This window comes from Olleya sp. HaHaR_3_96 (assembly GCF_019278545.1).
Taxonomy (GTDB): Bacteria; Bacteroidota; Bacteroidia; order Flavobacteriales; family Flavobacteriaceae; genus Olleya.
Genome location: NZ_CP058987.1, coordinates 704,555 through 1,627,300 on the forward strand (window position 1 = coordinate 704,555; position 922,746 = coordinate 1,627,300).

Here is a 922,746-nt window from a genome sequence, read left to right on the forward strand (position 1 = left end):
CCTAAAATAGTACCTTACTAAATTTTTAAAGTGCGGTTAAATTCATTTCAACTAAAAAATAACTAATTTTACAGCTTATAGTTAAATTGGTATTAGACCAATAATCTGTTAAAGTAAAGCACAAATACATATGTCTGAAGATAAAAAAGCACTTAATTTTTTAGAGCAAATAATAGAAGAAGATTTAACTAATGGTTTAGATCAGAACAACCTTCGTTTTAGATTTCCACCAGAACCTAATGGCTATTTACATATTGGTCATACTAAAGCTATAGGAATTAGTTTTGGTTTAGGTGAAAAATATAATGCTCCTGTTAACTTACGTTTTGACGATACTAATCCGGCTAAAGAGGAGCAGGAGTATGTGGACGCTATTAAGGAAGATATTTCTTGGTTAGGTTATCAATGGGCAGAAGAACGCTACTCTTCAGATTATTTTCAGATTTTATTTGATTGGGCAGTGCAGTTAATAAAAGATGGTAAAGCATATGTAGATTCTCAATCTTCAAAAGCTATGGCAGAACAAAAAGGAACACCAACACAACCAGGTATTGATGGTCCTAATAGAAATAGATCTGTGGAAGAGAACTTAGACCTTTTTATGCGTATGAAAAATGGCGAGTTTGATGAAGGAGAACATATTTTACGTGCTAAAATAGACATGCAACATCCAAATATGTTAATGCGGGATCCATTAATGTATCGTATTTTAAAAAAAGCGCATCACAGGACAGGAGACGATTGGTGTATTTATCCAATGTATGACTGGACACATGGTGAGAGTGATTATATCGAGCAAATTTCGCACAGTTTATGTTCACTAGAGTTTAATCCGCATAGAGAACTTTACGATTGGTTTAAGGAGCAAGTGTATACTTATGGTAAAGACACGTATCCAATGCAACCTAAACAACGTGAGTTTGCACGTTTAAATCTTAGTTATACAATCATGAGTAAGCGTAAGCTACTTAAATTGGTAAAAGAAGGTATTGTAAACGGTTGGGACGATCCACGTATGCCTACAATTTCTGGGTTACGTCGTCGTGGTTTTACACCAGACTCAATCAAAAAATTTATTGATACTGTTGGTGTAGCAAAACGTGATAATATTATTGATGTTGCGCTTTTAGAATTTTGTATCCGTGAAGATTTAAATAAAAAAGCACCTCGTGTAATGGCGGTTTTAGAGCCATTAAAAGTGGTCATTACAAACTACCCGGAAGATAAAGAGGAATGGTTTGAAGCAGAAAATAATCAAGAAGATGAGTCTGCAGGGTTTAGAAAAGTACCTTTTTCTAGAGAAATTTATATTGAAAAAGAAGATTTTAAAGAAGAAGCAAGTAGTCAATTTTTTAGACTAAAATTAGGTGGAGAAGTACGTCTTAAAAATGCCTACATTATTAAAGCAGATAGCGTTGTTAAAGATGCAGATGGAAACGTTACCGAAGTACATTGTACCTATTCTGACGATACAGAACGCCGTATTAAAGGAACATTACATTGGGTAAGTATTAAACATGCAGTTAAAGCTGAGGTTAGAGAATACGATAGATTATTTTTAGACGAAGCACCAGATAGTCATGAGGATAAAGATTTTATGGAATTTATAAATCCTAAATCTTTAAAAATTATTGAAGCATTTGTAGAGCCAAGTTTAACAGAATCTAAAGTAGGAGAGCAGTTTCAGTTTCAACGTTTAGGGTATTTTAATGTTGATAAAGATTCTAAAGCGGAAGCTTTAGTATTTAATAAAACAGTTGGTTTACGTGATAGTTGGGCAAAACAAAAGCCAAAAACAACCGCTCAGGATACCCAACAAAAACAACCACAACAGAATAATAGACCGGCAATTGAACAAATTAAATCATATGGTAAAAAGTATGATAGAATGAAGCCAGAACAACAAGATAAGGCTAAAGCCGAAATACAAGCACTAGCAAAAGAAGTGGCTTATCAAGATTTGGAACCTTTGTTTGGTACGTCTGTTAAAAAGACCGGAACACGTGTTATTACTATGATAACTTTAGGGGTCTTATTAGCGAACGGTTTAGATAAAAATCAAGCTATCGAGGACTTTATTAACAAAGCTTTAGAAGATAAAAACGAATTATTAGTTAACGAAGCTAAAGCAATTATGTAATTGTTTTTAAACCCTTTAAAGGGCGTTTTTACATTAATAAACTGCTTTTTTACATCTAAAACGATATCAAGTATATCCGGTTTTTCATTTATAATGCGTACTAAAAAATATTTTTTATGTTTGAGATTGTTATAATAGCAGTGTTTGTATTTTTATTAATTATTTTTAATAAGTTAAAGTCTGGTTTTGTAGAATTACAAGAGAGTAATAAAACCTTAAATGATAATATTAAAGTCTTAAATTCTAAGATTAACGGCCTTTCTAAATTGGTTTCTCAAGAAGAGTATAAAACACCGTTTTATGAAGGAGAAACTGATATTGTAGCAGAACCAGAACCAGAACTGGAACCAGAAGTTCCAATGTATACTGATCCTATACCAGAGGTTATAGAAGAGGTTATTAAGGAAACGGAAAAGGTTACTATATTAAATACAGCAGATACAGTTAATAGTTATACTGCAGAACGTGATATAGCTTCAGAGTATGTTGTTAGTGAAAAAGAAGAAGAGGAAGAAGAAGAAGCGATTGTACAACCTCCAAAACAAGCCTTTTGGGAACGTTTTAAAGAAAAGAACCCTGATTTAGAAAAGTTTATTGGCGAGAATTTAATTAATAAACTCGGTATTTTAATCCTTGTTTTAGGGATTAGCTACTTTGTAAAATTTGCTATTGATAAGGATTGGATTAACGAGCCGGCTAGAGTTGGTATAGGCGTTTTATGTGGGACTTTAGTGATGTTTATTGCTAATAAATTACGTAAGAATTATGCCGCATTTAGCTCGGTTTTAGTGGCAGGAGCCATTGCTATTTTTTACTTTACCATTGCTATTGCTTTTCATGAATACAAACTTTTTGGCCAAGAAGTAGCGTTTGCTATTATGGTTGTTATTACCATTTTTAGTTGTTTGGTATCCTTATCGTATAACAGAATGGAGTTAGCTGTTTTAGCACTAATTGGTGGTTTTGCAGTGCCTTTTATGATCAGTACAGGATCAGGTAATTATGTCGTCCTTTTTACTTACATCATAATATTAAATATTGGGATAACGCTATTAGCTTTTTATAAAAAGTGGCGTTTGGTTAATACACTTGCATTTATTTTTACTATTGTGTTGTTTGGAGGTTGGTTTATAAAAGATAACCATAGCGAATCGCCTCATTATTTAGGAACACTTTTATTTGCATTTGCATTTTACTTGATATTTGTCGTAACAAACATTATAAATAATTTAAAAACAAAAGCTGTATTTACTAAAGGGCAATTAGTGATGTTGTTTGCTTCAACTGTATTCTTTTTTACCGTAGGTATGGTAACTCTAAATGATTATCATCCAGAATTTAGGGGATTATTTACTACTGGTTTGGCATTACTTAATTTGTTTTTCGCTTGGTTTTTATTCAAAAAATTTAAGCTTGATAAAGTTGCAGTGTATATGCTTATAGGTTTAACGCTAACGTTTATCACGCTAGCCATTCCTATTCAGTTTCAAGGTAATTATATTACATTATTTTGGGCAGCAGAAGCAGTGTTATTAATGTGGTTAGCAAAAAAATCTAATATTGGTAGTTATCGCTTTGCTTCCGTAATAGTTCATGGATTATCTATTTTAAGTCTAGTTATAGATTGGAGTCAAAAATATCATGACGAGGCTGTTTTAAACATTGTATTTAATCCCATTTTTGGAACAGGAATTTTTGTTGTGGCAACAATAGTATTTGTGTACTTTTTACTTAAAAAAGAAACCGTACGTATTCCATTGTTACAGTTTGTATTTGATGCGGTTACATACCGTAAAATTGCTTTAATTTCTGGAGTGGTCTTGTTGTATATTGTAGGACTTTTTGAATCCTTTTTCCAAGCAGTATATCATATAGAGCATTGGAATTCGGCTTTAGCAATACCTGCGGTGTATCATCTATTGTTTACGGCGGTAGTAGCATTTGTGTTATTCCTATCAAAAAAGGAATTCAATTTAAAAATAGCCAATAGTATGGCATGTGTAAATATCATTCTTTTTGTGTTTGTATTCTTAGGTTTACCATTTTTGGAACATACCGAGTATATAGGAGGAGAAAGTACTTATCAGATTGCATTTTATTTACATTATGTAATGTTAGCTTTAACATTGTTTTTTGCTGTACTGTTATACCGCTCTAATAAAAACAAGGTTGTATTTAGCTTTTTTAAACACAAAGCCTTTATTTGGGTGGCAGCGTTTGTATTAATTTTTATGGCTAGTAGAGAAGTATTATTGCATGGCTTAAAACTACTTTTAGAACCAATACAATCTCAAAATATAGCTGTGTATAGTGAGATTGCTATGACTACTGAAAAAATTGTTAAAACCTCATTTCCTGTGTTATGGGGAGTATTAGCATTTATATTCCTAATTTTAGGTATTAAAAAGCAAATTAAAAGTATTAGAATCATTGCTTTAGTACTTTTAGGAATTACTATTGTTAAGTTATTTACTTATGATATAAACAATATCTCTGAAACAGGTAAAATAATTGCCTTTATACTACTTGGTGTTTTAATCCTTATTATTTCGTTTGTATATCAAAAGTTAAGAGTGCTTGTTATAGATGATACTAAAGATCCTATAGATGAAGATGAAGATTAAACTTTTATTGGCATTAGCATGTGTTAATGTAACGATTGCTCAAAATACAACAGGTGTTTTAGAGACTGTCGAGACTGATGGATTGTACGAAATACAATTGCCAAATCAGATCCGTTCTTTTTCTAATAGAAATTTGAGTGATTTTAGAATATTAGATGCTAAAGGGAAAGAAGTACCCTATTTTATTCGTGAAAAAAGTAGCCATTTAACAACCAGCGAATATGTGCCATTTGAGCTGGTTTCAAAAGAAACTTTAAAAGACACAAGCACTACTATTGTGTTTAATAACCCATTTAAAGTTATTGAGGATATTGTTTTCTCTATAGCCAACTATTCAGGATCTAAAAGTTTTAAAATATCCGGGAGTAATGATGGTGTAGAATGGTTTGGAGTACTTAATTCTGGACGTTTATCTAATTTGGAGGGTACTAACACTGTTAGTGTTGATAAAGCTATTAGAGTGCCTAGTTGCAGTTATAAATATTTAAAAATAATAGTGAACGATTTTGATTCTTTACCTATTAATATTTTAAAGATTGGTGGTTATGCTAATGCTATTACTAATAGAGCATTACAAAAGGTAAACAAAGCATCAGTTACTACTGTCGAATTAAGTGAAGAGAAGACTACTCAAATTCATATTAAATTTAAGAATAGAGAGATTTTAAATCAAGTTGAATTTAATGTTTTAGCTCCAGACTATTTTAATCGTGATGTGATTATTTATAAGAAGGTAACGCGGGTTATAAAAAAGAAGGAAGAAACGTATAAGCAACGACTAGCTAGTTTTCAATTAAATTCCGATTCGCCAACCAATTTTAATATCCAAGAGATTTTTGAGAATGATATTTTTATTGAAATTGAAAATAAGGATAGTAACCATTTAGTGTTCGAGGGTATTAACTTTTTTCAAAAACCATTGTATGTTATTACAACTTTAAAAGCTAATGCTAGTTATACTATAACAACAGGTAGTGACACTATCAAGGCACCAGAATATGATTTATCCTTTTTTAGACATAATATTTCTGAAAATTTACCGCGTGTACAAATTAAAAACGTTGTAAAACAAGACGCTAAGGAAGTAGTGAATCAAACCCCTTCGTTTTGGCAACAATCGTGGTTTATGTGGGCTTGTATTTCAATTACGGGTCTTTTTATTTTATTTTTCACCTCAAGTTTAGTTAAGGATTTAAAAAAAGAATAAGTTTTAATAACTGATTGTGTTATTTAAGTAGGTTGTTGAGCTAGTGTTTAAATTGTAGTAATACGGTGATTAATGTTTAAAAAATTAAAAATACTTTTTGTCCTTTTTTTTATTTGTATTCAATATACAAACGCACAAGACTACCCTATCATTTCTGATATGGTAACAGATAATGCGGCTATTTTTAGTAATGAAGAAGCAGAATTATTAAGACAAAAATTAGTGTCTTACGAGGTTAAATCTTCTCACGAAATTGTAGTGTTAACCATTCCAGGGTTAGATGGAGATAGTATTGAAAACTACGCGTATTATGTATTTAACGAAGAGGGTAATAATTTTGGAAAAGAAGGTATTGATAATGGTATTTTAATATTAATTTCTCCAAATGATAGAAAGGTTAGGATAGAGGTTGGGGATGGTTTAGAACATATAATTACAGATGCTTTTTCGTCTAGAGTTATTAGGGAGGAACTAACACCTTTATTTAAACAAGGACGTTATTTTGAAGGTGTGGATGCGGCGACATCAGAGCTTATTAAATTAATAGACGATCCTATTTATGCTAACGATTTTGCTAATAGTATAGAAGCAGAAACAGTGTCTACCACTGATAAGTCTACAGACGGTGTTCATTTTATAACTAAGTTAATAGCTTCATGTGTTTTGTTAATCTTCTATTTTTGGGTTGGTGTTTATGGTTATTATAAGTTAATAATTAAAAAAAGTTTCAAAACTTTTAAGCTTAAAACATTATATAAAAATTATAAAAATAAATTTCTAATCTATACGGGTATTGCGTTATTGATTGTTAATAGTTTTTATGTGTTTTTTATGAAACTATTTTTTGGTTTATTGTTAACAGGCTTTTTATCAATTTTTGTTTTTGTAGGCTATTTTGTATTATTGAAGTATGCATTTACCAGAGCGATTCTTATTTTTAAAAGTCTATTTACGGGACAATTAGGTGTTTTTATTTATCTGTTTTATATCCCAACAACGCTATTTTTGTTTGTGGCAGGATTTTTATTTGGTTCTCTACCAATTGTAATGGGTTTCTTTTTTATGCTTAACCTTGTTTTTGGCGAAGATATCAATAGGTTTATGGCTAATGTAGAGTTTATTTACGTGTTATTCTTTTTCATATCTGTTATTATTCTTCTTCATTTTATAGCAGTATATTTTGCTATTTATCAAATTAAAGGCGACTATAATAAGACTTTTGGATTTTCATTTTTTAAACGTGATGCTTAGTTGCATGCCGAATTAAATCCGGGATATGCAAAAGGATACTCATCATCTGGATCTTCGAGTTATTCGTCGTCGTCATCGTCATATTCACGATCGTCGTCATCGTCGTCATCGTCTTCAAGTAGTAGTTATTCTGGAGGTGGAGGGCGCTCATCGGGAGGAGGCGCTAGCGGTAGTTGGTAATTTTTGATTTCGGTTTTAAACCAATCGTTTAACTTTTGTAACATTTTATATTAATAGAGACTGATAGAGTAATAATCAATCTTTTTATTCACATATTTGATTCACTTTAAAATTTATAAATCGGTTTCAGAACTTCCTATGGCGTGGGATGGTTTACCGACGGGTGATGTCTTTTTAAAAACACCATTTTTAAAAGCCTTATCATTATCAGGACCTGAAAACATAGAAACCAATTACGTGACTATTTATAAAGACGATATACTGGCAGGAATAGCTATTATTCAGCGTGTAGAGTTATATCTGGATAACGTGTTTAGAAACACTTCCGACAAGGCTTTAAAACGGCTTACAAAGCGTGTAATAGCTAAAGTTGTAAAAGGAAATACTTTAATTGTGGGTAATTTGATGCATACTGGACAGCATGGACTGTATTATAACTCTAAAATAATCTCACAAACGTCCTATTTAGAAACTATTTTTGAAGCTATTGATTTCTTAGCAATAGAGATTAAAAAGGCGTATAATAAAACGGTTAGGATGGTTTGTTTTAAGGATTATTTTGAAACAGATAGCATCCATTTAGAATCTGTATTATTTATTAAAAACCATTTGTATAAGGTCCAAGTGCAACCTAATATGTTATTAGATATTCCAAAGGAATGGGAGTCTATTAGCGATTATACTTCTGCTTTAACTAAAAAATATCGAAGTCGTTATAAATCTGCACTTAAAAAAGCAGGTAATATTACTAAGAAAGAACTGAGTTTAGAGGCTATTGATAAAGGTTCTGAAACCATTTATAAATTGTATAAGAATGTATCTGATAATGCTAAAGTGAATTCTTTTATATTAAACAATAGGCATTTTTACAATTTAAAAAAAGAACTTGGTGCTCAGTTTAAATTGTTTGGCTATTACTTACATGAAGAATTAGTGGGCTTTTACACACTAATTTTAAACGATGACCAATTAGAAACTTATTTTTTAGGATATAATCCAGAGTTTCAGTACAAACATCAATTGTATTTAAATATGTTATATGATATGCTAAGTTTTGGAATTAACAATAGTTTTAAAACTGTTGTTTATGCCCGTACTGCTATGGAAATTAAAAGCTCTGTAGGTGCAGTGCCTAAAACGATGCATATTTATATGAAACATACTAATCAATGGTTGTTAAATCCAGCGTTAAAATTTATTGTAAAAACGTTGACACCGATTAAAAAATGGGAGGAAAGACATCCGTTTAAATAATACTTTAATAAAGCTTTAGCAGTATTAATTTTGAGTCATCACGTGTTTAAGTTATATTATATCAATAATTTAAAACACATAAAGATGACTACTATTCAACAATTATTGACTAAAATATCTCAAAAAACAATAGAGATAAAAACAAAACATCCAGAGTTACAAAAGTATCTTGACGAAATTAGAATTACCTTACCACAAGGTGATACTCAATCTTCAGAAATAGACAATGACGCATTATCAAATTATTTAAATAGTTTAAATTCTATGGTGGAAAAATATAAAGCTAACACATAAAAAAAGCCTCAAGATAACTTGAGGCTTTTTAATTATTGTATCGTATTCACTATTCGTTTCTCTTATTTAATTTTGCTTCTTTCATCGCTTCACCAATTTCATTACTTGCTGAAAAACTAGCAACCATGTCATTTAACATCTGGCTACCTGCTTGTGGAGAGTTTGGCATTAAAATTAAATTACTATTAGTATGTTGTCCAATAGCTTGTAACGTATCGTAATGTTGTGTAACAACTATTAAAGCAGACGCTTCTTGACTGTTTATACCAACCTTATTTAAGACTTCTACAGACTCTTCAAGACCTCTAGCAATCTCTCGTCTTTGATCAGCAATACCTTGACCTTGCAAACGTTTACTTTCTGCCTCAGCTTTTGCTTTTTCAACGATTAATATACGTTGTGCATCTCCTTCATATTGCGCGGCAGTTTTTTCTCTATCTGCAGCATTAATACGGTTCATTGCTTCTTTTACTTGTGCATCTGGATCGATATCTGTTACTAAGGTTTTGATGATATCATAACCGTAATCTTGCATCGCTTCGTTAAGTTCAGATTTTACTGCAATCGCAACATCATCTTTACGTAAAAAGACATCATCAAGAATCATTTTAGGCACTTCTGCACGGACAACATCAAAGACATATGATGTAATTTGGTCGTGTGGATAATCTAATTTGTAATAAGCATCTTCTACTTTAGCTTTTATTACTTTGTATTGTACAGATACTTTAAGACGTACAAATACATCATCTTTAGTTTTAGTTTCAACAATAACATCTAATTGTTGAATTTTTAAACTCAAACGTCCAGAGATTTTATCGACTATAGGGACTTTAAATTGTAATCCGGATTGTCTAATACTTTGAAATTTACCAAAGCGCTCTACAATAGCAGCAGTTTGCTGTTTGACGGTAAATATGGATGAAATTAAAATGATAAGTCCTAGGACTATGACTACAATTAATACTGGATCTAGCATGTGTTAATGGTTTTAATGGTTATTTAATTCTGTTTACTAAATTAAGTTATATTTGTGGACAAACCCTTTATCCACAATGAAAAAACTACAATTCATCTTATTAGTAGCACTAACTATAGGTTTTGTTACAAAAAACTTTGCACAACATGCCTCTTATGAAATTAAAAATGGGTTTGCGTTAGGTGGTGGTATCACACAATTTGATATTATTACAGATAATTTTGATACCAAAAAAGGGGCGGGTTGGATAGCTAATATGACTGCTACTGTTGATATACCCCACAAGTGGTTTAATGTTAGTTATGGTATGCAACTATCAGAAAATACGATAAGTACGACAGGCTTTGATTTTCCATTAGCAATTACTACAGAGGATGTTGAGTATAAAATATTTACTGCTCAAATCCAGTTTTTGTGGCATGCTAAGCCATTTAAAACATCCAACTTTACTATTGATTTTGGTCCAATGTTGCAATATAATAGTGATTTAGAGTTAAGTGATGATCAACAAGAAGACTTTATTTTAGCCGATTTTGATACGGTGTTTGCTAAAGAAGTGAAGGATTTAACTAATTTTAATGTTAATGGTACTATTGGTGCTACTTTGGGTATTGGTTTTTTTAAAGTAAGAGCACAATATATTTATGGATTCACTAATATTTTAGGTGCTTTAAATGACTCTGATTTTAACCAAACTTTAGGTCGAGATTTTAAAGGACACCAAAGCATGTTCGCATTTACAGGGATGATTACATTTTAATAATGTGACTGAGGGCAGTCTTAGTTTATTTTTAAAATGAAAGTATTGGTAAAAGAACAGTAAAAACTATAAAAAAAGCCATCTAAATGTAGATGGCTTTTTTGTTTTATAACGTTTCGATAAGTTTTTCGAGACGTGTTATACTTTCATTTTTTCCAATCATAAACATGATATCAAAAACGTCAGGTCCTTGTAAGGCACCAACTAAGGCTAAACGTAAAGGCATCATAACCTTTCCAAAGCCAATGTCTTTAGCGGTTATCCAACCTTTTACGTCTTTTTGAAGCGTTTCTACTTCAAAATCTGTAATGTTAGAAACTAATGCTAATACATCAGTCATTATGGACTTAGTATCTTCCTTAAATGCCTTTTTAGAGGCTTTTTCGTCATAACTTTTTGGAGCTACAAAAAAGTAACTACTTAAATCCCAGAAATCATTTACAAAAGTGGCACGTTCTTTAACTAAGCCTACAACTAAAGCAATGTAATTAACATCTATTGCTGTTAATTCACTACGATTTTTTTGGAATGCTTCTGCTAAATCTTCATTAGACTGCTCTTGCATATAATGGTGATTAAACCATTTAATTTTATCTGGATCAAAACGTGCTCCTGCCTTATTAACGCGGTCTAAATCAAAAGCAGCAACTAATTGCTCTAAGGTAAACATCTCTTGTTCTGTCCCTGGATTCCATCCTAGAAAGGCTAGAAAGTTGATGACTGCATCTGCAAAATAACCTTCCTCTTTATAACCTTTTGCAGTATCTCCAAACTCAGGATTCCATTCTAATGGAAACACTGGGAAGCCTAATTTATCACCATCACGTTTACTTAATTTTCCTTTACCTGTTGGTTTTAAAATTAATGGTAGATGTGCAAATTCGGGTTGATCCCAACCAAAAGCCTTGTATAATTGGTAGTGTAAAGCTAAGCTAGGTAACCATTCTTCTCCACGGATAACATGAGTGATTTCCATTAAATGGTCATCAACAATATTAGCTAAGTGATAGGTTGGCATACCATCCGACTTAAATAACACTTTGTCATCTAAGACGTTAGTATCAATTTTTATATCACCACGTATAATATCTTTTAAGCGTAATGTTTCGTCTTGTGGACTTTTAAATCTAATCACAAAATCATCGCCTGCCGTTAATTTAGCACTAACCTCGTCTGCACTAAGTGATAAAGAATTGCTTAATTTTAAACGGTTATGCCAATTGTAAATAAACGTTTTACCTTTAGATTCATGATCTGTTCTGTGATAATCTAGCTCTTCAGACGTGTCAAAAGCGTAGTAAGCATTGCTGCTAGCTATTAATTGCTCAGCATATTGTTTGTATAAGTCTTTACGTTCGCTTTGTCTGTAGGGTCCAAATTTTTCATTTTTACCTGGGCCTTCATCAAAAGGAATATTACACCAATTTAGGGCATCTACTATATATTGTTCTGCACCTTCAACGTAACGGTTTTGATCTGTATCTTCAATACGTAATACAAAAGTACCGTTATGCTTTTTGGCAAATAGATAGTTAAAAAGCGCTGTACGTACGCCTCCAATATGTAAAGGTCCAGTTGGACTTGGTGCAAAACGCACTCTGACTTGTTTTGACATCTTATATTATAAAAATTAGCACTTTAACATAGCATGTTTAAGTGACATATAAATTGTAATCCTAAACGTGTTTCAGGATATAGATTGCAAAGATAGAATAGAGTAGTAGAAACAACAAAGAAATAATAAAGAACAATTAAATACGCGGCATAATTTCTGCGAAAGCAAACACCTTTAACATTAACTTATATTCCAATGTATTTAAGTGTAAAAATAAAATAGTATTTTAGTCAGTTAAATACCAATTACTTGAATAACTTTAATAATATACAGTCCAAATTAGAACAATTTATTAGAAAATATTACACTAATGAATTGATAAAAGGTGTCATTTTGTTTTTTAGTATAGGACTGCTGTACTTTCTTTTTACTTTATTGATAGAACACTTTTTATGGCTGAATTCTTCTGCCAGAACGCTCTTGTTTTGGTTGTTTGTAGCAGTAGAATTAGCACTTTTTGTTAAATTTATTGTCTTTCCATTGGCTAAGTTATTCAAACTTCAAAAGGGGATTGGCTATAAAGAGGCATCAACAATAATTGGTAATCATTTTCCGGAAGTAAGTGATAAATTATTAAATGTATTACAACTTAAAGAGGAAGCAAATACATCAGAGTTGCTTTTAGCAAGTATTGATCAAAAGTCCGAAGCGCTGGATCCTATTCCGTTTAAATTAGCCGTTAACTTTAAACAAAATATTAAATATTTAAAATATGCTGCTATTCCTGTAGTAATATTAATTATTTCTGCTATTTCGGGTAAAATGAATTGGTTTAGCGACAGCTACGAGCGTGTGGTTAATTATCAAACGGCTTATGAGGCACCGGCACCTTTTACGTTTTTTGTGTTGAATGAAGACTTACAGACGACCGAGAATAAAGAATTTACGTTATTAGTAACGACTGAAGGAGATGTAATACCAGAAGAGGCGCAAATTAATTTTAACAACGAAACTTATTTTTTGCAACAACGCGAAACGGGAAGTTTTGAATATGTTTTTGAACAGCCAGCCGAAGAGATTACGTTTACATTAGCGGCTAATGGTGTGACCTCTAAACCGTATACCTTAAAGGTTGTTGAAGTACCAACATTACTTAGTTTTAATATGGTTTTAAATTATCCAGGGTACACCAATAAGCGGGATGAAATTTTAAAAGGGATTGGTAATGCGACAGTTCCGCAAGGAACAAAAGTGACATGGGAGTTAAAGACTAGAGCTACAAATCGGGTAGACTTAATAAGCTTGGATACAATAGCATTTGTAGGCTCAAAAATGGGTGTATTTAGTGTAACTAAACCCATTTTTAATAATTTTGATTATAATATTAGTACTAGCAATAAAGCGCTAAAAAATTATGAGAATTTGTCTTATAATATTCAAGTGATTAAAGATCAGTATCCGGAGCTTACTTTGGTGTCTAAACTCGATAGTTTGGACAAACAATCGTTATATTTTAAAGGACAGGTTAGTGATGATTATGGTTTGAGTAAACTGCAATTAGTGTATTATCCTAGCGGTAATGAAGCGGAAAAGAAGGTCATGACGATTCCGGTGGCTAAAGCTAATTTTGATCAGTTTATAAGTGCTTTTCCTAATACGCTAGCAATTGAAGAAGGGCTGTCTTATGATTTGTATTTTCAGATATTCGATAATGATGCTGTTAGTGAAAATAAGAGTACTAAAAGTGAAGTGTTTACCTATAGGAAGCGCACGCAAGATGAAGAGGAACAAAAACAATTGCAAGAACAGAGCGAAACGATACAGAATTTAAATAAATCCTTAGAGACGTTTGATAAGCAACAAAAAGAATTGCAAGAATTGTCTAAAACTCAAAGAGAAAAATCTGAACTAAACTTTAGCGATAAGAAAAAATTTGAAAATTTTCTTAAACGTCAAAAAGAACAAGATCAGATGATGAAACAGTTTAACAAAAAGTTGAAAGATAATTTAGAGGAGTTTCAAAAGGATAAAGAGGAAAATGACGCATTTAAAGAGGATTTAAAGGAGCGTTTAAAAGATAATGAAGAACAACTTAAGAAAGATGAGAAACTGCTTAAGGAGTTAGAAGAATTACGTGAAAAATTTAGTAAAGAGAAATTTTCGAAGAAGTTAGATAATTTGGCAAAGAAGGCTAAAAGTCAGAAGCGAAGTTTAGAACAGTTAGTAGAGTTGACTAAACGGTATTATGTGACCAAAAAAATGGAGAAGATTGCTGACGAGATGGATAAATTGGCAAAGGAGCAAGATAAACTTGCTAATTCTAAAACGGAAGAGAATACAAAAGATAAACAGGATGACATCAATAAAAAGTTTGAAGCACTTCAGGAGGAATTAAAACAATTGGAAAAGGATAATAATGATTTGAAAAAACCAATGGATGTGCCCCGAAATGAGAATAATGAAGAAAATATTAAAAGTGAACAACAAGACGCTAGTGACGATTTAAAAAGTAAAGAAGAAGCGCAAGACCAGAAGGGGAAAAAACAGAAACAAGAATCTGCTAAGAAGAAACAGAAAAGTGCTGCTCAAAAAATGAAAAAAATGAGTATGAGTATGCAGATGCAAATGTCTGGAGCAGCCCAGGATCAGTTGGAGGAGGATATTGCAATGTTGCGTCAAATACTTGATAATTTGGTTGTTTTTTCAATGGATCAAGAAAGCTTAATGAATAAGTTTAAGGGTATTGAAATTAATCATAACGAATATGCTACTTATTTAAAAAAACAAAAGGAGCTCCGTACACATTTTGAACACGTCGATGATAGTTTGTTTGCAATATCAATGCGACAGCCAAAATTTTCTGAAGATATTAATAGAGAGATTAACGAAGTTTATTTTTATATAGATAAATCGCTTGAAGAGTTTTCGGAAAATGGAATTTATCAAGGCGTGTCTTCTCAGCAATATGTTTTAACTGGAGCTAATAATTTAGCAGATTTTTTGAGTGATGCGTTAGATAATTTGCAAAACCAAAGTGGTATGCCTATGCCTGGTCAGGGTGAAGGAGGTATGCCTATGCCGGATATTATTATTAGTCAAGAGGAATTGACTAAAAAAATGGAAAAAGGGATGAAGAAGGGAGAAGATGGGGAGAAAGGTAAAGAAGGCGAAAAAGGTAAAGAAGGAGAGAAAGGAAGTGAAGGAGAAGGTGAAGGTGAAGGAGAGGGAAAGAATGGTAAAAATGGAAAGGATGGTAAATCTGGTAAAGGTGAGCAGAATGGTGAAGGTGAAGATGGAGATCAAAATGGGGCGGATGGGTTTAGTGAAGATGCAAATGGTGAGTTGTTTAAAATTTATCAAGAACAACAGATGTTACGTCAAGCGCTTGAACAACGTCTAGAAAAAGAAGGATTGGGAGAGAGTAGAGAAGCAAGACAATTGTTAAGAGATATGGAAGAGGTGGAGATGGATTTGATAAATAATGGTTTTACGAATCAAACATTAAGTAAAATGAAAAATTTACAACATCAATTGTTAAAATTAGAAAATGCGGCTTTGGAACAAGGTCAAGAACAAAAACGTGAATCTCAAACAAATTCTAAACAATTTAAGAATACGACCACTAATCAATTGGATAAAGCAAAACAATATTTTAACACCACAGAAATATTGAATAAGCAAACATTACCTTTGCAAGAATTATATAAACAAAAAGCACAACAGTACTTTAAACAGAAAAATGATTAGTTTTAATTACGAAATCGATTTTAAGGGTCTAGAAGACACTAAAATCTCTAAATGGATATCTACTATAATAAATAAGGAAAACTGCAAGGAGGACGAGATAAACTACGTGTTTTGTGACGACGATTATTTGCATAAATTAAATGTAGAGTTTTTACAGCACGATACTTTGACCGATGTTATTAGTTTTGATTACTCAGTAGGAAAAACGCTACAGGGAGATATTTTTATTTCTATTGAACGAGTGGAAGATAATGCCAAAGATTTTGAGGTTGAATTTGTGGACGAGTTACATCGTGTAATTATTCATGGTATTTTGCATTATTGTGGTTACAAAGATAAAACAGAAGCTGACGCTACTTTAATGCGTAGCAAAGAAAATGAGGCTCTAGAAATATTGAAAGCCATGTAGTTTGGTTTTTTGTTTTTTGGGATTCAATTTTTAAATAAAAAAGAAAACGTTCCACGTGGAACAATAATTAAAAATCATACTTGAGTAAAGGGGGGTTCAGATTTTCTGTTCAGCTTAGAGGTTGGGTAAAACAAATATTATGTTTAACGAAGTTTACGATGTGATTGTAGTTGGTGCTGGTCACGCAGGAAGTGAGGCGGCAGCGTCAGCTGCTAATATGGGAAGCAAGACTTTGCTTATTACTATGAATTTACAAAACATCGCACAGATGTCTTGTAACCCTGCGATGGGAGGAATAGCGAAAGGACAAATTGTTAGAGAGATTGATGCGCTTGGAGGTTACTCTGGAATTGTGAGTGATACTTCTGCTATTCAATTTAAGATGTTGAATAAATCTAAGGGACCTGCAATGTGGAGTCCAAGAGTGCAAAGTGATAGAATGCGTTTTGCAGAAGATTGGCGTTTGATTTTAGAACAAACAAAAAATCTTGATTTTTATCAAGAAATGGTTTCTGGGTTAATTGTTGAGAATGGAAAAGTTTGTGGAGTAACAACGTCTCTTGGTGTTAAGATTAGATCAAAATCTGTAGTGCTTACAAATGGAACTTTTTTGAATGGTCTTATTCATATAGGTGATAAAAATTTTGGTGGAGGTAGAGCAGGTGAAAGAGCGGCAACTGGAATTACTGAGCAGTTGGTTAATTTAGGTTTTGAATCTGGTAGAATGAAAACGGGAACACCGCCAAGGGTGGATGGTCGATCTTTGGATTTTTCAAAAATGGTAGAACAGCCTGGTGATGTTAATCCGGAAAAGTTTTCATTTTTGGATACTACAAAACCATTAACGCATCAGCGTTCTTGTCATATGTCATATACAAGTGAAAAGGTTCATGATTTACTTCGTGAGGGATTTGATCGCTCACCAATGTTTAATGGTAGAATTAAAAGTTTAGGTCCAAGATATTGTCCTTCTATTGAAGATAAGATAAATCGTTTTGCGGATAAGAATAGACATCAATTATTCGTAGAACCAGAAGGATGGAATACTGTAGAATATTATATAAATGGTTTTTCTACATCGCTGCCAGAAGATGTTCAATTTAAAGCATTACGTTCTGTGGTTGGATTTGAAAATGTGAAATTTTTCAGACCAGGTTATGCAATCGAATATGATTATTTTCCACCGACGCAATTAAAGCATACTTTAGAAACTAAGTTGATTGACGGTTTGTTTTTTGCTGGTCAAATTAATGGAACTACTGGATATGAAGAGGCGGCTTCTCAAGGTTTAATGGCGGGTATTAATGCGGCCTTAAAAGTTCAGGAACGGAGTCCTTTTATTCTTAAAAGAGATGAAGCGTATATCGGAGTATTGGTTGATGATTTAATCACGAAGGGAACAGAAGAGCCGTATCGTATGTTTACGTCGAGAGCAGAATATAGAACATTATTGCGTCAGGATAATGCTGATATTAGATTAACGCCAAAAGGTTTTGATTTAGGTTTGGCGTCAGAAAAACGGTTACGTCGCATGGAGGAGAAGCATAATGCGGCTGAGAAATTTGTTCAGTTTTTTAGAGATACTAGTGTGACTCCAGAGGAGATTAATCCCGCTTTGGAAGCTAAGGGTTCGGCTGCGATTAGACAACAAGATAAGATGTTTAAAATGTTTGCAAGACCTAATGTGACGATAGAGGATATGAAGGAAGTGTCTTCTGTTTCGAAGTATATTGAAGATCATAATCTGGATAATGAGATCATTGAGCAAACAGAGATTCAGGTTAAGTATTCGGGGTATATTGCTAAGGAAAAGAGTAACGCGGATAAGTTAACGCGACTGGAAAACATTAAGATACCTGTAGGTTTTGATTACTCTAAATTGCAATCTATGAGTTTTGAAGCAAGGGAAAAGCTGGGTAAAATACAACCGGTAACTATATCTCAGGCCTCAAGAATTAGCGGAGTTTCACCTTCTGATATTTCTGTTTTATTAGTGTATATGGGAAGGTAGATTTAAGTTTTAAAGGGAACGTTCCACGTGGAACGTTCCCTTTTTTTTTTGTCTATTGTTTAGAAATGGAGTTGAATTTCGGGTTTGTATTTAGTGAGTATTGAAAGTTTAGTTTGTTTAATTAGGTCGTTTGTTTTGTCTATTTGGACTGTTTATTGTTCTTTTTTTTAAGGCTTATTTAGGTCTTTATTGGTATGACTTCTTTTCTTTTTATGAATGTTATTTCTTTTTGTAGGCGTTTAAATATTTTTTTTTTAGAGTTTATGATGAAGGATTAAAATGAGATTTGGAACGTTGTTTAGGTCTTTTTTTTTTAGTGTAATTATATCTAATTTACTTTGTTTTGATGTCGTTTGTATAAGCCTTTTGTTTTGTTTTTAAGAGTTTTTTTTATTTCATCTAGATGGAATATATGGTTTTTTTAAAGCTGTTTTCTGTTGAGTTTGTCTATTTTTTATTTGTTTTTTTTTGTTTATGTTTTCAAGAAAAGTGTCTTAATAGAGGTTAGAATATTTAAATAGCTATGTTTTATTTACCCTATAATGGTCAATTAATTACCTTGATTTAGTGTTTTTTGAACTAGAATATCCGTAGTTTTTTAGTGTTTTGTGTTCTTTTTTTAAGTGTTTATAGTCTGTTATTATGCTTTTATTTTATCTAAAATGGTTTAATAGAGTAGGAGGAAGTCGATATTTTTAGGTTTATTTTGGTCTTTTTTTTTGATTTGTATCTTGTATTATAGCAAATTATAAGGCTGAATTATTACTTTTTTCACCTTTATATGGTACGTGTAGTGATGTGGTTTTTTGTTAAATCGGCGCTGTAAATTGTTTTTCTAAAGGCTATTTGTTCCTTTTTGTTGAGTATGTTTTGACTGTTATGTAGCTAATTGTGTTGCTTGTAATTTAAAACAACCTTGTTTATTTTCTAGTATAGAGTGTTCTTCGTGGAGCATTTCTGTGTTGTTTGAGGTTAAGAATGGTTGAATTAGGCGCTTTATGAGTTTAGAATTGGGGTTAAATAATGACTTATTTAGTAGTCTAAATTGGTAAAATACTCTTATTTGAGTTGTGGTTTAGCGCCTAGTGTAGGTGTTTTTTTGTTGATTTTAGCGTTGATTGACGTGAATTGATGGGTAATAGTGTTTCTTAATTTATGGATTTTTAGTGTTCCTCGTGGAACATTTTGGCTCTGTTTGTAGTTGTAAAGTGAATATATTATGATTTATTAGCCTTTAAAAGTCCTAGAACATGTACTGTTTTGTAGTTTTAAATGCTTGTGTTAAGTGTTTTTTTGGTTTCATTTATTTAGTTTTTATATATTTTTTCTGTTGATTAGAGTGTAAATAGTTTAGGATAACATGTGATATAACGCTGGTTATTATTCATATATTAGTGTTCCTCGTGGAACAATTTGCTTTTATTTAGTGTGTAAAGGAGTGGTAAGAACGTTTTTTTTTGAGTTTTTTCTGCTTATAGAAGGCTTGTTTAACTGTTTAAAGTTCTTTAAAGAGTGTGTTTATCGTGTTATTTGTGTCTTTATTTAGATGCTTTTTTTAGTATTAGAGTATAAATACAGAGGTGTATTATAAATTAAAAGTTAAGATTATTGGCGTATTGGGTTCTTTTATCATGGGGTAATCGTTCACTAAGTAGTTTTGTAATGACATATTTATAGGGTTTAGTTAGCCGTAAGTCGTCTTATAAACGTCTTTTTTGATTGGTTTATATGACGGAAGTCTTAAGTTTAAATTCAAATTAAGATGTTTTTTTTAGGGTAATGTATACTAATAGTAGGTGGTTGTATGTGAAAAGAGAGTTGTTTATTTGTGGTTTTTTTGTGTTCCTCGTGGAACAATGGTGTGTTATTTAATGTGTAAAGAATGGGTAAAAAGATTTTTTGAGATTATTTTTGGCTTCCAGAAGGTTTTTTTAGCTGTTTGAAGTTCTATAAAGATTGTGTTTATCTACTGGTTTGTGTCTTCATGTAGTTGCTTTTTTTAATATTATAGGGTAAATACAGAGGTGTGTAAAGAATTAAAAGCAAAGCCTGTTGCTGGATGGCGCGCTGTTGTGATAGGATAATCTTGCACTTAGTAGTGTTGTAAAGACATATTTAAAGGTTTTATTGAGGTGTAAGTAGTCTTATAAGCGTCTTTTTATTAGTTTACATGCCATAAATCCTTAGCTTAAATTGAAATTAAGATGTTTTTTTAGGTTAGTTAATACTATTAATAAGTGGGTGTATGTGAAAATAGAGTTGTTTATTTGGGGTTTTAATGTTCCTCGTGGAACAATGAGTCGTTATTAAAATAAAAAAAAGTATAAATAAGCTGCCTTTTTTGGGTAAGCTATCTAAAATAGTATTGATTGTGGTAAGTGAAAATGGTAAAAAAGTGTTGTTTAAAGTAAAGGATCACTCTGTTTCTGGTGAAGAATTTCATTTGTTAGAACATAAAAAGTATGGCTATTTGAAGACAATCCCTAAACCGCCATTGGGTAAATTGGGTGAATATTATCAAACGGAAGACTATATTTCTCATACAGATTCTAGAAGAAACTTGTTTGAAAAGGTGTATCACGCTATCCGAAAGGTGTCTTTAAAGCGTAAACTAAACTTGATTAATTCGTTCGAATTAAAAGGTAAAACGCTATTAGATTTTGGATCTGGGACCGGTGATTTCCTTAAAGCTGTTCAAAGTAATGGTTGGAATGTTTCGGGAATTGAACCAAATGAGGCGGCTAGAGGTATAGCAAATAGTAAAACTAATGGTTCTGTTTTTGAATCAAAGCACCTAAATACGTTTGAAAAAAAGAGTTTTGATGTGATTACCTTGTGGCATGTGCTAGAACATGTTCCAGATTTAGAAGAAAAGATAGCTGTTCTTAAGTCGTTACTTAAGCCAAATGGGGTGTTATTAATTGCTGTTCCTAACTATAAAAGTTACGACGCAGAGTATTATAAAGAGTATTGGGCAGCGTATGATGTACCAAGACATTTATGGCATTTTGATCAAAAATCAATTTCAAATCTGTTTTATAGTATTAGTATGTCGGTTAAAAAAACGATACCTATGGTTTTTGATTCGTATTATGTGAGTCTTTTATCTGAAAAGTATAAATCGGGAGGCCTGACTATTTTTAGAGCATTTAGGGTTGGATTTGTTTCAAATCGTAAAGCAAAGGCTTCAGGAGAGTATTCTTCATTGATTTATGTGCTAAAAAATAGCTAAAAATAGATTTAAGAAATGTAGTTAAATGATAAGTCTATATAATGTGTAATCATATTAAGTTTTTCTAAAACACGCTTAAAAGGCTTTATTTGAGGTCGTTTTTGATAGGGTTTGCTTATAATCTGTATAATTTTCCATAAGAATTACTTATTTAGCATAAAATCTTTAAAAAAGATTAATTCAGTTTAGTTAATTATTTACATTTGCTCAAATTCATAAAAAATAAAAAATGAAAAAAATATTTGGTTTACTATTAGTTGTGTCGGTTTTTACTTCTTGTCAAAAACAAAAAATTGCTTTTATTGATAATGGAGAAGTAATAAACAAGATTCAAGAAAAATTAGATTTAGAAGAGAGTTACAAAAAGACTTTAGATAAGTTTAATGCTAGAAGAGATAGTTTAGGAAAAGATTTTCAAATGGAAGCGCAAAAATTTCAAATGGAAGCACAAAGTATGCCAGCTCAAAAAGCTCAAGCTAAGTATGACGAGTTAGGTCAAAAGCAACAAATGTTACAACAAAGACTTCAGGCGGAGCAACAGCAGATTTCAGAACCTTTTCAAAAAGATATGGATTCTTTAATTTCTAAGGTAAAAACTTATGTAAATGACTATGGTAAAAACAATGGTTATGATTATATATTAGGTACAAGTGATGCTAGTCCTTCTGTTTTATTTGGTAAGAAAGAGAATGATATTTCTACCACTATAATTGAAGGTTTAAATGCTTCTTATAAGAAATAGAAATTTAATATAATAGTTTAAGGAAAGGCGATTAACGAGAGTTAATCGCTTTTTTTGTGTTATAATAGTTTAAATGTCAACGTATTTAGTTTTAATATTTATATTGAGTACGCTTTTAATTATGTTCAATTTGTTTTATGAAAAGCTTACTATGGCCTTGTGTTTTTGTCTTTTCTACTTTTTCCTTTTGTGATGCTCAAGAAGCTATTTCTTTTAAGATGCAAAAAGCGTTTTATATTTATGGTGAGGCTATGGCTATTGGAAACAATATACTAAGTAAAGACGCCTAAAAACCGTATAATGATACTGTGTTAACTAATGATGATATCGGCAAGGTATATGTTGATATCGACGATGATAATAAAACATTTTCATCTAGTTTTGCGACTTTTCAATTACCTAAAAATTATAAGAAAATAGCTTATGCAGAGTTATATTTGTCAGCGATTTATAGTTATATAAAAGGCACAAGAAGAGAGGGAAATACTCAGTATTATGTTCAGGGACATCGGCAAAGAAATTGAAGTATTATTAGTAAAATTAAGCTTAAGTTGCCTGGTGATAGTTGTCAAAATAGTATTGGGAAAACCCTGTTTGATGGTGCTAATTCGCCTGCGTTTACTTTAAATTCTCCATACGTAAGTTATGCAGATGTAACGGATTATTTAAGAGGCGTTAAGTCTTTAAATGTTGTGTATACTATTGCTAATATTAATGCTACAGAAGGATTTGTGTTTGGTAGTAGTGCACGAGGTTGGATGTTATGTACGAAACGGATACTAAGTCTCCTAAATACATAACAATCGTTAACGGTTTTACACATGTTGGGAGCGCTTCCGTTAGTATTAGTTTAAAAGGGTTTAAAACTCCAGAGATGCGAAAGGCTAGTACGGATTTAACGTTGGTTGCATTGGAAGGAGACTCCGGGTTAACTGTTGACCAGTGTGTAATTGTTAACTCTAAACTCCAAAAAGTTTGGACACTCAAGAGTGAAAATAGAGCACATAATAATTTTTTTAATAGTCAAATTTCAACATCTCATAAAAGCGTCATTAGCCAGTTTCCTAGTAGTAGAAATACGTTAAGATTTGATGCAGCTTCAGTAAAAGTGCCGAATAATAAAGCGGCTATAATAACTAATGGGACTTAAAAAGTAGACCTTATATTCAATACAAAACAAGACCGATTTTCTTGTTTTTTACTGCATTTAAGTCAACAATTGGCACCTCGTTTTTTAAGGAAATAGTTGGTAGATTACCTGAAAATGCTGTGGTTGATACTTCTGAACCCGGGAAACCTCCTATTGCTATATATGCATCCATAAAAGGCGATAATAAGAAAACAGTTATACCCGAAACAGTGTTTAATCAGCAGTTAAAAGTGATGCCTACTAGTACTCGGAAATGGAAATTGTAGAGTTATATCTACACTGGCTAGTAAGCCCATAAAACCGGTCGTTAAAGAGGATTCTATTTCGGGTTCAGTAGTTTTAAATAAATTGCGAATTAAGACTCAAAAAACTGATAAAGAGAGCGTTAATTTTTATTTAGAAATTAAATAGGTACCAATGTTAAAGACAGAAAGCGTGTCTGAAGGGGAGTTTTATACTAGTTCCAATACATATTTTAAAGCTTTAAAGTTAGAGGACAACGTTATCTAAACGCAAGCTTTTAAATAGGTTTTGGAAAAAAAATACAGCCCAAATTGAAGGTGCTATAAAAGGATATTATGTGATTAATAATTTTTTTTATAAAGCTAGAAATGCAATGGCATGGCAACAAGATCTCAAATACAGCGGTTATTAAAGCTCTATTTTAATTGATGACGAGCAAGAGTTGTTTTACGTTTATCTGTTTCACTCGGAAAATTTTTATGAGGTTTATAGTCAACATAAAGAGCTTGTTTTATACCCTGTTTTTAAAGAGAGTTGGGTGTTTAAAGTAAATATGATTATGTATTAGACTACTTTAGTAAGTACAACGCAATAATGGTTGGTATAAAGTATATAACAATGGTCCTTGCACCATCATAATCTTTAGCTACGCGTTGCCCAAATAATAATAAAAGTAACACAATCGCGCTTAAAATAGACGAATAGTATCCAAAGACGGTAGTATTGTCTACTATAATAGTATAAATTCCAATGATCGCTAATACTCCGGCAATAGTTTCTAGTACAAAAATAATAGCAACATTTAAAGGCACCATATTAGCCATAAATGTTTTTGAAAAATGAGCTTTTAACCATGAAATATTACCGTTCCAATCTAATGCTTTATCCAATCCTGACTGTAAAAAAGTGATGGCTAAAAACGCTAATAATATTATTTGGGTAATGTTGTTTAAAAGATTGTCCATAGTCGTAATTTTTTATTCAAAGGTATTAAATTATAAATGACAGCTTAACAATAAAAACGAATCGCTTTTGGGTGCATGGAGACATTCATGTCCTTTGTTTCTATTTGCTCACCATCGGCCTGACTTTTAGGTGCTTGTTGGTTAAAGCTAAGTTGTAAATGGTTAGTTTTATAGGTTTCTATTTTTTTATGAAATACAATATTACCATTAAAAAGACTAATTATATTTTTTACAATATCCCACTTAGTAAAACCAGTAGCTATAGATATATCAAATAGGCCATCTTTTGGATTTGGTTGTTTTGTAAGTTGCATACCAGAACCGGTATATTTACAAATACCTAACTGAATCATGAAGCAAGAGTCGTATGATTTGGGTTTTAAATCTAGTGTTACTGTAGTCTTAAATAGTTTAAAAAGGAATAAGGCTTTTAAAGCGCCAAATATATAGGTGAATTTGCCAAATGTTCTATTATTGTTAACGATGTTAACAACCAATCCATCAAAACCAATACCGCAGAGATTTATAAAATAGGTGTTGGGTAAATCGGGTTTTAAATACGTGAGGCAGCCAACATCTTGAGTGTCTGTTTTTCCGTTAATTATGGTCTGTAATGCCTTGGTTGGGTGTTTAGGAATGTTATGAGTTTTTATCCAATCATTTCCAGTGCCTATGGCTATAACGCCGAATGTAACGTCTTTGGAGTCTACCAAATTTTGACTAAAAACACCTGTAATAAATTTGTTTAAGGTGCCATCGCCACCAATAATTATAAAGTGCTTAAATCCTTTTTTTAAGGCCGTTTTAGTTAGCTTAATTTCATGATTGATATGAGTGGTAAATCCAAATTCAATAGTGTAGTTTTGATGTAATTTAGGGTGTATATTTTTCCAAATTTTTTTGCCTTTTCCATTACCTGATACGGGATTAATAATGACAAAAAACGCTTTTTTTGTAGACATTTTAATCCTGTTTCGCGTGAAGCAATCGTGTTAGCTTTATACTTAAATCAGTTAGAATAATTTTCGAATTCCCGTTTCGTTCAATATGGTAAATGGCATCATTTAATTCGTTAGAAATATCCATGATGTTGTTATTATGAACAAAAGGAGCAAATTTAGAAAGGTCAAAACCTTTACTTTTTGTTTCAAAATAGACGAGTTCTTCTGCGCCATAATTAAGTAACATGGCTTGTCTGAAAAAGTCTAAACAAAAATTTAGAAATTGTTTCTGTGTTTCTCGTCCTGTTTTAGCAATATCCTCACTCCAACCAATTAAATCGTGGATAGCTGCTTTGTTTCCTTTGGCTTTAAAAGCGGCGCGAATCCAGAATATAAACCACTGCTCGAACTGATCGTCTTCTGTGTCGTGAAAGACTAAATCGCAAGCTTTATTATAATTCCCATTGGCTTGATGCGCAATTTTTGTTGCTGTAGCGTCATCAAGTTTAAACTGTTTTGTGATCCCAGCTTTAATATCATTTTCTGCCAATGGTGGAAAATGTATAATTTGACAACGCGATCTAATAGTATTAATTATTTGCTCTTCATCTTCCGCAATTAAGATAAAAACGGTGTTATTTGGTGGTTCTTCAATAAGCTTCAGCAATTTGTTTGCTGCTTGCGTATTCATTTTTTCTGCCATCCAAATCAGCATGATTTTATAACCACCTTCGTAAGATTTTAAGCTTAAGGCTTTAACAATGTCTAAAGCTTCGTCAACACCAATTTGGCCCTGTTTGTTATCTACGCCTAGAAGTTTGTACCAATCAAATAAGTTACCGTACGGTTGTTCTTTTAACAACTGCCTCCATTCTTCTAAAAAAGCAGAAGATACAGGGTGCTTTTTGACCTTATCTGTGGTTGTAACTGGAAAAGCAAAATGCAAGTCTGGATGAGAAAAATTATTGAATTTAGTGTTACAAACGGCATTCTCTCCGGCGTTTTCTCCACTGGTATTTTTACACAAAACGTATTGTGCGTAGGCAATAGCCATGGGCAATGTACCCGAACCTTCAGGACCAACAAATAGTTGAGCATGTGGTATACGACCATTGTCTGCACTTATAGTTAAGTGTTTTTTAATATGATTTAATCCTAAAATATCACTAAAAAGCATGGGGCAAATATAGTAGTCTTGGGAATTAAAAACTATTTTTATTACAGATTGATTTTAGGCGTAAAATATATAGTATCGTTGTATTTGTATATATTTGAAAAATATTAATAGTTTTAATTTTTAAAATGAAAAGTATATTTAGGTTACTATTTTTTGTAATAGGTTTAAGTCTTGTTAATGCACAAGAAATTGAAACTACAGATGCTACAACGCCTGATGGTGTTCGTTTTAAATCTAAAAACGAGTTTTATATTTTTGGAGACGCTGTTGTTATTGGTAATAATATTTTAAGTAAGGATGATAAGAAAGCTTTTAATGTTTTACAAGTTAATAATGATGACACAAAAATGCGTTATGTCGATATTGACAGGGATCCCACGACTTTTAGTTCTAGCCAAGCAGCATTAAAATTACCTTCAGATTTCAAAAAAATAGTGTATGCGGGATTATATTGGTCAGCAACATATGTTTATGAAAAAGGATCGCGTAAACAACAAAAAGGGAATTATGTGTATAAGGGTAGTGGTGCAAGATCTAAAATAGTTAATCAGATTAAATTTAGTCTACCAAACCAAGAGTATCAGGATATTACTGGAGACGTTATTTATGATGGTTTAGGTAGCCCAACTCATCTTATAAATTCACCTTATGTTTGTTATGCAGATGTGACTAAACTTTTAAAAGAAGCAGAAGTTAAATCTGGTGCCTATACGGTGGCTAATATTAAAGCAACTCAAGGCTATTTGTCAGGCGGTAGTGCTGGAGGTTGGATGATGTACGTCGTGTACCAATCGCCAACAGATAATCCAAAATACATATCTACATATCATGGGTTTGCTTTGGTTAATAAAGAAGAACCTTTAGATATTACCTTTGAAAACTTTAAGTCTGTAGAAAAAGGAGATGTAAAAACGTCGGTTGTCGTTTCTGTTTTAGAAGGAGATTCAGATTTGAGAGGAGACGAGTTTTCAATCATTAAACAACGTGATGGAAGTTTTCAATCGTTGAGTAATGGAGCACGTTTTCAACAAAATTTTTTCAATAGTTCTATTACAAATAATAGCATTAAAAATAGAGATAGATTACCAAATAGTGAAAACACATTTGGTTTTGATATTGCTAAATTAGATATCCCAAATTATAACAATACTATAATTAATAATAGTACAAGTGAGACCACATTACGTCTAAAAACAGAAGCAGATAGATTTTACCTGTATTTTACAGCTTTTCAGACGGAAATAGAACAAACTTATTTTGATGATATCATTCAGGACAATAATCCAAATGCAAGTGTGACAGCATATGTGTCTCCAGAGATAGTTAGAGCACAGCCAGAATCAGATCCAAGTTATAATACAAAAGAAAAACGTAAAGCTTATAAGTATACCAAAAGAAGCTTAAACTCTAAGGCCTTTAAGTATTTAAAGAATAAGAAGTCAACTGCTATAGCGGGTATTGAGGGAGGATATTATGTTATAAGTGGCGTTTTTTCGGAGTCTCTTAGAGCAGATAAGTGGACTACTAAATTAATTGAAAATGGATTGGATGCTAACGCTTTTGTAAATCCAAAAAATAATTGGAACTATATTTATTTACTTAGAAGCGATACCGCTGAAGAGGCATTTGAGTTAACAGAAGAATTAAAAACAAATTACAGATATAGAGATACTTGGGTTTTAAAAGCAAACCTAGACTAAACACATACTAAAACAGATGAAGACACTTAACGATTTTAATTTTAAAAATAAAAAAGCTTTAATTCGTGTAGATTTTAATGTCCCTTTAGATGGGGATTTTAAAGTTACAGATGCGACTAGAATAGAAGCTGCAAAACCAACAATTATAAAGATTTTGGAAGATGGAGGAAGCTGTATTTTAATGTCTCATTTAGGAAGACCTAAAGGCGTGCAAGATCAGTTTTCTTTAAGACATATAGCTAACAAAGTAGAAGATATTATTGGTGTAGAAACGGAGTTTGTATCTGATTGTGTTGGTGAAGAGGCAGAGAAGGCTGCAGCAAACCTAGAACCAGGTAAAATCTTGATTTTAGAAAACCTACGTTTTCATGAGGAAGAAACTAAAGGAGATGTCGCTTTCGCGGAAAAATTGGCCAAACTTGGAGATATATACGTTAATGATGCATTTGGAACGGCACACAGAGCACACGCTTCTACAACTGTAATTGCACAGTTTTTTCCAGAAAAGAAATGCTTCGGTTATTTATTAGAAAAAGAAATTAAAAGTATTGATAAAGTAATGAAAACAGGTGAAAAACCAGTTTTAGCAGTACTTGGTGGTGCTAAAGTATCTTCTAAAATTACTATAATTGAAAATATTTTAGACAAAGTAGATCACTTAATTATTGGTGGTGGTATGACGTTTACTTTTATTAAGGCACAAGGCGGAAGTGTTGGAGATTCTATTTGTGAAGATGAGAAAATGGAATTAGCATTAGATATTTTAAAGCAAGCAAAAGCTAAAAACGTACAAATACACCTTCCAGTGGATGTACTAGCGGCAAATGCATTTAGTAACGACGCAGAAACGCAAGTTATGGATGTGACTAAAATACCAGAGGGATGGCAAGGTTTGGATGCCGGTCCAAAATCTATTCAAATGTTCCACGACGTAGTGCTACAATGTAAAACGATACTTTGGAATGGACCTTTAGGTGTTTTTGAAATGGAGACCTTTGCAAAAGGAACAATCGCTTTAGGAGACGCTATTGCAGAAGCAACTAAAAATGGGGCGTTTTCTTTAGTTGGTGGAGGTGACTCTGTTGCTGCTGTAAAACAGTTTGGATTTGAACATAAAGTTAGCTACGTAAGTACAGGTGGTGGGGCAATGTTAGAAAGCTTAGAAGGAAAAACACTTCCAGGTATTGCAGCTATTTTAGAATAATAGTTGACATTTAAACGTTTTGTCAATAAATAACAAGTAAATGCATCAAGTTAAAATATATACTACTGTCTTGTCAATGATTTTTGGATTAAGTTTTGGTTTAGCCCAGGATACGATTCAACAAACTAGATTAAGGCAGGATCAATTAGAACAAGGACAAGATTATGTGATCGATACTATAATCGATGGTCAAGCCTATTTTAAAAAGACGGTTAAACCTATTGATTTAGTCGAGCTTCCGAAGGTCTTAAAGGACCATGAGTTTGCTGCCGATATAGATAAAAAGTGGATGGAAGAGTTATATAGTAACACGCTGTATGACACCATTTATAGAGATGTTTCCGGATTAAAATACCATGCAGTGGACTATCCAGAGTTAACAACAGACACTTTAAAAGCAAGGCTCCAGCGGTTAAATGCTAGAACACCTTTTGATGTAGAATATAACCCTGGTTTAGAAAGTGTAATTAAGTCTTTTTTAAAAAACCGTCATAATTCTTTTGAACGTTTAATGGGGCTAAGTAATTACTACTTTCCTATGTTTGAACGTGAGTTAGATAACTATGATATTCCGTTAGAAATGAAATATCTAGCGATAGTAGAGTCGGCTTTAAAACCACGGGCACGCTCTAGAGTTGGGGCAACGGGTTTATGGCAATTTATGTTCGCCACAGGAAAAGAATACGGCTTAGATGTTAGTAGTTATGTGGATGAACGTAGCGACCCTATAAAGGCAACCATTGCGGCATCACAATACTTATCTAAACTGTATAAATTATTTGGGGATTGGGATTTAGCGTTAGCCGCTTATAACTCAGGACCTGGTAACGTAAGTAAGGCTATTAGACGCTCTGGAGGTTATCAGAATTATTGGAATATTAGACCAAATTTGCCACGTGAAACAGCAGGTTATGTTCCTGCATTTTTAGCAACAATGTACATTTTTGAATATGCTAAGGAGCATGGATTTGTGCAGCACAGACCAGAGTTTCATTTGATAGAAACGGATACCATCCATGTGAAGCAAATGATTACTCTAGATCAGGTGTCAGAGTATACAGGTGTGGAGGTTGAGACACTTCAGTTTTTAAACCCAGCGTACAAATTAGATGTTATTCCTTTTATTGAAGGTAAAAATTACACCTTACGCTTACCTAGAAGTATTATGGGGGCTTTTGTTAACAACGAAGACCAATTATATGCTCAGGCTAAAGCCGAACTTGATAAACGTGAAAAACCATTACCTCAGTTCCAAGATTCGGAGACTAAAACAAGGTATAGAGTGCAACAGGGCGATTACCTAGGTAAGATTGCTAGAAAATTTGGTGTTAGGGTTAGTCAAATTAAACAATGGAATGGCTTACGTAGTAATAACCTAAAAATTGGACAACGATTAACTATTTATCCTAGAAATGGGGTGCCAGTAAGCCGATCAAAGGCCTCGGCTTCAAAAAGAAAAAGTACCAAACCAGTTAATGGAAAGCGCTATACAGTGCAACAAGGTGATAGTCTTTGGAGTATTTCTCAAAAGTTTACCGGAGTTTCTGTTCAAAATATTAGAGATTGGAACGATATTAGTGGTACTAGATTGAAACCAGGAATGAAATTAATCGTTTCTAGAGGATAATTATTTTCTTAAATTTTATATTAAAATGAAAAAAATCGCTGTATTATTTTTATTGTTGGGCACAGTTTTATCGTGTAAAGAAGGATCAAACGGTAATCAACGTTTGATTCCTAAATCGTCAGGAAATTTATACAATGTAAATGTTGTTGTCGATAACGAGCTTTGGAAAGGCAGAGTTGGTGATGTGGTAAGAGAGGTTTTAACGACCTCAGTGCCGGGCTTGCCTCAAGATGAACCAATGTTTGATATTAATCAAATGCCTCCACAAGTGTTTTCTGGTTTTGCAGCGCAGAACAGGATTGTTTTAAAAATAGAAAAGGGTGAAGAGTCTGAGTTTAAAATAGCCACAGATGCATTTGCTAGACCTCAGAAACTTATAATTGTAAAAGGAAAAAATAACAATCAAATTATTGAGCTTATAGAAGCTAATAAAGATAAGATGTTAGAAACCTTTAAAAATCAGGAGATAGAGGCACGTCAAAGCTTAACTAATAAATCACCTCATGTTAATAATAATATAGAAAAGGTCTTAGGTTTAAAACTTAAGTTTCCATCGGTGTATAGAATAGCAACAGAAGATAGTACTTTCTTTTGGGTTAGAAAAAACTTAACGACTGGGACTAATAATTTTATGGTGTATCAAATTCCGTTAAGTGCTATAGATAAGGAAGGAGACATTATACAGCAGGTAATTAGGATTAGAGACAGTGTGGGGCACAAATATGTACCAGGGCCAATTGATGGTTCTTATATGAAGACTGAAGAGGCATATACACCGTTTTTATATAACACGACTATAGATAATAAGCCAACTTATGAAGTAAGAAGCACTTGGGACATTAAAGGGACTTTTAACGCTGGACCATTTTTAAATTATATGGTAGAGGATAAAATAAATAACCGTTACATCGTTTTAGAAGGGTTTACGTTTGCACCATCAGTAGGTAAACGTGACTATGTTTTAGAGTTAGAGTCGATTATTAAGTCTTTAAGCATTAATAAATAATAAGAAAATTACAAGCATAAAAAAACCAATGCACTGCATTGGTTTTTTTATATCGTGAAGTAAAATAATTACTTTTTATCTTCGTTTTCTTCTTCTTTACTAGCGTCTTTAAACTCTTTAATACCACTACCTAGTCCGCGCATTAATTCAGGGATTTTCTTTCCTCCAAATAATAATAAGACTAAAACCACTACTATTGCGATCTGCCAAGGTCCAACCATTCCTAAAAATATACTTGCTGAAATCATAACTTAAAATTTAGACCACAAAGTTAATAATTAAACTTTAATAATAGCGTTAAAAGACTAACTTTAGCTTAACCTAAACTTGTGAGCACAATTTTTTATTTACTTTTGTTTTTAATATGGAAACACCCGAAAAAAAATCTAAAAAAATTAAGAAGAAGTTACTGCACAGGTATCGTTTGGTTATTTTAAATGACGATACTTTTGAAGAGCGATTATCTCTTAATTTAACCCGCCTTAATGTGTTTGTTCTAGGGACAATATTTGCAATACTATTAGTAATGTTCACTACTGTTTTGATTGCATTTACGCCATTAAAAGAATATATTCCAGGCTATTCTTCTACATCACTTAAAAAGAAAGCGGTCCAATTAAATTTTAAAACGGATTCTTTACAGCGCGTCATTGATTTAAACGACAAATATTTCACTTCAATTAAGCAAGTATTAAAAGGCGAAGTCAGTACTGTTCAATTTAATAAAGATTCTATTATTCAAGCAGCAAAACTGGAAGCTAGTCAAGTCGATTTAAATCCAATACGGGAAGATTCGTTATTACGCCAAAAAGTAGATAAAGAGGATAAGTACAATTTATTTGAAACAGCAAAGTCTAGAGCTAGTTTTGTTTTATTTCCACCAGCAAATGGTACTATTAGCGAAAGTTACAATAGTAAAACAAGACATTATGCTGTGGATATTGTTTTAGCAGATGAGACGCCAATAAAAGCAACAGCAGATGGTACAGTGATTTTTGCAGAATGGACAGCACAGACAGGCTTTGTTATCATTTTAGAACATAGTTATGGATTGATCTCGGTGTACAAGCATAATGCTTCATTAAATAAAAGCCAAGGGGATTTAGTCAAGGCAGGAGAGGTTATTGCTGCTTCAGGAAATACAGGAGAATTAACGACAGGGCCACATTTACATTTTGAGTTATGGAGCGATGGCTATTCAGTAAACCCAACTAATTTTATAGATTTTAAATAATGTTTTCACTAAAATCAGCTTTAGCAAAACCGTTTGCCAAACGCGTATATAATAAAACCCAGAAATGGGCCAATAACCCAATAGAAATACAAGACAACGTTTTTAAACATTTAATAAGCGAGGCGACAGGGACTGCTTTTGGTGTTGATCATGATTTTGTTAGTATTAATAACTATCATGATTTTGTAAAACGAGTTCCAATTAGAGATTATGAAGCGTTAAAACCTTATGTTGACCGTGTAGTTGCTGGAGAAGAAAATATTCTTTGGAAAGGGAAGCCATTGTATTTTGCAAAAACGTCAGGGACCACTTCTGGTGCAAAATATATTCCGTTAACCAAAGAGAGTATGCCTAATCATGTTAATGCTGCAAAAAATGCAATATTGCTATATATTCATGAGACTGGAAACGCAAAATTTGTAGATGGTAAAATGATTTTCCTGCAAGGAAGCCCGGTTTTAAAAGAGCAAAACGGGGTTCAATTAGGGCGTTTGTCTGGTATTGTAGCTCACTTTGTACCAAAGTATCTTCAAAAAAATAGAATGCCTTCTTGGGAAACTAACTGTATTGAAGATTGGGAAACCAAAGTGGATGCCATTGTAGAAGAGACCGTAAACGAGGACATGTCTATAATTTCTGGTATCCCATCTTGGGTGCAAATGTATTTTGAAAAATTGCAACAAAAGACAGGAAAAAAGGTAGGGGATATTTTTAAAAATTTCAATTTATTTATTTTTGGAGGTGTAAATTATGAACCTTACAGAGCTAAATTCGAGAATTTAATTGGTCGAAAAGTAGATAGTATAGAGTTGTATCCAGCAAGTGAAGGTTTTTTTGCTTTTCAAGATAAGCAAGATACCAAAGGGATGTTGTTACAATTAGATTCTGGAATGTTTTACGAGTTTGTAAAGGCGGACGAGTTTTTTGATGATAATCCTAAACGAATTATGATTAAAGATGTTGAGGTTGGTGTAAATTATGTTATGATTATTTCCACTAATGCTGGACTTTGGGGGTATAATCTAGGGGACACAGTTATGTTTACAGATACTAAACCCTACAGAGTTATTGTGTCTGGACGTATCAAGCATTTTATTTCTGCATTTGGAGAGCATGTTATAGGGAAAGAGGTGGAGCAAGCTATGAAGGATGCTACGGAAGATTCTGAAGTCAGAATTAATGAGTTTACTGTCGCTCCACAAATTAGCCCTGAATCAGGATTACCCTATCATGAATGGTTTATCGAATTTGAAAACGAACCTCAAGATATTTCCGCTTTAGCGAAAAAAATAGATGAATCTCTACAGAAACAGAATAGTTATTATTTAGATTTGTTAACAGGAAAAGTTTTACAACCTTTAAAAATTACGAGAGTTGAAAAAAATGGATTTCAAAGTTATATGAAATCAATAGGGAAATTAGGAGGTCAAAACAAAATACCTCGGTTAGCTAATGACCGAAAAATAGCGGAGGCTTTAAAAGCTCATATTGTAGCTAAATAATTATATATTTGTCAATTAAAGAGACTAGAATGAGTAGTATGATTAAGAAACATGAAAGAACGAGAGCGCAAGAAAGCTCAAATGCAATAGAGCGCATGTATATAACTATGCGTCATTTATTTAATAGAGGATTTTATAAGCCAATGGGTGTTTCGGGAGAGACACTTCGTGAGGCATTATTAGTGTTAAGGCCTGAGATTTACGGATCCATAGCAGACGAAAAAGCAGAATTAGAGGGCTTACTTTATGTAATAGACAGATTACCTCATGGTATTGAAGAGTGTCGTTTTATTAACTTAACAAGTGATGAAGGATATAAAGATTCTCATTTTGAGCCAATAATTCCACCAAAACGTAGACGTAATTGCTATCGTATTGATGACGAGCAAATGAACATTGAGATTACTAGAGGGCGTTCTGAAATTTACGATATATTAACGCATTTAACCTTTTTATTTGTTGAGTCTCACAAAATTAGTAAGCGTGTGCTTATTGACGAAAATGGAGCAACCACTAGAGATTGGCAAAAATTAGAAGCGGCAGTTTTAACCAAGAAAAAGCTAACGCAAAAGGAACGTGAAATAGCAATTACACATACTGCAAATATATTAGGTCGTACGTTTAAAGAATTGTCGACCGTTTATAACGTATTTGCATTACCAAGTAAACCAGAACGGTTATTACATATTGTTTATTGGTTAGGTAAATTAGCGATTGAAGAAGTGGTTAGTAATAATAAGCGCACTGTAACTTTTAGTCCTGTATTAAGAGAGCGTTTAGGACATCATATTCATGGCGAAATGTGGTCTAATACCATTAAAGAAACTTTAAAAAATGAAGATCTTTTAGAAAGACCAATTCACATAATTAGTGCCAATTTACATAGTGTGATGAACACCTTGTACGCGCCAATAGCGTTAAAGGCAGAAACAGCTAAAACGGAAATTTTTAAAGTTTACGAGGCATTAAGTCAAAGTGATAATAAAGCATTGCGTAATAAGGTTACTATAAAAGCAGAACAACAAGGAATGATCTTTATTAAAGATACTTCTGGAACTAATATTGATGTTCAAATCTTTGATACATCTAAAATAGATTTGTCTAAAACGGATTTAAATCTACCAAAGCAAGATAATGACAAGGAAGCGCCCGTTTTGTTTGTAATGGATTATGCATTTGGAGAACAAGCTTACGAAACGATAGACGAGTTTTTAAAGCCTTTTAGTGAGGGCGAGAGTAAAACACACCTAAATGTAGAGTCTATCTCAATAATGGGTAAGGCAGGTATCTTAGAAGGTGGTAAAGGGGATATTATGATTCCTTCTGCACATATTTTTGAAGGAACAGCAGATAACTATCCTTTTAAAAATGAATTAAGCAAAACTGATTTAGAAGGGCAAGGCGTAGCTGTTTATGAAGGGGCAATGATTTCTGTTTTAGGAACGTCACTTCAAAATAAAGACATTTTAAAATTCTTTTATAATTCTACTTGGAATGTTATTGGGTTAGAGATGGAAGGTGCACACTATCAAAAAGCAATACAAGCAGCGTCTAAAGTTAGAGGAAGTATAAGGCCCGATGTAAAGGTCAGATATGCGTATTACGCCAGTGATAATCCACTTGAGACAGGAGGGACATTAGCCTCCGGAGGTCTAGGGACGTCAGGTGTAAAACCAACCTACTTAATAACTAGAAAAATATTACAACAAATATTTAATCAATAATTAGAATAAACATGAGTCAAGAATTACCAAATAATAATAAAGACAATAATAAAACGGAAGAAGTCGATTTATTAGTTTTTTTTAATCTAATAGGGAATGCTTTTGGTAAAGTATATTCCTTTTTTGAAAGTATTGCAAAAATTATTTATAAACTTATAATAGCTATTTTACAGCATTTGTTTAAGTCTGCAAAATGGTACGCTATAGGACTAGTGTTGAGTTTTGTCTTGGGATACGTTTTAGATAAAAAGACAGAGAAGAAGTATGGTGCAAATATGTATATTAATACCAATTTTAACTCTACTAGGCAGGTCTATGAAAATATACGAAATTTAAGTCAACTCGCGGCAATTGATAAGGATAGCAAAGAGATTGCTAGACAATTAAAAATCAGCGAAAAGGATGCAAGTCACATTAAAGGTTTCTTTATTGAACCCGATATTGATCAAAATATCCAGATGCAAATGTATCTTGAGTATAAAGAAGGTTTAGACTCTGTGGCATTAGCACAATCGACATATAAAGCGTATGTAGATGACCTTAGTAAGTATAATTTTAAAAGTCATAAAATAGGGGTGTTAGCTACAGATAAAAATGTATATAATAGCTTAAAGACTAATTTTATTACATTTTTAAGACAAAACCCTTATTTAGATTCTTTAAAACAGATTAATTTAGTCAATATTAAAGGAAGAATTAAGGATATCAGTAACCAAATAAACGTTTTAGATTCTTTAAAAAATAGTTATTTAGCAATTCGTAAAAAAGAGTCTGATAAGTCCGTTAGTAATACAAGTGGTAATGGGACTAATTTGTATATGGGTAACGCCCAGTCTAATCAGTTATTGGTGGATGAATCGAAAATTACAACATTGTTGTATGAGTTAGCTATTGAAAAAACGGGATTAGAAAACGAATTTGTTTTAAATCAAAACATTATTGATGTGGTTTCTGATTTTCCACGTTCTGGATATAACATCTCAGAATGGACAGATTATAAAAAATATACTTTACCAATTGCAGCTTTTACTTTAATATTTATAGTGATCATGATCATTAATTTAAATCGTTTTTTGAAAAGACAAAATCAATACTAAAATAGTTAAAATAATGGTGAGGGGTGAAACAATACTTGTGACGGGAGGCGCTGGATTTATAGGATCTAATTTTGTGCCTTATTTTTTGGAAAATTCTCCTAATGAGCAACTAGTCAATTTAGATAACTTAACATATGCTGGAGAGTTGTCTAATTTAGAAGAAATTGCTGATAATCCAAATTATACTTTTATTAAAGGGGATATTTGTGATAGAAAATTAATTGAGAAATTGTTTGAAAAATATCACTTTGATGGGGTGATCCATTTTGCTGCGGAGTCTCATGTTGATAATTCAATAACTAATCCTGGGGCTTTTATAAATACTAATATTACAGGTACATTTAATCTTATTGATGTTGCTAAGACGCATTGGATGTCTGCACCTTTTCAATATATAAAGGGAAAAGAAAATAATCGATTCCATCATATTTCGACAGATGAAGTTTATGGGACGTTAGGTGAAACTGGACTATTTAAAGAAGACACGCATTATGCACCCAACAGCCCGTATAGTGCTTCTAAAGCAGCATCTGACTTTGTTGTAAGGAGTTATTACCATACGTATGGAATGAATGTAGTGACCACTAATTGTTCCAATAATTATGGACCAAAACAACATAATGAAAAATTAATTCCAACTATTATTAGAAAAGCTATTAATGGAGAACAAATTCCTATTTACGGTGATGGAAATAATATCAGAGATTGGTTATATGTTTTAGATCATTGTAAAGGGATTGATCTGGCTTATAAATTAGGTAAATCAGGAGAAACGTATAATATAGGTGGTAGAAACGAACGTAATAACCTCTATATCGTAGATGCGATTTGTTCAATTCTAGATGAATTAAAACCGTCAAAAAAGTCTTACAAAGAGCAAATTACATTTGTTAAAGACAGACCGGGACATGATTTTAGATATGCTATTGACGCTACTAAAATAGAAAAGGAATTAGGTTGGAAGGCTGATGAAAATTTTGAATCAGGCATACGAAAAACGATAAATTGGTACTTAAAAAAATATAATAAATAATGAAAGGTATCATACTCGCTGGCGGATCAGGTACTAGATTGCACCCCTTAACAAAAGTGTTAAGCAAGCAACTGATGCCTATTTATGATAAACCAATGATTTATTATCCTTTGTCCACATTAATGAATGCTGGTATTAGAGAAATACTAATCATTTCTACTCCTGATCATTTACCTTTGTTTAAACAATTACTAGGAGATGGGAGTCAATTAGGCTGTGATTTTCAGTATGCTGTTCAGGATGAGCCTAATGGTTTAGCTGAAGCTTTTATAATTGGAGCTGATTTTATAGGAAACCATAAAGTAGCATTGATTTTAGGAGATAATATATTTTATGGAACAGGGTTAGCAGAGCTTTTAAAAGCGAATAATGATCCAGATGGAGGTATTGTCTATGCGTATCATGTTACAGATCCAGAACGTTACGGAGTCGTAAATTTTAATCAAGATGGGAAGGCTTTAACTATAGAAGAGAAACCTTCAAAGCCAAAATCTAATTATGCAGTGCCTGGGATTTATTTTTATGATAATAGTGTCATCAAAATAGCTAAAAATATAAAACCAAGTCATAGAGGCGAATTAGAAATAACTGATATTAATAAAGAATACTTAAGACAGGGCAAACTTCAGGTTTCTATTTTGGACAAGGGTACCGCTTGGTTAGATACGGGTACATTTAACTCCTTAATGCAAGCGTCTCAATTTGTTCAGGTGATAGAAGAGCGTCAAGGGTTAAAGATAGGAGCCATTGAAGAAGCAGCTTACAGTAGTGGTTTTATATCCAAAGAACAATTAATTAAGTTAGCAACGCCTTTATTAAAAAGTGGTTATGGGGAACATTTAATTAGTTTAGTAAATCAGGAATAAATATGCAAGCAATAGAAACAAGTCTTAAGGATTGTTATATTTTAGAACCCACTATATTTGGGGATGACAGAGGTTATTTTTTTGAAAGTTATAATAAAGAGAAATTTGAATCACTTATAGGTAAGGCAGTCGATTTTATTCAAGATAATGAAGCTTTTTCTAAAAAAGGGGCTTTACGTGGACTTCATTTTCAAGAAGGCGTGCATGCACAAGCTAAGTTGGTTAGGGTGACTCAAGGACTCGTAATAGATGTGGCTGTAGATTTAAGAAGCAATTCAGAAACCTTTTTACAACACTTTGCAATTGAGTTATCCGCTGAAAACAAAAAACAATTATTTGTACCAAGAGGTTTTGCGCACGGCTATATCGTTTTAAGTGAGACAGCAGTGTTTAATTATAAATGTGATAATTTATATAATAGAGCATCAGAAAATGGAATCATTTATAATGATATAAACTTAAATATAGATTGGAAACTTGATTCAAATGAATTTATCATTTCTGAAAAAGATAAAGTACTTCCTACAATAAAACAGATGCTTAAATGATAAGAGTTCTTGTAACAGGTGCCGGAGGGCAATTAGGGTCTTGTTTAAAAAAGCAATCTAAATTACAACAAACTTTAGATTTTGTTTTTTTTGATAGTAAAGATTTAGATATAACAAATATTGATCAAATCGAATCCTTTTTTTTAAATTCTAATTCTAATTCTAATTCTAATTTTGATTATTGTATTAACTGTGCCGCTTATACGGCTGTAGATCAGGCTGAAGATGATTATGATAGAGCTTACAGTATAAATGTAATAGGAGTAAAATACTTAGCGACAATTTGTGAGAAATATAGAACAACGTTGATTCATGTTTCAACAGATTTTGTGTTTAGCGGTAGTAACAATAAGCCATATCGTGAAATGGATAGAACAGATCCTTTAGGTGTTTATGGTATTACTAAATTGAAAGGAGAAGATGAAATTCGATTTGCTTTAGATCAACATTACATTATTAGAACATCTTGGTTATACTCAGAGTTTAAAAGTAATTTTGTGAAAACAATGCTAAAATTATCATCTGAAAAAGAGGAACTTAGTGTAGTAAATGATCAAAAAGGCACACCAACTAATGCTAATGACTTAGTGAGTGCTATTTTAGTAATAATAAATAGTAACAACGAAGCATTTGGTATCTATAATTTTAGTAATTTAGGAGAAACGACATGGTATGGTTTTGCAAAATCAATATTTGATTTAACCAATGCAGATGTAAAATTAGATAAAGTATCTTCCGATGCATTCGTGACCAAGGCTAGACGTCCAAAATATAGTGTGTTAGATAAAACTAAAATTATCACAACCTTTGATTTGAACATTCCGGAGTGGAAAGAAAGCTTAGAAAATCATTTAAAAATAACGTATCCTTAATAACACCTTATTAGTATGTACTTAGAAAAATATCATGATGTAGATCTATCAAAACTTTCTTTTTTAGTAACAGGTGGAGCTGGGTTTATTGGTTCAAACCTTGTTGAATATTTAATGAAGTATAATGCTAAAAAAGTGGTGGTTTTAGACAATTTGTCTACTGGAAATTCTGAGAATTTAGAACCATTTGAGGGACAAAGCAATTACACTTTTATTAAAGGAGATATAACGGATGTTAATGATTGTAAAATAGCCATGGAAGGTATTGATTATGTTCTACATCAAGCGGCTTTAGGCTCTGTACCTAGATCTATAAAGGATCCTATCTCAACTAATAATGCTAATATAAATGGGTTTTTAAATATATTAGTGTCAGCAAAAGAATCTGATTCTGTAAAAAGAATTGTTTATGCTGCATCGTCTAGTACCTATGGTGATAGTGTTGTTTTACCTAAAGTAGAAGGAAAGATTGGAAAACCATTATCACCATATGCTGTAACCAAATATGTGAATGAATTATATGCAGATGTATTTTATAAAACCTATGGTTTAGAAACTATAGGCTTAAGATATTTTAATGTTTTTGGGCCTAAGCAAGATGCAAATGGTGCTTATGCTGCAGTGATACCAAAATTTATAAATAAAATACTCAAGGGTGAAGATGTTGTTATTAATGGAGATGGAACACATTCTAGGGATTTTACTTATATTGAAAATGTTGTTCAAGCTAACATAAAAGCTATATTGACTGCAAATACATCGGCAATTCATCAAGTGTATAATGTTGCGTATGGCGAAAGAATAAATATAAATAAATTAATAACATCAATAAAAGAATGTTTAGAGGTTTATAATGTATTCTCTAAAAGTAAAATTGTTTACGGTCCAGAAAGACAAGGGGACGTAAAACATTCTTTAGCAGATATATCTAAAGCTTTTCAATTATTGAATTACGAGCCAAAATTCTCATTTAGTAAAGGGATGTCAGAGACTGTGTTATGGTTTTACAAAAAAACAGGAGTAAAATTTATTGTAAAAAAGTAAACCTTATTGGTATTAAACATTAATCAATTAATATTGTATTTAAATTAAATATAAAGTAACTATTGGAGTATGAATTACAAAATTGCAATTATAGGATTAGGGTATGTAGGTTTGCCATTAGCAGTAGAATTTGCAAAAAAATATAAAGTAATTGGTTTGGATATCAATAAAGACAGAGTGGATGCGTTAAATTTGGGTCATGATAGTACTTTAGAGGTTAGTGATGAAAATCTTAAAGCTGTTTTAAATAAAAACATAAAAATAGGTTTAGAGTTAAGTTCTGATCCCAATAGTATATCAAATTGTAACGTTTATATTGTAACAGTTCCTACGCCTGTCGATAAAAACAATAGACCAATTTTAACTCCATTATTAAAATCTTCTGAAACCATTGGTAGATTACTAAAGAAGGACGATATTGTTATATATGAATCAACAGTATATCCGGGTGTTACGGAAGAGGAATGTGTTCCTGTATTAGAGAAAGAAAGTGGTTTGAAATTTAATGTTGATTTTTATTGTGGCTATTCCCCAGAACGTATTAATCCAGGAGATAAAAATCATACAGTTGCAAACATTTTAAAAGTTACTTCTGGATCAACTCTAGAAATAGGTAGAAAAGTTAATGAGTTATATGCTTCAATTATCACGGCTGGGACACATTTAGCGCCAACTATTAAGGTTGCAGAAGCTGCTAAAGTAATTGAAAATGCGCAAAGAGATATTAATATCGCTTTTGTTAACGAATTAGCAAAAATTTTCAATAAATTAAATATAGATACTCATTCAGTTTTAGAAGCAGCATCTACAAAATGGAATTTTTTGCCCTTTAAGCCAGGTTTAGTTGGTGGGCATTGTATAGGAGTTGATCCTTTTTATCTAGCTCAAAAGGCTCAAGAAGTAGGCTATCACCCGGAAATTATTTTGGCAGGGCGACGATTAAATGATAGTATGGGAGAATATGTAGCTACGGAGGTTTTGAAGTTGATGGTCAAGAATAATATAACTATAAAAAATGCTAAAGTTTTAATGCTAGGAATTACATTCAAAGAAAACTGTCCTGACATTAGAAATACAAAAGCAATTGACGTTTATAAGGCATTAAAGGATTTTAATATGGATGTAGATATATATGATCCATGGGCTAATAACGATGAAATAAATAGAGAATATTCTATTTCAAAAATTGATGAATTAAATGGTACCTATGATGGTATCGTTCATGTTGTTGCACATACGGAGTTTTTAGAAATAGATTTAAGTAAGTATAAATCTGAAAATGCTATTGTATATGATGTAAAAGGATCATTAAATCAAGATATAGTAGATAAAAGATTATAGATATAAAATCTACTATAACTAAGGTTTAATTTTACAGATTTGTAATATTCTAAGCATGATTAAAAAACTCAAAATACTGTTAAATCAAAATAGAAATAAAGCCGTCTTATATTCTTTTACTACATCTTTTATTGCTAGGGTTTTAGGTCTTCTATCGACAATTATAATAACACCTTTATTATTGCGACATTTTACTACTGAAGGATTTGCATTATGGAGTATGTTAATAATTGTAGTGAATTTTTCGGGGTTTGCTGATTTAGGCATGGGGCATAGTTTGATGAATTTATTATCTGAAGCAAAACATAAAAAGACAAAAGAAATAGAAAAAAAACTTATTGTAACAACTGTTATTTTTTTATTAATAAGTTCCTTTATACTTGCTTTTTTTAGTCTTTTATTTAATTATTTATTCAATTGGGAAACGTTTTTTGACATATCAAGTCAATCCCTTTCTCATCAAATGAAAAATTCAGTTTATTTAGTAATAATCTTATTTTTTATTAATGTTCCATTTTCAATAATTCATAAAATACAATATGCTTGGTTAGATAATCATGTTTACCATATTTGGGAAATTGTACAAAAATTATCTATAATAATATTAGTTTATATTGGTGTTAAAAAAGCTTTCTCATTAGAGTATTTTGTAATTGCCTTTTATGCTCCATTTATAATAATAAATATTTTTAACATCTTTTTTTATGCAAAATATAAGCCAACAATAAGAGATTGCATTACTAGAAAATATTTTATTTCTTCCATTGATTTAAAAATATTCAACGTTATATTAAAAACAGGTGTTTTGTTTTTTTTAATGTCATTACTTTTTAATTTAGGTAGATCGTTTGATAATTTCATAATTGGTAGATTCAGTTCTTTGGAATTAGTAACTGATTATGAAATAGTAAAAAAACCATTTGATTTGATTTTAGTATTTATTATGATGCTCTCTTCAGGGTTGTGGCCAGCTTTTGGCGATGCTATTCATGCTAAAGACTATCAATGGATAAAAAAAGTATTAAAAAAATCCTTAATAACTGTAATGATTTTTTCTAGTTTAGGAGTGTGTTTTTTAATACTTTTTGGAAATAATATTTTAAAAATTTGGTTAAAAGAAGATTATAGTTTTTCTTTTGAAATGTTCTTGTTAATGGCTATATCGTATTTTTTGTTTTCTATAAATAATGTTTTATCATCTTTTTTAGGAGCAAACAGTATTATTAAAAAACAAATCTATATGTTCTTTGTATATTTGATTATAAGTGTTCCTTTGAAAATTTATGGAGTAATGCATTATGAGTTAAAAGGATTATTATTATTAAATATAATATCATTTTTTTGTATTGTGTTAGTCCCATCATTAATAATTAGTTTTAATAAAATAAAATCATTTAATTAAATGGAGTATTATTATAAAGAAGTATCACCAAATACTATTGCAGATATTCAGTTTTTAATTAAAGCCGTTTATGGAAGAGAATCTACTTTAGAATCCTTAAATAAAAAATATGACACCACAAAATCAGGTTTATACACTGTAGGTTACCTAGCCTATTCTAAATCTAATGATGAACCTGCGGGATATTATGGAGTTTTTCCGACTGTTTTTGAATATGATGGTAAAACGGTTTTAGCAGCACAGTCAGGGGATACTATGACACACCCAAGTCATAGAAGAAAGGGGCTGTTTGTAACACTTGCTACAATGACCTATGATTTAGCTAAAAACAAAGGTGTTGAATTCGTTTTTGGTTTTCCTGTTGAGGCGTCTTATCAAGGGTTTGTTAAAAAATTAAATTGGAGACATGATAGCAATATCAAAAAATTGGATTTTTTTATTTTTACTTTTCCACTTAGTTCAATTCAAAGATTGTCTCAAAATTTTTATTTAAAATTTGTTAATATATTTTTCTCAAACTCAAAAAGTGAAAATATTTACCCCTTCATGAATCAAGAATTGAGGAATCCAAAAATTAAAAGGAGCTTTGATTTTTATCATTATAAGGACAAGAAAAACAACTTTAAATTTATGTTTCTCGGCCTGAATATTTGGTATCAAATTAAAGGTGAAACAATGATTATAGCAGATTTAGAATATAACCAAAAATTAAAAACTAAATCAGTTATTTCAAGACTTAAATTTTTAGCTTTTTTAATGGGTATATTAAGGGTGAGTTTTCATTTAAGTCCAAACAGTGTGTTTGCAACTAAATTAAGTGGGCAATACGACTTAAAAGAAGGTCTAGCGATAGGTTATGTAGACTTGTTGGAGACCCAATTGCCATTGAAGGAAATGTGCTTTACTTATGCTGACTTTGACACTTTTTAAATTATGAGACAGAGGATTAAATTGTTTGTTTTATTTCTTGGAAATATTTTATACAGAAATAGTAAAAGTAAAGTTATTTATTATCATGATCTTCATGGATCGAGGAGTTATACTAAAATGTCTACTTCGATTGAAGAGTTTGAGATGCATTTAACACAAATAAGATTAAAAAACTATAAAATAGTAAACCAAATAAATAAGGAAAATCAGCAAATCAAAATTTGTTTTGATGATGGTTTTAAGGGTATATTTGACCATAAAGATTTTTTGATAGCCAATAATGTTTTTGTGGAAATATTTTTAATTACTGATTTTATAGGTGAAGAAGGATATCTCACAAAAAAAGAAATCTTAGAGTTAGATAGTTTTTCTAATTTTAGTTTTGGAAGTCACACAGAGACACATGCAAATTTAGGAGATTTAGATGATATAAGTATTACACAAGAATTAGCTAAAAGCAAAGAAATTATAGAGAGCTTGTTAAACAGAAAGATTAATTCATTATGTTTTCCAAGAGGAATATTTTCAGACAATACAGTACGAATTGCGAAAGCGCTTGGTTATAATGATTTGTATAGTTCTATTCCTGGCAGTTTTCGGCACAAGACTAAACAGTTTGATATCATAAATAGGTATTTGGTTCAGTTTGCATCAAAAAAAGAGCTAAGATTTACTTTAAATGGAGGTCAGGACATATTTAAAGACAGGATAACAAAACAACATTATAGAAGTTAACATTGAAAATAAAAACAGTCATAAATACGGGTTCCTTTTTAGGAATGTTATTACTATTAGTTAGCTTTTATAATTCAAGCATTTTTCCTATATTATTTAAAATTAATGGCGATATATTTTACTATTTTTTAATATTTTTTGTCAGTATATTTGTTTTATTTTCTTCTAAGAAGATGTACAATTATTTAATACCTCTAATCTGTGCTAGTGTATTAAGTATTTTTTTTAATGACATCCCTTCAGAGTTTAAGTCCCATTTAAGATTATCAGCTTGGGTTTTGTTGTTGTTGGCTGTTGGACCGTTAATAAGAAATCAGGTTTCTCATAAAATTAAAGAAAAAATATTTTTTTTGTTTCCTAAAATGTGTGTAATTGCTTCTGTATTATCTTTTTTATACTGGGCTGTTAACTTCGAAGTAGTTGGGAGAGGCTTTTTTACGGGAGTTATGAGACATGCAATGTTAGTTAGTCCAATTGCGAATATTGCATTAATGTATGTTTTTGTGCTCTTCTTAGAAGAGACTAAAAAGAGTAAACAATTTCTTTTTATTCTTTTATTTTTTATAATAGGTATCACTTGTCTTTTGGGAGCGTCTAGAGCTGCTCTATTGGGTTCAGTAGTAGGGTTAACTTGCATGCTTTATTTTCATTCAAAGAAAAAGTTTTTGATTATAATGAGTATTTTTCTTTTAGTATCACCTATTTACTTTATTTACAGTTCTTTTCAAGAAAGTAAAATTAGAAAAATATCATACACTACTTCTGCTGAAAATAGAAATATATTTGAAGGTTTGAGTAGAAAGGGTACAGATAATACAAGAGAAGGTCTGTGGCAAGATAGGCTTAACGAATTTATAGCTAACCCTGTGTTTGGTAGCGGTTTTGCGGCAGTTGATTTTGAGGTAATAAAATACAAAGTATTTGTGAGAGAGGGAGGTGTGGTTGAATTTGGTTCCGGTTATTTGGCATTAGTTTCCACTTTAGGAGGATTAGGAATAATAAGTTTTTTATATTTTCTATATGGTCTATATCGGACTTTAAGAAAAAATTTTAAATACAAAAGCTCAAAAGTTCAATTAATGGTAATCATGTATTTAAGTTTTTTTGGAGTTCATCTTTTTTTTGAAGGCTACCTTTTAGCAGTCGGTACGTTATTAAGTTTAGTGCTTTGGACTGTCTTAGGATATTTGTTCGATTTTAAATATTTCGCAAAACAAGAATAATGAAAATACTATTTCCAATACGAGTCTTTTATCCTGCACAAACAGGTGGGCCAGCAAATACTGTTTATTGGTTAGCAAAGGAGCTAGCCAAAAGCAATGAGGTATACGTTGTTACAACAAGTAAGGATATTAATAAAGAATTGATATCAGAAAATAGATGGATTGATTTGAATGGAATCAATGTTGTTTATGTAACCAATCATAAAATTCCTGTGCTGATTTATTTACATTCATTTAAAAAAATTGTCAAAACAGATGTTATTCATTTGAATAGTCTTTTTGATCTCAGTTCGCTACCCATTGCTTTATTTGGGTTACTGTTTAGAAAAAAGATCATATGGTCTGTGAGAGGCGAACTTGAAGAGTATGCTTTGGGATATGGCCATTTTCGACTAAAAAAAATATTTTTATCTATAATAAACAATATATCAAAGAAGATTATATTTCATGCAACTTCGGATTCCGAAGTCAGTAATATTTTGAATCGTTTTGGAGAAAAAACAAATGTTTTTAAACTTCCGAACTATATGATTTTACCTGAGAAAATTCAAAAAGTATTGGTGAAGAAACAATTATTGTTTGTTGGTAGAGTGCACCCTATAAAATCCATTGATAAATTGCTTACAGCGTTGGCGGTGTCTGAAGTTTTTTTGAAAAGTGATTTTATTTTTAAAATTGCAGGTATTGGAGATATTGGATATATGAATCAAATTACCTCTTTAATTATCGATTTAAAACTATCTCATAAAGTTGTTTTTTTAAAAAGAAGAATAGAGGGGAAGGAGAAAGAAGTTTTATATGCGGAGAGTTACTTTTCTTTTTTAGTCTCTGAATCAGAGAATTTTGGAGCAGTTGTAACAGAAGCTATGGCTCAAGGAACTCCTGTTGTTACTTCTAAGGGAACACCTTGGCAAATTCTAGAAAAGGAAGGGATAGGTTTTTGGATTGATAATAACCCTGAACAAATCTGTCAAATAGTGGATAAGATATTGTTATACAATAATCAGGAATATAGGGAGATAAGACAAAAAGCTTATGATTTTGTGTTGTCTAATTTTAACATAGAAAATAATGTAGATAAATGGGAAAAGGAATATTTAAAGACATGAATTTTGTTGTAAAAAAGTATAGCAATTCATTCTTTTTTTTTGCTATATGTTTTGTTGCTATATCAATAAATTTTCCCAAGCATAGTATTAATAGTATTTCAATTATAGTCTTATGCATTGCTTGGTTATTCAATGGGGTAAATTTAAAAAAGAAGTTTGTCAATTTTTTAAATAACAAAACAGCAATACTCTTTTCTTTTGTTTTTTTTTGTTATTGTATAGGATTGGTTCATACTCAGAATCTTGATAGAGGCTTGAGAGTTGTAGAGATAAAGTTGCCTTTGATTATTTTTCCAATAATATTAGGATCAACGTCTTGGTTTTTAAGCCAAAAACAGAAGACTTTATTTTCATATTTATTTATAGCTTCTAATCTTCTTATTGGAATTTTTACAATTTTTTGTGTTTATTTTGATATCGGTCCAGTGTCAGAAAGATTTATACAAACGGGTATTAAATATTACAGTCATTCAGATTTAACGACAAAAGTGGATAATCATCCAACATATCTTTCTTTTAGTTTTTTAATTTCATTAATCTTTTTACAATATCTATTAGATAATAACCGAATTAAAAAAGTAGTATTTATCATGCTTTTTATTTTATTATCATTTTATTTATTTCTTCTTTCCAGTAAATTAGGTGTTTTTCTATATTTAACTTTAGTTATTTACTTTATTTATTTTAAAGTTAGGATAAATAAGCAAGTAAAGTTAGGTCTTTTAATTATTTCGGTTTTAACTTTTTTTTGTGTTATGGTCACTCAAAACCCTATACAGAAAAGGTATAAAGAAGAGTTTGTAAGTATTAAATCATTTAAAAATATAAGAAATAAAGAGGTTCCTTTTTATCTAAAAAATCAAAGATTAATTGCAGCTGATATTTTCTTTTCACAACCGTCATTAGATCTATTGTTTGGTATTGGAACTGGCGATACTCAAGATTATCTTGATAAAAAATATAGACGCTACCTCGAAATTGTAAATAGAGGTGCTTTCAAAGATTTAAATTATCATAATCAATTTTTTCAATTAAGTAGCGCCATTGGTTTTTTAGGAGGGATTTTGTTAATTTATGTACTTTTAGGCCCATTATGTGTTTCACTAAAAAACGGTAATGAAGAATACATGCTGTTTTTGTTATTGATTTTTTTATTTTTTCTGATTGAATCTTTTTTTGAAACTCAAAGAGGAGTTGTGTTGTATTCCTTCTTTAATTCATTATTAGCTTTTTTATGGTATAATAAGAAAACTGTATCTTTGAAAAATAGAACTTCACACTCCACCAATAAATTTTTAAAGGATGAATTGTAGATTATCATTTAACTTAATATTTGTTTTGATGTTATTAACCTCTTGTGGAAACAAAAGAGATAACATATCAAATAATATTGATAAAAAAGTAATAAAAAAAGAGAATACAAAAACTCAGTCTAATTTATTAAATTGGAAGGATGCTTGGGTTGTGGGTATTGGTTCTGTTCCTGGATTTAAATCGTTTGGTAAAGAAGAGGAAAGTCGACGTGTAAAAGGTGTTAATTTTGATTTCGAACAAGATATTTTATGGGAATGTATTCCTGATAATTCCACAACATGGGATGGTGGGTTTGGTACTGATTATTTACCAATAGATAACCAATATGCGTATAGATTTACGTCTTGGGTTAAAAAAACTAACGGAAAAGTTGGTAGAACGTTTTATGCTGTAACAGGGGTTACAGAGACCACAGGACAGGTTGTTAAAAATGCGAATTTTGTAAATGCCGGTTTTGTACCAGAAAAACTTGAAGATTGGTATTTGTTAGTTGGATATATATATCCTTACGATTACGAAGATGATGTTGAGAAGCAACCAATATCTGGGGTTTATTACTTAGGAGAAAAAGTTGCGGAAGGTAGAGATTTTAAGTGGGATAGGATGACTGATAAAGCTGCTTTTAGAACCCTGCTTAATAATTGTAAGAATAGTTTGGAGGAACGCCTTTATATTTCGGAACCAACCTTATATAAAATTGATGGTACAGAACCTAAATTAAAAGATGTGATATAGATTGTTTAATGATAGCTATTTATTCCAATCTATAATCGTATGTAAGACAATGAAGATATCAAATTTAAATAAGTTTTTTTTTAATAACTTATTATTAATTATGTTTATTGGCGATTTAGTGACAAAGTATTTTAAAATTGAAACATTTTTTTTTTATTTATACGGAACATTTTTTAAGTTTTTTTTTGGACTTATTTTATTATTTAACATAATATACCTTAGAGCATGGAAAACAGAAAAATTTAAGTATTTAATACTTTTGACTTGCATCTTTATTATAGGTCAAATAAGTGAATATATAATATACGATGATATAAAACAGTCTCATTTTATTCACAATGTTTTTAGATTTAATACTTATATTTTTTTATTCCTTTTTGTTATAGTACTTAAAGTGTCAGATATAAATCAAATAAAAATAACAGAAAGCAATATAAATTGGATAAAGAAAATAGGTTTGATAAATATTCCTTTTCTTTTAATAGGCCTAGTGACTCAAATAAATTTTTTTAAATCTTATCCTGGTTCGGATAGATTTGGTATAAATGGTGTTTTAAGTTCATCCGGAACAGCAAGTTTTTTTTACGTGTTTTTAATTCTTATTTTATACGTAGAATTTGTAAAAAAACAAACTGGGAGTATTTTATTAATTCAATTTATTGTTTCTTTTTTAGTAGGCACAAAAACTATTTGGTTTTTTAATGGACTATTAGTGATAATCCATTTTTGCTTTATAATAAAGAAAAAGCAGCGTACTATTTTTCAATCTATATTTGTGTTTATCGGATTATTAGTTTTTTTGTTTAGGCATAAAATAAAACTATTTATAATAGGATTATTCTCATTTGGAGAAAGGATATATAATGAATACGGTTTTATAACTGTTATTCTTTCAACTAGAGACTTATTTTTAGTTAGAGCAATCGAAGTTTATAAAGAAAAAGCATCATTAGTAACATTTCTTTTTGGTGGTATAAATGATAAATTAATAAATGTAGAATTTGAATTTATAAAATTATTTTTATTCTTTGGATTGGTAGGAAGTGTGGTATATTTATTTTTTCTTAAAACTATTTTTTTTAGGAAAAATCAATCTAAACTTAAAACTATTCTTTTTATAGTAATAATTGTAATAAGCGCATTGTCGGGAGCCTTATTATATAGTGTATTTTGCTCGATATTATTTTATATTACATTTTTATATATAGACAAATTAGAAAACAACTCATTAAATGATGACATTCAAAGATAAAACACTATTGATAACAGGAGGTACGGGTTCCTTTGGTAACGCTGTGCTTAATCGTTTCGTTAACTCAGACATTAAAGAGATTAGAATTTTTTCAAGAGATGAAAAAAAGCAAGACGAATTAAGGCGTAGACTATCCAATCCTAAAGTTAAATTTTATATCGGAGATGTTAGAGATTATAGATCTGTAGAAACCGCAGTACGAGGTGTAGATTACATCTATCATGCAGCAGCATTAAAACAAGTTCCATCCTGCGAGTTTTTTCCGATAGAGGCTGTTAAAACGAATGTATTGGGTACGGAAAATGTTCTAGAGGCAGCAATAAAATATAATGTAAAAAGTGTTGTGGTATTAAGTACTGATAAAGCAGTTTACCCTATAAACGCTATGGGGATTTCAAAAGCAATGATGGAAAAAGTGCTTATTGCTAAATCTAGAAATTCTGGAAACACAATAATATCAGGTACGCGCTATGGTAACGTAATGGCATCAAGAGGCTCCGTTATTCCTCTTTTTATTGAGTTAATGGAAAAAGGTGAGGATTTAACACTTACCGATCCAAAAATGACTCGTTTTATGATGACTTTGGAAGATGCTGTAGATTTGGTTTTGTTTGCATTTAATAATGCAGAACCGGGAGATATGTTTGTACAAAAAGCGCCAGCTGCAACAATTGATATATTGGCAAAAGCATTAATTGATTTATACAAATCAGATAGCAAAATTAAAGTAATAGGTACGCGTCATGGAGAAAAACTTTATGAATCCCTTTTGACTAGAGAAGAAAGGGTTAAAGCAGAAGATTTAGGTGAATATTACAGAGTGCCGGCAGATAATAGAGATCTTAATTATTCTAATTATTTTTCTGAAGGAGAAATAGATATGGATCTGGTTGAAGACTACCACTCGCATAATACAGATCAATTAGACGTTGAAGGGATGAAAAAACTGCTTTTGAAACTAGATGTTATAAAAGGTAATATTTAGTGTAATGATTTTGAAAACTCCAGAACTAATAGATGGTGATATTTTTTCAGATGCAAGAGGGACGTTACAATTTGTGAACGACTTTAATTTGTCCTCAATAAAAAGAGTGTATTTTATAATACATCCAAAGACGGAAACTATTAGGGCTTGGCAAGGACATAAAATAGAGAGCAGATGGTTTTATTGTGTAAAAGGAAGTTTTAGTATAAAATTAGTGAAAATTGATGATTGGGATAATCCATCAGACAATTGCAAAATATTCGAATTTGATTTAGAAGAAAACACACCTCAAGTACTTTTCATACCTAATGGTTACGCTAATGGGTTTTCTGCACTTGAAAAAAACTCTAAATTAATGATTATGTCGGACTATACTTTAAACGAAGTACAAGATGATAATTATAGATTTGAAAGCACAAAATGGGTAAATTGGAAAAAATGATAAAAGTTGGGATAACAGGTCAAGCAGGCTTTATGGGAAGCCATTTGTTTAATTATTTAGGAACAAAAGAAAAGATCGAACTTATAAATTTTGAACGTTCTTTTTTTGAAAGTAAAGAAAAGATTGAAAATTTTGTAAGTCAATGTGATGTAATATGCCACATTGCTGCAATGAATAGGCATGATGATGAACAAGTTATTTATAACACAAACATTAAGTTAGTAGAACAGCTTATAACCGCGTGTAAATCATTAAATGTAACTCCGAAAATTATTTTTTCATCATCCACACAAGAAGAAAGAGATAATCTTTATGGTAAATCGAAACGTGATGGAAGAATGGCTCTTGAAAATTGGGCAGCAAAAACTGGAGCCAAAATAAGCACTTTAGTTATTCCAAATGTTTTTGGGCCTTTTGGAAAACCATATTATAATTCTTTTATAGCAACTTTTTGCTACCAGATTGTTAGCGGAGAAATGCCAACAGTACATAATGATGGAGAAGTAAATCTAATTTATATTAATGAGTTAACAGAAGCCTTTTATCAGGAGATTATAACAAACAATAAGCAGGTAAATACGAAGGTTGTTTCACATACTTCAACCAAAAAAGTTTCGGAAATTTTAAAATTATTAAATAACTACAAATCAACTTATATGGATAATGGTGTTGTAGCAGATTTAAGAAACCCTTTTGAACTAGCCCTTTTTAATACATTTACTAGTTTTATTCCTAAAAACTATTTTCCAAGAAAATTTGTGAAGCATACAGATAATAGAGGTGCATTTGTTGAAATTATGAGAGCAAATACGTCTGGACAATCATCATACTCTACAACAGTTCCAGGTATTACAAGAGGTAATCATTATCATACTAGAAAAGTAGAACGCTTTGCAGTTATAAGTGGTAAAGCACGTATTCAATTACGTAAAATTAATACGGATCAGGTGTTTAGCTATACGTTAGAAGGTGGAGAGCCGGCCTATGTTGACATGCCTATTTGGTACACACACAATATAACCAATATAGGAGATACAGAGTTAATCACACTGTTTTGGATTAATGAGCCCTATAACCAAGAAGACCCAGACACTTATTTTGTTGAAGTTTAAAATAACTAGACCATAAAAAAAAAACTATTTTTGCAATAATTAAAATTTTGATTAATGAAAAAATTAAAGGTATTAACCGTAGTTGGTACACGACCAGAGATTATAAGATTATCATGCACACTTATCTCACTAGATAATAACGATGCTATAGACCATGTTTTAGTACATACAGGTCAGAATTACGACTATGAATTAAACGAAATATTTTTTGAAGATTTAGGACTTAGAAAACCTGACTTTTTCCTTAATGCAGCAGGTAAAAATGCAACCGAAACAGTTGGAAATATTTTAATTGCAATAGACCCTATTTTAGAAGAGCAAAACCCTGATGCATTTTTAGTTTTAGGAGATACTAACTCTTGTTTGTGCGCAATTCCTGCCAAAAAGAGACAAATTCCTGTTTTTCATATGGAGGCAGGTAATAGATGTTTTGATCAACGTGTACCCGAGGAGACTAATAGGAAGATAGTAGACCACGTTTCGGATATAAATCTAACCTATAGCTCAATAGCTAGAGAATACTTGTTAAGAGAGGGGCTATCTCCGGATAGAGTTATAAAAACAGGTAGTCCAATGTATGAAGTGCTTAACAAGTTTAAGCCAAAAATTGAGGCTTCAAGCGTCCTTGAAAGATTAGGGTTAGAAAAGCAAAAGTTCTTTGTGGTATCTTCCCATAGAGAAGAAAACATCAGTAATCCTAAAAATTTTAATGGATTAATAGAGTCTTTAAATCAAATTGCAGAAAAATATGATTATCCCATTATTGTTTCTACACATCCACGAACACGAAATATGCTAACTGCTAAAAACGTTAAGACTCATAAAAATATTCAATTTTTAAAACCATTAGGGTTTAATGATTATAACGCACTACAAATGCATTCTTTTGCTGTGCTATCAGATAGTGGAACAATATCTGAAGAGTCGTCGATTCTTAATTTTCCGGCATTAAATATCAGAGAAGCGCATGAACGCCCAGAAGCAATGGAAGAAGCATCAGTAATGATGGTTGGCTTAAACCCAGAACGTATCTTACAAGGTTTATGTGCTTTAAAGCAACAAGAAAGAAACCCAGATCGAAATTTCAGAGAAGTTTATGACTATTCTATGCCAAACGTTTCAGAAAAAATAGTGAGAATAATATTATCATATACAGACTATATAAACCGTGTGGTTTGGAGTAAATAGTAATACTAAAATTTAAATTTTTAATATATGAATGTACTTTTTTTAACAATGGCTAAAATAAATAGTATTGATGAGAGAGGTATTTATACAGACTTGTTAAGAGAGTTTATAAACAATAAATATGATATCTATATTGTTAGTCCTGTAGAAAGGAAACATAAAAAAAAGACCTCATTAATTAAAAAAGATAAAGTTCAAATATTAAATGTGAAAACATTTAATATCCAAAAAACCAATATTATAGAAAAAGGGATTGGTACTCTAGCAATAGAGTATCAATATTTAAAAGCGATAAAAAAACATTTTTCAGATGTAAAGTTTGATCTTATTTTATATTCTACACCTCCAATAACGTTTTCAAAGGTTATTAGTTATATAAAAAAAAGAGATAATGCTTATGCTTATCTGCTTTTAAAAGATATTTTCCCTCAAAATGCAGTAGATTTAAAATTGATAAAAAAGGATGGGTTTTTGCATAAAATGTTTCTTAAAAAAGAACAAAGACTGTATCAACTCTCAAACACTATTGGTTGCATGTCTGAAGCTAATAAACAATACGTTTTAAAGCATAACCCTACAATTAAGGCGTCTAAAGTTGAGGTAAATCCTAATAGTATTTTTCCAATAGAAGTAGAAGAAAAAACAGAAGAATTTAAAAAATCTATTAGAAAAAAACATAGTATACCAGAGAATAAAAAAGTTTTCATCTATGGTGGTAACCTCGGTCAGCCTCAGGGAATAGATTTTTTATTAAAAACAATGGAAGTAGTTAAAAATAAAAATGTTTTTTTCTTAATTGTTGGCTCTGGGACAGAGTACCCGAAAGTTTTAAATTGGTTTCAATCAAATACACCTCAAAACGCAAAATTGTTACCTTATTTAGATAAAAAAGATTATGATGATCTTGTTAGTGTTTGTGATATTGGATTAATTTTTTTGCATAAAAACTTTACTATACCAAATTTCCCCTCTAGACTGCTCTCTTATTTAGAGATGAAATTGCCGGTGTTAGCAGCTACAGATGTCAATACGGATATTGGTAAAGTAATAGAAAATAATAATTGTGGTTATTGGGTTGAGTCAGGAGATGTTAAAGCCATGTTGATAGCAGTTGATAAAATAATTAGTAATGAACAACAGTGTAATAATATGAAAGAAAATGGATGGCAATTATTAAAAAAAGAGTATCATGTGTCCAAATCTTTTAAATTAATAAATAAAAAATTAGAAGATGTATAAACTCTTTTTTAAAAGAATTTTTGATTTAATATTTTCCATTGTAGGATTGGTTGTGCTTTTTCCGTTTTTTATAATAGTACTAATATTATTGGCTATAAATAATGAAGGTAAACCCTTTTTTTATCAGTCTCGACCAGGAAGAAATGAAAAAATCTTTAAGATTATAAAGTTTAAAACCATGACAGACAAAAAGGATGACTCAGGCAGTTTATTGCCAGACGTAGCAAGATTAACAGCTTTAGGTAGATTTGTACGTAAATCATCCTTAGACGAAATACCGCAGCTTTTAAACGTGTTAAAAGGCGATATGAGTTTAATAGGTCCAAGACCTTTACTTCCAGAATATCTATCGTTGTATACAAGAGATCAAAGTAAAAGACATAATGTAAAACCAGGAATTACAGGTTGGGCACAGGTTAATGGCCGTAATAATATCGGATGGAAAAGGAAATTTGAATTAGATGTTTGGTATGTAGAAAATATTAGTTTTATATTGGATATTAAGATTTTATTTAAAACAGTAGCAAAAGTTTTAATGTCAAAAGATATTAACACCGAAAATGAAGCAACAACAACTAAATTTACAGGAAAATAATATAATTATGGATAAAATTGCAATTTTAGGTGCTGGAGGATTTGGAAGGGAGATTAAAACTTTGATTGATAGTCTAAATAATTTTGAAAAGCAATATGATTTAATTGGTTTTTTTGATGATAACATTGAAAAAGGAACAATTGTTAATGGTTTAGAGGTTTTAGGTGGCGTGGATGATATAAATCAAGTTGACTATGAAATGCATATCGTTTTAGGGGTTGGTGTACCGAACGTTAAGGAAAAATTAATATCCAGTATTTCGAATTCAAAGATTAGTTTTCCAAATTTGGTACACCCTTCAGTCATAATGTCTAAGGATGATGTTTTATTAGGTCAAGGAAATATTATTTGTGCGGGAAATATTTTAACATGTAATATAAAAATAGAAGACTTCATAACGCTTAATTTATGTTGTACAGTTGGTCATGACACTATAATAAGGAGCTATAGTTCATTTATGCCTACCGTTAATATATCTGGGGAGGTTGAAATAAATCGATCGGTTTATGTTGGTACAGGAGCAAAAATTATTAATCAATTAAGTATTGGAGAAAATACTATTGTGGGTGCTGGGGCTGTTGTAGCAAAAACGCTACCTGCTAATTGTACTGCAGTTGGTATTCCGGCTAAACCAATAAAATTTCATTAAAGTATGAACACAAAAATATGGCTATCCTCACCACATATGGGGGGGACAGAGCAAAACTATATAAAAGAAGCGTTTGATGCTAATTGGATAGCACCTTTAGGACCTAACGTAAATGGTTTCGAAAATGATTTAGAAAGGTATTTAGGTCAAGATAAAAATGTAGCTTGTTTATCGTCAGGGACAGCAGCCATACATTTAGCACTAGTACAATTAGGAGTGATTTTAAATGACGAAGTAATATGTCAAACGTTTACATTTTGTGGGTCTTCCAATCCAATTGCTTACCAAGGCGCTACACCTGTTTTTGTAGATAGCGAATCTGAGACATGGAATATGTGTCCAAAACATCTAGAAACGGCTATAAAGGATAGAATTTCTAAAGGTATAAAGCCTAAAGCAATTATCATTGTTCATTTGTATGGTATGCCTTCGAAAATTGATGAGTTATTAAAAGTAGCTTTAAAATATAAAATTCCTGTTGTGGAGGATGCAGCAGAAGCTTTGGGGTCTACTTATAAAGGTAGACAATGTGGTACGTTTGGAGACTTCTCTATACTGTCGTTTAACGGTAACAAAATTATAACTACTTCTGGTGGAGGAGCTATGGTTTGTAATACCGAAGAAGATAAAAAGCAGACCATCTTTTATGCTACACAAGCAAGGGATAATGCATCGCATTATGAGCATTCTAAGATAGGTTATAATTACAGAATGAGTAATATTAGTGCTGGAATAGGTCGTGGACAAATGGAAGTCTTAGATAAGCATATCGGGTTGAGAAGAGATATGAATGCGTTTTATGTTAACTTGTTTAAAGGAGTCAAAGGTGTTGAAGTTCAGAAGCAACCTAACAGCGATTTTTATTCTAATTTTTGGTTAAGTTGTATATTAATTCATGCAGACGCGCCTTTTACAAAAGCACAGTTTCAAAGCGTCATGGAAGACGCAAATATAGAAACTAGACCGTTATGGAAACCTATGCATATGCAACCAGTGTTTGAAGGTGCTTTGTATTTTGGTGATAAATTAAGTGAGGGCTTATTTAAAAAAGGATTGTGTCTGCCGAGCGGTTCAAATTTGGAACAAAAGGATTTAGACAGGATTACTAAAGTCGTAAATGACTTGTTGTAAATAAGTATATTCCTTTCACATCGCGGCTTTGCATATAATTTTGATGTATTGTCATTATATTTTAAGATATTTGTTAACTATTATTAAAGATACAAATGCTTAAACAACTAAAACAAGCTCTATTCCAAGTTTTACAATCTAGTCAAAAGAGAATAGATTTTAAAAATGTAAATTACTTACCAAGGTGGGCCATACTTTGTTTTGATACGTCGATATTGATGCTCTCTCTGTTTTTTACTAAGATTATTGTTAGTAAAATACAAAAAGCACCGTTTTTTAATTTAGGTTTTTCAAAAGAGGAATTTATTATTTTATTCATCAATGTCCTGTTTTTTATTCTATTCAGAACGTATGCTGGTTTAATACGGCATTCGACATTTATTGATGCGGCAAAATTCTTTTTAGCTTCGTTAGCAACATTGCTAACAGTTTTAGGGGTGTACTATAGTTATTTCTTTTTGGTTGATGATGATTTGTTTTCAATACCACAACTTTTTATTTACTCAATAGTGTCTTTTTGTGGCTTATTTTTGTTTAGGATTTTAGTAAAGCAAGTCTTTGAAGTGTATCAGCGTTATAGTGAGGAAGAATCTAGATTGAATGTCTTGGTTTATGGGACAGGAGAAAATGCAATAGCCATTGCAAGTGCTTTAAAGTCTGAAAAACCATCGCGATACAAAGTTTTAGGTTTTATTGATAAAGATGGTAAAAATAAAAGTAAAGAGATATTGGGTTTGCCAATTACTCATCTAAATCGTAATACTGCGGTTTTACTGAGAATTAATAATGCACAAGCTTTAATTATAGCAGATAGTACACTTACAAAAGAGGAAAGTATTAAAATAGTAGACAGCTGTTTAGAATACAATTATAAAGTGTTTAGAGCACCCTTATTGTCTGATATTGAAAAAAACACAACACTTTCTAATCAAATTCAAAAAATTCAAATTGAGGATATTCTGGAGAGAGATCCAATAAAGTTAGATAACAAATTAGTGGCTAAAGAGATATTTAATAAATGTATTTTAGTGACAGGTGGTGCTGGTTCCATTGGAAGTGAGATTGTTAGACAGGTTGCAAGTTATAAGCCTAGTAAATTGTTAATTTTAGATCAAGCGGAGTCTCCTTTATATAATATTCAATTAGAGATCAAACATGATTTTCCAAAATTAAATTTTGAAGCTATTATTGCAGATGTTAGGAAGGCAGATGTTTTAGAGGAGGTCTTTAAAACGCATAAGCCTGAAGTTGTATACCATGCGGCAGCTTATAAGCATGTGCCTTTAATGGAGAAACATCCTTCAGAAGCTATTTTTGCTAATGTTTTAGGAACAAAAAATGTTGCAGATTTATCCTGTAAATATAAAGCAGAAAAATTTGTTATGGTGTCTACAGATAAAGCTGTAAATCCAAGTAATGTTATGGGGGCGTCAAAACGTATCGCAGAAATTTATGTGCAAACATTGCAAAATAAGGTTGTTGATAGTAAAAACAGAACACATTTTGTAACAACAAGGTTTGGTAACGTTTTAGGTAGTAATGGGTCTGTTGTGCCTTTATTTAAACGCCAAATAGAAGAGGGGGGGCCATTAACTATAACACATCCTGATATTATAAGATACTTCATGACTATACCGGAAGCTTGTCAGTTGGTATTGGAAGCAGGCGCGATGGGAAATGGTGGTGAGATTTTTATTTTTGATATGGGAGAGGCTGTAAAAATCATAGATTTAGCTAAGAAAATTATTAGATTAGCAGGTTTTACGCCTTATAAAGAGATAGATATAAAAGTGGTTGGACTAAGGCCAGGAGAAAAATTGTATGAAGAGTTATTGAGTGATGAATCTACTACACTACCAACTTATAACGATAAAATCATGATTGCTAAAGTCGAAAATAATTCTAATAATAAGATTGAGAATGATATTACGGAATTAATCGCTTTTGCTAAGGATAAAGATAATAATGCAATAGTTATAAAAATGAAAGAAATTGTTCCGGAATTTTTGAGTATGAATTCTGATTTCGAAATTTTTGATAAAAAAACAACGCAATTTTAATGAAAATAGCAGTAATTGGTACAGGGTACGTCGGTTTAGTAACGGGGACGTGTTTAGCAGAAACAGGTAACGAAGTGCTTTGTATAGATATAGACAAAGCTAAAGTAAAGCAAATGCAAGATGGAGAGGTGCCTATTTATGAACCTCATTTAGACGTCTTATTTGAGCGAAACATTAAGGCTGATAGACTTAAGTTTTCTACTAGTTTGGAAGAAGGCTTAACGCATGGAGATATTATTTTTCTGGCATTGCCTACTCCAGAGGATGAGGATGGTTCTGCCGATTTAAAATATATTTTAGGAGTAGCAGATAATATCGGTAAGTTAATAAAAGACTATAAAGTTATTGTCGATAAAAGTACAGTCCCTGTTGGTACATCTGATAAGGTTAAAGCTGCTATTGCAAAACATGCTAAAGTAGATTTTGATGTGGTGTCTAATCCTGAATTTTTACGTGAAGGATTTGCTGTAGACGACTTTTTAAAGCCAGAACGCATTGTTGTTGGTTCAAGTAGTGATCGTGCTACAGAGCTTATGCAAAAGCTTTATAAGCCATATGTAAGGTCGGGTAATCCAATCATTGTTATGGATGAAAAATCTGCAGAGCTAACTAAATACGCTTCTAATTCCTTTTTAGCAGCTAAAATCACGTTTATGAATGAGATTGCTAACTTTTGTGAAAAAGTAGGTGCTGATGTAGATAAAGTTAGAATCGGTATGGGTACAGATTCTCGTATTGGTAAACGTTTTTTATTCCCGGGAATCGGTTATGGTGGATCTTGTTTTCCTAAAGACGTAAAGGCTTTACATAAATCTGGATTAGATAATAATTATGATTTCAAAATTTTAGATGCTGTTATTAATGTTAATGCTAGACAAAAGTTAGTGTTAATTCCTAAAATTGAAACTTATTTTAATAATGATTTAAAAGGAAAAAATATTGCGATTTGGGGATTAGCATTTAAACCAGAAACTGATGACATACGTGAAGCGCCTGCGTTATACATGATTGAAGCATTGTTAGAATCTGGATGTAATGTTACAGCCTTTGATCCAGAAGCAATGCCTAATGTTAAACGTAAATTGGGTGAACAGATAAATTATGCAGATAGTATGTATGAAACGTTGCAAGATGCTGATGCACTAGTTATTTGCACAGAATGGAGTGTTTTTAGAACTCCCGATTTTAATAAAATGAAAGACTTAATGAACAGCCCAACAATCTTTGATGGTCGTAATTTATACGATGTAAAAGACGTTATCAACGAAGGGTTTAAATACGTATCAATAGGAAGATAAATGAGTCAAAAAAAAGTTTTAATTACGGGAGCAGCTGGTTTCTTGGGTTCGCATTTATGCGACCGTTTTATTCGTGATGGGTATTTTGTTATCGGAATGGATAATTTTATAACAGGAGACCCTAAGAATATAGCACATTTAGCTTCAAATTCAAGCTTTCTTTTTATTCAACATGATGTTACCAATTTTGTAAATATAGAAGGTGATTTAGATTATATTCTTCATTTTGCTTCACCAGCAAGTCCAATAGATTATCTTAAAATTCCAATTCAAACCTTGAAAGTAGGGAGTATAGGGACTCATAATTTATTAGGCTTAGCTAAGGCAAAAGAAGCAAGGTTACTGATTGCATCAACTTCCGAGGTTTATGGAGACCCGCTAGTACATCCGCAAACTGAAGACTACTATGGCAACGTCAATACAATAGGTCCAAGAGGGGTTTATGACGAAGCGAAGCGTTTTCAAGAATCAATAACGATGGCGTATCATAGGTTTCATGGTTTAGAAACGCGCATTGTTAGGATATTTAATACTTATGGGCCTAGGATGCGACTTAACGATGGTCGTGTTATACCCGCATTTATGGGACAAGCGCTGCGAGGTGAGGATTTAACTGTTTTTGGAGCTGGTATACAAACGCGTTCTTTTTGCTACGTTACAGATCAAGTAGAGGGAATTTATAGGTTATTATTAAGTGATTATGCTAATCCAGTAAATATTGGAAATCCTCATGAAATTACAATAAAAGAGTTTGCAGAAGAGATTATTAGCTTAACAGGAACCACTCAAAAAGTTATATATAAAGATTTACCTGTCGACGATCCAATGCAGCGTCAACCAGATATTACGTTGGCTAAAAAGTTATTAGACTGGGAGCCTAAAGTAGGTAGAGCAGAAGGTATGAAAAAAACCTTCGATTACTTTAAGAACTTAACAGCTGCAGAGCTTTATAAAAGTGAACATAAAGATTTTTCAAACTATAATAAGGAATAGTTTATGGAGTATAAACGCGGAAGGTACTCTTGGTTACTCCGACCTTTTCTTATCATTTTTGATGTAACTATCATAAATGTATTGGCGTTTTACTTTTTTAATTTTAACCAAACTGAAATTGATTTTTTTTCAATAGACTTTTTAAATAACAAGCACCTCTTATATATTACATATTCTACGGTGTTTTGGTTAGTGTCTACTTCTTTTTTAAAGTTTTACGAAGTTTATCGGTATACGTCAACTATCAATATTTTTTCACTTATAATTAAGCAGTTTGTCGTTTTTACTATTATTGTGTATGCTTTTATTGGTGCGTTTAGGAGTATTGATGTACAATCTTATACTACTTTAGAGTACTTGTTTTTAAGTTTTGCTAGTATAACCACTATTAAATTAGTAAGTTTTTATGGATTAAAATCTTTTCGTTCTTTTTTGAGAGGAAATGTAAGGCGTGTAGTAATAATTGGTAAAGGAGAAGGTGCTCAGGAGTTAAAACAGTTGTTTACTAAACGAAAAGAACTGGGATACAGTATTAAAGGGGTGTTTGCAAATAGCGACAACCATAAGTTTACCGGTAATATTGCGGATAGTTTTACGTTTTTAAATGAAGGGAACGGAATTGATGAAATTTACTGTGCAATTGACGAGCTGACTGAAAAAGAAGTAAACGACTATGTTAAACACGCAGAGGTTAATCACTGTAACATAAAATTTATACCAGCAACTAGTAAGTTGCTGACTAAAAGGCTAAAAACTGATTATTATAATTATTTGCCTATCTTATCAATGCCTGAGGTGGCCTTGAACAATGATTTCAATAAGTTTGTTAAACGTCTTTTTGATATGGTTTTTTCATTGCTAATTCTTCTCTTAGTGTTATCGTGGTTAATACCAATTTTGTTTGTTATAATTAAATTGGAATCTAAAGGGCCCTTATTTTATACGCATAAACGAAATGGAATAAACTACAAAGAGTTTAATTGTCATAAGTTTAGGTCTTTAAAAATCAATAAAGTTGTAGAAGGGACTTATATTACTCAGCACGATGATCGTGTTACTAAAATAGGGCGATTTCTACGAACAACAAGTTTAGATGAATTTCCCCAATTTTATAACGTATTAAAAGGAGATATGAGCGTGGTTGGTCCACGTCCGCACATGTTATCGTACACAGATGATTATTCTAAAAAAATTGACAAATATAATTTTATTTTCAGACACAATGTTAAACCGGGTGTTACAGGTTTGGCGCAAATAAGAGGTTTTAGAGGAGAGATTAAAAATGATCAAGATATTATTAATCGCATTAAGTTTGATAATTATTATATCGAAAACTGGTCATTGGTCCTAGATATTAAAATTATTTTTAAAACGATTATTAACGTCTTTAAAGGTCAAAAAGAAGCCTATTAATAAATGACACCATTAGTATCCATAATAACGCCTTTATATAACTCGGAAGCCTTTCTAGAAGAAACTATTACTAGTGTTCTAAATCAGTCCTATTCTAATTGGGAGTTATTATTAGTGGACGATTGCTCTATAGATAATACAATGGTGTTAGCTAATAAGTATAGTGCAAATTACTCCAATATTATAGTGTTAAAAAATCAAAGCAATGCTGGAGCAGCAGTTTCAAGAAATAAAGGAATAACCGAGGCAAAGGGAGTGTTTGTGGCTTTTTTGGATGCAGATGATTTATGGAAACCTAATAAATTAGAGGTTCAAATTAAGTTTATGCAAGCTAATAACTGTGTTGTGTCTTATACTAGTTATGAGCAAATTGATGAGTTTAGTAAACCTTTACATAGATTAGTTAAAGTATTACCAGAGCTTAGTTATAACAAATTTTTAAAAACAAATTACATAGGTAATTTAACAGGTATGTATAACGCTAGTGTTATAGGTGAAATTATGGCTCCTAATCTACGCAAACGCCAAGATTGGTTGTTGTGGTTGTCTGCTATAAAAATGTCGGGTAAACCTGCTTTGGGTATTTCAGAGTCATTAGCTTATTATCGCGTGAGACGCGACTCTATATCTTCAAATAAGTTAGCGTTGTTGAAACATAATTATTGGGTCTATAAAAAAGGGTTAAGATATTCGACTTTAAAATCTTTGTATAGAATGCTTATTTTTATTTGGGAACAGTTTTTTGTTAAGTCAAGGTTGATTGTATCCACAAAGCCTCAAAAATAACACTATTACAATTTGTAGAGTCCTTGTGTAAATTTAGAAGCTTTCTTTGTTTTAATTTAGGGTAATTAACTTTAAACGTTTTAATGTTTAAAGTTGCTTTAAATTTCTTAAAAATTAGAAAAATCAATTAAAATAATATCGAATAGGTTCGATGTGTGGTTTGAGCCACAACAGATATTGAGCGGAACACCTTGTTTTCGACCAAATGCATGAAAATCCGATTAGTTTATTAGGGTTTTATAGTAAAAAGTATAGTTTAGCACCGTCAATTAGAAACTCGTTTGATTTAGTCATTAAAAAAATAATTTTTGACGCATTTTAATTTTAACTAGCGCTAGTATTTTAATGTTTTGTTTCTTAGTCTGTGTTTATTGATAATTTTCATCAATTGAATATTGGCTAATTCTTCTTTGGGTCTACTTAGTTGTTATTTCATTTTATACAGAATTGTAATAAGTTGATAGTAAGTAGAATTATGAGTTAGTAGGGTTTTTTTTAAGCCTTTTAAGAATACTATTTTGTTGAAATAAATTGTAGTTTGTGTTATTTCTTGAATTTAGAAGAATAACTATTCAATTTTGTTTATAATTTCTATTTGGTAGTACAATAAAGCTCTTGAAAAAAATAAACGCGATTTTAATTAAAGTGAAAAATGCTTTTTTTACTAAGATAAAAACTAATAGTTCATATGTAGTTTCGTTTTTAGTTTAGAAAATTATCTATTTTTAATGATAGTGTTAATGTTATGGTAGCTCTAATTTTTGAATTAGAAAATACTGCCTCAGTTGACGGAAGTCTAATATATTGAATATTAGTAAATTACAGTCAAACGAACTATGTAAGTTTAAAACTTTTTTCTCAGTCTTGTTTTTTTCATTTGCTTATTTTGCTGAAGGTTATTCTTGATGAATTATAATACTGGATTAAACAGTTGTAATTATAGAAGAGGTTGATAATCATTAAGATAATTTAGGTGTTATTTCTTTTTGTGATAAGGATGTAGAGTAACTGTTTCTTTGTCTGTTCGGAAAGAAGGTGTTTTAGGTAGGACAGTTGGGACTAATAATAAAGAAGATAATCAGATAGTTAAAGTAATAGTTGTAATAAGGAGATAAACTATAATAGGAGTCTATAAATAGACTCAAAATAAATTAATTTACTAGTAACCTTATAAATTTAATAGTAATGAGAAATCACATAGTTTTAGTATTTATTTTAAATTCATTTTTTGTATCTAGTCAAACAAACGGTTATGTAGAGTATGATGTCAGTAAAAATTTCGCATGGGATTTTCATACTGTTAAAACGTTAAGTTTTAATGAGACACAATCTATATTTACAGCGCTTAAAAAGGTTGAAAGTGATTCTGAAGTGACTACTGATGAGAAAACAGGTGGTTTGTCAGTCATTTTTAGATCAAAGACTAAGCGGTTTGTTTTAAATGATTTAGAAAAAGATTCATTATTTAATCAAGAAATATTCTACAAACAAAAACCTATTACAAAAGAAAAAACAACTGTTATCCCATGGAAGCTTCAAGACAGTACTAAAACAATTGGAGAATTTAAGTGTCAGTTGGCTATTGGGGAATTTAGAGGAAGGACTTATCATGCTTGGTTTACGCAAGATATTCCGGTCAGATTTGGACCATGGAAATTACAAGGTTTACCTGGGTTAATTTTAGAGGCTAATGATGAGCAGTATAAAGTTAGTTATCGAGCAAAAAAAGTTAGTATTTCTCCAATGATAATAGATTCAATTAATACAGATGAAGCAATCGAACTTCAAAGTTTCATTAAGGCCAAACCACAGTATTTGAAAGAAATTGAAAAAAACATGGGTTCTAAATTACCAAGAAACGGTACGGTTGAGATGAATCTTCCAAATAGAAATACCCAACAAGAAATTAGTTATGAATGGGAGGTTGAAGTTATTGAAAATCACTAAAATGTCACTATGAAATTTAAAGTTTTAATAATAATTTTATGTTTTGTCAGTCTAACTAGGGCTCAAAACAACGAGGGAGCTACTAAAATAGATACCCTGAACAACTAATACCAAATAGAATACACGGTTAATTTCAATAATTATATTCCTCTCTCTAAAAAAGGAATTTTAATACCGTACCTAAAAGAAAATAAATCTAATTATTACGAAATGCCTTTTGATGAAGATAACGCAACAAAAGACGATCCGAATGATTCGGAAATAAACGAAACTATTGTTGTTGGTAAAAAAAATGTCATAAAACGAAACTATACAAACCTTAATACAAATAAGCTATCCTCTATAGAGACTATAACGTTTGACAAGAGTTTGTATTTAGTAACGGAAGCACTCCCAAAATTGGAGTGGGATCTAAGCCATGCCGACACCCTTAAAATAGGCACGTATATGTGTAATAAAGCAACAACAAGTTTTAGAGGTCGTAATTATATAGCATGGTATACCAATGATATTGCCATTACTTTTGGACCATGGAAATTTCATGGATTACCAGGTTTAGTTTTAGATATGTATGACGAAACACATAAATACGAATGGATTGTAACTAAAATAAGTAAAAAAGTAATTAATGAAAAAACGCTTAATCAAGATAAGCATGATGTAAACATAGATTTAAAAGCGTTTGTAGCATTAAGAGAAGAGGTGTTTAATAAAAAGATGAATAACTTTAAAAATAATCTAAAATCAAGACAAGACAGAGGGACAAATGTCTCAGTAGACACCTTTAATAAAAGGCAAGGACGTGAGTTGTTGTTTGAATGGGAAGACAAAAAACAATAGTAATATTGAAAAAACTAATTTTTATAACATTACTTTTAGTGTTCCAAACCATTGGCTTTGGGCAGACAACGTTGTCTGGTGCTGTATCGGATAGTAATGGTAGTTTGTATTCCGTTAGTGTTACAGTAAAAGACACACTATCCAATCGTATAATTAGTTATACGTACTCAGACAATAATGGAAACTATAAGTTGGTAGCCCAAAACCAAGGTCAATTTAATATGGTTTTTAATGCCTTAGGATATAAAACTAAAATTATACCGTTAGTTTTAGATGAGGGTCAACACAATAGGGCCATAAACGTCGTGTTGGAAGAACAACCATTTACGCTTGATGAGGTTGTTATTAAGTCGGAACGTGCAATAGTTATTAAAAAAGATACCATTAAATTTAAAACTAAATTTTTTACTAAAGGGAACGAGCAAACAGTCGAAGATTTATTAAAAGTAATACCCGGTTTAACTGTAGATATTGAGGGTACTATAAAAGTTGGTAATAAAGAGATTGAAAAACTGATGATTGATGGTGATGATCTTTTTGAAAAAGGGTATAAAATATTATCCAAAAACATGCCTGCTTATCCCATAGAAGAGGTCGAGGTGTTACAAAACTACTCCAACAACCATTTGCTTAAAGGCATTGAAGAAAGCGATAAGGTGGCTTTAAATTTAAAATTAAACGATAAGTCAAAACGCATTTGGTTTGGTAATCTAGAAGCTAATGTTGGTAACGATAGTTTTTATCAATACAAAGCCAATTTAATGAATTTTGGCAAGAAAAATAAATACTATTTTTTAGCCAATGCCAATAGTATTGGATATAATGCGACTGGAGATATACAGCAATTAATAAAACCATTTAGGTTTAATCAGCCTGCAAGTACCGGAGATAGCCAATCGGTTAGTAATTTAATAGGGTTATCAGATTCGGATTCTAATTTTAAAAAAGAACGCACCAATTTTAATAATGCTGAGTTAGTCTCTTTAAATGCCATATTTACCCCATCTGATAAATTAAAGATAAAAACGATAGGATTTTTTAATTGGGATGAAACCTCTTTTTTTAGAAATCAAGTGGATAATATTATCACCAATACCAACAGTTTTACTAACACGGAAGATTATAAGTTAGATAATAAAAGACAATTAGCTTTTGGAAAGCTAGATTTTATTTACAAGCCTTCTAAGACTAAAATGTTAGAGTCCACTACAAAGTACAATAATAGTAATTATAATAATGATGCTAATTTAGTATTTAATGGTGTGTCTACACTTCAAAATTTAGAACAAAACAATACTTTTTTTGATCAAAAACTAAATTATACTAATAAGTTTAAAGACAAAAAGGTACTGTTGCTTACTGGTCGATTTATAACCGAAAAAAAGCCACAAAATTATACTATAAATCAGTTTTTGTATCAAGATCTATTTCCGGAGTATATTAGTGCAAATAATGTCTTTCAGGTTAGTAATAACCAAATGCAGTTTGTTGGTGTAAATGCACATATTCTAGACCGTAAATCAAATGGTCATTTATTAGAGTTGCAACTTGGTAACCAGTTTAGAGAGGATAAATTAAACACTAGTTTTACACTGTTTGAAGATAATGTATCGTTACATCAGCCAATAGATTACCAAAACCAGACTAAATATCAGGTTAACGATTTATATTTTAAAAGCAAATACAGGATAAAATTAGATAATATTGCATTTAGTGGTAACCTTGAAGCGCATCAGTTGTTTAGTACATTGCGCAGTAACAATACGTCTACCCAACAAACCCCTTTTTATATTAATCCAAGTCTAGGTGCAGAGTGGACTATAAATAGTAATAATAAAATACAAACCACTTATACTTACAATACGACTAATGCCAATGTATTAGACGTGTACAGTGATTATGTGTTAACAGGGTTTAGATCGTTTAACAAAGGAACAAATACGTTTAACCAATTAAAAGCCTCTAGTATGATGCTTAATTATCAATTGGGTAATTGGGCAAATCGGTTTTTTGCAAACACCTTGGTGCTTTACACTAAAAATCATGATTTTTTGTCAACCAACACGCTAATTAATCAAAACTATACGCAAACCCAAAAAACACTTATAAAAGATAGTCAGTTTTTAACTATTAATACCAAGTTTGATTACTATTTTAAGTTTATGTCGTCTAATGTTAAGTTAGATTTAGGGTATACTAAAAACGAATTTAAAAACGTAGTAAACAATTCTAATTTAAGAACAGTGGTGTCTAATAATTATAATTATGGATTAGAATTACGGTCCGCTTTTAAAGGGGTTTTTAATTACCATATCGGTACTGCTTGGACAACCAATAAAATTGAAACCTTTGCTAATAGTAAGTTTACTAACAATCAATCTTTTTTAGATCTTAACTTTATTTTTAGTAAAAAGTTTGATGCAAAAGTAAAAACGGAACGTTACCATTTTGGGAGTTTAGACACAGATAACACCTATTATTTTTTAGATTTTGAAACGCAATACAAATTGATTGATAAAAAACTAACGTTAGGTATTACCGGTAAAAACTTATTTGATACCAAACGGTACACTAGTTTTTCTATCAGCGATTTAGGATCTTCAACAACAGAAGTGAGGTTACTACCACGTATGCTGCTTTTAAGGGCAGAATACCGATTTTAATTTACAATCTAGACCTAAACTGTTTCAGTTTACCACTAACTTCCCGTTCTAAAACAGCTTTCTGTTCAAAAATTAAATTTAAATTAGGTTCTAAATACTTATCTACAGCTAATTGTACAGCCTTTTGCTGAGGTTTGCTTAATGCTTCGGTAGCAACATAATCAATTTTAAAGGTGTCAACTTCAATTTGTTCAACTATAAACTCTTTCACATTAGCATTTGTAGTCATGACGGTTTTAGTTATATAATAAAAGGTTAAGCCTGCTGCAATTTTTCCGCTTGGAAGCGAAATAAAGTCACTTGTACGTCCTGTTAAAGATTCTAAAATTGGATGCTGTAACGTGCTTTTTGTGGACAGTTGCCCTAAATCGCCTAGTTCGTATCTTATAAAAGGATGTGCACGGTTATATAAGTCTGTAATTACTATTTTTCCTGGTTGACCAAAAGGCACTGGTTGATTGTTATTATCTAATATTTCGATGTATAAATGGTTGGAATTTACCATCCAATTATCATTTTTGTCTTCAAAAGCAATTAGTCCTAATTCGGCTGCACCGTATTCGTTAACAATAGAAATATTAAGCTGTTTTTCTAACAATTTTTTGTCGTCTTTAAATAACATTTCAGAAGTGACAATACAAACTTCTAAAGTGGGGCAAACCTCTTTTAAAATAATGTTTTTACGTTCTAAGTATTTCGCAAATTGCACAATAGCACTTGTGTAACCGTTAATGTAATTAAACTTAGTACGCATAAATTTGTACAGTACTTTGTCTAAAGCAGCATCGCTTAAATCAAATACTGAGAACCGAAACCGATTCCCTAACCAATCCTTTAATCGCTCTTTATAATATGCTTTTGTGTCTAGCGGAATGCCATAAAAACGCGCCTGTTTACAGGTGTTTAAGTCAATATTAAACCAACTATAGCGTTGCATAAACGTCACCCAAGTCATGGCATGTGAAAAATTATCTTTAGCAAATTCAAACGGGGTTCCGGAAGAGCCTGATGTTTTATGTTTGTGTACTGTTTTTACAGTGTATTTGTCAGACAAACGATCAGCTAAAGGCTGCTGTAAGTCGGTTTTAGTCAGCACAGGTAAGGTATGCCAATCCAAGGTGTTGATGCCGCCACATAATGCCTTGTAAAAAGGGGTGTGTTCTAAATGAAACGCAACAATAGCCTGTAACTGTTTGCTTAAATAATTAGCGTAATCAGCTTCGGTAAACCCATCAATAATAGCTTGTGTTTTTTTAGCTTCATTAACAGGGAATCCTTTTAACCGTAAAGACCATTCAAATTGTTTCAATGCAATATATTTTCTGTAAAATAAAGAAATAAAAAACTATTGGATTTAAAGTCAACCAAATTCTTTTAAATAATTATTTTTGTGGAAACAACAACACAACATTACTACGATGAATATTTTAATTTTAGGATCAGGAGGAAGAGAACACACAATTGCATGGAAGCTTAAACAAAGCCCAAAATGTAACTCACTTTTTGTAGCACCAGGAAACTCTGGAACAGCACAAATTGCAAAAAATGTCCCTGTTAGTGTAACCGATTTTCTAGCGATAAAAAATGTTGTATTAAACAACAATATTACCATGGTAGTGGTCGGTCCTGAAGATCCTTTAGTATTAGGTATTCATGATTTTTTCTTGGCAGATAAAGCGCTTAAAAATGTGGCAGTTATTGGACCACAACAAGCGGCTGCAACCTTAGAAGGTAGTAAAGAGTTTGCTAAGGAGTTTTTGTACAGACATAATATCCCGACAGCGGCTTACCAAAGTTTTAAGAAAGAGACTGTGGAAGATGGGTATGCGTTTTTAGAAACTTTAAGTCCTCCTTTTGTATTAAAGGCAGATGGTTTGGCAGCAGGTAAAGGGGTTGTTATTTTAAATGATTTAAATGAGGCTAAAGCCGAATTAAAAAGCATGCTTGTAGATGCTAAATTTGGTGAAGCAAGTACTAAAGTTGTTATTGAAGAATTTTTAGACGGGATAGAATTAAGTTGTTTTGTATTGACAGATGGTAAAAACTATAAAGTATTACCAACAGCTAAAGACTATAAACGTATCGGAGAAGGGGATACAGGTTTAAATACAGGAGGAATGGGAGCAGTGTCTCCAGTACCTTTTGCTGACCAAGCGTTTTTAGCTAAAGTAGAAGCGCAAGTGGTTAAACCGACAATTGCTGGTTTGCAAAAAGACAATTTACCATATAAAGGGTTTGTGTTTATCGGATTGATAAAAGTAGGAGATGAGCCTAAGGTTATCGAGTATAACGTACGTTTGGGTGATCCTGAAACGGAAGTGGTTTTACCAAGACTTAAAAATGATTTAGTTGAGGTTTTTCAAGCTATTGCGAATCAAACGTTAGATCAAATTACTATTCAGGTAGACCCAAGAGCAGCAACTACAATTATGTTAGTGTCTGGGGGGTATCCGGAAGCGTATCAAAAAGGAAAAGTAATTACAGGAGTAGAAAACGTTACCGATTCTATTGTGTTTCATGCAGGAGCACAAAATAAAGATGGAAATATTGTAACGTCTGGAGGACGTGTTATGGCTGTAACTAGTTATGGGAATACGTACGAAGAGGCCATAAAAAAATCTTACCAAAGCATAGATAAACTAAGCTTTGATAAGATGTATTATAGAAAAGATATAGGGTTTGACCTATAAGTTTTATAGATAGGAGTGAGAAGAGATACTTTTGTCTTCTTCATTGTTAGCTGCGTGTGCTTTTAATTGGATCATCCAATATATAAAAGCAACAAAACCAATAGTGATAAATATCCAAGACATAAAGTTTGCTGCCCACCAACTTTCTAATTCTAAGGCTCTTAATGCATCGTAAGGAGCAAATAATACGTCAACAAAAAGGCTTTGTATAGCTTCAAAAAAATCTTTCATAATTATATAATAGTATATTTATAATACAAAAATACAAAAAGAGTTAATGATTACAACTATTTTTAGCAAATCCAAACCAATTAATTTTTTAATTGTCTTTAGTATTACACTAATTGCTTTTTTGTTGTTGCCTTTTAAATACCCTGATAGTGTAAATCCTAACCTTACTATTTTGGCTAATTTGGGTGTTTTTCTATTAGTTTTTTTGTCTGTATTAGTACTTAATTTTATAGTTTCTAAAAATTTATTATCGCAACAAAATAATTACGAAATCTTACTTTTTGCTTTGTTTTTATTGGCTGTTCCTCAGGCATTTTTAAATTACAAAATAGTCATTTCTAATTTTTTTATTCTATTAGCCTTAAGGCGTTTAATTAGTGTTAGGTCTAAAAAAGAAGTAGTCAAAAAATTATTTGATAGTGGCTTTTTAATCGGGATTTCAGCTCTGTTTTATTTTTGGTCAATCTTGTTTTTTCCTTTAATATTTATTGCTTTGCTTCTCTTTTCAGAAACAACAGTTAAGTATTATTTAGTCCCTTTTGTTGGTTTGGCTGCTATTGCGGTGATTGCTATTTGCTTTTCAATTGTAATTTATAACGATTATTTTTTAGCAATACCTATGGATCCTGCGGTTAATTTTAATTTCAATAATTATAATTCGTTACAATTTATCACAGCGATTACAATGATGGCTTCTTTTGGGATTTGGTCCTCTTTATTTTATTTAAGAGATATTAAAAAGAAAATGCGAAGCTACCGACCATCGTACAAGATCTTGTTTTTAACATGTGTGTTTGCTGCAGTGATAGTTGTTTTTGCGCCTATAAAAAACGGGAGTGAGTTTTTATTTTTATTTGCACCACTATCGGTGATAGTAACTAATTACATAGAAACGATAGAGGATAAATGGTTTAAAGAATTGTTTTTGGGGCTATTAATTATTATCCCAATAACGTTATTAGTGCTGTAATTTTACACCAAAGGCCAAATCACCTGCATCACCTAATCCAGGAACAATATAACCTTTACTGTTTAATGTTTTGTCAATGGCAGCAATCCAAAGATTAGTGTTCTTTGGTAAATTGTCTTCTAAAAATTGGACGCCAACTTCTGCGCCAATCGCAGCTACAATATGAATGTTTTTGGGTATTCCAAAAGGTTGTAAAGCTTTAAAAGTAGCAATCAATGATTGTCCTGTTGCTAGCATTGGATCGGCAAGGATTAGTGTTTTTCCTGTAAGATCTGGACAAGCTAGGTACTCCACAATAATTTCAAAAGATTCAGGATTATCTAAGTGATGTCTATAAGCAGATATAAATGCATTTTCAGCTTTATCAAAATAGTTTAATAAGCCATTATGGATAGGCACTCCTGCTCTGAGAATAGAACATAAAACCACATCGTTTTTTGGAACTAAGGTTTCAGTCGTCGCTAAAGGTGTGGTGATTGTTTTTGTTTCAAATTCTAAGGTCTTGCTTAATTCGTAACCTAAAACTTCTCCAATACGTTCAATGTTTCGTCTAAAACGCATACTGTCTTTTTGGACTGTAACATCTCTGATTTCAGATATAAATTGACTTAAAACAGAATTTTCTTTAGATAAATTATGAATATGCATGACTAACGGTTCTTTAAAGAGTAAAGTTACTCTATTATTTAAAAAGCCAAAATGTGTACCGACAAAATTCAGTTTAATTTATGTAATTTTACAGTCTTAAAAATAAGAAGATGTTTACAGATAAAGCAAATACCATATTTCAGGACGTTATAAAAAAGTATCATATCATTAATACAGTGGATCAACCTTTTACTAATGTTTATGATAAGAACACCCATTTAATAGAACACCTTTTATACAGAAAATGTTGGATTGATACTGTGCAATGGCATTACGAGGATATTATTCGTGATCCTCAAATAGATCCTGTTGCTGCTTTGACTTTAAAGCGTAAAATTGATTCATCAAATCAGGATAGAACGGATATGGTGGAATATATTGATAGTTATTTTTTAGAGCAATATAAAGATGTGAATCCTAAAAGCGAAGCGACTATCAATACCGAAAGTCCGGCTTGGGGGGTTGATAGATTATCTATTTTGGCATTAAAAGTATACCATATGGAAGAAGAAGCAACTAGAGCTGATGCTTCTGATGCCCATAAGGCTGCTTGCCAAATAAAGTTTGATATTTTATTGGAACAACGTGTGGATTTAAGTACTGCAATTGATACTTTATTAACTGATATCCAAAAAGGGGATAAGTATATGAAGGTGTATAAGCAGATGAAAATGTATAATGACGACGAGCTTAATCCTGTTTTACGAAACCAAAAATAATATAACACTTGTCTATTTGATAACTCTGTAATAGATGTCAAAAACACCAAAACATATTTTAGTCATTCGTCTCTCGGCAATGGGAGATGTCGCTATGACTGTTCCTGTTTTACGAGCAATGACTCAGCAATACCCTGACGTTAAATTAACGGTATTAACACGCCCCTTTTTTGCGCCTTTTTTTAGAGATATAAATAATGTAGATGTTTTTCCTATAGATTTAAATGAAAATCATAAAGGTGTTTTAGGACTGTTTAGGTTATCAAAACAATTAAAAAAACTAAATATTGATGCTGTTGCAGATCTTCATAACGTTTTACGAACTAAAATTTTAAAGGTTTTTTTCTTTGGTAATAAGTATAAACAATTAGATAAAGGGCGTCAAGAGAAAAAAGAATTGGTTTCAGGGGAGCGTTTTGAGGCTTTAAAAAGTACCCATCAACGTTATGCGGATGTTTTTGAAGCTTTAGGTTTTAAGTTACAGCTTGATACTCCTGATTTTCCCGTTAAGAAATCAATTCCAAATGCTGTTTTAGAGGTTGTAGATACGCAAAATAAAAAACAATGGATCGGTATTGCCCCTTTTGCACAATACGCATCTAAAATGTATCCTTTGGATAAAATGAAAGAAGTGATAGATAGTTTAAAAGACGACTATATTATTTTCTTGTTTGGAGGTAAAGCCGATAAAGACCAGTTGGAGACATTAACATTGTTTTCTGAGAACGTAATAAATGTTGCTGGACAATATAATTTTAATGAAGAATTGGATTTGATTTCTAATTTGGACGTGATGATTAGTATGGATTCTGGTAACGCTCATTTAGCAGCTATGCTCGGTGTAAAAGTGATAACTATTTGGGGTGTTACGCATCCATATGCTGGTTTTGGAGCTTTTAATCAACCAGCAGCGAATAATTTAGTGCCGGATAGAACTCAATTTCCAAAATTACCAACCTCTATTTATGGTAACAAATACCCGGAAGACTATAAAACGGTAGCAGGGACTATCAGTCCAAAAGAAGTTGCAACTTTAGTAAAGTCAATTTTTAACTCATAAAAAAAGCCTCAATTTGCATTGAGGCTTCTTGATTTTAACTACTAATATAAAATTAATATTATCCCTTAAACTAACAAATTTCAGCGTTATAATCTGTTACAAATGTATAGGATTGTTTACTTGATTTATTGCATGAAGGTCTGTTTTGATGAGTTTTCGGTTAATAGTGAATATATCGGTTGAACCGCAATTTTTTATAATAGTGGTTATTCGTCATAAAGCGCAACATCTAATACCTTCAATATAGTGTTGAGATTGCTTTTTTTACATAAAAAAAAGCCTCAATTGCTTGAGGCTTTCTGATTGTAACTACTAATATAAAATTAATATTATCCCTTAAACTAACAAATTTTAGCGTTATAATCTGATACAAATTTATCAGAATGTCTGCTTATTCAATTTTATAAAGCTTTATTTTCATGATATTTCGATTAAAAACTTATAAAAGCGTCAAAATACACATTTAAGATTTATACATCATCATAATCCACAGTTAGAGTTGGTGTCGTAGGATGTGCTTGACAGGTTAGTATTAAACCTTCTGCAACTTCAGCATCTGTTAATATGTTGTTTTGTCTCATAACGGCTTTACCGTCCACAACTCTAGCAATACAACTACTACATACACCACCTTGACAAGAATAAGGTGCATCTAAGTCTTGTTTTAGTGCCGCTTCAAGTATGGTTTGTTTTTGCGACATAGTAAACGTTTCGGATTCGTCATCAACGGTAACCGTTATCTCTGTGTTTCCTTCGCTAGTCTCTACTGTTTCTGAAGTGGCTTGCGTAGAGGCCGTAAACAATTCAAAATGAATGTTGTCTTTAGAAATCTCATTTTCTATTAAAACATCTTTTACCGTATTAATCATGGCTTCCGGTCCGCAAAGGTAAAAGGAATCTATAGTAACGTGTTTGTATTTGTTTTTGACAATTAAATTAACTGTGCTTTTTTCGATACGTCCAAATAACGCGTTGTCTTCTTGAGATTGGCTATATAAAAACTGAATATAAAAACGATCTACATATTTATGATGTAGTGCTACCAATTCTTCTAAAAAGATGGTGTCATTTAATGTTTTATTACCGTATACTAAGACAAAGTGACTTTTAGGTTCTTGTTCTAAAACTGTTTTTGCAATACTTAATATTGGTGTAATACCACTTCCGGCAGCAAAGGCTGCAATGGTGCGTTCTTCTGTAGGTTTTGGTTCAAAAACAAAACGACCTTGAGGTTTTGCAACGTCTAAAGTGTCTCCAACTTTTAAACTTTTGTTAGCATAAGTACTAAAGGTTCCGTTTGGAACTGCTTTAACCGCAACGGTAAGTATTCCGCTTGACGGAGAAGAACATAATGAGTAATCACGTCTTACTTCTGCTGCATTGATTGTAGTTTTTAGTGTAATATATTGCCCAGCTTTAAACGCGTAGTCTTGTTTTATGTGGTCTGGTACATTAAAAGTCAACGTAACACATTGGTCTGTTTGACGTGTGATATCTGAAATAGTTAGTGTATTAAATTGAGACATGGTTTTAATTTTTATGTAAAAATAATGAAGCTTTATCGTTTTGGCTGCTGTTTAGAAAAAAATTAATACCTAAGTTTACTATGCATAAGAAAATTATGCATGTTTGTAGTATGGCAAATTCAAAATTATATAAGGGTAGTCTGACCACTATTATTTTAAAGCTTTTAAATGAAAGTGAAAAAATGTACGGTTACGAAATGACGCAAAAAGTGAAAGAAATAACTAAAGGCGAACTTAATATTACCGAAGGTGCTTTGTATCCGGCGTTACATAAGTTAGAGGCCGAGGGGTTGTTGGACGTCGAAGTTAAAAAAGTAGATAACCGTTTGCGTAAATACTATAAACTTACAGAAAAAGGTAATATAGAAACGGTTAGTAAATTGGAAGAACTTAAGGATTATATCAAAACGATGGAAACCTTTATGAGTCCTAAATTTAGTTTAGATTAATATGACGTTAACCCCACCTCAAATAGAAAACCTTTACACTTTTACAAGACAACACTATGTAGAGTATTATGATTTGCAAACCGAGTTGGTAGATCACTTAGCTAATGATATAGAGTCTGTTTGGCGAACACAAACTAAGCTGTCTTTTGAAGAGGCTAGAGATAAAGCCTTCAAAAAATTTGGCGTATTTGGCTTTATGGAAGTCTTAGAATGTCGTCAAAAAGCAATGAATAAACGCTACTTTAAATACCTATGGACAGAACTTAAGCAATGGTTTACGTTTCCTAAGCTAATAACAACTATGGCTTTATTTTTTGCTATTTATTTAGGGTTGTCTACAATTTTTGCAAAATCCCTTTTAATTGGTCTTTTTGTGATAATATGTGTTTTTGCAATCTATAAAAGCATACAGTTAAAACAGCAATTTAAACAACGGAAAGCGCTATCCAATAAAAAATGGATGTTGGAAGACATAATATTTAAACAAGCGGGTGGTTCTGCTATGTTATTGTTATCACAATTGCCACAGTGGTATAATTTTTCAGATCATATTTTTGATAATCCGTACATTGTTTTAGGCGTGTCTATTTTCTCTACACTGTTTTGTCTTTGGATCTATATCAGCTTTGAGATTATACCAAATAAAGCAGAACAACTTTTAAATGAAACCTATCCAGAATTTTGTTTGTAACATTTTTAAACATTTGTATACTTATCTATTAAACCAACCAAACATTAGTTACTATGATTAGTAAATTTTTAAATCTAGAATGGAAATCTTTTATACGGTCTTCCAACTTTGGTAAAGGCTTAGCTATAAAAATCTTGATGGGGTTTTTTGCTTTATATTTTATTGTTGTCTTTTTAGCGTTAGGATTTGGATTGTATCCAATATTAAAAAAAACATTCCCGAATCAAGATCCTTTTATTATCGTTAATACCTTTTTGTTTTTCTGGTTTTTAGGAGATTTAATGTTACGTTTCTTTTTACAAAAATTGCCAGTAATGAGTGTAAAGCCCTTATTGACCATTCCAATAAAAAGAAGTACAGTAGTCCATTTTGTGTTAGGTAAGTCTGCCGTTTCATTTTTTAATTTTTTACCACTTTTTGCAATCGTACCGTTTAGTCTTGTTTTAATATTTAAAGAGTATGATACCTCCGTCGTTTTAACTTGGTTGGTTGCAATGCTATTATTGACATTAATTAATAATTTTTTAAATTTTATTATTGAAAGTTTTTCGGCTGAAACCGAATTGTCTTTTCTTCCAATCATACTTTTTGCAGGTGCATTATTTGGATTAAACTACTTTAATATTGTTGATTTTTCTGGATTATTATCATATGCAATGTTGGCAATTACTGCTAATCCATTATTTTTATTAGTGCTACTCGCTATTCTTTTAGGTTTATATGTGTTTAATCATAAAATACTAATCAAAAAATTATACTTAGATAATTCGCTTAAAACAAAAATAAAAGAGGTCACGACTTCAGACCTAGGTTGGACTAAACGTTTTGGGGATAGCGCTCCTTTTATGCAGTTAGATTTAAAACTAATCTGGCGTAATAAACGTCCAAGATCTGCAGTGTTTATTTTGGTATTAGGATTATTATACGGCTTGTTTTTTTACCCTAATCCTGCGTATAATGACACGCCAATTATGTTTGGTTTTGTAGGCGTATTTGTTACAGGTATTTTCTTAATTAATTTTGGGCAATTTATTCCGGCTTGGGATAGTGGGTATTATAAAATGCTTATGAGTCAAAATATCAAGTATGAGCAGTATTTAAAATCAAAATACACGTTAATGATGTTAAGTGTTATTATCATGTTTGTTCTAAGTATTCCTTATGTGTATTTTGGATGGAAAATCTTAGTCGCACATTTTGCAGCAGCCATTTATAATATAGGTGTTAATACTTATGTGATTATGCTTGGAGGGTCTTTTAATCGAAAAAAAATAGACCTAAACCAACGAGCAGCTTTTAACTATCAAGGGACAGGAGCAGTGCAATGGATTATCGGTATTCCGTTGTTATTAATTCCGCTGGCTATTTTTGGATCATTAACTTATTTTGTTGGTTTTTATGCGGGTATTTCTGCATTAATAGCTTTGGGGTTAGTAGGTATTATATTTCATCAGAAAACAATGCGTTTTATAACCAAAAAGTACTTAGCCTCTAAATATGAGATGGTCAAAGCTTTTAATGAAGACAATTAATCAATTCAGTTAACCTTTACAACTACTACATCATGATAACAACAACAAATCTTTCAAAAAAATATAACGGAAAAGAAGTCTTAAATATTTCTAGTTTAGATATTCCTAAAGGCCAAAGTTTTGGACTTGTGGGTAATAATGGAGCAGGTAAAACAACTTATTTCAGTTTACTTTTAGATTTAATAAAACCTACAACAGGAACTATTGATAATAACGGGATTGTAGTTAACCAAAGTGAAGATTGGAAACCCTTTACGTCTTCATTTATTGATGAAAGTTTTTTAATTGGTTACTTAACGGCAGAAGAATATTTTTACTTTATAGGCGAACTACGTGGGCAGAATAAACAAGATGTTGATAATCTTGTGTCTCAGTTTGAGGATTTTTTTCATGGTGAAATTCTAGGTCAGAAAAAATACCTACGCGATTTAAGTAAAGGAAATCAGAAAAAAGCAGGGATTGTTGCCGCACTTATCGGAAATCCAGAAGTTATCATTTTGGACGAGCCTTTTGCAAATCTTGATCCAACTACACAAATTAGACTAAAAGAAATTATTAAAGATTTAGCTTTGACAAAAGGCGTTACGGTGTTAGTGTCTAGTCATGATTTAATGCATGTTACGGATGTCTGCGAACGTATTGTTGTTTTGGAAAAAGGACATGTCGTAAAAGATATCGAAACTAGCGAGGCAACTTTAAAAGAGTTGGAAGCTCACTTTTCAGGAACGGTAGACATGGCTTAAAAAACAAGTTTAATCTCATTTTTTAGAAAAAAGTAAAAAAGATGCTTATTTTTACGGAGTTGACAGTATCTGTAAATACTATTTACTGCAATATTTAGTTATGTATTACACAAAATACAACCGCATTGAAGATAGCATTTAAAATTTGTATAGTTTCTGGATTAACCTTAGCAACAATCACTAGTTGCTCAAGAAAAAAAAACAGTTTCATAAATCGTAATTTTCATGCAGTTACTGCAGAGTATAATGCCTTATTTAATGGGTACGAAGCCTTAAAACAAGGACAAAACAATTTAAATACCGGTTATAAAGACAACTATTGGGATATTTTACCAATAGAACGTATGCAAGTTAGTGACGAGATTGTATTACCTGGTCAATCTAAAAATGAAGACTTTACAAAAGCAGAAGAAAAAGCGGTAAAAGCCATCCAAAAACATGGGATGAATATTAAGGGTAAAGAGTATAATCCTCAAATTGATGAAGCGTATTTATTGTTGGGTGAGGCGAGGTATTTTGACCAACGTTTTGTGCCAGCATTAGAAGCCTTTAATTATATACTTTATAAATACCCAGCATCCGATAAAATAAACACAGCAAAGGTTTGGAGAGAAAAAACTAACATGCGTTTAGAAAATGACGAATTGGCTATTGTAAATCTTAAACGTCTTATTAAACAAGAAGCGTTGGAAGGGCAAGAATTGTCTGATGCAACCTCTATTTTAGCACAGGCTTATATAAACACAAAATCTCTAGATAGTGCTTTGATGCAAATTAAGATCGCATCAAAAGCAACTAAAAATAATGACGAAAAAGGACGCTTTAACTTTATAAAAGGGCAATTGTATAATGTCTTGACTTTTAAAGACAGTGCAAATTTGGCATTTGATGAGGTTATAGATTTAAACCGAAAAACACCGCGTCGCTATCTAATGGCCGCTCAGATAGAAAAAGCTAAAAACTTTGACTACGATACAGGTGATAAAATTGCGTTTTTAAAGCATCTGACTAAATTAGAGGAAAACAGAGAAAATCGTCCGTTCTTGGATAAAATCTATCATCAAATAGGTGACTTTCATTTATCAAATCAATCAGATTCCTTAGCAGTCGCTTATTACAATAAATCTTTAAGAGAAAAATCTCAGGACAAAATTTTAGTTTCTAAAAACTATGAGACCTTAGGCGATTTCTATTTTGATAGAAACAACTATAAGTTTGCGGGTGCTTATTATGATAGTACAATGACTAATATGGTCGAAAATAGTAAGCCTTTCCGTACACTTAAACGTAAACGGGAAAACTTAGATGATGTTATTTATTATGAAGGTTTAGCTGAAACGAATGATAGTATTCTTAAAATAGTTAAAATGCCGGAAGCAGCGCGTTTAGCCTATTTTACGGAATACACTAATACGCTTAAACAAAGATTAGAAGCAGAAAAAGAACGGTTAGAAATTGAAGAGCGTAAAAGCGAATTTGCAGTAACTAATAGTTTAATCGATAATGCTAATTCGCCAAGAGGCGGACTGCCAGGAGCGGGATCTACGTTCTATTTTTATAATCCAACGACAGTGGCTTATGGAAAGAATGAATTTTCGCGTATTTGGGGAGATCGTAAAAACGAAGATAATTGGAGGTGGTCATCTGCTAGATCAGGTGGTTTTTCGGAAGAACAATCTAATTTAGAATTAGCAATAGCAGATGGTGAAGAGAGCGAATTGTTAAGTCCTGACTATTATTTAGCTTTAATTCCTTCAGCAGAAAAAGAATTAGACAGTATTAAAAAAGAACGCAATTATGCATACTACCAATTGGGTTTGATTTATAAAGAAAAATTTAAAGAATATAAGCTGTCAAAAAGTAAATTTTTAAACTTATTAGAAAGTGATCCAGAAGAAAAATTAATACTGCCTTCTAATTATAATTTGTATAAAATTTACGAGATATTAGGTTTAAATGATGAGGCCTTAATTACCAAAAACAGTATTATTAGTAATTACCCAGAGTCAAGATATGCCGATATTTTATTACATCCCGAATTAGCTGCAACTAGAGATGAAAATAGTCCAGAAAGTTTATATGAAGCCACTTATAAGTTATTAGAAGCGCAAGATTTTCAGGAAGTCATTGTAAAATCTAAAGAATACATGACCTTTTTTGATGGAGACGCTATGGTGCCAAAATTTGCATTACTAAAAGCAACTGCTAATGGAAGGTTAAACGGGTACCAAGCATATATAGATGGTCTTAATGATGTTGCTCTAGCTTTTGCTAATACGCCGGAGGCTATTCAAGCAGAGGCTATCGTTGGTAGTTTAAAATCGGTTAGTGATAAAACATTTAAACCGGATACAACGTCTAGAAGCTTTAAAGTCGTGTTTGAGTTTAATACAAACGAAAAAGAAGCGCTTGCTGATTTTAGAAAAATATTAGACGAAGTAACACCAAAAGTGACCTATTATAATATGTCAACCTCTGTAGATGTTTTTAACCCGGAGACTATATTTCTTGTAGTACATGGTTTAAGAAGCGTACAGGGCGCAGAAGCTTTTTCGGATATCTTAAAAGAAGACGATAGACCTAAAATAAATAGACCTTATTTTGGGATATCGTCTGATAATTACAAGACGCTTCAAATACATAAAAATATAAACGAATACTTAGCAAATAAATAATGTCCCTTAAAATGAAAAATAAGAATCAAGATCAGTTTTCTATTCAGAATATTATAGCAAAAGGCACTAAATTAGTAGGTGATTTTTTTAGTGATGGTGACATCCGTGTCGACGGAGTAATAGAGGGTAATATAGAAACATCCGGTAAAGTCGTGGTCGGTAAAGATGGCGAAATAATTGGAAAATTAAAATGTAGTAATGCTTATTTTGAAGGTAAACTTTCCGGAACTATAGAGTTGTCTGAAACGCTAACTTTAAAATCTACAGCACATATTGAAGGGGAGGTAGTGACTCAAAAATTGGCAGTAGAGCCTGGAGCAACTTTTAATGTGTCTTGTGTTATGCAGACTCCTGTGAAAGATTTAAATAATGGCTCGAAAACCCAAAAAACAGCATAATCCTTTTATAAGGTTCACTTCAATAGCTTTGCAAATGGGTTTAACCATTTGGTTAGGAAGTGTATTGGGGAATTGGTTAGATAATATTTATGGTAATAGCAACCAATTTTATTTTAAAATAATAACCTTAATTACTGTATTTATAGCCATGTATTCTGTTATCAAACAAGTCGTAAAAATCACTAACGATCAAAATTCTAAAAATGAATAAACGTATTGTATACGTCGTGTCTTTTATCCTTGTGGTATTAGTCGTTGCTTATAGCATTCAAAACTATGTAACACAAGGAGATCTGCCTTATTCTTTACAAAAGTTGTATCTGTTCCATGGGGTAGCTGTATTAATTGTGTATCTAAGTATAGAGCTTGTTAATAGCAAACTCCCTAATCAGCTAGGATTTGCCTATTTAACCTTAATGTTTGTTAAAATTGGGTTCTTTATTTTGCTTTTTCAATCATCGATCTTTTCTGAGACAAATTTGAGTCTACCCGATCGTTTAGGTTTGGTGATCCCCTTTTTCTTATTTTTAATAATCGAAACAGCTTGTATCGCAAAATTATTAAAAGAGAAGTAAGTGTTTGAATGATAGTTTAATAGTGCTTAATTTGTCTGTGAGAAAAATCTAATTAAAAAAAGTGTTTACCTTTTTAAATTATTACTTACATTTGCACAAAATTTACAGACCATAAATTTATTAGTTACAAAAAGTATGATGTTGGCAAAAAAACCTTTCCATTTTATAGCAATATTAGTTCTGATGTTCGTTTCAGTCTCTTCTTATGGAGATGATAATAAACATGAACCAGGAAATCAAGTGAACACTGCTCACGAAATCAAGGAGTATATAAAGCATCACTTAAAAGATTCTCACGATTTTCATTTGTTTACTCATAATGAGTCTGGGACACATTATAGTTTTCCTCTGCCAGTGATCGTTTGGACTAAAGATGGGTTGAAAACATTTATGTCTTCAGCATTTCACCATGATGATAGTGGAAGCGAAATTGTAACTAAAGGAGATGCGCGTTTAGTAAAACTACACAGTAAAATATATGAGTTGGATGCAGGAGCTACAACATTAGGTTTTGATGATAAAAATCACCCAACCAATGCGCATAAAGTTTTAGATTTTTCTATTACAAAATCTGTGTTTGGAATGTTGTTAACTGGCGTTTTAATGTTGTTAGCATTTACTTCTTTAGCAAGAGGGTATAAAAAAGGACATTCAGTACCAAAAGGATTTAGTAGAGTTTTAGAGCCTTTAGTAATATATGTTAGAGATGATATAGCAAAACCGAATATTGGTGAGAAGAAATACCGTAAATTTATGGGGTTTTTACTAACAGTATTCTTCTTTATCTGGATATTAAACTTATTAGGATTAACACCAATAGGGTTTAACGTGACAGGTCAGATTGCGGTAACAGCATGTTTAGCAGTGTTTACAGCTGTAATATATTTGTTTAGTGGAAGTAAGGATTTTTGGAAGCATACTTTGTGGATGCCAGGAGTACCAATGATTTTAAGACCAATATTAGCGGTAATAGAGTTAGTAGGTTTTGTGTTAATTAAGCCTTTCTCATTATTAGTGCGTTTATTTGCAAACATGACTGCAGGTCACTTTGTAGTGATGAGCTTAATAGCACTAATGATTACACTTAAAGAAACATTTGGTGTTATTGGATCAACGGGAATGTCTTTAGTGTTAGCATTATTTATTTCGGTTATTGAAATTTTAGTAGCCTTTTTACAAGCGTTTATTTTTACGATGTTATCATCGTTATTTATAGGGATGGCTGTCGAAGAACATGACGACCATTAATAAGAAGAATTTGTTTAATTAATATTTATAAAACCAAATTAGTATGTACAATTTAATTGGAGCAGGGTTAATCGTAATCGGTGGAGGAATCGGATTAGGTCAAATTGGAGGAAAAGCAATGGAAGGTATTGCTCGTCAACCTGAAGCAGCTGGAAAAATCCAAACTGCAATGATCATTATCGGAGCCTTATTAGAAGGTTTAGCATTCGGTGCGTTAATCTTAGGGAATAGTTAATTTCCTAAAACAAAAAGAAACAGATTTCTGCAACGGTTGGTTGCAGAAACTGTTTTAAATTAAACAAAAAAAGAATTATAGTAATCTATATAGTATGGAAACTTTATTAAATGATTTTTCAGTAGGCTTATTTGTTATGCAAGCCATTATCTTAATAATATTAATAGTATTAATGAGAAAATTTGCATGGAAACCTATTTTAGACGCTTTGCAAACACGTGAAGATGGTATACAAAATGCATTAGATTCTGCTGAAAACGCGAAGTTAGAAATGCAAAATCTTCAAGCAGATAACCAAAAGTTATTAACTGAGGCACGTGCGGAACGTGAAGCTATGCTTAAAGAAGCAAGAGATTTAAAAAACAAAATGATTGACGACGCTAAAGCGGAAGCTCAAGCTCAGGCAAACAATATGATTGTTCAGGCCCAAGCAGCTATCGAAAGCGAGAAGAAGTCAGCTATGGCAGAATTGAAAAATCACGTAGCAGGATTATCTTTAGAGATTGCAGAAAAAGTAGTACGTCAAGAATTATCTAACAAAGACAAGCAATTAGAATTAGTTGAGTCGATGTTAAATGATGCTAAATTAAACTAGTCAAATCATGGCAGGAGAAAGAGCAGCAATACGTTACGCAAAAGCAGTTTTAAGTTTAGCTACAGACAATAATACAGCTGAGGCTGTTAATACTGATATGGAGCTTATAACTAACACAGTGGCGCAAAGTAAAGACTTAAAAGATATGCTTTATAGTCCTGTAATTAGTGCAACTATTAAAAAATCAGCTTTATTAGAGATTTTTAAAGGTGTTAATCCAGCAACGGTTAATCTTGTAAATACTTTAATTACTAATAAACGTTTAGACTTATTACCTCAAGTGGCAGGAAAGTTTATAACTTTATACGAGCAACAAAAAGGGAGTCAAGTGGCAACCGTTACTACAGCAGTTCCTTTAACAGAGGCTTTAGAAGCTAAAGTTTTAGCTAAAGTAAAAGAGCTTACAGGTAAAGAAGCGGCAATTAAAAATATAGTAGATGAAAGCATTTTAGGTGGTTTCATTTTAAGAGTTGGAGATACGCAATACAATGCAAGTATCGCCAATCAATTAAGCAAGTTAAAAAGAGAATTTACAATAAACTAAGACTTACCCTGAGTTTGTCGAAGGGTCTAAATATCAATAAAGATGGCAGAAGTAAAACCAGCTGAAGTATCAGCAATCTTAAAACAACAACTTTCAGGTTTTGAAGCTAGCGCTTCATTAGACGAAGTTGGAACAGTATTAACAGTAGGTGATGGTATTGTACGAGCTTACGGATTAGCTAACGCACAATATGGTGAGCTAGTAGAATTCGATGGTGGATTAGAAGGTATCGTACTTAACCTTGAAGAAGATAATGTAGGTATTGTACTTTTAGGAACTTCAGTAGGAGTTAGAGAAGGATCTACAGTAAAACGTACTAATCGTATCGCATCTGTTAAGGTAGGTGAAGGTATTGTTGGACGTGTTGTAGATACACTAGGTACTCCAATTGATGGTAAAGGACCAATCACTGGTACAACTTATGAGATGCCTTTAGAGCGTAAAGCTCCTGGGGTTATCTACAGAGAGCCAGTAACAGAACCATTACAAACAGGTATTAAAGCAATTGATGCTATGATCCCAGTGGGTAGAGGTCAGCGTGAGTTAGTCATTGGTGACAGACAAACAGGTAAAACTGCGGTGTGTATTGATGCTATCTTAAATCAAAAAGAATTTTACGATGCAGGAGAACCTGTATATTGTATATATGTTGCCATTGGTCAAAAGGCCGCAACGGTAGCACTTATTGCTAAAACATTAGAAGAAAAAGGGGCTTTAGCGTATACTACGATAGTAGCAGCTAACGCATCTGATCCTGCAGCAATGCAAGTATATGCACCATTCACAGGAGCATCTATTGGAGAGTATTTTAGAGATACTGGTAGACCAGCTTTAATTGTATTTGATGATTTATCAAAACAAGCAGTTGCTTACCGTGAGGTATCTTTATTATTACGTCGTCCACCGGGACGTGAGGCGTATCCTGGAGATGTATTTTATTTACACTCAAGATTATTAGAGCGTTCTGCAAAAATCATTAATAATGATGCTATTGCAAAAGAGATGAATGATTTACCTGATTCGCTTAAGCCAATCGTAAAAGGTGGTGGTTCTCTTACAGCTTTACCAATTATTGAAACACAAGCAGGTGATGTTTCGGCATATATCCCAACTAACGTAATTTCTATTACTGATGGGCAAATTTTCTTAGATGGAGATTTATTTAACTCTGGTGTTCGTCCAGCAATTAACGTAGGTATTTCTGTATCTCGTGTTGGAGGTAATGCACAGATTAAATCAATGAAAAAGGTGTCTGGTACTTTAAAGCTAGATCAAGCACAATACCGTGAGCTTGAAGCTTTCGCTAAGTTTGGTTCAGATTTAGATGCAGTTACTTTAAATGTAATCAACAAAGGAAAACGTAATGTTGAGATTTTAAAGCAAGCGCAAAACGATCCTTTTAAAGTTGAAGATCAAGTAGCAATTATTTATGCTGGTTCTAAAAACTTATTGAAAGATGTTCCTGTTGAAAAAGTTAAAGAATTTCAACGTGATTATTTAGAGTTTTTAAACGCTAAACATAGAAATATATTAGATAGTTTAAAAGCGGGGAAATTAACAGATGAAGTTACAGATGTGTTAACAGTTGTTGCTAAAGAATTATCTGCTAAGTATAGAGCATAGTACTCTTCCTGCCTCTTTTTAAAGAGAAACGAGAGTTTGTAAAGTATAACATTTTAAAAAGTCCTTTTTCAGGAAAGGACTTAGGATAAGAAAAATGGCTAATTTAAAAGAAATACGTAACAGAATTGCTTCAGTATCTTCAACGATGCAGATTACTAGTGCCATGAAAATGGTATCTGCTGCTAAATTGAAGAAAGCTCAAGATGCTATTACAGCAATGCGTCCTTATTCAGACAAGTTGACTGAACTTTTACAAAGTTTAAGCGCAACATTGGATGAAGATTCAGGAAGTAAATATGCAGAACAACGTGAGGTTAATAATGTGTTAATTGTATCCATAACCTCTAATAGAGGTTTGTGTGGTGCTTTTAATTCTAACATTATTAAACAAACGCAAAATTTAATTTCTAATGTGTATGCAGATAAAAAAGTATCTGTTTTGGCTATTGGAAAAAAAGCGAATGATGCGTTCTCTAAGAAAGGATTGGTAATAGGTAATCAAAGTACAATATACGATGATCTAACTTTTAATAGCGTTGCAGATATAGCAGAAATGCTAATGGGTAAATTTACTAAAGGCGAATTCGATAAAATCGAAGTCGTTTATAATAAATTTAAAAATGCAGCAACGCAAGAGGTAATGACAGAACAGTTTTTGCCAATTGTACCCATGGAAGGTGAAGCAGATAATAATTCTGATTATATCTTTGAACCTTCTAAATTAGAAATCGTTGAGCAGTTAATACCTAAGTCTTTAAAAACACAATTATACAAAGGTATAAGAGATAGTTTTGCTTCAGAGCATGGTGCACGTATGACAGCAATGCATAAAGCAACAGATAACGCTACGGAGTTAAGAGATCAACTTAAATTAACTTATAATAAAGCACGTCAAGCATCAATTACTAATGAGATATTAGAAATTGTTGGTGGAGCAGAAGCTTTAAACAATTAAACTAGTTTACTCTCAAGTATTGAAGATTTATATAATAGAAAAAACCTTATTCAATTTGAATAAGGTTTTTTTATGCGTTATAGGTTCGTAGTTTATTTTAAAATTCTATTTTCGTTGTCTATTAATCAACTATTATTATGACAAAAACTTTATTAGTATTATTACTATTTATTACGACATCAGTTTCAGCACAACTTCAAGTAGGGAACGTAGATTTAAATTTTGGAAAAACAGTGCCTTCCAATGATGGAGATGTTATTCAAATTGCAGGAGAAAAGGATAACACTATTTATGCACTTGCAAGAAAAAAGAAAAAGTTTTTTTTACAAACTTTTGACTCGGGAACCAAAGAATTTAAGACAAGCACCTTACTAGATTTTGATAAAATTAATGGTTATAAATTACAGGTAGAAGATTTAACAATCATAGGAGAAAAAATGTTTTTGATGATGTCTTATTTTGATCGTAAAGCAAAAACATACAATTTTTTAGCTAAGACGATTGAAGGGAATAAGTTTGTAAAAACAACTAATGTTTTATCCGTTCCAGTGGAGAGTGGAAAGAAGAGAGGAAGTTTTGTGTTTACCCGTTCTTATGATGATTTTAATTATTTAATTGCCCATGTAGGTTTAAATTCTAGAAAAGAGAAGCTAAAATATGCTGTAGTTTTATTAGATGACAATCTAACTGCCGTGCTAGAGGATGACTATGAGATTGTTTTTGAAGAAAAAAATAGACAGTTATTTGATTTTTCAGATGTTCAGGTAAATGAACATGGAGATGTGTTGATAGCAACTACAGAAAGCTATAGAGATAAAAAAAATAAAACGAGTGTTAATAATATTACAATTCATTCATACTTAGTAAAGAGTGGTTATAAGAAACAGGTTACAAATGTGAGTTTAGCGGGTAAGCGTGCATTAAATTGTAATTTGATAGAGACTAAGGATAATACATTACATACTATTGGCTTCTATTCTGATCTTAAAAAGAATGGTAAAGCAGAATCCACAGTGGAGGGTATATACGACGTTACATTTAATTATAGCACAGGAGAAGTCATTAAAAAGACCTTTAATGATTTTACTATAAAAGTTAAAGAGCAACTTATAGGAGAAAGAAGAGCTAAAAAGGGAAAGGATTTAAGCCCAAATTATCAAAATATAGCATTTATAGAAAGGGATAATGGAGGAGTGATAGTGTTATCCGAATTTAAGTTTATTTATGCTGGACATTCGGCTGGTTTTGGACCATTGAGTATAACACCATATACCTATACAACAAATGAAATTATTGTTACTGCTTTAAACGTTGATGGGACATTAGATTGGAGTAATGTAATACCAAAGGAACAACAAGTGACGGTTTCTGAATTAGGGTTTTCTCTTGGTTTTCTTGGTGGTTCTGAAGGAGTTTCAGTGTCAGCTGGATTGTATTTTCCTTTAACAGTTATGGGTAGTGGTCCAGAATATTTAAGTGCCATACCAATTTATCAAAACGGACAACTTACTGTTTTAGTAAATGATGATCCTAAAAATTTAGGAGTAACTAAAATGGACGATATGAAAAAAGCGCGAAATGTTAATAAAATGATTCCTGTTACTTTTTCTTTTGATGAACAAACTGGTGAGTTAACTAGAACTGATCCTGCAGAATTTGAGAAAAAACAAATTGTAGTTAGACCATCAACACATTATAGAAAAAGTTTAAATACGTATTTAATTTACGGTAGTAATAAAAAAGGGAAAGCAATGGGTGAGTTAATTTTAAATTAATTGTATCAAAATTGATAAAAACCTTATTCAATTTGAATAAGGTTTTTTTATGGAATACATTTTGATTAATTACCTTTAACAAAATACAATGATTATGAGATTTTTTAAATATATAAGTGTTTCTATTTTATCAAGCTTCTTTTTTATGCAATGTAGTAGTGCTCAAAAACTTCAGGAAAACACGGTTTTTGAAACGAGTCCTGTTTATTTTCAAAAATGGGTAGCAGGTGTTAAAGGTGGCGGCTCTGGTATAAATGTGTTTATACCAATAACTACAGAGCTAAAGGATATAACCTTAGATAACCTTTATTTTAGAGGGAATATGGTAACGTTGCAAACTAAACCTAGTAGTCCAAAGTTATATATTGGACGTATCATAGGTAATGCTAATCAAAAAGAAGGTTATAAATCTACTGGTGACAAGATTCCTTTTGATTTAAAAGATAATGAAGCAGTGGTTAGCTATTCTGAAAAAGGAAAAATCAAATATTTTAAAATTGAAAATATAACAGAAAAACCGATGGAACAGTTTCCAAGTGTACCACCAAGAAAATAAAAATTTAATTAAATCAGGTAAATAATTTAAGCTTTTTACATTCCAACATATTCAGTACATTTATACTTAATTAACAAGCTACATTGAGCGTATTAAAAAAATTTTTTAAAGACACCATTATTTATGGTTTAGCGACCGTTTTACCTCGTGTCATGAATATCATTTTGGTAAGATTGCACACGGGTAAATTAGAAACTGTAAGTTATTCTGATACCACGGAATTTTATGTCTACGCTTCGTTTTTTAATGTGCTGTTAACCTATGGCATGGAAACGGCTTTCTTTAGATTTTTTAGCAAATCGGAAGAAAAGGATAAAGTGTTTTCTACGACATTTATAAGTTTAATTGTTACTACAATTACGTTTTTAGCCATAGTTTTATTTTTTAATCAAGAGCTAGCCCAGTTATTAGGTTTAGATCACAACTATTTTAAATTGTTAGTTGGTATTCTTGTTTTGGATGTATTAGTTGTTGCTCCTTTCGCTTATTTGCGCGCTACGGGAAGACCAATTAAATTCGCTTCTATAAAACTAACTAATGTTTTAGTATTTGTTGCTCTTAATTATTTTTTCTTCTGGGCAATTCCAAAGTTTGGAATTAATTTTCCTGGTTATGACGCCGATAATTTAGTATTGTATATTTTTATTTCAAACTTAGCAGCTAGTATTGTTACGTTTATGATGCTGGTTCCTTATTTTTTTAAAGTTAAACTAGAATTTAATAAAATTATATTTAAGCAGTTAATAGGTTACGGTTGGCCAATTATGGTAGCTGGTTTGGCGTATGTTATAAATGAAAATTTTGATAAATGGATCTTACCTCATTTATTAAATAAAGACATTAATGGTGCATACAGTGGTTGTTATAAAATAGCTGTATTTATGACCATTTTTATACAAGCTTTTAGATTAGGTGCAGAACCTTTCTTCTTTTCACATGCCAAGGAAAAAAATGCAAAGCAGACGTATGCATTAATAATGAAGTACTTTGTTATTGCAGGTAGCTTAATGCTGATAGTCATAATTTCTTATTTAGATATTTTTAAGGGCGTATTAGTTAATGATGATAGTTATTGGATTGCCATTAAGATAGTACCAATAGTATTACTTGCTAATTTGTTTTTGGGTATTTATTTTAATTTAGGTATTTGGTATAAACTTACCGATAAAACCAGGTATGGAATGTATTTGTCTATTGTAGGGGCAGTTGTAACGATTGCTTTTAACTTGATAATGATTCCAGAAATCGGATTTATGGCTGCTGCTTGGGCAACACTAGCGGCTTATGGTGTTATGATGGTTTTATCCTATATTTTGGGCCAAAAACATTATCCAGTACCTTATAATTTGAAACAAATTTTAGGCTATTTGGGAAGCGCAATAGGATTATCTATTATTGCACTAACGACCAATTCAAACTATTATATAAACACTATTTTAGTTTTAGTATTTTTGGGACTCATAGTGCTTTTTGAAAAAAAAGAACTAAAACAATTATTAAAAAAATAAAATGCAAATTAAAATTATAAACAAATCAGAACATGCGCTACCAAATTATGAAACTATAGCGTCTGCAGGACTAGATTTAAGAGCTAATATTACCGAAGCGATACTACTTAAGCCTTTAGAGCGCACAATCGTTAAAACAGGCTTATTTATAGAATTGCCAATAGGTTTTGAAGCACAAGTAAGACCAAGAAGTGGTCTAGCAGCAAAAAAGGGGGTGACCGTATTAAATGCTCCAGGAACAGTGGATGCTGATTACAGAGGAGAAATAGGTGTAATTCTTGTCAACTTGTCTAACCAAGATTTTATTATAGAAAATGGCGAGCGTGTCGCACAATTGATAATTGCAAAACACGAACGGGCAGAATGGCTTGAAGTTGAAACATTGTCTGAAACGTCAAGAGGCGAAGGTGGCTTTGGAAGCACAGGAACTAAATAAAACCAAAGATGAAACCAATTACAGTACTAATAACGCTATTAATAAGTAGCATTGGATTTGCGCAAGATAATTCAGAGAAAATAGTGGATGTGGCTTATGATGCTTGTGATTGTATAGGTAATATTGAACGGACTTTAAATACAGAAGAGAAAAGTGAAGAAATAAAAACGTGCATTACATCTGCAAATATGGCGTGGCAGATGAGTAAGACTATGGCCGAGATGTCCCAAAAAGTAAGTGATACATTAGGGCAATTAGAAGATTTTTCAAAAATAGATTCACTTATAATACCTTCAGATGATTTAAATATTATAGTTACCGATTCAGACTATGAAGAGATTGAAGCTTATCTTTTAGAAACTTGTGGTGAAATGGAAGCCGTATATTTTTCAGAAAATCAAACAACAGAAAATTCTTATTCTGATAAAGAGAAAGCAATGGAGCATTATAATCAAGGATTGGTGGCTTTTGATAATCAAGATTATAAAAAAGCGATGACTCTGTACAAAAAAGCAGTCAAAGAGGATAAAACATTTGCTTTTGCTTGGGATAACCTAGGAAGGACGTATAGAGAATTGGGAGATTATAAAGAAGCTATAAAGTGTTATAAAAAATCGCTTAGAATTGATCCAAAAGGAGGTATGCCTTTAATGAATATAGCTGTGGCCTATGGTTTTTTGGAGCAATTTGATAAAGCTAAAAAAGCATATCGACAGTATGGTAAAGTCTTTGAGAATGATCCGGAAACTTATTTTGGGTTAGGTCGGATTTATGCTTTAGATAGCGATTTTGAAAATGCCTTAGATAATATGATGCAAGCTTATTTGTTATATCAAGAAATAAACTCACCTTATAAAAAAGATGCCGAGACATTTATAGCAATACTGTATCAAGAGTTAGAAAAGCAAGGAAAAACAGCGGCTTTCAATAGAATAGCAAAAAAATATAAGATTCAAATTTTAGAAGATTAATAATATGAAAATAATAGTTCCTATGGCTGGACGAGGGTCTCGTCTTAGACCACATAGTTTAACAGTACCTAAACCATTAATTCCTGTGGCGGGACAGCCAATAGTCCACAGATTAGTAAAAGATATAGCTAAAGTTTTAGACCAACCAATTACAGAGATTGCTTTTGTTTTAGGTGACCCAGCTTGGTTTGGAGAGGATGTTGTATCTAGTTTAAAAGAATTAGCGTCAAGTTTAGGAGCTAAAGCATCAATTTACAGACAAGATCAACCTTTAGGGACAGGTCATGCCATAATGTGTGCTAAGGACTCGTTATCAGGACCTGCTGTAATTGCATATGCCGATACGTTAATTAGAGCCGATTTTAATCTAGACCCGGAAGCAGATGCCGTTATTTGGGTGAAACAGGTAGAGCAACCAGAAGCTTATGGTGTTGTTAAATTAAATGAGCAAAAAGAAATTGTCGAACTCGTTGAAAAACCAGAACAATTTGTTAGCGATTTAGCAGTGATTGGTATCTATTATTTTAAAGAGGTTAGCCAATTAAAAGACCAACTTCAAGTGGTGTTAGATAATAACATTATTCATGGTGGAGAATACCAGATAAACGATGGTATTAAAGGGATGATGGCAGACGGGAAAGTCTTTAAAACAGGAGAAGTTAGCGAATGGATGGATTGCGGTAATAAAGCCATTACTTTACAAACCAATCAACGTATGCTAGGTTTCTTGAAAGCAGACGGGCAGGAGCAATTAATAGCGTCTAACGTTACAAACGATAATTCAACAATAATAGAACCATGCTATCTCGGAGAAAATGTTGTGCTTAAAAACACGACTATTGGACCGTTTGTATCTGTTGGTAACAACTGTGTGATAACCGATTCGACCGTTAAAAATAGTCTAATACAAAACCATACCATCATAAAAAATGCTACTTTAGACGAAGCTATGATTGGTAATCATGTTAAGTTTGATGGAAAGTTCACCAAAATTAGTATTGGTGATTATTCTATGTTAGAATAATAGTGGCGATGTATTAATTACTGCCATTTAGAATGCAGCGAAGAATCTATAACAATGAAAAAACAGTTTTATATAGTACTTATTTGCTTTGTGGCACTGCTATTTCCGCAGGTTACTAGTGCGCAAGGTGATTTTAATAAACCACCTGATGATGACTTAGGGGATGTTTCTGATGCGTATCAGGAATACTTTTTTGAGGCCTTAAAACAAAAGGGTATAGAAAATTATCAACGTGCAGTAGAAAACTTGTTGGAATGTATTGCGTTGGATGATTCTGAAGCTATTTTGTATTTTGAATTAGGTAAAAATTATAATCAGCTTAAAAACTTTGGAGCAGCGGAAGATGCGTTAAAGATTGCTGTCAATAAAATCCCTGATAACGAATGGTTTTTAGATGAGTTATATAGTACATATATTCAACAAAAAGAATACAAAAAAGCCATAAAAACAGTTAAACAGTTAGTCAAATATCATCCTGATTATAGAGAGGATTTAGCTAATATTTATATGCAGACCGGCGATTTTAAAGAAGCGCTTAAAGTATTAGATCAATTGGATGAAGAATTAGGTATTACTAAAGAACGAGATATCTTAAGAAACAGAATTTATAATGCTACTGGGCAAAAAAAGGATCAGATAGCAAATTTGGAAGATCGTGTAGATAAACATCCTGATTCTGAAGACACCTATTTAAGGTTAATTTATCGCTATAGCGAAAGTGGCGCACTAAAAAAAGCATTTGAAACGGCTAAAAAACTGTTGGAGGTTAATCCAGAGTCCGAGTTAGTACATTTGGCACTTTATAAATTTTATCTAGAAGAAGGTGATAATGACAAGGCTATTACATCTATGAAAATTGCATTGCAAAGTTCTCAGATTAATCCAGAGTCAAAGATTAAGGTCTTGGCCGATTTTGTAAAATTTGTAAGTAAAAATCAGCAGTATGAACAAGATTTGGTTAGTGTGACTTCTATGTTGACAAAAATCGAGTCTAGCGGAAAAACGTTAGTGGAGTTAGCACAGTACTATTTGTTAAAAGGTGAAAAACAAAAAGCGCTTAATTTTTATGAGGAGGCACTTCAAAAGGAAGAAGAAAACTTTGGTATTTTAAGAAACATTATATTACTTCATATAGATTTAAAACAGTTTAATGAAGCAGAAGAAAAAAGTAAGGAAGGTCTGGATATTTTTCCTTCACAACCCGTATTATATTTGGCAAACGGAGTGGCATTAAATTACTTAAGCCGCCCTAATGAAGCGATTGATAGTTTAGAAATGGGTTTAGATTATATCATTGAAGACACTAAGATGGAAATAGATTTTTACAAACAATTAGCCAAAGCAAACACTGCTATTGACAATTTATCTAAGGCAAAAACGTTTACAGATAAAGCTAATAAACTCCGAGGATTAAACTAATGACATTTAAAACACGCATATCACTTATCTTAATCCTATTGATCGTCGTGGTCTCTGGTTGTAAAGGAAGCAAAACAGTGGTCTCTAATGGCGCTGTAAATACTGGTTTAACAACTAGGCAACTGATTAGAAATAGTACAAAAGCTAATATTGAGTTTACAACCTTAGTGTCTAGATTAAAAATCGAAACAACTCAAAAAGGAAGTTCTAAAAGTTATACTGTAAATTTAAAGATTGAAAAAGACAAGCAAATATTAATAACATCTACGCCTATTAGTATTATCAAGGCTATAATAACCCCTGATAGAGTTGCTTTTTATAACAAATGGGACAATACTTTTTTTGATGGCGATTTTGCCTACTTAAGTAATCTTTTAGGAACAGATTTGGACTTTAAAAAAGTCCAAAATTTATTGTTAGGAGAATCACTTTTTGATTTAAATGATGATAAATACGAGCTAACAGCAAATGATAAGTCGTATATCCTGCAACCCAAAAAACAACGAGATTTGTTTGAATTATTTTTGTTTGTAAACCCATCGCATTACAAAATGGACGCTCAAGAAATAGCGCAACCTAAAGAAAAACGTATTTTGCATATAGATTATCTTACTTACCAACAAGTGGATAAAAAAACATTACCGGAACGGACCAAAATATTAGCTGTGGAGGATGAAGAGGAACTTGAAATTAATTTAGAACTTAAGTCTGTTAAATTAAACGAAAACATTCGTTTTGCGTTTAAAATCCCATCTGGTTTTACAAAAATAGAATTGTAATTTATGAAACAACGTTTACTCCTTTTAAGTGTGATTTGTTTTGTTTTGCTTGGCAGTACTTCCGCTTTAGCGCAAAAAAATAAGATTGACCAATTAGAAGCACAGCGTTTAGAAATTAAACAACAGATTAAACAAATAAATGATCTATTGTTTAAAAATCAATCTAAACAAAAAAGTCAAACCACATTAATAGAAGATTTAAATTACAAATTAAGTGTTAGACGTAACTTGATTAAAGTAACCAACCAGCAAGCTAATTTGATTAATAGATCTATTAATGTTAATCAAAAAAAGATATCAAATTTACGTGAGGAGTTGGTTATTCTAAAAGATAACTATGCCAAAACTATCCGTAATACTTATAAGAACAAAAGCAGTCAAAGTCGTGTTATGTTCTTGTTGTCTTCCAATGATTTTAGACAAGCCTATAAGCGTTTACAGTACATGAATCAGTACTCTAAATATCAAAAAGAACAAGGGGAGAATATTAAGGAAAAAGCGTTAAAACTTCAAAATTTAAATTTAAAATTAGGTGAGCAAAAGACTGCTAAAGATAAACTGATTGCTGAAAATAGAGAGGTGCAAAAAGCGTTGGAAGTGGATATGAAGCAACATGAAACGGTGATGGCTTCAATTAAACAAAATTTAAATAAATATGCTGCACAAGTAAAAGAGAAGCAGAAAGAGGCTAGAGAAATTGATCGTGAAATAGATAAAATTATTAAAGAAGCTATTGCCAGCTCTAATAAAAAAGCGAACGCAAAAAATAAAACAACTAAATCGTCGACGACATTTGCTTTAACACCAGAGGCGAAAATTTTGGCAGCAGATTTTTTAAGTAATAAAGGGAAGTTAGTTTGGCCTGTAGAAAAAGGCTTGGTTAAGGTTAAGTATGGTATACAACGTCATCCAACGGATGCTTCGTTGTCTATAAATAGTACAGGTGTTCGTATTGCAACAGAGAAAGATGCCATTGTTAGAACGGTGTTTAAAGGGGAGGTTTTAAAAATTATTGTTCAAAAAAGAGGAAATCCAACCGTCCTAATAAAACATGGTAATTATATTACAGCGTATCATAATTTAAAAAAGATATCTGTTAAGCCTGGGGATAAGGTTGTTTCAAAACAAGAAATTGGAGAAGTCTTTACCGATAGCAAAGGGGAAACGCTATTATGGTTTAGTTTATATAAAAACGATAAATCTGTAAACCCTGCAGAATGGATTTATAAGATGTAGACTGTCTAAATAATAAGTAATAAAAAACCCAATGCATTGCATTGGGTTTTTCGTTTTCTATATAAACAAAGCTTTAAGCTCTGTAGCATCGTTAGGTTTTATTTTTCCTGCTAGTAGTAAACTTAGTTGTTTACGTCTTAAAGCAGCAGCATAACGTTCTTTTTCTAAATCTGTTTCCGGTATTAATTCTGGTACAGCAACAGGTGTTCCGGTTTCATCTACAGCAACAAACGTATAAATAGCTTCGTTAGCTTTAGATCGGTTTCCAGATTCTCTGTCTTCGACCCAAACATCAATATATATCTCCATAGAGCTTTTAAAGGCTCTAGAGACCTTAGCGTCTACAGTAACAACACTTCCTAAGGGAACGGCTTTGTTAAACGCGACGTGGTTAACAGAAGCAGTTACAACAATACGTCTTGAGTGTCGTCTAGCGCTAATACTAGCAGCACGATCCATTCTAGCTAGCAATTCGCCACCAAAAAGGTTGTTTAAAGGATTCGTTTCACTAGGTAAAACTAAATCAGTCATTACGGTTCTAGAGTGTTCGGCTGTTCTTGCGTTCATCATAATTTTTCTTTTCAGCGACAAAGGTAAGCTGATTTAAATATTTAGATTGCTGATTTTACAATTTATTAAGAAATAAAAAACCTCAAAGAATTTAAATTCTTTGAGGTTTAATTATACCTAATAATGGCTTGGTTTTAGTCTATTGCTTTAATAAGCACCCAAGCATCTTTGTTTTGTTCTTTTCTAATTGTATTTAAAGCGTTAAAAGCATCCTCTCTTGAAGTATAACTAGCATAAACTACTTGGTGTAGTCCATGCCTGTTTTTACCTATTTTACGGGCTTTAAAACCTTGGTCTTGTAACTGCGATACTTTTTTGTCCGAGTTTTCTTCTTCTCTGAAAGCACCAGCTACAATATGATAATTACCACTTTGCTTATTTACGTTTAAAGTAATGGCAGGTAGTGGATTGCTAATGACAAAAGTCGCTTCTTGTATTTGACTATCTAATTGTGTGTTAGCTTCCTCTTGTGCTATTTGGTTATGTTGGTCTACATTATTAACATAGTTATTAAAACCAAAACCAGCAACTCCTAAAGCAACAACCGCAATGGCAGCATACTTGAAAAATGACGTAGTGTTACGCTTTTCAGGAGTAATAGTCAGCGGGATTACTTTTTCAATAGTTTCTACTTCTTCTTTGTAAACTTCTCTAGTTACAGCAGGAGATACAAATTGAGACAATCCAAAAGCATCAGTCAAATAATTAAGATGATAAGAAGGGTTAAACTCAATCTTACTTTCTGCATTAAATGTTAGATCACCAATGTTTTCAAAACTTAATGTTTCGCCTTCCGCTAAATAAGACTTTAAAGACTTAACACGTTTAGATAAGTTTTGTAGGGCCGTTTCAAAAGGTATTTTTTCCACATCTGCTATATAACGAATTAACAAACCATCATTAGTCTGTATTTGCTCGTTAAAAGATAACGTCTTTTTTGGTGGATAAAACGCATTGGTACTATCGTGTACTTGTGCAGATTGACGTTGTGTTAAAAATGATCCAAATTCAGGAATCGTGACACAGTCATATCTGTATAATAAATCGCTTATGTAATGTTCTAATTGCATAGAAACAAAGTTAGAAAATTTTAAAAACCAATAAAATTTTGGAGGTATTAGTTATTAACAGAGTTAAATTTCTTTTCTTGTAGATTCAAAATCAGTACAATAAAAAATGAATGACGACCAATTAAGATATAATTTAGCCTTACAACACGTTTCAAAAATAGGAGATACCACTGCAAAAAAGCTAATTAATCATTGCGGAAGCGCGGAAGCGGTCTTTAAAGAGAAAAAACAAAACCTATTAAAAATTGATGGTATAGGTGAAATTATTTTAAGTGAATTGTATCAGTCTAGTCATTTTGAAGCGGCAGACAGTGAGATGAAATTTATTAAAGATGAAAATATTAAACACCATCATTTTACTGATGAAACATATCCGGAAAATTTAAAACACTGTATTGATAGTCCTATTGTTTTATTTGAAAGCGGAAACATTAATCTTAACAACAAACATATTATTAGTATTGTTGGTGCTAGAAAAATAACAACTTCTGGCATTGCTTTTTGTGAAAAATTAGTGGAAGAGTTAGCAATTTATAAACCTATTATTGTATCGGGCTTTGCTTATGGTACAGATATTACAGCACATAAAACAGCGGTGAAAAATAATTTGCAAACCATAGGTTGTTTAGCGCACGGTTTAAATCAGATTTATCCAAAGGTGCATAAAAAGTATGTGGCAGAAGTCGAAAATAACGGTGGGTTTTTTACAGATTTTTGGAGTAGCGATAATTTTGATCGGAATAATTTTTTAAAACGAAATCGAATTATTGCAGGGATAAGCCAAGCGACCATTGTTATTGAGTCAGCAGAAAAAGGAGGAAGTTTGGTAACCGCAGATATTGCAAATTCTTATAATAGAGATGTGTTTGCTGTGCCAGGTCGCGTTACTGATAGTCAAAGTATAGGTTGCAATAACTTAATAAAACAACAAAAAGCACATTTGTTATCGACGCCTTTAGATGTGCCTTATATTTTAAATTGGCAATTGGAGCACTTAAAAAAACCACCAGTTCAGAAACAATTGTTTATTGAGTTAGATCCGGACGAAAAATTAGTTTATAATTATTTAAAAAACAAAGAAAAAGAATTATTGGATAGTATCGCTATTAATTGCAAAATGCCAACATATAAATTAGCTGGCATTTTACTTAATATGGAATTAAAAGGTGTGATTAGACCACTACCTGGTAAGTTGTTTGAGGTGATTTAGGTCTTAAAATTAATACCCAAGTTTCTCTCTTACTCTAACTAAAACATCATTAGCTACTTTTTTAGCTTTTTCTGCGCCTTTTGCTAAAGCATCATCTATTTCGTTTAAATTAGACATGTAATGATTGTAACGTTCACGTTCAGTTTCAAAGGTTGCTAAGATTAATTCGTATAACGCTTGTTTAGCATGACCATAACCGTAATTACCGTTTTCGTAATTTGCTTTCATCGTCGTTATATCGTCTTCCGTAGCTAATAGTTTATATAATGCAAAACAGTTACATGTAGACCAATCTTTTGGATCTTCCAATGCAGTACTATCTGTTTCGATAGTCATGATTTGTTTGCGTAATTTTTTTTCTGGTAAAAAGATGTTTATGGTGTTCCCTTTACTTTTACTCATTTTAGCACCATCAGTACCAGGAATAAGCATATTGCTTTCTTGGATTTTCCCTTCTGGAATTACAAATGTTTCTCCTAATTTAGCATGAAATCTTGAGGCAACATCACGAGTCATTTCAATATGCTGTAATTGGTCTTTTCCGACAGGAATAATATCTGCATCATACAGTAAAATGTCTGCTGCCATTAACATTGGGTAAGTAAATAATCCAACGTTTACATCTTCTAAACGGTCAGCCTTGTCTTTAAAACTATGCGCTAAAGTCAAACGTTGAAAAGGGAAAAAGCAGCTTAAATACCAAGATAACTCAGTGGTTTGAGGGATATCACTTTGTCTATAAAACACTGTTTTTTCTATATCTAATCCTAAAGCCAGCCAAGTCGCAGCAGTAGAGTAGGTGTTGTTTCTAAGTGTCTCAGCATCTTTAATTTGAGTTAAAGAATGCATGTCTGCAATAAATAAAAACGATTGGTTTTTAGCATCATTAGATAATGCTATTGCAGGACGCAATGCGCCCATTATGTTTCCAAAATGAGGTGTTCCTGTACTTTGTATTCCTGTAAGTATTCTTGGCATAATTATAAATATGTTCTAAGTCGCAAAGGTAATTTTTTTAGTAGAATACCTCAATTAATTTAGTTAGTTTTGGCACATAATGATCGTATTTAAATATATTTTTTGGACATTTTACCGTATTTGGTTCTATATAATGGTGGCATTGCCAATTATTATCATGTTTCCATTTTTAATAGTTTCTATTTTAAAAGAATCTTGGTACCCTTATTTTTTTAAGTTAGCGCGTATTTGGGCTAGATTTATTTTAATTGGGATGGGGTTTTATACTAAGACTCAATATCTTCAGAAGCCAGAGGTTAATAAAAGTTATATGTTTATAGCTAACCATACATCAATGATTGATATTATGTTAATGTTGGTTACGGTTAAAAATCCTTTTGTTTTTGTAGGTAAAGCGGAGTTATCTAAAATACCATTATTTGGATTTTTCTATAAACGGACTTGTATTCTAGTGGATAGAAGTAGTGCGCAAAGTAGGCAAGCCGTATTTTTAAGAGCGCAGAGAAGACTAAAACAGGGGTTAAGTATTTGTATATTCCCTGAAGGTCTTGTTCCGGAAGAAGATATTTTGCTAGGTGAATTTAAAGACGGTGCTTTCCGATTATCGATAAATCACAATACACCAATAGTGCCTATTACTTTTGGTGATAATAAAAAACGTTTTTCTTACACTTTTTTTAGTGGAGGACCAGGGATTATGAGAGCTAAAATGCATCATTTTATTCCAACCGAAGCGTTAGCTAAAGAAGATACTAGAGGTTTAAATGAGCAGTCTAGAAGTATTATTCTAGAGCAATTAAAGGCGTTTCTAAAATAGAAAAGCCACTCTTGGCACAGAGTAGCTTTTCAATATATTTCCCTAATTAAAGGGCACTTAAAAATTAAAATTTATAATTTAACCCTGTGTATAATCCAATAATGTAAGGGTTAAAGTCGCCTGAGGTATTATTAAATGTTTTTAATTGATATTTAAATGTTGGCTCTACATTAAAATTCACGGTGTTACTAATTCTAAAATTCAAACCTATACCTAAGTTTGTGCTAAAACTAACAGGGTTGATGTTGTTAGCTTCTCCAATTTTGGTTTTAGAACCATTTAATTCCGAAACAACTTGATTATCGTTTAAGATAAATGTACTTACACCACCGATTACATTAACACCAAAACGTTTGTCAACTAGTTTGTATTCTACTTCTAAAGGAATTTCGAAATAACTCATTCGTTGACTTATTGCCGCATTTAAACTTGTGCTTACAACCATAGCATTGACATCACTAGCACTAATCATACTTAGTTGTTGTCCTGATGGCATACTCAGAAAATTAACATTTTTTAGATTAGGTTCAGTACTAACAGGAGCGTCATTCATTGATGTGCTAGTGCTGTAGGTATTAAATTTTTCGTAAACAATGATATCGTCTGTATCGTAACTTAGGTTAAGACGATTAATACCAGATCTAATGGTGATTTTTTTGTTTAAAGCATAACCTACTTTTAAGCCATAACTAGCATTAATCTCTCCAGATTTATTGTTTTTGTTAAATTGTTCGTCAATATGAGAGCCTTCTCCGAATGTATTGTAATATACTGGGGAGATATTGGCATTAACGACCCACTTATTAGTGAGCTCCTGCTCTTTAGTATCGTCTTCAGTAGTTTCGTTTTCGGCTATAGCCTCTTCAATGGATGTTTTTTCTATATCAATGTTAGCTGTGGTAATTTTTAATGTGTTGTCTTTGTTATTGCTAGTGTTTGAAACTACAGATGTGCTTACAGTGGTTTGATTTTGAGAACTTATATTGTGGTTCTTATCTAAGTTATTTGCTCTATTAGTAGTAAGAGTTGCTGTTTGTTTATCTTTTTTTTCTATCGCGTTAGAAGTATTAGATGCATAGGTGTTTGTCGTTTCTTTTCGAGTTGTAGGGTTGGTGTTTTGAGTGTTGTTCGGTGTTGTGCTATTGTTAGTGGTTGTTGCTTTTTTTCTATAGTCACTTGAAGCGGTACTGTTATTTTTTCGAGTAACAGAAAATGTGTTGTTGTTGTTGTTGTTGTTGTTGTTGTTGTTGTTGTTGTTGTTGTTGTTGGAGGTGGCAACAGTTGTATTATCTAAAGGTGTGTTTTTTGTATTTTGGATTGCGGCTTCAATAGTCTTTAAGTCTTTTGTTTGTAATTGTTTTGTTGGAGAATAACTATCAGTGGACTTGTGTTCTGTATTGGTGTCGTTATCGTTTGTTTTGGTTTTGTCTGTATCGACTACAGTTGGGGTAATGGATGTGTCAGGAGTATTAAATAAGCCATTGCCTACTACCATGAACAGTAATAGTGTCGCTGCGATTCCTGATAATTTTAACCAAAACGGAATAATAACAAGAGGTTTGTCATCCTCTTCTTTTTCTAGTTGAGATTGAATGTTTTTCCAAACTTTAGCATCTGGTTTGACCTCAAAATCTTTAAATCTTTCCTGAAATAGTCTATCTATGTTTTTTTTGTTACTCATTTATAATGATTGGGAATTTAAGCCCATTTTGTGTGCTAATATTTTTTCTTTTAATAATTGTCTAGCTCTTGCGAGGTTAGACTTCGTGGTCCCAGTGGTTATGGATAAGAGATCGGCAATTTCTTTATGAGAGTAACCATCTAAAACATATAGGTTAAATACTAAACGATATCGGTCTGGTAATTCCTGAATGTATTGCAGTAAATAATCGATACTGACTTCATCTTCATCAATATCGACCTCTTCATCTACTATCGCGTCTTCATTAATTATTTCAAATACTTTCTGGCTCCTGTAACGTTGCAAAGCTGTATTTATAGCTATTCGTTTAAGCCAGCCTTCAAAACTTCCTTTGTTTTTGTACTGCTTTATTTTGCTAAAAATAGTTATAAATGCGTCCTGTAAATTATCTTCAGCTTCTGCATAGGAGCTCGAATACTTTAAGCTGACCGAGAATAATTTGCTTGAAAAAAGCTTGTATAATTCACTTTGTGCTTTAGTATCATTGGACTTACATTTATGTATGAGTTTGTCTAAACCCAATTTTAGCGATGATTTTAGTTAATAGTTTTATTGTACAGGTATTTCCATTGTTAGATAAACATTCTCTCCATTGGCATCTTCTCCTTGCCAGAATTTAAATATGTAATCCTCTTGATCTGTTACAATAAAATTAAAGGACTTTTCTACTTCTAAATTAGAGTCTTCGCAAGTGTCACTATCGTAAACTGAATTTATTATTGCAATTGTTCTGATATTATCTTCTTTGACATAATAAATGTCATAGAAGGCATAACAATTGGTGGGTTGAATATAATTAAGGTCTATTTGATAGGTTTGTCCTTGTTCAAAATATTCTGGCACAGTTACGCTTTCAATAGGTATGGGTTCCAAATTTAGTCTTGGTCGTTGTTCTTCGTCGACGCTACAAGACATAAAGAGTAATACTATTAAAGCGGTTATAAGCTTTTTCATTTTTTAAGAAACTAAATAGTTGTTACTAAAGAGATGCATGAGTTGTCAAAAGGTTGCGTCTTAAACCAAAAAAAATCCCGATTTTATCGGGATTTTTAATTTTAAACACTTTCTTTAATAGCGATTTTTATTTTCTGTTCCAGTTCATCAAACAGTTCTGGATTATCTTTTATAATAAGCTTAACAGCATCTCGTCCTTGCCCTAGTTTGGTGTCTCCATAGCTAAACCATGATCCGCTTTTTTTGATAATTTCTTTTTCTACAGCAACATCTAGAATTTCTCCAACTTTACTAACACCTTCTCCATACATAATGTCGAATTCTGCCATTCTAAAAGGCGGTGCAACTTTGTTTTTTACTACTTTGACTCTAGTTTTATTACCTAATACGCCACCATTACTATCTTTTATTTGTGTAGATCGTCTGATGTCTAACCTAACAGAAGCGTAAAATTTTAATGCGTTACCACCAGTTGTTGTTTCTGGGTTACCAAACATAACACCAATTTTTTCACGTAGCTGGTTAATAAATATTACGGTACAATTAGTTTTGCTTATAGATGCCGTTAATTTTCTAAGGGCTTGTGACATTAAACGAGCGTGTAGTCCCATTTTAGAGTCACCCATTTCTCCTTCAATTTCTGCTTTTGGAGTTAATGCGGCAACCGAGTCAATAACAACAATATCAATAGCGCCAGATCTAATTAAATTATCGGCAATTTCTAAAGCTTGTTCTCCATTATCCGGTTGAGAAATAATAAGATTATCAATATCTACACCTAATTTTTCTGCGTAAAACCTATCAAAAGCATGTTCTGCATCAATAAAAGCAGCAATACCTCCTGCTTTTTGTGCTTCTGCAATAGCATGAAGCGTTAATGTTGTTTTTCCAGAAGATTCTGGACCATATATTTCTATAACTCTACCTCTTGGGTAGCCACCAACTCCTAATGCAATATCCAAACCTAAAGATCCCGATGGGATAGCCTCTACATCAACAACAGCAGCATCACTCATTTTCATTACCGTACCTTTTCCGTAGGCTTTGTCTAATTTGTCTAAGGTTAATTGTAATGCTTTTAGCTTTGCTTCTTTCTCTTTACTCATACGTCAAGTTTTATTAAAAAATTTTTCTATGCTAAAATACTACTTTTTTAAAGAATTTTAATTTTCTCACGCAACCTTTTTAAAGTTTTTGCATCTACTTATTGAAGTGGAAAAGATATGCTATGAAAAAGAAAATTTAATCCGCTTTGAAAAATGTTAATCCTTTAAATTTTAAGGGTATGAAATATTTAAAAAAGTTAGTACACACAAAAACATTAGGCGTTTCAGTTGCTATTTTACTTAATAGTAGCTGTAAAGCCGATGGAGGTTAGCTCGTATTATTGTTTAATAATTTAGTTAAATAATCTTAACGAGTTAGTCTATAAAAAGTCCTTTGCAGAGCGCAAGGGACTTTTTTTTTACTAATTTTTTTATTGAAAGGAAACATTTATATCTACGTTTTTAATCTCTTAAATAAGCAACAGTTTGCTTTACTCGATAAAAATAATACCTTTGCATAAACTTTTTATTAACACTTAAAACCAAGTATAGCATGCAACTGTACAACAAATTAAGCGCTATTGAAAGAGCAGAACTTATTGAAAAAGCTGGAAAAGACCGTTTGACGTTATCTTTTTATCAGTATGCTCGCATTAGCAATCCACAAGAATTAAGAGATCAATTATTTATTGAATGGGATAGTCTAGACGTTTTAGGACGTATTTACATTGCTACAGAAGGGATTAATGCCCAATTGTCGTTACCTGCAGATAGTTTTGAAGCCTTTAAAAATCATTTAGATAGTATTGATTTTTTAAAAGATGTTAGACTTAACATTGCTGTAGAGCAAGATAATATGTCTTTTTTAAAGTTGAAAGTTAAAGTTCGTGAAAAAATAGTAGCAGACGGGCTGAACGATGATACGTTTGATGTAACCAACAAAGGGGTGCATTTATCAGCAAAAGATTTTAATGAGATGTTATCAAATCCAAATACAGTGTGTGTGGATATGCGTAATCATTATGAAAGTGAAATAGGTCATTTTGATGGTGCAGTAACACCAGATGTGGATACTTTTAGAGAATCTTTAGATATTATTGAAGCTGATTTAAGAGAGCATAAAGAAGAAAAAAACCTACTAATGTATTGTACAGGTGGTATTCGATGTGAAAAAGCAAGTGCCTATTACAAGCACAAAGGGTTTAAAAATGTATATCAATTGGAAGGTGGTATTATTGAATATACTAGACAAGTAAACGAAGAAGGGATTGCTAATAAATTTATAGGTAAGAACTTTGTCTTTGACGAGCGTCGTTCAGAAAAAATTACGGACGATGTTATTGCTAAATGTCACCAATGTGGAACCGCTTGCGATACGCATGTAAACTGTGCTAATGATGCCTGCCACTTGTTATTTATACAATGCGAAGATTGTAAAACAGAAATGAATAATTGTTGCTCAACAACCTGTAGTGAGATACATGCTTTGCCTTTTGAAGCGCAGAAAGAATTAAGGAAAGGGCAGGGTAATAGCAATGATATCTTTAAAAAAGGACGTGCCGATCATTTACCTTTTAAAAAAGATTTACGTAATATTTTTGAAGTACTTAAAAAGTAGCGTATACTTTTAAAACATAAAAAAAACGTGCTAAATTTTATCACGTTTTTTTTATGTTTTAAAGTCAGCCAAATAATCTTATCTTTACGGATTAACAAGGGTTGGCATTCGCTTACGCGGAAACAACTAATTATTAATCTTCATCTTTAGGGTAAAACCTTAAGATTCAATATATACACATAAATAGTATGGCTTGTCAAAGTTGCGCTACAGGAAAAGACGGACAACCAAAAGGTTGTAAGAATAATGGAACATGTGGTACAGATAGTTGTAATAAATTAACCGTTTTTGATTGGTTAGCAAATATGTCTGTTCCTAATGGCGAAAAACCATTTGATTGGGTTGAGGTTCGTTTTAAAAACGGACGTAAACATTATTACCATAATGCAGAGAATTTAACATTAAGTATCGGAGATATTGTAGCTACTCAGGCACAATCTGGTCATGATATTGGTATGGTTACTCTAACAGGAGAATTAGTACGTGTTCAGATAAAACGTAAAAGAGTAGATACTAAAAATGATATTTTAAAAATCTATCGTAAGGCTTCTCAGAAAGATATAGACATCTGGAGTGAGGCTCGTGACAAGGAAGAGCCGATGAAGGTTAAGGCACGTCAATTTGCTATAGATCTAAAACTACACATGAAAATCTCGGATATCGAGTTTCAAGGGGATAGTAGTAAAGCAACGTTTTATTACACCGCAGAAGAACGTGTTGACTTTAGAGAATTAATTAAAATTTATGCTAGAGAGTTTAGGATTAGGATAGAAATGAAACAAGTCGGTTTTCGTCAGGAGGCGTCTAGACTTGGCGGGATTGGCTCATGTGGTCGAGAGTTGTGTTGCTCGACATGGTTAACAGATTTTAGATCTGTAAGTACCAGTGCAGCACGTTATCAGCAGTTATCGCTAAATCCTCAAAAATTAGCAGGACAATGTGGTAAGCTTAAATGTTGTTTAAATTATGAGTTGGATTCTTATTTAGATGCTTTAAAAGCTTTTCCTAAAGCAGATACTAAATTGTATACTGAAAAAGGAACTGCCGTTTGTCAAAAAACAGACATTTTCAAAGGGCATATGTGGTATGCTTATGAAGGGGAATGGATGAATTGGCACTTAATTACTACAGACCAAGCTAGCGAAATTATTGCAATTAATAAAAAGAGAGAAAAAGTAGCTAGTCTTGAAGAATATGCTGCAGATATTGAGGTTGATCCAAAAACAGAGTTCGAAAATGTTGTTGGTCAGGATAGTTTAACACGTTTTGATAGTCCAAAAGGTAATAAAAAACGTAAAAACAATAGAGCTAGAAATAAAAAGCCAGTTCAAAATAAAGTTGAGGTTAACGCCACGACTAATAAGAATACTAAAAGTCCGTCAAATAGCGCAAAAGCAAAGCCTAGACCAAAGCGTAAGCCAAATAAGAGAAAACCAGAGAACAATAATAATAAACCTAATGAGAGTAAGTAGAATAGCGTTTATATTACTATTGGTTTTAGTTACTTCTTGCGATCAGAAAGCCGTTTTTGATGAGTATAAAAGTGTCTCTACCGCATGGAATAAAGAGGATGTCGTACAATTTAAAATTAACGCACCAGACTCAATAAATCCTTATAACTTGTTTGTTAATGTTAGGAATACTAATGCTTATAAATACAGTAATTTGTATTTAATTGTTGAAATGAATTTTCCTCATGGTAAAATAGTAACAGATACTTTACAGTATAATATGACCGAAAAGAATGGGGCATGGTTAGGTGAAGGGTTGTCTGCTGTTAAGGATAATAAATTATGGTATAAAGAAGGTGTTGTTTTTAACGAAAGCGGCACTTATAATGTGAAAATACAACACGCTATGCGCGGTAGTGGAGAGGTTAATGGTGTTGTGAATTTAGAAGGTCTTACAGATGTAGGATTTAGAATTGAAAAAACAGAATAAATTAGTCAGATAGATATGGCAAAAACAAAAAAAGCAGAAGCAACAGGGTTTGATAAGTATATAAGGTGGTTTTGGATGCTATTTTTAGGAGGATTCCTTCTAATAGTACTATTATTTCTTTTAGCATCGTGGGGTGCGTTAGGTGAGATGCCGGATCATACGCAATTAGAAAATCCTAAAACAAATTTAGCGACAGAAGTGATTTCTTCTGATGGTAAAACTTTAGGGAAATTTTATTTTAGAGATAATCGAACGCCGGTAAGTTATGACGAATTGCCAGAGCATTTGGTGCATGCGCTAATAGCGACTGAAGATGTACGTTACATGGAGCATTCCGGTATTGATGGTCGTGGTACATTAAGAGCGGTTTTAAAACCAGGAAGTGGAGGGGCAAGTACTATTACCCAACAGTTGGCAAAACAATTGTTTACAAAAAGAGCGTCTAGTAATAAAGTAAAAAGGGTATTGCAAAAGTTTAAAGAATGGATTATTGCTATTCGTTTAGAACGTCAATATACTAAAGAAGAAATAGTAGCACAATATCTTAATATTGTTGATTTTGATAATAATGCAGACGGAATACGCTCAGCAGCAAGAATTTATTTTGGAGGGAAAGAACCTAAGGAACTTAACTTAAAAGAATCTGCAATGATTGTTGGAATGCTTGTTAATCCGTCGTTATACAATCCGCTTAAGGATAATGGGAAGAGAGCGGTTAGAACTAAGCAAAGACGAAATGTGGTGTTGGCACAAATGGCTAAGTACGATTATATCACTCAAAAAGAAAAAGACTCACTTCAAAAAACAGATTTAGATATCCATTACAACCCAGATAGTCATAGTTCTGGGACTGCAACTTATTTTAGAGAGTATTTGAGAGATTTTATGAAAAAATGGGCTGATGATCCTAAAAACAGAAAGCCAGATGGTACTAAGTATAATCTTAATAATGATGGTTTAAAAATCTACACAACGATTGATTCGCGCATGCAAAAATATGCAGAATTAGCGGTTGCTAGACATATGCCAAGATTGCAAGCTGAGTTTTTTAAACAAAACACACCGGAACGTAATAAAACGGCACCGTTTAGAGATTTAAGTACGTCTGAAGTAGATAATTTACTTAACAATGCAATGAAGCGTGGTGAGCGTTGGAGGATTTTAAAGAAAGCAGGGAAAAGTGAAAAGGAAATAAGAGCTTCTTTTTTAAAGCCTGCTAAAATGACCATTTTTAAATGGGAAAAAGATGGAAGTCCTAGTGAGGTCGACACCATTATGAAGCCTATAGATTCTATGCGTTATTATAAATCATTTTTACACCCAGGAATGATGAGTATGGATCCGCAAACAGGTCATGTTAAGGCATGGGTAGGTGGTATGAATTATAGACACTTCCAGTATGATCATGTAAAACAAGGGAAGCGTCAGGTAGGATCTACTTTTAAGCCTTTCGTTTATGCTACAGCAATTAATCAGTTACACATGTCGCCATGCGATAAGTTACCATTAGCGCCATTAACTATTGAAGCTAATAAATATGGTAATTCAAAAGCTTGGACCCCTAAAAATGATGATCGTAATTATGATGGAGAGGTTACTTTAAAGCATGCATTAGCAAATTCTGTAAATACAATTACGGCAAGATTAATGGATAAAGTTGGGCCACAACCAGTTGCGGAATTAGCTAAGAATTTAGGGATTACATCGGATATACCGTTAGTGCCTTCTATTGCTTTAGGTACACCAGATATTAGTGTTTATGAGATGGTAGGCGCATATTCTGGATTTGCAAATCAAGGGGTTTACACTAAACCTGTAATGGTGACAACTATTGTAGATAAAAATGATACTGTTTTATATCAATTTGTTCCAGAAACTAGAGATGTATTAAGTGCGGAGACTGCCTATGTTACCGTTAAATTAATGGAAGGTGTAACTCAAAGTGGATCGGGATCGCGTTTGCGTAGAACATGGATGCCTAAAACAGGGGTGTATCCAGAAATTATAACAGGATATCCTTACGAGTTTAAAAATCCAATAGCTGGTAAGACAGGGACCACGCAAAACCAATCTGATGGATGGTTTATGGGTATGGTTCCTAATCTGGTGACAGGTGTTTGGGTTGGAGCAGAAGATAGAGCAACGCATTTTAGAAGTATTACTTATGGACAAGGTGCTGCTATGGCTTTGCCTATTTGGGGAATGTACATGAAGAGTTGTTATGAGGATGAGACGTTGGATGTCTCTAAGTCTAGTTTTGTAAAACCTTCTAACTTGTCAATTACTGTAGATTGTACTGATTATGTTGGAGATGAAGGGGATTCTCAAGGGTTGAGTTTGCCGGAAGAAGATGTTCCTGATGAACTAGAAATGTAATTCTAATTATATTAAAAAAAATAAAAGCCATTCCGTAAAGAATGGCTTTTTTATTTCTTAAATTTAAACCACAAAAAATTAGAAAAATAATGATTCTAAAAACAGTTAATTCAGTTTCAGAGGCGCTAGAAGGAGTTAAAGACAATATGACTTTTATGTTAGGGGGGTTTGGACTTAGTGGTATCCCTGAAAATGCGATAGCAGAGTTGGTTAAACGTAATGTTAAAGGCTTGACTTGTATTTCAAATAATGCAGGAGTTGATGATTTTGGCTTGGGTTTATTACTCCAGAAAAAGCAAATAAAGAAGATGGTGTCTTCTTACGTTGGGGAAAACGATGAGTTTGAAAGACAAATGTTGTCTGGAGAGTTGGATGTCGAGCTTATTCCGCAAGGGACTTTGGCTGAACGTTGTCGAGCTGCGCAAGCAGGATTTCCAGCAATATTTACACCAGCAGGTTATGGAACAGAAGTCGCTGAAGGAAAAGAAACTAGAGAATTTGATGGCAAAATGTATGTTTTAGAGCATGCTTTTAAAGCGGATTTTGCCTTTGTAAAAGCCTGGAAGGGTGACGTAGCTGGAAATTTAATATTTAAGGGTACAGCAAGAAACTTTAATCCATGTATGGCGGGTGCTGCAAAAATTACGGTTGCTGAGGTAGAGGAGTTAGTTCCTGTAGGAGCACTTGATCCTAATCAAATTCATATTCCAGGGATTTTTGTACAACGTATTTTTCAAGGTGATACTTATGAAAAACGTATTGAACAAAGAACCGTTAGGCAACGCAGTTAAGAAGTTATAAGTATCTATTTTTAGTGTTATTAGATGAGTTAACACGTGAGTTAGTATATTTTAGAACTTTTAATACTTACAATTTTAAATTATAAAGATGTTAGATAAGACAGGAATAGCAAAACGTATTGCGCAAGAAGTACAAGATGGTTACTACGTTAATTTAGGGATTGGTATCCCGACTTTAGTCGCTAACTATGTGCGTAATGATATAGAAGTAGAGTTTCAATCGGAAAATGGTGTTTTAGGTATGGGGCCATTTCCTTTTGAAGGAGAAGAGGATGCTGATATAATAAATGCAGGAAAACAGACCATAACAACCTTGCCAGGAGCTAGTTTTTTTGATAGTGCAACTAGTTTCGCTATGATACGTGGACAGCATGTGGATTTGACTATTTTAGGGGCAATGGAAGTATCGGAAAATGGCGACATCGCTAATTGGAAAATACCTGGAAAAATGGTAAAAGGTATGGGTGGAGCAATGGATTTAGTCGCTAGTGCGGAAAATATTATTGTAGCTATGATGCATACTAATAGAGCGGGAGAGTCAAAATTGCTTAAAACATGTAGTTTACCGTTAACGGGGGTCGGATGTGTGAAAAAAATAGTGACAAATTTAGCGGTTTTAGAAGTTACAGATAAAGGATTTAGGTTGTTAGAACGTGCGCCAGGGGTGTCTGTAGAAGAGATACAAAAGGCAACAGAAGGAACTTTAATTATCGAAGGAGATATTCCTGAAATGAGCCTGTAATTAGGTGTGTTAATTAAACCTCAAATGTATCGAGTTGTTATGTTTGAGGTTAGTTAGAGCTATTAAAGTTAGTTTATGCGAATAAAAACACTATCAAATCAATATGTGCATTACGAGTATGTTTTAGATCGCAATCATGATTTAATTGAAGATCGTTTTTTACGAAACACGACCATCGCGTTAGATTTTTTATTAAAAACTTGTGCGCTAACAATTTCGTTTGGAGAAGGCGAGCATAGTTATAGGGTTGATGTTATTACTGTACTAGTTGCGGATGTTGATAACACTATTACTATTATTCCTGCTCAGAAGAATGGCTATAGTCCTAGTCATAATACGGTGTTGTTTTATGACACGCATGGTGTAGTGTTTAGAAAAAATTATAAAAAGAAATGGTTTTCACGTAATAAAGGTTATAATTCTCCAGTGTCTTTGTTGTCACATGAATTAATACATTGTTATAACGAGTTGTATGATACCAAAGAGTATCATCATAGAAAAAAAGACCATTCGTCCAAAGGAGAGAAAATAGATGCTGATGGTTACGACTTGTCATTCCCGAATGCAGAAGAAGTATTTGTGATTAAAATGGCTAATCAAGTAGCGTCAAGATTAGGGGAGGATAGACGGTCCAATTATGGCAGAAGCTATTATCCGACTAGAGGAGTGTTGACAGTGGAGAAGGCTATAAAGTACTGAGTGTTAAAAAAAGACGCATTTCATCGAATAATTATGCTTTTTAGCTGATAAATAGAAAAGAGATTGTATGTTTGTAGTCCCGAACCTAACCAATGAAAATAACCACGGTCAACCATGACTTAATCTATTTTTATTGCTTTTTTGCTTCAGATTAACTAAAAACTTAACCTACTATGTTTTTTCAAAATTTTAAAATAGGATTTAAAAATACTGTTAACTTTATTAGCAGCATTATGCACTTAACTAAAAAAATATTTATGCTATAATCCTTTTGGGATTGCAGCTATTAATTTTTTAGTATAGTCTTTTTTAGGCGTGTTGTAGATAATATCAGCATCGTCTAATTCTTCAATTTGTCCGTGATTCATTACTAATAATTGATCACTCATGTATTTCACAACTGCTAAGTCATGAGAGATAAATATATAAGTGAATCCAAAATTATCTTTCAATTCATTTAAAAGATTTAAAACTTGTGCTTGCACAGAAATGTCTAAGGCCGAAACGGACTCGTCACAAACAATTAGTTTTGGTTGTAGTGCAATAGTGCGCGCAATTCCTATACGTTGTCTTTGTCCACCAGAAAACTCGTGTGGATATCTATTAAAAGCAGTATTATCCAATCCTACGCGATTTAAAATTTCTATCGTTTTCTCTTGCCTTTCAGTGTCTGAGGTATATAAGTTATGAACTTTCATGGGTTCCATAATAGCATTACCAATAGTAATTCTTGGGTTTAATGAGGCATATGGGTCTTGGAAAATAATCTGAATCTCTTTTCTAATAGCTATTGTTTCAACTTTGTTTAGGGTCGTAATATCTTTTCCTTTATATAATATTTGACCTTTAGTGGCTTTGTCCAAGAGTAGGATCGCGTTACCTAACGTGGATTTTCCGCATCCAGATTCACCAACTAATCCTAGCGTTTCACCTTCATATAAATTGAAGTTGACGTTATTTACAGCTTTAAAAGTTTCCGCTTTAGCGAAAATTCCAGATTTAGAGATATAGTCCTTTTCAAGATTAATAACTTGTAATAATGGCGCTTTTGAATATAATTTATCATGTTTTATTTTACGCATTTCACTAGTAATGGTGGCTTCTGAGACCGTGTTATTTAAAACATCAGTAATGGTTGGTAATGTTTTTAATCGTATGTCTAAAGATGGTCTAGAGGAGATTAGTGCTTTGGTGTAGTTGTGTTTAGGGTGTTTGAATATGTTATGGACAGTATTTTGTTCTACAATTTCACCTTTGTACATCACTAAAATACGATTAGCTATTTCTGAGATTAAGCTTAAATCATGTGTTATAAAAATGATACTCATTTTTGTCTCTGCCTGTAACTCTTTTAATAGGGTGATTATTTCTTTTTGTACAGTGACGTCAAGTGCTGTGGTGGGTTCATCAGCAATAAGTAATTGTGGTTTGCAGGCGATGGCCATAGCGATCATGACGCGTTGCTTTTGTCCTCCAGAAATTTCATGCGGATAGGCTTTGTAAACACGTTTTGGGTCTGGTAATTTGACTTTTTCAAGGAGGCTTAATGTTTCGGCTCGGACTTCTTTTTTTGTCAGTTTTGTATGCTGAAATAAAACTTCCTCGACTTGTTTACCGCAAGTCATAGAGGGATTCAAAGAGCTCATAGGTTCTTGGAATATCATTGCGATTTGTTGACCTCTAATTTTTTGAAACTGTTTCGTGTTTAGCTGTAGTAAATCCAGGTCATTAAAAAGAATACTTCCAGACGTGATTTTGGAAATTTGTTTGGGTAGTAAACCTAATATAGCTAATGAGGAAACAGATTTCCCCGATCCCGATTCTCCAACAATACCAACTATTTCATTTTTATTAATAACATAGGACATATTATTGATTATTGTCTTTAAAGATCCTTCGCTTTTAAAGTCGATAGAAAGACTATCTGTTTTTAGTAAAATATTAGCCATATATAGTAAAAGTAATTAATTTCTTTCAATTGATTGTGGCTGTAACCACACATAAAAGCGAATGTTATTTATTATCCTGTTTTTAGTCGAAAAAAATGAAATTAAAAAGCATTTATAGTTAAAGTTTTGATAATTTACAGCATTATTTAACAAATATTAATCTAATCCATTAAACTATTTAGTATGAAAAAAACAATTACTTTATCATTATTAAGTTTTTTATTGACCTTTTCGGTTTTTGCTCAGCAAGAAAGAAATTGTTCGTCAATGGAAAATTTAGAATACAGAAAACAACTTGATCCAACGTTGCAACAAAGGATGGATCAAATAGAAGCTTTCACACAACAAAAAGCGGCATTACCTCAAACCGCTAGAGTCGATGGAAGTATAATTACTATACCAGTAGTTATTCATGTACTATATAGAAATAGTACAGAAAATATTAGTGAAGCACAAATTCAGTCTCAATTAGATGTTTTAAACGAAGATTTTAGACGTACTAATCCAGATGCAGATAACAGTTGGTCTCAAGCTGCGGATACACAAATTCAGTTTTGTTTATCAACAGTAGATCCAAATGGAAATGCAACTACAGGTATTACAAGAAAGTCTACCACTAGACAAGATTGGGGAACATCAGATGCGATGAAAAGCACCTCTACTGGAGGTGTTAACCCATGGGATACTTCAGAGTATTTAAATATGTGGGTTGTCCCTCAAATGTTAAGTCAGGGCGGTACCATTTTAGGTTATGCACAATTCCCAGGGGGTAGTGCAGCAACGGATGGTGTTGTAATGGCGTATAACTATTTTGGTCGTGTTGGTAATGTTTCTGCTCCTTTTGATGGAGGACGTACAACGACACATGAAGTAGGTCATTATTTAAACTTGCGTCACATTTGGGGAGATTCTAATTGTGGGAATGATTTTGTAAGTGATACACCTACACATCAAACCTCAAATGGAGGATGTCCAATTGGACAAGTATCTTGTAGTTCTACGGATATGGTTCAAAACTACATGGATTATACTAATGATTCTTGTATGAACTTGTTTACCGAAGGTCAAAAAACACGTATGCGTGCAGTTTTAGAAGCAGGTGGAGTAAGACGTACTTTAGCGTTATCTGATAAGTGTGGAACTGTAGGAGCAACTCCGACGTGTACAGATGGCATTCAAAATGGTGACGAAACAGGTGTTGATTGTGGTGGTGCTTCATGTACACCATGTACTACAGGGACACAGTATTGCGATTCTCAAGGTAATAGTGCGAATGACGAATATATTAGTAATGTAAACATTGGGTCTATTAGCAATGCTTCTGGGGCTCAGTTATATTCTGATTTTACAAGTGTGTCTACTAACTTAACAAAAGGATCTTCAAATACAATTACAATTACACCAACATGGACTGGTAGTACTTATTCTGAAGGGTATGCTGTTTGGATTGATTATAATAATAATGGCGATTTTACAGATTCTGGAGAACAAGTTTTTTCTAAAGCGGCGTCTTCAGCAATAGTAGCAAGTGGAAGTTTTACAGTGCCAACAAGCGCTACAACAGGAACTACAAGATTACGTGTTTCTATGAAGTATAATGGTGTGCCAACATCTTGTGAAGCTTTTTCTTATGGAGAAGTGGAAGATTATACCGTAAACATTACAGCGGGAGTTGCGGATGCAGTTAAGCCTGTAATTACGTTAACGGGAAGTACAACTATTAATTTAACAGTTGGAGATACTTATAATGAATTAGGAGCAACAGCTACAGATAATGTAGATGGAAACTTAACGTCTAGTATTGTAATTACAGGAACAGTTAATACTAATTCTGCTGGTACATACACTAGGTATTATAATGTTAGTGATGCAGCAGGTAACGCAGCGAATCAAAAATCAAGAAGCATTGTAGTAAGTCCTGCAAGCTCAGGTAGTACGGATGTTAATTTATCAATTACTTTTGATAACTATCCAGAAGAAACGTCATGGTCTATTGCAGATAGTTCTGGTAGTACAGTGGCCTCTGGAGGTACTTATGCTAGTCAAGCAGATGGTTCTACTCTAAATATTAGTGCAGAATTACCAACAGGCTGTTATGCTTTAACTATTAATGATGCATATGGTGATGGTATTTGCTGTTCTTACGGAAATGGTTCTTACGCTTTAACAGATGGAAGTACAGTGTTAGTTAGTGGAAGTTCATTTACAAGTTCTGAAACAACATCATTCTGTGTTGGTGGTGCAAGCGCTACTTTTAGTTCGTCAGCTCATAGTGTAGTCACTACTTTAGATACTCAATTTAAGGTGTATCCTAACCCAGCAAAACAACAACTTAATGTTAGCTTAATAGGATTTGAAGCGCAAAGTTTTGCGGTTAAAAACCTATTGGGACAAACAGTACTTGAAGGACGATATACAAGTGCTATTGATGTTTCTAAATTACAAGGTGGTATGTATGTTTTACAACTAAATATTGGAGAGAAAATAAAACTTAAAAAGTTTATTAAAGAATAAACAATACAGTACCTGAACTTAATTTATTGAAAAAGTCCAGAGTGAAAACTTTGGACTTTTTTGTTTTTTATTCCCAAAATAGCGTAAAAAATTAGACTATAAAGCGCTTTTAATGAGGTGTTTATGTTTTTGTGTGTTTTGTGGATTTCAGTCAGTTTAAAGAAACGGTTTTGATTTACAATCAAAATATTATTAACCAATTAACCAATTAATCTATTTCATTATGAAAAACAAAGTTATTTTATTCTTCATGTCACTGTTGTTATCAACTGGGATTTATGCCCAAGGTAAACGACAAACTAAATTTATTAAACTAGATGCGTTTGAAAAACATAATTTAAAAGACGCAAAACAATTAATTACTACAAATCTTGGTTTGACCTCCGATGATGCATTAGTTAAAATTAAAACAGAAAATGATCAATTAGGGTTTACGCATGAAACATACCAACAGTATTTTCAAGGGGTAAAAGTTGAATTTGGGATATACAAAGCACATGCTAAAAACGGAAATTTAATGTTGTTGAATGGGGCTCTTTTTTCACCAGGGAAATTAAAAGTCGTTCCTACTTTAAATAATCAAGCAGCATTTAATAAAGCAGTGCTATCTGTTGGAGCTTCAAGTTACTTGTGGGAGTCTCCAGAAGAAGCTAAAATTATGGACGACTATAAAAAGCCTGAGGGCGAATTAGTTGTTTTTCCAGGAGAGGTTATTAATAAATCAAAAGCTAGGTTAGCTTATAAATTTGATGTGTATGCAACGCAACCCGTTAGCAGGGCGTATATCTATGTAGATGCGCATTCTGGAGCCATTTTATATTCAGATTCAATTATTAAGCATTTAGATCATTATAGTTCGGGAACTCGTAAAAACAGATCTGTAAGTGAAGCGCCTTTTGTTACTGGTAGTGCAGCAACGCGTTATAGTGGAAATCAAAGTATAGAAACGACTTTAAGTGGTGGAAATTATATTTTAAGAGAAACGACAAGAGGAAATGGGATTGAAACTTATGATATGAATATGGGCATCAATTATAATAGTGCTGTAAATTTTACAGATAACGATAATTCCTGGACGGCTGCAGAGCACGCAAACGCTAATAAGGATGATGCTGCTCTTGATGCACATTGGGGTGCTGAGAAGACCTACGATTATTTTTATCAAACATTTAATCGAGATAGTTATGATGATAATGGAGCCGCTATAAAAAGTTATGTACATTTTGATTTGGTAGAATACGGTTATTCTAATCAGGATAATGCCTTTTGGAATGGGAGTGTAATGACCTATGGTGACGGGACTAGTTTTGACCCATTAACGTCAATAGATATTGCAGCTCATGAAATTGGCCATGCCATCTGTGAAAATACAGCGAATCTTACCTATTCTTATCAGTCAGGCGCAATGAATGAAGGATTCTCTGATATTTGGGCAGCAAGTGTTGAGTATTATGCAGATCCGACAAAGGATACTTGGTTGTTAGCAGAAGAGATTGGTGGTCCAATTAGATCATTATCAAATCCAAATGATTATGGGCAGCCTGATACGTATTTAGGAACAAATTGGTATTCTGGATCAGGAGATAGTGGTGGTGTGCATTATAATAGTGGTGTTTTAAATCATTGGTTTTATATTTTGACTGTAGGAAAAAATGGAACAAATGATAACAATGATACTTATAGTGTTAGTGCTATAGGTATTGATAAAGCTTCAGCAATTGCGTATAGATTGGAAAGTGTTTATTTAGTGTCAAGTTCTCAATATGCTGATGCGCGAACTGGAGGTATTCAGGCAGCGATTGATTTATTTGGAGCAGGTTCGGCAGAAGAAATTGCAGTTACTAATGCTTGGTATGCAGTAGGATTGGGTGATGAATATGTTCAAACTTGTGCATTAGCTGCACCTTCAAATTTAGGATCTTCAAATATCGGAGATAACAGTTTTACGGTGTCTTGGGATTCTGTTTCTGGAGCTGATGATTATACAATTACTATCGGAACGACGGTCAATACGGTAACAGGAACGACGTATACTGCTTCAGGTTTAGCTACTGGAACAACCTATGCTGTTTCTGTAGTCGCAAACTGTGCAACAGGAGGAAGTGGAAGTTCTGCAAATAGTAATGTAACAACAACGGGAACGGCGCCATTAAATTATTGTGATTCTAACGGTAATAGTGTTTCAGATGAATACATTGGAAGAGTTCAATTAGGAAGTATCGATAATGTAACAGGAGGAGCTTCTGGAGGTTATGCCGATTATACTTCTCTTTCTACTAGTTTAATTAAAGGGGCTTCCGCGACTATAACGGTAACTCCTACTTGGTCTGGTACGGTATATTCTGAAGGGTATTCTGTTTGGATAGATTATAATCAAGATGGTGATTTTTCAGATTCAGGAGAACAAGTTTGGACACAATCGGCTTCAAAGACAACTCCGGTAAGTGGTACTTTTACAGTAGCATCAGGAGCAGTAAATGGAACAACTAGAATGCGTGTATCCATGAAGTATAATGCTGTGCCAACGTCTTGTGAGGCTTTCTCATACGGAGAGGTGGAAGATTATACAGTTACTATTATTTCAGGAACAGCAGACACGGTTAAACCAGTAATTGCTTTAACGGGAAGTGCAACCATTAATTTAACGGTTGGAGATACTTATAACGAATTAGGAGCAACAGCTACAGATAATGTAGATGGAAACTTGACAGCTAGTATAATCATTACAGGAACGGTTAATACGAGTGTCGCTGGCACGTATACTAAAAATTATAATGTTAGTGATGCGGCTGGTAATGTTGCTGCTCAAGTGTCTAGATCAGTAGTTGTAAGTCCAGCTAGTACAAGTGATACAGAGGTTAATTTATCGATTACTTTTGATAACTATCCTGAAGAAACGTCTTGGACGATTACAGATGGTTCTGGTAGTACAGTGGCATCAGGAGGAACTTACGCTAGTCAAGCAGATGGTTCTACATTAAATGTCAGTACAGAGCTACCAGCGGGTTGTTATTCGCTTACCATCAATGATGCGTATGGAGATGGTATTTGTTGTTCATATGGTAATGGTTCTTATAGTTTAACAGACGGAAGTACTGTCTTAGCTAGTGGAGCTTCTTTTACTAATTCAGAAACTACAACATTTTGTGTAGGAGGAGCAACAAGTGCAACTTTTAGTGCTTTTACTTTGGGAGCAATCGAAACTTTAGATAATCAATTTAAAATTTATCCTAATCCAACAAAACAACAACTTAATGTGAGTTTAGTAGGGTTTAAGGCACAAAGCTTTGAGGTTAAAAACATATTAGGGCAAACGGTACTTCAAGGACGATATACTAATACAATTGATGTCTCTAAATTGCAAGATGGTATATATGTCTTACAATTAAATATAGGAGAAAAAATAAAGCTTAAAAAGTTTATTAAGCAATAGTAAGTCTACTTGATTTATTGAAAAGACCCAGAATGTATGTTCTGGGTCTTTTTTTTATATTCTAATCAAAAATAAGTCTAGAGTAAAAAGTCTGTATTTGTTCTGGTTTTGTGTTAAATATGAATTATCTCATCCTCTGTTAAGATTGATTCGCCGCGTAAACGTAAAAATATTTGGGCAACTGCAATGGTGTCTTTTTCGCAATACACGATAATACGATTAATGTCATTGTCTTCGTAATATGTTTTGTAGACTTCACTACCATCAATATCATCTTTAGGTGATGGAATGCCTAAAACATTAGTCATTAATTTTAAAGACGTATATGTTTTGTAGTCACCAAACTTCCACAATTCTAAAGTGTCTAAATGTGGTACTTCCCATGGTTTTTTACCAAATAAATTTAATTTAGATGGTAGTTCAATATTGTGTATTATCATACGTCGTGCGATGTATGGAAAATCAAACTCTTTACCATTATGAGCACATAGCAAGTGTTTTACTTGACTAAAATGAGAGATTAATAAGTTTTTAAATTCAATTAATAGTTTACGCTCTTCTCCATGAAAAGAAGTTGTTCTGAATAAGCGGGTGTCATCTTGCAAAGAAAAATAACCCACCGAAATACATATTATTTTTCCAAACTCTGCCCAAATTCCCGCACGATCATAAAATTCTTCTGGAGTAAATTCTTCCTTGCGCTGGTAGCGCGATTTAGCCTCCCAAAGTTCTTGTTTGGTTTTATCTAATTCAGAGAAATGGTGTGTTTCAGGAACGGTTTCGATGTCTAAAAATAAGATATTTTCTAGGTTGAGTTTAGAGATCATTAGTTATTTGTCTTTTGTGTTTTTTGGTGTTAGGTTGTATTGATTAATAATCTCTATGGCTTTTTCTATTAACTCGTCACGACCTTCTTGTAGACCTTTGATGGTGGGTTTTATCTCAATATCTGGTACAATTCCTAAGCGTTGAGTTTCAGTGCCATCAGGATAATACACGCCAATCCCAGAAATCATCGTTCTTAAGCCTCCTGGAAGATAAATTGTTGATACATTACCATCTGCACCAGCTGTTGTGCTACCAATTATAGATACATTGTCACCTGCTCTAAATGCCATAGCTGTATATTCTGCTGCGCTCTGAGATTTTTCGTTTACTAATACTATTACTTTACCTTGATATGTTTTTCCTTTTGACGGAATGTATAAATTGTCTCCCATCGTGAATTCTCCAGGATAATCTATATTACCTGTTGTAAATTTAACAAAAGGTGTTTTAGATGAGGTAAAGAAGCTACCTAAGGTGAAAGATATAGAGGCTGACGGATAGTTTCTAATGTCTACAATAATCCCTTTAGTGTCTTTTAATTCTTTTTTTATTTTATCGACGTCCTCATCTTTAATGTTTTTAAGTGAAACGTATCCAATGTTATTTTCAAGTAGTCTATAACTACTGATGTTTTCTTCTTTTGTGTACTTTTTGTAAAAGTCCTTAATGTCTTTTTTGTTGTATACAGGTATTGTTTTAATTAATTTGATCCCATTGTTTTCTACCTCAATATCTAAGCTATTGCTTGTAGTGCGTAATAAATTAAAACTAATATCTCTTAAACGTGTTGGTTGGTTTGACGCTGGATAAAAATCGTGATTATCTCTAACGATGTCTTCAATTTTTTTTCCATTAATGCGCGTAATAATATCTCCTGTTTTTAAACCGTTTTTAGGACTGTCTTCATTATAAAAGTTGTCTATCGCTAATTTGTTTTCAATAAATGAAACATGAAAATTTGGATAGTTATCACCAAGTATTTCGTTTATTTTATTTTTTCCTCCCCAAAGATTAGCATGTGTGTCTTTGATATCTGCAATCATCTTTAAAGCTGCTAATTCATATTCTAATTCGTTTTTAGCATTGATAAATGGTGGAATATTTTCTTTCAAACTATTATTCCAGTCTTTATCCATTATATGTTTATAAGGATAAAAGTAATTAATCATATTCCAGTATTTGTAAACCGATAATAATTTAAAACCATCATCTGGATAAGGCATGTCAGCGTACGAATTTTCATTTTTAAACTCTGGATTTCCAACACCGCGAATCATGTCAATATAATAGTGGTTTCCTTGGTGTCTGTTTTGGGTAATAAACTGTAGTTTGTCACTTAATTTTTTAGATAAATTACCATCTGTAATCCAAGTTAAATTGGGTTTTAAAGCAGCATTTTCGTCTAATGCTTTACACTTTTTACAGATTTTTACAGCTCCTAAATTATCAATCCAATTGCTAAGGATTTTATCACGGTCTGCGTTAGATTTAGCCTTTTGATAGTCAGGTAAAATTCTAAACAATTCGTAATCCCAATTAAAATTTCCATCACCAACTTCTGGGTGGTAGTATTTTAAGAAACCCCAAATGCGACCTAAAAGGGTTAAATTTTCTAATTGATTTTTTTGAGATAAATCTATTGTGATATTAGACCCTTTATCAAATTCTTTGTCGAATTCTTTCTCGGGAGCTTGGTGTAATGGTTTTCCGTCAACCGTTATATTAAAATTGTCGACCCATATTTTTCCTGTACCAACTAATAAACCTCCAAAAGAAATAGTAGTAGCTCTTCTATTAGTTTCTAATTCTATTTCATATTTTTTCCAATCGTTGGTACCTTGTACCTTTCTGGATGCCATGTCGTCAAGACTAACGTCTGGATCAATTCGCATCCATAAACCAGCCCATCCTTCTGTTACATTTTCAGTTTTTAAATAGCCTGTTAGTTTTATTTTTTTTCCTCCAAAATCTGCAGGTATACTATAGGTTAAAGCTTTATATTCTTCTAGTTTACCATTACCTTCTAATGATGCAGATGCTGTACCGTTTTGAGAAATTGTTGTGTCATAAACAATATTGTAATCTTCATTTCCAATTGAAGACCATCCTATAGCCTGTTTGTCTTTTAAAATTTCAAAATCAAAATTTAGTGAGTCTTGTGCATACACACTGTTGCACAAAAAGAAGATAGAAAATGTAAAATTTAGTTTATTCATGGTTGATTAGTTTTATTCAAAAAAACGAATAAAAGTTCTGCGAATAATTTAACACTATGTTAAATAACAAAACATTAAGGTTTCATATTCAACATCTTATAAGCCTCATCAATATACAGGGAGATATCATCGGTAAAGACGCCTACACCAGCATCAGGTGATTTTTTATGGCCTAAACGGACAATAATTATATTGTCATCTGGTTGTACAATAACGTATTGTCCAAGATGCCCACGCATCATATAAAAGTCTTTTCCATTTTGGTTTTTTAACCACCAGCCATAACCATATTCGGGACTAGATTGAAAACGAGGTTTTAAAGATTTAGCAACAAAAGCAGAGTCTAATATTTGTTGTCCATTCCATTGTCCATGGTCCTTGTAAAGTTTTCCAAAACGTGCAAAATCTTTAGCATTACTAGCAATACAGCAATAGGCTTTGACTAAATCATCCTCGGCGCTATCAACTTGCCATAATGTTGGATTTTCGCTACCTAAAGGTTTCCAAAAGCTTTCGGTTAAATAATCGTACATTTTTTTACCGGTTGCTTTTTCAATAACCATGGCTAGCATTTGTGTATCTCCACTTGCATACTTAAAGGCTTGTCCTGGTTCTGTAATAACTTTAAGTCCGTTCATTACTTTTTGTAAATCATCATCAAAATAAGCACGGGTTGTGATTGATAATGGCGAGTAGTAGGCTTCATCCCAATCTGTACCTGACGCCATACTAGATAAATCGCCAACGGTCATTTTAGAAGCATCACCATCGCAAAAAGCAGGTAAAAAGTCGCAAACTGGTTGGTCTAAACTTTTAATATAGCCATCCATAATTGCTTTTCCCATTAACCCGGAGACATAGCTTTTAGCCATAGAAAACGAGTTAGATTTAGAATCTTTATTGTAGCCACCATAGTAGTTTTCAAACCAAACACTGTCATTTTTAATAATCACATAAGCGACTGTTCCCCAATCCTTGTTTGCTTTTTGCAACGTTGAGGTTTCTGTTATGGAATTGTAATTAGTATGGTTTGGCCAAGGTTGAGGTGTTCCGTTGGCAATAACTTGATTGTCAAACTTTTTATAATCGTCCAAAAAGGCTGTCGTGTGTCCGCGTAAATAAATGGTGCGTACAGCTTTAATAAGGTAATCGGTATCTGTAATATAAAGGGTGGCGATTAATAACCCAAAAAGTACAACAAGGACTTTAAGTAGTTTTTTTATGAATTTCATTTTATTTAATTAGTTTAGAATTTAAATATAATGAAAATAAAGCTAATTATTTAGCTTGTCTTAGAGCTTGCTTTTTCTTGTAGTAAGCTTTATCAGCAACATAAAGTGTTTTTGAAAATTCAGCAATAACTTCAGCGTTAGTATTTACTAATTGCATTGTTTTTATAAGGTCTACTTGCTGCTCTGTTTTTAGTTGCTCTTTTAAGGTTTTAATTTCTTCAACAGAAAAAATAAACTCACCATAAATAGTGCCTTTACCTGGGCGTTTATACTTTGCGGTAACTGCTTTATCCCAAACCACGTAGTCGCTTCCCAGTATCTGAATTAGCTGAATCATGTAAATAGGATCTGTTGCAGATAGCATGCTTCCTCCAAATATTGTTCCTGCATAATTGCGATTTTTCCAATTCAGTTTTAATCTGATTTTAACGTAATGTAAATCGTCACTAACTGTGGTTATTTTTGCAGTCGTACGTCTGTACATTGGAGACCAGTTAAATCCATATTTATAGATGTCTGCTGGTTTTATAAAGCGTGTTAAAAATTCGGTAGCAACTTTGTACATTAAAAAAGAGTGTGTTGTTTATAAGGGCTTTCGTGATCTATTAGCCATTGTTTACGGTGTAAACCACCAGCATAACCTGTAAGACTACCATCGCTACCAATAACTCTGTGGCAAGGAATAATAATCCATAATGGATTTTTACCATTGGCATTAGCAACTGCACGAATGGCTTTGACATCGCCTAATTGTTTTGAAAGGGCTAGGTACGACGTTGTTTTGCCATGAGGAATAGTTTGTAAAGCCTCCCAAACGCGGTTCTGAAAGGCGGTACCTTTTGGGTTTAGCTTTAAGCTGAATTCTGTTCGTGATCCTTTAAAATATTCATTTAATTGAAGCGCACAGGCTTCCAAAACCTTTGGTATAGGCTGCGTGATTGATGCTTCAGAATTTAAAATAGTGACGGCTGCAATACCATTTATATCACCAGTTATTTTAGTAAAACCTAAAGGTGATTGGATAATGCAGTCTTCCATTATTTTTCTGGATTATTTTCGTCTATAATTCCTAATTTCTTAGCGCGCGACTCCCAGCTTTTTCTTGCCAAACTTTGTAAGTCACTAACGTTATCACTCTCATCCATAATTTCCATACCTAAAAGGGTTTCAATCACGTCCTCCATGGTTACAATTCCACTAACACTTCCGTATTCGTCAACAACCAAAGCCATGTGGTTTCTAGTTTCTACAAGCTGTTCAAATAGGGTTGGTATTGGTAAGTTTCGATCTACAATGATAATATCTCTTTTAAGTTCTACTAACTTTTTAGAACCATTACCTAAAGCCATTTCTTTAAAAATCTCATCTTTTAAAACTAATCCTTTGATGTTGTCTTCGGTTTCAGAGTATACAGGGATTCTAGAAAATCTTAGGTTCATGTTTCTGTTAAAAAAGTCTTCCACAGTAGTGTCTTCATTTTCAGATTTCATTACCGTACGTGGTGTCATCACATTTTTAGCAAAAACTTCTTTAAAAGTTAATAAGTTTTTAATGATTTTACTTTCATTACCTTCAAAAACACCTTCGTCATGAGCCATATCAGCCATTACTAAAAAGCCTTCACGACTTAAAACACTACCATGTCCTTTACCTCCAATAAGTTTTGTAGTTAATTGCATTAACCATAATAATCCAGTCCATTTTAAAGGGAATATTAAAATATTTAGTGCGGTTGTAGTAAAACCTGCTAAGCTTTTCCAGTACGTTGCTCCAATTGTTTTTGGTATAATTTCTGAAGCCACTAAAATTAGAAGTGTCATTACTGCAGAGACTATAAATACGCCATAACCATCACCGTTTCCGTAAAGTCCTTCTGCTTCTTTACCGACTAAAATAGCGCCTACAGTATGTGCAATGGTATTTAAAGTAAGAATAGCAATTAAAGGTCTATCGACATCTTTTTTTAGTTCTTCTAAATTGGTAGCAAATGATTTGCCTTCTTTCTTTTTAAGATTTATAAATGTTGGGGTTACACTTAAAAGTACTGCTTCAAGAATGGAGCATAAAAATGAAAAAAAGATCGAGATCGTTCCGTAAAATAGTAGTAAAGCCATTAATTATATATAGTTTCTGTAAAAATAGCTATATTTTTTTTAACTTGTTGATTATAATTATTCCCTTACACTACTGATTGATAGTTTGACTTATAAAAAAAATGAACATGGATACTTTTGAAGCCAAATTAGATAATCAAAAATTGACTATTGAAGCGCAAATCTCAAGCGATGCGCTTTTAGATGGTTCTAGTAAAATATTTGTTACTATTTATCATCAAGATACGCCTAGACGTTGGCGAAAAATTGATGTGCAATTAGAGGGGAATAATAGGTTTACCGCAATAGTCGAAAAATCGCGATTACAAAAAAGACCTATTATAAAAATTAGAACAAATTATATTGTCGACGCTATTAATTTAAAGGAGTCTATAGTAAAAGTAACGACTGTTAAGTATGCGATAAATGATGGATTAAAAACGATAGATTTTGTATCAAAATTCGAGACTAATATGGAGGAATTCGATGTAGGTACAGCGGAAGATGAAACATTTAGTATCACAAAAAGGGTAAAGGTCGCTCTTGTATAATTTTAAAATGACTCCAGATGTTTAATAATAGATGTTTTAAGTTTTTGTTTTTTTTGGTTTGTGGTTTTTCTTTTGCACAAGACAACGTTTCTGTCAACGATTTTAATTTTGAAAGTACAACCAATCCTGCATTTAGTTTGTTAGGAGAAACGTCTACGGAAATCAATACACCAGATAATTTAAAAGCATTAGGATTGTATTTGTCCAATGGGTTTTCAAATACAAATATAGCGGTAGAAGTTAATCCGTATTGGTTGATAGACTTCGAGGTCGACCGTTCTTATCAAAATTATAGGGGTTTAAAAACAAATGTTAAGGGTAAAACATACATTGATCCGTTTATTGGTTTAAAAACTAATTCGTCGTTTTCAATAGGCTATATAGATAAACAATTTAGTGGTTTTGAGGTCGAAAAAAAAACGTTGGCAATAGGGTACAGAACAACTATTTTACAGTTTTATAATACTAATCGATTGGATAAAATACAAGATGTAATCCAGCAAATTGACAATGGGGTACAGCGTCCATTAAATAAATTGTTTGAAGAATTTTTAGCGGGTGAAAATATTAATTTCCCTGGAAGTGGAAGTTGTATTGCTTTAGAAACAGACTTAGAATTAAAAGCAAAATATGAAGGTTTAGCACAAGATTTTTTAGATAGAATTTTAGACGAACAAGCGGCTGATGATCCTGACGCTCTAGCTATCAGAGGTGTAAATATATTGTCAGGTATAGATAGGCTGAAGATTACTAAAGGAGAAGTTGTTAGTAGTTATTTTGAAGACCGTTGCGAAAACATTAAAAACTTTGTGACCAATCCAAAAATAATTAAACCTGTTTTCAGATTAGATGGAGCACTTGGTTATAGTGTTTTGTTTAAAGAGAATGAGGTTAGTGCAGCCACGGCAAACCGTTTTGGCGCTTGGTTAACTGCAGATGTTGCAGTGCAGTTTAACAGTCAAAGTTATTTGCATTTTTACGGAATCGGAAAATATGTTGATGACGGATTTAATATAGATAGTGCTGGGTTGTATAGCAATCGACATTTTTGGGATTATGGAGGTAAAGTAGAATTAGAACTTAAGAAACTTAAATTTTCTTATGAGTATCTTATGCGATCCATAGATAGCGATCAATTAAGATCTGTTGGGAATATTACGTACCAAGTCAATAATAATATCAGTGTGACAGGAGGTTTTGGAAAAGACTTCCCATCGGATAATAATTTAGTAACTATACTTGGAATAAATTGGGGATTAGATTTAGGTGAAGTGTCTTTTTTTGATTAGAAAAGTATAAGCATAAAAAAGGGTTTAATAGTACTTGTCTATTAAACCCTTTTTTGTTTTCTATGAAATTAATTTAACAACATCTTTAGCAAAATAGCTAGCAATGATGTCTGCTCCAGCACGTTTTATAGCTGTAATTTGTTCCATCATAACAGCGTCATGATCTAACCAACCTTTTTCGGCAGCAGCCTTAAGCATAGCGTATTCTCCAGAAACTTGATATACTGCAACCGGTACATCAACTTCATTTTTAATTTCGCGTACAATATCTAAATAACACAATCCTGGTTTTACCATGACGATATCTGCACCTTCATCTATATCCATTTCTGTTTCGCGTAACGCTTCAAAACGATTAGCGTAATCCATCTGGTACGTTTTTTTGTCTTTTGGAATATCTTGTGCATCTACAGGAGCAGAGTCTAAAGCATCACGAAAAGGACCATAAAAAGCAGAAGCGTATTTAGCAGAATAACTCATGATTCCTGCATCTGTATATCCTTCGTCTTCAAAAGCTTCACGGATGGATAAAATACGACCATCCATCATGTCGCTTGGGGCTACAAAATCAGCACCAGCTTCAATATGAGAAACACTCATTTCTGTTAATACTTCTACGCTTTCGTCATTTAATACGGTTCCGTTTTCTATGATGCCATCATGCCCGTAAGCAGAGTATGGGTCAAGTGCCACATCAGTCATGACTAACATGTCAGGGCAAGCATTTTTAACAGCTTTAATGGCGCGTTGCATTAGTCCTTTTGGGTTTATCGCCTCAGTCCCTTTATTGTCTTTTAAATTGTCTGGCACTTTTACAAATAGTAAAACCGATTTCAAACCTAGTTTCCAAAGTGCTTTGACTTCGTTTTCTAATAAATCTAAGCTATACCTATAGTAATTTGGCATGGAAGCAATTTCTTCTTTGATGCCTTTTCCTTCAACCACAAAAAGTGGTACTAAAAAATCGTTTGGAGAGATAATCGTTTCTCTAACTAAGCTTCTAATAGCTTCGTTTGTTCTTAATCTTCTATTTCTCTTAATTGGGTACATAATTTTTGTATAAAATTCCTGATAATGTTTACTTTTATCAAAAACAAAGTTAATCAATAATCCCTATTTCTATTGAGCAAAACGTGGTCTAGTTTACAATTTATTTTCGCTTGGAGAAGCTATCAAGCAAAGCTTTTGAAACATTTTGATAGCCATATTTCTGATCGTCATTTTCATGTGATTGCACCTCCGGGTTCTGGAAAAACCATTTTAGGTATTGAGATCATGCGGCAATTAGGTAAAAAAACTTTGGTTTTAGCACCTACACTTACCATTAGAGATCAGTGGGAAGATCGATTGCAGTCCTTTTTTACTACAGATAGTGCGTTTGAAGCCTTCTCTTTTGATGTCAAAGCACCTAGTGACGTTACTTTTATTACCTACCAATCGTTGCATGCTTTTTATAAGTCCTTTGAAAACAAAGCCGACTATCTTAACTTTTTTGTAAAGCATAATATTGAAACGTTAGTTTTGGACGAGGCACACCATTTAAAAAATGCTTGGTGGACCTGTTTATTCGAATTAAAAAATAGTAAACCTTTTTTTGTTGTGGCCTTAACAGCGACGCCGCCTTATGATAGTGATAGGACAGAAGTGGCAAAGTATTTTAACCTTTGTGGCGAAATAGATGATGAAATCGCGGTTCCTGATTTAGTAAAAGAAACTGATTTGTGTCCACATCAAGATTTTGTGTATTTTTCTAAGCCAGAAGAATTAGAGATTAATTTAATTTACGAGTATAGACAAAAAATAGCGGGATTTAAAGATGAATTGATCAAAGACGAAACGTTTATCACGTTTATTACACAGCATCGTTTTTACGAAAACACAGAAGAGCATTTAGATGAAATATATGGTAATACGGAGTATTTTTCAGCGTTACTTATCTTTTTGAATGCTTGTGGAGTGGCTATTGAACAGTCTAAGTTAAAAACCCTAGGTTTTAATAAAAGTGAAACCATTAATTTTCCTGAATTGTATTTAGATTGGTTAGAAATTTTATTTCAAAACCTGTTAGTAAAAGATCGAGAGCAGTTAATAGCACAGGAACCTTACCTTTTAAATTTAGAAAAAAAGCTTAGTCGATTACATGTTTTTGATAAAAAAAGAGTCATTTTTTTAGGTGAAGACTTGTTATATCGATCCTTAACCAATAGTCCTAGTAAACTTAAAAGTATCATCACAATTGTGGATGCCGAGCGTAAGAGTTTACAGGCAGATTTAAGGTGTGTCATTTTAACGGATTATATTAGAAAGGAATTTTTGGCGACTGCAGAATCAGAACTTAATACAATTAATAAAATTGGTGTTATTCCTATTTTTCAACATTTGCGTTGTCGTTTTCCTAATACGGAGGAATTAGCCGTTTTGACTGGTAGTTTGGTTATTATTCATGAATCTATTCGTGACGCTTTTGGAGCTATTGAAAACGTAGAGTCTTTTTCATTTACGCCGTTAGAGGTCGATACTCAGTTTCTTATAGTGTCATCCAAAACAAAGACTAAAAATGGTATTGTTAGTATTATGACCACGCTATTTGAAAGCGGAGCTATTAAAGTATTAGTAGGGACAAAATCGTTATTAGGAGAAGGTTGGGATGCGCCCTCCATTAATAGTTTGATTTTAGCATCGTTTATTGGATCGTTTGTGTCTTCTAACCAAATGCGAGGTAGAGCCATTAGAAAAAACCCGAAACAGTTGGATAAAACGGGAAATATATGGCATCTGGCTTGTGTGGATAGTACCTCTAAAACAGGAGGAAAGGATATCGAAACTTTAAGACGTCGTTTTGAAGCCTTTGTGGGTGTGACGACTAATAGTATTCCTTATATAACTAACGGAATAGATCGCTTAGATATTCCTGAACACTTTTTAGAGACCGATATAGAACAGCTAAATACAGAGACTTTAAATAGAGCAACCAACAGGGCTTCAATCACTAAAAAATGGCAAGATTCTATCGGAAATGGAACGGCTTTTGGTAAACAAGTACAGATTTTTGATTTAAGTGAATTGCCCTTTAAAAAACAAAAGCAAATCTATTATTTTGATGTGGTGCGTTTTTTTACAATTGAATTGTTCTTTTCAATCTTGTTATTCTATTTCGAGTATATCATCAAAGGATTTAATGTGATTTTTCAACGCGGATTGACCTATTTTATATATTCGTTTTTAGTGTATTTCTTAATTTCTTTTGGACGCAAATTGTACAAAGCAATAATGCTATACATGCGTTATGGTTCTTTATATAAAACGATTCAGAAAATGGGCGAAACAATTGTGGACTCATTATCTGACTTAGGACATCTAACAACTAGTAAAGAGGAACTTTTTGTAGTTGCTGCCAAGGTTGGAAGTCGAGATGTTATATGTAATTTAATAGGAGGTAGTACGTATGAGAATACTTTGTTCTCTTACGCTTTAAGCGAGTTATTAGATCCTATAGAGTCTCCAAGATATCTAATAATTAAAACGAGCCTGTTTAGACGACGTCTGAATATTGAGAATTTTTACCCAGTACCAGAGCTGTTTGGTGATAAAAAGAAGAATGCTTTAGTGTTTCAGAATAATTGGAGAAAATATATGGGACGAAACAAGTTGTTTTATACTAGACATTTTGAAGGGCGGCAATTACTTTTAAAGGCGAGATTGTTTCATGTATATAATGCCTTTAGAAAAACAACTAAGGAGGTTACTATCTGGAAATAATATATTAGTCGTTGGCATAGCCTAGGTAAAACCAATGGTTATTTTCTTTTACAAAGGCTGACTTTTCATGGATGACATCCATGGTGCTATTATCATAAAAATAGGCGCTAAATGTCACTGTGCCTTCATTGTCATTTTTCAAACCTTTGGTAGTATCTTGCACATCTAATTTAATCCACTCTACCGATTTTGCCCATTTTACAATGGCTTTCTTTTCTGAGCTTGGTCTTGTTGATTTATGGTGAGTTGACATTAAATAATCACCATTTGCTAATACAAAAGCACTATATCTAGAGCGCATAAGTTGTTGTGCTGTTTCCGTTTTTCCACCGTTTATATGAAACACTTCACAGCATGCTTTATAGCTTTTGTTATTCCCGCAGTAACAATTCATGTAAATAATGGATTTAAAACAACTAGTCTAAATTTCGTATAAATTTCTCAACGTTAATGTGGACATCATCTTCCCCTTGTTGATCAAATGGATTCTCTAAATGGGATTGAATGTTATCTAAAGCCACAAGAATAACACTAAACATGACGGGTACAGCGTATTGAAGTCCGTAACTATAACTGGTTACACTGTGCGCAAAATGTGGTCCGTAAATGATAGGCAAAGCAATAATAAAAATATCACTATAGGTACGAAGCGTTCGCGGTGTGCGATATTGATAAATGTGTTTTATGCGTTCAAAAGAAATCATCATTTTGCTAAGAAACTGATTAGATCTTGAGGCTTCGCCAGAAGGTAAACCATGAGATCTTAACGTTTTTATAAAAAGAGAAATGGTGTTGAAGTTTTCGTATACTTTTTTTTCGGTGGTTTCTAATTCGTCAACCGGATTTGTAAAAACATCTGTTAAAGAATTTAATAAATTTTCAAGATTAGTTTTTATTTCTGTTTTAAGTGCTTCGGGAGGATTCTCCAACCAATGTGATACAGCAAAATACAGGGCACGACCGTGTGCTTTGATCGATCCATACTCGTCTAAGGCAACTTCACGTCGCTTATAAGCACCTCCAATTGAAAACACAATTGGAAACACAATAGCTGTTCCAATAAGCGTTAAGGGGAAGTCTGCTTTAATTTGGTAATGAATACAAAATGCGGTGGACGCTATAGCTAAACCTGTAATTACAAATGTTTTCCAGTTTATAATTAAGAAAACACGTTTGAACAACTTGATGTTTAAGCCCATTTTTTAGGATTTTGTAATACGTCAATTAATTTTTCTTCTTCACTACCAGCTTCTGGTTGATGATCGTAAACCCATTGGACATGAGGTGGTAGGCTCATTAAAATACTTTCGATACGTCCATTGGTTTTTAATCCAAAAAGTGTGCCTTTATCATGCACTAGATTGAATTCTACATAGCGTCCACGACGTATTTCCTGCCAATCGCGTTGTGCTTTTGTGTAATCTAAGTTTTTTCTTTTTTCTACTATAGGAACATAAGCTTCTAAAAAACTATCGCCAACTTCGGTAACATAGTCGTACCAATTTTGCATGCTCATATCTTCGGTAGCTTTGCAATAATCAAAGAATAGTCCTCCAATACCACGACCTTCATTGCGGTGTGTATTGTAAAAATAGTCGTCGCAACGTGCTTTGTATTTTGGATAAAATTCGGGATTATGTTTATCGCAAGCCGTCTTACAGGTTTGATGGAAATGTGTTGCATCTTCATCAAATAAATAATAAGGGGTCAAATCTTGTCCACCACCAAACCATTGGTCTACAATGTTTCCGTCTTTGTCATACATTTCAAAATAGCGCCAATTAGCATGTACTGTGGGAACCATTGGGTTTGTAGGATGTAAAACTAAACTTAATCCACAGGCGAAAAAATCGGCATCTTCAACACCAAAATATTTTTGCATGCTGTCTGGTAGTTTACCATGAACCCCAGAAATATTAACACCTCCTTTTTCAAAAACGTTTCCATTTTCTATGACTCGTGTTCTTCCTCCACCACCTTCTGGGCGTTCCCAGAGGTCTTCTTGGAAAGTGGCTTTTCCGTCTATTTTTTCTAGACCAGCCGTAATTTGATCTTGTAGTTGCTGTATGTATTTGAAAAATTTATCTTTGATGTCTAAATTATATTTAATGGTTATACCTATAAGGTTTTTAAAACCTGACAGGTCTTCTTTATTTATTGTATGATGTGCTTTGATAAAGTTCTCGGCGTCATTAAACAAACTTAATATATACTTTTTATTATCTGAAATAATTTTGCTGTCATTAAGATATTCATTGAAAGAAGAGAATGCGTATGTGTCAAATTGTGTTGTAATTTTATGTGTTTCAGAGTTTTTGTGAATGTATAAAATTAAAGTTTTTAAGTAATCTTCGTCTTTAATTTTAATGCGCTTAAAAGGTCTTTCAAATAAAGATCCTGTCCTGTTATTTTGTTTGTTGTATGCTTTTGAATAGGCATTAAATAGGTTTGAAAATGCTTGAGAAGCGACTTTTTCCTCGGATTTTATTTTAACCACTAAATGAAAATGGTTATTCATTAAGCAATAGGCTATAAGGTTTACTTTAGTAGCAAGGTGCTTTTTTAGTAAATCTAAAAAATAAGACATGTTATCGTTGTTTTTAAAGATAACTCCGCTATCAATTCCTCGATTATAAATGTGATAGTATTGGTCTTGTTCTATTTTTTCTAAGCTCATGGTTATGTTGTTCAAACCTGTCAGGTTTTGTAAACCTTACAGGTTGTGTAATTCATATAACTCCATATCCAATGGGTTACCATCAGTGGGAGTGCATTCGTTTTGCAAAGTTTTAATCCATTGGAAACCATTGTTTATAGCGACGTTTACACTTGGTAAATTATCTTTGTGTGCAATAATTTGAAGTATTTTCAAATCCAAAGAAGTAAAAGCATAGTTTGATAATGCGGTTATGGCTTTTGATATAGTCCCTTGTCCTTTGTAATTGTAATCAATACAATAAGCAAATTCTCCTTGTTTAATGGACCAGTCTATCGCTTTTATATAGATTAATCCAATTAATTTACTTGTTTGAGCGGTCTTTAAAACGAAAAGGAATTCTTCTTTTTTTTGAAATTGTTTTATTTTTTTTTCAACAAATAGCTGCGATAGTGTAGGGTTTAGATTGTCTTTTAATGTCCCTGGAAAAAAACGTTTAAAACGATCTGAATTTGTGATCATTAAATCACATAGCGCCCAAGCATCGTTAGTGTTGATTGGTGTAATATCGAAATCATCGAATTGCAAAATCATTAAACTGTAATTTGATTATCGTTTTTTAATAATTTTACGGTACTTAATGAAGCAGCGGTTACACTCAAAGGTAGGGCTAGAATGACACCTATAAAAGGCAGTAGTAGAAACAATGTAAAAACAAGTCCATTTCCGATAGCTACTCCTCTATTTTTTCTTACAAAATTTATGCTGTCTTTATAATTATAATGACGCTCTAGGGTGTAATCCATATTACCAAAACCGGCGTAATAGCCTTGCACGCAAAAGAGTAGTATAGTAGAGAAAATGTTGACTACCGGTATAAATTTTAGTAGTAAAATTGGAATCGTAATTAGTAATTCGCGTACTAAGTTTCTGATATTTATTCTAATCCCTCTCCAAAGTTGTTCTTGAAAGGATGTCTTTCTGTGGTTATGTTTAGCAACACCTGTTAAATGGGCTTCTATTTTTTCTGAAACAGGACTCATAAATGGCGCAGATAAAGCCATTACAATATGTTTGTATAAAATTAGACCTATGACTATGATGATGATAACACCAATTACGGTGGAAAAAGCTGTAAAAGCGCCTTTTCCCCAATCCCAAAACCATATTTTGGCTATAAAGCGACCAATGTTATCTGATAGTCTGTAGGCTGCAAAAGCAATTGCGGAACCTATAATTATGCTAATAATAATAGGGATGAAAAAGTATTTCCAAAGCTTTAACTTTGAGATTAAAGCTAAAGCTCCAGAATAACCGTTTAGTCCTTTTATTATGTTTTGTATCATATTTTAATTAAACAAAACCTAGTGGTTTTATTTTAAGCTTTATACTCTTTTACAGCGTCAATAAATGCCTTTGCATTTTCTATAGGTATGTTTGGTAAAATACCGTGCCCTAAATTTACAATATATTTATCTTTTCCAAACTCGTTAATCATTTGGTGTACCATTGTCTTAATTTGTGCTGGAGGCGAAAATAAACGGGTAGGATCAAAATTACCTTGTAGTGTAATATTTCCTCCAGTTAAATAACGTGCGTTTTGAGCAGAACACGTCCAGTCTACACCTAATGCAGCTGCACCTGATTTAGCCATTTTATCTAAAGCAAACCAGCAGCCTTTACCAAAAGCAATAACCGGAGCTTCATCTTTTAATGCATCAATGATTTGTTGAATATATTTCCAAGAAAATTCTTGATAATCTACAGGAGATAACATGCCTCCCCAAGAGTCAAACACTTGAACAGCATTAACACCTGCTTTTACTTTTTCTTTTAAATAAGCAATAGTAGTATCTGTTATTTTTTGTAATAAGTTGTGGGCAGCTATCGGGTTTGTAAAACAAAATTCTTTTGCTTTATCAAAGTTTTTAGAGCCTTGACCTTGTACACAATAACAAAGGATAGTCCAAGGAGAACCTGCAAAACCAATTAACGGAATGTCGTCATTTAGTTTCTCTTTGGTCATTTTTATAGCTTCATATACGTAGTTAAGACTTTCTTTTACGTCGGGAACAATAACATTGTCCACGTCTTTTTGATTACGAATAGGATTTGGTAAATAAGGTCCAAAATTCGGCTTCATTTGCACCTCAATATTCATAGCTTGCGGAATTACTAAAATATCGCAAAATAAGATGGCAGCATCCATACCAAAACGACGAATGGGTTGTATCGTGATTTCACTTGCTAACTCAGGTGTTTGGCAACGTGTAAAAAAATCATACTTAGCTTTTATCTCCATAAATTCTGGAAGATAACGACCTGCTTGACGCATCATCCAAACTGGTGGACGATCTACTGTTTCTCCTTTTAATGCTCTTAAAAATAAATCGTTTTTTATCATTGCTAGGTTTTGGCTTTTGGCTTTTAGCTTTTGGTTGCTCACCTATATCTAGAAGCTTTCGTTCTTTTTTATTTTATTAATTAAACCGTTAATCATCCTGCCTTCTTTTTGAATTAATGTCATAAGATCCTTTGTTTCTTCTGAGGTTATTAATTTTAATTCGACTATAATGATAAGTTGTGTTTCTATTTCAAAAAGTGAACCTATAGCTATTTCTAAAAAACGCTTAAATTCAACTTCACTATTTCTGCTACAACCTTCAGCTATGTTAGAAGGAATGGAGACAGCTGCTCTATTTATTTGACTTATTAAACCAAACTTTTCTTGAGCGGGTAGTTGGTGAGATAGTTTGTAAACTTGCTTGACAATGTCAATACCATTTTTCCAAATTTCAAGTTTTCTAAAATTTCTCATTAACTTAGTTGTGCTTTTTTGTCAATTGTACTATTGTAATCGTATAATAGTGGTTCAAAAGGCTAAAAGCAAATAGCTAAAAGCTATACATAATAATCGTTTACTAGCTCAATAACGCTTTCAACTGTAGGTACTTTAGCAATGCGGACATCATCAAAATGCTTACTAGCTTCTTTTGCTGTTGTTTCGCCAATACAGAACGCAATACCATTGGCATCATTTTCTTTTTTATAACTCTGTACTGTAGATGGACTGTAAAACATTACGCCTTCAACACTTTCTGGAAGTTCAATACTATCCAGTTTAGTTTGATAAGCTTCTACTTCAATAACTGTTATATTATTTTCTGCAAGAATTTTAGGTAAATCATCCAATCGTACATCGCTACAAAAATAAGTAACTTCTGTACCTTCCATATGATCAACTAAATAGTCTGCTAGTTTCTTTGCGTTTTTCTCCGTGTGTAGCACTTTTCCTATGCGGTTTTCGATCATTTTTTTAGTACGACGTCCAACACAATAAATGTTTTTAAACTGAAGTTCGATAGCTGAGTAGTTTGTCAATAAAGCATCTACAGCATTTTGACTAGTAATGACTACATTTTGAATTTCGTTTTTAAGAAATCTTGGATGAATTCTATTTAAACTAATCTTTACAAAGTCAGAACTTTCAGATTTTACTTTTTCGTTAAACAAAAAGCGTTGGTCTTCTGTTAAAGATTTTGTCGAGTAAATATTTGTTTTTACATGAGAATCTTGAAGTTCGTCCATTAGACGATTACCACCACGCTCTAATATGTAATTAGCACACCATTCTGCAATATCATGATGTTCATTTAATGCTTTGACGCGTTTTACTTGTATTTTTTTAGTACCGTCTTTACTTAATAAGATACCTTCAAACGTTACTTCTTCATCTTTAATAAAAGCTAAAGCGCCAATTGGAGCTGTGCAACCGCCTTCTAGTTTTCTTAAAAAATCACGTTCGATTTTTGTGCAAATCTCAGTTTCCTTATGATTGATTTCAGCTAAGATCTCGAGAGTTTCCGTGTCGTCAGCTAAAGCTGCAACCATAATTGTCCCTTGCGCAGGAGCAGGAATCATCCAGTCTAAATTTACAGCATCTTCCGGTCTAATATCTAAGCGACCAATACCAGCAGCAGCAAAAATAGCACCATTCCAATCACTATCTTCTAGTTTTTGTAATCTAGTATTTACGTTTCCTCTTAAGTCTACTAACGTGTGCGTTGGAAAACGATTTAACCATTGTGCACGTCGGCGTAAACTTCCAGTTGCAATAACGGCATCTCTTGAACCTAAAAATTCCTCGTTATTTTTAAACACTAGTGTGTCTTTAAAATTACCACGTTTAACAACAGCAGCTTGAACAATTCCAGTTGGTAATTGAGTAGGCACATCTTTAAAGGAATGTACAGCAATATCGATATCTCCATTTAACATGGCGATGTCTAGAGTGCGTGTAAAAATACCTGTAATACCTAATTCGTGAAGTGGTTTGTCTAGTACAATGTCTCCTGTAGATTTTAAGGGAACCAAAACAGTTTGATGACCTAATTCTTTTAATTGACTTTGTACTGCTTTTGCTTGATATAAAGCTAACGCGCTATCGCGCGTTCCGATTCTAATTATTTTAGACATGCTTTGTGGTGTTTTCTAGTTGAAACACTTTTTTGATTAGTTCCAAACTTTCGTCAGTTGAGAAAGCATCATCTTTTAAATGGTGCGCGAAATGATTGGTTATTTTTTGAATAATTTTGTTACTTATAATCTCGGCTTGTTCCTCATTGAAGTTAGCCATTTTCTTGCGTTGTGTGTCTAATTCTGCATTTTTAAACCCCTGTAATTTGTGTTTTAATGCTTTTATAGTTGGTGCAAATTTTCTTGTTTCTAACCAACCTATAAATTCAGCTTTAATATCTTCAATAATACTTTCGGCTAACGGCACTTGTTTTTTTCTACGCTCTAATGTTTCGTCTGTAATTTGTGATAAATCATCTAAATGTATACGTTTTACGTTAGGTAAGTCTGTTACGTTTTCGTCTACGTTTTTAGGAATCGATAAATCTAAAATTAATAAGTCTTTTGTAGATTGGATTAACTGCTTGTCAACCGTTGGGTTTTGTGCGCCAGTGGCTACAATTAGGATATCAGCTTGATTAATCTCTTCTTGTAAGTTAGCATAATCCTTAACTACTAAATTAAATTTACCAGCGACAGCTTCGGCTTTACCCTTAGTTCTGTTTATTAATGTTATTTGCTCGTTTTTAGTATGTTTTACTAGGTTTTCACAAGTGTTACGTCCAATTTTACCCGTTCCAAATAGTAAAATGTTTTTATCTGTAACGTTGTCAATCGTGTTTAAAATATACTGTACTGATGCAAAAGAGACACTTGTTGCCCCTGAAGATATTTCGGTTTCAGTTTTAATGCGTTTACTTGCTTGTATGACAGAGTTTACTAAACGCTCTATAAATGGATTTAGTAATCCATGCTCTTTAGAGGCTATAGTGCTTTTTTTAAGTTGACCTATGATTTCAAAATCACCTAAAATTTGACTATCTAAACCTGAGCCGACTCTAAATAAGTGAGTGATGGCTTCCTGACCTTTATAGATGTAAGCGTATTTTTGAAACTCATCAACAGTACCTTTTGTGTTGTCACACAATAGTTGAATGAGTTGATAGGGGTGTTCTGCAAATCCGTATATTTCTGTACGGTTGCAAGTTGAAGTAACGATTAGGCTTTGTATACCATTAGACTTAGCTTGATTTAAAAGCGCTGATTTTGACGTTTCATCCAAACTGAATTTACCTCTAATATCTGCGTCTGCTTTTTTATAACTTAAACCTAAGGCGTAAAAATATGTGCCTGTTGACATGTGATAGTGCTCCATTTACCTGACTGGGACTTTATTGTAGGCAAATTTATGTTGTATATTTTATAAAAAGTAACGCTAAAAGAACTTTTAATAACGTTTGTGGTTTTTTAATGGTAAAAATAACGTTACAATGATAAATATCATATTTTTGTAGTGAATACAAAGGTTTTAAAGCAAATTGTTTAGAACCAATCTAAATAAGATATAATTATGGAGCAGGCTTCTTCTTTAAAAAATGTCGCTAAAAGTTCGTTTGCCGAAACGCAAGTGGATCAAGATGTTTTTGTGTTGACTTATCAAAATGAAACGGTTAAAAATCAAACCGTTGAACGGTTTATTGATAGTAGTTTTATTCAGTTTCATTTTTGTTTAAAAGGGGGTAGTGACTTTATTTTTAACAATGGAAGTTATGTTTTAAACATCGCTGAAGAAACGTCTTTGTTGCTTTATAATCCGCAACGTGATTTGCCTATTCATTTAGAGGTTAAGCCTGATTGTTGGTTGGTTTCGGTTTTAATATCCATCAAGAAATTTCATGGCTTGTTTTCGCAAGAAGCGGATTATATTACTTTTTTGAGCAGTGATAATAAAGATAAGAAGTATTATAAAGACGGTAAAATTTCGCCATCCATGGCTATTGCGTTAAATCAAATTGTAAATTTCAACCTTAATTCGTCCATAAAAACATTATATTTTAAAGGTAAGGCCTACGAGTTGTTGAGCTTGTATTTTAATAGGGGTGAAGATGCAGATATCGAACAGTGTCCGTTTTTAGTAGACGAAACCAATGTCACTAAAATTAAAAAAGCTAAGGATATAATTATCGCAAGAGTATCGGAACCACCAACGCTTCAGGAATTATCTGAAGAAATAAGTTTGCCTTTAAAGAAATTAAAAGAAGGATTTAAGCAGATTTATGGTGATTCTGTTTTTAGCTTTTTATTAGATTATAAGATGGAAGTTGCTAGAAAACTATTGGAAACAGGTGGTAATAATGTGAATGAAGTTGGTTTGAAAGTTGGTTATAGTACGTCTAGCCATTTTATTGCAGCTTTCAAAAAGAAGTATGGTATTACGCCTAAAAAGTATATACAATCAATATAATAAAAAATGCGCTTAATTTCTTAAGCGCATTTTTTATTTAATAACCTCCTTCGTCTAGTCGTTTTCGGTTTTTATGGATCACTAGATCTAAAACGTCTTTTATTAATTGGTCTTCTTCTTGGTTTTCGTCAATGTAATTACCGCTATAACCAGAGTCGTAATATACTTTTGTTTGCAGTCTATCTGTTTTTTCTGATTTTAAAAAGCCTGCATAGTAAAACCGTTTTGTTTCGTCTTTTTCTTCTTTTTGAACGAGCATGTAAAAGTACATGTCGCCTTTTTTATCATCATCTGTTTTAAATTCTTTTTTACCTAAAAAGTGAATCGAATCTCGTTCTTTTTCTATAGTTGTGTTTCGAAACAGTGTTGACTTAGCATACATTTCCTGACTTATTTTTTCTGCTAAATAGGGTTTGTATAATTTTTTTCTATACATCCTATCGACTAATGCCGCTTGGTTTTTATAGTCGTCAATAGTTTTTTCTTTTAATTTTTCAGGAATAGGTTCTCCTGCTTCTTCTAATAAGATATAGTAGGTGCTTAAGGCGGATACATTATCACTATCTAGTAACTTGTCAAAAAAGTTTTTGGCTTTTATTTCTTTTCTAAAAGGGAAAATTAATTTTACAAAAGCATACAAAGAGCTACTGTAAGTTCTGTAATTATAGGAGGATTTAGAGCCTAAACTACGTTTTACTTCTATTTTACCATCTGTTATGAGTTGTTTTTTAAACTTTTTGTAAGATTTGGTCTTAATGATGCTGCTGTCTTTTAACCGTGCTAATAGTTCGTAAATAGGTTCTCTGTACTCTTCAATAGACGTGTATTCCATTAGGGCAGGAAACAGTGTTCTTTTAAGTTGTAAAGAGTCCTTGTAATTGTAAAACATAGAGCTTATGGAACCGCTTAATGGTAAATCCTTATCGAGTAAAGTTAAAAAAGTGTTGTAAGACTTTTTTGTAGGCTTGTTTAATAATGATCTTAAAATGGTATTTTGAATGTCTGGTTCAGAATAGGACTCTTCATAGAGTGTATTTAAAAAGGCGTCAGTTCTTGGGTCTTCAAGTTCGGCTAATTCAGAAATTAGAAAGGTTTTGAATTCTTCTTTATTGTCTGGGAATTCGAAGTTTTTAATTAAATCTATCATCGTACTTGCGTTAGATTTATTAAATTTAATTTTAGTTCTTGCTTTAAATACAATACTATCATTGTCGCGTAGTGCTTTAAAGAAACGTCCAGTTTTATCACTAAAAACAGATTCGCCAAGCAATGTGTCTATAGGTTTAAAAGTATCGTAAAATTTGGTTATAAATTGCGAGGGTTTTGAAATGGTATCGGTTAAGCTTTTAATTTCGAAAAGGGCGCCTTTATTTAGTATGTTTTTTACTAATATCGCTTTAGCACTTAGCGAATCTTTTAAAGTGTACTCGTAAAAATATTGGTCCTCTTTTTTGTATTTCTTCTTGTCAGCAATAGTGTATTTGTTAAAGCCATCAATGTCTTGTAGTAATTTGATTTCGCTGTCAATCTCATTCCATAAACTGTCAACGTTTTTATACATCTGTAAATCGTGAAATTTTAACTTTGTAATAAAAATTTGCTCGTTTGTTTTAGAGTAATATGTGGCACGTTTAGTTTTTTCTTCATAATCTTTTGTGTTTCTGCTACTGTAAGAGTTGTAAGGAGGTGTTGATTTTGTGTTGGTTACTACGGAGAAATGTAGAGAAGTATCTATGATTTTCTCAAAGCCTTCCTGTTTTACTTCCTTAAATTTAAATGTTTTAAAAAAGTCGTCTGCTTTGGTTTTTGTTGGTCCAACATAGCCCATTAGAAAATAGCTGCCGTCTTTTACGATACTTTTTAAATGTATGTTTTGTGTTGTTGCCGAATCCTTTTTAGCAATGCCTTCATAACTATAGTATTTGTTGTTATTGTAGATGCCTTCAGAGTCTTCGATGTCAAAATCTTTAAAAAAGTTAGTGACTATAAACTTGGCTTCAAATTTGTCTTCTTCAATATAGAAAACATCGTTAAAGGCGACTTCTTTCAAGAAATAATAGTCATCTCCTATGTTACCTTGAATTAATTTTTGACCAGCATTCTCAATGTTATCTGTGGTGTGGTATTTTGGAAAATTAACTTCGTATTTGTTGTAAGTAGAGGTGAATGTTTCAAGGTCTGAACTTGGAGTTTTAAATTTAATAGAATCAAAAATACTAGCTTCGTTTTTTAAAACATAGTCTTTTTGGCCTGCAAATTTGATAAGAACAACCTCTAACGGTGTTTTGTAAATATGATATTTTTGATAATCTCCTTTTTTAGTTTTATTTAAAATGCTAATACCAGGATATGGCGTTTTTAGTATTTCTTTTTTTATAATATCACCAGGAATATCTTCGAATAGAAAGTTGTCTAAACGCTCTAATGAGATTTCTTTTTCGCTTGGTAGGTATTCAAAGGTGTTAAATCGACTAATGGTTAAGTACGCACCATTGGTCATATCTGGTGAAATATAATATTTTTGACCACTATGATAAAATTCGTATAGCTCTGTAAATGTTTTTAGAGTTAAAAAGCCATCAGGTGTGCTTGCTGTTTTTAATTTTGATGGGGCAATATAATTTTCTAGATGTTCTTTTTTGGTTTGAGCGACGTTTGATTGTTTAGATACTAATGGTTTTACAGTATAGCCTTTGTTTTCTAACATTTTTAACATTCCTTTTTTTCCAGGTAAATGTGCAGCTCCTACTCCGGCAAAGACGGTCTGGGATTGCATTAAAGAATCCATAACGTGTACCATATTTGCATTACGTGTGTATAACATGTTTTCCCGGAAAAACTCGGTGTTTGACGCAGCTCCTATAGAGTCTAAAAGTGTTAAGTTTCTATCTCTATACGTGTTTTCTTGAACTAAATAAGGATTTTCTTTTTCGTATAGTTTAGTTAGCCAAGGGTCAATTTTGTTTTTTCTAGCGTTACGTTGTGCTTTTGAGACTAGATAGCGAGACTCCTCAATATCTTCTAAACTGTAAATCTTTTTCTTTTTCTTTTTACCTGCTTGGTAAATAAACATATCCAAGTAGGTTTCTTCTTCAAAATTATCTGCATAACCATCCTTTCTGTATAGATAACCATTAATCATTCTGTTGTCAGATCGGATACTTCCTCTAATAGCTACTTCTTCTGGATGTTCTAATCCAAACAAACTAGAGTAGAAGTTTTTATCATAAGCCTGATTGTAATTTTGAGGTGTTAATGTCGTGGTTTCATAGTTAAATGCTAGCCATGTAGAAGGGTCAGACTCTAATGCAATACTCTCACTATTTTCTAAAGCTTCAAAAAACACATCGTCTAATCTAAACGCAACTTTTGCACTGACGTGCATTGTACCATAAATGTAAGAAGGTTTGTCAAGGTTGTTACCAGAAATCTCCCAGAGTAAACTTTGTTCTTTATTTTTGTTCTGAGAAAATGAGACAAAAGAAATTACACAGAAGAATGTGAGAATGTGGTTTTTCATATAATTTAAGGGTATCTATCTGTAAATATATTAAACTAAACTTTATTTAAAAGACTTTAACTATATATTAATAGGAATTTAGTATCGTCTACACTTCGATTTGTATTCATAATAAAATTTAGTGTTGTATTTTTGTTTTTGAAAAAGAAACACACATGAGAAAAGGCGTATTGCTAGTTAATCTTGGTTCTCCAGAAAGTCCAGAACCAAAAGATGTAAAAAAATATTTAGGCGAATTTTTAATGGACGAACGTGTTATTGACGTTCCGCTTTGGGCTAGAACCTTACTAGTAAAAGGTATTATACTAAATACAAGACCAAAACAAAGTGCTAAGGCTTACAAGAAAATTTGGTGGGAAGAAGGGTCTCCGTTAATTGTACTGTCAGAACGATTACAAGAGGAAGTTCAAAAACATACGGAGCTACCAATAGCTTTAGCCATGCGTTATGGAAGTATGACTATTAAAAAAGGGTTACAAGAATTAGTGGATAAAGGTGTTGAGGAAGTCTTTATAATTCCATTATATCCTCAATTTGCGATGGCAACTACAGAAACTATTTTGGTTTTAGCCGAAGAAGTTAGACAAGCTAATTTTCCGAATCTAAAAATAGATAGTTTACCTGCTTTTTATAATAAACCTGATTATATTAAAGTGTTAGCCGAGTCTGTTAAAGGGCATTTACAAGGTAAAGATTATGAACATTTGTTGTTTTCTTACCACGGTGTACCAGAACGTCACATTAGAAAAAGTGATGTTACTAAAAGTCATTGTAAAATTGATGGAAGCTGTTGTGAAACCGCAAGTAAAGCACACGAGTTTTGCTATAGACATCAATGTAAAGAAGTCACGCGTTTGGTAGGAGAGTATTTAGGATTGGAAGAAAACAGCTATTCTACTTCATTTCAATCTCGGCTAGGTTTTGACCCATGGTTACAGCCTTATACCGATCGTACTATTGAGCGATTAGGTAAAAAAGGAATCAAAAGTATGGCTATTGTAACGCCTGCTTTTGTTAGTGATTGTTTGGAGACTTTAGAAGAAATAGCAATGGAAGGAGAAGAGATTTTTCATGAATTAGGTGGTAAAGATTTTACAACAGTGCCTTGTTTAAATACAGATGCTAGTTGGGTTAAATTATTGTCAGATTGGATAAATCAATGGTCAGAAACAACAGTTAAAGCGTAATGCAAACGAGTCAATCCTCCAATTTAGGAACAGAAACCATAAGCAAACTCTTGATTAAGCAAGCAGTTCCAGCGTCTATTGGTATTCTGGTGATGTCACTAAATATTTTAGTGGATACTATTTTTGTAGGACAATGGATTGGGTCAACTGCAATAGCGGCTATTAATGTTGTTTTGCCTGTGTCTTTTTTTATTGCGGCTTTAGGAATGAGCATTGGTGTTGGAGGATCTTCTATTATTTCTCGTGCTTTAGGTGCTAATAAAAAAGAAAAAGCACTTAAGACTTTTGGTAATCAAGTCTCTTTAACTTTAGTTTTTACGGTTGCTTTTGCTGCGTTTGGGCTTTATTTTGTAGATCAGTTAATACCTGCTTTTGGAGGAAAAGGTAATATTTTTGATCCTGCCAAAATGTATTATGAGATTATCCTATACGGTGTTCCTGTTTTGGGTTTTGTTATGATGGGTAATACAGTTATACGTGCAGAGGGTAAGCCTAAGTTTGCTATGTATGCTATGCTTATTCCTTCTGTAGGTAACTTAGTATTGGACTATGTGTTTATTGGTGTGTTAGATTTAGGAATGGCGGGTGCTGCATGGGCAACCACGGGATCTTATATTGCTTCATTCTTGTTTATATTTTGGTATTTCCTGTCTGATAATTCCGAATTAAAAATCAATCTTTCCCATTTTTACCTTCAAAGAAGTATAGTGTCGGAAATAGGGTCTTTAGGATCTGTAACGTTGGCAAGACAAGCAGTGGTAAGTGTTACTTTTTTGCTAGTTAATAATGCGTTATTTGATTATGGTGGTGAAACGTCTGTAACAGCATATGCTATTGTCGGAAGGATGAGTATGTTTGCTTTGTTTCCGGTGTTTGGTGTTACCCAGGGGTTTATACCTATTGCTGGTTATAACTTTGGATCGGAACAATATGGACGTGTAAAGGAAGTTATTTACACAGCTTTAAAATATGCGACTCTACTTGGTACAATAGTCTTTATTGGTTTGATGTTTTTTCCTGAAATCATTACTAAATGGTTTACTACGGATTTGGACGTTATTAGTGTTACACCAAATAATATGCGATGGGCGTTTGCTGCGGTTCCAATTTTATCGTTACAGTTAATTGGGGCGGCTTATTTTCAGGCTGTCGGAAAAGCATTGCCAGCATTACTATTAACGTTAACTAGGCAAGCTATTTTCTTTATTCCTTTAATGTATATTTTGCCTATTTATTTTGGCGAATTTGGGATTTGGATATCTTTTCCAATTGCAGATGTTTTGTCTACAATTGTTACCGGTTTCTTTTTGCGTAGAGAAATGAAGCTAAAATTAAATATATCAGAAGCATAATATGTATTATGTCTATTTTTAAAACGAATTAATTATTGATAAAAGAGTAATGGAAGACTATTATAGGTACATAAAAGCTTTACATTTAATATTTGTGGTAACCTGGTTTGCTGGTTTGTTCTACATTCCTAGATTGTTTGTTTATCAAATAGAAGCGTTTCATAAACCATCTCCTGATAAAGAAATTTTAGGAGAACAGTTAAAGTTAATGGCCAAGCGTTTGTGGTTTATTATTACGTGGCCTAGCGCAATTTTAGCAACTATTTTTGCTGTTTGGTTGTTAATTTTACAACCTTTTTGGTTGCAGCAACCGTGGATGCATGTTAAATTAACTTTTGTGTTATTGTTATTTTTATATCAATTCCAAACACATGTTTATTTCAGGCAATTACAAAATGATGTCGTTAAAAAAACATCAAACTTTATGCGATTATGGAATGAAGGGGCTACTTTTATTTTGTTTGCAGTAGTCTTTTTAGTCATCCTTAAAAGTGCGATAAATTGGATGTTTGGTGTTATTGGTATCTTAGGTTTAGGGGTGTTATTAATGTTAGGTTTTAAAGTGTATAAACGTATCCGAGCTAAAAATCCAAACGCATAGTTAAGGCATTAATTACGGCGATAAATCTTTGGTTTGATTATTGCTATATTTAAACAATGAAAATAACTAAACTCTCTTTACGTCTTCGCATATTTTTTGCAATGATTTTTTTGGTGCTTTTAGCCTCAATTTTAATTGCATTAGTAGCGGCGTATCAATATTCGGAAGAAACGCAAGATTATCATGAACAGCGTTTAGAACGTAAAGAAAAAAACATCAAGCGGCACTTAGATTTTGTTATCAGAGAAACTACTTTTGAAGTTATTCCGGAGCGGTTATCTTTAATCTTTAAAGACGAAATTTATAAAATTGCAGACATACATGGTCTAAAAGTTAATCTTTACGATTTGGAAGGGAGTTTATTGATCTCGTCCAAAGCAAGTTTGCCAGAAGATGCTATAGAGAAATGTATTAGTGCCGAAATACTAAATACGCTGTCTGATACTTTTGGGCATAAACACGTGGAGTTAAGAGAGGAAAAAGGAGAAAATTTCAGATCATCTTATACGTATATTACCGATCAAAAATTTAAGCCATTAGCCATCTTAAATTTACCATATTTAGAAAATGATGATTTTTTGTCCAGAGAACTTAATGAGTTTTTTGAGCGGTTAGGGTATACCTATCTTTTAATGTTAATCATTGCGATTACATTGGCTTACTTCTTGTCAAAGTATATCACTAGAACACTTAAAACGATTAGTGATAAAATGAATCAAACGCGTTTGGAAAAGCGTAACGAGAAAATAGAAATAGAGAGTACTACAGAGGAGATCGCAACGCTTGTAAAAGCGTATAACAGTATGATTGATCAAATAGAAGAAAGTGCTGTTAAATTGGCTAAAAGTGAGCGCGAGCAAGCGTGGCGAGAAATGGCAAAACAAGTCGCGCACGAGATCAAAAATCCATTAACACCAATGCGATTAACAGTGCAAAGCTTTCAACGTAAGTTTAACCCTGAAGACCCAGAGATTATTCAGAAATTAGACGAGTATAGTAAAACGCTTATTCAGCAAATAGACACGTTGAGTGCTATTGCTGGTGCTTTTTCAAATTTCGCCAAAATGCCTGCGCAGCAAAACGAAGTTTTAAATGTGGTTAAAGTCGTGGACTTAGCTTTAGATATATTTAATGAAAATTATATCCAGTTTCTTCCTGAAAAAGATGAAATTATTGCCAAATTTGATCGGACACAATTAATTAGAGTAATTACTAACTTGGTTAAAAATGGTATTCAAGCGATTCCTGATCATAAAACTCCAGAAATTTTAGTGAGTGTTTTTGATGATAATGGTAATGTGGTCTTGACTATTTCGGATAATGGAAATGGGATTTCTGAAGAAAATAGAGCTAAAGTCTTCGAGCCAAAGTTTACAACAAAATCCAGTGGAATGGGGCTTGGGTTAGCAATGGTGAGAAATATAGTAGAAACATATCAAGGAACAATTACCTTTGTAACTCAAAAGGATGTAGGAACCACATTTACAGTGACGTTTCCTAAAGAATAAAAAATAAACAGGTTTCGCTTTCGCGGAAATAATAAATAACATTAATTATGAATTTCGAAAACATACTTACAAGTACACAAAACGGAATAACTACTATTACTATTAATAGACCGTCAAAATTAAATGCTTTAAACAAAGTAACAATAGAAGAATTGCATCATGCGTTTGATGCGGCTAATAAAGATCTAGAGACAAAAGTGATTATCATTACTGGTAGTGGCGAAAAAGCTTTTGTCGCAGGAGCAGATATTAGCGAATTTGCTAATTTTAGTGTGGAAAATGGAGGTAAATTAGCAGCCAAAGGACAGGAAATACTGTTTGATTTTGTTCAAAATTTAAACACTCCAGTTATAGCGGCAGTAAATGGTTTTGCACTTGGTGGTGGTTTAGAATTGGCCATGGCAGCACATTTTAGAGTCGCAAGTGATAATGCTAAAATGGGATTGCCTGAAGTTAGTCTAGGTGTTATACCTGGTTATGGTGGTACACAACGTTTACCACAATTGGTTGGTAAAGGACGTGCAATGGAAATGGTGATGACAGCAGGAATGATAGATGCTCCTACAGCTTTAAGCTATGGTTTAGTAAATCACGTGGTAACACAAGAGGAGTTATTACCTTTAGCAGAGAAAATTGCTAGTAAAATCATGAGAAACTCAACAGTAGCAATAGGGAAAGCTATTCAAGCTATAAATGCCAATTATAATGATGGTGTTAATGGGTTTGAGGTTGAAATCGAACAATTTGGAGCGTGTTTTGGAACGGAAGATTTTAAAGAAGGGACCACTGCGTTTTTAGAAAAGCGTAAAGCTGTATTTCCTGGGAAGTAATAGGTGATATATCAACAAAAAAAAGACGCCATATGGCGTCTTTTTTTTGTTTTGTGTACTTTTACTTAAAAGTTGATTGTCGACGTAAATGCTCTTCCATTTGCTGTTACAACCACTTCGTAAGCTTCATCTTTATCTTCTAAAAGTTTAAACTTTTTTCCTACAGTAGTTGTATTCTTAAAAGTTTCAGAATATATTTTTTCAGTTGTGTTTTCAACACTGTCGTAAAAAATTTCGATAGTATAATTTGCTTGTTCTGGGTTGTGAGCAGTAATGTAGATATTATTATCCTTACTGGTTACTTTTGGCTTGTTCACAACGGTTAATTTTTCCTTATTAAACGTGACTACATTTTTATCAACTGTAAATGGGTATACTCTAATTTGATTTTGTTTGTCTAATTCAAAGATATAGTTTCCGTCAGGTAAAGCTGTTAGGTCAAAAGACTTGTTGTATTGACCGTTTTTTATAATGGCTTCTTTGTAAAGAATTATTCCAAAAGCATCTTTCACCGTTAGTTGGTCTCCTTGACTAACAGTACCAAACATTAATATTGTTTTTCCGTCTTCTTTATTATTTAAAAAAGCGTTGTCTGTTGCGTTACTGCTTAGCGTAGCAAATACGATTGCTAAAGCTAAAATGTGTTTCATAAAATTTTTCATAATAAATCGTTTTAATGATTATGTGTGCAAAGTTAGAGTAGAAGAGTAGTTCTAATAACAAGAGAATTGGTATGTTTATGTGCTATATTAACTGAATAGTAATCAACGAAAACGTTATAGGTTAAAATAACATATAATAGTGCTAAATTAGCATACAACTATGCATGTATATGTTGTAATTTTGTAAAAAGTTTTATCAATTGAATACAAAGCCTACTTTAAAAAAGATTACACCTACGTTTGGGAGCTCCATAATAGCAGTTCAAAAAACTAAAAAACGGAAGCGCAGTGAAGCCTTTTGGCACTTCCATCCAGAATTGGAAATGGTTTACGTTAATAAAGGGAAAGGAAGACGACATATTGGAAATCATTTGTCTTACTTTAATAATAGCCAATTAATCTTAATCGGTTCTAATTTGCCACATAATGGTTTTACGGATCGTTTAACCTCTAAAGGGAAAGAAACATTAGTGCAATTTCATCCAGATTTTTTAGGTGATTCACTAACAGGTTTACCGGAAATGAAAAATATACTCCAGTTATTAGAGCGTGCTAAAAACGGGATCTTATACAAGCAAGAGATAAAAAAGATAGTGGGCCCTAAGATTGAGAGATTACCTAAATATGAAGGTATAAAGCGAATTACTAAATTACTTGAAATATTGGAGTTACTTGCGCTGACTGATGATTATACAATACTTAATCAAAATGGTTATGTGTTTGAAACCCAGCCGCAAGACACAGATAAAATTGATAAGATTTATAAGTATGTCAATAAAAACTTTCAAAATCATATTACTTTAGATCAGATTTCTGACTTAGTAAGTATGACTGTGCCTGCATTTTGTCGTTATTTTAAAAAAATAACGAGTAAAACCTTTACACAGTTTGTAAACGAATACCGCATATTTTATGCTACCAAGTTGCTAACAGAAAGCCAAAGTAGTATTACGGATATTTGTTTTGAATGTGGATTTAATAACTTCTCTCATTTTAATAAAGTATTTAATGAGGTTGTTGGTAAAAGTGCTTCTAAATATAGAAGTGAAATAAAAACGATGATCAAATAATACCAATACACTATAATTATGGAAGATAAAATAGAATCTACATTAGCGTATTATAATCAAAAAAGAAAAGGCATATTGGAGGCTGTAAATGCTAGTAGTCATTTAACCGCAGAGCAGATTATCGATTATGGAGAAGAGATGTCTATTTTAGAGTATAAGATAACTGCTTTAGAGGTCGCTAAAGAAAATTAAATTTATTTGTTTTTCATTTTTTTTACATGAAACTACTTGAAAAACCTACTACAGGTTTGCATCTTTACTCTGATGTTTATGATATTTAATAATATTAAAACCAACTACATTCTTTTAAAATTTCTTGATAAAACTTGGTATCAGAATACTCTTTTTTTAACGTTTCAAAATAAGTCTTATGAAGATTACATAGTGTGATAAAGTATTCGCTTTTATTATCATCGTAGAAGGACTCATGACAGCTATTCGCTTTTGCTAACATAAAAAGTAACTTGGCTTTTGTTTCTTTGGTGCCAGAAGTAGTAAGCCCTTTTTGAAAATAATTAGTTGCGGTTTGTTTTATGTCTATTGTTTCTATTGTGGCGTATGATTCTGAGTTATCATCTTCGTTATCATATTGATATTTTGCTAGTAAATCATTTCTATTATTGTTGTCAATATAAAACAAGTTGTTTACAAACCAACCATCAGCACTCATGTTGTACCAAGCATTACCAAGCATATAATAATAATCGGCGGTATTTACGGTTTCTGTTTTTGCTAATGTATTTAGGGAAATAAGTGTTGACGTTAATTTTATTTTGTTGTCTTTGTAGTTTTCATCAGAGTTTAGGTTGGTCGTTGAGGTTGTAATTGTGGATAAGTAGTTTAAATGGAATTTATCGGAAATAGCATTAAAACTAACATTCATCCATTCTTTAATGGATCCAGAGAAAATTTCTGGTCTAATGTCTTCTTCCCAAAAAAGTTGTGATTTTTCGACTTTTTTAAACGCATTAAGAGCAAAGTCTAATTGGTTATTTGCTAAAAACCAAGTGCCACGTAAATCATGAACAAAATCTTTTGCTGGTAGTTTGAGTCTATTAAGAATTGCTTTTTCAAACTGGGTTGGAGTAGTTAAATCTAAAAAAGCATCAAAGGCATTAATGACTTCTAAATTAATATAAGGGTATACAGATTCAAACGCGTAATTATAGGCGTAATTAGCGTCTATAGCACTCCAGTTAAAGGTTTGTTTTGAGATTCCGGAGTCATAATTTATGGCGGTAATAGCGCTTAAGATGGGATTGCTTTTTTCGTATACTGCGCTAATGTGGTTAAAAAAAGCGGCAACTGTTGGTCCGTGTGTATTTAAATCTGGATCATTATTTATACGATTAAACAAGGTGTTTATTCTTGGTCTATCTACAGTTGTAATTTTTAAATGGTCTAGAGTTAATTGTAATCTTTTTTTATGAATTAAATACGCTGCTTGTGTTATTGAATTTAGGCTGTTTTGTGCATCATCGAACAATCCAAGTTGCAGGTTTTGCATAGTCATAACAAGTTGCCATAAGGATTGGTTTTTAAGGTTTGGGTTGTTTAATATCTCTTGACATACGATTTTGTATTTTGACATGGCGTACATAGAGTCGTCGTCATGATCAGAATAATAACGAGAATCGTTATGTCTAAAGAGACTTGATTGGATTTGATCCATCTGTCTTACGGCCAAAATTTTCAAATAAGGAGAATTGACATTTATGTCTGCTATGTTTTCTGTTTCTACAATAATATTACCACGACCGTGAAAAGCTTTAAAAAAATGTTTTGCATCTTGATACGCGGTGTTTTGTGTAAATGTTTGGTTTTGTTCTAAACTAGCCCAATCTAAATAACGAAGACTTAACGCGCAATTATTGCGTCTGTCGGGTAAATTATCGTATACCTTAAGGTAGTAATTGGCGGCAGTAACTTCATCATTAATATTAAAATAAGCGCCAGCAACCTGCTCTAATGCACGATAATAAATGTAATCCGTTGCTTTGGTGTATTTAATAACGGTTTTAAAGGCGTCAATAGCTTTTTGATTGTCTTGTTTGTAATGTAATAGTTTAACAGCTTGGTAGCCCAGGCGGTTTTTATAAAATTGATTAGGCGCTTTATTTATAAGTCTAAAAGTGTCAGCTAATAATTGGTCTTTATCTGTTTTTTCTTGATCTTCTCCTTGATACCAATCATTGCTTGATGTTCGGTCACTTTGTGTTTTTGCAGTTTTTTTGGCTAGTATTAGATAATCTTTAAAAAACGAATAGTTGGATTGACTAATTTTAGTGTAAATCGGTTTGTTTTTTTGTTCGACTTGTTTAGTGCCATTGAGCTGTTCTAAAGGTAGGTGATATATTAATTGTGCTAATTCCTCTTTAGTAAATTGGCCTTTAAAAAAAGTGTGCCATTCAGTAATGTTTAGTAATGTTGTGTCATAGCCGTGCTCATAACAATAGGTTTCTTCTGGGCAGTTTAAAAATGCCCAATTTTCTACTTCTACAAGGCTAAATTGATCTACTATTTGATAATAATAATCGTTCCAAGAGCCTCCCCAACCGCAAAATGTGGGCGTTTCATTTGGGTTGTTGGATAGCGCAATAAAAGGGAATAAAAGTAGTATTCTATTTAACCAAATCTTTAATATCATCTTCAGAGAATTTTAGAATTAATGGAGAGCTTACATGATAGAAAATAGTTTCATAATCTATGACTGATGCTTCTTTTATCAGAACAGCTAGTTCTTTAAGTTGTTTTTTGGGGACCGTTTCAATACGTAATTTATCACCTTCGTATATAAAATTGCCATCAATATAGGTCTCGTTTTTTGCAATATATGTGGTTTCAGAAATCAAATTAAAATTTGCTTTAATATCCTGATCGTTGTATTGATTTATAAGACCAATAATCTTACCGTTTCTATATAGAATTCCCCACTCAAAAATAGGTAATGCTACATTATATTTAATGGGGTAGGTTTTTAAACGTTCTAGATATTTTGCAGTTATTGTATTATTAATAATAGTGTTTTTTTGATTACTATCACTAATATCTCCAACATTATAGGCCATTAGCACAACTTTATCTACCGGTGGGACTCCTGTTTTTTCTCTATATTTTATTTGATGTAACCTAACGGTTGAGGTTATTGAGCGGTCAGGACTATATTTTTTTAAGTGCTCTAAGAAACTAAAAAAAGCGGTTTTTGTGCTTTGAGACCAATCGCAATCAATTTGAATGTCTTCACAAATGATCGTATTATTAAAGTTTTTTGAAAGTAAGCGATCAATCTTCTGTATTGTATTTCTGGCTAATTGCTCTAAATTAACATTCGAAGCGTTGGTAAACACACTGTTTCTAATAAAAATAACAGGCACTACTTTATTAAATGGAAGAGTTGTGTCTGTTGTAAATTGAGTTGTAGCGACAGGAAGTGCATTTTGTTGTTTTTCATTATATACAATATCAAAAAACCTGAGATATAGTTTCTCGCTCAAACTATTACTAATTAGTTTTTTTTCAGATTGGGGTAAAGAGAACTCTGTTTTCCAATGGTAATAAGAATATGGTTTAGTTGGAAGGTCCTGTTTGCAAGAGATAAAGGCAATGCTTGCTAAAACGAAAAGCACTATTTTTTTTACCATTGTTTTTTTTTATAATTTTTTGTGCTTAATGCAAACGGAATAGCGTTGAGTATTTTTATCTTTTACCTTCCCATTCCGCATGGAATTGCTTCAAAAAATCAACCATATATTGGTGTCTTTGTGTCCCAATTTTAGTTCCGGTTTTGGTATTCATTAATTCTTTTAAAAGCAATAATTTTTCGTAAAAATGATTAATTGTAGGTGCATTAGATGCTTTGTATTCTGCTTTAGTCAAGTTTAAATTAGGGGTGATGGTAGGATCGTAAAGAACTCTGTTTTTAAATCCACCATAATTAAAGGTGCGTGCTATGCCGATGGCGCCTATAGCATCCAAACGGTCTGCGTCCTGAACAACGTCAAGCTCATTAGATTTAAATAGGTTATTAGAACCGATATTGGAACTGTAAGAAATGTTTTCAATAATCTTAATAACATGATTTATGGTTGCCGAGTCTACATCGTGCTTTAGTAAAAAAGCACCCGCGATTTTTGGGCCAATAGTGCTATCTCCATTGTGGAATTTACTATCTGCTATATCATGCAGTAAAGCACCTAGAGAAACAACTAGGTGATCAACATTCTCGCCTTTGGCAATCAATAAGCTATTGTTAAAAACACGTTCTATGTGAAACCAGTCATGTCCACCTTCAGCGCCTTTTAAAGTCTCTTTTACAAAGACTTTAGTTGCTTCAATTAAATCATGATTTGTCATAGTGTTATAGCTTAGCAGGTTCTACCCATTTAAATTGGTAAGCGTTTTCAGGAATTTTGATTCTATCTGCTAAACGTAGCATTCTACTTGGGAGTTTCATTAGATAGTCACGCGCTTTTTCAGCTTCATCACTTAACCCTGAAATTTTGTCTATTTCCCAACGTGCTATTAATTTCTGTAAAATTTCAATGTAATCCATTGATGTATAAACACCAATCCGTTGTGCTGTGTTAGAAAATTCTTCAAAAACAGAGCTGATTTTTCCTCCTGACTCTCTTAAAAAATGAGCAGGCATAGTTATTTTTTGTTTCATCATGTATTGAAACGCTAACATCATTTGACTAGGATCTACTTTAAAGATGCGTTCGACAAATTCACTATAAGCATGATGATGCCTCATCTCGTCACCAGAAATTATTTTACACATCCTAGATAGCTGCTTGTTTCCTTTTGCTTTGGCAAGTTTAGCTACGCGATTATGAGAGACATAGGTTGCTAGTTCTTGAAAACTAGTGTAAACAAAGTTTTTATAAGGATCTTGGGCAGTACCAATATCAAAACCATCAGCAATAAGGTGTTGTGTGGTTTGCTCAATTTCTTTCATATTGACACGACCAGAAAGGTATAGATACTTGTTAAGGACGTCGCCATGACGATTTTCTTCGGCAGTCCAATGTCTAATCCATTTAGCCCAACCATTACGTTCGTTTTGATCAATACCTTCAACGTCCATTAACCAGGATTCGTAGGTGGGTAGGGCTTCTTCTGTAATCATATCACCAACTAATACAACCCAGAAATCATAAGGTAGTTCTTTAGATAGTTCTCTAATTTCTTTGACTTCTTCCAGGAAATTTGGGCCTTCAGAATTAGGTAAAAAATCAGTCGGTTGCCAGATTTTTTCCACTGGTATTAAATATTTTTCTATTAACGATTCTACATCTTTCTCTAAAAAAGACATCACCTCTAATCTTACGTTTTTTAATGACATAATCTTATATTTTAATACTATTTTTAATAGTGGTTTCTATGTGTGTAAGTAGTGCTTTTGTATCCTCAAAATCACTGGCTTTTATGGGTTTATGAGCTGTAAATGTTATCTTGTTACCAATACCTAATGGAAACTTGCCATAACGTAGGTTTTTCCAAGAATTGTTGATTGTTACCGGTATAATGATAGCACTTGGTATATATTTTATTAACGTCTCTAAGCCTTTAGTTTGAAATGGTTTTGGTTTTCCGTCACGACTTCTAGTACCTTCGGGAAATATAACAGCAGCGCGATTGGTAGACTCAATATAATCGGCAAATTTCCTGATAGCAACAATAGCTTGTCTAGGATTTTTTCGGTCAATTAAAGCAGAACCTCCATGTCTAAGATTGTAAGATACACTTGGTAAACCTTTACCTAGTTCTTTTTTGCTAACAAATTTGACATGATGCTTTCTAAAATACCACATTAACGGTGGTATGTCTGCCATACTTTGATGATTAGACACAATTATTACGGGATGTGAATTATCTAATTTATAGGGGTTAATTAACTTTTGGCTTGTAAACAATAGATTGACACAGCGCATTAAGCAAAACTGTAAAAGGTCAACACTTGTTTTGTGTGCCTTATAGCCAAACACATTAAAGCAGAACCATTGTATGGGGTGAAAAATAACTAATGTTAACCCGAAAAATAGGTAATAAACTATAGATAAGGGATAGGCTAAAATTTTTCTCATTTTACTGTTAAGATTCTATCTTTCAAAAATAGAAAAACCACGTTTAAAAAACGTGGTTTTTCTATAATACTTAGCTTAAAAGCGACTTATGTTATGAGTAAGAAGTGGCTTAGCAATGTTCGTTATAAGCATCCATAAGGTTTTCTGCAATTAATTCTGCAGGTCTTCCTTCAATATGATGACGCTCTAACATGTGTACTAATTCTCCGTCTTTAAATAAAGCCATACTTGGTGAGCTTGGAGGAAAAGGGACCATGTGTGCTCTTGCTTGATCAACCGCGTCTTTATCAACACCTGCAAAAACCGTTACTATATTCGTTGGTTTTTTTGCATTTTCTAAGCTCATTCTCGCTCCTGGTCTTGCATTTGCAGCTGCACAACCACAAACTGAATTTACAACCACTAAAGTTGTTCCTTCTTTTGCAATTGCAGTGTTTACTGCTTCAGCGGTATGTAATTCTTTAAAACCTACTTTGGTTAAGTCCTCACGCATTGGTTTTACTAATTCTGCTGGATACATATTTTTGTAATTTTTTATTTATAAATCTATCTCATACAAAGATAATCAAAAACCGTGCAAAAATTATTATGGCGTTACCTTATAACACTTATGGTGTCATAAGGTCAGGCTATCGCTACTCGCTCTCTGCGAGGAGCTCAGACAGACCGCTCCATCCTTAACGCACCAAGCTACTTACATCAGTAACAAATCAGATTTAAAGTATACTAACAAAGTAGTATATTTACTTTTTTAAATTAGAACAATATTTATGAGTGCATTAAAATGGATAGGCGCAACTTTAGGATGGACGTTAGGTGGTCCAATTGGAGCTATTATAGGGTTAGCCCTTGGTAGTTTAGGAGATTCTATGTCAGATAAAGGGCAATTGTTGGGTAATGGATCTGCTGATAATCAGCGAAAAGGGCAGTCCAAATACAAAAAACAATCAAAACGTAAATCGCAAAAGCAGCGTCGGGCAGAAACTTCTTCTGGAGATTTTGAAGTTAGTTTGCTGGTGTTAGCTTCTGTTGTTATAAAGGCAGATGGAAAACAAGAGCAAAGTGAGTTGGATTTTGTGCGCAATAAATTTGTAGAACTTTACGGTAAGGATAGAGCAAACAAAGCATTTAAGTTATTTAAGAAAATAAGTAGCCAAAACGTATCCACTAGAGATGTGTGTAATCAAATCCATGACATGATGGATCATGCGTCGCGTTTGCAGTTGGTGCATTTTCTTTTTGGAATTGCAAAAGCAGATGGAATGGTTACAGACGATGAGGAGGATGAAATCCACAGAATAACTAACTATTTGGGTATTAGTAGTCGTGATTATTCTAGTATAAAAGCGATGTTTTATAATAGTAGTGATAATGCTTATAAGATTTTGGAAATTGATAAAACGGCAACTGTAGATCAAATTAAAAAAGCTTACCGTACTATGGCTAAAAAATATCACCCAGATCGCGTAGAACATTTAGGGGAGGAACATAGAAAAGGTGCAGAAGAAAAATTTAAGCAAGTTCAAACGGCTTATGAGTTTTTGCAGGATGAAAGACGATTTTAATAGCTTATAAATAAAAATTAAATAATAGACTTCTCATACCTGAGAGGTCTTTTTTTTACCCTCTAAATAAAAAGAAATCATCTTTCATATCTTCTATTTGAGCATCTTCGTTTGTAATTATATAATCAATCGCTTTTGAGGTAAAGGTGTCTCCTTTGTCTGTTAGTGACACAACGTTATTATTAACAGCAATCATATTATTTTTAAGCGCTAATTCTAAAACGGTTTTAGCTCTAATTTTTTGCCAGTTAATATGTTCTCTTAAATGATTGACGTGGCGTTCTTCGGCTTCGTTATGATTTTTTAGGTGTAACAAAAAAGTTAATAAGCTTACTTCTATGCGTTGTTGTTTTTCGCGATACATAACGGCAATAACACCTTTATTTGGCGCGAATAAGTAAACAGCTAAAAATAGCAGGCCTAGCATTGTTGTTATTGAGCCAGCAATGGAAGCGTCCAGTAAATGGGCGAGCCAATAGCCGGAAATGGCGCTAAAAACACCAAAAAAAGCAGCTAAGGCTAGCATCTTTTTTAAGTTGGTGGTTAATAAGTAAGCAGTTGCGGCAGGGGCAATCATTAAAGCAACGACTAAAATAGCACCTACAGCATCAAATGCACCAACTGTAGTGACAGATGATACCGTCATTAATCCATAGTGTATAATGGCAGGAGAGAACCCTAGAGAGGCTGCTAGTCCTTTGTCAAACGTGCTGACTTTTAATTCTTTAAAAAAAGCAATTAACAAAGTGATAGTAATTAATAAAATGGTTCCAATTATCCATAGTGATTTTGGGCCTATATCAACACCTGAAACGACTAATCTGTCAAAAGGAGCTAATGCTAATTCGCCAACCAAAACGGCATCCACATCTAAATGCACATCGTTAGCATTTTTTGCAATTAAGATCACACCAATACTAAATAATGCAGGAAACACTAAACCGATTGCTGTATCCTCTTTTACGAGGCCTGTTTTTTGAATATATTCGACTAAAACAACGGTTATAACACCAGTAAAAGCTGCTAAAACAATTAGCAAAGGTGAATTTAAATCTTGTGTGATAAAAAAACCAACCACAATACCTGGTAGGATAGAATGGCTTATGGCATCGCTGATCATCGCCATTTTACGTAGTACTAAAAATGTTCCAGGAATAGCGCATGCTATAGCGACTAAACTGGCAATTAATTGTATTTCTATTTGAGCGCTATTCATCTTCTGTAGCTTGTTTTGTGTATAAATTTGCGGCAGTTTCGAAACCAGTTTTGGTTAAACTCCACATATTTCCATCTAGTGTGACATAATTTTTTTCGACTAATTTTTGAAGCGTTTTTCTTGTGAAACCTTGGAAGTTATTTAATAGCTTAATAGCATGTGGATGAGAGATGTCATCATGTGTTTCTGCAATATGATGCATTAATGCTAAGGTTTTATGGAGTTCTAAATCGCGTCTGTTTTTTATAAATCGTATTTGTCTAAATAATAGGCCGCGACTAGGTGAAAATATAAAGGAAAACACAACAAAGACCGCAGCCACTAAAACAATTACTGGTCCTGTGGATAAGTTAGTTTGGCTTGCGCTTATTGCTGTTCCAAAAACGCCTGAAAATGCACCGAAAATAGCTGCTAAAAGGACCATTTTAGATAAGCTGTTGGTCCATTGTCGGGCTGCTGCTGCTGGCGCCAAAAGCATAGCGCTCATTAATACAACACCTACGGTTTGTAGGCCTAATACAATAGCTAATACGATAAAGGTGGTGATTAAAATGTCAATAAATTTGGTGTTGAAACCTAATGTTTTGGTGTAATCTGCATCAAATAGTAAGATTTTAAATTCTTTCCAAAAAAGGAGTAATACAAACAGACAGACCCCTGTAACTGTTGCCATTAGCCAGACATCACTCTCGACTAACGTCGCCGCTTGACCAAATAAGTATTTGTCTAATCCCGCTTGGTTAGCATTGGGTTGTTTTTGGATAAAGGTTAATAGTAGCATTCCAAAACCAAAAAAGATAGATAATATTAATCCTAAGGCTGTATCACTTTTTAGATGTGTTTTTTTGACTATACCTCTAATCCAGAAGGTTCCTATTAATCCGCTGACTAAAGCGCCTAAAAGCAAAGTGTTGCTGTCTTTTGCCCCTGTTATTAAAAAAGCAATTGCAATACCTGGTAAAGCGGCGTGAGAAATAGCGTCACCGAGTAAGCTTTGTTTTCTAAGTACTGCAAAGCTTCCTAGCATTCCTGTTACAGCTCCTAGAATTGCTGTTCCTAGTGTTATGGTTCTTAGTGTGTAGTCTGTAAAGACTAGCTCGAAATATTCTGTTAAGTTCATGTTTTTCGGTTGAAAACTAGAATTCTATAATTATATTAATTTGTTAGTAACCTGTGCTTTATTCTTGGATACTTACTTTATAGTTAATACCATAAGTCTTAGTTAAGTTATCGTCATTAAAGATGTCTTTAACTGGACCTGTAGCAATTTTTTTCACATTTAAAAAAGTAACCCAGTCAAAATATTCTGGAACGGTTTGTAAATCATGATGTACGACAATGACTGTTTTCCCCGCTTTTCTAAGTTCTTTTAGGATGTTGATAATAGCGATTTCTGTAGTGGCGTCAACACCTTGAAAAGGCTCATCCATAAAATAGATAGAGGCATTTTGTACCAATGCTCGTGCTAGAAAAATACGTTGTTGTTGTCCACCGGATAGTTGACTAATTTGTCTGCCTTTAAAAGGGAGCATACCTACTTTTTCTAAAGCTTCTAATGCGGCTTTTTTTTCCTTTTGCCCAGGACGTTTTATCCAGCCTAAGCTACCGTAAGTTCCCATAGTGACGACATCTAAAGCGGTAGTTGGGAAATCCCAGTCGACACTTCCTTTTTGTGGGACATATGCGACTAGTTTGCGTTGTTTGTCATACGGTTTGTCGTAAATGGTTACGCTACCCGCTATGGGTTTCAAGATGCCTAAAATAGATTTGATTAGTGTTGATTTACCTGCGCCGTTCGGGCCTACAATAGCCATCAGAACACCTTCTGGGATTTCTAAATCGATATCCCAAAGGACAGGTTTGTAGTTGTACGCGACTGTAAGGTCATCTACTTTTACTGCTATTTTTTGCTTCATAACCATTTCCCAAGTCATTGGGATTTTTGTTTAATTCAAAATATATTCATTTTTTATAGGTTCAAAAAACGAATAAAAAAGGTGTTTATGTCAAACCTAATTCTTCATCAGTATGTCGTCATACTGAACTTGTTTCAGGATTTCATTATTTGTTTTTACTTTATCGAAATCAGAGGTTTGTCTTATTTAAGCGCATTGACGATAGTATTTACATTGTACTCAAACATCCCAATATAAGTGCCTTCTATTGTTCCTGCGCTTCCAAGAGCATCAGAGTATAACGTTCCTCCAATTTGTACGTCATGACCTTTTGATTTAACAGCTTCTTGTAAAGCTTCAATAGTTCGTTTTGGTACTGAACTTTCAATAAAAATAGCGTTTACTTTATTTTCTATTATAAAGTTAGCTAAATTTTGGACATCTTTTACACCTGCTTCTGTAGCTGTCGATATACCTTGCAAACCAACGACTTCAAAGCCGTAACTTTTTCCGAAGTAATTAAAAGCATCATGAGCGGTTACAAGAATGCGTTTGTCGGCAGGAAGGGTTTCTATTTTTGATTTAACTGTGTTTTCAAGGGTGTCTAATTTGGACAGAAAAGCTGTAGCATTGGCATTGTAATAGTCCGCATTTTTTGCATCTTTCTCTGATAAAACCGCTGCGACCTTGATTGCAAATTGTTTGAAGTAGGAAATATTAAACCAAACGTGTGGGTCATAATTTGAAGCAAAATATTCTGAGCCTATTAGTGTTGATTTATCAATTGCGTCTGCCAATGCAATTGGTGTTTTTGTTTTACTTCCCATTTTTTCGAAAACTTCAACTAGTTTTCCTTCAAGATGTAAGCCATTAAAAAATATGATATCCGCATCAACTAGTTTGGTTACATCACCTTCACTTGCTTTGTAAAGATGTGGATCTACACCGCTTCCCATTAAGCCATTAACATTAATGCTGTCCCCTCCAATGTTTTTAACCAAATCGGTAAGCATTGTTGTGGTAGTCACTATATTGAGTTTTCCATTGTCTTTAGACTTGCTGTTGCAAGCTCCTAGAGCTAGGGTAATTGCTAAAAGCAGAATTATTTTTTTCATTTGTCTAAATATTTATTACGAAGGTACTAAAAATAAGAGTATTTATCTGGTTTTTACTCTCATTAAGACTTGTTTAGTGTTGGTTTTTAAGTATTTTGAGAAGTTGATTGGCATTTAAGTATTGAAAATAACGTGCTCTGTGGTTAAATTGTTCATCTAAAAATACTAAAGCAGGTAGCGAGAAGGGTTTGTTTTTTTGCTGAGCCATTAGTAATGGGATTTGGTGTATTGGGTTTCTTTTCTTCAAGCGTTTATTCACAAATATTTGATTTCCAAAATGAATGGTGTCTTTGGTTTCAATATTCATCTTGACAGCGTAATACCCTTTGTTAATTGTATGGACTATTAACGAGTCGGTAAATGTTTCTTTTTGCATTTTAAGACAAGGTTTGCACCAGTCGGCATAAAAATCTATAATTACTTTTTTTGGGTTGCTTTTTAAGGAATCTTCTAGTTGTTCAAAGCTTAACCAATGTATCGTGTGTTTTGTTTGAGAAAATCGAGTATTTGATATTAATAGTAGTACTGTAATTAAGCTTATTTTCATGACTATTATAATTACAATGAATTAATTGAAAGTCCAATAAATACAGTTCGTGGTGCTGCAGGGCCATAAATATAATTACTATCACGGTTTTTGCCTGTGTCAAAGTCTGATTGGTAGCTATTGGTCACGTTTTTAACGCCTCCATATAGTTCTATTGCTGTACTTACTTTTGGAATAGTGAAGGTGTAGCCTAGTCGTAGACTTAGTTCCGTAAAGGGATCTGTTTTGTTGTATTCATCTGTATTTTGTCCGGTATTTTCTCCTGCAAAATGTATAATGTCCATTTGTCCTGTATAAATTATATTGGCACTTGCGGTAAATTGTTTAGTTGGTGTGTATGTAAATGTTGCATAGCCGTAGTCGTTTGGAGTTCGTAAAAAGTTACGTGTAGTGGGGAGACCTTCTATGTTTTCTACAGGGTCATCAAATTGACTGGATTGCAAGGTTAAACCGGTTTCAATTTGAAATACATAATCAAAATTAGCACGGGCTTCTAATGTAAAGCCTTTTACGGTTGCTCCGGCACCATTCCTCTTTTCAAAACGTTCACCAAATTCATCTTCACCTATAGGGGCTTGAAAAAAAGCATCGTTTAGATGGGTATAGAATCCTTCGATGGTAAAACCAGCGATAAAATGTTTCGTAGCTTTGTCGTAATTTACTGAAGCGGTAAAACTATTTGAGCGTTCTTCTACTAAGTTTTCTGAAAGTGAAATTCTAGAAACTCCACCGCCTGCAAAGGCAATATGTAGATCGGTATCAAAAGCTTGTGGCGCTCTAAAACCTGTACCCCAACCTAAACGGAACTGAGTAGTCTCTTTTAGTTTGTAAAGCAAGGATAATCTAGGGCTAAATACAACATGGTCTACTAGGTTATGGTCATCTAATCTAAAACCAGCAAGGAGATTTATGTCTTTAGTAACTTCCCAGTCGTTTTGAACAAATAGACCTAAGTTTTTTGTGGTTTGATCGATCAAATAATTGTAGGAGGTAATTTGATCCATAACATCGTCATAAACATATTCTAATCCTCCTGTTAGTACTGTTGTGCCTCCCAAAAAATCATCAAATTTATTATTTAGTTGAATTCCTCCTTGATGCGTGGTTACTTCTGATATACCATAAGGTGGATCTTTAAAAAAATCAATTTGTTCGTTTGGGTCATCTGGAGTTATTCCTGTGTAATGGTTACGGTCGGTACGTTGCCCACCGTAATAGAAGATTAACGAATTTTTATTATCATTAAAGTTTATTTGGTAATCCAAACTTGCCATAAGGACGTGGTGGTCTCTTTCTTCTGACTGTTGGGTTAAATAAGCGGGTTTGTCTACAATTTCTCCGCCAAAGCGATATTCATATAGTTTGCTTAAATTGATTTCTAATTTAGAATTTTCGGTAGGTAAATAAAAGGCGTTTACACCAAAAGAAGTGTTTTTAAGTTCTGGTAATTCTGAGAAGTTATCGTTATTAGCATCGTATGCCGTTCTTTTTCGGTTGCTTATAAAAAAGGTAGCCCCAGAATTATAGTCTTCATTAACTACGGTCGCGTTTCCGTTTATTAAATTTTGATCCGCACCTCCATCTATATTTTGGTAGGCATAACTAAAGTTGTAGCTATTTTTTTTTGGTATTTTGGTAATAACATTTACAGTTCCTCCAATCGCACTGGATCCGTAAAGTGCAGAAACCCCGCCGCGAACAACTTCTATACGTTCGATCATGTTTACCGGGATTTGCTCTAGTCCATATAAACCGGTGAGTGGGCTAAAAATAGGGCGCCCGTTAATAAGGATTTGAGAATAACCACCCTGAAGCCCGTTCATGCGAATTTGACTGTAATTGCAAGTTTGGCAATCCATCTCTACACGTAATCCTGGTTGGAAGCGTAAGCCTTCAGAAAGATCAATTGCTACTACTTGTTGTAATGTTTCACTGTCAATTAAATTTACAATTACGGGAGAGTCTGTGCGTCGTTTTTCTGTCCTAGTTCCGGTAATTACAACTTCATCTAAATCGTTTTTATAGTCTAAATCAAATGAAACATAAGTATTGTCATTGGTTATTATGACTTGCTTGGTTTTTGTTTTGGCACCAATAAAAGAAGCTTTTATAGTGTAAGTACCTGGTTTCAGGTTTTTAATGCTATAGTTTCCACTTTTATCAGAGACTGCGCCCTCGGAGATGTCTTCAATATAAATATTTGCAAACGATAGAGGCTTCCCTTCTGAGGTTATCTTTCCTAGAATTTGATAAGTGTCTTGTGCGTTTACAAAAGCGCATGATGTAAATATGAATAGTATTATTAGTCTCATCTTTATTTATTTTTATGCAAATATAAAATTATTTTTAGATTAGTCTAAAAATATTTTAATAAAGATATCTTTTCTATATTTGCAGAACACTATAAGTCTATGATTACACTAACAGAAGAAAACTATATTAAAGCTATTTACCACTTAGGAAGTAATGGTGAAAAAAACGTTAATACTAATGCGATTGCAACAGCTTTAGAAACAAAGGCATCTTCTGTTACGGATATGATTAAGAAATTGTCTGAAAAAGGGTATGCGGATTATAAAAAATATCAGGGTGTTACCTTGACAGGCGAAGGGAAGCGTGTTGCTTTAAATATTATTAGAAAGCATCGCTTATGGGAAGTGTTTTTGGTAGAAAAATTAAACTTTTCTTGGGATGAGGTTCATGAAGTTGCAGAGCATCTTGAGCATATAAAATCTGAAAAGTTAATAGACGAATTAGATGTTTTTTTAGGTTCGCCTTCTCACGATCCACATGGCGACCCAATACCTGACAAGGCTGGTAATTTTAAGCATATTGAAAAAATTGTTTTAGCTAAAGCCGAAACAGGAAGCGTCTATAAGTGTGTTGGGGTGGATGATACATCGTCAGAATTTTTAAAATATTTAGACAGTAACAGTATTGCTTTAGGAACAATAATCACTATTAAACATAAGGAGCCTTATGACAATTCTGTGAAAATTGAATTTGATAGTAAAGAGATCGTGGTGTCTCAGAATGTTGCTAAAAACCTGTATTTAAAGAAGGTTTAGATTAGTGGCAACCACAGTCGTCCGTTCCGCAAGCTTTTTTTGATTTTGTTTTAACAAAGTATTTTTTGTACAAAAAAAACAGTGCACAACCTAAGGTTGCGAAAACAAGTATGTTTTGGATTATAGTATTCATCTTATTTTAAAAATTGATACGCTATTAATGCACTAATATATGCAATAGCTGTCATTATTATTAATTGTAAGGTTGGCCATTTCCACGTGTTAGTTTCTTTTTTAACAACAGCTAGTGTGCTCATGCATTGCATGGCAAATGCATAAAACAATAGCAAGGAAACGCCTGAGGCAAAGTTAAATAGTGGGCCACCTAGAATCGGATTAATCTCTCCGGCCATACGATTTTTAATAGTGTCTTCATCATCATTTCCAACGCTATATATCGTTGCTAAAGTTCCAACAAAAACTTCTCTAGCAGCAAAACTACTCACGATAGCAATCCCTATTTTCCAATCATAACCTAGCGGTCTAATTACAGGTTCAATAGCATGGCCAGCAATACCAATAAATGAATGTTCTAATTTTTGAGAGGCTATTTTTTGATTTAGTTCTTCTTCGTTTAAATTTTGTGAGGCATATTCTGTTTTAACAATATTTTCTGCATCATTAAAAGCTTCGCCTGGACCATAAGAGGCCAAAAACCAAAGGATGATTGAAATAGCTAATATTATTTTTCCAGCTCCAAATACAAATGATTTTGTTTTTTCTAATACTGTAATGGCTACATTTTTAAATAATGGCAATTTGTAGTTTGGCATTTCGACTACAAAAAAGGTTTTACTCTTTATTTTTAATACTTTATTTAAAATATAAGCAGAGACAACAGCAGCACCAAACCCTAATAAATACAATAGCATTAAAGTTAAAGCTTGATAGCTTAGTCCTAAAAATCGTCCTTCGGGAATAACTAAGGCTATAATAATTAAATAGACAGGTAGTCTTGCAGAGCACGTTGTAAATGGTGTAACTAATATGGTTATTAGGCGTTCTTTCCAACTTTCAATATTTCTAGTGGCCATGATGGCTGGGATAGCGCAGGCTGTACCAGAAATTAATGGTACAATACTTTTACCGCTCAATCCAAAACGTCTCATGATTCGGTCCATTAAAAACACAACACGACTCATGTATCCGGTTTCTTCTAAAATGGCTATAAATAGGAACAGAAAGGCTATTTGAGGTATAAAAATAACAATCCCTCCAAGTCCAGATATAATGCCTTCGGCTAATAAATTAGTGAAAGCTCCGTCGGGAAGGGTATGTTTTACCCAATCGCTTAAATTTGCAAACACACCATCAATAAAGTCCATTGGTATGGTAGACCAATCATAGATGGCTTGAAAAATAAGTAGTAATATTAAAAAGAAAATCAAGTAACCCCAGACTTTATGGGTTAGAACTCTGTCAAACTTACTGCGCAAATCTTTAGCTTGGCTCGCGTCTATTGTTTGTCCTTTTTTAAGCGTATTATTTATAAACTGGTAACGCTTAATGGTTTCTTTTTGTTGGAGGCGTTTTAAATCACTTTTGGATTTTGTTTTAAAACTAGCAAGTGCTTCGACTTCATTTCTGTCCATTTTACCAAAATTGACATCTTGGGTAATCACTAGCCAAAGCTTGTATAGGAGTTGATTCGGGAACGCTTGTCTTAGTTTGTCAAAGTAGTCTTTATCAATTTCTGAGGCACTTAAACATGGTGTTGTTGATAGGTCTCTGTAATTAGAAATTAATAACTTTAAATTATCAATACCTTGATTTTTTCGGGTACTGATAACGGCTATTTTTGTGTTCAGCTCTTTTTCTAAGCGAGGAATATCTAATGAGATCCCTTTGTATTTCATTCTATCTGCCATGTTAATGACTAAAATAGTTGGGATTTCTAAATCTTTAATCTGTGTAAAAAGAAGTAAGTTTCGTTTTAAATTTTCAACATCACTAACGACAACAGCGACATCAGGGAAATCTTTATCTTTTTTATTAAGAAGTAGTTCTATAACGACGTTTTCATCTAGAGACGAGGCATTCAAACTGTAAGTACCCGGTAGGTCAATGATATGTGCTTTAAGACCTCTAGGTAATTTGCAGATACCTTCTTTTTTTTCGACAGTAATCCCAGGGTAATTTCCAACTTTTTGGTTTAAACCTGTCAGTGCGTTAAATACCGAGGTTTTTCCTGTGTTTGGATTACCAATTAAGGCGATGTTTATTTGCTTGCTCATAAAACCTCTTTTTCAATAATGATATGAATGGCAGTTTCTTTCCTAATCGCTAAATGACTCCCGTTTATGTTAAGATATAATGGATCCGAAAATGGAGCAACTTGCACCAACTCGACAGTATTACCTGGTAAACATCCCATTTCTAGGAGCTTTAGTGGGATCAAATGGGAAGATACGTCTATTATTATAGCGCGTTCTCCTCTTTTTAATGTGTCTAATGTATGGCTCAAGCTTATTTAGATTGATTTTAAAGAAGCAAAAGTATGGCTAAATTTCAGCTTAAAAAAATTGAAAGCAAAAAACTACTCTTTGTATTCTTTTTTTAACTTTTTAATATCCTTTAAAAGTGTTTTAATATCTTCTTTTTTTGTGCCATCATAATATCCTCTAATTTGGCTTTTCTTGTCGATGAGCATAAAATTCTCGGTATGTACCATTCCATAGTCGTCAGGCATTCCGTCATCTTTCACTGCTAAGTAGCTTTTTCTGGCAAGTCTGTAAATTTCGCCCTTATCTCCAGTGACCAAATTCCATTTTTTATCATTAACGCCTTTTTCAATAGCATAACGTTTTAATTGAGCTACGGTGTCAATGTCCGGAGTTACGGAGTAGGATAGCAACATTACATCGTCGTCATTGATAATTTCATCTTGGATTGTTGCCATATTACCAGTCATAGTAGGACAGATAGTTTGACAAGTCGTAAAAAAGAAGTCGGCAACGTATATTTTTCCTTTATAATCGGCTTGGGTAATGGTTTTTCCGTTTTGATTGGTTAAACTAAAATCGGCGATTTTATGATAGTTTATTTTATGCTGAATGGTGCTGTCAACCAACTCTGTGTTAACCATGGCGGGCTGGTAAATAGGTAAGGGTTTTTCTACTTTTAAAATATTATAAAAAATAGACATTATTATGATTGAAATTATACTGAATACAATAGCAAACCATTTATAATCTTTAAAAAACGACAACATTTTTATTGATTTTTAATTATACTACAAAAATACAATGAAAAGCTAAGCTTGTCCTATGACATTACTCATAAAATTTGTTAATTCTTGAAAGCATTAAAGCTATTACTTTCTAAACTAAGCCTAAATAGTTACTTTTGGCGATTATTAAAAAGAATAGAAATACTACATGGAGTTTATTATAAAAATTGGACAGTTTTTGTTAAGTCTGTCATTATTAATTGTTTTACATGAGTTAGGACATTTTATTCCTGCCAAATTATTTAAAACTAAAGTTGAAAAATTCTACTTATTTTTTGATGTAAAATTTTCATTATTTAAAAAGAAAATAGGAGAAACCGTTTATGGTATTGGTTGGTTGCCTCTTGGTGGTTATGTTAAAATTGCTGGGATGATTGACGAAAGTATGGATAAGGATCAGATGGCTTTGCCTCCTCAACCTTGGGAGTTTAGATCAAAACCAGCTTGGCAACGTCTAATTATTATGTTGGGTGGTGTTTTTGTAAATTTTGTTCTAGCCTATGTAATATATGTCGTTATGTCTTTTACTTATGGGGATACAGATATTACTGCGTCTAGTATGAAGGATGGGTATTGGATTGATAACCCTTTGTTAAATGATATAGGTTTTAAGACAGGTGATAAAATTATCGCAGTAGATGGTGTTAAGGTGAATAGCCATTTAGATGTCGTTAAAAATTTAATTAAAACAGAAAAGTATACGATTGACAGAAATGGAGAAACGGTTAATATAGATTTACCAGTAGATTTTCTTGGTCAATTATCTTCGCGAAAAGTGAAGGGTAGTCTTTTTAAATTAAGATTTCCGTTTATGGTGGGAGAGGTTTCTGATACCATGGCAAATAAAGGTGTGGCTCTAAAAGAAGGAGATATATTATTGTCAATTAATAATAAGGAACTTAGATATTATGACGAATTAGCACCAAGATTATTAAACTACAAGAATCAAACAGTAGCGTCGACGTTTTTAAGAGGTAAAGAAAAGATTAATATAGATCTAAAGGTTGATAATGATGGAAAGTTTGGAATAGCGCCGGCTGAAGACGCTAAGCGCTTTGATGAGCTTGGTTATTATAACAAGACACTAAAAGAATATACATTCTTAGAAAGTTTTGGTGGTGGTAAAGATAAGTTTGTAGCGCAAGTCAGTGGTTATTTTGATCAATTAGCTAAAATTTTTAGTCCGAGTACAGGAGCCTATAAAGGTGTTGGTGGTTTTAAAGCTATTTACGATGTTTTTCCTGGAACTTGGATTTGGCAAAACTTTTGGGGTTTAACAGCATTTTTGTCTATTATGTTAGGAGTGCTTAATTTATTACCGATTCCTGCTTTAGATGGAGGGCATGTTGTGTTTTTGTTGTTCGAAATTATATCAGGACGTCAACCAAGTGAAAAGTTTTTAGAGAAAGCTCAAGTGGTTGGATTCTTCATTTTGATAGCGTTAGTGCTATTTGCGAATGGTAATGATATCTTTAAAGCAATATTTAATTAAAAAAAATCAAAAATTATTTTGCAGAAGTTAAAAAAGATATTATATTTGCACTCGCAATAGCGAAAAACACTCCTCCTTAGCTCAGTTGGTTAGAGCATCTGACTGTTAATCAGAGGGTCCTTAGTTCGAGCCTAAGAGGAGGAGCAAGTTTAAACAAGCCACTAGAAATAGTGGCTTTTTTTATGACGTAAAGTCAAGTTTGGTATAGCATAAAAAAAAGCCTCTAGTACGACTAGAGGCTTTTTTTGTGTTTGAAGTGGACTGTAAACTATTTACTTAAATTTTTAAGCATGTCTTTAGTAATACCGTCTAAATCGAATTGGTGTTTCCATTGCCATTGTTCTCTAGCTTCTGTGTCATCAATACTGCTAGGCCAAGAATCTGCAATTTGCTGTCTGAAATCAGGAGTGTAAGTAATTTCAAATTCAGGAATTTGTTTTCTAATAGACTCAGCAATTTGTTTAGGAGTAAAACTGATCCCAGAAAGGTTGTAAGACGATCGTATTTGTACGTTCTCTTCTTTTGTAGACATCAATGCTACTGTTGCATCAATCGCGTCATCCATGTACATCATAGGTAATGCGGTGTCTTCACTTAAAAAACAATCATATTTTTTTTGTTTTAACGCGTCGTGATAAATTTCTACAGCATAATCTGTTGTGCCTCCTCCAGGAAGTGTTTTCCAGCTAATAATACCAGGGTAACGTAGGCTTCTTACATCTACACCATATTTTTCGTGATAGTATTGACACCAACGTTCTCCTACTTGTTTAGTGATACCATATACAGTTGTAGGTTCCATTATTGTATGTTGCGGAGTGTCTTCCGTAGGTGTTGTTGGTCCAAATACAGCTATACTTGATGGCCAAAATACTTTTTTAATAGCTTTAGCTTTTGCCAAATTTAAAATATGAAAAAGTGATTGCATATTTAGATCCCAGGCTTTCATAGGGTATTTTTCACCCGTAGCACTTAATATGGCTGCCATTAAGTAGATGGTATCTATGTCGTGCTTTTCACAACAAATTTTAATCGAAGCATAATCCATGGCATCAATTATTTCAAAAGTACCAGAATTTACTAGTGCTAAATTGTTGTAATTTAAGTCACTTGCAATAACATTAGAGTCACCATGTATTGCTCTTAATTTGTAAGTAAGTTCAGAGCCAATTTGTCCGCCAGCCCCAATAATTAATATCTTTCCACTCATTTCTTTGGATTATTTATAAAATATGCAGCCAAAAGTAATAACATTTTGAGGATTTATTAATAAAAATAGTATAAAAGTCGCTTAGGCAAACAATTTAATGTTTTCGGAAAATGTTACTTAGTAAACTAATATATTTGTCTATCTAATATCTTATTTAATATGAAATTTTATAACTTTTTATTAATTATTACTGTATTGCTTTCGTCTTGTAAAAAGGAAAGTCAAACTATTGTTTCTGATGATTTTGTTACTGCGATAGATAGTTTGAAACTTACTAGTAAAGATATAAAGAAGATTAATTATAAAGACATTGCTTTGGATGCAAAGACTAATGCGATAATTGCTGATTGGCAAGCCTATTTGACTGTAGCGAACGGAATACAAAATATGGTTACACCTGATTTTACTTTTTTTAATGCAGATGTGGATTTGTTTAACTCTACTATAAAAGATCTTGAAGAGACTATTCCAGAAGCGATAAACACGCAACCAATTGAGGCTAGAGTACTAGTTCTTAAAACAATGTTATTGAAATTTCAAGAAATAGAAAGTTTGAAAACTAGTACTAAAAAGGAGAAGTTGATTGCTATAAAGCAAGTGTTGTCTGCGCAATCAAATCTTAATTTGCAAATTAATAAAAAGATTGAAAAAGACAATCAGGTAATTGTTAAACCATATTAATTATGAAATTTTTTAAATTAGCTTGTATTGGTGTCATGTTCTTTTATTCATGTCAGAGCAAGCAAGTCAGGCTTGATGCTAATGTGGTTAAGCAGGATATTAATACTAATATAGAAGCTTGGCATAAGGCTGCTTCTGAGGCTGATTTTGATAGGTATTTTGGTTTAATGACAAAGGATGGTGTTTTTATTGGGACTGATGCTTCAGAAAACTGGCAGTTAAATGAATTTAAAGCCTATGCTAAGCCACATTTTGATAAAGGTAAGGCGTGGAGTTTTACGACTTTGGAACGAACTATTTATTTGGATTCCAGCCGGAAAATTGCTTGGTTTGATGAGTTGCTTGATACGCAAATGGAAATTTGTCGAGGTTCCGGAGTTGTTGAAAACGTAGAGGGCCAATGGAAAATTAAACACTATGTGTTATCTATGACCTTTCCAAATGATAGAGTTAGTGAGGTTATTGGTGTAAAGAAAGAAGCAGATAGTATAACAAAAACAGTATTGTTAAAATGACAACTTATTTGTTGTATTCTTTGTGTTTTATCTATTTTTATTGGCATTTAATTGTTAATTTGATAAAAAATTCAGTTATTTTTGTTGTAAAATACTGAAAAAATGAAAAAAATATTATCCCTATTCTTCATGTTAACGGTGTCCATTGCCTTTGGACAATTTAATCAAGATGCACCATGGATGAGCAGTTTAAACGGGAATTCAAGGACGGATTCAAACCCTATTAAATTTCAAGAAATAGTCAATGCTTTTAATACGTATTGGGAATCTAAAGATCCAGACGTTAAAGGAAGTGGTTATAAACCATTTAAAAGATGGGAAACGTATTGGTCTAATTTTGTAAAAGAGGATGGTACTTTACCTAATGCTTTAGAGTTGTGGAATACTTATCTACAAGTTAAAGGAGATAAAAATAATCAAAGGAGTAGTAATGCTGTTATGGTTGATGAGAGTAATTGGGTTCCAGTAGGGCCTTTTTCTCATACTAATACAGGGTCTTGGTCGCCTGGTCAAGGTCGAGTTAATATAGTCATTCCTGACCCTATTACGCCGACAACAATTTATGCAGGTGCTCCTGCGGGCGGTTTATGGAAGTCAACAGATGGTGGATTAACTTGGGTTACAACAACAGATGATTTACCTCAAATAGGAGTTTCAGGAATCGCTGTGGATAATGATAATACAGATGTTATTTATATTGCTACAGGAGATGATGATGCAGGAGATACAAATAGTGTCGGGGTTATGAAATCTGTAGATGGCGGTTTAACATGGAATACAACGGGGTTAAATGTTAATAATTCTCCATTTTCTATGAATGATATTTATATAAATCCAAATGATTCTAATATGTTGTGGGTAGCAACTAATAATGGTGTTTATAGATCTATAGATGCTGGAATGACTTGGTCTAATCAAAATACTACAGGGACTTCAAATGGGACTTCTGGATTAAATATTAGAGACTTAAAAATAAAACCTAGTGATCCAAACATATTATATGCTGTTTCAAGTAATGCATTTTATATCTCTACAAATGCGGGAGAATCTTTTTCCTTAAGTGGCTCCGGATTACCGGTAGGAGGTATTTCTAGATATGTAATTGATGTAACGCCAGCTAATCCTAATGTGGTTTATGCGTTAGCGTCAGATGGGTCTTCCAATTTTGGAGGCGTGTTTAAATCTGTTAATTCTGGTGTTACATTTACTCAAGTGGCTTCAGTTGCAGATAATGGCGATATTTTCGAATCAACACAATCTTGGTATGATTTAGCTTTTGCTGTTTCCGATACCGACGAAAATGAAATTTATACAGGCGTTTTAAATATTTGGAAAGGTGTTGTTAATGGCACTCAAACTAGCTTTACTAAACTTAATGATTGGAGTGCTCCTTTTCAGTCTGCATATTCTCACGCGGATATTCATTTTCTAAGATTTTTTAGTGGAGATCTATATGCAGGTACGGACGGTGGTTTTTATAAGTCGACAAACGGCGGTACTAGTTTTACTGATTTGACAGCAGGAATGCAAATTAGCCAGTTTTATAGGGTGGCTGTTTCTAAGCAAACATCGGATAAAATGGTTGGAGGATTACAGGATAATGGTGGGCATGCTTTTAATAATGGGCAATGGCAAAACTATTATGGGGCAGATGGAATGGATACTGCAATAGATCCTGCTAATTCAGATAATTTTTACGGTTTTATTCAAAATGGAGGTAGTTTATATACGTCTACCTCTGCAGGAGCTAGTATTGCGGGAAATATTTCGTCTCCAATTGGAGAGGATGGTAATTGGATAACACCTCTTGCTATGAATAGTAATAGTGAGTTGTATTCTGGTTATAGCGCTTTATATAAACTGCAAAATAATAGTTGGGTGGCTGTATCTCCTTCTTTTGGAGAAAATATAGATGTGTTAGAGATTGATGATTTGGATCCTAATATTATTTATGTGGCTACTAATTCCGTATTAAGAAAGAGCATAAATGCAGGTTTGGATTTTTCGACAGTGCAAAGTTTTAATTCGAATATAACTTCAATAGAAGTTAGTAATACGGATAGTGATATAATATATGTGTCAACTTCGGGTACTAACGGTCAGGTCTTAAAATCTATAGATGGAGGTGCTAATTTTATCAATATATCAAACGGTTTGCCAAATGTTACCAAAAATAGTATCAAACATCAAGCTCTACATCCTAAAAACCCATTGTTTTTAGGGACTAGTTTAGGTGTTTATAGGTATGATGACGATACATTAACTTGGGAAGTTTTTAATATTGGTTTACCAAATGTGGCGGTTACGGATGTAGAGATTAATGTGATAGATGATAAAATAACGGCAGCAACTTATGGTAGAGGGATTTGGCAATCGGAAATACCGACAGAATTATCGCCTACTGATGTCAGATTGGTTGCAGTTAATGGGATAAGTAATTCTGTGGATTGTAGTTCTAATATTTCTCCTCAAGTAGAAATTAAAAATAATGGGCTAAGTGTCATTTCTTCTGTAGATTTCACATATTATATTGATGGATCTCCAAATAGTTTTACCTGGACAGGTAGCTTGGTTTCGGACGCCTCGGCGCTTGTTGATTTGCCTTTACTGACATTAGAAAAAGGAACGCATATATTTAAAGTTAGTTCGACAACCGTTGGGGATGCCTATGATTTTAATAATAATTCTGGGCAGGAAATTATTTATGTTAATGATAGTGGAACAGTGGGTGTGGTTAATACTTTTCAAACTGTTGAAGAAGAACTTTTGGTTATTGACGATGGTGGAACAACTCAATATTGGCAGCGCGGTGTACCTAACGGAACAGTATTGAATAATGGTAGTGGAGATTTAAGCAATCAAGTTTATGCCACAAATCTTTCAGGAGATCATGATGATAATATCAAAAGCTATTTAATGTCTCAATGTTTTGATTTAACAACAGTTTCTAGTCCTATGATTAAGTTTGATATGGCGTTTGAGTTAGAAACGGATTGGGATATTGTGTATATGGAGTACTCAACAGATCAAGGTTTGTCTTGGGGTGTTTTAGGAGATGCGACGGATGTTAATTGGTATAATAGTGCAACCCCTGAAGGGCAAAATGGGACGTGTTTTAATTGTCCTGGTGCACAATGGACGGGTGTTGATTCGCAATATGCAACCATGACAGAATACAGTTACGATTTATCGCCATTTGGTACGGAAACCAGTATAATGTTTAGGTTTGTTTTTCATTCTGATCAAGCGGTAAGTGAAGAGGGCGTGATTGTGGATAATCTGGTTATTGCAGGAGGAGTATTAAGTGTGGATAAATTCCAGGAAGATGCTTTTGTAGTGTATCCAAATCCATCTCAAGGGGTATTTAATATTCAAACTAAAGCTAATCAATCTTTAAATATAAGTGTCTATGATATTGCTGGCAAGTTGGTTTTTGATAAGAAAGCTATTAAAACAAGCAGTGATAGTTATCAATTAGATTTAAGTGAATATGCTGCAGGTGTTTATTTATTAAATCTAGAGTCTAAAACATCTAAAATGACTAAAAAACTAGTTGTTAATTAATAGTTAATTTAAACTTAAAAAAAGCACCTTTTAAAAGGCTTAAAGGTGCTTTTTTATATCTTCCTACCCTTAAAAGCTTTTTTAAACACTATTTATATGAAAATCAACCTTAAAAAAACAACTGTAATAGGTATAGTTGGCTGTTTGACCGTCTTAGGATGTAAAGAAGAACAGAAACCGAAACCTGTAGCAGAACCTGTTGCTAAAATAGAAGTCGTTCCTGGAATCAATCTAGATTACATGGATAAAACAACAGAGCCAAAAGAAGACTTCTTTAAATATGTTAATGGAAAATGGTTAGAGAATAACGAAATTCCAGATGATCAATCTACTTGGGGTAGTTTCCAAGAGTTACGTAAAAAAACAGATGCGGATGCATTAGCCATTTTGAAGTCTGCTATGTCTGATAATAAGGATTTAGATAATATTAAAGTATTACCTGGATCTGATCAAGAAAAAGCAGTACACTACTACCAAACAATTATGGACACAGTTGGTCGTAACAAGTTGGGTATTGATCCTGTAAGACCTTATTTGGAAAAAATTGCTGCAATTAAAAACAGTGATGATTTACAAGCCTACATGATAGAAATGGAGCCAAAAGGTGGCGGAGGTTTATATGGTTTTGGAGTAAGTTCAGACCCAAAGGACAGTAATCGTAATGTTGCTTATTTAGGAGGAGGAAGTACAGGATTACCTGATAGAGATTATTACGTAAAAGATGATGCTGACTCTAAAGAAAAAAGAGAAAAGTATGTTGCACATATTACTAGAATGTTACAATTTTTAGGTGATAGTGAAGCAGATGCAAAAACACAAGCTGACCAGATTTTAGCTTTCGAAACAAGATTAGCAGAGGCTAAAATGGATAAGGTGGATCGTCGTGATGCACGTAAGCGTTATAACCCAAGGTCTATTGAAGACGTTCAGAAAATGGTACCAGCGGTAAATTGGAAAAACTTTTTATCTGGTATTGGGGTTAAAAAAGTAGATACTCTTATTATTGGCGATTTAGGATACTTTAATAGGTTGCAAGAGGTATTAGTTGAAGGTAACGTTAGTGATTGGAAAGCCTATTTAAAATGGTTAACATTTAATAATTCAGCTGGATTTTTAAGTACAGAGATTGAAAATGCTAACTGGGAATTTTATGGAAAAGAATTAAATGGAGCTAAAGCGCAGCGTCCAAGAGATGAACGCGCATTAGGGTCATTAAATCGAACGATAGGAGAAGCTTTAGGTAAATTATATGTTGATAAAAAGTTCCCACCAGAAGCTAAAATTAAAGCTAAAAAAATGATTGAGAATGTGATTTTAGCATTCGAGAATCGTATCAACAAGTTGGATTGGATGAGTCCAGAGACTAAAGTTAAAGCAATCGAAAAATTAAAAGCGACTAAAGTTAAAATTGCATATCCTGACCAATGGAAAGATTATTCAGAATTACAAATCAGTAGTGTAGAAAATGGTGGGTCATATTTACAAAACTCATTAAACGCTAGCGCTTGGAGTTTTCAAGAAGATTTAGATAAGTTAGGTAAGCTTGTTGATAAATCAGAGTGGTACATGGCACCGCAAGTCGTTAATGCTTATTTTAACCCAGCTTATAATGAGATCGTTTTCCCTGCGGCTATTTTACAACCACCTTTTTATAATTTTAATGCAGATGATGCTGTAAATTATGGTGGAATTGGAGCGGTAATTGGTCATGAGATTTCTCATAGTTTTGACGATTCTGGATCACGTTATGATAAAGATGGGAATTTAAACAACTGGTGGACGGATGAAGATCTTAAGCAATTTGAAGGTTTAGGAAAAGCATTGGCTGATCAGTATTCTGCAATAGAAGTATTGCCAGAAACTAATATTAATGGTGCATTTACTTTAGGGGAAAACATTGGAGATTTAGGAGGTGTGCTTGCAGCTTATGATGCATTACAAATGAGTTTTGATCAAGAAGGAAAAAGACCAGAAGATATTGACGGTTATACAGCAGAACAACGCTTTTTTATGAGTTGGGCAACAGTGTGGAGAACTAAAATGCGTGATGATGCATTAAAGACAAGAATTAAAACAGATCCGCATTCTCCAGGAATGACAAGAGCTGTGCAGCCGCTATTAAATATTGATACGTTTTATGAAGCATTTGGTATTAAAGAGGGGGATAAAATGTATATCGCACCAGAAGACAGAGTAAGAATCTGGTAATCAGATTATTTTAATTTTTATTAAAAAAGAGCAACCGAAAGGTTGCTCTTTTTTTTTTATTGAATTTATCATGAAGCTGAATGCGAAAAATAATTTGTTCGGAATTTGGTATTACTAGATGCGTGAGGCGCTTTTAAACCTAAATAGTTGTGTTTTGTCGAATTGATACTTGGTTTTTAGTTTTTTACAGGTGAATTGTTAATATTTTAACATAAAATTGTTAACAACTATTTTTTTGAAACAAAAAATAAACAAATTATATTTCATTTTAGGTTAATGCTTATGAAAAAAGTTACTCTGTCTATCCCAAAATTAACAAGTTCCTATTTATTAGGAGTTTTCATTTTTTTAATATCATCATTTAGTGCATATGCACAGTGCGATATTACGGTTATATCAACATCAATGGTATCGACTTGTAGTGATGGTGGTACAGCATCAGATCCAAGTGATGATACGTTTACAGCAGATATTACTATAATTTTTGATGCGGCGCCATCAACTGGTACCTTAGATCTTTCAGGGGACAGTGGTAGTTTGTCTGTACCTGTTACTGGACTGACAACTGCTACCTCTCATACCTTTACGGGAGTAACTATGAGTGCAGATGGAACAGCTATAGATATAACAGCAACATTTGTTGGAGATTTAACATGTACTTCTACATTTAATCAACCATCAGCAGGTTTAGCACCTGTGTCTTGTAGTTTAGTTTGTGCAATTGATACAATATCAATTTCTAATAGTAGTCTGTGTAGTGATAATGGAACACCGACAGATCCTAGCGATGACACTTTTACTACTGATGTGACTATTAATTATACTAATCCTCCTAGTTCGGGGACATTAGAATTAACAGGGGATGGAACAAATTCAGTTGGAGTTGGTGCTATCGGAGCAACGTCCTATATGTTTACTGGAATAGTGATGGCTGCAGATGGAGGGGCTGTTGATTTGACAGCGTCTTTCGTTGGAGGAGGATCAACTTGTGCTTTAAATGTACCAATGGCAGGAACTGCTCCTATATCATGTAGTACAGATTGTGAAGTTTCGAGTATAACAGTGAGTGCTATTTCTAGCTGTGATAATGGAGGGACTCAAGGAGATCCTAGTGATGATACGTTTACTGCGGATGTTACAATTACATACGTTAATCCGCCAACAGGAGGAAACCTTGTCTTATCAGGAGATGGATCTAATACTATTAGTGTTGGTGCTATTGGAGCAACTAGTTATACTTTCTCTTCTGTACTTATGGCTGCAGATGGTAGCGCTATAGATTTAACAGCTGCTTTTTCTGGAGGAACATCTACTTGTACTTTATCTACTTCATCTGGAATGGCTCCAAATTCTTGTAGTACAGAGTGTTTAATAACAAATATTGCAGGCGATAATTTGTCAATATGTAATGATGGAGGAACGCAAGGTGCGGGTCAAGAGGTCGATGATACGTTTACAGCAGATATTACAGTAACGTTTGATTTTGCGCCTGCTTCAGGAACTTTAGATTTAACAGGTGACGGTACAGCTTCAGTTGGAATTGGAGGTTTGGATTCAGCAACAAGTCATACTTTTGTTGGTGTAGTTTTTGCTTCAGATGGAGGTCCTGTAAATTTATCTGCAGATTTTTCTGATGCGTTTACATCATGCTTGTTTAATATTCCAAATACATTTACAGCACAATCGCAATGTAGTACACCCGCCGGAGATGGAGGTTTAGATATATCGAAAAGTCATTGTGATTGGGGGTATACAACAAATGATAAATACATAATAAGATATACGGGTACCTTAACGAATAATGGAGCGAATTCTGTTTATAATATTAATATTACAGACGATCTAGGAACCCCGTTCTTAGGAGATGTAAACATAGAAAATTTTATTTCACGGTCAGCTAATGGTCCTGTGGGATTAGGTGTAACTGCTAATGGTGCTTTTAATGGAACTTCAAATGAGGATGTAATTATTATCCCTACTTTAAGTGAATTGGCTCCTGGCGAAAGTATTACTTATGGTTTTTGTATCGAGGTTGCAGCTGTTGACGCACTAGATGGAACGACTGTTGTAAACGAAATTTTTGCAACAGCAAATGATGTCGTTACCGGTTCTGCTTACGAAACTAGTGGTATAGATACAGAGACCTTTGAGCAAAACTTATCTATTTTAAGTGCAGGATTGGAAATCAATGATGATACTCCACCAGTCAATACGGATGGGACTTCAGATTTCTTTTATACTATAACATTAAGAAACTCAGGAGCAGGGATTGCTACAGATGTAGACTATACAGATTCTTTCGATCATTTGTTTAATAATGGCATTCCGATTAATAGTTTTGTTGTTACACAACTTTCAGGAACATTAAACGCGAATCCAGGATTTGATGGAGGGTCTGGTTTAATAGGAACTTCGTCAAATTTACTGATTCCTGGGCAAACAATGACCCCTAATACGACCGCGAGTTATAGAGTGGATTTAAATGTTGGACCAACGTCTAATCAATCTACCAGAAATACGCAAGGTGTATTTTCAGGTGAGGATGCAAGTGGGAGGCTTGTGTCAGATACCTCAAGAAGAAACCTGACAGCTAATCATGATGATGAGCAATGTATATGTGAACAAACACCAGTAACATTAACGTATACACCAATACCTGTTATTACTAAAACAATTGTAAATGATGATCCTGCAGGAACGTTTGGTCATAGAGATCTAACATTTCAAATCGAAATAGAGAATTCTCCTTTATCTCCCGTGGATTTAATGAATTTACAAATTACAGATAATATTGGCGCAATGTGTCCTGGTAATATAGTAAGTGTGGGAGCTCCAGTTATGGTGTCGTCTACAGCAACTATAGATCCTGTGTTGGATAGCGCCTATACTGGTCAAGGATTAAATGATGTGTTTTTAAATAATACTGGGAGATTAGCACCTGGAGAAAGAGTTATTATTCAAATAGAAGTTGAGGTTATATTGCCTTGTTCAGGAGATAATGTAGCGACTTTTACGTCAACTAATCCTAATGGAGATTCAGTGCCAGTTGTGGCATCTTCGGTTGGAATTAATAATCCACCTGATGCAGTAGATGATACAGGTTCTACTCAAGTAGATACTCCAATTACGATAAATGTCTTAGGTAATGATTCAGATCCTGATTTAGATGCCATTGCATTAACAGAGGTCGAAGGAATATTAATTTCAGATGGTGGCGCTCCCGTAGTGCTTTCGGATGGTACAGTTGTACAGTTGATTGGTGGGGATTTAGTTATTACACCTCCTTCAGGAAGTACAGCACCTGTGTCGTTCCCTTATACAATACAAGATTCAAACGGTAATCAAGACACAGCAAATGTTTTTGTTACTATTTTACCTTGTACAATAACGATTATTAGTACTTCGGATGTAAGTACATGTAATAGTAATGGGACAAGTGGAGACTCTTCTGATGATACATTTACTGCAGACATAACTGTTCAGTTTGATAATATTCCTGGATCAGGAAATTTAGAAATTACTGGTGACGGAGTTGCTACAATTGCAGTGTCATTAATTCCACTAGGAGCGACCTCCTATACATTTCAAGATATTGTTATGTCAGCAGATGGTGGTCCAATAGATTTGACAGCTTTTTTTACAACAGGTCCTTGTTCTTATACGGAATCGGATGCTGGTACAGCTCCAGATTCTTGCAGTACACCTGTAGCAGATATGGCTATTACTAAAACATTAAATGAAGCTGGTCCTTTTATTTCTGGAGATACAGTTTCTTATACTATTGTAGTTAGTAATATAGGTACAGATGTTGCCACTAACGTTTCAATTACAGATGCGCCCACTAATTTAACAATTACGAATGTAGCCGGAGGTTGTACAACATTACCATGTACTATTCCTTCCATTGCTGCGGGGACTCCTGCTAATGATGTGACTATAGTGGTTACGGCAACAATAGATAATCCTGGAATTTTTACAAATACAGCATCAGTTAGTGCTGCAGAAATAGATCCAACCCCTGGTAATAATATTGATGACGGTACAGATGGAAACAATGATGGTGTTGCAACAGGAACATCAGGTTTGGTTACTGTAAAAACACTAGGTAGTGCAGATGCTACACCTGCAGAAGGTGATACAGTTCAATTTATTATTACGGTTACAAATAGTGGTCCTGACGATGCTACAAATGTGTCCTTGATAGATGCTATTCCTACGGAATTAACAGCTACTGCTAATAATGGAAATACAGGTGGAGATCAAACGTCTACGTATACGGCTCCAAACTGGACCATACCTTTTATTGGTAGTGGTCAGTTTGTGACTTTAACAATTGAAGGTGTTGTAAATGCAGGGGAAGATGGAAATACAATAACAAATACGACTACAGCGGCTACTACACCTGATCAAATAGATCCCACTACTACTGGCGATGATTTAACAGAAAGTGTTATAGTTGATGGAGCTATACCTGATCCTTGTGATGCAGTTGCTTCAGGAAATCCTGATAATGATGGTGATGGTGTAAGTGATAGTTGTGATTTGGATGATGATAATGACGGTATTACTGATATAGAAGAAGGGTCTGGTACTGTTGATTCTGATGGAGATGGAAGTCCAGATTCATTTGATTTAGACAGTGATAACGATGGTTGTAACGATGTGTTAGAATCTGGCGGAACAGATAATGACAATGATGGTGTATTAGGAGATACTGCTACGGTTGTAGATAGTGATGGATTAGTTTTAACACCAGGTAGTGGAGATACTACAGGAGGTTATAATGGTGCTAATGGTGCCGAGGTTTTAGCAACAAAAGTAATAGTGGATACATCTCCATCAGATCAGACTGTAAATAGTGGTTCTGATGTTACTTTTTCAGCATTAGTAACAGCAACAAGTACTGCAGCATATAACGGTTTTGCACCAAGTACAACACCCGATTATACTGTTCCTCCGGGAGTAGATGTTTCAGGAACAACTGTATATCAATGGTATTTGGGAGATCCTACAAGTGGTGGAACTTTACTTACAGGTGAAACGAATGCTTCACTGACTTTAACGGCTGTCGATTCTAGTTTTAATGGTAATCAATATTGTGTAGTAATTACGCATCCAGATAATATTTGTTTTACTCAAACAGAATGTGCAATTCTTACAGTATCACCTGTTGCAGATGTTTCTATTACAAAAACATTGAATAATACAGGGCTTTATCAATCAGGAGACACAGTAACATATAATGTTGTTGTGGCTAATATAGGTCCAGATGATGCGACTAATGTTATGATAACAGACACGCCAACAAACTTAACTATAAGTGGAGTTGTTGGTGGTGGTTGTACCTCTTTCCCTTGTACGATACCAACTATTGCAGCTGGTTCTCCTGCAAACGATGTTATAATAACAGTGACGGCCACTATAAATAGTTCAGGTGGATTTACAAATACGGCATCTGTTAGTGCGGATGAAACTGACCCAACTCTAGTAAATAATGAAGATGATGGTAGTGATGGTAATAATGATGGTGTTGCAATTGGAGCATCAGATTTAATTACTGTAAAAACATTATCAAGTGGCAATGCAACTCCTGCTGAAGGAGAAATAGTGACGTATACTATAACAGTGACCAATACAGGTCCTACAGATGCTACAAATGTTTCGCTAGCAGATACGATTCCTGCAGAATTAACAGCTACTACTAATAATGGAAATACAGGAGGAGATCAACCATCTGTTTATACAGCACCTAACTGGACAATTCCTTTTATAGGAAGTGGTCAATTTGTGACTTTAACAATTGAAGGGACAGTAAATTTAGGAGAAGACGGAAATACAATTACAAATATAACTACTGCAGCTACGACTCCAGATCAAACAGACCCTACAACTACAGGTGATGATTTAACAGAGAGCGTTATAGTTGATGGTTGTATAGACACAGACGGAGATGGTGATTGTGATAGTACAGATCCAGATAGTAATGATCCTTGTAATTTTACAGCAGGAAGTATAGCAGATACTTCAAATGCCATATGGGCAGCCGCAGATTGTGATGGAGATGGTGATCCAAATGGAACAGATCCAGACCCAACAAATCCTTGTGAGTTTACAACAGGAACATCTACGCCAACAAATCCAATGATGGTAGGAACTCCAGAACAAACAGCCTATGATATTTGGGCAATGGTAGATTGTGACGGTGATGGTGTTATAAATGGTCAAGAAGTTATTGATATGACTAATTCTTATGATTATTGCGACTATTTAGTCATTAATCAAGACTATACGGTTACGTCTTCACAGTTTCAAAATGCAGATTGTGATGGTGATGGAGTAACTAATGGAAATGAAATAGATCCTGATAATGATGGCGTTGATGATGGAAATGGAACGGACCCGTCTGATCCTTGTTCATACGAACCTTTATTAGTGACATTAACGCAAACAGGAGCTTGGATATTAGCGGACTGCGATGGTGATGGTGATCCTAATGGAAGTGATCCAGACCCTCAAGATCCTTGTATATTTAAAGTAGGGACAACGCCACCTACAGATCCAGGAACACCTGGTAGTTCAGAACAAACAGCCTACGATATTTGGGCAGCAGCGGATTGTGATGGAGATGGTGATACAAATGGGACAGATCCAGATCCGGAAAATCCATGTGTATTTACAGCAGGAAGTACAGCAGATACAACAAACCCAATTTGGCAAGCAGCCGATTGTGATGGTGATGGTGAGACAAATGGCACAGAAAATAATAATGGTTCAGACCCAACGGATCCTTGTAGCGTAAGTGGAACATCAACAATACCTGCAGTAAGTGATTCTAACTATGCAGTTTGGGCAGCAGCGGATTGTGATGGTGATGGTGAGAGTAACGGGACGGAAGTAATGAATGGAACAGACCCTTTCGATCCATGTAGTGTTACAACACCAACAATTCCAGCGGTAAGCGATTCAAACTATGCGGTTTGGGCAGCAGCCGATTGTGATGGAGATGGGACGTTAAACGGAACAGATACAGCACCTTTCGATCCATGTGTAGATAATGGAACAATAGGAGATGAAGATACAAGTAATGCCATTTGGCAAGCAGCGGATTGTGATGGAGATGGAACACCAAATGGAACAGATACAGCGCCTTATGATCCATGCGTGGATGATGGAATAACAGGAGATGAAGACACAGCGAATGCAATTTGGGCTTCAGCTGATTGTGATGGTGATGGTGTAATTAATGATACAGAAATCGCAGATGGCACTGATCCAAACGATGCTTGTGATTATAACGTGTCGAGTGTAACAGTAGCAGTAACCAGTACAGTAGATTGTGATGGAGATGGTGTAACAGATGCAGATGAAATCGCAGATGGTACTGATCCAAACAATGCTTGTGATTATAACGTTTCAAGCATAACAGTAGCAGTAACCAGTACAGTAGATTGTGATGGTGATGGTGTAACAGATGCAGATGAGATAAACGGACCAGATGGCGACCCAACAACAGCAGATGGAACAGATCCAAATGATGCTTGTGATTATGATGTAGCAAGTGTAACATTAGCTGTAACAAGTACAGTAGATTGTGATGGCGATGGAGTTATTGATGCGGATGAAATTGCAGATGGCACTGATCCAAACGATGCTTGTGATTATAACGTGTCGAGTGTAACAGTAGCAGTAACCAGTACAGTAGATTGTGATGGCGATGGTGTAACAGATGCGGATGAAATCGCAGATGGCACTGATCCAAACGATGCTTGTGATTATAACGTGTCAAGTGTAACAGTAGCAGTAACCAGTACAGTAGATTGTGATGGCGATGGTGTAACAGACGCGGATGAAATCGCAGATGGAACGGATCCAAACAGTGCTTGTGATTATAACGTTTCAAGTGTAACAGTAGCAGTAACCAGTACAGTAGATTGTGATGGTGATGGTGTAACAGATGCAGATGAGATAAACGGACCAGATGGCGACCCAACAACAGCAGATGGCACTGATCCAAATGATGCTTGTGATTATAATGTATCAAGTGTAACATTAGCAGTAACCAGTACAGTAGATTGTGATGGCGATGGTGTTATTGATGCGGATGAAATTGCAGATGGCACTGATCCAAATGATGCTTGTGATTATAATGTGTCGAGTGTAACAGTAGCAGTAACCAGTACAGTAGATTGTGATGGCGATGGTGTAACAGATGCGGATGAAATCGCAGATGGCACAGATCCAAATGATGCTTGTGATTATAACGTGTCGAGTGTAACAGTAGCAGTAACCAGTACAGTAGATTGTGATGGCGATGGTGTAACAGACGCGGATGAAATCGCAGATGGAACCGATCCAAACAATGCTTGTGATTATAACGTGTCAAGTGTAACAGTAGCAGTAACCAGTACAGTAGATTGTGATGGCGATGGTGTAACAGATGCAGATGAGATAAACGGACCAGATGGAGATCCAACAACAGCAGATGGCACAGATCCAAATGATGCTTGTGATTATAATGTGTCAAGTGTAACATTAGCGGTAACAAGTACAGTAGATTGTGATGGCGATGGAGTTATTGATGCGGATGAAATTGCAGATGGCACTGATCCAAATGATGCTTGTGATTATAATGTGTCGAGTGTAACAGTAGCAGTAACCAGTACAGTAGATTGTGATGGCGATGGTGTAACAGATGCGGATGAAATCGCAGATGGCACAGATCCAAATGATGCTTGTGATTATAACGTGTCGAGTGTAACAGTAGCAGTAACCAGTACAGTAGATTGTGATGGAGATGGTGTAACAGACGCGGATGAAATCGCAGATGGAACCGATCCAAATAGTGCTTGTGATTATAATGTGTCAAGTGTAACAGTAGCAGTAACCAGTGCGGTAGATTGTGATGGAGATGGTGTAACAGATGCAGATGAGATAAACGGACCAGATGGCGACCCAACAACAGCAGATGGCACTGATCCAAATGATGCTTGTGATTATAATGTGACAAGTGTAACATTAGCTGTAACAAGTACAGTAGATTGTGATGGCGATGGAGTTATTGATGCGGATGAAATTGCAGATGGCACTGATCCAAACGATGCTTGTGATTATAACGTGTCGAGTGTAACAGTAGCAGTAACCAGTACAGTAGATTGTGATGGAGATGGTGTAACAGATGCAGATGAAATCGCAGATGGCACTGATCCAAACGATGCTTGTGATTATAACGTGTCAAGTGTAACAGTAACAGTAACAAGTACAGTAGATTGTGATGGCGATGGTGTAACAGATGCAGATGAAATCGCAGATGGAACCGATCCAAACAGTGCTTGTGATTATAATGTGTCAAGTGTAACAGTAGCAGTAACCAGTGCGGTAGATTGTGATGGCGATGGTGTAACAGATGCAGATGAGATAAACGGACCAGATGGCGACCCAACAACAGCAGATGGCACTGATCCAAATGATGCTTGTGATTATAATGTGACAAGTGTAACATTAGCTGTAACAAGTACAGTAGATTGTGATGGCGATGGAGTTATTGATGCGGATGAAATTGCAGATGGCACTGATCCAAACGATGCTTGTGATTATAACGTGTCGAGTGTAACAGTAGCAGTAACCAGTACAGTAGATTGTGATGGAGATGGTGTAACAGATGCAGATGAAATCGCAGATGGCACTGATCCAAACGATGCTTGTGATTATAACGTTTCAAGTATAACAGTAGCAGTAACAAGTACAGTAGATTGTGATGGAGATGGTGTAACAGACGCGGATGAAATCGCAGATGGAACCGATCCAAACAATGCTTGTGATTATACAGTAGCTAGCATAACAGTAGCAGTAACCAGTGCAGTAGATTGTGATGGCGATGGTGTAACAGATGCAGATGAGATAAACGGACCAGATGGCGACCCAACAACAGCAGATGGCACTGATCCAAATGATGCTTGTGATTATAATGTGACAAGTGTAACATTAGCTGTAACAAGTACAGTAGATTGTGATGGCGATGGAGTTATTGATGCGGATGAAATTGCAGATGGCACTGATCCAAACGATGCTTGTGATTATAACGTGTCGAGTGTAACAGTAGCAGTAACCAGTACAGTAGATTGTGATGGAGATGGTGTAACAGATGCAGATGAAATCGCAGATGGCACTGATCCAAACGATGCTTGTGATTATAACGTGTCAAGTGTAACAGTAACAGTAACAAGTACAGTAGATTGTGATGGCGATGGTGTAACAGATGCAGATGAAATCGCAGATGGAACCGATCCAAACAGTGCTTGTGATTATAATGTGTCAAGTGTAACAGTAGCAGTAACCAGTGCGGTAGATTGTGATGGCGATGGTGTAACAGATGCAGATGAGATAAACGGACCAGATGGCGACCCAACAACAGCAGATGGCACTGATCCAAATGATGCTTGTGATTATAATGTGACAAGTGTAACATTAGCTGTAACAAGTACAGTAGATTGTGATGGCGATGGAGTTATTGATGCGGATGAAATTGCAGATGGCACTGATCCAAACGATGCTTGTGATTATAACGTGTCGAGTGTAACAGTAGCAGTAACCAGTACAGTAGATTGTGATGGAGATGGTGTAACAGATGCAGATGAAATCGCAGATGGCACTGATCCAAACGATGCTTGTGATTATAACGTTTCAAGTATAACAGTAGCAGTAACAAGTACAGTAGATTGTGATGGAGATGGTGTAACAGACGCGGATGAAATCGCAGATGGAACCGATCCAAACAATGCTTGTGATTATACAGTAGCTAGCATAACAGTAGCAGTAACCAGTGCAGTAGATTGTGATGGCGATGGTGTAACAGATGCAGATGAGATAAACGGACCAGATGGCGACCCAACAACAGCAGATGGCACTGATCCAAATGATGCTTGTGATTATAATGTATCAAGTGTAACATTAGCTGTAACAAGTACAGTCGATTGTGATGGCGATGGAGTTATTGATGCGGATGAAATTGCAGATGGCACTGATCCAAACGATGCTTGTGATTATAATGTGTCGAGTGTAACAGTAGCAGTAACAAGTACAGTAGATTGTGATGGCGATGGTGTAACAGATGCGGATGAAATCGCAGATGGCACTGATCCAAACGATGCTTGTGATTATAACGTGTCAAGTGTAACAGTAGCAGTAACAAGTACAGTAGATTGTGATGGCGATGGTGTAACAGACGCGGATGAAATCGCAGATGGAACCGATCCAAACAATGCTTGTGATTATACAGTAGCTAGCATAACAGTAGCAGTAACCAGTGCAGTAGATTGTGATGGCGATGGTGTAACAGATGCAGATGAGATAAACGGACCAGATGGCGACCCAACAACAGCAGATGGCACTGATCCAAATGATGCTTGTGATTATAATGTGTCAAGTGTAACATTAGCTGTAACAAGTACAGTAGATTGTGATGGCGATGGAGTTATTGATGCGGATGAAATTGCAGATGGCACTGATCCAAACGATGCTTGTGATTATAACGTGTCGAATGTAACAGTAGCAGTAACCAGTACAGTAGATTGTGATGGCGATGGTGTAACAGATGCAGATGAAATCGGAGATGGCACTGATCCAAACGACGCTTGTGATTATAACGTGTCAAGTGTAACAGTAGCAGTAACAAGTACAGTAGATTGTGATGGAGATGGTGTAACAGACGCGGATGAAATCGCAGATGGAACCGATCCAAACAATGCTTGTGATTATACAGTAGCTAGCATAACAGTAGCAGTAACCAGTGCAGTAGATTGTGATGGCGATGGTGTAACAGATGCAGATGAGATAAACGGACCAGATGGCGACCCAACAACAGCAGATGGCACTGATCCAAATGATGCTTGTGATTATAATGTGACAAGTGTAACATTAGCTGTAACAAGTACAGTAGATTGTGATGGCGATGGAGTTATTGATGCGGATGAAATTGCAGATGGCACTGATCCAAACGATGCTTGTGATTATAACGTGTCGAGTGTAACAGTAGCAGTAACCAGTACAGTAGATTGTGATGGAGATGGTGTAACAGATGCAGATGAAATCGCAGATGGCACTGATCCAAACGATGCTTGTGATTATAACGTGTCAAGTGTAACAGTAACAGTAACAAGTACAGTAGATTGTGATGGCGATGGTGTAACAGATGCAGATGAAATCGCAGATGGAACCGATCCAAACAGTGCTTGTGATTATAATGTGTCAAGTGTAACAGTAGCAGTAACCAGTGCGGTAGATTGTGATGGCGATGGTGTAACAGATGCAGATGAGATAAACGGACCAGATGGCGACCCAACAACAGCAGATGGCACTGATCCAAATGATGCTTGTGATTATAATGTGACAAGTGTAACATTAGCTGTAACAAGTACAGTAGATTGTGATGGCGATGGAGTTATTGATGCGGATGAAATTGCAGATGGCACTGATCCAAACGATGCTTGTGATTATAACGTGTCGAGTGTAACAGTAGCAGTAACCAGTACAGTAGATTGTGATGGAGATGGTGTAACAGATGCAGATGAAATCGCAGATGGCACTGATCCAAACGATGCTTGTGATTATAACGTTTCAAGTATAACAGTAGCAGTAACAAGTACAGTAGATTGTGATGGAGATGGTGTAACAGACGCGGATGAAATCGCAGATGGAACCGATCCAAACAATGCTTGTGATTATACAGTAGCTAGCATAACAGTAGCAGTAACCAGTGCAGTAGATTGTGATGGCGATGGTGTAACAGATGCAGATGAGATAAACGGACCAGATGGCGACCCAACAACAGCAGATGGCACTGATCCAAATGATGCTTGTGATTATAATGTATCAAGTGTAACATTAGCTGTAACAAGTACAGTCGATTGTGATGGCGATGGAGTTATTGATGCGGATGAAATTGCAGATGGCACTGATCCAAACGATGCTTGTGATTATAATGTGTCGAGTGTAACAGTAGCAGTAGCAAGTACAGTAGATTGTGATGGCGATGGTGTAACAGATGCGGATGAAATCGCAGATGGCACTGATCCAAACGATGCTTGTGATTATAACGTGTCAAGTGTAACAGTAGCAGTAACAAGTACAGTAGATTGTGATGGCGATGGTGTAACAGATGCAGATGAGATCGCAGATGGAACGGATCCAAACAGTGCTTGTGATTATAACGTTTCAAGTGTAACAGTAGCAGTAACCAGTGCAGTAGATTGTGATGGTGATGGTGTAACAGATGCAGATGAGATAGCTGCAGGAACTGATCCAAATGATGCTTGTGATTATAATTTAGGAGACATAACAGTACCAGTAACAAGCACAGTAGATTGTGATGGTGATGGTGTAACTGATGGTGATGAGATAAACGGGCCAGATGGTGATCCAACAACAGCAGATGGAACAAACCCAACTGATCCATGTGATTATGATGTAGCAAGTATTACAGTAGTAGTAACAAGTACAATAGATTGTGATGGTGATGGTGTTATTGATGCAGATGAAATTACAGATGGTACAGATCCAAATGATCCATGTGATTTGAATACAGGAAGCATAACGGTAACCCCTTCAGGAGACTACTTAAATGCTGATTGTGATGGTGATGGTGTTACAAATGGAGATGAGATAGCAACGGGTACAGATCCAAATGATCCATGTGATTATGATGGTTCAATCCAGGATATTACTATGGTAAGTACATTATGGTTAGGAGCTGATTGTGATGGTGATGGTGTATCTAATGGTACAGAGCTTGGCGATGGAACAGACGCATTAGACCCTTGTAGTTATTTAGTTACTAATCAAGATATAAATATTGTTACTTCTGAATGGAATAATGCTGATTGTGATGGTGATGGTGTAACTAATGGTGATGAGATAATTGACGGAACAGATTTATTAAATGCATGTGATTATGATCTTGCAAGTGTAACTTTAGCTGCAACTAGTACAGTAGATTGTGATGGTGATGGCGTAACAGATGCAGATGAAATAGCATCAGGAACAGATCCAAGCGATGCTTGTGATTATAACTTAGTAGACATAACTGTAGCAGTAACCAGTACAGTAGATTGTGATGGTGATGGCGTAACAGATGCAGATGAAATAGCATCAGGTACAGATACAAATGATGCTTGTGATTATAATTTAGGAGACATAACAGTCGCAGTAACAAGTACAGTGGATTGTGATGGTGATGGTGTAACTGATGGTGATGAGATAAACGGGCCAGATGGTGATCCAACCACACCAGATGGAACAAATCCAACTGATCCATGTGATTATGATGTAGCAAGTATTACAGTAGTAGTAACAAGTACAGTAGATTGTGATGGTGATGGTGTTATTGATGCAGATGAAATTACAGATGGTACAGATCCAAACGATCCATGTGATTTCAATACGGGAAGCATAACGGTAATCCCTTCAGGAGATTACTTAAATTCTGATTGTGATGGTGATGGTGTTTCAAATGGAGACGAGATAGCAACAGGTACAGATCCAAATGATCCATGTGATTATGATTCATCTGTTCAAAATTCAACTATTCTTTCTGTTCAATGGTTAGGATTAGATTGTGATGGCGATGGTGTATCAAATGGTACTGAACTTGCAGACGGAACAGACCCACTAGATCCTTGTGATTATTTAGTTAATAGTCAAGATTTAAATATTCTTACGTCTGCATGGAATAATGCAGATTGTGATGGGGATGGTGTAACTAATGGGGATGAATTACTAGATGCAACAGATCCAAACGATCCATGCGACTTTGTAGTAGGAAGTCAAACATTAGCAACTTCAGTTGATTTTATGGCTGCAGATTGTGATGGGGATGGAGTAACTAATGACGATGAAATACTAGATGGAACAGATCCAAATGAACCTTGTGATTTCATAACTACTAGTATAACTGTTTTAGCTAGTGATGAATGGAATGAATTAGATTGTGATGGAGATGGTGTTACCAATGAAGATGAACTAATTGATGGTACAGGTCCATTAGATCCTTGTCAATTCGATCTTGATAATGTTACGCTTAATCAAAATCAAGCTTGGGATGTCTTAGATTGTGATGGAGATGGAGTAGTTAATGGAGATGAAATCGATGACGGAACAGATCCATTAGATCTATGTAGCTTTATTTTAGAGAGTCAAACAGTTAGTCCAAGTCAAGAATGGTTAGATGCAGATTGTGATGGAGACGGAACACCAAATGGTAACGACAATGATACTGATGATCCATGTATATTTGATTTAGATAATATCGATTTGACTTCTATTTCTGATGATATTGCATTCTCTGATTGTGATGGTGATGGAGTAACAAATATAGACGAGATTGATCCTGATGGTGATGGAATTGTTGGACCAAACGGAACAGATGCTAACGATCCTTGCGACTTTAATTTAGAAGTTCAAAGTATAGAGCCAAGTCAAGACTGGGATAATTTAGATTGTGATGGTGATGGTGTTGATAATGGGACAGAAGTTATTGATGGAACAGATCCAACTGATTCTTGTGATTTTGACTTCGAAAGTCAAGATATTAGCATAGTTAGTGACAATTGGTTGAATTCTGATTGTGATTGTGACGGAGATGGAGACGGATTTACTAATGGAGAAGAATTATCTGATAATAATGATAATGGAATACCTGATTATGCAGAGTGTAATAATGGTAATCCTGATGCTGAAGATGGTTTAAATATCTTTGATATTATGACACCTAATGGGGATGGAGATAATGATGTATTTGTAATTAGTGGTATTGAAAATTATCCAAATAATACATTACAGATTTATAACCGTTGGGGAGTTGAAGTATATAATGTAGATGGCTACGGTCAAGGTAATAATTTCTTTAGAGGTATTTCTGAAGGTAGAGTTACTGTTAAAAGGGACGAAAAACTTCCTGTAGGAACATACTATTATGTATTGACATATATTGACAATGATGGTAATTCTGAACAAAAAGCTGGACCATTATATATTAATAGAAAATAAATTATCAAATACCAGTAACTTATAATTAGAGTTACTGGTTTAAACTTATACAAAAATGAAAAATTATTGCATAGTTATTTTAGCCGTAATGGGATTAGGATTTTATTCTAATCAAAGTTATGCGCAACAAGATGCTCAATACACTCAATACATGTATAACACACTTAGTGTTAACCCAGCTTATGCTGGTTCTAGAGATGTATTAAGTTTTGTTGGTTTATATAGGACGCAATGGGTCGGTTTAGACGGGGCGCCAGACACCTTTACAGCATCATTACACTCACCAGTAGGAGAAAAGGTTGGAGTAGGTCTTAATATTACACAAGATGAAATATTTATTACTAGTGAAACTTATATTGACTTATCATTTAGTTACACCTTAGACTTGGCAAATGATGCTAAGTTAGCATTAGGGCTAAAAGCTGGAGGACACTTTTTAAATATAGATACCAATAAGTTAAATACTGGAGCTTTCAATCAAGGCGATTCTGATACGGAGATAAATGTGGATAATAAATTTTCTCCACAATTTGGACTAGGACTTTATTATTATACAGACACCTTTTACTTAGGTTTAAGTGCTCCCAATATTTTGGAGACAGAGCATTTTGATGAAAATGCAGCAAATAATAACTCTTTTGCAACAGCAAAGGAAAAGGTTAATTTTTATATTATGGCAGGAAAAATATTTGACTTAACTCCAGATATTAAATTTAAACCGTCCACATTATTTAAAGTTGTTGATGGAGCACCATTACAAGTCGATTTATCTGCTAGCGTTTTATTAAAAGAAAAACTAACTTTAGGTCTTGCTTACAGATGGAATGCTGCAATGAGTGCTATGGCTGGTTTTCAAGTTTCAGATCAGATTATGCTTGGTATTGCATATGATAGAGAAACGACAGAATTGCAACAATTTAATGACGGATCTTATGAAGTGTTTTTAAGATTTGAATTGTTCAAAAGAAATAACCGTATGATTTCTCCAAGATTCTTCTAACCCCAAAAACAATTACTATGAGAAATAAAATTACATTATATATTACCTTATTTTTTCTTTCAATAAATGTTTTATTGGCTCAAGAGAAAAAAGAAGTCACAGAAGGGAATAAAGAGTTTGATAAATTAGCCTATATAGAGGCAAGAGAATCCTACTTAAAAGCAGCTAGTGATGGCGTTAATTCCGATCAACTATTAAAAAACTTAGGGGATTCTTATTATTTTAATGCTGATTATAAAAATGCAGCTAAATGGTATGGACAATTATTTGAGTCATCAGATAATATTGAACCAGAATATATCTATCGTTATGCACTGTCTTTAAAAAGTGATGAAAAGTATTTGGCTTCAGATAATGTAATGGAGAAATTTAATGAGACTAAAGGGGAAGACTACCGTGCTAATTTATTTGTAAATGAAAGAAATTATTTAGAAGAAATAGAATTGCAGTCTGGACGTTTTGAACTTATTAACGTACATTTTAATTCTAAATTATCAGATTTTGCACCTTCATTTTATCAAGGGACATTAATTTATTCATCTAATAGAAATGCAAGAGGGTTTTCTAAAAGAGTTCATGACTGGAATGAACAGCCTTTTTTAGACCTTTATAAACTCAATGATACGGATGGTTCAAAACCAAGTAGTTCTAAATTTAGTAGTGAAATAAACTCTATTTATCATGAGTCTACTGCCGTTTTTACTAAGGATGATTTAACCATGTATTTTACAAGAAACAATTATACAGATGAAGATTATAAGCAGGATGAAGAAGGTACCAATAGATTAAAATTATATAGAGCAAAACGAGCGGATAAGAACAGTACGGATTGGGATGTTCAAGAATTACCATTTAACAGTGATCAATATTCAGTGGCGCATCCAGCATTAAGTCCTGATGGAAAAACACTTTATTTTGCTAGTGATATGCCGGGGTCAAAAGGATTTTCTGATTTGTATAAAGTGGAAGTAAACAATGGTGCTTTCGGAGAAATTAAAAATCTTGGAGACAAAATTAATACAGAAGGGAGAGAGACTTTTCCATTTATTAGTAAAGATAATAAATTATATTTTGCATCAGATGGGCACGTTGGTTTAGGGGGCTTGGATATTTTTGTTTCAGATTTAAAGGATAATAAAATTGGTGATGTTTTTAATTTAGGAAGACCTGTAAACGGACCAGATGATGATTTTACTTTTATTATTAATAACATAACTGGTATTGGGTATTTTGCTTCAAATAGAGCTGGAGGTGTTGGAGATGATGATATTTATAGTTTTAAAAGTATAAAACCATTAATTACTAAATGCGAACAATCTATCAATGGGATTGTGTTAGATGTTAAAGATGACCAACCAATAGCCAATGCTGTTGTGTACCTGTTGAATGAAAATAATAAAATTATAGATGAAAAGACGTCTAGAATAGATGGTAGTTTTAGCTTTACTTTAGATTGTTCTCAAACGTATTCTATTAGGTCTACTAAAGAAGCGTATAGCCCTGCCGAAAAAGTGTTTAATACACCAAATAGGACAGGTGTTGTAGAGCGTGCTTTATTTATGAAAAAACAAGATGTGCTTCCTGCTCCATTAGGAACGGATATTGCACCTTTGTTAGGTATAAATATTATTTACTTTGATTTAGATAAAGCTTATATAAGACAAGATGCAGAAGTCGAATTGCGTAAAATAATTGATTTCTTAAATGTGTACTCTAATGTTAATATTGATGTGAGATCGCATACGGATAGTCGTAATACAAGTGAGTATAATCTTGATTTATCTAATAGAAGAGCTAAATCAACGATAGACTATCTAGTTACTGTTGGTGGTATTAATAGCGCAAGACTAACAGGTCAAGGGTATGGAGAAACACAATTGCGAAATAGATGTAGTGACGGTACGCCTTGTAGTGAGTCTGAACATCAATTAAACAGAAGAAGTGAATTTATTATAGTAAAATAAATAATATGTTTATATATAAAAAAAAGCCTTCCAATTGGAAGGCTTTTTTTATAAGCTAGTGTTAATTTAATTTTCTGTGTCAGTTGCCTCTTGAGGTGATAGAGCATTTTTAGCAAGTAGAGCCATATTAAATCGAGGCTCAATAGCTAAAGCTTTATCTAATAATAAAACGGCAGCAGTTTTGTTTGTGTCTTTATTCTCATTAAACTTGATTAAAGCATCCAAATAATAGAAAGCAGATTTTAAAGGAACTTTATAAGGTTGTTGTGTTTCGTAAAAACTTTTACCTTGGTTGTCTTTTACATTAGCTAATCCTAAGTCGATATACTTTTTTGCTTCTGTAAGCTTATTCATATTTAGGTTGATTTCAGCGAGCTCATAAGCGACTTGTGCATTTTGATATTTATCATAAATCGTTTTGAAAAAAGGATAAGAACCTTCTGCGTTTCCTAAAGATTTTAATGATACAGCCTTTACTTCTAAAGCCATATCAGAATCGGTAGCTTTTTGCTCTATACCAATAGTGTTTAACGCTTGGTTAAATTTCCCTTCGTTTAGATAAATATAAGCTAGAGTGTCTTTTCTTGCTTCAGATGGTTTTAAAACATTAAGATGCGTTATGGCATTAATAATACCTTGAGCATCACCTTGCGTCTTCATTTGTTTGTAATACGCCTCGTAATGCTTTGTCAAATCATCATTGGATTGAGCAATAGCTCCAAAACTGAAACTAAAAAGGGCTAAATAAAGTATCTTTTTCATGGTTATAATTTTAATTACGTCAAAATTATGAAATTATTTCATGTTTTGTATTAAAGGGTTATTAATTAATGAGTTGATTTTATTTGACTGTAATGGTCTTTTTTATCACCACCGCATCATTTAAAATAAAGGGTTTTGGAATCATACTCTCACTTCTTTTTGGGATACTAAACAAGTCGTTATCTAGCAAGTCAAAAGAGGCTTCAAATAATTGTAATTGAGTCGTTTGGTTTTTAGGAACGCTTATAAGCATGTCTAGCATTTCATTTTTACTAACAAAAAAGCTAAACAGTCTATTGTGCTTTCTGTTTTTAAAGACTAAAGAATCTCCTTCAGAACGATAAGCATCAATACCATTAATCTTGAAAGATTTATAGTGGTTTGTCGAATCTGAAAATAGTTCCATACGTTGTACATTACGCTGTGGCATGATGCAAATATTAAAATAACGAGTCTCACCAATGATTGTGTCGTTAGAGACTTCAATTTTTGGCATAGGAATAGCTTTTACAGGCGCATGACTGGTATAAGTAAAACCTGAGGCATACTTACTGCCAAATGTATTTTTATTTAAATCAGAGGCTTCTTTAGGTGTTTCTCCAATAAAGTTTTTAGTATAGTTATCCAATACAGTATCGTAAGTAGCCCAAAGTGCAGTATTGTCATCGGCATTAAGGGTGTAAACTAAACTATTAGGTTTTGGAGTGTCTGGTGTAAATGCTGAATTAAGATGTGCTATGAAAAAGGCAATCATTCCGAAGAAAAAGAAGAGGTAACTCCATCTTTTTTTATGCTTTAAAAACCCAAAAACGGTTAGGCATAATCCAAAGATTAGTACGGTAAAAATCGCGCTAACCACTAACATTTTTAAACCTAAGCCTACAGGAAACATTTTAATAAAAGGAGATAAGATAAATAAGCTGGGAGTACATAAGAATGCCATTCCAATTACGTTGGGTTGCTTTTTTCTTAGTAAAATATAAAACGCTATTAAACTAAAATAAACAGGAATTATAAAAAAACTAGCACCTTCCAATTTTAAAGCAACTGCAGCACAGATTAATAACCAAAACGTTAAGGGTGCAATCATTACACTAGCTGTATTAGTAGTTTTATAAACGTTATTATAAAACAAAAAGCTAATCGCTAAACTTAACAATACAAAAAACCAGATGTAACTATGTCCATTGTAGGTGAAACCATGGAGTAGTTCTCCGTATTCAGGATACAAAATAGTTATAAGTCGCCAGCCAAAAACACCTAATACCCCACTAAAAACTAAGCTTAGTATAAAGGCTAAAAATCCTTTACCGATTGCTTTTGATTGTAGTTTTTTATGTCTAAATCCATAAATAATAAGACTAATAAAAATAACAGTAGCTAGTATTAGCATGGGGAGTATCCAGCTAAAAGGATAAATTACAGTTTTAAAAAATGGAACATTAAAGTAAATATAGTCCTCGTTACTTTTTACATCTGCTAAATTGGCTTGACTAAAATGTTGTAATAAAGGCATGATATAACTGCCTTGATGTTCCAAGGTGTTTCGGTCTAAACGCTCGTAATTATCCATTTCTGTGTGATAATCAAAATGGTCGTCTATAAAAGCAAAGTTGAAACCTTCTATATCTCCATCACGTCTAAAAACGGTTAAGTCTGTATCATTTGGCAGCATTTTGTATATGCTGTAGGCTAGGGAGTTGGCGACAGGGAATTTAGGATTTGCAGCAACAAAACCTTTCATTAGGTTCGCATTTCCGCCATTAGTTTCGATAAGCATATAACTTGGGCCTCCGCTTCCTCTAGCTTCAAAATTTAAAACTAAACCGATATCTTTTGCCCATTGGTGTTGGTTAACAAACAAATCGGCACCATTTAAACCTAATTCTTCAGCATCTGTAATACCAATGATAATATCGTTTTTTGGAGATTTACCTTCTGCTAGAAAAGCACGTAAACCTTCTAAAATGGTAACCACGCCAGAGCCAGCGTCACTAGCGCCTATAGAACTATGTGGGTTACTATCGTAATGCGTTAATAGCATTAATGCTTTAGTATTTGCAGTTCCTTTTATTCTAGCAAGTATATTTATTGGTTTTGCCAAATTACCCCATTTACTTATGGTATACCCTTCTTGAAGTTGGGTTTCTAATCCTAATTTTTCTAATTCTGAAACAATATAGTGTCTAACCTTTGTGTGCGCTTCGCTACCGGTGTAATGTGGTTTTTTAGAGATTTCGGCCAGTTGTATCAAGGCGCGGTCCGTCGAGAATTGATGTAACGGCGTCTCTAGACCAGAAATTTTATTCGGTAATAAAGCATCAAAACTGGCGTAAACAGCAAGAATAATTATAAGGATAGCAATTGCTTTTTTTAACATTTTAAGGGTAGTTAATTAGTTGATATAAAAGTAATAAAATATTGCGTGTGTTAATGGTTTAGGTTAAATGCTTTAAAATCAGTAACTTTAAGTAAAATAAAATAATAGATATGGGAATTAAAAGTTTTGAAGGACCAAGAAAAGGACAACAACAAGCAGAAAATAATCAATCTTTAAAGGTTAGTGATTATATGACAAGAGATTTAATAACTTTTAAAGCGACACAAAGTGTGGAAGAGGTGATTGATACGCTGATAAAGTATAAAATTTCTGGAGGACCGGTGGTCAACGAGAAAAATGAATTAATTGGTATTATATCTGAAGGGGATTGTATCAAACAAATTAGTGATAGCAGATATTATAACATGCCAACGCAAAACAATAGTGTAGCGCAACATATGGCTAAAAATGTAGAAACTATAGATGGTAATCTTAATGTCTTTGATGCTGCTAATCGCTTTTTGGAATCTAAACGTAGGCGTTTTCCAATAGTAGAAGACGGGAAATTGGTGGGTCAAATTAGCCAAAAAGATATATTAAAAGCAGCTATGCAATTAAAAGGACATAACTGGAAATAGTATGTGTTAAGCACGACCAAATTTTGGTCGTAATGCATCAGGACTGTCGGTAATTAAAATTTTATCTTTCGGTTTAGCCGTAAGTGAGGCGATACGCGAGTAATTGTACTCCTTTACAGGATTTTCTAGTTTTATCCATTTAACATGGCCCGCTACAGTTACAGGCTCTCCAACTTCTAAAATTGCTTCGCTACAACGTAGTTGCTTGTTAAAACCGAAGATGGTTTCTGATTTAATATTATAGTAATCTAGAATCGCTTTAAATTCTGGGGTTGGATCGTTGAAAGTTCCTGAACTAGTGTTTCTATCTGTAACCAAATAGTCATAATAATTGTTTCTATTTACCGTGGGTAGTATAATAAGGCGTTCTCCTGTTTGTTCTACAAAAAAGTCTTGAATTACCTTTTGGTCAACGATTGTTTCCCAACGCGAACTTTTACCTGAGCTTACCTTTTTTTCGATTTTAATTTTATAATATACACATTTACGTTTGCTTAATGGTGCAATTAACGGTGTTTCAATATTCAGGGCAAGACCTTCAATTTTTGCAAATTTGTTATTTTGTAAACTACCAATGCGACTAAAAGACACTTGTTTTAAACGTCTTAAGATTTTTGTTTTGGAGCTAAAATAATAGTTTAAAAAAACGATAGCTGCTACAGCTAAGCCAAATAGTGAAAAAATAATGGAAGTTATCATTGTAAAAGAAGCATTACGGTTGGTTAACTGTTAGTATATAAAAGTAAAGATTAGTTACAGCTTGTGTGCTCCAGATTTTAAAGCGTACAATGCAAAAGAAGCCAGCCAATGCGCACCAGCATATTCTCCCGAATCCATTTTATCATAACTAGCATTAAAATGTGTATTAGCTAAGGCCATCATCTTTTGGTTGTCTAATATCAAGCCCATTTCATACAAACACCAAGCGCGACTAAAATTTAAACCGTCTAGATGTGCCATTTTACCATCCGTTTTATCAACCACTTCTACAGTGTTTATAAATTGTGAAGGGTTGTGTCTAAAATTAGGTAAAAAGGCATCTAGCCATTTGATATATTCGGTTTTTGGTAACACTTTAGCCATAAGTGAGGCTTCCTGTAAACAAGGCGATAAAAAATCAAAACCTCCAGGCTCCCAAGTTATCGGGCAACCTTCATCTTGTAAATAAAACACTTTGGCTTTGTCAATAATTACCTGTTCTAATTTTGGGCTATATTTTTTAGCATAATCCAATGCCAAACTCATCCCAAAAGCAGTATTTGGATGTTCCCCAACGCGAATAGGGTAATTTAATTTATTAAAAAAAGCAATGCATTTTTTCTCAATAAGTGCTGTTAAAGGCGCTAGATTTTTTGAAAGTTGTTGGCCTTCCGGCGTGTCCCATTCTTTTAAGCTTTCGGCTAATTTAAGTAGCCAAGCCCAACCGTAAGTACGTTCAAATGTTTTGTTGTATTGGTCATCAAAATAGTCAATTTCTTTTAAAATATTAGATTCTGTTAAGGTTGCTTTCAGCTTAGCTAAAACAGCATCTCTAGATTCAAAATCCGGAAAATCTTTTAAAATAGTAACTAAAGTCCAATGTCCATGTACAGAACTGTGCCAATCAAAACAACCATAAAAAGCAGGGTGTAACTGCTGTGGTGTTTTTAAATACGTGCCATCTCCTAAAACCTGATTTAGTTTGTTAGGATATTCTTGATCCACACAATCGTAGGCAAAATGATATAAATAGGTTGCTTTTTTTCTGTCAAGCGGAATTGGAGTTACGTCTGATACAACGTCACCTTTATTTACGTCAAGATGAGTTGTGGTCGCCACGTTATTGTTTTTATTATTACAGCTGAAGCTAAACACTAGCAGTATAAGTATTAGTTTTTTCATAGTATTATTGACGTTTTACAAGTGCATAAAAATCGTTGTCTAAAGGTAAGTAACCTTGGTCATAGACAAAGTAGTAAATAGTACCAGCTTTTGTGGTGTAAATACTTGTAAAATAATTAAAATCGAAACCTTTGGCTTCTAATTTAGTTTTGGATGTTTTTGTTTTTTGATCAGGATTTAGGCTTTCTAAAATGCGCCAATTTTTGCGTAACCGGTTATTAATATTACGGATTAAGTTTTTACCATCCTTATTAACTTTATTGTTATGTGCATTACGGCATCCGTCACTACAGAATTTTTTATCTATACGACCAACTATTTTATCTCCACATTCTGGACAAGCTTTATTCATGATTGTTTATAAATTAGGGTTTTTAATGGCGTACCAACGTAATTGTACGGCCTCTTCGGGATAGTAAAAATATTCAATATAATCTAAGCCTATTTTTAACAGGGCGTTGTGTGACGCTTCATTTTTTATTTCGGTTAAACCGAAAATAGTATCTAACTTCAGGGTTTCAAAACCGTAATTAACAGCTGCTTTTCCAGATTCCGTAGCGTAACCCTTATTCCAATATTTTGGTATAAGCCGATACCCAACGTCGTAAAAATTAGTACGATTGTTAAAGGTGTAATCGTCAATAAGTCTTAAGCCAGACCAGCCAATAAAATCGCCTGACTGTTTTTCTATAACTGCTAATCTGCAAATGCCATGCGCTTTATATTTTTGTTTGCACGTGGTAATGTAGTCTAAACATTGGGCTTTATTGGTTACGGGTTTGTTTCCTAGGTATTTGTGGACTAGGGGATCAGAATCTAAGGTAAATAACCCATCAACATCTTGGACTTCAAACTCGCGAAGTATTAACCGTTCTGTTTCTATGTAAATACTCATACTTATTTTTTTAGAGCTAAATTTTATTTTCTAAATTATCAATTCAAAATATATTCTAGTTTCTGAGTGATAGAAAATGATGGTGTAAATAACTGTTTCATAAATAGTTAAATTAAAAAGGAAAGATACATAATTTCCGATTACAAACGACAACAAACGTTTACAACCGACATTAAATGCGTAACTACCGATTACTATTTGGTTACTCAATCATCTTTGCAGTGTTGAATGGAACTAATGAAATTCAATATGATTAAAACCTTATCTTATGAATACGTTAAGAAACAAAGTACAGTTAATTGGAAACCTTGGACAAGATCCTGAAATTATTAATTTAGAATCTGGTAAAAAGTTAGCAAGATTTACATTAGCCACAAACGAAAGTTATAAAAACGCAAAAGGAGAGAAAATTACAGATACACAATGGCATCAAATTGTGGCCTGGGGAAAAACGGCGGACATTATAGAAAAATATGTTATTAAAGGAAAAGAAGTGGCCATAGACGGAAAGCTAACCACCAGGAGTTGGGAAGATAAAGATGGTATGAAACGGTATACGACTGAGGTACTTTGTAATGAATTATTACTGTTGAGGAAGTAGATTTATAGTAGTATTAAAATTATAAAATTGTTTTAGAATAACTTTTAAAAGCACTCATTAATTTGAGTGCTTTTATTGTTTAAAACCTATTTCTTTATTGAGGAGTGTTGCTAGTCTTTTTTTTTGGAAGCCTAAATTCAATAGGATGTTTTCTTTTGGTATCTAGGATTACTTAGATAGACTTATTTTTTTTGTTAGATTTTTATAATAGTAGATAAATGAGATTTGTAAAAATAAGTGACTAAAAAATATGTATTAATTGTAGTTAGAGTTTTCGGAGGTACAAATAAAGCAGGTATAGAAGAAATTTAAAACACGAAAACCAAGCAAAATTGTACAAATTAAAATGGATAATTTTCGAATAAATAGCATTGTTATGTTTAAATTTTTAATTTAGGCAGTACCATTTAATATTAACAATTTATGCATAGAATTTACTCGTCTTTTTGTCTTCTTTTTTTTACCATTTGTGTAAATAGTTGTAAAACAAGGTTTGTTTATAATCCTATAATAGAAAAGCAAAATAAAATATCAACAAAACAATTTATTGACGACAACTTAAAAGTTTGGCATCATAAAGATATTATTGATGACTCTATTGCAGGGACAAGTCTTAATAAAGCATATGATTTAATCTTAAAAAATAAAGAAGGAAAAGAAATTATTGTTGCAATAATTGATATGCAAATAGATATTAATCACGATGATTTAAAAAACAGTATTTGGATAAATAAAAAAGAGATTTTTAATAATAAAATAGATGATGATAAGAATGGCTATATTGATGATTTAAATGGTTGGAATTTTTTAGGAAACGAAAATGGAAAAAGTGCCAAGTTTGTTAATTATGAATATACACGTATTTTAAAAAAATACACTCCTATTTTTAATAATTCAGAATATAAAACGGACTTAGATTCATCGCTTTATGTTCTTTATAGAAAAGCTAAAAAGAAGCACGCAGAACGTTATGCTTATGCGATTGAGGATACTAACTTTATAAAAGTAGAATACAAAGACAAAAAAGATGCAGAGAAAACATTGTCGAAGTATTTTAAAGATAAGACATATTCTATTAAAGATTTAGATAGCTTAAAACAGCTTCACCCTATAGATTCTGTTTTACAAATGCATATTTCATGGGTAGATTATTATATAAAAAATGATTTTACTGATGATTATTTTGAAGACTATAAACTTAAAGGGGTAGAACGACTTAATAAATTATTAAATGTAGATTATAATGATCGGGTATTAATTGGTGATGATTCTGACAATTTAAGCGATACTAAATATGGAAATTCAATAGTAAATAGTGATGTTGGTTTTTTTGATCATGGAACACTTATGGCTGGAATAATTGCTGCAAATCGAAATAATGATATAGGAACGAAAGGTGTTTCTAGCAATATTAAAATTATGCCAATTTGTGTTGCTTCTTTTGGAGATGAACATGATAAAGACATTGCATTAGCTATCCGTTACGCTGTTGATAATGGTGCAAAAGTCATTAATATGAGCTTTGGAAAAGAGTTTTCTTTATATAAAAATTGGGTTTTTGATGCTTTTAAATATGCTGAGAAGAATGATGTGCTTATTATTTCTTCAGCTGGTAACTCTAGTTATAACTTAAATGTTTTTAATGAGGTCTATCCTAATGATAATGTAGATAACGGAGATGAGGTTTCAGATAATTTTTTAATGGTTGGAGCTTCCAATTACTCAGCAAATGAAAACCTATTTGTTGCTATTTCTAATTATGGAAACATTGATGTAGATGTTTTTGCGCCAGGAAATGATATATTTACGACGTCATCAAAGAAAAAAAAATATAAATCTGTTAGAGGCACTTCTGCTGCGGCGGCTATAACATCAGGAATTGCGGCACTAATTTATTCATATTATCCAAGTCTTACTGCTTCACAAGTAAAACACATTATTATGGACAGTGGGGTAGAGTATACTTTTCCGGTCAAACTAACAAAAAACGATACTATGAAAACTCCTTTTAATCAGCTATCAAAATCCGGGAAAATTGTAAATGCTTACAATGCTTTAATTATGGCGGATAGTATTTCCAAAAAATAAAACAAACTAATTAATCATTTTTGAAAACCATTAGAGTAGTACCATTACTCTTACTAAATGAGTTAAACCATCTCAATTTTTGAATTTGGATGTTATTCTCCCTGTCTTAATACCAAAATGTTGTTACTTTGAATTTATGTTATTTATTTGAAGATATATAACAAATAAAAAAATACGCCTTGAAAGTTCAGAATTTCAAATATGAAGACCCTTAAAAAAGTTTGGAACTATTTGATGGTAGTGATATAACTGTTAGTAAATCAGAAGAGCCTAAATGCATAAAAAAACACTCAAGTTTATCAAGGAAAAAAATAAGGTTTACTTGAGATTTATTAAAAAAAACAATTAGAAATTTATAATGAATAAAATTTATATTTTACTTATACCTTTTTTCTTTACTCAATGCAAAGAAAACAATTTTACACGTGTATCAATACAGGAAAAAGTAAATCCTAGCATTGAATTATCTGAAAAAAAATTCAGAAATTGGCATCATAAAGATATTATTGATGACTCTATTCCAGGGACAAGTCTTGATAAAGCATATGATTTAATCTTAAAAGATAAAGAAGGAAAAGAGATCATTGTGGCTCTTATTGATACCTCAATAGATATTAATCATGAGGATTTAAGTAGTAGTATCTGGACAAATAGCAATGAAGTACCAAATAATAATATTGATGATGATGATAATGGTTATATAGATGATCTGCATGGCTGGAATTTTATTGGGAATAAAAAAGGGGAAAATACTTTATTTGTAAATTATGAAATTACAAGAATTTTAAAAAAATACAATTCTTCTTTTTTAAACAATGAAATAAAAGATTCTTTATTATATAGGACATATAAAACTGCTAAAAAAAGATATGCTGAACGATTTTTGTCTGCTAAGGATGATAGTATATACATCAATAACGTTGCTAATTGGAAAAACGAATCCAGAGTCTTTTTAAGCTCTTACTTTAAAGATAGTAATTACACCATTAAACAATTAGATAGTTTAAAACAGGTACATGGTACTGATTCTATATTACAATTTAATGCTGTACGAATGAGTAATTTTATAAAGTATGCTCCCGATGAAAAGATTAAAATCAGTACAATACAAGCTAATGAGCGTTTGGTTAAATTATTAAACACGTCGTATAATGACAGAATTATAATTAATGACAATCCAGAGGACTTATCTGATACCAATTATGGAAATAACATAGTCAATCAAGATCTTTATTTCTTAGAACATGGCACATTTATGGTGGGCTTGATTGGTGCTAAAAGAAATAATGAAATAGGAATAGATGGTTTTTCTAATAATATACAAATAATGGCATTATCTATATCTTCAAATGGAGATGAACATGATAAAGATATAGCATTGGCAATTCGATATGCTGTAGATAATGGTGCTAAAGTTATTAATATGAGTATTGGTAAAGAATTTTCGCTATACAAAGAATGGGTTTTCGAGGCTTTAAAATATGCTGAAGAAAAAGATGTATTAGTCGTTTCTGGAGCTGGAAATTCAAGTTATAATTTAAATATTTTTAATGACTATTATCCAAATGATAATATTAATAATGGTAAGGAAGTATCTGATAATTTTATTAAGGTAGGGGCTTCAACCTATGAGCCAAATGAAAACCTGTTTGCTGTATTCTCTAATTATGGAAATATAGATATTGATGTATTTGCACCTGGAACAAAAATCTATACCACTACTCCTGCGGAGGAAAAGTATAAATTTGTGTCAGGTGGTACTTCAGCTTCTTGCGCAATAACAACAGGTGTCGCTGCCTTGGTTAGATCTTATTACCCAAGTCTTACTGCTTCACAAGTAAAACACATTATTATGGACAGTGGGGTAGAGTATACTTTTCCGGTCAAACTAACAAAAAACGATACTATAAAAACTCCTTTTAATCAGCTATCAAAATCCGGGAAAATTGTAAATGCTTACAATGCTTTAATTGTGGCGGATAGCATTTCCAAAAAATAAAACAAACTAATTAATTATTTGTAAGATCTAGTCATTTTTTAACCTGAATATGGTGCTTAATAACAACATAAGAAGTAATTGTTTTGCAAATAAATGAAAAGAAGTAGCAATAACCATGAAGCGCTACACGACTGAAGTCCTCTATAAGAAGTTATTACTGTTGGGGAAGTAGTAGTTTATAATATTATTTTAAACATAAAAAAGGTTCGCATTAATTGCGAACCTTTTTTATTATAAATGTTGTCTTAGTCAACTGCATCTTCTACATCATCTGCGACGTTTTCTACTGCGTCTCCTACTTTTTCTCCTGTTGATTTTTCTTCTCTACATCCTGTTAGCGTAATCGCTAAACTAAACATAACTAGAAAAGTATATGCTAATTTTTTCATGTTGGTCGTGTTTTAAGATTTGTCTTTTATTTTAATGTCATCCTCAGTGATTTTTACCTTTTTATCTTCGGTTTCCATCTTGATTTTGTCATCTTTTATTTTTATTTCTGTACCGTCATCCTCTTTCATTTCCCGAATGACTTCTTCTTTTTCTGTTTGCTCTCTGCAAGCCACAAAGGATGTAGATAAAAACACTAGTGTCAATACGGTATATAGTATCTTTTTCATGATTGTTGGTTTTTAAAAGGTTAGATTATCCTATAATATCCTCTAGTCTTTTTACGGTACTTAATGCAGATCTTACAGTGGTCAACTGAGATTCAATAATGGTCTTAATTTCAGAGTCTTCATTAAATTGCTCTAATTTTTCTTCATATTCGCTAAGACTTGCTTTTTCCCCTCTGATACATTCTTCTAATAGCGCTTCATCTGTTTCAGAAGATAAAGTAGATTTTACGTTAATCCATCCTCTGTGTAAATCTGCAGTTATAGTTCCTGATGTTTTAGGCTCTGCATTGTGTTTTCTTATTTGAAAATCTAACTCGGTTGCAAACGTATTACGTTGTAATGCCTTTTGTTGCATCCAGTTTTTTAAAGGCGCATTTTCTGTTTTTTGCATCACTTGTTTATAACCAGCTTCTGCATCGTAGTTTTTTTGAAGTAAGTCTTGTAAAGTATTAACTAATGCGTTATTGTCTTTTGTCGTTTTCATGATTTTTAGTTTTTGATGTGTTAATAATTAATTGGGATTGTTTTAGAATCTATAGCGTATCCCTAAGGCTATATCAAAATCAACATCGTCACTATAAGCATCATCAAATCCTAATTCTGGTCTAAAATCTAATGATAATTGTAATGGAATATCAAAATTGTACTCGATACCAATGTCTCCAGCGACTAAAGCAAAAGTACCATCATCATTTCCTGAATCGTAAGATCCAAATCCGGCACCTGCACCAACATACCAGTTAAAGCTGTCATCTATTGGCATAACCCATTGGTATAACCCAACGAGTTTAAATACGTCTAAGTTATCGGAGTCTCTCCAACCTAAATCCAACTCTAATCTGTTGTTATCGTTTAAATGTCTTTGGTATGATATTTCTCCACCTAGTCCATCGTTATCACCAAGTCTTAAACCTAATGCGTTTTTAGAAATATCTTGAGCATTTACTGTAAATGCTGTAATTGTAATGGCTAGTATTGAGAATATTATTTTTTTCATATGTATTTTTTTTGTTTAGTGTTTGTATTCAATATTTAATGATAGTTAGACGCCTTTTCCGCCTATTAGTCTTAGTAGTATTGCTATTACAGCAATGACTAGAAGTATGTGAATTAGTCCACTTGCGCTGTACACAAAAAATCCTAGTGCCCAACCTATTACAAGTATTACTGCGATGATATATAGTAGTCCTCTCATGATGTTTTATGGTTTTAGGTTAATATTTTTATTTGATTGATTTAAAAGATTCAATGATTTTGGTTTTTGGGACTTCTAAATTTCCCATTAGTTTTACCATTGTTGTGGCTTGACTTAAAGATCTGGCAACACCTGTTGCATACCCACGATCTGTAATAACACCCCAAGTGTAAACACGGTCTGCATTTTTCGGGTCATTTAAATTGATACTAGTAATGTTTTTTTGTATGATATTTGACGTTTTAGACAACGTGGCAATTTGACTATTTGCTTCTTCTAAATTGTCTGCTGTACCTGTAAAGACACCTGTAGATGTTTTTACGGTCCATTGATAAATTTGTGGATTATCTACCTTTTCTTTTGGAGTCTTGTTATTATCTAATAAGTGGGTGTCTAGTAAATCTAATTCTGCAGCATTAACAAATAATGTGCTTGTTGCGATAAGTATTAGTGTAAATATTGATGTTTTCATAATAATTGTTTTTAAAGTTATTTTAACTGTTAGTAATTAGATTATTTATAATCCGTTTTGTTTTTTTTAATGTCTCTTCTATTTTAGAGTCCGCTTTACCAATCAATGTTTTAAAATCTGGACTATTGGTCGTTTTTGATAGTTTATCTAATAAAAACAACTGGTTGTCTATTTTAGACTCTAGCTTTTTTAAGGTTTTAATTTTATATTCTTGAGTATCGCTATCTAAAGGTTGCTTAATTGTTATTTCGGAATAGTTTGGTATTGATATTAACTTATCCGAGGCTACTTCATGAAAATCTTCTGCAATCTCTAAATGTGTCTGTTCTATTTTTTTTGCTAATGCAACATTAGGTGCTTTACTTATTATATGTTGTAATGCTTTACTTAATTTAATGACATCTTGATTGTCTTTAGATAACATTAATAATAGCTTAGCTTCATTTTTATTGGTACTTATGGTTTGATTGGTTTGTTCTGTCTTTTTCTTTTCTTGATGTTTGTTTGTGATCAACTCATCACAAGAAATAAAGCTTAAAGCAATCAGTAATACTGTACAGAAGATCAAAACGGTTACTCTTCTATTTTTTAAATATTTCATTGTCTCACTTATAATTTTTGATGTTACAAAGATGCAACCGATGTCTTGTTTTGATGTTACATCATTTTTTATATTAGTTATAGAATTCTCATTTCTGTTTCATTCGTTAGTAATTACACTGCAAAGGTGGCGCATAAGAGCAGTTTTTCTGTTACATCATTTTCATAGAGCGTTATAAAATTTCAATATTGATTTACATTTTCGCATAAAAAAAGCCTTACTAAAAAGTAAGGCTGGAGATAAAAGGTGTTAATGTATTTAGTCGATGGGTAAATAAACTGTAAATATGGCGCCTTTACCCGGTTGTCCACTAGCGGTAATATAGCCTTTATGGTTCTCTACGATTTTTTTACATATGGATAAGCCTATACCTGTGCCAGAATATTCGTCTTTATTATGTAATCGGCTAAATAATGTAAAAATTTGTTCTGCATATTGGTTGTCAAAACCAATACCATTATCTGTAAATACTATTTTGTGATAAAATGGTTTTTTCGGTTTTATGATATGGTCTTCTTTTTCTGCTTCAACAATCTGATGTGTAATAGTTATTTTAGGCGTTTGTCGTTCAATTTTATATTTAATTGAATTCCCTAATAAATTGACAAACAACTGTTGTATTTGAAAAGGAATGACGGTCATTGTCGGAAATGCATCCGATGTGATTTCGGCATGTTCTGTAGAAATAACCTCTGCTAAATCTTGTTTTGCAGCTTCCAGTAAGAGATTGACGTTAGAGTCTTCAAAAACTTTATCGGCTTTATTTGATCTAGAGAACTGAAGTAAATCGTCAATTAACGAGCGCATTCTAGTTGCGGCATTTTGTATTCTGTTAATATATTTTAATCCTTTTTCAGATAATTTTTCTGCTTCTTCATCTTCTAGACGAGATAGAAACGTTTGAATTTTCCGTAAGGGTTCTTGTAAATCGTGACTGGCAACATAATTAAAAGAAGAGAGTTCTTTATTGTTTCGTTCAAGCTCTGCGTTACGTTCTTCTAAGACTCTAAAACTTGTAATCTCGTCAGTAATATCTGCTGTTGTACCCAGTAAAACGGTTTCATCATCCTCGTTCACTAAAGACTTACCATAAGCTTTAAGATGCTTTATGTTTCCGTTTTTGTGTATAACTCTATAATAGATATAAGGGAGTTCTACGTTTTCGCGCATTTGCTCGACTTGCTGCTTTAGTTGGTCGACATCTTCTGGATGCACGTACTTCATAAAGTTGTCTATGGTCGATTCAAAAGATTGTGGTTGTTCTCCTAAAAGTCTATATAAATTGTCAGAATAGGTAAACGTATCGGTTTGTACATTATAGGTCCAACTACCATGTTTACTTACAATTTCGGACTGATTGGTAGATTCTTTAAAAATTTCTAATTCCTCATTTGTCGCTTTTAGGCGTTTTATGTTTTTATAAATATTATTATAAGCCGCATACATCAGTATTAGCGAACATAATAAAAGAGAAAATAATAACAAAGGTGTTGCCATTAAGTCGCTTTTATAGGCGTCGTTTCGTTTGTTTAATAAGTTGTTTTGTAATGTAATAACGCCTTTAATTTTATCTCTGATACTATCCATTAACACTTTTCCATGCCTGAAATTTGAAATAAAATTAGGATCGTCAATATCGTTTTTTGGAAGTGATCGGTAAGAGGTTTGAAAGGCTAATAGTCTTTTGTTGATAAGGACGTTTAGGTCTATTAAATTGTCTTTTAATTCACTATTATCTGTGGTTAACGCTTTAAGCTCTGCAAAACTGTTGTTTATTTTGTTTCTTCCAACGATATAAGGTTCTAAAAAAATAGAATCGTTTGTAATGATATAACCACGTTGCCCCGTTTCGGCATCTTTAAGATTGGATAGTATTTGTTCTAATTCGACATTAACTTTGTAAGTGTGCGTTATCATTTCGGAAGACTTTGTTACTTCCGTAATACTTCTATAAGTTAAGGCGCCAACAACAAGAATAACAAATGCACTTATATATAGCATTGTTCTTAAAAAGGAAATGTTATTTGATAATGTTTTGATCATAGTTTAAAAACGTAATAGAAAGTTTTCTTTGTTCATACTATTGGTATGGTATTGCCAATTGATTGTCACGACTTCTGCTAATACTTTTTTAAGCGTTTTAAAATCGCTAGGCTTTTTAATATAAATATTAGCGCCTTGTATAAAGGTGTTTTCAATATCTTCTTCGGAAGCTGAGGTCGAGTAAATGGCGATTGCAATATCCTTGAATTTCTGGTCTTGTTTGATTTCTTTCAAACATTCTAACCCTGATTTTCTGGGCATATTTAAATCCAAAAATAAGACGTTAGGTAACACCGCATCGTCACTATTTAAGTAATCCATTAGGTAGACGCCATCGTTATACGTTTTAACTCTGGTGGTTATTTTTATGTCGTCAAAGGCATCAGTAAAAAATAATCTATCATCTTCGTCATCATCTGCCAACATTATGTTTATATACTCTTCTTGCATGTCTCTTACTGGTTATTTTGTTGATTTAATTCTCTTCTTTTGGCAATAATTCGTTGAAACGCGGACGGTGTAATACCTGTCGTGTTTTTAAATTGTGTGCTTAAATGAGCAACACTAGAATAGTTTAGCCTAAAAGCGATTTCTGTTAAACTAAACTCTTGTTTTATGATTAGTTGTTTTGCAAATTCTATTTTTTGAAGAATTATAAAGTGTTCAATAGAGGTATAAGTGACTTCAGAAAATAAGTTAGAAAGATACCCGTAGCTGTGCTCTAAAGTTTCGGCTAAATAAACTGAACTTTTTACATTAACCACCGTGTCTTCATTAAAGACCATATCAATAATGGTGTCCTTAATTTTCTGGACCAAAATGCTTTTTTGATTTTCTACAATGTCTATTTGATACTTACTTAAAGCAGCTTCTAGTGCTGCTTGTTTGTCTTTGCTTAGTTTTTCTAAAACCTCGATTTCTCCAAAACCAATGGTTTTGTATTTGACGTCGTTATCTTTTAGTGTTTGTTCTAAAACAATTTGGCAAATGGCATTAAAATCGAATTTAAAAAACAGGGTCATACTTTATATTTAGTTACAAAATAAAGATAATATAAATATATATATCAAATGGCTATTTTATTAAAGTCTAGTGATAATCTTAATGATTTTGGCACTATTAGAAATAGTATATTTAGTGGTGTTTTTGGTGCCCTTTTCATCTAGAATAAATGAAGTATTCTCTGATGTTATAACAATCTTTTGATTAGAAGCGATAGACACTTTATAGTTTGGGATTTTTACCTTGATATTAAAATAGTCATCATTAATAGCTAGTCCTAATACGGATGTAGCGTTGGCTTTCTCCATTTTAGGTGTTGATTTTATTACTGGTAGTTGACTAACTATTGTGACATCATTATTAGTCGATAAGATTAACAAAGGCGTTATACAAATCATGACTATTATTAAAAGCAGTTTATTAGGTTTCATGTCTTCGGTTTTAAAAATACTACTCTACTATCTATATTAACAACCAACCACGATCAGGATACTAAAACCCTTAAACCTAGATTTCGAGTAGTATTGTATTAATTAATATTGTACTGCAAAATTAATAAGACAATCTATTTACGGTGTTACATAATTATGGAGGGATGTTACATGATTCTGTAAATAATATCATAATTGCTTTGGTGATATCCTTTTTAGCTAGGTATTATTTAGGTGGTATTGATTAGATGGAGCAATCAATTAGGAATGAGTGGTACTGATAAACAGATCAATAGATTACAGGTTTTATTGGATGATTTAGAATCCAACTCCAAAATTATTTACGGATTACATATCACGCATGTCTCTATAATGTCTTGTTTTATCCAATATAGAAAAGAAAAGCACATCCATTTTGTAGATGGCATAAAAGGTGTTTATACAAGTGCAGTCATGGCATTAAAAGAAAAACTCAAAAGAAAAATTAACTAACCCGTAATCTAGAAAAGTAAAAGTCTTGCTTGGTTGTTAAAAGTTTGTTTTTTAACGTGTTTAGCAAGTTGTAAGACGATTTAGATAGTATGCCGGATTTCATTTCTTTATTAACTTCATTCAAAAAATAGGCATTAAGTTTTAAGCATTCGTTAATGATAACGTCATCTTCATTTTTATAAAAAAGGCTTTTAACTTTTAGTAAACTGTATTTTAATTTTATAGCAGCATTATTCTGTTCTTGCTGCGTACTATTTAAAGTGTTTAAAATGGATATGGATTCCTGTTTAAAGGAGACCGTATAATTAATATGGTCTTCAATCCAGGATTTTAGTACGTCGTTTGTAGTCTTAGATAGTAAATAAACATAAGATAATTCTATTGTATTACTAACCGTAAGCAAATGCTTTATGGCATTACTACCAACGTCGTATTTTATTATATTATCCATCTTAATGCGTTTATTTGAGTCAAAGTTATGCAAATAACGTGCCTAGAATTTTATAAGATTTTTAATAAGTGTTATACAATTTTACTTTTTCTTCAAAACCATATACACAGGAAAGTGATCGCTGTAGCCTCCTTTGTAATGTTCTTCGATTTACTATTTGGTTGGGAGCGGATTATGTAGCAACCCATTAGTAATGTTAAAAACCCTATATAATTAAAGATGAAACAGAGATAGTCCAAGTTCGAGCAGGAGCAGATGATAATAAAGATTAATACTATTTTTATACTAGTTATCTCAAGAGCAACTAGGAAAGACATTGTTTTGCAATTGGTAAACCAAAAAGTGTTGCCGTGAGAGGTACTCCAAAACCTGTTTTTGTGTTGGAAGATGAGATGTATTTGGATAGGTGAAAGTATAATGTTAATACTAGATTAAACACTTGAAATAAAAGCAAGAGTAAGATATAGACGGACATTTGAGTAAGCAACGCTAGGTGGTTTATATGTCCTTTTTGATAATCCTCAATCTGCCATTGCGGAACGTCAGTTTGTCGCTTGGTATTACAAAGATGAGTGTCTGGACTCGTGAGTTATTTTTTGATTAGAAATAGTCTTTTAATAAAAAAGCAGCAGAATTAAATAATAACTATTACTTTTAAAATTCAAGTTTAAAGCTCCAGGAGTGAGCTGAAAAGTCATATCACTAAGTAAGTTTAATTTTGTTTATAATAATATGAAATATTTTAAAATTTTAGTTGTCACTTTATTTTTTTTGACGAGCAATCTCTATGCTCAAAAGGTGTCCATTACTTATAATGTGACGAGTAATGCTAGTGATGAGATTCTTTCTCTCTCAGCAAAATATAATTTATACATTAACGGATCTACATCTGCTTATTATAGTAATAATGATGATTCAAAGAAATATGAAGATCAATTATTTATTGTAGATACAGACAAAATAGGCGGTTTTAAAGAGGTGAACATCGCAGACAATTATACAGGATATTTAGTGCAGGATTTATTTTACAAAGATTATAATGAGAGTACCCTTATTTATAATGAATTAATAGGAACAAAAAAAGTAATTATAAAAGAGAATATCAATCTTGTAGATTGGACGATAGAGTCGGACTCAAAAAAGACCATTTTAGAATACGAGTGTCTAAAGGCAACAGGTACATTTAGAGGTCGGGAGTATGAAGCCTATTTTGCTCCAGCATTATCACAACGCGGTGGACCTTGGAAGTTTGACGGGCTGCCAGGCGTAATACTTTCTGTAAGAAGTTTAGATGGGTATTATGTTATAGAGCCTCTTGAGATTGTTAAAAATACCACTGATATTAGTGAAATATCAAATGTTTATAACAAAGAAAAACTTATCAGTTGGGATACTTATAAAAGTAATTTTAAGAAATGGATGGTCAAACAGTTAAAAAAAATAAAGTCTCGATCTGAGTCTGGAGAGAATGGATCTATTGAAATTACTGATAGAGTTGAAGATCTAGAGATCGGTAAGTTATCTTTTTAAATGGCTATAAAAAATTACTATATACTCTTAATTGTTTTTTTTCTAATTAAGGTTTCAACTGTAAGTGGTCAGACCTTAAAAGGGACTATTACAGATAAGAATAATATACCTATTAGTGTTGCAAACATTCTTATAAAGAAGGATTCTTTAACTATTTCTGAATATACGTTACCTTCTGCTGGGGTCTATGAGATTAGCTTGAAGAAAGATTATCTTGATAAGATTATTATAGAAGTCGATGCTTATGGTTATAAAAAGCAACAGAAAATAATTACTAATCCAGAAAGAACTAAATTTTATACTGTAAACTTTACACTAGAAGATTATGAAGAAAGTCTAGAAGAAGTGATTATCACAGCTCCTAAAAAAGCAATAACTATTAAAAAAGATACGATAAGCTATAATCTAAGTTCTTATCTATCTGGAGAGGAGGTGAAGGTGAAAGACATTTTGAAAAAATTACCAGGAATCACAGTAAATGAAGATTCTGGAGCTATTAAGTTTAAGGGGAAAGAGATAGAAGCTCTTTTATTAGGAGGAGATGATTTATTCGGGAGTAATTATACACTGGGGTCTAAAAATATAAATGCTAGTGTAATAGCTCAAGTACAAGCTATCGAAAATTATTCTGAAAATGCCCTTCTTAAGGTTATAGAAGATGGAGAGAAAGTTGCTATTAACCTAGTACTTAAAAAAGGTAAATTTGACTTTTCTGGAAATATCGACACGGGACTAGGTTTTTTTGAAGATCTAGATCTAGCTCATTTTACAAACGCAACCTTGTTAGGGGTTACTAAAGGCTATAAATCTTTTGCAACCATAGGGTCTAATAATCTGGGAACAAATAATTCTCCGTTTGACCATTTTAGTTCTCAAAAAAACACAGAACAACTCAGAGAAGTAGATTATTTTGCAGAAAAAGTGATACCTACCACCCGATTTTCTAATTTTTTAAGTGATAATAGAGTAAATATTAATAACCAGTTATTTGGAAACTATAATGCTATTTTTAAAGTCAATAAAAAGATTGATTTAAAAACAAATCTATATTATTTAAGTGATCATTTAAAAAATAATCAGTTTATAGAAAACAACTTTGATTTTGAAAATGAACGTTTTACTACAATAGATAGTATTTCATATTCTAATAAGCCTAGACAATACAGAGGCGATCTAGAATTAAAATACAAAACCTCCAATACAGCGTTGTTAACCTATAATTTTAGAGCGCGACAAGAAGATGGTAGAAGTGCCTCAGATATAAGGTCTAATAATAATAATAATAATTCTTTTAAGACCATATTAAATTCAGATGACTTTTTTATTCTCAATGAATTGAATTATATAAAGCGCCTGTCGGGTAAAAAAGCAATTCAATTTTTAGTATATCAGTCTAGTAATAAAATCGATCAAGGGTATGGCATCACGCCTTCTTTTTTATCTGATAGTGATTTTAATTTACAAAATGTAACTCTTGATAAAAAGCGCTTAGGAGGAGAAGTATCACTGTTAGGAAGTTCAAAAAATGGGAGTAATTACGCGTTGTTTGTTAAAGCTAAAAGTATAGGGCACAACCTAAGCTCTGATCTATTAGATAGTACTCAAGATGATATTAATAATTTAAGTCAAAATGATCTGAATTATTCAAAAAAGAAAATAGAACAGAGCGGCTATTATAATTTTAATTTTAAAAGATTCCGAATCATTCCGGAATATTCGGTAGGTATTCTACAAAATAATATAGAAAACAGAGCTCCTTTAAATGATCAAAATCAAACTAATTTAGTGCTAAAAAACGCATTAAAATTAAGGTGTAAAATTAATAGGATTAGTTTTTTACAAAGCTCTGTATCTTACGAAACAGATAACAAAATCGAAAGTTATCTTTTTTCAAATACTATTTTAATTAATAATAGAACCTTACTTACTAATACGCCAGATCTAGACGTACAAGAGACCTTAAGTGCAGGTTTACTATATTATTTTTACAATTTAGAAACAGAAAATTCTTTAAATGTTGCTCTTAATTATAATAGAAGTAAGAATAGTTTTTTTGTTAACTCCTTTATAGATCAAAACACAACGCGTATCAACTATATTTTCTTACCAGAAAGTCAAGATGATTTTAGTGCAACCGTTAATGGGGCACTATTCGTTCCGTTTGCAGATACTTTTGTAGAGTTTAATAGTAATGCCTCTATTTTTAATTATAAAAACTTAGTAAATAATTCATTATTAAGGGATAATGTAAGTAAGATTGCCGGTCTAGGCGTAAATCTTAGAACAGCTTTTTTATCGTCTCTAAATTTTAGAAACAATTTTAATTTTCAATACTCAGATACAAAAACTAGCGATGGAAGTTTATTTATTAATAGATCCCTTCGCAACTCGTTTAGTACTTTATTTAAGTGTAACGACGCGTTTTTTTTTAAGTTAACATCAGATGTTTTTTTACCTTCTTTTTCTAATGATAATGCGTTTTATAATTTCATAGATTTCTCTGTTAAATATACTCCAAAAGGTAAAAAATATAGTTTTGAATTAGTGTCTAATAACATACTCAATGAGATTAATTTTGAACAAGTCCAAGTGTCTGATTTTGGAACTAATATTCAAAGAACAAGCTTACTTCCTTCTTATACCTTTTTAGCTTTTAGCTATGCTTTTTAAATAGTCTAGTAATGTTTAAATGTTTAATAAAATGTAGATTTTGTAGAATGTGGAGAATATACAGATAAAGCACTTACAAGAAATGCTGATACTCCTCTTTTTGAAAAAGAAGCCCCTCAGACAAGGGTTTCTTTTATCTGTGGAGTAACAGAAAGTCAAGTGACAGTGTTTAAACACCAATAATTGCTAATATAAATTACAAACAAGGTTTTTACTAAGATATACAATTTTACTTTTTCTTCAAAACCATATATACCGGAAAGTGATCGCTGTAGCCTCCTTTGTAGGTTTTCCCAACATATGTTCTGTAGGGCGTGCCTTTATAACGTCCTTCTGCTTGCTTTAAAAACTCAGCATCGTAAATGTCTGCTTTTACATATCTAAGAGTCTTGGATTTGCTTTCAAAAAAGTTAGGTGTAAATAATATTTGGTCAAACAAATCCCATTCAGAATTATGACTGGTGGTCCCTCTGTCAATTGATAATAAGGTTTCCATTGGGTTAAACAAGCCTTGATTAGCCATTAGTAATTCAATACTTTTATTGGAAGGATTATCATTAAAATCACCCATAACAACTATTCTAGCATTGGGTATGTTGTCCTTTAGTGTCGCAATAATGGATTGTAAGTTATTGGATGCTGCTATACGCTTATGCTCAGTTTCATTATTACCAGTGCGACGTGACGGCCAATGATTAATTAAAAAATGAATAGGTTCACCTAAAAACAATCCCGATACTAATAAAATATCTCTGGTGTGGTCTGCTGATCCGTCATGGTCTTTAAAACTAAAAGTGAACACATCGGAACTGGTTACTGTAAATTTTTTGCTATCGTAGATAAAAGCGACATCAATACCACGTTCGTCTTTACTATCGTAATGCACAAACTTATAAGGATACTCTTTAAGATGTTTAGACGTAATTAAGTCGTTTAAAACAGCTTCATTTTCTACTTCTGCCAAACCAATAATAGCGGGATGTGCATTTGTTTCCTTTCTACCAATGTTAGAAATAGCATAACCAATTTTACGTAGCTTATTATTATAACGTTTAATAGTCCAACGCTTTTCAGAGGTTGGATTAAAATCTTTATCACGTGTTAAATCATCTTTATAGATATCAAATAAGTTTTCAATATTATAAAAGGCAAACGTGTGTTTTTTAGTTTTTGACTTAAAGAGGTTGAAATTCAATAGTATAAATTTAGTTGGCTAAAAATAGCGAATTTATTATGGATACAATTGTGTAACTTTGTAGTATAATTATTTATATGTTAGAAAAAAAAGATATATCGCTTGAAAAAGCAGTTTTAATAGGTGTTGTAACTAAGGCGCAAAACGAAGAAAAATCTAAAGAGTATTTAGACGAACTTGAGTTTTTGACGTTTACAGCAGGTGGTGAGGTCAAAAAACGCTTCACTCAAAAAATGGAAATGCCTAACCCTAAAACTTACATAGGGACTGGTAAAATGGAAGAGGTAAGACAGTATATTGAAGACAATCATATTGGGACTGCTATTTTTGATGACGAGTTATCGTCGTCGCAAGAGCGTAACATTAGTAAAATTCTAAACGTAAAAGTTTTAGACCGTACCAATTTAATATTAGACATCTTTGCGCAACGTGCACAAACGAGCTATGCTAGGACTCAAGTTGAGTTAGCGCAATGCGAATATCTATTACCTAGACTTAGAGGAATGTGGACGCACCTGGAGCGTCAAAAAGGGGGTATTGGTATGCGTGGACCTGGAGAGACAGAAATTGAAACTGATAGACGTATCGTACGGGACAGAATATCTTTACTTAAAGATAAGATTAAGACTATTGATAAGCAAATGTCTGTGCAACGTGGTAATCGTGGTAAAATGGTTAGAGTAGCGTTAGTTGGATATACCAATGTCGGTAAATCTACTTTAATGAACACCGTTAGTAAGTCAGAAGTGTTTGCAGAAAACAAATTATTTGCAACCTTGGATACTACGGTTAGAAAAGTGGTTATTCAAAATTTACCATTTTTATTAACCGATACCGTTGGGTTTATCCGTAAGCTACCAACACAGTTGGTTGACAGTTTTAAAAGTACATTAGACGAGGTTAGAGAAGCAGATTTATTATTGCACGTGGTTGATATTTCTCATCCTAATTTTGAAGATCATATTGAGTCTGTAAACAAGGTTTTAGGCGAAATTGATAGTGCCGACAAGCCAGTAATAATGGTGTTTAATAAAATAGATGCTTATGAAGCAAAACCTTTTGATGATACCGATTTAATTACAGAACGTACGGGCGAATATTATAGCCTTGCAGAATGGAAGAAAACCTGGATGAACAGAGTAGGGAAGGATAATGCTTTGTTTATATCGGCTTTAAACAAACAAAATTTAGAAGACTTTAAAAAACGAATCTATGATGAGGTAAGAGATATACACGTGACACGTTTCCCGTATAATAGTTTCTTGTATCCCGATTATGATTACGATAACCTAGAAGAGGAAGAGTAGTATCATTGTGGCGTTACCCTAAAAGGGTCAGGCTATCCGTTATATCTTTTTTGCGAGTTACTATTATCAACGTTTATATTTAAGTAAGCTGATGTCATTACTTCAGTTTTAGTATAGTAAAGATCACAAAAAAGGATGCCACTACTATCCTTAACGCATAAAAAAAGCACCTTGAAAAAGGTGCTTTTTTTTATTATGTATTGTAGGTTTTATTATATTTTGTAGTTTAAACCAACTAACCAGTAAGATTGTAATTTGTTATCTGCAGCTTGTAATAAAACATTTTGAGCATTAGCAGCTTCTTGTTTGTTGCTTCTTAAACCAAAGTCAAAACCAACACCAATCATTTTCCATAAGTTATAACCAAAACTGTTTATCCAAGTAAAATTAGATAAGTCTCCATCTTTATAAGATTGAAACGTAGAAAAGTTAGACTTAAAGCTAATTGCTCCAATTTGACGTGTATAGTCAGCCACTATTTTAGCACCTAAAGACGATTCAAATACAGCGTCGTTTTTAGCAAATACAAAGTTGTAGTTTAATGGGTGTGCAACAACTATTAAGTTTTCAATAGGAGTCCAAGTTAAACCAACCCCAACATCTAAATATCCAGGATCGTTAAAGTTATCTAAGATTGTAGTTCTATATTCTGCTAATCCAGATACCGCTAAGTTTTTAGCAATGTTTCTTCCGTATAAAGAAGAGATGTTAAAAACGTCAGTTGTAGCATTAAAATCTTCGCTATCCGTTGGATCGTTTTTATCGTCTAATTTTACCCATCCTAAGTTTACATTAAGATTGTTTCTCCAGAAAAAATCGTCTTCAATCAAGTTTGCAAAAGCATTTACTGTAATACCAATACTACCAGATGAGTTATCTGAGGCATCTTGAGAGTACCAGTTGCTAAATTCTGAAAGACTACCACCAATAGTACCAAAAGCACCTTTTCTCCATCCTGGAAGGGCATCTATTTGTGCTTGTAATGCATTAGCTTCTCCTTGTAAGGCATCGGCTGCAGCTTGTTTTTCTGCTTTCTGAGTATGTAACTCTTCTTTCGTTTGGGCATGCATTGAAATCATTCCAATTAAAAATGCACCTGCTACTAATATTTTTTTCATAAGTTTATGTTTAAAATCAATCGGTTGCAAATATACGGTTTAGTTCTAATTTTCAGCAAAATACAAAATAAGATAAACATTTAATAATCAGTGAGTTGAATTTTATTTAAACTTATTATCTTTTGAATAATGGCACAAAGGAACAGGCCTCTCCGTACATGATGGATTTAGCATATGGTTTTAGCTTGTTTGTCATCATAACATAAGCATTTATAGGTACTGGCAGGTTACTGCAACCTTTTATAATTACGGGTTTATCCTGGTATATTGTACCATCAATTGCTGTAATTACATCTTGATATATCGCAGTCTCTAAATCCTCAAGAGTTCCAATATGGCTCTTTTCGACGAACGGTTCTAAATTAACGGTCAACAACATAAAAGCCCAATCGGGTATGATGGCATCGGCACTGCAAGTGATAGCTACATATTGATTTTTGTACTGACTCCAGTCATGATTTTTAATGTAGTCTCTAAAATCTTTCTCTTTTAAAACCAGTTCTTGGAATAACCAATCTTTAATATCAAAACGCACACGCATGCCTTTTGGATAGTAATCCTCAAGATCAATAGTTACTAGTTTACTGTTCGCAACGCGATTAATAATGTCTTCAGCCATAATTTAAAAATAAGTAATATTATTGGTAACCTTCTGCTTGTAGTTTAAATAAGTCGGCATATAAGGACTGATTAGCCATTAATGCATCGTGTGTGCCCATTTCTAGTACGCGGCCTTCTTCTAGTACTAAAATTTTATCTGCTTGTCTTACGGTGCTAAATCTGTGAGAAATGATAATACTGGTCTTGTCTTTTGTTAAGCCAATAAAACGATCAAAGACTTCGCTTTCTGCTTTTGCATCTAATGCGGATGTCGGTTCGTCTAAAATCATGACCTTGGCATCTTTCATATAAGCGCGAGCTAACGCTATTTTTTGCCATTGTCCACCAGATAATTCCTGTCCTTTAGCAAAACGCTTACCAAGTTGTTGATCATAACCTTTTTTAAGTTCGGATACGACTTGATTGGCCAGACTTAGTTCGGCAGCGTTTTCAATTTTGTCTTGATTGTCTATTTGGCTAATATCACCAATAGCGATGTTTTCCCTAACGGTAAATTCATACTTAAAAAAGTCTTGAAAAATAACACCAAAAAACGCTTGATATTTTGCTTTATTAAATCGGTTAATATTAACACCATCTAATAGTATTTCGCCAGAAGTAGGGTCGTAAAAACGTAATAGTAATTTGGTTAAGGTTGTTTTTCCAGCACCATTTTGACCAACAAAGGCTAATTTTTCGCCTGCTTTAATTTTAAAGCTAATGCCTTTTAATATTTGGTTATCGGATTCAGGATAAGAAAACGTTACATTTTTAAATTCGAAACCTTCTGTGATAGTTTCCGGAATCGGCATGTCCTCGCTATGTTTTGGTTGGATCGAAATATCAATAAAATCAAAATAATCTTTTAGATATAAAGCACTTTCTGAAATACGAGTAAACTTGGAAAAGAACTCTTGTAAGTTTCTAGTTAATCTATTAAAAGCACCCGATAAAAAAGTTAATTCACCTAAGGTAATGACACCGGAAATGACACGGTAAATTATAAAGACATAAGCGCCATAGTAGCTTAAGGTTCCTAAAACATTAAACACAAAACCTAGGGCAGATCGTGTAATGGCTAAGGTTTTGTTGAGGTCGTAATATTCTTGTGATAAGTTTTTAAAACGATCGACTACAAAATCTGTTAGACCAAATAGTTTAATTTCTTTTGCTGTTTTATCGTTAGCTCCAATAAATCTAAGGTAGTCTAACTCTCTACGTTCGGCAGTCCAACCTCTGGCTAAAGAGTATTGCTTTTGGCTAAACCAAATTTCGTTTATAAAAGAGGGGATGATACTTAGTACTAATAATATAATAAGATAAGGTTCAAAGTATATTAAACCAGCAACTAGAGTCGCAATAGAAATTAAGCTTTGCACCTCGCCTAAAGCATTGGACATTAGTCCAACACGGCTAGTCGTTTGTGTTCTAGCACGTTCTAGTTTATCGTAAAATTCGGAATCTTCAAGTAAACTAATATCTATTTGATTCGTTTTTTTGATGATTCTGACAGACGATTCGATAGAGTAGGCGTCACCTAATAAACTATCGGTGAGTTGTATGGCACGACTGATTAGGTCAGAAAGTACAATTAAACCAAACTCAATACCAACGTAAGTCCAAAGTTGTGTTAAATCGGAAACCTCTAACTTGGTTTGTAGTATGATTTCATCAATAATTATTTTACCAATCCATAAAATAATGACTGGTAAAATAGCACCGATAAGTCTACAAAAGGCGGAGGTTAAAAACAGCTTTTTGTTGGTGTTCCAGATTTCTTTAAAAAAACGTGGAATAAAAATTAAAGCGCTGAAAGACTTTTTAAGATTGGTTTTGTTTCCTTCTTTTAACGATTTTGGTGCATGTCTAGCCATTTTGTTTTGACATTAAAGCATACCAAGCTCTAATTTAGCTTCTTCGCTCATTAAGTCTTGGGTCCATGGTGGATCAAAAGTAATTTCTACTTCAGCATCATTAACGTCATTTAAAGATTTTACTTTCTCTTCAACTTCTAATGGTAACGTTTCAGCTACTGGACAGTTTGGAGTTGTTAAGGTCATTAAGATTTTTACATCATAATCTTCATTTACAAAAACGTCATAAATCAATCCTAGTTCGTATATGTCTACTGGTATTTCTGGATCGTAAATAGTTTTTAAAACGTTTACTATTTTTTCTCCTAATTCTGCTGTATCTATAGTTGTATCGCTCATTTCTTTTCTTTTTCACTTCCTTTTATCAAGGAAATCTGTTTTTTAAATTCCGCTTTAGCGAATTATTTTAATTGTGTTTGGTAAGCGATGGCATATAACTTAATCTGCTTTATCATACTTACTAAACCATTGGCTCTAGTTGGTGATAAATGTTCCTTTAGTCCAATAGCATCAATAAAATCGGTATTGGCCTCTATAATATCCTTTGGATGTTGATTAGAAAACACGCGTATTAAAATTGCGATAATTCCTTTAGTTATAATAGCATCACTATCTGCAGTAAATGCAATTTGATCGTCGTTAAGTTCTGCATGAACCCATACTTTACTCTGACAGCCTTTAATTATATTGGAATCTGTTTTATATTCCGGTGCTATTAGAGGAAGTGATTTTCCTAAATCTATCATGTATTGGTAACGTTCTTCCCAGTCTTCAAACATGGAAAATTCATCAACAATCTCGTCTTGTATTTCTTTAATAGTCTGCATTGTTTCAATATAATTTCGGATACAAAATTAATCAATATCCGTTGATTTATCACTAAAGAAGTCTTAAAGATATTTTACGAAAGACTAGTCTTCTTTTTGTGTTGTTGGTTTAGCAAGCGTGAATAGAGTATTGACTAATTCTGCAATTGCGTTTGGTGGGTTTCCAGCATCAAAAGAAGGGGTGCTATATTGCGTTCCGTCCATTGTAATGGCTAAACTTGCTGCTGCTGCACCATCATATTGATGTGCCTTACTTGGCGGTTCTAATGTGTTTAAAGTCTTAACGTCTATGGCGTCTGTTAAAGTTTGTAATGTTGACCAATCCGTTTTGTTACACGCTTTAACGTTGGGTGTCTCACTTCTGTTAAATTGAGAGGAGATGGTGTTATGATTTATTTCTATTAAAGTGTAACTGCCTCGTGTTGCTGAAGCATATCTAAAAGACATAATCTTACCCTGTTTTTGCGCTGTTTTAGCCTTAGATGTTTTAGCGGCGCTAAGGAGTTGTTTGGTCTTATTTAACAAAACAATAGTATCTTCTTTTATAGTGTAATTAGTCGTGTTTGATAGTGCCTTTAAAAAAGTACGCTCCGTTGTATTGGCAGCGTCTTGACACATCATTTTAGTGGATGCTAATGGGCCAAATGACAATTGGTCTCGGGTAGCTGTATAAGTTCCTGAAAAAGTATTACATCCAGAAAAACCTGAAACGCGATTGGTGTCTTTGTCAAAAACAAGCGTTAATTTTTGTTCGGATGCCGCTTGTCCTTCTAGAGAAGTTACTATAAAGTTGCCGTGTATGGCTTGTGTGGTCATATCTTGAGACATATCTTTAGCTAAAGTGTTCGTGTTGTCTTTGGTTGCACCACAACTATTAAGTAGTATCGAGAAAAGTAGAATAGTAATTGTTTTCATAGTAATTACATTTGGTATTGGACTATAATATAACAAAAAAGAAGCCAAAGTACTACGACAACATCATTTTTGCTTTTTTAACCCCAGCTACTAAAGCATCAATTTCTGCTTTGGTATTGTAAAAAGCAAAGGACGCTCTTATAGTTCCTGGTATTTTAAAGAATGCCATAATAGGTTGTGCGCAATGATGTCCTGTACGAACAGCTATTCCCATTTTATCGAGTAGTGTACCAACATCATAAGGATGAATGCCTTCTAAATTAAATGAAATTACTGATGTTTTGTTTTTAGACGTTCCGTAAATTTTTAAACCTTCTATTTCTAGTAGTTTTTTTGTACCGTAATCTAGTAAGTCATGCTCGTAATCTGCAATAGCATCAAATCCTATGGCATTCATATAATCTAAAGCAGCAGCAAAAGCAATACCACCACAAATGTTAGGTGTCCCTGCTTCAAATTTATGTGGTAATCCAGCGTAGGTTGTTTTTTCAAAAGTAACTTGGTCGATCATTTCCCCACCGCCTTGATAGGGTTGCATTTTATTAAGCCATTCTTCTTTACCATATAACATTCCAACACCTGTTGGTCCGCATATTTTATGGGCAGACGTGACATAAAAATCAACATCCAACGCTTGTACATCGGGCTTGATGTGCGGACAAGCTTGGGCACCATCAATTAAAACAGCTGCACCAACTTGATGGGCTTGTTTAATAATAGTGTCAATAGGATTTATAGTTCCTAACGCGTTAGAAATATGATTGACAAAAACAAGTTTTGTGTTTTCCGAAAGTAAATTCGCATAGGCCGCCATATCTAACTCGCCTTCCAAGGTCATTGGAATAACTTTAAGAATAGCACCAGTCTTTTCACATAGCATTTGCCATGGCACGATATTACTATGATGCTCTAAAGCAGATACAATTAACTCATCTCCTTTTTTTATTATAGAAGCAAAACCATTGGCGACTAAGTTTATACTGTGTGTCGTACCAGCGGTAAAAATGATTTCATGCGCTTTTTTAGCATTAAAATGCTTCTGAATAGTATGCCTGGCAGCTTCATATTTATCTGTAGCTTCTTGACTTAAGGCATGAACGCCTCTATGGATATTTGCGTTGTAGTTACTATAGTAATTTACAATAACATCAATAACTTGTTGCGGTGTTTGTGATGTTGCTGCATTATCAAAATACACCAAGGGTTTACCATTTACTTGTCTATTTAGTATCGGAAAATCTTTACGTATTTTGGTAATATCTAGCATCATTAGGTGTAAATTAAAACGCGTTAGCTATAAATCTAAAAAGCGATATAAAAACGGTTGCAGCAAAAGCTGCAGCTGCCATAAAAGCAATAATAACATGGGATACTTTGATTGTTTTTTTTGCTAAAAAATTAATCAAAAATCTATAAATTAGTAAGGATACAATAAGTGTTAAATAGGTTAGTGATAAACCTACAAACGTCATTAGTATACCGTCAAAAAAACCACCTTTTGTAAAGTAAAAAATAGTACCTGTAACTAAAGCAATAGAAAAACAAATAGCTATTAACTTTAGAAAAGTTTTAGTTGAAATCTTTAAAACATCCATATTTTTTACAAGTCAAAACCAATATTAACGCCTAATTTGTTTGCTATAATTTTGGTGATACGTTGTTTTAATTCTGGAATTTTTACAGATTTTAAAACGTTATTACTAAACGCATACATTAGTAACCCTTTAGCTTCTTTTTCAGGAATACCTCTAGATTTCATGTAAAACAAAGCACTTTCGTCTAATTGTCCTATGGTACAACCATGCGAGCATTTTACATCATCTGCAAAAATTTCAAGTTGTGGTTTAGAGTTGATAGTGGCTTTATCACTTAGTAAAATATTATTGTTGGATTGAAACGCATTTGTTTTTTGCGCTTCCTTGTTAACAACAACTTTCCCATTAAAAACACCTGTCGCACTATCGTTAAAAATCCCCTTGTAATCTTGGTGACTTTCGCAGTTTGGTTCGATATGATGGACTAGAGTATTGTGATCGACATGTTGCTTATCACCAATAATGGTTACCCCGTTTAATGTAGAGTCCATATACTCTCCATTTTGGTAAAAGTTAAGATTGTTACGTGTTAGCTTTCCTCCAAAAGTAAAGGTATGCACAGAGACATGACTTTCGCGTTTTTGATCTACAAATGTACTGTCAATTAAAGATGCGTTTTTGTTGTCGTTTTGTACTTTGTAGTAATCTACAATGGCACGTTTGTTTGCAATAATCTCAGTCACGGAATTTGTTAATACAGGATTATCTGTAAGACTCTGGTGGCGTTCGATAATCTGGACGTGAGAGTTTTCGTCCACGACAATTAAGTTACGCGGTTGTACCATTAAGGCTGCTTCGCTTCCCGTTGAAAAATGTACGATTTCTATTGGTTTTGCAACCACTTTATTTTTAGGGATGTGTATGTAAGCACCCTCTTTTGAAAAGGCAGTATTTAAAGATGATAAACCATCTTTAGACGCTACTTTGTTAAAATAATTCTCAATAATTAATTGATATTTTGACTTATGTAATGCAGCAGACATTAAACATACATCAATACCATCATGTGTTGTTTCAGATAAGTTAGATGAATATTTTCCATCAATAAACACAATTTTGTAAGTGTCTATATCATCTAGAAAGTATTTTTTAACATCACTATATTCTAAAGCATTATCTTGTTTAGGAAACAGACTGTAGTCTTGTTTTAAAACACTGTTTAAAGACGTGTATTTCCAAGCTTCGTCCTTTTTGGTAGGAAAGCCATCTGTTTCAAACGTTTTTATTGCTTCACTTCTAATATCGTGAATTTTAGAATCGATATCAACATGATTTTCGAATGCTAAAAAGGACGATACTAATTTTTCTTTTAAACTCATATTCTTTTAAGTCTTCAGTAATCGGTCTTCGGTTTAGCACAAGGGCTAACCATGTCTTGTAATGATTACTGTGTTTTTATTTTGAAAGCTTTAAATTTTGGACGGATCAGTAAGCGTAGCCAGGGCAAACACGAATTGATTATTGCCTTTTTTTAAGCGTCTACTTCTTCTTTAATCCAGTCGTAACCTTTTTCTTCTAACTCGTGTGCTAATTCTTTTCCTCCAGATTTAACAATTTTTCCGTTATATAAAACGTGTACAAAATCTGGTACGATATAATCTAATAAACGTTGGTAATGCGTAATTACTATAACAGCATTGTCCTCGCTTTTTAGCTTGTTAACGCCATTTGCAACGATACGTAAAGCATCAATATCTAGTCCTGAATCAGTTTCGTCAAGAATAGCTAATTTAGGCTCTAACATCGCCATTTGGAAAATCTCATTACGTTTCTTTTCTCCTCCAGAAAAACCTTCGTTTAAAGAACGTGATAAAAACTTACGGTCAATTTCTAAAAGCTCTGCTTTTTCACGAATTAGTTTAAGCATTTCTTTTGCAGGCATATCCTCTAAACCTTTTGCTTTTCTAGTTTCGTTAATTGCTGTTTTAATAAAATTAGTAACGCTAACTCCAGGTATTTCTACTGGATACTGGAATGATAAAAACACACCTTTATGTGCGCGTTCTTCAGCTGCTAAATCTTCAAGATCTTCTCCTTCTAAAACAATAGTACCTTCTGTGACTTCGTATTCTTCTTTTCCTGCAATTACAGAAGCTAACGTACTTTTTCCAGAACCGTTTGGTCCCATTATAGCATGTACTTCTCCTGCTTTTACTTCAAGATTAATTCCTCTTAAAATGGATTTATCTTCAATGTTTGCGTGTAGGTTGTTTATCTTTAACATATTACTTATTTTCCTAGTTTGATAACGTCGTTTTTATTCTGAGCTAAAGCAGTTACGCTTATAACTTTATTTATTTTTAGTTTGTATGGCCAGCCTTCTTCATTGTCTCCTTTCGGAATCAATTCGCCTAAAACCTCAACTTGTACCATGTCTGTTGGTTCTTTTTGAAAGGCTTTAGCTTGATTTGCGATTTCGGTAACCTTATCATTTAAAACGACACCATGAATGGCATTGCCAACCTGAAATACAGCAGCATCTGCATAATATACAAAGTCTCCTGTAAATGGTTTTCCTTGATCAGTTTTACAACTCACAAAAGCGATAAATAATAATAGAGTGACTAGTTTTTTCATATTGAATAGTGTGTTTAGCCTACAGAGCCTTCTAAAGAAATTTCCAATAATTTTTGTGCCTCTACAGCAAATTCCATTGGTAGCTTATTTAAGACGTCTTTACTAAAACCATTAACAATTAAAGCAATTGCTTTTTCTGTTTCTATACCACGTTGGTTACAGTAAAAAATTTGGTCTTCACCAATTTTACTTGTCGTTGCTTCGTGTTCTACCTGGGCCGTTTTGTTTTTAGCTTCAATGTAAGGGAAGGTGTGTGCACCACATTCGTTACCCATTAGTAAACTATCACACTGAGAGAAGTTTCTTGCATTATCTGCGCGACTTCCAATGTGTACTAAGCCACGATATGAGTTTTGAGAATGTCCAGCAGAAATCCCTTTGGAAATAATGGTTGATTTGGTGTTTTTACCCAAATGAATCATTTTTGTTCCAGTATCTGCTTGTTGGTAGTTATTGGTTACTGCAATAGAATAAAATTCGCCTACAGAGTTATCTCCTTTTAAGATACAAGACGGGTATTTCCAAGTTACGGCACTACCTGTTTCTACTTGTGTCCAAGATATTTTTGCGTTTTTCTCGCATAACCCACGTTTGGTTACAAAGTTATAAACACCACCTTTACCTTCAGCATTTCCTGGATACCAGTTTTGAACGGTACTATATTTAATTTCAGCATCATCTAAAGCAATAAGCTCTACAACTGCGGCGTGTAATTGGTTTTCGTCACGACTTGGCGCAGTACAACCTTCTAGGTAAGATACATAACTTCCTTCGTCAGCAACTAATAATGTGCGTTCAAATTGACCTGTTCCCCCTTGGTTGATTCTAAAATAGGTTGATAATTCCATTGGGCATTTTACGCCTTTAGGAATATAACAAAATGAACCATCACTAAATACAGCCGAATTTAAAGCGGCATAAAAATTATCTGTAGTTGGAACAATCGTCCCAATATATTTTCTTACTAATTCAGGATGTTCTTTTATTGCTTCAGAAATAGGCATAAAAATGATGCCTTTTTCTGCTAATGTTTTTTTGAAAGTGGTAGCAACAGACACTGAATCGACCACAATATCCATTGCGACGTTATTCATTTTCTTTTGCTCATCAACAGAGATTCCTAATTTTTTATACATCGCTAATAGATCTGGATCTACATCGTCTAATGTTTTGTTAGGATCTACAGCTACGGGAGCAGAGTAGTAAGCAATCGCTTGAAAATCTGGTTTAGTATAACGTACATTGGCCCATTCAGGTTCTTCCATAGTTTTCCAAACTTTGAAAGCTTCTAGTCGCCATTCTGTCATCCATTCTGGCTCTTCTTTTTTCATAGAAATAGCACGAACGATATCTTCGTTTAGACCAATAGGGAATGTTTCAGATTCTATATCTGTAAAAAAACCATATTCATATTCTTTGGTTTTTAATTCTTCTCTAAGGTCGTCCTCTGTATACTTTGACATATTTTGTCTTTAAGTTTAATTATAATGAAAATGATTCGCCACACCCGCAAGTTCGGTTGGCATTAGGATTATTAAACACAAAACCTGTTCCGTTTAATCCACCTGAATATTCTAAAGTTGTACCTATTAGGTATAGAAAACTTTTTTTGTCAACAATAATTTTTACATTATTATCTTCAAAGACCTTGTCTTCGTCTTCTTTTGTTTTGTCAAATTTTAAATCATAAGACAAACCAGAACAACCACCACTTTTTACACCTACGCGAACGTAGTCTATGCTTGGGTTAAAGCCGTCATCAGTCATTAGTTCAATGACTTTCTTTTTAGCTGTGTCAGAAACTTTTATCATACCTGTTAATTAGATTTTATCTAAATAGATTACAAAGATACAACAACAGTCGCTTTTTTCCATAGCAACTAACATTATATTAGTATATGGTTTTATAGGTTTTTCTTATTGTTGAATAAAGGCAGGATTACTAATAAAAGTAGGGTCAGAAAGTGTGAGTAAAAAGGCTTTTAAATCGGCCTTGTCTTGGGGCGTTAATTGGACGCCTCCAAGGGCTACTTTTTTCATTAAAGAATCAATCGTGTCAGAGTCTTGAAGTCCCGTACTATAGTGTTCTATGACGTCCTCTAAGGTTGCAAATCGCCCATCATGCATATAGGGTGCGGTATAAGCTAGGTTGCGTAAGGAAGGAGATCTAAATTTACCATTGTCATTTGGATTTCCAGTAATGACACCTAATCCTAAATCTGAAAACACAGCATCTAGCCCATTGTTATGAAATTGGTTATCCGTCCAGAGCGGATTATTTGGATTGCCATGACAATGAAAACAATCACCTCTAGTTTCGTCCATAAAGACGTCTAGTCCATTTTGTTCTTGAGGGGTTAATGTCAATTCTCCGTTTGAAAACTTATCAAATTTTGAGTCGCCAGAAATCAAGGTGCGTTCAAATTGTGCAATAGCTTTGGTAGTAAGTTGTTTTGTAATGGTTGCTGTGCCAAAAGCTTGTTTAAATAAGGTGGGGTAGTCTACATCAGCATTAAGTCTAGCCTCGACAGATTCCCAGCTATCATTTCCTAATTCGTTAGGATGTACAACGGGATCTAAAGCTTGGTTTTCTAGTCCTAAAGCACGTCCGTCCCAAAAATATTTGTCATCAAAGTTCCATGCTAAATTAAATAAAGGCATGCTGTTTCTGGTTCCTGAAACACCAGTAATACCAACGCTAAATTGATTAGCGTCTGTAAAGGCTTGTGCTGGTGAGTGGCAACTGGCGCAGGCTTTAGTGTTGTCTGCTGACAAAAGCGTGTCATAAAACAAGCGTTTTCCTAAAGCAACACCTTCAACGGTTAGTTTGTTGTTTATAGGAATTACAGGGGCTATAAGTTTAGTTTGAAAAAGACTAGGTATTTCTAATTGATACGGAATAGGGACATAGGCTTCTGCTGTAGAGTCTTCGTCTGAAGAACAGCTAAAAAGAAATAGGCAAATGACGCTATAAGTTAACCAGGATTTCATTGTTTATTCGCTTATTGTTCCAATACTAAAAACACTCATTATATTTTGTTGCATCATTTTCTGAGCATCGTAATTTGGCATTAATGGGGTGTCTAAAACATTTAAATCCCAAGTGTTTGGATTTGTAAATAATTCGGCGATATCCATTGTGATTTCAATAGTCGTATCATTAGATATTGCAAGTACTGTGTCGAAAGTTATGACTGCAAAATTTTGTTCGAAAACGCCATCACTTACTTTTGCTGTTCCGTTATGAAAGTTAAAAGGCGATGGGCTTGCAGTATCTACATTATACATTCCGTCAAATTGTAGGAAGTGATAACCACCACCTAAGGCTTCCGGCCAGTTCCAATTAGCACTGTTTAGGTCGGGATATGATCCATCAATATTATCGACTTCGTCAAAACCCCAAACAAAACTTAAGGTATAAGTTCCTGAAGGAATATTGTTAGTTTCTGGCGTAAAATTGTAGGTGTCTTCATCGGATAAATCGGTTAATTTATGTCCCTCCAAGGTGTATGTTTCTCCTGCAAGGTTTGTTAATGTAAAACGCGACGTTAGGTATCTTATACGGTCTATGTTTATAACTTCACCGTTTGCATTGGTAACAAGTTCAGTCTCTAGGTTGGCGCTATTTATGGTAGTCTCTTCCCATTGGTGAGTAAAATTAAACGTTACTTTGGGTGTTATAACGGCGTTGTCGTCATTGTCTTCGTTGCAAGTAAAAAGGACTAAAGCTAAAGCTATGAGTGAAACAATTTTTTTCATGTCTTTTATTTATTTGATTTCAATTAGTAATAAATCGGTGAATCCTTTGTTTTCTGTTAGGTCTACATCGTTACTGCTAGATTCTCCTACAGCTATTATTGTCCCGTTATTTAATGTGGTAATGCCATAGAGGAAATCGACATTAGTACCACCAACAGCTTGTTGCCATTTTAAGGCACCGTTACTGTCAATTTTAAAAATCCAACCATCATTTTGACCCTGATTTTCTGTCAGGTTTCCAGAAGCACTTCTCGAGCTTCCGCTTAATACAAAACCATTATCATTGGTGGTTGAAATGGCGCGACCAACATCAAAATCTTCACCGCCATAAGTTTTTTCCCAAAGTAATTCGCCTGTAGGCGAAATTTTAATAACCCAAACATCGGCAGCTCCAAAATTAGAGCTAACATCGGTGTCTTGTCCTCGCGTATCCCCAATAATAAGATAATTGCCATCTCCAGATTTTATTATAGCTCTGGCTTCGTCAATTTCAGTAGATCCATAAGATTTTTCCCATTCTGAAACACCAGTACTTGATACTTTAACAATCCAAAAATCGTAAGAGCCAATATTGTTTGATATATCAGTGTCTACACTATCTGAAGAGCCAATCATTAAAAACCCATTGTCATTGGTTTGAACAACATCATAGGCAGTGTCTGAAAAGAACCCTCCAAAATATTTACTCCATATTATGGTTCCTGATTGGTCTAATTTAAGCCCCCAGTAATCCCCTCCTGCATGTTGGGTTTGGCTAAGTCTTGTGTTACCTGCTCCGGCAGAAGCCGTGACATCTAGGACGCCTGTTATAAAATAACCGCCATCAGAGGTTTGTGTAATGGAATGTCCGGTGTCAATACCAGAATAACCATAGGTTTTTTCCCAAACTAATTGACCTTGTGGGTCTAATTTTATAACCCAAAAATCTTCTTGGCCGTTATTGTTAGTAACATCACCATCATTACTGTAAGTAAATCCGATAATAGCATAACCGCCATCTTCTGTCTGAATAATGTCATGTCCTCTTTCGTCATTAGTGCCGCCAAATGTTTTAGTCCATTCTAAAGTTATATTTGCGTCGTATTTTAAAACCCAAACATCATAACTTTCATTACTTTTAGTCGTAACATCACCATCCATGGATTGTGTAAATCCTAGAATTATAAAACCACCATCGGTTGTTTTTTTAACAGCCTGACCACTTTCATTTTTAGAACCACCTAAAGTGCTAACGTTTTCCAAAACACCTTGAGATGTATTGGGTAGTGTTGGTTCTGTTTCTGATAGTGTTTCCTTTTTACAGGACGAAAGCATTAGGCATAGGCTAGCTAAAAGTGTCGCTGTAGTATTCTTTAATGTAAACATGCGTATTAATTGCTTTTAGTAAACTGACTGACGTGATTAACCATGAAAAAGCAGAGGGCTCTAGAGTATAGAGTTCTCGCTTTTTATTTGTTGATGACTAGTTTTTTAGTCGTAGCGTTATTAATTTTTATCAGGTATATTCCGTTAGATAAATGTTCTGTTGGTAAAACGAAACTTGCCGTATTAATATTGTTTTTAGAAAAGAGCTTCTTACCTATGACGTTAAAAATTTGAACTGAAGTTATTGTTTGTCCTGTCGCTGCTTTTAGTTTAGAATTTGATTTAGTAGGGTTTGGTGCTAGTGTAAAAGCGGTGTCTAATTCGAAATTTTCTGTACTTAAAGGGTTGTTGCTTTCTCGTAAAACAAATAGGCCTCTTTCTATATCACTAACAATAATATTCCCACTTTCAAAATAAGGATAGATACTCCAAGCGCCATTAAAGTTAGCACTGTTACTTGCAGGGTAAGTGTCAAAATAACCAATTTCGGAGCCTGCGTTATTAGAAGAGGTAAGTGTTGGGATGTCTAAAACACGCATTCCAGCTCTGTAGTTGGCTAAATAGAATTGATCACCTTTAACATAGCCATTATGGTCTATTGCTGCTATTGGTGCTTCGTAAGTTGAGGATAATACTGGATTGTCTAAGTCTAGCATGTCAAAGACGAACGTTCGTGTTCCAAAACCGAAATTTTGCTCGTCGGTTTCATCTCCAAAAATAAAATATCTGTGATCGTCTGTAAACCAGCCTTGGTGTGCATAGCCTGGATTTGGGTATGTTATTTCAGAAATAAATTGCGGGTTACTTTTATCAGTAACATCAAGTAATACTACTCTGTCATTAGATCCACCGTTACTAGCTAGTAATATTTCTCTTCCAATATAACTTGAAACTCCTGTTACCGTTGGACTAGTCGCATTATTATCTGTACCGTTATAGGTGATAACTTGTGCATCGTGTGTATATCCTTTTCCTGAGTAACTACCAACAACTGTTGGTAATAATGAGGTAGAAATGTCTACAAATATTGGTCCACCACTGGCTGCTCCACAACCTACCAAATAGGCAATACCTTCAGATTCGTTAATAACAATATTATGACAACTTCCTATAGAGATGCCGTTATCACCGCTAAAAACAATGACATTTCCATCTGATGGATCACTAGTATAAGTCAGGTCTGGATTTACTCCATCACGTAGAGTTGTTAAATCAAACACTTGCATACCGTGACTTCCAACACCATCTGCTACGATATAAGCGTGGTTGTTGTATACTTTTACGTCTCTCCAGAAAGAGGTGTTTCCGTTTGCCGTTTCAATACGTCCTAAAAATATAGGATTTAAAGGATCACTGATGTCAACAAAGGCAGTACTGTTTGTCGTACCGACTATAGCGTATTCTTTATTGTCTAATGGGTCGGTCCAACCCCAAATATCACTTCCTTCTTCGGTTCCTAATGCTGTTGCTAAGGTGCTAATAGGGACGCGTGACAACAAATCATAACCATCACATGGGTAACTTGTTGTTACACCATCTATTATGTGTGTCGCTAAGCCATTAACACAAGGGGTTTGTGCTAAGGTTAATTGACTGCTGGTTAATAATAAGAGGAAAAGTAGTTTTTTATACATGCTAAATAGGTTAAGTGATTCTTAATAGAATACAACAAATTTAGTAGAAATACTAATAAATCGCATTTAACAGGTGTTAAAATGCTGAATTTATAATGAGTATGAATTGTTTTGTTGAATAATAAACAATTTAAAGCCTTTTAGATGAACTATTAAATAATGCTTAGTATTTTTGCAGTATGATAGAAGACAAAAATCAACAACGTACAGACTTAAGCCAATTAGGAGAATTTGGGTTAATAGATCATTTAGCAAAAAACTTTAAGATTACGCAGCAATCCACTATTAAAGCTATGGGGGATGATGCTGCTGTTTTAGAATTTGGAGATAATAGAGTGGTTGTTAGTACTGATTTTTTAGTAGAAGGGGTACATTTTGATTTGGGCTATATGCCATTAAAGCATTTGGGATATAAAGCAGTGATTGTTAATTTGTCTGATGTGTACGCGATGAATGCGGAAGCAACACAAGTTACGGTGTCTATTGCCGTGTCTAATCGTTTTCCTTTGGAAGCTATTGAAGAGTTATATGCTGGAATACAAACGGCTTGCGAACTTTATAATGTAGATTTAGTCGGAGGAGATACAACCTCTTCAACATCGGGTTTAATTATTTCTGTAACAGCAATTGGACAAGTTAAATCAGGAGATGAGGTGTATAGAAGCGGCGCGAAACCTAACGATTTGTTAGTGGTTACCGGAGATTTAGGAGGCGCTTATTTAGGATTGCAAGTTTTAGAGCGTGAAAAAGAAGTCTTTAAAGTAAATCCAAATAGCCAACCAGATTTAGATGCTTATACTTATATTATTGAGCGTCAATTAAAGCCTGAAGCTAGAAAAGATATTATTAAATTATTACAAGATTTAGAGGTTAAGCCGACGTCTATGATTGATATTAGTGATGGCTTATCTTCAGAGATTTTGCATTTATGTAAAGAAAGTAAAGTCGGTTGTGATTTGTATGAAGACAAATTGCCTTTAGATCCTCAAGTTATTTCGACTAGTGAGGAGTTTAAAATGGACAGTACAACGATCGCTTTAAGTGGTGGTGAAGATTATGAGTTATTAATGACGATATCTCAAGACGATTTTCCTAAAATAAAGGCTAACCCAAATTTGACTGTTATTGGTTTTATTACAGATGAAGCTTCTGGTGCACACTTAGTCACTAGAGGTGATCAAAAGATACAACTTACTGCGCAAGGATGGAATAGTTTTAATAAAGACTAAATAGACTAAGAAGTCATTTTTAATAGTGGTTTTTTTAATTCCTGATTAGCGTAACGTGTTTGTTTACTTTGGTGAATCTGCTGTAATACGGTATTAATTTCTCTGTACTTAGGTGTTAATTCTGTTAAGGCGCCATTACTGTTGGTGGTCATTTCTTTTTTACAATGGCTACATTGGTACTCGTAAACGTGATGCGTTATTTGTTTGCTAACGGAGAATTTGTGGCCAAAAATGGAACAAAATAATTTTCCTTTTCTGGACGGCTTGTGCTGTACTTTATTCATGACTAGTTATGTGTTAGATTTCATACATGTGGTTATGTTGTTTAAAATCTGATATATAGCGAAATCCGAATGTAGAAAAAAAAACGCAACAAGTCGTCAAAAGACCCGTTTATTCGACGAAGCGCATTACGTTTTGTAGGAATTCTTCTTTATTTTCTATATGAGACATGTGCCCGCCCTCTAAAACGTTGATAGTTATGTCTTTTAGTTTTTCTAAGTGCTGTAAATCCGTCTTGGATAAAATGGGATCGTTTTTACCTGCAATAATTAATTTTTTGCAGGTTAAGTTTTTTAAAATCACAGTACTATCTGCTCTTAATTTCATGCCTTCTTGTGTGGCAACATAACCCTGAAGTGGTGTTTTTAAAGCTTCGGTTTTAATCTGCTCAATCTCTTTTTCAAAACGTAGCCTGTTGTCTTCGTAAAATAAATTACTAATAGACATGCTTACTAGATTACTGTAATTGGTTTTGGCAACGCTTATCGCTCTATCTCGGAGTACGATCCGTTCTTTACTGTCTGCAAAAGGTGTCGAGTTCATTAAGCACAATCCTTCTACGACATCTGGCCTTTTTTCGGCGAAAGCCAAAGCAACATAACCACCAAGGGAATGCCCAATTAGCGTTGTTTTGTCAATATTTAAATTAACAAGGACGGCATTTACAGCCTCTGCTAAGTCTTGCATAGTATGGACATAACCCAAACAATCCGTTAAACCATGACCTAATAAGTCAATAGTTATGACTTGGTGTGTTTTTTCTAGTAAGGCAACGGTATCGGCCCACATCGTACTGTTTTCTAAAAACCCGTGTAATAATGTCACAGTTTTGCCTTGTCCGGAAGTTGTGTAGGCAATGGAAATGCCTTTATAGGTTAAAATCATAGTTTGCAAAGATAGGATTTGTGCTGTTTTTAGTAAGTTGTTTTGTGTAACTATTTACTATATTTGAGAACCTATATTGTAAATTATTAAAATTATGAGATTAAAATCTATCCTTTATACTATTGCTTGTTTTAGTTGTGCGACATTATCCGCACAAGTTGAAGATGCTAAACTAGATCAACTTATAGAAAACACTTTAAAAACGTTTGAGGTGCCTGGGATTTCTGTCGGGGTTATTAAGGATGGCCATGTGGTTTATGCTAAAGGTCATGGTGTACGTGCATTATCCAATAAAAAGGAGATGGACAATAATACTTTAGTCGGTATCGCGTCTAATAGTAAAGGGTTTACGTGTTTTGCATTGGCCATGATGGTGGATGCTGGTAAATTAAATTGGGATGATAAAGTCAGACAACATATTCCGGAGTTTAAATTAAAGGATGCTTGGGTGACAGAACAGTTTACGGTTAGAGATCTAGTAACGCACCGTAGCGGAATGGGATTAGGCGCAGGAGATTTAATGTTTTTTCCGGAAGCAGATTTTAAAGTAGCGGATGTTATAAATAATGTAGGATACTTAGAAGCAGAAAGTTCTTTTAGAAGTCAGTTTGCATATAATAACAACATGTTTATTATTGCAGGAGAAGTTTTAAAACGAGTGAGCGGATTATCTTGGGAAGCTTTTATTGAAACTAAAATCATGGCACCTGTTGGGATGACTAACAGTGTGGCCTCTTATAATCGAGTGACTGATAGATCTAATATTATTGAAGCACATACGCTTGCAGATGGTAAGCTAGTACAAATACCACACGATTGGAGTCCAACAGCTAATCCAGCAGGAGGAATTATGAGTAATGTGGATGATATGTTAGTTTGGGCTCAGTTTTTAATGAATGATGCTGTGACTGCTAAAGGCGAACGTTTATTGTCAGAAGCAAAATTCCACGAGTTATGGCAATTGCAAACTCCGCTTAAAGTCAGTAAAAATGATAGTTACGACTCTAATTTTAAAGGCTATGGCTTAGGTTGGTTTTTGACGGATGTTAAAGGAGGGCATAAACAAGTGTATCATACAGGAGGATTATTGGGTACGGTAACACAGTTTACTATGATTCCAGATTTGGATTTAGCTATAGTCGTGTTGACTAATCAAATGAATGGGTCTGCCTTTAATACCATTACCAATACTATTAAAGATAGCTATTTAGGATACGAAGATCGTAAGTGGCTAGCCAAGTTGGGACGTAATAATAAAGAATGGTACCAGTATAACGACAGTTTAAAAACCGCTGTTTTTGCGCAAGTGTCTAAAATGAAAAATAGCACTGCGATTCCAAAAGCGAGTACTATGGTCGGGACGTATAAGGATGTTTGGTTTGGAAAGGTTAGCCTATCGCAAAGCGGACAAGAACTACGACTAGCTTCAGAAAAATCTCCAACTTTAAAAGGAAGTCTGTTACCTTACAACGCAACGACTTTTATTGTAAAATGGGATAACAGAAGTTATGATGCGGATTGCTTTGTGCAATTTGTGTTTAATGAAAAAGGACAAGCCGTTAGCGCCACTTTAAAACCTATTGCGCCGGTTACGGATTTTAGCTTTGATTTTGAAGACTTAAAATTAATTAAACAAGACTAATTTTGAATAAAACAAAAGACCTTCTAATAACAAGCTTCGCTTTGTTTTCTCTGTTTTTTGGAGCAGGAAATTTATTATTACCACCTTTATTAGGCTATAATGCTGGCGAAAATTGGTTTTGGGTAACGCTAGGGTTTATCATTACAGCGGTAGCGATACCAATTATTGGTATTTATGCACACGCCAAATTACAAGGGACTTTGTATGACTTTGGTAAAAAAGTATCACCAACGTTTAGTTTTATTTACTGTATACTAATTTATTTAATTGCGGTTGCTATTCCGTCACCGCGTACGGCATCGGCAACGCATGAGATTGCCATACATCCTAACTTTGGGACCTCACCGTTATTAACCAGTAGTATCTACTTTATTTTAGTGTTGGTTTTTGCTTTAAACCGTTCTAAAATATTAAATATTATAGGGAAATACCTGACGCCATTTATTGTTATTATTTTATTGATGGTTATAGGGATTGGATTATATTCCACACAAATGATCACTAATCCGACGACTATGGATACGCCAATTGTTAGTGGGATTTTAGAGGGGTATCAGACCTTTGATGCGATTGCTGCAGTGGTGGTTGGTGCGGTTATTATTATCTCTATTAATTTAAAAACAGATGCTTCGTTTGAGGCTAAAAAGGATTTAATTAAAAAATCAGGGCTTATTGCAGGCCTAGGATTATTTATTATATACGCCGGTTTAATTGCTGTTGGAGCCTCATACGGAGGAGAAATAGATATCAATAGTACTTTAAATAGTGATATGCAACGGGCTAATTTATTAACAGGAATTAGTGTTAAGGCTTTGGGGAGTTTTGGGTATGCCGTATTAAGTGTGCTAATTGCATTGGCTTGTTTTACGACAGCAGTCGGTATTGTTACTGGTACCGCAGATTATTTTAAAGGCCTAATCAATGACTCGCAAAGGGTTTATGTTATTACTGCAGTAGTGGCGAGTGTTTTTGGGGTTGTGGTTGGACAATTAGATTTTAATACTATTATTGTCGTGGCGTTACCAGTGTTATTGTTTATTTATCCAATAACTATTGTGTTAATTTTATTAAATGCGATACCAAATAAATACGCGCCTAGTGTAGTGTTTAGAGTGGTGGTAATGGTAACGTTTGTGTTTAGTATTCCTGATGTATTGGGGTTTTTAAGTCCGTCAGAAGGCTTGACAAAAGTAATTGCGATAATCCCGTTTGCAAAACACAGTTTAGGTTGGGTGTTACCCGCAGCTATTGGTTTTATTGGTGCTAATTTGATTTCAAAAAAGGCTTGATATTTTAAATTTTAGTTATTAATTTTGTATAATAACTTAAAATTGAGGTCATGAAAAAATTAGTATTAACACTCGCGTTTATTTGTATTTGTGTGGTCGCTTTTGCTCAAAATCAACCAACGGTTGGTGACGCGTTAGTAGTGCAAACACCGTCAGGAGAATCGTATAATCATATCGATTTTCCAAGATTGAATATATTAGTCAAACGTGGTAAACTAGCAAGTTATAGTCCTGTTATTGACAATACAGTTATCGTGGAAGAGGTGATCACTAAAGATAATGCGACCTATGTGATTATTAAAAAGAAGGATGGTACCAAATTTTTCGGGTTTCAGGCGTCTGCTGAGGTAAATTATGAAAAAGCTTTAGCGTCAGGAGAATTAACTGTAGTAACACCTTAATTCTTCAAGTTTTTAATCACAGAAAATGCTTTATCCACCACGTGGTCTTCTACCAAGATGGTAAATTCGTTGGTAGTTGATACCACTTCATAAATCGGAATATTTTCCCAAGCCAAACGCTTAAATATCTGATAGTATAATCCTGATATTTTGGAGTTGTCTTGTGGTAAGCGCACGCTTATTGCGGACAAACCTTCTTGCAGACCAATTTGATTTTCAGTAGAAAAACATTTTAAAACCACTTTTTTTTCCGAGCTAGATATGATGATGTTACTCTCGTAAATCCCTCTTGTAAACGCGTAAAAAATATCTTTGTTTGTCTCAACTTGTTCTAAAACCTTAGTATGACTCTGTATTAAGGTTTCTGAGTTTTGAAACGTAAAATCACTTAAGTTAGAGCGCACGGTAATATCCCCCAGTTTTTGTAGTGTACTTTTTAGTTTTAAGGAGTGTCGTAATGTGTTTGGTGTATTGTATCGGCGTAAAGCCATCATAATCGCACCAGATTTAACAGGTTTACGTAACATGGTACTTATAGGAGCATTTAACTCTTCCGCTAAAGCAGAATAGTTAATAATACTCCTAGATAAGGCTTCTTCCAAGAAGGGTTGTGTTATTAGTATGTCTTCAACACAAGCGGCAATCGTTTTCATTCTGTTAACTATTTAACAATTTGTGTAAAAATAGTCTAATTTTTTCAATTTTATGGTAGTCAGACCGTTGGTAACTAGTTTTGTTTTATAAAATTGAAATAATATGTTGGTATTAAAATTTGGAGGGACGTCTGTTGGATCAATAGAAAACATGATTAATGTAAAAAAAATCATTACTGATGGACAGAAAAAAGTAGTGGTATTGTCAGCTATGTCGGGCACAACCAATGCGCTAGTCAAAATTTCGGAGTACATTAAAAGCGGACATCCAGAAGATGCCTTAATTGTTATTGATGCGCTAAGAAATACCTACAACAAAACTATAAAAGCATTTATTACCAACCAAGAGCTGTACAAAACCGTTTTTGTGTATGTTAATGCTGTGTTTAATACGTTAGAGGCTTTGGTTAACAAGCCTTATGACGTGTTATTGTATAATCAGATTGTCGCTCAAGGCGAATTATTGTCCACGTTTATCTTTAGTCATTATTTACAACAAGAAGGGGTGAGCGCATCGTTATTACCAGCTTTAGAGTTTATGCGTATTGATAAAACGAACGAACCTGATAACTTTTATATTCAGCAGAATTTAAATAGAATCATTGCCGAAACCCCTAAGTCGGAGATTTATATCACACAAGGATTTATTAGTCGTGATGCCGATGGTAATATTGCTAATTTACAACGCGGCGGAAGTGATTATACAGCGACCATCATTGGGGCTGTTTTAAAAGCGGACGAAGTACAGATCTGGACAGATATTGATGGGTTTCATAATAACGATCCTAGATTTGTAGAGCATACCAAAGCGATTTCTAATTTGTCTTTTGACGAGTCTGCAGAGCTGGCTTATTTTGGAGCCAAAATCTTGCATCCACAAACAGTCATGCCTGTTAGTGTTTTTGATATTCCGGTGCGCTTAAAAAACACCATGGCACCAGACGCGCATGGGACTTTGATTACCAATCAAGTGCATGGTGAAGGGATTAAAGCCATTGCGGCTAAAGATGGGATTACGGCAATAAAAATCAAGTCGGTTAGAATGTTATTGGCCCATGGGTTTTTAAAGAAAGTCTTTGAGATTTTTGAACGTTATGAAACGGCTATAGACATGATTACGACATCAGAAATTGCGGTGTCGTTAACCATTGATAATACAACACATTTAGACGCTATTGTTGACGAGCTTAATAAGTTTGCAGTGGTAGAGGTGGATGATTATATGAGTATTGTTTGCTTAGTGGGACATGCTATAATTTTTCATGCCGATACCCCAAATTTATTTCAGATTTTACAAGATGTTAGCGTTCGTATGATTTCTTACGGTGGTAGTAATAATAATATTTCGTTGTTAATAAACACTAGCGATAAAGTAGAAACGTTGCAGAAGTTACAACGCTATGTGTTTGAGAGTGGTAGTGTGTTAGTTTAAAGTAGAGAAAGCGAGTGTTTAAACTCGCTTTTTTTAGGTCTCATTTAGATTAAAAGTAATGGTTAGATCCTATTATAAAAGTCTGTTAGGCTATAATTTTTATGTATGAACGCTCTAATTTAAGTTCATTTTTTACGCCATTAATGTATTCAAAACTAGAGGCACGTAATAAGTCGTCTGTGGTATTAAATAAATCAAACTTATAATCTAAAGTAGTCACTTTTGTACTATTTGTATTAAAATGCGAGGCTATATCGGCGATATTATAAACGTATTCCCAACTTAAATTTTGTCCTTTATTATTGACAATTATTAAAGTAATCATAGCAATGGGAGCTTGTCGTTTGGGTAAGGTTTTGCCTTTCCAGTACTTTTTGTGTAAGACATAGCGGTCGCCATTAGTGGTAATTACGCTAATAGAATTGATTTTTTTTGTTAGCCCTGTAATGCTATGTTTAATCTGTAGTTTTTGTTTTCTAATTACTGCTAAGCTATCCGATGTGTCCGTTTGGGGTGGCGATGGCTTGGGGTTTATAACTATTTTTTCAACCGCCAAGGTTTTAAGTTCTTGTGTGGAGAGGTCTTTAGTGGTTATAGGTGTGCAAACCCCATCAAAAAAAGTAATGTCTTTATCCCAAGTTCCTAATTGTAGACTAATAGCGCCTTTACTGAACAGTATTAAATTTATAGTATCGTAATTTTGAGATCTTGTTAAAGGGTAAAATAAACCCCAACCCATATAACGTCTAATGCTTTGTTTAGAGAATTTAAATAAACCCCGATACAGTTGTTGTTCTTTTGCCGAAAAATAGACCAGCTCTAATCCATTGGGTAATCCAGTCCGAAGGTAGTCCCGACGCTCCCAGTATTTTTTTTTGTCGTTTATTCTATTGTTGTTAAATAGATGAGATTTGCTCATAAACCCCGTTTCGTAGACGTATGGTTTTGTGTTTAATAATGCAATAGAAATGATGTCCACCTCTAATTGCTGGTCTTCTTGTAGGTAAAATGGTTTCCAATGGTATTGCTCATAGTATTTGATATAGATATACACTAAGGCTATACTACCCAAAAACAAGAGTGTATTTATAGAGGTTAATAGTCCTCTACTTAATAAGGGCGCAATAATATACCGGTTTGTTAGATAAGCAATAATAAAAGGTCCTAAAGCAAACATGAGGAGGCAAGTAATAAGGCTACTTAAATTATAAGATTTACCCCACCGTAATAAAGCACCACCAAGCACGGATAGTATGCCACCAATTATAAAAAATAGAACAAAGCATACGGTGGTATAAGAGGGACTTGAAAAATTGAGAATTAGTAACGCAATACCAGTCATTGCAACACCAATACTAGAATATATTTTTGTAATTTCTGAATCCATTAAATTTTGAACGTTGTAATAGTTTGACAATTTAAAGAAGATTCTTGGATTTAGTTTCTAATCCGTTTTTTATTTAATAAACAAGGCAGTAGTGTTGTGCTTTAGTACGGTAGGTTTAGTAGTGGTTAGAAACGCTGCTATTTGTAATTTTAAGCTCGTTTTATGATGGTTTAATCGGTTGTTGTACGGATTCAGCTCTTTTATCTTAAAAGTCCTATCATTTGTCCAATACCAATCCCAAAGTAGGAGCTGTGTTTGTTTAAAATGACCAATGGTGACAAGGTTAAGCCATAAAAGCTGGTCAAAGGGAATTCTATTTTAGGATTTATCACCAAGCTTACGGTATTTTGCTTGTTATAGTGCCACGTATAATTCCCGGTAAAAAAGCGATCGTTATTTTCTTGCCAATTTTGGGGTGTTGTTACAATAGTGTAGCCTAAACCAACAGATAGGTTTGCTCTAATGGTGCCGCTTGGATTTAGATTGTAAATTTTACCAATACCCATTTGATAATTTTCAATTTGATCGTAAGGATTGTCAAATCCTAAAGCAAATACTCCAGTTACTCCAGAGCTGTAATTGTCTGGTTGCGATTTTGGTGTTCTTATCGTTCCGGTATAACCAAGTTTAAGGGAGTAGCTATCGTCAATAATATAATTTAAGTTTAAGTCCAACCCAATGTAATTTCCTAAGGTTAATTCGCCAGTTGTATAAATAGCAGAGTCTGTAAAAAATTGCGCCTTCGCACTAGTGATACTAATAAAACTAATTATTAGTGCAATTATGTACTGTTTTATTGGTTGCTTTTTGTCGTGGATAGTTTTTTATGGTTTTTTGCTTATTCGGGACTATATTTGGCGCATTAGTAAGCTTTTGCTTGAGTGCGGAACGTTGTAAAAAGTAAGCTTATGATGAAAGGTAGTGGTGGTTTCAATAGGTTTTGGTTAATAGCGGTTGTTTCTATGTAATAGATGTTGAGGTGTTGAAAAGGTTGCGTGTGAAAGTGAAACATAGTCCAAATAAATAATTTGGTTTAATTGAAGTCAATGATTAGGTCTAAGTTTAGTAACACTATTTTTTAATTCATTGATGTGCCTAGTTTAACTTTTTTATTACTGCTATTTCCTAGTTCCATGATTTTTATTGTTTCAGAAACGTTTACTTTCTTATCTGCACGAATTATAAAAGAAGAAGCATCAAAACCTAATGTACCTAACGAATCTATCTTTTGAATAATTGAGTCAAACATCACTTGATTATTATTCAGATAATAATGACCATCTGTATCAATTCTAATGTCAATATTTTTTAAATTATCAGCAGATTGTATCTCTTTTTCGGGTATTTCTAAATTGATTTCCGATGGTTTTGTCTTGACTTTGCAAGCTGTAAGACTGATAATTAAAGTAATGTATATAAAAATTCGTCTCATTCTTTTTTAAATATTGTCTACAACTTGTTTGTGGATGATTAGTTGCGGGGTAAGTACGAAAGTTAGCAAATAAAAACCGATTAGCGCTTGTAAATACAACAAAGCATGTAAAGCAATTTATGAGCGATTAGTGGTCAAAGGAAAAAGTAAAAAATTAGGCTTAATAGCGGTTTGTAATAAGCTATTAAAACAGGCATTTGCTATTGCTAAATCAGGGTTAGTATTTGATAAAGAATATAAAAGTACGTTAGTGAAAAAATTAATGACATTTTACTTGTTTTTAAACACAGTACTTTGTTGCCAGCAGTACTTATTTATTCCTGATGATTAAATAATTAACAAATGCTGAACAAGCAATTAGCATAAATCGAGCTTCCTCAAGCTCTGGTGTAATATCATCATCTAACAATCCGTGTCTAATTCCTCCATTTTCTGACGTATATCCATAAATTGCACTAAATCCAGATTTAAGGCTTTTTGGTATTGGTTTCTGTTTGTCTAAAATTTTTAATGCTTGTCCTAAAGTGGTATTTTCATTTCCAATAATTATATTACATAAAGATTCAACAGCTGAAATGGATTCCTTAATTGAATTTCTGTAATCTGGTTTTCTTTTATCAGTAAGTAGTTTAAGGGAACTTTCAATGTGAATTATTACAGGTCTATATTTAATTCCAGAATTTAAGGCTTTTTCGATTTCATTTACCTCTTCTGTAGAATCTATTTCTAAAAGTGAAAGTCCGACAAAACGAAATCCAGATAGTTCTCTTTCTAAATATGGATTACACACTCTCACAAAATCTTCTCCGAATACGTCTGCGCAAAATTCCAAATATTCATAAACCTCATACCATTTAGCGTCAAAAAACCATTTGCGGATAAAACTATAAGAATCTTCACTATAAATTCTTCTATCTACTATGTTTAGATTGTCAATAGGTTTTTTGAAAAAATCTCTCCATAAAACGCGAAAAAACTCTGCTAAATCTGAAAGTCCGGAACCATAAGGTGCATTATTAGAAAGTTTACCAAATGTTTCATCACAAATTACTGACCAAAGAGTATTACGTAAATCTTCAGGGATTTGTTCTTTAGGAATGGTTGTTTTAGGTTTAAATAATCCTAATCTTTCAGAAAATTTCAATTTCATTTACTTGGTTTTTCGTATTGCTGGCAACGTTTATGTATAAGAATAGTGCGGTTTTGTGTGCGAGGATTTTCCGCAGGAAAATCAGACGTAACAAAAGTGCACGGACTCTCGATTAAGCACTAAATTAAGCATTATTTTTATACGGTGTGTGTGCCCAGCATGGGCATCTTTTAATTTACCTAAAGGTAAATAATTAATCTAGAGGGTGCAAGTCCCTTATGCGCAGGAGTAACGTCTTTAAGCATTAGTAAGTCGCAAGGGTGAAAACCGTGAGGTTTTATCTGAAGGAAGCGAGACTACAAAACTCGGTACTGACGAACAGAAATCGTATACAGAGGCATAGTTATTCGGGTAAGCAAGCACATCATTGTAACGCCCAAATAGTACCAAAAGGATAATTATGTAGATACGGCAGTGATTGAGAGAAAGAAGATGCCATTACCTGGGGAGGTCTCTAAAGTTACGAGTTGACTATTTGGAGAAGTCAGCAGAAGTCATAGTACTTACAGGACACGAGTTGGGAAAACCCCATAGGTCTCACAAGTAAGGAAGGACAGAACATTAAATTAAGTTGTAATTCGACTAGGATGCTTAGCTAGCCTAGTTTTAGAGCAACAGGAGTACACGTATTATTAACCCTATGATTGAAAACGTATTAGCAGCAACAAACCTTTATAAAGCAACACGACAAGTGGAGCGCAATAAGGGTGCGAGCGGTATAGATGGTATGAAAACAACGAAGCTTTCTAAATATATATTAGAAAACCGTTCAATAGTACTATCCACCATTCGAGAAAACCGCTATACTCCAAAACCAATATTAGGGGTAACTATTCCAAAAGGACAAGGTAAAACTAGACTTTTAGGAATACCCACGGTAGTAGATAGATGGCTACAACAGGCGGTAAGTCAATAATTAATGGTTTATTACGAATATGATTTTGAACCCGTTAGTTACGGTTTCCGTCCACAAAAGAACATCCAAAAAGCAGTACTACAAGCTCAAACGTATATCAATTCAGGTTACCAAGATATTGTAGATATTGATTTAGAAGGATTCTTTGATCAAGTCGACCATTGTATTTTACTGCAACTTATTTACCACAAGGTAAAATGTCCAACCACCTTACGGTTAATCCGAAAATGGCTAAGAGTTCCCATTTTAATAAATGGCACACTCAAAAAGCGCAGAAAAGGAATCCCGCAAGGCAGTCCAATCAGTCCTTTATTATCTAACATTGTGCTAGATGTATTGGACAAAGAAATGAAAAGTATGGGCTTGCGCTATGTCCGCTATGCTGACGATTTTAGCGTTTACGCTAAAAGTAAAAGTGAGGCGAAACAAATAGGGAACAAACTGTTTGTCTTTTTAAGAGACAGACTTAAATTGCCTATAAATAAAGCCAAAAGTGGCCTGCGTAGACCTGTGAATTTTGAGTTACTCGGACATGGTTTTGTACCCGTTTATAAAAAGGGTGTGAAAGGACAATATGCATTAGTGGTAGCTAAGAACAGTTGGGCAAAGTTTAAACGTAATCTAAAAATTATCACCAAGAAAACCAAACCGATGTCGTTATTAGAACGCCTTGCACGGCTTAATCAAGTCTGCCGAGGCTGGATGACTAATTATCGCTTAACAAACATCTATGCAAAAAGTAAAAAGCTAGACGAATGGTTAAGAATTAAGCGAAGCAAAACACGAATTCAAAAAACAAAAATAGAATACATGAGTAAATCGATTACGTTATTGTATTTGGCACGATTGGAAGAAAATAGAACGCAAGCGTAAAAACTTGATTCAATTAGGTGTAGAGACAGGACAAGCTTATGCTTGGAGTAGAACTAGAATGGGAGGCTGGGCAGTAGCTCAAAGTCCTATTTTAAAGACTACTATCACAACTTCAAGGCTTAAACGAAAAGGGTATAAACCTTTGTTAGATTATATTAATAATACGCAAACTTCAATTTGGTGAACCGCCGTATACGTTCCTGAGTGCTATTGCTAGTAGCAATAGATACGAAAGGACTAACGTAGTTGCGTACGTGCGGTGGTGTGAGAGGCGCACTCCGGCTATTTTAGTCGGAGCCGTCTACTCGATTGTGGTTAGTTTTTATTGTTTTATAAGCTGCATGTTTAAAGGCATTTTGTAAATATTTACTTGTTGACCTGTAACATAATCATAAGATTTATCAATTTCATTACTCCAATTTAATTTTTCTATACCCAAATTGTTTTCATACTCAATTGTTAAATCTGAAGCGTCAATGTCATCAAGGAAATTAGGTTCAACAATACTCAAATGATAACGATTAATAGAAACTGGTAATTCTGTAACATTATCAGAAGAGTCATATAGATGTTTTACATAAAAACCACCAGCAATTATAGTTTTACCATAACTGGTAGTATATGTATTATATTGTTCTACACCATTAATGGTTAATTTGAATTCTGCGGTTAATTCATCTTCTGTACAATTATGTATTGAACTAACATTCTCATTTTTTGTAAAAGTAATCTCAAAAACAGTATTGTTCATTGTATTTTCATACTTCCATGTACCTAAAAATTTATCAAGTTCATTATTTATATCTTTAAAATATACATCACGAACTAAAAAATTTGTAGAATATTGCGTTTCTAATGGAACAACAGTTTGCGCTATGTTAGTTATGGTAAATAATAAGATAATGCTATTTATAATTATATTTTTCATTTGTGTAAGTTTTAAAGTTTAATCCAATTAATTATTTCACCTGCGGTATTATATACTGCTACATAAATAGATAAGCCAGGAAAATTCTCTGTTATATAATTGGCAATCGCTGTTTCTTGTAATGTATTTACATTTGGAGAAGATGGATTGATTTCTAAGATTATTTTTCCTAACTCTTGAGCAATCACTTTTCTTTCTTTTCCCTCTTTCGAAAAATCTCCATCTAAATTAACAATGCTTTGTTCATCGTTTGTTCTTATAGCATAGGTTTTACCATTATTACCTTTAGAAACCACAAAATTAGTAACTTGATTAATTTCTGGTGAAGTAGTTGGATTTGTTTCTGCTATTTTTTTTACCATTATAATATGCTCTGCAATATCTGTACCACTAGGTACTTTGCGTATAGGTTTAGGAGGAGAACTATCATCTAAATCTGGATGAAAATGAGCGCCAATTAATGTGTTATTTTGTAAAGCAGGAAAACTTAAAGAATTAGATTTCTTTTTTGTTGGTGATTCTTCATTGAAATTATCGTCAGAATAAGTTGATGTGTCATTTATATCACTTCCTGTATAAACAAATCTTTTTCCATCTTCTTGAGTTGAATATCCCATATTGTTTTTAAGCCTACTAAGTTCTGTTTTTACTTTAGGAATGTTTACTACTTCATTTAGACTAATAATATGTTGATCGTTTTGAATTGGATCTCTAGGAGGAGGTAAAGGTGTTGTTTCATCATTCCAGCAATTACCATCATTGTCTAAAATACAATTTTCTCCGTCAGCTGGTGGGTTTCCGTTATTGTCGTTATTGTTTCCAGAACTTCCGTCAGAAGTTCCACCACCACTTCCAGTATTCCCTCCATCTACAGGAAAACTAATGCCTCCGCCAGATCCAGAATCTCCTTGATCAATAGTCGCCGGACAAGGACTATAAACTACGCTTATAAGAAGGTCAAAACAAGCAGTACAATCACAATCATCTGGGCAATCAATTTCTACCCATTCCCAATCCATTCCTGTGGCGCATTGATTTGATCCTCTTAAAGAAAACGTGCTATTAATATCATTTATTGAAAACAGATTATTTTCATATACTTCAACTTGACCGACAAAAGGTTGTGATGTGTCTTGCAACCAATTATCAGACGGAATATACTCAAAAATTCTTGTAGAGCGAATGTTATTAAATTCATCCATTGCTACTACTAAATTATAAAATTCATTTCCTGTATCGTTGCTTTCTATTTTGAAAGTATAAAAAGCAGCATTTTCTGTATCAACTACTGCTATTTCGTCTGTTAGTAAATTAAGGATTGTCAGAGTTCTCAAGTCTTTGTTGCAAACCATCTATTTTTGGCTTATTAATATCAAAAATGGTACTTAATGCAGTATAGCTTTCACTATTACCAATTCTAGTGTTTAGTTCATTCAAAGAAATTAGTTTTAATTTCTTTTCCTGTGATATTTCTTGTAAATCGTTGATTGATTCCTCTTGGCAAGCAAAAATGGTAAGAGATATTCCAAACAGGAATATTCCAAGTTTCAGATAATTTTTAAGTTTTTGTTTTCTCATAAGTACAAAATCGTTTTAAAGTTAGTAAAATAGTTGGCTGGTTAGCCGGAAAATTAACCACAACTCGTTATATGGAGACCTTTGTTCCACATATCCCGTAAATATTGTGGGATATCCGCAACTTTAGTTCCTGTTTTTATATTTGAAAAGCGAAGCTATAATTTATAAAGTAGTTTGACAATACTTAGAATTACGCATTCTTATCATAACAAACTAGTTACCCAAAGTTAGAGGATCCGATTATGGTTTAATTACGGGAATCCTCATTTGGGTAAAATAAAGGCATAAAAAAAACACAAACCTAAGCTTGTGTTTTGTTGAAATATGTAATAGTTTTTGCTGTTAACTTGTTATGGGTTTTTAGTATACTTATGAGATCGTCATAGCATCGTTTAACTTAGTTTGTATTCTCAAACGCACTTATCTCAGTTTTTATTCGAATCAGTTCTTTTTCTGCTGGAATTTTATTAGCTATAGCTTTAATTACCAAAGAACTATTAGTATTGGTTTGAGCAATAATTTCATAATATAGTTTTTTATTTTGCTTTAATTGGATTTGTTTAATATCAGAAATAGGAATGCTTTCATTGACTTTTAAAAACCCAAATGGCAAGCAGTAAATTCCTTTTATAATTTCTCCATTTTTTAAAGCTAGTACTTGGGAAGTATTTAGAGCATTAAGAATTATATATAAAATCAATAGTCGGAAAAGGAAAGGTAGTAATTGAATAGGATCTGTTTTCCAAAACTCAAACAATTCAAAGTCTGGTAATCCAGTAAATACACCTAGTCCAATCAATATCATTAGAAAAATGGGGTGGATTAATTCGTTTTTATGTAAGATGTTTGTCATGAGTTTCTGATTAAACACTAAGCTTGCTATGGGCTATTATTAAATGTTTTTTCTATGTGCTAAAATAGGCTTAATTTCCATATCACGTTTTTCAGTGTGTTTAAAGTAAATAGGGTTGTAGGCTGCTATATTCCACAATCATTACTGGTTTTTAAATAATTTATGGCCTTTAAATCACCAAGTTTAGCTGCTAGTTTTACATCTTCACAAAACCCATCTAGATCTCCTTTTTCTTTTTTGGCATCAGCGCGACTTCTTATCGCATTATAGTATTTTGGGAATAAGTCTATTGCTTTGGAATAATTTTCAATAGCTAAATCATATTCTTTTTGAGAAAAATAAGTATAACCAAGGTTTTGATAGGCTAGATAATTTTTAGAATCGCTGTTAATTGCTACTTTAAAATGGGCGATAGCTTCATCAAATTTATTTTGTTCTAAATAGACTTTCCCTAAATTTGTTAATGGTAACGTCCAATTTGGCTTTAACTCTAAAGCTTTTTTAAAATCAACCTCTGCTTTTGCATACGCTTTAGTTGTAAAATACATCATTCCCCTGTCAAATAAAGCCCATTCAAATTCAGGATTTAGTTCTAGAACTTTAGTAAAATCTAAAATAGCTTTATCATACTCTCCTAAACGGTCATAAGTAGCGCCTCGGTAATAATAAATGGCGAGTTCATTTGGATATAGCTTTGCACTTTTGTTAAAATCTTTAAGTGCTGATTTGTAATCTTGGATTTCTTTATATAACAGCGCTCTATTGTAATAGTATTTGACATTAGTAGAGTCGTTTTTTATAAATAGTGATTGCATCCTAATTTTTGACCTTACGAAGGCATAATTTGAAGTGTGAATTGCAGTTCCTGTAATTTCAGGTATTTGGCTGAACGTAAGAAGTGGAATTAAATAAAGGATGCTATAGATTGTCTTCATAGTATTTTTATAGTGTACAAAATTTTTGTAAAGCAGTAGTGGTGTGGTTAAGCAACTAAATTAGTAAATAAATAACAGATAGTATAGTCCGCAGGAATGTTAGTAATTTGGTCGGAATCATGCGGTTAGTTGTGCGGGTGTTGTCGTCCGTTTTCTATTCGCATAAAAAATTATAATCGTCAACTGATTCAATGATATCATTCAATTTGTATAATTCATTTTCTAAATAATTTACTATTTTATTGCAATAGGAACATATTTGTAATATACAGTGGCAAACGCTTCATCTCCAAAGATTACTTCTTTTACTGTTTCATATTCCTATTTTGTTGTTTTAGATTTTCTCTTGTTTTTGTATTTGAAATCTGTACTTCCAATGGATATTAAACGAGCAGAGTGTTTTGGGAATTTGACCAAACCTCTAAACGTAGCACCATTTTCTTTATTATTTTTGCTAGTTATTAGTTTTAGACTTTGTTGACAGAAGAGTATTGGTCATAACAGTAACGCTTCCTGAGATAACAATAATTAATGCTGGATATATTGATACTTGGGGATTTGAATGAAAAAATGTAGTGACTGTATAAGCTAGAGCAATTATTATAATGGCAAATAATAGAATCTTAAATTTTTTAAGGTTTATACTTAAAAATATACTTACCACAAAGCTTAAGGTTAACAGTGTTTTTATCCCATAGAGAAGAATATGGTCGATGTTTTGAATGTTAGATCGGTAGGACGTGCTGTTTTGTGTTTGACTGGCGATTTCTCTGGTGATATCAATAGGTGAGTTTAGGAGTAGGCAGAATGCTAAAAGTAGAAAAATAATAACAGAAGAGCCTTTCCATCTTTTAACATCATTTTCTTTGATTTTTTTTAGAATTGACTTTGGATTTTCTTGACCGCTTTTTATCGCATTAATTAATAATTGTGCACTTGAAAAAGGAGTGTCCGAAGCTATTTTGTAAAGGCTAAACGTTATAATACCAATAATAGCAAACAGAAGTGATACTGGTGAATTTGCCGTCATGGAGGTCATTAAAAATAACACGAAAAGTATGATTATTATTGTTTTTACATGTTTATTGATATACCCTCTGTTGATAATGGTATTTGTACCTATAAAAAGCAAGGTGATCATCAAAAATGGTTTAAATACCCACTCGTTTAATCTGAAAATATCACCGCTGGACCTAAACCTATAATTAAAACTGCCAAAAGTCCCTTTTATACTAAATCCTATAAATATGGCAAGTGCTACCATTATAACTCCCAAAATAGTACCACGCCATTCTGATTTAAAAGCGTAGTTGTCAAATTCTGTTTTTATTTCATTTTCGGAGTACCCTTTTTTAAGAAGGTTTTCCATGATTTCGTATCTGTTTTTAGTGACATATTCAAAATGTTTGATGTCTTTTAGTAGTTGTTCGTTCATTGATTTATGGTATTTGATAATGAGGTGTTAGATTTATAAAGGGCATTTACTTGGGAGATAAGCATTTGTAAAAAAAATGTTTACCAGGTTTTAAGTTCTGAATTGAGCAATAGTAGCATCCAAACCAAGCTCTCCATAATCGGCTAAAATTAGTAATTCCTTGATTAGAGTTTCAATTTTAATATTTAATACAAAAAGTGTTTTAGTAGGAGAAAGAACAGTGGTAAATATATATTTAATGGCTTTACTTGTATATTCTTTTTTACAATCTTGGAATTTTTGGTTGATGTATATATTAGATTTTTCCATGTCGCTTTGATTAATAAAGTCAATGACATCAGATAGTGGTTTATAATCTTTGCTTTCTGTTTTTACAAACTCATTAATTAAATGATCAATGTCAAGATTATTTTGGATTTTTTTCATTAAAACAAGGATTGCTATAATGGTTTCAAAGAGTAACAACTCATTACCCTCAATATTAGGGTTGTCATTGTATTTAGTGAAAGTTGTAGTGATTTTTTTATTATGTTTTTGTTCTACAACTATCTTTTTAGTGTAATCTTTGTTTTTAACTTCAATTGTTTGATATTCTTTAGATCTTGTTTCTTCTGTATTACGAGGTGTTTCTCTCAATATTTTTGTTAGATCAGAATAAATATTTTCGATTAAAGCTTTTTGTTCATCTAGTAACACATGTGTTTTATTGTGATTGGTGTCAATGAGGTATAAGTTTTGGCCTTTAACAAAAGATGTGGTTTTTTCAATGTTTTTAAGATCAGTAATATTCATTTTTTTGAAATCATTTTTCAAGAAAATATTATAATAATCGCTAAACCTGATGGGACCACTATTTACCCTTTGGTGATAAAGTATTTGGTTATTTTTAATTTCAAATTGAACAATCTCTTCATTTTTTTTGTAGAAATAAAAGCCTAAAATTAAAGTAAGGATGAAAATGATGATAAAAAAAAGATAGGACGTTAAAAAAAATCCAATGCACATCATTATTGAGGACACAAAATAAATATATGAGGTCCTTTTCATTTTTTTATTACTGAAATAATATTTCTTATTCATGGTGATTAGGTTGTGATACGCTATTGATAATAGTTATTTTACGTCGTGTTCAAATTTAAAAGATTGATTGCCATTAGTGACAACAATAGTATGTACCCCTTTTTGTAAAGCTAAGGTGCTTTTTTTTGTTTTGCTTTCCACTTCTGCGATGTCAATAGGAATAGCCGTTTGGATATCATCTCCTTTTTTGAAAGCTAAAATCATAATTGGATAGTCAATTTCAATATCAAATAGTGGTACCGAAACATGTTTGTTTTCATTATTAAAAAGCCAATTTGGTCTGTTGTCAATATAGGTTGTTTTAGGATGAAATATAGCAATATCGGCCCATCCATTTCCCCGTTCATATCTTAATGGATTGTGCTCTTGGTCAATAAGTACAGAAGATTCTTCAATGTTTAGAGCTTTATATAATGGGCGATTAAATTCAGGTTTACTTCTTTCGGCGTAGTAGGTTTGATTAATCGTTAAGGGATTTATTCCTGTGTATTCGGTCAATCGTCCAGCCATTGCTTTTTCCCAGTAACTATGAGTTCCCTCAAGTACATGATCATAACCACAGTGAATTAAAAACTTTTCGTTTGGTTTCGATTCTATTACTTTTTGAATGTTTTTGGCTTGATCTATTTCTCTTGGTTTTCCACTTTCGTTGCCTGTAGTCTCATAAGCAAATATAGTATAACCAATATCTAAGGCGGTTCTAATTAAGTTTCCAAATTGCGGATCTTTTGAATAATAACCAGTTTTTTCAATGGGATATTTTCGATTGTTTAGAGCTTCATTTAGACTATCATTATTTGTTAATGTTTCTAGACCTAGATTTGTATACCCATTATGATACAGGTCTTTAAGAAGTGTTTTTGTAAAAACACGGTGCAACGAATTGTGATGTGCTTCGTTTATTATGACTATTTGATTGTCCTTTGCTTTTTCAATGATGTAATCGGAGGCTTTAACGATTTTATATTTTGAGTGTATTGAATCTATTTGTTCTTGCGAGAAGTTTTTTTCTTTTCCTCCCATCAAATCCCAATGTATTAAGGCATTTTTATAATCTCCTTTTAAGGCGAAATCTGTGCCTGATTGCTGATAGTCTTTAGTGAGGGAGGCTCCGTTTTCAATATCTGATGAAAATTTATAATTAGTATTGAAATCAATTTTTTCGATGCTTCTTTTTTCTTTTTGACAAGCGTTAAATAAAAGAACAATTGTTATCAAGTAGGCTATTTTTTTCATAATTATTGGTATGGTTTAGGTTGTGGTTAGTAGCGGTGTTTAAGACTGTAATTAATGGCATAAAGTTCCGTTTGTATTGTACGCTTTTGAAGTAGTGTTGGGGCAAGTTTAATTTGATTAATGACTAATAGTTTTAGTCAAGTTTTTAGTTTTCAAAAACAGAATACGCCGTGATTTTCCATGTCCCTCTTTCTTTTAAAAACGTACCACTACAACTGATACCTTCAATTTTATAATGTAGTTTGAAGTCAATCATTTTTGATTTGATTTTTATGATATCAATAAAGACAAAGTCTTTAATGCCTTCCTTTTCTATTTCTGACGGTGATAGTATGCGCACCTTATGTTTGAATTTATAAAGCGTAAAGTTTTTTTTAATTAACGCTGTTTCCATAAGTTTTACTGGTAACTTTTCTTTTAATTCAGGATGAAAAATCCATTGTAGTTTAGTTAGATTCAATATTTGTTGAACAATCCATTCTATTTGATTGTCTTCAGGTTTTATTAATTCTGTTTGCGTGTGTTTTGCGTTAGTTTCAGAATTGTTTTCCACTTCTGTTTTTCCTACAGGTTTGCAGGAAAATAGAAGAGAAAGTGTTACTATAATGCTGACTTTTTTTTTGAATGTTATCAATTTATATAAAGTGTTGGTAATCGTTTTTATTTCCAAAATTGCCACCATTTTTTAGGTGTTATAACAATTGTTTTGTGATTCTCAATTTTGATCTCTTGGGGTTCCGTTCTGTCTTCGTGCTTTTTTGCTTTACCAAAAACATATCTTGTTGCTTTTTCATCAGGTTCAATGTCCCAAAATCTTTTCCCTAGGACAGCTTCCAATTGATTCCAAATAATTTCGGAAGCATCTTCAGAATTAGCTTCTACGTCAAGTTTTTGGCCTTCATCTTCCATTTTTTCTCCATTTACCTCCATAATGGATCGTTTTTCGACACTATTCTCGGAATACTTTATATTAAATGCCATTGCTGTTTCAGAAAGTGCGAAAGTCAACGTGTTATTTGTTTTTAGCCCCCAGGATGCTGTGCACATATCCATACTAAGAAATAGTAACGTTCCTTTTTCTGAGAAATAAACATCGCAAATACCGTCATCAGTCCAATTTGAAGATGCTGTTTCAAAATCTATTTCAGATTGCTTTTCAAGCGTCCAACCTAGTTGTTTTTGTAAATCTTCAAATTCACTTTCATAATTTTTGTTTATTGCTAATCCTGATAAGTTAAATCCCATAGTTATGTCTTGTTTTAAGTAACTAAATTTTATTCTTTGAGTTCTTTTTTAAACAATGCTACTAATATAGTTCTGTCCGCTTCGTTTTTTAATATATTTTGTAACCATATTTGTGGTTGTTCCGTTGCGCTTTTGTATCCCATGGCTTTATATTTTTTGAACTCCGAAAAGTCATACCAGTTTTTTTTTAGAATGTGTTGAAGCGCATACACGGCCATTTCCCCGTTTGTTGTTGCAAAAAAGGGGCACGTGTGGACTTTTGTTGTTGTCGTGTCAGAAAATTTGGTGATTAGAAACTCGGTCAATTCTCCTTTATCATTATTTGAGAAATTCCCCCATTCTGTTTCGCTAAAAACCAGTGTAGGGATGTTTCTTTTAGGTAGTTTGTAATATTGTCCACTACCTAAACAACCTCTTTTTTCAAAAACCATTGTATGCCATAATTCGGGAATGGATTGCGTTTGGGGTGTTGTCTTTAATTCTGTTTTTTGAACTAAAGTAAGGTCTGTTTTTACTTTTGGTTGGTTTAATTTAGAATTAGATTGGTTTTTGCATGAGATGACCATTACAATCAGAAGGACTATGTTTAGTGTGTATTTCATTTAAGGTTGTTTTGTACATTAAAAATAATTTTATCTTATTTTTAGTTATGATTGGTGTTTCTTAACTTATTAATTTAGTTCAAGTCTCAAAACCTAGAGAACTTATATTCATTTTGAGTGTCATTGTCTTTTAACGGTATGATAGATGTACCATCAGTATTGGTTGTTTCTACAAACGTTGTGTTTCCTGTATTTATGTTTTGCATAAAAACATTGGTATACGCAATTGGCGCATTGTTTTTAGTCACATTGTATCGTTTCTAAAGTTATCTATATTTAGTAATTAAACAACGTTAAGTGCTCCATTTTAAAATCAATCACACGAATCTACAATTAACAATGCGAACATGCAATACCTGAAATTTCTTTTTTATTGAAAACATTTATTTGGAAAATGTCTTTTTAAAATACGGGTTTACAATACACAAACTTAAGCCTGTGTTCGGTATTAAATCAGTATGCTTTTATTTTCAAAATTGTTACCTGTCGTTTAGTAATCTAAAATTTAGATGTCATAGCGTTTTGTTTTTCTTTTTTTGTGTTATTGAAAATACATTTACTTAATTTTTAGCTTCTAGTAAGTTGTTCTTAGTCTAGATTATTTGAACTGTTTTAAAGCTTTTAAGTCATAAGTATAGTATGTAATTAATCAAAAAAAGCGGAATACCAAAGAATAGGTATTCCGCTTTAAGCGTTTTAAATTTTAGTCTATTGTTAATAGTGTTTTATGAATACTATTTTTTCACAAATAGGGCCTGTTTTTTAGATTTTGTACCTGTAATTATTATAACATAGGTTCCTGACGTGATTTTAGATATATTTAATTTTAACAATGTACTATCCTCTTTTTGATCGAGTAATAGTTTGCCTTGTAAATCATAAACCTTAACTGATACAAGGTTTTCATTTTTAGCACTTATAAAAATATGGCCGTCTACTGCAGGATTAGGAAAAAGTTTAAGATTAGTACTCGAATCGTCATTAATTTTAATGGTCTCATTACGTTGACTGCTGCGCAGTATATTACAAGCAGGAGCAGTGGTATCGTTACTAAAGTATAACGTAAAACTGTTAGTTTTGGATACCATAACAAAATTACCATTATCTGATGTTACCCAGTAGTCGCCATCTAAATTGGGAATTAAACTATTACTAATAGACAGCTCAGGATTTGCATTTTGAAACTGGAAGGTAATCTTAGGTTTTAAATTTATGTAATAATCTGGAATACCATTATCTGTGAGTATTGAAAATTGATATAACCCGTTGTATTCTGATATCCAATTGATAGTAAATGTTCTTAAATTGGTTAACGAAGGTCCGCCAGTCCCTAACACATAAACGTTAGAAAATTGTTTAGCGTTAAAATTTTCTAAACCATTTTGCGAAGGAGTATTAAAATTACAAGATTGAGACGGGTTTTGTTCCGCTATTACGGTTAACGTAAATTGCGTTTCACTTGAAGCCCCCTCATTATCTGTTGCGACAGCTTTAAAAATATAAGTGCCTTCTAAAAGACCATTAAGTTCTTCTGTGTTTGGAGATTCAGAATGTCCCCATTTATATGTAGTAGTATTTATTTGCCTAACTAAATTGTTATCTACAAATAGTTTTACATTGTCGATAGTGCCATCAGTATCATTGGCTATAACTTCAATTTGTAAATTATAACCTTCTATTAAGGTGATGTCATTAACAGGAGATCGAAAGTTTAACGTTGGTGCTTCATTGGTGCCATCAACAGGTATACAGGGTTCTATATTCCATACGGGACAAGATGGAGTAACAACATTTTCTGTACCATCACTTATTGGGAAATCTAGAGAACTAGGGTTTCTAATATTATCCCAAACATGTGTTTGTTCTGGAGATCCTTGCGTTTTACGAGCGGTTGAAATTTCTGAAGCTCTATTACCAAGATTAAATGTATTGTTGAATATCGCATTTCTGTAACCTGTATTAAAACCAGTACCTCTGTCTAAAAAATCTATTCCAGTATTTATTACACTAGAACCATCAACATTAAAGGTATTTCCGTATACAAAGCCATAGGCTCCTTTTAAATCAATAAAGGCATCCGCACTATTTATTCCTGTTATTCCTGATATCCCTTCAGCAGAGAAGATGCAATTTCTTATAATGGTATTCATTGTGCCTTCTTTAATGTCTACGCCTTCCGCAGTTACATTAGGTCCTATGACACAGTTTTCAATAGTATTATCGTTACAAGCGCTTTGGTAAGTATCGTGTTGTGCTTTATCCGACCCTACATACAAACCTTCACCAAAACCAGGTTGAGTTCTACCAGTGTTGTATATATTACAACTAGTCACTATATTATTACTAGAACCATCACGTAAGTGTATTGCTTCTTCTCCAATATCATGCACAACCAAGTTTTGTAATGTGCTATGATTAGAATTATCAAGTACAATACCTTTAGAGCCTGTTGTAAACGCTATGTCTTTAATGGCCCAATAATCACCTTCAATACTTAAAAGGTAGCCATCGGTGTAATCTAATCCCTTAAATACAGGAGGATTTGCAGCGCTAGCTCCTCTTAGAATAATAGGGTTTGCACTGTTTCCGTTAGCACTACCATAGAGGTAAACATTATGATTAAAAGCACCATTTATCTTGTCTTCAAAATTGTAAGTTCCAGAAGCAATTATAATTTCATCTCCAGCTTGTGCTGTTTCCATTGCATTTCTAATACATTCTATGGTGTTACATTGTGATGTTGTAGGACCTGTAGTGGTCGGTGTGTCCCAGTTTTGGATAATATTTTTTACAATCTGTCCTGAAGTAGTGAGCTGATCGTTAAGTAAACCCGATATACCTTGACCTGCTTGAACAACCGATCCTGTTTCTGGAAATGCTTTGTCACTTAAAGACCAGTTAGCATGACTGATCCCTCTTTCTTTTAAAAAAGACATCCATGTGTTAGTATTTTCAAGGTCCGGAGCTCCTTGTCCAGTGTTTAAAATAGTTCCCCACTCGGTAACAAATAAAGCAACATTATTATCTAAAGCAGTCTGTGCTACATTTCTTAAGTTATCATGTGGTGTATAAGCAGCGTAAAAATGTAACGTATACGCGACGTTATTATCAATGATTGGATTTGCAGAAGCGACATCAACTTCTTGAGAGTAATTACTAGTCCCTACAATTATTAAATTATCAGGATCTTTGGAACGAATTCCTGCAATTACTTGCTCGGCATAATTTTTAATGACAGGCCAACTTTGATTTATAGGTTCGTTATAAATTTCGTACATCACATTAGGTGTATCTCCATAAAGGTCTGCCATTCTAGTAAAAAAGGCAACAGCTTCATCGGTGTATAACTCTGCTTCGTGAGTATGCCAATCTATTATGACATATATACCATTAGCAATAGCGGCGTCAATAACTTTTCTGATTTTAGTTTCTTGTGCCTGAGGACTATCAATATAGCCTGTTCCGCCATCCCAGTTTTCTTTTACGCCCATGGCTATTCTAATAAGAGAGCTATTCCAGTTTTCCACAAGAAAATCTATGGTTTCTGCATTATAATAGTCGGAGGTATCTCCGGCATTACTCCAAAAGAGACTGTTTCCTGCGAGACTTGTAATTTCTCCAGAAGCATTTAGGATACGATTTCCGTTAACTTGTAATCGACCATGCCTCTCTACTGGAGATTGTGCTATAACATTTAAAGAGAATAGCGCTAGAAGCAAAGGTAGGTACATTAATTTTCTAAAAAGGGGCTGTTTTTTTTTCATAATTTTGTTAATTGGTTTAAGGATAATATTTAAGGGTTATACGCTTCTAACTATTGTTTTGGATTATCTGAATATTTCAAAAAAAGGTTTTACCTATTGATTTAGAGTGATATACGATTTAATATGTTGGCTGTTATGTGGTTGCACCCTGTAATTGTATCTACTATAATTTTATTATCATCTGCATTGGTATTTTATACTTCTTTTAGATTAGTGTCTACAGAGTTGTCTGTGCTATTATGTAAAGGCAATGTCAAGGTTTGTTAATTCGGAACGATGGCCACACTAGTAATTATAATGCGTAAAACGATTTGTTTTAGCAATGACTAGTTATTAAAGGGTGAAGTTTGTCGTTGTAGATTATATAACGGAAATTCCGTTTAGTAGAAAAAGTGCATAAAAAAAACACAAACCTAAGTTTGTGTTTTTTTATTTAATTACAATGTTGATCTAAGTGTTATTTCTTACTCGCCATAAAACCCAATGATAAATACGGTTTAGTTATTATTGATGGTCTCCCAGATGTTGGTCAAGTCGTTTGTAATACTAGTAATGGTTTTGTCTTGAAGATAGTCTAAGAAAAGCGCGATGTCGTCCTTAAAAATCGCATCGATATAACTTTTTTTAGATTGATTTGCAACCGATAAAGCCTTTGAGGTGTACTGTATTTCTTCTTTTAGTTTTTGCGCGAATAATTGATTGTTTTCTTGGACAAAATTGGATAATCCGTTGTCAAGCAGTTGTTCAATATCTTCAGTACCGTGTTGCCCATGACAACTAAACAGTCTAGAAATTGCTAAGCTTAATGTCGCTTCGCACCAACCATATTGCTCTATAATAGTGCTAATATCTCCCGACTGATCGACTTCATGGTCTAAGTCACAGGTTCTTAAAAACGTAATGTATTCTGGGATCCATTTAATGTCTTTAGTAACCAATGCCAAAATAGCACATGTGCCTGCAGGTGTTTCATCATCCAACCAAATTCGACTATCATATTCTCCGTGATCTGTTGCCTTGGTGTATGCTATTATTTGTGATGCTAATCCGTCGTGTTTGATTACTTCGTCAAAAAAATCGTAACAATCAATTGTATTTATAATGTTTTGGTTGGCATCTAGATGTATTATGGTATAATTAAACTCGTAGACTTTTTGTTCCTTTTTGACAGCGGTAACAGTGGTGATAAGTGTAGAGAGTATAGACTGTGTATCTGGTGCTTCTAAAAAAGCAGTGTTTGAGCTTTTATTTAATATCGTCTCTTTTGCTGGGGCATCGGTGCCATTTACTGTGATGCTTATTTTAATAGTGTGCATTAATTTTATTTAGATTAAAGGATGGCACAAAAATAATGAAGTAATCTTGTTTTTAGTAGGCTATATTCAGTGAAAAAAGGTGCTGATTGCTGTTGTTATTGATAATGATAGGATTTTTGCTTTTAATGCGTATTAAGTCTGTTTTTTAAGGCATTTAGAAAATTTAAAGCAGCGTCTTGTTTTAATTTGTTTTTACTGTTTAACTGTTTTCGGAATAATTGGTAGTTACTATTAACAAACAGGAGGTCATTATCAGTTATAAAATAAGATAATAATTTGGGGCGATTTAGTGTTGTATTTGTAAAATTAGGAACATATTTTTTGTCCGTCGTATTATATTGGTAAGTGACTTTGGTGACGTCATTATTAAACGCTACTGTATTGTTTGTGGTGTCTGTTAATTGGTTTTCATATTTAAATTGAAACACTAAAGGATTCGTGTTTGTAATTGTAGCTTCAATCTTATAAGACCGGGATCCCCAAGGGGCTTGAAGATTACTGTTGTTAATTTCTGTTAATACAGGACGGATGTGGTCTTTGTTGTAACTGTAAAAGTTGAATTGATTCCACCAAATACCCGAGCCACTTAGGTAATTTACGGTGTAATAAAATATGGTATTATCATACTTGCTTTTAAAATGTTTGATTTCTAGTCCATAACGATGAAATATACGGTGCTTGGCTATAATCGTATTAGATTTAAAAAAATAGACAGTAGTATCCCATAGGAGCGAGTCTCCGATTATAATTGCAAATTCATTATAATCCTTTTCGTTTTTATCAAAGGAATAATAAGTAATAGGCAGTCGATCGTTATTTATTGTGTTACTATCAAAAGTTGTTGCATTAAAAAGCTGTTTGGCGAGCGCGATCTCAATACTGCCATTTTGTACTACTGTTTTTAATGTTTCAAAGTCTAATCCGTTTAATGTGTGATGTAATTTTGTTTGGTTATTTAATGTCGAATCAACCAGGTTGCTCATTTTTTTAGTCCAACGATTGGAGTCTATATGACCAATACTATCTAGTAAAAAAGAGAGTTCTTGTTTTGAGTATGTAATGGGATTTATATCTGTTTGACTATAACTTACTGTTAGATTAAGGATTAGGATACAGGATAATAAGTGTTTCATTTACGCTGTTATTTTTAAGGCTTAATCTATATGGTATTTAGAAACTAAAATTGTAACGCTTTCATCAAATTTAAACGTTATTAATCTAAACGTGTATCCTGTTAGGTATTCTGGTATAACCGTGTCTTGCGGGTAAGTTACATCTTGGAGGAAGCGCTTAATAAAACGGAAGGCTGTAGTTGTGTTATCCGTAACAAGTTGTAAGTCTGCTCTGGCATAGGACGGTTGTTCTTGATACACACGTTTGGTTACAAACTCCGTTAGCGTTAGTGCTGTTTTATTATCTAGGGTTACTGTTTGCCCAAGGTTTATTGTGATTAACTTTCCGTTTTTAAGTTGTTTGGTGATTTGTTTTTGATGAGCTTTTAAAGCTAGAGCATCAACAATAAAAGTGTTTGTAATGGATGCATATTCTGGATCGGTGTGTTGTAGTACCACATTGTCTTTTTTAAACACTATAGTATTATCGATTTTACTGACAGTATATTTTAGTAATGTTGGAGGTAAGCCAATGTGTTCTGTAACAATCGTCGACCATTGTATTGCACTACTATCGGTGTGCTTAAAATTAATTATTTTCCCTGAACTGATATATTTAAAATGTGTTATCGTGTAATTGCGATTTGATAAAACAGTAGTGTCTATATGTACAGAAGTGCCCTGTTTTGTAGTGTCGACGTTGGTTTTAACTGTGACAAAAGCATCCGATAATGTGTTGATTATTGTCTGGGATTGTACTTTACAGGAGGATATAGTCATGCAGCATAAAAGTATAATAGTATTTTTCATTTATCAAAAGTAGCCAATGGAACACAGATAAAACTCACTGTTTTCCGTGGTTATTTTGAGATTAACGTGTTAATTGTAATACTATGAGGTTGTTATGATTGACTGTATGCCTTTTATTTGTAGAAAGGGGAACCATAAACATTAGGGAGATGTTCTTTCCTAATGTAATCTTTGATCTAGTATGGTACCCCTAATAAAATTTTCATTGTGACGTAACATCGTCTAAAGGTTTAATCTGTTTTACGCCCGATTCCAATGCTTTATTTTTTTATAAATTTAAAAGTATGTTTATTATCAAGCTTTAACATGTATAAACCATTTGTTAAGTTTTGAATGTTTATGGTGTTGGTATTAGCAGTAAAACCGTTGGATACTTTAGCCCCTAAGACATTATATATTTGATAGTTTACGGTTTTGGTAAGCCCAGAAATGGTAATTAATTCAGTAGCAAGATTAGGGTATGAATTTGTTTTATTTATGTGTGTTCTGTTAGGGTATTCCCTAATCGTAATATTCGATGTGGTATACAGTGGTGTCTATTTGGTTTGTTGTTAAGTCCTTGTGGATTTCGCTAATTATATTGCCACTATTATCGTAAGTGTATTTGACAACTTTTGTTGGTCTACTTTTATTAAAAATCAGGTGTTCTGCACTATTTTTATTAATGTAGTTCCGCTTTTCTTCCGTATCCAACACGCCGTTTTTATATGTTTTTACCTCTGTCTTATTATTGGCGCTGTCATATAAATAGGAGATAGTATAATTGGTGTTTTCTCCGTAATAATTACTATAGTTTTGCTCTGTTTTTGTTTCTAAATTGTCGCTATTAAAGGTGTGATTGATGTCTTGAACCAGTTTTTGATTGTTTGAATACACTTTTTCGCTAATTAGGTTGTTGGCAGCGTCATATTTAAAAAAGCTAGACAGTGTGTCTTGTTCTGTGATTAAGGCACTGTAGATTTTGTTTTTATTGTCGTCAAATTTTTCGATTTCTGAGATAGTAGGAATCGTGTTTTCAAATTGATGTATCTCCGTGGTATTACCTTTATATAAATAGTGTCTGATTTTTAAGATGCTATCATTAGGGAAATGGCTGGTAATTTTGTTTAATGTATTGTTTTTGTAATCATAGGTTTCGTTAATCCAAACATTACCATAAAAATTATAAATGTGCCTTTCTATTAAAAAGCCAATCTCATTAAAATTGTCATTAAAAGAAATAGTTTTGACACTATCCTTAACAACATAACCGGTTCTGCTTTTTATTCTTCCTTTTAGATTCAGTTTTTCAGTATCTGTATAAAACGCTTTAACCTGTTCTCTTTTATGTTCTTTACAAGCATAGGTGATAAGAAGTAATAGAACAATGGTTTTTGTCATGATATTTGTTTTTCTTAGAAATGGCATTTTGGTTTTAAATAAAAATAAATTGTAATGTCCTTTTTTAGACGTTTGTAGTCTAGTATAATGGGGGAGCAAAATTATTAGTATTCATAAGTATAAAACACCCTGTATTCAGTGAAATATTGAAAAGCTACGTCTTAGAATGTAGCTTTGGTGTAAGCTTTTGATAAACGTTACACTTGTTAAATCGTAGGTTTAACTTAGGCTTAGTGTCGGTTTTAAAACTAATGATAGGTGTGAAACATTAGTTTTTTTATCACTATTTTTAATGTGAAGCATTATTTTGACTTGGTGTTTTGTGGGTAGAAGCTAATGGTTTTAAAATAGCATGCCATAGCCTTTAAACGACGATTGGGAGCTACTTTGAATGTGTCAAGGCAGCTCCCAATCTTACCTGTAATTAGTAGTCTTTTGTTGCGGTGTCGTGTGACTTAAGTCACATTAGTCGTTATAATGTAATAGGTTTAATGCTTTTAATTTTAATCTTGAACACTTTTTTTAGGTTGAAAAACGTATTATAATTTATAACCTAATGACACTTGAAAGACGCTGTTTTTAATGTCTGGGTTTTCTGCGACAGTTGTGATACCATAATTATAACGGACTTGTGCTAATAGATTTGTGGTGATCGCGTATCCAAAACCTACATTAAATCCAAAATCAAAGCTTGATGCATCGGTGTTGGCATCAGGAATTGAGCTATCATTAAATTCGGCTTTGTCATTAATTAAAAACGAGAATTGAGGTCCAGCATCTACACTAAATTTTTCAGATAAGTAATATTTTGCCAGTATTGGAATTGCTAAGTAATCGACTTTGACTTTTATTACATTTCCAGCCTCAGAGCCTTGTCTAGAATATAATAATTCTGGCTGAATTGAAATTGTTTCGTTCAGTTCAAACTCGGCAAATCCACCAACATGAAAATTAAAAAGATTATTTCTGTCGGCATCACCGCCTGTAAAATTGGTGACGTTAAGTCCTGTTTTTATTCCATAACCTGCATGTTGTGCTTTTGCTGAATGCGCTAATCCTAAAACAGTAATAACTGAGAGTAATAGTAATTTTTTCATAATTGATATGTTTTTAGTTTGCAGGGGTATTTCAAAAGCTGTGCCAAGTTAAATAGCTAACTGGTGGTCTCTGTTTGTTATATTGTGGTAAACGCTGTGTTTTCGGTAGTAATAAACTATTGTTTAAGTTTACTAACAATGAAAATATTTTTTTCAATAGCTTTGATAATTGTGTTTTCTGAAAAATGACCAATAATTTCAACCTCAGTATTGTTTTTGAATAGTTCTTCAGTATATTTTTTGCCGTCTTTGAATTTTACTTTAGGTTTTGATAACGCAAATACTGTAATGTCTTCTACAGAAATTGTGACTTCGCCAGTGTCATCTTTTAATAAAAAAGGCTGACAAATAAATTGATTAGAATCAGTTGAGTATCTTCCTCTAAAATTTTTTGACTTGCGTTTAAAAGTTTCTGTTTTAAGGTGATAACCGATGCATTTTTTTTCTTTTAATTTTGAATATAAGGGGTCTACATATACTGCTGTACCTTTAATTTTTACCAAACCTTCTTTAAGTAAGCTTATTTTAGTGTAGGGTAGTTGATTCCGTATTTTTTTTAATTTTTCAGATTTAATTATAACTATAGTAAGAATATACATTAGAATAATTAAAATAGTTAAGATGCTTCCAACAATAAAACCGCAATAGTCTATTAAGGATATTAAAATTACGCCTAGTACGATTAGGGGTAATATATTAGTAAAATTCTTCATAAATAAATAGTGCTGTGTACTAAGGTGTTTTATATGTATTGAAAGTTGTTTTCAATTGTTTTGACAAATTGGTATTGTGGTTAGTCAGACTTATGCGTCTTTTATGCTTTGCTTTAGAAATCTCTTTCTTTTTTTCGCCTGACTTGGTGATAGAGCCAGCTCCTTTGTAATCAAGATGTATATTTTCCTCAATTCCATCTTTTATATGCTGTTTTACTTTTTCTAATGACCTACAACTCGTTATATAATCACGAAAGTTCCTGATACCGCACGAATAAACGATGATATAAATACTTTTAGTTTTTTGCAATAGCACGAAATTACAATTAACATTGGAGTCTTGCAATACGTAGAATTACGTGTATTTATTAAAAATCAAATGGTTAAGCGAAGGTGGTAGAATTTAATAATGATCTTATTTGTGTACTGTTCATATTAGTAACATAAGGGTATAAAAAAAACACAAACTAGAATTTGTGTTTTTTTTATGTGAGGTCATTCGATAACAAATGACCTATCTATCGTCGTCTTTTATTACGACGCTAGGATTAATCTTTACTGTAGCCATCGCCAAGTTGAAGACTTAATATAATACCATGTGTATTTCCAAAAGTTGTGTTTTTACTCGCTAGATTGTAAGTGTATATCGCACGTAAGTTATTAAACAGATAGACGCCTGCTAAAAAGTTTATAGAATTGCTAGTTCTGTACCCTGTTCCTATTTCTAGCTTGTTTTTAAAACTAAGCGAAACATTAAAATCGGCTTGTAGTGGTGCACCATCTTCGTGTTTTAGTAAGATGTTTGGCTTTATCATAAAGTCTTCAAAACGATTATTATAAATACGGTATCCAAAATAACCGTAATACGGACTGTTTAATACTAAATTACTATCCGATGCTAGACTGTCTCCCATAACATTTGGTGTAGAGAACCCGACATAAAATGACGCGTGATTAAATAGAAAACTAAAACCTATCGTTGGTATTGTTGCGTTTATATCTTGTGAGAATTTAGGATCGTCTAAGATTCCTAATTCAGTTAAGTTACTTTGATACTGCTGTAATCCAGCGGTGATACCAAAAGATAAAACCCCTGCATCATACAATTGCCAATACGGTCTATTGCTTTTAAAATCGAAAAATATTTTATAAGAATAGGCAGCGAAAAAAGAGGTAGAGGTAGTCACGCCTATTTGATCGCGTGTGATACCAGCACCAATTCCTATTTTGTTTCTATTTAGCGAACCGTGTCCGCTAAATGAAAAACTCTTCGGGCTACCTTCAAATTGATTGAAAAAGCCGGTATTACTCAATGTGAATTCTGTGTTTTCTGTTAACCCAGCGTATGCTGGGTTAATAATAAAAGGGTTATAATTATACTCCGAAAATGTAGGGGTTTGCTGTGCTTTTAAGCAGTAGGTAAACCCTATAATTATGGCAAGTGTGATTGTTTTTTTTGTAATATTCATTGCTTTGGGTTATCTTTTTATAATTACGAATCCTTTTAATTTGTCGAAATTATGTGGGCCATCTATATCAAATTGAAAGAAGTAAGTCCCTTCTGGTAATACATCTGCACCCATTTTAGTCTTTTTATTGGCTATACCTCTAAAGACATTAGTGGTGTTATTATAATTTTCAATTTGAAAGACCATATCTCCCCAACGGTTAAAAATAGTAACGGTGTTGTTTGGGTTCATTTCTATTCCTTCAATATGCCAGAAGTCATTAATACCATCGTTATCTGGAGAGAAACCATATTTAACATCATTTTTTGGAATTGTTAATGTGGTAAACACACTTTCTGTACAATCCTGCGCCTCACCGTCAATGTTGTAAGGTGTAACAGTTACGTAGTACGATTGGTTTTGAAGTAAGTCTTCAATTAAAGTATATGAGGTTGCGTTGCCTACATCTTGGTTATTTACAATGTCAGTTCCTCCTGATGTAGAACCTATAGAGATGGTGTAACCATCAGCAGTAGCAACAAACTCCCAGTCAATACTAGTGTCTAAAGCAACGTCAGTCTCATTATGGATTGGATTAATTAATGTTGTACAAGTCGGTGGGTATAGTAATGTTTCTGTAGCAAAGATTGCTTCAGTACATCCCGTGGCATTCCCTACCGCGTTGTACGGTGTAATCGTCACAAATATGTTTGACGTTTCTGGTAAGTACGAGACTAGGTTGTAAGTGATGACGTTTCCAACGTCCTCGTTGTCTAAAATATCAGTACCACCAGATGTTGTTCCCGCAGAAATAATATAACCAGTCGCATCTGTTGCAGCAGTCCAGCTTAAGTCTGTAGTAATGTCTACGTCTGTAGCGTTGTTTAACGGTGTCGTTAAAGTCGTACAGTTCGGCGGTGTTGGTAATGTTTCTGTCGTAAATGATTCCTCAGTACATCCTGTCGCATTACCTATCGCATTATACGGTGTAATGGTTACATATATAATTGCTGTTTCAGGTAAATCAGACGCTAAGTTGTAAGTGATGACGTTTCCAATGTCCTCGTTGTCTAAAATATCAGTACCACCAGATGTTGTTCCCACAGAAATGATATAACCAGTCGCGTCTGTTGCAGCGTTCCAGCTTAAATCCGTAGTAATGTCTACATCTGTAGCGTTGTTTAACGGTGTCGTTAAAGTCGTACAGTTAGGAGGTGTTGGTAATGTTTCTGTTGTAAACGATTCCTCAGCACATCCTGTCGCATTACCTACTGCGTTATACGGCGTAATAGTTACATATATCGTTGACGTTTCAGGTAAATCAGACGCTAAATTGTAAGTGATGACGTTTCCAACATCTTCGTTATCTAAAATATCAGTACCACCAGTCGTTGTTCCTACAGAAATGATATAACCAGTCGCATCGGTTGCAGCAGTCCAACTTAAGTCCGTAGTAATGTCTACTTCCGTAGCGTTGTTTAACGGTGTCGTTAAAGTCGTACAGTTAGGAGGTGTTGGTAATGTTTCTGTAGTAAACGATTCCTCAGCACATCCTGTCGCATTACCTATGGCATTATACGGTGTGATCGTTACATATAGCGTTGCTGTTTCAGGTAAATCAGACGCTAGGTTGTACGTGATGACGTTTCCAACATCTTCGTTATCTAAAATATCAGTTCCACCTGTAGTTGTTCCTACAGAAATGATATAACCAGTCGCATCTGTTGCAACGTTCCAACTTAAATCCGTAGTTATATCTACGTCTGTAGCGTTGTTTAACGGTGTCGTTAAAGTCGTACAGTTGGGAGGTGTTGGTAATGTTTCTGTTGTAAACGATTCCTCAATACATCCTGTGGCGTTACCTACCGCGTTATACGGTGTAATCGTTACATATAGCGTTGCCGTTTCAGGTAAATCAGACGCTAGGTTGTAAGTGATGACGTTTCCAACATCTTCGTTATCTAAAATATCAGTACCACCTGTAGTTGTTCCTACGGAAATGATATAACCAGTTGCATCTGTTGCAGCAGTCCAACTTAAATCCGTAGTTATATCTACGTCTGTAGCGTTGTTTAACGGTGTCGTTAAAGTCGTACAGTTGGGAGGTGTTGGTAATGTTTCTGTAGTAAACGATTCCTCAATACATCCTGTGGCGTTACCTACCGCGTTATACGGTGTAATCGTTACATAGATCGTTGACGTTTCAGGTAAATCAGACGCTAGGTTGTAAGTGATGACGTTTCCAACATCTTCGTTATCTAAAATATCAGTTCCCCCCGTAGTTGTTCCCACAGAAATGATATAACCAGTGGTATCGGTTGCAGCAGTCCAACTTAAGTCAGAAGTAATGTCTACGTCTGTAGCGTTGTTTAACGGTGTCGTTAAAGTCGTACAATTAGGAGGTGTTGGTAATGTTTCTGTAGTAAATGATTCCTCAGAACATCCTGTGGCATTACCTACGGCGTTATACGGTGTAATGGTTACATATATAATTGATGTTTCAGGTAAATCTGATGCTAAGTCGTAAGTGATGACGTTTCCAACATCTTCGTTGTCTAAAATATCCGTTCCACCTGTAGTTGTTCCTACAGAAATGATATATCCAGTCGCATCTGTTGCAGCAGTCCAACTTAAATCCGTAGTAATGTCTACGTCTGTAGCGTTGTTTAACGGTGTCGTTAAAGTCGTACAGTTAGGAGGTGTTGGTAATGTTTCTGTAGTAAACGATTCCTCCGTACATCCCGTAGCATTACCTACGGCGTTATATGGTGTAATGGTTACATATAGCGTTGCTGTTTCAGGTAAATCAGACGCTAGGTTGTAAATGATGACGTTTCCAACATCTTCGTTATCTAAAATATCAGTTCCCCCCGTAGTTGTTCCCACAGAAATGATATAACCAGTGGTATCGGTTGCAGCAGTCCAGCTTAAATCCGTAGTAATGTCTACGTCCGTAGCGTTGTTTAACGGTGTCGTTAAAGTCGTACAATTAGGAGGTGTTGGTAATGTTTCTGTAGTAAATGATTCCTCAGCACATCCTGTCGCATTACCTACTGCGTTATACGGTGTAATGGTTACATAGATCGTTGACGTTTCAGGTAAATCAGATGCTAGGTTGTAAGTGATGACGTTTCCAACATCTTCGTTATCTAAAATATCAGTACCACCAGATGTTGTTCCTACAGAAATTATATAACCAGTCGCATCGGTTGCAGCAGTCCAACTTAAGTCCGTAGTAATGTCTACGTCTGTAGCGTTGTTTAACGGTGTAGTAAGTGTTGTACAGTTGGGAGGTGTTGGTAATGTTTCTGTAGTAAATGATTCCTCAGAACATCCTGTCGCGCTAGCTACCGCATTGTAAGGTGCAATCGTTACAAATATGGTAGACGTTTCAGGTAAATCTGATGCTAAGTTGTAAGTGATGACGTTCCCAACATCTGTAAGTGCAAGAATATCAGTGCCGCCTGTGGTTGTTCCTACAGAAATTGTATATCCAGTGGCTTCTGTTATAGCAGTCCAGCTTAAGTCCGTCGTAATGTCTACGTCTGTAGCATTATTTAATGGAGCAGTCAGAGTGGTACAATTTGGAGGGTCTGTAGATGCAGAGTCTCCTGTTCTAAAACTTTCTTCAGTACAACCTATAGCATCACCAACCGCGTTGTATGGTGTGATGTTTACAAAAATTAAACGATTAGTACCTAAGTTATCGGGAAGATCGTAAGTGGTTACATTTCCAACATCAATACTATTAAGAATTTCAATACCACCACCAGTAGTACCTACTGAAAGTAAGTAACCTGTGGCATTAGGTACGGCATTCCAGCTAAAATCAGTATCTATTGAGACATCTGTAGTGCCATTTAAAGGTAATGTTAAGCTGGTACACTCTGGAGCAACAGGAATAGTTTCTGTGGTGAAACTCTCTTCGGCACATGTTATGGCATCTCCAATAGTGTTATATGGCGTTATTTGCACATAAATTATTGTGTTTTCAGGAAGGTCTGTAGTTAATTGATAGGCTGTTACATTAGCAACATCAATGTCATTTAGTATATCACTACCTCCTGACGTTGTTCCTACTGTAATTCTATAACCATCTGCATTGGCAATTGGTTCCCATTCTAAATCAGTGTCTACAGGTATATCTATACTCCCATGTAATGGTAATGTTAAGGTTGTACAATCTGGAACTGTTGCGATGCTATTGTTAGTAATAGTGAAACTTTCCATTGTACAGGCTAACGGCTCTCCTTCATCATTAAAAGGAATAATCGTAACTTCTACAAGTTCACCTCCTGAAAAATCTGTCAAAAATTGATACGATGTTTCTGTAACTATTTCATTATCTACTAATAAGATGTTTCCAGGTTGTGTTACGACTGTTAATGTATAGCCTCTAGCATAAAGAGCGCGTTCCCAAGTAAGATTTGTATTAACAGGAACATCGATGTCTCCATTTGCAGGCGAAATTAATTGAGTACAAGTTGGTATTGGACAGTCTAAAATATCTCCTGTAAATGTCCATCCATAAGTATCAATCATAGATTGCCTTTGTACTTCGGCATCACAATACAGTAAGGTTTGGGCACCAAGGTTTATATTGTAATTTAAGACTAGCTCAGACCAAGCAATTAAAGTCTCATCATAATTTTCTCTAGATAATGCGGTGTAATCAAGCATGTATTGCATATCGGTAACATGGCTAACATCCCAAGCAGATAATGGTTGGTTAAAAGCTGTAGCATTACTAAACATGTATTTCATGTTTGTGGTTCCAATAATCCAATCGTCTAAATTTTGATCGAAAGCGGTTGCGTTTCTAAACATAGAAATCATATTAGAAACATTAGTGACTCTCCAGCTATTAAGTGTTTGATTAAAGGCTATGGCGTCATAAAACATTTCTTCCATAGTAATAACCCCTCTTACATTCCAACCGTCGATAGTTTCATTAAAAACGCTAGCGCCTCTAAACATCTCTTCCATAGTTCTTACAGAAGCCACGTTCCATGAGTTCATGGTTTGATTGTAACTGATGGCATTTTTAAACATCGCTTCCATTGTGGCAACAAAAGACACATTCCAAATGTCTATGTTTTGATTAAAAGCAGAGGCGCCACTAAACATTTCGGCCATAGTTAAGACTTCTCCGGTGTTCCAATTGTTTAATGTTTGATTAAAAACAATAGCATTTTTAAACATGCTTTCCATATTGGTTACAGAAGCTACGGTCCAGTCATTAATTGGTGAGTTAAAAGCGCTTGCGTTTTCAAACATAGAAGGCATTAAAGTAACAGAGCTTACAGTCCAGTCGTTTAAGTCTTGGTTAAATACCAGGGCTTTTTCAAACATAGAAGTCATGTTGGCAACAGCACTAACGTCCCAAAGGTTTAATGGTTGATTAAAGGCTTCTGCGCTTTCAAACATAGAGGTCATATCTACTACAGAATTGACGTCCCACCCATTTAATGGCTTGTTAAAGGCTTTAGCACTCTCAAATGTTGATGCCATATTTATAACATTGGTTACGTTCCAGGCGCTAATATTTTGATTAAATGTTATCGCACTTTCAAACATAGATTGCATGTTAGTTACCGCAATTGGAACCCAATTATCTAAAGGCATATTGAAGTTTGTCGCACTTTGAAACATAGAACTCATGTCGGTAACGGCAGTGACATTCCAGCTATTAATATTTTGATTGAATGCTGTTGCATTTTCAAACATAGAAGACATGTTGGTCACATTGTTAACAGTCCAAATATCTATTGGTTGATCAAAAACGGGTGCGTTGTTAAACATCGATTCCATGTCGGTTACAGAAGTCACATCCCAACCGAGTAGTGGTTGGTTGAATAAACTAGCTCTATTAAACATCTGTCTCATGGTGGTTACGGCACTCACGTCCCAGCTATTGATATTTTGGTTAAATGCATTAGAATATGAAAACATTCCGGACATATTTGTAACATTACTTGTAATCCAATTGTCTAATGGTTGATCAAAATCGCTTGCACTAGAAAACATAGATGACATATTGGTCACGTTGGAAACATCCCAATCATTTAAAGGCTGGTTAAAATCACTTGCACTTTGAAACATACTAGACATATCTTCTATGTTACTAACATCCCAATCGTTTATATCGCCATTAAAAAGACTAGCTGATCCAAACATACGATACGCAGTTGTGACCTGCGATAAGTCTGGTTTATCAGTTGCATTGTATTCCATGTTCGAACATCCGTAGAAAGCATCTTTCATAGATTGCCATTGCTGGGTCCCCCATTGGTCTATCGATAGTAGTTTTTTACTGTCAGAAAAATAAGAAGAATAATAATGCGCAGGATAATCACCAATAATACTGATAGTGTAAATACCAGGAACAAGGTAAGTATGTGTAATATCTCCTGTGACATTATTGTTAAATTGATTGTCTCCCCAATCTATAGAGTAGTTATAAGTTAAATAATCTGGATATCCAGAATTAGTATCTATTTCAAGTTGATTGGCATCACTAGTGTAACTTTGTGCTATGGATGTGTCAATGGTAAGTTTAAAAGCGGTCGGGTCGTTTACCCAACTAGATATAACGGTAAAACTTTCTTCTGTACACCCTATGGCATCCCCATCAGTAGTATTGTATGGTACTATGGTAATATAAACCGTGTCCCCAGGAGTTAAGTCTGATGTAAGGTCTAAACTAGTTACGTTACCGACGTCTAGATTAGTCTCCGTAGCAGTAATAGTTCCTCCGTTTTCTATTCTATAGCTAATTTTATAGCCTGTAGCTCCAGGAACGGCTTCCCAAGTTAAATTAGTATTGGCAGGGACGTTAGTATCCCCATTAGCAGGAGAGACTAAAGACGTACAAAGCACAAATGAACAGTTAATAATATCGTCATTGATGGTCCAGCTAGAATTATCTATTAGGTTTTGTCGTTCCTCTCTACTATCGCAATAGTTTAATCCTTGAGCACCAAGCGTCACGTTATCTCTTACCGGTTGTAATTCCCAACTGATTAATGTGTTATCATAATTAGTTTGAGACAAACCAGAATTATCTAGCATGTCAGACATGTTTGATACATTATTTATGTTCCAAGAGGACAAACTTTGATCAAATGTAGCCGCATTTCCAAACATGGAAGACATATTGGTTACACTAGAAGTATCCCAGCTGTTTAGAGGTTGATTAAAAACTGTAACAACGTTATAGGTATAAAACATGTATGACATGTTGGTTACAGCTGAAGTCTGCCAGCCATTTAATGGTTGATTAAATGTTAGTGCTCTATTAAACATAGAACTCATGTTTCTAACTTTGCTAACATCCCAAATGTCTAGCGGTTGATTAAAGGCGTCGGCCGAATAGAACATAGAGTTCATATCAGTAACATTACTAACATCCCAACCTGTAATAGCTTGATTAAAAGCATTAGCATATTGAAACATCGCACTCATATTAGTGACATTGCTAACAATCCAACCTGTAATATCTTGATTAAATACATAAGCACTTTCAAACATAGAAGACATTTTAGTAACATTACTAACATCCCAAACCGTAATGTCCTCATTAAAACGAGAGGCGCTTTCAAACATTGATTCCATATTTGTAACCGCAGTAACAATCCAACTATTTAAGGGTTGATTAAAATATTTGTTATCTCTAAACATGAAACTCATGTTGGTTACATTACTAACGTCCCAATTGTTTATTGGTTGGTTGAATGTCGTAGTCCAATAATACCCGTCAAACATATGAGACATATTGGTCACATTGCTAACAATCCAATCGTTTAGAGGTTGGTTAAAGACTGTGTTTCTATAAAACATATAAGACATGTCTTCTACATTACTCACATTCCAAATTTCTATAGGTTGATTAAAACCCGAATAAGCAAACATATTAGACATAGTGGTCACATTATTAACCAACCAACTACTTAAAGGTGAGTTAAAAGCGCTAGCATTATAAAACGTGTAAGACATATCTGTGACTCTAGTAACTTCCCAACCATTTATATTTTGATTAAAAGACGCAGCATAATGAAACATTTTGGACATAGTTGTTACCTGTGCTGTATTCCAATTGTCTAGAGGTTCGTTAAAGCTTGATGTGTTGTAGAATGTTTCTGACATATCGATAACACTTCCTGTATTCCACAAATCTAAAGGTCTGTTAAAGGTCGTAGCGCCATAAAATAGACCTGAAAGATCTGTAATAGAGCTTACATCCCAATGGTTTATAATACCGTTAAAAGATTCGGCATTTTTAAACATGTTTTTAAGCGTGGTTACTTGTGATAAATCAGGAGCACCTATGGCGTCAAAATTTAAATTTTCACAACCATAAAAAGCATTTTCCATAGTTTGCCATTGGATGTTACCCCAATTTAAAATCTCTATAATTTTTAATTTATCACCTTGATTATTAAAATATATAGACGGGAAAGTTCCATCAATAGTTATAGTGTAGGTGTTTGGAGTCGCATAGGTATGGGTAATATCACCTGTAACTCCCGTGTCCGTTTGTCCGTCTCCCCAATCTACATTATAATTATAGGTGTATGCTGGATTTGTTGGTATTTCAATTTCGTTAATTGCAGAAGTCCCTGTGTCTGTATTCGACGTATTCCAAAGCGATGAGAATTCGGTTTGTGAAAAGGAAGTAAGGCTTAAAAATAGAAAAAGTAGGGTAATCGTATATTTCATGAAATAAAATTTTAAAAAAGCGGCAAAATTAATTTTAAATTTTGAGAGCAAGGGCTTAGTGTTTTGATTTTTTGATTAAAAACAGTCCGTTTGTTTGAAAGCAATTGGTTTATGGTGATTGATTAGATGCTGACATTTAAATCTAACAGGTTTGGTTTTGTTTTATCCCCAACCGTATTTGTCCTCGTCTAATATAAATTGACTCATTAATCTTATAAATAGGCCTCCTGTACCGAAAGCTATTTTATCTTGCTCCGGAAAAGCCTCATTATCTTCAACAGCTAAACCATGGTCCGCGATTATTATAACCGGTTCTCCTAAAACATTTTTGTGTTGGTGATCCCAGATAATCCAATTTTGACCAGCATCACAAAAGCCTTGATGCCTTTCTTCATCACCTTCAAGTTCTTCCATCATAAATTCTGAAGAAGGCGCGTCTCCATCATACCCATAAAAGTCTATATAATCAGGGACGCCATCACCAAAAATTATTGTGTTATGCATTTGAACTACCGTTTTATAAGAGTCTGGTATTGTAAAAGGCGTGTCTTTAAAATCGCCTTGATAAGGCGCGCCAAAAGTTATGGTAACTTCGTCTTCATCCTCGTTTTCGAAAGTTATCTTTAGAGCTTCATCATAGTGTATCGCTACAATTTTAGTGGCAATTGTTTTTAGTATTTCAAGGCATGGCGTGGTTAAAGCCCATGGTTTAAAATAAGTGATAAACGCGGTCTTCAACTCAGATTCTTGTAATAGGGATAATTCTTTTGGTGTCATATTTATAGTATAGCGTGTTTCAAAATGCAAAGGTCTTGTTCCTTAGAGAATTTTAATACCCTGAATTCAGTGAAAAATGCAATGGTTAAGATTTTAGTAGTATATCTGTTGCTTTTTTTGAGCATAGTCGCTTTAGTTTAAAAAGAATAGATCGTCAATAACTGTGCTTTGTCTTAAAATAATGCTCTAAGTTTTTAAATAGACCCTATGTTGTAGACGTTAGTGCTTCCTGTTCATACTGCTGGATTAACTGATTTTAACCCTTTATATGTTATGATGATTAAAAAAGAGTAGATGCCCTCTGAACTTTATCAAACAACAACATTATAATACCTGTTGTTTATGTTATATCGAATGATTTTACTTTTTTGCTCTAAAAACAGTGGGTCAAAGTGGGTTTTCTTAAAATAAGGCGTTATTTTTAATTAAATTATAAATTATCACCCTTAAAATTATCAAATTATGAAATTAATGAATGTCATTAAAGGAGTCATAACGTTAGTTATACTCTTTTCATTTAGTAGCATACATGCACAGCGCATTTATGTTTCGAAAACAGGAAATGATGCCAATCCCGGCACGGTATCTCAACCTTTTAAAACAATAGCAAAAGCATCTGCAATAGCTAATCCGGGAAATACTATTGTTATTGGAGAAGGTACTTATGAAGAAACTATAAAGCCTTTAAGGTCAGGAACCCCAGGAAATCCAATTGTTTATACGTCTAAGCAAGGGGAGAAAGTCATTATTTCAGCTATGGAAGCCTTAAGCGGGTGGACCTCTGATGGAGGAAGTGTTTGGAAAACCACTGTTAATTGGAATTTAGAGCAGCGTAACTTTGTAACCCGAGGTGCTACTGTATTAGATTTAGCCAGATGGCCAAATAATACGGATGGTGATCGTTTTACATTAAATTCATTACGTAATGAGGGCGGAAGTCAAGATGAGGTCTCTATAAATGCTTTTTTAACAGATGGAGACATTCCAAATTGGCAATGGTCAAATGGAGGGTCTATTATGTTTTATGGAGACCGTCCAGGGTCAGGATGGACAACATGGAGAGCATGGATAAAAAGTCAATCTTCTGGTAGAGTAACTTTTGATGCGGTTAAAAATCAAAATTGGATTATAGGATCACATCCTCCAGGCGATTTTGGAGATTATTATTTAGAAGGAATAAAAGAAGCTCTAGATTATCAAAATGAATGGTATTTTGACGCTAGCGCAAATTCTCTTTTTGTGCAACTACCAGGAGGTGTAAAACCTCAAGATGGTGAGGTGCAGATGGCAAGAAGAGCGGTGACTGCCAATTTAGAAAATCGTGATTATATACATATTGAAAACCTTGCTTTATTTGGAGGGAATGTTCTTATAAAAGGAACAGGTAATAAATTGAAAGGCGTAAAGGTTTTATATGGAAGTATGACAAGAGGTATTACTCCTAACTTTAATTCTGGTATTAATGCAGTAGATGTTAAAGGAGGTTCTGTAAACACCATTATAGAAAATTCTGAAATAGGTTTTGGAGATGCTACAGGGATTTGGGATTCAGGAAATGCTACCATAATCAGGAATAATTATATTCACGATTTTGACTTTTTAGGTTCTTATGATGCGCCAATAATGGCACGAGGAGGAAAGAATTCTAAGATTTTACGTAATAATATTTCTCGTGGCGGTAGAGATGGTATTCAAATAGTAAATAAAAATTCTGAAGTTGCTTGGAATGATATCTCTCGTAGTAATCTTATCGCTGATGACTGTGCTTTACTTTACACCATTAATAAAGGTCTAAATATGGATATTCATCACAATTGGTTTCATGACGCGGAAGGTAGAGGCGAATTAAAGAAAGCTGCAGGGATTTATTTAGACAATGATGCTGAAAATGTTCGTATATATCGTAATGTCGTTTGGAATGTCGAGTGGACAAATATTCAAATTAATTGGAATGGAAAAGATATTGATATTTTTAATAATACGTTAGTCAAAGCAGATGGAGGTACCATGGGAGCTTGGCATAAAGCAGGTACAGCATTTACTAATGTTAAAGTATGGAATAATATTACGGATACTTATAGAACCGACCAAGGTGGGAATCAAGAAACAGAAGGAACTTGGGAGCCGCAGTCTAATAAGCAAAATAATCTTGTAGATCAAACCTCTTTTGTGAATTTTAACGCGAATAACTATAGGCTAAATAATGGAACTGTTGCAGTAGATGCAGGTAGAGTTATAAGTGGTTATACGGATAGTTTTATCGGAGTAGCTCCAGATGTAGGGGCTTATGAAGTTGGAGATAATTGGGTACCCGGACCAAACTGGGATATTAACCAAGGACCTACAGGTGTTTGTTATGATTTACCAGGTGAAAATTGTAGTACTACAGGAGGAGAGGATAGTGTTAGACCGGATGCTAACTTAGCTGATGGAGTATACTATATTCAAAACACGACTAATGAGATGAAAATTAACAGTCCCAATGGACGTCGTGTAAATATTGCGGCTACTTCAGAAAATAGTGCAAAATGGCAAATTACCAAAGTCGGCACGTATTACACGATTAAAAATCTTAGAAATAATGAATTCTTAGAAGTCCCTTATGCGGCTTGTAATATAAACGAAAAGGCAGAGAATCTTAATGTTAATTTAGGGACGTGGACATCAGTTGGTGGAAATCATCAAAAATGGGGGATTACTAAAGTCAATGAGGATTATTTTTTAGAACCTTTACATTGTGAAAAGGTTGTGGATAGAAATAATGGTAATACCATGCATTTATGGCCATACGTAGCGGGCAATACAAATCAAAATTGGAAAATTATTAGGGTAGAGGATGCTTGTTCTGCTAATATGGCTATTTCTAATTTAGAGCGTACAGTTGCAACTAATACGTCCATTACAGTGACCTTTGATACATTTGATGGCGTAAATACGTATGAAGTTAGAGCTTGGCCTAAAGGTCAGTTTGCAGGAAATGTTAATACTCCAACAGCAGCAGCATATAAAACTGGTAATTTCTCTCCAATAACTATTGACGGATTAACGGCAGGTACTGAATACACAGTGGTTATACGTGCTATTTGTGTGACAGGAGGCACATCAGAATTAACACAAATTGATGCTGTTACCTCTGGACCATGTACTGTAAATGCTGATATGACTTCAGTAAAAAAAGTGAGTGATACGAACCAATCTATTTCAATAGGATTTAATCAGTTTACGGGTAATAATACGTATGAGTTAAGAGTTTGGCCTAAAGGACAGTTTACCGGAAACATAAATAGTCCGAGTGCAACGTCCTATGCAAGTGGGACTTCATCGCCAATAACAATCAACGGTTTAGCATCAGGTACTGAGTATACGCTGGTTTTACGTGCTATTTGTTCACAAGGTGGTACATCAAAGTTAATAACAATAAATAGTGCTACATCTAGTTCTGTTTCCAGAATTGATACTACTATTGAAGACCAAGAAGATACAATTGTTTTATATCCAACACCAATTAAAGAAGGTGCGTTAACTATTTATTTAGGACACTCTAAAACATCAAAAGTAAGTATTCTTGATTTGCAAGGTAATACTGTATATCGCACCGAAACAAATGAACAACATCTTAAAATAGATCGCTCATTATTTGGAAATTCTGGGTTTTATTTTGTTAGGATTGAACAACAAGGTGTTGTTACAACTAAAAAAATACTAGTAAACTAAAAATATTTAGAGGTCAGTAGTTAAATTCATGCCTTTAGGGTTGATAAAAGGGGGGTGCTAAATCTTTTTAAAGGCCAGAACTTTCTTGAGTTTTCAGAACGGTTTAAAACCGATGGAGATTGAAAGTAATAAAGGCATGAATTTATAATATAGTAGATAGATGGTGATTCATTAAGTAAGCTTCAGGATGGTAACTACTCGATATTTAACGTTTAATACAGTTTCGTTTTTATCCAATTCAACACCATTTATAAATATAGCATAAGCTTCTTCTATTATGCTTGGGTCTTTACCAAGCAAGTTTTAATATTTCACCTTAAAAAACATTTAAAGTTTGTACAAAAGCGAGCAAAAAGTGAAGGAAAGGCACTTGGGGTTTTGTTTTTTGAAATAAGAGCACTTTATAAGGCTATAAACTTCCATTTAAGCATATCAAAAACAAGATTGAATCTAATAAATAATAAAAATTGAACCTCTTAAAAAGACTTAATTTACTCAATCTATTAAACTAGTATGGGGTGAAATGGTTATCGGTGTTAGCAACAGTATTCTATCCGTCAATCAGTATTTCAGTTGCTTTTAAATCAGACATTGTCATTGTAATTGTATGATTTAAATCGTGTTCCGTTTCAAAAGCTATTTCCCAAGATTTAGGGTCATTCTCGCATCTTGATAAAAAAAGATAGACCGCATTAAATTCTTTTCGGAAATCGGTTATCTTAAAATCTTCTTTCCAGTTTTGGAATTCTTTTTCAATTAATGGCTTTACTGAAGAGATTATTTTGTCATAATCAGATTCAATTTTTCGAAAGAAATCTTTCTGTAATTCTGTCGGTCCAGTTTCATTACCCTCAATTCCAATTTCTATAATGTCATCAGTTGGTTTAAAGTGTTTTCTGCATTCAAAATAGCTTTTAAGTGGTTTCTTTTTGTTCTCAATAAAAATCATTTTCCCAAAAAACGCATTATCTATTTTAATCGTCTTTCCAAAAATAAATTCAATTATTCCCATATCTGTTTACCAATCTCTAGTTGCAATTAATTCTTCAGTATCAGCTTCAAATCCATAAGATTTAGAGATGAACTCAAAATCCATTGCGATACATTCTCTTGCAACAGTTTCTATTTCACTATCATTTTCGTAAAATTCTTCTTGTAGGTCGTTAAATTCATCCGTTGCTTTATGAGTCAAAGCATATAGTTTTTTAAGAGTTTTTGGCTTTTCAGTTTCTATTTTATTGCATAAAGCAATTAGAATGTCTTTGCCTTTATCAACAAGGTTATTTGGGAAATATTGGTCTTCATACATTTCTTTTAAAAATGAATACTCAACCATTTTTTTAGTCGTTAATTCCATTTGATTTATGTTTTTTTTATTTTGTTGGCAGTATTTATTATGTGAAGTCAATATGTAATCTATGTTTTTTACATTTTTGGCATTGAAAGAGATACGCTCCCAAATCACTACTTTCTCTTGTAAATCCTTCGGTAAACCATTCTAGGGGTAATTCAAGTTTTTCAATGTCTTCTTTTACTTCATTTAAAACAGGTGTAATCATTTCACTTGTTGCATAACCAATGAATGCAGAAGGTTCGTTACAATGTGATAACCATATTTCCTGTTGGCAGGATGAGTAACTTGGCGTTTTCGAGCAAATTTCAGTAAGCAGTTCTATCGGGATTGTTGGTTTTGGGTCATTAGGATCTGGTGACACACCTTCTATTGCGCAATAACTATTAAATTCGCCGTCATATTTCTCAGCAGCTTTGCCATTTGCAATACACCAAGGGCATATGTAGTCAGGCTTATTAATGCTGTAAAATGAACTGTTATATTTCAGACTTCTTTTCTCTGCACATATTGAACATATTCCGTCAATTTCATCAAATAAATCTAATTCGTAAGCATTCGGACTGTATTTAAATTTCGGAAGTTCCATCTCTTATAAGTGTTTTTTAATGTCTAGCCCTAAAATAGGGTTACAGTTTAAAATTGAATTTAGACTGATAATTTATATACCATATTTGGTGTTTTATAATCTAAAGATAAATGTAATCTTACTTCGTTGTATAGATTAATTGGATTTTTTACAGCGCTTTTGCATGGCTTATGCTAATGTATTTGTTATGATTGGAAGACACTAGAGCGTAAGCGTAAAAACGAGATTCCATTAGGTAAACCGGCATATACGTTTCTGAGTGCTATTGCTAGTAGTAATAGTTTCGAAAGGACAAACGTGGTTACATACGTACGTTGGTGTGAAAGGCGCACTCCGACTATTTTAGTCGAAGCCGTCTACTCGATTGTACTTTCGTGCTTTTATTTTTCGTTTAAAATTGAATGTATTTGTTCCGCAATAATTTTAGATTTAAAGGGTTCCAAATGGATTCCGAAAGCTTGACTCATAACAGTATTTATTATTTTATTTATCTGCTCAACTGTATTTGTCTTTTTTACATGCCGCAGTATATCAGTCGCTTCAGTGTCATAGTTATTCAAGTCGGTTATCTTAACGGATTGTTTTCCTAACGGATTCCATTCCGTTAATAAAACTTTTACTTTGTTTATGTGTTCTTTATTCATTTTATGTTGGTTACGAATTGCGATCGAGCTTTTCCGTCAATTTTTAAATTTCTATTGGAACAGTATATTTTTAATTTATCCAAATCGACTATAAAATCGTTTACAATAAAACCTTTGGAAATCAAACCGTGCTTTGTTTTTAAAAAGGATTTGTGCCAATCATTCCAAGAGTCATGCATTGCATCTTTATCGTCAATCATTTTTAAGAATTTTTTCCAATCTTTTCTGCGATAATATGCTAAGTTTAATTCCATAATAAATTTTTATCTTGTTTTTGGGCATGAAGCACAACGTTTTATGTATAAGAATAGTGCGGTTTTGTGTGCGAGAATTTTCCGCAGGAAAATCAGACGTTACAAAAACGCACGGACTCTAGATTAAGCACTAAACCAAGCTTCATTTTTATAGTGTGTTAGGTGCAGTTTTTATTTTTTTTAGTCCAATCCATTCGTGTTCAATATCTTTCATTAATAATGCATTATCAAATTTGACAGAACCTTTCGGGAAAATACTTTCATTCTCAAAAAAGCTTGATTTTACATTCTCAACTTCCAAAAGTGATACTTTCCAATTATATGCTTTTAATTGAAGTCCATCAAAGTTATTTTTGTCAGGCGAATATCCAATAGAACCATTTTCAAAGAATTCAGAAATACATTCTAAATTTTCAAATACACTTTCAGTATTCCAAGAGTTTGTTTCTTTTGCTTTTATTGATAGTGAAGTTTTGTCATCGCTTATAAAACCGACTTCGTAGTTTCCGTCTTTTTCATTTACTCTAAAATTTGCTAAATGGTGAATTCCAGGAAATATAGTTCCACCAGCTAAAGAATTTAATTTAGAAGAAGTATCTCTTCTTAGAATGTAAACTCCTTCTTTTTGCTTTCCATTTTCAGTCCATTCAACTGCAATTCTATGAGCTCCATTTTCAGAGGAAATTCCGATTTGTTTCGGCAAACCTTTCGGTCTGATTTCTTTTAATCTGATCAAACAGATTCCCGCAATTCCTTTTCCGTTTACTAATTTAGGCTTGAAAGGTTTTGGTAAATAATTTTCCAAGACTTCTTTATCAATTTGGTAATTGATTAAAATCCGTCTGTCTATTATTCCTTTTATTTTCGGTATTTTCATTTGAGTGAGCAAATTGCACCTAACAACGTTTAGTATAAGAAAGCGTAGGGTAGGTGATAAGGACTATGTTGCGCGTTTATTACTTAGCTAAAGTTAACGCTTTTTTAGATACTATGTTGTAATTAGTATTTAATCGGAAAACCCAATTATTTTCATATCGTTTCCAGAAATTTCTACGCTCACTAAACCTCCTTCACCTTTTGAATCTCCTTCTAATAAAATTATCTTAATTATTAAAACATTAATTGGAATACATTTTTCTATAATTTCATATTTGGAATAAACTATCTCTGAAGAAATTTTAGGCATAATGCGCTTACCTTTATTTTCAATTACTTTATTATAAAGTGCCTTCAATTCATCTTTTGAATTCAAAATCTTTATTCTATCAAGCGCAAAGGGGATTTTTGATATGGCAATCAACGAATCAATATTTTCTCCTTCGGTCAAAAGCGTAACCCATTTTTCAGCTATATTCTTAGCTGTTTTTTGTTGTTCAATTGTCTGAGGAATAGAATCATTCTGAGCACTCGACTTACAAATAAAAGTGAATAAGAGAATAGAAGTTAAAATTATTTTATTCATATTTTTTTTATTATTTACAACGGTTTTTGGTATGTTTTGTAGCGTATTTTAAGCAACTAATTAGGTACATGGTTGTCGATTATTAAAGTCTGCGAGAAGCAAACAATAGATTGTATACGGGTTATCATCAGTTTTTTAATCACACCCTCCGCAACTACTACATCCGCTATCGCAAGAAGAACAGCTAGAAGAGTCAAATTCAGAGTTAAAAGAATTTAAAGTAGCATCAAAATCATCAAAATAGGAGTCAAACATATACTGATCTTCGAAAAAACCAATGTATAACCACCAATCACTATCTGTATTATAAGTGTCATTGTATAATACTTTTTGTTGATTTAATAATTCCTTATCAATTGTTTTTAAAAGTTGAAAATCTAAATTCTCAAGTAAGAATATATTTCCACCAATGCTTAATAATAGTTCTATCCCTTTTTTCTTATCTTCATGGAGCAGGTGGTTGATATTGTTGTCAATAGTATTTAAATAGTTTGATATCCCTTTTTTTAATTTTACTCCTTTAGCTGTTAGTTTATTTATCCTAAATAAATTTAACAGAGATGTTTGTTTAAAATAAGGATTTATTTCAATGTTGCTTCTTATTAGTTTTTTATAACACCAACTCCCGTTTGAATTATCGTAAGCCATTTTTATAAAATTCTTAAATAGTATTTGCAGTGATCTATTTTTATTAAATGGACTTAAATAAATTAATTCGTGATTTTTAGGTTTGTATTTTTTGAAGTTTTTACCTGAAGTAACATAGGTGTAAGTCCTAATGTGTTTATCTCTAGGATGTGGTTTTTGATGGACTTCTTTAATTTTAATTATTTTTTTTAAAAGTAAATCTATAAAAGTAAGTTTCATCAAATCTTTAAACTCAACAAAAAAACCATCTTGAATTAACAGTGTTTCTGCGGGTGTTATTTTGGATAGTATTTTCATTATTTTTTAAAACGTAGTTTAGGTATTATCCAATTTCTCTTTCTGTTAACTCGTGTAAAATGAATCTCTTTAAATCTAGTTTCAACATCTATCCAAATGTCTTTGGGAGGTTTCTCACTAAATAGCGATGTATAAAACTCAAGTGTTCTTAAATATTGTTCTTTAAATAACGTTTTTTCCTCTGAACCTTTTGTAGGTCCGTGATGAATATTTTTATTTATGGTGTATTTACAAAGTTGAATCCAATACGACTCTGTGTAAAGTAAATGGAGATGCCAAACTTGGTCGATTTGGTCTGACGGTGTTTGAGGGAAATCGGAAATAGCAATTAGAAAAATAAATTTTTTGTACTCCAATATAGTTCTCAGTGAATATTCCATTGACCAACCATTTTCTCTTGCTAATCTATCAGTAAAAGTAAAAGAAGAATCTATGTCGTCAATTTCGAAGTTTTGAATTTTATTCCATATTTCGTTTTGTTCATCAGTCATTTTTGGTCATTGGTTGTAACGATTAGTCTAAGATGCGTAATGTAGAGCATAAGCGTTACATTACGAGTTATTGCTTCGTCAAATTTACATATATAGCTTTAAAATTTTTCTAAATGCCCAATTGAAAATTTGGCGACCTTTATAACGAAATCAAAACTTTTAAATTATACCTAAACGGGTTATATTATTTACACGGTGTGTATGCTCAGCATGGGTATCTTTTTATTGACCGAAAGGTAAATAATTAATCCAGAGGGCGCAAGTCCCTTATGCGCAGAAGTAACCTTCGGCTACGCTCAGGACAGGCTTATTGAAGCATTAGTAAGTCGCAAGAGTGAAAGTCCTTTGGTGTGATGATTTACGAACCGCCGTATACGTTTCTGAGTGCTATTGTTAATAATAATAGAGACGAAAGGATCAACGTAGTGCACGTACGGTGGTGTGAGAGACGCACTCCGACTATTTTAGTTGGAGCCGTCTACTCGATTGTGGTTAGTTTTTATTGTTTGGTTAAAGTGTACTCTCCATATGGTAAACTAAATCCAGTTTCGTCTGATAACTCACCTGTATTTTCATCTAGTACAATACCATTGCCACTTAGCATGAACCAGACTTTTAATTTTTCAATTCCATTATCAAAATAGCGCCTGATCACAAACTGATCACTTAAACCTGTTAGGTGTCTTTTAGATGGCTCGTTTATAGCCATAACCATTCTTTTTTCATCTACTGCACATTCATCACATTGAGGGTAAGTGTTTGGCCACATTAATGAGTAAGCATATAAATTATAGTCAGAATCTCCAATCAATTCTTGATCAATATTTTCAAGAGTATTAACTTTTTCAATTCCATTTTCGATATATTGATACTCTCCAATTAGTTCGTCAATAAAATAATTAGCTAAATAACCTTCAATATTGATCATTGTTCTTTTTCTAAATACTATTTTTAAAGAGTCATTTCCATTTGTAAATAACCAAGTACCAACATATTGATTATGTACACTATCTACATCTTTGTAATAAGCATTTTCTACATTTTTAGTATTACCTTGATAAAGAGGAATAATCGGATTTTGAGCTTTAACTAATGTTGTTAGTAATAATAGAGTTAATGTTATATAAATTGTTTTCATTGTTGTATTTTTTTTAAATTATTATTCGCAAGGTTGCTCAATTGGTGAGCCTAAAGTTGGACTTACAGGATTTAAGTCGTGAACTAATTCTGACCAACTAGATAAATCCTCATTTGCTTTATATAGGCCAATACCCATATTAAAAGATTTAAAAGTATCTAGTAGGTCTTTTTCCATTTACTGCTCATAACAACAGAAAAGCTGTCCAATTTTTAATTTTTATAGCATATGTACCTTGTGGAACAGTAAGTTCAATTTGGTGAACCGCCGTTTATGCTCCTGAGTGCTATTGCTAGTCGCAATAGATACAGAAAGGATCAACGTAGTTGCGCACGTACGGTGGTGTGAGAGCGCACTCCGACTATTTTAGTTGGAGCCGTCTACTCGATTGTAAATAGTTTTTTACATTGGCGCATTAATCAAAGCAACAAAGTCAGGATTATGTGTTTCCTTTAGACTCTTTAGAATACCAATAATTATATATAAATTCATTAAATTCCTTAAAATATCGTCTTTAAAATAGTCGTCAGTTTTAGGCTTAGAAAATTCTATTTTAATATTCCTTTCCGCAACTTTAGATATCTTAACTAAAGCCTCATTTAATGTATAGATATCAGTCCAGTTCTCGTATTCTGAATATTTGTCAAGATATCCATAATCTCCTTGCTCATTAATTCCAGAGCCAATTGCGCAAAAAGTTACAGGAGGTTTCTCTTCAATTGATTTATAATAGTCAAGCGTGTCATCTGCTGATTCTTGAAAATTATTAGGTCTCAAAGCCTTTTCCTCATTTTTAGATAATCGTAAGGCATTAATTAAGTTTTCGGGTGGAGAAGTTTTTTGAATATGGTTTTCAATAAATTTACTCCCTTTTGTTAGCCAATTTGCTAATTCAGAATGTTCTTCAGCGTAAATAGGTTGACTAAATTGAACTTTATCATTTTTTTTAATATATATTCCTAAAACTCCCATTTTTCTTGTTTTCGTTTAAATTATTTACAACGTTTAGTATAAGAAAGCGTAGGGCAGATGATAAGCACCTTCGTTTCGGTTTATTACTTAGCTAAATATAAATATTTTGTTTTTATCTTTTCTAATATAAACGCCATCTTTTATCTTTCAGATTTTTTAATTTTTATAACTTTTTTTACATAATTAATCGTGTCTCCTTTTATTATATAATCTAATTTTTCAGAATCGATGTATTCCGCAATTTGCTTTTCAGTCAGTTTGTTTTCAGAATGCAGTTTGTAAATTTCATCGACGAATAGTTCTAAATTTTGTGCATATTCTTTTGCAACTATTTTAGAAGTAGGATTGTTTTTTAAAAACAGTTCTCTTTCTTTTTTTGGTAAGTCGGTTGTTAAGTATACTTCATCCTCCGAAATAGTAGATAACATTGTAGAACTGACTTTTCTTTTTCCATTGCAGTAAGCACACTTTCCAGGTTTCCAAAATAATTGCTTATTTAATCTTTCGATATCATTTAAATCTACATTTCCTTTTCCTAGACATCGAGGACATTTAGTGTCGTTTTTATTTTTAAAAAACTTATCGAATATTGACATTGAACTATGGTGTTTCTTAATTAAAGCTAACCGTTCCATATATGTTGTCGTAGCATCCCAAAGGGTGCTATGCACTATACACATCGTGTGTGCTCAGCATGGGTGTCTTTTTATTGACCGAAAGGTAAATAATTAATCCAGAGGATACAAGTCCCTTATGCGTAGGAGTAATCCTTCGGCTACGCTCGGGATTATTGAAGCATTAGTAAGTTGCAAGGGTGAAAAGCCGTGAGATTTTATCTGTAGGCAATGTAGTTGCTTACGTACGGTGGTGTGAGAGGCGCACTCCGACTATATTAGTCGAAGCCGTCTACTTGATTGTGCATAGTTATTTCACTAACTTATTTCTTTCTTTTCTCGGATTTGTTTTTCAGACAATTCCTTTTTTACAGTTTTATTTTTCAATTCAGGATTTTTACTTGTCAATTCTTCTATTAATTCTTGCACAGGTCTTTTTGGTATCTCTAATACTGTATATTCCTCTTCAAAAATTATTTTGTATGTTTCCTTAAATTTAGATTCTTTTCGTAATTCAGAGAATAATGGCCAAGTTTTATAATTTTCTTTGTCTACTTCTCCATTTTTGCCAATTTTAGACATTAATTTATAGCAGTTTTCGAAATCTTCTGTTAACACCAAATGTGCTAATTTGAAATCATCACTACTTGCGCTCCAATCCATCGAACCAATAATTAATTTTGCTTTTTCCTTTTCGTTTTGTAAGTACTTTGATAGAGATTGATTAATAACAAAGACATTTTTTAATGAATCATTAAAGTGATTTTTTTGATTGCAACCAAACTCCAATAAAATATCGGCTAATTTAAAATGTTCAGAACTTAATAAATCAAAACAAGTATCATTTAGACTTCTATCCGCATTTTTAATATCATCTGGTAATAATTTTCTCCAAATAGTATGTGTCAACTTTGTTGCCAATTCATATAAACATTTATAAGCAGAAATAAAATATTCGATTTTTGTGTCTAACCTTTCATTTAATTTTGCTTCTCCAATTTCGCAGTTATTGTCCCTACAAACCTTTAAGTATTGGCTTGACACAATTCCGTCACAATGAACAAACAGATTTCTTCTTTGAGTTATTTCTATAAATGTTGACCAAACTGGAAGATTTTTTCTTAAAGGGATATTTATTTTTTTTTCAAGATAATCAAATTGTTCAATATGATTTTTTCTTAAAATGCTTTCAATTTCTTTTTCGATAATATATTCTTTAGCATCTTCAATAGATTCAAATTTCACTAATTCAGAAAACGTTAATTCTCTTTCTGATTGATTGATATATTCAGGTCTAATTTTAAATAATTCTCTCAATAGTTTATTTAAGAATGCATCATATTGAGATATTAAAGAGACAAACAAACTTTCGGGTATAATTTTAGATGCAAGTTCTGAAATTTCAAAATTCTTTGATAAAGTTTCAAATATCTTCGATTCTTCATGTTTTATAGATATTGATTTCTTTCCATCTTCGTCTTCAAATTCATTAACATTATTTTTTAGAAAATTCTGAAACTTTTCTATTGCTTTTTTTTGATAAGGATCAAGTAAAAGCATTGTCATTGGTAAAGTATCTTTAATAGAATCTAAATGTCTTAAAAATCGATGTAGGTTGTCATTTAATCCTTTTCCATTCATATTTATAGCGTTTTTTTTAATTACACCTAACTAGTCATATACCAACTAAAGCACTCAATAGCCCAAAAATAAAGGGATAGCCGCACTTTTGTTACTAGCTTCAGTTTTGAGAAGCTAAGCTACAACTAGTTATACAATCTCACAATACGTAGAACTACGTATTTTTTAGACGATGACTAGCGGCTCCAAGTTAGGGTTTTTAATTTGTGGGGTATTACGGGATTCCTCATTATGGTAAATTAAAGGCATAAAAAAACACAAACCGAGGCTTGTGTTTTTTTATAATCTATTTTTTGTCATGTTAGTGTTCCTCGTCATTCGGGGCGAGGGTGTTGTCCAATTGCTTTAATAACAGATAGACTACATCTTGGTTTCCTTCGGTTTGTCTTCTAGCCCAAAAAGAATAGACATAAAACACTCTGTTTCCAATATAAGAATAACTTTCTGGGTAAGTGGTATAGTTTTCATCGGATAAAATGTCGGTTACGGTAGCACTTGCTAAGTCTTCATTTGCGATGCGTTCGGTTTCTTCTAGTTGACTATAATCGTCAGTCGTATCGTATAACCTTGATTTTAATGTATTAAAATGGTACTGAGCGTTTTCGTTATTTTCTATTTCATTATATGCTGTTATTAGCCCTTTGACAATAGCTGCTATCCCAGAGTCTTTATATATGGTGTTATGTTTAAATAGGTCATATATTTTAAGTTTGTCGTTGTCTGTTAACAATGTGTTTATGCTTTCTGTACTGCGGTCCACGGTATTCCAAAGGTGATTGATCATACCTATTTTGGATTGTACGTAATTAGTGTTGTCCTTTGAGGTATACGGAAAACTGTATTCCCAAACCTGTGTCATAATATTGTTTCGGTCTAGTTGCAGTTCGTCTATAATCGTTTTAACTAGTTGGTCTTTATGCAATAGAAAGGGAGAATCTGTAAAAAGGAAATTGATATATTCCATTTTAACACAGTCTGTTGGTATCTTAGACTTAGTATCTTCTAATAGCCTTGTTTGACTTATAAGCTGGTTAGATAAGACATGTATTACAGAGTCTTTTTTGGAAAGAAGTGTGGTCAGGGAGTCTTTTACGCGGGTATTGTCGTTTTTTTGTGTATTGGTATTGGTTTGTTGGCAAGCACATACTAGTGTGAAAAGGGCACATAATATTGTGTTTTGTACAGTTTTAAAGGTCATAGTATTGTTTTGGTTTTTGATTGTATGGTTTGTATGGCGACGGGTTGCGTCTGCGCGAAATTACATGTTTTTTATAATATGATCGGGTGGTCTTTTTGTAATTGGTTACTAGTCTAGATAAATCTCGTTAGATTTTCTGTATTCAGAAGGGCGTTTGCCCATAACCTTACTAAACGTGTTACTAAAGGTTGGGAGACTACTATAGCCAACCATATTGGCGATTTGAGAAATGTTATAATCAGAGTTTGCTAAATATTCTAAAGATTTAAATATTCTTAGTTGGGTGTAATACTTAATAAAAGACATCCCTAAATCTTTTTTAAATAGTCGGTATAAGGACTTGTCTGTCATGCTAAAGTTGGACGCTAGTTTTGGTAGTAGATGTTCTTGGTCAATTTTATCAGACAGGTAGTTAGTAATGCTTATTAATCTGCTATCCGTAGGATGTGGTAATTCTAAAGCAAGCGATTGTGACACGCTTTGCTCTAAAAGTGTTTTAAAGGCATGTACAATAGGGTATTTGTTTTTTTGAGATTTGTTAATATCACCATTCCAGTTTTTAGTGAATAGTAATAGCTCCATTAATAGGGTATTGATATGGTAGATGCCTTCTGTTTTATAAAACTCGGTAGCCTTAGCTTTTATAGGAAAATATAAGTTTCGCATAATTACTTTTGGCGAACTTGGGTAAATAGCATGTTTTACTCCTGATGGAATCCACATATAATGTCTTGCCGGTAAATAATACATTCTGGTATTGGTTTTGACATGGACAACACCACCTTCGGTATATAAAAATTGACCTTTGTCGTGACTATGGGGTTCTATAAAAGATTTACCCATGGCATTATGATAACAAAATATGCTTTTCGGAATTTTATCAACTTCTGTTAAATAGTACTTATTGTCCATGGATAAGGGCTGTGATTAGTTATAATGCACTAAATTAATAAAACATTGTCTTTTTTTAATAAAAAGACACTAAATATCTTGCATAAATTGCCACTGTATTTTATTAAATAAGCAATAGGACCGCTATTTTTAATTAAATACTAAATTTTTTAACCCTAAAATTATAAAATAGTCATATCATGGAGAGAATACAATACGCCCCTTATATAGATAAAGTGCAATCGGCAGAAGATGCTGCTTCATTAATTGAAAATCATGCTGTTTTAGGCGTTAGTGGATTTACAAAGGCAGGAGATAGTAAAGCTGTTTTACCTATGGTAGCGCAAAGAGCAAAGTATGAGGATTTAAAAGTGACGCTATTAAGTGGTGCGTCATTGGGTTATGATACGGACGCTGATTTGGCTAAATATGGTGCTTTACATAAACGCATGCCGTTTCAAGCAGATGCGACTTTAAGAAAACATATTAATAATCATGATGTCCTATATGTAGATCAGCATTTGGGACAGACCGCTGATATGCTTCAAAAAATAGATGCGTTTAAAATAGATGTGGCTATTATTGAGGCGGTTTCGATAACTAAAGACGGCTATATTGTGCCAACGACATCAGTTGGGAATTCCCCTATATTTGCAGATAAGGCAGATAAGATTATTATTGAAATTAATAGGAGTTTCCCAATAAGTTTTTTAGGGTTACATGATATTAAGGTGTTAAAAAAACAACCCAACCGAGACATTATTCCGGTGCTTACGTCGGAGACCAGAATTGGAGATCCGTTTATTAAAATAGACCCTAGTAAAGTGGTGGCTATTGTGTATACTAATAAGCCGGATGCGCCTGCTGTTATTTCTGATCCTGATGACAAAACAAAAGCCATTTCAAATCATATTCTTGAGTTTTTAGGTAAAGAGGTGGACGAAGGCCGTTTGACAGAATCGTTGTTGCCATTACAAGCTGGTATTGGTAAAACAGCAAATGCTATTTTGGCTGGTTTTGCAACTAGTCGCTTTAAAAATCTAACGATGTATTCTGAAGTGCTTCAAGATAGCACGTTTGATCTTTTTGATTCAGGAAAATTACTGTTTGCTTCGGCATCTTCCATTACCGTGACACAAAAATGTTCTGATAAAATATTTAAGGACTTCGAAAAATATAAAAGTAAGTTGGTATTGCGTCCGCAGAATATTAGCAATGCAGCTGAGGTCATTAGTCGTTTAGGAATTATTGGAATTAATACGGCAATTGAGTTTGATATCTACGGAAACGTAAATTCGACACATATTACCGGAACAAAAATGATGAATGGGATTGGCGGTTCTGGTGATTTTGCCAGAAACGGGTACTTAAGCATCTTTGCGTGTCCTTCTATGTCTAAAGGCGGTAGTATTTCTCATATTGTGCCTATGGTGTCGCATACAGATCATACGGAGCATGACGTGGATGTTTTAGTCACGGAGCAAGGATTAGCAGATGTTAGAGGTTTGGCACCTATCGAGCGCGCAAAGCTGATTATTAATAATTGTGTGCATCCAGAATACAGAGCGCAATTATTAAGTTATTTTGATAATGCTTATCGTTTGGGCGGACAAACGCCACACATACTTAAAGAGGCCTTTAGTTGGCACACACAGTTTAAAACGCATGGCACAATGCATATTAATACATATGCTAATTGTGATGTTTAGTTAGTTAGAGAGAAAAAAGCGAGCTGTTTAGCTCGCTTTTTTTGTTTGAAATAGATCGTTGTAATATTGTTGATTGCCGTTAATTAACTACTGACATGTAATTGCGCTAAACGTGTCAAGTGCTGTCGCTTCGTTTTCTGTGTATAATGTAGGCTGAAACAGTAAAAATTTATCGATAGCATGCCCTTTTGAACGTCCAGAAATTTCCATTGTGTAGATACCTGGCGTATCAAATTGAACATAAATGTCATGGGAATCGTTATCAGAGGTTTTAGCTTGCCATTTAAAATCTAAATCGTTACCACTACGATATATTTTAAACCAACCATCGGAAGACGATCCATTTGGAATTGGTGTTTTTCCTACGCCATTAGGATAAACAATATGGTCTGTACTTGATTTTAATCCGTAAAAATCGCTGGCATCGGCAAATCTTAACCAAGTGTCATTAGCTTCAGTTGAGTTGGTGCCTTCTTTTACAGCAGATCTCCAGATAAATCTGTAAGTTCCTACGGTGTTGATTTGTAATTGATAAGTCGATAAATTACTACCAGGTGCGTTGTTTTGTGCTTCGTTAATTAGGTAGCCTGTTCCTGTTGCGTTAGAGGTGTCATTAATTAACGCCCAAGTAGACGCAAATACAGTGTTTTCACACTCGACTAAAAGTAAAGCGTTTTGTTCGTTAAAAATATAATTAGCAACATCTGTACAGTTTGTGTTTGTGTTGCTGTCTGGTTCGTTAGGTGTTGTTGGGCTATCATCGGAATCTTTTGAGCAAGCTGCCGAAGTCATGACTATAAAACAGTACAAAAAGTAGCGTTGTATTTTTGAGGGAGTAAACATAATAATTTGGTTTGATTTTGGTTTGAAAGTAATACGTGTAAAAATAGGATTAAAAAATGTTATTAAAACAGCTTTTTTTAGTAGAAAAAAAGGCTATTGTTTTTGATTCAATTAGAGGGGTGTAGCCTAATTGTTGTTGTTTAGAATGTTAAAATTGAGGCCCAGTTTAAAATAAACAGCGTAATGCAAGTCAGCCCCATGCTGTACAATACAGTACCTTCCCAATAGGCTAGTCTTGTAGATCCGAGTTTCCATAGTTTGGTGCTGTATTCTTTTTTGATATCCCCGCTAGTTAGCTTCCAGAAAAGAAATGTAAATACGCAGAAAATAAGAACGGCTATGATTACGATGGTCGTTTTTTCCATTTGTGAAACGTTTTATGTTGTTATTGGTTATTGATAGTAAATATTAGGCTAAGATAATCATTTATTTTATGTGTTGGTTTGATTTTTAATACGTGGTTAGATTCTGTGTTAATTTACAACAAAAAATTCATATTTTTTTTATATTTTTATTTTTCAAAACGGCTTCGAGCTAGTTTCTAAAGGGCAGTTTCTATTTCTAATAGAGTTGCTCTTTTTTGTTGCTCATAATTTTGAATAAAACCTTCTTTATTTTTATAAACGACGTAAATTAATTCTAATAATTTTCTTTGAACAGCAATCAGTCCTTTCATTTTCACACCACTTTTAGCCGTTAATCTCAAATATAATTCTTTATGGGTTTTATTATATTTTACTGCAGATAATGATGGTAAATGCATCGCTTTTCTCAAATTACGATTTCCTTTTTTTGATATCCTTGTTTTAGACCTTATAGATGTTCCAGATTGTTTTTCTTTTATATCTAAACCTGCATAACTGGTGATTTGTTTTTTATTTCTAATCAGTTCAAATCCATTTGTTTCTGCTATAACAATTACCGCTGTTAGCATCCCTACACCAGGAATTGTGCAAATATTTTTTAATTCTTTTTTTAATTGAGTATCCTTATTTACTATATTTTGAATTTCTATCTTAATCTCCTTTTCTTGTTGGTTAAGAAATTCAATTCTAGTTTTTAAACGCTTTAAACTACTTTTATTAGGTTCTGCTTCAGTTTTTTCTGCATGCAGTTGGTTCTTCACAATTACGCGTTCATCTACTATTTGGCTTCGCTCTCTGGTAAGTTGCTGTAGCTCTTTGTATACTTTTTTTGGTTTCGTCCAACACTCTAATTTTCGTTCTAAACCAAATTGACAAATGGCTTGTGATGCTGTTTTGTCAGTAATGGTTCTTACATTAAGAGTTCTCATATAATTACTAATCTTATTTGGTAATACGATAGTTAAATTACATTTTTTTTTATCTAAATAATACGCGAATTTTTGATGATAAACACCTGTTGCTTCCATTACAAACTGTAGCTTTATCTCTTTATTTATAATTGGATCTAGCCATTTGAGTAAGGCAGCAAAACCTATTTTATTATTTTTAAAGACTTTGTAAGCATAAAGATCTAACGTGAAATCATTATACATTTTTCCTAGAGTTACTACTAGTTCTTTTTGAGCTACGTCAATACCCAAGACTTGTTTTAAGATTTGTTTCATTTTACATGGTTTTTAATAGCATATAAAGTGAGTATCTTTCCTCGTTTTTTCTCCTAGTGGATATTCTGGATATAACTATTTATAATTATTCCTTACATTCTGTTCAAACTCTAAAAGATATAAAAAAAGTGAGGTGATTTCTAACCAACAATATACTTTTAGAGTTATTTAGTTGCGTGCGTACTCTCACTTTTTTCACTTTATTCTTGCTAAATTTATATATGAATTAACTTCCTTTACAAACATAGGAGTAGCACGTGATTATATAAACAAAAGCTGAATAGAAATGTGCTATGATGGTCTTTGCTATATGTGATTAAGAATAAAATTGTATTCTGGCTAAATTCGAGTTGTTATTGTTAAATGTGTTTTTTTCGAGTGTCGCAATCTATTTCTTATACTATTTTGAGGTCGTGTTTACTTTTAAACGTAATATTGAGGGCATAAAAAAAACGAGCTATGTGCTCGCTTTCTTTTGTGTTAGTATGTAATTTTATTTATTCATTAAGCTCTCAATTTCCTCAATTTCGATTGGGATGTTGCGCATTAAATTAAATGGTGCTCCAGATTTTTGGATAACCACATCGTCTTCTAGTCTAATACCAAAACCTTCCTCAGGGATATAAATTCCTGGTTCTACAGTAAACACATTGTTGGCTTGCATTGGCTCGGTTAAAATACCGTAATCATGTGTGTCTAATCCCATGTGGTGAGACGTCCCGTGCATAAAGTATTTTTTATAAGCTGGCCAATCTGGGTTTTCGTTAGCAACGTCTGCTTTGTCTATTAAACCAAGACCTAGTAATTCGCTGGTCATTAATTTACCAACTTCAATATGGTAGTCTGCCCAAATGGTTCCAGGAACTAATAGTTTAGTCGCTTCATTCTTTACTCTTAAAACCGCATTGTAAACGGCTTTTTGTCTGTCGTTATATCTACCAGAGACAGGGATAGTACGGGTCATATCGCTAGCGTAATTAGCATATTCCGCACCAGCGTCAATTAAAATTAAATCACCAGCCTTACAGTCTTGGTTATTTTCTATGTAATGTAGTACGTTAGCGTTGTTTCCGGACCCCACGATTGGTGTATAGGCAAAACCTTTAGAACGGTTGTTTAAAAACTCGTGCATAAATTCGGCTTCAATGTTATATTCCATAACGCCGGGTTTTGTAAAGCCTAAAACGCGTCTAAATCCTTTTTCTGTAATATCACACGCTTTTTGGATTAGATCTAATTCTATTTGATCTTTTACAGAACGTAAACGTTGTAATATAGGATTGCTTTTAGCAACACGATGCGCAGGATATTTGTCTTTTATCCATTTTGTAAAGCGGTCTTCTCTAGTTTCTGTCTCGACATTAGCTCTATAATGCTCGTTGGTGTTGATGTAAACGGTTTCGGCTTGTGTCATCATTTCAAACACAACTTTTTCTAAATCTTGTAACCAGTATACGGTTTTGATCCCGCTAGTGGTTAAAGCAGCTGCTTTAGTAAGTTTTTCACCTTCCCAAACGGCAATATGTGCATTGGTTTCTTTTAAAAATAAAACTTCGCGATTTTTAGGATTGGGGCAATCAGGGAATAACACTAAAATGCTTTCTTCTTGGTCAACACCACTTAAATAAAAGATATCTCTGTGTTGTTGGAAAGGTAATGTGCTATCGGCGCTAATAGGGTAAATATCGTTAGAGTTAAAAAAAGCAATGCTTTTTGGTTTCATTTGAGCCGCAAAATTTTTACGATTTTTAACAAAAAGTGCTGCGTCTATTTGGTGGTATTTCATAGGAAAAATATGTTTTTGTATTTCCACAAATGGTACTGAGTTTTTTTTTTCAGAAAAGTGGGAATTTTATTAGAGTTGAAATTCTACTTCAAAAATAAGAACTTTAAAATACATAACTTATAAAAGCGTCTTAAAATGTGCCCCTGTTTAACTAATTAACTTTGTCCTTTTTACTTTTATCAGTATCTTGAAAACTTATAAATGACAACCATGAATTTTAGATTTATTTTATCCCTTTTTATTGTGTGCTCCGTTAGTGCGCAACAATCCTTATTAACAGAAAAAGCAGACCTACAAGCTAACGCGATAGTAAAAAATATACCCTTTACAAATATCGGGCCTACTGTTATGAGTGGTCGTGTGGTGGATTTGGCGGTTAATCCTGATAATCCAACCGAATTTTATGTGGGTTATGCATCAGGAGGGGTGTGGCATACCATTAATAACGGAACAACATTTACGCCTATTTTAGATAGTGCTCAAACGCAAAATGTTGGAACTATTGCTGTCGATTGGAAAACCAGAACGCTATGGGTTGGTACAGGAGAAAATAATGCTTCGCGATCGTCTTACGCTGGTATTGGGATGCTTAAATCCAATGATAATGGTCAAAATTGGGAGTTTGTAGGTTTGCCTAATTCCCAGCATATCGGTCGTATTTTGATTAATCCAAATAATGTTAATGAAGTGACTGTTGGTGTAACTGGTGCATTGTATTCTAAATCGGAAGACCGAGGGGTTTATAAAACTAAAGATGGTGGAAAAACTTGGGTTAAAACGTTATACATTGATGATGTTAGCGGAATCATTGATATGCAACAGGCGCCAAACGATTTTAATAGACTATATGCGACGTCTTGGACTAAGGATAGAAAGGCGTGGAATTTTGATGGTAGCGGAAATAACTCTGCGATTTATAAAAGTACGGATGCCGGAGATACATGGGTAAAAGTGTCGACAGAAGCAAGTGGGTTTCCTACAGGTAGTGGCGTTGGTCGTATAGGATTGGCAGTTTACGATAATAATATTATTTATGCGATACATGATAGTCAGTTTAGACGTCCGTCAAGCGGAAATAAAGACAAAAGAAACGGGTTGCAAAAGGATGATTTTAAGACCATGAGTACTACGGATTTTTTAGATCTAGAGGATAAAAAATTGAATGCCTTTTTAAGAATGAATGGCTTTCAAGAAAAATATAGAGCGGCTAACGTAAAACAAATGGTGCGTAGCGGTAATGTTAAGCCGGCTGATTTGGCGCATTATTTAGAAGATGCTAATTCAATGTTGTTTGACACACCAGTGATTGGTGCTGAGGTTTATAAAAGTAATGATGGTGGACAAACTTGGCGTAAGACGCATGATGATTATTTAGATGATTTGTATTATAGTTATGGGTATTATTTTGGACACATACATGTGTCTCCAGTAGATCAAAATGCTGTTTATGTGTACGGCGTGCCTATTTTAAAATCTAAAGATGGCGGAAAAACATTTACATCGATTAGTGCAGAAAATGTGCATGCAGACCATCATGCGCTTTGGATTAATCCAAAAAATCCTGAACATTTAGTGAATGGGAATGATGGTGGTGTTAATATCACTTATGATGATGGGTCAAATTGGACTAAAAACAACTCGCCATCAGTAGGGCAATTTTATGCCATTAATATAGATAATCAAAAACCATATCGCGTGTATGGTGGTTTGCAAGATAATGGTGTTTGGGTTGGTGCGCATGATGCTAAAGAAGATAAAAGTTGGCAACAAAGTGGTGATTATCCATGGAAAAGTATAATGGGAGGCGATGGTATGCAGATTGAGATTGATAATCGTAATCCAGATATTGTGTACACAGGGTATCAGTTTGGTAACTATTTTAGATTAAATCGTGATACTGGTGATCAAACCTATATTCAGCCTAAACACGAATTAGGAGAGAAGCCCTATCGTTTTAACTGGCAAACACCAATCCATTTATCACGACACAATCAAGATATTTTATATTTAGGAGGTAATAAGTTAATGCGGTCTTTAGATCAGGGTAATACTTGGCAAGCCATTAGTGGCGATTTAACGCAAGGCGGAAAACAAGGTAACGTGGCTTATGGTACGATCGCGACTATTAGCGAGTCGCCGTTTGAGTTTGGGTTGTTGTATGTGGGTAGTGACGATGGGTTGATACACGTGTCTAAAAATCAAGGCGCTACTTGGGAGGTTATTTCTACTAATTTACCTAAGGATTTATGGGTCACGCGCGTGGTGGCTTCCAAGCATAAAAAGGAACGTGTGTATGCTACTTTAAATGGATACCGTTTTGATGACTTTGCAACGTATGTTTATAAAAGTGATGATTATGGCCAAACATGGACGTCTATTAGTTCAAATATTCCAAAGTCGCCTGTAAATGTTATTATTGAAGATCAGGTCAAAGAGACTATCTTGTATTTAGGAACGGATAATGGGGTCTATGTTAGTTTTGATACCGGAGGGACATGGCATGCGTTTTCAAAAAACTTGCCAGCAGTGGCTGTGCATGATATAAAAATGCAAGAGGAGACTAACGATTTGCTTTTAGGGACACACGGTAGAGGGATTTACAAAACCAATGTTACGCCATTACAAGAATTTGATTTTGGAGTGGTTTCGAGTAATGCTATGACTATTTTTGATTTGGATGCGATTAGGTATTATAAACGTTGGGGAAATTCGTGGAGTAAATGGATGGCACCATTTGAGCCAAGTACAACGATTACATTGTTTAGTGCTACTTCTGGTCAAAAAGAGGTTAAAATAATGTCTGAAAATAATAAAGAGATACAAGGGTTTTCAGTTGCTATAGATAAAGGGTTTAATTTTATTACGTACGACTTGACGATTAGTGAAAAAGGAAGAAAGGCTTTAATGAAGGAGAACACCACTATCGATATCAATAAAGCTAAAAATGATAACTATTATATCCCTAAAGGGAAATACACGGTTAAAATTGATGGTGTTTCAAAGGGATTTGAAGTAGAATAATGAATAAAGTGTAACAATTGTAAATAGTGTGACTCTTTTATATTAAAGCACTATTATGAAACCATTCGCTATTGTTATACTTATTCTTTTTATAACGGCAACAAGTTGTAAGAAACAAGTCGTCATCCCAGAAGAGTCGTATACGGCAATGGTTGAGGCTGCTTATCAGTTGTCGGTAGATAAGGATTCTTTAATTCAGGTAGAAGCTTTGGAGATGTATGAAACTGCTTTTACTAAGTTTCCTGATAGTATTACGGACTATTCTATTTATGAAGCAAGCGTTGTTGCGAGTCAGATTAAAACTTTTGATAAGGCTTTTAGTTATCTTGAGCACACCGCTAAATTGGTGGAAGATGAAATGGGTTTTCCAGGTTGGGATTATATTTTAGGCGAATATGCTGACGAGGACTACAAAAATCTAATGCAAGATAGTCGATGGCTGGCGTTATATGAGACTGCTTTAAATGATAGGAAACAGTTTTTTGAACGATTGAAGGCAGAAGAAAGAGAGTTTTTTAACACTAGAAAAAATGAAGACACGTCTATTTTGGAGGCTGAAGAGCTCTATCACCATCTTAAAACGTCTAATAATTACTTGCCAAAGAAACAACAGGATTATTCTATTGCGTTTAAAATAAATGATACCACAAGCACGTCTTATTTTGTGCATTTGCCAAAGTCATATACACCTAGTAAAAAATATACAGTCTTGTTTTATTTACATGGCGCTGTGCGGGGCAATGCGTTATCTGTTTTTGAAACAAAGCTTAATTTAATGTATGATAATAAACGATACACTAAAAGGGCTGATGCTAACAATGTTATTTTGGTATTCCCTAAAGGTAATAAGGACTTTAATTGGATGCTTAAGGATGACGGGTTTTTTATGGTGCCCGAAATTGTGAAGCAACTTAAAATGGCATTAAATATTGACGATAACAAAGTGTTTGTCTCAGGGCATTCTAATGGGGCGACGGGGTCTTTTTCTTACCTAATGAAACAGCCGACTGCTTTTGCAGGATTTTATGGTTTTAATACCTATCCAAAAGTGTTTACAGGTGGTACGTTTATTAAAAATGTGCTGTCGCGGTCTTTTATTAACTTTTCTACGGATCAAGATTACTATTATCCACCCAATGCAAATGATAGTCTCAATGTATTAATGGCTGATTTAAAAGCCGATTATAAAGACCATCGTTATAATGGTTTTCCACATTGGTTTCCGGCATTTGAAGAGTCCGAGCCAGCGTACGATATTTTGTTTGATGATGTGTTGCATCGCAAAAGACAGCCGTTTCCGAAAAAAAGTGGAATGGGAGTTTGATGATGACGCTTACGGGACTATGGATTGGATTAGTAATGCTAAGCTAGATACGGCTAAAGCTAAAGCGTCTTGGCACAAAACAATGAATTTTGACATTGTAAAGTGGTTAAAATTAGATAAAAAGGATAGTGTGGTGACAGTGGATGTGGCTCAGAAAGCATTTGATTTTCCGAGAGCATCAGGTAAGATTGTTACTGATTATGAGGCTAATCAGTTTACCGTGACGACGTCTAGAATTGGTGCGTTTTCTATAGCTATTTCGCCAGAAATGGTTGATTTAAACGCGCCTGTTAGGGTTGTTTTGAATGGAGCATTAGTTTTTGATAAAGTGTTAACTTATGATAAGCAATTTATGTTAGAACAATGGCATGCTAACCGAGATCGATCGCAGTTGTGGGTTAATTATATTCATGTTAATGTCGAGTAAACACTAGTTACTTAAACCCATTCTAAATAGTACAAATAGGTTTTAAAATTTGTTAATATATCGCTTGTGGCTTATCTTTGTGAGACAAATAATTAACTTCAACTATAATGAGCGGAATTTTAAATTCTTCAATAGGAAGAAAGTTTGCGATGGCACTTTCGGCATTCTTTCTAATGTTTTTTTTACTTCAACATTTTTCAATAAACATACTTTCGGTATTTAGTCCAGAGACTTTTAACGAGGTGTCTCACTTTATGGGGACCTTTCCGTTAGTGCAATATGCATTACAACCCGTTTTGATTTTCGGTGTTGTGTTTCACTTTGTAATGGGATTTGTTTTAGAAATTAAAAACAACAAAGCAAGACAAATCAGTTATGCCAAAAACAATGGCGGTGCAAATTCTTCTTGGATGAGCAGAAACATGATTTGGAGCGGATTAGCTATTTTAGCATTCGTTTGTCTTCACTTTTACGATTTCTGGTTTCCAGAATTAAATACCAAGTTTATTGTTGGTGATATGTCAGGTCTTGTAGATCCGAACAACGCAGATAGCGGGTTTAGATACTACGAAGAGCTACAACACAAATTTGTGGATCTATGGAGAGTAATACTTTATGTGGTTGCATTTGTGTTCTTAGCCTTACACTTATTACACGGTTTTGATTCGGCTTTTCAGTCGGTTGGAGCAAATAACAAATACACAAAAGGATTAAAAAGATTTAGTAAAATTTACGCAATCGGGATTCCATTAGGATTCATTTTTATTGCTGTGTTTCACTTTTTAAACCACTAAAAAATATAGTTACTATGAGTTTAGATTCAAAAGTACCTCAAGGTCCAATTAAAGATAAGTGGACGGATTATAAAAATCATATCGACTTAGTAAACCCTGCTAACAAACGTAACATTGATGTTATTGTGGTTGGTACTGGATTAGCGGGTGGATCGGCTGCTGCAACTTTAGCAGAGCTAGGATATAATGTAAAAGCATTTTGCTTTCAAGATTCTCCAAGACGTGCGCATTCAATTGCAGCACAAGGAGGAATTAACGCAGCAAAAAATTACCAAGGTGATGGTGACTCAACTTACAGATTGTTTTACGATACTGTAAAAGGAGGAGATTACCGTTCTCGTGAAGCAAACGTGTACCGTTTGGCTGAGGTATCTGCAAATATAATTGACCAATGCGTTGCTCAAGGGGTTCCTTTTGCACGTGAGTATGGTGGATTATTGGATAACCGTTCGTTTGGTGGTGTATTAGTATCACGTACTTTTTACGCAGCTGGACAAACAGGACAACAATTATTATTAGGAGCGTATTCTGCCATGAACCGTCAAATTGGTCGTGGTAAAATCAAAATGTACAACCGTCACGAAATGTTAGACGTTGTTAAGGTTGACGGAAAAGCGCGTGGTATTATAACCCGTAACTTAATTACTGGAGAAATTGAAAGACATTCAGCTCACGCTGTAGTTCTTGGAACTGGTGGTTATGGTAACGTATTTTTCTTATCAACTAACGCGATGGGAAGTAATGTAACAGCAGCATGGAAAGCACACAAACGTGGGGCTTACTTTGCTAACCCTTGTTACACACAAATTCACCCAACATGTATTCCCGTTTCTGGAGATCATCAGTCTAAACTAACGTTAATGTCTGAGTCTTTACGTAATGATGGACGTATTTGGGTACCAAAACACATGAAAGATGTTGAGGCTATTAAATCTGGGACATTAAAGCCTAGAGAATTAGCTGAAGAAGATAGAGATTACTACCTAGAGCGTCGTTATCCTGCATTCGGAAACTTAGTCCCTCGTGATGTTGCCTCTCGTGCAGCAAAAGAACGTTGTGATGCTGGTTTTGGAGTAAATGCTACTGGAGAAGCTGTATTCTTAGATTTTGCTTCTGCAATTCAACGTTACGGTAAAGAAACTGCTCACGTTAAAGGTTTAGACGAAAATGATGCTGTCCTTGTTAAAAAATTAGGACAAGAAGTCATCAAAAATAAATACGGAAACTTATTCCAAATGTATGAGAAGATCGTAGATCAAGATCCATACAACACACCAATGATGATTTATCCAGCGGTACACTACACTATGGGTGGTGTTTGGGTAGATTATAACTTAATGACAACTGTTCCTGGTTTATACTGTATTGGAGAAGCTAACTTCTCTGACCATGGAGCCAACAGACTTGGTGCTTCGGCATTAATGCAAGGGTTAGCGGATGGTTATTTTGTATTACCGTATACTATTGGTGACTACTTATCTAACGATATCCGTACGGGAGCAATTTCTACGGACACAAAAGAGTTTGAAGAGGCTGAAAAAGAAGTACGTGAGAAACTAGAGTTCTTCGTAACTAATAAAGGGTCTCATTCTGTAGATTATTTCCATAAGAAATTAGGGAAAATCATGTGGAACAAAGTAGGGATGTCTAGAAATGTAAAAGGATTAACAGAAGCAATTTCTGAAATCAAAGCATTAAGAGATCAATTCTGGAAAGAAGTTAAAGTGCCTGGAACTAATGAAGAGTTTAACGAAGAGCTTGCCAAAGCTGGTCGTGTAGCTGACTTCTTGGAGTTAGGAGAGTTATTTGCTAAAGATGCACTAAACAGAGAAGAATCTTGTGGAGGTCACTTTAGAGAGGATTCTGTGGAGTTAGACGGAGAGCAAAAAGGAGAAGCATTACGTAATGACAAAGATTTTGCATACGTATCTGCTTGGGAGTACAAAGGAGAACCTAGTGATGCTGTTTTACATAAAGAGGAACTAGAGTTTAAGGATATCGAATTAAAACAAAGAAGTTATAAATAAGGAGAGCTATGATGAATTTAACACTTAAGATTTGGCGTCAAAAAAACGCAAGTGATAAAGGGAAAATGGTAGACTATAAAGTTACCGATATCTCACCAGATATGTCTTTCCTTGAAATGTTAGATGTTTTAAACGAACAACTAATTAATAATGATGAAGAGCCCGTAGCCTTTGATCACGATTGTCGTGAGGGTATTTGCGGAATGTGTTCTTTATACATTAACGGAGAAGCACATGGACCTGATCGTGGTGTAACAACCTGTCAGTTACACATGCGTATGTTTAAAGATGGAGATACAATTACTATCGAGCCATTTAGAGCAACCGCTTTTCCTGTAGTAAAAGATTTAGTAGTGGACAGAGGTGCTTTTGATCGTATCCAACATGCTGGAGGATTTATTTCTGTAAATACATCTGGAAATACTATTGATGCGAATACAATACCAGTAAATAAGCATGATGCAGATGATGCTTTTTCTGCAGCAACTTGTATTGGTTGTGGGGCTTGTGTAGCCTCTTGTAAAAACTCATCAGCAATGTTATTTGTTGGTGCTAAAGTTTCTCAATTTGCCTTATTGCCACAAGGTAAAATTGAAGCTACAGATCGTGTGTTAAACATGGTTAAGCAAATGGACGAAGAAGGTTTTGGTAACTGTACTAACACTGGAGCTTGTGAGGTGGAATGTCCTAAAGGAATTTCTTTAGAGAATATTGCACGTATGAATCGTGAGTATTTATCTGCAAGTTTAAAAGGATAAAATAATCTTTTAAAATTATATTATAAATCCGAAGCTACTTAAGCTTCGGATTTTTTTTGTTTAAAAAACGGTGCTTCTTTTTCTTTCAAAATTTCCATTTTTAAACTACTTATATATAGGATTCTATACTAATTAAAATCAATGTAATTCATTACTAGCAACAATAAATAATTTTTCACGGAAAACAGGGAGAAATAAATTATTGTAAAATTTTAATTTAGCAGAGGAAATAAATTTATAACTGGTTTAAAATATTTTAAAATTATGAGTGAAGATCTCAGAATGACCATTGTTGCATTGATAATTTTAACACTATTAACGTCTGGTATTCAGTGGTTGTTAATACGGTTTACACATTGGTCTATAGCATTAATAATTAGTGCTCTTTTAGCCTTTTTTATTTCGTTTTTATATGTGTCTATTAGTCACGCAACTCCAAATGGCGCGGGTTATAACATACGTTTTTCAGAATATATTCCCCCTACAATTATAATATTTGCTGCATTTACTGTTAGTTTTTGTTTGGTAAGTTATTTAAGTAAGATCAATATTCATAAAATAGGTTATATAGTAGCCATAAGTCTACTGTTTTTAATGATTATTACTTTTTTTATATCCGTTACTAATGCTAATAAACTTGGTGAGGGTTATGCATCGGAGCTCTGCGTAATAGAAGTCATCAATGAAACCGGTAACCCACCTGTAATGTATCATATTAATTTTAGAAACAACGAGAATAACTATGATTTAGGAATTGACATGAAAAAAAACAACGATGTAAATGCATTACGGAATGAAAATGACATCAGATATTTTCCAATTTTCACCAACGAAATAGAATTTGTTTTTATTTCCAATACATCAGCTCTTTTTTTTAGTCAAAAATTTCCGTTTGATTATCGTATATATCGGGAAGATAAGATTGACTTACAAGACACACGCATACACTTAAAAATAATATTAAAAAGCAATAGTAAAGTCGCTATATACCTTAATGAAAATTTAGTGATAGAATACCAATTAGAAGAATTAGAAAATAATTAAATAGGATAACTTAAAGCTTAATTATTTGTCAACATCAAAAAATTATAAAAATAAACCCATGAAATACGCGCTTATATATAAGGACGATAAGTCTAATAAATTTTGGAACATTGAAGTATTAGGTAATGCATATACTGTAACTTATGGAAAAACGGGAACCAAAGGGACTTCTAAAACTAAAACACATGACGATGTAGAAACCTGTATTAAAGAAGCGAATAAAGTAACCCTGCAAAAACGAAAAAAAGGGTATGTTGATGCTGATGTTACACTGTCAACGACTCCAATAGCTGCAGATGATAAAGCAGAAGCGCTTAGAGAGGAAAAGACGCTAGTACAAAATAGTAATACTCAAATTGAAGATTTTGAAAATGGGGTTAAAATTATAGAAGACCTTATTGAAAGAAATGAGCTAATGGCTGCTATGGAGTATTCAAAGCAGTTACATGCTTTAAATTTATCAGACGAAGAAGTGATGATGGCTAATCACTTGTCAGGTAAAATAGCGTTTAAGAAGCATGATTTAATAGCAGCGGAACAGTACTTTTTAAAAGGAGGAGCGCAGTCTTATTATGTATTAGCTAAACTATATACCCAAAATAGGGAGTATGCGAATGCTTTTTTGTATTACGAAAAAAAGGGGACTTACAAAGCCCTTTTTAAAGCCGGGAGTATTGCAAAGGTTCAAGGCTTAAGGGACGCGGCTTATAAATATTTAAAAGAAGCTATTACAATTGGAGAAGCAAATGTAAAGAGCACGCTTTGGAAAGCATATTTGAAACTAGGTGCCTTGTATCATACTGAAGATATAAAACTTGCTGAAGACTTTTATTTGAAGGCTATTGCTTTTGAAAATTCAGGAACAAAGGCGTTTAATAATTTAGGGGTATTATATATCAATAATAATAGGTTTGAAGAGGCTTTAAAAGTATTAAATAAAGCGATTGTAAGGTTTCCTGAGCATAGTACAGCCTATTTCAACACATGTTGTTTATATGCGTTACAAAACCAATTAGACGAGGCTAATGTCTGGTTGGAAAAAGCCTTGTATTATGGTTTTGATAGATATAAAGTAAAAGAAGATAGTGATTTAAAGGAGCTGATAAAAACACCAGTTTATAAAGAACTGATGGCAAGGTATAGTTTTGAAAATCGCTATTTACATCATTATAAAAGTAAAATACTACAAGAACATCCTGAGGTGATTGAGGATATTTCATTTTATAAAATGCCAATAGAAAAGGGCTTTGAAGAGGTTTTAAAGAAAGCAATTAATGTCACCCAGTTCAGTTTTGATGGTGCATTAAAAACGTTTCCAACAGTCATTACTAAATTTAAAAAATTAGAAAAGGTAAAACTTACTAATAATTCAATTCAAGATTTTCCTGAGGAATTTTTAAAGATGGATATAGATTGTGTGAGTTTAGAATTGAAATTTTTAAAAGAGTTTCCTGTAGCATTAGGTCGGTTGAAAAATTTAGAATACTTTCAATTAGGTAGCTTTAAATTTCAAGAAATACCTAAAGACATTGCGCGTTTTTCAGATCTAATAACACTTACTATAAAACATGCTAAAGTACTTACCAGCATTCATCGCGAAATAGGGAGTTTGTCTAACTTATGTGTTTTAGAAATTAGAGACACTACTTTAACTCATTTACCTGTTGAAATAGCAGAACTAAAAAAACTAAGTGAGTTAACACTTTCTGAAAACCCAAATATAAAATACTTGCCAGAAGAAATTTTTACGATGCCTAGTTTAGATAGGATTATTTTGCATAAAAATGGGTTTCCTAGTACAGAAGCAACAAAATTATTTGAAGAAGGGAAACAACGTAGGATGGAAAAAAGAATCATGGGCGTTTTTCTTGCTATTTTACAAGATAATGATGCTTATGTTGAAAAAAACGCAACGTTTAAAGACTTTTTATTAGCACTTAATTCGTCGGTAAGTATGCTTCGAAATAAAGTTTTATTACGACTTAATAAACAAGACCTAACGGTTGATTTGGATGCTAATTCTGAGGTTTTGGTTTTAGGGAAGTTTGATAAAAGTATTACCGCTGTAAAAAATGAAGTTAAAGACATGGGGTATGCTGTAGCTAAAAAATGGAGCGCAAAAACAACCCACATTTTAATTGGTGAAAAACCAGGAGACAAACTTATTCCTTTATTAGATAAAACGGTCTGTTGGGTTACAGAAAAACAGATAAGACCTGAAGATACTAAAAAAAGCACGCCTGCTGTAGCGCTTAATGAGATGATGACGCAGCAAATAAAAACCTTATTAGATAGTACAGATGACACCAACTTAACCATGGCAATTGAAATGATTGAAGCGACGCAATCTGCCAATGTGTTTGCAATGCGTTTATTTTTAAATTATCAGTATTCTTCAGATAAAGACAATAAGAAAAATATACTTGCTCTTATAAAGGGAGTAGAGGATGAAATACTAGTAACTCTATTTGCCAAAAAATATGGATTTAAAACTGCTTCAGAGAAAAAAGTAAAAGAGTATATACAAAAGATTCCAAAATTGGCAGGTTTTAATGAAGTAGAATTTGCAAATACTATTTTTGTTTTGAGTGGTAAAGGGGTTGATTATCTTCTAGAAAATGGAACATCAGAACAAAAAAGTAAGGTTTTAAATACTTTGGTAGCGGATGGGGTTTTAGATTTTGGTTACGATTGTGATATAAGAACCTTGCCTGAGGAAATAGGTGAATTAGAGGCGCTTACTAAGTTAGATTTATCGCACCTTAAATTAAAAGAATTCCCTGTGTTTTTGACAAAACTTGTAAGTTTAGAAAACATTTGCTTAGTTAAAACGCGTCTTAAAACATTACCTAAGGAAATAGCAAACCTTAAAAATCTTACTAAAATAGACTTAAATTCTTGTTCCTTTAAAAAATTCCCGAAAGAAGTGTATCAATTAAAGAACACAGAATATTTATCGTTTGATAAAGGTCATTCAGATTCTAGCCAAGCCATATCAGTGATACCAGAAGGTATTTCTAATTTAAAAAAACTACGAATATTAAAATTTGATAGAAACCCTATTACTTTACTGCCTAATGATATTGGTGAGTTAGATGCTTTAGAATACTTGGGGTTAATGTCTAATGACATTAGCAATCTGCCTGAAAGCTTTGGGGATTTAAAATCCTTAAAAAAATTAAATATTACATGTTTTAATGAAGAAAACCCATATGATTGTTCGGGTATTTTAGCAAAAATAAAGACGTTAGAAGAGTTAACGATATCTACAAGTCAATTTAATGTGTATGAAAATTTATCCAAAATGACGTCCCTGAAAAAATTAGTGATTTCTGGTAGTCGTGATTTAAAAGCTAAAGATTGGGTTGCAGAAGGAAAAAAACGATTACCTAACTGTGAGGTCGGTACTTTGTATAATTATGTTTATTAAATATGAAAGATTTAATTATAAAAAACAGTAATGCTATAGATTGCTCTGTTTTTAATACTGCAGACCTTGAAAAATTAACGATACAAGCGTCTACTGTAGCGATACCGTCTGAAATAGGGAGGTTAACCAACTTAAAAGAATTAAGGTTAATAGATAACACCTTAACAAATTTGCCAAAGGAATTATTTGATTTAGATAAAACTTTTATCTTTTTTGAAAACAACAAACCCGAAGCTATACAAGAAGTAGGTTTGTTGTTTTTTGATTTTCAATGGAAAAAAATAACAAAAGAACAGGCTATAATTTATCTTTTTCTTTTACAAAACGATACGGATAGCATTACCAAAAACGATATTAGTAGGTTATATGACGCTTTAGATTATCGTATTGAATCTGTACGTAAAAATGCACAACAACTACTTAATAAGTGGTTACCTTTAAAAAGTATTGAAGAAAACGCTGTTATTGCTATCTTAGGGAAGTTTGATGTTTTGTCATTAAATGATATTGCACATCGTTTAGATAATCTATCTGTAAACTATGAAACAAAAATAACATCCAAAACAACACATGTTATTTTATGCAACGAACCAAACTTGGATACTGTAAAATTAACGGAATCAAAATCAATAATTAGTACCGAGCAAAATTTTTTAGCATGGTTAAATAAAACAGATGTTCAGTTTTTGTCCAAAAAAAATGAAGAGAATGAAGATGCTTTAGAAAATGTATCAGAAATGTTATTGAGTAATAATTCTGAAAATATCGAATTGGCAATACAAATGATGAAGACACATGGGGTATCTAAAAGACTATTGGGGGATCTCTTTATCTTTTTTAATAGAGATAATAATAACCAAAAGTATTACAGGAAAGCTAAAAACCTGTTCAAGAAAAATGCCCCAAAAGAATTATTAACGTTCTTAGGAGGGAATCATGGAAGTAATTATGAGATTTATCCTTGTAATGAGGCATTTTATGCTTTTTTAAAAGAGACACAAGTTATGGATACAATGCAAATTGCCTTTGCATTGTGTAAAGACCTGTATTATTCAATGTCTAAAGAGTTGAAAAAAGGGGAGGAAGCTTTAACAGCGCTCATAAAAAATGGCATACTAGATATAACTCCGTTGCATAAAATACCTGAAGAACTTAAAGAGCTTAAAGGGTTTTCAACATTAATATGTAGAAACCATTTTAATAAAGGGAGTGCCTTTCCAGATTGGTTTTCTCAGTTGCCTATAGCGCGTCTTGATTTATATGATCAAGGCATAGATTTACCAGAAAACTTTCGTGAATTTAAAAACTTAACACATTTATGTTTGCCTACATATTTGGAGGCATTTCCGAGTGTTATAACACAAATACCAACTTTGGAAGTGTTAGAAATGAGTATGACACAATTTGAACGCGTTCCTGAAGAAATAAAAGCGTTAAGTAAGCTTCGTAAAATTATGGTTTTTAGGGAGTGGGATGATAAGTTTGAGGAAATTAAAGAACAGAAAAAAAACTTTTTCCCAACAAATTGTAATATTACAAGAGTCGAAAACAAATACAGGTAAACTATTATGACAACCAACCAACATCAATACATATATTACGGCACAAAGACCAATACTGTTGAAATTGAAAAATTTGTACTTCATACACTGGATATAAATAAACAAGCTAAGGCTTCTAATCGCAAAAAAACACCCGTATGCATATGGGGGAAACATGGTATAGGAAAAACAGAATTAGTAGAAAGTATTGCCAAAGAACACGGTTATAAATTCACATACATTGCTCCAGCACAATTTGAAGAAATGGGTGATTTATTAGGGATGCCCAAAATTGTAGATAATGAAACGATTACTGTACCTCCATCTTGGGTGCCTACTGTAGATCAACCAGGTATTCTTTTAATTGATGATGTAAATAGAGCAGATGATCGGATTTTAAGAGGCATCATGCAATTGCTTCAAAATCATGAATTAGCGAGTTGGAAGTTGCCAGAACAGTGGCATATTATTTTAACAGCCAATCCTGATGGTGGTGATTATTCTGTGACCCCTATGGATGATGCTATGTTAACACGGATGCTTCATATTACAGCCGAATTTGATTTACAGGCTTGGGCTGAATGGGCTCTTAAAAATGGTGTTGATCAACGAGGGGTTAATTTTGTGCTGACCTATCCAGAAATTGTAACCGGTCAGCGTACAACTCCACGTTCTTTAGTTCAATTTTTTACTTCAATTGCCAGTATTAAAGATTTAAAAAAAGAACTTCCTTTGGTAAGAATGTTAGCTGATTCTTGTTTAGATAGTAATGCCAGTGCTGCTTTTATTTCTTTTGTACAGCAAAATCAAAGTAAATTAATAAGTCCGGAAGAAATTATAAATACAAAAAAATTCGCTAAAGATGTTGAAGCACATCTTAACGAATTAGTTATAGCAGAACACCGAATAGATATTCTTGCTACACTTTGTACTCGTTTAACATTATATCTTAAATCATTAGAAAAAAAATGTTCTAAAGCACAATTAGAAAATGTAAAACTGTTTCTTAAAATGGAAATTATACCCAATGATATTCGTTTGTCTATGTTGGGCGATTTAACCAAAACAACCTCAGTAAAATCTATTTTATTAGACCCAGCATTAAGTAAGTTATTATTACAAAAAATGTAAATGGATATAATACAAGACATCTCTAAAACGACTATTAAACTTATCATTCAAGACCCTTTTTATGGGCACTTTTTTACACATATATTAAGAAAAAGTAATCCTAAAATAAAAACGGCAAGTATAACTTTGACAGAGACGGGTAGTGTTCTTTTAGAAGTAAATGAAGATTATTGGAAAACCTTGTCTATTGATTTAAAAATTGGTTGCATTAAACATCAAATACTGCACATTGTATTCAAACATATTTATGCAATAAAAAAATATGGGAATGCAAAATTATTTCATATCGCGGCTGACCTTGTGGTTAATCAATATTTAAAAAGCACACAGTTGCATGAGCGTGCGATAGTACTAGATGATTTTCCTTTTTTAAACTTAAAAATAAAAGAGTCTGTTGGTTATTATTATAAGCGTTTACAAGAGGTGTATCCTTTAAATTCAACAACATCTTCTAGTACAGGAGATACATTTGAAAAAACAACACTATTAGAAGAGCATAAGGGCTGGTCTGCTTTTCAACAACAGAGCGGTGCTGAAAAGCAGATAACGGCAGAGAAATTAGATACTTATGCGCAAATGAGTGCAAAAAGATTAAAAACTACAGATTTCGGTAATCTTCCAGGTGAATTAATTTCGTACTTAACTGAGGTTGAAAAAAGATTAAATCCTGTTGTTAACTGGAAAAGAGTACTTCGTCTTTATATGCAAAATAGTAGAAAAACATATTTAAAAACGACGTTAAAAAAGCCGTCTCGAAGATATGGCACATTACCAGGTATAAAAATAAAACAAAAACAAAAAATTTTAATTGCTATTGATACGTCCGGTAGTATTGATGAGAATGATTTGAGTAGTTTTTTTTCAGAAGTATATTATGTTTGGAAGCAAAGCCCTGATATCCGAATTGTTTTATGTGATACCGAAATACATGAGCAATATCCTTATAAAGGGATACTTCCTGCTATTGTTGGCGGTGGTGGAGGTACCAACTTTAATCCACCAATTCAATTTTCTAATACCTATCGACCAGATGTATTATTGTATTTTACAGATGGACATGCGCTAGCTCCAAATATAAAAAGTCGTACGCCTATTATTTGGATTATTAGTTCCGACGGACTTTCTAAATCCGATCCAGCATGGGAAGCACTGCCGGGACGAAAAGTTAAGTTGTCTTTAAGTTAATTGGCATGCTTTTAAGATGTGTTTTGTTGAAAAGGGACTATAAACCGACGTGTTAAATAGATCGTTTTATTACAGGTGTTTTGTTAAATTAAAGCAATAGTAGTGCGGTTTAAATAAATAAAAACCCGAGCAATAAGCTTGTTTTTTTTTCTTAATTTTACTTCTTGTTATTTTTAATATGAAAAGATTCTACCCTCTATATTTATTGGTACTAAGTACCACGCTTATTAGTTGTAAAACACAAACTGCCGAAGCGCCAAAAAAAGTCGATAAAACAGTTGCTTTAGGACAGTATTCGTTTTCGACAGCGGCGTTACTCGAAGATGTTAAAACCTTGTCGTCTGATGCTTTTGAAGGTCGCAGAACTGGAACGAAAGGCGCAGAATTAACCAGAGATTATATTATCAATCGCTTTACAAAATTAGGAGTTAAACCTTTAGTGTCTAATTATATTCAGGCTTTTACTTTTGAGACAAGTAAAAAATATGAAGCAGCTAATGTTTTAGGTGTTATTGAAGGGACTTTAAAAAATGATAAGTATATTGTGTTGTCTGCGCATTACGATCATGAAGGCATTAAAGGTGGTAAAATTTATAATGGGGCAGATGATGATGCTTCTGGTATTAGTGCGTTGTTCGCTTTCGCGGAATCTTTTGCCGAGAACCCTCCAAAACATAATGTGATTTTAGCGGCATTTGATGCTGAAGAATTAGGTTTAAAAGGGGCGTATCATTTTGTAGAAGATAATGCTGTGCAAAAACGAAACGTAGTACTTAATTTAAATATGGATATGATTAGTAGAAGCGAGGATAAGCAGTTATTTGCTGTTGGGTCTCGTTACTATCCCATTTTAAAACCAACACTTGAAAATTTTGAAGCTATAGGAGGTGTCGCATTAGTAATAGATCATGAAGGGATAACCAAAGCAGAAGATTGGACGTTTTCAAGTGATCATGCAGCATTTCATAAAGCTGAAATTCCATTTGTCTATTTTGGAGTTGCTGACCATGAAGATTATCACGAGCCTACAGATGATTTTGAAAATATTAATCAACAGTTTTACAAAGATGCAGTGCAAACTATAATTACTGTGTTTAATCAATTTGATAATTTAGATTTATAATATAAATGACAGATTCTAATTCTTATTACAGTGCTAATATCGCTAATTATACAGCAGAGGTTTCAAAACTGTATAAACAATTAACCTCTTTAAGTGTTGCAAGGCTTTTAGTTTTTGTAGCAACAGCAGTTGGTGGTTATTTTACCTTTGGGTCTTGGCCTTTATTTGCAGGTGTTTTAGTTGCGGGGGCTATTGGTTTTGTTTTTTTATTGTCAAAATATACGACAATCAAGGCGACGTATAATTTAAAAAAAGAATTAGTAACTATTAATAAAGAGGAATTAAAGATTAATTCTGGAGATTTTTTTGATCGTGAGGGGGGACTTCAGTTTCAAGATCCAAACCATAATTATGCGTTAGATATTGATTTGTTTGGAAGAGGTAGTTTTTACCAATTTATAAACAGAACAACTATTGATGATGGTTCTCAAGCTTTAGCTAATAGTTTAAAGGCAAATGCTACAGAGGCTATCGTGTTAAGACAAGAGGCGATTAAAGAGTTAGCTTCTAAAGCAGATTGGAGACAACAATTTCAAGCAAATGCAGGACTAATTAAAGTTGAGACTAAAGCCACAACCATCCTTGAGTTTTTAAAATCACACCAACCTATTTTACCTCAATTTTTTAAAACGATACCTTTAATTATTTCAGTTTTAACTCTGATTATTTTCGGTTTAGCTATCGCGAAATTAATCCCTATCGCTATCACTGGTTATTGGTTGTTGGTAGGCTTAGTTATTACAGGGCGTTATGTCAAAAAAATAAATGTGTTATCTGCAAATACAGATAAAATGCGTGATACTTTCAGACAATACGCGGTGCTATTAAGTGCTATTGAAAATGAAACTTTTACTGCTCCATTATTATTGGAGAAACAAGCTCAAATTCAACTTAAAGACAAAAAAGCCTCTCAAATTTTAAAAGAACTCTCTAAGGCTATGGATGCTTTGGATAATAGAAGTAATTTAATTTCGGCGCTATTTGGGAATGGGTATTTTTTAACTGATATCAAAAACACCTACGCGATAGAGCAGTGGTTGGAAAATTATAGTGATATCGTAGAGGATTGGTTTGAAGTAGTCGCGTTTTTTGATGCTTATAATAGTTTAGGTAACTATAGTTTTAATCATCAACAGTATGTTTTTCCTCAAATAGTGGCTAAAAACAGTGATACAAGCGTAACGGGATTAGGGCATCCTTTATTAAAATCAGAAAAGCGTGTCGATAATGATTTTGAAATAAAAAATCAGCAATTCTTTATTATTACAGGCGCCAATATGGCTGGTAAAAGTACCTTTTTACGTACCGTCTCTTTGCATATAGTTATGGCTAATGTTGGACTGCCGGTGTGTGCAAACTCATCCGTATATAGTCCAGTAAAATTGATTACAAGTATGCGTACAAGCGATTCGCTAACGGATGATAGTAGTTACTTCTTTTCGGAATTAACGCGCTTAAAGTATATCGTAGACGCCATTAAAAAGGATAATTATTTTATTATTTTAGATGAAATCTTAAAAGGGACCAATAGTACAGATAAAGCTATTGGGTCACGTAAGTTTGTAGAAAAGTTAGTGGCAAGTCATGCAACTGGTATAATTGCGACACATGATTTGAGTTTATGTGAAATTGAAGACCATTTAAAAGAAGTTAAAAACTACTATTTTGATGCGCAAATCATTGCTGATGAGCTGTATTTTGATTATACCTTTAAAAAAGGAATTTGTCAGAATATGAATGCGAGTTTCTTATTGAAGAAGATGGAGATTGTATAGGTTTTTGTAAACAAGTCTGTAAAGTCAGTCGTTACAAGGTGTTTTTTTGGGAGGTTAATCTATTAACCTAATTATGATTGGAGAGACCTTACATACTCTTGCTGGTAGATTTGATTTTATTTGAATTTCAAATAGTTGTATTTGACTACCTCTTTTTGCTTTGAGAATATCTGTGATTAAAACGGAGGACTTTATTTTATTTCCGATTACTTTTTTTGTAGGCCTGCCTGGTAGTTTTATTTTAAAACTAATAATTTCAGTTTGTAATCCATCTATTAACAACTCGGGAAAATTGTAAGACACAACACCTTTACTTAATTCCTTTCTTGTCAGTTTTAGTTCGCATTTTTTGCAATGTTTTCCGTTAAACTGGCTAATTCCAGAACTAATGTTTCTTATTTCAAATGTTTTTGATGTTGTAAAAGGGGTTCCGTTTAAGGCTTTACCTGTGACGGTAATCGTTATTTTTTTTCCTGTTCTAGGTGCTAGTTTGTAATTGCCTAAATCATCAATTTTTATTAATCCTTCACCTACAGCTTGATAAGGTAAATTGTTTTCTATTGTGATGTGTATTGGATTTAAGATGCCTCGATAAACAATGTCTTGATCATTAAATGTGCTAACGATTTCTATTTTTGGTGAGGCAATAGCAATAATATAATTGTTTTTGAGGACACTACTAATAGAACACCATAAGATCAGTAGTACTGTAGAAGTGAATTTCATTAATATGCTATGTTTTAGGAATGACTAATGCTTCACTAAAAATCCACTTTTTAATTAAATTAGCATTGGTTGTGATTTCAGCAAACACGTATAAATTAGATTGAAAACAGGGCGAGGTTTCAGCCAACTCAATGACCACTTTATCATCGCAATAACTAGAGTGTAAAAAGTAAATCTCCTTGTCTTTTATTAAAACATACCCGACATGATTGTCTAGTCCAACAAAGTAAATTCCGTTTTTATAGACTTGATTTAGTTTGTCTTTTAATGTGTTAAAACTAAGCTTTGAGTATATTTTTAGTTCGTTTTTTGGTTGCAATGCGATAGCTTCTTGTAATCCCGCTTGCTGTGCCATTTTATATCTATTTACTTTAAAATCTAAATGCTTTAAAGTGGTTGACACAAAATAACCACACGCAATTAAACCATCATTCGGGGTGTTGGTGTAGCCATTAAAATCCCAAGTAGTACCATACCAATGTGGTGTTATAACATTAATTAATTTATCATAAAGGTAGTGGGAGGCTGAGTCTATTGCTTTTTTGTTATCAGTATTGTATAGGGATTTAAAGTAACTTTTATCTGCGCTAATGCGGGACTTTAAAAGCGTATAGTTTCCGTTGGCTTTAAAATTAATACCCAGTGTAACACTGTCTAAACCTGTTTTGCTTATCTTATTCTTAATAGGTATGTTTTTAATCGTATTTATTGAGACTTCAGGTTTTACAGTCGTTTGTTTGTTCTCAATGTCTTTACAATTAAGTAACAGAATAAAAAAGGCTAGAAAAAAAAGATGAGTTTTAATAATTTGTAGATTTAGTTGGTTTAATATAAACTATTTAATTCCTATTTTATTTCGTTTTTATGAAAAAACAATATTACTTAAAACAAGTGGACTAGAATTGTCTATAAAGTTTATGTTGTATTAAAAACGAATAATTTTGGGAGGTGATAAAATAACATTTGGTTCATATGAAGGTTTTAGTCGGAAGCTACTTGTCAATGCTTTTGTTATTTGTGAAGCAATTAAGGTTAAAGTGAAATAATTTTTGATATGGAGACGGTTAATAAAACAAGCTGGGAATCTACTTTAAATATACCAGAAGGACAATGTACAGTAATAGATTAAAAAGTTTAGTTCTAATAGTAAGTCTATTTTTTATATGCTGTAAAAGTGATATGGAAAACCATAATATAAAAGTCGAGTTAGTTGTAGTTAATAGTTCAAAATTAAAAGGAAGCGTTACTATTAGCAATCAATCTGATACAGTGATTTCGGTTAATCAGTTTGACTGGGAAACGGCAACATTAAGTTTGGAACTTGAGAAAATTAGTAATAATCGTAATACAATAATACCTTTACTTGCGCCACCTGTTCCTCCAAGTAATTTAAAGGACTATGAGGTGAGTTTAAAACGTAAAGAACAACTTCAGTTTGATATTATAGGTTTAGACATTATATCAAATAATTTACGAGAAGAACTTATAAGAGTGCGTTGTAAAGGTTTTTATAAACGAGCGCAAGAGGATACATTTTATAAAATTAAATCAAATTGGGTAATCTTACAACCAAATAAAAAAGAATAGAGGGTATTAATTCTCTAGAACCCCTATTTTAGAAATCATGTCTAAAGCATTTTTATCTTCAGGTTTTAATTCTAAAACTTTGTTGTAATTTTTTAAAGCGTCAGGATAGTTTTTGGTTGTGAAAAAAGCTTCACCTAAACTGTCAAAAGTGTTTGGGTTGGTAGGGAATAACTTTGTGTTTAAATCAAAAACATAAATTGCTTTGTCGTATTGTTTATCTTTTAAATGCCAGTAACCTAAAGTATTTAGTTCTTTACTTCCTGCTGAGTATTCTGGAAAATAGGTTAAAAAGTTAGATTCTAATTTAACTAAATCTTCTATTGATTTTTCATTTAAGTTGTAAAACGTAATATTAGCCACGTAGTACTTAGCAAAATAACGTTGATTAGTGACTATTTTTTCGATGTCGCGTTCAAAAGTTTCAACAGGATGTTCCACTATCCTATTAATTTCTTTTCCGTCTTTATAAAAAATAAAAGTTGGAACACGGTGGATGTTAAACCCTTTTTCTTCGCCGTTAGGTCCTTTTTTGTAGCTGTCTTTGGTGTTGTCTAGAGCAAAGACCTCTAAATTATCCATATTAAAATCGGCCAATTCTAATACATTGTAAAAACGCGGTACTTCTTTTTTGCTATCACCACACCAAGTTCCTAAAAAGGCTTTAATGGTATAATTGTTTAGTGAGTCTTTGAAGGTGTTTATTAATTTCTCGTTGGCTATGTATTCGTCATAATTTTTATTAAACCAATCTTTATAAGCGTCTTTTAAAAGCCCATCTTTATTAATTTGTCCTAATAATTTTGCTTGTCCTTTGTCATCCAAAACTTCAGTGTTTATTGTTTGAGCGATTGAGGAGTTAAGCGTTATTAGAACAAGGGCAATGGATATAAATAATTTCATAAAAATTGTTTTTGATTGAGATATTCAAATCTAATTTTAATCTTACTCAATTAGTAATTATTTAAACCAACAACAGACTTAAGCTTATCAACAACCTATTTTATGCAGTTTGCATTACTTTTGATGGCTTTTGTACTTTGTTTTTGATGGTTTTAAGTTTTTGGGTTACTTTCAGCCTATATTATGATAGATTTAAAAAAACAGACCTCACAAATATTAGTGCACATTCTATTTTGGATGCTATTTATATTTGTGTCTTTATTTATGTTCTCTCGCTATTATTGGGCTGAGAATCCATTTTTACAGTACTTATCCATTTTAGGAGTTATAGTCTATGTTAACCATTTTGTGCTTTTACCTTTTTTTGTAAAACGAAAATGGTATATGTTTTACGGCGCTCTGTTTATTGCTATTTCATTTTTTGCTACACGATTGTATTGTGATGTTTTTGCACAATGTGGGTGTTCTATAATGAAATGTTTAAGCGATTACTTATGGCAAACCTTGGTGCCATTAATTTTCTTTTCTTTTATATGGATGTTGTTTCGGTTTTTGGATGAACAAAGACTTAAAGAAGATATGATAAAACAACATGCAGAAATGGAGTTGAAATTTTTGAAATCTCAAATTAATCCACATGTGTTATTTAATAATTTGAATACGATTTATTCCTATTCTATAGAGAAGCCCAGCGAAACACCAGAGCTTATTTTAATGTTATCTGATAATTTAAAACATGTTTTGTATGATAGTAATGCAGCGTTTGTTGATTTAGAAAAAGAACTTCATTTTCTAGATAATTATATTAAATTCCAAAAGATTAGAACAGAAGGTGTTAAACATATCGAGTATACTACTAATGTAATATCAGGTTATAGTAAAATTGGACCATTATTGTTAATTACTATTATTGAAAATGCGTTTAAACATAGTACACTACATAGTACTATAGTCATACAGCTTACGGAAAAAGATAACACGTTAGTTTGTACTTGTATTAACGCATTTGAACATAATAATATAGATAATACCGACTCTAAAATTGGATTTAAAAATCTAAAAAAACGATTGGATTTGTTGTACCCAAATAAGCATCAGTTGCATATTGAGAAGACGGACCAATTTAAAGTAATTTTAACCTTAGATCTATCATGACTTGTATCATTATTGAGGACGAAATACCTGCACAGAATTTGCTTAAAAACTATTTAAGTAAATTACCAAATATGGAATTGTTAGGCACATTTCAATCGGCTATCCAGGCGCATAACTACTTTAAAACAAGTACTGCGGATGTTGTGTTTTTAGATGTGAATTTACCAGATATATCAGGTATAGATTTTATTAAAAGCGTAAAGAATCCACCGTCCATTATAATGACGACTGCTTATCCCGATTACGCAGTGAGCTGTTTTGAGCTAGATACTATTGTGGATTATTTAGTAAAACCTTTTGGGTTTGATCGTTTTTTAAAAGCAATTAATAAAGTCGAAAGTAGATTAGATACAAATAGTGATACCAAGAATATGGTAGAGGAATCTATCTTTTTGAATGTCGATAAAACGCTTCATAAAATAGTGCTTAACGATATTTTGTATTTAGAATCTGATCGAAACTATGTTACGGTGGTGACTAAAACACAAAAATTGTCCTATATAGATTCGCTTAAGAATTGGATTGAAAAATTACCAGAACAATGCTTTATTCAAATTCATAAATCTTATATAATTAATACTAATTATGTGAGTAAAATTTCAGGTAATGAAATTTATATGGATGCACAACGCTTGCCTATCGGAAGGAGTTTTAAGTCTTGTTTGCTTAAAAAGCTGAGAATAATTTGTTAATATATGTTAATTTATTGCAAATTCTAAGTACTTTTAGAGCCTAATTAAAAACTTAAACATGAAAACATTTCAATTATTTTTTACATTATTTTTTCTGGTTGTGGTTAATAGCGTTACAGCTCAAGAAGTCAGTTTTGATAATCAAGTTTATGTCGTTTATAAAAAAGCGATCATTTTAAATGGTGAAGAAGTTACTAAGGACTTAACAAAAGAACAACAAGAAGGGATTTTTGATTTAGCAAAAGTCAAAAATTTCGAGATTGATGCTCTTGAAAAAAAGAAAGAAGAAGCTGCTAAGGAAGAGGAAAAAGCTATTAAGGAAGAAGAAGCTTCATCTGATAAGAAAGAAAAAGAAGCAGAGAAAGAAGCAGAGAAAGAGGCTAAGAAAAAAGAAAAGCAAGCGGAAAAAGAGCGCAAAGAACAAGAGAAGTCCGCTGAGGAAGCAGTTAAGGAAAAGGAAGAACAAGCTAAAGCTGAAGCGAAGGCGATTGCAGAAAAAGAAAAGGAAGCAAAAGAAGCTGTTAAACAAAAAGAAAAGGAAGCTAAAGCCAAAGAAAAAGAGGAGAAGGCACGAGAAAAAGAACGTAAAGAAGCCGAAAAAGCTAAAGAAAAAGAAGAGAAAGCAGTTGATAAGAAAGAGAAAGCAACAAAGGATGTTGAAAAAGCAACTGAGAAACTAGAAAAAGACACTCAAAAATTTGAAAAGTTAAAAGCAAAAGGAGAATTGTCTCCTAATGACATTGAAAAATGGAATGAAAAACTTGAAAAATTAAAGGAAAAAGTGGTGGATTCTAAGGAGAAATTAGGTAAGCTTTAATTTGAATACACAGTTACATATTGCAATTATTCAGTCTAATTTGGTTTGGGAGAATCCCATCCAAAATAGACTGAATTTTATGCAAAAAATTGAAGGGTTAGATAATACTGTTGATCTTATCATATTGCCAGAAATGTTTACTTCTGGTTTTACAATGTCTCCACAGGTTGTGGCTGAAGCAATGGATGGTGATACTATCCAATGGATGCTAGCATTGGCTAATCGTAAAGGGGTTGCAATTGTTGGTAGTTTGGTAATTAAGGAAAATAATAATTATTATAATCGTTTAGTTTTTGTGCACCCAAATGGTGTTGTAGATAGTTACGACAAGCGTCATACGTTTACCTTAGCAGGAGAGGATAAGGTCTATACAAAAGGAGAAGCGCAATTAATTGTAAATTACAAAGGGTTTAAAATTAAGCCCCTAGTTTGTTACGATTTACGTTTTCCTGTTTGGTCTAGGCTATCCGATAATTATGATGTTTTGTTATATGTAGCCAATTGGCCGACAAAGCGTATTTTAGCCTGGGATACTTTATTGCAAGCAAGAGCTATTGAAAACATGAGTTATTGTATTGGGGTAAACAGAGTTGGATTGGATGCTAATAAGTATCAATATCCAGGACATTCTCAAGCCTATAACGCTTTAGGGGAGAAGCTAATACGTCTAAAACCAAATATGGAAGACATTGCGTTAGTTACTTTAAGTAAGTCACATGTTGAAACGACTAGAAATAAGTTAAGATTTTTAGATGATAAAGACTTGTTTAGTCTAGAGTAAAATCAATAATCACTTCCCATCCAGATCTTATCTCTTCAACTTTTTCTGTATAGCTGACACGCTCTGCTTGTGTTTGCTTAAGGAAATTTCCAGGATCGTATTTTTCGTTTTTATTAGAGTCAAAAATAACTCTGACGTAATATTCTCCCGGTTTTAAATAAAAGAAATCTATTGGAGCTGCTTTTGTAGCATATTCCTCGTATTTGACGTCTCCTGTTTTATTAACGAATTGTACAATTAAAGGGTATTCTGCATTTTTAATATTGATTCTAGCATTACCAAGTCCTGCCTCTTTTTCGGTTCTTAAACTGTAGTTTAAGGTGTCGTTAGTGGTGCTGAAAAAGTCAGTAACTGTATTTGGTAGTAACTGCACTTTATAAACATTATCTTCTGTTTTGTCAAAAACAACTTCTATAGTGTTTTGTAATGTGTCGAACTTAGTTGTAAACACTACGTTTGTAGAGTCTTTGTCTAAGATGTTTATTTTAGTTTTATCAAATTTAGTGATTGGAATATTCGCCGAAATTTTTAAAGGCTCAAAAAAGTCGATATTACCACTTGGATTAGCTTTTAGTAGTAAAGAGTCTCTCTTGTTGTCTTTTATCCTAACCGTAAACGTATCAATAATAGTTTTATTTGTAACCTTAAATATTAGAGAGTCTACTTCTAATTTTGGTTTGTAATAATAGTTTAAAGTGTCTGTTTTTTCATCTTTAAAATAGCTGTATTCATAGTCTGATGGGGCGTCGGAGAGTAAGTCAATAGCCATGCTTTTGTAGTCTTCACCTTGAAAACCAAATGCTATTTTTTCGCCAGAAATTAACCTGGGACTTTCAGCTTTGTAATCTAATGTTTCTTTAAATAGTTTTAATTTATAAAAAGCAGTTGTGTCATTGGATACGGTTATAAAATCCTTGTAAAACCCTATTTCGTCAGAACTTTGCTCAAATTTGTTATTAGAGTTGTTATCTTTTATGGCAACAAGTTTATAAAGCCCTGCTTTTAAATTTTCAATTTTAAAATTAGTGGTGCTGTCTAAAGTGTTAGTAATGTATTTTGGATTTTCTTTATAGACAATGGAATCTGTGTAAGTGGAGTCCGCTTCATATAAGTGCACCGAAATAAAAGGATCTGTTTGTCTTTTGATGGCATCCATTACACTTCCTTTTACGGATAACGAATCGATATGGCTCCCCGTGGAAAAGACATATCTGTAATAAGGGTAAGGATTTTCTTCGTTGTTGTCTACAATGCTATTTCCAAAATTAATAGCGTAGGTTGTATTGGGTTGTAATGTGTCAGAAATTTTTATCGTCACATATTTACTAGCTGTTCCTAAAGGTGTGATATCAGGAGTCTCCTTCATTGGTGGAGATATAACTAGTTGTTTGGTTAGGTCTTTGGTTTTAACATACTCATCAAAATAAATTCTAATCTCTTTACTATTAAAGTTTGTAGAATAGTTTTCTGGAATTGTTTTAAGGATAACAGGTGGCGTTATATCCTTCTCTCCACCGGACACATTTCCTCTATTTGCACAATTAATAAAAGTCAGTGCTAAAACACTATAAAAACAAAAATTTAAGAGACGGTTTTGCATATAATTTTGAATGAAGTTACAAATTAACAACATATTTATCTTTTAACGAAAAATGGGCTACGCTATTGCTATTGCGGCAACACTTATTTTTACGTTTTTAGCTTTATTTAATTCTAAAATACAGGCTTCTAATGTATTTCCAGTGGTAATAATATCATCGACCAACAGGATATGTTTGTTTTCAAGTTTATGTAGGTGTGTAATAGTAAAGGTTTCGTTGTTTAATTGCCATCTTTCAAGTCTTGTTTTGCTGGCTTGAGATGAAGTACTAGTGGTTATTTTGGTGAGTAAATCTTCTGAGTATTCAATTTCTAAGGCTTTGGCTATATTTTGACCGAATTTAGTAACTTGATTGTAGCCTCTTTTTTTTAATTTTTTAGGATGTAAGGGCACAGGGATTATAAGATCTACTGTTTTGTAGTCGTCACAAGTTCTAAGTTCTTCTCCTAGCCATTGTCCGAAAAAGTCACTAACGGCTTCATTTTTTCCGTATTTTAATTGATGAAGTAGGTATTGAACGGTTCCTTTTTTTTCGAAACGTAATAATGCTGTTGCTGCTTCAATTTTAACCCGACCATAGAAGACGTTTTTTACGAATGGATCAATGTTCTGGTGATAATTGGTTGTTGGTAAAATGTGTCTGCAGTCTGTGCATAAAAAGACTTCGTTATCGGATAAGTGGGTTTTACAAGCATTACAGACCTTGGGGAAAAACAGATTAATTAATGCTTCTAAGCTCATAAAATAATGGTTTTATGTGTTTTGAATAAATAGCCGATAATCTGTTTTGAAAGCATCATTATTAGCTTTGACCGAAATTTTAATCAAGTTATCGAAAAATTCTTATATATAGATATATTAGTAATAGTTTTGCATCAAATATTAAACTTAAATGATTGTAAGGTCCCAAGTCTATAGTCTAAGGTTAGTTATTGTTGCACTTTCAACATTACTATGTGCTTTAGGTTATTACAGTTATACTAATTATACTTCTTTAAACGAGTATCATGAATTCTTATTGAATGAGAATGCTTCAGTGGAAGCAGAGCTTAATCAAATGGTGATGAATTATGATATGTTGGAGGTCGATAATAGAGATTTGCAGGCGAGATTAGATGATTCTAAAATTAGAATTTCTCGTATTTTAGATTCTGTTAAGTATTTAAAGCCAGATGTGTATCTTGTGTCTCATTATAAGAAACAATTAGAGATTTTAAAAGACGAAAACAATAAAATATACCTTTTAGTAGAGCAGTTAAATGCAGAGAATGTGTTTTTGAAAGAAGAAGCTATTCGCGTTAATACGGAGCTAGATCAAACTATTTATGTTTCTAAATCTTTGAAAACCGAGAATTCTACATTGTCTAGGATCAATGATAAGTTTAAGCGTCAAATAAATAAAGCAAAAGCTTTAAGTGTTAAAAATGTGCTGACAGAAGGTGTTAGACGTGTTACAAATAGTGGTAGAATTAAAAGTACAGTATCGGCAAGACGCGCTAGAAAAATAAATGTGTGTTTTACAATTCCAGAAAATAAATTTGCAGCTAAAGGAAAAAAAGAATTATACATTCAAATTTTAGATCCTTCTAATAATGTAGTAGGAGATCGAGGTGTTATAAATGTTGGAGAACAGTCTTTGATTTTTAGCGAGCAGTTAGTTGTAGATTATGATAATGTTAGTTTGCAAGAATGCGTTTTTATAGAGCCTTTACCAGGTGAGCCTTTCCAAAAAGGAGTCTATTTTGTGTCGATTTATAATAAAAACACGTTAATAGGAAAAACGAGTATGGAGCTTAAATAAGAGTTTAGTCGAAGGTTACATGTCTAGCTAGAAGGGTTTTATTGAAATTGTTTTTTATCCAATTATTTTAGTTTAACATTTTTTTTGCCCCTTTATCGATTTTAAATACATTCTTAACTATTTATTCAATAGTTTTATCGTGAAATTAATTGAATAATGATAGTTATCCCGCATACTTACAACTATAGATTAATAATTGGTTCTTTGGTTATTGCTTTTGTAGTCTTAGGCTCGTATAGTTATTTGAACTATGATAAGTTGGAAGATTATACCTCTTACGTTGCTCAAGAAAAGAAACTTTTAGAAAATGAATTGTCAGAAATGATAACGCGTTATGATAAAGTTCAAGTTGATAGTGAGGCGTTAAGTATTATGTTAGAGCAATCTAAATTTAAAATAGCACGTATATTAGATTCTGTAAAAACATTACAACCAAGTGCTGCGTTATTAGATTTATATCGTTCAAAAATCAAGGGTTTACATAAAGAAAAAGAGAAGGTGCTAGGTTTGGTGTCCAAGCTTAAAAAAGAAAATGAGCGCTTAGCTTTAAAAGGGGAGAAAGTAGAACAAGATCTTTTAATTGTTAAAGATGTAAGCAGTACTTTAAAAGTTAAGAATAAAGGTTTAACTTCTGTTAATAATAAACTGTCTAAAAAAATAAAAGACGCTAGTCATCTAGAAATAGAAGAGTTAAATGCAAAGGCGGTTAAACGGATAACAAGAAAACGAATTGTAAGTACAGATAAATCGCATAAAGCAAACAAGCTTCATGTGGAGTTTACGGTTTCTAAAAATAAATTTGTAGAAGAAGGAGAAAAAGATATTTACATACAAATATTAAATCCTAATAATAATGTTATTGCCGATGAAGGCGTCGTTTCATTTGGTAAACAATCTTTAATTTATAGTAAAAAAATCAAGTTAGATTATAAAAATGAAGATGTCAACCTTGACGCAATTATCATTGCGGATGTAGACCAACCTTTAACAGAAGGTGTTTATTTTGTAAATATTTTTTATGATAACACTAGGCTTGGAACTACCTCAATAACACTGAAATAGCTTTATTTTTATTGTAAATAAGAACATTATATGCGTAATGGTTTTATTTTTGCCAATACGTGAATAAATAAATATCTTATATTCGTTTAAATTATCTCTAAAACGCTCTTTTTTTGAACAAAATTAATTTTTTAAAAGAATCACTTAAAAGTTTAAAAACGTCTGGGACACTATTTCCTAGTTCTAGATTTTTAGCCTCAAAATTATTAAAAGGGATAGATTTTAGTACCGCTAAATTAATCGTTGAGTTTGGGCCTGGAAATGGTGTGATTACAAAAGAAATCTTGAAAAGATTGCAACCAGAGGCAACGCTTATTACTTTCGAAATAAATGATACTTTTTACAAAGCATTATTAAAAATAGAAGATCCTAGATTAATCGTTTCAAATCAATCTGCAGATCAAGTTTTAGACGTCATAAAACAACATGGTTTTGAATCTACAGACTATATTGTGTCTAGTTTACCTTTAACTAATATTCCAAAGCCCATTACAGAGGTTATATTGGATAGTGCATTTAAATGTCTAAATTCTAAAGGTTATTTCTTTCAGTTCCAATATAGTTTAACCTACTATGCAGCTTTAAAAGAAAAATTTAACGATAATGTTACTTTAGGCTTCGAGCCTTTAAACGCTCCGCCAGCTTTTGTTTACACTTGTCAAAAAGACTAATCGTTTTTTGGTTGTACACTTTTATTTATCGTTTATCTTTGTAGTATTATGGCAAACAACGACGATCAATTTAAAAAAGTAATCTCTCACGCAAAGGAGTATGGTTACGTGTTCCAAAGTAGTGAGATCTACGATGGACTAAGTGCGGTTTATGATTACGCACAAAACGGAGCAGAATTAAAGAAAAATATACGTGACTATTGGTGGAAAGCGATGGTGCAACTAAATGATAATATTGTAGGTATTGATGCTGCGATATTTATGCATCCAACCACTTGGAAAGCCTCAGGACACGTTGATGCTTTTAGTGATCCACTTATAGATAATAAAGATTCTAATAAACGCTACAGAGCAGATGTTTTAGTGGAAGACTACTGTCTTAAAATTGAAACTAAAATAGATAAAGAAGTTGCAAAAGCAGCAAAACGTTTTGGTGATGCTTTTAATAAAGAAGAATTTTTAGCAACTAACGGAAGAGTTGTAGGTTATCAAGAAAAAATCGATACTATTTTAAAACGTTTAGGTAAATCTTTAGAAGCTGAAGATTTAGCAGATGTTAAAGCATTAATTGAAGAGTTAGAAATAGCTTGTCCTTTAAGTGGAAGTAGAAACTGGACAGAGGTTAAACAGTTTAATTTGATGTTTGGTACTAAGTTAGGAGCAAGTGCAGAACATGCAATGGATTTATACTTACGTCCAGAAACAGCGCAAGGTATTTTTGTAAACTTCTTGAATGTACAGAAGACAGGACGAATGAAGATCCCGTTTGGTATTGCACAAACAGGTAAGGCATTTAGAAATGAGATTGTTGCAAGACAATTTATTTTTAGAATGCGTGAGTTTGAACAAATGGAGATGCAATTTTTTATTAAGCCAGGATCTCAAAAAGAATGGTTTGAGTATTGGAAAGAAAATAGAATGAAATGGCATAATTCACTTGGCCTAGGTGCTGATAACTACCGTTTTCATGATCATGAAAAATTAGCACACTATGCTGATGCAGCTACTGATATTGAGTTTAAGTTTCCATTTGGTTTTAAAGAATTAGAAGGAATACACTCACGTACAGATTTTGATTTAAAACAACATGAAGAATTTTCAGGTAAAAAATTACAATATTTTGATCATGAAGACAATGCAAGCTATACACCATTCGTCTTAGAAACCTCAATTGGTTTAGATCGTATGTTTTTAGCCGTATTCTCAAACTCTTTAATGGAAGAGGATCTTGGCGATGGAAAAACAAGGACGGTTTTAAAACTGCCAGCAGTTTTAGCACCTACAAAAGCAGCAATATTTCCATTATTAGCAAAGGATGGTTTACCGGAGGTTGCAAAACAGATTGTTGAAGATTTGAAATGGGACTTTAATGTCATTTACGAAGAGAAAGATACTGTTGGTAAGCGTTACAGACGTCAGGATGCTAATGGTACTCCATTTTGTATTACTGTAGATCACCAGACTTTAGAAGATGATACCGTTACGATTAGACATAGAGATACTATGGAACAACATCGTGTTCAGATTTCTGAGCTTAAAGGTATTATTAATAAAGAGGTCGATGTCAAAGAGTGGTTAAAAAAAATGTAACAATGCATTGCTTTAAAAGAAGGAATTAACAAATACCAGAAAGACCCAAACTTTTAAGTTTGGGTCTTTCTTTTTACTTAGCATTACTGGTGTTATCGGTAGGAAATGAACGTTAGACTAAATGGTCATTATAGCCTAGTAAACGCAAAGCATTCAAAACAACCATTATGGTGGAGCCTTCATGAAATACTACAGCGACTCCAATATTGGTTAATCCAAGAATTGTAACAGGAACAAGTATAGCTACAACACCTAAGCTTATAAAAATATTCTCTTTTATAATGCGTTTAGACGCTCTGCTTAATCCAATAACAAAAGGTAGGCTTTCTATTTTATCAGACATTAACGCAACGTCTGCAGTTTCTAAAGCGACATCGCTTCCAGCTGCTCCCATAGCAACACTAACGGTGCTTAACGCCATTGCTGGCGCATCATTGACACCATCTCCAATCATGGCGATTTTTCCGTCGGTTTCTAATAAATCTTTAATAGCTTCGACTTTATCTTCTGGTAATAAATCTCCTTTTGTTTCTGTTAAGCCTATTTGTTTTGCAATGGCATCACCAACATTTTGATGATCTCCGGTTAGCATAATCATCCGTTTGATACCAATTGCTTTTAGCTTTTTTAATGTGCTTTCTGCGGTTTGTCTTGGCGTATCCATAACGCTAATAATACCTATCACTTCGTTTTTTAAAGCAACCAACATAACGGTATGTCCATGTTGCAAAAGACTATCCATTTTTTTAATTACAGAATCTTCTACAGTAATGGCTTCATCTAGCATTAATTTTAGATTACCAATAAGCACTTTGGAGTTGTTATAAGAGGCAGTAATTCCTTTTCCTTGTATGGCTTTAATATTTTTAGCAATGCCTTTAAAGCGTATGTTATGTAGCTTTTCAATAGCCTTTGCTATTGCTTTTGCTAGTGGGTGATTGCTTAAACTTTCTACTTCTAAAACAATTTGTAGAAATTCATTTTCATCAACATTGTTTAAAGCAATCACATTGGTTAATTTTGGCTTTCCTTCGGTTAACGTTCCTGTTTTATCAAACGCAATTGTGGTAATGCTTCCTAAATCTTCTAACGCTTTTCCACCTTTAATTAACACCCCTTTTTGTGCTGCTCTTGCAATTCCGCTAAGGACTGCACTTGGTGTAGATATTGCCAAAGCACAAGGACTTGCTGCTACCAAAACGGTTATGGCTCTGTATAGGCTTTCGTTAAACGTTTCATCTATAATTAGGTAAGCAAAGCAGAGCAATCCAACCACTATGATTACTATTGGGGCATACCATTTTTCGAACTTTTTGGTTAGGCGTTGGGTTGGCGATTTTTGGGTTTCCACTTCATTCACCATTTTAATTAAACGTGCTACTGTTGAGTCTTGACTTAGTTTTAAAACATGTACTTCAATAGTGCTATCTCCATTTATGGTTCCTGTAAACGCAATATGAATTTTATCGATGTGTTTAAATTCCGGTAAATTATCTAAAGTTGCGATTGCTGTTTTGTCAACAGGCATACTTTCTCCCGTAATGGGGGCTTGATTAATGCTACTGTTTCCAGATATGATTACACCATCTACAGCAATTTTAGTATTTGGTTTTACAACAATAATATCATCAATTTTTAAATTTTCAATAGGAGTTTCAATAAGCTGATTTCCATTTTTTAGTAATGCTGTTTTTGGAGATAAATCGCTTAAAGCTTCTATAGATTTTTTAGCTTTATTCATCGCGTAATGTTCTAGCGCATGACCTAAGCTAAATAAAAACAGAAGTAAAGCACCTTCTGTCCAACTGCCAATGTATGCGGCGCCTATAGCAGCTGCAATCATTAAAAAATCGATGTCAAATTGGCCTTTCGGTATTTTTTTTAACGCTTCAATAAAAATGAAATAACCACCAAAAATGAATGAAACGATGTAGCTTATTATTGACGCCCAAATAGGTGCATCGGTTAGTTTTTCAATAGTAAATCCAGTTACTAAAAAAATACCGCAAAGTATAGCAAAATAGAGTTCTGTTTTTTTACCAAAAATCAAATTAGGACTGTGGTTGTGTCCGCTGTTATTATGGTTTTCCATAGTAGTTGTTTTAAGTCTTAATTAATGATTATGGCCACCGTCACTTTCATTTAATAGCATACTATTTCCTTTTATTAGAATTTGTTTGTCTTTTAAAAGGCTAGCGTTTAAAATTTCAACAGTGTTTTCTGTTTGTTTTCCAAGCTCTAATTTAACTTTTTCTAAATGAAACTCGTCTCCATGTGCTTCTTCTAAAACTAAAACATAAAAGTCATTTCCAACTTCAATAATAGCTTCTTTAGGCAGTCCAATACTTTTGATGCTATCAATAATAATATCAGCATCAACAAACATCCCAACAATAAAATGCTCTTTGTCATTATCTACGTGTCCATGTACTTTTACGCGTCTAGTTTGCTCGTCAATAGTGGTTCCAACAAGATGGACTTCTGCTTCAAAGGTTTTGTCCGAAGCTTCTGGAATTTTGAATAGAATTTTTTGATCTTTCTTAATTTGCATAATGTCTTTTTCGAAGACCGATAACTCTAAGTGAATATGGTCAATATCTACAATTTCCATGATAACATCGCTAGGCGAAACATAGGTTCCGTTGCTGACATTAACCTTTGTAACGTGACCAGAAATTGGGGCGTATAAATTTATAGTCGAAGTTATGTGTCCTTGTTCTACACTACTCGGATTAATATTTAACATTTGTAATTTTTTACGCAGTCCATTATAATGGGCACGGTTACTTTTGTACGCGCTTTCAGCTTTTAAGTAGTTTTTTTCGGAAGTGATTTTTTCTTCAAACAATGTTTTTTGTCTGTTGAATTCAGATTTTAAGTAATTTAATTGTTCTGAAACTTCTAAATAATTTTGCTGCAGTTCAACAAATTCTGGATTTTTTAGAGTGACTAATAATTGTCCTTTTTTTACTTGATCCCCGATTAATAATGGTGTTTTTGTAATATAACCACCGCTAAAAGTCGTGATGCTTGATTTGTTGTGTGGCGGTACATCTATCATTCCGTTTACTTTTACGGTTTCATTAAAAGCATATTTCGCTAACGTTCCAAATGCCATTTTTTCGCCTTCAAACTGTGCTTTTGTAATGGTTATTTCGTCATTATGTGATTCTGTTTCAGGCGTGCTTTCTGCTGTTTTTTCTGAATTTCCACAGGCTACTAAAACCAGTGAAAATAATAGGATATATATCTTGTTCATCTCTTTATAGTGTTAAGTGATTGATGGTAATTACGGTTTGGTTGTATTGATTTAATTGTTCTAAATAGCTAAGCTGAATATCTTTTGCGGTTTCTAAACTTTGGATGTATTGAAAGAAATCGATCTCACCTTCTTTAAAAGTTCTATTTGCTGTTTTTATTATTTCTTCGGACAGCGTTTGTCCTTGCGTTTCGTAATAATTAATAGCATCTTCATATTGTTGAAGCTTTGCCCGTAACGATTGATATTCTGCATTTATTTTAGCTTGATAATCTTGTTTTTGTTCTACAATAATGTCTTGTGCAATTTTTGAAGCTTTAATTTTTGAACGTTGACCGCCAAATAAAACAGGAATTTTAAGACCTAGTTGATAGCCTTTAATATTATCGTTTAGAGTACTGTTTGTACCTTGAAAGTATTCCGCATTTAAATCTGGAAGTAAACTTTGTTTTTCTAATTTAGTTTGTGCTTTTTGATAATTAATAGCCGCGTCAAAAACGGATAATCCTACATTTTGATTAGCAGATAATTGTTTTATTTCTAGCTTTTGAAGCAAACCGTCATCAGTAGTAATAGAATCTACTTGCACCATTTTTTTTAGCTGTTCGTTATATAAGGTCACCTCTTGAAGGGATTGTTTATATAGTGTTTCCAACTGTTTCTGTTTGGACTGTGCTGTTATCATTTCCAGATAATTAGTTTCGCCTAACTCAAAACGACGCTTTGCTTTTTGTGCAAAATCGTGATATAAGCTATCTAAATACTTATAATTTTTGGCTTTGTTTTTAGCATAACTTAACTGGTAATAATTAGCGTACACTTGTTTTTTTAATTGCTGTATTTGTAAACTAAAATTAGCTTCTTGTAAACTTACTTTAGACTCGTTTACTTTCTTTTGAGCAAAATATACCGTTGGAAATTTAAAGTCTTGAGAGATGCCAAAAACTTTAAGAGGCTCATTGTTAACTGCTAAATTACTTTCGTCATAATTATAATAAACGCTCGTTTTATCAAACGTAAAAGCTGAGCCAACTAGAGCGTTAGATTTGTCAATTTTTAAGTTTTCAGCTTTTAAATTCGCATTATTCTCAATTGCTAATGCTATCGTTTGTTCAATATTTAATGGTTTGTTTTGTGCTTGAATACTAATAGTTAATAGCAAGATAACCACAGAAATAATAGTTTTCTTATTCATTTTAAGCGTTTTTTTTTCTTCGTACCAAGCATATAAAACAGGTAATACCACTAAGGTTAATAAGGTTGCAGTTACTAAACCACCAATAACAACCGTTGCTAAAGGGCGTTGTACTTCTGCACCTGCATTTGTAGAAATAGCCATAGGTAAAAAGCCTAAAGCAGCAGCTGCGGCTGTAAGTAAAACGGGGCGTAAACGTTCTGTGGTTCCTTTTTTTATACGTTGGTTTATGTTACTAAAACCTTCCGCTTTAAGTTCTTTAAAATGCTCGATTAATACAATTCCGTTTAGTACTGCAATTCCAAATAATGCAATAAAACCAACGCCTGCAGATATGCTAAATGGTAAATCTCTAGCCCATAATAATAGTATACCACCAACTGCGGATAACGGAATTGCAGAATAGACGATTAGTGCTTCTTTTACGGAGTTAAATGCAAAATAGAGTAGTATAAAAATTAAAACTAAAGCCAATGGAACGGCTAATAACAAACGGTCTTTTGCACTTTGAAGGTTTTCAAATTGCCCGCCATACGTAATACTGTAACCAACAGGTAGCTTTAACTTACTGTCTATAATGTTTTGCACGTCATTTACTACAGATTGTAAATCTCTGTTTCTAACATTTATACCAACTACAATGCGACGTTTAGTGTCGTCTCTAGATATTTGGGCAGGACCAGTTGTATAGGTTATTTCTGCTAATTCGCTAAGCGGAATTTTATTGCCGTTAGGGGTGTCGATGTATAGGTTTTCTAGACTTCCTATATCTTTTCTGTTGTTTTCTTTTAAACGTAGGACCAAGTCGAAACGTTTTTCGCCTTCAAAAACACTTCCAGCTGTTTTTCCAGCAAATCCCATAGAGATAACATCATTTAAATCTGATATATTAAGTCCATATCGTGCAATTTTACTTCTGTTGAATTTTACACTCATTTGAGGTAAGCCTTCTACTTTTTCAACCGAAAGATCTACAGCTCCTTCAACGTTTTCAATAAATTCTTTGATTTCATTTGCTTTGCTTGCTAATATCGATAAGTCATCACCAAAAATTTTAATGGCTATATCTGCACGAACTCCAGTAACAAGCTCGTTAAATCGCATTTCTATAGGTTGTGTAAATTCAACTTCCATACCTGGAATTACGGTTAAAGCTTCTTTAAATTTATCTGCTAACGCGTCTTTGTTTTTAGCAGAAGTCCATTCGTCTTTAGGTTTAAGCTTTATAATTACATCACTTTGCTCCATGGACATGGGGTCTGTTGGTACTTCTGCAGCTCCGATTCTACTGACTACTTGGTCTACTTCAGGGAAGTTGTCTAGTAGGATTTGTTCTATTCTAGTAGTGATTTCTATGGTTTTGCCTAGTGACGTTCCTGTTTTTAAAACCGGCTGAATAACAAAATCACCTTCATCTAAAGTGGGTATAAATTCGCCACCCATTCTACTAAAAACATAAATACTAGAGGTTAGTAATAATGCTGATAACACAACAACTATTCTTTTATTAGACAATGCCCAATTAATAATAGGTTGGTAGGCTTTATTTAAAAAAGTCATTAATCTAACCGACATGTTTTTTGCAGACTGTGTACTAGGTTTTAAAAACAAGGATGAGACTGCGGGAACATAGGTTAAGCATAAAATCATGGCGCCAATTAAAGCAAAGCTGAACGTCATTGCCATAGGCTTAAACATTTTTCCTTCAATACCACTTAAAGACAGAATTGGAATAAACACGATTAAGATTATTAATTGACCAAAAATCGCTGAATTCATCATTTTTGAAGCGCTTTTTAGTGTTATTTGGTCAATTTCTGCTTGTTTTTCGGTTTTATTAATTTCAGAAAGATGCGATGCTTTGGACATGATTTGAAACGCAATAAATTCCACGATAATAACTGCGCCATCAATGATAATTCCAAAATCGATAGCACCTAAACTCATTAAGTTAGCATCTACTCCAAATTGACGCATCAATATAATGGCAAACATTAAGCTTAACGGGATAACAGAAGCTACGACCAAACCTGAGCGCCAATTACCAAGTAGTAAGACGACCACGAAAATAACGATTAGCGATCCCAGTATTAGGTTTTCGGCAACGGTGAATGTTGTTTTTGCAATCAGTTCGCTTCGTTCTAAAAAGCCATTTATATACACACCTTCTGGTAATGTGCTCTGTATGGATGCGACACGTTTTTTAACAGTATCAATAACTTCTTTAGAGTTGCCATCTTTAAGCATCATGATTTGTCCTAATACTTTTTCGCCTTCACCATTTCCTGTAATGGCTCCAAAACGTGTGGCGCTTCCAAAGCCAACAGTACCCACGTCTTTTATGTATATTGGTGAGCCATCATTTTTAACAACACTATTTTCTATATCTTCTAGTGAGCCAACTAGACCTTCGCCACGAATAAAAAAAGCTTTGTCATTTTTTTCAATATAACCACCACCAGAAACACTGTTGTTTTTTTCTAAAGCTTCGTAAATTTCTGCAATAGAAATGTTCATGGCAGTAAGCTTGTTGGGATTTATAGCAACCTCATATTGCTTTAAAAATCCGCCCCAAGTATTCACTTCAACTACGCCAGGAATTCCGGACAATTGACGCTTTACAATCCAATCTTGGATGGTACGTAGATCCATTGTGCTGTATTGGTCTTTGTAGCCCGGTTTGACATCTAATATGTATTGGTAAATCTCGCCCAACCCAGTGGTTATAGGTCCCATTTCGGGTGTGCCAAAACCTTCTGGGATTTGTTCGGAAGCCGATTTAATTTTTTCGGCAATAAGCTGTCTAGGTAAAAAGGTTTCCATGTCGTCATTAAAAACGATGGTTACCACAGATAGTCCAAACTTTGAAACAGAACGAATCTCTTCTACTCCAGGTAAATTAGCCATTTCTAACTCTACAGGATAGGTTATAAATTGCTCTACATCTTGCGTAGATAAGTTTTGCGATGTTGTAATAACCTGTACTTGGTTATTGGTAATATCTGGCACTGCGCCAATTGGTATTTTAGTTAACGAAAAAATACCAAAGCCTATAATAAAGGCTGTAAATAGAAATATGATCAGCTTATTTTTTAAGCTGAATCTTATGATGTTTTCTAACATAATTCATAAAAATTAAGAAATAATAAATACCTGTTTGAAGCAAACAGGGTTAAGATCTAAATTGAATTATGCGTGCTTGGGCGGCTGAAAAACAGAAGTTTTTTCAGAGTCTGTTATAGTTTCGTTGTAGTGAAAGTTAAAAGGGATTTCAATAAATTCGTACTGGTTAAGTTCAAAATTATTTGCAATACTTATAAAAGAGGTGTTGATGTGCGTACACATGTGATGATTATCCTTAAACGGAAGGTCTTTGTGTTCTTTATGATCATTATCATGCGTATCTCTAGCATCTCCATAATGTTCTGCTAAAAACTGAAAAAACGTATCACCATACATTTCTTCATGAAATTCGGCATGTTCTAACAACACACTAAACTTAGAAATATCTTCCAAGTTTATGTTGAAACTCTGAACGAGAATCAAAAGTGAATAAGTGATTGCTAAAATTTTGCTCATAATTATATACAAATTTACACAATTAGAAGTGTCAATAGGTAACAAAGGTTACAAATGTCTTAAAAATAAGCTTTTAGTTGTACGTTTCCGGTATGGATCGTTTTGCTAGTTTCGGTCTTACGTCCAAAATAAGTTAGGTTTAAATCTAAAAATTTGGTTAGTTTTTTTTGCGCTAGTAAGGTCCAAGTAAAGTTTTTTCCGGGTTGTAAACCGTCTAGCATTTGGAAAGCAACAGGGCTGTTGGCATTACCTTCAAAAGTGTTATTAAAAACATTGAATTCGCCAGAAATGGCACCGACTTGGGCGTTGTCTTTAGGTGAAAGCGCAAAAGATAGACCATATTTTTGTTGTTTTAAGGTCTCTAGATTGTTGATGGTATTGTCTTTGTTTGTAAATTGATAAAAGACATCAAACTGCACATTGTCGTTTAGTAAATAGGATAATTTAGGATTCAATTTATTAGTGTCAATGTCAAAGTTTTTACTGCTAAAATTTTCGCTATTACTAAATTGTTGCTCTAAAGCAGAGGTCAAAGTCACTAGCCAACTATTTCTAATTTTATGGATAAAATTTAACTGATGACTTTTAAGATTGTTTTCAATAAATCCAAAGCTTAGCGTGTTTTCGCTACTATTCCATAAATAGGTGTAAGACGTGGTGTAGCGTTGTTTCCCGCGATTAAAAAATAACACATTTCTAAAATTAAGCGTTAGTCCTAGTTGGTTGTCTTCGCCTTGCTTGAATGGATTTAAGTCGAAGTCATTATCGTTACGTATAATTTTTCGGTCTATTAGATAGCTACTTTGATTATAAAATTTGGAGAGTACTTGTTTTGTTTTGCTCTTAGAGTTCACCCAATCTATAGGATTTAGGGTAACGGTTTGACTTAATCTATTTTGATGTGTTTTAATAAAAACTTGATTAGGTAATAAGACTCTAATATATTCACCTTGATCTTGGAATTGTGCTATTTCAAACTCTTCTAATTCTTGGATGCTATTTTCGTTATAGTCAATCCATGTGTAGGCACCTTGACCGGGCTCGACTTGCACATAAGTAAAGTCTTGTTGTGGTAAGGTTCCGGAATTAGTTTCGAAAGCGGTGTTCCAAATAATACCATTTTTTAGAAAACGTTGATTAAATAATAGGCGAGAGTTTAATGAGTTTTCATTTGCTTGCTCTTGGTCTTCATTTTTTAAAGTTCTGTAATTAACATATAAAGACAGGTTAGTTTTTTCGTTTTTAAGCAATCGCGAATCCAAGTAATACGTGTTAGAGCTATTGACACGCTCTAGTTTGCCGTTACGCAAGCTGTCATTGACTCTATATTTGTAACCAACTTCCGCATAAATATTGGTGCTGTCTCCAATACCAGTAAAAGCTTCGTAAGCAGTAAAACGTTGTGTTAAGTCTGTAAATTGCTGTGTTTGGTTAATACGTTCTTTATTTTCTTCAGCAGAAAAACCAGTTCCAATCCATTGTTTTTTTAAAGTGTATATGGCTTTGTTATACGTTCTAAAAAATTTAGAGGAGTTATCGCTGCCATCAGCTTTTAATATATTGGTGTTAGTTGATAATCGTAAATTACCCATATTAAAATTTGCTAAAACATTGTGTTTGCTTCCGGAAAAATTTTCGGAATAATCTAAATGTTGAAAGCTATAATTAATATAACCTTTTTTATGATGAAAACTTTGCAGGCCAACCGATACTAATGTTTGGTCACCAAAGTTTGTGTTTAGCAGGTTAGAATTGGTTTGACTTAAATTCCAATCACGGTTAAACTCTGGCGCATATAAACGTTGTATGGTTTTAAAGTTTTGCTGAATATAATCTGCATCCAAAACCGCATTTAAATTCCATAGACTATCGTTTTTTATAATGTTTTGTTGGACGTTTAGTTTACCTGCAAAACCAGTGTTGTTAGCGTCATCTGCACTAGAGAATAAGTTAAGATCATTTTTACTGGCTGCCAGTTCAAAACCAACGCTAGTTTTTTTAGTTGGTTTGTAAGCCCCGTTTAGTGTTGCTATTTGCAATAATGTAGGCGCTACCAATTGGACAATCGGAGCGTAGTTACCTTGTTTTATGCCTGCGATAGGCGCGGTAAATTGATAGATGTTATTTATGGCATTACTAGACGTTAGCGTGTAATCCCCTTCATTGTCTCCAACTAATGTAAAAGTGACACCAAATAGGGTGTCGTCCGGATTGTTAGAAAACACATAAATATCTTCCCCATTAAAAACCTCTTTTTTGTATAAGATCCGATTTTCATTATAGGTTTCTGGTACCTCAGAAGCTGTTACCATTTGTTGCGTGTTATCTCCTGCATTACTTAAAATTAAGACTTGGGCTTCAGATAGATTTTGCTGTAATGGGTTGTTTTTAGAGTCGTTTTCGGAATAAACAGAGACGCCTAGTTTAAGTTTTTCACTGTCATGAGTCCCGCCACCATAGGCTACAATTCTAGAGTAGTTTCTTTCTGAGTACTGAAAATCTATACTCATTCTCATTTCTGAAGTAACAGGGTAGGTTGGGGTGAAGATAATTTCACCTGCATTATAATCAATGATATAGTCTTCGTTCTCACCACGTTTTAGTGCAACACCATTAACAAAAACAGTTTCGCTTCCGGAGACAATTAATACAAACAACTCTCCGTTGGGACCTTGTAATTTATAAGGACCTTGATTACCTTCTTGCGCAGTAAATTGGAAATTTGAAAATTGACCACGTACAATAGCACCTGATGCAAATACATTAGTTTCTTGGTCGTCGTCTCCAAACTTGGCTTTAACTTGTAAACCTTGCACACGTTTTGTAAATGATGCAAAGTAGGATTGATTGTTTATCAAATCTATATCACCTGCCCGGATGGCCCAATCATCAGAAAATAGTTCTAAAAACACTTGGTCAAACTCATCTAAACGCTGAGAATAACCGGTTTCTTGTAACGGGATATTAGCATCTTGGATACTTGCTCTAAGGGATACTTTGTCGCTTAGTTTTCCGGTAATTTGTAAATCAAGTTCGCTGTTTAAAACTGAGTTTTGATTGTTTCCAATGGTGACCCCACGACTAATACTTCCTGAAGTTGTTAATCCATCAAAAGGTGTGTATGTTTTATTGGTATTGGGTTGTGTTAGTTTAATAAGTTTATTAATATTATCTGTATTTTCTACAATCACACTTTTATCAAATTGTGTGTAGGTTCTAGTTAAAAATTCAGGATAATTTTGATAGTTAATAATTATAGAATCGGTTGTTATCGGTTTTATTAAGGTAAGTATGGATTTACCAAAATCAACAGTGTAATAGCTAGAGTCTATTATTGCACCAGTTGTAGTTTCAATTTTAAAACCAGTAGTATTAATACTGACGCTGTCAATTTGGATGGTTTTGTTGGTAGCAACAGTCTTTCGGTTTAACCCGTTAGTCTGTTCTTGCGCAAACGCAAAAATTCCGAAGAAAAACAAAAAACAGCTAATGGTAAGTTTCATCTCTATTTATAACAACAATAGTACTATATTATTTTGTTAATATTTTTTCAGTAAAAGTGAAGTGATTTATCTTGTAAAAGTAAAGCATTATTTAATTTAGCCGAAACAAATGTTTTAAGCATTAAACAAGCTTGGTAAAAAGGTTGTTTTTTTAACTATAATCAATAGCAAACATTATGTGAGCTATTAAAACAATTATTAAACACGCATGAAAATTATCTCATATAACGTCAACGGAATTAGGGCAGCAATCAATAAAGGGTTTATCGAATGGCTACAAAGCGCAGATCCAGATGTGATTTGTTTGCAAGAGATAAAAGCAATGGAGGAGCAGTTGGATTTAGAGTTGTTTAAAGAGGCGGGTTACCATTATAATTACTGGTTTAGTGCTCAGAAAAAAGGCTATAGCGGTGTCGCTGTATTGTGTAAAACAGAACCTAATCATATAGAATATGGTACAGGAATAGAATCTATGGATTTTGAAGGTAGAAATATTCGTGTAGATTATGATGGACTGTCTGTAATGAGCATGTATTTGCCTTCCGGGACTAACGCAGCGCGATTAGAACATAAGTTTGATTATATGGATTTAATCCAAAAATATTTAAATAAGCTAACGGATACGTTACCCAATCTAGTGGTTTGTGGAGACTATAATATATGTCATGAAGCTATTGATATCCATAACCCCAAAATGAAAGGTGTTTCTGGATTTTTACCAGAAGAGCGCGAGTGGTTAGGTCATTTTATAGATTCTGGATTTACAGACTCGTTTAGATTTTTACATCCGGAGCGTCAAGAATATTCTTGGTGGAGTTACCGTGCAAATTCTAGAGCCAATAACAAAGGATGGCGTTTAGATTATGCAATGGTAAGTCAACCTTTACAACAAAAAATAGAAAGGGCAGTTATACTACCAGAAGCGAAACACAGTGATCATTGCCCTATTTTAGTAGAAATCAATTTATAACCCCAAATAGTAATTAGTAAAATGAAAAACAGAATAACAGTAATCCTATTAGTACTTATTGTAACCAGTTGCGTGTCGCCAAAAGTGTATAAAGAGTTAGAAAGTAAATACGCGACTTTAAAACAGGAAAATAGAACTTTAAGAGATGAAAATGGTGAGTTGCTAAAAACAAAAAATGAAGCAGCAAATGACTTAGCAGAATTACAAACAAAGTATGACGAAGCTGTAAAGCGTCGTGACCAATTAGAATCTGACTATGCCGTGACTAAAAGTAAGTACGATACGCTAAAAGCATCTTATGATGCCTTAGATGCTAATAGTAGTTCTGCAATTGCGGCAAACACTCAAAAAAATAGAGAGTTGTTAGCGCAATTAGAAACAAAAGAACAGGCTTTAGCTACAGAAAATGCAAGATTAGAACAACTTAAAAAAGAGTTAGAGTCTCGATCGCAACGTGTGGCAGATTTAGAAAGTATTATTGCGTCTAAAGAAGCAGAAATGACAGCCCTTAAAAATGCAATCTCAAGTGCACTTACGGATTTTGAAGGTAAAGGGTTAACGGTAGAGCAACGTAACGGTAAAGTATACGTGTCTATGGAAAATAAATTATTGTTTCAATCTGGTAGCTGGGCAGTCGGTACACAAGGTCGTAAAGCGGTTAAACAATTGGGTACCGTGTTAGGAGATAATCCAGAAATTTCTGTTCTAATAGAAGGACATACGGACAATGCGCCGTACCCAGCAAAAGGAAATATTAGTAATAACTGGGATTTATCCACAAAACGTGCGACAGCAATTGTGTCTATATTACAAGAAAATGGTAATATAAAAGCAGATAATTTAACTGCTGCTGGTCGTGGCGAATTTGCCCCTATCGCACCAAATACAACCGCAGAAGGGAAGGCTAAAAACCGTCGTATTGAAGTGATTTTAACTCCAAAACTAGATAAGATTAACAATCTTTTAAATAATTAATTAGGGCGTTACCGCAAGGGTCGGGCTATCCGTTATATCTTTTTTTGCCATAGATGGCAGCAAAAAAAGGATGCCACTACTATCCCTAACGCAAACCTTAATACACATTAGACCTTTAGTTACTAATAATAATAACTAAAGGTCTTTTTTATATTTGTTGAATATCCTAAATTTTCAAATCGATGAAATACACAACATTACCAAACACAGGTATTAAAGTCAGTAAAATTTGCTTGGGTACCATGACCTTTGGTAACCAAAATACAGAAGCAGAAGGACATGCACAGTTAAACTACGCAGTAGAGCAAGGTGTTAATTTTATTGATACAGCAGAATTGTATCCCGTACCAGCAACAGCAGAGACATCAGGTAGGACAAGTGAAATTATTGGGACTTGGCTTAAACATCAAAAACGAGAAGCGCTTGTTATCGCTTCTAAAATTGCGGGTACAGGAGATTATACGGCACATATACGTACAACAGGATTTACAGCAGAGTCTATTAGAGAAGCAGTTGATCTAGAATTAAAAAGACTACAAACAGATTATATAGATCTGTATCAACTGCATTGGCCAGAACGTGAAACCAACACTTTTGGTGTTAGAGATTATAATCATAATCCAAATGATCCATGGACGGATAATTTTAGAGAAGTGCTAGAGGCTTTGGATCAAATAAAAAAAGAAGGTAAAATTAGACAAATAGGGCTGTCAAATGAAAAAGCATGGGGAACGATGCGCTATCTAGAAGAGGCTAAAAATAACAACCTGCCAAGACCAGTAACTATCCAAAATGCATACTCTCTTTTAAATCGTGTTTTTGAAGGCGATATGGCTGAGGTGTCTATCAGAGAAAATATTGGATTGTTAGTTTATTCTCCTATGGCATTTGGTGTGCTTTCTGGAAAATATATTAAAGGAATAGAGGGTGAAAAGGCGCGTTTACACTTGTTTCCAAGATTTGCTAGATACAGTAGTGAGCAGTCTACAGAAGCTACAAAACAGTATTTAGAATTAGCAGAAGCTAATAATATGACACTCGCTCAAATGTCACTTTCTTTTGTCAATATGCGTGATTTTGTGACTAGTAATATTATTGGGGCAACCACTATAAAACAGCTTAAAGAGAATATTGATTCTATAAATTTAACATTAAATAAAGAATTAATGCAAGAAATAGATAAGATACATGCAGGAATTCCAAATCCAGCTACTTGAGGAATGTAAGGTTTTACTGTTAAATCATTGTAAAATTAGTGTTATTTAACGATGAATATTGCATTTAGTCTATAATAGTATTTTTAACAGTTTTTAAACGCCGTTTTTTTTTAGTTTAGGTCTCTAATTAACTAACGACTTCTTATAAAATGAAAAAAACTACGTTCATTTTAGCTGTGCTACTATTGTTTATAGGCTGGCAAGCTAATTCACAAATTTATTTACAAGAAGGTTTTGATACTTCAATTCCTGCCACTTGGACAATAACAGATGCAGGAGATGCAACAGGTGATTCCTGGGTTTCTGGACAACAAGGTGCTGGAGACTCTCTTAATGGAACTAATGCCGCTTTAGTAGATAGTGATGCTGCTGGTAGTGGTACTCTTTTATTTGAGACGTTAACTTCTCCAGTTTTTGATTCGTCTTCAGCTTCAGCTTTATTTTTAGATTTTGATCAATACTTTAATAATCTTGGTTCAGATTCAGCAATTGTTGAGGTTTGGGATGGAACTGCTTGGGTTGTTGTATTGACGCAAACAGCTGATGCTGGTGATTTTAATGCGCCTGACCAGCAGCATATAGACATAACAGCATACGCTAATTCTGCAATGCAAGTTAGATTTATTTATGATGACGCTAATAGTTGGGCATGGTATTGGTTAATAGACAATGTTGCTGTTTATAATGCTACTTGTCCTAATCCTTCAGCATTAAATATAGATGCTTTTACGTCTACCTCTGTAGAGGTGTCATGGACATTAGGAGGGGCTGAAGCAGCATGGGAGATTGCAGTGCAACCTTTAGGGACAGGTATTCCTACTGGAGCAGGTGCTTCAACTACAACAAATACGGGATACACAGATAGTACATTATCGGCATCAACAGATTATGAAGTATATGTCAGAGCAGATTGTGGTGGTGATACAAGTATTTGGACAGGTCCTATTACTTTTACTACAGCATGTGCTGTATTTACACCAGATTATTTTCAAGATTTTACAACAATTCCAGTAAGTTGTTGGGATGTAGCAAATAATGGAGATGCTACAACTGGTCCAACAGATATTGGGACATCTACATGGAGTAATGATGGATTTCTTAATAATGGAACGACAGGGGCATATAAGATAAATTTATATCAAGCAGTAAGAAGCGATTGGCTTTTAAGTCCTATTTTTGACTTAACAGGAGTGTCTTATCAAGTAGAATTTGATTTTGGAGTTATGATGTTTGCTAGTAGCACAATAGCTGGTGTTTTGGGATCTGATGATACTGTCGAGTTATTGATTACTACAGATAATGGAGCAACGTGGACTGTTTTAGAAACCTTTGACGCAACCTCAGTAATTCCTGCAAATGGAGTGCATGTTGTACAAGATTTAACAGCATATTCAGGTATGACCGCTCAGTTTGGAATTAGAGCTTCGGAAGGAGTCGTTGACGATGGTACAGATAATGATGTGTTTGTCGATAATTTTCAAGTAAGAGCAATACCTTCTTGTCTAGAACCATTGGCTATAGTAGCAACGGTTACTGGAGATACAACTGCAGATATTACATGGGATGCCGGAGATATAGAAACAGAATGGCAAATTTGGATACAAACAGCTGGAACAGGAGTACCAACAACAGATGGGGTTGTTACTACTTTAAATGCGCCATATCCGGCAACAGGATTAACACCAAGTACGTCTTACGAAGTGTATGTTAAAGCAAATTGTGGTGCTGATGGCTATAGTTCGTGGGTAGGACCAGTTAACTTTACTACTTTTAATACACCGCCACCAGTTCCAGTAGGAGTAACTTGTGCAACAGGAAATTCAACATTTATTTTTACTGAAGGTTTTGGTACAGTTCCTGATACAGATCCTTTGGGATGGACGGGTACAGGATTTAATGGTGATAATGGTGATTGGAGAATTACTAATCCAAGTGAAAACTCGGGAGGAACTGGACCAAATGTGAGTTGGGATGGTAATGTAGGAGTACATTTAGAATATGAATCATCAGGGAATGCAACGGATATTGCATCAGCAATTTCGCCTGCAATAGATTTGTCTTCAGCACTAGATGGAGCAGAATTATCTTTTTATATGCATGCTTTTGGTGAAGATATAGGAACTCTTAATGTCGGAGTGAGTACGTCTGCAACAGGACCTTTTACAACAGTGTATACATGGATAGGGGATTATCAGGCTACGGCAGATGATGCTTGGATCCCAATAGGGGTTAATTTAGATGCTTATTTAGGTCAAGTGGTATATATAGAATATAGTTATGGAGGTGCCGGTACAAGTTTTGAAGGTGATTTAGCTTTAGATCAAATACGAGTGGAGTCTTGTGGTACGTTTTGTATTGCACCGAGTGGTATTACTGCTACAAGTATAGCAGAGTATTCAGCAGATATTTCTTGGACACCAAGTGGTACTGAAACAGAATGGGTTTATGTACTGCAATTAGCAGGAACTGGAGTGCCAACTTCAGGTACTACGGTGACTACTGCAGCAATACCTGAATCAGGATTAAGTTCTGGTACGGATTATGAAGTGTATGTACAAGCAGTATGTGGTGTAGATTCAAGTACGTGGGCTGGACCGTATAATTTTTCAACATTAGTAGAGTTTAATTTTGTTTTAGATTGTGCAACAGATGGGCCGCAAACTATAGATTATTGTTATGATGATAATGATACTAATGTTTTTACATTTACTTCAACAGACGGTACACCTCTTAATTTAACAATTAACGCAGGACAAGTTGAAAATAACATTGATGAGGTTGTTATATTGGATTCCGACGGAGTTACTAACTTAAATGCGGCAAACCCTTATGGTACAGATGGTCAATTAACAGGTTTAACATTCCAATCTACAGGAGATACAATTTATTTTGCTGTCGAATCAGATTTCAGTGGTAGTTGTGCAAGTAATTCAACGTATACTTCAATTAATTTTACAGTAACCTGTGCAACTTGTATTAATCCAAGAGCAACGTTTGTTGTTGTTGACGATTGTGCAAATGGTGATCAATTTTTAGTAGATGTTGATGTTACGTCATTAGGCGACGCAACTTCTCTTTTAATAGAAGATAACCAAGGTACTAGTCCAGTAGGTGTTAGTGCTACAGGTATCCAGCAATTTGGACCGTATCCTTTTGATACAGATATTATTCTTACAGTATCGAATGTAGATGATGCTAGTTGTGTTATTACTAGTAGTACAATATCTTTATCAGCGTGTCCTCCAAGTAATGATAACCCATGTAATGCAACAGTCGCTTTAGTTAATAATGGAGAGGCTTGTATTGATGTAAACACAGGAACTTTAGTAGAAGCGACAGATTCGGGTCTACCTGGAGGTTCTTGTTCAACAAGTGCGGACGATGATGTTTGGTATCAATTTACAGCATTAGGAGAGCAACAAATAATTCAAATTTCAAATGTTGCTGGAGGATTTAACGTGGATCATGCACTTTATGAGGTAGGTGTAGATTGTAACGATTTAACACAATTATATTGTACTACAGACGATTCAAGTCTAACACCGACATTAACAGTAGGTAATGTCTATTATATTAGAGTATTCTCTGCAGAGACAACAGCAACAACTATAACTTTTGATTTATGTATTCAGACTTTAGGTGTGCCAACGTATTGTACAGAGGCTTTACCAATTTGTGCAGATCCAACAATTTTTTATCCAAGTATAGTGGGAGATCAAGTAGCTCCTTCTTATATTGATTACGATTGTTTAGGAAGTCAGCCAGATCCGCAATGGAATACAATTCAATTTGACGATCCCGGAGATTATGTATTTCAACTAGCACAAACAAATGCTGCTGGTGTAGGATTAGATATTGATTTTATTATTTGGGGACCATTTCCGGGTCAGGAAGCAGGGTGTTTTGAATTATTACCAACAAGTATAGCAGATTGTAGTTATTCAGGAACAGCTACAGAGACTATTACGTTAACTGGTGTTCCAGCTGATTCTATTTATATAATCTTAATTACTAATTTCTCACAAGAGGATGGAACATATGTGTTTACACAAGAATCAGGACCAATAGATGGAACTAATTGTGATGTTGTTTGTGAGGTTGCTTTAGATTATGATGGCATTGCAATAGAACAAGGTATCTCTGCTCCAGAAGGATCAAGTGATGCGATTAATTTATGTGGATACGACGCTGTAACATTAACAGCTACTACGGCTTATGCAGTAGATTCTATTGATTGGTATGTAAACGGAATTTATCAAGATGGCGTTACTACATCTACTATTGTTGCAACCGAATCTGGAACGTACCAAGCTGTCGTAGGTGGAGGTATTTGTGACGATTTTACATCTTCGTTATTAACGACTATCAATTTTTATGAATCGGCTACGGCTGATCAAGCATCAGATATGGAATCCTGTGAAAATGCTTCTGGAAATGGCGAATTTGATTTAGAGTCTCAAACAGCAACAATATTAGGGGCGCAAAATTCTAGTGATTTTGTAGTTACTTATTATGCTGCTTTGTCAGATGCTCAAGCAGGTACAGCAGCGTTAACTTCTCCTTACATGGGAACAGATGGAGCTACTATTTATGTTAGAGTAGAGCATGTTAATGCCGTAGGATCTAATTCTGGTTGTGCATCTACTAATACAAGCTTTAATTTGGTTTTAGAGTCTTGTGTTTTTCCACAAGGTATTTCTCCAAATGGAGATGGTATTAATGATCGCTTTGATTTAAGTAATTTTGATGTTCAAAATATAGAGATTTTTAACCGTAATGGTCGTATAGTATATTCTAAAGCTAATTATACTAATGAGTGGGAAGGGCAATCTGATAATGGAGATCTGCTTCCGGTAGGAACATATTACTATGTTGTCAAATATAAAGGATCGGAAGAAAAAGCCGCTTGGGTATACATAAATAGATAAACTAACTAGAAAACCAATAAGATAACAGATGAAAAAATTAGTATATATCGTATTCCTAGTGTTTATAGGTGTACAAGCCCAACAAGATCCGCAATACACACAATACATGTATAACATGAATGTGGTAAACCCGGCTTACGCTGGATCGACAGAAGGTGTTTCGATAGGAGCGCTTTATAGAAGTCAGTGGGTTGGTTTAGAAGGAGCTCCAACAACAGGGACGTTAGCTATACATTCTCCGGTAGGAAAAAATGTAGGTTTAGGTTTGTCTTTAATTAGTGACGAAGTGGGCCCTGTAACAGAGACAAATGCGTATGTTGATTTTTCTTATACGATACCAGTAGGAACTGAGACTAAGTTGGCCTTTGGTTTGAAGGCAGGAGCCACGTTTCATGATATTGGATTAGCAGGGTTAGAGTTAGTAGACCCTAATGATCCATTCTTTTCTCAAAATATAAATGAAACTACACCAAATATTGGAGCAGGTTTATATTTTTATAAACCAAGTAAGTTTTATATCTCAGCGTCGATGCCAAATATTTTAAGTTCAGTGCATTTGGATGCTAATGGGTATAAAATAGGATCAGAAACGCAACACTTTTTTGGTGCGGCGGGATATGTGTTTGACTTGTCAGAAAACTTTAAGTTAAAACCACACGCTTTAGCTAAAGTGGCATTTGACGCACCAGTAAGTTTTGATGTTAATTTAAATTTATTCATGTACGACTTTGTTGAGGTAGGTGCAGGTTACCGTATAGATGATTCTTTTAGCGGAATGATTAACTTTTTAGTTGCTCCAAATTTAAGAATAGGTTATGCCTATGACACAATCCAATCTCAATTAGATGTGGTTACTAATTCTTCTCATGAGATTTTTATCAACTTTGATATTAATCTTCCAAGTAAAGTATCACGTTCACCACGTTATTTCTAATCCACTAAGCTAACCAAGACAATGAAAAAAATACAATTATTTATAATAACACTTGTAACTTTGAGTAGCTTCAATATGACTGCTCAAAATGACAATACTAAAAGTGCTGATAAGCATTTTGAAAAATTAGAATTTGTAGCAGCAGCCAAAGATTATGCTAAACTTGTAGAAAAGGGAGAAGCAGATGCTTACGTTTATAAACGTTTGGCAGAAGCTAATTATAATACTTTTAATACTGTTGAAGCAGAAAAGTGGTACGCTAAGGCTTTAGAAACTGACTCAAGTGCAGATATGCTTTTCAAGTATTCTGAAATGTTAAAAGCAAATGGTAAATACGAGGCTTCAAATGCGCAAATGAACATTTTTGCTACTAAATATGGTACTGATGATAGAGCGATTGCTTTTAATGCAAATCCAAATTATTTGGATGATATCTTGAAATCAGAGGAAAAATTCACTGTTAAGAATTTGGATTTTAATACAGCAGCTTCGGATTTTGGAGGAACTTTTAAAGATGGTAAGTTATATTTTACTTCTGCTAGAAATGATTCAAGACGTACCTATGGATGGAATGGGCAACCGTATTTAGATGTATATGAACTAACTGTTTCTGAAGATGGTAGTTTTTCTGAAGCTAATGCCTTAAGTGGGAAGATAAATACAAAGTACCACGAAGGGATTGCGTCTATTAGTCCTGATGGTAGTACTATGTATTTCTCACGTGAGAGTTTTTTCGAAAACATGTATGAGAAATCAGAAACGGGAAATACTAAAATTAGTGTACTACAATTGTTTAAAGCAACAAAAAGCGAAGGATCTTGGGGTGGTGTTGAAGCTTTAAATATTAATACAAACACCTATTCTGTAAAAAATCCATCAGTAAGTAAGGATGGAAGTACCTTGTATTTTGCATCAGATATGCCAGGAGGATTTGGGTTGTATGATATCTACAAAGCAAGTATTGGGTCTAACGGAATGCTCGGAACTCCGGAAAATCTAGGAAGTAAAATAAATACGTCAGGACAAGAGATGTTTCCTTTTGCTGGAGATGATGCTTATTTGTATTTTTCTTCTAATGGTCATTTAGGACTTGGTAATTTAGATGTCTTTTATACTGAGTATTCAGGAAATCGTGTTTTGAAAAATATCGGTGCTCCTATAAATAGTAAGGCTGATGATTTTGCCTTTACTATTTATGAAGATAAAAATGGGTTTGTCTCTTCCAATCGTGGTGGAGGTAAAGGAAGTGATGATATATATGCAATTAGAGAAATCAAACCTTTATGTGATGTAAACATGATTGTGAGTGTTGAGAACGCAGAAACAGGTGAAAAGGTAGCTAATGCTTCTGTAACATTATATGATTTTAAAGGGACTGTGTTAGCAACCCAAAATACAAATGCAGAAGGTGTTACTACATTTAAAACAGATTGTGATATTGAAACGAGTTTAAAAGTTACAAAGGAAGAGTTTGAAGATAATGCTGTAACAGTAGAGGCTACAAAGGATGAAAATAAAACAGTGTCTGTAGACTTAACTCCAATAAAGAAAATTATTATTGCGGATAAAGTTGTGTTAGATCCTATTTACTTCGAGTTTAATAAAGCTGATATTACACCTCAAGGAGCTGCAGAGTTAGATCGATTAGTGTCTGTAATGACTAAATACCCAGAAATGATTATTTATGCAACATCACATACTGATAATAGAGGTAAGGCAGGTTACAATATGAGTTTATCTGACAGAAGAGCTAAATCTACTGTTGCTTATGTTGTGTCTAAAGGCATTGCTGTGACTAGAATTACAGGTGAAGGAAAAGGTGAAACGGAGCCTTTAGCTGATTGTGGATCTAGTTGTACAGAAGAGCAACATCAATTAAACAGGCGTTCTGAGTTTACTATTGTAAGCGGAGGACCTGGAAATTAAGAAAACAACCATTTAACCAATAACCAAAATGTTAACCAAGAAAGCCACATCATATTAGATGTGGCTTTTTTTTTAGTTTTAAATTAATTGTAGTTGGGATTCTCAATATAATTAGAGATGAGATAGTGTTGTGTGGTGTTTAGTATTAATAGGTATTGGTTTACGCATTAAGGATAGTAGTGGCATCCTTTTTAGGATTGAAGGTGTTATGCTGTTGTCGTATAGAAAAAACACGTAATTAGTCGTGTTTATTATTGCTAGAATTGTTGTATAAAAAGATATAACGGATAGCCTGACCCTTTGGGTAATGCCATTCTAATTAGTTTGTAATAGGCACAAAAAAAAGCCTCACTAAATAAATAGTGAGGCTTTTTGTTATTTAATTTGTTTACCATTTTGATCATTAAAATGATATTCAAGGTATGTGTAAGCATCTCTTGGTTGTATCTTTACCCATTTTTTGTGTTCAAAAAACCATTTTGAACGAATAGATGGAAAGCCTTTTGTTAAGAAGGCTGCTATAAAAGGATGTGTGTTTAAAGTCACCTTTTTGTAGTCTTTTTTTAAAATTTGTTCTAAGTCATGAGTTATTTTAGGCACTATATTAATAGGTGCTTCGACTTCTTCTCCTTTAAAACCATTAGGGTTGTCCTCTCGGGTTTTAATGTTCATTTCTGGTCGTACTCTTTGACGTGTTATCTGAATCAATCCAAACTTACTAGGAGGTAATATTTTGTGTTTGGCACGATCATCTTTCATCTCATCACGTAGATGATTAAAAAGCTTTTTCCTGTGTTCTGCAGTGTTTAAATCTATAAAATCTACGACAATAATTCCACCCATGTCCCGAAGTCTTAATTGTCTTGCAACTTCTGTTGCAGAGATTAGATTAACTTCTAATGCGGTGTCTTCTTGCGAGTTTGCTTTGTTAGATCTATTACCACTATTTACATCTACGACGTGTAGTGCTTCTGTATGCTCTATAACAAGGTATGCACCTTTAGACATAGAGACAGTTTTACCAAAAGCGGTCTTGATTTGTCTTTCTATTCCAAATTTTTCAAATATTGGAATGGTAGACGACTGATGTAATTTAACTATTGACTCTTTTTTTGGTGCAATTTGTTGCACATATTCTTTTACTTGTTCATATAAGGCATCATCATCTACATGAATTCCGGTAAAGGAGTCATTAAATATATCTCTTAACATTGAAGAGGCTTTATTTAATTCGCCCAAAACCTTGGCAGGATGATTTGCTTTATATAATTTTTTACACATTGCTGTCCAACGACTAAGCAAGGTTTGTAAATCTTTGTCTAGTTCGGCTACTTTTTTGCCTTCTGCTACTGTACGTACAATAACACCAAAACCTGGGGGAGTTATACTCCTTACCAAACGTTTTAAACGCTCTTTTTCTTCTTTACTTTCTATCTTTTGAGAGATTGAAATTCGGTCAGAAAAAGGCACTAAAACAATATATCTACCAGCTATGGATAGCTCGGAGCTTATCCTTGGGCCTTTTGTAGATATAGGTTCTTTTACTATTTGTACTAAAATAGACTGATTTGATTTTAAGACATCACTAATTTTTCCGTCTTTATCAATATCTTTTTCAAATGGGTAATTTTTTAAAGAAAAATCTTTTAGTTTACCTGTGCTTACACTTTTTGTGAATTTTAAAAGGGAAGACATTTTAGGGCCTAAATCGTGATAGTGCAAAAAGGCATCTTTCTCGTAACCAACATTAACAAATGCGGCATTTAGGCCTGGAACAGCTTTTCTTACTTTGGCAATAAACACATCACCAACTGCAAAGTTGTTCCCGTCTTCTTCTTTATGTAATTCAATTAATTTTCCATCTTTTAATAAGGCAAAATCAACAGCTTCTGGACTAGATCTAATAATTAATTCTTTATCCATTTAGGTTAATTTTTATCCATACAATAAAGTACAGATGGATTATACATTGTATTTTAACTTATAAAAAGCTAAAATATTTCACAGGATTTTTTAAATCCGGCAGAGTTTAATAATTACGCAAGGTTGTACGTATTATAAATAAACTCAATTTCAAAGAACGATAATTTTTTAAACCAAAAAAGTAGTTTTTTAAAACTACTTTTTTGAATTACTTTTTCTTCTTGTGACGGTTAGCGCGTCTACGTTTTTTACGCTTATGCGTAGCAACCTTGTGTCTTTTACGTTTTTTACCACTTGGCATACGGTGAATGTTTTTAAATTAATAATTCGGTTATAATATTGTTTACTTTACGTCTACGTTAGTTTTTACACCCTCTACAAAAACTTTTGCAGGTTTAAACGCTGGGATATTGTGAGCAGGAATCTTGATAGTCGTATTTTTTGAAATATTTCTCCCTGTCTTTTCTGCTCTTGTTTTAATAATGAAGCTACCAAAACCTCTAAGGTATACATTGTCGCCTCCTTCTAAAGATGTTTTAACCTCTTCCATGAAAGTCTCTACAGTTGCCTGTACATCTCCTTTTTCAATTCCTAGTTTTTCAGAAATCTTTGCTACTAAATCAGCTTTAGTCATTTTCTTTTCTTATTTGCGTTATTAATTTTTCTAAGGGTTGGCAAATATAGTCATTTATTATTCAATATTTCAAACCTAATTCATTAAAATTTAATGTGATAAACTTTACTTTTGCTTTTCTTACTTTTTTCTCATAAATGAATGTCTCAAAACAACTAATTAATTGGTACACAGATAATAAACGAGATTTGCCTTGGCGCAACTCTACAAACCCTTATTTTATTTGGCTTTCCGAAATCATATTACAACAGACACAAGTCGTCCAAGGACTACCTTATTACCATTCTTTTACCACTAATTTTCCGACTGTTTTTGATTTAGCTAACGCAGAAGAGCAGGAGGTGTTAAAATTGTGGCAAGGACTAGGATATTATTCTCGAGCTAGAAATTTACATGCTTCGGCTAAATATATAGTCAATGAGTTAGAAGGACATTTTCCAGATACTTTTGACGAGATCCTTAAATTAAAAGGTGTTGGCGATTATACTGCAAGCGCAATTGCTTCTATTTGTTTTAATCAAGTCACCGCTGTCGTAGACGGTAACGTGTACAGGGCGCTATCTAGAATTTATGGCATAGATACTCCTATTAATACGGGGAAAGGATTTAAAGAGTTTAAAGCATTAGCGCAACAACTAATAGATGTAAAGCAGCCCGCCACTTTTAATCAGGCTATAATGGAGTTTGGCGCACGCTTGTGTAAGCCTAAAAATGCTGATTGTGATACTTGTCCTTTTAATACTAAGTGTGTGGCATTGCAAAAAAACAGGGTTGGTGATTTACCAGTCAAGCTGAAAACCGCAAAGGTTACCAAAAAGTATTTTAATTTTATAGTGGTAGTCTCTCAAGATCACAAAACGATTTTAGAACAAAGACAAGGTAGTGGAATCTGGCAAAATTTATATCAATTTCCGTTAATCGAAACTTTAAAAGAAACCACACATAGTAGTATTGAGAAAGAAATTAGTAAGCTTGAGGTTTTAAACGATACGTCTTTTGAGTTGTCTTTATATAATGAAAAGGTAATCGTGCATAAATTATCACATCAACATTTATATACTAAATTTTGGGTTGTAACTACCGTTGCTAGTTTGCCACAAGGTATTTCTATTGATGCAATACAAGATTATCCAGTGCCAATATTAATTGGAAATTTTATAGAAAATTTTAATTTTTAAACAAGAACAGCTAACGCTTCAATATTTTTTATTAAATTTATTTACATTGACGCTTAAAGCTGTAATTTTGTAGCAGTAAAAAAACAATATTTATGTCAGGAACACTTAATAAAGTTATGCTAATTGGGCATTTAGGAGATGAAGTAAAGATGCACTACTTTGAAGGTGGTGGTTGTGTTGGACGTTTTCCATTGGCAACTAACGAGACCTATACTAGCAAGCAAACTAACGAGCGTGTTACCAATACAGATTGGCATAATATAGTAGTCCGTAATAAAGCGGCTGAAATTTGCGAAAAGTACTTAACCAAAGGTGACAAAGTCTATGTCGAAGGACGTATAAAAAACAGAAAATGGCAAGATGACTCTGGTAACGACCGTTATAGTACAGAGATACAAGTGTCCGATTTTAGATTTTTAAGTACCAAACGTGATCCGGAAGCGGCACCTCCAGAATCAAGTACACAACAACAAACAAAACCAAACACAGAAAAACCTGCGACGTCTAAACCAGTATCTAGTGATGACGATCTCCCGTTTTAATAACTAATTATGGACCCTGAACCCTCGAGTTTTATAGCTTTAATAATTTCCGACAATATTAATGTTGCACTTGGTTTTGTGCTTTTAATAGTTCTTTTAATATGTTCTGCAATGATTTCTGGAGCGGAAGTCGCTTTGTTTTCATTAACCAAATCAGATTTGGAAGACGAAGCATTACAAAGTAAAAAGCAACTACAGATAATATCAAAATTATTGATTAGACCAAAAAAATTATTAGCGACCATATTGGTCGCTAATAACTTTATAAACATTGGGATTGTAATACTATTTGCCTTTTTAGGTAATTATATATTCGCAAGTGTTGCATCTCCTGTGGTTAAGTTTGTTTTGGAAGTTGTAGTTATTACTTTTTTAATCTTATTGTTTGGAGAGATATTACCAAAAATATATGCGAGTCGTAATAACTTAAAATTTGCAACGTTTATGGCGTATCCTTTACGTCTTTTGGATGTGTTATTTTCGCCTTTAAGTCTTCCAATGCGCAGTATTACTTTAGGAATACATAGTAAATTAGGGAAACAAAAATCTAATATTAGTGTCGATCAATTGTCTCAAGCTCTAGAGCTGACCAGTGAGCATGATACCACTAAAGAAGAACAAAAAATACTACAAGGTATCGTTAGCTTTGGTAATACAGATACTAAGCAAGTTATGCAACCGCGTATTGATGTGTTTGCGCTAAATGTAGAGCAGAAGTATAGTGATATTATACCCGAAATTATAGATAATGGTTATTCTAGAATTCCTGTATATAAGGATAATATGGATACTATTATTGGTGTTCTTTATGTTAAAGATTTATTACCCTTTATTGATAAGAAAACTTTTGATTGGACCAGTTTATTACGGGAGCCATTTTTTGTGCCTGAAAATAAAAAATTAGATGATTTAATGGCCGAGTTTCAAGAAAAGAAAGTGCACTTAGCAATGGTAGTGGATGAGTATGGAGGGACTTCTGGCTTAGTATCTCTAGAAGATATTATTGAAGAAATTGTAGGAGATATTAGTGACGAATTTGATGACGAAGATTTAGTGTACTCCAAACTAGATGATAAAAATTATGTTTTTGAAGGGAAAACTGCATTAAAGGATTTTTATAAAATTATAAAGATAACAGACGATAGTGTTTTTGAAGATTATAAAGGTGAAGCAGAAACTCTTGCTGGCTTTATTTTAGAAAACTCTGGAGGGTTTCCAAAACGAAACAGTAAAATAAATTATGGAAAATACGTTTTTACTATAGAAGCTTTAGATAAAAAACGAATTAAACGTGTCAAAGTGACATTGCCTTAAATCCAAAACATAATAGCCACTATAATAGTGTCTGAGTAATATTTTTATGAAAAATACAATAGTACTTCTTATCGTTTTTATTACACTAGCTAGTTGTGGGAATGACCCTGTGCCAAAACCAAACGCTTATTTACGCTTAGAGTATCCTCAAGCAGAATATGACGTGTATAATAAAAACTTACCTTTTACTTTTGACAGAAACCTACAAAGTGATACTATACGATTTAAGCCTTTAAAAGATGATGTAGAAAGCTTTGGGTTAAATATAGAGTATAAGAAGCTTAAGGGGACAATCTACTTAACGTATAAGGCTATTGATGGTGAAGCGCGTTTAATTCAATATCTTAAAAACGCACAAAATTTTACTCAGGAACATACTAAAAAAGCAGATGCAATAAGTGAAGACCTTTGGGAAAACCCGGAGAATAATGTTTACGGAATGTTTTATGAAGTCGGAGGTAATGCAGCATCGCAATCACAGTTTTATGTAACTGATAGTGTTAATCACTTCTTGACAGGATCGTTATATTTTTACGCAAAACCTAATTACGACTCTATTTTACCAGCAGCAAACTACTTGCAGAAAGATATTAAACGTATCATGGAGAGTGTCCAATGGGAGCAAAACAATTAACTGTCACAAATGTGATTTTTAATTGTTTATACTGTTTTTATTTTTTGTGTCTGATACATTTTAACGTCTCTTGAAAGATTAATTAATGCGTCATATTGTTTAAGTCAATGTCTTAATTTCGTACAACTTTTGTTATAAATTCGCGTTCATTTGATCTAATTTTTAAGAGATAAGTACCAGGTGATAATTCTGATAAGTCAATGGTTGATTCGGGTATAATGGATTTAATATAACGCCCTGTTATATCATATATAGTAATATTATCTATGTTTTTGATCTCAGTGTGTATTAAACCATTGGTTGGATTAGGGTAAACAACAATACCTTCGGAAAGAAGGGCTTCGTTGTTAGTCGAAAGTGTACTACTAAATTCAAAAGCACCTATGTCATAACTTATTCCCATTGGTCTTGTGTTTCCGTTAATATCATCTGTAACAACTGTGCTGACTTGGTTTGTGCCTGTATCAATAGCTTGTGATTCCGCAAGTAAGTTGAAATCATTTGATGACGGGTTAACAAATATTGAATTTATGGGATTGGCTAATAAAGAATTTGTGTCAAGACCTAGTGCTTGCCATGCAGCTAGGCTAATTGCCGATCCATCCCCATTATCACTCATTTTATCATTAAGTATATTGTTGTCACTAGCAAACATTGCGGTATCATTTAAAGCAATACAGCCTCTCCAGGCGTGTTGATTAATGATGATGTTGTTATAGATTTCGGTATTTATATTTGCGCCATTTTGAACAAGTATTCCCCATCGTCCATCCGAGGGAACAATAATGGTATTATTATATATTTTAGCACCATTAGTTACAATAGCACCATCTTGTTGAAAAAGCGCAATGCCTTGTGCAAAATGGTTATTGTAAATAAGGTTGTTGTAGACTGTTGGGTTTTGTAGTCCATCCATATTTATTCCAGCAGAACTATTGTTATCATGAATAGTGTTACCGTAGATTAAAGCATCGCTAATTATACCATCGCCTCCAGCAGATAAATCGCCATTCATATGGATTCCAGTATTATTGTTACCATAGCACTCGTTAAACCTAATTATAGGTCTATCAGAACTATTGGAGACATAAATACCATGCTCGTCGATTGAGTTGGTACAAACATTATATTCAATTAAAATATCGTCTGTAAATCCTGTAAATATTCCTCGCTCAGCATTATTATCACAGGCACAATTTCTAATAATACAATTATCAGAAACCACTACTCGTATTCCGTTACCATTTCCGGGCATATCATTTACAATAAAGTTATCGATAGTAATATAATCCGCATTTTCAATGTTAATCCCATCGTTTCTGATTGGACCACTTTGATTTATCAATACACTATTTCCTGTTCCGATAAAAACTATCGGATTTGTAGCTGTGCCATTTACATTTCTTAAATCAAAACCGACATAGATACCATCTTCTACAAAGACCGTGTCGCCCGCAATTACAAGATCTGCAGCATGCTGTAGTGTTAAAAAAGCAGCACTTAGACTTAAGCCTGTGTTTGTATTAGAACCAGAGTTTGATACATAGTAATTGGTGGCGTTTAAACCAAAACTTGACAGTACTGTTAGAAGTAGTAGTAAAGCGCGATGGGAGATATTCATTTTGTTGTGTTTTTATAATTCGACTAGAAACCAGGGACATATTTAATTTTCACTGATAATTTGTAACCTATATTTAGTGTTTTATGGTCTAAAGATAAATGTAATATCATTCGGTTGTATGAGATAAATGTGTTTTTTAGACTGATTTTAAATTAATATATTTGGTATAGATTGCTATAACACATTTTTTTATTCTGGTAAATAAATAATAAACTCGGTTCCCTGTCCCAATTGACTTTCGATTTTAATTGACCCTCCTAGCTTTTCAATTAGAGTTTTAACTATTGCTAAGCCTAATCCGTGGGAGCTTTCTCCATCAGTTGGGCGTGCAGAGAGTTTTTGAAACATTTTAAATACTAATTTTTGATCAGCTTCAGATATCCCTGGCCCAGAATCTTTGAAAGATATGGCTATTAGACCATTGCTAGAGTTTACGGATAAATCAATTGCACTTCCTTTATTTGAAAACTTAATAGCGTTGGTCATTAAGTTATCGAAAATACGAGCTATCAATTTTTTGTCCGTATGAATTATTAGTGATGCTGTATTAATGTGTTTTCTAAGGGTTTGCTCTTTTTCTTTTAACCTAAAGATGTAGCCTTTGTCCCATTCTTCTATAAATTCCGAAAGATTGAAATCTTCAGATTCAATTCTTTTTTCTGGATGATTTACATCACTCATAAAAAGTAAATCTGTAATTAAGCTATTACCAGTTTTGACAGATTCATTAATATACTCAATATATGTTTTTTGTTCTTCATCTAAATTTTCATTATCTTCTAATAATTGACTAAGACCATAAATGTTGTTGAGAGGGCCACGAAGGTCATGAGCAATAATACCTAGGATTCCATCTTTTTCCCTATGTAATTCTTCCAGTTCCTTGTTATTCTCTACTAGTTCTTTTGTTTGTTTGAAGACTTCTTTTTGTAGTTTGGCTTCTTTGATTTTCAATCCTTTTATCCGTAAAGAATAGCTGCTGAAAATAGACCCAATAATTATTAAAATGCTAAGTATTCTAAACCATAGTGTTTTCCACCAAGGCGGTTTTATGTTAATCGTTAATGCTGTTTCTTTTTCATTCCAAACACCTTCATCGTTGGAGCCTTTTATTTTTAAAACGTATGTTTTTGGGTCTAGATTTGTAAACGTTAGATCATGTTTACTGCCATGCTGAATCCATTTGTCATTAAATCCTTCTAAATTGTATTGGTATTTATTCATTTTAGAATTAGTAAATTCTAATGCTGAAAATTCAAAGGTTAAATTGTTTTGATTGTACTCTAAATCTATCTCGTTTAATTCTGAAATATTTTGATCAAATGAAGTTGATTGATTGTTTATCTTTATGTCGGTAAATACAACTTCAGGGGGATATGTATTGGTTTTTAGATCATTTGGATTGAAAATCGTGAATCCAGTGGTCCCGCCAACTACTAAAGTCCCATTTAGTCCTTGAGAGTGACCTCCCATATCTAGAATATTATTTCCGGGTATTGTAATATTTTTGAATTGCATACTAAGTGGGTTAATTCGGGACAACCCATTAGGAGTTGTTAGCCAAATATTACCATCACTACCTGATAGGATGCCATATATAATATCACTGGGAGGGCCATCATTTATTCCATATTTTTCAAATTTTTCAGATTTAGGATCAAATATCGCTAAGCCACTTCTGGTACCAATCCATATTTTATTATCACTATCACGGAACAGAGAACGGATTTTATTACCAATAATACAATTATCACAGCCTTCTTTATATTCCCATAATTTAAATTTAAGTGTATGTGTATTAAGAAGAATCAATCCCCTATTACTACCAATCCATACTTCTGATTCAGATTGTTTTAATATACAGTTTACGTATAAGTTAAGTAGGGTTTTGTTTTTATTATTTTTTGGATATACGGTTTTAAATTTACTTGTAACGGTATTGTATGCTAGGATGCCTGTTCCTATGGTGCCTAACCATAAAATACCATCTTCGGGTTCGTATATAATCTCAATATGTCTTATTTTATTGGCCAAAGGATTATTTAAAAAATCCTTTGCTAGCATAAATCGATCTTGTTTTTGATTATAGCGATAAAGTGCGCCACCTTGAGTACCTACCCATAAATCATTACTTTTGGAACGGTAAATTGCGCGGATTTTTGGTTTTTTAGCATCTGCTTTGTAATTAAAGTCTTTTATGTAATTTTTAAATAAATTAGACGCAGGGTTAAATCGACTTAGGCCGTTACTGGTTCCTATCCATAGGGTACAGTCTGCATCTTGTAGCATTGCTCTTACGTCATTATTGACTAACGAGTTGGTGTTTTTTGCGTCATTTTCCCAATGTTTAAAGACTAGATTTTTTAAATTGAACTTGTTCATTCCATCTCCTCTAGTCGCTATCCAAATGTTTTTTGACTTATCAACAAGTACATCTTGTACTAAATTATTACCTATTTTATAATCGGAGTTTTCATCAGACTTATAAATAGATATTTTTTTGGTATTTAATTTATAATGTATTAAACCATTACCGTTTGTGCATAGCCAGATGTCTCCCTGATTATCTTTATAAAGATTCCATATGTAAACATCTTCTATAAAACGTCTATGGTTGCTGTTGTTTAATGCTATTTTTTCATACGCTTCTGTCAATGTATTTAATAATATTAGACCATTGTCTGTACCAACCCATAGTATCCCTTTTGAAAAAACTAGATCATGTATAAAATTGGAGGGTAATCGGTTTTCTCCAGAGTATTTTAAATGCGGAGTGGTAAATTTACCGCTTGCCGGAGTAAAGTAATAAAGACCATAAAATTCATCTCCAATCCAAAGGTTTCCTTTATTGTCCTCCACGATACTTTTTATGGAGTATTTACAGGTTTGACATTTATTAGGTTGTAGCCAGCTTTTAAAAGTCATTGTCGAGCGATCTAATAAATTCAAACCGTTTTTTGTGCCTACCCAAAACCTTGACTGACGGTCTTCGTATATTTGGAGTATTACATCATTACTAATTGAAGTTGAATCATTTTTTTTATGTTTAAAGCGAGTTATAACACCTGTAGTTGTGTCGTAAAGATTTAATCCTCCACCGCTTGTTCCAATCCAAATATTTCCATTAGAGTCTTCTAATAGGCTAGTGATTAAATTATCTGAAATCGTATTGCTATTATTAGCATCATATTTGAATACTGTAGATTGATACCCATCATACCGATTCAATCCATTGTTGGTGCCTATCCAAATAAACCCTTTTGAATCCTGAATGACATTATTGGGGTAATTAGAAGATAGGCCATTGTCGATCCCGATTTTTTCTAAATACCGAGCATTAGACTGAGCATAAAAGCTTGGTATTATAAATAAATAGAATATTGATATAAAAAATAGTCTAGCTAAGGGATGCTGCATTTATCAATTGTTTTTACTTTACCAAATTAGTGAAATATTAATAAAACAAACGGTAAAAATTATTTTAAGAAATGTATGGTAATTGTTGTGTCCTGAAACAGGACTGATGCTATATTATATTTAGCTTGTTTACTTATAGTTTAGATCTAATGTTTTATGATTTAACTGTAAGTGTAACCTTTTGGCATTTTACTTTTTTTTAACACAGTACTTTGTTACCACACGTTTTTATTTAATTTCTTTTAAAATATAATCTTCTTTTTTATTTCCAAATATCGATATATAAATTTCATTTCCGATTTGTTTTTTCAGAATAAAAGGTGCGTAATTTTCGGTAAATAAAATATCAAAACCATTATGATTTATTCGTTCCCACATAAAATGGTTGGAATCTCCGAATTTCCAAGAATTGCTGATATAAACAGAGTCATTTATAAATTGGATTGTATCAGTCCACTTTCTGAAATTCCTGATGATTTTTTTTCCAGTAAATTTTATTTCGGGTGACTTATTCTTTAAAGAATCTACCAACCTCTTATAAACTCTATTCTGATTATAATTTTTAAATACAATACTGTCTTTTGTTAATGGGTCAATTATTTCTGAATCATAGTACTCATTTCCAGCAATTACAAAGTATTCATCTCCAAAATTAACTAAACTTTGCCCTGTTAGTTCAAATTCCGAAGTTCTTTCATTTTCGTAATTGTCGTATTTAAATTCTTTAAAATTAAAAGTTCCGTTATCGAATGTAATCAATTGGTTAAAAGGAAAACCTCCAACAACATAATCTTTAATTGAATCATTATCAGAAAATTTATAGGATGATATCCAAGTTCCATTCAACTTTTTTTCATTCTGACAAGAGGTCAAAACAAAAGCCAAAATCAGTATGTTGAGCAGTTTTTTCAAATGTGTGGTAACGTTAAGTATAAGAATTGTTGCGGTTTTGTAAGCGATAATTTTCCTGCTGAAAATCAGACGTAGTAAAAGAGCAACTACCTTTGTTTAAGTCTAAAACAGCAATTATTTTTATACCATGTGTGTGCCCAGCATGGGCATCTTTTAATTTACCTGAAGGTAAATAATTAATCTAGAGGGTGCAAGTCCCTTATGCGCAGGAGTAACGTCTTGAAGCATTAGTAAGTCGCAAGGGTGAAAACCGTGAGGTTTTATCTGAAGGAAGCGAGACTACAAAACTCGGTACTGACGAACAGAAATCGTATACAGAGGCATAGTTATTCGGGTAAGCAAGCACATCATTGTAACGCCCAAATAGTACCAAAAGGATAATTATGTAGATACGGCAGTGATTGAGAGAAAGAAGATGCCATTACCTGGGGAGATCTCCAAAGTTACGAGTTGATTATATGGAGAAGTCAGCAGAGGTCATAGTACTTACAGGACACGAGTTGAGGCAATACCTCAGAAGGTCTCACAAGTAAGGAAGGACTGAACGTAATTCTCTTCAAAATTCGCATAGGAGCACTAGTGGTAGCCTATGCCTAAATTAGAAGATAGTGTCAAGGGTGAAAAGAGCTTTGGCGTGATGATTTACGAACCGCCGTATACGAGACCCGTATGTTCGGTGGTGTGAGAGGCGCACTCCGGCTATTTTAGTCGGAGCCGTCTACTCGATTAGGCATCTGGCTTTTATTTCTTTTTAACTCTCAATTTTTCAACTTCTCCAATTGAAAGCCCTGTTGATAATGCAATTGTTTCGTTATCAACTCCATTTCTTTTAAATTCTTTTGCTATTTCAACGGTTTTCTTTTTATTGGCAATTTCAGTAGCCTCTTTTTTAAACCTCTGTTCTAATACATATTTAGGAACATACTTTGTGCTTTTTTTCAATTCGTCTAAAAGTCCAGTATCAGCAAAACTCAAATAACTTTTATCGGAAATTATCAAATGGTCAAGAACCTCTGTGTCCACAATAATTCCGACTTGAATCAATCTGTCAGATACATTTTTATCTCCTTCAGATGGTTTTAATTCTCCACTTGGGTGATTATGACATAAAATTATTTTTACAGCCCTTTTTTGCAATGCAAAGCTAAAGACCTCCATGGGTTCAGCTAATGTTTTATTTACGGTTCCTAAGCTAACGAGTTCTATAAAAAGAATGCGATTGTTGTTTGCCAATCCAATAACCCAAAAATGTTCTCTGTTTTGGTCAATTTTGTTTTCTCGAAGTAAAACCTTTTGCATAATTCCGTATATGTCATCGGAATTCAGGATTTTGATTTTTTCTTCTTCTGTTAGTTTTATATCCATAACGTAAAAGTAGGATTTTTTGAAATATAACTTGACTCTTAATTTTTAGTAGCGTTTTTTATTTTCTAACATTTCTAATCTTTTTTGTAATTCTAGAAATTTAGTAGCCAGAAGGTTTAAAGATTTATTTTCTTCTTTAAGTGTTTGAATTTCTTTTTGTTGTTGGATTGTGTAAAGGGTTAACTCCTCAATTTTTTTAAGAAGCTTCATATCCATTTCAGCTTGCATAATCCCATTTTGTTCAAATTCTTTAGCTGATGGGATTTCTGGTAGATGACTGTTTTCTTTGATGAATTTTTCTACTTCTTCTATGCTTCTAAGATTATAGTCATTTTTGAAAACATAATCAGGAGCAGGAACATTTAAGTCTATTTTTACTTCCTCTGCATGGATGTTTCCTTTTACAGTAAGTTTCATATCCGGATTAGTAGTTCCAATTCCTACATCTCCGGTACTATGGTTTGTAGTAGATATTGAACTATAACTAGGCTGGTCTAATAAAAGCTCTCCAGAAGAATCATTAACCAGTGGATTTCCCATTACGATAGAAGGAGAGCCTATGACCTTCTTTAGATCAACTCTTACACCTCTATGAGGAGATAAGTTAGCGGTTAAATGAACTATTGAATTAGATATTTTACGTATTCGTAGCTGTATGTTTGCAGTTGATTTTTCCTGTATTATTCCATAAGTAAGATTAGGAGAAAATTTTACGTAAGCTGTGAATTCAGATAAAGTAGGGTAGTTGTAACCCCAATTTCCATTATAATCAGTAACAGTTCCAGTTAAACCTATTCCATCATAACTACCAATACTTCCTGCGTCAATTATTGCTACGATTCTTTCTCCAGAGTTTGAACCTGTATTATCAACAATCCATTCAAATTCTTGTGAATATGAATCTAAGGATATGATAATTGATAAAATTAATAATGTAAATTCAATTTTTTTCATAATATATTTTTGTTTTAAAGTCTATACATTCATTTTTTTAGCTTGTGCCTAACGTTGTTCTTTACTTTATACTCATTATAAAAGTAGTTATTACTTTTACTAGGAAACAAGAGGAGAACTAGAACGTTGTTTAGAATAATAGTTCCATTATACGTATAAGTCCTCTTGTCTTTCTTAGGTTGCTTTAGGACCATTTGGAATACCAGGAATCACTTCCTACTAAAGGTGATAGTCATAGCAACATTTATTAATCATTCCTCTTTGAGTAGGAACAATATTTAAAAATATGAAAAAATATGTAGATGTTATCGGTATTGATGTATCTAAATTAACAATTGATGCACATATTCATAATAGAGGCATTCATCGTGTGTTTTCGAATACTTCAAAAGGTTACAAAGCACTATTATCTTGGGTCGAAAAGTACCTTGGTAAAGACCTCTATTTTTTCTGTTTTGAGAATACAGGTCATTACTCTACAAATCTTAGTGTTTATTTATCAGAAAACAACATAGATTATGTAGAAGAAAGTCCTTTGACCATTAAACGATCTTCCGGAATTGTTAGAGGAAAAACAGATCAGCTTGATTCCGCAATGATTGCGAGATATGCATGGCTTTACAAAGAAGAGTTGACTCTAAGTAGTCCAAAAGCGCAAGATATTCAAGAGTTAGGACGTTTGTTATCCTTTAGAGAACAGCTAGTACGAGACCGTACAGGTAAGATGAGTAGTCTTAAAGAAATGCAGACTTTGCTTAGTAGTCCATCGACTGATGATTGTTGTATAATTGTCAAAAAGATGATTCATTATCTTACAAAACAAATTACAACACTTGAGCAAAGTATTAAAAAACTAATACGAAGTGATGAGTTATTGGAAAAGAATTATCAGCTTTTAAATACCTTAAAAGGGGTTGGTTTAATATTATCTTGTCAATTGTTATACCACACGAACAATTTTAAGCGGTTTGATAGTTGGCGTCAGTTTTCAAGTTATTGTGGTGTAGCTCCTTTTGCGCACAGTTCAGGAACCAGTATTTACCGGAAAAACAGAATTCATAAGATAGGAGACCGGAAAATGAAAACACTGTTAACACTTGCCAGTGTTAGCGCAATACAGTGCGATAAAGAATTAAAACAGTATTACGAGAAAAAAGTTGCAGAAGGTAAACCAAAACTGGTGGCTTTAAATAATGTTAGAAATAAGATTTTGTCAAGAGCTTTCGCAGTGGTAAAAAGAGGAACACCTTATGTCGAATTACAAAAATTTGCAGCATAATAAAAAGGTCTTTAAATAATTAGGTTTTGACCTTGGAATACGTGTATGGTTAGATTCTGTGTTAATTTACAACAAAAAATTCATATTTTTTTTATATTTTTATTTTTCAAAACGGCTTCGAGCTAGTTTCTAAAGGGCAGTTTCTATTTCTAATAGAGTTGCTCTTTTTTGTTGCTCATAATTTTGAATAAAACCTTCTTTATTTTTATAAACGACGTAAATTAATTCTAATAATTTTCTTTGAACAGCAATCAGTCCTTTCATTTTCACACCACTTTTAGCCGTTAATCTCAAATATAATTCTTTATGGGTTTTATTATATTTTACTGCAGATAATGATGGTAAATGCATCGCTTTTCTCAAATTACGATTTCCTTTTTTTGATATCCTTGTTTTAGACCTTATAGATGTTCCAGATTGTTTTTCTTTTATATCTAAACCTGCATAACTGGTGATTTGTTTTTTATTTCTAATCAGTTCAAATCCATTTGTTTCTGCTATAACAATTACCGCTGTTAGCATCCCTACACCAGGAATTGTGCAAATATTTTTTAATTCTTTTTTTAATTGAGTATCCTTATTTACTATATTTTGAATTTCTATCTTAATCTCCTTTTCTTGTTGGTTAAGAAATTCAATTCTAGTTTTTAAACGCTTTAAACTACTTTTATTAGGTTCTGCTTCAGTTTTTTCTGCATGCAGTTGGTTCTTCACAATTACGCGTTCATCTACTATTTGGCTTCGCTCTCTGGTAAGTTGCTGTAGCTCTTTGTATACTTTTTTTGGTTTCGTCCAACACTCTAATTTTCGTTCTAAACCAAATTGACAAATGGCTTGTGATGCTGTTTTGTCAGTAATGGTTCTTACATTAAGAGTTCTCATATAATTACTAATCTTATTTGGTAATACGATAGTTAAATTACATTTTTTTTATCTAAATAATACGCGAATTTTTGATGATAAACACCTGTTGCTTCCATTACAAACTGTAGCTTTATCTCTTTATTTATAATTGGATCTAGCCATTTGAGTAAGGCAGCAAAACCTATTTTATTATTTTTAAAGACTTTGTAAGCATAAAGATCTAACGTGAAATCATTATACATTTTTCCCAGAGTTACTACTAATTCTTTTTGAGCTACGTCAACACCCAAGACTTGTTTTAAGATTTGTTTCATTTTACATGGTTTTTAATAGCATATAAAGTGAGTATCTTTCCTCGTTTTTTCTCCTAGTGGATATTCTGGATATAACTATTTATAATTATTCCTTACATTCTGTTCAAACTCTAAAAGATATAAAAAAAGTGAGGTGATTTCTAACCAACAATATACTTTTAGAGTTATTTAGTTGCGTGCGTACTCTCACTTTTTTCACTTTATTCTTGCTAAATTTATATATGAATTAACTTCCTTTACAAACATAGGAGTTGCGTGAATATTTCGCAGGAATATTCGCAAGTAGAGAATAATAAAGCAATTAATTATACACGGGTTATATGCTGTTTAATCAGTAGTTTATTCAATTTCACAGATATCATAACATAATTTTTTTTCACAAGTACAGCTTTCAATCTAATTTGGCTCTTAAAAATTAATAGAATCTTTTATTGTAATTAGTACAAATTCTATTTTATTACAATTTACCTTGTCTTTCTTTTAAAAGAAAAAATCAGTAAACCTAACAACAGTATTGCACCAACAATTAAATAATATTTTAAATAACTACTAGTTTCTGTGGTGATATTAAAAGATGAAGTAGTGTTGTCTGTAATTGCTTCTTCCTTTTTTCCGTCTTTGTTTAAATACCAATGATAGTTTTTTTGAGAGTTACTCTGTTCAAACATCATGGTGTTTGAAACTTTACTAATATCTGAACCCTCGAATATTAATGTGTAACGTGTGGCATGGTTATGTTCTTCATTATTCTTTTCAAGAACAACTTTTAATAAATGTAATTGTTTGTCTTTTGTGTCAAAAATTTTTAAATTCTCTTTGGTGTAACGTAAAAATATGTCATTAATATCTTCTATTGTTTTAGCATTATTATAATTAGAATCGAATGCAATTAAGGCATTTCGAATACTCCATGAAAATTCAGCATGAATTATAGTTTGAGTACCCTCTGTTGTAATATCAAAATAAGCTATATCAGAATCATGTGCATACGTAAAAGGTATACACATGACAAAGAATAAACATGATAAATATAATTTATACATATTTGATTTGTTTTTTAAGATTTTTTTAATTTCCTGGCCCTTGTTGGAAGTCGTCAGAAGGTGTTCCTCTAAAGTACCTTGGGATACTTGGAAAAGAATCACCATCAGTCAATATATAATAAAACGTGCCATCAGGAAACTCAGGAGTTACACCTGTTCTTCCATTTGCCTCATCAAGAGTTCCAAGCCCATCAACATACTCGTAATCTGCGGAATATGCACCATTATACTCAGAACAAGGTGCCGATACACCATCTCCAGGTCTATCTCCTGTTAATAACTCATAACTTGAGGTCATTTCTATAACAGCAGAGCTACTATCATCAGCATCAGTATATGCGTATTTATAATAAATAGGGTATCCATCAGCTGCCCATCCAACTTGTACCATTTCAGTTCCGTCTGCATCTGCAACTAAATCATATAATGTTGGTGTACCATGATGATGATATTTACCTGTAGGTTGAACATGTGAGAAGTTACAGTCTAAACCTATAGGAACATTTAATGCTTCTAAATTCCAATCCCAATTTACATCAGGATCCATAACTCCAAGATCACTATGTGGCCAAGGTTCAGCTGCAATAGGGTCTAATTCAACACCATCTAATAAGACACCAAAAATATATTCAGGACCATTATCGCCCTCTAGCGAAATTAAATTTCCTGTAAGTTCAGGATCTGTAGTTATTGTATAAGTTTCATTCTGTTCGGTAATATCTCCATTAATGAAGGTCCCTACTAAATGATCAGGAATACTATTAGATGTGATAACCCTATCAGATCCATTAATACTAATTGTTACAGACGAATCAAAAGCTAATTGTGTATCACAAACACCACTTCCTTCTGCCAAGTCTTGTTGAACACAATCAGTTGTGTTTGTATCTGTATCTGTATCTGTATCCGAGTCATCATCAGAATTACAAGATGTCATACTTAAAAATATCACAAAAAATGATAAAACTAAGGTAATAGAGCGGATTGATATTGGTTTAATTTTCATAAGTTTATTTTTTAATTATACATATTATTCTTTTAGATGTCCTTTCTCTAAAGAACTTGTGCAAGTTAGTTTTTTTACATTTTACGAGGTTTTCGTTTTTAAAATAGCATATAACTAGTTGTATGGTGACTAAAGTAGTAAATATCCCTCAATTTTCACGGGATATGCGGAACTTTTGTTCCTGATTTTGGTTTTTCCTTAATAATTCTACAGCATTATCTAACGGGCTTTTTATGTCTAATAAATCTTTTCTGGCTAGATTATGTAGATCATGGTAGTTTCGGGTCTGCTATGTCCTAATAATTCTTGTATATGGCGTAAACCTACACCTTGCTCTAGTAAATGTCTGGCATAGCTGTGTCTTAATGTGTGAGGTGTTACAATGTAGTTGATTTTGGCAAGTCTGCTTGATTTGTGTAAAAATTTACGAACACTGCTAGCGGTATATTTTCCTCCTTTTGGACCTTCTCTTAAATAGAGTTTTGGTTTATAGGTCACCAAATAGTTTTCTAATAACGGGAGTATGCTTTTTGCTATGCTCACAAATCGATCCTTGCGTCCTTTGGCGTCTTTGATTAATATTTGATGTCTTTGGATGTGTAAGTGTTCTATTTTTAAATGTATTAGTTCGCTTATCCTTAATCCTCCCGAATAAAAAATGGCTAGGATTATACGGTGTTTTATGTTTTTTGTAATAATAGTATCATTTCTTGATAGGATAATATTACGGGCAATTTTTTAGATTTTTTTGGTCTTGCTAATGTTATCTCGTTAATTTCTATTCTAGGATAAAATACAATAAACAGTTTTAGGGCGCTTATAAATTGACGTTGTGTGCTGATGCTATAATTCCTTTTTATGTAAATGGTTTCAATAAATAGCTCTACATCCCGATTGATTAGTGTCTCGGTATTTTTCTCGTTATGATATTCTATAAAATCGGCTATTAATTGTGTATAGGTGTCAATTGTGCTTGCACTGTATCTTTTTTCTTTTAAGTATTTATAAAAATTATTTAAGATCAACCTATTGTCTTTGCTTAACTTTCTTATTCTTTTATCAGGATATTGATGTAGTGGCATACTAGTGTCAAATACATCTTTAGCATTTATTGGGGTTAAATCTTCAAATTCTGAAAACAATAATTTTAAGTTTTCTGGATTATTTTTAATGTACCAGCTTTTTAATGTTTGACTCCAATGTGTTTTCGGGATTTTTCTTAAAACAGCTATTATTGTATTGTTGTATTTGAAGCTTATTTTTATTTGATGCGTTTTTTTGAAGTAGATACGCGATAGTGTTACTTCCGGAAGCTTGGACATGTTGCATTGATTTATTTTACTAAAAAAAATAAAATAAATTGGCACAAAAAAAAGCATCGACTATGCGATGCTTTGTATTTAGTTGTTTTTTGTGCTTTTAAACGTTAACATGGGGTCTGTACGACCTATTTTGCTACAATTTACTTGATGTGTAGTGCGTAGTCGTTATTTTATCGTAGTAAATGCTTCTACGGTGTGCATATCTTTTACTTTGTAAGTGTCCGCTACGCTTGTTACTGTAGTTTCTAAAGCGGCTTTAGTGACTATAGCTTCGTCATATTCTACCATAGCTAATTCGCGTTCAAAGTCTACAGTAGCAGATTTTACACCTTCCATTTTAGCCATTTTTTTCTCGATAGTTTTTGCGCAACCCATGGCACAAGTCATCCCTTCAATTTTAAATTCGGCTTTAGCCAGTTTCGCATTAGGGTTTATAGCTTTTTTTACTGCGACTTTTGTTGTGTTTGCAGCTGCTGGTGCTGTCTTTACTTCTGGATTAGAATCGTTTTTACAACTAACTGCAAATACGCTTACTAAAACTAGTACTAGTATGTGTTTAAATATTTTCATTTTGTATTGTATTTATTTATAATAATATAGATACAAAACTACTAATTTATATGCTTTATTGCCTTTAAAAATCGATTTTTGTACACTAAAACAATGCTATGCAGAGTAACAGTTCTAAAAAATGGGTGTATTTACTGGTTTTGTCCTTGATTTGGGGTACCTCATTTATTTTAATTAAAAAGGCGCTGTTAGGTTTAAGTGCTTATCAGTTAGGTGCTTTACGGACCTTAATTACGGGTTTGTTTTTGTTTGCAGTAGGTTATAAAAAGATAAAAACGATTAAAAAAGAGCATTGGAAATGGGTCGCGATATCTGGTGTTTTTGGATCGTTTATTCCTGCTTTTTTCTTTGCTATTGCTGAAACCGAAATTGATAGTGCTGTAGTATCTGTTTTGAATAGTTTAGTGCCATTAAATACGGTTTTGCTTGGTGCTGCTGTGTTTAAAATAGCAAGTAGTACTAGACAAGTTATTGGCGTGATAATTGGTTTTATTGGGACGTCTATTTTGATTTTGGAAGGCGCGGATTTAAATCCGAATCAAAATTATTTGTATGCTGGTTTTGTAATTGTATCTACAGTTATGTATGCGGTTAATGTAAATATTATTAAACGGTATTTACAAGAAGTGAAACCTTTGGCGATAGCGGTTGGTAATTACGTGGTTATTTTTATTCCTGCAGTATTAGTACTGATTTTTACTGATTTTTTTAATCTTAATAATTTTGATATCCCAGTTTTTAATAAAGCAATTGGTTACGTGGTTATCCTTGCTTTTTTTGGGACGGCTTTGGCTAAGGTGTTATTTAATACATTGGTGCAAATGTCTACGCCTGTTTTTGCGTCTTCTGTAACTTATATTATGCCAATTGTTGCTTTAACGTGGGGTTCATTGGATGGAGAAAGCTTTAGTTGGACACAGGGTGTTGGAACACTTATTATATTAATAGGGGTGTATTTAGCTAACAGAAAGACAAAAAAAAACCAAAGCGTTTAAGCTTCGGTTTTTTTAAAATTAAAGGTAATGCGTATTAGTTAAAATCTGCATCTGTAACACCTTCGTTTACTTTTACATTTTTAATATTCATAGACATGGTTTGTGGTCCTGCTATGATTGTTCTAGCGTAAGGGAATTTAACCCCGTTTACTTCAGAATAGTTATCATATTTAACAGTTGTTGTCATGTCTTGACCTTGAGTTGAAACTGTGCTTTCTTCTTGTACAAGTAAGTTTGTTGCAACATCGTAATATCGGAAAGACGCAGCGTCTCCTGTCATAACTTTTACTTTGTAGCTGTCTGCACCATCAATATCTACAATACTTTCTAAGGTTACATTAGCTATGTCGTATTTAGTTTCTGGAAACATAGTAACCTTAGTTTTTTTCTCTGCTATTTGAGTGTCTAATAAAGGTCTTTTTTGACCTCCTTGTTCATTATAACCGCTAGTCCCATTCCATTTAGCCTTCATGACAATCATACCTTGTGAAGTGACTTCCATAGACTCTTTGTTATCTTTTGTTGCCTTTAATTCTACAGTGAATGCTGGGGCGCCTGGGATAACAAAGTCACCATCCATTTTTACAGTGTTTACCTTGTTGATGTTGTTAACTCCTCCAATTGCTGTGATATAGTCATCTAAAACAGATTTAGCTGTAACACCGGCAGGTATTGGTTTAGAGAATTCTGGTTTAGCAACCGAATTAGCAAATTTATCGTAGTATTTAATTGGAATTCCTGTTTTTTCTAATCCAGAAATTACCTCGCTACCTTTTCCAACAATGATTATCCTAGCATTTTCTGGTTTAAAATATTTGTTAGCAACGCGTTGCACGTCCTCTGCTGTTACTGCATTTATTTTAGCTAAATACGTTTTGTAAAAATCACTAGGTAATTTGTTTAGTTTGATGTTTAAAGCATATCTAGCAATTGTTTGAGGGCTTTCTAAAGCTAATACAAAATCACCAACATACTTGGCTTTTGCATTTTTTAATGCTTCTGCTGAGACAGGTTCGTTTTTAATCCTTTTAATTTCTTTTAAAGTTTCTATAACAGTACTATCTGTAACCATGTTTCTAACAGCTGTGCTAGCGGTAAATCTAGAGGCGCCATAACGTGATGTTCCTATGCCTGAGCGGGCACCATAAGTCCAGCCATTAGCTTCACGTAAATTCATGTTTAAGTAACTACTAAATCCACCACCTAATATTTTGTTTGCAATTAATACGGCGTGGTAGTCAGGGTCGTTCATCTCTAACTTGACATTGTTAGTTAAAGTTACGTTTGACTGTACTGCATTTGGCATGTCCACAAAGTCAATTTGTGTGCTAGCAACGTTGGGATTAGGTGTTACTAAATTTGTAGTAAAGTCAATCCCTTTGTCCCATTTTTTGAAATTCTTTTTAACTTGCTTTTCAACCGTTTTAAAATCCACATCACCAATAATTACTAAATAGGCATTATTAGGGTTGAAGTATTTTTGGTAAAACGCACGAACATTATCTAATGTAATATTGTTTACTGTTTCTGCTGTGATAAACTCCCCGTAAGGGTGTTTTGATCCGTAAGATAAGGCGCCTCCAACGCGACTTGCTACTGCATCAACACTTTTTTCGTTACTTTTTATACCCTCTAAAACACGAGCTTTTTCTTTGTCAAATTCTTCAGCTGAAAATAAAGGATTAATAGCCGCATCTGCCATTAGCTCTAAAATACGGTCTGAGTATTTTGATAATCCACTAGCGTAAGCGCCGTCAGAGCTAAAACCAAGTCTAGCGCCTAGAAAGTCGATTTCTTCGTTAAATACGTCTTTAGTTATGGAAGTCGTTCCGTTACCTAACATAGCGCCTAGCATTGCAGATGTTCCTGCTTTGTCACCTTCTGTGATAGGTTGGTTGTCTATGGTTAAAGAGTAAGATACTCTTGGTAATTTATGGTTCTCTACAATTAGGACTTTAAGTCCGTTTTTTAATTCAAATTCACCAGGTATTTCCAGTGTAATTGCTGGAGCTGGACCTGGTTTTGGTTGTTTAGATCTGTCAATTTGAGCTGATGCCGAAATTGATATAAACAATACCGCTAATAAGGCTGTTATTTTTGTTTTCATATCTATTTAAAATTTCTTTTTAGTTTTCGTCTTTTTTAGGTAAGTAATCTAAAACAACACGTTGGTTTGGGTTTAAATACTTTTTAGCAACAGCTTGAATATCCTCTCTAGTCGCTGTTCTGTATATGTCTATTTCAGAGTTTATTAAATCAATGTTATCATATAACATATAGTTTGTTGCTAATGATACAGCAATACCCTCTACACTTGAGTTTGAATTTACAAATTGATTTTCAAATTTATTTTGTAGTTTTTGAAAATCTTTTTCAGAAATTAATTCAGTTTGAAGTTTTACAACTTCTTCATCCATTTCGGCTAGTAGTGTCTCTAATGATACTTCTCCTAATGGAAGACCAAAAAGAATATAAATACCGCCGTCTTTTTGTGGTACGTTTAAGGCACCTGTTTGAAGTGCTAATTTTTTTTCATCTACTAATTTTTTGTATAATTTAGACGATTTACCATCACTTAAGTAAGTGGATATCATATTTAAAATGTAAGAGTCACGCTCGGCAAATCCAGGTGTTCTGTAGCCAGCCATAATACCAGGTATTTGAATGTTAGCGTCATAAAATGTATCTTTGATAGTCTCGGTGATTGGTTGTTCTTTTGGGAAATTTCTAACAGGTATTGTGCCTTCAGGGATTTCTTCAAAATAAACTTTAGATAGTCTTTTAGCTTCAGTAACATCAATGTCTCCAGCAATTACTAAAACAGCATTATTAGGTGTGTACCATTTTTTGAAGTAGTCTTGAAACTCTTCTAATGTAGAATTATCTAAGTCTGACATCTCACCAATATTTTTATTCTTATAAGGATGAACTTTAAATAAATTCTCGCTTATGGCAAATAAAAACTGACGATAAGGTGCATTATCATAACGTAATCTTTTTTCTTCTTTTACAACTTCATTTTGTGTGTCCACCCCTACTTGATCAATTACTGGGTGAAGCATACGCTCTGATTCCATCCATAATCCTAACTCCAAATTGTTTGATGGAAACACTTCGTAATAATATGTTCTGTCTAAAGAGGTATTTGCATTATTACTTCCTCCATTAGAAGCTACGATTTTGAACCATTCACCGCGATCAATGTTTTGGGTGCCCTCAAATAATAAGTGCTCGAAAAAGTGAGCAAATCCTGTTCTTAGGCCTGTTTCTGGGGTGCCTCCTAAATCTTTACCACCAACGTCATACATTACGCCTACGGTTACTACTGGAGCGGAATTGTCTTGATGTAAGATAACGTGTAAACCGTTATCTAAATCAAACTCTTCGTACTTAACCTCTTGTGCGGTAGCGGTAAAACCAGCTAAAAGCAAAGCAGCTAATGAGAATAAACTTTTTTTCATGTTTTGATTATTTAATTTATCAGTTTAAGTATTAGTATACCATTGTAGGTTTTTGTTACAACAGTTATTACAAAAATAGCAATAGAAACTAGCTTTTAATGGTTAAAGTGCTAAAAATTAACATCAAATTATAAAAATTTTGTTTTGTTTTTGCGAAATTTAAAAGGATTATTAACCAATAAAATTAGTATAATATGAAAAATGTCACACTTCCAATACGTTTCGGAATAGTTATAAGCGCCTCTTTAATGGCGTACTTTTTATTTTTAGCATTGTTTAATTTACACACTAATGCCATTTTTAGTTTAGGTAATGGTTTAATTACTGCTTTTGGTATTTATGAAGTTATTAAATATTACAAATTAAAAGTTGGTAAGCAATTTACGTACGCTAATGGTTTTAAACAGGGGGTAATTGCGGGGTTTGTTGCGACTTTTATTTTTACCGCTTTTTTTCTGTTGTACGCTACAGAAATCAATCCTTTATTTTTAGCACAGTTATTAGAGGTTTTTGAAGGGCAATATAATGTAGGAGCAGGAATGGTTAGTTTTGTCGTTGCTATAATGGGCTTTAGCACAACGGTTGTACTAACTTTAACGTTTATGCAATTGTTTAAAGATAGCCGAAATACACCAAATGCAGAAGGGAAAAGGGATGGAGAAATCACTTTAAGGAAGGTGTCTTAACTCATTAATTTGATGTGTTTCAAACGGTTGAATATTTTATGGATTAAAAATATTACTAGTAAGTACACAAAACGTTTGTATATTAATTAATTAGAAGTATATTTGCATCCGTTTTCGCAGGAAAATGAGATTATTTTATATAAATTAATTAATAAAAACGTTACGCTATGTACGCAATTGTAGAGATAGCAGGGCATCAATTTAAAGTTGAAAAAGACCAAAAAGTTTTTGTTAACCGTTTAGCAACAGAAGAAGGACAAAACGTATCATTTGATAATGTTCTTTTAATTGCAGATGGTTCTAACATAACTGTAGGCGCCCCAGCTATAGGCGGAGCACAAGTAAGTGCAAAAGTCTTAAAGCACCTTCAAGGTGATAAAGTTATTGTTTTCAAAAAGAAAAGAAGAAAAGGTTACCGTAAGAAAAACGGACACAGACAAGCCTTAACTGAAATTGTTATTGAAAGTATAGTAGCTTCAGGAGCTAAGCCAGCAGCGAAAGCTGAGAAAGCTGCTCCGAAAAAAGAAACTAAAAAAGTAGAAGCTAAAGCTGCACCTAAAAAGGCTGCTAAGGCAACTGGAAAAGCTGACGACTTGAAAAAAGTTGAAGGTATTGGACCAAAAATTGCTGAAACATTAGTGGAAGCAGGAATCGCTACTTTTGCTGAATTAGCTAAAACTGATGCAGCTAAAATTTCTGAAATCATTGCAGGTGTTCGTGGTAATCACGTAACTGACACATGGCCAGCACAAGCGCAATTAGCTGCTGATGGTAAGTGGGATGAGTTAAAGAAATGGCAAGACGAATTAGATGGTGGTAAAGCGTAATTGCTAAACTACTTAAGTATAACAAATAACACCTTAAGATCATGGCTCACAAAAAAGGAGTTGGTAGTTCGAAGAATGGTAGAGAATCAGAATCAAAACGTTTAGGCGTTAAGATATTTGGTGGACAAGCTGCTATTGCTGGAAATATCATATTAAGACAACGTGGTAATACGCATCACCCAGCGGAGAACGTATACCAAGGAAAAGATCATACTTTACACGCTAGAGTTGATGGTTTAGTAAAATTCACAAAGAAAAGAGACAACAAGTCTTACGTTTCTATTGAGCCTTTCCAGGCTTAAGAATTTTAGATCCAAAAATTTTGAAAAACCCTTTCCTTTTGGAGAGGGTTTTTTTGTTTGTAATAAAACTAATTGTTTTTCGTTACGTTATTATGAAAAACCTACTGCTATTCTTAATTGTAATTCCTTTTTTATCTTACTCTAAAATAGAGCAAACTCCTAAAACTATTCATGTTTTTGTAGCGCTTTGCGATAATGTTAATCAAGGTATTGTTCCTGTTCCGGCTAAATTAGGAAATGGGCAAGACGCCAGAAACAATCTGTATTGGGGAGCAATGTATGGTGTTAAAGCTTATTTTAAGAGGAGTAAGGATTGGGAAGTATTAACTACTGTGGCAAATCCAACGGAACTTATTGTAGAACGGGTATTGTTTAAGCATAAAACAACAAATACCTATCTATTGGCGGATGCTTATAACGGAAAGTATATAAAACAGGCAACTATTAATTTTTTAGAATCTAATGCAGGTAATAATAGTTTGAAAATAAGCAGTAATCAAACGAAGTTATGCTTTGGTGGTGATGCTGATTTGTTAGCCTATGTTGGTCATGATGGTTTAATGGAATTTGATATAGAAGGTGATTTTGAAGGTAAAGACACAAGTGCAAAGGATACTATTATTTTAGCTTGTGTAAGTAAAGCCTATTTTAAATCGTATCTAAATTTGACCAAAGCTAATCCATTAGTTTGGACTACTGGTTTAATGGCGCCTGAGGCCTATACTTTAAAATCGAGTATCGATGGATGGATCTTAAATGAATCGGATTTACAGATCAGAGAACGCGCAGCACAAGCATATCATAAATATCAGAAATGTGGTATCCGAGGAGCAAGAAAATTATTAGTAACCGGATATTGACTACTTATTTATAATGTCATTTATAATCTTTAAATGATGGTTGGTGTGCATCACAAGAAAACGAGAGACTCTTTTTTTCTTAATATGACCAAATAGTGGATGCTTAAAAAAAGCGTTCTTATTTAGACTAGCAATAGTCTCAACATTAGTTTTTGCGAGTTGCATTTGAGAAATGATATCTTCTTTTGTGATTACTTCTGGAGGTTTAACATGTTCTGGCGCTTTAGCTTTTCCCCTTGGAAAGAAGCCGAGTGCAAAGAATAGCTTTCCTAAAAGACTAAAATTATTTTTATATAAACTAGGATCAGATTTTTGAAGGGCAATACAAACATTATTAATAACCTTTAGGCTATGGTATATATGCCAAGCGACATTGCTTTTTGATACTTTTGGATTAGAAACAGTATGGTTTTTAATCGCTAACTCTAATGTGTCTAGTGTTTTATTTACAGTGTGTAAACTCATAAAAATTGTATTTAAAACGTTGAAGATAGATATTTAAAACTTATAATATATAAAGTAACTGTTTCCCGTGTTAGGATTCTTTTGGTTTCTAACATTTGCGATAACGATTGATGCGGCATCCTTTTTTATTTTTCTTAAAAAAGATATAGCGGAAAGCGTGGTTGGTTTTTGCTTTTTCTGCCAAAAACAAATTGCCGAAAAAATAAAAATCCCAAACATTGCTGCTTGGGATTTTTAGTACTATAGATTCTAATTAATAAAATTACATGTGGCTAAAAAGCGCTATGCAATAGTATTGCAATTAGTAACGGTAATGTTCTGGTTTGTATGGTCCTTCAACCTTTACACCAATATAATCAGCTTGGTATTCGGCAAGTTCTGTTAACTCAACACCAATTTTAGCTAAATGTAATTTTGCTACTTTTTCATCTAAATACTTTGGTAACATGTACACATCATTTTTGTATGCTGCGCTGTTTTTCCAAAGTTCGATTTGTGCTAACGTTTGGTTAGTAAATGAGTTACTCATTACAAAACTAGGGTGTCCTGTTGCACAACCTAAGTTTACTAAACGTCCTTCTGCTAAAAGAATAATATCTTTTCCATCAATAGTGTATTTGTCAACTTGAGGCTTGATAGTATCTTTTGTGTTACCATGCTTTTCGTTTAACCAACCTACTTGGATTTCGTTATCAAAGTGACCAATATTACAAACGATTACCTTGTCTTTCATTGCTTCAAAATGCTCTGCACGTACAATATCTTTGTTTCCTGTAGTTGTAATGATAATATCACTATTACCAACAACAGTTTCCAGTTTTTTAACTTCAAAACCGTCCATTGCAGCTTGTAAAGCACAAATTGGGTCAATTTCTGTTACGGTTACAATACTACCAGCACCTTTAAAAGAAGCAGAAGTACCTTTACCAACATCACCGTATCCACAAACAGTAACACGTTTACCTGCTAACATAATATCTGTTGCACGACGTATAGCATCTACAGCAGATTCTTTACAGCCGTATTTGTTGTCAAATTTAGATTTAGTTACAGAGTCGTTTACGTTAATAGCTGGCATTGTTAATGTACCATTTTTAACACGCTCGTATAATCTGTGAACTCCAGTTGTAGTTTCTTCAGATAATCCTTTAATTCCTGCAGATAATTCTGGGTATTTGTCTAACACCATGTTAGTTAAATCTCCACCATCATCTAAAATCATATTTAATGGTTGTCTGTCTTCGCCAAAAAATAAAGTTTGTTCGATACACCAATCAAATTCTTCCTCAGTCATATCTTTCCAAGCGTACACAGCAGTTCCTGCATCTGCGATAGCAGCAGCAGCCTGATCTTGTGTAGAGAAAATGTTACAAGAACTCCAAGTAACTTCTGCTCCTAAGGCTTGTAATGTTTCAATTAAAACAGCAGTTTGTATCGTCATGTGTAAACATCCAGCAATACGTGCTCCTTTTAAAGGCTGCTCGTTTTTATACTCTTCACGTAAACTCATTAAACCTGGCATCTCTGCTTCAGCTAAAATAATTTCTTTTCTTCCCCAAGCCGCAAGCGACATGTCCTTTACCTTATTAGGTACGTAAGCAACGTTTTTTGTACTCATATTATTTATCTCTTTTTTTTATAAATGAAACACCTTTGGGAATTAGTAGTTAAAATGGTTAAATTCGCTTAACAAAAACCGATAACTCGCCTTAGGCGATGCAAAGATAACTAATAGATTCTAGAATATTAAATGCCTCTATATAAAACCATTACTCCTAATTCACAAACTACTGTTAAAATCTGGAAGATTGACGAGTCTTACGACCATTTAATCAAGGGCTTAGATTTGAAACCAGAGAGTTTAACTCGTGTTTTAGGTATGAAAAGCGAGCTACACCAACGTGGATTTTTAAGTGTACGTCACTTATTAAAAGCATTTGGTTATAGCGATCAAGATTTATTTTACGATGCCAATGGTAAGCCGCATTTAAAAGATGGAAAACAGATCTCTATTACGCATAGTTTTACGTTTTCTGGTGTCATTATAAGTGATCATGAAGTGGGTATAGATATTGAACGACAACGAGATAAAATAGCGGTTATCGCTAAAAAATTTGTAGCCTATGAGTTTGCGTATTTAGATAAACATAAGTCTGATTATATTAGTCGACTAACTGTTATCTGGGGAATTAAAGAATCGTTGTACAAACTATTTGCAACACCAGGTATGCTTTTTCGAGAACATTTTTTTGTGATTCCTTTTACGATGAATGATTCAGAAACCATGTGTTGGATTGATTACAAAGGATTAAAAAAGAGATACACAGCCAATTATCTAGAGTTTGAAGGATTTACTTGTGCTTATGTTATAGAATAATGACAGTTTACAACGACATACTTTCTGCGAAAGCGGCAAAAAAAAGACTATTAGCAATCTTAATAGATCCTGATAAGTTTGATGTTAATTTAATATCGCAATTTGTCAATAAAATAAGCGAATCAATAATCACTCATATTTTTGTAGGGGGAAGTACAGTGGAAGTAGAAGTGACACAAAAATTAGTGTCAGCTTTAAAACCATTAACTAAATTACCAATAGTGTTATTTCCTGGAGATGTGACTCAGATCTCTAAGGATGCGGATGCGATTTTATTTTTGTCATTAATTTCTGGACGTAATCCAAAGTATTTAATCGAGAAACAAATTGAAGCAGTCTCTATTTTAAAGCAGACTAACTTAGAAGTGATCCCGACAGGTTATATATTAATTGAGAATGGTAAAAAAACGGCAGTCCAAAGGGTAACTAATACATTGCCAATACCAACAGCTTTGCAAAGCCTTGTTGCAGATACTGCAAAAGCCGGAGAGCTATTGGGTAAAAAGCTAATTTACCTTGAGGCTGGTAGTGGTGCTTTATTTCCGGTACCTTTGGATATGATTAGTTTTGTCAATCAAGATTTAAAGATTCCGTTAATAGTAGGTGGTGGTATAAGGACCATACAACAGTTAGGTGATGCTTATATGGCTGGGGCTGACCTTGTTGTAATTGGTACCGCTTTTGAAAATAATATAGATTTTTTTAACGAATTAAAACGATAAGAATGAATATTTCAGTAGACTTAACATTGTCCCCTTTAAGTAACGATTATGAACAACATGTTATTGATTTTATTAAAGCATTAAGAGCCTCTGATTTTAAAGTTTTAGAAAATCCTTTAAGTACTCAAATTTTTGGAGAATTTGACCAATTAATGCCTTTTTTAAATGAAAAAATTAAAGCCTCTTTTGAAAATCAAGACATGTGTGTGTTAACAATCAAAGTAGTGAAAACGGATAGAAGCGATTATGAACCAAGTTTTTAATTTCTTTTTTGGGCAATATTTTGAGTACGACACTGTTGATATTGTATTAGAAATTATTGCAGTCGTTTTTGGGTTTTTATCCGTATGGTACTCTAAAGAAAATAAAATTTGGGTGTTTCCAACAGGTATGATTAGCACCATGATTTTTGTCTACCTATTGTTAAAATGGGGATTGTTAGGAGATATGATGATAAACGCTTATTATTTTATAATGAGTGTCTATGGTTGGTATATATGGACCTTAAAGGTAGATAAAAACCATGTGACACCTGTCGCTAGAATGACAACAAAGGAAAAGACCCTGAGTGTGCTTATTTTTATAGGAACCTTATTTTTTGTTTACTTTGTATACCAATGGTTTGATAAATGGACTAGTTGGGTGGCTTATGTTGATACGATAACAACTGCTATCTTTTTTGTAGGGATGTGGTTAATGGCGAGACGAAAGATAGAAAATTGGATTTTTTGGATAATTGGAGATATAATCTCAGTGCCTTTGTATTTTTATAAAGGGTTTACGTTTACATCTTTTCAATATTTAGGATTTACAATAATTGCCATTTATGGATATTTAGCATGGAAAAAATACTTACGCAACAACCCGCAAAGTGTATAAAAATTGTACTGTTCGGACCTGAATCTACGGGGAAAACAACATTGTCAAAACAATTAGCATTACATTATCATTCGGTTTGGGTGCCAGAATACGCAAGAGATTATCTTCAAAATAAATGGGATAATGAAAGAAAAATTTGCGAACCTAAGGATTTGTTGCCCATAGCTATGGGACAAATGACCTTGGAAAATGAGTTGGCGAAAAAAACAGACTCTGTATTGATTTGTGATACAGACTTATTGGAATATAAAGTCTATTCTGAAGCTTATTATTCTGGGATGTGTGATTCTGTACTTGAAAAATATGCGCTAGAAAACTCTTACGATTTATACTTTTTAACGTATATTGATACGCCTTGGGAGGCGGACGACCTGCGTGATAAACCTGAAGAACGGGAAGCTATGTTTAACGAGTTTGAATCGGCTTTAATAAAATATAAAAGACCATATGTTTTATTAAAAGGTGATAAAAAGGCAAGATTGGAGTTAGCAATAAAACATATAGATTTATTATTAGTAAATTTTAATGATGGAATTTAACCAAATAGACACGGATTTTATCAATCAAAAAGGATTGACTCTAAAAAAAGTAGAGCAGCAATTACAGTTGTTAAATAGGGGGCTTCCCTATATTAATTTGGAAAGAGCAGCGACTATTGATGACGGGATTTTTCAATTTTCTTATGAAAAAGCTTCTGAGTTAATCAGTAATTATGATTCCAAAAAAGAACAATTAAAGATTGTTAAGTTTGTGCCGGCTTCTGGTGCAGCAACTAGAATGTTTAAGTTTTTATTTGATTTTTTGAAGGCTTATAAGCCTAAAAAAGAAAGTATAAATGCATACATCAATAAAAATAAAGCGTCTGAATTATCCTTATTCTTTATTGGATTAGAGAAGTTGCCATTTTATAAACTTGTCATCCAATATTTAGAAGAGAATAGTAAAATTGATAAAAAATCTAGTAACGATCAGAAACTGTTTGCTTTTATTAAAGCAGTTTTGGAGGAGGAGCAATTATATTTCAGTGATTTTCCTAAAGGATTGTTGCCATTTCATAAGTATAAAAATCACTTAGCGAGTGCTTTTGAAGAGCATTTGTTTGAAGCCGCATTGTACGCGTCTGTCAAAGGTAAAGCATCACTTCACTTTACGATATCTGAGAAACATAACGATAAGTTTAAAGAAGAGTTTGAAAGAATTCAACAAATTGTGGAGCAAAAAACTAATACAGCATTTGATATTTCATTTTCTTATCAAAAAGAAGCAACAGATACTATTGCTGTTACGATAAAAAATGAAATTGTACGAGAAGATAATAATCAGTTGTACTTTAGACCTTCAGGGCACGGTGCGCTACTTGAAAATTTAAACGAGTTTAATGCAGACTTAATCTTTATTAAAAATATTGATAATGTTGTTGTGTATGAATATGAAACAGAAGTTGCTAAATCTAAAAAAATGCTTGCAGGTTTATTAATTGACATAAAAGAAAAAGCATTTGAGTTTGCGAAAATATTAGATAAAAGCGAAGTGTCTGATAAAGATATTTTGGAAATAGCCGAGTTTTTAATCACCAAAATGAATGTTGTTATCTCTCCTGAGTTTGAAAAATATTCAAAACAATATCAAATTGAGTATTTAAAAAATAAGTTAGATAGGCCAATTCGTATTTGTGGGATGGTTAAAAATGAAGGAGAACCAGGAGGAGGACCTTTTTGGGTTAAAGACGAAGGGGCAAACTTGTCTCTTCAAATTGTGGAGTCAGCACAAATTAATAAAAAATCAAAAAATCAAAAAAATATTCTTAAGCAAGCAACACATTTTAATCCCGTGGATTTAGTCTGTAGTATAAAAAATTATAAAGGAGAGGTTTATGATTTACAGAAGTTTGTAGATCCGCAGACAGCATTTATTACCACTAAAACTAAGGGGAGTAAATTAATTAAAGCTTTAGAATTACCAGGGCTTTGGAATGGAAGTATGTCTAATTGGAATACTATTTTTGTCGAAGTGCCATTAGTGACTTTTAACCCTGTTAAGACGGTTAATGACTTATTAAAACCAACGCATCAAGTGTCGTAAAATGCTAAACAAGTTTGCTTTAGAAAAGGAATTTAAATTAAAAGGTATTAGAAGCTCTGGTAGCGGAGGGCAACATGTAAATAAAGTAGCGACTAAAGTAGAGCTTAGTTTTGATATTTTGGAGTCTTTAGTATTAAGCGAAGATCAAAAAGGACTAATTCAAGTAAAATTGGTAAATAGGTTAACTAAAGCTTCCGTTTTAATATTACAATGTGGAGAAAGTCGAAGCCAATTAAAAAATAAAAGTATCGTTATAAAACGAGCGTTTTCAATTTTAGAGGGTGCTTTGAAGGTTCAGGCGAAGCGTAAACCAACCAAAATTCCAAGGGCAGTCATCAGAAAGCGTCTAAAAAACAAAAAAATTAACGCAGATCGGAAAATAAATAGGAGAAAACCTAATCTTGATTAACGCATGATTTTGCAAGGTTAATCTTGGATTTACAGATTTATATTACATCCTATTTCTGGTAGATTAAAAAAAATGTAATTGATATTTCATAAATCAATAATTCTAATCTACCTTTGTAACGTTCTCAAAAAAGGGGTGCCTATATCGGCTGAGATCATACCCATTGAACCTAGAACAGGTAATGCTGTTTAGGAATTTTAGACACACTTTTGTGTTATTGTAGTATGCTAAGATTATCTTGGTGTAGTATGAAAAGTATTCAATTTTAATAGTAAAGAATAATCACCTCTTTTTATTCGATTAACATGTAATCGTAGTGAAAAATTTATTTCCTTTTCTAACACTTCTAGTGTTATCTGTTTGTGCTAATGCACAGCAAAACAATGTTGAAGTGGATTCGACAAAAATCACAACACTTGACGAGGTGCTTATCCAATCTATTCGTGTAAAAGACCAAGCGCCAATTACACATTCTAACGTGTCCAAGGCTGATTTAGAGGCGCGTAATTTGGGTCAAGATATTCCGATATTATTAAACTTCCTACCATCGGTGGTAACAACAAGTGATGCGGGAGCAGGGGTTGGGTATACAGGTATTCGTGTGCGTGGAATAAGTTCACAATCAACTAACATTACTATAAACGGGATTCCATATAACGATTCTGAAAGCTTAGGTACTTTTTGGGTGAACTTAGGGGATTTTACATCGTCTGTAGAAAGTTTACAGCTACAACGGGGTGTTGGTACATCAACTAATGGTTCCGGTGCTTTTGGTGCAAGTATAAACGTATTAACAGATGCAGTTACAAAAGAGGCTAGTGGTGAGGTATCTAACAGTTTTGGAAGTTATAATACCCGAAAGCATACCGTAAAATATAGCACAGGTTTATTGAATGATCATATAGAGATTTCGGGTAGATTATCTCAAATTAACTCTGATGGTTATATAGACAGAGCGATTTCAGATTTAAAATCTTATTTTCTTCAAGGTGTTTATATTGATGATAATACGCAAATAAAAGCGGTTACTTTTGGTGGAAAAGAAGTGACATATCAAGCTTGGAATGGTATTGATAGTACGCAACTTAAAGAAGATAGAACTTTTAACCCTTCTGGAGAATATGAAGATCAAAACGGGAATACACAATATTATGATAATGAGGTTGATGATTATAAGCAGGACCATTATCAATTGCATTGGAATGAAAGGATTAATAATAACTGGTCTACAAACTTAGGCTTGAATTATACAAAAGGGTCTGGTTATTTTGAACAATATAAGGATAATGAAGATTTCTCTACCTACGGTTTTGAAGAGCTTACTATTGGAGGAGAAACAATAAATAAGACAGATGTTATTCGTAGACGTTGGTTGGATAACGATTTTTACGTATTAAATGCTAATGTTACTTATCAAAATGAAAAACTAAATTTAAGTACTGGTTTGTTTTATAGTTCTTATCATGGTGATCATTTTGGAGAAGTTATCTGGTCGCAATATGCTAGTAATTCCGAAATCAGAGCACATTATTACGATAGCGATGGTGATAAATATGATTTTAGTGCTTTTACAAAAGCAACCTATCAGTTAAATGATAAGTTAAGTTTGTTTGCAGATTTACAATTTAGAAGTGTGTATTATGATACAAGTGGTATGAGTTCTGATTTAGTTGTTTTTGAAATAGACAAAACATACAGCTTTTTCAATCCAAAAGCAGGAATTTCTTTTAATGCAAATCCAAGAAATAATTTTTACTTTTCTTATGCCAGAGCAAACAGAGAAGCGAGTAGAGGTGATTTTGAAAGTAACCCAGATATAAAACCAGAACAATTAAATGATTTTGAATTAGGATGGAGGTATAAAAATCAAAATTTAATTTTAAATATTAATGGGTATTATATGTTTTATAATGAGCAATTGGTGTTAACAGGAGCGATTGACGATGTTGGTACATTTATTAGAAGTAATTCAGGTAAAAGCTCGCGTTTAGGAGTAGAGTTAGAAGCTGTAGTAAAGTTAAGTAATCAACTTTCGATACAGCCAAATGTAACTTTTAGTACCAATAAAACTGAAGAAACTATAATTTCTAGAGATGGTGGACTTGTAGATTTAGGGAAAACAAACATTTCTTTTTCTCCTGATGTAGTAGCGTCAAATGCTATCGTGTTTAAACCAATTGATAATTTACAACTATCTTTTTTAAGTAAATATGTGGGAGAGCAATTTATGGGTAATACGGACTCGGATGTTTCAAAATTAGAAAGTTATTTTGTAAATGATTTTAATATTTCTTATAAGATTAAGATGAATAAAATATTTAAATCGATTGTGTTATCAGGGTTAGTAAATAACATATTTGGAGAGAAGTATGTGTCTAACGGATATTATTACACCTATGACGATACTTGGTCTGATCCAAGTGCAACAACAACTATAGAGGGTGCAGGGTATTACCCACAAGCAACCACTAACTTTTTAGTAGGAGCTACCTTAAAATTTTAATCACTAATTTTTAATCAACCGTTAAAAGCACCTCTATATTGGAGGTGCTTTTTTAATTGTTATACACTCTTATAACGGGACCATTAACTTCCACAAAGTAAGGCTTTAGGCTATATTGTCCTGTTGTTCCATCAAAAGGAGCACCATTCACGATGTTATAACTATTATCATCGTCACAATTACAAGTCGCTGAAATGCCTTCTACATTTAAAGAAGAACAATTGGAAGGTGCATGATTAGGATCTGTAATTTCAAAAGCAACATATTGATTATTACCTGCGCTATATATAACAATGCCATTGTACCCAAATCCGTTTAAGACCAGGTGACTACTAGGGAATTGTAGATCGTTATACTGCGGTAAAGTTGTGTTTATGGAGTTTAAAGTGTCAAAAGAAATATTTGGTATAAAATTGTTATTGTTATCGTTGTCATCATTTTTTTGACAAGACAAAACTAAAATAGAGCAGAAAATAATTGTGAATAAAGGCTTTAACATAAAAAGTTTAATAGTTTTTTAGCAATGCAATTTACAACAATTACAATGTTGAATTAATTATTTTGTATATTTGTAACACTAAATCTCGTGTCGACGAGATTTTTGTGTTTAGCGCTAAATTGTTTTAGCGTCTTTTTATTTAAACGAAATAAATATGAGTAAAGTATCTTATTATACAGCAGAAGGATTAAAAAAGTTGCGTGCGGAGTTAAAGCAGCTTAAAGATGTCGAACGTGTTAAAGCATCCAGAGCTATTGCGGAAGCAAGAGATAAAGGTGATTTGAGTGAAAACGCGGAGTACGATGCAGCTAAAGAGGCGCAAGGTATGTTAGAAATGCGTATTTCTAAATTAGAAGATCAAATGGCAGGAGCTCGTGTTATTGACGAATCCCAAATGGACGCTTCAAAAATATTAGTGTTGTCAAAAGTGAAAATCAAAAACCAAACTAATGGTATGGAAATGAACTATACTTTAGTTGCAGATGGTGAAGCGGATTTAGCTTCTGGAAAAATATCTGTAAATAGTCCAATTGGTCAAGGGCTGTTGGGTAAAACTGTTGGTGATGTTGCCGAAATACAAGTGCCAAATGGGACAATAAAATTTGATATTATTGAAATTAGCAGATAATAGCTCTATTTTAAATTTTCGCTATAGCGGAAATAATGAATAATATAATAATTTAAAGATTCCTGTTTATTCTGATATAAATTTCAGTTTAGCAGGAATCTTTTTTTATCTTTAATTTTTAAACCGAAACAAATATGGCTTCTATTTTTACAAAAATAGTCAATGGAGATATCCCGTGTTACAAAGTAGCAGAAACAGATCAGTTCTTGGCATTTTTGGATGTTAATCCAAATGCAAAAGGACACACACTATGTATTCCTAAAAAAGAAGTTAATAAAGTGTTTGATCTAGACGAAGAAACTTACATTGGTTTAATGCGATTTTCTAGAACAGTAGCCATAGCTTTAGAGAAGACAGTGCCTTGTAAACGTGTAGGGTTAAGTGTTATTGGTTTAGAAGTACCTCATGTACACGTGCATTTAATTCCGTTAAACACAATGGAGGATGCTAGGTTTATTAATAAAGTATCTTTGGAAAAAGAAGTGTTTGAGACGTTAGCCAAAGCAATTAACGCTAACTTATAAACGTTTTTAGTTTATAAGTAGTAAAGCTGCTATTGCAACAATTATAATAATGGCAGCTGTAATTATAATCCAGAATAAGCTTTTGTATTTTTTAGAGGCCTTTTTAGGTTGGAAAGCTTTCATTTGGTAGTCGTAAACGCGCTCAATAGCATCAGTCCATCGTCCTGGATAGATGGGGGTATTGCAGACAGTGCAATTCATTTCGGTATTAACCTCTTGCGTGACACTTTTATAAAAAGAAGTTTCAATAAAAAGTTGTTTAAAAGTCAATTGCAAGCCTTTGGTGCTAAAACACTCAGGGCAATTGTTATTTAAATCAATTGTTTTTATTGTTATTAATTTTTCTGACATCTATATTGTTTTTAAGCTAATTTGCATAGTTGTTCCTTTTCCTTTTTCTGAGTTTAAAACTTTTATGCGCCCATTGTGAAAATCTTCAACAATCCTTTTTGCTAGGGACAATCCAAGTCCCCAACCACGTTTTTTTGTTGTGTAACCAGGCTCAAAGATAGTATTAAATTCGTTTTTATTAATCCCTTTTCCACTATCTGTTACAGTAATTTTTACTTGTTCTTCAAGTTGACAGATAGTCAGCTGTAAATCACCTTTGCCCTTCATAGCATCAATAGCATTTTTAACTAAGTTTTCAATGGTCCAACCATATAATTGCTTGTTTAAATTGACGTAAATAGGGTATTCTGGAGTGTCGATATTAAAATTAACTAACTTAGAGGATCTTGTTTTTAAATAATCATACGCTTCTCTAGTTTCTTCTATAATGTCTAATTTTTCTAAGGTTGGTAGTGACCCAATTTTACTAAATCGCTCGGTTATCGTTTGTAAGCGGTGAATGTCTTTTTCGATTTCTATTATATAGTCTGGATTGGTATCTTCCATTTTTAAAATCTCGGTCCAACCCATTAAAGACGACAAAGGGGTTCCAATTTGATGCGCGGTTTCTTTAGCCATTCCGGACCATAATTTATTCTGAGTTGCAATTTTGGAACTTCGATAAAAAAAGTATACGACTGCAGCAAATAAGACAATAATTAATAAAAGAGCTAAAGGATAGTATTTTAACTTGTTTAATAAAGGAGAATTACCATAGTATAATGTAGAGAGGACTTTGTTATTGTATTTAATTTCAATCGGGTTATTTTCGTTTTTAAATTGTTCTATTAAAAGCTTTAAATAATTTTCGTTTTTAGCTTTTTTTTCATCTATATTTCTATGATCTAAACCGCCTTCCGCAAATTGGATAATCATGGGTGTCGTTGTATTGCTTTCTAAGATTTGCAATGGTAAGTTTCCCATTGTACCGTTTAAGTCTATGGTTTCTGCAATATCTTTTTGGGCAAAAGACCAATTCTGCATTTTAACACGTTCTTCAGCTTTAAATTTTTGAAAAAACACATAGGTATTCCATAAAATTAAAGAGATGATAGCAAACGAGGCAATAATAATAATCCAGCGGATAAGCTGGCGATGTTTTGTAAAAAACATGATGTTAATTTTTGTTGTTAATATAATGCAATTCTGTTAATAATATTGTGGAGGTTGACTAGTAATTACCTTTTAGTTGGTTCTTAGATTATGTATTTTTGTGTAAATTAAATTGTCAACTATGTTATCTTTTACTCCTCAAGAATTTTCGACTGCTAAATTACATGGGTATTTACTTAGCGCTGTGGCTCCTAGGCCAATTGCCTTTGCAAGTACAATAGATGCCGATGGTAATCCAAACTTGTCACCGTTTAGTTTTTTTAATGTTTTTAGTGCCAATCCACCTATTTTAATTTTTTCGCCAGCAAGACGTGTTCGAGACAATACAACAAAGCATACCTTGCATAATGCAGAGATAACTAAGGAGGTTGTAATTAATGTTGTTAATTATGACATTGTACAACAGATGTCCTTAAGTAGTACAGAATATGCAGAAGGTGTTAACGAGTTTGATAAGGCTGGTTTAACGATGCTTAAATCAGATTTAGTAAAACCATTCAGGGTTGCAGAAAGTCCTGTGCAAATGGAGTGTAAGGTTAACGAGATTGTAAAGTTAGGAACGGAAGGAGGAGCAGGAAATTTAATAATCTGTGAAGTGGTAAAAATGCATGTTTCTGAAGCTGTTTTAGATGAAAACGGGGCAATTGACCAAAATAAATTGGACTTAGTATCAAGAGCAGGAGGTAGCTATTATAGTCGCGCTAAATCTGGTTTTTTCGAAATACCAAAACCGCTATCGACATTAGGAATAGGTGTTGATGCTTTGCCAAAAGAGATCAGAGAAAGTGCTGTTTTAACAGGGAATGATTTGGGACTTTTAGGGAATGTTGAAAACTTACCTGAGGAAAAAAGCATTTTGGCTTTTAAAAACCAACATAATTTAAGTTCTTTGTCGACTGATAAAAAACATCAAAAGGCAAAAGACTTTTTGAGTTTTAATGATGTGGAAAGTGCCTGGAAAGTATTATTATCGTAAATTAACGATATCAGATTAGACGAATATTTAATAATTATATAGAAAATGGAAGTACAAGGGAAAGTTAAGTTAGTAGGAGAAACACAAAGTTTTGGTAGCAACGGGTTTAGAAAAAGAGAGTTAGTAGTAACTACAGAAGAACAATATCCACAACATATTTTAGTAGAGTTTGTTCAAGATAAATGTGATTTATTAAACAATTACCAGGTAGGACAAGATGTTAAGGTAAACATCAATTTACGTGGTAGAGAATGGGTTAATCCTCAAGGAGAAACTAAATATTTTAACTCGATCCAAGGATGGAGAATTGAAGGAGTACAAGCTGGAGCAGCACCTCAAGGTATGCCAGAAGTGCCACCAGCACAAGCTTTTGAGCCTGCTAAAGATGTTAAATCTGAAGATCACGACGATTTACCATTCTAGTATGATCGGTTCTGTTTAAACAGAATGCTTATAAATATAACCTCAATACATCATGCTATTGAGGTTTTTTTATTTTATACCTTTATCTTTTTTGCTTTGTATTTATGCAATAGCTTATAATGCACGTTATATATGGACTTTTTAAATAACAACAATAGCTTTCCTGATGTATCCAAAGCAACCGAAGACGGTTTATTGGCGGTTGGGGGAGACTTAAGTGCGGTACGTTTATTGTCAGCTTATAAAAAAGGTGTTTTCCCTTGGTTTGAAGACGATAACACTATTTTATGGTGGTCTCCGGACCCTAGATTTGTATTGTTTCCTGAAGATTTAAAGGTCTCTAAAAGTATGAGGCAAGTATTGCGTAATTCTGATTTTGAAGTCACGGTTAATAAGGACTTTGCAGCTGTGATTAAAGCTTGCGCGGCTTCTAAAAGACCGGGGCAAGATGATACTTGGATTACTAAAGGAATGATAGAAGCATACACGAAACTTAACGCACTAGGGTATGCAAAATCTATTGAGGTTTGGCTAGATAACGCATTAGTTGGTGGTTTGTATGGTGTCGATTTGGGTAATGGTGTTTTTTGTGGAGAGAGTATGTTTACAAAGGTTAGTAATGCGAGTAAAGTAGGCTTTATTAGTTTTGTTCAAAATACAGATTACAAACTTATAGATTGCCAGGTGTATACTAACCATTTGGAGAGTTTAGGAGCCATTGATATTTCTCGAGATCAGTTTTTGGGATATTTAGGTTAGACTTGGTTATACCTGAAGCAACCAGTTTCATGGTCGTTAACCATTCCAACAGCTTGCATAAAGGCGTATATAACGGTTGAGCCTACAAACTTAAAACCTCGTTTTTTTAAATCTTTACTTAATGCATCACTTAAAGGTGTGTTTGCAGGGGCGTCTTTATAGTATTCAACTTTATTTTTGATTGGTTTTTCATTTACATAAGCCCATAAATAAGTGCTAAAACTTCCAAACTCTTGTTGGATGTCCATAAATAATTGGGCATTGGTAATTGTTGCATTGACCTTTAACTTATTTCTGATAATACCAGCATTTTGGAGTAATTCAGCTTTTTTCGTGTCATTATATTTTGCTATTTTTTTATAATCAAATTGATCAAAAGCATCAAAAAAATTATTGCGTTTGCGTAAAATGGTAATCCAGCTCAAACCGGCTTGAAAGGTTTCTAAAATTAAAAACTCGAAAAGTGTGGCATCATCGTAGACAGGGGTTCCCCATTCTTGATCATGATACGCCTCGTAAAGCGTGTCTCCAACACACCATCCACATTTATGTTTTGTCATTGTAAGGTTTTTTTTATAATCTCTACTAATGTAACAACAGTAACTTAAAAATCATAATAGTTACTGTATTTTTATACAATGGAAACAACAACACACTCAGACATTAAACAAATTATAAAGGATAGCTTAACAAAAAGTATGAGTTATGCCGAGTATAGAACTTTAGTTTCGACTTTAGTCGAAAGCAATTCTAACACAGGAAACGAAGTTACTGAAGCTTTAGCAAATTATACCATGCTAAATGATAGACGTATGAAGCGTTGGGATAAAACGGTTAAGATAGATGAAGGGGTAACAGACTCCATTAAAAATAAAACATTAAACCAAACATGGGTTATCATTACCGAAAGTTGGTGTGGAGATGCTGCGCATGTTATGCCAGTAATTAATAAGATAGCATCACTAAATGGCGGTATTAGCTTTAGAGTGGTCTTAAGAGATCAAAATGAACTATTGATGGATCAGTTTTTAACCAATGGTTCAAGGTCTATTGCTAAGTTAATTGTTCTGGATAATGCAAGTGAAGAGGTTATAGCAACTTACGGCCCAAGACCAACTACAGCTACTGCTTTGGTTAATGATTATAAGGCAAAACATGGTGGTTTAACACCAGAGTTTAAAGAAGAATTACAAAAATGGTATAATAAAGATAAAGGACAAACCGTTATTGCCGACTTAGTTCCTTTATTAGGTTAAAAAAAATAGTTGATTTAATTCAACCACTTTAATTTTAGTTTAAGGACTTTAGTCTTATTGGGTAGAATTAAGTAAAACAAACGCTCCTCTTATTTGTTTAAGAGGAGCGTTTGTTTTATCCTTCATTGAAAGATAGGAAAACATGTTTTTATAGAATTATAAAACTGAGTTGTATTTTTATTTTCCTTTAAACTCAAAAGTAATAGACCCTGTTTGTTTAGGTTTTGACGAGTTATCAAACTTGGCTTCTTTTGCGTATTCTAAAGCATGTTCTTTTAGGCAAGCATTTTTTGAAGTAGACGATTTACTGATAGCGGCATTAATAACAGTTCCGTTATTATTTACAGTAATATTTACCACTATTTTACCTTTAGCATCACATAAGTAAATTGGGATGGGTAAAGATTTATCTGTTCTTCCTTCTAAAGAGTAGTAAATAGAACTGTTGGTGTTTGCAAGGTTACTTTGTTTTGTGCTTTTACTTTGAGAACTTTTATTCAAGATGTCATTAACACTATTAAAATCAGTTAACGTTTTTTCTGAAATTGACGAATTACCAGTGGTTTTTTCAGAAGATTCTTCTTCTTCAATACTATTTTTATAAGTTTCTAATTTAGGATTGCTATAGTCTTCCGGAGGCGCAATGGGCTTATAGGCGTCTGCGTAATGTTCGAAATTTTCAGATTTATTAAAGGCTTTGTTTGTTGATTGGCTACTTTCTTGGAGCGCAAGATCTTCTTCTGTTATATCTTCTACATCGTCGGGCATAACCTCTGCAACCATCTCAATCTCATACCCAGTTTCGCCTTTGTCAGAATTCATTTTAAGAGCCGTCATATTTATCAAGGACAGGATTAAAGTCCCTGTAATTAATAAAGTAATAGCTAGCGCTTTTTGAGAATTGTTAAGTGTCATTTAAGATGGTATCAAATAAATATAAAGGTGTCCAGAGTGTTAGTATGTTATATACGTCTGCTAACCTTGTAAAGGTTGTAAATTAATCTTTTTTCGAGAGTTTTTTGATAAAATCGTCTATGGAAAGCCCGTCTTTAACATCAAAATCGCCAATTTTAGTGCGACGTAAAGCTGATAAGTGACCACCAGAATTTAGCGCTTTTCCAAAATCGTTTGCTAAAGATCGGATATAAGTTCCTTTACTACAAACCGCTCTAAAGTCTATATTAAGGCCGTCAATTTTGGTAATCTCAAATTGCTCGATAGTTATTTTTCTAGATTTGATGTCTACAGTTTCTCCAGCTCTTGCGTATTCATATAATCGCTTACCATCTTTTTTAAGTGCGGAAAATATCGGAGGAAATTGATCAATCTCTCCAATAAATTGTTGGGTAGTATCGTGTATTAGTTGCGTTGTGATATGAGCAGTTTCAAAAGTATCATTAATTTCGGTTTCTAAATCGTAAGACGGTGTTGTGCTACCTAATACAATAGTCCCTGTGTATTCCTTAATTTGACCTTGAAAAGAATCGATTTGTTTAGTCATCTTACCAGTACAAATGACTAATAATCCTGTTGCTAAAGGATCTAAAGTTCCTGCATGGCCAACCTTAATTTTTTTTATATTGAAAGCTTGACGTATTTCCCAGCGTAATTTATTTACAGCCTGAAAAGAAGTCCATTGTAAAGGTTTGTCTATTAATAATACTTGTCCAGCTTGATAGTCGTCTCCAGTCATTTGTTTAGTTTGTAAAAGAAAAAATGATAGCAATTACTCCAACAATAGCGCAGTAAATAGCAAAATATGATAATTTACTTTTTTTAACTAGACTAATCATCCAAGTACAAGCAAATAGACCTGCAACAAAAGCGGCAATAAAGCCTGCTGACATTGCAGTTATGTTTTGACTTTCAAAACTAAGATCACCTCCTAAAATATCTTTAGCTATTTTTCCAAAAATTAATGGGACTACCATTAAAAAAGAAAAGCGAGCCGCTTTTGTTTTATCGTTTCCTAATAGTACAGAGGTCGATATAGTCGCGCCGCTTCTGGAAATACCAGGCAACATTGCTATTGCTTGAGAGATGCCAATTATAAAAGCATTTTTAAAAGAGACATTTTTTGTTGTATTTTTAGCTTTGTCAGCAAAAAAGAGAAGGACAGCTGTAACTAATAACATGCAACCTACTAATAGGATACTACCTCCAAATAGTTGTTCTAGTTGGTCTTCAAAAAACAAACCTACTAAAACAGCAGGAAGCATTGATACTATAATTTTTGTTACAAACTTGGTGTCATCATTCCATTTAAAAGAAAATAATCCTTTTAGAATTTCTAAAATATCTTTTCTAAAAATAACAATAGTACTAAGTGCTGTTGCAAAGTGAAGTACTACTGTAAACAAAAGGCTTTCTTCAGGTATACTGTTATCACCTAAAATAGCTTTACCTAATTCTAAGTGACCACTTGAAGATACAGGAAGAAACTCGGTTAATCCCTGTATAATACCTAATATAATTGAGTCGATAATATCCATGCGACAAAAGTATTAAAATACTATGACCAATTGATAATTTGGAGTTTAAATTTAATAAGGAAACTCTGTTAAGAGTTATTGATATGTGTTTAGTCCTTTTTTGGACTTGACAGGATAGCATATACCTGCACACCAAAACCAATAATAACCAAAGCTGGAGCAAGACGTATACGTCTCCAGCTAAAAATAGCATCACTAAAGACATTAGGGTCATCACTACCACCACCAGACATCAAAATAAATCCTAGAGCAATACTACCTAAGCCAATAAACATAAATTTATAATTATGCTTACCAAATAAAGGTTGTGGGCTTACAATAAGCTTTTCGTTTTTAGTTTTTTGTCTCAATGTATTGATGGTGTTAAGTTATTACAAATTTAAACTTTTTAAGTTAATCGTTAATAAATTTAATGTGTTGTTTTTTTACAAGTGCTTTTTCTACTTGTGCAACTTTAGTTTCAAATTTAGGTGTAGATGTTGCTATATAAGCAACAATAGCGACCATACCTATAAATACAAATGTGATTCGTTTCATAATCGTTAGTTTTAGATTAAATAATCAGTTAGAGTATTAATTGGTCAATAGCGAATTGTTTTATTGGTTGAGTAAATATAATGTGGTTAAGTGTAAAGTAATGTTAATGATTTAGTTAAACAATGTTAAGTTAATACAGTTGGTCTGTTTTTAGATTCAAAAAACGCTGCGTCGCAAAATGAGTGCTTATCCATGTAATAATAATACCTAATAAGAAGATTATTAAAAATAACCCTCCAATTAATATTGGGCTTTGGCGTAAATTTAATTCAGGAAAAGCTTTGTCGACGTAAAATACAATAAATCCTAAACCTATTAAGGCTATAATTGCACCTAAAACACCAAGTTTAATACTTTTCCAAACAAAAGGGCGACGTATAAAGCGTTTGGTTGCACCCACCATTTGCATAGTTTTAATAGTAAATCGTTTGGCATAAACAGATAATCTAATGGAGCTATTAATAAGTAACACTGCGATTAAAGTAAAAATGGCACTTAGCAATAAGACCCAAAAGCTTATTTTCTTTACGCGGCTATTCATTAAGGTGACTAAGTCTTTGTCGTACCTAACCTCGTCAACAAAGCCTTTTTCTAAAGCCGTTTCTGCTAATTCTTCTAATTTTTCAGAAGTTACAAAATCAGCTTTTAAGTTAACATCAATATTATTCTGTAAAGGATTAAAACCTAAAAAAGCCATAAAATCTTCGCCGTTTTCCGCTTTCATAGACTCGGCAGCTTGCTCTTTAGAGATATAAACAGTCGATTTTACGTAATCGGCCAACGCTAAACTTTTTTCTAGCTGTTTAACTTCGACTTCTTTGGCATTATCTTTTAAATAGATAGTAACCGTTACTTGTTCTTTAAACAAGTCTGCAACCTTTTTAGCATTTAGTACTAAAAGGCCTAGTATACCTAGTAAAAATAATACTAAAGCAATACTTAATACTACGGAAAAGTAGGATGAAATTAATCTACGTTTTTGATATCTTTCAAAAGAAGAGCTCATAAATTGATGTTAGTTTATAATGTAAAAATATAAAAGAAAAACGAAACCTATTCATATAATCTATAATTACAACGTCAAACTTTTAATAGTCTTATAATAAGTTTAAATTTGTTGCTTAATTAAGCGGAAAAACACAAAAATGCAATACCATTTTAACGACATCGAAGCCAAATGGCAAAAATATTGGGCAGAAAACCAAACGTTCAAAGCCTCAAATAATAGCGACAAACCTAAATATTATGTTTTAGACATGTTTCCTTATCCTTCTGGAGCGGGATTACACGTAGGACACCCATTAGGTTATATTGCTAGTGATATTTATGCCCGTTACAAACGTCATAAAGGTTTTAATGTATTGCATCCACAAGGTTATGATAGTTTTGGTTTGCCTGCGGAGCAATATGCTATCCAAACGGGTCAACATCCTAGAAACACTACTGAAATTAATATTGATGGTTGTTTAGATGCAAAAGGAAATATCCTAAAAAAGTATGTAAATGAAGATGGAAGTATTAAAGATACTGCACTTATAGAAAAAGGTAAGGGGCTTAGTATCAATGATAGTAACTATCAAGAAAATATAATTAAAGGATATAGACGACAATTAGATCAAATTGGTTTTTCTTTTGACTGGAGTCGTGAGGTCCGTACATCAACACCCGAATATTACAAATGGACACAATGGATTTTTATTCAATTATTTGAATCGTGGTATAATAACGATTCTAATAAGGCTGAAGACATTTCGACCTTAGTAGCTAAATTTTCTGCTGAAGGAAATGCTAAAGTCAATGCCGTTTGTGATGATACTATCGAGTCTTTTTCTGCGGAACAATGGAACGCTTTTGATTCTAAAAAACAACAAGAAATATTGTTACAGTATAGACTAACGTATTTAGCCGAAACAGAAGTAAACTGGTGTCCTGCTTTAGGAACCGTTTTAGCAAATGACGAAATCGTAAATGGTGTATCAGAACGTGGTGGTCATCCTGTAATGCGTAAAAAAATGACGCAATGGAGTATGCGTATTTCTGCTTACGCAGAACGTTTGCTGCAGGGATTAGACACTATAGATTGGACAGATTCGCTTAAAGAAAGCCAACGTAACTGGATTGGAAAATCTGTTGGAGCATCAGTGACTTTTAATGTTGTTCCAAATGTCACTCTGAGCGCAATCGAAGAGTCTCTAAAAATAGAAGTCTTCACAACAAGACCTGACACCATTTTTGGAGTTAGTTTTATGACATTGGCTCCAGAGCATGAGTTAGTGCAAACCATTACTACACCAGAACAAAAAGCTGAGGTTGAGGCTTATATTTTAGCAACCGCAAAACGTAGCGAACGCGATCGTATGGCAGATGTAAAAACCATTTCTGGTGCATTTACAGGCGCTTATGCAGAACATCCTTTTAGTAAAGAGCCCATTCCGATTTGGATTGGAGATTATGTTTTAGCAGGTTACGGTACAGGAGCAGTAATGTCTGTTCCTTGTGGTGATCAACGTGATTACGATTTTGCAAAGCACTTTAATATCGCCATTCCAAATGTATTTGAAGGGGCTGATATATCTGAAGAAGCTTTCGCCTCTAAAGATAATGTGGTAATTGCAAATAGTGATTTCCTTAACGGAATGAGCTACAAAAAAGCATCAAAACGTGCTATTTACGATTTGGAGCAAATGGGACAAGGTGAAGGAAAAACAAATTACAGATTACGTGATGCTGTGTTTTCTAGACAACGGTATTGGGGAGAACCTTTTCCAGTATACTACGTCAACGGAATGCCACAAATGATTGATAAAGCGCATTTACCAATTACATTACCTGAAGTAGAAAAATATTTACCAACCGAAACTGGAGAGCCACCATTAGGTCGTGCAGATGTTTGGGCTTGGGACACCAATACAAATACAGTGGTACCAAATGTCAACCTGAGCGCAGTCGAAGGTGAGGATAACGGGATTTACCCATTAGAACTAAACACCATGCCAGGTTGGGCAGGAAGCTCATGGTATTTCTTTAGTTATATGGAAGAAAAAGCCAAAAGAGGTGAAGACTTTGCTAGTCAAGATGCACTTAACTATTGGGAAAATGTAGATTTATATATTGGCGGTAGTGAGCATGCCACAGGACATTTATTATACTCCCGTTTTTGGACTAAGTTTTTAAAGGATAGAGCATTTGTTGGAGTAGATGAGCCTTTCAAAAAGTTGATCAATCAAGGAATGATACTTGGGACTAGTGCTTTTGTTTATGGGATTTGGTTAGAAGTAAATTACACTTCTAATAGTATGCAAAGTGATGTAAATGCTTTAAGTAAACCAAGACCCGTATCTCTAGCTATTCCTAAAGAAATGTACGATGATTATATTCAAAATAATAGAAGAGATGAACTTATTGAAGTATGGGTTCAAAAGAAAATTGAATCAATTATAACTGAATATAAATTTGATAGTAATAAAGGAGAAGTGGTTACAAAACTAACTCCTACAGTTATGTATGTTGATGTGAATTTAGTAGATGCATCAAATGAAATTAACCCAGAAGAATTTAAAAAATCAATGGATCTTTATAGAGATGTTGAATTTTTAAAAGATGATGTTTATAAAGTCGGTCGAGAAGTCGAAAAAATGTCTAAATCTAAATACAACGTGGTCAATCCAGATCAAATTGTAGAAGATTACGGAGCAGACAGTTTACGTTTATACGAAATGTTTTTAGGACCATTAGAGCAAGCTAAACCTTGGAATACAGCAGGGATTACAGGTGTACATGGTTTCTTAAAAAAACTATGGAAATTATATGTTGGAGAAGCTGGGGTAATTGTAAATGATGCATCACCAACAAAAGACAACTTAAAAACGTTACATAAAACCATTAAAAAGGTACAGGAAGATATTGAGAATTTCTCTTTTAATACGTCTGTGTCTACATTTATGATTGCTGTTAACGAGTTGACTGCTCAAAAATGTACAAGTAAAGCTGTCTTAGAACCTTTATTGGTTTTATTATCGCCTTATGCACCACATATTACGGAAGAATTATATAGTCAATTAGGTAATGATGGCTCAATTGCTACTGTACCATTTCCAATATTTGAGGCAAGTCATTTAGTCGAAAGTAGTAAGAATTACCCGATTTCGTTTAATGGAAAAATGCGTTTTACGTTGGAGTTACCAATGGATATGTCTAAAGACGAAATTGAAAAAGCAGTTATGGCTAATGAAAAAACCATTGCGCAATTGGATGGACGTACACCTAAAAAGATAATTGTAGTGCCAGGTAAAATTGTAAATATAGTTGGGTAATTAGGAGGCAAACGTCATTGCGAGGCACGAAGCAATCTCTTGATTGAGATAACTAATTAAGATAATTAATAGAACAAGATAATAGCCGCAAGAGTAATCAGTTCTCGTCAGTTCGAGAGGAATACTTTTTTAGCATTTTGTATCGAGAACTATTGTTATAAGGACATCTCGATACAATTTGTTCGTGCCTCACAAACCACTCGATGTGACGTTATGTTTATCGTTATGTTAACTTGGTCGTTTTGGTAAGTAGCGAAGTAATATATTAAAGTCTATATTAGATTGTGTAGAACAAGATAATAGCCGCAAGAGTAATCAGTTCTCGTCAGTTCGAGAGGAATACTTTTTTAGCATTTTGTATCGAGAACTATTTTAAGGGCATCTCGATACAATTTGCTCGTGCCTCACAAACCACTCGATGTGACGTTATGTTTATCGTTATGTTAACTTGGTCGTTTTGGTAAGTAGCGAAGTAATATATTAAAGTCTATATTAGATTGTGTAGAACAAGATAATAGCCGTAAGAGTAATCAGTTCTCGTCAGTTCGAGTGAAATGCTTTTTTTTAGCATTTTGTATCGAGAACTATTGTCTTAAGGACATCTGGATACAATTTGCTCGTGCCTCACAAACCACTCGATGTGACGTTATGTTTATCGTTATGTTAGCTTGGTCGTTTTGGTAAGTAGCGAAGTTATATATCAAAGTTTATATTTGATTCAGTAAGACAAGATAATAGCCGTAAGCGTAATCAGTTCTCGTCAGTTCGAGTGAAATGCTTTTTCAGCATTTTGTATCGAGAACTATTGTTTTAAGGACATCTGGATACAATTTGCTCGTGCCTCACAAACCACTCGATGTGACGTTATGTTTATCGTTATGTTAGCTTGGTCGTTTTGGTAAGTAGCGAAGTTATATATCAAAGTCTATATTAGATTGAGTAGATCAAGATAATAGCCGCAAGTGTAATCAGTTCTCGTCAGTTTGAGTGAAATGCTTTTTTAGCATTTTATTATATCGAGTAACAACATAGTAATACAATTTCAAAACAATAAAAATCCAGAAATCATGAAAAATATAAGTTTAGTTTTAGCCTTGTTTTTATGCTTAGCATGTAACAAAAAAGAAGAAGTAAAGGTTGTCGAAATTTCTTGTGGTCAGTGCCAGTTTGGCTTAACCTCTGAGGATGGTTGCAGTCTAGCTGTTAGATTGGATGACAAAGCGTATTTTGTTGATGGTGCAGCTATTGATGATTTTGGAGATGCGCACGCAGAAGGTACTGGTTTTTGCGAAGTGATTAGAAAAGCTGAGGTCACTGGAGTAGTAATGGATAATCGTTTTAAAGCAAATAGTGTTAAAATGTTAGACTAGATTTTTATTTGACCGTCATTACGAGGAACGAAGTAATCTTATAAATCGAAGAGGGGAAATATCTCGACACAATTTGCTTGTGCCTCACAAACCACTCGATGTGATGTTGTATTTATCGTTATGTTAGCTTGGTCGTTTTGGTAAGTAGCGATGTAATAACTTAAAGTGTATATTAGATTGAGTAGAACTAGATAACAGAAGTAAGAGTAATCAGTTCTCGTCAGTTCGAGTGAAATGCTTTTTCGGCATTTTGTATCGAGAACTATTGTTTTAAGGATATCTCGATACAATTAGCTCGTGCCTCACAAACCACTCGATGTGATGTTGTGTTTATCGTTATGTTGGTTTGGTAGTTATGGTAAGTATCGATGTAATATATTAAAGTCTATATTAGATTCAGTAAGACAAGATAATAGCCGCAAGTGTAATCAGTTCTCGTCAGTTCAAGTGAAATGCTTTTTCGGCATTTTGTATCGAGAACTATTGTTTTAAGGACATCTCGATACAATTTGCTCGTGCCTCACAAACCACTCGATGTGACGTTATGTTTATCGTTATGTTAGATTGGGAGTTATGGTAAGTAGTGATGTAATATCTTAAACTCTATATTAGACTGAGTAGAACAAGATAATAGCCGTAAGAGTAATCAATTCTCGTCAGTTCGAGTGAAATGCTTTTTCAGCATTTTGTATCGAGAACTATTGTTTTAAGGACATCTCAATAAAATTCACTACTGCCGAAAATTAAAAAGAACCAAGTCTGAAAAAAAAAAATTATGAAAAAGAAACTCATCTTACTACTTTTTCCTATTATAACGTGGTCACAATCTTATGTTGGTCATGTTGGTGATTTACCTATTCATTTAGAATTAGATATCGATGAAGATGATAATAATGATGGTTCAGGACAAAGGGTAGATGGCTTTTATTTTTACGATTCTAAACTAATTAGTATTCCGTTAAGAGGTGTTTTTAGTCAGGATACTATTACGGTCGTTGATGGTTGGTTCTATTCTGAAGATAAGGTTGGTGACGCCAAAGAGGTGTTTAGACTGCAAAAAACAGAGACTCAATTAACTGGTGTATTACAACTAAAAAAAGAAGAGTATGCTGTTGTTTTAACCAAAACAGAACAAGATCCCATTACTAGTTTTAGAAACCCAAAACTAACTTTTAAAAAAGATAGCGTCAGTATTTATCAAGACAAACAGTTGGTTTGGTTTCATGAGCGGTTTTCTAAGACGCAATTATTTAGATTGGGTAATGGATATACCAAAGCACAGAGAACCGTGTTTAACTCTATTTTAGACACGCTACATCTTGAAGATGCACAAGGTATGTTGGATTGTAGTTCTTTTAAATTATCAACAGTTATTAATCGTATTGATGATCACTTTATAAGCTTCACAAAATACTATAGAGTTTATTGCGGTGGTGCACATCCATCCTATGGAGGTATTGGCTATACTTTTGACTTAACAACACTTCAGGAGGTTGATAGTATTGAAACATTATATCCTGATGTTGATTTTTTTCAAGTATTGAAAACTAAGTATTTTGATTCAACTGACGAGTATCAAGATGATTGTGAAGTATTTGTAGACGAGTCCAATTGGCAATATAAACGATGGAATTTGACTGCAGAAGGAGTTTTGTTAACGCCGAATTACCCACACGTTATGAATGCTTGCGAAGAAGATTACTTTTTAAGTTATGATGAAATCAAGAACTAATAAACAATTGCATTTCAAAAGTAGATATAATAAAAAATGACAGTCAATTTAATTAAATCGACTGTCATTTTAAGCATTAAAAGAATTGAAAATTAAAAGTTACTCAAATAAATGGAAGTTACTTATTCTTTTTCTGATGGTGCTTTTTTGACCTCTTTTATAGGTTGAGGTAATGTTTTAAAATAGTCCTCAAAGGCTTTAAAATTATAAGGCTTATTGATTATTTTTTTGTGCTTATCTAAAACAAAATAACTTGGTGTTGCCTTGACATTATAGTTGTTTCCTATTGGGTTGTCCCATTTTCCTTCACCAAAAACATGATAGAATTCTGGGAATTTATAGGTCATATCTTTCCATCTGTAACGGTCTTCATCTAAGGCAATAGCTACAACCTTTAATTGGTTTTTATCTAGAGTTTTAGCTAATTTGTGTAGCTCAGGGATCTCCTCTAAACAGTGGGAACAGGTAGTGCTCCAAAAAACGACTAGATAGTTGTTAGCTTCTTCTAACTCATGCATCTTTTTTGTAGTAGCTTCACCTTCTTCATCGTAAATAATAATTTCAAAATCAGGTCCGATATTACCAACGGATGCATTTTTAAAGTAATTTAGATCGTTAACCAGTTCGGTATCGTTGGCCGCTTTTGCAATAGCTAATAAATAAGCGTTGGCAATGTGGTTAGCTACAGGCTCATCTTCTTCAATTGCAAATTGGGACCATAAAATTTCTAATAGAATTTTCTTTACTTTAGGATTGTTTCCAATGGCTTTTTCTACTGTATTAATATTAGTGATGTAGGATGCGTTTTTGTCATCGTTATCAACAAAATTAAAGACGTAATTTAAGGTCGCTTCAATTAGAAAATTCGAATTTTGAAGTATCGGATTACCAAAATTGATATGCTTAAAATAGTTGTTTTTAGCATTTTCTGTAAAGGTCTTAGCATCGATTAAATTTTCTGGAATATAAGGTTGACTGGCAGTTATAAAATTAAGGACTAATTTACCTTCAGCTGCTTTTTCAAATTCAGATTGCGTTGTTTTAAGAATTTCAATAATTTTTTTAAAATCTCTTTGTTTTTTACCTCCGGAAGTATAAAATGCATTTAGACTCTGACCAATCATAGACATACTATTGTTGTATGATATCCATAATTTGTTTTCGTCAGAGGTGACAAACTCTAAACCTTTTTCTAAATCAAAGGTCAACTCTATATCTTCATTATTATATAGAAGGTCAAAATTGTACTCATCTTGAGGTTGCGCATAAACAATACGGTAGGTTCCTGGTGCTTGATTTTTTTTCAGATTGAATACAAAACTCCCATCTTCTGAAATATCGGTATTATCCACAAAAATTGAGGTATCTGCTGTAACGTGATATAAAAACGCGAACTTAAATTGTTCTGCTGGAGTAAAAGTTCCTTTTATTGTGTTTTGTGCCACGATAAAATTGGGCAATATAGCTAATAAAAAAAATATTTTTTTATACATTATTTATGGGTTTTCTTTTATAATTTCAAAAACTATTCCAAAATTGGATTTAAGGCGTTTAGGGCCTTTTTTACTGTTTTAATGTTGTCAAAGGTAAGTAATAAACGTAAGCCATTTCTAGTCTGTTTTTCTTTCATTTTACAAGCCTGAGGGTGGGATTGCACGTATTTTAAAAGTTTGGTGAAATTAGGGCTTTGGTAAAAACTACTTTGTTGGTCATTTATAAAGTAACTAATAAGCTTACCTTGCTTCATTATTACTTTTTCCATACCTAATTTAGTCGCGATCCATTTAATGCGTACACTATTAATTAAGTCTATAACTTGGATTGGTAATTCTCCAAAACGGTCTAAAAGTTGTGTTTCAAATACTGCTAATTCAGCTTCAGTTTTGAAGTTGTTTAATTGTGTATAAAGGTTTAAACGCTCAGCAATATTATTAACATAGTCGTCAGGAAATAAAAGCTCAAAATCGGTGTCTATTGTAATATCTTTAACGTATTCTTTGTTTTCTAAAGGTTCGTTATAAAGGTCTTTAAATTCGTTTTCTTTAAGCTCTTCAATCGCCTCGTTTAATATTTTTTGGTAAGTATCAAAACCGATTTCGTTAATAAATCCGCTTTGCTCACCTCCCAATAAATCTCCGGCACCACGGATTTCTAAATCTTTCATGGCAATATTAAATCCACTACCTAGTTCTGTAAATTGTTCTAAAGCTTGGATACGTTTTCTAGCATCGTCGGTCATTGCCGAGTATTCTGGTGTTATAAAATAACAGAATGCTTTTTTGTTACTTCGTCCAACACGTCCGCGCATTTGGTGTAAGTCACTTAATCCAAAATTATTAGCGTTATTGATAAAAATAGTATTGGCATTTGGGACGTCTAATCCACTCTCTATAATGGTAGTACTAACTAAAACATCAAAATCACCATCCATAAAGCCTAGCATTAAGCTTTCTAGTTTTTTACCTTCTAATTGTCCATGTCCAATACCGATTTTTGCATCTGGTACTAAACGCTGTATCATACCAGCAACTTCTTTAATGTTTTCTATACGATTATGAATAAAAAAGATCTGGCCACCACGTTCTATTTCATAACTTACAGCATCCCTAATAGCTTCTTCTGTAAATCGTATAACATTACTTTCTATAGGATAACGATTTGGTGGAGGCGTGGTGATCACCGATAAATCTCTAGCCGCCATTAAGCTAAACTGTAATGTTCTTGGTATTGGTGTGGCCGTAAGCGTTAAAACGTCTACATTATCTTTTAAGGTTTTTAGCTTTTCTTTAACGGCAACTCCAAACTTTTGCTCTTCGTCAACAATTAGTAATCCTAAGTCTTTAAATTTCACATTTTTACTTGCTAGTTGATGCGTACCTATGATGATGTCTACATGTCCTTTTTCTAGCTTTTCTAAGGTTTCTTTTTTCTGTTTAGCTGTTCTAAAGCGGTTGACATAATCCACCGTTACAGGAAAGTCTTTTAAACGTTCTGAAAAAGTTTTATGATGTTGAAACGCTAATATGGTTGTCGGCACTAAAACAGCAACCTGTTTACCATTATCAACAGCTTTAAAGGCGGCACGTATCGCAACTTCTGTTTTTCCAAAACCAACATCACCACAAATTAAGCGATCCATTGGACGCTCACTTTCCATATCGACTTTTATGTCTGCTGTTGCGGTAATTTGGTCGGGAGTATCTTCATAAATAAAAGAAGCTTCTAATTCGTGTTGTAAATAGCTGTCCTGTTTATATTGGTATCCTTTCTCTAGCTTACGTTTAGCATATAGTTTAATTAAGTTGAAAGCAACGTGCTTAACTCTAGATTTTGTTTTTTCTTTAAGAGTTTTCCAAGCTTTACTACCTAGTTTATAAACTTTTGGTGGTTTACCATCTTTACCATTAAATTTAGTTATTTTATGAAGAGAGTGTATGCTTAAATATAAGACGTCGCGCTCTCCGTAAACCAATTTTATAGCTTCTTGTTTTTTACCTTCGACATCTATTTTTTGAAGTCCACCAAATTTTCCAATTCCATGATCTATATGTGTTACATAGTCTCCAATATCAAGATTAGTTAAGTCTTTTAAGGTGATGGCTTGCTTTTTAGCGTAACCATTTTTTACATGAAATTTATGATAGCGTTCAAAAATTTGGTGATCGGTATAAACGACTAATTTATTGTCATGATCGACAAATCCTTGGTATAATGACAATGTTATTGTTTGGTAATGTACATCTTGTTCGACATCGTCAAAAATATCATGAAAACGTTTTGCTTGTTGCTCGCTAACACAAGCAATATAATTGGTGTAATCGTTATTGTGATTACTGTTTAAATTGTCTATTAATAAATTAAACTGCTTGTTAAAAGCAGGTTGAGGCGAGGTGTTGTGTTGTATGGTTTCGGTAGTGTTAAAAACGGTATCTGTACCAAACTCTACTAAAGTAAAGTCTAGCAGTTGTTTTTTAAGTTCGGCAGCATTACAGAATAACTCTGATGGTTTTGCGTGTTTTATGTCAGGATTGAGGTTTACAAAAGCAGCAATTGCTTTATCAAAAAAGTCATCAATCCTATCAAAAGTTAAATCGAAGTTTTTACCAAAAACGACAGTTTTTTGGGCGATATATTTTAAAAAACTTTGCCTGGACTCGTCCATTAGCTTATTAGCAACGTTGGGAATAACGCTAATTTTTTTTATCTGTTCTGTTGATAATTGCGTTTCGACATCAAACGTTCTAATACTGTCTACTTCGTCTCCAAAAAACTCGATGCGATAGGGGTCGTCATGAGAAAAAGAAAAGACATCCACAATTCCACCGCGTACAGAAAATTCTCCTGGCTCTGTAACAAAATCGACACGTTTAAATTTATATTCAAACAGAATTTCGTTAACAAAATCGATAGATAAACTATCGTTTACTGTAATTTTTAGGGTATTGCGTTCTAGTTCTTTTCTGGTGACTACTTTTTCAAATAATGCATCAGGATAAGTAACTATTATTGCTGGTTTTTTACGTGAATTAATACGGTTTAAGACCTCAGAACGTAATAATACATTTGCATTATCAGTTTCTTCTATTTGATAAGGTCTACGATAACTCCCTGGATAAAAGAGGACGTCTGTTTTATTTACTAGTTGCTCTAAATCGTTGAGGTAAAAGGCAGCTTCTTCTTTATCATTAAAAATAAGTAAAAAAGGAAGGTCGCTATTTTTAAACGTTTGTGTTATAGCGTACGATAGGGAAGAGCCTACTAAACCTTTTAAATGCGTCTTACTTTGGGTTTGGGCTATAGCAGTATGAAGTTTTTGCAATTGCAAAGACTTTAAATAGGTCTGCGAGATTACGGTTTTACTCACTTAACTTTAGTTTATGCAAATATAAGCAATGCTTAAAATATTAGCTTTTAGATTTGTAAAATTTAACTTTTTAGTAGTATTGTTTAGCAGATGCGTTAAGGATGGAGTGGTTTGTTTGAGCTCCTCGCAGAGAGCGAGCCGCGAGAGCCTGTTATTTAACACCTATTAAAAGGTGTTAAGTAAACGCCCAAAAAAATAAACTTTTAATTTTAAAAGGTGTGGGGTTTAACTATATTTGCAGTCTAAAATTAAACAAAAAAGTATGTCATTTTCAGATTTATTCGATAGTGGATTTAAAAAGCGTAATGAAGATCATTTTGCTGCAATAGTACGTGTAGCCATGAGTGATGGTGTGATTAGTGAGGCTGAGAAAGCGTTTTTGGATCGTTTAGCACGTAATTTAGATATTAGTGAAGACGAGTATAAGCAGATATTGGTTGATTATAAAGAACACCCAATTAATCCGCCAACAAGTTACGATCAACGTTTAGAACGTTTATACGATTTATCAAGAATGGTATGGGCAGATCATATTGAAGGACCTAAGCAGACGGCTATTTTAGAGCGTTTGTGTGTTGGTTTAGGGTTTAAATCTAGTAATGCACAATATGTAACGCATAAAGCTTTAGAGTTGGTGCATGAAGGTGTTGATTTGGATACGTTTACTGATGAGATTAAAACAATGAACAGATAATACCTCTGTTTTATGATATAAAAAAAGCGAACTATTAAGTTCGCTTTTTTTTATTTTAAGTATTCTTCAATTTTTGTTATTAGTGTCTCCTCATCAAATGGCTTTTTTATGACGTCATTTATGCCTGCTTTTTTATACCGTTTTAAATCGTCTTTAAAAACCCTAGCCGTTAATGCTATTACAGGTACTTTTTTATGTTCACGCTCTGGCATTTGTCTGATCAGTTTGGTGATCTGGTCACCATAACTATTAGGAAGTTTAATGTCCATTAGGACTAAATCAAACTCTGAATTTTCTATTCTAGGAATCACATCTTCTCCGCGTGTTACAATATCCAAAAAGTAATTACCTCTAGACGCTAATATTTTTAAAATAGAGAGTTGTGTGATTTCTGAATCGTCAACTAATAGGATGCTGTATTTTTTGTCAGATTTTGGTTTTATAACCTTGTTTTTCTTTTTAGTTTCTAATTTGTAGTTATGGTCTAACTTAAAATTAATATTTGTAGAGAATGCACTACCTTCTCCTAAAGTCGAGTCTACATTAATAACACTATGTGATAAACTGACTAAGTGTTTTGCAATGGCTAATCCTAGTCCAGCTCCTTTGTTATAAGATTGGCTTGTGTTAAGTTGTGTGAAGCTGGTAAAAATATCGTCTACATTATCTTTATCCATTCCTATCCCTGTGTCTACAATTTGAAAGTGGATGTTGGCTTTTTGTGCTCTTATTTGATTTAATGAGACGTTAAAGGTTACTGTTCCTACTTCTGTAAATTTGATAGCATTTTCTAGTAAATTACTAAGGACTTGTCTCAGTCTTAACGTGTCACCACCAATTACTGCTGGTAGATTATCATTAAAATTAGTAATTAGTTCAATGCCTTTTTGTTCGGCTTTGATTTTAAAAAGGTGTTCTATGTCTTCTAATAATTCTCTTAAATCAAAAGGTTCAATGACAAGTTCTAACTTTCCAGCTTCAATTTTAGAGATGTCTAATATATCCTCAATTAATTGCTTTAGATAACTTGAAGACGAGTCAATTACTTTTAAATAATTAAGTTGTTCTTCATTTAAATTAGTCTTTTTTAAGATGTCCGAAAAGGTTAAAACACCAGTTAAAGGATCTCTTAATTCGTGACTAAAGTTTGCGATAAAAGCATTTTTAAACACTTCTTTTTCTTGAAGGTATTCGTTTTTTAATTCTAGAATTTGCGAATTTATTACAGATTCATTTCTTACTTGAGCAGTCGTTTGGTAATTATCGTAATGTACTGTTAGGTCTAAAATAACCACTAGAGCTGGTTTTTTGCCATCAAATGTTTTTACAATAATATCTGTAATTATTGTTTCGTTTTTTTGATTGGTCAAATGTATACAAGAGAAAACGTGTTTTTGGTTTTCTTCCTGAAGCGCAACATGTATGCTTTCAAAAAAGGGGTGAATGTTTGATATGTTTTCACCAACTATATTAGTAAAAATAATATCGTCAGATTCTTTTACAGTTCCATCTAAATCAATAACAATGTACTGATTTACAGATTGGCAATATTCTTTTTTGTAGTGCTCTAGCATTTGTTTTGGCTTATTTGGTTACGGCTTCTGCTAATTTAGTAAAAACATCCTCAACATTTTTACCTGACTTTGCACTTGTGTAAAAATCGACAAAACGTCCAAAAACATCTTTGTTTTGCTTAATAAATTCGTTTGTGACTAAATCTTTTTTGTTACCAATAACTTTTATTGGTGTTTTTGGGTAGCGGTCTTTAATATAATCTAAGTCAGATTCTAATTGTTCGTAGGTTGCTGGTCTAGTCATGTCAAACACATATAAAAAACCATTTGTACCAAGTAGGTAAGACGGTCTTGTATTTGATATGTCATCGTTTCCTTCTAAATCCCAAATGACTAGTGTAATGTCGTCATTAGTTTTAGGTAGTGTAATTTCTTTTTTTAAGACATGTACACCAATGGTTACTTTATAATCTTCACTAAAAGTGTCTTGTACAAATCGTCTTATTAAAGAAGATTTCCCTACACCAAAGTGACCAATTAGAACTATTTTTTTAGATATTTTCATTTTCAAAGTAATCTTTTAGTTTAGTGCTGAAAACCTCACTATTATTTAAATCTGTTTTGTTTATTACATTTTGTGCAAAATCTAAGAGCTTATCTTCAAGTTTGCTTCTAAATGTTGCGGTAAATGCACCTGATATTGCTACTGCAATATAATAATTTGAAAAATTTTGTAGATGTATATGGTAATTTTCATATTCGATATATTCTAGATTTTGAATACCTATAGTGAAAGCATCTTCCGCAAAACTTTTTATAGCGGTTAGCATTCCTGCCACTGTATCTTGATCTATAGTATTTGTTTTGGAGTACTCTGAGACAATTAAACCTGAGCCACTCTCAATGACCATGATTTGTTCAATTTTAGATTTAAATTGATCTTGAATTAATAAATCTCCTTCTGAAACTCCTGATTTTTTAGACCTAAATTTTCTTTTAAAACTTTTAAAGGAAAACGTGTTGTTGACACTGTTGTTAATGTTTTCAGAGAGTACTTGTATTTCTTTTTGGACGTATCGTTTTATTAACTTTCCAATAATAGGGAATAAGGCTTCAACAATGGCATCCTGAGAGTTTTTAATTTCCGATTTTAATGTTTCGGTAATTGTTGGTCCTAAGGTTTTAGGCATGTCCTTAATAAACGTTTCTAGTTTTTTGTCTAGAATAGGGTCTATATGTTCCGATAAATTATTTTGCTTAGTGATTAAATCTTCAAGCGTCTTAATTTTTTCTTCTAATGATGTCACATACTCATGCTCATCTTTAAGTAAGATGTCTCTAAGGCTTTTTAATTTATCGTCTTGATTCATTTGCAAATCAAGGTTTTACTGACTTATTTTTTCGCCTAATTTTGTAAAGAGTTCGCCTAATAATTTTCGGTCTACTTTTTTCTCGTTTAATACATCTGCTTTGTCTTCAAAGCTGTTTTCAAGCTCAGTAATTCTAATATTGATATCCGTACTTAGGTTATCAATGTTTTGAAGTATTTCAGACTTCACATCATCCATCAGTGCTTCCAATTCTTGCTTTTTGGTAAGAATATCTTGTTTTAGTGTTTCAAACTCGCTATCATAAGCTTGCATGTTTTCACCAAAAATAAGCTGTTTGATGGCGTCAATTTTTGAAGTCGCGTCCGTAGATGATTGCACAGTTTGGTCCTTTATTTTGTCTGTATTTGCCATTAGGATAGTTTATATGTCAAAAGTAGCAAAAAAATGGACACTATGGTATTTAATCGGTGTTTTGCATGAATTCTTCTGCTTTTAAGACCATGTTTTTACTTCCACAGAAAAAAGGTACTCTTTGGTGGAGTTCAGAAGGTTCAATATCCATAATGCGTTTAAAGCCATCACTTGCTCTTCCATTGGCTTGTTCTGCAAGATAGGCCATAGGATTACACTCGTAAAGTAAACGTAATTTACCGTCTTGATTTTTGGAGCTTTTAGGGTACATATAGATACCTCCTTTAATCATATTTCGATGAAAATCTGAAACTAAAGAGCCAATGTATCTTGAGGTATAAGGTCTATCCTCTTCCTCCATTTGGCAGTATTTTATGTAGTTTTTTACGCCTTGAGGAAAATGTGTGTAATTACCTTCGTTTACAGAATAAATATTTCCGTCTTCTGGGAATTGCATTTCTGGATGCGATAAGTAAAAGGTCCCTATTGCAGGATTTAAAGTAAAGCCATTAACACCATGACCTGTAGTGTAAACCAGCATGGTCGAAGTCCCGTACACAACATAACCAGCTGCTACTTGTTGGTTACCTGGTTGTAAAAAATCCTCAATAGTAACAGGTGTTCCTACAGGGGTAACACGTCTATAAATAGAAAAAATAGTACCAACAGAGACGTTAACATCAATATTTGAAGACCCATCTAAAGGATCTATTAAAACAATATATTTGTTTTGATTGTTGTCATCTTGGCTATTAATGGTGATAAAATCATCTTCTTCTTCACTAGCAATACCACAAACAATGTTACGATTAGTAAGCGTTTGAATAAATTTATCGTTAGCGTAAACATCTAATTTTTGTTGGTCTTCACCTTGGATGTTTGTATCTCCTGCTGCGCCAATAATATCAACTAATCCCGCTTTGTTAACTTCATGGTTTACAACCTTGGCAGCTAGACGGATAGAGTTTATTAAACGAGATAGTTCTCCAGAAGTATATTTGAAAGACGCTTGGTTTTCAATAATAAATTCTCCTAAAGTTTGATTTTTCTTGGACATGGGTAGTAGTTGTGTTTATTTTCACAAATATCGTATTTTTTAGTAATTATAACGTTGTAGTTTGCCATATTTTGGTTTAACAAAAATTCTTAAAGTATATTTGGTTAAATTTAATATCTATGGACTATACTATTCGTTTTGCTGAAAAAAAGGATGTTTCAGCTATTTTAGGCTTGATACAAGAGCTTGCCGTTTTTGAAAAAGAGCCTGATGCGGTTATTGTAACTGAGGCAGATTTATTAGAAAATGGTTTTGGAAAACAACCATTGTTCACTTGTTTTGTTGCTGAAAAGGACAATACAATCGTAGCGATTGCTTTAATTTATATTCGTTTTTCTACCTGGAAAGGTAAAACAGTACATCTTGAAGATTTAATTGTTAGTCATGATTACAGAGGAGAAGGTCTAGGAACTTTATTATTAGATGAAGTTATTAAATATGGTTATAGTTTAGGGGTTAAGCGTATTTGCTGGGAAGTTTTAGATTGGAATGAACCAGCGATTAAGTTTTACGAAAGTAAAGGCGCTACACTTTTAAAAGATTGGTATTTAGTACAAATGGATGAATCCAGTATTAGACAATATATCGAAAATTTATAAATGAGAGTATTTAAGTTTGGAGGTGCTTCTGTTAAAGATGCTAAAGGGGTAAAGAATTTAATTTCGGTATTAGAACAAGTAGGACATGAAAAGACGATAATAGTTGTCTCTGCAATGGGTAAAATGACTAATGCTTTGGAATTAGTGGTTGGTGCTTATTTTGATGATAAAAAAGAGTTAAATAGTACTATTCAGGGTATTGTCGACTATCATAAGGATATTATGATTGCTCTTTTTAATAATAGTAATCATCATGTTTTTAAAATAACTGAAGATTTATTTGAAGAGCTTAGAAATTTTTTAAAGACAAATAAATCTCCCGATTATAGTTTTGTTTATGATCAAGTTATTGGTTTTGGAGAATTATTGTCCACATTAATTATTAGTCAATATTTGGTTTTTAAAGGTTTTAACAACCATTGGCTAGATGTTAGGCAGTTAATTAAAACAGATAGTTATTACAGAAATGCTAATGTTAACTGGGAAGAAACTCAACAATTAGTTACTAAACATATAGATTCGAAAAAGCTTAATATAACTCAAGGGTTTTTAGGTAGCGATGCTAATAATTTCACAACGACCTTAGGTCGAGAAGGAAGTGATTATACTGCCGCTATTTTGGCGTATTGTTTAAATGCTGATAGTGTGACTATTTGGAAAGACGTCCCGGGTGTTTTAAATGCAGATCCAAGACATTTTAAAAACACACAATTACTTAATTCTATTTCGTATACTGAAGCTATTGAATTAGCCTTTTATGGTGCTTCTGTTATTCATCCTAAAACGTTGCAACCTTTGCAACGCAAAGAAATTCCGTTATACGTTAAGTCTTTTTTAAATCCTCAAGGGGAAGGGACAGTGGTCAATAAAACGTTCGGTTTACTACCTAAAGTACCTTGCTTTATTGTTAAGAAAAATCAAGTTTTATTATCGTTGTCTACATTAGATTTTTCTTATATCGTTGAGGATAATATTAGTAAAATCTTTAATTTGCTATCCAAATACAAAATGAAGGTTAGTGTTATACAGAATTCTGCCATTAGTTTTTCTGTTTGCTTTGATGATAATTATAATAATTTAGAAACTTTATTATTGCAATTAAAAGCTAATTTTAAATTGACTTGTAATACCGGTGTTTCTCTATATACCATAAGGCATTACGATGATAAGTCAGTAGAAGAATTGGAAGCAGGAAAAACAGTTTTATTAAAACAAATGTTCCAAGAGACATTACAAATAGTAACTAAATAAATCTAATGAATTACATTTGTGAATTCTAATATGAATAAAAATAAATGGGATTAGTCACAGCAAAAGAAGTTTCAAGCGCTATAAAGCTCAGTAAATACGGGTTTTTGGGGACATTTGTTGGTTGGATACTAATGAAAGTATTGAAAATTTCGAGCTTAAATAATGTCTATAATCGTAACAAACATTTGTCACATTTAGAGTTTTTGAATGGAATTTTAGATGAATTTCAAATTAAATTCGAAATTCCTGAAGAAGATTTAAAGCGATTACCAAAAGATGGCGCTTATATTACCGTTTCTAACCATCCATTGGGAGGTATTGATGGTATTTTACTTTTAAAATTAATGCTTGAACAGCGCGAAGATTTTAAAATAATAGCTAATTTTTTATTACATCGTATAGAGCCAATGAAGCCTTATATAATGCCTGTTAACCCTTTTGAAGACAGGAAGGATGTAAAATCTAGCTTAACAGGGTTTAAGGGCTCTATTTCTCACTTGAGAGATGGACATCCATTGGGGATTTTTCCTGCAGGAGAGGTGTCTACTTATAGAGATGGTAAATTAGTGGTTGATAAACCTTGGGAAGAGGCAGCTATGAAGTTAGTTAAAAAAGCTAATGTTCCTGTTGTTCCAATATATTTTCATGCACAAAATAGTAAGTTGTTTTATAAGTTGTCAAAAATTAGTGACATTTTTAGAACGGCTAAATTGCCTTCCGAATTGTTTACACAAAAACGTCGGGTTATTAAGGTTAGGATAGGGAAACCAATTTCTGTTAAAAGTCAAGGAGAACATGAATCTCTAGCAGATTTCTCAGAATTTATTAGAAGAAAAACATATATGTTGTCTAATGCTTTTCAACCTAAGGAGAAGATTATAGATACTATTTCTTCTAGCTTAAAATCTCCAAAATCGGTAAAAGCACCTAAGCAAATTGTAACTCCCGTTAGCCAGGAGGCTATGATAAAGGAGGTTGATACATTACGAGAGCAAGATTGTAAATTATTGACAAGTAAAAATTATGAGGTCTTTTTATCTACTGCAGCAGATATGCCAAACTTGCTACGCGAGATTGGACGATTGAGAGAGATTACTTTTAGAGCAGTTGGAGAAGGGACAAATGAACCTATTGATTTGGATGAATTTGATAATTATTACCACCATTTATTTTTATGGGATAGTGAAGCTAATGTTTTAGCAGGAGCATATAGAATGGGATTAGGGTCTCAAATATTTGCTAATTATGGTATTAATGGCTTTTATCTACAAGATTTATTTGGTTTTGAACCTGAATTATATAAAATGATGAGCGAGTCCATTGAAATGGGACGTGCCTTTATAATTAAGGAATACCAACAAAAACCAATGCCTTTATTTTTATTATGGAAAGGTATTGTGCATACAACATTACGTCATCCTGAACATAAGTATTTAATTGGAGGGGTTAGTATTAGTAATCAGTTTTCAGAATTCTCTAAGTCTTTAATGATTGAATTTATGAAATCTCATTATTATGATCCGTACGTCGCTCAATATGTTCACCCTAAAAAAGAATTTAAAGTAAAACTTAAAGATGCTGATAAAGACTTTGTTTTTGACGCTACAGAGGCTGATTTAAATAAATTTGATAAGATTATTGATGAGATTGAGCCAGGTGCTTTAAGATTGCCAGTATTGCTTAAAAAGTATATTAAACAAAATGCACGCTTAGTCGCTTTTAATGTAGACCCATTATTTAATAATGCGGTGGATGGTTTAATGTATATCAAGATTGCAGACTTGCCTGAAAGTACAGTTAGACCCGTGATGGAGGAGTTTCAAGCGGAATTAGAACGTAAGTTTACTGAGCAGAATGGAGAGACTTTAATTTAACATAGTTTTTTATGAAAAAAATAATCTTCCTATTTTTAGTTTTAACATTTAGTTCTGTTCAAGCGCAAGTAATAAAGGGAGTTGTAACGTCTATAGAAACAAGTAACTCATTAGAAAGTGTTGAAGTTTATTTTAATAATACTACGATAGGTGTTTTAACAAATATAAAAGGAGAATTTGAAATACCTTATTATAAAGATTTAAAAACACCTTTGATTATTTCTTATTTAGGGTATCAAAAATTCTATTTACAAAGTTATAAGCCTGGAATTGTCTATGATATTAAATTGGAAGAAGAAGTTAGTGCTTTAGATGAAGTTGTCATTTTGTCAAATGATAAATGGGCCAGAAAGACTAAGTTAAAGTATTTTAAGGATCAATTCTTGGGGAAAACATTAAATGGAAAGTCTTGTGTAATACTTAATGAGGAGGATATAAGACTTAGATTCATAGAGAGTAGTATGGAGTTAGTGGCAAGTGCTTCAAAACCTATTATAATTGAAAATAGAAGACTAAATTATTCAATTGAATACGATTTACAAGACTTTACTATTAATTTTGAAAAAGAAGCGGTTAATCGTAATGTGTTGTCAACTGCAGTTCTGACAAGAGATGATATTCTAAATAATAATAAAGAGCAGCTAAATTCTGGTTATTCCGTCAAATCTGTGTTTTTTAATGGTATTGTTCTTTTTAAGGATATTAAAAAGTCTGATAGTAAAGTTTTCAAGAGAAGACTAAGGGCTTACAAAGGCTCTAGTTTGCATTTCTTGAGATCATTATCTGAAGGTCTTTTAGAAAAAGAGAATTTTAAAATTATTCGTAATGAAATGTTAGTTGAAGTAGAGGATGCTGTAACTATAAATTCTTTAGAAAATCAAGGCTTAAAGGAGGTTACTTTAAGTGATTCCTTTTATATTAAATACAATGATAAAGAATTGTCATTTATTCAACCCTTGTTAAAATCCTTTAAGATTGATGTAATGGGAAATTATACACCCGTAAATAGTATTATTTTTGGAGGTAGAATGAGTGACGAAAGGCTAGGTGATACTTTACCGTTAGATTATATTCTTAATTAAATGGACAGACTGCTGTTCAAGAATAATTACTACTACCGTAATTTGATTGAGAGTTAACATAAAGTATTTGTGTTTATATTGATCTTTTTTTTTTGAATTTAATTTTTTAACGAAAACTAGACTGAAATAACGTTTGTAATTGCTACTCTGGAGAAGGTTTATGTTGTTTTTTAGATTTATAAGAATCTAATTCTTGGAAATCAACGTATGTTAATATGAGTGTTCTGATTTTTATCGGTTGTATCTCAGGGAACAATAATATATTTATTAGAAGTCATTTGTATTTTTGGTGCTTGTTCTTTTAAATTAAATTTTATTTTCATGACAAGTAATGTAAGCAGTTTTATGCCAGATTATGTTCCTTCTGCGCATTTTTTTAAGATATTCATCGTGTTTGTTTCATTAGTTTTTTTACAAGGGTGTGATTCTGAAAATAATGTACCTGAAACCACAGAAGAGGAGGTTGTGGTAATAGAAGAACCGGAAGAGCAAATCGGAGATGAAACTAATATTATTTCTTATTACAACGATCTTATCGTTTTCCATTTTACAGAATCTTATACGACTGGCCAATATGCTAATGGTGATTATTGGGTGTACAATAATGGGAACGATGTTGTCATTTCGGATATAACGCCTGTTTCACAAAATAATGGAGGACGTATCATTAATGGTGCGATGATAAATCCAGAAAACAGTGAAAACCAAGGTTATGACAGTGAAAGTAGAGATATGGGGTATGATAACACTCTTAATATTGATCCAGGTAACACAAATGTAAATTTAGTGGTTTCGGCAGGTAGTTCTATAATAAAATCCATTTCTACAGCTTCAGCCGAAGGAAGACCTATTATTAGTGATGCGGCTATATTAACGGTAGTTGATGAAATCCCGGTAGAAGGCGCGTTTAGACCACCATATACAGGTACAGATAAAACAGCTATTGCAACCATTAGCGATCTTGATTATAATGCTTTAGGTTCTTATGCACGATTGGGATTAGAGCCAGATATTGAAGACGTTTCACATTATTATGATAAAGTATGGTTAGAGCATAATACAGCGTGGACTTCAAGAGATATTCATCCCGCAAATCATATGCCCGCTTATGGTAGAGACCTTGCTAATAAATCAGCAATAGGATTAATACTTTTACAATTAGACTACTCCAATGAGGAAAAAGAACATCTTTTAATTAATTTGGTGCAATATGGGATAGATATATATGGTTTAACGCGTACTGGTACACATTGGAATAATAGTGGAGGACATAATTTAGGTAGAAAGATGCCACTTTTACTAGCGGCTAAAGTGTTAAATAATACTGATATGCTAAGTCATGCAGATAAAGAACAACATTTTATCTTTCAAGATGATCAGCAACACTTTTATGTTAGTACTGCAGAAGTTGCTATGACACATAGCGATGCTTGGGATCCTGATGATAGAGCGCTACCTATTCCTTATGAAGTAAGTGATATTGGAATGGCTGAATGGGGAATTCATCATGCCGATGAGCCAGATGAAGACAATGCAAATTGGGGAGCTACTTATAGAGGTGTTGTCGGGTATGCCCAAACAAAGCATATTTTTGCTGCCAGACTTATGGGTGTGGAAGTCGAATGGAATTGGCCCGCTGTTTTTGATTATACGGATCGCTTTTATGATGTAGAGTGGGAAGAAGGTTTTGACCCCTATTTTGTAGCATTATGGGAGGCTTATCGTTAGTTGTTTTCTATTTTCTATTTTCTGTTTTTTTTTTTTCGAATGTTTTACAATTTCGGTTGATAGTAACAACTAGAGGTTTCTGTAATTAATACATTTCTTGTTAACGAAATGAAATGAAATGAAACGGAATGGAGTAGTGGAAATCCTTTTGGGCTGTATTATAAAATGAACGAATAGAATCTGCCTGAATAATTTCAGATTAGTAAAGTACTGCTTAATTTAGTTGGTATTTTTGTAATAAAAGAATAGAGTTATTAATCACATGATTAATAAACCTTACAATGGAACATCCTAATTTGCAAGATTTGCCACGTTGTATTTTGTTATATAGTTAGGATAGAATGACATTATAGAAATTCTGATTTATACAATTGATCAATGATTCGTTTTATAAGTGAAAAAATCAAAAGGATATAGCAGTGTAGGTAAAAAGTAAACTTCTTTATTTTTGTTTTAAGATTAAAAGGTTATAAAGTGCATGTTCATTTTGATATGTGGAAAAATAATCCAAATAACGCGTTTCGTTACCGTTTAATATTACATTATAAACTTTTTTAGGTTTTATTAAAGTCTAAGTTCAAGTAATAAGTGCAATACGAATATTTAAAACTACAGGATTTTATACTAGTAGTTTTAAATTAATATTTATATTCGTCTTGCATGAAAAATTATTACAAGTAAGACTAAACCAAACAGATATAGACTCAATTTTGTAGGTCAATAAAAATGCTATATCAAGAGAGTTAAAACGAAATGATGAAAAACGAGGTAGATCAACTGGTGTCCATAAAGTGGAAAAGGCACAATTGGTACGTAGTTTTACGGAGCAGAATGAATAACAAATTAGTAATATTATTTACTTTATTTGTTAATTCTATAGGATTTGCACAGACCTTTACGGGTACAATATTAGATGCAGACACAAATTACCCTTTACCTAACGTATCGGTTTATTTTGATGGGACTACAATAGGTGTCATCACAGACTTGGAGGGTGTATTTAGTATAACTTCTAAACAAAACATGACAGTCCCTTTAGTGGTCAGTTCTATAGGGTATGAAAGTCAAATTATTGATAAACTCATCCTTCAAACCAGTCCTATAATAAAATTAAAACCTGAAGCTAACAATCTAGAAGAGGTTATTGTTTCTGATGATGATTGGTCAAGAGCAAAAAAAATGGGTTATTTTAAACGTGAGTTTATAGGACATTCAATCTATAGTAAAGATTGTAAAATTACTAACCTTGATAAGGTTAAACTTAAATATAGTAAAGTAGACCAGACCATGTATGCCATGGCAGATCAACCAATAATTATAATCAATAAGTATTTAGGGTATAAAGTAGAGTATAATCTTGTTGATTTTGAAATAGTATTCAAAACCCCACCTTCTGGTTTAAACACTGTTAGTAAAGTGCTTTACAGCGGAACAAGTGTTTTTTCTGAATTGAGTAAAAAGAAGATTAAAAAACGCTACATCCAAAATCGAAGCTTTGTTTATAAAACGTCTTTATTATATTTTATGCGTAGTTTGGCTAAAAACACACTTAGACAAAATGGTTTTAGATTGTTTAAGAGAGAAAGCGCGGATGACTCAGATCCATTGTTTGAAACGACACAAAAATCTGTTTTTAGAACGGTTAAAAGAAAGAATAATTTAACAGAAGTGGCTTTTTTTGATTCTAAAAAAGTAGTGGTTAGTTTTGATAACTTAGATCAAGCTTTTCTGCTGCCAAATGCAGAAAACAGGCTGTTTTATATAGATGATTTTGGTATACATTCTCCTGTAAACAGTTTACTATTTGGAGGTGTATTTGGTAGTAATAGAATGGTATCTATGTTACCAATTAATTATAATTTAGATTAAACGATTACTTATTACAATTGACCTGAGTCTTAACAAAAAAATCATTGACTACACGTCTGCATTCGTTTAGTTGTTCTAGATCTATAGAGTAAAAAAGGTTTTTACCTTGTACCTTTTGTTTAAGCAAACCTATTTTCCTAATCTCACCTAAGTGTTGGGATATGGTGGGTTGTGATAATCCTGTGCTTTTCACCAAAGCGTTACAATTACAATCTTTGTTTTCGCTTATATGTTGGATCATTGCTATTCTGGCAGGATGCCCTAAAACTTTAGTGAAATTAGCGACTTGATTTTGAGAAGTATTAAACAATTGTCTTTTTGAAAACCCCATAGTGATACGTGTAATTTAATTATATTAGAACATGATATTGCAATATCACAATTTTAAAAATACATAAAAAACCAAAATCAATACCGATTTTGGTTTTAAATTTTTTGATTTAAAATTATTTACCAAATAGCCTTTGGAAAAAAGTCTTAGTCTTTTTGGTGGTTTCTTCAATAACTTCTTTAGCGTCCTCCGCCAAATCTTCTAATTTATCTCCAGCGTCGTCAGCAAATTTAGAAGCCTTTTCTTTGGTGTCGTCCATAAATTCTTTAGCATCGTCGTTATAAAACTCCGTGGCTTTAGCCTTTACTTTTTCGTAGGTTTCTTTAGCATCATCAGATAACTCGTCAAATTTTTCTCCTGCTTCTTTCGCTATCTTTGATGCTTTTTCTTTAGCGTCATCCATAAACTCTTTGGCATCTTCATTGTAGAATTCGGTTGCTTTGGCTTTAGCCTTTTCAAATGTTTCTTTAGCTTCCGTTTTGATATCTTCAAACTTAGCTTCTGCTTTATCTAGTACCTCTGACGTTTTATCTTTTGAAGTATTCGTAGTGTCGTTGGTTGCTTCTTTTGCGTCTGTGGCATTTGATTCAACTGATTCTTCTAAATTATTTACAGTTTGTTCAGCGTCGTTCTCTATCTTTTTAAGGTCTTCACTCATGGGGTTTGTTGTTAGTTAGTAGATTACTAATATATTACATTTCTAAATAACTATTTTAAAAATATTTTGTCGATTGGCTCCCAAAGTTCAATTTTGTTACCGTCGTTATCTAGTATCCAACCAAATTTCCCATAATCATATTCTTCAATTTCACCCAGAACAGTCACTCCTTCTTCTTTTAATACTTTTATTAATTCTTTAAGATTTTCTACACGATAGTTAAACATAAAATCTTTTTTCGAAGGTTCAAAATGTTTGGAATCTTCAGGAAATGGACTCCATTGTGTAGAGCAATCATTGCCGTCTTTATCCTTCCACCAAAAGGTAGAACCGTAATCGTCTGTATTAAAACCTAAATGTTTGTTATACCAATCTTTTGAGGCTTTTGGGTCTTTTGTTTTAAAAAATAGACCTCCGATTCCTGTGACGCGTTTTTTCATTTTTTTAAATTTAATGTAGATTCATAAATTGTTATCCACTCTTTAATACTCATTTTACCTAATAATTGTGCGATCAAAACATAAGGAATGTCATCTGTTTTTTTTAATCGGATACAACTTTTACCCATGTCTAGTTTGTATTTACAGTGTTTTGGGTATTCTGTTACAAACCAATCATAAAGTTCTTCTTTTGCATATAAACCAGAATGGTAAATGACAATACAGTTTTTTTGAGACGCAACATTTATAAACGGTAAAGGCGGAAATGGTTTACAATGGTAACCCGAGGGGTAAATGGACTTTGGAACAAAATAAGCTAACATACCATAAGCCATACCAGACTCTAGTCCTTGGGGCATATGTTTTAGTATTACATTATGTAATTTGATAATAGCTACTTTTCTATCAGGAGGAAGTTGTGCTATATAATCTTCAGGAGTAGTTGCTAATGCGTTCATTTTAGTTAGTTTAGAGTTATAAGGCTAACAAAATTTTGTTTTGATTTTATCGACGATAGTTTGCGCTAATTTTTCTTTACTTTGAATAGTCCAGCCGGCCACATGTGGTGATAGTACTACTTGGTCAGACTGTATGAGGTATTTAAAAGCCTCGGGCATGTTGTTGTCACTAAACAAGTTTTCGAAAGATGATTTCTCGTATTCTAAAACGTCTAAACCTGCTCCTAATATTTGTCCTGATTTTAAGGCAGAGACTAGGTCTGAGGTGACCACACTTTTGCCACGTGCTGTATTTATTAGCCAAAATGGTTTCTTAAACCCGTTTATTAGGTTTTTATTGACCATTTTTATAGTAGATTCTGTTTCTGGAGTATGTAGACTTAATACCTCTGCTTTTTCTTGAAGTTCTGATAGGCTTACTTGCTTAGCGTTCTCATCTCCTACATTAGGTTTGAGATCATAGCATAAAACAGTAACATCAAAACCACGTAGTTTTTTTGCAAATGCTTTTCCCATATTACCATAGCCGATTAGTCCAACGGTTTTCCCGTCTAGTTCTAAGCCTCTGTTGTCTTCACGTAGCCATTTGCCTTCTCGAACCTCTTTGTCGGCTTTATTTAGCTTGTTAAATAGCGATAGAAGCATTGCTAGACTGTGTTCTCCAACGGCATTGCGATTGCCTTCTGGAGCTGCGATTAATGTTATGCCTTTACTTTTGGCGTAGTCACAATCGATGTTTTCTAATCCGGCACCGACACGTCCTATAAATTTCAAATTTGTGGCGGCATCTAAAAATGCAGCATCAATACTAAAGCGACTTCTGATTATAAAACCATCATATTCGTTGATTTTGTTTTCAATGTCTGCTTTAGACGATGTAAAATCTTCATGGTTTGTATAACCTAGGTCATTAAGCTGATTTATTAGTAACGGATGGTTGGAGTCTAGATGAAGTATTTTCATTTTATGAGGTATGTTGTTATTTAAATTTTTGGATAGTTGGTCTGCGTTAATTCGTGTTTTACATTGCCAGTATGAGCGGTGTTTAGTTTTTCGAATAGTAAGACGTGGACTTCCTCATTGTTTTTTGTAGTGGGATTATGTTCTACTCCTTTAGGAACGACTATAATTTCTCCGGCGTTAACAATTTCTGTTCGGTCTCTAAATTGCATATAAAGTGTCCCTTTAATGACCTGAAAAAGTTCGTCTTCATTATCATGGCTGTGCCAAACAAATTCGCCTTTAAGCTTGGCTAACAATACTTGCATATCGTCTACGATAGCTATTTGATGCGGTTGCCAGTTATCTGTAAACTTAGATAGTTTTTGAGTAATGTCTAGTGCTTTCATAGCTTAAAAGTAGTGTTTTTAAGCGTTAGTGGTAGAAATGGCATCCTTTTTTTTGCTGCCATAAATGGCAAAAAAAAGATATAATGGATGGCACGACCTTTAGGTAACGCCCAAATGATATTAAAACCCTAAGATGGATTTTGCTATTAGAAAATAGAGTAGTATCCCAAAGACATCATTACTTGTGGTAATAAATGGACCGGTTGCAACTGCTGGGTCGATGCCTCTTTTATCTAAAAATATAGGGATAAATGTACCTATTAATGCAGCCATAATAATTACAGCAACTAGTGCAATGGCTATTGTTATAGAGATTAAATAGGGGGTTTTAAAAATAAAATGGGTGACTACTATTGCAATTAAGGCAATTGCTAAACCATTAACTAATCCTAATATAGCTTCTTTAAAAAGACGTTTTATAATGTTGCCATCGATACTGTTATTAGCTAATCCTTGCACTACAATTGCAGAGGATTGGACACCAACATTTCCGGCTGTGGCTTGTATTAATGGTACAAAACTTAGTAAGATTATAAATTCGCCCATGGAGCCATTAAAACCTTCGATTATACTTGCCGCTCCAAGGCCGCCAAACATACCAATAAGTAACCATGGTAGTCTCGCTTTTGTAAGTTTTAGGATACTATCGTCAGCTTCTACATCTTGTGATATACCGGCTGCCATTTGATAATCTTTATCTGCTTCTTCACGGATAACATCTACAATGTCATCAATGGTAATACGTCCTAATAGGGTTTTGTTTTGGTCAACAACAGGAATGGCTTCTAGATCATACTTTTGCATAACTTTTGCCACTTCTTCCGCATCTTCTTCCACATAAACGTAATCTACATTGGAATTAGATAATTCGGCTATCTTTTGTTCGCTTTTAGCAGTTAATAGATCTTTTAAAGATAAACGACCTAATAATTTTTCTTGTTGATCAACGACATATATAGAGTGCACGCGACTTACATTTTGTGCTTGACCACGGATACGACGTAGGCATTCTGCAACGGTCCAGGTTTCATAAACTTTGACAAGCTCCTTGGCCATTAACCCTCCTGCGGTGTCCTCGTCATACGCTAAAAGTTCTTGGATTTCGGCCCTGTGTTCTTTATCTTCTATTTGCGAAATGACTTCTGCTTGACGGGCTTCAGGTAATTCTGCAATAATATCTGCTGCATCATCGGTATCTAGCTCTTCAATCTCTTCCGCTATTTCTTTTGCAGATAAGTTTTTTAAGACTTTTTCTCGATTATCCTCGTCCAATTCCATAAGAACATCAGACGTGGTTTCTGAATCAAGAAGCTTAATAACATACATCGCTTCGTCTAAGTTGACTTCATCAAGAATTTCGGCAATATCTGCGTAATGAAATTCTTCTAAAAGTAGCTTAAGGTCATCATCGTTTTTTTGTTCGATAAGTAGCTCTACGCGCTCGATAAGCTCGTCTGTAAGCTGAAACTGTATGTTTTGATTGTCTTCCACTAGATTATTTGTCGTTTTCTATTAAGCTAGTTAACTCTAAAAATTGTGTAACACTAAGCTGTTCTGGTCGCTGGTCAAAGATAGCGTTTGCTTTTAGATTATCTGACAATTCAAATGTTTTTAAACTGTTACGCATGGTTTTGCGACGTTGTTGAAATGCTTGTTTAACCACTCTGAAAAATAATTTTTCGTCACATGGTAAACTGTAGTCGGCTTTTCTTGTTAATCGCAAGACCCCAGATTCTACTCTTGGTGGTGGATTAAAAACGGTAGGCGGTACAGTGAATAAATACTCTGCATCATAAAAGGCCTGAGTTAAAACGGATAGAATACCGTAAACCTTACTGCCTTCTTTAGAGCAAATACGTTGTGCTACTTCTTTTTGAAACATACCAGAAAATTCTGGTATTTGATCGCGTAGTTCTAAAGTTTTAAAGACTATTTGTGTTGAAATATTATAAGGGAAGTTTCCTATGATAGCAAAAGGTTGATCCTTAAATGTTTCGGTGATATCGTACTTTAAAAAATCTTTTTCAATAATCCTGTCGGCTAAAGTAAGATAGTTGTTTTTAAGGTACTCTACACTGTCTGTGTCTATTTCTATAGCGTAAGTCGTAATCGGTTTATCAAGTAAGTATTTTGTTAAAACACCCATTCCTGGACCAATTTCTAAGACGTTTTTATAACCATTTAAGGTCAATGAATCCGCAATGTCTCTAGCAATACCTTCGTCTTCTAAAAAGTGTTGTCCTAAGAATTTTTTTGCTTTAACCTGATGGTTATTTGGTTTGTATTTTGCCATAAAAGGGAGTGTTTTTCAGCTTGAGCTGAATTATTTGAACGTTACAGAATACTCATCAACAATTTGAAGCTCTGTTCTAAAAGCTAACATTTTGTCGGCAAACTTCTTTGAAGCTTCGTTTCTTAAGGTGTCTGCGTCTTCCTTGTAATAGGCATCTAAAGCTTCTCTTGAATATGATTTATATTGGATAGAATAGGTTTGTCCGCCCATGTCTTCCTCTACTAGAACTTTGGTTAAGGTCGCTTTTTCAAATTTACCAGTCGCTAGTACTTTAGGAATGTGTTCCTTTATCCAGATTAACCACTCGTCATGAGCGCTTTCGTCTATATTTACAGTGACGTTATATATGTACATTTTTTTATGTTTAATGTATTCCTAAATTTATACGGAATGCTAATTACAGTAAAGTTTTTGCAAATAACACAAGTTCTACATCATCCTCAAAGGGTTTTACCCTTTTTTCATAAGTTAATCCTAATTTTTCTATTAATTTTATGGATCCAGCGTTATGTTCTGATGTTATTGCGGCTATTTTAGGGATTTTGAATACATCTTTAGCCAATTGCAGTATTAATTTTGAAGATTCTAGCCCGTAACCTTGGCCTTCATATTGAGGAAGCATTGCAAAACCAATATCAGGAAGTTCTAGAGTGTCGCGTTGTGTTATACCACTTGTTCCAATAGGGGTGTTGTTTTCCGATTTTAAGAGCAATTTGTAAAAACCGTAACCTAGAGTTTCGTAGTTTTTTAAATGGCCATTAGTAATCCGTTCTTCTGCCTGCGCTACGGTTTTTACATTACGGTCGCCTACAAACTTTTTGAATTTAGGTGTGTTTATTAATTCTAAAAAGAAAGGTGCATCTGCAATAGTGAATTTTGAAATGATTAATCGTTCGGTTTCAGCTACTATCATATTTTTGTTAATTTAATGTATCACCACGAAGTGCTCTAAACTTTTTTCTGGCGTCTACAGCATAAATACTGTCGGGATGATTAAATAATAGTTCTTCGTATAATTTTTGAGCGTTTTCAGAATCTGTTAAATGAGTGACTGATAGTTCAGCTAGATTATATAGTGCATTATCTAGTAAAATGCTGTCTTTGAAGTCATTTATAATACGTAAATAATTTGCTTTGGCACTAAGGTAGTCTTGTCTTTTGTCAAATAACAAGGCTTGTTTTAATAGTGCTTGTGGTATGATAACTTCTGTTTTATGATCTTTTAAAATACTGTCTAAAACTAAAATAGCAGCATCATTTTTGTTCTGAAAGGCTAATAAATCTGCTTTCGCGTATTTTGTTAAAGCGACTTGTAATGAGTCTTCCGCTCTATTATCGCTAATCAATAGTTTTAAGTCTAAAGCATCATTTGCGGTTAGTTGTGAGGTGGACGATTTTAGAATTTTTAGTTGAGATTCTGCCCATTTAAAATCACCTTTATAATAACTTGCTTTTGCGATTCTAAATCTAGCATCTTGTGCTAGTGTGCTGTTTTTTAAATTGCGTTCTATTTGTGTGTAATAGATTAAAGCTTGATTAAATTTTTCTTGTAATACCAATATGTCACCTAGCTCTAATTTAGCTTTAGCTAATTCTGATTTATATAGATTATATTTTAAAGTATTTTTTAATAATGAAATAGCTTTGTCTTGGTCATCTAAGTAAAAGGCGAGGAAATGCGCATAACTAATTTGTAAATCTAAAGTTTGCGGTGTTTTCCCGTAGGTGTCAAAGATAGTATTATAGATTAGGTCAATTTCTGCATAGTTTTCGGGGTGTGCAATTTTAGTTTTTATTTCTAATACTTTTAAATGCGCTGATAATTTTGTGCCTATTTCTTGAGTGTTCTCAATAATAAAATTGAATATTTTTATGGCGTCTTCATATTGTTTTTGATTCTCTACGATTAAAGCTAACTCAATCATACGTCTTAAACTGGTTAGTTTTCTTTTGTAGATTGCTTTCTCTTGTATAAATGCTTTGTTGTAGTCTTTTTGTTGAATGAATAACCAACTTAGCATTTCATTCCACATTAAATCTTGAGATTCTTGTGTTTTTTTGAGTAGAATTTTTCTTAAATAAACATTGTTTTTATTGTTGGTGTCTTCAGATATAAATTCGCTAACATTTCTTTTAATTGTATTTAAGTAGGAGGTATTGTCTTGCACAAAATCTATATAGCTACTAAACATTTTTTCGACTTCACCTTGCTCTCCATATATACGTGCTAATTGCATATTGTAATTAACTGATGATTTTAGTGCCATTGCTTTGTTATAAGTTATTATGGCTTGGTCTAAAAGAGAGTGTGTTTCAAAAGCGCGTCCAACGCGATAGGCGTTATTGGGGTTGTCGTCCAGAGTGGCAATGGCTTGCGTGTAATATTTTTTTGCGTTAATACTATCTTTTTGTAATTGATAATTATGACCTAGTTCTACTAATAATTCTGGGTCTTCTTTTTCTTGAAGCGCTTCTAGTAATCTTGTTTCAGCATCGGTGTAACGTTCTAATAGTTTTTCTATTTCTACAATTTTAAAGAAATAGTTGCTGTTTTTTTTGTTTTTACTATGTAGTTTTTTGTAGCTAATTAATGCCTTTTCAAACTGACCGTCAGAAAAATACCCGCGTGCAAATAAATCTTCTTGTGCACTAAGAGCCAAAGAAAATGAAAATAGTAAGAGTAGTAATAAGCGTTTAAACATCATAATTGTAAAGATACCAAATAGAGAAGTTAGTAAATGTAAATATTATGCAAAAAAAAATGCCTGAACAAAGTTCAGGCATTAAGCCAATCTAATAAATGTGCTATTAATCATATATATTCAATATAAGATTCAATTACTTGATTGGGGTATCTAGGTAATTTATATTTTATTGTTTTGCCTGCGCTATCGTATCTTTACTACTGTTAGTTTGGTCTGTGTTTTTATCTAAAACTTTTACCATAACAGTTAAAAGGACTGCGAAAATCAAGAGTCTTGCAATAGTTTTCATAATTAGTAGGTTGTTGGGATAACAAATTAAAGTTTTTTTTATCTATTAACAAAGGAAAACAGATAAAAGAACGTTAAACAACGTTTTTTTTAACGTTTAATCGGTTATTTTACACAAAACACTAAGATAAATCCTACATGCTATTAGTTAATGTATTCAAAACCAGTATAAGGAATTAAAACGTCAGGTATTTTTATACCATCTTCCGTTTGATAATTTTCTAAAATACCAGCTAATACTCTTGGTAACGCTAGAGAACTACCGTTTAAGGTGTGTGCTAATTCGTTTTTACCATCACTGTTTTTAAATCGCAGTTTTAAACGGTTAGCTTGAAAAGTTTCAAAATTTGAAACACTTGAGATTTCTAACCAACGGTCTTGCGCTGTAGAAAAGACTTCAAAATCAAAAGTTAAAGCAGAAGTAAACCCAGTATCACCACCACAAAGTCTTAAGATTCTGAAAGGTAATTTTAATTCGTTAAGTATTGCTTTTACATGATCAACCATACCGTCTAATGCTTTGTACGAATTGTCAGGATGTTCTACGCGTAAAATTTCTACTTTATCAAATTGGTGTAAACGATTTAATCCACGCACGTGTGCACCATAACTACCAGCTTCTACTCTAAAGCACGGTGTGTAGGTTGTCAAACACTTAGGTAAGTCTTTTTCGTCTATTAAGTCATTTCTAAAAATGTTTGTAGCCGGTACTTCTCCTGTTGGAATTAAATATAAACTAGGAGTAACATTTGTGGCGTGATACATTTGTCCATCTTTATCTGGTAATTGACCAGTAGCAAAGGCTGATGCTTCATTAACTAAATGTGGTACTTGCACCTCTTGGTAACCCGCAGCGGTATTTTTGTCTAAAAAGTAAGCAATTAAAGCACGTTGTAATCTAGCGCCTTTACCTTTGTAAACAGGAAAACCTGCACCAGCGATTTTTGTACCTAACTCAAAATCTATAATGTCATATTTTTTAGCTAATTCCCAGTGTGGTAATGCGCCATTATGTAATTTAGGAATCTCACCTTCAGAAAACACCTCTTCGTTATCCGCTTCGCTGTTACCCTTAGGTACAGACGCATGTGGGATATTTGGTATTTTGTAAAGTGCTTGGTTTAAAGCTTCGGCAGTCGTTGTTAACTGGTCGTTTAATTCCTTAGATTCTTCCTTAAAATCAGCTGTTTTCTTTTTTAAAGCATTTGCTTTTTCGGCTTGACCGGATTTATATAAAATACCAATTTCTTTAGAGATAGCATTGGATTCTGCTAGTATTGCATCTAATTTAGTTTGTAAAGCACGACGCTCTTCATCTAAATTTATCACCTCTTCAATCATTGCAGTAGCATCAATATTTCTGACTGCAAGTCTGCTGATTACTAAATCTTTGTTTTCTCTAATAAATGGTACTTGTAACATAGGTTTTGTTTTGGTTGTTATCTAAAGGTCAGGTGTTTTTTGTTATATCTTTTTAAACAAGGTAGTAACACATGTTTATATTTTTTTTGATATAAGAAAGTAAACCTTAACGCTAAAGGGTAACTTCAAATTATAAGTTGTAAAAGTAGTAAGATTTTGTGTAGATAGAAATAAATTATTTATCTAATTGCGATGGTAATAGCCATTGGCTGTGATTAAATGTATTCCACTGGATTGTGGTCAAATCTATTTGAGGATTAACCAAAGTTGTAAATGGTCTGCCATTAACGCTAGCCTTACAGTTTACATATACAGATACATCTTTACCTTTGGCTTTAAACTCTTTTTTTAAATGTTGTGCAAATTGCCAAATAACATCTGGTTTTGTGGCAATCATACGTTTTTGTTTTTTAGACAAATAATCATTAAGGTTTATAATAGTTGTTTTGTTAGTGTTTTTGTCAACAACTTTATAGGTTGCAAATCCTGATTTTGATCTAAGCATCATACGCCATGATAAACGGTGCCCTTCTTCAGTCCACAGGACGTTATCGTCAATAAAATGATGTCTAATAGGTAGGATAACTTGAATGGCTATATAAATACTGGCTACTGTAATAAGATAAGGCTTGTAGTTCAAAACCTTAATTTCGGCTTGACTGTAATACGTTTTGCTTTTTAAAAAGATATTTTTCACTGTTTCTGGCTCGAAGAAGAACAATGAAAAAGCTAATGCTAAATAAGGAAATATGCCAACACCAAATACAATGGAATTAAATAAGTGAAAAAATATGGACCCTATAAAAGCAAGTTTTCTTGTGGGTTTGAACAGTAGAAAAGGAATGATTAGGGCATCATATAGGATTCCGCCATAACCTACTAGATATGGAAAAAAAGGATGTTGTAAGCCACTGCCTATAATAGGATAGTTTTCTTTGCCTTGCATGAGTTGTTTTGGAACGGTTAAATCTAACCAGTCTGGGTAAAACTTGGCAACAGATGCGTAGGTGTACATTATAAAAAGTTGGATAACAAATATCCACTTACACCAGCTAGGCATGCTTATTTTTTTGATACTTGGGTTTAACTTGGCATCTACGGAGGCATAGGTGTTAGCTGGTAGAAACAGCATTATTGTGCTTAATAAACACAATAAATAGTAATGATTGTTGTAGGATGCTTTTTGCATTAGGTAGGTGCAAGTCCACATGGTGGTAAAGGCAATTATGCTTAGCCTGTATTTATAACCAACCATTATAAGTAACCCAAAAAGTCCCATTATGGAGTAGTAAACGTACATCCAATAACCAGGTAATGGCTGTAAAAAGTCTAAGCCTATAAAATTAAAGGTGAATTTAGGGTCTATTAAAGTGTATTTTACCCACCCTGTAAAAATGGCACCAACGGATTCTAAAAAACAAAGTAGACCAAAAATAATTCTAAAAACTATTAATGCACTATTATCAATGCGTTTAAAAAGAAAGGTGTTAAGCATATTGTTTTAAGAATTCTTGAGCTTGAATTTTGTCTTTGTCTAATTGTTTTGTTAACTTTTCTAAACCATCAAATTTTTGTTCGTCTCTAAGTCTTTGTAATAGTTCTATACTTAGCTTTTTGCCGTAAAGCGATTGGTTGTAATTAAAAAAATGAGTTTCAATAGTTTGAGATTGCCCATTCACTGTTGGATTATTTCCAATATTCATCATTCCAAATTGTACCCTGTCGTCAATTAAAGCTTTAACGACATAAACACCCTGTTTCGGAATTAGTTTGTATGATTCTTCAATGTGTAAGTTAGCGGTTGGGTAGTCTATAGTTTTGCCTAAACCTTTTCCTTTTATAATAGTTCCAGTTAGCATAAAATGATAGCCTAAATAGCTATTAGCTGTTTTTATGTCACCTTCGGTTAAAGCGCTTCTTATTTTTGTAGATGATATGGCGACATCGTCAATGTCTTGCATTGATATTTCTTCAACTTCAAAATCAAAATTAATTCCAAATTGTTTTAAATCCTCAATATTGGCATTTCTGTTACGACCAAAATGATGGTCATAACCAATGATAACATACTTGGATTTTAGCTGATTTACTATAATGTCTTCCACATAAACTTCTGCTGTTAGTCTAGAAAAGTCTTTAGTAAATTTTTTAACAACAAGATTGGTAATCCCAAAACGTTTTAAAAGCTGTTCTTTTTCGCTAATCGTATTGATAAGTTTAATGTTGGCGTCTTTTTGTAGCACCATTCTAGGGTGTGGGAAAAAAGTTAGTAAAGACGGCTTTAAATCTTTGATAGTAGCAACTTCAACTAATCGTTTTATGATTTTTTGGTGTCCAATATGTACACCGTCAAATGTGCCTATGGTTAGTACGGTATGTTGCTTCTGATTTGTTTTCAATGAGTCGTTGTTATTTTACAAAAGTAAAAAAGCCAATTGAATAAAATCAATTGGCTTTTAAGTTATTTAAAAATACTTTTTTATTTCTTAATAAAAGGTAGTGTTATTGAATTACCCGTTTTTGAGATTTTAATAAAATACATACCGTTACTAAACGGTGTAGTATCTATTGTTAAGTCTTGGCTATTATTAATTTGACCTTTAGTAACTAACTGTCCAAGCATGTTATAAACTTGATACGCATCTGGTAAATCCTTGTTATCTACTTTTATGGTTAAAGCACTAACAGTAGGATTAGGATAAATTGAAAGTGAATTAGCTAATTCGAAGTCTCCAACAGATAGAAAAACGGTTTGTTTACCAAAAAAAATAGTTCCAGTTAATCCGTTTGTGAACGTTGCAGCAAGCCTAAAGTCTGAATAAATTGGTCGTTTTTTGACTTGCGGAAGTGTTTGGATACGCGGTAATGCGTGCGTATGGTTTGTTTTTATTAGTTGTGCTTCTTAATATATTTATATTTTTTATGTGATATACATGGATGATCACAGGAGTATTAAAACAGTATGAGTTATTATTATTATTATTATTAATGAATTTATTTGCTTTGGTTTTATCAAATTATCAAATTTAGTAAGGTATTCAGCTTTGAAAACTTGAATAGTTCTTTTGTTATGTTTCTTTTCGTTTGGGACAGTAATTTATGTGGATTATAAGAATGAGTCTGTTAACTTTAAGAAGTTAGGTGTGTTTTTTTTATATATTTAACAATATTCTTATTATTTTAGTGGAAATTTTACACTATCTATATCATGAAAAAACTATTACTCAATTTTTTAGGCGCATTAACCATGTTTGTGTGCACGTTGTCATATGCTCAACAGGACTATTGGATTAAATCATCCGAAAGTAAAGTTGTAGGTCTTGAAAAAGTTCGCCGAGCATCTTTTCCTTCAGATTATCAGATTTTTTCTTTAAATGTGGATAAGCTTAAACAAGCTATTGTTAATGCACCTGTTAGAGGAGAGAATTTAGGGAAGTCAAATGTATTTGCTTATTTTCCCAATACTGAGGGGGAATTAGAACGTTTTAGTGTGTCGGAAGCGCCAATTATGGAGCCGGAATTAGCGGCTAAAAATCCGATGATAAAGACCTATAAGGCTGTAGGTGTAGATGATCCAACAGCGACTATGCGTTTTAGTTTAACGCAATTTGGGTTGCATACAATGTCGCTATCTGGAAACAGAGGATCTTTATTTATTGATCCATATACTAAAACAAACGATTTTTATATTGTTTATGAGAGAAGTGCTTTAGGGCAAGATTTACAAGGTTTTGAATGTTTAACAGATCAAAATGTTGAATTAAGATCATTGAAAAATGAGACTTCGGATAGGAGGGCGGATACAGATGATATGCAATTACGTACATATCGTTTAGCACAGTCCTGTAATGGAGAATATGGAGCAATATTTGCGGGAACAGGAACGGATGCTCAAAAAAAGCAGAATATACAGGCTCAAATGGCTATTACTATTAACAGGGTAAATGAAGTTTATGAAAGAGATTTGGCAATTACTTTAGTTTTTATAAATCGTAATGATGAATTAATATATTATGATGCTGCTACGGATCCATGGAATGCAGAGTTTAATACTAAAACACAAGAAACAATTTCAACGACATTAAATGATGAAAGTCTGTATGATATTGGACATAATTTTAATACCTCTGGAGGAGGTAGTGCTGGTTGTTTAGGTTGTGTGTGTTTAGATGGGGCTGCACCTTACGGGGGTAATCAAAAAGGTAGAGGATATACAGGTAGACCTAATCCAACGGGAGATCCATTTGATATCGATTATGTAGCACATGAAATGGGGCATCAATTTGATGGATATCATACCATGAATACATGTAGTCGTTCAGGTAATGGTACAACAGAAGTTGAGCCAGCATCAGGTAGTTCTATTATGGGATATGCTGGTATTTGTACGACTAACGTACAGTCAAATAGTGATGCTCATTTTAATTATGTAAATATTAGGGATATATCTGAAAATATTCAACCAGGAGGAACTAGTGATTGTGGTGCAACTATGGCACTGACTAATCAGCCTCCAGTTGCGGATGCAGGTGATAATTATTCTATACCGCCAAGTACAGCTTTCGTGCTAAGAGGATCTGCTACAGATCCAGATGGATTAGCTAGTTTAACTTATAATTGGGCTCCAAATGATGCATCTCAAGCACCAACAGACGGAGCGCCACAACCGAATTGGACAACAGGACCAATGTATAGATCTATAAATCCTACGGCATCACCAGATCGATTTATGCCTAGTTATAGTGATGTTGTTGCAGGAAATTTGACGCCAACATGGGAGGTCACTCCAGCAGTAGCTAGAACTATGAATTTTTCTTTTATAGTGAGAGATAATGCAAGTGGTTTTGCTAATGGTATTGGTCAGACTGACGCCGATTTAATGGCTGTTAATGTCGTGGGAGATCAGCCTTTTACTATTGTTTCTCCACCGGCTTGGGGTTCTGGAAGTAATCAGACACTAACTTGGAACGTTGGGATATCAAATGGAGCAATTATTAATTGCCAAACAGTTAATATCAAATTTTCTACGGATGGAGGTTTAACTTTTCCAACAACCTTGGCTTCTGGTGTAGCAAATGATGGTTCTGAAACAATTGTGGTTCCTACAATTGCAGACACAAATAATGCAAGAATAATGGTAGAAGCTGCAGATAATATTTTTTATGCTTTATCAGATGTGTTTCCAATCAGTAACACGCCCTCTTTTGTTCTAAATAATACTTCTGGTTCTCAAATTATTTGTACTGCAGATGCAATAGATTATACTATTGAAATGTTTACGGTAAATGGGTTTTCAGAAACGACTAATTTTACAGCTGCTTTTAGTCCTGCTTTACCTGTAACAGCTGTATTTTCACCAGCGAGTTTAAATGCAGATGGTAGTACTGTTGTTAGTGTTTCTGGTTTAGCGGGAGCAACAGCAGGAGATTATGTCATCACGGTAACAGGTGTTTCTGCGAGTCAAACTAAGGCTGTAGATTTACCGTTAACTATTATCGATGGGATATGCGCTTCAGTTGCTACTACAACCTATGATACAGGTACAACTCTAGTTCAGTTTGGGGATATTGATAATGCATCAGCAAAACCAGCAGGTTACAGTGATTATAGAGTTAGCCCTACAGCAACTCAGGTTACAGATGTACTTACGGGATCCACTTATCCAATTACAGTGAATCAAAATACTGACGGGGCTTACACGTGTGTCACTAGTGTTTGGATCGATTGGAATCAAAATTGTATTTTTGAATCTGACGAAACTTATGATTTAGGTAGTGCAAATGGGGTTGCAGATGGGCCAGCAAGTAATTCAGGGCTTAGTGTTATGGTGCCTACGGATGCGGTCTTAGGAGCGACGACTATGCGTGTCACTACTAAGTATTCATCAGCGTCTGGTTCTTGTGAAAATGGACATGATGCGGAAGTTGAAGATTACACTGTAAATGTAACGGAATCATTATCTACTTCTGATTTTGAAAACATCAGCAATTTTAATGTTTATCCTAATCCAAATAACGGAGAATTTGTTATTGCTATAAAGAATAATAACTTAAATAGTAATTTAAATGTTATTGTTTATGATGTAAGAGGTAGACGTGTTTACACAAATTCTTTTGCAAATTCAAATGATTTTAATCAAACGATCAAGTTAGATAATGTCGAATCTGGATTGTACTTACTGAAGGTAACAGATGGTAGATCTACAATAACTAAGAAATTATTAGTTAGATAGAAGAGTGTTTATCACATAATAAAAAAAGGAAGCTATTTTAGCTTCCTTTTTTTATTTACCATTATAAGTATTCATGGTATTATTTATTCCTGCCGTTCCAAAAGATTTTATAACTTCTGCTGCTTTTTCTAAGCGTTCTGGTAGTTTTTTGTTTTCTTCCTCTTCCCATTCTCCTAATACGTAGTCCACTTGTCTTCCTGTGCTAAATGCATCGCTAATCCCAAATCTAAAACGATTGTATTTAGTGGTGTTTAATTTGTCTTGAGTGTCTTTTAATCCATTGTGACCACCATCACTTCCTTTTGTTTTTATTCTTAAGCTTCCAAAAGGTAGATTTAAGTCATCTGTAATGACAAGTAGGTTTTCTAATGGGATTTTTTCTTTAGTTAACCAATATAATATAGCCTTTCCACTTAAATTCATGTAAGTGCTAGGTTTGAGAAGTATAAATGTGCGCCCTTTAAATCTAAAAGTAGCAAGGTCTCCTAGTTTTTGAGTTTCGAAAGTTACGTCTTCTTTTTCGACTAAAAAGTCCAATATTTTAAAGCCTATGTTATGACGTGTATGGTGATACTTTGTTCCAATATTTCCTAAGCCAACAATTAGAAATTTTTTCATAGGGTCTTGTTCTTCAATAGTGACCGCCTTATTAATTTTAAAAAAGTTAATAATCCAATCAAACATAATGTGTGTTTATTTTTTTTGTAAAAATAAAAAAAGCATCCTGAATTAACAGAATGCTTTTTTTATTATTTGAATAAAGATATTATTCTTGAGTCGCTTCTGCTGCATCTGCACCTTCTGCTTCTCCTTCTTCATCATCTTCGTCTACTGTAATTGCTGCTCTAGAACGTCTTACTAAACATACAACCGTATTATCAGGATGCATAAAAGTAAAATCATCAGTAGCTAAAGCGGTAATGTAAAGTTTATTTCCAATCTTAAGATCTTCAATATTTACATCTATAAAATCAGGTAAGTTTCCTGGTACAGCTTTAACTCTTAAGCTACGTGTATTTTTACGTAAAACACCACCATTTCTAACACCACGAGGGTTTCCAATAAAGTTTAATGGAATATCCATAGTTACTTCTTTGTCAGCAAATGTTTGGTAGAAATCTACGTGTAAGATTCTATCTGTTACAGGGTGAAATTGGATATCTTGTAAGATAGCATCAAATTTTTCACCACTTTCTAACTCAATAACAACTGTATGCGCATTTGGTGTGTATACAAGTTTTGAGAAGGCTAATTCTGCTGCTGAGAAATGCACTTGGTTGTCTCCTCCGTATAATACGCAAGGAACCTGACCAGCATTACGTAAGGCTTGTGTTACTTTTTTGCCCACGCTTTCTCTTTTGGATCCGTTGATTGTAATTGACTTCATTTTTATTTATATTTAATTATTTGAATTCTAATTTTATTTTGCTAACTAAGTATTACATTAAAAACTTAGAGCTAATCGATTTATTATAATGTACGTTTTGCATTACCTCTGCAAATAAATCGGCACAACTTAATACTTTTATTTTTTTGCTTTCTTGTCTAAGAGGAATAGAGTCGGTAACTATTAGTTCTTCCAATTTAGAATCCTCTATACGTTGATAAGCATCTCCTGATAAAATTGGATGTGTACAGATAGCTCTTACACTAAGTGCGCCACGCTCCATCATTAAATCAGCTGCTTTTGTTAATGTTCCAGCAGTGTCTACCATATCATCAACTAAAACTACATTTTTACCAGTTACATCTCCAATTAATTCCATGTGAGAAATAACATTGGCTTTAGCACGTTGTTTATAACATATCACGACATCACTTTCTAATGCTTTAGAATAGGCATATGCACGTTTTGATCCTCCCATGTCAGGAGAGGCAATTGTTAGGTTGTCAAGATTCAATTCTTTTAAGTATGGTAAAAAGATCGTTGAGGCAAATAAATGATCAACAGGCTTTTCGAAAAAACCTTGTATTTGATCAGCATGTAAATCCATGGTTACAATTCTAGTCGCACCAGCTGTTTCCAACATTTTAGCTACTAATTTTGCAGCAATGGGTACTCTCGGTTTGTCTTTACGGTCTTGTCTAGCCCAACCAAAGTAAGGTAATACAGCAGTAATGTGTCTTGCAGATGCGCGTTTTGCTGCATCAATCATTAACAACATTTCCATTAAATTTTCAGAACTTGGATTAGTTGATCCAATAATGAAAATACGTGCTCCTCTAATAGATTCTTCATATGATGGTTGGAATTCTCCATCACTATAAGTCGAAGTAATTACTTTACCTAAATCAGACCCGTAAGCAGCAGCAATTTTCTTTGCTAAAGCTTTACTTTGCGTAATTGAAAATATTTTAGCTTCTGGCTTTGTATTTGGCATTGTTAATCTGTTGTTAGGTAGGTTTTTACACTACGTTATTTTTAATGAGGTGCAAATTTACTATAATTTTTCATGTTTAGATGATATTAGCGGCGATTTTTAAAGGATTTGTCCAAAATATATTTATTTTTGTAAAATCAAAATTGCTCAAGTGGCGGAATTGGTAGACGCGTCGGATTCAAAATCCGATTCTTCGGAGTGCGGGTTCGATTCCCGCCTTGAGTACAAATACAACCTTCAATCTTATAAAAGTTGAAGGTTTTTTGTTTTTGAAACTTTTATTTAGAAGAATCTCTTATCACTATATCGGTCTCAACAGTTTCAGTTGTGGTGGTGGTAATTTTGTTTTTAAGTTTGTTTATTAGCAAAGTGGCTGCTTTTTCTCCTATAATTTCACCATGTTGACTAATAGTGGTTAATCGTGGGTTTGAATGTCTCGCTAGAATTCCGTTAGAAAATGCTAAGACAGATACATCTTGTGGTATTTTTATTCTTTTTTCTTGTGCCATTTTTAAAGCAGCAATTGCAACAGATTCATTTGAGGCAATTAAGGCATCAAATGTATGGTCGAATAAAGGTTTTACAACTGCTTCATGATTTTTATAATACATTTCATGTGTTGTAATAATGATGTCGTCATCCTTGTCAAGGTTATTGTTTTTTAAACCAGCTAAGTAGCCTTCGTATCTTAGTTTACCAACACTTAAGTCCATGTTTGCACCAACAAAGGCTATTTTTTTACAACCTTTATTTTTTAAGTAATTAACGGCATTTACAGAGGCCATAAAGTCGTTTGTAATAACCTTGTCGCAATTAATGTCCTCTACAACGCGGTCGAACATGACTAAGGGGATTTCTTTTTCAATACATGAACTAAAATGACTATAGTCTTTTTGTGTTTCTGTTTCTTCTGCAACAGATAGTATGAAACCATCAACAACACCGGTAGACAGCATTTGTATAGTTTCTATTTCTTTTTGTAGAGACTCATTGGATATACAAGTGATAATTTTATAGCCTTTTTGTGTTGCTATTTTTTCTATACCTTTTAAAACTTGCGCGAAATAATAATTAAGCATATTAGGAATAATGATACCAATTGTTTTAGTCCGTTGGTTTTTTAAACTTAGTGCATTAAAATTTGGGGTGTAGTTTATTTCTTTTGCGTATGCTTTGATATCCTCTGCGGTAGCTTTACTTATTTCTGGGCTATCGTTTAGTGCTTTCGAAACGGTCGAAATGGAAACACTAAAGTGAATAGCAATGTCTTTTAATGTGATTTTTTTCATAGCTTTAATTATAAATAGACTTCTAGCAATTGGCAAGAAGTGGAAGATAAAGAAATGTTTTTAATAGTTGCAGGGAGTAATATAGTTTCTCCTTTTTTTAGAGTAAAGGTTTCGTTTTTCCACTCTATAGTTATACTTCCGTCGACGCAAATGTAAATAATAAAAGAATCTAAGGATGAATAGTCTTTTTTAAAAACGCCTTCAACTTGTAAGAAGTTTGTTTTAAAATAGGGGGAATGCACCAAAGTGTTAGATTCGTTTTTGACTGTTTTATAGTTGGTTTTGTATTTCTTATGCACAGAAAAATCAATAACATCTTTAGCTAGTTCTGTGTGTAATTCTCTTTTTAAGCCTGTGTTTTCTTCTATCCTGTCGTAATCATATATGCGATAGGTGATATCAGAAGTTTGTTGTATTTCAGCAAGTAATACGCCGGAGCCAATGGCATGGACCAGTCCTGTTGGTATATGAAATGTGTCACCTTTACTTACTAGTTCGTGATGCATCACTTCTAGTATAGTGTTATTTTTTAGATATGTTTCATATTCATTGGTGGTGATTTCTTTTTTAAACCCAACAATTAATTCTGCTTCTTTTTCAGCCTGCATAACATACCACATCTCATTTTTTCCAAATGAGTTATGACGTTTTTGTGAAATAGCATTACTTGGATGTACTTGTATCGATAACGGTGTTTTGGCATCAATAAATTTAATTAATAATGGAAAATTGTTGCCAAAATCGTTGTAAACAGATTCTCCTAAGAAATCGCTTTTGTATTGTTTGATCAGTTGTTTTAGTGTAAACCCTTTTAAAGGCCCTTCTAAAACTGTATTTTCATCATTTTTGACATCAGAAATCTCCCAAGATTCACCAATGTTTTTGTCGGTAAAATTTTTACCAAGTTCGGTCTTTAGTTTTTCACCTCCCCATAATTTATGTTTATAAATGGGTTGGAATTTTAAAGGGTATAATTTCATTTAAATAATATAATTCTGGGTTCAAATTTACCAAACTATCATTATACTTTATAGTTTTTTGCGAAATCCTTTTTTTTAACATCCAAAAATGATTTGAGTTTGCAAAGCATTTTTGTTTTTATGTATCTTTACGGCAACCCTAAAACTTAAATATTTATGCTTCAAGACTTTTGGATACATGTGCAATATGGTATTAATCATGTATTAGATATTAATGCTTATGATCATGTTTTGTTTTTAATAGTTTTAGCTGTTCCTTATCTTTTTAATGATTGGAAGCGTGTATTTTTGTTGGTAACCATGTTTACCGTCGGGCATACTATTTCTTTAGTATTAGCAAGCTATGGGATGGTAAAAATAGATGGTAATTTAATCGAGTTTCTAATACCAATTACCATTTTTATTGTAGCGATTTATAATGTGTTTACTGCGGGAAAAACAGCTAAAAGTCAGAAAATAGGCCTATTATTTGTTTCTACATTGTTTTTTGGATTGGTTCACGGATTTGGTTTTGCAAGAGAATTTAGAATGAGCCTGGATAAAGGAGATAGCAAATTACTTAGATTGGTCGAGTTTGCTTTAGGTATTGAAATAGCACAAATTATAATTGTTTTTATAATTCTTTTCTTAGGTTACATTTTTCAAACAGTATTTAGGTTCTCTAAACGTGATTGGGTTATGGTAATTTCTGCGATAGTCATTGGATTGGTCATTCCGATGCTTCTAAATAGTCCTTTTTTAAATTAATTTTCACTAAAGTTTTCATAAAACTTGTTATTTAGAATTGTAATTGAAATATGAAGCGAGTATCTTCGTTAGTATTCAAACGTGTCTTTGGGCGTGTTTTCATTTCTATTTAACTAAATATGTCACAACAAAAACAACTAAAATACGATAAAGCTTATCTAAGAATTGCTACGGAATGGGGAAAATTATCTTCTTGTAAGCGTAGGCAAGTTGGTGCTTTAATAGTCAAGGATAGGATGATAATATCCGATGGTTATAATGGTACGCCTAGTGGTTTTGAGAATTTTTGTGAAGATGATGAGGGCTATACAAAATGGTATGTATTACATGCTGAGGCAAATGCAATTTTAAAAGTTGCCTCTTCCACCCAATCGTGCAAAGGTGCTACATTGTATATCACGATGTCGCCTTGTAAAGACTGTAGTAAATTAATACATCAGGCGGGTATTATCCGTGTGGTATATAATCAAGGTTATAAAGATGATTCTGGTCTTAAATTTTTAGAGAAAGCAGGCATAGAATTGCAATTAATTCAAGAATTAGAAGAGTAATGACTAAAACCAAAATATATTTTCCATTTATCATTGGTGCCGCAATAGCGGCAGGGATTTTTATTGGAGGTAAGTTGAATTTTGGAGACACATCGGATAAGTTATTTACATCTAATAGTAAAAAAGATAAGTTAAATAGACTTATTGATTACATTGATTACGAGTATGTTGAAGAGGTTAATACCGATAGTATCGTTGATGTAACGGTTAATGGTATTTTGAATAATTTAGATCCCCATTCTGTATATATTCCTAAAGAAGATATGCAAAAGGTTACCGAGAATATGAAAGGTAAGTTTGTGGGGATTGGGATAAATTTTTACACGTTTAAAGATACAATTACCGTTATCAAAACGATCGAAAACGGGCCAAGTGCGCTGGTAGGGATTGTAGGTGGTGATAGGATTGTATCAGCTAATGGAGAGTCGCTTTTGGGTGGTGGATATAATAATGATACACTTGTCGATAAACTTAAAGGGGAGCGTTATTCTAAGTTGTTACTAAAAGTGTTTAGAAAAGGAGAACCTAGATTGTTGACCTTTAATGTCACAAGAGACGAGGTGGCTATTAAAAGTGTAGATGCCGCTTATATGCTGACTGATAATTTGGGGTATATAAAAATTAATCGTTTTGCTGAAAGTACTTATAAGGAGTTTAAAAAAGCTTTAGTAAAATTAAAAGAAGAAGGTGCTACTGATTTGGCGTTGGATTTGAGAGGGAATCCTGGTGGGTTTTTGGAGATCGCTGTAAATATTATAGACGAATTTTTAGAAGACGATAAGTTAATTGTATATACAAGAAATAAAAAAGGTAAAGAAGATCGTAGTTACGCAACAAAAAAAGGTGATTTTGAAAAAGGCCATGTTTATGTTATGATTGACGAGAATTCGGCTTCTGCTTCAGAGATTGTTGCTGGTGCCTTACAAGATAATGATAAAGGGACGATCGTTGGAAGGCGGTCTTATGGAAAGGGTTTAGTACAGCGTGAAATGACTTTAGGAGATGGAAGCGCAGTGCGTTTAACGGTTTCTAAATATTATACACCAACAGGTCGTTCTATTCAACGGTCTTACGCAAGTGGTAATACCGATTATTACGATGATTTTGCAGATCGTTTAAATAGAGGGGAGTTATTGGATGAGAAAAAAATAGAAGTGTCCGACTCTTTAAAGTTTACTACGCCAAAAGGAAAAGTCGTGTATGGTGGAGGGGGTATAATTCCTGATGTTTTTGTACCGTATGATACACAAATGCAAAATGAAACGTTGACTTTTTTAGAAAGAAGGGGCTATTTGAATAATTTTATTTTTGAGGAATTAGAGAAAGAACGAGAAGCTTATAATGATATGTCGAGAGAAGAGTTTTTTGAAAACTTTACAGTGAGCGATGACGTTGTAAGCGCTTTAGAAGACTTTTTGAAGCTGAAAACAAGGTCAAATATTGTTTTTGTTGCCTATAAGGATGAGGTTAAGTATTATTTAAAAGCGACTTTGGGAGAGCAATTGTATGGTTTTGGTGCTTATTATAAAATATTAAATAAACATGATGTTATGATCGATAAGGTTGTGGAGCTAAGCCAGTCATCCAATAATTAATGTTTATCATGTATTTTGGTATGCTTTCCGTTATTCCAAAGAGTTAAGATATCTGTAGCAACATGTGCTCCGCTTCCAGAAGCAATAGCAAATTGGCTTCTCCAACCAGCTAAGGTTCCAGCAACATATAGATTGTCTTTAATTAAGTGATCGGTGTTCTCTAGCCAAATTCTGTCTTTTTCTATAGCAGCTTTTGGGTGTGCTTTGATGTAACTTTCTAGTCCTTTTATATTCAGTAAATTAGTATAGCCTACAGCTATAACCACACGTTTTGAAATGTAAGTTGTTTTGTTAGTAGTGACTTTAAATCCAAATTCAGAATCTGTAATTTCTTCGACTTTTTCATTGTCAATTTGTATGACTTTTGGATACAAATTAGCTAATTGGAGTTTTCCATCGTTTAAAATATTTTTTCCTAAAGTGCCAGGTTTTAGTCCTAAAACGTTATTAAACAGTGCGTTTTGTAAATGTGAGGTTTTTTGATGAGTAATTATGGCAACCTTTTTACCATCAGCAAATGGTTTGCTTAATCCAGATCCTAAAACTAAAGCGCAAGATAAGCCAGCTGCGCCACCGCCAATTATTAAAGTATCAAATGACATTAACGTCTCGTTTTAGCTTCTATTTTTTTAGAAATTCTTAAAATTTGTACTAATGCAATAGCGCAAAGTGACGCCAAAATAGTGATCAATGCAACAATACTTTCTTTGTCAAATAGTGCTGAGAAATTAAGTTGTGTAGCATTGTAAATAATTAAAGCGGCCGCTAAAAAGGTTATAATATATATGAATGATTTCATGATTATTTTTTTTGTAAAAATACAAAAATTAGGCTAAAAGAACTTTGATATTGTCTGTAAACAGTTTTACAGCTATGGCTAACAATATGACACCAAATACTTTTCTGATAATGTTTATTCCGTTTTGTCCAATCAAGCGCTCTATGCGTCTAGATGTTTTTAGGACAAAATAAATAACAAGTACGTTAAGTATAACGGCTATAATGATGTTTTTGATGTCGTATTCTGCACGTAAAGATAATAAGGTTGTTAAGCTTCCCGGTCCTGCAATTAATGGAAAAGCTAAAGGAAATACAGAAGCTGTTATTGGGTTGGTTTCTTCCTCTTTATATAAGGTAATGCCTAATATCATTTCTAACGCAATAAAAAATAAAATAAAAGAACCCGCTACCGCAAAAGAGCTGACATTAATACCAATTAGTTCAAGTATGCTGTTTCCTAAAAAAAGGAAAGCAATTAATATGGTTCCAGCAATAATAGACGCTTTTTCACTTTGTATATGTCCTACTTTTTTGCGTAAATCAATGATTATTGGAATGTTACCAACAATGTCGATGACAGCAAAAAGAACCATGAATACCGTAAATATTTCTTTAAAATTTATAGTCATGATTTTATAATTTAAATTATCTTAAAATTTTCGGCAAAAGTAGGCTTAATTCATTGAAGTACAATATTAAACTGATAGTTAGTTTCTTGTTTTTAGATAAATGTGTCCTACTTTGGCTAGATGCTTTATCTTTGTTCAAAAATAATTAAGATATAGTATGTTTCAATTAGGTAAAACAATAGTGTCTGAAGCAATAATAGAAAAAGACTTTGTCTGCAACTTGTCTGCATGCAAGGGGGCGTGTTGTGTTGAAGGAGATGCAGGTGCGCCTTTAAGTAAAGAGGAGTCACAGATTTTAAAAGATATTTACCCTAAGGTGAAACCTTATTTGCGTGATGAGGGGATTGCAGCTATTGAGGCGCAAGGGACCTCTATTGTTACTGGTTTTGGAGATCTTGAAACACCTTTAGTTAATGGGGCAGAATGTGCTTATGTTATTTTTGACGATAAAAAAACAGCGCTTTGTGCTATAGAACAAGTCTATAACGATGGTGAGGTGGATTGGAAAAAACCAGTTTCTTGTCATTTGTACCCAATTAGAGTTAAGGAGTATACTGAGTTTTCTGCAGTTAATTATGATAAATGGGACATTTGTGACGATGCCTGTTCTTTGGGTAAAGAATTGCAAGTGCCAGTTTATAAATTTGTAAAAGAAGCTTTAATTAGAAAATTTGGGGAAGATTGGTATACCGAATTAGAGAAAGTTGCTAGTAAAATGTCGAGGTAATAGAGGGTGTTTTTGTCTTTACTATATAACTAAAAAAAAGAGGTGATTAATGTCTTATTTGCCGTCTGTTTCTTGTTTTGTAAAGTAAATCTGACGTTGAGATTGAGGGCTGTTATTTTCTAATTTAATAATTGTTTTTATTAAGGCAGCTAATCAATAAATATTTCACGTGTAAATTCATAAAATATAATCATTTTAATATGTTTAGGTTCGTTAAAATGACTGTTTTGTGAATTTTTGACTTGTATATGTTGCTGACCTTTAGAGGTGTGAGCGGGAATTCTTACTATAAAACTTTCTTTATGTTTAAGCGTCAGTATATTGCGAATTTCTAAAAATTAGCATAAAAAAGGAGTTATAAATTAGTGAATTTTTTTGTTATTTCAGACTTTTTTTTCGTTTAATTTTCGGAATAAAAATTTATTAAAAACTAAATAATTCCACAACATCAGCAACCACCACTTGTAGCACCACATTTCAACAATCAATGTTAAAAACTTTGAGAAAATTTAGGACAAACTACCTTTTAAAATCATAGATTATTTACAATCTTTGTTGGTCCCAAGTTACGGCAAGAAATCGCAAACTTAAATCATAGATAAACCCAATATAATGTCACAAGAAGTAGAGCCAATTTTAGCAGAGAATAAAGATAGATTCGTGATTTTTCCAATCCAACACCATGATTTATGGGAGTGGTATAAAAAATCTATGGCTAGTATTTGGACTGCTGAAGAGATTGATTTACATCAGGATATTTCAGATTGGACGGAGAAGTTAACAGATGATGAGCGTTACTTTATCAAACACGTGCTCGCTTTTTTTGCAGCAAGTGATGGAATTGTTAACGAAAATTTAGCTGAAAACTTTGTAAACGAAGTACAGTATAGTGAGGCAAAATTCTTTTATGGTTTCCAAATTATGATGGAAAACATACATAGTGAAACATATTCTTTATTAATTGATACTTACGTTAAGGACGAAAAAGAAAAAAATGGGTTGTTTAATGCAATCGAAACTTTTCCTGCTATTAAGAAAAAAGCAGATTGGGCACTTAAATGGATTGAATCTCCAAGTTTCGCGGAACGTTTAATTGCGTTTGCAGCAGTAGAGGGGATTTTCTTTTCAGGATCATTTTGTTCTATCTTTTGGTTAAAAAAACGTGGTATTATGCCCGGTTTAACGTTTTCTAACGAATTAATATCTCGTGACGAAGGAATGCATTGTGATTTTGCAGTGCATCTACACGAAAATCACTTGGTTAATAAAGTACCAAAAGAACGTATTAAAGAAATTATTATTGATGCTTTAAACATTGAAAGAGAGTTTATAACAGAGTCTCTTCCTGTAAGTTTAATTGGTATGAATGCTAATTTAATGACGCAATATCTTGAGTTTGTAACAGATAGTCTTTTAGATGACTTAGGTTGCGATAAGGTATATAATACCGCTAATCCATTCGATTTTATGGAGATGATTTCACTTCAAGGTAAAACCAATTTCTTTGAGAAAAGAGTGGGGGACTACCAAAAAGCAGGAGTTATGAATAAAGAAGTCGATGAAGATAAATATAATATGGATTTCGATTTTTAGTATCGACATCTAATCGTAAACAATTTTTATTGGAATACTAAGTTGTATTAGCATGGTATGTAGTGCTTGGCAATCTTTTGCCCCAATCCTAAATAAATTAATTAATCCCTAAATAATTAAGGTGTTGAAAAACAGCTTAGTCTATAGTTTAGACCAATAAGTTAACTCTTATTCTGAATGGTGATTCAGGATAGAAATTAAAATATGTAAAGTATGTATGTAATCAAAAGAGACGGAAGAAAGGAACAGATAATGTTCGATAAAATAACAGCCAGAGTGCGTAAATTGTGCTATGGTTTAAATGAACTTGTAGATCCTTTAAAAGTGGCCATGCGTGTTATTGAAGGATTATATGATGGAGTAACTACTAGTGAGTTAGATAATTTAGCAGCAGAAGTTGCGGCAACAATGACGACATCTCATCCTGATTATGCACGTTTAGCAGCACGTATCTCAGTATCAAACCTTCACAAAAACACTAAAAAGACGTTTAGTGAAGTGATGCATGATTTGTATGTATATGTAAATCCAAGAACAGATAAGGAAGCGCCCTTATTGTCAGATGAGGTTTACAAAGTGATTATGGATAATAAAGAGAAATTAGACTCTACTATTATATATAATCGTGATTTTAGTTATGACTATTTTGGGTTCAAAACCTTAGAGCGTTCGTACTTATTAAAACTTAATGGGAAAATTGCCGAAAGACCACAGCATATGTTAATGCGTGTGTCTATTGGAATCCATTTAAACGATCTAGACTCGGCGATAGAAACATACGAGCTGATGTCTAAAAAATACTTCACACACGCTACGCCAACCCTTTTTAATTCAGGAACACCAAAACCACAAATGTCATCTTGCTTTTTATTAGCCATGCAAGACGATAGTATTGATGGGATATATGATACCTTAAAACAAACTGCTAAAATATCACAATCTGCCGGAGGTATTGGATTGTCTATTCATAATGTACGTGCTACAGGAAGTTATATTGCAGGAACAAATGGGACTAGTAATGGTATTGTACCAATGCTAAAAGTCTTTAATGATACGGCACGTTACGTAGATCAAGGAGGAGGAAAACGTAAAGGAAGTTTTGCGATGTATATCGAACCTTGGCATGCAGATATCTTTAGTTTCTTAGATTTAAAGAAAAATACAGGAGCAGAAGAGCTACGTGCACGTGATTTGTTTTATGCGATGTGGATGCCAGATTTATTTATGGCGCGTGTGCAGGAAAATGCAGAATGGACGTTAATGTGTCCAAACGAATGTCCTGGTTTAGCAGATGTACATAGTGAAGAATTTGAAGCACTATATACTAAGTACGAAGCAGAAGGAAAAGGGCGTAAGTCGATAAAAGCACGTGAACTTTGGGAGAAAATATTAGAATCTCAAATTGAAACTGGAACACCTTATATGTTGTATAAAGATGCAGCAAACCGTAAGTCTAACCAGAAAAATTTAGGTACGATTAAGTCGTCAAACTTATGTACTGAGATTATGGAGTATACCTCTAAAGATGAGGTTGCGGTATGTAATTTAGCATCTATTGCTTTGCCAATGTTTATTAAAAATGGCGAGTTTGATCATAAAGAATTATTTAGAATCACGAAGCGTGTGACTAAAAACTTAAACAGGGTTATTGATCGTAATTATTACCCTGTGATAGAAGCAGAAAATTCTAACATGCGTCACAGACCAATCGGTTTAGGTGTGCAAGGTTTAGCTGATGCTTTTATTAAATTACGTATGCCTTTTACTAGTGATGAAGCAAAATCATTAAACCAAGATATTTTTGAAACACTGTACTATGCTGCATTAACAGCTAGTATGGAAGAAGCAAAAGTAGATGGACCGTACCAAACGTATGAAGGATCTCCAATTAGTCAAGGTCAATTTCAACATAATTTATGGAATATCCAAGAAGATACTTTAAGTGGTCGTTGGGATTGGGATAAATTAAGAAAAGAGGTTAAAAAACATGGCGTACGTAACTCACTGTTAGTGGCACCAATGCCAACAGCATCGACTAGTCAGATATTAGGGAATAACGAGTGTTTTGAGCCTTACACGTCTAACATTTATACGCGTCGTGTATTATCAGGAGAGTTTATTGTAGTAAACAAGCATTTATTAGAAGATTTAGTAGACTTAGGATTATGGAATGATGATCTTAAAAATGAAATCATGAGAGCTAATGGTTCTGTGCAAGACGTCGCTATTATTCCTCAAGATATAAAGGAGTTATATAAAACAGTATGGGAGTTAAGCATGAAAGACATTATTGATATGTCTAGACAACGTGGTTACTTTATAGATCAATCACAATCGCTTAACTTATTCTTGGAAGGTGCAACTATGGCTAAACTGACTTCAATGCATTTTTACGCATGGAAAAGTGGTTTAAAAACAGGAATGTACTACTTAAGATCTAAGAGTGCTGTAGACGCAAAGAAAATGACGGTTACAAAACAAAAGAAAGCCGAACCAGTTGCCGTTAAAGCAACCGTTGAAGTTATAGAGAACGATGGTGTTGCTCAAAAACAACAAAAAGCAGCTGATACAGCAGTTAAGTTGGCTAATACTTCTAGTAGTGTAGAAGGAGAAGCAATGACACCAGAAGAAATGAAAGCATTAATTGCTCAAGCTAAAGAAGCGGAAGGTGATGATTGCCTAATGTGTGGTTCTTAAAAAGAATGGATAAGATTGCTGAGCTTATCTAAATTAAAGTGTTATAATCTAAAAAAGTGCCTTGATAATTTCAGGGTACTTTTTTTAGGGCCTTTTCGAAATGACAAAAAAGAGTTTAACTACCTGTTTACTAGTTGTTTGTTTTGCGTTTATTGGTTTAATAGGATAAGAGAAATTAATTTTTTAAATAAAGTATGAGGTAAAGAAAAGACATAAAAAAAGACATATTAGAAATATGCCTCTTGGTAACTTTTTTAAAATTTGGCGTCGGACCCGATTTTTAAATTAGTAATAGAAATTGAGATAACCTCATCTCCTATTTATTTTCCAAAGAAACAAAATTAGATTCTTCTTACCAAGTTAAATATTTCTATAAACCCAAAATCATCTCTTAGATAGCATAATATATGTGTTTAAGTCGATGAAATAGTTATTAACTAATTCTAGAGCTTATTAACAACTAGAATTATAAAAAAGTAGAATATGTATAATTTTGTAATTTATAGAGTGGCACTCTTAAATAAAGCCAAAGAAGAGCAAGTATTAAGTCGTTTTAATGGAGAAACTGATTTTTTGAAAATTTGTAATCAATTTTATAGTGCTTATCAGAAGCGGAATGCTGTTTATTTCGATAAACAAGGGAAGAAAAGAGCTTTTTCAATAACTTCGAATATTGAATGTAATGACAAGGAAAGGAGTGTATTTGCCTATTTAGATTCAGCTTATAGTGGTGAAAGTTTAGAAATACGAAGTCCATTAAATAGGTTAAACTATAGCGTTAGTAAAGAGGAGCTTCAGAGTAGAAAAGTGTTTTCATGCATCCATATTCCAGAAGGCTCAAAATTTGGGTATATAGTGTTTGAAAGTAAGGCGAATCATGGTGTAAAAGTGATTTTTGAAAGACAATTACAAAAATTTTTAAATGAATCTGGTTTTCAGGATTTTAGAGTACAAATAACACCTGGACTAAATTTTAATCATTTATCGAATATGATTGATAAAGGGACGCTTAAAAAAGTAAGATTGATTAATTATAAATACACAGAAGGTAGTCAATATAGTTTATGGAATGTTAAATCAGGTAATCAACATACTGAAGAATGGAAATCTACAAGTAAAACAAACAATGATGTTACTAAACATGAGTTAGGTCACTTATTTTTCTCAAATGTCAATAAGATTGAGAAGATTTCTTTTTTGGATGAATATCTAGTTGACGAAATTGCTTTTGAGATATGTCATAATGGCTCCTCTAAAACGTTTTATATCAAAGATAAATCTAAAATGAGATCTAATATTGATGTCTCTAAAAGGTTAAGTTTTGAAGGTGGGCAACCGACTTATTTGTCCCTGAAACGGGCGGCTTTGGATTTGATTGATGAAATGTTGGATAACAATCGTTTAAGTTTAAGTGAAGCAGCTTAATCTAAAAAAGCATCCAGAAATGGATGCTTTTTTTATTTAGGAAGGTTACAATACATTATAGCGCTAAGTAGTCATGTAGTCTTAATGAAAACGGTTAGTACAATTATATTGGGCTGTTTTGTGCACTCGGATTGAATAGTTAGCCTTTCTAGGTCTGACTTTGTTCTATTGCATAACACCGCCAATAATAGGCTTACCATTTAGATTGACGTTACTGTATGTTGTAAGTCATAATAACATTAGGTGCTTAGGTATCTAGTCCTTTTTGTTATCGATTACACTATAGCGTTGCTAGGGTGGGTTTCGAATCTTTTTAAAACAAAAAAAGCATCCATTTCTGGATGCTCTTGATATAAACTATTTTTCAGTTATTCTTGCTTTGATCCCATTAAAGCAAAAAACTTGTCAATATTTGGTAATAAAACGATACGTGTACGTCTGTTTCTAGAACGTCCTTCTTTAGTATCATTATCCGTAAGCGGTTGGTAGCTACTTCTTCCAGATGCAATTAATTTTTCTGGAGCAACATCAAACTCTTTTTGAAGCTTTCTAACGACAGAAGTTGCACGTAATACACTTAAGTCCCAGTTGTCAGTTACTTTTGCTGTACTTATTGTTCTAGCATCTGTATGACCTTCTATCATAACATCAATACTTGGCTCTGAATTGATAACATCAGCAAGTTTTTGTAAGATTTTGTCAGCTTTGTTGCTTATTCTATAACTTCCACTGTTAAATAACATTTTGTCAGAAATTGAAATCATAACAACAGTTTCATCAATACTGATTGCTATATCATCACTTTCGTCTAAATCTGTAGTATCTACAAAACGTTTTAAATTTAGTGATAAAGCAAGGTTCATAGAGTCTTCAAGAGTGGTGTAATATTGCATCACATCAGGACTTACTTTGCTTAAAGTTTCGCGCATCTCAACTTTCATTTTTTCAGAAACGACAGCTTTGTTACCAACTGCATCAAACTTAGTGTGATTTTCTTCTGTTAAAACACCTACTTCATCAGTAAGGTTGTTGATTTTTGAATTATACTCAGTTACTCTAGCTTCAATTTGCGAAAATTTAGTCTGTAAGTCTTCATTTTCGACTTGAGTCTTTTGTAATTGACTAGCTAATTCAGATTTTTGTTCTTCAAGTGCAACATATTTCTTTTTTGATACACAAGATGTAAGTAAAACTGCGGTAATTAGTACTATTGATATTTTTCTCATAAAGTAATTAATTTATTTAGTTACTGTATTTACGTCAATTAATATTATTTGGATGTTTTATATGTCATTTTTTTAAAATATCGGTACCTAAATACGTGTTGTTTTTGTTGTAGTACCAAGCACGTTGTTTAGGAATCAGTATGTTACTGACTTCTTCAGTTTCTGACAACAAAATATATTCTCCAGTGTCAGTTTTGAGCTTTCCGTTTGAATCGGTCTTGAAAAACTGATACACTTCCATCGCGTAGGTTTTAGGATTAAAATAAAAAAACCAGACATCACTACCTACACTTATATCATAAGATACTTGTAGTACTAAATATGATTGTCCTTTAAATTTTTTCAGTTCTACTTTTTGCTTTATAATCGTTCCTTCGTCTTTTAGCTTCATTGGTAAACCATAAAGATAGGTGTAGTAGTTTTTGTATAGGTTAGCTCTGTCACAGTTTAAATTATTTGCTTGAGTAATTGTGTCTGGTAGTTTTGATTGTCCATTAAAAACAACCTTACAGGTGTCTTTTAAAACTGTATACTCTGTAATTGTAGTGTCTTTTGTTGTTTTAAGATAGAAGGTCTCTTTTGGTAAATTGATAATAATTTGGCTATCTCTATTTGGACTTTTAGGGGTTTCCATAGTGACTAATAATGTGTCATTAAAGGTGTTCCAATTGTTGTAAGGATCATGATGGCTAATCGCTTTGTGTAATAAGTCATCACCGGTGATGGTTTGTGCAGATATGATATTAAAGCTAGTTAGTATAAGTAATAATAAGGTAAGATGTAATTGTTTCATGATTAATTAATTAAGGACTAAAAATACAAAAGAAACTATAGGTCGGTTTATTTTAATTAGGAGTGTTAGTTGATTTAAAACAAAAAACCATCAGTAAGACTGATGGTTTTTTATAGGTAATATAATTTTTAATTTATTACGATTCTTCAATAGAAGCTGGTGTTACAGAGCTATCATGTGCGTTATGATATTCTTCTAGAAGATTCATTGTTGCACTTAATAAATCTTTAGTTTCTGATAATAAATTAAAGTATAATGTGGTGTTTTTTGGACTAGATTCTTCTGTTCTAGTGCGTTCTACTTGTTTTAGTATTTTAGAAGATACAAGTTCCATGATTTCTTTTTTTCTTCCTAAGATGTCTCCAATTTGCTCGAAAGAACCAGAATTAAATGCATTTTGTACATTGTTAAATAAAAGGTCAAAACGACTATCAATTTCTTTTAACTCTTTAATTTGACTGAATTTTAGCTTCTTGTGATTGTTGTTCACATGCTTATGACTCATTTTAGTGATGTAGTCTAAAGATTGTGTCATATCTTGAAGATATCCTAATATGTTGATGTAAAAATTACTCGCGTTTAAACTAGATTCGTCTAAATTTTTAATAAAATAGAAGATATTATCTCTAAGTGAATCTACTTCATCAGATAATTTAATGACTTGTTTTTTATTCTTCTTTAAAAGCACGCTGTCTTGTTTGGCTAAACCGTTGATAGCATTGGTGTAAATTTTGTTTCCTCTTTTTACAACATTGGCAATATTTTTTGCACTTTCGTGAATGACACCTTGAACAGAGCTACTCTCTGAATCTGTTAAACTATCTTCTGCTATAGTCTTATTAGACGATTCTTTATGCGCTAAAAAGTTTCTTACTAATAAAATAGCGGTTAATAATAATAAGATTGGAGCCATTACTTTCGGATTCCAGTTTATTAAAAATACAACTGTTCCTGCAGCAAAAAAGGCTCCAAAAGCAGTTCCAAACCAACCACCAATAACATTTAGTACACCAGCAACTCTGTATACAGCACTTTCACGACCCCAAGCACGATCGGCAAAAGATGTCCCCATAGCGACCATAAAAGTCACATACGTTGTAGATAAAGGTAATTTCATAGAAGTCGCAACAGAGATTAATACTCCAGCAACCATTAAGTTTACAGAGGCTCTAATCATATCAAAAGCTGGTAGGTCTTTGCTTTGTGATTTTGTTAGGGCTTTTCCTGTTGGCTTTTCAAAACTTCTTCCTATTTTTTCTTGTGTAGATTTTGGTATAATAGCACTAAAATAATCTGATAGCGCAGAGGTTCCTTTAACGATACCTCTTGATAGCATGTTTGGTTCAAATTTTTCGTGTGTATCACCTTGGCTGGATAGGCTTAGTTCTGTTTCAGCAACCGTTTTTGCCTTTTTAGAAAACCATAAGGTTAGTACCATGATGGCCCCAGCAATAAATAGTAATAATGGCTCGGCTGGTACTTTCTTATCTAGTACAGCCATTGAGAAATCTGCAGGTAATGTTCCAAAAGTAGAAAAAGCATGTTGCATGGCTTCAAAAGAATGGTAGGCAGCCATAGGGACACCAATAAAGTTAACTAAGTCATTTCCTGAAAAGGCTAATGCTAGTCCAAATGTACCGACTGCAATTACAATGATAAGGACACTTTTATTAGTTAGTTTTTGGAAGGCATAAGAAAATAATGTCCATAGCACTATACTGGCGAGTATAATGTAAAGTTCGTTACCATCAATGACACCACTTATATTCTTATAGTATGGTGTTCCTTTTAATCCTTTTAGGAAGATAAAATAGGTTATGGCAGCTAATGAGACACCACCAAATATAGCACCAAAGTATTTTGATTTATTTTCGTATTGAAACGTAAATATTAAACGCGAGACCCATTGCACTAAAGCTCCAATGGTAAACGCTATAAAAACAGACATGACTATACCTGATATTATTTCTATGGCTTTTTCCGTGTTTATATACTTGCCTAAATCCGCAAAAGTTTGACTGTCTGATGCGCTAATTTTAATTAAAGACATCACTACAGCTGCACCTAATAAGTTAAATACAATAGATACTGTTGTCGATGTTGGTAAACCTAAAGTGTTAAAAAAGTCTAATAGTAAAATATCGGTAATCATAACAGCCATGAAGATGTACATAATCTCTTCAAAGTTAAACATGGTCGGTACAAAAATTCCTTTTCTTGCAACTTCCATCATTCCGCTTGAAAACACGGCTCCAATAAAAATACCTAAACTCGCCACTATCATGATAGTACGCATAGAAATGGCTTTGGAGCCAATAGCAGAGTTTAAGAAGTTGATAGCATCATTACTGACTCCAACAACAATATCAACTACCGCTAATACGATGATGGCAATCAACATAAATAAATAAATATTATCCATAAGTTTTAATTAAAATAAGTTTGCAAATATCTTTACTGTTTTCGATTGCAATGTTATGACAATGTTATGTTTTTTACTTAAAAATGGATATCAAATCCAAGTCTAAAGGTAATATTATCTTCGCTACCATTGACTGTTGTGTAGCTTAAATCTGTTTGTACTTTTAATTTATGTCCTACTATATATTTAGAACCACCTAAGGTGTATTGTTTTGTGGGAAGACTTCCTGTGATATCTTTATACGTTAAAGAGGTAAAACGACCGGCTATTTCATAATTAGTTTTAAATAAGTACCCTGCTTGAAAATTTACGGCGTGTCCTGTTAAAACTATATCTCCTGTTGGGGTGATACCATCACTATTTATTGCGATAGGTTGATCAGCATCTCTTTGTGCATATTCGCCCATAAAAGAAAAACCTTTGTATTTAAACATGGCATCTGCAAATAGTGTGGTGACGTTAGTTTCATATAATGTACCATCGCTTTTAAACATGTAGTCGCCTAAACCACTGCGTTCTCTAACAGCATTTTGGTTGTAGTTGTAAGTAAACCCAACCATTAATTTAGGGCTTACTTCCCGTTTTAAATCTGCTTGAACATAATCGCCTTTAGACTTAAAGTTCCCTAGAGGTAAAAATTCTAATCGTCCAGTGTATTGTAAACCACCTTCGTTACCTTCAGAAACGTTGCGACCTTCTCCTTGAGAAATGGCTATTTTTTCACGCATCAAAAACCCTCCTCCTAAATTAGATTTATGTCTAAGTTGGAGACCTAAATCGCGATCAAGATTAAAACGACTGTTTAGTAATGAACGGTCTATAAGTTGAAGGTTTGCAGAGGACACTACACGTTCTACGTTTCCTGGTAATTTTGTTTGTCCCGCCCAGAGTTCAAAATTTTCTGCAAAATGCCACATGACAACAGCATCGAGAATAATTCGAGGGGTGTTTCTATTAAAGTCATTAGCACCAGAAATATCTCTGTTGGATAATCCTAACTCTATTTTGTATTTTAATTTTGGATTGTATGCAAAACCATCAAATTTTAGACGTGCGCGACGGACTATAAAATTGTGTTCTGGGTTAGTGTACTGCGAACCGTCATGATCCCAGGAAGATACCGATCTAACTTGAAAACGAGGCGCGAATCTGACGCTAAAAGAACTGTCTTTTGCAGTAAAGTTAATTAAACCTTTGCCAAAAGAGGTGTCACTAATTTCTTGGGCATTTACAGAGAATGTGATGCACAGTAAAAGTGCAATACTTAGAGTAAGTTTCATGTAATCGTTTATTAGTTTTTGTCGCTGCAAATAACTAAAACTGATGTTAACTTAATGTTTCCTAAATATTATTGTTTTATGATTTTTTTAACAAAAAAAGACTGCTTCGGCCAAAAGCAGTCCCACTAGAAATCATAATAATGTAGTCGACAAAAACTAATAGATTATATGATATACTAATTGTGTTGTCTTAAGACAGTAACAAATATGGTGATGTAAAGTGATTTTAATATTATGCTAATATTATCTAATTATTAAGGATTTTGATTGCGGATAAATAATCTAAAAGACTGTATAATAACCGATTAAAAAGTCAATGTTAATTTAATGTTATGTAAATGTTGCATAATTGTTATCTAATCTGTATCTTTGAGATATAATGTTAAAACCCATAATTATGAAGAAATCAATTTTAGTTTCAATTGCTTTTTTATTTACTGTGGTTTCTTTTGCTCAAAACAAAAGAGATTTAAAGCTTAATGAAAACACTAATTTAATAGACGTTGTTTATTATCACGACAATGGAGCTGTAAGCCAAACAGGTGCTTATACTACAGATGGTAAATTGCAAGGTGAATGGTTAAGTTTTGATGCAGAAGGCAAAAAACAAGTTTCAGCAAATTATGATAATGGTAAAAAAGTCGGCAAGTGGTTCTTTTGGAATGATACCACTCTTAAAGAAGTAGATTATAGTAATAATAAAATTGCTAATGTTAGCGAGTGGGAAGTTAAAAACTCAGTAGCAACCAGGAATTAGATTATTAAACAAAAAAAAAGCCTTGCAATTGCAAGGCTTTTTTTTTGTTATTTTGGTTTTAGTTGATTGTCCAAACTGCTCCCCAAGTAGTGTAGTCAGTACCAGTAGCCGTGCCTTCTCCTGTAAAAAAGTCAGCATCTGTAAATGATACGGTTGTGTCGTTTTTGACTTTATCTGTTACGTCTACAAAAGTAACTCCAGTTACTTGTAGATCGTCACTTACAACACCGTTACCAGTATCTAAATCGTCTAAGTCAAAACCTTCACCGTATCCAGTAATCATAATATTACTAAATATACCTTGTGTTCCAGCTCTTAATCTTACCGCTTCAGAAGAGTTAGCAGATCCTGCTCCAACAATAGTTACATTGTTTACTGTTGGCTTAGAGAATATACCCGTTGCATTACTAAAATCTGTATTGTAACCATCTGCTTCAATCGCTTTATCATCAGAAGCTCTGTTTGAGATATACACGTTGTTTAAAGTTCCAGAGAAACCTTCTGTCCAGTCTACAGAATCATCTTCTGCATTGATAACTGAAATGTAACTAGCGTTAACTGTACCTCCGAAAAACTCGATACCATCATCTTTTCCAGCGTAAGCTTGAATGTAATTTACAGACGTTGCATTTCCAACACCGTAAAAAGAAAATCCATTATTTTCAGATTGTCCATCAGCAGCACCACCAGAATACTCTACACGTACATAACTTAAAGAACCAGAATTATCATTGGCAGTATTACCACCATAAGGTAAACTAGCAATTTCTGAAGTAGCCGTGTTTGTTCCTGTAACAGAATTTATTGGTGCTTTACCTAATAAAATTAATCCACCCCAATCTCCAGCAGCAGGACTTGAAGCGTCAGAAGTAAATACTATAGGGCAATCTGCAGTACCATTTGCTATTATTTTAGCACCTTGAGATATTGCGATGTAGACATCAGCTCCAGAAGATAATGCCTTAATAGTCATGCAAGGAGGAATCGTTAATGTTGTACCACTAGTCATAATTAAAGACCCATTAAGTTTATACGTATTGTTTGCATCTAAAGTTAAGTCTTCAGTATACGTACCAGATAAGAAAATAGTAGCAGGGTCTGTTGTGCCTCCTCCAGAGGTGTTGTTTGTTACGCTATTGTCATTGATTACAATATCAGACGTGTCGTCTGTAGAGCATGAGAATACCATAGATACTAATGCTAAGCCTAAAATTATTTGTTTTTTCATTGTTTTTTGTTTTAGTTGTATTTTTTAATTTTGTTTAGTTTATTAAAATTTATATTTAAGTTGTAATCCTATATTTAGTCCTCTTTTATAATCCGTTACTCCTTTGCCGTTAGCTGAAACAACCAAAACTTCTCCTTGGTTTTGATCTTCTCTTACGTATTGTATTGTTGGGTTTAGTAAGTTTTTAGCACTAAAGTTGATTTCAAAATTATCACCGATGGTGTTTTTCCAGATGAAGTCTAATGTTGGAACGCTTTTTTCAACAATGTTTCCTAGATCTCCAGATCCTAAAGCGTCGATTCTGTCTGAGAAATAAGAGAATACTAAGTTTGCAACAGGTTTGTAGTTGTCAAAAACTGGAGAGTAGCTGATATCTGTATTTAAAATAAATGGAGAAGCACCTTGTAATTCGTCTTCCGTTTTATTAAAAGCTAGATCAAATGTTCCATCTATAGTTGTATATAAATCTTGTTGTGTGTGCATGTAAGTCGCATTAACACCAAAAGATAGATTAGTGTTATCGTTGTCATCGACTAAGATATTTTTTCTTAATTCGACTTCGACACCATATACTGTTGCTTTGTCACCTGTTCTTACATAGCGTTGTGTTCCTGTCGCATCTCCTACAACGACTAAGTTAATTGGGTCTTCAATCTGTTTTGTAAATGCCCCTAGAGATAAGACTTCACTTCGGCTAAAAAACCATTCGTATTTTAAGTCTAAGTTTAAAACATTAGAATAACCAAGAACATCTGGATTCCCTCCAATACGTGTGGATACATCTTCGTATACAAATGGTGCTATTTCTTTAAACTCAGGAGTCGAAACCGTTTTACTTGCTGAGAATCTAAGATTTTGATCTTCGGTTAGGCTGTATTTGATGTTAATGCTTGGTAGTACAAAAGTCTCTTTAGATGTTTTAGAGTCTTCTCCGTTATTACCTAAGTTAATAACATTGTAATCGATACTTTGTTCAAAGCTTTCTAATCTTACGCCAGGTACAAATAGCCATTTTTCTCCAACTTTAATTTCTGCGTCAACATAACCTGCGTAAATATTTAACGCTCCGTTATAGGTGTTTTCATTAAGTCCAGGTCTGTTGGTGTTAGATAATGTAGGGTATGGTTTTAAAACTTTGATTTCATATAATCCAGAATCACCAGTATTTAAATTTAAGTTGCTTAAGTTAAATACTGAGTCGAAGTTATTGACATCTGTAATTTGATAACCATTTTCCACAATATCGTAACCATATCTGACATTATTAAATTGTCTTGTTTTATTACGACCATTATATCCAAAGTTTAATTTTAGATTATCATTAAGTGTATAAGCTAGATTTACGCGTCCATTATATTCATCGTCCTCAATTTTTTGGAAGTAGCGTTGGTTATCAAAAACCACATTACTGTAAAATGTTGGGTTTGTTGTTGGATCGTTGTCTAAAGCATAATCGTAGTTTTCTACACTAAAACGTTTTCTGTCTGGTTGGTCAGAGAATACTTTGTTGTAGCCAACCCCCCAGTCTAACTCAAAATCGCCAGATTTGTGGTTTCCTATTAATTGGTTTACAAACATTTTTGTTTGGTCAAACTGTATATTTTGTTGGTAAAATCCTTTGTCAGTATTAAGAATAGCATCTCTGTTTCTACCGTTTCCGTCTGTACCAAAATAACCGACTTCGTCTGAAGAGCTGTTAATGAATATAGAGTTAAAACTTAAACGGTTGTCGCTATCTATCTTATAATTTAAGTTAGCCATAGCAGTTGTGGTTGTAGAGTATTCATATTCCTCTGCAGCTTCAAATGCTTTTTTCTCTACAGTCGAAAAATCTACAGATTTACCTTCTCTATATTCGTAATTATTTTCAAAACCTCCAGTTAAGAAGAAACTTAACTTAGATCCATTTTCAAAATTGATAGAACTACCTCCTGAGGCACCATAAGACACATTAATAGGGGTGTCTACACTTACTGGATCCACACCATGCGATAAAACAATAGCAAAAGGATTGTGTTCTCCTCTTCCATAAAATCCGAAGTAACCAGTACCTTCGCTTCTGACAAAATTTTTGTCAATAGCGTTAGTGTTTATACCTGTGCCAGAAAAAGCCTCTGCAAAAGATCCGCCTTTATGTTCTTTAGATGAAATATCTACATTACCTGCAGCGAAATCTCCATAAAATTGAGAGGCGTAAGCTTTGCTTATTGATACATTTTGAATAACGTCTGACGAAAATAAATTTAAATCAATATTCTTTTTGTTAACATCGTTAGATGGCAATGATAGACCATTCATGGTAGTATTTAAGTATCTGTCACCAAGCCCACGGACATATACATTACTAGAACCTTCTTGTTTAGAGACCCCAGATATTTTTGCAACCGCACCAGCAGCATCGCTGACCCCTTTTCTTGATAACTCTTCAGCTCCGATGATTTGTTTGATTTCTACTGCTTTTTTTTGTTCTAATAAAAGTGCCGTTTCACTTTCTCGTTTTGTTGTTACAGTTTCAAGTATAACTTCGTCTAAAGCGGCAGCACTAGCACTCATAATGACATTGATTTCTGTCACTTTGTTCGCTTGCACAGTTGCAGAGATCGTTTGTGTTTCGTAACCAACAAAACTAAACTCGACATTATACGTTCCTGGATTTAGGTCTGAGAATGTATATTGACCAGCATTGTCGGATGTTGTGCCTTTAGTGGTTCCTTTTAGTAATATGTTAGCATAAGCTAAAGATTCGTTGTTAAACTCTTTGTCTGTTAGAGTTCCAGAGATAGAACCTGTTTGAGCGAAAGTAATTGCGCTGAATAGAGTAAAAAATAGGTATGTAAGTTTTTTCATTTTGACTATTAAAATTCTTGATGCAAAGAAACCTCCATATTGTAAAGTCAAGGTTAACTAGAGATTAATAGTTGGTGACTAAAAAGTTAGCTAAAGGTTATCGGATAAGTTGAATTTTTGTGTTTGCAAAACATTAAGTTAACATTAGCAATTGCTTTTGGTTATCTTACAAATAGTTATCTTGCATTTCAAAATTTTGATTATGAATTGGGAACAGTTACTCTCTTTAAAACGCTTTGGCGATACTAATAAAAGATTAAGAAAAGAAGAAGATGAAACACGTCTAGGGTTTGAAGTTGATTATGATCGTGTTATCTTTTCTTCGGAGTTTAGAAGTCTACAGGACAAAACGCAAGTAATACCATTATCTAATACCGATTTTGTACATACTAGATTAACACACAGTTTAGAGGTTAGCGTTGTTGGACGCTCTTTAGGGAGAAAAGTAGGTCAGAAGATTTTAGAAAAGCACCCACAACTTCAAAACATTCATGGTTATTTACCAAATGACTTTGGTGCTATTGTAGCATCTGCTGCCTTGGCACATGATATTGGTAATCCGCCTTTTGGACATTCTGGCGAAAAAGCTATTGGCGAATTTTTTATTTCAGGAGAAGGACAACATTATAAAGAGCAGTTAACAGATAAGGAGTATCAGGATCTTTGCGATTTTGAAGGTAATGCCAATGGTTTTAAAATAGTGACACAGAGCAGAGCAGGACGTGAAGGTGGTCTGAGATTGACGTATGCAACATTAGGTGCTTTTACAAAGTATCCTAAAGAGTCCTTGCCTAAAAAACCAACAAAACATATAGCAGATAAGAAATATGGTTTTTTTCAAACAGAAAAAGAAGCTTTTAAAGATGTCGCAGAAGAATTAGGTTTGGTTAAGCGAGGTGATGGAGACGATATTAGTTTTTCTCGTCATCCATTAGCTTTTTTAGTTGAAGCTGCGGATGATATATGTTATACAATAATAGACTTTGAAGATGGGATTAACTTAGGGCTGATTCAAGAAGAATATGCTTTAGAGTATCTTATTAATTTAGTTAGACATTCAATTAATACTGAAAAATATCATAAACTTACTAATACAAAAGACAGAGTAAGTTACTTGAGGGCCTTAGCAATTAATACCTTAATTAATGAAGCGGTGTCTATTTTTATGGATAATGAAGAGGTTATTTTAAATGGGGAGTTTAGTATTGGTCTTTTAGATAAGAGTAAGTATGAAGCTCAAATTAATGATATTATCAAATTAAGTATTGATAAGGTGTATCAATCTAAAGATGTCGTAGATAAAGAAATTGCAGGGTATCAAATTTTAAATACTTTATTACAAACATATAGTAAGGCTGTGAATAATAATTATACTGGTAAGGTTTCTAATTACGATAAACTGATATTGAGGGGATTACCTTCGACTTCAGATTTTAATACAGATAGGCTATATGTTAGGTTACTTAATGTTTGTCATTTTGTGTCATTGATGAGTGATAGTCAGGCTATTATAGAATATAAGAAAATCAAAGGTTTTAGTTTATGATAGGTTTATAGCTGTAAAAATGAATTTTTAACAATAGAACTCTTAAAATTATATTAAAAACCACTATTTTTAATGTCTTAAAAAACATTAAATGAAAAAGAAAATTACTATCCTAATGTTATGTGTTTTAGGTTGTGTTGCTTTATTTACTTTATCTAGGAAGGATGATATTGAAATAACAGGACAGACAGAGACTAGAAACATACACAAACAAAACTTAGAAAACAGTCCGTTTAAAGATGTTCTTAAATTAAGTAAGCCTGAAAGAAGAGCTGCAGGCCTTACGCCTAATAAGTATTACGAACAAGAATGGGAGTTGACAATGAATCCTGTTTTAGGAAGACCCACCGCAGAAAATTTAAAACAAATTAAAGCTGACCAACAATTAAAGCGACAAACTTTTTTAACATCTGGTAGAGCGCCTGGTGATGGTGTTGATACCGATTGGTTAGAAAGGGGGCCAAATAATGTAGGAGGAAGAACAAGAGCTATAATGTTTGATCCTAACGATACAACTAACGAAACGCTTTTTGCAGGAGGAGTTAGTGGTGGTTTATGGAAAAATACAAATATTTCAAATGAAGATTCAAGTTGGATTAGAGTTGATATTGCAGGAAATTTAGCAGTTAGTTGTATTACTTATGATCCAAATAACACTAATATATTTTATTTAGGTACAGGAGAATCATATGTTTCAGGAGACGTTAATGGTGATGGTGTATGGAAGTCGGAAGATGCAGGAGTGTCTTGGACTAAAGTGTTTGGAGGCGTATCTGGTCCAACAACTTTTGAATCCGCTTCAAACATTACAATAAATTCACCTGCTAGTATCGCAGGAGATTTTTTGTCCTACCCAACAGTAGCTTTTGGTACAGAGACATTAGCAATATTAACTGGAGACTTAATTTTGGCGAATGATACCTCACTTGGTGATCCAGTTTTAGGATGTACCACCTTTGGAGGAGATGCTACAGGTAAAATAGCTGTAATTAGAAGAGGGGATTGTAACTTTGATGATAAAGTGAGATTTGCAGAAGATGCTGGTGCAATTGGAGTAATAATGATGAATAATGTTTCAGGAACACCTATTCCAATGGGTGGAGATGATGCAACAATTACAATACCATCCGTAATGATTTCTAAAGAGGATGGTGATTTACTTGAGGCAGCAATTTTATCAGGAGTAGCTAATGGGGCTTTGAATCCATCTACAGATACTTTTACTGGTAATTTAGTGCCAGGAATTCAATTTGTCAATGATATAAAGGTAAGAGATAATGCTGGGGTTTCAGAAGTGTTTGTAGCTGCAGGAGATAGTTTTTACAGCTCAGCAAATGCAACAACTTATTTGACAGGGCCTGAATTTGGATTATATAAATCTACTGATGAAGGAGTTAACTGGAGCGAGTTAAGTTTACCATTAACAGTAGATGGTAATAAACATTGTCCTAATGATATTGAAATTGGAGTGGATAATAAGCTATGGGTGTCTACAATTAATAGTACTATTTTTGGTGATGGAGGAGGAGAAGTATTGAGCTCTACAGATGGTAATACTTTTGCTATGAGTCATACTGTTGCTAATGCTTCTAGAACACAGATCGCTGTTTCTCAGTCTGACCCAGGTGTTCTTTATGTATTGGCTCAAGGTACTGGTACGGATCCTGTTATCATGGAGAAGACTGTTGATGGTTTTGTTAATACAACTTCAATGAGTCTTCCTGACGATGCCGATGCAGGTATCGATTCTAATGATTTTACAAGAGGTCAAGCCTATTATGATTTAATGTTAGAAGTCGATCCAAATAACGATCAAATCGTTTATGCTGGGGGTATTGATTTATTTAAATCTATAGATGCAGGAGTATCTTGGGGGCAATTCACACATTGGTATGGCGGTTTTGGTTATCAAGAGGTACATGCTGATCAACACGCAATGACTTTTGCTAATGGTTCATCAACAATAATGGCGTTTGGTAATGATGGAGGTGTGTATTACTCTGGTAATGCGAGTGCTCTTACAGAAAGTAGAAATAAGGATTTTAATACGTCTCAATTTTATACTGTTGGTGTAGCACCAACTACTGCATTTACAGGAGATTATTTTGCAGGTGGACTACAAGATAATGGAACACAATTATTTGAAAATGCTAATACAAGTCAAGCAGATGCTTCGGAGGAAGCCTATGGAGGAGATGGTGCTTATACCTTTTTTGATCAAGATGGAACAGATCAATATTTTGTAAGAAACTATGTTTATAATTCGGGCGTGAATGTCTATAACTTTGCAACAAATACAAACGTTGTTATTAATAATGAAATGGAGTCTAATGGTGCTTTTATTAATCCGCAAGCGCTAGATTCGAACTTAGATATTTTGTATTCTAATTATTCGTCAGGTGCAGACAATATTATTAGACGATACTCTGGGATTAAATCTCAAGGGACTTTAGAAGCAATAAGTTTAACAGATCCAGAGATGGACTCTACACCTACAGCATTTACAGTTTCTCCTTATACAACATCAGCTTCCACGCTTTTAGTTGGGACCGTTTTAGGAGATATATTTCTTGTAGAAAATGCAGATGGTGCAACACCAACGTTTACGGAGTTAGATTTGAGTAATGTTATTGTCGGTAGTATTTCTGATTTAGAATTTGGTGCATCTGAAGATGAAATATTTTTGACCATTCACAATTATGGTGTGCAAAGTATTTGGTATACTAATAATGGTGGTGCTGTTTGGCAAGAAAAAGAAGGGGATTTACCAGATATGCCAGTTAAAGCTATTTTACAAAACCCATTAAATACAAACGAAGTTATTGTAGGAACAGATTTAGGTGTTTGGTCTACTAATAATTTTGCAGATGCTAGTCCAAACTGGAGTCAAGCTTTTAATGGAATGACAAATGTTAAAGTAACAGATTTAGATTTACGAGATGATAACATGGTTTTTGCAGCAACTTATGGTCGCGGTATTTTCTCTGGAGAATTTGTACAGGATAGCAATGGGGATGAAGATGGTGATGGTGTATTAAATGGTGTAGATAATTGTGTTTATACGGCTAATACTGATCAAGCTGATGCAGACGGTGATGGTGTTGGGGATGTTTGTCAAGACACAGATAGTGATGGTGTTTTGGATAGTGAAGATAATTGTGTCAATACAGCTAATGCTGATCAAGCTGATGCAGATGGAAATGGTGTGGGAGATGTGTGTCAAGATGATGATGGTGATGGTGTGTTTGCAGATGTAGATAATTGTTTAGACATTGCTAATCCAGGCCAAGAAGACGTAAATGGTAATGGGATTGGAGATACTTGTGACACAAGTTATGCAAATGCAGATAATATTTCTTTAGAAATTATTTCAGAAACGTGTCAAGATCAAGACAATGGAATGGTAATCGTTCGTGTTAACGAAACTTTCGTAACGTATATTGCTACTGTTGTTGGTAATGGAGTGAATTTGTCAGAGGAATTTACGACAAGTTCATTCACTTTTGAAAATCTTGCAGTAGGTTCTTATACTGTTTGCGTAACAGTGGATGGTACAACTTATGAACAATGTTTTGAAATTAATATTGAAGAAGCAGATGTTATTGATTTACAAATTGTCAATAACAATAATGATTCTGGTATTACTTATATAGAAGTTAGTAGAGGTACCGCACCTTATACAGTTGTTTTTAACGGTGAAGTAGTACAAATTACTAGTACTCCTAATTTTGAATTAGAACTTATTGGTTCTGGTGAATTAGAAATTAAAACAGCAAAAGCTTGTGAGGGAACTTTTAAAACAGCAATTGAAAATACGTTTAATATAATAGCAAGTCCAAACCCAGTAATTAATAATCTTAAAATTACCTTACCAAACTCTGTTATTCAGTCAGAAATAGGAGTTCATGTTTTTGATGTCAATGGTAGATTGGTAATTGATAAAAATTATGTGAGAGGTGGAGCGAATTTCATTGAAGTGCCTTTTTCGAATTTAAATAAAGGAATTTATTTTATTAAATTAGATGTGGATACTTCAGAGGTTTTTAAAATTATAAAAAAATAAAAAAAAGATGAATAAGTTAATAAAAGTAATACCTATAGTATTATCCGCATTAGTGTTTGTGGCTTGTGGCGGAAGTGATGATGGAGGCGGTGAGGCTGCTCCTGTCCCTAATACAGCGCCAACAGCTGTATCAAACTTAGTTTACCCTAGTTCAGATTTATTATGTATCGAGACTACTATTTTATTTGAGTGGTCTGCTGCTACCGACGTTGATAATGATGTCGTAAATTATAGATTGACAGTAGCGCGAGATAGAAATCAAACTGATATTGTTGAGCAGATAACAACGACTAGTACGACAAAGGGAATAACGTTAGATTCGGCAACAGCTTATTATTGGAATGTCGTTGCGTTTGATGGCGAAGATGAAGCGGAAGCATCGCCAACCCTGGCCTTTTATACGGAGGGAGCAGGAGTTGTAAATTATGCGCCATTTGCGGCCTCTATAAATGCACCAGCATTAGATGTTTTTTTAGATTCAGGACTAACTACATTAGATTGGACTGGGAGTGATGTTGATACTAGTGATACGTTAACATACGATTTGTTTTTTGGAGAGACTGCTGATCCTGTTTTAGTGCAATCAGGTCTAACAACCTCTACCTTTGATGTTACAACAGTAGCTGCTACAACATATTATTGGAGAGTAGATACAACAGATGATAGTGATGTAAAAAGTATTGGACAAGTTTGGTCGTTTAGCACAAACTAAGAACATGTTAAGTTATAAATATAAATGGCAGACTAATTTTTTAGTCTGTCATTTTTTTTAGAAATAAACCCAAACTTATTGGGTCTAACCCCATAGATTCCTGTAACTCTAGGACAGTACCATGTTCTATAAATTGATCCGAAATACCTTTTCTAATCAACTTATTCTTATAGTTGTGTGTCGCTGAAAATTCAGCAATAGCACTACCAAAACCACCAATAATTGAAGCGTCTTCAATGGTGATTATAGTATCATGAGATTTAAAGACCTCATGAAGCATTGCTATGTCCAAAGGCTTTATAAAACGTAGGTCATAGTGTGAGAAAGCAGTCATGTCTTCCAATAAATCAAAAGCTTCCGTTATATTTTTAGCAATACTTCCTATAGATACTATTGCGATTTTAGTTCCTTTTTTAAGACGTTGACCTTTTCCTATTTCAATTTTAGAAAATGGTTGCTGCCAATCTAAAGTTGTACCACGTCCTCTAGGATATCTAATAGCGATAGGATGTTTTAATCCCAATTGTGCAGTATACATAATGTTTCGTAGCTCAATTTCATTTCTGGGAGCAAACAAGATGAGGTTTGGTATGCATCGTAAATAAGCGATGTCGTAAACACCATGATGTGTTGCGCCATCTTCTCCTACTAAACCGGCGCGATCTAAACAGAATATAACAGGCAGGTTTTGTAAAGCAACGTCATGTATAACTTGGTCGTAAGCACGTTGTAAAAAGGTGGAGTAGATATTGCAAAAAGGAATCATGCCTTGAGTGGCTAATCCAGCAGCAAAAGTAACCGCATGTTGTTCTGCAATACCGACATCAAAAGCACGCTCAGGCATTTGCTCCATCATATATTTTAAAGAACTACCTGTCGGCATGGCAGGAGTAATTCCAATAATTTTTTCGTTTTGTTTTGCTAACTCAACGATGGTGTGCCCAAAAACATCTTGATATTTAGGCGGTTGTTTTATGTCTGATTTTGGGTTTAGTTCCCCTGTGTCTTTATTAAATTTTCCAGGCGCATGGTAAGTAACTTGATTTTCTTCTGCTTGACGTAACCCTTTGCCTTTAGTTGTAATAACGTGCAGGAATTTTGGTCCTTTAACCTTTTTTAGTCGTTCAAGTTCTGAAATTAAAAGCGGTAAATCATGACCATCTATTGGTCCAGAATAATCAAAATTTAAAGCTTCAAAAATATTATCTTGCTTTTCTGTGCCTTTTTTTACATTAGTCAAATATTGTTTTAATGCACCAACACTTGGGTCAATACCAATAGCATTGTCGTTTAAAATAACTAAAAGGTTGGCATCTGTAACTCCTGCGTGATTTAAGCCTTCAAAAGCCATTCCGCTAGCAATAGAGGCATCTCCAATTACTGCAATATGTTGTGTGTCAAAATCGCCTTTTAAATTAGAAGCAATTGCCATACCTAAAGCTGCCGAAATAGAGGTAGAGGAGTGACCAACACCAAAAGTGTCAAACGGACTCTCTGATCTGTTAGGAAAACCACTTAGGCCTCCAATTTGTCTATTGCTTTCAAAATTATCGCGTCTACCGGTTAATATTTTATGCCCATAGGCTTGATGTCCAACGTCCCAAACGAGTTGGTCCTTTGGTGTGTTGAATACATAATGTAAAGCAATAGTTAATTCGATTACGCCAAGACTAGCACCTAAATGCCCTTCTTTAGTGGCGACGATATTGATAATGAAATCGCGTAACTGTTTAGCAATAACAGGCAAGTCGTCTTGTTTTAATAAGCGAAGTTGTTCTGGAGAATCAATGGTATGTAAGAGTTTGTTTTGCACTTAGCAAAAATACAAGATTTTATTCTTCTTCTGTATTAATTATTATGGGTAAAGCATATAGTGAAGCAACGGTTTGACCATCTTTTTTAGCAGGAATAAGTTTTGGTAGTTTTTGTATTACTCGAGCTGCTTCTAAGTCTAGAGATTTATGATGAGATTTGATCTTAATTATTTTTATTTCTCCATTTTTTTGAATTTCGAAATTTACATAAATGCGCTGCTTTCCTTTTAGTTCAAGATTAACCTTTGATGGTTTGATAAAATTGGTGTTTACAAATTGATTTAATTCTGATTCAAAACGTTTTCTACCATCTTCTTTTGATAGTGTATCCAGTGTTTCTTGAAATGCAGGGTATTGGTCAACATTGACTAAAGTGTAGGCTTTAGTAGTGGTGTGATCTATAATTGATATCTCTCCTTCAATATCTAAAGCGTGGGCTTCAGTTTTTGTTGAGTCTATTTTTACTGGGTAGGGAGGACTTACTAGTTCTCCAGTAGTTACCATATTGGCAATCATGACACCAGTAATAGGATGACGTGGTGTAGGAAGAATTGTTGCTGGTTTTAATATTTTCTTCTGACCACTAGTGCTATCTGTTTTTTTGGGAGGGGCTAAATCTCCTATTATATCAATAACTCTATTGTTTAAAGTGTCTACAACTTCAATACTATCAATCTTTTGTGGTGTTCCGTTTTTTGAAGAACAACTAAAAAGAGATGTTCCCATGATTATCAAAGTAGCTAAAAAGAAAGATTTATAAACACTATGTTTTTGATGAATTAGACTAAGTGGGATTCTTAAATTTATGGAATCCAATTGTGTTTGCTTAATATGCCCACAAATACGTTGGTCTTTGTTTTCTTGTAAAAAATCTTGAATTTGATAGCTGTCCATTTTAGTGAAATCGACAACCGTTTTGTTGCAAGATCCGCAAAAACGCCCTTTATCCTGCGTTGTCATAGTATCCCAACGCTCATGACAAGGTTTTGGTATTTTAATTGAATAATAGTTGGCCATCGTATCGGTTTTATTGATAGCATCAAAAGTCTTGCCGAATTGGTTGTAAGTAAGCGTTTTATAATAAAAAAAGGAAACTATTTGTAAAAAAATAATTTCCTTTAAAGATATTTTGTAGTCTGAAATTTACTCCATTCCCATAGCTTTTGCCACCTCTGGGCAAGAAACTGTAACTAAACCTTTCATTTTTTCTCCGAATGCTTTTTTTTCTTCAGCAGTCATTGCGTCTTCTTTCTTTTTCATTTCTCCATCTGGGTCGATACACTTTTGGAATTCTTCCATTGCTTTTGTGTATGCCGCGATATCCATTGAAGCAGGGTCTTCTTTCATTTTTTTTGTTAATTCAGCAATATCAGATGAACAGTCGCAAAAACGTTTTGCTGTTTCTTCTTCAGGTGTACCTGCGCAAGACATAATAGTTACTGCTATTCCTGCTAATAATAATTTGATTTTCATTTATTTGAAATTTAAGTTGGAATCAAATATATGATTTTCTTAATTAGTTGTAAGTTTGAAATTATGATAAATCCATTCGACGATACTTATTTTATGAAAAAAGCACTTCAGGAAGCGGAAGAAGCTTTTGATAAAGGCGAAATTCCGGTAGGTGCTGTAATTGTTATTAAAGACCGTATTATTGCTAGAGCGCATAATTTAACCGAGCTTTTAAATGATGTGACTGCACATGCCGAAATGCAAGCGATTACTGCTGCTGCTAATTTTTTAGGTGGTAAATATTTAAAAGATTGTACATTATATGTGACTTTAGAGCCTTGTCAAATGTGTGCTGGTGCTTTGTATTGGAGTCAGATTTCTAAAATTGTATATGGGGCAAGAGATGACGATCGAGGTTGTATTGCATTAAATACTAAACTACATCCTAAAACTAAAATGGAAGGTGGTGTCCTGGCAGAAGAAGCGTCAGCATTATTAAAACGTTTTTTTATCCAAAAACGAAACTTGAATTAGGAGACTGTTTTTTAGCATAGTGCATTAGGGATAGTAACGACATCCTTTTTGTTTTATAAAAAAAAACAAAAAGATACAGTGGATAGCGCGACGCTTTGTAGCGTTTTGCGGAAAAGAGTAATGCCCAAATGACTTGAATTATAGTTTACGTTTGTCGCCTTCTTTTTTACGCATGTCCTCTATTTTTTCTTTTGTTAAAATGTATTCATTAGCATCTCTATCTTTCCACCTGTGGTAAGTGAATAATGGAATAACCACAAAAAACAAACCTAGCACACCAAAACCTATTAATTTTTGTGCATAATCTACATTTAACCAATAGCCACAAATAATACTAGTAACTGAAGCGATAAAAGCAAGCGCGATAAGGTATTTCATTTTGATATGTTTTGTTTAGCAAATTTTAAAGTGCTAAATATTTTTTAAGATTTTGTAAAATTAATTAATTGTCGCCTGTAAGCGGTTAATAATTTAGATTTTGATATAAACCCAACATACTTTCCGTTTTGTACAACCGGTAAATTCCAAGCACTACTATCTTGAAATTTTTTCATGATATCTACCATTTTATCATGTTCTAGGTCAATTATTTCTGGCGGGTTTTGCATGACGTCCATGGCAAGAACTTCTTTATATAACGTTTGATCGAACATTATTGGACGAATATCATCTAATAAGATGATCCCTTTTAATGTTTTAAACTCTTCGTCAATGACAGGGAATATGTTTCGACTAGATTTCACAACTGCTTTATGTACAATTTGTCCTAAATCCATGGTTTGATAAATGGGAACAAAATTAGTCTCGATAACTTTATCAATATCCATTAAAGTTAGTACGGCGTGGTCTTTGTCATGTGTGATAAGTTCTCCTCTACGTCCTAATTCCATGGTATATACAGAATGCGAGTTGAAATATTTTGTGATACTAAATGAAATAGTAGCGGTTAACATTAACGGAATAAACAATTCGTATCCGCCTGTTACTTCTGCTATCAAGAAAATGGCTGTTAATGGAGCGTGTAATACCCCAGCCATTAATCCTGCCATTCCTACTAATGTAAAATTACTTTCTGAAACTTGATTTTTAAAGAAACCTATGTTGTTTATTATTTTTGCAATACAGTTTCCCATAATACTTCCCATAAATAGTGTCGGTGCAAAAATACCTCCAACACCTCCTGCGCCAAATGTAAGGGCGCTAGCAATAATTTTAAAAAAGACTAAGCCTGCTAATAATGCGATAACGACCCAAATGTTTGTAAGGTCCATTTGTAGGAAGTTGTTTTCTAGAGCTTTTTCCGGGTTTCCGGCAATTAGGTTGTTAATGACAGCAAAACCTTCTCCATATAAGGGCGGTATAAAATATACTAGAATTCCGATGCAAGATCCGCCAACTACTATTTTTTTGAAAGGTGAATTTAATCGGTCGAATAATTTTTGAATCCGTTCATAAATTTCTGTAAAATAGATAGAAGTTATTGCTGAACAAATACCTAAAACGGCATAGAAGGGGACATCTGAAATAGTAAACTTATCTTCTATTCTAAAAGGCAATAGTACATCACCTCCAAGAAAAAAGTAAGAGGTTAAAATAGCCGATAAAGACGCTAATAAAAGTGGCAGCATGGAGGCGATAGTTAAGTCTAAACTAAAGACCTCAATCGCGAAAATTATTGCTGCAATAGGGGCTTTAAATATGGAGGACAATGCACCTGCTGCTGCACAACCAATTAATAAACTTCTGGTTGTTTGGTTCATGTGAAACATTCGGGCAATGTTTGAGCTAATTGCAGCACCTGTTGCAACCGATGGGCCTTCTAACCCGACTGAGCCTCCAAAACCTATAGTAATGGGAGCTGTTAGAATCGAACCAAACATTTGATAACGTTTCATAATCCCTTTTCGTTTTGAAATAGAAAAAAGTGTCGAAGGAATCCCGTGACTTACTTTGCCTTTAACGACATATTTTATGACCAGATGCACAAGGGTAAATCCTACAATGGGAAATAAAAAATAAAATGCAGTATGATAGTATTTAACTAATCTACCTTCTAATAAATGTTGTATAAAATGCGTGAGATTTTTTAATACAACAGCGCCAATACCAGAAGTGAAACCAACCAGTATGCTAAGCATATATACAAATTGTCTTTGTGATATATGCTTAGCTCTCCAGATTAAAATACGTTTTAATATAGTATGTTTTGGCATACCCCAAAATTAGTCAAATCTATAGTATGTTTTATATTATTGTAAGGATTGTTTTAAGTCTTTTCCTAAATAAAAAATCCCACATTAAGTGGGGTTTTTTTATAAACAGTAAACTTGAAGGTACAAACTACAAATCAAGCTTTAAATTTAATTCTTTTAATTGCGCCTCGTCAATTGGAGCAGGGGCGTCAATCATGACGTCTCTACCAGAATTGTTTTTTGGGAACGCAATAAAATCTCTAATCGTTTCTTGACCTCCTAAAATAGAGACTAATCTATCAAGACCAAAAGCTAAACCACCATGTGGCGGTGCGCCATATTCAAAAGCATCCATTAAAAATCCAAATTGAGCTTTAGCTTCAGCTTCACTAAATCCTAAATGTTTAAGCATGATCGCTTGTGTCGCTTTATCGTGTATACGTATTGATCCACCACCAATTTCATTTCCGTTAAGGACTAAATCGTATGCATTTGCTTTTACTTCTCCCGGGTTAGTGTCTAATAATTCTATTTGACCTGGTTTAGGTGATGTAAATGGGTGGTGCATAGCGTGGTAATGCCCCGTTTCTTCATCCAGTTCTAATAAAGGGAAGTCAATGACCCATAATGGAGCAAATACTTTAGGATCACGTAAGCCTAAGCGTGTTGCTAATTCCATACGTAAAGCACTTAATTGTGCACGTACTTTATTAGTGTCTCCAGATAGCACACAGACTAAATCTCCTGCTTTTGCGCCAGTTTTTTCTGCCCATTTAGCTAAATCCTCTTGGTCGAAAAATTTATCTACAGATGATTTGAATGTCCCATCCTCGTTTACACGACAATAAATCATACCTAAAGCACCAACTTGTGGACGCTTTACCCAATCAATTAATTTATCTATTTCTTTACGGGTGTATGCGTTTCCGCCAGGAACAGCAATACCAACGACTAATTCTGCCGAGTTGAATACGCTAAATTCTTTGTGTTGTGCAACGTCATTTAATTCGCCAAACTCCATTCCAAATCTAATATCTGGTTTGTCGTTTCCGTATAAACGCATCGCATCGTCGTATAACATACGTGGGAATTTGTCAACTTCTACACCATTAACCTCTTTAAGTAAGTGGCGCGTCAGGTTTTCAAAAACGTTTAAAATATCTTCTTGCTCTACAAACGCCATTTCGCAGTCAATTTGCGTAAATTCTGGTTGTCTGTCTGCGCGTAAATCTTCGTCTCTAAAACATTTTACAATCTGGAAGTATTTGTCCATTCCACCAACCATAAGCAATTGCTTAAAAGTTTGAGGAGATTGTGGCAACGCGTAAAATTCACCTTCATTCATTCTAGAAGGTACTACAAAATCTCTAGCGCCTTCTGGAGTCGATTTGATTAAGTATGGTGTTTCAACTTCAATAAAGGCATTGTTTGACAAAAAGTTTCTGACTTCTTGCGTTACTTTAGCTCTAAAAATTAAGTTGTTTTTTACAGGATTACGTCTAATATCAAGGTAACGATATTTCATTCTAATATCTTCCCCACCATCGGTTTTGTCTTCGATAGTAAAAGGAGGAAGTAAAGATTCATTTAAAATAGTTAATTCTTTTACTAAAACTTCAATCTCACCTGTTGGGATATTTTTGTTTTTAGATTCACGTTCTATAACGGTACCTTTAATTTGAATAACAAATTCGCGACCAAGCTTTTGTGCTTGTTCTAGTATGACTTTAGATGTACGTTCCTCATCAAAAATAAGTTGCGTGATTCCGTAACGATCGCGAAGATCGACCCAAATCATAAATCCTTTGTCTCTTGATTTTTGAACCCAACCTGAAAGGGTTACTTCTGTATTTATATGTGATGCTGTTAACTCACCACAGTTGTGACTTCTGTACATAGTTATTTATTAGAAATGCAAAAGTAAAAAATCCGAAGTAAAGACTTCGGATTTTTTGTTTAAATCATTTGCACTATTTAGTTGAAATAGAAGATTACTCTTCAAACGTACTTTCAATTGCTATTATGTCTTCTTTTTCTTCAGATGAAAACTTATCTCTTAACCACATTTTGAATTTTACGGATAAGAAAAATAATATTGGTACCACAATTAAGGTTAAGAATGTTGCGATTAATAGACCATAAATAACAGTCCATGCTAATGGTCCCCAAAAGACAACGTTATCTCCTCCCATATATATGTTTGGATTAAAATCCGCAAAAAGAGTAAAGAAGTTAATGTTTAAGCCAATGGCCAATGGTATAAGACCAAATATGGTTGTAATTGCCGTAAGTAATACAGGTCTTAAACGCGCTTTACCCGCTTTAACAATACTTTCAAAAAGATCTTGGTTAGTTAGGTAGTCTTCCTTTTCTAAATCTAATTCGGCTTTCTTTCTATCAATAAGCAATTGTGCATAATCTAAAAGTACCACACCGTTATTTACTACAATTCCGGCTAGTGATATAATACCAACCATAGTCATCATGATAACAAAAGAACTTCCTGAAATTACTATACCACCAAAGACACCAATAAAACTAAGGAAAATAGCAATCATTATTATTGTTGGTTTTGAAACGGAGTTAAATTGGAATATCAATATAAAAAAGATTAAGCCTAGTCCTGTGAAAAAGGCACCAACAAGGAATAACATTTGCTTGTTTTGCTCTTCAATTTGACCAGTGTAATCAATTTTAATTCCGTTAGGTAAATCCTCATAACTTTTCATTTCGTTTTGAATCTGAGTTACAATGGCAGAGGCATCTGTGAAACCAGGTGATAATGCGGAATACACGGTAACTACTCGTCTTGTGTCTTTATGCTTAATAGCGCTAAAACCAGAGTTGTTTTCATATTGAATAACAGCAGAAATAGGAATGCTTTTTATTTGTCCTGTATTATCTCTAAACGTAATGTTTTGATTAAACAAGGCGCTTTTGTTGTATCTATTTTCTGCATTAAAACGAACGTAAATATCATAATCGTCACCATCTTCTTTATAGACACCCGCCTTAGATCCAAAGACAGAACTACGTAGTTGTTGCCCCACTTGTGCAGCACTTATACCTAATTCTCCAGCTTTTTCTCTGTCAATAGTAACACGCATGGTTGGCTTGTCCTTATTAACATCTATTTTAAGCTCGTCAATACCAGCAATACTTTTAGTATTAATAAACTCACGCATTGCTTCTGCAGTGTTAATAAGTTCATTATAGTCATTTCCTTCAATTTCAATATTAATGGGCGGTCCAACAGGTGGTCCGTTAACATCTTTTTCTACAGAAATTAATACACCAGGGTAAATACCAACTAAAGCCGCTTGTACTTTTTGACGTAGTAGCTCACTGTCTTCTCCTTTTCTAAATTTGTATTCACGCATAGAAGCGGTAACCTTAGCTTTGTGCGGCATTTCTGCAGCAGATCCACCATCTGTTTGCGGATTACCAGCACCTTCACCAACTTGGGATACCGTACTTTCTACAAGAAAGTTTTTACCTTTAGACATGTATAAGTCCTGATTAAGAACGGTAAAGACACGTTTTTCAATTTCTTTAGTAATACCGTTTGTTTTCTCGATAGCAGTCCCTTCAGGATATTCGATGTAGACAATAATCTGATTTGGTTTGTTGTCAGGAAAAAACTCAACTTTAGTTCTTTTAGCACTTAATGATATTCCAAAAGCGATAAAAGAAGCAATAAGTAATAAGAATGTACCAACACTTAAAACATAAGGTCTCCATCCAGATAAAGCACCGCGTAATTTACGTTCGTACCAGTTTTCTAGATTGACTAATGCTTTGTTTTGGAATGAATTGGCCCATTTTCTGATAAAGAAGCGGTAAGCCCAAAGCATGATTGCTGTAAATACCATAACAGTACCTAATCCTCTGTATGTACCACCAAATACAAGTATTAGAATACCAATACCCGCTACTATTATTGAAGTACGTATAATTTGTTTTAAAGGCATGTCTTTATCTTCTATAGTCATGAATTTAGAGACTAATACGGAGTTGAAAAAGATGGCAACAAATAAAGATGACCCTAGTACTACGGATAGTGTTATGGGTAAGATTTTCATGAATTCTCCCATAATTCCTGGCCATAAACCTAACGGAATAAAAGCCGCAACTGTTGTAGCTGTAGAGATGATAATAGGAAACGCAATTTCTCCAATACCTTTCTTGGCAGCTTCAATTCTGCCCATTCCTTCGTCTTCCATTAAACGGTATACGTTTTCGACCACCACAATACCATTATCAACCAACATACCAAGTCCCATAATAAGACCAAAAAGTACCATAGTGTTTAAACTTTGTCCAAGTAATTCTAATATCATAAGTGACATAAACATGGACATTGGTATTGCAAAACCAACAAATAGGGCATTTTTAAATCCTAAAAAGAACATTAAAACCGCAACGACTAGTATTACACCAAAAATAATGTTGTTTACTAAATCGTCTACTTGACCAATAGTTTTAGACGATTGGTCGTTAACAATATTTACCGTTAAATCTGGTGGGAATACATTAGCAATAGCATCTGCAACAATAACCTGAATTTGCTCTGCAGCAGCAACCATGTTTTTTCCAGCACGTTTTTTAACGTCTAACATCACTACAGGATGACCATACTCTCTAGCAAAGGTTGTTTTGTCTTCTTCTTTAAAAGAAACAGTTGCTAAATCTTTAAGATAAATAGATTTTCCTTTTTCAGATTTTACAACAAAATTTTCAAGTTCTGATGGTTTTTCAATTTCACCTAAAACTCTAATAGTACGTCGTTGTCCACTAGCTTTTAAATTACCTGCAGACATGGTAAGGTTTCCGTTGTTAATAGCACCAATAATATCGTTAAAAGTAACCTCGGCAGCCATCATTTTGTAAATGTCTACAGCAACTTCAACTTCTTTTTCTTGTGCACCACGGATGTCCGCTTTTTTAATTTCTTGTAAATCTTCAATTTCATCTTGAAGAAACTCAGCAAATTCTTTTAACTTTTGAATAGGGTAATCTCCTGAAATATTAATGTTCAAGATTGGCATTTCTTCCGAAAGGCTTAATTCAAAAACATCAGGTTCTACTTTAGCGCCATTAAAAGTTGGCCAGTCTTCTCCAGAAGTTTCAGTATCAATTTCATCCTTTACTTTTTGCTTAGCTTGATCGACCGTAATCCCATCATCAAACTCTACAATTAACATAGAGTAATCTTCTTGAGAGGTTGAGGTGATTTCGACCACATTACTAACCGTTTTCAGTTTGTCTTCTAAAGGGTCAGAGATTAGTTTTTCTATATCTTCTGCAGTGTTTCCTGGGTAAATAGAACTAACATAAATTTTAGTTTCATTAACTTCTGGGAAATTTTCTCTAGGCATGCTAAAGAATGAAGAAATCCCTAAATAAAAGATTACTGCAATCAGGACATACATTGTGGTCTTATTGTTAATCGCCCACGATGATAAACCAAATTCGGTATCGACTTGTTTTTTCTTTTTAGTCATATTGTTTGGTTTAGTAGTTTATTACCTTAACAGTTTGCCCGTCCTTTACACTACGTGCTCCTTCTAAAATTAATTCTGCGCCATTAGGGATACCGTGTAAAACTTCAATAACATCACCTTGTGTCTTTCCTGTTTTAATAATGACTTTGTTTACAGTCCCTTCATTATTCTCTTTTTTGTCTGAAACAATATACACGTACTGTTCACCTTCTGCATTTTCAGAAATAATACTTTGTGGTACTAAAATGGCTTTTTCGTTGGTGTAATCGTTAATTTTAAGTCTAGCCGTTAAGTTAGGTTTGATGCTTTTGTCTTTATTTGGCACACCAATTTCGACTTTAAAGGTTCTATTAGCTGGATTAATTACGTCTCCCGCTTGGCGAACTTTAGTGTCTATTGTTTTTCCTAAAACCGCAAATTCTACATTTACATTTTTACCTTTAATAACTGAAGAAACATAACTTTCTGGAACATCTGTTTCAATATACATATTGTCTAAGTTTACAATTTGCATAAGTGGCGTTTGTCCAGCACCAACAACACTACCTTTTTCTGTAATAACATCGTCAATCGTTCCGCTAAAAGGCGCTCTAACTGTCGTTTTGTTTAGTTGTTGTTGTATTTGATTGATTGCTTCTTGTTGAGATTGGTAAGATGATTGCGCTTGCAAAAACTGAATTTCGCTACCAATTTTTTGATCCCATAATCTTTTCTGACGTTCAAAAGTTGTTTTTGCTAAATCAGATTGTATTTTATATTGTGCTAATTGTTGACTTAATCCACCATCATCAATTTTTGCTAAAACTTGCCCTTTAGAAACACGTTGTCCTTCTTTAACATATACGTTAGTTAGTATACCGTTATATTCAGGTGTAATGATTAATAGATTTTTAGTCGTTACGTTACCTTGTAATTCTAAAACATGATTAAACACTTCTTCTTTAGCTTCAAAAGTGGTAATTAAGGGTGTGTTTTGTGTTTTATCTAATGTTTTAATTCTGTCGTCTAATAATTTTATTTTAGAGTGAATAGCATCCTGTGCTGTTACTAATTCTGCTCTTTTAGTTCGTATCTCTTTTAGATCGTTTTTTTCTAAAACTTTTTCGACTGTATTTTTTTTATCTCCATTGCAAGAGGCTAATAAAATAGCTAAAAAAGAGAGTGTTATTATATGTTTCATAAGTAGTGTTTTGTAAAGTTGATTAGTTAGTTGTGTTTAGTAAAGTCTCTAGTTCTGCTTTTTTTGTAATAACATCTAACATGGTTTGAAGTAATTCTTGTTGAGCAGTATATAATTGCGTTTGTGCTTGTCTTAAATCGAAACTTGAGCCAATACCTTCAAAAAATTTAGTTTGATTTTTTTGTTCGATTCGCTCAGCAAGCGTTAGGTTGTCTTTTTTATTTTGGTACTCCTCAATTGCAAATTGGTAATCACTTTTAGCAGAATGTATTTGTAGGTTTAGCATTTGTTCCGTTTCCGTAAGGTTTATTTCTGCTTTTTCTAAATTGATTTTTGCACGTTGCGTTGCTGCGCTTCTCATACCAGAACTAAAAATCGGGACATTTAAACTGACACCAAAGATAGAAGAGCCAAACCATTTTTCTCCTGTGTTTGTAAAGTTAAAGGACTCTCTGTTTCCCGCGTAAGCGCCATTAATAAAAGCATTTAAACTTGGTAAAGCTTTACTTTTTTCCAATTTTACTAATAACTCTTTTGATGTTTTATCGTTTTCAGCGATTTTGTAATCTATTGTGTTTTCTACATTATTATCAGTGTTTAATAATTCCAACTGAATATTTTGGAGTGTTAACGCATCTAGATTTTCAGTTAATACGGTTTGCTCGTCAATAGGTTTTCCAATAGTTAAGTTTAGCATTTGATAGGCTAAGACTTTTAGTCGATTAGTATTGTTTAATCTACTTTGAACACTAGATAGTGTGATTTTTAATTGTTCTACACTTTCTTCTTCTTCTAAACCGTTTTCAAAAATTTTAGTAATTTCATTTAGGTTTTTTTCTAAAACAATTATGTTTTTTTCTATGATAGAAACACTTTCTTCTGCTAAAAGGACATTTCCATAAGCATTGATAACGGCTTTTCTAACCTCTAAGTCTGTCTTTGTTTTTGCATTTTTAGAAATCTCTAAGTACACTTTTGCAGATTGTAAACCCACAATATAAGAACCGTCAAAAAGTAGTTGACTTAGGGTAGCAGTACCTGTTAATGTGTGTCTTGATCCAACTTGGATGATTTGATCTCCAAAAACAAACACATTTCGTTTTAATGCATTTTGATAATCTACTGCAGCACTAAGTTGAGGCAGACCAGTGGCGGTTGTTTCCCATTTTTGTTTGACAGCAGCATCAATATCTAGAGCAGCATTTTTTACAGATCTATTGTTTTCTAAAGCATAATCAATTGCTTCTTGTAAAGAAAACTCGGTTGGAGTAGTTTTTTGAGAATAAGCAAAAGTGCTAAGAATAAAACTAAAAATTATTAGTATGTTTCTCATTGATTTAGGATTGATGGTTAGTTATAAATTTGTTTAATGTTTGTAGCCCTTTATCATTACATATAGCTCTTAAATGGTATTCTAAGTAGCTTTCCATTAAGTAGTCCATTGTAAATAAATTTGAAGGGAAAATAGTTTCATCCTTAATACCAGACATACCATTAAAGTACATTCTAGAAATAAAGTCAACGTCAATATTTTCTCTAAATAATTTGGTGTCAACTCCTTTTTGGATGCTTTCTTTTACGGAAACATGCATTTTTTCGAATTGTTTCATGTGTAATTGTAAATGTATTTTCGGGTAGTATTTTTTTAGCTGAAATTGTGGTGATGTTTTTTCGTTTTTAAGATAATTCATAACAAACATCTTAATATCGTACAATTCCTCTATTGGATTATGTGATGCTTCGGAAATACAGTCTATACCATCACAAATATTATTGAACAGATTTAGTGTGGTCGCTTCAACTAATTTTGTTTTATTATCAAAATGCTGATATATTGTTTTTTTAGATATCCCTAGCTCATTGGCGATATCGTCCATTGTAACACTTTTAAAACCAAGTGTTAAAAACAGTTCTGCGGATTTATTTATAATTTTTTCTCTCATATTTGATTGCAAATATACAACAGGAAACTTTAAAAACAATTAAAGTTTCCAAAGTATTAATGATTTTTTAACATGGGAGTTTTGCTAGAGTTTAGTTTGTTAGTACTATTTACTTTATTTTTGTCTGATGCAAAATATTTTATCATACCAGTCTGCTTTTACAGATTATTTAAAAGGTTACTCGTCACCAAAAGAACCGGAAAATTTATATAGTCCTATTCATTATATATTAGGGTTAGGAGGTAAGCGTTTACGCCCCGTGCTAACTTTAATGACTGCGGATATTTTTGGTAGTGATTATAACAAAGCTTTAGATGCTGCTTTAAGTATTGAGGTGTTTCATAATTTTTCTTTAGTACATGATGATATTATGGATGATGCACCTTTAAGAAGAGGACAGCAAACAGTACATGAAAAATGGGACCTTAATACTGGTATTTTATCGGGAGATGCGATGTTGATTATGGCTTATCAGTTGTTTGAGAACTATAATCCAAATACATTTCAGGCATTAGCAAAGTTATTTAGTAAAACAGCTTTAGAGGTTTGCGAAGGTCAACAATACGATGTTGATTTTGAAACTCGAGATGATGTCACTATCCCAGAGTATTTAACAATGATTGAGTACAAAACAGCGGTTTTAGTGGGAGCAGCCATGAAAATGGGCGCTATTGTGGCAGAGACTTCAGAGGAAAATCAAAATAGTATCTATCAATTTGGTCGTTTATTAGGTATTGCTTTTCAATTACAAGACGATTATTTAGATGCTTTTGGTGATCCAGAAACATTTGGTAAACAGGTGGGAGGTGATATCATAGAAAATAAAAAAACGTACTTGTATTTAAAGGCTTTAGACTTTTTAGGAGCTAAAGATAAAATACAGTTGGAACAGTTGTTTTCTGTTCAATTAGATGATAATTCAGATAAGATAGAAACGGTAAAACAGTACTTTATTAGTTCGGGTTCTGCAAAAGCAACACAAGATGCTATAAAGGAATACACAGAAGAAGCCTTTAAAGTTTTAGATACACTTAGTATTGCTGAAGAGAAGAAACATTTACTAAAAGCTTTTGGAACTAATTTAATGACAAGAAGTGTGTAACTAATATGGAAACACCTTCAAATTTTAATCAATTAATAGAAGAAGCAAATGGGCTTCATCTTTATAAAAGTTTAGTAAAACAATTAAACAAAGATTTTTTGTACGCTAATATTGATTTAGATTTTGCTGAGGATATCTTACCAGCAAGTTTAAAGATCATGTTGCATGAAACGGTCTATAAACTGATTCAAGAAAAATTTGTAGAATACTTAAACCTCCTCTATATCATAGATGTTTCGGAAGAGGCTATTAAAAAATTGGATGGTAGTGATACGTTACAATTGGCTGATGAGGTTTCTTTTTTAATATTGAAAAGAGAATGGCAAAAGGTTTGGTTTAGACATAAATATTCTTAATAGGATAGAATAGTCCTATTTAAAAATATTAATTATCTTTGTGTAACTAATTAAAAAATATAATGTTTTCAAAAGCTTGCGAATACGGAATTAGAGCCTCGATTTTTATTGCTAAAAACTCGTTTGAAGGCAAACGCGTTAGCCCTAGGGAGATTGCAGCAGAAATTGATTCGCCTCAAGCTTTTACAGCTAAAATTTTACAGGCTTTAGTTAAAAATAACATTGTTAACTCTGTAAAAGGGGCATACGGTGGTTTTGAAATTGATAAAAAAGACATTGCATTAATTAAGTTATCTCAAGTGGTTGAAGCTATAGATGGCGATGCTGTTTATAGTGGTTGTGGTTTGGGCTTAAGTAAGTGTGACGAAAATCATCCTTGTCCGGTACATGATAAATTTAAGGTTATTAGAGATGGACTTAAAGTGATGTTAGAAACTACTAATTTAGAAGAATTGGCACTGGGTATAAAATCTGGAGTCTCGTTTTTAAAGACCTAAAAAAAATTTAAACACAAATAGGATAATTTTATCCGAAATAGAATTGATATGCAAACATTACATGAAAATAGTCAAAAAGAGATCGGGCAATTTGTAGCCGAAGATTTTAGAACAGCAGCGCTTTTTAATAAGTATAAAATAGATTTTTGTTGTAGAGGAAACAGAACGGTAGAGGAGGTCTGTACTAAAAATAATATTGATAGTAATTTATTGTTAGATGAATTGGATGCTATCATGCGAAGCACTACTGGTCAAAATATAGATTATCAATCTTGGCCTATAGATTTGTTAGTCGATTATATCCAAAAGAAACACCACCGTTATGTTGAAGAAAAAACACCTATATTACGTCAGTTTTTAGATAAATTATGCAAAGTACATGGTGCAAGTCATCCAGAATTATTTAAAATAAACGACTTGTTTACTGCGTCTGCTGGCGAATTAGCATCACACATGAAAAAAGAGGAATTTATCTTGTTTCCGTTTATAAAGAAAATGGTTAAAGTTAAATTAAGCAATGGTGTTTTACAAGCGCCGGCTTTTGGTAGTGTAGAGAGTCCTATTGCTATGATGATGCATGAGCATGATAATGAAGGTGTCCGATTTAGAGAAATAGCTAAATTAACAACAGATTATACGCCACCTGCAGATGCTTGTAATACCTATAAAGTAACGTATGCTATGTTAGATGAATTTGAAAAAGATTTACATCTACATATTCATTTAGAAAATAATATTTTATTTCCAAAAGCTAAAGCATTGGAAGCTCAGCTTGAGAACTAGTAGTCTAGTCTACTGTAACACGGAAAAAGCCCATAACACGTAATGTTATGGGCCTTTTTAATGGTGTTTGTTGAAATTAGAAAACTACGGATACATTCATATAAAAATTGCGTCCTTGTCTTTGTATGTTATTCCAATCTGCGTAGGTAGAATATGTCGTGTCCAAAATGTTTTCTAGACCATATTTTAGTATAAACTTGTTGGTGTCAAGGAAAAATACATGTCCTAAGTTGAGGTTTAAAACAGAGTATGACGGTGTTTCGTCTTCGCCATAAAAATTACTGTAATTACTTTGGTTTCCATTACCCTCTAATTGTAAAGCTGCATTAAAGGTTTTAATGTTATAGTTTAATTCAGCTAAATAAGAAAACGGCTTTATTAATGGTAAATTCTTGTTATTACTGCCTTTTCCATAATTGTAACCAACACTTGCATTTGCCGAGATGGTATTGCTGAATTTGTACGATGTATTGACATACACATCAAAAATAGAAGCGTTTGGTAACGCATTATAAACACGTACGCCATTGGCTCCAATAGTCATTGGACTTAATGTTGTGTCTATGTCTCCTATGATATAATCCATTAAATAGAAGTAAGACGATTCTAATCCAATAGTAAATTTGTTAAAATTATAATCAGCTTTAAAATTAGCTTCAATAGCTTTTTCGTTTTTTAAGGTTGGGTTTCCAATGTTATCATAATTATCAAAACTATTATATAAGAAAAAGCCATAACCTTCGCTAACAGAAGGCGCTCTTTCTCCGTAGCCTAATCCAAATGAATAGTTTGATTTTTCTTTTTTTAAATTATAATTTGAAGAAAAGCTAGTTAGAAATCGACTGTTGATAGCGTCTATTTCTGGGTAAAAAATCTGTAAACTTTCTAATCCAACCGCTTTTGCTATTTTGTTGCGGTGGTATCCTAATCTTAGTGATGCCGAAATTGTTTCTTGATTATTTAACGTATAGCTATCCTTTGCATATATACCAGTGTACAATGTTCTAATGTCTGGCCAAGTATACATAAACATAGCAGGTTGGTCAGAGTCGTTTGGATACATGGTCATTTCTGCTAAAGCCCGATTGTAAAACCCGTTAAAATTAAATGCTAATTGGTGTTTATTAACCTGTGCGGTTGCTTTGCTATAAAACCCATAGGTATCACTCCAACCTGGCATATCCATTCTAATTGGGACATCAGGACGTTTTGAGTCGTCCATTATATGTGTAATAGTATTAAAATATAGCTTGGTTTCTAAGGTTTTAATAAACGTAGAGTCGTTGCTGTAATTATGGGTTATAGATGTAATTAAAGCTTCAGCCAAAGATACATCCATTGGTAATGCGGGATAACCAACGTCTGTTGCTTTATCGTAAATTATGTGAGCATCAAAAGACTGGTTTTCGGATAGTTTGTAGCCTGTTTGAAGCGAGATATTAAATTTTTCGAATTGAGAATATAATATTTCCTTACTATTTCCGGTATCATAATTATCCGATTTACGGTAAATTCCGTCAGCATTAATATAAAATTTGTTTCCAGAATACTCTACGTCTAAACCTCCTGTTTTATAGTTTCCGTTAGTTTCATAACCTACATCAGCACTAGTTTTTAGACCAGATTCAAAGTATTTAGATTTTGGAATTTGTAAATCAATGTTTCCTCCAACACAATGTCCATTTTCTGTACCTTCTTGTCCTGATCCAACACTAACTTTTTCTAAGTTAGAGACATCTACGTAAGATGTAATCGGATCCATTTTATCTGTACAAGCACCAAATATTTGCATACCATCAATGGTAACACTTAAGCGATCACTTGTCATATTATTGATGGAAGGCTCCCAAGCATAATTACCACGTTTAATCATGGTTATTTTGTTTGATTTTTCTAGAAACTCATCAATACTGGATAATGTTTTTTCTTGACGGTAGTTACTTAGTTTTCGTCTCCCTAAAACAATAACCTCTTCTAATTTTGTAGTATCTTTTTTTGTAAAAGTGGTGTCTTCTTGAGCAAATGTAAATCCGCTAAAAAATAAGCTGATACTAAATATTATAAACTTTTTCATTAGTATTTTATTTAAACAGACACACTACAAACTAATGTGTCTGTTATCATTTTTGAAGTCGGTTTTGAGTTAAAACTCTAGCTCTAAGTATAATGAGCTTTGTGTGTTTTCTTCGGTAACATCTTCACCTTTTAAAACCTCATCGTTGGTGTTTAGTAGTTTTAAATTAAGTACCCAATAGCCGGTCATTGTTAATGCTAAATCAGCATTGTACATTTGTTCTGCACTGTTATAAGTTAAATCCGTGTTGTTAGGAGATGTGTGATTACCCATACCTGGCATTCTTGGATCTAGTGTTATTGTAAAGTCTTCTACCACTGGAAATGTCATCATGTTTTCCATTTTGAAAAGCCCAACTTTTAGATCGTTAATCGCAATTTTAGGATTGTTAGGCTCTACTAAAGCAACAATGTATCTGCTATCATCACTTCCCATAAAACTTGCAGAATTTTGATTGTCATTTTGCAGTACTGTAATCGCATCTGTAACAGTATAATCTATTCCGTTAATGGTGTAGTTTACTGTTAGAGACCATCCAGAGCCATCAAGATTAGTCATTTGGTAGATTATAAAACCATCGTAAACCGTATCTTTTCCTAACGTTTTGGTTATAGTAGATTTAGGTGAAGAATGTTCCATGGTTGGCATCTGCATCATTGGTATCCAAGATAAATTAGCATCTTCAACATAGCTGTTTGTTGTATTGTCAATAACTCTTAGGCTTATAGCGTTATAACCGGTTTTAAATTGACCAGTCGTATTAAATAACTCAATGGTATGAGTGTCATTAATTAGATCCTGAATTTTTGTTAGTCCAGTAACTTCGTTTGTGATTCGGGAGTCATCGTCGTCATTGTCTGAAGAACAAGAGACGTTTAATAATGCGATAAAAAGGATTGGAAATATATATTTAAGTTTCATTTTTTTTTCTTTTTTGTATTTAAAATTATGCTAAAAACTTCCTGCTAACGTCATAAAATGAGTTAGAATGAGAGTAAAATCAAAATGATTTTTAATCGAAAAAAATTAACTAAAATTTGGTGGAGGTGTGTCTATGTCTAGATACATTTTTGAGACTTTTAAATCAGAAAAATGAATATTTTGTTTTAATACGATTGGTTCTATTGGCTCTGTTTCCAAAGTAAAAATACTTGCAGGACAATACACATCTAGACTGATGCGCTTAGTCCCTTGTAATGGTATGTCAGGGTCAGACTCAGGGTTGTTTTCTGTAAGATCTTTACGTAATTGGCATTTTCCATTACACCCTTTTTGATCTTCTTTTTGGACGCAAAGTGTTTTTGCAATTTGGTCTTGATTTATCACAAAATCAGCAACAATAACCATAGTATTTATATTATTAGCTAATAATATAAATACTAAAACAAACGTGGTTATTTTTGCTGTTATAGCTGAAATCATAGTATAAATTTAGAAATTGTTATGTGATTTAAACATGATTATTGTCATAGAACCATTTAGGTTTATGATGAGTATTTGAAGCTTAGAAATCTTTCTTTTTAGATTTGTATATAATTCTAGAAACGGGTAATACAACCCAAACAGAAAGCATTACAAAGGATACTATTAATCCTACATTAGTCCCGAAAAATTGTTTGAAAACTGCGCCAGTATAGCCTAGTAAAGCAGAGATGTCTAGTTTTAAAAGTATTAAGGTTCTTGATAAATCTATAGGATTTAACATGGTGCCTATTAGTGATAGTTTATCTAAAGGATAGTCTTCAAACATAATAAGGGTCATTAAAAATAAGCCATCGTAAATTACTGCTAGAAATAACCAAAGTAAAATAGCATAACCAAACCCTTTAATCTTGTTCTCGTTAGATAGTGCAATATTAAAAGCTAATGCAGTAAAAATTAGAGTTAAAAATGTACCGGTAATTATTAATAATGAAAAATCCCAGATAGCACTACTTTGAAACAGTCCGTAAAACACAAACGGAATCCCTAATCCTAAAATTAAACTCATAGATAACGATAAAGCAACACCTAAATATTGTCCCATAAAAATGGAAGATCGTTTTAATGGTTGTGCTAATAATAGTTCCGTAAATTCTTTATTGTTGTAGTAATACATGACTCCAAAAATGGTTCCAATTAGTGGTACTAAAACAATGATAACATTCATTAATGTAATGACGGCTTTTGATAAGTCGTTATTTAAAAACAATAACACAATACCAAGTAGTAAATAAAATGCAAAGTAGACGTAACTCCAGCGACTACGCATTAAGTCGTAAAAACTATATTTTAATATTTTAAGCATGATTATCGGTTAATATAGACGCAATTGCATGCTCAAAATCGGGCTGCTGTGTCTTGGTTTTTAATTCTGAAATTGAGCCTTTAAAGTATATTTTACCTTCTAGGATAAATACAATTTCATCTGATATTTCTTCAACAAAACTCATAATGTGTGAGGTGATAAGTATTGTTTTTCCTTTGGCTTTTTCGGCTTTAATTAAATCTTTTAATCGTATTAATGATATTGGATCTAAACCAGTAGTGGGTTCGTCTAAAATAATTAATGGACTATTAAACATAAACGTTAATACTAGATTAACTTTTTGCTTTGTTCCTCCAGATAAATTACCTAGTTTTTTATCTAAAAAAGGGTCTAATTTAAACAGATCTATCAGACGTTGGTCTTCTGAAGTTGGTTTACGTAAATCCTTAATCATTTTGATTAATTCTTTTACTTTTAAATTACTGGGGAAGTTTGCTATTTGTGGTAGATAGTCAATTTTATGCCTGTATTCTGGATTTTTTTTAATGTTTTCTCCAAGGACGGTAATGTCACCTTTATTAGGGATTACCATGCCCAAAATGGCTTTAATCAATGTTGTTTTTCCTGAACCATTTGGTCCCAGTACAGCAAAAATTCCGCCTTCACTAATGCTTAAGTCTACACCACTTAATACTTGGTTTTTTCCGAACTTTTTATGTAAATTTTGAATGGTTACCATGTTATTTTTTTTATTAGTGGGTTATTGTCTAGTAAATTGTCTGGCGTAAATACTGGTGACACTTTTTCTGAAAAATCAATAATATCTATAAACATACTACGCAGTAAAATGATAGTTTCTGGTGTGCGATTCACGATGTAAGAAAACAGTTTTACAGGTCTGTAAGGAACGTCTCCAATACCATTTTTGTCTAAGTCATAACCGGTGTAATTACTCCAGTAATTTTTATCAAAAACATTATCGTTAACATTACTGTTGTAAGCAATGTCAAAGGAGTTGTATAAAAAATTGTTTTCCGTAAATGTATTAGTATAACAGGCGCCTTTTACTTTGATGGCCCATCCGTTATTTGAAAAATTATTGTGTTTATAAATAATACGGTTAGAACCCTCTATGTTGATTCCGATGGTATTGTCTTCAAAAGTATTACCTATGATTTCGGCATCATTTATTTCTTTTAAAAGCATGCCGTAAGAAGCTGTTCCCCAGTTTTCTTTAAAAAGATTATTGTACATTTTTATGCGCTTTGAAAACATAACAGCGACACCTGCACCATTATTTTCAAAGGTGTTGTCTTGGTAGATGTCATCGTTAGAAAACATAAAGTGTAAACCATAACGTACATTTAGGGTGCTCGTGTTGTTTTTGATAAGGCATCCGTCAGAAAATTCTAAATAAATGCCATCTCTAACATGCTCTACATAATTATGTTCAATTTGGATGTTTTTACTATACCATAATTGGATTCCGTTTCCGGAATTGTACTCTTTTACAGCATCACCAATAATTTTGTTATGATATATTTTGCCATCTCTTGATTTTTCAATGTAAATACCAAAAAATAATTTTTCAAGGACTAGATTCTGAATTACAAAATTTTTGCTATTTCTTACTCTAACAGCTGCATAATCTTCCGTATAACTTGTACCTACATTTATTATAAATAATCCATCAACTGTAACATTGTCTGCTTTTATGATGATGATCTCACCTTTAGATTCTCCATCAATCACAGGGTAGTTTTTACCAATAATAGTCAATGGTTTGTCTATAATAATAGCATGTTCTTTATACGTCCCTTTTTTTATAATAATAGTATCAAAGTCTTTTGCTTGACTTATAGCTTTCTTTACAGTGTTAATAGGGCATGTTTTACACACTTCAATAGTTTGTGCAATAGCGGTGTTAACCATAAATATGGCTAACAAAATAAGGCTTGAATATTTCATGTGCCTAGTTTTTTAAATGCGCTAATACTTGTGTCCAAGAATATAACTCACCGCCTTTCTCAGCTTTTATTTTTTCGGCTTCCCCCTTAGTTTTAAAAGCAGTCAAAAATGCGCCCATTGGGCTTGGAATACTTTTACTAATTAAAAAAGTGGCTTGTGTAGCATCGGTAAGAGCTTCTGGTTCTGAGAAATGATTCGTTAAGTATAATTCAATTTCTGAAGTATCAAATTCATCAAAATAATTAACCATACACTCGGTTGCATCAAATTTGTATGTTTTACCTTTTTTGGTAACAAACTCTGCAGCGTGCACTTTATCTACGATGGTCATTTTACAATAGTGACAGCCATCGCTACCATATGCTATGGCTTTTGGAGAGACATTACAACTTGTAAAAATAAGAGGTAATAAGACTGGTAAATAGTGTTTTAGTGTTTTCATTGTTTTAGTGTTTTGAAAATATAAAATTACTATGTTGTTTTCTTGACACTTGTTTTTCGGCCTAACCAAAAAGCAAAAAGTGTTAAGGACATACCTACAAACATTAGATATCCTCCTGTATGTGGTAAAGAAGTAACATCAAAGTTTAATAGTTTTTTAAAACCAATTAGTGGTGGTTTATATGACATTGGTGAGCCATCAGGATTGGTAACTTTTATAATAGCGTGTGGATCTAGATTACCACCGTAATCCACTAGCCAGTTATTAAAGTCATACATGCCCAATATACCTAGGACAGACATTAAAATAAACCACCCTAAAAAAAACTTGTAGCTTACTTTGTCTAAAAATCCTAAAATACCAATTATAATACCTAGAAGTGCCATTCCGAATATTACTTTTGGAAACATGGAGAACTCCCACATTTCGTCAGCTTTAGGTATAGTTTTCATACCTATGTAGTGATTTAATCCGTCAATGTTTTGTAAATCAAATTCTGATACGCCTTTAATACCATCAATATAAATATTCATCCCTAACGGATCTGGATATTGAGGTGCTCCAAGCATAATGTTCCATAACGGAAATTTAAAAAGCCCTAATAACAGTAATGAACCTATAATCATTATAATGCTAGCCTTTTTCATGATAAGTTGTATTTAATGTAGTAATCAGTGAGGTTTCTGTGTAAATAGAATAAAGTGTTTTAAAAAAGAAAGGCGAGAGCGAAAATTCAACTCTCGCCTTAATTAGAGAAATAAACACTAAAACAAAATCTCTCTAATTTTTAATATTAGTTATTCGATATCTTCACCTAGAGACCACTTAATTGGTGTGTCTGAATCAGCTGCAGAGACTCTTATGTAACCTTGCATTTCTTGGTGTAATGCAGAACAGAAATCTGTACAGTAAAATGGCCATACACCAACTTGTTTAGGTTCCCAAACAGATGTTTTTGTTTGTCCTGGCATTACTAGTAACTCTGAATTGTTTTGTCCTATTACCGCAAATCCGTGTGGGACATCAAAATCTTGCTCTAAGTTAGTTACGTGGAAGTATACTTTATCTCCAACTTTTATCCCTTCAATATTGTCAGGTGAGAAATGGCTTCTAATAGTTGTTAAGTAAATATGTACCTCTTTACCTTCTCTAACCACCTTAGTGTCTGCATCAGATTTTGCAGCATATGGATGCTTGTTATCTGCTAGTTTATAGATTTTTTGAGATTGCTCCTTTATAATACTTGCTTCCATTGCAGCAGCGTAATGTGGCTCTCCATGTGTTGGGAAATCTAATAATAGCTCCATTTTGTCTCCAGAGATATCATATAATTGTGCTGAGTGTTCCATCTCTGGACCCGTTGGTAGGTATCTGTCTTTAGTAATCTTATTCATGGCAAACATGTATTTACCTTGTGGTTTTCCAGAGTTTCCTCCAGGGATTGTTAAGTGACCAACAGAGTAATAAGTAGGTTTTCTATCGATAACTTCCCATGTTCCTAGTTTCCATTTTACAACTTCAGAAGAAATAAAGAATGTCGTATATGCATTTCCTTTTCCATCAAATTCAGTGTGTAATGGTCCTAATCCTGCTTGGTCTACAACGCCTGCTAACACATCTTCAAAGTTTAAAATAGGTATTCCGTAAGCTTCACCTGCAAATTTTTCATTTTTAATAGCATCTAACATTTTTGTAAATGAATGCACTGTTACGTTTGCCGATAATTTACCATTACCTACAATGTATTCTCCAGAAGGATCTACAGCACAACCATGAGGTGATTTTGGTGTTGGAATAAAATAAACAGCTCCAGGAACATCGATTGGGTTTACAACACGAACCTCTTTTTTCATTGTAGATGTCGCTGTATGTGTGTCCTCATCATATACATTATGTGCATAATTAGCAGGCATCATTGTTCCACCACCATTATTTACATACTCTTCAATTTTTTTCCAGTTAATAGCAGCAATAAAATCTTTATCATTTTGTGACGCATTAACTTCTAAAAGGGTATTAGCCTCTTCTGTATTATACGTTGTAAAGAAAAACCAACCATGAGATTTTCCACGTCCAGGGTGCGATAAATCGTAGTTAAAACCTGGCATTAGGATTTGGAATTTAATATCCATGTTACCAGTTTCTGGCGCTACGCTAATAAAAGATAAGGACCCTTTAAAGTTTCCTTTGTAGTCTTTAATTGGCATATCACGTTGTGGAATTGGTACAGAAAAACGTGTTCCTGCAACAACGTACTCTGTGTTTTCTGTTACAAAAGAAGAACTGTGATTACCTGCACTATTAGGTACTTCAATAATTTCTTCGGTTTCAAATGTGGTAAGACTAAGTCTTGCAATACGTGGCGTGTTGTTTTCATTTATAAATAACCAACGACCATCTAATTCTCCTTTTGATTGAGAGATATCTGGATGATGCGCATCTCCCCAAGGGATAAATCCGTGAGAGGTGTTTAACATTGGTTTTGTTTCTTCAGAATATCCATAACCAGAGGTTGGAAATTGAGAAAAGACAGGGATTTCTTTAAACATTCTACCAGAAGGTAGACCGTACACTGTTACGTTACCACTGTATCCACCTGATAGGAAGGCGTAATGCGAGTCGTACTCTCCAGGAGCAACATAGACGCGTTCGGCTACGTTACTAGCTAATGCACCAGATTTACCACCTGAGTTATTACCTTTGTTGCAACTCGTAAATCCTATTAGGATAACTAGCATTGCAATACTTGACGTTATTATATTTTTCATTGTTTAAGCTGTTTTAGTTAGTGTTTTTATTATTTTGTTGGTGTTAATAATACTTTATCTATGATGTGTACGATTCCGTTTCCGGCTTTTACATTACCTAGTATTTTGGCGCCACCAATCATTGGTTCTCCGTCGACTACTTCTACTTTTACATAGTCATTATTAGCTTGACCTAATTTTTTAAACTTCTTTATGAAATCCTTGGTGTCACATGGTATTTTAAAATATTTGCTAAAGCCGCTTTGTTTTCTGGCTTCAATAAATTTTCTACAGTGCCTTCTGGTAATGCTGCGAAAGCTGCGTTAGTTGGAGCAAAAACCATTAATGGTCCTGCATTAACTAAAGCATTTTCTAATTGTGCAGCTTGGACGGCAGCAACTAAAGTGGTGTGGTCTTAAGAGTCCATTGCTCTGCTTAAAACTGTTGTGCTTCCAGTGTCTTTAATAAAGGCTTGCCCGGTTCTGGCTTTACTGTCGCTTTTAGTTCCTGAATCTGTTGCTGTTTCACTCGTACCGTTAGTTTCGTTTTTGCACGCGTATAAGGTTAGCGCGATAGCAAAAACAAAGAGCAATTGTTTTATTAGTTTTATAATAGATTATTTAAGTGTTCTGAAATATTCTAGGACCGCTCTTGCTTCTTTTTCAGTAAGGCCTTGATTTGCCATAGGAGAACCATTAAATTCCATTAATAACTCTTTAGCTAACGGATCTTCTTTTACCATTTGCTCTGGATTTAAAATCATATTCATAATCCATTCTGGAGTACGACGACTTAATATTCCTGTTGGTGGTGGTCCTATAAATTTTTTGTTTGTTCTGTGACAAGCAGTACACATTTTTTTATAAACGTCAGCGCCAAGAGTAACCATTGTTTGATCTATTTCTGCTGCAAGTGTTACAGATTTTATAGGGCCGAGTCCTTTGTTTGTTAAGTCTATTTGTTTAGAAGGTGGTGTTTTTTCTGCTTTTGGTGCAGTCGTCTTTTCTGTCGTTTCCTTTTTCTTATAAGAAAATTCTTCTTTTTTCTTTTCTTCTTTACCACCACAACTAATTAGCATGGTTATAAATAATACGGTCATTAATTTTAGTGTTGTTTTCATAATATCTTAGTTTTATTCGACAAAAATACTGTCATAATAAAACTTATAATATGATATAAGTCATATTTAGGATAAAAATGTCTTAATTAAAAAAAAGAGCGTATCGTTCCATAAAAAAAACCTTCTTACAAGATTGTAAAAAGGTTTGGTTTTTAGGTTATGTGTTTTTTGTTTAAAAGAATACTCTTACAAAAGGGACCCAAGCATTAGCGTATATACTTTTAGTGTCGTCATAAAGAACATCGTAACGTATCCCAATGGTTATATTATTGGTAGTGTATCCTGCACCGATAAATAAAGAAGGGACCCAATAGGTGTCATCAATAAAAGCTGGGTTGTCAAAATTTCTATTCACATGATTTTGCTCAAATTCACCAGAAATCTGAATGTCTCTGATAGGCGTGTAGATTCCAATTATGCTTGCTCCTAGAATTGTCGATTTGTAAAAATTTTTACTCTTATTGTAGGTTGCATTCAAACCAACCCCTAGAGCAAATGATTCATCAAATTGGTAAATAGCGGTTGGCGCTAATGTTGCACTAAAAAAGTTGCTTCCGGTGCTTAATCCTAATCCACCACCAAAACGAACATTTTTCCAAAATTCACTTTTTTGCTGTGGTAAATTATCTTGTGCATTACCAAAAGTTACAAAAAAACAAGCAATCATTGATAATATGATAATTTTAGAGCTGTTAATTGATTTGATTTTCATAATAATTAATTTAGATGTTTTAGAATGTTATAAATATAATAAAACCATCTCTATATATAGTAAAAGTTGTATTTTTGATAAAATTTTGTTGAAGCGAACACGTCTTAAAGAAAATAATGGATAAATACTCCTTTTTAAACGCAGCACATACAGCATACTTTGCTGACTTATACGATCAATACTTAGAAAACCCTGACTCTGTAGAGCCTAGTTGGAGAGCCTTTTTTCAAGGTTACGACTTTGGTTCGGAAAATTACGGATTAGATGGAGAAATAGCAGAGGGTGTTTCCACCCAAATGCCTGAGCATGTTCAAAAAGAATTTCAAGTAGTAAAATTAATAGATGGTTATCGTAACAGAGGGCATTTATTTACTAAAACAAACCCGGTAAGGGATCGTCGTAAGTACGAGCCTAGTTTGGCATTGGAAAATTTTGGCTTGACACAAGCCGATTTGGACACCAATTTTAATGCTGGTGATATTTTAGGTATTGGTGCACAAACACTTAGAGAAATTATTAAACATTTAAATAGTATTTATTGCGATGCTATTGGAGTGGAATACATGTATATCAGAAAACCTGACGAAATACAGTGGATTCAGAGCAAATTAAATATAAACGACAATCAGCCTAATTTTTCTGGAGAGCAAAAAAAGCACATCCTAAAAAAATTAAATGAGGCCGTATCGTTTGAAAGTTTTCTACATACTAAATATGTAGGACAAAAACGGTTCTCTCTGGAAGGAGGGGAGTCTTTAATCCCAGGATTAGATGCCGTAATTGAAAAAGCAGCAGAACTTGGTGTTCAAGAATTTGTAATGGGAATGGCGCACAGAGGGCGTTTGAGTACCTTAACAAATATTTTTGGAAAGTCTGCAAAAGACATTTTTAGCGAGTTTGATGGAAAGGATTACGAGCAAGAAGTTTTTGATGGAGATGTCAAGTATCATTTAGGTTGGACTAGTAATCGTCAGACTAATAGTGGGAAAAAAATAAACCTAAGTATTGCACCAAACCCATCACACTTAGAGACGGTTGGAGCAGTTGTTGAAGGTATTGTTAGAGCAAAACAAGATAATTTTTATAGCGATAACTTTAGTAAAGTTTTACCAATCGTAGTTCACGGAGATGCAGCAATAGCAGGTCAAGGATTAGTGTACGAAGTGGTACAAATGGCACAGTTAGATGGTTATAAAACTAACGGGACAATTCACGTCGTTGTTAATAATCAAGTCGGATTTACAACTAACTATTTAGACGCTAGATCTAGTACGTATTGTACAGATATTGCTAAAGTAACGTTATCTCCAGTGTTACATGTTAATGCAGACGATGCAGAAGCAGTAGTGCATGCCATGTTATTTGCATTAGATTTTAGAATGAATTTTAAGCGTGACGTATTTATTGACCTTTTAGGATATAGAAAATACGGGCATAATGAAGGTGATGAACCAAGATTTACGCAGCCAAAATTATATAAAGCAATTTCTAAACATGCCAATCCAAGAGATATCTATGCTGCAAAATTAATTGAGCAAGGTATTATTGATAAAGATCATGTTAAGACATTAGAAAACGAGTACAAATCTAGTTTAGAAGAAAAGTTAGAAGATTCTCGTAAAGAAGATAAAACAGTCATCACTCCATTTATGGAGGACCAATGGAAAGATTTTACTCAGGTAGATGAAACTATTATGATGCAACCAATTGATACAACTACTTCTACTGAGAAGTTAGCAGCTATTACCAAAGTAATCTCTAACTTACCAAAAGATAAAAAGTTTATCAGAAAAATAGAACGTCTAATCAATGAGCGTCAAAATATGTTTGACGAAAACAGATTAGATTGGGCTATGGCAGAGCATTTAGCATACGGAACACTTTTAGACGAAGGTTATAATGTGCGTATGTCAGGTCAAGATGTAGAACGTGGTACGTTTTCTCACAGACACGCAGTTGTGAAAGTTGAGGATAGTGAAGAAGAAATTTTATTATTAAACCAAATAAATGATAAGCAAGGTCAATTTTATATCTATAACTCTTTACTTTCAGAGTATGGCGTAGTAGGATTTGATTATGGGTACGCTATGGCAAGTCCAAATACTTTAACTATTTGGGAAGCGCAGTTTGGAGATTTTAGTAATGGTGCTCAAATCATGCTAGATCAATATATTTCTGCTGGTGAAGATAAGTGGAAAACTCAAAACGGATTAGTCATGTTATTACCACATGGTTATGAAGGACAAGGAGCAGAGCACTCTTCCGCACGTATGGAACGTTATTTACAGTTGTGTGCAAAAGATAATATGTTTGTTGCAGATTGTACAACACCTGCTAACTTCTTTCACTTGTTAAGACGTCAAATGAAGGTCAACTTCCGTAAACCATTAATAGTGTTTACGCCAAAAAGTTTATTACGTCACCCAAAATGTGTTAGCACAGTAGATGAGTTTGCAAACGGAAGCTTCCAAACATTGATAGATGATGCCTCTGTAAAAGTGGATAAAGTTAAAACTCTTGTCTTTTTAACAGGTAAATTTTATTACGATTTAGACGAAGAGCGTGATAACTTAAATAGAGAAGACGTCGCTCTAGTTAGAATAGAACAATTATTTCCTTTACCAACGGAAGCTATCAAGGCTGTCTTAAGTAAATATAAAAATGCTGACGATATCGTTTGGGCGCAAGAGGAACCAAGAAACATGGGAGCTTATTCACATATGTTGATGAATTTAGATGAAGCAAGACATTTTAGACTAGCTTCTAGAAGACCTTATGGTGCACCAGCAGCAGGTAGCTCTGTGCGTTCTAAAAAACGTCATAAAGAAGTTATTGACTTTGTTTTTGATAAGACTAAAAATAACCAGCGTCAAGCTAAATAAGTATAAATATGAAAAAAATACTATTAATTTTATCACTTTTGATTAGTTCAATTGGGATTGCTCAAGACAGCGATAATTATAAACAGGCAACTTCTAGCTTTCAAAACCATTATAATAACGGTGATGTCGTTGGCTTATTTAATATGTTTGATGATGATTTTAAAAAAGTTTCAACTTTAGAGAAAACAAAGACTTTTTTTAAAAACGAAGTTGACATGAGTGCTTTGGGTAAAATAAAATCAATGGAATATACTAATACTTTTAAAAAAGGTAATAATTACATTGTTAATTTTGAAAACGGAGTTTATAATCTCTATATAAAGGTAGGGACAGATAATAAACTTGAATTTTTTGAAATGAATTCAGTAAACTAATAAACAATAACACAACAATATAAAATTACATTACGATGATTTTAGAAATGAAAGTGCCTTCTCCAGGCGAATCTATAACAGAAGTTGAAATAGCAGAATGGTTAGTTCAAGATGGTGATTATGTAGAAAAAGACCAACCAATAGCTGAGGTTGATAGTGATAAAGCAACATTAGAATTACCGGCAGAAGCTAGTGGGACTATTACGCTTAAAGCAGAAGAAGGTGATGCAGTTGCAGTTGGACAAGTGGTATGTTTAATAGATACAAGTGCAAAAGCTCCAGAAGGAGATGCACCAGCAAAAGCAGATAAAAAAGTGGAAGCAGCGCCAAAAGCTGAAACAAAAGTAGAAACTCCAAAGGCAGATACTTATGCTTCTGGAACAGCAAGTCCTGCAGCTAAAAAGGTTTTAGCAGAAAAAGGGATGGATACAAGTACTATTTCTGGGACAGGAAAAGATGGACGTGTCACTAAAGATGATGCCGTAAATGCTGTGCCATCAATGGGAACGCCAACAGGTGGAGACCGTAGTGCTTCAAATTCTAAAATGTCAATGTTACGTCGTAAAGTAGCAGAGCGTTTAGTAGAAGCTAAAAACACGACAGCAATGTTAACTACTTTTAACGAGGTAAACATGTCTCCTGTTTTTGCATTACGTAAAGAATATAAGGAAACTTTTAAGTCTAAACATGGTGTTGGTTTAGGGTTTATGTCATTTTTCTCATTAGCAGTTGTGCGTGCATTACAAATGTATCCTGCTGTTAATTCTATGATAGATGGTAAGGAAATGAAAACATTTAACTTCGTAGATATTAGTATAGCGGTTTCTGGACCAAAAGGATTAATGGTACCAGTTATCAGAAATGCTGAAAACTTAACCTTTAGAGGTGTCGAGTCAGAAGTTAAAAGATTAGCACTTAGAGCTAGAGATGGTCAAATCACTGTAGATGAAATGACAGGAGGTACTTTTACAATTACCAACGGAGGTGTTTTTGGTAGTATGTTATCTACTCCAATTATAAATCCACCTCAAAGTGGAATTTTAGGAATGCATAATATTATAGAACGCCCAATAGCTGTAGATGGAAAAGTAGAAATTCATCCTATGATGTATGTTGCATTATCTTATGACCACAGAATAATTGATGGTAAAGAAAGTGTAGGCTTTTTAGTCGCTATTAAAGAAGCATTAGAGAACCCAATTGAATTACTTATGGGTAATGACATTAAAAAAGCTTTAGAGCTTTAATAATCGTTTATATAAAATTAAAAGGGAGCAACTATGTTGCTCCCTTTTTTTGTGTTTATTTGTCAAAAAATATGACGACATTAAATGCGATAATAAGTAATGTTAGTATTACAAGACATGCAATGATGATCCTGTTTTGTTCCCTTGTTCTCTTTTCTAAATCCATACTGTAGTTTTAAATAAAAACTCTGCACCACTACAGTACAGAGTCTTCTTAAATAATTCTCCCTAAGAACTAATTTAATAGCACTGTAAAGGTATAAGATATATACGACCTGTGAAATACGTAGAACTACGTATTTTTATTTGGATATTGACCAAAAAAAAAGCTCCAAAACAGTTTAACGTTTTAGAGCTTTATCAATTCTCCCAAAATTGATTAATAGCACTGTAAAGGTATAAGATATATACGACCTGTGAAATACGTAGAACTACGTATTTTTATTTGGATATTGACCAAAAAAAAAGCTCCAAAACAGTTTAACGTTTTAGAGCTTTATCAATTCTCCCAAAATTGATTAATAGCATGGTAAAGGTAAAAGATATATATGACCTGTGAAATACGTAGAACTACGTATTTTTATTTGGATATTGACCAAAAAAAAGCTCCAAAACAGTTTAACGTTTTAGAGCTTCATTAATTCTCCCTAAGAACTAATTAATAGCATGGTAAAGGTATAAGATATATATGACCTGTGAAATACGTAGAACTACGTATTTTTATTTGGATATTGACCAAAAAAAAAGCTCCAAAACAGTTTAACGTTTTAGAGCTTCATTAATTCTCCCTAAGAACTAATTAATAGCATGGTAAAGGTAAAAGATTTATATGACCTGTGAAATACGTAGAACTACGTATTTTTATTTGGATATTGACCAAAAAAAAAGCTCCAAAACAGTTTAACGTTTTAGAGCTTTATCAATTCTCCCAAAATTGATTAATAGCATGGTAAAGGTAGAGGATATATATGACCTGTGAAATACGTAGAACTACGTATTTTTATTTGGATGTGCTCAAAAAAAAAGCTCCAAAACAGTTTAACGTTTTAGAGCTTTATCAATTCTCCCAAAATTGATTAATAGCATGGTAAAGGTAGAGGATATATATGACGTGTGAAATACGTAGAACTACGTATTTTTATTTGGATGTGCTCAAAAAAAAAAGCTCCAAAACAGTTTAACGTTTTAGAGCTTCATTAATTCTCCCTAAGAACTAATTAATAGCACCGTAAAGATAAATGATATATATGACCTGTGAAATACGTAGAACTACGTATTTTTTATAGGTATGGTGTGTGCAAAAAAAAGCGAGCTTATACAGCTATAACGATATATTGGCTATAATGTCTTTGTTCATATTTGCCCAAAGCATCAATTCGTTATGCGATTTTTTTAAGTCTAATTTTTTTACAATGTTACTTCTGTGCTTTTCTACTGTTCTAGGAGAGCTCATTAGTTGTTTAGCGATCTCGGTTGAGGTTAATTTTTCAGATAAAAATTTAACGACCTTGACTTCTGTTGGAGTTAGCATTTCTAAAAGGTTAGAGCTAGAGTAGGTGACTTTAGCGTTAAGGTAAGAGGCTATTTCTTCACTAAAATAAGCTTCTCCTTTTAATACATGTGCGATACAAGTCTCAATTTCTTCAACTGCAAATTCTTTTAAAATATATCCAAAGACATTATATGCTTTTGCTTTATCAAACAAGTGCTCTTCATTATCAAATGTAATTAGGATGATTTTAGTCTCTAGTTCATTTTTAAAACAAGCACCAGCAACTTCTAAGCCTGTCATTTTTGGCATTCTAATATCTAATAATGCTAAGTCTGGTTTAAGTTTAACAATTAAATTGTAAGCGGTTTGACCATCTTCCGCGCTACCTATTATATTAAAACCTTTAGAAGTAATAAAGTCAGAAAGTCCTCTTAACATTAAAGGGTGGTCATCTGCTATGACAATTGAAGTACTCATAAAATGATTGGTCTTTTGGAAGATTGATTGGTAGCTAAAATTAAATAAAAATTAGACATTAGACTAATTTTTTTAAGTACAAATATTTTTTATCGTAATCAATAATGCCTTTAACTTTTTTTAAAATATCAGCACCAATAATACCATCAACTGGTTGCGCGTCATGATTGATTAATGCTGTATTGACATGGCTTAAGTCGAATAAAACTAATGCCGCTTTCGCTATTTTTAATCGGCCAATTTTTAATGTATTGTTTTTGGAAACTTGGGTTTTCATGTTAGTTGCTCCAGCACCTGCAGCTAATACCTTTGAATCTTTTACTTTTTTTAAAGAAAATTTACTTGTAGCTTCAAAACCGACACAACTATTAGATGCACCTGTATCTAAGATAAATAAGCCTTTTACTCCATTTATTGAGGCTTTAATCTCAAAATGGTTGGTTTTAGTTAATTTTAATTTGACTCTGATGTAGTCCTTGGCAAATAAAAAGTCTTTAAGCGTGTTTTTCATTGTGACGTCTTCGTATTATAAACCATAAAAGTAAAGCAATAGCTAATCCAATAATAGTAAAAACAATATATTTTGAATAATTAGAAACTGTTATAGGGGTTAAATCGCCATAATAGGTGAAAGCACTCCAATAATACGGTGATTTCTTAATGTTTGAGATTTCTGGATTATTTAAGTAGTCTATTTTTGATAAATGATTAGCAATAAAAGCCGAATGTGTTTTGCTATAATTTTTGTAAAAGGAAGCCATCAATTTTGAGGTTGATAAGTCATTGATTTTCCAAAGTGAAAATAATAAGTTTTCTACACCAGCATATTGAAAACCTCTAGCCATATTCATGCTTCCTTCTCCTTTTTGAAGTTTTCCAATGCCCGTTTCGCAAGCACTTAACACGACTAGTTTGTTGCTTAGATTGACGCTATATAATTCATTTAAAAATAATTTTTCATCTATAAAATCGATGTTTGCAGGAACTCTAAATGTTCCGCTACTAGCATGTGTGGATAAATGTAATATACCATAGTTTTTTGCTTGAAGGAGTGCGTCTTTTTTAGTTGCATTATCATACATTAAAAATTTTGCATCAATATGTTTTGCAATACTTTCTGCCTCGTTTATGGAGTACGTTAATTTTGAATTACTGTTGTCAAATACCGGGAAAACACCTAAAACAGATGCGTCGTATTCAAAAGGGTGTGTGTTTAAATATAAAAATGCACTGGTATTATAAGCTAAAATCTGCTTTTTAGCTACAAAGGGCATTTTAGAATAACTTGTTGTTGATGTATTTAAGGATAAAAGACTTTCAAAAGGAATAAAATTTAAAAAACCATCTGGTATAATTACAACATTTTGATACGCAGAAGTATTTTTAAAATGTAATAATTGATACAGTTGAAAAGCATCGGTTGTAAATGCTGAGATATTATTATTTATTGCAGAAGAATTATCGAAGTAATTAATATAATCATTTATTGCATTATCTAAATCAGTTGTCTTTTTAATCTTTATAAAATCAATGGATTCCGCGGAAATTATAAATTGAAAAATAGCTGTATTTCCATAAAAGTATTCCGCTAGAATAGCCTTGTTTTTATCTAGTTTGTGCTTAAGTTTTTTGATTGAAATATTGGAAGTATTAGTCTTTGGGTATGCTTTATCTATTTTAATTTTTAATTGCTTTAAAGCAGAACTTGCAGTTGTGAGATCTTGGCTTAGTGTATTAATTTGATTAGCATCTTTCTGGTATTGTGCTTTAATCAAACTATTGGTTAAGCGTTCTTGTTTGCGTAATAGTGATTGTTCGTTAATTAATAAACTATCATTGCGGTGTAATTGTAATAATGTTTTTTTACTAATAGTTTCTTTTAAAATAGTGCTTTTGTTTTTTTCAGCGTAGGCAAAAGCCTGTATCGCAATAGTAGAGTCTTTAGTCGATTGATAGACGTCAAATAGTAAGTTTATACAAGATTCGCTTCGTCTTCTATTAGCCGTTAAGTGCAATAGTTTAGCGTCTTGAGAGGTTAGATTTTTAGTTAATAAATCAGAGACATAAAAGCTCAAGTTGTAATAGGCTAAAGCAGTATTGTAATTTGGTTGCATTTCTGCTAATAAATCAAATATATCTATAAATGTATTTTCGGGATATAAGTCTTCTTTTATTGGGAGTTGTTGCTGTTTAGTGTTTGGAAGTAATAATTTAATGGCACTCTTTAACGCTTTTAGGCTTGTTTCAAAATCATTTAATTTATAATGAAGTTGTGCATTTTTAACATGTAATTTAGCTAGATTTCTAGCGTTAATAGCACTGTTCTCCGAAGCTTTATCAATTAGTTTTGTGGAATATTTTAGGGCTTCTTCAAAATTTTTATTGTTTACAGCAATATTATATTTGGTCTCTAATGAAGTCACTTCATAAGAGTCTATTTGACTTTTTGTAGGGATATCTTTATTGCTGGTTATTTGTTTTAATGCGATTTGGCTATTGGTATTTATTTGAATTAGTTTTTGTTTCTGCACATTTGTAATACCTTTAATTTCTAAGCCTTTTTTTACAATTGATTTTGAAGATTCAAATTTTCCGACCGTGTAATATAGTTGTGCTAAATTAATGGCTCCACTAATTCTATGTTTGGCATTTTGTTGTTTTTCGGCTAGAAAAGTATATTGTTTAATCGTATTTTCTGCGTTAGTGTAATCACCAATTTTATTATATAAAACACCTAAAGGCTTTAGGCAGTATTCAGTAATGTCATATTCAAAAACGGTACTTAATTTTTGAGAATTATAAAGGTTTAAAGCGTCTTCATAAACACTAATAGCACTTGTTTGTTGATTTTTGCTATCTAGATAATTTGCTTTACTTACTAAGAAAAATAGATACGCAAAATAGTCGTCTTTTGTTTTACTATTAGATTTGAAATATGTTTCGTTTTTTAAGAAAGTGTTATACGTTTCAGATGTCCTTTTTGCATTAAATGTTTCGGTTGCAACGTAAATAGTTTCTTCTAGCTCTTGCGAAAGCAAATTCCCAAAGACCAAAAAGAATAATATGATAAGGTTATATTTCATTTAAAATAATCGAGGTATACTTTACTCGGGATAAGCTTGCTTTTGAGTTAAAATTTCCAAATTGCGTACAATTGCATGTAGTTATAATTCTCTTTAAAGTTAAAAACGTAACGCGCGCCAATGCTAGGACCAATTCTTGCAAAACCAGCTGTGGCTTCCACTAAAAATCCCGTTCTGAAGTTTGTAAAACTAGACGTTTCCGTAGTGTTCGTTGTGGTCGTCTCTAAATTAGGAACTTCAAATGTACCAGCTTCATCTTCAAAATAGGCGGTTGTTGCTGTTGTTTCACTTTTTTCGCTAAGAGAAAACATACCTTGTAGTCCAGCACCTAAACCAATATAATTATTGATGTTATATCGCGCTAAAACAGGAAGTTCCCAATCTACGTTGTTGTAGGTTTTAGAAGTGGTTTTACGTTCGTAATACGGAAAACCTACTGGTGTATTTTCAATTAAAGTATTGGTGAAATTGGATTGTCCGTCATAGCTATGAAAACTGTTTAAAAGCTCGACTTGCCAATACCATTTGTAAGATTTGTAAGGAGATAGTGTAGCACCAACAAAATAACTTTTAGAATTATCTAAATCTGAAAACGAATTATAACCTGCTTTTGCACCAATCGAAATTCCTGGTAAAAATCTGGTGGTAGAGTAGTTGGTTATAATCGGATCATTTTTGTCAAAAATGATAGCAGTACGCGATTTTGTCTTTTGCTTATGAAAGTCCTTTCCGAATTTAATGTTGTATTGTACAAACCCTTTAGTTGAGTCATAAACTTTTACGTTTTTTTGCTCGCTTCCGGGAAGGTAAATGTTTTTGAATGTAAAAATGGCTTGTTTTTCTGTATACGTGGTGTCCAAACAACTGTATGCAACCTCATATTTAGGACAGATTTTCACCTTTGGGTACATGTCTAAAACGGTAATGGAGGTTTTGTCAAACATATCGGGGATATCCGTTTCTAACCTAATTGTGTTTGCTGGACCTTCTCCATTATTTTGAAATCTAATTTTAAATTTAGGTGCTTTAAATCGAACTAATCTATAGTTTAAAAATGTTGCATTTGAAGACATTTTGTTTGGATCATGAGAGGTGACAATTTCCATCTCCATGTCTTTTACATTATGATTGTCATAATTTTCATCTGGAATATATATTCCTCTAACCGAAATGATAGCACTAGTATCTTTTAGCATTTCGGGGGTTGTTTTTAAAGTATAAAACACATTACGCTCTTCATTAGGTTGCATGTTGTTAAAGCTTAGTGTACTAGCGTTTTTGTAATTGGCTTTAGCGTCTTCGAGCGTTAGCGGTAAGTTTTGTCTTTCGGTTGAATCCTGTGGACTAAGATAAGCACGCAAGTTTTGAGTTTCCGCGGAAGCGTAAAATGCATTATTTTTAGGTTTGGAGATGTAAACTAAATTGTCATTTTCTATTTTAGTCTCACCATGATGTGTTCTGGTGTCTGTTAGTTGAAAGTTGTTATCGTTATAAATAGTTTCGTTATAAAATAAATACAATTGTCCATTGGTAGTATAGTCTTTTGTGTTTTTATATTTAAGAATTACCACTATTTCTTCTTCAGGCATCGGTTCGCGGTTACGTTGTAAATCAATAGCTTCTTCCATAGACGCTTGTTCCTGAAAAGTGTCATCTGCAGAATCTATTCTTATTTTTTTGGGTCTTGTTGTTGGAGGTTTGCCTGTGTCGTAGTTATTGGTAGCCCAAAGTCTCACTTCGTAATCGCCAGTATTTTTATAAACCTTTATTGGATTGTTTTCTTTACTGTAAGTCCCGTCTCCAAATTCCCAATAATTGGTATAAAATGCTTTTGGTGCTCCTGCAATCTGATTTAATATAGGTGCTTTTGGAGAGAATAATGTTTGATTACCACTAGTTTTATACTCTATTGTAGCGGACCGTCTTGTTGTGTCTATTACAGTATCTTGTCCAAAACTGAGTGTTGTAATACTTAAGGTAAAAATTATAGCGATAATAGTTTTCATTACGGTTTGGTTTAGAGATTAAATTTAGTGATAAAATTATTGATATAAGTTGACCAACCGACAAGAGGGGCGTTTTAATGAATGAACGACACATTTTAGGTCATATTTGAAATGGGGAAAAGCCAGAAAAATTAATTTCCAGCTTTTTTTAAATTCAAATAAGTTAATCGTTATGGTAAACCATTTATAAGAAGGGTTAATTCTGCTTCTGTGGCTACTATCGTTTCGCTATACTCAAAGGTGTAAGTTTGATCTTCTGTAATTGTGACACTTTTAATAGCGTATCTCCAGTTGTCATTATGTGCTGTAGCAAATATCATTTGACATTCTAACCCAATTGGTATTTGTCCGTAATGTTCCGTGAATAAACCAGTAACGGGGTCGTATTGATCTAAATTTGCTAAACCAGTATCTTCGCCGTCATAAGATAAGTATACATTTGAATTTAGATTGTCATAACCCTCAGGGACACTTACTAGTAGTGTTGTTTTTGGTCTTGGATCCGAATAAAAACGATCTACATTGTTCCATCCAAAGGAGGCAAAAAACACATTGTATAGTGTGCCGTCAAGAAAGACCCCGTTTTGACCTGCCGCATCGTTGTTTTCTTCCCATGTAAGATTTTCGTTTTCATCTATTGTCCCTTCCCAAAGTGTCATGTCGAAGTCATCTCCACCTGTTAAACTTGTAGGTATGGTTACTTGAAGTGGGCAATTAGTGTCTAAAAGGATACCGTTTTGTGTCGCTTCAATAAAAAATTCTCCTCCCGAAATTAATAGACTCTTATCACCATTTGGTAACACGCCCATAGTTGGTTTGTTGGTCGTTAACATACTGCCTTTATCAAAAAGTTCTGTATATTCTAGATCAACTTGGCCGGTTATAGCATTTCCATTTAATGTTAAGCAATTTCCGTCAATATGAATCTGTGATCCGTTTGTAGTTGTAAACATTATACTACCATCTTCTGCATTAAAATTAAAATTTTCCGTATGGTTTGCTAATGCCTGTTCTTTTATGTTTTTATATTCTTGGGGAGTAGCAACTTCAATTTCAGAATTGGAAGTTATGTCTTCATTGTTATCTTTTGGGTCGCAACTTGTAATTAACAGAGCGGTCATAAAAAGCGTTCCGAAAATTGTTTTTAAAGACGGGTTTATACCGTACTTATGAGTTAAATGGGTGTGTAAAGGTGAACAATTTTTCATAATTAATGTTTTAATTGGTTTATATTTTTTAGATAAACAGAGTGTTATTTTTATCACGCTGTTTTGTGTTGTTTATTACTGTTTTTGTGTTGTCAAATTCTGACTGTTACACTCTTATATCAAAACCATTTAAAATTTGTTACCCTTATTTTATTTAGTTTTTTTACATTCGTTGTAAACAAAGGGTTTATGAGTGCAAAAAAAATACACGAAGACCAGAAGTATGTTGACGGATTAGTGGCCAACAACTCCTTTATTATACAAGCTATATATGATAAGTTTGCACCTAAGGTGATTAATTATATAAAGCAGAATAGTGGTGATGTAGATAGTGCACAAGACATTATACAAGAAACGATTATAACAATTTATAATCAAGGGAGTCAAAAAAAATTACAGTTAACGTGTCCTTTTGATGCTTACTTTTTTTTACTATGTAAGCGTAAGTGGTTAAACTATTTAAAAAAAAATAATAAAAAGGAGGTAACAATTAACGAAGAGGTATTATCTAAGGATGACGACGCACAAGAATTGTCTTTTGAAACTTCTGTATTTGAAGGTAAACAAGTTTTGTTTAATGAGATGTTTCAAAAACTTGGTGATGCCTGCAAAGATTTACTGAAAGCTACATTTAAAATAAAATCGATGGAAGAAGTAGCCAAAAGTCTAAATGTAAGTTATGCTTACGCTAGAAAGAAAAAATCGCTGTGTATTGGGCAATTAACCAAGTTAGTGCAAGAGTCGCCAACATTTAATCAACTTAATCATTAGTGTTATGGAAGAACAAGATTACATCCTTTTTGAAAACTATTTATCAGACAATTTAAGCAAAGAGGAACATATTGCTTTTGAGGGAAGACTAAGTTCTGATCCTTTATTCAAAAAAACATTTGCAGTCTACAAAGAGTTTTCTGAAAATTTGGAATACGAAATAGGAAATGAGAGTAAAACTGCTGATTTTAAGGCTAATTTAGATAATATATCATTTCAATATTTTAATAAAGAAGACGTTAAAGCAGAAGCAGTACCGACTAAGAAATCGTTTAAATTGTATAAGTATGTAGTAGCTGCAAGTATTGCATTATTGATGGGGTTTTTTGTTTATAATCAATTTTCTGGAGGCGCTAGTTATTCCGATTTTAATACACATGAGACTGTAGATTTTGCGGTACGAAGTGGAGAAGGAAATGTTGGTTTGTTAATTAAAACAACTAAAGCTTTTAATGATAAAGACTATGAAAAAGCGAATACATATTTGGAAGAATTATTGGTCGCTGATCCTGAGAATATTGAATATAATTTTTATTATGCCATCACTAATATTGAGTTAGATAATTTCGCTAAAGCGGAAACTATTTTAATTTCAATTACAAAAGGAAGTTCTGCTTATAATAACAGAGCTAAATGGTATCTGGCATTAAGTAAGTTAAAACAAGATGAAAATGAAGCTTGTATTGCGATTTTAAAAATGATACCAGAAGATGCAGATGATTATGGTCAAGCCTTACGATTATTAAATAAACTTAATTAATAAACTAGTCCTTATATATAAGGTCCATAAAATACTTATCCAAAAGTCATCATAACCATGATGACTTTTTTATTTTTGTGCCATGATAATTACAGATACACACACACATTTATATAGTGACGCTTTTGATGAGGACAGGGAAGAAGTGATGCAACGCACATTAGATGCCGGCGTTTCTAGATTGTTTATTCCCGCAATAGATAGCACGTATACAGCAAGTATGCTACAATTGGAAAAAGATTATCCTAAACATGTTTTTTTAATGATGGGTTTACATCCAACACATGTTAAGGAGAATTACAAAGAAGAATTAGAGCATGTCGTAAAAATGTTGGCTTCTCATAAGTTTTATGCAGTAGGGGAGATAGGTATCGATTTATATTGGGATAAAAGCACATTAGCAATACAACAGGAAGCCTTTAGAGAACAAATTAAATTAGCAAAAGCGTATAAACTGCCCATAGTAATACACTGTCGAGAAGCTTTTGATGAGATTTTTGAAATTTTGGAAGAAGAGAAAGCTGATGATTTACGTGGAATTTTTCATTGTTTTTCGGGTACTTTAGAACAGGCGCACCAAGCCATCTCTTATAATATGAAACTTGGTATTGGTGGCGTTGCAACCTTTAAAAATGGAAAGATTGATCAGTTTTTAAAAGCAATAGATTTAAAACATATCGTTTTAGAAACAGATTCACCATATTTGGCACCTAAACCGTATAGAGGAAAGCGTAATGAAAGTAGCTATATTTTAAAGGTTGTTGAAAAGTTGTCAGAGATTTACGAAGTGTCAGAACAGAAAATTGCCGACATTACAACAGAGAATTCAAAAGCGGTATTTGGGATTTAACTCAAAGCTAAGTACTATATAATATGACTAAAATGATCCCGAATATACTCCTTATATATACAGGAGGAACTATAGGTATGATAAAGGACCCGGAAACTGGGACTTTACGTGCTTTTGACTTTGAAAACTTATTAGATCGTATTCCAGAGTTAAAACTGTTAGAGTGTACTATCGAAACCTATTCTTTTGAAGTGCCAATAGATTCTAGTAATATGAATCCGGAGTATTGGGTTCAGATAGCAGAAGTTATTGAGACTAATTATGAAGCTTTTGATGGGTTTGTTGTACTTCATGGAAGTGATACTATGAGTTATACAGCTTCGGCTTTAAGTTTTATGTTAGAACATTTAGCCAAACCTGTGATTTTTACAGGATCACAATTGCCTATTGGAGATTTGCGTACAGATGCTAAAGAAAATTTAATTACTTCAATTCAAATAGCATCTTTACAGCATTATAATAAACCAGTTATAAAAGAAGTTGGTTTGTATTTTGAATATAATTTGTACCGAGCTAACCGTACAACAAAAATAAATGCGGAACATTTTGAGGCTTTTGCAAGTTTAAATTACCCTGATCTAGCAGAAAGTGGCGTGCATTTAAAGGTGAATCATGAGATTTTATTTAAGCCTAACCCTAGAAAAAAACTTACAGTACATAAAAACTTGGATGCAAACATTGCTTTAGTCAAGTTATTTCCAGGTATTACAAAGCAAGTTTTAGAAGCTGTTTTTAATACAGAAGGATTAAAAGGTATTGTTTTAGAAACTTATGGTGCGGGAAACTGTAGTACCGAAGATTGGTTTTTAGAATTACTAAAAAAGACGGTCCAAAAAGGGATTCCTATTATCAATGTGACACAATGTTCGGGAGGAAGTGTCTTAATGGGGCAGTATGAAACTAGCGAAAAATTGAAAAGAATAGGATTAATATCAGGAAAAGACATCACGACAGAGGCTGCTTTGTGTAAATTGATGTATTTATTAGGAGAAAATATTTCTGCTAACTTATTCAAAACCATTTATGAAACGGCTTTAAGAGGAGAAATGTCTTAAAATTAACCCTTAAAATTTTAAGTTTAAGATATTTTTTTGTTATTTGCCCCATTGTAATTAGTGTTATTTACAGAGAGGTGGCCGAGTGGCTGAAGGCGCACGCTTGGAAAGCGTGTATGCGTTAATAGCGTATCGAGGGTTCGAATCCCTTTCTCTCTGCAAAAGGTTTGAAATGGATAGATGTTTATTTAAATGGTTTTTGTAACTATGATTGACGAACATCTTAAGTTTTATATTTTTTGTTAGCTTTTAAGAGTAAAAAGCAAAACTTTATGGTTTTACTTCAGCTCTTTTAGTTATTTTTATTTTTAATTACAATTTTTTTATATCTTTAACACTTTAACTAATAAAATTAAGAACAACAAAATGAAAAGATTTTTTTCTATCCTAGCCATAGCGTGTATCATGGCATTCGGAACTGCAAATGCAACTACTAACGTAGCAATGACGACTGCAACTACTGTAGTACTTACACAAGACGATTCAAATGCTGATGCTGCAACTGCAGAGGGCGAGAACTTAACGTTTCACCAAGAACTTAAAAAACGTTTTATTGAAGGTGGACCAGGTTTTATGGGTATTGTATTATTATGTTTAATTCTAGGTTTAGCAATTGCTATTGAGAGAATTATCTTTTTAAACTTATCTACAACTAACTCTAAAAAGTTAACTCAAGATGTTGAAGATGCTCTTCAATCAGGTGGTTTAGAAGCTGCTAAAGAAGTATGTCGTAACACAAAAGGACCTGTTGCCTCTATCTTTTACCAAGGTTTAGACAGAGCAGAAGGTGATTTAGACGATGCTGAAAAAGCTGTTGTAGCTTACGGTGGAGTACAAATGGGACAATTAGAGAAAAACGTATCTTGGATTTCTTTATTTATCGCATTAGCACCAATGTTAGGGTTCATGGGAACTGTAATTGGTATGATCCAAGCTTTCGATAAAATTGAAGCAGCAGGAGATATGCAACCATCATTAGTAGCAGGGGGTATTAAAGTAGCCTTATTAACTACCGTATTTGGACTTATTGTGGCAATTATATTACAAATTTTTTATAATTATATTATCGCTAAGATTGATAGTATTGTTAACGATATGGAAGATTCTTCTATTAACTTAATGGATATCTTATCTAAGTACAAGAAATAATTTACTCAATTACTAACTTTAAAAATTAAAGAATATGCACAAGATTTTAAAAATAGTTGCTTTAGTATTGAGTTTAGCTGGGATTGGTATTTTAGTAGGTATTATTTCTAAAGGAGATGAAGGTATAGAGATGGCGGCAGCAAACGGAGATACTGCTTTAGTTGATTATATGTCATATGTAGCTTACGCTATATTGGCTTTAGTTTTAATATTTGTAGTGATTTTTGTTATCAAAAATATCTTTACAGGAGGGAAATCTCTTAAAAACACTTTAATCGGTGTTGGAGCTTTCGTAGCTATTTTAGTGATAGCTTACGTAGTATCAGGAGGAGATGGCGTTTATAAATATAACGGATTAGTAGCTTCAGAAGGCGAATCTAAAATGGTAGGTGCAGGATTAATAGCATTTTACATTTTAGGAGCAGTAGCTATTGGAACGATGTTATTCTCAGGTATTAAAAAATTAATTAAATAATTATGGCAAAAAGATCAGCACCAGAAGTTAATGCAGGCTCTATGGCTGACATTGCCTTCTTATTATTAATATTCTTCTTAGTTACAACGACTATTGAAGTAGATTCTGGTATTAGTTCAAAACTACCACCGGATGAGATCATTGATCCTCCAATTATTAAGCAGAAAAATATCTTTACAGTTGAATTAAACAAAGACAATCAGATGTTGGTTGAGGGAGATTTAATGAAACCTAAGGATTTGAAAGCAGCAGCGTTAAAGTTTATTGATAACGGTGGAGGAAATAATGCAGCAGGGAAAAAATGTGATTATTGTAATGGAGCTAAAGACCCATCGTCTTCAGATCATCCAGAAAAAGCAATTATCTCAATTACCCACTCAAGAGCTACAGATTATAACACTTTTATAGTGGTTTACGATCAGTTAGTAAGTGCTTACACAGAATTAAGAGAGCGTTTAGCGCAAAGGCTATACAAACGTTCTTTTAAAGAAATGGAATTAACTTATGATGATTCAAAATCACCTCAGTTTAAAAGTGAAAAGTTAAAAGCTAAAATAGATGATATTAAGGATAAGTATCCTAGAATTATCTCTAAGGCAGAACCAAAATAATTTATTAAACTATGTCAAAATTTAAAAAAGAAGGCAGTAAAGAATTGCCGGCTATATCTACAGCATCATTACCTGATATTGTATTCATGCTATTATTCTTTTTTATGGTAGCAACCGTAATGAGAGACAGCAGTTTGAAAATTAAAAATAATTTACCTTCTGCAGCCGAAACTGAAAAGTTAGGTCAGAAAAATTTAATCATGTTTATATACGCTGGAAAGCCTAGTGATCAATATAAAAACATGGGAGAAGAGCCTAAGATTCAGTTAAACGATAAGTTTGCTGATTTGAAGGAAATTGCAGCTTTTGTGGCGGCCGAACGTGCTTCCAAGCGTGAAGCTGAAATACCACAATTAATTGCAGCTCTTAAAGTTGATAAAGAAACAAATATGGGTCTTATATCAGATATCGAGCAACAATTACGTAAAGTAGGACAATTGAAAATTAATTATACTACTAAAAAAGGTAGTGGACTTAAATAAAGATTACTCTTAATTTTATTACAAAAGGTGTTTTGATTTATCAAAACACCTTTTGTTTTTTGTACCTTTAATAGGTACTATTGTGATCTTTTAAATTATTCGTTTTATATTCCAAACAATTTATTGATTACACTCTTGGTCAACTATAAACATTACATTTAACAGATGAAATATTTACTAATTATATTCACCGTTTTATTTTGTGCACCTATTCTAATTGCACAAAAAGCTGAGGATAATAAAGGGGTTGTTGATTCCCTTTATAGAGAGGATCAGTTTTATTTGGGGATAACATATAACTTGTTAAGTAAAAAGCCTAGTGGAGTGTCTCAAAATGAATTTTCAAGTGGTTTACATTTTGGTGTTATACGTGATATGCCAATTAACAAGGAAAGAAATAAAGCTATCGGTGTTGGTTTAGGTTTATCCTTTAATGCTTATAATCAAAACCTTTTAATTAGCGAGGATAACAATGTAACAACGTTTTCAGTGTTAAATTCGGATGATGTTGAGTATTCTAAGAATAAGTTTTATACCTATATTGTCGAAATGCCAGTACAATTTAGATGGAGAACATCGTCGGCTACCGAATATAGTTTTTGGAGGATTTATACGGGTTTTAAAGCGGGCTATGTATTCTCTAACGGAACTAAATTTTTGGGTGACCCTAGTGATGTTAAATTGACTAATAGTGATGCTTTTAATAAGTTGCAGTATGGGTTAACATTTAGTGCGGGTTATAATACTTGGAATTTCTATTTGTATTATGGTCTTAATGATATGTTTGAAAATGCCGAAATAAGTGGGGAAGCACTTGATATGAGTGCAATCAAAGTGGGTTTGATGTTTTATATATTATAACCAATATTGTAATAGTATAAGTTGTGGTACTACGCCAATAAATAACCCTACTAATAATTCTTGAACAGTGTGTGCCTTTAGATATAACCTTGAGGTCGCTAGAGCGCCTGTAATTATAGCAAATAGCGCTAAACTTCCATTAATATTGATGCTAAAATGAATTGCAAAGGCAACAAAAAACATAAACACACCTCCTGTAGCTATTAGGTGTATGCTTGCCTTGAATTTTAATACGGCTAACAATAAGCACGTGAGATTTGATATTAGTACTCCAATAAAAAAGAAATAGAGCTCAGGTATTTGATTGTTAGGGAATACTCGGTACAGTATTAAAGCAAGGATTACACAATTAACTAGTAATGGTAGGATCCGTTCTTTGGTGGTTTTTAGTTGTAAAGATTCCGCCTTACCTAATGTTTTCAGTAGGAAATAGACCATAATGGGAAGTATTACGGACAATATGAATAGTGATATTATCTTAGCATAAACGAACTCTTCAGGGATAAATCTAGGCGATTTTTTGAAGTAGAAATGAACTGCCAATAAGGGCATTATAATAGGGTGAAAAACGACAGATATACTTTTAATTAGCCATTTCATTGTAATTATATATTGATAAAGTTTGGCAAGAAAATAATGTTGATGAATCTAAAAATATAATAGTATTATATTTTCTTACGCAATCTAGCTACAGGAATATCTAATTGCTCTCTATATTTTGCAACTGTACGACGAGCAATAGGATACCCTTTTTCTTTAAGTATAGTGGCTAATGCAGAATCCGTTAATGGTTTCTTTTTGCTTTCTTCTTCTATAACCGTTTCAAGAATTTTTTTGATTTCGCGAGTCGATACTTCTTCTCCTTGGTCATTAGTCATTGATTCTGAGAAAAATTCTTTAATTAATTTAGTCCCATAAGGGGTATCTACATATTTACTGTTAGCCACACGGGAGACTGTTGAAACATCCATTTCAATTTCGTCAGCGATGTCTTTAAGTATCATTGGTCTTAAATTACGCTCATCACCGGTTAAGAAGAACTCTTTCTGATAATTCATAATAGAGCTCATTGTTACAAATAAAGTCTGCTGACGTTGTTTAATAGCGTCTATAAACCATTTAGCGGCATCTAGTTTTTGCTTTATAAACATGACAGCGTCTTTTTGTGATTTAGACTTGTCTTTACTTTCTTTGTAACCTTTAAGCATATTATTATACTCTCTAGAGACATGTAGTTCTGGTGCATTACGCCCATTTAGTGTTAATTCTAATTGGCCATCGACTATTTTTATCGCAAAATCTGGGACAACATGTTCTACTATTCTGTTGTTTCCAGCATATGAACCTCCTGGTTTTGGGTTAAGACGTTCAACTTCATGAATAGCATCTTTAAGTTGAGTTTCAGTAATATCAAATTTTTGCATTAATTTCTTGTAATGCTTTTTGGTAAACTGGTCAAATGCTTTATCAATAATATCCATGGCTAATTGGACATCAGGTTGCTTTTCTTTTCTATGTAATTGTATACTTAAGCATTCTTGCAAGTTTCTAGCACCGACGCCTGCAGGATCTAGCTGGTGTACGATTTTAAGGACTCTAGAGACTTTTTCTTCATCGGTATAAACACTTTGTGTGAAGGCTAAGTCGTCTACAATATCACTTAGTTCTCTACGGATATAACCACTTTCATCTACACTACCTACTAAAAACTCAGCGATATCACGTTCGTCGTCTGACAAACGATAGGTGTTTAATTGATTAACTAAATGTTGCGTAAAAGAAGTACCGGCAGCGTAAGGCATTGTTTTGTCCTCATCATCTGCACTATAGTTATTCGTGTTTGTTCGATATTCAGGGATTTCGTCATCACTTAAATAGTCATCTACGTTAATATCTCCAGCATCTATGATGTCGTTATCGTCAAAATCGTCCTTAGTATTGTCTAGATCATTATCGAAGTCATCAACAATTTCTTCTTTCCCTGTATCTAATGCGGGATTTTCTTCTAACTCTTGCTTTAAACGTTGTTCAAATGCTTGTGTCGGCAACTGTATCAATTTCATTAATTGAATTTGTTGCGGCGACAACTTCTGCGATAATTTGAACTGTAAATATTGTTTAAGCATGGTTTGTTTTAGAATTAGGTTAAAAATAAAAAAAACAATCTACATTTTAGTAGATTGTTTTAATATATAAATTTGAATTTTAATAAACTCTTTTTTTACTTAAATTATTTTAGAGGAGTTTACTGTTTATTCGAAGCCTTAAAACTCTGCATTTTGAGGTGTTCTAGGGTAAGGTATTACGTCTCTAATATTACCCATTCCTGTTGCAAACATAACTAAACGTTCAAAACCAAGACCAAAACCAGAATGAACAGCTGTACCATATTTACGTAAATCTAGGTACCACCATAATTCTTCTTCAGAAATATCTAATACTGCCATTTTTTCTTTTAGAACATCAAGACGTTCTTCACGTTGTGATCCTCCAACAATTTCCCCAATTCCAGGAAATAAAATATCCATGGCTCTAACGGTTTTGCCATCTTCGTTTAAACGCATATAGAAGGCTTTGATATTTGCTGGATAATCAAATAATATTACTGGGCATTTAAAATGCTTTTCTACTAAAAAGCGTTCGTGTTCTGATTGTAAATCTGCCCCCCATTCTTCAATGATATAATTGAATTTCTTTTTCTTATTAGGCTTAGAGTTTCTAAGTATATCGATAGCTTCAGTATAACTTACACGTTTGAAATTATTTTCAGTGACGAATTTTAATTTTTCAATTAAAGATAATTCACTACGTTCTGCTTGAGGTTTTGTTTTTTCGTCATCCAAAAGACGTTTGTCTAAAAACTCTAAGTCGTCCGCGTTATGTTCTAAAATATAACTAATTACAGATTTCATAAAGTCTTCTGCTAAGTCCATATTTCCTGCAAGATCCATGAAAGCAACTTCTGGCTCAATCATCCAAAATTCTGATAAATGACGCGTGGTATTAGAGTTTTCTGCTCTAAATGTTGGTCCAAAAGTATATACTTTACCTAAAGACATCGCATAGGTTTCTGCTTCTAATTGACCAGAAACAGTAAGGTTAGTGTCTTTTCCAAAAAAGTTTTTGGTTTGATCTATGTTTCCTTCTTCTGTTAAAGGAGGATTTTTTTGATCTAATGTGCTTACACGAAACATTTCTCCTGCTCCTTCTGCATCACTTCCCGTAATAATTGGGGTGTGCATATAGTAGAAACCATTATCGTTAAAGTATTTATGAACAGCAAAAGACAAGGCAGAGCGTAAACGCATAACGGCACTAAACGTACTTGTTCTTGTGCGTAAATGTGCATTTTCTCTTAAAAATTCAAAACTGTGCTTTTTTGGTTGAATTGGATACGTTTCTGGATCAGAATCTCCTAAAATTTCAATTTTAGTTACAGTAACTTCTACTGTTTGGCCTTTACCTTGGCTTTCTACTAATTCTCCAGTAATTGAGACTGCAGCACCTGTAGTGATTCGTTTTAATAAGTTTTCATCTGTGTTTTCAAAATCAACAACACATTGAATATTATGTAATGTAGAACCGTCATTTAGAGCAATAAATCGATTCGCTCTAAAGGTACGTACCCAACCTTTTATTTGTATTTCTTGTAATTTGGTTTCTTTAAGTAAAGTGGCAACTGTAAATGATTTCATTTTTAAAAAATTTAATTAAAAATAGAGTGTTCTCTTTTATTTTTCTTCGGAAATGGATGCTGTTTCATCATCATCGTCTTCCCTTGGTATAATGTTAATTGTTGGTTCTTTTAGCACCTCCTTATTGGCTATGCTTCGTTCTAATGATAATAATAACGATGGTAATAATAGTAAGTTAGATAACATGGCAAACAATAGTGTTACAGATACTAAAGCTCCAAGAGCAACGGTCCCTCCAAAACTAGAAATGGTAAAGACTGAAAAACCGAAAAACAGTACTATCGATGTATAAAACATACTAACACCGGTTTCGCGCAAAGCACCATAAACAGATTTTTTAATTTTCCAATTATTAGCTTGTAGCTCCTGTCTATATTTTGCTAAAAAGTGAATAGTGTCATCTACAGATATACCAAAAGCAATACTAAAGACTAGTATTGTTGACGGTTTAATTGGGACGCCTATGTAACCCATAAGTCCTGCAGTAACGACTAGTGGTAATAAGTTAGGGATTAATGAAACGATGATCATCCTAAACGATCTAAACATGTAGGCCATGAATAGTGAGATCAATATTACTGCTAAAGACAAGGATATAGCTAGATTTTTGACCAAGTACTTTGTTCCTTTTTGAAAGACTAATGCCTTACCTGTCATAGTCACGTTGTATTGCTTTTTAGGAAAAACATTATCTATTTTGTCTTGTAGATTTTCCTGAATACGCTCCATTTTATCGGTACCAATGTCTTTCATGAATGTGGTAATCCTAGCATATTGACCAGTACTATCTACAAAATTCGCTAATAAATCAACATTAGAGGTTGAGTTTTTTGCATAGGATAAAATGAAATTATTTTCCATGCTAGTCGGCAATTGGTAATATTTTGGATTACCATTGTAATAAGCCTGCTTGGAATATTTGACTAACCCTACAACCGAAATTGGTTTTGAAAATTCAGGAGTTTCGTTTATAAACTCTTCAATTTTATCCATACGCTTTAAAGTTGCTAGCTTCATTACGCCCTGTTTACGCTTGGTGTCAATCATGATTTCTAATGGCATAATACCATCAAATTCTTCTTCAAAAAAGCGAATATCTTTAAAAAATTGTGCTTTTTTAGGCATGTCTTCAATTAAACTTCCAGAAATTTTTATTTGGAAAATACCTATCAAGCAAACGATTAGTAAAACTAAAGAAGTGATGTAAATTGCAATTCGTTTTTCTTTCACCATACGGACCATCCAATTTACAAAACCACCAATCCAACGTTTATTTAGATGTTCTAAATGACGGTCTTTAGGATAAGGTAAAAAAGTATAGACTATTGGGATTATTAGCAAGCATAGTATAAAAATAGCAATTATACTTAATGAGGCTACAACTCCAAACTCTTTAAGTAAAGTACTTTCTGTTAAAATAAAAGTAGCAAACCCTGACGCTGTTGTGACGTTAGTCATTAATGTGGCGTTACCTACTTTTGTAATAACACGTTGTAAACTTTTTACTTTGTTACCATGAGATTTTACCTCATGTTGGTATTTGTTTATTAAAAAGATACAGTTAGGTATTCCAATTACAATTATTAAAGGTGGAATTAAAGCTGTTAGCACCGTGATTTCGTACCCAAGCATGCCAAGTATTCCTAATGTCCACATAACACCAATGCATACCACTATTAACGAGATGAAAGTCGCTCTGAAAGATCTAAAGAATAAGAAGAAAATAAAAGAGGTAATTAGCAATGCTGCAAGTACAAACAGATTGATCTCGTCAACTATGTTTTGTGCATTAAGCGTTCTAATATATGGCATTCCTGATATTCTAACATCTAAACCTTCTTTTTTCTCAAAAGCTTCTATTTTTTTGATTAGATTATCCATTATAAAGTCCTTTCTAGCAGGCGTATTTACAATGTCCTTTTTGAGGTAAATTGCTGTACGAACTGTTTTAGTCTCTTTATTGAATAGAAAATTATCGTAAAATGGATATTGATTAAACAGTTGGTCTTGCAACTTTTCTATTTCCGCAATTGAGGATATGGAGTCTTTAATAAAAGGTTCTAGAGTGAATTTTTCGTGAACTTGATCTTTTACTAATTTTTGGAGATCCTTTATTGAAATAACCGTTTCCACTTCTGCCGCTTTTCTAAAGCTGTCAGAAAGGGCGTTCCAAGCATTTAATTTTTGAACTGTAAAAAGGGTGGTATCCTTAACACCTAGTACCACTAGATTGCCTTCTTCTCCAAATACTTTTAAAAAGTCGTTGTAAGTGATATTTACTTCGTGATCATCTGGTAGCAAATTAGCTTCGGTATACGTAAAACGCATATACTTCCATTGCGTACTAAATAATATAGTAATTATAACTATACCAAGAAGAATAGTTATCTTATTGCGCAGGATTAATCGTGCTACAATATCCCAAAAATTTGCTGAAGATAGTTTAAACATAATGCTCTAAAAAACGGAACAAAGGTATATAAAACCATTGTATTTACTTAAACAAATTTGGTTTTATAATGTAATATTAAAAGTGAATTTTAGAGCGATATTATCTTCTTCCCTTGGTAAGTGATAAGCACCATATCGATACGTGGCACTTAGACCGAAGCCAAATATCAATTTATTAATTTCAAATCCACTTTCTGTATACCCGTGTTTAAGTGTTCCAAAGCTAACATTTTGGTGTCTGTCGATGTTATTCATGTTACCGATGGCGTAACGGGAAACAAGTACTAATTGCGGATTAAAGTGTTTTGCGATTGCAAAAGGTTTTACGTAATGCTTTAAAACGAGGGTAGAAAATCTATCCGAGAAAAACTCGTTGAAGTACATCGTTTCAAAACTATTTATTCCGGCTACAGAAAAACGTTGTAAGATAGTTTCTTTAGTAATATTGTTTGGATACGCGTGATATAAATGGGTTAAAGGCGCATTTCCATGTGTTATACCTGCGGATAAGGTTCCGACTGTATAAGAATTTCTATTATGCTTTATTTTATGAATAGTTCTAAAGTCTAATTTCGAAAAATTGAAATCAGCATTTAAAAGGTCTTTAAAACTTTTAGTATACTGCAAAGTAAATTTTGGGTAGCCATCAATAGCTGTTTTTACACCTGCTTTTGATTCTTCGAAAGTTTTAAAGGGATCCCATTGTAGCGATACTTTAGCGGTAGTTGTTTCAAATCCACTATAATTTGTCCCATCTAAAAGAAAGTTGTAGTCGTAGGTCGGCCGTATATTACTAATAGCAAGTTCCGATTTTGAATATAAGTTTGGTGTTATTTCATGTTCAATTGAAATGGCAGATGTGATATGTTTGTGAAATAAATTAATGTTCAGTAAGCGGGGTTCAAAAAAAGAAAACGAACGACTATCAGTTAAGAAGGCAGAACTACCAGTTTCTTTTAGGTCGTCAATGTAGGATAAGTTTATCCAAGTTTTAGTGTCTTTATTTACTCTAAACCCGCCACCTATTTTGTATTTGAAGCTATCGTCTCTAAACCCATAGACTAAATAGGAGTCAATTCTGTATTTTTCAGAAAAGCTATCATTGGTAATACCGCCTAAGCCCGTTCTGAAACCTTCATATTGATTATATTTAATCAAATAACGTAAGTCAAAATTCCACAACTTAGTTGGGAAAAAACCATTACCAATTTGTTTTAAAAGATCTCCTGATTTTGTTGAATCGTTTACTTTTATGGTAGTCTCTGAATCCGTATTTTGCGCAAGGAGAGTCCCTGCACTAAACATGAGTAATAGTACGAGGTAATATTTGAGTTTATTAAAATTAGAGTCCTGCATTTATAAATGTTGTAAGTACAGGTTCGATATTTGTTCTATAACCAATTTCCTTAGCAATAATTTCTCCGTTTTTATTAATTACGATTGTGGTAGGGTAGTTTTGTACGCCATACATCATAATAACATCGTTAGCATTTGGTGTAATTGTAAAGTCAAATTTGTTCTTCTTTAAAAATTGCTCAACGGTTTCTTTTTTGTCGAAAGTTATGGCAAAAAATTTCACTTTTTTAGTTTTAAAACTTGACCTCAGTTTATTTAATTGTGGCATTTCCATCATACAAGGGCCACATGTTGTAAACCAGAAGTTTAGTACTACCACTTGACCTTTAAGATCTGATAGTTTAAAAGTGTTTCCTTCTAAATCTGTAATAATAAAATCTAAAGCTTTTTCTCCTTTTATAAATTCAGATTCTAGGTTTGTCGTAATCGTATTGTTTTTTGACGTGTTGCGTTTAAAGACTATTGACTTTAGTTTCTGTTCAGCATCGACATAAAAAAAAGGTGTGTAATCTGAGTTTGTCATCAGTTCCACTTGAGACATAGGAAGTCGTTGTCCTTGGTCACTAAAAAGTAAAACATCGGGAGTAATTGCGAACTCCATAGTTTTAGCGTCTTCATCTGTCAATAGATGCTGGTTTTTTGGAATAAACTTATAGTCCTGAGCGTGGAGCAGTCCCAAGTAAAAAAAGGCAAAAACAAAACCAATAGATTTTAAAAATTTCATAATTGAGATTTTAACTTAAATACTAGAACGTGAAATTTTGGTATAAGTTGTAAAATGAAAAAAAGCGACTTAAAAGTCGCTTTAAGAATTATACAGTCATTATCTCAGTTTCTTTTGAAGCTAAGGTTTCTTCAATTTTTTTAACATATTTGTCCGTTAAAGCTTGAACGTCTGCTTCTGCATTTTTTTGAATATCCTCAGAGGCGTCTTCTGTCTTTTTAATGTCGTTATTGGCTTCTTTACGTGCATTTCTAATACCGACTTTAGCATCTTCAGCTTCAATTTTTGCTTGTTTAGCAAGTTCGCGTCTGCGTTCTTCTGTTAATGGTGGTACACTTATAATTAGTATATCCCCATTATTCATTGGGTTAAAACCAAGATTCGCAATCATAATCGCTTTCTCTATAGCTTGCAACATGTTTTTTTCCCACGGTTGCACAGTAATTGTACGACCATCTGGTGTGTTGACGTTTGCGACTTGACTAAGTGGAGTCTGTGACCCATAATAATCCACCATTACGCTCCCTAACATTGCAGGGCTTGCTTTTCCGGCTCTAATATTTACAAATTGTTTTTCAAGATGCTTAATGGCTTTTTCCATTGCTTCTTTGGTCGTGTCTACTATAAATGTAATGTCTTCGTTCATGGTAATGTAATTTAATATTGAATGACTTTCAAAAAGCGAGCCAATTTTAAACGTAATATAATAATCTATTTATAAACTTACTTGTGTTCCTATTTTTTCTCCTGTAACAACCTTCATTAAATTACCTTTTGTATTCATGTCAAATACAATAATAGGTAAGTCATTTTCTTGACTTAACGTAAAGGCTGTTGTGTCCATTACTTTTAAACCTTTACGTAATACGTCGTCAAAAGTAATATGGTCAAATTTAATAGCCTTGCTATCTTTTTCTGGATCAGTGTTATAAATTCCATCTACTCGTGTTCCTTTTAAAATAACGTCTGCTTGAATTTCGATTGCTCTTAAAACAGCTGCTGAATCGGTTGTAAAGTAAGGATTTCCTGTTCCTCCACCAAAAATAACGACACGGCCTTTACGTAAATGACTCATCGCTTTTCTACGTATAAAAGGTTCTGCGACTTCGTTTATTTTTATAGCCGTTTGTAGTCTGGTTTTTATATCAGCATCTTCTAGTGCTTGTTGTAGCGCTAAACCATTGATAACAGTCGCTAACATCCCCATATGATCACCTTGTACACGGTCCATACCATTCATGGCACCAGCAACCCCTCTAAAAATATTTCCTCCACCAATAACTATGGCAACTTCAACACCTTTTTCTGTAACCGCTTTAATTTCTTGAGCATATTCAGATAGACGTTCTGGATCTATACCATATTGACGGTTTCCCATTAAGGCTTCACCTGATAATTTTAGGAGTATGCGTTTGTATTTCATGTGTGTGTTATATTGTTTTTCGCTAGTCACATGTTGCTTCTGTCTTGTACTTCTCTTGTATAAAAGGAGAGTGCATTATTGAAGTTTCATAAGTGGTTTTGAAAGTTTAGCAAAGCTAAGTGTTTTTACGCATAAAAAAAACCACTAACTCTAAAAATAGAGTAGTGGTTTTAAATATGTATAATTATTTTTAAATTTTGCGCTTATGCGGAAATAAAAAATAGTTAGTCTATCCTAAAGATACACGTTTGAAAGCAGTGACATCAACGTTGTTAGACGCTATGTAATCTGAAACTCTAGACTTGTCATCTTTAATAAAGTTTTGGTCTAATAAACATTGTTCTTGATCTAATGTTGTGTTATCAGAGATAAAACGTTCCATTTTACCAGGTAAAATTTTGTCCCAGATTTGTTCTGGTTTACCTTCAGCTTTTAATTCTGCTTTGGCAGCTTCTTCAGCTTGAGCCATAACTTCAGGAGTTAATTGAGACATAGAGATGTATTGAGGTACATTTTTTAAAGTTTTACCTAAACGACCTAATTCAATATTGTCTTTTTCAATAACAGCAATTCTTGCTTCCGTTTCTGATGCTACAAATGCAGGATCAAAATCTTTGTAAGATAAAGAAGAGGCTCCCATAGAAGCGACTTGCATTGCTACATCTTTACCAACAGTTTCGTTTACTGCAGTTAAACCAACTAATGCACCAATTTTATTAATGTGAACGTAAGAACCTACATAAGGAGCTTCTAATTTTTCGAATGCATTAATTTCTAATTTTTCACCTACGACACCAGTTTGTTCAACTAGTTTTTCGGCAACTGTCATACCACCAAAGTCTGCAGCTAAGAAATCTTCTTTGTTATCAAAGTTGATTGCGATATCTGCAAATTGACCAGCTAAAGCTAAGAAATCTTCGTTTTTACCAACAAAATCAGTTTCGCAACCTAATACGATAGCTACACCAACAGTGTTGTCATCGTTAAGTCTGATTGCAGCAGCACCTTCAGAAGAATCTCTGTCCGCTCTTTTTTCTGCTACTTTTTGACCTTTTTTACGTAAAACGTCAATTGCTTTGTCAAAATCACCACCTGCTTCAACTAATGCTTTTTTACAGTCCATCATTCCGGCACCTGTAGTTTTTCTTAGTTCGTTTACTTGTGCTGCTGAAATTTTTACTTCACTCATAATAAGTATAATTTAAAAAAAGTCGTTTAATATATTTTCAACAAAGAAAAGAATCAAACGACTTATTTGTGTTTTGAAAATGTTATTTTATTCTTCTTCGTCTTTAGCTACTACTGCTTTTTTAGGTGCTGCTGTTTTTTCTACTTTAACTGCATCTTTACTAGCTTTAGCTGCTTCCTTGTCTGCTTTTTCTGCTTTACGTTCGTTTAATCCTGCAGTTACAGCATTAGTTACGTGCGTTAAGATTTTGTCAATTGATTTTGAAGCATCATCATTTGCTGGTATTACGTAATCTACTTGACGTGGATCAGAGTTAGTATCTACCATTGCAAAAATTGGAATGTTTAATTTTTGAGCTTCTTTAATCGCGATATGCTCACGTTTAATATCAACAACAAATAAAGCACCAGGTAAACGTGTCATGTCAACGATAGAACCTAAGTTTTTCTCTAACTTAGCTCTTAAACGATCAACTTGTAAACGTTCTTTCTTAGACAACGTTAAAAACGTACCGTCTTTCTTCATTCTATCAATAGTAGCCATCTTTTTGATTGCTTTACGGATAGTGATAAAGTTAGTTAACATTCCACCAGGCCATCTTTCAGTAATGAAAGGCATGTTAATGCTACCTGCTTTTTCTGCTACGATATCTTTTGCTTGCTTTTTTGTTGCAACAAATAAAATTTTACGACCTGAAGCTGCAATTTTTGCTAATGCATCTCCAGCTTCTTCCATTTTAGCTGCTGTTTTATATAGATTGATTATATGGATACCGTTACGCTCCATATAAACGTAAGGGGCCATATTTGGATCCCACTTACGTGTAAGGTGACCAAAGTGTACACCTGCTTCAAGTAATTCTTTTACTTCTACTGCCATTTTGTAATAGTTTACGTTCTGTTGAATTAGCAATAATTAAGTGGTCATTTATAATAAAATCGCCTTAATTATTTAGATGCTAGACTAAATCCTGTGTTTTTATTGTTAAAGACACTAGGACAACAATAACTGTGTTTATACTGATTTTACATCAGTACCTTTTAATTTAATTTGAATATGAACAAAAATCTGTAAAACAAATTTTGAACATGATTCTGGATATTAACGTTTAGAGAATTGGAATTTCTTACGCGCTTTTTTCTGTCCGAATTTTTTACGCTCAACCATTCTTGGGTCTCTTGTCATTAATCCTTCAGGTTTCAATACTAATCTGTTTTCAGGATCGATTTCGCACATTGCACGAGAGATCGCTAAACGGATAGCTTCTGCTTGACCTGTAATACCACCACCAAATACATTTACTTTAATATCAAATACACCTTCATTCTCTGTTAAAGCTAATGGTTGGTTTACTTTGTATTGTAACGTTGCAGTATCGAAGTAGTCTTTAATGTCTTTTTTATTGATCGTAATTTCACCTTTCCCTTCAGATAGGTATATACGAGCAACTGCGGTCTTACGACGACCAATTTTGTGAATTACTTCCATTACTTGAATTCGTTTAAGTTAATTACTGTTGGTTTTTGAGCTTCATGAGCATGAGCTGTACCAACAACAACATTTAAATTACGGAATAATGCTGCACCTAATTTGTTTTTAGGTAACATTCCTTTTACTGATTTTTCTACTAACCTTGCTGGATCTTTTCCGAACATTTCTGTAGCAGTTAAACTTCTTTGACCACCTGGGTAACCTGTGTGACGAATGTACGTTTTGTCATTCCACTTGTTTCCTGATAAGTTGATTTTTTCTGCATTGATAACAATTACGTTATCCCCACAATCAACATGCGGTGTGAAGCTAGGCTTGTGCTTTCCTCTAATTAGTTTTGCAACTTTAGAAGACAAACGCCCTAATGTTTGACCTTCTGCATCTACTAAAACCCACTGCTTATCTACAGTAGCTTTGTTTGCCGAAATCGTTTTGTAGCTTATTGTGTCCACGTTATTAATTATTTTTTATTAAACATTCCTCTCTCAAAAAGAGTTTGCAAATTTACGATTATATATTTGATTACCAAATAGTGATACAACTTTTATTTAATAAGTCTGTTGATATCTTTTAACCAATGAAGAAAGTATGGTTTATTATTGCGTAAATTATGGTAACTTATTAATGTTCTGTAAGTTAATTAAATTTTAACTTTAAATAGATTTTTTACGTGTCTTTTGTTGTCTATTATTTATAAAAATATCGAGAAACAAAATAGCATACACCACGAAATACTCTAAACCAATAATCCATAAATTTTCTGTATTGTCAGCATTAGCATAGGCTAAGTAGCTAATAATAACAATAAAACTCCAAACGATAGGGAGTTTGTAGTTAGTAAATAGCCCTAGAATTAGAAGTGAAGCAACATACCACGGATGGACAGTGGTACTTAAAAGTAAATAGAAAGTCATGGCTAATAACATGCTAGTAATAAGTGTTAAAAAGTCTTGGTTTTTTCTTGTCAACGCTAAAATCCAAATAGAAATAAAAATTATTAAGGGGAGCACTTTTCCAATAATTGCTATTTGATTGTAGCCAGTTATGACATATCCAATAGCTCTGGCTATATAATAGAGGCTTGCGTTAAACTCGAAATTGCCAAACCATAAACCAACGGTTTTAGAATAGTTGTTTATAAATTGCATGGAAAAGAAGGGGGCAAATAATAATAGAGTAGTGACACCTATTATGCTGTAAAAACTAATTAGTTTTTTAAAATCAATTTTAGTAGAATTATTTTTTAGTCTAAACCATTTGACAAACAGTGGTAAAAAGAGGAGCGGCACTAATTTAGTAGAAATTGATAGCGCAAAGACAACTGCTGCCCATTTCCATTGCTTTTTATGAAGTAAGTATAAGCTTAGTATTAGAAAGAAAATCATAACACTCTCAAAATGGAGATTTCCTGTTAATTCGATAATGATGAAAGGATTTAATATATACCAGAATATTTTGTGTTTAGATAAACCAAGTCTTTCAAGTAGTTTAGCTCCAAAATAGAGTGTGCCTATGTCGGCTGCAATTATTAATACTCTTAGGCCAATTACTGAGCCAAGAATATTTGCAGAAGAAAATACGTTAGCAATTGTAAATAGTAGTTGGTTTATTGGTGGGTAGTTGGAGTAATGGCTGGCGTTTAAAACCTGCATACCTGTGACTAACTCTTTTGCTTGGCTAATTGGGGTTTGCCCTAAACTTATAAAACTTTCTGGCGTGTATAAGTAAGGATTGTAACCTTGTAATATCATACGGCCATCCCAAATAAAGCGATAAAAATCCTGTGATAGGTTTGGGATTGCAAATAAGAAAAGGAGTCTACTTAGTATTGCTACAATTACTAAAAGCTTAAAGTTGTTTTTGTTGGTTGTAACAATTTTTACAAATAATCCAAATAGTACAATATATAAGGATATTAAAGTACTGTAGTCTGTCCTTACTAAATCATATGCAAATACACCATACAAACAAAAACTAGCTAAGAGTAGCAGTACCGTTAATTTGTTAGTTTTTAAAATGAATGTTTTAAGCATGATGCGTCCTGCGTTAGCGGTTGAAATGGCATCCTTTTTTGCGACCTAATGGCTATTACTGTCTTTTATTGAAGGATTAAGTTGAAAAATAGCCCGAAACTAGTTTAAGACTACTTCGCGAAAAAGATATAATGAAAGACGCGACCCTTGTGGTAACGCCCAAATATTTAAGCTTTAGAGGTTAATGATTTGAAAAACACAAACCCAAAACCTATCGTTAACATTAAGTGAAAAGGGAATAAACCAAAGTCTCCTCCTTGGTCTCCAACGACAAAAGCGCTATACATTCCAAAAGCAAAATATAGCATTAATGCGCCTTCAAAAATGACATTAATAGAGATGTTTTTACGTAAATATTTGTTGCCTTTCCAGCTGTCTTTAAGTGTGCTGATATTAAATTTAGGAGTACGTACAAATTCACTACGCTTCCCAATATGCCCTTCTATTACTGCTATGGAGTTATGTAATGAAAAGCCCATTGCTATGGAGAAAAATGTAAAGAATAAAGCGATGTATTTTAAAAAGTCTTTAAAGGTATTACCATGACTTTGTTTGTACATGACCCAATAACAGATAAAAAATATGACAGTACTAACAACAAAGAAGCTCATGACATAAAAGTAAGGTCTTAAATGTGCATATTCGTTTTTGATGTACAACATCGGAATACTTAAAATACCAACAATTAGCACGTTTAAAAACATGGTGCTATTGAGTAGGTGTAATAGTCCGTGCATTTTAGTTTTGGCAGAAATATTTTTGCTTGTAACTACGCGCCCAAACATTTTTTGAAAGTTTTCTGCACCACCTTTGTTCCATCTAAACTGTTGCGATCTTGCAGCACTAATAACAACGGGTAATTCTGCAGGAGTCTCTACATCTTCTAAATACTTGAATTTCCAGTTTTTAAGTTGTGCTCTGTAACTTAAGTCTAAATCTTCTGTTAATGTATCACCTTCCCAATTTCCTGCGTCAAGAATACAATCTTTACGCCAAACACCAGCAGTACCATTAAAGTTGATAAAGTGCCCTTTGCTACTGCGTCCCACTTGTTCTAATGTAAAATGGGCGTCTAAAGCAAAGGCTTGTATTTTTGTTAGTGTAGAGTAATCTCTGTTAATATGTCCCCAACGGGTTTGTACAACACCAATTTCTGAGTCTTTAAAATAAGGAATCGTTTTCTTTAACCAGTTAGGTTCTGGCAAGAAATCGGCATCAAAAATAGCGATGTATTCTCCTTTTGCAATTTCTAAACCTTCTTTTAAAGCACCTGCTTTAAAACCTTGTCTATTAGTTCTAGTTATTTGAGTAATGTTTAAGCCTTGTGCTTTTAGTCTATCGACGTGTGTTTTTGTGGTTGCCACGGTCTCATCAGTAGAGTCGTCTAAAACTTGTATTTCTAATTTGTCCTTTGGATAGTCCATTAAGGCTATGTTGTCCAATAGTCGATCCATAACATACAGCTCGTTATAAACGGGCAGTTGTATGGTTACAAACGGAATTTCTTCCGGATTGGTAAAGTCAAATTTAGGGCCGGTTTCTTCCTTCTTTTTTGATGCTAAGTAATTAAACAATAGGTTTAATTGTGCCAAAGCATACATGAAAATAAGAACTAGCGCAATGCTATAGATAATAATGGTAATGGTTTCGAGAATCACTTTTTAAAACTGTATTTGAAAATCCACGTTAGTATTTTAACGCCAGCAAATATACTACCTTTTATCGTTCCTGAAACTTTTGAGACACCAATTCTATTTCTGTAGTTAACAGGGACTTCTAAATAGGTTAGTTTTTGCTTTAATACTTTTAGTTGCATTTCTACAGTCCAGCCATAGGTTTTGTCTTCCATATTCAGCCCTAGTAGCTTACCATATTTAATGGCTCTGAATGGACCGAGGTCTGTAAATTTAGCATTAAAAAAAAGAGACATTAATGTGGTCGCTAACCAATTTCCAAATACTTGTTGGGGCATCATACTGCCTTCTTCTCTTAACTCTTTTACACGTGCACCAACAACAAAGTCTTTATTTTGGTCTAAAATGGGAGCTACGATTTTTGTTAATTCTTCAGGGAAATCGCTATAATCGCCATCTAAAAACACGACAATATCTGGTTTAGTCTCTTGTTTAGCGATATAGTCCATCCCTTTTAAGCAAGCATAGCCATAGCCTTTATTGTTTTCTTGTAAAACAGTGGCTCCAGCGTTTTTAGCGTTGGCTTCTGTGAGGTCTGTCGAGTTGTTGCTAACGACAATAACCTCGTCAACTATAGACGGAATAGCTTTAATTACATGTGCTATAGAATCTTGCTCGTTATAGGCAGGAATGATGACTTTTATTTTGGTCATTTAAGATCGCTTAATTTGTTTTCTTTTTTGAAGGACTTAAAATCGGTCCACTCTTTTATTTTTTCTCCTGCTTGGTATTTGATAGCAGAAGTCAACTCTTCATCTTTATACATCAGACAATAGCCGTTTTTTTGGTTGTCTTTGAGTTGGCACTTATGGTTTATTTTTTCATTTTTATCATAAAATAACCACCATTTAATTTTTTGGTCAGTTTGATAATGACCTTCTTTTTCTTTGATTCCGTTCTTACGAAAAAATGTCCAATACCCTTCTTTTAGATTTTGGTTAAAGCGTCCAAATTTAGATATTACTGCGTTGTTATGATAGAATTTCCAGAATTTATTTTTTAAACCATTGGTATAGCTTCCTTCGCTTTCTGTTTTTGTATTGTTATGGTATGTTTTCCAATAGCCGTTTTTACTACCATTTATATAGCGTCCTTGACTTTTTAAATAGGTGTTTTTATGATATGTTTTCCAATACCCATTTTCTTTACCGTCTAAATATTGGCCTTGTTTTTCTAATGTGTTACTATCAAAATAATATCTCCAATAGCTAGTTTTTAAATCGGACTCAAAATTTCCTTTTGCTTTCACGACTTGGTTCTCGTAATAAAAGGTCCAAAAACCAGTCTTTTGATTATCCATAGACCAGCCTTCTGCTTCGATATTTCCGTTTTCAAAATAGGTTCTTACGTATGTTTTTTCCGCATAAGCGATACAAGTAATACTTAAAAACAAGAATAGGAAAACGGATTTTATATTAAGTTTCTCCAATTATTTTTTATTAACAAAATCCATTAAATCAACATCATTACCTAATAAGATTTCTGTTGGATTGATACGTCCATCCATAGTATCGTTTTCTAATTTTAAAACACCTCTTGGACAAACAGCACTACAAACACCACAACCAACACAACTAGAACGTACAATGTTTTCTCCTTTTTGCGCATAAGCTCTTACATCAATACCCATTTCGCAACTGTTAGAGCAGTTCCCACAAGAGATACACTGTCCTCCATTGGTTGTAATTCTGAATTTTGAAAATAGACGTTGTTGGAAACCTAATATAGCGGCCATAGGGCATCCAAAACGACACCATGATCTACTCCCTAAAATAGGGTAAAACCCAGTTCCAATAACACCAGAAAATATGGAGCCTATGTAAATTCCGTATATAGATCGTAAAGTCCCACCTTTAATGAAAAATAAGTTTTCGGTAGTTGCCGTAAAATGCATAAATAATAATAAAGCGATAACCGCTCCGTAGCCAATCGCTCCTGCTTTGGCGTCTTTACCCAATTCTTTACCTCTAAAGTACATAACTCCAGCAAAAATAATGGTTAAAAACACTATAACAGCAGTAATAAATACGTCTCTTGTTAACCAGAAATTATTACTGTCTTTACCTAGATAACTATAGACCATAGCAGTTGTCATAACAACAGAAAATACTAGTACGGTATGAATTAACCAGCGCTCTAATTTCCAAGCAGATAATTTTTTTGATGATAATTGTCTGAATGAGTCTCCCGCAGTTTCTGCTAATCCACCACAACCACAAACCCAAGAGCAGTACCATCTTTTCCCATATTTATACGTTAATATTGGAGTGATTAAAAACGTAGATACAATTCCAAAAACAATTAACGCTAAACCTAAATTACCATTAGATAAAAACCCTTTTACTGACCACTCGTCAAAAATATAATAGTTTAAGGGCCATACACTTTTTAGATCATAATACGGTAAGTCATTATTCATGACATACATAAATTCTGGTATTAAGAAGGCAAACCCTAGCTGAAAGAACATCACAGACATGGTACGTATTTGTTGGTAACGATTATGTCTGTATTTTAAAATAAATTTGTAACCAAAAGCTAATATCGCAATGGTATATAATGACCCATACACAAACCATTGACTGGCGTTACGCCCACTTAAAAGATTACTTAAGGGGTCAAATAAGCCAACCAAACCTGTGTTTGGAGCACCATCTTTGGCTAATCCTAAATATTGCGGATAAAAATATAGTACAATATAGAAGCTAGTCAATATAACCCCTAATGCCCAGCCCCAAAAGCCACGCGATGAGATCGATTTAAACCACGTTCCGTCGTTTTTAATTCCCTCTAGTTTGGTTAGGTAAGCCTCTCTAGAATAGATAACTACTCCTGCGCCAATCATTACTAAAGAAAGGGTTAAGAATAATCCTGTATTAGGAAGGTGCACATTAAATAAAGCTAATGCTAATATTAAAAGTCCAACAAGACCAATACCTAAAGCCACTTTTTGTTTTGTTGATATATGAAAGGCATCAGGAGATGCTAATGACATACTATGGTTTATTTTATTGCTCATATTAATTATACCGTTTGTAATTGATTGTTGTAAGTGACTAAAATTTCTTTTTCAAAGTGTTTGTAAAACTCCGGATCAAAATTGGCTTCTTTCAGATTGTTGATTACGTAATCAACATCTCGATTTTCAGTTAGCCATTTGTCAAAAGTTTCATGTCGCATTCTTATCCCAAAAGTGTTAATACCTAAAAAAGCATTGGTGTCTTTGTGGTAAGCAACGGTAATGCACTTGGTGTCGTCGTCATGCTTCCAATGAAAATGTTTCTCGTATTCTGGTTGTCCGCGTTCTCCAAATACCCAACCATAGGTTTGGTATTCTATATCTAAAAATTTAGCACTGTTAAACCAATGTCCAGGTTTGTATTCTAAAGGATTATCGCAAATAGTTTGTGCTAAAGTTTCTCCCATCATACGACCGGTGTACCAAACGGCTTCAATTGGTCGTCTGTTTCCTATGCCTTCATGTTGCTCTGCACAATCGCCAATAGCGTAAACGTCTTTAATATTTGTTTCTAAGTAACGGTTAACTAAAACGCCTCTTTTAGTTTCTATTTTGGAATCTTTTAAAAACGAAATATTGGGAGAAACACCTGCTGTTAAACCAACAAAATTGCATTCTAATTCTTCTCCCGTTTCTTCGATGATTACAGATTTAACTTTTCCGTTCTCGTCTGAATTGATCGCTTTCAAGTTAGTGTTTAATCGTAAATCTATATGGTGATTTTTAATATGTCTATTTATCATTCGGCTTTCACCTTTAGGTAATACGCCATTCCAAAAACTATCTTCTCTCACCAAAAAAGTAACAGGGATCTCTCTAGAATTAAGCATTTCTGCTAATTCAATTCCAATTAAACCACCACCAACAATTACTGCACGTTTGCAAACTTTATTGTTAGGTGCTACCACTTCCATGTTATCCAAATCCTGTTTGCTATACAAACCTTGTGCACCTATAAGATCTTGTCCTGGCCATCCAAATTTATTAGGTTTACTACCAGTTGCTATCACAAGTTTGTCATATTTCATTTGGTCACCTTCTGCAAAAACTAGTGTTTTAGTATCCGTATCAATAGTGTCAACGTAACCTTTTTTTAGCTCAATTCTGTTTTTCTCCCAAAACCAATTTTCGTAAGGTTGTGTGTGTTCAAACTTCATATGACCCATATATACATACATCAATGCAGTACGCGAGAAAAAGTAATCTGTTTCGGCAGAAATAATTGTTATTTTTTTGTCCGATAATTTTCTGACGTGTCTTGCTAGAGTAACTCCAGAAATGCCGTTTCCTATAATGACGATGTGTTCCATAAATTTAGTTTGTTAGATAGTAGGTCGGTTTTAAAGTTAATAACTTAATTGCTTTTATAATTTAGAATGGGTTTAAATTAAGAAACGCTGTAAGGTTTGATTCTCAAATTAGACCCTAATTTTTTTATTTTTTTTTGAAAGTTTGTTGCAAAAGTTAAGACTTATAGCATGTTACACTTATTATAAAACAAAATTCAAAGATGAAAAAGAACCTCTTAATATTACTTGTTGTTTGCGGAGTAGTTTCCGTACAATCTCAATCCTTAAATGATTTTTTTACACAAACCGACGCGTTTTTAAAAACACACGTGGCTACAGGTAAAGTAGATTATGAGGGCATAAAGAGTGACACAGAAACTTTAAACACAATCTTAACACTTGCCAAAGGTGTATCGGTAGATAAGTCAGATGCTAAAAATTATCAAGCGTTTTGGATTAATGCGTATAATTTATCTGTAATTAAAGGTATAGTAGATAATTACCCAATAGCATCACCTTTAGATAAAGCAGGCTTTTTTGATAAAACAACATATAGCTTAGCAGGTAAACAAGTCACTTTAAATACTATTGAAAATGAGTTGTTGAGAGCTAATTTTAAAGATGCACGATTTCACTTTGTATTGGTTTGTGGAGCAATAGGTTGCCCACCTTTAATCGCTGATGTGTATTTGCCAAAAACACTAGAAGCGCAATTGGAAAAACAAACAATGTTAGCTTTAAATGGTAATTATTTTATAAAAGTAAACGCTAAAAAGAAAACAGTTGAAGGGTCTGAAATCCTAAAATGGTATAACGAAGATTTTGTGCAAAATGGGTTAACCGAAATTCAATTTATAAATACTTACAGAACCAACAAAATACCAGAGGATTACAAATTAAAATACTTTACCTATAACTGGAAATTAAATAAACAATAACATAATAACGCTTACGCGGAAATAAATAAACACACAAAACATGAGAAAACTAACCATAGTATTACTTGCTTTATCAACAACCTTTATAGGTTTTTCACAAGAAGATCAAACCGAAACAACTAGTAATATTCAGACGTATACCCCTTCTAAATTATTGAGTAAAGGGCAATGGGATATTAAATTTTTTAATAATTTATATACACAAAACGAAAGCACTTTCTCTTCTGGTACAGAACCAAGAGAAACATATTTTACCTCTACAGTAGATGTTTTTACGGGACTTAGTGATAATAATAGGTTTAACGTTGGATTATTATTAGAGTTTAGATCCAATGTCATTGGAGATAGAGATGCTTTAGATGTGTTTAAATTTGATGGAGAATTAAATAGCGCACGTTCTGGATTTACGTCTTTTGCGCCAGCAATTAAGTTTAACCCTTTTAAAAGTGTTAGTAATTTTACAATTCAAACGGCTTTTCATATTCCTTTAGTTGATAACGAAAGCGAGAATGGTGTGTTTTTAGATCAAAAAGGGTTTACATTTCAAAACCGTTTTTTTTATGATTATAATTTTAGCTCTAAATGGCAGTTATTTACGGAGTTGAATACCGAATATCATTTTGGTAAAAAAGAAGAAAGCTTTGCCAACAATAGTTTAAGTCTAACACCTGGTGTGTTTTTAAGTTATTTCCCAACTTCTAAATTTACTGTTTTAGGATTGGTTCAACATTCACAGCGTATTGATACGGGTAATGATTTTGAACAAGATTTTACAGCAGTAGGTGGAGGTGCAAAATATCAATTGACTGATGTTTTAAATATCGAGACATTATACACAACCTTTGTAAGAGGTAATAATACGGGTTTAGGACAATCTTTTAATATTGGATTAAGAGCCTTATTTTAGTAGTTTCAGAAATATATAAACAAAATAAATCCTGCTGAAGAGTGGGATTTATTTATATTTAGTCAAAAAATATGCGCAGTATACAAATCTTATTATTAATAGTGCTTTTGCAATCTTGTACAGCTCAAGAGAATAAAATAAATGGGGTGAGTTTTGTGGCACACAGAGATAGTATTACTCAAAAGAATGTCGATCCTTTAGTAAATATAAATGCTAATTATGCGGCAATAATGCCTTTTGGGGTCATTAAAGATTTGGCACATCCAGAAATTAGTTATGGTTCCGAGCGTCAGTGGTTTGGCGAAACTAAAATTGGCGGTAAACAATATGTTAAAGCTTTAAAAAAGGATAATATCAAAATTATGCTTAAGCCTCAAATTTGGGTCTGGAGAGGAGAGTTTACCGGTTTTATTACCATGAAATCCGAAGCGGATTGGAAAATACTAGAAACGACATACTCTAAATATATTTTGGAATTTGCACAAGTAGCACAGGAATCTAATGCTGAGATTTTTTGTATTGGAACTGAATTAGAGAAGTTTGTAGAACAAAGACCAGACTATTGGACTGATTTAATTAAAAAAGTTAGAGCCATTTATAAAGGGAAACTGACCTACGCAGCCAATTGGAATGAATATCTAAAAACACCTTTCTGGGAACAATTAGATTATATAGGAATTGATGCATATTTTCCAGTTAGTGATAGTAAAACGCCAACTATTGAGGAATGCCTTGCAGGTTGGGTCAAACATAAAAAAAGTATAAAAGCCTTCTCTGAAAAATATGGTAAACCGATACTTTTTACAGAGTTTGGATACAGAAGTATTGACTATGCAGGAAAAGCACCTTGGACTGTAGATAGAATAGAGAGTAAAGTTAATTTAGACGCGCAGAGTAATACAACTAAAGCCCTGTTTCAGACGTTTTGGAAAGAAGATTGGTTTGCAGGAGGTTTTGTTTGGAAATGGTTTATTAATCATGATAGGGTTGGTGGGATAGAAAATAATCGTTTTACACCACAAAATAAACCTGCAGAACAAGTCATTAAAGCGCAATATGATATTAAAGGATGAGAAAATTACTATTTTTTTTAGCATTACTATATGCGTCTGTAATGGCATCGCAAAATATTACGGACATTAAGATTCAAGGTAATAAAAAATTGAAGTCTAGTTTTGTTAAAAAAGTAGCAAAAGCAAAAATGGGATCTGTTTTGGACTCATTGCAATTAGAAGAAGATATTAAATTGCTTAAACGTTTGCCATCGGTTTCTCATGCGTATTATCAAGTGTTTCCTTCAGATAATGGTGATTATAATGTGTTTTATAATATTGAAGAAAACTTCACTATAATTCCTTCGTTTAATGTATACACATCTAATGATGGTGAGTTTGCATATCGCTTAGGTTTGTACGAGTTTAATTTATTAGGACGGAATATGGTTTTTGGCGGCTTTTATCAAAAAGATATTTATAGTTCTTATGGTATTAATTTTAGAGCCCCGTTTTTGTTTAGTCGTGAATTTGGTTTGGCCGTAAATCATCAAGATTTACAAACATTAGAGCCTGTGTTTTTTGATAATACGACTTCAGATTATAGATATAGAAACAAATCATTTGAGGTTTTAGGATTGTATCAACCCAACTTTAATAATCGTTTTGAGTTTGGAGTTAATTCTTTTTTAGAAGAATACGAATATGTGTCAGGAGCTACAAGTCTTAGTGTTCCACAAAATTTAAGTGTTCAAAAGCTACTTTATAAAGGTATTTATGAATATAATAATTTAGACTATCATTACCAGTACGTTTCTGGATTTAAAAGCCAATTGAATGTTCAATATGTAACTTCAACAAGTGATGCATTACCTGAGTTTGTAATTGGTTGGAACGATTTTAATTTTTATAAACGCCTCGGTCAAAAAGGGAATTGGGCAACAAGAGTACGTGTAGGGTTATCTAGTAACGATGATACCCCGTTTGCGCCATTTTCTGTAGATAACAATATAAATATTAGAGGTGTAGGAAATACTATTGATCGAGGTACAGGAGCAGTGGTATTAAATACGGAATATAGACATACTTTATATGAAAAAAACTGGTTTGTACTTCAAGGAAATGCTTTTGTAGATGCTGGTAGTTGGAGAAACCCAGGTGGTGATTTAGGTGACTTTGGACAAGCTGATAACCTTCGTGTGTTTCCTGGTTTAGGAGTGCGCTTTATTCATAAATCTATATTTAATGCTATTTTTAGAATTGATTATGGTTTTGGAGTTACGGAAAATGACGGTCAAGGTTTAGTTTTTGGTATTGGTCAGTATTTTTAGTCAAGTACAGTAATTACAAATCTTCAGTACGGAAGAAATAATGTTGTATTAACTTATCTGTATGTTTAGATTGAAGACTAGTTGAGCCATAACAATTTTAATAGTTATCTTTGTGTAAATAATACACAAAAATGAGTGCGATTCAAAATATTAAAGTTGCTGTAGATGCTGTTGTTTTTGGGTACTCTTCTCAAAAAAATCTATCAGTTCTTTTAATTAAAAGGGGTGTAGCTCCTTTCAAAAATACTTGGGCGTTGCCAGGAGGTTTGGTTTTGGATAACGAGTCATTAGAGTCTGCAGTTCAAAGAGAACTTAAAGAGGAAACTGGGGTCACTATTGATTATTTAGAACAATTATATACTTACGGTAAACCCGGTCGTGATCCTAGAAATCGTGTGGTTTCTGTATCTTATTTCGCATTAGTCAAACCACGTCATTTTAAAATTCAGGCAGACACAGATGCAGCAGAAGCACAATGGTTTGATTGTAATCAATTGCCGGCGTTAGCATTTGATCATTCAGGTATTTTACAAACGGCGAAAGCCCGTTTAAAAGCTAAATTAACTTATCAACCTATCGGTTTTGATTTGTTAGAAAAGGAATTTCCTTTTTCTGACTTAGAGCATTTATATACTTCAATCTTAGAAAAAAATATAGATAGACGTAATTTTAGAAAGAAAATTTTAAGTTTCGGTATCCTTGAAGACACTAATAAAATAAGTCAGAAAGGAAGCGGAAGACCAGCCAAGTTATTTAAATTTAATGTTAAGAAATATAATACTCTTTTAGAGGAAGGTTTTCACTTTGATATTAAGTTTGTGTAAATAATACGCAAAACATTTTGCAGCTATTAACAATTGGTTTATATTTGTGTAAAAATAACGCAAATGTATTTAAATTTAGATCCTCAGTTCACGCCATTTCATTCAGAACCAAACATAGCGTTTGAAACGTTTACTTTTTCTGGAGGAGAACCACACATTAAAATCTTATCTGATTTATCAAACGTTTCAGAAGTCACTATAACAACTAGAACACGATCGTTTAATGATTTTGGATTGTTGCTATTAACAATAGATGCACTAAAGCGTTTTTATATTCAAAAAATTAATGTCTTTATACCATACTTTCCTGCAGCAAGACAAGATAGAGTTATGGTAAAAGGCGAGCCGCTTTCGGTTAAGGTGTATGCTGATTTATTAAACAGTTTTAATCTTAATAAAGTGATGGTTTATGATGCGCATTCGGAGGTTACAGCTGCGGTTTTAGATAATTGTGAGTCCATATCCAATCATACATTTATAGAAACGGTCTTGTCAAGAATTAATTCAGAAGTCTTATTAATTTCCCCAGATGGTGGTGCCTTAAAAAAGATTTATAAAGTCTCTGAGTTTTTGGGAGGGATTCCAGTTATTGAATGTTCTAAAAAACGAAACGTAAAAAACGGAAAGTTAGAAGGCTTTAAAGTGTATGAAGATGATTTAAAAGGACAAGATTGTTTAATCGTTGATGATATTTGCGATGGAGGAGGCACATTTATAGGCTTAGCACAAGAGTTGAAAAATAAAAATGCAGGGAATCTTTATTTGGCAGTAAGTCACGGGATTTTTAACAAAGGTTTTGAGGTGTTAAATCAACACTTTACTAAAATTTTTACTACAGATAGTTTTAAAACAATAGCGGATGGTGTGGAGCAGATTACAATTAAAGAGTTGTTAAAATAAAATTAAAATGAAAACAGAAGCTATAACAAATATGTTTTTAGGATTAGCTCTAGCAGATGCGTTAGGTGTTCCAGTTGAGTTTAAGTCAAGAGGATATCTCTATAAATATCCAGTTAATTCCATGTTGGAATTTGGAACGCATAATCAACCTGCAGGTACTTGGAGTGATGATAGTTCTTTAACATTTTGTTTGGCAGAAAGTTTAATTAAAGGGTTTAATTTAAGTGATATTGCAGCAAGTTTTATAAAATGGAGGCATGCGCAATTATGGACGCCTCGTGGTAGTGTGTTCGATATTGGTATGCAAACTCGAAAGTCTATCGATATACTTCAAGGGTTGATAGAAGATGAAGATTTTGAAGGTTTACAAATGCTAAAATACAATACTGACGAATATAGTAATGGAAATGGATCTTTAATGAGAATACTTCCTTTATTGTTTTTTATAAAAGGAAAGTCAATTAAACAACAATTTGATATTGTTTGGGAGGTTTCGGCCCTAACGCATGGTCATATTAGAAGCGCAATTTCCTGTTTGATTTATTTGAAATTTGCAGAATATCTTATAGAAGATAATACTATTCGTCACGCTTATGTATTGATGCAGAATGATATTAAACTCTTTTTTACGGAAGAAGCTATCTCTGATTATGAAACGATTCATTTTAAAAGATTAATTGAACATGATATTTCACTTTTAGTGCCAACCAAAATAAAATCAGACGGGTATGTTATTAATACATTAGAAGCTAGTTTTTGGTGTTTGCTAACAACGGATTCATATCAAGAATCGGTTTTTAGAGCTATTAATTTAGGTGGAGATACAGATACTACTGCTGCGGTAGTTGGAGGAATAGCAGGCCTGGTTTATGGTCTAGAATCCGTTCCAAAACAATGGATTGATAGTTTGGCTAGAAAGGATGATATTGTAGATTTAAGTAATCAGTTTTTTAAGAGATATAGTCATGAAAGTTAAAATATTAAAAGGAGATATTACTAAAATAGAAGTAGATGTAATAGTAAATGCAGCTAATTCTAGCCTGCTTGGAGGTGGCGGTGTTGATGGTGCAATCCATAGAGCAGGAGGGAAAGCTGTTTTGGAAGATTGCCAAGCTATTAGAAATAAACAGGGTAAATGTAAAACAGGAGAAGCTGTCATGACGACAGCAGGTAATTTACCAGCAAAAAAGATAATACATACTGTTGGTCCGGTTTATAATGGAGGAAAACGTTTAGAAAAAGAAAAAGAAGGATTAACTAATTGTTATGTAAATAGTTTAAAACTAGCCGAGGCTAATGGTTTACAATCCATAACGTTTCCAAACATAAGTACAGGGATTTATAGATTCCCTAAAGAGTTAGCCGCACAAATTGCTTTAGAAGCAGTCACTAGTTTTAATTCTGAGGTTATTGAAACAGTTGTTTTTATTTGTTTTGATGACGAGAACTATACTATTTATAATAGCCTTTTAAACCAATAATTCATAACTAGAATAATTAATCATGAACGAAACAGATAAAAAAAGAATAAGTAAGTTTTTAAGTCTGATTTTGAGACATAATCCGGCCACCATAGGATTGATATTAGATGATAATGGTTGGGCAGATGTTGAGGAGCTTATCGAGAAATCAAAATTGAGTCATCAAAATTTTACGGTGGCGCAACTTGAAGAGGTTGTTGTGACCAATGATAAACAACGATTTGGATTTAATGAAGACAGAACAAAAATAAGAGCCAATCAAGGGCACTCTTTAAAAACAGTTGATTTAGAATTGAAAGCAATCCAACCACCAGAATTTTTATATCATGGTACAGTTGCACGATTTATAGAATCCATACAAAAACAAGGATTACAAAAGCAAAGTCGACAACATGTTCATTTAAGTGGTGATATAGAAACAGCTGTAAAAGTGGGCAGTAGAAGAGGTAAGCCAATCGTTTTATGTGTTAATGCTATAGATTTACATAACCAAGGACATTCGTTTTATTTATCTAAAAATGGCGTTTGGTTGACGGGCGCTGTTCCTTCTGAGTTTATAGATTTTAAAGAAAAAAAATAATGAAAAGAACACTAGCAATAGGAGATATTCACGGAGGATTAAAAGCTTTGGAGCAGTTAATACAACGTATAGAAATAACTGAAGCGGATTGTTTTATTTTTCTTGGTGATTATGTGGATGGTTGGAGTGATTCTGCTCAGGTTATTCAGTTTTTAATAGAATTTTCAAAAGACCATGATTGTATTTTTATAAAAGGAAATCATGATGCTTGGTGCGAACAATGGTTAGAAAAAGGTATCGAAAACCAACCGTGGTTTGTTAATGGAGGACAAGAAACAATTCAAAGTTATTCTCAATTTTCTGACGCGGAGCGCGCAATTCATTTACAATTTTTTAGAGATATGAGATTGTATCATCTTAATGAAGAGAATCAATTGTTTATACATGCAGGCTTTACTTCTATGCATGGTGTAACTAAAGAAGTTCATCCTGAAAACTTGTATTTTGACAGAACACTTTGGGAAATGGCGTCAACAATGGATAAGCGCATTAAAAAGGATTCAGATTTATATCCCAATCGGTTAAAACATTATAACGAGATTTTTATCGGACACACACCAACCATACGCTATAATTCTGATGTGCCAATGCAGGCTATAAATGTTTGGAATGTAGATACAGGTGCTGCTTTTACAGGGAAACTGTCGGCAATAGATATTGACAGTAAGAATGTGTTTCAAAGTGATACGTTACAATCACTATATTCAAATGAACAGGGAAGAAATAAATAAAGGGTTATTGATTAATAGAAAGGTAATAAAGATGAAATATACAATTGAAACGATAATAAGTACAGAACATTCAAATCAATATTTGCTATTTTGGGGACATCAAAGAAACAAAGAGGGAAGTATATCTAAAAGTTGTTTTAGTCAATGGTGGACATCAAATTTTGTAGTTGAAGGTGTCACGTACCTAACTGCAGAACATTTTATGATGGCAAAAAAAGCAAAGCTATTTAAAGATGATGTTGTACTTGATAAAATTATAGCGTGTAAAACACCAGAGGAAGCTAAAAAATTAGGAAGACAAGTAAAAAATTATGATCAAAAGACTTGGGAGGACAGTAGGTTTGAAATTGTTAAACTAGCTAATTATTTTAAGTTTACTCAGAATTTACAATTAAAAGAATTTTTAATTGAAACCAAAACAAGTATTTTGGTCGAAGCAAGTCCGGTTGATAGTATTTGGGGGATTGGTTTGGCAGCAGAAGATAAAAATGCTCAAAACCCCAAAGAATGGAAAGGTTTAAACTTATTAGGTTTTGCGCTTATGGAAGTTAGAGACCAATTAATAAATGAAAAAAAATAAACAATATGAATCCATTATTATACACAGACGGTTATAAAGTAGACCACAGAAGACAATATCCAGATAAAACGACATTAGTATATTCTAATTGGACACCTAGAATGACTCGGATTAAAGGGGTTGATCAGGTCGTGCTTTTTGGATTGCAATACTTTATTAAAAAGTACATGATCGCAGATTTTAATACTAATTTTTTTAAACAACCAAAAGCTGAAGTTTGTAAAAAGTATCAAAGACGAATCAATAATTATTTAGGAGAGAATAGTGTTGGAATCAAACATATCGAGGATCTGCATGATTTAGGCTATTTACCTATGGTCATTAAGGCGTTACCAGAAGGGGTGTCCGTTCCTATCAAGGTGCCAATGTTAACGATGTATAATACTAAAGCCGAATTTTTCTGGTTGACTAATTATTTTGAAACCATACTATCTACGACATTGTGGTTACCATGTAACTCAGCAACAATAGCAAAACAATACCGTAAGATTTTGGATAAATATGCCAATGAAACGTCTTCTGTATTAGAGTTTGTAGATTGGCAAGGTCATGATTTTTCAATGAGAGGAATGGGAGGTTTGGAAGCTGCAACCGTATCTTCAGCTGGGCATTTGTTAAGTTTTACGGGTACAGATACGATTCCAACAATAGATTTTTTAGAAGACTATTATAACGCTAATTCAGATACGGAATTAGTTGGTGGTTCTGTTGCTGCAACTGAACATTCAGTAATGTGCATGGGGACCAATACAGGGGAGCAAGAGACGTTTAAAAGGCTAATTACAGAAGTATATCCAAACGGAATTGTATCGATAGTATCCGATACGTGGGATTTATGGAAAGTATTGACCGAGTATCTTCCTAATTTAAAAGAAGATGTTTTAGCTAGAAACGGAAAAGTGGTTATTAGACCTGATTCTGGAGATCCAGCGGATATTATTTGTGGTAATCCTAATGGTACAACAGAAGCTGCTAAAAAAGGTGTTGTACAATTACTTTGGGATATTTTTGGAGGCACAACTAATGACAAAGGTTATAAAGAATTAGATAGTCATATTGGTGCTATTTATGGAGATAGTATCACTATTGATAGAGCAACCGAAATTTGCGAACGTTTAAAACAAAATGGTTTTGCATCTACAAATGTGGTGTTAGGTATCGGGTCTTTTACTTACCAATATAATACACGTGATACGTTTGGATTTGCAATGAAGGCAACTTATGGTGAGGTAGATGGAGCGTCAAGAGAAATCTATAAAAATCCAATTACAGATGATGGTACTAAAAAATCAGCGAAAGGTTTAATTAAAATCGTAAAAGAAAACGGTAACTATGCGTTAGTTGATCAAGTCTCTTGGGAAGAGGAACAGAAAGGCGAACTAAAAGAAGTCTTTAGAGATGGAGAATTAGTAGTAGATCATTCTTTAGCTGAAATTAGAAAGCGAATTAGAGCATAGATAATGTCATATTGAGCGTAGTCGAAGTTTGCTTTTAATTAAAAATAAAGTTAATTTCGACTCCGTTCAGTGATATTACAATCTTAAAATAGTATTTTGGAAGGGTTTTATTTAAGTAATATACTTTTTGTAATAAGCACATAATTCCTCTGCAGAAGCGCCAAACCATTTTTTGACATAAATAGCCCAGAAATGGTATTGAATCTTCCAAACACCGTGTTTCTCATATAATCGGGCTGAGGTTTTTAGTTTTTTATTAATGACAACAAACTCTTTACGTTTATACAACTCATTTATTAAAATATTGTCTTCGTATATCATGTAGGACTCGTCAAAGCCACCAATATCATCAAATAGTGCTTTGGTAATAAATTGACTTTGATCACCACCGCGACTAGCTCTCCATGAAAATTTAGTTAACCAACTAGCCAAACGCAACCACCAATGGGTACTGTCAAATTGTAATCTGAAACAACCTGCGTTATTTCCTTTTTTTATTTCTTCTAAAATTAAATGATCATATCTGTTAGGTGGAAAAGAGTCGGCATGTAAAAAGTAAAGAATATCTCCTTTAGAAGCTTTTGCACCAATATTCATTTGTTTTGCACGTCCTTTTTCAGAATGTAACACTTTAATGTTCAAACCTAATGTGCTAATAATTGAAACGGTATTATCTGTACTTCCGCCATCAACAACAATAATCTCTTGAATGGTGTTTAATGAGGCGTTATCAATTAAATGATATAAGAGCTCAGTAATGTGTTCAGCTTCGTTTAAAACCGGGATAATAATGCTTATCATGCTTTATTTACGTAAGTTTTATTAGATTGGTTTTAGTTATTTAAGTCCCAGTTGTAATCTTTATAGCTAATTTTAGCTTTCGCTGAAATGGTTACGTCTGTATACTTGTTTAAAAAGTCAATCAAACTGCCATTTTGTTCAAAATCTTTATCAAACCATTTAAATATTTTTGATAATTTCAAACTGTTTTCTTTGATCTCGTTACGTTTAGTATCGCTTAAAAACTGTTTAGTTGCTGTGGTTAATTGCGTTTCTAATTTTGAAGCTATAAATGCAGTGTTTTGTAATTTAGGACAAGAATAAGAGGCGCAAACAATCGCAAAGTGTATACGGGGTTCATCCATTTTACGCAAAATTTCATGCTCAATGTCTTCTAAACTATACCATTTGTCTCCTAGTTCCCAAAGTTTTTGGCCCCAAGGGTCTTTGATGTCTTTAATGCTTTTTACAGGATCGTTTTTTATAATTAAATCTATTGTTAATGCGTTGTATGCATTAATCCAATAGGCTAATTTTTCGTTTTTAGACCAATTTGATTTAGGCGTATTATGCGCTAACTCATCAATATAAATGGCTAGTGTTGTTTTGTCGGCTTTAAATTTTTGATAGTTTACATTCCCAGATGCTGATACATGTTTTTGTAATAGTGTATTCCATCTTTTATGGCTAAATGTTGAGCTTTCAATTTGCTTAGGTGGTTTTGGAGGTAGGGGAAGTACTTTTATTTTACTTGTTGTAACTTCTTTTTGATCTTCAATTACAATAGTATGAGTATCTGTTTTAATTTCAGCAACAGCTTTCTCTTGTAAAACAGTAGACTCCTGGATTGGTTTTGTGGTGTCTTGAGCAACTTTTTTTGCATTACAACAAGAACTAAACAGGACAATTAAAATTAATACGATGCTATTTTTCATTTTTTTAAAGGATATAATTCTTGACTAATAAAATCTTTTGGAAACGTTTCGTCACCTTCAAAACCTAACTCGATATCACGACCATCATGCGGAATGTAATTGGTTTTAAAAATATAATCCCAAATACTTAACGTGATCCCAAAGTTTACACCATAAGTTATGTTTTTTGGTAAGTGTTTTACATGATGCCAAATGTGCATTTTTGGATTGTTAAATACATATTTTAAAGCCCCATAATCCCAGCCTAAATTGGCATGATTTAAGTGTCCAACAGTGATCGCGAAAAAGTGCACTATCGCAACATGTTGGGCATCAAAGCCGCCAATAATAGCAATAGGAATGTATAACATGGATTTATATAAAATAGGTTCCATCCAGTGGTAACGTAAATGTGCTGCAAATCCCATTTCTTTAACGCTGTGGTGTACTTTATGGAAGTTCCATAAAAACTCAAAACGATGTAATAAATTATGTGTAATCCATTGTGTAAAGTCAGAGATTATAAAAAATATAAACAAGCCTAACCATAATGGTAAATTGTCAACATCAAACAGCTGAAAGTTAGAAATAGATAAACCAACAACACCTAAAATATCATCAAAAAAACCAGCAGCAGTATTAGATAATGCTATTAAAATGATAAGATTAAGCAAAAAGAAATTAAAGAACATATAAAACGTGTCCAACCAAAAATCTTTACGGAAAATAGATTGGTTTTTACGCCAAGGAAACACAATCTCTAAACCCCAAACGACTAACGATATTATGATTAACCCATAAAAATAGTTGTCCCAGTTATTTGGGAATATAATTTGGTGTTTTAGATAGTTCCAATAACCAAAATAGGCGTTTTTTATAATGTCTATATATTTTTCCATTACGCTAAATTATTGCATTTAAATAGCAGATCGTGTAACATTCATTACTTAACAACAGCCACCACCATCATAGTGATATGTAGATTCGCTAATAAAAATATCATCTCTACCTAAAGCAGCAATGTCCCCTGCTGTTTTATCGCAGATAGCTATAGGTTGATTTTTAAGTAAAATGTGCCCTTTTTTATCGTCAAAAAAGTCTTGATCTCCATAGTAAATGGCAGCTTTACCTGTAAATATGCAAGGACCATCTTCTGGCATTGGATCTTTAATAGCAGCTATTTCTATAGATTCGATATAAATCAATTCGTCTGTTGGATAGTTTTTAGGATCTAAAATTCTGTAAGGTTTTCTAGCTCTAATTTCTATGGTTCCAAAACCGGCATCAGTCAATGCTTTTACGTAGTCTGCAATTGGTAAACTGCCGCTTAAGCATAAAGCACGTAATCTGTCATCATTACGTAATGTGTCATTCATTTCTTGCTCGCAAGTAGGATCACTCATTACTAATTTACCATGAGGTTTTAATACACGGTACATTTCGTCAATTGCTTTCTTTAAATCTTCCGCTTTAAAAATATTGAATAAACAGTTTTGCGCTGCCACATCAATAGAATTGTCTGCTACGTTAAGATTTAAAGCATCTCCTTTTACAAGATCCACAAAATCGCTTTTAAACCAATCGTTTTGTGCTTCGGCTTCGATAAAGTTTTGACGAGACGCTTCTAGCATTTCATCTACAACATCCACACCAATAACACCGCCTTTTTGACGGTTAAAATAAGCGAATTGTAATAATTCCATACCACCACCAACACCAACATATAACATTTTGGGGTTGTTAGTTAAGTCTCTTGCGTTTACAGTACTACCACAACCGTAGTTCATTTCCTGCATGATTTTAGGGATCTTAAGCCCTGGTAATTCCCATATAGGATTAGTGGTGCAGCATAATCCAACATCTGGTGTTAAAGCAGCTTCTTTATATAAATCGTTTGTAGCATCTAAATAGCTCATTTGTTTTTTTGTTTATAGTTGTCGGTATCAGTAGTATTAAATACTTTTTCTAACTATTATAGTGTTTCCATTAAACCTTTAAATAACGTAATCATATCTGGTTCTGCTTGATTAGCCATTGCAATAATTTCGCTAATATCTACCGGTTTTAGATTACTTGGGTCGCATTCGTCTGTTAAAACTGACACAGCAGCCACTTTTAAATTTAAATGATTAGCAACAATTACTTCTGGAACAGTACTCATCCCAACAGCATCGGTACCAATAATTTTTAACATTCTGTACTCTGCTCTAGTTTCTAATTGCGGTCCAACAACGCTAGTGTATACACCTTCGTGTAATGTGATGTTGTTTGCTTTAGCAATTGCTTTAAATTTTTTGTTTATTTCTAAATCGTAAGGCGCACTCATGTCAACAAAACGTTCGCCTAATTCTTGAACACCTTTAAAGGCTAAAGGAGAACTTCCTTGAAGGTTAATATGATCGTCAATTAGCATTAATTCACCTTTCTTAAAGTCTAAATTAATGGCTCCAGAGGCGTTAGAAACTAGTAATGTTTTAATCCCTAGTTTTTCCATAACTCTAACAGGGTAAGTCACGTCTTCCAAACTGTAACCTTCATAAATATGAAAGCGACCTTGCATAACAATTACTTTTTTACCTGCTAGATTTCCGAAAATTAATTTCCCTTTATGAAACTCGACAGTCGCTGTCGGAAAATTAGGAATATGATTATAACTTACTTCTTCTATAATCTCAATTTCGTCTGTTAATTTACCTAATCCAGTACCTAAAATAATACCAACTTCAGGATTGTTAAAACCTTTTTCTTGTAGGTATTCGACTGTTTTATTTATATGTTTTATCATGTTCTATTAAAGCTTTAAGTGTGTGGTTATTTTTAATGTCTTCGTAAGTGTCGACATCATTTAGTTGTTCTAACAAAAATACGCTTTCATTTTTTAAATTTTTAATAGTGTCATCAAATACCGTTTCGGTTCCCCAATTTTTATTTTCAAAGACGTCTTTATATAGTGTTTTCATGCCTAAAAGGTAATACCCGCCATCTTCAGCAGGACCAATAGTAACGTCGTTAGTGTCCAATGTATCAAATGCTTGTGTAATATGTTTGGGTTGTAAATCGTGTAAGTCACTACCAACAATGACAATTTTAGAATAACCAGCGTCAAAACCAGCTTTAAAAGCATTTTGCATTCGGATACCTAAGTCGTCACCAAACTGTTGGTGTTTTTGATATATGTTACTATCCCAAAGGTCGTTTTCTCTAATTTTCACCGAGTAGTATACAGCTTTGTCGCTGTCAATGTTGCGTAAAACACTTTCAGTATGTTCTAGTAATTTTATATATATCGCTAAAGCGGAAGCTTCGCCGATGGTTTTTGCTAATCTTGTTTTTACTTTACCTAACTCTGGGTTTCTGGTAAAGGTTATTATTAGGTTTTTGTTGCTCATTAATTATGTTTTTATTTTGTTCATTTTGTCTTGATACACTATTTAGGATGGAATGTCTGCTAGACATTTTATTCTAAATACAAAACCAAAAAATCATATCAAAATCAGGAAATTGCTTTTGCATCATTCACTATCAACCGGAGTTCAATTAATCATAAAAATATAATAATTAACGTTATTTTAAAATCTCAGTGTCAGGTTGAGCGCAGTCGAAACCTTTCAAAAATATAAACATATTGAACTTTCGACTGCGCTCAAGATGACATTCTAGTTGAAAATAACTTAAAAAATAATAATCATTAAATTAATAATCGTGCTCAGACTATAAGTGTTTCGTGCTTAAAGCTGCGCTTTGTATCTACACACTTTCGTTATAATTTTTTATATGAATTTAGACGTCAAGTTCTATTCTTTCTTATTTGGTTTAACTTCAAAGACCTGTTCTCCTTTTGTTAACCATTTGCTCCATGCTTCATTAAAAGTGTGGACTTGTTCTGTTTCTTTTTCTTCCGAATCAACTACAATAAAATCGTTGTTTTTCCATTCGAAAATACCGCCATAAAGATTAAGTACCTTTGTGTAGCCTTCGTCTTTTAGCTTTTTCGCAATTGTTTCTGATCGTATTCCAAGTGAGCAATAGACTACTATTTTTTGATTTTTGTTAGTATGTTTTTCTGTGACTGTTTTAATATCAAAAAAGTCATAACCAACTAACATTGCATTTTTAATATGACTCACTTCAAACTCTTTAGGCTCTCGCGCATCTAGTATAACAGCGTCAGTTTTTGGCATTGCTAATTCTTGTACGGTAATATACGGGACGCTATTTTTGTTGTGTTTTTTTAGTAACTCTTCCAGCGTGTCTTGCGCTATACTTTGTGCAGCAAAAAGACTTATAAATAAAAATAATAATGTTTTCATAGGGTTATAAATTAATTCCGAAACCTTGTAAACCACTTTCTATTGCTGGTAAAATTTCAGTGTTATCCCAAATTCCCGTAATAATGGTTCTTGCATATTCTTCTGGCAACAATCCATTTTTCATTAAACTATTGGTCAACTTATAATTATAGTCGAGGTTATGGTGTGTAAATTTCATTTCGCCATTAACATCTTCTAAAATAGCATACCATACTTGCGGAGTACCATCATTAGCAGGCATCCCAATAACACCTGGATTTAACCATAGTTTTTGGTCTTGTTCATGGCTAAAAGGCAAACCGCAATGTCCAGCAATAATAACATCACTATTGGTGGCTTCTAATGTTTTTGATTTAACAGACCAGTCTGTAGATTTAAACACAAATTCTGATACATTAAAGTAATCACCATGTACAACCGCTACTTTTTTGTTGGCATAGTTAAATGTTATATGATCAGGAATAGTTTTAAGATGTTCAATGGAGTTTTTACTCAGCTGACTTTGGGCAAATGGATACCATAGTTTTGAAAACCCATCACAACGTGAGCCTTCAGTAAAGTCGCAACCACAATCTTCTTCGCCTTCAATAAGTTGTATTTCTACATTACCTAAAACACTATTTGCTTTCCATAATTTAAACAGTTGGACTGTTTCTTCTGGTTGAGCGCAATAGCCAACAATATCTCCAGTACAAATGCAGTTTTCTGGTTTGATCTCTTCTTTTTCGGCAATAGCTTTAAGTGCTTCTAAAGCTTGTAAATTACTGTAAACGCCTCCAAAAAGAAGCACTTTGCCAGATAATGTGCCAATATGTTTTATTGTTTTATCCATCTAGGAACGAAATATAAAATGTTACAACTAAAAATCCCCCAAACATTTACCCAAAGTAAATCGGCATAACGCCCTTTAGTAAAAATTAATGCCTCAGGAAAAACTTTAAATATTAATAAAAACCCAAAAAGTAAGCCACAACCCACACTTAAATAAAAACTGATTTTGGGTACTTTATAATTCCAGAATAAAAAGATTGGTGTTAAACCAATGACCATAGTTCCGGAAATGGTGGTTGCTGATAGGATTTCGGCATTAAAAAAGATTGGAATGGTCCCTAATAAGGCAATTGCAACCATTGCTAATCTTCCAAAAGTAAGGCTTTTGCCTAAGCTTAAATCCACAGCTAATAATTTTGAAAATGATGAAAAAGTCGAATCCAAGGTTGATGCTGCTGAGGTAATCATTATAAAATTAATGACTAATAGTACCACCACACCAAATGCTTTTCCAACCTCAACTGCAGCTTGTCCTTTAAAACCTTGTGTTTGTGCGTAAACACCAATAATACTGAATAACACAATACAAATGGCGCCTAATAAACTAGCCCATAAAAAGCTTTTTCTAGTCACTTTAGGAGAACTTATAAAGGCTCTGTCTGTTAAAACGGGATCGTGAAAAGGGTAACTAAACGATTGGATTATAGCTGCAAAAAACAGATTTAAACCTAGTTCAAAACTCCAAGTTCCTGAGGTTGCAATGTCTTTTGCTGTAAAATTTTCAACAGAAAAAATAGTATATAAAATAATGATTAGCAGTACAGAAAACAAGACCATCTGGATCACGTCCGTAAAAATAGAACTACTCAGACCACCTTTGATAGCATAGCTTAGCGTTAGTAATGTAAATACAATTATGGCTGTGTAGTAGCTGGCACTTCCTGTTTCTCCAAAATAAGAGCCAATAACCATGGTGTTACTCCAGACTTCATTAAACAATCTAATAATAATCAAAATAGTAAAAACAGCGACTGCTTTTTTACCAAATTTACTCGTTAAAAATTGATGGATGCTAGTGTAGCCACCTTTGGTGCGTAATTGATATATTAGTAATCCTGCAACTGCAAAACTTAAATAGTAACCAGCATAAGCGACTCCGCCGACAATACCAAAGTCTAAACCTAAATTAGCCGCATTGGTAATGCTTTTTGCAAAAATCCAAGAAATAATAAGGCTTCCCGTTAGGACTAAAACGTTAGGTGATTTTTTATTGTGATTAGCTTTAAAAAACGACTCGGTAGTTTTAGCGTAAGGGGACAGTAAAAACAAGAGTAAACTTGATCCTACTACCAAAATCCATTGCCAAATTTCTGTACTCATCTGTTAGTTTTCGTCCCACCAAACTGGGAAGTTTATATCGTTACCATTTGTTGCATTTGCAGCTTGATTATAATTCTCAGCATTTAAAGCATCTTCCTCTGCAGGATAAGGCATTCTAACCGGAATTAAACCATTATTTAAACTTGCAGACACGGTGTTAAATTCAGGGAAACCTGTACGTCTGTAGTCTACCCAGCTTTCATAACCATTAATAATATTAGCAATCCACTTTTGAGTCATTATTTGTTGTAACGGTGTTGTGCCAACAGCATCATAAGCTGCGTTACTTGTTAAATAAGTTGCTGGTAAATCAGTCTGCCAATATTCAAAAGCTTGTGTTACTCCTGTATTGTATAACGCTTGTGCATTTGCTGTAATTAACCCTTTTTCGGCAGCTTCGGCTAGTGTAAAGTAAACCTCCCAAGAGGTCATAAAATTAGCATCTAAAACCGAGGTGTCTTCTCTAAAAGCAGTGCCTGCTAAAGAATATTCTGCTAATGCAATAGATGTTGATGAGGCATCAATACCATTTAGTAAACCGTTATACTCATTAGTTGTGGCGTTTTCAAAAGGTCTGAAAAAAGTACCTATTCTGTTATCGTTTAAGTCCGTTAATAGATCCTCCATAGTTTCCGATAGTACAAAATTATTGAAATCTCCAACACGCAATTGTGCTAGTCTAAAGCTGTTTGGATCAGTATTGGTAAAGTTAAATACTGCGTTTTCAGCTGTAGCTGAAATAAAATCGCCTGAGTTGTATAAGGCTTGTAAGTCTTCCGAAACATCGATTTTATCCGATAGTCTCATTAAATATTTCAACTTTAAACTATTAGCAAAAGTTATCCAAGCTTGCAAATTTCCATCAAATAGAATGTCACCTTCCAAAGGAATGGCTAAGCTGTAATTTTGGATAGCTGTAACCCCTTTGTCTAAGTTATCAAGGATTCCGTTCTCATCTAAATAAATAGATTGCTGCGTATCATAAGTTGGTGTAACGGTTCCGTTAACACCGTTAAAGGCTGCAAAGTAGGGCACATCTCCAAATAGATCTGTTAATCCTGCTGCCATATACGCTTTCAGAATTAAGGCCGGACCTTCATATACTCGAAAAGTAGCTGTTGTTCTGGATTGCGTTAGTATGATTTCGTTATCACGCAAGTTTGTGTAAAAAATAGGCCAAGGATTTCCTCCTAGTTGTGGCGATTTTAAATCATGTCTGTCAAATAGGTTAAAGTCCAAAGCAGTTCTGTGTTGCGATAATAAATCACCTGCAACAAAACCTTCGTAACTCATTTGTTCTCCAAAATCGTAAATAACTTGACGTAACAACAAACTTGGTTGTACAGTGTTTGGAGCGTTAGGATTAGTATTAATGTCTTCAAAGTCCTTGGTGCAACTTGTAGTTAAAACAAGCGCGAAAAAACTTAATATATATAATGTGTTTTTCATGATGTTGCTCTTAAAAATTTAAACTGGCTTTTAATCCAAAACTACGTGATGAGGCATAACTCATGTCTTCCACACCACTTACAAAACCATCACCTTGAACCGCTAATTGTTCTGGGTCAAAATGTGGGTTTTCTGTAATAACAAACAAGTTGCGACCAATTAAGGATATGTCAATATCGCCACCTTCTTCTAAGCCTAAAAAGCCTTCTTTTAGTTTAAAATTGTAACCAATAGAAAATTGTCTCAACTTTAAGTAAGACGCATCATAGACATTGTTTTCTTCATGGTTTCTGTCGTAAAATTGTCTGTAATAGCTTTCGGCAGATACCGCAACGGTGTTAGGCTGTCCAGAAGTAGTTACACCTTCTGCAACAATACCATCTTCAGGTCTGTACTCGGTTTCTGCTAATTGTCCTCCTACATTACCTAAAGCACTGGTTCTTGATACAATCTCTCCACCTTGTCTCCAATCAAACAAAAAGCTTGCAGTCCAATTTTTATAACTAAAATCGTTATTCCAACCTAATGTAAAATCTGGATTGTAATTCCCTAGTTTTTTAAGTGTATTGTCTGCTATATAGCGTCCGTCGCTATCAATTATAAATTGTCCGTCTTCATTTTTAAGATACCCTGTACCATAAAAGTCTCCAATTTGCCCACCTTCTTCAACTTGAAACCAAACGGTTTGATTGGCACTGTCGTAAATTCGGCTATAAGCCAATGTTAAACGACCATCAGCTTGCGGTAACTCTTCAATAGTTGCTTTGTTTTTAGCGAAGTTAAACGTCGTGTTCCACTTGAAGTTATTGGTTTTTATCGGTGTGATACCTGCAATAATTTCGATACCAGTCGATTTTACTTTACCACCGTTAACGACTTGTTGCTCATAACCTGAGGATATAGGAATAGGTAATGATATAATCTGGTCTTTGGTAATTGCATTGTAATAGGTAAAGTCAAAACGGATACGGTCATTTAGAAAACGTACATCTGCACCAAACTCGTAATTAGTGGTGCTTTCAGGTTTTAAATTAGCGTTAGGAATAAAGTCTTGATTGCTAAAAGTTGGTTGACCGTTATAGGGTGTTTGAGAGATAAAAGCGCCCGAGGTTTGATAGGCATTAGTATCGTTTCCTACTTGTGCTACACTGGCTCTTAGTTTAGCAAATGACACCGCTTTTGGAAGTGTGGTAACATTAGATAAGATAAAGCTGGCTGAAGCCGAAGGATAGAAAAATGAAGTCCCATCTACAGAAAAAGGGGTTGCTAAAGCACTAGACCAATCATTACGTCCTGTAATATCTAAATATAGAAAGTCTTTGTAACCCAATTTGGCAATACCGTAAAAAGAATTAATACGTTTTTTAGAGTCAAACTGAAACACTTCAATAGGAGATGCTGCATTATTTAAACTAAAAATACCAGGTTGTGCTAAATTAACAGTTTGAGCTTGTTTTGTGAATGCCTTCTGGTCTAAACGATTTCCTCCAGCGGATACATCTACTTTAAAATCGCCAAAGTTCTTATTGTAATTTAATAAAAAGTCAGTGTTAATTTCTCTGAAAAACACATCGTGCTCTGCGTAAGCACCATTTTTAAATCGGTTGCTAGAATAACTGCGTTTTAATTCTCTTTTTTCTGAAGAGTAGTCCATTCCTGTTCTTAACTGTAAACTAAAGGCATCGGTAAATTGATGCTTAAAAGCTACATTACCAAACACACGATCACGATTAAAACTGTTGGTGTTTTCGTATAGAATAAAATAGGGGTTATCAAAAAACGTGTAGTTAAAGCTATATTGTTGCACACCTTCTAAACCCGGTTGCCAATAATTTTTTAAACTATTAATATCTAAACTTCTTGGTCCCCAAGCTACTAAGCTGTAATTTACGTTTTCACTACCATAACCGTTAGATGGTCTATTATCACTAGTTGAGTTAGTGTAAGAAATAGAGGTTGAAATCGTGGTTTTATCCGTAGGTTCAAAATTTAGTTTTGCAGCAACGGTTTGTCTGTCTAAATTGACACCAGGGATAATAGATTCACTTCTTAAATCTGTAAAAGACAAACGATAATCTCCTGTGTCAAAACCATTAGAGATCGCAATATTATTAATTGTTGTGACGCCAGTTTGATAAAAGTCTTTTAAGTTATCAGGATTGGATTTTAAGAGTGTTGGTGTAATAGTGTCTCCGTTATATAAAGCAGTATCGCCACCACGTACAATCGTTCCGTTTGGCAACACGACAGGACTATCAAATTGCGATGCAAAATTACCTGCGTCCAATTGTGGCCCCCAAGAATAGGTAATATTGTCGTTAATACCACCACCAAGACCATCTACATATTCAAACTGACCAGAATTACCTTGTCCGTAACTATTTTGAAACTCTGGTAATCTAAAAGCAGAATCCACAAATACAGAGGTGTTAATACTAATCCCTAAGCCTTTTGACTTTTTACCACCTTTAGTTTTTATTACAATAACGCCATTAGATGCGCGCGTACCATATAAAGCAGCTGCACTTGGTCCTTTTAAAACCGAAACCTCTTCAATATCATCCGCATTAACATCCATTGCGCCATTTCCGAAATCTATTTCCTGAAAACCTGCAGCAGCTTCGTTTGTAAAGTTAAAAACTGTATTGTTATTGATAGGGACACCATCGACTACAAACAAAGGATTGTTGTTAGAGAAAGAGGCTTCACCACGAATCGTGATTTTTGAAGATGATCCAACACCTGTTGCACCTTGAGAGATCGTCACACCTGCTAATTTACCTGCTAAATTGTCTAAAAAATTAACCGCTTTAACTTCTGTAAGTCCTTTTGAAGATAAAGACTGTACCACATAACCTAACTCTTTTGTGTCGCGTTCTAACCCTAAGGCTGTGATAACCACTTCGTCTAAACTTGAAGCATCTTCAATTAAAGCAACGTTTATAGTGGTTTGATTAGTGATGGCTATTTGTTGTGTTTTATACCCAATAAACGAAAACGATAACGTCTCCATATCGTCTAAAATAGTTATTGAATATTGCCCTTCATTATCCGTAATTGTTCCGCTGTTGTTGCTAGTCACAATGTTAACGTATGGTAATGTTTGACCATCTTCAGCACTTGTAACGGTGCCTGTAATTGTAGTTTGCGCTATGCTAAATGTAGATACAAGAAGCAAAGCACATAAGTAAATGTGTTTCATTTAAAAAGATTAGTTTCAGTAATAAAATGACTTAAAAGTCTTTAGTTTTTAATCGAAACTAATTGTGGAGAACCTTTATTAAAAAGGGCGTGATTTATAGTAAAATCTATAACTATAACAGTGTGTAAAAGTATCGCTTTCGCGGAAATACAAAGCTGGAGTAATACTGTTTTTACTGATTTTGAAATAGTTTTATAGCTATTTAATATTGAAGATATATCTGAAGCCGAATCAATATCAACCAAAGTTTCTAGTAAACTGAAGTTAATATGATTTACAGATAGTAACTGTAATGTGGTTGTTTTTAACGCTGAGGTTTGCCAAGGAAGTTGACTAAAACGTTTAGTATTAAATAACGCTTTATTAAGTCCCATTAAATAAAAACCACCATCCTTAGAAGGGCCAAAGACTAACTGATTGTTATTTAGTTTTTGGTTCGCATCATTTAAATGCTTGGTTTTTAAATGAGGTGTGTCATTTCCTATCGAAATAATATTGGTAAAACCTTTATCAAAAACGGTTTGTATTGCATGACTAAAACGCGCACCAAAAGACGTTCCTTCTTGCTGCGTTTCAGTGAAATGGAAATAGGGTAATCCCGTTTTTTTCACCTTATTAATGGTTTCATTAGTCAATGTTTCAAACAACTGACTATCTGCAAAAGATTTGCGCTTAGCATCCTCTTTAGCAGAATTTGAAAAAATTAATATGGCAGTTTTTTTTGTCATTTTTTAATTTCCGCGTAAGCGAAAACGCTATTTTAACTATGCAACAACACCTTGACAGCTGCTTCCTGCGCCTGCAGTACAACCATAACAATGTTGAGAAATTATAATGTTTCGTCCCTCTAATAATTCTGTTTTATACTCAGAAATGTGTTTAGATTTACTGTTTACAGGTAGTTCTAACATTTGATTAAAATCACAATCAAATAAATAACCATCCCAACTTACAGACAAGGTATTAGTACACATGACGTTTTGTACGGCTGCAGGATTATAAGCTTCTACTAAAGAGTACATGTAATCTTCATAGTTTTCTGAAGCAATTAAATAATCTAAAAAACGTGCAATTGGTAAGTTTGTAATAGCAAATAAGTTATGAAATTGAATGCTAAAATCTTCTGATAGTGCTTTCTTAAAATCTTTTTCCATAGCCATTTGATCACCAGGTAAAAATGCGCCTGAAGGATTATAAACTAAGTCTAGTTTTAAGTCGCTTCCTGGCATACCATAACCAACAGCATTTAATTCTTGTAACGCTTTTATGGACATGTCAAAAACACCTTCACCACGTTGTTTATCTGTTTTTCCTCTAGTCCAGTGTGGCATAGAGCTTATAACATGGATATTATGCTTTTTGAAAAATTCTGGTAAGTCGTAATATTTTTTATTAGCACGAATAATGGTTAAATTAGAACGTACAATAAAATCTTTAATTCCAATTTTTGAAGCTTCTTCTACAAACCATCTAAAATTTGGGTTCATTTCTGGAGCACCTCCCGTTAAGTCTAAAGTATGCGCGCCAGTTGTTTTTATAACATCCAAGATTTGTTGCATGGTCTCTTGGGTCATGATTTCCTTTCGGTCCGGACCTGCATCTACGTGGCAGTGCTCGCACACTTGATTACACATGTAACCAACGTTAATTTGTAGTATTTCTAGCTTTTTCGCTATAAGCGGAAATTGACCAGTTTCAGAAATTTTATCTTTAAAAGTCGGTAATTCGCCATCAGCAAAAATACCACCAGACAAAATCTCTAATTGTTTATTGCTTTTTGCTAAATCGCTTCCTAGTTTTTTAAGGGACTTTGTTGCCATTAATACAGTTATCTTGTTTGTAGTCTACCTACGAAATTAATTAATCAGTGGTTTTAATACTAACCATCTAGTTTGTTTACTTTGTTCATCATTTGCACACCATGTACTAAAGTTGCACCGCTTTTTATAGCTGCACCAACGTGAATGGCTTCCATCATTTGCTCTTTTGTAATACCACGTTGTAAGGTGTCTTTGGTATAAGCGTCAATGCAGTAGGGGCATTGCTCTGTATGCGCAACAGCTAATGCTATTAATGATTTTTCTCTAGCAGTTAAAGCGCCTTCTTCAAATACTTTTCCATAATAGTCAAAAAACTTGTTTCCAAGTTCTTCATTCCATTCTGTTATTTTTCCGAATTTTCTTAGGTCTGCTGGATCGTAATATGTTTTTGCCATTATGATTTTTTTTAAAGATATAAATCTAAAACCGTTTTGTCGTAAAGTTTTAGTAGTACTAACAAAAGTACCTAAATTTATGATAAATTAATAGGTGGTAGGTTTTGGTAATGTGTATTTTTTGGTTTGAATAACCTCGTTTTCTAGGACTGTTTTATTTAAAAAATAAAATATAGCGTCTAGATCTTCAGGATGCACATTTGCAGCATCGTGAGTCCCGTTTTTAACAATGTTTAAAAAGTAAGACGCTTCTAAAGTGTCTAGTTTTTCTGTAATGGTTTTAGAGCCATGTAACATCATGTATCCTGGTTTTTTAGGCTGGCAATTTTGGTGTGGAGCACTACCATAAGGTACAGCGCCGTCCTCTGTGCCATGTGTAAGTGCTATGGGTATTGCATTGTCAATAGTTAATGAATCTATGTCTAAAAAGGCACCAGCAAATCCAATGACACCAGCAAATGTAATGTCTTTATATGCTGTTAAGTCAGGGATAAAAAAACGTCTCATAAAGGCAGCGTGTAATGCGGTTTCTGCACCAGAACTACTTCCTGCTGCTATTATTTTTGTAGTGTCTACTTGTAACATCGTACTATTTTGATAGATAAAATTAGTGGCGTCTAAAAAGTCGATAACTGCTTGGTTAAAGGTAAAAAGCTTATCCTCTTTACTGCAATTGCAACCAAAACCTGTTTTTGTACCTTTTCTTAATAATCTGTAAGTAATAGAAACACCAATATATCCATTTTTATTTGCTGCATTTACAATGTTGATCTCGTCAATACCATTACGTCCGCCTCCCGAAAAACCGCCGCCATGCATCCAAATAACAACTGGTAAACTATCTGTTGGTTTTATATTCTCTGGCGTATAAACATCTAGTTTAAGTGTGTCTAATCCTTTGGTGGCATAGGTGTAAGTTTTCATGTTTTGTGCTGGACTTGAGAGGTAGGTTAATATTAGGATTACTAGATATAGATTTTTCATAAATCGTATTGGGAACAAAAGTTTGCTCAAAAATAGCGGAATTTTTCTGACAATTATTTTCTTTTTAATTAAAGTGTTGTGATTAAATAGCTAATAGATTTAATGTTTAAATCAAAATTGTGTTTTATCGGTCTGTGTTTAAAACGTGTCGTGTTGTAGTAATGTGGAGTAATATTTTAATTTATGTTAGTCTTTTTCTTAATACTTAATTAGTGATACTTTGAAGATATAAATTTTTAATTTAGCGTTAAATATATTTTTCTATGGACTATTTTGTAATTGCTTCTGTATTAGTGTTTATGGCGGCGACTTTTGGCTATCTAAACGTGCGCTTTTTAAAAATGCCAAACACTATTGGTTTAATGCTAATTACAATCGTGTTTACATTTGCGGTTTTTGTACTTAGTTATTTTGATGATACATTACTAAATGCTGAGCGTTTTATTATCACGCAAATAGACTTTAAAGAGGTTTTACTTGATATTATGCTTAGTTTTCTGCTTTTTGCAGGAGCACTTCATACTAATTTTGAACAACTTAAAGTGCAACGTTGGCCTGTTTTAGTGTTTGCAACATTTGGTGTTTTGTTGTCTACATTTTTAGTTGGTTTGATAATGTTTTATGCATTGCCGATTGTTGGTCTGCATGTTGATTTTGTTTACTGCTTATTGTTCGGTTCGTTGATATCGCCTACAGATCCTATTGCTGTTTTAGGTATTCTGAAAAAAGCAGGTGCACCAAAAGGATTAGAAACTAAGATTGTAGGTGAGTCTTTATTTAATGATGGTGTTGGGGTTGTTATATTTTTAACCATTTTTAAAATAGCAAGTTTAGGTATTGACAATGTGAGTGCTTTAGAGGTAGCGGAATTGTTCGGTTTAGAAGTTGTAGGAGGAATTGGGCTAGGTTTGGTTTTAGGTTGGATTACGTATAGATTAATGAAATCTATAGATGATTATGATATTGAAGTTATTATAACCTTAGCGGCAGTTATGGGAGGGACTGTATTAGCACAGAAATGGCATATTTCTGCACCTTTAGCAATGGTTACAGCTGGATTAGTTGTAGGTAATGATACTGTTAGAAGTAGTGCCATGTCAGAAACCACAGAAGTTTATGTCGATAAGTTTTGGGAGTTAATAGATATTCTTTTAAACACCATTTTATTTGTTTTAATAGGAATGGAAATGTTAGTACTTACCTTTAAAATGGAATATTTATTGGCTGGTTTAATAGCGATACCTCTAGTGTTAGTGTCTAGGTATTTGTCATTATTAGTGCCTATAAAGTTTTTTGAGAAAAAATTAAATTTTGTGCCAAAGACCAATTTAATCATGACTTGGGGAGGATTGCGTGGTGGGATTTCTATAGCATTAGCTTTGGGGCTTACAGAAGCTATGGAACGTGATTTATTTTTAGTAATTACTTATGTTGTTGTGGTCTTTTCTATTGTGTTCCAAGGGTTGACTGTTGGTAAACTTATTAAAAGACTGGAAGTTAAATAAGTACTATGCAAAATTGGATAACGCTTTTAGCTGAATTTAAACAAGAGCAAATTCCTATTGCTTTTATTACTGTTTCCAAATGTTTGGGGGCAACACCGTGCGTTGTTGGTTCTAGAATGATAGTGACCTAAAATAGAGTTGCATGTAAAGAGGCGTAGAGAAGGTGAGTAAAAAATTGTGCTTTTGACAAAATACTAAAAGTTGTTAATGCAATCACTATTCCTGAAAGGGTAACTTGTTGCTTCAGTTGGTTTAGACATTGGTGGCATACACCAAAGGGAATTGCTATAAGCGTTGTTGCACAATTACTACAAGTGCATTATAAAAGCTTAGCTAATTTAATACTAAGATTTAATGATAATATCCCCTCGAGTGGATTACAGGGGTGTCCTGTATGTAAAAGAATGGCTATTATTGCAGCAACTAAAAATGAAAAAAAACAAATCAATCATAGATAAATTAACTGCGCTTTGGGCTTTAAACGAGTCCGGTTTAGGTGGTTTTTTGCATGTGTTTAATTCACCTTTCACAGGCTTGATTGTTGGTGGTGTTTCAATATTGTTAATTAGTTTAATTGCTTTTTATGTTAAAAACAAATGGCAAACTATTTTAAAAGCATTGGTTATTGTCTTAATTGTTAAAATGGCGGTAAGTCCATATTCTCCATTCGGAGCTTATGTTGCGGTTAGTTTTCAAGCGCTTTTTGGTGCATTTTTATTTTCTAACTTTTCTTGGAAAGGTTTTGTGTTATTGGTTTTAGGGATGGTGACTTTTTTAGAGTCCGCTTTGCAAAAGCTAATAGTGCTAACAGTGGTTTATGGTACAGGTCTATGGGAAGCTATTAATATTTATGGCTCATGGGTTCAGAAAAAATTAGATTTTGTTTCAGAAACCTCTACCACCTCTTTTTTAGTGACGATGTATCTTGTTGTATATGGTGTTTGTGGACTATTAGCGGGTGTCTTTATTAAAAGTATTATTAAGATAATAGCAAGTAAACCTGAAGTCGATTTTTATTTACAAACAATGCCAAAAGAATCGGAAAGCACTAAAAGAAAAGTGTCCTATAAAACCAAAGTTATTTGGGTTTGGCTAATCACGGTTGCCATAATTGTTTTAGGGTTTTCAATATTTGGAGGTGCCCTTTTTGGGTGGCAAAAGGCTATTTATATCGTGTTTCGTAGTTTTCTTATTTTAATGTTTTGGTATCTAGTAATTGGTCCTTTTTTATTAAAATTGGTTCAGAAATACTTAAGTAAAAAGGAATCTAAGTACCAGCAGGATATTACTAATGCTATGGATTTGTTCCCTTATTTTAGGCAGATTATTTCCTATACCTGGAACCACACAAGGCATTTGAAAGGATTTACTCGATTTAAGTTTTTTATGGCGAATAGCATTTCTAATTGTATTCATTTTAAAACGCCTACGGAATGATTTATATCCTTACGGGAGCAATACGATCAGGGAAGACTACAGCGTTGTTAGATTGGTCTAAAAGTAGAAGTGATGTTGATGGATTATTGTGTCCCGATGATGTTAACGGTAAGCGCTATTTTCTTAAATTAAAAAGTAAAGCGACTTTTAAACTTGAAGCTGAAGCTGAAGCTGAAAATGAAGTTATTGTTGCTATAGGGAATTTTAAGTTTTTGCAATCGGCTTTTAATGAAGCTAATGACTATTTGATTTTAGAAGCTTCTAAAGCAGAACGTCACTATTTAATTATTGATGAAATAGGAACGTTAGAATTAAAAAATGAAGGCTTGCATGTTTCAACCGAAGCTTTGATTTCTCAGTTTAGATCTAATGATGACACATATCTTATTTTGGTAGTCAGGGATTATTTGTTGGACGCTGTTTTGAAGCATTTTGGGATAACTGAATGTTCTATTCTGACTACAGAAGATTTTAAAAATTTAATTTAACTAAAAATAGTTTCGCCTAAAGCATAATATATAGCCATTATAGCGGAGTATATCGCACTTCCTAAAAAGCGCCATTTTAATTTAATTCGGTTTTGAATAGTGTAATTTGCTAAAAAAGAAATAGGAATATTTACTAAAAAGGACCAAAAGGCAATTTCTATTAAATTAAAACCAATGGCATTAAATTGTCCTGAAAATAGTTTGATAAACAACAAGTGTCTAGCAACCCAAAGTGGATTAAAGTATGCTATGGCTAAACCCGTTTTAGATAATACAGCGCGTGCACCTTTTAAATCTTTAGTTTTTTTTACTATCCAATCAAAATAGTTAGGGATTTCAAATGCGTAAAAACTGGCGCCAACAAATGCCATTCCTAGTAGTCTGTGCCAAGAAAATTCGTCAACAATTAAAGCTGCTATTGTGTCTCCAGCACTATAAATTAGTGCACCTTTTAAGATGTTTTGTGTTTTGTAATGTAGTGCGATAAGGCGTTTATTTTAAATCAGATTGTAGTAAGCAATAAATTTCGCTATCCAAAAATTGACCATTGTAATAAAAATTTTCTCTAAATAGAGCTTCTAATTTAAAGCCAAATTTTAGTAGTAGTGTTTTTGAATTGACATTTTCAAGATTAACATTGGCTGAAAAACTGTGAAGATTTAAATCTCTAAAGCCAAAATTAATTAGTGTGGTTAAGGCTTCTGTCATATAGCCTTTACCCCAAAAACTGGGATTTAGAATATAGCCAATTTCACCTCTAGAATGTTGTTGGTCAATGCTCCAAATTCCAAAGTTACCAATAATAGTATTGTTTTCTTTTTCAATAATTGCCCAAGTTATTCCTTTTTCTTCTTTAAAAGCTTTTATGTAGCCTTCAATTCTTTGTTCAGTATCTTCAATACGTTTTGGTATTGTTGTGTCCATGTATTTAGAGATCGCTTTATTGCTTCTTAGGTTTAAAAGCGTTTGCGCATCTTTTTTTTGTGTAAGCTTTATAGAATAGACGTTCGCTTTCTAGTTCGGGAAAAACATCGAAAACAGACTTGTTTATTTTTGTTTCTTTAAACATTTAGGCTTTTGTTTATACAGGCTCATTAATACACTTTTTAAATGTCATTGGTGTGATTGGAAATGAGATAAAAAATAAGACTATAACGTCAATTCACGTGATAGCCTTAAGCAAAATAATCGAGAAGCTTTTCTTATTTAGAGCTTCTCGATATATTCTGTCCATAAAGGTAAGTACGTCGAATTGAAGTATCCGTTTATTTAGTACTCAGTTTTATCCATTTTCTTAGTCCATTCTTGAAAAGGCTCTAATGCAATGTCACGAGCTAATTGCTCAAACGGGATGCTTCTTTCTGCGTATGGTAGTGGGATTTCTTTGTAAATAAATTCGTCATCAAAACCAATATTGGCAGCATCGACTTGATTACTGCCGTAATATACTTTGTCTGGTCTGGCCCAGTAAATCGCACCTAAGCACATTGGACAAGGTTCGCAAGAGGTGTATATTTCGCAACCATCTAATTGAAACGAGTCTAGATTTTTACAAGCATCTCTAATAGCGGTCACTTCTGCATGTGCAGTTGGGTCGTTAGTAGAGGTTACTTTATTGTTTCCGCGTCCTACAATTTTTCCGTCTTTAACAACGACACAACCAAATGGTCCACCTTCGTTGTTGTTCATTCCTTTTAAAGCTGCGTTTACAGCTTCTTTCATAAATTGATCTTTATTACTCATACTAAAATTTAAATTTTTAAGTTGAAAAATGTAGCATTAGCTAATATACTACTTTTTTATAGTGAATTATGACTCTTTGGTTTAGTTCTTTAAACCAAAAAACCCGATTCAGATGAATCGGGTTTTTTCTGGTGGTGCCTCCAGGAATCGAACCAGGGACACAAGGATTTTCAGTCCTTTGCTCTACCAACTGAGCTAAGGCACCAGTAGCAATTAATTGCGAGTGCAAATATAGTTTCAATTTTAGAACTACCAAAGAAAAAAGTGAAAAATTTACAATATTTTTTTGCTTTTCTTCCTTCGTAGGGTTTAATAATCTCAATGTCAGTATTATAAAATTATTAAGATTTTTATAGTAATGGTTTTGTAAGTTTGCTCTTTTTAGAAATTATATGAATTTAATAATAGATGTTGGGAATACTAGGACTAAACTAGCTGTTTTTAATAATAACAAAATAGAAAATAAGACTGCTGTAGAGACTAAGTATGTTTTAAATTCAATCCAACAAATTTTAGAGACTCACACTAATGTGAGTTTAGCTATAGTGTCTTCGGTTGGATTATTGGAGGACGCCGTTTTGATATATTTGAAAGCGCATTTAAAAGTGTTGATTTTAAATCATGAGACACCGGTCCCTTTCACTAATTTATACGGAACACCTAAAACATTGGGTATAGATAGGATTGCATTAGTTTGCGCTTCTGTACAACAATTTCCAAATAATAATGTTTTAATTATCGACGCCGGAACTTGTATTACTTATGATTTTATAAATAAAGATAATGAATACTTAGGAGGAGCGATTTCTCCAGGTATCAGAATGCGTTATCAAGCATTGCATAATCAAACGGCCAATTTACCGTTATTAGACACAAAAATGCCTGAACAATTAATAGGGAATTCAACAATTGAGGCAATGAATAGCGGAGTTGTCTATGGCGTTTTAAATGAAATGGATGGTATTATTAATGAATATCAGACTATATATTTAGATTTAACAATTATTTTAACAGGTGGAGATGCTAATTTTTTGTCTAAGCAATTAAAAAGTAGCATATTTGCCAATTCAAATTTCTTACTAGAAGGTTTGAATTATATATTACAATATAACACAGTCGAATGATAAAAAAACTTGGATTAGTTTTTATTGCACTATTTGCAATTCAAAGTTACGGTCAGAATGGAACAGCTTCACCATATTCTTTTTATGGTATAGGAAGTATAAATTTTAAAGGGTCCGTAGAGAACCGAAGCATGGGAGGATTAGGTATCTATAAAGATAGTGTCCATATTAATTTTCAGAATCCAGCAACTTTTGCAGGAAATAATTTGGATTTGTGGAATAATGAATCTAGACCTGTTAAGTTTACAGTTGGAGGTAGTACTACATCTACCAATCTTAAATCAGAGAATGGTAGCGATAAGACACAGAGCACCAATTTTGATTATTTAGCATTATCCGTACCTGTTGGGAAATTTGGTTTTGGTTTTGGACTGCAACCTTATTCATCGGTTGGTTATAAGTTGGAAAGCAGAGATGCTGAGGATAGATTGGATTATAGATATACTGGTGAAGGTGGATTAAATAAGGTGTTTCTAAGTGCTGGTTATCAATTGAATAAAGCGTTAAGCGTTGGTATTCAGGCGGATTATGATTTTGGGAACATACAAAACAATACTATAAATTTCGCATATAATAGTGATGGAGAATTTCTTCAATACCAAACAAAAGAATATACACGTTCTGATTTAAGTGGTTTGAATTTTAATGTAGGGGTTCATTATCAAGACATGATTACTGATAAATTGGAATTACAGGCTTCTGCAACATATACACCGCAAACGGACTTAACGTCTAAGAATGAAAGAACATTTTCAACGATAACAGTAGATACTGAAACCGGATCTGAATTTGTTTTTAATGAACTTGATGCAGATTTAGTGTCTTCAAACTTAGAAGAAACGGATTTAACGTTACCATCAAAATTAAGTTTCGGAGCAGGTTTAGGTGAACCAAGAAAATGGTTCGCAGGTATAGAGTACACAACTCAGAATACCAGCGAGTTCTCTAATCCTATATACGATAATGTAGGTGCAACGTTTGAAGATGCTTCAAAATTATCATTAGGAGGTTTTTATATTCCAGAGTATAATTCGTTTTCAAAATACTGGAAAAGAATGACTTATAGAGCGGGTATGCGTTTTGAGAATACTGGCCTTAATATTAATAATGAGACGATAAAAGAGTTTGGCATGTCTTTTGGAGTAGGTATACCAGTTGGGAATGTGTTTTCTAATGCTAACGTAGGTTTAGAGTTTGGTAAGAGAGGAACAACAAACGCTAATTTAGTAAAGGAAAACTTTGTAAGTTTGCAACTAAGTTTATCGTTAAATGATAGATGGTTCCAAAAAAGAAAATATGACTAACAACATAAAATTTAAGATTATGAAAACTAAAATTACTTTATTAATAGCTTTGATATTTGGGCTTAATATTGGGTTTGCTCAAAGCTCTGAAGAATGCATGACGAAGTTGTCTTTAATGACGGAAGCTACAAAAGCAAAAAACTTTGATGCTGCTTATAAGTCTCTTAACGAATTGAGAAAAAATTGTCCTCAATACCATATGGGAATCTATAAATATGGTGAAGATATTTTAGAGCATTATATAGATACTAAAACTGGTGAAGAGAAAAAAGCTAATGTTTTGGACTTGATTAAGTTATGGGAAGAGAGAATGGCTAATTTTCCTAATGATAAAAAAGTAGGAGAGTATCCTTCTAAAATTTGTCAATTAAAATATGATAATAAAACTGAGTTAGGATTGTCTGATCAAGATTTATATAACTGTTTTGATGCATCATACAAATCTGATAAAGATAACTTTAAGAATGCTAAAAGCTTATACGTTTACTTTAAATTGATGGTTAATCTTTTTGATGCTAAACAAAAGACAGATCAAGAATTATTTGATAAATATGATGATGTATCAGATAAGATTGAAGTAGAAATTGAGTATAACTCTAAAAAATTAAATGAGTTAGTGGTTAAAGAAGATGCGGGTACTGCCTTAACTAAAAAAGAAGGTAAATACAAAACGTATTACGGTGCTATGGTTGATGCTTTTGATAAAGTACAAGATGGTGTTGATAAAGAATTAGGAGATAGAGCTAATTGTGAAAACTTAATCCCGTTATATCAAAAAGATTACGAAGCAAATAAAAATAATGCTGTTTGGTTACAAAGAGCGATGAATAAGTTATATCAAAAAGGATGTAAAGATGATGCAATGTTTACAACCATTGTTAAGCAAAAAAACATCATCGAGCCTAATGCAAGTACAGCTTACTACCTATATATAATTACAGGAGAGCAAAAGTATTTAAACCAAGCAATGGATTTAGAAAAGGACCCTATTAAAAAGGCTAAATTAAACTATACAGCTGCATTAGATTTTAAAAAGAAAGGTAACTACGGAAAGGCAAGACAATATTTTCAGGAATCTTTAAGTCTTAATCCTTCTAACAGAAAGCCATATGAGCACATCGCTAGAATGTATGCTGCAAGTGCAAATAACTGTGGGACTACAACATTTGATAAGCAAGCAGTGTTTTGGTTAGCAGCAAATGAAGCTAATAAGGGAGGATATTCTTCTTTAGCATCTAGTTACAATGCAAAAGCACCATCTAAATCTGATATTTTTAGTTCTGGTAAAGCTGGACAAACTATCAAAATTGGATGTTGGATAGGAAGAAGTGTAACCGTGCCAAGCCTATAATGCAAATAGATAAATCACATATTATTAAAAACTCAGTCATAGCATTTGCTATGACTTTGTTTTTTACATGTAAAAGCAATTTAGAGGATGTTAAGCAGCTTAGTATGTCTGCTAACGATCCTGTAGGGATTTCTGATAGTATTAATGTTAAGCGTACGGATTCAGGACGGTTGTCTGCTAATTTAATAAGTCCAAAGATGTATGATTATAGTAACAGGATGTTTTCTTATTCGGAGTTTCCTGATGGTATAGTTTTACATTTATATGACAAAAATGACGCGCAAACGACTATTATTGCGGACTACGCTATTATTTATAACAATACAGATGTTATAGATTTAAAAGGTAATGTCATTGCAGCAACACCAACAAAAGATACTTTGTTTGCAGAGCAGTTATATTATGACCAAAGTAAAGAATGGTTGTTTACTAATCTACCAGCAACCTATAGGTCTAAGGGGTATGTGACTAGTGGTAATGGATTTGATTCCGATAAAGATTTCAAAAAAGCTGAAATTCTAGGGGTTACAGGTCAGTTTGCCGTGCAAGAATAATTACTTCTTTTTAATAACGGCTCACTTTTTTAGTATATTTACTTAACTATAAAATTTTTTAATGAAAACCTTTAAGTTTTTTCAATACGCCTATTTAATATTTGCAGTGCTTTTTTTATATGACGCTATTGCAAATTGGGGAGATTCCAAAGCATATATGTCTTTATTGTTAGGGGTAACAGCTGTTTTTATGTTCTTTTTTAAACAAAGATTTAGTAAAAAGATAGAAAACAAAGACCGTAAATAAATGGTGTCTTCAATTATCATCATTATTATTTGTTTATTACTATCGGCTTTTTTTTCAGGAATGGAAATTGCTTATGTATCCTCTAATAAAATACATATTGAGATAGAAAAAAAGCAAGACGGTTTTTTAGCTAAAATTTTATCTAAAATTACGGCTAAACCTTCAAAATTTATTGCGACGATGCTTATTGGTAATAATATAGCATTGGTAATTTATGCTTTTTTTATGGGTGATTTGTTAATGGATTGGTTTCATAGCTTATTGCCAAGTAATTATGCCTTTGTGACTTATTTATTAACAGACTTAAGTTTATTGTCACAAACCATTTTATCGACTCTTTTGATTCTGTTTACTGCCGAGTTTTTACCAAAAGTATTCTTTCAAATTTATTCAAATACACTACTTAAAGTCCTTGCTTTTCCAGCTTACATTTTTTATGTGTTTTTTAGTTGGGTGTCTGATTTTGTTATTTGGATTAGTGATGTTGTGCTTAAAAAATTCTTTAAAACAGAAGGAGATCAAGTGCAGTTAGCGTTTACTAAAGTAGAATTAGGGCACTATATTAGTGAGCAAATGGAGAGTGTTGAAGCCGATGAGGATATAGATTCAGAAATTCAGATTTTTCAAAACGCATTAGAGTTTTCAGAAGTTAAGGCGCGAGAGGTTATGGTGCCTCGAACAGAGATTATAGCATTGGAACTTCAAGATACTATTCAGAATTTAAGTGCGGTATTTACAGAAACAGGATGCTCTAAGGTTTTGATCTATAAGGAAACTATAGATGATATCTTAGGCTACGTGCATTCTTTCGATTTGTTTAAAAAACCAAAAAATATTGGTGCTATGATTATGCCAATAGAATTGGTTCCAGAAACAATGCTGGTTAAAGATATTTTGAACGTTTTAATAAAGAAACGTAAAAGTATTGCTGTTGTCGTTGATGAGTATGGCGGTACCTCTGGAATAATGACTGTGGAAGACATTGTGGAGGAGCTATTTGGAGAGATTGAAGATGAACATGATACCGTAGATTTAATAGAAGAACAGAAAGACGAGTTTACTTATGTGTTTTCGGCTAGAATGGAAGTCGATTATTTAAACGAAACCTATAAACTTAATTTGCCTGAAGGCGAAAATTACGAAACTTTAGGAGGATTAATTGTCGATCATACAGAGCAGATCCCACTTCAAAATGAAATTGTTTCTACAGAAAAATTTCACTTTAAAATATTAGAAGCTTCAAATACTAAGATTGAATTAGTTGAGCTTACAATTAAAGCAGAAGACTAAGCTTAGGGACTAAATCACCTACTTTTTATCAGTACGATATTCATTTAATTTATTTATTGTGTAAAGTGCTTTTATTATTGAATAGAAAATGGTATTTTCGCCTACTATATTTCACAAAATTTATCACACAAAATGGCAATTTTAAATAAAATTAGACAAAAAACAGTTGTATTAATCCTCGTTATTGCATTAGCGTTATTCGCTTTTATTTTATCAAGCTTATTTAGCAACAAGGATGCACTGTTTTCTAAATCTCCAGATGTTGTAGCAACAATCAATGGTCAAGATATTTCTAGAGCAGAATTTTCTAATCTTGTTGAGTTTCAGCAAAGACAATTAGGACCTAATGCAACCACTAGCCAAGTTATGAATAGTGTTTTTGATACTAAGGTTAGAGAAATTGTTATGGATGGTCAGATTCAAAAATTAGGGATGACTGTTGAATCAGAGCAGATGAGAGACTTAATTAAAACTAATTATGCTACTGATCCTACTTTTTTAAACGAAGCTGGTGTGTTTGACGAGTCTAAAGTATTGTTGTTTATAGATAATCTTAAAAGTTCTTCTGCTGAAGCTTACCAAAACTGGATTTCTGGAGAAAAAGCTTTAGCATCAAATGCTTTACAAGCAAACTACTTTAATATGGTTAAAGCTGGAACAACTGCAACTTTAGCAGAAGGTCAGTTAGAGCATAAATTAGAAGGAGAGAAAGTGGATATCAAATATGTACAAGTACCTTATAGTACAATCGCTGATAGTACAATTAAAGTGTCTACTTCAGAAATTAAAACTTACATCAATAAAAATCCTAAGGCATACGAATCGGATGCTAGTAGAAGTTTTCAATACGTGTTTTTTAAAGAAGTTGCTTCTTTAGAAGACGAAAATGAGATAAAAGAGGACTTAAGGAAATTGTTAAAAAATACAGAAGATTATAATGATGTTACTAAACAAACAGAAAATAAATTAGGCTTTTTAAAGACTAATGATGTTGAAGGGTTTGTAAACGGTAATTCTGATGATTTTAAATTTGTAGATAAATACCAATACAAGTCAAGCTTACCATCTACAATTTCGGATACGATATTTAAATTAGACGCAGGTCAAGCTTATGGACCATATAAAGACGGTAACTATTATAAAGTAACAAAGGTATTAGATTATAAGACGTTAGCGGATTCTATCGAATCTAGTCATATCGTTATTCCTTTTGTTGGAACGACAAGAGCTGGAGCAGATGTAACCAGAACTAAAGAAGAAGCTAAAGCGATGATCGATAGTATCTTTCCTTTAGTTAAAAACAATAAAATTAAATTTGCTGAAGTTGCTAATGAGATCAATTCTGATGGAACTAAAGGTAAAGACGGTAGTATCGGTTGGACAAGATTAACAACGTATAACCCAGCAGGATTTGATCCTGATTTTGCTAACTTTTTATTTTTTAATGAAACAGGAAGTATTGATGTGGTCTTAACTAAATTTGGATACCACATTATTAGAGTTGACGATAAGAAAAATGTTGATACAGCTATTAAAATAGCAACGATTGCAAGAAAAGTAGAGCCATCATCTAAAACTGAAGATAAGATTTTTGCTGATGCATCTAATTTTGAGTTAGCTATTGCTAAAGGTAATTTTGCGGAAATTGCTAAAAAATCAAATTATGATGTACGTCCTATGACAGCTAAAGAATTAGACGAAAGTATCCCAGGTTTAGGAAATCAACGTCAAATTGTACGTTGGTCTTTTGAGGATGGAACTAAAATAGGGGACTATAAGCGTTTTGATAATATACCTGGAGGAATTGTAATTGCACAGTTAACAGCAACACAAGACAAAGGATTAATGAGTGTTGAGGATGCTTCAGTAACAGCATTGCCAGCAATAAGAAAAGAAAAGAAAGCAAAATTAATAATGGACAGAGTAAAAGCAACGACTTTAGAGGCGTTTGCTACAGAAGAAAAACAAACTGTAAAAACGGCGTCTGCTATTAATATGAAAACACCAACAATTGCAGGAGCAGGAAATGAGCCTATGGTTGTCGGTAATGCTTTTGGATTGGCTGAAGGAGGTACTTCTAAATTAGTAAAAGGAAACACAGGTGTATTTATGGTACAAGTCACTAAAAAGACACCAGCTGTAAAATTAGATAACTATTTACCTTTTGCGAACCAAGTTGGTGCTCAAAAATTAAATTCAGTACAAACTAGATTATATAACGCTTTAAAAGAATCTTCAGAGATTGAAGATTATAGAGCTAAAACAGTACAATAGTAGACTTCAAGTCTTAAACTAAAAAAAGCCTTTTCAATTTGAAAAGGCTTTTTTTATGCATTATAATCAACGGGTAGTCTTGGTCTATAAAACCATGTCCGTATATTTTAAAATGGTATGATAATTCTTTGCTTTGAAATAGTCTGTGGGATTGGTTGTAGAAGCTACTAAAATAAAATCACCTCCCCACGCGCCTAAGCTTTTGATACTGCCATTAAAGTCGCTAAAAAGAGTCTCTTTTACTGGTTTTTGGTTGGTAACTTGAGCAATAAGTGTTTCGTGTTGTTCGATAAGTTGCTGAAACACTGTAATTGATTTACAAGTAGTGAAAGCAATGGTTAATTGATTGATTGCTGAAATAGTTTCGGTTAAATTATGTCTGTTAGATTTATAATGTGCTATCCCTTCACGACTATTTTGTTTTTTATTTAAATGAACAAAATAAAGTTGATCAGAAAATATAGGTTTGAAATCTATTAGTTCTGTTTTAGGTAATGTATTGTTTAAAGAATAGATTAAAGCAGAGTCTTCTTGAGCGCAAGCAATATCGTAACCACTGCCCCCAAAAGAACGCGCTAATAGAGTATACGGATCTACTTTTGCCCATGTAGCCAGGTTGTTAATCAAAGTAGACGATGTGCCTAGACCCCAGTTTTGAGGAAACTCCAAAGTTGTCGTTATTTTAAAGCCTTCTTGTGTTGTTAAAAATTCTGGATTTAATTGTTGGGCAGCATTTAAAATTTGAATGAGTCGGTTGGAAATGGCATTACCAGTGTCCTTTGAATTAGTAATAGCTGCAATAGTAATTGTATCTGTAAACCAAATGTTGTTTAGGTTATCAAAACTAGTCCATATAATATTATGGCCTTTAATAGGTTCAATAGTAAGGTGCTGCCCGAAAACAGTAGGAATAGCTAATGCCTTTGCACCATCTAAAACAACATATTCAGCCGTAAGTAATAATTTTCCGTGACTATAAAAGCTTTGCATTAGTGTCTTAAATTTTCAATAGCGTTGACGACTGCACTATGGGTGACTACATTTGTTTTAAAGTGATGTACTATTTTTATTTTTTCTTCAGCAGTAGCTTCAAATTGATTTAAGATATTCATTAAATGCATTTTCATGTGCCCTTCTTGTATTCCTGTAGTCGTTAAACTACGTAAGGCAGCAAAGTTCTGCGCTAAACCTGCAACAGCAACAATTTGCATAAGTTGTTTGGCATTTGGTTTATCTAAAATCTCTAAAGCTAATTTAACTAAAGGATGTAGATTTGTTAAGCCTCCAACAGTACCTAATGCTAAAGGGACTTCCATCCAAAAGGTAAATATGCCATTATCTATTTTAGCATGCGTTAAACTACTGTATGTCCCGTCTTTTGCCGCGTAGGCATGTACGCCAGCTTCCACAGCTCTAAAGTCATTACCTGTAGCCAAGACCACAGCGTCAATACCGTTCATTATTCCTTTGTTATGGGTGACGGCTCTATAAGGTTCAATTTCTGCAATGTTAACGGCTTGTATAAATTTTTCAGCAAATGCATTTGGGTCAATATCTTTTTCTGCTAAATCTTCAACTTTGCAACTAACTTCTGCTCTGACTATACACTCTGGGACGTAATTAGATAAAATACTCATAATTACATTGACAGGTTGTGGTAAAACCTTTTCAGCTTCAGCTTTAAATGTTTTTGCAAATTGCTCCAAACACGAATTTATAAAATTGGCACCCATGGCATCCAGAGTTTCAAAAGTGGCATGTAATTGGTAGTAGTGCTCTAAGTCGTTGGTTTTGTTTTTTAATTCAATATTTAATATCCCACCACCACGTTTATCCATGTTTTTGGTTATGGGTTTAGCGTCTTCTATTAATTGTGGTTTTACTAAATTAAAATAGTCCTCTAAAGCTTTAAAAGATCCAGAATATGTAAAATGAACTTGACCAATTTTTATGGTAGATAATACAGTTGTTTTAAAACCGCCACGGGTTTGCCAATATTTGGCAGCTTTACTGGCTGCAGCAACTACAGAACTTTCTTCAGTAGTCATTGGGATGGTGTAAATCTTATCGTTTATGACAAAATTAGGTGCAACACCCAGGGGTAAATAGTAATTAGTGACAGTGTTTTCTATAAACTCGTCATGTAGTTGTTGCAGTTTTTGGTCACTATTCCAATACTGTTTTAGAATCTTTTCTGCAGCATCCTGATTTGGTAAATGGTTTGTGATTAACCAATTTATTTTTTCAGTTTTAGATAATTTTGAAAACCCGGAAACTAATTTACTCATGCTATTCATTTTGAAATACAAAGATACTATTTACACTTTCATTTTTTGCTTAACAAGTTAAGATTGCTGATTTATGTGTTAATGTTTACGTTTTTTTGAGTAATTTTTAGTAAACTTGATCTCTTATTATTAAATAACAAATATTAAATGAAGATCTTAAGAATTCTTTCACTATTCTGTTTATTAACAACTTCTTTTTTAACTGCTCAGAATAAGCAAATTACCCTTGACGATATATGGAGCGGTACCTTTAGAACGGAAGGTTTAGATGTTCTTCACTCCATGAATAATGGACAACAATATTCTGTTTTAAATTTTGATAGAACATTAGGGGGGACAACAATCGATATTTATGATTATAAGACGTTAGCAAAAGTTAATACGTTAGTTAGTTCTGCAGATATTGAAGCTATTAAATACTTTACAGATTACACATTTAGTGCTGATGAAAGTCAAGTGTTATTGGCTACAGAGGAAGAATCTATTTTTAGACGATCGTCTTTAGGTATTTATTATGTGTATAACACAAAAACAAAACAAGCCACTTTGGTGTCTGAAGACAAAATACAAGAGCCAACATTTTCTCCTGATGGAACGAAAATTGCTTTTGGTTTAAATAATAACCTGTACGTTAAGGATTTATTGTCAGGAAAAACGTCACAATTTACTTTTGATGGCGTTAAAAATAAAGTGATTAATGGTATTACGGATTGGGTGTATGAAGAAGAGTTTGCCTTTGTTCGTGCTTTTGATTGGAATGCAGGGAGTAACAAAATAGCTTTTATAAGATTTGATGAAACTGATGTTCCTGAATTTTCTATGGATGTCTATGGCAAAGAGCTGTACCAAACACAAACAGTTTTTAAGTATCCTAAAGCAGGAGAGAATAACGCTAAAGTCTCATTGCATGTATTTGATTTAGAATCGAATAAATTAAGCGAAGTTATAGTCGATAAATCTTATGACGATTTTTATATTCCTAGAATCAAATGGACTAACGATGCAGATGTGTTAAGTGCACAATTTATGAATCGCCATCAAAATGAACTTGATTTATGGATGATTAATACCAAAAAAAATAAAATAACGTTGGCTGTAGCCGAAACGGACAACGCTTACGTAGACGTCACAGATAATTTAACATTTTTAAAGGATGATAGTTTTATTTGGACTAGCGAGAAAGATGGGTATAACCATATTTATCACTACGATAAAAAAGGAAAATTAATTAATCAAGTTACAAAAGGGAATTGGGAAGTCACTAGTTATTATGGTTATGATGCCAAGTCGGATCAAGTGTTTTATCAATCTGTAGAAAACGGAAGTGTTAATAGAGATGTGTATTCTATAAAACTTAAGGGAACACAAAAAAGACGATTGTCTAAAAACGAAGGCACTAGTTCTGCTGATTTTAGTGCAGATTTCACCTATTTTATTAACACATTCTCAAGTGCGACGACACCTTATTTGTACACTTTAAACGATGCTAAATCAGGAGCGGTTATAAAATCTATAAAAGATAATAGCGATTTAAAAGCACTTGTTGCTAATTATACACTATCTAAAAAAGAGTTTACTACAATTAAAGTAAATGGAAACGATTTAAATATGTGGGTTATTAAACCTGCTAATTTTGATGCTAATAAACAATATCCATTGTTTATGTATCAGTATTCTGGTCCTGGGTCACAACAAGTGGCTAATAAATGGAATAGTGCTAATGATTATTGGTACCAAATGTTAGCGCAACAAGGTTATATTGTCGCTTGTGTTGATGGTCGTGGAACAGGGTTTAAAGGCGCGGACTTTAAAAAAGTAACGCAAAAAGAACTTGGTAAATACGAAATAGAAGATCAAATAGAAGCTGCAAAAGTATTGGGAGCAAAGTCATATATAGATTCTAGTAGAATTGGAATTTGGGGTTGGTCTTATGGCGGTTTTATGTCAAGTAATGCCTTGTTTAAAGGTAATGACGTTTTTAAAATGGCAATTGCTGTAGCGCCTGTTACCAGCTGGAGGTTTTATGATTCTATTTATACAGAACGTTACATGACAACACCGCAAGAAAATGCAAGTGGTTATGATGATAATTCTCCAATTAACCATGTTGATAAATTAAAAGGAGACTTTTTATTAATTCATGGAACAGGAGATGATAATGTACATGTTCAAAACACCATGCGTATGGTTGAAGCTTTAATACAAGCTAATAAGCAATTTGAATGGATGATTTATCCAGATAAAAATCATGGAATTTACGGTGGTAATACAAGATTACACTTGTATACAAAAATGACGAATTTTATTAATCGTACCTTAGGAGACAAACTTTAAAATAAAACTAACTAACTTAAATAATTAATATGTCAAGTAAAGCTTTACAACCACATCAAAAAGAACTGTTTGGACAACCAATTGGTCTTTATATTTTGTTTTTAACTGAAATGTGGGAACGTTTTTCATATTATGGAATGCGAGCACTTTTAGTACTTTATATGACAACAGCGACTATTGGAGATGATAGAGGTGCCGGTTTAGGTTGGACAAGTCAAGAAGCTTTAGCACTTTATGGCTGGTATACTATGTTGGTATATGTTATGTCTATTCCAGGAGGGATGATTGCGGATAAGTTGATAGGTCAGAAAAAAGCGGTCTTACTTGGGGCTATTGTCTTGTGCTTAGGTCACGCAGTGTTGGTGTTAACCGATATTTGGGCATTTTATACAGGTTTAGGTCTAGTTATTTTGGGTGTTGGTTTATTAAAACCAAACATCTCTACCATGGTAGGTGGATTATATAAAGAAGGAGATATTAGAAGAGATAAAGGGTTTAGTATATTTTATATTGGTATTAACTTAGGGTCATTATTGGCAACTATGGTTGTTGGTGGAGTTGTCGCTAAATGGGGATGGCATGCAGGTTTTGGATTAGCTGGAATTGTAATGGTTTTAGGGTTGATAAATTACATATACGGTCAAAAGTATTTAAAGGAAGTTGGTAATTTTGTACCTAGTACTGGTGATACAAATGAAGTATCTTATGGTCAGTTGTATTCTAAATTATTTAGTTCTCCTAAACAATTAACAATCGTTGGTCTATTAGTTGCTGCATCACTATATGGTTGGTATACTTTAGAATGGGGCTTTGGTTTATTATTTATCTTTTTAACTGCTATTACAGCGTTATTAATGATGATTTATAAAGAACTAGATAGTCAAGTTTTTAAAGATCGTTTCTTAGTCTTATTACTATCTTTTATTATGGTAATTATTTTTTGGGGTGCTTTTGAGCAAGCTGGAGGATTAATGAATTTATATACAGATACTAATACTGATAGGGTGCTATTTGGTTGGGAAATTCCGACGGTAATGTTTCAAAGTTTAAATGCAGGATTTATTATTTTGTTCGCGACGTTGGTAGCAGGTATTTGGGCAAATCGCAAATTAAAAGGTAAGGAAGCATCATCATTATTTAAAATGGCTCTGGGTATTATTATAATGGGGTTTGGATTTTTATTCATGGTATTCGCAGCAATGGAATTTGAGAAATCAGGAACGTCTAGTATGATCTGGTTGGTATTAGCTTATTTTTTCCATACTATTGGAGAGTTATGTATATCTCCAGTGGCATTATCTTTTATTACTAAATTGGCACCAGTAAAATATGCGTCTTTAATGATGGGAGTGTATTTTGCGGCTACAGGATTAGGAAATAAAGTTGCGGGTATAGTGGGAGAATCGGCTAGTGAGTATGGTGAGCTAGCAATCTTTTCGGGTATAGTGATCTTTACAGTAATTATTGGTTTATTATTTATAGCAATGTTAAAACCATTAAAGAGATTAACGCATGGTGCTGAAGAAAGCGAAAGAGTATTAAATAAAGAAGAAACAGAAGGATTTGAATTAGCAGACAATTAAAATCAATTATATAAAAACCTCACAAATTTTAATTTGTGGGGTTTTCTTTTTTTTAACTAACTAAATTTAATCATGAATACAGATATTGAAAATCTATTTAAAGACAAAGTTATAGGACATCCAGCTGGATTATTTATAATATTTTTTACTGAAATGTGGGAGCGTTTTTCATTCTACGGAATGCGTATTTTACTAGTGTTGTTTTTAACAGCTCCTATTGTTAGTGATAATCCGGGTTGGGAGTGGCCTAGAGAACATGCATTGTCATTAATAGGTACTTATGGAGCATTACTTTATTTAACACCAATACTTGGTGGTTGGATTGCAGATAAGTTTACAGGATATAAATGGGCTGTGATAATAGGCTGTTTTATTATGATGTTAGGTCATTTATCTATGGTTTTTGAAACCCCTGCATCACTTTATATAGGTTTAGGACTTTTAATTTTGGGAACTGGTTTTTTTAAGCCTAATATGACTTCAATGATTTCTGAAATGTACAAAGGAAAGGAATCTAAAAAAGATGGTGCTTATACTATTTATTATATGGGTGTAAACGCAGGAGCATTTTTTGGAATGATGCTTTGTGGTTATTTAGCTGAAAATGAAGGTTGGAGTTATGGTTTTGGTTTGGCTGGTATTTTCATGTTATTCGGTCTAATTCAATTTTGGATGGCTAAAGACTTTTTTGGTTCTATAGGAGAAAAACCATCAAGAGTGCACGAAGTAGAATTACCACAAAATATTAATGAGGAAAGTGTTACAATTGATATTACCACGCCAGTTGAAGATCAATTAAATCCGTTTACGATGTTAGACAAGATTTTAATTGTTTTGTCTTCTATTGGTGGTTTATTATATCTTATTAATGACCCTCTAGAAAAAATATCAGGTATGGATTTAGTACCTTTTTCTGTTGGGAAGTTTACAGGTTCTGAAGTTCTTATTTTGGCATCGTTAACTATGTTTTTGTTTTTGATTACAACAAGAATTTCTAGATACACTAAGGTTATTAGGGATAGGATTATAGCAGTAGCAATCTTTGGAGTGTTTACTGTATTTTTCTTTGCTGCGTTTGAGCAATCTTTAGGGTCTATGACAATTTTTGCCAGAGATTATACATCTAGAGCACTTGCTGGTAGTTCTGCTATGATTTTTAAGATTGTGGATTTGATTTTAACCGTTGGTCCATTGGCAATTATTTCATGGGTTTTATATTTATTATTCAAGAAAACATATACTAAAATTGCTGTTTCAAACATTGTATTGGCATTGTCATTTGTACTTCTATGGGGTATTGTAATTTATAAAATTAATAATGAATTTAGTAAAGAAGGAACAGAAGTGCCAGCAACTTGGTTTGGTATTTTAAATTCATTTTTTATTATAACATTGGCTCCATTTTTCTCTAAATGGTGGGAAAGTAAATACAACCCTAGTGCCGCAATGAAATTTGGTATTGGTTTAGTATTATTAGGATTAGGTTTTGGTGTACTTGTAATGGGTACTTTAGGAATTGATCAAGGTGCAAAAACAGCTTCTGTAAGTATGATTTTTCTAATATTAGCATATTTGCTGCATACTATGGGAGAATTATGTATTTCGCCAATAGGTTTATCTTATTTAAGTAAACTAGTTCCTGGGCGTATGATTGGTTTTATGTTTGGTATTTGGTATTTAGCAATTGCTATTGGTCAAAAAGCTGCAGGAAACATGGGGGGAATGATTGATAAAATTTCGGAAGAACATTCTTTAAGTACTTTCTTTTTAATTTTTACAATTGTACCAATTGTTGTTGGTATCATATCGGTTGCTTTAAACCCATTACTTAAAAAATTAATGCACGGTGTTAGATAAAAGAGCATATTTATTATAAATAAAACGCCTCATATTTGGGGCGTTTCTTTTTTTTGTAAATTTGGAACACTATTTGCGACTACAAAATTAAAATGGATAGACAATGAAAAACATATTTTTAGCCCTAACACTATTATTTGCAGTAAATACTATTGCTCAAGAAGAAATTAATTGGATGACTTTGGAAGAGGCAGTAGCGCTTCAAAAAAAGGAACCAAGGAAAATAATGATGGATGCTTATACGTCTTGGTGTGGACCATGCAAGCTTTTAGATGCGAGAACATTTAAAAATAAAGATCTTGTTGGTTATGTGAATACACATTTTTATGCTGTTAAGTTTAATGCAGAAGGTAATGAAGAAATAAATTTTAAAGGTAAAGTGTATAAAAATCCAAGTTACGATCCTGCAAAAGCTCAAAAAAGAAATTCATCACACGAATTATCACGTGGTTTAGGAATTAGAGCATATCCAACGTTATTGTTTTTTGACGAAGACGCAAAACTTATTGCGCCAATTACAGGGTATAAAAAACCACAAGATCTAGAAATGTATTTAAAAATGTTTCAGACTAACAAACATTTGGATATGAAAACTCAAGTAGATTTTGATACGTATTATAAAGCATTTAAAGCAGAGTTTAGAGACAACGCGTAATCCTTTTTAATTTCTAATAATAAAAGCTCCTGTTTTACCGGTTTGGTAAAATGGGAGTTCTTGTTTTTTACAGGTTTGATGCCATCGTGTGATATAGGATTTGTAGTTGTTACCATCAGCAATAATAGCTTTAGGTTTTAAGCTATCAATTAAGCGTTCTAAATTTAATTTTGGTGATTGAGTTAATAAGACGTAATCTATCTTGATGTTTTTTACATTGTAAACACCTAAGCTATCAACAATCAATATATGTTTATTTTTTATTTTGTATAAGGCATTTACAGGTTTAGAGGCGATTGGTTGTAATGCGTTTTTTACTGCGTAACTTCTAATGATTGTATTTGTTTCTGCATTTTTTAAAGTTGAATAAATAGCGAGTTGGTTATTGTGTTTTTTTGCAATAAGAGTTGTTCTGTTTTTATGAAATACTAAAAAAGAATCCCCGTTAGTGTGATATTGATTTAGGAGGTAAGTCAACTGCAGGACGATAATAGAAACTAGAGTTAGCCTACTCCATGTGTAGTTTTTTTGAATGAATAATTGATAGATACTAAAAATCAATGCATAGGATACAATTACTTGTAAAAGCGTAAACGGAATATCTAAGATTAAAAAATCCTCTTGGTTGGAGATCCATGCAAAAAACTGATTCATCCAATTAATTATGGTTCCAAAGGTTTCGGATACAAAGCTTTTAGGAACGCCTAATAGCGCACATGTTATAACGACTAATCCTAAGCCTAAAATCAGACTTAAAAATGGAATAACAATTAGGTTTGATAACCAAAACAAACTAGGAAATTGATGAAAGTAATACAAACTAATAGGGATGATGCCAAATTGAGCAGAAACCGTTACTGTAAGTGTTTGCCAGAGTAGTTTGGTTAGTTTGTATTTAGGAGACCAAAAACGTTCTAATATCGGCTGAAAACTAACTATGGAAATAACAGCAGCATAACTTAACTGAAATCCCACGTCAAATAGAAAATTGGGTTTAATTAATAATAAAACAAAAACGGAAATAGCTAGGGTGTTGTAAATGTTAGTTGGCCGTTTCAGGTTTATACCAATGGCAACAATACTAAACATGGTCGTTGCTCTAATAATAGAGGCTGATCCTCCTGCTATTAATGCATACGTCCATAATAAAATGACGAGTATGATAGTCTTTATTAATTTGCCGTTTTTTATACGTTCTATAGGTTTTAAAACAACGTTTAATAGTAATAAGATTATTCCAATATGGAGGCCTGAAACAGCTAGTATATGAATCGCGCCTGCATTGGTGTAATTATCATACACTTCTTTTGTAATATTCTGTCTTTGCCCCAGAATAAGCGCATTAATTATAGATAATTGGTCATCAGAATATTCATATTCACTAAGTTTCTTGTTGATATAGTTCCTAAAACTAGCAGCATAGCCAAAGGCTGTGGAGATCTCGCTTTTTAACTCTAAAATGTCGTGCTGATTGGCATATATTTGATAATAGATTTGTTGCTTCTCAAGATAAGCTTTGTAGCTAAATTGATCAGGGTTTAATGGCGCCTTGATTGCAATGATATTGGTTTTTGATAAGTAAACAGCATCTATGGGGATTGGTCTGTTTAGGCTGTCTTTTCTAATGTTTATTAAAGCCTTTCCTTTAACCTTTTTAGTGTTCAGTTTTAAAATGTCTACGTAATACCGTTGACTAAAAGCATTGGGCTTTAGTCGTTCTCTAATCCTAAATGTAATTGTTTGACTAGCGTGGTCTTTATCAATAGCATGAGAAAAATGGTTGGTTTTTTGTAAGTCTTCATTTATGTTTGTGATAAAAATTCCAAAGGCAATAAACGTTAAGAAGACGGAGAGTCCAAAAAGGTAAATAGCGCTCTTTTTCTTTTTAAAAATGAAATAAAGAACTACAGAAAGGACACTAAATCCCACAGAAAAAAACAGACTATAAAATAGGCTAATATTACATAGCTTGGCAAGCATAATGCCTATGATAAGGCAAAATGTAAACTTAATTATAGAAAAATTGAGAAGTTTCACTTCCCTAAGATAAGCAATCTCTTACAAAACACGACGTGCTTGTACAAAAGCAAAGTACCAGTAACGTTCTGATAATAAAGAAGTCATAACGCCTTTACTTGTGCTTGCATGTATAAACTCAACACGACCAGGTCTTGAAGAGGTTACTAATCCAACATGATTAATGGTTCTGCTATTTTTTCTGGTTGCAAAAAAAAGTAAATCACCTTCCTCTACTTGTTTCACATCTATCCATTCTCCATGTTCGGACATGGCGCTAGAAGTTCTAGGTAAGGCAATATCTTCAGTTTTAAAGGCTGTATATAGTAGTCCTGAGCAATCCATACCTTTTTTTGTAGTTCCTCCATACTTATATCTAACCCCTTCATAGCTTTTGGCGCTACTTATTATGTTTGCTATTGTAGGGTTGTCTGCACGTATTGTATTGTAACTAGGATCTGAGTGAGTGCCTATAATTGATTCTTCTGTCTTTTTAGTATTTCGGCTAGGACGTTTTCTATTGCGTTTAGGCTCTGTTTGACTTACTGTATGAGATTCTGATTTTGTCGTAACAACATGTTTACTTTTTGAACCACCACAAGATAAAATTGTTGTCGTTAGTAGGAATAGGGCAATTTTTTTCATTTGTAATTTACTATTTTATTGCGTCAAAAATCAGTTTAGCTGTATTTTGGCTGGCACCTTTACCGCCTAGTTTTTTTTCTAATTCGTAATAATCGATAAAAAATTTAGTGCGCTCATAAGTATTTAAAATGCGATCTAATTCTTTTTTAAGTCGCTTGGTATTAAAGTCATTTTGTATTAGTTCTGTTACAGATTCTTTATCTAAAATTAAGTTAACAAGACTAATATAATCAAGGTTTACTACACGTTTTCCGATTTGGTAAGAGACCCAACTTCCTTTGTAGCAGACGACTTGTGGGACTTTAAACAAAGCCGTTTCTAAAGTAGCAGTCCCTGAGGTTACTAAGGCAGCAGTTGATAAACTTAATAAATCGTAAGTTTTATTGCTAATAAAGTGGACATTAGTTTGCTTAATAAAGGTTTTATAAAAATCGTAATCTTGACTTGGTGCTCCAGCAATTACAAATTGATAGTCAGGATAGTCATCCACAACACTAAGCATTACGGATAGCATTTTTATAATTTCTTGTTTTCTACTTCCTGGTAATAAAGCGATGATCGGTTTTTCGCTTAAGCCATGGGCTTGTCTAAATTCAAATTCGCCTACCTGTGTTCTGTCAGAAATGGCATCAATTAACGGATGGCCAACAAAGTGAACGGGGTAATTATGTTTTTTTTCATAAAAATCCTTTTCAAAAGGAAGGATGACATACATTTGGTCAACGTCATGCTTAATGGCTTTTATACGACCTTCTTTCCAAGCCCAAATTTGAGGAGATATGTAATAGTGCGTTTTGAAGTTTCTCTGTTTGGCCCATTTTGCTATCCTTAAATTAAAACCAGGGTAGTCAATAAAAATGATGACGTCCGGATTATAACTGGCAATATCAGATTTACAAAAGGATAGATTTTTAGTAATGGTTCGTAAATTCATTATAACTTCAGAAAACCCCATAAAAGCTAATGCTTTATAATGTTTTACTAAAGTACCTCCAACACTTTGCATAAGGTCTCCGCCCCAAAATCTAAACTCTGCATTAACATCTTGTGTTTGCAGCGCCTTCATTAAATTTGCCCCGTGTAGATCTCCAGAAGCTTCGCCAGATATGATATAATATTTCAATTTATAGCCTGTTTATTATAAAGATTAATGCTATAATTAAGGTTGCTATTAGCACGCCTTTTGCTTTTTCGTCTTGCTTTCTATTTAAAAACAGAAAGAATAATCCTAGGTTAAGTAAAGCGCCACGACTGACAAATTTAAACTGTAATGCCTGGCTTGCAATGTCTTTTATTCCAAATCTAGAAAACAAAATAATGTATAAAAATGCACCAATGCAGGTGCAAATAAGACCTGAAATAAAGCCAATTATAAGGTCTTTTTTATTTTTCAAATTGCCATGTGTTTAATTGTTGCATGTAATGGTGCGCAGTTAAATCGTATTGGACAGGTACTACAGATATATAACCTTGATCAAGAGCGAATTCGTCAGTGTCAGTACCTTTGTCGTAATTAACAAATTCTCCTGTTAACCAATAATAATCTCTGCCTTGAGGTGTTTTTCGTTTATCAAATTTTTCTTTCCAATTGGCTTTTGCTTGCCTACAAACCTTAATCCCTTTTAATTCTTTTTTCTTTAAATCCGGAATATTAACATTTAAAATAATACCCTCAGCGATACCATTCTTTAACGCGTTTTGGGCTATTTGTTTAATGTAGTGCTCTGAGGCTTTAAAATCTGCATCCCAACTATAGTTTAGTAAAGAAAAACCAATAGCAGGTATACCTTCAATTCCAGCTTCAATTGCAGCACTCATGGTTCCAGAATAAATCACATTTATAGAACTGTTTGAGCCGTGGTTAATCCCCGATACACATAGATCAGGACGTCTATCTAATACTTCGTTTATTGCGATTTTAACGCAATCGGCTGGTGTTCCAGAACAGCTGTATTTTAGTGTTTTGTCACCTTTTTTAGAAACCTTGTCTAAATGTAAGACATTATTAAGTGTTATGGCATGTCCCATGCCACTTTGTGGACTATCGGGAGCGACAACAACTACATCTCCAAGAGTTTCCATAACTTTGATTAAAGTTAAAATTCCTGGTGCCGTAATTCCATCATCATTGGTTACTAAAATTAGTGGTTTTTTACTCATAAATAGAGGATTTATTTGAGTTAGCTAAAATACACAAAATCTGTTGTAACGTCTCAATTTATTCAGTTTAACAAAAAATTAGTGGGTTTAGGTTTTATTGGCATGGTTTTTTCTTTACTTTAGTAGAAATTTCTTGTAAAATTTAAAAAGAACAGATGAAAAGGAAATACAATATAATATTACTAGTGTTACTATTAGCGTTTGGTTCTTGCAGTTTTACTGCAAAAGTTGATGATAATCCGGATAAAGATAAACTGCTTATTCAAATTATTACTTTAGCTTTAGAGCAGTTGCATTTTGAACCAAAAGAATTAGATGATGAATTTTCTAAAGAAATTTATTCGGATTATCTGGAAGTAGTAGATCCATTAAAACGTTATTTTTTACAGTCAGATATTGATGGTTTTAAAGTTTTTGAAAATAAAATTGATGATCAATTAAAAGCATCAGATATTTCTTTTTTTAATACAGTCTATAATCGTTTAATTCAACGTCAAAAAGAGGCAAAAGCGTATTACAAAGTAATTTTAGCAAAACCTTTTAATTATAATGATGAAGAGGAGTATAATACGGATTATGAAAACTTGCAATTTTCAATAACTAAGAAAGACTTAAAAGAACGTTGGAGACAACAATTAAAGTTTAATACGTTGTCTGGTTATGATATGTTAATTGATCAGCAAAACGGCGAGTCTAAAACTGTTGGTGCAGATACGGAAGCAGATGCAGAGGAAGTTATAGAGCCTGTAGTGGTTAAATCCTTAGTAGAGCTTGAAATTGAGGCTAGAACAGAAACGTTAAAAACACTTGATAATTACTTTACAGATTATATAGAAGATATGGATCGTGAAGATTGGTTTGCTATGTATGTTAATACAATAGTTGAAGAATTTGACCCACATACATCTTATATGGCTCCGACAGATAAAGATCGGTTTGACCAACAAATGTCAGGTAAATTAGAAGGTATTGGAGCACGTTTGCAAAAGAAAATGGACTACATTAAAATCGTCGAATTGATTTCAGGGGGACCAGCTTGGAGAGATGGTAAGATTGAAGTAGGGGATGTTATTGTAAAAGTACGTCAAGACAAAGAAAAAGAAGCCATTAGTGTCGTTGGAATGCGTATTGATGATGCTATTAAATTAATTAAGGGGCCAAAAGGAACTAAGGTTATTTTAACGATGAAGAAAGTGGATGGGTCATTGCAAGATATTGCAATTACTAGAGATATTGTTGAACTTGAAGAAACGTACGCAAAATCATCCATAGTTAAAAAGGATGGTAAAAATTACGGGGTGATTAATCTACCTAAATTTTATGTAGATTTTGAAGATTATAATAGTAGAAATGCTTCTTCAGATATCAAATTAGAAATTGAACGTTTAAAAGAACAAGGTATTGAAGGTTTAGTCTTAGACCTACGAAACAATGGAGGGGGGTCATTAAGAACTGTCGTTGATATGGCTGGTTTATTTATTAAAGAAGGACCTATTGTACAAGTGAGATCTACTGGCGAACCAAAAGAAGTTTTAAGTGATGAAGACAAATCGATTAGTTGGGACGGACCTTTAGTAATTATGGTTAACGAGTTGTCTGCATCTGCGTCAGAGATTTTAGCTGCAGCAATGCAAGATTACAAGCGTGCTATTATAATAGGTAGTAAGCAAACTTATGGTAAAGGAACGGTACAAAATGTACTGGATTTAAACCGTATGGTTCGTAATAGCTCTCATGGAGATTTGGGTGCATTAAAATTAACACGTCAAAAATTTTATCGTATTAATGGAGGGTCAACGCAATTAGAAGGTGTGAAAAGTGATGTAGTTGTTCCGGATCGTTATAGTTTTATTGATATAGGAGAGCGAGATCAAGAAAACCCATTACCTTGGGACAAAATAGGATCTGTAGATTATCAAGTTTGGAATAGTTATTTTGATTATGATACAACTATTGCTAATAGCAAGAAACGTATGGAAAATAATGAACAATTAAAGCTTATTGAAAGTAGTGCGAAATGGGCCAAAACTAAAATGGATGATAACAGCTATTCGCTGAATTACGCAAAATATAAAGCTGAATTAAAGTTAAACGAAGAAGAAGCTAAACAGTTTGAAGCTATCGCAGATTACAAAACTAATTTGACATTTGAGTCATTACCATACGAGCAAAAATTATTTGAGCAAGACACAACATTACGTGATAAACGTAATAGATGGCACAAAAATTTAAGTAAAGATGTTTATGTTGAAGAAGCAATTAATGTCCTAAACGATTTAAAAATGTCTTACGAAATCAATAAGGTAGCAACCATAAGAGACTAAGGTCTATTATCTTTATTATAATAGGAGTTAAAATTTAATGGTGTCTAAAACAAATTCATTATCACAAATAGCGCTTCAAAAGTTTAAAAAAAACTTTTGGGGCGTTTTTAGTTTGTGCTTTATCGGTGTTGTAGGTGTGATTTCTGTGTTTGCTTATGTATTTGCGCCAGATAATTCGCAAAATGCGAACCAAATGCATGTCTCTATTCATTCTAAATCTCCGGGATTTAGCGTGTCTATGTTGACTATTCCTTCTCAAATTAAAAATGAACAATCGCTTTTTGATAAGGTGTTTTTCGGAACAAAAAATACAGATACCGAAATTCCTATTTCTAATTATAACTTAAACCAGAACCAACTAACATATACGGCGTATGCTTCGGATGGTTTAGAGGGGGTTACCAAAACAATTACGGCTGATTTTATAATGCAAAACTCCGCAAGGCAATACATAAAAGAAGTGACGTTTTATTTAGGGACAGATAAATACGGACGTGATTTGCTTAGTCGCTTATTAGTGGGCGCGCGTATTTCTTTTTTTATAGGGTTTGTGGCTGTGTTTATTTCTTTGGTTATTGGAATATTTATGGGGAGTGTTGCAGGGTATTATGGCGGTAAAGTGGATGCTTTTGTTATGTGGATTATAAACGTGACTTGGTCTATTCCAACTTTATTATTGGTGATAGCAATTACTTTAGCTCTAGGGAAGGGGTTTTGGCAAGTATTTATTGCCGTCGGACTAACCATGTGGGTCGAAGTGGCAAGAGTGGTGAGGGGGCAATTGATAAGCGCTAAGCAAATGCAATATGTTACAGCTGCGCGTGCATTGGGATTTGATGACTATCGTATTATTACCAAACACATCCTGCCCAATATTATGGCACCCGTTATTGTTATTTGTGCAGCAAATTTTGCGGCAGCGATATTAATAGAATCTGGGCTTAGTTTTTTAGGAATTGGTGCACAACCACCTATGGCTAGTTGGGGTGCTATGATAAAAGACCATTACAACTACATAATCCTAGGAAAACCTTATTTGGCAGTTTTACCAGGATTATGTATTATGTTTTTAGTAATGGCCTTTATGCTAATTGGAAATGCGTTACGCGATGCCTTAGATGTTAAAAATTAAGGGTTTGTAGACCACAAAGCTGCGCTTTTAAGCATAGCTCTTCTAGGTAGTTTTAAGCCAGCAACAACTAACTCCGCGAAGTCTTCAGGTTGTAAGACGCTGTCTTCAGAATCTTTATTCGCAATACCTAAATCGATAGACATATCAGAAGCTATCGTACTTGGTGTTAATGTACACACTCTGATGTTGTTTTTTCTAACCTCTTTCATTAAAGATTCAGAAAGTCCAATCACAGCAAATTTTGAAGCGGAATAAGCGGAAGTACTTGCATTTCCAGATAATCCCGCAGTAGACGATACGTTAATAATATCACCTTCATTCTTGTTAATTAAATGTGGTAAAACCTCTTTTGTTACATAATACATACCCATAACATTAGTTTGGATAATTTGAGACCATTGGCTAACTTCCATGTCGTTAAAAGTTCCAAAAGCTGCAATACCAGCGTTGTTTACTAAAATATCAACAGTACCTAAAGTCTCTACAATTGTTTTAATGCTACGTTTTACTTCTTCGTAATTACTAACATCAAAAACGGAGTAAATAGCGTTAACACCAAAGACTCTTAATTCTGCAACTGTTGCTTTTAATACCGCTTCGTTTCTACCTGTGATGGCAACGTCAATACCTTCTTTAGCAAATGCAATAGCAGTTGCTTTCCCTAAACCTCTACCGCCACCAGTAATGATGGCTTTTTTGTTTTTTAAATGTTCCATATGTTTTTATGATCTATAATTTTGATACAATTATTAAAGAAGACCGTTTTGAGTTTTGTCTAATTTAAATGTGACACGAAGTTAGTAGAATTTTCTATAAAGACCAATATTAGGAACTTCATTAACGTAGAAATAACACTAGGAGATGTTTGAAATTGAGTAAGCCGATAGTCGGTGCCGAAAAATAGTTTAATCTATAATTTCGTAGTCAATATCTAGTTTTCGTAAAGCTCTTAACGCTGAACCAGAATTTTTATCATTTAGTTCAATATCTACAGGGTCACCTTCTAATAAGATATCCGTAAGTTCGTTTGCTAAAGAATCGCTCACACTTAATGAAATCTCAACAATGCATTTGGATATTGCTCTCCTATCTGGTCTCTGAGCGTCACAGGACAATAAATTTATTTTCATAAAAAAATTTTATAATTGTAATATACCATTGTTTATGTTAGTTTGAATGGTATTCGTTTTATTTCTAAATAAATTCAATTTAAAAAAAACTTTTAGATTAAAAATATCAGTAATAAAGTCAAATTTATTTTTTGCAATGACCTAGTTTATAATGCTAGACACGTATAAATATTGAATTGTTTTTAATTCTAACTTTAAGTGTTCTACTAGGGGTAATTGTTTCAAGAACAACGTTGTTTGCGAAAGAATAAATTAGAAAATTATTTAGTTAAATCTTTTGAGAAGTAAATACGTCTGTGTCCTTTAGGAAAATTTTTCATTTCGCCAATAGCAATGTATCCATTGTTAAGATAAAATTTTTCGGCCTGAAAGTCAAACGTGTCTAACATAGCTGTAGTTGCACCTTTTTCTTTTGCTACTGTTTCAACATGCTGTAAAAGATGAGTTCCGATTCCTTTTTTTCTATACCTCTCTCTTACCCACAAAATCTTGATTTCAAGTCCATTCCAATACCCTATTCCAGCTAAAACACCTCCTATTTCTAGACCATCTTTGTCTTTTGCAACAAACTCTAAACGGGTCCAAATGTCAGAAAGTGCAGGCGCTTGACTTAGGTTATATTTGTTAATGCCGTCAACGATTGTTTTTATGTTTTCTTTATCGCAAGTTTCAATAGTAAAATCCATTGTTCTTTTTGTTTTTGGAAAGGTATTCTAATTAATAATTATATATGTTTGAACAGTTAATAGATGATAGTTTGTGTTCAAACATATATAATTTAATTAGTAATTACATATTGTAAACACCGCCGTTAATGTCAAGTGTCGCACCAGTAATAAATCCATCGTATTCAGAAGCTAAATAAATGACAGCTCTAGCTACATCAGCTGCATTACCTGCACGTTGGATTGGTATCCCAGCAGTTGTTTCTGCTGCGGACTCCTTTGTTGTATGTGTGTTATGAAATGAAGTACCAAGGATAAGACCTGGGGCAACAGCGTTAACTCTTGTTCCGTTTGGTCCTAATTCTGTAGAGAGTGCTCGTGTTAAAGTTAAGATAGCGCCTTTACTTGTAGCATAAGCTAAAGATCCTGGATGACCACCTTTACGACCAGCAAGTGATGCTAAATTAACGATACTACTAGTTTCGTTTTTTGCCAAATAAGGTGCCGCAGCTCGTGTTACAAACAGCATGGATGTCAGGTTAATATCCATTACTTTATGCCAGAATTCGGCTTCCAATTCGCTGAGTAATTTACGCGCAACCAATGATCCAGCATTGTTAATTAGTATATCTAAACCACCAAGAGCTTCGACTGTTTTGTCTACTAGTGTATTGGCATCAGCTTCTTTTGTTAAATCTCCGTTTATGGCAACTGCTTTTTGTCCTTTGCTAGTGGCGTATGCTGTTAATTCGTTTGCGGTATCAGCACTAGAAAAATAGTGGATAGCAACATTTGCTCCGCTATCAATAAAATGTTTTGTGATGGACTCTCCAATACCTTGAGCGCCAGCTGTTATTAAAATGTTTTTTCCAGTTAATTTAGTGTTGCTTTTCATGGTGTTCCTTTTGTTAATAGGGTTGATAATTGCAGTAAAATGACGACTTGTTTTTATATATATGATTAAGTTAAGCTTAAAACAATTGTTGACTAGTCTTGTTGTTTTTACTTATTTGCAGCTACTTTAATTAATTTTTTTGATTTATTTCGGAAAGTACTTTTCTATTATATGTCCAAGAATTAGTAGCGAATAGTATAACTTAAATTGAAAAAAGATATTCATCGTCCGCAACCTTCAAAAGCACAAATAATGCAAATATCGCATCAAAAATTAATCCTGAATAAGTTAGATCTTTGAGAAAGAGAGATTTTTTTAAGTATAGTTAACGTCCCGAATTTTTAACTGTGGTTAAAGGTTAATAATATTAATGGTTTTTAAAAAGGGTAATAATCATTTCCATAATCTCTTTGTCTCCTTCTTTGCCCGCTCTAGGATATAACTTTAAAACATTTAATTTTTTTTCATCGGGATTAGTTTTTTTATAAGTGTAGGTTGTAATTATATTTTTTTTATCCTTTGTGTAAATTAAAATAGCTTTTTTGTATTTAGGATTTTTTATATCCATTTCATTCATAGGGACCTCTAGAGTTTTCCATACATGTAGAGCTTTTGAGGTCGGTAGGTAAGAAAATTTTTCTACTTTAAGGATATCGTCTTTTATCGATATCAATTTGTAAAAAAAATGTTTTTGATTATTCGAGTCGTAGTGTTTTTTTAATTCACTATTAATTTTTTTAAATTGATATATTTCATCGTAACCATCTTGCGAATAGCTAAACGTAGAACATATCACTAGTATTAAAAGGGCCATTTTTTTCATCATTATTTGTAGTTTATAATTCTTGTTGTTTTATATTTCTGTAAGGTTCTTTCTAACCAATTGTCTTCTTTGTCAAATTTAGTGTAAATAAATTCCGCATTGTTATTAGAGGAATTAGTTTTGTCATAAGAGAAGTTTTTAATATTTCCGTCTTTTGAATATTTAATATTGTAGTAACTATTGATTCCTGTAAAATTATAGTCTACCAGTTTTTTATCTTTATTTAACAATAAATAATCTTTGTCGTTAGCATCTAAATATATTTCCCCTTTTTTGATCACATCGACACTAAAGTTAATTCTTTCCTGTTTATAAGAGATGTTATATATTTTAGTCATTCCGTCCTTAAAAAAGAGTTTAATCAGTTTTAATTGGCCTGTAGAATTATAGTCAAAATAAAAAATAAGCCTGTCTTTAATATATATTGTTTCTAGTTTGTTTTTGGAGCTATAATTTAAGTGATACCTAAACGTAATAAAATTCAATGTATTATCTCTATCTACAGCGTATGATATGTTTGTTAAATTATTATTCTCATATAAAAAAGATGTTTCCTCACTATACCTGTCTTTTAAGTGGCTAGATGTTTTTATGCTCTTAATGTCTTTCTTAAAAGGCTGCACGGGTATATAGTCAAAAACTCCTACAATCTGATAGTTTCTTATGGAAAGCTCTTTATTAATAAAAAAATTAACAATAGTGTTATTTGTTCTCTCAACCTTATTGATTTTTGGTTTGCTGACAGTATTTGATAGAATACATGATATAAATATAGTTTTAATTAAAACATTCATAATTTAATCCCTCTATTTATTGTTTGAGTTTTTAATTAGACTAAAATTAGCAATTAATTTATTTTAGACCCTAATAAGTTCGGATTAAAATTTCAAAATTTCAATTAATACTTTAGAAACAGGAAATACATTAGATGGTAGTTTAGATGAAAAATCCGAATTTTTATTCTACGAAATGTTATGATCTTGTTTTTTAATCAAAAAAGACTGCTCTTTTGCAGGCGGCCCTTTGATATAAATAAGTTAAAAAATAGGATTACCTTTTAATAAACTTTTTTGTAATGGTTTTATTTATAGTGCTTATAGTAACAAGGTATATTCCAGGAGACAAATTAGTTACAGGGATATTTATATTGTCTTGAAAAGGCCTGTTTTTATTATTTATTGATATTATCTTATGTCCCAATAGTGAGTATATAATGATGTTTGCATTCTCATAACTATCGCTATTAGTAAAGTTTAAAGTAAGCACATTTACAACTGGATTAGGAAAAAGTCTTAATTCAGAATTCTCAATAGTTGCAGTGTCTATACTAAGTGTTACTTCATTATCTTCAATAGCGTTTATTCCTGCAGTCCATGCTGTACCGCCACGTTCATAAGCTCCAATATCTGCGGCACTACCTGTAAAAGATTTAAAAAATCCAGGAATAGCTGGAGCTTGGTCAATTAATGCGCTTCCTGCCTTTGGCATAAAATTAAGATTAGTAGGGTCTTCTAATGGTGAACCAGTGAAAATAGGGCTATTTTGAATATCAAAATCGGTTGCTGTTTCAGTATGCCAAGTGCCGGTATTGGCATAATTATTATATATTTTATTACTTTCCTGAACATGACCATTAACCCAAGAATCCATAGCACGACCAGCATTCCATATAGTATTATGATAAAAATTTAAATTAGTATTATTCCAGTTAACCTGATAACCACTCCATGAAACATTCCAAACTACATTATGATGTACAAGATAGCCTTTACTATCATTGTCTAAATAGATACCTGCTGCTTTTGATGTTGAGCCAGGATTATGGGAATACGATGGGGCTGTAGCATCATGAATCCAATTATGATGAATTTCAGAATTTTTTAAATTAGCATTTCCTACGGTATAAAAAACACCAGAGTCACTATTTATTTTTTGTGAAGCAGATATATCATTATAAGCAATTATACAATTAGAGCCTGCTACATACATACCATCTCTACCAGTGTTAAAAATGGTGTTTTTAAGTACGTTAGTACCATCAGCACTCGTTCTTATAGGCGCTGCGTGTATCCCCAAATAATCCATATTGCTAATTGTATTTCCTTCAATTGTACAATTTGCTGCCGCCCATCCAGCGATAAGTATACCGTTTGTTGAACTATGATTTATTATGCAGTTTTTGATTAAAGTATTATCGCCTAAAACTTCAATTGATGCCTCACCAACTTGTGCAGAGGTATTTGTTAAATCATCATGACCTTCACTACCATGAGTTACTTTACAATTAATAACTTGATTATTATCTGCTCCATTAGGGATTAAAATGCTACCTCCAAAAAAGGTTAAGCCTTCTATTTTAATATAATCTCCATTTAATTTAGCCGTATTTTTACGAACTGCATATTCAACACTATTTGCTGCAGGCATAGCGCCTGTAGCAGATTGGAAATAAAGAGTCTGGTTAGCACTATCATAGTACCATTCTCTAGCATGATCTAGTGCTTCAAGTTTGTTAAATAAATAAAGTTGGCCGTGTGGATTTGCAATGTTGCCCTCAGAATGTTGTGGATGATGATTAGAAAAAGGCCAATTAGTTATGTTAACACCAGCATGATTTATTTTATTTGTAGTGCTTGACGTTATCGTCCTTGTCCAACTAGTACCAGAATGAGGAGCTAGATAATACACCAAACCTCCAGTCCAATCGATATTAGGGATGTTGTTGGCAAGAAAATGAGAAGGACCACCTCCTGTAGCTAATTGACTATTTAAAGTCCACCTGTTGTTATCTGTGTTATTTGGCCATCTTGCTAAATCCATATAGTTTTCATTATGATATACTGCACGAAATCGACTAGGTATGGTCATGTTAATCCCTGTAGCTTTATAGATGTTTCCACTGTGTAGTTCCCATCCTGCAACTTTGGTTGTCGCTCTAATTTCCACAGTTTCATTAGTGGCTGCTTTAAAGGTTAAGTAGTTACTAGCGGTACCATTTTTGTTAATTACTAATTCTTCTTCATATACACCGCCTCTAATGATACAAACATCTCCCGCTGTCATTACAGAAACAGCTTTGTTAAATGTTTTGTAAGGGCTATTAATTGTTCCATTGTTATTATCGTTTCCATTTGTAGCTACATATATGTTTTGAGCTTTAGAAAAGAAACTTAGCAAGAACAGTAATACAGCTAGCTGCAATTTTTTAATGATCATATAGTAATCTTTGAGGTTATATTTTAGTGTTTATTCGTTCTTAAATTGATTCATTTGTTCAAAAATATAAGTTGATACTTATAATATATGTAATAAATGTTTCAACAAGTGGTAAAAATGTAGCGAACAAAATTGGCAAACTCAATATTTGAGCTGTATTTAAAATAAGTATTAGATTTTTTTTCTTCTAAGTTCAATAAATAAGTGTAACATAAATATTAAAAACTACGAGCTTTAACACTAGTAGTTTTATGATCATTATTAATATTCGTCTTACATGAAAAATTAGAAATAACTGAGTTTACATCAAAGGTATCAAATTCAATGTCTATTACAAAATGGATTTAAGCAAACAAAAACAGCTTCAAAATTAGGGGTTAATAAAAGGACAATTCCTAGAGCGTTGCAGAGGAGCCTCCCCAAGCATGGAATTATAGTAGAATACATCCATTTGAAAGCGAGTAAAAGGCATGGTTTAAAACTAAGTTCATTTTGTGGGTAAAGTCAAAAATGCTTCAGGTTTATTACTAGAAGCGCTTTTTATTATATTCTGTTTTTTATTACATTCTTAGTTTTGTTAGATTAACTTAAAAATAATATTAAATTATGAAAAAATTATCTGTTTATTTTAAAATGCTAAGCATACTGTTGTTTATGATATATGGTACTGTTTCAAAAGCACAAACACTAAAAAGTGTTGCAAATGCCAAAGGAGTGTATGTTGGTAATATCATGGGTAATGGCTTTATTGCTAATAATAGTACTCAAAACGGAAATCTAAATAGTATAGCAAGTGCAGAGTATAATATTTTTGTAGCTGAAAATGCAATGAAAATGGATGCCGTTCTATCTAATAGACCTGCGAATCCTTTTAACGTTCAAATTAGCGATTTAAATAAAAGTAATATCGATAAGTTTGTTAACTATGCTAATTCAAAAGGCATGAAAAAAAGAGGTCATGCTCTAATTTGGTATAGCCAAGCGCCACAATGGTTACTAAATGAATCACCAAGTTGGTCTGCGCAGCAGATTTATGATTTTTCCCGAACTTACATTACAGCACTAGCATCTTACACTAAAGATAGTATTGATGAATGGGATGTGTTAAATGAAGCTATTGATGATGGAGGTTCCGCAAATTATAGAAATGCATGGTACAGTAAAGTTAATTCTGAAGCAAATAATAATGGACAGCAAGGATACATTACTTATTTTGGAAGTCTATTTAGTTGGGCAAGAGCAGCAGCACCAAATGTGAAGCTTTTTTATAATGATTATTCAATTGAACAATTTGGTACAAGCAAGAATAATTTTATGAGAAATATGGTGAAAACGTTAAAAGAAAATAATACTCCAATTGATGGTGTCGGTTTTCAATCCCATTTTAAAATGGGTAGTAATGGTATGGATGATAGTTTTATTAATCAAGTAGGGAGATCTATTGATGATTTGGCTACTGTTAATTTAGATGTAGCTATTACAGAGTTGGATATTAGACTGTGTGGTTCTGGTTCTGACGCACAACAAAAATCGGCATATAAACGCTTAACAAAAACAGTATTATCTAAACCCAATTGTAATACTCTTTTAGTTTGGGGGTTGTCTGACAATAATAGTTGGATACCTGCTTTTTTTCCAGGTTGTGGATCTGCAACATTACACAATAGTAATTACGAGAAAAAACCGGCGTATTTTGGAGTATTAGAAGGTTTACAAGAACTTTCTGAAGTATCTGGACCTGTTAATAGTGATGATGTTTCTTCTATTACAGCACCCAACTCCGTTATACAAGGAGCTACTGTAACAGTAGATGTTAGTTACTCATCATCTGAAAATCGTGATATTTTAGTTGTATTCCAACTAAATCAAGCACCGTGGACAGTTTATAGCTCTGTAAAAAAAGATGTTGTCGCTGGAACGGGTATTTTAAACTTTGATATTGAAATTCCTGATAATGCCCCTGTAGCTGATAATTCTTATCAATTTCAAGTATTTATTACAACAAATAATGGAGATTGGAATGCAAAACTAGATAGTCAAGCAAAAGAAAATGTTGATGTAACTGGAATTGTAGCACAGGCAATAACTAACGGAACCTATTTTATTAAAAAAGCAACCGCTAATTTGTTTATAAATGCAACCGCTGCTTCTGGTAGTACAAACAGTGTTTACAATACCAGCGCTAATTCTGCTAAATGGGTGTTTACACATTTAGGAGATGAAGAATATAAGGTTGAAAATGTAGCATATGCTACAAGTAGGCTTGAAGTGCCTAATGGAGGAGTAGGTAGAGGTGAAAAAGTAGCGACTACAGTTTGGAATGGTAATAGAGACCATTTAATATGGAAGGCCGTTAAAATTGGTGCTAACTTCCAATTTTTACCAAAACATGATCAAGCAAGTGCTTTAGATATTTGGGAAGGAAATAATTCGGTACACCTATGGGATAAAGATGCTGGAAATGCGAATCAAATCTTCGCTTTAGTAGGTGTAAGTTCTAGTAGAGCTAGTTCAGATCTTATTTCAAAGAAAGATAAAAAAGTACTGAATGATGTTCGTTTTAATGTGTATCCAAATCCTGCTAGCGATGTTGTAAGTATTGTTTTACAAAAAGGAATGAAAGGAAACGTGAGTGTAACAAATATGTTGGGACAAATTGTCCATAAAGGGAATATTAATAAAGATAATGGAATTTATAAGATAGATGTTAGTAATTATAAATCGGGCGTTTACATTATTAATACTGCTATAGGTTTTAAAAGGTTTGTAAAAAAATAATAAAAAACACTATTTTACATTACTTTAATTCTATACTGGAAAAATATAAAAGCCTATCAAATAATTTTTGATAGGCTTTTTCAATTTTGTTTTTTCGCTACCGTTTTTTTATGGAATAATAATGTGTTTAATGCATTGTGTATTCAAGCTTCTACAACACAATTGTGTATAGATTTATTAGGCATTAAAATTTAAAAAAAAGAGTAAGTATTATGTCTAGTCCTGAAATATGGCTACAGGTTAAGATTGAATTTAGGTTGATAATTTATATACCATATTAGGTGTTTTATAGACTAAAGATAAATGTAATCTTACTTCGTTGTATAAATTAATTACATTTTTTGCAGCTCTCATAGTTTGATTCACGTTATCAAAGGTTTGGTCCACATATATTCATCTTTTAGTATCTCATTGACACGTTCATACACTATGTTTTCATAACAATGATTGTCTTCAGTCATACTAATTTTTATCTTTTAGATCAAGACCACTATGTCTGTCCAGAAGGTGAGATTATTCTCTTTAAGGCAATCTTTAACGACTACAAGACAGGAAGTTTGAAAAAGGAATATCGCGGGAGTACGTATCAATGTAGAGATTGACCAATAAAAAAGAGTTGTTTAGGTAAAACCGCAAAAGAGAAAAAGTTTTCAGTGACCTATTTTAAAGCAGAATACGAGCGTAATATTGCACGTGTAGAGAGTAATCGTGGTCGTTGTATGAAAGGTAAGCGTCAAAGCACTGTAGAACCTGTTTTTGGTACACTGACACAGTTTATGGGGTTAAGAAAAATAAATACCATAGGTATTAAACAGGCCAATAAGGTTATGCGTCTATCGGCAATAGCTTACAGCCTTAAAAAATATTTAAAGTTTGTACAAAAACGAACAAAAAGTGAAGGAAAGGCACTTGGCGTTTTGCTTTTTGAAATAATAGCACTTTACAAGGCTATAAACTTCCATTTAAGCGTATCAAAATTAAGGTAAATCTTAATAAACAATAAAAATTGAGCCTCTTAAAATGACTTATTTTGCTTGATCTATTATAAAATTATGGGGTTGTGCAACGGTTACCGGTGTTAGGCAACGTAATTTTCTTTCCAATTATTAGTTTTAGCAATCAATTCTGGATATAGACAAGATGAGTTTCCATCTTCTGAAACCAAAATTTTAATTGAATCTCCAGTTGATTTATTATTTGTCAAAGCAAAATTATTAGTTCTCGATTTCACAACGTTATTTCCATATTCATAATGCACATCCATTGACGAACCAAATTTCGAAAATGTGAAACCTTTATTATGGCTTATTGAAACTATTTTACCCTCCATAATTCTGCCTGTTTTATATAATAAGATTTCTTTATTTATTCGTGAGTATAGAAGATAGCAAAGAATTAGTCCAATTAGCAGAATAACTCCAGCTATATAATACATAAAATCCATATTAAAAGTGTATTGCTCAAATTCTGTCGGTATTGATTGTCCGTTCAAATGTTTAATTGGAATAATATCTCCAATTTTTAAAATATCAGTTTTGTCAGGTTCAAATACACTAAACTTTGATTCTGTTTTTTGTCCATTAAAATCAAATTCATAGGTCAAGATTTGAGGATTATTTCCGTTAATCGTAATATTGTTAATTCCTTTGATGTTTGTCAGAAGAGCATTTTCATTTTTTCCATCAGATTGGATTTTTTTCACGTTTTCAACAAATGGGAAACTATCTCCCAATGAATTCATCATCAATCCCATTGGAAGAAAGAGTAATAATGCAAATGCAATTCCTTGAAATGCAAAAAGTAGTAATATTGGTCTAATTTTAGCTCTTTGCCAAATGGTTTTGAAGTTGATTTTTCTATCTGTCAATGTCGTTTCTCTTTATGTTGCCTAACTAGTTATATGATGACTTTTGTTCCACATATCCCCTAAATATTACGGGATATGCGGAACTTTTGTTCCTGATTTTGGTTTTTATAATAGTATTAATCTATAACAAAACTTTGATTTAAACTATCAATATAGCCAAGGACGTCTTCTTTTCCAATGTTTTTGCTTGAAGAGGTTACAAAGTAATTAGGCATCTCTTCCCAAGTTTCTAACAAGATATTTTTGTAAGCTTCAACATGGTTGTCAATAGCTTTTGGTTTAAGCTTATCTGCTTTAGTAAATATGATAGAAAAAGGAATGCCTTTTTCTCCTAAATACTGCATGAATTCTTGATCAATAGGCTGTGGTAGGTGTCTGATGTCTACCAATACAAATGCGGTTACTAATTGTTCTCGTTGTTCAAAATAGTGAGTAATAAATTTTTGGAAAACTTTTTTTGCACTCTTAGAGACTTTTGCATAACCATAGCCGGGTAAATCGACTAAAAACCATTCTTTGTTAATCGTAAAATGATTAATTAGCTGTGTTTTTCCTGGGCGTCCAGAGGTTTTGGCTAAGCTTTTTTTGCTAGTAAGCATGTTTATTAAAGACGACTTGCCAACATTACTTCTACCAATAAAAGCATATTCTGGTAAACGGTCTTTTGGACATTTTGAGGCGTCAGAATTACTGGTTACAAATTCGGCAGATTTAATGTGCATAGGATGTGTTTCTGCGAAAGCAAAAACCGTATTTAAATTAAACAAAAAACTCAGGCTAGTAAATAGTTAGCCATTAGAGTCGGTGCAAAAGTAAGGACAATAAAGTAATCAAAAAAAGTTTAAGCTTTAAAAACTATATTTTGCGTGCTTTAAACCAATCAAATAAAATTTGATTAAAAGTATCAGGATGTTCCATCATAGCGGCGTGACCACATTTGTCAATCCAAAATAAATCAGAATCTGGTAATAATGCATTAAACTCGTCAGCAACCTCAGGAGGTGTAACGCCGTCATTTTTACCCCAAATGATACAGGTTGGTGTAGTCATTTTTGGCAAGTCTTTAGCCATATTGTGCCTAATCGCACTTTTGGCAATAGCTAAGGTCTTAATTAGTTTATTACGATTGTTTACAGTTTCGTAAACTTCGTCAACAATAGCTTTAGTGGCTACTGCAGGATCGTAAAAAACCTCTTGTGCTTTTTTCTTAATCACTTCGTAATCGCTACGTTTGGTGTAGCCTCCACCCATTGCGCTTTCGTATAATCCAGAACTTCCAGTAATAACTAAAGCTTTTACCGTTTCAGGATGCATTTTTGTATGGTATAAACCAATATGCCCTCCTAAGGAATTTCCTAATAACACGACGTTATCAAGCTCTTTAAAAAGAATAAAATCGTATAGGTATTTAGCAAACGATTTAACGTTAGTTTTAAGTAAGGGTTTACTGTAAATAGGTAATTCTGGAATAATGACTTTGTACCCCTTAGTGCTAAAAAAAGTGGTTACTGCTTCAAAATTACTTAATCCTCCCATAAGTCCATGAAGTACAATTATTGGTTGTCCTTCTCCAACTTCAATATAGTTGAATTTTCCTTCTTTTTTAAGTATTCTAGTCATTAACGATTAGTAGTTTACATCAAAAGCAAATATAAGTATTTCATTTAAAAAACCGACATTTTAATGATTTAGTTGAGTAGACTTTTTTAAAATAAAAATCAAATATTCTCCCACTTGGTTATTACTCTTCTAGTTAACCGATTTTAGTGACTATTAATCGATTTTAAAAGGCTGTAATCTGTTAAAGTGACAATACTTATTAACAATGTGGTAAAATGTGGTAAGATGTGGTAAAATTTTCAATATATTTGATTTTTACAAATTTAGACACCAAAAAAAGGTTGTGAACTCATTAATAGGGACATACGAATGTAAAGTAGACGCAAAAGGACGGTTGATGCTTCCTGCTGCGCTGAAAAAACAGTTGGCTCCCGAGTTGCAAAATGGATTTGTTATAAAACGAGCGGTGTTTCAGGAGTGTTTGGAATTGTATCCAATGCAAGAATGGGACGCATTAATGCTAAAAGTAAATAAGCTTAATCGTTTTAAAAAGAAAAATAACGATTTTATTCGCAGGTTTACTGCGGGAGTAAAATTGGTGGAAGTGGATACAAATGGGCGCTTGCTAATACCAAAGGATTTGGTTGGTTTTGCGTCAATAGCTAAAGATATTGTAATGTCGTCGGCTGTTAATATTGTTGAAATTTGGGATAAAACGAAGTATGAGGAGGCTATTGATGATGCAACATTAGATTTTGTAGATTTAGCTGAAGAAGTAATGGGTCAAGACAATGAAGATGACAGCATATCATAATCCAGTATTATTACATGAAACCGTGGATGGTTTGGCTATTAAAGAAGATGGGGTCTATGTAGACGTCACTTTTGGTGGTGGTGGACATAGTAGAGAAATTTTAAATCGCTTAGGAGAAAATGGGAAACTATACGCGTTTGATCAAGATAAGGATGCGCTTGAAAATGCAATAGATGATCCTAGGTTTACATTAATACATGAAAATTTTAGATATATCAAACGCTTTTTGCGCTTTCACGGTGTTAAAGCTGTGGATGGTGTTTTAGCGGATTTTGGGGTGTCGTCGCATCAATTTGATGTCGCTGAACGTGGTTTTTCAACTCGTTTTGAGGCGGTTTTGGATATGCGTATGAATCAGAATGACGCGTTGTCGGCGTACCATGTTATTAATGAGTATGAAGAAGAGCGGCTTAAACAAGTGTTGTCGCAATATGGGGAGTTAAGGTCTGCTTCTGCTATGGCTAGGTTGATTGTGGAGCATCGTAAGACTGAAATTATTAAAACTAGTGATCAGCTTAAGAAGGTGTTGCAGCAGTTTTTGTCACCTAAGCATGAAAATAAAATATTAGCACAAATCTATCAGGCGATTCGTATTGAGGTGAATCAAGAAATAGAGGCTTTAAAAGAATTTTTACAACAAACGCCAGAGATATTAAAACCAGAAGGGCGTTTAAGTTTGATATCCTATCATTCTTTAGAAGATCGCTTAGTTAAGCGTTTTGTAAGAAATGGTTTGTTTGAAGGCGAGCCGGAACGTGATGTCTTTGGACGCTTTGAAGTGCCTTTGAAAAAAGTGGGAGGACTAATTATTCCGTCTAAAGAGGAGATTAAAATAAACAATAGAGCACGTAGTGCAAAGTTGCGTATTGCTGAAAAGGTTTAGTAAATGAAAAAAAGTATCTATAGTATATTAAGGGGGACTTTTCTAGTTAGTGAAGACTCTTTTAAAAATTGGAGACTGATTCTTTTTATTTCAGCTTTAGCGATAGTAATGATTGCAAGTTCACATAGTTTGGATAAAAAAGTATACGAGATAGCAAAGCTTAATAATCAAGTTAAAGAATTGCGATCCGAGTTGTATGATGGCAGGACCAGATTAATGCAGCTGAAAATGGAGTCTTCCGTTGTTAAAAAAATGAAAGAAAAAGGGTTGGCGCCTTCCGTAATTCCGCCTAAAAAAATAATTGTTAAATCACAAACCTAAGTTCACATCGTGGCAGTAAACGAAAAGAACATATTAAACAGATTGTATTTTGTCGCAGGATGTATGTTCGTCTTTGGGGTGCTTGTGGTTGTCAAATTGTTGACCATTCAGATAGTTCAGGGGGACGAGTATAGAGCGCTTGCGGATAAGCGTGCTATAAAAAATGTTGTTATTCCTGCTAATCGCGGTAATGTATATTCTTCAGATGGTAGTTTGTTGGCAACGTCAATTCCTAAATATGATATTTTGTTTGATGCTGTAACGCCATCGGATAAAAATTTTAAAGCCAATTTAATTCCTTTAAGTGAAGCATTATCTAAGTATTCTGGAAAATTAACAACGTTTTATAAAAAAGAATTAGGAAAAGCAAGAGCTAATAAAAATCGTTATTTTTTATTGGCTAGAAATATTGGGTATTCGGATTATTTGAAATTTAGAGAATTCCCTTTGTTGAAATTAGGGGCGTTTAAAGGCGGGTTGATTGTCGAGCAAAAAGTAAAAAGAGAGCATCCTTTGGGTGAAGTTGCGCAGCGTACTATTGGGTATGAGCGTACAGATGATGATGGTAATGTTACAAGAGCTGGTATTGATGGGGCTTTTGGTGTTGATTACTTAAGAGGGAAAGATGGGAAGCGCTTAAAACAGAAAATAGGGAAAGGGCAATGGAAACCTATTGTTGATTATGATCAAGTAGAACCTAAGGATGGGTTTGATGTGTATACTACTATTGATGTAAATATCCAAGATATTGCACATCATGCTTTGTTAGAGCAATTAGAATTGTATGAAGCGGAGCATGGAACGGTTGTCGTTATGGAAGTGGCCACTGGAGAGGTTAAAGCGATTTCTAATTTAGGAAAAACAAAATCGGGTTACTATTACGAGAAAAGGAATTATGCGGTTTATGAGTCTCATGAGCCAGGATCTACTTTTAAGCTAATGGCTTTAATGGCGGCTTTAGAGGATAAGAAAATAGATACTTCGGATATTGTAGATACCGGTAATGGGTATAAGGTGTTTTATGGTAGAGGAATAAAAGATTCTCACGGAAACGGTAAGATATCTGCTGCTAAGGTATTAGAGGTCTCTTCTAATATTGGGATGGCAACCATTATAAATAATGCGTATGCTAAGGATCCAAAACGCTTCTTGGATATTTTAAGTCGTTGGAATTTAGATAAAAAATTAGGAATTTCTATAAAAGGAGAAGGGGAACCGATGATTCCAAAACCCGGTGATGATAAATGGAGTCGTAACGCATTACCGTCTATTGCTTACGGATATAATTTAAGGTTAACGCCATTGCAGACGCTTGCCTTTTATAATGCAGTTGCTAATAACGGTGTTATGGTTAAGCCTCGATTTATAAGAGAGGTTAAAGAGTTGGATAAGCAGATTGAATCTTTTGAGAAATCAATAATTAATCCTAAAATATGTTCTGATGCAACATTAAATGCTGCTAAGGAGATGCTTAAAAACGTGGTGATAAGAGGGACGGGGCGCTCTTTGTATTCTGATTATTTTTCAATGAGTGGGAAAACAGGGACCGCAAGAGTAGAGTATTGGATGGACGACTGGGCGCGTAACCCAAGATATATATCATCTTTTGCTGGGTATTTTCCGTCGGATGAGCCTAAATATTCTTGTATTGTAATTATACATAAACCGAGTATTAAAAAAGGGTTTTATGGTGCGGATGTGTCTGGTCCAGTGTTTAAAAAAATAGCACAAAAAATATTTACAGATACGCCTTTAATTGATCAGGTTGCATCTTTAAATGTTGACGATAAGGCTGTGGATAAGGAGTATGAAGGCTATTATAAAACGGCTAATAAATATAAAACAATCATGCCAGACGTAACAGGTCTACCAGTTATGGATGCATTGGCTTTATTAGAAAACATGAACGTTAAGGTTAATGTGAATTGTAAAGGTGTAGGGACAATTACAAGTCAGTCCGTAAATAAGAATACTAAGTTAAAGAATAATCAAATTATAGTTTTAGAAGCCTCGTGAATTTATTAAAAGACATATTATATAAGGTAACGTTAGACGCGGTAGTGGGTAGTACTGATATTATGGTGCATAATATTCATTTTAATTCGCGTGATATAGCTGTTGACGATGTGTTTGTGGCTATTAAAGGTAGTCTGACAGATGGGCATCAGTACATAGATAAAGCAATAAAACAGGGTGCTATTGCTGTGGTGTGTGAGGTACTTCCAATTGAGACGCTAGAACATGTTACTTATATTCAAGTGGATGATTCTAGTCGTGCATTGGCTATAATGGCCGCTAATTTTTATGGTAATCCATCCGAAAACTTAAAGTTAGTAGGGGTTACGGGTACAAACGGTAAGACAACAATTGCATCGTTATTGTATCAGTTGTTTAAAAAAGCTGGGTATAAAGTAGGCTTGTTGTCTACTGTAAAAATAATGGTGGATAATACGGAGCATGCGGCAACGCATACTACGCCAGATTCGTTAACCATTAATGGGTATTTGAAGAAGATGAATGATGAGGGGGTGGAGTTTTGCTTCATGGAAGTTAGCTCTCATGGGATTCATCAAAACAGAACCTTAGGATTAAAATTTGAAGGCGGTATTTTTACTAACCTGTCGCATGATCATTTAGATTATCATGATACGTTTGCAGAGTATAGAGATGTTAAGAAACGTTTTTTTGACGAGTTGCCTAAGACAGCTTTTGCATTAACAAATGGTGATGATAAAAACGGGGGTGTCATGCTTCAAAACACCAAGGCAAAGCAATATACTTATGCTTTAAAAACGTATGCAGACTATAAAGCTCAGATTTTAGAAAATCAGTTTAATGGTTTGTTGTTAAAGTTGAATGATAACGAGGTTTGGATTCGGTTAATTGGAGAGTTTAATGCTTATAATATTTTAGCGATTTTCGCTACTGCGGAATTGTTAGGTCTTGAAAAGGAAGAAACGTTACGATTGATTAGTGAGTTAGAAAGTGTGAGCGGTCGTTTTCAGTTTTTAATCTCTGATACAAAAATTACAGCTATTGTAGATTATGCGCATACGCCTGATGCATTGCAAAATGTGCTACAAACGATTAATGATATTAGAACTAAAAATGAAGATGTTATTACAGTTGTTGGTTGTGGAGGGGATAGAGATAAAACTAAAAGGCCAAAAATGGGACATATTGCATCGGCTTTAAGTACTAAAGTGGTATTTACAAGCGATAATCCGCGTAGTGAAGTGCCGGAAACTATTATTGAAGACATCGAAAAAGGGGTGGAGCCTCAAAATTTTAAAAAGACATTATCTATTGTGGATAGAAAGCAGGCTATAAAAACCGCTTGCCAGTTAGCAAATCCTAATGATATTATTTTGATTGCTGGAAAAGGACATGAAACCTATCAAGAAGTGAAAGGTGAGCGATCTGATTTTGATGATTTCAAAATAGTAAAAGAATTTTTAAAACAATTACAGAAATAAGTATTGTCACCTCTTTGAAAACGAAGAGTCACAATAAAAATAAAATATTAAAAGAATGCTATATTACTTATTCGAATTTTTAGAAAAAAACTACCAATTTCCAGGGGCGAGTGTGTTTCAATTTATCACATTTAGAGCTGCTTTGGCAATTATTATATCCTTGTTGTTTTCTACAATTTTCGGTAAACGTATCATCTTGGCTTTACAGAGAAAGCAGGTAGGAGAATCTGTTAGAGATTTAGGATTAGATGGTCAGTTAGAGAAAGCAGGGACACCTACAATGGGTGGTGTTATTATAATCTTAGCGACTTTAATACCAGTATTGTTATTGGCTAAACTGGATAATATTTATGTTATCATGTTGGTTGTGACTATGATTTGGATGGGAGCAGTTGGTTTTACGGATGATTATATTAAAGTTTTTAAAAAGGATAAAGAAGGGTTAAGTGGTAAGTTTAAAGTCTTAGGTCAAGTAGGTCTTGGTATTTTTGTTGGTGCAGTTATGTATTTTCATCCAGGGATAACTATTAAGACGGAAAAGGTAAATCCTGTTTACGAAAACGAATTGATAACTCAGAATTCTGCAGGAGAGTTTAATGTGCAAGAGCAGTCTTTAAAAACAACGATTCCTTTTGTTAAGGATAATGAGTTTGATTATACCAATTTGGTATCATGGATGGGAGATGATTATGCTAAATATGCTTGGTTAGTGTTTATTCCAATTGTCATTTTTATAATAACTGCAGTGTCTAACGGTGCTAATTTAACGGATGGTATTGACGGGTTGGCAGCAGGAAGTTCTGCAATCATTGTGTTTGTGCTCGCAATCTTTGCCTTTATATCAGGTAATATTGTGTTTTCGGATTACCTCAATGTTATGTTTATCCCCAATTTGGGAGAGGTCGTCGTGTTTATAGCGGCTTTTGTAGGTGCTTTAATTGGTTTTTTATGGTATAATACCTATCCGGCACAAGTATTTATGGGGGATACTGGTAGTTTGACTATTGGAGGTGTTATAGCGGTTATTGCAATTGTAATTAGAAAAGAATTGTTGATTCCATTGTTATGCGGAATCTTCTTTGCGGAATCATTGTCTGTAATACTGCAAGTCGCCTATTTTAAGTTTACAAAAAAGAAATATGGGGAAGGGCGACGCATTTTTTTAATGGCGCCTTTGCATCATCACTATCAGAAAAAAGGATATCACGAAAGTAAAATTGTTACAAGATTTTGGATTGTTGGGATTTTTCTAGCAATACTATCTATAGTAACCCTGAAATTAAGATAAGATGAAACGATTAGTAGTGCTTGGAGCTGGAGAAAGTGGTGTAGGAACTGCGCTTTTGGGTAAAGCGAAGGGTTATGAGGTGTTTGTTTCGGATAAAGGAAAAATAAAAGAAAAGTACAAAGCAGTTCTTATACATAATGAGATTGATTGGGAGGAAGAACAGCATACTGAAGCCAAAGTATTAAATGCTGATGTTGTGATGAAAAGTCCTGGAATTCCTGATAAAGTTGCTATAATACAAGCGCTTTTAAATAAGGAGATATCAGTGATTTCTGAAATAGAATTTGGAAGCCAATTGACTAAGGCAACTATTGTGGCTATTACTGGAAGTAATGGTAAAACAACAACTGCTATGTTGACGCATCATTTGTTAAAGCAGGAATTGGAAGTAGGGCTTGCGGGTAATATTGGAGATAGCTTTGCAAAACAGGTTTTAGAACATGATTTTGATAATTATGTTTTAGAAATAAGTAGTTTTCAGTTGGATGGTTGTTTCAGCTTTAAACCAAAAATCGCAGTAATAACCAACATTGTACCCGATCATTTAGATCGTTACGATTACAAATTTGAAAATTACATTGCTTCAAAATTTAGGATTACAAAAAATCAAACAAAAGAAGATTATTTGATTTATGATGCAGATGATGAGGTGATTTTAGAATACATAAAAAACAATACTATTCAAGCTACATTAGTACCGTTTTCATTGACAAAAACAATCGAGAATGGTGCATATTTGGATAACGATAATATAATAATAACAATTGATAATAATCAGATAATTATGCCAACAGAAAATATCGCTCTAAAAGGAAAACACAATGTAAAAAATGCGATGGCTGCTTCGACAGTGTCACATTTATTAAATATAAGAAAACAAACGATCCGTGAGAGTTTGGAAAATTTTCAAGGGGTTGAGCATCGTTTAGAAAACGTACTTAAAATTAACAAAGTACAGTATATAAACGACTCTAAGGCAACTAATGTTAATGCGACTTATTTTGCATTGGATAGCGTATCGTCACCAACAGTTTGGATTGTTGGAGGTGTTGATAAAGGGAATAGTTATAACGAATTGTTTTCTTTTGTTAACGAAAAAGTAAAGGCAATTATCTGTTTAGGTGTTGATAACGAAAAGCTGTTGGCAAGCTTTGGTGAGATGGTTGATGTTGTTGTAGAAACGCAGTCTATGAGTGAGGCTGTAAAAATAGCATATAAATTAACTGAAGCTGGTGATACTGTTTTGTTGTCTCCTGCTTGTGCTAGTTTCGATCTATTTGAAAATTATGAGGATAGAGGGCGTCAATTTAAAGAAGCAGTAAGGAATTTGTAAATAAAATAGTGTTTTAAATGGGTTTTATAATATGGAATCTGTTGATTTTTAGAGTACTATAGTTTAAGGCGAGAAAACGGTCAAATGGTGACGCCTAAAAAGAGTATATGGACGTATAATTATAAATAGAAGTGCAACAAGTATTTAACAACATAAAAGGAGATCGATTGATTTGGGCAATAGCAGCTTTATTGGCTATTTTCTCATTTCTTCCTGTATATAGTGCTGCTAGTAATTTAGTTAATATTAGTGGTGGTGGGAGTACGTTCTCATATTTTGTAAAACACTTTATGCACTTGTTTTTAGGGTTTTCTATAATGTATGGTGTGCATAAAATACCATATAGATACTTTAGAGGGTTGTCCATGGTTATGATGCCTGTTGTGTTTATGTTATTGGTTTTAACTTTTTTGCAGGGGACAACTATTGATGGGGCTAATGCCAGTCGTTGGATACGTATACCATTTGTTAATATGTCTTTTCAAACCTCTACGTTGGCAGCGGTGGTTTTGATGGTTTATATTGCACGGTATTTATCTAAGATAAAAGATAAAACGATTACGTTTAAAGAGTCTGTATTGCCGCTTTGGACGCCTGTATTTGTTATGTTAGCATTAATTTTGCCTTCAAATTTTTCAACAACAGCGATCATTTTTGTAATGGCTTGTGCGTTATTGTTTTTAGGAGGTTATCCATTACGGTATTTAATAGCAATGGGGTTTGCAGGACTCCTTGGATTAACGATGTTTGTTTTAGTCGCGAAAGCTTTTCCAGAAGCGATGCCAAATCGTGTCGATACGTGGATAAGCAGGGTAGAAAGTTTTTTGAATGGAGAGGACTCAAAAGAGGATTATCAAATAGAGCGCGCTAAAATAGCAATCGCTTCGGGAGGTATCGTTGGTGTGGGCTCTGGAAAAAGTGTTCAGAAAAACTTCTTGCCTCAATCGTCTTCAGATTTTATTTATGCAATTATTGTAGAAGAATATGGTTTGTTTGGAGGTTTTGCATTGATGATCTTATATATGTGGTTATTGTTTAGGATAATAATAGTATCACAAAAAGCAGACACCTTTTTTGGTAAGTTGCTTGTGTTAGGTGTTGGTTTGCCTATTATTTTTCAGGCCATGATTAATATGGCGGTGGCTGTAGAGCTGTTTCCTGTTACGGGGCAGACGTTGCCTTTAATTAGTAGTGGTGGAACCAGTATTTGGATGACTTGTATGGCTATTGGAATAGTGTTAAGTGTTAGTGCAAAAAGAGAGGAAATTATTAAAAAAGAAAAAGCATCTGACGTGGACAGTCCGTTAGACGTTTTGTCGGAAGCATTAGAAGATTAAAATATAAAAGTGAATAGTAAAAATAAAACATATAAAATTATTTTATCTGGTGGTGGTACAGGTGGACATATCTATCCTGCAATAGCTATTGCTAACGAGTTAAAGTTGCGTTTTCCAGAGGCTGAGTTTTTGTTTGTAGGTGCAGAAGATAGAATGGAGATGGAAAAAGTGCCTCAAGCTGGTTATGCTATAAAGGGCTTGTGGATTACAGGTATTGAGCGTAAGTTGACTCTTAAAAATTTGATGTTTCCATTTAAATTGATTAGTAGTTTATGGAATGCTAGAAAAATTATAAAACAGTTTAAGCCAGATGTTGCTATTGGAACAGGTGGGTTTGCAAGCGGTCCTTTATTACAAATGGCGTCTTTAAAAGGGGTGCCAAGTATAATACAAGAACAGAATTCGTATCCAGGAATTACAAATAAGTTATTAGCTAAAAGGGTTAAAAAAGTGTGTGTTGCTTATGATGGTTTAGAGCGTTTTTTTCCTTCAGATAAAATTATAAAAACAGGGAATCCTGTGCGTCAAGATTTGTTAGATATTTCTTCTAAAAGAGAGGAAGCTATTAAACATTTTGGTTTGGTTGAAGGTAAACAGACTTTACTTGTTTTAGGAGGAAGTTTAGGCGCTAAGGCAATTAACGAATTGATGGTTGATGAGCTGGATTTTTTACAAACATTAAATGTCCAAGTGATATGGCAATGTGGTAAATTATATTATCAGACCTATAAGTTGTATGGTAATACGAAGCATGTTCAAATCCATGAATTTATAAATAAAATGGATTATGCATATGCAGCTGCAGATTTTATTATCTCTCGTGCAGGAGCAAGTTCTGTAAGTGAGTTGTGTATTGTTGGTAAGCCTGTGGTGTTTGTGCCTTCTCCGTATGTGGCAGAAGATCATCAAACTAAAAATGCAAATGCAATAGTAGATGAAAATGCTGCTTTACTAATTGCGCAAGACGATTTAAAAGTAGATTTTAAAAATAAATTTGGGCAATTAGTGGCTTCAAAAGAAAAACAGGAACAGTTAAGTAAAAATATAAAACAATTAGCATTGGTAAATGCAACCAAAGACATTGCGGACGAGGTTGAAAAATTGCTAAAAAAATAATGAATTTAAATACGATACATAACATTTATTTTATAGGCATCGGAGGTATCGGTATGTCGGCAATTGCTCGCTACTTTAAAGCTAGTGGTAAGCACGTGTCTGGTTATGATAAGACGCAAACGGATATTACTATTAGTTTAGAAGGGTTGGGTATAACGGTGCATTTTGAGGATGTAATAGCTAATATTGAAGAGCGCTATTTAAACTCTGAAAGCACAGTCGTGGTTTATACGCCTGCAGTGCCTAAAAGTCATACGGAGTTACTTTATTTTAGAAACAATGGTTTTAAGGTGTTAAAACGTTCTGAAATTTTAGGGTTGATAACAGAAAATACGTTTTGTTTAGCAGTAGCTGGAACACATGGTAAAACGACGACGACAAGTATTTTGGGGCATTTGTTAAATGAATGTGATGTTGAGTTAACTGCTTTTTTAGGCGGTATTAGCGAGAATTATAATTCTAATTTAATACTCAATGGAGATCAGGTGAGTGTGGTAGAGGCTGACGAGTTTGATCGTTCATTCTTGACTTTAAGTCCAGATATGGCTTGTATTACATCTATGGATGCAGATCATTTGGATATTTATGGTGATGCTTCAGAACTAATAAAAACCTTTGAGGATTTTTCGAAAAAATTAAAACCTAACGGGAAACTGTTCGTTAAAAACGGGTTGCCTTTAAAAGGAATTACTTACGGAATAGAAGATAATGCAGATTATTCTGCTCAAAATATAAGGATAGAAAACGGCGTCTACGTTTTTGATGTCAAAACGCCAGAAACAGTCCTGAAAGATTTTAGATTTAACCTGCCAGGAAGACATAATTTATCAAATGCGTTAGTCGCTTTGGCAATGTCTTTAGAATATGGTGTTTCTGCTTCAAAATTAGCAAAAGCATTGGTGTCTTATTTAGGTGTTAAACGTCGCTTTACTTATCAGATTAAGACGGATGATCTAGTGTTTATTGACGATTATGCACATCATCCTGAGGAAATTAATGCAGTGCGTCAAGCAGTAAGAGAAATGTATCCAAACGATAAAGTTGTTGCAGTTTTTCAGCCACATTTATTTTCTAGAACAAAGGATTTTGCTGAGGAGTTTGCAAAAAGTTTATCACAATTTGATGAAGTGATCTTATTGGATATTTACCCAGCAAGAGAATTACCTATAGAAGGAGTGACATCGGAATGGTTATTGAGCTTAATTGAAAATGAAAATAAAAAATTAGTATCAAAAGAGACGTTAATAAATAATATAATACAAAGCGAAGCAAAAATTGTTTTAACAATAGGAGCTGGAGATATTGGGGCAGAAGTTTCTAAAATTAAAAAAGCATTACTTAATGAAGCGTAATTGGAACTATATAAAAATGGGATTACTACTAGGTTTAGTGGTGTTTTTGTATGCGTTTTCTTCAGTAAGAAATGCTAAAAGAATAGTGTCAAAACCACAAGTGCAGTTTTTAGGTAATAAAAACTTATTTATTACGCATGAAGATGTTAGTAAGTTGTTAATACAAAATCAGCATTATGCTACCAACGAGTCTAAAGAAATTTTAGATTTGAATTTGTTAGAAACGACTCTAAATGAAAACCCAATTATCGAGTTTGCAGAGGTTTATGTGAGTGTTTCTGGAGATTTAGTAGCTGAGGTTAAGCAAAAAATGCCTATTGCTAGAGTGGTGTCTAGCGCTTCTTTTTATGTAGATAGCAATGGTGGGTATATGCCACTATCAAAAAATTACACAGAGCGTGTTCCAATCGTGACCGGTTTTGTGGATAAAAAGGATTTGATTAGGATTCATGAAATAGCAACAAAAATTCAAAATGACGAATTTTTGAAAAAACATGTGGTACAAATTCAACAAAACAAGGATAATACTATAGATCTTAAGTTAAGACAGTGTAATTTTGTAGTCAAAATAGGTGATTTAGAACAATTGGATAAAAAAATCAATAATCTAAAGGCTTTCTACCTAAAAGCTACGAAAGATAAAACCTTAAATAATTACAGTAAAGTAAATTTGCAATTTGGGAGTCAAGTTGTGTGTACAAAAGCATAAGTTATGGAACAGAACATTGCAGTAGGACTAGATTTAGGAACCACAAAAATTGTGGCTATGATTGGTCGTAAAAACGATTATGGTAAAGTTGAAATTTTAGGTATTGGTAAATCTAAAAGTTTAGGTATCCATCGTGGTGTTGTTAATAATATAACGCAGACTATACAATCTATACAATTGGCTATTCAAGAAGCAGAAGCTGCAGCATCATTTAAGATTGATGGTGTAACGGTTGGTATTGCTGGGCAACATATTAGAAGTTTACAACATAGCGATTATATAACTAGACCGGATAGTGAAACTGTTATTGATGAGGAGGATATAGATCGTTTGATTAATCAAGTGCATAAATTGGTAATGTTACCTGGAGAAGAAATCATCCACGTGCTGCCTCAAGAATATAAAATTGACGGTCAAGCCGAAATAAAAGAACCAATAGGGATGTATGGTGGACGTTTGGAAGCTAATTTTCATGTCGTTGTTGGACAAGTATCGTCTATTAGAAACATTGGACGTTGTGTACAAAGTGCAGGATTAAGTTTAGATGGTATTACACTAGAGCCATTGGCATCAGCAAACGCAGTGTTGAGTCAAGAAGAAAAAGAAGCTGGAGTTGCTTTGATTGATATAGGAGGAGGAACAACGGATTTAGCCATTTTTAGAGATGGTATTATCCGTCATACCGCGGTTATTCCTTTTGGAGGAAACGTAATAACGGAAGACATCAAAGAAGGGTGTTCGATAATAGAGAAACAAGCCGAATTACTTAAAATTAAGTTTGGAAGCGCATGGCCGGGAGAAAATAAAGACAACGAGATTGTTTCTATTCCAGGTTTAAGAGGTCGTGATCCAAAGGAGATTACCTTAAAAAACTTGTCTAAAATAATACATGCAAGAGTTGTAGAGATTATCGAGCAAGTATATGTAGAGATAAAAAACTACGGACATGAAGAACAAAAAAAGAAACTAATAGCCGGAATCGTTTTAACTGGTGGCGGAAGCCAATTAAAACACCTTAAGCAATTAGTAGAATATATTACAGGGATGGATACTAGAATAGGGTATCCAAACGAGCATTTAGCAGGAGATAGTGACGACGCTATAACAAGTCCATTATTTGCCACAGCAGTTGGTTTAGTGATGGATGGTTTAAAACGTCAAGATCGTAAAAAAGCGGAAGCTATAATTGAAGAAGAGATTCAGGCACTTGAAGAAGCAGTCGAAGAAACTCCGGAAGTAGAACAAATAGAACCACCTAAAAAACAACGTAAGTCGTTTTTAGATACGTTAACAGAAAGAGTAAAAGACTTTTTGGATAACGCAGAATAATAAAAGCAAAAAGTAAGCGATGTATGTATCGTGTAAAATATTAATAATTGATCCAGTAAAATAGAATTTATGAGCAGCAACAACGAATTCGAAAATATATCTTTTGATCTTCCTAAAAATCAATCTAATGTCATTAAAGTCATTGGTGTCGGTGGAGGAGGAAGTAACGCAATCAACCACATGTTCCTTCAGGGAATTAAAGGAGTAGATTTTGTTATTTGTAATACAGATGCACAAGCACTACAAAATAGTGGTGTGCCAAATAAAATCCAGTTAGGGCTTAACTTAACAGAAGGACTTGGTGCAGGAGCTAATCCAGATGTTGGAGAGCAATCTGCAGTGGAGAGTTTTGATGACTTGCAACGCATGTTGGATACCAATACCAAAATGATTTTTATCACAGCAGGTATGGGTGGTGGAACAGGTACAGGAGCAGCACCAATTATTGCTAAAATGGCTAAGGATTTAGACATTTTAACAGTAGGTATTGTAACCATGCCTTTTCAGTTTGAAGGAAAAATGCGTAACGAACAAGCTCAGGAAGGGATTGAGAGATTGCGTAAAGAAGTAGATTCTTTAGTTGTAATCAATAACAACAAACTTCGTGAAGTATATGGTAACCTTGGTTTTAAAGCAGGGTTCTCTAAAGCGGATGAAGTGTTATCTACTGCAGCACGTGGTATTGCAGAAGTTATAACGCATCACTACACGCAAAACATTGATTTACGTGATGCTAAAACAGTATTAAGTAATAGCGGAACAGCTATCATGGGATCTGCGTCAGCGTCTGGTCAAAACCGTGCACATGAAGCGATCTCTAAAGCATTAGATTCACCTCTATTAAATGATAATAAAATTACTGGTGCCAAAAACGTATTGTTGCTAATCGTTTCTGGAGCTCAAGAAATTACTATTGATGAAATAGGAGAAATCAATGATCATATTCAGAATGAAGCTGGTCATGGTGCCAATATTATTATGGGAGTTGGTGAAGATGATACACTTGAAGAATCAATTGCTGTAACAATTATAGCAACGGGTTTTGATGTTGAGCAACAAAACGAAATTTCAAATACCGAAACAAAAAAAGTGATCCATGCTTTGGAAGATGACCATAATGTGGAGCAAGATTTAAATAAAGAAAAAGAGGAAACACCTGCGGTTATTTTACCAACGATAGAGTTAGAGGTTAAAAAAGAAGCGCCTAAAGCAGTGGTCCATACTTTAGATTTAGAAGAAGATACGGATGATCAGTTGTCTGCTTTTGAAATGGCACAGGTTAATAAGCAAAGAACTGTAAATTATCAAGATTTGGATTTAATTCCGACTAGTGAGTTTATCAAAAATATAGATGTTAACTATTCTGAAGTTGATGTTATTGTAGACGAAACAGAAGAGTTTACTATTACAGATACTAGTGTTAATAATATTGAAGTTGCTAAAGTAGAAGAAGAAAAAAAGCAACAAATAACATTAAGTTTTGATTTACCATTATCAGAGCCTGTAATCGAAGCTGCCGAAGCTGAAGAGCGTCCTGTTGTTATGAATCTGTCAGATGATGTTAACAATATAACAGTTAATGATTTTGTTGAGATTGTTCCGGTAACAGAAAACACAGAAAAAGGAGAAGTTAGATATGCGCTTGATGATTATGAAGAGGTAGATTCGGTAATTAATAAAGTAGCAGAACCTAAAGTTGATAAAGAAGTCGTTTTTGAAAGAAAAGTGGTTGAAAATGATGAGGTGAACGTCGATGCGGATGCTGATGTAGATCCAATGAATACACCAATTTCAGAATTACTTAAAAGTAGAGCTGACGAGCGAAGAAAAAAAATGAAGAATTTTAATCATAAATTCAATAGCTCAAAAATTGAAGATATAGAAAAGATTCCAGCCTATAAGCGTCAAGGTTTAGAGTTGGACGATAGACAACATTCTTCAGACAATAGCATTTCTAGAACCTCATTAGGTGTTGATGATAATGATGATATACAATTAAGAAGTAATAATTCTTTTTTACATGATAATGTAGATTAGTACATCTCTAAAATTAATAAAACTCCAAATTAGTTTGGAGTTTTATTTAAAGGATAATCCATTTTAACCCGATAAGCCCCTCAAGCTTCTCGGGTTTTTATTTGGAATATTTTAAGAGGTAACAAGGCCTCAAAACAGGCTAAAACTAAATACTATTTATTATCTTCGTACCTCAAAATATAAGACATGAGTTTATCTACAGACCTAATGACTGCCTTAAAGGAGGCAATGAAAAGTAAAAATACAGTGGCACTAACAGCTTTAAGAGCGGTTAAATCGGAAATACTATTAGCGCAGACAGAAAGTGGTGCAAAATTAGAATTAACAGAAGAGCAGGAGCTTAAAATACTTCAAAAGCAAGTTAAACAACGTAAAGATAGTGCGGCAATATTTTTAGAGCAAAATCGTGAAGATTTAGCAGCTCCAGAATTGGCAGAAGCAGAAGTTATTTCTCAGTTTTTACCGGAAGCTATGAGTGAGGAAGAGGTGACTAAAGTTGTTGAGGCAGTGATTGCTAAAACAGGTGCAGCGGGTATGAAAGATATGGGTAAAGTTATGGGAGTAGTTAGTGGTCAATTAGCAGGTAAGGCTGATGGAAAAACAATATCTAATATTGTAAAAGCAAAATTGTCATAAATAATTTGGCCTCGTAGTTCAACTGGATAGAATATCAGATTTCGGCTCTGAGGGTTGGGGGTTCGAATCCCTTCGAGGTCACTGAAAGGGAATTTTCAATATTATTTTGAAAATTCCCTTTTTTGTTTTCGATTAATTCCATTGATATGCTTGAGATCAGAGTGAAAACAGCAAATTAATAATAACAATATGAAAAAAACACTATTTACTATAACAGTATTATTGATTGCTATAAGTTTAAGTGCTCAAAATGTTTTTAATACAACAGGACATGCTATTTTAGACGGTAATTCCTTGAAAATTGTAACTCCAATTACAGTAGGTGGTTGGGCTAGAGGTGTTAGCCACTATAATCGCAGTGATATTAATACAAGTATTGGAGGCTATGGAATGTTAGGGTCTGGGGAGACTTCAATACACTATTTGTATATGGCACATGGGGCGTCTCCTTGGTCTAGTAAATTAGGTGTTTATATAAAACCTAATGGGTTTACTGGTATTGGGACCCCAAGTCCAAATACAAATTTAGAAGTATTGAGCGGTGATAATGATGGAAGTAATCCTCCAATATTACGATTGACAAGTAATGATATTGATGCAGTAAACAATCAATTACTAGGAGAAATTCAATTTTATAACGGAGATTTAGACGGTAAACATGTGAGTTCTTTTATAAGAAGTTTAGCTGCTGAAACTTATGGTAGAAAAGGGCAGCTTGTTTTTGGTACCTCGGGAACCTATATTACAGATGCTGTTGAAAGGATGCGTATAAACGAAAATGGATATATCGGTATTGGAACAACTACTCCTACTCAGAAATTAGAAGTAGCTAATGGAAGTTTATTAATAAAGAGTGGGAATATATACATTACAGGAGTAGCTAATGATGCTGGCGATTTAATCTTTCAAAAGGGGACATCTGATCAACTGGGTAGAATTTGGACTCAAACCTCTGGGGATAGTGGGTTATATTTAAGTTCAGGAGACAATGCTCCGGATTTAACAATTGATAATACTGGAAATGTAGGAGTAGGAACAACTATACCAACTCAGAAATTAGAAGTAGCTAATGGAAGTTTATTAGTAAAGAATGGGGATATATACATTAAAGGAGTAGCTAATGATGCTGGTGATTTAATTTTTCAAAAAGGTACATCTGGCCAACTGGGTAGAATTTGGACTCAAACCTCTGGAGATAGTGGCTTATATTTAAGTTCAGGAAACGATGTTCCAGATTTAACAATTGATAATACTGGAAATGTAGGAGTAGGAACAACAAATACACAAGGCTTTAAGCTAGGTGTAAATGGTAAAATAGTTGCAACAGAAGTAAAAGTAGCAGGATATTCGAATTGGCCAGATTTTGTTTTCTACAACGATTATAAATTACCAACACTCGAAGAAGTAGAAAATCATATCAATGAAAAAGGGCGTTTAAAAGATATTCCTAGTGCAAAAGAGGTTGAGGAAAATGGTGTTTTCTTAGGTGAAATAAATTCTAAGTTATTGCAAAAAATTGAAGAATTAACACTTTATACAATTCAACAAGAAAAGAAATTAAAAATTTATAAAAAAGATTTCTTAGAATCTAAACTAGACGTTCAGAATTCTAAAAAAACAATTAAAAATTTAGAAATACGTCTCTCAAAACTTGAATATTTAATTAATGCTTCAATAAATAACTAATATAAAATTCAAATGAAAAAAATAATTTTTATCGCGCTAACGATAATGTGTTCTATTGATTCATATGCTCAGGTGTTTACAACGAACCAAACACCTATAGGAATGGAGCATAATGTCTTATTTCATGCTAATAGATCAGAGAGTTCTTTGACTGTAACTCAAACAGGTGCTGCCCAATTAGACGTGGATGCTTTGTTTGATGGCCGTTTATCGCCTTCTTATACTGTGATGCCACCTACTCTGGCAGATCCAATAGTTGTTTTAATAGAGGGCTTGCCTAATGTCCATAGTCAAGCAGGAGCATGGATAGGATGGTCTACCAGGTATTGGGAAGCACGACGTTTTAAAATAGAAGGTTATAATTCTTATTCATCTGCTAATACATGGAATGTAATTGCGGACCATTCCTCACAAGATTATGCAGAAAGAAAATTTATAAAAAAAGTGCCGGCAGGTTCATACACTAAATTACGTTTTACTTTTTATGATGGAGCAGGAACAAATGGAAGACTGGGTGTTTCAGAATTATTTTATATCCATCCAGAAGCAGTAACACCTTATCAAGGTTTGATAGCAGGAGCTTCTTCAAGTCTATGGGAGTCTAATAGTTCTGGAATAAATAATATTAGTGGAAATATAGGTGTTGGGACAACGACTCCTACTCAAAAATTAGAAGTAGCTAATGGAAGTTTATTAGTAAAGAGCGGAAATATATACATTACAGGAGTAGCTAATGATGCTGGCGATTTAATCTTTCAAAAAGGGACATCTGATCAACTGGGTAGAATTTGGACGCAAACCTCTGGGGATAGTGGGTTATATTTAAGTTCAGGAGACAATGCTCCGGATTTAACAATTGATGATACTGGAAATGTAGGAGTAGGAACAACAAATACACAAGGCTTTAAACTAGGTGTAAACGGTAAAATAGTTGCAACAGAAGTAAAAGTAGCAGGATATCCGAATTGGCCGGATTTTGTTTTCTACAACGATTATAAATTACCAACACTCGAAGAAGTAGAAAATCATATCAATGAAAAAGGGCGTTTAAAAGACATTCCTAGTGCAAAAGAGGTTGAAGAAAATGGCGTTTTTTTAGGTGAAATAAATTCTAAATTATTACAAAAAATTGAAGAATTAACACTTTATGTAATTCAACAAGAAAAAGAATTAAAGCAAGCTAAAAAGAAAGCTAAATTAGCTAACGAAGCATTAAATCAACTAGGGAAAAGGTTTTCTAAATTAGAAGCTCAAGTAGAAAAATTAAATAAAAATCAGTAAATTTTTTGTTGCGATTATGAATTGAATCTAGTGCACCAATTGCACAATCCCTTAGCACCTTTATTTATTAATAATAACCTATGTTTTAACTCAGCACAGCTGTTTTAGTGCTTAGTCTCCATCTTGCTCCAAAATATAGAATCAGGTTGAAGATATCTTGTTGGATATTTTTCTTCTTTCCATTTTATAGAGATATATTCTCTCATTTGATTATGTGCATCAACTATCTGAATAGTAAGGTTATTTGGCCACATAGGATGGGCCGATTCATTTCATGTTGTTAATAGTGTTATTTGTTGAGGTAGGTTATTTTAATTAATTAAAGTTTCATAAGAATAGATGTTTTTTAAGTTATTACAAACTTAAATTGAATGTTTCGGAAGTAAAATATTATTTGATGAATTAGAGATGATTACGGCGATATCTTGATTTAAAAAGTTTAAACTCTTGCCGTATGAAATCACGAATAAATATAAAAATCCAGGATTAAAATTTCTGGTTTTTAATTGTTTTTATACATAAGCATAGCTTCTTCAAGGTTTGTCGTATAAACAGCAGGTATTTTATATATTTGGGATGGATCGTAATTATTAAGAACAAGATGTTTAACAGGGAAACTTTAGTAAATCAAATAAAAACTAACCCTAATTGGGACGTCATTGTCATTGGTGGTGGAGCGACAGGTTTGGGAGTTGCATTAGATGCCACAACAAGAGGTTATAAAACCTTATTGTTAGAACAGGTAGATTTTGCAAAAGGAACTTCTAGCCGAAGTACAAAACTAGTGCATGGAGGTGTTAGATATTTGGCACAAGGTAATGTGGACTTAGTCCGTGAGGCTTTGTATGAAAGAGGTTTGATGATGAAAAACGCTTCCCATTTAGTCAGTAAACAATCTTTTATTATACCCAATTATAGCTGGTTTGACTCTGCTTTTTATACTATTGGACTAAAAGTGTACGATTTTTTATCTGGTAAATTAAGTTTTGGTAAATCTACAAGGATAAATAAACGGGACACAATGTCAAGGTTGTCAACGTTAAAAAATGACAAATTGAAAGGTGGTGTAGTCTATTACGATGGACAATTTGATGATGCTAGACTCGCTATTAATATGGCGCAAAGTTGTATTGAAAACGGCGCAACTGTTTTGAACCATTTTAAAGTAAAAACGTTGCTTAAAAATAATAAAGGTAACGTTGATGGTGTTTTGGCAAGTGACGGAGAGTCGGGACTTGACTATAAGTTAAAAGCAACCGTTGTCATTAATGCTACAGGCGTGTTTTCTGATGCGGTATTAAAAATGGACAATGTTAAGGCTAGAACCTCGATAAAGCCTAGTCAAGGGGTTCATTTAGTTTTTGATAAGTCATATTTACCCGGTGATGATGCCATTATGATTCCCAAAACGGACGATGGTCGAGTTTTGTTTTTAGTGCCTTGGCATGATAGGGTAGTGGTTGGTACAACCGATACGTTGGTCGATAACCATAGTTTAGAGCCGCAAGCTTTGGATGAAGAAATTAATTTTATCCTACAAACAGCAAATAAGTATTTAAATAAAAAGGTAAGCAAAAAGGATGTGCTCAGTATTTTTGCCGGACTCAGACCACTGGCAGCACCAAAAGATAATTCTGCAAAAACAAAAGAAATCTCTAGAAGCCATAAAATTATCGTGGCAAAGTCAGGATTAATTACAATTACTGGTGGAAAATGGACGACTTACAGACGCATGGCGCAGGATACTATTAATAAAGTAATAGCACTTAAAAAGTTACCCAAAGTAAAATGTAAAACAAAAGACTTGCTAATACATGGCGCTAATGGGACAGTCGATAGATCCAATCATTTATATATTTATGGAACAGATCAAAAACATATTGTAGATTTAATTACAGATAATCCAGAATTATCAACCCGTTTACATCCACGTTTAGAATTTACAAAAGCAGAAGTTGTTTGGGCTGTAAGAAATGAAATGGCAAGAACTATTGAGGATGTGTTGGCAAGGCGTGTGCGCGTTTTGTTTTTAGATGCTAAAGCGGCAATCGAAATTGCACCAATGGTCGGAGAGCTTATCAGAGTTGAATTACAGCAAACATCAGAATGGAAAGCGAAGCAAATTTTAGACTTTATTAATATAGCACAACAGTACGTTTTAAAATAAAATAGACCTATATGCTGCTAGAAGTTGAGACCAAATTAGAAGAAAATCCTGTAGTAATTGAGTATGTTACAAATGTTGGGATTATTTTACTGGTTATTTTTATTACCATTATAAGTTTGATTTGGTGCTTTAAATTAATAGAAAGCATCTATATTGATTATATCGGTGGTAAGCCTTTATTTCGTCATTTGTATTATCGAGTGAAAGATTTAAAATCCAATCAAAAAAGAATTCTTGAAAGTCAATTTAAATTTTATAATACGCTTAGTGCCAAAGAGCGACGCTATTTTAGACACCGCGTTCATAAATTTTTAAATACAACAGAATTTGTTGGAAAAGACGGTGTCATAATAACAGATCAACATCGTGTTTTGATTGCTGCTACAGCAATAATGCTAACCTTTGGTTATCGGGATTATGCTATAAAGTTAGTTGATAAGATATTAATTTACCCATCTAGTTTTTATTCTAATCTTGATAAGGCGTATCATAAAGGGCACTTTAATCCAGGTTTTAGAGCTGTAATATTGTCATGGGAAGATTTTTTAATAGGATATAAAATTGACGATGATAATTTGAATTTAGGTATTCATGAGTTTATCCACGCCCTGCATTTAAGTTATTTAAAAGCCGAATATAAAAATGAAGTCACTGCATATTTGTTTTTACGTGGACTGGAAGCTGTAATGGATTATATCAACTCCAATGCGGTGTGTAAAAATAAGATTAGAAATTCTGATTATTTTAGAGAGTATGCTTTTGAAAATGATTTTGAATTTGTAGCTGTACTTATCGAGAGTTTTATTGAAACTCCAAGCGAATTTAAAACGCAATTTCCGGAAATTTACGATAGAGTAAAGCAAATGCTTAACTTTAATTTTAAGGGGTATTAAATCTGTTTCTACTGACTTTTATCATGTTTATTTAGCCAAATTACGCCTAACTTTATAGTATAATTTAAAAGCTATTATCATGAAAAAAAGAACTCCTGTATCAGAAATAATGACCAACAATGTCATTGCTTTAAATAAGACTGACGATTTAGAAAAAGCAGAAAAATTATTTAAAGAACATAAAATAAGACATATTCCTGTGGTTAGTGGTGATCAGATAATAGGTATGTTAAGTTACACGGACTTACTTAGAATCAGTTTTGCAGATGCTGCAGAGGATTATGCTGTAGATGTTGAAAGTGTAGTCTATAATATGTTTACTATTGAGCAAGTAATGGCTAAAAACTTGGTAAGTGTATCAAGTAATAGCACTATAAAAGAAGTGGCAGAATTATTGGCCCAAAAAGAATTTCATGCATTGCCTGTTGTAGATAATAACGTTTTGGTTGGTATTGTTACTACAACAGATTTAATTAATTACTTAATCAAACAGTTTTAGGGATAATATTAAATTAAGTAAGTAATTAAAAAAAGGCTCCAATAATTTGGAGCCTTTTTAGATATTAACTGTTAGCTAATGTTTTTAGATTTTTTATAGTTTCTGGCTGATTTTCACTTTTAAAAACGTGACTTCCAGCAACAAATACATTGGCGCCTGCATCAACCAGTTTTTTTATGTTCTTGTCAGTAACACCACCATCGATCTCTATAAGCGTATCTAAACCTTGATCATCAATCATTTTACGGAGTTTACGAACTTTTTGGTATGTAATCTCTTCAAATTTTTGTCCACCAAACCCTGGGTTAATAGACATTAATAGTACCATATAACATTCTGGTAAAATATCTTCCAGTACGGATACGGGTGTGGTTAAGTTTAGTACGATACCTGCTTTACAACCAGCATCTTTAATTTGTCTTAAAGTACGGTGTAAATGGACCGTAGACTCATGGTGTACAGTAATTATATCTGCACCAACCTTTGCAAACTCTTCGATGTAGCGCTCAGGTTTTTCAATCATTAAATGGACATCCAAAGGTTTTTTAGCATGTTTTTTTATAGCAGCAATAACAGGCATTCCATAAGATATGTTTGGTACAAAGTGACCATCCATAACATCTATATGAAACCAGTCGGCATCACTATTATTTACCATTTCTGTATCGCGTTGCAGGTTACCAAAATCGGCAGCAAGCATTGACGGAGCAATTAATTTTGAAGACATTTTTTTAGTTTTGTGTTGTTTTTACAAAGCTAAGGTTTTTTATTAGTGGTCACTTAATAGCGCTTCAATTATTTCTAAAAACAACGGGCTATTTTCATGTTTTTGGTGGTTTAAATTGGAGACAAACTGTTGTAGGCTATAAAGGGTATCAATATCTTTAATAACAGAATAGCCGATGTCAAACGTTTTAAAACTTAAATGTGGGATAGAGATATTTAAAAACTCTGTAATATTGGTATGTCTATAATCTTTCTTAATATCCTCGTAAACCGTATCTATAATAATAGGATTGCCCTCTAGTACCTGAAAAAACACATCATTCCGTTTGACTAAAAAACCAGTGATATTATGACTGTCGTTTTTTAATTGTGTTTGATTAAATAAAGCTTCAAGCTCTAAAAGTTGTAATGCTTTATTCGCATTGCTTTTGTAACAAATTGTTTTTAACATACCCATAAATAATAATGCAAAAAAAATAAAAATTTAATGTCTAAAATGAGTGAACCCGAAGTAATCAGCTTCGGGTTCTTCATCAATCAAAAAACGAACAGTTATGAATAACTGTTTGTTATTGTAACCTAGGTTTTATCCTAAGTATGTTTTTAATATTTTACTTCTAGACGTATGTTTTAATCTACGAATAGCTTTTTCTTTAATTTGTCTAACACGCTCTCTAGTTAGGTCAAATGTTTCACCAATTTCTTCTAAAGTCATTGGGTGTTGGTTACCTAAACCAAAGTATAATCTGATAACATCAGCTTCACGAGGCGTTAATGTTTCTAAAGCACGCTCAATTTCTGTACGTAAAGATTCGTGTAATAAATCACGATCTGGATTTGGTGATTCACCAGAGTTTAAAACATCATATAAGTTAGAATCTTCACCTTCTACTAAAGGCGCATCCATACTGACGTGACGACCAGAATTTTTCATTGACTCTTTAACATCGTTAATAGTCATGTCTAATTCCTTAGCAATTTCTTCTGGACTTGGCGGACGCTCATGCGCTTGTTCCAAGAAAGCAAAAGTTTTATTTATTTTATTAATAGACCCAATCTTATTTAACGGTAAACGTACAATTCTAGATTGCTCCGCTAATGCTTGTAAAATAGATTGTCTAATCCACCATACCGCATAAGATATAAATTTAAAACCACGCGTTTCATCAAAACGTTGTCCAGCTTTAATTAATCCTAAGTTACCTTCATTAATTAAATCAGGAAGTGTTAATCCTTGATTTTGGTATTGTTTGGCTACCGATACAACAAAACGTAAGTTAGCTTTAGTCAGTTTTTCAAGTGCTACTTGATCTCCAGCCTTGATGCGTTGTGCTAATTCTACCTCTTCATCTGCAGTAATTAGGTCAACTTTTCCAATCTCCTGTAGATACTTATCTAAGGATGCGGTCTCACGGTTAGTAACCTGTTTGGTAATTTTAAGTTGTCTCATCTAAAAAAGTGTGATTAATTTCTTGTGTGTAAATTGCTATCAATAGTTATACGTGAGTAAGTTAGGTTTTGTTACAAAAAAGTGTAATTATTTTTATTTATTAATTTTGGCGTTACGTTTTTAATCTTGAAAAAGGCTTAAAAACGTCAGGCTGTCCATTATATCTTTTTTACTTGTTTGCGATACTTTTGCTCATGCTTCACAAAAATACTCAAACTAAAGTAAAAAAGGATGCCATTTCCATCCTTAACGCACTTACTCTTGCGACTTACTCAAAATCTAACAACTCTGTTGCTTCAATCAATTGCTTTAAAGCACCAATCTTAGTATATAATTTATTAAAAAAGCTATTGCGTTCTTTCTCTCCAGCAGTATTTAATAATTTAGAGTTTTGTAATTGTTTGGTCAAAAAACGTTCAGCTTCCTTACAAGTATGTTTATCTTCTGTCTTATAATACGATAACAACGTAAACGGGACATATAATAGTTGGTTATTTGGCGTGCTAACCAAAACATTATTATTCATTAAATGCAATTCATTATAGTATAATAAAAAGGGATGGTCTTCTGCTATCAACTTATTAAAAATAGTGGTAATTAATTGTTGTAATAAATCACATAACAGCAAAGCAGTGCTAGATTTTACTTGCCCAGCCTGAAAATAAAAATGAATTTGTTTTAACGTACTATTTATGGTCGTAATATCCCAAATCTCTTGTGTATTTAGGTTGCTGTACAAACTCCCTAATTGTTTTCCGGCGATAATTAAAGAAGGGCTAGGCGCAAAATTATCAAAACTTTTATTGGCCAATTGTGGATTTAATAACTTTAACCAAACATAATATTTAAACTGACTTAAAGTATCGCCATTTAAGTTGTAAAATAAGGGGATGTCCTTTGCCGAATATAAAAGAGTACTATCCTTTTGTTGTAATAAAGGTAAAAGGGACTGGTACGAATCTTCAAAGTACTGTTGCAGTTGTGCTTCATTTTCAATATGTTTTGTCTTTTCAATGGTCACAAATTCTGTCGAAGTGGTTTCAAATAAACGATCTAAAGATAAATTGTAATACTTGGCTAATGCAATGCTTTCATCTAAAGATAATTTACTTTTTAAACTTACTCGTCTATGGGCAGCATCATAGCTAATATCTAAAGCGGTGGCTACTGCTTCAATAGTTGAGGTATTGGCAGGTAATTCAGTTTTTAAATAGTCTAAAAAAGTGGTTTGAAACATATCGTAAAATACTAAAATTTGTGATAAACGCAAAAAATAGTTTTCTGTTATGTGATTTACCATATTTAAAATGTGATTATAGCAATAGTTTTGAATTAAATTTAAAACAATAGTCATGAAAATACCAATTATTCCAGGAAGAGGACTTGTAACAAGGACAGCAACTGCTATGCGTTTAGATTTTCTTGAATCGAATAGTGTGCCTACTAACCTAATTTCGGATGCTAGATTAGACCTTGACGATATTAAAAATAATATAGAATCATATATAGGAAGTACAGAAATCCCTTTGGGCATCGTAGGGCCTTTGCTTTTTAATGATTCAGACCAACACGAATTAACCTATTGTGCAGCAGGGACGTTAGAAGGAGCTTTAGTGGCAAGTATGAATCGTGGCGCAAAAGTGATTAGTAAAAGTGGTGGATTTTCTGCCGAAGTACTATGGCAAAAAATGACCCGGTCTCCGATGTTTATATTTAGTGTAGAAGCAGAAGCGATACGTTTTGAACGTTTTATTGAGCTCAATTTTAACAACATTAAAAAAGCAGCAGAGTGCTATTCTAATCATGCTAAACTAGAAGAGATTAGTATTACTAGACTTGACGAAGTGGTGCATTTAAAATTTATATACAGTACCGGTGATGCTTCTGGACAAAATATGACGACAACCTGTACTTGGCATGCTATGTTATTTATTGTGGACCAATTTAAAAAGGCCACTAATATTGTTCCTGTAGATTTTGTTATTGAAGGTAATGGTGCTAGTGATAAAAAAGTATCGCAGACTAATATAAATTCTGGTCGAGGTATTAATGTTGTGGCAGAATGCAGTATTCCTGAACAGGTCATAAAAGAGACTTTAAGAACAACGACTGATAAGCTTTTAAAATGTTTTAATCCTTCAAAAACCCAAGCCTTAAAAAATGGGATGGTTGGTTATAATATTAATGTAGCTAATGCTATTGCTGCCATTTTTGTAGCAACAGGTCAAGATTTAGCTTCTATTCACGAGTCCAGTACCGGTTTTTTGCATTTAGAAAAAAGAGAGGAGAGTTTATATATTAGACTAACATTACCAAATTTAGTAATAGGTAGCGTAGGAGGTGGGACAGCTTTACCAAAACAATCTCAAGCACTAAAAATTATGAAGTGTGAGGGTAGCGGTAAAGTTAATCGATTTGCAAAGCTTATAGCTGGTTTTGCTTTAGGCCTAGAAATATCGACCTATGCAGCGATTGTTAGTGGAGAGTTTGCTAAAGCTCATGAAAAACTAGGACGAAATAAACCTGTCAAATGGTTTTTAAAGTCAGAGATTACTCCGGATTTTATTCAATCTAATCTTACTAACTATTTTAAAGACAAGAAAATGGTTACTGTCAAACCTAATAACGATGTGTTGTTAGAAAATGGGATACTTACTAATATCGCTTCTAAAGTCAATAAAAAGATAACGGGTTTTATACCTTTTCAAGTTAATTATACCAATGCTAATAACATTCTAGATAGTAAAAAGGTACTTGTTAAGTCCAAGCCATTAGATGACGACGTTATAAAAGGGTTACACATCATTGCAGCGTCCATTGATCCAAATTTAGCAGATGTGTTAAATGGAGCAAAAGCTAATTTGGAATATCATAGATGCCATTTAAAAGAAATCGAATTATACGACTATTTGTATCAGAACGGGTTTGAAAATAGCCCTAATTATTATGGGAAGTATGTCAACTCTAAGCGAGAAGTTTATATGATTATTCAAGAGTATTTAGAGGCTGACTCTATGCGGATAATGAATTCTGAAAATAATCCAGAGTTATGGAGTCAAGAAGATATACTTACCGTTATAAAATCAATATCTAAGTTTCATAAAATGGCAAAAGTCTCAGATTTTAAACACGTACGTAATTTTGAACCATGGAAATCAAAGCCGTTTTATAAAAAAATCATGGCTATTTTAATCAGAGAATGTACAGATCAAAAAAATGCAGTTGTGCTAAATGATTTATACCATCAAATAGAAGGTTTGCAAACCGAATCAGAGACGATAGTATTGAAGCAAACGGTTATTCATAATGATTTTAATCCTCGGAATATAGCAATAACAAAAGCAGGTTTGCCTATTATTTATGATTGGGAATTAGCTATGGTCGATTTTCCACATCGAGATATAGTGGAGTTTTTGAGTTTTGTTTTACCATTACATTTTACAAAAGAAACGTTCTTTTTTTATTTAAAGGCACACTATAATTTATACAGCTCTGAGTCTTGGAAGGACTGGTTAATGGGGTATAGCTATTCGCTTAAAGTTTATATTATCACTAGGCTTTCGTTTTATGAAGTGGCAGGATTATTAGTCGCGTATGACTTCTCTAAAAGAGTTTTAAATACAGCATTAGTAATGTTAAATTATCTAACAGAAGATGAGTAGTTTTTTAGAGCATATAACTGTTGTCTTAGCGCCTTTAATAGTGTCTAATACATTACATATGTTAGTTGTAAAAAGAGAGTATTTTGAATGGTTAAAACAACCTATTCTTGATGACGCATTTGGAAGTAATAAGACATGGCGAGGATTTGTGTTTGTACCATTAGTAAATGCAGTAGGATTACAAATACTAGACGTCGTGTCTAGTTATAATGTACAAAATGCTTTTGGTTTAGGTTTTATGTTGGGGTTCGCTTATATGCTGTTTGAATTACCCAACTCTTATATGAAACGAAAGTTAGGGATTAAATCTGGTCAGCATTCTAGCAAAAACCAAGTGTGGTTTGCATTGATAGATAAAACAGATTCTGCTTTTGGAGTATCGCTCTTCTATTTTTTACTTGGGTATATAGATTATCAATATGGAATACTCTTATTTCTGTTAAGTAGCTTAACTCACATATTCGCTAGTTTTTTACTATTGAAATTAAAATTAAAACAATCTTTTTAAATTATGAAAAAAGAAAATATATATAATGTTCCGAATTTTTTGAGCTTTTATAGGTTACTTACTTTTCCATTAGTGTTATGGTTTATCTATGTGGGGGAAGACAATCTATTCGCTCTGTTTTTATGCATAAATTTAATTACAGATATCCTGGATGGTTTAATTGCTAGGACGTTTAATTTGAAAACAGAATTTGGAGCAAAATTAGATTCTTTAGCAGATAACGGAACCTTTATAGCGGCTTTTATAGGGATCTTTACTTTTAAAATGGAAGAATTATCTCAATCGATCTGGATGCTTTGGTTATTTATATCTTTTTTTATTTTGGGTTTACTACTCTCTTTTTTAAAATTTAAACAATATCCAAGTTTACATTTGTACACAACAAAAATTGGAGGCTACATTCAAGGACTATTTATTTTTGTTTTATTCGCATGGGGTTATAATGCTAATTTGTTTTACTTAGCCATGCTTTTAGGTTACATATCTCATATTGAAGAAATTATAATTTTGTTGCTGTCTAAAGAAGTGGTCTCCGATGTAAAAGGGTTGTACTGGGTTTTAAAAGAAAAGAACAAATGAATCTGATAACGCTTTACAAAGGTTCTCAATATTTTCGGATACTTATTGTAGCTATAATTGGAGCTGCTTTTAGTTTTTTTACTTACGAAATTATATTTTATTTAAATCCATTTTCACCGAGGGCTACAATAAGTTGGAGTGTCGCTTTTGTAATAGGGGTTGCAAGACAACATGCATTACATCGTTATTTTAGCTTTCAGGATAAAAGGGCTTATTTTATTAGTTTGTATCGTGCTTATGTCGTTGATTTTAGTGGGTTGGTGTTTAGCGCTGCTTTAAGTTGGTTTCTGTCTCAGATTTTACAGTTTAATTACAGACTGACGTGGTTGTGTTGTTTATTATCCACAGCAGTAATAAGTTTAGTGTTTCTTAAAAGATTTGTTTTTAAATCTGAATCTGCTGCATAGTTATTAATTAGTGAAAAATAAATAAATAAATAAATAAATAAATAAATAAAGTTTAGTTATAAAAACGAGATCAATTTTAATCAAATTGAAAATTGACATCTATTAGAATTCTTTCTTTTAGTTTATTAATTTTTTGATGCATTTTATTAAAAAATAAAGTGCGATCCTTTTCTCCAGAATGGACTAATAATTTTGAGTTGGTCATTTGTCTATTAAAAAAGTCATCCATAATATTGCAAGTGTCTGGATGTTCTATTTTTAAATATTCTAAAACAGTATAAGGAACAAAAAAGGTTTTTTTATATGTGGTTTTGACCATAATAATGTTGCTCATAGTTAATAAATCACTTTTATATAAATGATAAGAAGCATTGTTTTTTGAATTAATAATACTTTGTTGTATTGTTTGTTCTTCAATATGATTAATAATTTCTTCTAAATCATCACATATTTTTAAAGCCAATGTTTTGGATAATAATTGAGATTCGTAGAAGTAAATTATTTGCTGTATGGTCCCGTTAATTGTATTGTCATTCCAGAACTCGGTAATGTTTATAAAGTTATAAGTTTCGCCAAGCTGTATTGCTTTTTCTATTAAAGATTTTGGTATTGTATCAATAAATTGATCAAAAGAAATTTTGCTTTTAGTCATTTCTTTATTGGTTAGTTTTAACCAAACGTAAATTTTATAGCGTGTTATAAAAGAATCTTTTAAGGTGTAAAACAAAGGGATATCTTTTGCAGAGTATAAAATAGAAGCACTTTTTAGTTTGGTTAGTGGTGTTAAATTTTCTATAGATTTAGTAAAATAAGACTCTAAGTGCATTTCATTAGATATGATTGGAGACTTCTCAACCAAAACAGTATTTTGGCTACCAACCTGATAAAGATTATTTAGCGATATCTTATAATGTTTAGCCAATAGAACGGCTTCTGTTAAGCTTAGATTTGTCTTGTTGGTAGTGCGTCTGTAGGCTGCATCATAACCAATGTCTAAAACCGAGGCTATTTCATCAACAAATGAATTGCTATTGGTTTTTTTCTTTTTTAGAAATTTGAAAAAGTGTTCTTGCATATTTTACAAAATATAACTTCAATTTAATTAAAACTTGTGATATACAATAGTTTAAGTTTTTATTTTTAGCATTATTTAACTCACACTGTTAATTATTGCAAGTAATTTAGACGTGTAACCAATAAAATTTTTAATTATGAAAACAATTAAATTAATGTGTGTCTGCTTAACTATGTTAATCATATTACAAAGTTGTCGCGTTTATCATTCCAAAACAGTAACGTTAGAAGAAGCGACTGCGTCAGCGGAACGGGTGAAGATTAAAACAAAAGAAAATAAGATCTTAAAGTTTCATAAAATTATTTTAGAAGAGGGGCAGTTTTATGGAGTAAAAATAAAAGGAGAAGACATAAGTAAGACGCTACTAAATACGGAAGATTTAGAGCAGGTGAGATTACATAATAAAAACTTGTCTGTAATATTAGGAATTGCTGTGCCGATTATATCTGTCGTTGGTATATTGGTTATTGCAATAGTTAACTGGAATGGTCCGCAAATTGGAGATATCCAAACGTCAAATTTAAATTAAAAGTCCATCAAAACTTGATGGACTTTTCAGACTAATTAATTTAAAATTTATATTCTAAACCTCCAAGAACGGATAATGTAAATGTTTTTGAGTCCAACCTGTTTTCTAATGGTTTAAAATGATATTTGAAGATGGGCTCTACAACAATATGGAGTTTGTTAATTATTAAGGTGTCAAAACTTAAGCCTAAGTTAACAGACATGTTTGAGTTTTCTATGGTTTCTATTTGTAAGTTGTTTTCTATTCCGTTAGTATACAGCTTAGCTTTATCTAATAATAGATAACTCACCCCTGCTAGTACAGAAGTATTTATTTTACCATTAAGTAGCTTTTGTCTGACCTCTATTGGGATTTCAAAGTAGCTTATTTTTTGACTGAAGTTGAAATTGTCTTCATCTGATGTGAAGTTTAGGTCCAGTTTGGCAAACCCTATTCTAATAGATATATCTTTTGTTGCTAAATAATTGACCTTAAGACCATAGTTTGTTGATGTATTATTTTTTGTAGCGTGGTTTAAGCTTCCAAAATAATCTAATGATATGTATGGCATCACACTCCATCGTTTAAGTTTTGGATTTTTAATACTGTCTTTTTTAACACTGTCTTTCTTTTCCAGTGGTAGCTTGTTCTGAATACTGTCCTCTGTTTTTTTAAGTTTTAAACTGTCGGTAGTACTGGAATGGGTGAGTTTAGATTTTAGATCTAAAGTCTTTGTATTACTATTGATAATAGCTCCTTTTGTTTTGTTTAAGTTTAATAGAGAAGTGTTCTCATTGTTATTATTAGATGGATTAACTTTACTAAACGTTTTTGTTTTTGTCATGTTGTTTTTAGTCCAACTTCTATTTGCACTACTACTACTACTACTACTACTACTACTACTACTACTACTACTACTACTACTACTACTACTACTATAATTGCTGTTGTTATTATTATTATTATTATTATCGTTTTGTTTTGTTGTTGTATTAGTGAAACTATTTGTTGTTTCAGTAACAACTGTATTTTTTCTTGTTATATTATTTATTGATTTTTTGCTGTTTTTAGAATTAGTATTTTTTATTTGTACTACAGGTACAGATTCGTCATTTTTAAGCATGCCTTTGTAATCAGTATTGAACTGAAAGAATAACAACGTTAGTAATAATAATCCTGTAGTAGGCAAAAGGAAAAAGAGAATACGTCTTTTCTTTTTCTTTTTTAAATCAGTTTCAATTTTATCCCAAACCATAACGTCTGGAGCCTTTTGTAGGTCTTTCAGTCGGTGTTTAATTCCATCACCTATGTCTTTGTTAACTTCCATAGTATAGTTTCGGTTTATTTTGATTTAATGTAATAATTTTTTGCTTTAAAATAGCTTTAGCTCTATGTAAGTTGGATTTAGAAGTATTTGCTGTAATGTTTAATAAATCGGCTATTTCTTTATGCGAATAGTTGTCTAGTTGGTATAAGTTAAAAACCAAACGATACTGGTCTGGTAATTCTTGAATACAATTTAGAATGCTGTCTAATTCAATATTTAGATCGTCTTCACTAACTGTTGTGTCTTCAAGAATATCGTTTTTAATTTCAATATTAAAGGGTCTTTCTTTTTTATATTTATTAATAGCTTGATTGATGGTAATACGTTTCATCCATCCTTCGAAAGACCCTTTACCTTTATATTTTTTTATACTATTAAAAATTTCTATAAAAGAATCATGCAAGTTGTCTTGGGCTTCATTACTGTTTTTTGAATATTTAAGACACAGTATATACAAGGTGTCTTTATATTTTTGATATAAATCACCTTGTGCCTTTAGGTTATTTTTTCGGCAAGCTTTTATAAGTTGTTCTAGCTCCAAATACTGTGGTTTAATTAAACAGTTGGTTTATTGATTAACAAGATTGTGCTCTGATTAATATTGTAATTATATAAAAGGTGTCATCCGTTAGGCTCTCTACACGAATATATACATTTTGAAATTGAGATGTGTTTAGGTAAACTTGATCAGATGCTATTGCATTGGTATTGTTTTCGGCATCTTCTTCTGTTTCAAAATAGACAAGGTTTGTATTAGAACTATCTATTTGAAGTATGTTTGTGATACAAAAAGCGTAGTTGTCAAAGGTAAATTCTGCAACTCCCGGTGTGTCCTCTAATTCGCATTCTTCAAATGCAAAATTATGACATAAAGCAAAATCATTATCACAATATTGATGTATTACAAATGTTTTCTCTCCATTAGTCAGTTGCAGAGAGTTTTGATCGATAAAATTTACTTTCCAATCAAAATTAAAATAGGAGCCAGCAACACCTCCATTATTAAGGCTTATGTTTATATTCATGTCTCCTTCAATAAATAATACGGTCCATGATCCAAAAAATAAGTCATCACCATTTGTAAAAGTAATTGATCCATCATCTTCATTAAATACAGCTCCTAAGTATATGTTTTCGGTACCTCTTGTATATCCGATTTTCCAAACACAGTTGCTTATTAGCTCAAGAGCAGACTCGGCTTCGCTAGCTTCGACCTCTCGAATACAAGCGTCAACGTTGTCTTGAAGTTCTTCATTGTTATTGATCGTAAAAATAGTGCCGTCGTCTAATTGAGTCGTTATGGGGTAACTTATGCTAATTGAAAAATTATCTTCTAAATTATTTAAATAAGTTAAAAATAAAGCGTCATTTCGTATTAAAGTAGTGGCTAATAATTGCAATTCTTCATCAAAAGTATACATGGTTATAGGGTAGTTAAAATCTACACAGGTTACAGGTAATTCCTCTTCAGGGTCGTCCGCAATTCTAGCTAGATTATTGTATAACTCTGAGTGTACTGCAATGGTGTCTTCAGCGTTAATATTTAGGCCTCCAATCGGTTCGTTCTGGCAGGAGAATAAAGAAATTAAGATTAAAAATACCGATAGGAATTTAAGAGTGGTTTTCATGTGTTATATTTTGTGATTAATAATAGACGTATTCAGTAGTTAAAGAGGTTCCAAAGTCAGCGCTTTCTTCAGTTCGACTAATAGGATAATTAGTGTCGTTGTATGTATAAATGAAATCAACATGATCAGTAATGTTATTCCCATTGTATTCAAAACTTAAGGCATTATTATTAGTGCCTGCGTGTATAATTTCGTTTAAAAGATGGGCTTGATTTAAAATGTTTTTTGAAGCAATATTTTTGAATAACCCATTTTTATCATCATAAGTGTAGGTTAATGAGTAGTTATTAGTTGTTAAGGTTGTCCTATTACCGTTATCATCAATTATATAATTATTCTCCCCAATGTTTTGAATTTGTATGTTATAATCTCCGACGTATATATTATCAGTAACAGTGTTACTTGTGTTGTAAGTTAGATCGTGCTTTTGAGCAGTCATATTAGATTCGTCAAACGATATATACCTAATAAATTCGTCGTTGTCATTATAATCAAATAGTGTATAGCTTGTTAAATTGTAGTTTTGATCATAGCCGTCAACTCGAATAGGACGGTTGTTATTGTCGTATGTGTATGTTAAGACACTGATAAGTTCTTCTTCGTTATTATAAAGGTTTTCTCTTGTTAGTTTGTTTCCTGAGTAGAAGTATTCTACAATCTTATGCAAATTGTTATTAGAGAATCTTGTAGTTGCTTTTTTTAAGAATATTGTATTTTCAATAAGTAGTGTTTCGTCTAAATCATTATTATCATTACAAGAAAATAGTGCTAATAATATTGAAAACAGGAACGATAGTTTAAGAGGACTTTTCATGACTTTGACTTTTTATGTTTACCTATAGTCCGATAATTTTAAAAAGGTTGCGTCAAAAAACAAGAAAATCTCAAAAAAATTAATTTTTGAGATTTTTTATATAATAGTTTTAAGGAGTTATTTATTTTTTATCCTCCAAATCACGCGTTAACCAACCACTTCTAGCAGCTGTGGCTATTGCATAAGGTGTAATCCAGAACAGCCCGAATGTGTATAAAATGCTGTAGGAATAAGCCCAAAAACCTTGGTAAGTTTTATGTTGATTTGTGAAAAATAATAATGAAAAGGTTGAAAGAATTAAAATACTAACTAAAGTGGAACCAAAAAACAGTAATGGGTGCACTAAAACAAAAAATAGCATGAAAAGCATTACGGGGTAACTCATGATTAATTTTGAAAACTGACTTAAAAATAATAGTCGTGTTCCTGTCTTTTTTCCTTCTCTAAAATTTGTAAATACATATTTACCCATTTCTAAGTTTTCACGCACATTACTGCGTCCCCATCTTATAAACATTTTGTATAAACCTAAATATTCCTCAGGGACGTTTGTGTAAGCAATAGCATTCCTTTGAAATAATACATGTTCCCCTTGTTTTAAAATCATGTTTGTTAAGGCGCGATCTTCTCCAATATCAGACGGTTGTCCCATGAATTTTTGATCAATCCACTCTGGTAAACATTTAAAAACGACTGTGCTTCTGTAAGCAGCCAATGCTCCAGGTGTGCATAATACCGAATTTAAATTACTTTCTGCAGATCTTACAAATTCAAAACTCATTACAAAACTAACATCCAGCATTTTTGGAAGCATTTCTCTTTTGTTGTTTAACACTCTTATATTTCCTGCTACAGCACCACATTTGTCATCTTTTAGAAAAGGACTTACTAAATTTCTTAAGGTGTCCTCTGTAACTATTGAGTCACTATCAACCGTTACAAATATCTCTCCTGACCCCAAATTGAAACCACGGTATAAAGCCTGACGTTTTCCCATGTTTTTGGGTTGCTTGTATATTTCTAGGCGGTCACCAAGCTGTTCTTTAGCATCTAACATCCACTTCCAAGTATCATCCAAGCTACCATCATCTATAGCTAATAACTGTAGTTTTTGTTCTGGATAATCACTTTTAGCTAAGCTCATCAAGGTGTCCCAAACTTGTTTCCCTTCATTATAGGCAGGTACAATAACCGTACATGTTGGTAGTTCTTTGTCTGTTATTGACGCGATAGGCTTGTATTTAAAATAATTATAGGCTGTGTACATAAAGAATAACACTTTGTATGCAAAAATAATAGTCGCTGTAATAATAAATGTAAAGCCTAGTGTAGAACTAAGTTGATTGGCATTAAAAGTTTCGAAATCGTTATGGAAAACAGAGAAAAAATAAATGCCTAAACCAATCAGGAAGAAGGTGCTTAATAATACCAATCTATTTTGCGGACTGCTTGTTATTCCTTTACTATGAAAAAAGCTGTTTTTTAGCTTTTTTCTTGTTGATTTTGCTTTTTTTGAGCTGGTGATTTTAGTAGCCATTATTTCTAGGGATGTATGGATTAAAGTAATACTACAGTTACGACTGAAACCTAGGTTTAGACGTCCATTATTATGTATTTAAGAAAGATTTAGGATTATGGTTTTTGGTTACGGCCGTCAAGTGTAAAGTAAGTTCGGGAAAAATGGGCATAAAAAAGCCCAACACTACTGTTAGGCTTTCTAATTTTATAAAGTTTAAAAAGAATTAATCTTCTTTTTTTTGTGTTATTAATTTAAATAATGGAAGTCATAAACGCTAAGAGGTGTGAGCGATTATGTTTGAGTGGTTAATTCCTTAAACTCTTACCTGTCCATCTCCATAGACGTAATATTTATTGGTAACTAATTGATTTAATCCTAAAGGGCCACGGTGGTGAAGCTTGTCTGTGCTTATAGCTAATTCGGCACCAACGCCCATTTGGCCTCCATCGGTAAATCTAGTAGATGCATTATGATAAACCGCAGCACTATCTACATTGTGCATAAAGGTCATCGCTTCATTAGTTTGCTCCGTAATTATTACTGCGGAATGTTTGCCGGAGTATGTATTAATTATTTCAATCGCTTCGTCTAAGGAGTTGACTTCACCTATTAATAGTTTTAATGCTAAAAATTCTTCATGCCATATATCGTTATCAGAAATAGTTTCTTTAGTGTTTAAAATGTTAGATACTTTAGCGTCCACCACAATGTCCACGCTATGTTTTTCTAGTTTTTCTTGAAGCATTTTAAGTTTTATTTCGTATTCAGGAAGATTTTTGTTAATCAATACTTTGTCTAATGCATTGCAACCAGAAATTTTATCTGTTTTGGCGTTAACTATAATATTGACAGCTTTACTCCAATCCGCTTTTTCTGATATATATAAGAAATTATTCCCTCGTCCACTGACTAATACAGCACAGGTCGCATGGGTTTTAACAAAGTTGATTAATCGCTCACCTCCACGAGGTACGATTAAATCTATTGTTTCGGTTGGGTTTTTAAGGAAGGCTTGGGTTTCTTCACGTTTTAAATGCAGTAGCTTAATCCAGTCTTTAGATAATCCATTTTCTTCTAAAGCTTCATGCCAACATTTTTCTAAGATAAGATTGCTGTGCAATGCTTCTTTTCCACCTTTCAATAAAATCTTGCTATTTGCCTTAAATGCTAAAACAGCAGCTTCAATGGTGACATCTGGACGAGATTCGTAAATGATTAGAATAGTACCAAATGGAGCAGTAGTGTTAACTATATTTAGTTTGTTTTTTAATGTTAGATTAGAAAGCTCTTTTCCAACAGGGTCATCTTGAAGCATTACCGCATTAACAGCTTCAATCATCTCGTTCACTTTTTTGTTATCCACAACTAGGCGCTCATAAAGTGCTTGGTCTTCTTTTTTAAAAGCATCTAAATCTTTTTTATTAGCTTCAATAATATGTTTTCGCTTTGTATTTAAAATCTGAAGCATTGACTTTAAAACCTTGTTTTTTAATTCTGTATTTAAAAGTTTCATCGATTTTTTTAATTTTTGGATTAAGCACTAATAAATTTTGTGCCTACTTTTTTATTATTTATAATATCTACAATAACATTTTCGCGTTTACCATTGGCAATATATGTTGGGATGTTTTTGCTGGCAGTTCCTTTTGCTATTTTTAGTTTAGATGCCATGCCACCGCGACCTTCGCCTTCTTTTTTATTAGAGGCACAAACGTATTTTTCGACATTTTGGTTGGTTCTCACCTCAGATAGTTTAATGGAGTCGTCATCGTCTGGGTCTCCAGTGTAAAGTCCATCTGTATCTGATAATATAATTAGCCGATCGGCATCTAATAATTCGGCAATCAAACTTGCTAGTTCATCATTGTCAGAAAACATAGACATTGTTAAGGATACCGCATCATCTTCGTTCGCAATGGGAATGATACCTTCGGATAATAAGCCTTCATAACAATTAATCATGTTTTCGCGATGTTTTCCTATATCAAAGTCACGTTTTGTTGCTAAAACCTGTGCGCAACGCATGCCGTAATCATGAAAAAGGCTATAATAGTGACGCATCATTCTAGGTTGCCCCACAGCAGAGTATACTTGGCGTCTTATAGACGAGTCTTTTATTTTTGTATCTCCTAAGATTTCTTTTCCTGCAATAGCAGAACCAGAAGAGACTAAAATAACCTTGATGCCACGTTCGTATAATTCCGAAATCTGCCGTACCAATTCTCTAAGAATAGGTCCTAGTATTCTATTGTCTTTATTGGTCAGTACATTGGTTCCTACTTTTACAACTACACGTTTAATATCGTCTTCCATAATTTATTTTTCTTTTCCTAATTCTACAGCTTTATCAAAGGCAGCATAAGCAGCATCTTGGATAAGTTGTTTTACGTTATTGTCTTCCATCGAGTCTATTGCTGCTTGCGTTGTACCTCCTTTTGAAGCGACTTTATTTATCCAGCTTTCTGGTGATATGTCGGATTGGTTAAATAGTTCGATTGCGCCCTCAAAAGTATTACTAACTAGTATTTTAGAGTCGTAGTCAGAAAAGCCCATTTTTAATGCAGCTTCTAACATCGATTGCATAAAGTAGAACACGTAAGCTGGTCCGCTACCTGAAATCCCTGTTGAGGCATCTATAAAGTTTTCTGAACTTACATGTATTGAGGTTCCTGTTGTATCCAATAAATGCCTCACCATTAAAAGTTCTACTCTAGATACCGCATCGGCACCTGTATAAGAGGTGACACCTTTACCCACTTTTGCTGGTAAATTAGGCATTGTTCTAATAACTTTGTCAATCTTTAGATGTTCTTGAATAGTCTTTATGGTTACACCAGCCATGAGTGATACAAAAATTTGGTCTTTATTTACTAATGGTAACATTTCTTTAAATAGAGCTTCGGAGTGATAGGGTTTTACAGCTAAAAAGACAATGTCTGATTTAGGTAAAGCATCTGCTAAGGAGGTGTATATTGTAAATTTAGGTTCTTGTCTAAGCGTTTCAATTTTGTTTGGATCTGTGTCATAGATTCTTAATTTTTGTTTACCTAATAATGAAGAGGTTGCCATTCCTTCAGAATAAGTTAAACCCATGTTTCCTGCTCCTATTACTAATACTTTCATAATTTTTTTGATTAAAATATTAATTGTTAGTTTAGTACTATAGCCGCAATTACTATGCGGATGTGCCAAATGGAGTCGTTGATTTAAAGAATTTCGAAGTTCTAAAGTATTTGGTGTGATACTTATGATATTGAAAACGGATGATGGTATTAGTTAACAATATGAAAATGAGGAAATTTTAGAAAGGGTATAATGGCGACAGTCTGTCGGTGACAAACCCGGTAACTAATGTTATTAAACAGTGATTAATACTCTTTATTCTAAGTATTTCTTTGTGTACAAAAGCGAATGCTATTACTATTAAGTGGGAATTAACTAAATTAAACCTTCATGAAATAACGGATTACGCTCTCCTGATTGCTGTAAATAGGGGATTTGAGATTGTTATTATTTTAGATGATAAAATTAGAAGTTTTAAGGTGCTAATTGTCATATATAAAGTTTAAAAGAATAATCTTTTTTCTCCTATTGTTTTATATTATCGTTTAGCTATGTTATTATGATAACTACGATTTTGTTTTTTTTAGGATGTTATTAGACTCTTGGGGTTACTTTGCCTAATCTTTTGGTTTTAGTAAGATGACCTTTCTAAACGTTTTTTTTGTTAAGAGTTCCTGGGGCTAATCCAAAAGACTAAACAGCAAAGGTGTTTCGATAGTTTATAATATAGGATACGTCTTGTATAAGCTAATTAAAGGACGTGAAGTAATACTTTATATTGAAGGGCATTTAAGTATGTTATAAAATAGTTAATATTCTTTTTTTTATCAAGTAATCAGTTTTATTGGCAAAAGGATATATTTTTCATATTTTGCGGCAATAAACTTATTTTACATTAAATAAACCCCATCTTTTACATTATGAAATATTATTTTTTACTGCCTGTAGTATGGTTATTCTCTATATTAGGTATAGCACAGAGTGCTAATTTGGATAGAGAAAAAGTACAAGTATCTTATGTTAAATTACCTTCTCATCCTATTCTTGAAAAAGAAAATCGGACCTATTCTTCAAATTCGTCAGCACTTACAATCTCTGGTTATAAAAGACAGTCAGAAGAAGCTGTTTTAACTGTTGATTTTGATTATCATGGTACACAAGTAGAAGACGTAAACATTAATAAAGAAAAGCATGAGAAAAAAGATAAAGAAGGTAATGTTACTTCTACGACATATACTTATGCTGCAACTGCAAATTATACATCTACAGGTACATTAATTATTAATAATTCTGTTTCAGGTGGATCTAAAACTCAGAATTATAGCGAGAAAAAAGCTTATAAAAGTAGTGACTATTCAACTTATAATAAGGCAAGAGACTATTATAACAATAATAAAGATAATTTAAGAAATAAACAAAATGCAAGTCATAAGAGTATTATTGTTAATAATGCTAAAGCTTATTTAAATGCAACTTTTGGGTTTGTTCCTACAATTAATAAATATGAATTTTTCTGGATTTTAGGATCTAAAAAGCATCCTGAATTTGAAAATCATCATATTAATTTTGATAAATTAAAAGTTATTATAGATAACATGAAGTATGATCAACCAATTGATGAATTGGAAAAAGAATTAGAACCTGTTATTACTTATTTTGAAAATGTAGTTGAAAAGTACCAAGGCAAGAAAAAGAAATTAAGAAAAGTGAGGTATGCTAGTTATTATAATTTAGCTAATATTTACTATTATTTAGATCAACCAGAAAAGTGTGAGGCATACGGTCAAAAAATTATAGATAACGATTATGATAAATCTGATGGTAGATATTTTATTAGGATAGCAAAAAACCTAAAGCAAAAACTAGAAAGTAATAAAGTGGATTCAAGACACTTTTCTGTAGATTATATGGCAGAGTAGTTTTTTATTATCATCTGATTTTTAAGATTTAAAGACGGGTTAATTAACACAGATCATCGATTATAAATAAGTATAATCACAAGTCTGTTTTAATTAGTCCGTTTTTTTTATGTTCATGTTTTTTATTTTCCAAGTCATATTTGTAAGCTTTGGTAATAGTTTATGAGATCATTTAAAACGACTTTGCTTTTTTTAGGTTTTTTCTGTAATTATAAAAGTTATTGTTAACCGTTGCAATTAGGTGTCTTTTACTCAAGTTAAAATTATAGTATAAGCCATTAATTTTGCACATATAGATTAGAGTAATTATACAATTACAACTAAGTTAAAATATCGGTTAATAGTTAAAAAAAAAAAATAGAAGTATTTGTTTTGTTGCGATTCTCAAGTGCTAAAGTGCATGAGAACAAATTATGCATAAAAAAAAGCCCAACAGTAATGTTGGGCTTTTTAATATATAAAGTTTAAAAAGAATTAATCTTCTTTTTTCTCTTCTCTTGGTTTTCTATCATCACGACCTTTGTTGTCACGAGAACCACGATTATCACGCCCACCAGAACGTTTATCATCTCTTGGTGGTCTTGCTACATAACCTTCTGGTTTTGGCAAGATTGCTTTTCTAGAGACTTTTTCTTTGCGCGTTCTTGGGTCTAATCCAAAATACTTCACATCAAAAATGTCACCCATGTTAACAACGTCAGATACATTTTCTGTACGTTCCCAAGCTAATTCACTTACGTGAAGTAATACTTCGTTTCCTGGAGCATCCATGTATTCTACAACTGCACCAAAATCTAACATTTTGATTACTTTTACTTGGTAAGTGTTACCTACTTTTGGCTTAAATAAGATAGCATCTATTTTTGCCATTACAGCATCAATACCTGCGCTACCTACACCTAAAATTTCTACAATACCTTCTTCAGTTACTGGATCTTCGTTAATAACGATAGTCGTCTCAGTTTCTTTTTGCATCTCTTGGATTACTTTTCCTCCAGGTCCAATTAAAGCACCAATAAATTCGTTAGGGACACGTCTTGTAACCATAGTTGGTGCGTGTTCTTTAACTTCGGCATTAGGTGTGTCAATTGTATCTGTTAGTTTGCCTAAGATATGTAAACGACCATTACGAGCTTGTTTTAATGCATTCACTAAAATCTCGTAGCTTAATCCTTTTACTTTAATATCCATTTGGCAAGCAGTAATACCTTCTGAAGTACCTGTTACTTTAAAGTCCATATCTCCTAAGTGATCTTCATCACCTAAAATGTCAGATAATACAGCGTATTTTCCAGTTTCTGCATCAGAAATTAATCCCATTGCAATACCTGAAACAGGTCTTATCATTTGTACACCTGCATCCATTAATGCCATAGTACCAGCACAAACAGTTGCCATAGATGACGATCCGTTAGATTCTAATACTTCCGACACTACACGTACTGTGTAAGGACAGTCTGCAGGAATCATTCCTTTTAACCCACGTTGTGCTAAATTACCATGTCCAACTTCTCTACGAGAGGTTCCACGAATTGGTCTAGCTTCACCTGTACAAAAAGGAGGGAAGTTGTAATGTAAATAGAAATTTTCCTCACCTTCGTAAGAGGGCATGTCTATTTTGTTTGCATCTCTAGAGGTTCCTAAAGTAACTGTAGCTAGTGCTTGAGTTTCTCCACGAGTAAAAATAGAAGATCCGTGTGTTGATGGTAAGTAATCTACCTCACACCAGATTGGTCTGATTTCGTCAGTCTTACGACCATCTAAACGTAAACCTTCATCTAAAGTTAAGTTTCTAATTGCTGCTTTTTCAGCTTTACGGTAGTAGTCGGAAACTAAACCACCATAATCTGCTAATTCTTCTTCAGAAAAAGTAGCTTTAATATCTTCTTTTATTTGTTGAAATGCCGCCGTTCTTTCATGTTTAGAAGATCCAGCTTTTGCTATAGCATATACTTTATCGTATGCCATATCATGTACTTTTTTCTCTAAATCTTCATCTGTTCTTTCAGCTTCATATTCACGAACAGCTTTTTTTCCAAAGGCTTCAGCTAATCTTAACTGAGCAGCACATTGTACTTTAATCGCTTCGTGAGCAAACTTAATAGCGTCAGCCATTTCGTCTTCAGAAATTTCATCCATTTCACCTTCAACCATCATTACCGAATCAGCTGAAGCTCCAATCATCATATCGATGTCAGACTCTGCTAATTGAGCTCTAGTTGGGTTGATTACAAATTCTCCGTTTACACGTCCAACTCTAGCTTCAGAGATAGCACATTCAAAAGGGAAATCTGATAATTGAATTGCTGCTGATGCTGCTAATCCTGCCATAGCGTCTGGCATAACATTTTCGTCATGAGACATTAACTGTATCATCACTTGTGTTTCAGAGTGATAATCTTTTGGGAATAATGGACGTAAAACACGATCCACTAAACGCATCGTTAATACTTCACCATCACTTGGTCTTGCTTCTCTTTTGAAGAAACCACCTGGATAACGTCCTGCAGCTGCAAATTTCTCTCTATAATCTACCGTTAAAGGTAAAAAATTAAGATCTTTTTGCTCGTAGTTAGAAACTACGGTACATAACATCATACATTTTCCTGATGTAACAACAACAGAACCATGCGCCTGTTTTGCTAATTTTCCGGTTTCGATAGTAATTTCTCTACCGTCTCCTAGGTCTATGACCTCTTTAAAAACTTTTGGAATCATAAATTTTTCAATTCTAATTAAACAATGGTCGTTGTGTTGTGTGGTAGTAGTAGTTGTGATGACCAATGAAAAACTGTTTACCCTGAATATATTTCAGGATCTGCTTAATCAATATTGGAGTTTAGACTCTTCCAAAACGAGTTAGTTTATACCAAAAAACCACGCTGTTAGGCGTGGTCTTTGTATTGAGATTATTTTCTTAATCCTAATTCTTTTACTATTGCACGATATCTTAAGACATCTTTCTTTATTAAGTAATCTAGTAAGCTTCTTCTTTTTCCTACTAACATTACTAAAGAACGCTCAGTATTATAATCTTTACGATTTTTCTTTAAGTGCTCTGTTAAGTGTGCTATTCTTGCTGTGAATAATGCTATTTGACCTTCTGCAGATCCAGTATTCTTAGCGTCTTTACCGTGTTTTGCAAAAAGTTCAGCTTTTGCTTCTTTTGTTAAATACATTCTAATATTGTTGTAAATGATTGTTATGTAACCGAAAGCTTATCTTTCGAGGTGCAAATATAGTTATTTTTATTGAATAGCAAACAATAGGAATAGTATATAAAAGATGTAAATTACTCTAAATTATAAAATCTCTTTTTTAAAATGGAAAAATGTATTCATCTAATGGTATTTATACTGCTTTTTACTAGCTGTGGGAGTCGTAATAAGGTTATCTCTAAAAGTTTTTCTGATCAACAGATTAATATGATTATGAGTAGTAATGCATCAAAACCTATGCGTGTATTTAAAATAAATAATACGAAAGATTCTATTTTATTAAGAACGCAGAGTGCTTACATAAAGCCTGATCTTAACAATAAAGTTTTGAAACATTTTACGGAACGCCTTTTTGCTACGGTTAGAGACAGTCTATCTATGGGGGTTGGTATTGCTGCTCCGCAAGTTGGTATACTGAAAAATATTATTTGGGTACAGCGTTTTGATAAAGATGAAGCGCCTTTTGAAGTCTATTTAAATCCTAAAATTGTTAACTATTCTCAAACAAAGCAAACTAGAAGGGAAGGCTGTTTGTCAATACCAGATCGAACAGATATTGTTAATACAAGGTCTAAAAAGATTACTATCACGTATGATACTATGGAAGGACAACATGTAACCGAAGTTATTACGGATTTTACAGCTGTGATTTTTCAACATGAAATAGATCATTTATATGGTATCCTGTATTTGGATCATTTAGAAAAAGAAATCAAGGATGCTAATTGATGGCATAAAAAAACCTCACGAGTTTTAAAATCCGTGAGGTTTGATAATTAATTAGTATAAAGCGGTTATGCTCTTAGAGGCTGATTAGTAATCAGATCTATATATAAGTTGACTTTGTTTTTTAGTTCCTTACGGTGCGTAATAAAATCTAAGAAACCATGTTCTAACAAAAATTCTGAGGTTTGAAAACCTTCTGGTAATTCTTGTCCTGTAGTATCACGCACTACACGTGGTCCTGCAAATCCTATTAATGCACCAGGTTCTGCAATGGTTATATCTCCAAGCATTGCAAAAGAAGCTGTTGTACCTCCTGTTGTTGGATCTGTACATAAAGAGATGTAAGGAATACCGGCGTCTGCTAGTTGTCCTAATCTCGCTGAGGTTTTTGCTAATTGCATTAAAGATAATGCGGCTTCCATCATACGAGCACCACCTGATTTAGATATAATCATTAAAGGTAGTTTCTTTTTTAATGAATATTCTGCAGCACGTGCAATTTTTTCTCCCACAACACTACCCATAGAACCTCCAATAAAGGCAAAGTCCATACAAGCAATGACTAAGTCTTTCCCTTTTGATTTCCCAACTGCACAACGTACAGCATCTTTAAGGTTTGTTTTTTCTTCAGCAGCTTTTAAGCGGTCTGGATATTTTTTAGTATCCTCAAATTTTAAAGGGTCTTTAGAGGTTAAATTTTCATCTAACTCTTTAAATTTATTGTCGTCAAATAATATTCCAAAGTATTCTTTACTTCCAATTCTTACGTGGTAACCATCTTCAGGACTTACGTAAAAGTTTTTTTCAAGTTCTTTAGAGTCTACTATTTTTCCGGTTGGAGATTTATACCACAAACCTTTCGGGATGTCTTTTTTCTCTGCAGTTTCGGTAGTAATACCTTTTTCTTTTCTTTTAAACCAAGCCATATTGATTTACTATTTTGGGATTAAGATTTTAGATGTTTTCTAAAAATCTATGTTTTTGTTAGTTATTAGTTTGCTTTATAAAAGCGTGTAAAATTACAGTTTTTATTAATCAAACTCAAAAATAGTGGTCGCTATCTGTTTGTTGTTGTCGTTTAAACATGATAAAATTCCGTTTAAGTCCTGATGTTATTCAGTTTAAACGGAATTTTATTTTAAGAAATAACTTTAGTTTGCGTTAGGGATGGAGCAATTGTTGGAGCACATCTTTGATTGCGACTTGTGAGAGCCCGACCCTTGGGTAACGCCAAAATTAGTTTATAATGTATTAACGTTGTTAAGATCTTCGAATGCTTTTTTAAGACGTTCGACAAAAGTAATTTCTCCTTCTCTTAACCATTTTCTTGGATCGTAATATTTTTTGTTTGGAGATTCTGGGCCGTCTGGACTACCAATTTGTGATTGTAAATAGTCTGTTTTTTTAGCCATATAATCTCTAACACCTTCCATAAATGCATATTGCATGTCTGTGTCGATATTCATTTTTATCACTCCGTAACCAATAGCTTCTTGGATTTCTGCTTCTGTAGAACCTGATCCTCCATGAAATACAAAATCAATATGGTTGTGTGGTAAGTCGTGTTTTTTTGATAGAAACTCTTGAGAGTTTTTTAAAATTTTCGGAGTTAACTTTACATTTCCTGGTTTGTATACACCATGTACGTTTCCAAAGGCAGCTGCAATAGTAAATTGATCACTAACTTTAATTAACTCTTCATACGCATAAGCAACTTCTTCAGGTTGTGTATAGAGTTTAGATTCGTCAACATCACTATTATCGACACCATCTTCTTCTCCTCCTGTGATACCTAATTCGATTTCTAAGGTCATCCCCATTTTACTCATTCTGGTAAGGTATGTTTTACAAATTTCTATGTTTTCTTCAAGTGGCTCTTCACTTAAATCAATCATATGAGAACTGTATAATGGTTTTCCTGTTTCTTTAAAATGTTGCTCACTAGCATCTAGCAAACCGTCAATCCATGGTAATAATTTTTTAGCACAATGGTCGGTGTGTAAAATTACTGGTACACCGTAAGCTTCCGCCATTAAATGGATGTGTTTAGCGCCTGCAATACTTCCTGCAATTGCTGCTTTTTGTCCGTCGTTACTTAAGCCTTTTCCAGCATTAAACTGTGCGCCTCCATTTGAAAACTGAATGATTACTGGGGCATTTAAAGCTGCTGCCGTCTCTAAAACACCATTAATGGTGTTAGATCCAATAACGTTAACTGCTGGTAATGCAAAACCTTTTTCTTTTGCTAATTTAAAAATTGCTTGTACTTCTTTTCCGGTAGCAACTCCTGGTTTGATATTGTGAGCCATTTTATTTTTTTTAGATGATTTTGTATAAGTTCAAAAGTACTAAAAAATGCTAAATTTTGTGAGGATTTAGAGATAAAACAACGCAAACGTTTTAGCTAAAAGGCTTATTTTTATTAGAATGGATAGTTGATACCGATGTTGTAAACGGCATTTGAAAAGTTATAATCATTAAACCAACGATTACCTAATGAGTATTGTGGATCATAGGTTTTAAATCCAATATCGCCACGTAAGACAAAAAAGTTAAAGTCATATCGTAAACCAAATCCTGAGCCTACTGCAATGTCTTTTAAAGAATCTAAACCGGAGAAGGTTGCCTCTTCTTGAGTAATATCATCCAACACATTCCAGATATTTCCTGCGTCCACAAAGAAGGCGCCATTTAAAGGACCAAACAGATTAAAACGATGCTCAGCGCTTAAAGCGACTTTTAGGTTGGCTTCATTAAATTCGTCGCTAGAATTTAAACTTCCTGGTCCAAGACTATATGCTGACCACGCACGATTATCATTAGCACCTCCTGCAAAAAAACTTTTTGTAAAAGGAATATTTGTTGAGTTGCCGTATGGTATTGCAATACCAAAAAAGGTGCGTATTGCTAAAACATTTTTGTAACCTAAACTCCAATGCTTGATGTAGTTCAGTTCTGTTTTTACGTATTGCGAAAATGCAACGTTAAACATTTCGTATTTACCATCTTCATTTTTTTCTAAACCCAATATTTTTGAGGTAGCAGAAAATAGATTACCTGCTAATTCTAAACGTGCACTAAATATAGAAAAGTCTTCGTCTGCTAAATTATCTCTGCGATCTTTAGTATAGCTAAAGTTGGTTGCGAAAATAAGATTGTCTTCGGTTAGTCTCTGCTTTCTTTCGTTAATGGCGTTGGCGGAATCTAAATCATCTTCGGATAGTATGCTGTTGTATGTTCCAGAATCCACTAGGTTTAAAAATGTGTCAGCTCCAGATGGTATTCTCAAATCTTCTGTAGAACTTATATAGCCACTGGTCTGTGCAATATCATTTAGAGAGTCGTAAGAGTTGGTGTAAACATTAAAGTAATTGGCCGTATTTAAGTTTTTTACAAACTGAATATTAAACAGGTCTAACTTATTAGTGACTTTGCTATCTGGATACCATTTATAATTAAAAGCACCTGTAAAGGTTTGCTTGTCTAAACCAATATTTGTTTGACTAGAAGTTGCAGCTGTTAAACTGGTGTTAGGGAACATGTATTTTGGTATGATCTTCTCTGTATTAAATGGAGAAAATAGTCTAGGAATAGTTAATTTAAAGTTTATACCCAGTTCGTTGATATCAAAAAACTGGTCATTATTATCATTACTGTCTTTGGAAGCACCAATAGAGGTAAACCCTGAAATCTCTAAGGTTTCTGCTGCGTTAAATACATTTCTTATTAATAAGCTTGGACTTATACTGAAACCTATAGTCTGTATGTTACTTTGTAGCGCTTCTGTACTAAATTCTAACTCAAATTTTTGTAAAGGTGTTAAATAAATATTAGCAGTAAGTGTTGTGTCAGGATTTTCTAGGTAATCTATGTTTGGGTATTTAAAGGTACGTAAATCACTGATTTTTCTGGACGTTAAAGGTCTGTTGTTGTCTTTAAAAATGGTGTTTGGTGCAATAAAAACAGCATTAGTCAAAGCTCTAGGTTTGTATTTAAGTTTACCTACGCTATAAATATTGTAACCATCATAAGTGGTGGTGTCTGTGATAGATTGGTTTCTGTCCTTAAAAGAGTTGTTGGTGTAGATGTTAACGTCTTTTACGTTATACACTTTAAATTTTTCACGTCTTGAAACGTCCTCTTCTCTAATTAGTCTGTCTTCAATTATGGTTTCAATATTTATTTTGTGATTCCCCAAAATACTGTCCCCAACAAAGCTTATATAATCTTGACTAAAGTGATACACACCATTGTCACGCATTAAATCAACAATTCGATCCTCTTCACTATATATTTTAGAGATGCGGTATTGCTCTCCAGATTTTAATAAACTGTTCTCTTTATGTTGATTATAAATTTTTTCCACTTCTGGCGAACCAATTTTAGAATATAAGGTGTCTAATTTATAAGCTTCTCCGGTTGCTATATTGTAGTCAATACTTGCTTTTTTGTTCCCTTCATTAATAACTTTATAATCTGCTTCTGCGTTAAACCAACCATTAACTTTATAATAGTTTTGTATGCGTGTAATAGATTTGTTGGCAAGAACAGTATCTACGATTACCGGTGCTTCTCCAGTACGTTTTATCCATTTGTTAAAGTTTGCTTTAGACTCTAATCGCTTGTTTAACTGTTTTCTAGATAAAAATCGTGATTTGCGCTCCATTTTTTCTGGCTGACTGTAATACTCAGCGTTAAGGATGGAGTCAATATTAGGACGTGCCGTATTGTATAAATAAAGTCTTAATGGTATGCTTGTAAAAGGTAGCGGTATTGTTGTGTTTGGTTTTTGATACAATAAATTAGAGATAGTATCATTGGCTACTTTTTGGTTATTTATAGTTAATGTGTTCTTTGTTAAAAGCTGCTGATTATCGGCAACACGTTTTACGGTGTCACACCCACTAATTAGTAGTGTTAGAACTAATAAAACGACTATTTTAAACTGGAGATTTTTCAAATGAATTGTTTAATAATACCAACGATTGTAACAAATATGATGCCTAAAACAAGCATAATATCCAAAAATACACTATTTATTGTACAAACAAATTTTAAATAAATAGAAACAGACAAATGGTAACTGCATTTTTTTCGTTTTCTTTATAAAAAAATAATAATTTACTAGTGATTTCTAAAAATCAAATTAAAAATATAACGCGTTTAAAGCAAAAAAAATACAGACAACAAGATGGTTTGTTTATTGCTGAAGGTGGAAAAGTAATTAAAGAGTTTTTAAACTCTACTTTTCAATTATTAGAGTTGTTTACAACAGAAACGTTTAATGTAGAAAACGAAACTATTATCTCTGAGAAAGAGTTGCAAAAAATTAGTTGTTTAACTAATGCAAATACCGCATTAGCTATTTTTAGAATCCCAGAAACTGTTGCGTTAAGTGCTGATGGCTTAATTTTAGCGTTGGATAGTGTCCGTGATCCTGGTAATTTAGGAACCATTATTAGATTATGTGATTGGTTTGGTGTTAAACAATTGGTTTGTAGTTTAGAAACCGTAGATTGTTACAATCCAAAAGTAGTACAGGCTACTATGGGGTCGTTAACTAGAGTTAAGATATACTATACAGATTTAGAGCAGTATTTAAAAGGTGTAACTTTACCTGTTTTTGGTGCTTTTATGGAAGGGAGAAATGTGTACCAAACAACGATGCCTAATGAAGGCGTTTTAGTTTTAGGAAACGAAGCTAATGGTATCTCGAAAGCTATTGAAGGCTGTGTGACAGATAAGATAAGTATTCCAAGATTTGGAGAGCTTCAAGCAACCGAAAGTTTAAACGTCGCTACTGCAGGAGCAATATTATTAAGTGAATTTAGAAGAGGATAGACTTGATTTGTGATGAAAGCATTAAAGGATGAAACAGGAATTGTGAAAACAAGTCGATTAGTGGCTTTGTTGTCTTTTGTGTTTGGGTCAATACTTTTTTTGTTGTTTTATTTCTCCGAAAACACAATGTTTATGATTTTGGGCGTTATTTTCCTTTTTGCAGCAGTTTTAATAAATAGTGTGTTTTTAAGTAAGTTGGTTTTACAATATCCTAAAAGTGAAGATAAAAAAGGTGTTAAATTTAGTGTAATACTTATACTCTTGAATATTCCAATAGCATATTGTTACTATTTGTCAGCAATGCATGTTTTAAGAAGAATAATTGAATTGTTGTAGTAGGCGTTACTGTACAGTAAAGTTAATAAAAACACCACGCGTTTGCATTTGACTGATGTTACCCGTCCAAGGACTATTTGGGTCTTCATCTCTAATAAGTTCATCTTTCATGGCAAAAACACCTCTGATAGATGGTGTAAACTTAAAACGGTCTAAATAGAAATCTATACCAAAACCGAGTTCGAAAAACTGCATATTTTTTACCATTCTAAAATCTCCAGAGGAATTGTCATCAGGATTTTTCTCGTTACTAGATAGGTTAATAGCAGCAGATACTCCGGCTAAAACAAATGGCTTGAAATTATTAACACGTTTTGTTGAGATTTTTAGTAATAGAGGGAAATAAACATATGTAGATTTTATTTCACGTAGCAGATCTGAGTCTGAAATATCGTCATCAAAATCGGCAAAATAGTTTTCTTGATATAGTAAGTTACGTTGAGAAATTACCAAGCCGGGCTCCAGTCGTAAATCTAAGTAATCATTAATACGAAAATTTCCTAAAAGACCAACATTAAAACCTGTTGTGCTTTCTGTTTGGATGTCACCAATATTACTGTTATAATCAAATTTAAAATCTAAATTATTAAAACCTAAATAGTATCCCCAGCTGATAGTGGCTTTGTCTACAGATTCTAAATTTCTGATTTTTTCTTTAGAAAAAAGTTGTGCTTGAGAGGCTGTTACAGCAAATAGTGTAAACAGTAAAACGTAAATAGGTTTTGTATTCATTATTGTTTTGATGCTTTGTAAATTGTAGCTACACCAAATGTTTGAGGCATATCTGTAACATTAATAAACCCAATATTACGTAAAATATTGTTCAACGCTTCTCCGTAAGGAAATGCGTTAGCACTTTCGCTTAAGTATTTATAAGCTGTTTTATCTTTTGAAAACAATTTTCCTACTGTAGGTAAAATAACTTTAGAATGAAACTTATAGCCTTGTTTAAAAGGGAATTTGGTTGGAACAGACGTTTCAAGAATCACGAAAATACCGCCTGGTTTTAACACGCGTAAAATATCTTTTAATCCGTTTTCTAAAGTTTCAAAATTACGAACGCCAAAAGCTACAGTAATGGCATCAAACGTACTATCATCAAAGGGCATGTTCTCAGAATCACCAATGACCATATCAATTTTTTGATCTAATTTTTTGGTTTTTATTTTCTGTTTACCAACCTCTAGCATTCCGCTACTAATATCTAATCCTATTATCTTTTCAGCACTGGTTTCGGCTAGGTTAATTGCTAAATCACCAGTTCCTGTGGCAATGTCTAAAATGTTTTTAGGGTTAGTTGCTTTTACTAAGGCGACGACTTTTTTACGCCATTTGATATCAATACCAAAAGAAATTACTCGGTTTAGACCGTCATATTCTCCAGAAATGGTATCAAACATTTTGGTGACTTGTTCTTTCTTACCTAAGTCGCTATTTTTGTATGGGTTTACTTTTGCCAAAATCAATTTTTTTACAAAGATAATGCATTCATTATAGTCTATAAAACTTCAAAAGAATAAATAATTGAGCCTTAAATATTTAAATTAATTACCTTTGCATTCCCTTTATTAAATATATATGAAAATAATTATTGCTGGAGCTGGTGAAGTAGGATTTCATTTAGCAAAATTATTGTCTTACGAGTCTCAAGAAATAACACTTATTGATACAGATAGAGACAGTTTGTCTTATGCAGATAACCATTTAGATATCAAAGTCTTAAAAGGTGATGCGACATCTATTGCTATTTTGAAAGAAGCAAAAATAGACAGAGCGGATTTGTTAATTGGTGTGACAGCATCGGAGACTACAAATATTACGGTTTGTGTTTTGGCAAAACAATTAGGCGCAAAACGTACGATTGCTAGGATATCAAATACTGAATTTATTACACATAAGGATGAGGTCGGATTTACCAGATTTGGTATTGATGAACTTATTTCTCCAGAAAGTTTGGCGGCAGCAGAGATTGAATTGCTTCTAAACCAATCTGCTTTTAAAGATAGTTACGAATTTGAAGATGGTGCGTTAACCATGGTTAGTCTTAAATTATCAAGAACAGCTGGATTTGTTGGAAAAACGGTAAAAGAAGCAGCAGAGTTGTTTTCTGAAATACATTTTGTGCCCATTGCAATTCAACGTTTTGGAACACAGTATACAATTATACCTAGGGGAGATACGGAATTTAGAGAAGGCGATAATGCGGTATTTATAACCTGTGCAGGTGGTGGCGAAGAGTTGTGTAAAATGACTGGTAAAATGAATACGCCTGTAAAGGATGTTATGATTTTGGGGGGAAGTAAAATTGGTTATAAAACGGGAAGAGACTTATCTGCTAATGGTTTTAACGTCAAATTAATTGAAAACAATAAAGAGATTGCTTTTGATTTAGCAGATGATTTACCAAAAGTATTAGTTATAAATGGAGATGGTAGAAACGTCGAATTATTAGAAGAAGAAAATATTAGCGATATGGATGCTTTTATTTCTGTGACTGGTAATTCTGAAACTAACATCATGTCTTGCTTGATGGCTAAATCCAAAGGCGTAAAGAAGACGATAGCATTGGTTGAAAATATGGATTATTTTGAATTATCCCAATCTATCGGTATTGATACGTTGATTAATAAGAAACTTCTAGCTGCAAATAATATATTTAGATACATCCGTAAAGGTGAGGTTGTGGCAATGACTAAGCTTAACAATATGAATGCCGAGTTGTTAGAGTTTAGGGTTAAGTCTACATCAAGGATTTGTAATAAATTAATAAAAGACGTTAAATTTCCTAGATCAGCTATTGTTGGTGGCGTTATTAGAAACGGCGAAGGTTTAATTGCGTTGGGAGGTTTTAGAATTGAAGAAGGCGATTATATCGTGGTGTGCTGTTTGCCAAGATCTATAAAAGAGGTTGAAAAATTATTTTTATAATGAGAAAGCGTTTACGTCTTAACTACAAAATAATATTTTATTTTTTCGGATTATTATTAGTGTTTAATGGTGGTTTTATACTGTTGTCAGCATTAGTGAGTCTTATTTATCAAGATAATGTAACGCTTGAACTATTTTTATCTGGTTTCGGAGTATTGAGTTTTGGACTTTTTGGGATGTTTAATCATCGGGATCATAATAAAGAATTAAACAAACGTGAGGGATATATTGTGGTGTCTTTTGGATGGATTGTTATGTCTTTATCCGGTGCAATACCCTATTTAGCTACAGGCGCTATTCCAAGTTTTACAAATGCCTTTTTTGAAACCATGTCTGGTTTTACAACAACGGGGGCTTCTATTTTAAATGATATTGAAATTGTTCCAAAAGGGGTTTTGTTTTGGAGGAGTTTAACCCATTGGATTGGTGGTATGGGTATTATTGTATTGGCGGTGGCAATACTTCCTCTTTTAGGTATTGGTGGAATGCAGTTGTTTGCTGCAGAAGCACCAGGACCAAGTGCGGACAAATTACATCCACGTATTACGGATACAGCAAAGCGCTTGTGGCTAATCTATTTTGGATACACAGCAGTAGAGACCATTTTGCTTAATGTCGCTGGAATGAGCTTTTTTGATGCTATAAATCACTCGATGTGTACACTGTCTACAGGAGGTTTTTCTACTAAAAATGCAAGTGTTGCCTATTGGAATAATAAACCAATAATACAGTATATTATTATCTTTTTCATGTTTTTAGCAGGGTCAAACTTCGTGTTAAGTTATTTTGCTTTTAAAGGGAAGGTGCAGAAAGTGATTCAGGATGAAGAGTTTAAACTCTACTTTAAGTTTGTGGCTATATTTACAATTGTGTCAGCTTTAATTATTTATTTTAAAGCAGATTTAACGGCATCGTCTATTGATCATCCAATGGTTTGGGGAGCAGGAGAAAGTGCTTTTAGACATGCTTTATTTCAGGTTATATCGGTAATAACAACTACGGGGTTTGTGACTGCGGATTATACCTTATGGACGCCTTTTTTAGTAGTACTCTTCTTCGGCTTAATGTTTTTAGGGGGATCAGCGGGTAGTACGTCGGGAGGTGTTAAAGTAGTGCGTCATATGGTGTTAATTAAAAATGGATTTTTGGAGTTTAAAAGAACATTACATCCTAACGCAATTATACCGGTGAGATATAATAAAAAAGCAATCTCAAAAGAGATTGTATTTAATATTCTAGGCTTTTTTATATTATACATGATTTCCTTTATTATTGGAGCGCTTGGTTTCTCAATGATGGGTATTAATTTTGAATCTTCTGTAGGGATTGCAGCATCAAGTTTAGGAAACGTGGGGCCTGCCTTGGGGCAATTTGGTCCAGTTAATAATTATGCAGCTTTACCAGCAATTGGTAAATGGTGGTGTAGTTTTTTAATGTTAATTGGTAGATTAGAGCTGTTTACAGTGCTTATTTTGCTGACGCCTTTCTTTTGGAGAAATAGATAAAATGCTGTTTTTTAGTGTTGTTTTGTGTTGAACTGTAACATTTTACAGATTGACTCGTCTTTATTATATAACCAACACATCAACCATTATGAATGCATCAATCAACACACAATCATTTAAGCAAGATTCAGTTATTAACTATTCAGGAATTTTGAATTCTAATTACAAATCTATTGTAAAACAGAATTTTAAAAATTTAAAAACTAACTCATTATTTAGTAGAAAGCAACATTTAAAAAGTTGGACATATAATAGAACATGTAGTATTGTTGCAACGTCTCTTAAAGTGTTCTTGTTTATAGGTTTAACGCTTCTCGCTATTATATAATTTCAATTAGTCTTTTGTTATTTCTTTGTAAAAGAATGTAACATTTTATAAAAAGCTGCTACTTATATGTAAAGCAGCTTTTTTTATGGAATAATTTTAAGGTGGTTGAAGCGTATTCAGCCGTTAAAAGATTATTAGTGTTTAATTTCTGAAATCATTCAGACTAATATTTAAGATTATGGGAGGGGAAGGTGCAATGATGGCTGCGAATCAGTCTTTGAAAAGTAATAGAAGTATGCTAAGAAAACGAAGAGAGAAGTCTTTTAGTTTTGTGAGTAATTCTACCGAGAAAACAGCGTATAATTTACCTGAAATTTCAGAAAAGGATATTTTACTATTACGTAAGAAACTTCAAAAGGAACAAAAGGAAAGACGAATTAAGCAGGTTGTTTTTCTAGGTGTAGTTATGATGGTTTTAATTTATACCTTTATTTATCTGTTTATTTAGCATAAAAAAAGCTTCACACATGTGAAGCTTTTTATTTATGTAATAGGGTTAATTAGCTAACCACTTCTTTAATTCTTTTAATTGCTTCTATAATTTCTTTCTGCGATGCTGCATAACTTATTCTAATACAATTAGAGTTTCCAAAGGCGTCTCCGGTTACGGTAGCAACCAATGCTTCTTCTAATAGGTATAGTGAGAAATCGGTAGCATTATGTATTGTTTTTCCTCTGAAAGTCTTTCCGAAAAAGTAAGATACGTCTGGAAAAACGTAAAAAGCACCTTCTGGTGTGTTAGTTTGAAAACCTTCAATGTTACTCAGTAAATCAAGAACTAAATCACGACGTACTTTAAACTCGTCAATCATAAATTTAACAACACTAGGGTCTGCATTTAAAGCTGTGATTACAGCACGTTGTGCAATGCAATTTGCGCCACTAGTAATTTGACCTTGCATTTTGTTACAGGCACGTGCAATCCAATCTGGAGCACCAATGTAGCCAATACGCCAGCCCGTCATAGCAAATGCTTTAGAGACTCCGTTTACTGTAATGGTGTTGTTAAACATACCATCAATTCCAGCCATACTTGCATGTGGTTTTCCAGTGTAATTGATGTGCTCATAAATCTCATCGGAAACAACGTATATATTTGGATGTTGCTTTAAAACGACAGCTAGAGCTTCTAATTCAGCTTTGCTATATAATGACCCACTTGGATTACAAGGACTGCTAAACCAAACCATTTTTGTTTTTGGAGTAATAGCCGCTTCTAACTGTGCAGGTGTCATTTTGAAGTCTGTATCAATACTTGTTTGTACTTCTACAGGTACTCCTTCGCTAAGCTTTACGATATCGGAATAACTAACCCAATAAGGACATGGTAAAATAACCTCGTCACCTTTGTTTAGCATAACAGCAGCTATATTTGCTAAACTTTGTTTAGCGCCTGTAGACACTACTATTTGTGGTAAAGTATAGGTTAAGTTATTATCACGTTTAAATTTAGTAATGACAGCTTCTTTTAATTCTACATAACCATCAACTGGGGAGTAAGAATTGTAGTTGTCATTAATTGCTTGGATGGCTGCATCTTTAATGAAATCTGGTGTATTAAAGTCTGGCTCTCCTAAACTTAATCCAATAATATCTTTGCCTTCACCTCTAAGCTCTCGTGCTTTTGCTGCCATAGCTAAAGTGGCAGAAGTGGACATGTTTAAAATGCGGTCAGATAATGGTTGGCTCATAAGTGTTTGTGTTGTTTTGTAATGCGAAAATTAATTAAGCTAAATTAGGTTTTTGACCTAATACTTTTAGTTGTCTGTAGTGTTCTCCTATAGCTTTCCACATTGTGTTGTATTCGTTGTATGGTAAGCTAAACTCATGAGCAGTATCTTTTACGATTTTTGCTATGTGCTTGTAGTGGACATGACTAATATTTGCAAATAAATGATGTTCTACTTGTCTGTTCAAACCTCCAGTATAAAATTCTACTAACCAGCTTTTAGGCGAGAAGTTAGAAGTAGTAAATAATTGATGAATAGCCCAAGTGTTTTTCATGTTACCATCTTTATCTGGTATTGGTGTGTCAGTATTAGGCATAACATGTGCTAATTGAAAAACAACGCTTAATATGATTCCTGCAGTATAGTGCATGATGAAAAAGCCTATTAATACTTGCCACCAAGCATATCCTAATGCTATTGGTAAAACCACCCAAATAGCATAATATAATATTTTACCAATAATTAGTTTAGTCCACTGTGTTGCTGGTTTAGGGAAATCACCGTAAGATAAATTTCTCTTTAAGTAATTATAAGTCTGTTTAAAATCTGTTGTAATTGCCCAGTTTACAGTTAATAAACCATATAGTAAAAAAGCATAATATTTCTGATATTGATGAATCTTTAACCATTTAGAATGTTTAGAAAAACGGATAATACGTCCAGCATCAATGTCCTCATCATGACCTTGAATATTTGTATACGTATGATGCAATACGTTGTGTTGTACTTTCCAGTTGTAATCGTTACCAGCTAAAATATGTATGCTACTTCCCATTAATCTGTTAACCCATTTTTTACTAGAAAAAGAGCCGTGATTAGCGTCGTGCATCACATTCATACCTACACCAGCCATTCCAATTCCTATAACCATTACGGATATAATTTGAAGCCAAGTTGGTAAATCAAGAGTTAATAATAACACTAGAGGGCCTAGTAATAAGGTAAACATTACTACTGTTTTAATGTATAATTTCCAGTTTCCTGTTTTTTTAATATTGTTTTCTTTAAAATAATTGTTAACACGTTTATTAAGTGTTTTGAAAAATTTTGCAGAGTCTATTCGTGAGAATGTTACTGTTTGCTTTGTCATTGTAATTGTATTCTTTTTATTCTAACGTAAAAAAACGTTAAATAATATTTATTACAAAGATAATTAATTAAGCAAAACAGAAGCTCCCTTTTTTGTGTTAAAATGTATATTTTTGCCGAAAATTATAAAAGACTATGGAGCTGATTTTAAAGTATTTTCCTGATTTAACACCTTTGCAAATAGAGCAGTTTACTAAGCTAGAAGCGTTGTATCAAGATTGGAATCTAAAAATAAATGTGGTATCGAGAAAAGATATTGACGAGTTGTATCTACGTCATGTATTGCATTCTATTGCTATTGCTAAAGTAATTCAGTTTAAGGATGGAAGTTCTTTGATGGATGTTGGTACTGGTGGCGGATTTCCTGGTGTGCCTTTGGCTATTTTGTTTCCAGAATGCGAATTTCATTTAGTGGATAGTATTAATAAAAAGCTAAACGTAGTTAGAGATGTTGTTGCTGGTTTAGAACTGCAAAATGTAAAAGTGACGCATAGTAGAGTAGAAGATATAAAAGAAACTTACGATTTTATTATTAGCCGTGCTGTTGCTGCTATGCCAACGTTTGTACATTGGATCAAAGGAAAAGTGGCTAAATCGCAACAAAACGAATTAAAAAACGGAATTATATATCTTAAAGGTGGTGATTTATCGGAGGAGTTGCAAAATTATCAAACGGCTAAGATTTATAATATTTCAGATTACTTTGAAGAAGACTTTTTTGAAACAAAAAAAATAGTGCATTTACCAATTAAATGGAAAGCACAGTATTAAATAAAAAAGCCTCTCAAATATTTGAGAGGCTTTTTTTATATTAAAAAGGAGAAGGTATTATAATCCAAACTCAGCTTTTACTTTATCTACGTAGTCTAATTTTTCCCAAGTAAATAATTCAACATCTAAAGTGATGTCTCCTCCATTTGGTCTTGAAAATGTTTTAGATACAGTTTCGTTTTGTCTTCCCATATGTCCGTATGCAGCAGTTTCGCTATACATTGGATTACGTAATTTTAAACGGTCTTCAATAGCAGATGGACGCATGTCAAATATTTTAGATATTTTATTAGCAATCTCTCCATCAGTCATATTAAATGGGCAAGTTCCGTATGTGTCTACAAAAATCCCCATTGGTTCTACAACTCCAATAGCATAAGATACTTGTACTAACACTTCATCAGCAACACCTGCCGCAACTAAGTTTTTAGCAATATGTCGTGTTGCATATGCAGCACTTCTATCCACTTTACTTGGGTCTTTACCTGAGAAAGCACCACCACCATGGGCGCCTTTTCCTCCGTAAGTATCAACAATAATCTTACGACCTGTTAATCCTGTATCTCCATGTGGTCCACCTATTACAAACTTTCCTGTTGGGTTAATATGGTATTTGATGTCGTCATTAAATAACCCTTGAATAGTTTCAGGTAACTTAGCAACTACTCTTGGTATTAATATGTCAACAATGTCTTTTCTAATTTTAGATAGCATTACGTCATCGACAGCATCAAAATCATCATGCTGTGTAGACACTACAATGGCATCAATACGTTGTGGTGTATTATCATCACTATATTCAATAGTAACTTGACTTTTAGAGTCAGGTCTTAAGTAAGTGATGTCTTTGTTTTCACGACGTAACTCAGCTAATTCAATTAAGATTTTATGAGATAAATCTAAAGCTAAAGGCATGTAGTTTTCAGTTTCACGAGTGGCATAACCAAACATCATTCCTTGGTCACCTGCGCCTTGCTCTTCTTTACTGTCACGATCAACACCACGATTTATATCGTCCGATTGTTCATGTATTGCACTAAACACACCACAAGAATTACCATCAAACATGTATTCGCTTTTTGTATAGCCAATTTTGTTTATAGTATCTCTTGCTATTTTTTGTACGTCTAAATAGGTATTAGATTTAACTTCACCTGCTAATACCACTTGTCCAGTGGTTACTAATGTTTCGCAAGCTACTTTACTGTCTTTGTCAAACGCTAAAAAATTGTCTATTAGAGCATCACTAATTTGATCTGCTACTTTGTCTGGGTGTCCTTCAGACACACTCTCTGATGTAAATAAATACGCCATATTTGTTTTTTAAAATGTATATAATAGATTTGACGAAAGCGTCTAAGGAAGTTTACACTGCCTTTAGCATTTTTTAATGAGGTTGCAATCAGTCAAATCCGTCCTCTTAAATTTATTGAGCTGCAAAAGTAAGAAAATAAAGTAGTTTCTTAGGTTACTTAAAGTTAAAAATAGTTAATTCATTAATTTGAACCAATATTCAATACTGAGTAAATATCAGTATTCGACTTTTAAATTATGTATTTCTTATTAAGAAAACGATTTAGTATGATTATCTGTAAAATCGTGACTTTTAAGATTGTCTTAAGCGATTGTTAGTTAACTTTATAAATTAAATAAACTAAACTAAAGTCATGTCTTTACAACCTAAATTAACACGTTTTAATCAAAATGTATTGTCTAAATATCAAATATATAATGGTATTTTTATGACACTTCCTTTTGATACTATTACGAAAACAGGCGTATTACTTCCTTTGTTTCATGAAACCTGTAAAAACGGATTTGATGGTGGAGATAACCCGACCGTGATTGTCGATACTTTTTTTAAAAAATATCAAGCAAGACGTTCTGATAAAAGTAAAATAGATTTATTATTCCGTTTTATTCAATATATAGAACGCCAAGTGGTATTATTTGATGCTATAGAAGATGCGGCATTCCCCATTGTGAATAATATGGATGGGATCGGTACGCTTCGTAGTTTAAAAGAGAGCGCTGCTGCGGAAGGTAAACTGGATAAATTACGTGAGTATTTGGAAGAATTTAAAGTTAGGATTGTACTAACCGCCCATCCAACACAATTTTATCCTGGAGCAGTTTTAGGAATCATTACAGATTTAACAGAGGCGGTAAAACAAAACGATCTATTGAGAATCAACGATTTGTTGGCTCAGCTAGGGAAAACACCATTTTTTAAGCATGAAAAACCAACACCTTATGATGAGGCAGTTAGTTTAATATGGTATTTAGAAAATGTGTTTTATGATTCTTTCGGAACAATTTACGATTACATCCAACAAAATATTTTTGATGGTCAACATATAGACAACGAAATTATTAATATTGGATTTTGGCCAGGAGGAGATAGAGATGGTAATCCGTTTGTAACACCAGAAATTACGGTAAAAGTAGCCAGAAGGTTGCATGAAACTATTATAAAAAATTACCATAAAGATATAAGAAAGTTAAAACGTAAACTGACTTTTCAAGGGGTAGAAGCACGTGTTTCTAAAATAGAAAGCGAATTATATAAAAAGATTCTTAACGAAAAATCGAGTATTACTTTAGAAGGTTTTGTTTCAGAATTAAAAGAAATTAGACAAATTATAATTGATAAACATCAGTCTTTATATGTTACGGAGATTACCAGTTTGTTAAATAAGTTACATTTGTTTGGATTTCATTTTTCAAGTTTAGACATACGACAAGATAGTAGAGTGCATCACTCAATATTTACAACGATGGTGGATTCTATGATAGAAAATGGAAGTAAAGATATTCCTAGTAATTATCATGAGTTACCAGAAAAGGAGCAAGTCAAACTTTTATCTGAAGTAAAAGGGACAGTCGACCTGTCTTTAATTAAAGACGAAGAAACACTAAAGGCACTTAATACTATAAAAGCTTTAAAGTCCATTCAAGAGACTAATGGAGAGTTGGCAGCAAACCGCTATATCATAAGTAATAACCAAACCACTTTACACGTCATGCAATTGTTTGCTATGCTTAAATTGGTTGCTTTTCAGGATAATTTAACTGTGGATGTTGGACCGCTTTTCGAAACTATTACAGATTTAGAAAATGCACATTTAGTAATGGAAGAGTTGTATACTAATCCTGCTTATGCTAAACATTTAAAAGCCAGAGGAAATAAACAAACAATCATGTTAGGGTTTAGTGATGGGACAAAAGATGGGGGTTATTTAATGGCTAATTGGGCTATTTATAAAGCAAAAGAGCGTTTAACAGCTATTTCTAGAAAATATGATGTTACTGTGATCTTTTTTGATGGGCGTGGTGGACCACCTGCACGTGGAGGCGGAAAAACACATAATTTTTATGCGTCTTTAGGACCAACGATTGAGGATAAAGAAGTACAGTTAACGATCCAAGGACAAACCATTAGTTCTAATTTTGGTACGTTAGATTCGTCACAATATAACTTAGAGCAGTTAATTAGTTCCGGAATTTATAATAGTTTAAGTGATACAGATTTACGTATGATTCCGGAAAATAGAGTGGTGATGGATAATCTTGCAAAGCTTAGTTATGAGGCTTATGTCGATTTTAAAAATCATCCCAAGTTTATATCGTATTTAGAACATATGAGTACCTTAAAATATTATGCGAAAACTAATATTGGAAGTCGACCATCAAAACGAGGGAAGGCAGAAGGTTTAGTGTTTGAAGATTTAAGAGCGATACCGTTTGTTGGGTCTTGGAGTCAATTAAAACAGAATGTCCCAGGATTTTTCGGTGTCGGTACAGCTTTGAAACATTATGAAGATGCTGGCGAATTCGAAAAAGCACAAAAATTATTTCAGACGTCCAGTTTCTTTAAAACATTAATAGAAAACAGTATGATGTCTTTGTCAAAATCCTTTTTTGATTTGACTAAGTATATGAGCGACGATCCTGAATATGGCGCCTTTTGGAATGTGATTTATACAGAGTATAAAACAACAAAACGTCTAATTTTAAAACTTACGGGTTATACAGAATTGATGGAGGAAGAGCCTTCAGGAAAAGCATCGATTAAAGTTAGAGAATCTATTGTGTTGCCATTATTAACCATCCAACAATTCGCTTTAAAGCAAATTCAAGAATTAGAAAAAGCCGATGAAAAGGATACAGAACTAATTGCAGTTTATGAAAAACTAGTAACACGTTCGTTATTTGGAAATATTAACGCCAGTCGTAATTCAGCATAAAATGTAATATAGAGGTTTTGATTTTATATAAAAAGGCAAGCTTGAAAGTATCAAGCTTGCCTTTTGTGTTTTTAACGGAATATATTTTTGCTTAAAGCGTATTTAATAGATTTAAATTCTGTTATGTTAAATATTTTGTAATTTATTGGAAAAATATTCTGTTTTACTTGTTTGTGAATAATATATTTTGCAATATTTGCCTATACAAAGTTCAATATCTTACTGAAAAGGAAGTTTTTAATTTAAAAGTTTCCGTAATGTTATCAAGAAAGGCGGAGGGATAGACCCATCGAAGCCTTAGCAACCCTTAGACTTACTAAGAAGGTGCTAAATTCTACTTAATAGTCGATTCATTAATCGCTCTATTGGATAGATAACTCAAAACTAATTACTATTTGTAATTGGCATATTTCTTTTTAACATTTTTCTATTAAGTACGCTTCTAACGAGGCTTATTTGACTTTTGGTTTAATTTATTAACTCAAAAACTAGAAAAATGAGTACACAAAAATTTGCAACACAAGCGTTGCACGCAGGACACGACACAAGTAAAACAGGAGGAACTAGAGCGGTTCCTATTTATCAAACAACCTCTTATGTGTTTGACGATTCAGATGATGCTGCAGGACGATTTAATCTCTCTGTTCCAGGCTTTATTTACACACGTTTAAACAACCCAACAAACGATATTTTAGAACAACGTATCGCAGCACTAGAAGGTGGTATTGCGGCAGTTGCAACTGCGTCTGGTACAGCAGCAATTTCTACAACATTATTAACCTTGTTAAAAGCAGGCGACCATATTGTGGCATCCAGTAGTTTGTATGGCGGAACGTATAATTTATTAAGTGTAACACTACCAAGACATGGTATTACTACAACGTTTGTAGATCCTTCAGATCCAGAAAATTTTGGCAAAGCAGCACAAGAAAATACAAGAGCAATTTTTGTAGAGTCTTTAGGGAATCCCAAATTGGACGTGTTAGATTTAGAAGCTATTTCTAAAGAAGCAAAAACTGTAAAAGTGCCATTAATTGTAGATAATACAGTGGCAACGCCTTATTTATTAAACCCAATTGCACATGGAGCAAACATTGTCATTCATTCTTTAACCAAATATATTAATGGTAATGGAACATCGCTTGGTGGTATCATTATAGATGCAGGAACATTTGATTGGACTAATGGGAAATTCCCGGAGTTTACAGAGCCATCTGCTGGTTACCATGGTTTAGTGTATAGCGAAGCTATTGGTGCAGCTGCATTTATTGCTAAAGTTAGAATTGAAGGTTTAAGAGATTACGGTGGCGCATTAAGTCCGTTTAACGCTTTTCAAATCATTCAAGGATTGGAAACATTGGAATTAAGAATTTTAAAGCACTCTCAAAATGCTTTAGAACTAGCAAAATGGTTACAAGAACAACCAGAAGTAACTTGGGTGAATTATCCAGGATTACAGACTAGCAAATATAATAGTTTAGCTAAAAAGTACTTGCCAAAAGGACAAAGTGGTGTGGTTACTTTTGGTGTTGATGGCGGTTTTGAATCGGCTAAAAAAATAGCAGATACTACAAAACTATTCTCGCTATTAGCCAATATTGGAGATACAAAATCTTTGATTATTCATCCGGCAAGTACAACGCATCAACAATTAAGTGATGAAGCGCAACAATTAACGGGAGTGACTAAAGACTTAATTAGACTGTCTGTAGGAATCGAAAATATAGAAGATTTAAAAGCTGATTTAAAAGACGCTTTTGTAGTCGTTAAAAAAACAGTTTTAGCTTAAGGCGTTATCTTAATTCAAATTCAAAAAAAGATGAGTGATTTAAAATTTTCAGTTGCAGGAGTAAGTACATCTGCGACACAATTTGTTGGAAAAGCAAGGCAGTTTAAATTAGTAATAGATGAACCCGAAGCTTTAAATGGTACAGACGAAGGCGCTAACCCAGTAGAATATATTCTTGCAGGCTTTGCTGGCTGTGTTAACGTTGTTGGTTATTTAGTAGCAAAAGAGCTTGGTTTTAAAATAGATAAATTGAATATTGAAGTATCAGGAGACATTAATCCAGATAAGTTTTTAGGGATATCAAATAACGAGCGAGCAGGTTTTAAAAATATCGAATTAAAACTAGTGCCAGAAACGACTGCAAGTATTGAAACATTAGTTAAATGGTTAGAAATTGTTGAAGCACGATGTCCCGTTAGAGATAATTTATCTAATAATACACCAGTAAAAATCTCAGTACAAAAAGAATATAATCTTAAGTAATGAAAGGTTTACAATACATAGATAGTATCGATTATGTTACCCAAAGCGATAAGGCAATGACAATAAAGTTGTCTTATCAGCTTTTTGGTAAAGCATTACATACCGCTCCAATTGTATTGATAAATCATGCATTAACAGGTAATAGCAATGTTACAGGTACAGATGGTTGGTGGGCAGATTTGGTTGGCGATGGAAAAGTTATTGACACTAGGGTATATACTGTTTTAGCATTTAATATTCCTGGAAATGGATACGATGGTTTTTTAATTGAAAACTACAAAGATTTTATAGCAAGAGATATCGCGAAGCTGTTTCTTATTGGATTAGAAAAACTAAGTATCGATTCTGTGTATGCCGTAATTGGAGGATCTCTTGGTGGTGGTATTGCATGGGAAATGGCAGTTTTAAAACCCAATTTGGCGACACATTTTATTCCTGTGGCTACGGATTGGAAAGCTACCGATTGGTTAATGGCAAATTGTCAAATTCAAGAACAGTTTTTAGTTAATTCTAAAAACCCAGTGCATGACGCTCGCATGCATGCAATGTTGTGCTATCGTACTCCAGAGTCTTTTAAATCAAGGTTTCAACGTTCTAAAAACGAAACATTAGATTTATTTAATGTCGAAAGTTGGTTGCTTCATCATGGTAATAAGTTACAGGTGCGTTTTCAGTTATCGGCTTATAAATTAATGAATCAATTACTACGTAGCATTGATGTGACTAAAGGAAGAGAATCAAATAACAAGGTGTTAGATGGTATTCAATCTAAAATTACAATTGTTGCGGTAGATTCTGATTTGTTTTTTACTGCTGAAGAAAACCGAGAAACGCAAAAACAATTAGCGTTAACACATCCAAATGTGACTTATAATGAGATTAATTCCATTCATGGTCACGATGCCTTTTTAATAGAGTTCGAGCAACTCGAAAATATAATTAAAGGCATTTTTAAGCCCAAGTTAAAAGAAAAGAAAATGAAGATATTAAAATTTGGAGGCAAATCTCTAGCCAATGGCGAAGGTTTAAATCGTGTTATTTCTATCATAGAAAATAAAGTTAAAGCTGAAGAAAATATAGCTGTTGTTGTTTCTGCAAGAGGAAAAGCAACAGACCAATTGGAGGCTATTCTTGAGAAAGCAGTAAAAGACCAATCTTATGCTGTAGAATTGGAGGCCTTTAAAAAGGATCAAAAAGGAACGGTTTTAGTAGATTTTGAAACCGAATTTTCAAGACTAGATAGTTTGTTTGCAGGTGTACAATTATTAGGTGATTATAGTCAGAAAATTAAAGATGAGGTTTTAGCACAAGGCGAATTAATTTCAGCTAAATTAATTACGGCATTATTACTAGAAAAAAATATTAATGCAAAAGTAGCAGACGCTAGAACGTTAATAAAAACAGATGACACCTTTGGTAATGCAAAACCAATTGATGCGTTGTCTAAGAAGAATGTAGTTGCTTATTTTAAACAAAATAATGGCACTACAGTTAATATTGTTACTGGTTTTATAGCGTCTAATAGAGACGGTAAAACCACAACGTTAGGTCGTAATGGAAGTAATTATACGGCAGCATTGTTAGCTAATTATTTAGATGCTGAAGAGTTACAGAATTACACACATGTTAATGGTATTTATACGGCGAATCCGGATTTAGTAGAAGATGCTAGAAAAATAGAGCGATTATCTTTTACGGAAGCTAATGAGTTGGCTAATTTCGGAACGACTATTTTACATGCAAAAACTATTATTCCTTTAATAGAGAAAAATATTCCGCTTCGCATTCTAAATACGTTTAATCCGGAAGATAAAGGCACAATAATTACAGCACAAAATAAAGATAAAGGCATACGCTCATTATCAGTATTAGATAATGTGGCATTAGTAAATATCGAAGGACGTGGCTTATTGGGCAAGGTTGGAGTTGATGCTAGAATTTTCACAGCTTTAAGTAAAGAGAATATAAGCGTTAGTATTATTTCTCAAGGCTCTTCAGAGCGTGGTATTGGTTTGGTTATTGAAGCTGAACATGCAAATAGAGCCGTTATTGTTTTAGAACAAGAGTTTGAAAACGATTTTTACTCGCAAGACATTAATAAAATTAGTGTTATAGACGATGTGTCTGTCATTTCAATTATTGGTCAAGAGTTAAGCACGTTTCATAAACCGTTTAATGCTTTAATAAAAAATCAAATTATCCCTATTCTTTTTAATAATACCATTACTGGCGAAAATGTGAGTATAGTAGTTAGAAAAAAAGAACTTCATAAAGCTTTGAATGTTATTCATGGAGAGATCTTCGGAATTTCTAAAAAGATAAATTTAGCCATTTTTGGTCATGGTTTAGTCGGTAGCGCATTGGTTAATCAAATTATTGCTTCAGCTGAAGATATTGAAAAAAGAAAAGGCATTAAGCTTAATATTTTTGCGATAGCCAATTCTAGAAAAGCGCTTTTCAGTAAAAACGGCATCGATAAAAATTGGAAAAACACACTAGAAGCAAATGGTGAAAGCTATAAGATTGAAGATGTTTTTCAATTTGCAAAAAAGAATCATTTAGAGAATTTAATAGCTATAGATAACACGTCAAGTTTAGACTTTGTATCCAATTATATTAAGTTGGTGGAGCAAGGTTTCGATTTAGTATCGTCTAATAAAATAGCAAATACTATCGATTTAGAGTTTTATAACCAATTGCGTAATACTTTAGAAAAACACCAAAAAAGTTATTTATACGAAACTAATGTAGGTGCGGGTTTACCATTAATTGATACAATTAAATTATTACATCTTTCTGGCGAAAATATTGTGCGTATTCGTGGCGTGTTTTCTGGATCGCTAAGTTATTTGTTTAATACGTTTTCTTCGGAAGACACCTCGTTTGCAACAGTATTACAACAAGCTTTAGATAAAGGTTTTACAGAACCAAATCCAAGAGAGGATTTAAGTGGGAACGATGTTGCAAGAAAACTATTAATCTTGGCGAGAGAACTAGATTTACATAATGAGCTTAGCGATGTTACTATCGAAAACCTAATTCCAAAACCACTTAGAGAAATTGAAACGGCTAATTTTTTAGAATCTTTAGATGAGATGAATGCTGTTTTTCAGACGAAAAAAGAAGCACAAAAAGAAGGTCATGTATTAAGATATATTGGTGATTTACACGGTGATTTATCACAAGAAAACGGTGCTCAATTAGATGTGAAACTAGAGTCTGTACCTAGTCAATCACCTTTAGGAGCGTTACAAGGTGCCGATTCTATTTTTGAAATTTATACAGAAAGTTATGGTGAAAAACCCATTGTTATTCAAGGCGCAGGAGCAGGAGCATCAGTAACAGCAAGAGGTGTTTTTGGAGATATATTAAGACTAACAGAAAAGAATAATTAAATAAATGTCACGCTGAGCGCAGTCGAAGTGCTTTAATAACTGATTTTAAAAACAAATTAATGGATTCTAATAATTTCGAAACCCAAGCCATAAGAACACAAATAGAACGTTCACAATATTTAGAACATTCTAGTCCGTTGTATTTAACATCAAGTTATGTTTTTGAAGATGCCGAAGATATGCGAGCCTCTTTTGCAGACGAGAAAGACCGTAATATTTACAGTCGTTATTCAAACCCGAATACGTCGGAGTTTATAGATAAAATCTGTAAAATGGAAGGTGCTGAAAGTGGTTATTCTTTTGCTTCGGGTATGTCTGCTATATTTTCAACATTAGCCGCTTTATTAAATGCTGGAGATCATATTATTTCATGTAATAGTGTGTTTGGTTCTACGCAAACCATGTTTAAAAATATTTTACCAAAGTGGAATATTTCTACAAGCTATTTTAAAATCGATGCTATTGATAAAATAGAAAGTCTAATTCTGCCAAGTACAAAAGTAATTTATGCAGAAAGCCCAACAAATCCTGCGGTAGATATTTTGGACTTAGAAGCTTTGGGACGCCTTGCGAAAAAACATAATCTTATTTTAATTATAGATAATTGTTTTGCGACTCCTTATTTGCAGCAACCGATACAATTTGGCGCGGATTTGGTAATCCATTCGGCAACAAAATTAATAGATGGGCAAGGTCGTGTGCTTGGAGGTGTTACTGTTGGTCGTGCCGATTTAATTAAAAAGGTCTACTTGTTTTCAAGAAACACAGGTCCAGCATTATCACCTTTTAATGCTTGGGTATTGTCTAAAAGTTTAGAGACTTTAGCGGTAAGATTGGATAGACATTGTGAAAACGCTCTAAAAGTAGCGACCTTTTTAGAAGGTCATGATAAAGTAAATGTCGTGAAATATCCTTTTTTAAAATCACATCCACAGCATGAGTTGGCTAAAAAACAAATGAAAGCAGGTGGTAATATTGTTGCTTTTGAAGTTAAAGGAGGCATTGAAGCAGGACGACAATTTTTAAATAATATAAAATTATTGTCCTTGTCTGCAAATCTTGGTGATACTAAAAGTATTGTCACACATCCTGCATCAACAACGCATGCAAAGTTAACAGAAGAGGAAAGACTACTAACAGGAATTACTGGTGGTTTAGTACGTGTTTCGGTAGGATTGGAGCATTCAGAAGATATTATAAAAGATTTAAATCAAGCGTTAGCGCTATAAAATATAAAACACAGATTATGAGTAATCATCCAGAATTTAAAAACATTCAAGAGTATCTAGATAAAGGTGCTGTAATATTAGATGTAAGAACAGAAGGCGAGTATAATGAAGGTCATGTAGAGAATTCATTACATATTGTTTTAGATGAGTTGGAATATGAAATAGACCAATTAAAAGCACTTGAAAAACCAATAATAACATGTTGTAGAAGTGGTGCTAGAAGCGAAAGAGCAAAAGAACTTTTAGAAGCAAGCGGCATAGATGTTATTAACGGAGGACCTTGGGAGAATGTAGAGTCTTACCTTTAAACTAATAAAAGGTTTACATCGATTTGTCATTCCTGCTCAGGCAGGAATCCATTATATAATTGAAGTAAAAGACAAGAGTAAATAATTAACGTCAGTTCGAGAGATTTTATGACGAAGGAATAAAATAGTATCGAGAACAAATAATAATACTTAAGGTTTTCTTAGGTGTAGTTGAAATGTAGTATTAAGGATGGCAAATATTAAAGAAGAATTACAAAAACGAATTTTAGTGTTAGATGGTGCTATGGGTACCATGTTACAAGCTTATAAATTTTCTGAAGAGGATTTTAGAGGAGAACGTTTTAAAGATTATGCGTCTCCATTACAAGGAAATAACGATTTGTTATCTATTACACAGCCAGAAGCTATAAAAACCATTCATGGTAAATATTTTGAAGCTGGTGCAGATATTATAGAAACCAATACATTTTCAGGGACCACTATTGCTATGGCAGATTACCAAATGGAAGATTTGGTGTACGAGCTAAATTACCAATCGGCTAAAATAGCTAAAGAAGTGGCGGATGAGTTTACGGCAAAAGAACCGCATAAACCACGCTTTGTGGCAGGTTCAATTGGACCTACAAATCGTACGGCTAGCATGTCTCCAGATGTAAACGATCCTGGTTACAGGGCGGTTACTTTTAACGATTTACGTGTTGCTTACAAACAACAAGTAGAAGCATTAATAGATGGTGGTGCAGATTTACTTTTAGTAGAAACAGTTTTCGATACTTTAAATGCTAAAGCAGCTTTGTTTGCTATTGAAGAAGTTAAAGACGAAAGGAGTATTGATATTCCTATTATGTTAAGTGGTACGATTACAGATGCTTCTGGGCGCACGTTATCAGGTCAAACAGCAGAGGCTTTTTTAATTTCGGTATCACATATTCCATTGTTGTCTGTTGGTTTTAATTGTGCTTTAGGCGCTAATTTATTACAACCACATTTAGAAGCGATTGCTAGTAAAACCGATTTTGCTATTTCTGCACATCCAAATGCGGGCTTGCCAAATGCTTTTGGGGAATACGATGAGACTCCCGAAGAAATGGGAGAGCAAATAGAAGAATATTTAAAAAAGGATTTAATAAATATTATTGGAGGTTGTTGTGGTACAAGTCCAGAACATATTAAAGTGATAGCTTCTATTGCAGCAAAATATACGCCGCGTCGTCATTCTGAACTTGTTTCAGAATCAAATGAAGTTTAAATATGATTTTAGAAGTCGCTATTTTAAATATAAAAGAAGGATTGTCTCAAGAATTTGAACAAACATTTGAGGTTGCTCAAGATATTATTTCTTCAATAAAAGGGTATATCTCGCATCAATTAAAAAAGTGTGTTGAAGAAGACGATAAGTACATATTATTAGTGAACTGGGAAACGATTGAAGATCATGAAATCGGATTTAGACAGTCGGAAGAATACAAACAATGGAAAGCATTATTACATCACTTTTATGAGCCTTTTCCAACAGTAGAACATTATAAATAATGAAAATAAAACAAACGAAATACATGAAATTGTCTGGTTTAGAACCTTTGGTTTTAAACGAAAACAGCAATTTTATAAATGTTGGAGAGCGTACAAATGTGGCAGGTTCTCGTAAGTTTTTACGTTTAATTAAAAACGAAGAGTTTGATGAAGCTCTGGATGTTGCAAGGCATCAAGTTGATGGAGGCGCCCAAATTATCGACATTAATATGGACGATGGTTTAATTGATGGTGTAAAATCCATGGTTCGTTTTTTAAATTTAATTGCTGCTGAGCCAGATATTTGTCGTGTGCCAATTATGATAGACAGTTCTAAATGGGAAATCATTGAGGCTGGATTACAAGTGGTGCAAGGTAAATGTGTTGTTAATTCGATTTCGTTAAAAGAAGGAGAAGAAAAATTTATTTGGGAAGCCAAACAAATTAAGCGTTATGGCGCAGCTGTTATTGTCATGGCTTTTGATGAAGTTGGTCAAGCAGATAATTACGACAGAAGAATAGAAATAGCACAACGGTCTTACGATGTGTTAGTTAACAAAGTGGGTTTTCCATCGGAAGATATTATTTTCGATCTAAATATATTTCCTGTAGCAACGGGAATGGATGAGCACCGGAGAAATGCAATCGATTTTATCGAAGCAACACGTTGGGTGAGACAAAACTTAACCAATGCAAGTGTTAGTGGTGGTGTAAGTAATGTCTCTTTTTCTTTTAGAGGAAATGATGGTGTGCGAGAAGCTATGCACTCGGTGTTTTTATACTATGCCATTCAAGCGGGTATGAACATGGGAATTGTAAATCCAGCCTTGTTAGAGATTTACGATGATATTCCAAAAGATTTATTAGAGCGTGTAGAAGATGTTATTTTAGATAGACGTGAAGATGCTACAGAACGTTTACTTGATTTTGCAGATTCAGTGAAAGGATCTAAAAAAGAGAAGGTGGCCGATTTATCTTGGAGAGAAAATTCTTTACAAGATAGAATTACGCATGCATTGGTTAAAGGTATTGATGCTTTTATTATTGAAGATGTAGAAACAGCGAGACAGCAAGCCGATAAACCTATTGAAGTTATTGAAGGTAACTTAATGGTTGGAATGAATGTGGTTGGAGATTTATTTGGAGCAGGAAAAATGTTCTTGCCACAAGTAGTTAAATCTGCTCGTGTCATGAAAAAAGCAGTATCCTATTTAAATCCATTTATTGAAGCCGAAAAAGGCGAAAAACAAAAAGCTTTAGGTAAAGTGTTAATGGCAACCGTAAAAGGAGATGTGCACGATATTGGTAAAAATATAGTGAGTGTTGTTTTGGGTTGTAATAATTATGAGATTGTAGACTTAGGTGTCATGGTATCTCCAGAGAAAATTATAGCAGCTGCTATAGAAGAAAATGTAGATGTTATTGGATTAAGCGGTTTAATAACGCCATCCTTAGACGAAATGGTGTATTTAGCTAAAGAAATGGAACGTCAAAATTTTGTTGTTCCGTTATTAATTGGTGGTGCAACAACGTCTAAAGCACATACTGCAGTAAAGATTGATACACAATATAAAAATGCAGTTGTACACGTTAATGATGCCTCCAGAGCTGTAACTGTGGTTAGTGATTTATTAAATCCGAAAACGAGTAATCTGTACGTTGCTACACTTAAAAAGGATTATGACGAGTTTAGAACCAAGTTTTTAAAACGAGGTAAAGAGAAGTCATACATCAGTATTGAAAAAGCAAGGGAAGAGAGGTTTAAAATTGATTGGGAAGCTAGCAATATTATAAAACCCAAAGAATTAGGTGTGCAAACCTTAACACAGGTTAGTTTAAAAGAAATTTTACCATTTATAGATTGGAGTCCGTTTTTTAGAAGCTGGGATTTACACAGCAAGTATCCAAATATTTTAACCGATGAAGTAGTTGGTGAACAGGCCACTATTTTATTTGAAGATGCGCAGATTATTTTAAAAGAAATTATAAACAAGCAATTATTAAAACCGAAAGCCATTTTTGGTTTGTTTGAAGCGAATACTATAAATGACGATGATATCTCTATTCAGAAAAAAGGAGAAGAAATAGCTGTTTTTAGAACGTTGCGTCAGCAATTAAAAAAACGAGCAGGAAAACCAAGTTTTGCATTGTCAGATTTTATTGCGCCTAAAGCCACAGGAAGGACCGATTATATGGGGGCTTTTTGTACGGCTATTTTTGGTGCTGATGAGTTGGCTAAAAAATATAAGGATAAGGAAGATGACTATAATGCTATTATGGTACAAGCTATTGCTGATAGATTTGCTGAAGGCTTAGCTGAGTATTTACATAAACAAGTAAGAATAAAACATTGGGGATATGGCGCTGATGAAAATTTATCTAACGACGATTTAATTAAAGAGAGTTATAAAGGTATTCGTCCAGCACCTGGATACCCAGCATGTCCAGATCATTTAGAAAAAGAAACCATTTGGGATTTATTAAAAGTGGAAGAGCAAATAGGCGTAACACTTACCGAAAGTTTAGCCATGTGGCCTGGAGCTGCGGTTTCTGGATATTATTTTGCAAATGAAGAAGCAAAATATTTTGGTTTAGGTAAGATTACAGACGATCAGGTCAAAGATTTTGCGCTAAGAAAAAACATCACATTAGAGAAAGCTAGAAAATGGTTACATCCTAATTTAACAGATTAAACTCCTAGAGAAAGCAGCAGGCTCTTAATAGATAAGAAATACAGGTTTGTAAGGCTGAAAAATGGTTGATAAGTGCGTTAGGGGTTACTCGTTCATTCTTATTTTATTAAATAAGAACTCGTGATTACTTTGTAGTTGAGGTGGTATCCTTTTTTTGCTGCCATATATGGCAAAAAAAGATTTAGCCGAAAGCCTGACATTTTGGGATCCTGCCAGGTTTTTAAAACCTGGCAGGTATGAGTAAAAGGTAACGACCAGAAAATATATAATAATTTAATAAAACACCCATTGTCACGGGGAGATACATGAAAGTAACAGAACACATCACAAAGGGAGAAGGGAAAACACAATTTTCTTTCGAGATTTTACCGCCATTAAAAGGGCAACATATACAGTCGGTTTTTGATAATATTGATCCGTTAATGGAGTTTAAACCTCCATTTATTGATGTCACTTATCATCGGGAGGAGTACGTTTATAAGGATTTGGGTGACGGTTTACTTAAAAAACACGTGGTAAAAAAGCGTCCTGGGACAGTCGGTATTTGTGCTGCAATTCAGAATAAATATAATGTGGATGCGATTCCGCATATTTTGTGTGGTGGTTTTAGTAAGGAAGATACAGAGAATTTTTTAATCGATTTAGATTTTCTAAACATTGAGAATGTCATGGCTTTGCGTGGAGATGCTGTGAAAACAGAAACTTATTTTACACCAGAAAAAGACGGGAATGCTTTTGCTAGTGACTTGGTTAAGCAGGTTTCACAACTTAATCATGCTAAGTATTTAGATGAGGGTTTGCTTAATTGTAGCGCTACAGATTTTTGTATTGGTGTAGGTGCCTATCCCGAAAAACATATGGAAGCACCAAGTTTAGATAGTGATATTCATTTTTTGAAAAAGAAGATTAAAAATGGGGCCGAATATGTCGTGACACAAATGTTTTTTGATAACGAGAAGTATTTTCAGTTTGTTGATAAGTGCAGGGCAGAAGGTATTACAGTGCCTATTATTCCGGGTTTAAAACCTATTTCTACAAGGAAACAACTAAATATTATTCCGCATCGTTTTCATGTGGATTTACCTGAAGCTTTAATTAAGGCTATTATTAAGTGTAAAACGAATGCAGAAGTCAGGCAAGTTGGTGTCGAATGGTGCATACAACAGTCTCTAGAACTTGAAAAATCGGGGATCCCTTTGTTGCATTATTATTCTATGGGAAAAAGTGATAATATAAAAGCGATTGCTGAAGCCATTTTTTAGTAATAAAAAACGCTTACTTTTGTAATATGCTTTCTAAAAAAACAAAATACGGAATTAAGGCACTTACTTTTCTTGCAAAACAAGAGACACATGTGCCTGTTAGAATTGCTACTATTTCTGAAAGTGAAAATATTTCTTTAAAATTTTTAGAAACCATTTTGTTATCGCTTCGTAAAAGTGGTTTTTTAGGGTCTAAGAAAGGTAAAGGTGGTGGGTATTACCTATTAAAAGACCCAAAAGCTATTCCGATGACGGAAGTTATGAGAGTCTTGGAAGGTCCAATAGCTATGGTGCCTTGCGTAAGTTTAAACTTCTATGAGAAATGCCAAGATTGTCCAGAGGAAGAGGTTTGTGCAGTCAATAAAATTATGCTTAAAGTACGTGACAGTACTTTAGAGATTTTTAGAAACACGACACTTTCGGATTTATGTAATTAACAGATTCTCAGTAATAACTTTTTATTTTTTTATTATTCTTATTGATTTATAACATATAATTCTATAGATTTGCATCATTACCCTACTAAGTCTATAGGGTAATGGAAATAAAAGTAAAATACTGATATGGGAAACGTGATAAATTCGCAAGTAAGGTTGGAGAGAGAAGAAGTTTCAACTTCAGAAAATATTAAAAGGAGTTTAGTAAAAACGATAAGTTGGAGAGCAGTTGGTACTATAACGACTGTCGCAATCTCTTATGTAATTACTGGTACAATGGCTTTAGCTTTTTCGATTGGAGGAATAGAATTAGTATCTAAAATGGTATTATACTTCTTTCATGAACGTGCTTGGGAAAAAATTAAATGGGGAAAATAATGAGCTTAGATTTAGATGAAATTAATAAAGAATTAGTAGGTAAAACACCTCAAGAGATTGTGGAGTGGGCCATTAGTGTAGCAGAATCACCTGTGGTAACCACTAATTTTAGGCCTTACGAAGCTGCTATTTTAAAGATAACAAGTGCAACTAAAAAGGACATAAAAGTCATATGGTGCGATACAGGTTATAATACGCCAAATACATATAAACATGCAGAAGAGGTGATTAAAATATTAGATCTTAATGTTAAATTATATGTTCCAAAACAAACTACAGCGCATCGTGATGTTGTTTTAGGAGTGCCAAGTATTGAAGATCCAAAGCACGCTGTGTTTACAGAGCAAGTAAAATTGGAGCCTTTTAAACGTGCCATGACAGAGCATAAGCCAGACTTCTGGTTTACTAATTTACGAAAAGGTCAAACCACTTTTAGAGATAGTATAGATATTGTGTCTCAGGATAAAAATGGGGTTATAAAAGTAAGCCCATTTTATAATTGGACAGATAAAGAGTTAGATGTTTATTTAGAAGAAAACAATTTGCCTAATGAGTTTAAATACTTTGATCCAACGAAACAATTAGAAAATAGAGAGTGTGGATTACATGCTTAAAAAGATAGAAATGATAGATACTTCAAATATAAATCCGTTAGAAAACGAAGCCATATACATAATGCGAGAAGTCGCTGCTCAGTTTGAAAAGCCAGTGCTTTTATTTTCGGGTGGTAAAGATTCCATTACATTAGTACGCTTGGCTCAAAAGGCATTTTACCCAGCAAAAATTCCGTTTCCATTAATGCATATAGATACAGGTCATAATTTTCCTGAAACTATAGAATTTAGAGACCGTTTAGTAAAAGAATTAGGTTTAGAGCTTATTGTAAGAAACGTTCAAGACTCTATTGATGATGGAAAAGTAAAGGAGGAATCGGGACGTTACGCTAGTAGAAATCAATTACAAACGACCACACTTTTAGATGCTATTGAAGAGTTTAAATTTGATGCTTGTATCGGTGGAGCACGTCGTGATGAAGAGAAAGCAAGGGCTAAAGAACGTATTTTTTCTGTTAGAGATGATTTTGGGCAATGGGATGAGAAAAATCAAAGACCAGAATTATTTGATATGCTAAATGGTCAAATTGAATTAGGACAAAACGTACGTGTTTTTCCTATTTCTAATTGGACAGAGTTAGATGTGTGGTCTTATATTCAAAAAGAAAATATTGAGATTCCTTCTATTTATTTTGCACATACAAGAGCTACTTTTTTAAGAGACGGATTAATCTGGTCAGCAGATGATGAGGTTGTGTATAGAGATGAAGAAGAAGAAGTCGTAGACAGAATTGTACGTTTTAGAACGGTAGGAGATATGAGTTGTACGGCAGCGGTATTATCTGAAGCTTCAGATATCTCAAGTGTTGTTCAGGAAATTAGAGACTCTTCTATATCAGAGAGAGGCGCAAGGATCGATGATAAAAGATCTGAAGCAGCAATGGAAAAGCGTAAACAACAGGGGTATTTCTAGAATGTTTTCGAAATAATACAATGCGTGATGCTTTTGGTTATTAACCATTAGCGCTAAATAGAATATATAATAAAATTTAAAAATTAGGTCATTAATTAATAGCAAGTCGCTACATATAATTGACAAAGAGCCCAAAAATATGGACGTTTTAAAAATAGCAACAGCAGGAAGTGTAGATGATGGTAAAAGCACCCTAATCGGGAGATTGCTTTACGATACTAAATCACTAACTACAGATAAGTTAGAAGCTATAGAGAAGAAGAGTAAACAACTAGGTTACGACTATCTTGATTTTTCTTTAGCAACGGATGGTTTAGTAGCAGAAAGAGAGCAAGGTATTACAATAGATGTGGCACATATTTATTTTTCGACAGGAACTAAAAGTTACATTATTGCAGATACACCTGGTCATGTTGAATATACTAGAAATATGGTTACCGGTGCCTCAACATCTCAAGCAGCTATTGTTTTAATAGATGCAAGAAAAGGGGTGATCGAGCAAACTAATCGTCACTTTTTTATCAATAACCTATTGCGTATAAAAACAGTAATTGTGGCGATAAATAAAATGGATTTAGTTGATTTTTCTGAAGAAAGATATAACGAAATCAAAGCTGACTTCGAAGCTTTAATGAGCAAGAGAGATTATCAAGATCAAAGTATTACATTTATTCCAGTAAGTGCGTTAAAAGGAGATAATGTTGTTAATAAATCCGATAATACACCTTGGTATTCTGGTGAAACGTTGTTAGAACATTTAGAAAAAATTGATCAAAAAGATGTGTTTAATGCAGGGACACCGCGATTTCCTGTGCAATATGTTATTCGTCCAAAAACGGAAGAATATCATGATTTTAGAGGATATGCTGGTAAAGTGTATGGAGGCGAGTTAAGTGTTGGTGATGATGTTGTAATCTTACCATCACAAACTAAATCTAAAATTAAAGAGATTCATTTTTACGATCAAAAAGTGCAAACAGCTTCACGACGTTCATCAGTATTAATTACGCTAGAGGATGATGTCAATATTAGTCGTGGTGACATGATTGTTAAAGCTAATGATTTACCAACAATTGATAAACAATTTACGGCAACTATTTCTTGGATGGATTCTCAAAATTTAGCAGCAGGTAATAAGTATGTTATTCAGCATGGTGTTAATAAAGTACTAGCTAAAGTAGATACTATTCACCATAAAATTAATCCAGATTATTCAGGTATAGAGGAGTCTATCCAAGGGTTAGGTATGAATGATATTGCAACTGTGACGTTTAAATTAAACAAACCAGTGTTTTATGATGCCTTTAAAGACCATAGAACAAATGGTTCTTTTATTATCATAGATACCAAATCTAATAATACTGTAGGAGCAGGGTTTATTCAATAGAAATATTGAATACCCAGGGCGCTTAAATACATAAATTTATTTTCATTACCCTATTAAGTCTATAGGAATTATATATAATTAAATGCAGAGCTTTAGAACCGAAATTGAAAACCCTTTAGTACAAAAGGATATAATTGAATTAGCCAATAAGATTGAGCTGTTTAATAACGGAAAAATTGATGAAGAAAAATTTAGAAGTTTACGTTTAGCGCGTGGTGTTTACGGGCAACGTCAGGAAGGTGTACAAATGATTCGTATAAAACTACCTTACGGAAAAGTATTAAGTAACCAATTGCGCCGTATTGCTGCAGTTTCAGATAAATATTCTAGAAGTAGATTGCATATTACTACCCGTCAAGATATTCAAATTCATTATGTAGATTTAAATAGAACTCCAGAACTTTGGGCAGAATTAGAAAAAGACGACGTGACCTTGCGTGAAGCTTGTGGTAATGCAGTTAGAAATGTTACAGCTAGTGAAACAGCAGGGATAGATCGCAACGAGCCTTTTGATGTGTCTCCCTATGCTGATGCTGTTTTTAAATTCTTTTTACGTAATCCAATCTGCCAAGAAATGGGTCGTAAGTTTAAAGTGTCTTTTTCAGGAACGGATGAAGATACAGGGTTGTCATACATGCATGATTTAGGGTTTATTGCTAAAATTGAAAACGGGATTAAAGGCTTTAAAGTGATGCTTGGTGGTGGATTAGGGTCTCAACCAAGACATGCAGATTTGTTTTATAACTTCTTAGCTTCCGATAAAATTATTCCATTAATGGAAGGTGTTTTAAGAGTTTTTGATCGTTATGGTGAACGTAAGAGTCGTGCGAAAGCGCGATTGAAATTCTTAATAAAAGATATCGGTTTAGAAGCATTTAAGGTTTTAGTTGAAGAGGAACAAAATGCAATAGAATTTAAAACAGTTATTATAGATGAAGCAAATTATACAGCCTCAATTCCGGTATCTGTTTCAGTTCCAAAGGTGCATATAAAGGAACAAGAGGCTTTTAATTTATGGAAAGCAACTAATGTTATTCCGCAAAAACAAGAAGGGTATTTTGCTATTGGAATTAAAGTCTTATTAGGGGACTTTTATACTGATAAAGCACGTTTGTTAGCAGATTTGGTAGAGCAATATGCTGCAGGAGAAATTAGATTAAGTTTAAGACAAAATATTGTAATTCCATTTGTAAAAGCAGAGTTGTTGGGGTTTTTCTATACCGAGTTGGAAAAACTTGGATTTACAGAAATTGGATATAATAAGGCAGTAGATATTACAGCTTGCCCAGGAACAGATACCTGTAATTTAGGGATTTCAAGTAGTACAGGAATTGCTGAAGAATTAGAACGTGTTATTAAAACAGAATACCCTAGTTATTTAGAAAATGAAGATTTAGTCATTAAAATTAGTGGTTGTATGAATGCTTGTGGGCAACACAATATGGCAAATATTGGTTTTCAGGGCATGTCTATTCGTACAAAAGATAAATTAGTTGCACCAGCGTTACAAGTCCTTTTAGGTGGAGGTAATTTAGGAAATGGTAATGCTAGTTTTGCAGATAAAGTGGTTAAAGTACCTAGTAGAAGAGGGCCAGAAGCGTTGCGTCGTATTCTTAATGATTATGAAGCAAATGGTAAAGGGTTAGTGTTCTCAGAATATTATAAAGAAAATGGCGAGAAATACTTTTACAATCTACTAACAGATTTGTCTAATGTAGATAATTTGACACAAGAAGATTTTATTGATTGGGGGACGGAAGAAGCATATGTTAAAGCTATTGGAGTAGGAGAGTGTGCTGGTGTTGTTATTGATTTAATTGCAACATTATTTCTTGAAAGTGATGAGAAAATTGAAGAAGCAAAACAGTCTTTTGATAACAAAGTGTATTCTGGTGCTATTTACGAAGCGTACAGATCTATGGTTAATTCCGCGAAAGCGATATTAATTTCTGAAGATATAAAAACAAATACGCAAGCGGGTATAATCAATGATTTTGAAACGTTGTTTATTGATACTAAAAAAATAGACTTAGAAGTGTCTTTTGCAGATTTAATTTATCAAATAAAAGTGTTTCCTCCAACGGAAGCCTTTGCGGCACGATATATAGAAAGTGCTTCGCAGTTTCTGCAGAAAGTAAGAGGTTTTAGAGAAAAAGCAGTGGCTACTGTATAATACTATTAAACATAAAGTTTTATGATACATCCAAAATTAACAGTCGTTGGCGCAGGACCAGGAGATCCAGATTTAATAACATTAAAGGCTATAAAAGCAATACAATCAGCCGATGTTATTTTATATGATGCTTTAGTAAATGCTGATTTATTAGGTTATGCTTCAAAAACAGCAGAAATCATTTTTGTAGGCAAACGAAAAGGATGTTATGCGTATCAACAAAGTCAAATTAATCAATTAATTATTGAACGTGCTTTGCGATTTGGTCATGTAGTCCGCCTAAAAGGTGGTGATCCATTTATATTTGGTCGTGGGGCGGAAGAGTTAGATTATGCTAAGGAATATGCTATAGAAGTGGCTATTGTGCCGGGTATTTCATCATCTGCAGCAGTGCCAGCGTCGCTAGGTATTCCTTTAACCAAACGTAATGCTTCTGAGAGTTTTTGGGTAATTACTGGTACGACTAAATCTCATGAGATTTCGGGAGATATTGCATTAGCTGCACAATCAACAGCAACAATTGTAATTTTAATGGGCATGGGTAAATTATCAGAAATTGTTTCCATTTTTACAGCAGAAGGTAAAGCTGATACAGCAGTTGCCGTTATTCAAAATGGAACTAGAGAAGATGAGAAAGTTGGTATAGGAACCATTAGTACTATTGGAGCCATTGTTAAAGAGAAACAATTGTCATCTCCAGCAATTATCATTATTGGAGAAGTCGTTAATCAGCGTGTTGATTTATCTTCAATGTACGAACAATCAAATTTAGCTTCTAAATTTACACAACCTATTTCAGCTTAAAACTTATGGAAAGAAATAATTTATATCCCGTTTTTTTAAAGGTAAAAAATCTTGAAGTACTTATTATTGGTGGTGGTAATGTCGCTGAAGAGAAACTAACGTTTTTATTAAAGTCTAGTCCAGATGCAAATGTAACGATGGTTTCTCCAATGTTTAGAGAAGGTACTATTGCGATTGCTGATAAGGGGAACGTCACAAGAGTTAACGATACGTATAGCATTAACTATTTGGAAGGAAAACATATGGTGGTTGCAACGACAGATATTCCAGAGGTTAACGTGCAAGTTTATAACGATTGTAGAGCACAAAGCAAATTAGTTAATGTAGCTGATAATCCACCCTATTGCGATTTTTATATGGGAGGTATTGTAACAAAAGGTAATGTGAAGGTTGCGATTTCGACTAACGGAAAATCACCAACAACAGCAAAACGATTACGTCAGTTTTTTGAAGATGTAATACCTGAAAATATAGATGATTTGGTTAAAAATCTTAATGTCTATCGGAAGACTATAAAAGGAGATTTTGAACAAAAAGTAGAGACTTTAAATGAATTTACTAAAGGCTTAGTAGAAAAAATAAAATAAAATGATTAAAACAGATATATTAATAATTGGAGCAGGACCTACCGGTTTATTTACAGTTTTTGAGGCAGGGTTATTGAAATTAAAGTGCCATTTAATTGATGCATTGCCTCAACCAGGAGGTCAGTGCTCCGAATTATATCCTAAAAAACCTATTTATGATATTCCTGGTTTTCCAGAAATACTAGCAGGAGATTTAACGGGTAATTTATTAGAGCAAGGGAAGCAATTTCAACCAGGGTTTACCTTAGGAGAACGTGCTGAAACAATAGATAAGCAAGAGGATGGTAGTTTTATTGTTACTACAAATAAAGGCACGCAACATCATGCTCCGATTGTAGCGATTGCAGGAGGTCTGGGAAGTTTTGAACCAAGAAAACCTAAGTTGGAAAATATTGAGAAATACGAAGACAAAGGGGTTAATTATTTTATTAAAGATCCAGAACTGTATAGAGATAAAAAAGTGATTATTGCTGGAGGAGGAGATTCGGCTTTAGATTGGGCAATCTTTTTAGCAGATGTCGCTTCTAGTGTTACGCTAGTGCATAGAAGAAACGAATTTAGAGGCGCATTAGATTCTGTAGAAAAAGTTCAAGAATTAAAATTAGTAAATAAAATAAATTTAATTACTCCTGCTGAGGTTACAGCATTGCATGGCACAGATCATATTGAAGGGATTACTATTACTAAAGATGGTGAAGAATCCATTTTAGAAACCGATTATTTTATACCGTTATTTGGATTGTCACCAAAATTAGGACCTATTGGAGATTGGGGATTAGAGATTGAAAAGAATGCAATTAAAGTAAATACTGTAGACTATCAAACTAATATTGACGGGATATTTGCTATTGGAGATGTTAATACATACGAGGGGAAATTAAAATTAATCCTTTGTGGATTTCATGAAGCAACATTAATGTGTCAATCGGCCTATAAAATATTAAATCCAGGTAAAAAGTTTGTTTTAAAATACACAACAGTAAGCGGAATAGATGGTTTTGATGGTACGCGTAAAGAGTCTCCAAAAGCAGTTGTAAAAGCTATTGTTTAATATGTAAAAGAGGACAATAAGCTTGTGATTTGTATTAATATAACTGGTTAAGTTGTTAAATTCCTGTTTAGATATACTACATATTTTAAAAATAGAATTAGCTTTAACCATTGTAAATAACATTATAGTATGCAGGAGATATTGCAAATCCCATTTAGGTTTAAAGAAAAAGTTGAAGATCTTGCAAAAGAGTTATTCTATTGTGCATTAGAAAGTCATGATAAACAAGAAGCCCTTTTTAAATCGATCAAAACGTCTTTTTTTTATGTATCTGAAGCTTTGGATTGTGGACTTTGTAATACCAAATGGGAACAATTTGTGGCTGAAATAAAAGCATTAAAACCCAAATTGCAATTAGATGCTGAAGCAGCTTATAATAGTGATCCAGCAGCCAAAAGTGTCAAAGAAGTCTATTTAGCGTATCCAGGTTTTTATGCTATTGCGATGTATCGTATCAGTCATATTTTATGGCAATTAGATATTCCAATTTTACCTCGAATGATTTCAGAATATTCTCATGGTATCACTGGTACTGATATTCATCCAGGAGCAACTATTGGTCATTCTTTTTTTATAGACCATGCGACAGGGGTAGTTATAGGAGAAACAGCTGTGATACATAATAATGTTATTATTTATCAAGGGGTTACTTTAGGAGGGATTAAAGTCGAAAAGGAGTTAGAAAACACAAAAAGACATCCAACTATTAAAGACAATGTTACTATTTATGCAAATGCAACAATTTTAGGAGGTGATGTGGTCATTGGCGAGGGGAGTATTATTGGTGCTAATGTGTGGATTACTAAATCTATTCCAGAAAACTCATTAGTGACTTATAAGTCAGATATAAAAATAAGTAAAAGATAAAGTCATGAGTATTTTAGATCAAATAGGAAATACACCTTTAGTGGAAGCGTCACATTTGGTGACTAAACCAAACGTGAAATTGTATCTAAAATTAGAAGGTAATAATCCTGGCGGAAGCGTTAAGGATAGACCGGCGTATAATATGATTGCCGAGGCAGTCAAACGTGGTGATATTAAAAAAGGAGGACATTTAGTAGAAGCGACTAGTGGAAACACAGGGATTGCTTTAGCTTATGTGGCTAGTTTATTTGGTATAAAAATATCCTTAGTGATGCCTGAAAACTCTACTATAGAGCGTGTAAAAACGATGCGTGCTTATGGCGCTGAGGTTATATTGACTAGTGCAGAGCAAGGTATTGAGGGATCTAGAGATATTGCTTTTCAAATGAGAGACGATAATGGATATTTATTGTTAAATCAGTTTGAGAATGACGATAACTGGAAAGCGCATTATAAGACTACAGGACCAGAAATTTGGAGAGATACCAAAGGGGAAGTCACCCATTTTGTGTCTGCAATGGGAACGACAGGAACCATTATGGGGACGTCAACTTTTTTAAAAGAACAAAATAAAAATATTCAAATTATTGGTGCGCAACCAGCAGATGGTGCAAGAATACCTGGGATAAGAAAATGGTCGCCAGACTACGTGCCTAGTATTTTTAACCCTTCTAAAGTGGATCAAGTAATAGAAGTTAGTCAAGAAGAAGCTATTATAATGACAAGACGTTTAGCTAAGGAAGAAGGGATTCTTGCTGGTATGAGTAGTGGTGGCTCTGTGGCTACAGCTTTAAAATTGACTAAAACTATTGATAAAGGGGTTATTGTTGCTATAATTTGTGACAGAGGAGACCGTTATTTGTCTTCAAATCTATTTGAATAGTTATTCTGCATTTAGCACTTCATGGCTTATTTAATTTAAGTACTTTTGTCAACTAATTTTCAGTGTTTAATGAAGTATTATTTTAGTTGCTTACTCTTATGTTGCATGTTATTTGCTACAGCTCAAGAAGACAAAATTCCGTTTACTCTTGATGCCGATTTTTTCTATGGAAATATAGCCGAACACAATAGTGATATTTCACATTTGATAAAAGGACATCCAACGGGTTTTATTTTAAGTTATAATCAAAAAACATTTGGTAAAAAGGCTTGGGAAAGTCGGTTTAATTATCCTGATTACGGTGCGTCCATAATTTATCAGGACTTAAAAAACGAAACTTTAGGAAATAATTTAGCAGTGTATGCACATTATAATTTCTATTTTTTTAAACGTAATTTAATGTTTAGAATTGGTCAAGGGTTGACTTATAATAGTAATCCATATGATAAAGTAGATAACTACCGTAACAATGCTTTTGGAACCCAAATTTTAAGTAGTACTTATTTAATGCTGAATTATAAAAAAGAAAACATCTTTAAAAATTTCGGAATTCAAACAGGTCTGTCATTAATCCATTATTCTAATGCAAATGTAAAAGCCCCAAACAGTTCTATAAATACTATTGCTTTTAATTTAGGTCTGAACTATACTTTAGATGCAGGAAATACGCCTGAGTACATCGAGCATGTCGATGAAAAATTCACTGAAAAAATAAAATATAATTTTGCTTTAAGAACAGGAGTTAACGAGAGTGATGTTATTGATTCTGGTCAATATGCTTTTTATGTGGTATCTGCTTATGCGGATAAACGCTTAAATCATAAAAGTGCGATACAAGTAGGAACAGATGTGTTTTTCTCTAATTTTTTGAAAACTCATATTAGATATAAATCTGTTGCTTTTCCAGAAGATAATGTGTCTGGAGATGAGGATTATAAACGTGTTGGTCTATTTGTGGGTCACGAATTATTTATTAGTAAAACGTCTTTAATCACACAATTAGGGTATTATGTGTATTATCCGTTTGATTTTGAAGGTCGCATGTATAACCGAATAGGTCTAAAACGCTATTTCGGCGATAAAATATATGGTGTATTAAGCTTAAAGTCACATGGTGCAAAAGCAGAGGCAGTCGAATTTGGAGTAGGAATACGTCTGTAATTTATTGTTTCGCAGATGACGCGAAACCTTTTTATTATTTAAAAACACACCGCTTTCGCGGAAATTATATGAAAAAGTTATTACTTGTTTTAACTACAGTTTTCCTGTTAGGTTGCAATTCTGAAAATGCGCCAGATTGTTTCCAGAGTACAGGGGACATTATCCAAAAGGAGATTGGCGTTGCTTTGTTTTCAAAAATCACAGTGTATAAAAATGTCGAATTGTTTGTAAAACAAGGGGTGACTCAAAAAGTCATTTTGGAGACTGGTGAAAACTTGGTTAATGATATCGAAGTTTTTGTTGAAAATGGAAAATTAATATTAAAAGATAATAATGACTGTAATCTAACTAGAGATTATGGTGTTACAAAAGTGTACGTTACAACTCCAAATCTAACCGAAATTAGAAATAGTAGCACCTTAGATGTGCATAGTGTTGGCGTTTTAAACTTTCCTGAATTAAAATTACTGTCAGAAGATTATAACGGCGAGTACTACAATGTGGGTAATTTTAATTTAGAAATTAACGCAACAAATTTACAGGTTGTTATTAATAACTTAAGCACAAGTACAATTTCTGGAACGACTGAAAATTTAGATATAAATCATGCGTCTGGAAATGGGCGTTTTGAAGGACGTTATTTAGTCGCCCAAAACGTTAGGATTTATCATCGCGGAACTAATGACATTATAGTAAATCCACAACTTAGTTTAATTGCTAACTTAGTAAGCACAGGGGATGTTATATCCGTAAATACACCACCGACGACAACTATCACAGAGCTGTTTGATGGACGTGTTATTTTTGAGTAATTAACTAGTCAACTCTCTAAATAAGCTTTCTAAACTTGCGTTTTTCTGATTAAGCTGAAGAATCTTAAGTGCGTTATCATGTGCAAAATCAAACACGTGGCTGCGCATATCTTCGGAGGTTGCAAATGTGATTTCATATATAAAATCATGCGTGTTTTTTACAGTCTTAGCGTTGGGAAGCTTTAGTAAAAAAGCATCTTCCACTCTATAGTCAAATTCAACAATTACAATTTGCTCTTGTCCATCACGCAAATCTTTTAGCTTTTTGTTAGCTACAATTTCGCCTTTATTTATAATAATAACGCGATCACACATGGCTTCAACCTCTTGCATGATGTGAGTGGATAAAAAGACGGTTTTGTCTTTTCCTAAGTTTTTTATTAGGTTTCTGATATCAATTAATTGATTTGGGTCAAGACCAGTTGTGGGTTCATCTAAGATTAAAACCTCTGGGTTGTGCAGTAATGCATTAGCTAAGCCAACACGTTGTCTATATCCTTTAGAGAGTTGACCAATAGTTTTATGTGATTCAGGTGCTAATCCTGTTAGTGTAATAACCTCCTCAATACGTGTTTTATCAACATTATAGACATCGGCATTAAAGCTTAGGTATTCCCGCACATATTGTTCTAAATATAAAGGGTTGTGTTCAGGCAGATAACCCACACTTTTCTGGACGTTTTTTGTGTCAGTTAAAATATTGTGGCCATTAACAGCAGCGTCACCTTCAGTTGGACTGATATAGGTAGTTAAAATCTTCATCATAGTTGATTTTCCGGCACCATTTGGGCCTAGAAAACCAACAATTTCTGGTCTGTTAATTTCAAAAGAAATATTGTTTAAAGCTTTTTGTGAGCCGTAAACTTTAGTGATGTTTTCTACTTTAATTGACATACTTGTAATGTTTACTCAAAAATAGACATTCTGTAATTTAAACCATAGATTATTAATAAATCTTTAAAACTTTACTAAAAAGCGGAAAAATAGAGCTTTAGTATATTGTTATATCATTTTATTATTTACTTTAGCAGTATTATTACAAACATGAGCACAATAAACACTACATATTTCAGCTGGTATTATTTCTTTTTTAGCAAAAGGAACGAGACACTGTATATGTAATTTTACAACATATATTTTTTAAAAAGTCTCGATATATATCGAGACTTTTTTTGTTTAAAGAAGTCCTATTAAAATTAAAACGAGTGATTTAAAACGCTTCAACATAAGTTGAAAAGGAATAAAAATAAATAGAAATTTTGATAAAATCAGTAGCCATACAAGGAATAAAAGGATCGTTTCATCATATTGTGTCTCAAAATTATTTTAAGACTAATGTTAGTATTGCGCCATTTATGTCTTTTGATCAAACAGTAGACAGTGTGCTTAAAAAGGAGACAGATGCAGCTATAATGGCTATTGAGAATTCCATTGCAGGCTCTATTATTCCTAATTATGCCTTAATAGATACTAATAATTTGCATATTGTTGGCGAGTATTATTTAGATATTCAGCATAATTTAATGGCGCTTCCCAATCAGAAGATAGAGGATATTACAGAAGTGTATTCTCATCCTATGGCGTTACTACAATGTAAAGCCTTTTTTAAACAATATCCTCATATTAAACTTATAGAAGATAAGGATACTGCTGAGGTTGCGGAGCGTATTCATAAAAAACAATTAAAAAATACAGGAGCTATTGCTAGCGCTTTAGCTGCAGAGATTTTTGAGTTAGACATTTTAGCAAAAAGTATTCAGACTATTAAGCATAACGAAACCCGTTTTGTTATTGTAAAAGAAGATAATTCTGAAATCGCTGAAGCCGAAATAAATAAAGCATCTATCAAATTTGAATTAGACCATAAAAGAGGCAGTTTAGCAACTATTTTGAATGTCATGAGTGATTGCAAATTAAACTTAACAAAAATACAGTCCTTACCAATAATTGAAACCCCTTGGAAATATGCCTTTTTTGTAGATGTTACATTTCAGGATTACCAAGAGTTCAAAAAAGCCAAATCAATAATGGACATTATGGCCACTCATTTTAAGGTTATTGGTCAATATAAAAATGCGAAAATATAATGGAAGTAGCTAACAGATTACATAGTGTAGAGGAATACTACTTTTCTAAAAAGTTAAAGGAGGTCAATGCTTTAAAAGCAGCAGGAAAACCTATCATTAATTTAGGAATTGGAAGTCCAGATTTACAACCGTCAAAGCAAGTTGTTGCAGCGTTAACAGCAGGTTTATTAGATGCTAATGCACATAAATATCAAAGTTATCAGGGCTTACCTGAGTTTAGGCAAGCTATTGCGGATTTTTATAAAAAACAGTATCAAACGCAGATTAATCCGGATACTGAGGTATTACCATTAATGGGAAGTAAGGAAGGGATTATGCATATTTCTTTAGCTTTTTTAAATGAAGGTGATGGCGCGTTAATTCCTAATCCTGGATACCCAACGTATGCAGCTGTGACAAAATTAGTGCAAGCTAATCCTATCGCTTATAATTTAGATGAAAGCAATAATTGGTTGCCTAATCTAGAAGAGATTGAAAAACTAGATTTAAGTAAAGTTAAAATAATGTGGACCAGTTATCCGCATATGCCAACAGGTGCTAAAGCGTCTAAATCGGATTTGAAAAAGTTAGTCGATTTTGCTAAAAAGCATGATATTTTACTAGTAAATGATAATCCTTATAGTTTTATTTTAAACAATAATCCGTTAAGTATTTTAAGCGTTGAAGGTGCAAAGGACGTTTGTTTGGAGTTAAACTCTCTAAGTAAAACTTTTAATATGGCTGGCTGGAGAGTGGGGATGGTTTTAGGAAGTACAGAACATATTAATGCCGTTTTAAAAGTGAAAAGTAATATGGACTCTGGGATGTTTTACGGGATACAGAAAGGTGCAATAGCAGCATTAAATAGTCCGCAAGAGTGGTTTGACCATTTAAATACGGTGTATACAATACGTCGTAAATTAATTTGGCAGTTAGCAGATAAATTAAACTGTACGTATGATAAAGGAGCTTCAGGTTTATTTGTTTGGGCAAAAGCACCAAAAGGTTATAAATCAGAAACATTTATAGATACATTGTTACATGATAAGAGCCTGTTTATAACACCAGGGACAGTTTTTGGAACACAAGGGGAAGGGTATGTAAGATTTTCGTTATGTGCAACGACTGAACAAATAGAAGACGCAATAGCAAGAGTATGATACAAAATATATACATAATTGGTGTAGGATTAATTGGCGGTAGCTTAGCTTTAGATATAAAAAATAAACGTCCTGAAGTAACCGTTTATGGTGTTGATACATCCGAAGACCATATAAATCAAGCTTTGGAGCTTGGTGTTATTGATCATAAAGCCACTTTTGAAGATTTAGATAAAGCAGATTTAGTAATATTAGCTATTCCTGTGGATGCTTCTGTAAGTGTTTTACCGGATGTGCTTGATAAAATATCAGATTTTGCGTTAGTTGCTGATGTTGGTTCGACTAAGTCTGATATCTGTAAAGTGGTAGAGAACCATCCAAGACGACGTAATTTTTTAGCAATGCACCCTATTGCAGGAACTGAGTTTTCTGGACCAAAAGCAGCCATCAGAGATTTGTTTAATCAAAAGACAAATATCATTTGCGAAGTAGAAAAAACAGCCTTTAAGCTACAAGAAAAAGCAGTCGGTTTGTTTACAGAGATTGGTATGCGTATGCGCTATATGAATCCTGAATCACATGATAAGCACATTGCTTACGTATCGCATTTATCTCATATTAGTGCCTTTATGTTAGGGAAAACAGTCATTGAGAAAGAAAAGAACGAACGTGATATTTTTGATATGGCAGGTTCTGGATTTGAAAGTACAGTCCGATTAGCAAAAAGTAGCCCAGCGATGTGGACGCCAATTTTTAAACAGAATAAAAGTAATGTAGTCGAAACTTTAAATGATTATATCGCCAATTTAACGCAGTTTAAAAATCTTATTGAAAAGGACGATTTTGATGGTGTTTATAAAGAAATGAAAGACACCAATTATATAAAACAAATATTAAACGGAATACAATAAATAGTAATGCTTCCAAGATTTTAAATAGTTTTGAGGCTTTAGATTAGAAGATTATGGAAAATAAAAAAGAAATGAGAAACTGGTTGGATGACATGAAGTTAGACCATCCATTAGTAATCGCTGGACCATGTAGTGCAGAGACAGAAGAACAAGTATTAAAAATAGCGCACGAGCTAAAAGATACTGATGTTAGCTATTTTAGAGCAGGTATATGGAAACCACGTACTAGACCAGGAATGTTTGAAGGTGTTGGTGCTTTAGGTTTAAATTGGCTTAAAAAAGTAAAAGAAGAAACAGGTATGAAAACCTGTACAGAAGTTGCTAATGCGGCACACGTAAAATTAGCTATCGAGAATGATGTTGATTTACTTTGGATTGGAGCACGATCTACAGTTAGTCCATTTATCATGCAAGAATTGGCAGATGCATTGGCAGGTACAGATAAAATTGTATTGGTTAAAAATCCAGTAAATCCAGATTTAGCGTTGTGGTTAGGTGGGATTGAAAGATTATATACTGCAGGTATTAAAAACTTAGGAGCAATCCATAGAGGGTTTTCTACTTACGAGAAAACTAAATATAGAAACATTCCAGAATGGCAAATCGCTATTGAGTTTCAAAACAGATTTCCAGATTTACCATTAATAAACGATCCGTCGCATATTACTGGAAAACGTGATATGGTTTTTGATGTCTCTCAAACAGCATTAGATTTAAATTTTGATGGGTTAATGATTGAAACGCATACCGATCCTGATAATGCATGGAGTGATGCTGCGCAGCAAGTAACGCCTGCGTCTTTAATTCAAATGATGATAGATCTAAAGATTAGAAAAGAATCTGATCCAGAAGCAGAGTACAATCAAGAGTTAACTAATCTGAGAGCGCAAATAGATGTTGTAGATAATCAGATTATTGAGTCTTTAGGTAAGCGTATGAAAATCGCAGACGGAATTGGAGGTCTTAAAAAACAGAAAAACGTTGCGGTTTTACAAAGTAAACGTTGGAATGAGATTTTAGGAAAAATGGTTTTAGAAGGAGAGTCTAAAGGATTAAGTGAAGAGTTTATCTTAAAAATGTTTAAGGCTATTCATCAAGAATCTATTAATCATCAAGAAAAAATTATAAAAGGATAATTTTATCATTAAAAAAGCCTCTTAAATTTAAGAGGCTTTTTTAATAATTACAGGTTTAAATCAAAGTAATGCGTTAATATGTCAGTTAAAGCGTAAGCACTTGCTATTTGGTGTTCTTTTTTGTTGGAAGACACCATAATAATTTTCATATTTGTAGTAATGACAGGACGCGTATACAAATCTACAGGTAGTTGGTACACAGTAAAGACCGAATTAGGTCAAAGCTACGAGTGTAGAATAAAAGGTAAGTTTAGACTTAAGGATATAAAAAGTACAAATCCCATTGCTGTTGGTGATTTTGTAGACTTTGAATTAGATACTAAATCTGATCAAGAAACAGGTGTGATTGATAAAATTCACGATAGACAAAATTATATTGTCCGTAAATCGGTAAATCTATCTAAGCAAACCCATATCATAGCATCTAATATTGATTTAGTATTCTTACTGGTAACCATAGATAATCCGCCAACATTTACAAGTTTTATTGATCGTTTTTTAGTGACAGCAGAAGCTTATGATATAAAAGCGGTTTTATTATTTAATAAAATAGACACCTATGATCAAGATACCTTAGATGAAGTGAGATACTTGGCTCATGTGTATCGACAAATAGGATATGAATGTATCGGTATTTCGGCTAAGACCGGAAAAAACCTAGACCAAGTTAAAAACTTAATGGAAGGTAAGGTTAGTATGTTTACAGGACATTCTGGTGTGGGTAAGTCTACACTAGTTAATACTATCGAGCCAGCTTTGGATCTTAAAACCAAAGCCATATCTATGCAACACATGCAAGGTCAGCATACCACAACATTTGCTGAGATGTTTGATTTAAGTTTTGATGCTAAGATTATTGATACGCCTGGAATTAAAGGATTTGGGATTGTGGATATGGAAAAAGACGAAATAGGAGATTATTTTCCGGAATTTTTCGCTTTAAAACAAGATTGTAAATTTAATAATTGCTTACACATCGAAGAACCTAAATGTGCAGTAAAAGAAGCGTTAGAAAAGGATGAAATTGCAGCATCTAGATACAGAAGCTATGTGCAACTTATTGAAGGGGACGATGAGCATTATAGAACCGATATTTGGGATAAAGAATAAATGAAAGCAGTCATCCAACGCGTTAGTAGTGCTAGTGTTACCATTGCAAATAAAAAGGTCGCCAATATTGATAATGGATTACTAATTTTACTTGGTATTGTTGAAGAAGATACAGTGGAGGATATTAAATGGTTAGTCAATAAAATTACTAATTGTCGTATTTTTAATGATGATAATCAAGTCATGAATTTATCTTTAACTGATATAAATGGAGAAGCAATAGTAGTTAGTCAATTTACGCTTCAAGCAAGTACAAAAAAAGGAAACAGACCAAGTTATATAAAAGCAGCAAAACCAGATATTGCAATACCGCTATACCAAGCTTTTATAAAAAGCATACAATCGGTTTTAGATACACCAGTACAAACAGGGCAATTTGGAGCAGATATGAAAGTGGAGCTTGTAAATGATGGTCCGGTGACTATTATTATGGATTCTAAAAATAAAGAGTAAATATTTCTTCTATTTATATAGGCAAATAAAGGTTTCAGTAATTAGTCTTTTATTATATATCAAAAAACACCGAACGGTTTTCGTTTTTATCATATTATGTCTATATTGTTACCTAATTAGATGCAATGCCTACAAACACATTCTTAAAAAGTATACTATGTGTACTTTTCTTTTCAGTCAACGTATTTTCTCAAGACAATTACCAAGCTTTAGTTATAAAACCCGAACTACAATCAAATGCAAATGCCATTGTGCGATCTAGTACAATAGATGTAAATATTGAGGCAAGAGACAAAATAGTAGTTACAGAACAAAGGGTTGTTACTGTTTTAAACGAAAGAGGGCAAAGGTATATTGGGGCTGTCGTATACTATGACCAGTCAAAGTCAATAAAAACGTTAGAAGCAATAATTTTGAATGCTTTTGGAAATGAAATTAAAAAATTCAAGAAAAAAGATTTTATAGATGTTAGTGTTGCCGACGGGATATCTATTTTTACAGATAATAGAGCACGTTACATCAATTATACACCTGTCTCTTATCCGTTTACTGTGGTGTTTAATTTAGAATTCGTGTCTTCTAATACCGCATTTATACCGCAATGGTATCCAATTGATGACTATTACCTAAGTGTAGAAAAGGCATCATATAAAATACAAAATCAAACAGATATTCCTTTAGATTTTAAAATTAGCAACTTAGAAGCGTTTGAAATTGAGAAAATGTCGGACTTGCATTATCAAGCAAATAACTTGTCAGCTATAAAGAAAGAAGCTTATAGTCCGTCATTTTATAATGTGGCACCTTCCGTTAAATTTGCGCTTAAACAATTTAGTATGCTTGGTGTTGAAGGAGATAATAGTAGTTGGAATGATTTTGGTAAGTGGATGAGTGATAAGTTAATTAATGGTACTCAGGCACTTCCAGAAACCGTGAAAGTAGAAATTAAAGCGCTTACTAAAAACGCAAAAACAGATTTAGAAAAAGCTAAGATTGTATATCAGTTTATGCAAAATAAAACACGGTACATAAGTGTGCAAGTCGGAATTGGAGGATGGAAGCCTATGTTAGCAAGTGATGTAGATCGATTAGGGTATGGCGATTGTAAAGGACTGTCTAATTATACAAAAGCACTTTTGGATGAAGTTGGTGTCACGTCTTATTATACTATTGTTTACGGTGGAGAGGATGTGCGGAGTATTGATCAATCATTTTCGTCTTTACAAGGTAATCATGCAATATTATCAATACCGTATAATGATAGTTATATTACTTTAGAATGTACTAATCAGTCAGCGCCATTTGGGTATAATGCTAACTTTACAGATGATAGAGATGTCTTAATTGTTACACCGTTAGGAGGAGAAATAGTGCACACAAAAGTATATAGCACTAATGAAAACAGTCAGATAATTAACTCAAATATTATTTTAGATAGTTTAGGTGGTTTTAAAGCTGCATTAAATATTATTTCTAAAGGGACGCAGTACGATAAATATAGACGTATTGAAGCTCAAACAGAAAAAGAAAATAGACTTTATTATAAGGATCATTTTTCGGATATAAATAACCTTCAAGTTAATAGTATGATTTTTAATAACGATAAAGATAATATCGTTTTTAGAGAGGATTTAGACCTGCAAGTTGATAAATATGTAACCAAAGCCGGAGAGAGGTGGTTGATGCAACCTAACTTTTTTAATAAATTTAAAACAGCACCTCCAAGATATAAAAACAGGAAGTTGCCATTTGAGATTGATAGAGGATTTATAGACGAAGATCAATATCAAATTACTTTGCCGGATAATGTTAAAATAGAAGCTTTGCAGGACGATGTTGTTATTAAAAATAAGTTTGGAGAATATCATTATTCAATCAAACAAATAGATGATAAGAATTTAGTATTCAAAAGAAAAATTATTATAAATAAAGGACAGTTTTTAAAAGAAGACTATAGTGCTTTTAGAAAATTTAAACTTGCCATTGTTAAACATGATAAATCAAAAATAGTATTAACCACTACTAATTAAATGAAAAAATTAACCATCCTTACATTTATGTTTATGTCCGTTCTAGGGCAATCACAAAATTTTAAATTTGGTAAAGTCAGTAAAGAAGAATTAAAACAAGCTGTTCATCCAATCGAAAAAGAGGCAAATGCGGCTATTTTATATAGAAACCAAAATATTAAGTTTGTCTTTAGTAAAGAAGATGGATTTACTCAGGAAAATACAATTTTTCAACGTGTTAAAATTTATAATAAAAAAGGTTATGATTGGGCGACACAAAAAGTCATATTATATAATAAAACATCTTCTTTAAGAGAAAAATTAATTGACTTAAAAGGATATACTTATACTTTAGAAGAGGGCAAAATAAAAAAAAACAAGTTAGAAAAGGAAAATGTATTTAAGGAAGAAACGAATAAGTATTGGGCAAGCAGCACTTTTGCTATGCCAGGAATCACGGAAGGTTGTATTTTGGAATTTGAATACAAAATAAAGTCGCCATTTATTCAAATAGATGATGTTTTGTTGCAATATAATATTCCATTAGATAAGGTCGAAGTCCAGATTGCTACACCTGAGTTTTTTAATTTCAATAAAATTGTTAATCCAAGAGCTAATATTTATCCAAAGATAAAAGAAAGTGAAAGGAACAGAAAAGAAAAAATAAACTCTAGTTCAAGAAGTCAATCAGGAGGTTGGAGTTCTTCTACAACTAAATTTAAGTCTACTGATTTTGTTTTTTTTGAGAATATTATTTCCATTGATATGGATAAGGTTCCAGCATTAAAGGCTGAGCCTTTTGTCGATAACTTGGATAATTATAGAAGTAAATTAGCTTTAGAATATGCTTTTTATAAAGGGCCTAATGGTATGGTTGAAAGCTACGCTACAACTTGGGAGAAGGTAGCAGATAATATTTATAAAGATGAAGATTTTGGAGGACAGCTAAATAAAACCAATTATTTTGAAGATGATATAAATGCATTAGTAGCCGGTGTTACGGATAATAAAGAGAAGATTCAATTAGTTTTTGATCATGTTAAGAGTAAGGTTAAATGGAATGATTTTATTGGATATACTTCTGAAAATGGAGTTAAAAAGTCATATAAAGATGGTGTTGGAAATGTAGGTGATATAAACTTAATGTTGATAGCTATGCTAAGACATTTAGGCATAATAGCTAACCCGGTTTTAGTTAGCACAAGAGATAATGGTGTGCCTTTATTTCCAACACGTTCGGGTTTTAATTATCTAATTTGTGCTATCGAGGATGAAAGAGGCTCGGTACTTTTAGATGCTACCCAAAAGTATGCCACAGCTAATATATTACCAATTAGAGCAATTAACTGGCAAGGTCGATTAATTAGAAGAAATGGGACTTCTATTTGGGTAAATTTAAATCCAAAAGTAGTTTCAAAAGAGATTATATTGGCAACAGTAAATCTAAAAGAGGATTTGTCAGCGGAAGGAAAAGTTAGAAAATTATTAACTAATTATTATGGTTATAATTATAGAAATGATAATGCAAACAAAAGCAATGAAGCTTTAGTGTTAAATATAGAAAAAGGCAATTCAGGGCTTTTGGTGACTAATTTAGAAGTTAAAAACGCAAAGGTAAGTACTGAAAAGTTATCTCAGTCGTATGAATACGATTATGAAAATGCAGCAGAAAAAATAGGAGATAATATATATCTATCACCATTATTATTTTTGAGTGAAGAAGAAAATCCTTTTACACAAGATGTTAGAAACTATAATATTGATTTTGTTTATCCAACATCAGAGAAGCGAACTATAGGAATTACAATCCCTGATGGATATGAAGTTGAGTTTTTACCTGAAAATGCTGCAGTTAAGTTTAATAATAATGCGATAAGTTTTACATATCGAATTAATCAATATGAGAATAATATACAGTTAACAGTGAGTTTAGATATCAACAAAACAATTATAAGTACCGAGGATTATCAAAGTTTAAAAGGGATCTTTCAGTTAATGGCAGATAAGAACTCGGAAAAAATAGTGCTCAAAAAAATATAAAATTATATACTGTTTACGGTTATAGCTTGCCGAGGTAAATAAGTTTTATTGAATAAAATTTAGTAACCAAAAAATAATTTTTTAATAAAGATCAACCTTCAAAAGAGAATTACAGTGTTTTTAGAAAAGCGAGACTAGCTATTATCAAACAAGATAAATCAAGAAAATAATAACTACAACTAATTAAATAAATGAAAAAATTAACTATCCTTACATTTATGTTTATGTCCGTTCTAGGGCAATCACAAAATTTTAAATTTGGTAAAGTCAGTAAAGAAGAATTGAAACAAGCTGTTCATCCAATCGAAAAAGAAGCAAATGCGGCTGTTTTATATAAAGAACAAGAAATATTCTTTGAATTTATTCATGATCAAGGTTTTGTTCAAAAAAATGTAATTTTTGAGAGGATTAAAATTTATAATAAAGAAGGATTAGAAAGAGCTAGCAAGGTTATTAGGCTTTATAACGAATCAAATCTGACAGAACAAACAGTAACATCATTAAAGGCTTATACTTATAATTTAGAAAATGGTAAGATTGTCAAAGAAAAGCTTAAAAGCAATGGTGTGTTTGATGAAGAAACTAATCAATATTGGAAAACTAAAAAATTTACTATGCCCAATGTTAATATTGGTTCCGTAATTGAATATAGATATATAATCGAATCTACTTTTCTACAAGTAGATAAAATTAATTTTCAAGAAGAAATTCCTGTAAATAAATTAAAATTTGAATTTCGAGCTCCAGAATATTTTAATTATACTAAGCATCTAAATCTAAAAGCTAAGTTTTTACCAAAAGTTTATGAGTCTACTAGTTCTAGAGAAATACTAATGTCATATGTAAAAAAACCTGAGCCAGGCTCCCATAGAGAGGCGCATAGTAAATCCCGAAAAGTAGTTAGTAAACAAAATGTAATAGAGAATATAATGCGTGTTGAGGAAAAAAATATTCCTGCACTAAAAGATGAGCCTTTTGTCGATAATCTAACTAATTATAGATCAGGTTTGAAGTTAGAATATGCTTATTATAAGGGCATAGACGGAAATATAGAAAGTTACGCAACAAATTGGGATAGAGTTACTACCACCATTTATCAAAGCGAAGATTTTGGAGGACAGTTAAATAAAAATAATTACTTTGAAGATGATATAAATAAATTAGTGTCTAGTGCAAAAACTAATTCTGAAAAAATTAATTTAATTTTTAATCATGTCAAAAGTAAAGTAAAAGTGAATGGTTATGTTGGTTATATGTCAGAAAAAGGAGTTAAACAAGCATATAAGGAAGGGTCTGGAAATGTTGCTGATATAAATTTAATGTTAGTCGAAATGCTAAGGCATTCGGGTGTAAATGCAAATCCAGTGTTGATAAGTACAAAGGACAATGGCGTACCTTTTTTTCCTACGCGCTCCGGGTTTAATTATGTTATATGTGCAGTTGAAGGACCTGATAGTATTTTGCTTTTAGATGCTTCTACTCTATTTACTAAGCCTAACATTATACCACAACATGTTATTAATTGGCAAGGCCGATTAATTAGAGAAGATGGCAGTTCTACCTGGATTGGTTTAAACCCATCAATGTTATCTAAAGATATTGTGTCCGCTAGTGTGAAGATTAATCAAGACTTATCTATGGAGGGGAAATTAAGAAAAGTTTTGACAGCTTATCAGGCCCTTAATTATAGAAACTCTAAAGCAGGGCTGACTAATGAATCTTTAGTGCAAAATATAGAAAAAGATCATGCAGGGCTTATAGTCTCTAATCTAGAGGTTAAAAATATAAAGGATATCTATAAACCAATTATGCAATCTTACGATTTTACTTTGGATGGTGCTGTTGAAGATATTGGAGGTAATCTTTATATTTCTCCTTTATTATTTTTGACTAATGTAGAAAATCCTTTCACTCAGAATACTAGAAATTATCCAATTGACTTTATTTATCCTCGTTCGGATAAGTATATTATTAATATGGATATCCCTGAAGGTTATCAATTAGAATCTCTACCCGAAAGTGAAGCAATAAAGTTTAATAGCGATGCATTAGCATTTTCTTATCTTACAAAACAAATAGGAGATAAAATTCAAATAGTTGTAAATTTGAATATTAATAACACATATATATTACCGTCTGATTATACTAATTTTAAAGAATTTTATAAAATTATGACGAATAAAAATTCGGAGAAAATAGTGCTTAAAAAACAATAAATATGGACATCAAAAACGCACAATTAGAAGTAGATAACTGGATTAATGCTCATGGCGTACGTTATTTTAACGAGCTGACCAATATGGCGCAACTTACAGAGGAAGTTGGAGAGGTTGCACGTATTATAGCTAGGCGTTATGGAGAACAAAGTGAAAAAGAATCTGATAAAAATAAAGATTTAGGAGAAGAACTTGCTGATGTTATGTTTGTAGTATTATGTTTAGCAAATCAAACGGGTATAGACTTGCAAGAAGCGTTTGATAAAAAGTTAGATATAAAAACAAAACGAGATCACGACAGACATCACAACAATCAAAAATTGAAATAAATTTAGTTACATCAGAGCAAGGAATCCATTAGAATATGAATCTACATTTAAATAAATCAACAATACATAAAACGTCGTCAATCCAAATCACAGGATCAAAAAGCGAATCTAATCGACTTTTGTTATTACAAGCTTTATATCCAGAGATTAAGATTGGTAATGTATCAAATAGTGACGATTCTGTATTAATGTCTAAGGCATTATCGTCTAAAGATACTGTCATAGATATACATCATGCAGGAACAGCAATGCGTTTTTTAACAGCTTATTTTTCGACGCAGGATGGGCGAGATATCGAGTTAACGGGATCTAAACGGATGAAGGAGCGTCCAATCGCTATTTTAGTGGATGCTTTGAACCAATTGGGAGCGGAGATAACATATAAAGAAAATGAAGGCTTTCCGCCATTACTGATTAAAGGTAAAAAGCTAACTAAAAATAAAGTGACTTTAAAAGCTAATGTTAGTAGTCAGTATATCTCGGCATTATTATTAATAGCATCAACTTTAGAAAACGGATTAGAGCTTACCTTAGATGGCGAAATTACATCTGTACCGTATATTAAAATGACATTAAGTCTTTTGGAAGAAATTGGTATTGAAACTCAATTTGAAGGTCAATTAATTACAGTCCAGCCTAAAAAGCAGTCTGAAGTAAAAAAGAAGCAATTAACTGTAGAGAGTGATTGGTCTTCAGCATCTTATTTTTATAGCATTGCAGCAATGTCAACTATTGGAACAAGTATTACCTTGTCTTCATACAAGCAAAATAGCCTGCAAGGCGATTCCGCTCTAGCGACAATTTATAAGTCTTTTGGGGTGACAACAACATTTAAAGATAACAGTGTTACGCTTCAAAAGGAAGTAGAGGTTACTTTGGATGCTCAAATTAATTTCGATCTAAAAAATGCGCCAGATATTGCACAAACTATTTCGGTAACAGCATTCGGTTTAGGTTTAGAGTGTCATTTAACAGGGCTACATACTTTAAAAATTAAAGAAACAGACCGTTTAGTAGCGTTAAAGACTGAAATTGAAAAAATAGGAGGAGAGGTTGCCATAACAGACAATAGTTTAACATTAAAAAAAGCGACCAATAGACGACAAAACATTGCTGTTGCAACTTATAATGACCACCGGATGGCTATGGCATTTGCGCCTTTAGCATTAAAAACACCTATAATTATCGAAGATTATAAAGTGGTTTCAAAATCTTACCCAACATTTTGGGATGATTTAGCTGCTTTAGGCTTCATTTTTAGCGTTTAATAAATAATAATTGCTCATTTACTTGACAAGGCCTATCTCCAGATTGTATATTTGCAATCTTGTTAACTTAACAACTATTTAATAAATGAAATTATCACACTTCCATTTTGACTTACCAGATGAATTATTAGCAGAATATCCTGCTGAAAACAGAGACGAGTCTCGTTTGATGGTATTAAATCGAAAAGAACAAACTATTGAGCATAGAATGTTCAAAGACATAATCGAATATTTTGATGAGAAGGATGTGATGATTCTTAATAACACCAAAGTATTTCCAGCGCGTTTATTTGGTAACAAAGAAAAAACAGGCGCTAGAATCGAAGTGTTTTTATTAAGAGAATTAAATAAAGAACAACGTCTTTGGGATGTTTTAGTAGATCCAGCTCGTAAAATACGTATTGGTAACAAATTATACTTCGGCGACGACGAAACATTAGTAGCAGAAGTTATCGATAATACAACGTCTAGAGGACGTACTTTACGTTTCTTATATGACGGGTCTTACGAAGAGTTTAGAAAAAAATTACAATTATTAGGAGAAACACCTTTACCAAAATATATTAAAAGAGACGTAGAGCCTGAAGATGAAGAGCGTTACCAGACAATTTATGCAAAAGAAGAAGGGGCTGTAGCAGCACCAACAGCAGGGATGCACTTTTCTAAGCATTTATTAAAACGTTTAGAAATTAAAGGTGTCGATTTTGCAGAAGTAACATTGCATGTTGGATTAGGAACATTTAATCCAGTAGAGGTTGAAGATCTATCTAAGCATAAAATGGATAGTGAAGAGCTTAAAATTGAAGCAGCAGCAGTAGAGATTATCAATAATGCTAAAAAAGAGAAGCGTCGTATTTGTGCAGTGGGTACAACAGCAATGCGTGCTATAGAAAGTTCAGTGTCTTCAAGCGGAACATTAAACGAAATAGAAGGATGGACAAATAAATTTATTTTTCCTCCATACGATTTTAGTATTGCTAACGCTATGATTACTAATTTTCATACACCAAAATCAACATTAATGATGATGGTATCTGCATTTGCTGGTCATGATTTTATGAAAAAAGCATACGATGAAGCAGTAAAAGAAAAGTACAAATTTTACAGTTATGGAGACGCGATGTTAATCATCTAATTCTTCTACTATAGATAATTAAAACCTCTTTTCGCTGTAATCAGTAAAAGAGGTTTTTTTATGGCATTACCCAGGGGTCGCGCTCTCGACAGTCGCTTTGCATTTGCTTAAATGGCAAAAGCAAGAGCTTCAACAAATGTCTCCATCGCTAATGCGTTAGCTTAACGTTGGTTATAAATTTAAGTAAAGTAAATGATCAGTCGTCATTCATCATTCAAAATCACTATTTTTGCAATCCAATGGACATTAAGAAAAAAGACATACGCGCATTAACTAAAGAGCAACTTAGAGAATTCTTTGAAAAAGAAGGAGATAAAGCCTTTAGAGGGAATCAAGTTTACGAGTGGTTATGGAGCAAAGGTGCTCATACATTTGAGGATATGACAAATCTCTCTAAAGAGACGCGTCAAATGCTAGAAGATAACTTTGTTATAAATCATATCAAAGTAGATGTGATGCAACGTAGTAGTGATGGTACTGTAAAAAATGCGGTACGATTACATGATGATTTGATAGTGGAGTCTGTTTTAATACCTACAAAAACTAGAACCACAGCCTGCGTGTCTAGTCAAGTAGGGTGTAGTTTAGACTGTAAATTCTGCGCAACAGCACGTTTAAAACGTATGCGTAATCTTAATCCTGATGAAATTTATGATCAAGTAGTCGCTATAGATAGAGAAAGTAGGTTGTATTTTGATAGACCTTTAAGTAATATTGTATTTATGGGGATGGGAGAACCATTAATGAATTACAATAACGTCCTTAAGGCTATTGAGAAAATAACGTCTCCAGAAGGATTAGCAATGTCGCCAAAACGTATTGTAGTTTCTACGTCTGGAGTTCCAAAAATGATTAAAAAAATGGCAGATGATAATGTTAAGTTTAAATTGGCGGTGTCATTACACTCTGCAATTGACGAAGTCAGAACATCAATTATGCCATTTAATGCAACATTTCCGTTAGCAGATCTTAGAGAAGCATTGGTGTACTGGTACGAAAAAACCAAAAACCGTATTACTTATGAGTATGTTGTTTGGGAAGGTATAAATGATAAACGTAAAGATGTAGATGCTTTAGTTCAGTTTTGTAAGTTCGCGCCAAGCAAGGTTAATATTATAGAATATAACCCGATTGATGATGGTCAGTTTCAACAAGCTAGATCAGAAGCTATTGATATGTATAAAAACGTATTAGAGGATAATAATATTACTGTTACTGTAAGACGCAGTAGAGGTAAGGATATTGATGCCGCTTGTGGACAATTAGCTAATAAAGAAAATTAAATTAAAATATTTTATATAAAAAAGTGCCTTTCAAATATTTGAAAGGCACTTTTTTTTTGATAAGTAAACCAATTACTCTTTTATAAATTTTGTTGTTTGTTGTTTTCCATCGGCAAAAATTTTCATGAAGTACACACCGTTATTTAAGTTGCTAATCGCAATGGAATTGTCAACTAAATCATCGGTACTAACTTGCATAACACGTTGACCTAGTTGGTTGAATATTTCAACTGTATCAAAAAGTGTATTTGATTTTATATTAATACTGTTTTTAGCAGGATTTGGAAAGACGCTAAAGGTAGAGGTGTTAAACGTTGCTGTTGATAAGGAAGGATCTGCTTCAGTAGTAAAACTCCAAACGGAAGATCCAATGGCTTCTCCTCCAATATTTTCTGCGACTACAGACCAATAATATACTGTATTGTATTCCATACCTGTAATATTAACAGACGTGTTACTAATATTACCTAAATCGTTTAATGTTGTTGGAGACTCTCCTAGGTAAAAGTTGTAAGTAGTTGCAGAGTCTCCAGTTGTTGCTTCAGTCCAAGAAAAAGAAACAGCATTGTCTGGGGTATTATCTGAATTTGTATCAGTTGGATCAATTCCGACATCTGTTGCTGTATCATAAGGAGTGGGTGTGATAACCGCATTTGGAGCGCTAGCATATTTGTCTACTAAATTAACATTGTCTATAAACCAATAATCACCATCATTTTGTGTTAACACAAAAGCAATGTAAATTGTAGTTCCTTCGTAAGCAGATAAATCTACTGTGTATGAAGAAAACGTACCCTCGGCTCCGGCGGTTACAGACGTTTCGGTTTGCGTATCTACAATAGTGAAATCTGCATGTGTTGTTTGTGATGCCCCAGTAGAGACTCTTATGGTGTATTCAGAGCCATAATCGGGTAGGAATGCATCCGTTTGGTCAAATTGTAATAATGAATTAGAGGTTGTAATAGCAATGGATGGTGTTACTAACCAATCTTCAGATAGGGTTGGTACGGCTTCATAAGTAACCCCCATGTATCCTTCGACATTTTCCCAATTGTATAATGTGCCTTCTCCATTAGTTCCAATAAACGTGGCCCAGGTTGCAGGTATGGTTGTGCCATTAAAGCTTTCAGGAAATTGTGCATGACTAAAAGTTGTCATTGTTAAATAAAATAATAACAGTAATGTAATTTTTTTCATGAGTTAAAGTTTAGATAATTAGGGTATTAAAGGTAATGAAAAAATAATTGTTCTATTTTTATTAGATTAAAAATGCGAATTATTAATATTAAGGTCTATTAGTTTATTCGTATTTTTGAAATCATTAATAATTAGACCTTTCTTTTGAAAATAACAGAACAGATAAAACAACCAATTGCTTTTGAAATGGAACTTTTTGAAAAAAAGTTTCGACTAGCTATGTCATCTAAAGTTGCTTTACTTAATAGAATAACTTACTATATTGTTAATAGAAAAGGGAAACAAATGCGACCGATGTTTGTTTTTCTAGTGGCTAAAATGGTATCAAATGGAGAGGTTAGTGAGCGTACCTATCGTGGTGCTTCTGTTATTGAGTTAATTCATACAGCGACTTTGGTACATGACGATGTGGTTGATGATAGTAATAAACGACGTGGCTTTTTCTCTATAAATGCACTTTGGAAAAATAAAATAGCAGTTTTAATTGGTGATTTTTTATTATCAAAAGGGTTGCTACTATCTATTGATAATAATGATTTTGATTTATTGAAAATTATCTCTATCGCTGTTAGAGAGATGAGTGAAGGTGAATTACTTCAAATTGAAAAAGCTAGAAAGTTAGACATTACGGAGTGCGTTTATTATGAGATTATCAGACAAAAAACAGCGACACTTATAGCGGCGTGTTGTAGTCTTGGAGCGGCATCCGTTAAACCAAATTCAGTTGAGGTCGAGACTATGCGTAAATTTGGAGAGTTTATTGGGATGGCCTTTCAAATTAAAGATGATTTGTTTGATTACGGTACCCAGAGTATTGGAAAACCCACAGGTATAGATATTAAAGAACAAAAAATGACATTACCTTTAATTTATGTGCTTAATAATTGCTCTAAAAAAGATAAGAAGTGGTTAATCAATTCGGTTAAAAATCATAATAAAGACAGAAAAAGGGTTAATCAAGTTATCGATTTTGTAAAGCAAAATGGAGGCCTGGATTATGCTGTTTCGAAAATGAAAACCTTTCAGGAAGAAGCTTTGCTACTATTAAAAGTATTTCCTAAATCAGAATACAAAGACTCACTAGAGTTGATGGTTAATTACGTTATCGAAAGAAAAAAGTAAGTCTTAAGCACCTCGTATATTAGCTTTTATATCAATTAATTAGCTGTTTTATTGCATTTTATAATTTGTATTATTTAACTTGCGCCAAATTTAAATTTAAAGCGTATTGAAAAATATTACTTACCTCGTTTTAGTAATTCTAATGTGTTATACTTCAAAAGTAAACGCGCAATGTAACGAACAGGAGACTGTTGTTATTTGTGATATGACAACTATTGATAATAATAATGATGGGATTCCGGATGGAATAATCAATTTGTATGATCAGTACAATAGTACTACTGGAGGGACTATTTCAGTTGCTACAGGGACTTGGTTTGATCCTGATTTCAACTTTGCCTTAGATGAAGCTACTGGTGATTTGTTTTTATGGGATTTAGATGATTCTTCGGTAGCAATAACAGATTATCAGTTTCAATTAATTGATACTAATTCTGCCTGTCCAGATGGTATTATAGTTACTGTTAATTTAGTTTTAGGGCCTTTTGAAGGTAATCCTTTACCTCCGCAAGGAGTTAATGACGCTAATATCACAATTTGTGAGAGTATATTATCAACTTTTGATTTATTTCAGGTCTTTGAATCACAACCTTCCCCTCATAAAAATGGTATTTGGGAATTTGTAGGTAATTTAGGAGATCCTTCAAATTTTTTAGGATTTGGACCAACACCAAGTAGTTTTAATGCTACTATACCCTACGTGCCTTTTGGTAATTTGATAGAATTTGATGTTTTTGAGTTTACTTATACAGTGCCAGGTATTTCGCCATGTAGTCCAGCTTCCGTTTCAAATATTAAAGTAGAAGTTATTAGAGATGTTTTTTCGGGTAGTGCAACTAACTATTCTATTTGTGAAGATGATATATTAGCGGGACTTTGGGATAATGATATTAATTTAACGGATGATCAGTATTTGAGTGGAGAAGATGTTGAAGGACTTTGGTCTGCAAATAATGATCCAAGTGGTCAAATTTCCAATCCTTTAGATGCCATCATCAATATAAGAGAAATTTATGATTTTTTAAAGGCATCAAACCCTATGTTCTCTTGCGAAACTTTTACTTTTAGTTATACGGTTGAAGCACGATCTTCGTTAACTAATTGTTCTGATAAGACAACAAGTATATCTTTTTCATTTTTCGAAACAATACGGTTTTTCGAACAGGAAGACCCTCCTTTGGAAATCTGTACTGACGATTTTCGTCCATATTCTATAAGTTTATATGATGAATTACTTTTTACAACAGAAAATGGAATAGTGTATGAATACCCTAATTCTATTTATACAAATTGGACATTGATTTCAGGCCCTTCAGATTTAAATATTCAAGAAAATGGAGAAATAATTTTATATGACCACCAGGTTTTAACAACAGAAGGGCTTATAGATATTGAAGGAATTACTAATGACGATGTAGGAACTTATGTGTTTAGCTATAACGTTTCTTCGGATGCGACATGTCTAGGTAGTCCATGCGCAAATCGTAGTGCAGAAGTGACACTTGTTATTCATCCAACCTTATATGCTGGGGAAGATACTATTGATTTAGAATTTTGTGAAACAGATGCTACCATAGCTTCCCCATTAGATTTATTTACGTTATTAACAACTAATGGTGTTGACGATCCTATTTATCAGGGTACTGAAGGGCAGTGGTTAGATAATACAGGGACAGTAGTAATAAACCCTATTACTTTGCCAGATATTGAGGGTAGTCAAACCTTTAATTATGTGTATTCTACGCTTACAGCGGAGGGGTGTTTGGATAGAGCAAATTTATCGTTTACTATTTTTGAAGCCTATAATCCTGGTGAAGATGGAGTTGTTGAGGTCTGTGATACCGATGTGATGTTTGATTTGTTTGATAGTTTAGGAGGTAGCCCAAGTACAATAGGGACTTGGACTGGGCCTAATGGGTATGCAACGACTGGTCACGAAGCGATTTTTGATCCATTACTATCTGAAGGAGGTGTGTATACTTATAGTTTACCAGATAATACAAATACAGGCAATGTTGTATTATGCCCAGGAAGTGAGTCTATGGTTACAGTCACTTTATTTCAAAGCCCAATACTGGGAGAAGGCGGATTGTATGCTGTATGTCAAACTGAATTACAAATTGATTTATTTGATTATTTAGATGCTACAGCGGATAGTAGTGGGAGTTTTATCGATATTGGTGCGACAGGAGCCCTTACAGGGAGTGTTCTTGATGTATCTCAATTAAGTGAAGGCATATATGATTTTAGATATCAAATACAAGGTAACCCTCCATGTGACTTATCAAGTATAATTATTTCTATTTCGGTAATTGAAGTGGAAGCACCTATTATTGAAAATCAAACATTTTGCGCAACAGATGGAGCGTCTATAAGTAATTTAGTAGCCAATAACGGACAAGATTTTAATTGGTATGATAATGCAACAGATATGGTTCCATTAGATGCGGATACAATATTGGTGGATGGCGCTGATTATTTTGTTACAGCAACGGATGTTAATGGTTGCGAATCTTTTCGAGTAGCTATGACAGTCTCGTTATTGCCTTACGGGAATCCAGAGTGTGAGGATTGTATCAGTGATGGTGTATCTGCAAACGGAGACGGTCAAAATGATCAATTTGATTTGTGTAGTCTACCACTGACCTTTCCTAATTTCGAAATTGATATTTTTAATAGGTACGGTACAATTGTTTATAAAGGAAATCAAAACACCCCTTTGTTTGATGGAGAATCAAATGTCGGTATTGGAAAAACACTACCTTCAGGTGTGTATTTTTATGTTTTTGATCCAAAAGATGGTATGACAGATCCTTTTCAAGGTAACTTTTATTTAAGCAGATAATTTTAGAATGAGACAAAAATTACTAATACTATTGATTCTATGTAGTTGGTCTGCATACGCACAGCAAGAGCCTCAGTATACACAATATATGTATAATATGAGTATTGTTAATCCAGCTTATATGCTAAACGAACCTGGTATTATTCAGGTTGGTAGTTTATATAGAACCCAATGGGTGGGGATTGATGGCGCACCAAGAACAGTTAATGCTTTTGCAAACATACCTTTAAACGATAGGATAGAATTAAGTGTGAATTATTTAAACGATAACATTGGTGATAATGTTAATTTAAGTGAAAACCTATTTAATATTGATGCGGCTTATAAGGTTAGTCTTAATGATGGATTAAACCTTTCTTTTGGTTTAAAAGCAGGATTTGAGCATATTAATATTAGTGCAATCGGAAGTAACGTTGCTGGGGATGCTGCCTTTGGTAATAACAATAAAACGGTATTGAATATTGGAGCTGGTGTGTTTTTGTTTAATGATGCGTATTACGCAGGGGTTTCTTCTCCAAATTTAATTCCAGCGAGTTTAGATATTGAAGATGAGACGACGTACACTAACAAGCCTCATGTTTTTTTAATTGGAGGTTATGTTTTTGATGTCGCCGATAATTTAAAATTGAAGCCGTCAACTGTGGTGAAATACACGGGAGGAGCGCCACTAACTTTTGATTTGTCTGTTAACGCGTTATATGACGAGAAATTTGAACTTGGGGTGTCTTACAGGTATCAAGATGCTATTGCTGGCTTAGCAGGGTTTAATATTTCTTCCAATTTAAAAATAGGATATGCCTATGATTTCAATACAAGTAAACTTAATGATTTTAATAGTGGAAGTCATGAGTTTCTTTTGTTGTACAGATTTGATTTACTAGGATTAAGTAAAAAGTATTCATCTCCAAGATTTTACTAAAATGATAAAAAGATTAAGTGTTATTATAGCTCTATTGGTTTTTCAAGTGGGTTTAGCTCAAAAAACAAGAGCTGATCGGTTTTTTGAAAAAGGAGATTATTTAAATGCGGCAAAATATTACGAAGCAGAATTAGGTAAAGAACGTCATAAAAATGCATTACAGAATGTAGCTACTTCATACTACAATACCTTTCAGTATAAAAAAGCGTCTATTTATTTAAAACAACTTGTAAAAGGGCAGTTTGGAGAGAAAGATAAAAGTTACGATAATCAGTTTAATTTTAAATTATATCAAGTCTTATCTGCTTTAGGAGATTATGAAACAGCATTAGATTATTTAAGATTATATAAAGAAAATGAGTCTGTAAGTATTGATAAAGTAGAGTTAATAGATACTATCGAGGCCTTTAAATTAAAGACACCTGATTATACGGTTGAGAAGACACAGTTTAACTCTGAAGCTTCAGATTTTGGAGCAGTACGATTAAGAGATAGTGTTTATTTTGTTTCAGATAGATCGACTAAGCAACTGTTATCAAAAACTTATAAATGGACTCATAAGCCATTTTTAGATATTTACGCCACTAAAGTAAATTATAAAAATGATACGTTAGGATTAGCTAATGCAATAACAAAATCTATAAATTCTAAATTACACGAAGGTAATTTTTGCTTTAGTAACGATGGTAATACTTTATATGTGTCAAGAAGTAATACTGCAGATGGTAAAAAAGAATTTAGCGAAGATAATAACAACAATATCCATATTTATAAAACGATAAAAGTGGATGGTAAGTGGCAAAAATTAGAGAAGTTGCCATTTAATATAAACGGTTTTTCATTTCAACATCCTGCTTTAAGTCCAGACGGTAAACGTCTTTATTTTTCTTCCGATATTGAAGGTGGTTTTGGTAGCTTTGATTTGTACTATGTTACTTTAAACGTTGATGACACAACTAGTGACCCGATAAATTTGGGTAATGTTATTAATACTCAGAATAGAGAACATTTTCCATTTATTTCTCAAAAAGGGAATTTGTTTTTTGCATCAAATGGACATGTTGGTTTAGGATTTCTAGATAATTTTGTTTCTGAAAATAGTGATGGTGAATTTACAGTGCCCGTTAATTTAGGAGCGCCTATTAATTCGCAATATGATGACTTCAATCTTAACTATTACAATGAAAGTGAAGGTTTTTTTGCCTCTAATCGTAATAAATTAGATGATAATATTTTTCAGTTTAAGCAAGTTGGAGAAATTTTTACTAGAGAGTATATCAACACTTTTGAAGTTAGGGATTTTGAAACTAAAGCATATATACCTAATGCTAATGTTGTGTTGTTAGATAAAAAAGAAAATCAAATTTATTCAAACACTTTAGGAGATTCAGCTGTTTTTAATAGTAATTTGTTAGTTGGTAAGTATCAATTTCAAGCAGATAGTGAAGGATATTACTCAGGAAGTATTCTAGTGATTACAAAAGAACAAGAAGATCTAAAGCATGTCCTGTATTTAAAACAAATACCACCACCAGAACCTATCGTTGTAGTTCCTGTGGTTGTACAGCCAATAGATCCTATTGAAGCTGTTATTATAGAAAAGAAAATTGATAAAAAACTTAAAAGTGAAGACCCTAAGCGTTTTGAAATGCTAACCGATCTAGAAGGGCCACCAATTGTTGAAAAAGATGGTAAATTATTCTTTCAGTTAGAACCAATATATTTTGACTTTGGTATGTGGAGTATCACTTCTGATTCAAAATTGGTTTTAGATGAATTAGCTTCTAAATTAGAACGTTATCCAAATATTCATTTGAAAATAAGTGCCCATACAGATAGTCGTGGAACTGTAAGATATAATCAGATTTTGTCAGAGAGACGTGCGGAATCTACCCGTAATTATTTAGCATTAGAGAGTTATATAAATGCACGACGCTTACTGTTTGAAGGTTTTGGAGAATTGTTACCCATAGTACCATGTCCAATGCTAGATTGTACGGAAGACGAACATCAATTGAATAGACGAAGTGAGTTTGAAATTGTCAAGTATTAAATAGAATAGACTTATAGGGGTCTTGAGTTAGTTATTCATTTAATTAATACAAGGACCATATTATATTAGTTTTAAAGGCCTACTGATTTTGTTGTTACTCATGTTATTACTGTTGTTTTAATTTCTAATATTTAATAATTAGGTTCGTTTTGTGTGGTGAGATTAATACTTTATTCGAAGTGTTTGCCCCGTTTTAGTACAGTTGATACTTTTATTTACGTATAGTTTAGTTAATTTTTTTAATAAATTCATTTAGACTAAGGTAAGCCGTACATTCCCCTTATTTGCTGGTGCTACAAAGTGTTCTAATCAGATTGTTAAAAGTATTATTAGCTCTATTTTCTTTCTTTATTTTTTATTGAGGCAACCTTTTGTATAACTTTTGCGTCTTTATAAATAGAAGCGCTAACTAAATAACACTTTTTGTGAAAGTCGTAACCTTATTTAATAACGAAATCAAGCTTATAAAAAAAGCAGCTAAAAATAATCGTGAAGCCCAACACGTATTGTTTGAAATGCATGCGCCTAAAATGTTAAGTGTCTGTCGTTATTATGTGAAAGATTTACAACATGCTGAAGAGGTCATGCTTAATGGATTTTTTAAAGTTTTTACTAATTTAAAATCTTTTAAGGGGGAAGGTAGTTTTGAAGGTTGGATTAGGCGTATCATGGTTAGGGAGTCTATTTCATTTTTACGTCAGAAAAAAACAATTCAATTTGTAGAGGACGATTATCAACATATCGAAATTCAAGACGAAAGCTCTCAGCAATACGATGCCTCACAATTGCAAGAGTTGATAGATAATTTACCAGAAGGTTACAAAATGGTTTTTGTAATGTATGCCATAGAAGGTTATAAGCATGCGGAGATCGCTAAGCTTTTAAATATAAGTGAAGGGACATCAAAATCTCAATTATTTAAAGCACGAAAACTATTACAAAATAATATTAAGATACTTAATACCAAGGAATATGCCACCAAATAAATTTGAAAAGCAATTAAAAGACACTTTGGAGCGTCGTACAATTGCACCAAGTAAAACAACTTGGAGTCAATTAGACACGCTATTAGATCAACGTCAAGATAAACGAAAAGTCTCATTTTGGTGGCTGAGTATTGCTGCAACAGTTGTAGGCGTTTGTTTGACGGTTTTTGTTTTTAGAAATCAATCAAACACTGTTAATGGCCTTGTTGAAGACGTGAAAAATGAAATACATATACCAAGAAAAACACAACCAGTACAACCAGATGTAATTGTAAATAAAGAGGACGCTAAAAGTGATGTAATAAATGAGGAGCAAGAGCAGTATCAAGTAAAAAAGAACAACGTTGTTATTACGACACCTACAAAAATAGCAACTAGAATTAATTTAGCTTCAGGGAATTTAAAACCTATCGCCTTAGAAGATGATGGTAATGCTTTAAATACCGCTTCTAGTAATGTTAATAATAGTGCTATTGCACAATCTCAGTCAGTAGATACAGTAATAGTTAATAATAAAATTTTAACTAATGAGGCAAATTTGCTTTTAGATAAAGCTTATGCCAAAGTTAAGAGAACAAATACAGGGTATAAATCCGAGAAAATAGACGTGAACTCGTTACTAGAGGAGATAGAGATGACATCAGAAAAGTCTCTAAAAAACAGATTGTTTCATGCTGTAAAATCAGGCTATGAGACTTTAAGAACAACAGTAGTAGAACGCGATAATTAAATCAATTAATCATTAAAAAAAAAAACGAACAGTTATGCAGAACATTACAAAACATTTAGTGTACTTGTTTTTATTGTTGGCAGTAAGTCAGCTTAAAGCACAAGAAAAGGATTCAATACCAAGAATAGAATCCATAAAAGAAACAATTACTACCGAAGAGCGTGACGCCTTAAAATTAGAAATTGAAACAATCAATGATCAATTAGAGGAAGATGAAATTACTTTTGAAGAAGCAGAACAATTAAAAAAAGAAGCTGCAGAAAAAAGAGCATTAAATATCGAAAATAGAATAGCTATTGCAGTAAATAGAGTTGAATATTTCAATAGAAATAATGCATTTGAAAATAAAGGAGATAAAAATGTGTTTTCCGTTAAAATAGGAGCTGCGAATAAAGAACTTTTAGGTATCAGAGCTAATCGTACTCCTCCCAAAAAAGACATCCGTACAGGTAACCAAATGCTTTTTGCAATGGGTTTTAATAATACACTAATTGATGGTGTTAGTTTAAGTGATACACCTTATAAATTAGGTGGTTCTGGATTTGTGGAACTAGGATGGCTATGGAAGACTCGAGTATTAAAAGAGTCTAACTTTTTACGTTTTAAATATGGGCTTTCTGTTCAATGGAATAAATTAGATATAAAAAATGGGATGTATTTTGTTCAAGACGGTAACCAAACAACATTGCAGTCTTTTGATGGCGATTTAAAACGTGCCAAGTTTAGAACCACTAGCTTAGTTATTCCTATGCATCTTGAATTTGGCCCATGGAGTAAAAAGGATTATGAAGATGGTCGTGTGCGTTATTTTAATCATAATAAGTTTAAAGTAGGATTGGGAGGTTATGTTGGTGTAAATGGTAATGCAGTACAAAAATTAACTTATAAAGAAAACGGAGATCGTGTAAAGGAAAAAATTAAAAGAAACTTTAATACCAATACATTCACGTATGGTCTTAGTGGGTATATTGGAGTTGGAGATTTAAGTTTATATGCTAAATACGATATAGCACCATTATTTAAAAATCAAGCATTTGATCAAAATAATATTTCTTTAGGTATTAGAGTGGATTTGGATTAGTTTTTACAGTAATTTATATAAAAGCGCTTCTTTTAATTTAATAAAAGAAGTGCTTTTGTTTTTTGTAGCGTTGTAAGTGGTCATGTTATCAGTAGATTAAATAAATTTTATTTTTTTAATAAAAAAGTTTTTAATTCAAAAAAAAGTATTTCATTTGCAGTATAATAGCTGAACACTTTGAACTCTGTTTCTATGTTCGGGCTTTTGAAAATTAGGAAGTCATATTCAAAAGCAGCTTACAGATTAAGCGACCGAATTCTAAAGCTAACTTCCGCTTTCACTACGATATATGCTAGCCAGCATCAGTTTGGCTTTGCACCCACTTACGACCTTAGAATTCAAATTTGATAGTCACTTTGTTATATTTTTTTAATACAATTTTTTAAACTATTTATATTTCAATTTTAACGTTTTAAACCACAAATGAACACAAAGTACATAGACTTAATCAGTCAAACTTTTGATTTTCCTCAACCAGAATTTAAGTTAGAGGACAAGACATTACAATTTCATGATATCGATTTAATGGAGTTAGTGGAAGAGTATGGAGCACCTTTAAAGTTCACATACCTACCACAAATCTCTAATAATATACAACGCGCTAAGACGTGGTTTAGAGATGCTATAAAAAAGCATGACTATAAAGGAAGTTACAACTATTGCTATTGCACAAAAAGCTCGCATTTTAAACATGTTTTAAATGAAGCTTTAAAAAATGATATTCATATTGAAACATCATCAGCTTTTGATATTGATATTGTTGAGAACCTTAAAAAAGAAGGTAAAATAACTGACGAAACATTTATAATCAGTAATGGATTTAAACGTGAGCAGTATATTACTAACATCGCAAGGTTAATTAATAACGGACAAAAAAACTGTATTCCAATTATTGATAACTACGAGGAGATAGATTTACTTTCAGAACAAATTGATGGTAACTTTAAAGTAGGAATAAGAATCGCATCAGAAGAAGAACCTAAGTTTGAGTTTTATACTTCAAGATTAGGGATTGGGTACAAAAATATTATTCCGTTTTATAAAAGTCAAATTAAAGACAATCCAAAAGTAGAGCTTAAAATGCTTCACTTTTTTATCAATACAGGAATTAGAGATAATGCGTATTACTGGAATGAATTATTAAAATGTTTAAAAGTTTATACTAGTTTAAAAAAGGTTTGCCCTAGCTTAGATAGTTTAAATATTGGAGGTGGATTCCCTATTAAAAACTCGTTAGCATTTGATTTTGATTACGAATACATGATTGACGAAATCATCAATCAAATCAAACAAACGTGTGAAGAGGAAGAGGTTGATGTGCCAAACATTTTTACAGAATTTGGAAGTTTTACAGTAGGGGAAAGTGGCGGCGCTATTTACGAAGTGTTGTATCAAAAACAACAAAATGATCGTGAAAAGTGGAACATGATAAACTCTTCTTTTATTACAACGTTACCAGATACTTGGGCGATTAATAAACGTTTTGTAATGCTAGCAATTAACCGTTGGCATGACTCTTATGAGCGTGTTTTACTGGGAGGGTTAACCTGTGATAGTGACGATTATTATAATAGTGAACAGCACATGAACGCTATTTATTTACCAAAATACAACAAAGACAAACCATTGTATATAGGCTTTTTTAATACAGGAGCATATCAAGAAACAATAGGTGGTTTTGGAGGATTACAACACTGTTTAATACCGTCTCCAAAACATATTTTAATAGATAGAGATGAAGATGGAAACATCACAAAAACATTATTTTCCGAACAACAAAAAAGTGAAGACTTACTTAAAATTTTAGGCTATGCAAACTAAAACTTATGCTGGAATTCCAGAAGAATTGGCAAAATTAGAAAAAGCAAAAATCGTGTTAATTCCAGTGCCGTATGATGGTACTAGTACATGGCAAAAAGGGGCAGATAAAGGTCCGGAAGCTTTTTTAGATGCATCAGAAAATATGGAACTTTATGATCTCGAAACTGGTACAGAAGTTTATAATCAAGGGGTGTATTTAGCGGATGCTGTGACTGAAAATAGCTCGCCAGAAGCTATGGTAGATGCAGTACATCGTGTGACTAAAAAATATATTAAAAAAAATAAGTTTGTTACTATTTTTGGAGGAGAACATTCTATATCTATTGGTACAATACGTGCCTTTAACGAGATGTTTCCAAGCTTAACAGTATTACAATTAGATGCGCATGCGGATTTGCGTAAAGAGTATGAAGGTACGACCTGTAACCATGCCTGTGCATTATATGAAGCAAGTCAAACGACTAACTTGATTCAAGTTGGAATACGCTCTATGGATGCGATTGAAACGACGGTAATGGACAAGGAAAAAACATACTTTGCTCATGAGATGGCGCTAGATGATACATGGGTGGATAGTGCAATTGATCAGATGACGGATAATGTATTTATCACAATAGATTTAGATGCCTTTGATCCTTCAATTATGCCAAGCACTGGTACACCGGAGCCAGGTGGTTTATTATGGTACGAAACTTTAGAGTTTTTAAAGCAAGTATTTGAAGAGAAAAACGTAGTTGGATTTGATATTGTTGAATTATGTCCAAATAAAGTGGATAAATCTTCAGACTTTTTAGCTGCTAAATTGTATTATAAAATGCTAAGCTATAAGTTTTTAAATCAAGGCACAGAGGACGATTACGACAACACATACGAGAAAGATACACAAAAAAATAACACTTCTAAATTCAACGAAGACGATGAGTACTAAAGGACCAGTTTCACAATTTATAGAACACCATTACTTACATTTTAACGCAGCAGCTTTAGTAGATGCGGCAAAAGGATACGAAACACAATTAGACAATGGTGCTAAAATGTTAGTCTCTCTTGCTGGTGCTATGAGTACAGCAGAGCTTGGTAAAAGTTTTGCAGAAATGATTCGTCAAGATAAAGTGCATATTATTTCATGTACTGGAGCAAACTTGGAAGAGGATATCATGAATTTGGTAGCGCATTCGCACTACAAGCGTGTGCCTAACTATCGTGATTTAACACCTCAAGAAGAATGGGATTTATTAGAAAAAGGACTTAACCGTGTAACAGATACTTGTATTCCTGAGCACGAAGCGTTTAGACGTTTACAACACCATATTGAAAAAATATGGAAAGATGCTGAGGCTAATGGAGAACGTTTTTTACCACATGAATACATGTACAAAATGTTATTGTCAGGGGTTTTAGAAGAGTATTATGAAATTGATTTAAAAGACTCTTGGATGTATGCTGCAGCAGAAAAAAACTTGCCAATAGTTTGCCCAGGTTGGGAAGACAGTACTATGGGGAATATTTTTGCAAGTTATGTTTTAAAAGGAGAGCTTAAGGCTAGTACCATGAAATCGGGTATCGAGTACATGACGTTTTTAGCAGATTGGTATACTGAAAACTCTCAAAACGGAATCGGGTTTTTTCAAATTGGAGGAGGTATCGCAGGAGATTTTCCAATATGTGTAGTGCCAATGTTATATCAAGATATGGAGCGTACAGACACACCATTTTGGAGCTATTTTTGTCAAATAAGTGACTCTACAACTAGTTATGGATCATATTCTGGAGCTGTACCTAACGAGAAAATTACTTGGGGAAAACTAGATATTGATACACCAAAATTTATTGTGGAGAGTGATGCGACCATAGTTGCTCCACTTATATTTGCATATATATTAGGATTGTAATTGCTTTCGTAAAATGAAAAAACCAGACAATTTGAAACGTGTCATAGTAGACTTTAAAAAACTAACACCTGAAATATTAAAGTTGTTAGTAGAGAGGTATCCTGATGGCTACGACGAAGACCATATTATCGAGTTTAGAAATGCTAAAAACGAGTTGATAGAAGCTGTAGAAGTGACTACGGAAGACACTAAGTATTTAGTCAAGGTTAGTACCAAGTTGGTAAAAACTATGGAGAACTATGACGAAGATGATTACGAAGACTTTGAAGATGATGACGCAGAAGCAGTTCAGGATCCAGAGTCAGAACCAAGCGAAGAGCAAGATCACGACGATTTCTAAGCATGTATACTGTAGTTGCCTATCAGGTAGCTAGTACTATCAATATAAAACAATGTAAACAACAACTGTCTTGGCAGTTGTTGTTTAATGATAGTGACGAGCTGTATTACAAATGCGACGATAATGCGTTTGTGTACATTTTTCAATATGGAATAGTAAGCTTTTTTAATATGACCACTCAGTCTATTAATGAAGTACTGACTAGTATGGAGCCATTCTCCAATAATTATTTATCAGAAAAACTATCTGAAGAGGTTAAGGTGCTTATCCAACCTAATAGTTTAAAAGTAGATTTCAATCATATCGAGTTGCCCGAATTAAACGATGACATGGTTCGTTTGGTGATGCTTAACGTATCACAGAGTGTGGCTTTAGATCGTTACTCTGAGATCACGTATGATCTTTTGGAACAAACTAATAAGCATACGTTGTATTTAGAACAAAAAGGAAAGTTAGATATTTCTGGAAATAAGTTAAAACGATTTATAGGTCGAACTTTGAATATTAAAAACCGAATTTCAGAAAATCTATACATCTTTGATTCGCCTGATAGTACATGGGAAAACGAACAATTAAATCAGCTTAATCAAGATTTAAAACAGACGTTTGACTTAAAAGATAGATACCGATTAATACACGATAGAATAGAAATTATAAAAGAAAACCTTGAGCTTTTTAAAGATATAATGGACCATAAAGAAAGCAGTAGGCTGGAGTGGATCATTATTATTTTAATTGTAATTGAGGTTTTTGATATGTTTCTTACCAAGCTAATGTAATCTAGATAAGAGTTTTATACGTATAAGCTATATACCACGCGTATTGCAATAGGAAACAATACTAAAAGCAGTTTTGGACTTGAGGTGGCAAACTTCCGAAAACACACATAATACAATAACTTTATAAAATTTTTTAAAATGAAAGCAAAATTAATTATTATCGCAATTGCATTTTTAAGCTTAACATCATTTACAGCAACAGAAACTTTAGTAGTTTCAGGTGTTTACAAAGGAGTAGTAGAGTATGATTACGTATTTGCAGTTACAGAAAAAGGTGCTAAACAAAACATGTTATTTCAATATGTATCTGAAGAAGCTTTAGAGTCTTTTGATTTAGAATCGGATGATTATGTTGGAAGTCAATTTACCGTGACTTACGAGAAAACGACAGAAATGAGTGAAGATGAAGAAGGAAACGAAATTGAAATTCAAGTATTAACCATAACAGGGTTAGAGCTTAACGATTAAAAAAAAGTTTAATTATTTAAATAAAAAACCGGAATGTATTCCGGTTTTTTTTGTACTCAAATTAGATGTAATGTATTGTTTTGAATTATGTTTTAGAAGTAGCGAATGTTTAGTAAAGGACGGGAGCTATTAGCTGGAATTTTATTGTTTTTCATAATTTTGACCATTCCATTTTAAGAGGTCATTACATTCAAGCACTAAATCATTTACATTATTTGTTGTTGATTTTAAAACACCTCTTCTTTTTGGAGTGCCAATAAAGTCAGTGTTTAATATTAATTTATTATCAATGCTGTTGTTATGTTAATCTCCTTAGACGAATTTTTGTCTTTTAATTTTGCAATTAATTGACACGGATTATTTATTTTTCCATCCGGAAAGGTGATTTTTGCTATCAGTTGTTTTAAATCAGTTGTATTAACACCCTCATTTTCAAATTTGCTTAATAGATTGGCTTCGGAAAGGATTTTTTCGCCTTTGTTATCTATTATGTCAAGTGAAAAGATTGGAAAAACCTTATCGTTTATCAATTCTAGACCTTCTATGTTTTCAAGGATTAGTATTAATAAATGGTCAGCATTTATAGTGCTTTCAAAAACAGGTTGTTTGAGGGTTTCGTCCCATAAGTATATATTTGAATATACAATTCCGTTGTTTTCTATTGTTAGTAAGTCATTTTGCTTTACTGTAAAGGGTAATTCGTAAGTAAATGTACCATCACCTTTTTTATCCCATATTTGAACATAAGATTTGTATTTCTCGTTGTTTTTATAAGGCAATGCCGTTCGGAAAGAGGAGCGCAGTTGAAGAGGAGTAATATCAGTTCCGTTGTCTGAGTTGCCTAATAAATTAGGTTCAGAATACACGGTGTCTTTATCGTTTTTAATAATGTGCATGGATAATCCAGGATAGGATCTGCTGTCAGATTTAATTAGTCCATTAATATTATTGAAAACAAGGGTTACGTTTTCGCCATAAATAAATTCATTTCGTTTGTCCTCTTTACCATTAATTTCTATATATACAGCATCACAACCAATACCATCGCCTCTAGAGTAGGCTCCAGTTGTTAAATCAGTACTGACGGATTGATTAAATTGACAAGAGCTAAAGGTTGTAATTGCTATTATCAGACTTACTGTTTTTGTTTTTAACATTTTTTTATAATTAAGATCTATGGTGATAGGATTGTTTGATAGCGTTTGAGAACTAAATTTAGTTCAGGCCAAAGGTATTAAAATAATCTAATTTCATTCTTTTTGATCGTAGTAATCGGATCTTTTAGACCACTTATCGGCTTTGTTTTATGTGGTTAAAATAGGTTTGAAAATTATACTTTAAAAAGGGTGTCAACTTGTTAAAAAATTAACGACTAACAGCTATAATGCGTATTTTTGCGTATCTTAAAGAATACAATGATCGATTTAAACGACAATATAAATTTACCTTTTTCGCTACAGATTAGTTTTAATAAATTAATTGAGCGCTATGAGGAGTTAGCTAAAAATGAAGATCCATTTATTGAGGCTAAGGCTAATCGTATATTAAAAATACAGGCGGCCAATCCTATTTTAAAAGAAGGGTTTAGTAAAGTGTCTGTTTTAAAAGAACATGAGAAAGATATTGAGATTTTATTACAGGATTCCTTTAGTGAAATTTTAAGTTTAAACGAGATAAAAACGGCAAGTGTACCTTATCATAATTTCATTTTTAATGCCTCTAAACGGTTTGAAAGTATTATTGAAAGTGCAGGTCCCGATTTTGAATTGGTTATAAAAAATATGCCTGAAAATGACTGGTATATTTTGGGATGTACTATCATCATGAGTTTTTGTTATAATTATAACACCAATTTTAAAAGACCTTTATATTATGAGATTCCAGATGCTAATGGGATTTTAAGAATCTATAAAATCACATATAATGCGGATTTTATGGAAATAATAGCCACAGATAGAGCACCTAAATTAACTCAGGACGATTTTGATCAGTTATTAGATAATTTTGATAATATAGACTTATGGAAAGAAAAATTCCCTCCAAATAGTTATATCTCTAAAGGATTTGTAATTTCTAATATTTTTGATGTTACGGAAGATCAAGCCATATCTAATATTAAAACAACCTTAATAGGAAATAACAAGCGTAAAGACGAAAGCTTTATGGTTGATTTTAAAAAGGTATTTAGATCGTTGTTAAGTATTACTGATTTGGACGTTGGTTTTTCAATATATAACAAAGAAGAGAATACCTTAATGAAGGTACACGATTCTAGTATTAGTAGTTATTTACTAAAAGCTCAGGAAGCGTTTAAATGTGAGAATTTGTTTTGTCATTACAGTTATGAGAAAATTTTAAAGGAGAAAACTAATTTTGCAATATCTGATGTTGATAAAAGTTTTAATTTATCCGAAGGTGCATCACCTCAGGTCTCTGTTTTAAAAGAACAAGGCATTAAGAGTGCTATTTTTGCACCAATAGCAGAAAACGGAGAGTTGTTAGCTGTTTTAGAGTTAGTTTCTAGAACACCAAAAGCTTTAAATAGTATAAATTCTAATAAATTGGCAGACGTGATGCCTTTTATTTTATCTGCAGTAAAGCGTTCTAAAAGAGATGAAGAAAACCTAATTCAAGCTATTATCCAAAGGGAGTGTACCTCGATTCATCCAAGTGTAAAATGGAAGTTTGAGCGTGCGGCTAGACAGTTTATGCAAGAGGAATTTGATGGTGTGTCAAATCCAACGTTTAATAAAATAAGCTTTGAGAAAGTATATCCTTTATTTGGTCAAATAGATGTCAAAGGGTCTTCGGATGCCAGAAATAATGCTACTCAGAAGGATTTGTCTCTGCAACTAAAAATGGTTGAGCGTATTATAAAAACGGTTTATAAAACGGAGAAACTACCTATTTTTGAACAATTATTGTTTCAAATAGGGGCTTATGAAAAAGCGTTAAAATTAGATTTTAAAGTTGATAGTGAACAAAGGGTAACGCAGTTTTTTAAAAATGAAATAGAGCCTCTTTTTAAATTTCAATTAAAATCAAAGACTTATATCAAAGAAGATATTGAAGACTATTTTAGTAAGATCGATGGGGACTTAAATGTTATTTATTACTATCGCAAAAATTATGATGACACTATAAGTTTGATTAATAAAAATATGTCATCATTATTGGATAAAAAACAAATAGAAGCACAAGCGATGTATCCTCACTTTTTTGAGCGGTACAAAACGGATGGGGTGGAGCACAACATGTACATCGGAGAATCCATAACTAAAGAGGATTCTTTTAGTGCTATTTACTTATACAATTTGCGTTTATGGCAATTACAAGTCATGTGTAAAATGGAAAATGTGTTTTATAACAAACAACATGAATACCCTATTGCACTAGACGTGGCATCTATGGTTTTGGTATTTAACCAGCCTTTATCGATAAGGTTTAGAACAGACGAGAAACATTTTGATGTAGACGGAACGTATAATGCCAGATATGAAGTGGTTAAAAAACGTGTGGACAAAGCTAATATAAAAGGCACATCAGAGCGTATAACGGCTAAAGGTAAATTAACAATTGTCTATTCTCAAAAGGAAGACGAAATGGAGTATTTACAATACATTCATTTCTTACAATCTAAGCACCAATTAGGTGATGACGTTGAGATTTTAGAACTAGAAGACTTACAGGGGGTAACGGGTTTAAAAGCGTTACGTGTAAATATACTGTACCAAAATGATTCTAATAAAAAGGAGTTTTATACGTATGATGATCTAATGCAGGCTATTAAAGCGTAATAACCTAAGCTGCACTAAGTGTTTTAGGTAAAATAGATTGTATGTACGTTGTGGTGTCTAATACATCTTGGATATTAACGCCAGGATTATTTTTAACAGCAATTCCAAAAGCAAGTAACGAGACTATAATTCCTATCATAAATACGGTATAGGTTATTCGTAATAATCTGTATTTACGTTCTAAAACAATTCCTAGAAAGTATAAATCTTTAGTTAAAGATTTGTAGATGTATTCTTTATCACTAATCATTTCGTTAATCGCCCATTCAAATTCTTTAAGTCCCATTTTGTGGAAGTTTCCAAAAAAGGTCAGGTTTACTTCCTTGTTTTTTACATCCTCCTTAGTAAATTGCCCGCTGGTTACATTGGGACGTGTTGCTATTATGGACATAACCATAGAGATCACACTAAATAAGGTAAAGATTACTGTCGGCCAAGTTAAGTAAGGATTGGTGTCTAATTTAGAAATTAAATTAGCCAATACTACAGAGATAATAATCGCATTTACAGATAATAATATGTTGGCTTTAGTGTCAGCGATATCACTAAGCTTTATATGGTTTTTTAAAGCAGTCCTGTAAAATGATTGGATTGCACGTTCTGGACTTTCGTTTTTGTATTGTGCTTTATATTTTGCTTTTAGTTCTTCTGTTTTAATTTTTGTCTTTTGTTTTCTTTTAGTTTTTATAAGCTTGGCCAAGTTTTTTTCTTTTCTTGATTGCCAATTTTTTAAAGCATAGTCAGTATAATAACTGTGTTTTTTTGATAGTACTTTAATGTTTTCGTCTAACCATTCTGTAGGAGTATAGGTTGCTTCTCCAGCTATTTCTAATTCTTTTCTTAAAAACTCGCTAGCTTCAGGAAAGTATTTTTTTCCAAAATGAGAGCAATCAGCATCACGTAATATTTTTTCTAATTCGTTTTTTGGTTTTGCATCAAATTGAGTAGCTAATATGCAATCTTCTACAGTTTTAATTACTTGCTCACTTGCGTTTTGAGAGGTTAAAAAATCTCTAGCTATTTTTGCGCTAACAATTTCATGACCATTTCTAGTTTGTGTATATCCTACATCGTGCAATAAGGCAGCTAATTCTAGTATTTCGGCATCATTAACATCAATTTTAGAATTTTCTATAATTTCTTTTGTACTTTTAAATACTCGTAAGGTATGCGTATGATTGTGATAAACTATGGTGTTTGGTAGCTCGTTCTTAAGGAGTTCAAATACAAAAGCTTCGGTTTTTTCAACTAGTTTAGACATAGGTGTGTAATTATTCTTATCCAAAGTACTAAAAAAATAAAACTCTCAACCTTTAATGACAAAAAATAACATATTTCTAACGTTTGCTTTCGCTTTTCTACTAAGTAATTGCGCCTCTTTTGAAGCGCAGTATAAAGATGAAATTTCGACTCAAGTCGAATTACCTAATAAAAAAGTTCATAAAACATTTTATTTGGTTGGGGATGCTGGTATTTCTCCTGAAAATGGCTTTTCGAAAGGGTTAACAGCTTATAAAAATTTCATAAAAAATAAAGAAACAAAGGATGATTACACCATCTTTTTAGGAGATAATATTTATCCTGCAGGTTTGCCAAAAAAAGAGCACGAATCTTATGATGAGGCTAAAAATAACATCCAAGCACAAGTTAATTCGGTTAAAGACTTTGAAGGTCAGGTCTTATTTATTCCAGGTAATCATGATTGGTATGCCAATGGTTTACATGGTTTAAAAGATGAAGAACAATTTATCGAAGATGCTCTAGGGGAAAATACGTTTCAGCCAGAAAATGGTTGTCCTCTAGAAGTTGTCGAAGTTAGTGATGCTATCGAATTAATTATTATTGATACCCAATGGTATTTAGAAAACTGGAATAAACATCCAACAATTAACGATGAGTGCGAAATTAAAACAAGAGAGCGTTTTCTTTTAGAGTTAGAGGGCGAATTTAAAAAGGCTCAAAATAAAACAGTAATAGTAGCGATGCATCACCCGATGTATACCAATGGCTCGCACGGTGGGTTTTATTCTAAAGACAAGCACCTTTTTCCGTTTCAAAGTAACTTACCACTACCAGGTATAGCCTCTCTTTTAACTCAAGTAAGAACACAAGGTGGCGTGTCTATTCAAGATCGTTTTAACGAGCGTTATAATAATATGATGAATCGTATTAAGACGCTTGCGTTAGAGTATCAAAATATTGTGTTTGCTTCAGGTCATGAGCACACGTTACAATACATCGAGGATAATGGAATTAAACAAATTGTGTCAGGTTCTGGAGCAAAAGGGTCAGGCGCATCTTTAAGTAATAATGGTTTGTTTGCTTATGGTAAACAAGGTTTTGCAACATTAACGGTTTATGAAGATGGAAGTAGTTATGTTAGTTTTTATGGCGAAGACAATCAACAAGCTAAGCTATTATTTACTAAACAAGTTTTAGATCAAAATGCGGCAGAATACGATATATCACAATTACCAGATAGTTTTCCAATAACAACACAAGCGTCTATTTATACAAAAGAAGAAACGGATAAAACAGGTGTTTATGAAGCCTTGTTTGGAGAGAAGTATAGAGACTTATATAGTCAAAAAGTTGAAGTGCCTGTAGCAACTTTGGATACACTTTATGGTGGGTTAGAAATAGTAAGAGAAGGTGGAGGGCATCAAACCAGGTCTTTAAGGCTGCAAACTAAAGATGGGCGTCAGTTAAATATGAGAGCCTTGCGTAAAAGTGCGACACAATATTTGCAGACAGTATTGTTTAAAGAAACCTACCTAAGTGATGATTTTGACAAAACAAAAGTTGAAGATTTAATTTTAGATTTTTATACAGCAGCGCATCCTTATGCGTTTTCTGTGGTTCCTGATTTATCTCATGCAGCAGATGTCTATCATACCAATCCAAAATTGTATTACATTCCAAAACATAAATATTTAAAGGATTATAATTACAATTATGGAGGCGAATTATATTTAATTGAAGAGCGTCCTGAAGATAATTATTCTGATGAGAAAAACTTTGGTTATGCTGATGATATCGAAAGTACACATGATATTATTAAGAAGATACGTAAAGACGAAAAATATAAAATAGACGAAAACGCATTTGTAAGAGCACGCTTGTTTGATATGCTTTTAGGAGATTGGGATAGACATCAAGACCAATGGCGATGGGCGCAATTTAATCAAGAGAATGGAGATAAGTTGTATAAGCCAATACCAAGAGATAGAGATCAGGTATTTTCTAATTTTGATGGTGCTATCTTAGATATTATGCGTTTTATTTCTGGGTCTACTAAGCAATTACAAGTGTATGATGCGGAGTTGAAAGATATTAAATGGATGAACAGCGCTGGAGTAAAGCTTGATAAGGTATTAATACAAAAATCAGATAAATCGGTTTGGTTAAAGCAAGCGCAATATTTGAAGGAGCATATTACAGATGCTGTGATAGATGAGGCGTTTAGTAAAGTGCCAAAAGAGGCTCAAGACGAATCATTACAAGAAATTAAAACCTTTTTAAAAGGTAGACGTTCTAATTTATTAGATATAGCAGAACGATATTCCGATTATTTAAATGAATTAGTGATACTTACCGGAACGGATAAAGATGATTATATAGAAGTTAAAAGAATTGGAGACAATGAAACTCAAGTCATTATTTCTAGAATTAAAAAAGGAGAAAAAGCAGATGTAATTGTTGATCGTACTTTTAATAAGGATATCACTAAAGAATTATGGATTTATGCATTGGATGATGACGATATAATTGAAGTCACAGGAAAAGCTAATAATTTAATATTCACAAGGATTATTGGAGGTCAAAACAATGACGAATACATTATTAATAATGGAAGACGGGTGCGTATATATGATCATAAATCTAAACCCAATACGATTACTAAAAATAATGGAGCAAAAATAAATTTCACAGATATTTATAATAATAACTTGTTCGATTTTCAAAAAAATATAGTTAGAACAAGTGTTATAACACCAAGTTTAGGATATAATCCAGATGATGGTTTTAAAGTTGGAGTTGGTTTTAATTATACCGTTAAAGGGTTTTCTCGTAATCCATACACGCAGCAACACCGTTTTAAAAGTGGTTATTTTTTCGCGACTAGTGGATTTAGTTTAAATTATGATGGAGAGTTTGCTAATCTTTTTGGCGATTTTAATTTGCATGTTTCAGGGCAATTAACCAGTGAGAATTTTACTAATAACTTTTTTGGATATGGTAATCAAACGGCTAATAATGATGATGTCTTAGATTTAGATTATAATCGAATAAAAACAAGTATTTACGCGGCAAGTGTAGGGGTTTTGAAAAAAGGAGATTTTGGATCGGATTACGGCGTTAAGGCTTTAGTAGAGGCTATTGAAATTGGAGAAACGCCCGATCGTTTTATCGAAACGTTAGAACCGTCTTCGGTAAATACAGATTTTTATGGAAGACGCTTGTTTGTTGGAGTAGAAGGAAATTTTAATTATCAAAGTTTTGATAATGCTTCTAATCCTTCTAGAGGGATGACATTGGGTATTGATGTTGGTGCGAAGACAGAGCCAGAAGATACAAAATACACGTATGGTTATATAAACTCGGAATTAGGGTTTTATAACGCTTTATCAACAAATAGAAAACTAGTATTAAAAACAGATTTGCGTTCGCAATTACGTTTTGGTGATGATTTAATTTTTTATCAAGAAGCAAATATTGGCGGTAATAATGGATTAAGAGGGTATCGATTACAGCGTTTTACTGGGCAAAATAGCTTGACCGGTAGTGCAGATATTCGTTATAGTTTTAATCAATTTAAAACACGAACATTACCATTGCAATTAGGCGTTTTTGCTGGAGGTGATGTAGGACGTGTCTGGACCAAAAATGGAGATTCTAAAGTCTGGCACAATGATTTTGGTGTTGGTTTTTGGGTCACTGCAGCAGATAGTGTTTCTGGAACATTTAACTTTTTTAATAGTGAAGAAGGGTTGCGTTTTTCTTTTGGATTTGGGTTAAATTTTTAACTAACCAATTACATGAAAAATATAATAGTCAATGGATTTGAATATTTAAAAAAACTAGAAAGCAAAATAGCGTTTTATCCAACGGTGTATAGTCTGGTAGGTGTGAGCTTTGCATTTTTTATGTATTACATAGAAAATAAAGGGGTTTCGGGGTATTTAATGGATCATGTTCCCTTGCTGGTTATTAATAACACAGAAACGGCTTTTAGTATTTTAACCACGTTTATAGCGGGATTAATCTCAATTATGGTCTTTAGTTTTTCCATGGTTATGGTTTTACTTAATCAAGCGTCAAGTAATTTTTCGCCAAGGGTATTGCCAAGTTTAATTTCTAATAAACGCCATCAAAAAATATTAGGAATCTATAATGCAACGTTACTGTATTGTATATTCACAATGGTGTCAATAGAACCAGACGGTGATAAATATCAATTACCTGGGTTTTCAGTATTGTTGGCTATTGTTTTAATGGTCGTGTGTTTGGGGGCTTTTATTTATTTTATTCATTCTATTTCTCAAGAAATTCAAGTGCATAATATAATGCAGCGTATTTTTTCTGAAGCCAAAAATAGATTAGATAAACTTATTACGTCAGAAAAGGATAATAGTCATGCGTTTCCCGAAACTGATAATTGGACAACTTTCTCATCGGTGTCAACGGGCTTTTTACAAGATATAATATTGGATCCTGTGTTAGAGTTTGCTAAAAATAATGACTGTAAATTCCATGTAGTAGCAATCAAAGGGCAATATGTGTATAAGGATAGCCCCTTATTTAAATGTAATACAGAAATAGAGGATGAGGCTTTGGAAGATTTATTAAGCTTTTTTCAGTTTTCTAGAGACGAAGTCATTGAAGATAACTACATATTAGGGTTTAAACAAATTACCGAAATTGCAGTAAAAGCGATGTCGCCAGGAATAAATGATCCCGGAACTGCAGAAATTGCAATAGATTATTTAACAGAGTTATTTGAAAAAAGAATGCAGAAACAAGATGTTAGTGTTCTTCAATATAATAATGAAGCCTTGGTTAAAATTAGCGCTTTAAGTTTTAAAGATTTATTGTTTTCTGTTTTGGCACCAATCAGGACTTATTCTAAACACGATGTTATGGTTGTGGTTAAATTAATACACATGCTTAATCATTTAGCTTTCACGGTTAGTTGTAATAACAAAAGCTATAGTAATGCTGTTTATGAGGAGGCTAGTAAGCTGTTTGAAGATGCTAAAAAGACAATTGTTAATCCAGAGGACGTAAAGTTAATCACGCAGCAGTTAAAGCCTTTTAATTTATAGTTTTAAGCTGTAGATATTGTTGTCTTCTTTTCCTGAATCCTCATCAGTAATATAAACGGTTGTATTGTCTTTAAAACAAATGCCTTCTTTTTGACTGTCATGTTTTAAATCTATCTTAGTGACAATACCTTCAAAAAAATTATCCCTATTAAATGCTGTTAAGGTCCAAATACGGTCGTGATTTAATAGTACAACAGTTTTTCCGTCGGGACTAATATCTGCAGAGGTTACACGTGTGTCTTTTCCTTTTAATTCATATTCTGTAACATAAGTAGCAACATGTTCTCCTACTTGGTTAGGAACTTTAAGAAGCATCGTCTTTTTATTTTCTTTGCTAAAAATATAAAAGTGGTCTTTCCATAAAAAGAACGATTCAAAATCTTCTGATTTTACATCTTTTGGTAATGTAAAACTAATCGTTAATGCTTCGGTTTTATGATCCACATTTGCTAAGTTTTCGATTTTATAAATAAAGAATTTTTTTCGCTTTTTCGAGTTGTTTCCAAAATCACCAATATATAGACTGCCCTTGCTATCGCTCGTTAGGTCTTCCCAATCTTGGTTTTTTATATTGCTAACATCAATATCTCTAATTATATCTCCTTTTAGGTCTAAACCGTAAACATTGTTTTTATTTCCTGCATCCTCAATAGTCCAAACTAAATCGGAATTACTAATTAATTGTGCTGCCGAAGTTTCTTCTAAATCACTATCTATGGATCCCATTACAGTTAGTTTTCCTGTATTGCAAGACATAAAAAGTAATGCTGAAACTAGTATTGGTTTTAATTGAAATGTCATAAATTGTGATGCTTTTAAATTCAATTAAATATAAACATATATCAATCCAAATCTAGCTTTGGAATCTTAAAATATTGATAAAATTAATGAATAAAATTCTTAAAATTGGTCACAGAGGCGCTAAAGGTTATGTTGCAGAAAACACGCTAGACTCTATAAAGAAGGCTATGGCTCTTGGTGTTGATGGAGTGGAGATTGATGTGCATTTATGTAAAAGCGGAGAGGTCGTTGTTTTTCACGATTTTACATTGGATAGAACAACAAATGGAACAGGTAATATTGGAGATTTTTCTTTAAGTGAATTAAAAAAACTTAAAATTGATAATCAATATGAAATACCGACTTTACTAGAAGTGCTAGATTTGATAGCTGATTCTATTATCATTAATATTGAATTGAAAGGTGATAAAACGGCACAGCCAACTAGTGATATCATCAATTATTATATAGCCAATAAGAAATGGTCAATGGATCATGTGTTAGTGAGTAGTTTTAAAGCATCCGAATTAATGGATGTGTTTAATTATAATTCAAACATTCCATTAGGCGTGTTAACGGAAGGAGATTGGGCAGAGGCTTTAATATTTGCAAAAACTATAAAAGCAAAAGCCATACATCCTGATTTTAAGATGTTAACTCAGGATAATGTTAGACAAGCACAAGAACTAGGGTTCCAGATTAACACCTGGACCGTAAATAAAAAACAGGACATAGAAAAAGTAATAAGCTATCAAGTAGATGCTATAATTAGTGATTTTCCAGACAGAATATGAAACAATACGATGTAATAATTATTGGAGGCGGAGCGGCAGGTTTTTTTGCTGCAATTAATATAGGAGCGTTATATCCAAGCTTAAAAGTAGCCATTTTAGAACGAGGTAAAGATGTTCTGGGTAAGGTAAAAGTGTCTGGAGGAGGACGCTGTAATGTGACACATGCCGAGTTTGTGCCTCAAGAGTTAACAACATATTACCCAAGAGGTGAAAAAGAATTGTTAGGTCCCTTTCATACGTTTATGACAGGTGATACGATGGGTTGGTTTGAAGATAGGGGTGTGGCGTTAAAAATAGAAGAGGATGGTCGTATTTTTCCTGTTAGTAATAACTCTCAAACGATTATCGATTGTTTTTTAAGTGAGGCGAATAAGCATGACGTTGAGGTGTTAACTAATCAATTAGTATTGAGTTTTAAAAAAACAAATGAGGATTGGGAGATTGAGACCAAAACAGATCACTTTTTGGCTAACAAAGTAATAGTAGCGACTGGAAGTAATCCTAAAATATGGTCTTTTCTACAACAACTAAATCATACTATAATTAAACCCGTCCCCTCTTTATTTACGTTTAATATTAAAGATGATAGAATTAAGGATATACCGGGTGTTGTTGCGCAAAATGTTACTGTAAAAGTAGTTGGTTCCAATTTGGAATCTTCAGGACCATTATTAATTACGCATTGGGGGATGAGTGCACCTTCTATTTTAAAACTGTCTGCTTTTGGAGCTTTGGAGTTGGCCAAAAGGGATTATAAATTTAATATTGAAGTTAATTTTATAAACCAAGATAACGACGTTGTGCTTTCCAGTTTAAAAGATATTAAACAGGAGTTGTCTAAAAAAACGGTGTTAAAAGTAACGCAATTTGATTTGCCAAAGCGTTTATGGAAAACACTAGTTATGGCTTCAGATATTACAGAAGAAACAAGGTGGGCTGATCTTAATAAAGCACAATTGGAAGCTTTAAGTAATCAATTAACTAAAGCAGTTTTTAAGGTGGATGGTAAAAGTACTTTTAAAGAAGAGTTTGTTACAGCAGGAGGAGTAGATCTTAAAGAGGTTAATTTTAAAAATTACAAAAGTAAGTTGTATGATAACTTATATTTTGCTGGCGAAATTATTAATGTTGACGCTGTGACTGGTGGTTTTAATTTTCAGAATGCATGGACAAGTGCTTATATTGTCGCTAAAAATTTGGTCAGTTAAAATGATAACTTATTTCGCTTTTTTGAGAGGTATTAATGTTGGTGGGCATAACAAAATACCAATGCAAAATTTACGTCGTTTATTAGAAAATTTAGGTTTTAAGGAAGTTCAGACCTATATTCAAACAGGGAATGTCATTTTTAAAAGTTTAGAAACAAGCCTGCAGGTTCTGACCTTAAAAATTGAACAGTCAATTTTGGAACATTTTGGGTTTGTAATTCCGGTACTATTAAAAACAGAACGGCAACTAAAGGAAATATTGGAGAGGTGTCCTTTTAATAATGAGGAGAAACAGTCTAGTTATTTTGCGTTATTGTATTCTAAAATTAATGAAACACAAAAAGCATCCGTGTTAGGTTATGATTTTCCGAACGAAAAATTTAACCTAACTAACGATTGCGTGTATTTGTATTCCAGTATAGGATATGGTAAATCTAAGGCTAATAATAATTTTTTTGAGAAAAAATTAAAAGTCGTAGCAACCACCAGGAATTTTAAAACATTAAATAAGCTTTTAGCACTTACTAGTTAGCTTTGTATTTAACCGAGTCCCAAGACATTTCTAAAGCAAAATCTATTTCCTGTTTAGTCATTTCTAAATCTTCGGTAATCTTCAGGCGCATTGCAGATACAACATCTCCAAAAATCATCTGTAAGATTAATCTAAGTGGCACGTTTCTTAATTCTTTTTCTAAGATACCTTGCAAAAAGAAATCTCTGATATTACTTATATAAGGGATCCCTTTTTTTACAATCTCTTTGGATATAATAGGGGGTACGGCGACATATTCAATAAATTGAAAGGCCAATGGATTACCAACAAAATAGTTGAATAAATTTAGCCACATGGCGTCATATTTATCTTTGAAACTTCCGTTTTCAGGGAGGTTGGCCATTAAAACAATACCGTAATCTTTTACAATCATTAAGTAAATTTCCTCAATAATCTGATTTTTGTTTTCGAAATAGTGGTAGATCGTACCCACAGCAACATTTGCTTCTCTAGCAACTTGAGACATGGGGGTAGCGTGTACACCTTGTTTTACCACTAGCTCTAGCATAGTGATAATAATACGTTGTTTTTTGTCCATAAGGAATAGACTTTTTTTTTAAAGGTAAAAAGCAGTGAAGCGAAGTTTAAGGGAACTTTTTTTACCTATCAGTTAACTTGTTAAATCGTTTGAATGTATGAAAATCACGTTTAAAAACATCGAGATGAACATCTATTCGGTTACAAAATTACTAAAATTGTTTAAATATTAAGGTTATCTTTGCATAAATTTAGCTTTTAGATGGATTTATCACGTTTTTCAGTACATAATTATCAAAATTCACTTGTAAATGGGAGTGTTTCTTGGTCGTCACCTAGTAATATTGCTTTAGTTAAATATTGGGGCAAAAAGGAACATCAGATACCAGAAAACCCTTCAATAAGTTTCACTTTAGAGGCATGCAAAACAATAACAGAGCTCACATTTGAAAAACGAGAACAGAAAATGGATGTATTTTCATTCGACGTTTTTTTAGAGGATGAACCTAAACCAGATTTTCATCCTAAAATTGAGACGTTTTTCAAACGTATAGAAAATTATTTACCTTTCTTAAAAGACTTTCATTTTACAATAAAAACAAAAAATACGTTTCCACATAGTTCAGGAATAGCATCTTCTGCTTCTGGTATGAGTGCTTTAGCATTGTGTTTAATGAGTATAGAGAAACAAATGGATCCAACGATTTCCGATTCAGATTTTATTCAAAAAGCTTCATTTTTAGCAAGGTTAGGATCGGGAAGTGCCTGTAGAAGCCTTGAAGGTGATTTAGTAGTTTGGGGAAAGCATCCAGAAATAGAAGGCACTAGTGATTTATTTGGTGTGAAATATCCATATAAAGTACACGATAATTTTAAAAATTATCAAGACACTATTTTATTAGTAGATAAAGGAGAGAAGCAGGTTAGTAGTACGGTTGGACATGATTTAATGTATGGGCATCCATTTGCTAAACAACGGTTTACTCAGGCAGTAGATCATATTTCTAGTATCAAGGTCATTTTAGAGTCGGGAGATTTAGATGCTTTTATTGCTTTAATAGAAAGTGAAGCACTCACATTGCATGCTATGATGATGACTAGCATGCCTTATTTTATTTTAATGAAACCCAATACATTGGAAATTATAAATAAGATTTGGAGTTTTAGACAAGAGACAGGGTTACCTATAAGTTTTACTTTAGATGCTGGGGCGAATGTACATGTGCTATATCCTGAAAAAGATGCAGATAAAATTTTAGAATTCATTAAATCACAGTTGGTTGCATATTGTCAAAACGGTCACTATATTTGTGATAAAATTGGTTTTGGCGCAAAACAGTTGTAACTTTATAAAATCAATGATTTAGATAGCATATGAAAGGCCCTTTATTTTATTCAAAAATATTATTGTTCGGAGAGTACGGAATTATTAAAGATTCGAAAGGTCTCTCCATACCTTATAACTTTTATAATGGAGCACTTAAAACAGAAGAAAATCCTTCTGAAGAGGCACAAAAATCAAATGAAAGTTTACAGCGTTTTACTGAATATCTATCTAAAATAGATGAGGATTTGGTTGTTTTTGATATTAAACAATTAAAAAACGACGTTAATGCTGGTATGTATTTTGATTCATCTATACCTCAGGGGTATGGAGTTGGTAGTAGTGGAGCATTAGTGGCTGCTATTTATGATAAATATGCACAAAACAAAATAACAGTTTTAGAAAATTTAACTAGAGAAAAATTATTATCTCTTAAAACTGTTTTTGCTGAAATGGAATCTTTTTTTCATGGAAAATCTTCTGGTTTAGATCCCTTGAATAGCTATTTAAGTTTACCAATTTTGATAAATTCTAAAGAAAATATTGAAGCGACAGGTATTCCAACACAGAGCAGTGATGGACAAGGTGCTGTGTTTTTATTGGATTCTGGTATTATTGGAGAAACAGCACCAATGGTAAGTCTCTTTATGGAAAACATGAAGCAAGAAGGCTTTAGGAAAATGCTTAAAAATCAGTTTATAAAGCATACGGATGCTTGTGTTGATGATTTTTTAAAAGGAGATATAAAATCCTTATTTAAAAATACAAAACAATTATCTAAAGTGGTATTTAATCATTTTAAGCCTATGATCCCAGCGCAGTTTCATGAGTTATGGAAAAATGGAATTGAAACTAACGACTACTATTTAAAATTATGTGGTTCTGGTGGTGGAGGTTATATTTTAGGTTTTACACCAGATATTAAAAAAGCAGAACAAGCACTAAAGGACTATAAATTAGAAGTCGTTTATAATTTTTAAAATTAATTTGAGATGGAAACAACGTTAAATGATTTTTCAATAGGTTTATTTTTAATGCAAATACTTGGTCTTCTTTTGAGTTTTTCCATTTTATTTATTGTTTATAGGGTTTTAAGAAAATTCTTATCAAATAAATAATTAATGTTTACCAGAAAACAAAAACATCTTTACTTAAAGTTTTTTAGTATGTTTTCTGTAGTTAGAGGCTATAATATTCTTATTATAGTTATTGCTCAGTACTTAGCATCTATTTACATCTTTGCATCCGATAAACCATTAAAACAAGTATTGTTTGATGTTAATTTATTAATGCTAGTTTTAGCGACAGGAGCTGTTATTGCAGGTGGTTATATCATCAATAATTTTTACGATTCTGAAAAGGACTTAATTAATAGGCCTAATAAAACACTATTAGATAAGCTAGTTAGTCAAAACACAAAATTGTCTTTCTATTTTGTGCTTAATTTTTCTGCTGTAGTAATGGCTAGTTATGTCTCTTTTAAACCTGTTTTATTCTTTTCATTTTACATATTTTCGATTTGGTTTTATTCGCATAAATTAAAAAAGATACCTATTGTGGGTAATGTGGTTTCTGCAGTGTTAACTTTAACGCCATTTTTTGTCATTTTTGTGTATTATTATAATTTTAAATCGGTCATTTTTGTGCATGCGACATTCTTGTTTTTAATAATTTTAATTCGTGAGTTGACTAAAGATTTAGAGAATATAAAAGGAGATTTAACCCTTAATTATAGAACAATACCTATTGTTTATGGAGAGAATATGTCAAAGAAAATAATTACATGTTTAGTGGTCTTAACACTATTTCCTGTTTATTTTTTGATTACAAAATTTGATGTTGGCGATATGTATTTCTATTTTTATATGTGCGAAATTTTATTGATAACATATCTTTTGTTACTATGGAAATCCACAACTAAAACACAATATTTATGGTTGCATAATATTTTGAAATTTATTATCGTGGCTGGTGTTTTTAGTATCTTATTAATTGATATAGATTTAGTTTTAAACCGAATACTTTAAACATATGGAACACACTTTAAAAGTTGCTATTGCGCAAATAACACCTGTACTTTTAAATAAAGTAGAAACACTTAAAAAGGTTGAGCAGTCTATAATTGATGCCGCTAAAATTGGATCAGAATTAGTCGTTTTTGGGGAAGCATTGGTGCCAGGATACCCGTTTTGGGTCGCTTTAACCGGTGGAGCAGAATGGGATACTAAAGTGAATAAGGAATTACATGCGACTTACGTTAAAAATTCAATTCAAATTGAGGCGGGTGAGTTAGATACCATTTGTGCTTTGGCAAAACAGAATACTATAGCTGTGTATTTAGGTATTATGGAACGCGCTAAAAATAGAGGCGGACATAGTATATATGCATCTCTAGTGTATATTGATGCTGCAGGAATTATTAAGTGTGTGCATAGAAAACTACAACCAACTTATGATGAACGCTTGACTTGGGCGCCTGGTGATGGTAATGGTTTACAAGTGCATCCTTTAAAACAGTTTACTGTAGGTGGATTAAATTGTTGGGAAAATTGGATGCCACTGCCTAGAACAGCATTATATGGATTAGGCGAAAACCTTCATATTGCAGTATGGCCAGGAAGCGACCATAATACTAAAGATATTACAAGGTTTATAGCTAGAGAGTCTAGAAGTTATGTGATTTCTGCTTCCAGTTTAATGACTAAAAAAGATTTTCCTGAAGACATACCGCATTTAGATAGAATACTAAGTAGTGCTCCAGACGTGTTGGCAAATGGTGGTAGTTGTATTGCTGGACCCGATGGCGAGTGGATTATTGCGCCTGTTTTACACAAGGAGGGATTAATTAGCGCAACATTGGATTTTAATCGCGTACTGGAAGAACGTCAAAATTTTGATGTTGTAGGGCACTATTCTAGACCAGATGTAACCAAGCTTACGGTAAATAGAGAGAGACAATCTACAGTAGAATTTAACGATTAATAATGTTTTTAATTTATTATCAAAAAAACATTGTAAATTTGCAAAAAATTATATCATGAGTAAAGCACGCGAAGGAAAGGATAAAGGAAAAGGAAAGGCGAAGCCAAAAGCACCTTTTAGACCTAAAAAAAGAGTGAAAGATGATGCTGAAGTGTCCGCTAAGCCTGCTTTTGATAAAAAACCTAGTAAGAAAAAACAGTCTAATCCAGGCGAAATACGTTTAAATAAGTACGTAGCCAATTCTGGAATGTGTTCTCGTAGAGAAGCAGATCAGCATATTGCTATGGGCTTAGTCGCTGTTAATGGAAAAGTAGTCGTAGAAATGGGCTATAAAGTCAAGTTGGAAGACGAAGTACGTTATGATGGCGCAAGAATAAATCCTGAAAAAAAGGCTTATGTATTATTAAACAAGCCTAAAGGATTTGCAACAACAACAAGTGATCAAAAAGGAAAAACGGTTATGGATTTGGTTGGAAATGCAACGAGTTCTAGAATAAAACCTATTGGACGTTTAGGTCGTAACTCTACAGGTTTATTATTATTTACTAATGACGAGAAAATTGTGGAACGTTTTACAAATTCCAATAAAGGAGTCGAGCGTTTATTTCATTTAGAGTTAGATAAAAACTTAAAAATGGAAGACATGAAAAAAATCAGAGAAGGTTTTAAGGTTGAAGGGAAGTCTGTAAAAGTGGAAGAGATAGATTACGTTAATAATATTAAGAACGAAATTGGAGTAAAAATCAAAAACACTGGAAATACTATTTTGCATACTATTTTTGAACACTTAAAATATGAGTTGGTAAGAATTGATTGTGTACAAATTGCACATTTAACTAAAAAAGATATTCCTAGAGGAAACTGGAAAATTTTAACTGAGCAAGAATTAAATACGCTTAAAATGTTATAATTAGAAGGTCTTTGATGTAATGTCAAAAGATTACAAAAAAAAAGCAAAATCCTATTTTAGGATTTTGTTTTTTTTTTGTTTAATTTAATAAGTCTTTAAACCAACGCACCATTGGCACCAATAACTTGGCCAGAAATCCATTTAGAATCGTCGCTTGCTAAAAATAGCACCACTTTTGCAATGTCTATTGGTTTGGCTAGTCTGTTAAAAGCATTCATCCCACTTAGTTTGTCTATAAACTCTTGAGATTTTCCTTTTAAAAATAATTCAGTTTCGGTAGCTCCGGGAGCAATAGCATTTACGGACACCCCTCTGCCTATCTCTTTGGAAAATACTCTTGTCATTTGTTCTACAGCAGCTTTTGATGCAGAATAAAGCGCATAGGTTGGAAACATTAATTTAACGGTGCTAGAGGATACGTTTATTATATTACCATTATCAGCTAGTTTACTTTCCGCTTCCTGTAACGTATTAAAAACACCTCTGACGTTAATATCAAACTGTTTTGTAAAGTCGTCTTGAGTGTTGTCTTTAATTTCTTTAGAAATCATTACGCCGGCATTGTTTATTAGCACGTCAATTTTGCCAAAATGGGCAATGGCTTGATCAAAGAGTTTAGTGACATCCTCTTTTTTACTCACATCTGCTTTTATTGCAATAGCAACACCTCCGTTTTGTGTAATACTGTCCACAGTCGCCTTTGCTTCTAGGGGACTGTTTGAATGATTAACAATTACTTTTGCTCCATTTTTTGCTAAAAGGAGTGCTATTTCTTTACCTATTCCTCTAGAAGATCCAGTTACTAATATTACTTTATTGTCTAGTGTCATGTTGTTTTATTTTTGGATTAATTAGTTGGTTTAATCTATATAATGATAGTAATGCTAAAACTATGGCTATTATAACAAGAACAATTTTTGGTTCAGGTCTTGCAAAAAATTCAAGAATTAGTGCGGTAAGCATGGTTATTAGTAAAAAAGCAAAAGCTATTTTACCAATAACCTGATGCCTTTTTATGGCAAATACAAGTATTAATGTTGCTAAAGCTAATTCAGAAACCCCTGTGAATATTCTAAAAATATCAGCATTCAAATGGATTGCATTCTCAAACTGTTTGAAGCCCTCAATACTCTGAGGTTTTGCTAATAATTTAGGAATGGCAAAAAAGACCATTGCTAGTATAATAACTATATTTATGATTTGGGTTTTCATGAATTTAATTACCTAAAGCTATTAATTTATCGGTAATTATAGCTAAATCAGAGGCTGTAATTTCTGGTTTTTCAGCTAAAGGATATAATTGTGCGCCAGGTCTGCTGATAAACGCACCACGCCAATTGGCCCAAAGTGCTCCTGCAATGTCCCAACCGTGAGCTGCAATTAGTAAGCATTCTTCTGGTTTAATTTTCATTTTCCTGGCAGCCCAAATATAAGCATCAGTATGCGGTTTAAATTTCCCAATATCTTCTACACTTAGGCGCTCATCAAAGTAATCTAATAACCCTGAATTTTTAAATTGAGTCTCTACACCTTTATTGGAAGAGTTTGTGAATGACACTAATTTATAACCTGCATCTTTTAATTTTTGTAACGAAACTTTAACTTCTGGGTGAGCAGGTAAAGATCTAATTGGACCTAAAATAGAATCTTTGGCTTCTTCTTCTGTAAGTGTAATACCATTGTTAGAAGCTACCATTTGTAACGCAGCTGCACCTATAATTCCAAAATCATTGTATTGATTTCCAACTGTGCTTACTAATGAATATTGTAACATAGTTGTAAACCACAATGGTAATAAATCACTGCGACCGCCCAATGCTTTTCCAACGCTGTCCTTCATTACTGTAAGATCTAATAAGGTTTCGTTAACGTCAAAAAATAAGACCTTTGGACGTACAGTTGTTTCTGAGATGTCCTTGGTGTTTTCTGTTGTGCTCGAAAAAGCTAAATGAGGGGCTACTAAACTGGCTAGAGCTGCTTTTTTTATAAAGTCTCTTCTTTTGTTTACTTGTTTTTTCATAGGTAGTGTTTTAATAACATACTAATCGGTATGTTTTGTTGTAAAAAAAAATTATGCTCTTATTTGTTTTAAATATAATGATAGGCCAAGAATGTATTCGTCAAGAATATCATCATTATCATATAGTTTTCTTATACCACGAATGCCTTCAAAAGCACTAATTAAATAGACTGCTACGGAATTACTGGATACAGTCTTGTTTATCGTGTTTTCTTGCTGACCTCTATTGATGAGTTGAATTAATGCTGCTTTCCAATCCTCTATTATACGTCTTAGTGCAATCTGGTAGGCGATTTCAAGATCTCCAACCTCATTAATAAAATTGTTCATAGGACATCCATGTTGTTTGTCGTATAATGGGAATGATTTTAAGCGATCCAAAAAGGTGGTTCCTAAAATGTGTATTGCATTTCCTGGTTTGTATAGAGGTGCAATCATCCCATCATGAACCCTTTTTTGAACTTTTAGAGCTATTACAGCAAGACCGAGTTCTTTTTTGTTTTTATAATGATGATAAAAAGCGCCTTTAGTAAGTTTAGTCGCTTTCATTATGGTGTCCACACTTGTTGTTTTAAAACCATTTTCATAGAATAATTTAAACGACTCATTTAAAATGACTTGTTTGGTAAGTTCTGATTTTTGGTTTTGTAACATGTTACAAATGTATACTTAAAAGATACTATTTAGTATGTTTTAAATGTTAAACTTAAATTAAAGTGAAATTTAGTCGTTTACGATGGTAAGACGTTTATTTTATTCGTGAATTAGAGGGGAGTGCGTAAAAGTTTAAAATAGAATATTTTCTGATTTTAGAAAAGGAAACAGAATTTTTATTTAATTAAATAGTAGTGTGGTAAGGATTCCAATAAAGCTTCCAAAAATAAACATAGTAAATACCATTTTAAGAGATATGTTTAAGTCTACTCCTTCGATTTTCGGGATATTAGCATTTAGTTTTTTTGATATTAACAAGCCTACTGTACCATCAAAAATACCTACTACACCAGATGATAAGATTCCGGTTACTGCGACACTTGATTCTGCCGTATAATAAGCAACTAGACCATAAATTAAGATAGAACCGAAGGTTAATAAGGTATAATTAAATTTTAATACTCTTGAAAGTATCGCTCCAATAGCATCGAATATAGACACTGCCAAAAAACCTAATAATAGTATTGCTATCATATGCGTTATTATTTCCTCTCATAAGTTAAAAAGGAAAATTCAAATTCATGAGTCTCATCTTTCTTATGAAAAGTGTTAGCGGTTTCTTTCCATAGAGATGAGTCTATTTCTGGGAAAAAGGTATCTGCATCAAAATTGGAGTGCACACGTGTTAGTTCTATTTTAGAGGCATAGGACATGGCAAGTTTGTATATTTCTCCACCGCCAACAATAAATGGTTGCGTGTCTTTTTTGCTAATAGCAATGGCATCTTCTAGACTACTGACAACGATAACTCCTTCTGGGGCTGTATAATTTGCTTGTCTAGTAATAACAATATGTGTACGATTAGGTAATGGTTTTGGAAAACTTTCAAAAGTCTTGCGCCCCATAATGATATGATGACCAGAGGTTAATGCTTTAAAGCGCTTTAAGTCATCACGTAAGTGCCAAATTAGATCATTATTTTTACCAATTTCGTTATTTTCTCCAGCTGCGACAATGATAGTGAGGTTATTAACGATCTTACTTTGATTGTTTTTAAAAACAGTGCTTTCTGCAATATGAAGATCTTCTTTTTCGACTTGAAGTTTAAGTTTTTCAATTCTAATTTTTTGCTTATTGACTAGTTTTGCTAATTGTTTGTCTTCCCAATCTTTCCCCATAAATTTAGAAGTAACAAATACACTAAAAAAATGGTATAAAAAGAAAAATAGCCATGCCATTATAGCAAAGACAAACCAATTAATTCCGAAAAATTTAGTCTCTTTTCCTATGCCTAAAACCGTGTTAGCTACTATTAATAATACTGCACCAATTAAGAATATTACAAAATGAGCATACAATCGTTTTTTTTGCTTTATTCTACGTTGCGCATTTTTTATTAACTCTAATTGTTCTTTATCTATTTGAGGGGTCTCTTTTTTCTTTAATCCAAACATAAGTTGCGTTTATAGTGTAAAGTTAATGTTTTTATAAGAGTTCTATTTAAAATTTAATGTAAAAACAGTGTGGTCTGATTTTTAGATGTTTACAGAGTGGTTGCTGTAGCTATTATTAACAATTTAATAGAGTTAAATTAATAAAAAGCAATTTTTTAGTCCTTAAATTTAATAATCCCATAAAAGTTTAAAATTAGTTATTTTTTATTTTGAAATTTGACTAAATCTTGTCTAATTTAGAATCTTTAAAACACTTATATTATGGCTATTAAGAAACAATTTTTGAAAAGTAAACCAGTTTGTAAAGTCACTTTTACTGTTCCGGCAGCGGAAGCAAAACAAGTTACTGTTGCAGGTAATTGGAATGAATGGAATACCGAAGCGGCACCATTGAAAAAGTTGAAAAACGGAACATTTAAAGGTACTGTAAATCTAGAAGCTGGTCAGGCTTACGAGTTTAAATATGTTGTTGATGGGCAATGGCAGAATGACGTGGAAGCAGATGCTTATGCTTGGAATGATTATGCTGCGGCGGATAATAGTGTCATAAAGTTGTAAGTTTTTTATAATTCACGTGTGGACAATAAGTTGTTTACGTTTTAGCTTGTTTGCAGATACTTAAGTAAATTACACTTTATTTTAAGCAGATACTTTTGTAACGAAGGTTGCATTTACTAATGTGATTGGTGGTTTTATTTTTCTTTTTTAATGATTCGTTTTTTATTGGCTATAGTATCTGTAGGCGTCATTGTTCCAACCACATTAAAAACAATAGGAAAACTATAGTTGGTCCCTGTAGGTCTGCCCATGTGCATCGCTGGAGCATACATTTTTGGAATTAATTGTATAACGCGTATTGCTTCTTCTTCCAGTTTAGGATGAGGGGCTCTGGCTTTTACATCTACAATTTCTCCTTTTTTATTAACCTTAAACATCGTGTTTATTTTAATACGTCCTGATGGCAACCCTAAGGAGTCGCTAATGTTAACGTTAAATTTTTTAGAAACATGTTTAGCTATTAATTGTGAAAAACAATTTTTCTTTGCAGTGTTACCGTTCAGCTCTTGACAACCTTCATATATAGGAGGGGTTTCTACTACCGCAAATGGGATATCTACGTTTTCTTCAGTCCTTGGTAATTCATAATTTACTTCTTCAATTTCTTGAGCAAATACTATTGGTGTTAATAGCATAAAATATAATAGAATTATTTTGTTCATCTTTAATGCTTTGAGAGGGTTAATAGATTTTATGTTAAATGTAATAGTGCGTATTATATTATTTAAACAGCAACAGCCCCTTTAATATGTGGATGTGGATTGTAGTTTTTTAAAGTGAAATCTTCAAATTTAAAATCTAAAATATTTGTTATGTCAGGATTAATTGTCATGGTTGGTAATGGTCTCAGTTCTCTAGACAATTGTAATTCTAATTGTTCAAAATGATTACTGTAAATATGAGCATCTCCAAACGTATGAATAAAATCACCCGCTTCATAACCACAGACTTGGGCCATCATCATAGTGAATAAGGCATAAGAAGCAATATTAAAAGGAACTCCTAAAAAAGTGTCAGCACTACGTTGGTACAATTGACAAGATAGTTTGCCATCTGCTACGTAAAATTGAAAAAAGGCATGACAGGGTGGTAAAGCCGCTTTTCCATTCGCAACATTTTCTGAAAAAGTTTTGGAGTTATCTGGTAATACAGAAGGATTCCAAGCAGAAACCAACATACGTCTACTATCTGGGTTGTTTTTTAAAGTATGTATTACGTCTTTTATTTGATCAATCTCGTCACTATTCCAGTTTCTCCATTGGTGCCCGTAAACAGGTCCTAAATCGCCATTGTCATCCGCCCAAGAATTCCAAATTTTAACACCATTATCAGTTAAGTAGTTAATATTGGTATCCCCTTTTAAAAACCATAGCAATTCATGAATAATAGATTTTAGATGTAATTTTTTTGTGGTAACCATCGGAAAACCTTCGCTTAAATCAAAACGCATTTGGTAGCCAAAAACACTTTTAGTGCCTGTTCCTGTGCGATCTCCTTTTTCATTTCCGTGTTCTAATATGTGTTTGACTAAGTCGTGGTATTGTTTCATAGTGTGTAGTCCTGGATAGCAGGAGTCTATTATTTAAGGATTATTTACTATAATTTTGTGCTACAAATTATTTAGCAAAATTAATAAAAAACTACTTTAGTTCAAGATATATTAAACGGAGTCTTTTTGTATTGAAAATTTAAAAGCTCATATTATTTGATTAATATGAGCTTTTAGATATTTTTATTTTTAAAAGGTGTGTTAGTCGTATTATCCGATAATCATACCTGCAATAGTAGCCGAAATTAGAGAAGCAATTGTACCACCAAGTAAAGCTTTCATTCCAAATTTAGAAAGTGTTTTACGTTGTCCAGGTGCTAAAGATCCAATACCACCAATTTGAATACCTATAGAGGCAAAATTTGCAAAACCACAAAGCATATAAGTCGCCATGATTATTGATTTCTCATACATTAAATGCGTAGCATTTGCTGCATTTTTTAAATCTGCTAATTGAATGTATCCAATAAATTCACTAGCTGCTATTTTAATACCTAATAATTGTCCCATTAACGCCATATCTTCATGAGCAACACCAATTAACCACATTAAAGGAGCAAAGATATACCCAAGAATTAACTCTAAGGATAATGCGCTATATGCTGTGTTGGCAGCGATCCAAACGTTTAATGACGTTACATCTCCAACCCAACCTAAAATACCGTTAAACATGGCTATAAATGCAACAAATACTAATAGCATGGCACCAACATTTACGGCTAACTTTAGACCTTCAGTGGTTCCGTTGGCTATAGCATCTAAAATGTTAGATCCAATTTTATCTTGTGATACAGTAACATCGGTATTAACGTCTTCTGTTTGAGGGAATAATATTTTTGAAATAACAATGGCACCAGGAGCTGCCATAACTGATGCTGCTAATAAATGTTTAGCGTAAAATAATCTTAAAGCTTCATCATCACCTCCTAAAAAGCCAATGTAAGCGGCTAATACAGCACCGGCAACAGTGGCCATACCTCCAATCATGACTAAAAGCATTTCTGACTTATTCATTTTCTCTAAATAAGCTTTTATTAAAAGAGGCGCTTCTGTTTGTCCTAAAAAGATATTTCCTGCAACACTTAAACTTTCTGCTCCAGAAATTTTTAATGCTTTGGATAGTAACCAAGCCATTGCTTTAACCACTTTTTGTATAACGCCTAAATAGAATAATAGAGAGGTTAAAGCGGAGAAAAACAATATGGTTGGTAGTACTTGAAAGGCGAAAATAAATCCATAAGAGTTAATATCAATGACTCCTCCAAATAAAAATTCGCTACCAGCTCGTGTAAAGTCTAAGATATTAATGAATACTTTTCCAATACCTTCAAAAACACCTTTTACAAAGCTGATTTTTAAAACACAAACGGCTATTAATAATTGAAATGTTAACCCAATACCTACAACTCTCCAGTTAATACCTTTACGATTACTGCTAAATAAAAAGGCTACAGCTATTAAAGAAAACATTCCTAGCAAACCTTTCCAGATACTAGTAAATGTATATCCTGTACTTTTTATTATTTTATCTTGACTGGTCACTTGTTGTAAAAAATCAGGATGATTTTTAGAGACAAATGTTAAGACCTCGTTATCTCCTTTTTTTAATTTTAAAATGTTTTCAGAAACCTCTAAAATCGTATAATATACGTCAACTGTGGTAGGAACTTTTTGTTTAAAAACTAGAAGTTTGTTGTTTTGTAAATAATAGCCTTTATTAAAGCTATTATTAAGGATTGAAACGTAGGCGCCGCTATCAAAAAATTCGATAAATTCTTTACCTTTTGTGAAAGTAATATTCGATTGTACTTTATCTGGAAATTTATTTAAGTTTTCATAAATAACATGACTAGATAATTGCCAAGCTTGTAGTTTATGATCTTTTTTTTCTATTTGAAGTTTTTCTGTTGGGATAATTGATGCGCTGTTAAGAGTCAGCGAATCTAAAGCTATTATTTCTTCTCCTGATTCTTGAGCCGAAATAGAGTTCAAACCAAAAAAGACAGCAATAAGTGCTATAAAAAAATATTTCATTATAAAGGGATTAACGTTTAGAGATTTCGTCTCTGATCTTTGCTGCTTTTTCGTAATCTTCATTAGCAACAGCTTCGTCTAATAGGTTGTGTAATTCTTCTATAGTTTTGGCGCTATAGCTGTCGTCCGTTATTTCTAATTCAAACTCATCTTGTAGTAAGTCGTCAATTAAAATATTATCTGGATCGTGTTCTTGAGTCGGATCAACTTTAAGAAATATTCCTGCTTTGTCTAATATGTTTTTGTAAGTAAAAATTGGAGCTTTAAATCGTAAGGCTAAAGCGATAGCGTCACTAGTTCTGGCATCAATAATTTCTTCAATCTTATCGCGTTCGCAAATTAAAGAGGAGTAAAATACACCATCTACTAATTTATGAATGATGACTTGTTTGACTACAATATCAAAACGATCTGCAAAGTTTTTAAATAAATCGTGAGTGAGTGGTCTAGGTGGTCTAATTTCTTTTTCTAATGCGATGGCAATAGACTGCGCCTCAAATGCACCAATGACTATTGGTAGTTTGCGGTCGCCATCAACTTCGTTTAAAATTAGTGCATACGCACCATTTTGTGTTTGGCTGTAAGAAATACCTTTAATATTTAATCGGACTAAACTCATAGTGTATAAAAAACAAAGAACCGTTTAAATTAGGACTTTACCAAACTACGCTAAGTAGTTTTTTGTACATAATTTAAACAGTCCTTTGTTAATAAGAACTTAATTTTATAAAAACTTATGCGTTTGCTGCTTTAAACGCTTTTAATTTCTCTATTAATTGTGGAACAACTTCAAAAGCATCTCCAACAACTCCATAATCTGCTGCTTTAAAGAAAGGCGCTTCTGGATCTGTGTTAATGACTACTTTTACTTTAGAGGCATTAATACCTGCTAAATGTTGTATTGCTCCAGAGATTCCGATAGCGATATATAAGTTAGAAGCTACAGGTTTTCCTGTTTGTCCCACGTGTTCGCTATGAGGTCTCCATCCTAAATCTGATACTGGCTTAGAACATGCTGTTGCTGCTCCTAAGACATCTGCTAACTCTTCAATCATTCCCCAGTTTTCTGGTCCTTTCATTCCACGACCTGCAGATACTACTATTTCCGCGTCAGCGATTGTAACTTTGTCTGATGCTTTATCAACCGACTCTACAGTTACTCCTGTAGCAGGTAAGCTTGGTGCAAAATCTTCTGCTGTAGCACTTCCTGTTTTTTCTACTAACCCAAAAGAGTTGTTAGAGACCCCAACAAGTTTTACATCTGTATCAATAGTGGTTAAGTTGAATGCTTTGTTTGTAAACGCCGTACGTTTTACTGTAAAAGGAGAAGTAGAAGTAGGAGCTTCCATAACATTGGAGGCGTAACCAGCTTCTAAAGCAACTGATAAGATTGGAGCTAAATATTTGCTGTCTGCACTTTGACTAACGATTACAACTTTAGCGCCTTCATTTTTTACTGCTTGTGCAATTGCTGCAGCATAAGATTTGGCATTAAAATTATTTAAAGACGCATCAGATACTTTTAAGACTTTATCGACGCCGTATTGTCCTAATTCTGAAACATCGTTTGCGTTTACTGTTACAGCTGTTACAGTTGTTCCCATTTGGTCGGCAACTGCTTTTGCGTAAGAGGCAACTTCAAAAGCTGTTTTTTTGAAGGCTCCGTTTTCTGATTCTGTATATACTAAAACTGACATATTTTTTTGTTTTTTAACCTGAGCTAACGTCAGGTTCTTGTTAATGATTTTGTAAACTATAAAAGGTCCCAAAACAAGTTTCAGGGTTCAAGTTTACAACTAAATCACTTTAGCTTCGTTATGAAGTAATTGAACTAACTCGTCTAAATTATCTGGAGCAACCAAAGTTACTGCACCTTTAGGAGCTGGCTTTTCAAATTTTACTGAAGACGTTTCAACAGAAGCACCAACCGGCTCAACAATAGTTAAAGGTTTTTTACGTGCCATCATAATTCCTCTCATGTTTGGGATGCGTAAATCACTTTCTTCAACTAATCCTTTTTGACCTCCAATAACTAACGGTAATGACGTTGCAACAGTTTCTTTACCACCATCAATTTCTCTCATTGCTTTAGCAGCAGTACCATCTACTTCTAAACTAATACAGTTAGTTACAAAATTAGCGTCAACCATTTCTGCAATCATACCAGGTACCATTCCACCATTGTAATCGATAGATTCACGACCTGCAATAACCAAGTCATAACCACCGTCTTTGACTACGTTAGCAATTTCTTTAGCGACTTGGTAACCATCTTTAGCTTCAGTATTAACTCTAATGGCAGTATCTGCACCAATAGCTAAAGCTTTACGTAAAGTAGGTTCTGTTTCAGGACCTCCAACATTTATAACATCTACAGAAGCGCCTTGTTTTTCTTTAAACCACATAGCACGTGTTAAACCAAATTCGTCATTTGGATTAATTACAAATTGTACTCCAGTTGTGTCAAATTTTGAATCTCCATCGGTAAAATTAATTTTTGATGTCGTATCTGGTACATGACTAATACACACTAAAATTTTCATATTATTTTGTTTTTATGAGTTCTATAACGTTAGATTTTGATAACTATAACGTTATAGTTAATCTAACTTTTATTTAAATTTTGATAAAATTAAGGTTTTAAAACAGCGCTTAAATCTTACGGTTACGAAGATAATTATTTATTTTGAAAAAATACTATGCATGCATAGTAAATTTTAAATAATTCTTTAGTCTAAAGTTTTTGATTTATTGTTATTTTTGCTTTTCAAATTATTATTTAGATGAAGACAATTCAATTTAGAGAAGCTATATGTGAAGCCATGAGCGAAGAGATGCGCAGAGATGAAAGCATTTTTTTAATGGGTGAAGAAGTAGCAGAATATAATGGTGCGTATAAAGCATCAAAAGGGATGTTAGATGAGTTTGGAGCAAAGCGTGTTATTGATACGCCAATTGCAGAACTTGGATTTGCAGGTATAGCTATCGGATCGACTATGACTGGTAATAGACCAATTGTAGAATACATGACGTTTAACTTTTCGTTAGTTGGTATTGATCAAATTATAAATAACGCAGCTAAAATTAGACAAATGTCTGGAGGACAATTTAATTGTCCAATAGTTTTTAGAGGTCCTACAGGGTCTGCTGGACAATTAGGTGCAACGCACTCTCAAGCGTTTGAAAACTGGTTTGCAAACACGCCTGGTTTAAAAGTGGTTATACCTTCAAATGTGTATGATGCTAAAGGGCTATTGAAATCTGCTATACGTGATAACGATCCAGTAATCTTTATGGAGAGTGAGCAAATGTATGGTGATAAAGGAGAAGTGCCAGAAGGAGAATATACAATTCCATTAGGGGTTGCTGAAATTAAAAGAGAAGGTACAGATGTAACCATCGTATCTTTTGGTAAGATAATTAAGGAAGCTTATATCGCAGCTGATCAATTAGCTAAAGATGGTATTTCTTGTGAGATTATCGATTTACGTACAGTGCGTCCAATGGATAGAGAAGCCATTGTTAAGTCTGTAAAGAAAACAAATCGCTTAATTATTTTGGAAGAAGCGTGGCCGTTTGGTAACGTTGCGACTGAAATTACGTATTTAGTACAAAGCGAAGCATTTGATTATTTAGATGCTCCAATTATAAAAATAAACACAGCAGACACACCTGCGCCATATTCACCAGTATTATTAGCAGAATGGTTGCCAGATCATACCGATGTTATTACTGCTGTTAAAAAAGTAATGTATAAATAAAAAATAGTATTTTCTATTTATTAAAAGCTTCATTAGCACGATTGTTGATGGAGCTTTTTGTATTAAATGCCTAAATATGAACAGTAAACTTTTTTGTCTTTTTTTTGTCTTCGGAAGTCTTTTTGCAATAGCACAAACTAAGGTTAGTGGTGTTGTTTATGACGAATATAACCAGCCGATATCTTTTGCTAATGTCGTTTTTAAGAACTCTTCTGTTGGGGTAATAACCAATGAGGAAGGTCGTTTTTATCTGGAAGATGATAATACTTGGGACACACTTGTAGTGTCATTTGTTAGTTTTCAAACACAAGAGATTAAACTTGATAAAAAAGTAAACTACGATTTAAAATTTGTTTTAAAAGAAGAAATCGCGGCACTTGATGAAGTGCTTATTATTTCCGGAAAACAATCTAAAAAAAATAACCCAGCAATTGATATTCTGAGAAAAATATGGGCTAATAAACGTCTTAACGGTCTAAAAAAATATAAGCAGTATCAATATGATAAGTATGAAAAAGTAGAGTTTGATCTTAACACGGTAGACAGTTCTTTAATGCAAAGTAAGCTGTTTAGAGGTATGGAGTTTGTGTTTGAGCAAGTAGATACCTCCAATGTTACAGGTAAGACATACTTACCGATGTTTATTAATGAGTCTTCTAGCCAGGTATATGGTGATAATGAAATTAATGCTAAACGTGATGTCTTAAAAGGAAACAAAAACTCAGGGTTTAGTAATAATCAAATTATAATTGATTTTGTAGACGATTTGTACTCTGATTATGACGTGTATGATAACTATCTTAAATTTTTTGATAAAAGTTTTACAAGTCCAATTTCAAGAACAGGGATTCAGACTTATAATTATGTCTTAGCGGACAGTAGTTTTATCGATAATAAATGGTGCTATAATATTATTTATTACCCGAGACGTAAAAATGAATTAACCTTTAAAGGTGATTTTTGGGTGGCAGATTCAACCTTTGCTATAAAGGAAATTAACATGCAAGCCTCTAAAAGTGCAAACATAAATTGGGTAAAAGAGATTTATATCGAGCAAGAATTTGAAGTGCTTAACGATTCTGTATTCTTAATAAAACGTGATTACTTTATGAGTGATTTTGCTTTTAATAAAAAAGAAAAATCACAAGGGATTTATGGTAAACGTACCACGTTGTACGATAACTATAAGTTTAATGAGAAAAAAGACCCGAAATTTTATAAAGAAAAAGTCTATAGTTTTGATCAAGATCTCTATAATCAAGATGATAGTTTTTGGGATAAAAACCGCATGGAAACCTTAAGTAAGGACGAAAAAGGGGTATATGTCATGTTGGATTCTTTAAAAAACACACAAAAGTTCAAACGACTTTACAATTTAGGGAGCATATTAGCTTCTGGTTATGTCGAATTTCCTGAACTTAATTTAGATTACGGACCAATTTTTTCCACTTTTGGGTATAATGCGGTGGAAGGTGTTAGGATAAGAGCGGGAGGTCGTACTTATTTTGGTCAAAACGATTTATGGCGTATTGAAGGATTTACAGCGTACGGTTTTAAAGATGATAAATTTAAATATGGTTTATCAGGTAAATGGTTAATAGATAAGAAAAGCCGATTAATTATTTCTGGAGGAAACCGAAGAGATGTAGAGCAAATTGGAGCTAGTTTAACTACAAGTACGGATGTTTTAGGTCGAAGTTTAGCGAGTAGCTCTGTCGTGGGTACAGGAACAAATGATAAGTTGACAAATTTAAATTTAAGTACGTTGGCTATTGAAGCGGAACCCTTTAGAAACTTATTAACTCGTCTAAGTATAAGTTATAGAACATTAGAGTCTGCTTCTCCAACTTTTAGTTTAGATTATTTTACAGATGCGACCCAAACCGCTACTAAATCAGAAGTAAAGCAATACGAAACAGCGTTTTCTATGTCCTACTTCCCAAAGCGAGAAATGACAGGATATGGTGTTGAGCGTCGTACTAAAAATGATGACTTTGCAAGGTTATTTGCACAAATATCTGTTGGAGATAATAGTATTTTAAATAGTGATTTTGATTATACTAGATTGCAATTCTCATACACGCAACCATGGGCTTTAGGTGGATTTGGTAGATTGTTTACAACTATTGAAGCAGGAAAAACTTTTGGAGAAGTGCCTTTAGGGTTGCTTAGTATTGTGCCAGGTAACCAAAGTTATTTTTCAATTTATAACACGTTTTCAAACTTAGATTTTTACGAGTTTGTGACCGATGAATATGCTACTTTACATATAGAGCATAACTTTAATGGACGCTTGTTTTCTCGTATACCATTTCTTAAAAAGTATAATTTAAGAGCAATAGTGGGAGCAAGAGGTGTTATTGGAGATATCTCTCAAGATAATAGAAACATTAATGCTTCTGGTTTGGTCTATAGAGCACCAAAAAAGGAAGCGTATTACGAGTATAGTGTTGGTGTTGGTAATATCTTTAAAGTGTTTAGGATAGACTTAAACTTTAGAGGGAATTACTTGGACCCAATCGCTAACCCTGATGCTAGAAAATTTGGCGTAACGGGTAGTTTTGGTTTTTACTTTTAGAAACTAAATAATAACTTAACGATTTCAATCTTATGCTTTGTGCACGTAAATAGTGTGAGGCATTTCAATTTTAAATATATATGGCTGTATCAAAAGCAGAAGTAAATGATGTAACAGCGTTAGATCTAAATAAGCCTGAAATTATTGTTTCGGATAAACAATTAATGTTGTTTAGTAAAGGCACGGATATTAAATTAACGATAAAGACATTAGAAGCGGGGCATCCTGTGTTAATAACTGCTTTTTACAGTAATGGATTAACGTTATTAAAAGAGTTAAAAGTATACTTACATAAAAAGTTACCTAATAAGTCTTTTAAAGAACAACGAGAATATAGGGCACAATATAACAAGTTATCAAGTCTTATTTTAATTGAAGTTATTGATCATAAGTTAGCAGTAAAAAAAGGGCCAGCAATTGGTTGGTTAGAAAAATTATATCCCGAAACCAGTAATTTTTTATTACCTTTTGTTAAAGTTCAAGGACTTAATAGCGCGTGGCAATGGTATGAAAATGGTATTACTATTCCAGTGTTGCGTAATAAGATACATCCCTATTATGGGACTTATTTCCCAACGCGTTTTGACCACTTAATACTTTTTGATAATTGGTTAAAACGTTACGAAGGGCCTAAAAAGTCAGCTATCGATGTTGGTATTGGAAGTGGTGTGTTATCGTTTCAAATGGTAAAGCATGGTTTTCAAACAGTATATGGTACGGATACTAATCCTAATGCTATTTTTGGTTTAACCGAATCTATGAAGGATACAAAACTATCAAGAAAAATAACCTTGGAGTACGCTAGTCTTTTTGGTAAGTCGAAAAAACAGACCGAATTGATTGTATTTAATCCACCATGGTTGCCAACGTCTAGTCGATTAAATAGATTAGACGAAGCTATTTACTATAATGAAACGTTGTTCCCTGATTTTTTTGAAGGTGCAAAACAACAGTTATTGCCAGATGGTAAATTAGTCTTACTGTTTTCAAACTTGGCAGAGATTACGGAGGTGTCTAAAACGCATCCGATAGAAAAAGAACTTGCCGAAGGCGGACGCTTTGTTTTGGAAAAGTGTTTAAAAAGAAAGGTTAAATTATCTTCGGATAAAACAAAAAGAGATCAACATTGGCGTGCTCTGGAAGAAGTAGAACTTTGGATATTGACACATAAATAGTCATATCGTTTAGTGCGATTAATAGTGCTGTAATTGGGATTATGTTTATTAGAGTTAAACAGACAATTTAACAATGTAAATGGATTTTTTTTAATAAAGTGTGTCTGATACTGTTGTACTTATTAAAAATCAGCGCGTTTCTCTTGCCAATACCTAAATAATCTCGTACTTTCGCATCCCAAAAAAGTAAAAAATAATATTTAAATTCCGCTTGACGGAAACTAAAAATAAATAATTATGAGTCCAGGAGGAAAATTAACATTTGATGTATTAATAGAGATACCAAAAGGAAGCAGAAATAAATACGAATACGATTTTGAATTAAATAAAATCCGTTTTGACCGTATGTTATTTTCTTCAATGATGTATCCAGGAGATTACGGTTTTATTCCAGAAACATTAGCATTAGATGGAGATCCATTAGATGTCTTAGTAATGGGAGCTGAACCAACTTTTCCAGGTTGTGTAATGGAAGTTAAGCCAATAGGTGTATTCCACATGGCTGACGAAAAAGGACCAGACGAAAAAATCATCTGTGTACCAACTACAGATCCAATTTGGAACAGTTATAACGATATTGACGATTTAAATCCTCACAGAGTTAAAGAAATCACTCACTTTTTTCAAGTTTATAAGGACTTAGAAATGAAAAAAGTAGATATCGGAGCTTGGGGAGATGCTAAAGAAGCTTATGAGATTTTAAATAAATGTGTTGAACGTTATGAGAATAGCGAACATAAGAAAAACGGTAATTTTACTATCTAAGAAGTAAATTCACCTAAAATATTAAAACCCTTTTACTAAATAGTAAAAGGTTTTTTTATGTTATATAAGTAATGGTATTTAAGATGTATTAGTTTCTACTAGTACTTGAGTTTATTTTTAGTTTCAAATAGTTTTTTAATTATTGATAATATAGATATTATGTTAAAATATTTAGATATTAATAATATTAGTTTTAATTGATTGTGTTACTTTAGTAGTAGTTAACCACTTAATAAACAAACTGATATGGAAGCAATGATGATTTACATGCCTATTGTTATGGCAATTTTAGGCTTAATTTACATGGTGATTAAAAAATCTTGGGTCATGAAACAAGATGCTGGAGATGGCAAGATGAAAGAGATTTCGGATCATATTTATAAAGGGGCTTTAGCTTTTTTAAATGCTGAGTATAGATTGCTTTCAATTTTTGTAGTCATAGTCAGTGTCTTACTTGCTATGGTTGCCTATTTTGTACCCACTACTAGTTACTTAATAGTCATTGCGTTTATATGTGGTGCTATTTTTTCTGCTTTCGCAGGAAATATTGGAATGAAAATAGCTACCAAGACTAATGTTAGAACAACGCAAGCAGCAAGAACAAGTTTACCAAATGCTTTAAAAATCTCTTTTGGTGGTGGTACAGTAATGGGACTTGGTGTTGCTGGTTTGGCAGTCTTAGGATTAACGGTCTTTTTTATTGTGTTTTTTAATGTGTTTATGGGTGGTGTTTGGACTACGACTATGGACATGACTATTGTATTAGAAACGTTAGCGGGTTTTTCTTTAGGGGCAGAGTCTATTGCATTATTTGCTAGAGTGGGTGGCGGTATTTATACTAAAGCAGCGGATGTTGGAGCGGATTTAGTAGGTAAAATAGAAGCAGGTATACCAGAAGATGATCCACGTAACCCTGCAACTATTGCAGATAATGTAGGCGATAATGTTGGTGATGTTGCAGGAATGGGGGCTGATTTATTTGGGTCTTACGTAGCTACAGTTTTAGCAGCAATGGTTTTAGGTAATTATGTTATTAAAGATATGGGCGGTGCAATACAAGATGCTTTTGGAGGTATTGGTCCTATTTTATTGCCTATGTCAATTGCTGGTGTGGGGATTATAATATCTATTATTGGTACGGTGTTAGTTAAAATTAAAAGTAATGAGGCCAAAGAAGCACAGGTAATGGGAGCATTAAATCGCGGTAATTGGGTGTCCATTGCATTAGTGGCTGGTGCGTGTTATGGTTTAGTGACTTGGATGTTACCCGAAACGATGCAAATGAATTTTTTCGGTGAAGGTCTTCAAGAGATTTCTAGTATGCGTGTGTTTTATGCTACTTTGGTTGGATTGTTTGTGGGGGCTGTAATTTCGTCTGTAACCGAATATTATACTGGGTTAGGTAAACCACCTATTTTAAAAATAGTACAACAGTCTAGTACAGGAGCGGGAACAAATATTATTGCGGGTTTAGCAACAGGAATGATGTCTACATTCCCTTCGGTATTGTTATTTGCTGCAGCTATTTGGGCGTCTTATGCTTTTGCAGGCTTTTATGGTGTGTCATTGGCTGCCTCTGCAATGATGGCTACGACCGCTATGCAATTAGCAATTGATGCTTTTGGTCCGATATCGGATAATGCAGGGGGAATTGCAGAAATGAGCGAACAGGAACCAATTGTAAGAGAACGTACGGATATATTAGACTCGGTTGGTAACACAACAGCAGCAACAGGAAAAGGGTTTGCTATTGCTTCCGCCGCTTTAACCTCATTGGCTTTATTTGCTGCCTATGTGACTTTTACTGGGATTGATGGTATTAATATTTTTAAAGCGCCTGTTTTAGCAATGCTATTTGTGGGAGGGATGGTTCCCGTTGTCTTTTCGGCATTGGCAATGAATGCTGTCGGAAAAGCGGCTATGGAAATGGTTGAGGAAGTGCGTCGTCAGTTTAGAGAAATTCCAGGAATTATGGAGGGAACTGGTAAACCTGAATATGATAAATGTGTGGCAATCTCTACTAAAGCATCTTTAAAAGAAATGATGTTACCGGGGTTGTTGACTATAGGTTTTCCGTTAGTTATTGCTTTTCTTCCTATGCTTTTTGGAATGAAACATTTAGCGATTGCAGAAATGTTAGGAGGATATATGGCAGGGGTTACGGTGTCAGGCGTGCTTTGGGCTATCTTTCAGAATAATGCCGGTGGTGCCTGGGATAATGCTAAGAAATCTTTTGAAGCAGGCGTTATGATTAATGGAGACATGACATACAAAGGTTCTGATGCGCACAAAGCAGCCGTAACAGGAGATACTGTTGGTGATCCATTTAAAGATACGTCTGGACCATCCATGAATATCCTTATAAAACTAACCTGTTTAATAGGGTTAGTGATTGCTCCAATTTTAGGAGGTCATACAGAAGTAAGTGTAACGCATACTAAAAAAGTTATTGTTGGAGCTATAGTGTGTAACGAAGTCACTAGAAGTGAAGAAGGTTCAACTTATGTTGTGGGTGTTGATAAAGCCATAGTTGTTGAATAATTGTCTTTTAAAAGCCCTGATATTATTACCAATAATAACTCAGATAGATTTTAACGGATTAACGGTTTTAGTAGGTTTAGATAGAAAATAATTTAAGAAGTAAGTCATCAAAATGTTAAAAAAGGTATGGCTTTATTGAAATTATAAATTTAAAACCTATTAATATTATTAGTAGGTTTTTTTTTATACTATATTTGAGTAATGAGTTGGTTTAAGAAAGATCCATTACAAATTATTTCGTTTTTAAGTTACGGTACGTCCAGTCACTTTTACCATCGTGGTCGCGCTTTGGAGGATGAAACTATTGATTTAGATCAAAAAAGCTTATTTAATCTTATCCTAAATACTTGGAAACGTTTTGAAACTGATGAAATCAAACATACCAAGCTAAAAATTACATTGCCAAATAATAAAGTCTTTTATACTGAAACCGATAAAGATGGGTATTACAAGATAGATGACACTATTTCTGAGCTTGATGATTTAATAAATTCGGAAGGTTGGTTAAATTTTGAAGTGTCTTATAATGAAGCCACCTTAAAACGTTCGATTCAGAATCAGAATAGATTCCCTGCCGAGTTGTTAATTCCAAATAAGAATTCAGATTTTGGAGTGATAAGTGACATTGACGATACTATTTTACATACGGGCGTCGTGTCCATTTTAAAATGGCGCGTATTGTATAATACGTTTTTAAAGCATGCACAAAATAGAATTCCGTTGGAAGGTGCTGCGGAGTTTTATCATATGCTACATAAAGGGCCGGCAGGAGATAAAGCCAATCCTATTTTTTATGTTAGTCATAGTCCTTGGAATTTATATCGTTACCTAGAGTTTTTTCTAAGAACTAATAATTTTCCGAAAGGGCCTATTTTATTGCGGGGATTTAAAACCATTTTCAGAAAAAAAACAGCGTCGTGTAAGCCCGATAAACAATTGGAAATCGAAAATATTTTGAAAACATATCCTAATTTGCCTATCATTTTAATTGGTGATAGTGGGGAAAATGATCCAGATATTTATTTAGAGCTTGTTAATGCTTATCCTAATAGGATTAAGGCGGTATACTTAAGAAGTGTTAATGATAAGAAGAAAACTAAACGGGTTAAAAAACTACTTAGTGATTATAATACGATACCTGTGTTATTAGTAAACTCTAGTAAAGAGGCTATTGTCCACGCCAAAAATCATGGTTTAATTAAATAGCCCGCGTTAGTGATGGTAATGGCATCCTTTTTTTGCTGCCATATAGGGCAAAAAAAGATATAATGTACAGCGCGACCCTTGTGGTAACGCCAAAAAAAGTCTAAAATAATCCGTTGATCTCTGCGTCTATTTTGTTGATTATAATACCTAGGTCTTCTGGGTTTGCAACAAAATCCATATTATCTACATCAATGACCAATAAGTTGCCTTTTGTGTAACCATGTATCCAAGCTTCGTAACGCTCGTTAAGTCTACTTAAATAATCGATGCTTATAGAATTTTCGTAATCACGTCCACGTTTATGTATTTGAGACACCAAATTCGGGATAGAACTGCGTAGGTATATTAATAAGTCTGGCCCCGCAACAAAGCCTTCCATTAGATCAAAAAGGGATTTGTAGTTTTCGAAATCACGATTAGTCATCAAGCCCATAGCATGTAAATTTGGTGCAAAAATATGTGCATCCTCATAAATAGTTCTGTCTTGAATGATATCTTTTCCGCTTTCGCGAATTTGAGATACTTGTCTAAAACGACTGTTTAAAAAGTAAACCTGTAGGTTAAAACTCCAACGTTCCATTTGATTATAAAAATCGTCTAGGTATGGATTGTCTACAACGTCTTCTAATTGAGCTTCCCAGTTAAAATGTTTAGCTAATAATTTAGTAAGCGTCGTTTTTCCTGCGCCTATGTTTCCTGCTATGGCAACGTGCATAGTTAGTCTGTTTTAAGTTTGTATTGAAATAGTGATTTACGATTGTAAATATAAAGGATTTGGTTGGTTACAAAAAACTGACTTATTAACATATTTTGTAATGTTATAGGCGTCAGTGCTTTGGTTTTGTGATTGTAAAAAATTAACGCTTTGTCTTTCTGAATAATTAAATCTTCGTTAGACGCCTTTATTTTTGAATACCCATCATTTTTGATTTTGTACACTAAACTCCCAAAATAGTTGTAACAGTACAAGTTGTTTTCTGTAAGTAACCAACAATAGTTATAGTTACTAGTAAGGTCTAATAGTTTAGAGGCTACCGGTATTGTTTTGTATCGCGAGGTTTGTGTTTTATAGTCGTAAAGTTCTAAGTATTGAAAATCCTGATTGAATAACCAAATAGTATTGTCAAATCCTGTTGTGACATGAGAGATGTTTTTGTAAGGTTGGATAGTGTTAAAGTCAAGTTTGGAGACTTCAGCTAATCTATTGTCTAATATGATTACCGTATTTAAATCTGCATAAAACACATTGATTTTTAAAGGATTAAAGGTGTGTACGGATGCGATTTTTCCTAATTGGATATTACTATAGTTTGAGGATTGTCTGTCGGACGTTTTTATCAAAACGTTGTCTTTGATAAGATATACGTTTTCAAAATTATTTTTGGATATAAATATATCAGCGTCTATACTGTCTTTTTGTACCAAAGTCGTTGTAACACTGTCTTGGGCTAATAACGAAAAAGATAAAAAATATAATAAAATTAGTAGTGGTTTCATGGGGTAACAATGTACAAAAACTAAACCAAAGGTTTAAAAAAATCCATATTTAGTGACGATCGATTTTTATAGAAAAGTATTATTCGATTTACATTAAACTATTTACTCATTTTGTTGTCTTAGTTAAGTATAACGCATTAATTATAAAATTTATCAGAATGACACTTAAAACGACTATTAATAATCTAACTATTCTATTAGTTATGATTGTATCATCTACAACTTTTGCGCAAAGTAGTTTTCAGGGCCAGGCGACTTATATGTCTAAAACAACTATGGATATGGATAATTTTGGAGGTCGAGAGCTTAGTCCAGAACGTAAAAAAGAGATTATGGCGCGTATGAAAAGTAGGCTTGAAAAAACATTTGTTTTAGATTTTAATAAAACAGAGTCGTTATATAAGGAAGACGAAGCTTTAGAAGCCCCAAGCGGGGGACGAGGAGGTTTTAGATTTGGAGGTATTGCCTCAGGAATAATCTATAAGGATGTAAAATCAAGCAAGTTGATTCAGGATCAAGAATTTTTTGGAAAGCAATTTTTGATTAAAGATAGTTTGGTCAAGTTAGAATGGAAAATGAGTGGTGAGTCTAAACAGATTGGGAAGTATACTTGCTTTAAAGCTACTGCTACTAAAAAAGCTGATCCTACCGATTTTACCAATTTTAGAAGAGGAGGAGGTAATGATAGAAAAGAGGATAAAAAGGAAACCGCAGAAGTTAAAAAAGATAGTACACATTCTGATAAATCAAAAGACCCTTTTGATGAGATAGAAATGCCTAAAGAAGTTGAAGTTACTGCGTGGTACACTATGGATATCCCTGTTAATAATGGTCCTGGAGACTATTGGGGGCTTCCAGGTTTGATTTTAGAAGTAAATTCTGGTCAAACAACTATTTTATGTACTAAAATAGTAATGAATCCTTCAGAAAAAAATGAAATAAAACAACCGACTAAAGGTAAGGAGGTTACTATGGAAGAATATCAGGATATTGTTAAGAAAAAAATGGAAGAGATGCGCGAAATGTTTAGATCACGAGGTGGTCGAGGTGGTGGACGTGGACGTAATTAATTTGGGATACAAAACAACCAACCGATAAAATAAACAGATGAAACATATATTTACAGGACTACTTTTATTAGTAATTAGTACCTCTTTTGCACAAGTCAAATTTGAAGGTGTTGTCAAAGATAGTACGGGTGTTGCTTTAGAGTTAGCCAACGTGGTGGCTATAAACCAAACAACTAAAACTTTAGAGGCGTATGCTATAACTAACGATAAAGGACGTTATAAGCTTAATTTAGAAGTTAATCAAACGTACAATATACAGGTTAGTTATATTGGGATGAAACAGATTTCCAACATCGTTAGTACTAAGGAGAGTGACATAAATAAAGACTATACGATGTCTATAGATAATAGTTTAGACGAAGTAGAGATTACTTATGAAATGCCGGTGACCATAAGTGGTGATACGATTACTTATAACGCGGATTCTTTTAAAAATGGAACAGAACGAAAACTTGGTGATGTTTTAGAAAAAATGCCTGGTGTTGAGATTAATGATGATGGAGAGGTTGAGATTGAGGGGAAGAAAGTTGGTAAGGTTATGATTGATGGTAAAGAGTTTTTTGATGGAGATACTAAATTAGCCACCAAAAATATACCTGCAAATGCTATTGATAAAGTTCAGGTTTTAAAAAATTATTCTGAAGTGGGGCAATTAAGTGGTGTGACTAATAATCAAGATAATATTGCTATTAATATTAAATTAAAGGAGGGGAAGAAAAACTTCTGGTTTGGTACCGTTACGGGTGGATCAGGAAACTCTAAAGATAGTGAGTTATATTTATTGCAACCAAAATTGTTTTATTACAGTCCTAACAAGAGTATTAATTTTATTGGGGATTTAAATAATATTGGTGAGTTAGCTTTGTCGCGCAGAGATATTTTTAATTTCTCAGGAGGTTTCCAACAACCGAGTCAGCAGAGTGGGACTAATATTAGTTTAGGTAGTAATGATTTAGGTTTTAGGCAACTTCAAAATAACCAAGCAAAAAGTATTAATACTAAGTTTGGAGCCGCTAACTTTAGTTATTCTCCAAAAAGTACTTTGGATGTTAGTGGTTTTGCCATTTTTGCAAGTAGTAGAATAGCGTTACAAGAAAATAGCAACGTATTTTATACAGATCAAACTTTGGGTATACCTGATGAAAATACATCTAGTAACACCCAGCAAAAAAGTGATCTTGGATTAGTTAAGTTTAGTGCAAAGTATAAACCAGATGGTAATAACCAATTGGATTATGATATTCTGGGGCGCGTGTCTAAAGATGAACAGTTAAATGGAACATTCTCTAATGTCGTAGGGCCTATTGATCAAAACGAAGAAACTAATCCTTATAAGATAAATCAAAACCTGAATTATTATTATACAATGGACGAGGATAATATTTTTGCTTTATCTGTGCAACATCTATTGCAAGATGAAGATCCATTTTATAATGCGGTGCTACAAAATGATCCATTAAATAATACAGATGTTGTTAATGATCCTTTTGATGACACAGCTCAAGATCTAGGATTAGATGGAACGCAGGTTACTTATGATGTCAATCAACAAAAACGTGTTAAAACCAATCAGTTAGATGCTAAGGTCGATTATTGGAATATTTTAAATAAAAAGAGCGATATCAATTTTACTGTTGGGACGATTTATAGTAATCAACAATTTGATTCTAATATTTTTCAAACGTTAGATGACGGAAGTGATTTAGAGACTAGTACAACAATATCAGGCTTGTCGGATGTTAATGATATAAAATATACTTTTAATGATATCTATGTGGGCGCGCATTATCGTTTTAAAACAGGTAAGTTTACAATTAGTCCAGGGGTTTCTGCACATGCTTATAGTGCTATTAATGATCAGTTTAATACTAAAACGACAGATAATTTTTTTAGAGTATTGCCAGATTTAAACGTCCGTGTACAATTAAAAGGTACGGAAACCTTAGATTTATCTTATAAGATGCAAACACAATTTACAGACGTTAATCAGTTTGCACAAGGTTTAGTTTTAAATAATTATAATTCTACGTTTCAAGGTAATCCTAATTTGGAAAGCGCGTTGTCACATAATATTAATTTGCGCTATTTTAGTTTTAATATGTTTAATTATACGAACGTTTTTGCGTTTATTAATTACTCTAAAAACATAGATAATATTAGAAATGTATCGGAGTTTCAGCCGGGCTCTGTTATAAGAACAAGTACACCTTATAACTCGGGATTAGATGATGAAAGTTTAAATGTTAGTGGTCGTTTTCAAAGACGTTTTGGTAAATTACAAGCTAGTTTAAGAGGGACTTTTGGTTATACTAAATACAATCAGTTTATTAATAGCCAAGTTTCGGTTAACGAAAACTATACCCAAAGTTATACTGCGGAGTTTAGATCTAATTTTAGAGATGCTCCTAATTTTCAATTACGATATACTTACGGTTTAAGTGATAATGACCAAGGTACTAGACGAACCAAAATATATACTAATGCACCATCAGCAGAGTTTGATGCGTTAATATTTAAAACCTTTACTTTTAAAACAGATTATACTTATAGTCGTCAAACGTTGGATGGGAATAGTAATAGTTTCGGATTATGGAATGCTAATTTAGCGTACAGAAAAAGTAGCGATAGTAAGTGGGAGTACGAGTTAAAGACGACCAATTTATTAGATACAGCTTCAAGAGTACAGAATAATAATGATGCGTTTTCTGTAAGTACTAGTGAGTATTATATACAGCCTAGATTTGTAACAGTTAGATTTATTTATAATCTTTAAGAGGAAATACAATAAAATTTTAAATCCCTTTTAACGTTAAGTTGAAAGGGATTTTTTTATGTTTAGTTTTAAACCGAAACAACTAGTTATTATTAAGCTTGAGAAAGGATTCGGTTAGATATAAGTCGTTTTAACTTTATTACCACCCAAAGGTTACCATTCATTAATACGATTAGAATCTAATTTAATAAAGATAAAAACAAGGATAGTGAATCCCCATAGTCCAGAACCTCCATAACTAAAGAAGGGGAGTGGTATACCAATCGTTGGAATTAGTCCCATTACCATTCCTATATTAATCAGAAAATGTAAAAATAATATGGCTCCAACAGCATACCCATACATTCTGCTAAATTGTGTTTTCTGTCGTTCGGCTAGAATAAGTATTCTTACAATTAAAAGTAGAAATACGATTACCGTTAAAAAACTACCAATAAAACCCCATTCTTCACCGACTGTGCTAAAAATGTAATCCGTGTGTTGTTCAGGCACGAAGTTTCCTGTGGTACGTGTCCCTTCTAAAAAACCTTTCCCTCTAAAACCACCACTACTAATTGCTTTCTCAGACTCGTTGAGGTTATAAGCAACTGTTTTTTTCATACGTTCTAATTTCTCCGGATCTTTTTCTAAACTTAGCCAAATGGTAATTCTATCTTTTTGGTGTACAGGTAAAATATTGTCATAAAAAAAACGAACACTAAAAGCTAATGATGTACAAAGCAGTATTACTGTAAGGGGTTGTAATATTGAAGGTCTTTTTTTTCTAGTGAAATAATACGTTAATACTATAATAGCTGTAATTAGTAGAGTACTTACTGCTCCAAATTTTAAAGCGAATATTGATAGTAATATTAATAGAACACTAACAATTAAATAGATGTGAGGCAATCCTTCTCTGTATAATACAAAGAAAAAAGCGCCGTATACTATTGCGCTTCCCGCATCTGGTTGTAAAAGGACTAATAAAGCGGGGACGACGATAATCGCAAAGGTTTTAAGTTGATCGCTAAAGCGTTTAATGTCAGTATTTAAATCACTTACGTATTTGGCAACAGCAAGAGCAGTTGCAACTTTAGCAAATTCACCTGGTTGGAAAGTAAAAGATCCAATCGGATACCAAGAGGTGGCGCCATTAATATTTTTTCCGAATACAAATAAGCCGGCTAAAGAGAATAGTGCTATGATATAAATGACACTTGAAAACCGCTCGTAAAATTTAGATTCTATGGACAATACAAGTATTATTAATATAATGGATAATCCAATAAAAACGAGTTGTTTACTGTAAAAATGTGAGAAGTTGAAAAACTCTAAGGCCTCACCAGAGTGTGATGCCGAAATGATATTAACCCAACCAAACATCACTAGTATAAAATATAGTAATATGGTTAACCAATCAAATTTGTAATGTCTATCTGTTTGCCTCATCTAGTGTTATAGTGGTAACTTAAATTTGTTGCACTATGTTTTTTTCAGTGTTGTGTATGTGTTTTTTTTATTGGGAGCAGGAACAATTTGTAATTGTGAGCCTCTATTTATTGAAAAAGGTTCTCCCGATTGTGGTTTAGCATATTCGTTTTCTAAACTATGGGTTAAAATCCATTGTTCTAAATCGGTTCTGCTAATGCTACCTTTTAAATACTGTTCTATCATTAAACTAGCCATTCGGCCAGCAAATCGACTGCCCCAATACCCGTTTTCAACAAATACTGCTATAGCTATTTTAGGGTTGTCTTTTGGTGCAAAGGCTACAAAAATAGAATGGTCTGTTAACTGAGTTTTTACACCATCAATTTTAGCATAATTTTCAGCAGTTCCTGTTTTTCCACAAATTTCTATTCCTTCGACTTGTAAGTTTTTGGCAGTACCTTTATTAAATACATCAAACATTCCTTCTACAACTGGTTCGAAGTGTTTTCTGTCTATCGTTGTGTATCTTGGTGTGGTATATTTTTCGTCAATAGGTATGCCTTCAATTTCTTTTATGATATGAGGTGTTACAAAATAACCGCGATTAGCAATTGCTGCAACCATGTTTGCTAGTTGTATCGGCGTGGTTTCAACTTCTCCTTGCCCAATAGCGTTAGAGGTCATAAATGTAGAGCTCCATCGATTTTTGCCATACCATTTATCGTAAAACTTACTATCAGGAATTCTTCCTTTTCTTCCAACCACTAAATCGTAACCTAAATAGTCACCCAAGCCAAAACTTTTGACGTGATTACTCCAAACATCCATACCTTCAGCAGAGGTAGGATATTTTTCTAAAATTCGTCTGTAGACATTTACAAAATAGGAGTTACAAGATTCATAAATACCTAAATTCATATTAACGGGACTTCTATGACTGTGGCAACCGTGTAGTTTTTTTCCATTGTAGTAATAGCCCATTCTACATGTAAATTGTTCTTGACTAGTCACGACTCCTTCTTGTAAACCAATTAAGGCATTGATTACTTTAAAGGGAGATCCAGGTGGGTATTGTGCTTGTAGGCCTCTGTCAAACGTTGGATTTGCTATGGAGTCGTTATATAATTTTGTGAAATTTTTAGAGCGATCTCTACCTACCAGGATATTAGGGTCGTAACTAGGACCAGAGACTAAAGCTAAAATTTCGCCAGATTTTGGGTCTAATGCAATAATACCTCCACGTTTGTTGGTCATTAATAATTCACCATAAGCCTGTAATTTAGCATCAATGGTTATTTTAATATCTTTGCCTGCTTCAGGTAGTGTATCATGAATACCGTCTTGATAAGGCCCTAAGTTTCTATTGAATCTGTCTTTTTGAATAAATTTAATTCCTTTTTGGCCTCGTAAGGTTGTTTCATAGGAAGCTTCAACACCGGCTTTACCAATTAAATCTCCAGATTGGTAATAGTTATCGTTTTTTATGTTTCTATCATTAACTTCCCCTATATCTCCTAAAACATTAGCGCCAATAGTTGTTTCGTATTTTCTTAAACTTCGTTTTTGAATATAGAAGCCTTCATATTTTCGCATTTTTTCTTGTAGAATGGCGTAATCTTCTTTGGATAAATGGGATACAAATACAAAAGGTAATCTAGGTGAGCGTCTTTTAGCTTTAGCGTATTTGTCTTTAAAGGATTGTTTTGTGATTTTTAACAATTTGCAAAACTCTGTCGTGTCTAGCGGTTTTACTTCTCTTGGTATAACCATGACATCGTATGATGGTTGGTTGGATACTAATAGTTTTCCGTTTCTGTCATAAACAAACCCCCGTTTAGGATAGTCAAAAACTTTTCTAATAGCATTATCCTGATACAAATTTGTAGATCTCGCATTATAAACTTGGAGGTAAAATAGGCGACCAGTAAAAACAATCCCGACGATTATTACAGATAAAAGAAGTAAAAGTTTTCTCATTTAGTTTTTTTGCTAAAAATGGACGTTATTAACATGCAGAGTATAATAGTGAATATACTTGAAAACAACGTGTTTTGTAACACAAAAAGTATCTTAGAAATGTTAAAAATTTCAAATAGAAAATAAACAAAGGTGTGGACAACGCTTAAAATAGAAATATAGGTTAATTTTTGACCAAAATCAATATTGTTAAACTTAAGGGCTTGGTGCTCGTAGACCGCACCAAAACTAAACTTTAAAATAGCAGGTCTTATAAACGCAGTCACTAAAGCAGCGCTGGCATTAATACCGCCTGAGTCCATAAAAATATCAATAATTAAGCCTAATAAAAAACTAAGAAATAAAAATAGAATTCGGTTGTTTTTTACGGGAAACAATATGATAAATAGGATATAAACGTGCGGGTTTATGTAGCCTAAAAAGTTTATTTTATTAAATAATAATACTTGTAGTAAAATAAGTATTATAAAACGTATAGTATGTATGGATAGAAGGTTATTCATTAGATTTTGATAAAGCTTCTATTAAGGGTTTGTCTTTGTTTTCAATAACGCTAACATGTTCTAAATTAGTCATGTCATTAAATAGTTGTACCTCAATTTCAAAAAAGTTTTGTGTAACGTCTAATTTGAACGTTTCAATTGTACCAACCAAAATACCTTTAGGGAATATTGCAGAACGTCCTGAAGTAACAATGGTGTCTCCTTTTACTAATTCAGCATTTTTCTGTATATCTGTTAACTGTACAAAATGCGGCGATTTTGCATTCCAACTTAAAGTTCCAAATTGATTGGTTTTTTTTAGTTGTGCACTAATCTTATTTGTGGTGTTTAAAATAGAGATTACAGTTGCAAACCTACTGTTACTATTGTCAATAATACCAATGATGCCTTTTGAAGAAATCACTCCTAAATCTTCAATAATACTGTCGTTTTTACCTTTGTTAATGGTGAGATAATTATTTTGAAGCGAATAGCTGTTTTTGATAATTTTAGCAGTTGTAAATTTATATTTTGTATCAAAAGAAGTGGAATCAATAAACACGTCAGAAGCGTCCTTTTGATTATACAATAAAGATCTTAAGCGCGTGTTTTCGTCGTGTAGCTTTTCGTTTTCTGCTTTCAGACCAAAATAACTACTTACCGAATGACTAGCATTATAAACGCCTCCAGTAATACTGTTTGCTGAGTTTATAAATTTGCTTTTATGGTAAGAATGTGATTGTATGGTAAGTCCGACAGAAACGCAAAGCAACAACAAGAAAAACAAAAAGGCTTTGTTTTTAAGTATAAAATTTACAATTTGTTGCATTTAGTTATTGTTACTACTTAATCAATACGCTTTTGTATTTGGCTAGATTTTTTAGTGTGATTCCGGTACCTCTAACTACAGCACGTAAAGGGTCTTCGGCGATATAAACAGGTAAATCTGTTTTTTGAGACAGACGCTTGTCTAAACCACGTAACATAGATCCACCACCAGCAAGATAAATACCTGTATTGTATATGTCGGCAGCTAATTCTGGAGGCGTTTGTGATAATGTTTCCATTACAGCATCCTCAATACGTAAAATAGATTTGTCTAATGCCTTCGCAATCTCTCTATAGCTAATTTGTACTTGCTTAGGTTTTCCAGTTAATAAATCACGTCCTTGAACGCTCATATCTTCAGGAGGAAGATCTAAGTCTTCAGTAGCAGCACCAATTTGTATTTTAATTTTCTCGGCAGTACGTTCTCCAACATATAAATTGTGTTGTGTACGCATGTAATAAATAATATCATTTGTAAAAACATCACCTGCAATTTTTACAGACTTGTCACAAACAATACCACCTAAAGCAATAACGGCAATTTCAGTAGTACCACCACCTATATCCACAATCATGTTTCCTTTAGGTTGCATAATATCAACTCCAATACCAATTGCCGCAGCCATTGGTTCATGTATTAAGTAGACTTCTTTTCCATTAACACGCTCACATGATTCCTTTACCGCACGCATTTCTACTTCTGTAATCCCAGAAGGAATACAAACAACCATACGTAAAGCAGGTGTGAATAATTTCTTTTTTAAAGCCGGTATATTTTTAATAAATAAGCTTATCATTTGCTCAGAGGCGTCAAAATCAGCTATTACACCATCTTTTAAAGGTCTAATGGTTTTGATGTTTTCGTGAGTTTTACCTTGCATCATGTTGGCTTCTTGTCCAACTGCGATAATTTTTCCCGAAATACGGTCTCTTGCAACTATAGATGGCGCATCAACAACTACTTTGTCGTTATGAATAATTAGTGTGTTGGCAGTCCCTAAATCTATAGCGATTTCTTCTGTCAGGAAATCAAAAAATCCCATGCGTTATATGTAATTATAAGGTGTTATTAAAAAGATACTGTAAAAGTAATAAAAGTATGGTAATATAAGGATTTTATTGTATCACAATTTTTATTAATTGTCGTACGAGTAAAAGATACGTTTAAAATTTAATTTTGGATGTTTTATGCTGTTACAGAGAATTATCTGAACTAAATAAAAAAAGCTTCGGTGCAATTACCGAAGCTTTAAGTTAACTGTTTAACAATTGGTTATCTCCAATCGATGTTAGTGTTAATTTTATTTTAAAAAGAGGTTTAATGTTTAAAATGACGTGTACCAGTCATAACCATTGCAATGTTATTAGCATTACAGTAATCAATACTTAATTGGTCTTTAATAGAACCTCCTGGTTGTATTACACTAGTTATTCCTGCATTACCTGCTATTTCTACACAGTCTGGGAAAGGAAAAAAGGCATCACTAGCCATTACGCTGTCTTTTAAATCAAAGTTAAAAGATTGTGCTTTATGTATGGCTTGGTTTAAAGCATCTACTCGGCTAGTTTGTCCAGTTCCACTGGCACAAAGTTGTTTGTTTTTAACTAAAACAATAGTGTTAGATTTTGTATGCTTACAGATTTTTGAAGCGAAAATCAAATCATCAATAGCAGCAGTTGTAGGTTTACTGTCTGTAACGTATTTTAAATCGTCTACTGTATCTGTTTTGTTGTTTTTATCTTGCACTAAAACACCGTTTAAACATGTTCTAACCGTCATTTCTGCAAAATCAGTATCTTTTAAAACTAATAAGATTCTGTTTTTCTTACCTTTTAAAATGCTTTCAGCTTCAGCTGAAAAAGAAGGTGCGATAACAACCTCACAAAATAAATTATGAATAGCTGTAGCTGTTGCTGTGTCTATTTCTGTATTACTGATTAAAACACCTCCAAAAGCAGAAACAGGGTCACCTGCTAAAGCATCTGTATAAGCTTGAGATACGGTTTCACGTTGCGCAAATCCACAGGCGTTGTTATGCTTTAATATAGCAAATGTTGGCTTTTCTCCTTTAAATTCTTGAATTAAATTTACAGCAGCATCAACATCTAAAAGATTGTTGTAACTTAATTCTTTACCATGTAATTTAGTGAAAAGCGCATCAAAGTTTCCGAAGAAAAAACCTTTTTGATGTGGGTTTTCTCCGTAACGTAGTACTTTACCATTGGTTTCACTTATTTTTAAAGCAGGAATACTATGGTCTGCGTTAAAGTAATTGAAAATGGCAGAATCATAATGGGACGATACGTTAAAAGCCTTAGCAGCAAACCCTTTTCTGTCGTCTTCGGATAAATCACCTTTTTTGTCTGTGATTAACTCTAAAAATTCGGAATAATCATCTACAGAAGACACACAAATGACGTCAGCATAATTTTTGGCTGCAGCACGGATTAACGAAATACCTCCAATGTCTATTTTTTCAATAATATCTTGATTAGGAGCTCCTGAAGCTACTGTTTTTTCAAATGGATATAAATCTACGATAACGACATCTATTTGTGGGATATCAAAGTCTTTCATCTCTTTGACATCTCCATCATGGTTTTGACGGTTTAAAATACCACCAAAAACTTTAGGGTGCAACGTTTTTACACGCCCGCCTAAAATAGAAGGATAAGACGTCACGTCCTCTACAGGAACGACAGCAATACCAAGATTTTTAATAAAAGTTTCGGTTCCACCAGTAGAGTAGATAGTGACACCTTGTTTGTTTAGTTCTCTAACAATAGGTTCTAATCCCTCTTTGCTAAATACCGAAATTAATGCAGATTTAATTGTTTTGTTGCTCATTATAGTTGTGTTAATAAGCAAGCAAATTTAAGTAAAAGTAAATTGGTTTAGTTGAAAAAAAATACAGCTTTTTCAACTAAAAGCATAAGTTGTTAACAAGCAGTGTAAAACGCAAAATTCCGAATAGGATTAATTTTGATAATTAATACCATTCGGAATGTATAAGCTCTATATTATTCAGTCTTAAAAAAGGGTTGCTACTTTAGCGCAAACAAATTCTAAAAAACGTTCATCTTCTTCTGTAAAAGGGTCAGGAGTATTGGAATCTATATCTATTTGTCCAAGGTTTTCACCATTAACAAAAATTGGTATTACAATTTCTGCTTTTACAGTAATACTACAAGCAATATAGTTGTCTTGAGCGGCAACATCCGGTACAACAAAGTTCTCGTTACTTACTGCAACTTGCCCGCAAATACCTTTTCCAAAAGGAATTATTATATGATCTGTAGGTGCTCCAACGTAAGGCCCTAGTTTAAGTTCGTTTTTGTCTCCATTTTTAAAATAGAAACCAACCCAGTTATAATATGCTATGTTTTTATCTAATAGTTGGCAAATTTGTAATAATTTATCATCAGTAGATAATGTTGTGTTAGAAACTATAGTTTCAACTTGAGGTTTTAAAGTTTCGAAAGTCATTTGTTTAAAAATTTTGGTAAAAGTATTTAAAAAGACGTAATTTCAACCTTTAAAAAAATTATAATTCATTCTTTTTTAATTGAAGGCATTACTATTAAAATATAAACCTGTTATAAAATTCATAATAACCTTTTTGATCGTTTACGGAGGTTTAAGTTTGGCTTATAATTTCTATTTAGATTTATCTAAAGAAGGACAATATTATCCAGATTATATCACTTATTTGGTCGGAAATCAAACTCAAAACTTACTGGAGGTCTGTGGATATAATACGCAAATGTTGCCGCACCCAGAGGAGCCTTCCATAAAAGTTGTGGTAGAAGGTAAATATTTGGCTAGAGTTATAGAAGGTTGTAACGGTACGAGTATTATTATTTTATTTATGTCTTTTGTAATCGCCTTTGCAGGACGATTTAAAACGACCTTTTTTTATATTTTGGTGGGTAGTGTTTTGATATATAGTGTCAATCTAATTAGAATTGTTATTTTATCTATTGGTTTGTATCATTACCCGTGGCGTGAAGAACTATTACATACTGTTGTTTTTCCTGCTATTATTTACGGGCTGGTATTTTTACTATGGATGTTTTGGGTTAATCGTTTTTCTAAAATTAATAAGTAGATGGGGACGTATTCAAAATATATCGGGATCTCTTTGTTGTTTATGCTATTAGTATTGGTCCGATGGTTTCAAAACGAGTTATTTTATGATCCTTACTTATTGTTTTTTCAAAACGATTATCTGTATATAGATTCTCCTAGGCAAGAAACGTTTAAATTAGTCACTAATACAGCATTACGATTTGTTATAAACTCGGGAATTTCTCTGTTGATTTTATTTATGTTTTTTAAAGATTTAAGTATTGTAAAATTCTCAGCTCTGATTTACCTTTTTTCTTTTTTTATTTTAATAACGCTTTACCTGTATTTTGTATTAGATCCTAAGCAAGAGCAGTATTATCTATTTTTTAATGTGAGACGGTTTTTAATTCAACCGATTCTATTGTTGTTATTATTACCTGCTTTTTATTATAACAGATTAAATCAATAATTGTAAATCATATATGTGGTTTGCATTAAAGGTTATAAAATAAAAAAGCCTCAACACATGTTGAGGCTTTTTCTATAATAATAATAATAATAAATACTGTGTTTATTACATCATTCCTGGCATACCGCCACCCATTGGCATTCCGCCTCCAGCTGGTGCTGCTTCTTTAATATCCACTAAAGCACATTCGGTAGTTAAAATCATACCAGCAACAGACGCAGCATTTTCTAATGCAATTCTAGTTACTTTTTTAGGGTCAATAATACCTGCTTTAAGCATGTCTACGTAAGTTTCAGATTTAGCATCATAACCAAAGTCTTTTTTACCTTCCATAACTTTAGAGACAACAACACTACCTTCTCCACCTGCATTTTCAACAATGGTACGTAATGGCGCTTCAATAGCACGTGCTACGATTTGGATTCCTGTAGTTTCGTCTAAGTTTTCTGTAGTAATTTTGTCAAGTACAGATTTAGCTCTAACTAGAGCAACACCTCCACCAGCAACAATACCTTCTTCAACTGCGGCACGAGTAGCATGTAAAGCATCATCTACACGGTCTTTCTTTTCTTTCATTTCAACCTCACTAGCAGCACCAACATAAAGTACAGCAACACCACCTGCTAATTTAGCAAGACGTTCTTGTAGTTTTTCTTTATCGTAGTCACTAGTAGTTGTTTCAATCTGAGCTTTAATTTGATTAACTCTATTCTTGATTAAACTCTTGTCTCCAGCACCATTTACAACAGTCGTGTTGTCTTTGTCAATACTAACGCGTTCTGCTGTTCCAAGCATCTCTAAAGTCGTGTTTTCAAGTGTAAAACCTCTTTCTTCAGATATTACTGTACCTCCAGTTAAAACGGCGATATCTTCTAACATTGCTTTTCTACGATCTCCAAATCCTGGCGCTTTTACAGCTGCAATTTTTAAAGAACCACGTAGTTTATTTACAACAAGAGTAGCTAATGCTTCTCCATCTACATCTTCTGCAATAATTAATAACGGTTTTCCTGATTGTGCAACAGGCTCTAAAATAGGAAGTAAATCCTTCATTGTAGATACTTTTTTATCATACAATAAGATGTAAGGATTTTCTAAATCTGTTACCATTTTATCACTGTTAGTTACAAAGTAAGGTGATAAATAACCTCTGTCAAATTGCATACCTTCAACAATATCAACATAAGTTTCGGTCCCTTTTGCTTCTTCAACAGTAATCACACCTTCTTTTCCTACTTTACCAAAAGCCTTAGCTATTAAATCTCCAATAACGTCATCGTTATTAGCGGATATAGAGGCTACTTGCTTTATTTTCTCAGAAGAATTTCCTACTTCTTTAGATTGTTTAGCTAGATCTGCAACAATTGCTTCTACAGCTTTATCAATACCACGTTTTAAATCCATAGGATTTGCACCGGCAGCAACATTTTTTAAACCTTCTTTAACTATTGCTTGTGCCAATACTGTTGCAGTAGTTGTACCATCTCCAGCTAAATCATTAGTTTTAGAGGCCACTTCTTTTACCATTTGTGCCCCCATATTTTCTAATGGGTCTTCTAATTCTATTTCTTTTGCAACACTTACACCATCTTTAGTTACTATTGGAGCTCCAAATGAACGCCCAATAATTACATTTCTTCCTTTTGGTCCTAAAGTTACTTTAACTGCGTTTGCTAATGCATCTACACCACGTTTTAATCCGTCACGTGCTTCTACATCAAATTTTATATTTTTTGCCATTTTTTTTTAATTTTGTTTTAGGCTGTTGCCAATTTGGCTTGTAGCTTAAAAAATTAATAATTGTTTTTGTATATTTTTTAGATAATTGACGTTTTAGCCAAAAATAAAAAGCTATTTAGATAATAGCCATGATGTCATCTTCACGCATCATTAAATATGCTTTACCATCTAATTTGATTTCTGATCCAGAATATTGACCATAAAGGACTTTGTCTCCAACTTTAACTGTTAAAGGTTCGTCTTTTTTTCCGTTTCCAACAGCAACAATTGTTCCTTTATGTTGCTTTTCTTGAGCTGTATCTGGTATATATAAACCAGAAGCTGTTTGTGTTTCAGCAGGTAATGCTTCTACTAGTACACGATCTGCAAGAGGTTTAATGTTTAATTTACTCATAGTATATATGTTTGATTAATTATAAATGTAATACTATATAACAAGCTAAAAATATGCCAATAGAGTACAACTGACAAACTTGCAGAAACAAAAAAAGCCAACTCTAAGAGCTGGCTTTTTTTTATATGTTTTGAAAGACTGTAGTATTATTCAGCAGCCGGATCTACGACCTTAGTTGCATCATCTGTTGTACGTGTTGCAGTTGGTGTTGGTAACTGTATATTGTCACTTTCTAAAATTTTAGACTCTGCTGTTTGACCATTTCTGTCAATACCTAGACTAGAAGTTAATATTAGTACCAATAAGATAGTTGCTAATGTCCAAGTACTTTTATCTAAAAAGTCTGTTGTTTTTTTAACACCACCCATTTGTTGTGTACCACCACCTCCAAATGAAGACGATAATCCTCCACCTTTAGGGTTTTGTACCATAATTACAACTATTAGTAGAAATGCTACTATTACTATTAAGATCAAAAAGATTGCAAATGTGCTCATTATAATTGTTATTTATTCTTGTAATTTATGTATTGCTTTAATTTGGTCTGCAAAGAAACCACTTTTTTCTGGATATTTCAAACTTAAAATTTTATAAGATTGAATTGCTTTTTTATAGTTTTTTTGTTCGACATAAATACGAGCTAATGTTTCAGTCATCAAGGCCTCAGGCTGTATCATCTGTGCTTTAGCTATATTATGCGACGAAGTTTTAGCTTTTTTTGCTTCAAGCTTTGGGTTTTTGGAGATAAATTTGTCTATTAATTCAAACTTTTTAGCACGTTCTAGGTTAGGTTCTTCCTTTGGAGAATCTTCAATTTCTCTTTTTATTGGTTTAAATTTAGAAATATTTAGCCATTCGTTAAAACTATGTGTTTCTGTTTTAGTAAATTGAAATGGTTTTCCGATATTTAAAAATGATTCTATCTCCTTTTTATCGAGATTAGAAATAGATACCGTCTTTTTATTTATTTCTTCTTCTTCTTCCTTTAATTCTGGTTTTTCAGTTCCTATAGCATCCTTTTTAGGTTGAAATAAATCAGGATCGAGTATTACTACAGTATCTTCAATATGTTGCTTTAAAGTCTCATCGACATGTCCAGTAGTGTTTACTGAAATATCTTCCATCAATACCTCCAGACCATTGATATAGTCCGCATTTTGTTTGATGTATTGGGAGATTTCATTTTGATCAAAAGTATCGCTTGTAATAAAATCAAATAAAATACTTCTATCTGAAGTATAAGCTGCAGTCACTTTTAAGGCTTGATTATATTTAAAACTTTCTGTGTTTTTCAATCCCTTAAGGAACATGGCGCGTGCTGATTGGAAATAGGGGAATTCATCCAAAATATCACGAAGCATATAAGTTTGCTTTGGGCTAACTAATTGCGGTACTTGTAAAAGATCTGTTAATTCTTGACTAGTCATTAGGGGTTACCAATTTGCAAGTGAGGCGTTAAAAATATCTTGAGTTAAACGTTCAAATATTTCATCGTGGGCTGTTGTTTTTGTAGTCCCAGATAATAATTCGCTACCAGTATAATCATAGAAAAATGAAAATGATTTTTCGAAATCCTTTTCACTATCTTTTTTATTATAAAATTGAACTTTCACACCTATTGTTAACCGGTTTTGTGCTGCTGTACTATTGGCAGTTGCCGTAGTTGGAGAGATGCGGTAATTTGTTATTTCGCCTTCATAAATTAAATCAGCACCAGAATTAACTAAGCTAAGACTGGTTTGGTTTTGAATTAAATCTTGCAGTGCTCTGGTGAAATCTAAGTCTAATCCCGGCTCTATTAGATTGGAGGTGTTTTTAAAATAATTGACTTGAAAAGTCTCGGCAGTTCCAATATCAGCACCTGTAAAAGAGTAAGCTCCGCAACCGATTAAAGTCGAAGAGGCAAAAAGTAGTAAAAGATATTTTAGCTTTTTCATTTGAGTTTTATTTATAATTACAACGTGATTTTATAAATCAAATTGCTTAATTTTTCTGTAGAGTGTTCGCTCGCTAATGCCTAGTTCTTCCGCAGCTAGCTTTCTTTTTCCTTTATGACGTTCTAAAGATTTTTTTATTAATTCTAGTTCTTTGTCGTGTAAAGACAAGGTTTCTTCTTCCTCTATTTCTTCTGCAAAATGATATTTGTCTTGGGTGTTTTCGGAAGTTAAGTTAGAGTTAGGTTGGCTAGAGTTTTGTGATATTGATAATACTTCTAGATCTTCTATATGTTCGTCAAATTCTGATTCACTTTCATTTTCTCCATAAATTTTCTGAATCAAACTTTCGTTTTCTTCCTGAACCTCTTTAGCATTACCTGTTTTCATTAATTCCATGGTTAGCTTTTTTAAATCGTTTAAATCGGCTTTCATGTCAAATAATACTTTGTACAAAATTTCACGCTCACTACTAAAATCGCTTTCTGATTTTGTATTATTAATTACTGCCGGTAAGTTGTTTCCGCTAGGTAAATAACTATTTAATGTAGCAGCACTTATGGTTCTATTCTGTTCTAAAACAGAAACTTGTTCGGCAACATTACGCAATTGTCTTATGTTTCCGCTCCAGCGATATTTAATTAACAGTTGTACGGCGTCATCAGTTAATTTAATAGTTGGCATTTTGTACTTTAATGCAAAATCACTAGCAAATTTCCTGAATAATATATGGATGTCTTCTTGGCGCTCTCTTAAAGGAGGGAGGTTAATGTCTACCGTACTTAGACGGTAAAATAAGTCTTCTCTAAATTTTTCCTTTTTTATAGCTTCAAACATATTAACATTTGTTGCTGCGACAATACGTACATCTGTTTTTTGTACTTTACTAGAACCTACTTTTATAAACTCCCCATTTTCTAAAACACGTAATAAACGGACTTGCGTTGTTAAGGGAAGTTCTCCGACTTCATCTAGAAAAATGGTCCCACCATCAGCAACTTCAAAATAACCATTTCTAGTTGCTGTTGCTCCTGTAAAAGCGCCTTTTTCATGACCGAAAAGTTCACTATCTATAGTTCCTTCAGGTATTGCACCACAGTTTACAGCAATATATTTACCGTGTTTTCTATGCGATAATTGGTGAATTATTTTAGGGATACTTTCCTTTCCAACACCGCTTTCTCCAGTGACTAAAACAGAAATATCTGTTGGAGCGACTTGCATTGCTTTTTCGATAGCACGGTTTAAAGTTGGACTATTTCCAATAATCCCGAAACGCTGTTTTATAGATTGTATTGTTTCCATAGTAAACTCTAAAAGTGTTTAGTTTGCGTAATTAAAAGTTTTGTCTTCTACTATATCTGTTCTGTTTTACGAGCAGAGAATAGGTCTATTGATAAAAATAAAACGACTATTTTTTATGATGCTTAATTATTGATTGATTTTCCAATAGCTTTACCTATAAGTGTTGCTTTTGTGCAATCTGTTACAGTTACGTTTACAAAATCACCAATGTTATAATCACCTTTAGGAAACACCGCCACAATATTTTGTTGTGTACGACCAGACCATTCTTGGTTAGATTTTTTAGATTCTTTTTCTACTAATACTTCTACAGTTGTATTTAGAAACTGTCTAGTCCTAAACTCGCTATGTTTAAGTTGTAGTGCTATAATTTCGCTAAGACGTCTACTTTTAGTTTTTTCAGGAACATCATCTTCAAATTTACGTTCTGCTAAAGTTCCTGGTCTTTCAGAATACGTAAACATATAACCAAAATTATATTTTACATACTCCATTAGACTTAAGGTGTCTTGGTGGTCTTCTTCTGTTTCTGTTGGAAAGCCCGTAATCATGTCTTGGCTAATAACGCAATTCGGAATAATTTTTCTAATATTATCTATTAAGTTGAAATATTCTTCACGAGTGTGTAAGCGATTCATCGCTTTTAAAATCCTATTACTTCCACTTTGTACAGGTAAATGTATGTGGTTGCAAATATTATCATGCTTAGCCATCATTTGTATCACTTCAAGATGCATATCTTGTGGATTAGAAGTGCTAAAACGAATACGCATTTTTGGTTGCGCAGTAGCACATAGTTCTAAAAGTTTTGCGAAATCTGTTGCAGTTGCTTTTTCAAAATCAGAAGCTTTGTCAAAATCTTTTTTCATACCACCACCATACCAAAGGTAGCTGTCTACGTTTTGGCCTAATAATGTTATTTCTTTATAGCCTTTAGACCAAAGATCATTAATTTCTTCAATAATACTTTGTGGATCACGACTACGTTCTCTTCCTCTTGTAAACGGAACAACGCAAAACGTACACATATTATCACAACCTCTAGTTATAGAGACAAGTGCTGTAACACCATTGGTGTTTAAACGTACAGGACTGATGTCTCCATAAGTTTCTTCTTTAGATAGCACAACGTTTATAGCATCATGACCACCTTCAACTTCTGCAATTAAGTTAGGAAGGTCTTTATAAGCATCTGGACCTACAACTAGGTCTACTATTTTTTCTTCATCTAAAAATTTACTTTTTAAACGTTCTGCCATACAGCCTAGAACACCAACCTTCATTTTAGGATTAATGTCTCGCTTTATAGCGTTATATTTTTCTAGTCTTTTTCGTACTGTAACTTCAGCCTTGTCTCTAATAGAGCAAGTGTTGACTAGTACCAAGTCTGCTTCTTCAAGATTTTGTGTGGTATTAAAACCTTCGTTTTGCAGTATAGAAGCTACTATTTCGCTATCACTAAAATTCATAGCACACCCGTAGCTTTCAATAAAAAGTTTTTTGGTGTTTTTATCGTTTTTAGCAATAACCAATGTTTCGCCTTGTTTGTTTTCGTCTATTGTCTTTTCCATAAATATATTGAAATCACTCATCACCAATAAGCACGCAAAGATAGGATTATTTTAAAATTATGACAATCTGACAGACTTAAAATTTTAGCTAAAACTTATAAAATTAGGATGATAAATTTTTTTTGATATACCTTTGCACTCATAAAAATCGAAGAATGGCGAAGAATTTAGTAATAGTTGAGTCACCTGCAAAAGCAAAAACAATTGAAAAATTTTTAGGAAAAGACTTTAAAGTCGAATCCAGTTTTGGGCATATCTCTGACTTACCATCTAAAGAATTAGGAGTAGATGTAGAGGGAGATTTTGATCCAAAATATGAAGTCTCTTCAGATAAAAAAGCGCTAGTAAAAAAATTAAAACAACTTGCCAAGAAAGCCGAAATGGTTTGGTTAGCAAGTGATGAAGATAGGGAAGGAGAAGCAATTGCATGGCATTTAGCAGAATCTCTAGACTTAGATAAAGATAAAACAAAACGGATTGTTTTTCATGAGATTACTAAAGCAGCCATCCAGAAAGCAGTTGAGAACCCAAGACAAATTGATTACGATTTAGTAGATGCGCAACAAGCCCGTCGTGTATTAGATAGAATTGTAGGTTATGAGTTGTCTCCGGTGTTATGGCGTAAAGTAAAAGGAGGTTTGTCTGCAGGTCGTGTACAATCGGTATCTGTTAGGTTAATTGTAGAGCGTGAACGCGACATCCAAAACTTTACACCAGAAGCATCTTATAGGATAGATGCTGAGTTCTCAAATGAAGCGGGGCAATCGTTTAAAGCTAAATTACCAAAAACATTTTCGACTAAAAAAGAAGCCTTAGATTTCTTAGAAAGTAATGCGAGTGCCGATTTTAAAGTAGCAGACTTAACTAAAAAGCCAGCTAAAAAATCTCCTGCAGCACCATTTACTACGTCAACATTACAACAAGAAGCGTCACGTAAATTATATTTTTCTGTTAGTAAAACCATGACTATGGCACAACGTTTATACGAGGCCGGTTTGATTACTTATATGAGAACAGATAGTGTCAATTTATCTGATGAAGCTAGAAAAGGAGCAGAGAAAGAGATTGTAGCAGCTTACGGTAAAGAATATAGTAAGGAACGTAATTTTAAAGGAAAGTCTAAAGGAGCGCAAGAAGCTCACGAAGCGATTAGACCTACAGATTTTAAAACACACAGCGTAGATATAGATTACGATCAAGCACGTTTATACGATTTAATTTGGAAACGCGCCATCTCATCGCAAATGAGTGAAGCTCAATTAGAGCGTACAAACGTAAAAATTGAAGCAAACACGCATAATCAGACCTTTACAGCAAATGGAGAGGTTATTAAGTTTGATGGATTTTTAAAAGTCTATTTGGAAGGTACAGATGATGAAGATTTAGAGCAAGAAGGTATGCTTCCTGCAATGAAGACTAACGAGACCTTACTTAATAAGTATATTACAGCAACGGAGCGTTATAGTCGTGCGCCTTACAGATATACGGAAGCTTCTTTAGTAAAGAAACTAGAAGAGTTAGGTATTGGACGTCCGTCTACTTATGCTCCAACAATTTCGACCATTCAAAACAGGAACTATGTAGAAAAAGGTGCTATAGATGGTGTAGAGCGTGAGTATACACAATTAGTATTAGAAGAAGGAACAGTAAAAGATAACATGCTTTCGGAAAAAGTAGGATCAGATAAAGGTAAGTTAGTACCAACTGATATTGGGATGATTGTTACGGACTTTTTGGTTAACCATTTTGAAAGTATATTAGATTATAATTTTACCGCGAAAGTAGAAAGTCAGTTTGATGATATTGCCGAAGGTAAAGAGGATTGGAAAAAAATGATGAAAACCTTCTATAAGAAGTTTCATCCAGTTGTTGTAGATGTTCAGGAAAATGCAGATCGAGAATCTGGTGAACGTATTTTAGGTAAAGATCCAAAAACAGGAAAGCAAGTCAGTGTGCGTCTTGGTAAATTTGGGCCTATGGTTCAAATGGGAACGGTAGATGATGAAGAAAAACCAACATTTGCAAGTTTAAGTCCTGATCAACAATTAGGTAGTATTACCTATGAAGAGGCAATGGATTTATTTAAGCTACCTAGGACTTTAGGTAAGTATGAAGATGAAGATATTGAGGTCAACAACGGTCGCTTTGGGCCTTATGTAAAATATGGTAAAAAGTTTGTGTCTCTAGCACCAGGTCAAGATCCAATAAGTATCGAGTTTAAAGATGCTATTGAATTAATAAAAGAAAAAGAAATAGCAGATGCGCCAGTTTATAGTTATAAAGGGCATGGTGTAACTAAAGGTAAAGGACGTTTTGGTCCATTTATTAAATGGAACGGGTTATTTATTAATGTGAATAAAAAATACGATTGGGATACTTTAACTAATGACGAAATTGAAGAATTAGTAGATGCTAAAATTCAAAAAGAAATAGATAAAGTAATCCATAATTGGGAAGATGAAGGTATCCGTGTAGAAAAAGCGCGCTGGGGTAGACATAATATTTTAAAAGGTAAAGTTAAAATAGAGTTACCTAAAACAGTAGATGCTGCAGCTTTAACTTTAGATGAGGTTAAGGATATGATTGAAAAGAAAGCGCCAAAAAAGAAAGCTGCTGCAAAAAAGAAGGCGCCAGCTAAGAAGAAAACAGCGACTAAGAAAACTGCTGCAAAAAAGCCAGCAGCAAAGAAAAAAGCACCAGCAAAAAAGAAATAGTATTATAAATGAATTTTAATTTTCTTTCTCCAGTTTCAGATACTGTTTTAGCACATAATCAATTATTGTCGCCTTTATGTTTAGGTCAAAAAATTAAAATCCATTCTGAACAACAAGGTATCCCTGATTTAGAAGGGGTTAAAATTGTTATTTTAGGGGTTTTAGAAAATCGGAATGATGTCAATTATATTGGTGAAGATTTCAATTTAAACGAAATTAGAAAAGCATTATATACATTGTATCCTGGTAATTGGTCTACAAATGTGGTCGATTTGGGAGATATTGAAAAAGGTGAACGTGCTGAAGATACTTATTTTGCTTTAAAAGAAACATTGACTCTTTTAATTGAGAGAAGAATCATTCCAGTTATAATTGGAGGTAGTCAAGACTTAACGTATACGGCTTATCGAGCTTACGACAGTTTAATTCCAATGGTTAATATTGTGAATGTTGATAAATCTTTCGATTTAGGAGATACATCTAAGCCAATAAACAATACAAATTTTGTAGGTAAAATAGTACTGGAGCAACCATACAACCTTTTTAATTATTCGATCATCGGATATCAGACCTATTTTAATAGTCAGGAGGAGATAGATTTAATGGATCGCTTATATTTCGAGTCGTATAGATTAGGAGAGGTGTCGAATGATATTACATTAGTGGAGCCAGTAATGAGAGATGCAAACATTGTTAGTGTTGATTTAGGTGCTTTAAAAGCATCAGAAGTAAGCTTAAGACAAAAAGTGTCTCCTAATGGGTTAGATGGAAAAGAAATATGCGCAGTAGCGCGTTATGCAGGAATTAGTAATAAGGTGACATCGTTTGGTATTTATGAATATAAACCATCTCAGGATGATGAGATAACAGCGATGTTAGTGTCGCAAATGATATGGTATTTTATCGAAGGTGTTAATTGTAGAGTTAAAGATGATGATTTTTCTAATGACGATAATCACCAAAAATTCATTACTTTAGCCGAATCGCATGAATTAATTTTTTATAAAAGTACAAAAACAGGACGCTGGTGGATAGAAATACCATTTTTAGCAAATGTTAATAATAAATTAAAAAAACATACGTTATTACCATGCACGCATCAAGATTACATAGATGCTTGTAACGATATTATACCTGAGAGATGGTATAAAGCCTATCAAAAGAATAGCGTTTAGTAGTCTGGAATTTACGGATAAACGACCTTTTAAATCGTTCAAACGTAAATTTTTTACGATTAAATGTAATTTTTTTTGACTAAAAAGTTGTTTTTTAGGAAATATATAAATATGTTTACGCTCTTAAAAAATTTAAGAGTTTTAAATTAACCTCGAGTTTTCAATGAATATGAAGAAGTTTGTATTATTAACAGCGGTTTTCGCACTTTTAGTAAGTTGTGGATCAAAAGATAAGGGTCAGCTAGTTGGTGCTAAAGGAAAAAAATGGCACCCAGAAAAACCTTACGGAATGACATTAGTTCCTGGTGGAGCATTTATTATGGGTAAAGCAGACGATGATCTTGCTGGAATCCAAGATGCGCCTGCAAAGACAGTTACGGTAGCAGCATTTTACATGGATGAGACAGAAATCACGAATAGTGAGTACCGTCAATTCGTAGAATGGGTAAGAGATTCTACAATTCGTACTAAATTAGCAATTTTAGCTGATGAGGTAGGTATGACATCTGAGGATGGTGGTATTGGAGAATTTGCATTTAAAGATGCAGATACTACAGATTCATCTGCTTACGAGAAGTATATGATGGATAACTATAGTGGTTTAGGAGAAACAGGCTACGAAGGTAGAAAGCTTAACTATGATGTTGATTTGCTTTTTGATACTGCAGAATATCCTGACGAATACTATGTAGAAGTGATGGATACTATGTATTTACCATTAGAAGAATCTTACAATGGCCAACGTACGTGGGATGTTACTAAATTTAAGTTCCAGTATACTTACATGGATATTGCTAAAGCAGCAAAAAATAAAAACCTAAGACGTAAAGACGTTATCGTTAGAGAAGAAGTAGAAATCTATCCTGATACTACGTCTTGGATTAGAGATTTTGCATATTCTTATAACGAACCTATGCACAACGATTATTTCTGGCATGATGCCTATAGTGATTACCCTGTAGTAGGCGTGTCATGGCAACAAGCTAAAGCGTTTTGTGAATGGAGAACAAAATACCATAACGATTATAGACGTTCAAGAAAAATACATAACGTAGGACGTTATAGATTACCATCGGAAGCACAATGGGAATACGCTGCTAGAGGAGGTTTGCAAGCTGCAACTTTTCCATGGGGTGGACCTTATGCTAAAAATGATCGCGGTTGTTTTATGGCAAACTTTAAGCCATTGCGAGGAGATTACGCGGCAGATCAAGCTTTATATACTGTAGAAGCTGACGCTTATGAGCCTAATGATTTCAATTTATATAACATGGCAGGAAACGTATCTGAATGGGTAGACTCTTCTTACGATCCAGCATCTTATGAGTATGCTTCAACTATTAACCCAAGTGTAAATGACCCAAGTAACAAACGTAAAGTTGTTCGTGGTGGTTCTTGGAAAGATGTTGCTTACTATTTACAAGTAAGTTCTAGAGATTATGAATATTCAGATTCAGCTAGGAGTTATATCGGATTCAGAACTGTGCAAGATTATATGGGTACGGATGTAACTGCTAATTCTGGACAATAAAATTTAATAATATTAACCAAACTAATAACAACTTAACAACTAAAAACTTAGAAATTATGGCACAAAAAGGAAAACTTTCAACGATGAATATGGTTTATGGATTGGGAGCAGCAATCGTAATTATTGGAGCTTTATTTAAAATTCAACACTGGCCTTATGGATCACTTATTTTAACAATAGGAATGATTGTAGAAGCAGTTGTATTTACATTATCTGCTTTTGAAAAGCAAGGTGGCGAATTAGATTGGTCATTAGTTTATCCTGAATTAGCTGGAGGTGCTTCATTGGGTGCTAAAAAAGCGACAAAAGAAGAGCCTAAAGATGCTGAAGGTTTATTATCTAAAAAATTAGACAACTTATTAAAAGATGCTAAAATTGATGGTGAATTAATGGCAAGCTTAGGAAATAGTATTAAAAATTTCGAAGGGGCTGCAAAAGGAATTTCTCCAACTGTAGATTCTATGGCTGCAACTAAAAAGTATGGTGAAGAAATGACCTTAGCAGCTGCTCAAATGGAGTCTTTAAACAGTCTTTATAAAGTACAAATGGAAAGCGCTAGTCGTCAAGCATCAATTAATGAAGAAGCTGTAGAAAATGCAACTAAATTAAAAGAACAAATGCAATCTTTAGCATCTAACCTATCTTCTTTAAACGGAGTGTATGGTGGTATGTTAACTGCAATGAATAAAAACTAATTAGTGATTAATATCAACTAATATTAACAACTAAAAAACTAATTAGACATGGCAGGAGGAAAACAGTCCGCAAGACAAAAAATGATTAACCTAATGTATTTGGTATTTATTGCAATGATTGCAATGACAATGTCAAAAGAAGTATTATCTGCATTTGGGTTAATGGATAAAAAATTTGATAGAGCTAATGAATTGGCGATAGCATCAAATAATGGTATTTTAACTCAGTTAAAAACACAAGCTGATGAGAAGCCAGATGAATTTGGATCAGCAAATAAATTAGCTAATGAAATTAGTGTGATTTCGGATGAGTTTTATAAGTTTTTAGGAACAGTTAAAGCTGAGGATATCGTTAAAAGTGGTCATTATGAGTTAGAAGAAAGCGGTGATCTACCTTACGAAGAAATGGATAAGGGAGATAAACTTGATGAGCTTTGGTTTACTGGTGACAGATTAACCAAAAGAGGTCAAGAAGTTTTAGATAGAATAGAAAAATATAAAACGGACATTAAAGCTGTTTTACCTAATGAAGGAAAATGGCAACCGGTAATTGAGAGTTTTGAAAAACGTTTTAGTACAGCTGCCGTTAAAGATAATGATGGTGTAGAGAAAAAATGGCTAGATTATCATTTTCAAGGATTTCCTGCAATTGCATCTTACACTAAGTTAACTGCAATGCAAAATGATGTTAAGGCTACTGAAACTAATATCTATAATGGATTTTTAGGTAATCTTGTTAGTAATGCGACGTCTTTAAAGAATTATAAGGCAATTGTATTAGCTGATAAATCTGCATTTTTCGCTGGAGAGAAATTTCAAGGTAGAGTAGTGTTAGGTAAGTATGCTAATGTTGTACCTACAAAAATGAGTGTAGGGGAAAAAGAGATTGATTTAACTGAAGCAATTGATTCAACTGGAGCGGCTAAATTAGATTTTAATGTAGGTAACGTAGGAGAGCACAATATTGATGGTAAATTTACTTTCGTAGAAGATGGTAAGGAATTAGAAATACCAATAATTGGTAACTACGTTGTTGTACCAAGACCAAATTCTGCTACTATTTCTGCAGACAAGATGAATGTTGTGTATAGAGGAGTACCTAACCCGATGACTATTTCTTTCGCAGGTGTACCTGATAATAAAGTTAATGCTAGTGGATCTGGTTTATCTAAGTCGAATGGTGTTGGAAAATATACTATGAAACCTGGATCAGGTAAAGAGGTTACAATTAGTGTAACAGCTAAACTTGATGATGGTTCTAGTGCTTCTGATAGAGCAGTGTTTAGAATTAAAGATATTCCTAAACCATCTGGTACTATTGCAGGAAAGTCTGAAGGTTCTTTACCAAGAAACAACATTGAAATTGGTACTATTAAAGCAGTACTGGAAGATTTTGATTTTGATTTACCTTTAAGAGTAACGTCATTTAAAATTAAAGTACCTGGTCAGTCTACAGTAAATGTACAAGGTTCTAAGTTAAATGGACAAGCAAAAGCGGCTTTAAGAAAAGCTAGACGTGGAGATGCTGTTCAAATTTTCGATATTAAATCTAAATCTTCGGCAGGAGTAAGAATTAAGCCAGCAAGTCCAATAGCTATTGAGTTATCAAACTAATCAAAAGCAATTTGATTAATTAAATATTAAAAACAATTTTCAGATGAATTATAAATCTTTATTAGCAGTTGTATTCGGAGTATGTTTTGCATCTCAGGCAGTTGCACAATCTAATGTTCTAAATGCTAAATCTCCAAAAGAGATTGGTGTAAGAACAGAAGAACAAATAGCGTTGGATAACGACAACCCTCTAGAATACGGTTATGTTGATGATAGAGATATTATGTTTGCAAAAATGACTTGGGAAAAAGTTGTTTTAGATGAGCGTGTAAACTTTCCTTTATACTATCCGGTGGATACAAATAATATCGGAAAAGAAAGACGTTCTTTATTTGATGTGTTAACTAAGGCTATCGATGAAGGTAAGATAAAAGACGTGTATAACGATTCTTATTTTACTGGAAAGCGTACTAAAAAAGAGTTAGCTCAAATTAGAACAGCTGTAGATACTATGGATATCGGTTACGATCAGTTAAATGCTGATGGTTATGTAGATCCAGAATATATTACAACTACGACTATTGCATCTTATGATGTCGTTGCATATTTTATCAAAGGACTGTGGTATTTTGATAAGCGTCAAGGAGAATTAAAGTATAGATTATTAGGTTTAGCGCCTGCTGCACCAGATGTTAACTATGTTAACTCTAATGATGAAGCAAACAAAGAACCTATTCCTTTATTCTGGATCTTCTATCCGGATGCAAGAGATGTGTTGCATGAAGCTAAAGCGTTTAACGCTAAAAATAGTGCTATTCCTTTTTCTTTTGATCACATATTAAACTCTAGACGTTTTAATAGTGTTATTTTTAAAGAAGAGAATGTATTTGGAGATCGTAAGGTTGAAGAGTATATTGCAGAGAATTCATTAATGCAGTTATTAGAATCTGAAAGAATTAAAGAAAAAATTAGAAACTTTGAATTAGACATGTGGTCTTATTAAAAGAATCGAATTTATCATATTATAAAACGCCCACTGTAAAGTGGGCGTTTTTTTGTTTATCTACTCTAGTAATTATCCACGGATATAGTATATTTTTGTAGTATGAAAGTAGATTATATAATTGTTGGTTGTGGATTAGCGGGTATTTCTTTTTGCGAAAAACTTAAAGAACAAAATAAGTCATATATTGTTTTTGATGATAATTCTCAGCAGTCTTCAGTGGTTGCAGGTGGTTTATATAACCCTGTAACGTTGAAACGATTTACACCTGTTTGGAAAAGCGAAGCACAACTAGCTGTTGCTTTACAAGTGTATCGGAAACTAGAAGAGACATTAGATGTGACATTGGATTTTAAAATTCCAGTTAAGCGTCGATTTACTTCATTAGAAGAACAAAATAATTGGTTTGCTGCTTCTGATAAAGAGGGATTGAAACCGTTCTTAAATACGAGTCTTTTTGATAATACCAATCCAAAAATTGATGCCGATTTCAAATTAGGTGAAGTGTTGCATACAGGTCGGTTAGATACGAAGGAATTAATAAAAAGTTATAAACGCTACCTTTTGGACGAGGAGTTGCTTGTTACGGATACTTTTGTTCATGACTTGTTGGTGGTAGATAATAATCAAATAGCTTATAAAGATGTAACTGCTAATCAAATTGTATTTGCTGAAGGTTTTGGAATAAAGCAAAATCCTTATTTTAAAGATTTACCATTGGGTGGTACTAAAGGTCAATTGCTGACTATTTATGCACCGGACTTAAAACTGGACTATGTTTTAAAGTCAAGTGTCTTTGTTATTCCGTTAGGACAAGACACCTACAGAGTAGGTTCAACTTACGAACAGAAGGACAAAACTAATACGATAACGCCAGAAGCAAGAGAACTGCTTTTAGATAAGCTTAAAACGTTTATAAAATGTGATTTTGAAGTGCTTAGTCAGGTCGCAGGAGTTAGACCAACAGTAAAAGATAGAAAACCTTTAGTTGGTAGGCATCCAGTCGCTAACAACGTGTATTTGTTTAACGGTTTAGGGTCTAGAGGTGTTATGATTGCACCTTATATGGCAAATCAACTTTTTGATTTTATAGAGAATAATGGCGTACTTGATAAAGAAATAGATTGTCTTCGCTTTTTTTAAGACGATTTATTTAGACTCTAGTTTTTTTTTAAGAGCTAATTTTTTATCATAACTCATAAAAATATTGATCCATATATTTCTTGACAGTCTTACAATGATTGGATAAAATATGATTAATGTACATACTATTGCTATAAAGGCCACGTTTGGTGTACTTCCTAAAAAGAAATAACTGATAACAAAAGCAGCGACAGCAAAGGCAATCCCTACACCATAGCTAACATACATGGAGCCATAAAAAAAAGAGGGTTCAATTTTATATTTGGTGTTACAGTGACTACAGCGTTCGTGCATACTAAAAAGTTGACTTACGTGATAAGGGTTAGTATCTGTGTACATTGATTCTTTATGACACTTTGGGCAAGCACCTGTAAATATAGAGTATAATTTAGAGCCTTTTTTAAACATAATAATTGTGTACTTTTGCAATTCAAAAAAAAGAGTATTGAAGTTTAGACTTCTAATACAAATTTAAGTTTTATTCTTTCAATTTTAAGTAACATAAGTCACAATTCATGCTAAATATTCATAATTTATCAATTTCATTTCAAGGAGAGTACCTTTTTGAAGATATCACATTCAAATTAGGAAATGGGGATAGAGTAGGGCTTATCGGTAAAAATGGAGCTGGTAAATCTACCATGCTTAAAATCTTGTCTAAAGAATTAGAACCAGATTCTGGACAAATAGCAGCGGATAAAACACTGAAAATTGGATTTTTAAAACAAGATATTGATTTTATTTTAGGACGAACGGTACTTGAAGAATCGTATCAGGCCTTTACAGAAATTAAAGAAATAGAAGGTAAGATTGAGTATATCAATACGCAATTAGCGGAACGTACAGATTACGAAAGTGAAGCGTATCACGATTTGATGGTCGAGTTAAGTGATATTCAACACCAGTATGAAATCCTTGGAGGGTACAATTACCAAGGTGAAACTGAAAAAATACTACAGGGTTTAGGTTTTAAACGTGAAGATTTTGAAAAGTTAACAGATACCTTTTCTGGAGGATGGCGTATGCGTATTGAATTAGCGAAGTTATTATTGCAAAATAATGATGTACTACTTTTGGATGAGCCAACAAACCACTTGGATATAGAATCTATTATTTGGTTAGAAGGCTTTTTACGAAATTATGCAGGAGCTGTAGCAATCGTATCGCATGATAAAATGTTTTTGGATAATGTTACTAATCGTACTATCGAGATTAGTTTAGGACGTATTTATGACTACCCTAAACCTTACACACAGTACTTAGTGTTAAGAGAAGAAATTAGAACACAACAATTAGCGTCTCAAAAAAATCAACAAAAACAAATTGAGCAAACTGAAAAGTTAATCGAGAAGTTTAGAGCAAAAGCTAGTAAAGCAACGATGGCCCAGTCTTTAATGAAAAAATTGGACAAAATTGACCGTATTGCGGTTGACGAGGATGATAATAGTGTGATGACTTTAAATTTTCCAGTATCTATTACTCCGGGGAAAATTGTTGTAGAAGCTAAAGATGTGTCTAAAAATTATGGAGAGAATCAAGTGTTATCTGGTGTAGATTTATTAATAGAACGTGATGTTAAAACTGCATTTGTTGGTCAAAATGGACAAGGTAAATCAACATTGGCCAAAATATTAGTCGGTGATTTAAAACATGATGGACATTTAAAACTTGGTCATAATGTGCAAATTGGTTATTTCGCACAGAATCAAGCCGAGTATCTAGATGGTAGTAAAACGGTTTTAGATACCATGATTGATGCTGCTAATGAAACGAACAGAAGTAAGGTCCGTGATATTTTAGGATCATTTTTATTTAGAGGAGAAGAAGCTGAAAAGTATGTTAGAGTATTATCTGGAGGAGAGCGTAACCGTTTAGCTTTGGCTAAATTAATGTTACAGCCTTTTAATGTTTTAATAATGGATGAGCCAACAAACCACTTGGATATAAAATCTAAAAATGTTTTAAAAGACGCTTTAGAACGTTTTGAAGGAACTTTAATTTTAGTGTCTCATGACAGGGACTTTTTAAAAGGATTGACTAATACTGTTTTCGAATTTAAAGATGGTAACATTAAAAAGTATTTAGGTGATGTAGATTATTACTTAGAACAACGTAATGTTGAAAACTTGAGAGAAGTAGAAAAACGTACAGTGATCAAGAGTCAACCTAAAGAAACACCAAAACAATCTTACGAAGATCAGAAAAGACAAAAATCCTTAAATAATAAATTAAGTAACTGCGAGTCTAAAATTAACCAGTTAGAAAAGGAAATTAAAGATATTGATGCTCAAATGGCAGCTAACTATGATGAGACTGTTGCCAAGGCTAATTTTTTCGAAAATTATCAAGGAAAAAAGGATCAGTTAGTAAAATTAATGCAAAACTGGGAAGATATTACACTGCAACTAGAAGAGTTTTAACAACTTCTTTTAGGTTTTTTTTAACGTTTCTAGTCTAAACTATAGGCTAATTTTGTGGTCATACTTTCAAAACCAATTACATGCGCAAAATTATACTATCTATTTTAGGTGTTTTATTTATTATTGCTTCTTTTATTTTTGCTAAAAATTTAATAGACAATAAAAAGAAACCAAAACCTGTAGCTTCTAAAGTTATAAAAACGGTATTTATAGATACGGTTCAAAACGGAACAATTCCGATTGTTATAGCAGCAAATGGAAACTTGACTGCAAAGCAACGGGTAGAGTTGTATTCTGAAGTGCAAGGTGTGTTTCGTAATGGAAGTTATTTGTTCAAACCAGGTCAAACCTATCGTAAAGGACAAACATTAATTCGTGTCGATGCTTCAGAGTATTATGCAACGGTGCAATCTTCAAAAAGCAACTTGTATAATTCTATAGCAGCTATAATGCCAGATTTACGTTTAGACTTTCCTGATGTATTCCCAAAATGGCAAACGTATTTAAATAGTTTCGATTTAAATAAAACGACTCCAAAATTACCGGAAATCACTTCTGACAAAGAAAAATATTTTATAACAGGTCGTGGTATTATTACAAATTATTTCAATGTAAAAAATTTAGAACAACGGTTATCTAAATATACTATAGCAGCACCGTTCTCTGGTATTTTAACAGAAGCTTTGGCTACAGAAGGTTCTTTAATTAGAAGTGGACAAAAATTAGGAGAATTTATAAACCCTGAAGTTTACGAGATGGAAGTCGCTATTAGTAAAAGTTTTGCTAATATTTTAAAAGTAGGCGAATCAGTAAGCTTAACTAATTTAGATAAAACAGAAAGTTATACAGGGAAGGTTTCTCGTGTAAACGGAAGTATTGATGCTACTACACAAACTATTACAGCTTTTATAGAGGTCAAAAATGACAATCTAAAAGAAGGGATGTATTTAGAAGCTAATTTAAACGCAAAAAGTGTTGCTGACGCTATTGAGATTGATAGAAATCTATTAACAGATAGTCAAGAAATATATGTAATAAAGGATAGTTTACTAGATGTTATTCCTGCAAAACCTATTCATTTTTCAGATACTAAAGTCGTCTTGCAAGGTGTGCCTAACGGAACTGTTATTTTAAAAAGACCAGTACCTGGTGCTTATTCAGGGATGTTAGTACAACCATTTGTAGAGCAATCTAAATCTAACAATAACGCGGAGTAATGAGAAAAATAATCACTTATTTTATTAAATACCACGTTGCTGTTAATGTTTTTATTTTAGCATTTTCTGTCTTCGGAATCTTGGGGTATTCATCTTTAAAATCATCTTTTTTTCCTTTAACAGAATCTAAAATAATCAATGTCAGTATAGCTTATCCTGGTGCTTCTCCTCAAGAAATTGAAGAAGGTATTGTGCTTCAGATTGAAGAAAATTTAAAGGGCCTGAAAGGTCTTGATCGTGTAACTTCGGTGTCTAGAGAGAATAGCGGAACTATAACAGTAGAAATTGAAAAAGGTGAGAACCTCGATTTTATGTTGCTCGAAGTTAAAAATGCTGTAGACCGAGTGGCTACATTTCCTACCGGAATGGAACCTTTAGTCGTGTCTAAGCAAGAGGCGGTAAGAGAAACTATTTCTTTCGCTTTAAGCGGAAAAGATATTCCGTTGGCAACATTAAAAGAATTAGGTCGTCAAGTAGAAAACGATTTACGTGCAATTGATGGGATATCTCAAATAGAAGTCTCTGGATATCCACAAGAGGAAATTGAAATTGCAGTTAACGAAGGTAACTTGTTGGCTTATGATATTACTTTTAGTGACGTCGCTAATGCTGTTAGTGCATCCAATATATTAGTGACCGGTGGTAATATTAAAACAGATGCAGAGGAGTATTTGATTAGAGCGAATAACAAAGAATATTATGGGGACGAAATGTCCAATATTATTGTTAAAGCTTCGGCAGACGGAAAAGTCATTCGGTTAAAAGATGTAGCTATTATTAGAGATCGATTTTCAGAGACGCCTAATGCGACTTATTTTAATCAGCAATTGGCTGTAAATATTTCGGTGACTAGTACAAATAATGAAGATTTAATAACTTCTGCTGAAAAAGTAAAAGAGTATATAGAGGCTTACAATCAAAAGCATAACAACGCACAGTTAGATGTAGTAAGAGATTTATCTGTAACATTAAATCAACGTACAGATTTATTAACAGAAAATGCTATTGTTGGGATGATATTAGTATTAGTGTTTCTATCGCTTTTCCTTAACATGCGCTTGGCATTTTGGGTGGCTTTTGGATTACCTATTTCATTTTTAGGGATGTTTATTTTTGCAGGTCAGTTTGATGTTACTATTAATGTGTTGTCATTATTTGGTATGATTATCGTTATTGGTATTTTGGTAGATGACGGTATTGTGATTGCCGAAAATATTTACCAACATTACGAAAAAGGAAAATCACCAAAGCAAGCAGCTATTGATGGTACCATGGAAGTTATTCCTCCTGTCGTTTCTGCAATTATTACAACGTTATTAGCTTTTTCTCTATTCTTATTTTTAGATAGTCGTATAGGTGAATTTTTTAGTGAAGTGTCCGTCATTGTTATCTTAACACTTGTGGTTTCTTTGGTAGAGGCGTTAATTATTTTGCCAGCTCACTTGGCACATTCAAAAGCATTAAGACCTCCTGTAGAAGAAGAGAATCCCTCAAAATTAAAGCAGTTTTTTGCTAAAATGAGATTTATAAATAGAGCAGGTGATAAACTAATGTCCTTTTTAAGAGATAGAATTTATTCGCCAGCTTTAGATTTTGTTTTGGAGTTTAAAATATTGTCTTTAGGTATTTTTGTAGCACTTTTAGTTTTGACTTTTGGAGCAATGGGTGGCGGTGTTATTGGTGTTACTTTATTTCCTAGTGTGGCTAGTGATAGAGTGTCTATTACGCTAGAAATGCCTAACGGAACTAATGTAAGGGTAACAGACTCTATTATTTCTTTAATTGAAGAAAAAGCATTTATTGTTAATCAAGAATTATCAGATAAGTATTTAAAAGGAACAGGTAAAGAATTATTTGAAAATACCATTTTGACTATTAATAGTAGTTCTAGTGCATCACTTAGATTAAATATGTTGCCAGGAGAAGAACGTCCTGATGCTATTAAATCGTCAATGGTGTCTAACCGACTAAGAGAATTGGTTGGTCCGGTTATCGGAACAGAACGATTGATTTTTGGTTCAGGAGGTAATTTTGGAGGTAGTCCAGTATCTGTCTCTTTATTAGGAAATAACATTGGGGAGCTAAAAGCTGCCAAGTTAGAAATGAAGGCATATTTAGACACCAATCCTTTACTTAAAGATATTGAGGATAACGATCCTGCAGGGATTAAGGAAATTAGATTGAAACTAAAGGAAAGTGCTTACTTATTAGGGTTGGATTTGCGTACAGTGATGAGTCAAGTGCGCTCTGGTTTTTTCGGAGCACAAGCACAACGTTTCCAACGTGGACAAGATGAGATTAGAGTTTGGGTACGTTATGATAGACCAAACAGAAACTCTATTAACGATTTAGACGATATGCGAATATTAACTCCAACAGGAGCACGTGTTAATTTAAAGGATATTGCAAGTTATACTATCGCTAGAGGAGACGTTGCTATTAATCACTTAGAGGGATTAAGAGAAATCAGAGTCAGTGCAGATTTAAAGGATCCAAGTACAAGTACAACGGATATATTGGATGATATTAAAACCGTGTTTATTCCTAATTTACAAGCTAAATATCCAACAATCTCGGCTTCTTTTGAAGGTCAGAATAGAGAAGCAAGCAAGCTGTCTAGTTCTATTGGTAGTGCCGGTACTGTTATTTTATTGCTTATTTATATAACTATTGCGTTTACGTTTAGAAGTTATAGCCAACCTATTTTGCTATTGTTATTAGTGCCTTTTAGTTTAACAGCAGTAGCTTGGGGACACTGGTTATTAGGTTTTCCTGTAAATGTATTGTCCTTATTGGGGATTATTGCATTAATAGGAATTATGGTGAATGATGGATTGGTGTTAATCGGAAAATTTAATAGTAATTTAAAAGAAGGGATGACCTTTGACTTAGCATTGTCAGAAGCAGGTAAGTCGCGTTTTAGAGCTATATTTTTAACCTCGTTAACTACTATTGCTGGTTTAGCGCCTTTACTTTTAGAGAAAAGTAGACAAGCACAATTTTTAAAGCCTATGGCAATATCTATATCATTTGGTATTGCTTATGCAACCATATTGACACTGTTAGTATTACCATTGTTTTTGTCTTTTAGTAATACTATTAAACAAAAATCAAAATGGTTAATGACAGGAAATGAAGTAACCAAAGAAGAAGTAGAACGCGCTATTAAAGAACAAAATGAAGAAAATGAACATTAAATATAATTTAGTTGTCTTAGCTGCATTTTGTTGTACTGCAATAGGAAGTGCACAAGATATTGTAACGCAAGAGCAAGCAGTAAAGTTAGCCTTAGAAAACAACTATGGAATTAAAATTGCTAAACAAGCAGTTGAAGTGGCAGAGAATAATACAAGTGTCCTAAACTCTGGTTATTTACCAACTTTAACAGGGGCTGCAGGGGCAACTTATAATTTAGATAATACGGAAGCTGAATTTTCTAATGGAGCGCCACCAACTAGTTTAAAAGGAGCAGAAAGTAACAGGTATAATGCCTCTGTGAATTTAAATTACACGATTTTTGATGGATTAGGCAGGCAGTATAACTATAAAAGTTTAAAAGAACAATACCAATTGTCAGAACTACAGGCCCGAGAAACAATTGAAAATACAGTGCTTCAATTGTTTTCAGTGTATTATTCAGTAGCCCAATTAACAGAAAATTTAGATGCATTACAGGAAACTTTGGAGGTATCTAAAGATAGATTAGTACGTGCGCAGTATCAGTTTGATTATGGACAAAACACAAAGTTGGGGGTTTTAAATGCAGAAGTAGATATTAATAATGATAGTATTAATATCATTTCATCATATCAAGAGTTAAAAAATGCGAAACGCGATTTAAATGTGGTTTTGGGTAATGCTTTAAATCCTGAGTTTGCAGTGAGTACTGCAATTGATTTTAAGTTGCAATTTCAAAAAGACGACCTGTTTGAAAAAGCAAAAACACATAACGTAGCACTGCTTCAGACGGAGAAAAATATAGCGATTAGTGAACTTGATATTAAGTCTAATAAGTCTGGTTTTTTGCCAACTATAGGCTTGAGTGGGACCTATGGCTGGAATAAGAATAACAATAATGGCGCATCATTTGTGTCTGTAAGTACAAATACAGGGTTGTCTGGAGGTTTAAATTTAAGTTGGAATTTGTTTGATGGTGGTAGCACAATAATAAAGGTTAGAAATGCTAAAGTTAATCTTGAGACTCAAAAACTTCAAAAAGAAAATATTTTAATAGGGATACAACGAGACTTCGAAAATGCTTGGGAAGATTTTGAGAACAAGTTGAAGATTTTTAATATTCAACAACAAAATATTATTACCTCACAGAATAATTTTGAACGTACTCAAGAAAATTTCAAAATTGGTCAAGTCAATTCAATCGAGTTTAGACAGGCGCAACTTAATTTATTAAATGCGGAGTTAAGCAGAAACCAAGCTAAATATCAAGCTAAATTAGCAGAGCTACAATTGCTACAATTAAGTGGTGAATTACTTAATGTAGACTTTTAAGTTACTGATTGATAGAGGGGTGTTTTATCGGAAATGTTAGAATGATTTTTGTTTAAATCGCTATTTTTCGATTAATAACCTCTTTTTTTATTCTAAATGTTAATTTTTTAGGCACTTAATCGAAATAATTTGTTTTTAGTCGCCTTTCATCCTATATTGAAGTCAGTTAATCCCAAAATATTGACATGAAAACGATAAAACTAACCTTCCTGACCCTTCTTTTCGCTTGTGTATCATTTGCAAGTGTTTCAAACTCTGAGAAAGAAGCTTTAATAGCACTATATAATAGCACAAACGGATCAGAGTGGGATACGACTTGGGATCTTGAGGCATCAATAGATACTTGGTACGGAGTAGTTGTGTTAGATTCGAAAGTGGTGAGTTTAAACTTATCCTTTAATAACTTACAAGGAACGATACCTGCAGATATAGGTCAATTAACTAATCTACAAGTTTTAAACCTAAGTTTTAATAAGCTTAACGGGGAGATACCAGAATCTATTACCAACATGAAAGATTTATATTCTCTTCAATTATTTTTAAATCGATTTGAAGGAGAAATTCCAAATTGGATTGGTAACATAACTAGCTTAGAAGCATTAGCTTTATATAGTAATAAATTTACAGGGGAGATTCCAAACTCTTTAACGAACTTAACTCAGTTAAAAAGTTTAGAATTAGGAAGTAATTATTTAACAGGAAGTATTCCATTTAATATTAATAATTTAAAAGTACTTAAAAAGTTAAGCCTTTTAGATAATCAATTAGATGGACAAATTCCGGAAAGTATTGTTGAGTTAATTAACCTTGAAGAATTAATATTATCAAGTAACAATTTATCAGGGAGATTACCATTTGAATTGTCTCAATTATCAAACTTAAAATTAGTGATGGTTAGTGATAATGCATTGACCCAAGAGTATGTTACAGTTGAAGATAATACACCACATAAAATGTCTTTGTTTTTAGAAGATACAGAAGTATTAGCTAGTAGTGTTAAGGAATAACATATGTTAAAGATATATTTAAAAAAGTCAACCATTGGTTGACTTTTTTTATTTTTGGTAAAAAGTAAATTATGTTCGAACATCATTTTCAATGTCCTTATTGTTGGGAAACGGTTTCCATGTTATTGGATCCTAGTATTACTATACAGACTTATGTGGAAGATTGTGAGGTTTGTTGTAACCCAATACAAGTCACACCAAATTTTTTTGACTTAGAACTTGTTGGTTTTGAAGCTCTTAATATCGAACAATAAAAAAACAAAAAAAAAGGCTTGTTTTATCTAAAAAGGTTTGTATATTTGCAGTCCGAAACGGTTATGTCGCCATTATGAAGCGAAAGTTAAAAGCTAAGTTAAGCATTCGGAATTTACATCGCGGGATAGAGCAGTAGGTAGCTCGTCGGGCTCATAACCCGAAGGTCACTGGTTCGAGTCCAGTTCCCGCTACTAAGCAAAGCTTCACAGAAATGTGAAGCTTTTTTGTTTTATATAGATGTCGTGTTAATTTAGATTATCACGACAGTGTAATTAAATAATCTCAGAAGCATCAGGGTTGATTAACTGTCTCACTGCTGCATAATTCCTTTCAAAACAAAAAAAACCGAGGCAAATAGCCTCGGTTTTTTGAATCCTTAAGATTGTATTCTAATTAATTCTTAACCTTTTATTTAATAGCTTTAAAAAAGGAATCTATAAGGACTTTGGGTGATTTATCATGTTTTGTAATTTTGGGTATTTCCAAATCAATATTTAATAATTGATAGACTGCTGTTTGAGCGGCTCTTACAGAATATTCTACAGTAAATACGACATCATCAGCGAGTTCTACAAACTGGCTAACAAAGGCTAAGTTTTTAGAGCTTTCAGGTACAGGTTTTGGTCTGTCGTTGTAAGCGCGTGGCATAAACATAGACGTTATATATGGCATTCTGCAAGGTACGCAAACAGCACCATCAAAAACATTATCATCAAAGTTAAAGTGTCCTGCTAACTCTTTAAGGATGTCTTGTCCGTTACTTTCAACCATTGTTTTTGGAATAAAATCTCCAACACGATTCCCGTGTAACGCATAGCCCCAAAGGATATAGACATCATCCGGTTGATCGATAAAGTGTGGTTGATTATAAAGTACAACAGACATGAGCCAATTAGAATCTTTAAAGGTTACTAAGCCTCCAGTTCCTGCTTCATTGCCAGTCATTTTCTCAATTTTATCAAAAAACTCAGATGATTTGAATGTTACTGTAAACGATTCCCAAAAAGATTCAGGAATACTACTATTAAAAGGTGCTGGATTTCCAAAATCAGGTCTTCCTTTTGCTAATTTTTCCCAAAGGGTCCATCCTTTACTTTCTACTTTTGTTTTTTTAACTGGGGCTTGTGTCATAGAGCCTATACTTGAAGCATCAACCATAGAGCCATTTTGGAAAATAACAATATCATCAGGGGTAACACTAACTTGTTTGGGACCCTCTTGGTTAATTACTGTAAGTGAAGTAACGGTGACTTTTCCATTTATATCTTCTACAACTATATCATCTACGGTAGTCGCTAGTTCAAAATTAACACCTTTGTCTTTAAGCCAAGCTATTAACGGAAGCACTAAAGAGTCATACTGATTATAAATGGTTCTTTTAACCCCACCAAGTGTATTAATTCTTGGAAACTCATTCATAAAACGATGTAGATAACGTTTAAATTCTACTGCACTATGCCAAGGTTCAAAAGCAAACGTGGTCTGCCACATGTACCAAAAGTTCGTGTTAAAAAAACCAGGTGATAACCAATCGGTGATTTTTGAGGTACCTAATTTTTCTTCTGATGCTTCAAGAAGTTTTAAAAACTCTAGTCTATTATGCATATCAAAACCCATGGTAGAGGTGTCTACAATATGACAGTTTTTGTCTACTAAACGACCTTGAGAGTGTGCGATATGTTTTTTATTAAAAGCAATCGTTTCGTCTTTTACAGACATGCCTTTATTATTGATGGAAGGGATGTCTTTAAATAAGCCCCAAAAGCATTCATAAGCATCTGTGGTTAACATTCTACCGCCACGAAGGGAATAACTCCCGTCATCAAGTCGCGCACCATCTAGGCAGCCTCCTAATGTTGGTAGTTTTTCAAAAATAGTAATTTGATGTCCAGGAATACCGCCATCACGAATCATGAATACAGCTGCAGATAATGAGCCAAGTCCACCGCCTAAACAATACGCTTTAAAATTATTAGTTGTCATATTTTTAGTTTTTAGATTAAATCTTGTTGTGTCTTACAAAATTAGGAAGCGCTATGGGCTTTAGAAATGATGCAGGTCAGTAAGCGTATTAATTTAAAATTAAAGAGCAATACTATTTATATATAGTGTTTTGGACGTTAAATACTAGCTCTAAAGTGACCTAGGTCATTTTATCTTAAATAGTTACTGTTTACATTTACTTTTTAAAACTTTATTGATATGAGCGATTTTAGAAATAGACCAAAAGATAATTTTATTCACGAGGCCACATGGGAGCAATTATATGTGCTTACAGAGCATTGGCAATCCGATATTGAGTTTTATAAACAGGATTTAAATTTTTTACATCATCTAATTGATAAATATTTTTTATACCTATCAAAAAAGGAAAATATTGATTTAGTACTTGAAATTGAAGTAAACTTACTAGATGTAGAAAAACAATGTAACACATTATTGAAAAGGATACATAAGCATTTACATCATTTAAGCGCGTTAGTAGATGATCCTTTTACATACGTTTCAGATAAGTTTAGAGACGAACACGAACAATTAGAGGACGATTTAACTCAGTTTTTAAAAGACTTCAGACAAAATAGAAAAGAGGTTTTTTCAATAACAGAACATATGATTGGGGGAGAAGAATTAATCAAACAACTAAATGTTTTACATAAATAGCGTATTTAATTTTTAACCATTAAAAATAATCCTAATGAAAGATCTACAACAAGTATTAACAGACATAACACAACTTACCGGAAATATCGAAACCAATTATCCTGAACTCTATCGCTCTTTAGATGAGAATCCTTTGACATTACCAATGAGCAAACATCCACACATGGATAAAAAAGTAATGACGGACTATTTAGAAGGTTTGAAACAACTTTTAAATCATTATATTGAGGAAGAAAATAATAAAAAGCAATAGATTTTAATAATCAAATTATGGGAGAGATTGCAACATCAAATAGGCAGATTACAGTATACTATAGCTCAAAATCCGAAAGAGCAAAACAGGCATTGGCCTATGCTAAAGCAGATGGCTTTAAGGTTGAAGAAATAGATATATTAAAAACAAAATTAACAGGCACACAACTTGTAGAATTGGCAGAACGGTTACATGTTGAGGTCGCAGCTCTTGTAAATCAAGAGAGTCCAGCCTATCAATCTAGTTTTGAACCGCATAACCTGTCAACCGATGATTGGATAAAAATGATACTACACAATCCGCAAATCATGAAACAGCCAATTGCATTACATGGGGATAAAACCATTCTGGTAGACACACCAACAGATATTCTTAAAATATAAATCTGGTTTTTATCAGACTGACCTAGGTCATTTCATATACGGTAGTAAAATATAACCTTTGTGATATAATAAAAATAATTAATTATCATGGAAAAAGAAATTATATACAACTCAAACATGCACTTTGAGCACGAACAATGGAAAGGTGAATTGGCATTTTGGAAACAAGAGTTATTGTTTTTTAATAATAAATTAAGCGAACTAGTAACGCGATGGACTAATAAAGATGTGTTGGCACAATTAGAGCATTATCAAAACGAATTTATTCTTCATGGTGGTGTTATTGAAGATCTACAAGAAACTATAGAAAAACACGAAACACGTATCGCAGCACAAAGCATAGAAGGCGAGGATGCGATAGATGTCCGTTTAGCAGAACAGCATGTTGCGTTTAGAGATAAAATGGAAACACAACGTGAGATTTACGCAGATCTTAAAAAAGAATTTTTCAGGTTTCTAGAAAAGTACATGTAATATTAAATGCAAATACAGGAAGAGATAAATCAGCTCGTAGGGTCTTATATTCTAGGAGTATTGATAAGTTTAGGGATTGGTCTTATACTTGGTCTAGAACGGGAGTATGATAAACTCAAAGAAGACAATGGTATAGCAGGTATAAGAACATTTCCTATAGTGACTATTCTTGGATTTACACTAGGTAATCTTACTACAATTTATACCGTATGGCTCTTAATTATAAGTTTAGGAGCCTTTATTTTGTTTTTAGCATTCAATCAATATGCTCAAAATAAAGAACTCCCTAGTCAAGATTTAACAACTAATTTAGCCTTAATAACAACCTTTGTATTAGGGGTAATGGTTTCGGCGGAATATTATAGAGATGCAGTCGCGACAGCAGTTATCATAGTTACATTACTATCATTAAAAACAAGGTTTCGCACAGTCATTCAAAACATTACTTCAATAGAGCTTTTTGCATTTATAAAATTCGCAATAATAGCCTTATTAATACTTCCTTTTCTACCAAACAAAACGTACGGACCAGATAATTTATTAAACCCTTACGAGATTGGTTCGATAATAGTCATTGTGTCTTTCTTAAATTTTATCGGTTATTTCCTGGTTAAGTTTATTGGCTCAAAAAGAGGGATCATACTAACAGCCATACTTGGTGGGCTTATTTCTAGCACAGCAGTAGCCTGGAATTATGCATCTAGTAGTAAGGCCTCTCCAGAACTCTCCAAAAAATATAGCGCAGGAATCATTGTAGCTTCGGCGATCATGTTTCCCAGATTAGCCTTTTTGGCCTATATTTTTAATAGCGCTATATTGGTTAATTTAATACTGCCATTTGGACTATTAACACTAGTTTGTATTGTAGCAACCTTATTATTAATGCGCAAGGACGACCCTAAACCAGATACCAATATAAAATTAGGTAATCCATTAAATATGTTAAATGCAATTGGATTTGGTGCCGTGTATGTCATCATCCTTTTTGCTGTTTATTATAGCAATCAATTTTTTGGAGAAAGTGGTCTATATTATTCGGCCTTAATTGCGGGACTAGCAGATACAGATGCCATTACAATAAGTATGTCCAAATTTGCTTTAGATCAAGACAAACTAACACTAGCATCTTCCGTAATCATTGCTGCAACCATCAGTAATATGTTAGTCAAATTAGGGATAACCCTATTTAAAGGCTCCAAAACTACAGGCAAACTTGTTGGTTATGCGTTTGGAACCGTCATTTTAGTTGGTGTTATTTACATTCTTATTATTAGAAGTTAATTATATTTTAATAATTAAAAGTTGGGCGTGACCATAAAGGTCAGGCTTTTCGCTGCAATTCCTCGCACCTCCTGCGTCGGGCTGTGGGATTTTCACTGCAATCCTTCACGCAAATTCACCCTTTTTAATAGCTTTTTTTTTGCATCAAGTTGACCTAGGTCAGTGCAAGTGGTCTTTTAGAAAAGTAATTTTATGCTATAAGTTTTGATAGCCATTTTATTGGGATTCTGTCAAATAAAGCACAATACAATGAAAAAAGTAAACACACAACAAGCAAAAGAGATTGGAGATCGTCTAGGTATCCAATGGAAGGATATTCAATTAGATGAATTTACAAAAGGAATAAATGTCGAGTTTGAACATGGAACGAGATATCCAGAAACCAATGTTACTAATAACGATAAAGCTTTAACAGGAAAAATAGCTTGGGCGCATTTAAAAGAGTTTCCTGATTACTATACCCGTTTAGAAAAAATGGAAAATGAAGCAGAAGCATATTGGAGCGAAAAGGAATAAACTGATTTAAGTCAGTTTAGGCAGGCTGACGCAGGTCAGTGTAGTAATCAACATAACATTCTAATTTTGAAGTATTAATAAATAGTATGAGTAAGAGGTTCTTTTTGATACTTAAACAAAGAAGCTCCTTAATTTAACAAGACAAATAGACTTATTATGAACACAAATAACAAAGACAAAAAAGCATATTTTATAGGGGGAGGGATTGGCTCTTTATCTGGAGCAGCATTTTTAATTCGTGATGGTGGCTTCGCAGGTAATAATATCACGGTCTACGAAAGTTTACCCGTATTAGGAGGTAGTTTAGATGCGGGAGGTAATCCCGAAGATGGCTACACCTTGCGTGGTTCCCGTATGTTTACATTAAATATTTACGAATGCACTTGGGAGTTGTTCAAATCCATTCCATCGCTTACAGATCCAAACACATCAGTAACCGAAGAAACGATAGCCTTCAATAACAAAGTAAAATCGCATTCTAAAGCGCGTCTAATAGATAAAAACCGCGCAATTGTAGACTCATCTAAATTGGGGTTTTCAATGTCGGACCGCACAGAGCTTCTTAAATTAAGTGAAGCAAGCGAAGAAAAATTAGGTAATAGTGCGATTTACGATTGGTTTTCGCCTTCATTTTTCGAAACTAATTTCTGGTTTATGTGGCGTACAAGTTTTGCATTTTCACCTTGGCATAGTGCGGTAGAGTTTAAGCGATATTTACACCGTTTTATGCAAGAGTTTCCTAATGTAGAAACAATGACAGGTGTTAAACGTACCGTTTATAATCAGTACGACTCTATGATTTTACCATTAAAAGTTTGGTTAAAATCTCATGGTGTTAATTTCAAAACAGGAAGTACAGTTACTGATATAGACACAACGTTTGCTTTGGATCCAAAAACAGAAACTGAAAAAGTAGTTGTAAAAAAACTAATGTATGATACGGCAGGTCATTCTGAAACTGTAACAATTAATGAGGACGATTTAGTTTTCTATCAAAATGGATCAATGACAGATGCTTCTAGTTATGGATCGATGACAAGTGCTCCAAAACATTTCACAAAAAAAGACAGTCAAGGTTGGGTGTTATGGGAGAAATTAGCAAGTAGATACCCTGGATTTGGTAGACCAGAAGTGTTTAATACCAATATCGCAGAATCATTTTGGGAATCGTTTACGGTCACTTTAAAAGACACTGCGTTTTTTGATCAAATGGAACAATTTTCTGGTAACAAAGCTGGAACAGGAAGTCAAGTAACTCTTAAGGATTCTAATTGGTTTATGAGTTTTTCATTAAATGAACAGCCTCATTATAAAGACCAACCAGATCATGTGCAAGTCTTTTTTACCTATGGATTACATCCAGACCGCGTGGGTAACTTTGTAGGTAAACCCATGACAGAATGTTCAGGAGAAGAAATTCTTAGAGAGCTTTGTGGACATCTAAAATTTGATTATGATGTTGTGTTTGCAAATGCAATCTGTATTCCATGCAGGATGCCATACATCACTAGTATGTTTATGCCACGTTTAAAAACAGACAGACCACTTCCTGTGCCTAAAAACTCTAAAAATTTAGCGTTTATCAGTCAGTTTGTAGAGATTCCTGATGATGTTGTTTTTACGGTAGAGTATTCGGTTAGAGCAGCACAAATGGCGGTATATCAATTACTAGATATCGATCTTGAAATTCCGCCAATCACAAAATTTGATAAAACACTTAAAGTGGAACTTCAAACAGTTGCTAAAGCATTCCACTAAACAAATAATAATTTTAAAATCTATAAAAATGGCAAATATTATTGTTGTTCCTTTTAAGGAAGAAAGTAAAGCTATTGAAGCTTTGCACAAAATTAAAGAATTGGATGCTTATGGAGATATTACGCTGTATGAGCACATGATGATTCGTAAAAAAGATAACACGCAATACGAGATCTTAAAAAACCAAACCGATGGTGAAGGTTGGAGGTTGTTTACAGGCATGGCTCTAGGTGGACTTGCAGGAGCTTTAGTGGGGCCTTTAGGGTTTGTTATTGGATTATACACTGGAACTGCAGTAGGTGCTGTTTGGGATGCTAGTCGGTATGATTTTGAAATCGAATTTATTAAAAAGGTAAGTAAAAAAATGGCTATTGGGACTATTGCAATTATTGCAGAAGTAGCAGAAGATAGTTCCGTTTTTATAGACCAAGCACTCAATGGACTATCCTCAGAAATTATTAGAAGCGAAGCTGGTATAGAGTTCGATGATTATGTAGATGAGCAAGTTGAAAATTTTGAAGATAGTATTGAAGACGAACGTCAAAAACTTAGAAAAGCAACAGCACACGAAAAAGATATGATTAAAGCTAAGATTACCGATTTAAAGGCAAAACGAAAAGCGCATATCGTAGCGTTGGAAGCTAAAAGAAAAGCAACACTGAGTAAGATTAAAAGTGACACTAAATCTAGAATTCACAAACTAGAAACACGCTTGGATGGTTTTGAACAATCTGTGAGCGATGCATACGCTCAGGCTAGAAAAAATAGACTGAGTAAAAAAATCAAAAAGGAAGAAGAAAAGTTATACCAATTGCATAGTGCATTAGGTGAGGATATTGTGGATTAATAACCAATAAAAAACTTAGTAATTAACTTAAATAATTTAGATATGAAAACAAAAATTTTAGCCTTAGCTGTAATCGTTTTTATGGCAGGAAGTACATTGATTAGTTGTGGTCAAGCCTCTAAACAAGATGCGAAATCAGTTAAACAAGATGCGAAAGAACTTGGTAAGGACCTTGAAAAAGGGGCAGTAGATACGAGTAAAGAGATTAAAATGACTGTGAATGAGAATTGGAAAAAGTTTGAAAATGCATCTCAGTCTGCTATTCAGGCAACAGATACTCAAATTAAAACATTGAGAACTAAAATGGAGTCGGCAGGTAAAGCAGAAAAAGAAAAGCTGACGACAGCTTTAAATCAGTTAGAACAAAAAAACGAAGCGCTTAAAGATAAATTAGCAGAAAGAGGTAAAGAATTTAAAGATGGTGTCATTTCTTTTAATGAAACCACCATAACTAGTGAACAGAAATTTGAACGCGAATTTACGCATGATATGGACGAGATTGGGGCTGCTTTAAAAGACCTTTTTAAAGATAATGTTGATTAATAAATTTAAATTATAACATTATGGCAACTACAATTTTAAGTTCTACACAATCCACAGTAAAAAATTGGTGGATAACGCTTTTAATAGGTGTTCTATACATTATCGCCGGGGTTTGGGTTTTTCAAACACCAGTAGCGAGTTATGTCTCTTTAAGTATAATTTTTAGTGTATTCATTTTTATATCAGGAGGCTCACAAATTGTGTTCTCTATTTCTAATAGACACGAGATAAGTAGTTGGGGTTGGTATTTGGCAGGTGGCATTCTGGATCTTATTATAGGGCTACTATTAATAACGCATCCATTAATGACTATGGCAATTCTGCCTTTTTATATTGGTTTCTGGTTATTGTTTCAGGGGTTTATGGCTATTGGATTATCATTTCAGATTAAAACATTTGGAATCCTATCTTGGGGTTGGTTATTATTTTGGGGATGTCTAATAATACTCTTTTCGTTTCTGTTATTAGCTAATCCAATAATTGCAGGGTTAAGTATTGTATACATGACTGCTCTGGCATTTATTTCTGCAGGTATTTTTAGAATCGCTTTAGCATTCAATTTAAAAAATCAAAATCACAATTAAAACATTGTAAAGCATTGCTGTAACTGTAAATGCGTGGTAGTTTTAGTATTTGTTAATAGGTCCGAATAGTATAACTAATTTGAAGACGACGACTAACAGTTACTGCTTTGCTTTTTAATTATTATAAACAAAGTTATGAGTAAAACAAAAAATAAAAATCCAGAAGATGCTAAAGTTTATCTTATTGGAAGCGGAATAGCATCTCTGGCAAGTGCAGTATATCTAGTAAAAGATGCGGGTGTACAAGGTAAGAATATTCATATTTTAGAAAAAGATAATATCTTAGGAGGTGCTCTAGATGGAGCAGGAGATAAAGAAGAAGGTTTTGTAGTAAGAGGTGGTAGAATGCACGAAGCGCATTATACATGTTATTGGGATTTGTTATCTAATATTCCGTCTTATGAAGATCCCAATGTTTCTGTTAAAGACGAATCGTTTGAATTTAATAACCGATTTGTATCCAATGGGCAAGCAAGACTTTTAAAAGAAGGTAAAATTATGGATGTGTCGTCTTATGGATTATCTATAAAACAACAAGCGGAATTTTTAAAGTTGATATTCGCTTCAGAGAAATCGTTAGGAAATAAAAGAATCGAAGATTGGTTTGATCAATCGTTTTTTGAAACTAATTTTTGGTATATCTGGTCTACGATGTTTGCTTTTCAAAAATGGAGTAGCGTAGTAGAAATGAGACGTTATATGAAACGCTTTATTCATTTAATTGATGGTTTAAAAAAGTTAGGAGGAGTTATGCGCACCAAGTACAATCAATACCATTCTGTAGTTATTCCTTTAAAAAATTATTTAAAAGATTATGGTGTACATTTTGACGTGGGTCACGAAGTCGTTGATATTGATTTCAATTTGTCTTCAGATAAAAAAACAGCAACCGTTATTCACTTAAAAGATAAAAACGAAATTGTTTTGGGAGCAAACGATTACGTCTTTATCACCAACGGTTCTATAACAGAAAGCACCGATAATGGTGCCTGGGAAAGACCTGCAAAACTAAAAGGAATTGAAGCGTCTGGGTCTTGGCAATTATGGAAAACACTAGCAAAAAAAGATAAGGCTTTTGGTAATCCTGATCCCTTTTGTGATAACATCGATTTACAAAAATGGTACTCTTTTACAGCAACATTAAAGGATAGTACGTTCCATGATTATATGGAGAATTTTTCAGGAAATGTTGATGGTACGGGTGGTTTGGTAACTATGACAGATTCTAATTGGTTAATGTCTATTGTCATTGCGCGTCAACCTCATTTTCCAAACCAACCGGAAGATGTTAAAATCTTTTGGGGGTATGGCTTATATCCAGACCGAAAAGGAAACTACGTTAATAAGACGATGGCAGAATGTACTGGTAGAGAAATATTAGAAGAATTGTGGTATCATTTAAAAGTCCAAGATATAATGAGTCCTGTTGTACAAGCAGGAAAGGTAAATTGTATCCCAACAGCAATGCCTTATATTGATAGTTTATTTATGCCAAGAAAAATTGGAGATAGACCAAAAGTCTTACCAAAAGGCGCTACTAACTTTGCTTTTTTAGGACAATTTGCTGAGGTGCCAAAAGATGTTGTGTTTACTGTAGAATATTCTGTAAGAACAGCACAAACTGCTGTTTTTGGTTTATTTGAAACCGATAAAAAAGTACTGCCAGTTTATGACTCTATACACAGTCCAAAAGCATTATTAACTGCTGTAAAATCTATTAGCGGTTAACGGATAGTAACACTAAGAGGTGATAATTTTATTGGCGATTATTAAAATATTTTTTTTAAATGAAATTACAAAGCAGTGTTGTAACTGTCATCGGACATAAGCTTTTTTGGATTAGTATGTTCTTTGGTATCGTTTGGGCAAATGCGCTAATAGGTACTACAGATCTTAAAAATTGGCTTATAGAAAATACGTTAACAGTTTTCGCGCTGCTTTTTTTAGTCTTTACATACACTAAGTATCGTTTTAGTAACACTAGTTATGTTTTAATTTGTGTTTTTCTATGCCTGCACGTCTATGGTTCTAAATATACTTATGCCCAAAACTTGTTTGGTTTTTGGTTACAAGAACTGTTTCATACTTCAAGAAATAATTATGACAGAATAGTACATTTTAGTTTTGGCGCATTACTCTATTATCCTTTGCAGGACTGTCTTTCTAATGGACTTAAAATATCAAAAGACTTAGCCTTAAGATTACCCGTTTTAATCATTTTATCGGCAAGTGCATTGTATGAAATTTTAGAATGGCTAGTCGCAGATGTTTTTTTTGTGGAACAAGGATTATCGTATCTGGGAACGCAAGGCGATATCTGGGATTCTCAAAAAGATATGGGACTTGCCTTTTTAGGGGTTGTATTGGTGGCGGTCTGTTTTTATTTATATTCAATATTGAAAAATAGAAAAAAAAGACAAAACTGACCTAAGTCATTACCAGTGTTTAAGACATCTAATACCTTTACTTAATAATTAATTAAATTCTACAAAGATGAAAACACCAAACATAGGCATTTCAGCAGAAAACAGACAAGCTATAGCAGATCAACTATCTAAAATATTAGCAGACGAATTTGTATTGTATTCTAAAACTTTAAATTTTCATTGGAATGTTGAAGGTCCAGATTTTCATTCTGTACACTTGTATCTTGAAACGTTATATGAAGCACAACAGGAGGTTGTCGATACGGTAGCAGAAAAAATAAGAATGTTAGGTCATTATGTACCTGCAACATTAGAAAAATATTCGCAATTAACACATCTTACTGAAAAAGTAAAAGGTAAAAATGATAGCCAAAGCATCTTCGCAGAATTGTTAGAAGATCATGAAAGTATTATTGTTTTTATTAGAGAAGAAATAAAACCTATTGCAGACAAATGGCAAGCCGATGGGATTAGTGATTACATTACAGGGCTTATGGAGCAGCACGAAAAAACAGCTTGGATGTTAAGATCGCATTTAAAATAAGTTAGTCAATTATTAGTTAAAGTGACCAATTTAAACCCAAGTAGCTACACGGCTATTTGGGTTTTTTTTATGAGCAAACGTTTTAAAGTATAAAATGATTTGTATTGTTAAATTTTTTAAAAATAAAATCAAGACTGATGTAGGTCAGTGTCAGAAGGTTATAGTCGTGATATCTTTGATGTATATTAATTGTTTAATTTAAATCATAGAAATTATGAGAACAGATTTAAGTATTAAAGAAGACATCTTAGACGAATTAGAATGGCAACCAAGTATTGACGAAACTCAAATTGGAGTTGTTGTAAAAGATGGAATTGTAACACTAACAGGAACTGTAGATAGTTATGTTAAAAAACGTGAAGCAGAAAAGGCTGCTAAAAGTGTTGTAGGTGTTAAGGCTGTAGCCGAAGAGATAGAAGTGCAATACGGTGAGACGTCCCACAAATCGGATACCGAAATTGCTACAGCAGCTGTCAATGCATTAAAATGGAATATTTCTGTCCCTTCTAACAAAATCGAGATTAAAGTTGAAGATGGTTGGGTGTATTTAAGTGGTGATGTTATGTGGGATTTTGAAAAAAATGCAGCTAAAAAAGCAGTTGAAAACTTGCAAAGTGTAAAATATGTAGTAAATAATATTGCGTTAAAAAACACAGTGAGAGCAGAAGACATTAAAGACAAAATTAAAAAAGCATTCGAGCGTTCTGCAGATATTGATGCTAAAGATATTACAGTTAAAGCCGAAGGTCACAATATTAAATTGACAGGTAAAGTGCATTCATTAAAAGAAAAAGACGATGCTAGACGAACCGCTTTTTATGCACCGGGAGTTTGGAGTGTAGAAAATGAGTTAGAAGTAGAGTATTAATTTTTTTTAAGTTTATAAGACACGATACATTTGCTGTTTTATAGAAAATCACCCTAACACATCGTATTGTGTTAGGGTGATTTTTTTTGAGGCTGACCTTGGTCAGTGTGTAATATAATTTAACGTAGTACATTTATACTGACTTAGGCATTATAATATTTAAAAGGGATAGATATGAAAACAGATTTTGAATTAAAAAAGAATGTTTTAGAAGAGTTAGCGTGGCTACCAAATATAGATGAAACTCAAATAGGTGTCACTGTAAACCATGGTGTTGTAACACTTACGGGAGAGGTTAATGAGTTCCCGAAAAAAATGGCAATTGAAGATGCGGTTAAGCGTCTCTCTGGTGTAAAAGCTGTAGCAGAGGCAATTACCGTAAAATATAGTAGTAGCGATAAGCAATCTGATATAGAGATTGCAAAAGCGGCAATAAATGCTTTAGAATGGAATGCCTCTGTACCTTCAGAAGCCATTATTGTTGAGGTGGAAGACGGGAGTATTTATTTAACGGGAGAATTAGAATGGCCTTATCAAAAAAGTTTTGCAAAAAGAACTATCGAACATTTATATGGTGTAAAAGAAGTTGTTAATAATATCCATCTAAAGCCAAAACCAACACCAAGTAATGTCGAGCATCTAATTCACAAAGCGTTTACACGTTCGGCAAATATTGATGCTAAAAATATTAAAGTGGCGGTCAATGATCATGAGTTAACATTAAGCGGGACAGTGCATTCTATTAAGGAAAAAGATGATGCCGAAATTGCAGCATATAAAGCACCAGGCATAAATAATGTGAACAATCAATTAAAAGTGGACTATTATCCAATGTATTTATAAAAACAAATAAAAATTATTAAAATGAATTATAAAAATGTAACTGTAGCAGGAAGTGGTGTTTTAGGCTATCAAATAGCGTTTCAAACCGCATTTCATGGGTTTAATGTCACTGTTTATGATATTAATGATGCTGTTTTAGAAAAAGCAAAAGCAAAATTCGATACCATGTGTGGCGTGTTTAAAAGGGATTTAAATGCAACACAAGAGCAACTAGATGTAACACGTCAAAATCTAAGTTACACGTCCGATTTGGAAGAAGCGGTAAAAACTGCCGATTTACTAATTGAAGCCGTACCAGAAAACCCAAAAATTAAAATAGAGTTTTATCATAAGTTAGCTAAGGTCGCTCCAAAAAAAACGGTGTTTGTAACAAACTCTTCCACGCTGTTGCCAAGTCAATTTGCAGAAGCAACAGGACGTCCAACACAATTTTTAGCATTGCATTTTGCGAATAATATTTGGAGTCATAACACTGCAGAAATTATGGGTCATGCCACTACAGATCCACAAATTTTTAATGATGTAGTCGCGTTTGCTAAAGCTATTGGAATGTTAGCTTTACCATTGCATAAGGAACAACCAGGATATATCCTTAACTCTTTGCTTGTGCCATTATTAAGCGCAGCGACTAACTTATTAGTAAATGAGGTTGCAGATGTGGAGACTATAGATAAAACATGGATCAAAGCAACGGGAGCACCTGTTGGACCTTTTGGTATCTTAGATGTTGTAGGGATTACTACGGCTTATAATATTAATAAAATAGCGGTAGAAAAAACAAATGATCCTTTAAAAATCAAAACCGTAAAATACTTAAAAGAACATTTTATAGATAAAAATAAATTAGGTGTTGCTACGGGAGAAGGATTTTATAAGTATCCAAATCCAGCGTTTATGGATCCTGATTTTTTAAAATAGGTATTCATTTATCGTAATAACTAGGGTGACCGATAGAACGTAAATCTAAGTAAAAACACTTATGAAAAAACATAAAAAACTAAGTGAATTAGCAGCAACTGCTATTAGCGGAAACGATATCAGTTCATCTGTATTATATGTGTCTGCATTAGCAATCGCTTTTGCTGGACAATATGCTTGGATTACTTTACTAATAGTATCGTTGGTTCTTTTTTTATTCAGAAAAATATATGGAGAAGTGGTTGGTGCATTACCACTAAATGGAGGTGCTTATAATGCGTTGTTAAATACAACAAGTAAATTTATGGCGTCCTTTGCAGCGACGTTAACCTTGTTGTCTTATATGGCTACTGCGGTTATTTCTGCTAATGAAGCCATTCATTATTTACATCACATTGTGCCAACCATTTCTATTATAATGGCAACTATATTGCTGCTTAGTTTTTTTGGAGGGTTAACCATTGTAGGTGTTTCAGAATCGTCTAAAGTGGCTATTGGTATTTTTCTGTTCCATTTACTTTCTTTTGCAGTATTAAGTGGTTTTATTATGTTCTTCTTGATTAATAATGGTATTGGAGTGTTTATAGAAAATTGGCATTTCCCCACGACTTCCGGAAGTATTACTAAAGCTATTTTTTTGGGTTTTGCAGCGTCTATGTTAGGGGTTTCTGGTTTTGAAAGTTCAGCAAATTTTGTAGAAGAACAACAAAAAGGTGTGTTTCCTAAAACACTAAAAAACATGTGGATTGTAGTCAGTGTATTAAATCCGTTGACTGCAGTATTTGCGTTGTCGCTATTTGCAATACCGTTATTGCAGAGTGATGCGTATCAAAATACACTGTTAATCGAAATGGCATCACATGTTGGCGGTAATTGGTTGGCAATAGTAATTAGTGTCGATGCCTTTTTAGTACTTAGTGGAGCCGTACTAACAAGTTTTGTTGGTGTTTCTGGATTGTTAGAACGAATGGCTTTAGATCGTATTTTACCTCAGTTTTTTCTTAAGAAAAATAAAAGAGGAAGCTCGTATCGTATTATAATTGTGTTCTTAATTTTGACTATTTCTGTTTTACTAATAACAAAAGGAGATGTCAAATTGTTGGCTGGTGTTTATACCATTTCTTTTTTGTCTGTAATGGCGTTATTCGGCATTGGAAATGTGCTTCTTAAAGTTAAAAGAAACAGTTTGCCACGTCCCGAAAAAGCAAGTTGGATGGCGATACTAGTGGCTATTACTGCTGTTGTTATCGCGTTGATTGGTAATATTATTATGCCACCAATAGAAGGCGGCACTAGTAATGTAACCGTCTTTTTAGATTATTTTATTCCTGCTATTATTTTTACAACCATAATGCTTAATAGGACAGTATTATTAAAATTTCTGTTAAAAATAATCCACACGGTGTTTGATCCTGTTCGTAGTTTTGTAATGAAAACAGATAGTAAAATATTGCAAGTAATTGATACTATTAATTCTCAAGAGTTTGTTTATTTTACTAAAGATGACGATGTGGAAACACTAAATAAAGTGTTGTTATATATTCAACGAAATGAACATACTAAAAAACTAAAAGTGGTTACTGCAACTAAAAATGGTAATCTGATTACCACCCAATTTAGGAATGATATAGATGTGGTAGATAGAGAATATCCTTTGATTAAAATTGAGTTTATAGAACTGGATGCTAGTTTTGGGCCAGAACTAATTACTAAATTATCTAAAGAGTGGTCTATTCCAATTAACTTTATGTTTATTGGTTCTCCTGGGAATCGTTTTCCTTATAAAATTGAAGATTTGGGTGGTGTGCGTTTAATCATTTGATTGAAGATTTAGCATGATAATATCTAAACAATATAGGCTAATGTGTTAAATTTATAAAAAATCACGATCCCCTATTTTTAATGCAAACAAATAATTTTAATATAAAAGGATTAACTAATACGGAAGTGCTAGAAGCACGCTCAAAATTTGGTTATAACAAACTAGAGGTCAAAAAAGAGTATTACTTTTTAGAAGCCATTAAAAGTTTAGTAAAAGAGCCGATGGTTATTTTGCTGTTGGTGGCTTCCTCTATTTATTTTATTAGTGGAGATGTGGGAGATGGTATTTTTTTGACTTCAGCCACAATATTGGTTGCTGCTATTTCTTTATACCAAGATTCTAGAAGTCGTAATGCCTTAGAGAAACTTAAAACTTTTTCAGAACCTAAATGTAAAGTTATTCGTGATGGTGTAACCGAAGACATAAAAAGCGAATTGTTGGTTGTAGGAGATAGTCTGATCGTTGAAGAAGGCGGTACTGTGGCAGCTGATGGTGTTATTGTGCATTCTAACGATTTTTCAGTAAACGAATCTATTCTAACCGGAGAGTCTTTAACGGTTTATAAAGATAAAACTAAAACAGACCATCAGGTGTATCAAGGAACATTGGTTTCTGGTGGATTGGCTATTGTTACCGTTACTGCTATTGGTAATAATACGCAATTAGGAAAAATAGGAAAAAGCTTAGAAGGCATCCATAAAGAAAAAACACCTTTAGAATTACAGATCAATAATTTTGTAAAAAAAATGGCTATCGTTGGGGCTGTTGTTTTTATGATTGTTTGGGGAATTAACTTCTACCATTCTCATGCTATTTTGGATAGTTTACTAAAAGCATTGACTTTAGCGATGAGTATTTTGCCAGAAGAAATTCCGGTAGCTTTTGCAACGTTTATGGCTTTGGGTTCATGGCGATTGATGAAGCTTGGCGTTATTGTTAAGCAAATTAAAACAGTTGAAACTCTAGGTAGTGCGACTGTGATTTGTACAGACAAAACAGGAACTATTACAGAAAATAAAATGAGCTTGGCTAGACTTTATACCTTGTCTTCGGGTAAAATACTAAAATTAGAAGATAACCTGGGGGCTGCAGAGCGTGAACTGATTAGAGTATCCATGTGGGCGAGTGAACCAATCCCTTTTGATCCTATGGAAATAGCATTGCATAATGCTTATAAAAAGACCAGTCAGATTGATGAACGTCCAGCATTTACGCTTGTGCATGAATACCCTTTGGGTGGAAAGCCACCTATGATGACGCATGTGTTTCAAAACAGTCAAGGCAAAAGGATTATTGCCGCAAAAGGAGCGCCAGAAGCGATACTAGCCATTTCAAAGCTTTCAACTCAAGAAAAAGAGCATATCAATAATGCTATTAAAACAATAACAGCAGAAGGATATCGTGTCTTGGGTGTGGCAGAAACTTATTTTAAAGGGGATGCTTATCCACAAAAACAACAGGATTTTCAATTTGAATTTAAAGGAATTGTCGCTTTTTATGATCCTCCAAAGAAAAATATAACATCTGTACTAGATAAATTTAGTCTGGCAGGTATTACAGTTAAAATTATTACTGGCGATAATGCTTTAACCACTAGAGCTATTGCTAAAGAGATTGCATTAAAAGGTTTTGAGAAAAGTATGTCTGGAGACGAATTAATGCAACTAACAGAAACAGAATTACAGCAAAAAGTAAAAGACACCACTATTTTTACAAGAATGTTTCCTGAAGCAAAATTAAAAATTATTAATGCTTTAAAAGCGAATAATGAAATAGTAGCTATGACCGGAGATGGTGTTAATGATGGTCCAGCTTTAAAAGCAGCACATATTGGTATTGCTATGGGTAAAAAAGGAACCGAAATAGCTAAGCAAGCAGCATCTTTAATCTTATTGGAAGATGATTTATCAAAAATGGTAGATGCTATTGCTATGGGAAGGCGGATTTATGCGAATCTTAAAAAAGCCATTCAGTATATTATTTCTATTCACATCCCGATTATTTTAACGGTGTTTATTCCCTTAGCATTAGGTTGGGCGTATCCCAATATATTTTCTCCAATACATATTATTTTTTTAGAATTAATTATGGGACCTACATGCTCTATTATTTATGAAAATGAACCGATAGAGAAAAATACAATGCTTCAAAAGCCACGACCGTTTACCGTTACTTTTTTTAATGGAAAAGAATTAATGACAAGTATTATACAAGGTCTAATGATTACTTTAGGCGTACTTGTTGTGTATCAATATGCTATACAAAATAATTATAATGAAGCTTTAACACGTAGTATGGTTTTTACTACATTAATAGCGGCTAATATATTTTTAACGTTGATTAACCGCTCTTTTTATTATTCTATCCTAACCACATTGAAATATAAAAATAAGTTAGTGCCATTAATAATTAGTATTACTATAATTATTACAACTTCATTGCTTTTTATTACTCCATTTGCAAAATTCTTTGAGTTTGAAGGGTTAAGTTTTGTTCAACTTGTTATTAGTGTAGTGAGTGGTTTTTTAGCCGTTATTTGGTATGAAGGTGTAAAATGGAACACCCGAAGAGTACGTCAGCAATAACGCTGATTCATATTCCTTTTAGAGTTTGTTTATAGCAATATTTTTGAGGTTTTTAATAAAAAAGATTTTATATGAAAATTGTGTCGTGGAATGTTAATGGAATTAGAGCTATCGTGAAAAAAGATTTTTTTGAATCTATAGCAACTTTAAATCCAGATATTTTGTGCTTGCAAGAAACAAAAGCTCAGGATAATGAGGTTGCAAAAGCATTGGTGTCTTTAAGTGGTTATAAACAATATTATAATTCGGCAGATAAAAAAGGCTATTCAGGGACGACTATTTTAAGTAAATCAAAACCCTTGTCGTTTACTATTGATATGGGCGTTGAGACTCACGATACAGAAGGAAGAATACAATGTGCAGAATACGATGGTTTTTATTTAGTTAACGTTTATGTCCCTAATTCTGGTCAAAAATTAGAGCGTTTAGACTATAGAGAAAAATGGGATGCCGCTTTCTTGATCTATTTAAAAAAATTGGAAAAGACTAAGCCTGTTATGGTCTGTGGCGATTTTAATGTAGCCCATAAGGCGATAGATTTAAAAAATGACAAATCTAATTACAATAAAACTGCGGGCTATACACAAACTGAAATTGATGGCATGGATAATTTTATCAATGCTGGTTTTGTAGATGTTTATAGAAACAAATACCCCGAGACTATTGCTTATACTTTTTGGAGTTATCGTTTTAAGTCCAGAGCACGTAACACAGGCTGGCGTATTGATTATTTTTTGGTAAGTAAGTCTCTTGTTAGTAAAATAAAAACAACACAAATATTGTCAGATTACTATGGTTCTGACCATTGTCCAATTAGTCTAGAAATCACTTTGTAAAACTTTCTAAATTAGTTAGTGTACATCATTAAGGAATTCTTTTAAAACATCTACCTGAAAGCTACCAACAAGCGGTAAGCTTTTGTCAGCATTCAATATTACTAATCCATAGCCCAAATGCGATAATTTGCAATCCTGAATAATTTGGTTATTTATTCCACTATATACGGGCATAAAATGTTTACTTGTCTCAATGTTAGACGTTTTTGAAATGCTTAGAGCTGCTGCTACTGCATCTGAGATTTGGTCCGGAGATAATCCTTTTTTTAAAAGATCACTGGCTAAATGTGTCATATGTAAACTATGGTATAAATCCATAAAATTATTAATTACATCAGCGTTATTATTTGTTGTAGTATATAGTGATAATTCCATAGTCATGGTATTTAGTTTTTTGTGTTTAAAAATAACTACTGAAGACAAGGGGTTTAAAGATAATACTAATGGCTTCAGTAGTTGTGATAATTATAAACCTTTTGAGTAGTCAAAAACTACTTTTTTAAAGGTTTTAAAGTCTTTAGTGAACGTGTTGATTCTTGATAAAAGTTGCGCATGCTTTTCTCTGTAATCATTATCGGATAATCCTTTTTCTGCTAGCTCTATTTTAGATAATAATTGTTCATGTTCTATTACACTTTGTTTTAAATCATCAAACAAATCAGCATGCACTTTGTCTAAGTTTTTTAGCATGTTTTCATATTCTGAATTGTTTTTCTCTGAAGCTTCTTTGTGCTTTAACAAATCATTAAAAAATTTAATTTCATCTTTCCAAAAGGCAATAATATCTAGCCATTCTCTGCTTTCAAAGTGTAAAACATCTAGTCCTGCACCAAGTAAATAATCCGTTTTTGGGTTTGAAGTTTTTGTATTCATGGTCATGTGTTTAAAATGTAATTATTCTATTTATTAGTATATCTATTTAAAAGACTAAGCTGTAAAGCTTTTTTAGCATCTTTTAAAAGTTGTTCAACGTCTTCTATGGTGTTGTTTCTTATTTCTGCAATTTCTTCTAGACTTAGCTCTTGAGTTGTAAATAATTCAAAAACATTACGCATAGCAGATGGTAGATTATATAACACCATAGTGATATGATTTTTAATATCCTCCTTACTTAAGTCTTTATCAATTTTTTCAATCCAACCTTTCTCTTTATTCTCAATAAATACGTGGTTTAAAGTGTAGTCGTTGTGGTTGTATGAGTTGTCTTCAAATTCTTCAATCAATTTTAAATGGCCATCACCATCAGCATCAGAACTATATTTTTCTTGCATCGCATCCCATTCTGGTTTAGAATAGTCATCAATATTTTTGAAGAATAAATCATTAAATTCTTCAGTGGTACTAAGATCTTCTAACAATGCATTGGTTTTTTTATATAACCATTGATAAAAGTGTTCTTCTTTTTCAACCTCATCTATATGATCATAAATTTCAACAAATAATTGATCTATGATATCGTCAGCTTTATACTTGTTTTTTGAGAAATGCCCTTTTCTAATAGCGATATTTAATTGTGTATTGACGTATTGTCTTATTTGTGGTATTATTTGTAATACTAAAAGATTAAAAGAGGCTTGATCTCCTTCTTTTTTTAGTTTAATTAAATTTGGAAAGGATTTAGTTACGAATAAACGGAACTCCTTTTTGTTTTCGAAATAAGAAACATTTGTTTGCATGTTATAAGTCTTAATAAGTTATACGTAAAGATGGAAACTTATCGTTTGATGTAAAATGACTTAGGTCAGTTGGTAATAAAAAGACAAACTGTCAATCTATTGTTATTATTCTATAATAATTTAATAAGTAATACTGCGTTAAGGATTGCATTTACATACTCTAAATGTATTGAATACGATACTAAATTATAACAAAATCAACTCATTAAAACTCTGTTTTACTTTTTAATAAAGACATTATTTTTATACAAGCTTATCACTGAAAACCGTGATAAATTTTATCATATAAATAGTAATTTGCACGCTTAAATAACTGATTATAATTTAGTAATATTAAAAATAATTTCATGACCCATTTAGAAAAATATTTCACTCAAACCATTAATAATACAATTCACTATTTTCTTATAGCGTTAGAGAAAAATTACACTATTGTAATTCATGGTGTAGGTGAAGAAACGCCTTTAATAAAAATAACGTCTTTCGAAAATAAAGAAACAGCAGAGGAAGCAGTCAATGCTATGTTTTTAGCTAAGCAAGCGGAGGAGTATAAAGAGGTTGAAAAACTAAGTGAGCATTCTGTTTTTACAATAGCAATGGCGCAGTTAAAAACGGATGATTTAGTTGTGTTTGAGAAAGGGCTTGATACTTTAAAAACATTAGTAGATATTTATTATACAAGAGGTAAACATCCTTTTGTCCAGTTTCTAGGGGTAAAGATGAAAGACGAAAGTTTAGTGACGGTATCCATTTTAGATGAATACCTTCAAAAACACATAAATAAACTTTCATCGTCTGTGTTGGTTTCTGTTTTTCAAATGACATTGCAGAATATTTATTTTAATTTTAAAGTGACTAGTTTAGTTGTTGAAGAAATTATTAAACGAAAGGATTTAGAGGCACAACTTGCAGTTGTAGCTCAGTTTTATGTCGCTTGCGAATATTATGATGCGGGACATCGATTCTGGGGTCGTACTAACCAAGATGGGTTAATAGGTGTTTATTTTCCTCAATTCGAATCGGAAGCATTATTTAAATTATTAGAGAAAGCGTCAGGCGATATGCTTAATAACGATGGAGGGGATGGTATGGACGACCTTTTTGCGCCTGCATTACACAATACTGAAGATCCTGTCCTTCAGCAAAAAATACTGAATGTTCTAGAAACTTATAAAAAAGAATATGAAGAAGAAGAATACCTGGAGGAGGACTATTTTGAAGAGTTATTAGATGGGATTTTAGAGTCTGGTTCTGCAACGATTAAAAAAGGGATTGACCAATTAATAAACAGAAAAGAAAATAGAGCGACTTTATTAGAAGCTATTGAAAATGTTGATCTAGTAAAGATTGAAGCCCTGTTAGATCAAGGCGTGCTGCTTGATAGTGGTCTTATTGAAAAAATAGTAGATTATTCTCTAGACAATAAAGAGTTATCGATACTTAAATTATGTAATAACAAAGGCATTCAATTTGATACTGAAGCGCTATTTGATAATGCGGAAAAGCATGTAAATGTTTTAATGGATTGTATTCAATTTGGTATTGTTGATATTAATTATATAAATTCAGAATCGAACAGGAACTTATTATTCTTTGTTTCTGAAGATAAGAATCTTCTAGAAATATTACTAAAAAAAGGAGTCGATGTAAACCAAAGTGATAACGACGGACATACTATTTTAGGTTTGGTATGCTCTTATGCTAAAGGGGATAACGAAAAGTATATTCAGGTGGTAAAACTATTGTTAGAGTATAATGCAAACCCTAATGCTTGTATAACGAGTAAAGGTTGGGAAAAAGGATCAGCGCCTTTACATTATGCTATACAAAATGAGGCTGTTCAAATTGCTAAAATGCTAGTTAGTGCTTCTGCAGATGTCAATGCTATGCGCGAAAATGGTGACAATCCGTTAATGTTAGCGCATAAAGCCAACAATAAGGACTTGATTGATTTACTAATTCAAGCGGAGGCGACTGCTCCAGAACAGGCACTTCTTAAAATTAAATTTTTAAGATGTGGTTCACAGAAAGCTTGGGGGCAACTTATAGACATGGAAGAAGCTATAATTTTAGCATATCCAGACGATTTTACAATTGTTTTACGTTTAGCAGAAGCTCATTATTTTTTTAATTCAAATTATACCCAAGCGGCAGTTTATGGAAACCGCGCTTTGTTATTAAAAGCAAATAATAACGCCTTAAATATTCTTATTATGAGTTTAATAAGGTTAGGTCAGCTTCAAAAAACGATAGATGTATTTTTAGAGCATAAAGGCGCTTTTGATCCAATTAGAATGTTGGCTGATAATATTATAGCAAATCTTATTGTGGCTTATTGTGCTAGCGGTCAAATAAAAGAAGGGCTTGCTGTCTTGAGTCCGTATTTTAGTAAAGTTGAAGAGTCTAAGCGTGCTAGGGGTGTTATGAATTTTAATATTGCTTGTATGTATGCTTTGTCAAATGATATACATGAAATGTTGCCCTATGTGATACATGCGTTAGAACGCGAATATACCAAAGCAGATTTTCTTAATGAGGGTGATTTTGCAAACTATCATACCAACGAATTATTTTTGTTTATCTTAAATCAAGACCATAAACAGACGATTGAATTAGAGGATTTTATAGAGGATAGAGAAGCAAATACATTTAATAAGATAAATGTAAAAGCTTTTTATAATACAGGGTCATTTTCTTTTGAAAATGATGATCATGAATTTACATACCAAACAGGTACTATTGGTGAAAAAGGAAAAATGACCAGTAGATTATACGTTTCTAAGGCGCAGGCTTTAACGGTGTATTTTAATAAGTTAAAAAATAGGACTCCGGAAGGTAAAAACATGTATTTTGTGTTGGAGGAAGACAATTCATCAGGGACTGATGTTGTGTTAAAAGTAGCAAACAAAGAATATGATGGCTTAGATTTTCTATCTGGAAAGAAAATAGCAACAAGTATAGATACTCCTATAGTATTTACAACTAATGCAAAATCTGGAGATGCAATACTTGATTTTAATGATGGTAATATTCCTGTAATGTCTAAAAGGTTTATTGATTTGCTGACAGAAGCGGGCGTAACGGGATTGCAAACGTTTCCTTTAGTTATCAAAAGTGAGAAAGACGACACGGTATGGGATGACTATTTTGCGGTAAATATTATAGACGTAATTGCTTGTGGTGCTTTTCCTGCATCTCTATTTAAAGAAAAGAAACCAAAACATGGTATTCGTTGTGAGTTGGCCTTAGATACGTCAAAAATTGACGAGACATTATTATTTCGTTTGCAAGAGTATTTACCAACTATTGTCTTACATCGTAATGTTGTTAAGTATCTTATAGATAATGATCCTGATGAGGTTTTGACATGGGAATTTAAAGGTGTTATTCACTAAAGAAGAACACGGTTACTTAGGACAGCGTGTCGCCTTTGTTTAATAACACTGCGTGATAAGAGGAAGTAAGCGGTTATAAGTTAATGCGTAACAGGTAGATGTTACCACTATAATAAGTAAAAAACCTCAGAGTAATCTGAGTTTTTTTTTGTTTTGAATTATAAGGTTTATATTATAAATAACATTAAAAAAGGGTTTAGTTTTAATGAGTAATGTGATCTCTAAATTTAAATAAAATCAATTTAAATCAGCTTCAAATTGTTTTAATTCGTTTTCAAAACCTCTAATAATAATTAAATAATCTCCATCATGTAATGCTTTTAAATAGGTTTGTGCATTGTCTTTATCAATCCCTAGACCTCGTAAAATACCGTAAGGGCCCGTTAACATCGCGCCAATTTCTTTAAGTTCTATTTCTTGTAAAAAGAGCGACACAAGAAACCCTGTAATAAAAAGGGATCCAATGTCAGGATTTGAAAGAATGCCAAAGTCTATAGGGTATTCAAACAAAGCTTTGCATTTTGTTTCCATGTCCTCTTCTAAAACAATTAGTGTTTTGGCATCATCCAAGCCATTGTCATCAAACTTTCCAATAATAGAAATTTGCAGATTAGTGTTATTGGATACTTTAAGGGTTTGTATTGCTTGTTCTATTTGCTGAAATTTTGAGTATGATTTTAATAAAACACGCTTTTGCTTTGTTTCGTTAATTTTTGATTTCATAATAATTTCATAGTGTAGGTCTAATGTAATGTGCTTTATGTAAAAAAGTAATGACCTATATCATTCCGTAATTTTTTAACGCAGTGACCTAGGTCATTCTAAATAAGCTCCAGTTACCCTAATTTAGTGGCATAGAAAGTAATTTATTAATCTTTAAAATATAAAATTATGTCAAGTACTAAGGAAAACACACTATTAGCTTTACTAGCTGGCGCTGCTTTAGGAGCAGGAATAGGCGTTTTATATGCTCCTGATAAAGGAACAAAAACAAGAAAAAAAATTAAACAAAAAGTAGAAGAGACGGGACACGATATTTCAGAGCGTGTGTCTCATGCTAAAGCAGATTTGACAAGATCTGTAAATGAGAAAAAAGAAGAAATGAAAGAAAAGTTAGATGAAACTATTTCTCATATGAATGGTAAAGCAGAAGATATTATTTCTAGCTTAGAACGTAAGTTAGAAGAACTAAAAAAAATGGAGCCGCAAAAAAAATAATTATGGCTTTTGAAAAATTAAAAGAAAACGTACTAGATACAGATGTTAATATTCATGCTTATATAAAAAGTAGTGAAGATTACATTAAGCTAAAAAGTTTTAAAGTACTAATGTTAGGGGTTACTTATATCACTAAAGTAATTGTTATTGGTGCTTTAGCTTGTATAATGTTACTCATCTTGTCTTTTGCTGTTGCCTTTAGATTTGCGCAAATTTTAGATGATACGTTTTACGGTTTTTTAATTGTAGGCTTGTTTTATGTAGTAGTTGTAATGGTTGTTTATTTTTTTAGAAATAAATGTAATGGGCCATTATTAAGAAAATTTTCTAAATGTTATTTTATAAAAGATGATACCAAATAGCTACAATTCGTTTGAAGACATAGATAATCAGTTGAAAATTATAAGTCTTCAAAAACAGATTTATAAACAACAGATAAAACAGAATTTAAGAAGTTCAAAAGCCAGTTTTAGTACCACTAGTATTAAAAGTGAGATTAAAAATACGTTACAAGTCAAGTTGCTGGAATTTATAACGACTAAGTTGATTAAAATATTCAGATAATAAAAAGGAGTTTTATTATAACTATTTAGTAAAACTCCTTTTATTTAATGACTACTATCCAAATTCTGAAATTTGTTTTAGTCCTTCTTTGTTTAATAAAACAAGTCTTCTGTTAGATTCTACCTCGATTAACCCTTCATGCTTAAACTCGGTTAACATACGTATAGCCGTTTCTGTTGCGGTACCAATTAATCCTGCAAAATCTTCTCTAGGAATACTTATTCCTTTATGGTCGTTATCTTTAATTAATCCTTTTTGATCTAATTCTAGTAATGCTTTGGCTGTTCTTTGTCGTACAGTAGAGTAGGCCATGTCAACCAAATGCTCTTGCATATCTATTAAATTATTTGAGATAAGATCTATAAATTTATTAGAGACCTCTTTATTACTATATAAGAGTTTAGTGAAGTCTGTTTTCGGGATGCCACAAATCTCAGCATCTTCTAATACGCTTGCGGTTTCGATATACAGGCCTTTATCGCCAAGTAGTGATAATTGACCTATAAAATCTCCAGGACCGTATAGACCTGTCACAAATTCTTTTCCAGATTCGGTAGTTCTATAAGTTTTGACGTTTCCTTTTTGAATGAAATATAATTGATGTGCAGCGTCTCCTTCTGTAAAAATACAAGCCTTAGTCTTATATTTTTCAAGATCACGATCTTTAGAAAGTTCTTCAAGTTTTAAATATTCTGAAGCATCGCTAATAAACGCGCTAAGACCTTCCATGTTTTTAGCAAATTCTTTCTTTAAAAAGGTGCTTTTTTTTATCCTACATGTTATAGCATCTAACAGTTCGTCTTCTTCAAAAGGTTTGGTTAAATAATCATCTACACCAATATTCATACCTTTTCTTATGTCTGTTTTTTCTGATTTAGCAGAGAGAAAAATAAAAGGAATACTTGCTGTTTTATGGTTTTTGCTTAAGCTTTCAAAAACACCGTAACCATCTAGGACGGGCATCATAATATCGCAAATAATAATATCTGGAGTATGCTCTAGCGCTTTCTCAACACCTATTTTACCATTTTCGGCGGTAATCACCGTATAATTTTCTAATTCAAGAATATCTGCTGTATTTTCTCTTACGTCTTGATTGTCTTCAATTAATAGTATTTTATTCATTTTGTTTTTGGTTTAAAGGAAATTCAATGTAAAAGATAGAGCCTTCATTTATTTCACTTTTAAAGTTAATAGTACCATCCATTAATTCGGTATATTGTTTTACTATATTTAAGCCTAACCCTGTACCTTGTATGTTTGAAGCATTATTAGCACGATAAAAACGTTGAAACATATTGTTTTGATCTTCGGTTGGGATCCCAATGCCTTTATCCTTGATTTCTATGCAGACCAACTGGTTTTTAATCGTTATACTTATATTTATGTCTTGATGTTCTTCAGAATATTTTATAGCATTAGAGACTAAATTGTAAATGATGTGCTTTAATAATTTAACATCTAAAAACACCTTAATAGAGGTGAGTTTACATTGTAAATTAATAGTTTGACCTTCTTTTTTTAGGTCTTCAAATTCTTCAATTAACGTTTCCGTAAAAGCAATTAAATTGAACGCTTCTGGATGTGCAATGACTTTTCCTTCTTGTAATTTGCCTAGAGAAAGGAAATCGTTTAGTATCACGACCAGGTTTTTTACATTAGATCTAATTTTAGAGACATATTTAATTCTCTTGTCTTCTTTTCCTGGTTCGTTTTGTTTTTCAATTAATATAGCTGAAGACAAAATGGCACTTAAAGGCGTCCTAAATTCATGTGAAGCCATAGATATAAAACGCGATTTTAATTCACTTAATTCTCGTTCCTTAGTTAACGTCTTTAAGATATCTAGTTCTATTTGCTTTTGTTGTGTGATGTTATTATTTACTAATAATATCTGTTCAATTTGATTCTCGTTATTTAGTAAAGGAGTCGTATTAACTAGGTAAGATCTATTTTGAATATTTATCTCAAAAGAACAATGCTCTCCTTTAAAAGTTTTTTTTATTTCTTTTATTAATATGTCTCTAGTAACTTCCGTAATTCCGATGCCATCATATATTGTTGCATTTGTATGTTCGAGGGCGCTAAAACCTAATGCTTCTATTTCTTCACCGTCAATAAAAATAATTTTTAAATCAATGTCAACGACCACTACAAATCCTTTTGGGAAGTTTTTAGTAATGTTTGCAAGAACCTGTTTACTATTAAGAGCTATGTTTTCGGCTTCTTCGGTGATTAATATTTGGTCTTCAAGACTAAGGTTTGCTGCCACTAGTTTTTGAACAACGGAGGTTAGTTCTTTTGTGCGTTCGGTTACCTTAGCTTCTAACGCTAGGGTGTAGTTTCTTAGTTTTTCTTCGCTTTCTTTTAATTTTTCTTCTGCTAATTTTTGTTTTGTAATACTATTGGTTACACCTATTATGCGTTCTGGCGTGCCATTAATATTTTTAAAAACCTTTCCTTTTTCCTGAAGCCAATGTATGGATAAATCAGGGTGTGTTATTCTGTATTGTAGCGTATAATTACCAGTGTTTTTTATGGCTTCAGTTATTGTGGTTTGTACCTTGTCTCTATCTTCAGGATGTATATTATTTAAAAAATCTTGATAAGTAGTGGTGTATTCTGTAGCGTCCATACCAAATAAAGCATTTTGGTAAGTATCTCTTACGATGTTATCGGTAATCAAATTCCAATGCCAAGAGCCAAACTCACCAGCTTCTAAAGTTAATCGTAAACGTTGTTCATTTTCTATAATCTTTTTTTCGTCATTTTCGCTTTCAGTAATATCGCGGATAATACACAAAAAATTATTAGTTTCTGTTTTAACTATTCGCGATTCAAAATGTATCAACTTACCCATGATAGTAAGCGAGTATTCTACAATTTGATTTTTTTTAGTTTTTTCGCAATCGGCAAAACCTTGTCTTATTTTATTGCAAACTTTTTTTGGAAGAATCTTATCAATATTATGACCTATGTGATCGCTATAAGGGACCACAAGTTGATAATCTTCCGGTGCATGTATCTCTAAGTGATTGCCATGTTTGTCATACAAAATCATAACGTCAGGTAAGGCTTCTAGTATGGCTTGCGTTTTTTCTTTACTACTTTTTAGTTTTAATTCAATATCTTTATGTTTGGTAATATCTTGAATGGTGCCATACATTTCTTTTGGTTTCCCGTCTGCATCATATAGTGGTTTACCTTTTGATAAAAGGTGTCTTATCTCTCCATTTGGTCTAACAATTCTATGTTTGTGTTTATACAGTGTTTTATTTTTTACGGCGTCATCTATTGCTTGTATTGTGTTGGCTCTATCTTCTGGATGTATAAAATTTCTGACGGATTCTGAATTCAGTTTTTTGTCACCAGGGATAAGTCCAAGAACTCTATAAAACTCATCGGACCAGCTTCTTTCGTTAGTTTGGATATTCCAATGCCAATTACCAACGTGTGCAAGACGTTGGGCTTCCGCCATTCGACTTTCACTAGTTAGTAGGGCTTGTTTAGCAGACATGCGCTCTGTGATATCTATTATAAAAGCAATGACAATTTGTTGGTTGTCAATCTTGGCGGGACTTAAACTGATTTCTAAAGGAAACTCCGTGCCATCTTTTTTTAAGCCCCATAAATCCAAATTTTGTCCCATACGCCTTGATGTAGGGTTTTCAGAAAAATGGTTACGATGTGATTTATGATTGTTTTTAAATTTATTAGGAATAAGAATGTCTAATTTTTCCTGAATTAATTCGTCTTCATTATAACCAAACATGAGTTCGCTAGCGGGATTGGCTTTAATAATAACTCCAGAATCATCTATAACCAAAATGCCTTCGACAGAAGATTGGAAAATACTTTTAAAAAGAATGTTGTCTTTTAATTGACTACTCATTTTTATGACTGTAAATTAGATGTTGGGTTAATTGTTTTATAATAATTTAGTGTTTTTTTGAAAGATTATTGGTGTAATTACGGTGCTAATATGTTTTTGTTTTCTTCTAATGCTTTTTTTGTGGCTGTGTAACCTAAATTAAAAATAGCATCTATACTATTCATATCAAAAGTGCCGTAGTTAATTAATTCTTCTGGCGAGATCACTAAATTACAACTGGGAAATTTTAACATGGACTCCGAAGCAACTTTAATTTTATAGGCTCTTTCTACAACGCTATAGGAATGTTTTAAATCTTTAATGCTGATTTTTTTTAAAGGATTAACATAAACGCCTATAATTTTGTCGCAGTCTTTTAGCAAAGGTTCTACAGGGAAATTATTTAAAGTCCCACCGTCGATATAAAATTTACCATTAATTTCCGTAGGTGTAAAAACACCAGGGAAAGAAGCCGAAGCGATTACAGGTTTTATAAGCTGTCCTTTGCTAAAAATTTTTAATGTACCATCGATGACATTTGCTGCAGTAATAAAAAGTGGTTTGTTTAAAGCTTCAAAATTATCAATTGGAAAATAGGTTTTAAGATCATCATAAAATTTTGCCGAATTTATAAAGCCTGGTTTATTACGTGCATATCTCGTGGTTTGAAAAATGGATATGTTTTTAAAAAAGGTTAACATTTCAGACCAACTGACACCGGCCGCGTATAAAGCACCAATAATAGCTCCCGCACTTGTTCCTGCAATATGTGTTGGTGTAATTCCAGACTCTTCTAATGCTTTTATTGCTCCTATATGTGCTGCACCTCTGGCGCCTCCTCCAGAAAGGACTAAACCTGTATTCATTTATAAGTTGTATTAGTTAAAGTAAAGGTAATACGTTGCTTACATAAAAATAATGATTATTATCAGTTGCTTATAATACGGGACTAAATACTTTGGCAAGTCCTTCTTTTAAACGTTCTGTTTTTGGTCTTTTAAGATGTTGTTGATAGTCCATTTGACTACTTTTGTGGCAATCTCTTAAAAAATCTTGCTTTAGGTCTATCGTTATTTTACTGTCGTAAATAAGGGCGTTTACTTCGTAGTTTTGCTCAAAGCTTCTAATATCTAGATTGGCAGTACCAATAGAAGTTAGCGCATCGTCAGATATTATAACTTTACTGTGTAAAAATCCATCAGGATATAAGTATATTTTAACTCCAGCTTCTAGTAAGCTTTCAAAATAAGCGCGAACATTCCACTTGACTAAAAAACTATCGGAATTAGTGGATAATAGCAGTCTAATGTCGACGCCACTCATAGCTGCCACTTGCATAGCCTCCAATATAGCTTCTCCTGGAATGATATACGGATTGGTTATATATACATAATCTTTAGCGCTATTTATTATAGAAAAATAAAGTTGTTGTACCGAAGAAAAATCAGAATCAGGGCCACTAGCAACAATTTGTGCTATGGATTGTCCTGGAGTACTATGTTTTAAAATGTATTTAGTGCTTAATAAATTATCTGTGCCACTAGCAAAACTCCAGTCCATTGCAAATACCGCTTGTAAACTATTAACTATTGTGCCTTTTAATTGCAAATGCATATCGTACCAGTGTCCTAAAATAGGATCTCCAGTAACATATTTGTCAGACACATTAATGCCGCCTGTAAAACCAATACGGCCATCCACAATTACAATTTTGCGATGGTTTCTGTAATTAATAGAAGAGAGTAAACGACCAAATGTCATGGGTAAAAAACCATAGACTTCTATGCCTTCCGCTGTAAGACTTTTAATATAGCTGTTACTTAATGTTCTGCTGCCTAAAGCATCATATAGAAAACGAATCTCGACACCTGCCTTCGCTTTTTGTATTAAAATGGATTTGAATTGTTCGGCTAAATCACCATCTTCATAAATGTAATATTGAATATGAATAAATTTTTCAGCTTGCTTTAGTGCTTCAAAAATAGCATCAAAAGTTATTTTTCCATTTTTTAATGGACGTAATTCGTTGCCCAAGGTTGGTGTAAACTTAGACCCTTTAGTTATGAGTTTAGCTAATTTAATATGTGCTGTAATAGCCTTTGGGAAAGTATCATTTTGATCCTTATCCAATGTGCTATAATAGGCTTCGACCCTTGCGTAATATTGTGATATCGCTTTGGTTTTTTTTAGTGTGTAAAATTTGTTTTTTCTTCTGTTTCGACCTAAAACAAAGTAAAACAGCATGCCACCAATAGGGACCGTAAAAATAGCGAGTAACCAAGCCAATGTTTTAGTGGGTCTGATACCATAAATTAATAATTTTCCCATTAAAAAAAAGGCTAAAAGAAAATATAGAATAATGGCTATCGTCATAGTCTAATGGTTACTTTTTCTGATGATTTCAAACTGAATAAGCCCACCATCTATAGTGGCTTTGGTTAAAAGTCCGTTTTTGTAATAGTATAAATTTTCGTTGTTGCTTGCATTCACTTTTTTATAAACATGATTTCCCATGGCTATTATAGTATTAAAACTTCCATTTTGTTCTGAATAGCAAGTCGTAATATTTTTTGGTTCTTCAAAATATAACTGCACAGTAGAGTAGGAGATGGCGTTAGTAATTGTAGCTTCATCCTTTCCATTTTTAACGACTTGGTAAGTGTTATTATCCCATTCAGTACTTGTTTTAGCATGTGATTTTTCATTTACTGTAATGTTTACATTGGATTGCTGTAAAGATTCAGAATCAAAAGTGACGTTATATTTATAATTGACCCTAATCTCTTTTATAATTCTAGCTTTAATACTCGTTGAGCTTTTATAATAGGTTTTAGAATCCTTGATTGTCTTAGTCGCTTTTAGGTTACCAATTACTTTTTCGTTGCGTATAACATCAAATATGATTTTCTCTTCGAAAGTATGCGAATCGCTGCCTAAGGTTATAAAAAATATAATGACTACTAAGTTCTTAATCATAAAATGGTGCGTCTAAATTTTTAACTAAAGGTTTAAGTGGCAAATTAACAAATTTAAAAACAAGTATAACTGACTTGTATCATTTCAGGAGGCTATTACTCTTTCTACCTTTGTCTTTGTTGACACTTAATAACACAGTAAACGTATTAAAAACAACTCCTAAACATAATATTACACCTATTTTTATGAAACTACTATTAAATAAGACAACCTATTTGGTTTTAACGTTATTGATTTTTTCATGTAACACTTCGAAAAAAGAAAAAACAAAAATAAGCGATGCTGAAACCGTAAAAGAAGGGGATTTATATTCTATTGATACAACAGGTATGTCTGTTTTATGGACTGCATATAAATTTACTGATAAACTTGGGGTTAGTGGTCAGTTTGATAATTTTAAGTTTTCTGGACCTAATAAAGCATCGTCTATTGAAGCATTACTAAAACAAGCTAAAATAGTAATACAAACAGCTTCTGTTAATTCTAATTTAGAAATAAGAGACACCAAATTGGTTGCTTCCTTTTTTAAAGTATTTAATACCGATACTATTGAAGGCGCTGTAGTAGAAGCAGATCAAGGTAAAGGGATTTTTAGTTTAAAGATGAATACGATGACAAATCCTTTAAATTATAACTATTCATTTAAAAATGATACTATAATTATGTCTGCAAAAATTGATTTAAAAACATGGAAAGGGAACGAAGCCATGCAGTCGTTAAATAAAGTGTGTTATGATTTGCATACAGGAACAGATGGGATTTCAAAATTGTGGCCTGATGTAGATGTACAAATCAAACTTCCTGTTAACACAAAGTAAGGTTTTAATTAGTCTTATGTAGGAAATATAGTTACCTCTAATTTTAATAGAAAAAAACATGAAAAAAGAAAAAAACTTAGGAATTTGGATGGATCATTCCAGCGCAAATCTGATTGATTTAAATGCCAAGAAAGAAAGTCAAACCATAGATTCTAAATTTAATTTTGACACCAAGGAAGAGGCATTGAGTAAAAGCGAAAGTCTAATGCATAATAAACGACAACAGATGAATGACGCTTATTATAAGGAAATTGCAAATGCTATTTTAAATTATAATAATGTGCTTTTATTTGGTCCAACAAATGCGAAAACAGAATTGTATAATGTCTTGAAAAAAGATTTGCATTTTAAGGATGTTAAAATTGATGTTGCCCCAGCTGATAAGATGACAGACCACGAGAAAAGTGCCTTTGTAAAAAAACATTTTGAATAGAAGATGCTATTTTAAGTGCTATAGAACCGTATGTTTTAATAAAAAAAACCGATAAAGTTGTCTTTATCGGTTTTTTTGTAAAGTGTGTTAGCCCGTTTTGGGCAGACTTATTTGACTTGCTTTATTTTAAAGTAATAGGAAATTCAGCAACTGTAGTATCCCATCCTATTTTTAAATGTACTGTATTTTTAGAAGCTTCGTAAAGTGAAACTGATAAGTTCTCAATCTCTTTTTTGCTTTTTGAAACCGGTACAGTTACACTAGCAACATCTTTACTAGCATCGTATCCGTAATTTCCCCAACCATCTAATTCTGTATTTAACTTTAAAGTCCATTCTGTAGCAGTAGGAATAATAATTACAGTATAACGTCCCGCTTTAATCTCTTTTCCACCAAAAGTAACATCGTTATTAAATAAGATTTCAGTAGACTCGTTAGCTCCAACTCTCCAAGCTTCACCAAATTTTAATAATTCACCAAAAACAACTCTTCCTTTTTTAGCAGGACGCGAGTAGGTTACACGTATTTGTGGTTCTAAAGCTTTCTTTTCTGCATCGTCTTTTTTAAAGGTTCTGTGTGGTGCTTCACTTGGATAATAAGCACGATCCATTGTGCTTTTGTCCATTTTTGCAAATTCTTGAGCGTTGACAGTCGATCCAGTTAATACAATTGCGATAATAAATAGTAATTTTTTCATTTTTAGTTTTTGTTTAAATTAATTATGTTCTCAGTTTTTATTTTTGAAAGTTCTTTTAGCTTTTTGGCTTCAAGAAGTTTTGGTAAATCTTTTAAAGGTGTGCCAACTTCAGCTTCATAATTAATATAATCCTGAAAGGTTATGCCATCAATAACTCTAGAGTTATAGGCACTTCTAAATCTAACACCCCCATCATTTACTTTGTAACTGTAAGCTAGGTAGTCTATCTTTTTGGAGTCTTTATTTATCCAATAATAAAACTGGTCGTCGTGATCTTCTCCGCCACCGGCTTCATTAAAAGTAATTTCTAAAACAGTATAATTTTTGTTTTTAATGGTAGTGCTTTCAATGTATTTAACATTAACTGCGCTGTCGTTTAGTTTGTAAGGAAGCGTTGCAAAGTAAATTACAGAGTTTATAGCACCTGTAGCGCTTGCTTTAGCTTTGTCAGAAAGGGTTACCGGTTTATCGTTAACGGTTCTTGAAAAGGTATCATTCTCCAAAACATCTATTGTTATGGTTTCGCCTTTTTTAACTGTTTTTGTGTAGGTATAGTTAGTGCCTTCATTTTTAAATTGATAGTTATTATCTCTAAATGTAAAAGCATAATTAGCGGAGTTGTATAAGTCTCCACCATGCGCAAGAATAGTTTCGTTTAAAACCGTTTGTCCTTTGTCTAATTTTTCAACTTTAGGAGTGGTAGTTGGTTCCTGTAAAATAGTTTCAGGTTTGTTTTTTTCTACCGTATTACAAGAGGCTAATAACGTTATAGATAAAACGAGTATAACCGATTTAAGTGTTGTCATTTATTAATTTTTATATGAAACTACACATTTTGTCGTTTTTATGTCAAGACCTTTCAGTTAATTAATAAAACTTTAAGAGATCTCAATCCATTGATATAATCAAAGGGAGTGTTTATAATTTATATAAAAATTTTACTTTTGTAAAATGGTAGATAATTTTGAAAATGAATATTTTGGAATCGGTATCCAAAATGGTAAAACACCCGAGAATTTAGGCGTACTATGGCGTACAGCACAAAACTTAGGCGCTAGTTATATTTTTACTATTGGTAATCGGTATGCTAAACAAGCGTGCGATACACATAATGCGGTAAAAGCAATGCCCTATTTTCACTATGCAACTTTTGAGGAGTTTTATAACAACATTCCAAAAGGCGCAAGATTGGTTGGTGTGGAACTGGATGATACTGCTGTAGATCTAGAAACGTTCCATCACCCTAGGCGTTGTGTTTATTTACTAGGCGCTGAGGATCATGGATTATCTAAGCAAGCGATAGCAAAAAGTCACTTTTTAGTTAAATTTAAGTCAGAATTAAGTTTAAATGTATCCGTTGCAGGAAGTATTGTGATGTACGATAGAGGAATAAACAAACCAAGGTCGTAACTTTGCGGTCTATTAAATAAGATTAAGATGGCACATAAAGCAGGTTTTGTAAATATTATTGGTAATCCAAATGTTGGTAAGTCAACACTTATGAATGCATTTGTAGGCGAAAAACTGTCTATAATTACTTCTAAAGCGCAAACGACAAGACACAGAATTCTTGGAATTGTAAACGGTGAGGATTTTCAGGTTATATTAAGTGATACACCAGGTATTATCAAGCCCGCATACGAGTTACAAGCGTCTATGATGGATTTTGTAAAGTCCGCTTTTGACGATGCAGATATCTTAATTTATATGGTCGAGATTGGTGAAAGAGAATTAAAAGACGAAGCGTTTTTTAATAAAATCACCAATGCTAAAATTCCAGTCTTATTATTACTTAATAAAATAGATAAATCTAATCAAGAGCAGTTAGAAGAACAAGTGCAATCTTGGGCTACTAAAGTACCAAATGCAGAGATTATTGCAATTTCTGCTTTAGAAGGCTTTAATGTGAAAGAGGTTTTTGACAGAATTATTGAATTATTACCAGAATCACCTGCCTTTTATCCAAAGGATCAATTAACGGACAAACCAGAACGTTTTTTTATAAACGAAACTATTCGCGAAAAAATCTTAATGCATTACAAAAAGGAAATTCCTTATGCAGTTGAGATTGATACTGAAGAGTTTTTTGAAGAAGATGAAATTATCCGTGTGCGTTCTGTAATTATGGTAGAACGTGAGACGCAAAAGGGAATCATCATTGGTCACAAAGGAAGTGCGCTAAAACGTGTTGGTGTAGAAGCAAGAAAAGATTTGGAGAAATTCTTCGGAAAACAAATTCACTTAGAACTTTACGTTAAAGTCAATAAAAATTGGAGAAGCAATCAACGTCAACTAAAACGTTTTGGTTACAATCAATAGTTATTTTTAATGTAATGGTTGCTTTGGCTTAACTTTAGGTTAAAGGTTATGTCTCATTTTTATGGTTTATAAAAAACCAATTTAAAAATGAAACATTTAAAAAAATCAGTATTACTTTTTTCTACTTTATTATTTCTGCATTGTGCAGATGATGACGATAATACAGTGGATCTACCAACGGTAAATACGGCTGTTAATTTTACGTATAAAACCACTATTACTGTTGGAGGAGAGGCTGCTGCCGAAATTTCCGCATATGATAAGATTACAAAAAAGCTATTTGTAACTAATGCTGAAAGTAATGAGATTTCGATTTACAACCTTTTAGATTTAGAGAGTCCTATTCAAGAACCTGCCATTAGTTTAAGTGCTTTTGGATCTCCAAATAGTGTGGCTGTGTTTGATGGTAAGTTAGCTGTGGCAGTAGAAGCACCAATCAAACAAAATGTAGGACAAATAAGAGTCTACAATACTTCTGATAGTTCATTATATAATCAATATACCGTCGGTGCTTTACCTGACATGGTAACTTTTTCTAAAGACGGCAATTTTATTTTATCCGCTAATGAAGGTGAGCCTAATGCAGATTATACTGATGACCCAATGGGTACGGTTAGTATAATCGATTTAAATACTGATACGGTAACCACTTTGGATTTTACAAGTTTTAATAGTCAAGAGGCTGCGTTGGAAGCGGATCATTTTAGAGTCACAGGTTTAAATGCAGACTTAGCAAAAGATGTAGAGCCAGAGTATATTACTATCTCTGAAGATTCGCAGACGGCTTGGGTATCACTTCAAGAAAATAACGGAATTGCAAAAATAAACTTACTAACTAAAACTATCGAAGCAATCTTACCTTTAGGTTATAAAGATCATATGTTGCCACAAAATAGTTTGGACGTGAGTAATGAGGATGGTGTAACCGAACTTAAAAACTGGCCAGTGAGAGGGTTATATCAACCGGATGCTATTGTGTCTGTTAGAATAAATGGAACTGATTATGTTATTTCTGCAAATGAAGGTGACGCCAGAGAATACGAAGGAACACCTGGATACACTGATATTGATAGAGTAAAAGATTTGACTTTAGATGCCACTATGTTTCCAGCGGTAGAGGATTACCAAAATGAAGTTAATTTGGGACGCTTAAATGTAATGTTATCAGAAGGAGATATAGATAACGATGGCGATTTTGATTATTTATATAGTTATGGTGCGCGGTCTTTTACTATTTGGAATGGTAACGGTGGTTTAGTATATGATAGTGGAAATAGTATTGCTACAGAAACATTAACAGCAACACCGGATACTTTTAATGATGAAGATAAACGTAGTGATGATAAAGGAGCTGAGCCAGAAAGTGTAGATGTTTTAAATATAGGAGATCAACGTTATATCTTATTTGTTGGTTTGGAACGTACAGACCAAGTTATGGTTTATGATATTTCAAATCCTAATGCTCCAGTATTCTTGTCTATTTTATCACATTCGGGAGATGAGGCTCCAGAAGGTCTATTAGCGATTCCTGCAATAGATAGTCCTACAGGCAAAGACTTGTTAATTGTGTCTAACGAAGATAGTGGTACAGTAAGTTTTTACGAAAACCAACAGTAATATAGAATAATGACTACAATAAAAGCTCTAGTTTTTACTAGAGCTTTTTTTATTCGTCTAAAACGCTACTCATAAAGGTGTATAAGTCGGTCATTTCTTTTTGGTTAGAGGTTTTACTCATTCGGCCGGCAAAGTAAAGGACAAACCATATAATAGTCATACCGATTAAGCCCCAAACTTGTAATTGGTAGTTTACTTGTAAAGCATAATTGGAGTAAGCCCAAACACAAAAGGCTACAAATAATCCGGCAACTATAAAATGCATAAACATGAATAAAGTCCAAACGGTTGGGTTAGGCCCAAATAAACCATACAACTGACTTTTATTGTTTTCTAGGTCGTTGATCTCTAAATGGAGTTGCGGAGACCAAAAATGTTGTTCTGCTTTTGGTAGTTTAATAAAGACATGATCGTCAATTCTAGAGACAATAAATTGACTCTGATTGTGCTTTTTAGCTTCAAAAGCCTCTAAAACAGACGTGTGTTTTTTATTTAATTCTATTTTGAATCGTGGACGTAGCACGACTTCATTTAAATTTTCATTCATAATTATCTCATAATGAAAGTAAAATACTATTTTTTCTGGAACTAAACACTACCTTTGCACTCGCTTACAGGATATGTAATGCATAAAAAAATAAATTATGAGTAATATAGTAGCAATAGTAGGAAGACCTAATGTAGGGAAATCAACATTTTTTAATCGTTTAATTCAACGTCGTGAGGCAATTGTTGATGCGGTAAGTGGTGTAACAAGAGATAGACATTACGGAAAAAGTGATTGGAACGGAAAAGAATTTTCGTTAATCGATACAGGAGGTTATGTAAAAGGAAGTGATGATGTTTTTGAAGCTGAAATTGATAAGCAAGTAGAATTAGCTATTGATGAGGCAGATGCTATTATCTTTATGGTTAATGTAGAGGATGGTGTTACAGGAATGGATGAGGATGTTGCGCGTTTATTACGTAAAGTGACAAAACCTGTATTTTTAGTTGTTAATAAAGTAGATAATGGTAAGCGAGAAGAAGATGCTGTTGAGTTTTACAGCCTTGGATTAGGAGATTATTTTACCATTGCAAGTATAAACGGTAGTGGAACAGGAGACCTTTTAGATGCTCTTGTTGAAGCTTTACCAGAAATAGAAGAAGTACAAGAGGAAGATCCATTACCACGTTTTGCTGTAGTTGGTCGTCCAAATGCAGGAAAATCATCTTTTATTAATGCTTTAATTGGAGAAGATAGATATATTGTTACAGATATAGCGGGTACTACAAGAGATTCAATAGATACTAAGTATAACCGTTTTGGATTTGAATTCAATTTAATTGATACTGCAGGAATTCGTAAAAAATCAAAAGTAAAAGAAGATTTAGAATTTTATTCTGTAATGCGAAGTGTTCGTGCTATTGAGCATGCGGATGTTTGTTTATTAGTGGTTGATGCAACTAGAGGTTTTGATGGTCAAATTCAGAATATTTTCTGGTTAGCACAACGTAACAGAAAAGGAATTGTAGTTTTAATTAACAAATGGGATTTAGTAGAAAAAGATCATAAATCTACTAACGAGTTTGAAAAGCATATCAAAAAACAATTAGAGCCATTTACAGATGTGCCAATTGTATTTATTTCAGTATTGACAAAACAACGTATTTTTAAAGCTATCGAAACTGCTGTGGAGGTTTATAATAACCGTTCTAAGCGTATCAAAACTAGCGAACTTAATGAGACGTTACTTCCAATTATAGATAATTACCCACCACCAGCTTACAAAGGTAAATTTGTTAAGATTAAATACATCATGCAGTTGCCTACTCCGCAACCACAATTTGCGTTTTTCTGTAATTTACCACAATATGTACGTGAAGGTTATAAGCGTTATTTAGAGAATAAATTACGTGAGTTATATGACTTTAAAGGGGTGCCTATCAGTGTATATATGCGTAAAAAATAATGATTCTAAATTAGTTTTAAGTTTTTATTAAGACTAAAAATAGTATCGCAAGGTTATTTTCGTTGAAAATTATAGACTGTTAATCAGGCTTTTAAAATCAACCAAAACCAATGCGTTACCTAATCTTTATTGGCACACTTTTGTGTGCATTCACCTCATTTAGTCAATCCAAAGAATTTGTTATAAAAGGTCAGGTGTTTGATGACTTAGATCAAACACCGCTTGAGGCCGCTACAGTATATCTGGAGCGTGTTAAAGATAGTAGTTTGGTTACGTATACCATAACAGAAAAGGATGGGGCATTTACTATGGAAGATGTTACCGGTGAGGACCATTTAAACTTATTAGTGTCTTATGTTGGCTATAAGTCTTACAAGAAAAAAATTGCTATTCGTACAGGTACCATAGATTTAGGAGCTATAAAGCTTCAAATAAGTAACTCGTTAGATGAGGTGTTAATCAAGTCTTCAGCACCCGTAACCATTAAAAAGGACACGTTAGAGTTTAATGTTAATTCTTTTAAAACTAAAAAGGATGCTACGGTAGAGGATCTATTAAAACAATTACCTGGAGTAGAAATTGACGAAGAAGGTAAGATTAAAGTTAACGGGAAAGCCGTTAATAAAATCTTGGTTAACGGAAAACCTTTTTTTGGTAATGATCCTTCTATTACTATAAAAAATCTTACCAAGGAGATTATTGAAAAAATTCAAGTGGTAGATACCAAAACTAAAAGTGAGGCTTTTACAGGAGAGGAAGGAGACAAAGAAAACAAAACAATAAACCTTACTATTAAAGAAGAAAATAATAAAGGTGTTTTTGGACGTGTAGCAGCTGGTATTGGTACAGATGATCGACACGAATTTGCAGGGATGTTTAATAGATTTGACAATGATCAGCGCATAAGCGTTTTGGTGGGTGGTAATAATATTAACTCTCCAGGTTTTAGCTTTGGTGAAATTCAGAAAATGTTTGGTAGTGGGGGAGGACGTTCGTTTAATAGTAATGGTTCCTTTAGTCTTAATGGAAGACAGTTTGGAGGTGGTCAAGGAATTACAACATCTAAATTAGGAGGCGTTAATTATGCAGATGCCATAGGAGAAAAAACGGAAGTCTCTGCAGATTATTTCTATTCGAATAGTAATTCTGAAAATGAATCGTCATCACAACGTGAGACCATTTTATCCGATTCTAGATACTTTTCTAATTCAACTTCACGCTCTAATAACGATACAGAAAGCCATTCGGCCAATTCTGATTTTGAAATAAAAATTGATACCACCTTTTTTATTAATATTAAACCCTCATTTTCTAATTCAACGAGTACGACAGAGTACAGGAGTGAAGATGAAACATTAGATGAAGATAGAGTGTTGACTAATCAATCGACATTAAGTTCTTTTGTTGAAACTAAGGTTAATAATTTTTCTAATGCTATGAGTGCTACCAAAAAGTTTGGTTCTAAAGGAGCATTTTTAAAGTTTGGTATCAATAATAGTTTTAGCAATAGCGAAAGTGATGATTTTATAAATTCAAATACAGAAATATTTGGATCGACACCAGAAACTATAAATAGAAACCAATTAACGGATGGGAATAATAACAGTGATAAGCTTAATACAGATGTAAGTTATAGGTTGCCAATTATAGCAAAGGAGTTTTTTGTCAACTTTAATTATAAGTATCAGTTCAATAAAGATGAAAACAAGGAAAGTACATTTGATTTTAATTCTACTTCAAATGCTTATGATCTGTTCAATGAAAGTTTAAGTACAGATTTTGAGTATATTGATACTAGGAGTTCTCCGGGAATAAGTTTTAGTTATCGTAAAGAAAAATGGTCGGCAAGATTTGGTGCGGATTACGTGATGAGAACTTTAAAAAATCAAGATGGTTTGAGATCGGAATTTAATGTTGAGAAAGATTTTAATACAGTCGAATTAAATTCTAATTTCAATTACAGATTTAGTAAAAAAGCATCTTTTTATTTGGGATACAGATTGTCAAATACCCCACCTTCTGTAAGTCAATTGCAAGCATTTGAAGATGTATCTAATCCATTAAATACAATTATAGGTAATCCTAACTTAGAGCCGACAAATCAACACAGTTTATATATGGGCTTTAATGCTTATAATTGGAAAGAGCGTACGGGTTTTTATGTCTATGCTAACGTAGTACAAAGTCAAAATGCTGTGGTGTCTAGAACAACTATTGATCCTGCGACTTTAAAGCGTACTACAACTTACGACAATGTCGATGGTAATAATAACGGGTATTTTGGAATTGACTTTAGTAAAAAGTTTAAAATAGACTCATTGCAAACGATAAGATTTAAAGTTGGTAGTTGGTCTAATTTTTCAAAAAACATAAATTATAATAATGAGGTGCAATATGCTAGTAATGTTTTAGTGTTTAATCCAAATGTGGGAATTGATTATGTTTATAATGATGTGTTTGAATTTAAACCGCGCTACCGTATCACGTTAACAAATAACAAATATGATATTGATGCTTTTGAAGATAGAAATTTCACGTCTCATAATTTAGATTTAAACTCAGCTTTTTTCTTGCCTAAGGGACTAGAGTGGCGGAATGATATTACCTATAATTATAACGCTAACATAGCAGATGGTTTTCAAAAAGATGCTTGGTTTTGGAATGCTAGTATTGCTTATTCTGTTTTAAAAGATCAAGGATTAGTGACTTTAAAAGTGTATGATTTACTAAACCAAAATACTAACGCGAGGCGTACTGCAACACAAGATTATATACAAGATACCCAGAGTACGGTATTACGTCAATATTTTATGCTTAATTTTAGTTGGAAGTTCAATAGTTTAGGATCTAAAGGAGAGACAAAAGGGAATAGTATGTACTACGTGGATTAATGCTATGGTTACGAGTGCGATATACTAATAGATTATATCTGTTAATCTGAAACAAAAAAAGCAACTGAAAAGTTGCTTTTTTTTGTTTAGCTAGGTTGTCTATTATTTGTTTAGAATAATGTAGTAGTTAATTATAGCGTCATTTTAATGTATATGATAAAATGTATTTTCATAAATAATGAAGCTTATTTCTCAATAAAAATGAATAGTTAAGAAGTGCTTTTTAAGATGAGTGAGTTACCAACCACCTGAAGCACCACCACCACCAAAGCCTCCGCCTCCGAAGCCTCCACCAAAGCCACCACCTCCAGAAGAACCGCCAAAACCGCCTCCTCCAAAACCTCCAGAGCCACTTCTGTAACCTCCGCGACCAGAATTACTTAGTATTATAGCTTCAAGTATACTTCGTGATGTATTTCGTCCACCTCCAAAGTTATCTGTGCCATTACCGCCTCTTCGATTTTTAGATATAGAAATTAAAATGATAATAAAAATAATGCCCAAAAAGAAAATAACACCTATGGGGAACTCTTCTGAAGTATCATTTTGACGTGAGCCTTTATACTCACCATTCATAACTTCAAAAATAGCATCCGCACCACGATTTAAGCCACCGTAGTAGTTGTTTTGTTTGAAAAACGGGATAATGTCTTGCTCTATAATGCGACGCGACATAGCATCTGTTAATAGGTGTTCAACACCATAGCCAGTACTGATATTTATTTTTCTGTCATTTCTGGCTAGTAAAATAAAAATTCCGTTGTCTTCCTTTTCTTGACCAATACCCCATTCTTGAGCCCAATTAGTCGCTAAGTAATTAATGTATTCACCTTGAGTAGATGGTATAATAGCAACAACTATTTGCGTAGAAGTGGTGTCAGAGTATTTTATTAGTTTAGACTCTAAAGCATTTTTTTGACTTGAAGATAGTAATTTAGCATAATCATAAACACTAGTTTGTCCACCATTAGATTTATCTGGTTTTGGCGGAATTTTGAACTGCGCAAAGCTCGTGCTAAAGGATAATAAAATAGCTATTACAACGAGTTTTAATACATTGTTTTTTAACGATTGCTTACTGACTACTGAAGACTGTATTCTGAATATCATCCTTTAGAAATAGTATTGCTTAACTCATTAGTGTCATCGTCTTTGATAGGGAAATGTGTTTTTAGTTGCTGTCCAGCATGTAAAATACCATCGACTAAACCTTGTTTGAAATGGCCTGATTTAAAATGGTTTTCAATGATTGTTTTAGTGTCATCCCAAAAGGTTTTAGGGACAAGATTGTTTATACCCTCGTCACCATATATTCCAAATTTATGGTCGTCAACTGCAACATAGATCAAAACACCATTTCTATCCCTAGTATTGTCCATTTTTAAATAGGAAAAAACCTCTAATGCGCGAGATTCTAAATCGGCATTACAGGTTTTTTCGATATGTACACGGATTTCTCCAGAGGTATGGTCTTCTGCTACACAAATAGCATCAACAATAGCCTGTTCTTCAATAGTGGTTAAAAACGATTCAACTTTATCTTGCATAAATTAAAATTGTACTTTAGGAGCGTTTTCACTTCCTGGTGATGCTTTAAATAACCCAAGCGCTTCTTTATTAATGTAGTTTGCAACGTAGCTAGTAGGGAATTTAGCAATAAAAATATTGTAAGCTCCTGCTAAACTGTTAAATCTGTTACGTTCCACATTAATTCTGTTTTCCGTACCTTCTAATTGGCTTTGTAATTCTAAAAAGCCTCTGTCAGCTTTTAATTCAGGATAACGCTCTACAGATACTAATAATCTTGATAAAGCGCCACTTAATCCTTGTTGCGCTTTTTGAAATTGAGCAATGTTTTCCGGAGAGATAGCACTGGCATCAACATTGATTGTTGGTTTTGTAGCTTCTGCTCTGGCTTTAATTACAGCTTCCAATGTTTCCTTTTCATGATCTGCATAGCCTTTTACAGTAGCGACAAGATTAGGGATTAAATCAGCTCTTCTTTGGTAAGAACTTTCTACATTAGCCCATTGTGCTACTGCAACACCTTCTTTTTCTATGATTTCATTATTAATACCAATGCCCCATTTGAATACTATAAAGGCCAGAAGTCCAATAATAACGATAGGTATAAGTAATTTTTTCATGGTAGATGATTTTTTAGTGTTGCCTTCAGGTAGTTGTTTATAGTTCATTTTTTAATTTTATTAATTGTGCTTTGACTCCTTCTAATTTAGTTATAATTTCAAAGTTATCAAGGGTTTTCTTTTTTTCTTCTTTTAAATGTGTTTTTGCACCGTCTAAAGTAAAGCCACGCTCTTTTACCAAATGATAAATTAGTTGTAAGTTTTTTATGTCTTCAGGGGTGAATTTTCTATTTCCTGTTACTGTTTTTTTTGGTTTTAGGACATCAAATTCTTTTTCCCAAAACCGAAGTAATGATGTGTTTACATCAAAGGCTTTTGCCACTTCACCAATGGAATAGTAGCGTTTTTCTGGAAGATCAATAATCATTAATCTAAAGATTGGTTTTCTACCGAGGCATGTCGCAGAAGTTTGTTAAATTCTTCAGGAGATAAACTACCGTAGTAAAAATTCATAGGATTAATACGTTGCCCATCTTTAAATATTTCATAATGAACATGTGGTGCTTGAGAGCGTCCAGTACTACCTACAAAACCTATTAAATCCCCACGTTTTACTTTTTGATTTTTTTGAGCGACAAATTTAAACATGTGCGCATAAAGAGAAGTGTACCCATAGCCATGATCTATTCTAATATGATTTCCGTATCCTGCAGAATTGTTGTCAGCACGCACCACAACACCATCTCCTGAGGCATAAATAGGAGTTCCTCTAGGGGCTGTAAAGTCCATACCCCAATGCATTTTTCTAAGTTTAGTAAAGGGGTCAGATCGCATACCATATCCCGAAGCCATTCTGGTTAAGTCTTCATTACTTACAGGTTGTATCGCTGGAATAGCTAATAATAATTTTTCTTTTTCTTCAGCTAAAATTGCAATTTCGTCTAGTGATTTTGACTGTACAACTATGCGTTTAAGGAGTATGTCAATGCGTTTGTTACTATTTACAATCAATTGAGAATTATCATAACCTTCTAGTCTTTTATATCTGTTAACACCTCCAAATCCAGCTTTACGTTGCTCCTCTGGTATTGGGTTAGCTTCAAAATACAAACGGTAAATGGCATTATCGCGATCTTCGATATTTGCTAAGACCATTTCTGCCTCCTCCATTTTTTTATTTAGTAAATCAAACTGTAATTCTAAATTTGATAACTCACGTTTTAGAGCTTTTTCTTTTGGTGATTCAAAGTATTGTCCGCCTATAAAAACAAACAGAAAACTAAATAAGGCGGCAGCAATTAAGAATAAAGATATAAACTTAAATGTGCGTCTTTTTTTGCGCTCTATCTTTTTATAAGAGAGTGTTTCAGAATCATAATAATATTTTACCTTACTCATTATCTAAAATATTCTATTTTTGCAATTATTAAAGCTGAGTTTTTCAGCTAATTAAAATAGTAAACGAAATAACAAATATATAAATTGTTTTTTTAAGCTTTAAGTTTAAGTAAACAAGATTAACATAGGCATATGAATTCTCAAGACGTACGCGCAACTTTTCTTAAGTTTTTCGAAGATAAAAAGCACAGCATTGTGCCATCTGCACCGATGGTGTTAAAGGATGATCCAACATTAATGTTTGTAAACGCAGGGATGGCACCTTTTAAAGAATACTTTTTAGGCAACAGCCAACCAAAAAATAATCGTATAACAGATAGTCAAAAATGTTTACGAGTATCAGGTAAGCACAATGACCTGGAAGAGGTTGGTTATGATACCTACCACCATACTTTATTTGAAATGCTAGGAAACTGGTCTTTTGGTGATTATTTTAAAGAAGAAGCTATTGCTTGGGCGTGGGAATTATTGACAGAGGTCTATAAAATTGATAAGGATATTTTATACGTTACTGTTTTTGAGGGTAGTGATGATGATGATAATCTTAAAATGGATACCGAAGCTTACGATCTTTGGAAACAATATATAAGTGAAGAGCGTATTTTAAAAGGGAATAAGAAAGATAACTTTTGGGAAATGGGAGAGCAAGGACCTTGTGGGCCTTGTAGCGAAATCCATGTTGATATCCGTTCTGCTGAGGAAAAAGCTAAAGTCGATGGTAAAACGTTAGTCAATGAAGACCATCCACAAGTCGTAGAAATATGGAACTTGGTTTTTATGCAATACAATCGTAGAGCAAATGGTAGTTTAGAAGAGCTGCCAAATAAGCATATTGATACGGGAATGGGATTTGAACGTTTGTGTATGGTTATGCAGAATGTTAAATCTAATTATGATACGGATGTGTTTACTCCAATTATAAGAGAAATTGAAACCATTACGGGTAAAGATTATAATAAAGATGAAAAAATAGATATTGCTATTCGTGTTATATCCGACCATGTGCGTGCGGTAGCTTTTTCTATAGCCGATGGACAACTACCTAGTAATACAGGAGCAGGTTATGTTATCCGTCGTATTTTGCGTCGTGCAGTACGTTACGGATTTACCTTTTTAGATAAAAAAGAACCGTTTATATACCGTTTAGTTAATGTGTTAACTGAAAAAATGGGTAAGGCATTCCCGGAATTAAAAGCACAAAAACAATTAATCGAAAATGTTATAAAAGAAGAAGAAGCGTCTTTTTTAAGAACATTAGATCAAGGTTTAGCCATTTTAGATCGCATCGTAGATAATGCAACAGATAAGCAAGTGTCTGGATCTAAGGTTTTTGAACTTAAGGATACTTATGGTTTTCCTGAAGATTTAACCGATTTAATTTTACGTGAAAAAGGATTCTCTTATAATAAAGGCGAATTTAATAAGCGTTTAAAAGAACAACAAGGTAGAGGTCGTGAGGCATCAGAATTAAAGTCTGATGATTGGACTGATTTAATTGAGGATGAAGAACAAGAATTTATTGGTTATGACCAGTTAGAAGCTAAAGTTAAAATTACAAAATACCGTAAAGTCGTTTCTAAAAAGGATGGTGAAATGTACCAATTGGTATTTAATTTGACACCTTTTTATGCTGAAGGTGGTGGACAAGTTGGAGATAAAGGTTATATCCAAGCGACAAACGGAGATGTTTCTTATATTGTAGATACTAAAAAAGAGAATAATATAATTATTCACTTAACTAAAGAGTTACCGCGTGATGTTAATCAAGTTTTTGTTGCAAAAGTCGACGAAAAACAACGTTACAGAACAGAGTGTAACCATACCGCTACGCATTTATTACATCAAGCGTTAAGAGAAGTTTTAGGTGATCATGTGGAGCAAAAAGGAAGTGCGGTACACTCAAAATATTTAAGATTTGATTTTTCACATTTTTCTAAATTAACAACAGAGCAATTACGCGATGTTGAAAATTTTGTAAATGCTAGAATAGAAAGTAAGTTGCCATTACAAGAAGGACGTAATGTGCCAATGGAAAAAGCTATAGAAGAAGGTGCTATGGCATTATTTGGAGAAAAATATGGCGATGCTGTACGTACCGTTAGATTTGGTCAGTCCATAGAATTATGTGGTGGTACTCATGTCGATAATACGGCAGATATTTGGCATTTTAAAATTGTGTCGGAAGGCGCTGTAGCATCAGGAATACGTCGTATAGAAGCGATTACAAATGATGCCGTTAAGTCGTATTATCATGACAATAATAGATCGTTTTTTGAAATGAAAGATATGCTTAACAATGCACAAGAGCCTATTAAAGCACTTCAAAATTTACAAGACGAAAATTCAAGTCTTAAAAAACAAATTGAACAATTATTAAAAGACAAAGCAAAAAATATTAAAGGCGAACTTAAAAACGAAATAGTAGCGGTTAACGGTGTTAACTTTTTAGCTAAACAATTAGATTTGGATCCTTCTGGAATTAAAGATTTGTGTTTTGAATTAGGTAACCAATTTGATAATTTATACCTGCTGTTTGGTGCAGAGCTAGATGGGAAGGCTATCCTATCGTGTTATGTGTCTAAAAGTTTAGTCGAAACTAAAGCGCTTAATGCAGGAACTATTGTTAGAGAATTAGGGAAGTATATCCATGGAGGTGGAGGTGGGCAACCATTTTTTGCAACAGCTGGAGGTAAAAATGCTGCGGGTATTAAGGATGCTTTAGAGGCTGCTAAAAGTTATATTGCGTAGATGTAATTTTCTCTTAAAGTCGAGAACCAAAGTATTTGATTTTAAGAGAATATTTTTCGTTGCTGAGTCGTGAGATAGAGAAGAGAAGGATATAACAAAAAAAAGGGGTTGATAAAAAGTGAATTAATTGAATCTAAGAACAAAAATACCATTAAAAAAGCAAGCGGATAATCTTATAGATTATAAGTCTAAAGTATTCCTTTTAGGGTCTTGCTTTGCTGAAAATATTGGGGATAAGTTCGAGTACTTTAAGTTTCAACACTATGTTAATCCGTTTGGTATTTTGTTTCATCCTAAAGCCATTCATAATTTAGTCACGAATGCCTTAAATGGTAAGAAATATACAGAGGAGGATGTATTTATTAATAATGAACAGTTTCATTGCTTTGATGCGCATTCTAAAATAAGTCAACATACTAAAAGCTTATTATTACATCAGTTAAATGCTGCTTCTCAAAAAACGAGTCATTATTTAAAACAAAGTTCGCATGTTGTAATAACTTTGGGGACTGCTTGGGTCTATCGTTTTTTGAAGACAGATAAGATTGTCGCTAATTGTCATAAAATTCCGCAACAGCAGTTTCAAAAAGAAATATTAAGTGTTGATGCTATTACGACAGTACTTCAATCTATAATAGCGCAAGTTAAAGCTGTAAACCCTAAGGTGAGTTTTATTTTTACAGTGTCTCCTGTTAGACATGTAAAAGATGGTTTTATTCAAAACACACAGAGCAAATCGCATTTGATTGCAGCTGTACATAATATCTTAGATAGTCAATCGCATTATTTTCCCTCTTATGAAATTATGATGGATGAGTTGCGTGATTATCGTTTTTATAATCAAGATTTATTACATCCAAGTCCATTGGCTGTAGATTATATCTGGCAGCGTTTTAAGGATGTTTGGATGGCAGATTCTACAGAAAAAATAATGACTGATGTGGACACGATTCAAAAAGGGTTACAGCATAAGCCCTTTAATCCAAACTCTACAGCACACCTTAAATTTGTCCAGCAATTAATTGAAAAACAAATGGTATTAAGTACTCAGTTTCCAAGTATGAAATTTGAATAATGTGTAATGTTTTGATTTTTTAGTGAATAACGTGTAGTGATTACTTATGACTAATTAATAGTCCCTTCAACGAAAAACACACAATATATCGCATAATGTGCTTAATTTCAGTGCGCTATTAATCAATATATCAAACTAACACCAATCAATAAGCTGCTAATGTCGTTTTTAAATTGGTGTTTTTTTAAATAATATTTTAACTTCACTTTTTTAGATAAATTCAGAATCTAATAGTACTTTTATCTCATGCGAAAAATAATTATAGGTATAGTAATAGCGTTTGCTTTGTCTTTCATTTTAAAAAAATGTACGGCAGGTAGTGCAGACAAAACAATTATTAGAGAACATTCTGCTTTAATAGAAAAGCAGATTAGTAACGTTGGTAAGTTAGTGGTTACTGAAGGGTATTTTAGTGACGCCTATAGTTATAAAAACTCCAAAGCATTATTTGCTAATTTAACCTCAGACAAACAGGCTTTGGTTATTGTTAATGCGGAAGTAACGGTGGCTTACGATTTAAGTAAGATCGAATTTGAAATTGATAGTATTAATAAAGTTTTGAAAATTAAGTCTATTCCAAAAGAAGAATTAAAAATCTATCCACAATTAGAATATTACGATGTGGAAAGCGGGTATCTCAATGCTTTTAATCATGATGATTATAATAAAATACAAGACATTGTAACAGCACGTATCAATAAGAAAATAGAAGCTTCTAATTTGCGTATTAATGCTAAAAACAGGTTGGTAAGTGAGTTGTCTAAATTTTATATTTTAACCAATAGTTTAGGTTGGACATTGGAGTACAACGATAGTAAAATAGATAATCAGGACAAACTCGAAAATTTCAAACTCTAAGGTGTTTAAATAAGTCGTAGTAAATAAACTATAGTTTATTACTTAGGCTTTGCCATCCACCACCATTCATAACTTCAATGCCATTGCTGCGTAAAATAGCTGCGGCACTGCCTGATCGCATACCACTGGCGCAACAAGTAATAACAGGTTTATCCCATTTTATTATTTGATTGACCTTAGCTTGAATTTGTTGTAATGGGATATGTTTTGAGCCAGGAATTGCACCCGAGTCATATTCTGCCTTAGAGCGTACGTCTAAAATTATAGCACCTCTATCTGTAAAATCTTTTATTTTATTGGCTTTATTTCCGAAAAGAAAACTAAAAATTCCCATAGTATAATTGTTTCTTACAAAGCTACTAATTTGAAACTTAAAAATCCTTAAATTTGTGTAAATTCAACTTAAAACTAAGAGCAAATGTCTCAAGCATACGTTAAACAAACCATTGAAAATAACATAGGTTATATCGAATTTTTTACGCCAGAACATAATGCAATGCCTAGTCCTATTTTAAAAGAATTAGAATTAGCTATAAAAGCAGCAGGTCAAAATGATAGTATAAAAGTGATTGTTTTAAAAAGTGGAGGAGATCGCACGTTTTGTGCTGGCGCAAGTTTTTCCGAGCTAGTAGCTATTAAGAATTTACAAGAAGGGAAACAATTTTTTTCCGGTTTTGCAAATGTGATTAACGCCATGCGTAAATGTCCAAAGTTAATAATTGGTCGTGTACAAGGTAAAGCTGTTGGAGGAGGAGTGGGGCTAGCAAGTGCAACGGATTATTGTTTAGCAACTAAATTTGCAGCAATCAAGCTTAGCGAAATTAGTATTGGTATTGGCCCATTTGTTATCGAACCAGCAGTGACGAGAAAAATGGGGCAAACCGCTTTTTCTCAAATGACCATTAATGCAGAATCCTTTTATGATGCAGCGTATGCAAAAACAAAAGGTTTATATGCGGATGTGTTTGAAACGGTTGAAGCATTGGACGGCGCTGTAACTGTTTTAGCACTTAAATTAACCTCTTACAACCCGGAAGCTTTATTAGAACTTAAAAGAGTGCTTTGGGAAGACACTAACGAATGGTGTGTTTCACTTCTAGAACGTGCTGAAATTAGTGGACGACTTGTGCTTAGTGACTTTACTAAGGAGAAGTTGAAGAGTTATAAGTAATTGTTTTTTTTGTAAACAAATAAAAAACTAACTTATATCTGTATTTTAATGTGGTCATTTTAATACAGTTATAAGTTAATAGTAATTTACCCTTTATGTCGTTTAAATTTAAACTGCAATCTCTTGGCTTGCAATCTTAATACCATCATCAATTAAATGCCCAACTTCAGGTCTGTTTTGTTTGATAGTTTCTAAATGCTCAAGAATAGTATGACACAGCTCATTTTCATTGCCTTTTTTTGCTAATTCAAACAATTCGATAGGTAATAACCAATCCATCGGAAAGCGGTTAATTAACTGTTCCAATACTTTTGTTCTAGAAATAGTACAGTTAGTTCCTTCTCGATAATCACGGACTTGTTTGTATAGGTCAATCAATTCTAATTTTTCAGCAGAATGTTCAATATGTATTGTTGTGCTGCTTATTTTATGCGTAATTAAATCAAAACTATGTAAATCTGCAGGGCCAGAATACCCAGATAACACTTCTTTACCAACAGCCATGTCATATTGTCCCCAGTCAGGTTCAAATAAAATAGTGTCTTTATGTGTTACGGTACAGTTTTTAAAACTAATCAAGATAATTTTACCTTGTAGGTTTCTTGTTCCCGTAATAATCTCTCCGGTAACAATAATATCATTTTCAAACTCTAAAGTCACCGTTTCACCTTCATAAATATCATAAGCACGTAAATCACGTGGCGACATGTCTTCAATAGCTAAATTAATACCTTTTAATTTCCCGATAGGAGATCCAAAACCATCCGCATGTTCTAAAGTACTGTGTCCAACCAATTCTTTATCTCTGTTAGCTAACGCAGTTTTTCCAGTGGTCTGTATATAGCTTACTTTTCCATTGTGTTCTATCATATTAGTAAACACACCCGAAATCTGCAAACCAGTACTAAGCTCAATAGTACCTAAAGCTTGACTGTGTATTAATTTTTTAATAGCACTAGGTCCACCAGTACGGAGTGCCATAGTATTAGCAAAAGACTCTAATACCAAACTAAGGTGTGCAAAATCTGGAGTCACATATAATTGAGGTTGTGGTTTTGTAATGTCAAAATTCTGAAAGGTAGACTCAATCGTATAAGGTAATTTTTTGACCTTATCCGTCATACACCAAGCGCTCTCTCCAATAGATGATAGTAAACCAGCACCATAAATTTTAGGATTTTCAATGCTGCCAATCAAACCATATTCAACCGTCCACCAGTGTAAGTTTCTAATTAAAGCCATCTCACTTGGTTCACCCATATTATTTTGTAAGTCTTCAACCGTTTTTTCTGCTAAATCGATTTGATCTTGTGGCGTATTAGGAGCTTCTTTTATAATAGACAAGTGGCGTACAGCTTCGTATAATTCATAATCCTTAGCAGAACTAATCGCTTTACAACCAATTTCTCCAAAACGTCTTAAATACTCAGCATATTCAGGATTAGCAATAATTGGAGCGTGACCAGCACCTTCATGGATAATATCTGGCGCAGGTGTATATTCTATATGTTCTAATTGTCTAATATCACTAGCAATAACTAATACATTATAAGCTTGAAACTCCATAAATGCATTAGGCGGTATAAAACCATCAACAGCAACAGCAGCCCAACCAATCGCTTTTAAAATACGATTCATTCCATACATATTTGGGATAGCATCAACACTAATCCCTGTCTGTTGTAGTCCTTCTAAATAGGTGCTATGTGCTACCATACTTAAATAATCGACATTTTTACGCATAGCATAACGCCAAACGGCTTGGTCAATTGCAGAATAATCCTCATAATCCTGAGGTTTAATAAACTGCCTTAAATGCTTAGGTAAACGATCCAAAATTGGATTAGACTCTATATTTTTAAACGCCATAGCTTTGTGTTTCACTTGATGTAAAAATACAAAAAAACAACCTAAAAGACTCTTAAAAAAAAGGGTACTTTATTCATACAATCAAAACAACTTAGTATATTTGTACCATGATACAATTAGCAACATTTTTATTTATAAGCGGAGGAGAAATTTTTTTCATCCTACTTATCGTTGTTATGGTTTTTGGAGCTAAAAATGTTCCCGAAATCGCAAGAGGTTTAGGTAAAGGTATGCGTCAGCTTAAAGATGCTACTAACGATATTAAAACCGAAATCACAAAATCTGCAGAACGTAACGGTTTGGATACAAGCATCACTGATGGTGTAAATGAAGAACTTAAAAAAGTTAAAGATGATCTAGAAGAGTTTACTGGATCTGTTCGTCGTAAATTATAATACAAAAATACCACTTATCTTTTGGGCGTTACCACAAGGGTCGCGTCATCCGTTATATCTTTTTTGCAGAACATTTTTGTGAGAACACAAATGATATACAGTTAAGTTAAGGTCATATCAACTAGGTAATCCAACTATTTTATCAAAAAAGGATGCCACTACTACCGCTAACGCAATTTGTAATTTTGTAAATTAGTATTAATTTGGTGTTATTAATATGTTTAAATTGTTAAATCATTAAAATTATTAACTTTTTTTTAAGAAAAAGCTATATATTTAACGAACAACCTTAAACTATATAAAAATGAAAAGACCATTATTAAAACTATCAATGTTATTGGTAGCTTTTACAATTTTTAATGCTTGTCAAAAAGATGAAGTTTTAGAAATGCAAGAAGAATCAGTCATTAACGACGATCAAAAGCCAGCATTAACTATCCCTGAAATTAATGCTATAATCAATCAAAGTCTTACAGAAACCGGAACTTTTGATTGGAAAGATGTTACACCGCACACTCTTTGGAGTGCTGTAATTAGAGGTAATAATATTTTAACTATTGGGTATGGAGCAGAAGGCGAAAGTTTTGCTGAAGTAAAAACAGAAAGTCTTAAAGCAACCTTATCTAACCTTATACAACTTGTTGAAGATAGCGAAGATTATAAAAAAGGTGATAAACCAGTCGTTGAGCATGATATTATTAATGTGATAGATATGGAAGTTGCCAACTTTTCAACAATTAAACAATTGTTACAGTCTGACGGTGTTAGATATTTAGAGCCAAACGGTTATAATCAATATGAAACAGTAAATAATGGGCGGTCAAGTTCTGGGTGCGATAAAGATTCAAATACTATAAATTCTGCACATTATACGACGATTGCACCAAGTAATGCACAAGTGTCTTGGCATTTTTACGAGCATAATATTCCACAAGCTTGGAGTCAAAGTACTGGAGCGGGTGTGACTATTGGATTAATAGATACTGGTGTATCTGCTTCTCAATCATTACTAAATTCGTCAGGAATTAATGACGGGTATTCAACGGGGCGTTTTGTTCAAAAATATGGAACATTTATAGATTCTTCTTGGTGGTGGTCAGATAATTATGATGGCATTCATGATAAATGTGGACATGGTACAGCAATGGCATCTACAATAGCAGCACCACGTAATGATAACGGAATGCCGGTTGGTGTAGCATATAATGCAAACTTAGTGGCTTATAGAGCTACAGAAGATGTATTGCTTAATGATTATCATGAGCGTAAAGGAGTATCTGATGCATTAACTCAGTTAGGAAATAGAAGTGATGTTAAGATTATCTCTATGTCTATTGGATATTTATGGTCAATCGGTAATATTAAGGATGCTGTAGAATATGCGTACAGTAAACAGAAATTAATTTTTGCAGCAGGTGGAACGTCTACTAGTTTTACAAATGGTTATGGTGTTATTTTTCCGGCTACTATGAGTGAGACAGTTGCTGTAACAGGAGTAGATGATGGACCAAACTATGATAGATGTGAGGTGTGTCATACTGGTGATAAAATTGACTTTACCATTATTATGGAAGGTGATAATAACACAAGTAAGGCACCACCAGTATTAGGGTTTTATGATGGTGATAGACGTTATACAGGAGGATCATCTGTTGCAACAGCAACAACAGCTGGTATCGCAGCTTTAGTGTGGTCTAAATACCCAACATGGTCTAGAGCACAAGTGTTAACTAAATTAAAGCAATCTTCAGAGTTTTATCCTAACAAAAACTCTAGTTTTGGATATGGTAATATTGACGCTTTACAAGCAGTGCAGTAAAAATTATAAGTGTTAATTTAAAAAGCCTCTCGTTTTATGAGAGGCTTTTTTTATGTTGATTTTTTTAAGGTCTTTCTCTGACGTCTTCTAATATGACATCGCTTAACTTTGTGTCACTTGCGTCAGATGACTTGTGTAATACAGATATATCTCCTGTAGATTCTAAAACAACTGCTTCAATTTGATTAAAATTTAAAACATTAGCTTCTCTAAGTTTTGCTATTAATTGCGGTTTTTCAATTCTAGCATGTTTTAAATTGTCATGTAAAATTGTTTTACCTTTCATTAATAATAAAGGTTTGTTAGAAATTATAGAACTTAAACTAGGAAACTTTTTTTGTAATGTAGAAAAAATGTAGGTTAGAAATAGTAAGCCAGAAATTGCGACACTCCCATGAATAAGGGATGTGCTTGATGTTAGAGTTGAAGAAATTATGCTACCTATAGCAATAGTAAAAGCAAAGTCATAAGCTGTAAATTTAGCAAACGATCTTAAGCCTATAATTCTAGTTAATATAATAATTACTACAAATAGTATAAGGCTACCTGCGACTGTTTCCCATAAAGGGTCATTTAAAGAGTATATCCAATCCATTATTTACTTTTTAATTAATGTTATTTTACTAGCTTAAAATTCGGAAAAATATATTGGAATAAGAAATTTTAGTTAAATGTTGTTAAAAGACATCTGTGCATATAAGAGTTTAATTTTATTATGATTATTTATAATTTTATTAAGGTTGGTGTGCTGTTTCATGCTTTAACCCATATATTGTTTTTACTTTCGCAAAGAATTAAAATAAAGGATAAGATGTTGGATTATGTAGTCATTGGAGGTGCACAAGCAGGATTAGCTATGGCTTATCATTTAAAACAAATGAACGTCAATTTTATAGTTTTAGATGGAGAGGCAGAAGTTGGTGCGTCCTGGTTAAACCGTTGGGATTCTTTAAAATTATTCACACCAACAGAATACAATCATTTACCAGGTTTAAAATTTGATGCCCCTAAAGGGCATTATCCAACCAAGGTTGAGGTGGCTAATTATTTTAAGACTTACGTTGCTGCATTTGAGATTCCTGTGCAATTAAATACATTGGTGACTGCTGTTACTAAAACAGCAAAAGGTTTTCATGTACAGCATAAAGATGGCGAGATTGAAGCTAAAAATGTCATCGTTGCTACAGGCCCATTTCATATTCCTTATACACCGCCTTGTCACACAAAAATATCCGATAGTACATTACAAATGCATAGTAACTACTATAAAGGTGTTAAGCAATTGCAACAAGGTGATGCTTTAGTTGTAGGAGGTGGGGATTCTGGTTATCAAATATTAAACGAGATTTCTAAAGACAGCTCTAGGACTGTTTATTTTTCTGGAGATACTAGCGTGAAATCATTACCTCAAAACTTTTTAGGTAAAACACTATGGTGGTGGTTTACCGTGGTCGGTTTTTTAAGTTATAGTAAATATAGTTGGGTTGGTAAAAAAATTAACTCTTCAACACAACCTGTTATTGGTACGGATGTAAAAGAAATTTTGTCTCGAGAAAATGTCATACCTGTAGGACGCACAAAAGATGCATTAAATGACGATATCTTTTTTGAAAAAGAAAAAAAATCGACAATTAAAAATGTGATTTGGGCAACAGGATACCGTCCTAATTTTAAATGGATTCAAGGATTAGAACTGGACGCTAATAGTTATCCTAAAAACTATAGAGGCGTTAGTAATATTGATGGCTTATACTTTATAGGTTTACCATGGATGTTTACTCGTGGATCAGCAACGTTAGGTGGTGTGTCTAAAGATGCTAGTTATTTGGCTGGTGTTATGAGTAATAAATAAGAGTGAAAATAGCTTTCAAAAAGGGGAGGTTTATTTATTATAAAGCTCTGGTGTTACAGAAATCTCCATAGTAAAAGCACCATTCTTATCGTAATATTTGTAATCTAAAGTGATGTTATTATCTCGATAGGTTTTTAATTCAGGGCTATTTTTTACGCTTTCGATGATTTTGGGTCTTATGTACTTATTAGCTGTGTCTATGTTGACTTCAGATTTTGTCATATCTAAAAGTGTGTAATGGTATATAAAATTGATTTTTCCTTTAGATGATGCACTGTCTAATCTTGTATACTGATCAATTGCTATAGGTGTTTGTTTATTCATTTCTATAGCTACATTTTTTAATTCAGTAGCTATATCTTTTTTAAAAAGTTGTTTAACAGCATAAAATGAAATGATAAAGACGATAATACCTACTGTTATTCCAATAATATTACTTTTCTTTTTTGGCTTGTCTTCCGTCATTGTAGTATTGTATTCTTAGAGTAAAGCATCTGTCTCTTCACACAAAACATAAGATTTAAAAATAGATTCTAGTTCTTTTTCCGGATCGTCTGTTAATCCAGCATGTGTTTTAGAACTTTGTATAATAGTACTTCTTGCGGCTGCTAGCCATCTGAATCTATCAGATACTTCAAATTGACCAATAACCCCTGCAGAAGGATCTCCTTTGCAAATTAGTTCCCATGATTTTAGATAGCTATTTAAAGCTTCTAAGTCTAAGTTGCAGGCAAAGGCTTTTAATTTAGCATCGCTGATTTTATATTTTACACCAACAAATTTTTTGCGTTTAGAGTATAAAATAACACCGATATTAAAAAACTCTTCACGTTCTACTTTAGGGACAAGCCTAATAATCGCGTATTCAAAAGTAACTTTATCTTGCATCTTGAGCTTCTTTAACTAGTGTGTCTATCATAGCCAGTTTGGCATCTAGATAATCTGTATACGCATCTCGTATTTCTAATGGTGTTAAGGTGTCGCCCTCACTTATCAACCAATCTTCTGGAATAGTATTGATAATGTTTTTAATAGTGGTTTTGTCTAAAGCTTTAATTATTTCTTTTGAAGCATTTTCCAAATCTGTAGCACGACTTAAAAGGACGTGGTCTTTTATTAATGGAAACGTTCTTGTTAAATGGTTTTTCCACGTGTCCCAATTATGATGAAAATAAAAACTAGCACCATTATCTATTACCCATAATTCCTTATTCCAATTTAGAATGTTCGGGTTTTTAGAAGTTCTATCTATATTACTAATGATACTGTCTAATAAAACGACTTTAGAAGCTGTTTTAGCATCTGCAACAGACGCCAATGGATCAAAAGTTATACTACCGCTTAAATAATGTAGTCCTAGGTTTAAACCGACGCTAAACTTAAGTAAGTCTTGTATTTCTTCATCGGGTTCCATTTTACTAAACGAATCATCTAAATTCATAAATACCAATTCGGGTACTTTTAAGCCAATAGCGCGTGCTAATTCGCCACCAATAAATTCGGCAATTAAAGCTTTTTTTCCTTGACCTGCACCTCTAAATTTTAACACGTATAAAAAATCATCACTAGCTTTAACAATGGCAGGTAAAGACCCTCCTTCTCTTAAAGGTGTGATATATTGTGTAACATCAACGGTTCTTATATCTAATGTATCCATAATGATTTAACTTATAATTTTCGGCTAATGGTTAAACCATCACGAATGGGTAATAACACCGTTTCTATGCGTTTGTCATTTTTTAAAAGTGTATTAAACTCTAAAACAGCATTGGTAGAAACGTCTTTTGGATCTACAGGTTCAATCACTTTTCCATGCCATAACACATTATCAGAAAGTATGATACCTCCTGGATTTAGTTTGTCAATAATTAAATGAAAGTAATTAACGTAGTTAGGTTTGTCAGCATCAATAAATACCAAATCAAAAGTTTTGTCTAATGTTGGTAATATATCTATTGCACTCCCTAAGTGTTGATGTATTTGTGTTCCGTAACCAGATTTATCAAAGTAACTACGCTGAAAATCTTCTAATTCTTCATTTACATCAATCGTGTGTATTTCACCTTCAGGATGTAAACCTTCCGCTAAACAAAGGGTTGCATAGCCGGTAAAAGTACCTAATTCTAAAACAGATTTTGGTCTAATTAATTTAGAAATCATGCTTAGTACGCGACCTTGATAAGGTCCAGACAGCATAATAGGTTGTAATATTTTTTGATAAGTTTCTCTAGTTAATTGTTGTAATAGCTTGGGCTCATCTTGACTGTGAGCAACCACGTAGTCGTCTAGTTTTTCTGGTAAAAAATACATTATCCTAAAATACGTTTAACAAGTTTATCTTTAGCTGCTTGGTCATCTCCACATAACCATTGGATCACGTTATCCTCCCAAATAGCATCACGTTCTGTTTCTGTAATAATTTTACGTTCGATAGCTAAATCTAAAATTTTTCCAGGGTAAGAACTTTGTTTTTCGCTTTCCATTTCCCCTAAAGGGTAAGGGTCATCAAGGCCCATTAAAACCTGTTTAGAACCTTGGTTTTTTAATAATAGATCTAATCCACCAGTATCGTGCACTAAAGTGTCAAAAAAGATGTTTTTATGTCCAACCGCTTTTCTTGGGTGACTTTTACCTTCGAATAAATCGGGTCTACCATCAAAACCTTGAATACGTCGTCCTAAGTTTATTTGTGCTAATTGCCCACCATGCGCAAAACAAGTTCTCATATTTGGGTACTTATCTTGATAACCATTTAAAGTTAAAAAGTGGTAGGCATCTGCACATTGTGCCAACATCCATATTAAATGAAAACGCCAAGAGGTGTTTTCTAGTTTGATAAACTTTTCACCATCGTAAGGGTGTATTTCTACAGCTAGATTATACTTGTTGGCCATTTCAAAAATAGGCTCGTTTTCTTCATCAAAAATACAACGCCAAGTGCCGATAGTATCCATATAATGGGTTGGAAGGCATAATAAACGTAAGTCTAATTCTTCCACACAACGTTCTATTTCCCAACAGGCTCCTCTAACAAAACCAGGATGGACTACAAAACCGCAAGTAAATTTGCTTGGGTTTTCGCGTTGTACTTTGGCATTAAAATCGTTTTGAAATTTAAGCGCTTGCTTCATTTCTTCCACACGCAAACCGTTACCGTATAACTGAGATAAATTTAAAACGACTGCATGGTCAATTTTAAAACGTTCCATCCAAGCTAGTTTTTCATCTAAAAAGAAACTAGAATCTGTAATCGGTCTGTTCCAATCTTTTTGAAGCATAAATTTTCGGTCTTTATCCACCCAAAAAATTTCTTTGTCTTGCATAAACTGAGGGATTTCCTCCGGATATGGCAATAAGTGTGAGTGACCGTTAATTCTAAGTTTGCGTTTTTCCATAAGTTTTGTCATTGCGAGTCTTTAAACGTGGTAATCTTTGTCTAAAATTATTTATTTTATTCATTTTTTGCTTGTCCAAAAAACGAACCAAAAAAAGACATCCAAGCCAAGGAATTTTTCAGTTTTAAACTGAAAATCGATACGAAAACTTCGCGTCGAACATCGTTCTCCTGATCTCGAAGCTTTTCTTTATCTATATCTTCGCCTTGGCGTTCAATTTTACAAATTGATTGGGGACTTTCAATTAAGTTAATGTTATTTTTAATCCCGCTTTGTTTCTTTTGCTAACTGCTAACTGCTAACTGCTAACTGCTAACTAGTCTTCTAGCTTTACCTTTTGTGGTGGTTGCATTACTGCGTCACAATTAGGGCAGGTGCGTTTGTCTTTATCACCATAATATTTATCAAATATTTTTGGCATATCGGTTTCAATATTTTTTACTGTAAAATCTTCTTCGTACAATTTAGTAGTACAATTTTCGCAGAACCAAAGTAAAGCATCTTGTACACCTTTTTCTCTTGGGTATTCAATGACTAAACCAACCGTATTTGCACCACGTTGTGGCGAGTGCGGTACTTTTGGAGGTAATAAAAATATTTCACCTTCTTTAATATGAATATCTTTTGGGACACCATCTTCAATAATTTTTAAGATAATATCACCTTCAATTTGATGGAAAAATTCAGGCGTTTCGTTGTAATGATAATCCTTTCTATTATTTGGTCCACCAACAACCATAACAATAAAATCACCATCCTTCCAAACCACTTTGTTACCAACTGGTGGCTTTAAAAGATGTCTGTTTTCTTCGATCCAAGCTTTAAAATTTATAGGTGGAAATAATTTACTCATATTATAATATTTTGGGCGTTTCCCTAAATAGGGTCAGGCTTTACACTATATCTTTTTTTTAACTTGTTCTCGATACATTTTGTTCATACTTCACAAAACACTCGAACTGACGTTTAAAAAAAGGGTGTCGCTTCAAACTTTCAGGTTCACGAAATCAATATATTTAAATATTAACCAGTGAGTAATCCTTAACGCAAATTCATGAATTCAATAAAATTAATGATAATTGAACAGATTGCCACGATTTTTTGAAAAGAAAAAAATCTCGCAATGATAGATAGAATTATAATGACTTTGTTCTTCCGCCATCAACCGGAAGATTAATTCCGTTAATATAACTCGCACGTTCGCTTGCTAAAAATGTAATTGCATCAGCCAATTCTTCGGGCTTTGCAAAACGTTTTGCAGGAACCGCGCTTTTCATAGCATTTGCAGATTCTTCTTCTGTATTTCCTGATTTAGCAGATTTGTTTTTAATAATTTCAGCCAAACGATCGGTTCCTGTTGCACCTGGCAAAACATTGTTTACCGTGATACCAAATTGACCAAGCTCATTAGCTAAGGTTTTACTCCAATTAGCAACTGCACCACGAATGGTATTACTCACACCAAGTCCGTCTAAAGGTTGTTTTACTGATGTAGAAATTACATTTATAATGCGACCAAAGCCTTCATTTTTCATAAAAGGAACCACTGCTTGTGCTAACACGTGATTACATTTTAAATGCTGAGTAAAAGCAGCTTCAAATTCGTCTACATCTGCCGAAAATACTGGCCCTCCTTTTGGTCCTCCTGTATTATTTACTAATACATGAAACCCATGATTCTCTTTTATGTAAGCTTCCACTTTTTCTTTTAATTCCTTCGGGTTAGAAAAATCGGCAACTATATAATCATGATTTCTATGTTGAGGTAACTCGGTTAACGTAGCTTTTAACTTGTCTTCATTTCTAGCAATAAGTGTTACTTGTACACCTTCTTCATTTAATGCTAAAGCTGTTGCTTTTCCTATTCCTGCTGTACTTCCGCAAACTAGCGCGTATTTATTGTTTAAGTTTAGATTCATAATATTAGTCTGGTCGAGTTCAGTCGAGACATTGCTCTCAATTGATAATTATTTTTTATTTAGAAACCTCTCGACTGCGCTCGAGGAGACAATCTTGTTTCAATTTATATTTTGTGTTTTATGTCTGGTCGAGCGCAGTCGAGACCTTAATCGCTTTCTATATTATATTTAGAATGAGTAGCGTTTCTGCATTCTGATAAAATTTGTAATAAATCAAATTCACCATTAGCTAATGCATATTTCTTTTTTGCACTCCACTTTTTTATTTTCTTTTCAAAAAATATTGCTTGTTCAATATCGTTAAATTCTTGATTAAAAATTAACTTTGATGGTCTTCTTTTATAAGTAAAGCAATTTTTATTTAGTCCTATTTGATGCTCTTTAAACCTTCTGGAAATGTTATTTGTAACTCCTGTGTAGGTTAAGTTATCTGAACATTGTAATATGTAAACATAATAAGTTTTCATAATAAACCTCTCGACTGCGCTCGAGGAGACATTTCGTTTTAATTTATATTTTAGTTTTATGTCTGGTCGAGCCTTTCGCCTTGGCCCAAGGTAGACTCTGTCGAGACCTCACTCATTATTAGTATTTTATACAAACATTTTTAGCTTCAGTAAAAAAGCGTAACGCTTCAAAACCACCTTCACGACCAACTCCAGAAGCTTTTACACCACCAAATGGTGTTCGTAAATCACGCATCATCCAAGTGTTAACCCAAACTATTCCAGCTTGTAGTTGGTTGCTCATTTGCATGGTGCGTTTTAAGTTGTTGGTCCATAATGTTGCAGATAAACCATACTTTACTTTGTTTGCCATTTGTAATACGTCGTCTTCTGTATTAAAAGGCATAATGGTAACTACAGGTCCAAAAATTTCTTCTTGATTGACTCTGCAGTCATCATTTGGTACTTCAATAACTGTTGGTTCTAAATAGTAACCGTTTTCATAACCTTGTACAGTCACTTCATTTCCGCCACAAAGGATTATTCCGTTTTCCGCTTTAGCGATATTTATATATTCTTTTACTTTTTCTAAATGAGGTTTGGAGACTAATGCTCCAATATTGGTGGATGCTTCCGATGGATGACCAACTTTTAAAGCTTTTACTTTAGCAACAAAATCTTTCTTGAATTTCTCATAGATAGATGCTTCTATAAATATTCTACTTCCACATAAACAAATCTGACCTTGATTGGCAAAAGACGAACGTACTGTTGTGTCTAACATATCGTCATAATCACAATCTGAAAAAATGATATTTGGATTTTTCCCGCCTAATTCTAACGATAGTTTTTTAAACATTGGAGCTGCTACTTTTGCAATATGTGCTCCTGTTGCTGTTCCTCCTGTAAAACTAATAGCTTTTATGTTTTCATGTTCTATAATGGCTTGTCCAGTTGAACCTCCTAAGCCATGTACAATATTTAAAACGCCTTTTGGGAGACCAGCTTCGTTGCAAATTTCGCCCAATAAATAAGCGGTCATTGGAGTTATTTCACTTGGTTTGGCAACAACGCAGTTTCCTGCTGCAATTGCTGGAGCGATTTTCCATGTAAATAAATAGAGTGGAAGGTTCCAAGGTGAAATGCAACCTACAACACCAATAGGTTGACGTAAGGTGTAATTTATGGCTTGTCCAATGCTTTCATGACTTTCGCTAGCAAATTGTGTTATGGCATTTCCGAAAAAACGAAAGTTACTTGCTGCTCTTGGTATATCTACTGCTTTTGCTAAGCTAATCGGTTTTCCGTTGTCTTTACTTTCGGCTTCTGCGAAACGTTGTAAGTTAGCTTCTAGTAACTCTGAAATTTTTATTAATATTCTACTACGCACTCCTATACTAGTTTGTGACCACTGCTTAAAAGCAGTTTTGGCACTTTGATATGCGTTTTCTACATCTTCTTTTGACGAGTTTGGTATTTGTCCGTAAACTTCTCCATTACTAGGATTGTAGTTGTCTACCCAGTTGTCTTGTGTTGGATTGTGGAATGCTCCGTTTATGTAGTTTTTAATGTTTTCCATTTTTTTGTCCGGTCGAGGGGAGTCGAGACCTGTTTTAGAAACCTCTCGACTGCGCTCGAGGAGACATTAGATTTATATATTATTTACCAACATAAGCCATAACTTTAATCTCAACAACCAAATCGGGATGCGGTAATTGATGTACGGCAACAGTTGTTCTGGTTGGTCCTGTTTCTTTATCAAAAAATTCAGCGTAAGCTTTATTATAATCTGAAAAGTCATTCATGTTTACTAAAAAGGAAGTCACATCTACAACGTCTTTTAAACTGGCGCCAACTTTTTTAAGATTGGTGTCTATGTTTTTTAAAACTTCTTGCGTTTGCGTGTAGGCATTTAGTTTTTTAGTTCCCATTTCGTCAATAATATCGACTCCAGCAATGGTATTGTCTGCTCTACGAGAACTTGTTCCTGAAACAAAAATGAAATCGCCAACTTGTTTTACGTGTGGATAAGCTCCTCTTGGTGTTACTTTAGTTCCTTCGTTCATTAATTTTATATTTTTACGTCATCCTGAACTTGTTTCATGATCACATTGTTTTTCTTCTTCTAATTTAAAATGTCACACTGAGCGGAGTCGAAGTGCTTCTTTTTCTATTCATTTTGTCTTTTTACAAACTCTTCGACTACGCTCAGGATAAACTAAGTCAAAAAAAGATGTTTGTTAAAATTCGTATCTTTTTTATCCAATATTGCGTCATTCTGAACTTGTTTCAGGATCTCATTATTCTTTCTTTCTTTCTTTCTTTCTTTCTGTTCATTTTGCCTTGATGCAAAACGAACCAAAAAATCAAATTGAAAAGAGGAAATTCCTGCGGAGCATTCTCTCTCGGAATTACGTGCTTAAAGCTTCGCTTTGCAGCTCCATTCCTTCGTTCATTATTTCTGCTTTTCAATGTTTCAATTCTCATGAATTGATTTGGGACTTTTATTTTTATTTTGTTCTTGTTTACCCCAAGATGGTTTCTTTTTGCTGAATGCCAACTATTTTAATCCTGCAACCATATCGTCTTTCAAGATTGCTTCCGTTTCTTGTTGTACTTTTTTAAAGATACTGTTTAAATCTTCGGTTGTTGTAATGTCTTTATTTACTAATAAGTTTAAAATAGCTTTGTCTTGCGCTCTTCCTTTTGTCATTGCTGTATGATACGGGATGTCTTCTTTGAAAGTTACCATTGAGTATTTTGAGAAATAATCATTTGGAAATTCTTTTTCTAAAGCCATTTCAATCGCACGTTTTTCTTTAAAAATAGGATTCGCAACGTGATCACGCATTTCGTAATAATTGTCTATTGCTAAATCGGCAATAGCGTCTGTATCTGCTTTTCTTGTTTTTTCGTAGACTTTAAAGATCGTTTTCCAATCACCTTCATATTGTTCTAGGATTCTATCAAAAACAGTGACATCTTCAAAAGATGCATTCATTCCTTGTCCGTAAAAAGGAACAATAGCATGTGCAGAATCTCCTAATAACACATTTTTGTTTTTGTAATGCCAAGGGGAACATTTTACGGTTCCTAAAGCACCTGTTGGGTTGTTAAAAAACTCGTCTGCTATATTTGGTATTAATGCTAATGCATCCGGAAATTGTGTTGCAAAAAAATCTTTTATGGTGTCTTCTGTAGTAAGATTGTTGAAATTGTATTTACCTTCTTCATAACTTAAAAATAGTGTAACCGTAAAGCTTCCGTCTAAATTAGGAAGTGCAATTAACATGTAGTCACCTCTTGGCCAGATATGAAGATAGTCTTTGCTTATTTGATGCTTTTTTTCAGCGGAAGCGGGAATCTCTAGCTCTTTATAACCATGCGTTAAGTAGTTTTGCGAGTAACTAAATAAAAACTTACGTTCTAGATAATAGCTTTTTCTTAATGAAGACCCTGCGCCATCTGTACCAAAAAGCACATCGCCTTTAACTTCTGTTTCTATTTTTGTTTCATAATCGTATAACCTGGCAGTATTATTTTCGATATCAATACCGTTACATTTTTTGTTGAAGTGAATGGTTAGGTTATCATACGAGTCAGCTTCAGTTAATAGTAAACCATTAAGTTCTCCACGAGAAATAGAGTTTATGTATTCGTTATCTCTTCCTGAATAATTAGAAGGAAACGTATTGCCTTCTATATCGTGTATTAAACGACCAAACATAGGGATGCATAACGGTTTTACTTTGTCTTCAACACCCGCTAATCGCATAGCTTTTAATCCACGATCTGAAAGTGCTAGGTTTATAGAACGTCCTGCAGAAATATCTGTGGTACGTAAATCTGGTCTGCTTTCATAAACATTTACTGTGTAACCTCTTTGCGCTAAACGTAAGGCTAGGAGAGAGCCGCAAAGTCCAGCTCCAATAATTAGTATGTTGTCTTTTTTGCTCATATTAGTAGTGTTGTCGTTGACTTGGTATTAGTCTTCGTTATCCTGATCTTGATTCAGGATTTTATTATTTGTTGTTCTTTTTCTATTTTGAAATGTCACACTGAGCGCAGTCGAAGTGCTTCTTTTACAATTTATTTCTACATTTCAATGTTCAATTATACGAATTGATTAAGGACAAAACTCGTTGTTTAGTTTATGTTCTTTTTTTAATTATTGGTTCAATATCTCTTTCAACTTTTCCACCATTCTATATACATCTTCAAAGGTGTTGTATAATGGCACCGGTGCGCAGCGTATTACATCTGGCTCTCTCCAATCTGTAATGATGTGTGCTTCGGTTAATTTTTTATGTAAATTTTTGTCAGCATCCTTTACCTGAATGGATAATTGGCAACCGCGTTCTTTTGGGTTAGTAGGTGTTATGATTGTTATTTTGTCGTTATTCAATTCGTTAATTAAAAACTCAAAATAACCAGTAAGTTTTTCCGCTTTACTGCGAATGGCATCCATACCAACGTCGTTAAACATATCTAAAGATGCTTTTATGGCAGCCATAGATAAAATTGGCGGATTACTTAGTTGCCAGCCTTCTGCTCCCGGAATGACATCTAACGGTTGACGCATATTAAATCGGGTTGATTTATTATGACTCCACCAACCTGCAAAACGTTTTAGGTCTTTATTATGTGCATGTTTTTCGTGCACAAAAACGCCACCTAAACTTCCTGGGCCAGAATTTAAATATTTATAAGTACACCAGGCTGCGAAGTCTACACCAGAATCATGTAACTCGGGTTTAATGTTTCCGGCTCCATGTGCTAAATCAATACCTACCTTACAGTCTTTTGCATGACCAAGTGCTGCTATTTTCTTTAAATCTAAGTATTGTCCTGTGTAATAGTTTACACCTCCAATTAGTAGTAACGCAATGTCATCCCCTTGTTCTTCAAGAATAGTTTCTAAATCTTCAATATTTAAAAGCGCTTCTCCTGGTCTTGGTTTCCATTCTATTACTCCTTCGTTAGCATCAAAACCATGAAACTCTAATTGGGTTTGCACCGCGTATCTATCACTTGGGAAGGCATCACTTTCTATAACAATCTTATATTTTGTTTTTGTTGGTTGGTAAAAGCTTACCATTAATAGGTGCAAGTTGGTCGTTAAGGTATTCATTATAACGACTTCAATTGGTTTTGCTCCAACAATTTTCGCCATAGATTCTGTTAAGAATTCATGATAAGGCATCCAAGGGTTTTTTGCTTCAAAATGACCTTCTACACCTAGATTTGCCCAATCTTCAAGTTCTTGATTAATATAATCTTTAGTAGCTTTTGGTTGCAAACCAAGTGAGTTTCCTGTAAAGTATAACCAATCGTTTCCTTGTTTGTCTTTTGGGATGTGAAATTGAGTTCTGTATTGCGACAATGGGTCATTTTGATCTTCTTGCTTAGCGTAATCTAGACCTTGTTTGTAGTTGGACACGATGTGTAGTTTTTCGGTTTACACAAAAATAAGAATTATTAATTTAGAAATGAAGGGGAAATATAATGCATGAAAAAGGGCTAAATAAATTAAATTTAAGAAGCCCTTCAAAGTTTATGTTGTCGCGTAAAGCGGAATTATGTTATTTACGTTTAGATTATATAGTTTGGATGTTTGGTTAATCGGTTTTTATAGAAATATTGGTAAAATACAAATTCCAAGTGCCCTCTGGCTTTTTATGGTCTTTAGCTATTTTAATACCTTTAAAATCCTCATAATTCTCGAAAGACGTTATCATTGATGGTGTAGCGGTATTTCCTTTTCTAAAAATCCATTCTTTAATCATGTAATTATCGTTGTAATAAAAATCGTAAGCGTCCCCAGGTGTATAACCACCAGAATTGCTATATACCAATGTTAATTTATTTAAAGCGATTTTACTTATGGGTGCAATTTTATTTGTTGAATCCAAAATTTTTGTCCCTTGGTCCCAAACCAATTGAAATGGTGCTAACAACCAGTATTTATCATTAATAAAGCCTTGGTCTGTTTGTATCGTTAAACTATCTATTTTGCTTCTGTTATAAGATATAGTGTCTTTGTCAACAATAAGAGACACTTCGTTTTGTTTTGGTTTCCATGACCATGACCGTTCAAAATGACTGCTATCTTTATCAACATTAAAAGTGAAATCTATTTGATTTATTGTATTCCAATTAGTAAGTCCGTGTGCCTGGGCTATTTTTTCAGCAGTAGAGACTTTGTTCTCTGCTATTTTTATTTCTTTTTTGCAAGAGAAAGAAATGATTGAAATGAGTATAAGTAATAGTTTTTTCATCTTAAGATTTTTTGCAAAGATAGGGAAGGGTTTCTTCTTTAAAATAGAAATGTTAAATTAGTGACTTAAAGGGATTGTATGAAAGCAAATTACTTCGACGTAAATAAGGCAACTTGGAATGAGAAAGTTAAGGTTCATGCAACAAGCCCGTTTTATGATATGCAGTCTTTTAAAAAAGGTAATAGTTCATTAAAACAATACGAGTTACTCGCTATTGGAGATGTTAAGGGGAAATCCATGTTGCACTTGCAATGTCATTTTGGACAAGATACCTTAAGTTGGGCTAGGTTAGGAGCTAAATGTACAGGTGTAGATTTAAGTAATGAAGGTGTTGACTTAGCGAAGACGCTAAATAACGAATTAAGTTTAGATGCTACATTTGTATGTTGTAATGTTTTAGAGACGTCTAAATATGTTAAAGAGACTTTTGATATCGTTTTTACCAGTTATGGTGTTATTGGATGGTTGCCAGATTTAAAGCCATGGGGACAAATGATTGCAGAAAAACTAAATAAAGGGGGTAGTTTTTATATGGTCGAGTTTCATCCGATAGTTTGGATGTTTGATTATTTAGAAGATAGGCCAGTAATGAAATATGGGTATATGCAGGACGAAGTAATTTATGAAGAATATGAAGGGACTTATGCAGATCCTAATTCAAAAATGATAAGTAAAGAGTCGACGTGGAATCATGGTTTAAGTGAGGTCGTAAATGCATTAACGCATGCAGGTTTGCGTATTGAGTTTTTAAATGAATATGACGAAAGTCCATATAATATATTGCCAGATTTAGTCGAAACCAAATCTGGCAATTATATATTAAAGGATAAATTATATCCTCTTATTTTTGAAATTAAAGCGACTAAGCTTTAGGTTGAATGTTTAGTGATTACTCTTAAGCAGCTCAGGCCTCTTATTTTTGAACTTATTAAGTCTTGGAATCGATACATTTTGTATGTATGGATTTTCAGGATGTAAACGTTCGTAATTTTGATGGTAATCTTCAGCTTTCCAAAATTTCAGGAATGGATATACTTCTGCTGCTATAGTCGCATTAAGTTGATTGGCTAAGGCTTTTTTCTTTGTTTCAATAATTAGTTTCTGTGCATCATTTTGATAGAATACAATAGAACGGTATTGACTACCTCTGTCTGGACCTTGTCCATTGGCTTGGGTTGGGTTTTGAGAGGCGAAATAGACATCAACTAAAGTTTCAAAACTAATAATTTCTGGATTGTAAATAACTTCAACAGCTTCCGCATGGCCTGTACGACCCGTATTACTTTTCGCGTAAGTTGGGTTTTTTGTGTGACCTCCCGAATAACCATTAATGACCTCTTCTACACCTTTAACGCTTTCGTAAACTGCTTCAACACACCAAAAACAACCACTGGCAAAATAGGCTTTTGCTTGTCCGTTATCTAAAGCGACGCTTACAGGTGTTGCTGTTTTTATAGCGTCTTGTTTTGGATTGGTTTGTGCTTGATTGTTGCAACTAAACAGGAGTGATAAAAATAATACTGGAATTAATTTTTTCATTTTCTTTTCTTTTTCATTTGGACGAATAAAGTATCGAAACCTTAATTAGGAAAGTTATAAATATTTCTTAAATGTTTTAGAATTTAGGTGTAAAAAAAGCCTTTACAATGTAAAGGCTTCTTAATATAATTTAGAAAGTGCTTACGATAACTTCGAAAACATTTTTTCCATTTTTGCTTTTTGTTCTTCTGCTAGTGCAGCATCAACAAGGATACGTCCACTGTGCTCATCCGTAATGATTTTTTTACGTGCTCCAATTTCCATTTGTACTTGTGGTGGAATAGTAAAGTATGATCCTCCTGAAGCTCCTCTTTCGATTGGCACTACAGCTAAACCATTTTTTACATTTACTCTGATACGGTTGTAAGCTTTTACTAAACGTGCTTCGATTTTTTTCTTGTAATCGTCAGCCTTTTCAATAAGTGCTTTTTCTTCTTTTTCAGTTTCCTTTAAGATAGCGTCTAATTCGTTTTTCTTATGTTTTAAGTGCGTTTCACGCTGTTTGTTATGCTCTTTTGTTTTAGCAATAACATCTTTTTTCTGATCTATCTGAGCTTTAAATTCTCTGATATGCTTTTCAGCTAATTCAATTTCTAACTCTTGAAATTCAACTTCTTTAGTTAAAGAGTTAAATTCTCTGTTATTTCTAACATTTTTTTGTTGCTCAGAGTATTTTTTAATTAAAGCTTTAGCTTCTTCAATTAAATTTTTCTTAGAATTAATATCTGCATCTACAGAGCTTAAGCTATCTTCTAACTTTTCTAATCTGGTTTTTAATCCTGCAACTTCGTCTTCTAAATCGCTAACCTCTAAAGGTAATTCTCCACGTACGTTTCTAATTTCGTCAATTCTAGAGTCTATTAATTGTAGATCATATAATGCTCTTAGGCGATCTTCTACAGTTGCTTCTTTTGTCTTTGCCATATATTAAAAATACTTAACAGGATTGGTATTTGTGTTCGATAAAATAAATGCAAAATTAGGGATTTTTTTGTTAAGTATTGCTACTAATCCGTTTTTTGTGAACTGTTCACTTTCATAATGACCTATATCTGTTAATAGTATACGATCTTCCGCTTGATAAAAATCATGATATTTTAAGTCTGATGTAACAAAAACATCAGCTCCTGCTGCTTTTGCAGCGTGTATTGCAAAGCTACCTGAACCTCCTAATACGGCTATTTTTTTTATCGACTTATTTAATAATTGTGAGTGTCTTATATGCGAAACATTCATTTTTTCTTTTAAATAGTTTAAAAAGTCAGTTTCAGATTGAGGGATTTCTAATTCTGCAATCATTCCCATTCCTATATTTTGATTCGTGTTTTCAATGGTAGTAATTTCATAAGCAACTTCTTCGTAACTATGTACGTCGAATAATGTTTTTAGAATTTTGGATTCTAAATGTTTTGCAAACGTTATACTGATTTGAGTTTCTGGTTCACTATGGTTTTCTTCTATAGTACCAATAGTTGGGTTAGCATTGTGTTTTGGGTTATAGGTTCCAATGCCTTCTGTGTTAAAACTACAATTTGTGTAGTTGCCAATTTGACCAGCACCTGCTTTAAATAGAGCTGTTCTTAATGTATCTGCTTCACTTTTTGGAACATAAGTTGTTAGTTTTTTTATGGTTTGCTTTTGAGGTATTAAAATCTGTTGGTTTATTAAATTTAATTGGTTGCAAATCATCGCATTTACACCATGTTTATCATTATCTAAAGCGGTATGAATGGCGTAGATAGCAATGTTGTTTTTGATCGCTTTTAAAACGGTCCGTTCTACATAGTTTTTTCCAGTAATACTTTTTAAACCCTTGAATATTATTGGGTGAAAACTTAGTATGAAGTTGCAGTTGTTGGCAATTGCTTCGTCTATAACAGTTTCTAGAGTGTCTAAAGTGACTAATACATTGGTAATTATAGTGTTTTTGTCCCCAATAAGTAAGCCCACATTATCAAAATCTTCTGCATAAGTAAGCGGTGCTATTTCTTCAAGATGACTAATCAGGTCTTTAACTAACATACTTTTTTGTCTTTATTATTTAAAACAAATATAAAATATTTACTTTCGTTACTATTAATCTTGCTAGCATTTCATAATTAAATAAAATGTAGCAGTCTTATGTAATAGACTATAAATTATTTTAATGAAATTTTTGCGTTTTATATTATTTCCTATTGTTCCTGTGTATTTTGTTGTGACGTGGTTTAGAAACCTAATGTATGATATCGGATGGAAGAGTTCTAAAAGTTATGATTTTCCAATACTATGTGTTGGTAATCTAAGTACGGGTGGTACTGGAAAAACACCTATGGTAGAGTATTTAATTAGATTGCTAAAGGATGATTTGAGGTTAGCAACGCTAAGCAGAGGGTATGGTAGAAAAACGAAAGGGTTCGTGTTAGGAAATCCTTTGTCTAATGCTGAAAGTTTGGGAGATGAACCGTTTCAGTTTTACAACAAGTTTAGTGATGGTGTTTTGGTTGCTGTAGATGCTAATAGACAAGAAGGGATCGCCCAATTGATTCAGAATGAACCAAAACCACAATTGATAGTATTGGACGATGCTTTTCAACATAGAAAAGTTAAGGCTGGATTTTACGTTATGTTGACAACATATGCCAATTTATATACCAAGGATTTTGTTTTGCCAAGTGGTAATTTACGTGAGCCTAAAAGTGGAGCTAAACGTGCGAATATAATTGTAGTCACTAAATGTCCTGATGATTTAACGACTGCTAAAAAACAGGCTATTGTATCGGAAATTAAACCGTTAGACTATCAGAATGTCTTTTTTAGTTCAATTAGTTATAGTGCTATTTTATATTCTGAAAATAAGTCGTTAACTTTAAGTGAGCTGTCCGATTTTAAGTTAATCACGGGGATTGCTAATGCAACGCCTTTAGTCGATTTTTTAACAGAAAAGAACTTGGATTTTGAACATATAGCTTTTAAAGATCATCATAATTTTAGTCTTCAAGAAATAGAGCGTTTCTCTAAATATGATTGTATCGTAACTACAGAAAAAGATTATATGCGTTTGAAAAACGAATCGTCTTTGATAGGTAAATTATATTATCTTCCAATAAAAGTTGAAATTGATAATGCTGAAAAATTTAATAGGTTAATTAAGGACTTTGCGTTATACTAAGACGGGTTTTCTTTTTTGGTTAGCATTAAGGCATTAAATAATTTTTTCTCAAACTCTTCTTGCTTAAAAGGTTTAGGTATAATATCTGAAAAACCAGCTTCATCAAACTCTTGCATTTTGTCTTCGATAGTTACTGCAGTAAGCGCGAAAATAGTCAGTTCTTTATCAAATTCTCGGATTAATTTTGTGGCCTCCATACCGCTTATTCCTGGCATGTGGATATCCATTAAAACAACATCGTAGTTTATTGATTTTACCTTATCTACAGCGTCTTCTCCGTTGTCTACGACGTCACAATAGAGTTTCATTTTATTAAGGATTTTTTTAGTAATCATTTGATTAATCTTATTATCCTCAACGACTAGTATTTTTATATTACTTAATTCCAATTCGTCAATTTCATTAAAATAGTTCGCTTTTTTCTCAACAATAACTTCATTGCTTTTTTTCATAGGAATTTCAAAGAAAAATGTAGTTCCTTTTCCTAACTCACTTTTTAAATAGATTTTTCCTTTTAAAATATCTATTAAACCTTTAACAATGGATAGACCCAGACCTGTACCTCCATATTTTCTGTTAATTTGAATAGAACCTTGAGAAAAACTTTCAAACATATTTTGTTGCTTTTCTTGGCTGATACCAATCCCATTGTCTTCAACTTCAAATTTAACATTAAAGTTTTCACCGTCTTTGCTTTGTTTTAGAATTCTAACCCAAATATCCCCGTCTTTAGTAAACTTGATGGAGTTTCCGATAAGATTAATTAGTATTTGAGAAATCTTGAGCTGGTCAGCATTAAAGTTTGTCGGTAGGTCTCTGTCGTATTCTAGATGTAACTTAATATTATTATCTGTAGCCGAATTATTTAAGGCTGATATTACGTTTTCAACTTTCTTTTTTAAATTAAAAACTTCTGGTTCTATATCTACTTTATTGGCTTCAATCTTATTAATTTGTAGAATATCATTAATAAAAGTTAATAAGTAATCTCCCGAAAACTTCAGTGATTTTAGATGTTGTATTTGTGCTGGTTTTGGATTTTCTTCCAATAACATGTTTGTTAAGCCCGTGACTGCATATAAAGGTGTTCTAAGCTCGTGGGTTACTGTAGATAAAAAGTTAGCTTTAGTTTTAGTAGCTAATTCCGCTTTTTCCATTGCAATAGTTAATTCTGCATTTTTTTTGTGCAAAATATTATTAGATTTTAGTCTAATGTTATTGTTTTTGTATAACGATAATGTCAGTAAAGAAAGTATGGTAATTAAAGCAATACTCAGAATTGTAGTTAGCTTTTCTAGCCAAGTAGAACTCGCTTCTTTTTCTAAATCAGCTTCCTTTTCTTTTTGGTATTCTATACGATTACTGTAAAGTTTGTCTAATCTTTTTTCGGGTGAAAGATAACTACGTTTGACTTGCAATAAAGAGTCGTTAAGTGTGATGTGTTTTTTTAAGAATGAATTTGCTAGTTTGTAGTCTTCTTTTTGACTGTAGACTTCGCTTAATGAAGCATACGCATTACTAACGAGACCTCTGTATTCGTTTTTATTGGCAATAGTAAGCGCTTGTTTTATTAGGTTTTCGGCCTCCGTTAAATCTCCTGTTTTTGCTTTAGTTTTACCAAGACTTAAATAGGTGCTACTTAAAATTTTATTGTTTTTATAGCGCTTAGCTAAGCTTATGGCATCGTAATATTCTGTTTCTGCCGCTTCATATTTTTCGAGATTATAATGGGCATCACCTTTATATAACATGGTCTCAGCAGCATAATCATGTAGGTTTTCATTTTCAAATGCTTGTTGGGCGGAATTGTAGTAATCCAGAGCTCTGCTGTATTCTTTACGGCTCATGAAAATATTACCTATTGTTTTGTAGGTCTCAGCAATATTGATATTGTCTTCTGCAAAACGTTGTTTCTCTACAGCTTTAAATAGGCTTTTTAAAGCATCAACAGGTTCTTCTGTTATAAATTGAATCTTACCTATTTTGCTATATATTAAGCCAATACTTCTATTGTCTTTTATTTGATGAGCTAAGGCTAGCGCTTGATCTAAATCACTCTGCGCTTTATAAAACTCATTATTGTCTATGTTTTTTTGAGCTAAACTAATATTGTAATTAATCTTACCTTGTATAACTTCTTTTTCCTTTTCAGAAATGTCTTGAGCTTGCAGATTTAATCCCGCAAAAAAGAACATAATACAAGTGAAAAATTTTATAGTTTGGGGATTCATTTTTTACATTTATTCTAACAAATATAAATATTTATCCGCCAAAAGTTATTTATTTTCCGACAAATTGAAAATCAAGTCAATGATTCTACTGGAATACCCAGTTTCATTGTCGTACCAGCCAATAATCTTTACCATATTGCCAATTACAGAAGTCATTTGGGCATCAAAAATACAAGAGTGTGGGTTGCCTACAATGTCAATGGATACAATAGGATCTTCTGTATATTCTAGAATCCCTTTATATTTTTCGTGTGATGCTTTTTTAAAAGCCTCATTAATTGTTTGGATTGATACAGATTGTTTTACATTAAACGTAATATCTGTTAATGATCCATTAGCAACAGGAACTCTGATACCACAACCACCTATAACCTCTGATAATTCTGGAAAAATTTTAGTTAATGCTTTTGCAGCTCCAGTAGTGGTAGGTACTATACTTTGTCCTGCTGCTCGAGCACGACGTAAATCTCTATGTGGTTGATCGTGTAAACTTTGATCTGTAGTATAAGAATGAATTGTTGTGATGTAAGCTTGGTTTATACCGCATAGCTCATTAATAATATCAATCATTGGAGCTGCATTGTTTGTAGTACAAGAAGCATTAGATATTATGGTTTCGGTACCATCTAATTCGTCTTGATTAACACCTAAAACAATCGTTTTAATATCATCTTCAGTTGCAGGAACACTTAAAATTACGCGCTTTGCACCGTTAGTGATATGATGCTGTAAGTCTGAAGTTGTTTTGAATTTCCCTGTAGATTCAATGACAAAGTCGGGCGAATACAAAGACCAGTCAATGTTTTTTGGGTGATTTTGGTTTAGCAAAGGAACAGCAACACCATTAACTAGTATTGCGTGATCTGTCGATGTTATGTCTGCAGGGAATACACCATGTATACTGTCATATTTTGCTAAGTGAGCTAATGTTTTAGCATCTGCTAAATCATTAATGGCGACAACCCTAATTTTTGGATTATTATGAAGCAATCTAAAAACACGTCGTCCTATGCGTCCAAAACCATTAATGGCAACTGTAATCATATTAGTTTATGTGTTTTTGAGCTTTGTAAGAAGAACGCACTAAAGCACTACTTTCTACATGTCTAAACCCTAATTTAAGCCCAATCTCTTCATATTCTTTAAACTCGTCTGGTAGTATAAAACGTTTAACAGGTAAATGCTTTTTACTAGGTTGTAAGTATTGACCAATAGTAACAACATCTACATCGTTATCACGTAAGTCATGAAGTGTTTGGATCACCTCTTCACGTTCTTCTCCAAGACCTAGCATAATACCAGATTTTGTTCTACGTTGTCCTTGTTGCTTTAAGTATTTTAATACACCTAAGCTTTTTTCGTATTTTGCTTGTATGCGGACTTCTCTTGTTAGTCTTTTAACGGTTTCTATGTTATGAGAAACCACTTCAGGAGCCACATCAATAATGCGATCAATATGCATTTCTACACCTTGAAAGTCTGGAATTAAAGTCTCAAGAGTTGTTTCAGGGTTCATTCTACGAACAGCTTTAACAGTTTCTGCCCACATAATACTTCCCATATCTTTTAGGTCATCTCTATCCACACTAGTTAAAACAGCATGTTTAATACCCATTATTTTAATAGAGCGTGCTACTTTTTCCGGTTCATCCCAATCCACATCTTCTGGGCGTCCCGTTTTGACACCGCAAAATCCACAAGATCGTGTACAAACATTCCCTAAAATCATGAATGTTGCAGTACCTTCTCCCCAGCATTCTCCCATGTTAGGACAGCTTCCTGATGCGCAAATGGTATTTAGGCTGTATTTATCAACTAAACCTCTTAGTTCTGTGTATTTTTTACCAGTAGGTAATTTTACGCGTAACCATTTTGGTTTTGGTTGTCTTTTTGGTAATATATTAGATGCAGTTTCTGTATTCATAAGTGCAGTTTTCTATAAGCAAAGATACGAAGTATTTTGTTTAAAATTTAAGCCGAAGCTGTAAAGTAAAGGCGATGAAAAGCTACTTTTTTCGAATGACTTCTGCTAATAATTTTTTAGCGCGAAGTAATTTTACTTTAATATTATTTATGGGTTCTTTTAATTCTTCAGAAATTTCTTTATAACTCAATTCCTGAAAATAACGGAGGTTTATAACCTCTTGATAGTGAGGTTTTATTTTTTTTATATCTCGTAATAACTTAGCTAGGTTCTGTTCAGTAATTAATTTGTCTTCAGCAGAAGGACTTTCATCAGCGACTTGATAAACGTCATTTTCATCTGAGGGAGAAATGGCTTGTTTAATGCTGTTTTTTTCTTTTCTAATAATATCGATATGAATATTTTTAGAAATAGTAATTAACCAAGTATTGAAGGCGTATTTATTATTATAAGATTCAATCTTATCAAATGCTTTAGAGAAGGTTTGAATCGTGATATCTTCAGCATCATTTTCATTTTGAATACGTTTTAACTGAAACCCATATACCTTATCCCAGTAATTATTTAGTAGATAGTTAAACGCTTTTTGATCGTTTTTTTTAGCTCTTGTTATGGCTTCGTCTATTTCCAATAATTTGGTTTTGATATTTGATTAGTTATAAAGATAATAAATTGTAGTACAATTAAAGAAATCTCAAGAAAAGGTAATAACAGAATCGTATCTAATTCGTTTAGTTTTTTAGCAGAATAGCCCAACGATAGATATTGGAATAAAAATCTTAAAAGGATTAGAGGCAATACAAAAGGCCATAAAAAAGAGGATAATGCTAATGCGATTCCTAATACCCAAAACAAAACTTGAGTGATGTAAAATAAGGCTAATAAAAATTGATGTTTAATTTTATAATGTTTTGCTGTAGATACATGTCTGCGTTTTTGCTTTATCCAATCTTTTAAAGCTGTTTTTGGAATGGAGCTTGTAAAGCTTTGAGGTGTAATACTAATAGTTGTGTTTTTAGCATTAGCAGCTTCATTTATAAATAAATCGTCATCACCTGATCTAATTTGCATGTGTTTTATAAACCCATTAGATTTAAAAAATTCATCTCTGTGATAGGCTAAATTGCGACCAACGCCCATAAAAGGGATACCTATTTTTGCAAAAGAAAAATATTGGGTTGCTGTTAAAAGTGTTTCGAATCTTATCAGCTTGTTAAGTAAAGAGTTTTTGACTTTATTATAAGCACCATAGCCTAAAACAATGGTTCCTTTTTCAGAAAAATTAGCACTCATTTGCTTAATCCATTGATTGGACAAAGGTTGGCAATCTGCATCGGTGAATAAAAGATGGTCGTATTTGGCAGCTTTAATACCAAGTGATAATGCATATTTTTTATTTCCCCAAAACGCTTCGATGTTTTTAACATCTACAATTTTGATGTTATTATGACTAGATTTAAAAGCTTCAAAAATTGTCAAGGTGTCATCAGAGGATGAATCGTTGATTAAAACGACTTCAAAGTCAGGGTAGTCTTGCTCTAAAATACTAGGAAGAAATTTTTTAATATTCTCCGCTTCGTTTTTAGCGCATATAATTACAGAAATAGGAATAGTATTAGTAGGCTTTTTTTTGTTTTTTGAAAAAGCGAAGCTACCAAATAGGACAGCATAGAATAATACTTGAATGATAACTACAGTAACAAAACTGTAGAACAATACCTCAAGTATTAGCATGTGTTAAGAGTGTTGCGTTTCGTTACAGTTGTCAAATTGATCTGGAGATTTTCCACAAAATCCACAAGATTCACCTTCCGTATTTAACATAGGGTTTTGACTTGCACAAGTCCCTGCAAATTTACCGTCTTTTTTTGCCCAAATTTTAATTGCAATTCCTGCAAATCCTAAGCCTAAAAGGCCAATAGTAAGTAATAAAAGTTTCAAAATAAGTTGCTTTTTTAGTTTTACAAAGATACTAAATTTTAGGAAAAAGAGCTTTGATTTTAACTTTTCAAAAGTATTGTTTGATTTTAATGGCTTTGAAAAGTGTATTTCATCGAAATTCTTATTCTTGATGTAGTAAAATAGTAATATCAATCGGTTTTTTTATAATTTAAGACTCTAACTTTTAAATATTAAAATTATGAAAAAATTATTTGCAGAGTTTTTTGGAACCTTTTGGTTGGTCTTTGGAGGATGTGGTAGTGCTATTTTTGCAGCAGGATTCCCAGATTTGGGTATTGGATTTGTAGGGGTTGCATTGGCTTTTGGACTTACTGTCCTTACGATGGCCTTTGCTGTTGGTCATATTTCTGGAGGGCATTTTAATCCAGCAGTATCTCTTGGTCTTTGGGCTGGTGGTAAGTTTCCGGCTAAAGAGTTGCCAGGTTATATCATAGCGCAATTAGTTGGAGCTATTGTAGCGGCTGTAGCTTTGATGTATATTGTTTCTGGTAAAGCTGGTTTTGTAGATGTGGGTGGATTTGCAGCTAATGGTTATGGCGATTTATCTCCTGATGGTTATTCTATGATGTCTGCGTTAGTCGCTGAGTTTTTATTGACTTTATTTTTTCTATTAATTATATTAGGTAGTACTAGTGAAAAAGCACCTAAAGGGTTTGCACCAATTGCAATTGGTTTAGGATTGACATTAATACATTTAATAAGTATACCAATTACAAATACTTCTGTTAATCCTGCTAGATCTACTAGTCAGGCATTATTTGCAGAAGGAGGTGAGCACCTTGCGCAATTATGGTTGTTTTGGGTAGCGCCAATTGCAGGCGCTTTAGTTGCTGGTGTTATACATAAAATGGTATTGAGTAAAGATTAATATTTTTTTAATACAATAAAAAAAGCCTCACTTAATTAAAAGTGAGGCTTTTTTATGAAAACTATTAGTTGATATTTAATCGCCTATTTTTAAGGATATTTCAGCAACTGGTGTATCGTTGGATCTTACTTGGCTACCTCCTTTAGGTTCTATTGATATGCTTAAACCTAAAGCATCTTCTGTATAAGGGATTTCTTGAAGACGTCTATCCGCTTCGCTTAACACACCTAGATTAACCATTTTACCTTGTAATTCTGCCCAAATTTGATAGACTTTATTATCAGGTAATTGAGGTAGTGAAACCACATCAATCATTGATTTTTTATCTTCTGGGTTTATGTAGGCGACCGTTTTTAAGTTTTTGGCTCTAGTGTTTCCTTTAAGAATATACTTTTCTGTTTCAGGGTTATTTAATTGCTTAAATTGATCTAATAATAGGTTTAAAGTACTGTTGTTATTTGCTATATCACCTCTTAAATCAAAAATTTCATCGGCAATAGTTTGGTTCTCGCTTGATAGTTGTTTGTTCTGATTAAACAGATAAAAAGAACTTGAAGCAAATAATAAAGCAGTTACACTAGCTGCAATAGCTAAACTATACCATTTTTTTGTTCGTTTTGGTTTTAAAGCAATTACGGGTTTCTCATCTAAAGCATTTAAGACATTGTCTAAGATTAACTTAGGCGCTTTTACTGTCGTTAATTGTGCAGTAAACTCTAGTTTGTCTTGAAGTGTATCGTATGCTTTTTCTATTTCTGGATATATAGAAATATAGTGTTCAACTTCTAATGTTTCAGAAGCTGTTGTTTGACCTATTAAATATTTGTTTAACAAGTCAGAATTTAAAAATGTAGTTATTTTATCATTCATCTTTTTTACAATTAAGGGTTGTAAATTTTTTTTAATTCACGTAACGCAATTTTTAATCTTGATTTTATTGTCCCCAATGGTATATCTAGTTCTTCACTAGCTTCTTGTTGTGTCATTCCTTCAAAAAATAAAGCGTTAATAACAATCTGATACTTTAATTCGAGGGTATGTAAATGTTTTTTTATATCTAAAACATCCTCGTTTAAACTATTCGTTGTCAGTTTATATACGTTTGAATTTTCGATTTGGATTTCTTTGATAGATTTTTTATTTACAGATCGTATTTTGTCTATCGCAGAGTTATAGGCAATCCGATATAGCCATGTAAATAATTTAGCTTTATCCGGATTATAACTCTTTCCTTTTTTCCACACTTTGATAAGTGTTTCCTGAAGGACGTCTTGTGCTAAGTCATCGTCGGATATTACTTTTTTTATAACGCCAAATAAGGCATCTGCGTAATTTTCGTATAACAGGTTTATAGCTTGTTTATCACCGTTTTTGAGGTGTGCTATAATATGTTCTTCTAATGAGAAATTCAAGCTATTGTTTATCGTTTGTTAGTTTAACTGTTTTAATTTGAAGTTATTATATTTTGTTAGAAAATATTAACTTCAGCTTCAATTGAAATATTAAAGATACGATAAATAGTATCTTGTATCAATTTTGAAAGATTTAAAATGTCCTCGCCTTTAGCGTCACTGTAGTTAACTAAAACTAAAGCTTGCTTTTTATGGACACCGTAATTATCAAAGGTTTTGCCTTTAAAACCCGCAGTTTCAATTAACCAGCCCGCAGGTACTTTAATTTCTGTTTCAGAAATTACGTAATGCGGAGCATCTGGAAAGTTTTTTTGAAGAGTGGAAAAAGCAACATTGGAAATGACAGGGTTTTTGAAAAAACTACCTGAATTACCAATCTCTTTAGGGTTAGGTAATTTGCTTTCGCGAATAGCAATAACAGCATTAGACACATCTTGGACTGTTGGTTGCTTAATATTAAAATGTGCTAATTGAGTAGTAATCGCTCCATAATTAGTATGTAAAGTGTGGTTTTTAGTGCTTAATTTAAAAACCACACTAGTAATTATATAATGTCCTTTAGCTTCTTGTTTAAATATAGAGTTACGATAACCAAAATTACAATCTTTGTTATTAAACGTTTCTAACTCTAATGTTTGTAAATTTAAAGCTTTACAAGAATAAAAATTGTCTTTTAGCTCTACACCATAAGCACCAATATTCTGTATAGGACTAGTGCCAACATTTCCTGGTATTAAAGATAAATTTTCTAAGCCTCCAAAGTCTTGTTTTAGTGTCCATAAGACAAATTCATGCCAGTTTTCGCCAGCCTGAGATTCTATTAAAACATAGTCGTCTGTTTTGGATACAATTGTTTTTCCTTTTAAATTTAAGTGAATAACAAGTTTGTCTACAGCTTTAGTCAATAGCATATTACTACCACCACCAAGGATAAACTTATCGGTATTTTTTTCAGTCGAATAAATAGATTTTAGATCTTCGACACTTTCTACCGATACAAAATGTTTAGCTGTAACATCAATACCAAAAGTATTGAAAGGCTTTAAAGATATGTTGTTTAGAATAGTCACTAATCTTTATATACTTTAAGCGCTTCTTTTAAAATATGAACTGCTTTTTTTAAACTATCTGTATTTAGTACATAAGCAATTCTGATTTGATTTAAACCAACACCAGGTGTGCTGTAAAAACCAGCAGCAGGTGCCACCATAACAGTCTCTCCGTTAACATCAAAGTCTTCTAAAAGCCATTGCGCAAAGGTGTCAGTGTTTTTTACAGGTAACTGTACTATACAATAAAATGCACCTTTTGGGTTGGCAACTTGTACGCCTTCAATTTTATTTAATTCTTCAATTAAGACATTTCTTCGTTCTACATATTCTTCAATAACATCATCAAAATAACTTTGAGGCGTATCTAGAGCAGCTTCACTAGCAATTTGTGCCAATGTAGGCGGACTTAATCGTGCTTGTGCAAATTTTAATGCGGTTGCGATAACGGCTTTGTTTTTAGAAACTAAACAACCTATACGTGCGCCACACATACTGTAACGTTTAGAAACTGAATCTATAACAATAGCGTGGTCTTCTAAACCATCCACTTGTAAAATAGAGTAGTGCGTTGCGCCGTCATAAGCAAACTCACGATAAACCTCGTCAGCAATTAAAAACAAATCATGTTTTTTAACAATGGCAGCTAGTTTTTGTATTTCTTCTTTAGAATATAAATAACCGGTAGGGTTTCCTGGGTTACAAATTAAGATTGCTTTTGTCTTAGGTGTGATTAGTTTTTCAAAGGCTTCAATTGGAGGTAAAGCAAAATTATCTTCAATTTTAGAAATTACTGGGACAACCTTTACTCCAGAAGCAGTTGAAAATCCATTGTAATTGGCATAAAATGGTTCAGGAATAATAACTTCATCATCTACATCCATAATACTACCAAAAGCAAATAATAAAGCTTCGCTACCACCCGTAGTTACAATAATATCGTCATGTTTAACATGGATATCATTTTTCTCGTAATAGTTCGCTATTTTTTCACGGTATTGTTCTGAGCCTTCTGATCTCGAATACGATAATACATCTATATCCGCATCTTTAACAGCTTGTATTGCTATTTTTGGCGTTTTAATGTCTGGCTGACCAATATTTAAATAAAAAATATTTTTACCAGCTTTTACTGCTTTCTCAGCAAATGGCACTAATTTTCTTATCGGTGACTGTGGCATTAACTGCCCTTTATTAGAAATCTTTGGCATTACAAATTATTTAGATTGCAAATTTGCGAAAAATAATTGTAAATTTTCTCAAAAAAACAGGTCTTTTAAACTGACTTTTAATTAAATTCTAAAAGGGCTTATTTCTATTGTAAATCGAAGTAGGTAAATAATTTATAATAGTACAGGTCGAGTTTGTTAAAGAACAAAATTTGTTATAAAATAAAAAAGCCGAAACATTTAGTTTCGGCTTTTAAGTTATTAAAGGGGAATGGGTTTATTTTTCCATTACGCTTTTACTTTTTTTTTCTAAAACACTAGTTTTAGAAGGATCGATAACTTCTCCTTTTATTTTAAGAGAAACAGTTGGTGTTGTAGCGTTAGATAAAACTGTAATTGTTTTTCTAATAGGCATCACTCTGTTAGTGTCGTATTTAACTTCAATTTCTCCAGTTTGTCCAGGCATGATTGGTGCTTCTGGCTTTTTAGGGACAGTACAACCACAACTAGAGCTAACTTTAGATACGATTAATGGTGCGTCTCCTGTGTTTGTAAACTCAAAAGTTCTAACGCCATCGGCACCTTTGTTAATTGTTCCGTAGTCAATAGTCGTGTCTTTAAATTCTATTTTAGCTGTTTTTTCTTGAGCATTCATCGATAAGCTAATTAGTCCGATAAATAATATTGTAAATAATTTTTTCATTGTATTATGTTTTATTTGGTTTGTAAATTTAATTACTTTTTATTCCTCATGCAAAATTATTAGATGTAATGCACAGTTGTAAATACTTCTAACGTATTTAACTATACATTATTCATCGTTATAATTTCACAAAAACAGAAATATAAGTACTTTTGTAATATATATTTCAAAAACTATTCCAAAGTATGCAAATTCCATCAAAATATAATGCTATTGAAGCAGAAAATAAGTGGTACGATTACTGGATGAAAAATAATTATTTTCATTCAGAGCCGGACGATAGAGAACCTTATACCATTGTAATACCTCCTCCAAACGTAACAGGAGTCTTGCATATGGGGCACATGCTAAACAATACAATACAAGATGTTTTGATTCGTCGTGCACGTTTACAAGGTAAAAATGCTTGTTGGGTTCCTGGTACAGATCATGCATCAATTGCTACGGAAGCTAAGGTTGTTGCCAAATTAAAAGAACAAGGTATTGATAAAAATGATCTGACAAGAGAGGAGTTTTTAGCACATGCTTGGGAGTGGACAGAAGAATATGGAGGTGTAATCCTTGAGCAACTTAAAAAATTAGGATGTTCTTGCGATTGGGACAGGACTAAATTTACAATGGACGATGATATGTCGGAGTCCGTAATTAAAGTTTTTGTTGATTTACATGATAAAGGGTTGATATATAGAGGGTACCGCATGGTAAACTGGGATCCTGAAGCAAAAACAACGTTGTCTGATGAGGAAGTAATCCATGAAGAGCGTCAAGGAAACTTGTACTATATCAATTATAAAATTGAAGGTAGTGACGATACACTAACGATCGCAACAACACGTCCTGAAACTATTTTCGGGGATTCTGCTATCTGTATTAATCCAGAAGACGAACGTTTTGCACACTTACGTGGAAAAAAGGCCATAGTGCCAATCGCTAATCGTGTAATACCTATAATTGAAGATGAATATGTTGACATCGAATTTGGTACTGGGTGTTTAAAAGTAACGCCAGCACATGATGAAAATGATAAAAACCTTGGTGATAAACATAATTTAGAAGTTATTGATATTTTTCATGAAGATGCTAGTTTAAATAGTTTTGGATTGCAGTTTGAAGGTCAAGACCGTTTTGTTGCTAGAAAAAATGTAGCAAAAGCATTAGACGATTTAGGCGTTTTAGTGAAGACAGAAACACACTTAAATAAAGTAGGAACGTCAGAACGTACCAAAGCTGTTATCGAACCAAGATTAAGTGATCAATGGTTCTTAAAAATGGAAGAATTAGCAAAACCAGCTATCGAAGCTGTTTTAGGTGAGGATTCTGAAATTAAATTATTTCCGAAAAAATTTGAAAATACATATCGCCATTGGATGGAGAATATTCGTGATTGGAATATCTCAAGACAATTGCTTTGGGGGCAACAAATCCCAGCTTATTTTTATGGCGATGGAAAAGAAGATTTTGTAGTTGCAGTAACTATGGAATTAGCGCTAGAAAAAGCAAAAGTAGCAACTAATAATACTGGGTTAAAAGCAAGAGACTTACGTCAAGATACTGATGCTTTGGATACATGGTTTAGTTCTTGGTTATGGCCAATGTCAGTCTTTGATGGTATTAGAAATCCGGAAAATGAAGATATTAAGTACTACTATCCGACAAATGATCTAGTAACAGGTCCAGATATTTTATTCTTTTGGGTCGCGCGTATGATTGTTGCTGGTTATGAGTATAAAGGAGAAAAACCATTTAACAATGTTTACCTAACAGGTTTAGTACGTGATAAGCAACGTCGTAAAATGAGTAAATCCTTAGGGAACTCTCCTGATGCTTTAAAGCTAATAGAACAATATAGTGCAGATGGTGTGCGTGTTGGAATGTTGTTTAGTAGTGCGGCAGGAAACGATTTAATGTTTGACGAAGCATTGTGTCAACAAGGAAAAGGTTTTGGGAACAAGATATGGAATGCATTTAACTTGACTAATTTATGGGAGGTTAATGATACGATTGCGCAACCAGACTCTAGTAAAATAGCTTTAGAATGGTATGAAGCTAAATTTAGTAAGGCTTTAGTAGAAATTGAAGACCACTTTAGTAAATACAGATTAAGCGATGCTTTAATGTCTATTTATAAGTTGATTTATGATGATTTTTGTGGTTGGTTATTAGAGATAGTAAAACCAGCATATCAACAACCAATAGATGCGGTAACGTATAATAAGGTCATGTCTGCTTTTGAAGATAATTTAATAATTTTACATCCATTTATGCCTTTCTTAACAGAGGATATATGGCAGTATATAGCAGAACGTACACCTGAAGAAGCTTTAATAGTTGCAAAATGGCCAGAAATAAAGCCGGTAAATGAAACTATTATCTCTCAATTCGATTTTGCTTCTGAAGTTATTTCAGGGATCAGAACGATTAGAAAAGAGAAGAATATTGCTTTTAAAGATGCGATTGGTTTTTCTGTAATAAATAATGAACATTCAAATACCAAGTTTGATGCGGTTATATCTAAATTAGGAAACTTAGAAACGATCGCCTATGTTACAGAACCTGTGGAAGGGGCGTTAACGTTTAGAGCAAAATCCAATGAGTATTTTATACCAATGGATGGTGCTATAGATATAGAAGCTGAAATAGTAAAACTAACGGAAGAATTAAGTTATACTGAAGGTTTCCTGAAGTCCGTGCAAAAGAAGTTGTCTAACGAGCGTTTTGTTGCAGGAGCACCAGAACAAGTAATCGCTAACGAACGTAAAAAAGAAGCTGATGCTTTAGCTAAGATTGAAACTTTAAAAGCTAGTTTATCTAGTTTG

806 protein-coding genes, 6 tRNA genes, 3 pseudogenes and 2 riboswitches (1 of these 817 running past the window's edge) are annotated in these 922,746 nt (G+C 33.2%); of the genes and pseudogenes, 416 read left to right on the forward strand and 399 right to left on the reverse strand.

Features of this window, described 5'->3' with window-relative positions; genetic code table 11:
- Nucleotides 1-130: 130 nt before the first annotated feature.
- The 7 genes from H0I26_RS03025 (at nt 131) to H0I26_RS03055 (ending at nt 8,950) form a co-directional block, all read left to right on the forward strand.
- Entirely contained in the window at nt 131-2,140 is a 2,010-nt protein-coding gene (locus tag H0I26_RS03025) for a glutamine--tRNA ligase/YqeY domain fusion protein (RefSeq protein ID WP_218700953.1), read from the forward strand.
- A 116-nt stretch (nt 2,141-2,256) separates the two neighbouring features.
- Entirely contained in the window at nt 2,257-4,764 is a 2,508-nt protein-coding gene (locus tag H0I26_RS03030; protein ID WP_218700954.1) for a DUF2339 domain-containing protein, read from the forward strand.
- Entirely contained in the window at nt 4,754-5,971 is a 1,218-nt protein-coding gene (locus H0I26_RS03035; protein WP_218700955.1) for a hypothetical protein, read from the forward strand. Before H0I26_RS03030 ends, H0I26_RS03035 begins: the two co-directional genes overlap by 11 nt.
- A 72-nt stretch (nt 5,972-6,043) precedes the next feature.
- Nucleotides 6,044-7,222: a TPM domain-containing protein gene (locus H0I26_RS03040; protein ID WP_218700956.1), complete on the forward strand. Its 1,179-nt coding sequence runs from the start codon at nt 6,044-6,046 to the stop codon at nt 7,220-7,222.
- Nucleotides 7,223-7,402, forward strand: coding sequence for a hypothetical protein (locus H0I26_RS03045; protein ID WP_218700957.1), 180 nt, complete (start codon nt 7,223-7,225; stop codon nt 7,400-7,402).
- A gap of 96 nt (nt 7,403-7,498) precedes the next feature.
- Nucleotides 7,499-8,656 carry a GNAT family N-acetyltransferase gene (locus H0I26_RS03050; protein WP_256935241.1) on the forward strand — a complete coding sequence of 386 codons (1,158 nt, stop codon included), beginning with the start codon at nt 7,499-7,501 and terminating at the stop codon, nt 8,654-8,656.
- Nucleotides 8,657-8,740: 84 nt separating this feature from the next.
- Nucleotides 8,741-8,950 (forward strand): hypothetical protein, encoded by a 210-nt coding sequence (locus H0I26_RS03055; protein WP_218700958.1) that lies wholly within the window; start codon nt 8,741-8,743, stop codon nt 8,948-8,950.
- Between the two features lie 49 nt (nt 8,951-8,999).
- On the opposite strand, the gene H0I26_RS03060 is transcribed toward H0I26_RS03055, so the two are convergent.
- A complete protein-coding gene (locus H0I26_RS03060; RefSeq protein WP_101015778.1) occupies nt 9,000-9,929 on the reverse strand; it encodes an SPFH domain-containing protein in 930 nt (309 codons plus the stop codon).
- Between the two features lie 76 nt (nt 9,930-10,005).
- On the opposite strand from H0I26_RS03060, the gene H0I26_RS03065 reads away from it, so the two are divergent.
- On the forward strand, nt 10,006-10,689 hold the full coding sequence (locus H0I26_RS03065; protein WP_218700959.1) for a hypothetical protein: 684 nt from the start codon (nt 10,006-10,008) through the stop codon (nt 10,687-10,689).
- 106 nt (nt 10,690-10,795) lie between these two features.
- On the opposite strand, the gene gltX is transcribed toward H0I26_RS03065, so the two are convergent.
- Complete coding sequence (gene gltX / locus H0I26_RS03070) at nt 10,796-12,304, reverse strand: glutamate--tRNA ligase (RefSeq protein ID WP_218700960.1); 1,509 nt, start codon at nt 12,302-12,304, stop codon at nt 10,796-10,798.
- A 249-nt stretch (nt 12,305-12,553) separates the two neighbouring features.
- On the opposite strand from gltX, the gene H0I26_RS03075 reads away from it, so the two are divergent.
- From H0I26_RS03075 to H0I26_RS03110, 8 genes are all read left to right on the forward strand, one after another.
- On the forward strand, nt 12,554-15,991 hold the full coding sequence (locus H0I26_RS03075; protein ID WP_218700961.1) for a DUF4175 family protein: 3,438 nt from the start codon (nt 12,554-12,556) through the stop codon (nt 15,989-15,991).
- Entirely contained in the window at nt 15,984-16,400 is a 417-nt protein-coding gene (gene ybeY / locus H0I26_RS03080) for an rRNA maturation RNase YbeY (protein WP_101015782.1), read from the forward strand. Before H0I26_RS03075 ends, ybeY begins: the two co-directional genes overlap by 8 nt.
- 139 nt (nt 16,401-16,539) lie before the next feature.
- Nucleotides 16,540-18,411 carry a tRNA uridine-5-carboxymethylaminomethyl(34) synthesis enzyme MnmG gene (mnmG, locus tag H0I26_RS03085; RefSeq protein WP_218700962.1) on the forward strand — a complete coding sequence of 624 codons (1,872 nt, stop codon included), beginning with the start codon at nt 16,540-16,542 and terminating at the stop codon, nt 18,409-18,411.
- 2,341 nt (nt 18,412-20,752) lie between these two features.
- Nucleotides 20,753-21,643 (forward strand): class I SAM-dependent methyltransferase, encoded by an 891-nt coding sequence (locus H0I26_RS03090; RefSeq protein WP_411268237.1) that lies wholly within the window; start codon nt 20,753-20,755, stop codon nt 21,641-21,643.
- 229 nt (nt 21,644-21,872) lie between these two features.
- Complete coding sequence (locus H0I26_RS03095; protein ID WP_101015783.1) at nt 21,873-22,385, forward strand: OmpH family outer membrane protein; 513 nt, start codon at nt 21,873-21,875, stop codon at nt 22,383-22,385.
- Between the two features lie 137 nt (nt 22,386-22,522).
- A complete protein-coding gene (locus tag H0I26_RS03100; protein WP_218700963.1) occupies nt 22,523-22,675 on the forward strand; it encodes a hypothetical protein in 153 nt (50 codons plus the stop codon).
- A 261-nt stretch (nt 22,676-22,936) separates the two neighbouring features.
- Complete coding sequence (locus H0I26_RS03105) at nt 22,937-23,185, forward strand: hypothetical protein (protein WP_218700964.1); 249 nt, start codon at nt 22,937-22,939, stop codon at nt 23,183-23,185.
- A gap of 74 nt (nt 23,186-23,259) precedes the next feature.
- Complete coding sequence (locus H0I26_RS03110; RefSeq protein ID WP_218700965.1) at nt 23,260-23,535, forward strand: hypothetical protein; 276 nt, start codon at nt 23,260-23,262, stop codon at nt 23,533-23,535.
- A gap of 812 nt (nt 23,536-24,347) precedes the next feature.
- Here the strand turns inward: H0I26_RS03110 and H0I26_RS03115 are convergent.
- The 3 genes from H0I26_RS03115 to H0I26_RS03125 are packed head-to-tail and all read right to left on the reverse strand — an operon-like array spanning nt 24,348 to nt 26,861.
- Nucleotides 24,348-24,743 (reverse strand): DoxX family protein, encoded by a 396-nt coding sequence (locus H0I26_RS03115; protein WP_218700966.1) that lies wholly within the window; start codon nt 24,741-24,743, stop codon nt 24,348-24,350.
- A gap of 44 nt (nt 24,744-24,787) precedes the next feature.
- Nucleotides 24,788-25,705: a diacylglycerol/lipid kinase family protein gene (locus H0I26_RS03120; protein ID WP_218700967.1), complete on the reverse strand. Its 918-nt coding sequence runs from the start codon at nt 25,703-25,705 to the stop codon at nt 24,788-24,790.
- A gap of 1 nt (nt 25,706) precedes the next feature.
- On the reverse strand, nt 25,707-26,861 hold the full coding sequence (locus tag H0I26_RS03125) for an ATP-binding protein (RefSeq protein WP_218700968.1): 1,155 nt from the start codon (nt 26,859-26,861) through the stop codon (nt 25,707-25,709).
- Nucleotides 26,862-26,986: 125 nt separating this feature from the next.
- Between H0I26_RS03125 and H0I26_RS03130 the strand changes: the two genes are divergently transcribed.
- Genes H0I26_RS03130 through H0I26_RS03145 form a run of 4 tightly spaced genes read left to right on the forward strand, consistent with a single transcriptional unit; the run spans nt 26,987 to nt 32,398 of the window.
- Nucleotides 26,987-28,561 (forward strand): hypothetical protein, encoded by a 1,575-nt coding sequence (locus H0I26_RS03130; RefSeq protein ID WP_218700969.1) that lies wholly within the window; start codon nt 26,987-26,989, stop codon nt 28,559-28,561.
- Nucleotides 28,562-28,577: 16 nt separating this feature from the next.
- The gene (locus tag H0I26_RS03135) at nt 28,578-29,765 is read left to right on the forward strand and encodes a phosphoglycerate kinase (RefSeq protein WP_218700970.1); all 1,188 of its coding nucleotides are present in this window, start codon (nt 28,578-28,580) and stop codon (nt 29,763-29,765) included.
- A gap of 40 nt (nt 29,766-29,805) precedes the next feature.
- Nucleotides 29,806-31,392 (forward strand): lytic transglycosylase domain-containing protein, encoded by a 1,587-nt coding sequence (locus H0I26_RS03140; RefSeq protein WP_218700971.1) that lies wholly within the window; start codon nt 29,806-29,808, stop codon nt 31,390-31,392.
- A gap of 25 nt (nt 31,393-31,417) precedes the next feature.
- A complete protein-coding gene (locus tag H0I26_RS03145; RefSeq protein WP_218700972.1) occupies nt 31,418-32,398 on the forward strand; it encodes a DUF4837 family protein in 981 nt (326 codons plus the stop codon).
- Nucleotides 32,399-32,466: 68 nt separating this feature from the next.
- Here the strand turns inward: H0I26_RS03145 and tatA are convergent, their stop codons facing one another.
- Nucleotides 32,467-32,646, reverse strand: a complete 180-nt coding sequence (gene tatA / locus H0I26_RS03150; RefSeq protein ID WP_101015795.1) for a twin-arginine translocase TatA/TatE family subunit — start codon at nt 32,644-32,646, stop codon at nt 32,467-32,469.
- A 116-nt stretch (nt 32,647-32,762) separates the two neighbouring features.
- Here tatA and H0I26_RS03155 point away from each other — a divergent pair, with 116 nt between their 5' ends.
- From H0I26_RS03155 to H0I26_RS03320, 34 genes are all read left to right on the forward strand, one after another.
- On the forward strand, nt 32,763-33,632 hold the full coding sequence (locus H0I26_RS03155; protein ID WP_218700973.1) for a M23 family metallopeptidase: 870 nt from the start codon (nt 32,763-32,765) through the stop codon (nt 33,630-33,632).
- Nucleotides 33,632-35,134 (forward strand): GH3 auxin-responsive promoter family protein, encoded by a 1,503-nt coding sequence (locus H0I26_RS03160; protein WP_218700974.1) that lies wholly within the window; start codon nt 33,632-33,634, stop codon nt 35,132-35,134. Before H0I26_RS03155 ends, H0I26_RS03160 begins: the two co-directional genes overlap by 1 nt.
- Nucleotides 35,135-35,163: 29 nt before the next feature.
- Entirely contained in the window at nt 35,164-36,858 is a 1,695-nt protein-coding gene (locus H0I26_RS03165; protein WP_218700975.1) for a DUF6909 family protein, read from the forward strand.
- Nucleotides 36,859-36,869: 11 nt separating this feature from the next.
- Nucleotides 36,870-37,955 carry a hypothetical protein gene (locus H0I26_RS03170; protein WP_218700976.1) on the forward strand — a complete coding sequence of 362 codons (1,086 nt, stop codon included), beginning with the start codon at nt 36,870-36,872 and terminating at the stop codon, nt 37,953-37,955.
- Nucleotides 37,956-37,968: 13 nt separating this feature from the next.
- Nucleotides 37,969-38,988 carry a dTDP-glucose 4,6-dehydratase gene (gene rfbB / locus H0I26_RS03175; RefSeq protein ID WP_218700977.1) on the forward strand — a complete coding sequence of 340 codons (1,020 nt, stop codon included), beginning with the start codon at nt 37,969-37,971 and terminating at the stop codon, nt 38,986-38,988.
- Nucleotides 38,988-39,854: a glucose-1-phosphate thymidylyltransferase RfbA gene (rfbA, locus tag H0I26_RS03180; protein WP_218700978.1), complete on the forward strand. Its 867-nt coding sequence runs from the start codon at nt 38,988-38,990 to the stop codon at nt 39,852-39,854. The genes rfbB and rfbA overlap by 1 nt, the downstream gene beginning before the upstream one ends.
- Nucleotides 39,855-39,856: 2 nt before the next feature.
- Nucleotides 39,857-40,402, forward strand: a complete 546-nt coding sequence (gene rfbC / locus H0I26_RS03185; RefSeq protein ID WP_218700979.1) for a dTDP-4-dehydrorhamnose 3,5-epimerase — start codon at nt 39,857-39,859, stop codon at nt 40,400-40,402.
- Nucleotides 40,399-41,274, forward strand: coding sequence for a dTDP-4-dehydrorhamnose reductase (gene rfbD / locus H0I26_RS03190; RefSeq protein WP_218700980.1), 876 nt, complete (start codon nt 40,399-40,401; stop codon nt 41,272-41,274). Before rfbC ends, rfbD begins: the two co-directional genes overlap by 4 nt.
- Before the next feature lie 15 nt (nt 41,275-41,289).
- The gene (locus tag H0I26_RS03195) at nt 41,290-42,318 is read left to right on the forward strand and encodes an SDR family oxidoreductase (protein WP_218700981.1); all 1,029 of its coding nucleotides are present in this window, start codon (nt 41,290-41,292) and stop codon (nt 42,316-42,318) included.
- 69 nt (nt 42,319-42,387) lie between these two features.
- Entirely contained in the window at nt 42,388-43,659 is a 1,272-nt protein-coding gene (locus H0I26_RS03200; protein ID WP_218700982.1) for a nucleotide sugar dehydrogenase, read from the forward strand.
- A 55-nt stretch (nt 43,660-43,714) separates the two neighbouring features.
- Nucleotides 43,715-45,061: a lipopolysaccharide biosynthesis protein gene (locus H0I26_RS03205; RefSeq protein ID WP_218700983.1), complete on the forward strand. Its 1,347-nt coding sequence runs from the start codon at nt 43,715-43,717 to the stop codon at nt 45,059-45,061.
- Nucleotides 45,062-45,991 (forward strand): GNAT family N-acetyltransferase, encoded by a 930-nt coding sequence (locus H0I26_RS03210; RefSeq protein ID WP_218700984.1) that lies wholly within the window; start codon nt 45,062-45,064, stop codon nt 45,989-45,991.
- Nucleotides 45,992-45,994: 3 nt separating this feature from the next.
- A complete protein-coding gene (locus H0I26_RS03215) occupies nt 45,995-46,726 on the forward strand; it encodes a polysaccharide deacetylase family protein (RefSeq protein ID WP_218700985.1) in 732 nt (243 codons plus the stop codon).
- 2 nt (nt 46,727-46,728) lie between these two features.
- Nucleotides 46,729-47,949, forward strand: coding sequence for an O-antigen ligase family protein (locus H0I26_RS03220; protein ID WP_218700986.1), 1,221 nt, complete (start codon nt 46,729-46,731; stop codon nt 47,947-47,949).
- Nucleotides 47,949-49,058 (forward strand): glycosyltransferase, encoded by a 1,110-nt coding sequence (locus tag H0I26_RS03225; protein WP_218700987.1) that lies wholly within the window; start codon nt 47,949-47,951, stop codon nt 49,056-49,058. Before H0I26_RS03220 ends, H0I26_RS03225 begins: the two co-directional genes overlap by 1 nt.
- Complete coding sequence (locus tag H0I26_RS03230) at nt 49,031-50,371, forward strand: O-antigen ligase family protein (RefSeq protein ID WP_218700988.1); 1,341 nt, start codon at nt 49,031-49,033, stop codon at nt 50,369-50,371. Before H0I26_RS03225 ends, H0I26_RS03230 begins: the two co-directional genes overlap by 28 nt.
- Nucleotides 50,361-51,107, forward strand: a complete 747-nt coding sequence (locus H0I26_RS03235; protein WP_218700989.1) for a hypothetical protein — start codon at nt 50,361-50,363, stop codon at nt 51,105-51,107. Before H0I26_RS03230 ends, H0I26_RS03235 begins: the two co-directional genes overlap by 11 nt.
- A gap of 394 nt (nt 51,108-51,501) precedes the next feature.
- Nucleotides 51,502-52,359 (forward strand): hypothetical protein, encoded by an 858-nt coding sequence (locus H0I26_RS03240; RefSeq protein WP_218700990.1) that lies wholly within the window; start codon nt 51,502-51,504, stop codon nt 52,357-52,359.
- Entirely contained in the window at nt 52,343-53,344 is a 1,002-nt protein-coding gene (locus H0I26_RS03245) for a polysaccharide biosynthesis protein (protein WP_218702023.1), read from the forward strand. Before H0I26_RS03240 ends, H0I26_RS03245 begins: the two co-directional genes overlap by 17 nt.
- A 4-nt stretch (nt 53,345-53,348) precedes the next feature.
- A complete protein-coding gene (locus tag H0I26_RS03250) occupies nt 53,349-53,786 on the forward strand; it encodes a WxcM-like domain-containing protein (RefSeq protein ID WP_218700991.1) in 438 nt (145 codons plus the stop codon).
- Nucleotides 53,783-54,898, forward strand: coding sequence for an NAD-dependent epimerase/dehydratase family protein (locus H0I26_RS03255; protein WP_218702024.1), 1,116 nt, complete (start codon nt 53,783-53,785; stop codon nt 54,896-54,898). Before H0I26_RS03250 ends, H0I26_RS03255 begins: the two co-directional genes overlap by 4 nt.
- Before the next feature lie 54 nt (nt 54,899-54,952).
- Nucleotides 54,953-56,086, forward strand: a complete 1,134-nt coding sequence (gene wecB, locus H0I26_RS03260; protein WP_218700992.1) for a non-hydrolyzing UDP-N-acetylglucosamine 2-epimerase — start codon at nt 54,953-54,955, stop codon at nt 56,084-56,086.
- A 27-nt stretch (nt 56,087-56,113) separates the two neighbouring features.
- Nucleotides 56,114-57,325, forward strand: a complete 1,212-nt coding sequence (locus tag H0I26_RS03265) for a glycosyltransferase family 4 protein (protein WP_218700993.1) — start codon at nt 56,114-56,116, stop codon at nt 57,323-57,325.
- Entirely contained in the window at nt 57,318-57,920 is a 603-nt protein-coding gene (locus tag H0I26_RS03270) for a sugar transferase (protein WP_218700994.1), read from the forward strand. The genes H0I26_RS03265 and H0I26_RS03270 overlap by 8 nt, the downstream gene beginning before the upstream one ends.
- Nucleotides 57,886-58,569 carry an acetyltransferase gene (locus H0I26_RS03275; RefSeq protein ID WP_256935243.1) on the forward strand — a complete coding sequence of 228 codons (684 nt, stop codon included), beginning with the start codon at nt 57,886-57,888 and terminating at the stop codon, nt 58,567-58,569. The genes H0I26_RS03270 and H0I26_RS03275 overlap by 35 nt, the downstream gene beginning before the upstream one ends.
- A gap of 3 nt (nt 58,570-58,572) precedes the next feature.
- On the forward strand, nt 58,573-59,700 hold the full coding sequence (locus tag H0I26_RS03280) for a DegT/DnrJ/EryC1/StrS family aminotransferase (protein ID WP_218700995.1): 1,128 nt from the start codon (nt 58,573-58,575) through the stop codon (nt 59,698-59,700).
- Between the two features lie 95 nt (nt 59,701-59,795).
- Nucleotides 59,796-61,760: a polysaccharide biosynthesis protein gene (locus tag H0I26_RS03285; RefSeq protein WP_218700996.1), complete on the forward strand. Its 1,965-nt coding sequence runs from the start codon at nt 59,796-59,798 to the stop codon at nt 61,758-61,760.
- Nucleotides 61,760-63,058, forward strand: a complete 1,299-nt coding sequence (locus tag H0I26_RS03290; protein WP_218700997.1) for a UDP-glucose dehydrogenase family protein — start codon at nt 61,760-61,762, stop codon at nt 63,056-63,058. The genes H0I26_RS03285 and H0I26_RS03290 overlap by 1 nt, the downstream gene beginning before the upstream one ends.
- Complete coding sequence (locus tag H0I26_RS03295; protein ID WP_218700998.1) at nt 63,059-64,051, forward strand: UDP-glucuronic acid decarboxylase family protein; 993 nt, start codon at nt 63,059-63,061, stop codon at nt 64,049-64,051.
- Nucleotides 64,052-64,054: 3 nt separating this feature from the next.
- Nucleotides 64,055-65,464: an exopolysaccharide biosynthesis polyprenyl glycosylphosphotransferase gene (locus tag H0I26_RS03300; RefSeq protein WP_218700999.1), complete on the forward strand. Its 1,410-nt coding sequence runs from the start codon at nt 64,055-64,057 to the stop codon at nt 65,462-65,464.
- Between the two features lie 3 nt (nt 65,465-65,467).
- Nucleotides 65,468-66,250 carry a glycosyltransferase family 2 protein gene (locus tag H0I26_RS03305; protein WP_218701000.1) on the forward strand — a complete coding sequence of 261 codons (783 nt, stop codon included), beginning with the start codon at nt 65,468-65,470 and terminating at the stop codon, nt 66,248-66,250.
- Between the two features lie 1,185 nt (nt 66,251-67,435).
- Nucleotides 67,436-68,197, forward strand: a complete 762-nt coding sequence (locus H0I26_RS03310) for a GLPGLI family protein (protein WP_218701001.1) — start codon at nt 67,436-67,438, stop codon at nt 68,195-68,197.
- Nucleotides 68,198-68,341: 144 nt separating this feature from the next.
- Nucleotides 68,342-69,037: a GLPGLI family protein gene (locus H0I26_RS03315; protein ID WP_317618229.1), complete on the forward strand. Its 696-nt coding sequence runs from the start codon at nt 68,342-68,344 to the stop codon at nt 69,035-69,037.
- Between the two features lie 5 nt (nt 69,038-69,042).
- Nucleotides 69,043-71,700, forward strand: coding sequence for a carboxypeptidase-like regulatory domain-containing protein (locus H0I26_RS03320; RefSeq protein WP_317618215.1), 2,658 nt, complete (start codon nt 69,043-69,045; stop codon nt 71,698-71,700).
- A gap of 1 nt (nt 71,701) precedes the next feature.
- Here H0I26_RS03320 and H0I26_RS03325 read toward each other — a convergent pair whose 3' ends face one another.
- Entirely contained in the window at nt 71,702-73,009 is a 1,308-nt protein-coding gene (locus H0I26_RS03325) for a phenylacetate--CoA ligase family protein (protein WP_218701003.1), read from the reverse strand.
- Nucleotides 73,010-73,118: 109 nt separating this feature from the next.
- Here H0I26_RS03325 and purD point away from each other — a divergent pair, with 109 nt between their 5' ends.
- On the forward strand, nt 73,119-74,390 hold the full coding sequence (gene purD / locus H0I26_RS03330; RefSeq protein ID WP_218701004.1) for a phosphoribosylamine--glycine ligase: 1,272 nt from the start codon (nt 73,119-73,121) through the stop codon (nt 74,388-74,390).
- A gap of 3 nt (nt 74,391-74,393) precedes the next feature.
- Here the strand turns inward: purD and H0I26_RS03335 are convergent, their stop codons facing one another.
- On the reverse strand, nt 74,394-74,621 hold the full coding sequence (locus H0I26_RS03335) for a DUF6341 family protein (RefSeq protein WP_101015834.1): 228 nt from the start codon (nt 74,619-74,621) through the stop codon (nt 74,394-74,396).
- A 46-nt stretch (nt 74,622-74,667) separates the two neighbouring features.
- On the opposite strand from H0I26_RS03335, the gene H0I26_RS03340 reads away from it, so the two are divergent.
- Nucleotides 74,668-75,591, forward strand: a complete 924-nt coding sequence (locus H0I26_RS03340; protein WP_218701005.1) for a DUF6427 family protein — start codon at nt 74,668-74,670, stop codon at nt 75,589-75,591.
- Here H0I26_RS03340 and upp read toward each other — a convergent pair.
- Nucleotides 75,580-76,239 (reverse strand): uracil phosphoribosyltransferase, encoded by a 660-nt coding sequence (gene upp, locus H0I26_RS03345; protein ID WP_218701006.1) that lies wholly within the window; start codon nt 76,237-76,239, stop codon nt 75,580-75,582. The genes H0I26_RS03340 and upp overlap by 12 nt on opposite strands.
- Before the next feature lie 110 nt (nt 76,240-76,349).
- Here upp and H0I26_RS03350 point away from each other — a divergent pair, with 110 nt between their 5' ends.
- Nucleotides 76,350-76,958: a DUF4254 domain-containing protein gene (locus H0I26_RS03350; protein ID WP_218701007.1), complete on the forward strand. Its 609-nt coding sequence runs from the start codon at nt 76,350-76,352 to the stop codon at nt 76,956-76,958.
- A 34-nt stretch (nt 76,959-76,992) separates the two neighbouring features.
- Entirely contained in the window at nt 76,993-78,018 is a 1,026-nt protein-coding gene (locus H0I26_RS03355; protein ID WP_256935244.1) for a glycosyltransferase family 9 protein, read from the forward strand.
- A gap of 470 nt (nt 78,019-78,488) precedes the next feature.
- Here H0I26_RS03355 and H0I26_RS03360 read toward each other — a convergent pair whose 3' ends face one another.
- Complete coding sequence (locus H0I26_RS03360) at nt 78,489-79,544, reverse strand: ferredoxin--NADP reductase (protein WP_218701008.1); 1,056 nt, start codon at nt 79,542-79,544, stop codon at nt 78,489-78,491.
- A 110-nt stretch (nt 79,545-79,654) separates the two neighbouring features.
- Between H0I26_RS03360 and H0I26_RS03365 the strand changes: the two genes are divergently transcribed.
- The 23 genes from H0I26_RS03365 (at nt 79,655) to H0I26_RS03475 (ending at nt 101,511) form a co-directional block, all read left to right on the forward strand.
- Nucleotides 79,655-79,993, forward strand: coding sequence for a PadR family transcriptional regulator (locus H0I26_RS03365; protein WP_101015839.1), 339 nt, complete (start codon nt 79,655-79,657; stop codon nt 79,991-79,993).
- 1 nt (nt 79,994) lies between these two features.
- Nucleotides 79,995-80,684, forward strand: a complete 690-nt coding sequence (locus H0I26_RS03370) for a hypothetical protein (protein ID WP_218701009.1) — start codon at nt 79,995-79,997, stop codon at nt 80,682-80,684.
- A gap of 53 nt (nt 80,685-80,737) precedes the next feature.
- On the forward strand, nt 80,738-82,216 hold the full coding sequence (locus tag H0I26_RS03375; RefSeq protein WP_218701010.1) for a DUF5687 family protein: 1,479 nt from the start codon (nt 80,738-80,740) through the stop codon (nt 82,214-82,216).
- Between the two features lie 32 nt (nt 82,217-82,248).
- A complete protein-coding gene (locus tag H0I26_RS03380; protein WP_218701011.1) occupies nt 82,249-82,959 on the forward strand; it encodes an ABC transporter ATP-binding protein in 711 nt (236 codons plus the stop codon).
- Nucleotides 82,960-83,084: 125 nt separating this feature from the next.
- Nucleotides 83,085-85,634, forward strand: coding sequence for a tetratricopeptide repeat protein (locus H0I26_RS03385; protein ID WP_218701012.1), 2,550 nt, complete (start codon nt 83,085-83,087; stop codon nt 85,632-85,634).
- A gap of 11 nt (nt 85,635-85,645) precedes the next feature.
- Complete coding sequence (locus H0I26_RS03390; protein WP_232735120.1) at nt 85,646-86,032, forward strand: polymer-forming cytoskeletal protein; 387 nt, start codon at nt 85,646-85,648, stop codon at nt 86,030-86,032.
- A complete protein-coding gene (locus tag H0I26_RS03395; RefSeq protein ID WP_218701013.1) occupies nt 86,004-86,243 on the forward strand; it encodes an AtpZ/AtpI family protein in 240 nt (79 codons plus the stop codon). The genes H0I26_RS03390 and H0I26_RS03395 overlap by 29 nt, the downstream gene beginning before the upstream one ends.
- Nucleotides 86,236-86,607, forward strand: a complete 372-nt coding sequence (locus tag H0I26_RS03400) for a DUF6168 family protein (RefSeq protein ID WP_218701014.1) — start codon at nt 86,236-86,238, stop codon at nt 86,605-86,607. Before H0I26_RS03395 ends, H0I26_RS03400 begins: the two co-directional genes overlap by 8 nt.
- Nucleotides 86,608-86,742: 135 nt before the next feature.
- Nucleotides 86,743-87,855 carry a F0F1 ATP synthase subunit A gene (gene atpB / locus H0I26_RS03405; RefSeq protein WP_218701015.1) on the forward strand — a complete coding sequence of 371 codons (1,113 nt, stop codon included), beginning with the start codon at nt 86,743-86,745 and terminating at the stop codon, nt 87,853-87,855.
- 43 nt (nt 87,856-87,898) lie between these two features.
- Nucleotides 87,899-88,090, forward strand: a complete 192-nt coding sequence (gene atpE, locus H0I26_RS03410) for an ATP synthase F0 subunit C (RefSeq protein ID WP_218701016.1) — start codon at nt 87,899-87,901, stop codon at nt 88,088-88,090.
- Nucleotides 88,091-88,184: 94 nt separating this feature from the next.
- The gene (locus H0I26_RS03415) at nt 88,185-88,685 is read left to right on the forward strand and encodes a F0F1 ATP synthase subunit B (protein ID WP_218701017.1); all 501 of its coding nucleotides are present in this window, start codon (nt 88,185-88,187) and stop codon (nt 88,683-88,685) included.
- Between the two features lie 7 nt (nt 88,686-88,692).
- Nucleotides 88,693-89,229 carry an ATP synthase F1 subunit delta gene (gene atpH / locus H0I26_RS03420; RefSeq protein WP_218701018.1) on the forward strand — a complete coding sequence of 179 codons (537 nt, stop codon included), beginning with the start codon at nt 88,693-88,695 and terminating at the stop codon, nt 89,227-89,229.
- A gap of 42 nt (nt 89,230-89,271) precedes the next feature.
- Complete coding sequence (gene atpA, locus H0I26_RS03425; protein ID WP_218701019.1) at nt 89,272-90,852, forward strand: F0F1 ATP synthase subunit alpha; 1,581 nt, start codon at nt 89,272-89,274, stop codon at nt 90,850-90,852.
- Between the two features lie 94 nt (nt 90,853-90,946).
- Complete coding sequence (gene atpG, locus H0I26_RS03430) at nt 90,947-91,807, forward strand: ATP synthase F1 subunit gamma (protein ID WP_218701020.1); 861 nt, start codon at nt 90,947-90,949, stop codon at nt 91,805-91,807.
- Between the two features lie 137 nt (nt 91,808-91,944).
- Nucleotides 91,945-93,582, forward strand: a complete 1,638-nt coding sequence (locus H0I26_RS03435; RefSeq protein WP_218701021.1) for a hypothetical protein — start codon at nt 91,945-91,947, stop codon at nt 93,580-93,582.
- 94 nt (nt 93,583-93,676) lie between these two features.
- On the forward strand, nt 93,677-94,138 hold the full coding sequence (locus tag H0I26_RS03440) for a hypothetical protein (RefSeq protein ID WP_218701022.1): 462 nt from the start codon (nt 93,677-93,679) through the stop codon (nt 94,136-94,138).
- An 83-nt stretch (nt 94,139-94,221) separates the two neighbouring features.
- Complete coding sequence (locus tag H0I26_RS03445) at nt 94,222-95,646, forward strand: polysaccharide biosynthesis C-terminal domain-containing protein (protein WP_218701023.1); 1,425 nt, start codon at nt 94,222-94,224, stop codon at nt 95,644-95,646.
- A gap of 1 nt (nt 95,647) precedes the next feature.
- Nucleotides 95,648-96,082: a dUTP diphosphatase gene (gene dut / locus H0I26_RS03450; protein WP_101015867.1), complete on the forward strand. Its 435-nt coding sequence runs from the start codon at nt 95,648-95,650 to the stop codon at nt 96,080-96,082.
- Between the two features lie 8 nt (nt 96,083-96,090).
- Entirely contained in the window at nt 96,091-97,053 is a 963-nt protein-coding gene (locus H0I26_RS03455; RefSeq protein WP_218701024.1) for a tetratricopeptide repeat protein, read from the forward strand.
- 4 nt (nt 97,054-97,057) lie between these two features.
- Complete coding sequence (locus H0I26_RS03460; RefSeq protein ID WP_218701025.1) at nt 97,058-98,077, forward strand: sugar phosphate nucleotidyltransferase; 1,020 nt, start codon at nt 97,058-97,060, stop codon at nt 98,075-98,077.
- 54 nt (nt 98,078-98,131) lie between these two features.
- A complete protein-coding gene (locus H0I26_RS03465) occupies nt 98,132-99,496 on the forward strand; it encodes a tetratricopeptide repeat protein (RefSeq protein WP_218701026.1) in 1,365 nt (454 codons plus the stop codon).
- A complete protein-coding gene (locus H0I26_RS03470; RefSeq protein ID WP_218701027.1) occupies nt 99,496-100,275 on the forward strand; it encodes a DUF4292 domain-containing protein in 780 nt (259 codons plus the stop codon). Before H0I26_RS03465 ends, H0I26_RS03470 begins: the two co-directional genes overlap by 1 nt.
- A 3-nt stretch (nt 100,276-100,278) precedes the next feature.
- Entirely contained in the window at nt 100,279-101,511 is a 1,233-nt protein-coding gene (locus H0I26_RS03475; protein ID WP_218701028.1) for a murein hydrolase activator EnvC family protein, read from the forward strand.
- 57 nt (nt 101,512-101,568) lie between these two features.
- On the opposite strand, the gene H0I26_RS03480 is transcribed toward H0I26_RS03475, so the two are convergent.
- Together H0I26_RS03480 and H0I26_RS03485 are read right to left on the reverse strand one after the other, a co-directional pair.
- The gene (locus tag H0I26_RS03480; protein ID WP_101015881.1) at nt 101,569-102,078 is read right to left on the reverse strand and encodes an acyl-CoA thioesterase; all 510 of its coding nucleotides are present in this window, start codon (nt 102,076-102,078) and stop codon (nt 101,569-101,571) included.
- Nucleotides 102,079-102,215: 137 nt separating this feature from the next.
- Complete coding sequence (locus tag H0I26_RS03485) at nt 102,216-103,151, reverse strand: SPOR domain-containing protein (RefSeq protein ID WP_218701029.1); 936 nt, start codon at nt 103,149-103,151, stop codon at nt 102,216-102,218.
- Nucleotides 103,152-103,257: 106 nt separating this feature from the next.
- Between H0I26_RS03485 and dprA the strand changes: the two genes are divergently transcribed.
- A complete protein-coding gene (gene dprA / locus H0I26_RS03490; RefSeq protein ID WP_218701030.1) occupies nt 103,258-104,361 on the forward strand; it encodes a DNA-processing protein DprA in 1,104 nt (367 codons plus the stop codon).
- 9 nt (nt 104,362-104,370) lie between these two features.
- Here the strand turns inward: dprA and trpS are convergent, their stop codons facing one another.
- Nucleotides 104,371-105,339, reverse strand: coding sequence for a tryptophan--tRNA ligase (gene trpS, locus H0I26_RS03495; RefSeq protein WP_218701031.1), 969 nt, complete (start codon nt 105,337-105,339; stop codon nt 104,371-104,373).
- Nucleotides 105,340-105,418: 79 nt separating this feature from the next.
- Here trpS and H0I26_RS03500 point away from each other — a divergent pair, with 79 nt between their 5' ends.
- Entirely contained in the window at nt 105,419-106,156 is a 738-nt protein-coding gene (locus tag H0I26_RS03500) for a lysophospholipid acyltransferase family protein (RefSeq protein ID WP_218701032.1), read from the forward strand.
- 64 nt (nt 106,157-106,220) lie between these two features.
- Here H0I26_RS03500 and H0I26_RS03505 read toward each other — a convergent pair whose 3' ends face one another.
- From H0I26_RS03505 to recA, 4 genes are all read right to left on the reverse strand, one after another.
- Nucleotides 106,221-107,837: a hypothetical protein gene (locus H0I26_RS03505; RefSeq protein WP_218701033.1), complete on the reverse strand. Its 1,617-nt coding sequence runs from the start codon at nt 107,835-107,837 to the stop codon at nt 106,221-106,223.
- Nucleotides 107,838-108,380: an RNA polymerase sigma factor gene (locus H0I26_RS03510; RefSeq protein ID WP_218701034.1), complete on the reverse strand. Its 543-nt coding sequence runs from the start codon at nt 108,378-108,380 to the stop codon at nt 107,838-107,840.
- 27 nt (nt 108,381-108,407) lie between these two features.
- Nucleotides 108,408-108,812: a hypothetical protein gene (locus H0I26_RS03515; RefSeq protein ID WP_101015895.1), complete on the reverse strand. Its 405-nt coding sequence runs from the start codon at nt 108,810-108,812 to the stop codon at nt 108,408-108,410.
- A 101-nt stretch (nt 108,813-108,913) separates the two neighbouring features.
- The gene (gene recA / locus H0I26_RS03520) at nt 108,914-109,918 is read right to left on the reverse strand and encodes a recombinase RecA (protein ID WP_101015897.1); all 1,005 of its coding nucleotides are present in this window, start codon (nt 109,916-109,918) and stop codon (nt 108,914-108,916) included.
- Between the two features lie 493 nt (nt 109,919-110,411).
- Here recA and H0I26_RS03525 point away from each other — a divergent pair, with 493 nt between their 5' ends.
- The 7 genes from H0I26_RS03525 (at nt 110,412) to H0I26_RS03555 (ending at nt 118,034) form a co-directional block, all read left to right on the forward strand.
- Nucleotides 110,412-111,476, forward strand: a complete 1,065-nt coding sequence (locus tag H0I26_RS03525) for a rhodanese-related sulfurtransferase (RefSeq protein WP_218701035.1) — start codon at nt 110,412-110,414, stop codon at nt 111,474-111,476.
- 188 nt (nt 111,477-111,664) lie between these two features.
- A complete protein-coding gene (locus H0I26_RS03530; RefSeq protein ID WP_218701036.1) occupies nt 111,665-112,948 on the forward strand; it encodes a stage 0 sporulation family protein in 1,284 nt (427 codons plus the stop codon).
- On the forward strand, nt 112,935-113,417 hold the full coding sequence (locus H0I26_RS03535) for a gliding motility lipoprotein GldH (protein WP_218701037.1): 483 nt from the start codon (nt 112,935-112,937) through the stop codon (nt 113,415-113,417). Before H0I26_RS03530 ends, H0I26_RS03535 begins: the two co-directional genes overlap by 14 nt.
- 15 nt (nt 113,418-113,432) lie before the next feature.
- A complete protein-coding gene (locus H0I26_RS03540; protein ID WP_218701038.1) occupies nt 113,433-115,793 on the forward strand; it encodes a penicillin-binding protein 1A in 2,361 nt (786 codons plus the stop codon).
- Between the two features lie 89 nt (nt 115,794-115,882).
- Nucleotides 115,883-116,584, forward strand: coding sequence for a CoA transferase subunit A (locus H0I26_RS03545; protein WP_218701039.1), 702 nt, complete (start codon nt 115,883-115,885; stop codon nt 116,582-116,584).
- A gap of 97 nt (nt 116,585-116,681) precedes the next feature.
- Nucleotides 116,682-117,335, forward strand: coding sequence for a CoA transferase subunit B (locus tag H0I26_RS03550; RefSeq protein WP_101015907.1), 654 nt, complete (start codon nt 116,682-116,684; stop codon nt 117,333-117,335).
- Nucleotides 117,336-117,410: 75 nt separating this feature from the next.
- The gene (locus H0I26_RS03555) at nt 117,411-118,034 is read left to right on the forward strand and encodes a hypothetical protein (RefSeq protein WP_218701040.1); all 624 of its coding nucleotides are present in this window, start codon (nt 117,411-117,413) and stop codon (nt 118,032-118,034) included.
- A 260-nt stretch (nt 118,035-118,294) separates the two neighbouring features.
- On the opposite strand, the gene H0I26_RS03560 is transcribed toward H0I26_RS03555, so the two are convergent.
- Complete coding sequence (locus H0I26_RS03560; protein WP_218701041.1) at nt 118,295-119,983, reverse strand: ABC transporter ATP-binding protein; 1,689 nt, start codon at nt 119,981-119,983, stop codon at nt 118,295-118,297.
- Between the two features lie 183 nt (nt 119,984-120,166).
- Here H0I26_RS03560 and H0I26_RS19620 point away from each other — a divergent pair, with 183 nt between their 5' ends.
- Together H0I26_RS19620 and H0I26_RS03570 are read left to right on the forward strand one after the other, a co-directional pair.
- On the forward strand, nt 120,167-122,497 hold the full coding sequence (locus H0I26_RS19620; protein ID WP_256935247.1) for a GEVED domain-containing protein: 2,331 nt from the start codon (nt 120,167-120,169) through the stop codon (nt 122,495-122,497).
- A 223-nt stretch (nt 122,498-122,720) separates the two neighbouring features.
- Complete coding sequence (locus H0I26_RS03570) at nt 122,721-125,930, forward strand: M4 family metallopeptidase (RefSeq protein WP_218701042.1); 3,210 nt, start codon at nt 122,721-122,723, stop codon at nt 125,928-125,930.
- A 113-nt stretch (nt 125,931-126,043) separates the two neighbouring features.
- Here H0I26_RS03570 and H0I26_RS03575 read toward each other — a convergent pair whose 3' ends face one another.
- The 6 genes from H0I26_RS03575 to H0I26_RS03600 form a co-directional block, all read right to left on the reverse strand.
- The gene (locus tag H0I26_RS03575; protein ID WP_101015915.1) at nt 126,044-126,757 is read right to left on the reverse strand and encodes a 3'-5' exonuclease; all 714 of its coding nucleotides are present in this window, start codon (nt 126,755-126,757) and stop codon (nt 126,044-126,046) included.
- A 3-nt stretch (nt 126,758-126,760) separates the two neighbouring features.
- Entirely contained in the window at nt 126,761-128,974 is a 2,214-nt protein-coding gene (locus H0I26_RS03580; protein ID WP_218701043.1) for a S41 family peptidase, read from the reverse strand.
- 74 nt (nt 128,975-129,048) lie between these two features.
- Nucleotides 129,049-130,206: a serine hydrolase domain-containing protein gene (locus tag H0I26_RS03585; protein WP_218701044.1), complete on the reverse strand. Its 1,158-nt coding sequence runs from the start codon at nt 130,204-130,206 to the stop codon at nt 129,049-129,051.
- A gap of 46 nt (nt 130,207-130,252) precedes the next feature.
- Nucleotides 130,253-130,771 (reverse strand): DUF4442 domain-containing protein, encoded by a 519-nt coding sequence (locus H0I26_RS03590; RefSeq protein WP_218701045.1) that lies wholly within the window; start codon nt 130,769-130,771, stop codon nt 130,253-130,255.
- Complete coding sequence (locus H0I26_RS03595) at nt 130,771-131,244, reverse strand: methylated-DNA--[protein]-cysteine S-methyltransferase (protein WP_101015921.1); 474 nt, start codon at nt 131,242-131,244, stop codon at nt 130,771-130,773. Before H0I26_RS03595 ends, H0I26_RS03590 begins: the two co-directional genes overlap by 1 nt.
- On the reverse strand, nt 131,244-132,320 hold the full coding sequence (locus H0I26_RS03600; RefSeq protein ID WP_101015923.1) for a CNNM domain-containing protein: 1,077 nt from the start codon (nt 132,318-132,320) through the stop codon (nt 131,244-131,246). The genes H0I26_RS03595 and H0I26_RS03600 overlap by 1 nt, the downstream gene beginning before the upstream one ends.
- Nucleotides 132,321-132,427: 107 nt before the next feature.
- On the opposite strand from H0I26_RS03600, the gene H0I26_RS03605 reads away from it, so the two are divergent.
- Nucleotides 132,428-132,850: a hypothetical protein gene (locus H0I26_RS03605; RefSeq protein ID WP_218701046.1), complete on the forward strand. Its 423-nt coding sequence runs from the start codon at nt 132,428-132,430 to the stop codon at nt 132,848-132,850.
- Nucleotides 132,851-132,867: 17 nt separating this feature from the next.
- Nucleotides 132,868-134,139, forward strand: a complete 1,272-nt coding sequence (locus H0I26_RS03610; RefSeq protein WP_218701047.1) for a hypothetical protein — start codon at nt 132,868-132,870, stop codon at nt 134,137-134,139.
- 60 nt (nt 134,140-134,199) lie between these two features.
- On the opposite strand, the gene hemB is transcribed toward H0I26_RS03610, so the two are convergent.
- Nucleotides 134,200-135,189 carry a porphobilinogen synthase gene (hemB, locus tag H0I26_RS03615; RefSeq protein ID WP_218701048.1) on the reverse strand — a complete coding sequence of 330 codons (990 nt, stop codon included), beginning with the start codon at nt 135,187-135,189 and terminating at the stop codon, nt 134,200-134,202.
- 72 nt (nt 135,190-135,261) lie between these two features.
- On the opposite strand from hemB, the gene H0I26_RS03620 reads away from it, so the two are divergent.
- Complete coding sequence (locus tag H0I26_RS03620) at nt 135,262-137,898, forward strand: DEAD/DEAH box helicase family protein (RefSeq protein WP_218701049.1); 2,637 nt, start codon at nt 135,262-135,264, stop codon at nt 137,896-137,898.
- Between the two features lie 4 nt (nt 137,899-137,902).
- Here the strand turns inward: H0I26_RS03620 and H0I26_RS03625 are convergent, their stop codons facing one another.
- The 9 genes from H0I26_RS03625 to hemA form a co-directional block, all read right to left on the reverse strand.
- Nucleotides 137,903-138,292 (reverse strand): YchJ family protein, encoded by a 390-nt coding sequence (locus tag H0I26_RS03625; RefSeq protein ID WP_218701050.1) that lies wholly within the window; start codon nt 138,290-138,292, stop codon nt 137,903-137,905.
- Between the two features lie 22 nt (nt 138,293-138,314).
- Nucleotides 138,315-139,097 carry a hypothetical protein gene (locus tag H0I26_RS03630; RefSeq protein WP_232735124.1) on the reverse strand — a complete coding sequence of 261 codons (783 nt, stop codon included), beginning with the start codon at nt 139,095-139,097 and terminating at the stop codon, nt 138,315-138,317.
- A complete protein-coding gene (gene hemF, locus H0I26_RS19625) occupies nt 139,088-139,990 on the reverse strand; it encodes an oxygen-dependent coproporphyrinogen oxidase (RefSeq protein WP_232735177.1) in 903 nt (300 codons plus the stop codon). The genes H0I26_RS03630 and hemF overlap by 10 nt, the downstream gene beginning before the upstream one ends.
- Before the next feature lie 621 nt (nt 139,991-140,611).
- Nucleotides 140,612-141,148: a GNAT family N-acetyltransferase gene (locus tag H0I26_RS03640; protein WP_218701052.1), complete on the reverse strand. Its 537-nt coding sequence runs from the start codon at nt 141,146-141,148 to the stop codon at nt 140,612-140,614.
- Nucleotides 141,148-141,900 (reverse strand): EI24 domain-containing protein, encoded by a 753-nt coding sequence (locus H0I26_RS03645; RefSeq protein ID WP_218701053.1) that lies wholly within the window; start codon nt 141,898-141,900, stop codon nt 141,148-141,150. The genes H0I26_RS03640 and H0I26_RS03645 overlap by 1 nt, the downstream gene beginning before the upstream one ends.
- A gap of 32 nt (nt 141,901-141,932) precedes the next feature.
- Nucleotides 141,933-142,958 (reverse strand): uroporphyrinogen decarboxylase, encoded by a 1,026-nt coding sequence (hemE, locus tag H0I26_RS03650; protein ID WP_218701054.1) that lies wholly within the window; start codon nt 142,956-142,958, stop codon nt 141,933-141,935.
- A 48-nt stretch (nt 142,959-143,006) separates the two neighbouring features.
- The gene (locus H0I26_RS03655) at nt 143,007-143,372 is read right to left on the reverse strand and encodes a four helix bundle protein (protein ID WP_218701055.1); all 366 of its coding nucleotides are present in this window, start codon (nt 143,370-143,372) and stop codon (nt 143,007-143,009) included.
- An 83-nt stretch (nt 143,373-143,455) separates the two neighbouring features.
- Entirely contained in the window at nt 143,456-145,030 is a 1,575-nt protein-coding gene (hemC, locus tag H0I26_RS03660) for a hydroxymethylbilane synthase (RefSeq protein ID WP_218701056.1), read from the reverse strand.
- On the reverse strand, nt 145,023-146,285 hold the full coding sequence (hemA, locus tag H0I26_RS03665; protein WP_101015943.1) for a glutamyl-tRNA reductase: 1,263 nt from the start codon (nt 146,283-146,285) through the stop codon (nt 145,023-145,025). Before hemA ends, hemC begins: the two co-directional genes overlap by 8 nt.
- A 195-nt stretch (nt 146,286-146,480) precedes the next feature.
- Between hemA and H0I26_RS03670 the strand changes: the two genes are divergently transcribed.
- Nucleotides 146,481-147,374, forward strand: coding sequence for a helix-turn-helix transcriptional regulator (locus H0I26_RS03670; RefSeq protein WP_218701057.1), 894 nt, complete (start codon nt 146,481-146,483; stop codon nt 147,372-147,374).
- Nucleotides 147,375-147,411: 37 nt separating this feature from the next.
- Here H0I26_RS03670 and H0I26_RS03675 read toward each other — a convergent pair whose 3' ends face one another.
- Nucleotides 147,412-150,894: a TraB/GumN family protein gene (locus H0I26_RS03675; RefSeq protein ID WP_218701058.1), complete on the reverse strand. Its 3,483-nt coding sequence runs from the start codon at nt 150,892-150,894 to the stop codon at nt 147,412-147,414.
- Between the two features lie 155 nt (nt 150,895-151,049).
- Between H0I26_RS03675 and hemH the strand changes: the two genes are divergently transcribed.
- The 5 genes from hemH to H0I26_RS03700 are packed head-to-tail and all read left to right on the forward strand — an operon-like array spanning nt 151,050 to nt 156,372.
- The gene (hemH, locus tag H0I26_RS03680; protein ID WP_218701059.1) at nt 151,050-152,081 is read left to right on the forward strand and encodes a ferrochelatase; all 1,032 of its coding nucleotides are present in this window, start codon (nt 151,050-151,052) and stop codon (nt 152,079-152,081) included.
- Nucleotides 152,081-153,433, forward strand: a complete 1,353-nt coding sequence (locus H0I26_RS03685; protein WP_218701060.1) for an MATE family efflux transporter — start codon at nt 152,081-152,083, stop codon at nt 153,431-153,433. Before hemH ends, H0I26_RS03685 begins: the two co-directional genes overlap by 1 nt.
- 49 nt (nt 153,434-153,482) lie before the next feature.
- Nucleotides 153,483-154,034 carry a CopD family protein gene (locus H0I26_RS03690; protein ID WP_218701061.1) on the forward strand — a complete coding sequence of 184 codons (552 nt, stop codon included), beginning with the start codon at nt 153,483-153,485 and terminating at the stop codon, nt 154,032-154,034.
- A gap of 56 nt (nt 154,035-154,090) precedes the next feature.
- A complete protein-coding gene (locus H0I26_RS03695) occupies nt 154,091-155,542 on the forward strand; it encodes a sensor histidine kinase (RefSeq protein ID WP_218701062.1) in 1,452 nt (483 codons plus the stop codon).
- Between the two features lie 47 nt (nt 155,543-155,589).
- Entirely contained in the window at nt 155,590-156,372 is a 783-nt protein-coding gene (locus H0I26_RS03700) for an enoyl-CoA hydratase/isomerase family protein (protein ID WP_218701063.1), read from the forward strand.
- A gap of 65 nt (nt 156,373-156,437) precedes the next feature.
- Here H0I26_RS03700 and H0I26_RS03705 read toward each other — a convergent pair whose 3' ends face one another.
- Complete coding sequence (locus H0I26_RS03705) at nt 156,438-157,034, reverse strand: hypothetical protein (protein ID WP_218701064.1); 597 nt, start codon at nt 157,032-157,034, stop codon at nt 156,438-156,440.
- Nucleotides 157,035-157,234: 200 nt separating this feature from the next.
- On the opposite strand from H0I26_RS03705, the gene H0I26_RS03710 reads away from it, so the two are divergent.
- Both H0I26_RS03710 and H0I26_RS03715 read left to right on the forward strand, forming a co-directional pair.
- Complete coding sequence (locus H0I26_RS03710) at nt 157,235-158,104, forward strand: AraC family transcriptional regulator (RefSeq protein WP_101015963.1); 870 nt, start codon at nt 157,235-157,237, stop codon at nt 158,102-158,104.
- Nucleotides 158,105-158,122: 18 nt separating this feature from the next.
- Nucleotides 158,123-158,296 (forward strand): hypothetical protein, encoded by a 174-nt coding sequence (locus tag H0I26_RS03715; protein WP_218701065.1) that lies wholly within the window; start codon nt 158,123-158,125, stop codon nt 158,294-158,296.
- A gap of 94 nt (nt 158,297-158,390) precedes the next feature.
- On the opposite strand, the gene H0I26_RS03720 is transcribed toward H0I26_RS03715, so the two are convergent.
- From H0I26_RS03720 to H0I26_RS03745, 6 genes are all read right to left on the reverse strand, one after another.
- Nucleotides 158,391-160,751 carry a hypothetical protein gene (locus tag H0I26_RS03720; protein ID WP_218701066.1) on the reverse strand — a complete coding sequence of 787 codons (2,361 nt, stop codon included), beginning with the start codon at nt 160,749-160,751 and terminating at the stop codon, nt 158,391-158,393.
- Nucleotides 160,726-161,745 (reverse strand): hypothetical protein, encoded by a 1,020-nt coding sequence (locus H0I26_RS03725; protein ID WP_218701067.1) that lies wholly within the window; start codon nt 161,743-161,745, stop codon nt 160,726-160,728. The genes H0I26_RS03720 and H0I26_RS03725 overlap by 26 nt, the downstream gene beginning before the upstream one ends.
- A 55-nt stretch (nt 161,746-161,800) precedes the next feature.
- Nucleotides 161,801-162,457, reverse strand: a complete 657-nt coding sequence (locus tag H0I26_RS03730) for an HD domain-containing protein (protein ID WP_218701068.1) — start codon at nt 162,455-162,457, stop codon at nt 161,801-161,803.
- Nucleotides 162,458-162,461: 4 nt separating this feature from the next.
- On the reverse strand, nt 162,462-163,448 hold the full coding sequence (locus tag H0I26_RS03735) for an acyl-ACP desaturase (RefSeq protein ID WP_218701069.1): 987 nt from the start codon (nt 163,446-163,448) through the stop codon (nt 162,462-162,464).
- Between the two features lie 4 nt (nt 163,449-163,452).
- Nucleotides 163,453-164,190: a lysophospholipid acyltransferase family protein gene (locus H0I26_RS03740; RefSeq protein WP_218701070.1), complete on the reverse strand. Its 738-nt coding sequence runs from the start codon at nt 164,188-164,190 to the stop codon at nt 163,453-163,455.
- A 109-nt stretch (nt 164,191-164,299) separates the two neighbouring features.
- Nucleotides 164,300-164,710, reverse strand: coding sequence for a BrxA/BrxB family bacilliredoxin (locus tag H0I26_RS03745; RefSeq protein WP_218701071.1), 411 nt, complete (start codon nt 164,708-164,710; stop codon nt 164,300-164,302).
- 250 nt (nt 164,711-164,960) lie between these two features.
- On the opposite strand from H0I26_RS03745, the gene H0I26_RS03750 reads away from it, so the two are divergent.
- Entirely contained in the window at nt 164,961-165,755 is a 795-nt protein-coding gene (locus H0I26_RS03750; protein WP_218701072.1) for a molecular chaperone DjiA, read from the forward strand.
- A gap of 55 nt (nt 165,756-165,810) precedes the next feature.
- Here H0I26_RS03750 and H0I26_RS03755 read toward each other — a convergent pair whose 3' ends face one another.
- From H0I26_RS03755 to H0I26_RS03780, 6 genes are all read right to left on the reverse strand, one after another.
- Nucleotides 165,811-166,971 carry a metal ABC transporter permease gene (locus tag H0I26_RS03755; protein ID WP_218701073.1) on the reverse strand — a complete coding sequence of 387 codons (1,161 nt, stop codon included), beginning with the start codon at nt 166,969-166,971 and terminating at the stop codon, nt 165,811-165,813.
- Nucleotides 166,964-168,091, reverse strand: a complete 1,128-nt coding sequence (locus tag H0I26_RS03760; RefSeq protein WP_218701074.1) for a metal ABC transporter permease — start codon at nt 168,089-168,091, stop codon at nt 166,964-166,966. The genes H0I26_RS03755 and H0I26_RS03760 overlap by 8 nt, the downstream gene beginning before the upstream one ends.
- A gap of 58 nt (nt 168,092-168,149) precedes the next feature.
- Nucleotides 168,150-168,887, reverse strand: a complete 738-nt coding sequence (locus H0I26_RS03765; RefSeq protein WP_218702029.1) for a metal ABC transporter ATP-binding protein — start codon at nt 168,885-168,887, stop codon at nt 168,150-168,152.
- A 182-nt stretch (nt 168,888-169,069) separates the two neighbouring features.
- Nucleotides 169,070-169,981 (reverse strand): metal ABC transporter solute-binding protein, Zn/Mn family, encoded by a 912-nt coding sequence (locus H0I26_RS03770; protein WP_218701075.1) that lies wholly within the window; start codon nt 169,979-169,981, stop codon nt 169,070-169,072.
- A 73-nt stretch (nt 169,982-170,054) separates the two neighbouring features.
- Nucleotides 170,055-170,528, reverse strand: coding sequence for a thioredoxin family protein (locus tag H0I26_RS03775; RefSeq protein ID WP_218701076.1), 474 nt, complete (start codon nt 170,526-170,528; stop codon nt 170,055-170,057).
- Nucleotides 170,529-170,539: 11 nt separating this feature from the next.
- Nucleotides 170,540-172,840 (reverse strand): TonB-dependent receptor, encoded by a 2,301-nt coding sequence (locus H0I26_RS03780; RefSeq protein ID WP_218701077.1) that lies wholly within the window; start codon nt 172,838-172,840, stop codon nt 170,540-170,542.
- 102 nt (nt 172,841-172,942) lie between these two features.
- Between H0I26_RS03780 and H0I26_RS03785 the strand changes: the two genes are divergently transcribed.
- Complete coding sequence (locus tag H0I26_RS03785; RefSeq protein WP_218702030.1) at nt 172,943-173,596, forward strand: metal-dependent transcriptional regulator; 654 nt, start codon at nt 172,943-172,945, stop codon at nt 173,594-173,596.
- 134 nt (nt 173,597-173,730) lie between these two features.
- Here H0I26_RS03785 and feoB read toward each other — a convergent pair whose 3' ends face one another.
- The 3 genes from feoB to H0I26_RS03800 all read right to left on the reverse strand — a co-directional run bounded on the left by feoB (nt 173,731) and on the right by H0I26_RS03800 (nt 176,807).
- The gene (gene feoB, locus H0I26_RS03790) at nt 173,731-175,830 is read right to left on the reverse strand and encodes a ferrous iron transport protein B (RefSeq protein ID WP_218701078.1); all 2,100 of its coding nucleotides are present in this window, start codon (nt 175,828-175,830) and stop codon (nt 173,731-173,733) included.
- The gene (locus tag H0I26_RS03795) at nt 175,827-176,060 is read right to left on the reverse strand and encodes a ferrous iron transport protein A (protein ID WP_101015997.1); all 234 of its coding nucleotides are present in this window, start codon (nt 176,058-176,060) and stop codon (nt 175,827-175,829) included. The genes feoB and H0I26_RS03795 overlap by 4 nt, the downstream gene beginning before the upstream one ends.
- A gap of 72 nt (nt 176,061-176,132) precedes the next feature.
- A complete protein-coding gene (locus H0I26_RS03800) occupies nt 176,133-176,807 on the reverse strand; it encodes an SCO family protein (RefSeq protein ID WP_218701079.1) in 675 nt (224 codons plus the stop codon).
- Nucleotides 176,808-176,973: 166 nt separating this feature from the next.
- Here H0I26_RS03800 and rseP point away from each other — a divergent pair, with 166 nt between their 5' ends.
- Complete coding sequence (rseP, locus tag H0I26_RS03805; protein ID WP_218701080.1) at nt 176,974-178,317, forward strand: RIP metalloprotease RseP; 1,344 nt, start codon at nt 176,974-176,976, stop codon at nt 178,315-178,317.
- A gap of 70 nt (nt 178,318-178,387) precedes the next feature.
- Nucleotides 178,388-178,461, forward strand: a tRNA-Asn gene (locus H0I26_RS03810).
- 124 nt (nt 178,462-178,585) lie between these two features.
- Here the strand turns inward: H0I26_RS03810 and H0I26_RS03815 are convergent.
- A complete protein-coding gene (locus H0I26_RS03815; RefSeq protein WP_218701081.1) occupies nt 178,586-179,527 on the reverse strand; it encodes an NAD-dependent epimerase/dehydratase family protein in 942 nt (313 codons plus the stop codon).
- Nucleotides 179,528-179,686: 159 nt separating this feature from the next.
- Between H0I26_RS03815 and H0I26_RS03820 the strand changes: the two genes are divergently transcribed.
- The 7 genes from H0I26_RS03820 (at nt 179,687) to H0I26_RS03850 (ending at nt 205,497) form a co-directional block, all read left to right on the forward strand.
- The gene (locus tag H0I26_RS03820) at nt 179,687-180,208 is read left to right on the forward strand and encodes a hypothetical protein (protein WP_218701082.1); all 522 of its coding nucleotides are present in this window, start codon (nt 179,687-179,689) and stop codon (nt 180,206-180,208) included.
- A gap of 35 nt (nt 180,209-180,243) precedes the next feature.
- Nucleotides 180,244-180,723 (forward strand): nuclear transport factor 2 family protein, encoded by a 480-nt coding sequence (locus tag H0I26_RS03825; RefSeq protein ID WP_411268247.1) that lies wholly within the window; start codon nt 180,244-180,246, stop codon nt 180,721-180,723.
- A 102-nt stretch (nt 180,724-180,825) separates the two neighbouring features.
- On the forward strand, nt 180,826-184,287 hold the full coding sequence (locus H0I26_RS03830) for a T9SS type A sorting domain-containing protein (RefSeq protein ID WP_218701084.1): 3,462 nt from the start codon (nt 180,826-180,828) through the stop codon (nt 184,285-184,287).
- A gap of 96 nt (nt 184,288-184,383) precedes the next feature.
- On the forward strand, nt 184,384-186,495 hold the full coding sequence (locus H0I26_RS03835; RefSeq protein ID WP_218701085.1) for a M13 family metallopeptidase: 2,112 nt from the start codon (nt 184,384-184,386) through the stop codon (nt 186,493-186,495).
- A 282-nt stretch (nt 186,496-186,777) separates the two neighbouring features.
- The gene (locus tag H0I26_RS03840) at nt 186,778-202,533 is read left to right on the forward strand and encodes a gliding motility-associated C-terminal domain-containing protein (RefSeq protein WP_218701086.1); all 15,756 of its coding nucleotides are present in this window, start codon (nt 186,778-186,780) and stop codon (nt 202,531-202,533) included.
- 55 nt (nt 202,534-202,588) lie between these two features.
- Entirely contained in the window at nt 202,589-203,533 is a 945-nt protein-coding gene (locus tag H0I26_RS03845; protein ID WP_218701087.1) for a type IX secretion system membrane protein PorP/SprF, read from the forward strand.
- 17 nt (nt 203,534-203,550) lie between these two features.
- Nucleotides 203,551-205,497 (forward strand): OmpA family protein, encoded by a 1,947-nt coding sequence (locus H0I26_RS03850; RefSeq protein WP_218701088.1) that lies wholly within the window; start codon nt 203,551-203,553, stop codon nt 205,495-205,497.
- A gap of 66 nt (nt 205,498-205,563) precedes the next feature.
- Here the strand turns inward: H0I26_RS03850 and H0I26_RS03855 are convergent, their stop codons facing one another.
- Together H0I26_RS03855 and H0I26_RS03860 are read right to left on the reverse strand one after the other, a co-directional pair.
- Nucleotides 205,564-206,259 (reverse strand): hypothetical protein, encoded by a 696-nt coding sequence (locus tag H0I26_RS03855; RefSeq protein ID WP_218701089.1) that lies wholly within the window; start codon nt 206,257-206,259, stop codon nt 205,564-205,566.
- A 79-nt stretch (nt 206,260-206,338) separates the two neighbouring features.
- Nucleotides 206,339-208,639, reverse strand: a complete 2,301-nt coding sequence (locus H0I26_RS03860; protein ID WP_218701090.1) for a M28 family peptidase — start codon at nt 208,637-208,639, stop codon at nt 206,339-206,341.
- 110 nt (nt 208,640-208,749) lie between these two features.
- Between H0I26_RS03860 and H0I26_RS03865 the strand changes: the two genes are divergently transcribed.
- The gene (locus H0I26_RS03865) at nt 208,750-209,217 is read left to right on the forward strand and encodes a CBS domain-containing protein (RefSeq protein WP_101016019.1); all 468 of its coding nucleotides are present in this window, start codon (nt 208,750-208,752) and stop codon (nt 209,215-209,217) included.
- A gap of 6 nt (nt 209,218-209,223) precedes the next feature.
- On the opposite strand, the gene H0I26_RS03870 is transcribed toward H0I26_RS03865, so the two are convergent.
- Genes H0I26_RS03870 through H0I26_RS03885 form a run of 4 tightly spaced genes read right to left on the reverse strand, consistent with a single transcriptional unit; the run spans nt 209,224 to nt 211,993 of the window.
- Nucleotides 209,224-209,916 carry a hypothetical protein gene (locus H0I26_RS03870; RefSeq protein ID WP_218701091.1) on the reverse strand — a complete coding sequence of 231 codons (693 nt, stop codon included), beginning with the start codon at nt 209,914-209,916 and terminating at the stop codon, nt 209,224-209,226.
- Between the two features lie 54 nt (nt 209,917-209,970).
- The gene (locus tag H0I26_RS03875; protein WP_218701092.1) at nt 209,971-211,098 is read right to left on the reverse strand and encodes a DUF2891 domain-containing protein; all 1,128 of its coding nucleotides are present in this window, start codon (nt 211,096-211,098) and stop codon (nt 209,971-209,973) included.
- 4 nt (nt 211,099-211,102) lie between these two features.
- Nucleotides 211,103-211,450 carry a hypothetical protein gene (locus H0I26_RS03880; protein ID WP_101016027.1) on the reverse strand — a complete coding sequence of 116 codons (348 nt, stop codon included), beginning with the start codon at nt 211,448-211,450 and terminating at the stop codon, nt 211,103-211,105.
- A 6-nt stretch (nt 211,451-211,456) separates the two neighbouring features.
- The gene (locus H0I26_RS03885) at nt 211,457-211,993 is read right to left on the reverse strand and encodes a GNAT family N-acetyltransferase (RefSeq protein WP_218701093.1); all 537 of its coding nucleotides are present in this window, start codon (nt 211,991-211,993) and stop codon (nt 211,457-211,459) included.
- A 268-nt stretch (nt 211,994-212,261) separates the two neighbouring features.
- On the opposite strand from H0I26_RS03885, the gene H0I26_RS03890 reads away from it, so the two are divergent.
- The 3 genes from H0I26_RS03890 (at nt 212,262) to H0I26_RS03900 (ending at nt 216,681) form a co-directional block, all read left to right on the forward strand.
- Nucleotides 212,262-212,594 carry a single-stranded DNA-binding protein gene (locus H0I26_RS03890; protein WP_218701094.1) on the forward strand — a complete coding sequence of 111 codons (333 nt, stop codon included), beginning with the start codon at nt 212,262-212,264 and terminating at the stop codon, nt 212,592-212,594.
- A 423-nt stretch (nt 212,595-213,017) separates the two neighbouring features.
- Complete coding sequence (locus H0I26_RS03895) at nt 213,018-214,682, forward strand: S8 family serine peptidase (protein ID WP_218701095.1); 1,665 nt, start codon at nt 213,018-213,020, stop codon at nt 214,680-214,682.
- A gap of 358 nt (nt 214,683-215,040) precedes the next feature.
- Entirely contained in the window at nt 215,041-216,681 is a 1,641-nt protein-coding gene (locus H0I26_RS03900; protein ID WP_218701096.1) for a S8 family serine peptidase, read from the forward strand.
- A 245-nt stretch (nt 216,682-216,926) separates the two neighbouring features.
- On the opposite strand, the gene H0I26_RS03905 is transcribed toward H0I26_RS03900, so the two are convergent.
- The 11 genes from H0I26_RS03905 to H0I26_RS03955 all read right to left on the reverse strand — a co-directional run bounded on the left by H0I26_RS03905 (nt 216,927) and on the right by H0I26_RS03955 (nt 223,042).
- On the reverse strand, nt 216,927-217,070 hold the full coding sequence (locus H0I26_RS03905) for a hypothetical protein (protein ID WP_168800721.1): 144 nt from the start codon (nt 217,068-217,070) through the stop codon (nt 216,927-216,929).
- A 12-nt stretch (nt 217,071-217,082) separates the two neighbouring features.
- Entirely contained in the window at nt 217,083-217,298 is a 216-nt protein-coding gene (locus tag H0I26_RS03910; RefSeq protein WP_218701097.1) for a hypothetical protein, read from the reverse strand.
- A gap of 25 nt (nt 217,299-217,323) precedes the next feature.
- Nucleotides 217,324-217,782: a ferritin-like domain-containing protein gene (locus H0I26_RS03915; RefSeq protein WP_218701098.1), complete on the reverse strand. Its 459-nt coding sequence runs from the start codon at nt 217,780-217,782 to the stop codon at nt 217,324-217,326.
- 42 nt (nt 217,783-217,824) lie between these two features.
- Nucleotides 217,825-218,295, reverse strand: a complete 471-nt coding sequence (locus H0I26_RS03920) for an outer membrane protein (protein WP_101016038.1) — start codon at nt 218,293-218,295, stop codon at nt 217,825-217,827.
- Nucleotides 218,296-218,340: 45 nt separating this feature from the next.
- Nucleotides 218,341-218,493: a lmo0937 family membrane protein gene (locus tag H0I26_RS03925; protein WP_116823882.1), complete on the reverse strand. Its 153-nt coding sequence runs from the start codon at nt 218,491-218,493 to the stop codon at nt 218,341-218,343.
- A 28-nt stretch (nt 218,494-218,521) separates the two neighbouring features.
- Entirely contained in the window at nt 218,522-218,965 is a 444-nt protein-coding gene (locus tag H0I26_RS03930) for a hypothetical protein (RefSeq protein WP_218701099.1), read from the reverse strand.
- Nucleotides 218,966-218,987: 22 nt separating this feature from the next.
- Nucleotides 218,988-219,566: a hypothetical protein gene (locus H0I26_RS03935; protein WP_218701100.1), complete on the reverse strand. Its 579-nt coding sequence runs from the start codon at nt 219,564-219,566 to the stop codon at nt 218,988-218,990.
- 258 nt (nt 219,567-219,824) lie between these two features.
- Nucleotides 219,825-221,609, reverse strand: coding sequence for a sensor histidine kinase (locus tag H0I26_RS03940; protein ID WP_218701101.1), 1,785 nt, complete (start codon nt 221,607-221,609; stop codon nt 219,825-219,827).
- A gap of 3 nt (nt 221,610-221,612) precedes the next feature.
- Nucleotides 221,613-222,059 carry a response regulator gene (locus tag H0I26_RS03945; protein WP_218701102.1) on the reverse strand — a complete coding sequence of 149 codons (447 nt, stop codon included), beginning with the start codon at nt 222,057-222,059 and terminating at the stop codon, nt 221,613-221,615.
- 5 nt (nt 222,060-222,064) lie between these two features.
- On the reverse strand, nt 222,065-222,631 hold the full coding sequence (locus tag H0I26_RS03950) for a helix-turn-helix domain-containing protein (protein ID WP_218701103.1): 567 nt from the start codon (nt 222,629-222,631) through the stop codon (nt 222,065-222,067).
- A 60-nt stretch (nt 222,632-222,691) separates the two neighbouring features.
- Entirely contained in the window at nt 222,692-223,042 is a 351-nt protein-coding gene (locus H0I26_RS03955) for a hypothetical protein (protein ID WP_218701104.1), read from the reverse strand.
- Between the two features lie 240 nt (nt 223,043-223,282).
- On the opposite strand from H0I26_RS03955, the gene H0I26_RS03960 reads away from it, so the two are divergent.
- Nucleotides 223,283-223,534: a DUF3095 family protein gene (locus H0I26_RS03960; RefSeq protein ID WP_256935249.1), complete on the forward strand. Its 252-nt coding sequence runs from the start codon at nt 223,283-223,285 to the stop codon at nt 223,532-223,534.
- Here the strand turns inward: H0I26_RS03960 and H0I26_RS03965 are convergent.
- On the reverse strand, nt 223,527-223,985 hold the full coding sequence (locus tag H0I26_RS03965; RefSeq protein ID WP_218701105.1) for a hypothetical protein: 459 nt from the start codon (nt 223,983-223,985) through the stop codon (nt 223,527-223,529). The two genes, H0I26_RS03960 and H0I26_RS03965, sit on opposite strands and share 8 nt — an antisense overlap.
- Nucleotides 223,986-224,717: 732 nt before the next feature.
- Here H0I26_RS03965 and H0I26_RS03970 point away from each other — a divergent pair.
- Both H0I26_RS03970 and H0I26_RS03975 read left to right on the forward strand, forming a co-directional pair.
- Nucleotides 224,718-225,515: a GLPGLI family protein gene (locus H0I26_RS03970; protein ID WP_218701106.1), complete on the forward strand. Its 798-nt coding sequence runs from the start codon at nt 224,718-224,720 to the stop codon at nt 225,513-225,515.
- Nucleotides 225,516-228,185 carry a hypothetical protein gene (locus H0I26_RS03975; RefSeq protein ID WP_218701107.1) on the forward strand — a complete coding sequence of 890 codons (2,670 nt, stop codon included), beginning with the start codon at nt 225,516-225,518 and terminating at the stop codon, nt 228,183-228,185.
- 229 nt (nt 228,186-228,414) lie between these two features.
- On the opposite strand, the gene H0I26_RS03980 is transcribed toward H0I26_RS03975, so the two are convergent.
- Nucleotides 228,415-229,380, reverse strand: a complete 966-nt coding sequence (locus tag H0I26_RS03980) for an endonuclease/exonuclease/phosphatase family protein (protein WP_218701108.1) — start codon at nt 229,378-229,380, stop codon at nt 228,415-228,417.
- Between the two features lie 77 nt (nt 229,381-229,457).
- On the opposite strand from H0I26_RS03980, the gene hflX reads away from it, so the two are divergent.
- On the forward strand, nt 229,458-230,687 hold the full coding sequence (hflX, locus tag H0I26_RS03985; protein WP_218701109.1) for a GTPase HflX: 1,230 nt from the start codon (nt 229,458-229,460) through the stop codon (nt 230,685-230,687).
- A gap of 212 nt (nt 230,688-230,899) precedes the next feature.
- On the opposite strand, the gene H0I26_RS03990 is transcribed toward hflX, so the two are convergent.
- The 17 genes from H0I26_RS03990 to H0I26_RS04070 all read right to left on the reverse strand — a co-directional run bounded on the left by H0I26_RS03990 (nt 230,900) and on the right by H0I26_RS04070 (nt 246,951).
- A complete protein-coding gene (locus H0I26_RS03990) occupies nt 230,900-231,805 on the reverse strand; it encodes a DUF3078 domain-containing protein (RefSeq protein WP_218701110.1) in 906 nt (301 codons plus the stop codon).
- Between the two features lie 115 nt (nt 231,806-231,920).
- Nucleotides 231,921-232,424, reverse strand: a complete 504-nt coding sequence (locus H0I26_RS03995; RefSeq protein WP_218701111.1) for a DUF2480 family protein — start codon at nt 232,422-232,424, stop codon at nt 231,921-231,923.
- Nucleotides 232,425-232,443: 19 nt separating this feature from the next.
- Nucleotides 232,444-234,279: an ABC transporter ATP-binding protein gene (locus H0I26_RS04000; protein WP_218701112.1), complete on the reverse strand. Its 1,836-nt coding sequence runs from the start codon at nt 234,277-234,279 to the stop codon at nt 232,444-232,446.
- A gap of 12 nt (nt 234,280-234,291) precedes the next feature.
- Nucleotides 234,292-234,618, reverse strand: a complete 327-nt coding sequence (locus H0I26_RS04005) for an SUF system Fe-S cluster assembly protein (protein ID WP_101016070.1) — start codon at nt 234,616-234,618, stop codon at nt 234,292-234,294.
- A 62-nt stretch (nt 234,619-234,680) separates the two neighbouring features.
- Nucleotides 234,681-235,106, reverse strand: coding sequence for a SufE family protein (locus H0I26_RS04010; RefSeq protein WP_218701113.1), 426 nt, complete (start codon nt 235,104-235,106; stop codon nt 234,681-234,683).
- Nucleotides 235,107-235,190: 84 nt separating this feature from the next.
- A complete protein-coding gene (locus H0I26_RS04015; protein WP_218701114.1) occupies nt 235,191-236,021 on the reverse strand; it encodes an META domain-containing protein in 831 nt (276 codons plus the stop codon).
- Between the two features lie 52 nt (nt 236,022-236,073).
- Complete coding sequence (locus H0I26_RS04020) at nt 236,074-237,288, reverse strand: aminotransferase class V-fold PLP-dependent enzyme (RefSeq protein WP_218702032.1); 1,215 nt, start codon at nt 237,286-237,288, stop codon at nt 236,074-236,076.
- A 13-nt stretch (nt 237,289-237,301) separates the two neighbouring features.
- Complete coding sequence (locus tag H0I26_RS04025) at nt 237,302-237,616, reverse strand: hypothetical protein (RefSeq protein WP_218701115.1); 315 nt, start codon at nt 237,614-237,616, stop codon at nt 237,302-237,304.
- A gap of 5 nt (nt 237,617-237,621) precedes the next feature.
- Nucleotides 237,622-238,935, reverse strand: coding sequence for a Fe-S cluster assembly protein SufD (gene sufD, locus H0I26_RS04030; RefSeq protein WP_218701116.1), 1,314 nt, complete (start codon nt 238,933-238,935; stop codon nt 237,622-237,624).
- A 152-nt stretch (nt 238,936-239,087) separates the two neighbouring features.
- On the reverse strand, nt 239,088-239,840 hold the full coding sequence (gene sufC, locus H0I26_RS04035) for a Fe-S cluster assembly ATPase SufC (RefSeq protein WP_218701117.1): 753 nt from the start codon (nt 239,838-239,840) through the stop codon (nt 239,088-239,090).
- A 5-nt stretch (nt 239,841-239,845) separates the two neighbouring features.
- Nucleotides 239,846-240,193: a hypothetical protein gene (locus H0I26_RS04040; RefSeq protein WP_218701118.1), complete on the reverse strand. Its 348-nt coding sequence runs from the start codon at nt 240,191-240,193 to the stop codon at nt 239,846-239,848.
- A gap of 14 nt (nt 240,194-240,207) precedes the next feature.
- Nucleotides 240,208-241,656, reverse strand: coding sequence for a Fe-S cluster assembly protein SufB (gene sufB, locus H0I26_RS04045; RefSeq protein WP_218701119.1), 1,449 nt, complete (start codon nt 241,654-241,656; stop codon nt 240,208-240,210).
- Between the two features lie 19 nt (nt 241,657-241,675).
- A complete protein-coding gene (locus H0I26_RS04050; RefSeq protein WP_101016087.1) occupies nt 241,676-242,005 on the reverse strand; it encodes a HesB/IscA family protein in 330 nt (109 codons plus the stop codon).
- Nucleotides 242,006-242,110: 105 nt separating this feature from the next.
- On the reverse strand, nt 242,111-243,184 hold the full coding sequence (locus H0I26_RS04055; RefSeq protein ID WP_218701120.1) for a cytochrome-c peroxidase: 1,074 nt from the start codon (nt 243,182-243,184) through the stop codon (nt 242,111-242,113).
- A 3-nt stretch (nt 243,185-243,187) separates the two neighbouring features.
- Nucleotides 243,188-243,952 carry an MbnP family protein gene (locus tag H0I26_RS04060; RefSeq protein WP_218701121.1) on the reverse strand — a complete coding sequence of 255 codons (765 nt, stop codon included), beginning with the start codon at nt 243,950-243,952 and terminating at the stop codon, nt 243,188-243,190.
- 9 nt (nt 243,953-243,961) lie between these two features.
- The gene (locus tag H0I26_RS04065) at nt 243,962-245,317 is read right to left on the reverse strand and encodes a hypothetical protein (RefSeq protein ID WP_218701122.1); all 1,356 of its coding nucleotides are present in this window, start codon (nt 245,315-245,317) and stop codon (nt 243,962-243,964) included.
- Nucleotides 245,318-245,400: 83 nt separating this feature from the next.
- Complete coding sequence (locus H0I26_RS04070; protein WP_218701123.1) at nt 245,401-246,951, reverse strand: choice-of-anchor B family protein; 1,551 nt, start codon at nt 246,949-246,951, stop codon at nt 245,401-245,403.
- A 179-nt stretch (nt 246,952-247,130) separates the two neighbouring features.
- Here H0I26_RS04070 and thiL point away from each other — a divergent pair, with 179 nt between their 5' ends.
- Nucleotides 247,131-248,180, forward strand: coding sequence for a thiamine-phosphate kinase (gene thiL, locus H0I26_RS04075; protein WP_218701124.1), 1,050 nt, complete (start codon nt 247,131-247,133; stop codon nt 248,178-248,180).
- A gap of 5 nt (nt 248,181-248,185) precedes the next feature.
- On the opposite strand, the gene H0I26_RS04080 is transcribed toward thiL, so the two are convergent.
- Both H0I26_RS04080 and H0I26_RS04085 read right to left on the reverse strand, forming a co-directional pair.
- Nucleotides 248,186-248,464, reverse strand: a complete 279-nt coding sequence (locus H0I26_RS04080; RefSeq protein WP_218701125.1) for a DUF1660 family phage protein — start codon at nt 248,462-248,464, stop codon at nt 248,186-248,188.
- Between the two features lie 109 nt (nt 248,465-248,573).
- Complete coding sequence (locus tag H0I26_RS04085) at nt 248,574-249,347, reverse strand: alpha/beta fold hydrolase (RefSeq protein WP_218701126.1); 774 nt, start codon at nt 249,345-249,347, stop codon at nt 248,574-248,576.
- A gap of 94 nt (nt 249,348-249,441) precedes the next feature.
- Here H0I26_RS04085 and H0I26_RS04090 point away from each other — a divergent pair, with 94 nt between their 5' ends.
- Genes H0I26_RS04090 through H0I26_RS04100 form a run of 3 tightly spaced genes read left to right on the forward strand, consistent with a single transcriptional unit; the run spans nt 249,442 to nt 252,679 of the window.
- Nucleotides 249,442-250,989, forward strand: coding sequence for a serine hydrolase (locus tag H0I26_RS04090; protein WP_218701127.1), 1,548 nt, complete (start codon nt 249,442-249,444; stop codon nt 250,987-250,989).
- 2 nt (nt 250,990-250,991) lie between these two features.
- Nucleotides 250,992-252,278: a branched-chain amino acid transport system II carrier protein gene (brnQ, locus tag H0I26_RS04095; protein WP_218701128.1), complete on the forward strand. Its 1,287-nt coding sequence runs from the start codon at nt 250,992-250,994 to the stop codon at nt 252,276-252,278.
- Nucleotides 252,279-252,328: 50 nt separating this feature from the next.
- Nucleotides 252,329-252,679 carry a hypothetical protein gene (locus tag H0I26_RS04100; RefSeq protein ID WP_218701129.1) on the forward strand — a complete coding sequence of 117 codons (351 nt, stop codon included), beginning with the start codon at nt 252,329-252,331 and terminating at the stop codon, nt 252,677-252,679.
- On the opposite strand, the gene H0I26_RS04105 is transcribed toward H0I26_RS04100, so the two are convergent.
- Entirely contained in the window at nt 252,676-253,332 is a 657-nt protein-coding gene (locus H0I26_RS04105; RefSeq protein ID WP_218701130.1) for a hypothetical protein, read from the reverse strand. The genes H0I26_RS04100 and H0I26_RS04105 overlap by 4 nt on opposite strands.
- Before the next feature lie 103 nt (nt 253,333-253,435).
- Between H0I26_RS04105 and H0I26_RS04110 the strand changes: the two genes are divergently transcribed.
- Nucleotides 253,436-254,764: an aspartate kinase gene (locus H0I26_RS04110; protein ID WP_218701131.1), complete on the forward strand. Its 1,329-nt coding sequence runs from the start codon at nt 253,436-253,438 to the stop codon at nt 254,762-254,764.
- Nucleotides 254,765-254,849: 85 nt separating this feature from the next.
- Here H0I26_RS04110 and H0I26_RS04115 read toward each other — a convergent pair whose 3' ends face one another.
- The 3 genes from H0I26_RS04115 to H0I26_RS04125 all read right to left on the reverse strand — a co-directional run bounded on the left by H0I26_RS04115 (nt 254,850) and on the right by H0I26_RS04125 (nt 257,583).
- A complete protein-coding gene (locus H0I26_RS04115; RefSeq protein ID WP_218701132.1) occupies nt 254,850-256,151 on the reverse strand; it encodes a hypothetical protein in 1,302 nt (433 codons plus the stop codon).
- A gap of 200 nt (nt 256,152-256,351) precedes the next feature.
- A complete protein-coding gene (locus tag H0I26_RS04120; protein ID WP_256935253.1) occupies nt 256,352-256,825 on the reverse strand; it encodes a hypothetical protein in 474 nt (157 codons plus the stop codon).
- A gap of 404 nt (nt 256,826-257,229) precedes the next feature.
- Nucleotides 257,230-257,583, reverse strand: coding sequence for an ExbD/TolR family protein (locus H0I26_RS04125; RefSeq protein ID WP_218701133.1), 354 nt, complete (start codon nt 257,581-257,583; stop codon nt 257,230-257,232).
- A gap of 82 nt (nt 257,584-257,665) precedes the next feature.
- Here H0I26_RS04125 and H0I26_RS19640 point away from each other — a divergent pair.
- Nucleotides 257,666-257,827: pseudogene (locus H0I26_RS19640) on the forward strand (IS110 family transposase); the annotation flags it as partial.
- 66 nt (nt 257,828-257,893) lie between these two features.
- Here the strand turns inward: H0I26_RS19640 and H0I26_RS04130 are convergent.
- Nucleotides 257,894-258,733, reverse strand: a complete 840-nt coding sequence (locus H0I26_RS04130; RefSeq protein WP_218701134.1) for an AbiJ-NTD4 domain-containing protein — start codon at nt 258,731-258,733, stop codon at nt 257,894-257,896.
- 640 nt (nt 258,734-259,373) lie between these two features.
- Here H0I26_RS04130 and H0I26_RS19645 point away from each other — a divergent pair.
- From H0I26_RS19645 to H0I26_RS19650, 3 genes are read left to right on the forward strand one after another with little or no spacing between them, the layout of a single operon-like run.
- Nucleotides 259,374-259,649 carry a maturase gene (locus H0I26_RS19645; protein WP_256935256.1) on the forward strand — a complete coding sequence of 92 codons (276 nt, stop codon included), beginning with the start codon at nt 259,374-259,376 and terminating at the stop codon, nt 259,647-259,649.
- A 3-nt stretch (nt 259,650-259,652) separates the two neighbouring features.
- Entirely contained in the window at nt 259,653-260,522 is an 870-nt protein-coding gene (locus tag H0I26_RS04135) for a reverse transcriptase domain-containing protein (protein ID WP_256935257.1), read from the forward strand.
- Nucleotides 260,523-260,526: 4 nt separating this feature from the next.
- Nucleotides 260,527-260,706: a hypothetical protein gene (locus tag H0I26_RS19650; RefSeq protein ID WP_256935258.1), complete on the forward strand. Its 180-nt coding sequence runs from the start codon at nt 260,527-260,529 to the stop codon at nt 260,704-260,706.
- 138 nt (nt 260,707-260,844) lie between these two features.
- Here the strand turns inward: H0I26_RS19650 and H0I26_RS04140 are convergent, their stop codons facing one another.
- The 22 genes from H0I26_RS04140 to H0I26_RS04245 all read right to left on the reverse strand — a co-directional run bounded on the left by H0I26_RS04140 (nt 260,845) and on the right by H0I26_RS04245 (nt 291,549).
- Nucleotides 260,845-261,450 (reverse strand): DUF6705 family protein, encoded by a 606-nt coding sequence (locus tag H0I26_RS04140; protein WP_218701135.1) that lies wholly within the window; start codon nt 261,448-261,450, stop codon nt 260,845-260,847.
- Between the two features lie 11 nt (nt 261,451-261,461).
- A complete protein-coding gene (locus H0I26_RS04145; protein ID WP_218701136.1) occupies nt 261,462-262,784 on the reverse strand; it encodes a hypothetical protein in 1,323 nt (440 codons plus the stop codon).
- Complete coding sequence (locus H0I26_RS04150; protein ID WP_218701137.1) at nt 262,762-263,028, reverse strand: hypothetical protein; 267 nt, start codon at nt 263,026-263,028, stop codon at nt 262,762-262,764. Before H0I26_RS04150 ends, H0I26_RS04145 begins: the two co-directional genes overlap by 23 nt.
- A 397-nt stretch (nt 263,029-263,425) precedes the next feature.
- Complete coding sequence (locus tag H0I26_RS04155; protein WP_218701138.1) at nt 263,426-263,881, reverse strand: hypothetical protein; 456 nt, start codon at nt 263,879-263,881, stop codon at nt 263,426-263,428.
- Between the two features lie 125 nt (nt 263,882-264,006).
- Nucleotides 264,007-264,696 (reverse strand): tetratricopeptide repeat protein, encoded by a 690-nt coding sequence (locus H0I26_RS04160; RefSeq protein ID WP_218701139.1) that lies wholly within the window; start codon nt 264,694-264,696, stop codon nt 264,007-264,009.
- Between the two features lie 574 nt (nt 264,697-265,270).
- Complete coding sequence (locus H0I26_RS04165) at nt 265,271-266,251, reverse strand: hypothetical protein (RefSeq protein WP_218701140.1); 981 nt, start codon at nt 266,249-266,251, stop codon at nt 265,271-265,273.
- A 90-nt stretch (nt 266,252-266,341) separates the two neighbouring features.
- The gene (locus tag H0I26_RS04170; RefSeq protein ID WP_218701141.1) at nt 266,342-267,043 is read right to left on the reverse strand and encodes a hypothetical protein; all 702 of its coding nucleotides are present in this window, start codon (nt 267,041-267,043) and stop codon (nt 266,342-266,344) included.
- Nucleotides 267,044-267,364: 321 nt separating this feature from the next.
- Nucleotides 267,365-268,567: a hypothetical protein gene (locus tag H0I26_RS04175; protein WP_218701142.1), complete on the reverse strand. Its 1,203-nt coding sequence runs from the start codon at nt 268,565-268,567 to the stop codon at nt 267,365-267,367.
- A 145-nt stretch (nt 268,568-268,712) separates the two neighbouring features.
- Complete coding sequence (locus H0I26_RS04180) at nt 268,713-269,249, reverse strand: hypothetical protein (protein ID WP_218701143.1); 537 nt, start codon at nt 269,247-269,249, stop codon at nt 268,713-268,715.
- Entirely contained in the window at nt 269,228-269,812 is a 585-nt protein-coding gene (locus H0I26_RS04185; protein ID WP_218701144.1) for a hypothetical protein, read from the reverse strand. The genes H0I26_RS04180 and H0I26_RS04185 overlap by 22 nt, the downstream gene beginning before the upstream one ends.
- 29 nt (nt 269,813-269,841) lie before the next feature.
- Nucleotides 269,842-270,414 (reverse strand): hypothetical protein, encoded by a 573-nt coding sequence (locus tag H0I26_RS04190; RefSeq protein ID WP_218701145.1) that lies wholly within the window; start codon nt 270,412-270,414, stop codon nt 269,842-269,844.
- A gap of 734 nt (nt 270,415-271,148) precedes the next feature.
- Nucleotides 271,149-274,178: a cellulase family glycosylhydrolase gene (locus H0I26_RS04195; protein ID WP_218701146.1), complete on the reverse strand. Its 3,030-nt coding sequence runs from the start codon at nt 274,176-274,178 to the stop codon at nt 271,149-271,151.
- Nucleotides 274,179-274,675: 497 nt separating this feature from the next.
- Entirely contained in the window at nt 274,676-275,494 is an 819-nt protein-coding gene (locus H0I26_RS04200; protein ID WP_218701147.1) for a hypothetical protein, read from the reverse strand.
- A 122-nt stretch (nt 275,495-275,616) separates the two neighbouring features.
- Complete coding sequence (locus H0I26_RS04205; RefSeq protein WP_218701148.1) at nt 275,617-276,627, reverse strand: hypothetical protein; 1,011 nt, start codon at nt 276,625-276,627, stop codon at nt 275,617-275,619.
- Nucleotides 276,628-276,648: 21 nt separating this feature from the next.
- Entirely contained in the window at nt 276,649-277,416 is a 768-nt protein-coding gene (locus H0I26_RS04210) for a hypothetical protein (protein ID WP_218701149.1), read from the reverse strand.
- Between the two features lie 260 nt (nt 277,417-277,676).
- Entirely contained in the window at nt 277,677-277,946 is a 270-nt protein-coding gene (locus H0I26_RS19895; protein WP_218702034.1) for a T9SS type A sorting domain-containing protein, read from the reverse strand.
- Nucleotides 277,918-278,796, reverse strand: coding sequence for a hypothetical protein (locus H0I26_RS04220; protein WP_218701150.1), 879 nt, complete (start codon nt 278,794-278,796; stop codon nt 277,918-277,920). Before H0I26_RS04220 ends, H0I26_RS19895 begins: the two co-directional genes overlap by 29 nt.
- 539 nt (nt 278,797-279,335) lie before the next feature.
- Nucleotides 279,336-279,893: a porin family protein gene (locus H0I26_RS04225; RefSeq protein WP_218701151.1), complete on the reverse strand. Its 558-nt coding sequence runs from the start codon at nt 279,891-279,893 to the stop codon at nt 279,336-279,338.
- A gap of 116 nt (nt 279,894-280,009) precedes the next feature.
- Entirely contained in the window at nt 280,010-280,606 is a 597-nt protein-coding gene (locus H0I26_RS04230) for a hypothetical protein (RefSeq protein WP_218701152.1), read from the reverse strand.
- Nucleotides 280,607-281,154: 548 nt separating this feature from the next.
- The gene (locus H0I26_RS04235) at nt 281,155-282,075 is read right to left on the reverse strand and encodes a PorP/SprF family type IX secretion system membrane protein (RefSeq protein ID WP_218701153.1); all 921 of its coding nucleotides are present in this window, start codon (nt 282,073-282,075) and stop codon (nt 281,155-281,157) included.
- Nucleotides 282,076-282,084: 9 nt separating this feature from the next.
- Nucleotides 282,085-290,772, reverse strand: coding sequence for a BspA family leucine-rich repeat surface protein (locus H0I26_RS04240; protein WP_218701154.1), 8,688 nt, complete (start codon nt 290,770-290,772; stop codon nt 282,085-282,087).
- A 162-nt stretch (nt 290,773-290,934) separates the two neighbouring features.
- Nucleotides 290,935-291,549 (reverse strand): hypothetical protein, encoded by a 615-nt coding sequence (locus tag H0I26_RS04245; RefSeq protein WP_218701155.1) that lies wholly within the window; start codon nt 291,547-291,549, stop codon nt 290,935-290,937.
- Between the two features lie 462 nt (nt 291,550-292,011).
- Between H0I26_RS04245 and H0I26_RS04250 the strand changes: the two genes are divergently transcribed.
- Nucleotides 292,012-295,263 carry a T9SS type A sorting domain-containing protein gene (locus H0I26_RS04250; RefSeq protein ID WP_218701156.1) on the forward strand — a complete coding sequence of 1,084 codons (3,252 nt, stop codon included), beginning with the start codon at nt 292,012-292,014 and terminating at the stop codon, nt 295,261-295,263.
- Between the two features lie 550 nt (nt 295,264-295,813).
- Here the strand turns inward: H0I26_RS04250 and H0I26_RS04255 are convergent.
- The 16 genes from H0I26_RS04255 to H0I26_RS04330 all read right to left on the reverse strand — a co-directional run bounded on the left by H0I26_RS04255 (nt 295,814) and on the right by H0I26_RS04330 (nt 307,474).
- On the reverse strand, nt 295,814-296,275 hold the full coding sequence (locus tag H0I26_RS04255) for a hypothetical protein (RefSeq protein WP_218701157.1): 462 nt from the start codon (nt 296,273-296,275) through the stop codon (nt 295,814-295,816).
- Nucleotides 296,276-296,281: 6 nt separating this feature from the next.
- Nucleotides 296,282-296,620 carry a DUF5713 family protein gene (locus H0I26_RS04260; protein WP_218701158.1) on the reverse strand — a complete coding sequence of 113 codons (339 nt, stop codon included), beginning with the start codon at nt 296,618-296,620 and terminating at the stop codon, nt 296,282-296,284.
- Between the two features lie 37 nt (nt 296,621-296,657).
- Nucleotides 296,658-297,203 carry a CbrC family protein gene (locus H0I26_RS04265; RefSeq protein WP_218701159.1) on the reverse strand — a complete coding sequence of 182 codons (546 nt, stop codon included), beginning with the start codon at nt 297,201-297,203 and terminating at the stop codon, nt 296,658-296,660.
- Between the two features lie 380 nt (nt 297,204-297,583).
- Nucleotides 297,584-297,847: a DUF1871 family protein gene (locus tag H0I26_RS04270; protein ID WP_218701160.1), complete on the reverse strand. Its 264-nt coding sequence runs from the start codon at nt 297,845-297,847 to the stop codon at nt 297,584-297,586.
- The gene (locus tag H0I26_RS04275) at nt 297,844-298,101 is read right to left on the reverse strand and encodes a hypothetical protein (protein WP_218701161.1); all 258 of its coding nucleotides are present in this window, start codon (nt 298,099-298,101) and stop codon (nt 297,844-297,846) included. The genes H0I26_RS04270 and H0I26_RS04275 overlap by 4 nt, the downstream gene beginning before the upstream one ends.
- Before the next feature lie 148 nt (nt 298,102-298,249).
- Nucleotides 298,250-298,978, reverse strand: coding sequence for a DUF2071 domain-containing protein (locus H0I26_RS04280; protein ID WP_218701162.1), 729 nt, complete (start codon nt 298,976-298,978; stop codon nt 298,250-298,252).
- A gap of 129 nt (nt 298,979-299,107) precedes the next feature.
- Entirely contained in the window at nt 299,108-299,563 is a 456-nt protein-coding gene (locus H0I26_RS04285) for a hypothetical protein (protein ID WP_218701163.1), read from the reverse strand.
- A 135-nt stretch (nt 299,564-299,698) separates the two neighbouring features.
- Nucleotides 299,699-300,508: a hypothetical protein gene (locus H0I26_RS04290; protein ID WP_218701164.1), complete on the reverse strand. Its 810-nt coding sequence runs from the start codon at nt 300,506-300,508 to the stop codon at nt 299,699-299,701.
- A complete protein-coding gene (locus H0I26_RS04295; protein ID WP_218701165.1) occupies nt 300,508-300,999 on the reverse strand; it encodes a glycine-rich domain-containing protein in 492 nt (163 codons plus the stop codon). The genes H0I26_RS04290 and H0I26_RS04295 overlap by 1 nt, the downstream gene beginning before the upstream one ends.
- Before the next feature lie 499 nt (nt 301,000-301,498).
- Entirely contained in the window at nt 301,499-302,137 is a 639-nt protein-coding gene (locus H0I26_RS04300; RefSeq protein ID WP_218701166.1) for a DUF6705 family protein, read from the reverse strand.
- Between the two features lie 21 nt (nt 302,138-302,158).
- A complete protein-coding gene (locus H0I26_RS04305; protein ID WP_218701167.1) occupies nt 302,159-302,314 on the reverse strand; it encodes a hypothetical protein in 156 nt (51 codons plus the stop codon).
- Between the two features lie 225 nt (nt 302,315-302,539).
- Nucleotides 302,540-303,109, reverse strand: coding sequence for a hypothetical protein (locus H0I26_RS04310; protein WP_218701168.1), 570 nt, complete (start codon nt 303,107-303,109; stop codon nt 302,540-302,542).
- Nucleotides 303,110-303,249: 140 nt separating this feature from the next.
- On the reverse strand, nt 303,250-303,705 hold the full coding sequence (locus H0I26_RS04315; protein WP_218701169.1) for a hypothetical protein: 456 nt from the start codon (nt 303,703-303,705) through the stop codon (nt 303,250-303,252).
- Nucleotides 303,706-304,041: 336 nt separating this feature from the next.
- Nucleotides 304,042-305,364 (reverse strand): hypothetical protein, encoded by a 1,323-nt coding sequence (locus H0I26_RS04320; RefSeq protein ID WP_218701170.1) that lies wholly within the window; start codon nt 305,362-305,364, stop codon nt 304,042-304,044.
- 301 nt (nt 305,365-305,665) lie between these two features.
- Nucleotides 305,666-306,562, reverse strand: coding sequence for a hypothetical protein (locus H0I26_RS04325; RefSeq protein ID WP_218701171.1), 897 nt, complete (start codon nt 306,560-306,562; stop codon nt 305,666-305,668).
- Nucleotides 306,563-306,670: 108 nt separating this feature from the next.
- Nucleotides 306,671-307,474, reverse strand: a complete 804-nt coding sequence (locus tag H0I26_RS04330) for an AraC family transcriptional regulator (RefSeq protein WP_218701172.1) — start codon at nt 307,472-307,474, stop codon at nt 306,671-306,673.
- Nucleotides 307,475-307,653: 179 nt separating this feature from the next.
- Here H0I26_RS04330 and H0I26_RS04335 point away from each other — a divergent pair, with 179 nt between their 5' ends.
- On the forward strand, nt 307,654-309,162 hold the full coding sequence (locus H0I26_RS04335; RefSeq protein ID WP_218701173.1) for a succinate CoA transferase: 1,509 nt from the start codon (nt 307,654-307,656) through the stop codon (nt 309,160-309,162).
- 87 nt (nt 309,163-309,249) lie between these two features.
- Here H0I26_RS04335 and H0I26_RS04340 read toward each other — a convergent pair whose 3' ends face one another.
- From H0I26_RS04340 to H0I26_RS04350, 3 genes are all read right to left on the reverse strand, one after another.
- Nucleotides 309,250-310,005 (reverse strand): hypothetical protein, encoded by a 756-nt coding sequence (locus tag H0I26_RS04340; protein WP_218701174.1) that lies wholly within the window; start codon nt 310,003-310,005, stop codon nt 309,250-309,252.
- A gap of 541 nt (nt 310,006-310,546) precedes the next feature.
- Nucleotides 310,547-311,596 (reverse strand): IS110 family transposase, encoded by a 1,050-nt coding sequence (locus tag H0I26_RS04345; RefSeq protein ID WP_218700320.1) that lies wholly within the window; start codon nt 311,594-311,596, stop codon nt 310,547-310,549.
- A gap of 493 nt (nt 311,597-312,089) precedes the next feature.
- A complete protein-coding gene (locus H0I26_RS04350) occupies nt 312,090-313,382 on the reverse strand; it encodes an aminopeptidase P family protein (protein ID WP_218701175.1) in 1,293 nt (430 codons plus the stop codon).
- Between the two features lie 210 nt (nt 313,383-313,592).
- Between H0I26_RS04350 and H0I26_RS04355 the strand changes: the two genes are divergently transcribed.
- The 13 genes from H0I26_RS04355 (at nt 313,593) to H0I26_RS04415 (ending at nt 332,962) form a co-directional block, all read left to right on the forward strand.
- Entirely contained in the window at nt 313,593-316,403 is a 2,811-nt protein-coding gene (locus H0I26_RS04355; RefSeq protein WP_218701176.1) for a glycosyl hydrolase, read from the forward strand.
- 55 nt (nt 316,404-316,458) lie between these two features.
- A complete protein-coding gene (locus tag H0I26_RS04360; protein ID WP_218701177.1) occupies nt 316,459-317,727 on the forward strand; it encodes an alpha/beta hydrolase-fold protein in 1,269 nt (422 codons plus the stop codon).
- Nucleotides 317,711-318,154 (forward strand): hypothetical protein, encoded by a 444-nt coding sequence (locus H0I26_RS04365; RefSeq protein ID WP_218701178.1) that lies wholly within the window; start codon nt 317,711-317,713, stop codon nt 318,152-318,154. Before H0I26_RS04360 ends, H0I26_RS04365 begins: the two co-directional genes overlap by 17 nt.
- A 107-nt stretch (nt 318,155-318,261) precedes the next feature.
- On the forward strand, nt 318,262-318,948 hold the full coding sequence (locus H0I26_RS04370) for a succinate dehydrogenase cytochrome b subunit (RefSeq protein ID WP_218701179.1): 687 nt from the start codon (nt 318,262-318,264) through the stop codon (nt 318,946-318,948).
- A 14-nt stretch (nt 318,949-318,962) separates the two neighbouring features.
- A complete protein-coding gene (locus tag H0I26_RS04375) occupies nt 318,963-320,975 on the forward strand; it encodes a fumarate reductase/succinate dehydrogenase flavoprotein subunit (RefSeq protein WP_218701180.1) in 2,013 nt (670 codons plus the stop codon).
- A gap of 11 nt (nt 320,976-320,986) precedes the next feature.
- Entirely contained in the window at nt 320,987-321,733 is a 747-nt protein-coding gene (locus tag H0I26_RS04380) for a succinate dehydrogenase/fumarate reductase iron-sulfur subunit (protein ID WP_218702035.1), read from the forward strand.
- Nucleotides 321,734-321,997: 264 nt separating this feature from the next.
- Complete coding sequence (locus tag H0I26_RS04385; protein WP_218701181.1) at nt 321,998-322,777, forward strand: hypothetical protein; 780 nt, start codon at nt 321,998-322,000, stop codon at nt 322,775-322,777.
- A 58-nt stretch (nt 322,778-322,835) separates the two neighbouring features.
- Nucleotides 322,836-326,207, forward strand: a complete 3,372-nt coding sequence (locus tag H0I26_RS04390; RefSeq protein WP_218701182.1) for a WGR domain-containing protein — start codon at nt 322,836-322,838, stop codon at nt 326,205-326,207.
- A gap of 2 nt (nt 326,208-326,209) precedes the next feature.
- Entirely contained in the window at nt 326,210-327,769 is a 1,560-nt protein-coding gene (locus H0I26_RS04395; RefSeq protein WP_218701183.1) for a hypothetical protein, read from the forward strand.
- Between the two features lie 6 nt (nt 327,770-327,775).
- On the forward strand, nt 327,776-328,879 hold the full coding sequence (locus H0I26_RS04400) for an AAA family ATPase (protein ID WP_218701184.1): 1,104 nt from the start codon (nt 327,776-327,778) through the stop codon (nt 328,877-328,879).
- Nucleotides 328,880-330,064 (forward strand): VWA-like domain-containing protein, encoded by a 1,185-nt coding sequence (locus tag H0I26_RS04405; RefSeq protein WP_218701185.1) that lies wholly within the window; start codon nt 328,880-328,882, stop codon nt 330,062-330,064. It abuts the gene before it with no gap.
- 178 nt (nt 330,065-330,242) lie between these two features.
- Nucleotides 330,243-331,187, forward strand: coding sequence for a M28 family peptidase (locus H0I26_RS04410; protein ID WP_218701186.1), 945 nt, complete (start codon nt 330,243-330,245; stop codon nt 331,185-331,187).
- A 5-nt stretch (nt 331,188-331,192) separates the two neighbouring features.
- On the forward strand, nt 331,193-332,962 hold the full coding sequence (locus H0I26_RS04415) for a MutS-related protein (RefSeq protein ID WP_218701187.1): 1,770 nt from the start codon (nt 331,193-331,195) through the stop codon (nt 332,960-332,962).
- Nucleotides 332,963-333,016: 54 nt separating this feature from the next.
- Here the strand turns inward: H0I26_RS04415 and H0I26_RS04420 are convergent, their stop codons facing one another.
- Entirely contained in the window at nt 333,017-333,688 is a 672-nt protein-coding gene (locus H0I26_RS04420) for a GldM family protein (RefSeq protein WP_218701188.1), read from the reverse strand.
- 7 nt (nt 333,689-333,695) lie between these two features.
- A complete protein-coding gene (locus H0I26_RS04425; RefSeq protein WP_218701189.1) occupies nt 333,696-334,043 on the reverse strand; it encodes a hypothetical protein in 348 nt (115 codons plus the stop codon).
- A gap of 824 nt (nt 334,044-334,867) precedes the next feature.
- Between H0I26_RS04425 and H0I26_RS04430 the strand changes: the two genes are divergently transcribed.
- Nucleotides 334,868-335,275, forward strand: coding sequence for a hypothetical protein (locus H0I26_RS04430; protein WP_218701190.1), 408 nt, complete (start codon nt 334,868-334,870; stop codon nt 335,273-335,275).
- 6 nt (nt 335,276-335,281) lie between these two features.
- On the opposite strand, the gene H0I26_RS04435 is transcribed toward H0I26_RS04430, so the two are convergent.
- On the reverse strand, nt 335,282-336,175 hold the full coding sequence (locus H0I26_RS04435) for a thioredoxin family protein (protein ID WP_218701191.1): 894 nt from the start codon (nt 336,173-336,175) through the stop codon (nt 335,282-335,284).
- A gap of 183 nt (nt 336,176-336,358) precedes the next feature.
- Here H0I26_RS04435 and H0I26_RS04440 point away from each other — a divergent pair, with 183 nt between their 5' ends.
- The 4 genes from H0I26_RS04440 to H0I26_RS04455 are packed head-to-tail and all read left to right on the forward strand — an operon-like array spanning nt 336,359 to nt 339,620.
- Nucleotides 336,359-337,330, forward strand: a complete 972-nt coding sequence (locus tag H0I26_RS04440) for a sensor histidine kinase (RefSeq protein ID WP_256935259.1) — start codon at nt 336,359-336,361, stop codon at nt 337,328-337,330.
- Nucleotides 337,327-338,022, forward strand: coding sequence for a LytR/AlgR family response regulator transcription factor (locus H0I26_RS04445; RefSeq protein ID WP_218701192.1), 696 nt, complete (start codon nt 337,327-337,329; stop codon nt 338,020-338,022). Before H0I26_RS04440 ends, H0I26_RS04445 begins: the two co-directional genes overlap by 4 nt.
- Before the next feature lie 58 nt (nt 338,023-338,080).
- Nucleotides 338,081-338,839: a hypothetical protein gene (locus H0I26_RS04450; RefSeq protein WP_218701193.1), complete on the forward strand. Its 759-nt coding sequence runs from the start codon at nt 338,081-338,083 to the stop codon at nt 338,837-338,839.
- A 1-nt stretch (nt 338,840) separates the two neighbouring features.
- Entirely contained in the window at nt 338,841-339,620 is a 780-nt protein-coding gene (locus H0I26_RS04455; RefSeq protein ID WP_218701194.1) for a nitrilase family protein, read from the forward strand.
- Here H0I26_RS04455 and H0I26_RS04460 read toward each other — a convergent pair.
- Together H0I26_RS04460 and H0I26_RS04465 are read right to left on the reverse strand one after the other, a co-directional pair.
- Nucleotides 339,607-341,220 carry an Ig-like domain-containing protein gene (locus H0I26_RS04460; protein WP_218701195.1) on the reverse strand — a complete coding sequence of 538 codons (1,614 nt, stop codon included), beginning with the start codon at nt 341,218-341,220 and terminating at the stop codon, nt 339,607-339,609. The genes H0I26_RS04455 and H0I26_RS04460 overlap by 14 nt on opposite strands.
- A 57-nt stretch (nt 341,221-341,277) precedes the next feature.
- Nucleotides 341,278-341,961 carry a ComF family protein gene (locus H0I26_RS04465; protein WP_218701196.1) on the reverse strand — a complete coding sequence of 228 codons (684 nt, stop codon included), beginning with the start codon at nt 341,959-341,961 and terminating at the stop codon, nt 341,278-341,280.
- 151 nt (nt 341,962-342,112) lie between these two features.
- Between H0I26_RS04465 and H0I26_RS04470 the strand changes: the two genes are divergently transcribed.
- The 4 genes from H0I26_RS04470 to H0I26_RS04485 all read left to right on the forward strand — a co-directional run bounded on the left by H0I26_RS04470 (nt 342,113) and on the right by H0I26_RS04485 (nt 346,344).
- Nucleotides 342,113-343,021, forward strand: coding sequence for a hypothetical protein (locus H0I26_RS04470; RefSeq protein ID WP_218701197.1), 909 nt, complete (start codon nt 342,113-342,115; stop codon nt 343,019-343,021).
- A 156-nt stretch (nt 343,022-343,177) separates the two neighbouring features.
- Nucleotides 343,178-344,083 (forward strand): hypothetical protein, encoded by a 906-nt coding sequence (locus H0I26_RS04475; protein ID WP_218701198.1) that lies wholly within the window; start codon nt 343,178-343,180, stop codon nt 344,081-344,083.
- A gap of 113 nt (nt 344,084-344,196) precedes the next feature.
- On the forward strand, nt 344,197-344,754 hold the full coding sequence (locus H0I26_RS04480; protein ID WP_218701199.1) for a class I SAM-dependent methyltransferase: 558 nt from the start codon (nt 344,197-344,199) through the stop codon (nt 344,752-344,754).
- Nucleotides 344,755-344,802: 48 nt separating this feature from the next.
- The gene (locus tag H0I26_RS04485; RefSeq protein ID WP_218701200.1) at nt 344,803-346,344 is read left to right on the forward strand and encodes a glycine--tRNA ligase; all 1,542 of its coding nucleotides are present in this window, start codon (nt 344,803-344,805) and stop codon (nt 346,342-346,344) included.
- Nucleotides 346,345-346,456: 112 nt separating this feature from the next.
- On the opposite strand, the gene H0I26_RS04490 is transcribed toward H0I26_RS04485, so the two are convergent.
- From H0I26_RS04490 to H0I26_RS04510, 5 genes are all read right to left on the reverse strand, one after another.
- A complete protein-coding gene (locus H0I26_RS04490; protein WP_218701201.1) occupies nt 346,457-348,436 on the reverse strand; it encodes a heavy metal translocating P-type ATPase in 1,980 nt (659 codons plus the stop codon).
- A gap of 21 nt (nt 348,437-348,457) precedes the next feature.
- Entirely contained in the window at nt 348,458-349,603 is a 1,146-nt protein-coding gene (locus H0I26_RS04495; RefSeq protein WP_218701202.1) for an efflux RND transporter periplasmic adaptor subunit, read from the reverse strand.
- A 4-nt stretch (nt 349,604-349,607) separates the two neighbouring features.
- Entirely contained in the window at nt 349,608-353,921 is a 4,314-nt protein-coding gene (locus H0I26_RS04500; protein ID WP_218701203.1) for a CusA/CzcA family heavy metal efflux RND transporter, read from the reverse strand.
- A gap of 66 nt (nt 353,922-353,987) precedes the next feature.
- Nucleotides 353,988-354,377 (reverse strand): hypothetical protein, encoded by a 390-nt coding sequence (locus H0I26_RS04505; RefSeq protein WP_218701204.1) that lies wholly within the window; start codon nt 354,375-354,377, stop codon nt 353,988-353,990.
- A gap of 59 nt (nt 354,378-354,436) precedes the next feature.
- Nucleotides 354,437-357,880 carry a hypothetical protein gene (locus H0I26_RS04510; protein ID WP_218701205.1) on the reverse strand — a complete coding sequence of 1,148 codons (3,444 nt, stop codon included), beginning with the start codon at nt 357,878-357,880 and terminating at the stop codon, nt 354,437-354,439.
- 208 nt (nt 357,881-358,088) lie between these two features.
- Between H0I26_RS04510 and H0I26_RS04515 the strand changes: the two genes are divergently transcribed.
- The 6 genes from H0I26_RS04515 to H0I26_RS04540 all read left to right on the forward strand — a co-directional run bounded on the left by H0I26_RS04515 (nt 358,089) and on the right by H0I26_RS04540 (nt 368,830).
- Nucleotides 358,089-358,850, forward strand: a complete 762-nt coding sequence (locus H0I26_RS04515; protein WP_218701206.1) for an exodeoxyribonuclease III — start codon at nt 358,089-358,091, stop codon at nt 358,848-358,850.
- A gap of 21 nt (nt 358,851-358,871) precedes the next feature.
- Nucleotides 358,872-359,825 (forward strand): OmpA family protein, encoded by a 954-nt coding sequence (locus H0I26_RS04520; protein ID WP_218701207.1) that lies wholly within the window; start codon nt 358,872-358,874, stop codon nt 359,823-359,825.
- Between the two features lie 182 nt (nt 359,826-360,007).
- Nucleotides 360,008-361,042, forward strand: a complete 1,035-nt coding sequence (locus H0I26_RS04525; RefSeq protein ID WP_218701208.1) for an aldo/keto reductase — start codon at nt 360,008-360,010, stop codon at nt 361,040-361,042.
- Between the two features lie 149 nt (nt 361,043-361,191).
- Nucleotides 361,192-365,970 carry a gliding motility-associated C-terminal domain-containing protein gene (locus H0I26_RS04530; protein ID WP_218701209.1) on the forward strand — a complete coding sequence of 1,593 codons (4,779 nt, stop codon included), beginning with the start codon at nt 361,192-361,194 and terminating at the stop codon, nt 365,968-365,970.
- A gap of 28 nt (nt 365,971-365,998) precedes the next feature.
- Nucleotides 365,999-366,904 carry a type IX secretion system membrane protein PorP/SprF gene (locus H0I26_RS04535; protein ID WP_218701210.1) on the forward strand — a complete coding sequence of 302 codons (906 nt, stop codon included), beginning with the start codon at nt 365,999-366,001 and terminating at the stop codon, nt 366,902-366,904.
- Nucleotides 366,905-366,925: 21 nt separating this feature from the next.
- Nucleotides 366,926-368,830: an OmpA family protein gene (locus H0I26_RS04540; protein WP_218701211.1), complete on the forward strand. Its 1,905-nt coding sequence runs from the start codon at nt 366,926-366,928 to the stop codon at nt 368,828-368,830.
- 375 nt (nt 368,831-369,205) lie between these two features.
- On the opposite strand, the gene H0I26_RS04545 is transcribed toward H0I26_RS04540, so the two are convergent.
- Nucleotides 369,206-370,753, reverse strand: a complete 1,548-nt coding sequence (locus tag H0I26_RS04545) for an Rne/Rng family ribonuclease (RefSeq protein ID WP_218701212.1) — start codon at nt 370,751-370,753, stop codon at nt 369,206-369,208.
- A gap of 343 nt (nt 370,754-371,096) precedes the next feature.
- Entirely contained in the window at nt 371,097-371,387 is a 291-nt protein-coding gene (locus tag H0I26_RS04550; RefSeq protein ID WP_055442767.1) for an HU family DNA-binding protein, read from the reverse strand.
- Between the two features lie 137 nt (nt 371,388-371,524).
- Between H0I26_RS04550 and mutY the strand changes: the two genes are divergently transcribed.
- From mutY to gldD, 4 genes are all read left to right on the forward strand, one after another.
- Nucleotides 371,525-372,565, forward strand: coding sequence for an A/G-specific adenine glycosylase (mutY, locus tag H0I26_RS04555; RefSeq protein ID WP_218701213.1), 1,041 nt, complete (start codon nt 371,525-371,527; stop codon nt 372,563-372,565).
- A 92-nt stretch (nt 372,566-372,657) separates the two neighbouring features.
- Complete coding sequence (locus H0I26_RS04560; RefSeq protein ID WP_218701214.1) at nt 372,658-373,107, forward strand: single-stranded DNA-binding protein; 450 nt, start codon at nt 372,658-372,660, stop codon at nt 373,105-373,107.
- Nucleotides 373,108-373,116: 9 nt separating this feature from the next.
- Entirely contained in the window at nt 373,117-374,421 is a 1,305-nt protein-coding gene (locus H0I26_RS04565; protein WP_218701215.1) for a gliding motility-associated protein GldE, read from the forward strand.
- A gap of 46 nt (nt 374,422-374,467) precedes the next feature.
- Nucleotides 374,468-375,055 (forward strand): gliding motility lipoprotein GldD, encoded by a 588-nt coding sequence (gldD, locus tag H0I26_RS04570; protein ID WP_218701216.1) that lies wholly within the window; start codon nt 374,468-374,470, stop codon nt 375,053-375,055.
- A 112-nt stretch (nt 375,056-375,167) separates the two neighbouring features.
- Here the strand turns inward: gldD and H0I26_RS04575 are convergent, their stop codons facing one another.
- From H0I26_RS04575 to H0I26_RS04595, 5 genes are all read right to left on the reverse strand, one after another.
- Complete coding sequence (locus tag H0I26_RS04575; RefSeq protein WP_218701217.1) at nt 375,168-376,676, reverse strand: right-handed parallel beta-helix repeat-containing protein; 1,509 nt, start codon at nt 376,674-376,676, stop codon at nt 375,168-375,170.
- Between the two features lie 189 nt (nt 376,677-376,865).
- Nucleotides 376,866-380,093 carry a sensor histidine kinase gene (locus H0I26_RS04580; RefSeq protein ID WP_218701218.1) on the reverse strand — a complete coding sequence of 1,076 codons (3,228 nt, stop codon included), beginning with the start codon at nt 380,091-380,093 and terminating at the stop codon, nt 376,866-376,868.
- Between the two features lie 228 nt (nt 380,094-380,321).
- Nucleotides 380,322-381,005, reverse strand: coding sequence for a hypothetical protein (locus H0I26_RS04585; RefSeq protein WP_218701219.1), 684 nt, complete (start codon nt 381,003-381,005; stop codon nt 380,322-380,324).
- Between the two features lie 741 nt (nt 381,006-381,746).
- Nucleotides 381,747-382,370 carry a RadC family protein gene (locus H0I26_RS04590; RefSeq protein ID WP_218701220.1) on the reverse strand — a complete coding sequence of 208 codons (624 nt, stop codon included), beginning with the start codon at nt 382,368-382,370 and terminating at the stop codon, nt 381,747-381,749.
- Nucleotides 382,371-382,415: 45 nt separating this feature from the next.
- The gene (locus tag H0I26_RS04595) at nt 382,416-383,324 is read right to left on the reverse strand and encodes a tail fiber protein (RefSeq protein WP_218701221.1); all 909 of its coding nucleotides are present in this window, start codon (nt 383,322-383,324) and stop codon (nt 382,416-382,418) included.
- Between the two features lie 286 nt (nt 383,325-383,610).
- Here H0I26_RS04595 and H0I26_RS04600 point away from each other — a divergent pair, with 286 nt between their 5' ends.
- Entirely contained in the window at nt 383,611-384,603 is a 993-nt protein-coding gene (locus H0I26_RS04600) for a transposase (protein WP_218701222.1), read from the forward strand.
- 129 nt (nt 384,604-384,732) lie between these two features.
- On the opposite strand, the gene H0I26_RS04605 is transcribed toward H0I26_RS04600, so the two are convergent.
- From H0I26_RS04605 to H0I26_RS04625, 7 genes are all read right to left on the reverse strand, one after another.
- Nucleotides 384,733-385,485, reverse strand: coding sequence for a transposase (locus tag H0I26_RS04605; RefSeq protein WP_256935260.1), 753 nt, complete (start codon nt 385,483-385,485; stop codon nt 384,733-384,735).
- A 32-nt stretch (nt 385,486-385,517) separates the two neighbouring features.
- Nucleotides 385,518-385,781, reverse strand: coding sequence for a hypothetical protein (locus tag H0I26_RS19655; RefSeq protein ID WP_256935261.1), 264 nt, complete (start codon nt 385,779-385,781; stop codon nt 385,518-385,520).
- A gap of 464 nt (nt 385,782-386,245) precedes the next feature.
- A complete protein-coding gene (locus H0I26_RS04610; RefSeq protein ID WP_218701223.1) occupies nt 386,246-386,824 on the reverse strand; it encodes a hypothetical protein in 579 nt (192 codons plus the stop codon).
- 25 nt (nt 386,825-386,849) lie between these two features.
- The gene (locus tag H0I26_RS04615) at nt 386,850-387,830 is read right to left on the reverse strand and encodes a YHYH protein (protein WP_218701224.1); all 981 of its coding nucleotides are present in this window, start codon (nt 387,828-387,830) and stop codon (nt 386,850-386,852) included.
- Nucleotides 387,831-388,085: 255 nt separating this feature from the next.
- A complete protein-coding gene (locus tag H0I26_RS19660; protein ID WP_317618230.1) occupies nt 388,086-388,565 on the reverse strand; it encodes a tyrosine-type recombinase/integrase in 480 nt (159 codons plus the stop codon).
- Nucleotides 388,511-389,152: a site-specific integrase gene (locus tag H0I26_RS19665; RefSeq protein ID WP_256935262.1), complete on the reverse strand. Its 642-nt coding sequence runs from the start codon at nt 389,150-389,152 to the stop codon at nt 388,511-388,513. Before H0I26_RS19665 ends, H0I26_RS19660 begins: the two co-directional genes overlap by 55 nt.
- A 165-nt stretch (nt 389,153-389,317) precedes the next feature.
- Nucleotides 389,318-389,722, reverse strand: a complete 405-nt coding sequence (locus H0I26_RS04625; protein ID WP_218701225.1) for a heavy-metal-associated domain-containing protein — start codon at nt 389,720-389,722, stop codon at nt 389,318-389,320.
- Between the two features lie 98 nt (nt 389,723-389,820).
- Here H0I26_RS04625 and H0I26_RS04630 point away from each other — a divergent pair, with 98 nt between their 5' ends.
- Nucleotides 389,821-390,717 carry a DMT family transporter gene (locus H0I26_RS04630; RefSeq protein ID WP_218701226.1) on the forward strand — a complete coding sequence of 299 codons (897 nt, stop codon included), beginning with the start codon at nt 389,821-389,823 and terminating at the stop codon, nt 390,715-390,717.
- A 34-nt stretch (nt 390,718-390,751) separates the two neighbouring features.
- Here H0I26_RS04630 and H0I26_RS04635 read toward each other — a convergent pair whose 3' ends face one another.
- Both H0I26_RS04635 and H0I26_RS04640 read right to left on the reverse strand, forming a co-directional pair.
- Complete coding sequence (locus H0I26_RS04635) at nt 390,752-392,824, reverse strand: M16 family metallopeptidase (RefSeq protein ID WP_218701227.1); 2,073 nt, start codon at nt 392,822-392,824, stop codon at nt 390,752-390,754.
- 19 nt (nt 392,825-392,843) lie between these two features.
- Entirely contained in the window at nt 392,844-394,178 is a 1,335-nt protein-coding gene (locus H0I26_RS04640; protein ID WP_218701228.1) for a M16 family metallopeptidase, read from the reverse strand.
- A 194-nt stretch (nt 394,179-394,372) separates the two neighbouring features.
- On the opposite strand from H0I26_RS04640, the gene H0I26_RS04645 reads away from it, so the two are divergent.
- The 4 genes from H0I26_RS04645 (at nt 394,373) to H0I26_RS04660 (ending at nt 396,853) form a co-directional block, all read left to right on the forward strand.
- The gene (locus tag H0I26_RS04645; RefSeq protein WP_218701229.1) at nt 394,373-394,864 is read left to right on the forward strand and encodes a DUF4199 domain-containing protein; all 492 of its coding nucleotides are present in this window, start codon (nt 394,373-394,375) and stop codon (nt 394,862-394,864) included.
- A gap of 167 nt (nt 394,865-395,031) precedes the next feature.
- Entirely contained in the window at nt 395,032-395,691 is a 660-nt protein-coding gene (gene rplU, locus H0I26_RS04650; protein ID WP_101016366.1) for a 50S ribosomal protein L21, read from the forward strand.
- Between the two features lie 41 nt (nt 395,692-395,732).
- Nucleotides 395,733-395,993, forward strand: coding sequence for a 50S ribosomal protein L27 (gene rpmA / locus H0I26_RS04655; RefSeq protein WP_101016368.1), 261 nt, complete (start codon nt 395,733-395,735; stop codon nt 395,991-395,993).
- 92 nt (nt 395,994-396,085) lie between these two features.
- Nucleotides 396,086-396,853: a hypothetical protein gene (locus H0I26_RS04660; RefSeq protein ID WP_218701230.1), complete on the forward strand. Its 768-nt coding sequence runs from the start codon at nt 396,086-396,088 to the stop codon at nt 396,851-396,853.
- On the opposite strand, the gene H0I26_RS04665 is transcribed toward H0I26_RS04660, so the two are convergent.
- Both H0I26_RS04665 and ahcY read right to left on the reverse strand, forming a co-directional pair.
- The gene (locus tag H0I26_RS04665; RefSeq protein WP_218701231.1) at nt 396,854-397,318 is read right to left on the reverse strand and encodes a DUF1569 domain-containing protein; all 465 of its coding nucleotides are present in this window, start codon (nt 397,316-397,318) and stop codon (nt 396,854-396,856) included.
- A 301-nt stretch (nt 397,319-397,619) separates the two neighbouring features.
- A complete protein-coding gene (ahcY, locus tag H0I26_RS04670; RefSeq protein WP_218701232.1) occupies nt 397,620-398,936 on the reverse strand; it encodes an adenosylhomocysteinase in 1,317 nt (438 codons plus the stop codon).
- 132 nt (nt 398,937-399,068) lie between these two features.
- Between ahcY and H0I26_RS04675 the strand changes: the two genes are divergently transcribed.
- The 8 genes from H0I26_RS04675 to H0I26_RS04710 all read left to right on the forward strand — a co-directional run bounded on the left by H0I26_RS04675 (nt 399,069) and on the right by H0I26_RS04710 (nt 406,290).
- Nucleotides 399,069-399,695, forward strand: coding sequence for a 4'-phosphopantetheinyl transferase family protein (locus tag H0I26_RS04675; RefSeq protein ID WP_218701233.1), 627 nt, complete (start codon nt 399,069-399,071; stop codon nt 399,693-399,695).
- Nucleotides 399,695-400,417: a geranylgeranylglyceryl/heptaprenylglyceryl phosphate synthase gene (locus H0I26_RS04680; RefSeq protein ID WP_218701234.1), complete on the forward strand. Its 723-nt coding sequence runs from the start codon at nt 399,695-399,697 to the stop codon at nt 400,415-400,417. Before H0I26_RS04675 ends, H0I26_RS04680 begins: the two co-directional genes overlap by 1 nt.
- A 2-nt stretch (nt 400,418-400,419) precedes the next feature.
- Nucleotides 400,420-400,680, forward strand: a complete 261-nt coding sequence (locus H0I26_RS04685) for a thiamine-binding protein (protein ID WP_218701235.1) — start codon at nt 400,420-400,422, stop codon at nt 400,678-400,680.
- Entirely contained in the window at nt 400,664-401,296 is a 633-nt protein-coding gene (gene pnuC / locus H0I26_RS04690) for a nicotinamide riboside transporter PnuC (RefSeq protein WP_218701236.1), read from the forward strand. The genes H0I26_RS04685 and pnuC overlap by 17 nt, the downstream gene beginning before the upstream one ends.
- Nucleotides 401,257-401,835, forward strand: a complete 579-nt coding sequence (locus H0I26_RS04695) for an AAA family ATPase (protein WP_218701237.1) — start codon at nt 401,257-401,259, stop codon at nt 401,833-401,835. The genes pnuC and H0I26_RS04695 overlap by 40 nt, the downstream gene beginning before the upstream one ends.
- On the forward strand, nt 401,822-403,378 hold the full coding sequence (locus H0I26_RS04700) for a DUF4301 family protein (RefSeq protein WP_317618217.1): 1,557 nt from the start codon (nt 401,822-401,824) through the stop codon (nt 403,376-403,378). Before H0I26_RS04695 ends, H0I26_RS04700 begins: the two co-directional genes overlap by 14 nt.
- A gap of 1 nt (nt 403,379) precedes the next feature.
- Complete coding sequence (gene arfB / locus H0I26_RS04705) at nt 403,380-403,787, forward strand: alternative ribosome rescue aminoacyl-tRNA hydrolase ArfB (protein WP_218701238.1); 408 nt, start codon at nt 403,380-403,382, stop codon at nt 403,785-403,787.
- A gap of 121 nt (nt 403,788-403,908) precedes the next feature.
- A riboswitch (TPP riboswitch) is annotated at nt 403,909-403,999 on the forward strand.
- Nucleotides 404,000-404,103: 104 nt separating this feature from the next.
- Nucleotides 404,104-406,290, forward strand: coding sequence for a TonB-dependent receptor (locus H0I26_RS04710; RefSeq protein WP_218701239.1), 2,187 nt, complete (start codon nt 404,104-404,106; stop codon nt 406,288-406,290).
- 52 nt (nt 406,291-406,342) lie between these two features.
- Here the strand turns inward: H0I26_RS04710 and H0I26_RS04715 are convergent, their stop codons facing one another.
- Complete coding sequence (locus H0I26_RS04715; protein ID WP_218701240.1) at nt 406,343-406,789, reverse strand: hypothetical protein; 447 nt, start codon at nt 406,787-406,789, stop codon at nt 406,343-406,345.
- Between the two features lie 154 nt (nt 406,790-406,943).
- On the opposite strand from H0I26_RS04715, the gene greA reads away from it, so the two are divergent.
- Nucleotides 406,944-407,417: a transcription elongation factor GreA gene (gene greA, locus H0I26_RS04720; RefSeq protein ID WP_136582670.1), complete on the forward strand. Its 474-nt coding sequence runs from the start codon at nt 406,944-406,946 to the stop codon at nt 407,415-407,417.
- Nucleotides 407,418-407,551: 134 nt separating this feature from the next.
- Nucleotides 407,552-407,941, forward strand: a complete 390-nt coding sequence (locus H0I26_RS04725) for an HIT family protein (RefSeq protein ID WP_218701241.1) — start codon at nt 407,552-407,554, stop codon at nt 407,939-407,941.
- A 6-nt stretch (nt 407,942-407,947) separates the two neighbouring features.
- Here the strand turns inward: H0I26_RS04725 and H0I26_RS04730 are convergent, their stop codons facing one another.
- Complete coding sequence (locus tag H0I26_RS04730) at nt 407,948-408,292, reverse strand: hypothetical protein (RefSeq protein ID WP_218701242.1); 345 nt, start codon at nt 408,290-408,292, stop codon at nt 407,948-407,950.
- A complete protein-coding gene (locus H0I26_RS04735; RefSeq protein WP_218701243.1) occupies nt 408,293-409,444 on the reverse strand; it encodes a sensor histidine kinase in 1,152 nt (383 codons plus the stop codon).
- A gap of 121 nt (nt 409,445-409,565) precedes the next feature.
- On the opposite strand from H0I26_RS04735, the gene H0I26_RS04740 reads away from it, so the two are divergent.
- The 3 genes from H0I26_RS04740 (at nt 409,566) to aat (ending at nt 411,602) form a co-directional block, all read left to right on the forward strand.
- Nucleotides 409,566-410,420 (forward strand): flavin reductase family protein, encoded by an 855-nt coding sequence (locus tag H0I26_RS04740; protein WP_218701244.1) that lies wholly within the window; start codon nt 409,566-409,568, stop codon nt 410,418-410,420.
- A 45-nt stretch (nt 410,421-410,465) separates the two neighbouring features.
- Nucleotides 410,466-410,843 carry a DUF3127 domain-containing protein gene (locus H0I26_RS04745; RefSeq protein WP_090838270.1) on the forward strand — a complete coding sequence of 126 codons (378 nt, stop codon included), beginning with the start codon at nt 410,466-410,468 and terminating at the stop codon, nt 410,841-410,843.
- 132 nt (nt 410,844-410,975) lie between these two features.
- Entirely contained in the window at nt 410,976-411,602 is a 627-nt protein-coding gene (aat, locus tag H0I26_RS04750; RefSeq protein WP_218701245.1) for a leucyl/phenylalanyl-tRNA--protein transferase, read from the forward strand.
- Here the strand turns inward: aat and H0I26_RS04755 are convergent.
- Nucleotides 411,599-412,162, reverse strand: coding sequence for a DNA-3-methyladenine glycosylase I (locus tag H0I26_RS04755; protein ID WP_218701246.1), 564 nt, complete (start codon nt 412,160-412,162; stop codon nt 411,599-411,601). The two genes, aat and H0I26_RS04755, sit on opposite strands and share 4 nt — an antisense overlap.
- Nucleotides 412,163-412,240: 78 nt before the next feature.
- Here H0I26_RS04755 and H0I26_RS04760 point away from each other — a divergent pair, with 78 nt between their 5' ends.
- The gene (locus H0I26_RS04760) at nt 412,241-412,858 is read left to right on the forward strand and encodes a thioredoxin family protein (protein ID WP_218701247.1); all 618 of its coding nucleotides are present in this window, start codon (nt 412,241-412,243) and stop codon (nt 412,856-412,858) included.
- Nucleotides 412,859-413,035: 177 nt separating this feature from the next.
- Here H0I26_RS04760 and H0I26_RS04765 read toward each other — a convergent pair whose 3' ends face one another.
- The 6 genes from H0I26_RS04765 to H0I26_RS04790 form a co-directional block, all read right to left on the reverse strand.
- Nucleotides 413,036-413,773: an energy transducer TonB gene (locus tag H0I26_RS04765; RefSeq protein ID WP_218701248.1), complete on the reverse strand. Its 738-nt coding sequence runs from the start codon at nt 413,771-413,773 to the stop codon at nt 413,036-413,038.
- Nucleotides 413,774-413,855: 82 nt separating this feature from the next.
- The gene (gene truB, locus H0I26_RS04770) at nt 413,856-414,551 is read right to left on the reverse strand and encodes a tRNA pseudouridine(55) synthase TruB (RefSeq protein ID WP_218701249.1); all 696 of its coding nucleotides are present in this window, start codon (nt 414,549-414,551) and stop codon (nt 413,856-413,858) included.
- Between the two features lie 4 nt (nt 414,552-414,555).
- Nucleotides 414,556-415,350 carry an undecaprenyl-diphosphate phosphatase gene (locus tag H0I26_RS04775; protein ID WP_101016413.1) on the reverse strand — a complete coding sequence of 265 codons (795 nt, stop codon included), beginning with the start codon at nt 415,348-415,350 and terminating at the stop codon, nt 414,556-414,558.
- 89 nt (nt 415,351-415,439) lie between these two features.
- Nucleotides 415,440-415,700, reverse strand: a complete 261-nt coding sequence (locus H0I26_RS04780; RefSeq protein WP_256935263.1) for a DUF3098 domain-containing protein — start codon at nt 415,698-415,700, stop codon at nt 415,440-415,442.
- A 43-nt stretch (nt 415,701-415,743) separates the two neighbouring features.
- The gene (locus H0I26_RS04785; protein ID WP_218701250.1) at nt 415,744-415,887 is read right to left on the reverse strand and encodes a hypothetical protein; all 144 of its coding nucleotides are present in this window, start codon (nt 415,885-415,887) and stop codon (nt 415,744-415,746) included.
- Nucleotides 415,888-416,017: 130 nt separating this feature from the next.
- Complete coding sequence (locus H0I26_RS04790; protein WP_101016415.1) at nt 416,018-416,893, reverse strand: cell division protein FtsX; 876 nt, start codon at nt 416,891-416,893, stop codon at nt 416,018-416,020.
- A gap of 139 nt (nt 416,894-417,032) precedes the next feature.
- Here H0I26_RS04790 and H0I26_RS04795 point away from each other — a divergent pair, with 139 nt between their 5' ends.
- The 3 genes from H0I26_RS04795 to H0I26_RS04805 all read left to right on the forward strand — a co-directional run bounded on the left by H0I26_RS04795 (nt 417,033) and on the right by H0I26_RS04805 (nt 423,302).
- Nucleotides 417,033-420,200, forward strand: coding sequence for a leucine--tRNA ligase (locus H0I26_RS04795; protein ID WP_218701251.1), 3,168 nt, complete (start codon nt 417,033-417,035; stop codon nt 420,198-420,200).
- Nucleotides 420,201-421,267: 1,067 nt separating this feature from the next.
- A complete protein-coding gene (locus H0I26_RS04800) occupies nt 421,268-421,570 on the forward strand; it encodes a DUF6370 family protein (protein ID WP_218701252.1) in 303 nt (100 codons plus the stop codon).
- Nucleotides 421,571-422,345: 775 nt separating this feature from the next.
- Nucleotides 422,346-423,302, forward strand: a complete 957-nt coding sequence (locus H0I26_RS04805; RefSeq protein WP_218701253.1) for a hypothetical protein — start codon at nt 422,346-422,348, stop codon at nt 423,300-423,302.
- A gap of 122 nt (nt 423,303-423,424) precedes the next feature.
- Here the strand turns inward: H0I26_RS04805 and H0I26_RS04810 are convergent, their stop codons facing one another.
- Nucleotides 423,425-424,795, reverse strand: coding sequence for a TlpA family protein disulfide reductase (locus H0I26_RS04810; protein WP_218701254.1), 1,371 nt, complete (start codon nt 424,793-424,795; stop codon nt 423,425-423,427).
- Between the two features lie 32 nt (nt 424,796-424,827).
- Nucleotides 424,828-428,166 (reverse strand): transcription-repair coupling factor, encoded by a 3,339-nt coding sequence (gene mfd / locus H0I26_RS04815; protein ID WP_218701255.1) that lies wholly within the window; start codon nt 428,164-428,166, stop codon nt 424,828-424,830.
- 262 nt (nt 428,167-428,428) lie between these two features.
- On the opposite strand from mfd, the gene H0I26_RS04820 reads away from it, so the two are divergent.
- Complete coding sequence (locus H0I26_RS04820; protein WP_218701256.1) at nt 428,429-428,860, forward strand: TerB family tellurite resistance protein; 432 nt, start codon at nt 428,429-428,431, stop codon at nt 428,858-428,860.
- Between the two features lie 50 nt (nt 428,861-428,910).
- Here H0I26_RS04820 and H0I26_RS04825 read toward each other — a convergent pair whose 3' ends face one another.
- Genes H0I26_RS04825 through fbp form a run of 5 tightly spaced genes read right to left on the reverse strand, consistent with a single transcriptional unit; the run spans nt 428,911 to nt 433,173 of the window.
- A complete protein-coding gene (locus H0I26_RS04825; RefSeq protein WP_218701257.1) occupies nt 428,911-430,434 on the reverse strand; it encodes an ATP-binding protein in 1,524 nt (507 codons plus the stop codon).
- 10 nt (nt 430,435-430,444) lie between these two features.
- Complete coding sequence (locus H0I26_RS04830; RefSeq protein ID WP_218701258.1) at nt 430,445-430,939, reverse strand: Rab family GTPase; 495 nt, start codon at nt 430,937-430,939, stop codon at nt 430,445-430,447.
- Nucleotides 430,926-431,744, reverse strand: coding sequence for a cell envelope biogenesis protein OmpA (locus tag H0I26_RS04835; RefSeq protein WP_218701259.1), 819 nt, complete (start codon nt 431,742-431,744; stop codon nt 430,926-430,928). Before H0I26_RS04835 ends, H0I26_RS04830 begins: the two co-directional genes overlap by 14 nt.
- Before the next feature lie 15 nt (nt 431,745-431,759).
- Nucleotides 431,760-432,116 (reverse strand): fructose 1,6-bisphosphatase, encoded by a 357-nt coding sequence (locus H0I26_RS04840; protein WP_218701260.1) that lies wholly within the window; start codon nt 432,114-432,116, stop codon nt 431,760-431,762.
- Between the two features lie 49 nt (nt 432,117-432,165).
- Nucleotides 432,166-433,173: a class 1 fructose-bisphosphatase gene (gene fbp, locus H0I26_RS04845; protein WP_218701261.1), complete on the reverse strand. Its 1,008-nt coding sequence runs from the start codon at nt 433,171-433,173 to the stop codon at nt 432,166-432,168.
- Between the two features lie 119 nt (nt 433,174-433,292).
- On the opposite strand from fbp, the gene H0I26_RS04850 reads away from it, so the two are divergent.
- The 6 genes from H0I26_RS04850 (at nt 433,293) to H0I26_RS04875 (ending at nt 441,576) form a co-directional block, all read left to right on the forward strand.
- The gene (locus H0I26_RS04850) at nt 433,293-433,772 is read left to right on the forward strand and encodes a GNAT family N-acetyltransferase (protein WP_218701262.1); all 480 of its coding nucleotides are present in this window, start codon (nt 433,293-433,295) and stop codon (nt 433,770-433,772) included.
- On the forward strand, nt 433,773-435,023 hold the full coding sequence (locus H0I26_RS04855) for an aspartate kinase (RefSeq protein ID WP_218701263.1): 1,251 nt from the start codon (nt 433,773-433,775) through the stop codon (nt 435,021-435,023).
- A gap of 44 nt (nt 435,024-435,067) precedes the next feature.
- Complete coding sequence (locus H0I26_RS04860; protein ID WP_218701264.1) at nt 435,068-436,897, forward strand: GNAT family N-acyltransferase; 1,830 nt, start codon at nt 435,068-435,070, stop codon at nt 436,895-436,897.
- A gap of 11 nt (nt 436,898-436,908) precedes the next feature.
- On the forward strand, nt 436,909-437,979 hold the full coding sequence (locus H0I26_RS04865) for a carboxypeptidase-like regulatory domain-containing protein (RefSeq protein WP_218701265.1): 1,071 nt from the start codon (nt 436,909-436,911) through the stop codon (nt 437,977-437,979).
- A 321-nt stretch (nt 437,980-438,300) separates the two neighbouring features.
- A complete protein-coding gene (locus H0I26_RS04870; protein WP_218701266.1) occupies nt 438,301-439,707 on the forward strand; it encodes a hypothetical protein in 1,407 nt (468 codons plus the stop codon).
- Between the two features lie 831 nt (nt 439,708-440,538).
- On the forward strand, nt 440,539-441,576 hold the full coding sequence (locus H0I26_RS04875; RefSeq protein WP_218701267.1) for a carboxypeptidase-like regulatory domain-containing protein: 1,038 nt from the start codon (nt 440,539-440,541) through the stop codon (nt 441,574-441,576).
- Nucleotides 441,577-441,580: 4 nt separating this feature from the next.
- On the opposite strand, the gene H0I26_RS04880 is transcribed toward H0I26_RS04875, so the two are convergent.
- From H0I26_RS04880 to H0I26_RS19900, 16 genes are all read right to left on the reverse strand, one after another.
- Complete coding sequence (locus H0I26_RS04880; protein ID WP_218701268.1) at nt 441,581-441,907, reverse strand: ArsR/SmtB family transcription factor; 327 nt, start codon at nt 441,905-441,907, stop codon at nt 441,581-441,583.
- Between the two features lie 115 nt (nt 441,908-442,022).
- Entirely contained in the window at nt 442,023-442,565 is a 543-nt protein-coding gene (locus H0I26_RS04885) for a hypothetical protein (RefSeq protein WP_218701269.1), read from the reverse strand.
- 50 nt (nt 442,566-442,615) lie between these two features.
- On the reverse strand, nt 442,616-443,005 hold the full coding sequence (locus H0I26_RS04890; protein WP_101016446.1) for a VOC family protein: 390 nt from the start codon (nt 443,003-443,005) through the stop codon (nt 442,616-442,618).
- Complete coding sequence (locus H0I26_RS04895; RefSeq protein WP_218701270.1) at nt 443,002-443,463, reverse strand: DUF1801 domain-containing protein; 462 nt, start codon at nt 443,461-443,463, stop codon at nt 443,002-443,004. The genes H0I26_RS04890 and H0I26_RS04895 overlap by 4 nt, the downstream gene beginning before the upstream one ends.
- A 24-nt stretch (nt 443,464-443,487) precedes the next feature.
- Nucleotides 443,488-444,426, reverse strand: coding sequence for a 2-hydroxyacid dehydrogenase (locus tag H0I26_RS04900; protein ID WP_218701271.1), 939 nt, complete (start codon nt 444,424-444,426; stop codon nt 443,488-443,490).
- Nucleotides 444,427-444,446: 20 nt separating this feature from the next.
- Nucleotides 444,447-444,812 (reverse strand): cupin domain-containing protein, encoded by a 366-nt coding sequence (locus H0I26_RS04905; protein WP_218701272.1) that lies wholly within the window; start codon nt 444,810-444,812, stop codon nt 444,447-444,449.
- A gap of 120 nt (nt 444,813-444,932) precedes the next feature.
- Nucleotides 444,933-446,303 carry a magnesium transporter gene (mgtE, locus tag H0I26_RS04910; RefSeq protein ID WP_232735133.1) on the reverse strand — a complete coding sequence of 457 codons (1,371 nt, stop codon included), beginning with the start codon at nt 446,301-446,303 and terminating at the stop codon, nt 444,933-444,935.
- Between the two features lie 4 nt (nt 446,304-446,307).
- Nucleotides 446,308-447,105 (reverse strand): 16S rRNA (adenine(1518)-N(6)/adenine(1519)-N(6))-dimethyltransferase RsmA, encoded by a 798-nt coding sequence (gene rsmA, locus H0I26_RS04915; RefSeq protein WP_101016453.1) that lies wholly within the window; start codon nt 447,103-447,105, stop codon nt 446,308-446,310.
- A gap of 30 nt (nt 447,106-447,135) precedes the next feature.
- Complete coding sequence (locus H0I26_RS04920; RefSeq protein ID WP_218701273.1) at nt 447,136-447,459, reverse strand: DUF4286 family protein; 324 nt, start codon at nt 447,457-447,459, stop codon at nt 447,136-447,138.
- A gap of 43 nt (nt 447,460-447,502) precedes the next feature.
- Complete coding sequence (locus H0I26_RS04925; protein ID WP_218701274.1) at nt 447,503-448,018, reverse strand: GNAT family N-acetyltransferase; 516 nt, start codon at nt 448,016-448,018, stop codon at nt 447,503-447,505.
- A gap of 7 nt (nt 448,019-448,025) precedes the next feature.
- On the reverse strand, nt 448,026-449,810 hold the full coding sequence (locus H0I26_RS04930; RefSeq protein WP_256935264.1) for a tetratricopeptide repeat protein: 1,785 nt from the start codon (nt 449,808-449,810) through the stop codon (nt 448,026-448,028).
- 166 nt (nt 449,811-449,976) lie between these two features.
- Entirely contained in the window at nt 449,977-450,099 is a 123-nt protein-coding gene (locus tag H0I26_RS19670; protein ID WP_256935265.1) for a hypothetical protein, read from the reverse strand.
- 143 nt (nt 450,100-450,242) lie between these two features.
- Complete coding sequence (serS, locus tag H0I26_RS04935; RefSeq protein WP_218701275.1) at nt 450,243-451,520, reverse strand: serine--tRNA ligase; 1,278 nt, start codon at nt 451,518-451,520, stop codon at nt 450,243-450,245.
- A gap of 175 nt (nt 451,521-451,695) precedes the next feature.
- Nucleotides 451,696-453,015 carry an HTTM domain-containing protein gene (locus H0I26_RS04940; RefSeq protein WP_218701276.1) on the reverse strand — a complete coding sequence of 440 codons (1,320 nt, stop codon included), beginning with the start codon at nt 453,013-453,015 and terminating at the stop codon, nt 451,696-451,698.
- On the reverse strand, nt 453,008-453,919 hold the full coding sequence (locus H0I26_RS04945) for a bifunctional riboflavin kinase/FAD synthetase (RefSeq protein ID WP_218701277.1): 912 nt from the start codon (nt 453,917-453,919) through the stop codon (nt 453,008-453,010). The genes H0I26_RS04940 and H0I26_RS04945 overlap by 8 nt, the downstream gene beginning before the upstream one ends.
- A gap of 80 nt (nt 453,920-453,999) precedes the next feature.
- A complete protein-coding gene (locus H0I26_RS19900) occupies nt 454,000-454,410 on the reverse strand; it encodes a T9SS type A sorting domain-containing protein (RefSeq protein WP_218702040.1) in 411 nt (136 codons plus the stop codon).
- Nucleotides 454,411-454,728: 318 nt separating this feature from the next.
- Between H0I26_RS19900 and H0I26_RS04955 the strand changes: the two genes are divergently transcribed.
- Nucleotides 454,729-457,752 carry a reprolysin-like metallopeptidase gene (locus H0I26_RS04955; RefSeq protein WP_218701278.1) on the forward strand — a complete coding sequence of 1,008 codons (3,024 nt, stop codon included), beginning with the start codon at nt 454,729-454,731 and terminating at the stop codon, nt 457,750-457,752.
- A gap of 51 nt (nt 457,753-457,803) precedes the next feature.
- Here H0I26_RS04955 and pth read toward each other — a convergent pair whose 3' ends face one another.
- From pth to H0I26_RS04970, 3 genes are all read right to left on the reverse strand, one after another.
- On the reverse strand, nt 457,804-458,436 hold the full coding sequence (gene pth / locus H0I26_RS04960; protein ID WP_218701279.1) for an aminoacyl-tRNA hydrolase: 633 nt from the start codon (nt 458,434-458,436) through the stop codon (nt 457,804-457,806).
- A gap of 82 nt (nt 458,437-458,518) precedes the next feature.
- On the reverse strand, nt 458,519-459,139 hold the full coding sequence (locus tag H0I26_RS04965; RefSeq protein ID WP_218701280.1) for a 50S ribosomal protein L25/general stress protein Ctc: 621 nt from the start codon (nt 459,137-459,139) through the stop codon (nt 458,519-458,521).
- Nucleotides 459,140-459,191: 52 nt separating this feature from the next.
- A complete protein-coding gene (locus H0I26_RS04970; protein ID WP_136582629.1) occupies nt 459,192-460,133 on the reverse strand; it encodes a ribose-phosphate pyrophosphokinase in 942 nt (313 codons plus the stop codon).
- A gap of 145 nt (nt 460,134-460,278) precedes the next feature.
- Between H0I26_RS04970 and H0I26_RS04975 the strand changes: the two genes are divergently transcribed.
- Nucleotides 460,279-460,358, forward strand: a tRNA-Leu gene (locus H0I26_RS04975).
- 53 nt (nt 460,359-460,411) lie between these two features.
- On the opposite strand, the gene H0I26_RS04980 is transcribed toward H0I26_RS04975, so the two are convergent.
- Nucleotides 460,412-461,422 (reverse strand): LacI family DNA-binding transcriptional regulator, encoded by a 1,011-nt coding sequence (locus tag H0I26_RS04980; protein ID WP_218701281.1) that lies wholly within the window; start codon nt 461,420-461,422, stop codon nt 460,412-460,414.
- A gap of 8 nt (nt 461,423-461,430) precedes the next feature.
- Nucleotides 461,431-462,402 (reverse strand): type I phosphomannose isomerase catalytic subunit, encoded by a 972-nt coding sequence (locus H0I26_RS04985; protein ID WP_218701282.1) that lies wholly within the window; start codon nt 462,400-462,402, stop codon nt 461,431-461,433.
- A gap of 156 nt (nt 462,403-462,558) precedes the next feature.
- On the opposite strand from H0I26_RS04985, the gene H0I26_RS04990 reads away from it, so the two are divergent.
- The 3 genes from H0I26_RS04990 to H0I26_RS05000 all read left to right on the forward strand — a co-directional run bounded on the left by H0I26_RS04990 (nt 462,559) and on the right by H0I26_RS05000 (nt 465,295).
- A complete protein-coding gene (locus H0I26_RS04990) occupies nt 462,559-463,149 on the forward strand; it encodes a HupE/UreJ family protein (protein WP_136582627.1) in 591 nt (196 codons plus the stop codon).
- A gap of 119 nt (nt 463,150-463,268) precedes the next feature.
- Nucleotides 463,269-463,700: a deoxycytidylate deaminase gene (locus H0I26_RS04995; protein ID WP_218701283.1), complete on the forward strand. Its 432-nt coding sequence runs from the start codon at nt 463,269-463,271 to the stop codon at nt 463,698-463,700.
- Nucleotides 463,700-465,295 (forward strand): S41 family peptidase, encoded by a 1,596-nt coding sequence (locus H0I26_RS05000; protein WP_218701284.1) that lies wholly within the window; start codon nt 463,700-463,702, stop codon nt 465,293-465,295. Before H0I26_RS04995 ends, H0I26_RS05000 begins: the two co-directional genes overlap by 1 nt.
- On the opposite strand, the gene H0I26_RS05005 is transcribed toward H0I26_RS05000, so the two are convergent.
- From H0I26_RS05005 to H0I26_RS05015, 3 genes are read right to left on the reverse strand one after another with little or no spacing between them, the layout of a single operon-like run.
- Complete coding sequence (locus H0I26_RS05005; RefSeq protein WP_218701285.1) at nt 465,292-465,897, reverse strand: FAD-dependent oxidoreductase; 606 nt, start codon at nt 465,895-465,897, stop codon at nt 465,292-465,294. The genes H0I26_RS05000 and H0I26_RS05005 overlap by 4 nt on opposite strands.
- Entirely contained in the window at nt 465,897-466,094 is a 198-nt protein-coding gene (locus H0I26_RS05010) for a hypothetical protein (RefSeq protein WP_218701286.1), read from the reverse strand. The genes H0I26_RS05005 and H0I26_RS05010 overlap by 1 nt, the downstream gene beginning before the upstream one ends.
- A 28-nt stretch (nt 466,095-466,122) precedes the next feature.
- Entirely contained in the window at nt 466,123-466,704 is a 582-nt protein-coding gene (locus H0I26_RS05015; RefSeq protein WP_101016495.1) for a MarC family protein, read from the reverse strand.
- 157 nt (nt 466,705-466,861) lie between these two features.
- Here H0I26_RS05015 and H0I26_RS05020 point away from each other — a divergent pair, with 157 nt between their 5' ends.
- From H0I26_RS05020 to H0I26_RS05035, 4 genes are all read left to right on the forward strand, one after another.
- Entirely contained in the window at nt 466,862-467,431 is a 570-nt protein-coding gene (locus H0I26_RS05020) for a DUF3109 family protein (RefSeq protein ID WP_218701287.1), read from the forward strand.
- A gap of 612 nt (nt 467,432-468,043) precedes the next feature.
- Nucleotides 468,044-469,024: a ribonucleotide-diphosphate reductase subunit beta gene (locus tag H0I26_RS05025; RefSeq protein WP_218701288.1), complete on the forward strand. Its 981-nt coding sequence runs from the start codon at nt 468,044-468,046 to the stop codon at nt 469,022-469,024.
- Nucleotides 469,025-469,237: 213 nt separating this feature from the next.
- Entirely contained in the window at nt 469,238-471,721 is a 2,484-nt protein-coding gene (locus tag H0I26_RS05030; protein ID WP_218701289.1) for a ribonucleoside-diphosphate reductase subunit alpha, read from the forward strand.
- Nucleotides 471,722-472,204: 483 nt separating this feature from the next.
- Complete coding sequence (locus H0I26_RS05035) at nt 472,205-473,146, forward strand: hypothetical protein (RefSeq protein WP_218701290.1); 942 nt, start codon at nt 472,205-472,207, stop codon at nt 473,144-473,146.
- A 368-nt stretch (nt 473,147-473,514) separates the two neighbouring features.
- Here H0I26_RS05035 and H0I26_RS05040 read toward each other — a convergent pair whose 3' ends face one another.
- The 4 genes from H0I26_RS05040 to H0I26_RS05055 form a co-directional block, all read right to left on the reverse strand.
- On the reverse strand, nt 473,515-474,372 hold the full coding sequence (locus H0I26_RS05040; RefSeq protein ID WP_218701291.1) for a flagellar motor protein MotB: 858 nt from the start codon (nt 474,370-474,372) through the stop codon (nt 473,515-473,517).
- A 64-nt stretch (nt 474,373-474,436) separates the two neighbouring features.
- Nucleotides 474,437-475,165, reverse strand: a complete 729-nt coding sequence (locus H0I26_RS05045) for a DUF6503 family protein (RefSeq protein WP_218701292.1) — start codon at nt 475,163-475,165, stop codon at nt 474,437-474,439.
- 136 nt (nt 475,166-475,301) lie between these two features.
- Nucleotides 475,302-477,587: an inorganic phosphate transporter gene (locus H0I26_RS05050; RefSeq protein ID WP_218701293.1), complete on the reverse strand. Its 2,286-nt coding sequence runs from the start codon at nt 477,585-477,587 to the stop codon at nt 475,302-475,304.
- Nucleotides 477,588-477,664: 77 nt separating this feature from the next.
- Entirely contained in the window at nt 477,665-478,867 is a 1,203-nt protein-coding gene (locus tag H0I26_RS05055; RefSeq protein WP_218701294.1) for a porin, read from the reverse strand.
- Nucleotides 478,868-479,264: 397 nt separating this feature from the next.
- On the opposite strand from H0I26_RS05055, the gene H0I26_RS05060 reads away from it, so the two are divergent.
- A complete protein-coding gene (locus H0I26_RS05060) occupies nt 479,265-479,624 on the forward strand; it encodes a toxin-antitoxin system YwqK family antitoxin (protein ID WP_218701295.1) in 360 nt (119 codons plus the stop codon).
- A gap of 58 nt (nt 479,625-479,682) precedes the next feature.
- Here the strand turns inward: H0I26_RS05060 and H0I26_RS05065 are convergent, their stop codons facing one another.
- A complete protein-coding gene (locus H0I26_RS05065; RefSeq protein ID WP_218701296.1) occupies nt 479,683-480,852 on the reverse strand; it encodes a multidrug transporter in 1,170 nt (389 codons plus the stop codon).
- A 42-nt stretch (nt 480,853-480,894) separates the two neighbouring features.
- The gene (locus tag H0I26_RS05070; RefSeq protein ID WP_218701297.1) at nt 480,895-483,699 is read right to left on the reverse strand and encodes a TonB-dependent receptor; all 2,805 of its coding nucleotides are present in this window, start codon (nt 483,697-483,699) and stop codon (nt 480,895-480,897) included.
- 202 nt (nt 483,700-483,901) lie between these two features.
- Between H0I26_RS05070 and H0I26_RS05075 the strand changes: the two genes are divergently transcribed.
- From H0I26_RS05075 to H0I26_RS05085, 3 genes are all read left to right on the forward strand, one after another.
- Nucleotides 483,902-485,245 carry a deoxyguanosinetriphosphate triphosphohydrolase gene (locus H0I26_RS05075; RefSeq protein WP_218701298.1) on the forward strand — a complete coding sequence of 448 codons (1,344 nt, stop codon included), beginning with the start codon at nt 483,902-483,904 and terminating at the stop codon, nt 485,243-485,245.
- Between the two features lie 91 nt (nt 485,246-485,336).
- Nucleotides 485,337-489,308, forward strand: coding sequence for a thrombospondin type 3 repeat-containing protein (locus H0I26_RS05080; RefSeq protein WP_218701299.1), 3,972 nt, complete (start codon nt 485,337-485,339; stop codon nt 489,306-489,308).
- A 7-nt stretch (nt 489,309-489,315) separates the two neighbouring features.
- Nucleotides 489,316-490,020: a hypothetical protein gene (locus H0I26_RS05085; RefSeq protein ID WP_218701300.1), complete on the forward strand. Its 705-nt coding sequence runs from the start codon at nt 489,316-489,318 to the stop codon at nt 490,018-490,020.
- 40 nt (nt 490,021-490,060) lie between these two features.
- On the opposite strand, the gene dxs is transcribed toward H0I26_RS05085, so the two are convergent.
- From dxs to H0I26_RS05100, 3 genes are all read right to left on the reverse strand, one after another.
- On the reverse strand, nt 490,061-491,833 hold the full coding sequence (dxs, locus tag H0I26_RS05090; RefSeq protein WP_218701301.1) for a 1-deoxy-D-xylulose-5-phosphate synthase: 1,773 nt from the start codon (nt 491,831-491,833) through the stop codon (nt 490,061-490,063).
- 19 nt (nt 491,834-491,852) lie between these two features.
- A complete protein-coding gene (locus H0I26_RS05095; protein WP_218701302.1) occupies nt 491,853-492,851 on the reverse strand; it encodes an energy transducer TonB in 999 nt (332 codons plus the stop codon).
- Between the two features lie 126 nt (nt 492,852-492,977).
- Nucleotides 492,978-493,307 (reverse strand): hypothetical protein, encoded by a 330-nt coding sequence (locus H0I26_RS05100; RefSeq protein WP_218701303.1) that lies wholly within the window; start codon nt 493,305-493,307, stop codon nt 492,978-492,980.
- A 63-nt stretch (nt 493,308-493,370) separates the two neighbouring features.
- On the opposite strand from H0I26_RS05100, the gene H0I26_RS05105 reads away from it, so the two are divergent.
- A complete protein-coding gene (locus H0I26_RS05105) occupies nt 493,371-493,820 on the forward strand; it encodes a nucleoside deaminase (protein ID WP_218701304.1) in 450 nt (149 codons plus the stop codon).
- Between the two features lie 138 nt (nt 493,821-493,958).
- On the opposite strand, the gene H0I26_RS05110 is transcribed toward H0I26_RS05105, so the two are convergent.
- The 7 genes from H0I26_RS05110 to H0I26_RS05140 form a co-directional block, all read right to left on the reverse strand.
- A complete protein-coding gene (locus H0I26_RS05110) occupies nt 493,959-494,198 on the reverse strand; it encodes a hypothetical protein (RefSeq protein WP_218701305.1) in 240 nt (79 codons plus the stop codon).
- A 44-nt stretch (nt 494,199-494,242) separates the two neighbouring features.
- Entirely contained in the window at nt 494,243-496,033 is a 1,791-nt protein-coding gene (locus H0I26_RS05115) for a chloride channel protein (protein WP_218701306.1), read from the reverse strand.
- A 127-nt stretch (nt 496,034-496,160) separates the two neighbouring features.
- Nucleotides 496,161-497,909 carry an aspartate--tRNA ligase gene (aspS, locus tag H0I26_RS05120; protein WP_218701307.1) on the reverse strand — a complete coding sequence of 583 codons (1,749 nt, stop codon included), beginning with the start codon at nt 497,907-497,909 and terminating at the stop codon, nt 496,161-496,163.
- Between the two features lie 94 nt (nt 497,910-498,003).
- A complete protein-coding gene (locus H0I26_RS05125) occupies nt 498,004-501,516 on the reverse strand; it encodes an efflux RND transporter permease subunit (RefSeq protein WP_218701308.1) in 3,513 nt (1,170 codons plus the stop codon).
- A 10-nt stretch (nt 501,517-501,526) separates the two neighbouring features.
- Complete coding sequence (locus tag H0I26_RS05130) at nt 501,527-502,696, reverse strand: efflux RND transporter periplasmic adaptor subunit (protein ID WP_218701309.1); 1,170 nt, start codon at nt 502,694-502,696, stop codon at nt 501,527-501,529.
- A 22-nt stretch (nt 502,697-502,718) separates the two neighbouring features.
- On the reverse strand, nt 502,719-504,029 hold the full coding sequence (locus tag H0I26_RS05135; RefSeq protein ID WP_218701310.1) for a TolC family protein: 1,311 nt from the start codon (nt 504,027-504,029) through the stop codon (nt 502,719-502,721).
- Between the two features lie 4 nt (nt 504,030-504,033).
- Nucleotides 504,034-504,639: a TetR/AcrR family transcriptional regulator gene (locus tag H0I26_RS05140; RefSeq protein WP_101016547.1), complete on the reverse strand. Its 606-nt coding sequence runs from the start codon at nt 504,637-504,639 to the stop codon at nt 504,034-504,036.
- 127 nt (nt 504,640-504,766) lie between these two features.
- Here H0I26_RS05140 and H0I26_RS05145 point away from each other — a divergent pair, with 127 nt between their 5' ends.
- From H0I26_RS05145 to ric, 4 genes are all read left to right on the forward strand, one after another.
- Nucleotides 504,767-505,741: a polyprenyl synthetase family protein gene (locus H0I26_RS05145; protein WP_101016549.1), complete on the forward strand. Its 975-nt coding sequence runs from the start codon at nt 504,767-504,769 to the stop codon at nt 505,739-505,741.
- Nucleotides 505,742-505,746: 5 nt separating this feature from the next.
- Nucleotides 505,747-506,097 carry a hypothetical protein gene (locus tag H0I26_RS05150; protein WP_218701311.1) on the forward strand — a complete coding sequence of 117 codons (351 nt, stop codon included), beginning with the start codon at nt 505,747-505,749 and terminating at the stop codon, nt 506,095-506,097.
- Between the two features lie 62 nt (nt 506,098-506,159).
- On the forward strand, nt 506,160-506,594 hold the full coding sequence (locus H0I26_RS05155) for an RrF2 family transcriptional regulator (protein ID WP_218701312.1): 435 nt from the start codon (nt 506,160-506,162) through the stop codon (nt 506,592-506,594).
- Nucleotides 506,595-506,642: 48 nt separating this feature from the next.
- Nucleotides 506,643-507,377: an iron-sulfur cluster repair di-iron protein gene (gene ric / locus H0I26_RS05160; RefSeq protein ID WP_218701313.1), complete on the forward strand. Its 735-nt coding sequence runs from the start codon at nt 506,643-506,645 to the stop codon at nt 507,375-507,377.
- Nucleotides 507,378-507,453: 76 nt separating this feature from the next.
- Here the strand turns inward: ric and H0I26_RS05165 are convergent, their stop codons facing one another.
- From H0I26_RS05165 to H0I26_RS05220, 14 genes and pseudogenes are all read right to left on the reverse strand, one after another.
- Entirely contained in the window at nt 507,454-509,451 is a 1,998-nt protein-coding gene (locus tag H0I26_RS05165) for a TonB-dependent receptor (protein WP_218701314.1), read from the reverse strand.
- Nucleotides 509,452-509,520: 69 nt separating this feature from the next.
- Nucleotides 509,521-510,372, reverse strand: a complete 852-nt coding sequence (locus tag H0I26_RS05170; RefSeq protein WP_218701315.1) for a hypothetical protein — start codon at nt 510,370-510,372, stop codon at nt 509,521-509,523.
- A 105-nt stretch (nt 510,373-510,477) separates the two neighbouring features.
- Complete coding sequence (locus tag H0I26_RS05175; protein ID WP_218701316.1) at nt 510,478-510,873, reverse strand: hypothetical protein; 396 nt, start codon at nt 510,871-510,873, stop codon at nt 510,478-510,480.
- An 82-nt stretch (nt 510,874-510,955) separates the two neighbouring features.
- Nucleotides 510,956-511,738 (reverse strand): ABC transporter permease, encoded by a 783-nt coding sequence (locus H0I26_RS05180; protein WP_090838117.1) that lies wholly within the window; start codon nt 511,736-511,738, stop codon nt 510,956-510,958.
- On the reverse strand, nt 511,731-512,438 hold the full coding sequence (locus H0I26_RS05185) for an ABC transporter ATP-binding protein (RefSeq protein WP_090838115.1): 708 nt from the start codon (nt 512,436-512,438) through the stop codon (nt 511,731-511,733). Before H0I26_RS05185 ends, H0I26_RS05180 begins: the two co-directional genes overlap by 8 nt.
- Nucleotides 512,432-513,667: a nitrous oxide reductase family maturation protein NosD gene (locus tag H0I26_RS05190; RefSeq protein ID WP_256935266.1), complete on the reverse strand. Its 1,236-nt coding sequence runs from the start codon at nt 513,665-513,667 to the stop codon at nt 512,432-512,434. The genes H0I26_RS05185 and H0I26_RS05190 overlap by 7 nt, the downstream gene beginning before the upstream one ends.
- A 4-nt stretch (nt 513,668-513,671) precedes the next feature.
- Complete coding sequence (locus H0I26_RS05195; protein ID WP_218701317.1) at nt 513,672-514,109, reverse strand: nitrous oxide reductase accessory protein NosL; 438 nt, start codon at nt 514,107-514,109, stop codon at nt 513,672-513,674.
- Nucleotides 514,110-514,138: 29 nt separating this feature from the next.
- On the reverse strand, nt 514,139-514,756 hold the full coding sequence (locus H0I26_RS05200; RefSeq protein ID WP_218701318.1) for a hypothetical protein: 618 nt from the start codon (nt 514,754-514,756) through the stop codon (nt 514,139-514,141).
- Nucleotides 514,757-514,906: 150 nt separating this feature from the next.
- Nucleotides 514,907-516,877, reverse strand: coding sequence for a Sec-dependent nitrous-oxide reductase (gene nosZ / locus H0I26_RS05205; protein WP_218701319.1), 1,971 nt, complete (start codon nt 516,875-516,877; stop codon nt 514,907-514,909).
- Nucleotides 516,878-516,906: 29 nt separating this feature from the next.
- Nucleotides 516,907-517,095: a fasciclin domain-containing protein gene (locus tag H0I26_RS19905; protein WP_411268248.1), complete on the reverse strand. Its 189-nt coding sequence runs from the start codon at nt 517,093-517,095 to the stop codon at nt 516,907-516,909.
- Nucleotides 517,068-517,208, reverse strand: a pseudogene (locus H0I26_RS19845) (fasciclin domain-containing protein); the annotation flags it as partial. The gene H0I26_RS19905 and the pseudogene H0I26_RS19845, both read right to left, overlap by 28 nt.
- A gap of 63 nt (nt 517,209-517,271) precedes the next feature.
- Nucleotides 517,272-517,448 (reverse strand): hypothetical protein, encoded by a 177-nt coding sequence (locus H0I26_RS19850; protein WP_317618219.1) that lies wholly within the window; start codon nt 517,446-517,448, stop codon nt 517,272-517,274.
- A 24-nt stretch (nt 517,449-517,472) separates the two neighbouring features.
- Nucleotides 517,473-517,976, reverse strand: a complete 504-nt coding sequence (locus H0I26_RS05215; protein ID WP_101016576.1) for a c-type cytochrome — start codon at nt 517,974-517,976, stop codon at nt 517,473-517,475.
- Between the two features lie 172 nt (nt 517,977-518,148).
- A complete protein-coding gene (locus H0I26_RS05220; RefSeq protein WP_218701320.1) occupies nt 518,149-518,688 on the reverse strand; it encodes an alpha-ketoglutarate decarboxylase in 540 nt (179 codons plus the stop codon).
- A gap of 116 nt (nt 518,689-518,804) precedes the next feature.
- Between H0I26_RS05220 and H0I26_RS05225 the strand changes: the two genes are divergently transcribed.
- The 3 genes from H0I26_RS05225 to odhB are packed head-to-tail and all read left to right on the forward strand — an operon-like array spanning nt 518,805 to nt 523,191.
- Nucleotides 518,805-521,570, forward strand: a complete 2,766-nt coding sequence (locus H0I26_RS05225; RefSeq protein ID WP_218701321.1) for a 2-oxoglutarate dehydrogenase E1 component — start codon at nt 518,805-518,807, stop codon at nt 521,568-521,570.
- Nucleotides 521,571-521,578: 8 nt separating this feature from the next.
- On the forward strand, nt 521,579-521,944 hold the full coding sequence (locus tag H0I26_RS05230) for a DUF3887 domain-containing protein (protein ID WP_218701322.1): 366 nt from the start codon (nt 521,579-521,581) through the stop codon (nt 521,942-521,944).
- A 35-nt stretch (nt 521,945-521,979) separates the two neighbouring features.
- Nucleotides 521,980-523,191 carry a 2-oxoglutarate dehydrogenase complex dihydrolipoyllysine-residue succinyltransferase gene (odhB, locus tag H0I26_RS05235; RefSeq protein WP_218701323.1) on the forward strand — a complete coding sequence of 404 codons (1,212 nt, stop codon included), beginning with the start codon at nt 521,980-521,982 and terminating at the stop codon, nt 523,189-523,191.
- Nucleotides 523,192-524,512: 1,321 nt separating this feature from the next.
- On the opposite strand, the gene H0I26_RS05240 is transcribed toward odhB, so the two are convergent.
- From H0I26_RS05240 to H0I26_RS05260, 5 genes are all read right to left on the reverse strand, one after another.
- The gene (locus H0I26_RS05240; protein WP_218701324.1) at nt 524,513-525,160 is read right to left on the reverse strand and encodes a response regulator; all 648 of its coding nucleotides are present in this window, start codon (nt 525,158-525,160) and stop codon (nt 524,513-524,515) included.
- A 58-nt stretch (nt 525,161-525,218) separates the two neighbouring features.
- Nucleotides 525,219-525,671: a TIGR02281 family clan AA aspartic protease gene (locus H0I26_RS05245; protein ID WP_218701325.1), complete on the reverse strand. Its 453-nt coding sequence runs from the start codon at nt 525,669-525,671 to the stop codon at nt 525,219-525,221.
- Complete coding sequence (locus H0I26_RS05250; RefSeq protein WP_218701326.1) at nt 525,655-528,243, reverse strand: CHAT domain-containing protein; 2,589 nt, start codon at nt 528,241-528,243, stop codon at nt 525,655-525,657. The genes H0I26_RS05245 and H0I26_RS05250 overlap by 17 nt, the downstream gene beginning before the upstream one ends.
- Nucleotides 528,244-528,290: 47 nt before the next feature.
- Nucleotides 528,291-530,249, reverse strand: coding sequence for a PKD domain-containing protein (locus H0I26_RS05255; RefSeq protein ID WP_218701327.1), 1,959 nt, complete (start codon nt 530,247-530,249; stop codon nt 528,291-528,293).
- A 170-nt stretch (nt 530,250-530,419) separates the two neighbouring features.
- Nucleotides 530,420-531,457, reverse strand: a complete 1,038-nt coding sequence (locus H0I26_RS05260; protein ID WP_218701328.1) for a hypothetical protein — start codon at nt 531,455-531,457, stop codon at nt 530,420-530,422.
- 189 nt (nt 531,458-531,646) lie between these two features.
- On the opposite strand from H0I26_RS05260, the gene H0I26_RS05265 reads away from it, so the two are divergent.
- The 10 genes from H0I26_RS05265 (at nt 531,647) to H0I26_RS05310 (ending at nt 538,471) form a co-directional block, all read left to right on the forward strand.
- A complete protein-coding gene (locus H0I26_RS05265) occupies nt 531,647-532,228 on the forward strand; it encodes an RNA polymerase sigma factor (protein ID WP_101016597.1) in 582 nt (193 codons plus the stop codon).
- Between the two features lie 4 nt (nt 532,229-532,232).
- Nucleotides 532,233-532,988, forward strand: coding sequence for a tetratricopeptide repeat protein (locus tag H0I26_RS05270; RefSeq protein ID WP_218701329.1), 756 nt, complete (start codon nt 532,233-532,235; stop codon nt 532,986-532,988).
- 82 nt (nt 532,989-533,070) lie between these two features.
- Nucleotides 533,071-533,838: a TatD family hydrolase gene (locus H0I26_RS05275; RefSeq protein WP_218701330.1), complete on the forward strand. Its 768-nt coding sequence runs from the start codon at nt 533,071-533,073 to the stop codon at nt 533,836-533,838.
- Nucleotides 533,839-533,861: 23 nt separating this feature from the next.
- Nucleotides 533,862-534,893 (forward strand): asparaginase, encoded by a 1,032-nt coding sequence (locus H0I26_RS05280; protein WP_218701331.1) that lies wholly within the window; start codon nt 533,862-533,864, stop codon nt 534,891-534,893.
- 71 nt (nt 534,894-534,964) lie between these two features.
- A tRNA-Ser gene (locus H0I26_RS05285) sits at nt 534,965-535,052 on the forward strand.
- Between the two features lie 207 nt (nt 535,053-535,259).
- Nucleotides 535,260-536,042 carry a MotA/TolQ/ExbB proton channel family protein gene (locus H0I26_RS05290; RefSeq protein WP_101016605.1) on the forward strand — a complete coding sequence of 261 codons (783 nt, stop codon included), beginning with the start codon at nt 535,260-535,262 and terminating at the stop codon, nt 536,040-536,042.
- Between the two features lie 34 nt (nt 536,043-536,076).
- Nucleotides 536,077-536,517 (forward strand): hypothetical protein, encoded by a 441-nt coding sequence (locus tag H0I26_RS05295; RefSeq protein WP_218701332.1) that lies wholly within the window; start codon nt 536,077-536,079, stop codon nt 536,515-536,517.
- A gap of 2 nt (nt 536,518-536,519) precedes the next feature.
- Nucleotides 536,520-537,128 (forward strand): ExbD/TolR family protein, encoded by a 609-nt coding sequence (locus H0I26_RS05300; protein WP_218701333.1) that lies wholly within the window; start codon nt 536,520-536,522, stop codon nt 537,126-537,128.
- Nucleotides 537,129-537,139: 11 nt separating this feature from the next.
- Nucleotides 537,140-537,610 carry an ExbD/TolR family protein gene (locus H0I26_RS05305; protein WP_218701334.1) on the forward strand — a complete coding sequence of 157 codons (471 nt, stop codon included), beginning with the start codon at nt 537,140-537,142 and terminating at the stop codon, nt 537,608-537,610.
- Between the two features lie 165 nt (nt 537,611-537,775).
- Entirely contained in the window at nt 537,776-538,471 is a 696-nt protein-coding gene (locus tag H0I26_RS05310; RefSeq protein WP_218701335.1) for a porin family protein, read from the forward strand.
- On the opposite strand, the gene H0I26_RS05315 is transcribed toward H0I26_RS05310, so the two are convergent.
- The 18 genes from H0I26_RS05315 to H0I26_RS05400 all read right to left on the reverse strand — a co-directional run bounded on the left by H0I26_RS05315 (nt 538,466) and on the right by H0I26_RS05400 (nt 558,856).
- Nucleotides 538,466-538,909, reverse strand: a complete 444-nt coding sequence (locus H0I26_RS05315) for a hypothetical protein (protein WP_256935267.1) — start codon at nt 538,907-538,909, stop codon at nt 538,466-538,468. The genes H0I26_RS05310 and H0I26_RS05315 overlap by 6 nt on opposite strands.
- 227 nt (nt 538,910-539,136) lie before the next feature.
- Complete coding sequence (gene rpoN / locus H0I26_RS05320) at nt 539,137-540,597, reverse strand: RNA polymerase factor sigma-54 (RefSeq protein WP_218701337.1); 1,461 nt, start codon at nt 540,595-540,597, stop codon at nt 539,137-539,139.
- Between the two features lie 138 nt (nt 540,598-540,735).
- Nucleotides 540,736-542,166, reverse strand: a complete 1,431-nt coding sequence (gene asnS / locus H0I26_RS05325; protein WP_218701338.1) for an asparagine--tRNA ligase — start codon at nt 542,164-542,166, stop codon at nt 540,736-540,738.
- A gap of 36 nt (nt 542,167-542,202) precedes the next feature.
- Nucleotides 542,203-544,617, reverse strand: coding sequence for an efflux RND transporter permease subunit (locus tag H0I26_RS05330; RefSeq protein ID WP_218701339.1), 2,415 nt, complete (start codon nt 544,615-544,617; stop codon nt 542,203-542,205).
- A gap of 63 nt (nt 544,618-544,680) precedes the next feature.
- Nucleotides 544,681-545,973: a DUF5686 family protein gene (locus H0I26_RS05335; RefSeq protein WP_256935268.1), complete on the reverse strand. Its 1,293-nt coding sequence runs from the start codon at nt 545,971-545,973 to the stop codon at nt 544,681-544,683.
- Nucleotides 545,960-546,697, reverse strand: a complete 738-nt coding sequence (locus H0I26_RS05340; RefSeq protein WP_218701340.1) for a peroxiredoxin family protein — start codon at nt 546,695-546,697, stop codon at nt 545,960-545,962. Before H0I26_RS05340 ends, H0I26_RS05335 begins: the two co-directional genes overlap by 14 nt.
- Nucleotides 546,698-546,785: 88 nt before the next feature.
- On the reverse strand, nt 546,786-547,343 hold the full coding sequence (gene frr, locus H0I26_RS05345; protein WP_218701341.1) for a ribosome recycling factor: 558 nt from the start codon (nt 547,341-547,343) through the stop codon (nt 546,786-546,788).
- A 69-nt stretch (nt 547,344-547,412) separates the two neighbouring features.
- Nucleotides 547,413-548,120, reverse strand: coding sequence for a UMP kinase (pyrH, locus tag H0I26_RS05350; protein ID WP_101016630.1), 708 nt, complete (start codon nt 548,118-548,120; stop codon nt 547,413-547,415).
- A gap of 229 nt (nt 548,121-548,349) precedes the next feature.
- Complete coding sequence (tsf, locus tag H0I26_RS05355; protein WP_101016632.1) at nt 548,350-549,309, reverse strand: translation elongation factor Ts; 960 nt, start codon at nt 549,307-549,309, stop codon at nt 548,350-548,352.
- 87 nt (nt 549,310-549,396) lie between these two features.
- Nucleotides 549,397-550,188 (reverse strand): 30S ribosomal protein S2, encoded by a 792-nt coding sequence (gene rpsB, locus H0I26_RS05360; protein ID WP_101016634.1) that lies wholly within the window; start codon nt 550,186-550,188, stop codon nt 549,397-549,399.
- A 222-nt stretch (nt 550,189-550,410) separates the two neighbouring features.
- Nucleotides 550,411-550,797 (reverse strand): 30S ribosomal protein S9, encoded by a 387-nt coding sequence (gene rpsI / locus H0I26_RS05365; protein WP_101016636.1) that lies wholly within the window; start codon nt 550,795-550,797, stop codon nt 550,411-550,413.
- On the reverse strand, nt 550,797-551,252 hold the full coding sequence (gene rplM / locus H0I26_RS05370) for a 50S ribosomal protein L13 (RefSeq protein WP_090838043.1): 456 nt from the start codon (nt 551,250-551,252) through the stop codon (nt 550,797-550,799). The genes rpsI and rplM overlap by 1 nt, the downstream gene beginning before the upstream one ends.
- Nucleotides 551,253-551,453: 201 nt before the next feature.
- The gene (mptB, locus tag H0I26_RS05375) at nt 551,454-552,833 is read right to left on the reverse strand and encodes a polyprenol phosphomannose-dependent alpha 1,6 mannosyltransferase MptB (protein WP_218701342.1); all 1,380 of its coding nucleotides are present in this window, start codon (nt 552,831-552,833) and stop codon (nt 551,454-551,456) included.
- A gap of 167 nt (nt 552,834-553,000) precedes the next feature.
- Complete coding sequence (locus H0I26_RS05380; RefSeq protein ID WP_101016640.1) at nt 553,001-554,491, reverse strand: cellulose synthase family protein; 1,491 nt, start codon at nt 554,489-554,491, stop codon at nt 553,001-553,003.
- Complete coding sequence (locus H0I26_RS05385; RefSeq protein WP_218701343.1) at nt 554,488-555,180, reverse strand: glycosyltransferase family 2 protein; 693 nt, start codon at nt 555,178-555,180, stop codon at nt 554,488-554,490. Before H0I26_RS05385 ends, H0I26_RS05380 begins: the two co-directional genes overlap by 4 nt.
- The gene (locus tag H0I26_RS05390; protein WP_218701344.1) at nt 555,177-555,956 is read right to left on the reverse strand and encodes a toxin-antitoxin system YwqK family antitoxin; all 780 of its coding nucleotides are present in this window, start codon (nt 555,954-555,956) and stop codon (nt 555,177-555,179) included. Before H0I26_RS05390 ends, H0I26_RS05385 begins: the two co-directional genes overlap by 4 nt.
- Complete coding sequence (locus H0I26_RS05395) at nt 555,957-557,546, reverse strand: 4Fe-4S binding protein (protein ID WP_218701345.1); 1,590 nt, start codon at nt 557,544-557,546, stop codon at nt 555,957-555,959.
- 5 nt (nt 557,547-557,551) lie between these two features.
- Entirely contained in the window at nt 557,552-558,856 is a 1,305-nt protein-coding gene (locus tag H0I26_RS05400; RefSeq protein WP_218701346.1) for an NAD(P)/FAD-dependent oxidoreductase, read from the reverse strand.
- A gap of 200 nt (nt 558,857-559,056) precedes the next feature.
- Between H0I26_RS05400 and H0I26_RS05405 the strand changes: the two genes are divergently transcribed.
- The 12 genes from H0I26_RS05405 (at nt 559,057) to H0I26_RS05460 (ending at nt 569,556) form a co-directional block, all read left to right on the forward strand.
- Nucleotides 559,057-559,773 (forward strand): DUF547 domain-containing protein, encoded by a 717-nt coding sequence (locus H0I26_RS05405; RefSeq protein ID WP_218701347.1) that lies wholly within the window; start codon nt 559,057-559,059, stop codon nt 559,771-559,773.
- A gap of 40 nt (nt 559,774-559,813) precedes the next feature.
- Nucleotides 559,814-560,680 (forward strand): transporter, encoded by an 867-nt coding sequence (locus H0I26_RS05410; protein WP_218701348.1) that lies wholly within the window; start codon nt 559,814-559,816, stop codon nt 560,678-560,680.
- Between the two features lie 71 nt (nt 560,681-560,751).
- On the forward strand, nt 560,752-561,753 hold the full coding sequence (locus H0I26_RS05415) for a glycoside hydrolase family 113 (RefSeq protein WP_218701349.1): 1,002 nt from the start codon (nt 560,752-560,754) through the stop codon (nt 561,751-561,753).
- Nucleotides 561,750-563,003, forward strand: coding sequence for a POTRA domain-containing protein (locus tag H0I26_RS05420; protein ID WP_218701350.1), 1,254 nt, complete (start codon nt 561,750-561,752; stop codon nt 563,001-563,003). Before H0I26_RS05415 ends, H0I26_RS05420 begins: the two co-directional genes overlap by 4 nt.
- 131 nt (nt 563,004-563,134) lie before the next feature.
- Nucleotides 563,135-563,827, forward strand: a complete 693-nt coding sequence (locus tag H0I26_RS05425) for an NUDIX hydrolase (protein ID WP_218701351.1) — start codon at nt 563,135-563,137, stop codon at nt 563,825-563,827.
- Nucleotides 563,828-563,890: 63 nt separating this feature from the next.
- Nucleotides 563,891-564,727, forward strand: coding sequence for a ribose-phosphate diphosphokinase (gene prs, locus H0I26_RS05430; RefSeq protein WP_218701352.1), 837 nt, complete (start codon nt 563,891-563,893; stop codon nt 564,725-564,727).
- Between the two features lie 7 nt (nt 564,728-564,734).
- A complete protein-coding gene (locus tag H0I26_RS05435; RefSeq protein WP_218701353.1) occupies nt 564,735-565,703 on the forward strand; it encodes an ADP-ribosylglycohydrolase family protein in 969 nt (322 codons plus the stop codon).
- Nucleotides 565,693-566,208: an O-acetyl-ADP-ribose deacetylase gene (locus H0I26_RS05440; protein WP_218701354.1), complete on the forward strand. Its 516-nt coding sequence runs from the start codon at nt 565,693-565,695 to the stop codon at nt 566,206-566,208. The genes H0I26_RS05435 and H0I26_RS05440 overlap by 11 nt, the downstream gene beginning before the upstream one ends.
- A 22-nt stretch (nt 566,209-566,230) precedes the next feature.
- On the forward strand, nt 566,231-566,788 hold the full coding sequence (locus H0I26_RS05445) for an RNA 2'-phosphotransferase (RefSeq protein WP_218701355.1): 558 nt from the start codon (nt 566,231-566,233) through the stop codon (nt 566,786-566,788).
- Nucleotides 566,788-567,519, forward strand: a complete 732-nt coding sequence (locus H0I26_RS05450; protein WP_218701356.1) for a metallophosphoesterase family protein — start codon at nt 566,788-566,790, stop codon at nt 567,517-567,519. The genes H0I26_RS05445 and H0I26_RS05450 overlap by 1 nt, the downstream gene beginning before the upstream one ends.
- A gap of 31 nt (nt 567,520-567,550) precedes the next feature.
- Nucleotides 567,551-568,099: an NADAR family protein gene (locus H0I26_RS05455; protein WP_218701357.1), complete on the forward strand. Its 549-nt coding sequence runs from the start codon at nt 567,551-567,553 to the stop codon at nt 568,097-568,099.
- A 5-nt stretch (nt 568,100-568,104) separates the two neighbouring features.
- Complete coding sequence (locus H0I26_RS05460) at nt 568,105-569,556, forward strand: nicotinate phosphoribosyltransferase (RefSeq protein ID WP_218701358.1); 1,452 nt, start codon at nt 568,105-568,107, stop codon at nt 569,554-569,556.
- Between the two features lie 111 nt (nt 569,557-569,667).
- Here the strand turns inward: H0I26_RS05460 and H0I26_RS05465 are convergent, their stop codons facing one another.
- From H0I26_RS05465 to H0I26_RS05535, 15 genes are all read right to left on the reverse strand, one after another.
- Nucleotides 569,668-570,357 (reverse strand): TIGR04283 family arsenosugar biosynthesis glycosyltransferase, encoded by a 690-nt coding sequence (locus H0I26_RS05465; RefSeq protein WP_218701359.1) that lies wholly within the window; start codon nt 570,355-570,357, stop codon nt 569,668-569,670.
- A 32-nt stretch (nt 570,358-570,389) separates the two neighbouring features.
- Nucleotides 570,390-571,271, reverse strand: a complete 882-nt coding sequence (locus H0I26_RS05470; RefSeq protein ID WP_218701360.1) for a DUF547 domain-containing protein — start codon at nt 571,269-571,271, stop codon at nt 570,390-570,392.
- Nucleotides 571,268-572,149, reverse strand: coding sequence for a sterol desaturase family protein (locus H0I26_RS05475; RefSeq protein ID WP_218701361.1), 882 nt, complete (start codon nt 572,147-572,149; stop codon nt 571,268-571,270). Before H0I26_RS05475 ends, H0I26_RS05470 begins: the two co-directional genes overlap by 4 nt.
- Before the next feature lie 48 nt (nt 572,150-572,197).
- Entirely contained in the window at nt 572,198-573,166 is a 969-nt protein-coding gene (gene arsM, locus H0I26_RS05480) for an arsenosugar biosynthesis arsenite methyltransferase ArsM (protein WP_218701362.1), read from the reverse strand.
- Nucleotides 573,167-573,222: 56 nt separating this feature from the next.
- The gene (locus tag H0I26_RS05485; protein WP_218701363.1) at nt 573,223-574,035 is read right to left on the reverse strand and encodes a purine-nucleoside phosphorylase; all 813 of its coding nucleotides are present in this window, start codon (nt 574,033-574,035) and stop codon (nt 573,223-573,225) included.
- Nucleotides 574,016-574,639: a TIGR04282 family arsenosugar biosynthesis glycosyltransferase gene (locus H0I26_RS05490; protein ID WP_218701364.1), complete on the reverse strand. Its 624-nt coding sequence runs from the start codon at nt 574,637-574,639 to the stop codon at nt 574,016-574,018. Before H0I26_RS05490 ends, H0I26_RS05485 begins: the two co-directional genes overlap by 20 nt.
- 405 nt (nt 574,640-575,044) lie before the next feature.
- Nucleotides 575,045-575,560: a rhodanese-like domain-containing protein gene (locus tag H0I26_RS05495; RefSeq protein ID WP_218701365.1), complete on the reverse strand. Its 516-nt coding sequence runs from the start codon at nt 575,558-575,560 to the stop codon at nt 575,045-575,047.
- Between the two features lie 4 nt (nt 575,561-575,564).
- Nucleotides 575,565-576,392 (reverse strand): metallophosphoesterase family protein, encoded by an 828-nt coding sequence (locus tag H0I26_RS05500; protein WP_218701366.1) that lies wholly within the window; start codon nt 576,390-576,392, stop codon nt 575,565-575,567.
- Nucleotides 576,377-577,711, reverse strand: coding sequence for a sodium:solute symporter family transporter (locus H0I26_RS05505; RefSeq protein WP_218701367.1), 1,335 nt, complete (start codon nt 577,709-577,711; stop codon nt 576,377-576,379). The genes H0I26_RS05500 and H0I26_RS05505 overlap by 16 nt, the downstream gene beginning before the upstream one ends.
- Before the next feature lie 3 nt (nt 577,712-577,714).
- A complete protein-coding gene (locus tag H0I26_RS05510; RefSeq protein ID WP_218701368.1) occupies nt 577,715-579,160 on the reverse strand; it encodes a SusD/RagB family nutrient-binding outer membrane lipoprotein in 1,446 nt (481 codons plus the stop codon).
- Between the two features lie 10 nt (nt 579,161-579,170).
- Entirely contained in the window at nt 579,171-582,362 is a 3,192-nt protein-coding gene (locus H0I26_RS05515; protein ID WP_218701369.1) for a SusC/RagA family TonB-linked outer membrane protein, read from the reverse strand.
- A gap of 41 nt (nt 582,363-582,403) precedes the next feature.
- Entirely contained in the window at nt 582,404-583,090 is a 687-nt protein-coding gene (locus tag H0I26_RS05520; protein ID WP_218701370.1) for a DUF2064 domain-containing protein, read from the reverse strand.
- 36 nt (nt 583,091-583,126) lie between these two features.
- Nucleotides 583,127-584,182, reverse strand: a complete 1,056-nt coding sequence (gene arsS / locus H0I26_RS05525) for an arsenosugar biosynthesis radical SAM (seleno)protein ArsS (RefSeq protein ID WP_090838003.1) — start codon at nt 584,180-584,182, stop codon at nt 583,127-583,129.
- 59 nt (nt 584,183-584,241) lie between these two features.
- Nucleotides 584,242-584,577: an arsenosugar biosynthesis-associated peroxidase-like protein gene (locus tag H0I26_RS05530; RefSeq protein WP_090838001.1), complete on the reverse strand. Its 336-nt coding sequence runs from the start codon at nt 584,575-584,577 to the stop codon at nt 584,242-584,244.
- 87 nt (nt 584,578-584,664) lie between these two features.
- Entirely contained in the window at nt 584,665-585,501 is an 837-nt protein-coding gene (locus H0I26_RS05535) for an alpha/beta hydrolase (protein ID WP_256935269.1), read from the reverse strand.
- A 323-nt stretch (nt 585,502-585,824) separates the two neighbouring features.
- Between H0I26_RS05535 and H0I26_RS05540 the strand changes: the two genes are divergently transcribed.
- The 4 genes from H0I26_RS05540 (at nt 585,825) to H0I26_RS05550 (ending at nt 588,991) form a co-directional block, all read left to right on the forward strand.
- Nucleotides 585,825-587,066 (forward strand): cation:proton antiporter, encoded by a 1,242-nt coding sequence (locus H0I26_RS05540; RefSeq protein WP_101016695.1) that lies wholly within the window; start codon nt 585,825-585,827, stop codon nt 587,064-587,066.
- 5 nt (nt 587,067-587,071) lie between these two features.
- Nucleotides 587,072-587,197, forward strand: a complete 126-nt coding sequence (locus H0I26_RS19675; protein WP_256935270.1) for a hypothetical protein — start codon at nt 587,072-587,074, stop codon at nt 587,195-587,197.
- Nucleotides 587,198-587,495: 298 nt separating this feature from the next.
- Nucleotides 587,496-588,503: a hypothetical protein gene (locus H0I26_RS05545; protein WP_218701372.1), complete on the forward strand. Its 1,008-nt coding sequence runs from the start codon at nt 587,496-587,498 to the stop codon at nt 588,501-588,503.
- Nucleotides 588,500-588,991 (forward strand): nucleoside-triphosphatase, encoded by a 492-nt coding sequence (locus tag H0I26_RS05550; RefSeq protein WP_218701373.1) that lies wholly within the window; start codon nt 588,500-588,502, stop codon nt 588,989-588,991. Before H0I26_RS05545 ends, H0I26_RS05550 begins: the two co-directional genes overlap by 4 nt.
- On the opposite strand, the gene H0I26_RS05555 is transcribed toward H0I26_RS05550, so the two are convergent.
- From H0I26_RS05555 to H0I26_RS05570, 4 genes are all read right to left on the reverse strand, one after another.
- Nucleotides 588,988-589,362, reverse strand: coding sequence for a hypothetical protein (locus tag H0I26_RS05555; protein ID WP_218701374.1), 375 nt, complete (start codon nt 589,360-589,362; stop codon nt 588,988-588,990). The two genes, H0I26_RS05550 and H0I26_RS05555, sit on opposite strands and share 4 nt — an antisense overlap.
- 121 nt (nt 589,363-589,483) lie before the next feature.
- Nucleotides 589,484-589,987, reverse strand: coding sequence for a GNAT family N-acetyltransferase (locus H0I26_RS05560; protein WP_218702043.1), 504 nt, complete (start codon nt 589,985-589,987; stop codon nt 589,484-589,486).
- A 273-nt stretch (nt 589,988-590,260) separates the two neighbouring features.
- Nucleotides 590,261-590,734: a nucleoside deaminase gene (locus H0I26_RS05565; protein WP_218701375.1), complete on the reverse strand. Its 474-nt coding sequence runs from the start codon at nt 590,732-590,734 to the stop codon at nt 590,261-590,263.
- 129 nt (nt 590,735-590,863) lie between these two features.
- A tRNA-Phe gene (locus H0I26_RS05570) sits at nt 590,864-590,939 on the reverse strand.
- 187 nt (nt 590,940-591,126) lie between these two features.
- Here H0I26_RS05570 and H0I26_RS05575 point away from each other — a divergent pair.
- The 7 genes from H0I26_RS05575 to H0I26_RS05605 all read left to right on the forward strand — a co-directional run bounded on the left by H0I26_RS05575 (nt 591,127) and on the right by H0I26_RS05605 (nt 598,878).
- Nucleotides 591,127-591,858, forward strand: a complete 732-nt coding sequence (locus tag H0I26_RS05575; RefSeq protein ID WP_218701376.1) for a type III pantothenate kinase — start codon at nt 591,127-591,129, stop codon at nt 591,856-591,858.
- The gene (locus H0I26_RS05580; protein WP_218701377.1) at nt 591,855-593,162 is read left to right on the forward strand and encodes a hypothetical protein; all 1,308 of its coding nucleotides are present in this window, start codon (nt 591,855-591,857) and stop codon (nt 593,160-593,162) included. The genes H0I26_RS05575 and H0I26_RS05580 overlap by 4 nt, the downstream gene beginning before the upstream one ends.
- Before the next feature lie 19 nt (nt 593,163-593,181).
- Nucleotides 593,182-594,513, forward strand: coding sequence for a hypothetical protein (locus H0I26_RS05585; RefSeq protein WP_218701378.1), 1,332 nt, complete (start codon nt 593,182-593,184; stop codon nt 594,511-594,513).
- A complete protein-coding gene (gene lptC / locus H0I26_RS05590) occupies nt 594,513-595,067 on the forward strand; it encodes an LPS export ABC transporter periplasmic protein LptC (RefSeq protein ID WP_218701379.1) in 555 nt (184 codons plus the stop codon). Before H0I26_RS05585 ends, lptC begins: the two co-directional genes overlap by 1 nt.
- 61 nt (nt 595,068-595,128) lie before the next feature.
- Nucleotides 595,129-595,314, forward strand: a complete 186-nt coding sequence (locus H0I26_RS05595; protein WP_218701380.1) for a hypothetical protein — start codon at nt 595,129-595,131, stop codon at nt 595,312-595,314.
- On the forward strand, nt 595,315-596,604 hold the full coding sequence (locus H0I26_RS05600) for a hemolysin family protein (RefSeq protein WP_218701381.1): 1,290 nt from the start codon (nt 595,315-595,317) through the stop codon (nt 596,602-596,604). It begins immediately after the preceding gene.
- 132 nt (nt 596,605-596,736) lie between these two features.
- The gene (locus H0I26_RS05605) at nt 596,737-598,878 is read left to right on the forward strand and encodes a SurA N-terminal domain-containing protein (protein ID WP_218701382.1); all 2,142 of its coding nucleotides are present in this window, start codon (nt 596,737-596,739) and stop codon (nt 598,876-598,878) included.
- Nucleotides 598,879-598,962: 84 nt separating this feature from the next.
- Here H0I26_RS05605 and H0I26_RS05610 read toward each other — a convergent pair whose 3' ends face one another.
- Nucleotides 598,963-599,868: a GYDIA family GHMP kinase gene (locus H0I26_RS05610; RefSeq protein ID WP_218701383.1), complete on the reverse strand. Its 906-nt coding sequence runs from the start codon at nt 599,866-599,868 to the stop codon at nt 598,963-598,965.
- A complete protein-coding gene (locus tag H0I26_RS05615; RefSeq protein ID WP_218701384.1) occupies nt 599,868-601,166 on the reverse strand; it encodes a hydroxymethylglutaryl-CoA reductase, degradative in 1,299 nt (432 codons plus the stop codon). Before H0I26_RS05615 ends, H0I26_RS05610 begins: the two co-directional genes overlap by 1 nt.
- A 147-nt stretch (nt 601,167-601,313) precedes the next feature.
- Between H0I26_RS05615 and H0I26_RS05620 the strand changes: the two genes are divergently transcribed.
- The 4 genes from H0I26_RS05620 to H0I26_RS05635 all read left to right on the forward strand — a co-directional run bounded on the left by H0I26_RS05620 (nt 601,314) and on the right by H0I26_RS05635 (nt 607,595).
- Nucleotides 601,314-603,500: a S9 family peptidase gene (locus H0I26_RS05620; protein ID WP_218701385.1), complete on the forward strand. Its 2,187-nt coding sequence runs from the start codon at nt 601,314-601,316 to the stop codon at nt 603,498-603,500.
- A gap of 29 nt (nt 603,501-603,529) precedes the next feature.
- The gene (locus tag H0I26_RS05625; RefSeq protein ID WP_218701386.1) at nt 603,530-605,083 is read left to right on the forward strand and encodes a peptide MFS transporter; all 1,554 of its coding nucleotides are present in this window, start codon (nt 603,530-603,532) and stop codon (nt 605,081-605,083) included.
- 72 nt (nt 605,084-605,155) lie between these two features.
- Nucleotides 605,156-606,940 carry a peptide MFS transporter gene (locus tag H0I26_RS05630; protein WP_218701387.1) on the forward strand — a complete coding sequence of 595 codons (1,785 nt, stop codon included), beginning with the start codon at nt 605,156-605,158 and terminating at the stop codon, nt 606,938-606,940.
- Between the two features lie 103 nt (nt 606,941-607,043).
- On the forward strand, nt 607,044-607,595 hold the full coding sequence (locus H0I26_RS05635) for a thioredoxin family protein (protein ID WP_218701388.1): 552 nt from the start codon (nt 607,044-607,046) through the stop codon (nt 607,593-607,595).
- A 6-nt stretch (nt 607,596-607,601) separates the two neighbouring features.
- Here the strand turns inward: H0I26_RS05635 and H0I26_RS05640 are convergent, their stop codons facing one another.
- From H0I26_RS05640 to surE, 5 genes are all read right to left on the reverse strand, one after another.
- A complete protein-coding gene (locus H0I26_RS05640) occupies nt 607,602-609,575 on the reverse strand; it encodes a ComEC/Rec2 family competence protein (RefSeq protein WP_256935279.1) in 1,974 nt (657 codons plus the stop codon).
- A gap of 78 nt (nt 609,576-609,653) precedes the next feature.
- The gene (locus tag H0I26_RS05645; protein WP_218701390.1) at nt 609,654-610,256 is read right to left on the reverse strand and encodes a C40 family peptidase; all 603 of its coding nucleotides are present in this window, start codon (nt 610,254-610,256) and stop codon (nt 609,654-609,656) included.
- Nucleotides 610,257-610,266: 10 nt separating this feature from the next.
- A complete protein-coding gene (gene lpxB / locus H0I26_RS05650; protein WP_218701391.1) occupies nt 610,267-611,379 on the reverse strand; it encodes a lipid-A-disaccharide synthase in 1,113 nt (370 codons plus the stop codon).
- Nucleotide 611,380: 1 nt separating this feature from the next.
- Complete coding sequence (locus tag H0I26_RS05655; RefSeq protein WP_218701392.1) at nt 611,381-611,650, reverse strand: hypothetical protein; 270 nt, start codon at nt 611,648-611,650, stop codon at nt 611,381-611,383.
- Nucleotides 611,640-612,416: a 5'/3'-nucleotidase SurE gene (gene surE, locus H0I26_RS05660; RefSeq protein WP_218701393.1), complete on the reverse strand. Its 777-nt coding sequence runs from the start codon at nt 612,414-612,416 to the stop codon at nt 611,640-611,642. The genes H0I26_RS05655 and surE overlap by 11 nt, the downstream gene beginning before the upstream one ends.
- 155 nt (nt 612,417-612,571) lie before the next feature.
- Here surE and H0I26_RS05665 point away from each other — a divergent pair, with 155 nt between their 5' ends.
- Together H0I26_RS05665 and H0I26_RS05670 are read left to right on the forward strand one after the other, a co-directional pair.
- Nucleotides 612,572-614,740 (forward strand): carboxy terminal-processing peptidase, encoded by a 2,169-nt coding sequence (locus H0I26_RS05665; RefSeq protein WP_218701394.1) that lies wholly within the window; start codon nt 612,572-612,574, stop codon nt 614,738-614,740.
- Between the two features lie 37 nt (nt 614,741-614,777).
- A complete protein-coding gene (locus tag H0I26_RS05670) occupies nt 614,778-615,872 on the forward strand; it encodes an ABC transporter permease (RefSeq protein WP_218701395.1) in 1,095 nt (364 codons plus the stop codon).
- On the opposite strand, the gene H0I26_RS05675 is transcribed toward H0I26_RS05670, so the two are convergent.
- From H0I26_RS05675 to H0I26_RS05705, 7 genes are all read right to left on the reverse strand, one after another.
- The gene (locus H0I26_RS05675; RefSeq protein WP_218701396.1) at nt 615,869-616,588 is read right to left on the reverse strand and encodes a 3-ketoacyl-ACP reductase; all 720 of its coding nucleotides are present in this window, start codon (nt 616,586-616,588) and stop codon (nt 615,869-615,871) included. The genes H0I26_RS05670 and H0I26_RS05675 overlap by 4 nt on opposite strands.
- A gap of 189 nt (nt 616,589-616,777) precedes the next feature.
- Nucleotides 616,778-617,002, reverse strand: a complete 225-nt coding sequence (locus tag H0I26_RS05680) for a hypothetical protein (RefSeq protein ID WP_101016756.1) — start codon at nt 617,000-617,002, stop codon at nt 616,778-616,780.
- A gap of 260 nt (nt 617,003-617,262) precedes the next feature.
- The gene (locus tag H0I26_RS05685) at nt 617,263-617,688 is read right to left on the reverse strand and encodes a GNAT family N-acetyltransferase (protein ID WP_218701397.1); all 426 of its coding nucleotides are present in this window, start codon (nt 617,686-617,688) and stop codon (nt 617,263-617,265) included.
- A gap of 103 nt (nt 617,689-617,791) precedes the next feature.
- On the reverse strand, nt 617,792-618,562 hold the full coding sequence (locus H0I26_RS05690; protein ID WP_218701398.1) for an SDR family NAD(P)-dependent oxidoreductase: 771 nt from the start codon (nt 618,560-618,562) through the stop codon (nt 617,792-617,794).
- Between the two features lie 367 nt (nt 618,563-618,929).
- Nucleotides 618,930-619,388: a hypothetical protein gene (locus H0I26_RS05695; protein ID WP_218701399.1), complete on the reverse strand. Its 459-nt coding sequence runs from the start codon at nt 619,386-619,388 to the stop codon at nt 618,930-618,932.
- Entirely contained in the window at nt 619,388-620,179 is a 792-nt protein-coding gene (locus H0I26_RS05700; protein ID WP_218701400.1) for a hypothetical protein, read from the reverse strand. The genes H0I26_RS05695 and H0I26_RS05700 overlap by 1 nt, the downstream gene beginning before the upstream one ends.
- 256 nt (nt 620,180-620,435) lie before the next feature.
- The gene (locus H0I26_RS05705; RefSeq protein WP_218701401.1) at nt 620,436-622,601 is read right to left on the reverse strand and encodes a right-handed parallel beta-helix repeat-containing protein; all 2,166 of its coding nucleotides are present in this window, start codon (nt 622,599-622,601) and stop codon (nt 620,436-620,438) included.
- Nucleotides 622,602-623,207: 606 nt separating this feature from the next.
- Here H0I26_RS05705 and H0I26_RS05715 point away from each other — a divergent pair.
- The 3 genes from H0I26_RS05715 to H0I26_RS05725 all read left to right on the forward strand — a co-directional run bounded on the left by H0I26_RS05715 (nt 623,208) and on the right by H0I26_RS05725 (nt 626,365).
- Nucleotides 623,208-625,379: an endo-1,4-beta-xylanase gene (locus H0I26_RS05715; protein WP_218701402.1), complete on the forward strand. Its 2,172-nt coding sequence runs from the start codon at nt 623,208-623,210 to the stop codon at nt 625,377-625,379.
- A 443-nt stretch (nt 625,380-625,822) separates the two neighbouring features.
- Complete coding sequence (locus tag H0I26_RS05720; protein ID WP_218701403.1) at nt 625,823-625,981, forward strand: hypothetical protein; 159 nt, start codon at nt 625,823-625,825, stop codon at nt 625,979-625,981.
- A gap of 3 nt (nt 625,982-625,984) precedes the next feature.
- Entirely contained in the window at nt 625,985-626,365 is a 381-nt protein-coding gene (locus H0I26_RS05725) for a transposase (protein WP_218702045.1), read from the forward strand.
- Between the two features lie 92 nt (nt 626,366-626,457).
- Here the strand turns inward: H0I26_RS05725 and H0I26_RS05730 are convergent, their stop codons facing one another.
- The 3 genes from H0I26_RS05730 to H0I26_RS05740 form a co-directional block, all read right to left on the reverse strand.
- The gene (locus tag H0I26_RS05730; RefSeq protein WP_218701404.1) at nt 626,458-627,246 is read right to left on the reverse strand and encodes a hypothetical protein; all 789 of its coding nucleotides are present in this window, start codon (nt 627,244-627,246) and stop codon (nt 626,458-626,460) included.
- 116 nt (nt 627,247-627,362) lie between these two features.
- A complete protein-coding gene (yihA, locus tag H0I26_RS05735) occupies nt 627,363-627,968 on the reverse strand; it encodes a ribosome biogenesis GTP-binding protein YihA/YsxC (protein WP_101020915.1) in 606 nt (201 codons plus the stop codon).
- 133 nt (nt 627,969-628,101) lie between these two features.
- Entirely contained in the window at nt 628,102-628,866 is a 765-nt protein-coding gene (locus tag H0I26_RS05740) for an alpha/beta fold hydrolase (protein WP_101016780.1), read from the reverse strand.
- Between the two features lie 283 nt (nt 628,867-629,149).
- Between H0I26_RS05740 and mraZ the strand changes: the two genes are divergently transcribed.
- The 20 genes from mraZ (at nt 629,150) to H0I26_RS05840 (ending at nt 651,963) form a co-directional block, all read left to right on the forward strand.
- Entirely contained in the window at nt 629,150-629,620 is a 471-nt protein-coding gene (gene mraZ / locus H0I26_RS05745; protein ID WP_218701405.1) for a division/cell wall cluster transcriptional repressor MraZ, read from the forward strand.
- Entirely contained in the window at nt 629,598-630,503 is a 906-nt protein-coding gene (gene rsmH, locus H0I26_RS05750; protein WP_218701406.1) for a 16S rRNA (cytosine(1402)-N(4))-methyltransferase RsmH, read from the forward strand. The genes mraZ and rsmH overlap by 23 nt, the downstream gene beginning before the upstream one ends.
- Before the next feature lie 3 nt (nt 630,504-630,506).
- Complete coding sequence (locus H0I26_RS05755; RefSeq protein WP_101016784.1) at nt 630,507-630,824, forward strand: FtsL-like putative cell division protein; 318 nt, start codon at nt 630,507-630,509, stop codon at nt 630,822-630,824.
- A gap of 63 nt (nt 630,825-630,887) precedes the next feature.
- Nucleotides 630,888-632,840, forward strand: a complete 1,953-nt coding sequence (locus tag H0I26_RS05760) for a penicillin-binding protein (protein ID WP_218702046.1) — start codon at nt 630,888-630,890, stop codon at nt 632,838-632,840.
- The gene (locus tag H0I26_RS05765; protein WP_218701407.1) at nt 632,837-634,300 is read left to right on the forward strand and encodes a UDP-N-acetylmuramoyl-L-alanyl-D-glutamate--2,6-diaminopimelate ligase; all 1,464 of its coding nucleotides are present in this window, start codon (nt 632,837-632,839) and stop codon (nt 634,298-634,300) included. The genes H0I26_RS05760 and H0I26_RS05765 overlap by 4 nt, the downstream gene beginning before the upstream one ends.
- A gap of 55 nt (nt 634,301-634,355) precedes the next feature.
- Entirely contained in the window at nt 634,356-635,588 is a 1,233-nt protein-coding gene (mraY, locus tag H0I26_RS05770; RefSeq protein WP_101016790.1) for a phospho-N-acetylmuramoyl-pentapeptide-transferase, read from the forward strand.
- A 1-nt stretch (nt 635,589) separates the two neighbouring features.
- The gene (gene murD, locus H0I26_RS05775; protein ID WP_218701408.1) at nt 635,590-636,921 is read left to right on the forward strand and encodes a UDP-N-acetylmuramoyl-L-alanine--D-glutamate ligase; all 1,332 of its coding nucleotides are present in this window, start codon (nt 635,590-635,592) and stop codon (nt 636,919-636,921) included.
- Between the two features lie 131 nt (nt 636,922-637,052).
- Nucleotides 637,053-638,258 carry an FtsW/RodA/SpoVE family cell cycle protein gene (locus H0I26_RS05780; RefSeq protein ID WP_218701409.1) on the forward strand — a complete coding sequence of 402 codons (1,206 nt, stop codon included), beginning with the start codon at nt 637,053-637,055 and terminating at the stop codon, nt 638,256-638,258.
- Between the two features lie 9 nt (nt 638,259-638,267).
- Nucleotides 638,268-639,374: an undecaprenyldiphospho-muramoylpentapeptide beta-N-acetylglucosaminyltransferase gene (gene murG / locus H0I26_RS05785; protein ID WP_218701410.1), complete on the forward strand. Its 1,107-nt coding sequence runs from the start codon at nt 638,268-638,270 to the stop codon at nt 639,372-639,374.
- Nucleotides 639,374-640,726, forward strand: coding sequence for a UDP-N-acetylmuramate--L-alanine ligase (gene murC / locus H0I26_RS05790; RefSeq protein WP_218701411.1), 1,353 nt, complete (start codon nt 639,374-639,376; stop codon nt 640,724-640,726). Before murG ends, murC begins: the two co-directional genes overlap by 1 nt.
- Nucleotides 640,716-641,435, forward strand: coding sequence for a cell division protein FtsQ/DivIB (locus H0I26_RS05795; RefSeq protein WP_218701412.1), 720 nt, complete (start codon nt 640,716-640,718; stop codon nt 641,433-641,435). Before murC ends, H0I26_RS05795 begins: the two co-directional genes overlap by 11 nt.
- A 3-nt stretch (nt 641,436-641,438) precedes the next feature.
- The gene (gene ftsA / locus H0I26_RS05800; RefSeq protein WP_218701413.1) at nt 641,439-642,764 is read left to right on the forward strand and encodes a cell division protein FtsA; all 1,326 of its coding nucleotides are present in this window, start codon (nt 641,439-641,441) and stop codon (nt 642,762-642,764) included.
- Nucleotides 642,765-642,833: 69 nt separating this feature from the next.
- On the forward strand, nt 642,834-644,801 hold the full coding sequence (ftsZ, locus tag H0I26_RS05805; protein WP_218701414.1) for a cell division protein FtsZ: 1,968 nt from the start codon (nt 642,834-642,836) through the stop codon (nt 644,799-644,801).
- A gap of 186 nt (nt 644,802-644,987) precedes the next feature.
- Nucleotides 644,988-645,437 carry a GatB/YqeY domain-containing protein gene (locus tag H0I26_RS05810; RefSeq protein ID WP_218701415.1) on the forward strand — a complete coding sequence of 150 codons (450 nt, stop codon included), beginning with the start codon at nt 644,988-644,990 and terminating at the stop codon, nt 645,435-645,437.
- A gap of 7 nt (nt 645,438-645,444) precedes the next feature.
- Nucleotides 645,445-645,518 (forward strand) — tRNA-Arg (locus H0I26_RS05815).
- Nucleotides 645,519-645,626: 108 nt separating this feature from the next.
- Nucleotides 645,627-647,123, forward strand: a complete 1,497-nt coding sequence (locus H0I26_RS05820; RefSeq protein ID WP_218701416.1) for a hypothetical protein — start codon at nt 645,627-645,629, stop codon at nt 647,121-647,123.
- 12 nt (nt 647,124-647,135) lie between these two features.
- Entirely contained in the window at nt 647,136-648,404 is a 1,269-nt protein-coding gene (locus H0I26_RS05825; protein ID WP_218701417.1) for a hypothetical protein, read from the forward strand.
- Between the two features lie 601 nt (nt 648,405-649,005).
- Nucleotides 649,006-650,571, forward strand: coding sequence for a glycerol-3-phosphate dehydrogenase/oxidase (locus H0I26_RS05830; RefSeq protein ID WP_218701418.1), 1,566 nt, complete (start codon nt 649,006-649,008; stop codon nt 650,569-650,571).
- Nucleotides 650,572-650,582: 11 nt separating this feature from the next.
- Complete coding sequence (locus H0I26_RS05835) at nt 650,583-651,464, forward strand: zinc-dependent peptidase (RefSeq protein ID WP_218701419.1); 882 nt, start codon at nt 650,583-650,585, stop codon at nt 651,462-651,464.
- Between the two features lie 79 nt (nt 651,465-651,543).
- A complete protein-coding gene (locus H0I26_RS05840) occupies nt 651,544-651,963 on the forward strand; it encodes a CBS domain-containing protein (RefSeq protein ID WP_218701420.1) in 420 nt (139 codons plus the stop codon).
- Between the two features lie 64 nt (nt 651,964-652,027).
- Here the strand turns inward: H0I26_RS05840 and rpe are convergent, their stop codons facing one another.
- The 4 genes from rpe to H0I26_RS05860 form a co-directional block, all read right to left on the reverse strand.
- A complete protein-coding gene (gene rpe, locus H0I26_RS05845) occupies nt 652,028-652,690 on the reverse strand; it encodes a ribulose-phosphate 3-epimerase (protein WP_101016816.1) in 663 nt (220 codons plus the stop codon).
- A 42-nt stretch (nt 652,691-652,732) separates the two neighbouring features.
- Nucleotides 652,733-653,140 carry a BLUF domain-containing protein gene (locus H0I26_RS05850; RefSeq protein ID WP_218701421.1) on the reverse strand — a complete coding sequence of 136 codons (408 nt, stop codon included), beginning with the start codon at nt 653,138-653,140 and terminating at the stop codon, nt 652,733-652,735.
- A gap of 135 nt (nt 653,141-653,275) precedes the next feature.
- The gene (locus H0I26_RS05855) at nt 653,276-654,139 is read right to left on the reverse strand and encodes an RNA polymerase sigma factor RpoD/SigA (RefSeq protein WP_101016821.1); all 864 of its coding nucleotides are present in this window, start codon (nt 654,137-654,139) and stop codon (nt 653,276-653,278) included.
- 268 nt (nt 654,140-654,407) lie between these two features.
- A complete protein-coding gene (locus H0I26_RS05860; protein ID WP_256935280.1) occupies nt 654,408-655,439 on the reverse strand; it encodes a hypothetical protein in 1,032 nt (343 codons plus the stop codon).
- Nucleotides 655,440-655,491: 52 nt separating this feature from the next.
- On the opposite strand from H0I26_RS05860, the gene H0I26_RS05865 reads away from it, so the two are divergent.
- The 4 genes from H0I26_RS05865 to H0I26_RS05880 are packed head-to-tail and all read left to right on the forward strand — an operon-like array spanning nt 655,492 to nt 659,295.
- On the forward strand, nt 655,492-657,801 hold the full coding sequence (locus H0I26_RS05865) for a phosphotransferase (protein WP_218701422.1): 2,310 nt from the start codon (nt 655,492-655,494) through the stop codon (nt 657,799-657,801).
- Complete coding sequence (locus tag H0I26_RS05870) at nt 657,794-658,309, forward strand: CDP-archaeol synthase (RefSeq protein WP_218701423.1); 516 nt, start codon at nt 657,794-657,796, stop codon at nt 658,307-658,309. The genes H0I26_RS05865 and H0I26_RS05870 overlap by 8 nt, the downstream gene beginning before the upstream one ends.
- Before the next feature lie 3 nt (nt 658,310-658,312).
- Entirely contained in the window at nt 658,313-658,888 is a 576-nt protein-coding gene (locus H0I26_RS05875) for a CDP-alcohol phosphatidyltransferase family protein (protein WP_218701424.1), read from the forward strand.
- The gene (locus H0I26_RS05880; protein ID WP_218701425.1) at nt 658,885-659,295 is read left to right on the forward strand and encodes a GtrA family protein; all 411 of its coding nucleotides are present in this window, start codon (nt 658,885-658,887) and stop codon (nt 659,293-659,295) included. The genes H0I26_RS05875 and H0I26_RS05880 overlap by 4 nt, the downstream gene beginning before the upstream one ends.
- Before the next feature lie 76 nt (nt 659,296-659,371).
- On the opposite strand, the gene H0I26_RS05885 is transcribed toward H0I26_RS05880, so the two are convergent.
- Nucleotides 659,372-660,370: a hypothetical protein gene (locus H0I26_RS05885; RefSeq protein WP_218701426.1), complete on the reverse strand. Its 999-nt coding sequence runs from the start codon at nt 660,368-660,370 to the stop codon at nt 659,372-659,374.
- A gap of 136 nt (nt 660,371-660,506) precedes the next feature.
- Between H0I26_RS05885 and H0I26_RS05890 the strand changes: the two genes are divergently transcribed.
- Complete coding sequence (locus H0I26_RS05890; RefSeq protein WP_218701427.1) at nt 660,507-660,899, forward strand: hypothetical protein; 393 nt, start codon at nt 660,507-660,509, stop codon at nt 660,897-660,899.
- Between the two features lie 40 nt (nt 660,900-660,939).
- Here H0I26_RS05890 and H0I26_RS05895 read toward each other — a convergent pair whose 3' ends face one another.
- From H0I26_RS05895 to proC, 8 genes are all read right to left on the reverse strand, one after another.
- Entirely contained in the window at nt 660,940-662,205 is a 1,266-nt protein-coding gene (locus H0I26_RS05895; protein ID WP_218701428.1) for a hypothetical protein, read from the reverse strand.
- Nucleotides 662,195-662,746 carry an RNA polymerase sigma factor gene (locus H0I26_RS05900; RefSeq protein WP_218701429.1) on the reverse strand — a complete coding sequence of 184 codons (552 nt, stop codon included), beginning with the start codon at nt 662,744-662,746 and terminating at the stop codon, nt 662,195-662,197. Before H0I26_RS05900 ends, H0I26_RS05895 begins: the two co-directional genes overlap by 11 nt.
- Before the next feature lie 34 nt (nt 662,747-662,780).
- On the reverse strand, nt 662,781-663,833 hold the full coding sequence (locus H0I26_RS05905) for a hypothetical protein (protein WP_218701430.1): 1,053 nt from the start codon (nt 663,831-663,833) through the stop codon (nt 662,781-662,783).
- Nucleotides 663,834-663,849: 16 nt separating this feature from the next.
- Nucleotides 663,850-664,647 (reverse strand): hypothetical protein, encoded by a 798-nt coding sequence (locus tag H0I26_RS05910; protein WP_218701431.1) that lies wholly within the window; start codon nt 664,645-664,647, stop codon nt 663,850-663,852.
- A 121-nt stretch (nt 664,648-664,768) separates the two neighbouring features.
- Nucleotides 664,769-666,184, reverse strand: coding sequence for a glycosyltransferase (locus tag H0I26_RS05915; protein ID WP_218701432.1), 1,416 nt, complete (start codon nt 666,182-666,184; stop codon nt 664,769-664,771).
- 295 nt (nt 666,185-666,479) lie between these two features.
- On the reverse strand, nt 666,480-667,700 hold the full coding sequence (locus tag H0I26_RS05920; RefSeq protein WP_317618231.1) for a glutamate-5-semialdehyde dehydrogenase: 1,221 nt from the start codon (nt 667,698-667,700) through the stop codon (nt 666,480-666,482).
- A complete protein-coding gene (proB, locus tag H0I26_RS05925) occupies nt 667,700-668,479 on the reverse strand; it encodes a glutamate 5-kinase (protein WP_136582444.1) in 780 nt (259 codons plus the stop codon). Before proB ends, H0I26_RS05920 begins: the two co-directional genes overlap by 1 nt.
- A gap of 3 nt (nt 668,480-668,482) precedes the next feature.
- A complete protein-coding gene (gene proC, locus H0I26_RS05930; protein ID WP_136582443.1) occupies nt 668,483-669,289 on the reverse strand; it encodes a pyrroline-5-carboxylate reductase in 807 nt (268 codons plus the stop codon).
- An 860-nt stretch (nt 669,290-670,149) separates the two neighbouring features.
- On the opposite strand from proC, the gene H0I26_RS05935 reads away from it, so the two are divergent.
- Nucleotides 670,150-671,148 carry a hypothetical protein gene (locus H0I26_RS05935; protein ID WP_218701434.1) on the forward strand — a complete coding sequence of 333 codons (999 nt, stop codon included), beginning with the start codon at nt 670,150-670,152 and terminating at the stop codon, nt 671,146-671,148.
- A gap of 474 nt (nt 671,149-671,622) precedes the next feature.
- Here the strand turns inward: H0I26_RS05935 and H0I26_RS05940 are convergent, their stop codons facing one another.
- Nucleotides 671,623-673,866, reverse strand: a complete 2,244-nt coding sequence (locus H0I26_RS05940) for a polyribonucleotide nucleotidyltransferase (protein ID WP_101020924.1) — start codon at nt 673,864-673,866, stop codon at nt 671,623-671,625.
- 191 nt (nt 673,867-674,057) lie between these two features.
- On the reverse strand, nt 674,058-674,327 hold the full coding sequence (gene rpsO, locus H0I26_RS05945; RefSeq protein ID WP_101016848.1) for a 30S ribosomal protein S15: 270 nt from the start codon (nt 674,325-674,327) through the stop codon (nt 674,058-674,060).
- 144 nt (nt 674,328-674,471) lie between these two features.
- On the opposite strand from rpsO, the gene def reads away from it, so the two are divergent.
- Nucleotides 674,472-675,095 carry a peptide deformylase gene (gene def / locus H0I26_RS05950; RefSeq protein WP_218701435.1) on the forward strand — a complete coding sequence of 208 codons (624 nt, stop codon included), beginning with the start codon at nt 674,472-674,474 and terminating at the stop codon, nt 675,093-675,095.
- A gap of 65 nt (nt 675,096-675,160) precedes the next feature.
- On the opposite strand, the gene accD is transcribed toward def, so the two are convergent.
- From accD to H0I26_RS05965, 3 genes are all read right to left on the reverse strand, one after another.
- Nucleotides 675,161-676,018, reverse strand: coding sequence for an acetyl-CoA carboxylase, carboxyltransferase subunit beta (accD, locus tag H0I26_RS05955; protein WP_101016852.1), 858 nt, complete (start codon nt 676,016-676,018; stop codon nt 675,161-675,163).
- A 315-nt stretch (nt 676,019-676,333) separates the two neighbouring features.
- Nucleotides 676,334-677,401, reverse strand: coding sequence for a class II fructose-bisphosphate aldolase (gene fbaA, locus H0I26_RS05960; RefSeq protein ID WP_218701436.1), 1,068 nt, complete (start codon nt 677,399-677,401; stop codon nt 676,334-676,336).
- 113 nt (nt 677,402-677,514) lie between these two features.
- Nucleotides 677,515-680,052, reverse strand: coding sequence for a BamA/TamA family outer membrane protein (locus H0I26_RS05965; RefSeq protein WP_218701437.1), 2,538 nt, complete (start codon nt 680,050-680,052; stop codon nt 677,515-677,517).
- Nucleotides 680,053-680,219: 167 nt separating this feature from the next.
- Between H0I26_RS05965 and H0I26_RS05970 the strand changes: the two genes are divergently transcribed.
- Nucleotides 680,220-680,933 carry a TrmH family RNA methyltransferase gene (locus H0I26_RS05970; protein ID WP_218701438.1) on the forward strand — a complete coding sequence of 238 codons (714 nt, stop codon included), beginning with the start codon at nt 680,220-680,222 and terminating at the stop codon, nt 680,931-680,933.
- A 342-nt stretch (nt 680,934-681,275) separates the two neighbouring features.
- Here the strand turns inward: H0I26_RS05970 and H0I26_RS05975 are convergent, their stop codons facing one another.
- Together H0I26_RS05975 and ubiE are read right to left on the reverse strand one after the other, a co-directional pair.
- Nucleotides 681,276-682,001: a porin family protein gene (locus H0I26_RS05975; protein ID WP_218701439.1), complete on the reverse strand. Its 726-nt coding sequence runs from the start codon at nt 681,999-682,001 to the stop codon at nt 681,276-681,278.
- Nucleotides 682,001-682,729 (reverse strand): bifunctional demethylmenaquinone methyltransferase/2-methoxy-6-polyprenyl-1,4-benzoquinol methylase UbiE, encoded by a 729-nt coding sequence (ubiE, locus tag H0I26_RS05980; RefSeq protein ID WP_218701440.1) that lies wholly within the window; start codon nt 682,727-682,729, stop codon nt 682,001-682,003. Before ubiE ends, H0I26_RS05975 begins: the two co-directional genes overlap by 1 nt.
- 118 nt (nt 682,730-682,847) lie before the next feature.
- Between ubiE and trkA the strand changes: the two genes are divergently transcribed.
- The 4 genes from trkA to H0I26_RS06000 all read left to right on the forward strand — a co-directional run bounded on the left by trkA (nt 682,848) and on the right by H0I26_RS06000 (nt 686,478).
- A complete protein-coding gene (trkA, locus tag H0I26_RS05985) occupies nt 682,848-684,197 on the forward strand; it encodes a Trk system potassium transporter TrkA (RefSeq protein ID WP_218701441.1) in 1,350 nt (449 codons plus the stop codon).
- Nucleotides 684,197-685,702, forward strand: coding sequence for a TrkH family potassium uptake protein (locus tag H0I26_RS05990; RefSeq protein WP_218701442.1), 1,506 nt, complete (start codon nt 684,197-684,199; stop codon nt 685,700-685,702). The genes trkA and H0I26_RS05990 overlap by 1 nt, the downstream gene beginning before the upstream one ends.
- 88 nt (nt 685,703-685,790) lie before the next feature.
- Entirely contained in the window at nt 685,791-686,030 is a 240-nt protein-coding gene (locus H0I26_RS05995) for a hypothetical protein (protein ID WP_218701443.1), read from the forward strand.
- Nucleotides 686,031-686,208: 178 nt separating this feature from the next.
- Complete coding sequence (locus H0I26_RS06000) at nt 686,209-686,478, forward strand: hypothetical protein (protein WP_218701444.1); 270 nt, start codon at nt 686,209-686,211, stop codon at nt 686,476-686,478.
- Between the two features lie 52 nt (nt 686,479-686,530).
- Here the strand turns inward: H0I26_RS06000 and H0I26_RS06005 are convergent, their stop codons facing one another.
- A complete protein-coding gene (locus H0I26_RS06005) occupies nt 686,531-687,721 on the reverse strand; it encodes a pyridoxal phosphate-dependent aminotransferase (protein ID WP_218701445.1) in 1,191 nt (396 codons plus the stop codon).
- Nucleotides 687,722-687,755: 34 nt separating this feature from the next.
- Nucleotides 687,756-688,850: a fatty acid desaturase family protein gene (locus H0I26_RS06010; RefSeq protein WP_101016875.1), complete on the reverse strand. Its 1,095-nt coding sequence runs from the start codon at nt 688,848-688,850 to the stop codon at nt 687,756-687,758.
- Nucleotides 688,851-688,984: 134 nt separating this feature from the next.
- Here H0I26_RS06010 and rsmG point away from each other — a divergent pair, with 134 nt between their 5' ends.
- The gene (rsmG, locus tag H0I26_RS06015; RefSeq protein WP_218701446.1) at nt 688,985-689,620 is read left to right on the forward strand and encodes a 16S rRNA (guanine(527)-N(7))-methyltransferase RsmG; all 636 of its coding nucleotides are present in this window, start codon (nt 688,985-688,987) and stop codon (nt 689,618-689,620) included.
- 57 nt (nt 689,621-689,677) lie between these two features.
- Here rsmG and metK read toward each other — a convergent pair whose 3' ends face one another.
- Nucleotides 689,678-690,934, reverse strand: a complete 1,257-nt coding sequence (gene metK, locus H0I26_RS06020; RefSeq protein WP_218701447.1) for a methionine adenosyltransferase — start codon at nt 690,932-690,934, stop codon at nt 689,678-689,680.
- 353 nt (nt 690,935-691,287) lie between these two features.
- Between metK and H0I26_RS06025 the strand changes: the two genes are divergently transcribed.
- The 23 genes from H0I26_RS06025 to H0I26_RS06135 all read left to right on the forward strand — a co-directional run bounded on the left by H0I26_RS06025 (nt 691,288) and on the right by H0I26_RS06135 (nt 718,566).
- Nucleotides 691,288-693,867, forward strand: a complete 2,580-nt coding sequence (locus H0I26_RS06025) for a phosphoenolpyruvate carboxylase (protein WP_218701448.1) — start codon at nt 691,288-691,290, stop codon at nt 693,865-693,867.
- A gap of 257 nt (nt 693,868-694,124) precedes the next feature.
- Nucleotides 694,125-694,247, forward strand: a riboswitch (SAM riboswitch).
- A 116-nt stretch (nt 694,248-694,363) separates the two neighbouring features.
- Nucleotides 694,364-695,656, forward strand: a complete 1,293-nt coding sequence (locus tag H0I26_RS06030; protein ID WP_218701449.1) for an O-acetylhomoserine aminocarboxypropyltransferase/cysteine synthase family protein — start codon at nt 694,364-694,366, stop codon at nt 695,654-695,656.
- A 30-nt stretch (nt 695,657-695,686) separates the two neighbouring features.
- On the forward strand, nt 695,687-696,139 hold the full coding sequence (locus tag H0I26_RS06035) for an OsmC family protein (protein WP_218701450.1): 453 nt from the start codon (nt 695,687-695,689) through the stop codon (nt 696,137-696,139).
- Nucleotides 696,139-699,534, forward strand: coding sequence for a bifunctional aspartate kinase/homoserine dehydrogenase I (gene thrA, locus H0I26_RS06040; protein WP_218701451.1), 3,396 nt, complete (start codon nt 696,139-696,141; stop codon nt 699,532-699,534). Before H0I26_RS06035 ends, thrA begins: the two co-directional genes overlap by 1 nt.
- Nucleotides 699,535-699,593: 59 nt before the next feature.
- Nucleotides 699,594-700,763: a trans-sulfuration enzyme family protein gene (locus tag H0I26_RS06045; protein ID WP_218701452.1), complete on the forward strand. Its 1,170-nt coding sequence runs from the start codon at nt 699,594-699,596 to the stop codon at nt 700,761-700,763.
- 17 nt (nt 700,764-700,780) lie between these two features.
- On the forward strand, nt 700,781-701,071 hold the full coding sequence (locus H0I26_RS06050) for a rhodanese-like domain-containing protein (RefSeq protein ID WP_218701453.1): 291 nt from the start codon (nt 700,781-700,783) through the stop codon (nt 701,069-701,071).
- A 190-nt stretch (nt 701,072-701,261) separates the two neighbouring features.
- Nucleotides 701,262-702,281 (forward strand): homocysteine S-methyltransferase family protein, encoded by a 1,020-nt coding sequence (locus tag H0I26_RS06055; protein WP_218701454.1) that lies wholly within the window; start codon nt 701,262-701,264, stop codon nt 702,279-702,281.
- 2 nt (nt 702,282-702,283) lie between these two features.
- Nucleotides 702,284-702,565, forward strand: coding sequence for an antibiotic biosynthesis monooxygenase family protein (locus tag H0I26_RS06060; protein ID WP_101016895.1), 282 nt, complete (start codon nt 702,284-702,286; stop codon nt 702,563-702,565).
- Nucleotides 702,565-705,237 (forward strand): methionine synthase, encoded by a 2,673-nt coding sequence (gene metH / locus H0I26_RS06065; protein ID WP_218701455.1) that lies wholly within the window; start codon nt 702,565-702,567, stop codon nt 705,235-705,237. The genes H0I26_RS06060 and metH overlap by 1 nt, the downstream gene beginning before the upstream one ends.
- A gap of 305 nt (nt 705,238-705,542) precedes the next feature.
- The gene (gene metF, locus H0I26_RS06070; protein WP_218701456.1) at nt 705,543-706,499 is read left to right on the forward strand and encodes a methylenetetrahydrofolate reductase [NAD(P)H]; all 957 of its coding nucleotides are present in this window, start codon (nt 705,543-705,545) and stop codon (nt 706,497-706,499) included.
- Nucleotides 706,500-706,525: 26 nt separating this feature from the next.
- Nucleotides 706,526-706,936 carry an RrF2 family transcriptional regulator gene (locus H0I26_RS06075; protein ID WP_218701457.1) on the forward strand — a complete coding sequence of 137 codons (411 nt, stop codon included), beginning with the start codon at nt 706,526-706,528 and terminating at the stop codon, nt 706,934-706,936.
- A 126-nt stretch (nt 706,937-707,062) separates the two neighbouring features.
- Complete coding sequence (locus tag H0I26_RS06080; RefSeq protein ID WP_218701458.1) at nt 707,063-707,314, forward strand: DUF2061 domain-containing protein; 252 nt, start codon at nt 707,063-707,065, stop codon at nt 707,312-707,314.
- Complete coding sequence (locus H0I26_RS06085; RefSeq protein ID WP_218701459.1) at nt 707,314-707,928, forward strand: phosphoadenosine phosphosulfate reductase family protein; 615 nt, start codon at nt 707,314-707,316, stop codon at nt 707,926-707,928. Before H0I26_RS06080 ends, H0I26_RS06085 begins: the two co-directional genes overlap by 1 nt.
- Before the next feature lie 10 nt (nt 707,929-707,938).
- Entirely contained in the window at nt 707,939-708,841 is a 903-nt protein-coding gene (gene cysD / locus H0I26_RS06090) for a sulfate adenylyltransferase subunit CysD (protein WP_218701460.1), read from the forward strand.
- A 139-nt stretch (nt 708,842-708,980) separates the two neighbouring features.
- Nucleotides 708,981-710,228: a sulfate adenylyltransferase subunit 1 gene (locus H0I26_RS06095; RefSeq protein ID WP_218701461.1), complete on the forward strand. Its 1,248-nt coding sequence runs from the start codon at nt 708,981-708,983 to the stop codon at nt 710,226-710,228.
- An 82-nt stretch (nt 710,229-710,310) separates the two neighbouring features.
- The gene (locus H0I26_RS06100) at nt 710,311-712,401 is read left to right on the forward strand and encodes a HEPN domain-containing protein (RefSeq protein WP_218701462.1); all 2,091 of its coding nucleotides are present in this window, start codon (nt 710,311-710,313) and stop codon (nt 712,399-712,401) included.
- A 21-nt stretch (nt 712,402-712,422) separates the two neighbouring features.
- The gene (gene cobA / locus H0I26_RS06105) at nt 712,423-713,205 is read left to right on the forward strand and encodes a uroporphyrinogen-III C-methyltransferase (RefSeq protein ID WP_218701463.1); all 783 of its coding nucleotides are present in this window, start codon (nt 712,423-712,425) and stop codon (nt 713,203-713,205) included.
- A 5-nt stretch (nt 713,206-713,210) separates the two neighbouring features.
- A complete protein-coding gene (locus H0I26_RS06110; protein WP_101016909.1) occupies nt 713,211-713,792 on the forward strand; it encodes a bifunctional precorrin-2 dehydrogenase/sirohydrochlorin ferrochelatase in 582 nt (193 codons plus the stop codon).
- Between the two features lies 1 nt (nt 713,793).
- Complete coding sequence (locus H0I26_RS06115) at nt 713,794-714,843, forward strand: NAD(P)/FAD-dependent oxidoreductase (protein ID WP_218701464.1); 1,050 nt, start codon at nt 713,794-713,796, stop codon at nt 714,841-714,843.
- 129 nt (nt 714,844-714,972) lie between these two features.
- Nucleotides 714,973-715,710 (forward strand): serine O-acetyltransferase EpsC, encoded by a 738-nt coding sequence (epsC, locus tag H0I26_RS06120; RefSeq protein WP_218701465.1) that lies wholly within the window; start codon nt 714,973-714,975, stop codon nt 715,708-715,710.
- Nucleotides 715,711-715,714: 4 nt separating this feature from the next.
- Entirely contained in the window at nt 715,715-716,593 is an 879-nt protein-coding gene (gene cysM / locus H0I26_RS06125; RefSeq protein ID WP_218701466.1) for a cysteine synthase CysM, read from the forward strand.
- A gap of 105 nt (nt 716,594-716,698) precedes the next feature.
- Nucleotides 716,699-717,754, forward strand: a complete 1,056-nt coding sequence (locus tag H0I26_RS06130) for an acyloxyacyl hydrolase (protein WP_256935281.1) — start codon at nt 716,699-716,701, stop codon at nt 717,752-717,754.
- Between the two features lie 68 nt (nt 717,755-717,822).
- On the forward strand, nt 717,823-718,566 hold the full coding sequence (locus tag H0I26_RS06135) for a head GIN domain-containing protein (protein ID WP_218701468.1): 744 nt from the start codon (nt 717,823-717,825) through the stop codon (nt 718,564-718,566).
- On the opposite strand, the gene gldA is transcribed toward H0I26_RS06135, so the two are convergent.
- Complete coding sequence (gene gldA, locus H0I26_RS06140; protein ID WP_218701469.1) at nt 718,567-719,460, reverse strand: gliding motility-associated ABC transporter ATP-binding subunit GldA; 894 nt, start codon at nt 719,458-719,460, stop codon at nt 718,567-718,569. It lies immediately after the preceding gene.
- A gap of 365 nt (nt 719,461-719,825) precedes the next feature.
- On the opposite strand from gldA, the gene H0I26_RS06145 reads away from it, so the two are divergent.
- The 13 genes from H0I26_RS06145 to rlmN all read left to right on the forward strand — a co-directional run bounded on the left by H0I26_RS06145 (nt 719,826) and on the right by rlmN (nt 735,622).
- On the forward strand, nt 719,826-720,653 hold the full coding sequence (locus H0I26_RS06145; RefSeq protein WP_218701470.1) for a prephenate dehydratase: 828 nt from the start codon (nt 719,826-719,828) through the stop codon (nt 720,651-720,653).
- On the forward strand, nt 720,653-721,792 hold the full coding sequence (locus tag H0I26_RS06150; protein WP_218701471.1) for a pyridoxal phosphate-dependent aminotransferase: 1,140 nt from the start codon (nt 720,653-720,655) through the stop codon (nt 721,790-721,792). The genes H0I26_RS06145 and H0I26_RS06150 overlap by 1 nt, the downstream gene beginning before the upstream one ends.
- Nucleotides 721,792-722,643 carry a prephenate dehydrogenase gene (locus H0I26_RS06155; RefSeq protein ID WP_218702048.1) on the forward strand — a complete coding sequence of 284 codons (852 nt, stop codon included), beginning with the start codon at nt 721,792-721,794 and terminating at the stop codon, nt 722,641-722,643. Before H0I26_RS06150 ends, H0I26_RS06155 begins: the two co-directional genes overlap by 1 nt.
- 53 nt (nt 722,644-722,696) lie before the next feature.
- Nucleotides 722,697-723,779 (forward strand): bifunctional 3-deoxy-7-phosphoheptulonate synthase/chorismate mutase type II, encoded by a 1,083-nt coding sequence (locus tag H0I26_RS06160; RefSeq protein WP_101016927.1) that lies wholly within the window; start codon nt 722,697-722,699, stop codon nt 723,777-723,779.
- 159 nt (nt 723,780-723,938) lie between these two features.
- Nucleotides 723,939-724,889 (forward strand): ribosome small subunit-dependent GTPase A, encoded by a 951-nt coding sequence (gene rsgA, locus H0I26_RS06165; protein ID WP_101016930.1) that lies wholly within the window; start codon nt 723,939-723,941, stop codon nt 724,887-724,889.
- Nucleotides 724,890-725,342, forward strand: coding sequence for a D-aminoacyl-tRNA deacylase (gene dtd / locus H0I26_RS06170; protein ID WP_218701472.1), 453 nt, complete (start codon nt 724,890-724,892; stop codon nt 725,340-725,342).
- 125 nt (nt 725,343-725,467) lie between these two features.
- Nucleotides 725,468-727,372 carry a DUF3857 domain-containing protein gene (locus H0I26_RS06175; protein WP_218701473.1) on the forward strand — a complete coding sequence of 635 codons (1,905 nt, stop codon included), beginning with the start codon at nt 725,468-725,470 and terminating at the stop codon, nt 727,370-727,372.
- The gene (locus H0I26_RS06180; RefSeq protein ID WP_218701474.1) at nt 727,373-729,391 is read left to right on the forward strand and encodes a DUF3858 domain-containing protein; all 2,019 of its coding nucleotides are present in this window, start codon (nt 727,373-727,375) and stop codon (nt 729,389-729,391) included.
- Between the two features lie 191 nt (nt 729,392-729,582).
- Entirely contained in the window at nt 729,583-731,607 is a 2,025-nt protein-coding gene (locus tag H0I26_RS06185; RefSeq protein ID WP_218701475.1) for a DUF3857 domain-containing protein, read from the forward strand.
- Nucleotides 731,608-731,609: 2 nt separating this feature from the next.
- Nucleotides 731,610-731,936, forward strand: a complete 327-nt coding sequence (locus H0I26_RS06190) for a nucleotide pyrophosphohydrolase (RefSeq protein WP_136582398.1) — start codon at nt 731,610-731,612, stop codon at nt 731,934-731,936.
- Nucleotides 731,937-731,971: 35 nt separating this feature from the next.
- Nucleotides 731,972-733,204: a 3-phosphoshikimate 1-carboxyvinyltransferase gene (locus tag H0I26_RS06195; RefSeq protein WP_218701476.1), complete on the forward strand. Its 1,233-nt coding sequence runs from the start codon at nt 731,972-731,974 to the stop codon at nt 733,202-733,204.
- Nucleotides 733,205-733,289: 85 nt separating this feature from the next.
- Nucleotides 733,290-734,339 carry a tRNA preQ1(34) S-adenosylmethionine ribosyltransferase-isomerase QueA gene (gene queA / locus H0I26_RS06200; protein WP_101016944.1) on the forward strand — a complete coding sequence of 350 codons (1,050 nt, stop codon included), beginning with the start codon at nt 733,290-733,292 and terminating at the stop codon, nt 734,337-734,339.
- 239 nt (nt 734,340-734,578) lie between these two features.
- Nucleotides 734,579-735,622, forward strand: a complete 1,044-nt coding sequence (gene rlmN / locus H0I26_RS06205) for a 23S rRNA (adenine(2503)-C(2))-methyltransferase RlmN (protein ID WP_218701477.1) — start codon at nt 734,579-734,581, stop codon at nt 735,620-735,622.
- Between the two features lie 72 nt (nt 735,623-735,694).
- Here rlmN and H0I26_RS06210 read toward each other — a convergent pair whose 3' ends face one another.
- Complete coding sequence (locus H0I26_RS06210) at nt 735,695-736,819, reverse strand: T9SS-dependent choice-of-anchor J family protein (protein ID WP_218701478.1); 1,125 nt, start codon at nt 736,817-736,819, stop codon at nt 735,695-735,697.
- A gap of 144 nt (nt 736,820-736,963) precedes the next feature.
- Here H0I26_RS06210 and H0I26_RS06215 point away from each other — a divergent pair, with 144 nt between their 5' ends.
- From H0I26_RS06215 to H0I26_RS06275, 13 genes are all read left to right on the forward strand, one after another.
- Entirely contained in the window at nt 736,964-737,941 is a 978-nt protein-coding gene (locus H0I26_RS06215; RefSeq protein ID WP_218701479.1) for a polyprenyl synthetase family protein, read from the forward strand.
- Nucleotides 737,942-738,047: 106 nt separating this feature from the next.
- The gene (locus H0I26_RS06220) at nt 738,048-740,786 is read left to right on the forward strand and encodes a gliding motility-associated C-terminal domain-containing protein (RefSeq protein WP_218701480.1); all 2,739 of its coding nucleotides are present in this window, start codon (nt 738,048-738,050) and stop codon (nt 740,784-740,786) included.
- Nucleotides 740,787-740,793: 7 nt separating this feature from the next.
- Nucleotides 740,794-741,705, forward strand: a complete 912-nt coding sequence (locus H0I26_RS06225) for a type IX secretion system membrane protein PorP/SprF (protein WP_101016954.1) — start codon at nt 740,794-740,796, stop codon at nt 741,703-741,705.
- 1 nt (nt 741,706) lies between these two features.
- A complete protein-coding gene (locus tag H0I26_RS06230; RefSeq protein WP_218701481.1) occupies nt 741,707-743,758 on the forward strand; it encodes an OmpA family protein in 2,052 nt (683 codons plus the stop codon).
- Nucleotides 743,759-744,183: 425 nt separating this feature from the next.
- Entirely contained in the window at nt 744,184-744,744 is a 561-nt protein-coding gene (locus tag H0I26_RS06235) for an RNA polymerase sigma factor (protein ID WP_218701482.1), read from the forward strand.
- The gene (locus H0I26_RS06240; RefSeq protein ID WP_218701483.1) at nt 744,731-745,474 is read left to right on the forward strand and encodes a hypothetical protein; all 744 of its coding nucleotides are present in this window, start codon (nt 744,731-744,733) and stop codon (nt 745,472-745,474) included. The genes H0I26_RS06235 and H0I26_RS06240 overlap by 14 nt, the downstream gene beginning before the upstream one ends.
- 34 nt (nt 745,475-745,508) lie before the next feature.
- Nucleotides 745,509-746,555, forward strand: coding sequence for a hypothetical protein (locus tag H0I26_RS06245; RefSeq protein ID WP_218701484.1), 1,047 nt, complete (start codon nt 745,509-745,511; stop codon nt 746,553-746,555).
- 423 nt (nt 746,556-746,978) lie between these two features.
- Nucleotides 746,979-748,376, forward strand: a complete 1,398-nt coding sequence (locus tag H0I26_RS06250; RefSeq protein WP_218701485.1) for an arginine decarboxylase — start codon at nt 746,979-746,981, stop codon at nt 748,374-748,376.
- Entirely contained in the window at nt 748,366-749,304 is a 939-nt protein-coding gene (gene speB, locus H0I26_RS06255) for an agmatinase (RefSeq protein ID WP_218701486.1), read from the forward strand. Before H0I26_RS06250 ends, speB begins: the two co-directional genes overlap by 11 nt.
- Entirely contained in the window at nt 749,294-750,268 is a 975-nt protein-coding gene (locus tag H0I26_RS06260) for a deoxyhypusine synthase family protein (RefSeq protein WP_101016970.1), read from the forward strand. Before speB ends, H0I26_RS06260 begins: the two co-directional genes overlap by 11 nt.
- Nucleotides 750,269-750,281: 13 nt before the next feature.
- Nucleotides 750,282-750,608, forward strand: a complete 327-nt coding sequence (locus H0I26_RS06265) for a hypothetical protein (RefSeq protein ID WP_101016973.1) — start codon at nt 750,282-750,284, stop codon at nt 750,606-750,608.
- A 2-nt stretch (nt 750,609-750,610) separates the two neighbouring features.
- A complete protein-coding gene (locus H0I26_RS06270; RefSeq protein WP_101016975.1) occupies nt 750,611-751,387 on the forward strand; it encodes an RMD1 family protein in 777 nt (258 codons plus the stop codon).
- Nucleotides 751,388-751,525: 138 nt separating this feature from the next.
- Entirely contained in the window at nt 751,526-751,855 is a 330-nt protein-coding gene (locus tag H0I26_RS06275; protein WP_101016977.1) for a hypothetical protein, read from the forward strand.
- 275 nt (nt 751,856-752,130) lie between these two features.
- On the opposite strand, the gene H0I26_RS06280 is transcribed toward H0I26_RS06275, so the two are convergent.
- Nucleotides 752,131-753,012, reverse strand: a complete 882-nt coding sequence (locus H0I26_RS06280; protein WP_218701487.1) for a hypothetical protein — start codon at nt 753,010-753,012, stop codon at nt 752,131-752,133.
- A gap of 258 nt (nt 753,013-753,270) precedes the next feature.
- Here H0I26_RS06280 and H0I26_RS06285 point away from each other — a divergent pair, with 258 nt between their 5' ends.
- Complete coding sequence (locus tag H0I26_RS06285; RefSeq protein WP_218701488.1) at nt 753,271-755,652, forward strand: GAF domain-containing protein; 2,382 nt, start codon at nt 753,271-753,273, stop codon at nt 755,650-755,652.
- 4 nt (nt 755,653-755,656) lie between these two features.
- Here the strand turns inward: H0I26_RS06285 and H0I26_RS06290 are convergent, their stop codons facing one another.
- Nucleotides 755,657-756,913 carry a Pycsar system effector family protein gene (locus H0I26_RS06290; RefSeq protein WP_218701489.1) on the reverse strand — a complete coding sequence of 419 codons (1,257 nt, stop codon included), beginning with the start codon at nt 756,911-756,913 and terminating at the stop codon, nt 755,657-755,659.
- A 55-nt stretch (nt 756,914-756,968) separates the two neighbouring features.
- On the opposite strand from H0I26_RS06290, the gene H0I26_RS06295 reads away from it, so the two are divergent.
- Both H0I26_RS06295 and H0I26_RS06300 read left to right on the forward strand, forming a co-directional pair.
- On the forward strand, nt 756,969-760,679 hold the full coding sequence (locus H0I26_RS06295) for a metallophosphoesterase (protein WP_218701490.1): 3,711 nt from the start codon (nt 756,969-756,971) through the stop codon (nt 760,677-760,679).
- Between the two features lie 12 nt (nt 760,680-760,691).
- Nucleotides 760,692-761,978 (forward strand): DUF2254 domain-containing protein, encoded by a 1,287-nt coding sequence (locus H0I26_RS06300; RefSeq protein ID WP_218701491.1) that lies wholly within the window; start codon nt 760,692-760,694, stop codon nt 761,976-761,978.
- Here H0I26_RS06300 and H0I26_RS06305 read toward each other — a convergent pair.
- Entirely contained in the window at nt 761,973-762,779 is an 807-nt protein-coding gene (locus tag H0I26_RS06305; protein ID WP_256935284.1) for a hypothetical protein, read from the reverse strand. The genes H0I26_RS06300 and H0I26_RS06305 overlap by 6 nt on opposite strands.
- A gap of 86 nt (nt 762,780-762,865) precedes the next feature.
- Here H0I26_RS06305 and H0I26_RS06310 point away from each other — a divergent pair, with 86 nt between their 5' ends.
- From H0I26_RS06310 to H0I26_RS06320, 3 genes are read left to right on the forward strand one after another with little or no spacing between them, the layout of a single operon-like run.
- Nucleotides 762,866-763,552 carry a glycerophosphodiester phosphodiesterase gene (locus tag H0I26_RS06310; RefSeq protein WP_218701492.1) on the forward strand — a complete coding sequence of 229 codons (687 nt, stop codon included), beginning with the start codon at nt 762,866-762,868 and terminating at the stop codon, nt 763,550-763,552.
- Nucleotides 763,549-764,760 (forward strand): NAD(P)/FAD-dependent oxidoreductase, encoded by a 1,212-nt coding sequence (locus tag H0I26_RS06315; RefSeq protein WP_218701493.1) that lies wholly within the window; start codon nt 763,549-763,551, stop codon nt 764,758-764,760. Before H0I26_RS06310 ends, H0I26_RS06315 begins: the two co-directional genes overlap by 4 nt.
- A gap of 1 nt (nt 764,761) precedes the next feature.
- Nucleotides 764,762-765,292 (forward strand): DUF1697 domain-containing protein, encoded by a 531-nt coding sequence (locus H0I26_RS06320; RefSeq protein ID WP_218701494.1) that lies wholly within the window; start codon nt 764,762-764,764, stop codon nt 765,290-765,292.
- Here the strand turns inward: H0I26_RS06320 and H0I26_RS06325 are convergent.
- The gene (locus tag H0I26_RS06325; protein WP_218701495.1) at nt 765,285-765,851 is read right to left on the reverse strand and encodes a TetR/AcrR family transcriptional regulator; all 567 of its coding nucleotides are present in this window, start codon (nt 765,849-765,851) and stop codon (nt 765,285-765,287) included. The two genes, H0I26_RS06320 and H0I26_RS06325, sit on opposite strands and share 8 nt — an antisense overlap.
- Nucleotides 765,852-766,052: 201 nt before the next feature.
- On the opposite strand from H0I26_RS06325, the gene H0I26_RS06330 reads away from it, so the two are divergent.
- From H0I26_RS06330 to H0I26_RS06350, 5 genes are all read left to right on the forward strand, one after another.
- Nucleotides 766,053-767,135: a diphosphomevalonate/mevalonate 3,5-bisphosphate decarboxylase family protein gene (locus H0I26_RS06330; RefSeq protein WP_218701496.1), complete on the forward strand. Its 1,083-nt coding sequence runs from the start codon at nt 766,053-766,055 to the stop codon at nt 767,133-767,135.
- Between the two features lie 29 nt (nt 767,136-767,164).
- Nucleotides 767,165-768,094: a mevalonate kinase gene (locus H0I26_RS06335; protein ID WP_218701497.1), complete on the forward strand. Its 930-nt coding sequence runs from the start codon at nt 767,165-767,167 to the stop codon at nt 768,092-768,094.
- A gap of 141 nt (nt 768,095-768,235) precedes the next feature.
- Complete coding sequence (locus tag H0I26_RS06340; RefSeq protein WP_218701498.1) at nt 768,236-769,141, forward strand: geranylgeranylglycerol-phosphate geranylgeranyltransferase; 906 nt, start codon at nt 768,236-768,238, stop codon at nt 769,139-769,141.
- Nucleotides 769,142-769,145: 4 nt separating this feature from the next.
- Nucleotides 769,146-770,096: a carbon-nitrogen hydrolase family protein gene (locus tag H0I26_RS06345; RefSeq protein WP_218701499.1), complete on the forward strand. Its 951-nt coding sequence runs from the start codon at nt 769,146-769,148 to the stop codon at nt 770,094-770,096.
- A gap of 55 nt (nt 770,097-770,151) precedes the next feature.
- On the forward strand, nt 770,152-771,006 hold the full coding sequence (locus H0I26_RS06350) for a pseudouridine synthase (RefSeq protein ID WP_218701500.1): 855 nt from the start codon (nt 770,152-770,154) through the stop codon (nt 771,004-771,006).
- Between the two features lie 95 nt (nt 771,007-771,101).
- Here the strand turns inward: H0I26_RS06350 and H0I26_RS06355 are convergent, their stop codons facing one another.
- The 6 genes from H0I26_RS06355 to H0I26_RS06380 form a co-directional block, all read right to left on the reverse strand.
- Nucleotides 771,102-771,836, reverse strand: a complete 735-nt coding sequence (locus tag H0I26_RS06355; protein WP_218701501.1) for an SDR family oxidoreductase — start codon at nt 771,834-771,836, stop codon at nt 771,102-771,104.
- Nucleotides 771,820-772,218: a DoxX family protein gene (locus H0I26_RS06360; protein ID WP_218701502.1), complete on the reverse strand. Its 399-nt coding sequence runs from the start codon at nt 772,216-772,218 to the stop codon at nt 771,820-771,822. Before H0I26_RS06360 ends, H0I26_RS06355 begins: the two co-directional genes overlap by 17 nt.
- Nucleotides 772,219-772,222: 4 nt before the next feature.
- Nucleotides 772,223-773,026, reverse strand: a complete 804-nt coding sequence (locus H0I26_RS06365) for a haloacid dehalogenase type II (protein ID WP_218701503.1) — start codon at nt 773,024-773,026, stop codon at nt 772,223-772,225.
- Nucleotides 773,027-773,077: 51 nt separating this feature from the next.
- Nucleotides 773,078-773,680 carry a TetR/AcrR family transcriptional regulator gene (locus tag H0I26_RS06370; RefSeq protein ID WP_218701504.1) on the reverse strand — a complete coding sequence of 201 codons (603 nt, stop codon included), beginning with the start codon at nt 773,678-773,680 and terminating at the stop codon, nt 773,078-773,080.
- 180 nt (nt 773,681-773,860) lie between these two features.
- A complete protein-coding gene (locus H0I26_RS06375) occupies nt 773,861-774,214 on the reverse strand; it encodes a hypothetical protein (RefSeq protein WP_218701505.1) in 354 nt (117 codons plus the stop codon).
- Nucleotides 774,215-774,222: 8 nt separating this feature from the next.
- The gene (locus H0I26_RS06380) at nt 774,223-775,134 is read right to left on the reverse strand and encodes a dihydrofolate reductase (RefSeq protein WP_218701506.1); all 912 of its coding nucleotides are present in this window, start codon (nt 775,132-775,134) and stop codon (nt 774,223-774,225) included.
- 261 nt (nt 775,135-775,395) lie between these two features.
- On the opposite strand from H0I26_RS06380, the gene H0I26_RS06385 reads away from it, so the two are divergent.
- Nucleotides 775,396-775,692 (forward strand): isoamylase early set domain-containing protein, encoded by a 297-nt coding sequence (locus H0I26_RS06385; RefSeq protein WP_218701507.1) that lies wholly within the window; start codon nt 775,396-775,398, stop codon nt 775,690-775,692.
- Between the two features lie 134 nt (nt 775,693-775,826).
- Here H0I26_RS06385 and H0I26_RS06390 read toward each other — a convergent pair whose 3' ends face one another.
- The 6 genes from H0I26_RS06390 to H0I26_RS06415 form a co-directional block, all read right to left on the reverse strand.
- A complete protein-coding gene (locus tag H0I26_RS06390; RefSeq protein WP_218701508.1) occupies nt 775,827-776,354 on the reverse strand; it encodes an energy transducer TonB in 528 nt (175 codons plus the stop codon).
- A 62-nt stretch (nt 776,355-776,416) separates the two neighbouring features.
- Nucleotides 776,417-777,241 (reverse strand): thymidylate synthase, encoded by an 825-nt coding sequence (locus tag H0I26_RS06395; protein WP_218701509.1) that lies wholly within the window; start codon nt 777,239-777,241, stop codon nt 776,417-776,419.
- A gap of 210 nt (nt 777,242-777,451) precedes the next feature.
- Nucleotides 777,452-779,275 (reverse strand): NupC/NupG family nucleoside CNT transporter, encoded by a 1,824-nt coding sequence (locus H0I26_RS06400; protein WP_411268239.1) that lies wholly within the window; start codon nt 779,273-779,275, stop codon nt 777,452-777,454.
- A 10-nt stretch (nt 779,276-779,285) separates the two neighbouring features.
- A complete protein-coding gene (locus H0I26_RS06405; protein ID WP_218701510.1) occupies nt 779,286-779,894 on the reverse strand; it encodes a bifunctional nuclease family protein in 609 nt (202 codons plus the stop codon).
- Nucleotides 779,895-780,009: 115 nt separating this feature from the next.
- Nucleotides 780,010-780,972 carry an electron transfer flavoprotein subunit alpha/FixB family protein gene (locus H0I26_RS06410; protein WP_101020932.1) on the reverse strand — a complete coding sequence of 321 codons (963 nt, stop codon included), beginning with the start codon at nt 780,970-780,972 and terminating at the stop codon, nt 780,010-780,012.
- A 99-nt stretch (nt 780,973-781,071) separates the two neighbouring features.
- A complete protein-coding gene (locus H0I26_RS06415) occupies nt 781,072-781,818 on the reverse strand; it encodes an electron transfer flavoprotein subunit beta/FixA family protein (RefSeq protein ID WP_218701511.1) in 747 nt (248 codons plus the stop codon).
- A gap of 240 nt (nt 781,819-782,058) precedes the next feature.
- Here H0I26_RS06415 and H0I26_RS06420 point away from each other — a divergent pair, with 240 nt between their 5' ends.
- The 6 genes from H0I26_RS06420 to H0I26_RS06445 all read left to right on the forward strand — a co-directional run bounded on the left by H0I26_RS06420 (nt 782,059) and on the right by H0I26_RS06445 (nt 791,301).
- The gene (locus tag H0I26_RS06420) at nt 782,059-783,036 is read left to right on the forward strand and encodes a pyruvate dehydrogenase complex E1 component subunit beta (RefSeq protein ID WP_101017033.1); all 978 of its coding nucleotides are present in this window, start codon (nt 782,059-782,061) and stop codon (nt 783,034-783,036) included.
- Between the two features lie 76 nt (nt 783,037-783,112).
- Nucleotides 783,113-785,614, forward strand: a complete 2,502-nt coding sequence (locus tag H0I26_RS06425) for a DUF5686 and carboxypeptidase-like regulatory domain-containing protein (protein WP_218701512.1) — start codon at nt 783,113-783,115, stop codon at nt 785,612-785,614.
- Between the two features lie 80 nt (nt 785,615-785,694).
- Entirely contained in the window at nt 785,695-786,789 is a 1,095-nt protein-coding gene (locus H0I26_RS06430; protein ID WP_218701513.1) for a methyltransferase, read from the forward strand.
- Nucleotides 786,790-787,026: 237 nt separating this feature from the next.
- Complete coding sequence (locus H0I26_RS06435) at nt 787,027-787,554, forward strand: inorganic diphosphatase (protein ID WP_101017037.1); 528 nt, start codon at nt 787,027-787,029, stop codon at nt 787,552-787,554.
- Nucleotides 787,555-787,800: 246 nt separating this feature from the next.
- Entirely contained in the window at nt 787,801-790,095 is a 2,295-nt protein-coding gene (locus H0I26_RS06440; RefSeq protein WP_256935285.1) for a sodium-translocating pyrophosphatase, read from the forward strand.
- Between the two features lie 201 nt (nt 790,096-790,296).
- Nucleotides 790,297-791,301: an App1 family protein gene (locus tag H0I26_RS06445; RefSeq protein ID WP_101017039.1), complete on the forward strand. Its 1,005-nt coding sequence runs from the start codon at nt 790,297-790,299 to the stop codon at nt 791,299-791,301.
- Between the two features lie 100 nt (nt 791,302-791,401).
- On the opposite strand, the gene H0I26_RS06450 is transcribed toward H0I26_RS06445, so the two are convergent.
- Nucleotides 791,402-792,016: a deoxynucleoside kinase gene (locus tag H0I26_RS06450; protein ID WP_101017041.1), complete on the reverse strand. Its 615-nt coding sequence runs from the start codon at nt 792,014-792,016 to the stop codon at nt 791,402-791,404.
- A gap of 2 nt (nt 792,017-792,018) precedes the next feature.
- A complete protein-coding gene (locus H0I26_RS06455; RefSeq protein ID WP_218701514.1) occupies nt 792,019-792,798 on the reverse strand; it encodes a hypothetical protein in 780 nt (259 codons plus the stop codon).
- Nucleotides 792,799-792,956: 158 nt separating this feature from the next.
- On the opposite strand from H0I26_RS06455, the gene H0I26_RS06460 reads away from it, so the two are divergent.
- Both H0I26_RS06460 and H0I26_RS06465 read left to right on the forward strand, forming a co-directional pair.
- Nucleotides 792,957-793,868 carry a GLPGLI family protein gene (locus tag H0I26_RS06460; protein ID WP_218701515.1) on the forward strand — a complete coding sequence of 304 codons (912 nt, stop codon included), beginning with the start codon at nt 792,957-792,959 and terminating at the stop codon, nt 793,866-793,868.
- 37 nt (nt 793,869-793,905) lie between these two features.
- Nucleotides 793,906-796,641, forward strand: a complete 2,736-nt coding sequence (locus H0I26_RS06465; protein ID WP_218701516.1) for a TonB-dependent receptor — start codon at nt 793,906-793,908, stop codon at nt 796,639-796,641.
- 153 nt (nt 796,642-796,794) lie between these two features.
- Here H0I26_RS06465 and rodA read toward each other — a convergent pair whose 3' ends face one another.
- From rodA to H0I26_RS06495, 6 genes are all read right to left on the reverse strand, one after another.
- Nucleotides 796,795-798,069, reverse strand: a complete 1,275-nt coding sequence (gene rodA / locus H0I26_RS06470) for a rod shape-determining protein RodA (RefSeq protein ID WP_218701517.1) — start codon at nt 798,067-798,069, stop codon at nt 796,795-796,797.
- Nucleotides 798,070-798,102: 33 nt separating this feature from the next.
- Entirely contained in the window at nt 798,103-800,028 is a 1,926-nt protein-coding gene (gene mrdA, locus H0I26_RS06475) for a penicillin-binding protein 2 (RefSeq protein ID WP_218701518.1), read from the reverse strand.
- Between the two features lie 495 nt (nt 800,029-800,523).
- Nucleotides 800,524-801,339: a rod shape-determining protein MreC gene (gene mreC / locus H0I26_RS06480; protein ID WP_218701519.1), complete on the reverse strand. Its 816-nt coding sequence runs from the start codon at nt 801,337-801,339 to the stop codon at nt 800,524-800,526.
- A gap of 13 nt (nt 801,340-801,352) precedes the next feature.
- Nucleotides 801,353-802,381: a rod shape-determining protein gene (locus H0I26_RS06485; RefSeq protein WP_090837702.1), complete on the reverse strand. Its 1,029-nt coding sequence runs from the start codon at nt 802,379-802,381 to the stop codon at nt 801,353-801,355.
- A gap of 275 nt (nt 802,382-802,656) precedes the next feature.
- Nucleotides 802,657-804,186 (reverse strand): bifunctional phosphoribosylaminoimidazolecarboxamide formyltransferase/IMP cyclohydrolase, encoded by a 1,530-nt coding sequence (gene purH, locus H0I26_RS06490; protein WP_218701520.1) that lies wholly within the window; start codon nt 804,184-804,186, stop codon nt 802,657-802,659.
- Between the two features lie 183 nt (nt 804,187-804,369).
- Nucleotides 804,370-804,825: a GAF domain-containing protein gene (locus H0I26_RS06495; protein ID WP_101017062.1), complete on the reverse strand. Its 456-nt coding sequence runs from the start codon at nt 804,823-804,825 to the stop codon at nt 804,370-804,372.
- Nucleotides 804,826-804,904: 79 nt separating this feature from the next.
- Here H0I26_RS06495 and xrtF point away from each other — a divergent pair, with 79 nt between their 5' ends.
- Together xrtF and H0I26_RS06505 are read left to right on the forward strand one after the other, a co-directional pair.
- Entirely contained in the window at nt 804,905-805,447 is a 543-nt protein-coding gene (gene xrtF, locus H0I26_RS06500; protein ID WP_218701521.1) for an exosortase family protein XrtF, read from the forward strand.
- On the forward strand, nt 805,448-805,876 hold the full coding sequence (locus H0I26_RS06505; protein WP_218701522.1) for an exosortase F system-associated membrane protein: 429 nt from the start codon (nt 805,448-805,450) through the stop codon (nt 805,874-805,876). It abuts the gene before it with no gap.
- A gap of 105 nt (nt 805,877-805,981) precedes the next feature.
- Here the strand turns inward: H0I26_RS06505 and groL are convergent, their stop codons facing one another.
- The 7 genes from groL to miaB all read right to left on the reverse strand — a co-directional run bounded on the left by groL (nt 805,982) and on the right by miaB (nt 812,820).
- A complete protein-coding gene (gene groL, locus H0I26_RS06510) occupies nt 805,982-807,616 on the reverse strand; it encodes a chaperonin GroEL (protein WP_101020937.1) in 1,635 nt (544 codons plus the stop codon).
- Nucleotides 807,617-807,731: 115 nt separating this feature from the next.
- A complete protein-coding gene (groES, locus tag H0I26_RS06515) occupies nt 807,732-808,010 on the reverse strand; it encodes a co-chaperone GroES (protein ID WP_101017068.1) in 279 nt (92 codons plus the stop codon).
- A 146-nt stretch (nt 808,011-808,156) separates the two neighbouring features.
- A complete protein-coding gene (secG, locus tag H0I26_RS06520; protein WP_218701523.1) occupies nt 808,157-808,507 on the reverse strand; it encodes a preprotein translocase subunit SecG in 351 nt (116 codons plus the stop codon).
- A 12-nt stretch (nt 808,508-808,519) separates the two neighbouring features.
- Nucleotides 808,520-809,437, reverse strand: coding sequence for a hypothetical protein (locus tag H0I26_RS06525; protein WP_218701524.1), 918 nt, complete (start codon nt 809,435-809,437; stop codon nt 808,520-808,522).
- Nucleotides 809,438-809,443: 6 nt separating this feature from the next.
- On the reverse strand, nt 809,444-809,947 hold the full coding sequence (locus H0I26_RS06530; RefSeq protein WP_218701525.1) for an LptE family protein: 504 nt from the start codon (nt 809,945-809,947) through the stop codon (nt 809,444-809,446).
- Between the two features lie 30 nt (nt 809,948-809,977).
- Nucleotides 809,978-811,249 (reverse strand): sigma-54 interaction domain-containing protein, encoded by a 1,272-nt coding sequence (locus H0I26_RS06535; protein WP_218701526.1) that lies wholly within the window; start codon nt 811,247-811,249, stop codon nt 809,978-809,980.
- A gap of 122 nt (nt 811,250-811,371) precedes the next feature.
- Complete coding sequence (miaB, locus tag H0I26_RS06540) at nt 811,372-812,820, reverse strand: tRNA (N6-isopentenyl adenosine(37)-C2)-methylthiotransferase MiaB (RefSeq protein ID WP_218701527.1); 1,449 nt, start codon at nt 812,818-812,820, stop codon at nt 811,372-811,374.
- Between the two features lie 155 nt (nt 812,821-812,975).
- On the opposite strand from miaB, the gene topA reads away from it, so the two are divergent.
- The 7 genes from topA to H0I26_RS06575 all read left to right on the forward strand — a co-directional run bounded on the left by topA (nt 812,976) and on the right by H0I26_RS06575 (nt 822,635).
- On the forward strand, nt 812,976-815,534 hold the full coding sequence (gene topA, locus H0I26_RS06545) for a type I DNA topoisomerase (RefSeq protein WP_218701528.1): 2,559 nt from the start codon (nt 812,976-812,978) through the stop codon (nt 815,532-815,534).
- 8 nt (nt 815,535-815,542) lie between these two features.
- Nucleotides 815,543-816,709, forward strand: a complete 1,167-nt coding sequence (locus tag H0I26_RS06550; RefSeq protein WP_218701529.1) for a formimidoylglutamase — start codon at nt 815,543-815,545, stop codon at nt 816,707-816,709.
- A 163-nt stretch (nt 816,710-816,872) separates the two neighbouring features.
- Nucleotides 816,873-818,240 (forward strand): gliding motility lipoprotein GldK, encoded by a 1,368-nt coding sequence (gene gldK / locus H0I26_RS06555; RefSeq protein WP_218701530.1) that lies wholly within the window; start codon nt 816,873-816,875, stop codon nt 818,238-818,240.
- Nucleotides 818,241-818,296: 56 nt separating this feature from the next.
- Nucleotides 818,297-818,935 (forward strand): gliding motility protein GldL, encoded by a 639-nt coding sequence (gene gldL, locus H0I26_RS06560; RefSeq protein WP_136582325.1) that lies wholly within the window; start codon nt 818,297-818,299, stop codon nt 818,933-818,935.
- Nucleotides 818,936-818,983: 48 nt separating this feature from the next.
- Nucleotides 818,984-820,549, forward strand: a complete 1,566-nt coding sequence (gldM, locus tag H0I26_RS06565) for a gliding motility protein GldM (RefSeq protein WP_218701531.1) — start codon at nt 818,984-818,986, stop codon at nt 820,547-820,549.
- A 43-nt stretch (nt 820,550-820,592) separates the two neighbouring features.
- Nucleotides 820,593-821,492 (forward strand): gliding motility protein GldN, encoded by a 900-nt coding sequence (gldN, locus tag H0I26_RS06570; protein ID WP_218701532.1) that lies wholly within the window; start codon nt 820,593-820,595, stop codon nt 821,490-821,492.
- A gap of 102 nt (nt 821,493-821,594) precedes the next feature.
- Nucleotides 821,595-822,635, forward strand: coding sequence for an NAD(P)/FAD-dependent oxidoreductase (locus H0I26_RS06575; protein ID WP_218701533.1), 1,041 nt, complete (start codon nt 821,595-821,597; stop codon nt 822,633-822,635).
- Between the two features lie 6 nt (nt 822,636-822,641).
- Here the strand turns inward: H0I26_RS06575 and H0I26_RS06580 are convergent, their stop codons facing one another.
- Nucleotides 822,642-823,043 carry a DUF983 domain-containing protein gene (locus H0I26_RS06580; protein ID WP_218701534.1) on the reverse strand — a complete coding sequence of 134 codons (402 nt, stop codon included), beginning with the start codon at nt 823,041-823,043 and terminating at the stop codon, nt 822,642-822,644.
- A gap of 107 nt (nt 823,044-823,150) precedes the next feature.
- Here H0I26_RS06580 and H0I26_RS06585 point away from each other — a divergent pair, with 107 nt between their 5' ends.
- The 7 genes from H0I26_RS06585 (at nt 823,151) to H0I26_RS06615 (ending at nt 832,234) form a co-directional block, all read left to right on the forward strand.
- Nucleotides 823,151-825,055, forward strand: a complete 1,905-nt coding sequence (locus H0I26_RS06585; protein WP_218701535.1) for an ABC-F family ATP-binding cassette domain-containing protein — start codon at nt 823,151-823,153, stop codon at nt 825,053-825,055.
- Between the two features lie 80 nt (nt 825,056-825,135).
- The gene (locus H0I26_RS06590) at nt 825,136-826,272 is read left to right on the forward strand and encodes an efflux RND transporter periplasmic adaptor subunit (RefSeq protein ID WP_218701536.1); all 1,137 of its coding nucleotides are present in this window, start codon (nt 825,136-825,138) and stop codon (nt 826,270-826,272) included.
- Nucleotides 826,272-829,469 (forward strand): efflux RND transporter permease subunit, encoded by a 3,198-nt coding sequence (locus tag H0I26_RS06595; RefSeq protein ID WP_218701537.1) that lies wholly within the window; start codon nt 826,272-826,274, stop codon nt 829,467-829,469. Before H0I26_RS06590 ends, H0I26_RS06595 begins: the two co-directional genes overlap by 1 nt.
- Entirely contained in the window at nt 829,459-830,781 is a 1,323-nt protein-coding gene (locus H0I26_RS06600) for a TolC family protein (RefSeq protein WP_256935287.1), read from the forward strand. The genes H0I26_RS06595 and H0I26_RS06600 overlap by 11 nt, the downstream gene beginning before the upstream one ends.
- 185 nt (nt 830,782-830,966) lie before the next feature.
- Nucleotides 830,967-831,788, forward strand: a complete 822-nt coding sequence (locus H0I26_RS06605) for a Two component regulator three Y domain protein (protein ID WP_218701539.1) — start codon at nt 830,967-830,969, stop codon at nt 831,786-831,788.
- Nucleotides 831,789-831,859: 71 nt separating this feature from the next.
- Nucleotides 831,860-832,042, forward strand: coding sequence for a CPXCG motif-containing cysteine-rich protein (locus H0I26_RS06610; protein ID WP_218701540.1), 183 nt, complete (start codon nt 831,860-831,862; stop codon nt 832,040-832,042).
- Between the two features lie 119 nt (nt 832,043-832,161).
- Nucleotides 832,162-832,234 (forward strand) — tRNA-Met (locus H0I26_RS06615).
- 217 nt (nt 832,235-832,451) lie between these two features.
- Here the strand turns inward: H0I26_RS06615 and H0I26_RS06620 are convergent.
- Nucleotides 832,452-834,035 (reverse strand): annotated as a pseudogene (locus H0I26_RS06620) (oleate hydratase); the annotation flags it as partial.
- Nucleotides 834,036-834,245: 210 nt separating this feature from the next.
- Here H0I26_RS06620 and H0I26_RS06625 point away from each other — a divergent pair.
- The 19 genes from H0I26_RS06625 to H0I26_RS06715 all read left to right on the forward strand — a co-directional run bounded on the left by H0I26_RS06625 (nt 834,246) and on the right by H0I26_RS06715 (nt 852,185).
- Nucleotides 834,246-834,704 carry a hypothetical protein gene (locus H0I26_RS06625; RefSeq protein ID WP_218701542.1) on the forward strand — a complete coding sequence of 153 codons (459 nt, stop codon included), beginning with the start codon at nt 834,246-834,248 and terminating at the stop codon, nt 834,702-834,704.
- A 34-nt stretch (nt 834,705-834,738) separates the two neighbouring features.
- The gene (locus H0I26_RS06630) at nt 834,739-834,957 is read left to right on the forward strand and encodes a hypothetical protein (protein ID WP_101017114.1); all 219 of its coding nucleotides are present in this window, start codon (nt 834,739-834,741) and stop codon (nt 834,955-834,957) included.
- A 17-nt stretch (nt 834,958-834,974) separates the two neighbouring features.
- Nucleotides 834,975-835,340, forward strand: coding sequence for an arsenate reductase family protein (locus H0I26_RS06635; protein ID WP_101017117.1), 366 nt, complete (start codon nt 834,975-834,977; stop codon nt 835,338-835,340).
- A gap of 87 nt (nt 835,341-835,427) precedes the next feature.
- Nucleotides 835,428-835,814, forward strand: coding sequence for a hypothetical protein (locus H0I26_RS06640; RefSeq protein ID WP_101017119.1), 387 nt, complete (start codon nt 835,428-835,430; stop codon nt 835,812-835,814).
- Nucleotides 835,815-835,820: 6 nt separating this feature from the next.
- Nucleotides 835,821-837,095 carry an MgtC/SapB family protein gene (locus H0I26_RS06645; protein ID WP_218701543.1) on the forward strand — a complete coding sequence of 425 codons (1,275 nt, stop codon included), beginning with the start codon at nt 835,821-835,823 and terminating at the stop codon, nt 837,093-837,095.
- Nucleotides 837,096-837,344: 249 nt separating this feature from the next.
- The gene (locus tag H0I26_RS06650; RefSeq protein WP_101017123.1) at nt 837,345-837,611 is read left to right on the forward strand and encodes a DUF5661 family protein; all 267 of its coding nucleotides are present in this window, start codon (nt 837,345-837,347) and stop codon (nt 837,609-837,611) included.
- A 156-nt stretch (nt 837,612-837,767) separates the two neighbouring features.
- On the forward strand, nt 837,768-839,369 hold the full coding sequence (locus H0I26_RS06655; protein WP_218701544.1) for an oleate hydratase: 1,602 nt from the start codon (nt 837,768-837,770) through the stop codon (nt 839,367-839,369).
- Between the two features lie 28 nt (nt 839,370-839,397).
- Nucleotides 839,398-840,216: a DUF1269 domain-containing protein gene (locus tag H0I26_RS06660; protein ID WP_218701545.1), complete on the forward strand. Its 819-nt coding sequence runs from the start codon at nt 839,398-839,400 to the stop codon at nt 840,214-840,216.
- Between the two features lie 42 nt (nt 840,217-840,258).
- The gene (locus H0I26_RS06665) at nt 840,259-840,759 is read left to right on the forward strand and encodes a hypothetical protein (protein ID WP_218701546.1); all 501 of its coding nucleotides are present in this window, start codon (nt 840,259-840,261) and stop codon (nt 840,757-840,759) included.
- A 20-nt stretch (nt 840,760-840,779) separates the two neighbouring features.
- Nucleotides 840,780-841,343 (forward strand): HdeD family acid-resistance protein, encoded by a 564-nt coding sequence (locus H0I26_RS06670; protein ID WP_218701547.1) that lies wholly within the window; start codon nt 840,780-840,782, stop codon nt 841,341-841,343.
- A gap of 135 nt (nt 841,344-841,478) precedes the next feature.
- Nucleotides 841,479-843,071 carry an oleate hydratase gene (locus H0I26_RS06675; protein WP_218701548.1) on the forward strand — a complete coding sequence of 531 codons (1,593 nt, stop codon included), beginning with the start codon at nt 841,479-841,481 and terminating at the stop codon, nt 843,069-843,071.
- 59 nt (nt 843,072-843,130) lie between these two features.
- Nucleotides 843,131-843,769, forward strand: a complete 639-nt coding sequence (locus tag H0I26_RS06680; protein ID WP_218701549.1) for a DUF2238 domain-containing protein — start codon at nt 843,131-843,133, stop codon at nt 843,767-843,769.
- 67 nt (nt 843,770-843,836) lie between these two features.
- Complete coding sequence (locus H0I26_RS06685; RefSeq protein WP_101017137.1) at nt 843,837-844,313, forward strand: Dps family protein; 477 nt, start codon at nt 843,837-843,839, stop codon at nt 844,311-844,313.
- A gap of 214 nt (nt 844,314-844,527) precedes the next feature.
- Nucleotides 844,528-845,181 carry a BON domain-containing protein gene (locus H0I26_RS06690; RefSeq protein WP_218701550.1) on the forward strand — a complete coding sequence of 218 codons (654 nt, stop codon included), beginning with the start codon at nt 844,528-844,530 and terminating at the stop codon, nt 845,179-845,181.
- Nucleotides 845,182-845,355: 174 nt separating this feature from the next.
- Entirely contained in the window at nt 845,356-846,024 is a 669-nt protein-coding gene (locus H0I26_RS06695; RefSeq protein WP_218701551.1) for a BON domain-containing protein, read from the forward strand.
- Nucleotides 846,025-846,045: 21 nt separating this feature from the next.
- Nucleotides 846,046-846,942, forward strand: a complete 897-nt coding sequence (locus H0I26_RS06700; protein ID WP_218701552.1) for a 3-hydroxyacyl-CoA dehydrogenase — start codon at nt 846,046-846,048, stop codon at nt 846,940-846,942.
- 61 nt (nt 846,943-847,003) lie between these two features.
- Nucleotides 847,004-848,764, forward strand: a complete 1,761-nt coding sequence (locus H0I26_RS06705) for an APC family permease (RefSeq protein WP_218701553.1) — start codon at nt 847,004-847,006, stop codon at nt 848,762-848,764.
- A gap of 80 nt (nt 848,765-848,844) precedes the next feature.
- Complete coding sequence (locus tag H0I26_RS06710) at nt 848,845-851,349, forward strand: cation-translocating P-type ATPase (protein ID WP_218701554.1); 2,505 nt, start codon at nt 848,845-848,847, stop codon at nt 851,347-851,349.
- A 71-nt stretch (nt 851,350-851,420) separates the two neighbouring features.
- Nucleotides 851,421-852,185, forward strand: a complete 765-nt coding sequence (locus H0I26_RS06715) for an exodeoxyribonuclease III (RefSeq protein ID WP_218701555.1) — start codon at nt 851,421-851,423, stop codon at nt 852,183-852,185.
- Nucleotides 852,186-852,200: 15 nt separating this feature from the next.
- On the opposite strand, the gene H0I26_RS06720 is transcribed toward H0I26_RS06715, so the two are convergent.
- The 3 genes from H0I26_RS06720 to H0I26_RS06730 form a co-directional block, all read right to left on the reverse strand.
- Complete coding sequence (locus H0I26_RS06720; RefSeq protein ID WP_218701556.1) at nt 852,201-852,560, reverse strand: hypothetical protein; 360 nt, start codon at nt 852,558-852,560, stop codon at nt 852,201-852,203.
- A gap of 90 nt (nt 852,561-852,650) precedes the next feature.
- Nucleotides 852,651-853,058 carry a hypothetical protein gene (locus H0I26_RS06725; protein ID WP_218701557.1) on the reverse strand — a complete coding sequence of 136 codons (408 nt, stop codon included), beginning with the start codon at nt 853,056-853,058 and terminating at the stop codon, nt 852,651-852,653.
- Nucleotides 853,059-853,084: 26 nt separating this feature from the next.
- On the reverse strand, nt 853,085-853,861 hold the full coding sequence (locus H0I26_RS06730) for an RNA polymerase sigma factor (protein WP_218701558.1): 777 nt from the start codon (nt 853,859-853,861) through the stop codon (nt 853,085-853,087).
- A 347-nt stretch (nt 853,862-854,208) separates the two neighbouring features.
- Between H0I26_RS06730 and H0I26_RS06735 the strand changes: the two genes are divergently transcribed.
- Complete coding sequence (locus H0I26_RS06735; RefSeq protein ID WP_218701559.1) at nt 854,209-857,256, forward strand: ankyrin repeat domain-containing protein; 3,048 nt, start codon at nt 854,209-854,211, stop codon at nt 857,254-857,256.
- 237 nt (nt 857,257-857,493) lie between these two features.
- On the opposite strand, the gene H0I26_RS06740 is transcribed toward H0I26_RS06735, so the two are convergent.
- Nucleotides 857,494-857,979, reverse strand: a complete 486-nt coding sequence (locus H0I26_RS06740; RefSeq protein WP_101017154.1) for a hypothetical protein — start codon at nt 857,977-857,979, stop codon at nt 857,494-857,496.
- 168 nt (nt 857,980-858,147) lie between these two features.
- Here H0I26_RS06740 and H0I26_RS06745 point away from each other — a divergent pair, with 168 nt between their 5' ends.
- Complete coding sequence (locus tag H0I26_RS06745; protein WP_101017156.1) at nt 858,148-858,474, forward strand: YtxH domain-containing protein; 327 nt, start codon at nt 858,148-858,150, stop codon at nt 858,472-858,474.
- A gap of 2 nt (nt 858,475-858,476) precedes the next feature.
- Nucleotides 858,477-858,836 carry a hypothetical protein gene (locus H0I26_RS06750; protein WP_218701560.1) on the forward strand — a complete coding sequence of 120 codons (360 nt, stop codon included), beginning with the start codon at nt 858,477-858,479 and terminating at the stop codon, nt 858,834-858,836.
- A gap of 256 nt (nt 858,837-859,092) precedes the next feature.
- On the opposite strand, the gene H0I26_RS06755 is transcribed toward H0I26_RS06750, so the two are convergent.
- The 5 genes from H0I26_RS06755 to H0I26_RS06775 all read right to left on the reverse strand — a co-directional run bounded on the left by H0I26_RS06755 (nt 859,093) and on the right by H0I26_RS06775 (nt 865,885).
- Nucleotides 859,093-860,163 carry a response regulator gene (locus H0I26_RS06755; protein WP_218701561.1) on the reverse strand — a complete coding sequence of 357 codons (1,071 nt, stop codon included), beginning with the start codon at nt 860,161-860,163 and terminating at the stop codon, nt 859,093-859,095.
- Nucleotides 860,156-862,930 (reverse strand): PAS domain S-box protein, encoded by a 2,775-nt coding sequence (locus H0I26_RS06760; protein WP_218701562.1) that lies wholly within the window; start codon nt 862,928-862,930, stop codon nt 860,156-860,158. The genes H0I26_RS06755 and H0I26_RS06760 overlap by 8 nt, the downstream gene beginning before the upstream one ends.
- 77 nt (nt 862,931-863,007) lie before the next feature.
- On the reverse strand, nt 863,008-863,775 hold the full coding sequence (locus H0I26_RS06765; RefSeq protein ID WP_101017165.1) for a patatin-like phospholipase family protein: 768 nt from the start codon (nt 863,773-863,775) through the stop codon (nt 863,008-863,010).
- 70 nt (nt 863,776-863,845) lie between these two features.
- Nucleotides 863,846-865,282 (reverse strand): cardiolipin synthase, encoded by a 1,437-nt coding sequence (gene cls, locus H0I26_RS06770; protein WP_218701563.1) that lies wholly within the window; start codon nt 865,280-865,282, stop codon nt 863,846-863,848.
- A 3-nt stretch (nt 865,283-865,285) separates the two neighbouring features.
- Nucleotides 865,286-865,885 carry a DUF6134 family protein gene (locus tag H0I26_RS06775; protein ID WP_256935288.1) on the reverse strand — a complete coding sequence of 200 codons (600 nt, stop codon included), beginning with the start codon at nt 865,883-865,885 and terminating at the stop codon, nt 865,286-865,288.
- Between the two features lie 185 nt (nt 865,886-866,070).
- Here H0I26_RS06775 and H0I26_RS06780 point away from each other — a divergent pair, with 185 nt between their 5' ends.
- Both H0I26_RS06780 and H0I26_RS06785 read left to right on the forward strand, forming a co-directional pair.
- Nucleotides 866,071-866,703: a YceI family protein gene (locus tag H0I26_RS06780; protein WP_218701564.1), complete on the forward strand. Its 633-nt coding sequence runs from the start codon at nt 866,071-866,073 to the stop codon at nt 866,701-866,703.
- A 58-nt stretch (nt 866,704-866,761) separates the two neighbouring features.
- Nucleotides 866,762-867,136: a hypothetical protein gene (locus tag H0I26_RS06785; RefSeq protein ID WP_101017171.1), complete on the forward strand. Its 375-nt coding sequence runs from the start codon at nt 866,762-866,764 to the stop codon at nt 867,134-867,136.
- Between the two features lie 121 nt (nt 867,137-867,257).
- Here the strand turns inward: H0I26_RS06785 and H0I26_RS06790 are convergent, their stop codons facing one another.
- Nucleotides 867,258-867,833 (reverse strand): DUF2911 domain-containing protein, encoded by a 576-nt coding sequence (locus tag H0I26_RS06790; RefSeq protein ID WP_101017173.1) that lies wholly within the window; start codon nt 867,831-867,833, stop codon nt 867,258-867,260.
- A 2-nt stretch (nt 867,834-867,835) separates the two neighbouring features.
- Nucleotides 867,836-868,639, reverse strand: coding sequence for a DUF6503 family protein (locus H0I26_RS06795; protein WP_218701565.1), 804 nt, complete (start codon nt 868,637-868,639; stop codon nt 867,836-867,838).
- Nucleotides 868,640-868,784: 145 nt separating this feature from the next.
- Between H0I26_RS06795 and H0I26_RS06800 the strand changes: the two genes are divergently transcribed.
- The 3 genes from H0I26_RS06800 to H0I26_RS06810 all read left to right on the forward strand — a co-directional run bounded on the left by H0I26_RS06800 (nt 868,785) and on the right by H0I26_RS06810 (nt 871,769).
- A complete protein-coding gene (locus tag H0I26_RS06800) occupies nt 868,785-869,243 on the forward strand; it encodes an RNA methyltransferase (protein WP_218701566.1) in 459 nt (152 codons plus the stop codon).
- Nucleotides 869,244-869,270: 27 nt separating this feature from the next.
- Nucleotides 869,271-870,152, forward strand: a complete 882-nt coding sequence (gene era / locus H0I26_RS06805) for a GTPase Era (protein ID WP_101017179.1) — start codon at nt 869,271-869,273, stop codon at nt 870,150-870,152.
- Nucleotides 870,153-870,239: 87 nt separating this feature from the next.
- Complete coding sequence (locus H0I26_RS06810) at nt 870,240-871,769, forward strand: choice-of-anchor I family protein (protein WP_218701567.1); 1,530 nt, start codon at nt 870,240-870,242, stop codon at nt 871,767-871,769.
- 49 nt (nt 871,770-871,818) lie between these two features.
- On the opposite strand, the gene H0I26_RS06815 is transcribed toward H0I26_RS06810, so the two are convergent.
- Nucleotides 871,819-872,316, reverse strand: a complete 498-nt coding sequence (locus H0I26_RS06815; protein WP_218701568.1) for a GTP-binding protein — start codon at nt 872,314-872,316, stop codon at nt 871,819-871,821.
- Between the two features lie 97 nt (nt 872,317-872,413).
- Between H0I26_RS06815 and der the strand changes: the two genes are divergently transcribed.
- Nucleotides 872,414-873,721: a ribosome biogenesis GTPase Der gene (der, locus tag H0I26_RS06820; RefSeq protein WP_101017184.1), complete on the forward strand. Its 1,308-nt coding sequence runs from the start codon at nt 872,414-872,416 to the stop codon at nt 873,719-873,721.
- A gap of 110 nt (nt 873,722-873,831) precedes the next feature.
- Nucleotides 873,832-876,612 (forward strand): outer membrane beta-barrel protein, encoded by a 2,781-nt coding sequence (locus tag H0I26_RS06825; protein ID WP_218701569.1) that lies wholly within the window; start codon nt 873,832-873,834, stop codon nt 876,610-876,612.
- 237 nt (nt 876,613-876,849) lie between these two features.
- On the opposite strand, the gene H0I26_RS06830 is transcribed toward H0I26_RS06825, so the two are convergent.
- The 5 genes from H0I26_RS06830 to H0I26_RS06850 are packed head-to-tail and all read right to left on the reverse strand — an operon-like array spanning nt 876,850 to nt 880,097.
- Nucleotides 876,850-877,722, reverse strand: a complete 873-nt coding sequence (locus H0I26_RS06830; protein ID WP_218701570.1) for a TPM domain-containing protein — start codon at nt 877,720-877,722, stop codon at nt 876,850-876,852.
- Entirely contained in the window at nt 877,719-878,159 is a 441-nt protein-coding gene (locus tag H0I26_RS06835) for a TPM domain-containing protein (protein ID WP_218701571.1), read from the reverse strand. The genes H0I26_RS06830 and H0I26_RS06835 overlap by 4 nt, the downstream gene beginning before the upstream one ends.
- A gap of 3 nt (nt 878,160-878,162) precedes the next feature.
- On the reverse strand, nt 878,163-878,807 hold the full coding sequence (locus tag H0I26_RS06840) for a LemA family protein (RefSeq protein WP_317618221.1): 645 nt from the start codon (nt 878,805-878,807) through the stop codon (nt 878,163-878,165).
- Complete coding sequence (locus H0I26_RS06845; RefSeq protein ID WP_101017192.1) at nt 878,797-879,126, reverse strand: MerR family transcriptional regulator; 330 nt, start codon at nt 879,124-879,126, stop codon at nt 878,797-878,799. Before H0I26_RS06845 ends, H0I26_RS06840 begins: the two co-directional genes overlap by 11 nt.
- Nucleotides 879,126-880,097, reverse strand: a complete 972-nt coding sequence (locus H0I26_RS06850) for a M23 family metallopeptidase (RefSeq protein WP_218701572.1) — start codon at nt 880,095-880,097, stop codon at nt 879,126-879,128. Before H0I26_RS06850 ends, H0I26_RS06845 begins: the two co-directional genes overlap by 1 nt.
- A gap of 132 nt (nt 880,098-880,229) precedes the next feature.
- On the opposite strand from H0I26_RS06850, the gene alaS reads away from it, so the two are divergent.
- The 3 genes from alaS (at nt 880,230) to H0I26_RS06865 (ending at nt 884,778) form a co-directional block, all read left to right on the forward strand.
- The gene (alaS, locus tag H0I26_RS06855; protein WP_218701573.1) at nt 880,230-882,845 is read left to right on the forward strand and encodes an alanine--tRNA ligase; all 2,616 of its coding nucleotides are present in this window, start codon (nt 880,230-880,232) and stop codon (nt 882,843-882,845) included.
- A gap of 127 nt (nt 882,846-882,972) precedes the next feature.
- A complete protein-coding gene (locus H0I26_RS06860) occupies nt 882,973-883,920 on the forward strand; it encodes a GSCFA domain-containing protein (protein WP_218701574.1) in 948 nt (315 codons plus the stop codon).
- 246 nt (nt 883,921-884,166) lie between these two features.
- Nucleotides 884,167-884,778, forward strand: coding sequence for a DUF4230 domain-containing protein (locus H0I26_RS06865; RefSeq protein WP_101017200.1), 612 nt, complete (start codon nt 884,167-884,169; stop codon nt 884,776-884,778).
- A gap of 28 nt (nt 884,779-884,806) precedes the next feature.
- On the opposite strand, the gene H0I26_RS06870 is transcribed toward H0I26_RS06865, so the two are convergent.
- A complete protein-coding gene (locus tag H0I26_RS06870) occupies nt 884,807-885,112 on the reverse strand; it encodes a rhodanese-like domain-containing protein (protein WP_218701575.1) in 306 nt (101 codons plus the stop codon).
- 84 nt (nt 885,113-885,196) lie between these two features.
- Here H0I26_RS06870 and H0I26_RS06875 point away from each other — a divergent pair, with 84 nt between their 5' ends.
- Nucleotides 885,197-885,949, forward strand: a complete 753-nt coding sequence (locus H0I26_RS06875) for an enoyl-CoA hydratase/isomerase family protein (RefSeq protein WP_218701576.1) — start codon at nt 885,197-885,199, stop codon at nt 885,947-885,949.
- Nucleotides 885,950-886,057: 108 nt separating this feature from the next.
- On the opposite strand, the gene H0I26_RS06880 is transcribed toward H0I26_RS06875, so the two are convergent.
- Complete coding sequence (locus H0I26_RS06880) at nt 886,058-887,818, reverse strand: aromatic amino acid hydroxylase (protein ID WP_101017206.1); 1,761 nt, start codon at nt 887,816-887,818, stop codon at nt 886,058-886,060.
- A 107-nt stretch (nt 887,819-887,925) separates the two neighbouring features.
- Between H0I26_RS06880 and H0I26_RS06885 the strand changes: the two genes are divergently transcribed.
- Both H0I26_RS06885 and H0I26_RS06890 read left to right on the forward strand, forming a co-directional pair.
- Nucleotides 887,926-888,213 carry a twin-arginine translocase TatA/TatE family subunit gene (locus H0I26_RS06885; protein WP_218701577.1) on the forward strand — a complete coding sequence of 96 codons (288 nt, stop codon included), beginning with the start codon at nt 887,926-887,928 and terminating at the stop codon, nt 888,211-888,213.
- Between the two features lie 304 nt (nt 888,214-888,517).
- The gene (locus tag H0I26_RS06890; RefSeq protein ID WP_218701578.1) at nt 888,518-890,032 is read left to right on the forward strand and encodes a S8 family peptidase; all 1,515 of its coding nucleotides are present in this window, start codon (nt 888,518-888,520) and stop codon (nt 890,030-890,032) included.
- A 64-nt stretch (nt 890,033-890,096) separates the two neighbouring features.
- Here the strand turns inward: H0I26_RS06890 and H0I26_RS06895 are convergent, their stop codons facing one another.
- Nucleotides 890,097-890,627 carry a DUF421 domain-containing protein gene (locus H0I26_RS06895; RefSeq protein WP_218701579.1) on the reverse strand — a complete coding sequence of 177 codons (531 nt, stop codon included), beginning with the start codon at nt 890,625-890,627 and terminating at the stop codon, nt 890,097-890,099.
- A 216-nt stretch (nt 890,628-890,843) separates the two neighbouring features.
- Between H0I26_RS06895 and H0I26_RS06900 the strand changes: the two genes are divergently transcribed.
- Nucleotides 890,844-891,884 (forward strand): flavin-containing monooxygenase, encoded by a 1,041-nt coding sequence (locus H0I26_RS06900; RefSeq protein WP_218701580.1) that lies wholly within the window; start codon nt 890,844-890,846, stop codon nt 891,882-891,884.
- A gap of 30 nt (nt 891,885-891,914) precedes the next feature.
- Here the strand turns inward: H0I26_RS06900 and H0I26_RS06905 are convergent, their stop codons facing one another.
- From H0I26_RS06905 to H0I26_RS06965, 13 genes are all read right to left on the reverse strand, one after another.
- Nucleotides 891,915-892,349, reverse strand: a complete 435-nt coding sequence (locus H0I26_RS06905; protein WP_218701581.1) for a hypothetical protein — start codon at nt 892,347-892,349, stop codon at nt 891,915-891,917.
- Between the two features lie 15 nt (nt 892,350-892,364).
- On the reverse strand, nt 892,365-892,772 hold the full coding sequence (locus H0I26_RS06910) for a DUF3037 domain-containing protein (protein WP_218701582.1): 408 nt from the start codon (nt 892,770-892,772) through the stop codon (nt 892,365-892,367).
- On the reverse strand, nt 892,762-893,541 hold the full coding sequence (locus tag H0I26_RS06915; protein WP_218701583.1) for a HipA family kinase: 780 nt from the start codon (nt 893,539-893,541) through the stop codon (nt 892,762-892,764). Before H0I26_RS06915 ends, H0I26_RS06910 begins: the two co-directional genes overlap by 11 nt.
- 11 nt (nt 893,542-893,552) lie before the next feature.
- Nucleotides 893,553-894,194, reverse strand: a complete 642-nt coding sequence (locus H0I26_RS06920; RefSeq protein WP_218701584.1) for an O-methyltransferase — start codon at nt 894,192-894,194, stop codon at nt 893,553-893,555.
- The gene (locus H0I26_RS06925) at nt 894,194-895,279 is read right to left on the reverse strand and encodes an amidohydrolase family protein (protein WP_090838321.1); all 1,086 of its coding nucleotides are present in this window, start codon (nt 895,277-895,279) and stop codon (nt 894,194-894,196) included. The genes H0I26_RS06920 and H0I26_RS06925 overlap by 1 nt, the downstream gene beginning before the upstream one ends.
- Nucleotides 895,280-895,595: 316 nt before the next feature.
- Complete coding sequence (locus H0I26_RS06930) at nt 895,596-896,132, reverse strand: 3-hydroxyanthranilate 3,4-dioxygenase (protein WP_218701585.1); 537 nt, start codon at nt 896,130-896,132, stop codon at nt 895,596-895,598.
- Between the two features lie 283 nt (nt 896,133-896,415).
- A complete protein-coding gene (locus tag H0I26_RS06935) occupies nt 896,416-897,198 on the reverse strand; it encodes an SDR family oxidoreductase (RefSeq protein ID WP_218701586.1) in 783 nt (260 codons plus the stop codon).
- A 146-nt stretch (nt 897,199-897,344) separates the two neighbouring features.
- Nucleotides 897,345-897,665 (reverse strand): GIY-YIG nuclease family protein, encoded by a 321-nt coding sequence (locus H0I26_RS06940; RefSeq protein ID WP_218701587.1) that lies wholly within the window; start codon nt 897,663-897,665, stop codon nt 897,345-897,347.
- A 118-nt stretch (nt 897,666-897,783) separates the two neighbouring features.
- Entirely contained in the window at nt 897,784-899,223 is a 1,440-nt protein-coding gene (locus H0I26_RS06945) for an aldehyde dehydrogenase (protein WP_218701588.1), read from the reverse strand.
- A 79-nt stretch (nt 899,224-899,302) separates the two neighbouring features.
- Nucleotides 899,303-899,710, reverse strand: coding sequence for a RidA family protein (locus tag H0I26_RS06950; RefSeq protein ID WP_218701589.1), 408 nt, complete (start codon nt 899,708-899,710; stop codon nt 899,303-899,305).
- Nucleotides 899,711-900,204: 494 nt separating this feature from the next.
- Nucleotides 900,205-901,602: an FAD-dependent oxidoreductase gene (locus H0I26_RS06955; RefSeq protein ID WP_218701590.1), complete on the reverse strand. Its 1,398-nt coding sequence runs from the start codon at nt 901,600-901,602 to the stop codon at nt 900,205-900,207.
- Nucleotides 901,603-901,812: 210 nt separating this feature from the next.
- Nucleotides 901,813-903,084 carry a kynureninase gene (kynU, locus tag H0I26_RS06960; protein WP_218701591.1) on the reverse strand — a complete coding sequence of 424 codons (1,272 nt, stop codon included), beginning with the start codon at nt 903,082-903,084 and terminating at the stop codon, nt 901,813-901,815.
- 178 nt (nt 903,085-903,262) lie between these two features.
- Nucleotides 903,263-903,922, reverse strand: coding sequence for a hypothetical protein (locus H0I26_RS06965; RefSeq protein WP_218701592.1), 660 nt, complete (start codon nt 903,920-903,922; stop codon nt 903,263-903,265).
- A 78-nt stretch (nt 903,923-904,000) separates the two neighbouring features.
- Between H0I26_RS06965 and H0I26_RS06970 the strand changes: the two genes are divergently transcribed.
- Nucleotides 904,001-904,795, forward strand: a complete 795-nt coding sequence (locus tag H0I26_RS06970) for a class I SAM-dependent methyltransferase (protein ID WP_218701593.1) — start codon at nt 904,001-904,003, stop codon at nt 904,793-904,795.
- Nucleotides 904,796-904,804: 9 nt separating this feature from the next.
- Here H0I26_RS06970 and msrA read toward each other — a convergent pair whose 3' ends face one another.
- The 3 genes from msrA to H0I26_RS06985 all read right to left on the reverse strand — a co-directional run bounded on the left by msrA (nt 904,805) and on the right by H0I26_RS06985 (nt 907,483).
- A complete protein-coding gene (gene msrA / locus H0I26_RS06975) occupies nt 904,805-905,461 on the reverse strand; it encodes a peptide-methionine (S)-S-oxide reductase MsrA (protein WP_218701594.1) in 657 nt (218 codons plus the stop codon).
- A gap of 141 nt (nt 905,462-905,602) precedes the next feature.
- On the reverse strand, nt 905,603-906,385 hold the full coding sequence (locus tag H0I26_RS06980) for a zinc ribbon domain-containing protein (RefSeq protein WP_101017243.1): 783 nt from the start codon (nt 906,383-906,385) through the stop codon (nt 905,603-905,605).
- A 3-nt stretch (nt 906,386-906,388) separates the two neighbouring features.
- Nucleotides 906,389-907,483 (reverse strand): Nif3-like dinuclear metal center hexameric protein, encoded by a 1,095-nt coding sequence (locus tag H0I26_RS06985; protein WP_218701595.1) that lies wholly within the window; start codon nt 907,481-907,483, stop codon nt 906,389-906,391.
- A gap of 124 nt (nt 907,484-907,607) precedes the next feature.
- On the opposite strand from H0I26_RS06985, the gene lpxK reads away from it, so the two are divergent.
- On the forward strand, nt 907,608-908,612 hold the full coding sequence (lpxK, locus tag H0I26_RS06990) for a tetraacyldisaccharide 4'-kinase (RefSeq protein WP_218701596.1): 1,005 nt from the start codon (nt 907,608-907,610) through the stop codon (nt 908,610-908,612).
- On the opposite strand, the gene H0I26_RS06995 is transcribed toward lpxK, so the two are convergent.
- The 6 genes from H0I26_RS06995 to H0I26_RS07020 all read right to left on the reverse strand — a co-directional run bounded on the left by H0I26_RS06995 (nt 908,609) and on the right by H0I26_RS07020 (nt 914,708).
- Complete coding sequence (locus H0I26_RS06995; RefSeq protein WP_218701597.1) at nt 908,609-910,807, reverse strand: ATP-binding protein; 2,199 nt, start codon at nt 910,805-910,807, stop codon at nt 908,609-908,611. The two genes, lpxK and H0I26_RS06995, sit on opposite strands and share 4 nt — an antisense overlap.
- An 81-nt stretch (nt 910,808-910,888) precedes the next feature.
- Nucleotides 910,889-911,887: a type I glyceraldehyde-3-phosphate dehydrogenase gene (gene gap / locus H0I26_RS07000; protein ID WP_218701598.1), complete on the reverse strand. Its 999-nt coding sequence runs from the start codon at nt 911,885-911,887 to the stop codon at nt 910,889-910,891.
- 1 nt (nt 911,888) lies between these two features.
- Nucleotides 911,889-912,767 carry a lipoyl synthase gene (lipA, locus tag H0I26_RS07005; protein WP_101017253.1) on the reverse strand — a complete coding sequence of 293 codons (879 nt, stop codon included), beginning with the start codon at nt 912,765-912,767 and terminating at the stop codon, nt 911,889-911,891.
- An 82-nt stretch (nt 912,768-912,849) separates the two neighbouring features.
- Nucleotides 912,850-913,398: an RNA polymerase sigma factor gene (locus H0I26_RS07010; RefSeq protein WP_101017256.1), complete on the reverse strand. Its 549-nt coding sequence runs from the start codon at nt 913,396-913,398 to the stop codon at nt 912,850-912,852.
- Nucleotides 913,389-914,501, reverse strand: a complete 1,113-nt coding sequence (locus H0I26_RS07015; RefSeq protein ID WP_218701599.1) for a glycosyltransferase — start codon at nt 914,499-914,501, stop codon at nt 913,389-913,391. The genes H0I26_RS07010 and H0I26_RS07015 overlap by 10 nt, the downstream gene beginning before the upstream one ends.
- A gap of 3 nt (nt 914,502-914,504) precedes the next feature.
- Nucleotides 914,505-914,708, reverse strand: a complete 204-nt coding sequence (locus tag H0I26_RS07020; protein WP_101017258.1) for a membrane or secreted protein — start codon at nt 914,706-914,708, stop codon at nt 914,505-914,507.
- Nucleotides 914,709-914,907: 199 nt separating this feature from the next.
- On the opposite strand from H0I26_RS07020, the gene aqpZ reads away from it, so the two are divergent.
- Nucleotides 914,908-915,597: an aquaporin Z gene (gene aqpZ / locus H0I26_RS07025; RefSeq protein WP_101017260.1), complete on the forward strand. Its 690-nt coding sequence runs from the start codon at nt 914,908-914,910 to the stop codon at nt 915,595-915,597.
- 75 nt (nt 915,598-915,672) lie between these two features.
- Here aqpZ and H0I26_RS07030 read toward each other — a convergent pair whose 3' ends face one another.
- From H0I26_RS07030 to H0I26_RS07050, 5 genes are all read right to left on the reverse strand, one after another.
- Nucleotides 915,673-916,467 carry an anti-sigma factor domain-containing protein gene (locus H0I26_RS07030; RefSeq protein ID WP_218701600.1) on the reverse strand — a complete coding sequence of 265 codons (795 nt, stop codon included), beginning with the start codon at nt 916,465-916,467 and terminating at the stop codon, nt 915,673-915,675.
- Nucleotides 916,468-916,478: 11 nt separating this feature from the next.
- The gene (locus H0I26_RS07035) at nt 916,479-917,009 is read right to left on the reverse strand and encodes an RNA polymerase sigma factor (protein ID WP_101017264.1); all 531 of its coding nucleotides are present in this window, start codon (nt 917,007-917,009) and stop codon (nt 916,479-916,481) included.
- 56 nt (nt 917,010-917,065) lie between these two features.
- On the reverse strand, nt 917,066-918,079 hold the full coding sequence (murB, locus tag H0I26_RS07040) for a UDP-N-acetylmuramate dehydrogenase (RefSeq protein WP_218701601.1): 1,014 nt from the start codon (nt 918,077-918,079) through the stop codon (nt 917,066-917,068).
- The gene (locus H0I26_RS07045; protein WP_218701602.1) at nt 918,079-919,269 is read right to left on the reverse strand and encodes a pyridoxal phosphate-dependent aminotransferase; all 1,191 of its coding nucleotides are present in this window, start codon (nt 919,267-919,269) and stop codon (nt 918,079-918,081) included. Before H0I26_RS07045 ends, murB begins: the two co-directional genes overlap by 1 nt.
- A 235-nt stretch (nt 919,270-919,504) precedes the next feature.
- Nucleotides 919,505-919,930, reverse strand: coding sequence for a DUF1573 domain-containing protein (locus H0I26_RS07050; protein ID WP_218701603.1), 426 nt, complete (start codon nt 919,928-919,930; stop codon nt 919,505-919,507).
- A gap of 185 nt (nt 919,931-920,115) precedes the next feature.
- On the opposite strand from H0I26_RS07050, the gene H0I26_RS07055 reads away from it, so the two are divergent.
- Nucleotides 920,116-922,746, forward strand: partial view of a valine--tRNA ligase gene (locus H0I26_RS07055; protein WP_218701604.1) — the 5' portion only. It continues 6 nt past the right edge of the window; 2,631 of the gene's 2,637 nt are visible here — the first part of the coding sequence; it begins with the start codon at nt 920,116-920,118; its stop codon lies off the right edge, out of view.

What these genes read in the sequence shown, in the direction of transcription:
- H0I26_RS03025 (WP_218700953.1), top strand. Translation starts at nt 131, where the DNA reads ATGTCTGAAGATAAAAAAGCACTTAATTTTTTAGAGCAAATAATAGAA.
- H0I26_RS03030 (WP_218700954.1), top strand. Translation starts at nt 2,257, where the DNA reads ATGTTTGAGATTGTTATAATAGCAGTGTTTGTATTTTTATTAATTATT.
- H0I26_RS03035 (WP_218700955.1), top strand. Translation starts at nt 4,754, where the DNA reads ATGAAGATTAAACTTTTATTGGCATTAGCATGTGTTAATGTAACGATT.
- H0I26_RS03040 (WP_218700956.1), top strand. Translation starts at nt 6,044, where the DNA reads ATGTTTAAAAAATTAAAAATACTTTTTGTCCTTTTTTTTATTTGTATT.
- H0I26_RS03055 (WP_218700958.1), top strand. Translation starts at nt 8,741, where the DNA reads ATGACTACTATTCAACAATTATTGACTAAAATATCTCAAAAAACAATA.
- H0I26_RS03060 (WP_101015778.1), bottom strand. Translation starts at nt 9,929, where the DNA reads ATGCTAGATCCAGTATTAATTGTAGTCATAGTCCTAGGACTTATCATT.
- H0I26_RS03065 (WP_218700959.1), top strand. Translation starts at nt 10,006, where the DNA reads ATGAAAAAACTACAATTCATCTTATTAGTAGCACTAACTATAGGTTTT.
- gltX (WP_218700960.1), bottom strand. Translation starts at nt 12,304, where the DNA reads ATGTCAAAACAAGTCAGAGTGCGTTTTGCACCAAGTCCAACTGGACCT.
- ybeY (WP_101015782.1), top strand. Translation starts at nt 15,984, where the DNA reads ATGATTAGTTTTAATTACGAAATCGATTTTAAGGGTCTAGAAGACACT.
- mnmG (WP_218700962.1), top strand. Translation starts at nt 16,540, where the DNA reads ATGTTTAACGAAGTTTACGATGTGATTGTAGTTGGTGCTGGTCACGCA.
- H0I26_RS03095 (WP_101015783.1), top strand. Translation starts at nt 21,873, where the DNA reads ATGAAAAAAATATTTGGTTTACTATTAGTTGTGTCGGTTTTTACTTCT.
- H0I26_RS03100 (WP_218700963.1), top strand. Translation starts at nt 22,523, where the DNA reads ATGAAAAGCTTACTATGGCCTTGTGTTTTTGTCTTTTCTACTTTTTCC.
- H0I26_RS03110 (WP_218700965.1), top strand. Translation starts at nt 23,260, where the DNA reads ATGCGAAAGGCTAGTACGGATTTAACGTTGGTTGCATTGGAAGGAGAC.
- H0I26_RS03115 (WP_218700966.1), bottom strand. Translation starts at nt 24,743, where the DNA reads ATGGACAATCTTTTAAACAACATTACCCAAATAATATTATTAGCGTTT.
- H0I26_RS03120 (WP_218700967.1), bottom strand. Translation starts at nt 25,705, where the DNA reads ATGTCTACAAAAAAAGCGTTTTTTGTCATTATTAATCCCGTATCAGGT.
- H0I26_RS03125 (WP_218700968.1), bottom strand. Translation starts at nt 26,861, where the DNA reads ATGCTTTTTAGTGATATTTTAGGATTAAATCATATTAAAAAACACTTA.
- H0I26_RS03130 (WP_218700969.1), top strand. Translation starts at nt 26,987, where the DNA reads ATGAAAAGTATATTTAGGTTACTATTTTTTGTAATAGGTTTAAGTCTT.
- H0I26_RS03135 (WP_218700970.1), top strand. Translation starts at nt 28,578, where the DNA reads ATGAAGACACTTAACGATTTTAATTTTAAAAATAAAAAAGCTTTAATT.
- H0I26_RS03140 (WP_218700971.1), top strand. Translation starts at nt 29,806, where the DNA reads ATGCATCAAGTTAAAATATATACTACTGTCTTGTCAATGATTTTTGGA.
- H0I26_RS03145 (WP_218700972.1), top strand. Translation starts at nt 31,418, where the DNA reads ATGAAAAAAATCGCTGTATTATTTTTATTGTTGGGCACAGTTTTATCG.
- tatA (WP_101015795.1), bottom strand. Translation starts at nt 32,646, where the DNA reads ATGATTTCAGCAAGTATATTTTTAGGAATGGTTGGACCTTGGCAGATC.
- H0I26_RS03155 (WP_218700973.1), top strand. Translation starts at nt 32,763, where the DNA reads ATGGAAACACCCGAAAAAAAATCTAAAAAAATTAAGAAGAAGTTACTG.
- H0I26_RS03160 (WP_218700974.1), top strand. Translation starts at nt 33,632, where the DNA reads ATGTTTTCACTAAAATCAGCTTTAGCAAAACCGTTTGCCAAACGCGTA.
- H0I26_RS03165 (WP_218700975.1), top strand. Translation starts at nt 35,164, where the DNA reads ATGAGTAGTATGATTAAGAAACATGAAAGAACGAGAGCGCAAGAAAGC.
- H0I26_RS03170 (WP_218700976.1), top strand. Translation starts at nt 36,870, where the DNA reads ATGAGTCAAGAATTACCAAATAATAATAAAGACAATAATAAAACGGAA.
- rfbB (WP_218700977.1), top strand. Translation starts at nt 37,969, where the DNA reads ATGGTGAGGGGTGAAACAATACTTGTGACGGGAGGCGCTGGATTTATA.
- rfbA (WP_218700978.1), top strand. Translation starts at nt 38,988, where the DNA reads ATGAAAGGTATCATACTCGCTGGCGGATCAGGTACTAGATTGCACCCC.
- rfbC (WP_218700979.1), top strand. Translation starts at nt 39,857, where the DNA reads ATGCAAGCAATAGAAACAAGTCTTAAGGATTGTTATATTTTAGAACCC.
- rfbD (WP_218700980.1), top strand. Translation starts at nt 40,399, where the DNA reads ATGATAAGAGTTCTTGTAACAGGTGCCGGAGGGCAATTAGGGTCTTGT.
- H0I26_RS03195 (WP_218700981.1), top strand. Translation starts at nt 41,290, where the DNA reads ATGTACTTAGAAAAATATCATGATGTAGATCTATCAAAACTTTCTTTT.
- H0I26_RS03200 (WP_218700982.1), top strand. Translation starts at nt 42,388, where the DNA reads ATGAATTACAAAATTGCAATTATAGGATTAGGGTATGTAGGTTTGCCA.
- H0I26_RS03205 (WP_218700983.1), top strand. Translation starts at nt 43,715, where the DNA reads ATGATTAAAAAACTCAAAATACTGTTAAATCAAAATAGAAATAAAGCC.
- H0I26_RS03210 (WP_218700984.1), top strand. Translation starts at nt 45,062, where the DNA reads ATGGAGTATTATTATAAAGAAGTATCACCAAATACTATTGCAGATATT.
- H0I26_RS03215 (WP_218700985.1), top strand. Translation starts at nt 45,995, where the DNA reads ATGAGACAGAGGATTAAATTGTTTGTTTTATTTCTTGGAAATATTTTA.
- H0I26_RS03225 (WP_218700987.1), top strand. Translation starts at nt 47,949, where the DNA reads ATGAAAATACTATTTCCAATACGAGTCTTTTATCCTGCACAAACAGGT.
- H0I26_RS03230 (WP_218700988.1), top strand. Translation starts at nt 49,031, where the DNA reads ATGGGAAAAGGAATATTTAAAGACATGAATTTTGTTGTAAAAAAGTAT.
- H0I26_RS03235 (WP_218700989.1), top strand. Translation starts at nt 50,361, where the DNA reads ATGAATTGTAGATTATCATTTAACTTAATATTTGTTTTGATGTTATTA.
- H0I26_RS03245 (WP_218702023.1), top strand. Translation starts at nt 52,343, where the DNA reads ATGACATTCAAAGATAAAACACTATTGATAACAGGAGGTACGGGTTCC.
- H0I26_RS03250 (WP_218700991.1), top strand. Translation starts at nt 53,349, where the DNA reads ATGATTTTGAAAACTCCAGAACTAATAGATGGTGATATTTTTTCAGAT.
- H0I26_RS03255 (WP_218702024.1), top strand. Translation starts at nt 53,783, where the DNA reads ATGATAAAAGTTGGGATAACAGGTCAAGCAGGCTTTATGGGAAGCCAT.
- wecB (WP_218700992.1), top strand. Translation starts at nt 54,953, where the DNA reads ATGAAAAAATTAAAGGTATTAACCGTAGTTGGTACACGACCAGAGATT.
- H0I26_RS03265 (WP_218700993.1), top strand. Translation starts at nt 56,114, where the DNA reads ATGAATGTACTTTTTTTAACAATGGCTAAAATAAATAGTATTGATGAG.
- H0I26_RS03270 (WP_218700994.1), top strand. Translation starts at nt 57,318, where the DNA reads ATGTATAAACTCTTTTTTAAAAGAATTTTTGATTTAATATTTTCCATT.
- H0I26_RS03275 (WP_256935243.1), top strand. Translation starts at nt 57,886, where the DNA reads ATGAAGCAACAACAACTAAATTTACAGGAAAATAATATAATTATGGAT.
- H0I26_RS03280 (WP_218700995.1), top strand. Translation starts at nt 58,573, where the DNA reads ATGAACACAAAAATATGGCTATCCTCACCACATATGGGGGGGACAGAG.
- H0I26_RS03285 (WP_218700996.1), top strand. Translation starts at nt 59,796, where the DNA reads ATGCTTAAACAACTAAAACAAGCTCTATTCCAAGTTTTACAATCTAGT.
- H0I26_RS03290 (WP_218700997.1), top strand. Translation starts at nt 61,760, where the DNA reads ATGAAAATAGCAGTAATTGGTACAGGGTACGTCGGTTTAGTAACGGGG.
- H0I26_RS03295 (WP_218700998.1), top strand. Translation starts at nt 63,059, where the DNA reads ATGAGTCAAAAAAAAGTTTTAATTACGGGAGCAGCTGGTTTCTTGGGT.
- H0I26_RS03300 (WP_218700999.1), top strand. Translation starts at nt 64,055, where the DNA reads ATGGAGTATAAACGCGGAAGGTACTCTTGGTTACTCCGACCTTTTCTT.
- H0I26_RS03305 (WP_218701000.1), top strand. Translation starts at nt 65,468, where the DNA reads ATGACACCATTAGTATCCATAATAACGCCTTTATATAACTCGGAAGCC.
- H0I26_RS03310 (WP_218701001.1), top strand. Translation starts at nt 67,436, where the DNA reads ATGAGAAATCACATAGTTTTAGTATTTATTTTAAATTCATTTTTTGTA.
- purD (WP_218701004.1), top strand. Translation starts at nt 73,119, where the DNA reads ATGAATATTTTAATTTTAGGATCAGGAGGAAGAGAACACACAATTGCA.
- H0I26_RS03335 (WP_101015834.1), bottom strand. Translation starts at nt 74,621, where the DNA reads ATGAAAGATTTTTTTGAAGCTATACAAAGCCTTTTTGTTGACGTATTA.
- H0I26_RS03340 (WP_218701005.1), top strand. Translation starts at nt 74,668, where the DNA reads ATGATTACAACTATTTTTAGCAAATCCAAACCAATTAATTTTTTAATT.
- upp (WP_218701006.1), bottom strand. Translation starts at nt 76,239, where the DNA reads ATGCATATTCATAATTTATCTAAAGAAAATTCTGTTTTAAGTCAATTT.
- H0I26_RS03350 (WP_218701007.1), top strand. Translation starts at nt 76,350, where the DNA reads ATGTTTACAGATAAAGCAAATACCATATTTCAGGACGTTATAAAAAAG.
- H0I26_RS03355 (WP_256935244.1), top strand. Translation starts at nt 76,993, where the DNA reads ATGTCAAAAACACCAAAACATATTTTAGTCATTCGTCTCTCGGCAATG.
- H0I26_RS03360 (WP_218701008.1), bottom strand. Translation starts at nt 79,544, where the DNA reads ATGTCTCAATTTAATACACTAACTATTTCAGATATCACACGTCAAACA.
- H0I26_RS03365 (WP_101015839.1), top strand. Translation starts at nt 79,655, where the DNA reads ATGGCAAATTCAAAATTATATAAGGGTAGTCTGACCACTATTATTTTA.
- H0I26_RS03370 (WP_218701009.1), top strand. Translation starts at nt 79,995, where the DNA reads ATGACGTTAACCCCACCTCAAATAGAAAACCTTTACACTTTTACAAGA.
- H0I26_RS03375 (WP_218701010.1), top strand. Translation starts at nt 80,738, where the DNA reads ATGATTAGTAAATTTTTAAATCTAGAATGGAAATCTTTTATACGGTCT.
- H0I26_RS03380 (WP_218701011.1), top strand. Translation starts at nt 82,249, where the DNA reads ATGATAACAACAACAAATCTTTCAAAAAAATATAACGGAAAAGAAGTC.
- H0I26_RS03390 (WP_232735120.1), top strand. Translation starts at nt 85,646, where the DNA reads ATGAAAAATAAGAATCAAGATCAGTTTTCTATTCAGAATATTATAGCA.
- H0I26_RS03395 (WP_218701013.1), top strand. Translation starts at nt 86,004, where the DNA reads ATGGCTCGAAAACCCAAAAAACAGCATAATCCTTTTATAAGGTTCACT.
- H0I26_RS03400 (WP_218701014.1), top strand. Translation starts at nt 86,236, where the DNA reads ATGAATAAACGTATTGTATACGTCGTGTCTTTTATCCTTGTGGTATTA.
- atpB (WP_218701015.1), top strand. Translation starts at nt 86,743, where the DNA reads ATGATGTTGGCAAAAAAACCTTTCCATTTTATAGCAATATTAGTTCTG.
- atpE (WP_218701016.1), top strand. Translation starts at nt 87,899, where the DNA reads ATGTACAATTTAATTGGAGCAGGGTTAATCGTAATCGGTGGAGGAATC.
- H0I26_RS03415 (WP_218701017.1), top strand. Translation starts at nt 88,185, where the DNA reads ATGGAAACTTTATTAAATGATTTTTCAGTAGGCTTATTTGTTATGCAA.
- atpH (WP_218701018.1), top strand. Translation starts at nt 88,693, where the DNA reads ATGGCAGGAGAAAGAGCAGCAATACGTTACGCAAAAGCAGTTTTAAGT.
- atpA (WP_218701019.1), top strand. Translation starts at nt 89,272, where the DNA reads ATGGCAGAAGTAAAACCAGCTGAAGTATCAGCAATCTTAAAACAACAA.
- atpG (WP_218701020.1), top strand. Translation starts at nt 90,947, where the DNA reads ATGGCTAATTTAAAAGAAATACGTAACAGAATTGCTTCAGTATCTTCA.
- H0I26_RS03435 (WP_218701021.1), top strand. Translation starts at nt 91,945, where the DNA reads ATGACAAAAACTTTATTAGTATTATTACTATTTATTACGACATCAGTT.
- H0I26_RS03440 (WP_218701022.1), top strand. Translation starts at nt 93,677, where the DNA reads ATGAGATTTTTTAAATATATAAGTGTTTCTATTTTATCAAGCTTCTTT.
- dut (WP_101015867.1), top strand. Translation starts at nt 95,648, where the DNA reads ATGCAAATTAAAATTATAAACAAATCAGAACATGCGCTACCAAATTAT.
- H0I26_RS03455 (WP_218701024.1), top strand. Translation starts at nt 96,091, where the DNA reads ATGAAACCAATTACAGTACTAATAACGCTATTAATAAGTAGCATTGGA.
- H0I26_RS03460 (WP_218701025.1), top strand. Translation starts at nt 97,058, where the DNA reads ATGAAAATAATAGTTCCTATGGCTGGACGAGGGTCTCGTCTTAGACCA.
- H0I26_RS03465 (WP_218701026.1), top strand. Translation starts at nt 98,132, where the DNA reads ATGAAAAAACAGTTTTATATAGTACTTATTTGCTTTGTGGCACTGCTA.
- H0I26_RS03470 (WP_218701027.1), top strand. Translation starts at nt 99,496, where the DNA reads ATGACATTTAAAACACGCATATCACTTATCTTAATCCTATTGATCGTC.
- H0I26_RS03475 (WP_218701028.1), top strand. Translation starts at nt 100,279, where the DNA reads ATGAAACAACGTTTACTCCTTTTAAGTGTGATTTGTTTTGTTTTGCTT.
- H0I26_RS03480 (WP_101015881.1), bottom strand. Translation starts at nt 102,078, where the DNA reads ATGAACGCAAGAACAGCCGAACACTCTAGAACCGTAATGACTGATTTA.
- H0I26_RS03485 (WP_218701029.1), bottom strand. Translation starts at nt 103,151, where the DNA reads ATGCAATTAGAACATTACATAAGCGATTTATTATACAGATATGACTGT.
- dprA (WP_218701030.1), top strand. Translation starts at nt 103,258, where the DNA reads ATGAATGACGACCAATTAAGATATAATTTAGCCTTACAACACGTTTCA.
- trpS (WP_218701031.1), bottom strand. Translation starts at nt 105,339, where the DNA reads ATGCCAAGAATACTTACAGGAATACAAAGTACAGGAACACCTCATTTT.
- H0I26_RS03500 (WP_218701032.1), top strand. Translation starts at nt 105,419, where the DNA reads ATGATCGTATTTAAATATATTTTTTGGACATTTTACCGTATTTGGTTC.
- H0I26_RS03505 (WP_218701033.1), bottom strand. Translation starts at nt 107,837, where the DNA reads ATGAGTAACAAAAAAAACATAGATAGACTATTTCAGGAAAGATTTAAA.
- H0I26_RS03515 (WP_101015895.1), bottom strand. Translation starts at nt 108,812, where the DNA reads ATGAAAAAGCTTATAACCGCTTTAATAGTATTACTCTTTATGTCTTGT.
- recA (WP_101015897.1), bottom strand. Translation starts at nt 109,918, where the DNA reads ATGAGTAAAGAGAAAGAAGCAAAGCTAAAAGCATTACAATTAACCTTA.
- H0I26_RS03525 (WP_218701035.1), top strand. Translation starts at nt 110,412, where the DNA reads ATGCAACTGTACAACAAATTAAGCGCTATTGAAAGAGCAGAACTTATT.
- H0I26_RS03530 (WP_218701036.1), top strand. Translation starts at nt 111,665, where the DNA reads ATGGCTTGTCAAAGTTGCGCTACAGGAAAAGACGGACAACCAAAAGGT.
- H0I26_RS03535 (WP_218701037.1), top strand. Translation starts at nt 112,935, where the DNA reads ATGAGAGTAAGTAGAATAGCGTTTATATTACTATTGGTTTTAGTTACT.
- H0I26_RS03540 (WP_218701038.1), top strand. Translation starts at nt 113,433, where the DNA reads ATGGCAAAAACAAAAAAAGCAGAAGCAACAGGGTTTGATAAGTATATA.
- H0I26_RS03545 (WP_218701039.1), top strand. Translation starts at nt 115,883, where the DNA reads ATGATTCTAAAAACAGTTAATTCAGTTTCAGAGGCGCTAGAAGGAGTT.
- H0I26_RS03550 (WP_101015907.1), top strand. Translation starts at nt 116,682, where the DNA reads ATGTTAGATAAGACAGGAATAGCAAAACGTATTGCGCAAGAAGTACAA.
- H0I26_RS03555 (WP_218701040.1), top strand. Translation starts at nt 117,411, where the DNA reads ATGCGAATAAAAACACTATCAAATCAATATGTGCATTACGAGTATGTT.
- H0I26_RS03560 (WP_218701041.1), bottom strand. Translation starts at nt 119,983, where the DNA reads ATGGCTAATATTTTACTAAAAACAGATAGTCTTTCTATCGACTTTAAA.
- H0I26_RS19620 (WP_256935247.1), top strand. Translation starts at nt 120,167, where the DNA reads ATGAAAAAAACAATTACTTTATCATTATTAAGTTTTTTATTGACCTTT.
- H0I26_RS03570 (WP_218701042.1), top strand. Translation starts at nt 122,721, where the DNA reads ATGAAAAACAAAGTTATTTTATTCTTCATGTCACTGTTGTTATCAACT.
- H0I26_RS03575 (WP_101015915.1), bottom strand. Translation starts at nt 126,757, where the DNA reads ATGATCTCTAAACTCAACCTAGAAAATATCTTATTTTTAGACATCGAA.
- H0I26_RS03580 (WP_218701043.1), bottom strand. Translation starts at nt 128,974, where the DNA reads ATGAATAAACTAAATTTTACATTTTCTATCTTCTTTTTGTGCAACAGT.
- H0I26_RS03585 (WP_218701044.1), bottom strand. Translation starts at nt 130,206, where the DNA reads ATGAAATTCATAAAAAAACTACTTAAAGTCCTTGTTGTACTTTTTGGG.
- H0I26_RS03590 (WP_218701045.1), bottom strand. Translation starts at nt 130,771, where the DNA reads ATGTACAAAGTTGCTACCGAATTTTTAACACGCTTTATAAAACCAGCA.
- H0I26_RS03595 (WP_101015921.1), bottom strand. Translation starts at nt 131,244, where the DNA reads ATGGAAGACTGCATTATCCAATCACCTTTAGGTTTTACTAAAATAACT.
- H0I26_RS03600 (WP_101015923.1), bottom strand. Translation starts at nt 132,320, where the DNA reads ATGGCTTTACTACTATTTTACGGAACGATCTCGATCTTTTTTTCATTT.
- H0I26_RS03605 (WP_218701046.1), top strand. Translation starts at nt 132,428, where the DNA reads ATGGATACTTTTGAAGCCAAATTAGATAATCAAAAATTGACTATTGAA.
- H0I26_RS03610 (WP_218701047.1), top strand. Translation starts at nt 132,868, where the DNA reads ATGTTTAATAATAGATGTTTTAAGTTTTTGTTTTTTTTGGTTTGTGGT.
- hemB (WP_218701048.1), bottom strand. Translation starts at nt 135,189, where the DNA reads ATGTACCCAATTAAGAGAAATAGAAGATTAAGAACAAACGAAGCTATT.
- H0I26_RS03625 (WP_218701050.1), bottom strand. Translation starts at nt 138,292, where the DNA reads ATGAATTGTTACTGCGGGAATAACAAAAGCTATAAAGCATGCTGTGAA.
- H0I26_RS03630 (WP_232735124.1), bottom strand. Translation starts at nt 139,097, where the DNA reads ATGGGCTTAAACATCAAGTTGTTCAAACGTGTTTTCTTAATTATAAAC.
- H0I26_RS03640 (WP_218701052.1), bottom strand. Translation starts at nt 141,148, where the DNA reads ATGATTTTGCAATTCGATGATTTCGATATTACACCAATCAACACTAAC.
- H0I26_RS03645 (WP_218701053.1), bottom strand. Translation starts at nt 141,900, where the DNA reads ATGATACAAAACATAATAAAAGGACTAAACGGTTATTCTGGAGCTTTA.
- hemE (WP_218701054.1), bottom strand. Translation starts at nt 142,958, where the DNA reads ATGATAAAAAACGATTTATTTTTAAGAGCATTAAAAGGAGAAACAGTA.
- H0I26_RS03655 (WP_218701055.1), bottom strand. Translation starts at nt 143,372, where the DNA reads ATGAGAAATTTTAGAAAACTTGAAATTTGGAAAAATGGTATTGACATT.
- hemC (WP_218701056.1), bottom strand. Translation starts at nt 145,030, where the DNA reads ATGTCTAAAATAATTAGAATCGGAACGCGCGATAGCGCGTTAGCTTTA.
- hemA (WP_101015943.1), bottom strand. Translation starts at nt 146,285, where the DNA reads ATGGAGCACTATCACATGTCAACAGGCACATATTTTTACGCCTTAGGT.
- H0I26_RS03670 (WP_218701057.1), top strand. Translation starts at nt 146,481, where the DNA reads ATGGAGCAGGCTTCTTCTTTAAAAAATGTCGCTAAAAGTTCGTTTGCC.
- H0I26_RS03675 (WP_218701058.1), bottom strand. Translation starts at nt 150,894, where the DNA reads ATGAAAAACCACATTCTCACATTCTTCTGTGTAATTTCTTTTGTCTCA.
- hemH (WP_218701059.1), top strand. Translation starts at nt 151,050, where the DNA reads ATGAGAAAAGGCGTATTGCTAGTTAATCTTGGTTCTCCAGAAAGTCCA.
- H0I26_RS03685 (WP_218701060.1), top strand. Translation starts at nt 152,081, where the DNA reads ATGCAAACGAGTCAATCCTCCAATTTAGGAACAGAAACCATAAGCAAA.
- H0I26_RS03690 (WP_218701061.1), top strand. Translation starts at nt 153,483, where the DNA reads ATGGAAGACTATTATAGGTACATAAAAGCTTTACATTTAATATTTGTG.
- H0I26_RS03695 (WP_218701062.1), top strand. Translation starts at nt 154,091, where the DNA reads ATGAAAATAACTAAACTCTCTTTACGTCTTCGCATATTTTTTGCAATG.
- H0I26_RS03700 (WP_218701063.1), top strand. Translation starts at nt 155,590, where the DNA reads ATGAATTTCGAAAACATACTTACAAGTACACAAAACGGAATAACTACT.
- H0I26_RS03705 (WP_218701064.1), bottom strand. Translation starts at nt 157,034, where the DNA reads ATGAAAAATTTTATGAAACACATTTTAGCTTTAGCAATCGTATTTGCT.
- H0I26_RS03715 (WP_218701065.1), top strand. Translation starts at nt 158,123, where the DNA reads ATGGAAGATAAAATAGAATCTACATTAGCGTATTATAATCAAAAAAGA.
- H0I26_RS03720 (WP_218701066.1), bottom strand. Translation starts at nt 160,751, where the DNA reads ATGATATTAAAGATTTGGTTAAATAGAATACTACTTTTATTCCCTTTT.
- H0I26_RS03725 (WP_218701067.1), bottom strand. Translation starts at nt 161,745, where the DNA reads ATGGTAAAAAAAATAGTGCTTTTCGTTTTAGCAAGCATTGCCTTTATC.
- H0I26_RS03730 (WP_218701068.1), bottom strand. Translation starts at nt 162,457, where the DNA reads ATGACAAATCATGATTTAATTGAAGCAACTAAAGTCTTTGTAAAAGAG.
- H0I26_RS03735 (WP_218701069.1), bottom strand. Translation starts at nt 163,448, where the DNA reads ATGTCATTAAAAAACGTAAGATTAGAGGTGATGTCTTTTTTAGAGAAA.
- H0I26_RS03740 (WP_218701070.1), bottom strand. Translation starts at nt 164,190, where the DNA reads ATGAGAAAAATTTTAGCCTATCCCTTATCTATAGTTTATTACCTATTT.
- H0I26_RS03745 (WP_218701071.1), bottom strand. Translation starts at nt 164,710, where the DNA reads ATGTATCCAGCAGAATTAGTAAAACCAATGCGTGAGGACTTAACCAAA.
- H0I26_RS03750 (WP_218701072.1), top strand. Translation starts at nt 164,961, where the DNA reads ATGAGTGCATTAAAATGGATAGGCGCAACTTTAGGATGGACGTTAGGT.
- H0I26_RS03755 (WP_218701073.1), bottom strand. Translation starts at nt 166,971, where the DNA reads ATGAATAGCGCTCAAATAGAAATACAATTAATTGCCAGTTTAGTCGCT.
- H0I26_RS03760 (WP_218701074.1), bottom strand. Translation starts at nt 168,091, where the DNA reads ATGAACTTAACAGAATATTTCGAGCTAGTCTTTACAGACTACACACTA.
- H0I26_RS03765 (WP_218702029.1), bottom strand. Translation starts at nt 168,887, where the DNA reads ATGAAGCAAAAAATAGCAGTAAAAGTAGATGACCTTACAGTCGCGTAC.
- H0I26_RS03770 (WP_218701075.1), bottom strand. Translation starts at nt 169,981, where the DNA reads ATGAAAAAAATAATTCTGCTTTTAGCAATTACCCTAGCTCTAGGAGCT.
- H0I26_RS03775 (WP_218701076.1), bottom strand. Translation starts at nt 170,528, where the DNA reads ATGAAAATAAGCTTAATTACAGTACTACTATTAATATCAAATACTCGA.
- H0I26_RS03780 (WP_218701077.1), bottom strand. Translation starts at nt 172,840, where the DNA reads ATGAGACTAATAATACTATTCATATTTACATCATGCGCTTTTGTAAAC.
- feoB (WP_218701078.1), bottom strand. Translation starts at nt 175,830, where the DNA reads ATGAGCAAGCAAATAAACATCGCCTTAATTGGTAATCCAAACACAGGA.
- H0I26_RS03800 (WP_218701079.1), bottom strand. Translation starts at nt 176,807, where the DNA reads ATGTTGTCGTTTTTTAAAGATTATAAATGGTTTGCTATTGTATTCAGT.
- rseP (WP_218701080.1), top strand. Translation starts at nt 176,974, where the DNA reads ATGGAGTTTATTATAAAAATTGGACAGTTTTTGTTAAGTCTGTCATTA.
- H0I26_RS03815 (WP_218701081.1), bottom strand. Translation starts at nt 179,527, where the DNA reads ATGAGTGGAAAGATATTAATTATTGGGGCTGGCGGACAAATTGGCTCT.
- H0I26_RS03820 (WP_218701082.1), top strand. Translation starts at nt 179,687, where the DNA reads ATGAAATTTTATAACTTTTTATTAATTATTACTGTATTGCTTTCGTCT.
- H0I26_RS03825 (WP_411268247.1), top strand. Translation starts at nt 180,244, where the DNA reads ATGTTCTTTTATTCATGTCAGAGCAAGCAAGTCAGGCTTGATGCTAAT.
- H0I26_RS03830 (WP_218701084.1), top strand. Translation starts at nt 180,826, where the DNA reads ATGAAAAAAATATTATCCCTATTCTTCATGTTAACGGTGTCCATTGCC.
- H0I26_RS03835 (WP_218701085.1), top strand. Translation starts at nt 184,384, where the DNA reads ATGAAAATCAACCTTAAAAAAACAACTGTAATAGGTATAGTTGGCTGT.
- H0I26_RS03840 (WP_218701086.1), top strand. Translation starts at nt 186,778, where the DNA reads ATGAAAAAAGTTACTCTGTCTATCCCAAAATTAACAAGTTCCTATTTA.
- H0I26_RS03845 (WP_218701087.1), top strand. Translation starts at nt 202,589, where the DNA reads ATGAAAAATTATTGCATAGTTATTTTAGCCGTAATGGGATTAGGATTT.
- H0I26_RS03850 (WP_218701088.1), top strand. Translation starts at nt 203,551, where the DNA reads ATGAGAAATAAAATTACATTATATATTACCTTATTTTTTCTTTCAATA.
- H0I26_RS03855 (WP_218701089.1), bottom strand. Translation starts at nt 206,259, where the DNA reads ATGAAAAAGATACTTTATTTAGCCCTTTTTAGTTTCAGTTTTGGAGCT.
- H0I26_RS03860 (WP_218701090.1), bottom strand. Translation starts at nt 208,639, where the DNA reads ATGTTAAAAAAAGCAATTGCTATCCTTATAATTATTCTTGCTGTTTAC.
- H0I26_RS03865 (WP_101016019.1), top strand. Translation starts at nt 208,750, where the DNA reads ATGGGAATTAAAAGTTTTGAAGGACCAAGAAAAGGACAACAACAAGCA.
- H0I26_RS03870 (WP_218701091.1), bottom strand. Translation starts at nt 209,916, where the DNA reads ATGATAACTTCCATTATTTTTTCACTATTTGGCTTAGCTGTAGCAGCT.
- H0I26_RS03875 (WP_218701092.1), bottom strand. Translation starts at nt 211,098, where the DNA reads ATGAAAAAACTAATACTTATACTGCTAGTGTTTAGCTTCAGCTGTAAT.
- H0I26_RS03880 (WP_101016027.1), bottom strand. Translation starts at nt 211,450, where the DNA reads ATGAATAAAGCTTGTCCAGAATGTGGAGATAAAATAGTTGGTCGTATA.
- H0I26_RS03885 (WP_218701093.1), bottom strand. Translation starts at nt 211,993, where the DNA reads ATGAGTATTTACATAGAAACAGAACGGTTAATACTTCGCGAGTTTGAA.
- H0I26_RS03890 (WP_218701094.1), top strand. Translation starts at nt 212,262, where the DNA reads ATGAATACGTTAAGAAACAAAGTACAGTTAATTGGAAACCTTGGACAA.
- H0I26_RS03895 (WP_218701095.1), top strand. Translation starts at nt 213,018, where the DNA reads ATGCATAGAATTTACTCGTCTTTTTGTCTTCTTTTTTTTACCATTTGT.
- H0I26_RS03900 (WP_218701096.1), top strand. Translation starts at nt 215,041, where the DNA reads ATGAATAAAATTTATATTTTACTTATACCTTTTTTCTTTACTCAATGC.
- H0I26_RS03905 (WP_168800721.1), bottom strand. Translation starts at nt 217,070, where the DNA reads ATGAAAAAATTAGCATATACTTTTCTAGTTATGTTTAGTTTAGCGATT.
- H0I26_RS03910 (WP_218701097.1), bottom strand. Translation starts at nt 217,298, where the DNA reads ATGAAAAAGATACTATATACCGTATTGACACTAGTGTTTTTATCTACA.
- H0I26_RS03915 (WP_218701098.1), bottom strand. Translation starts at nt 217,782, where the DNA reads ATGAAAACGACAAAAGACAATAACGCATTAGTTAATACTTTACAAGAC.
- H0I26_RS03920 (WP_101016038.1), bottom strand. Translation starts at nt 218,295, where the DNA reads ATGAAAAAAATAATATTCTCAATACTAGCCATTACAATTACAGCATTT.
- H0I26_RS03925 (WP_116823882.1), bottom strand. Translation starts at nt 218,493, where the DNA reads ATGAGAGGACTACTATATATCATCGCAGTAATACTTGTAATAGGTTGG.
- H0I26_RS03930 (WP_218701099.1), bottom strand. Translation starts at nt 218,965, where the DNA reads ATGAAAACATCAATATTTACACTAATACTTATCGCAACAAGCACATTA.
- H0I26_RS03935 (WP_218701100.1), bottom strand. Translation starts at nt 219,566, where the DNA reads ATGAAATATTTAAAAAATAGAAGAGTAACCGTTTTGATCTTCTGTACA.
- H0I26_RS03940 (WP_218701101.1), bottom strand. Translation starts at nt 221,609, where the DNA reads ATGATCAAAACATTATCAAATAACATTTCCTTTTTAAGAACAATGCTA.
- H0I26_RS03945 (WP_218701102.1), bottom strand. Translation starts at nt 222,059, where the DNA reads ATGCAAGAAGAGTATATAAACATAATGTTGGCAGATGATGACGAAGAT.
- H0I26_RS03950 (WP_218701103.1), bottom strand. Translation starts at nt 222,631, where the DNA reads ATGACCCTGTTTTTTAAATTCGATTTTAATGCCATTTGCCAAATTGTT.
- H0I26_RS03955 (WP_218701104.1), bottom strand. Translation starts at nt 223,042, where the DNA reads ATGAAACCTAATAAACTGCTTTTAATAATAGTCATGATTTGTATAACG.
- H0I26_RS03965 (WP_218701105.1), bottom strand. Translation starts at nt 223,985, where the DNA reads ATGGATAATATAATAAAATACGACGTTGGTAGTAATGCCATAAAGCAT.
- H0I26_RS03970 (WP_218701106.1), top strand. Translation starts at nt 224,718, where the DNA reads ATGAAATATTTTAAAATTTTAGTTGTCACTTTATTTTTTTTGACGAGC.
- H0I26_RS03975 (WP_218701107.1), top strand. Translation starts at nt 225,516, where the DNA reads ATGGCTATAAAAAATTACTATATACTCTTAATTGTTTTTTTTCTAATT.
- hflX (WP_218701109.1), top strand. Translation starts at nt 229,458, where the DNA reads ATGTTAGAAAAAAAAGATATATCGCTTGAAAAAGCAGTTTTAATAGGT.
- H0I26_RS03990 (WP_218701110.1), bottom strand. Translation starts at nt 231,805, where the DNA reads ATGAAAAAAATATTAGTAGCAGGTGCATTTTTAATTGGAATGATTTCA.
- H0I26_RS03995 (WP_218701111.1), bottom strand. Translation starts at nt 232,424, where the DNA reads ATGGCTGAAGACATTATTAATCGCGTTGCGAACAGTAAACTAGTAACT.
- H0I26_RS04000 (WP_218701112.1), bottom strand. Translation starts at nt 234,279, where the DNA reads ATGGCTAGACATGCACCAAAATCGTTAAAAGAAGGAAACAAAACCAAT.
- H0I26_RS04005 (WP_101016070.1), bottom strand. Translation starts at nt 234,618, where the DNA reads ATGAGCGATACAACTATAGATACAGCAGAATTAGGAGAAAAAATAGTA.
- H0I26_RS04010 (WP_218701113.1), bottom strand. Translation starts at nt 235,106, where the DNA reads ATGCAGACTATTAAAGAAATACAAGACGAGATTGTTGATGAATTTTCC.
- H0I26_RS04015 (WP_218701114.1), bottom strand. Translation starts at nt 236,021, where the DNA reads ATGAAAACAATTACTATTCTACTTTTCTCGATACTACTTAATAGTTGT.
- H0I26_RS04020 (WP_218702032.1), bottom strand. Translation starts at nt 237,288, where the DNA reads ATGCTAGATATTACCAAAATACGTAAAGATTTTCCGATACTAAATAGA.
- H0I26_RS04025 (WP_218701115.1), bottom strand. Translation starts at nt 237,616, where the DNA reads ATGGATGTTTTAAAGATTTCAACTAAAACTTTTCTAAAGTTAATAGCT.
- sufD (WP_218701116.1), bottom strand. Translation starts at nt 238,935, where the DNA reads ATGAGTTTAAAAGAAAAATTAGTATCGTCCTTTTTAGCATTCGAAAAT.
- sufC (WP_218701117.1), bottom strand. Translation starts at nt 239,840, where the DNA reads ATGTTAAAGATAAACAACCTACACGCAAACATTGAAGATAAATCCATT.
- H0I26_RS04040 (WP_218701118.1), bottom strand. Translation starts at nt 240,193, where the DNA reads ATGAAAAAACTAGTCACTCTATTATTATTTATCGCTTTTGTGAGTTGT.
- sufB (WP_218701119.1), bottom strand. Translation starts at nt 241,656, where the DNA reads ATGTCAAAGTATACAGAGGACGACCTTAGAGAAGAATTAAAAACCAAA.
- H0I26_RS04050 (WP_101016087.1), bottom strand. Translation starts at nt 242,005, where the DNA reads ATGATAAAAGTTTCTGACACAGCTAAAAAGAAAGTCATTGAACTAATG.
- H0I26_RS04055 (WP_218701120.1), bottom strand. Translation starts at nt 243,184, where the DNA reads ATGAAATCCTGGTTAACTTATAGCGTCATTTGCCTATTTCTTTTTAGC.
- H0I26_RS04060 (WP_218701121.1), bottom strand. Translation starts at nt 243,952, where the DNA reads ATGAAAAAAATTGTTTCACTCATAGCTTTAGCTTTAGTCCTTTTTACT.
- H0I26_RS04065 (WP_218701122.1), bottom strand. Translation starts at nt 245,317, where the DNA reads ATGTTTACATTAAAGAATACTACAGCGACACTTTTAGCTAGCCTATGC.
- H0I26_RS04070 (WP_218701123.1), bottom strand. Translation starts at nt 246,951, where the DNA reads ATGTATAAAAAACTACTTTTCCTCTTATTATTAACCAGCAGTCAATTA.
- thiL (WP_218701124.1), top strand. Translation starts at nt 247,131, where the DNA reads ATGATAGAAGACAAAAATCAACAACGTACAGACTTAAGCCAATTAGGA.
- H0I26_RS04080 (WP_218701125.1), bottom strand. Translation starts at nt 248,464, where the DNA reads ATGAATAAAGTACAGCACAAGCCGTCCAGAAAAGGAAAATTATTTTGT.
- H0I26_RS04085 (WP_218701126.1), bottom strand. Translation starts at nt 249,347, where the DNA reads ATGATTTTAACCTATAAAGGCATTTCCATTGCCTACACAACTTCCGGA.
- H0I26_RS04090 (WP_218701127.1), top strand. Translation starts at nt 249,442, where the DNA reads ATGAGATTAAAATCTATCCTTTATACTATTGCTTGTTTTAGTTGTGCG.
- H0I26_RS04100 (WP_218701129.1), top strand. Translation starts at nt 252,329, where the DNA reads ATGAAAAAATTAGTATTAACACTCGCGTTTATTTGTATTTGTGTGGTC.
- H0I26_RS04105 (WP_218701130.1), bottom strand. Translation starts at nt 253,332, where the DNA reads ATGAAAACGATTGCCGCTTGTGTTGAAGACATACTAATAACACAACCC.
- H0I26_RS04110 (WP_218701131.1), top strand. Translation starts at nt 253,436, where the DNA reads ATGTTGGTATTAAAATTTGGAGGGACGTCTGTTGGATCAATAGAAAAC.
- H0I26_RS04115 (WP_218701132.1), bottom strand. Translation starts at nt 256,151, where the DNA reads ATGGATTCAGAAATTACAAAAATATATTCTAGTATTGGTGTTGCAATG.
- H0I26_RS04125 (WP_218701133.1), bottom strand. Translation starts at nt 257,583, where the DNA reads ATGAGACGAATTTTTATATACATTACTTTAATTATCAGTCTTACAGCT.
- H0I26_RS04130 (WP_218701134.1), bottom strand. Translation starts at nt 258,733, where the DNA reads ATGAAATTGAAATTTTCTGAAAGATTAGGATTATTTAAACCTAAAACA.
- H0I26_RS19645 (WP_256935256.1), top strand. Translation starts at nt 259,374, where the DNA reads ATGATTGAAAACGTATTAGCAGCAACAAACCTTTATAAAGCAACACGA.
- H0I26_RS04135 (WP_256935257.1), top strand. Translation starts at nt 259,653, where the DNA reads ATGGTTTATTACGAATATGATTTTGAACCCGTTAGTTACGGTTTCCGT.
- H0I26_RS04140 (WP_218701135.1), bottom strand. Translation starts at nt 261,450, where the DNA reads ATGAAAAATATAATTATAAATAGCATTATCTTATTATTTACCATAACT.
- H0I26_RS04150 (WP_218701137.1), bottom strand. Translation starts at nt 263,028, where the DNA reads ATGAGAAAACAAAAACTTAAAAATTATCTGAAACTTGGAATATTCCTG.
- H0I26_RS04155 (WP_218701138.1), bottom strand. Translation starts at nt 263,881, where the DNA reads ATGACAAACATCTTACATAAAAACGAATTAATCCACCCCATTTTTCTA.
- H0I26_RS04160 (WP_218701139.1), bottom strand. Translation starts at nt 264,696, where the DNA reads ATGCAATCACTATTTATAAAAAACGACTCTACTAATGTCAAATACTAT.
- H0I26_RS04165 (WP_218701140.1), bottom strand. Translation starts at nt 266,251, where the DNA reads ATGAACGAACAACTACTAAAAGACATCAAACATTTTGAATATGTCACT.
- H0I26_RS04170 (WP_218701141.1), bottom strand. Translation starts at nt 267,043, where the DNA reads ATGAATATTACTGATCTTAAAAACATTGAAAAAACCACATCTTTTGTT.
- H0I26_RS04175 (WP_218701142.1), bottom strand. Translation starts at nt 268,567, where the DNA reads ATGAAAAAAATAGCCTACTTGATAACAATTGTTCTTTTATTTAACGCT.
- H0I26_RS04180 (WP_218701143.1), bottom strand. Translation starts at nt 269,249, where the DNA reads ATGGTGGCAATTTTGGAAATAAAAACGATTACCAACACTTTATATAAA.
- H0I26_RS04185 (WP_218701144.1), bottom strand. Translation starts at nt 269,812, where the DNA reads ATGGGATTTAACTTATCAGGATTAGCAATAAACAAAAATTATGAAAGT.
- H0I26_RS04190 (WP_218701145.1), bottom strand. Translation starts at nt 270,414, where the DNA reads ATGAAATACACACTAAACATAGTCCTTCTGATTGTAATGGTCATCTCA.
- H0I26_RS04195 (WP_218701146.1), bottom strand. Translation starts at nt 274,178, where the DNA reads ATGAAAAAAAAACAGCCCCTTTTTAGAAAATTAATGTACCTACCTTTG.
- H0I26_RS04200 (WP_218701147.1), bottom strand. Translation starts at nt 275,494, where the DNA reads ATGCACACTATTAAAATAAGCATCACAGTAAATGGCACCGATGCCCCA.
- H0I26_RS04205 (WP_218701148.1), bottom strand. Translation starts at nt 276,627, where the DNA reads ATGAAACACTTATTATCCTGTATCCTAATCCTTAATCTAACAGTAAGT.
- H0I26_RS04210 (WP_218701149.1), bottom strand. Translation starts at nt 277,416, where the DNA reads ATGAAAAATACTATTATACTTTTATGCTGCATGACTATATCCTCCTGT.
- H0I26_RS04220 (WP_218701150.1), bottom strand. Translation starts at nt 278,796, where the DNA reads ATGACAAAAACCATTGTTCTATTACTTCTTATCACCTATGCTTGTAAA.
- H0I26_RS04225 (WP_218701151.1), bottom strand. Translation starts at nt 279,893, where the DNA reads ATGAAAAAATTACTATTACTCTCAGTTATTACTGTTTTAGGATTAGCG.
- H0I26_RS04230 (WP_218701152.1), bottom strand. Translation starts at nt 280,606, where the DNA reads ATGAAGAATTTTACTAATATATTACCCCTAATCGTACTAGGCGTAATT.
- H0I26_RS04235 (WP_218701153.1), bottom strand. Translation starts at nt 282,075, where the DNA reads ATGAATATTACAAAAAAAACAATCACACTTGCCATAATTATAGGGTTT.
- H0I26_RS04240 (WP_218701154.1), bottom strand. Translation starts at nt 290,772, where the DNA reads ATGAAATATACGATTACCCTACTTTTTCTATTTTTAAGCCTTACTTCC.
- H0I26_RS04245 (WP_218701155.1), bottom strand. Translation starts at nt 291,549, where the DNA reads ATGACACCAAAAGAATTATCCCTATTACAAGAATCTGAGTTGAAGACC.
- H0I26_RS04250 (WP_218701156.1), top strand. Translation starts at nt 292,012, where the DNA reads ATGAAATTAATGAATGTCATTAAAGGAGTCATAACGTTAGTTATACTC.
- H0I26_RS04255 (WP_218701157.1), bottom strand. Translation starts at nt 296,275, where the DNA reads ATGGGAATAATTGAATTTATTTTTGGAAAGACGATTAAAATAGATAAT.
- H0I26_RS04260 (WP_218701158.1), bottom strand. Translation starts at nt 296,620, where the DNA reads ATGGAATTAACGACTAAAAAAATGGTTGAGTATTCATTTTTAAAAGAA.
- H0I26_RS04265 (WP_218701159.1), bottom strand. Translation starts at nt 297,203, where the DNA reads ATGGAACTTCCGAAATTTAAATACAGTCCGAATGCTTACGAATTAGAT.
- H0I26_RS04270 (WP_218701160.1), bottom strand. Translation starts at nt 297,847, where the DNA reads ATGAATAAAGAACACATAAACAAAGTAAAAGTTTTATTAACGGAATGG.
- H0I26_RS04275 (WP_218701161.1), bottom strand. Translation starts at nt 298,101, where the DNA reads ATGGAATTAAACTTAGCATATTATCGCAGAAAAGATTGGAAAAAATTC.
- H0I26_RS04280 (WP_218701162.1), bottom strand. Translation starts at nt 298,978, where the DNA reads ATGAAAATACCGAAAATAAAAGGAATAATAGACAGACGGATTTTAATC.
- H0I26_RS04285 (WP_218701163.1), bottom strand. Translation starts at nt 299,563, where the DNA reads ATGAATAAAATAATTTTAACTTCTATTCTCTTATTCACTTTTATTTGT.
- H0I26_RS04290 (WP_218701164.1), bottom strand. Translation starts at nt 300,508, where the DNA reads ATGAAAATACTATCCAAAATAACACCCGCAGAAACACTGTTAATTCAA.
- H0I26_RS04295 (WP_218701165.1), bottom strand. Translation starts at nt 300,999, where the DNA reads ATGACTGATGAACAAAACGAAATATGGAATAAAATTCAAAACTTCGAA.
- H0I26_RS04300 (WP_218701166.1), bottom strand. Translation starts at nt 302,137, where the DNA reads ATGAAAACAATTTATATAACATTAACTCTATTATTACTAACAACATTA.
- H0I26_RS04305 (WP_218701167.1), bottom strand. Translation starts at nt 302,314, where the DNA reads ATGGAAAAAGACCTACTAGATACTTTTAAATCTTTTAATATGGGTATT.
- H0I26_RS04310 (WP_218701168.1), bottom strand. Translation starts at nt 303,109, where the DNA reads ATGGGAGTTTTAGGAATATATATTAAAAAAAATGATAAAGTTCAATTT.
- H0I26_RS04315 (WP_218701169.1), bottom strand. Translation starts at nt 303,705, where the DNA reads ATGTCAATATTCGATAAGTTTTTTAAAAATAAAAACGACACTAAATGT.
- H0I26_RS04320 (WP_218701170.1), bottom strand. Translation starts at nt 305,364, where the DNA reads ATGAATGGAAAAGGATTAAATGACAACCTACATCGATTTTTAAGACAT.
- H0I26_RS04325 (WP_218701171.1), bottom strand. Translation starts at nt 306,562, where the DNA reads ATGACCTTTAAAACTGTACAAAACACAATATTATGTGCCCTTTTCACA.
- H0I26_RS04330 (WP_218701172.1), bottom strand. Translation starts at nt 307,474, where the DNA reads ATGGACAATAAGTACTATTTAACAGAAGTTGATAAAATTCCGAAAAGC.
- H0I26_RS04335 (WP_218701173.1), top strand. Translation starts at nt 307,654, where the DNA reads ATGGAGAGAATACAATACGCCCCTTATATAGATAAAGTGCAATCGGCA.
- H0I26_RS04340 (WP_218701174.1), bottom strand. Translation starts at nt 310,005, where the DNA reads ATGTTTACTCCCTCAAAAATACAACGCTACTTTTTGTACTGTTTTATA.
- H0I26_RS04345 (WP_218700320.1), bottom strand. Translation starts at nt 311,596, where the DNA reads ATGAAACAAATCTTAAAACAAGTCTTGGGTATTGACGTAGCTCAAAAA.
- H0I26_RS04350 (WP_218701175.1), bottom strand. Translation starts at nt 313,382, where the DNA reads ATGAAATACCACCAAATAGACGCAGCACTTTTTGTTAAAAATCGTAAA.
- H0I26_RS04355 (WP_218701176.1), top strand. Translation starts at nt 313,593, where the DNA reads ATGAATTTTAGATTTATTTTATCCCTTTTTATTGTGTGCTCCGTTAGT.
- H0I26_RS04360 (WP_218701177.1), top strand. Translation starts at nt 316,459, where the DNA reads ATGAAACCATTCGCTATTGTTATACTTATTCTTTTTATAACGGCAACA.
- H0I26_RS04370 (WP_218701179.1), top strand. Translation starts at nt 318,262, where the DNA reads ATGAGCGGAATTTTAAATTCTTCAATAGGAAGAAAGTTTGCGATGGCA.
- H0I26_RS04375 (WP_218701180.1), top strand. Translation starts at nt 318,963, where the DNA reads ATGAGTTTAGATTCAAAAGTACCTCAAGGTCCAATTAAAGATAAGTGG.
- H0I26_RS04380 (WP_218702035.1), top strand. Translation starts at nt 320,987, where the DNA reads ATGAATTTAACACTTAAGATTTGGCGTCAAAAAAACGCAAGTGATAAA.
- H0I26_RS04385 (WP_218701181.1), top strand. Translation starts at nt 321,998, where the DNA reads ATGAGTGAAGATCTCAGAATGACCATTGTTGCATTGATAATTTTAACA.
- H0I26_RS04390 (WP_218701182.1), top strand. Translation starts at nt 322,836, where the DNA reads ATGAAATACGCGCTTATATATAAGGACGATAAGTCTAATAAATTTTGG.
- H0I26_RS04395 (WP_218701183.1), top strand. Translation starts at nt 326,210, where the DNA reads ATGAAAGATTTAATTATAAAAAACAGTAATGCTATAGATTGCTCTGTT.
- H0I26_RS04400 (WP_218701184.1), top strand. Translation starts at nt 327,776, where the DNA reads ATGACAACCAACCAACATCAATACATATATTACGGCACAAAGACCAAT.
- H0I26_RS04405 (WP_218701185.1), top strand. Translation starts at nt 328,880, where the DNA reads ATGGATATAATACAAGACATCTCTAAAACGACTATTAAACTTATCATT.
- H0I26_RS04410 (WP_218701186.1), top strand. Translation starts at nt 330,243, where the DNA reads ATGAAAAGATTCTACCCTCTATATTTATTGGTACTAAGTACCACGCTT.
- H0I26_RS04415 (WP_218701187.1), top strand. Translation starts at nt 331,193, where the DNA reads ATGACAGATTCTAATTCTTATTACAGTGCTAATATCGCTAATTATACA.
- H0I26_RS04420 (WP_218701188.1), bottom strand. Translation starts at nt 333,688, where the DNA reads ATGAAATTCACTTCTACAGTACTACTGATCTTATGGTGTTCTATTAGT.
- H0I26_RS04425 (WP_218701189.1), bottom strand. Translation starts at nt 334,043, where the DNA reads ATGGCACAGCAAGCGGGATTACAAGAAGCTATCGCATTGCAACCAAAA.
- H0I26_RS04430 (WP_218701190.1), top strand. Translation starts at nt 334,868, where the DNA reads ATGGAAAACCATAATATAAAAGTCGAGTTAGTTGTAGTTAATAGTTCA.
- H0I26_RS04435 (WP_218701191.1), bottom strand. Translation starts at nt 336,175, where the DNA reads ATGAAATTATTTATATCCATTGCCCTTGTTCTAATAACGCTTAACTCC.
- H0I26_RS04440 (WP_256935259.1), top strand. Translation starts at nt 336,359, where the DNA reads ATGATAGATTTAAAAAAACAGACCTCACAAATATTAGTGCACATTCTA.
- H0I26_RS04445 (WP_218701192.1), top strand. Translation starts at nt 337,327, where the DNA reads ATGACTTGTATCATTATTGAGGACGAAATACCTGCACAGAATTTGCTT.
- H0I26_RS04450 (WP_218701193.1), top strand. Translation starts at nt 338,081, where the DNA reads ATGAAAACATTTCAATTATTTTTTACATTATTTTTTCTGGTTGTGGTT.
- H0I26_RS04460 (WP_218701195.1), bottom strand. Translation starts at nt 341,220, where the DNA reads ATGCAAAACCGTCTCTTAAATTTTTGTTTTTATAGTGTTTTAGCACTG.
- H0I26_RS04465 (WP_218701196.1), bottom strand. Translation starts at nt 341,961, where the DNA reads ATGAGCTTAGAAGCATTAATTAATCTGTTTTTCCCCAAGGTCTGTAAT.
- H0I26_RS04470 (WP_218701197.1), top strand. Translation starts at nt 342,113, where the DNA reads ATGATTGTAAGGTCCCAAGTCTATAGTCTAAGGTTAGTTATTGTTGCA.
- H0I26_RS04475 (WP_218701198.1), top strand. Translation starts at nt 343,178, where the DNA reads ATGATAGTTATCCCGCATACTTACAACTATAGATTAATAATTGGTTCT.
- H0I26_RS04485 (WP_218701200.1), top strand. Translation starts at nt 344,803, where the DNA reads ATGGCAAACAACGACGATCAATTTAAAAAAGTAATCTCTCACGCAAAG.
- H0I26_RS04490 (WP_218701201.1), bottom strand. Translation starts at nt 348,436, where the DNA reads ATGGAAAACCATAATAACAGCGGACACAACCACAGTCCTAATTTGATT.
- H0I26_RS04495 (WP_218701202.1), bottom strand. Translation starts at nt 349,603, where the DNA reads ATGAACAAGATATATATCCTATTATTTTCACTGGTTTTAGTAGCCTGT.
- H0I26_RS04500 (WP_218701203.1), bottom strand. Translation starts at nt 353,921, where the DNA reads ATGTTAGAAAACATCATAAGATTCAGCTTAAAAAATAAGCTGATCATA.
- H0I26_RS04505 (WP_218701204.1), bottom strand. Translation starts at nt 354,377, where the DNA reads ATGAGCAAAATTTTAGCAATCACTTATTCACTTTTGATTCTCGTTCAG.
- H0I26_RS04510 (WP_218701205.1), bottom strand. Translation starts at nt 357,880, where the DNA reads ATGAAACTTACCATTAGCTGTTTTTTGTTTTTCTTCGGAATTTTTGCG.
- H0I26_RS04515 (WP_218701206.1), top strand. Translation starts at nt 358,089, where the DNA reads ATGAAAATTATCTCATATAACGTCAACGGAATTAGGGCAGCAATCAAT.
- H0I26_RS04520 (WP_218701207.1), top strand. Translation starts at nt 358,872, where the DNA reads ATGAAAAACAGAATAACAGTAATCCTATTAGTACTTATTGTAACCAGT.
- H0I26_RS04525 (WP_218701208.1), top strand. Translation starts at nt 360,008, where the DNA reads ATGAAATACACAACATTACCAAACACAGGTATTAAAGTCAGTAAAATT.
- H0I26_RS04530 (WP_218701209.1), top strand. Translation starts at nt 361,192, where the DNA reads ATGAAAAAAACTACGTTCATTTTAGCTGTGCTACTATTGTTTATAGGC.
- H0I26_RS04535 (WP_218701210.1), top strand. Translation starts at nt 365,999, where the DNA reads ATGAAAAAATTAGTATATATCGTATTCCTAGTGTTTATAGGTGTACAA.
- H0I26_RS04540 (WP_218701211.1), top strand. Translation starts at nt 366,926, where the DNA reads ATGAAAAAAATACAATTATTTATAATAACACTTGTAACTTTGAGTAGC.
- H0I26_RS04545 (WP_218701212.1), bottom strand. Translation starts at nt 370,753, where the DNA reads ATGGATAAAGAATTAATTATTAGATCTAGTCCAGAAGCTGTTGATTTT.
- H0I26_RS04550 (WP_055442767.1), bottom strand. Translation starts at nt 371,387, where the DNA reads ATGACTAAAGCTGATTTAGTAGCAAAGATTTCTGAAAAACTAGGAATT.
- mutY (WP_218701213.1), top strand. Translation starts at nt 371,525, where the DNA reads ATGAATGTCTCAAAACAACTAATTAATTGGTACACAGATAATAAACGA.
- H0I26_RS04560 (WP_218701214.1), top strand. Translation starts at nt 372,658, where the DNA reads ATGTCAGGAACACTTAATAAAGTTATGCTAATTGGGCATTTAGGAGAT.
- H0I26_RS04565 (WP_218701215.1), top strand. Translation starts at nt 373,117, where the DNA reads ATGGACCCTGAACCCTCGAGTTTTATAGCTTTAATAATTTCCGACAAT.
- gldD (WP_218701216.1), top strand. Translation starts at nt 374,468, where the DNA reads ATGAAAAATACAATAGTACTTCTTATCGTTTTTATTACACTAGCTAGT.
- H0I26_RS04575 (WP_218701217.1), bottom strand. Translation starts at nt 376,676, where the DNA reads ATGAATATCTCCCATCGCGCTTTACTACTACTTCTAACAGTACTGTCA.
- H0I26_RS04580 (WP_218701218.1), bottom strand. Translation starts at nt 380,093, where the DNA reads ATGCAGCATCCCTTAGCTAGACTATTTTTTATATCAATATTCTATTTA.
- H0I26_RS04590 (WP_218701220.1), bottom strand. Translation starts at nt 382,370, where the DNA reads ATGGATATAAAACTAACAGAAGAAGAAAAAATCAAAATCCTGAATTCC.
- H0I26_RS04595 (WP_218701221.1), bottom strand. Translation starts at nt 383,324, where the DNA reads ATGAAAAAAATTGAATTTACATTATTAATTTTATCAATTATCATATCC.
- H0I26_RS04600 (WP_218701222.1), top strand. Translation starts at nt 383,611, where the DNA reads ATGAAAAAATATGTAGATGTTATCGGTATTGATGTATCTAAATTAACA.
- H0I26_RS04605 (WP_256935260.1), bottom strand. Translation starts at nt 385,485, where the DNA reads ATGAGAACTCTTAATGTAAGAACCATTACTGACAAAACAGCATCACAA.
- H0I26_RS19655 (WP_256935261.1), bottom strand. Translation starts at nt 385,781, where the DNA reads ATGAAACAAATCTTAAAACAAGTCTTGGGTGTTGACGTAGCTCAAAAA.
- H0I26_RS04610 (WP_218701223.1), bottom strand. Translation starts at nt 386,824, where the DNA reads ATGTATAAATTATATTTATCATGTTTATTCTTTGTCATGTGTATACCT.
- H0I26_RS04615 (WP_218701224.1), bottom strand. Translation starts at nt 387,830, where the DNA reads ATGAAAATTAAACCAATATCAATCCGCTCTATTACCTTAGTTTTATCA.
- H0I26_RS19665 (WP_256935262.1), bottom strand. Translation starts at nt 389,152, where the DNA reads ATGTCCAAGCTTCCGGAAGTAACACTATCGCGTATCTACTTCAAAAAA.
- H0I26_RS04625 (WP_218701225.1), bottom strand. Translation starts at nt 389,722, where the DNA reads ATGAAAATATTTAAACACATACTAGTACTAGTTTTAGTAAGCGTATTT.
- H0I26_RS04630 (WP_218701226.1), top strand. Translation starts at nt 389,821, where the DNA reads ATGCAGAGTAACAGTTCTAAAAAATGGGTGTATTTACTGGTTTTGTCC.
- H0I26_RS04635 (WP_218701227.1), bottom strand. Translation starts at nt 392,824, where the DNA reads ATGAAAACAAAAATAACAGCCTTATTAGCGGTATTGTTTATATCAATT.
- H0I26_RS04640 (WP_218701228.1), bottom strand. Translation starts at nt 394,178, where the DNA reads ATGAAAAAAAGTTTATTCTCATTAGCTGCTTTGCTTTTAGCTGGTTTT.
- H0I26_RS04645 (WP_218701229.1), top strand. Translation starts at nt 394,373, where the DNA reads ATGAAAAATGTCACACTTCCAATACGTTTCGGAATAGTTATAAGCGCC.
- rplU (WP_101016366.1), top strand. Translation starts at nt 395,032, where the DNA reads ATGTACGCAATTGTAGAGATAGCAGGGCATCAATTTAAAGTTGAAAAA.
- rpmA (WP_101016368.1), top strand. Translation starts at nt 395,733, where the DNA reads ATGGCTCACAAAAAAGGAGTTGGTAGTTCGAAGAATGGTAGAGAATCA.
- H0I26_RS04660 (WP_218701230.1), top strand. Translation starts at nt 396,086, where the DNA reads ATGAAAAACCTACTGCTATTCTTAATTGTAATTCCTTTTTTATCTTAC.
- H0I26_RS04665 (WP_218701231.1), bottom strand. Translation starts at nt 397,318, where the DNA reads ATGAGTTTACACACTGTAAATAAAACACTAGACACATTAGAGTTAGCG.
- ahcY (WP_218701232.1), bottom strand. Translation starts at nt 398,936, where the DNA reads ATGAGTACAAAAAACGTTGCTTACGTACCTAATAAGGTAAAGGACATG.
- H0I26_RS04675 (WP_218701233.1), top strand. Translation starts at nt 399,069, where the DNA reads ATGCCTCTATATAAAACCATTACTCCTAATTCACAAACTACTGTTAAA.
- H0I26_RS04680 (WP_218701234.1), top strand. Translation starts at nt 399,695, where the DNA reads ATGACAGTTTACAACGACATACTTTCTGCGAAAGCGGCAAAAAAAAGA.
- H0I26_RS04685 (WP_218701235.1), top strand. Translation starts at nt 400,420, where the DNA reads ATGAATATTTCAGTAGACTTAACATTGTCCCCTTTAAGTAACGATTAT.
- pnuC (WP_218701236.1), top strand. Translation starts at nt 400,664, where the DNA reads ATGAACCAAGTTTTTAATTTCTTTTTTGGGCAATATTTTGAGTACGAC.
- H0I26_RS04695 (WP_218701237.1), top strand. Translation starts at nt 401,257, where the DNA reads ATGGAAAAAATACTTACGCAACAACCCGCAAAGTGTATAAAAATTGTA.
- H0I26_RS04700 (WP_317618217.1), top strand. Translation starts at nt 401,822, where the DNA reads ATGATGGAATTTAACCAAATAGACACGGATTTTATCAATCAAAAAGGA.
- arfB (WP_218701238.1), top strand. Translation starts at nt 403,380, where the DNA reads ATGCTAAACAAGTTTGCTTTAGAAAAGGAATTTAAATTAAAAGGTATT.
- H0I26_RS04715 (WP_218701240.1), bottom strand. Translation starts at nt 406,789, where the DNA reads ATGTTAAAGCCTTTATTCACAATTATTTTCTGCTCTATTTTAGTTTTG.
- greA (WP_136582670.1), top strand. Translation starts at nt 406,944, where the DNA reads ATGAGTAAAGTATCTTATTATACAGCAGAAGGATTAAAAAAGTTGCGT.
- H0I26_RS04725 (WP_218701241.1), top strand. Translation starts at nt 407,552, where the DNA reads ATGGCTTCTATTTTTACAAAAATAGTCAATGGAGATATCCCGTGTTAC.
- H0I26_RS04730 (WP_218701242.1), bottom strand. Translation starts at nt 408,292, where the DNA reads ATGTCAGAAAAATTAATAACAATAAAAACAATTGATTTAAATAACAAT.
- H0I26_RS04735 (WP_218701243.1), bottom strand. Translation starts at nt 409,444, where the DNA reads ATGTTTTTTACAAAACATCGCCAGCTTATCCGCTGGATTATTATTATT.
- H0I26_RS04740 (WP_218701244.1), top strand. Translation starts at nt 409,566, where the DNA reads ATGTTATCTTTTACTCCTCAAGAATTTTCGACTGCTAAATTACATGGG.
- H0I26_RS04745 (WP_090838270.1), top strand. Translation starts at nt 410,466, where the DNA reads ATGGAAGTACAAGGGAAAGTTAAGTTAGTAGGAGAAACACAAAGTTTT.
- aat (WP_218701245.1), top strand. Translation starts at nt 410,976, where the DNA reads ATGGACTTTTTAAATAACAACAATAGCTTTCCTGATGTATCCAAAGCA.
- H0I26_RS04755 (WP_218701246.1), bottom strand. Translation starts at nt 412,162, where the DNA reads ATGACAAAACATAAATGTGGATGGTGTGTTGGAGACACGCTTTACGAG.
- H0I26_RS04760 (WP_218701247.1), top strand. Translation starts at nt 412,241, where the DNA reads ATGGAAACAACAACACACTCAGACATTAAACAAATTATAAAGGATAGC.
- H0I26_RS04765 (WP_218701248.1), bottom strand. Translation starts at nt 413,773, where the DNA reads ATGACACTTAACAATTCTCAAAAAGCGCTAGCTATTACTTTATTAATT.
- truB (WP_218701249.1), bottom strand. Translation starts at nt 414,551, where the DNA reads ATGACTGGAGACGACTATCAAGCTGGACAAGTATTATTAATAGACAAA.
- H0I26_RS04775 (WP_101016413.1), bottom strand. Translation starts at nt 415,350, where the DNA reads ATGGATATTATCGACTCAATTATATTAGGTATTATACAGGGATTAACC.
- H0I26_RS04785 (WP_218701250.1), bottom strand. Translation starts at nt 415,887, where the DNA reads ATGAAACGAATCACATTTGTATTTATAGGTATGGTCGCTATTGTTGCT.
- H0I26_RS04790 (WP_101016415.1), bottom strand. Translation starts at nt 416,893, where the DNA reads ATGAGCTCTTCTTTTGAAAGATATCAAAAACGTAGATTAATTTCATCC.
- H0I26_RS04795 (WP_218701251.1), top strand. Translation starts at nt 417,033, where the DNA reads ATGCAATACCATTTTAACGACATCGAAGCCAAATGGCAAAAATATTGG.
- H0I26_RS04800 (WP_218701252.1), top strand. Translation starts at nt 421,268, where the DNA reads ATGAAAAATATAAGTTTAGTTTTAGCCTTGTTTTTATGCTTAGCATGT.
- H0I26_RS04805 (WP_218701253.1), top strand. Translation starts at nt 422,346, where the DNA reads ATGAAAAAGAAACTCATCTTACTACTTTTTCCTATTATAACGTGGTCA.
- H0I26_RS04810 (WP_218701254.1), bottom strand. Translation starts at nt 424,795, where the DNA reads ATGTATAAAAAAATATTTTTTTTATTAGCTATATTGCCCAATTTTATC.
- H0I26_RS04820 (WP_218701256.1), top strand. Translation starts at nt 428,429, where the DNA reads ATGTCATTTTCAGATTTATTCGATAGTGGATTTAAAAAGCGTAATGAA.
- H0I26_RS04825 (WP_218701257.1), bottom strand. Translation starts at nt 430,434, where the DNA reads ATGCTAGAGCACTACAAAAAAGAATATTGCCAATCTGTAAATCAGTAC.
- H0I26_RS04830 (WP_218701258.1), bottom strand. Translation starts at nt 430,939, where the DNA reads ATGAAAATATCTAAAAAAATAGTTCTAATTGGTCACTTTGGTGTAGGG.
- H0I26_RS04835 (WP_218701259.1), bottom strand. Translation starts at nt 431,744, where the DNA reads ATGAATCAAGACGATAAATTAAAAAGCCTTAGAGACATCTTACTTAAA.
- H0I26_RS04840 (WP_218701260.1), bottom strand. Translation starts at nt 432,116, where the DNA reads ATGGCAAATACAGACAAAATAAAGGACCAAACTGTGCAATCATCTACG.
- fbp (WP_218701261.1), bottom strand. Translation starts at nt 433,173, where the DNA reads ATGTCCAAGAAAAATCAAACTTTAGGAGAATTTATTATTGAAAACCAA.
- H0I26_RS04850 (WP_218701262.1), top strand. Translation starts at nt 433,293, where the DNA reads ATGGACTATACTATTCGTTTTGCTGAAAAAAAGGATGTTTCAGCTATT.
- H0I26_RS04855 (WP_218701263.1), top strand. Translation starts at nt 433,773, where the DNA reads ATGAGAGTATTTAAGTTTGGAGGTGCTTCTGTTAAAGATGCTAAAGGG.
- H0I26_RS04860 (WP_218701264.1), top strand. Translation starts at nt 435,068, where the DNA reads ATGGGATTAGTCACAGCAAAAGAAGTTTCAAGCGCTATAAAGCTCAGT.
- H0I26_RS04865 (WP_218701265.1), top strand. Translation starts at nt 436,909, where the DNA reads ATGAAAAAAATAATCTTCCTATTTTTAGTTTTAACATTTAGTTCTGTT.
- H0I26_RS04870 (WP_218701266.1), top strand. Translation starts at nt 438,301, where the DNA reads ATGACAAGTAATGTAAGCAGTTTTATGCCAGATTATGTTCCTTCTGCG.
- H0I26_RS04875 (WP_218701267.1), top strand. Translation starts at nt 440,539, where the DNA reads ATGAATAACAAATTAGTAATATTATTTACTTTATTTGTTAATTCTATA.
- H0I26_RS04880 (WP_218701268.1), bottom strand. Translation starts at nt 441,907, where the DNA reads ATGGGGTTTTCAAAAAGACAATTGTTTAATACTTCTCAAAATCAAGTC.
- H0I26_RS04885 (WP_218701269.1), bottom strand. Translation starts at nt 442,565, where the DNA reads ATGAGTGAAGACCTTAAAAAGATAGAGAACGACGCTGAACAAACTGTA.
- H0I26_RS04890 (WP_101016446.1), bottom strand. Translation starts at nt 443,005, where the DNA reads ATGAAAAAACGCGTCACAGGAATCGGAGGTCTATTTTTTAAAACAAAA.
- H0I26_RS04895 (WP_218701270.1), bottom strand. Translation starts at nt 443,463, where the DNA reads ATGAACGCATTAGCAACTACTCCTGAAGATTATATAGCACAACTTCCT.
- H0I26_RS04900 (WP_218701271.1), bottom strand. Translation starts at nt 444,426, where the DNA reads ATGAAAATACTTCATCTAGACTCCAACCATCCGTTACTAATAAATCAG.
- H0I26_RS04905 (WP_218701272.1), bottom strand. Translation starts at nt 444,812, where the DNA reads ATGAAAGCACTAGACATTACTCAAAAACTATCTAAGTTTACAGATAAC.
- rsmA (WP_101016453.1), bottom strand. Translation starts at nt 447,105, where the DNA reads ATGGCAAAATACAAACCAAATAACCATCAGGTTAAAGCAAAAAAATTC.
- H0I26_RS04920 (WP_218701273.1), bottom strand. Translation starts at nt 447,459, where the DNA reads ATGTACATATATAACGTCACTGTAAATATAGACGAAAGCGCTCATGAC.
- H0I26_RS04925 (WP_218701274.1), bottom strand. Translation starts at nt 448,018, where the DNA reads ATGATAGTAGCTGAAACCGAACGATTAATCATTTCAAAATTCACTATT.
- H0I26_RS04930 (WP_256935264.1), bottom strand. Translation starts at nt 449,810, where the DNA reads ATGATGTTTAAACGCTTATTACTACTCTTACTATTTTCATTTTCTTTG.
- H0I26_RS19670 (WP_256935265.1), bottom strand. Translation starts at nt 450,099, where the DNA reads ATGAAAACTATTGCAAGACTCTTGATTTTCGCAGTCCTTTTAACTGTT.
- serS (WP_218701275.1), bottom strand. Translation starts at nt 451,520, where the DNA reads ATGTTACAAGTACCATTTATTAGAGAAAACAAAGATTTAGTAATCAGC.
- H0I26_RS04940 (WP_218701276.1), bottom strand. Translation starts at nt 453,015, where the DNA reads ATGCTTAACACCTTTCTTTTTAAACGCATTGATAATAGTGCATTAATA.
- H0I26_RS04955 (WP_218701278.1), top strand. Translation starts at nt 454,729, where the DNA reads ATGAAAAAACTATTACTCAATTTTTTAGGCGCATTAACCATGTTTGTG.
- pth (WP_218701279.1), bottom strand. Translation starts at nt 458,436, where the DNA reads ATGTTTGATTGGATTATTAACTTTTTTAAAATTAATAAGGCGGTCACT.
- H0I26_RS04965 (WP_218701280.1), bottom strand. Translation starts at nt 459,139, where the DNA reads ATGAAGTCAATTACAATCAACGGATCCAAAAGAGAAAGCGTGGGCAAA.
- H0I26_RS04970 (WP_136582629.1), bottom strand. Translation starts at nt 460,133, where the DNA reads ATGCCAAATACAAAGCCAGAAGCTAAAATATTTTCAATTACGCAAAGT.
- H0I26_RS04980 (WP_218701281.1), bottom strand. Translation starts at nt 461,422, where the DNA reads ATGAAAAAAATCACATTAAAAGACATTGCTATTCACTTTAGTGTTTCC.
- H0I26_RS04985 (WP_218701282.1), bottom strand. Translation starts at nt 462,402, where the DNA reads ATGAAATTATACCCTTTAAAATTCCAACCCATTTATAAACATAAATTA.
- H0I26_RS04990 (WP_136582627.1), top strand. Translation starts at nt 462,559, where the DNA reads ATGCTTCAAGACTTTTGGATACATGTGCAATATGGTATTAATCATGTA.
- H0I26_RS04995 (WP_218701283.1), top strand. Translation starts at nt 463,269, where the DNA reads ATGTCACAACAAAAACAACTAAAATACGATAAAGCTTATCTAAGAATT.
- H0I26_RS05000 (WP_218701284.1), top strand. Translation starts at nt 463,700, where the DNA reads ATGACTAAAACCAAAATATATTTTCCATTTATCATTGGTGCCGCAATA.
- H0I26_RS05005 (WP_218701285.1), bottom strand. Translation starts at nt 465,897, where the DNA reads ATGTCATTTGATACTTTAATAATTGGCGGTGGCGCAGCTGGCTTATCT.
- H0I26_RS05010 (WP_218701286.1), bottom strand. Translation starts at nt 466,094, where the DNA reads ATGAAATCATTCATATATATTATAACCTTTTTAGCGGCCGCTTTAATT.
- H0I26_RS05015 (WP_101016495.1), bottom strand. Translation starts at nt 466,704, where the DNA reads ATGACTATAAATTTTAAAGAAATATTTACGGTATTCATGGTTCTTTTT.
- H0I26_RS05020 (WP_218701287.1), top strand. Translation starts at nt 466,862, where the DNA reads ATGTTTCAATTAGGTAAAACAATAGTGTCTGAAGCAATAATAGAAAAA.
- H0I26_RS05025 (WP_218701288.1), top strand. Translation starts at nt 468,044, where the DNA reads ATGTCACAAGAAGTAGAGCCAATTTTAGCAGAGAATAAAGATAGATTC.
- H0I26_RS05030 (WP_218701289.1), top strand. Translation starts at nt 469,238, where the DNA reads ATGTATGTAATCAAAAGAGACGGAAGAAAGGAACAGATAATGTTCGAT.
- H0I26_RS05035 (WP_218701290.1), top strand. Translation starts at nt 472,205, where the DNA reads ATGTATAATTTTGTAATTTATAGAGTGGCACTCTTAAATAAAGCCAAA.
- H0I26_RS05040 (WP_218701291.1), bottom strand. Translation starts at nt 474,372, where the DNA reads ATGAGAAAAATATCAATAGTACTAATTACCGCAGTTTTACTTACATCT.
- H0I26_RS05045 (WP_218701292.1), bottom strand. Translation starts at nt 475,165, where the DNA reads ATGAAACAATTACATCTTACCTTATTATTACTTATACTAACTAGCTTT.
- H0I26_RS05050 (WP_218701293.1), bottom strand. Translation starts at nt 477,587, where the DNA reads ATGGATAATATTTATTTATTTATGTTGATTGCCATCATCGTATTAGCG.
- H0I26_RS05055 (WP_218701294.1), bottom strand. Translation starts at nt 478,867, where the DNA reads ATGAAACTTACTCTAAGTATTGCACTTTTACTGTGCATCACATTCTCT.
- H0I26_RS05060 (WP_218701295.1), top strand. Translation starts at nt 479,265, where the DNA reads ATGAAGAAATCAATTTTAGTTTCAATTGCTTTTTTATTTACTGTGGTT.
- H0I26_RS05065 (WP_218701296.1), bottom strand. Translation starts at nt 480,852, where the DNA reads ATGAAAAAACAAATAATTTTAGGCTTAGCATTAGTATCTATGGTATTC.
- H0I26_RS05070 (WP_218701297.1), bottom strand. Translation starts at nt 483,699, where the DNA reads ATGAAAAAACTTACATACCTATTTTTTACTCTATTCAGCGCAATTACT.
- H0I26_RS05075 (WP_218701298.1), top strand. Translation starts at nt 483,902, where the DNA reads ATGAATTGGGAACAGTTACTCTCTTTAAAACGCTTTGGCGATACTAAT.
- H0I26_RS05080 (WP_218701299.1), top strand. Translation starts at nt 485,337, where the DNA reads ATGAAAAAGAAAATTACTATCCTAATGTTATGTGTTTTAGGTTGTGTT.
- H0I26_RS05085 (WP_218701300.1), top strand. Translation starts at nt 489,316, where the DNA reads ATGAATAAGTTAATAAAAGTAATACCTATAGTATTATCCGCATTAGTG.
- H0I26_RS05095 (WP_218701302.1), bottom strand. Translation starts at nt 492,851, where the DNA reads ATGGCCAACTATTATTCAATTAAAATACCAAAACCTTGTCATGAGCGT.
- H0I26_RS05100 (WP_218701303.1), bottom strand. Translation starts at nt 493,307, where the DNA reads ATGAAAATCAAATTATTATTAGCAGGAATAGCAGTAACTATTATGTCT.
- H0I26_RS05105 (WP_218701304.1), top strand. Translation starts at nt 493,371, where the DNA reads ATGATAAATCCATTCGACGATACTTATTTTATGAAAAAAGCACTTCAG.
- H0I26_RS05110 (WP_218701305.1), bottom strand. Translation starts at nt 494,198, where the DNA reads ATGAAATACCTTATCGCGCTTGCTTTTATCGCTTCAGTTACTAGTATT.
- H0I26_RS05115 (WP_218701306.1), bottom strand. Translation starts at nt 496,033, where the DNA reads ATGCCAAAACATACTATATTAAAACGTATTTTAATCTGGAGAGCTAAG.
- aspS (WP_218701307.1), bottom strand. Translation starts at nt 497,909, where the DNA reads ATGTACAGAAGTCACAACTGTGGTGAGTTAACAGCATCACATATAAAT.
- H0I26_RS05125 (WP_218701308.1), bottom strand. Translation starts at nt 501,516, where the DNA reads ATGACTAAAAAGAAAAAACAAGTCGATACCGAATTTGGTTTATCATCG.
- H0I26_RS05130 (WP_218701309.1), bottom strand. Translation starts at nt 502,696, where the DNA reads ATGAAACATATAATAACACTCTCTTTTTTAGCTATTTTATTAGCCTCT.
- H0I26_RS05135 (WP_218701310.1), bottom strand. Translation starts at nt 504,029, where the DNA reads ATGAGAAACATACTAATAATTTTTAGTTTTATTCTTAGCACTTTTGCT.
- H0I26_RS05140 (WP_101016547.1), bottom strand. Translation starts at nt 504,639, where the DNA reads ATGAGAGAAAAAATTATAAATAAATCCGCAGAACTGTTTTTAACACTT.
- H0I26_RS05145 (WP_101016549.1), top strand. Translation starts at nt 504,767, where the DNA reads ATGCAAAATATTTTATCATACCAGTCTGCTTTTACAGATTATTTAAAA.
- H0I26_RS05150 (WP_218701311.1), top strand. Translation starts at nt 505,747, where the DNA reads ATGGAAACACCTTCAAATTTTAATCAATTAATAGAAGAAGCAAATGGG.
- H0I26_RS05155 (WP_218701312.1), top strand. Translation starts at nt 506,160, where the DNA reads ATGTTTTCAAAAGCTTGCGAATACGGAATTAGAGCCTCGATTTTTATT.
- ric (WP_218701313.1), top strand. Translation starts at nt 506,643, where the DNA reads ATGCAAACATTACATGAAAATAGTCAAAAAGAGATCGGGCAATTTGTA.
- H0I26_RS05165 (WP_218701314.1), bottom strand. Translation starts at nt 509,451, where the DNA reads ATGAAAAAGTTTATAATATTTAGTATCAGCTTATTTTTTAGCGGATTT.
- H0I26_RS05170 (WP_218701315.1), bottom strand. Translation starts at nt 510,372, where the DNA reads ATGAAACTTAAATATATATTTCCAATCCTTTTTATCGCATTATTAAAC.
- H0I26_RS05175 (WP_218701316.1), bottom strand. Translation starts at nt 510,873, where the DNA reads ATGATTTCAGCTATAACAGCAAAAATAACCACGTTTGTTTTAGTATTT.
- H0I26_RS05180 (WP_090838117.1), bottom strand. Translation starts at nt 511,738, where the DNA reads ATGCTTAAAATATTAAAATATAGTTTTTACGACTTAATGCGTAGTCGC.
- H0I26_RS05185 (WP_090838115.1), bottom strand. Translation starts at nt 512,438, where the DNA reads ATGGTAACCATTCAAAATTTACATAAAAAGTTCGGAAAAAACCAAGTA.
- H0I26_RS05190 (WP_256935266.1), bottom strand. Translation starts at nt 513,667, where the DNA reads ATGAAATATTCAAGCCTTATTTTGTTAGCCATATTTATGGTTAACACC.
- H0I26_RS05195 (WP_218701317.1), bottom strand. Translation starts at nt 514,109, where the DNA reads ATGAAAACACTAAAACACTATTTACCAGTCTTATTACCTCTTATTTTT.
- H0I26_RS05200 (WP_218701318.1), bottom strand. Translation starts at nt 514,756, where the DNA reads ATGAAAAAGGCTAGCATTATAATGATTATAGGTTCATTACTGTTATTA.
- nosZ (WP_218701319.1), bottom strand. Translation starts at nt 516,877, where the DNA reads ATGAAAAATATAATAACGTCAAGTATTGCAATGCTAGTTATCCTAATA.
- H0I26_RS05215 (WP_101016576.1), bottom strand. Translation starts at nt 517,976, where the DNA reads ATGAAAACAACACTAAAATTAATGACCGTATTATTTATAACCATGCTA.
- H0I26_RS05220 (WP_218701320.1), bottom strand. Translation starts at nt 518,688, where the DNA reads ATGAAAATCAAATCAATTAACAGCTCTAAAATTATCATATTATCAATG.
- H0I26_RS05225 (WP_218701321.1), top strand. Translation starts at nt 518,805, where the DNA reads ATGGATAAATACTCCTTTTTAAACGCAGCACATACAGCATACTTTGCT.
- H0I26_RS05230 (WP_218701322.1), top strand. Translation starts at nt 521,579, where the DNA reads ATGAAAAAAATACTATTAATTTTATCACTTTTGATTAGTTCAATTGGG.
- odhB (WP_218701323.1), top strand. Translation starts at nt 521,980, where the DNA reads ATGATTTTAGAAATGAAAGTGCCTTCTCCAGGCGAATCTATAACAGAA.
- H0I26_RS05240 (WP_218701324.1), bottom strand. Translation starts at nt 525,160, where the DNA reads ATGAGTACTTCAATTGTCATAGCAGATGACCACCCTTTAATGTTAAGA.
- H0I26_RS05245 (WP_218701325.1), bottom strand. Translation starts at nt 525,671, where the DNA reads ATGAAAAACACGCTTAAAGACTTTTTATTTGCCAAGGACTACATCAGA.
- H0I26_RS05250 (WP_218701326.1), bottom strand. Translation starts at nt 528,243, where the DNA reads ATGAAATATAACCTTATCATATTATTCTTTTTGGTCTTTGGGAATTTG.
- H0I26_RS05255 (WP_218701327.1), bottom strand. Translation starts at nt 530,249, where the DNA reads ATGAAAACTATTATCGCTATAATTTTTACCTTAAGTATTACAACACTC.
- H0I26_RS05260 (WP_218701328.1), bottom strand. Translation starts at nt 531,457, where the DNA reads ATGAAAAATTGTTCACCTTTACACACCCATTTAACTCATAAGTACGGT.
- H0I26_RS05265 (WP_101016597.1), top strand. Translation starts at nt 531,647, where the DNA reads ATGAGTGCAAAAAAAATACACGAAGACCAGAAGTATGTTGACGGATTA.
- H0I26_RS05270 (WP_218701329.1), top strand. Translation starts at nt 532,233, where the DNA reads ATGGAAGAACAAGATTACATCCTTTTTGAAAACTATTTATCAGACAAT.
- H0I26_RS05275 (WP_218701330.1), top strand. Translation starts at nt 533,071, where the DNA reads ATGATAATTACAGATACACACACACATTTATATAGTGACGCTTTTGAT.
- H0I26_RS05280 (WP_218701331.1), top strand. Translation starts at nt 533,862, where the DNA reads ATGACTAAAATGATCCCGAATATACTCCTTATATATACAGGAGGAACT.
- H0I26_RS05290 (WP_101016605.1), top strand. Translation starts at nt 535,260, where the DNA reads ATGAAAAGATTTTTTTCTATCCTAGCCATAGCGTGTATCATGGCATTC.
- H0I26_RS05295 (WP_218701332.1), top strand. Translation starts at nt 536,077, where the DNA reads ATGCACAAGATTTTAAAAATAGTTGCTTTAGTATTGAGTTTAGCTGGG.
- H0I26_RS05300 (WP_218701333.1), top strand. Translation starts at nt 536,520, where the DNA reads ATGGCAAAAAGATCAGCACCAGAAGTTAATGCAGGCTCTATGGCTGAC.
- H0I26_RS05305 (WP_218701334.1), top strand. Translation starts at nt 537,140, where the DNA reads ATGTCAAAATTTAAAAAAGAAGGCAGTAAAGAATTGCCGGCTATATCT.
- H0I26_RS05310 (WP_218701335.1), top strand. Translation starts at nt 537,776, where the DNA reads ATGAAATATTTACTAATTATATTCACCGTTTTATTTTGTGCACCTATT.
- H0I26_RS05315 (WP_256935267.1), bottom strand. Translation starts at nt 538,909, where the DNA reads ATGGTCTATTTCCTACTGAAAACATTAGGTAAGGCGGAATCTTTACAA.
- rpoN (WP_218701337.1), bottom strand. Translation starts at nt 540,597, where the DNA reads ATGCTTAAACAATATTTACAGTTCAAATTATCGCAGAAGTTGTCGCCG.
- asnS (WP_218701338.1), bottom strand. Translation starts at nt 542,166, where the DNA reads ATGAAATCATTTACAGTTGCCACTTTACTTAAAGAAACCAAATTACAA.
- H0I26_RS05330 (WP_218701339.1), bottom strand. Translation starts at nt 544,617, where the DNA reads ATGTTTAAACTATCTTCAGCAAATTTTTGGGATATTGTAGCACGATTA.
- H0I26_RS05335 (WP_256935268.1), bottom strand. Translation starts at nt 545,973, where the DNA reads ATGCAGGACTCTAATTTTAATAAACTCAAATATTACCTCGTACTATTA.
- H0I26_RS05340 (WP_218701340.1), bottom strand. Translation starts at nt 546,697, where the DNA reads ATGAAATTTTTAAAATCTATTGGTTTTGTTTTTGCCTTTTTTTACTTG.
- frr (WP_218701341.1), bottom strand. Translation starts at nt 547,343, where the DNA reads ATGAACGAAGACATTACATTTATAGTAGACACGACCAAAGAAGCAATG.
- pyrH (WP_101016630.1), bottom strand. Translation starts at nt 548,120, where the DNA reads ATGAAATACAAACGCATACTCCTAAAATTATCAGGTGAAGCCTTAATG.
- tsf (WP_101016632.1), bottom strand. Translation starts at nt 549,309, where the DNA reads ATGAGTGAAGTAAAAATTTCAGCAGCACAAGTAAACGAACTAAGAAAA.
- rpsB (WP_101016634.1), bottom strand. Translation starts at nt 550,188, where the DNA reads ATGGCAGTAGAAGTAAAAGAATTACTTGAAGCAGGTGTACACTTTGGT.
- rpsI (WP_101016636.1), bottom strand. Translation starts at nt 550,797, where the DNA reads ATGGAAGTAATTCACAAAATTGGTCGTCGTAAGACCGCAGTTGCTCGT.
- mptB (WP_218701342.1), bottom strand. Translation starts at nt 552,833, where the DNA reads ATGCTTAAAACATTCATTTTAAAAACTAACAAATTAACGGTACTGCTA.
- H0I26_RS05385 (WP_218701343.1), bottom strand. Translation starts at nt 555,180, where the DNA reads ATGACCAAAATAAAAGTCATCATTCCTGCCTATAACGAGCAAGATTCT.
- H0I26_RS05395 (WP_218701345.1), bottom strand. Translation starts at nt 557,546, where the DNA reads ATGAGCAATAAAATAAACCATAGTATGTCATTAGCATCTCCTGATGCC.
- H0I26_RS05400 (WP_218701346.1), bottom strand. Translation starts at nt 558,856, where the DNA reads ATGGAACACATCGTCATTATAGGAAACGGCATTTCTGGAGTTACTCTA.
- H0I26_RS05405 (WP_218701347.1), top strand. Translation starts at nt 559,057, where the DNA reads ATGAAAAAGAACCTCTTAATATTACTTGTTGTTTGCGGAGTAGTTTCC.
- H0I26_RS05410 (WP_218701348.1), top strand. Translation starts at nt 559,814, where the DNA reads ATGAGAAAACTAACCATAGTATTACTTGCTTTATCAACAACCTTTATA.
- H0I26_RS05415 (WP_218701349.1), top strand. Translation starts at nt 560,752, where the DNA reads ATGCGCAGTATACAAATCTTATTATTAATAGTGCTTTTGCAATCTTGT.
- H0I26_RS05420 (WP_218701350.1), top strand. Translation starts at nt 561,750, where the DNA reads ATGAGAAAATTACTATTTTTTTTAGCATTACTATATGCGTCTGTAATG.
- H0I26_RS05425 (WP_218701351.1), top strand. Translation starts at nt 563,135, where the DNA reads ATGAGTGCGATTCAAAATATTAAAGTTGCTGTAGATGCTGTTGTTTTT.
- prs (WP_218701352.1), top strand. Translation starts at nt 563,891, where the DNA reads ATGTATTTAAATTTAGATCCTCAGTTCACGCCATTTCATTCAGAACCA.
- H0I26_RS05435 (WP_218701353.1), top strand. Translation starts at nt 564,735, where the DNA reads ATGAAAACAGAAGCTATAACAAATATGTTTTTAGGATTAGCTCTAGCA.
- H0I26_RS05440 (WP_218701354.1), top strand. Translation starts at nt 565,693, where the DNA reads ATGAAAGTTAAAATATTAAAAGGAGATATTACTAAAATAGAAGTAGAT.
- H0I26_RS05445 (WP_218701355.1), top strand. Translation starts at nt 566,231, where the DNA reads ATGAACGAAACAGATAAAAAAAGAATAAGTAAGTTTTTAAGTCTGATT.
- H0I26_RS05450 (WP_218701356.1), top strand. Translation starts at nt 566,788, where the DNA reads ATGAAAAGAACACTAGCAATAGGAGATATTCACGGAGGATTAAAAGCT.
- H0I26_RS05455 (WP_218701357.1), top strand. Translation starts at nt 567,551, where the DNA reads ATGAAATATACAATTGAAACGATAATAAGTACAGAACATTCAAATCAA.
- H0I26_RS05460 (WP_218701358.1), top strand. Translation starts at nt 568,105, where the DNA reads ATGAATCCATTATTATACACAGACGGTTATAAAGTAGACCACAGAAGA.
- H0I26_RS05465 (WP_218701359.1), bottom strand. Translation starts at nt 570,357, where the DNA reads ATGATAAGCATTATTATCCCGGTTTTAAACGAAGCTGAACACATTACT.
- H0I26_RS05470 (WP_218701360.1), bottom strand. Translation starts at nt 571,271, where the DNA reads ATGAAAAATAGCATCGTATTAATTTTAATTGTCCTGTTTAGTTCTTGT.
- H0I26_RS05475 (WP_218701361.1), bottom strand. Translation starts at nt 572,149, where the DNA reads ATGGAAAAATATATAGACATTATAAAAAACGCCTATTTTGGTTATTGG.
- arsM (WP_218701362.1), bottom strand. Translation starts at nt 573,166, where the DNA reads ATGAGCTATTTAGATGCTACAAACGATTTATATAAAGAAGCTGCTTTA.
- H0I26_RS05485 (WP_218701363.1), bottom strand. Translation starts at nt 574,035, where the DNA reads ATGATAAAACATATAAATAAAACAGTCGAATACCTACAAGAAAAAGGT.
- H0I26_RS05490 (WP_218701364.1), bottom strand. Translation starts at nt 574,639, where the DNA reads ATGAGCAACAAAAACCTAATAATAACCTTTACCAGAAACCCAGAGTTA.
- H0I26_RS05495 (WP_218701365.1), bottom strand. Translation starts at nt 575,560, where the DNA reads ATGAAAACATTATTATTTTTATTTATAAGTCTTTTTGCTGCACAAAGT.
- H0I26_RS05500 (WP_218701366.1), bottom strand. Translation starts at nt 576,392, where the DNA reads ATGGATAAAACAATAAAACATATTGGCACATTATCTGGCAAAGTGCTT.
- H0I26_RS05505 (WP_218701367.1), bottom strand. Translation starts at nt 577,711, where the DNA reads ATGAGTACAGAAATTTGGCAATGGATTTTGGTAGTAGGATCAAGTTTA.
- H0I26_RS05510 (WP_218701368.1), bottom strand. Translation starts at nt 579,160, where the DNA reads ATGAAAAACACATTATATATATTAAGTTTTTTCGCGCTTGTTTTAACT.
- H0I26_RS05515 (WP_218701369.1), bottom strand. Translation starts at nt 582,362, where the DNA reads ATGAAACACATTTACTTATGTGCTTTGCTTCTTGTATCTACATTTAGC.
- H0I26_RS05520 (WP_218701370.1), bottom strand. Translation starts at nt 583,090, where the DNA reads ATGACAAAAAAAACTGCCATATTAATTTTTTCAAATTCTGCTAAAGAG.
- arsS (WP_090838003.1), bottom strand. Translation starts at nt 584,182, where the DNA reads ATGGCAACAAAGTCCCTTAAAAAACTAGGAAGCGATTTAGCAAAAAGC.
- H0I26_RS05530 (WP_090838001.1), bottom strand. Translation starts at nt 584,577, where the DNA reads ATGGCAAAAACATATTACGATCCAGCAGACCTAAGAAAATTCGGAAAA.
- H0I26_RS05535 (WP_256935269.1), bottom strand. Translation starts at nt 585,501, where the DNA reads ATGAAAACTTACACCTATGCCACCAAAGGATTAGACACACTTAAACTA.
- H0I26_RS05540 (WP_101016695.1), top strand. Translation starts at nt 585,825, where the DNA reads ATGGACTATTTTGTAATTGCTTCTGTATTAGTGTTTATGGCGGCGACT.
- H0I26_RS19675 (WP_256935270.1), top strand. Translation starts at nt 587,072, where the DNA reads ATGCAAAATTGGATAACGCTTTTAGCTGAATTTAAACAAGAGCAAATT.
- H0I26_RS05545 (WP_218701372.1), top strand. Translation starts at nt 587,496, where the DNA reads ATGAAAAAAAACAAATCAATCATAGATAAATTAACTGCGCTTTGGGCT.
- H0I26_RS05550 (WP_218701373.1), top strand. Translation starts at nt 588,500, where the DNA reads ATGATTTATATCCTTACGGGAGCAATACGATCAGGGAAGACTACAGCG.
- H0I26_RS05555 (WP_218701374.1), bottom strand. Translation starts at nt 589,362, where the DNA reads ATGGCATTTGTTGGCGCCAGTTTTTACGCATTTGAAATCCCTAACTAT.
- H0I26_RS05565 (WP_218701375.1), bottom strand. Translation starts at nt 590,734, where the DNA reads ATGAGTAATAAAGATCAATTTATGAAAGAAGCTGTAAACGCAGCTTTA.
- H0I26_RS05575 (WP_218701376.1), top strand. Translation starts at nt 591,127, where the DNA reads ATGAATTTAATAATAGATGTTGGGAATACTAGGACTAAACTAGCTGTT.
- H0I26_RS05580 (WP_218701377.1), top strand. Translation starts at nt 591,855, where the DNA reads ATGATAAAAAAACTTGGATTAGTTTTTATTGCACTATTTGCAATTCAA.
- H0I26_RS05585 (WP_218701378.1), top strand. Translation starts at nt 593,182, where the DNA reads ATGAAAACTAAAATTACTTTATTAATAGCTTTGATATTTGGGCTTAAT.
- lptC (WP_218701379.1), top strand. Translation starts at nt 594,513, where the DNA reads ATGCAAATAGATAAATCACATATTATTAAAAACTCAGTCATAGCATTT.
- H0I26_RS05595 (WP_218701380.1), top strand. Translation starts at nt 595,129, where the DNA reads ATGAAAACCTTTAAGTTTTTTCAATACGCCTATTTAATATTTGCAGTG.
- H0I26_RS05600 (WP_218701381.1), top strand. Translation starts at nt 595,315, where the DNA reads ATGGTGTCTTCAATTATCATCATTATTATTTGTTTATTACTATCGGCT.
- H0I26_RS05605 (WP_218701382.1), top strand. Translation starts at nt 596,737, where the DNA reads ATGGCAATTTTAAATAAAATTAGACAAAAAACAGTTGTATTAATCCTC.
- H0I26_RS05610 (WP_218701383.1), bottom strand. Translation starts at nt 599,868, where the DNA reads ATGCAAAGCTTTTATAGTCACGGAAAATTATTACTTACGGCTGAATAT.
- H0I26_RS05615 (WP_218701384.1), bottom strand. Translation starts at nt 601,166, where the DNA reads ATGAGTAAATTAGTTTCCGGGTTTTCAAAATTATCTAAAACTGAAAAA.
- H0I26_RS05620 (WP_218701385.1), top strand. Translation starts at nt 601,314, where the DNA reads ATGAAGATCTTAAGAATTCTTTCACTATTCTGTTTATTAACAACTTCT.
- H0I26_RS05625 (WP_218701386.1), top strand. Translation starts at nt 603,530, where the DNA reads ATGTCAAGTAAAGCTTTACAACCACATCAAAAAGAACTGTTTGGACAA.
- H0I26_RS05630 (WP_218701387.1), top strand. Translation starts at nt 605,156, where the DNA reads ATGAATACAGATATTGAAAATCTATTTAAAGACAAAGTTATAGGACAT.
- H0I26_RS05635 (WP_218701388.1), top strand. Translation starts at nt 607,044, where the DNA reads ATGAAAAACATATTTTTAGCCCTAACACTATTATTTGCAGTAAATACT.
- H0I26_RS05640 (WP_256935279.1), bottom strand. Translation starts at nt 609,575, where the DNA reads ATGCTTGCCAAGCTATGTAATATTAGCCTATTTTATAGTCTGTTTTTT.
- H0I26_RS05645 (WP_218701390.1), bottom strand. Translation starts at nt 610,256, where the DNA reads ATGAAAAAAATTGCCCTATTCCTACTAACGACAACAATTTTATCTTGT.
- surE (WP_218701393.1), bottom strand. Translation starts at nt 612,416, where the DNA reads ATGAGTAAAAAACCACTAATTTTAGTAACCAATGATGATGGAATTACG.
- H0I26_RS05665 (WP_218701394.1), top strand. Translation starts at nt 612,572, where the DNA reads ATGAAAAGGAAATACAATATAATATTACTAGTGTTACTATTAGCGTTT.
- H0I26_RS05670 (WP_218701395.1), top strand. Translation starts at nt 614,778, where the DNA reads ATGGTGTCTAAAACAAATTCATTATCACAAATAGCGCTTCAAAAGTTT.
- H0I26_RS05675 (WP_218701396.1), bottom strand. Translation starts at nt 616,588, where the DNA reads ATGGAACATTTAAAAAACAAAAAAGCCATCATTACTGGTGGCGGTAGA.
- H0I26_RS05680 (WP_101016756.1), bottom strand. Translation starts at nt 617,002, where the DNA reads ATGAAAATAAATTTATTGTCCTGTGACGCTCAGAGACCAGATAGGAGA.
- H0I26_RS05685 (WP_218701397.1), bottom strand. Translation starts at nt 617,688, where the DNA reads ATGGATTTTACTATTGAAACTTGCGATAAAGAAAACATAAAAACAATC.
- H0I26_RS05690 (WP_218701398.1), bottom strand. Translation starts at nt 618,562, where the DNA reads ATGAAAAGCAACACTAAATTAACTGGAAAAAACATTTTAATAACAGCT.
- H0I26_RS05695 (WP_218701399.1), bottom strand. Translation starts at nt 619,388, where the DNA reads ATGATGAAAAAAATGGCCCTTTTAATACTAGTGATATGTTCTACGTTT.
- H0I26_RS05700 (WP_218701400.1), bottom strand. Translation starts at nt 620,179, where the DNA reads ATGAATGTTTTAATTAAAACTATATTTATATCATGTATTCTATCAAAT.
- H0I26_RS05705 (WP_218701401.1), bottom strand. Translation starts at nt 622,601, where the DNA reads ATGATCATTAAAAAATTGCAGCTAGCTGTATTACTGTTCTTGCTAAGT.
- H0I26_RS05715 (WP_218701402.1), top strand. Translation starts at nt 623,208, where the DNA reads ATGAAAAAATTATCTGTTTATTTTAAAATGCTAAGCATACTGTTGTTT.
- H0I26_RS05720 (WP_218701403.1), top strand. Translation starts at nt 625,823, where the DNA reads ATGATTGTCTTCAGTCATACTAATTTTTATCTTTTAGATCAAGACCAC.
- yihA (WP_101020915.1), bottom strand. Translation starts at nt 627,968, where the DNA reads ATGCACATTAAATCTGCCGAATTTGTAACCAGTAATTCTGACGCCTCA.
- H0I26_RS05740 (WP_101016780.1), bottom strand. Translation starts at nt 628,866, where the DNA reads ATGACTAGAATACTTAAAAAAGAAGGAAAATTCAACTATATTGAAGTT.
- rsmH (WP_218701406.1), top strand. Translation starts at nt 629,598, where the DNA reads ATGAAGATGACAGCATATCATAATCCAGTATTATTACATGAAACCGTG.
- H0I26_RS05755 (WP_101016784.1), top strand. Translation starts at nt 630,507, where the DNA reads ATGAAAAAAAGTATCTATAGTATATTAAGGGGGACTTTTCTAGTTAGT.
- H0I26_RS05760 (WP_218702046.1), top strand. Translation starts at nt 630,888, where the DNA reads ATGTTCGTCTTTGGGGTGCTTGTGGTTGTCAAATTGTTGACCATTCAG.
- mraY (WP_101016790.1), top strand. Translation starts at nt 634,356, where the DNA reads ATGCTATATTACTTATTCGAATTTTTAGAAAAAAACTACCAATTTCCA.
- murD (WP_218701408.1), top strand. Translation starts at nt 635,590, where the DNA reads ATGAAACGATTAGTAGTGCTTGGAGCTGGAGAAAGTGGTGTAGGAACT.
- murC (WP_218701411.1), top strand. Translation starts at nt 639,374, where the DNA reads ATGAATTTAAATACGATACATAACATTTATTTTATAGGCATCGGAGGT.
- H0I26_RS05795 (WP_218701412.1), top strand. Translation starts at nt 640,716, where the DNA reads ATGAAGCGTAATTGGAACTATATAAAAATGGGATTACTACTAGGTTTA.
- ftsA (WP_218701413.1), top strand. Translation starts at nt 641,439, where the DNA reads ATGGAACAGAACATTGCAGTAGGACTAGATTTAGGAACCACAAAAATT.
- ftsZ (WP_218701414.1), top strand. Translation starts at nt 642,834, where the DNA reads ATGAGCAGCAACAACGAATTCGAAAATATATCTTTTGATCTTCCTAAA.
- H0I26_RS05810 (WP_218701415.1), top strand. Translation starts at nt 644,988, where the DNA reads ATGAGTTTATCTACAGACCTAATGACTGCCTTAAAGGAGGCAATGAAA.
- H0I26_RS05820 (WP_218701416.1), top strand. Translation starts at nt 645,627, where the DNA reads ATGAAAAAAACACTATTTACTATAACAGTATTATTGATTGCTATAAGT.
- H0I26_RS05825 (WP_218701417.1), top strand. Translation starts at nt 647,136, where the DNA reads ATGAAAAAAATAATTTTTATCGCGCTAACGATAATGTGTTCTATTGAT.
- H0I26_RS05830 (WP_218701418.1), top strand. Translation starts at nt 649,006, where the DNA reads ATGTTTAACAGGGAAACTTTAGTAAATCAAATAAAAACTAACCCTAAT.
- H0I26_RS05835 (WP_218701419.1), top strand. Translation starts at nt 650,583, where the DNA reads ATGCTGCTAGAAGTTGAGACCAAATTAGAAGAAAATCCTGTAGTAATT.
- H0I26_RS05840 (WP_218701420.1), top strand. Translation starts at nt 651,544, where the DNA reads ATGAAAAAAAGAACTCCTGTATCAGAAATAATGACCAACAATGTCATT.
- rpe (WP_101016816.1), bottom strand. Translation starts at nt 652,690, where the DNA reads ATGTCTTCAAAATTAATTGCTCCGTCAATGCTTGCTGCCGATTTTGGT.
- H0I26_RS05850 (WP_218701421.1), bottom strand. Translation starts at nt 653,140, where the DNA reads ATGTTAAAAACAATTTGTTACAAAAGCAATGCGAATAAAGCATTACAA.
- H0I26_RS05855 (WP_101016821.1), bottom strand. Translation starts at nt 654,139, where the DNA reads ATGAGACAACTTAAAATTACCAAACAGGTTACTAACCGTGAGACCGCA.
- H0I26_RS05860 (WP_256935280.1), bottom strand. Translation starts at nt 655,439, where the DNA reads ATGGTAAATCACATAACAGAAAACTATTTTTTGCGTTTATCACAAATT.
- H0I26_RS05865 (WP_218701422.1), top strand. Translation starts at nt 655,492, where the DNA reads ATGAAAATACCAATTATTCCAGGAAGAGGACTTGTAACAAGGACAGCA.
- H0I26_RS05870 (WP_218701423.1), top strand. Translation starts at nt 657,794, where the DNA reads ATGAGTAGTTTTTTAGAGCATATAACTGTTGTCTTAGCGCCTTTAATA.
- H0I26_RS05875 (WP_218701424.1), top strand. Translation starts at nt 658,313, where the DNA reads ATGAAAAAAGAAAATATATATAATGTTCCGAATTTTTTGAGCTTTTAT.
- H0I26_RS05880 (WP_218701425.1), top strand. Translation starts at nt 658,885, where the DNA reads ATGAATCTGATAACGCTTTACAAAGGTTCTCAATATTTTCGGATACTT.
- H0I26_RS05885 (WP_218701426.1), bottom strand. Translation starts at nt 660,370, where the DNA reads ATGCAAGAACACTTTTTCAAATTTCTAAAAAAGAAAAAAACCAATAGC.
- H0I26_RS05890 (WP_218701427.1), top strand. Translation starts at nt 660,507, where the DNA reads ATGAAAACAATTAAATTAATGTGTGTCTGCTTAACTATGTTAATCATA.
- H0I26_RS05895 (WP_218701428.1), bottom strand. Translation starts at nt 662,205, where the DNA reads ATGGAAGTTAACAAAGACATAGGTGATGGAATTAAACACCGACTGAAA.
- H0I26_RS05905 (WP_218701430.1), bottom strand. Translation starts at nt 663,833, where the DNA reads ATGAAAACCACTCTTAAATTCCTATCGGTATTTTTAATCTTAATTTCT.
- H0I26_RS05910 (WP_218701431.1), bottom strand. Translation starts at nt 664,647, where the DNA reads ATGAAAAGTCCTCTTAAACTATCGTTCCTGTTTTCAATATTATTAGCA.
- H0I26_RS05915 (WP_218701432.1), bottom strand. Translation starts at nt 666,184, where the DNA reads ATGGCTACTAAAATCACCAGCTCAAAAAAAGCAAAATCAACAAGAAAA.
- proB (WP_136582444.1), bottom strand. Translation starts at nt 668,479, where the DNA reads ATGGAAGACGATATTAAACGTGTAGTTGTAAAAGTAGGAACCAATGTA.
- proC (WP_136582443.1), bottom strand. Translation starts at nt 669,289, where the DNA reads ATGAAAGTATTAGTAATAGGAGCAGGAAACATGGGTTTAACTTATTCT.
- H0I26_RS05935 (WP_218701434.1), top strand. Translation starts at nt 670,150, where the DNA reads ATGAAATATTATTTTTTACTGCCTGTAGTATGGTTATTCTCTATATTA.
- H0I26_RS05940 (WP_101020924.1), bottom strand. Translation starts at nt 673,866, where the DNA reads ATGATTCCAAAAGTTTTTAAAGAGGTCATAGACCTAGGAGACGGTAGA.
- rpsO (WP_101016848.1), bottom strand. Translation starts at nt 674,327, where the DNA reads ATGTATTTAACAAAAGAAGCAAAAGCTGAACTTTTTGCAAAACACGGT.
- def (WP_218701435.1), top strand. Translation starts at nt 674,472, where the DNA reads ATGGAAAAATGTATTCATCTAATGGTATTTATACTGCTTTTTACTAGC.
- accD (WP_101016852.1), bottom strand. Translation starts at nt 676,018, where the DNA reads ATGGCTTGGTTTAAAAGAAAAGAAAAAGGTATTACTACCGAAACTGCA.
- fbaA (WP_218701436.1), bottom strand. Translation starts at nt 677,401, where the DNA reads ATGGCTCACAATATCAAACCAGGAGTTGCTACCGGAAAAGAAGTACAA.
- H0I26_RS05975 (WP_218701439.1), bottom strand. Translation starts at nt 682,001, where the DNA reads ATGAATACAAAACCTATTTACGTTTTACTGTTTACACTATTTGCTGTA.
- trkA (WP_218701441.1), top strand. Translation starts at nt 682,848, where the DNA reads ATGAAAATAATTATTGCTGGAGCTGGTGAAGTAGGATTTCATTTAGCA.
- H0I26_RS05990 (WP_218701442.1), top strand. Translation starts at nt 684,197, where the DNA reads ATGAGAAAGCGTTTACGTCTTAACTACAAAATAATATTTTATTTTTTC.
- H0I26_RS05995 (WP_218701443.1), top strand. Translation starts at nt 685,791, where the DNA reads ATGAATGCATCAATCAACACACAATCATTTAAGCAAGATTCAGTTATT.
- H0I26_RS06000 (WP_218701444.1), top strand. Translation starts at nt 686,209, where the DNA reads ATGGGAGGGGAAGGTGCAATGATGGCTGCGAATCAGTCTTTGAAAAGT.
- H0I26_RS06005 (WP_218701445.1), bottom strand. Translation starts at nt 687,721, where the DNA reads ATGAGCCAACCATTATCTGACCGCATTTTAAACATGTCCACTTCTGCC.
- H0I26_RS06010 (WP_101016875.1), bottom strand. Translation starts at nt 688,850, where the DNA reads ATGACAAAGCAAACAGTAACATTCTCACGAATAGACTCTGCAAAATTT.
- rsmG (WP_218701446.1), top strand. Translation starts at nt 688,985, where the DNA reads ATGGAGCTGATTTTAAAGTATTTTCCTGATTTAACACCTTTGCAAATA.
- metK (WP_218701447.1), bottom strand. Translation starts at nt 690,934, where the DNA reads ATGGCGTATTTATTTACATCAGAGAGTGTGTCTGAAGGACACCCAGAC.
- H0I26_RS06025 (WP_218701448.1), top strand. Translation starts at nt 691,288, where the DNA reads ATGTCTTTACAACCTAAATTAACACGTTTTAATCAAAATGTATTGTCT.
- H0I26_RS06030 (WP_218701449.1), top strand. Translation starts at nt 694,364, where the DNA reads ATGAGTACACAAAAATTTGCAACACAAGCGTTGCACGCAGGACACGAC.
- H0I26_RS06035 (WP_218701450.1), top strand. Translation starts at nt 695,687, where the DNA reads ATGAGTGATTTAAAATTTTCAGTTGCAGGAGTAAGTACATCTGCGACA.
- thrA (WP_218701451.1), top strand. Translation starts at nt 696,139, where the DNA reads ATGAAAGGTTTACAATACATAGATAGTATCGATTATGTTACCCAAAGC.
- H0I26_RS06045 (WP_218701452.1), top strand. Translation starts at nt 699,594, where the DNA reads ATGGATTCTAATAATTTCGAAACCCAAGCCATAAGAACACAAATAGAA.
- H0I26_RS06050 (WP_218701453.1), top strand. Translation starts at nt 700,781, where the DNA reads ATGAGTAATCATCCAGAATTTAAAAACATTCAAGAGTATCTAGATAAA.
- H0I26_RS06055 (WP_218701454.1), top strand. Translation starts at nt 701,262, where the DNA reads ATGGCAAATATTAAAGAAGAATTACAAAAACGAATTTTAGTGTTAGAT.
- H0I26_RS06060 (WP_101016895.1), top strand. Translation starts at nt 702,284, where the DNA reads ATGATTTTAGAAGTCGCTATTTTAAATATAAAAGAAGGATTGTCTCAA.
- metH (WP_218701455.1), top strand. Translation starts at nt 702,565, where the DNA reads ATGAAAATAAAACAAACGAAATACATGAAATTGTCTGGTTTAGAACCT.
- metF (WP_218701456.1), top strand. Translation starts at nt 705,543, where the DNA reads ATGAAAGTAACAGAACACATCACAAAGGGAGAAGGGAAAACACAATTT.
- H0I26_RS06075 (WP_218701457.1), top strand. Translation starts at nt 706,526, where the DNA reads ATGCTTTCTAAAAAAACAAAATACGGAATTAAGGCACTTACTTTTCTT.
- H0I26_RS06080 (WP_218701458.1), top strand. Translation starts at nt 707,063, where the DNA reads ATGGGAAACGTGATAAATTCGCAAGTAAGGTTGGAGAGAGAAGAAGTT.
- H0I26_RS06085 (WP_218701459.1), top strand. Translation starts at nt 707,314, where the DNA reads ATGAGCTTAGATTTAGATGAAATTAATAAAGAATTAGTAGGTAAAACA.
- cysD (WP_218701460.1), top strand. Translation starts at nt 707,939, where the DNA reads ATGATAGATACTTCAAATATAAATCCGTTAGAAAACGAAGCCATATAC.
- H0I26_RS06095 (WP_218701461.1), top strand. Translation starts at nt 708,981, where the DNA reads ATGGACGTTTTAAAAATAGCAACAGCAGGAAGTGTAGATGATGGTAAA.
- H0I26_RS06100 (WP_218701462.1), top strand. Translation starts at nt 710,311, where the DNA reads ATGCAGAGCTTTAGAACCGAAATTGAAAACCCTTTAGTACAAAAGGAT.
- cobA (WP_218701463.1), top strand. Translation starts at nt 712,423, where the DNA reads ATGATACATCCAAAATTAACAGTCGTTGGCGCAGGACCAGGAGATCCA.
- H0I26_RS06110 (WP_101016909.1), top strand. Translation starts at nt 713,211, where the DNA reads ATGGAAAGAAATAATTTATATCCCGTTTTTTTAAAGGTAAAAAATCTT.
- H0I26_RS06115 (WP_218701464.1), top strand. Translation starts at nt 713,794, where the DNA reads ATGATTAAAACAGATATATTAATAATTGGAGCAGGACCTACCGGTTTA.
- epsC (WP_218701465.1), top strand. Translation starts at nt 714,973, where the DNA reads ATGCAGGAGATATTGCAAATCCCATTTAGGTTTAAAGAAAAAGTTGAA.
- cysM (WP_218701466.1), top strand. Translation starts at nt 715,715, where the DNA reads ATGAGTATTTTAGATCAAATAGGAAATACACCTTTAGTGGAAGCGTCA.
- H0I26_RS06130 (WP_256935281.1), top strand. Translation starts at nt 716,699, where the DNA reads ATGTTATTTGCTACAGCTCAAGAAGACAAAATTCCGTTTACTCTTGAT.
- H0I26_RS06135 (WP_218701468.1), top strand. Translation starts at nt 717,823, where the DNA reads ATGAAAAAGTTATTACTTGTTTTAACTACAGTTTTCCTGTTAGGTTGC.
- gldA (WP_218701469.1), bottom strand. Translation starts at nt 719,460, where the DNA reads ATGTCAATTAAAGTAGAAAACATCACTAAAGTTTACGGCTCACAAAAA.
- H0I26_RS06150 (WP_218701471.1), top strand. Translation starts at nt 720,653, where the DNA reads ATGGAAGTAGCTAACAGATTACATAGTGTAGAGGAATACTACTTTTCT.
- H0I26_RS06160 (WP_101016927.1), top strand. Translation starts at nt 722,697, where the DNA reads ATGGAAAATAAAAAAGAAATGAGAAACTGGTTGGATGACATGAAGTTA.
- rsgA (WP_101016930.1), top strand. Translation starts at nt 723,939, where the DNA reads ATGACAGGACGCGTATACAAATCTACAGGTAGTTGGTACACAGTAAAG.
- dtd (WP_218701472.1), top strand. Translation starts at nt 724,890, where the DNA reads ATGAAAGCAGTCATCCAACGCGTTAGTAGTGCTAGTGTTACCATTGCA.
- H0I26_RS06175 (WP_218701473.1), top strand. Translation starts at nt 725,468, where the DNA reads ATGCCTACAAACACATTCTTAAAAAGTATACTATGTGTACTTTTCTTT.
- H0I26_RS06180 (WP_218701474.1), top strand. Translation starts at nt 727,373, where the DNA reads ATGAAAAAATTAACCATCCTTACATTTATGTTTATGTCCGTTCTAGGG.
- H0I26_RS06185 (WP_218701475.1), top strand. Translation starts at nt 729,583, where the DNA reads ATGAAAAAATTAACTATCCTTACATTTATGTTTATGTCCGTTCTAGGG.
- H0I26_RS06190 (WP_136582398.1), top strand. Translation starts at nt 731,610, where the DNA reads ATGGACATCAAAAACGCACAATTAGAAGTAGATAACTGGATTAATGCT.
- H0I26_RS06195 (WP_218701476.1), top strand. Translation starts at nt 731,972, where the DNA reads ATGAATCTACATTTAAATAAATCAACAATACATAAAACGTCGTCAATC.
- queA (WP_101016944.1), top strand. Translation starts at nt 733,290, where the DNA reads ATGAAATTATCACACTTCCATTTTGACTTACCAGATGAATTATTAGCA.
- rlmN (WP_218701477.1), top strand. Translation starts at nt 734,579, where the DNA reads ATGGACATTAAGAAAAAAGACATACGCGCATTAACTAAAGAGCAACTT.
- H0I26_RS06210 (WP_218701478.1), bottom strand. Translation starts at nt 736,819, where the DNA reads ATGAAAAAAATTACATTACTGTTATTATTTTATTTAACAATGACAACT.
- H0I26_RS06225 (WP_101016954.1), top strand. Translation starts at nt 740,794, where the DNA reads ATGAGACAAAAATTACTAATACTATTGATTCTATGTAGTTGGTCTGCA.
- H0I26_RS06230 (WP_218701481.1), top strand. Translation starts at nt 741,707, where the DNA reads ATGATAAAAAGATTAAGTGTTATTATAGCTCTATTGGTTTTTCAAGTG.
- H0I26_RS06240 (WP_218701483.1), top strand. Translation starts at nt 744,731, where the DNA reads ATGCCACCAAATAAATTTGAAAAGCAATTAAAAGACACTTTGGAGCGT.
- H0I26_RS06245 (WP_218701484.1), top strand. Translation starts at nt 745,509, where the DNA reads ATGCAGAACATTACAAAACATTTAGTGTACTTGTTTTTATTGTTGGCA.
- H0I26_RS06250 (WP_218701485.1), top strand. Translation starts at nt 746,979, where the DNA reads ATGAACACAAAGTACATAGACTTAATCAGTCAAACTTTTGATTTTCCT.
- speB (WP_218701486.1), top strand. Translation starts at nt 748,366, where the DNA reads ATGCAAACTAAAACTTATGCTGGAATTCCAGAAGAATTGGCAAAATTA.
- H0I26_RS06260 (WP_101016970.1), top strand. Translation starts at nt 749,294, where the DNA reads ATGAGTACTAAAGGACCAGTTTCACAATTTATAGAACACCATTACTTA.
- H0I26_RS06265 (WP_101016973.1), top strand. Translation starts at nt 750,282, where the DNA reads ATGAAAAAACCAGACAATTTGAAACGTGTCATAGTAGACTTTAAAAAA.
- H0I26_RS06270 (WP_101016975.1), top strand. Translation starts at nt 750,611, where the DNA reads ATGTATACTGTAGTTGCCTATCAGGTAGCTAGTACTATCAATATAAAA.
- H0I26_RS06275 (WP_101016977.1), top strand. Translation starts at nt 751,526, where the DNA reads ATGAAAGCAAAATTAATTATTATCGCAATTGCATTTTTAAGCTTAACA.
- H0I26_RS06280 (WP_218701487.1), bottom strand. Translation starts at nt 753,012, where the DNA reads ATGTTAAAAACAAAAACAGTAAGTCTGATAATAGCAATTACAACCTTT.
- H0I26_RS06285 (WP_218701488.1), top strand. Translation starts at nt 753,271, where the DNA reads ATGATCGATTTAAACGACAATATAAATTTACCTTTTTCGCTACAGATT.
- H0I26_RS06290 (WP_218701489.1), bottom strand. Translation starts at nt 756,913, where the DNA reads ATGTCTAAACTAGTTGAAAAAACCGAAGCTTTTGTATTTGAACTCCTT.
- H0I26_RS06295 (WP_218701490.1), top strand. Translation starts at nt 756,969, where the DNA reads ATGACAAAAAATAACATATTTCTAACGTTTGCTTTCGCTTTTCTACTA.
- H0I26_RS06300 (WP_218701491.1), top strand. Translation starts at nt 760,692, where the DNA reads ATGAAAAATATAATAGTCAATGGATTTGAATATTTAAAAAAACTAGAA.
- H0I26_RS06305 (WP_256935284.1), bottom strand. Translation starts at nt 762,779, where the DNA reads ATGACATTTCAATTAAAACCAATACTAGTTTCAGCATTACTTTTTATG.
- H0I26_RS06310 (WP_218701492.1), top strand. Translation starts at nt 762,866, where the DNA reads ATGAATAAAATTCTTAAAATTGGTCACAGAGGCGCTAAAGGTTATGTT.
- H0I26_RS06315 (WP_218701493.1), top strand. Translation starts at nt 763,549, where the DNA reads ATGAAACAATACGATGTAATAATTATTGGAGGCGGAGCGGCAGGTTTT.
- H0I26_RS06320 (WP_218701494.1), top strand. Translation starts at nt 764,762, where the DNA reads ATGATAACTTATTTCGCTTTTTTGAGAGGTATTAATGTTGGTGGGCAT.
- H0I26_RS06325 (WP_218701495.1), bottom strand. Translation starts at nt 765,851, where the DNA reads ATGGACAAAAAACAACGTATTATTATCACTATGCTAGAGCTAGTGGTA.
- H0I26_RS06330 (WP_218701496.1), top strand. Translation starts at nt 766,053, where the DNA reads ATGGATTTATCACGTTTTTCAGTACATAATTATCAAAATTCACTTGTA.
- H0I26_RS06335 (WP_218701497.1), top strand. Translation starts at nt 767,165, where the DNA reads ATGAAAGGCCCTTTATTTTATTCAAAAATATTATTGTTCGGAGAGTAC.
- H0I26_RS06340 (WP_218701498.1), top strand. Translation starts at nt 768,236, where the DNA reads ATGTTTACCAGAAAACAAAAACATCTTTACTTAAAGTTTTTTAGTATG.
- H0I26_RS06345 (WP_218701499.1), top strand. Translation starts at nt 769,146, where the DNA reads ATGGAACACACTTTAAAAGTTGCTATTGCGCAAATAACACCTGTACTT.
- H0I26_RS06350 (WP_218701500.1), top strand. Translation starts at nt 770,152, where the DNA reads ATGAGTAAAGCACGCGAAGGAAAGGATAAAGGAAAAGGAAAGGCGAAG.
- H0I26_RS06355 (WP_218701501.1), bottom strand. Translation starts at nt 771,836, where the DNA reads ATGACACTAGACAATAAAGTAATATTAGTAACTGGATCTTCTAGAGGA.
- H0I26_RS06360 (WP_218701502.1), bottom strand. Translation starts at nt 772,218, where the DNA reads ATGAAAACCCAAATCATAAATATAGTTATTATACTAGCAATGGTCTTT.
- H0I26_RS06365 (WP_218701503.1), bottom strand. Translation starts at nt 773,026, where the DNA reads ATGAAAAAACAAGTAAACAAAAGAAGAGACTTTATAAAAAAAGCAGCT.
- H0I26_RS06370 (WP_218701504.1), bottom strand. Translation starts at nt 773,680, where the DNA reads ATGTTACAAAACCAAAAATCAGAACTTACCAAACAAGTCATTTTAAAT.
- H0I26_RS06375 (WP_218701505.1), bottom strand. Translation starts at nt 774,214, where the DNA reads ATGATAGCAATACTATTATTAGGTTTTTTGGCAGTGTCTATATTCGAT.
- H0I26_RS06380 (WP_218701506.1), bottom strand. Translation starts at nt 775,134, where the DNA reads ATGTTTGGATTAAAGAAAAAAGAGACCCCTCAAATAGATAAAGAACAA.
- H0I26_RS06385 (WP_218701507.1), top strand. Translation starts at nt 775,396, where the DNA reads ATGGCTATTAAGAAACAATTTTTGAAAAGTAAACCAGTTTGTAAAGTC.
- H0I26_RS06390 (WP_218701508.1), bottom strand. Translation starts at nt 776,354, where the DNA reads ATGAACAAAATAATTCTATTATATTTTATGCTATTAACACCAATAGTA.
- H0I26_RS06395 (WP_218701509.1), bottom strand. Translation starts at nt 777,241, where the DNA reads ATGAAACAATACCACGACTTAGTCAAACACATATTAGAACACGGAAAT.
- H0I26_RS06400 (WP_411268239.1), bottom strand. Translation starts at nt 779,275, where the DNA reads ATGAAATATTTTTTTATAGCACTTATTGCTGTCTTTTTTGGTTTGAAC.
- H0I26_RS06405 (WP_218701510.1), bottom strand. Translation starts at nt 779,894, where the DNA reads ATGAGTTTAGTCCGATTAAATATTAAAGGTATTTCTTACAGCCAAACA.
- H0I26_RS06410 (WP_101020932.1), bottom strand. Translation starts at nt 780,972, where the DNA reads ATGTCAGTTTTAGTATATACAGAATCAGAAAACGGAGCCTTCAAAAAA.
- H0I26_RS06415 (WP_218701511.1), bottom strand. Translation starts at nt 781,818, where the DNA reads ATGAAAATTTTAGTGTGTATTAGTCATGTACCAGATACGACATCAAAA.
- H0I26_RS06420 (WP_101017033.1), top strand. Translation starts at nt 782,059, where the DNA reads ATGAAGACAATTCAATTTAGAGAAGCTATATGTGAAGCCATGAGCGAA.
- H0I26_RS06425 (WP_218701512.1), top strand. Translation starts at nt 783,113, where the DNA reads ATGAACAGTAAACTTTTTTGTCTTTTTTTTGTCTTCGGAAGTCTTTTT.
- H0I26_RS06430 (WP_218701513.1), top strand. Translation starts at nt 785,695, where the DNA reads ATGGCTGTATCAAAAGCAGAAGTAAATGATGTAACAGCGTTAGATCTA.
- H0I26_RS06435 (WP_101017037.1), top strand. Translation starts at nt 787,027, where the DNA reads ATGAGTCCAGGAGGAAAATTAACATTTGATGTATTAATAGAGATACCA.
- H0I26_RS06440 (WP_256935285.1), top strand. Translation starts at nt 787,801, where the DNA reads ATGGAAGCAATGATGATTTACATGCCTATTGTTATGGCAATTTTAGGC.
- H0I26_RS06445 (WP_101017039.1), top strand. Translation starts at nt 790,297, where the DNA reads ATGAGTTGGTTTAAGAAAGATCCATTACAAATTATTTCGTTTTTAAGT.
- H0I26_RS06450 (WP_101017041.1), bottom strand. Translation starts at nt 792,016, where the DNA reads ATGCACGTTGCCATAGCAGGAAACATAGGCGCAGGAAAAACGACGCTT.
- H0I26_RS06455 (WP_218701514.1), bottom strand. Translation starts at nt 792,798, where the DNA reads ATGAAACCACTACTAATTTTATTATATTTTTTATCTTTTTCGTTATTA.
- H0I26_RS06460 (WP_218701515.1), top strand. Translation starts at nt 792,957, where the DNA reads ATGACACTTAAAACGACTATTAATAATCTAACTATTCTATTAGTTATG.
- H0I26_RS06465 (WP_218701516.1), top strand. Translation starts at nt 793,906, where the DNA reads ATGAAACATATATTTACAGGACTACTTTTATTAGTAATTAGTACCTCT.
- rodA (WP_218701517.1), bottom strand. Translation starts at nt 798,069, where the DNA reads ATGAGGCAAACAGATAGACATTACAAATTTGATTGGTTAACCATATTA.
- mrdA (WP_218701518.1), bottom strand. Translation starts at nt 800,028, where the DNA reads ATGAGAAAACTTTTACTTCTTTTATCTGTAATAATCGTCGGGATTGTT.
- mreC (WP_218701519.1), bottom strand. Translation starts at nt 801,339, where the DNA reads ATGCAACAAATTGTAAATTTTATACTTAAAAACAAAGCCTTTTTGTTT.
- H0I26_RS06485 (WP_090837702.1), bottom strand. Translation starts at nt 802,381, where the DNA reads ATGGGATTTTTTGATTTCCTGACAGAAGAAATCGCTATAGATTTAGGG.
- purH (WP_218701520.1), bottom strand. Translation starts at nt 804,186, where the DNA reads ATGAGCAACAAAACAATTAAATCTGCATTAATTTCGGTATTTAGCAAA.
- H0I26_RS06495 (WP_101017062.1), bottom strand. Translation starts at nt 804,825, where the DNA reads ATGACTTTCGAAACTTTAAAACCTCAAGTTGAAACTATAGTTTCTAAC.
- H0I26_RS06505 (WP_218701522.1), top strand. Translation starts at nt 805,448, where the DNA reads ATGGGGACGTATTCAAAATATATCGGGATCTCTTTGTTGTTTATGCTA.
- groL (WP_101020937.1), bottom strand. Translation starts at nt 807,616, where the DNA reads ATGGCAAAAAATATAAAATTTGATGTAGAAGCACGTGACGGATTAAAA.
- groES (WP_101017068.1), bottom strand. Translation starts at nt 808,010, where the DNA reads ATGAGTAAATTAAACATTAAACCTCTTGCAGATCGTGTACTAGTAGAA.
- secG (WP_218701523.1), bottom strand. Translation starts at nt 808,507, where the DNA reads ATGAGCACATTTGCAATCTTTTTGATCTTAATAGTAATAGTAGCATTT.
- H0I26_RS06525 (WP_218701524.1), bottom strand. Translation starts at nt 809,437, where the DNA reads ATGACTAGTCAAGAATTAACAGATCTTTTACAAGTACCGCAATTAGTT.
- H0I26_RS06530 (WP_218701525.1), bottom strand. Translation starts at nt 809,947, where the DNA reads ATGAAAAAGCTAAAATATCTTTTACTACTTTTTGCCTCTTCGACTTTA.
- H0I26_RS06535 (WP_218701526.1), bottom strand. Translation starts at nt 811,249, where the DNA reads ATGGAAACAATACAATCTATAAAACAGCGTTTCGGGATTATTGGAAAT.
- miaB (WP_218701527.1), bottom strand. Translation starts at nt 812,820, where the DNA reads ATGGAAAAGACAATAGACGAAAACAAACAAGGCGAAACATTGGTTATT.
- topA (WP_218701528.1), top strand. Translation starts at nt 812,976, where the DNA reads ATGGCGAAGAATTTAGTAATAGTTGAGTCACCTGCAAAAGCAAAAACA.
- H0I26_RS06550 (WP_218701529.1), top strand. Translation starts at nt 815,543, where the DNA reads ATGAATTTTAATTTTCTTTCTCCAGTTTCAGATACTGTTTTAGCACAT.
- gldK (WP_218701530.1), top strand. Translation starts at nt 816,873, where the DNA reads ATGAATATGAAGAAGTTTGTATTATTAACAGCGGTTTTCGCACTTTTA.
- gldL (WP_136582325.1), top strand. Translation starts at nt 818,297, where the DNA reads ATGGCACAAAAAGGAAAACTTTCAACGATGAATATGGTTTATGGATTG.
- gldM (WP_218701531.1), top strand. Translation starts at nt 818,984, where the DNA reads ATGGCAGGAGGAAAACAGTCCGCAAGACAAAAAATGATTAACCTAATG.
- gldN (WP_218701532.1), top strand. Translation starts at nt 820,593, where the DNA reads ATGAATTATAAATCTTTATTAGCAGTTGTATTCGGAGTATGTTTTGCA.
- H0I26_RS06575 (WP_218701533.1), top strand. Translation starts at nt 821,595, where the DNA reads ATGAAAGTAGATTATATAATTGTTGGTTGTGGATTAGCGGGTATTTCT.
- H0I26_RS06580 (WP_218701534.1), bottom strand. Translation starts at nt 823,043, where the DNA reads ATGTTTAAAAAAGGCTCTAAATTATACTCTATATTTACAGGTGCTTGC.
- H0I26_RS06585 (WP_218701535.1), top strand. Translation starts at nt 823,151, where the DNA reads ATGCTAAATATTCATAATTTATCAATTTCATTTCAAGGAGAGTACCTT.
- H0I26_RS06590 (WP_218701536.1), top strand. Translation starts at nt 825,136, where the DNA reads ATGCGCAAAATTATACTATCTATTTTAGGTGTTTTATTTATTATTGCT.
- H0I26_RS06595 (WP_218701537.1), top strand. Translation starts at nt 826,272, where the DNA reads ATGAGAAAAATAATCACTTATTTTATTAAATACCACGTTGCTGTTAAT.
- H0I26_RS06600 (WP_256935287.1), top strand. Translation starts at nt 829,459, where the DNA reads ATGAACATTAAATATAATTTAGTTGTCTTAGCTGCATTTTGTTGTACT.
- H0I26_RS06605 (WP_218701539.1), top strand. Translation starts at nt 830,967, where the DNA reads ATGAAAACGATAAAACTAACCTTCCTGACCCTTCTTTTCGCTTGTGTA.
- H0I26_RS06610 (WP_218701540.1), top strand. Translation starts at nt 831,860, where the DNA reads ATGTTCGAACATCATTTTCAATGTCCTTATTGTTGGGAAACGGTTTCC.
- H0I26_RS06625 (WP_218701542.1), top strand. Translation starts at nt 834,246, where the DNA reads ATGAGCGATTTTAGAAATAGACCAAAAGATAATTTTATTCACGAGGCC.
- H0I26_RS06630 (WP_101017114.1), top strand. Translation starts at nt 834,739, where the DNA reads ATGAAAGATCTACAACAAGTATTAACAGACATAACACAACTTACCGGA.
- H0I26_RS06635 (WP_101017117.1), top strand. Translation starts at nt 834,975, where the DNA reads ATGGGAGAGATTGCAACATCAAATAGGCAGATTACAGTATACTATAGC.
- H0I26_RS06640 (WP_101017119.1), top strand. Translation starts at nt 835,428, where the DNA reads ATGGAAAAAGAAATTATATACAACTCAAACATGCACTTTGAGCACGAA.
- H0I26_RS06645 (WP_218701543.1), top strand. Translation starts at nt 835,821, where the DNA reads ATGCAAATACAGGAAGAGATAAATCAGCTCGTAGGGTCTTATATTCTA.
- H0I26_RS06650 (WP_101017123.1), top strand. Translation starts at nt 837,345, where the DNA reads ATGAAAAAAGTAAACACACAACAAGCAAAAGAGATTGGAGATCGTCTA.
- H0I26_RS06655 (WP_218701544.1), top strand. Translation starts at nt 837,768, where the DNA reads ATGAACACAAATAACAAAGACAAAAAAGCATATTTTATAGGGGGAGGG.
- H0I26_RS06660 (WP_218701545.1), top strand. Translation starts at nt 839,398, where the DNA reads ATGGCAAATATTATTGTTGTTCCTTTTAAGGAAGAAAGTAAAGCTATT.
- H0I26_RS06665 (WP_218701546.1), top strand. Translation starts at nt 840,259, where the DNA reads ATGAAAACAAAAATTTTAGCCTTAGCTGTAATCGTTTTTATGGCAGGA.
- H0I26_RS06670 (WP_218701547.1), top strand. Translation starts at nt 840,780, where the DNA reads ATGGCAACTACAATTTTAAGTTCTACACAATCCACAGTAAAAAATTGG.
- H0I26_RS06675 (WP_218701548.1), top strand. Translation starts at nt 841,479, where the DNA reads ATGAGTAAAACAAAAAATAAAAATCCAGAAGATGCTAAAGTTTATCTT.
- H0I26_RS06680 (WP_218701549.1), top strand. Translation starts at nt 843,131, where the DNA reads ATGAAATTACAAAGCAGTGTTGTAACTGTCATCGGACATAAGCTTTTT.
- H0I26_RS06685 (WP_101017137.1), top strand. Translation starts at nt 843,837, where the DNA reads ATGAAAACACCAAACATAGGCATTTCAGCAGAAAACAGACAAGCTATA.
- H0I26_RS06690 (WP_218701550.1), top strand. Translation starts at nt 844,528, where the DNA reads ATGAGAACAGATTTAAGTATTAAAGAAGACATCTTAGACGAATTAGAA.
- H0I26_RS06695 (WP_218701551.1), top strand. Translation starts at nt 845,356, where the DNA reads ATGAAAACAGATTTTGAATTAAAAAAGAATGTTTTAGAAGAGTTAGCG.
- H0I26_RS06700 (WP_218701552.1), top strand. Translation starts at nt 846,046, where the DNA reads ATGAATTATAAAAATGTAACTGTAGCAGGAAGTGGTGTTTTAGGCTAT.
- H0I26_RS06705 (WP_218701553.1), top strand. Translation starts at nt 847,004, where the DNA reads ATGAAAAAACATAAAAAACTAAGTGAATTAGCAGCAACTGCTATTAGC.
- H0I26_RS06710 (WP_218701554.1), top strand. Translation starts at nt 848,845, where the DNA reads ATGCAAACAAATAATTTTAATATAAAAGGATTAACTAATACGGAAGTG.
- H0I26_RS06715 (WP_218701555.1), top strand. Translation starts at nt 851,421, where the DNA reads ATGAAAATTGTGTCGTGGAATGTTAATGGAATTAGAGCTATCGTGAAA.
- H0I26_RS06720 (WP_218701556.1), bottom strand. Translation starts at nt 852,560, where the DNA reads ATGGAATTATCACTATATACTACAACAAATAATAACGCTGATGTAATT.
- H0I26_RS06725 (WP_218701557.1), bottom strand. Translation starts at nt 853,058, where the DNA reads ATGAATACAAAAACTTCAAACCCAAAAACGGATTATTTACTTGGTGCA.
- H0I26_RS06730 (WP_218701558.1), bottom strand. Translation starts at nt 853,861, where the DNA reads ATGCAAACAAATGTTTCTTATTTCGAAAACAAAAAGGAGTTCCGTTTA.
- H0I26_RS06735 (WP_218701559.1), top strand. Translation starts at nt 854,209, where the DNA reads ATGACCCATTTAGAAAAATATTTCACTCAAACCATTAATAATACAATT.
- H0I26_RS06740 (WP_101017154.1), bottom strand. Translation starts at nt 857,979, where the DNA reads ATGAAATCAAAAATTAACGAAACAAAGCAAAAGCGTGTTTTATTAAAA.
- H0I26_RS06745 (WP_101017156.1), top strand. Translation starts at nt 858,148, where the DNA reads ATGTCAAGTACTAAGGAAAACACACTATTAGCTTTACTAGCTGGCGCT.
- H0I26_RS06750 (WP_218701560.1), top strand. Translation starts at nt 858,477, where the DNA reads ATGGCTTTTGAAAAATTAAAAGAAAACGTACTAGATACAGATGTTAAT.
- H0I26_RS06755 (WP_218701561.1), bottom strand. Translation starts at nt 860,163, where the DNA reads ATGAATAAAATACTATTAATTGAAGACAATCAAGACGTAAGAGAAAAT.
- H0I26_RS06760 (WP_218701562.1), bottom strand. Translation starts at nt 862,930, where the DNA reads ATGAGTAGTCAATTAAAAGACAACATTCTTTTTAAAAGTATTTTCCAA.
- H0I26_RS06765 (WP_101017165.1), bottom strand. Translation starts at nt 863,775, where the DNA reads ATGAATACAGGTTTAGTCCTTTCTGGAGGAGGCGCCAGAGGTGCAGCA.
- cls (WP_218701563.1), bottom strand. Translation starts at nt 865,282, where the DNA reads ATGACGATAGCCATTATTCTATATTTTCTTTTAGCCTTTTTTTTAATG.
- H0I26_RS06775 (WP_256935288.1), bottom strand. Translation starts at nt 865,885, where the DNA reads ATGATTAAGAACTTAGTAGTCATTATATTTTTTATAACCTTAGGCAGC.
- H0I26_RS06780 (WP_218701564.1), top strand. Translation starts at nt 866,071, where the DNA reads ATGAAACTACTATTAAATAAGACAACCTATTTGGTTTTAACGTTATTG.
- H0I26_RS06785 (WP_101017171.1), top strand. Translation starts at nt 866,762, where the DNA reads ATGAAAAAAGAAAAAAACTTAGGAATTTGGATGGATCATTCCAGCGCA.
- H0I26_RS06790 (WP_101017173.1), bottom strand. Translation starts at nt 867,833, where the DNA reads ATGAAAAAATTACTATTTATTATCGCAATTGTATTAACTGGATCGACT.
- H0I26_RS06795 (WP_218701565.1), bottom strand. Translation starts at nt 868,639, where the DNA reads ATGACAACACTTAAATCGGTTATACTCGTTTTATCTATAACGTTATTA.
- H0I26_RS06800 (WP_218701566.1), top strand. Translation starts at nt 868,785, where the DNA reads ATGGTAGATAATTTTGAAAATGAATATTTTGGAATCGGTATCCAAAAT.
- era (WP_101017179.1), top strand. Translation starts at nt 869,271, where the DNA reads ATGGCACATAAAGCAGGTTTTGTAAATATTATTGGTAATCCAAATGTT.
- H0I26_RS06810 (WP_218701567.1), top strand. Translation starts at nt 870,240, where the DNA reads ATGAAACATTTAAAAAAATCAGTATTACTTTTTTCTACTTTATTATTT.
- H0I26_RS06815 (WP_218701568.1), bottom strand. Translation starts at nt 872,316, where the DNA reads ATGAATGAAAATTTAAATGAAGTCGTGCTACGTCCACGATTCAAAATA.
- der (WP_101017184.1), top strand. Translation starts at nt 872,414, where the DNA reads ATGAGTAATATAGTAGCAATAGTAGGAAGACCTAATGTAGGGAAATCA.
- H0I26_RS06825 (WP_218701569.1), top strand. Translation starts at nt 873,832, where the DNA reads ATGCGTTACCTAATCTTTATTGGCACACTTTTGTGTGCATTCACCTCA.
- H0I26_RS06830 (WP_218701570.1), bottom strand. Translation starts at nt 877,722, where the DNA reads ATGATATTCAGAATACAGTCTTCAGTAGTCAGTAAGCAATCGTTAAAA.
- H0I26_RS06835 (WP_218701571.1), bottom strand. Translation starts at nt 878,159, where the DNA reads ATGCAAGATAAAGTTGAATCGTTTTTAACCACTATTGAAGAACAGGCT.
- H0I26_RS06840 (WP_317618221.1), bottom strand. Translation starts at nt 878,807, where the DNA reads ATGAACTATAAACAACTACCTGAAGGCAACACTAAAAAATCATCTACC.
- H0I26_RS06845 (WP_101017192.1), bottom strand. Translation starts at nt 879,126, where the DNA reads ATGATTATTGATCTTCCAGAAAAACGCTACTATTCCATTGGTGAAGTG.
- H0I26_RS06850 (WP_218701572.1), bottom strand. Translation starts at nt 880,097, where the DNA reads ATGAGTAAGGTAAAATATTATTATGATTCTGAAACACTCTCTTATAAA.
- alaS (WP_218701573.1), top strand. Translation starts at nt 880,230, where the DNA reads ATGAATTCTCAAGACGTACGCGCAACTTTTCTTAAGTTTTTCGAAGAT.
- H0I26_RS06865 (WP_101017200.1), top strand. Translation starts at nt 884,167, where the DNA reads ATGCGAAAAATAATTATAGGTATAGTAATAGCGTTTGCTTTGTCTTTC.
- H0I26_RS06870 (WP_218701575.1), bottom strand. Translation starts at nt 885,112, where the DNA reads ATGGGAATTTTTAGTTTTCTTTTCGGAAATAAAGCCAATAAAATAAAA.
- H0I26_RS06875 (WP_218701576.1), top strand. Translation starts at nt 885,197, where the DNA reads ATGTCTCAAGCATACGTTAAACAAACCATTGAAAATAACATAGGTTAT.
- H0I26_RS06880 (WP_101017206.1), bottom strand. Translation starts at nt 887,818, where the DNA reads ATGGCGTTTAAAAATATAGAGTCTAATCCAATTTTGGATCGTTTACCT.
- H0I26_RS06885 (WP_218701577.1), top strand. Translation starts at nt 887,926, where the DNA reads ATGATACAATTAGCAACATTTTTATTTATAAGCGGAGGAGAAATTTTT.
- H0I26_RS06890 (WP_218701578.1), top strand. Translation starts at nt 888,518, where the DNA reads ATGAAAAGACCATTATTAAAACTATCAATGTTATTGGTAGCTTTTACA.
- H0I26_RS06895 (WP_218701579.1), bottom strand. Translation starts at nt 890,627, where the DNA reads ATGGATTGGATATACTCTTTAAATGACCCTTTATGGGAAACAGTCGCA.
- H0I26_RS06900 (WP_218701580.1), top strand. Translation starts at nt 890,844, where the DNA reads ATGTTGGATTATGTAGTCATTGGAGGTGCACAAGCAGGATTAGCTATG.
- H0I26_RS06905 (WP_218701581.1), bottom strand. Translation starts at nt 892,349, where the DNA reads ATGACGGAAGACAAGCCAAAAAAGAAAAGTAATATTATTGGAATAACA.
- H0I26_RS06910 (WP_218701582.1), bottom strand. Translation starts at nt 892,772, where the DNA reads ATGCAAGATAAAGTTACTTTTGAATACGCGATTATTAGGCTTGTCCCT.
- H0I26_RS06915 (WP_218701583.1), bottom strand. Translation starts at nt 893,541, where the DNA reads ATGGATACATTAGATATAAGAACCGTTGATGTTACACAATATATCACA.
- H0I26_RS06920 (WP_218701584.1), bottom strand. Translation starts at nt 894,194, where the DNA reads ATGTATTTTTTACCAGAAAAACTAGACGACTACGTGGTTGCTCACAGT.
- H0I26_RS06925 (WP_090838321.1), bottom strand. Translation starts at nt 895,279, where the DNA reads ATGGAAAAACGCAAACTTAGAATTAACGGTCACTCACACTTATTGCCA.
- H0I26_RS06930 (WP_218701585.1), bottom strand. Translation starts at nt 896,132, where the DNA reads ATGAGTAAATTATTTCCACCTATAAATTTTAAAGCTTGGATCGAAGAA.
- H0I26_RS06935 (WP_218701586.1), bottom strand. Translation starts at nt 897,198, where the DNA reads ATGAATCTAAACTTAAACAATAAATACGCGCTAGTTTGCGGAAGTACA.
- H0I26_RS06940 (WP_218701587.1), bottom strand. Translation starts at nt 897,665, where the DNA reads ATGAAAACTTATTATGTTTACATATTACAATGTTCAGATAACTTAACC.
- H0I26_RS06945 (WP_218701588.1), bottom strand. Translation starts at nt 899,223, where the DNA reads ATGGAAAACATTAAAAACTACATAAACGGAGCATTCCACAATCCAACA.
- H0I26_RS06950 (WP_218701589.1), bottom strand. Translation starts at nt 899,710, where the DNA reads ATGAACGAAGGAACTAAAGTAACACCAAGAGGAGCTTATCCACACGTA.
- H0I26_RS06955 (WP_218701590.1), bottom strand. Translation starts at nt 901,602, where the DNA reads ATGAGCAAAAAAGACAACATACTAATTATTGGAGCTGGACTTTGCGGC.
- H0I26_RS06965 (WP_218701592.1), bottom strand. Translation starts at nt 903,922, where the DNA reads ATGAAAAAACTATTACTTATACTCATTTCAATCATTTCTTTCTCTTGC.
- H0I26_RS06970 (WP_218701593.1), top strand. Translation starts at nt 904,001, where the DNA reads ATGAAAGCAAATTACTTCGACGTAAATAAGGCAACTTGGAATGAGAAA.
- msrA (WP_218701594.1), bottom strand. Translation starts at nt 905,461, where the DNA reads ATGAAAAAATTAATTCCAGTATTATTTTTATCACTCCTGTTTAGTTGC.
- H0I26_RS06980 (WP_101017243.1), bottom strand. Translation starts at nt 906,385, where the DNA reads ATGGCAAAGACAAAAGAAGCAACTGTAGAAGATCGCCTAAGAGCATTA.
- H0I26_RS06985 (WP_218701595.1), bottom strand. Translation starts at nt 907,483, where the DNA reads ATGTTAGTTAAAGACCTGATTAGTCATCTTGAAGAAATAGCACCGCTT.
- lpxK (WP_218701596.1), top strand. Translation starts at nt 907,608, where the DNA reads ATGAAATTTTTGCGTTTTATATTATTTCCTATTGTTCCTGTGTATTTT.
- H0I26_RS06995 (WP_218701597.1), bottom strand. Translation starts at nt 910,807, where the DNA reads ATGTTCTTTTTTGCGGGATTAAATCTGCAAGCTCAAGACATTTCTGAA.
- gap (WP_218701598.1), bottom strand. Translation starts at nt 911,887, where the DNA reads ATGATTACAGTTGCCATTAATGGTTTTGGACGCATAGGACGACGTGTT.
- lipA (WP_101017253.1), bottom strand. Translation starts at nt 912,767, where the DNA reads ATGAATACAGAAACTGCATCTAATATATTACCAAAAAGACAACCAAAA.
- H0I26_RS07015 (WP_218701599.1), bottom strand. Translation starts at nt 914,501, where the DNA reads ATGCTAATACTTGAGGTATTGTTCTACAGTTTTGTTACTGTAGTTATC.
- aqpZ (WP_101017260.1), top strand. Translation starts at nt 914,908, where the DNA reads ATGAAAAAATTATTTGCAGAGTTTTTTGGAACCTTTTGGTTGGTCTTT.
- H0I26_RS07030 (WP_218701600.1), bottom strand. Translation starts at nt 916,467, where the DNA reads ATGAATGATAAAATAACTACATTTTTAAATTCTGACTTGTTAAACAAA.
- H0I26_RS07045 (WP_218701602.1), bottom strand. Translation starts at nt 919,269, where the DNA reads ATGCCAAAGATTTCTAATAAAGGGCAGTTAATGCCACAGTCACCGATA.
- H0I26_RS07050 (WP_218701603.1), bottom strand. Translation starts at nt 919,930, where the DNA reads ATGAAAAAATTATTTACAATATTATTTATCGGACTAATTAGCTTATCG.